Origin of the sequence: [Empedobacter] haloabium, assembly GCA_008011715.2 — a bacterium.
In the GTDB taxonomy this organism is placed as follows: Bacteria; Pseudomonadota; Gammaproteobacteria; order Burkholderiales; family Burkholderiaceae_D; genus Rugamonas; species Rugamonas haloabia.
On record CP136508.1, the window covers coordinates 286,307 to 1,209,052 of the forward strand.

The 922,746-nt window shown below is 66.2% G+C and carries 789 protein-coding genes, 4 tRNA genes, 3 rRNA genes, 1 other RNA gene, 11 pseudogenes and 1 riboswitch (2 of these 809 only partly in view); of the genes and pseudogenes, 479 read left to right on the top strand and 329 right to left on the bottom strand.

What is annotated here, in order from left to right; translation table 11 throughout:
• From E7V67_001245 to E7V67_001275, 7 genes are all read left to right on the top strand, one after another.
• On the top strand, nt 1–597 hold the 3' portion of the coding sequence (locus E7V67_001245; protein ID WUR13757.1) for an ANTAR domain-containing protein. 3 nt of this gene lie to the left of the window's left edge; the window shows 597 of its 600 coding nt (coding positions 4–600); its start codon lies beyond the left edge, outside the window; it ends in the stop codon at nt 595–597.
• Nucleotides 598–630: 33 nt separating this feature from the next.
• Nucleotides 631–1,764, top strand: coding sequence for a CmpA/NrtA family ABC transporter substrate-binding protein (locus tag E7V67_001250; GenBank protein WUR13758.1), 1,134 nt, complete (start codon nt 631–633; stop codon nt 1,762–1,764).
• Between the two features lie 294 nt (nt 1,765–2,058).
• Complete coding sequence (locus E7V67_001255) at nt 2,059–3,360, top strand: MFS transporter (GenBank protein ID WUR13759.1); 1,302 nt, start codon at nt 2,059–2,061, stop codon at nt 3,358–3,360.
• 12 nt (nt 3,361–3,372) lie between these two features.
• A complete protein-coding gene (gene nirB / locus E7V67_001260; protein WUR13760.1) occupies nt 3,373–5,892 on the top strand; it encodes a nitrite reductase large subunit NirB in 2,520 nt (839 codons plus the stop codon).
• Nucleotides 5,893–5,903: 11 nt separating this feature from the next.
• Nucleotides 5,904–6,254 carry a nitrite reductase small subunit NirD gene (gene nirD / locus E7V67_001265; GenBank protein WUR13761.1) on the top strand — a complete coding sequence of 117 codons (351 nt, stop codon included), beginning with the start codon at nt 5,904–5,906 and terminating at the stop codon, nt 6,252–6,254.
• Nucleotides 6,255–6,264: 10 nt separating this feature from the next.
• A complete protein-coding gene (locus tag E7V67_001270) occupies nt 6,265–7,473 on the top strand; it encodes an FAD-dependent oxidoreductase (protein WUR13762.1) in 1,209 nt (402 codons plus the stop codon).
• A gap of 10 nt (nt 7,474–7,483) precedes the next feature.
• A complete protein-coding gene (locus E7V67_001275; GenBank protein ID WUR13763.1) occupies nt 7,484–10,168 on the top strand; it encodes a molybdopterin-dependent oxidoreductase in 2,685 nt (894 codons plus the stop codon).
• An 87-nt stretch (nt 10,169–10,255) separates the two neighbouring features.
• On the opposite strand, the gene E7V67_001280 is transcribed toward E7V67_001275, so the two are convergent.
• The 6 genes from E7V67_001280 to E7V67_001305 all read right to left on the bottom strand — a co-directional run bounded on the left by E7V67_001280 (nt 10,256) and on the right by E7V67_001305 (nt 16,205).
• A complete protein-coding gene (locus E7V67_001280; protein ID WUR13764.1) occupies nt 10,256–10,384 on the bottom strand; it encodes a hypothetical protein in 129 nt (42 codons plus the stop codon).
• 121 nt (nt 10,385–10,505) lie between these two features.
• Nucleotides 10,506–11,630 carry a sn-glycerol-3-phosphate ABC transporter ATP-binding protein UgpC gene (gene ugpC / locus E7V67_001285; protein WUR13765.1) on the bottom strand — a complete coding sequence of 375 codons (1,125 nt, stop codon included), beginning with the start codon at nt 11,628–11,630 and terminating at the stop codon, nt 10,506–10,508.
• Between the two features lie 26 nt (nt 11,631–11,656).
• On the bottom strand, nt 11,657–12,535 hold the full coding sequence (locus tag E7V67_001290; protein WUR13766.1) for a carbohydrate ABC transporter permease: 879 nt from the start codon (nt 12,533–12,535) through the stop codon (nt 11,657–11,659).
• On the bottom strand, nt 12,525–13,520 hold the full coding sequence (locus E7V67_001295) for a sugar ABC transporter permease (GenBank protein WUR13767.1): 996 nt from the start codon (nt 13,518–13,520) through the stop codon (nt 12,525–12,527). The genes E7V67_001290 and E7V67_001295 overlap by 11 nt, the downstream gene beginning before the upstream one ends.
• A gap of 148 nt (nt 13,521–13,668) precedes the next feature.
• Nucleotides 13,669–14,907, bottom strand: a complete 1,239-nt coding sequence (locus E7V67_001300) for an ABC transporter substrate-binding protein (protein ID WUR13768.1) — start codon at nt 14,905–14,907, stop codon at nt 13,669–13,671.
• 29 nt (nt 14,908–14,936) lie between these two features.
• Complete coding sequence (locus tag E7V67_001305) at nt 14,937–16,205, bottom strand: carbohydrate porin (protein WUR13769.1); 1,269 nt, start codon at nt 16,203–16,205, stop codon at nt 14,937–14,939.
• 384 nt (nt 16,206–16,589) lie between these two features.
• Here E7V67_001305 and E7V67_001310 point away from each other — a divergent pair, with 384 nt between their 5' ends.
• The 3 genes from E7V67_001310 to E7V67_001320 are packed head-to-tail and all read left to right on the top strand — an operon-like array spanning nt 16,590 to nt 20,039.
• Complete coding sequence (locus tag E7V67_001310) at nt 16,590–17,825, top strand: ABC transporter substrate-binding protein (protein ID WUR13770.1); 1,236 nt, start codon at nt 16,590–16,592, stop codon at nt 17,823–17,825.
• Between the two features lie 17 nt (nt 17,826–17,842).
• Entirely contained in the window at nt 17,843–18,550 is a 708-nt protein-coding gene (locus E7V67_001315; GenBank protein ID WUR13771.1) for a response regulator transcription factor, read from the top strand.
• A complete protein-coding gene (locus tag E7V67_001320) occupies nt 18,543–20,039 on the top strand; it encodes an ATP-binding protein (GenBank protein WUR13772.1) in 1,497 nt (498 codons plus the stop codon). Before E7V67_001315 ends, E7V67_001320 begins: the two co-directional genes overlap by 8 nt.
• A gap of 71 nt (nt 20,040–20,110) precedes the next feature.
• Here the strand turns inward: E7V67_001320 and E7V67_001325 are convergent, their stop codons facing one another.
• Both E7V67_001325 and E7V67_001330 read right to left on the bottom strand, forming a co-directional pair.
• Entirely contained in the window at nt 20,111–20,827 is a 717-nt protein-coding gene (locus E7V67_001325; protein ID WUR13773.1) for a CPBP family intramembrane glutamic endopeptidase, read from the bottom strand.
• An 89-nt stretch (nt 20,828–20,916) separates the two neighbouring features.
• Entirely contained in the window at nt 20,917–22,074 is a 1,158-nt protein-coding gene (locus tag E7V67_001330) for an MFS transporter (GenBank protein ID WUR13774.1), read from the bottom strand.
• Nucleotides 22,075–22,232: 158 nt separating this feature from the next.
• Here E7V67_001330 and E7V67_001335 point away from each other — a divergent pair, with 158 nt between their 5' ends.
• The 3 genes from E7V67_001335 (at nt 22,233) to E7V67_001345 (ending at nt 25,968) form a co-directional block, all read left to right on the top strand.
• On the top strand, nt 22,233–22,988 hold the full coding sequence (locus tag E7V67_001335) for a gamma-glutamyl-gamma-aminobutyrate hydrolase family protein (GenBank protein WUR13775.1): 756 nt from the start codon (nt 22,233–22,235) through the stop codon (nt 22,986–22,988).
• Nucleotides 22,989–23,093: 105 nt separating this feature from the next.
• Complete coding sequence (locus E7V67_001340; GenBank protein ID WUR13776.1) at nt 23,094–24,464, top strand: glutamine synthetase family protein; 1,371 nt, start codon at nt 23,094–23,096, stop codon at nt 24,462–24,464.
• A 94-nt stretch (nt 24,465–24,558) separates the two neighbouring features.
• Nucleotides 24,559–25,968 (top strand): aspartate aminotransferase family protein, encoded by a 1,410-nt coding sequence (locus E7V67_001345; protein WUR13777.1) that lies wholly within the window; start codon nt 24,559–24,561, stop codon nt 25,966–25,968.
• Nucleotides 25,969–26,028: 60 nt separating this feature from the next.
• On the opposite strand, the gene E7V67_001350 is transcribed toward E7V67_001345, so the two are convergent.
• From E7V67_001350 to E7V67_001360, 3 genes are all read right to left on the bottom strand, one after another.
• On the bottom strand, nt 26,029–27,489 hold the full coding sequence (locus tag E7V67_001350) for a sodium:solute symporter family protein (protein ID WUR13778.1): 1,461 nt from the start codon (nt 27,487–27,489) through the stop codon (nt 26,029–26,031).
• A 134-nt stretch (nt 27,490–27,623) separates the two neighbouring features.
• Nucleotides 27,624–28,730: a Gfo/Idh/MocA family oxidoreductase gene (locus E7V67_001355; protein WUR13779.1), complete on the bottom strand. Its 1,107-nt coding sequence runs from the start codon at nt 28,728–28,730 to the stop codon at nt 27,624–27,626.
• Between the two features lie 227 nt (nt 28,731–28,957).
• A complete protein-coding gene (locus E7V67_001360) occupies nt 28,958–30,508 on the bottom strand; it encodes a catalase (GenBank protein ID WUR13780.1) in 1,551 nt (516 codons plus the stop codon).
• A gap of 164 nt (nt 30,509–30,672) precedes the next feature.
• On the opposite strand from E7V67_001360, the gene E7V67_001365 reads away from it, so the two are divergent.
• The 3 genes from E7V67_001365 (at nt 30,673) to E7V67_001375 (ending at nt 34,123) form a co-directional block, all read left to right on the top strand.
• On the top strand, nt 30,673–32,163 hold the full coding sequence (locus E7V67_001365) for an aldehyde dehydrogenase (GenBank protein WUR13781.1): 1,491 nt from the start codon (nt 30,673–30,675) through the stop codon (nt 32,161–32,163).
• Between the two features lie 168 nt (nt 32,164–32,331).
• Nucleotides 32,332–32,748 (top strand): hypothetical protein, encoded by a 417-nt coding sequence (locus E7V67_001370; protein ID WUR13782.1) that lies wholly within the window; start codon nt 32,332–32,334, stop codon nt 32,746–32,748.
• A gap of 10 nt (nt 32,749–32,758) precedes the next feature.
• Complete coding sequence (locus E7V67_001375) at nt 32,759–34,123, top strand: hypothetical protein (GenBank protein ID WUR13783.1); 1,365 nt, start codon at nt 32,759–32,761, stop codon at nt 34,121–34,123.
• A 19-nt stretch (nt 34,124–34,142) separates the two neighbouring features.
• Here E7V67_001375 and E7V67_001380 read toward each other — a convergent pair whose 3' ends face one another.
• The 7 genes from E7V67_001380 to hda form a co-directional block, all read right to left on the bottom strand.
• On the bottom strand, nt 34,143–36,713 hold the full coding sequence (locus E7V67_001380) for a TonB-dependent receptor (protein ID WUR13784.1): 2,571 nt from the start codon (nt 36,711–36,713) through the stop codon (nt 34,143–34,145).
• A 399-nt stretch (nt 36,714–37,112) separates the two neighbouring features.
• Nucleotides 37,113–37,964, bottom strand: coding sequence for a 3-methyl-2-oxobutanoate hydroxymethyltransferase (gene panB, locus E7V67_001385; protein WUR13785.1), 852 nt, complete (start codon nt 37,962–37,964; stop codon nt 37,113–37,115).
• A gap of 98 nt (nt 37,965–38,062) precedes the next feature.
• Nucleotides 38,063–38,410, bottom strand: coding sequence for a DMT family protein (locus tag E7V67_001390; protein WUR13786.1), 348 nt, complete (start codon nt 38,408–38,410; stop codon nt 38,063–38,065).
• Nucleotides 38,411–38,905 carry a 2-amino-4-hydroxy-6-hydroxymethyldihydropteridine diphosphokinase gene (gene folK, locus E7V67_001395; GenBank protein ID WUR13787.1) on the bottom strand — a complete coding sequence of 165 codons (495 nt, stop codon included), beginning with the start codon at nt 38,903–38,905 and terminating at the stop codon, nt 38,411–38,413.
• Nucleotides 38,905–40,407 (bottom strand): polynucleotide adenylyltransferase PcnB, encoded by a 1,503-nt coding sequence (pcnB, locus tag E7V67_001400; GenBank protein ID WUR13788.1) that lies wholly within the window; start codon nt 40,405–40,407, stop codon nt 38,905–38,907. Before pcnB ends, folK begins: the two co-directional genes overlap by 1 nt.
• Complete coding sequence (locus E7V67_001405) at nt 40,400–41,068, bottom strand: HAD family hydrolase (protein ID WUR13789.1); 669 nt, start codon at nt 41,066–41,068, stop codon at nt 40,400–40,402. Before E7V67_001405 ends, pcnB begins: the two co-directional genes overlap by 8 nt.
• 12 nt (nt 41,069–41,080) lie before the next feature.
• Nucleotides 41,081–41,749, bottom strand: a complete 669-nt coding sequence (gene hda, locus E7V67_001410) for a DnaA regulatory inactivator Hda (GenBank protein WUR13790.1) — start codon at nt 41,747–41,749, stop codon at nt 41,081–41,083.
• A gap of 285 nt (nt 41,750–42,034) precedes the next feature.
• Between hda and purM the strand changes: the two genes are divergently transcribed.
• Together purM and E7V67_001420 are read left to right on the top strand one after the other, a co-directional pair.
• Nucleotides 42,035–43,078 (top strand): phosphoribosylformylglycinamidine cyclo-ligase, encoded by a 1,044-nt coding sequence (gene purM, locus E7V67_001415; protein ID WUR13791.1) that lies wholly within the window; start codon nt 42,035–42,037, stop codon nt 43,076–43,078.
• A gap of 468 nt (nt 43,079–43,546) precedes the next feature.
• Nucleotides 43,547–44,311, top strand: a complete 765-nt coding sequence (locus E7V67_001420; GenBank protein WUR13792.1) for a PEP-CTERM sorting domain-containing protein — start codon at nt 43,547–43,549, stop codon at nt 44,309–44,311.
• Nucleotides 44,312–44,477: 166 nt separating this feature from the next.
• Here E7V67_001420 and E7V67_001425 read toward each other — a convergent pair whose 3' ends face one another.
• Both E7V67_001425 and E7V67_001430 read right to left on the bottom strand, forming a co-directional pair.
• Complete coding sequence (locus E7V67_001425; GenBank protein ID WUR13793.1) at nt 44,478–45,692, bottom strand: 6-phosphofructokinase; 1,215 nt, start codon at nt 45,690–45,692, stop codon at nt 44,478–44,480.
• 49 nt (nt 45,693–45,741) lie between these two features.
• On the bottom strand, nt 45,742–46,071 hold the full coding sequence (locus tag E7V67_001430) for a hypothetical protein (protein ID WUR13794.1): 330 nt from the start codon (nt 46,069–46,071) through the stop codon (nt 45,742–45,744).
• Between the two features lie 940 nt (nt 46,072–47,011).
• On the opposite strand from E7V67_001430, the gene E7V67_001435 reads away from it, so the two are divergent.
• From E7V67_001435 to E7V67_001520, 18 genes are all read left to right on the top strand, one after another.
• Nucleotides 47,012–47,578: a hypothetical protein gene (locus tag E7V67_001435; GenBank protein WUR13795.1), complete on the top strand. Its 567-nt coding sequence runs from the start codon at nt 47,012–47,014 to the stop codon at nt 47,576–47,578.
• 9 nt (nt 47,579–47,587) lie between these two features.
• Nucleotides 47,588–48,247 (top strand): lytic transglycosylase domain-containing protein, encoded by a 660-nt coding sequence (locus E7V67_001440; protein ID WUR13796.1) that lies wholly within the window; start codon nt 47,588–47,590, stop codon nt 48,245–48,247.
• Nucleotides 48,248–48,304: 57 nt separating this feature from the next.
• Nucleotides 48,305–48,616: a hypothetical protein gene (locus E7V67_001445; protein ID WUR13797.1), complete on the top strand. Its 312-nt coding sequence runs from the start codon at nt 48,305–48,307 to the stop codon at nt 48,614–48,616.
• 2 nt (nt 48,617–48,618) lie between these two features.
• Nucleotides 48,619–48,993, top strand: coding sequence for a TrbC/VirB2 family protein (locus E7V67_001450; GenBank protein ID WUR13798.1), 375 nt, complete (start codon nt 48,619–48,621; stop codon nt 48,991–48,993).
• 3 nt (nt 48,994–48,996) lie between these two features.
• On the top strand, nt 48,997–49,320 hold the full coding sequence (locus E7V67_001455) for a type IV secretion system protein VirB3 (GenBank protein ID WUR13799.1): 324 nt from the start codon (nt 48,997–48,999) through the stop codon (nt 49,318–49,320).
• A gap of 31 nt (nt 49,321–49,351) precedes the next feature.
• Nucleotides 49,352–51,805 (top strand): VirB4 family type IV secretion/conjugal transfer ATPase, encoded by a 2,454-nt coding sequence (locus E7V67_001460; protein WUR13800.1) that lies wholly within the window; start codon nt 49,352–49,354, stop codon nt 51,803–51,805.
• 70 nt (nt 51,806–51,875) lie between these two features.
• Nucleotides 51,876–52,598, top strand: coding sequence for a P-type DNA transfer protein VirB5 (gene virB5 / locus E7V67_001465; protein WUR13801.1), 723 nt, complete (start codon nt 51,876–51,878; stop codon nt 52,596–52,598).
• Between the two features lie 42 nt (nt 52,599–52,640).
• Complete coding sequence (locus tag E7V67_001470; protein WUR13802.1) at nt 52,641–52,874, top strand: hypothetical protein; 234 nt, start codon at nt 52,641–52,643, stop codon at nt 52,872–52,874.
• Between the two features lie 10 nt (nt 52,875–52,884).
• A complete protein-coding gene (locus E7V67_001475) occupies nt 52,885–53,931 on the top strand; it encodes a type IV secretion system protein (protein WUR13803.1) in 1,047 nt (348 codons plus the stop codon).
• A gap of 141 nt (nt 53,932–54,072) precedes the next feature.
• Complete coding sequence (locus E7V67_001480; protein ID WUR13804.1) at nt 54,073–54,264, top strand: hypothetical protein; 192 nt, start codon at nt 54,073–54,075, stop codon at nt 54,262–54,264.
• Nucleotides 54,248–55,081: a virB8 family protein gene (locus E7V67_001485; protein ID WUR13805.1), complete on the top strand. Its 834-nt coding sequence runs from the start codon at nt 54,248–54,250 to the stop codon at nt 55,079–55,081. The genes E7V67_001480 and E7V67_001485 overlap by 17 nt, the downstream gene beginning before the upstream one ends.
• A gap of 9 nt (nt 55,082–55,090) precedes the next feature.
• Nucleotides 55,091–55,924, top strand: coding sequence for a P-type conjugative transfer protein VirB9 (virB9, locus tag E7V67_001490; protein WUR13806.1), 834 nt, complete (start codon nt 55,091–55,093; stop codon nt 55,922–55,924).
• Entirely contained in the window at nt 55,924–57,324 is a 1,401-nt protein-coding gene (gene virB10, locus E7V67_001495) for a type IV secretion system protein VirB10 (GenBank protein ID WUR13807.1), read from the top strand. The genes virB9 and virB10 overlap by 1 nt, the downstream gene beginning before the upstream one ends.
• Nucleotides 57,321–58,361 (top strand): P-type DNA transfer ATPase VirB11, encoded by a 1,041-nt coding sequence (gene virB11, locus E7V67_001500; GenBank protein WUR13808.1) that lies wholly within the window; start codon nt 57,321–57,323, stop codon nt 58,359–58,361. The genes virB10 and virB11 overlap by 4 nt, the downstream gene beginning before the upstream one ends.
• The gene (locus tag E7V67_001505) at nt 58,327–60,582 is read left to right on the top strand and encodes a type IV secretory system conjugative DNA transfer family protein (GenBank protein WUR13809.1); all 2,256 of its coding nucleotides are present in this window, start codon (nt 58,327–58,329) and stop codon (nt 60,580–60,582) included. The genes virB11 and E7V67_001505 overlap by 35 nt, the downstream gene beginning before the upstream one ends.
• Nucleotides 60,579–61,094: an LPD7 domain-containing protein gene (locus E7V67_001510; GenBank protein ID WUR13810.1), complete on the top strand. Its 516-nt coding sequence runs from the start codon at nt 60,579–60,581 to the stop codon at nt 61,092–61,094. Before E7V67_001505 ends, E7V67_001510 begins: the two co-directional genes overlap by 4 nt.
• On the top strand, nt 61,091–62,038 hold the full coding sequence (locus tag E7V67_001515; protein ID WUR13811.1) for a hypothetical protein: 948 nt from the start codon (nt 61,091–61,093) through the stop codon (nt 62,036–62,038). The genes E7V67_001510 and E7V67_001515 overlap by 4 nt, the downstream gene beginning before the upstream one ends.
• Nucleotides 62,035–62,790 carry a TraX family protein gene (locus E7V67_001520; protein WUR13812.1) on the top strand — a complete coding sequence of 252 codons (756 nt, stop codon included), beginning with the start codon at nt 62,035–62,037 and terminating at the stop codon, nt 62,788–62,790. Before E7V67_001515 ends, E7V67_001520 begins: the two co-directional genes overlap by 4 nt.
• An 82-nt stretch (nt 62,791–62,872) precedes the next feature.
• Here E7V67_001520 and E7V67_001525 read toward each other — a convergent pair whose 3' ends face one another.
• Complete coding sequence (locus E7V67_001525) at nt 62,873–63,103, bottom strand: hypothetical protein (protein ID WUR13813.1); 231 nt, start codon at nt 63,101–63,103, stop codon at nt 62,873–62,875.
• A 169-nt stretch (nt 63,104–63,272) separates the two neighbouring features.
• Between E7V67_001525 and E7V67_001530 the strand changes: the two genes are divergently transcribed.
• Nucleotides 63,273–65,579 carry a penicillin acylase family protein gene (locus E7V67_001530; protein WUR13814.1) on the top strand — a complete coding sequence of 769 codons (2,307 nt, stop codon included), beginning with the start codon at nt 63,273–63,275 and terminating at the stop codon, nt 65,577–65,579.
• On the opposite strand, the gene E7V67_001535 is transcribed toward E7V67_001530, so the two are convergent.
• Nucleotides 65,569–67,608, bottom strand: a complete 2,040-nt coding sequence (locus E7V67_001535) for a prolyl oligopeptidase family serine peptidase (protein WUR13815.1) — start codon at nt 67,606–67,608, stop codon at nt 65,569–65,571. The two genes, E7V67_001530 and E7V67_001535, sit on opposite strands and share 11 nt — an antisense overlap.
• Before the next feature lie 147 nt (nt 67,609–67,755).
• Here E7V67_001535 and trbK point away from each other — a divergent pair, with 147 nt between their 5' ends.
• Complete coding sequence (gene trbK, locus E7V67_001540; GenBank protein ID WUR13816.1) at nt 67,756–67,965, top strand: entry exclusion lipoprotein TrbK; 210 nt, start codon at nt 67,756–67,758, stop codon at nt 67,963–67,965.
• 4 nt (nt 67,966–67,969) lie between these two features.
• On the opposite strand, the gene E7V67_001545 is transcribed toward trbK, so the two are convergent.
• Genes E7V67_001545 through E7V67_001560 form a run of 4 tightly spaced genes read right to left on the bottom strand, consistent with a single transcriptional unit; the run spans nt 67,970 to nt 72,459 of the window.
• On the bottom strand, nt 67,970–70,030 hold the full coding sequence (locus E7V67_001545; protein WUR13817.1) for a sodium:solute symporter family protein: 2,061 nt from the start codon (nt 70,028–70,030) through the stop codon (nt 67,970–67,972).
• Entirely contained in the window at nt 70,027–70,272 is a 246-nt protein-coding gene (locus tag E7V67_001550) for a DUF4212 domain-containing protein (protein WUR16207.1), read from the bottom strand. The genes E7V67_001545 and E7V67_001550 overlap by 4 nt, the downstream gene beginning before the upstream one ends.
• Nucleotides 70,262–71,770: a sensor histidine kinase N-terminal domain-containing protein gene (locus E7V67_001555; GenBank protein ID WUR13818.1), complete on the bottom strand. Its 1,509-nt coding sequence runs from the start codon at nt 71,768–71,770 to the stop codon at nt 70,262–70,264. Before E7V67_001555 ends, E7V67_001550 begins: the two co-directional genes overlap by 11 nt.
• Nucleotides 71,767–72,459, bottom strand: coding sequence for a response regulator transcription factor (locus E7V67_001560; protein WUR13819.1), 693 nt, complete (start codon nt 72,457–72,459; stop codon nt 71,767–71,769). Before E7V67_001560 ends, E7V67_001555 begins: the two co-directional genes overlap by 4 nt.
• Before the next feature lie 154 nt (nt 72,460–72,613).
• Between E7V67_001560 and recA the strand changes: the two genes are divergently transcribed.
• The 7 genes from recA to E7V67_001595 all read left to right on the top strand — a co-directional run bounded on the left by recA (nt 72,614) and on the right by E7V67_001595 (nt 78,939).
• Nucleotides 72,614–73,690, top strand: coding sequence for a recombinase RecA (gene recA, locus E7V67_001565; protein ID WUR13820.1), 1,077 nt, complete (start codon nt 72,614–72,616; stop codon nt 73,688–73,690).
• 315 nt (nt 73,691–74,005) lie between these two features.
• Entirely contained in the window at nt 74,006–74,467 is a 462-nt protein-coding gene (recX, locus tag E7V67_001570; GenBank protein ID WUR13821.1) for a recombination regulator RecX, read from the top strand.
• Nucleotides 74,468–74,817: 350 nt separating this feature from the next.
• Nucleotides 74,818–75,408, top strand: a complete 591-nt coding sequence (locus tag E7V67_001575) for a DUF2889 domain-containing protein (GenBank protein ID WUR13822.1) — start codon at nt 74,818–74,820, stop codon at nt 75,406–75,408.
• 60 nt (nt 75,409–75,468) lie between these two features.
• Nucleotides 75,469–76,638, top strand: coding sequence for an ADP-forming succinate--CoA ligase subunit beta (sucC, locus tag E7V67_001580; GenBank protein WUR13823.1), 1,170 nt, complete (start codon nt 75,469–75,471; stop codon nt 76,636–76,638).
• 14 nt (nt 76,639–76,652) lie between these two features.
• Nucleotides 76,653–77,534, top strand: coding sequence for a succinate--CoA ligase subunit alpha (gene sucD / locus E7V67_001585; GenBank protein WUR13824.1), 882 nt, complete (start codon nt 76,653–76,655; stop codon nt 77,532–77,534).
• 74 nt (nt 77,535–77,608) lie between these two features.
• Complete coding sequence (locus E7V67_001590) at nt 77,609–78,205, top strand: FHA domain-containing protein (GenBank protein ID WUR13825.1); 597 nt, start codon at nt 77,609–77,611, stop codon at nt 78,203–78,205.
• Nucleotides 78,206–78,408: 203 nt separating this feature from the next.
• Complete coding sequence (locus E7V67_001595) at nt 78,409–78,939, top strand: prepilin-type N-terminal cleavage/methylation domain-containing protein (GenBank protein WUR13826.1); 531 nt, start codon at nt 78,409–78,411, stop codon at nt 78,937–78,939.
• A gap of 221 nt (nt 78,940–79,160) precedes the next feature.
• On the opposite strand, the gene E7V67_001600 is transcribed toward E7V67_001595, so the two are convergent.
• The 4 genes from E7V67_001600 to moaC all read right to left on the bottom strand — a co-directional run bounded on the left by E7V67_001600 (nt 79,161) and on the right by moaC (nt 83,030).
• Complete coding sequence (locus E7V67_001600) at nt 79,161–80,288, bottom strand: hypothetical protein (GenBank protein ID WUR13827.1); 1,128 nt, start codon at nt 80,286–80,288, stop codon at nt 79,161–79,163.
• A gap of 182 nt (nt 80,289–80,470) precedes the next feature.
• Nucleotides 80,471–81,631 carry a class C beta-lactamase gene (gene ampC, locus E7V67_001605; protein ID WUR13828.1) on the bottom strand — a complete coding sequence of 387 codons (1,161 nt, stop codon included), beginning with the start codon at nt 81,629–81,631 and terminating at the stop codon, nt 80,471–80,473.
• 66 nt (nt 81,632–81,697) lie between these two features.
• On the bottom strand, nt 81,698–82,411 hold the full coding sequence (locus E7V67_001610) for a flagellar brake protein (protein WUR13829.1): 714 nt from the start codon (nt 82,409–82,411) through the stop codon (nt 81,698–81,700).
• Between the two features lie 142 nt (nt 82,412–82,553).
• A complete protein-coding gene (gene moaC / locus E7V67_001615) occupies nt 82,554–83,030 on the bottom strand; it encodes a cyclic pyranopterin monophosphate synthase MoaC (protein ID WUR13830.1) in 477 nt (158 codons plus the stop codon).
• Between the two features lie 155 nt (nt 83,031–83,185).
• Here moaC and E7V67_001620 point away from each other — a divergent pair, with 155 nt between their 5' ends.
• A complete protein-coding gene (locus E7V67_001620) occupies nt 83,186–84,832 on the top strand; it encodes a M48 family metalloprotease (GenBank protein ID WUR16208.1) in 1,647 nt (548 codons plus the stop codon).
• 146 nt (nt 84,833–84,978) lie between these two features.
• On the opposite strand, the gene E7V67_001625 is transcribed toward E7V67_001620, so the two are convergent.
• Genes E7V67_001625 through E7V67_001640 form a run of 4 tightly spaced genes read right to left on the bottom strand, consistent with a single transcriptional unit; the run spans nt 84,979 to nt 87,230 of the window.
• On the bottom strand, nt 84,979–85,566 hold the full coding sequence (locus tag E7V67_001625) for a DUF2946 family protein (protein ID WUR13831.1): 588 nt from the start codon (nt 85,564–85,566) through the stop codon (nt 84,979–84,981).
• Between the two features lie 3 nt (nt 85,567–85,569).
• On the bottom strand, nt 85,570–86,550 hold the full coding sequence (locus E7V67_001630; protein ID WUR13832.1) for an alpha/beta fold hydrolase: 981 nt from the start codon (nt 86,548–86,550) through the stop codon (nt 85,570–85,572).
• Nucleotides 86,551–86,599: 49 nt separating this feature from the next.
• Entirely contained in the window at nt 86,600–87,019 is a 420-nt protein-coding gene (locus E7V67_001635; GenBank protein WUR13833.1) for a DUF3225 domain-containing protein, read from the bottom strand.
• Between the two features lie 19 nt (nt 87,020–87,038).
• Nucleotides 87,039–87,230 (bottom strand): zinc-finger domain-containing protein, encoded by a 192-nt coding sequence (locus tag E7V67_001640; protein ID WUR13834.1) that lies wholly within the window; start codon nt 87,228–87,230, stop codon nt 87,039–87,041.
• Nucleotides 87,231–87,421: 191 nt separating this feature from the next.
• On the opposite strand from E7V67_001640, the gene E7V67_001645 reads away from it, so the two are divergent.
• From E7V67_001645 to E7V67_001700, 12 genes are all read left to right on the top strand, one after another.
• Nucleotides 87,422–88,165 (top strand): AzlC family ABC transporter permease, encoded by a 744-nt coding sequence (locus tag E7V67_001645; GenBank protein WUR13835.1) that lies wholly within the window; start codon nt 87,422–87,424, stop codon nt 88,163–88,165.
• Nucleotides 88,162–88,491 carry an AzlD domain-containing protein gene (locus E7V67_001650; GenBank protein ID WUR13836.1) on the top strand — a complete coding sequence of 110 codons (330 nt, stop codon included), beginning with the start codon at nt 88,162–88,164 and terminating at the stop codon, nt 88,489–88,491. The genes E7V67_001645 and E7V67_001650 overlap by 4 nt, the downstream gene beginning before the upstream one ends.
• A gap of 69 nt (nt 88,492–88,560) precedes the next feature.
• Complete coding sequence (locus E7V67_001655) at nt 88,561–89,778, top strand: phosphoglycerate kinase (protein WUR13837.1); 1,218 nt, start codon at nt 88,561–88,563, stop codon at nt 89,776–89,778.
• Nucleotides 89,779–89,878: 100 nt separating this feature from the next.
• Nucleotides 89,879–91,327, top strand: coding sequence for a pyruvate kinase (gene pyk, locus E7V67_001660; GenBank protein ID WUR13838.1), 1,449 nt, complete (start codon nt 89,879–89,881; stop codon nt 91,325–91,327).
• Between the two features lie 80 nt (nt 91,328–91,407).
• Nucleotides 91,408–92,472, top strand: coding sequence for a class II fructose-bisphosphate aldolase (fba, locus tag E7V67_001665; protein WUR13839.1), 1,065 nt, complete (start codon nt 91,408–91,410; stop codon nt 92,470–92,472).
• 123 nt (nt 92,473–92,595) lie between these two features.
• The gene (locus E7V67_001670) at nt 92,596–93,492 is read left to right on the top strand and encodes a phosphoribosylaminoimidazolesuccinocarboxamide synthase (GenBank protein WUR13840.1); all 897 of its coding nucleotides are present in this window, start codon (nt 92,596–92,598) and stop codon (nt 93,490–93,492) included.
• A gap of 2 nt (nt 93,493–93,494) precedes the next feature.
• Nucleotides 93,495–93,995, top strand: a complete 501-nt coding sequence (gene purE / locus E7V67_001675; GenBank protein WUR13841.1) for a 5-(carboxyamino)imidazole ribonucleotide mutase — start codon at nt 93,495–93,497, stop codon at nt 93,993–93,995.
• Nucleotides 93,996–94,004: 9 nt separating this feature from the next.
• On the top strand, nt 94,005–95,234 hold the full coding sequence (locus E7V67_001680) for a 5-(carboxyamino)imidazole ribonucleotide synthase (GenBank protein ID WUR13842.1): 1,230 nt from the start codon (nt 94,005–94,007) through the stop codon (nt 95,232–95,234).
• The gene (locus E7V67_001685; protein WUR13843.1) at nt 95,207–96,235 is read left to right on the top strand and encodes an L-threonylcarbamoyladenylate synthase; all 1,029 of its coding nucleotides are present in this window, start codon (nt 95,207–95,209) and stop codon (nt 96,233–96,235) included. Before E7V67_001680 ends, E7V67_001685 begins: the two co-directional genes overlap by 28 nt.
• A gap of 419 nt (nt 96,236–96,654) precedes the next feature.
• Complete coding sequence (locus E7V67_001690; protein ID WUR13844.1) at nt 96,655–98,034, top strand: SGNH/GDSL hydrolase family protein; 1,380 nt, start codon at nt 96,655–96,657, stop codon at nt 98,032–98,034.
• A gap of 27 nt (nt 98,035–98,061) precedes the next feature.
• The gene (locus tag E7V67_001695) at nt 98,062–98,742 is read left to right on the top strand and encodes an OmpW family outer membrane protein (GenBank protein ID WUR13845.1); all 681 of its coding nucleotides are present in this window, start codon (nt 98,062–98,064) and stop codon (nt 98,740–98,742) included.
• A 170-nt stretch (nt 98,743–98,912) separates the two neighbouring features.
• A complete protein-coding gene (locus E7V67_001700) occupies nt 98,913–101,267 on the top strand; it encodes a PAS domain-containing protein (protein WUR13846.1) in 2,355 nt (784 codons plus the stop codon).
• A gap of 79 nt (nt 101,268–101,346) precedes the next feature.
• Here the strand turns inward: E7V67_001700 and E7V67_001705 are convergent, their stop codons facing one another.
• Together E7V67_001705 and E7V67_001710 are read right to left on the bottom strand one after the other, a co-directional pair.
• Entirely contained in the window at nt 101,347–102,531 is a 1,185-nt protein-coding gene (locus E7V67_001705) for an acyl-CoA dehydrogenase (protein WUR13847.1), read from the bottom strand.
• Nucleotides 102,532–102,622: 91 nt separating this feature from the next.
• A pseudogene (locus E7V67_001710) lies at nt 102,623–103,145 on the bottom strand (flavin reductase family protein).
• 104 nt (nt 103,146–103,249) lie between these two features.
• Here E7V67_001710 and nhaA point away from each other — a divergent pair.
• Together nhaA and msrA are read left to right on the top strand one after the other, a co-directional pair.
• The gene (nhaA, locus tag E7V67_001715) at nt 103,250–104,398 is read left to right on the top strand and encodes a Na+/H+ antiporter NhaA (protein ID WUR13848.1); all 1,149 of its coding nucleotides are present in this window, start codon (nt 103,250–103,252) and stop codon (nt 104,396–104,398) included.
• 66 nt (nt 104,399–104,464) lie between these two features.
• Entirely contained in the window at nt 104,465–104,998 is a 534-nt protein-coding gene (gene msrA, locus E7V67_001720) for a peptide-methionine (S)-S-oxide reductase MsrA (protein WUR13849.1), read from the top strand.
• 3 nt (nt 104,999–105,001) lie between these two features.
• Here msrA and E7V67_001725 read toward each other — a convergent pair whose 3' ends face one another.
• The 3 genes from E7V67_001725 to pdxH all read right to left on the bottom strand — a co-directional run bounded on the left by E7V67_001725 (nt 105,002) and on the right by pdxH (nt 109,004).
• On the bottom strand, nt 105,002–106,375 hold the full coding sequence (locus tag E7V67_001725) for an alpha/beta fold hydrolase (protein WUR13850.1): 1,374 nt from the start codon (nt 106,373–106,375) through the stop codon (nt 105,002–105,004).
• A gap of 129 nt (nt 106,376–106,504) precedes the next feature.
• The gene (locus tag E7V67_001730) at nt 106,505–107,710 is read right to left on the bottom strand and encodes a cyclopropane-fatty-acyl-phospholipid synthase family protein (GenBank protein ID WUR13851.1); all 1,206 of its coding nucleotides are present in this window, start codon (nt 107,708–107,710) and stop codon (nt 106,505–106,507) included.
• A 49-nt stretch (nt 107,711–107,759) separates the two neighbouring features.
• Nucleotides 107,760–109,004, bottom strand: coding sequence for a pyridoxamine 5'-phosphate oxidase (pdxH, locus tag E7V67_001735; GenBank protein ID WUR13852.1), 1,245 nt, complete (start codon nt 109,002–109,004; stop codon nt 107,760–107,762).
• A gap of 85 nt (nt 109,005–109,089) precedes the next feature.
• Here pdxH and tcdA point away from each other — a divergent pair, with 85 nt between their 5' ends.
• On the top strand, nt 109,090–109,947 hold the full coding sequence (gene tcdA / locus E7V67_001740) for a tRNA cyclic N6-threonylcarbamoyladenosine(37) synthase TcdA (GenBank protein ID WUR13853.1): 858 nt from the start codon (nt 109,090–109,092) through the stop codon (nt 109,945–109,947).
• A gap of 128 nt (nt 109,948–110,075) precedes the next feature.
• A complete protein-coding gene (locus tag E7V67_001745; protein ID WUR13854.1) occupies nt 110,076–110,489 on the top strand; it encodes a BLUF domain-containing protein in 414 nt (137 codons plus the stop codon).
• Between the two features lie 28 nt (nt 110,490–110,517).
• Here the strand turns inward: E7V67_001745 and thpR are convergent, their stop codons facing one another.
• Nucleotides 110,518–111,057, bottom strand: coding sequence for an RNA 2',3'-cyclic phosphodiesterase (thpR, locus tag E7V67_001750; protein WUR13855.1), 540 nt, complete (start codon nt 111,055–111,057; stop codon nt 110,518–110,520).
• Nucleotides 111,058–111,093: 36 nt separating this feature from the next.
• Between thpR and E7V67_001755 the strand changes: the two genes are divergently transcribed.
• Entirely contained in the window at nt 111,094–111,594 is a 501-nt protein-coding gene (locus tag E7V67_001755; protein ID WUR13856.1) for an FKBP-type peptidyl-prolyl cis-trans isomerase, read from the top strand.
• A gap of 46 nt (nt 111,595–111,640) precedes the next feature.
• A complete protein-coding gene (gene cysK / locus E7V67_001760) occupies nt 111,641–112,576 on the top strand; it encodes a cysteine synthase A (protein ID WUR13857.1) in 936 nt (311 codons plus the stop codon).
• Here cysK and E7V67_001765 read toward each other — a convergent pair.
• Nucleotides 112,570–113,622 carry a cation diffusion facilitator family transporter gene (locus tag E7V67_001765; protein WUR13858.1) on the bottom strand — a complete coding sequence of 351 codons (1,053 nt, stop codon included), beginning with the start codon at nt 113,620–113,622 and terminating at the stop codon, nt 112,570–112,572. The two genes, cysK and E7V67_001765, sit on opposite strands and share 7 nt — an antisense overlap.
• Complete coding sequence (locus E7V67_001770; protein ID WUR13859.1) at nt 113,619–113,951, bottom strand: metalloregulator ArsR/SmtB family transcription factor; 333 nt, start codon at nt 113,949–113,951, stop codon at nt 113,619–113,621. The genes E7V67_001765 and E7V67_001770 overlap by 4 nt, the downstream gene beginning before the upstream one ends.
• Before the next feature lie 143 nt (nt 113,952–114,094).
• Here E7V67_001770 and E7V67_001775 point away from each other — a divergent pair, with 143 nt between their 5' ends.
• Nucleotides 114,095–116,968, top strand: coding sequence for a M10 family metallopeptidase C-terminal domain-containing protein (locus E7V67_001775; protein WUR13860.1), 2,874 nt, complete (start codon nt 114,095–114,097; stop codon nt 116,966–116,968).
• 60 nt (nt 116,969–117,028) lie between these two features.
• On the opposite strand, the gene E7V67_001780 is transcribed toward E7V67_001775, so the two are convergent.
• The 3 genes from E7V67_001780 to E7V67_001790 all read right to left on the bottom strand — a co-directional run bounded on the left by E7V67_001780 (nt 117,029) and on the right by E7V67_001790 (nt 118,844).
• Nucleotides 117,029–117,520 carry a hypothetical protein gene (locus E7V67_001780; GenBank protein ID WUR13861.1) on the bottom strand — a complete coding sequence of 164 codons (492 nt, stop codon included), beginning with the start codon at nt 117,518–117,520 and terminating at the stop codon, nt 117,029–117,031.
• A 7-nt stretch (nt 117,521–117,527) separates the two neighbouring features.
• A complete protein-coding gene (locus E7V67_001785; protein ID WUR13862.1) occupies nt 117,528–118,256 on the bottom strand; it encodes a hypothetical protein in 729 nt (242 codons plus the stop codon).
• A gap of 105 nt (nt 118,257–118,361) precedes the next feature.
• On the bottom strand, nt 118,362–118,844 hold the full coding sequence (locus E7V67_001790; protein WUR13863.1) for a CinA family protein: 483 nt from the start codon (nt 118,842–118,844) through the stop codon (nt 118,362–118,364).
• 267 nt (nt 118,845–119,111) lie between these two features.
• Here E7V67_001790 and E7V67_001795 point away from each other — a divergent pair, with 267 nt between their 5' ends.
• Both E7V67_001795 and E7V67_001800 read left to right on the top strand, forming a co-directional pair.
• Nucleotides 119,112–121,139, top strand: a complete 2,028-nt coding sequence (locus E7V67_001795) for a response regulator (GenBank protein WUR13864.1) — start codon at nt 119,112–119,114, stop codon at nt 121,137–121,139.
• Nucleotides 121,139–123,739 carry an EAL domain-containing protein gene (locus E7V67_001800; GenBank protein WUR16209.1) on the top strand — a complete coding sequence of 867 codons (2,601 nt, stop codon included), beginning with the start codon at nt 121,139–121,141 and terminating at the stop codon, nt 123,737–123,739. The genes E7V67_001795 and E7V67_001800 overlap by 1 nt, the downstream gene beginning before the upstream one ends.
• Nucleotides 123,740–123,902: 163 nt before the next feature.
• Here E7V67_001800 and thiL read toward each other — a convergent pair whose 3' ends face one another.
• Nucleotides 123,903–124,874, bottom strand: coding sequence for a thiamine-phosphate kinase (thiL, locus tag E7V67_001805; GenBank protein WUR13865.1), 972 nt, complete (start codon nt 124,872–124,874; stop codon nt 123,903–123,905).
• 154 nt (nt 124,875–125,028) lie between these two features.
• On the opposite strand from thiL, the gene E7V67_001810 reads away from it, so the two are divergent.
• Nucleotides 125,029–125,901, top strand: a complete 873-nt coding sequence (locus E7V67_001810) for a transposase (protein ID WUR13866.1) — start codon at nt 125,029–125,031, stop codon at nt 125,899–125,901.
• A gap of 19 nt (nt 125,902–125,920) precedes the next feature.
• On the opposite strand, the gene E7V67_001815 is transcribed toward E7V67_001810, so the two are convergent.
• Nucleotides 125,921–126,184, bottom strand: a complete 264-nt coding sequence (locus tag E7V67_001815; protein ID WUR13867.1) for a hypothetical protein — start codon at nt 126,182–126,184, stop codon at nt 125,921–125,923.
• 228 nt (nt 126,185–126,412) lie between these two features.
• On the opposite strand from E7V67_001815, the gene E7V67_001820 reads away from it, so the two are divergent.
• The 6 genes from E7V67_001820 to E7V67_001845 all read left to right on the top strand — a co-directional run bounded on the left by E7V67_001820 (nt 126,413) and on the right by E7V67_001845 (nt 133,682).
• On the top strand, nt 126,413–128,731 hold the full coding sequence (locus E7V67_001820; GenBank protein ID WUR13868.1) for an NADP-dependent malic enzyme: 2,319 nt from the start codon (nt 126,413–126,415) through the stop codon (nt 128,729–128,731).
• Nucleotides 128,732–128,869: 138 nt separating this feature from the next.
• Nucleotides 128,870–129,325, top strand: coding sequence for a DUF2214 family protein (locus E7V67_001825; protein WUR13869.1), 456 nt, complete (start codon nt 128,870–128,872; stop codon nt 129,323–129,325).
• 126 nt (nt 129,326–129,451) lie between these two features.
• The gene (gene gmd, locus E7V67_001830) at nt 129,452–130,495 is read left to right on the top strand and encodes a GDP-mannose 4,6-dehydratase (GenBank protein ID WUR13870.1); all 1,044 of its coding nucleotides are present in this window, start codon (nt 129,452–129,454) and stop codon (nt 130,493–130,495) included.
• Between the two features lies 1 nt (nt 130,496).
• Nucleotides 130,497–131,453, top strand: coding sequence for a GDP-mannose 4,6-dehydratase (locus tag E7V67_001835; GenBank protein ID WUR13871.1), 957 nt, complete (start codon nt 130,497–130,499; stop codon nt 131,451–131,453).
• Nucleotides 131,450–132,565 (top strand): glycosyltransferase family 1 protein, encoded by a 1,116-nt coding sequence (locus tag E7V67_001840; protein ID WUR13872.1) that lies wholly within the window; start codon nt 131,450–131,452, stop codon nt 132,563–132,565. Before E7V67_001835 ends, E7V67_001840 begins: the two co-directional genes overlap by 4 nt.
• Before the next feature lie 7 nt (nt 132,566–132,572).
• Nucleotides 132,573–133,682 (top strand): glycosyltransferase family 4 protein, encoded by a 1,110-nt coding sequence (locus E7V67_001845; GenBank protein ID WUR13873.1) that lies wholly within the window; start codon nt 132,573–132,575, stop codon nt 133,680–133,682.
• Nucleotides 133,683–133,739: 57 nt separating this feature from the next.
• On the opposite strand, the gene E7V67_001850 is transcribed toward E7V67_001845, so the two are convergent.
• Both E7V67_001850 and E7V67_001855 read right to left on the bottom strand, forming a co-directional pair.
• Complete coding sequence (locus E7V67_001850) at nt 133,740–134,756, bottom strand: response regulator (GenBank protein WUR13874.1); 1,017 nt, start codon at nt 134,754–134,756, stop codon at nt 133,740–133,742.
• Nucleotides 134,753–138,133, bottom strand: coding sequence for an MHYT domain-containing protein (locus E7V67_001855; protein ID WUR13875.1), 3,381 nt, complete (start codon nt 138,131–138,133; stop codon nt 134,753–134,755). The genes E7V67_001850 and E7V67_001855 overlap by 4 nt, the downstream gene beginning before the upstream one ends.
• A 293-nt stretch (nt 138,134–138,426) precedes the next feature.
• On the opposite strand from E7V67_001855, the gene E7V67_001860 reads away from it, so the two are divergent.
• Both E7V67_001860 and E7V67_001865 read left to right on the top strand, forming a co-directional pair.
• Complete coding sequence (locus E7V67_001860; GenBank protein ID WUR13876.1) at nt 138,427–139,833, top strand: MFS transporter; 1,407 nt, start codon at nt 138,427–138,429, stop codon at nt 139,831–139,833.
• Complete coding sequence (locus tag E7V67_001865) at nt 139,833–140,972, top strand: aldose epimerase family protein (protein WUR13877.1); 1,140 nt, start codon at nt 139,833–139,835, stop codon at nt 140,970–140,972. Before E7V67_001860 ends, E7V67_001865 begins: the two co-directional genes overlap by 1 nt.
• A 40-nt stretch (nt 140,973–141,012) precedes the next feature.
• Here E7V67_001865 and E7V67_001870 read toward each other — a convergent pair whose 3' ends face one another.
• The 3 genes from E7V67_001870 to kdgD all read right to left on the bottom strand — a co-directional run bounded on the left by E7V67_001870 (nt 141,013) and on the right by kdgD (nt 144,511).
• A complete protein-coding gene (locus E7V67_001870; protein ID WUR13878.1) occupies nt 141,013–141,912 on the bottom strand; it encodes an SMP-30/gluconolactonase/LRE family protein in 900 nt (299 codons plus the stop codon).
• Nucleotides 141,912–143,486, bottom strand: a complete 1,575-nt coding sequence (locus E7V67_001875) for an aldehyde dehydrogenase (NADP(+)) (protein WUR13879.1) — start codon at nt 143,484–143,486, stop codon at nt 141,912–141,914. Before E7V67_001875 ends, E7V67_001870 begins: the two co-directional genes overlap by 1 nt.
• Before the next feature lie 113 nt (nt 143,487–143,599).
• Nucleotides 143,600–144,511 (bottom strand): 5-dehydro-4-deoxyglucarate dehydratase, encoded by a 912-nt coding sequence (gene kdgD, locus E7V67_001880; GenBank protein ID WUR13880.1) that lies wholly within the window; start codon nt 144,509–144,511, stop codon nt 143,600–143,602.
• A gap of 431 nt (nt 144,512–144,942) precedes the next feature.
• Here kdgD and E7V67_001885 point away from each other — a divergent pair, with 431 nt between their 5' ends.
• Entirely contained in the window at nt 144,943–145,248 is a 306-nt protein-coding gene (locus E7V67_001885) for a hypothetical protein (GenBank protein ID WUR13881.1), read from the top strand.
• A 105-nt stretch (nt 145,249–145,353) separates the two neighbouring features.
• Here the strand turns inward: E7V67_001885 and E7V67_001890 are convergent, their stop codons facing one another.
• Nucleotides 145,354–146,085 (bottom strand): FadR/GntR family transcriptional regulator, encoded by a 732-nt coding sequence (locus E7V67_001890; GenBank protein WUR13882.1) that lies wholly within the window; start codon nt 146,083–146,085, stop codon nt 145,354–145,356.
• 161 nt (nt 146,086–146,246) lie between these two features.
• Between E7V67_001890 and E7V67_001895 the strand changes: the two genes are divergently transcribed.
• The 10 genes from E7V67_001895 to E7V67_001940 all read left to right on the top strand — a co-directional run bounded on the left by E7V67_001895 (nt 146,247) and on the right by E7V67_001940 (nt 156,225).
• Nucleotides 146,247–146,603 (top strand): hypothetical protein, encoded by a 357-nt coding sequence (locus E7V67_001895; protein ID WUR13883.1) that lies wholly within the window; start codon nt 146,247–146,249, stop codon nt 146,601–146,603.
• Between the two features lie 73 nt (nt 146,604–146,676).
• Nucleotides 146,677–147,447: a DeoR/GlpR family DNA-binding transcription regulator gene (locus tag E7V67_001900; GenBank protein ID WUR13884.1), complete on the top strand. Its 771-nt coding sequence runs from the start codon at nt 146,677–146,679 to the stop codon at nt 147,445–147,447.
• Nucleotides 147,444–148,589, top strand: coding sequence for an MFS transporter (locus E7V67_001905; GenBank protein WUR13885.1), 1,146 nt, complete (start codon nt 147,444–147,446; stop codon nt 148,587–148,589). The genes E7V67_001900 and E7V67_001905 overlap by 4 nt, the downstream gene beginning before the upstream one ends.
• Nucleotides 148,590–148,715: 126 nt before the next feature.
• Nucleotides 148,716–149,060 carry a hypothetical protein gene (locus E7V67_001910; GenBank protein WUR13886.1) on the top strand — a complete coding sequence of 115 codons (345 nt, stop codon included), beginning with the start codon at nt 148,716–148,718 and terminating at the stop codon, nt 149,058–149,060.
• 259 nt (nt 149,061–149,319) lie between these two features.
• Nucleotides 149,320–149,859: a DUF488 domain-containing protein gene (locus E7V67_001915; GenBank protein WUR13887.1), complete on the top strand. Its 540-nt coding sequence runs from the start codon at nt 149,320–149,322 to the stop codon at nt 149,857–149,859.
• Nucleotides 149,860–150,149: 290 nt separating this feature from the next.
• Nucleotides 150,150–150,917, top strand: a complete 768-nt coding sequence (locus E7V67_001920; GenBank protein ID WUR13888.1) for a hypothetical protein — start codon at nt 150,150–150,152, stop codon at nt 150,915–150,917.
• Nucleotides 150,918–150,950: 33 nt separating this feature from the next.
• Entirely contained in the window at nt 150,951–151,661 is a 711-nt protein-coding gene (locus E7V67_001925) for a hypothetical protein (protein ID WUR13889.1), read from the top strand.
• A complete protein-coding gene (locus E7V67_001930; protein WUR13890.1) occupies nt 151,661–152,818 on the top strand; it encodes a cupin domain-containing protein in 1,158 nt (385 codons plus the stop codon). The genes E7V67_001925 and E7V67_001930 overlap by 1 nt, the downstream gene beginning before the upstream one ends.
• Before the next feature lie 4 nt (nt 152,819–152,822).
• A complete protein-coding gene (locus E7V67_001935; GenBank protein ID WUR13891.1) occupies nt 152,823–154,073 on the top strand; it encodes an HlyD family efflux transporter periplasmic adaptor subunit in 1,251 nt (416 codons plus the stop codon).
• 1 nt (nt 154,074) lies between these two features.
• Nucleotides 154,075–156,225, top strand: a complete 2,151-nt coding sequence (locus E7V67_001940) for a peptidase domain-containing ABC transporter (GenBank protein ID WUR13892.1) — start codon at nt 154,075–154,077, stop codon at nt 156,223–156,225.
• Nucleotides 156,226–156,247: 22 nt separating this feature from the next.
• Here E7V67_001940 and E7V67_001945 read toward each other — a convergent pair whose 3' ends face one another.
• Nucleotides 156,248–158,020, bottom strand: coding sequence for a serine hydrolase domain-containing protein (locus tag E7V67_001945; GenBank protein ID WUR13893.1), 1,773 nt, complete (start codon nt 158,018–158,020; stop codon nt 156,248–156,250).
• Between the two features lie 217 nt (nt 158,021–158,237).
• Here E7V67_001945 and E7V67_001950 point away from each other — a divergent pair, with 217 nt between their 5' ends.
• The 3 genes from E7V67_001950 to E7V67_001960 all read left to right on the top strand — a co-directional run bounded on the left by E7V67_001950 (nt 158,238) and on the right by E7V67_001960 (nt 161,063).
• The gene (locus E7V67_001950) at nt 158,238–159,368 is read left to right on the top strand and encodes a histidine kinase (protein ID WUR13894.1); all 1,131 of its coding nucleotides are present in this window, start codon (nt 158,238–158,240) and stop codon (nt 159,366–159,368) included.
• Nucleotides 159,365–160,111, top strand: a complete 747-nt coding sequence (locus tag E7V67_001955; GenBank protein ID WUR13895.1) for a LytTR family DNA-binding domain-containing protein — start codon at nt 159,365–159,367, stop codon at nt 160,109–160,111. The genes E7V67_001950 and E7V67_001955 overlap by 4 nt, the downstream gene beginning before the upstream one ends.
• A 109-nt stretch (nt 160,112–160,220) precedes the next feature.
• Nucleotides 160,221–161,063 carry an alpha/beta fold hydrolase gene (locus E7V67_001960; GenBank protein WUR13896.1) on the top strand — a complete coding sequence of 281 codons (843 nt, stop codon included), beginning with the start codon at nt 160,221–160,223 and terminating at the stop codon, nt 161,061–161,063.
• A gap of 23 nt (nt 161,064–161,086) precedes the next feature.
• On the opposite strand, the gene E7V67_001965 is transcribed toward E7V67_001960, so the two are convergent.
• Nucleotides 161,087–161,575: a hypothetical protein gene (locus E7V67_001965; protein WUR13897.1), complete on the bottom strand. Its 489-nt coding sequence runs from the start codon at nt 161,573–161,575 to the stop codon at nt 161,087–161,089.
• A 364-nt stretch (nt 161,576–161,939) separates the two neighbouring features.
• Here E7V67_001965 and E7V67_001970 point away from each other — a divergent pair, with 364 nt between their 5' ends.
• Nucleotides 161,940–162,245 (top strand): hypothetical protein, encoded by a 306-nt coding sequence (locus tag E7V67_001970; protein WUR13898.1) that lies wholly within the window; start codon nt 161,940–161,942, stop codon nt 162,243–162,245.
• Here E7V67_001970 and E7V67_001975 read toward each other — a convergent pair.
• Together E7V67_001975 and E7V67_001980 are read right to left on the bottom strand one after the other, a co-directional pair.
• The gene (locus tag E7V67_001975; GenBank protein WUR13899.1) at nt 162,220–162,711 is read right to left on the bottom strand and encodes a hypothetical protein; all 492 of its coding nucleotides are present in this window, start codon (nt 162,709–162,711) and stop codon (nt 162,220–162,222) included. The two genes, E7V67_001970 and E7V67_001975, sit on opposite strands and share 26 nt — an antisense overlap.
• A gap of 2 nt (nt 162,712–162,713) precedes the next feature.
• Nucleotides 162,714–163,811 carry a hypothetical protein gene (locus tag E7V67_001980; protein ID WUR13900.1) on the bottom strand — a complete coding sequence of 366 codons (1,098 nt, stop codon included), beginning with the start codon at nt 163,809–163,811 and terminating at the stop codon, nt 162,714–162,716.
• A gap of 39 nt (nt 163,812–163,850) precedes the next feature.
• Here E7V67_001980 and E7V67_001985 point away from each other — a divergent pair, with 39 nt between their 5' ends.
• The 5 genes from E7V67_001985 (at nt 163,851) to E7V67_002005 (ending at nt 167,707) form a co-directional block, all read left to right on the top strand.
• Nucleotides 163,851–163,979 (top strand): hypothetical protein, encoded by a 129-nt coding sequence (locus E7V67_001985; protein WUR13901.1) that lies wholly within the window; start codon nt 163,851–163,853, stop codon nt 163,977–163,979.
• A gap of 194 nt (nt 163,980–164,173) precedes the next feature.
• Nucleotides 164,174–164,305: a hypothetical protein gene (locus E7V67_001990; protein WUR13902.1), complete on the top strand. Its 132-nt coding sequence runs from the start codon at nt 164,174–164,176 to the stop codon at nt 164,303–164,305.
• Between the two features lie 907 nt (nt 164,306–165,212).
• Nucleotides 165,213–165,359: an AlpA family phage regulatory protein gene (locus tag E7V67_001995; protein ID WUR16210.1), complete on the top strand. Its 147-nt coding sequence runs from the start codon at nt 165,213–165,215 to the stop codon at nt 165,357–165,359.
• A gap of 499 nt (nt 165,360–165,858) precedes the next feature.
• Nucleotides 165,859–166,563, top strand: coding sequence for a hypothetical protein (locus tag E7V67_002000; protein WUR13903.1), 705 nt, complete (start codon nt 165,859–165,861; stop codon nt 166,561–166,563).
• A gap of 823 nt (nt 166,564–167,386) precedes the next feature.
• Complete coding sequence (locus E7V67_002005; protein ID WUR13904.1) at nt 167,387–167,707, top strand: hypothetical protein; 321 nt, start codon at nt 167,387–167,389, stop codon at nt 167,705–167,707.
• 470 nt (nt 167,708–168,177) lie between these two features.
• Here the strand turns inward: E7V67_002005 and E7V67_002010 are convergent.
• Nucleotides 168,178–168,262 (bottom strand) — tRNA-Leu (locus E7V67_002010).
• A 137-nt stretch (nt 168,263–168,399) separates the two neighbouring features.
• Here E7V67_002010 and E7V67_002015 point away from each other — a divergent pair.
• Both E7V67_002015 and E7V67_002020 read left to right on the top strand, forming a co-directional pair.
• The gene (locus E7V67_002015; protein ID WUR13905.1) at nt 168,400–170,361 is read left to right on the top strand and encodes an APC family permease; all 1,962 of its coding nucleotides are present in this window, start codon (nt 168,400–168,402) and stop codon (nt 170,359–170,361) included.
• 196 nt (nt 170,362–170,557) lie between these two features.
• Entirely contained in the window at nt 170,558–171,004 is a 447-nt protein-coding gene (locus E7V67_002020; protein WUR13906.1) for a hypothetical protein, read from the top strand.
• 66 nt (nt 171,005–171,070) lie between these two features.
• On the opposite strand, the gene E7V67_002025 is transcribed toward E7V67_002020, so the two are convergent.
• From E7V67_002025 to hutC, 9 genes are all read right to left on the bottom strand, one after another.
• On the bottom strand, nt 171,071–172,984 hold the full coding sequence (locus E7V67_002025) for an AAA family ATPase (protein ID WUR13907.1): 1,914 nt from the start codon (nt 172,982–172,984) through the stop codon (nt 171,071–171,073).
• 335 nt (nt 172,985–173,319) lie between these two features.
• Nucleotides 173,320–174,117 carry an ABC transporter substrate-binding protein gene (locus E7V67_002030; protein WUR13908.1) on the bottom strand — a complete coding sequence of 266 codons (798 nt, stop codon included), beginning with the start codon at nt 174,115–174,117 and terminating at the stop codon, nt 173,320–173,322.
• Between the two features lie 121 nt (nt 174,118–174,238).
• On the bottom strand, nt 174,239–175,951 hold the full coding sequence (locus E7V67_002035) for a glycosyltransferase family 39 protein (GenBank protein WUR13909.1): 1,713 nt from the start codon (nt 175,949–175,951) through the stop codon (nt 174,239–174,241).
• A gap of 92 nt (nt 175,952–176,043) precedes the next feature.
• Nucleotides 176,044–176,313, bottom strand: coding sequence for a type B 50S ribosomal protein L31 (locus E7V67_002040; GenBank protein ID WUR13910.1), 270 nt, complete (start codon nt 176,311–176,313; stop codon nt 176,044–176,046).
• Between the two features lie 471 nt (nt 176,314–176,784).
• On the bottom strand, nt 176,785–178,047 hold the full coding sequence (gene rho, locus E7V67_002045) for a transcription termination factor Rho (GenBank protein ID WUR13911.1): 1,263 nt from the start codon (nt 178,045–178,047) through the stop codon (nt 176,785–176,787).
• A 136-nt stretch (nt 178,048–178,183) separates the two neighbouring features.
• Nucleotides 178,184–178,510, bottom strand: a complete 327-nt coding sequence (gene trxA, locus E7V67_002050) for a thioredoxin TrxA (GenBank protein WUR13912.1) — start codon at nt 178,508–178,510, stop codon at nt 178,184–178,186.
• 162 nt (nt 178,511–178,672) lie between these two features.
• A complete protein-coding gene (locus tag E7V67_002055) occupies nt 178,673–179,101 on the bottom strand; it encodes a response regulator (protein WUR13913.1) in 429 nt (142 codons plus the stop codon).
• A 1-nt stretch (nt 179,102) separates the two neighbouring features.
• Nucleotides 179,103–183,746: a PAS domain S-box protein gene (locus E7V67_002060; GenBank protein WUR13914.1), complete on the bottom strand. Its 4,644-nt coding sequence runs from the start codon at nt 183,744–183,746 to the stop codon at nt 179,103–179,105.
• Between the two features lie 104 nt (nt 183,747–183,850).
• A complete protein-coding gene (gene hutC, locus E7V67_002065; protein WUR13915.1) occupies nt 183,851–184,597 on the bottom strand; it encodes a histidine utilization repressor in 747 nt (248 codons plus the stop codon).
• Between the two features lie 129 nt (nt 184,598–184,726).
• Here hutC and ada point away from each other — a divergent pair, with 129 nt between their 5' ends.
• Together ada and E7V67_002075 are read left to right on the top strand one after the other, a co-directional pair.
• The gene (gene ada / locus E7V67_002070) at nt 184,727–185,779 is read left to right on the top strand and encodes a bifunctional DNA-binding transcriptional regulator/O6-methylguanine-DNA methyltransferase Ada (GenBank protein WUR13916.1); all 1,053 of its coding nucleotides are present in this window, start codon (nt 184,727–184,729) and stop codon (nt 185,777–185,779) included.
• Nucleotides 185,728–186,462, top strand: a complete 735-nt coding sequence (locus E7V67_002075; protein ID WUR16211.1) for a 2OG-Fe(II) oxygenase — start codon at nt 185,728–185,730, stop codon at nt 186,460–186,462. Before ada ends, E7V67_002075 begins: the two co-directional genes overlap by 52 nt.
• 88 nt (nt 186,463–186,550) lie before the next feature.
• Here the strand turns inward: E7V67_002075 and E7V67_002080 are convergent, their stop codons facing one another.
• Complete coding sequence (locus E7V67_002080) at nt 186,551–190,303, bottom strand: galactose oxidase early set domain-containing protein (protein ID WUR13917.1); 3,753 nt, start codon at nt 190,301–190,303, stop codon at nt 186,551–186,553.
• Nucleotides 190,304–190,468: 165 nt separating this feature from the next.
• Between E7V67_002080 and E7V67_002085 the strand changes: the two genes are divergently transcribed.
• From E7V67_002085 to E7V67_002125, 9 genes and pseudogenes are all read left to right on the top strand, one after another.
• Nucleotides 190,469–192,121, top strand: coding sequence for an amidohydrolase (locus E7V67_002085; protein ID WUR13918.1), 1,653 nt, complete (start codon nt 190,469–190,471; stop codon nt 192,119–192,121).
• A gap of 126 nt (nt 192,122–192,247) precedes the next feature.
• Nucleotides 192,248–192,367, top strand: a pseudogene (locus tag E7V67_002090) (LysR family transcriptional regulator).
• Nucleotides 192,368–192,432: 65 nt separating this feature from the next.
• Nucleotides 192,433–194,145 (top strand): urocanate hydratase, encoded by a 1,713-nt coding sequence (gene hutU / locus E7V67_002095; GenBank protein WUR13919.1) that lies wholly within the window; start codon nt 192,433–192,435, stop codon nt 194,143–194,145.
• Nucleotides 194,146–194,153: 8 nt separating this feature from the next.
• The gene (hutH, locus tag E7V67_002100; protein ID WUR13920.1) at nt 194,154–195,707 is read left to right on the top strand and encodes a histidine ammonia-lyase; all 1,554 of its coding nucleotides are present in this window, start codon (nt 194,154–194,156) and stop codon (nt 195,705–195,707) included.
• A 15-nt stretch (nt 195,708–195,722) separates the two neighbouring features.
• Nucleotides 195,723–196,511 carry an N-formylglutamate deformylase gene (gene hutG, locus E7V67_002105; GenBank protein ID WUR13921.1) on the top strand — a complete coding sequence of 263 codons (789 nt, stop codon included), beginning with the start codon at nt 195,723–195,725 and terminating at the stop codon, nt 196,509–196,511.
• Nucleotides 196,508–197,875: a formimidoylglutamate deiminase gene (locus E7V67_002110; GenBank protein ID WUR13922.1), complete on the top strand. Its 1,368-nt coding sequence runs from the start codon at nt 196,508–196,510 to the stop codon at nt 197,873–197,875. Before hutG ends, E7V67_002110 begins: the two co-directional genes overlap by 4 nt.
• Nucleotides 197,872–198,462, top strand: coding sequence for a HutD family protein (locus E7V67_002115; protein ID WUR13923.1), 591 nt, complete (start codon nt 197,872–197,874; stop codon nt 198,460–198,462). Before E7V67_002110 ends, E7V67_002115 begins: the two co-directional genes overlap by 4 nt.
• Nucleotides 198,463–198,465: 3 nt before the next feature.
• On the top strand, nt 198,466–199,698 hold the full coding sequence (gene hutI, locus E7V67_002120) for an imidazolonepropionase (protein WUR13924.1): 1,233 nt from the start codon (nt 198,466–198,468) through the stop codon (nt 199,696–199,698).
• 8 nt (nt 199,699–199,706) lie between these two features.
• On the top strand, nt 199,707–201,200 hold the full coding sequence (locus tag E7V67_002125) for a glycine betaine ABC transporter substrate-binding protein (GenBank protein WUR16212.1): 1,494 nt from the start codon (nt 199,707–199,709) through the stop codon (nt 201,198–201,200).
• Nucleotides 201,201–201,313: 113 nt separating this feature from the next.
• Here the strand turns inward: E7V67_002125 and E7V67_002130 are convergent, their stop codons facing one another.
• The 5 genes from E7V67_002130 to E7V67_002150 all read right to left on the bottom strand — a co-directional run bounded on the left by E7V67_002130 (nt 201,314) and on the right by E7V67_002150 (nt 206,197).
• On the bottom strand, nt 201,314–203,398 hold the full coding sequence (locus E7V67_002130; GenBank protein ID WUR13925.1) for a TonB-dependent receptor: 2,085 nt from the start codon (nt 203,396–203,398) through the stop codon (nt 201,314–201,316).
• Nucleotides 203,399–203,485: 87 nt separating this feature from the next.
• Nucleotides 203,486–203,848, bottom strand: a complete 363-nt coding sequence (locus E7V67_002135) for a DUF2946 domain-containing protein (protein WUR13926.1) — start codon at nt 203,846–203,848, stop codon at nt 203,486–203,488.
• A gap of 219 nt (nt 203,849–204,067) precedes the next feature.
• Nucleotides 204,068–204,553, bottom strand: a complete 486-nt coding sequence (locus E7V67_002140; GenBank protein WUR13927.1) for a GNAT family N-acetyltransferase — start codon at nt 204,551–204,553, stop codon at nt 204,068–204,070.
• The gene (locus E7V67_002145; GenBank protein WUR13928.1) at nt 204,550–205,491 is read right to left on the bottom strand and encodes an EamA family transporter; all 942 of its coding nucleotides are present in this window, start codon (nt 205,489–205,491) and stop codon (nt 204,550–204,552) included. Before E7V67_002145 ends, E7V67_002140 begins: the two co-directional genes overlap by 4 nt.
• A gap of 268 nt (nt 205,492–205,759) precedes the next feature.
• On the bottom strand, nt 205,760–206,197 hold the full coding sequence (locus E7V67_002150) for an Mpo1-like protein (protein WUR13929.1): 438 nt from the start codon (nt 206,195–206,197) through the stop codon (nt 205,760–205,762).
• Between the two features lie 71 nt (nt 206,198–206,268).
• On the opposite strand from E7V67_002150, the gene E7V67_002155 reads away from it, so the two are divergent.
• Nucleotides 206,269–206,811 carry a DNA-deoxyinosine glycosylase gene (locus tag E7V67_002155; GenBank protein WUR13930.1) on the top strand — a complete coding sequence of 181 codons (543 nt, stop codon included), beginning with the start codon at nt 206,269–206,271 and terminating at the stop codon, nt 206,809–206,811.
• On the opposite strand, the gene E7V67_002160 is transcribed toward E7V67_002155, so the two are convergent.
• The gene (locus E7V67_002160) at nt 206,738–207,136 is read right to left on the bottom strand and encodes a VOC family protein (GenBank protein ID WUR13931.1); all 399 of its coding nucleotides are present in this window, start codon (nt 207,134–207,136) and stop codon (nt 206,738–206,740) included. The two genes, E7V67_002155 and E7V67_002160, sit on opposite strands and share 74 nt — an antisense overlap.
• Nucleotides 207,137–207,299: 163 nt before the next feature.
• On the opposite strand from E7V67_002160, the gene E7V67_002165 reads away from it, so the two are divergent.
• Genes E7V67_002165 through E7V67_002175 form a run of 3 tightly spaced genes read left to right on the top strand, consistent with a single transcriptional unit; the run spans nt 207,300 to nt 208,377 of the window.
• Nucleotides 207,300–207,512 (top strand): DUF2892 domain-containing protein, encoded by a 213-nt coding sequence (locus E7V67_002165; protein WUR13932.1) that lies wholly within the window; start codon nt 207,300–207,302, stop codon nt 207,510–207,512.
• A 2-nt stretch (nt 207,513–207,514) separates the two neighbouring features.
• Nucleotides 207,515–208,042, top strand: coding sequence for a sigma-70 family RNA polymerase sigma factor (locus E7V67_002170; GenBank protein WUR13933.1), 528 nt, complete (start codon nt 207,515–207,517; stop codon nt 208,040–208,042).
• Nucleotides 208,039–208,377 (top strand): carboxymuconolactone decarboxylase family protein, encoded by a 339-nt coding sequence (locus E7V67_002175; protein WUR13934.1) that lies wholly within the window; start codon nt 208,039–208,041, stop codon nt 208,375–208,377. Before E7V67_002170 ends, E7V67_002175 begins: the two co-directional genes overlap by 4 nt.
• Nucleotides 208,378–208,383: 6 nt before the next feature.
• On the opposite strand, the gene E7V67_002180 is transcribed toward E7V67_002175, so the two are convergent.
• Nucleotides 208,384–208,980 (bottom strand): cysteine hydrolase family protein, encoded by a 597-nt coding sequence (locus tag E7V67_002180; protein WUR13935.1) that lies wholly within the window; start codon nt 208,978–208,980, stop codon nt 208,384–208,386.
• Between the two features lie 81 nt (nt 208,981–209,061).
• Between E7V67_002180 and E7V67_002185 the strand changes: the two genes are divergently transcribed.
• Together E7V67_002185 and infA are read left to right on the top strand one after the other, a co-directional pair.
• Nucleotides 209,062–209,607 carry an RNA 2'-phosphotransferase gene (locus tag E7V67_002185; GenBank protein WUR13936.1) on the top strand — a complete coding sequence of 182 codons (546 nt, stop codon included), beginning with the start codon at nt 209,062–209,064 and terminating at the stop codon, nt 209,605–209,607.
• 377 nt (nt 209,608–209,984) lie between these two features.
• A complete protein-coding gene (infA, locus tag E7V67_002190; protein ID WUR13937.1) occupies nt 209,985–210,245 on the top strand; it encodes a translation initiation factor IF-1 in 261 nt (86 codons plus the stop codon).
• A gap of 83 nt (nt 210,246–210,328) precedes the next feature.
• Here the strand turns inward: infA and E7V67_002195 are convergent, their stop codons facing one another.
• From E7V67_002195 to E7V67_002220, 6 genes are all read right to left on the bottom strand, one after another.
• The gene (locus E7V67_002195; GenBank protein ID WUR13938.1) at nt 210,329–211,195 is read right to left on the bottom strand and encodes an alpha/beta hydrolase; all 867 of its coding nucleotides are present in this window, start codon (nt 211,193–211,195) and stop codon (nt 210,329–210,331) included.
• Between the two features lie 167 nt (nt 211,196–211,362).
• Nucleotides 211,363–212,550, bottom strand: a complete 1,188-nt coding sequence (locus E7V67_002200; GenBank protein ID WUR13939.1) for a tetratricopeptide repeat protein — start codon at nt 212,548–212,550, stop codon at nt 211,363–211,365.
• A 91-nt stretch (nt 212,551–212,641) separates the two neighbouring features.
• Nucleotides 212,642–214,636: a CocE/NonD family hydrolase gene (locus tag E7V67_002205; GenBank protein WUR13940.1), complete on the bottom strand. Its 1,995-nt coding sequence runs from the start codon at nt 214,634–214,636 to the stop codon at nt 212,642–212,644.
• Between the two features lie 77 nt (nt 214,637–214,713).
• Nucleotides 214,714–215,871: a tetratricopeptide repeat protein gene (locus tag E7V67_002210; GenBank protein ID WUR13941.1), complete on the bottom strand. Its 1,158-nt coding sequence runs from the start codon at nt 215,869–215,871 to the stop codon at nt 214,714–214,716.
• 80 nt (nt 215,872–215,951) lie between these two features.
• Nucleotides 215,952–217,109, bottom strand: a complete 1,158-nt coding sequence (locus E7V67_002215; GenBank protein WUR13942.1) for a DUF2863 family protein — start codon at nt 217,107–217,109, stop codon at nt 215,952–215,954.
• Nucleotides 217,110–217,178: 69 nt separating this feature from the next.
• Entirely contained in the window at nt 217,179–218,045 is an 867-nt protein-coding gene (locus tag E7V67_002220; GenBank protein ID WUR13943.1) for an HDOD domain-containing protein, read from the bottom strand.
• A 217-nt stretch (nt 218,046–218,262) separates the two neighbouring features.
• Here E7V67_002220 and E7V67_002225 point away from each other — a divergent pair, with 217 nt between their 5' ends.
• Nucleotides 218,263–218,832 (top strand): DNA-3-methyladenine glycosylase, encoded by a 570-nt coding sequence (locus tag E7V67_002225; GenBank protein ID WUR13944.1) that lies wholly within the window; start codon nt 218,263–218,265, stop codon nt 218,830–218,832.
• Between the two features lie 3 nt (nt 218,833–218,835).
• Here the strand turns inward: E7V67_002225 and E7V67_002230 are convergent, their stop codons facing one another.
• Together E7V67_002230 and E7V67_002235 are read right to left on the bottom strand one after the other, a co-directional pair.
• On the bottom strand, nt 218,836–220,539 hold the full coding sequence (locus tag E7V67_002230) for a methyl-accepting chemotaxis protein (protein ID WUR13945.1): 1,704 nt from the start codon (nt 220,537–220,539) through the stop codon (nt 218,836–218,838).
• Between the two features lie 70 nt (nt 220,540–220,609).
• Nucleotides 220,610–221,062 (bottom strand): cache domain-containing protein, encoded by a 453-nt coding sequence (locus tag E7V67_002235; protein ID WUR13946.1) that lies wholly within the window; start codon nt 221,060–221,062, stop codon nt 220,610–220,612.
• 190 nt (nt 221,063–221,252) lie between these two features.
• Between E7V67_002235 and E7V67_002240 the strand changes: the two genes are divergently transcribed.
• The 3 genes from E7V67_002240 to E7V67_002250 are packed head-to-tail and all read left to right on the top strand — an operon-like array spanning nt 221,253 to nt 224,803.
• Complete coding sequence (locus E7V67_002240; protein WUR13947.1) at nt 221,253–222,635, top strand: 4Fe-4S cluster-binding domain-containing protein; 1,383 nt, start codon at nt 221,253–221,255, stop codon at nt 222,633–222,635.
• 3 nt (nt 222,636–222,638) lie between these two features.
• Complete coding sequence (locus E7V67_002245; GenBank protein ID WUR13948.1) at nt 222,639–223,925, top strand: MFS transporter; 1,287 nt, start codon at nt 222,639–222,641, stop codon at nt 223,923–223,925.
• A gap of 26 nt (nt 223,926–223,951) precedes the next feature.
• Nucleotides 223,952–224,803: a fumarylacetoacetate hydrolase family protein gene (locus E7V67_002250; protein WUR13949.1), complete on the top strand. Its 852-nt coding sequence runs from the start codon at nt 223,952–223,954 to the stop codon at nt 224,801–224,803.
• A gap of 157 nt (nt 224,804–224,960) precedes the next feature.
• Here E7V67_002250 and E7V67_002255 read toward each other — a convergent pair whose 3' ends face one another.
• Entirely contained in the window at nt 224,961–226,304 is a 1,344-nt protein-coding gene (locus E7V67_002255; GenBank protein ID WUR13950.1) for an aspartate aminotransferase family protein, read from the bottom strand.
• Nucleotides 226,305–226,403: 99 nt separating this feature from the next.
• Between E7V67_002255 and E7V67_002260 the strand changes: the two genes are divergently transcribed.
• Nucleotides 226,404–226,958, top strand: a complete 555-nt coding sequence (locus E7V67_002260) for a carboxymuconolactone decarboxylase family protein (protein WUR13951.1) — start codon at nt 226,404–226,406, stop codon at nt 226,956–226,958.
• A 70-nt stretch (nt 226,959–227,028) separates the two neighbouring features.
• On the opposite strand, the gene E7V67_002265 is transcribed toward E7V67_002260, so the two are convergent.
• The 4 genes from E7V67_002265 to yjgA form a co-directional block, all read right to left on the bottom strand.
• Complete coding sequence (locus tag E7V67_002265; GenBank protein ID WUR13952.1) at nt 227,029–227,271, bottom strand: hypothetical protein; 243 nt, start codon at nt 227,269–227,271, stop codon at nt 227,029–227,031.
• A gap of 152 nt (nt 227,272–227,423) precedes the next feature.
• Nucleotides 227,424–228,092 (bottom strand): alpha/beta hydrolase, encoded by a 669-nt coding sequence (locus tag E7V67_002270; GenBank protein ID WUR13953.1) that lies wholly within the window; start codon nt 228,090–228,092, stop codon nt 227,424–227,426.
• A gap of 7 nt (nt 228,093–228,099) precedes the next feature.
• Nucleotides 228,100–228,729, bottom strand: coding sequence for a molybdopterin adenylyltransferase (mog, locus tag E7V67_002275; GenBank protein ID WUR13954.1), 630 nt, complete (start codon nt 228,727–228,729; stop codon nt 228,100–228,102).
• Nucleotides 228,719–229,330, bottom strand: a complete 612-nt coding sequence (gene yjgA, locus E7V67_002280; GenBank protein WUR13955.1) for a ribosome biogenesis factor YjgA — start codon at nt 229,328–229,330, stop codon at nt 228,719–228,721. Before yjgA ends, mog begins: the two co-directional genes overlap by 11 nt.
• Before the next feature lie 95 nt (nt 229,331–229,425).
• Between yjgA and pmbA the strand changes: the two genes are divergently transcribed.
• Together pmbA and E7V67_002290 are read left to right on the top strand one after the other, a co-directional pair.
• On the top strand, nt 229,426–230,778 hold the full coding sequence (pmbA, locus tag E7V67_002285) for a metalloprotease PmbA (protein ID WUR13956.1): 1,353 nt from the start codon (nt 229,426–229,428) through the stop codon (nt 230,776–230,778).
• Between the two features lie 100 nt (nt 230,779–230,878).
• Complete coding sequence (locus E7V67_002290) at nt 230,879–231,970, top strand: TRAP transporter substrate-binding protein (protein ID WUR13957.1); 1,092 nt, start codon at nt 230,879–230,881, stop codon at nt 231,968–231,970.
• Nucleotides 231,971–232,270: 300 nt separating this feature from the next.
• On the opposite strand, the gene E7V67_002295 is transcribed toward E7V67_002290, so the two are convergent.
• From E7V67_002295 to E7V67_002310, 4 genes are all read right to left on the bottom strand, one after another.
• Complete coding sequence (locus E7V67_002295) at nt 232,271–233,359, bottom strand: hypothetical protein (protein ID WUR13958.1); 1,089 nt, start codon at nt 233,357–233,359, stop codon at nt 232,271–232,273.
• 64 nt (nt 233,360–233,423) lie between these two features.
• Nucleotides 233,424–234,200 carry a DUF2145 domain-containing protein gene (locus E7V67_002300; GenBank protein ID WUR13959.1) on the bottom strand — a complete coding sequence of 259 codons (777 nt, stop codon included), beginning with the start codon at nt 234,198–234,200 and terminating at the stop codon, nt 233,424–233,426.
• Complete coding sequence (locus E7V67_002305) at nt 234,201–234,599, bottom strand: hypothetical protein (GenBank protein WUR13960.1); 399 nt, start codon at nt 234,597–234,599, stop codon at nt 234,201–234,203.
• Nucleotides 234,600–234,679: 80 nt separating this feature from the next.
• The gene (locus E7V67_002310) at nt 234,680–235,084 is read right to left on the bottom strand and encodes a hypothetical protein (GenBank protein ID WUR13961.1); all 405 of its coding nucleotides are present in this window, start codon (nt 235,082–235,084) and stop codon (nt 234,680–234,682) included.
• A gap of 133 nt (nt 235,085–235,217) precedes the next feature.
• Here E7V67_002310 and E7V67_002315 point away from each other — a divergent pair, with 133 nt between their 5' ends.
• Nucleotides 235,218–235,949: a helix-turn-helix transcriptional regulator gene (locus tag E7V67_002315; protein ID WUR13962.1), complete on the top strand. Its 732-nt coding sequence runs from the start codon at nt 235,218–235,220 to the stop codon at nt 235,947–235,949.
• Between the two features lie 12 nt (nt 235,950–235,961).
• Here E7V67_002315 and E7V67_002320 read toward each other — a convergent pair whose 3' ends face one another.
• Nucleotides 235,962–237,086 carry a M14-type cytosolic carboxypeptidase gene (locus E7V67_002320; GenBank protein WUR13963.1) on the bottom strand — a complete coding sequence of 375 codons (1,125 nt, stop codon included), beginning with the start codon at nt 237,084–237,086 and terminating at the stop codon, nt 235,962–235,964.
• Between the two features lie 189 nt (nt 237,087–237,275).
• On the opposite strand from E7V67_002320, the gene dctP reads away from it, so the two are divergent.
• Entirely contained in the window at nt 237,276–238,361 is a 1,086-nt protein-coding gene (gene dctP, locus E7V67_002325) for a TRAP transporter substrate-binding protein DctP (protein ID WUR13964.1), read from the top strand.
• Between the two features lie 62 nt (nt 238,362–238,423).
• Here the strand turns inward: dctP and E7V67_002330 are convergent, their stop codons facing one another.
• Complete coding sequence (locus E7V67_002330) at nt 238,424–239,344, bottom strand: PaaX family transcriptional regulator C-terminal domain-containing protein (GenBank protein WUR13965.1); 921 nt, start codon at nt 239,342–239,344, stop codon at nt 238,424–238,426.
• 118 nt (nt 239,345–239,462) lie between these two features.
• Between E7V67_002330 and paaA the strand changes: the two genes are divergently transcribed.
• From paaA to paaZ, 12 genes and pseudogenes are all read left to right on the top strand, one after another.
• Nucleotides 239,463–240,446, top strand: coding sequence for a 1,2-phenylacetyl-CoA epoxidase subunit PaaA (paaA, locus tag E7V67_002335; GenBank protein WUR13966.1), 984 nt, complete (start codon nt 239,463–239,465; stop codon nt 240,444–240,446).
• 11 nt (nt 240,447–240,457) lie between these two features.
• A complete protein-coding gene (gene paaB / locus E7V67_002340; GenBank protein WUR13967.1) occupies nt 240,458–240,742 on the top strand; it encodes a 1,2-phenylacetyl-CoA epoxidase subunit PaaB in 285 nt (94 codons plus the stop codon).
• A 4-nt stretch (nt 240,743–240,746) separates the two neighbouring features.
• Nucleotides 240,747–241,496: a 1,2-phenylacetyl-CoA epoxidase subunit PaaC gene (paaC, locus tag E7V67_002345; protein WUR13968.1), complete on the top strand. Its 750-nt coding sequence runs from the start codon at nt 240,747–240,749 to the stop codon at nt 241,494–241,496.
• 1 nt (nt 241,497) lies between these two features.
• A complete protein-coding gene (gene paaD, locus E7V67_002350) occupies nt 241,498–242,034 on the top strand; it encodes a 1,2-phenylacetyl-CoA epoxidase subunit PaaD (protein ID WUR13969.1) in 537 nt (178 codons plus the stop codon).
• Between the two features lie 4 nt (nt 242,035–242,038).
• On the top strand, nt 242,039–243,118 hold the full coding sequence (paaE, locus tag E7V67_002355; protein ID WUR13970.1) for a 1,2-phenylacetyl-CoA epoxidase subunit PaaE: 1,080 nt from the start codon (nt 242,039–242,041) through the stop codon (nt 243,116–243,118).
• A gap of 101 nt (nt 243,119–243,219) precedes the next feature.
• Complete coding sequence (paaG, locus tag E7V67_002360) at nt 243,220–244,011, top strand: 2-(1,2-epoxy-1,2-dihydrophenyl)acetyl-CoA isomerase PaaG (GenBank protein WUR13971.1); 792 nt, start codon at nt 243,220–243,222, stop codon at nt 244,009–244,011.
• Nucleotides 244,011–245,563 (top strand): annotated as a pseudogene (gene paaH, locus E7V67_002365) (3-hydroxyacyl-CoA dehydrogenase PaaH). The gene paaG and the pseudogene paaH overlap by 1 nt, the downstream one beginning before the upstream one ends.
• Nucleotides 245,556–246,005 (top strand): hydroxyphenylacetyl-CoA thioesterase PaaI, encoded by a 450-nt coding sequence (gene paaI / locus E7V67_002370; GenBank protein ID WUR13972.1) that lies wholly within the window; start codon nt 245,556–245,558, stop codon nt 246,003–246,005. Before paaH ends, paaI begins: the two are co-directional and overlap by 8 nt.
• A 24-nt stretch (nt 246,006–246,029) precedes the next feature.
• Nucleotides 246,030–247,352 (top strand): phenylacetate--CoA ligase PaaK, encoded by a 1,323-nt coding sequence (gene paaK, locus E7V67_002375; GenBank protein WUR13973.1) that lies wholly within the window; start codon nt 246,030–246,032, stop codon nt 247,350–247,352.
• Between the two features lie 9 nt (nt 247,353–247,361).
• The gene (gene pcaF / locus E7V67_002380; protein ID WUR13974.1) at nt 247,362–248,567 is read left to right on the top strand and encodes a 3-oxoadipyl-CoA thiolase; all 1,206 of its coding nucleotides are present in this window, start codon (nt 247,362–247,364) and stop codon (nt 248,565–248,567) included.
• Between the two features lie 4 nt (nt 248,568–248,571).
• On the top strand, nt 248,572–249,177 hold the full coding sequence (locus tag E7V67_002385; protein WUR13975.1) for a phenylacetic acid degradation protein PaaY: 606 nt from the start codon (nt 248,572–248,574) through the stop codon (nt 249,175–249,177).
• Nucleotides 249,178–249,193: 16 nt separating this feature from the next.
• Nucleotides 249,194–251,239 (top strand): phenylacetic acid degradation bifunctional protein PaaZ, encoded by a 2,046-nt coding sequence (paaZ, locus tag E7V67_002390; protein WUR13976.1) that lies wholly within the window; start codon nt 249,194–249,196, stop codon nt 251,237–251,239.
• A gap of 115 nt (nt 251,240–251,354) precedes the next feature.
• On the opposite strand, the gene E7V67_002395 is transcribed toward paaZ, so the two are convergent.
• The 4 genes from E7V67_002395 to E7V67_002410 form a co-directional block, all read right to left on the bottom strand.
• Nucleotides 251,355–252,581: a Xaa-Pro peptidase family protein gene (locus tag E7V67_002395; protein ID WUR13977.1), complete on the bottom strand. Its 1,227-nt coding sequence runs from the start codon at nt 252,579–252,581 to the stop codon at nt 251,355–251,357.
• 19 nt (nt 252,582–252,600) lie between these two features.
• The gene (locus E7V67_002400) at nt 252,601–254,082 is read right to left on the bottom strand and encodes a hypothetical protein (GenBank protein ID WUR13978.1); all 1,482 of its coding nucleotides are present in this window, start codon (nt 254,080–254,082) and stop codon (nt 252,601–252,603) included.
• A gap of 106 nt (nt 254,083–254,188) precedes the next feature.
• Complete coding sequence (locus E7V67_002405) at nt 254,189–256,615, bottom strand: M4 family metallopeptidase (protein ID WUR13979.1); 2,427 nt, start codon at nt 256,613–256,615, stop codon at nt 254,189–254,191.
• Nucleotides 256,616–256,991: 376 nt separating this feature from the next.
• Nucleotides 256,992–259,529 (bottom strand): M4 family metallopeptidase, encoded by a 2,538-nt coding sequence (locus tag E7V67_002410; protein WUR13980.1) that lies wholly within the window; start codon nt 259,527–259,529, stop codon nt 256,992–256,994.
• A 741-nt stretch (nt 259,530–260,270) separates the two neighbouring features.
• On the opposite strand from E7V67_002410, the gene E7V67_002415 reads away from it, so the two are divergent.
• Entirely contained in the window at nt 260,271–260,927 is a 657-nt protein-coding gene (locus E7V67_002415; protein WUR13981.1) for a hypothetical protein, read from the top strand.
• Between the two features lie 167 nt (nt 260,928–261,094).
• Here the strand turns inward: E7V67_002415 and E7V67_002420 are convergent, their stop codons facing one another.
• From E7V67_002420 to argH, 3 genes are all read right to left on the bottom strand, one after another.
• The gene (locus E7V67_002420; GenBank protein WUR13982.1) at nt 261,095–262,759 is read right to left on the bottom strand and encodes a TRAP transporter large permease subunit; all 1,665 of its coding nucleotides are present in this window, start codon (nt 262,757–262,759) and stop codon (nt 261,095–261,097) included.
• Nucleotides 262,760–262,778: 19 nt separating this feature from the next.
• Nucleotides 262,779–263,351: a TRAP transporter small permease subunit gene (locus E7V67_002425; GenBank protein ID WUR16213.1), complete on the bottom strand. Its 573-nt coding sequence runs from the start codon at nt 263,349–263,351 to the stop codon at nt 262,779–262,781.
• 91 nt (nt 263,352–263,442) lie between these two features.
• Nucleotides 263,443–264,840 carry an argininosuccinate lyase gene (argH, locus tag E7V67_002430; protein ID WUR13983.1) on the bottom strand — a complete coding sequence of 466 codons (1,398 nt, stop codon included), beginning with the start codon at nt 264,838–264,840 and terminating at the stop codon, nt 263,443–263,445.
• 138 nt (nt 264,841–264,978) lie between these two features.
• Between argH and E7V67_002435 the strand changes: the two genes are divergently transcribed.
• From E7V67_002435 to E7V67_002450, 4 genes are all read left to right on the top strand, one after another.
• A complete protein-coding gene (locus E7V67_002435) occupies nt 264,979–265,596 on the top strand; it encodes a hypothetical protein (protein WUR13984.1) in 618 nt (205 codons plus the stop codon).
• Nucleotides 265,596–266,030, top strand: a complete 435-nt coding sequence (locus tag E7V67_002440) for a GNAT family N-acetyltransferase (protein WUR13985.1) — start codon at nt 265,596–265,598, stop codon at nt 266,028–266,030. Before E7V67_002435 ends, E7V67_002440 begins: the two co-directional genes overlap by 1 nt.
• A gap of 193 nt (nt 266,031–266,223) precedes the next feature.
• Nucleotides 266,224–268,965, top strand: coding sequence for a TonB-dependent receptor (locus E7V67_002445; protein WUR13986.1), 2,742 nt, complete (start codon nt 266,224–266,226; stop codon nt 268,963–268,965).
• Between the two features lie 180 nt (nt 268,966–269,145).
• Complete coding sequence (locus E7V67_002450) at nt 269,146–270,429, top strand: cyanophycinase (GenBank protein ID WUR13987.1); 1,284 nt, start codon at nt 269,146–269,148, stop codon at nt 270,427–270,429.
• 14 nt (nt 270,430–270,443) lie between these two features.
• On the opposite strand, the gene E7V67_002455 is transcribed toward E7V67_002450, so the two are convergent.
• Together E7V67_002455 and E7V67_002460 are read right to left on the bottom strand one after the other, a co-directional pair.
• Nucleotides 270,444–271,142, bottom strand: coding sequence for an anti-sigma factor (locus E7V67_002455; GenBank protein ID WUR13988.1), 699 nt, complete (start codon nt 271,140–271,142; stop codon nt 270,444–270,446).
• Entirely contained in the window at nt 271,139–271,723 is a 585-nt protein-coding gene (locus tag E7V67_002460; GenBank protein ID WUR13989.1) for a sigma-70 family RNA polymerase sigma factor, read from the bottom strand. The genes E7V67_002455 and E7V67_002460 overlap by 4 nt, the downstream gene beginning before the upstream one ends.
• 134 nt (nt 271,724–271,857) lie before the next feature.
• Here E7V67_002460 and E7V67_002465 point away from each other — a divergent pair, with 134 nt between their 5' ends.
• The 3 genes from E7V67_002465 (at nt 271,858) to E7V67_002475 (ending at nt 275,154) form a co-directional block, all read left to right on the top strand.
• Nucleotides 271,858–273,267: a M64 family metallopeptidase gene (locus E7V67_002465; GenBank protein WUR13990.1), complete on the top strand. Its 1,410-nt coding sequence runs from the start codon at nt 271,858–271,860 to the stop codon at nt 273,265–273,267.
• A 124-nt stretch (nt 273,268–273,391) separates the two neighbouring features.
• The gene (locus E7V67_002470; GenBank protein WUR13991.1) at nt 273,392–273,880 is read left to right on the top strand and encodes a hypothetical protein; all 489 of its coding nucleotides are present in this window, start codon (nt 273,392–273,394) and stop codon (nt 273,878–273,880) included.
• Nucleotides 273,881–274,089: 209 nt separating this feature from the next.
• Complete coding sequence (locus tag E7V67_002475) at nt 274,090–275,154, top strand: patatin-like phospholipase family protein (protein WUR13992.1); 1,065 nt, start codon at nt 274,090–274,092, stop codon at nt 275,152–275,154.
• Between the two features lie 252 nt (nt 275,155–275,406).
• Here the strand turns inward: E7V67_002475 and parC are convergent, their stop codons facing one another.
• The 3 genes from parC to E7V67_002490 form a co-directional block, all read right to left on the bottom strand.
• Nucleotides 275,407–277,740, bottom strand: coding sequence for a DNA topoisomerase IV subunit A (gene parC, locus E7V67_002480; protein WUR13993.1), 2,334 nt, complete (start codon nt 277,738–277,740; stop codon nt 275,407–275,409).
• Between the two features lie 15 nt (nt 277,741–277,755).
• Entirely contained in the window at nt 277,756–279,753 is a 1,998-nt protein-coding gene (locus E7V67_002485) for a DNA topoisomerase IV subunit B (GenBank protein WUR13994.1), read from the bottom strand.
• A 270-nt stretch (nt 279,754–280,023) separates the two neighbouring features.
• Entirely contained in the window at nt 280,024–281,091 is a 1,068-nt protein-coding gene (locus tag E7V67_002490) for an acyltransferase (protein ID WUR16214.1), read from the bottom strand.
• Nucleotides 281,092–281,417: 326 nt separating this feature from the next.
• Between E7V67_002490 and E7V67_002495 the strand changes: the two genes are divergently transcribed.
• Genes E7V67_002495 through E7V67_002525 form a run of 7 tightly spaced genes read left to right on the top strand, consistent with a single transcriptional unit; the run spans nt 281,418 to nt 290,095 of the window.
• Complete coding sequence (locus E7V67_002495; protein WUR13995.1) at nt 281,418–281,507, top strand: potassium-transporting ATPase subunit F; 90 nt, start codon at nt 281,418–281,420, stop codon at nt 281,505–281,507.
• Nucleotides 281,504–283,261: a potassium-transporting ATPase subunit KdpA gene (gene kdpA / locus E7V67_002500; protein WUR13996.1), complete on the top strand. Its 1,758-nt coding sequence runs from the start codon at nt 281,504–281,506 to the stop codon at nt 283,259–283,261. The genes E7V67_002495 and kdpA overlap by 4 nt, the downstream gene beginning before the upstream one ends.
• 10 nt (nt 283,262–283,271) lie before the next feature.
• A complete protein-coding gene (gene kdpB / locus E7V67_002505) occupies nt 283,272–285,353 on the top strand; it encodes a potassium-transporting ATPase subunit KdpB (GenBank protein WUR13997.1) in 2,082 nt (693 codons plus the stop codon).
• Entirely contained in the window at nt 285,350–285,919 is a 570-nt protein-coding gene (gene kdpC, locus E7V67_002510; protein ID WUR13998.1) for a potassium-transporting ATPase subunit KdpC, read from the top strand. Before kdpB ends, kdpC begins: the two co-directional genes overlap by 4 nt.
• A gap of 28 nt (nt 285,920–285,947) precedes the next feature.
• Nucleotides 285,948–288,635, top strand: a complete 2,688-nt coding sequence (locus tag E7V67_002515) for a DUF4118 domain-containing protein (GenBank protein ID WUR13999.1) — start codon at nt 285,948–285,950, stop codon at nt 288,633–288,635.
• The gene (gene kdpE, locus E7V67_002520) at nt 288,628–289,329 is read left to right on the top strand and encodes a two-component system response regulator KdpE (GenBank protein WUR14000.1); all 702 of its coding nucleotides are present in this window, start codon (nt 288,628–288,630) and stop codon (nt 289,327–289,329) included. The genes E7V67_002515 and kdpE overlap by 8 nt, the downstream gene beginning before the upstream one ends.
• A 49-nt stretch (nt 289,330–289,378) precedes the next feature.
• Nucleotides 289,379–290,095, top strand: a complete 717-nt coding sequence (locus E7V67_002525) for a TorF family putative porin (GenBank protein ID WUR14001.1) — start codon at nt 289,379–289,381, stop codon at nt 290,093–290,095.
• Between the two features lie 41 nt (nt 290,096–290,136).
• Here E7V67_002525 and E7V67_002530 read toward each other — a convergent pair whose 3' ends face one another.
• From E7V67_002530 to E7V67_002555, 6 genes are all read right to left on the bottom strand, one after another.
• The gene (locus E7V67_002530) at nt 290,137–290,661 is read right to left on the bottom strand and encodes a cobyrinic acid ac-diamide synthase (GenBank protein WUR14002.1); all 525 of its coding nucleotides are present in this window, start codon (nt 290,659–290,661) and stop codon (nt 290,137–290,139) included.
• Complete coding sequence (locus tag E7V67_002535) at nt 290,658–290,915, bottom strand: hypothetical protein (GenBank protein ID WUR14003.1); 258 nt, start codon at nt 290,913–290,915, stop codon at nt 290,658–290,660. The genes E7V67_002530 and E7V67_002535 overlap by 4 nt, the downstream gene beginning before the upstream one ends.
• 132 nt (nt 290,916–291,047) lie before the next feature.
• Complete coding sequence (locus E7V67_002540) at nt 291,048–292,103, bottom strand: acyltransferase (GenBank protein ID WUR14004.1); 1,056 nt, start codon at nt 292,101–292,103, stop codon at nt 291,048–291,050.
• A gap of 114 nt (nt 292,104–292,217) precedes the next feature.
• A complete protein-coding gene (locus E7V67_002545) occupies nt 292,218–293,387 on the bottom strand; it encodes a hypothetical protein (protein WUR14005.1) in 1,170 nt (389 codons plus the stop codon).
• Nucleotides 293,381–293,974, bottom strand: a complete 594-nt coding sequence (locus tag E7V67_002550) for a GNAT family protein (protein ID WUR14006.1) — start codon at nt 293,972–293,974, stop codon at nt 293,381–293,383. The genes E7V67_002545 and E7V67_002550 overlap by 7 nt, the downstream gene beginning before the upstream one ends.
• Nucleotides 293,971–294,834, bottom strand: coding sequence for a MoxR family ATPase (locus tag E7V67_002555; protein WUR14007.1), 864 nt, complete (start codon nt 294,832–294,834; stop codon nt 293,971–293,973). Before E7V67_002555 ends, E7V67_002550 begins: the two co-directional genes overlap by 4 nt.
• A 241-nt stretch (nt 294,835–295,075) precedes the next feature.
• Between E7V67_002555 and E7V67_002560 the strand changes: the two genes are divergently transcribed.
• Both E7V67_002560 and E7V67_002565 read left to right on the top strand, forming a co-directional pair.
• On the top strand, nt 295,076–295,396 hold the full coding sequence (locus E7V67_002560) for a cytochrome c (GenBank protein ID WUR14008.1): 321 nt from the start codon (nt 295,076–295,078) through the stop codon (nt 295,394–295,396).
• Nucleotides 295,397–295,405: 9 nt separating this feature from the next.
• Nucleotides 295,406–295,747 carry a cytochrome c gene (locus E7V67_002565; protein WUR14009.1) on the top strand — a complete coding sequence of 114 codons (342 nt, stop codon included), beginning with the start codon at nt 295,406–295,408 and terminating at the stop codon, nt 295,745–295,747.
• 36 nt (nt 295,748–295,783) lie between these two features.
• Here E7V67_002565 and E7V67_002570 read toward each other — a convergent pair whose 3' ends face one another.
• The 3 genes from E7V67_002570 to E7V67_002580 form a co-directional block, all read right to left on the bottom strand.
• Nucleotides 295,784–297,694, bottom strand: a complete 1,911-nt coding sequence (locus E7V67_002570) for an acyltransferase family protein (protein ID WUR14010.1) — start codon at nt 297,692–297,694, stop codon at nt 295,784–295,786.
• 61 nt (nt 297,695–297,755) lie between these two features.
• Entirely contained in the window at nt 297,756–298,184 is a 429-nt protein-coding gene (locus E7V67_002575; GenBank protein ID WUR14011.1) for a DUF1841 family protein, read from the bottom strand.
• Between the two features lie 96 nt (nt 298,185–298,280).
• A complete protein-coding gene (locus E7V67_002580) occupies nt 298,281–298,898 on the bottom strand; it encodes an RNA pyrophosphohydrolase (protein WUR14012.1) in 618 nt (205 codons plus the stop codon).
• Between the two features lie 312 nt (nt 298,899–299,210).
• On the opposite strand from E7V67_002580, the gene E7V67_002585 reads away from it, so the two are divergent.
• Nucleotides 299,211–300,947: a proline--tRNA ligase gene (locus tag E7V67_002585; GenBank protein WUR14013.1), complete on the top strand. Its 1,737-nt coding sequence runs from the start codon at nt 299,211–299,213 to the stop codon at nt 300,945–300,947.
• A gap of 59 nt (nt 300,948–301,006) precedes the next feature.
• Nucleotides 301,007–301,600: a lytic transglycosylase domain-containing protein gene (locus E7V67_002590; protein ID WUR16215.1), complete on the top strand. Its 594-nt coding sequence runs from the start codon at nt 301,007–301,009 to the stop codon at nt 301,598–301,600.
• A gap of 140 nt (nt 301,601–301,740) precedes the next feature.
• On the opposite strand, the pseudogene E7V67_002595 reads toward E7V67_002590, so the two are convergent.
• The 3 genes and pseudogenes from E7V67_002595 to E7V67_002605 all read right to left on the bottom strand — a co-directional run bounded on the left by E7V67_002595 (nt 301,741) and on the right by E7V67_002605 (nt 306,028).
• Nucleotides 301,741–302,123: pseudogene (locus tag E7V67_002595) on the bottom strand (SWIB/MDM2 domain-containing protein).
• A gap of 259 nt (nt 302,124–302,382) precedes the next feature.
• Nucleotides 302,383–303,750: a signal recognition particle protein gene (ffh, locus tag E7V67_002600; protein ID WUR14014.1), complete on the bottom strand. Its 1,368-nt coding sequence runs from the start codon at nt 303,748–303,750 to the stop codon at nt 302,383–302,385.
• A 640-nt stretch (nt 303,751–304,390) separates the two neighbouring features.
• Nucleotides 304,391–306,028 (bottom strand): hypothetical protein, encoded by a 1,638-nt coding sequence (locus E7V67_002605; GenBank protein WUR14015.1) that lies wholly within the window; start codon nt 306,026–306,028, stop codon nt 304,391–304,393.
• Between the two features lie 280 nt (nt 306,029–306,308).
• On the opposite strand from E7V67_002605, the gene E7V67_002610 reads away from it, so the two are divergent.
• From E7V67_002610 to E7V67_002665, 12 genes are all read left to right on the top strand, one after another.
• On the top strand, nt 306,309–307,388 hold the full coding sequence (locus E7V67_002610) for a YjgN family protein (protein ID WUR14016.1): 1,080 nt from the start codon (nt 306,309–306,311) through the stop codon (nt 307,386–307,388).
• Nucleotides 307,388–308,401, top strand: coding sequence for a M48 family metallopeptidase (locus tag E7V67_002615; protein WUR14017.1), 1,014 nt, complete (start codon nt 307,388–307,390; stop codon nt 308,399–308,401). Before E7V67_002610 ends, E7V67_002615 begins: the two co-directional genes overlap by 1 nt.
• Before the next feature lie 183 nt (nt 308,402–308,584).
• The gene (locus E7V67_002620) at nt 308,585–309,505 is read left to right on the top strand and encodes an ABC transporter substrate-binding protein (GenBank protein ID WUR16216.1); all 921 of its coding nucleotides are present in this window, start codon (nt 308,585–308,587) and stop codon (nt 309,503–309,505) included.
• Between the two features lie 10 nt (nt 309,506–309,515).
• Entirely contained in the window at nt 309,516–310,337 is an 822-nt protein-coding gene (locus tag E7V67_002625; GenBank protein ID WUR14018.1) for an ABC transporter permease, read from the top strand.
• Between the two features lies 1 nt (nt 310,338).
• Complete coding sequence (locus E7V67_002630; GenBank protein ID WUR14019.1) at nt 310,339–311,136, top strand: ABC transporter ATP-binding protein; 798 nt, start codon at nt 310,339–310,341, stop codon at nt 311,134–311,136.
• Nucleotides 311,137–311,292: 156 nt separating this feature from the next.
• Nucleotides 311,293–312,096 (top strand): cytochrome c biogenesis protein CcsA, encoded by an 804-nt coding sequence (gene ccsA / locus E7V67_002635; GenBank protein ID WUR14020.1) that lies wholly within the window; start codon nt 311,293–311,295, stop codon nt 312,094–312,096.
• The gene (locus E7V67_002640) at nt 312,093–312,350 is read left to right on the top strand and encodes a PP0621 family protein (GenBank protein ID WUR14021.1); all 258 of its coding nucleotides are present in this window, start codon (nt 312,093–312,095) and stop codon (nt 312,348–312,350) included. The genes ccsA and E7V67_002640 overlap by 4 nt, the downstream gene beginning before the upstream one ends.
• A 15-nt stretch (nt 312,351–312,365) precedes the next feature.
• The gene (locus tag E7V67_002645) at nt 312,366–314,045 is read left to right on the top strand and encodes an ATP-binding protein (protein ID WUR14022.1); all 1,680 of its coding nucleotides are present in this window, start codon (nt 312,366–312,368) and stop codon (nt 314,043–314,045) included.
• Nucleotides 314,046–314,074: 29 nt separating this feature from the next.
• Nucleotides 314,075–315,511, top strand: a complete 1,437-nt coding sequence (locus tag E7V67_002650; protein WUR14023.1) for a sigma-54 dependent transcriptional regulator — start codon at nt 314,075–314,077, stop codon at nt 315,509–315,511.
• A gap of 545 nt (nt 315,512–316,056) precedes the next feature.
• A complete protein-coding gene (locus E7V67_002655; protein ID WUR14024.1) occupies nt 316,057–319,002 on the top strand; it encodes a ribonucleoside-diphosphate reductase subunit alpha in 2,946 nt (981 codons plus the stop codon).
• Nucleotides 319,003–319,911: 909 nt separating this feature from the next.
• Complete coding sequence (locus E7V67_002660; protein ID WUR14025.1) at nt 319,912–321,012, top strand: ribonucleotide-diphosphate reductase subunit beta; 1,101 nt, start codon at nt 319,912–319,914, stop codon at nt 321,010–321,012.
• A 96-nt stretch (nt 321,013–321,108) separates the two neighbouring features.
• Entirely contained in the window at nt 321,109–321,942 is an 834-nt protein-coding gene (locus E7V67_002665) for a hypothetical protein (GenBank protein WUR14026.1), read from the top strand.
• A 9-nt stretch (nt 321,943–321,951) separates the two neighbouring features.
• Here E7V67_002665 and E7V67_002670 read toward each other — a convergent pair whose 3' ends face one another.
• Both E7V67_002670 and E7V67_002675 read right to left on the bottom strand, forming a co-directional pair.
• The gene (locus E7V67_002670) at nt 321,952–322,665 is read right to left on the bottom strand and encodes a nucleotidyltransferase domain-containing protein (GenBank protein WUR14027.1); all 714 of its coding nucleotides are present in this window, start codon (nt 322,663–322,665) and stop codon (nt 321,952–321,954) included.
• A 956-nt stretch (nt 322,666–323,621) separates the two neighbouring features.
• Nucleotides 323,622–324,656: a hypothetical protein gene (locus tag E7V67_002675; GenBank protein WUR14028.1), complete on the bottom strand. Its 1,035-nt coding sequence runs from the start codon at nt 324,654–324,656 to the stop codon at nt 323,622–323,624.
• A gap of 295 nt (nt 324,657–324,951) precedes the next feature.
• On the opposite strand from E7V67_002675, the gene E7V67_002680 reads away from it, so the two are divergent.
• Nucleotides 324,952–325,488: a YggT family protein gene (locus E7V67_002680; GenBank protein ID WUR14029.1), complete on the top strand. Its 537-nt coding sequence runs from the start codon at nt 324,952–324,954 to the stop codon at nt 325,486–325,488.
• Nucleotides 325,489–325,567: 79 nt separating this feature from the next.
• On the opposite strand, the gene E7V67_002685 is transcribed toward E7V67_002680, so the two are convergent.
• The 9 genes and pseudogenes from E7V67_002685 to E7V67_002725 form a co-directional block, all read right to left on the bottom strand.
• Entirely contained in the window at nt 325,568–326,509 is a 942-nt protein-coding gene (locus E7V67_002685; protein ID WUR14030.1) for a carbohydrate kinase family protein, read from the bottom strand.
• Nucleotides 326,510–326,518: 9 nt separating this feature from the next.
• Entirely contained in the window at nt 326,519–327,286 is a 768-nt protein-coding gene (locus tag E7V67_002690) for a DUF3426 domain-containing protein (protein ID WUR16217.1), read from the bottom strand.
• Between the two features lie 201 nt (nt 327,287–327,487).
• Nucleotides 327,488–327,589, bottom strand: a pseudogene (locus tag E7V67_002695) (zinc-ribbon domain-containing protein).
• 16 nt (nt 327,590–327,605) lie between these two features.
• Nucleotides 327,606–328,541, bottom strand: a complete 936-nt coding sequence (gene prmA, locus E7V67_002700) for a 50S ribosomal protein L11 methyltransferase (protein WUR14031.1) — start codon at nt 328,539–328,541, stop codon at nt 327,606–327,608.
• Nucleotides 328,538–329,896 (bottom strand): acetyl-CoA carboxylase biotin carboxylase subunit, encoded by a 1,359-nt coding sequence (gene accC, locus E7V67_002705; protein WUR14032.1) that lies wholly within the window; start codon nt 329,894–329,896, stop codon nt 328,538–328,540. Before accC ends, prmA begins: the two co-directional genes overlap by 4 nt.
• Before the next feature lie 99 nt (nt 329,897–329,995).
• Nucleotides 329,996–330,472: an acetyl-CoA carboxylase biotin carboxyl carrier protein gene (accB, locus tag E7V67_002710; protein WUR14033.1), complete on the bottom strand. Its 477-nt coding sequence runs from the start codon at nt 330,470–330,472 to the stop codon at nt 329,996–329,998.
• Nucleotides 330,473–330,559: 87 nt separating this feature from the next.
• Nucleotides 330,560–330,997, bottom strand: coding sequence for a type II 3-dehydroquinate dehydratase (gene aroQ, locus E7V67_002715; GenBank protein ID WUR14034.1), 438 nt, complete (start codon nt 330,995–330,997; stop codon nt 330,560–330,562).
• Between the two features lie 81 nt (nt 330,998–331,078).
• Nucleotides 331,079–331,690 (bottom strand): TlpA disulfide reductase family protein, encoded by a 612-nt coding sequence (locus E7V67_002720; protein WUR14035.1) that lies wholly within the window; start codon nt 331,688–331,690, stop codon nt 331,079–331,081.
• Nucleotides 331,687–332,319, bottom strand: coding sequence for a hypothetical protein (locus E7V67_002725; GenBank protein ID WUR14036.1), 633 nt, complete (start codon nt 332,317–332,319; stop codon nt 331,687–331,689). The genes E7V67_002720 and E7V67_002725 overlap by 4 nt, the downstream gene beginning before the upstream one ends.
• A gap of 78 nt (nt 332,320–332,397) precedes the next feature.
• Here E7V67_002725 and mpl point away from each other — a divergent pair, with 78 nt between their 5' ends.
• The 8 genes from mpl (at nt 332,398) to corA (E7V67_002765) (ending at nt 340,682) form a co-directional block, all read left to right on the top strand.
• Nucleotides 332,398–333,768 (top strand): UDP-N-acetylmuramate:L-alanyl-gamma-D-glutamyl-meso-diaminopimelate ligase, encoded by a 1,371-nt coding sequence (gene mpl, locus E7V67_002730; GenBank protein ID WUR14037.1) that lies wholly within the window; start codon nt 332,398–332,400, stop codon nt 333,766–333,768.
• Nucleotides 333,765–334,343: a YqiA/YcfP family alpha/beta fold hydrolase gene (locus tag E7V67_002735; protein WUR14038.1), complete on the top strand. Its 579-nt coding sequence runs from the start codon at nt 333,765–333,767 to the stop codon at nt 334,341–334,343. Before mpl ends, E7V67_002735 begins: the two co-directional genes overlap by 4 nt.
• Nucleotides 334,340–334,936, top strand: coding sequence for a chorismate lyase (locus E7V67_002740; GenBank protein WUR14039.1), 597 nt, complete (start codon nt 334,340–334,342; stop codon nt 334,934–334,936). The genes E7V67_002735 and E7V67_002740 overlap by 4 nt, the downstream gene beginning before the upstream one ends.
• The gene (locus E7V67_002745; protein ID WUR14040.1) at nt 334,933–336,963 is read left to right on the top strand and encodes an RNB domain-containing ribonuclease; all 2,031 of its coding nucleotides are present in this window, start codon (nt 334,933–334,935) and stop codon (nt 336,961–336,963) included. Before E7V67_002740 ends, E7V67_002745 begins: the two co-directional genes overlap by 4 nt.
• A 182-nt stretch (nt 336,964–337,145) precedes the next feature.
• Nucleotides 337,146–338,027 carry a TonB family protein gene (locus E7V67_002750; protein WUR14041.1) on the top strand — a complete coding sequence of 294 codons (882 nt, stop codon included), beginning with the start codon at nt 337,146–337,148 and terminating at the stop codon, nt 338,025–338,027.
• Between the two features lie 17 nt (nt 338,028–338,044).
• On the top strand, nt 338,045–338,863 hold the full coding sequence (gene aroE / locus E7V67_002755) for a shikimate dehydrogenase (GenBank protein WUR14042.1): 819 nt from the start codon (nt 338,045–338,047) through the stop codon (nt 338,861–338,863).
• Nucleotides 338,860–339,570, top strand: a complete 711-nt coding sequence (gene mtgA / locus E7V67_002760) for a monofunctional biosynthetic peptidoglycan transglycosylase (GenBank protein ID WUR14043.1) — start codon at nt 338,860–338,862, stop codon at nt 339,568–339,570. The genes aroE and mtgA overlap by 4 nt, the downstream gene beginning before the upstream one ends.
• Before the next feature lie 146 nt (nt 339,571–339,716).
• Nucleotides 339,717–340,682, top strand: coding sequence for a magnesium/cobalt transporter CorA (gene corA, locus E7V67_002765; protein ID WUR14044.1), 966 nt, complete (start codon nt 339,717–339,719; stop codon nt 340,680–340,682).
• A 118-nt stretch (nt 340,683–340,800) separates the two neighbouring features.
• Here corA (E7V67_002765) and E7V67_002770 read toward each other — a convergent pair whose 3' ends face one another.
• From E7V67_002770 to E7V67_002780, 3 genes are all read right to left on the bottom strand, one after another.
• Nucleotides 340,801–342,069: an Nramp family divalent metal transporter gene (locus E7V67_002770; protein ID WUR14045.1), complete on the bottom strand. Its 1,269-nt coding sequence runs from the start codon at nt 342,067–342,069 to the stop codon at nt 340,801–340,803.
• A 175-nt stretch (nt 342,070–342,244) separates the two neighbouring features.
• Complete coding sequence (gene hemL, locus E7V67_002775) at nt 342,245–343,540, bottom strand: glutamate-1-semialdehyde 2,1-aminomutase (protein WUR14046.1); 1,296 nt, start codon at nt 343,538–343,540, stop codon at nt 342,245–342,247.
• Nucleotides 343,537–344,418, bottom strand: a complete 882-nt coding sequence (locus E7V67_002780) for a hydroxymethylpyrimidine/phosphomethylpyrimidine kinase (protein ID WUR14047.1) — start codon at nt 344,416–344,418, stop codon at nt 343,537–343,539. The genes hemL and E7V67_002780 overlap by 4 nt, the downstream gene beginning before the upstream one ends.
• A gap of 158 nt (nt 344,419–344,576) precedes the next feature.
• Here E7V67_002780 and E7V67_002785 point away from each other — a divergent pair, with 158 nt between their 5' ends.
• The 6 genes from E7V67_002785 (at nt 344,577) to E7V67_002810 (ending at nt 354,123) form a co-directional block, all read left to right on the top strand.
• Nucleotides 344,577–344,729: a rubredoxin gene (locus E7V67_002785; protein ID WUR16218.1), complete on the top strand. Its 153-nt coding sequence runs from the start codon at nt 344,577–344,579 to the stop codon at nt 344,727–344,729.
• A gap of 185 nt (nt 344,730–344,914) precedes the next feature.
• Entirely contained in the window at nt 344,915–345,310 is a 396-nt protein-coding gene (locus tag E7V67_002790; protein WUR14048.1) for a response regulator, read from the top strand.
• A 16-nt stretch (nt 345,311–345,326) separates the two neighbouring features.
• Entirely contained in the window at nt 345,327–345,692 is a 366-nt protein-coding gene (locus E7V67_002795; GenBank protein WUR14049.1) for a response regulator, read from the top strand.
• Entirely contained in the window at nt 345,692–346,270 is a 579-nt protein-coding gene (locus E7V67_002800; GenBank protein WUR14050.1) for a chemotaxis protein CheW, read from the top strand. The genes E7V67_002795 and E7V67_002800 overlap by 1 nt, the downstream gene beginning before the upstream one ends.
• Before the next feature lie 29 nt (nt 346,271–346,299).
• On the top strand, nt 346,300–348,615 hold the full coding sequence (locus E7V67_002805) for a methyl-accepting chemotaxis protein (GenBank protein ID WUR14051.1): 2,316 nt from the start codon (nt 346,300–346,302) through the stop codon (nt 348,613–348,615).
• 39 nt (nt 348,616–348,654) lie between these two features.
• The gene (locus E7V67_002810) at nt 348,655–354,123 is read left to right on the top strand and encodes an Hpt domain-containing protein (GenBank protein WUR14052.1); all 5,469 of its coding nucleotides are present in this window, start codon (nt 348,655–348,657) and stop codon (nt 354,121–354,123) included.
• Nucleotides 354,124–354,197: 74 nt separating this feature from the next.
• Here E7V67_002810 and E7V67_002815 read toward each other — a convergent pair whose 3' ends face one another.
• Complete coding sequence (locus E7V67_002815) at nt 354,198–355,619, bottom strand: deoxyribodipyrimidine photo-lyase (GenBank protein WUR14053.1); 1,422 nt, start codon at nt 355,617–355,619, stop codon at nt 354,198–354,200.
• A gap of 295 nt (nt 355,620–355,914) precedes the next feature.
• Here E7V67_002815 and E7V67_002820 point away from each other — a divergent pair, with 295 nt between their 5' ends.
• From E7V67_002820 to E7V67_002845, 6 genes are read left to right on the top strand one after another with little or no spacing between them, the layout of a single operon-like run.
• Nucleotides 355,915–356,487, top strand: a complete 573-nt coding sequence (locus E7V67_002820) for a YqgE/AlgH family protein (protein WUR14054.1) — start codon at nt 355,915–355,917, stop codon at nt 356,485–356,487.
• Nucleotides 356,480–356,890 carry a Holliday junction resolvase RuvX gene (gene ruvX, locus E7V67_002825; GenBank protein WUR14055.1) on the top strand — a complete coding sequence of 137 codons (411 nt, stop codon included), beginning with the start codon at nt 356,480–356,482 and terminating at the stop codon, nt 356,888–356,890. Before E7V67_002820 ends, ruvX begins: the two co-directional genes overlap by 8 nt.
• Nucleotides 356,891–356,898: 8 nt before the next feature.
• Nucleotides 356,899–357,420, top strand: coding sequence for a bifunctional pyr operon transcriptional regulator/uracil phosphoribosyltransferase PyrR (gene pyrR / locus E7V67_002830; GenBank protein ID WUR14056.1), 522 nt, complete (start codon nt 356,899–356,901; stop codon nt 357,418–357,420).
• Nucleotides 357,413–358,378, top strand: a complete 966-nt coding sequence (locus E7V67_002835) for an aspartate carbamoyltransferase catalytic subunit (GenBank protein WUR14057.1) — start codon at nt 357,413–357,415, stop codon at nt 358,376–358,378. Before pyrR ends, E7V67_002835 begins: the two co-directional genes overlap by 8 nt.
• 18 nt (nt 358,379–358,396) lie before the next feature.
• Entirely contained in the window at nt 358,397–359,686 is a 1,290-nt protein-coding gene (locus E7V67_002840) for a dihydroorotase (GenBank protein WUR14058.1), read from the top strand.
• 12 nt (nt 359,687–359,698) lie between these two features.
• The gene (locus E7V67_002845) at nt 359,699–360,508 is read left to right on the top strand and encodes a lysophospholipid acyltransferase family protein (GenBank protein ID WUR14059.1); all 810 of its coding nucleotides are present in this window, start codon (nt 359,699–359,701) and stop codon (nt 360,506–360,508) included.
• 29 nt (nt 360,509–360,537) lie between these two features.
• On the opposite strand, the gene E7V67_002850 is transcribed toward E7V67_002845, so the two are convergent.
• A complete protein-coding gene (locus E7V67_002850; protein ID WUR14060.1) occupies nt 360,538–361,410 on the bottom strand; it encodes a symmetrical bis(5'-nucleosyl)-tetraphosphatase in 873 nt (290 codons plus the stop codon).
• 103 nt (nt 361,411–361,513) lie between these two features.
• Here E7V67_002850 and rfbB point away from each other — a divergent pair, with 103 nt between their 5' ends.
• The 9 genes from rfbB to waaA all read left to right on the top strand — a co-directional run bounded on the left by rfbB (nt 361,514) and on the right by waaA (nt 370,418).
• Nucleotides 361,514–362,587 (top strand): dTDP-glucose 4,6-dehydratase, encoded by a 1,074-nt coding sequence (gene rfbB / locus E7V67_002855; GenBank protein ID WUR14061.1) that lies wholly within the window; start codon nt 361,514–361,516, stop codon nt 362,585–362,587.
• Nucleotides 362,584–363,492: a glucose-1-phosphate thymidylyltransferase RfbA gene (rfbA, locus tag E7V67_002860; GenBank protein WUR14062.1), complete on the top strand. Its 909-nt coding sequence runs from the start codon at nt 362,584–362,586 to the stop codon at nt 363,490–363,492. The genes rfbB and rfbA overlap by 4 nt, the downstream gene beginning before the upstream one ends.
• Nucleotides 363,489–364,034, top strand: coding sequence for a dTDP-4-dehydrorhamnose 3,5-epimerase (rfbC, locus tag E7V67_002865; GenBank protein WUR14063.1), 546 nt, complete (start codon nt 363,489–363,491; stop codon nt 364,032–364,034). Before rfbA ends, rfbC begins: the two co-directional genes overlap by 4 nt.
• The gene (gene rfbD, locus E7V67_002870; GenBank protein ID WUR14064.1) at nt 364,031–364,894 is read left to right on the top strand and encodes a dTDP-4-dehydrorhamnose reductase; all 864 of its coding nucleotides are present in this window, start codon (nt 364,031–364,033) and stop codon (nt 364,892–364,894) included. The genes rfbC and rfbD overlap by 4 nt, the downstream gene beginning before the upstream one ends.
• Before the next feature lie 183 nt (nt 364,895–365,077).
• Nucleotides 365,078–366,172: a glycosyltransferase gene (locus tag E7V67_002875; protein WUR14065.1), complete on the top strand. Its 1,095-nt coding sequence runs from the start codon at nt 365,078–365,080 to the stop codon at nt 366,170–366,172.
• An 81-nt stretch (nt 366,173–366,253) separates the two neighbouring features.
• Entirely contained in the window at nt 366,254–366,562 is a 309-nt protein-coding gene (locus tag E7V67_002880) for an H-NS histone family protein (GenBank protein ID WUR14066.1), read from the top strand.
• 175 nt (nt 366,563–366,737) lie between these two features.
• The gene (locus tag E7V67_002885; protein ID WUR14067.1) at nt 366,738–368,120 is read left to right on the top strand and encodes a phosphomannomutase/phosphoglucomutase; all 1,383 of its coding nucleotides are present in this window, start codon (nt 366,738–366,740) and stop codon (nt 368,118–368,120) included.
• A 22-nt stretch (nt 368,121–368,142) separates the two neighbouring features.
• The gene (gene waaC, locus E7V67_002890; protein ID WUR14068.1) at nt 368,143–369,126 is read left to right on the top strand and encodes a lipopolysaccharide heptosyltransferase I; all 984 of its coding nucleotides are present in this window, start codon (nt 368,143–368,145) and stop codon (nt 369,124–369,126) included.
• The gene (gene waaA, locus E7V67_002895) at nt 369,123–370,418 is read left to right on the top strand and encodes a lipid IV(A) 3-deoxy-D-manno-octulosonic acid transferase (protein WUR14069.1); all 1,296 of its coding nucleotides are present in this window, start codon (nt 369,123–369,125) and stop codon (nt 370,416–370,418) included. The genes waaC and waaA overlap by 4 nt, the downstream gene beginning before the upstream one ends.
• A 126-nt stretch (nt 370,419–370,544) precedes the next feature.
• Here waaA and E7V67_002900 read toward each other — a convergent pair whose 3' ends face one another.
• The 8 genes from E7V67_002900 to E7V67_002935 all read right to left on the bottom strand — a co-directional run bounded on the left by E7V67_002900 (nt 370,545) and on the right by E7V67_002935 (nt 378,885).
• Nucleotides 370,545–371,000 carry a GNAT family N-acetyltransferase gene (locus E7V67_002900; GenBank protein WUR14070.1) on the bottom strand — a complete coding sequence of 152 codons (456 nt, stop codon included), beginning with the start codon at nt 370,998–371,000 and terminating at the stop codon, nt 370,545–370,547.
• Between the two features lie 3 nt (nt 371,001–371,003).
• Nucleotides 371,004–371,804: a SprT family zinc-dependent metalloprotease gene (locus E7V67_002905; protein WUR14071.1), complete on the bottom strand. Its 801-nt coding sequence runs from the start codon at nt 371,802–371,804 to the stop codon at nt 371,004–371,006.
• 152 nt (nt 371,805–371,956) lie between these two features.
• Nucleotides 371,957–372,697 carry a lysophospholipid acyltransferase family protein gene (locus E7V67_002910; protein WUR14072.1) on the bottom strand — a complete coding sequence of 247 codons (741 nt, stop codon included), beginning with the start codon at nt 372,695–372,697 and terminating at the stop codon, nt 371,957–371,959.
• An 18-nt stretch (nt 372,698–372,715) separates the two neighbouring features.
• A complete protein-coding gene (gene gmhB, locus E7V67_002915; protein ID WUR14073.1) occupies nt 372,716–373,297 on the bottom strand; it encodes a D-glycero-beta-D-manno-heptose 1,7-bisphosphate 7-phosphatase in 582 nt (193 codons plus the stop codon).
• 9 nt (nt 373,298–373,306) lie between these two features.
• Nucleotides 373,307–375,409, bottom strand: coding sequence for a glycine--tRNA ligase subunit beta (gene glyS, locus E7V67_002920; protein ID WUR14074.1), 2,103 nt, complete (start codon nt 375,407–375,409; stop codon nt 373,307–373,309).
• An 8-nt stretch (nt 375,410–375,417) separates the two neighbouring features.
• Complete coding sequence (glyQ, locus tag E7V67_002925) at nt 375,418–376,326, bottom strand: glycine--tRNA ligase subunit alpha (GenBank protein WUR14075.1); 909 nt, start codon at nt 376,324–376,326, stop codon at nt 375,418–375,420.
• A gap of 121 nt (nt 376,327–376,447) precedes the next feature.
• On the bottom strand, nt 376,448–378,007 hold the full coding sequence (gene lnt, locus E7V67_002930) for an apolipoprotein N-acyltransferase (protein ID WUR14076.1): 1,560 nt from the start codon (nt 378,005–378,007) through the stop codon (nt 376,448–376,450).
• Nucleotides 378,007–378,885: a transporter associated domain-containing protein gene (locus E7V67_002935; protein ID WUR14077.1), complete on the bottom strand. Its 879-nt coding sequence runs from the start codon at nt 378,883–378,885 to the stop codon at nt 378,007–378,009. Before E7V67_002935 ends, lnt begins: the two co-directional genes overlap by 1 nt.
• A gap of 142 nt (nt 378,886–379,027) precedes the next feature.
• On the opposite strand from E7V67_002935, the gene E7V67_002940 reads away from it, so the two are divergent.
• Nucleotides 379,028–380,050, top strand: coding sequence for a transporter (locus E7V67_002940; GenBank protein WUR14078.1), 1,023 nt, complete (start codon nt 379,028–379,030; stop codon nt 380,048–380,050).
• Between the two features lie 302 nt (nt 380,051–380,352).
• Here the strand turns inward: E7V67_002940 and ybeY are convergent, their stop codons facing one another.
• The 5 genes from ybeY to E7V67_002965 form a co-directional block, all read right to left on the bottom strand.
• Nucleotides 380,353–380,823, bottom strand: a complete 471-nt coding sequence (ybeY, locus tag E7V67_002945; GenBank protein ID WUR14079.1) for an rRNA maturation RNase YbeY — start codon at nt 380,821–380,823, stop codon at nt 380,353–380,355.
• Nucleotides 380,807–381,865 (bottom strand): PhoH family protein, encoded by a 1,059-nt coding sequence (locus tag E7V67_002950; GenBank protein WUR14080.1) that lies wholly within the window; start codon nt 381,863–381,865, stop codon nt 380,807–380,809. The genes ybeY and E7V67_002950 overlap by 17 nt, the downstream gene beginning before the upstream one ends.
• A gap of 23 nt (nt 381,866–381,888) precedes the next feature.
• The gene (gene miaB / locus E7V67_002955) at nt 381,889–383,235 is read right to left on the bottom strand and encodes a tRNA (N6-isopentenyl adenosine(37)-C2)-methylthiotransferase MiaB (protein WUR14081.1); all 1,347 of its coding nucleotides are present in this window, start codon (nt 383,233–383,235) and stop codon (nt 381,889–381,891) included.
• A 48-nt stretch (nt 383,236–383,283) separates the two neighbouring features.
• Nucleotides 383,284–384,564 (bottom strand): acyltransferase, encoded by a 1,281-nt coding sequence (locus E7V67_002960; protein WUR14082.1) that lies wholly within the window; start codon nt 384,562–384,564, stop codon nt 383,284–383,286.
• A gap of 63 nt (nt 384,565–384,627) precedes the next feature.
• Nucleotides 384,628–384,768, bottom strand: coding sequence for a hypothetical protein (locus E7V67_002965; GenBank protein WUR14083.1), 141 nt, complete (start codon nt 384,766–384,768; stop codon nt 384,628–384,630).
• A gap of 585 nt (nt 384,769–385,353) precedes the next feature.
• On the opposite strand from E7V67_002965, the gene E7V67_002970 reads away from it, so the two are divergent.
• Nucleotides 385,354–385,728 (top strand): hypothetical protein, encoded by a 375-nt coding sequence (locus tag E7V67_002970; GenBank protein WUR14084.1) that lies wholly within the window; start codon nt 385,354–385,356, stop codon nt 385,726–385,728.
• 112 nt (nt 385,729–385,840) lie between these two features.
• Here E7V67_002970 and E7V67_002975 read toward each other — a convergent pair whose 3' ends face one another.
• Both E7V67_002975 and E7V67_002980 read right to left on the bottom strand, forming a co-directional pair.
• Nucleotides 385,841–386,686: an HDOD domain-containing protein gene (locus E7V67_002975; protein ID WUR14085.1), complete on the bottom strand. Its 846-nt coding sequence runs from the start codon at nt 386,684–386,686 to the stop codon at nt 385,841–385,843.
• Nucleotides 386,683–387,021 carry a hypothetical protein gene (locus tag E7V67_002980; GenBank protein ID WUR14086.1) on the bottom strand — a complete coding sequence of 113 codons (339 nt, stop codon included), beginning with the start codon at nt 387,019–387,021 and terminating at the stop codon, nt 386,683–386,685. Before E7V67_002980 ends, E7V67_002975 begins: the two co-directional genes overlap by 4 nt.
• 142 nt (nt 387,022–387,163) lie before the next feature.
• On the opposite strand from E7V67_002980, the gene E7V67_002985 reads away from it, so the two are divergent.
• From E7V67_002985 to E7V67_003000, 4 genes are all read left to right on the top strand, one after another.
• On the top strand, nt 387,164–388,729 hold the full coding sequence (locus tag E7V67_002985) for a HAMP domain-containing sensor histidine kinase (protein WUR14087.1): 1,566 nt from the start codon (nt 387,164–387,166) through the stop codon (nt 388,727–388,729).
• A gap of 81 nt (nt 388,730–388,810) precedes the next feature.
• Nucleotides 388,811–389,362, top strand: a complete 552-nt coding sequence (locus E7V67_002990) for a DUF1697 domain-containing protein (GenBank protein ID WUR14088.1) — start codon at nt 388,811–388,813, stop codon at nt 389,360–389,362.
• Nucleotides 389,363–389,381: 19 nt separating this feature from the next.
• Complete coding sequence (locus tag E7V67_002995; GenBank protein WUR14089.1) at nt 389,382–389,777, top strand: DUF3224 domain-containing protein; 396 nt, start codon at nt 389,382–389,384, stop codon at nt 389,775–389,777.
• 179 nt (nt 389,778–389,956) lie between these two features.
• The gene (locus tag E7V67_003000) at nt 389,957–390,790 is read left to right on the top strand and encodes a ChaN family lipoprotein (GenBank protein ID WUR14090.1); all 834 of its coding nucleotides are present in this window, start codon (nt 389,957–389,959) and stop codon (nt 390,788–390,790) included.
• A gap of 45 nt (nt 390,791–390,835) precedes the next feature.
• On the opposite strand, the gene E7V67_003005 is transcribed toward E7V67_003000, so the two are convergent.
• Nucleotides 390,836–393,004, bottom strand: a complete 2,169-nt coding sequence (locus tag E7V67_003005; GenBank protein ID WUR14091.1) for a hypothetical protein — start codon at nt 393,002–393,004, stop codon at nt 390,836–390,838.
• Nucleotides 393,005–393,129: 125 nt separating this feature from the next.
• Between E7V67_003005 and E7V67_003010 the strand changes: the two genes are divergently transcribed.
• Nucleotides 393,130–394,374 (top strand): RtcB family protein, encoded by a 1,245-nt coding sequence (locus E7V67_003010; GenBank protein ID WUR14092.1) that lies wholly within the window; start codon nt 393,130–393,132, stop codon nt 394,372–394,374.
• Nucleotides 394,375–394,376: 2 nt separating this feature from the next.
• A complete protein-coding gene (gene rtcA, locus E7V67_003015; protein WUR16219.1) occupies nt 394,377–395,417 on the top strand; it encodes an RNA 3'-terminal phosphate cyclase in 1,041 nt (346 codons plus the stop codon).
• Here the strand turns inward: rtcA and E7V67_003020 are convergent.
• On the bottom strand, nt 395,409–397,508 hold the full coding sequence (locus E7V67_003020; GenBank protein WUR14093.1) for a TonB-dependent receptor: 2,100 nt from the start codon (nt 397,506–397,508) through the stop codon (nt 395,409–395,411). The genes rtcA and E7V67_003020 overlap by 9 nt on opposite strands.
• Before the next feature lie 452 nt (nt 397,509–397,960).
• On the opposite strand from E7V67_003020, the gene E7V67_003025 reads away from it, so the two are divergent.
• From E7V67_003025 to rrf, 5 genes are all read left to right on the top strand, one after another.
• A 16S ribosomal RNA gene (locus tag E7V67_003025) occupies nt 397,961–399,491 on the top strand.
• A 93-nt stretch (nt 399,492–399,584) separates the two neighbouring features.
• Nucleotides 399,585–399,661 (top strand) — tRNA-Ile (locus tag E7V67_003030).
• A gap of 13 nt (nt 399,662–399,674) precedes the next feature.
• Nucleotides 399,675–399,750, top strand: a tRNA-Ala gene (locus E7V67_003035).
• Nucleotides 399,751–399,957: 207 nt separating this feature from the next.
• Nucleotides 399,958–402,831, top strand: a 23S ribosomal RNA gene (locus tag E7V67_003040).
• A 121-nt stretch (nt 402,832–402,952) separates the two neighbouring features.
• Nucleotides 402,953–403,065: ribosomal RNA gene (gene rrf / locus E7V67_003045) — 5S ribosomal RNA — on the top strand.
• Together the 16S, 23S and 5S rRNA genes with 2 tRNA genes alongside form the textbook arrangement of a ribosomal RNA operon.
• 235 nt (nt 403,066–403,300) lie before the next feature.
• On the opposite strand, the gene E7V67_003050 is transcribed toward rrf, so the two are convergent.
• From E7V67_003050 to E7V67_003075, 6 genes are all read right to left on the bottom strand, one after another.
• Complete coding sequence (locus E7V67_003050; protein WUR14094.1) at nt 403,301–407,182, bottom strand: carbohydrate binding domain-containing protein; 3,882 nt, start codon at nt 407,180–407,182, stop codon at nt 403,301–403,303.
• Between the two features lie 576 nt (nt 407,183–407,758).
• On the bottom strand, nt 407,759–408,109 hold the full coding sequence (locus E7V67_003055; protein ID WUR14095.1) for a DUF1840 domain-containing protein: 351 nt from the start codon (nt 408,107–408,109) through the stop codon (nt 407,759–407,761).
• Nucleotides 408,110–408,185: 76 nt separating this feature from the next.
• Nucleotides 408,186–408,689, bottom strand: a complete 504-nt coding sequence (locus E7V67_003060) for a hypothetical protein (GenBank protein ID WUR14096.1) — start codon at nt 408,687–408,689, stop codon at nt 408,186–408,188.
• Nucleotides 408,690–408,742: 53 nt separating this feature from the next.
• Nucleotides 408,743–410,257 carry a YifB family Mg chelatase-like AAA ATPase gene (locus tag E7V67_003065; GenBank protein WUR14097.1) on the bottom strand — a complete coding sequence of 505 codons (1,515 nt, stop codon included), beginning with the start codon at nt 410,255–410,257 and terminating at the stop codon, nt 408,743–408,745.
• A gap of 85 nt (nt 410,258–410,342) precedes the next feature.
• Nucleotides 410,343–411,437 carry an HAF repeat-containing PEP-CTERM protein gene (locus E7V67_003070; GenBank protein ID WUR14098.1) on the bottom strand — a complete coding sequence of 365 codons (1,095 nt, stop codon included), beginning with the start codon at nt 411,435–411,437 and terminating at the stop codon, nt 410,343–410,345.
• A gap of 139 nt (nt 411,438–411,576) precedes the next feature.
• Nucleotides 411,577–411,831: an accessory factor UbiK family protein gene (locus E7V67_003075; GenBank protein ID WUR14099.1), complete on the bottom strand. Its 255-nt coding sequence runs from the start codon at nt 411,829–411,831 to the stop codon at nt 411,577–411,579.
• Nucleotides 411,832–412,050: 219 nt separating this feature from the next.
• Between E7V67_003075 and E7V67_003080 the strand changes: the two genes are divergently transcribed.
• From E7V67_003080 to E7V67_003135, 12 genes are all read left to right on the top strand, one after another.
• On the top strand, nt 412,051–412,806 hold the full coding sequence (locus E7V67_003080; protein ID WUR14100.1) for a TorF family putative porin: 756 nt from the start codon (nt 412,051–412,053) through the stop codon (nt 412,804–412,806).
• A gap of 12 nt (nt 412,807–412,818) precedes the next feature.
• Nucleotides 412,819–413,157 carry a P-II family nitrogen regulator gene (locus E7V67_003085; GenBank protein WUR14101.1) on the top strand — a complete coding sequence of 113 codons (339 nt, stop codon included), beginning with the start codon at nt 412,819–412,821 and terminating at the stop codon, nt 413,155–413,157.
• Between the two features lie 15 nt (nt 413,158–413,172).
• Nucleotides 413,173–414,690 (top strand): ammonium transporter, encoded by a 1,518-nt coding sequence (gene amt, locus E7V67_003090; GenBank protein WUR14102.1) that lies wholly within the window; start codon nt 413,173–413,175, stop codon nt 414,688–414,690.
• A 126-nt stretch (nt 414,691–414,816) separates the two neighbouring features.
• Nucleotides 414,817–416,115: a glutamate--cysteine ligase gene (gshA, locus tag E7V67_003095; protein ID WUR14103.1), complete on the top strand. Its 1,299-nt coding sequence runs from the start codon at nt 414,817–414,819 to the stop codon at nt 416,113–416,115.
• 97 nt (nt 416,116–416,212) lie between these two features.
• Complete coding sequence (gshB, locus tag E7V67_003100) at nt 416,213–417,163, top strand: glutathione synthase (GenBank protein WUR14104.1); 951 nt, start codon at nt 416,213–416,215, stop codon at nt 417,161–417,163.
• 14 nt (nt 417,164–417,177) lie between these two features.
• Nucleotides 417,178–417,579, top strand: a complete 402-nt coding sequence (locus E7V67_003105; protein ID WUR14105.1) for a PTS fructose transporter subunit IIA — start codon at nt 417,178–417,180, stop codon at nt 417,577–417,579.
• Nucleotides 417,580–417,676: 97 nt separating this feature from the next.
• Nucleotides 417,677–417,946: an HPr family phosphocarrier protein gene (locus tag E7V67_003110; GenBank protein WUR14106.1), complete on the top strand. Its 270-nt coding sequence runs from the start codon at nt 417,677–417,679 to the stop codon at nt 417,944–417,946.
• A 45-nt stretch (nt 417,947–417,991) separates the two neighbouring features.
• On the top strand, nt 417,992–419,743 hold the full coding sequence (ptsP, locus tag E7V67_003115) for a phosphoenolpyruvate--protein phosphotransferase (protein WUR14107.1): 1,752 nt from the start codon (nt 417,992–417,994) through the stop codon (nt 419,741–419,743).
• Nucleotides 419,744–419,800: 57 nt separating this feature from the next.
• Nucleotides 419,801–420,982: a homoserine O-acetyltransferase gene (locus tag E7V67_003120; GenBank protein ID WUR16220.1), complete on the top strand. Its 1,182-nt coding sequence runs from the start codon at nt 419,801–419,803 to the stop codon at nt 420,980–420,982.
• Nucleotides 420,979–421,590 carry a methionine biosynthesis protein MetW gene (gene metW / locus E7V67_003125; protein WUR14108.1) on the top strand — a complete coding sequence of 204 codons (612 nt, stop codon included), beginning with the start codon at nt 420,979–420,981 and terminating at the stop codon, nt 421,588–421,590. Before E7V67_003120 ends, metW begins: the two co-directional genes overlap by 4 nt.
• A 75-nt stretch (nt 421,591–421,665) precedes the next feature.
• The gene (locus tag E7V67_003130; protein ID WUR14109.1) at nt 421,666–422,565 is read left to right on the top strand and encodes a M48 family metallopeptidase; all 900 of its coding nucleotides are present in this window, start codon (nt 421,666–421,668) and stop codon (nt 422,563–422,565) included.
• Nucleotides 422,566–423,468: a pseudouridine synthase gene (locus E7V67_003135; GenBank protein ID WUR14110.1), complete on the top strand. Its 903-nt coding sequence runs from the start codon at nt 422,566–422,568 to the stop codon at nt 423,466–423,468. It begins immediately after the preceding gene.
• A 121-nt stretch (nt 423,469–423,589) separates the two neighbouring features.
• Here E7V67_003135 and E7V67_003140 read toward each other — a convergent pair whose 3' ends face one another.
• On the bottom strand, nt 423,590–424,360 hold the full coding sequence (locus E7V67_003140; GenBank protein WUR14111.1) for an exodeoxyribonuclease III: 771 nt from the start codon (nt 424,358–424,360) through the stop codon (nt 423,590–423,592).
• Between the two features lie 40 nt (nt 424,361–424,400).
• On the opposite strand from E7V67_003140, the gene pyrE reads away from it, so the two are divergent.
• The 5 genes from pyrE to E7V67_003165 all read left to right on the top strand — a co-directional run bounded on the left by pyrE (nt 424,401) and on the right by E7V67_003165 (nt 427,366).
• Nucleotides 424,401–425,057: an orotate phosphoribosyltransferase gene (pyrE, locus tag E7V67_003145; protein WUR14112.1), complete on the top strand. Its 657-nt coding sequence runs from the start codon at nt 424,401–424,403 to the stop codon at nt 425,055–425,057.
• Nucleotides 425,058–425,119: 62 nt separating this feature from the next.
• Entirely contained in the window at nt 425,120–425,485 is a 366-nt protein-coding gene (locus tag E7V67_003150) for a hypothetical protein (protein ID WUR14113.1), read from the top strand.
• Nucleotides 425,482–425,709, top strand: a complete 228-nt coding sequence (locus E7V67_003155; GenBank protein WUR14114.1) for a hypothetical protein — start codon at nt 425,482–425,484, stop codon at nt 425,707–425,709. Before E7V67_003150 ends, E7V67_003155 begins: the two co-directional genes overlap by 4 nt.
• Before the next feature lie 168 nt (nt 425,710–425,877).
• A complete protein-coding gene (locus E7V67_003160; protein ID WUR14115.1) occupies nt 425,878–426,726 on the top strand; it encodes an alpha/beta fold hydrolase in 849 nt (282 codons plus the stop codon).
• Between the two features lie 121 nt (nt 426,727–426,847).
• Complete coding sequence (locus E7V67_003165; protein ID WUR14116.1) at nt 426,848–427,366, top strand: pyridoxamine 5'-phosphate oxidase family protein; 519 nt, start codon at nt 426,848–426,850, stop codon at nt 427,364–427,366.
• A gap of 6 nt (nt 427,367–427,372) precedes the next feature.
• On the opposite strand, the gene E7V67_003170 is transcribed toward E7V67_003165, so the two are convergent.
• From E7V67_003170 to gatC, 4 genes are all read right to left on the bottom strand, one after another.
• A complete protein-coding gene (locus E7V67_003170; GenBank protein WUR14117.1) occupies nt 427,373–428,416 on the bottom strand; it encodes a DUF1176 domain-containing protein in 1,044 nt (347 codons plus the stop codon).
• Between the two features lie 215 nt (nt 428,417–428,631).
• Nucleotides 428,632–430,092 carry an Asp-tRNA(Asn)/Glu-tRNA(Gln) amidotransferase subunit GatB gene (gene gatB / locus E7V67_003175; GenBank protein WUR14118.1) on the bottom strand — a complete coding sequence of 487 codons (1,461 nt, stop codon included), beginning with the start codon at nt 430,090–430,092 and terminating at the stop codon, nt 428,632–428,634.
• 20 nt (nt 430,093–430,112) lie between these two features.
• Complete coding sequence (gene gatA, locus E7V67_003180) at nt 430,113–431,597, bottom strand: Asp-tRNA(Asn)/Glu-tRNA(Gln) amidotransferase subunit GatA (protein WUR14119.1); 1,485 nt, start codon at nt 431,595–431,597, stop codon at nt 430,113–430,115.
• Nucleotides 431,598–431,671: 74 nt separating this feature from the next.
• The gene (gene gatC / locus E7V67_003185; protein ID WUR14120.1) at nt 431,672–431,971 is read right to left on the bottom strand and encodes an Asp-tRNA(Asn)/Glu-tRNA(Gln) amidotransferase subunit GatC; all 300 of its coding nucleotides are present in this window, start codon (nt 431,969–431,971) and stop codon (nt 431,672–431,674) included.
• 264 nt (nt 431,972–432,235) lie between these two features.
• On the opposite strand from gatC, the gene E7V67_003190 reads away from it, so the two are divergent.
• The 6 genes from E7V67_003190 to E7V67_003215 are packed head-to-tail and all read left to right on the top strand — an operon-like array spanning nt 432,236 to nt 439,374.
• Nucleotides 432,236–433,279 (top strand): rod shape-determining protein, encoded by a 1,044-nt coding sequence (locus tag E7V67_003190; protein ID WUR14121.1) that lies wholly within the window; start codon nt 432,236–432,238, stop codon nt 433,277–433,279.
• 47 nt (nt 433,280–433,326) lie between these two features.
• Nucleotides 433,327–434,394, top strand: coding sequence for a rod shape-determining protein MreC (gene mreC, locus E7V67_003195; GenBank protein ID WUR14122.1), 1,068 nt, complete (start codon nt 433,327–433,329; stop codon nt 434,392–434,394).
• Nucleotides 434,391–434,903, top strand: a complete 513-nt coding sequence (mreD, locus tag E7V67_003200) for a rod shape-determining protein MreD (protein WUR14123.1) — start codon at nt 434,391–434,393, stop codon at nt 434,901–434,903. Before mreC ends, mreD begins: the two co-directional genes overlap by 4 nt.
• Nucleotides 434,904–434,913: 10 nt before the next feature.
• The gene (mrdA, locus tag E7V67_003205; GenBank protein WUR14124.1) at nt 434,914–437,220 is read left to right on the top strand and encodes a penicillin-binding protein 2; all 2,307 of its coding nucleotides are present in this window, start codon (nt 434,914–434,916) and stop codon (nt 437,218–437,220) included.
• Nucleotides 437,221–437,224: 4 nt separating this feature from the next.
• Entirely contained in the window at nt 437,225–438,340 is a 1,116-nt protein-coding gene (gene rodA / locus E7V67_003210) for a rod shape-determining protein RodA (GenBank protein WUR14125.1), read from the top strand.
• The gene (locus E7V67_003215; protein ID WUR14126.1) at nt 438,337–439,374 is read left to right on the top strand and encodes a septal ring lytic transglycosylase RlpA family protein; all 1,038 of its coding nucleotides are present in this window, start codon (nt 438,337–438,339) and stop codon (nt 439,372–439,374) included. The genes rodA and E7V67_003215 overlap by 4 nt, the downstream gene beginning before the upstream one ends.
• Nucleotides 439,375–439,512: 138 nt before the next feature.
• Here the strand turns inward: E7V67_003215 and E7V67_003220 are convergent, their stop codons facing one another.
• The 7 genes from E7V67_003220 to argS are packed head-to-tail and all read right to left on the bottom strand — an operon-like array spanning nt 439,513 to nt 445,663.
• Entirely contained in the window at nt 439,513–440,211 is a 699-nt protein-coding gene (locus E7V67_003220) for an SPOR domain-containing protein (GenBank protein WUR14127.1), read from the bottom strand.
• Nucleotides 440,205–440,990: a type III pantothenate kinase gene (locus E7V67_003225; GenBank protein ID WUR14128.1), complete on the bottom strand. Its 786-nt coding sequence runs from the start codon at nt 440,988–440,990 to the stop codon at nt 440,205–440,207. Before E7V67_003225 ends, E7V67_003220 begins: the two co-directional genes overlap by 7 nt.
• Nucleotides 440,987–441,784, bottom strand: a complete 798-nt coding sequence (locus E7V67_003230; GenBank protein WUR14129.1) for a biotin--[acetyl-CoA-carboxylase] ligase — start codon at nt 441,782–441,784, stop codon at nt 440,987–440,989. The genes E7V67_003225 and E7V67_003230 overlap by 4 nt, the downstream gene beginning before the upstream one ends.
• Nucleotides 441,785–441,798: 14 nt before the next feature.
• Entirely contained in the window at nt 441,799–442,572 is a 774-nt protein-coding gene (locus E7V67_003235) for an SDR family oxidoreductase (protein ID WUR14130.1), read from the bottom strand.
• Between the two features lie 10 nt (nt 442,573–442,582).
• Nucleotides 442,583–443,248 (bottom strand): thiol:disulfide interchange protein DsbA/DsbL, encoded by a 666-nt coding sequence (locus E7V67_003240; GenBank protein ID WUR14131.1) that lies wholly within the window; start codon nt 443,246–443,248, stop codon nt 442,583–442,585.
• Between the two features lie 25 nt (nt 443,249–443,273).
• A complete protein-coding gene (locus E7V67_003245; GenBank protein WUR14132.1) occupies nt 443,274–443,948 on the bottom strand; it encodes an SPOR domain-containing protein in 675 nt (224 codons plus the stop codon).
• A gap of 5 nt (nt 443,949–443,953) precedes the next feature.
• Nucleotides 443,954–445,663 (bottom strand): arginine--tRNA ligase, encoded by a 1,710-nt coding sequence (gene argS, locus E7V67_003250; GenBank protein WUR14133.1) that lies wholly within the window; start codon nt 445,661–445,663, stop codon nt 443,954–443,956.
• Between the two features lie 438 nt (nt 445,664–446,101).
• Between argS and rsmB the strand changes: the two genes are divergently transcribed.
• The 8 genes from rsmB to E7V67_003290 all read left to right on the top strand — a co-directional run bounded on the left by rsmB (nt 446,102) and on the right by E7V67_003290 (nt 454,280).
• Nucleotides 446,102–447,484: a 16S rRNA (cytosine(967)-C(5))-methyltransferase RsmB gene (rsmB, locus tag E7V67_003255; GenBank protein ID WUR16221.1), complete on the top strand. Its 1,383-nt coding sequence runs from the start codon at nt 446,102–446,104 to the stop codon at nt 447,482–447,484.
• 66 nt (nt 447,485–447,550) lie between these two features.
• A complete protein-coding gene (locus E7V67_003260; protein WUR14134.1) occupies nt 447,551–448,126 on the top strand; it encodes a DUF4390 domain-containing protein in 576 nt (191 codons plus the stop codon).
• Entirely contained in the window at nt 448,127–450,418 is a 2,292-nt protein-coding gene (locus E7V67_003265; protein WUR14135.1) for an ATP-binding protein, read from the top strand. It begins immediately after the preceding gene.
• Nucleotides 450,419–450,576: 158 nt separating this feature from the next.
• Nucleotides 450,577–451,296 carry a response regulator gene (locus E7V67_003270; GenBank protein ID WUR14136.1) on the top strand — a complete coding sequence of 240 codons (720 nt, stop codon included), beginning with the start codon at nt 450,577–450,579 and terminating at the stop codon, nt 451,294–451,296.
• A gap of 10 nt (nt 451,297–451,306) precedes the next feature.
• Nucleotides 451,307–451,684 (top strand): GTPase, encoded by a 378-nt coding sequence (locus E7V67_003275; GenBank protein ID WUR16222.1) that lies wholly within the window; start codon nt 451,307–451,309, stop codon nt 451,682–451,684.
• A gap of 114 nt (nt 451,685–451,798) precedes the next feature.
• A complete protein-coding gene (locus E7V67_003280) occupies nt 451,799–452,056 on the top strand; it encodes a DUF3567 domain-containing protein (protein ID WUR14137.1) in 258 nt (85 codons plus the stop codon).
• 79 nt (nt 452,057–452,135) lie between these two features.
• Nucleotides 452,136–452,909, top strand: a complete 774-nt coding sequence (locus tag E7V67_003285) for a class II glutamine amidotransferase (protein WUR14138.1) — start codon at nt 452,136–452,138, stop codon at nt 452,907–452,909.
• Nucleotides 452,910–452,999: 90 nt separating this feature from the next.
• Nucleotides 453,000–454,280, top strand: coding sequence for an EAL domain-containing protein (locus E7V67_003290; GenBank protein ID WUR14139.1), 1,281 nt, complete (start codon nt 453,000–453,002; stop codon nt 454,278–454,280).
• 191 nt (nt 454,281–454,471) lie between these two features.
• On the opposite strand, the gene metH is transcribed toward E7V67_003290, so the two are convergent.
• The 4 genes from metH to def all read right to left on the bottom strand — a co-directional run bounded on the left by metH (nt 454,472) and on the right by def (nt 460,828).
• Nucleotides 454,472–458,251 (bottom strand): methionine synthase, encoded by a 3,780-nt coding sequence (gene metH / locus E7V67_003295; protein ID WUR14140.1) that lies wholly within the window; start codon nt 458,249–458,251, stop codon nt 454,472–454,474.
• A 174-nt stretch (nt 458,252–458,425) separates the two neighbouring features.
• Entirely contained in the window at nt 458,426–459,034 is a 609-nt protein-coding gene (locus E7V67_003300) for a PEPxxWA-CTERM sorting domain-containing protein (protein ID WUR14141.1), read from the bottom strand.
• Between the two features lie 284 nt (nt 459,035–459,318).
• Nucleotides 459,319–460,275, bottom strand: a complete 957-nt coding sequence (gene fmt / locus E7V67_003305; GenBank protein WUR14142.1) for a methionyl-tRNA formyltransferase — start codon at nt 460,273–460,275, stop codon at nt 459,319–459,321.
• Between the two features lie 13 nt (nt 460,276–460,288).
• On the bottom strand, nt 460,289–460,828 hold the full coding sequence (def, locus tag E7V67_003310; GenBank protein WUR14143.1) for a peptide deformylase: 540 nt from the start codon (nt 460,826–460,828) through the stop codon (nt 460,289–460,291).
• 285 nt (nt 460,829–461,113) lie between these two features.
• Here def and E7V67_003315 point away from each other — a divergent pair, with 285 nt between their 5' ends.
• The 4 genes from E7V67_003315 (at nt 461,114) to E7V67_003330 (ending at nt 466,872) form a co-directional block, all read left to right on the top strand.
• A complete protein-coding gene (locus E7V67_003315; GenBank protein WUR14144.1) occupies nt 461,114–462,232 on the top strand; it encodes a LysM peptidoglycan-binding domain-containing protein in 1,119 nt (372 codons plus the stop codon).
• 8 nt (nt 462,233–462,240) lie between these two features.
• Nucleotides 462,241–463,398 carry a DNA-processing protein DprA gene (dprA, locus tag E7V67_003320; GenBank protein WUR14145.1) on the top strand — a complete coding sequence of 386 codons (1,158 nt, stop codon included), beginning with the start codon at nt 462,241–462,243 and terminating at the stop codon, nt 463,396–463,398.
• Between the two features lie 53 nt (nt 463,399–463,451).
• Complete coding sequence (locus E7V67_003325; protein WUR14146.1) at nt 463,452–463,916, top strand: DUF494 domain-containing protein; 465 nt, start codon at nt 463,452–463,454, stop codon at nt 463,914–463,916.
• A 289-nt stretch (nt 463,917–464,205) separates the two neighbouring features.
• Nucleotides 464,206–466,872, top strand: coding sequence for a DNA topoisomerase III (locus E7V67_003330; GenBank protein WUR14147.1), 2,667 nt, complete (start codon nt 464,206–464,208; stop codon nt 466,870–466,872).
• Between the two features lie 182 nt (nt 466,873–467,054).
• On the opposite strand, the gene E7V67_003335 is transcribed toward E7V67_003330, so the two are convergent.
• A complete protein-coding gene (locus E7V67_003335) occupies nt 467,055–467,756 on the bottom strand; it encodes a hypothetical protein (GenBank protein WUR14148.1) in 702 nt (233 codons plus the stop codon).
• Between the two features lie 175 nt (nt 467,757–467,931).
• On the opposite strand from E7V67_003335, the gene E7V67_003340 reads away from it, so the two are divergent.
• Nucleotides 467,932–469,470: a methyl-accepting chemotaxis protein gene (locus E7V67_003340; GenBank protein WUR14149.1), complete on the top strand. Its 1,539-nt coding sequence runs from the start codon at nt 467,932–467,934 to the stop codon at nt 469,468–469,470.
• Nucleotides 469,471–469,550: 80 nt separating this feature from the next.
• On the opposite strand, the gene E7V67_003345 is transcribed toward E7V67_003340, so the two are convergent.
• The 4 genes from E7V67_003345 to E7V67_003360 form a co-directional block, all read right to left on the bottom strand.
• On the bottom strand, nt 469,551–469,991 hold the full coding sequence (locus tag E7V67_003345; protein WUR14150.1) for a DUF3597 domain-containing protein: 441 nt from the start codon (nt 469,989–469,991) through the stop codon (nt 469,551–469,553).
• Between the two features lie 31 nt (nt 469,992–470,022).
• Nucleotides 470,023–470,535, bottom strand: coding sequence for a hypothetical protein (locus tag E7V67_003350; GenBank protein WUR14151.1), 513 nt, complete (start codon nt 470,533–470,535; stop codon nt 470,023–470,025).
• An 82-nt stretch (nt 470,536–470,617) separates the two neighbouring features.
• Nucleotides 470,618–474,205, bottom strand: a complete 3,588-nt coding sequence (locus E7V67_003355; GenBank protein ID WUR14152.1) for a M1 family aminopeptidase — start codon at nt 474,203–474,205, stop codon at nt 470,618–470,620.
• Nucleotide 474,206: 1 nt separating this feature from the next.
• A complete protein-coding gene (locus E7V67_003360; GenBank protein WUR14153.1) occupies nt 474,207–475,097 on the bottom strand; it encodes an ABC transporter ATP-binding protein in 891 nt (296 codons plus the stop codon).
• A 249-nt stretch (nt 475,098–475,346) separates the two neighbouring features.
• Between E7V67_003360 and E7V67_003365 the strand changes: the two genes are divergently transcribed.
• The 3 genes from E7V67_003365 to E7V67_003375 all read left to right on the top strand — a co-directional run bounded on the left by E7V67_003365 (nt 475,347) and on the right by E7V67_003375 (nt 477,548).
• Nucleotides 475,347–475,805: a hypothetical protein gene (locus tag E7V67_003365; protein WUR14154.1), complete on the top strand. Its 459-nt coding sequence runs from the start codon at nt 475,347–475,349 to the stop codon at nt 475,803–475,805.
• 65 nt (nt 475,806–475,870) lie between these two features.
• Entirely contained in the window at nt 475,871–476,512 is a 642-nt protein-coding gene (gene coq7 / locus E7V67_003370) for a 2-polyprenyl-3-methyl-6-methoxy-1,4-benzoquinone monooxygenase (protein ID WUR14155.1), read from the top strand.
• 157 nt (nt 476,513–476,669) lie between these two features.
• Nucleotides 476,670–477,548 (top strand): neutral zinc metallopeptidase, encoded by an 879-nt coding sequence (locus E7V67_003375; GenBank protein WUR14156.1) that lies wholly within the window; start codon nt 476,670–476,672, stop codon nt 477,546–477,548.
• Nucleotides 477,549–477,676: 128 nt separating this feature from the next.
• Here E7V67_003375 and udk read toward each other — a convergent pair whose 3' ends face one another.
• The 6 genes from udk to E7V67_003405 form a co-directional block, all read right to left on the bottom strand.
• Entirely contained in the window at nt 477,677–478,318 is a 642-nt protein-coding gene (udk, locus tag E7V67_003380; GenBank protein ID WUR14157.1) for a uridine kinase, read from the bottom strand.
• A gap of 118 nt (nt 478,319–478,436) precedes the next feature.
• The gene (locus tag E7V67_003385; protein ID WUR14158.1) at nt 478,437–478,982 is read right to left on the bottom strand and encodes a hypothetical protein; all 546 of its coding nucleotides are present in this window, start codon (nt 478,980–478,982) and stop codon (nt 478,437–478,439) included.
• Nucleotides 478,982–479,404, bottom strand: a complete 423-nt coding sequence (locus E7V67_003390; GenBank protein WUR14159.1) for an OsmC family protein — start codon at nt 479,402–479,404, stop codon at nt 478,982–478,984. Before E7V67_003390 ends, E7V67_003385 begins: the two co-directional genes overlap by 1 nt.
• A gap of 46 nt (nt 479,405–479,450) precedes the next feature.
• Nucleotides 479,451–480,641, bottom strand: coding sequence for an ABC transporter permease (locus E7V67_003395; protein ID WUR14160.1), 1,191 nt, complete (start codon nt 480,639–480,641; stop codon nt 479,451–479,453).
• Nucleotides 480,638–481,372: an ATP-binding cassette domain-containing protein gene (locus tag E7V67_003400; protein WUR14161.1), complete on the bottom strand. Its 735-nt coding sequence runs from the start codon at nt 481,370–481,372 to the stop codon at nt 480,638–480,640. The genes E7V67_003395 and E7V67_003400 overlap by 4 nt, the downstream gene beginning before the upstream one ends.
• Nucleotides 481,369–482,790 (bottom strand): alpha/beta fold hydrolase, encoded by a 1,422-nt coding sequence (locus E7V67_003405; GenBank protein ID WUR14162.1) that lies wholly within the window; start codon nt 482,788–482,790, stop codon nt 481,369–481,371. Before E7V67_003405 ends, E7V67_003400 begins: the two co-directional genes overlap by 4 nt.
• Before the next feature lie 240 nt (nt 482,791–483,030).
• Between E7V67_003405 and rplM the strand changes: the two genes are divergently transcribed.
• The 4 genes from rplM to erpA all read left to right on the top strand — a co-directional run bounded on the left by rplM (nt 483,031) and on the right by erpA (nt 485,538).
• Nucleotides 483,031–483,459 carry a 50S ribosomal protein L13 gene (gene rplM / locus E7V67_003410; protein WUR14163.1) on the top strand — a complete coding sequence of 143 codons (429 nt, stop codon included), beginning with the start codon at nt 483,031–483,033 and terminating at the stop codon, nt 483,457–483,459.
• Nucleotides 483,460–483,468: 9 nt separating this feature from the next.
• A complete protein-coding gene (gene rpsI / locus E7V67_003415) occupies nt 483,469–483,861 on the top strand; it encodes a 30S ribosomal protein S9 (GenBank protein WUR14164.1) in 393 nt (130 codons plus the stop codon).
• Nucleotides 483,862–484,014: 153 nt separating this feature from the next.
• Nucleotides 484,015–485,052: an N-acetyl-gamma-glutamyl-phosphate reductase gene (gene argC, locus E7V67_003420; GenBank protein ID WUR14165.1), complete on the top strand. Its 1,038-nt coding sequence runs from the start codon at nt 484,015–484,017 to the stop codon at nt 485,050–485,052.
• A 123-nt stretch (nt 485,053–485,175) separates the two neighbouring features.
• Nucleotides 485,176–485,538, top strand: a complete 363-nt coding sequence (gene erpA / locus E7V67_003425) for an iron-sulfur cluster insertion protein ErpA (GenBank protein WUR14166.1) — start codon at nt 485,176–485,178, stop codon at nt 485,536–485,538.
• A gap of 112 nt (nt 485,539–485,650) precedes the next feature.
• On the opposite strand, the gene E7V67_003430 is transcribed toward erpA, so the two are convergent.
• The 3 genes from E7V67_003430 to E7V67_003440 all read right to left on the bottom strand — a co-directional run bounded on the left by E7V67_003430 (nt 485,651) and on the right by E7V67_003440 (nt 488,814).
• Nucleotides 485,651–486,058: a DUF2061 domain-containing protein gene (locus tag E7V67_003430; protein ID WUR14167.1), complete on the bottom strand. Its 408-nt coding sequence runs from the start codon at nt 486,056–486,058 to the stop codon at nt 485,651–485,653.
• A 105-nt stretch (nt 486,059–486,163) separates the two neighbouring features.
• The gene (locus E7V67_003435; GenBank protein ID WUR14168.1) at nt 486,164–487,261 is read right to left on the bottom strand and encodes an anhydro-N-acetylmuramic acid kinase; all 1,098 of its coding nucleotides are present in this window, start codon (nt 487,259–487,261) and stop codon (nt 486,164–486,166) included.
• Nucleotides 487,262–487,434: 173 nt separating this feature from the next.
• Entirely contained in the window at nt 487,435–488,814 is a 1,380-nt protein-coding gene (locus E7V67_003440; protein WUR14169.1) for a M23 family metallopeptidase, read from the bottom strand.
• 156 nt (nt 488,815–488,970) lie between these two features.
• Here E7V67_003440 and tyrS point away from each other — a divergent pair, with 156 nt between their 5' ends.
• From tyrS to E7V67_003500, 12 genes and pseudogenes are all read left to right on the top strand, one after another.
• Nucleotides 488,971–490,224, top strand: a complete 1,254-nt coding sequence (tyrS, locus tag E7V67_003445; protein WUR14170.1) for a tyrosine--tRNA ligase — start codon at nt 488,971–488,973, stop codon at nt 490,222–490,224.
• Nucleotides 490,221–490,676 (top strand): D-aminoacyl-tRNA deacylase, encoded by a 456-nt coding sequence (gene dtd / locus E7V67_003450; GenBank protein ID WUR14171.1) that lies wholly within the window; start codon nt 490,221–490,223, stop codon nt 490,674–490,676. Before tyrS ends, dtd begins: the two co-directional genes overlap by 4 nt.
• 53 nt (nt 490,677–490,729) lie before the next feature.
• Nucleotides 490,730–491,353: a YbhB/YbcL family Raf kinase inhibitor-like protein gene (locus tag E7V67_003455; protein ID WUR14172.1), complete on the top strand. Its 624-nt coding sequence runs from the start codon at nt 490,730–490,732 to the stop codon at nt 491,351–491,353.
• The gene (locus E7V67_003460) at nt 491,350–491,991 is read left to right on the top strand and encodes a histidine phosphatase family protein (GenBank protein WUR14173.1); all 642 of its coding nucleotides are present in this window, start codon (nt 491,350–491,352) and stop codon (nt 491,989–491,991) included. Before E7V67_003455 ends, E7V67_003460 begins: the two co-directional genes overlap by 4 nt.
• A gap of 242 nt (nt 491,992–492,233) precedes the next feature.
• Entirely contained in the window at nt 492,234–493,250 is a 1,017-nt protein-coding gene (dusB, locus tag E7V67_003465) for a tRNA dihydrouridine synthase DusB (protein WUR14174.1), read from the top strand.
• A gap of 41 nt (nt 493,251–493,291) precedes the next feature.
• The gene (locus tag E7V67_003470; GenBank protein WUR14175.1) at nt 493,292–493,525 is read left to right on the top strand and encodes a helix-turn-helix domain-containing protein; all 234 of its coding nucleotides are present in this window, start codon (nt 493,292–493,294) and stop codon (nt 493,523–493,525) included.
• Nucleotides 493,526–493,647: 122 nt separating this feature from the next.
• The gene (purH, locus tag E7V67_003475; protein WUR14176.1) at nt 493,648–495,234 is read left to right on the top strand and encodes a bifunctional phosphoribosylaminoimidazolecarboxamide formyltransferase/IMP cyclohydrolase; all 1,587 of its coding nucleotides are present in this window, start codon (nt 493,648–493,650) and stop codon (nt 495,232–495,234) included.
• Between the two features lie 128 nt (nt 495,235–495,362).
• Nucleotides 495,363–495,908, top strand: coding sequence for a crossover junction endodeoxyribonuclease RuvC (ruvC, locus tag E7V67_003480; protein WUR14177.1), 546 nt, complete (start codon nt 495,363–495,365; stop codon nt 495,906–495,908).
• A 34-nt stretch (nt 495,909–495,942) separates the two neighbouring features.
• Nucleotides 495,943–496,524 (top strand): Holliday junction branch migration protein RuvA, encoded by a 582-nt coding sequence (ruvA, locus tag E7V67_003485; protein WUR14178.1) that lies wholly within the window; start codon nt 495,943–495,945, stop codon nt 496,522–496,524.
• A 3-nt stretch (nt 496,525–496,527) separates the two neighbouring features.
• Entirely contained in the window at nt 496,528–497,577 is a 1,050-nt protein-coding gene (gene ruvB, locus E7V67_003490; GenBank protein ID WUR14179.1) for a Holliday junction branch migration DNA helicase RuvB, read from the top strand.
• Nucleotides 497,577–498,057 (top strand): annotated as a pseudogene (locus E7V67_003495) (YaiI/YqxD family protein). Before ruvB ends, E7V67_003495 begins: the two are co-directional and overlap by 1 nt.
• A 25-nt stretch (nt 498,058–498,082) precedes the next feature.
• A complete protein-coding gene (locus E7V67_003500; protein ID WUR14180.1) occupies nt 498,083–498,853 on the top strand; it encodes a glutaminyl-peptide cyclotransferase in 771 nt (256 codons plus the stop codon).
• Between the two features lie 27 nt (nt 498,854–498,880).
• On the opposite strand, the gene E7V67_003505 is transcribed toward E7V67_003500, so the two are convergent.
• Complete coding sequence (locus E7V67_003505) at nt 498,881–499,561, bottom strand: PEP-CTERM sorting domain-containing protein (GenBank protein ID WUR14181.1); 681 nt, start codon at nt 499,559–499,561, stop codon at nt 498,881–498,883.
• Between the two features lie 168 nt (nt 499,562–499,729).
• Here E7V67_003505 and E7V67_003510 point away from each other — a divergent pair, with 168 nt between their 5' ends.
• Together E7V67_003510 and E7V67_003515 are read left to right on the top strand one after the other, a co-directional pair.
• Nucleotides 499,730–500,269, top strand: a complete 540-nt coding sequence (locus E7V67_003510) for a hypothetical protein (GenBank protein WUR14182.1) — start codon at nt 499,730–499,732, stop codon at nt 500,267–500,269.
• Nucleotides 500,209–501,909, top strand: a complete 1,701-nt coding sequence (locus tag E7V67_003515; GenBank protein ID WUR14183.1) for a DUF4214 domain-containing protein — start codon at nt 500,209–500,211, stop codon at nt 501,907–501,909. The genes E7V67_003510 and E7V67_003515 overlap by 61 nt, the downstream gene beginning before the upstream one ends.
• Before the next feature lie 65 nt (nt 501,910–501,974).
• On the opposite strand, the gene E7V67_003520 is transcribed toward E7V67_003515, so the two are convergent.
• From E7V67_003520 to E7V67_003530, 3 genes are all read right to left on the bottom strand, one after another.
• Nucleotides 501,975–502,427 (bottom strand): DUF2147 domain-containing protein, encoded by a 453-nt coding sequence (locus tag E7V67_003520; GenBank protein WUR14184.1) that lies wholly within the window; start codon nt 502,425–502,427, stop codon nt 501,975–501,977.
• A 134-nt stretch (nt 502,428–502,561) separates the two neighbouring features.
• The gene (locus E7V67_003525) at nt 502,562–505,360 is read right to left on the bottom strand and encodes a valine--tRNA ligase (GenBank protein ID WUR14185.1); all 2,799 of its coding nucleotides are present in this window, start codon (nt 505,358–505,360) and stop codon (nt 502,562–502,564) included.
• Between the two features lie 92 nt (nt 505,361–505,452).
• A complete protein-coding gene (locus E7V67_003530; GenBank protein WUR14186.1) occupies nt 505,453–506,082 on the bottom strand; it encodes a hypothetical protein in 630 nt (209 codons plus the stop codon).
• 116 nt (nt 506,083–506,198) lie between these two features.
• Nucleotides 506,199–506,301, top strand: a riboswitch (TPP riboswitch).
• A 63-nt stretch (nt 506,302–506,364) separates the two neighbouring features.
• Here E7V67_003530 and thiC point away from each other — a divergent pair.
• The 9 genes from thiC to E7V67_003575 all read left to right on the top strand — a co-directional run bounded on the left by thiC (nt 506,365) and on the right by E7V67_003575 (nt 515,454).
• Nucleotides 506,365–508,257: a phosphomethylpyrimidine synthase ThiC gene (gene thiC, locus E7V67_003535; protein WUR14187.1), complete on the top strand. Its 1,893-nt coding sequence runs from the start codon at nt 506,365–506,367 to the stop codon at nt 508,255–508,257.
• 5 nt (nt 508,258–508,262) lie between these two features.
• Nucleotides 508,263–508,466 (top strand): sulfur carrier protein ThiS, encoded by a 204-nt coding sequence (gene thiS, locus E7V67_003540; protein ID WUR14188.1) that lies wholly within the window; start codon nt 508,263–508,265, stop codon nt 508,464–508,466.
• A 13-nt stretch (nt 508,467–508,479) separates the two neighbouring features.
• Nucleotides 508,480–509,274 (top strand): thiazole synthase, encoded by a 795-nt coding sequence (locus tag E7V67_003545; GenBank protein WUR14189.1) that lies wholly within the window; start codon nt 508,480–508,482, stop codon nt 509,272–509,274.
• A 2-nt stretch (nt 509,275–509,276) separates the two neighbouring features.
• On the top strand, nt 509,277–510,047 hold the full coding sequence (locus tag E7V67_003550; GenBank protein ID WUR16223.1) for a hydroxymethylpyrimidine/phosphomethylpyrimidine kinase: 771 nt from the start codon (nt 509,277–509,279) through the stop codon (nt 510,045–510,047).
• 22 nt (nt 510,048–510,069) lie between these two features.
• Nucleotides 510,070–510,711, top strand: coding sequence for a thiamine phosphate synthase (gene thiE, locus E7V67_003555; GenBank protein ID WUR14190.1), 642 nt, complete (start codon nt 510,070–510,072; stop codon nt 510,709–510,711).
• Between the two features lie 63 nt (nt 510,712–510,774).
• Complete coding sequence (locus E7V67_003560) at nt 510,775–511,404, top strand: response regulator (protein WUR14191.1); 630 nt, start codon at nt 510,775–510,777, stop codon at nt 511,402–511,404.
• 209 nt (nt 511,405–511,613) lie between these two features.
• Entirely contained in the window at nt 511,614–512,015 is a 402-nt protein-coding gene (locus E7V67_003565; protein WUR14192.1) for a response regulator, read from the top strand.
• A gap of 107 nt (nt 512,016–512,122) precedes the next feature.
• Complete coding sequence (locus E7V67_003570; protein WUR14193.1) at nt 512,123–513,229, top strand: S-(hydroxymethyl)glutathione dehydrogenase/class III alcohol dehydrogenase; 1,107 nt, start codon at nt 512,123–512,125, stop codon at nt 513,227–513,229.
• A 212-nt stretch (nt 513,230–513,441) separates the two neighbouring features.
• Entirely contained in the window at nt 513,442–515,454 is a 2,013-nt protein-coding gene (locus E7V67_003575) for a M56 family metallopeptidase (GenBank protein WUR14194.1), read from the top strand.
• Nucleotides 515,455–515,476: 22 nt separating this feature from the next.
• Here E7V67_003575 and E7V67_003580 read toward each other — a convergent pair whose 3' ends face one another.
• From E7V67_003580 to E7V67_003600, 5 genes are all read right to left on the bottom strand, one after another.
• Nucleotides 515,477–516,478 (bottom strand): IS110 family transposase, encoded by a 1,002-nt coding sequence (locus E7V67_003580; protein WUR14195.1) that lies wholly within the window; start codon nt 516,476–516,478, stop codon nt 515,477–515,479.
• 237 nt (nt 516,479–516,715) lie between these two features.
• The gene (locus E7V67_003585; GenBank protein WUR14196.1) at nt 516,716–519,022 is read right to left on the bottom strand and encodes a 3'-5' exonuclease; all 2,307 of its coding nucleotides are present in this window, start codon (nt 519,020–519,022) and stop codon (nt 516,716–516,718) included.
• A gap of 84 nt (nt 519,023–519,106) precedes the next feature.
• On the bottom strand, nt 519,107–519,895 hold the full coding sequence (locus E7V67_003590) for a BPSS1780 family membrane protein (protein WUR14197.1): 789 nt from the start codon (nt 519,893–519,895) through the stop codon (nt 519,107–519,109).
• Nucleotides 519,892–520,863, bottom strand: coding sequence for a homoserine kinase (locus tag E7V67_003595; protein ID WUR14198.1), 972 nt, complete (start codon nt 520,861–520,863; stop codon nt 519,892–519,894). The genes E7V67_003590 and E7V67_003595 overlap by 4 nt, the downstream gene beginning before the upstream one ends.
• A gap of 44 nt (nt 520,864–520,907) precedes the next feature.
• Nucleotides 520,908–521,345: a hypothetical protein gene (locus E7V67_003600; GenBank protein WUR14199.1), complete on the bottom strand. Its 438-nt coding sequence runs from the start codon at nt 521,343–521,345 to the stop codon at nt 520,908–520,910.
• A gap of 191 nt (nt 521,346–521,536) precedes the next feature.
• On the opposite strand from E7V67_003600, the gene polA reads away from it, so the two are divergent.
• Complete coding sequence (gene polA, locus E7V67_003605; protein WUR14200.1) at nt 521,537–524,287, top strand: DNA polymerase I; 2,751 nt, start codon at nt 521,537–521,539, stop codon at nt 524,285–524,287.
• A 118-nt stretch (nt 524,288–524,405) separates the two neighbouring features.
• Here polA and E7V67_003610 read toward each other — a convergent pair.
• The 3 genes and pseudogenes from E7V67_003610 to E7V67_003620 all read right to left on the bottom strand — a co-directional run bounded on the left by E7V67_003610 (nt 524,406) and on the right by E7V67_003620 (nt 526,182).
• Nucleotides 524,406–524,807: pseudogene (locus E7V67_003610) on the bottom strand (transposase).
• 43 nt (nt 524,808–524,850) lie between these two features.
• Nucleotides 524,851–525,822 carry an IS1595 family transposase gene (locus tag E7V67_003615; protein ID WUR14201.1) on the bottom strand — a complete coding sequence of 324 codons (972 nt, stop codon included), beginning with the start codon at nt 525,820–525,822 and terminating at the stop codon, nt 524,851–524,853.
• Between the two features lie 102 nt (nt 525,823–525,924).
• Nucleotides 525,925–526,182: a hypothetical protein gene (locus E7V67_003620; GenBank protein ID WUR14202.1), complete on the bottom strand. Its 258-nt coding sequence runs from the start codon at nt 526,180–526,182 to the stop codon at nt 525,925–525,927.
• Between the two features lie 51 nt (nt 526,183–526,233).
• Between E7V67_003620 and E7V67_003625 the strand changes: the two are divergent.
• The 12 genes and pseudogenes from E7V67_003625 to E7V67_003680 all read left to right on the top strand — a co-directional run bounded on the left by E7V67_003625 (nt 526,234) and on the right by E7V67_003680 (nt 538,983).
• Nucleotides 526,234–526,356: pseudogene (locus E7V67_003625) on the top strand (IS3 family transposase).
• Nucleotides 526,357–526,684: 328 nt separating this feature from the next.
• Nucleotides 526,685–527,218, top strand: a complete 534-nt coding sequence (locus tag E7V67_003630) for a ParB N-terminal domain-containing protein (GenBank protein ID WUR14203.1) — start codon at nt 526,685–526,687, stop codon at nt 527,216–527,218.
• A gap of 166 nt (nt 527,219–527,384) precedes the next feature.
• Complete coding sequence (locus tag E7V67_003635; GenBank protein WUR14204.1) at nt 527,385–527,963, top strand: transposase; 579 nt, start codon at nt 527,385–527,387, stop codon at nt 527,961–527,963.
• Nucleotides 527,964–528,103: 140 nt separating this feature from the next.
• The gene (locus tag E7V67_003640) at nt 528,104–528,979 is read left to right on the top strand and encodes a dienelactone hydrolase family protein (protein ID WUR14205.1); all 876 of its coding nucleotides are present in this window, start codon (nt 528,104–528,106) and stop codon (nt 528,977–528,979) included.
• Nucleotides 528,980–529,195: 216 nt separating this feature from the next.
• Nucleotides 529,196–529,906 carry a ZIP family metal transporter gene (locus E7V67_003645; protein ID WUR16224.1) on the top strand — a complete coding sequence of 237 codons (711 nt, stop codon included), beginning with the start codon at nt 529,196–529,198 and terminating at the stop codon, nt 529,904–529,906.
• Between the two features lie 81 nt (nt 529,907–529,987).
• On the top strand, nt 529,988–532,582 hold the full coding sequence (locus tag E7V67_003650) for a type VI secretion system Vgr family protein (GenBank protein WUR14206.1): 2,595 nt from the start codon (nt 529,988–529,990) through the stop codon (nt 532,580–532,582).
• Nucleotides 532,579–534,420 (top strand): DUF3274 domain-containing protein, encoded by a 1,842-nt coding sequence (locus E7V67_003655; protein ID WUR14207.1) that lies wholly within the window; start codon nt 532,579–532,581, stop codon nt 534,418–534,420. The genes E7V67_003650 and E7V67_003655 overlap by 4 nt, the downstream gene beginning before the upstream one ends.
• Nucleotides 534,421–534,705: 285 nt before the next feature.
• The gene (locus E7V67_003660) at nt 534,706–536,088 is read left to right on the top strand and encodes a DUF2875 family protein (GenBank protein ID WUR16225.1); all 1,383 of its coding nucleotides are present in this window, start codon (nt 534,706–534,708) and stop codon (nt 536,086–536,088) included.
• Nucleotides 536,085–536,345, top strand: coding sequence for a PAAR domain-containing protein (locus E7V67_003665; protein ID WUR14208.1), 261 nt, complete (start codon nt 536,085–536,087; stop codon nt 536,343–536,345). Before E7V67_003660 ends, E7V67_003665 begins: the two co-directional genes overlap by 4 nt.
• A gap of 22 nt (nt 536,346–536,367) precedes the next feature.
• Complete coding sequence (locus E7V67_003670; GenBank protein WUR14209.1) at nt 536,368–536,628, top strand: hypothetical protein; 261 nt, start codon at nt 536,368–536,370, stop codon at nt 536,626–536,628.
• On the top strand, nt 536,586–538,103 hold the full coding sequence (locus tag E7V67_003675; protein ID WUR14210.1) for a DUF2875 family protein: 1,518 nt from the start codon (nt 536,586–536,588) through the stop codon (nt 538,101–538,103). Before E7V67_003670 ends, E7V67_003675 begins: the two co-directional genes overlap by 43 nt.
• A 73-nt stretch (nt 538,104–538,176) precedes the next feature.
• Nucleotides 538,177–538,983 (top strand): hypothetical protein, encoded by an 807-nt coding sequence (locus tag E7V67_003680; GenBank protein WUR14211.1) that lies wholly within the window; start codon nt 538,177–538,179, stop codon nt 538,981–538,983.
• Between the two features lie 33 nt (nt 538,984–539,016).
• Here E7V67_003680 and E7V67_003685 read toward each other — a convergent pair whose 3' ends face one another.
• From E7V67_003685 to E7V67_003695, 3 genes are all read right to left on the bottom strand, one after another.
• Entirely contained in the window at nt 539,017–539,868 is an 852-nt protein-coding gene (locus E7V67_003685) for a sulfurtransferase (GenBank protein WUR14212.1), read from the bottom strand.
• Between the two features lie 18 nt (nt 539,869–539,886).
• Nucleotides 539,887–540,810, bottom strand: a complete 924-nt coding sequence (locus tag E7V67_003690) for a DMT family transporter (GenBank protein ID WUR14213.1) — start codon at nt 540,808–540,810, stop codon at nt 539,887–539,889.
• A 71-nt stretch (nt 540,811–540,881) separates the two neighbouring features.
• Nucleotides 540,882–542,012, bottom strand: coding sequence for an aromatic ring-hydroxylating dioxygenase subunit alpha (locus E7V67_003695; protein WUR14214.1), 1,131 nt, complete (start codon nt 542,010–542,012; stop codon nt 540,882–540,884).
• 339 nt (nt 542,013–542,351) lie between these two features.
• Here E7V67_003695 and E7V67_003700 point away from each other — a divergent pair, with 339 nt between their 5' ends.
• The 7 genes from E7V67_003700 to E7V67_003730 all read left to right on the top strand — a co-directional run bounded on the left by E7V67_003700 (nt 542,352) and on the right by E7V67_003730 (nt 549,014).
• Nucleotides 542,352–542,627 carry an exodeoxyribonuclease VII small subunit gene (locus E7V67_003700; protein WUR14215.1) on the top strand — a complete coding sequence of 92 codons (276 nt, stop codon included), beginning with the start codon at nt 542,352–542,354 and terminating at the stop codon, nt 542,625–542,627.
• Nucleotides 542,624–543,514, top strand: coding sequence for a polyprenyl synthetase family protein (locus E7V67_003705; protein WUR14216.1), 891 nt, complete (start codon nt 542,624–542,626; stop codon nt 543,512–543,514). The genes E7V67_003700 and E7V67_003705 overlap by 4 nt, the downstream gene beginning before the upstream one ends.
• Complete coding sequence (gene dxs, locus E7V67_003710; protein ID WUR14217.1) at nt 543,515–545,383, top strand: 1-deoxy-D-xylulose-5-phosphate synthase; 1,869 nt, start codon at nt 543,515–543,517, stop codon at nt 545,381–545,383.
• A gap of 318 nt (nt 545,384–545,701) precedes the next feature.
• Entirely contained in the window at nt 545,702–546,382 is a 681-nt protein-coding gene (locus E7V67_003715) for a DUF4386 domain-containing protein (GenBank protein WUR14218.1), read from the top strand.
• Nucleotides 546,372–547,403, top strand: coding sequence for a histidine kinase (locus E7V67_003720; GenBank protein WUR14219.1), 1,032 nt, complete (start codon nt 546,372–546,374; stop codon nt 547,401–547,403). The genes E7V67_003715 and E7V67_003720 overlap by 11 nt, the downstream gene beginning before the upstream one ends.
• Nucleotides 547,400–548,173, top strand: coding sequence for a LytTR family DNA-binding domain-containing protein (locus tag E7V67_003725; protein WUR14220.1), 774 nt, complete (start codon nt 547,400–547,402; stop codon nt 548,171–548,173). The genes E7V67_003720 and E7V67_003725 overlap by 4 nt, the downstream gene beginning before the upstream one ends.
• A gap of 145 nt (nt 548,174–548,318) precedes the next feature.
• Entirely contained in the window at nt 548,319–549,014 is a 696-nt protein-coding gene (locus E7V67_003730; protein WUR14221.1) for a PEP-CTERM sorting domain-containing protein, read from the top strand.
• Nucleotides 549,015–549,111: 97 nt separating this feature from the next.
• Here E7V67_003730 and E7V67_003735 read toward each other — a convergent pair whose 3' ends face one another.
• Complete coding sequence (locus E7V67_003735) at nt 549,112–549,666, bottom strand: cob(I)yrinic acid a,c-diamide adenosyltransferase (protein ID WUR14222.1); 555 nt, start codon at nt 549,664–549,666, stop codon at nt 549,112–549,114.
• A gap of 100 nt (nt 549,667–549,766) precedes the next feature.
• Here E7V67_003735 and E7V67_003740 point away from each other — a divergent pair, with 100 nt between their 5' ends.
• The 3 genes from E7V67_003740 to glcF are packed head-to-tail and all read left to right on the top strand — an operon-like array spanning nt 549,767 to nt 553,540.
• A complete protein-coding gene (locus E7V67_003740) occupies nt 549,767–551,260 on the top strand; it encodes an FAD-linked oxidase C-terminal domain-containing protein (protein WUR14223.1) in 1,494 nt (497 codons plus the stop codon).
• Nucleotide 551,261: 1 nt separating this feature from the next.
• A complete protein-coding gene (glcE, locus tag E7V67_003745; GenBank protein WUR14224.1) occupies nt 551,262–552,311 on the top strand; it encodes a glycolate oxidase subunit GlcE in 1,050 nt (349 codons plus the stop codon).
• Between the two features lie 8 nt (nt 552,312–552,319).
• Entirely contained in the window at nt 552,320–553,540 is a 1,221-nt protein-coding gene (gene glcF, locus E7V67_003750; GenBank protein WUR14225.1) for a glycolate oxidase subunit GlcF, read from the top strand.
• Between the two features lie 195 nt (nt 553,541–553,735).
• On the opposite strand, the gene E7V67_003755 is transcribed toward glcF, so the two are convergent.
• The 4 genes from E7V67_003755 to E7V67_003770 form a co-directional block, all read right to left on the bottom strand.
• Nucleotides 553,736–556,225 carry an EAL domain-containing protein gene (locus tag E7V67_003755; GenBank protein ID WUR14226.1) on the bottom strand — a complete coding sequence of 830 codons (2,490 nt, stop codon included), beginning with the start codon at nt 556,223–556,225 and terminating at the stop codon, nt 553,736–553,738.
• Between the two features lie 116 nt (nt 556,226–556,341).
• Nucleotides 556,342–556,827 (bottom strand): glutathione peroxidase, encoded by a 486-nt coding sequence (locus E7V67_003760; protein WUR14227.1) that lies wholly within the window; start codon nt 556,825–556,827, stop codon nt 556,342–556,344.
• Nucleotides 556,828–556,835: 8 nt separating this feature from the next.
• The gene (locus E7V67_003765; protein ID WUR14228.1) at nt 556,836–557,972 is read right to left on the bottom strand and encodes a PilT/PilU family type 4a pilus ATPase; all 1,137 of its coding nucleotides are present in this window, start codon (nt 557,970–557,972) and stop codon (nt 556,836–556,838) included.
• A gap of 9 nt (nt 557,973–557,981) precedes the next feature.
• Nucleotides 557,982–559,025, bottom strand: a complete 1,044-nt coding sequence (locus tag E7V67_003770) for a type IV pilus twitching motility protein PilT (protein WUR14229.1) — start codon at nt 559,023–559,025, stop codon at nt 557,982–557,984.
• Between the two features lie 103 nt (nt 559,026–559,128).
• Here E7V67_003770 and E7V67_003775 point away from each other — a divergent pair, with 103 nt between their 5' ends.
• Genes E7V67_003775 through E7V67_003785 form a run of 3 tightly spaced genes read left to right on the top strand, consistent with a single transcriptional unit; the run spans nt 559,129 to nt 561,040 of the window.
• Nucleotides 559,129–559,842 carry a YggS family pyridoxal phosphate-dependent enzyme gene (locus E7V67_003775; protein ID WUR14230.1) on the top strand — a complete coding sequence of 238 codons (714 nt, stop codon included), beginning with the start codon at nt 559,129–559,131 and terminating at the stop codon, nt 559,840–559,842.
• On the top strand, nt 559,839–560,663 hold the full coding sequence (gene proC, locus E7V67_003780; protein ID WUR14231.1) for a pyrroline-5-carboxylate reductase: 825 nt from the start codon (nt 559,839–559,841) through the stop codon (nt 560,661–560,663). The genes E7V67_003775 and proC overlap by 4 nt, the downstream gene beginning before the upstream one ends.
• The gene (locus E7V67_003785) at nt 560,660–561,040 is read left to right on the top strand and encodes a VOC family protein (GenBank protein ID WUR14232.1); all 381 of its coding nucleotides are present in this window, start codon (nt 560,660–560,662) and stop codon (nt 561,038–561,040) included. Before proC ends, E7V67_003785 begins: the two co-directional genes overlap by 4 nt.
• 29 nt (nt 561,041–561,069) lie before the next feature.
• Here the strand turns inward: E7V67_003785 and E7V67_003790 are convergent, their stop codons facing one another.
• The 3 genes from E7V67_003790 to E7V67_003800 all read right to left on the bottom strand — a co-directional run bounded on the left by E7V67_003790 (nt 561,070) and on the right by E7V67_003800 (nt 563,385).
• Nucleotides 561,070–561,447: a DUF883 domain-containing protein gene (locus E7V67_003790; protein ID WUR14233.1), complete on the bottom strand. Its 378-nt coding sequence runs from the start codon at nt 561,445–561,447 to the stop codon at nt 561,070–561,072.
• A gap of 96 nt (nt 561,448–561,543) precedes the next feature.
• Complete coding sequence (gene ubiA, locus E7V67_003795) at nt 561,544–562,419, bottom strand: 4-hydroxybenzoate octaprenyltransferase (GenBank protein ID WUR14234.1); 876 nt, start codon at nt 562,417–562,419, stop codon at nt 561,544–561,546.
• Between the two features lie 24 nt (nt 562,420–562,443).
• Entirely contained in the window at nt 562,444–563,385 is a 942-nt protein-coding gene (locus E7V67_003800) for a hydrogen peroxide-inducible genes activator (GenBank protein ID WUR14235.1), read from the bottom strand.
• 85 nt (nt 563,386–563,470) lie between these two features.
• On the opposite strand from E7V67_003800, the gene E7V67_003805 reads away from it, so the two are divergent.
• A complete protein-coding gene (locus tag E7V67_003805; protein WUR14236.1) occupies nt 563,471–563,962 on the top strand; it encodes an adenylyltransferase/cytidyltransferase family protein in 492 nt (163 codons plus the stop codon).
• Here the strand turns inward: E7V67_003805 and E7V67_003810 are convergent.
• The 4 genes from E7V67_003810 to E7V67_003825 all read right to left on the bottom strand — a co-directional run bounded on the left by E7V67_003810 (nt 563,943) and on the right by E7V67_003825 (nt 566,710).
• A complete protein-coding gene (locus tag E7V67_003810; GenBank protein WUR14237.1) occupies nt 563,943–564,401 on the bottom strand; it encodes a DUF421 domain-containing protein in 459 nt (152 codons plus the stop codon). The genes E7V67_003805 and E7V67_003810 overlap by 20 nt on opposite strands.
• A gap of 103 nt (nt 564,402–564,504) precedes the next feature.
• Nucleotides 564,505–565,290, bottom strand: a complete 786-nt coding sequence (locus tag E7V67_003815) for a transposase (protein WUR14238.1) — start codon at nt 565,288–565,290, stop codon at nt 564,505–564,507.
• 213 nt (nt 565,291–565,503) lie between these two features.
• On the bottom strand, nt 565,504–565,974 hold the full coding sequence (gene trmL / locus E7V67_003820; protein WUR14239.1) for a tRNA (uridine(34)/cytosine(34)/5-carboxymethylaminomethyluridine(34)-2'-O)-methyltransferase TrmL: 471 nt from the start codon (nt 565,972–565,974) through the stop codon (nt 565,504–565,506).
• Between the two features lie 10 nt (nt 565,975–565,984).
• Nucleotides 565,985–566,710, bottom strand: coding sequence for a ComF family protein (locus E7V67_003825; protein ID WUR14240.1), 726 nt, complete (start codon nt 566,708–566,710; stop codon nt 565,985–565,987).
• A gap of 67 nt (nt 566,711–566,777) precedes the next feature.
• Here E7V67_003825 and E7V67_003830 point away from each other — a divergent pair, with 67 nt between their 5' ends.
• From E7V67_003830 to E7V67_003860, 7 genes are all read left to right on the top strand, one after another.
• Nucleotides 566,778–567,701: a methyltransferase domain-containing protein gene (locus E7V67_003830; protein WUR14241.1), complete on the top strand. Its 924-nt coding sequence runs from the start codon at nt 566,778–566,780 to the stop codon at nt 567,699–567,701.
• 351 nt (nt 567,702–568,052) lie between these two features.
• The gene (coxB, locus tag E7V67_003835; protein WUR14242.1) at nt 568,053–569,291 is read left to right on the top strand and encodes a cytochrome c oxidase subunit II; all 1,239 of its coding nucleotides are present in this window, start codon (nt 568,053–568,055) and stop codon (nt 569,289–569,291) included.
• Nucleotides 569,292–569,304: 13 nt separating this feature from the next.
• Nucleotides 569,305–570,918, top strand: a complete 1,614-nt coding sequence (ctaD, locus tag E7V67_003840; protein ID WUR14243.1) for a cytochrome c oxidase subunit I — start codon at nt 569,305–569,307, stop codon at nt 570,916–570,918.
• A 73-nt stretch (nt 570,919–570,991) separates the two neighbouring features.
• Nucleotides 570,992–571,099, top strand: a complete 108-nt coding sequence (locus E7V67_003845; GenBank protein ID WUR14244.1) for a cytochrome oxidase small assembly protein — start codon at nt 570,992–570,994, stop codon at nt 571,097–571,099.
• Between the two features lie 5 nt (nt 571,100–571,104).
• On the top strand, nt 571,105–571,674 hold the full coding sequence (locus tag E7V67_003850) for a cytochrome c oxidase assembly protein (GenBank protein WUR14245.1): 570 nt from the start codon (nt 571,105–571,107) through the stop codon (nt 571,672–571,674).
• Nucleotides 571,671–571,871 (top strand): DUF2970 domain-containing protein, encoded by a 201-nt coding sequence (locus tag E7V67_003855; protein ID WUR14246.1) that lies wholly within the window; start codon nt 571,671–571,673, stop codon nt 571,869–571,871. Before E7V67_003850 ends, E7V67_003855 begins: the two co-directional genes overlap by 4 nt.
• 22 nt (nt 571,872–571,893) lie before the next feature.
• Nucleotides 571,894–572,754, top strand: coding sequence for a cytochrome c oxidase subunit 3 (locus tag E7V67_003860; GenBank protein ID WUR14247.1), 861 nt, complete (start codon nt 571,894–571,896; stop codon nt 572,752–572,754).
• A gap of 135 nt (nt 572,755–572,889) precedes the next feature.
• Here E7V67_003860 and E7V67_003865 read toward each other — a convergent pair whose 3' ends face one another.
• Entirely contained in the window at nt 572,890–573,090 is a 201-nt protein-coding gene (locus E7V67_003865) for a twin transmembrane helix small protein (GenBank protein WUR14248.1), read from the bottom strand.
• A gap of 34 nt (nt 573,091–573,124) precedes the next feature.
• Here E7V67_003865 and E7V67_003870 point away from each other — a divergent pair, with 34 nt between their 5' ends.
• Genes E7V67_003870 through E7V67_003890 form a run of 5 tightly spaced genes read left to right on the top strand, consistent with a single transcriptional unit; the run spans nt 573,125 to nt 577,023 of the window.
• Nucleotides 573,125–573,847 (top strand): SURF1 family protein, encoded by a 723-nt coding sequence (locus tag E7V67_003870; protein WUR14249.1) that lies wholly within the window; start codon nt 573,125–573,127, stop codon nt 573,845–573,847.
• Entirely contained in the window at nt 573,825–574,427 is a 603-nt protein-coding gene (locus E7V67_003875; protein ID WUR14250.1) for a cytochrome C oxidase subunit I, read from the top strand. The genes E7V67_003870 and E7V67_003875 overlap by 23 nt, the downstream gene beginning before the upstream one ends.
• A gap of 12 nt (nt 574,428–574,439) precedes the next feature.
• Entirely contained in the window at nt 574,440–575,552 is a 1,113-nt protein-coding gene (locus E7V67_003880) for a COX15/CtaA family protein (protein WUR14251.1), read from the top strand.
• Nucleotides 575,552–576,445, top strand: a complete 894-nt coding sequence (gene cyoE / locus E7V67_003885) for a heme o synthase (protein WUR14252.1) — start codon at nt 575,552–575,554, stop codon at nt 576,443–576,445. The genes E7V67_003880 and cyoE overlap by 1 nt, the downstream gene beginning before the upstream one ends.
• A gap of 2 nt (nt 576,446–576,447) precedes the next feature.
• A complete protein-coding gene (locus E7V67_003890) occupies nt 576,448–577,023 on the top strand; it encodes an SCO family protein (protein WUR14253.1) in 576 nt (191 codons plus the stop codon).
• 305 nt (nt 577,024–577,328) lie between these two features.
• Here the strand turns inward: E7V67_003890 and E7V67_003895 are convergent, their stop codons facing one another.
• Nucleotides 577,329–578,366: an alpha/beta hydrolase gene (locus E7V67_003895; GenBank protein WUR14254.1), complete on the bottom strand. Its 1,038-nt coding sequence runs from the start codon at nt 578,364–578,366 to the stop codon at nt 577,329–577,331.
• A gap of 88 nt (nt 578,367–578,454) precedes the next feature.
• Between E7V67_003895 and E7V67_003900 the strand changes: the two genes are divergently transcribed.
• Nucleotides 578,455–579,522 carry an AI-2E family transporter gene (locus E7V67_003900; protein ID WUR14255.1) on the top strand — a complete coding sequence of 356 codons (1,068 nt, stop codon included), beginning with the start codon at nt 578,455–578,457 and terminating at the stop codon, nt 579,520–579,522.
• Here E7V67_003900 and E7V67_003905 read toward each other — a convergent pair.
• The 3 genes from E7V67_003905 to nhaR all read right to left on the bottom strand — a co-directional run bounded on the left by E7V67_003905 (nt 579,503) and on the right by nhaR (nt 582,712).
• On the bottom strand, nt 579,503–580,258 hold the full coding sequence (locus tag E7V67_003905; protein ID WUR14256.1) for a hypothetical protein: 756 nt from the start codon (nt 580,256–580,258) through the stop codon (nt 579,503–579,505). The genes E7V67_003900 and E7V67_003905 overlap by 20 nt on opposite strands.
• A 19-nt stretch (nt 580,259–580,277) precedes the next feature.
• Nucleotides 580,278–581,615: a hemolysin family protein gene (locus E7V67_003910; protein ID WUR14257.1), complete on the bottom strand. Its 1,338-nt coding sequence runs from the start codon at nt 581,613–581,615 to the stop codon at nt 580,278–580,280.
• A 194-nt stretch (nt 581,616–581,809) separates the two neighbouring features.
• Nucleotides 581,810–582,712: a transcriptional activator NhaR gene (gene nhaR / locus E7V67_003915; protein ID WUR14258.1), complete on the bottom strand. Its 903-nt coding sequence runs from the start codon at nt 582,710–582,712 to the stop codon at nt 581,810–581,812.
• Nucleotides 582,713–582,823: 111 nt separating this feature from the next.
• On the opposite strand from nhaR, the gene E7V67_003920 reads away from it, so the two are divergent.
• The 5 genes from E7V67_003920 to E7V67_003940 all read left to right on the top strand — a co-directional run bounded on the left by E7V67_003920 (nt 582,824) and on the right by E7V67_003940 (nt 586,429).
• Nucleotides 582,824–583,870 (top strand): DUF475 domain-containing protein, encoded by a 1,047-nt coding sequence (locus E7V67_003920; protein WUR14259.1) that lies wholly within the window; start codon nt 582,824–582,826, stop codon nt 583,868–583,870.
• A gap of 125 nt (nt 583,871–583,995) precedes the next feature.
• Nucleotides 583,996–584,571, top strand: coding sequence for a TerD family protein (locus tag E7V67_003925; protein WUR14260.1), 576 nt, complete (start codon nt 583,996–583,998; stop codon nt 584,569–584,571).
• A 3-nt stretch (nt 584,572–584,574) separates the two neighbouring features.
• Nucleotides 584,575–585,273, top strand: coding sequence for a TIGR00266 family protein (locus tag E7V67_003930; GenBank protein WUR14261.1), 699 nt, complete (start codon nt 584,575–584,577; stop codon nt 585,271–585,273).
• A gap of 26 nt (nt 585,274–585,299) precedes the next feature.
• Entirely contained in the window at nt 585,300–585,881 is a 582-nt protein-coding gene (locus E7V67_003935) for a TerD family protein (protein ID WUR14262.1), read from the top strand.
• Nucleotides 585,882–586,135: 254 nt separating this feature from the next.
• Nucleotides 586,136–586,429 carry a hypothetical protein gene (locus E7V67_003940; GenBank protein ID WUR14263.1) on the top strand — a complete coding sequence of 98 codons (294 nt, stop codon included), beginning with the start codon at nt 586,136–586,138 and terminating at the stop codon, nt 586,427–586,429.
• 4 nt (nt 586,430–586,433) lie between these two features.
• Here the strand turns inward: E7V67_003940 and E7V67_003945 are convergent, their stop codons facing one another.
• The gene (locus tag E7V67_003945) at nt 586,434–587,225 is read right to left on the bottom strand and encodes a hypothetical protein (GenBank protein ID WUR14264.1); all 792 of its coding nucleotides are present in this window, start codon (nt 587,223–587,225) and stop codon (nt 586,434–586,436) included.
• A gap of 97 nt (nt 587,226–587,322) precedes the next feature.
• The gene (locus tag E7V67_003950; GenBank protein ID WUR14265.1) at nt 587,323–588,609 is read right to left on the bottom strand and encodes a S8 family serine peptidase; all 1,287 of its coding nucleotides are present in this window, start codon (nt 588,607–588,609) and stop codon (nt 587,323–587,325) included.
• A 104-nt stretch (nt 588,610–588,713) separates the two neighbouring features.
• Here E7V67_003950 and E7V67_003955 point away from each other — a divergent pair, with 104 nt between their 5' ends.
• Complete coding sequence (locus E7V67_003955) at nt 588,714–589,205, top strand: sigma-70 family RNA polymerase sigma factor (protein ID WUR14266.1); 492 nt, start codon at nt 588,714–588,716, stop codon at nt 589,203–589,205.
• Entirely contained in the window at nt 589,202–589,939 is a 738-nt protein-coding gene (locus tag E7V67_003960) for a hypothetical protein (protein WUR14267.1), read from the top strand. The genes E7V67_003955 and E7V67_003960 overlap by 4 nt, the downstream gene beginning before the upstream one ends.
• Nucleotides 589,940–589,949: 10 nt before the next feature.
• Here E7V67_003960 and E7V67_003965 read toward each other — a convergent pair whose 3' ends face one another.
• From E7V67_003965 to E7V67_003980, 4 genes are read right to left on the bottom strand one after another with little or no spacing between them, the layout of a single operon-like run.
• Nucleotides 589,950–592,241: a CPBP family intramembrane glutamic endopeptidase gene (locus tag E7V67_003965; protein WUR14268.1), complete on the bottom strand. Its 2,292-nt coding sequence runs from the start codon at nt 592,239–592,241 to the stop codon at nt 589,950–589,952.
• Entirely contained in the window at nt 592,238–592,963 is a 726-nt protein-coding gene (locus E7V67_003970) for an ABC transporter ATP-binding protein (GenBank protein ID WUR14269.1), read from the bottom strand. The genes E7V67_003965 and E7V67_003970 overlap by 4 nt, the downstream gene beginning before the upstream one ends.
• A 38-nt stretch (nt 592,964–593,001) precedes the next feature.
• A complete protein-coding gene (gene lepB / locus E7V67_003975; GenBank protein WUR14270.1) occupies nt 593,002–593,673 on the bottom strand; it encodes a signal peptidase I in 672 nt (223 codons plus the stop codon).
• A gap of 50 nt (nt 593,674–593,723) precedes the next feature.
• Complete coding sequence (locus E7V67_003980) at nt 593,724–594,416, bottom strand: helix-turn-helix transcriptional regulator (protein ID WUR14271.1); 693 nt, start codon at nt 594,414–594,416, stop codon at nt 593,724–593,726.
• Nucleotides 594,417–594,484: 68 nt separating this feature from the next.
• Here E7V67_003980 and E7V67_003985 point away from each other — a divergent pair, with 68 nt between their 5' ends.
• Both E7V67_003985 and E7V67_003990 read left to right on the top strand, forming a co-directional pair.
• Complete coding sequence (locus E7V67_003985) at nt 594,485–595,537, top strand: cytochrome P450 (GenBank protein ID WUR14272.1); 1,053 nt, start codon at nt 594,485–594,487, stop codon at nt 595,535–595,537.
• Nucleotides 595,534–595,878: an antibiotic biosynthesis monooxygenase gene (locus E7V67_003990; GenBank protein WUR14273.1), complete on the top strand. Its 345-nt coding sequence runs from the start codon at nt 595,534–595,536 to the stop codon at nt 595,876–595,878. Before E7V67_003985 ends, E7V67_003990 begins: the two co-directional genes overlap by 4 nt.
• 14 nt (nt 595,879–595,892) lie before the next feature.
• On the opposite strand, the gene E7V67_003995 is transcribed toward E7V67_003990, so the two are convergent.
• Nucleotides 595,893–598,022, bottom strand: a complete 2,130-nt coding sequence (locus E7V67_003995) for a TonB-dependent siderophore receptor (protein WUR14274.1) — start codon at nt 598,020–598,022, stop codon at nt 595,893–595,895.
• 167 nt (nt 598,023–598,189) lie between these two features.
• Here E7V67_003995 and E7V67_004000 point away from each other — a divergent pair, with 167 nt between their 5' ends.
• Nucleotides 598,190–600,313, top strand: a complete 2,124-nt coding sequence (locus E7V67_004000; GenBank protein ID WUR14275.1) for an ATP-dependent helicase — start codon at nt 598,190–598,192, stop codon at nt 600,311–600,313.
• Between the two features lie 119 nt (nt 600,314–600,432).
• On the opposite strand, the gene ggt is transcribed toward E7V67_004000, so the two are convergent.
• The 9 genes from ggt to E7V67_004045 all read right to left on the bottom strand — a co-directional run bounded on the left by ggt (nt 600,433) and on the right by E7V67_004045 (nt 609,878).
• Entirely contained in the window at nt 600,433–602,175 is a 1,743-nt protein-coding gene (gene ggt, locus E7V67_004005) for a gamma-glutamyltransferase (GenBank protein ID WUR14276.1), read from the bottom strand.
• Between the two features lie 7 nt (nt 602,176–602,182).
• On the bottom strand, nt 602,183–602,641 hold the full coding sequence (locus tag E7V67_004010; GenBank protein ID WUR14277.1) for a hypothetical protein: 459 nt from the start codon (nt 602,639–602,641) through the stop codon (nt 602,183–602,185).
• 167 nt (nt 602,642–602,808) lie between these two features.
• Nucleotides 602,809–603,708: an RNA polymerase sigma factor RpoH gene (gene rpoH, locus E7V67_004015; protein ID WUR14278.1), complete on the bottom strand. Its 900-nt coding sequence runs from the start codon at nt 603,706–603,708 to the stop codon at nt 602,809–602,811.
• A gap of 431 nt (nt 603,709–604,139) precedes the next feature.
• Complete coding sequence (ftsX, locus tag E7V67_004020; protein WUR14279.1) at nt 604,140–605,054, bottom strand: permease-like cell division protein FtsX; 915 nt, start codon at nt 605,052–605,054, stop codon at nt 604,140–604,142.
• Nucleotides 605,051–605,710 (bottom strand): ATP-binding cassette domain-containing protein, encoded by a 660-nt coding sequence (locus tag E7V67_004025; GenBank protein WUR14280.1) that lies wholly within the window; start codon nt 605,708–605,710, stop codon nt 605,051–605,053. Before E7V67_004025 ends, ftsX begins: the two co-directional genes overlap by 4 nt.
• 6 nt (nt 605,711–605,716) lie before the next feature.
• Entirely contained in the window at nt 605,717–606,769 is a 1,053-nt protein-coding gene (ftsY, locus tag E7V67_004030; protein ID WUR14281.1) for a signal recognition particle-docking protein FtsY, read from the bottom strand.
• A 126-nt stretch (nt 606,770–606,895) separates the two neighbouring features.
• The gene (locus tag E7V67_004035; GenBank protein WUR14282.1) at nt 606,896–607,840 is read right to left on the bottom strand and encodes a MerR family transcriptional regulator; all 945 of its coding nucleotides are present in this window, start codon (nt 607,838–607,840) and stop codon (nt 606,896–606,898) included.
• A gap of 97 nt (nt 607,841–607,937) precedes the next feature.
• Nucleotides 607,938–608,855, bottom strand: a complete 918-nt coding sequence (locus E7V67_004040; protein WUR14283.1) for an AEC family transporter — start codon at nt 608,853–608,855, stop codon at nt 607,938–607,940.
• Between the two features lie 48 nt (nt 608,856–608,903).
• Nucleotides 608,904–609,878 (bottom strand): TauD/TfdA family dioxygenase, encoded by a 975-nt coding sequence (locus E7V67_004045; protein WUR14284.1) that lies wholly within the window; start codon nt 609,876–609,878, stop codon nt 608,904–608,906.
• A gap of 347 nt (nt 609,879–610,225) precedes the next feature.
• Here E7V67_004045 and E7V67_004050 point away from each other — a divergent pair, with 347 nt between their 5' ends.
• The 3 genes from E7V67_004050 (at nt 610,226) to E7V67_004060 (ending at nt 613,779) form a co-directional block, all read left to right on the top strand.
• Nucleotides 610,226–611,866, top strand: coding sequence for a methyl-accepting chemotaxis protein (locus tag E7V67_004050; GenBank protein ID WUR14285.1), 1,641 nt, complete (start codon nt 610,226–610,228; stop codon nt 611,864–611,866).
• Nucleotides 611,867–612,017: 151 nt separating this feature from the next.
• Entirely contained in the window at nt 612,018–613,097 is a 1,080-nt protein-coding gene (locus E7V67_004055; GenBank protein WUR14286.1) for a porin, read from the top strand.
• 91 nt (nt 613,098–613,188) lie between these two features.
• Nucleotides 613,189–613,779, top strand: a complete 591-nt coding sequence (locus E7V67_004060; protein ID WUR14287.1) for a hypothetical protein — start codon at nt 613,189–613,191, stop codon at nt 613,777–613,779.
• Between the two features lie 12 nt (nt 613,780–613,791).
• Here the strand turns inward: E7V67_004060 and E7V67_004065 are convergent, their stop codons facing one another.
• From E7V67_004065 to E7V67_004085, 5 genes are all read right to left on the bottom strand, one after another.
• Nucleotides 613,792–614,562 carry a hypothetical protein gene (locus E7V67_004065; protein WUR14288.1) on the bottom strand — a complete coding sequence of 257 codons (771 nt, stop codon included), beginning with the start codon at nt 614,560–614,562 and terminating at the stop codon, nt 613,792–613,794.
• Nucleotides 614,563–614,590: 28 nt separating this feature from the next.
• The gene (locus tag E7V67_004070; GenBank protein WUR14289.1) at nt 614,591–615,331 is read right to left on the bottom strand and encodes a hypothetical protein; all 741 of its coding nucleotides are present in this window, start codon (nt 615,329–615,331) and stop codon (nt 614,591–614,593) included.
• Nucleotides 615,331–616,494: a sialidase family protein gene (locus E7V67_004075; GenBank protein ID WUR14290.1), complete on the bottom strand. Its 1,164-nt coding sequence runs from the start codon at nt 616,492–616,494 to the stop codon at nt 615,331–615,333. Before E7V67_004075 ends, E7V67_004070 begins: the two co-directional genes overlap by 1 nt.
• A gap of 187 nt (nt 616,495–616,681) precedes the next feature.
• Nucleotides 616,682–617,482 carry an HDOD domain-containing protein gene (locus tag E7V67_004080; protein WUR14291.1) on the bottom strand — a complete coding sequence of 267 codons (801 nt, stop codon included), beginning with the start codon at nt 617,480–617,482 and terminating at the stop codon, nt 616,682–616,684.
• A gap of 307 nt (nt 617,483–617,789) precedes the next feature.
• Nucleotides 617,790–619,490, bottom strand: coding sequence for a thiamine pyrophosphate-binding protein (locus E7V67_004085; protein ID WUR14292.1), 1,701 nt, complete (start codon nt 619,488–619,490; stop codon nt 617,790–617,792).
• Between the two features lie 139 nt (nt 619,491–619,629).
• Between E7V67_004085 and E7V67_004090 the strand changes: the two genes are divergently transcribed.
• The 20 genes and pseudogenes from E7V67_004090 (at nt 619,630) to E7V67_004185 (ending at nt 639,767) form a co-directional block, all read left to right on the top strand.
• Nucleotides 619,630–619,962: a winged helix-turn-helix domain-containing protein gene (locus E7V67_004090; protein WUR14293.1), complete on the top strand. Its 333-nt coding sequence runs from the start codon at nt 619,630–619,632 to the stop codon at nt 619,960–619,962.
• Between the two features lie 9 nt (nt 619,963–619,971).
• A complete protein-coding gene (locus E7V67_004095) occupies nt 619,972–620,229 on the top strand; it encodes a hypothetical protein (protein ID WUR14294.1) in 258 nt (85 codons plus the stop codon).
• Nucleotides 620,230–620,254: 25 nt separating this feature from the next.
• Nucleotides 620,255–620,665 (top strand): hypothetical protein, encoded by a 411-nt coding sequence (locus tag E7V67_004100; protein WUR14295.1) that lies wholly within the window; start codon nt 620,255–620,257, stop codon nt 620,663–620,665.
• Between the two features lie 5 nt (nt 620,666–620,670).
• Nucleotides 620,671–621,004, top strand: an RNA gene (gene rnpB / locus E7V67_004105) — RNase P RNA component class A.
• Between the two features lie 921 nt (nt 621,005–621,925).
• The gene (gene mraZ, locus E7V67_004110) at nt 621,926–622,354 is read left to right on the top strand and encodes a division/cell wall cluster transcriptional repressor MraZ (protein WUR14296.1); all 429 of its coding nucleotides are present in this window, start codon (nt 621,926–621,928) and stop codon (nt 622,352–622,354) included.
• 11 nt (nt 622,355–622,365) lie between these two features.
• The gene (rsmH, locus tag E7V67_004115) at nt 622,366–623,337 is read left to right on the top strand and encodes a 16S rRNA (cytosine(1402)-N(4))-methyltransferase RsmH (protein ID WUR14297.1); all 972 of its coding nucleotides are present in this window, start codon (nt 622,366–622,368) and stop codon (nt 623,335–623,337) included.
• The gene (gene ftsL, locus E7V67_004120; GenBank protein ID WUR14298.1) at nt 623,334–623,606 is read left to right on the top strand and encodes a cell division protein FtsL; all 273 of its coding nucleotides are present in this window, start codon (nt 623,334–623,336) and stop codon (nt 623,604–623,606) included. The genes rsmH and ftsL overlap by 4 nt, the downstream gene beginning before the upstream one ends.
• Complete coding sequence (locus E7V67_004125; GenBank protein WUR14299.1) at nt 623,603–625,396, top strand: penicillin-binding protein 2; 1,794 nt, start codon at nt 623,603–623,605, stop codon at nt 625,394–625,396. Before ftsL ends, E7V67_004125 begins: the two co-directional genes overlap by 4 nt.
• Nucleotides 625,396–626,934: a UDP-N-acetylmuramoyl-L-alanyl-D-glutamate--2,6-diaminopimelate ligase gene (locus E7V67_004130; protein ID WUR14300.1), complete on the top strand. Its 1,539-nt coding sequence runs from the start codon at nt 625,396–625,398 to the stop codon at nt 626,932–626,934. Before E7V67_004125 ends, E7V67_004130 begins: the two co-directional genes overlap by 1 nt.
• Nucleotides 626,934–628,316: a UDP-N-acetylmuramoyl-tripeptide--D-alanyl-D-alanine ligase gene (gene murF, locus E7V67_004135; GenBank protein ID WUR14301.1), complete on the top strand. Its 1,383-nt coding sequence runs from the start codon at nt 626,934–626,936 to the stop codon at nt 628,314–628,316. The genes E7V67_004130 and murF overlap by 1 nt, the downstream gene beginning before the upstream one ends.
• Nucleotides 628,317–628,318: 2 nt before the next feature.
• Nucleotides 628,319–629,488 carry a phospho-N-acetylmuramoyl-pentapeptide-transferase gene (gene mraY, locus E7V67_004140; protein WUR14302.1) on the top strand — a complete coding sequence of 390 codons (1,170 nt, stop codon included), beginning with the start codon at nt 628,319–628,321 and terminating at the stop codon, nt 629,486–629,488.
• Between the two features lie 7 nt (nt 629,489–629,495).
• Entirely contained in the window at nt 629,496–630,998 is a 1,503-nt protein-coding gene (murD, locus tag E7V67_004145; protein WUR14303.1) for a UDP-N-acetylmuramoyl-L-alanine--D-glutamate ligase, read from the top strand.
• Entirely contained in the window at nt 630,998–632,197 is a 1,200-nt protein-coding gene (gene ftsW / locus E7V67_004150; GenBank protein ID WUR14304.1) for a putative lipid II flippase FtsW, read from the top strand. The genes murD and ftsW overlap by 1 nt, the downstream gene beginning before the upstream one ends.
• Nucleotides 632,194–633,264, top strand: a complete 1,071-nt coding sequence (gene murG, locus E7V67_004155) for an undecaprenyldiphospho-muramoylpentapeptide beta-N-acetylglucosaminyltransferase (GenBank protein ID WUR14305.1) — start codon at nt 632,194–632,196, stop codon at nt 633,262–633,264. Before ftsW ends, murG begins: the two co-directional genes overlap by 4 nt.
• 7 nt (nt 633,265–633,271) lie before the next feature.
• Nucleotides 633,272–634,666 carry a UDP-N-acetylmuramate--L-alanine ligase gene (gene murC / locus E7V67_004160; GenBank protein ID WUR14306.1) on the top strand — a complete coding sequence of 465 codons (1,395 nt, stop codon included), beginning with the start codon at nt 633,272–633,274 and terminating at the stop codon, nt 634,664–634,666.
• A 9-nt stretch (nt 634,667–634,675) separates the two neighbouring features.
• Complete coding sequence (locus E7V67_004165) at nt 634,676–635,638, top strand: D-alanine--D-alanine ligase (protein WUR14307.1); 963 nt, start codon at nt 634,676–634,678, stop codon at nt 635,636–635,638.
• Nucleotides 635,639–635,645: 7 nt separating this feature from the next.
• Nucleotides 635,646–636,411 (top strand): annotated as a pseudogene (locus tag E7V67_004170) (cell division protein FtsQ/DivIB).
• Between the two features lie 92 nt (nt 636,412–636,503).
• Nucleotides 636,504–637,736: a cell division protein FtsA gene (ftsA, locus tag E7V67_004175; protein WUR14308.1), complete on the top strand. Its 1,233-nt coding sequence runs from the start codon at nt 636,504–636,506 to the stop codon at nt 637,734–637,736.
• Between the two features lie 160 nt (nt 637,737–637,896).
• Nucleotides 637,897–639,108: a cell division protein FtsZ gene (ftsZ, locus tag E7V67_004180; protein ID WUR14309.1), complete on the top strand. Its 1,212-nt coding sequence runs from the start codon at nt 637,897–637,899 to the stop codon at nt 639,106–639,108.
• A 155-nt stretch (nt 639,109–639,263) separates the two neighbouring features.
• Complete coding sequence (locus tag E7V67_004185) at nt 639,264–639,767, top strand: peroxiredoxin (GenBank protein ID WUR14310.1); 504 nt, start codon at nt 639,264–639,266, stop codon at nt 639,765–639,767.
• A gap of 395 nt (nt 639,768–640,162) precedes the next feature.
• Here E7V67_004185 and E7V67_004190 read toward each other — a convergent pair whose 3' ends face one another.
• From E7V67_004190 to E7V67_004200, 3 genes are all read right to left on the bottom strand, one after another.
• Complete coding sequence (locus E7V67_004190) at nt 640,163–641,815, bottom strand: tannase/feruloyl esterase family alpha/beta hydrolase (protein WUR14311.1); 1,653 nt, start codon at nt 641,813–641,815, stop codon at nt 640,163–640,165.
• Nucleotides 641,816–641,881: 66 nt separating this feature from the next.
• Nucleotides 641,882–642,379, bottom strand: coding sequence for an SET domain-containing protein-lysine N-methyltransferase (locus tag E7V67_004195; GenBank protein ID WUR14312.1), 498 nt, complete (start codon nt 642,377–642,379; stop codon nt 641,882–641,884).
• A gap of 57 nt (nt 642,380–642,436) precedes the next feature.
• Nucleotides 642,437–642,871, bottom strand: coding sequence for a hypothetical protein (locus E7V67_004200; GenBank protein WUR14313.1), 435 nt, complete (start codon nt 642,869–642,871; stop codon nt 642,437–642,439).
• Between the two features lie 159 nt (nt 642,872–643,030).
• Here E7V67_004200 and E7V67_004205 point away from each other — a divergent pair, with 159 nt between their 5' ends.
• The gene (locus E7V67_004205) at nt 643,031–643,873 is read left to right on the top strand and encodes a DMT family transporter (protein WUR16226.1); all 843 of its coding nucleotides are present in this window, start codon (nt 643,031–643,033) and stop codon (nt 643,871–643,873) included.
• 107 nt (nt 643,874–643,980) lie between these two features.
• Nucleotides 643,981–644,917, top strand: a pseudogene (lpxC, locus tag E7V67_004210) (UDP-3-O-acyl-N-acetylglucosamine deacetylase).
• Nucleotides 644,918–644,921: 4 nt separating this feature from the next.
• On the opposite strand, the gene E7V67_004215 reads toward lpxC, so the two are convergent.
• Complete coding sequence (locus E7V67_004215; GenBank protein ID WUR14314.1) at nt 644,922–645,395, bottom strand: DciA family protein; 474 nt, start codon at nt 645,393–645,395, stop codon at nt 644,922–644,924.
• A gap of 30 nt (nt 645,396–645,425) precedes the next feature.
• On the opposite strand from E7V67_004215, the gene E7V67_004220 reads away from it, so the two are divergent.
• From E7V67_004220 to E7V67_004235, 4 genes are all read left to right on the top strand, one after another.
• Nucleotides 645,426–645,638 (top strand): hypothetical protein, encoded by a 213-nt coding sequence (locus tag E7V67_004220; GenBank protein ID WUR14315.1) that lies wholly within the window; start codon nt 645,426–645,428, stop codon nt 645,636–645,638.
• Nucleotides 645,639–645,662: 24 nt separating this feature from the next.
• Nucleotides 645,663–648,431 (top strand): preprotein translocase subunit SecA, encoded by a 2,769-nt coding sequence (gene secA, locus E7V67_004225; protein WUR14316.1) that lies wholly within the window; start codon nt 645,663–645,665, stop codon nt 648,429–648,431.
• A 232-nt stretch (nt 648,432–648,663) separates the two neighbouring features.
• Nucleotides 648,664–650,535: a methyl-accepting chemotaxis protein gene (locus tag E7V67_004230; GenBank protein WUR14317.1), complete on the top strand. Its 1,872-nt coding sequence runs from the start codon at nt 648,664–648,666 to the stop codon at nt 650,533–650,535.
• 103 nt (nt 650,536–650,638) lie between these two features.
• Nucleotides 650,639–651,769, top strand: coding sequence for a serine hydrolase domain-containing protein (locus tag E7V67_004235; protein ID WUR14318.1), 1,131 nt, complete (start codon nt 650,639–650,641; stop codon nt 651,767–651,769).
• A 124-nt stretch (nt 651,770–651,893) separates the two neighbouring features.
• Here the strand turns inward: E7V67_004235 and E7V67_004240 are convergent, their stop codons facing one another.
• The 5 genes from E7V67_004240 to E7V67_004260 all read right to left on the bottom strand — a co-directional run bounded on the left by E7V67_004240 (nt 651,894) and on the right by E7V67_004260 (nt 656,116).
• Entirely contained in the window at nt 651,894–652,304 is a 411-nt protein-coding gene (locus tag E7V67_004240; protein ID WUR14319.1) for a hypothetical protein, read from the bottom strand.
• 10 nt (nt 652,305–652,314) lie between these two features.
• Nucleotides 652,315–653,529 (bottom strand): hypothetical protein, encoded by a 1,215-nt coding sequence (locus E7V67_004245; protein ID WUR14320.1) that lies wholly within the window; start codon nt 653,527–653,529, stop codon nt 652,315–652,317.
• Nucleotides 653,530–653,796: 267 nt separating this feature from the next.
• On the bottom strand, nt 653,797–654,207 hold the full coding sequence (locus tag E7V67_004250; GenBank protein ID WUR14321.1) for a hypothetical protein: 411 nt from the start codon (nt 654,205–654,207) through the stop codon (nt 653,797–653,799).
• Nucleotides 654,208–654,216: 9 nt separating this feature from the next.
• Nucleotides 654,217–655,431, bottom strand: a complete 1,215-nt coding sequence (locus tag E7V67_004255) for a porin (protein WUR14322.1) — start codon at nt 655,429–655,431, stop codon at nt 654,217–654,219.
• Between the two features lie 274 nt (nt 655,432–655,705).
• Nucleotides 655,706–656,116 carry a hypothetical protein gene (locus E7V67_004260; protein WUR14323.1) on the bottom strand — a complete coding sequence of 137 codons (411 nt, stop codon included), beginning with the start codon at nt 656,114–656,116 and terminating at the stop codon, nt 655,706–655,708.
• A 262-nt stretch (nt 656,117–656,378) separates the two neighbouring features.
• On the opposite strand from E7V67_004260, the gene argJ reads away from it, so the two are divergent.
• From argJ to E7V67_004275, 3 genes are read left to right on the top strand one after another with little or no spacing between them, the layout of a single operon-like run.
• Nucleotides 656,379–657,614 carry a bifunctional glutamate N-acetyltransferase/amino-acid acetyltransferase ArgJ gene (gene argJ / locus E7V67_004265; GenBank protein WUR14324.1) on the top strand — a complete coding sequence of 412 codons (1,236 nt, stop codon included), beginning with the start codon at nt 656,379–656,381 and terminating at the stop codon, nt 657,612–657,614.
• Complete coding sequence (locus E7V67_004270) at nt 657,614–658,480, top strand: ATP-binding protein (GenBank protein ID WUR14325.1); 867 nt, start codon at nt 657,614–657,616, stop codon at nt 658,478–658,480. The genes argJ and E7V67_004270 overlap by 1 nt, the downstream gene beginning before the upstream one ends.
• Nucleotides 658,477–658,893: an NUDIX domain-containing protein gene (locus tag E7V67_004275; GenBank protein ID WUR14326.1), complete on the top strand. Its 417-nt coding sequence runs from the start codon at nt 658,477–658,479 to the stop codon at nt 658,891–658,893. The genes E7V67_004270 and E7V67_004275 overlap by 4 nt, the downstream gene beginning before the upstream one ends.
• A gap of 79 nt (nt 658,894–658,972) precedes the next feature.
• On the opposite strand, the gene E7V67_004280 is transcribed toward E7V67_004275, so the two are convergent.
• Entirely contained in the window at nt 658,973–660,121 is a 1,149-nt protein-coding gene (locus E7V67_004280; GenBank protein ID WUR14327.1) for an FAD-dependent oxidoreductase, read from the bottom strand.
• Between the two features lie 144 nt (nt 660,122–660,265).
• Here E7V67_004280 and E7V67_004285 point away from each other — a divergent pair, with 144 nt between their 5' ends.
• The 23 genes and pseudogenes from E7V67_004285 to E7V67_004395 all read left to right on the top strand — a co-directional run bounded on the left by E7V67_004285 (nt 660,266) and on the right by E7V67_004395 (nt 682,748).
• Entirely contained in the window at nt 660,266–661,003 is a 738-nt protein-coding gene (locus E7V67_004285) for a beta-ketoacyl synthase chain length factor (protein WUR14328.1), read from the top strand.
• A gap of 2 nt (nt 661,004–661,005) precedes the next feature.
• Nucleotides 661,006–661,263 (top strand): acyl carrier protein, encoded by a 258-nt coding sequence (locus E7V67_004290; protein WUR14329.1) that lies wholly within the window; start codon nt 661,006–661,008, stop codon nt 661,261–661,263.
• The gene (locus E7V67_004295) at nt 661,263–662,561 is read left to right on the top strand and encodes a class I adenylate-forming enzyme family protein (protein WUR14330.1); all 1,299 of its coding nucleotides are present in this window, start codon (nt 661,263–661,265) and stop codon (nt 662,559–662,561) included. Before E7V67_004290 ends, E7V67_004295 begins: the two co-directional genes overlap by 1 nt.
• Complete coding sequence (locus tag E7V67_004300) at nt 662,554–662,886, top strand: hypothetical protein (GenBank protein WUR14331.1); 333 nt, start codon at nt 662,554–662,556, stop codon at nt 662,884–662,886. Before E7V67_004295 ends, E7V67_004300 begins: the two co-directional genes overlap by 8 nt.
• 4 nt (nt 662,887–662,890) lie before the next feature.
• Nucleotides 662,891–664,423 carry an aromatic amino acid ammonia-lyase gene (locus tag E7V67_004305; protein ID WUR14332.1) on the top strand — a complete coding sequence of 511 codons (1,533 nt, stop codon included), beginning with the start codon at nt 662,891–662,893 and terminating at the stop codon, nt 664,421–664,423.
• Nucleotides 664,420–665,610, top strand: a complete 1,191-nt coding sequence (locus tag E7V67_004310; protein ID WUR14333.1) for a beta-ketoacyl-ACP synthase — start codon at nt 664,420–664,422, stop codon at nt 665,608–665,610. The genes E7V67_004305 and E7V67_004310 overlap by 4 nt, the downstream gene beginning before the upstream one ends.
• A complete protein-coding gene (locus E7V67_004315; protein WUR14334.1) occupies nt 665,597–666,013 on the top strand; it encodes a hypothetical protein in 417 nt (138 codons plus the stop codon). The genes E7V67_004310 and E7V67_004315 overlap by 14 nt, the downstream gene beginning before the upstream one ends.
• On the top strand, nt 666,010–666,741 hold the full coding sequence (gene fabG / locus E7V67_004320) for a 3-oxoacyl-ACP reductase FabG (protein WUR14335.1): 732 nt from the start codon (nt 666,010–666,012) through the stop codon (nt 666,739–666,741). Before E7V67_004315 ends, fabG begins: the two co-directional genes overlap by 4 nt.
• On the top strand, nt 666,738–667,487 hold the full coding sequence (locus E7V67_004325; GenBank protein ID WUR14336.1) for an SDR family NAD(P)-dependent oxidoreductase: 750 nt from the start codon (nt 666,738–666,740) through the stop codon (nt 667,485–667,487). The genes fabG and E7V67_004325 overlap by 4 nt, the downstream gene beginning before the upstream one ends.
• A complete protein-coding gene (locus E7V67_004330) occupies nt 667,484–668,857 on the top strand; it encodes an MATE family efflux transporter (protein WUR14337.1) in 1,374 nt (457 codons plus the stop codon). The genes E7V67_004325 and E7V67_004330 overlap by 4 nt, the downstream gene beginning before the upstream one ends.
• Nucleotides 668,858–668,867: 10 nt before the next feature.
• The gene (locus tag E7V67_004335) at nt 668,868–670,571 is read left to right on the top strand and encodes a non-ribosomal peptide synthetase (GenBank protein WUR14338.1); all 1,704 of its coding nucleotides are present in this window, start codon (nt 668,868–668,870) and stop codon (nt 670,569–670,571) included.
• Nucleotides 670,552–671,469, top strand: coding sequence for a transglutaminase domain-containing protein (locus E7V67_004340; GenBank protein WUR14339.1), 918 nt, complete (start codon nt 670,552–670,554; stop codon nt 671,467–671,469). The genes E7V67_004335 and E7V67_004340 overlap by 20 nt, the downstream gene beginning before the upstream one ends.
• On the top strand, nt 671,466–671,843 hold the full coding sequence (locus tag E7V67_004345; GenBank protein ID WUR14340.1) for an ester cyclase: 378 nt from the start codon (nt 671,466–671,468) through the stop codon (nt 671,841–671,843). The genes E7V67_004340 and E7V67_004345 overlap by 4 nt, the downstream gene beginning before the upstream one ends.
• Nucleotide 671,844: 1 nt before the next feature.
• Nucleotides 671,845–674,511: a beta-ketoacyl synthase N-terminal-like domain-containing protein gene (locus tag E7V67_004350; GenBank protein WUR14341.1), complete on the top strand. Its 2,667-nt coding sequence runs from the start codon at nt 671,845–671,847 to the stop codon at nt 674,509–674,511.
• On the top strand, nt 674,490–674,804 hold the full coding sequence (locus tag E7V67_004355) for a Dabb family protein (GenBank protein ID WUR14342.1): 315 nt from the start codon (nt 674,490–674,492) through the stop codon (nt 674,802–674,804). Before E7V67_004350 ends, E7V67_004355 begins: the two co-directional genes overlap by 22 nt.
• Nucleotides 674,801–677,686 carry a beta-ketoacyl synthase N-terminal-like domain-containing protein gene (locus E7V67_004360; protein WUR14343.1) on the top strand — a complete coding sequence of 962 codons (2,886 nt, stop codon included), beginning with the start codon at nt 674,801–674,803 and terminating at the stop codon, nt 677,684–677,686. The genes E7V67_004355 and E7V67_004360 overlap by 4 nt, the downstream gene beginning before the upstream one ends.
• Complete coding sequence (locus tag E7V67_004365; GenBank protein ID WUR14344.1) at nt 677,679–678,617, top strand: AMP-binding protein; 939 nt, start codon at nt 677,679–677,681, stop codon at nt 678,615–678,617. The genes E7V67_004360 and E7V67_004365 overlap by 8 nt, the downstream gene beginning before the upstream one ends.
• Nucleotides 678,544–678,825, top strand: a pseudogene (locus E7V67_004370) (AMP-binding protein). The gene E7V67_004365 and the pseudogene E7V67_004370 overlap by 74 nt, the downstream one beginning before the upstream one ends.
• Nucleotides 678,826–678,903: 78 nt before the next feature.
• Complete coding sequence (locus tag E7V67_004375; protein ID WUR16227.1) at nt 678,904–679,440, top strand: hypothetical protein; 537 nt, start codon at nt 678,904–678,906, stop codon at nt 679,438–679,440.
• Between the two features lie 25 nt (nt 679,441–679,465).
• A complete protein-coding gene (locus tag E7V67_004380; protein ID WUR14345.1) occupies nt 679,466–680,020 on the top strand; it encodes a cupin domain-containing protein in 555 nt (184 codons plus the stop codon).
• Nucleotides 680,013–681,167, top strand: a complete 1,155-nt coding sequence (locus tag E7V67_004385) for an acyl-CoA dehydrogenase family protein (protein WUR14346.1) — start codon at nt 680,013–680,015, stop codon at nt 681,165–681,167. The genes E7V67_004380 and E7V67_004385 overlap by 8 nt, the downstream gene beginning before the upstream one ends.
• 184 nt (nt 681,168–681,351) lie before the next feature.
• Nucleotides 681,352–682,038, top strand: a complete 687-nt coding sequence (locus E7V67_004390) for an autoinducer binding domain-containing protein (protein ID WUR14347.1) — start codon at nt 681,352–681,354, stop codon at nt 682,036–682,038.
• A 26-nt stretch (nt 682,039–682,064) separates the two neighbouring features.
• Nucleotides 682,065–682,748 carry a 4'-phosphopantetheinyl transferase superfamily protein gene (locus E7V67_004395; GenBank protein ID WUR14348.1) on the top strand — a complete coding sequence of 228 codons (684 nt, stop codon included), beginning with the start codon at nt 682,065–682,067 and terminating at the stop codon, nt 682,746–682,748.
• A gap of 20 nt (nt 682,749–682,768) precedes the next feature.
• Here the strand turns inward: E7V67_004395 and yacG are convergent, their stop codons facing one another.
• From yacG to E7V67_004415, 4 genes are all read right to left on the bottom strand, one after another.
• The gene (gene yacG, locus E7V67_004400) at nt 682,769–682,948 is read right to left on the bottom strand and encodes a DNA gyrase inhibitor YacG (protein ID WUR14349.1); all 180 of its coding nucleotides are present in this window, start codon (nt 682,946–682,948) and stop codon (nt 682,769–682,771) included.
• 3 nt (nt 682,949–682,951) lie between these two features.
• Complete coding sequence (gene zapD / locus E7V67_004405) at nt 682,952–683,707, bottom strand: cell division protein ZapD (GenBank protein ID WUR14350.1); 756 nt, start codon at nt 683,705–683,707, stop codon at nt 682,952–682,954.
• 190 nt (nt 683,708–683,897) lie between these two features.
• On the bottom strand, nt 683,898–684,521 hold the full coding sequence (gene coaE / locus E7V67_004410; GenBank protein ID WUR14351.1) for a dephospho-CoA kinase: 624 nt from the start codon (nt 684,519–684,521) through the stop codon (nt 683,898–683,900).
• Nucleotides 684,518–685,396 (bottom strand): A24 family peptidase, encoded by an 879-nt coding sequence (locus tag E7V67_004415; protein ID WUR14352.1) that lies wholly within the window; start codon nt 685,394–685,396, stop codon nt 684,518–684,520. Before E7V67_004415 ends, coaE begins: the two co-directional genes overlap by 4 nt.
• Before the next feature lie 124 nt (nt 685,397–685,520).
• Here E7V67_004415 and E7V67_004420 point away from each other — a divergent pair, with 124 nt between their 5' ends.
• The 4 genes from E7V67_004420 to E7V67_004435 all read left to right on the top strand — a co-directional run bounded on the left by E7V67_004420 (nt 685,521) and on the right by E7V67_004435 (nt 692,480).
• On the top strand, nt 685,521–686,600 hold the full coding sequence (locus E7V67_004420) for a LacI family DNA-binding transcriptional regulator (GenBank protein WUR14353.1): 1,080 nt from the start codon (nt 685,521–685,523) through the stop codon (nt 686,598–686,600).
• A gap of 311 nt (nt 686,601–686,911) precedes the next feature.
• The gene (locus E7V67_004425) at nt 686,912–689,197 is read left to right on the top strand and encodes a TonB-dependent receptor (GenBank protein WUR14354.1); all 2,286 of its coding nucleotides are present in this window, start codon (nt 686,912–686,914) and stop codon (nt 689,195–689,197) included.
• A 46-nt stretch (nt 689,198–689,243) separates the two neighbouring features.
• Complete coding sequence (locus E7V67_004430) at nt 689,244–691,082, top strand: alpha-amylase family glycosyl hydrolase (protein ID WUR14355.1); 1,839 nt, start codon at nt 689,244–689,246, stop codon at nt 691,080–691,082.
• A 48-nt stretch (nt 691,083–691,130) separates the two neighbouring features.
• Nucleotides 691,131–692,480 (top strand): MFS transporter, encoded by a 1,350-nt coding sequence (locus E7V67_004435; GenBank protein WUR14356.1) that lies wholly within the window; start codon nt 691,131–691,133, stop codon nt 692,478–692,480.
• A gap of 6 nt (nt 692,481–692,486) precedes the next feature.
• Here E7V67_004435 and E7V67_004440 read toward each other — a convergent pair whose 3' ends face one another.
• The 3 genes from E7V67_004440 to E7V67_004450 form a co-directional block, all read right to left on the bottom strand.
• Nucleotides 692,487–693,701: a type II secretion system F family protein gene (locus E7V67_004440; protein WUR14357.1), complete on the bottom strand. Its 1,215-nt coding sequence runs from the start codon at nt 693,699–693,701 to the stop codon at nt 692,487–692,489.
• Between the two features lie 10 nt (nt 693,702–693,711).
• Nucleotides 693,712–695,400 (bottom strand): type IV-A pilus assembly ATPase PilB, encoded by a 1,689-nt coding sequence (gene pilB, locus E7V67_004445; GenBank protein WUR14358.1) that lies wholly within the window; start codon nt 695,398–695,400, stop codon nt 693,712–693,714.
• A gap of 125 nt (nt 695,401–695,525) precedes the next feature.
• On the bottom strand, nt 695,526–696,797 hold the full coding sequence (locus E7V67_004450) for an HlyC/CorC family transporter (GenBank protein WUR14359.1): 1,272 nt from the start codon (nt 696,795–696,797) through the stop codon (nt 695,526–695,528).
• 408 nt (nt 696,798–697,205) lie between these two features.
• Here E7V67_004450 and E7V67_004455 point away from each other — a divergent pair, with 408 nt between their 5' ends.
• From E7V67_004455 to E7V67_004465, 3 genes are all read left to right on the top strand, one after another.
• Nucleotides 697,206–698,063 (top strand): helix-turn-helix domain-containing protein, encoded by an 858-nt coding sequence (locus E7V67_004455; GenBank protein WUR14360.1) that lies wholly within the window; start codon nt 697,206–697,208, stop codon nt 698,061–698,063.
• 72 nt (nt 698,064–698,135) lie between these two features.
• Nucleotides 698,136–698,630, top strand: coding sequence for an NADH-quinone oxidoreductase subunit B family protein (locus E7V67_004460; protein ID WUR14361.1), 495 nt, complete (start codon nt 698,136–698,138; stop codon nt 698,628–698,630).
• A gap of 59 nt (nt 698,631–698,689) precedes the next feature.
• Nucleotides 698,690–699,916: a glutamate carboxypeptidase gene (locus tag E7V67_004465; GenBank protein WUR14362.1), complete on the top strand. Its 1,227-nt coding sequence runs from the start codon at nt 698,690–698,692 to the stop codon at nt 699,914–699,916.
• Here E7V67_004465 and uraH read toward each other — a convergent pair.
• On the bottom strand, nt 699,901–700,254 hold the full coding sequence (gene uraH / locus E7V67_004470) for a hydroxyisourate hydrolase (GenBank protein ID WUR14363.1): 354 nt from the start codon (nt 700,252–700,254) through the stop codon (nt 699,901–699,903). The two genes, E7V67_004465 and uraH, sit on opposite strands and share 16 nt — an antisense overlap.
• Nucleotides 700,255–700,344: 90 nt before the next feature.
• Here uraH and E7V67_004475 point away from each other — a divergent pair, with 90 nt between their 5' ends.
• From E7V67_004475 to E7V67_004530, 12 genes are all read left to right on the top strand, one after another.
• A complete protein-coding gene (locus tag E7V67_004475; GenBank protein WUR14364.1) occupies nt 700,345–701,880 on the top strand; it encodes a carboxylesterase family protein in 1,536 nt (511 codons plus the stop codon).
• The gene (gene puuE, locus E7V67_004480) at nt 701,877–702,827 is read left to right on the top strand and encodes an allantoinase PuuE (protein ID WUR14365.1); all 951 of its coding nucleotides are present in this window, start codon (nt 701,877–701,879) and stop codon (nt 702,825–702,827) included. The genes E7V67_004475 and puuE overlap by 4 nt, the downstream gene beginning before the upstream one ends.
• 10 nt (nt 702,828–702,837) lie before the next feature.
• The gene (locus tag E7V67_004485; protein ID WUR14366.1) at nt 702,838–703,467 is read left to right on the top strand and encodes a GNAT family N-acetyltransferase; all 630 of its coding nucleotides are present in this window, start codon (nt 702,838–702,840) and stop codon (nt 703,465–703,467) included.
• 151 nt (nt 703,468–703,618) lie between these two features.
• Complete coding sequence (gene xdhA, locus E7V67_004490; GenBank protein WUR14367.1) at nt 703,619–705,085, top strand: xanthine dehydrogenase small subunit; 1,467 nt, start codon at nt 703,619–703,621, stop codon at nt 705,083–705,085.
• Nucleotides 705,086–705,094: 9 nt separating this feature from the next.
• Entirely contained in the window at nt 705,095–707,473 is a 2,379-nt protein-coding gene (xdhB, locus tag E7V67_004495; protein ID WUR14368.1) for a xanthine dehydrogenase molybdopterin binding subunit, read from the top strand.
• Nucleotides 707,470–708,465 carry a xanthine dehydrogenase accessory protein XdhC gene (gene xdhC, locus E7V67_004500; GenBank protein ID WUR14369.1) on the top strand — a complete coding sequence of 332 codons (996 nt, stop codon included), beginning with the start codon at nt 707,470–707,472 and terminating at the stop codon, nt 708,463–708,465. The genes xdhB and xdhC overlap by 4 nt, the downstream gene beginning before the upstream one ends.
• A 1-nt stretch (nt 708,466) precedes the next feature.
• Nucleotides 708,467–709,777 carry a guanine deaminase gene (guaD, locus tag E7V67_004505; protein WUR14370.1) on the top strand — a complete coding sequence of 437 codons (1,311 nt, stop codon included), beginning with the start codon at nt 708,467–708,469 and terminating at the stop codon, nt 709,775–709,777.
• 29 nt (nt 709,778–709,806) lie between these two features.
• Entirely contained in the window at nt 709,807–711,264 is a 1,458-nt protein-coding gene (locus tag E7V67_004510) for an adenosine deaminase (protein WUR14371.1), read from the top strand.
• A gap of 887 nt (nt 711,265–712,151) precedes the next feature.
• Nucleotides 712,152–715,589, top strand: coding sequence for a TonB-dependent receptor (locus tag E7V67_004515; protein WUR14372.1), 3,438 nt, complete (start codon nt 712,152–712,154; stop codon nt 715,587–715,589).
• A 159-nt stretch (nt 715,590–715,748) separates the two neighbouring features.
• Nucleotides 715,749–717,428 (top strand): bifunctional metallophosphatase/5'-nucleotidase, encoded by a 1,680-nt coding sequence (locus E7V67_004520; GenBank protein WUR14373.1) that lies wholly within the window; start codon nt 715,749–715,751, stop codon nt 717,426–717,428.
• A gap of 10 nt (nt 717,429–717,438) precedes the next feature.
• The gene (locus E7V67_004525; protein WUR14374.1) at nt 717,439–718,680 is read left to right on the top strand and encodes a phospholipase D-like domain-containing protein; all 1,242 of its coding nucleotides are present in this window, start codon (nt 717,439–717,441) and stop codon (nt 718,678–718,680) included.
• Nucleotides 718,677–719,738: a S1/P1 nuclease gene (locus tag E7V67_004530; GenBank protein WUR14375.1), complete on the top strand. Its 1,062-nt coding sequence runs from the start codon at nt 718,677–718,679 to the stop codon at nt 719,736–719,738. Before E7V67_004525 ends, E7V67_004530 begins: the two co-directional genes overlap by 4 nt.
• A gap of 19 nt (nt 719,739–719,757) precedes the next feature.
• Here E7V67_004530 and E7V67_004535 read toward each other — a convergent pair whose 3' ends face one another.
• Nucleotides 719,758–720,513, bottom strand: coding sequence for a DeoR/GlpR family DNA-binding transcription regulator (locus E7V67_004535; GenBank protein ID WUR14376.1), 756 nt, complete (start codon nt 720,511–720,513; stop codon nt 719,758–719,760).
• 71 nt (nt 720,514–720,584) lie between these two features.
• Here E7V67_004535 and E7V67_004540 point away from each other — a divergent pair, with 71 nt between their 5' ends.
• Together E7V67_004540 and E7V67_004545 are read left to right on the top strand one after the other, a co-directional pair.
• Nucleotides 720,585–721,196 carry an NUDIX domain-containing protein gene (locus tag E7V67_004540; protein WUR14377.1) on the top strand — a complete coding sequence of 204 codons (612 nt, stop codon included), beginning with the start codon at nt 720,585–720,587 and terminating at the stop codon, nt 721,194–721,196.
• Between the two features lie 31 nt (nt 721,197–721,227).
• Complete coding sequence (locus E7V67_004545; GenBank protein WUR14378.1) at nt 721,228–721,545, top strand: c-type cytochrome; 318 nt, start codon at nt 721,228–721,230, stop codon at nt 721,543–721,545.
• A 220-nt stretch (nt 721,546–721,765) separates the two neighbouring features.
• Here E7V67_004545 and E7V67_004550 read toward each other — a convergent pair whose 3' ends face one another.
• The 4 genes from E7V67_004550 to E7V67_004565 all read right to left on the bottom strand — a co-directional run bounded on the left by E7V67_004550 (nt 721,766) and on the right by E7V67_004565 (nt 726,435).
• Nucleotides 721,766–722,737 (bottom strand): ABC transporter permease, encoded by a 972-nt coding sequence (locus tag E7V67_004550; protein ID WUR14379.1) that lies wholly within the window; start codon nt 722,735–722,737, stop codon nt 721,766–721,768.
• A gap of 4 nt (nt 722,738–722,741) precedes the next feature.
• Nucleotides 722,742–723,824, bottom strand: coding sequence for an ABC transporter permease (locus E7V67_004555; protein ID WUR14380.1), 1,083 nt, complete (start codon nt 723,822–723,824; stop codon nt 722,742–722,744).
• A complete protein-coding gene (locus E7V67_004560; GenBank protein ID WUR14381.1) occupies nt 723,821–725,347 on the bottom strand; it encodes an ABC transporter ATP-binding protein in 1,527 nt (508 codons plus the stop codon). The genes E7V67_004555 and E7V67_004560 overlap by 4 nt, the downstream gene beginning before the upstream one ends.
• Before the next feature lie 92 nt (nt 725,348–725,439).
• Nucleotides 725,440–726,435, bottom strand: coding sequence for a BMP family ABC transporter substrate-binding protein (locus E7V67_004565; GenBank protein WUR14382.1), 996 nt, complete (start codon nt 726,433–726,435; stop codon nt 725,440–725,442).
• 573 nt (nt 726,436–727,008) lie between these two features.
• On the opposite strand from E7V67_004565, the gene E7V67_004570 reads away from it, so the two are divergent.
• The 4 genes from E7V67_004570 to pcp all read left to right on the top strand — a co-directional run bounded on the left by E7V67_004570 (nt 727,009) and on the right by pcp (nt 731,712).
• A complete protein-coding gene (locus E7V67_004570; protein ID WUR14383.1) occupies nt 727,009–729,294 on the top strand; it encodes a TonB-dependent receptor in 2,286 nt (761 codons plus the stop codon).
• Nucleotides 729,295–729,419: 125 nt separating this feature from the next.
• Nucleotides 729,420–730,112 (top strand): DUF969 domain-containing protein, encoded by a 693-nt coding sequence (locus E7V67_004575; protein WUR14384.1) that lies wholly within the window; start codon nt 729,420–729,422, stop codon nt 730,110–730,112.
• On the top strand, nt 730,109–731,065 hold the full coding sequence (locus tag E7V67_004580) for a DUF979 domain-containing protein (protein WUR14385.1): 957 nt from the start codon (nt 730,109–730,111) through the stop codon (nt 731,063–731,065). The genes E7V67_004575 and E7V67_004580 overlap by 4 nt, the downstream gene beginning before the upstream one ends.
• Nucleotides 731,062–731,712 carry a pyroglutamyl-peptidase I gene (gene pcp, locus E7V67_004585; GenBank protein ID WUR14386.1) on the top strand — a complete coding sequence of 217 codons (651 nt, stop codon included), beginning with the start codon at nt 731,062–731,064 and terminating at the stop codon, nt 731,710–731,712. The genes E7V67_004580 and pcp overlap by 4 nt, the downstream gene beginning before the upstream one ends.
• Before the next feature lie 81 nt (nt 731,713–731,793).
• Here pcp and E7V67_004590 read toward each other — a convergent pair whose 3' ends face one another.
• From E7V67_004590 to E7V67_004600, 3 genes are read right to left on the bottom strand one after another with little or no spacing between them, the layout of a single operon-like run.
• Nucleotides 731,794–732,699, bottom strand: a complete 906-nt coding sequence (locus E7V67_004590; protein ID WUR14387.1) for a LysR family transcriptional regulator — start codon at nt 732,697–732,699, stop codon at nt 731,794–731,796.
• A gap of 39 nt (nt 732,700–732,738) precedes the next feature.
• Nucleotides 732,739–733,659, bottom strand: a complete 921-nt coding sequence (locus tag E7V67_004595; GenBank protein WUR14388.1) for a pseudouridine-5'-phosphate glycosidase — start codon at nt 733,657–733,659, stop codon at nt 732,739–732,741.
• Between the two features lie 6 nt (nt 733,660–733,665).
• On the bottom strand, nt 733,666–734,775 hold the full coding sequence (locus tag E7V67_004600; protein ID WUR14389.1) for a carbohydrate kinase: 1,110 nt from the start codon (nt 734,773–734,775) through the stop codon (nt 733,666–733,668).
• Between the two features lie 268 nt (nt 734,776–735,043).
• Here E7V67_004600 and xapA point away from each other — a divergent pair, with 268 nt between their 5' ends.
• The 7 genes from xapA (at nt 735,044) to E7V67_004635 (ending at nt 743,665) form a co-directional block, all read left to right on the top strand.
• A complete protein-coding gene (xapA, locus tag E7V67_004605) occupies nt 735,044–735,892 on the top strand; it encodes a xanthosine phosphorylase (protein WUR14390.1) in 849 nt (282 codons plus the stop codon).
• Between the two features lie 49 nt (nt 735,893–735,941).
• A complete protein-coding gene (locus E7V67_004610) occupies nt 735,942–737,135 on the top strand; it encodes a phosphopentomutase (protein ID WUR14391.1) in 1,194 nt (397 codons plus the stop codon).
• Nucleotides 737,132–738,094, top strand: a complete 963-nt coding sequence (deoC, locus tag E7V67_004615; protein ID WUR14392.1) for a deoxyribose-phosphate aldolase — start codon at nt 737,132–737,134, stop codon at nt 738,092–738,094. The genes E7V67_004610 and deoC overlap by 4 nt, the downstream gene beginning before the upstream one ends.
• A gap of 40 nt (nt 738,095–738,134) precedes the next feature.
• The gene (locus tag E7V67_004620) at nt 738,135–740,489 is read left to right on the top strand and encodes an aldehyde dehydrogenase family protein (protein ID WUR16228.1); all 2,355 of its coding nucleotides are present in this window, start codon (nt 738,135–738,137) and stop codon (nt 740,487–740,489) included.
• A gap of 129 nt (nt 740,490–740,618) precedes the next feature.
• Nucleotides 740,619–741,941: a thymidine phosphorylase gene (gene deoA, locus E7V67_004625; protein ID WUR14393.1), complete on the top strand. Its 1,323-nt coding sequence runs from the start codon at nt 740,619–740,621 to the stop codon at nt 741,939–741,941.
• Nucleotides 741,942–742,039: 98 nt separating this feature from the next.
• The gene (locus tag E7V67_004630; protein ID WUR14394.1) at nt 742,040–742,444 is read left to right on the top strand and encodes a cytidine deaminase; all 405 of its coding nucleotides are present in this window, start codon (nt 742,040–742,042) and stop codon (nt 742,442–742,444) included.
• A gap of 3 nt (nt 742,445–742,447) precedes the next feature.
• On the top strand, nt 742,448–743,665 hold the full coding sequence (locus E7V67_004635; protein WUR14395.1) for a nucleoside deaminase: 1,218 nt from the start codon (nt 742,448–742,450) through the stop codon (nt 743,663–743,665).
• A gap of 4 nt (nt 743,666–743,669) precedes the next feature.
• Here E7V67_004635 and E7V67_004640 read toward each other — a convergent pair whose 3' ends face one another.
• The 5 genes from E7V67_004640 to E7V67_004660 all read right to left on the bottom strand — a co-directional run bounded on the left by E7V67_004640 (nt 743,670) and on the right by E7V67_004660 (nt 746,873).
• On the bottom strand, nt 743,670–744,113 hold the full coding sequence (locus E7V67_004640; protein WUR14396.1) for a VOC family protein: 444 nt from the start codon (nt 744,111–744,113) through the stop codon (nt 743,670–743,672).
• Between the two features lie 112 nt (nt 744,114–744,225).
• Nucleotides 744,226–744,996 (bottom strand): LytTR family DNA-binding domain-containing protein, encoded by a 771-nt coding sequence (locus tag E7V67_004645; protein ID WUR14397.1) that lies wholly within the window; start codon nt 744,994–744,996, stop codon nt 744,226–744,228.
• Nucleotides 744,993–745,901: a histidine kinase gene (locus tag E7V67_004650; protein WUR14398.1), complete on the bottom strand. Its 909-nt coding sequence runs from the start codon at nt 745,899–745,901 to the stop codon at nt 744,993–744,995. The genes E7V67_004645 and E7V67_004650 overlap by 4 nt, the downstream gene beginning before the upstream one ends.
• On the bottom strand, nt 745,898–746,182 hold the full coding sequence (locus tag E7V67_004655) for a hypothetical protein (protein WUR14399.1): 285 nt from the start codon (nt 746,180–746,182) through the stop codon (nt 745,898–745,900). The genes E7V67_004650 and E7V67_004655 overlap by 4 nt, the downstream gene beginning before the upstream one ends.
• A 130-nt stretch (nt 746,183–746,312) precedes the next feature.
• Nucleotides 746,313–746,873: a GNAT family protein gene (locus tag E7V67_004660; protein ID WUR14400.1), complete on the bottom strand. Its 561-nt coding sequence runs from the start codon at nt 746,871–746,873 to the stop codon at nt 746,313–746,315.
• Nucleotides 746,874–746,971: 98 nt separating this feature from the next.
• Here E7V67_004660 and E7V67_004665 point away from each other — a divergent pair, with 98 nt between their 5' ends.
• Entirely contained in the window at nt 746,972–747,979 is a 1,008-nt protein-coding gene (locus tag E7V67_004665; GenBank protein WUR14401.1) for a choice-of-anchor A family protein, read from the top strand.
• On the opposite strand, the gene E7V67_004670 is transcribed toward E7V67_004665, so the two are convergent.
• Both E7V67_004670 and E7V67_004675 read right to left on the bottom strand, forming a co-directional pair.
• Nucleotides 747,980–748,615, bottom strand: coding sequence for a TetR/AcrR family transcriptional regulator (locus E7V67_004670; GenBank protein ID WUR14402.1), 636 nt, complete (start codon nt 748,613–748,615; stop codon nt 747,980–747,982).
• Nucleotides 748,608–750,083: a PLP-dependent aminotransferase family protein gene (locus E7V67_004675; GenBank protein WUR14403.1), complete on the bottom strand. Its 1,476-nt coding sequence runs from the start codon at nt 750,081–750,083 to the stop codon at nt 748,608–748,610. The genes E7V67_004670 and E7V67_004675 overlap by 8 nt, the downstream gene beginning before the upstream one ends.
• Before the next feature lie 193 nt (nt 750,084–750,276).
• Here E7V67_004675 and E7V67_004680 point away from each other — a divergent pair, with 193 nt between their 5' ends.
• From E7V67_004680 to E7V67_004715, 8 genes are all read left to right on the top strand, one after another.
• A complete protein-coding gene (locus E7V67_004680) occupies nt 750,277–751,593 on the top strand; it encodes an aspartate aminotransferase family protein (protein ID WUR14404.1) in 1,317 nt (438 codons plus the stop codon).
• 66 nt (nt 751,594–751,659) lie between these two features.
• On the top strand, nt 751,660–752,775 hold the full coding sequence (gene ald / locus E7V67_004685; GenBank protein WUR14405.1) for an alanine dehydrogenase: 1,116 nt from the start codon (nt 751,660–751,662) through the stop codon (nt 752,773–752,775).
• Nucleotides 752,776–752,788: 13 nt separating this feature from the next.
• Nucleotides 752,789–754,282: a CoA-acylating methylmalonate-semialdehyde dehydrogenase gene (locus tag E7V67_004690; protein WUR14406.1), complete on the top strand. Its 1,494-nt coding sequence runs from the start codon at nt 752,789–752,791 to the stop codon at nt 754,280–754,282.
• 111 nt (nt 754,283–754,393) lie between these two features.
• A complete protein-coding gene (locus tag E7V67_004695; protein WUR14407.1) occupies nt 754,394–755,776 on the top strand; it encodes an NAD(P)-dependent oxidoreductase in 1,383 nt (460 codons plus the stop codon).
• The gene (gene preA, locus E7V67_004700; protein WUR14408.1) at nt 755,776–757,089 is read left to right on the top strand and encodes an NAD-dependent dihydropyrimidine dehydrogenase subunit PreA; all 1,314 of its coding nucleotides are present in this window, start codon (nt 755,776–755,778) and stop codon (nt 757,087–757,089) included. The genes E7V67_004695 and preA overlap by 1 nt, the downstream gene beginning before the upstream one ends.
• Before the next feature lie 72 nt (nt 757,090–757,161).
• A complete protein-coding gene (locus E7V67_004705) occupies nt 757,162–758,625 on the top strand; it encodes an NCS1 family nucleobase:cation symporter-1 (protein ID WUR14409.1) in 1,464 nt (487 codons plus the stop codon).
• Between the two features lie 20 nt (nt 758,626–758,645).
• Nucleotides 758,646–760,040 carry a dihydropyrimidinase gene (gene hydA, locus E7V67_004710; GenBank protein ID WUR14410.1) on the top strand — a complete coding sequence of 465 codons (1,395 nt, stop codon included), beginning with the start codon at nt 758,646–758,648 and terminating at the stop codon, nt 760,038–760,040.
• Nucleotides 760,041–760,052: 12 nt separating this feature from the next.
• A complete protein-coding gene (locus tag E7V67_004715; GenBank protein WUR14411.1) occupies nt 760,053–761,315 on the top strand; it encodes a Zn-dependent hydrolase in 1,263 nt (420 codons plus the stop codon).
• 21 nt (nt 761,316–761,336) lie between these two features.
• On the opposite strand, the gene E7V67_004720 is transcribed toward E7V67_004715, so the two are convergent.
• A complete protein-coding gene (locus tag E7V67_004720) occupies nt 761,337–762,236 on the bottom strand; it encodes a LysR substrate-binding domain-containing protein (GenBank protein WUR14412.1) in 900 nt (299 codons plus the stop codon).
• 2 nt (nt 762,237–762,238) lie between these two features.
• Between E7V67_004720 and E7V67_004725 the strand changes: the two genes are divergently transcribed.
• A complete protein-coding gene (locus E7V67_004725) occupies nt 762,239–763,063 on the top strand; it encodes a sulfite exporter TauE/SafE family protein (protein ID WUR14413.1) in 825 nt (274 codons plus the stop codon).
• Between the two features lie 3 nt (nt 763,064–763,066).
• On the opposite strand, the gene E7V67_004730 is transcribed toward E7V67_004725, so the two are convergent.
• Nucleotides 763,067–764,821, bottom strand: coding sequence for an allantoate amidohydrolase (locus tag E7V67_004730; protein WUR14414.1), 1,755 nt, complete (start codon nt 764,819–764,821; stop codon nt 763,067–763,069).
• A 101-nt stretch (nt 764,822–764,922) separates the two neighbouring features.
• Entirely contained in the window at nt 764,923–765,861 is a 939-nt protein-coding gene (locus E7V67_004735) for a LysR family transcriptional regulator (protein ID WUR14415.1), read from the bottom strand.
• A 140-nt stretch (nt 765,862–766,001) separates the two neighbouring features.
• Here E7V67_004735 and E7V67_004740 point away from each other — a divergent pair, with 140 nt between their 5' ends.
• Nucleotides 766,002–767,228 (top strand): urate hydroxylase PuuD, encoded by a 1,227-nt coding sequence (locus E7V67_004740; GenBank protein WUR14416.1) that lies wholly within the window; start codon nt 766,002–766,004, stop codon nt 767,226–767,228.
• Nucleotides 767,225–768,457, top strand: coding sequence for a M20/M25/M40 family metallo-hydrolase (locus tag E7V67_004745; GenBank protein ID WUR14417.1), 1,233 nt, complete (start codon nt 767,225–767,227; stop codon nt 768,455–768,457). Before E7V67_004740 ends, E7V67_004745 begins: the two co-directional genes overlap by 4 nt.
• 131 nt (nt 768,458–768,588) lie before the next feature.
• On the opposite strand, the gene E7V67_004750 is transcribed toward E7V67_004745, so the two are convergent.
• Nucleotides 768,589–770,955, bottom strand: coding sequence for a S9 family peptidase (locus tag E7V67_004750; protein WUR14418.1), 2,367 nt, complete (start codon nt 770,953–770,955; stop codon nt 768,589–768,591).
• Between the two features lie 214 nt (nt 770,956–771,169).
• On the opposite strand from E7V67_004750, the gene E7V67_004755 reads away from it, so the two are divergent.
• Nucleotides 771,170–773,887: a hypothetical protein gene (locus E7V67_004755; protein WUR14419.1), complete on the top strand. Its 2,718-nt coding sequence runs from the start codon at nt 771,170–771,172 to the stop codon at nt 773,885–773,887.
• Nucleotides 773,888–773,909: 22 nt separating this feature from the next.
• Nucleotides 773,910–774,497, top strand: a complete 588-nt coding sequence (locus E7V67_004760; GenBank protein ID WUR14420.1) for a PEP-CTERM sorting domain-containing protein — start codon at nt 773,910–773,912, stop codon at nt 774,495–774,497.
• Here E7V67_004760 and E7V67_004765 read toward each other — a convergent pair.
• The 8 genes from E7V67_004765 to E7V67_004800 form a co-directional block, all read right to left on the bottom strand.
• Nucleotides 774,456–775,037 (bottom strand): hypothetical protein, encoded by a 582-nt coding sequence (locus tag E7V67_004765; protein WUR14421.1) that lies wholly within the window; start codon nt 775,035–775,037, stop codon nt 774,456–774,458. The two genes, E7V67_004760 and E7V67_004765, sit on opposite strands and share 42 nt — an antisense overlap.
• A 19-nt stretch (nt 775,038–775,056) precedes the next feature.
• Nucleotides 775,057–776,559: a response regulator gene (locus E7V67_004770; GenBank protein ID WUR16229.1), complete on the bottom strand. Its 1,503-nt coding sequence runs from the start codon at nt 776,557–776,559 to the stop codon at nt 775,057–775,059.
• A gap of 29 nt (nt 776,560–776,588) precedes the next feature.
• Entirely contained in the window at nt 776,589–778,340 is a 1,752-nt protein-coding gene (locus tag E7V67_004775) for an ATP-binding protein (GenBank protein WUR14422.1), read from the bottom strand.
• The gene (locus tag E7V67_004780) at nt 778,337–779,371 is read right to left on the bottom strand and encodes an ATP-binding SpoIIE family protein phosphatase (protein ID WUR14423.1); all 1,035 of its coding nucleotides are present in this window, start codon (nt 779,369–779,371) and stop codon (nt 778,337–778,339) included. The genes E7V67_004775 and E7V67_004780 overlap by 4 nt, the downstream gene beginning before the upstream one ends.
• Nucleotides 779,356–779,772, bottom strand: coding sequence for an anti-sigma regulatory factor (locus tag E7V67_004785; protein WUR14424.1), 417 nt, complete (start codon nt 779,770–779,772; stop codon nt 779,356–779,358). Before E7V67_004785 ends, E7V67_004780 begins: the two co-directional genes overlap by 16 nt.
• A 21-nt stretch (nt 779,773–779,793) precedes the next feature.
• Complete coding sequence (locus E7V67_004790) at nt 779,794–780,150, bottom strand: STAS domain-containing protein (protein WUR14425.1); 357 nt, start codon at nt 780,148–780,150, stop codon at nt 779,794–779,796.
• A 7-nt stretch (nt 780,151–780,157) separates the two neighbouring features.
• Nucleotides 780,158–781,024, bottom strand: a complete 867-nt coding sequence (locus E7V67_004795) for an STAS domain-containing protein (GenBank protein WUR14426.1) — start codon at nt 781,022–781,024, stop codon at nt 780,158–780,160.
• A gap of 141 nt (nt 781,025–781,165) precedes the next feature.
• Nucleotides 781,166–782,962: a glycoside hydrolase family 2 TIM barrel-domain containing protein gene (locus E7V67_004800; protein ID WUR14427.1), complete on the bottom strand. Its 1,797-nt coding sequence runs from the start codon at nt 782,960–782,962 to the stop codon at nt 781,166–781,168.
• A 95-nt stretch (nt 782,963–783,057) separates the two neighbouring features.
• Here E7V67_004800 and E7V67_004805 point away from each other — a divergent pair, with 95 nt between their 5' ends.
• Complete coding sequence (locus tag E7V67_004805) at nt 783,058–784,194, top strand: hypothetical protein (protein ID WUR14428.1); 1,137 nt, start codon at nt 783,058–783,060, stop codon at nt 784,192–784,194.
• A 12-nt stretch (nt 784,195–784,206) separates the two neighbouring features.
• Here the strand turns inward: E7V67_004805 and E7V67_004810 are convergent, their stop codons facing one another.
• From E7V67_004810 to nosZ, 8 genes are all read right to left on the bottom strand, one after another.
• On the bottom strand, nt 784,207–785,211 hold the full coding sequence (locus tag E7V67_004810; protein WUR14429.1) for an FAD:protein FMN transferase: 1,005 nt from the start codon (nt 785,209–785,211) through the stop codon (nt 784,207–784,209).
• 11 nt (nt 785,212–785,222) lie between these two features.
• Nucleotides 785,223–785,537 carry a c-type cytochrome gene (locus E7V67_004815; protein ID WUR14430.1) on the bottom strand — a complete coding sequence of 105 codons (315 nt, stop codon included), beginning with the start codon at nt 785,535–785,537 and terminating at the stop codon, nt 785,223–785,225.
• Between the two features lie 64 nt (nt 785,538–785,601).
• A complete protein-coding gene (locus E7V67_004820; protein ID WUR14431.1) occupies nt 785,602–786,099 on the bottom strand; it encodes a nitrous oxide reductase accessory protein NosL in 498 nt (165 codons plus the stop codon).
• Nucleotides 786,096–786,920 carry an ABC transporter permease subunit gene (locus E7V67_004825; GenBank protein WUR14432.1) on the bottom strand — a complete coding sequence of 275 codons (825 nt, stop codon included), beginning with the start codon at nt 786,918–786,920 and terminating at the stop codon, nt 786,096–786,098. Before E7V67_004825 ends, E7V67_004820 begins: the two co-directional genes overlap by 4 nt.
• Complete coding sequence (locus E7V67_004830) at nt 786,904–787,866, bottom strand: ABC transporter ATP-binding protein (GenBank protein ID WUR14433.1); 963 nt, start codon at nt 787,864–787,866, stop codon at nt 786,904–786,906. The genes E7V67_004825 and E7V67_004830 overlap by 17 nt, the downstream gene beginning before the upstream one ends.
• A complete protein-coding gene (locus tag E7V67_004835) occupies nt 787,847–789,100 on the bottom strand; it encodes a nitrous oxide reductase family maturation protein NosD (GenBank protein ID WUR16230.1) in 1,254 nt (417 codons plus the stop codon). Before E7V67_004835 ends, E7V67_004830 begins: the two co-directional genes overlap by 20 nt.
• Nucleotides 789,101–789,123: 23 nt before the next feature.
• Nucleotides 789,124–791,295, bottom strand: coding sequence for a 4Fe-4S binding protein (locus tag E7V67_004840; protein ID WUR14434.1), 2,172 nt, complete (start codon nt 791,293–791,295; stop codon nt 789,124–789,126).
• 44 nt (nt 791,296–791,339) lie between these two features.
• Complete coding sequence (gene nosZ / locus E7V67_004845; protein ID WUR14435.1) at nt 791,340–793,268, bottom strand: TAT-dependent nitrous-oxide reductase; 1,929 nt, start codon at nt 793,266–793,268, stop codon at nt 791,340–791,342.
• Between the two features lie 171 nt (nt 793,269–793,439).
• Between nosZ and E7V67_004850 the strand changes: the two genes are divergently transcribed.
• Together E7V67_004850 and E7V67_004855 are read left to right on the top strand one after the other, a co-directional pair.
• Nucleotides 793,440–793,937 (top strand): MarR family transcriptional regulator, encoded by a 498-nt coding sequence (locus E7V67_004850; protein ID WUR14436.1) that lies wholly within the window; start codon nt 793,440–793,442, stop codon nt 793,935–793,937.
• Complete coding sequence (locus E7V67_004855; GenBank protein ID WUR14437.1) at nt 793,934–794,794, top strand: type II CAAX endopeptidase family protein; 861 nt, start codon at nt 793,934–793,936, stop codon at nt 794,792–794,794. The genes E7V67_004850 and E7V67_004855 overlap by 4 nt, the downstream gene beginning before the upstream one ends.
• A 99-nt stretch (nt 794,795–794,893) precedes the next feature.
• Here the strand turns inward: E7V67_004855 and E7V67_004860 are convergent, their stop codons facing one another.
• Genes E7V67_004860 through E7V67_004880 form a run of 5 tightly spaced genes read right to left on the bottom strand, consistent with a single transcriptional unit; the run spans nt 794,894 to nt 800,893 of the window.
• Nucleotides 794,894–797,350, bottom strand: a complete 2,457-nt coding sequence (locus E7V67_004860; GenBank protein WUR14438.1) for an SEL1-like repeat protein — start codon at nt 797,348–797,350, stop codon at nt 794,894–794,896.
• 43 nt (nt 797,351–797,393) lie between these two features.
• Nucleotides 797,394–798,641 carry an FAD-dependent oxidoreductase gene (locus E7V67_004865; protein WUR14439.1) on the bottom strand — a complete coding sequence of 416 codons (1,248 nt, stop codon included), beginning with the start codon at nt 798,639–798,641 and terminating at the stop codon, nt 797,394–797,396.
• A complete protein-coding gene (locus E7V67_004870; protein WUR14440.1) occupies nt 798,638–798,895 on the bottom strand; it encodes a (2Fe-2S)-binding protein in 258 nt (85 codons plus the stop codon). The genes E7V67_004865 and E7V67_004870 overlap by 4 nt, the downstream gene beginning before the upstream one ends.
• Complete coding sequence (locus E7V67_004875; protein WUR14441.1) at nt 798,888–800,000, bottom strand: FAD-dependent oxidoreductase; 1,113 nt, start codon at nt 799,998–800,000, stop codon at nt 798,888–798,890. The genes E7V67_004870 and E7V67_004875 overlap by 8 nt, the downstream gene beginning before the upstream one ends.
• Complete coding sequence (locus E7V67_004880; protein WUR14442.1) at nt 799,997–800,893, bottom strand: dihydrodipicolinate synthase family protein; 897 nt, start codon at nt 800,891–800,893, stop codon at nt 799,997–799,999. Before E7V67_004880 ends, E7V67_004875 begins: the two co-directional genes overlap by 4 nt.
• Nucleotides 800,894–801,070: 177 nt before the next feature.
• On the opposite strand from E7V67_004880, the gene E7V67_004885 reads away from it, so the two are divergent.
• The gene (locus E7V67_004885) at nt 801,071–801,820 is read left to right on the top strand and encodes an AraC family transcriptional regulator (protein WUR14443.1); all 750 of its coding nucleotides are present in this window, start codon (nt 801,071–801,073) and stop codon (nt 801,818–801,820) included.
• A 1-nt stretch (nt 801,821) separates the two neighbouring features.
• Here E7V67_004885 and E7V67_004890 read toward each other — a convergent pair whose 3' ends face one another.
• Nucleotides 801,822–802,760 (bottom strand): 4-hydroxyproline epimerase, encoded by a 939-nt coding sequence (locus tag E7V67_004890; GenBank protein WUR14444.1) that lies wholly within the window; start codon nt 802,758–802,760, stop codon nt 801,822–801,824.
• A gap of 283 nt (nt 802,761–803,043) precedes the next feature.
• Between E7V67_004890 and E7V67_004895 the strand changes: the two genes are divergently transcribed.
• The 3 genes from E7V67_004895 (at nt 803,044) to E7V67_004905 (ending at nt 809,273) form a co-directional block, all read left to right on the top strand.
• Nucleotides 803,044–805,620, top strand: coding sequence for a collagenase (locus E7V67_004895; protein ID WUR14445.1), 2,577 nt, complete (start codon nt 803,044–803,046; stop codon nt 805,618–805,620).
• 241 nt (nt 805,621–805,861) lie between these two features.
• Nucleotides 805,862–807,142 (top strand): TonB family protein, encoded by a 1,281-nt coding sequence (locus tag E7V67_004900; GenBank protein WUR14446.1) that lies wholly within the window; start codon nt 805,862–805,864, stop codon nt 807,140–807,142.
• A 280-nt stretch (nt 807,143–807,422) separates the two neighbouring features.
• Nucleotides 807,423–809,273 (top strand): ABC transporter ATP-binding protein/permease, encoded by a 1,851-nt coding sequence (locus tag E7V67_004905; protein ID WUR14447.1) that lies wholly within the window; start codon nt 807,423–807,425, stop codon nt 809,271–809,273.
• A gap of 89 nt (nt 809,274–809,362) precedes the next feature.
• Here the strand turns inward: E7V67_004905 and E7V67_004910 are convergent.
• Nucleotides 809,363–809,439 (bottom strand) — tRNA-Pro (locus E7V67_004910).
• Nucleotides 809,440–809,579: 140 nt separating this feature from the next.
• Between E7V67_004910 and arsC the strand changes: the two genes are divergently transcribed.
• On the top strand, nt 809,580–809,927 hold the full coding sequence (gene arsC / locus E7V67_004915; GenBank protein WUR14448.1) for an arsenate reductase (glutaredoxin): 348 nt from the start codon (nt 809,580–809,582) through the stop codon (nt 809,925–809,927).
• Nucleotides 809,928–810,059: 132 nt separating this feature from the next.
• On the opposite strand, the gene E7V67_004920 is transcribed toward arsC, so the two are convergent.
• The 3 genes from E7V67_004920 to E7V67_004930 all read right to left on the bottom strand — a co-directional run bounded on the left by E7V67_004920 (nt 810,060) and on the right by E7V67_004930 (nt 815,918).
• Nucleotides 810,060–813,017: a TonB-dependent receptor gene (locus tag E7V67_004920; protein WUR14449.1), complete on the bottom strand. Its 2,958-nt coding sequence runs from the start codon at nt 813,015–813,017 to the stop codon at nt 810,060–810,062.
• Between the two features lie 256 nt (nt 813,018–813,273).
• Nucleotides 813,274–814,491 (bottom strand): DUF4861 family protein, encoded by a 1,218-nt coding sequence (locus E7V67_004925; GenBank protein ID WUR14450.1) that lies wholly within the window; start codon nt 814,489–814,491, stop codon nt 813,274–813,276.
• Between the two features lie 11 nt (nt 814,492–814,502).
• A complete protein-coding gene (locus tag E7V67_004930) occupies nt 814,503–815,918 on the bottom strand; it encodes a glycoside hydrolase family 88 protein (protein ID WUR14451.1) in 1,416 nt (471 codons plus the stop codon).
• A gap of 175 nt (nt 815,919–816,093) precedes the next feature.
• Between E7V67_004930 and E7V67_004935 the strand changes: the two genes are divergently transcribed.
• Entirely contained in the window at nt 816,094–820,749 is a 4,656-nt protein-coding gene (locus E7V67_004935) for a DUF3320 domain-containing protein (protein ID WUR14452.1), read from the top strand.
• Nucleotides 820,750–820,889: 140 nt separating this feature from the next.
• On the opposite strand, the gene E7V67_004940 is transcribed toward E7V67_004935, so the two are convergent.
• Together E7V67_004940 and ispB are read right to left on the bottom strand one after the other, a co-directional pair.
• A complete protein-coding gene (locus E7V67_004940; protein ID WUR14453.1) occupies nt 820,890–821,579 on the bottom strand; it encodes a FadR/GntR family transcriptional regulator in 690 nt (229 codons plus the stop codon).
• A 13-nt stretch (nt 821,580–821,592) separates the two neighbouring features.
• A complete protein-coding gene (ispB, locus tag E7V67_004945; GenBank protein WUR14454.1) occupies nt 821,593–822,576 on the bottom strand; it encodes an octaprenyl diphosphate synthase in 984 nt (327 codons plus the stop codon).
• A gap of 220 nt (nt 822,577–822,796) precedes the next feature.
• On the opposite strand from ispB, the gene rplU reads away from it, so the two are divergent.
• The 4 genes from rplU to proB all read left to right on the top strand — a co-directional run bounded on the left by rplU (nt 822,797) and on the right by proB (nt 825,952).
• The gene (rplU, locus tag E7V67_004950) at nt 822,797–823,108 is read left to right on the top strand and encodes a 50S ribosomal protein L21 (GenBank protein WUR14455.1); all 312 of its coding nucleotides are present in this window, start codon (nt 822,797–822,799) and stop codon (nt 823,106–823,108) included.
• A gap of 37 nt (nt 823,109–823,145) precedes the next feature.
• Nucleotides 823,146–823,409: a 50S ribosomal protein L27 gene (gene rpmA / locus E7V67_004955; GenBank protein ID WUR14456.1), complete on the top strand. Its 264-nt coding sequence runs from the start codon at nt 823,146–823,148 to the stop codon at nt 823,407–823,409.
• Between the two features lie 188 nt (nt 823,410–823,597).
• On the top strand, nt 823,598–824,707 hold the full coding sequence (gene obgE, locus E7V67_004960) for a GTPase ObgE (GenBank protein ID WUR14457.1): 1,110 nt from the start codon (nt 823,598–823,600) through the stop codon (nt 824,705–824,707).
• Between the two features lie 120 nt (nt 824,708–824,827).
• Nucleotides 824,828–825,952: a glutamate 5-kinase gene (gene proB / locus E7V67_004965; GenBank protein WUR14458.1), complete on the top strand. Its 1,125-nt coding sequence runs from the start codon at nt 824,828–824,830 to the stop codon at nt 825,950–825,952.
• Between the two features lie 103 nt (nt 825,953–826,055).
• Here the strand turns inward: proB and nth are convergent, their stop codons facing one another.
• Nucleotides 826,056–826,703 (bottom strand): endonuclease III, encoded by a 648-nt coding sequence (gene nth, locus E7V67_004970; protein ID WUR14459.1) that lies wholly within the window; start codon nt 826,701–826,703, stop codon nt 826,056–826,058.
• Nucleotides 826,700–827,401, bottom strand: a complete 702-nt coding sequence (rsxB, locus tag E7V67_004975; protein WUR14460.1) for an electron transport complex subunit RsxB — start codon at nt 827,399–827,401, stop codon at nt 826,700–826,702. Before rsxB ends, nth begins: the two co-directional genes overlap by 4 nt.
• Before the next feature lie 215 nt (nt 827,402–827,616).
• Between rsxB and E7V67_004980 the strand changes: the two genes are divergently transcribed.
• Nucleotides 827,617–828,351, top strand: coding sequence for a transporter substrate-binding domain-containing protein (locus tag E7V67_004980; GenBank protein WUR14461.1), 735 nt, complete (start codon nt 827,617–827,619; stop codon nt 828,349–828,351).
• Nucleotides 828,352–828,500: 149 nt separating this feature from the next.
• On the opposite strand, the gene phaZ is transcribed toward E7V67_004980, so the two are convergent.
• The 5 genes from phaZ to E7V67_005005 all read right to left on the bottom strand — a co-directional run bounded on the left by phaZ (nt 828,501) and on the right by E7V67_005005 (nt 833,439).
• Entirely contained in the window at nt 828,501–829,736 is a 1,236-nt protein-coding gene (phaZ, locus tag E7V67_004985; GenBank protein WUR14462.1) for a polyhydroxyalkanoate depolymerase, read from the bottom strand.
• A gap of 223 nt (nt 829,737–829,959) precedes the next feature.
• Complete coding sequence (locus E7V67_004990; protein ID WUR14463.1) at nt 829,960–831,027, bottom strand: NAD(P)/FAD-dependent oxidoreductase; 1,068 nt, start codon at nt 831,025–831,027, stop codon at nt 829,960–829,962.
• A gap of 127 nt (nt 831,028–831,154) precedes the next feature.
• Nucleotides 831,155–831,478, bottom strand: a complete 324-nt coding sequence (locus E7V67_004995; protein ID WUR14464.1) for a ferredoxin family protein — start codon at nt 831,476–831,478, stop codon at nt 831,155–831,157.
• A gap of 231 nt (nt 831,479–831,709) precedes the next feature.
• Nucleotides 831,710–831,997 (bottom strand): protealysin inhibitor emfourin, encoded by a 288-nt coding sequence (locus E7V67_005000; protein WUR14465.1) that lies wholly within the window; start codon nt 831,995–831,997, stop codon nt 831,710–831,712.
• On the bottom strand, nt 831,994–833,439 hold the full coding sequence (locus tag E7V67_005005) for a hypothetical protein (protein ID WUR14466.1): 1,446 nt from the start codon (nt 833,437–833,439) through the stop codon (nt 831,994–831,996). The genes E7V67_005000 and E7V67_005005 overlap by 4 nt, the downstream gene beginning before the upstream one ends.
• 135 nt (nt 833,440–833,574) lie before the next feature.
• Here E7V67_005005 and E7V67_005010 point away from each other — a divergent pair, with 135 nt between their 5' ends.
• Together E7V67_005010 and E7V67_005015 are read left to right on the top strand one after the other, a co-directional pair.
• Complete coding sequence (locus E7V67_005010; GenBank protein ID WUR14467.1) at nt 833,575–834,831, top strand: putative Na+/H+ antiporter; 1,257 nt, start codon at nt 833,575–833,577, stop codon at nt 834,829–834,831.
• A gap of 36 nt (nt 834,832–834,867) precedes the next feature.
• Complete coding sequence (locus E7V67_005015; GenBank protein WUR14468.1) at nt 834,868–835,143, top strand: polyhydroxyalkanoic acid system family protein; 276 nt, start codon at nt 834,868–834,870, stop codon at nt 835,141–835,143.
• Between the two features lie 91 nt (nt 835,144–835,234).
• Here the strand turns inward: E7V67_005015 and E7V67_005020 are convergent, their stop codons facing one another.
• Together E7V67_005020 and E7V67_005025 are read right to left on the bottom strand one after the other, a co-directional pair.
• A complete protein-coding gene (locus E7V67_005020) occupies nt 835,235–835,489 on the bottom strand; it encodes an acyl-CoA-binding protein (protein ID WUR14469.1) in 255 nt (84 codons plus the stop codon).
• Nucleotides 835,490–835,653: 164 nt separating this feature from the next.
• Complete coding sequence (locus E7V67_005025; GenBank protein WUR14470.1) at nt 835,654–835,941, bottom strand: HU family DNA-binding protein; 288 nt, start codon at nt 835,939–835,941, stop codon at nt 835,654–835,656.
• Between the two features lie 294 nt (nt 835,942–836,235).
• On the opposite strand from E7V67_005025, the gene E7V67_005030 reads away from it, so the two are divergent.
• On the top strand, nt 836,236–837,039 hold the full coding sequence (locus tag E7V67_005030) for a hypothetical protein (GenBank protein WUR14471.1): 804 nt from the start codon (nt 836,236–836,238) through the stop codon (nt 837,037–837,039).
• Between the two features lie 58 nt (nt 837,040–837,097).
• Here the strand turns inward: E7V67_005030 and E7V67_005035 are convergent, their stop codons facing one another.
• Entirely contained in the window at nt 837,098–837,298 is a 201-nt protein-coding gene (locus E7V67_005035) for a hypothetical protein (GenBank protein WUR14472.1), read from the bottom strand.
• Nucleotides 837,298–837,654: an FKBP-type peptidyl-prolyl cis-trans isomerase gene (locus E7V67_005040; protein ID WUR14473.1), complete on the bottom strand. Its 357-nt coding sequence runs from the start codon at nt 837,652–837,654 to the stop codon at nt 837,298–837,300. The genes E7V67_005035 and E7V67_005040 overlap by 1 nt, the downstream gene beginning before the upstream one ends.
• A 268-nt stretch (nt 837,655–837,922) precedes the next feature.
• Here E7V67_005040 and E7V67_005045 point away from each other — a divergent pair, with 268 nt between their 5' ends.
• From E7V67_005045 to E7V67_005080, 8 genes are all read left to right on the top strand, one after another.
• Nucleotides 837,923–838,891: a cytochrome D1 domain-containing protein gene (locus E7V67_005045; protein WUR14474.1), complete on the top strand. Its 969-nt coding sequence runs from the start codon at nt 837,923–837,925 to the stop codon at nt 838,889–838,891.
• A 5-nt stretch (nt 838,892–838,896) separates the two neighbouring features.
• Nucleotides 838,897–839,697, top strand: a complete 801-nt coding sequence (locus E7V67_005050; protein ID WUR14475.1) for a polysaccharide deacetylase family protein — start codon at nt 838,897–838,899, stop codon at nt 839,695–839,697.
• Between the two features lie 7 nt (nt 839,698–839,704).
• A complete protein-coding gene (locus E7V67_005055) occupies nt 839,705–840,700 on the top strand; it encodes a sterol desaturase family protein (protein WUR14476.1) in 996 nt (331 codons plus the stop codon).
• Entirely contained in the window at nt 840,700–841,524 is an 825-nt protein-coding gene (locus tag E7V67_005060; GenBank protein WUR14477.1) for an EI24 domain-containing protein, read from the top strand. The genes E7V67_005055 and E7V67_005060 overlap by 1 nt, the downstream gene beginning before the upstream one ends.
• Nucleotides 841,521–842,312, top strand: coding sequence for a molybdopterin-binding protein (locus E7V67_005065; GenBank protein WUR14478.1), 792 nt, complete (start codon nt 841,521–841,523; stop codon nt 842,310–842,312). The genes E7V67_005060 and E7V67_005065 overlap by 4 nt, the downstream gene beginning before the upstream one ends.
• A gap of 241 nt (nt 842,313–842,553) precedes the next feature.
• Entirely contained in the window at nt 842,554–845,697 is a 3,144-nt protein-coding gene (locus tag E7V67_005070) for a transglycosylase domain-containing protein (GenBank protein ID WUR14479.1), read from the top strand.
• Nucleotides 845,698–845,844: 147 nt separating this feature from the next.
• Nucleotides 845,845–847,218, top strand: a complete 1,374-nt coding sequence (locus tag E7V67_005075; GenBank protein ID WUR16231.1) for a TAXI family TRAP transporter solute-binding subunit — start codon at nt 845,845–845,847, stop codon at nt 847,216–847,218.
• Nucleotides 847,219–847,327: 109 nt separating this feature from the next.
• Entirely contained in the window at nt 847,328–849,823 is a 2,496-nt protein-coding gene (locus E7V67_005080) for a TonB-dependent receptor (protein ID WUR14480.1), read from the top strand.
• 99 nt (nt 849,824–849,922) lie between these two features.
• Here the strand turns inward: E7V67_005080 and E7V67_005085 are convergent, their stop codons facing one another.
• Entirely contained in the window at nt 849,923–850,381 is a 459-nt protein-coding gene (locus E7V67_005085; GenBank protein ID WUR14481.1) for a rhodanese-like domain-containing protein, read from the bottom strand.
• A 349-nt stretch (nt 850,382–850,730) separates the two neighbouring features.
• On the opposite strand from E7V67_005085, the gene glnA reads away from it, so the two are divergent.
• From glnA to corA (E7V67_005110), 5 genes are all read left to right on the top strand, one after another.
• A complete protein-coding gene (gene glnA / locus E7V67_005090; protein WUR14482.1) occupies nt 850,731–852,146 on the top strand; it encodes a type I glutamate--ammonia ligase in 1,416 nt (471 codons plus the stop codon).
• Between the two features lie 137 nt (nt 852,147–852,283).
• Nucleotides 852,284–852,748, top strand: a complete 465-nt coding sequence (locus E7V67_005095) for a DUF4124 domain-containing protein (GenBank protein WUR14483.1) — start codon at nt 852,284–852,286, stop codon at nt 852,746–852,748.
• Complete coding sequence (gene glnL / locus E7V67_005100) at nt 852,745–853,866, top strand: nitrogen regulation protein NR(II) (GenBank protein ID WUR14484.1); 1,122 nt, start codon at nt 852,745–852,747, stop codon at nt 853,864–853,866. Before E7V67_005095 ends, glnL begins: the two co-directional genes overlap by 4 nt.
• A gap of 51 nt (nt 853,867–853,917) precedes the next feature.
• Nucleotides 853,918–855,387, top strand: a complete 1,470-nt coding sequence (gene ntrC / locus E7V67_005105) for a nitrogen regulation protein NR(I) (GenBank protein ID WUR14485.1) — start codon at nt 853,918–853,920, stop codon at nt 855,385–855,387.
• 273 nt (nt 855,388–855,660) lie between these two features.
• Nucleotides 855,661–856,626 (top strand): magnesium/cobalt transporter CorA, encoded by a 966-nt coding sequence (gene corA / locus E7V67_005110; protein WUR14486.1) that lies wholly within the window; start codon nt 855,661–855,663, stop codon nt 856,624–856,626.
• 3 nt (nt 856,627–856,629) lie between these two features.
• Here the strand turns inward: corA (E7V67_005110) and E7V67_005115 are convergent, their stop codons facing one another.
• Nucleotides 856,630–858,255: an NAD(P)/FAD-dependent oxidoreductase gene (locus E7V67_005115; protein ID WUR14487.1), complete on the bottom strand. Its 1,626-nt coding sequence runs from the start codon at nt 858,253–858,255 to the stop codon at nt 856,630–856,632.
• Between the two features lie 767 nt (nt 858,256–859,022).
• On the opposite strand from E7V67_005115, the gene E7V67_005120 reads away from it, so the two are divergent.
• Nucleotides 859,023–861,851 carry a TonB-dependent receptor gene (locus E7V67_005120; protein WUR14488.1) on the top strand — a complete coding sequence of 943 codons (2,829 nt, stop codon included), beginning with the start codon at nt 859,023–859,025 and terminating at the stop codon, nt 861,849–861,851.
• An 89-nt stretch (nt 861,852–861,940) separates the two neighbouring features.
• Here E7V67_005120 and E7V67_005125 read toward each other — a convergent pair whose 3' ends face one another.
• On the bottom strand, nt 861,941–862,666 hold the full coding sequence (locus E7V67_005125) for a 16S rRNA (uracil(1498)-N(3))-methyltransferase (GenBank protein WUR14489.1): 726 nt from the start codon (nt 862,664–862,666) through the stop codon (nt 861,941–861,943).
• 189 nt (nt 862,667–862,855) lie between these two features.
• Between E7V67_005125 and tkt the strand changes: the two genes are divergently transcribed.
• The gene (tkt, locus tag E7V67_005130) at nt 862,856–864,853 is read left to right on the top strand and encodes a transketolase (protein ID WUR14490.1); all 1,998 of its coding nucleotides are present in this window, start codon (nt 862,856–862,858) and stop codon (nt 864,851–864,853) included.
• A gap of 78 nt (nt 864,854–864,931) precedes the next feature.
• Nucleotides 864,932–865,942: a type I glyceraldehyde-3-phosphate dehydrogenase gene (gene gap, locus E7V67_005135; protein ID WUR14491.1), complete on the top strand. Its 1,011-nt coding sequence runs from the start codon at nt 864,932–864,934 to the stop codon at nt 865,940–865,942.
• 298 nt (nt 865,943–866,240) lie between these two features.
• On the opposite strand, the gene E7V67_005140 is transcribed toward gap, so the two are convergent.
• The 3 genes from E7V67_005140 to glnE all read right to left on the bottom strand — a co-directional run bounded on the left by E7V67_005140 (nt 866,241) and on the right by glnE (nt 875,078).
• Nucleotides 866,241–868,946, bottom strand: coding sequence for a TonB-dependent receptor (locus tag E7V67_005140; protein ID WUR14492.1), 2,706 nt, complete (start codon nt 868,944–868,946; stop codon nt 866,241–866,243).
• Between the two features lie 251 nt (nt 868,947–869,197).
• Complete coding sequence (locus E7V67_005145) at nt 869,198–872,122, bottom strand: TonB-dependent receptor (protein ID WUR14493.1); 2,925 nt, start codon at nt 872,120–872,122, stop codon at nt 869,198–869,200.
• Nucleotides 872,123–872,336: 214 nt separating this feature from the next.
• A complete protein-coding gene (glnE, locus tag E7V67_005150; protein ID WUR14494.1) occupies nt 872,337–875,078 on the bottom strand; it encodes a bifunctional [glutamate--ammonia ligase]-adenylyl-L-tyrosine phosphorylase/[glutamate--ammonia-ligase] adenylyltransferase in 2,742 nt (913 codons plus the stop codon).
• Nucleotides 875,079–875,282: 204 nt separating this feature from the next.
• Between glnE and E7V67_005155 the strand changes: the two genes are divergently transcribed.
• The 3 genes from E7V67_005155 to tldD are packed head-to-tail and all read left to right on the top strand — an operon-like array spanning nt 875,283 to nt 881,747.
• A complete protein-coding gene (locus tag E7V67_005155; GenBank protein ID WUR14495.1) occupies nt 875,283–879,428 on the top strand; it encodes a YhdP family protein in 4,146 nt (1,381 codons plus the stop codon).
• Nucleotides 879,429–879,437: 9 nt separating this feature from the next.
• Entirely contained in the window at nt 879,438–880,235 is a 798-nt protein-coding gene (locus tag E7V67_005160; GenBank protein ID WUR14496.1) for a carbon-nitrogen hydrolase family protein, read from the top strand.
• Nucleotides 880,236–880,286: 51 nt separating this feature from the next.
• On the top strand, nt 880,287–881,747 hold the full coding sequence (gene tldD, locus E7V67_005165) for a metalloprotease TldD (GenBank protein ID WUR14497.1): 1,461 nt from the start codon (nt 880,287–880,289) through the stop codon (nt 881,745–881,747).
• Between the two features lie 127 nt (nt 881,748–881,874).
• On the opposite strand, the gene E7V67_005170 is transcribed toward tldD, so the two are convergent.
• Nucleotides 881,875–884,544, bottom strand: coding sequence for a TonB-dependent receptor (locus E7V67_005170; protein WUR14498.1), 2,670 nt, complete (start codon nt 884,542–884,544; stop codon nt 881,875–881,877).
• A 469-nt stretch (nt 884,545–885,013) separates the two neighbouring features.
• Here E7V67_005170 and aroG point away from each other — a divergent pair, with 469 nt between their 5' ends.
• The gene (gene aroG, locus E7V67_005175) at nt 885,014–886,072 is read left to right on the top strand and encodes a 3-deoxy-7-phosphoheptulonate synthase AroG (protein WUR14499.1); all 1,059 of its coding nucleotides are present in this window, start codon (nt 885,014–885,016) and stop codon (nt 886,070–886,072) included.
• A gap of 54 nt (nt 886,073–886,126) precedes the next feature.
• Entirely contained in the window at nt 886,127–887,416 is a 1,290-nt protein-coding gene (locus E7V67_005180; protein WUR14500.1) for an aspartyl/asparaginyl beta-hydroxylase domain-containing protein, read from the top strand.
• Nucleotides 887,417–887,476: 60 nt separating this feature from the next.
• On the opposite strand, the gene E7V67_005185 is transcribed toward E7V67_005180, so the two are convergent.
• The 5 genes from E7V67_005185 to E7V67_005205 all read right to left on the bottom strand — a co-directional run bounded on the left by E7V67_005185 (nt 887,477) and on the right by E7V67_005205 (nt 901,152).
• Nucleotides 887,477–888,400, bottom strand: a complete 924-nt coding sequence (locus tag E7V67_005185; GenBank protein ID WUR14501.1) for a polysaccharide deacetylase family protein — start codon at nt 888,398–888,400, stop codon at nt 887,477–887,479.
• Between the two features lie 158 nt (nt 888,401–888,558).
• Nucleotides 888,559–891,480, bottom strand: coding sequence for a TonB-dependent receptor (locus tag E7V67_005190; GenBank protein ID WUR14502.1), 2,922 nt, complete (start codon nt 891,478–891,480; stop codon nt 888,559–888,561).
• A gap of 507 nt (nt 891,481–891,987) precedes the next feature.
• Nucleotides 891,988–894,762 carry a TonB-dependent receptor gene (locus E7V67_005195; GenBank protein ID WUR14503.1) on the bottom strand — a complete coding sequence of 925 codons (2,775 nt, stop codon included), beginning with the start codon at nt 894,760–894,762 and terminating at the stop codon, nt 891,988–891,990.
• A 409-nt stretch (nt 894,763–895,171) separates the two neighbouring features.
• On the bottom strand, nt 895,172–897,958 hold the full coding sequence (locus tag E7V67_005200; protein WUR14504.1) for a TonB-dependent receptor: 2,787 nt from the start codon (nt 897,956–897,958) through the stop codon (nt 895,172–895,174).
• Between the two features lie 428 nt (nt 897,959–898,386).
• Nucleotides 898,387–901,152 (bottom strand): TonB-dependent receptor, encoded by a 2,766-nt coding sequence (locus E7V67_005205; GenBank protein WUR14505.1) that lies wholly within the window; start codon nt 901,150–901,152, stop codon nt 898,387–898,389.
• A 261-nt stretch (nt 901,153–901,413) separates the two neighbouring features.
• Here E7V67_005205 and E7V67_005210 point away from each other — a divergent pair, with 261 nt between their 5' ends.
• The 13 genes from E7V67_005210 to E7V67_005270 all read left to right on the top strand — a co-directional run bounded on the left by E7V67_005210 (nt 901,414) and on the right by E7V67_005270 (nt 918,095).
• Nucleotides 901,414–902,352: an ABC transporter permease gene (locus E7V67_005210; protein ID WUR14506.1), complete on the top strand. Its 939-nt coding sequence runs from the start codon at nt 901,414–901,416 to the stop codon at nt 902,350–902,352.
• On the top strand, nt 902,349–903,365 hold the full coding sequence (locus E7V67_005215) for an ABC transporter permease (GenBank protein WUR14507.1): 1,017 nt from the start codon (nt 902,349–902,351) through the stop codon (nt 903,363–903,365). Before E7V67_005210 ends, E7V67_005215 begins: the two co-directional genes overlap by 4 nt.
• Nucleotides 903,362–905,059: an ABC transporter ATP-binding protein gene (locus E7V67_005220; protein WUR14508.1), complete on the top strand. Its 1,698-nt coding sequence runs from the start codon at nt 903,362–903,364 to the stop codon at nt 905,057–905,059. The genes E7V67_005215 and E7V67_005220 overlap by 4 nt, the downstream gene beginning before the upstream one ends.
• A complete protein-coding gene (locus tag E7V67_005225) occupies nt 905,059–905,976 on the top strand; it encodes a DedA family protein/thiosulfate sulfurtransferase GlpE (protein ID WUR14509.1) in 918 nt (305 codons plus the stop codon). The genes E7V67_005220 and E7V67_005225 overlap by 1 nt, the downstream gene beginning before the upstream one ends.
• 360 nt (nt 905,977–906,336) lie before the next feature.
• Nucleotides 906,337–907,350, top strand: a complete 1,014-nt coding sequence (locus tag E7V67_005230) for a glucokinase (GenBank protein ID WUR14510.1) — start codon at nt 906,337–906,339, stop codon at nt 907,348–907,350.
• Nucleotides 907,351–907,686: 336 nt separating this feature from the next.
• A complete protein-coding gene (scpB, locus tag E7V67_005235; protein WUR14511.1) occupies nt 907,687–908,415 on the top strand; it encodes an SMC-Scp complex subunit ScpB in 729 nt (242 codons plus the stop codon).
• Nucleotides 908,402–910,366, top strand: coding sequence for a pseudouridine synthase (locus E7V67_005240; GenBank protein ID WUR14512.1), 1,965 nt, complete (start codon nt 908,402–908,404; stop codon nt 910,364–910,366). Before scpB ends, E7V67_005240 begins: the two co-directional genes overlap by 14 nt.
• A gap of 434 nt (nt 910,367–910,800) precedes the next feature.
• Nucleotides 910,801–911,289, top strand: a complete 489-nt coding sequence (gene rimP, locus E7V67_005245; protein WUR14513.1) for a ribosome maturation factor RimP — start codon at nt 910,801–910,803, stop codon at nt 911,287–911,289.
• Entirely contained in the window at nt 911,286–912,851 is a 1,566-nt protein-coding gene (gene nusA / locus E7V67_005250) for a transcription termination factor NusA (protein ID WUR14514.1), read from the top strand. Before rimP ends, nusA begins: the two co-directional genes overlap by 4 nt.
• A 50-nt stretch (nt 912,852–912,901) precedes the next feature.
• Complete coding sequence (infB, locus tag E7V67_005255; GenBank protein WUR14515.1) at nt 912,902–915,784, top strand: translation initiation factor IF-2; 2,883 nt, start codon at nt 912,902–912,904, stop codon at nt 915,782–915,784.
• Nucleotides 915,785–915,874: 90 nt separating this feature from the next.
• On the top strand, nt 915,875–916,279 hold the full coding sequence (gene rbfA / locus E7V67_005260; GenBank protein ID WUR14516.1) for a 30S ribosome-binding factor RbfA: 405 nt from the start codon (nt 915,875–915,877) through the stop codon (nt 916,277–916,279).
• A complete protein-coding gene (truB, locus tag E7V67_005265) occupies nt 916,276–917,199 on the top strand; it encodes a tRNA pseudouridine(55) synthase TruB (GenBank protein WUR14517.1) in 924 nt (307 codons plus the stop codon). The genes rbfA and truB overlap by 4 nt, the downstream gene beginning before the upstream one ends.
• Nucleotides 917,200–917,315: 116 nt before the next feature.
• Entirely contained in the window at nt 917,316–918,095 is a 780-nt protein-coding gene (locus E7V67_005270; protein ID WUR14518.1) for a PEP-CTERM sorting domain-containing protein, read from the top strand.
• A 224-nt stretch (nt 918,096–918,319) separates the two neighbouring features.
• On the opposite strand, the gene E7V67_005275 is transcribed toward E7V67_005270, so the two are convergent.
• Nucleotides 918,320–921,238: a PAS domain-containing protein gene (locus tag E7V67_005275; protein WUR14519.1), complete on the bottom strand. Its 2,919-nt coding sequence runs from the start codon at nt 921,236–921,238 to the stop codon at nt 918,320–918,322.
• A gap of 156 nt (nt 921,239–921,394) precedes the next feature.
• Here E7V67_005275 and typA point away from each other — a divergent pair, with 156 nt between their 5' ends.
• Nucleotides 921,395–922,746, top strand: the 5' portion of a protein-coding gene (gene typA, locus E7V67_005280; GenBank protein WUR14520.1) for a translational GTPase TypA. Its footprint extends 481 nt past the window's final position; 1,352 of the gene's 1,833 nt are visible here — the first part of the coding sequence; its start codon is at nt 921,395–921,397; its stop codon lies beyond the right edge, outside the window.

Consider the following 922,746-nt stretch of genomic DNA (forward strand, 5'->3'; position numbering starts at 1 on the left):
AGCCGCCATCTCCGCATCGTCCTTGTCCACCCGCCGCACGAAAGCGACGCGTCGCAGCGTGCCGCCGCGCTGCAGGCCGGGTTGGCCGAGGCCGGGTACCAGCTGGTCGCCTCGCTGCCCGCCGACATCCACCTGCCCGAACGGATCGCCCAGCTGCAGCCCGACATGATCATCGCCGACGCGGAGTCGGATGCGCGCGACGTGCTGGAGCACATCGTCGTCGCCACGCGCGACGAGCGCCGTCCCATCGTCATGTTCACCGAAGACGAGGACACGGCGTCGATGGAGGCCGCGCTGGAGGCGGGCGTATCGGCCTACATCGTGGCCGGCCTGCAGCCGGAGCGCATCAAGCCGGTGCTGAACGTGGCGCTGGCGCGTTTCCGCAAGGAGCAGCGCCTGCTGCTCGAGCTGGCGGACACCAAGCACAAACTGGCCGAACGCAAGGTCATCGACCGCGCCAAGGGCGTGCTGATGGCGCGCCACGGCATCAGCGAGGACCAGGCCTACCAGCGCTTGCGCACGATGGCGATGAACAAGAACCTGAAGCTGGCCGAGGTCGCGCAGCGGCTGCTGGACGTGGAGGATTTGCTGGGATGATGCACAACACTGGTGCGCGTCGGGGGACCGGCCATGCACATTGAGAAACCGGTTGTCCGGATCGGCTTCAATCCGCTGACCGATTGCGCCTCGCTGGTGATGGCGTCCGTATTGGGCTGCGACGAGCGCCATGGCGTCCGCCTTGTCCTCAGCCGTGAGGCCTCCTGGGCCGGCGTGCGCGACAAGCTGGTGACGGGCGAACTCGATGCCGCCCATGCGCTGTACGGCATGGTGTACGGCACCCAGCTGGGCATCGGCGCGCAGCGCCACGACATGGCCGTGCTGATGCACCTGAACCGCAACGGCCAGGCCATCACCTTGTCGCGCCAGCTGATGGCGCAGGGCGCCGTCGATGGCGCGTCGCTGGCGGCGCTGATCAGGAGCGAGCGGCGGCAGTACGTGTTCGCCCAGACCTTCCCGACCGGCACGCATGCGATGTGGCTGTATTACTGGCTGGCCGCGCACGGCATCGATCCGCTGCGCGACGTTCGAGCCATCACCATTCCACCGTCGCAGATGGTGTACAACCTGGCGGAAGGCCATATGGACGGCTTCTGCGCCGGCGAGCCGTGGGGCCAGCGCGCCGTCATGGACGGCATCGGCGTCACCGTCGCCACCAGCCAGCGCATCTGGCCGGATCACCCGGAAAAGGTGCTGGCCACCTCGCGCGCATTTGCCGACGCCCACCCGAACACCTGCCGGGCGCTGGTCGCGGCCGTGCTGGAGGCCAGCCGCTGGATCGACGCGAGCGACGAAAACCGTCGTGCCACGGCCGAGATCCTGGCCGGTGGCGCCCTGGTGGCGACCGACCGCGCGGCGCTCTTGCCGCGCATGCTGGGCCAGTACGAGGACGGCATGGGCCACCGGTGGCAGGACGAACACCCGCTGGCGTTCCACCAGGGCGGCGCGGCCAACTACCCGTATCTGTCGGACGGCATCTGGTTCATGACCCAATTGCGCCGCTGGGGCCTGCTGAAAACCCATCCCGACTATGAGGCCACGGCACGCGCCGTCACGCGCGTGCAGCTGTACCGCGAGGCGGCCGAAATGGCCGGCGTGGCGCTGCCGGCGGACAGCAGGCGCAGATCGACATTGATAGACGGCCGGGTGTGGGACGGCAGCGATCCGGAGCGCTACGCGCTGGCGTTCCCGATCCGGCAGCGTTAACGCTGCATTGCACCATTCTTGGGCGGGGCTGCACCGCGAATACGCACCACGCCTTGCCTTTTCCCCGCTCCCGCCTTGATCCTCCTCTAAGCACAGCCTGGCACGCCTCTTGCAAAGGTGTAGGCAGGTAGACGGGCAGGGGTCAACGGCGATCACTCCCACCAGCACAGCCGGCCTAACGAGGGGCACGGCAACAGGACAACGGCGTCCGTGCGGTCATCGCGCTTTTTGTGTGCGATGACTGCGCGGGCGCCTTTTTTTTTCGAGCTTGGAAACGATAACCGGGGTGTGAAAATGACCAGCAAAGCTCAACGCATTAAACTCTTCTCGTTCGACACGCCGCAGATGCGCGCCTTCCACATGGCGTGGATGGCCTTCTTCGTCTGCTTCTTCGCGTGGTTCGCCTGTGCGCCCCTGATGCCGATCATCAAAGGGCAGTTCCACCTGACCGTGGAGCAGATCGCCAACATCAATATCGCCGCCGTCGCCATCACCATCGCGGTACGCATGGTCGTCGGCCCGATGTGCGACCGCTTCGGTCCGCGCAAGACCCATACGGGCCTCTTGCTGCTGGGCGCCATCCCGGTGTTCGGCGTCGCCTCGGCGCAGAGCTACGAAGGCTTCCTGTTCTTCCGTACGCTGATCGGTGCGATCGGCGCCAGCTTCGTCGTCACCCAGTACCACACCTCCGTGATGTTCGCACCGCGCGTCGTCGGCACGGCCAACGCGGCCACGGCCGGCTGGGGCAACGCGGGCGGCGGCGTCACGCAGGCCACCATGCCGCTGATCCTGGCCGCCATCGTCATGCTGGGCGTGGACGAAGCCTTCGGCTGGCGCCTGGCGCTGGTCGTGCCGGGCGTGCTGATGGTGATCGTCGGCCTGCTGTACTGGCGCTTCACCCAGGACTGCCCGCAGGGCAACTACGCCGAGCTGCGCGCGGCCGGCATCGAGATCGAGGGCGGTAAAAAAGGCGGCTGGGACAGCTTCAAGCTGGCCGCCGCCAACTACCGCGTCTGGCTGCTGTTCGTCACCTACGGCGCCTGCTTCGGCGTCGAGCTGTTCATCCATAACGTGGCCGCCGTCTACTACGTCGATACGTTCCAGCTGTCGCTGAAGGAAGCCGGCATCGCGGCCGGCAGCTTCGGCCTGCTGGCGCTGTTTGCCCGGGCGCTGGGTGGCTTCGTGTCCGACAAGGTCGCGCTGCGCAACAGCCTGAATGGCCGCGTCACTTTGCTGTTCGTGCTGATGCTGGGCGAGGGCGCGGGCCTGATCTGGTTCGCCAACGCCGACAACGTAGTGATGGCCATCGTCGCGATGCTCGCCTTCGGCCTGTGCGTGCACATGGCCTGCGGCGCCACGTACGCTCTGGTGCCGTTCATCGACAAGCGCGCGCTGGGCGGCGTGACCGGCATCATCGGCGCCGGCGGCAATGTGGGCGCCGTCGCCGCCGGCTTCCTGATGAAGGGCGTGGGCAGCACGCAGCAAACGCTCGTCATCCTGGGCGTGCTGGTCACGGCATCGGCGCTGTGCGCCATCGCCCTGCGCTTTTCCGCTTCCACCAATGCAGAACACGCGCTGGCGCGTGCCGCAGCTTAAGGAGTCAACAGCATGAAGATCGTCGTCATCGGCCACGGTATGGTGGGCCACAAATTCCTGGAATGCCTGGCCGAGCAGCATGTCCATGCCCAGGTCACCATCCTGTGCGAAGAACCCCGTCCGGCCTACGACCGCGTGCACCTGTCGGAATTTTTCGCCGGGAAGAGCGCGGACGAGCTGTCGCTGGTCAAGCCGGGCTTCTTCGACCGTGACGACATGGTGCTGCAGCTGAACGCCCGCGCCACGGCGATCGACCTGGCGACGAAAACCGTCACCGCCAGCACCGGCGAGGTGCTGGCCTACGACAAGCTGGTGCTGGCGACGGGTTCGTATCCGTTCGTGCCGCCGCTGCCGGGCAAGGACCGCAAGGACTGCTTCGTCTACCGCACCATCGAGGACCTGGAGGCGATGCTGGAAGCGGGCGCCCGCGTGAAATCCGGCGTCGTGATCGGCGGCGGCCTGCTGGGTCTCGAATGCGCCAAGGCGCTGCGCGACATGAATTTGGCCACCCATGTGGTCGAATTCGCGCCGCGTCTGATGGCGGTGCAGGTGGACGACGGCGGCGGCCGCGTGCTGCGCGCCCGCATCGAAGAGCTGGGCGTGACGGTCCACACCGGCAAGAACACCTTGCAGATCGTCGACGGCGAGGAAGGCGCGCACCGCATGGAATTCGCCGACGGCACCCACCTGGACGTCGACATGATCGTGTTCTCGGCCGGCATCCGCCCGCGCGACGAACTGGCGCGCAGCGCCGGGCTGGCGGTTGGCCCGCGCGGCGGCATCGCCATCGACAATACCTGCCGCACCTCCGATCCCGACGTGTATGCGATCGGCGAGTGCGCGCTGTGGAACGGCCAGGTGTTCGGCCTGGTGGCGCCGGGCTACGACATGGCGCGCGTGGCGGCGAAACACATGCTGGGTCAGGCGGCCGAGTTCACCGGCGCGGACATGAGCACGAAGCTCAAACTGATGGGCGTGGACGTGGCCAGCATCGGCGACCCGCACGCGAAGGAGGAGGGCGCGCGCAGCTACCAGTTCAGCGACGAGCGCAAGCAGATCTACAAGAAGCTGGTCGTGTCCAGCTGCGGCAAATACCTGCTGGGCGGCGTGATGGTGGGCGATGCCTCCGAATACGGCACGCTGCTGCAGATGATGCTCAACAAGATGGAGCTGCCGGAGTCGCCCGAGTTCCTGATCCTGCCGCAGGCGGACGGCAAGGCCAAGGTGGGCCTGGGTGTGGACGCGCTGCCGGCCGGCGCGCAGATCTGCTCCTGCAACGACGTGTCGAAAGGGGCGCTGTGCGAGGCCGTCGGCGGCGGCGCCACGTCGATCGGCGCGCTCAAGAAATGCACTGGCGCCGGCACGGCCTGCGGCGGCTGCGTGCCGCTCGTCACGCAGATCATGAAGGCGGAAATGAAGAAGCTGGGCATGGACGTCAACAACCATGTCTGCGAGCACTTCGCGCATTCGCGCCAGGAGCTGTTCCACCTGGTGCGCGTGGGCGGGATCAAATCGTTCGACGACCTGATCGCGCGTCACGGCAAGGGCCTGGGCTGCGACATCTGCAAGCCGCTGGCCGCAAATATCTTCGCCACCTGCTGGAACGACTTCGTGCTGAAGAAGGAGCACGCCGGCCTGCAGGACTCGAACGACTACTTCCTCGGCAATATCCAGAAGGACGGCACCTATTCGGTCGTGCCACGGATGCCCGGCGGCGAAGTCACGCCGGACGGCCTGATCGCCGTGGGCCAGGTGGCGAAGAAGTATGGCCTGTATACCAAGATCACGGGTGGCCAGCGCGTCGACCTGTTCGGCGCCCGCGTCGATCAACTGCCGGCGATCTGGGAAGAGCTGATCGCCGCCGGCTTCGAGACCGGCCACGCCTACGGCAAGTCGCTGCGCACGGTGAAGTCGTGCGTGGGCTCGACCTGGTGCCGCTACGGCGTGGACGACAGCGTGGGCCTGGCGATCGAGCTGGAGAACCGCTACAAGGGCCTGCGCACGCCGCACAAGATCAAGTTCGGCGTGTCGGGCTGCACCCGCGAGTGCGCCGAGGCGCAGGGCAAGGACGTCGGCATCATCGCCACCGAGAAGGGCTGGAACCTGTACGTGTGCGGCAACGGCGGCATGAAGCCGCGGCATGCCGAGCTGCTGGCCTCCGACCTGGACAAGGCTACGCTGGTGCAGTACATCGACCGCTTCCTGATGTTCTACAGCCGCACCGCGGACCGCCTGCAGCGCACCAGCACGTGGCGCGAGAACCTGGAGGGCGGCCTGGATTACCTGAAGCAGGTCGTCATCGACGACAAACTGGGCGTGGCCGCCGAGCTGGAAGCGGACATGCAGCGCGTGGTCGACACCTATGCGTGCGAGTGGAAGGAAGCCGTCAACAACCCGGAAACGCGCAAGCGCTTCCGCACCTTCGTCAACAGCGAAGCGCCGGACGACAACGTCGTCTTCATGGAAGAGCGCGGCCAGATCCGTCCGGCCACGGTCGAGGAACGCAAACGTATCCCCATCAAAGTCGCCTGAGGAGAATTGTCATGAAACGTGAAAATGTAGCCGCCAGCTGGACCGCCGTGTGCGGCGTCGACGACATCGTGCCGAACACCGGCGTGGCCGCACTGCTGAACGGCGAGCAGGTCGCGGTGTTCCGCTTGCAGGATGGCCGGGAGCCGCGCGTGTTCGCCATCGGGAACTACGATCCGAATGCGCAGGCCGGCGTGCTGTCGCGCGGCCTGGTGGGCAACCTGGGTGAGCGCATCGTCGTCGCCTCGCCGCTGTACAAGCACCACTTCGACCTGCAGACGGGCGAATGCCTGGAAGCGCCCGAGAACTCCGTTCCGACCTGGCCGGCCCGCATCGATGGCGGCAAGGTCTGGGTGGGCGCCTGAGGACGCACCGATGAAACCCGCGCTGGTCGTCATCGGCAACGGCATGGCCGGCATGCGCACGGTGGAAGAGCTGCTGGCGCTGGCGCCGGGCATGTACGACATCACCGTGTTCGGCGCCGAACCGCACGGCAACTACAACCGCATCCTGCTCTCGCCCGTGCTGGCCGGCGAGAAGACGGTGGACGACATCATGCTCAACACGCGCGAGTGGTATGCCGAGAACGGCATCACGCTGCACGCCGGTGATCCGGTCGAGCACATCGACCGCCGCCGCCGCGTCGTGCGGGCCCGCTCGGGGCTGGAAGTACGCTACGACCGTTTGCTGCTGGCGACCGGCTCGAAGCCCTTCATCATTCCGGTGCCGGGCCACCAGCTGCCGGGCGTACTGGCGTTTCGCGACATCGGCGACGTAGAGGACATGCTGGCCGCGGCGCGCGACCACCGCCACGCCGTTGTCATCGGCGGCGGCCTGCTGGGACTGGAGGCCGCCAATGGCCTGATGCGGCAGGGGATGGAGGTCACCGTGGTGCACGTGACGGATGCCTTGATGAACCAGCAGCTCGACAAGCCGGCCGCCAAGCTGCTGCAGGCGGCGCTGGAGAAGCGCGGCATGCGCTTCCTGCTCGATGCGCAGACCAGCGCAATCACCGGCACCGAACGCGTCACCGGCGTGCGCTTCCAGGACGGCAGCGAGATCCCGGCCGACCTGGTCGTGATGACGGCCGGCGTGCGTCCCAACATCGCGCTGGCGCAGGCGGCCGGCCTGCACTGCGAGCGCGCCATCGTGGTGGACGACACGCTGCAGACCTACGACCCGCGCGTGTACGCGGTGGGCGAATGCGTGCAGCACCGCCGCGCCACCTTCGGCCTGGTCGCGCCGATCTGGGAGCAGGCCAAGGTGTGCGCCGCGCACCTGGCCGGCACCGGCCACCGGCGCTACGTCCAGCAGGCCGCGCCCACGCGCCTGAAAGTCACCGGCATCGACGTCTATTCGGTGGGCGACTTCATCGGCGGCGAGGGCAGCGAGGACCTGGTGCTGCGCGATGCGCGGCGCGGCGTCTACAAGCGCCTCGTCCTCGACGGCGGCCGCCTGGCCGGCGCCGTGCTGTATGGCGACGTGCAGGACGGCCCGTGGTATTTCGACCTGATCCAGAAGGGCGGGGACGTCTCCGCACTGCGCCATCATTTGCTGTTCGGCCCCGTGCCGCAGGCAGCCTGAAAGCCTAGCCATGAATTTGTCCCAGGAACACCTGTCCGTTCGTACCACCTGCCCCTACTGCGGCGTCGGCTGCGGCGTGCGCGCCACGCCCCAGGGCGCGCAGCAGGCCACCATTGCCGGCGACACGGCCCATCCGTCGAACGCCGGCCGTCTGTGCGTGAAAGGTTCGGCGCTGGGCGAGACGCTGGGACTGGAAGGTCGGCTGCTGCACCCGCACGTGCGCGAGAACGGCGCGCTGCGCCAGGTGAGCTGGGATGCGGCGCTGGACCAGGTGGCGGCGCAATGGCGCGCCATCGTGGCCGAGCACGGGCCGGACGCGGTGGCGTTCTACGTCTCCGGCCAGCTGCTGACGGAGGACTACTACGTCGCCAACAAGCTGATGAAGGGCTACGTCGGCAGCGCCAATATCGACACCAACTCGCGTCTTTGCATGTCGTCCGCCGTGGCGGGCCACAAGCGCGCCTTCGGCGAGGACATCGTGCCGGTCTCGTATGACGACCTGGAACTGGCCGACATGATCGTGCTGGTGGGCTCGAACCTGGCCTGGTGCCACCCGATCCTGTTCCAGCGCATCAGCAAGGCCAAGGAAGCGCGCCCGGACCTGAAGATCGTCGTGATCGACCCGCGCCGCACGGCCACCTGCGAGCTGGCCGACCTGCACCTGCCGATCAAACCGGGTACCGACGTGTGGCTGTTCAACGGCCTGTTGACCTACCTGCACGGCATCGGCGCCGTCGCACCGGACTTCATTGCCGCGCATACCAACGGCTACGAGGCGGCGCTGGCCGCCGCGCAGCTGACGCCGGAGCAGGTCGCGCAGGCGTGCCGGCTGAACGTGGCCGACGTGCTGGCGTTCTACGAAGCGTTTGCCGCCACCGCGAAGGTGATCACGGGCTTCTCGATGGGTGTCAACCAGTCCACCGCCGGCACCGACAAGGTCAACGCCATCATCAACTGCCACCTGATCGGCGGGCGCATCGGCAAGCCGGGCGCCGGCCCGTTCTCGATCACAGGCCAGCCCAATGCAATGGGCGGGCGCGAGGTGGGCGGCCTGGCCAACATGCTGGCGGCGCACCTGGACCTGGACAATGCCGCGCACCGCGCCGCCGTGCGCGCGTTCTGGCAGTCCCCGACGATCGCCGAAAAGCCGGGCCTGAAGGCGGTCGACCTGTTCCAGGCCATCGAGGCCGGCAAGGTGAAGGCGGTGTGGATCGTCGCCACCAACCCGGCCGTCAGCCTGCCCGACGCGGAGCAGGTGCGGCGCGCGCTGGGCAAGTGCGAACTGGTCGTCGTCTCGGACGTGGTGCGCGACACCGACACCAACGCGCTGGCGCACGTGCTGCTGCCGGCGCTGGCATGGGGCGAGAAGGACGGCACGGTGACGAACTCCGAACGCCGCATCTCGCGCCAGCGTGCCTTCCTGCCGGCGCCGGGCGAGGCCCGCGCCGACTGGCAGATCCTGGCGCAGTTCGCCCGGCGCCTCGGCTATGCCGGCTTCGATTACGCTGGCGTGCACGAGATCTTCGACGAGCATGCTCGCTTGTCCGCGTGGTGCAATACGCCGGACGAGCTGCCGCGCCTGTTCGACATCGGCGACCTGGCGGGGCTCGACCGCGCCGCGTATGACGCGCTGGCGCCGGTGCGCTGGCCGGCCGGCCGGGACGTCTTCGCGGACGGCCGTTTTTCCCATCCCGACGGGCGCGCGCGTTTCGTCGCCACGCCGCCGCGCCTGCCGGCGAACAAGGTGGACGGCGAGTTCCCGCTGATCCTGAACACGGGCCGCCTGCGCGACCAGTGGCACACGATGACGCGCACCGGCCGCGCACCCCGGCTGGCCGAGCACACGCCGGAGCCCTTCGTCGACCTGCATCCACAGGACGCGCTGCTGTGCGGCGTGCGCGAAGGCGAGCTGGCGCGGATCGGCTCGAGCTGGGGCAGCATGGTGGCGCGCGTGCGCCATGGCGGCGGCATCGCGCGCGGCAGCGTGTTCATCCCGATCCACTGGAACGGCCAGACGTCCTCCGACGCGCGCGTGGGCGCGCTGGTCAATCCCGTCGTCGATCCCGTCTCGGGCGAACCGGAGTTCAAGCACACGCCGGTGATGGTGGACCGCTTCCCCGTGCAGTGGCACGGCTTCGTGCTGAGCCGCACGGCGCTCGACCTGGAGCAAGTGGCTTACTGGACCAGGGCGCAGGGCGCGGGTTTCAACCGCTACGAGCTGGCGGGGCGCAACCGCATCGGCGACTTCGGCGCCTGGGCACGGGAACTGCTGGGCGTGACGGACGAGGATGCGGACTGGCTGGAGTACAGCGACCGCAGCGCCGGCGTGTTTCGCGCCGTGCACCTGCTGGACGACCGCATCGTGCAATGCGTGTTCGTGTCGCCGCGACCCGACCTGCCGGAGCGTGCCTGGCTGGCCAGCCTGTTCGCCAGCGAGCGCGTGTCGGACAGCGAGCGTGCCGGCATGCTGGCGGGCCGGCCGCTGCGCCAGGGCGCGGACGCCGGCGCCACGGTGTGCTCGTGCTTCGGCGTGGGCCGCAATACGATCTGCAACGCGATCCGTGAAAAGGATTTGACGACGCCAGCCCAGGTGACGGCCTGCGTCAAGGCGGGCGGCAACTGCGGCTCATGCGTGCCCGAGATCCGGCAACTGATCGCCGTGGTGCGGGCCGAGGCGGCCGAGGCGACGGAATAAAAAAATTGCCAAAAATCGGGGACAGTCCCCGATTTTGGCAATATTGCTTCAAAAATGGGGTCTGTCCCCATTTTTACGGCAACTCGGTCAGAGCAACTCGCCGGCGCCGTCTTCGCTTTCCTTTTTCGGGCCCTTGAGGGCTGCGGAACCGAGGTTGAGCGCCGTTTCGGCCAGGGAGAAGGCTTGCGGCAGTGCTGCGAGGAGGGGGAATGGCATGGTGGATCTCCTGAAAGGTGAGCTGTGAACAGCCCGGTTGGTGGAGTCCATGGGTCGTACCCTGCGCCAGTAAAGTTCCGGGACAGGCGCTGATGCGTTGATCGGCGCCTGTCCCGAGACATCAAGCGATGCGCAACTCGCTCTGCGGATCGAAGAACACCGCCTTCGACAGGTCGAACGCCAGCTTGACGTCGCCACCCGGCTGCGCGTTGGCGCGCGGGTGCGTACGGCACGTCATCCGGGTGCCGTTGAACCAGCTGAACACCAGCGTGTCCGGCCCGGTCGGCTCCGTGATCTCGACACGGCAGTCCACTTCGGTCGGGTGATAGGCCGCATCGGCGCTGGCGCGGCGCGCGCTGTCCGCGTCCGTCACGTGTTCCGGGCGGATGCCGAGGATGACTTCCTTGCCCAGCCACTGGCGCAGCGCCGGCGAAGGTGCCGGTACCGGCAGCAGCGTGGTGCGGTCGCCGTGCTCCAGCGCGAACGACAGGCCGTGCTCGGCGACGAGGCGGCCGCGCAGGAAATTCATCGACGGCGAACCGATGAAACCGGCCACGTACAGGTTGGCCGGATGGTCGTAGATCTCCTGCGGGCTGCCGAACTGCTGCACCACGCCGTCGCGCATGACGGCGATGCGGTCGCCCAGCGTCATTGCCTCGATCTGGTCGTGCGTGACGTAGACGATGGTGGCGCCCAGGCGCTGGTGCAGCAGCTTGATCTCGGCGCGCATCTCCACGCGCAGCTTGGCGTCCAGGTTCGACAGCGGCTCGTCGAACAGGAACAGCGCCGGGTCGCGCGCGATGGCGCGGCCCATCGCCACGCGCTGGCGCTGGCCGCCCGACAGCATGGCCGGCTTGCGGTCCAGCAGGTGGGTCATCTGCAGCGTCTCGGCCACGCGGTTGACGATCTGCTCCTGCTCCGCCTTCGGCACCTTGCGGATGCCGAGGCCAAACGAGATGTTCTCGCGCACCGTCATGGTCGGGTACAGCGCGTAGGACTGGAACACCATCGCGATGTCGCGCTCCTTCGGCGGCACGTGGTTGACCACGCGCTCGCCGATGCGGATTTCGCCTTCCGTCACGGTTTCCAGGCCGGCGATCATGTTGAGCAGGGTGGACTTGCCGCAGCCGGAACCGCCCACCAGGATCAGGAACTGGCCGTCCTCGATGTCGAGGTCGATGCCCTTCAGGATGTCGGCGCCGTTCGGATAGACCTTGCGCACGTTACGGATCGATAAACTTGCCATTTTTTGTCTCCAGTCAGCCGAAGGAATCAGCCTTTAACCGCGCCAGCCGTCAGGCCGCGCACGAAGTATTTGCCCGCGATGAGGTAGATCGCCAGGGTCGGCAGGGCCGCGATGATGGCGGCCGCCATGTTGACGTTGTATTCGGTCACGCCGGTGGACGTGTTGACCAGGTTGTTCAGCGCCACCGTGACGGGTTGCGCGTCGGCGCCGCCGAACACCACGCCGAACAGGAAGTCGTTCCAGATCTGCGTGAACTGCCAGATGAAGCAGACCATGAAGATGGGCAGCGACAGCGGGAAGATGATGCGGCGGTAGATCGTGAAGAAACCGGCGCCGTCGATGCGGGCCGCGTTCACCAGTTCGTCCGGTACCGTCACATAGTAGTTACGGAAGAACAGCGTGGTGAAGGCGATGCCGTAGATGATGTGCACCACCACCAGCCCCGTCGTGGTATTGGCCAGGTCGGCCATGCCCAACAGGCGCGCCATCGGCAGGATCACGACCTGGAACGGAATGAAGCAGCCCACCATCAGCGCGGTAAACACCACGTTGTGGCCGGGGAAGCGCCAGTGCGCCAGCACGTAGCCGTTCAGGGACCCGATCAGGCTGGAGATCAGCACGGCCGGGATGACCATCTGGACGGAATTCCAGAAGTAGGGCGCCAGTCCTTCGCAGCGCACGCCGGTGCACGCGCTCGACCAGGCCTTGGCCCACGCGGCAGTGGTGGGCGAGAGCGGGAAGTCCAGCAGGTTGCCTTCGCGGATCTGGTCCAGCGTCTTGACGGACGTAGTCAGCATCACGTACAGCGGCGCCAGGTAGTACAGCGCCACCAGCACCAGCAGGGTGTAGATGAGGATGCGGCCCGGCGTGACGCGGCCGCCTTCCAGTTGCATGTCAGCGGCCATGGCGCGCTCCTTTCGTTTCCAGATACATCAGCGGCACCAGCACGGCCAGCACGGTGGCCAGCATCATCATCGCGGACGCCGCGCCCAGGCCCAGCTGGCCGCGCGTGAACGAGAACTGGTACATGAAGATCGCCGGCACGTCCGACGAGGTGCCGGGGCCGCCGGCCGTCAGTGCCATCACCAGGTCGAAGCTCTTGATGGCGATGTGCGAGAGCACCAGCAGCACGCTGAAGAACACCGGGCGCAGCGACGGGATCACGATGCGGCGGTAGATCGTCGGCAGGCTGGCGCCGTCGACCATGGCGGCCTTGATGATGCTGTCGTCCACGCCGCGCAGGCCGGCCAGGAACAGGGCCATGACGAAGCCGGAGGACTGCCACACGCCGGCGATCACCACGGTGTAGATGGCCATGTCCGGATCGACCAGCCAGTCGAAGGTGAAATTGCTGAAGCCCCAGTCGTGCATCATCTTTTCCAGGCCCAGCCCGGGATTCAAGATCCACTTCCAGGCGGCGCCGGTGACGATGAACGACAGCGCCATCGGATACAGGTAAATGGCGCGCAGCGCGCCTTCGTGGCGGATGCGCTGATCCAGCAGGATCGCCATCGTCAACCCGATGGCCAGGCAGAACAGGATGAACAGGCCGCCGAAGATGCCCAGGTTGGCGGCGGCGACCCACCAGCGCTCCAGGTCGAACAGGCGTTCGTACTGGCCGAAGCCGGCGAACTCGAAGTTCGGCATCATGCGCGATTCGGTCAGCGACAGGTAGGCCGTCAGGCCGATGAAGCCGTAGACGAACACCAGCGAGATGACGATGGTGGGGGACAGCACGAGGCGCGGCAGCCAGGCATCGGCCAGCGCGCCGAGGCGGCTGCTGGGACGTGCGGGCGGCTTGGCGCTGCTGTCGTTGGCGGCGGGGTTGCCGGCAACGGGGGCCGCGGGCGCGTGCGGGCGCCTGGCCGAGAACAGCGGTGTAACGGACATGGGATTCTCCGGAAAGCGCAAGGCAAGGGACTGCTGCGGCCGCGACAGCGCGCGGCCGTGGTACATCGACAGTCGGGCTCATGTCTCACTGCGGAGACTCCACCGCGGCGACTGACCCCGCAGTGGGACACGGCCTCGACTGAGGTGCTTACATCGTTTTCGCGGCTTTGGCGAGCGCCTGGGCGGCGGCCTGCGGCGTCATGTTGCTGTTCATGAAGCGGGCGATGACGTCCTGGATGGCGCCGGCCTTGGCGGTGTTGACGGCCATGCCGTGCGCCAGCGACGGCACCAGGGCGCCGGCCTTGCTGGTGGCGGCCATGTCGTCCATCGACTTCTGCGCGCAGCTGTCGAACTTGTCGCGCGGCACGCCGGTGCGGACCGGGATCGAGCCCTTGTTCAGGTTGAACGTTTCCTGGAAGGCCGGGCTCAGCACGGCGTTGGCCAGGGTCAGCTGGGCCTTCTGCTGCTCCGGGTCCTTGACCTTGAACATGGCCAGCGAGTCGATGTTGAACGTGAAGGCCTTGTCCGTGCCCGGCGCGGCCACGCACAGGAAGTCCTTGCCCGGCACCTTGCCGGCCGCCGTGAACTCGCCCTTGGCCCAGTCGCCCATGAACTGCATGCCGGCCTTGCCGTTGATGACCATCGCGGTGGCCAGGTTCCAGTCACGGCCGGCCGCGTCCTTGTCGATGTAGGTCTTCATGCGCGCCAGCGTCTCGAAGCTCTTGATCATCGTCGGGCTGGTCAGGCTGGCCTGGTCCAGCTGCACCAGGGCCTTCTTGTAGAACTCCGCGCCGCCGGTGCCCAGCACGACCGATTCGAACAAGGTGGCGTCCTGCCATGGCTGGCCGCCATGGGCCAGCGCGACCAGGCCGGCCTTCTTGATCTTGTCGGCCGCGTCGAAGAATTCGGCGAAGCTGGTCGGCGCCTTGGCGCCGGCTTTCGCCAGCACGGCAGGGTTGACCCACAGCCAGTTCACGCGGTGCACGTTGACCGGCACCGCCACGTAGTGGCCCTTGTACTTCATGACGTTGGTGACGACCGCCGGCACGCTGGCGTCCCACTTGCCTTCGACGGCAGCCTGGTCGATATTGGCCAGCACGCCTTCCTGGCCCCATTCCTGGATCGACGGACCCTTGATCTGGGCGGCGGTCGGCGGGCTGCCGGCCATCACGCGCGCCTTCAGCGCGGTGGCTGCGTTCTCACCGGCGCCACCGGCGACGGCGAAGTCCTTCCACGCCACGCCTTTCGACTCCATGATCTTTTTCAGCTCGGCCGCCGAGCGGGCTTCGCCGCCGGAGGTCCAGTAGTGCAGCACTTCGACTTGCGGCGCGGCTTGCGCCGCGGTGCCGGCCAGGGCCAGCAGCGATACGAGGGCTTTCAGTTTCATGTCATGTCTCCTTGTGTGTTCTTACCCGATTACCACCAGGCTTCCACTTGCACGCCGTACGAGAAACCGCTGGTGTCCTTGCCGTACACCGGGCCGCCGTTGTTGAAGGCGTTGACCAGCGGCGTGGCGGCGTCGTTCCATTTGCCGTAGGTGGCGAACAGGCGCAGCTCTGGGCGCGACCAGAAATCGCGCGACAGGGCGATGGTCGGTGCGATCGTCAGCTTGGTCAGGCGCGCCGTGCCCGGGATCGTGTCGGACTTGAGACGGCTCACGCCCAGTTCACCCTGCAGCTTGAAGTTGTCGGTGAAAGCATACGACGGACGGCCACCGATGGTGGTCCAGGTCGTGTCGCCGGCCGTGCCGTTCTTGTCGCGCTGGTACAGGGCAATCAAGGATACGCCGAAGTCGCGCGTCGGCTGCAGGTACAGTTCGTCGAACACGCGCACGCGCTTGTAGTCCGAACCCAGCAGCGTGCTGCCCGAGCCGCCCATGCGGTCGCAGCACTGGCCGCCGATGCCGGTGCCCGGACCGACGCCGTACTGCAGGCCGAATTTGTTGTTGCCGCCCAGGACGTTCTTCTGGTGGTGGAACATCGACACTTGCCAGCCGTTGTGGGTGGTGTCGTCGTTGCCCTCGGCGGTGATCAACGTGGCGGCGATATCGATGGTGCCGCCCGGATTGACCGGCAGGTCTTCGTACAGGATGTTCTGGCGCGAAGCGGAGGTCGAATCGGTCACGCGGCCGGAAACCGGATCGACGTTGTTCAAGTCGTTATCCTTGAAGAACGCGTAGCTGATCTTGCCGGGGCCCAGCGGGAAGCGGTCGATACCGGCGCCGGTGCCGTTCAGGTTGATGTACTGCAGGTCCAGGATGTGGATGTCGGGACGCAGGTAGTGGCGCTTGCCGGCCCACGCCGTACCGCCGTTCAGGAACGGCAGGCCGCGTGCCTCGATATAGGCCTTGGTCACTTCGAGGTCGGCGTCGCCGAAGTCGGAGCTGTTCTTGTAGGCGGTGCCCCAGACGGTGGCGACGAAGCTGACGCCGTTGTCGGCCTTCGCCACTTCCTTGGTGTAACCCAGTTCGGTGAAGCTGTCGCACTCGTTACCGAGGCGATAGGTCATCGACACGCCGCCGAGGCCGTAGCAGCTCTGGCTGCCGCCGTGGTTGCTGTTGCCGACGCCGGCACGGACGTAGCCGTGGAAACCTTCGATATCGCGTTCAGCGGCGCCAGCGGCGCCGCAGGCAAAGGCCAGCGCCATGGCGGCTGCCATGGGCTTGAAGAGGGGATTGCAGGTCATGCTGTCTCCAGGTGTTTAGTTTGTTTAATTCTTGATATGGCGTACCGGATAGCACAGTAGCATTCGAGAAAATGTGATTCCAGCACGCTTGCCAGAGTGCATCGATTAGCGGTAAGTTGCTGATTCTTATGAAATTCTTAATTCCAGAACAAGCTGCCTGCTCATATAAAATTACACAACAGTATGAAACGTGCACCGGCCTTGCAACATTTCGCAACAAATCCACATATAAGCTTGCAAAATGTGTCCGATAGTTACCATGATCTGAGGAAAACTTTGGGTTATAGTCCACACTCGGCGCGGAGCCGACCTATATATAGAAGCGCTGCCCGCAGGCGGCCCGGAGCGATGACGGAGACCAGGCAACACACTGTTCGCAAGGCCATGGCGGCCCTGTGCCTTGCCGCGTGCGCGTGCACGGCGGTGCCGGCGCGCGCCCAGACCCTGCAGGTGCTGCACTGGTGGAAGTCCGCCAGCGAGCGCAAGGCCGTGGACCTGGTGGCGCAGCGCCTGGGGGAGCAGCAAGTGGGCTGGCACGACAGCATGGTGCCCAGCGGCTCCGGCGTCGGCGCCGGCATCGTGCTGCGCAGCCGCATGCTGGCCAAGGATGCGCCCGAGGTGGCGCAACTGAACGGCAGCGTGATCCGCGACTGGGCGCGCCTGCACCTGCTGCTGGAGCTGGACACGGTGGCCGCCGCCGGCAACTGGAAACAGCTGCTGCTGCCGGCCGTCGCCAGCACGATCGAATATGACGGCCATGTCTACGCCGCGCCGCTTGGCGTCCACCGCATCAATACGCTGTTCTATAACCGTAAGGTGCTGCAGCGTCTCGGCCTGCCGGTACCGGCCACGTGGAGCGAGTTCGAACAGGTCGCGGCGAAGCTGCAGCGCGCCGGGATTGTGCCGCTGGCGCAAAGCAGCGAACCGTGGCAGGTGACCACGCTGTTCGAGACGATGGTGCTGGCGGAGGGCGTGGACCTGTATCGCGGGCTGTTCCAGCGGCGCGACACGGCCGCCTACAGCGACCCGCGCCTGGCGACGGCTTTGCTGCGGCTGCGCGCGACCAAGCGCTGGATGGGCCGGCCGATCCAGGAACGCAAATGGGCCGACGGCGTGGTCGACGTGGCGGACGGCCGTGCCGCGATGATGGTGATGGGCGACTGGGCCAAGGGCGAGCTGATCGAGCGCGGCCTGGCGGTGGACGTCGACTTCGGCTGCGCTGCCGCCCCGGGCACGGCGCGCTATCACCTGTACAACGTCGACACCCTGAGCATGCTGGGCACCCGCCCGGAAGCCCGGGCCGCGCAGGAAAAGCTCGCGGCGCTGGCGCTCTCGCCCGCGGTGCAGGCCGACTACAACCGGATCAAGGGATCGATTCCGGTCTTGCGCCAGCCGGCGCTCGCCAAGATGGACGCCTGCGCGCGCGCTTCCTGGACGCTGTTCAACAGCGGTGCGGCGGCGCAGGTTCCGAGCCTGGTGCACCGCATGGCTACCGACGAGATGGTGCGCGACGCCATCGTCACCGAGGTGCACCGCTTCTTCCTCGACGACAGTATCCCCGTGGCGGATACCCAGCGCAGGCTGGGCACCATCGCCCGTACCTTCATCAAGACCAAATAAATGAGCCCAGTTGCCCCATGCGCCGCATCCTGATAGTCGACGACGACCAGAAAACCCGTATCCTCCTGAAGACCTATCTGGAAAAGAACCAGTACGCGGTCGACCTGGCCCATGACGGCGCCACCTTCCAGGCCGAATTCAACCGCCATGTCGATGAGCTGTCGATGGTCATCCTGGACGTGATGCTGCCCGACACGGACGGCTTCGCACTGTGCCGCGCGGTACGCCAGCGCTCCAACGTGCCGATCATCATGCTGACGGCCAGCTCGGACGAAACCGACCGCGTGGTCGGCCTGGAACTGGGCGCGGACGACTATATCTCGAAGCCCTACAGCCCGCGCGAGCTGCTGGCGCGCATCAAGGCCATCCACCGCCGCACCGGCGTGGACAACGCCGCCGCGCCGCGCTACTACCATTTCGAGGGCTTCACGCTCGATACGGTGGCGCGCACCGTGACGGGGCCGGAAGGGCCGGTGCCCCTGACGGGCCTCGACTTCCAGCTGCTGAAATACTTCGTCGAGCATGCCGGCGACATCCTCGATCGCAGCGTGCTGTGCGAAGGCACGCGTGGCCGCGACGCCGGGCCGATGGACCGCTTCCTCGATGTGCAGATCAGCCGCCTGCGCCTGCGCCTGAACGACGGCGGCGGCAGCCCGAAGCTGATCAAGACCGTGCGCGGCGTCGGCTACGTGTTCTCGGCCGACGTCACGGCGTCCCATGCCTAAGTTGCTGGACCGGCTGCGCCGGCCGCAGCTGCCGCGACCGCATTTACCCCGACTCCTGCCGTATTCGCTGCAGGGCCGCCTGATCCTGCTGATGGCGATCGGTGTGCTGCTGACACAGCTGGCCGGCAACGTGATCTGGGCCGCGCAGCGCCGTGCCGAGGCGCGCGACGAGGCCCGCACGGCGGCGCAGCACCTGGCGCACAGCGCCTCGAGCGCCGTGCGTTTCTTTCTCAGCCTGCCGCCGAACTACCGGCCGCTGATCATCCAGCAGTTCCGCGAAATGGGCGGCACCCGCTTCCTGGTCAACATCAACCGCGCGCCCATCCCCATGCGTGCGCTGGCCGGGCAGGAGCTGACCGATGCCGTGCTGGCGCAGCTGCGTGCCACGCTGAAGGAAGACCTGCCGAATACGCCCGACCTGCGCATCGCGTTCGCCTGGCCCGAGCAGTTGGCGGTGGACGACGACGGCACGATGCTGGCCGACCTGCCGGAGACGTGGACCCAGCACATCATGCTGGCGCGGCCCGCGCCGGTGCTGCTGATCCAGGTCGAGCTAGACCCCGGCCACTGGCTGTACCTGGCCACGCTGATGCCGAATCCGTATTTCCTCGAATCGGGCAATCCGCTGACGCATGACCGCCTGCTGCTGCAGGCCCTGTCGCTGGCGGCCGTGTTGCTGGTGACGGTGCTGGTGGTGCGCTGGATCACGCGGCCGCTGGCCGCGCTGTCGGAAGCGGCCACCGCGTTCGGCAAGGGCGAAAACCCGCCGGCGCTGCCGGAGACGGGCAGCCGCGAGTTCGTCACGACGGCGCGCGCCTTCCAGGACATGCGCGAGCGCATCCAGCGCTACATGGAAGACCGGGAACGCCTGTTCGTCTCGATCTCGCACGACCTGCGCACGCCGATCATGCGCCTGAAATTGCGCACCGAGCTGCTCGACGACGACGAGCTGCGCAACGAGTTTCATGACGACCTCGACGAGCTGGACATGATGGTCAAGGGCGCGCTGCAGACGGTGAAGGACAGCGACATCCACGAGAACGCCACCGAAGTGCGGCTCGACGCGCTGCTGGGCCGCATGGTGCGCGACGCCCAGCTGGCCGGCCACGAAGTCACGTTCGCGCCGTCCGGCCTGACGGTGACGGCGAAGCCGCTGGCGCTCAAGCGCGCCATCGGCAACCTGCTGAACAACGGCCTGCACTACGGCGAGCGCGTCGAGCTGGCGGTATGGGAGAGGGACCACAACATCGAGATCGTCGTGCGCGACCACGGTCCCGGCGTGCCCGAGGAAGCGCTGGCCAGCCTGGCGCAGCCCTACGTACGGCTGGAGCACGGCCGCAACCAGAACGGCGGCGGCATGGGGCTGGGCCTGTCCATTGCGCGCGGCATCGTGCAGGCGCATGGCGGCGAGCTGGTGCTGGGGAATGCGCCGGACGGGGGATTCCAGGCGACCATCGTGTTGCCGGGTGGGGTGTTCAGTCCCGGATGACGGGTGTCACCATGGCACCTGGGGCGCGCCATCCCTCATCGAGCCCCTGGACACCGCGCCGACGCACCAGTTCAGGCTTCCTGCCGCATCGCATCGGACTGCCGCGCCGCGCGGCGACGCAGGGCCGCCATGGCGGCCGGCAATGCGCTGAGCGGCAAGCCGGCATGGATCGCGATCAGCCACCACAGGCTGTGCGTCAGGGCGTAGGCCAGCGTGAAGACGAACGCGGCGACGATGGAACCGAGCAGTTGTTGTGGGTTCTCGTAGCCATGTGCCAGGCCATAGGCGAGCGCTGACGCGACGATCGCCATCGGCAGGCCGATATGCGGCGTCAGCAGCAGCAGAAAGCCGCGGTAGAGAATTTCCCACGCGGCGCTCATCAGCGTGATGCTGACCGCGAATCCCAGTACTTCCATGCGGGTGCGGGGCCACGGAAAAGGCGATTCAAGCGCCTTGCGTTCCAACTCGATGCGGCCTTCGGAAGTTTGCCCGCGCTCGCTGATGACGCCGGCGAGCGCGATCCCGCCCAGCAGCAGGGGGGCGAAAACAAGCCCCCAGGTGCCGGCCGTGGACACCGGAATGTCAAAGCCGAGCTGGGTGGCGGTATAGCCGGCTTCGCGCGCACCCAGCCAGAGTATCGTCAACAGCACCAGCACCTTCCAGCTCATCGACCAGTAACGCGACGCCAGCGAAGCTTCAGGCTTGTTGCCGCGCTTGTGCCGGCTGCGCCACAGGCTGATGGCAGGGGCGACGGCGAGCAGATAGACCGCGAGCAAGATGTTGAGCATGCAGATGACCTCGAATTGGTGACGAAACCGCCGGGTGCAGCTTCGCGCTGCGGGAGCACCGCCAGCATAGCAGCGGCAGGCGTAACGCTTCAGGATTGAAGCTCGCCGGCGGTCCGGCCGCGCCACTCCCACCACGCACTCCCCAAAAACAGCGCGCACACCACAAACAGCACCGCCGGCAACGCATGAATCCCAACCCCCTGCATCAACGCCCCGGTCGCCAGCGGCCCGGCCGCGCTGGCGATGCCCCATGAGGCATTGACGATGGCCGACGCCGTCGTCAGCGCCGCGCCATCGAACCGTTCGCCGCAGGCCACCAGCGCCAGCATGTAGATCGCGCCGGCGGCCGCGCCCAGCGCCAGCAGCACCGTCCACCACAGCCAGGGCGTGCCGGCGGCCAGCGGCAGCAGCGGCAGCAGCAGGCAGACGGCGATACCGCAGCCGACGTGCACCTTGAAGCGGCCGAAGCGGTCGGCCAGCGCGCCCATCGCGAACTGCAGTGCCGTGTCGCCGACCAGGACCACGGTGGCCGAGAGCAGCGCCAGCGCCGTCGCGATCCCCTGGCGCATCGCATAGACCGGCAGCAGCGCCAGGATCAGGGTGTCGAACAGCGCGAAAAACGCGGCGCCCAAGGCGATCATCGGCATGCGCGGCAGCACGTCCTGCCAGCGCGCGTGCGCTTCCTCTTCCGCCGGCAGCCGTGTGCCGTTCAGCAGCGCCAGCCCTGGCAGTGCCGCGACGAACAGCGCGGCGCAGGCGGCGAAGGGCCAGGCCAGCCGGCCGTCCAGCAGCGCGACCAGGGCCGGGCCGGCCAGCTGGAACAGCGTGAAACTGGTGGTGTACAGCGCCACCACGCGGCCGCGCGAAGCGTCCGGCGCGATGCGGTTGACCCAGGCCTCGCCGATGGTGAACAGCACGCCCAGCGCGGCGCCGAAGGCGATGCGCAGCAGGCACCACAGCCAGACGTACTCTGTCAGCTGCATCGCGGCCGTGACGAGGGCGGCGACCCAGACGCCGCCCATCATCGTGCGGCGCGGGCCGAAGCGGGCCACCCAGCCGGTGACGAACGGCGCCACGCCCAGGATGCCCAGCGCGCTGGCGGCCGTGACGAGGCCGATGACGTGCGTGCCGGTGCCGCGCGCGTCGAGCGCCAGGGCGGTCAAGGGCATGGTGGCGCCGAGGCCGAGGCCGACGATGCCGATACTGATGACAAGGGCGGAGAAGTCGCGCCAGGGCAGGTTTTTCATGGCGCGCAGGGGAAAACGAGGGTCACGGCAGGGCGATTCGATTGGTCGGGGCGAAATGATAGCAAAATTGAATCTGTGATAAATTAAGTCATCGGTCGTTAGCGACCGCGTGGCGCCGCCGGTGCCGCGGGGTCGGGCCTCATGTGGAGCTGTACATCATGCGCCGTCCTATCGTTCTCGTTCCTGCCTGCACCCGGCAGATTGGCCACTTTCCCAATCATGCCGCGCAAAACAAGTACGTCAATGCCGTCGTGCTCGGTGCGCAGTGCATGCCGTTGATCCTGCCTTCGCTGGCCGAGCTGACCGACATGGAAGCGGTGCTGGCGGTGGCCGACGGTGTCATGCTGACCGGCTCGGCCTCGAATGTCCATTCGGACCTGTATGGCCAGCCGATCCGCAATCCCGCGTTGCCGCTGGACGCGGCGCGGGACGCGACGACGCTGCCGCTGATCCGGGCGGCCGTCAAGCACGGCATTCCGCTGCTGGGCATCTGCCGCGGCTTCCAGGAGATCAACGTGGCGCTGGGCGGCACCTTGCACCAGGCCGTGCAGGAACTGCCGGGCATGATGGACCATCGCGACCGCGAGGACGACTCGCTCGACGTGCAATACGGTCCCGCGCACCCGATCCGGCTGACGCCGGGCGGCAAGTTTGCGCAAATGCTGGGCAATCCGGAGGAGATCATGGTCAATTCCCTGCATGGGCAGGGCGTGGACGTGCTGGCGCCCGGCCTCACCGTGGAAGCGGTGGCGCACGACGGGCTGGTGGAAGCCTATACCGTGGGCGCCGCCCAGGGCTTCACCCTGGCGGTGCAGTGGCATCCCGAATGGCGCATCACGGAAAACCCCGATTCCATGAAGATGTTCCAGGCATTCGGCAACGCGTGCCGCGAATATCAGGCAAGGCGGGGCTGATGAAACCGTATTACAACCCGGCCGGAGGAATCCCTTAGCTGTTCTTGCGCAGTCAGTACACGGGACCGCGGCCGGGCCGCGATCAATGACTTTTTGGAGCAAGCAATGGCTATCCGCGAGAATTTCAGCTATACCGACATGGACGAGTGGCTCAACGAAAAACGGGTCACCGAAATCGAATGCCTGGTGCCGGACCTGACCGGCGTCGCGCGCGGCAAGATCCTGCCGCGCGTGAAATTCACCGAAGACCGCGGCATGCGCATCCCCGAGGCGGTGCTGGGCATGACGGTGACGGGCAATTCGCCCGTCGACGATCCCGCCTACGACCGTGCCATCTCGCGCACCGACCGCGACATGATCCTGAAGGCCGATCCGACCACGATCACGATGGTGCCGTGGGCCACCGACCCCACCGCGCAAGTGATCCACGACTGTTATTTCGCCGATGGCCGGCTGGTCGATTTCGCGCCCCGTTCCGTGCTGCGCCGCGTGCTCAAGCTGTATGCGGACAAGGGCTGGAAGCCCGTCGTGGCGCCGGAACTGGAGTTCTACCTGACCGCCAAGATCTCCGACCCCGACCTGCCGCTGAAGGCACCGGTGGGCCGCAGCGGCCGCGCCGAGACGTCGCGCCAGGTCTACAGCATCGACGCCGTCAACGAATTCGATCCGCTGTTCGAGGACATTTACGACTACTGCGACATGATGGGCCTGGACGTGGACACCCTGATCCACGAGATCGGTGCCGGCCAGATGGAGATCAACTTCCTGCACGGCGAGCCGCTCGGGCTGGCGGACAAGGTGTTCTTCTTCAAGCGCACCCTGCGCGAGGCCGCGCTGAAGCACGAGATGTACGCCACCTTCATGGCCAAGCCGATGGCGGGCGAGCCGGGTTCGGCGATGCACATCCACCAGAGCGTGGTGGATGCCGAAACGGGCTGGAACATCTTCAGCAACCAGGACGGCTCGCCGTCGCCGCTGTTCAAGCAGTACATCGGCGGCCTGCAGCGCTACATGCCGGCGGCGCTGGCGATCGTCGCGCCCTATGTGAATTCGTATCGTCGTCTGGTGCGCCACACAGCCGCGCCGATCAACATCCAGTGGGGCATGGACAACCGCACTGTCGGCTTCCGCGTGCCCGAATCGGGCGTGCAGGACCGCCGCGTGGAAAACCGCATCATCGGCTCGGACGCCAATCCCTACCTGGCGCTGGCCGTCACGCTGGCCTGCGGCTACCTGGGCATGACGGAGCAGCTGGAACCGACCCCGATCACGACCGGCAGCGCCTACGAGATGGAGTACGAACTGCCGCAAGGCCTGCCGGAGGCGCTGCAGCGCCTGCGCGCCGAGGACAAGCTGCGCGAAGTGCTGGGCGAGCGCTTCATCGACGTCTACGCGGCCATCAAGGACCTGGAACACCAGGAGTTCATGACCGTCATCAGCCCGTGGGAGCGCGAGCACCTGCTGCTGCACGTGTGATGGATTGAAGAGCTTTCCCGGCCGGCATGCTTGGGAGTACACTGGTGCCGTAAAGGCCGGCGATCCGCGCGCCGGCTCATAACTGGAGCGCATCATGACAACGACTCCCATCGTGCCGGTGCTGCCGGACACGCAGGCGCTGCAGCGCCTCGACGCCGCCCATTTCCTCCATCCGTTCACGGACCACAAGGCGCTGGCGGAAAAGGGCGTGCGCGTGATGGTGCGGGGCGACGGCATCTATTTGTGGGATTCCGAAGGCCGGAAGGTGCTCGACGCGATGTCGGGCCTGTGGTGCGTCAACGTCGGCTACGGCCGCACCAGCATCACGCAGGCGGTGGCGCGCCAGATGGACACGCTGCCGTTCTATAACAGCTTCTTCAACACGACGACGATCCCCGCCGTGCAACTGGCCGCCAAGCTGGCGCGCATCGCGCCGGAAGGCTTCGGCCACGTGTTCTTCACCGGCTCCGGCTCGGAAGCGAACGACACCAACGTGCGCATGGTACGGCGCTACTGGGATTTGCAGGGGCAGCCGGAACGCACCGTCATCATCAGCCGCCACAACGCGTACCACGGCAGCACGATGGCCGGCGCCTCGCTGGGCGGCATGACCGGCATGCACGTGCAGGGCGGGCTGCCGATTCCGGGCATCGTCCACATCAACCAGCCCAGCTATGCCGACCATGGCATGGGCATGACGGCGGAGGAATTCGGCGTGCATGCCGCTTCCTGGCTGGAAGAGCGCATCAAGGAGCTGGGGCCGGACAAGGTCGCGGCGTTCATCGGCGAACCGATCCAGGGCGCCGGCGGCGTCATCATCCCGCCCGTCACCTACTGGCCCGAGATCCGCCGCATCTGCGACAAGTACGACATCCTGCTGATCGCCGACGAAGTCATCACCGGCTTCGGCCGCCTGGGCAAATGGTTCGCCTCCGAGCAGTTCGGCATCGGACCCGACCTGATCACGTTCGCCAAGGGCGTCACGTCCGGCTACGTGCCCCTGGGCGGCGTGCTGGTCAGCGACAAGGTGGCGCAGGTGCTGGTCGCCGGCGGCGATTTCAATCACGGCTTCACGTATTCCGGCCACCCGGTGGCCTGCGCGGCCGCACTGGAGAACATCCGCATCATCGAGGAAGAAAAGCTGCTGGAACAGGTGGCGCACGACACGGCGCCCTACCTGAAGGCGCGCTTCGCCAGCCTGGCCGCGCACCCGCTGGTCGGCACGGCCGAGAGCTGCGGCTTCGTCGCCGGCCTGAACCTGGTGCGGCGCAAGGCCGGCAACGTGCACTACCAGGTGAAGTTCGATCCCAGCCTGGGCGTGGGCATGATCTGCCGCGGCCACATGTTCGACAACGGCGTGATCATGCGCGCCGTGGGCGACCGCATGATCATCGCGCCGCCGCTCGTGATGACGCGCGCGCAGGTCGACGAGATGATTGGCCTGATCCGCTTGTGCCTGGACCGCACGCTGGAAGACCTGGAGCGGCGCGGGTGGATGGGGTAGTTACGGGAAGATGACCCATGGGGCAGGCACCGATGACCCATGGTGCCTGTCACCGGTGCTTCAAGCGTTGGCCTGCAGGTGCGCCGCCGCGTCATGCCGGTTTTTGAGCACCTGCGGCGCCAGCGAACCGACGAACATGCCCGCAAACGCGGCCAGCAGGCCGGCCAGCTGGCCCGGGAAGTGCTCGCCCAGGCTGGAGATCTGCGGGAAGAACAGCACCCACACGACGATGCCGGCGCCGATCGACAGGATCGCGCCCTGGGTGGTGGCGCGCTTCCAGTACAGGCCCATCACCAGCGGCACGAAGGCGCCGACGAGGGTCACCTGGTAGGCGCTCGACACCAATTCGTAGATCGACGTGCCTTGCATGGCGATCGCATAGCCCAGCACCAGCGCCGCGAAGACGACGATCGTGATGCGCATCGCCAGCAGCTGCTGGCGGTCGCTCATGCCGGGGCGCAGGTTCTTCAGGATGTTCTCGACGAAGCTCGTCGCCGGCGCCAGCAGGGTGGCCGACGACGTGCTCTTGATGGCCGACAGCAGCGCGCCGAAGAACAGGATCTGCATCACCAGCGGCATCTTCGTCATGACGAAGGTGGGCAGCAGGCGCTGGTAGTCGTTCTTGGCGATGTCCATGGCCTGGTCGCCCATGACGACCACGGCGGCCGCCACGATGAACATCGGCACGAAGCCGAACAGGATGTAGCTGGCGCCGCCGATCACGGCGCCGCTGCGGGCCGTGGGCGCATCCTTGGCCGACATCACGCGCTGGAACACGTCCTGCTGCGGGATACTGTCGAACATCATCGTGATCGCCGCGGCGAAGAAGAAGATGATGTCGGTAAAGGTGGGTTCGGGCAGCACGCGCCACAGGTCGGCCTGCTGCGCCATCGCCAGCACCTTGTCGGCGCCGCCGGCCAGGTCGGCCGCGAAGAAGGCGATGATCGTCATGCCGACCACCAGCACGATCATCTGGATGAAGTCCGTGATCGCGACGGCCAGGAAGCCGCCGACGACGACGTAGATCAGCACCGCCAGCGTGCCGATGACCATGCCGGTGGCGGGCGCCATCGCGCCGCCGGTCAGCACGGAAAACACCAGGCCCAGCGCCGTGATCTGCGCCGCGACCCAGCCCAGGTAGCTGAGGATGATCGTCACGGAGCAGAACACCTCGATGCCCTTGCCGTAGCGCTGGCGGTAATAGTCGCCGATCGTCAGCAGGTTGAGTTTATACAGTTTGGCGGCGAAGAACAGGCCGACCAGGATCAGGCAGGTTCCGGCGCCGAACGGGTCCTCGATGACGGCATTCAGGCCGCCCTGGACGAACTTGGCCGGCACGCCCATCACGGTCTCGGCACCGAACCAGGTGGCAAACGTGGTCGTGATGACCATGATCAAAGGCAGGCTGCGCCCGGCGACGGCGAAGTCGGCGGTGTTCTTGATGCGGCGCCCCGCCCACATGCCAAGCGCCAGCGTGCCCAGCAGGTAGAGCACGACGAAAATAATCAGGGTGGTGTTCATGCAGGTGTGGGCTTAAGAGTGGTGGAAAAAGCGGCCGGAAAATCCGCGATTATAAAGGCAGAAGCTGGTGGTTACATCAACTTTGCTAGTGTCCACCATCGAGTGTTGTAAGGATGAATGCGCGGCGCCGGGCCTCAGGCGCGCAGCGCAAGGCGCCGGCCCTCGCGCGCCGACTGGTAGATCGCCTCGATGATGCGCAGGTCGCGCAGACCTTCCTCGCCGGGAACGATGGGCGCGCGGTTGGTGAGCACGCACTGCGCCAGATGGTCCAGCTGGCCGGCCCATTGTGTCGCCGCCGGTCCCGGTGCCGGCGCAATCTCGCGCTCGCGTCCCGCGCCCACCCACAGGTGGTTGCCGGCATAAGCGGTGCCGGGTTCCAGCTCGATACGACCCTTGTCGCCCATCAGCAGGATGTGGTTCTGGTTGGCGCTGTACATCGACATGCAGGAGGCCAGCACGCCGGACGGGAATTCCAGGTCGAAGGCGATCATGTCCTCCACCTCGCGAAAGCGCGGGTCGTTGCGGTCGGTGCGCTCGGTGGCGTGGACGGCGATGGGTTCCTCGCCCGTCATGTAACGTGCCGCCTGCAGCGCGTAGATGCCCATGTCCATCAGCGAGCCGCCGCCGGACATCGCTTTTTTCAAGCGCCAGCCATTCGTGTCGCGCTGCACGAAGCCGTGCTCGGAGCGGAAATAGCGCAGCTTGCCGATCTCGCCGGCGCGGGCGCGCCGGATCGCTTCCAGGTTGGTGGGTTCGAAGTGGCAGCGGTAGCCGATCATCAGCTTGCGGCCGGCCTGCGCGCAGGCGGCGATCATCGCCTCGCACTCGGCCGACGACAGCGCCATCGGCTTTTCGCACAGCACGTGCTTGCCGGCCTGGGCGGCGCGGATCGTGTATTCGGCGTGCATCGAGACGGGCAGGCAGACGTAGACGATGTCGATGTCCGGGTTGTCGCGGATGCTGTCGTAGTTCTGGTAGTTGTACAGGTTGCGCTCGGGGACGCCGTACTCGGCCGCCACCCGGCGTGCCTTGGCCGCGTCGCCGCTGACGAGCGCGACGAGCCGGCTGTCGCGGCAATGCTTAAATTGGGGAATGATGACGCCCAGGCCGTAGGCGCCGAGTCCCACGATGGCATAGCCGAGCTTGCGTTGCGGCGCCGCCCAAGCGGCGGGCCCGAGGGTAGCGGCGGCCAGAACGCCGCCGCCGGCCAGAATCACACCACGTCGATCGAGGTCGATCATCCCAGCTCCTGACATCCGAAGGTTGTCGTACGAGTGGGGGATTTTAGTATAAATACAAGCCGCGCAGTGCGGCAAAGAGGCGAAGACGGCCGAGCTCGTGTCTCAGTTCGGGGTCAGGCACCGCGATGGGACACGAGCTCGGCATTACGTCGGCCGAGCCCGTGTCTCGTTTTGGGGTCAGGCACCACAGTGGGACTCGGACTCGGCCTTGGCCTCGGCGCTGGGGCTTACTCCTTCAGCCCGGCGGCCAAGGTCGCCACCTTGCCGGCGTCGGCGCCGACTGCCTTGACCAGGCGCTTGCCATAGTCGGCGTCCGCTTTCCAGAAGTAGGACAGCATCGTGTACAGGCTGTCCTGGTTCTTCACGCGCTTCAGGTCGCCCGACAGGTTGACGATCAGGTCGTCACGCTCCTGCGCCGGCAGGGAGCGGTAGAACTCGCCCGCCTGCTGGAAGTTGAGCGTCTTGGCGATGCGCTGCTGCTGCGTGGTGCCGGCCAGCGGCAGGTTGCTGGCGCGCGCGGCCGGGTCTTCCTTGACTTGCGCCAGGCGGCTGGGCTCGTAGTTGACGCTGCCCTTGCGGCCGGAGATGTTGGCGGCGCCGTCGATGTGGTTGTTGACGACGGGGACCAGCGGCCGGTTGATCGGCAGCGACTGGAAGTTCGCGCCCAGGCGATGGTGCTGCGTGTCGATATACGAGAACAGGCGGCCCTGCAGCATGCGGTCTTCCGATGCCTCGATTCCCGGCACCAGGTTACCCGGTGCCATCGCCACCTGTTCGGTCGATTCGAAGAAGTTGTCCGGCACCTTGTTCAGCACCAGCGTGCCGACCTTGCGCTCGGGGACGCCGGTCCAGACCTTGGTCGCGTCCAGCGGGTCGAAGGCGAACTTGTCCAGGTCCTGCGGCCGGATGATCTGCACCGTCAGGTCCCAGACCGGGAACTTGCCGGCCTTGATCGCGTCATACAGGTCGACAGTGGCGTGGCTGGTGCTCTTGCCCTGCACGACGGGGATGTCCTGCGGGCGCAGGTTGCGCTCGCCCTGGCGCGACTTCCACGTGAACTTGCCGTACACGTATTCGCCCTTGGCGTTGACCAGTTTCAGCGCGTGCACGCTGCTGCCGTTCATCTCACGGTAGCTGGCCGGCGTGCCCAGGTTCGAGTAGACGCGCGTCAGCATGTGCGTCGCCTCCGGGATATGCGAGAAGAAGTCGAACACCCGTTCCGGCTCCTGCACGTTGGTGACGGGATCGGGTTTGAGCGCGTGGATCATGTCCGGGAATTTCATCGCATCGCGGATGAAGAAGATCGGCAGGTTGTTGCCGACCATGTCGAAATTGCCCTCCTGCGTATAGAACTTGACGGCGAAGCCGCGTGGATCGCGCGTCGTCTCGGCCCCGGAGCGGCCCGGGATGACGGTCGAGAAGCGCACGAACACGGGCGTGACGGTGTCACGGGCAAAGAGCTTGGCCTTGCTCAGGTCGGACAGGTCGTCCGTTGCCGTGAACGTGCCATGGGCGCCGGTGCCGGTCGCGTGCACGACGCGCTCGGGAATGCGCTCGCGGTCGAAGCGCTGCAGCTTCTGCACCAGGTGCACGTCCTGCAGCAGGGTAGGGCCGTTCGGGCCCGCGGTCTGGCTGTTCTGGTTGTCGCCGACGGGCGCGCCGTTGTCCTTCGTCAGCGTCTGCGCATGGGCGCCGGTGGCGAATGCCGCGAGACCCGACAGTACGACCAGGCTGCACAGTACGGCACGGCCTGGACGGGAAGCAAGAAGGTTGCTCATATACATTACCTATCGATTTCAATGTTTAGGAAATGCTTATGCTATCGATGCCGCTGTCATTATAGAAATTTATTGTAACTATCGTATTCATAGAAATTGCCTAAACGGCAGCCGCGGCGGCCGGGCAGTAGAATCATTGAAAACCACTGCAAAGGAGACAACGGATGACCACCCCCACCTGGCACGAGCGCGCCCGCGACCTGCAGATCGACGGCCGTGCCTTCATCGACGGCGAACGCACCTGGGCCCGCGGCGAGCGGCAATTCGACAACCATTCCCCGATCGACGGCCGCCTGCTGGGCGCGGTTGCGCGCTGCGATGCCGCCGACGTGGACGTGGCCGTGGCGGCGGCCCGCGCCGGATTCGATGACGGCCGCTGGGCCAATTTCGCGCCCGCCAAACGCAAGCGCATCCTGCTCAAGTTCGCCGATCTGATGCAGCAGCATGCGGCCGAGCTGGCGCTGCTGGAAACCCTGGACATGGGCAAGCCGATCAAGTACAGCCAGGTCGTCGACGTGGCCGGCGCCGCCAACTGCATCCGCTGGTATGGCGAGGCGATCGACAAGGTGTATGGCGAGATCGCACCCGCGCCGGCGAACAGCCTGGCCCTGATCACACGCGAGCCGGTCGGCGTCGTGGGCGCTATCGTGCCGTGGAATTACCCGATGCTGATGGCTTCGTGGAAGATCGCGCCCGCGCTAGCGGCCGGCAACAGCGTCGTGCTGAAGCCTTCGGAAAAATCACCGCTGACGGCGCTGCGCCTGGCCGACCTCGCGCTGCAGGCCGGCATTCCGGCCGGCGTCTTCAACGTGCTGCCGGGCTACGGCAACGAGGCCGGCAGCACGCTGGCGCTGCACATGGATGTCGACTGCATCGCCTTCACGGGCTCGACCCGCGTCGGCAAGCAGATCATGCAGATGGCGGGGCAGTCCAACCTGAAGCGCGCGTGGACGGAGCTGGGCGGCAAGTCGGCCAACATCGTTTGCGCCGACTGCCCGGACCTGGACGCGGCGGTGGCCGCCTCGGTCGGTTCGATCTTCTTCAACCAGGGCGAAAGCTGCAACGCGCCATCGCGCCTGTTCGTCGAGGAGTCGATCCGGGAAAAGTTCATCGAGAAGGCACTGGCGCTGGTGCCGGGCTTCGCGCCAGGCGACCCGCTCGACGAGCGCACGGTGATGGGCGCCATCGTCGACGACATCCAGCTGAACACCGTGATGGGCTATATCGAACAGGGCAAGGCGGCGGGCGCGAAACTGGTCGCCGGCGGCGAGCGCGTGCGGCTCGACACAGGCGGCTATTACGTGGCGCCGACAATCTTCGACCAGGTCAGCCCGGACATGACGATCGCCCGCGAGGAGATCTTCGGCCCCGTGCTGTCGGTACTGGGCTTCACGGACGTGCGCGACGCCGTGCGCCAGGCCAACGCGTCGCCCTACGGGCTGCACGCGGCCGTGTGGACCTCCGACCTGTCGAAGGCGATCCAGACCTCGCGCGCGCTGCGGGCCGGTACCGTGCACGTCAACCAGTACGACAACGACGACATCACGGTGCCATTCGGCGGCTATAAACAATCCGGCAATGGCCGCGACAAATCGCTGCACGCCTTCGATAAATATACGGAACTCAAAACCACCTGGATCCAGGTCGGCAATTGACCCCCGGCGGCGCGACAGTGCCGCCTTTTTTTTCTTGACAATAAAATAATTGTGGGCGACGCTGTCGGGCTGGCGTAATCGGCACGTGTCAACATGCGCCTATAGATTACCGGAATAAACAAATAGAGCTGTCAGTCAATTCGCGCATTATTTTTGGCAGGAGAACAAATGGCATTTGAATACGCTGAGCTGGACCAGAACGAACTCGATCAATTCAAGCCGCGGCTGCGTGGGCCGGTGCTGGCACTGAGCGACGATTGCGCGCGCGACCGCGCGCGCGACGCCGTGCTGCTGGACCTGGGCGGCAAGCCCGACCTGGCGCCGGAACGCGACGAACCGCCGGGACATTACAACCTGATCCTGGGCCAGGACGTGATCGCTGCCGCCGGTTATTTCAACGTCGAGGAGGAAGACGGCGGATTCGTCGCCGTATTCGATCTGTCACTCAGCGTGCCGGAAGCGGCGCGCTCCCGGGTGGATGAGATCAAGGAGCTGCTGCCGCAGGCATTGAGTACGCTGCGCGGAGGCCGGATGGGACGCGCCAGCAAAGTGCGCGTCATTTATTCGCAGATTACCTATTTCTGAGGACATTTCCATGGACCTGAAGGGGGCGGTGGATTTTGTAAAAGGATGGCGTGCGGCCGAGAAAATCCCCGGTGACGACCGCCTGACCAACGAGCAACTGGCCAAGTTCGCGCAGGACCTGCAAAAGAAGGTGGACGAATTCTCCGTCAAGCCGGAGCGGGTGGCCTGGGGGCAATATGGCGCCGCGACACCGAAGCAATGGGATGCCGACGCCCGCCCCATTCCGTACAGCGGCAAGGCAGGTGACGAGCCCGGCTGGAAAATGGCCAAGGCGATGAGCGAGAACGGTGACGGCAAGGTGTTCTATATCAGCGATACGCCGGCCGGCCAGCTGCTCAACGCCGGCCGGTTCCGCGACGCGGTGGCGGCGGCGGCGGGCGGAAAAGACGAAAAAGCCGGCAAGGAACTGGCCAGCACGCTGATCGACGGGCCCCAGAAGAGCGATGGCACGCGCTCGCGTTATGCCATCGACAATATCCCGGCGATTAACGACCAGGTGTCCGACAAGCTGATGCGCCAGACGGCGCGCGGCGATGTCCGCACGATCACGCCGGCGGCGGAGACGGACAAGGTGTTCGTCTCGACCGAGTTGCCGGCCTTGCTGCAGACCCCGCGGGTCACGGCCATCAATGGCATTCCGAAGGAGGAACTGAACCGCACGCTGAAGGAAACCGGCTCCATCGAGGCGGTCAACAGCAAGGTGGCAAAGGCGTCCGCGGAGCTGCTCGACGGTACTCGCTATACGCTGACGGCGGACAAGACGATGATTGCCGCGGTGGACGGCAACAAGCTGATGGCCGGCAGCGGCGTGAAGCTGCCGGAAGTGCCGGCCGATGCGCCCGATGTCAGGGTCCTGGCGGTCAAGATTCACTCCCGCTCCGAGGTCAAGGACCTGGCGGCCGCGCAGGCGGCCGCGCCGCAGGCCGCACCCGCCGAGGCGCCGGAGCGCAAGGGAGCGGCTGCCGCCCCGCGCGAGGTGCCGCGCACGGCCGAAGCGGCCGCGGAGCCGCCAGCAAGGACGGCCGCGCGCGACGCACGTCCAGCCGAACCCGTGCCGGGTACGCGGCCGGCACCGGAGCAGCCGGGCCAGCCGGCGCCGGCCCCCGCCGGTCGCGCCCAGGCGTTCGCCCAGGAAGCGCCCGGTGAAGCCGTGCGACGCCATCCCGAACTGGCCGGCACCTATGCGGCCGTGGCCGCCGTGGAGAAGCGCACGCAGGCCGACGGCCTGACGCCTGAGCAGCGCGCCATCGTCATGGAACGGGTGCGCGCCAATGCGCAGAACAGCATCGCCCAGGGCCACGTGCCGGAAGTCAAGGTGCGCGAGCAGGTCGAAGTCAGGGCGGAGCGCAAGGAAGAGCGGCAGCTGTCGCGCTGACGGCGCGCAGCCGCCGCGCTCAGAACCGGTAGTTCACCTTCACCGCCGCCGTGCGGCCGCGCGGGTCGGCCTGGGTGAAGTCGAAGAAGGTCGTCGACGAGTCCCACGACGGCCGCTTGTCCGTCAGGTTCTGCACGATGAAGCTGACGGTGGCGGCGGGCGTCGCCTTCCACGCGACCGTCGCATCCAGCGTGCCCACCGGCTTGACGCGCTCGCCCGGCCTGGTGGTCTGGTCATAGCCGTCCACGTAGTTCCAGATCAGCGTATTGGTGAACGCGCCCACGTCCCAGGTGGCGCCGGTCACGCCGCGCCATTTCGGGATCGAACCGAACCAGTTGTTGCCGGCACCGTCCGTCAGCGGCTCGCCCACGGCCAGCGGCGCTTCGAACTTCAGCACGCGGCTCAGCTGCCCGTTGAAGGTCAGCTTGCCCCAGGCGGCCAGCGGCAGCGTGTGGCGCAGGTCCAGGTCGAGGCCGGAAACGACGCGGTCGCCCTGGTTGGCGTACTGGCGGTACAGCGTCAGGATGCGTCCCTGTGCGTCGCGCACCACCTTGTGCGGCGCCGACGCCTCGTTGGCGATGATGTTGTCGGCCGATTCCGTGTCGATCACGCCCTTGGTGCGGATGTGGTAGTAGTCCACGCCCACGCTGGTGCGGCTGCTCGGGGCCAGCACGATGCCGAAATTCAGGTTGGTCGAGCGCTCCGGCTTCAGGTCCGGGTTGGCGATCGTCAGGTTGGTCACGCCGCGCGCCTGCGTCGGCGCGATCGGATCGCGCGGGTCGATCACGTTGCCGTAGCTGACCGACGTGGAGTTGGTGATCTCCGGCAGCGACGGCGCGCGGAAGCCGCGCGAGGCGGTGCCGCGCAGCAGCAGCCACTGGGCCGCCTGCCAGCGCACGCTGGCCTTGGGCGAGAAGGCGCTGCCGAAATCGTCGTAGTGGTCGGCGCGGCCGGCCAGGTTGAGCGACAGGTCTTTCACGACCGGCACATTGAACTCGGCGAACAGCGCGGCCACCTTGCGCGTGCCGTTGATGATGTTGATGGCCGGGCGCAGCTCGGTCCCGGACAGCACCGCCGTCGAGGTCTGCGAGTCCATCTCTTCGCGGCGCCACTGCGCGCCGGCGGCAAAGCCCAAGGGGCCGGCCGGCAGTTGCAGCAGGTCGCGCGTGGCGGAGAAGTCCACGGTCGTCAGCTTGGCCTGGGCCGGGCGCAAGGTGGACAGGCGCAAGCGGTTGCGCACCGCCTCGCTGTTGCCGGCCTGGTCGACGAAGTTGTAGCTGCCGTCGGCCAGCACCTTCTCGAATTCGTAGCGGTTGACGAAGTTCTGCACCGTCTCTTCCAGCTTGCTGCCGGACTGGCCGATGGAGGCGTCGTAGTCCCAGCCAGCGACGCTGCCCTTGGCGCCGGCCAGCACGCGGAAGAAGTCCACCTTGTCCTGCTTCATGCGCGCACCCAGGTCGAACAGCGTGGCGTTGATCGGCAAGGGCGTCGTGCCCGGGTTGTTCGGGTGACCGACGGGCAGCACGACCGGAATGTTGTCCAGCTGCTGTTTCGCATTGTTCCAGGCACGCAGGCCGCTGCCGACCGTCAGCGGAGCGCCGAAGGTCTGGTCGGCGCGCGAGTGGCCGTACAGCAGGTCGGCATAGGCCTCGTGATGGTCGTTCAGCTTGACGGTGCCGCGCAGGGCAGCGTGCACCCGCTTGATGCCGGGGATCAGCGTGCGGTATTCGGCCGGGTTAAAGGCCAGCACCTGGCCGCTCTTCCCCGGCGTGATGGCGCCGTACGGTTGCAGCTGCAGCGGGCCCTGCACGCCGCCCAGCAGCTGGGTCGGATTGCCGTTGATGTAGTTGGTCGGCGTCCAGGCCAGTGTGCCGCTCGGATTGCCGCGGAAGTCGCTGCCGCGCATCCAGGCCACGTCGGTCTGGTTCAAGGTGTCGCGCTGCTGCGCGTCGACGGAGAACACGACGCTGTAGCCATCGCCGTCGAGCGTGCCGAAGCCGGTCTGCAGCGCCGCGCTCTTCTCGCGCTGGCCGGTGCCCTCGGTCGAGCCGCCGTACTGGCCCGTCACGTCCACGCCGGAGAACTCCTTGTACAGGATGATGTTGACGACCCCGGCGACGGCATCGGAACCGTACACGGACGACGCGCCATCCTTCAGCACCTCGATGCGCTGCACGGCGGCCATCGGCAGGCTGTTCAGGTCGACGAACACCTCCTGCAGGTCCTGCGCCGTCGCGTAGGGGCTGACGCGTTTGCCGTTGACGAGGATCAGGGTGTTCTTCTGGCCGATGCCGCGCAGCGACAGGCCGGCGGTGCCGGCCGAGAAGCTGCCCGTGTACTGCTCGTTGTAGCTGTTGCCGCTGTTGGCCGCGATCGAGCGGATCACGTCGGCGATGCTGGCCTTGCCGCTGGCGGCGATCTCCTTCGCGCCGATCACCTGGACGGCGCTGGCGCCTTCCTTCTGCGTGGTGCGGATGTTCGAGCCGGTGATGACGACCTTGTCGATGGGGGCGGTCTCTTGGGCGGCGGCCAGCAGCGGCAGGGCGGCGGCAATGGCGAGTACGAGCTGGCGATGGAGCGGTTGTTGCATGGTTTCCTCTTGCTGGGATGATGCCGTTCGCAAGGCGAACGGGCGAGCGCGGGCCTTGCCGGCCTTGTGGGCCGGTGCGGTCGTGCTGCGGTTACGGGTAACGGGGGCTTACAGCGCGCGCGGGCGGCACATGCACTGCGCCATGCACGACATGTACAGGGTGTGGCGGTCAGCGATGTGGGTCGGGTGCGGCATGGTCGGTATGGATCGGGTGAAGCGGATGTTCACACTATACCGATGAGCAAGGGCGGGACGAACGAATAAAAAATGTGAAGCTTATGCAAAAACGCAAGGGTCTGTCCCCGCAAGGGACTGACCCTGAAGTTTCTCGTCAGCGTAAACGCAACGCATGCAAACTTCGGGGTCAGTCCCCATGCAGGGACAAACCCCAGCGGCTCATCAGAAGCAGTGCTCCAGCGCCGGGAAGCTGCCGTCCTTGACGGCCGCCACGTAGGCGCCGAACGCGGCCTCGATAGTGGCCTGGCCGTCCATGAAGTTCTTCACGAAGCGTGCCTTGCGGCCCGGGAAAACGCCCAGCAGGTCGTGCATGACCAGCACCTGGCCGGAGCAGTCCGGGCCGGCGCCGATGCCGATGGTGGGGATCGCCAGCGCGTCCGTGACGTCCTTGCCGACGGCCGACGGCACCGCTTCGAGCAGCACCAGCGAGGCGCCGGCATCCTGCAGCTTCAGCGCGTCGGCGCGCAGGGCCTGCGCGCTCTCGATGGTTTTGCCTTGTACCTTGTAGCCGCCCAGCTGGTGCACGAACTGCGGCGTCAGGCCGATGTGCGCGCACACCGGCACACCGCGCTCGGTCAGGAAGCGCACCGTGTCGGCCAGCCAGCCTGCGCCTTCGATCTTGACGATGTGCGCGCCGGCCTGCATCAGCTGCACGCAGCTGGCCAGGGCCTGCTCGGGCGTGCCGTAGCTGCCGAAGGGCAGGTCGGCCATGATCATCGCCGACTTGGCGCCGCGCGCCACGGCCGCCGTGTGGTAAGCCACTTCCTGGACGGTGACGGGCAGCGTGGACGTGTGACCGTTGCACACCATGCCCAGCGAATCGCCGATCAGCAGGATCTCGACGCCGCTGCGCTCCATCAGCGCGGCGAAGCTCGCGTCGTAGCACGTCAGCATCGCGATCTTCTCGCCGGCCGCGTGCAGCGCGCGCAGCGACGGGATCGTCACGGCCTTGTTGGCCACCGGTTTCGCCGGCGCGGGCGTACCCGCCGCCGGCGCGGGTGCCGCTGCGGCCATCTCTTTTCCTTGCAAATAACCAGACATGGGAGTCCTTCAATAATGTGCTGACGGCGGCTATTGTAAACCCCGCCGCACGACCGTGCTTAAATCGGCTGTCAGCTGCGGAAGATGAAGTAGACCGCGCCCACCAGGCACAGCGCGGCCCAGATGTAGTCGGTCTTGAACGGCTGGTTCATGTACAGCATCGCGAACGGCACGAACACGGTCAGCGTGATCGCTTCCTGCATGATCTTCAGTTGCGCCAGGCTGTACTGGGTGTGGCCGATGCGGTTGGCCGGCACCTGCAGCAGGTATTCGAACAGGGCGATGCCCCAGCTGATCAGCGCGGCGATCCACCACGGCTTGCTCGACAGGTTTTTCAGGTGGCCATACCAGGCGACCGTCATGAAGACGTTCGACAGGGTCAGCAGGCCAGCGGTTTGAACGATGACAGGGATTTGCATTCAGGAGTCCACCCGGGTGATGGCCTGGTCCGCCACGCCGTGCAGGAAGGCGGTGGCGGGACCGAGGCCGGGCATGACGAGCGCAGGCGCCAGCGCCAGCAGGGGCACCAGCACGAAGGCGCGCTGCGTCAGGAGCGGATGCGGCACCGTCAGCGTGGGCGTGGCGATGCGCTCGTCGCCATACAGCAGCACGTCGAGGTCGAGCGTGCGCGGGGCGTTGCGGTAGGGCCGTTCGCGGCCGTGCTGCTGTTCGATGTCCAGCAGCGCCTGCAGCAGCGCCTCGGCCGGCAGCGCGGTGTCGAGGCGGGCGACCGCGTTGATGTAATCGTCGCCGGAGGAGTCGATGGGCGCCGTGCGGTACAGCGGCGAAACGCCGGTGACGGCGGTATGGGGCAAGCGGCGCAGGCGGGCGACGGCATCGAGCACGTTGGCCCGGGCGTCGCCCAGGTTGGCGCCGATGCCGACGTAGGCCGTGACGCTGCCGGGCTGCGCCATCACTCGCCGGAGCCGTGCGGCACGTCGCCGGCCGGGGCGCCTTCGCCTTGCGGCTTGCGGCGGCGCGGGCCACGGCGGCGCTTGCGCGGCGCCGGTGCCGTTTCGGCGCCGAAGTTGTCGTCGGCTTCGTCGTCATGCGCCTCGGCCTGGACTTCCGCCTCGTCGTTGACGCCTTCTTCGCCGTCCTTATGACGCTGGCCGCGGCGCGGCGGGCGCTTGCGTTTCGAGGCGGTGCCGGAGGCGCTGGAGACCAGCTCGGCGCGCGTGACCTCGTCCGCCTCGTAGAACGCGGTCCACCAGTCGCCCAGTTCCTGCTCGATCTCGCCGGAAGCGCAGCGCAGCAGCAGGAAGTCGTAGCCGGCGCGGAAGCGCGGGTGTTCCAGCAGCTTGTAGGGGTTCTTGCCGTTGCGGCGCTCGAAGCGCGGCTGCATCGACCAGATGTCGCGCATGTCCGAGCCGATCTTGCGTTGCAGGGCCAGCTTTTCCGTCTGCGATTCCAGCACCTCGTCGGCCGCCAGGTGCAGCGCCGGGATCGGGAATTCGCCGGCGGCCTGGTAGGCGTTCCACTTTTCCAGCACCTGGTGCCACAACAGCGACGCGAACAGGAAGCCCGGCGACACGGTCTTGCCGGCCGCGATGCGGCGGTCGGTCGAGTCCAGCGCCAGGGTGACGAACTTGAAGCCCAGCGGCTGCTCCAGCACCACGTCCAGCAGCGGCAGCAGGCCGTGGTGCAGGCCTTCCTTGCGCAGCTGCTGCAGGCAGGCCAGCGCGTGACCGCTCATCAGCAGTTTCAGCATCTCGTCGAACACGCGCGCGGCCGGCACGTTGTTGATCAGCGGGGCCATGACGGCGATCGGCGCGGCCGTCGTCGGCTCGATGTCGAACTTCAGCTTGGCGGCGAAGCGCACCACGCGCAGCATGCGCACCGGGTCTTCGCGGTAGCGCGCTTCCGGCTGGCCGATGATGCGCAGGGTGCGCGCGCGGATGTCCTTCATGCCGCCGTGGTAGTCCAGCACCTGCTGGTTGGCGGGGTTGTAGTACATCGCGTTGATGGTGAAGTCGCGCCGTTCGGCGTCCTCGGCCTGGGTGCCGAAGGTGTTATCGCGCAGCACGCGGCCATGCTCGTCCTTCGGCGCGTTGGCCGTGGCGGTGCCGCGGAAGGTGGTCACTTCCAGCAGGTCCTGGCCGAACATCACGTGCACGATCTGGAAGCGCCGGCCGATGATGAAGGCGCGGCGGAACAGGCGCTTGACCTGCTCGGGCGTGGCGTTGGTGGCCACGTCGAAGTCCTTCGGCTTCACGCCCAGCAGCAGGTCGCGCACGGCGCCACCCACCACGAAGGCCTCGAAGCCGGCTTCCTGCAAGGTGGAGGTGACGCGGACGGCGTTGGCCGACACCATTTTGGGGTCGATGCCGTGCTGCTCCGGTCCCAGTACTTCGGGTACGTCGGTGTTGCGGGCTTCCTTGACGCCCAGGATCTTGCGGATGAATTTCTTAATCATTGAATAGATGGAGTAAAGGCCAGCCTTGCGCGGTAGCGTGGGTGGTGAGCGCGGCGTTCGGGTTGGTCGCTACGGGATGCGTGACGATCGACAGCAGCGGCAGGTCGTTGTGCGAATCGCTGTAGAAGTACACGGCGTCGAAGTGCTCGAGCGTCTTGCCCATCCCTTCCAGCCAGGCCTTGGTGTGGGCGATCTTGCCCTGGCCTTGCGTGGGCGTGCCGTGCAGGCGGCCGGTGATGCGGCCGTCGACGATTTCCGGCATCGCCGCGATCAGGTGCTCGATGCCGAACGCCTTGGCAATGGGTGCCGTGACGAAGTGATTGGTGGCCGTGACGATCGCGACCAGGTCGCCCGCGTCCAGGTGCTTTTGCAGCAGGGCGCGCGCGGCCGGGCGGATGGCCGGCTCGATCACCTCGGTCATGAACTGCTGCTGCAGCGCGGCCAGGCGCTCGGGTTCGAACGCGGCCAGCGTACCCAGGGCGAACTCCAGGTACTCGACGGGGTCCAGCGTGGCGGCCTGGTACTGGGCAAAAAAGGCATCGTTGCGGCGCGCGAACTCGGCGGCATCGACGGCGCCTACCCGGCACAGGAACTGGCCCCACTCGTAATCGGAGTCGATGGGCAGCAGCGTGTGGTCGAGGTCGAACAAGGCCAGGTTCATGCAGTCTCTCAGTCAGTCTTTCGCCTCGGCCTGCAGCCACTCGCGCAGCAGCGGCAGGGTAATCGGGCGTTGGGTTTCAAGGGAATATTGGTCCAGCGAGTCCAGCATCGAGGACAGCGAGCGCATGTCGCGCTGGAAGTGCGACAGCAAATAGGGTAACACGCCGGGCGACAGCGTCAGTCCACGGCTGGCCGCGGCCTGCGACAGCGCGGCCACCTTTTCGTCGTCCGTCAGCCCGTGCAGCTGGTAGATCAGGCCCCAGCCCATCCGGGTGCGCAGATCCTCGCGCACCGGCAGCACGGCCGGCGGCACGGCGCCGCTGCACACCATGAAGGCGCCGTTGGCGCGGATTTCGTTGAACAGCGCGAACGCGTCGATCTGGGCGACCGGCGACAGCTTCTCGCAGTCGTCCAGCAGGTACAGGTCGACCTCGGGCGAATAGACGAATTCCGACTCGATCGAGAATGGCGAGATGTAGCGGGCGCCCTCGGTGGCGGCCAGGGCCTTGAGCAGGTGCGACTTGCCGGCGCCGATCTCGCCCCACAGGTAGGCGAAATGCTCGCGCGACGTGCGCGCGGCGAACTGGCGCATCAGGGCCGCCACTTCGGCATTGCGGCCCACCTCGAACGATTCGAGGGTATGCACCGGCTCGGCGCCCAGGTCCAGCACCAGCTGTTTCATGGCTGGTGCCCCGTGGTCCTGGTCATTGGCATCGTCTTTTCGCTCATCACGGCATGCATTATAGAAGCTGCCGGCAGGCGGGGGCGCTGCGGGGCAGTGAGCGGAGGGCGGGCGGGAAGCGCATGGACAGGCGGCCAGTGGATTTTTTTTAGCGGATGGGACGGGCCATTTTGATAAAATAGCGGACTTGCCGGAATTTGCCTCCAAAACAGCCCAAAAACTGCCTGGAACCAGCGAATTGCGGCCTCCGCCTTCTATTTTACCGCCTCCGCTGCGAAATACACCATGAGCCAACCTTCGAATGTATCCCTGTCCTACCGTGACGCCGGCGTCGATATCGACGCGGGCGATGCCTTAGTTGAAGCGATCAAGCCGTTTGCCAAGCGTACCCTGCGCGAAGGCGTGATGGGCGGCATCGGCGGCTTCGGCGCACTGTTCGAGATCAGCAAGAAGTACAAGGAGCCGGTGCTGGTGTCGGGCACGGACGGCGTGGGCACGAAGCTCAAGCTGGCCTTCGAACTGAACCGCCACGACACCGTCGGCATCGACCTGGTGGCGATGAGCGTCAACGACATCCTGGTGCAGGGCGCCGAGCCGCTGTTCTTCCTCGACTATTTCGCCTGCGGCAAGCTGGACGTGCCGACCGCCACCAGCGTCATCAAGGGGATCGCGCAAGGCTGCGAACAGGCCGGCTGCGCATTGATCGGTGGTGAGACGGCCGAGATGCCGAGCATGTACCCGGCCGGCGAATACGACCTGGCCGGCTTCGCCGTCGGCGCCGTGGAGAAGTCGAAGCTGATCGACGGCACCAAGATCGCCGCGGGCGACGTGGTGCTGGGCCTGGCCTCGTCGGGTGCGCACTCGAACGGTTATTCGCTGGTGCGCAAGATCATCGAAGTGGCCAAGCCGGACCTGGAAGCGGACTTCCACGGCCGCAAGCTGGCGGACGTGCTGATGGCACCGACCCGCATCTACGTCAAGCCGCTGCTGGCGCTGATGGAGTCGATGGAAGTGAAGGGCCTGGTGCACATCACGGGCGGCGGCCTGGTGGAAAACATCCCGCGCGTGCTGCAGGAGCACCTGACGGCGGAACTGGACGGCAAGTCCTGGACGATGCCGCCGCTGTTCCAGTGGCTGCAGCAGCACGGCGGCGTGGCCGATGCCGAGATGCACCGCGTGTTCAACTGCGGCATCGGCATGACGGTGATCGTCTCGGCCGAGAACGCGGATGCGGCCATCGCCCAGCTGACGGCGGCCGGCGAGACCGTCTCGCGCATCGGCACGATCCGTGCGCGCAAGGAAGGCGAGCACCAGACCATCGTCGTGTAAGCGACCCTGAGGCATGCAAAACCCGGCCGTGGCCGGGTTTTTCGTTTTCCGGCCCGTAGCGCTGAGACGACAACCGGCCTTCTTGCACCCGCAAGCAAGGGCTGGGGGCGGACCGCCGGGTCCGACCTCCGGTCTTCGGAACGGTCGGCAGCGACGCTTGCGCGTTGCCCGGAACCGTCGAGGCCCATGGTGCCGCCGCCGAACTCGTTGCAATGCTCACGCTCGCGCAGCACAATGGCAAATCAGAACAACTACGCCGCGCCTCGATTTCCGCGCGCGCTTCCGGGTTCTTGACAGTCGCCTCCCAGGCTTACGTGCCGGAGCCGCCCCTCCCGGGTGGACGAATTTCCATGCTGTTTTCGGATACGTCAACACCCAGACCCGTCAAGACGAGATTGTCGAAACCTGCGCGATTCATCGTCTAAATTGAAGGGATGGTCACCCGGACCATCGACCTTCGAAAGGAATATGATGCCGATCCCAAGCCAGCTCCGCAACGTCGCCTTCGTCGCTGCCCTCGTCATGCCTGCGCTCCCTGCCATGGCACAGAGCGGTGGCCTGACGACCCGCCTGTCACAGTTCAGTTATGAACTGGTCGATCTCAACCCTAGCGATGGCATCAGCCCGGCCGTCGAGTTTGTTTTGAACCGGCATGAGCAGCGCAGCGCCTATGCCTCCGACTACGTGCTGGTCGCCGAGGACGTCCGGAACGATATCGGCGCTACCGAAGTTGTCGGTCCGAGCGGTAACGCAAGAAGCAGCCTCAGCGCCGGCACCTGGTTCGCCGAAGCGAATACGCAATTCGGACCGAGCGACCACGAGTTCTACAGCGCGTTCAGCGTTACGTACTGGACAATTTCGCTCACGCCCTGGACGGCGCTTAATCTCGAAGTCCTCGCGGAAAACACCGCCACCTTCGCACCGGAATTATTCTTGTTGGCAAAGGCATCCATACAGGGCAACTTGTATGACAGCGTTGGCTTATGGCTGGGTTCCATCGACCAGTACCACGTCGGCGTGGGGAGTGCCTGGTTGCGCGGCACGGTTGCCTCTGGATCGACGAACGCAACCGGCAATCTTTACCTGGCAGCGGAAAGCTACGCCTACACATCGCCGGCGGTACCGGAGCCGGCCACATGCCTCATGCTGCTGGCCGGGCTGGGCATGATCGGCCCGGTCGTTGCGCGCGGCGCCAAGTCAGCGGATCGCATGGTAGCGCGGCAGCGGGAGTGATCGTCAGGCTTGAATCGGGAGCGCAAGCGCCCTTTATGGTCCTGCCTGCCGTAAGGCGCCGTTTCAAAATCCGGGACTGTACCGGTTTTTTCCTTGCTTGCGCTGCTGTGCTCGGCGTTTCCCGAATGCCCCAGCATAGAGCAGCTCCTTCAGGGACTGCCCCTGTTCAGCGCTTGAGGATCTTCGCCACCGGCGCCGGCCGCAGCCGGAACGCATCCGGCATGCCCGAGCCCAGCAGCGGGCGCAGGTAGAGGCGGAACGCGTCCGTCACGTCCGTGCCGCTGGCGGCGATGAATTCGTCTTCCATCGTGCGCGTCTTGCCGGCTACGTCCGCCAGCGGCAGCAGGGCGTAATCGGCCGAATAGAAGCCCGTGCGGCGGATCGCCACGGAGCCGTCGGCCTGGCCCCACAGCGCGAACTGCACCGCCTTTTCGCCCACCTCGCGCGCCTCGCGCTGGTCCACGTCGGAGACGCAGCCGATGAAGGAGCGCTGCAGGTAGCCGAACGTGTCGCCACGCACCCGCTTGATGCCCAGGCGCGCCTTGATCGCGTCGCACAGCAGGTCGGCCAGCGCGCCCGTGCCGGACAGCTGCACGTTGCCGTGCGCATCCTGTTCCACCTCCTTGGCCAGCAAGGTCGCGATCGGCGCGCCGCTGGCATCATGAATGCCTTCCGAGACGGCGATGACGCAGCGGCCGAAGCGCTCATACGTGGCTTTCACATCGGCCAGGAAGCGTTCCAGTTCGAACACGCGCTCCGGCAGATAAATCAGATGCGGGCCATCGTCGGGGAACTTCTTGCCCAGCGCGGAAGCGGCCGTCAGGAAGCCTGCGTGCCGGCCCATCACGACGCCGACATACACGCCGGGCAGCGCCGCGTTGTCCAGGTTCGCGCCGGCAAAGGCCTGCGCGACGAAGCGCGCGGCCGACGGGAAGCCGGGTGTGTGGTCGTTGCCCACCAGGTCGTTGTCGATGGTTTTCGGAATGTGGATCGCCCGCAGCGGGTATCCGGCCGCGCGGGCCTGCTCGCTGACGATGCGCACGGTGTCGGAGGAGTCGTTGCCGCCGATGTAGAAGAAATGCTCGATCTCGTGCGCGCGCAGCACATTGAAGATCTCGGCGCAGTATTGTTGGTCCGGCTTGTCGCGCGTGGAGCCCAGCGCCGACGATGGGGTGGACGCCACCAGTTCCAGGTTATGGCTGGTTTCCTGGGTCAGGTCGACGAATTCTTCGTCGACGATGCCGCGCACCCCGTGCAGCGCGCCGTAGACGCGCGTGACGTCGCGAAAGCGCCGCGCCTCCAGCGTGACGCCGACCAGCGACTGGTTGATGACGGCGGTCGGCCCGCCTCCCTGTGCCACCAGAATCCTGCCAGAGCCCATGCGCGTCTCCTCGAAAAGGTAAGCCGGACTGCGTGCGTGCCGTTGCCTTTCAGCGCGACGCGCCCCAGCGGGCCTTCGCCGCCAGCAACAGGCGTTCTTCATGCAGGTTGGCGGCACGTGCGTCGATAATAAACGCCTGCCCGTCCCGTGCCAACTGCCGTTCCAGTCCCTGCAGTTCCCAGCGGTTGATCGTGCCGCCCGCCATGGCCGTGGCCACCGCGGCCCGGTAATCCGCGCTGCCGGTAGGGAAGGCGGCGCGCACGGCACGATAGCTGTTGCCGTCGATTTCGCGCAATTCATAGCCGGCCACGGCGGCCAACAGCATCGCCAGCACCGCCAGCAGGCCATTCTTCTTCAGCCGTTGACTGATTTCATTCATGAGTCCTCTCTGGTGATTATCTGGCGCGGAAAATCATCGCTCCCCCAGGGCATCGCCCTGCGTCGCATGATAATCGGCCTCGGCGTTATCTGGCACCCGCGTGCATTCGATCACCTGCATGATGTGGCCATCGCACAGGCGTTGTCGCATTCCGATCTACGCGCTTTGCGAATACGAAGCGATAATGCAGCGGCCCCTGGTCGCTGCCCGAGTGCACGGGAAGCGACGCAGAAACATCGGTGCAGCGAACCTTATCGAACAAGGTCACATAATCGCCAGTCATCTTATGAATTTTCTGGGCGAAACAATTCACTCAGGAAATCACATAATCTTCCTGTTGCAAAGCGACCCGCGCCAGATCCCAAATCACAACGATAGTATGTTGTCACTTGTATGTTGTTTGCAACACTCCAAATGGAGGGTTGTCGCGTCAAGGCGCCCGGCCCCTTCCTCGGAAGATGAGTAGTGGTGCGGGTTTGCGGCCCAGCCGGCAAATACCGCACTGCCGTGTGCTCTCTACTATGGAACCCCCGCTCTGCAGTCGCGCCGAGAACATTTCATCGGGAAAGATAACTTTCCTTTCAAAAATGAACCAACTATTACGAGTCGTCGCCGATCGCGCCCGTTAGGGGGGATACTCACCTGACTTTTCTATTTGATGTGACATTTCGATAGAAATGATCCGTCGCGGCGATGTTATCTTACGGCCTTTCGAAAATTCTGCGCCTATGATTGAGCAGGCCGGATGATCGCAATACCGCGACGATCGTATTCACAGCGACGGCATTACCGGACCGCCGCTGCAGATTAGCGTGATACAGCGTACATAATGTGCGGCATATGTATTGCAAAACGCATCAAGGCGCATTGCAAAATATATGATTTTGCTTTGGCTGGTTAATCTGAACGCTTCTGGTAAATGTCCGAGAAAAGGGAAATAATGAAAATTCGTTCTCTTCTGGCCGCGCTGGCACTGGCCGGCGCTGGCGGCCTGGCCCAGGCCAGCGAGCATGGCTGCAAAGTGCTGTTGTGCCTGGCCAACCCGAGGGGCCCGATGGACGCGGCCGCGTGCGTCGAGCCGATCCGCAAGCTGTACCGCGACCTTGCGCGCGGGCGCGCCTTTCCGTCCTGCGACATGGCCAGTGCGCCCCAGGGCACTGCGCCGAGCCGCTCCTGGGCCCAGTACGGCGTGTCGTTTTACGACCCGTGCCCGCCCGGCACCTCGACCCTGGCGCAAGGCGCGCTGGCGGCAGATGGCGCCACCAACGTTTACACGGGAACCGGTGACGGTGGCGACGGTTATGGCTACGACCACAGCTCGCTGCCGGCGAAGGTCTGCGTCGGCCGGCCGACCGGCGAGACCTGGGTCAACCTGGGGCAGGGCGATGGCATGTCGACAGTGGCCGTGACGACGTACGACAACATCGTCGTGATGCAGCCCGTCGCGCAGCCCTACCACGCCGACATCTACATCGACTCGAACTTCTCGCACCGCGTGCGCTGGTAAGGACGGGCGATGGTGGAATTCCTGGCACTGGCGCAGCAGTGCGCGCCGGCGGTGCATCCGCATACGCTGGCCGCGCTGGCGCGGGTCGAATCCGGCTTCAACCCGTACGCGATCGGCGTTGTCGGCGGGCGCCTGGAGCGGCAACCGCGCAACAGTGCGGAGGCCGTCCTGACGGCGCAGGCGCTGGAGCGGGCAGGCTACAACTTTTCGCTGGGCGTGGGCCAGGTCAACCGCCACAACCTGGCCCGCTACGGACTGACCTACGCGACGGCGTTCGAGGCGTGCGGCAACCTGCGCGTGGCATCGCTGATCCTGAAGGATTGCTTCGACCGCGCCCGGCAACGCGGCATGGCCGAACAGGCAGCCCTGCACGCGGCGTTCAGCTGCTACTACAGCGGCAACTTCGTGACGGGCTTCCGCCAGGACCTGAAAGGACAACCCAGCTATGTCCAGCGGGTACTGAACAGTGCGGCCAATGGCGCGGCGGTCGCGGCCACGCCGATCCGCGTGCTGCCGGCGGGCGGCGCGGCGCGGCCTGCGCGAGCCAGTGCCAGCGGTCCGCGCGACGCGACGATGGTGTACGGCGGCGGCCCGCGTGACGACGCCCCGGTACGCCTGACTGCCGCCGTGCAGGAAGCGCCCGCGGCAACCGAACTGGTGTACCGCTAGGCAGCGGCTAACGAGGGATGCGTCCCGCAGGACAGCACATTGCATACAGAACAGAACATGGCAACAGCGCCGCAAACGACAACAACAAGAACGATGCAGGAACGCTTGAACGGCATCAGCGAGTCCGAACTCATCCTGGTGATCCGCAGCAGGGCTCTCAGGCGAATGCACATCGTTCAAAACGGGGAAGGGAAGTTTCGCATCATGGTCAACCTCAACAATCAGGAAGGAGAGTTAGCACTTGTAACTTTTCGCAAGACCCCCCGCGAATGGGCAAGCCTGGACCGGTTGGCCCGACACATACAGGAAAAGTACGGGGTTATCCCGACCATCACTCTGACTCTATCTTTAGGAGAAACAAGCAAATGAGCATGACCAAGAAAATTTCCGGCCTGATTGGCAAAGGCCGCGCCGCACTGGCCGGCAACAAGGCCGCGATGCGCGAAGCGGACCAGCGTGCCACCCGTTCGATGGTGCTGATGGCCGTCTGCGCCGCCGCCATCCTGCCGGGCGTGGCGATGGCGGCCGCGGCCGCGACGCCATGGGACAGCATGGGCACGCAGGTGCTGGCGATCTTCCAGAGCGGCCTGACCCGCACGATCGCCATTGTCAGCGTGATCGCTTGCGGTATCGCCGCGCTGGCGGGCAAGCTGTCGTGGGACTGGGCCATCAAGATCATCGTCGGCATCGTGCTGATCTTCGGCGGCACTGCCCTGGTTGACTTCCTGATCGACGCAACGAGCTAAGCGATGCAGGACGGCGCGCAAGAGGACGTTTATACCGACGAGCTGTTCGTCGGCCTGACGCGCCCCACCACCATGTGGGGCATCCCGTACACGGCATTCGTCATCGAGTTCATGGTGACCACGCTGGTGTTCCTCGCAGTCGGCAACCCGTTGTACCTGTTGCTGGCCGCGCCGATCCACGCGGTGCTGTACGCCATCACCGCGAGCAATCCCAAGGCGTTCGACGGCATGATGATGTGGCTGAAAACCGTCGGACGCTGCCGCAACAATCGCTTCTGGGGCGCGGCGAGCTTCTCGCCGCTGGCCCGCAAGAAGTGGGAACAGTAAGTGAAACCGCGTGCGCGGAAAGAGGACTAGCATGGGTGTTGGATTCAAATACGCCGACGCGTTGAAACAGGAAGAGTCGGTCGGTAAGCTCTTCATTCCCTACGCGGGGCACGTCACGCGCCAGGTCGTCAAGCTCAAGACCGGCGACTACATCACGACGTTCCGCATGCAGGGCGCCGCGCACGAGAGCGCGGACGTACGCGACATCAACATCTGGCACGATCAACTGAACAACCTGGCACGCAATATTGCCTCGCCCAACGTCGCGCTGTGGACCCACGTGGTGCGGCGCGAGTACGGCGAATTCCCGGGCGGCGAGTTCGCGCCCGGCTTCGCGCACGACCTGAACGAGAAGTACCGCGCCCACCTGGCGTCGCAGCGCAGCCTGATCAACGAGCTGTACGTCACCATCGTTTACCGGCCGCAGCCGGTCAAGGCGCTCAAGCTGTTCGACCTGCTGGGCAAGCGCGCCGCCGCCGAACTGGCCGAGCAGCAGCAGGGCGAGCTGGAGGCATTGCAGGAAATCGTCGACACGGCATTGGCCGGGCTCGACCGTTACGAACCCGAAGTGCTGGGCTGCTACGAGCACAACGGCATCATGTTTTCCGAGGTGCGCGAGTTCCTCGCGTTTCTCATCGACGGCGAATGGCGCCGCCAGCCGCTGACGTGGGCCGAGATGGCCGACAACCTGGCCACCGCGCGCCCCATGTTCGGCAAGGGTGGCCTGCTGGCACTGAAGGGGCCCACGCGCACCCAGTACGGCGCGATCCTGACGATCCAGGACTACGCGCCGATCACCTGCCCGGGCCTGATGAACGAACTGTTGCGCATGCCGTTCGAGTTCGTCCTGTCGCAGTCGTTCACGTTCCTGAGCCGGCCCGTGGCGCTGGCGCGGATGAAGCGCCAGCACGCGCGCATGACCAATGCGGGCGACGTGGCGACGTCGCAGGTCGATGCCATCGAGGATGCGATGGACGACCTGATGTCCGGCCGCATCGTGATGGGCGTGCACAACTTCGTGCTGCTGATCCGGGCCGACGAGCAGAAGGCGCTGGCCGACCACATCGGCGATGCCGGCAAGGCGATCTCGGACGCCGGCATCAAGTGGGCACGCGAGGACATCGGCATCGTCGGCGCGTTCTACGCCCAGTTGCCGGGCAACTTCGAGTTCCGCGTCAGCGTGGGCGACATCAGCAGCCGCAACTTCGCCGGCTTCAGCTCGTTCCACAATTTCCCGATCGGGCACATCCGCCACAACCAGTGGGGCCATGCGGTGACGGCGTTCCGCACCACGTCCGGCGCACCGTATTACTTCAACTGGCACAAGGGCGAGGACGGTTCGGAGGCGAAGCGCGCGGCATCGCTCGACCCGAACCACAAGGACCTGGCCAACACGATCATCATCGGCAAGTCCGGCACCGGCAAGACGGCGCTGCAGATCTTCCTGCTGGCGCAGTCGCTGAAGTTCAATAACCCGGGGCAGCCTGGCGGAAACCGGCTGTCCGCCGTCTTCTTCGACAAGGACCTGGGCGCCTCGGTCGGCATCCGCGCCATGGGCGGGCGCTACTTCCCGCTGAAGAACGGCGTGCCGTCCGGCTGGAACCCGTTCCAGCTGGAGCCTACGGAGCGCAACCTGAACTTCCTGGAGCGGCTGGTGCGCCGGCTCGTCTACCGTGCCGACCGCCCGCTGACGGCCGCCGAAGAGAAGGACATCTACCACGCGATCCAGGGCGTCATGAGCGTGGACAAGCCGCTGCGCCGCCTCAGTGCCGTGCTGCAGTTCCTGCCGCGCGTCGACGACGACGGCATCCATGCGCGGCTGTCGCGCTGGGCCGGGCGCGGCGCGGCATTGGGGTGGCTGTTCGACAACGCCGAGGACACGCTGACGATCGACGACGTGCCGCTGGTCGGCTTCGACGTCACCGAGTTCCTGCCGAACGACGAGACGCGCGAACCGACGATCATGTACCTGCTGCACCGAATCGAGAGCCTGCTGGATGGCCGTCGCGTGCCGATCTTCTTCGACGAATTCGGCCAGCTGAGCAAGGACAAGACGCTGCAGGAACTGGTCGAGAACAAGCTGGTCACGATCCGGAAGCAGGACGGTTTCCTGATCCTGGGCACGCAGATGCCGGGCCAGGTCATCAGGAGCCCGATCGCCGACGCGATCATCCAGCAGACGGCCACCAAGATCTTCCTGCCCAATCCGGAAGCGGATCGGGACGAATACGTCAACGGCTTCAAGCTGACGGAGCGCGAGTTCGAGATCATCCGCAGCTTCGGCGAGAAATCGCGCCTGTTCCTCGTCAAGCAGGGCGGCAATTCGGTGGTGGCCGAATTCAAGCTGCGCGGGTTCGACGACGAACTGGCGGTCCTGTCCGGCAACACGGCCACGTCCAACCTGGTCGAGAAACTGGTGGCCGAGCTGGGCAGCGACCCGGCCCGCTGGCTGCCCGAGTTCCATCGCATCCGCAAGGGTGGCTGACGGGACGGCCACCGTACGCGCGGAGCGGTGGCGGTCTGGCGACGATACGCGCAACCTTCAAGGAGAACAGATGAAACAACTGATCAGGATTTTTCTCATGGCGCTGGCGCTGTTCGGCGCCGGCCAGGCCCGGGCCGGCATTCCCGTGCTCGACGCCTCGAACTTGATTAACACCGGCCTGCAGGTCCAGGCCTGGGCTCAACAGGCGCAACAGATGGTGCAGCAGTACCAGCAGCTGCAGAACCAGTACAACCAGGCCGTGCAGACCTACAACAGCCTGAGCGGCGTGCGCGGTATCCAGGACCTGGTCAACAATCCGGCACTGCGGCGCTACCTGCCCAATGAATGGAACCAGGCGATGAACCTGCTGACCAACCCCGGCAGCTACACCCAGCTGCGCACCAACGTCAACAACATCAAGTCGGCGGCGGAATTCATGGACATCGGGGACACCGCCCTCGATGCGGCCAGCGACGCCGGCCGCTCCTTCGTCGCCTCGCAAAACCAGGTGGCGCTGAACCGGGCGCTGTCGGAAGAGGGCTACAAGCAGGCCAGCGACCGGATCGCCTCGATCCAGACGCTGATCGCCCGCCTCGGCAGCACGCCGGACGCGAAGGACGTGGCCGACCTGCAGGCCCGCATCCAGGGCGAACAGGCGATGGTGCAGAACGAGATGGTCAAGCTGAACGCCCTGGCGCAACTGCAGCAGGCGCAGCGCGACATCCAGCTGCAGCGCTCGCGCGAGATCATCATGCGCGCGACCAAGTCGTCCACCGGCGTACCGCGCTTCTGATCAACCCGCGGCGCCTCTGGCGCCGCATTTGGAGAACCCAGTATGAAACAACTCGCTTTCGCAGGCGCGCTCGCCCTGCTGCTGGCAGGGTGCAGCGACCCCGTGCCCGAAGTGGACGATCCGAAGAAGATCGTCGTCAACGGCACGCCGATGACGCAGAAGGCGTTCGTCGACCAGTATTGCGCCGACAAGGCCGAGCACCCGACCTGCGTCAAGGTGCGCCGGGCGATGGTGGCCGGCGCCACCCGCAGCAGCGACGGCATTCCCCGCTTCTGACGGATAGACCATGGCGGCGCCCAGCGAATTTCATTTTTACGAGGACATGTTCAGCGACCTGACGGACGCGCTGGACACGTACATCTCGTCTGTCGGTACCGAGATCATCGATTCGATCAGCGGCGTCGCCTACTCGATGCTGATGATCTACATGATGTTATGGGGCTGGACGACGATGCGCGGGATGATTTCCGAGCCGATCACGGACGGCCTGGCGCGCATCGTGCGGCTTGCCGTCATCGTCGGCGTTGCGCTGAACCTGGGCCGCTACCAGACCTACGTGTCGAACTTCCTGTGGGACGCGCCGGAAGCGATGGCGGGCATCATCGCGGCGGGCTTCGACGACGCCGCGGCCAATGTGCAGTATCTGGACATCCTGATGTCGCAGCTGTACGACATCGGCAATGCCTACTGGCAGACGGCCGTGTCCAGCGGCGGCTGGATACCGGACCTCGGCATGATCGCCGTGGCGCTGCTGGTCTGGATCGGCGGCCTGGCCGCCACCGGGTTTGCCGCTTTCCTGCTGGCGCTGTCGAAAATGGCCCTGGCCGTGCTGCTGGCGCTCGGCCCCATCTTCGTGCTGCTGCTGATCTTCGAGGGCACCAAGAAATTCTTCGAGGCGTGGCTGGCGCAAGCGCTCAACTACGTGTTCCTGATCGTGCTGACAGCGGCGGCCGTGAAGCTGGTGATGACCATCATCGAGTCCTACCTGGACGTGTCGGCGGCCGGCATCATCGCCAGTCCGACCATCGACAAGGCCTTGCCCGCGCTGGTGTTCTGCCTGATCAGCGCGCTGCTGATGGCGCAATTGCCGACGATCGCCTCGGCGCTGGGTGGCGGCGCGGCGGTCAGCACGCTGGGCGCGGTGGGCTGGGCATACAGCAAGGCGGCCGGCACGGCGACCGGTGCGATGGCGGCGATGCGGCCCACCAACGCGCGCAAGTCGCTGAACCGGCTGAAGGCCGACTACCGCATCACGAAGAGCGCGATCACGGCCGCGCCCAGTGTACCGGGTGCCGTGTATCGCAAGATCACGGGAGCCGGCAGGAAAAGTTAAACAGGGAGTGTGCAGGGCGGTGGTTTTCCGCGCGGGCGGACACCGCTCCTTTTTTGCGCCCTGAAAAAGCAGGATGGCGGTATTTGCACTGCAAAACCGTCGAAAAACGTAGTCACGATGAACGAAAACGAAGGAGTTTCCATGCGTTTCACACTCGGTTCGGTGGCCCTCTGCCTGTTGGCTGGGTGCTCGCTCAACCCGCCCAAGCCGCCGCAGTGCGAAGGCGAATTCCGTCCCGTCAACGCGCAGCCCGGCCAGGCCGCGCTGCCGATGAATACCGCCGACAGCCTGGCGCTGTGCATGAAGGGAGCCGGCCATGGCCACCAAAGTTGAGAAGAACGATTTCAAGAAATACCTGGGCGAAGCCCGTTCCTGGGAAACCAACCGGCTGCTGGAGGCGGAGAAGTCGAAGCGGCTGGCCTGGATGGTCGCGATGCTCGCGGGCGGGCTGGCGATCGTGTCGGTCGTCGCCATCGCCGGCATGACACCGCTCAAGCGTACCGAGCTGCGCATCGTCCGGGTCGACAACTCGACCGGCCGCGTGGACGTCATCAGCGAGATCCCGAACGCGAGAAGCTCGTATGGCGAGGCGCTCGACAAATACTGGGCCGGCCAGTACGTGCTGTACCGCGAAGGCTATTCGCGCGAGCTGGCCGAGGACTACTACAACAAGGTGGGCCTGCTGAGCGGCAGTACCGAACAGCGCCGCTATGCCGAGTTCTTCGCGCCGAAGAATCCGCAGTCGCCGCTGAACGTGTACGGCACCAGCGCGCGCGTGAAGATCCACATCAAGGGCCAGTCCTTCATCAAGAGCAATGTGCTGCTGGTGCGCTACTGGAAGGAAGTGGAGCGCGGCGCGTCCGAGCGGCCGGCCGTGTCGCACTGGGCGGCGACGGTCGTGTTCCGCTACTCGGGCGCGCCCATGGCCGAGCGCGATCGCGACATCAATCCGGTCGGTTTCCAGGTCACGGAGTACCGCAACGACCCGGATTCCGAACCGGTGCGCGAGTCGACGCCCACCGTGATGAGCCAGGCCGCGCCCGCGCCAGCGCCCGCGCCGGCGGAGCTGCCCACGGTACTGCCTGGCGTGCCGCCGCGCGCGCAGGCGCAGGTGCCGGCGATCGCGCCGGCCAACCCGGCCGTGCGATAAGGAGGCGCCATGAAACGACTCGTTTTGATCGCGCTGTTCCTGCCCACGCTGGCGCTGGCCGAGCTGACGCCGCCGAAAGGCGCGTTCGACAGCCGGGTGCGCGTGGTCGACTACAACCCGGCCGACGTCGTGCGGCTCAGCACCTTCTACGGCGTCTCCACCCACGTGCAGTTCGCCGACAAGGAAACCATCAAGGACGTGGCGGTGGGCGACGTCGAAGCCTGGGAGATCATCCCGCGCGGCACCCACCTGTTCATCAAGCCCAAAGCGCACAAGGCGGACACCAACGTGACGGTGGTGACGGACAAACGCGTCTACCAGTTCGCGCTGGTGGTGCAACCGCGCAAGGTGCGCGATGACACGGCCTGGCGCGACCCGAACCTGGTGTTCTCGCTGTCGTTCCGCTATCCGGACGACGACGCGGCCAAGGCGACCGCGCTGGCGACCGCGGCGGAAAACAAGGCCGTGCAGAAGGACCTGCAGGGTCGCATGACCGAGGCCAAGAAGCGCGACGAAAACAACGATTACTGGGTGGCCGGGTCGCCCGAAGTCAGCCCGACGGCGGCGCGCGACGACGGCCGCTTCATCTACCTGACGTTCAGCCGCAACCGCGACATGCCGGCCGTCTACGCGGTGGACAAGGACGGTGCCGAATCCCTCATCAATACCAATGTGGAGGGCAACGCGATCGTCGTGCAGCGCATGGTGCGCAAGCTGATCCTGCGCAAGGGCAAGGCGGTGGCCTGCGTCATCAACAAGAGTTTCGACCTGGACGGCGGCAGCGACAACACCTCCGGCACGGTCGCGCCGGACGTCGAACGGGTCATCAAGGGAGCGCAGTAATGGGGATATTCGACAAGCTGAAAGGCATCAGGAAGAAGCCGGCGCCGCAACGCCCGGACGATGAACCGGCGGACGACCTGCCCGACCTGGAAGCGATGGAGGCGATGGAGCCCGAGCCGACGCTGGCCCAGGCGGCGCGGGCTTCGCACGGCCAGCGCGGCCGCGAGCAGGACAGCGCGGTGCAGGAGCAGTTCGAGTCGGAAGGCCTGCCGTCGGTCAACCGCCGGCGCGCCAGCAACAAGGTCGTCAACGTGCTGGGCCTGTTCGTGATCGTGGCCATCGGCGCCGCGATGATCGTGGCCGTCAACGGCAAGAAGACGCCCGAGCGCAAGAGGGTCGAGCCGGCCGACAAGGTCGCCAACACGCTGCCGCCGCTGGCGGTGCCGCCACCGCCGCCACCGATCCAGACCGTGTCGATGCCGATGGGGCCTGCGGGACCGGTGCCTGGCGGCCTGTCGACGACGCCGCCGCCGGCGGCGGGTCCGTCCGGCCAGTCGTTCCCGGTCGCCGTGCAGCGCGCCGCCAGCGGCAAGGGGCCGGAGGATTGGGCCGACCGCAAGCGCAGCGGCTCGCTGCTGGTCGAGCAGGGCATGGGCGGCATGGGCGCTCAGGGTGGCCAAGGCGGCCAGGGCGGCCAGGGCGCGGGACGGCCGCCGGCCGGTCTGCCGGGCCTGGCCGGCCTGTTCCCCGGCATGATGCCCGGCGCCGGTGCCGGTGCCGGGGTGGCGCCGACCGGCGGCGACAACGGTACTGGCGGCGGCCGCAACGAACTGGCGTCGCGCCTGGAACCGGCGGAGCTGAAGGGCGCTTCGGCCGGCTTGCTGCCCGACCGGAACTTCCTGATCACCAAGGGGACGGCGCTCGACTGCGCGCTCGAGACGGCGATCGACACGACCTTGCCGGGCATCCTGACCTGCCGCATCACGCGCGACGTCTATTCCGACAATGGCCAGGTGCTGCTGCTGGAACGCGGCACCCAGCTGGTGGGCGAACAGCAGGGCAACGTCAAGCACGGCCAGGCGCGCGTGTTCGCACTGTGGTCGCGCGCCAAGACGCCGCAGGGCGTGATCATCAACATGAATTCGCCTGGTACGGATGCGCTCGGCCGCAGCGGCCTGGAAGGCTGGGTCGATCATCACTTCCTCGACCGCTTCGGCGCGGCGATCCTGATGACGTTCATCCAGGAGTCGATGGAGGTGCTGGTGGCGAGACAGCGCGACGGCGACACGATCAGCCTGGGCGGCAGCGGCATGGCCGGCTCGCAGGTGGTGGAGAAGATCCTCGAGAGCACCGTCAACATCCCGCCGACAATCATCAAGAACCAGGGCGACCATATCCAGGTGATGGTGGCGCGCGACCTCGATTTCTCCAGCGTGTACGGGTTGCGGAGAAGCCGATGAACGCACCCGAACACAGCCTGCGCCGGCCGCGCACCGATGGCGGCGATAATCCGGACATGCTGTACGCCTACATGGCACCGCTGCGGCCCTGGCTGCTGGAGGACGGCATCACCGAGCTCGTCATCAACCGGCCCGGCGAGGTCTGGGTGGAGCGCCGCAGCGGCTGGGAGGTGTACGACGCGCCGGAGATGACGTTTGCCGCCTGCATGCAGCTGGCCCGGCTGATCGCCAACTTCAACGGCAAGGCGATCAGCGCCGAGAAGCCCGTGCTGTCGGCCAGCCTGATCTATGGCGAACGGGCCCAGGTCGTCATCCCGCCGGCGTGCGAGGACGGCACCGTGTCGCTGACGATCCGCAAGCCCAGCGTGCTGGACAAGACGCTGGACGAGCTCAATGCGGAAGGCTCGTTCGACGAGTGCAAGCTGGTCAGCGAAGGACTGGCCCCGTTCGAGCGCGAGCTGCTGGCGCTGAAGGAAAATCGCCGCATCAAGGAATTCCTCGACCTGGCAGTGCGCAAGCGGCGCAACATCCTCGTCGTCGGCAAGACCGGTTCGGGCAAGACCACGCTCAGCAAGAGCCTGATCCGCAGCATCCCGGCCGACGAGCGCCTGATCACGATCGAGGACGTGCACGAGATGTTCCTGCAGCACCACCCGAACAAGGTGCACCTGTTCTATTCGCGCGAGGACGAGGGCGGCGCCAAGGTGTCGCCCAAGCAGGCGCTGGCCTCGTGCCTGCGGATGAAGCCGGACCGCATCCTGCTGGCCGAGCTGCGCGGCGACGAAGCCTGGGAATTCATCAAGTCGATCAACACGGGCCACCCGGGGTCGATCAGCACGATGCACGCCAATGGCGCGATGGAAGCGTTCGAGCAGCTGACCGCCCTGATCAAGGACTCGCGCACGGGCGCGCACCTGGACAGCGACTACATCAAGCACCGCCTGTTCACGACGCTGGACGTCATCCTGTTCTACGACAAGTACAAGCTCAAGGAGATCTACTATGACCCCGAGTTCAAGCGGCAGCAGATGGCTTAGGCCGGCGCTGCTCGCGGTCGGGCTGGCCGGCCTGGGCGTGGTGTGGGCCTGGCTGGCCGGCGCCTTGTTCATGGTGATGCACGGGCACGGGTTCGCGCAGGCGACGCCGTTGACCTTGTACCAGTACTGGGCCTGGTACGGTGCGGATGCGGGCGTGCGGCGCTGGCTGTACGGCTGCGCCGCCGTGACGCTCGTGGTACTGGCCGTGCCGCTGCTCCTGCTGCTGCGTAAGCGCGTGCAGCGCAGCCTGTTCGGCGACGCCCGCTTCGCCGAGCCGCGCGACGTGCGCCGCGCCGGCCTGCTGGGCGAGCGCGGCATTCTGGTCGGCCAGTACAAGGGCTCCTACCTGATGTTCGGCGGCAGCCAGCACGTCATCATGTCCGCGCCCACCCGCAGTGGCAAGGGCGTGGGCATCGTCATTCCCAACCTGCTGACGTGGCACGACAGCGTTGTCGTGCTTGACATCAAGCAGGAAAACCACGGCATCACGAGCGGCTTCCGGCGCAAGCACGGCCAGCAGTGCTTCCTGTTCAACCCGGCGGCGGCAGACTACCGCTCGCATCGCTACAACCCGCTGGCCTACGTCAGCAGCGATCCGCACTTCCGCATCGACGACGTGCAGAAGATCGCCGGCATGCTGTTCCCGGACGAGCCGGGCGTCGACCCGATCTGGACGGCGACGCCGCGCGCGCTGTTCCTCGGCATCGTGCTGATGCTGCTGGAAACGCCGGGCAAGCTCGTCACGCTGGGGCAGGTGCTGCGCGAGACGCTGGTGGACGGCGACGGCGCCGCCTACTTCGGCGCCATCGTGCAGGCGCGCCGCCTGGGCCAGCGCATCGCCACGGCGAATGCCGCCACCGCGGCAGACCAGGCCCGGCGCGACGCCGATGCGGTGCTGGCCGACCGCGCCCGGCCGCCCGAACAGCATCCCGTGATGACGGAGATGGCCCTGTGGGTGCGGCTGAGCCCGGCCTACCGGGATGCCCTGGCGCAGCACGTCGACACGCTGCGCCGGCACGCGCCGCGCACGCCTGACCTGGTGGCGCTGGCGCTGGCGATGCCGGCGGACGTGGCGGCGGCCCGCGTCGGCACGGCGCTGTCGCCGGCCTGCGAACGGGCCTTGAATTCCTACCTGTCGATCTCGGCCGACACGACGCGCAGCGGCATCATCACCAGTTTCCGCTCGCGCCTGGAGCTGTGGTACAACCCGCTGGTCGATGCCGCGACCAGTGCCAACGACTTCGACCTGCGCGAGCTGCGCAGCAAGCGCATGTCGATCTACCTCGGGGTCACGCCGGACAACCTGGATCGCATGGCGCCGCTGCTGAACCTGTTCTTCCAGCAGATGATCGACCTGAACACGCGCCAGCTGCCCGAGCACAACGCGGCGCTGAAATACCAGTGCCTGATCGTGGCGGACGAATTCACGGCCATGGGCAAGATCCAGGTGCTGTCGAAGGGCATCAGCTACATCGCCGGCTACGGCCTGCGCATGCTGCCCATCATCCAGAGCCCGATGCAGGTGGTGGAGGTGTACGGCGAGCATGCCGCCGAGACCTTCACGACCAACCACGCGCTGCAGATCGTGTTCCCGCCCAAGGCTTCCGAGACCAGGACGGCGGAGGCGATCTCGAAATGGCTGGGCGACCAGACGGTCAAGGCCGTGTCCGAATCGAAGCGCAAGGCCATGTTCGCGCGGCGCGAACGCTCCGAAAGCGTCTCCGAACAGCGGCGCGCGCTGATGCTGCCGCAGGAGATCACCAGCCTGGGCAAGGGTGCGGAGCTGGTCATCGTCGAGGACTGCCCGCCGATCCTGGCGCAGCGCGTGCGCTACTACCAGGACCCCGTTTTCGTCGACCGGCTGAAAAGCGTGGCGCCGTCGCTGGGCAAGCTGGGGCGCCGGTTGCCGACCGAGGACGAACTGAAAAACGCGGCCCGCCAGGGCGAGCTGGCCGCGCCGGTGCCCCTGGTCGACGTGGCCGCGCACCAGCAACTGCTGGCCGCCAGCGAGGTTGCACCGCCGCCCGCCGCCGTGCCCAGGCAGCTGCACGTGGACGAGCGGCCCGTCACGGCACTCGAGGTGGACGAACTGGCCGCACGCGACCTGCGCGACTTCGCGGTCGACTTCACGCCCGTGCCGCCACCGGCCGGCGAGCTGGACGAGGCGGCACTGCTGGCCTATGCCGACAGCCTGTGCCGCGAGGCGGGGATCCTGGCATGAGGGCGCCGCCGACGAATGCGATCGTGTCGGACGAGATCTTCGCGGCCGCCCCGGCCGGCAAGGGCACCGACGACGCCGCGCCGCTGCGCGACCGCGGCAGCCGGCTGGAAACGCGCTCGGACAGCGCCCAGGTGGCCGACACATTGGTCGCGATGGCGCACGCGCGCGGCTGGGACGACATCCGCGTCACCGGCAGCGCCGCCTTCTGCCGCGAAGTCTGGCTGGAGGCCGAGGCGCATGGCATGCATGTGCGCGGCTACGTACCGAACCGGGCCGACCAGGCCGAACTGGCCCGGCGCCGCCATGAACCGAAGGAGCGGCCCGTGCCGGACGACCTGCGCGCGGCCATCGAAGCGATCGACCGGCAGGCCACCGCCGACGGCCTGACGCCGGAGCAGCGCGCCATCGTCATGGCGCGCGTGCGGTGCCGCGCCCACCAACCATCGACACAGGAGACAGCGTCCCCCATGATCCGCAACCACCATGAACCCGAACGGGAGATCACGCGATGAAGCCCATGATCCTGTCCGCCCTGGCGCTGGCCGCCCTGCTGGGCGGCTGTGCCGGCCTGGCGCCGGACGGCGCGGCCCGCACGCCCGTCAGCGCCGACTACGAAGCGATCGGCGACACGGCCGGCGTACGTGCGTTCGTCTACGGCCGGCGCACGGTGCTGGAGGTGGACGGCCACCTGTTCTGGCTGGCCATCCACGACGCCAGCGGCGCGCCGGTCGCCTACGAGCGCGAGGGCCGCTATTACCGCCTGCCGCGCAAGCTCGACAACTTCACGGTGCGGGTCAACACGCGCGTGCTGTCGTTCCATGCCCGCCCGGCGGCGGCGCGTCCCGCGCCCGCGGCGCCGGCGCCGGCCCGCGCCGCGGCGGTCCCGGCAGCCCCTGCGCGGGCCGTGCTGGCCGAGCCGGTTGGACTGACGCCGGACCGCGAGCTGGCCGCGCTGATGACATTGTCGGCGGCCCAGGCCGAGGAGCTCAGGGATGCGATCGCGGCCGAAGGCGACACGGCCGAGGCGCGCCAGCTGCTGGCCCGCCTCGAGCGTGTCGAGCGCCGGCTGGCCAGTGCCGCCGCGGTGCTCGTGCGGGTGCAGTTCGACACGCACGCCACCGGCTTCGATCCCGATCCGGCGCTGGCCCGGCCGCTGGTGGCGGCGGCGCGCGTGGCCGAGCGCGTCAACGTGCGCGGACGCACCGATGCGCGCGTGCCCGGCGCCGCCGATCCCCGTATCGCGCTGGCGCGCGCCTTGGCGGCGCGCACGTATCTCGTCGAGCGCGGCGTCGAGCCCGGCAAGATCCGCGTGTTCGCACAACCGGCGGGCGACTTCATCGCGCCCTCCCGCAGCGAACCCGGCCGGGCGCTGAACCGGCGCGTGGAGATCGAGCTGGTCACACGCGGCCTGGCCGGGCAAGCGGCCGTACCGCGCACGGCGGGAAGCGCTTCGTGAGCCGGCGCCAGGGCGCGACGGCGGCGCGGCAGCGCCAGGTACGTGCGGCGGCCGTGACGCCGCCGCCGGCAGCGGCCACGCCACCGCTGCGGATAGCATCGGGCACGCTGGAAGCGCTGAAATGGCTGGGCGTCGTGCTGATGACCTTGGACCACGTCAACAAGTTCGTACTGCATTACCAGTTTCCGGCACTGTTCGCGCTGGGCCGCGTGGCGATGCCGCTGTTCGTGTTCGTGCTGTGCTATAACCTGGCGCGGCCGGAAGTGCTGGCGGGTGGCGCGCTGCGCCGCATGTGTGTCCGGCTGGCGCTGTTCGGCACCATCGCCTCGGTGCCCTTCATCGGGTTCGGCCAGGTGATCCAGGGGTGGTGGCCGCTGAACATCCTGTTCACCCTGCTGGTGGCGACCATGCTGATCGGCTTGCTGGCGCAGCGCGCGCAGTTGTGCACGGTAGCTGCCGTGGTGCTGTTCGTGGTGGGTGGCGCGCTGGTCGAATACTGGTGGTTCGCGCTGGCCTTCGCCATCGCCTGCTGGCTGTACTGCCGCCAGCCGGATCGCCTGCGCCTGGGCGTGCTGCTGGCCTGCTGCGGCGGGTTATGGTGGGCCAATCACAGCCTGTGGCATCTTGCCGCGCTGCCGCTGATCCTGGGCGCGCCGCGGGTGCGCCTCGACCTGCCGAGGGCGGGACGGCTGTTCTACTGGTACTACCCGGCGCACCTGGCCGTGTTGTGGCTGGTGGTCCGGGCCACCTGAGCCGGCGACAGCTCAGGCTTCCGCCGGAAAGTCGGGCCCGTCACCGCGGGTCCGGCCAGGCGGCGAGAAGTCCCCAACTCTGTCACCCGACCCCGGCCGAATTCGCGTCGGTTTTGCTGCCCCGCGTGTAGCGCCAGGTCAGCAGCAGCACGTAGCCGATGCCCAGCACGGCGGCTGCCAGCGCGGCGGCCGCGGACAGGGCGTCGAAATAGCCCAGGATCAGCGCCAGCAGCACCACCACTGCGCACACGATGCCTGCCAGTTGCCAGTGCAGTGCCGGCCACAACGCAGCCTTGTCTCCGTCGTTTCGCATACCAGCCTCCTTGCCGCCATTCGATACCGCCATGATCGCGCCGATGGCCGAATCCGGCGCGCACGTTTCCTCCCGTGCAAGCCTGACCTTCATGCGAGCTTCACCCATCGCTCAGTCATGCTTCATGCCGCTCGCGCACGATGGCGGCATTGTCACTGACGGAGCCATGATGAAGCGATCGACCCTCGTAGCCGCGCTGTGCGCGGTCCCCCTGCTGGCCGGTTGTGGCGGCGGCCACGACCAGCCGGCCCCGAAGCCGAAACGCAGCGCCGTGATCCAGCGCACCGCCTTCGGCATTCCCCACATCCAGGCCGACAATGAGGAAAGCCTGGGCTACGGCATCGGCTACGCTTATGCCGAGGACAACTTCTGTCTGCTGGCCAGCGAGGTCGCCACCGTCAGCGGCGAGCGCTCGCGCCATTTCGGCATGGACGCCATGTCGTCCGAGCATCCCGAGATGGCCGTCAACAACCTCGATTCCGACTTTTTCTTCCGTCAATGGAACGACGACGACAGCGTGCAGGGGGCCTGGCAGGCGCAGCCGGCCGAAGTGCAGGCGCTGATGCGCGGCTACGTGGCCGGCGTCAACCGCTACCTGGCGCAGCACGGTGCCGCCGGCCTGCCGCAGGCATGCCGCAACGGCAGCTGGGTGCGGCCGCTGACGGAACGCGACGTGATCCGGCTGATGCGGCGCATCACGATGACCACCATGGCCTGGGTCGGCGATATCGCGACGACCCAGCCGCCCGGCGCCCAGGCGGCCGCGCGCACGCCGGCACGCAGGCGGCTGGCGCCGCGCATCACGGCCAGCAATGCGGTGGCCGTGGGTGCCGAGGCCAGCGCCCACGGCGGCGGCCTGCTGCTGGGGCAGCCGCACCTGCCGTGGGACGAAACCCAGCGCTTCTACCAGCTGCACCTGACGATCCCCGGCAAGCTGGACGTGATGGGTGCGACCTTGCCTGGTCTGCCGGTCGTGGCGATCGGCTTCACGCCGCAATTCGCCTGGACCCACACGACCGACACCGCGGCGCACGCCACCGTCTACGCGCTCAAGCTGGACCCGGCCGATCCGACCCGCTACCTGGTCGACGGCCAGTCTCGCCCGCTGCTGCGCCGCACGATCAGCGTGCCGGTCAAGCTGGCCGACGGCAGCCTGGGCACGCGCAGCCGCACGTTGTACAGCACGGCAGACGGACCCCTGATCAGCTCCGGCGAGACGCTGGCGTGGACTGGCACGACCGCCTACGTGCTGCGCGACGCCAACGCCGTCAATCACCGCGCCATGACGCAGTGGTACCGCATGAACGTGGCACGCTCGCTGGCTGAACTGAAGGAGGCCAACCTGCAACTGGCCGGCAACCCCTGGAACAACACGATCGCCGTCGATCGCGCCGGCAACACGCTGATGATGGACGTGACGCCCGTCGCCAACCTGCCGGACGAGGTACTGGAAGGCTGCCTCGTGCCCGAACTGGCGCAACTGGCGGACGGCGGCATGTTCGTGCTGGACGGCAGTCGGACCGCCTGCGCCTGGCGCGAAGAAGCCGGCGCACCGCAGGCGGGCACTGTGCCGCCGCGCCGCCTGCCGCTGCTGGAGCGGCGCGACTACGTGCAGAACGCCAACGACAGCGCGTGGCTGAGCAACCCGGCCGCGCCGCTGACGGGCTTTTCGCCGCTGGTCTCGCGCGACGGTATCCCGCAGGGGGCGCGCACGCGGCTGGCGCTGTCGGCGCTGCAGGCGCGTCTGCGCAACGGCAAGCTGACGGCGGACGACCTGCGCGCCATGGCGCTGGACGACAAGGTCTACCTGGCCGGCCTGGTCTTGCCGGACGTGCGCGCATGGTGCGGCACCGCGGCCGTGACCGCCGAGCTGCGGACGGGCTGCGCGGCATTGTCGTCTTGGTCGGGCGATGCGGGCTACGATGCCAATGCCGGCCTGCCATACTTCGCGGCGATGCTGGGCGAGGGGCCCGCGCAGGAAAGCGCCTGGCTGGTGCCGTTCGACCCGCGTGACCCCGTCAACACGCCGCGTACCCTGAACTACCGCGACGCGGACGTGGCGCAAGCGCTGGCCACGAGCCTGACACGCAAGGTGCGCGAATTCGGCGCCGCCGGCATCGCGGCCAATGCGAAACTGGGCGACTTCCAGGTCAGCCGGCGCGGCGGCACCACGCTGCCGATCCACGGCGGCCCGGGCGAACTGGGCATCTTCAACACCATCGACGTGACGCGTGCGCCGCGCGACGGGCGCTACGAGGTAACCGGCGGCACCAGCTACGTGCAAGTGGTGCAACTGGGCGCCGGCGGCCCGCGCGCGCAGGCGCTGCTGGCTTATTCGCAGTCGAGCGATCCGGCTTCGCCGCACCACCTGGACCAGACCCGGCGCCTGGTCGAACGCCAGTGGGTGACGCTGCCGTTCACGGCGGCCGAGATCGCCGCCGATCCCGCGCTGCGCCGGCAGGAGATCAAGGAGTAGAAGCCTTGCGGCCGGCGCCGATGTGGCGGTCGAGGAAGCGTTCCACGCGCGTCCAGAAGTCGATGCGGTTCTTCGGCAGCGACCAGCCGTGGCCCTCGTCGTCGTATTCGATCCACTCGACGTCCTTGTTGCCGGCCTTGACGGCATCGCGGAAGCGGGTGCCGTGGATCAGCGGCACCCGTTCGTCCGCGCCGCCGTAGGCCAGCAGCAGCGGCTGGCGGATGCGCGCGGCCTGCAGCAGCGGCGACGTGGCCTTCAGCTGCTCGGCATCCTTGACCGGATCGCCGATCAGCTGCGGCATGCCGTACTGCTTGAATTCCTCCGGCACGTCCGACGCGTAGCGCCAGTGGCCGGTGTACATCAGGTTGATGTCCGTGACGCCGGCCCATCCGACGCCGCAGCGGTACAGGTCGGGGTCGCGGATCAGTCCCATCAGGGTGGCATAGCCGCCATAGCTGGCGCCGGCGATGCAGACGCGCGCAGGGTCGGCATAGCCCTGGGCGATGGCCCAGCGCGTGCCGTCGGCGATATCGTCCTGCATGGCCAGGCCCCATTGCTTCAGGCCACGCGTGAAGTGCTGGCGGCCATAACCCGTGCTGCCGCGGAACTCGGGCTCCAGCACGGCGTAGCCGCGCGAGGCCAGGAACTGCACCTGCGGGTTCCAGCGCCAGTAGGTGCCGCGCACGTACGGCCCGCCATGCACCAGCACGACCAGCGGCAGGTTTTTCGGCACCGGCGCCGCCCCCGGCTGGTTGGCGGCGACGCCGGGCGGCAAGGTCAGCATCGCCGGGATCTTCAGGCCGTCACGCGCCGTGTAGGTAACGAAGGTCTGGCGCCCCATCTGCTTCGCCTGGATCTCCTTGTGCGCCTGGCCCACGTAGTCCAGCTTGCGCGTGGTCGTGTCGTAGATGAAGTAGACGCTCGGCTGCACGTCGGAATAGGCCGTGACGAGCAGGTACGGCGTATCCGGCCGGCGCGGCACGCTGATCAGGTTCGCGGTGCCGGGCAGCTTGGCGTCGATGTCGGCCTGGATGGCCTTGAACGTGGGGTCGAACCAGGCCGTGTCGAGCGCGTCGCCCTGGTAGCGCACGCCCAGCAGGCGCGTGGCATCGGCGACCAGGTGGCCGGAGAAATCGAAGCCGTCCACGCGCAGCACGGGCGTGGTGCCGAGCGTGCCGGTGCGCAGGTCGACCTTGTAGATCGCGGCGTGGTCGGCCCCTTGCCAGGCGCGCGCATACAGCGTGCCGTCCGGGCCGAAGCCCAGTGGCTCGAAGGCGTCCTTGTCGGTCACGTAGGCGTCGAACGTGGTCAGCACGCGCCATTTGCCGGTTTCGCGGTCGCGCAGCCAGATCGACACCTTGCCCTTGTCGCTCGACTGGGCCAGGCGCGGTTCGCCGTCGTTGTCGAGCATCCAGTCGGTCGGCGTGAACGGCACGTTGACGTGGCTGGTCGTGCCGGTCGCCACGTTCAGGCGCAGCAGGTCGACGGAGTGGACGGCGTGGCCGCGAAAGCCAATGTCGCGCACGTACACGTAGTCGGAATCCTGCTTGCCCGTCTCGTCCATCATGTAGGTGTGCCAGGGCAGCATGTCCTGGCGGCTGCCGTCGCGGATGAAGTAGCCGCGCCGCTCCGCCAGCTGGCGGAACTTGGTGCCGTCGTGCCGTACCGTGTACAGGCCGGGCGCGAAGTCCATGGCGCCGAAGGCGATCTGCTTGTCGGTCGTGTCGAACAGCAGCCGCTCGTCGTTGACCCACTGGACCGTGCCGATATCGGCATCGGCGAAGCCCGCCACCACCCGGGCGGATTTGTCCGTCAGGTCGACCACGGCCAGGGCGTCGCGGCCGGTCTTGCCGTCCACTTTCGCTGCCAGGTAGCGGCCGCTGGGCGACAGCACGCCGCCGGTGAAGGCCGGGTTGGAAAAGAAGGCGGCGGCGGGCGGCGCTGCCGCGGCCGGCGCGGTCTGCGCTGCTGCGCCGGTGGTCAGGAAGGCGCACAGCAGGCTGGCGCAAAGAAGGGAAACGGCACGCATCGCGATGACAATATAAGAGTGGGCGCACAAGTTAGCATATTTGCCAGCCGGAATTTCTCACCGATTGTCACACCGGCTGACATGCGTTGCCGGCACGCGACGTTACGGCTACACTGCGGCCGTCCCCCCTCATACTGGAATTTCGCCATGAATACCTATCCCACCCTTGCGCTGCTGTGCGCCAGCGCCATCCTCACCGTTGCCTGCAGCGGCAAGGTCGATCCGCAACTGACGGCCGACCAGATGACCCTGAGCGACGCCACCTGCGCCCAGGGCGAAATCGACAAGATCGCCGACGAAGCCGTACGCAAGGCCTTCGCGGCCCGTTGCGCGCGCCGCGTCACCGCCGCGCAGTAAGCCGCTAGCGCGCCGCGTCCTCGGGCCGGCGCACGTGTTCGACGAAGGCGCGGCTGTGCGCGTCCGGCGCGGGCGTCAGCAGGCTGACGAGCACCAGCGCCGCCAGGCCGGCTGGCACGCCGAACACGCCGGCGGAAATCGGCGCGATGTGGAACCATTGCGCCGCCGCGCTGCCGCCCAGCACCGGGTTGGTGTGCAGCATGTAGAACTGGCAGACGGCGAAACCGGTCGCCATGCCGGCCAGTGCGCCATACTGGTTGGCGCGGCGCCAGAACACGCCCATCACCAGCGCCGGGAACAAGGTGGACGCGGCCAGCGAGAACGCCGCCCCCACCAGGGACAGGATGTCGCCCGGCTTGGTCGACGCCGAATACGCGGCCACGAAGGCCACGCCCAGCAGGATCAGTTTCGAGATCGTCACGCGCTTCTGCGTCGAGGCCTTTGGGTCGACGATGCGATACCACACGTCGTGCGACAGCGCGTTCGAGATCGCCAGCAGCAGGCCGTCCGCCGTGGACAGCGCGGCAGCCAGGCCGCCGGCCGCCACCAGGCCGGAAATCACGTACGGCAGGCCGGCGATTTCCGGCGTGGCCAGCACCAGCACGTCGCCGTCGATGGCGATTTCGGCCAGCTGCACGATGCCGTCGCCGTTGACGTCCATGATGCTGATCAGCGGATTGGCGCGGTCCACGTTGGCCCAGTACGAGACCCAGGTGGGCAGGTGGGCGAAGTCGCTGCCGACCAGCGCCGTGTAGACGTCGTACTTGACCAGCACCGCCAGCGCGGGAATGGTCAGGTAGATCAGCAGGATGAAGAACAGCGTCCAGAACACCGAGCGGCGGGTCTCGTCCACCGAGGGCGTGGTGTAGGAGCGCATCAGGATGTGGGGCAGGGCGGCCGTGCCCAGCATCATGCAGAACGCCAGCGCCAGGAAGTTGTTGCGCTTGATGTCCGAGGCCTCGCGCGTCGGGCCGGGGAAGGGCGCGGCGTGCGGCGTGATGGGGCGGGCACGGGCCAGGTTCTCGTCGCGCAGAGTGGTCCAGGCGGCGATGGCGTCGTCGGCGTTTTTCGGATAGGCGATCAGCGCGCGCTCGGCGCTGCGGATTTCCAGCAGCGAGGCGTTGCGCAGCCTGACCTTGTCCAGTTCATGCTGCAGCGTGGCGCGTCCGGTTTCCCAGGTGCCGGGCAGGCCGTCCAGGCGGCGCTGGTAGTCGGCGGCGCGCTGGCGGAACACGGCGCGCACCTGCGCTTCCTTGTCGTCCGCCATCAGGGCCGCCTCGCGCGCGCTCAGTTGCGGCAGCAGCTTGCCGTAGGCGACTTGCGGCATCGGGTTGCCGCTGTGCTTGGCCGACAGCCACATGGCGGGAATCAGGAAGGCGGCCAGGATGATGATGTACTGCGCCACCTGGGTCCACGTGATGGCGCGCATGCCGCCCAGGAAGGAGCAGACCAGGATGCTGGCCAGGCCCAGGAAGATGCCGACCGAGAAATCGACGCCGGTGAAGCGCGAGGCGATCAGGCCGACGGCGTAGATCTGCGCGACGACATATGTAAACGAGATGACGATGGTGGCGGCCACGGCGCACAGCCGCACGGCGCGCCCGCCCTTGGCGCCGCCGTAGCGCGCGGCCAGGAAGTCGGGGATCGTGTACTGGCCGAAGCGGCGCAGGTAGGGCGCGATCAGGAGCGCCACCAGGCAGTAGCCGCCGGTCCAGCCCATCACATAGGCCAGGCCGTCGAAGCCGTGCAGGTAGAGGCCACCCGCGAGGCTGATGAAGCTGGCCGCCGAGATCCAGTCGGCGGCGGTGGCCATGCCGTTGTACAGGGCCGGCACGCGCCGCCCCGCCACGTAGTACTCGGAGACTTTCGAGGTGCGGCTGACCAGGCCGATGGAGGCGTACAGCACGATGGTGGCGAACATGAACATGTAGCCGATCCACACACGCGGCATGCCTTCCTTTTCCAACGTGGCCAGCGCCACCAGGAACAGGATGAAGGTCAGCGTGAAGTAGCTGTAGTAGCGCGTCAGGCGCTGGAAGAAAGTGCGCGGGGCGGGCCGGGTCACGCGCGCTCCCGGTACTGGCGGTCGAGCCGGCGCATGCGCCAGGCGTAGATGCCGATCAGGGCCAGATACACCAGCGAGGCGCCTTGGGCGGCCAGGTAGAACGACAACGGCCAGCCGAAGATCGTCAGGCCCGCCAGCTCGCGCGCGAAGAACACGGCCAGGAAGCCCGTCAGCAGCCAGGCCAGCAGCAGGATCGTGGTCAGGCGGCGCGTGGCGCGCCAGTGCTGGATGCTATCCAAAATATGGAGTCTCCTCGTCGGGGGCCGCCGCCTGGGGCCGCGGGGGGAACGTCAGGCGGAACAGGCTGCCCGGGTATTTCGGCTGCGTGGCGCGCGGGTTGCTGAAGATGTCGATCTCGGCGCCGTGCTGCTGGGCGATCTCGCGCACGATGGCCAGCCCCAGGCCGCTGCCCTCGACATTGCTGCCCAGGATGCGATAGAAGCGCTCGAACACGTGCAGCCGTTCGGCCGGCGGGATGCCGGGGCCGGTGTCTTCCACTTCCAGGATGGCCGCTTCCGCGCCGGCGCGCACGCGTACCGTCACGCTGCCCTCCGGCGGCGTGTAGCGCAGCGCGTTGTCGATCAGGTTGTTCAGCAGCTCGCGCAGCATGACGGGATTGCCGTCGATTTCCACCTGCTGGTCGGGGCCTTCGAAGCCCAGGTCGATGCGGTGGTTGAACGAGGCCGGCACCCAGTCGCGCACGGCGTTGCGGGCTACATTTGCCAGGTCGAGTGGCGCCAGCGCCGTGCCGGCCTGCGGCTGGTTTTCCGCGCGCGCCAGTGTGAGCAGCTGGTTGACCAGGCGCGTGGCCGCTTCCGAACTCTTGGCCAGCTGTTCCAAGGAGCGGTGGATCTCGTGCTGGTCGGTCTGGCGCAGCGCCAGTTCGGACTGCGTGCGCATGCCGGCCAGCGGCGTCTTCATCTGGTGCGCCGCGTCGGCGATGAAGCGCTTCTGCATGTCGATCGACTGCGCCAGGCGCGCCAGCATCTCGTTCAGGGAGCGTACCAGCGGCGCGATCTCCTCCGGCACCTGGTTCGGCGCGATGGGCGACAGGTCGTCGGACGGGCGCGCACGGATGCGTTCCTGCAGCTCGGCCAGCGGCAGCAGCCCGCGCGACAGCGCGAACCACACCAGTGCCAGCACGACGGGCAGGATGATGAACTGCGGCAGGATCACGCCCTTGATGATCTCGTTGGCGAGCTTGGCGCGCTTTTCCAGCGTCTCGGCCACCTGCACCAGGGCCAGGCGCGGCGGGCGCTCGCTGCTGTCTTCCAGGTTGACGTAGGTGTAGGCCACGCGGATGGGCGTGCCGTGCAGGTTGTCGCCGCGAAAGTGCACGGTGCCGGCCGGCGCGGCGTCGTCCTCCGCCTGCGGCGCGGGGCGCGGCAGGTCGCGGTCGCCGTCCACGTAGCCGCCCTGCGGCCCCAGGATCTGGAAGTAGATGCTGTCGATGTCGTCGGCGCGCAGGATGTCGCGCGCCGAGCCGGGCAGGCGCTGCACCAGCGCGCCATTGACGTCGCGCACCTGCTGCGCCAGCACGGTGACGGAATCCTCCAGCGCATGGTCGAACGGCTGGTTGGCGATCGACTTCGCCACCAGGTACGTGATCGCGATGCTCATCGGCCACAGCAGCAGCAGCGGCGCCAGCATCCAGTCGAGGATCTCGCCGAACAGCGAATGCTGGATCTCGCCTTCTTCCTCGGGCGCGGCTTGCCAGGACTGGTCGGCTTCCCCGCTCACTTGCTTGCGGCCGGGGCCGGGCTGGCGTATTTTTCCAGGCAGTAGCCGAGGCCGCGCACGGTGGCGATGCGGATGCCGCCCGTCTCGATCTTCTTGCGCAGCCGGTGCACGTAGACCTCGATGGCGTTGTTGCTGACCTCTTCGCCCCATTCGCACAGATGGTCGACCAACTGTTCCTTCGACACCAGCCGGCCGGTGCGGGCCAGCAGGATTTCCAGCAGGCCCAGTTCGCGCGCCGACAGGTCCAGCATCTGCTCGTTGATGTAGGCGCTGCGGCCCACCTGGTCGTAGGTCAGGGGGCCATGCTTGACGACGGTCGAGCCGCCGCCCTGGCCGCGCCGGGTCAGGGCGCGCACGCGCGCCTCCAGCTCCGACAGCGCGAAGGGCTTGGCCATGTAATCGTCCGCCCCCAGGTCGAGGCCGTTGACGCGCTGTTCTACCGAGTCGGCCGCCGTCAGGATCAGCACGGGCAGCAGCGAATTGCGCGCGCGCAGGCGGCGCAGCACCTCCAGCCCGGACAGCTTGGGCAGGCCCAGGTCCAGGATCAGCAGGTCGAATTCCTGGGTGGACAGGGCCGTGTCGGCCTCCTGCCCGTTCTTGACGCAATCGATGGCATAGCCGGACTGGCGCAGCGAGCGCGTCAGCCCGTCCGCCAGGACGCTGTCATCTTCGGCTAGTAAAATACGCATGGTGATCCGATCTGCAAGGGTTTCATTTTACTCATATGCGCGGCCTTTTTGCGGCCCGTCGACATGCCGCAAAAAAGCGCAAACGGCGCTTGCAAAAACCACTGGATACATATACAGTATCGGCTGAACGAAACGATATAGACGAAGGAAGATCATGGACGACAAGAAAGCGGCAGTACCTGCATCGGAAAAGGCCAAAGCGCTTGCCGCGGCGCTGGCTCAGATTGAAAAGCAGTTCGGCAAGGGCTCCGTGATGCGCATGGATGCCAGTGCTCCGCTGGAAGAAGTGCAGACCGTGTCCACCGGCTCCCTGGGCCTGGACATCGCGCTGGGCGTCGGCGGCCTGCCGCGCGGCCGCGTGGTCGAGATCTATGGTCCGGAATCGTCGGGTAAAACCACGCTGACCCTGCAGACCATCGCCGAGATGCAGAAAATCGGCGGCACCTGCGCCTTCATCGACGCGGAACACGCGCTGGACGTGACGTACGCCCAGAAGCTGGGCGTGAACCTGCACGAGCTGCTGATTTCGCAGCCGGACACGGGTGAACAGGCACTGGAGATCTGCGACGCGCTGGTGCGTTCGGGCTCCGTGGACATGATCGTGGTTGACTCCGTCGCGGCCCTGACGCCACGCGCCGAGATCGAAGGCGACATGGGCGACTCGCTGCCGGGCCTGCAGGCCCGCCTGATGTCCCAGGCGCTGCGCAAGCTGACCGGCACGATCAACCGCACCAACACGCTGGTCATCTTCATCAACCAGATCCGTATGAAGATCGGCGTGATGTTCGGCAGCCCGGAAACGACGACGGGCGGTAACGCGCTGAAGTTCTACGCCTCCGTGCGCCTGGACATCCGCCGCACCGGCTCGATCAAGGCCGGCGACGAGGTGATCGGTAACGAAACGAAGGTCAAGGTCGTCAAGAACAAGATCGCGCCACCGTTCAAGGAAGCGCACTTCGACATCCTGTATGGCGAAGGCACGTCCCGCGAAGGCGAGATCATCGACCTGGGCGTGGAGGCGAAGATCGTCGAGAAGTCCGGCTCGTGGTACAGCTACGGCGGCGAGCGCATCGGCCAGGGCAAGGACAACGCCCGCACGTTCCTGAAAGAGCGTCCGGCGCTGGCCCGCGAGATCGAGAACAAGGTCCGCGCCTCGCTGGGCGTACGCGAACTGCCGCCATCGACGGACGACGGCGAAGCCCCGGCCCCGAAGCTGAAGGCCGTGGACTGATCGCGACTTGTGATCGATTTGTAACACCCCCCGCAGCGCTTGACCAAACGCCACCGACCGCCCCGCGGCGGTGGCGTTTGTTTTTTTGATCAGCCGCTACGTTGCCGGGTTTAGGGTCTGTCCCCAAAGGGGACTGACCCTGGTTTTTATCGCTAACGTGAGAGCTTCCGTAGCGCACGGGGACTGTCCCTTCGGGACTGTCCCCGGGGTTCCCGCTCCGCTGCCGCTAAAATAAGAGCGCAACGAACCGCCCATCCTTCCGCTACCCGCCCTCCATTGCTATAGTCCGGTCACTCCGACTCAAACCACCACCCCATGCCCGCCCCACCCGTCAGCCTGAAAGCCCGCGCCCTGCGCCTGCTCTCCACCCGCGAGCACAGCCGCCTGGAGCTGGGCCGCAAGCTGGCCCGCCACGCGGAAGAGGGCGAGGACGTCGAAGCCCTGCTGGACTGGCTGGAAAAAAACAAATGGCTGTCACAGGAGCGTTTCTCCGAATCGCTGGTCCACCGCCGCGCGGCCCGCTATGGCAACAGCCGCATCCTGGCCGAGCTGCAAAGCCACGGCATCCAGGGCGAAGCGCTGCAGGAAGTGAAGGCCGGGCTGGTGGAAGACGAGGTGGCGCGCTGCTGCGAAGTCTGGCGCCGCAAGTTCGGCGAAGTGGCCAGCGACGCCGAGGGCCGCGCCAAGCAGATGCGCTTCCTGATCCAGCGCGGCTTTTCGCAAAAAGCCGTGCGCGCCGCGATGAAGGGCTACGACCCCAGCGACGACGGCTTCTGAAAAGCCAGCGGACGCATAAGCCCCCGGTGACAGGCACCTGATTGCGGGCGCTGGCGCCCGCAATCAGGTGCCTGTCACCATGGGTTCCTTCGCCATGCCACAAGCTTGATTTTCCCGCCTCGACAGTTATCAACGGAAAAGTTGCAAAACCGGCATGCCCGATTCACCCCATGAATCGCCAACAGCCGAGGTTGTACGATCACATCGCTCGCCCAAGCCTGTCCGGTGTGCTACACTTTTGTAGTTTTATGCAGCACCGCGGGTGCGGTGGTTGTCCGTAGAAGCTGCGGCAACGTACTTTTCAGTACATGGCTGCTTACTAATTTGGTCGCGCAAGCGGCATCGGTCTTATGTCCCTGTCTACTCCAGTCTCACGTCGTGCGCTGCGCCATACGCGCGCCATAGACATCCAGGCGTTCGCGCGCGAGGATGGCTTGTGGGACCTCGACGCGCATATCACCGACATCAAAGTGGGCGACACCCTGCTGGCTTCCGGCTTGCGCCAAGGCGGACAGCCCCTGCACGATCTCTGGCTGCGCATCACTGTGGACAAGCAACTGACCATCGTCGACGCCGAGGCCGTCTCCGACGCCGTGCCGTACGCCGGCTTCTGCAACACGATCGGCCCGGCCTACAAGGCGCTGATCGGCCTGAACCTGATGAAGGGCTTTCGGCACGAGCTGAAAGCGCGCCTGTCCGGCATTGCCGGCTGCACGCACCTGACGGAATTGGCGCAGATTTTGCCGACCGCGGCCGTCCAGGCCTTCGCCAACGACGTGTGGCCGACGTACGACAACGCCACCGCCGTCCAGCCCAAAGAGAAACCGTTCCAACTCGACAAATGCCACGCCCTCCGTACCGATGGCGGGGCAGTTGCGCGGTTCTACCCGCGCTGGGTGGCCCAGTCCGCCAGCACGGCCCCGCTGCCGCAAGACCCGTAGCACCATTCGCACCCATTAGTACCATTAACCATTCATATCTGTATCAGAAGGGAAGCCAGCATGAAAATCCATGAGTATCAAGGCAAAGAGATCCTCCGAAAGTTCGGAGTGACGGTTCCGCGCGGCATTCCGTGCATGACCGTGGAAGAGGCGGTGAAAGCTGCCGAGACGCTGGGCGGCCCGGTATGGGTGGTGAAGGCACAGATCCACGCCGGTGGCCGTGGCAAGGGCGGTGGCGTGAAAGTCGCCAAGTCGCTGGAACAGGTCAAGGAATACGCCGACCAGATCATGGGCATGCAGCTGATCACGCACCAGACCGGCCCTGAAGGCCAGAAGGTCCGTCGCCTGATGATCGAAGAAGGCGCCGACATCAAGAAGGAACTGTACGTTTCGCTGGTGACCGACCGCGTGTCGCAGCGCGTCGTGCTGATGGCGTCCTCCGAAGGCGGCATGGACATCGAGGAAGTGGCCGAGTCCCACCCGGAGAAGATCCACAACGTGATCATCGATCCGGCCGTGGGCCTGACCGACGCGGATGCCGACGACGTCGCCCGCAAGATCGGCGTGCCGGAAGCCTCGATCGCCGATGCGCGCGCCAACCTGCAAGGCCTGTACAAGGCGTACTGGGAAACCGACGCGTCGCTGGCTGAAATCAACCCGCTGATCCTGACCGGCGACGGCAAGGTCATCGCCCTGGACGCGAAGTTCAACTTCGACGCCAACGCCCTGTTCCGTCATCCGGAAATCGTCGCCTACCGCGACCTGGACGAAGAAGATCCAGCCGAAGTCGAAGCATCGAAGTTCGACCTGGCCTACATCTCCCTGGACGGCAACATCGGCTGCCTGGTGAACGGCGCCGGCCTGGCCATGGCCACGATGGACACCATCAAGCTGTTCGGCGGCGAGCCAGCCAACTTCCTGGACGTGGGCGGTGGCGCAACGGCCGAGAAAGTGACCGAAGCGTTCAAGATCATGCTGAAGAACCCAGGCCTGAAAGCCATCCTGGTGAACATCTTCGGCGGCATCATGCGTTGCGACGTGATCGCCGAAGGCGTCATCACCGCATCGAAGGCTGTCTCCCTGCAGGTTCCGCTGGTCGTGCGCATGAAGGGCACCAACGAAGACCTGGGCAAGAAGATGCTGGCCGACTCCGGCCTGCCGATCATCTCCGCCGACACGATGGAAGACGCAGCCAAGAGCGTTGTCGCCGCTGCTGCCGGTAAAGCATAATTTAAGGAACCAACATGTCTATTCTGATCAACAAAGACACCAAAGTCATCACCCAGGGCATCACCGGCAAGACCGGCCAGTTCCACACCCGCATGTGCCGCGACTACGCGAACGGCAAGGAAGCCTTCGTCGCTGGCGTGAACCCGAAGAAGGCCGGCGAAGACTTCGAAGGCATTCCAATCTACGCCTCCGTGAAGGAAGCGAAATCGGAAACCGGCGCGACCGTTTCCGTGATCTACGTGCCGCCAGCAGGCGCCGCCGCCGCGATCTGGGAAGCCGTCGAAGCCGAACTGGACCTGGCTATTTGCATCACCGAAGGCATTCCAGTCCGTGACATGATGGAAGTCAAGGACCGCATGGCCAAGGCCGGCTCCAAGACCCTGCTGCTGGGCCCGAACTGCCCAGGCCTGATCACGCCGGACGAGATCAAGATCGGCATCATGCCAGGTCACATCCACAAGAAGGGCCGTATCGGTGTCGTGTCCCGTTCGGGCACGCTGACGTACGAAGCCGTCGGCCAGCTGACGGCACTGGGCCTGGGCCAGTCGTCCGCGGTCGGTATCGGCGGCGACCCGATCAACGGCCTGAAGCACATCGACGTGATGCGCATGTTCAACGACGATCCTGATACCGACGCGGTCATCATGATCGGCGAAATCGGCGGTCCGGACGAAGCCAATGCCGCACGTTGGATCAAGGACAACATGAAGAAGCCGGTGGTCGGCTTCATCGCTGGCGTCACCGCTCCTCCGGGCAAGCGCATGGGCCACGCCGGCGCGCTGATCTCCGGCGGCGCCGACACGGCACAAGCCAAGCTGGAAATCATGGAAGCCTGCGGCATCAAAGTGACGAAGAACCCGTCCGAAATGGCGCGCCTGCTGAAGGCCATGCTGTAAGAAACGCAGTCATCCTGCCAATAGCTGGATAATGACGGGGGCGCGAGCCCCCGTTTTTCATTTGGAGGACCAATTTGGCGAAGATCCTGATTTCCCGTGACGGCATCCTGGAGCGGACGGTACCGCTGACGAGGGAGCGCATGACGATCGGGCGCCAGCGCTACAACGACATCGTCCTGGAACACCCCACCGTCAGCGGCGAGCACGCCGTCATCACGACGATCCTGGACGACTCCTTTCTGGAAGACCTGTACAGCACCAATGGCACGTTCGTGAACGGCCACCGCATCGGCAAGCACTACCTGCAGCACCGCGACATCATCAAGCTGGCCAAGTACCGCATCGAATTCGTCGCCGACGGCATTCGCCCGCTGACGGGTGCGGCGCTGTCGCCGGCCGCGCTGCACCCCGCCCCCGCCGTCATCGAAGTGCTGAACGGCAGCAATGCCGGCAAGCGCCTGGCGCTGACGAAGCCGCACACCAGCCTGGGCCGCAGTGGCGTGCAGGTGGTGGTCATCAGCCGCACGGCCGCTGGCTATGCGGTCGCCCACACGGAAGGGGAGCGGGCGCCGCTGCTGAACGGCGCGCCGCTGGGAGCCCAGCCGCAAGCGCTGGCCGACGGTGACGAACTGGACCTGTCGGGAACGCGCATGGCGTTCCGGTTGAACTGACAAAAATCGTCAGCTGACCCATTGCGCAAGCCGATGTGACAATTTGTGAGAATCGATCTGACAAAAAACGTCAACTCAACAGCGGCGAACTCGGCAAAACTTGCTTGAACTTCTACGAAACTGACGGAAATGGGCCTGGCACGGCGATTGCTGTATGTCATATGTCCTACCCCAATTCGTCTTTAACCCCGAAGGAGCAGCAAATGAAATCCATGCAAACGATGAAGCAACAAGCCCAGGCCGGCTTCACCCTGATCGAACTGATGATCGTCGTCGCCATCATCGGCATCCTCGCTGCCGTCGCGATTCCGCAGTACAGCAACTACACCGTGAAAGCCAAGATTGCCAACGCGCTGACCGCCGCCGACTCGCTGAAGTCCGCCGTCGGCATGTGCATCCAGGAAACCAGCGGCGACAAAGACGCCTGCGACAACGGCGCCAACGGCATCCCGGCCGCTGCCGCTTTCACGGCCACCAAGGAAGTGTCCGCAGCGACCGTCACCGACGGAAATATCGAACTGACCCTGACCGACATCGGCAAGGGCACCTCCGCCAAGAAGATCACGATGACGTCGAACGTTGGCGGCAGCAACATCACCTGGACCAACACGACCGACATCACCGCTTCCGACAACTCGGCAGCAGTGGAAGCGATCACGAAGAACAACCCGCCTGCCGCAACGGGTACGGGTACGGGTACCGGCACCGGCACCGGCACGGGTACGGGCACCTAAGGTCTCGTAGCTGTTAGAACTGCTCAATGCAATGCCGTTCAGTGTAGGCTGAACGGCATTGTTTTTTTTTCGATTCTGAAAGCGCCGGATCAGCGCCCCTGTTGCATCGCCTTCGCCACGATTTGCGTGGCGGACAGCGGGCAGACGAGCCCCATGGGAATGCCGGGACAGGTCAGAGGAAAACGCCCCGCAGCCCTGACCGACCCGCCCACATGTGCTGCTTACTTAGCTAATGGGTGGGGATACTGGTAAGGCTTGTAGTCTGGCCGTTCGCTCAGGACGTACTCACGGTTCAGACCTACTGTCGTCGCGCACTCGCTGGAAACGGCGCTGTCGGGCGTCTCCCAAATGTACACCAGCTTATCCTGGCAGGCTCCGCCTTCCTTCATCAGTTTGATAGGGTATGCGATGCCGGTATTGAAGGTATTTTTGAAAATCACGCCTTCGCCACCGCGGATGCCGATGGCAGCAAAATTTCGCCCACTGATCAAGTTGGTCGAGATCGTGTTTTTATAGATTTCAAAGCTGCGGGTGCCAAATTTGCTGAAAGTTTTTCCGTGCGCATCGATCTGCTGGAAATCCTTGGTCCGGTCATCGGCTTGGACCGTGTTGTAACGGAATACATACCGCGCGCCAGAGTTGGAGGCGATATGATGGCGGTTGCCGTACATAATGTTATCTTCAACGAAAACGGCATGTTCTGAACCGAACGCAAGTGCTGGCCACTCATCATTGCCGTACACGGCAACGCCATAACCAAGATTGTGGACTTTTTGATGGTAGTTGTTCAGGAAGTTGTTTTTGTAGATGACGCCACGCTGCCTTTCTCCTCCCCTCACCTCCACGCCGGCAAACACGAAATTCGTGAACGCGGAACGAGCCACTCGAAAGTCGACACAACCGCCAATCAGCCCCAGGCCACGATCTTCGCTGGACGGCTCGTAGGCACCAACCAAGGTGATACCTGAAAATGCCACAGGCTTCGTATTGTCGCCGTAGCACTCGAAGCGCACCAGGAACTTCGGGCTCGTCAGGATCGCCGTGCGCCGCAGCTTCGTATTGTCGCGACCAGCGCCTTTCAACTCGATTCCCGTTCGGATCACCAGTTCGTTGTCTGCCCAGTCGCAGTCGCCTGCCGGGATGACGACGGTTTGACCATCCTTCGCCGCCGCGACCGCATTTTGCACATCTGCGAATGCGCAGCTACCAGCAGGAATCTCGGCGGTAGTCGTCGACGTGGGAGCTTCGGCGGCCATCGACCCTGTGGAAGCCAGGCCGAGCAGCAAGACCGGCATGGCCAGCAGCGACGTCCGATAGCGTGCGGGGGGTGTGTAGCGACTGTTGTGCATATCGATTCCCTGAGATGAATATCCTGCCCCTAGCATTCCAACTGGCAGCCGCTTATGGTCGAATGCGATGGCCACCGGCCGGGGTGAAGAGGCAGTAATATTTAGTTATCATAAAAATAATATAATAGCATCCCGGCGTTTTAAAGCAATTATTTTTCGAAATACCCTGGAATAAGCGTGGCTCACTTGCTTATCGCCACCTTCGTCGCAAGTCGCTCCAGGATGGCATATCCAGCCTTTACCCGAGAGGGAATCGGATAATTTCGGTTGGCCAGCATGACGATGCCGATTTTTTTCTCCGGCACGAACAGTACGTAAGCGCCGAATCCCCCGGTCGAGCCGGTCTTGTTATACAGCGTCGGGCCTGCGGGAACGCTTGCTCTCTTCAGCCGCCGCACCGGATGGCGCTCCCAGATCATGCTTTCCGAGTTCCCATCCAGCAGCGTCCGCAGCTTGACGGGGTAAGCGTACTGCTCCCAGCCCAGCCCTTGCACCATGGCGCCGACACGGAAGTGGCCGACGTGCGTGCCCTCGACGGCGCGCCGCAGCACCGGCTCGAGCTGCTGCGGCGCCATATTTGCCTGCACGAAGCGCAGCAGGTCGGCAGCGGTGGCTCGCACGCCGTACGTTATCGCGCTGAACGGCTCCTCGGTGAAATGCACGGCCTTGCCATCCTGGTAGCCCCACGCGTAGTTCGGCCGCGCGGTGTCGGGCAGATTGACGTAGCTGCTTGTCATGCCGAATGCCGGGAACAGGATGGTCTCGACGGCCTCGGCGTAATCGCGCCCGAGCGCGCGCGCCGTCACGTGGCCGAACAGTCCCAGGCTGGGGTTGGAGTATTCGCGGCTCTTGCCTGGCGCGGCCGCCGGCTTCCAATCACGATAGTAGCGCGCCGGTTCCGGGTCCGTCAGCTCATCCGGGAACTGCAGCGGCAGGCCGCCGGGCGTGTAGGTGCCCAGGTGCAGCACGGTTGCCTTGTCGATGGCGCTGCCTTTCAGGGCCGGCCAATATTTGCTGGGATGAGCCGCCAGCGACAGTTTGCCCTGCACCTGGGCCCAGCTGGCCAGGGTCGCGGCAAACGTCTTGCTGACGGAGCCGATCTCGAACACGGTGCGCTCGTCCACCGGCTTGTTGTCCGCGCGCGAGGCGAGACCGTAGTTGAAGATGGCGGACTGCCCATCCACCGTGACGGCCACGGCCATGCCGGGCAGGTCGTGTTCGGCCATCAGGGGGCGGACGGTCTCGTCGACGATGGCGCGCAGGGCCGCCGGATCGGGCGCGGCGGAGCCGGTCAACGGCAGCAGCAGGAGCAGGGAAGTAGTGCGGCGGCGCAGGGCAGTCAAGGCTTTTCCTCGAAGGGATGAAAGCCTGTCAGGTTATCGGAAAAGCAAGGCCGCGACAACGCGCGGCTAGACGATCTTCTGCCGGTCCGCGATCAGCGCTTCGTAGGTCAGGTTCTGCAGCATCAGGTAGTGCGCGTGATCCAGGTCGGCGAACTGCAGCCCGTACGAGAACAGCGGCGGCAGGTTCGGCCCGGGCGCCTTGGCCGTGCCGGCGTTGCGGATGATGGCCTTGGTGGTGACCATGACCTCGCGGTTGCCCGGCTGTGTAATCAGGGTGAAGCGCAGCACGACGTCGCCGGTGTTTTGCGCCAGCTCGTGCGCCGTCTCGACCAGCGCGCCGGAAACGCTCAGGTTGACGATGAACACGCGCTGGTCGATCCCGGCGCTGCCCTTGAGCTGGGCGGGAATGTCGACCTTGACGCGCATCGCCGTGCGCAGGTTGGTGCCCTGGATCTGGTCGGGGAAGGAAACGTGGGCGTAGTACAGCGGCCGCTGGAACACGCGCTGTACCACGCAGGAGAACGAGCACACGTTCACGCCGGAGAACACGCGCAAGGTCAGCTTGTCGCCCTCGTTCAACGCGATGGGTGCGCCGTTTTCGAACGGGATCTTGACGATCAGGTACTCGTCCTTGACCCAGCCGACGACGCTGGAGAAGTGCTGGATGGGCTTCAGGGTGCGATGCGTAATGAACTGTACGCGCCCGCCCACCTGCAGGTTCATCTGCTCGAATTCATACACGCGGGGAGCGTTGTCACCCGCAGGCGCACTGCTACTCATCTGACTCTTTCCACACCAGAGAAACAGATATTATAGCTGTGGCAATCACCAAGTCTCAGAAATCATACCCTGGAGGCAACGCAAATTTACGTATCGTATCGCGTGTCCAACGTAGGAAACGTGCAGGATTGTGCAGCCGCCATTACGCGCTCCAATCCCCTGACTTCCCACCGTGCTTTTCCCGCACCCGGATTTCGCTCATGACCATGCCCCGATCCACGGCCTTGCACATGTCATACACCGTCAACAACCCCACCTGCACCGCCGTCAACGCCTCCATCTCGACGCCAGTCTTCCCATAAGTCTCCACCTGCGCCCGGCAGTGGACAGACGAAGCCGCCTCGTCGGTCTCGAAATCGACGGTCACCCGCGTCAGCGCCAGCGGATGGCACAGCGGCACCAAGTCGCTGGTGCGCTTGGCGCCCATGATGGCGGCGATGCGGGCGATGCCCAGCACGTCGCCCTTCTTGGCCGTTCCCGATAAAATGATGGCCAAGGTTTCCGGCTTCATGCGGATGGTGCCGGTGGCGATGGCGATGCGGTGGGTTTCGGCCTTGGCGCCGACGTCGACCATGTGGGCCTGGCCGGCGTTATCGAAGTGGGTGAGCTGGTCGGACATATGGTGGAATCTTGTTAGTAAGTGAAACTAAGTGAAACGGGGCCATCTCGGCCGCAGTCGGAACGAACAGGTATCATAGCACCGTGAATGCCACCCATTTTCCCCGCCGCCTGCTTGCCGTCGCGGCCGCCTTGCTGATCGCCACGCCCGCCGCCATGACGGCGCCGCAGCCGCTGGCGCCCGCCAACGTGCCGAACCTGCCCAGCCTGGGCGACACGTCGCGCGAGGCCCTGTCGCCCGTCACCGAGCGCAAGCTGGGCGAGGAGATCATGCGCGACATCCGCTTCGACCGCGACTACCTCGACGATCCGCCCATCATCGAGTACCTGAACGCGCTGGGCAACAACCTGGTGGCGGCGCGGCCCGGTTCGCGCGGCGAGGCCAACTACGACTATTTCTTCTTTTGCGTGCGCGATCCGATGCTGAACGCGTTCGCGCTGCCGGGCGGCTTCATCGGCGTGCATTCCGGGCTGCTGCTGGCGGCGCAGACGGAGTCCGAGCTGGCGTCGGTCCTGTCGCACGAGATCGGCCATGTGGCGCAGCGCCATATCGCGCGCCAGCTGGGCGAGCAGAAAACCGATGCGCTCATTCCCTTGGCGGCGATGGTGCTGGCGGCGCTGGCGGCGAAATCCAATCCGGATGCGGCGATGGGCGTCATGATGGGCGGGCAGGGCCTGGCGATCCAGCGCCAGCTGAACTTCGGCCGCGACGCCGAACGCGAAGCCGACCGCATCGGCTTCCAGATCATGGGCGCGGCCGGCTACGAGACCAATGGCATGGTGGCGTTCTTCCAGCGCCTGCAGACGGCCACGCGCAACTACAGCGACCTGGTGCCCGCCTACCTGCAAAGCCACCCGCTGACGACCGAGCGCATCGCCGACATCCAGGCGCGCATTCGCGAGCAGCCCTATCGCCAGCGGGTCGACGCGCTGGACTTCTTCCTCGTGCGCGCCCGCGCCCGCGTGCTGCAGGACACGTCCAGCAAGGGTCTGGCGGAGACCGAGGAATTCCTGCGCAACCAGTTGCAGCAGCCCAGCCGGCACCAGATCGCGTCGGCCCAGTACGGCATGGCGATCCTGGCCTTGAAGCGCCGCGATTACGCTGGCGCGCAAAGCTGGCTGGACAAGACTGCCGCGACGATCGAGCGTCCCCCGGCGCCGGGCGCGTTCAGTTCGCCACTGCCGAAAGGCGTTGCGGACAGTGTGCTGGCCTATACCTCGCTGGAGATCAAGGTCGACCAGGAGGACAAGCCGGCCGTGATCGCCCAGGCCATCCGCGAAGGGGAGGTGGCGCATGCCAAGTTCCCGCTGTCGCGCGGCATCGTCTGGCAGTATGCGGACGCGCTGATCAAGGGCGGCAAGCCGGAACAGGCCGAACGCTTCCTGCGCGACCAGTTGCAGATGTACCGCAGTGAGCCGGAGCTGCAGGATTTGCTGGCGCAGGCGTATTCGAAGATGGGCAAGATCGCATTGCAGCACATCGCATTGGCCGAGTCGTACGCGCTCTTGGGCGGCACGCAGGCCGCGCTGGACCAGCTCGTATTGGCGCGCAAGGCGCCGGATGCGTCGTTCTACGAGCACGCCGTCATCGATGCGCGCGAGCGCGAGTGGCAGGCCAAGCGGCGCGAGGCGCTGGGCGAGAAGGGCAAGGACAAGGGGTTTGCCGTCAGCGGCAGCGTGAAGGCCGCGCCGGCGCAGGAGATGCAGGAGCCCGCCGATCCTTCATGCCGCGGCATGCTGGCCGATTCGCCACGTTGCGCGGCAGTGCCACGGCAGACGCCCTGGGGGCAGCAGCGGCGGTAGGGCAACCGAAATACTTTCTGCATGCCGCGGGCCTTGTTGCACCCACCTGCGAAGAGCCGGGGACAGACCCGGCGGGTCTGACCCCAGATTCAGGTCTTGGGGTGAAAAATGCGCAAGCGGGTCGCTGAACGCATCACCGACGTCCGTCAAGCCGCAGGCAGCTTCACGAACCCCAGCCGCGCTGGCACCTCGTCCCGCGCGATGCGTTCAACGTTCACCGCCGCGCCACCGATCCGCACCGTCAGCATGCCCTGCGGCCGCTCGATCCATGCCAGCAGCGCGTCATCCGCCAGCGGCTTGCCATCGAGCTCGAACCATTCCAGCGCCTGCGCGAAGTCGCGGTCGTCCAGTTGCGCGACGGTCTCGCCCGCCTGCAGGATCAACTCGCCCGCCTCGGTCAGGAACGCCGCCTGCGGCGCCGGCAGCGGCGCGCCCGTGTGCAGCACCAGCCCCTGGGCAGGATCGGTGCGGGCGACAAAAGGCGTCGCTTCCAGGTTCAGGAACACGCGCTGCGGGCCGTTCTGGAAGAACCAGCAGCCGCGCTCGTCGCGCTGATAATTGCGGTTGATGAACCCTACCAGCGCCGTGTTCGTCAGCTTGTCGCCCGGCAGATCCTGCTGCTGCGCGCGCTCGTCGCGCATGCGCCAGTTGCCGCGCGCGTCCAGCGCCAGCCAGCCGTAGCAGTGGGGTACGTTGGGCCATTTGGCCATTGCCTGTTTTACGATATCGTCCATGGTTCAAGCATCGCACAGCGCGGCCGTTTGCGGCGCGCCGATACTGCGGCCTCCCTCGAGGAAGTGGATCATGCGGCGCGGCAGCCAGGCCAGGCTGCCGGGCAGGCGGCCGGTGGCGAAGCCGACGTGGCCGCCTTCGGCCGGGTAGTCCAGCACCACGTGCGAGGACGCCTTCGTCGGCAGGAATTGCCCCGGCAGGAAAGGGTCGTTGCGGGCGTTCAGCACCAGGGTCGGCACCGTGATGTCCTCCAGCACGTGCTTGGCGCTGGCGCGGTTCCAGTAATCCTCCACGTTGCGGTAGCCGTGCAGCGGCGCCGTGACGATATTGTCGAAGGTGTAGAGGTCGGCCGCCGCATGCATCGCATCGAGATCGAACAGGCCGGGGAACTGCGTGTGTTTCGCCGCGCACTTCGGTTTCAAGGTCTGCAGGAACATGCGCTGGTAGACCTTGTTGAAGCCGCGCCCCAGCGCCTCGCCGCCACGCGCCAGGTCGAGCGGGGCGGACACGGCCACCGCCGCATCGACGAATTCCGCCGTGTGCTGCGATTCGCCCAGCCAGCGCAGCAGCACGTTGCCGCCCAGCGAGACGCCGCAGGCGTAGAACTTGCCCGTCGCGCGCGGGTGCAGGCGGCGCAGGATCCAGTCGGCCTCCTGCGCGTCGCCGGAATGGTAAAAGCGTGGCGCCAGGTTCGGTTCGCCCGAGCAGCCGCGGAAGTGGGGAATCGCGCCGGACCAGCCACGCGCCACCAGTTCCGCACCGAGGGCGCGGCAGTAATGGCTGTCCGACGAGCCTTCCAGCCCATGGAACAGCACGACAAACGGCGCACCGGGCGTGCCGTCGATGAAGTCGACATCGATGAAGTCGCCATCGGGCGTCGGCCAGCGCTCGCGGCGCAAGGCCACGGCCGGCTTCGGGATGCACTTGGCGGGGTAGATCGTCTGGAAGTGACCGTTGGGCAGCCACAGCGGCGCAGAATATTTCATGGAAAAGATTTCCTGAAAAATGGGGTCTGTCCCCATTTTTGAAGAAACATCAATGCAGAATCTGCGAGGGGGGCTCGGCCGGCACGGCGCCGGGCGCGACGGAGACGTGGTGCAGCACGATGCGCCAGCCCTTCGGCGTCTTCATGTAAACGTTGGTGGCGACCAGGTGCTGCGGCTCGCCCTGCGCGGCCGTGACACCTTCGACGACCGTGTGCACCGCGCTCATCAGGTTGTGCGTCTCGTGCAGCTGCGATGGCAGGATGTGCAGGCCGCCGTGTTCCAGCAGCATCGTCCACGATTCGCGGATCGCGCGATGGCCGATCAGGCGGGCGCCGCCCGGGTGGACGCAGACGACTTCCTCGTCGTCGGCCCACAGTGCCATCAGCGCTTCCACGTCGGCGCGGTTGAGCGCGTCGTAGAAGGCCGCTTCCACCTCGGCGGGGCTGCCGTTCAGCTGTTTCTTCTTCATCGCGCGCGGCCGGACAGGATCAGTGGTGATGAACGGCCGTGCCCGGCTTGATGCGGTAGGCGGTGCCGCAGTAGGGGCACTTCGCCTCGCCGTTGGCGGCGAAATCAAGGAACACGCGCGGATGGCCGGACCACAGCGGCATGGCCGGGTTCGGGCAAAATGCCGGCAGATCCTTACCTTCGAGTTCGACTGGCGTGGTGGCGTTGCTCATGTTCTGATGCTCCGGAGTTCAAAAAGCACGATTTTAACGGATTCGGGCAGCGCCCAGCATTCGCCGCTAAAATGACGGCCTTCGAGAACCCCCGTCCAAGCCATGCGCCAGGGCCAGGCCGGGATACCTTTCATGCAGCAGCCGCCAGCCATCGTTTCCAATGTGTGGCAGGGAAGCCACACTTAATGCAGATGAGCGAAGCAAGCGACGTAACGACCCCCGATCCTGCCGCCTGGCGCGACGGCGTCAGGACCGGTATTCCCACCCTGTTCGGCATCGGCGCATGGGGCCTGGTCGTCGGGGTCGCCATGATCAAGTCCGGGCTGACCTTGCCGCAGGCGCTGGGCATGACCTTGATGGTCTTTGCCGGCTCCGCCCAGCTGGCCTCGCTGCCGCTGATCGCCGCCGGCGCGCCGATCTGGGTCATCTTCGCCACCGCGCTGGTCGTCAACCTGCGCTTCGTGATCTTTTCCGCCTTGCTGGCGCCGCATTTCGGCATGCTGCCGTGGTACCAGCGCCTGCACCTGGGCTTTGTTTCCGGCGACATCTCCGTCGCGCTGTTCCTGCAGCGCTACCCGGACCCCGCCCCGGCGCCCGGCAAGCTGTCCTATCTGAAAGGCCTGCTGTACCCGAACTGGGGCGCGTGGCAGGTCGGTTCCATCGCCGGTATTTTCCTGGGCAACGCGGTGCCGGCCGAATGGGGCCTGGGTTTTGCCGGCACGCTCGCCATCATCTGCGTGATGGTGCCGATGGTCGTCAGCCGGCCCGCGCTGTGCGGCGTGCTGGTGGCGGGCGCCGTGTCGGTGCTGGCCGCAGGCTTGCCTTATAAACTGGGATTGCTGGCCGCGGTGCTGATCGGCATGATCACCGCCATGGCCGTCGAGGAGCTGGGCGACAAGTTCGCGCCAGCCGCGCGCAAGGAGGGGCAGGGATGAGCGACGTCGAAATCTGGATCGTCATCGTCGCGCTGGCCATCTCCACGGCGATCACCCGCAGCGGCTTCTGGCTGGTCGGCCACAAGGTGACGATCCCGCGCCGCGTGCAGGAAATGCTGCGCTACGCGCCCTCGTGCGCGCTGGCCGCCATCATCGGCCCGGACCTGCTGCTGGAGCCGTCCACCCAGGCGTTCACCTTGCTCAATGCAAAGGTGTTTGCCGGCATCGCCGCAGTGGGCTGGTACCTGTGGCGCCGCAATATGCTGGAGACGATCGTGTTCGGCATGTTGTTTTTCACGGCGCTGAGGCTGTTGCATTTGTTCTAATGGATAAGTCGGCAACCCCGCGACTGCGGTAAAATAGCAGTCTTTCTACCACTTGTCCTTTGGGAAACCATGCAAGCTGTTCTGAACTTCACTCGCCTCGACGATCTGATCGCGCAAAACGCGCTGCAAGGCAAGCGGGTTTTCATCCGCGCCGACCTGAATGTGCCGCAAGATGATGCCGGCAACATTACCGAAGACACCCGCATCCGTGCCTCCGTGCCGGCTATCCAGGCCGCCGTGAAGGCCGGCGCCAAGGTGATGGTGACGTCCCACCTGGGCCGTCCGACCGAAGGCGAGTTCAAGCCGGAAGACAGCCTGGCGCCTGTCGCCGCGCGTCTGGCCGAGCTGCTGGGCCAGCCAGTGGAACTGAAACAGAACTGGGTCGACGGTGCCGGCCTGGACAACCTGCAGGATGGCCAGGTCGTGCTGCTGGAAAACGTGCGTGTCAACAAGGGCGAGAAAAAGAACAGCGACGAGCTGGCCCAGAAGATGGCCAAGCTGTGCGACGTCTACGTCAACGACGCGTTCGGCACCGCCCACCGCGCCGAAGCCTCGACCCACGGCATCGCCAAATTCGCGCCGATCGCCGCCGCCGGCCCGCTGCTGGCCGCCGAGCTGGACGCGCTGGGCAAGGCGCTGGGCGCGCCGGCCCGTCCGCTGCTGGCCATCGTTGCCGGCTCGAAAGTGTCGACCAAGCTGTCGATCCTGAAATCGCTGGCCGACAAGGTCGACAACCTGATCGTCGGCGGCGGCATCGCCAACACCTTCATGCTGGCCGCCGGCCTGAAGATCGGCAAGTCGCTGGCCGAGCCGGACCTGGTGGAAGAAGCGAAAGCCATCATCGACCTGATGGCCAAGCGCGGCGCGCAAGTGCCGATCCCGACGGACGTGGTATGCGCCAAGGAATTCTCGCCCACGGCCGCGGCAACGGTGAAAGCCGTGGCGGACGTGGCGGATGACGACATGATCCTGGACATCGGCCCGGAAACGGCCAAGGCCCTGGCCGCGCAGATCGCCGCCTCCGGCACGATCGTGTGGAACGGCCCGGTCGGCGTGTTCGAGTTCGACCAGTTCGGCAACGGCACCAAGACCCTGGCGCTGGCGATTGCCGAGTCGAAAGGCTTCTCGATCGCCGGTGGCGGCGACACGCTGGCCGCGATTGCAAAATACGCTATTACCGATAAAATTGGTTATATCTCGACCGGCGGCGGCGCCTTCTTGGAGTTCCTGGAAGGCAAAACCCTGCCGGCGGTGGAAGTGCTGGTGTCCCGCGCCGGCGGTCAGTAACGGCCGGCCAGGATGGAGCGCAGCGCCCGGTCGCCAGGCCCGCTGCGCTTTTTGTCCGCTTTTTCTCGTTTCTCTTCAACCACCGCTCAAGGAACCCCCAATGTCCCGTGGCACTAAAATCGTCGCAACCATCGGCCCCGCTTCCACCGACCTGCAAGTGTTGACGCGGATGATCCGCGCCGGCGTGGACGTCGTGCGGCTGAACTTCTCGCACGGCAAGGCGCAGGATCACATCGATCGTGCCAACCTGGTGCGGCAGGCGGCGGCGGAGTGCGGGCGGGAAGTGGCCATCATGGCCGACATGCAGGGTCCAAAGATTCGCGTCGGCAAGTTTGAAGAGGGCAAGATCAACCTGGCCAACGGCGACAAGTTCATCCTGGACGCCAAATGGGGCGAAAACGGCGAACTGGGCAACCAGGAACGTGTCGGCCTCGACTATAAAAACCTGCCGAACGACCTGCGTCCGAAAGACGTGCTGCTGCTCAACGACGGTTTGATCGTGCTGATCGTCGACAAGATTGTCGGCAGCGAGATCTACACCACCGTGAAAATCGGCGGCGAGCTGTCCAACAACAAGGGCATCAACCGCCAGGGCGGCGGCCTGACGGCGCCGGCGCTGACGGCGAAGGACATGGAAGACATCAAGACGGCGATGAGCTTCCAGGCCGACTATCTGGCCATTTCGTTCCCGAAAAACGCCACCGACATGGAGATGGCGCGCCAGCTGGCGAACATCGCCGGCGAACCCTACGGCCACAAGCCGCAGATGATCGCCAAGATCGAGCGCGCGGAAGCCATTCCCGCGCTGCAGGAAATCCTGAACGCCTCCGATGGCATCATGGTCGCCCGTGGCGACCTGGCCGTCGAGGTGGGCAATGCCGCCGTGCCCGCGCTGCAAAAGCGCATGATCCGCATGGCGCGCGAATCGAACAAGATCGCCATCACCGCCACGCAGATGATGGAATCGATGATTTTCAACGCCGTGCCCACGCGCGCGGAAGTGTCCGACGTGGCCAACGCCGTGCTGGACGGCACCGACGCCGTGATGGCGTCGGCCGAAACCGCTTCCGGCCGCTACCCGGTGGAGACCGTCGAAATGATGGCCGCCGTCTGCGTGGAAGCCGAGCGTTCCGAATACAACAAGCTGGATGCCGATTTCCTGAACGTGCGCTTCACGCGCATCGACCAGTCGATCGCCTACGGTGCCCTGTTTACCGCCCACCACCTGAGCGTGAAGGCGATCGTCGCCCTGACCGAATCCGGTTCGACGCCGCTGTGGATGAGCCGTCACAATATCGACACCCCGATCTTCGCCCTGACGCCCAGCGTGACCACGCAGCGCAAGGCTTCGCTGTACCGCAACGTGCGCGCGCATTATCTGCTGCAGCAAGGCACGAGCCGGGACGTGCTGAAGCAGGCCGAAGATCTGCTGGTCGAGCATGGCATTGCGAAGAAGGGCGACATGATCGTCGTTACCTGGGGCGAACCGATGGGACAGGTCGGCGGCACCAACGCCCTGAAGATCGTCAAAGTAGGCGAGTTCAGCTAGGTCGCACCCAGCCAAGGCGGGCGCCCGGTCACGAGCTGCGCAGCCCGCCGCACAGGTTTTTATTTGATTGGAGTATTACCATGTCCCTCGTATCCATGCGTCAGCTGCTGGACCATGCCGCCGAACACGGCTATGGCCTGCCAGCCTTCAACGTCAACAACCTGGAACAGGTGCAGGCCATCATGGCTGCCGCCGACGCCGTCAACAGCCCGGTCATCATGCAGGCTTCCGCCGGCGCGCGTAAGTATGCCGGCGAGGCGTTCCTGCGTCACCTGATCGACGCAGCGGTCGAAGCCTACCCGCACATCCCCGTCGTCATGCACCAGGATCACGGCCAGTCGCCGGCGGTCTGCATGGCCGCGATCCGCTCGGGCTTCACGTCCGTGATGATGGATGGCTCGCTGGAAGCGGACGGCAAGTCCGTCGCCTCCTACGACTACAACGTGGAAGTGTCGCGTGAGGTGGTCAAGTTCTCGCACGCCATCGGCGTTACCGTGGAAGCGGAACTGGGCGTGCTGGGCTCGCTGGAAACCATGAAGGGCGACAAGGAAGACGGCCACGGCGCCGACGGCACGATGACCCGCGAACAGCTGCTGACGGACGTGGCGCAAGCCGCCGACTTCGTCGAGCGCACCCAGTGCGACGCGCTGGCCATCGCCATCGGCACCTCGCACGGCGCTTACAAATTCACCCGCAAGCCGACCGGCGACATCCTGGCGATCGACCGCATCAAGGAAATCCACGCGCGCATTCCGAACACCCACCTGGTGATGCACGGTTCGTCCTCCGTTCCGCAAGAACTTCTGGCGATCATCCGTGAATTCGGCGGCGACATGAAGGAAACCTACGGCGTGCCGGTGGAAGAAATCCAGGAAGGCATCCGTCACGGCGTGCGCAAGATCAACATCGACACCGACATCCGCCTGGCGATGACGGCCGCGATCCGCAAGTTCATGTTCCAGAACCCGTCGAAGTTCGATCCGCGCGACTACCTGAAGCCGGCCCGCCTGGCGGCCGAGGAAGTCGTCAAGGCCCGTTTCCTGGCGTTCGGCTGCGAAGGCCGCGCCTCGCAGATCAAGCCGGTGCCGCTGGAAAAAATGGCGGAACGCTACAAGGCCGGTGAACTGGCCCAGATTGTGAAGTAAAATCCTGCCTTGGAACGGGCCGCGTGCAACAGTGTGTCAATGCGGCCCGGACTCACTCGACCGGCGAGCGGGTTTTTCCCCCTCGCCGGTTTTCGCTTATTTTGCGTAAGACATTTCCCCTCCATGAAAAGCCTTTACCAGTCCTCCATCCAATCCCTGCCACTGCTCGGCCATGGCAAGGTCCGCGACAACTACGCCGTCGGCGACGACAAGATCCTGATCGTCACGACCGACCGCCTGTCGGCCTTCGATGTTGTCATGAACGAACCGATCCCCGGCAAGGGCATGGTGCTGAACCAGATGAGCGATTTCTGGTTCGAGAAACTCGGCCATATCGTGCCGAACCACCTGACCGGCGTGGCGCCGGAATCGGTGGTGGCGCCTGATGAAGTGGAGCAGGTAAAGGGCCGCGCCGTCGTGGCCAAGCGCCTGAAGCCGATCCTGGTGGAAGCGGTCGTGCGCGGCTACATCATTGGTTCCGGCTGGAAAGACTACCAGGCCACCGGCAGCGTCTGCGGCATCGAGCTGCCGAAAGGCCTGCGCCAGGCCGACAAGCTGCCCGAGCCGCTGTTCACCCCGGCCGCCAAGGCCGACCTGGGCGAGCACGACGAGAACATCAGCTTTGCCGAGATGGAAAAGCGCATCGGCGCCGACCTGGCCGCGAAAATGCGCGACGTCAGCATCAAGCTGTACAAGACCGCGGCCGACTATGCCGCCACGCGCGGCATCATCATCGCCGACACCAAGTTCGAGTTCGGCCTGGACGAGAACGGCGTGATGCACCTGATGGACGAAGTGCTGACGGCCGATTCGTCGCGCTTCTGGCCGGCCGATTCGTATGCGCCGGACATGTCGCCGCCGTCGTTCGACAAGCAGTTCGTGCGCGACTACCTGGAAACGCTGACGGAGTGGAAAAAGACGCCGCCGGCGCCACCGCTGCCGGCCGAAGTGATCGAAAAAACCCAGGCCAAGTACTTCGAAGCCATCGAACGCCTGACGGGCGAGAAGCTGAAGGTCTGAGCATGGCCGAGTCGAAGCAGCCACTGGTCGGCGTCATCATGGGTTCCAGCTCCGACTGGGACGTGATGCAGCACGCCGTCGCTATCCTGAAGCAGTTCAACGTGCCGTTCGAGGCGCAGGTGATCTCGGCGCACCGCATGCCGGACGAGATGTTCACGTATGCGCAAACCGCGCGCTCGCGCGGCCTGCGCGCGATCATCGCCGGCGCTGGCGGTGCCGCGCACCTGCCCGGCATGGTGGCGGCGAAAACCATCGTGCCGGTGCTGGGCGTGCCGGTGCCGTCGAAGTACCTGCGCGGCGAGGATTCGCTGCTGTCCATCGTGCAAATGCCGAAGGGCGTGCCGGTATCGACCTTCGCCATCGGCGAAGCCGGTGCCGCCAACGCGGCGCTGACGGCGGTGGCCATCCTGGCCGCCACCGACGACGCGCTGGCCAACCAGCTCGAAGCATTCCGCGCTACCCAGACCGCGGCCGCGAAGGCCATGATTTTGCCGCTTGAGTAAATGAACGAAATGAAGCCAGATACGGCCCAGCGCGTCGATTTCGCCGCGCTGGCCGAGCCACAGTTTTTACCCGCCGTCCCCAGCGCCAATCCGCCCACGTGGCTGGGCGTGATGGGCGGCGGCCAGCTGGGCCGCATGTTCGCGCAGGCAGCCCAGCAGATGGGATACCAGGTCGTCGTGCTGGAGCCCGCCGCCGACTGCCCTGCGGGGCAAGTCGCGCAGCGCCTGATCAATGCCGGCTATACCGATGGCCCGGCACTGGACGAGCTGGTCGCGCAGTGCGCGGCCGTCACCACCGAATTCGAGAACGTGCCGGCAGACAGCCTGGCGCGGCTGGCACAGCAGATCTTCGTCGCGCCGAACGCCGCCGGCGTCTCGGTGGCGCAGGACCGCATCGCCGAGAAGACGTTCTTCGTCGGCTGCGCCGAAAAATCCGGCGTGCTGCCGGCGCCGCACAAGGTGATCGCGACGCAGGCGGATATCGACGCCATCGGCGACGAGCTGCTGCCCGGCATCCTGAAGACGGTGCGCATGGGCTACGACGGCAAGGGCCAGGTGCGCGTGGCGTCGCGCGAGGACGTGCGCGCGGCGTTCGAGTCGATGGGCGGCGTCACCTGCCTGCTGGAGAAAATGCTGCCGCTGGCGTACGAGATTTCCGTGCTGACAGCGCGCGGCGTGGACGGCCAGTCGGTGGTCTACCCGATCGCCGAGAACGTGCACCGCGACGGCATCCTGTTCACGACCACCGTGCCGGGACCGAACGTGACGGCCGAATGCGCGAAAAAGGCGCAGGACGCCGCCACGGCGATCGTCGCGGAACTCGGTTACGTGGGCGTGCTGTGCATCGAATTCTTCGTGCTGACGGATGGCTCGCTGGTCGTCAACGAGATGGCGCCGCGGCCGCACAACTCCGGCCACTACACGATGGACGCCTGCGTCACCAGCCAGTTCGCCCAGCAGGTGCGGGCAATGGCGCGGCTGCCGCTGGGCGATTGTCGTCAGCATTCGCCGGCCGTCATGCTCAATATCCTGGGCGACGTCTGGTTCGAGGGCGAGACGTACCGCGAGCCAAGCTGGGACAAGGTGGTCGCGCTGCCGGGTGCCAACCTGCACCTGTACGGCAAGGACGATCCGCGTCCGGGCCGCAAGATGGGCCACGTCACGTTCGTCGGCCATACGCTGGACGATGCGCGGCGCCAGTTCGAAGCCGCGTGCGCCATCCTGGGAATCGCACCGTGACGGAGCAGGCCATTCTCGACGCGGCCGCCACGCTCGAAGCGGGCGGCCTGGTCGCCTTTCCGACCGAGACCGTGTATGGCCTGGGCGCGGACGCGGAAAACCCCGCCGCGGTCGCCAGCATCTACGCGGCCAAGGGCCGGCCCAACGACCATCCCGTGATCGTCCACGTGGCGCCCGGGGCGGACCTGGACTACTGGGTATCCGATATTCCGGACGAAGCGCGCCGGCTGGTCGCCGCGTTCTGGCCCGGCCCGCTGACCTTGATCCTGAAGCGCCACGCGCACATCCCGGACGCGGTCTCGGGCGGGCAGGACACGGTCGGCCTGCGCTGCCCGTCGCACCCGGTGGCGATGGCGCTGCTGTCCGCCTTCAAGGGCGGCAAAGGCGGCGTGGCGGCACCCTCCGCCAACAAGTTCGGCAACGTCAGCCCGACCACGGCGCAGCACGTGCGCGACGAGTTCGGCGATGAGGCCGGCATCACCGTGCTGGACGGCGGGTCCAGCCAGGTCGGCATCGAATCGACGATCCTCGACCTGTCGCGGCTGGCAACCCACGGCCCCGTGCTGCTGCGCCCCGGCCACATCAGCGCGACGCAGATCGCCGCCGTGATCGGCGCCATGCCGGTCGCCCCGGATGCCAGCGCGCCACGCGCTTCGGGCACGCTGGAATCGCACTACGCACCGAAGGCGCCAGTGGCGCTGGTGGTCACCGCGCAATTGGATGCGCTCCTGAACGCGCTGGCGGACAAGGGCCGCCGCGTCGCGCTGATCCATTATTCTCCGCTGCTGACGCGCGCTGCCGCCCAGCACGCGCTGCCGGAAGACCCGGCCGGCTACGCCCACGGCATCTACGCCGCGCTGCGCGCGATGGACCGCACGGACGCTGAGCTGATCCTGGTCGAGACCCCGCCGCAGGACGACAACTGGCTGGGCGTCAACGACCGGCTGCGCCGCTCCGCCTACGGCTCGGCCGGCATCGTCGAACGGTTCCTGCAAGCGTAACGTACCGGCACCAGCTGCTGGTTGATTGCCACTAGCCGCATTACCCCCAAAGCAGAGGCTGGGGTCAGACCCGCCGGGTCTGACCCCAGGGTTTGGTCTTGGGATGCTGGATACGGGCATTCCGCTGGCGCCACAAGTCTTAGGGTCTGTCCCTTCGGGACTGACCCTGGTTTTCCATGGCGGCGCGCGCGAATCGATAAAAACCGGGGTCAGTCCCGTTGAACGGGACAGACCCCAAGCCCCGAGGCGCCTGCAGAGCGCTGCTGGTTCGGCAATAGCCCATGCCATGTTGCAATCCGCTCACACCTGTTGTTTTTACCAGAATCGCCCTGTACGGCGCCCGGCATCGCTGGCATATTAGCCAGATCGCGACCAGCACATCCGTTGGCTGGCACAACAATATCAAGTCAGGAGACACCATGCGTCACACCAAACTAGCCCTTGCCGTTGCCTTCGCCGCCGTCCTGGCCGGCTGCGGCGGCAACAGCGGCGATCCGCAGCCCGGCGGCCAGACCAACCGCGTCAAGTTCGCGTCCCAGGTCACCTTCGGCGACAGCCTGTCCGACGTCGGCAGCTACAACGTCGGCACCGTCAAGGCGCTGGGCGGCGGCAAGTTCACGATCAACGGCAACAACGCCACCGTCGCGCCCGAGCTGACCGGCAAGAACTGGACGGAGCTGATGGCCGCCCAGTTCCAGCTGCCGGCACCGTGCGCGGCGCAGACCGGCCTCGATGGCGACGCCTCGAAGGGCTTTGCGGTCCCTGTCGTCAACCACCCCGAGTGCTTCGGCTATGCCCAGGGCGGCGCGCGCGTGACCAATCCGATCGGCGCCGGCCACAAGGCGACCGGCAGCCCGGTCGGCGCGCTGACCGTGCCCGTCGTGACGCAGATCCAGAACCACCTGGCCAAGGTCGGCGGTGCGTTCAAGGGCGACGAAGTGGTGTTCGTGATGGCGGGCGGTAACGACGTGCTCGTCAGCCTGGCCCAGTTGCAGGCCGGCGCCACCGCCGCCGGCACGACCGCCGGCAAGACGGCCTTCGCCACCAGCCTGGCCACTCAGCTGGCCGCGGGCACCACCAACCCTGCCACCTCCGCCCAGGCGATCGGCGCGGCCATCGCGACGGCCTCGGCGCAGCCCGGCGCCACCAACGAGCTGATCGTGGCGGCTGCCGTCCAGGCCGCCGTGCGCGCCGGCTATACCGCCGCGGCATCGGTCACCGTGTACGGCCCGATGGTCAAGACGGCGGAGCAGGCCGGCAACGCCGCCGGCGCCAAGGCCGGTGCCGATTACGTGACGGCGCAGGCGCCGGGCCTGGTGGCCGCGCTGGCCACGGCCGGCGCCGAACTGGCCACCTTGGTCAAGACGCAGCTGATCGGCAAGGGTGCCAACTACGTCGTCGTCAACAACCTGCCGGACGTGGCGACGACCCCGGCCGCGCGCGGCAAGGACGAAGCCACGCGCGCGCTGATCGACAAGATGGTGCAGGCGTTCAATACCCAGCTCAATTCGGCGCTGGCGGCCGAACCGAAGGCGCTGATCGTCGACGTGTATGCCGTCAGCCACGACCAGGCGACCAACCCCGGCCCGTATGGACTGACCAACGTCAGCGAACCGGCGTGCGACCTGGCGTCGCCGAAAAATCCGCTGGCCAGCTCGCTGGGCTGCACGGCCGCCAGCCTGAAGGCCGGCGATGTCAGCCACTACTCGTTCGCCGACGAAGTGCACCCGACCCCGTTCAACAACCTGCTGCTGGCGCGTTACGTGTCCCGCTCGATGGTGACGAAAGGCTGGCTCTGATCGCCACCCCACAATAAAGGAGACACGATGAACAAGACTTTGCATACGGCAGCCAAGCTGCTGGCGCTGGCTGCCGCCCTGAGCGCCGCCGGTGGCGCGGCGGCGCAGGCCAGGGGCGACTGGACCGTCAAGGTCGGCGTCAACAAGATCACGCCGAAGGTGGAAAGCGGCGACGTCAGCGCACCCGCGCTGCCCGGCACGAAGGCCGACATCGGCACCGACAGCAAGCCGATCTTTAACCTGGCCTACTTCGTCACCGACAATATCGCGGCCGAACTGGACCTGGGTGTGCCGTACCGCCACGACCTGTTCGGCGCCGGCGCCATCGAGGGCACCGGCAAGCTGGGCACGGCCGACGTGCTGCCGCCCACCTTGTTCGCGCAGTACCGCTTCTTCGGCGCGAACGCCGTGTTCCGCCCCTACGTGGGCGTGGGCGTCACGTACGCCTACTTCCGCCGCGAGCGCGGCTCGGCCCAGCTGACTGCCGTGCTGAACACGGGCGGCCCGGCGTCGACGTTCTCGCTGGAAGCGAAATGGGCGCCCAGCGTGCAACTGGGCGCCAGCTATCGGCTGAACGAGCGCTGGTCGGTCGACGGCGGCGTCATCAAGACCAAGGTCAAGACGACGGCGACGTACTCCACCGGGCAAACGCAGGACATCCGGCTCGATCCGGTCGCGGTCAACGTGGGCGTGACGTTCAAGTTCTGACCGCGCCCGCGCCAGGTCACCAGAAGCCGGCCATGCCGGCTTTTTTGTTGCCGTATGCAAACGTGCGCACCGGACCGGCTTGTTATACTCGGCGCATGACAACATCACCAGCTCCCCTGACGCCCACGGCGGTACCGGCATGCCTCAGCGAAGGCGGACGGATGGGAGCCATGATGCGCGCGCACGACTGGCGCGACTCGCCGCTGGGGCCGCCGCTGGGTTGGCCCGTGGCGCTGCGCTCGGTCGTGGCCTTGATGCTGAACTCGAAGTTCCCCATGTTTATCGCCTGGGGGCCGCAGCTGGCATTCCTGTACAACGATTCGTATGCGGAAATCCTGGGCGACAAGCATCCCACCGCGCTGGGCCGGCCGTTCCAGTCGATCTGGGCCGAAATCTGGGACGACATCTGGCCCAGCATCGACGATGCCCTGCACGGCCGCGCCACCTACCACGAGAACCTGCCGCTGACGATGAACCGGCGCGGCTACGACGAACAGACGTGGTTTACGTTCTCGTACTCACCGGTGTACGACGATGGCGGGACGGTTGCCGGCATGTTTTGCGCCGTCGTGGAAACGACGGAGCAAGTCCTGGCCGCGGGCCACCGCGCCGAGGAGATCGAGCGCATGCGGCTGCTGTTCCAGGAAGCGCCCGGTATCCTGGCCGTGCTGCGCAGCCCCAGCCACACGTTCGAGATCGCCAACGACGCCTACCTGCAACTGATCGGGCGTACCGACGTGGTCGGCCGCAACGTGGCGGACGTGATGCCCGAAGTGCGCGACCAGGGCTTTGTCGCGCTGCTGGACCAGGTCTATGCCAGCGGCGAGGCGCATGTCGGGCGCGAGATGCCGATCATGCTGCGGCGGCAGGCCGGCGGGATGCTGGAGCAGCGCTTCGTCAGCTTTATCTTCCAGCCGATCCGCGACCACCGCGGCGCGGTGTCCGGCATCTTCGTCGAGGGCAGCGACGTGACGGAGGCCGTGTACGCGACGCGGGCGCTGCGCGAAAGCGAACAGCGGCTGCGCCAGCTGGCCAATACGATTCCCCAGCTGGCGTGGATGGCCGCGCCCGATGGCGACACCCACTGGTTCAACGACCGCTGGTTCGCCTTCACGGGCGCCACCAGCACGCAGGCGCTGCAGGGCGGTTGGCGCGACTGGTTCCACCCGGACGACCTGCCGCGCCTGATGGCGGCGTGGAACCGCTCGCTGGTGGGCGGCGCACCCTACGAGGTCACGGCGCGCATGCGCGCGGCCAGCGGCGAATACCGCAGCTTCCTGATCGTGGCCGCGCCGCTGCGCGATGCGGAGGGCAACATCGTCCAATGGTTCGGGACGAACACGGACGTGACGCCGATCGAGCTGGCGCAGCAGGAGCTGAAGGACGCCAACCGGCGCAAGGACGAATTCCTGGCCATGCTGGCGCACGAGCTGCGCAATCCGCTGGCGCCGATCGCCACCGCGGCCGAGCTGCTGCGTCTGGGTAAGCTGGACGACGCCCGCATCCGCCAGACCAGTGCCGTCATCGGCCGCCAGGTCGAGCACATGACCAAGCTGGTGGACGACCTGCTGGACGTGTCGCGCGTCACGCGTGGCCTTGTGACCCTGCGCCGGGAGACGCTCGACTTCAACGCCGTCGCCACCGAAGCGGTAGAGCAGGCCGGCGCGCTGATGGACGCGCGCCAGCATCGGCTGACGATGGCGCTGCCGGCCGAGGCGCCGTACGTGCAGGGCGACCGCACACGGCTGATCCAGGTGCTGTCGAACATCCTGAACAATGCGGCCCGCTATACGCCGCCGGGCGGGCAGATCGCGCTGGCGGTCGCGGTGGAAGGCGACGAGGCCATCGCGACGGTGTCCGACAACGGCATCGGCATTCCCGCGCAATTGCTGCCGCACGTGTTCGACCTGTTCACGCAGGCGGAGCGTTCACCCGACCGCTCGCAGGGCGGCCTCGGCCTGGGCCTGGCACTGGTGAAGAGCCTGGTGGAGCTGCATGGCGGACGTGTCAGCGCCAGCAGCGCGGGCGCCGGGCAGGGCAGCCGCTTCCGTGTCTGCCTGCCGACGGTTGCCGCACCCGGCGCCAGTGCGCCTGACGTGCCGCGCGATACGACCGTGCCGCATGGCGGCCGGCGTCCGCTGATGGTGGTCGACGACAATGCGGACGCGGCGCAGACCCTGGCCCTGCTGCTGGACGCGGCCGGCTACGCCGTCACGGCGTGCGGCGGCGCGGCCGAGGCGCTGGAACTGGTCCGGCAACAGGTGCCGGCGCTGATGTTCGTGGACATCGGCCTGCCCGGGATGGATGGCTACGAGCTGGTGCAGCAGCTGCGGGCGCTGCCTGAACTGGCGGGCACGTGCATCGTCGCCCTGACGGGCTACGGGCAACCGGAAGATCGCGCCCGCGCGCTGGCGGCCGGGTTCGACGAGCATCTCGTCAAGCCGGTGCAGGCGAAGGCGATTTATGCGGTGTTGAACCGGGTGGCGAAGAGTCCGCAGCTGGGGTCTGTCCCCGCAGGGGACTGACCCCGAATATTCTTTCCGGTGACGCCGGCAAACTTCGGGGTCAGTCCCCGTTGGGGACAGACCCCAAGACCCCAACCGCTTACTGGAACGCCTGGATACCCGTCTGCGCGCGGCCCAGGATCAGCGCATGGATGTCATGCGTGCCTTCGTAGGTGTTGACCACTTCCAGGTTGACCATGTGGCGGATGATGCCGAATTCGTCGGAGATACCGTTACCGCCCAGCATGTCACGCGCGGTACGGGCCACGTCCAGCGCCTTGCCGCAGGAGTTGCGCTTCATCATCGAGGTGATCTCGACGGCCGCCGTGCCGGCGTCCTTCATGCGGCCCAGCTGCAGGCAGCCCTGCAGGCCCAGCGTGATTTCCGTCTGCATGTCGGCGAGCTTCTTCTGCACCAGCTGGTTGGCGGCCAGCGGACGGCCGAACTGCTTGCGGTCCAGCACATACTGGCGCGCCGTGTGCCAGCAGCTTTCGGCGGCGCCCAGCGCGCCCCAGGCGATGCCGTAGCGGGCCGAGTTCAGGCAGGTGAACGGACCCTTCAGGCCGCGCACGTCCGGGAAGGCGTTTTCTTCCGGCACGAACACGTTATCCATGACGATCTCGCCCGTGACGGAGGAACGCAGGCCGAACTTGCCGTGAATGGCCGGGGCCGACAGGCCTTCCATGCCTTTTTCCAGTACGAAGCCGCGGATCGCGCCTTCGTCGTCCTTGGCCCAGACGACGAACACGTCGGCGACCGGCGAGTTGGTGATCCACATTTTCGAGCCGGTCAGCGCGTAGCCGCCCGCGACTTTTTTCGCGCGGGTGATCATCGAGCCCGGGTCGGAGCCGTGGTTCGGCTCGGTCAGGCCGAAGCAGCCGATCCATTCGCCCGTCGCCAGCTTCGGCAGGTATTTGCGGCGCTGTTCTTCCGTGCCGAACTCATAGATCGGCACCATCACCAGCGACGACTGCACGCTCATCATCGAACGGTAGCCGGAGTCCACGCGCTCCACTTCGCGCGCGATCAGGCCGTACGACACGTAGTTCAGGCCAGGGCCGCCGTATTCCTCCGGGATCGTCGGGCCCAAGAGGCCCAGCTCGCCCATTTCGCGGAAGATCGACGTGTCCATGCGCTCATGGCGGAAGGCCTCCAGGATGCGCGGCGCCAGCTTGTCCTGGCAGTACGCGGCGGCGGCGTCACGCACCATGCGTTCGTCGTCGGTCAGCTGTTCGTTCAGCAGCAGCGGGTCATCCCAATGGAACTGGGCGCGGGCTTGGCTCATGTGTCTCTCTCATTGTGGTTTCGGTTCCCTGCATTCTAAAGCGAGGGAAGCGACGCCGGCTTTTGAAATGGCGACACCAATTTCCGCTTTTTCACGCGGGCGTGTGCAGGCCACCCAACTTGCCGTCGTGAAACACCAACGGTTCGCGCGGCGTGAATTCGCAATGCTCGACTTCGCCGACGAAGATCACGTGGTCGCCTTCGGGATAGCGGCTGCGGTTGTGGCATTCGAACCAGGCGGTGCAGCCCTGGATGACGGGTTGGCCGGTGCGCGACAGCTCGAACGCGACCTGCGTGAACGGATCGGTATCGCGTGTCGAGAACAGCTTGGCCATATGGGCCTGGTCGGCCGACAGCACGTTGATGACGTAATGCGAGTTGCCGCTGAAGATGGGCATGCTGTTGGCGGCCGTGCGCAGGCTCCACAGCACCAGCGGCGGATCGAGCGAGACGGAGTTGAACGAACTGGCGGTCAGCCCGCGGTAGCTGCCGTCGGCCAGCCGCGTCGTGATCACGGTAACGCCTGTCGCTTATACACATCTAGAACTGCGACAGCGCCTGGCGGAAATGGGTGCTGTCGAACTGTGCGTGGTTGCGCGGGGAACTGGTATTCATCGAGAGGCCTTGGTTTTCTGCCATTATGCCAAAGTTTGCCAACGCTGACCGGCGCGTTCCCGGGGCACGGTATAGTGGCGTTTCGCCAACTTCGTCCCGCACCCATGACCGCCAACCCGACCGCCACGTTTATCCGTTTCTTCGAGTCCGAAAAAGCCGGTGGCGTCGTGCTGATCTGTTGCACGATCCTGTCGCTGCTGCTGGCCAATTCCACGCTGGGGCCGGCCTATCTCGGGTTCTGGCACCGCGAGGTGGCCGGCCTCTCCGTCGAGCTGTGGGTCAACGACCTGCTGATGGCGATCTTCTTCCTGTTTGTCGGCCTGGAACTGGAGCGCGAGCTGTACAGCGGCGAGCTGTCCGACCTGCGCAATGCGCTGCTGCCGATCCTGGCCGCGGTCGGCGGCATCGTGCTGCCGGCCGCGCTGCACGCGGCGTTCAACGCGGGCACGCCGACCCAGGGCGGCGCCGGCATTCCGATGGCCACCGACATCGCGTTCGCGCTGGGCGTGCTGGCGCTGCTGGGCAGCCGCATTCCCGCCAGCCTGAAGATCTTCCTGACGGCACTGGCCGTCATGGACGACCTGGGTGCCATTGTCGTCATCGCCGTGTTTTATACGGCGCACGTGTCGTTGCCTTACCTGGCCGGCGCGCTGGCCGTGTTCGCGCTGCTGCTGTTGTGCAACCGGGTGCTGCGCGTGATGAAACTGCTGCCCTACCTGGCCGGCGGCGCGCTGATGTGGTTCCTGATGCTGAAATCGGGCGTGCACGCGACGATCGCCGGCGTGCTGCTGGCGTTCGCCATCCCGTTCTCGCACAAGAGCGAGGACCATGAGTCGCCGTCGCACCGGCTGGAGCACTGGCTGCACCGGCCCGTCGCGTTCCTGATCCTGCCCGTGTTCGCGCTGGCCAATACCGGCATCGTCATCCCGGCCGACTGGCAGCAGGGCCTGCTGTCGGAGAACAGCCTGGGCATCATGGCGGGCCTGGTGCTGGGCAAGCCGCTGGGCATCTTCCTGCTGAGCTGGCTGGCCGTCACGGTCGGCTGGTGCCGCCTGCCGGCCGACCTGGGCTGGCGCCACGTGCTGGGCGCCGGCATGCTGGGCGGGATCGGCTTCACGATGTCGATCTTCATCACCAACCTGGCGTTTCCGGGTCAGGCGGACGCGATCACGGCGTCGAAGATCGCCATCCTGCTGGCCTCGCTCGTGGCGGGGGCGCTGGGTTTCGTCTGGCTGCGCGGCGCCGCCCGTTGAAACGGTTGCTCGCGGCATCCATCTGCCATATGCGTTACAGTAACAACATCAACATGGAGAGATGGTATGGCGACGGAAATCGCAGTGCTGGGCGGCGGATGCTTCTGGTGTACCGAGGCGGTCTACCTGGAAGTGAAGGGCGTGACGAAAGTGGAGTCGGGCTATACGGGCGGCGCGCAGCCGAACCCGACCTACGAACAGGTGTGCGCCGGCACGACCGGCCATGCCGAGGTCGTGCGACTGGAATTCGATCCGGACGTGATCAGCTACCGCGACATCCTCGAGATCTTCTTCACGATCCACGATCCGACCACCCTGAACCGCCAGGGCAACGACGTGGGCACGCAATACCGCTCCGTCATCTATTACCAGTCGCCGGAGCAGGAAGCGATGGCGCGCCAGGTGATGGCGGAGATGGCGCACGTGTGGGACGCGCCGATCGTCACGGAAATCTCGCCGGCACAGCCGTACTACAAGGCCGAGGACTACCACCAGAATTATTTTGCCCAGCACCCGCTGCAGGGCTACTGCGCCTTCGTCGTCGAGCCGAAGGTGACGAAGTTCCGCAAGATGCATGCGGCGCGCCTGAAGGGGCAGTAAGCCTCAGTCGTGGGATGAGACGCTGAAGCAGCGGCTCTCGTCCTGCGGGCCCAGCACGAACTTGCGCACGGTCGCGCGCGTGCAGGCACCGTTCCACCACAGCGAGAAATGGCCGGTGCCCATGGCGACGTACACCTGCACCGGCCCGGTCTCGCGCAGCGCCGCGACGTGGCGCTCGGCGGCGTCCAGCGGCGTCTTCGCGTCGCGATCACCATGGATGACCAGGATCGGCGGCAACTGTGCCGGCATGCGCGCGAACAGCGCGTCGCGCGGGTACAGCGGCACCGCCGCATTGACCAGCAAGCCCGGCAGGGGGCTGGCAAACAGCAGGCCCGCTTCTTCTTCGCGCACGGCCTGGGCGGTGCGGTCCGGTTGCAGGTTGTTTTCCGAGCCGCTGATCAGGCTGACGAGCGGTACCGACGGTGGCGACTGCGGGAAGCTGCCCAGTTGCGCCATCGTCTGTTGCGCCTCGGCGACCAGGGCCTGCAGCCCCGCTACCTTGCCTTCGTCCAGCTCCTTGATCACGTAGGGGATCCGCCCTGTGGCGCCCGGCACGTCCAGCAGGGCACCGAAGAAGCGTTTCAGGTTCTTGCCGGGGACGTCCGCCAACAGCTGCGGGTCGTTGGCGGCGCGTGCCAGTACCCGGCGGTACACCGCCGCGGCCGGTTCGCCCATGTTGCGCCGGCAGCGCGGGCTGGCGTCGCAGGCAGCCAGTACCTGGCGTCCCACCGCGTCGGTCACCAGCGAGCGGCGGCTCAGGTCGGCCTTGTCGTCGTCCTGGCGCGGTACCAGCGAGTCGAGGACGACACCGTCGATGCCCGTCGCGCCGAGCGCCACCGTGCGCAGCACCAGCTGGGTCCCGTAGGACACGCCGTAGACGTAGGTCTTGCCGTGACGCGGCATGCGCTCCAGCAGGCGCTTCAGGTCGTGCGCGGCATTCGTCTGCGAGAAGCGGCGCGCCTGGGCCGGCGCGGCCTTCAGGCGGGCGAAGCAGGTGCCCCATTCGTCGTTGACGAGGGCGGTGCCGCCAGGCGAGCCCGGGGCTTCCTCTTGCGGGCACATGCGCGTGGAAAAACCCGTGCCGCGGTGATCCGGCAGCAGCAGGTCGAAGCCGGGGAAGGCAGCGCGGAAGGTGTCGATCAGGCCGTAGAACGATGCACCCGATTCGCCCGGGCCGCCGGCGACCAGCCAGACGTTGCCGCGGCTGGCGCCCTCTGCGGGGAACTTGCGCACGAACAGGTCGATCTCGCCGGCCGTACCGGCTGCGCCGGAAGGATCGGCCGGCACGCGCTCGACGGCGCACAGGCTGCCGCGCAGCGCGGCGTCGGTGGCCGCGTCGTCGCATGGCACGAATGGGGCGGCTTTGGCCCCGGACACGAAGACAAGCGAAACCAGGGCAAGACTGCAGGCGCGGATCAGAAGCGGCATTGGCGCAAAGGAGTTAGCAAAAAAGCCAGCCTAACCCGACAGCACGGGTTTGTCGAGAGGAAACGCTCGCGTCTGCGCTCATTGCTCATACATGTAACGGCGCGACCACGGCAGCGAACGCGGATGCCGCCCGGCCTTGCCGCACACGATCTGGTACAGGCTGATCAGGTCCTGGTCGAACGCATACGCGCAGCCGGCCAGGTAGACGTGCCAGATGCGAAAGCGTTTTTCGCCCGCCAGGTCCTTGATGCGCGCCGCGTTGGCCTCGAAGTTCTCGGTCCAGATCGACAGCGTGCGGGCATAGTGGCGGCGCAGGTTTTCCACGTCGTACGCTTCCAGGTTGCCCTGCTGCATGGCCTTCAGCACGGCGCCGAGATGGGCCAGCTCCCCTTGCGGAAAGACGTAGCGGGCGATGAATTCGCCGCCGCCGTAGGGCGTTTCGCCGTTGTCCGGGTCGGTGGTCGTGATGCCGTGGTTCATGGCGACGCCGTCTTCCGCCAGCAGCCGGCCGATGATGCCGAAGTATTCCGGCAGGTGGCGGATGCCGACGTGCTCGAACATGCCGACGCTGGTGATGCGGTCGAACGTGCCGCGCACGTCGCGGTAGTCTTGCAGGCGGATGTCGACACGGTCCGCCAGGCCCGCCTGCGCGACCCGCTCGCGCGCCAGTTCGTACTGGTTGCGCGACAGCGTGATGCCGACGCAGCGAGCGCCGAACTGCTGCGCCGCGCGCAGCACGAGCGCGCCCCAGCCGCAGCCGATGTCGAGCAGGGTCTGGTCCGGGCGCAGCCGGATTTTCGTCAGGATGTGGTCGATCTTCCTGACCTGCGCCGTGGCCAGGTCTTCGTCGCCTTGCTCGAAATAGGCGCACGAGTACACCATGTCCGGGTCGAGGAACTGCTGGTAGAACGCGTTGGAGACGTCGTAGTGGTAGCGGATCGCTTCCGCGTCCTTGCGGCGGTCGTGGGTGAAGTGGCGGACGATGCGGGCCAGCTTGCCGTCCGCCTTCAGCGTGCTCCTGGCCAGTGCGTTGACCACGCGGATCATGTCGCTGGCGCTGCCCCGTACTTCGATGTCGCCTTCCACGTAGGCCTTGCCCAGGTTGGACAGCGAAGGCCGCAGCAGGTAGCGTGCCGCCGACGGGTGGGGCACCCGGATCGTCACGCGCGGCGCCTCGCTGGAGAAGTCGATCGCCTGGCCGTTCCATAACTCCAGCCGCAAGGGCAACGGATTCTGGTGGGTGACGCCGGCCACCCATGCGCTGAGTCGGTTTTGGTCGAACACGATAGCCTCCGGTCGGTACGTCGTCACCTGTCGCGCCGGAGGGGAAGGTTCAAGGCTGGATGCGCTCCCGCGTCCAGCTGCCGTCCGCCTGCCGTGTGTAGACGATGCGGTCGTGGAAGCGCGAGCGGCGGCCCTGCCAGAATTCGAGGCGGTCCGGGACGAGGCGGTAGCCGCCCCAGTGGTCCGGGCGCCGCGGCTTGTCGCCGCTTTCCGCTTCCACTGCCGCATAACGCGCTTCCATCTCGGCGCGGTTCGCGATCGGCGCGCTCTGCGCCGAAGCGATGGCCGCCAACTGGCTCTTTACCGGGCGGCTGTAGAAATACTTGTCGCTTTCCTCCGCGGACGTGCGCTCGACGCGGCCCTCGATGCGCACCTGGCGCTCCAGCTCGGGCCAGAAGAACAGCAGCGCCGCATGCGGATTGTCCGCCAGCTGCCGGCCTTTCTGGCTGGCGTAATTCGTGTACCACGTGAAGCCGCGCTCGTCGTACTGCTTGATCAGCACGATGCGCGAGGTGGGCCGGCCATCGCTGCCGACGGTGGCCACGCTCATCGCGTTCGGCTCGTTCACCTGCGCCTTCATCGCTTCGCCGAACCACTTGGTGAACTGGGCCACCGGATCGTCCAGCGTGTCCTCCTTCGACAGGCTGGCGCGGCCGTAATCCATGCGCAGGTCCGCCAGCGCGATGCCGCCGGCAATTGCCGCCGCCGTGACCGTCGGCGCCGCTGCCTGCGCTACCGATGGGGAGTTCACCTCAGGCTCGGCCGAGATGCCGCGGCGGCGCTGCATCGCGTCGCCCATGATCTGCATCTGCGCCGGGCTGAACAGGCGCTTGGCCATCGGCGCCACCTGGCTCTCCTCGGTTTCCATGTGCGCCGTGTAGCTCTGCACGAAGCGCGCCACGTCGTCCGGCGACAGCTCCGCCGCCGTGCCCGCGGCGATGCGCTCCAGCTGCGAGTTAAGTATATGCCAATCTTTATCCATCTGCAGGTGCTGTTCGAGGATGCGCGGCTTGAGGGCGCTGATCAGTTCCAGGTCGGCACCGGTCGCCGTGGCTTCCAGCATCGGCAGCAGGTCCTGCTCCTCGTCGGCATGGTGCAGGTGGGCGGCGGTATTAAAATATTTCAGCACCGCCTGGGCCGCACCCTGTGCGGCGGCATCGGCGCCATGCACGGGCAGGTGGGCCAGCAGGTTCTGCAAGGTCTTCAGCTGCTTGCGGATCTTGTCGTGGCAGTGCTTCAGTACGGCGATCGGCTGGTCGAAACCGGGGACCGCCTCCATCAGGGACTCGCTCATCGTTCTCTCTCGTCAGGGGGTATCGGGCGGATTGTAGATGAATCCTCCGGCGCTGTCGCTTCGACGGGTCCGGTAAAATGGAACCATGAACGACCTGACTTCCTCCCTGCCTGTCGAGCACGATATCGACTTCGAGCGCCGCTTCGGCGGCATCGCCCGCCTGTATGGCGAGCAGGCGCTGGCGCGCTTTCGCGCCGCCCACATCTGCGTGATCGGCGTCGGCGGGGTCGGCTCCTGGATCGTCGAGGCGCTGGCGCGCAGCGCCGTCGGCCGCCTCACCCTGATCGACCTGGACAACGTGGCCGAATCGAACGTCAACCGCCAGATCCAGGCCCTGACCAGCACGATCGGCATGGCCAAGATCACGGCGCTGAGGCAGCGCATCGCCGAGATCAATCCCTATTGCCAGGTGACGGAGATCGAGGATTTCGTCACGCCGGACAATCTCGACGAGATGATCGGCGGGCACGACTACGACTACGTGATCGACGCGATGGACAGCGCCCGGGCCAAGACGGCGCTGGTGCACTACTGCCGCATCAACAGCGTTGCGCTGATCGTCATCGGCAGCGCGGGCGGCCAGACCGATCCGACCCGCATCGAGGTGCGCGACCTGGCCCGCACGGAGCAGGAGCCGCTGCTCAAGAAGGTAAGGCGGCGCCTGCGCAGCCAATACAACTATCCCGCCAACGGCAAGAACAAGCTGGGCGTGGATGCCGTGTTCTCGATGGAGCCGCTGAAGTTCCCGGAGAGCGGCGAGGTGTGCTCGGTGGACGGCGACGAGCTGGCCGCGGCCGCGCAGAAGCCGGGGCTGACCGGCATCAACTGCGCCGGCTTCGGCTCGGCGATGGTGGTGACGGCCACGTTCGGCATGGTGGCTGCGGGGCATTTGCTGCGCAAGCTGGCGGAGGAGCCGGTGGGGTCTGTCCCCGCAGGGGACTGACCCCGAAGTTCGCCGGCAGGTTTCAGCCGCATCGCGAAAACCCGACGAAAGCGCGAAGCCTGCGCCGCGTCGGGCGGAGTTGGGATATATTCCATAGGGCAACTTGAACCCCATCCGAGTCGCCCATCATGTCACTTCATCAACTCGTCTATATCAGCCAGGCCAGCTACCAGATGTCGAAGGAGGAGCTGCTCGACCTCCTGACCCAGGCCAAGGCCAACAATGCCCGCATCGACGTCACCGGCAGCCTGTTCTACAACGGCGGCTGGTTCATGCAGGTGCTGGAAGGGCCGGAAGCAACGCTGCGAAAGCTCGTCGCCACGATCCAGAACGACCCACGTCACCACGATTTCCGCCTGCTGTACAACGAACCGGCGCAGTACCGCACGTTCGTCCGCTGGAGCATGAACATGACGAACCTGGAAGACCCGCAGGTGGACAAGTACGAGGAACTGGTCGATGTCATCGAGGCCGCCAAGACGGGGCGCAGGATCGGTTCGCTGTCGCCGGCGGTGACCTTGCTGCGTCTGTTCAGCCACTAATGCAACCGCAGTGACATGCACTTCAGGGTCAGTCCCCGTGCGGGGACAGACCCTCCAGTACCACATACTCCCCACCCGGCAGCGACTCCACCAGCACCGCGCGCGCACCGTGCCACGGCACCGGCGCGAACGTGCCGGTGGGCGCCTCCTTCGCTTCCCGCGCCAGCGTGACGTGCGGCTTGAAGCTGCCATGCGTGGCCGTGGAAAACCCTGCCGCCTCCAGCCGCCGTACCAGCTCCGCCTGCAGCTCGATCAAGGCGGCCGGCGGTTGCGTCATGCCGGCCCAGGCGATGCGGGGCCTGGCGAAATAACCGTAGCAGTCGATCGACAGTTCCAGTGCCGGCAGCGGCAGCGCGGCCAGGATGTCCAGCAGCTGCGGGACCGCATCGGCCGGCAGGTGGCCCAGGAAGGCCAGCGTGACGTGCAGCTTGGCCGGCGGGATCAGCCGGCCCCGTACGCCGGCCTGCAAGGCCGCCAGCGCGGCGCGCGCGGCGTCGTCCGGCCACAGCGCGTAGAACAGCTTGCGGGTGGCCGCGTTTGGCGTGGCTTGCGGATGATTTGCTATCATGATGCCGCCTCGAAATCAGAACAGGAAGAATACCTCATGACCCGTTTGTCCGCCTTGTTTGCCGTACTGTCCTTCAGCCTGGCTGGCGCCGCCCTGGCGCAGACGCCGACGCCCGCGCCGGAGACCCAGGCCGCCCAGGCCGACGCCGCGCCGGCCGCCATCGTGCCGGGCTCCGCCGCGCCCGGTCCGGCCGCCGAACAGCTGATCGTCAACGACGTCAAGGTCGGCAGCGGCCGCGAAGCGACCGCCGGCAGCAACGTCTCCGTGCACTACACCGGCTGGCTGTACCGCCCGCTGGCGAAGAACCAGCGCGGCCGCCAGTTCGACTCGTCGCGTCCGCGCGGCGAGCCGCTGGAGTTCCAGCTGGGCGCCGGCCGCGTCATCAAGGGCTGGGAGCAGGGCGTGACCGGCATGAAGGTGGGCGGCAAGCGCACGCTGATCATCCCGTCGGAACTGGCGTACGGTGCGCGCAGCATGCCCGGCATTCCGGCCAACTCGGCGCTGATCTTCGACGTGGAACTGCTCGACGTCAAATAACGCCCGGCGTACACTTGGTCTCCCACGAACCCGCGGAGACCAACCAATGAAAATCGCCAACGATGTTACCGAGCTGATCGGCAATACCCCGCTGGTCCGCATCAACCGCCTGGCCGCCGGCAGCGGCGCGCAAGTGCTGGCCAAGCTGGAATTCTTCAATCCGGCGCACAGCGTCAAGGACCGGATCGGCCTGTCGATGATCGCGGCGGCCGAGGCCGCCGGCCTCGTCAAGCCGGACACCATCTTCGTCGAACCCACCAGCGGCAACACCGGCATCGCACTGGCGATGGTGTGCGCCGCGCGCGGCTACAAGTGCACCCTCGTCATGCCGGACACGATGAGCCGTGAACGCCGCATGCTGCTGCGCGCGTACGGCGCCGAGCTGGTGCTGACGCCGGGCAGCGAAGGCATGCTGGGTGCCATCCGCCGTGCCGAGGAAATGGTCGCCAGCGACCCGCGCTGCCTGATGCCGCAGCAGTTCAACAACCCCGCCAATCCGGAAATCCACCGCCGCACGACTGCCGAGGAAATCTGGCGCGACACCGACGGCCAGGTCGACATCCTGGTCGCCGGCGTCGGCACCGGCGGCACGATTACCGGTGTCGGCGAGATACTGCGCGAGCGCAAGAGCAGCTTCCGCGCCATCGCGGTGGAGCCGGAAGCGTCGCCGATGCTGTCGAAAGGCACCAAGGGGCCGCACCCGCTGCAGGGCATCGGCGCCGGCTTCGTGCCGGCCGTGCTGAACACGCATATCTACGACGAAGTGGTGTGCGTGAAAAACGAGGACGCGTTCACGATGGCGCGCCGGGCGGCCGCCGAGGAAGGGCTGCTGGTGGGGATTTCGTCCGGCGCCGCGCTGTGGGCCGCCGTGCAGGTCGCACGGCGCCCGGAAAACGAAGGCAAGGTGATCGTGACGGTGATCCCGTCGTTCGGCGAACGCTACCTCAGTACCGCGCTGTTCGCCGGCCTCGGCGATCAGTGAGGGTGCGCATGACCATGGCCGCGATGGCCGTGGTCATGCTCGTCATGGCCGTGCTCATGGTCGTGATCGTGGTCATGGTCATGGTCATGGCCGTGATCGTGGCCGTGATCGTGGCCAGCCTGCTCCGGCGTCAGGCAGCAGGCGTGCTCCGTCGTGCCGCGCTCGGTCTGCAAGGTGCTGTGATGGATGGCGAACTCCTGGCGCAGGTCGCGCGCGATGTCGTCCATCGCCGCGTCGCCCGGGTAGCCGTCCGGCATGACCAGGTGGGCCGTCAGCGCCGTTTCCGTCGTGCTCATCGACCAGATGTGCAGGTCGTGCACATCCGTCACGCCGGCGCGGCCGCGCAGGAACTGTTCCACCTTGCGTGAATCGACGTTGGCCGGCACGGCGGCCATCATCATTCGCAGCGACTCCTTCAGCAGCGACCACGTGCCCAGCACGATCAGCACGACGATGGCGATGCTGACCAGCGGGTCCAGCCGGATCCAGCCCGTGTACATGACGACCAGGCCCGATACCAGCACGCCCAGCGAGATCGCCGCATCCGCCGCCAGGTGCAGGTAGGCGCCGCGGATGTTCAGGTCGTCCTTGCTGCCGGCCATGAACAGCCAGGCCGACAGGCCATTGACGGCAATGCCGACGGCCGCCACCACCGAGACCGTCGCCCCATGCACGGGCACCGGGTGGATCAGCTGCAGCACCGCCTCCCACAGGATCGCGCCGCAGGCGCCCATCAGCAGCATGCCGTTGAACAGTGCGGCCAGCATCGAGCTGCTGCGCAGGCCATACGTGAAGCGGCGCGACGGCGCCCGTTTCGCCAGGATCGCGGCGCCCCAGGCCAGCATCAGGCCCAGCACGTCGGACAGGTTGTGGCCCGCGTCGGCCATCAGCGCCGTCGAGTTGGCGACGAAGCCGTAACCGAATTCCACCGCGACGAAGATCGCGTTCAGCGTGATCGCGATGGCGAATGCGCGGCCGTGGTTGGCGGGATCGCCGTGATGGTGATGGTGGCCGTGGTCATGGCCGTGGTGGTGGTGCCCGCTCATACGTCCGCTCCTGCGTCCTGGGGTGTCGATGGTTCGGCGATATGTTCCAGCATATCGCGCAGCACGCCGCTGATGTGGGCGTCCGCCGTGGTGTAGAAGACCTGCTTGCCCTGCCGTTCGGCCTTGACGATGCGGGCCGCGCGCAGCAGGCGCAAGTGGTGGCTGACCAGCGAGCTGCTCAGCGCCAGCGTGGCGGCGATGTCGCTGACGGCGATCGGCGCGGCCACGCAGGCCAGCACGATGCGTAGCCGGGTCGGATCACCCAGCAGGTGGAACAGGTCGGCCAGTTGGGCCACTGATGCGTCGTGTTCGGGATAGGGACTGTTCATGTCTGGTGTGCTCATTTTTCAACATCTGAATAGTTATTCAAATGTTAGTCGCAAACACGCCACGACGCAAGCATCATCGGTATTTCCACATGGCAACGGCGTGCTATGATCGGTGGATGGTAATTGCCACGCAGAAATAAGTCATGCTCACTCCCAGCGGTAACACGAAGATCGACGCGCTTGCCTACGCAAGCTGGAACGCGAAACCAGGAACGCCGCTGACGCTGACCTACAGCTTTCCTGCCAGCGCGCCGCCGAATGCGACGGGCGAGGACCGCGCCGGCTTCGCGCCGATGACGGCGGCCCAGAAGGACGACGTGCGCACGGCCATGGCCACCTGGTCCGCCGTCGCCAACGTCACGTTCCGCGAAGTGACGAGCGGCGGCAAGCTGCAGCTGGCGACCAACGACCAGGGCGCCACCAGCGCGGCCTATGCCTACTATCCGCAGCCGTACGCCATGTCGGGCCTGTACCTGAACAATGCCCTGTCGTACAACACCGCGACGGCGTCGAACGCCTACCGTATCAATGTGCTCGTGCACGAGCTGGGCCACAGCCTGGGCCTGAAGCACCCCGGCGACTACAACGCCGGCGGCGGCGGGTCGCCCGGCCCCTACCTGCCGGGCGCCCTCGACAACAGCGACTACACGATGATGTCGTACTACGACGGTGCCAGCAAGGCCATCGACGGCAAGCGGCCGGCCGCGCCGATGCTGCTCGATATTCTGGCGATGCAGTACCTGTATGGCGCCAACACCGCCTGGCACGCGGGCAACGACGTCTACACCTTTACGAACACGGCGGCGCCGCAGTGCATCTGGGATGCGGGCGGCATCAATACGCTCGATTTTTCCGCCTGCACGGGCGCGACGATCATCGACCTGAACGCGGGCGCCTTCAGCGAGACGGCACCCGGCCTGCACAACGTTGCGCTGGCCTACGGCGTGGCCGTGCAGCGCGCCGTGGCCGGCGCGGGTGGCGCGACCATCCGTGCCAACGACCTGGGCAACCTGATCACCGGTGGCGCCGGCGCCGACGAGGTGCTGGGCGGTGCCGGCAACGACACCATCACGGGCGGCGCCGGCAACGACCGGCTGCAGGGCGGTCGCGGCAGCGATGTGCTGGACGGCGGCAGCGGCCGCGACACGCTGGCCGGCGGTGCCGGCGACGACCGCTACGTCGTCGACAGCGCCCAGGACGTGGTGGATGAAACGGCGGCCGGCAGCGACGGCGTCGACACGCTGCTGACGGTGCTGTCCATGTGGACCTTGCAAGACGGTGTCGAGGTGCTGCACTACACCGGTAGTGGCGCCTTCAGCGGCAAGGGCAATGCGCTGGACAACCGGCTCGCGGGCGGCGCGGGCAACGACCTGCTGGCCGGCGCCGGCGGCAACGACCGCCTCGATGGCGGCGGCGGCGCCGATACGCTCGACGGCGGCACCGGCAACGACATCATGCTGGGCGGCCTGGGCGACGACGTCTACCTGCTCGACGCGGCGGGCGACGTCATCACCGAAGGCGAAAGCGCCGGCCGCGACATGGTGCGCACGACGCTGGCCGCGCTCACGCTCATGCAGAACGTGGAAGACCTGGCGGGCACGGTGGCAAGCCGCGCCTATCGCCTGACAGGCAATGGGCTGGACAATGTCATTGCCGGCAACAGCGGCAACGATACCCTGGCGGGCGGCGCCGGCAACGACACGCTGCGCGGCATGTCGGGCCGCGACAGCCTGCTCGGCGGCGAAGGCGACGACCGGCTCGAAGGCGGCAGCGGCGGCGACACGCTCGATGGCGGCGCCGGCAGCGACACCGCCGTCTTCGAGAGCGCGCTGGGCAACTACGAGCGCTCGCGTCCGACGGCGGACGACCTGAAGCTGGTCGACAAGATCAGCGGCGCGGCGGTCCTGGTGCGCAATACGGAAACGCTGGTGTTTGCCGGCGTGTCCTATACGCTGGCCGAACTGCGCGCTGGCCTGGCCAGCCCGGGCCGCGAGCAGCTGGCCGCCGGCGCGCTCGATGCCGTGGGTGGCAGCTTGCTGGACGGCACGGCGCACCACGACGTCCACCATGTCGGCAGCGCCAGCGACGTCATCGTCGAGGCAGTGGGCGGTGGCTTCGACACGGCGCTCGTCACGATCACGGCGGAAGGCTTCGACTGGACGCTCGGCGAGAACGTGGAGAGTGTCGTGTTGCGTGGCATGACGGCCGGTACCGTCACCGGCAATGCGCTCGCCAATGCGATGCAAGGCGATGGCGCGGCCAATACGCTGGACGGCGCGGCCGGCGACGACATCCTGGAAGGCGGCGCGGGCACCGACCACCTGCTGGGTGGCGCGGGCGGGGACCTGCTCAACGGCGGCCGTGGCGCCGACGTGCTGGAGGGCGGCACGGGCGACGACGTGTATATCGTCGACGATGCCGGCGACGTCGTGCTGGAGCTGGCGGATGGCGGCAACGACCGGGTGATCACGGCGCAGGCGACGTGGCAGCTGGACGGCGGCATCGAACAGCTGCGCTTTACCGGCACCGGCGCGTTCGCGGGCACCGGCAGCGAGCTCGATAATATCCTCGTCGGCGGTGCCTGGAACGACCGGCTCGACGGCGGCGCCGGCAACGACACCCTGGTAGGCGGCGCCGGCAGCGACACCTTGACTGGCGGCGCCGGCAACGACACCTTCGTGCTGCGCCTGTCCGCCAGCGCCGACCGCGTGACGGATTTCGTGTCCGGCAGCGACCGGCTGGAGATCGACGCCGGCCGGGGCGCGTCGCTGACGATCGTCACGCGGGCCGCGGCTGACCTGACGCAGGCCGCGGCGGCCCGGGCGATCGGCCCGGCGGACCAGGCCCATGCGATCGGGGCCAGCGCGCTGTTCGTCGTCAACGACGGCACCTCGACAGCGCTGTTCCGTTTCCAGTCGGCCGACGGCAATGCGACCGTCAGCGCGGGCGAGCTGACGCAAATCGCCCAGCTGACGGGCGTGGGGGCCGTGACCGTCAACGACGTCGTCCTGCTGTAACGCCGGCCCAGGTCTGCCCGCACCGCGACCATCGGAGGCTGTCCCCAATTTCCGTTGTCGCTATGGCTTGTTCATCTCCGCCAGCACGGCATTGCGCGTCTTCGCATCCAGCCGCGGCAAGACGCGCTGGAACTTCTCGCCAGTGGCGATGGCGGTGATCTGTGCGGACGTGAGCGGTGCCGGCACGGCCACCGGCGGCACCGGCTTGGGCCGGAACAACAGTGCCTGCCCCAGCAGCACGAGCAGCGCGCCGAAGGCGGCCGCGCCCAGCGCGACGGCCAGCTGGCGCCGCTCCGGCACCCGGGCCGCCGGCACCGTGGCGGAAGGCGCCGCCACGGCTGGCGCCGGCTCGAATTCGGACACCAGCGGCACCGAGGCCCCGGCCTGGCGCGCCAGCGCCGCCGACGCCGCGTCGATGCGCTCCACGTGCCGTTCGACCGCCTCGGCCAGCACGGCTTCGTTCAGCGCGACGAGGGCGAAGATCGGATCGTCCACGTCCACCTTGACGCCGGTCTTCTCGAACACGAGGGTGCGCAGCTTGTGCTGGTCCATGGCGCGCTTACCACTCCACTTTGTCGAGCTGCTCGAACAGGTCGCGGAACACGACCTTGATGCGCTGCTTTTCCATCACGTTGAACTTGTCGCTGGCTTTCACTTCCTCGAGCGTCATGCGCGCCGTGTTCATCTTCTTGACGTCCGCGCCGAACGTGTCGGCATTGCGCTGGGACAGGACGACGCGCCCGCGCACGCGACCGGAATTCTCGGCGTAGGTCTGCGATTCGATGAAGGCCTTGCCGGAGGCCGATTGCAACGGGCCGAAATGCTCGTTCTCCCACAGTACCAGCGGCACGTTGGCCGACTTGGCGGTGGAGACGAAGCCCATCGCCGTGTCGTGCAGCGTGTCGCCGCCGCCCACGATGGTGTGGATGTACACCTTGCGGCCGGAATCTTCGAGCAGGGCGAAGCAGTGGTTCTCCAACAGGTAGGCCAGCAGCGGCGAGAACGTGTTGGCGCCGTTGTCGATGACGCAGTTGCCGTCCGCCTCCAGGATGTCGATCATCAGCGCGTCGAACCGCTTCGGGTCGATCGTGCGCGCTTCCGTCATGACGGGGATATGCTTGACGTCCAGCGCCTTGTAGCGCGAGAACGTGGTGTTCTCCTGGTCGGTGTCGTAGCAACGCAGCGGCGTGTCGTCTTTCGACTTGAGCCACTGCGCCAGGATGGTCGAGACCAGGGTCTTGCCGATGCCGCCTTTACCCTGGAGGATGAAATGAACCGTGTTTTGCATCGATTGTTCTCCGAACGCGTGTAAGCCTTGCCCCGCGAACGCCGCCGCGGGTTCCAGCTGAACTATACAGGGGCAGGGCCCGGCACGCGAGGATGCGGCGCGCGCTCAGTCGATGAAGCGCAGCAGCCCTTGCAAGGCATGCACGACGGTCTGTTCGCGCACGGCATGACGGTCGCCGGAGAACACCAGGCGCTCGGTGTGGACGGTATCGCCGTTGGCCCAGCCGAAGCAGACGGTGCCGACCGGTTTGCCCGGCACGGCGCCCGTAGGGCCGGCAATACCGGTGGTGGAGACGGCCACGTGGGCATTGCTGCTGCCCAGCGCGCCCTGCGCCATCGCGGCGGCCACTTCCTCGCTGACGCTGCCGAACTGGGCGATCAGCGCGGCAGGCACTTCCAGCAGCTCCGTCTTGGACGCGTTGGAGTAGGTGATGAAGCCGCAATCGAACCAGCCGGTCGAGCCGGCGATTTCCGTGATCGCCTGCGCCACCCCGCCGCCGGTGCACGACTCGGCGGTAACCAGCAGCAATTCCTTGTCCTGCAGCGCGCGCCCTACCTGGGCGGCCAGTTCGTTGATGTCCGTGCTCACGTGTCCCTCCTTCGCTGTGGCGCCAGCTCCTGGCTTGTGCGGTCCATTCTAGCGCGACGTCCGCGCGCACGGCCACGCGCGCAGGAAAATATTTGTCAAATGCAAAACACTTGTCCGGGTAATCACGCGCCGCCGTCCGCCAACTGAACGATAGAATAGGCGCCAGGAGAACAAGGTGACGCAATTTCCAGGACTCAACCGGCGGTGCTGGCAGGTCAAGGCGATCACGGCCCCGTTCGTCCCTGCGCGGCAGCGTGGAGGCCGGCCGTGATCCGGCTGCGTTCCCTGCGCCACAAGCTGCTTGGCGTCATCGCCATGGTGATCCTGCCCGCCATGCTGGTGTCCATCAGCACGGTGGTCGCCTACGACCTGCACGTCTACCAGCAGACCATCCGCGACGACATGCGCACCCAGGCCGAGCTGCTCGGCCACATGAGCGCGCCGGCGCTGACGTTCGACGACCAGCGCCTGGCCCAGGAAAACCTCAGCCTGCTGCGACTGCGCCCCAAGGTCAACGCCGGGGCCATCTACAACGCGCGCGGCGCCTTGTTCGCCCGCTATGCGGCACCCGACCAGAAACCCGTCATTCCGGCGCGCGTCGGCCAGCCCGGCTTCCAGTTCCAGAGCGGCAAGATGCAGCTGTTCCAGCCCATCTACGACAATGGCGAGCTGCTGGGCACCGTCTACCTGCGCGCGGACTACGAGATGATGGACCGCTTCCTCGACTACGTGCTGATCGGCGTGCTGGCCGCGCTGCTGGCGCTGCTGATCGCCTGGCTGGTGATGCGCCGCCTGAACGAGGTGATCACGCGGCCGATCCTGAATGTGGCGCACGTGGCGCGCGAGGTGATGAAGACGGGCGACGTGTCGCGCCGCGCCGAGCGCTTCGGCGAGGACGAGGTGGCCGAGCTGGCCGAGTCGTTCAACAAGATGCTGTCCGATATCGAGAGCCGCAAGCGCGAGCTGGAGAACTCGAACCGCGAGATCGCGCGCGAGGCCGAACAGCGCGCGCTGGCGCAGCAGGAGGTGATGCGCCTGAACGCGGAGCTGGAACAGCGCGTGCACGAGCGCACGATGCAACTGGAACTGGCCAACGGCGAGCTGGCGATGGCGATGGAGGAGGCGAAAAGCGCCAACCAGGCCAAGTCCGCGTTCCTGTCCTCGATGAGCCACGAGCTGCGCACGCCGCTCAACGCCATTCTCGGCTTCGCCCAGATCCTCACGTCCGACAAGCTGCCCTCCACCCTGGCGCAGAAGAAGGAATTCGCCAACCACATCCTGAAATCCGGCCGCCACCTGCTGGCGCTCATCAACGAAATCCTGGACCTGGCCAAGATCGAGTCGGGCGCCGTGGCGCTGTCGATGGAGCCGGTGGCGCTGGCCGACATCCTGCAGGAATGCGAGACGATGATGGCGCCGCTGGCGGGCCAGCGCGGCATCCGGCTGCTGTTCCCGCAGCAGGTGTCGTACAACGTGACGGCCGACCGCACGCGCCTGAAGCAGGTGCTGCTCAACCTGCTGTCGAACGCCATCAAGTACAACCGCGAGGGCGGCGCCGTCGTGGTCGACTGCACCACCAGCGCGGCCGAGGTGCTGCGCATCTCCGTGCAGGATACCGGCATGGGCCTGAAGCAGGAGCAGGTGCGCATGCTGTTCCAGCCGTTCAACCGGCTGGGCCAGGAGTCCGGCGCGGAGGAGGGTACGGGCATCGGGCTGGTCGTCACCAAGCGCCTGGTCGAACTGATGGGCGGCACGATCGGCGTCTCCAGCAGTCCCGGCGTGGGCAGCGTGTTCTGGATCGACCTGAAGACGACGTTGCCGGTGCCGTCGCCGCTGGAAGGCCTGATGCCGCCACCGAGCGGCGACGGGCCGCTGCGTGAGCGCGACAACATCACGGTGCTGTACGTCGAGGACAACCCCGCCAACCTGAAGCTGGTGCAGGAGATCATCAGCTTCCGCCCCGAGCTGCGCCTGCTGACGGCGCCGGACGGCCAGCTGGGCCTGGAGCTGGCGCGGGCGCACCTGCCGGACCTGATCCTGATGGACATCAACCTGCCCGGCATCAGCGGGCTGGAGGCGCTGCGCCTGCTGCGGGCCGAGCCGCGCACGGCCCACATCCCCGTCATCGCGCTGACGGCCAACGCCATGCCGCGCGACGTGGAACGGGGAATTGCGGCAGGATTCTTCCGATACCTGATCAAGCCGATCAATATCGACGAATTTACCGAGGCCATCAACAGCACGATCTCCTGGCTGGCGGAGCGTGCCCATGCCGAGGCCGGAAGGGAAGAATGATGATCAGCCGGGCCGACATCCTGAACGCCAGCATCCTGATCGTGGACGACCAGCCCGTCAACGTGCAGCTGCTGGAATACCTGCTGCAATCGACAGGCTATGCCAACGTCCGCTCCACCACCGACCCGCGCGTGGTGGCCGACTGGCACGCCGAGCACCGTTACGACATCATCATCCTCGACCTGCAGATGCCGGGCATGGACGGCTTCGACGTGATGGAGGCGCTGCGCCCGCTCGAGCCGGACAGCTACCTGCCGGTGCTGGTCGTCACGGCCGAGCCGGACAAGAAGCAGGCTGCGCTGGACGCCGGCGCGCGCGACTTCGTCACCAAGCCGTTCGATCCGGTCGAGGTGCTGACGCGCATCCGCAACCAGATCGAGGTGCGCCTGATGCAGCGCGAGGCCAGGCGCCACAACACCATCCTGGAGCAGACGGTGCGCGAGCGCACGGCCGACCTGCAGCGCTTTCGCAGCGCGATGGATGCCACCGCAGACGCCATCTTCCTGATCGACACCGGCACGATGGACCTGGTGGACGTCAACGACGGCGCCTGCCGCATGCTGGGCTACACGCGGCGCCAGCTGCTGGCGCTGGAACCGGTCCGCATCGGGCTGGGCCATCGGGAGGACCTGCAGCGCCAGGCAGAGGCCGCGCTGGCGCATGGCGACCTGCGCTCGCCCACGCTGACCGAAACCGAGTTGCTGCGCCAGGACCACGCCACCGTGCCGGCCGAGGTGTACTGGCAGCTGCAGCAGGGTGGCGAAGCTGGCGACGGCGTGCGCCAGCGCACGCTGATCTGCGTGGCGCGCGACATCAGCGAACGCCGCCGTGCCGAGGAGCTGCTGGCCCACGCGGCCCATTACGACAGCCTGACCGGCCTGCCCAACCGCACGCTGTTCTACCGCACCCTGATGGACGCGATCGAGCTGGCGCGCGACAAGGAATGGCGCATCGTCGTGCTGTTCATCGGCCTGGACCGCTTCAAGAGCGTCAACGATTCGCTCGGCGCGGGCATGGGCGACGTGCTGCTGCGCGAATTCTCCAACCGCCTGGTGCAGTGCGTGCGCATCCGCGACACCGTCGGCCGCCTGGGCGGCGACGAGTTCGGCCTGATCCTGACGATGACGCGCGACCAGCACGACGCGGTGCTGGTGGCGAATGAAGTGCGCGACGCGCTGCGCGCACCGTTCCAGCTGGGCGAGCACCAGGCCACGCTGACGGCCTCGATCGGCATTGCCGTCTATCCGGACGACGCGGGCGACCCGGAAACGCTGGTCAAATACGCCAACACGGCGATGACGCAGGCGAAGGAGGCGGGCAGCGACGCCTACCGCTTCTTCACGGCGGGCATGAACGTGCAGGTGCTGGCGCGGCTGGACCTGGAGATGGCGCTGCGGCGCGCGCTGGACCAGGACGAGCTGGAACTGCACTACCAGCCCAAGGTCAACCTGCACACGGGCCGCATCAGCGGCGCCGAGGCGCTGCTGCGCTGGAACCGGCCCGGCCACGGCATGGTCTACCCGGCCGAATTCGTCAGCGTGCTGGAGGAAACGGGCCTGATCGTGCGCACCGGCGCGTGGATCATCGACGCGGCCTGCCGCCAGATCGCCGCGTGGCTGGAATCGCCGGTGGGGCCCATCCACGTCGCCGTCAACGTGGCGTCGCGCCAGTTCGTCGAGGGCGACCTGGAACGGGACATCAACGAGGCGCTGGAGCGCCACGAGGTGCCGCCGGAGCTGCTGGAGCTGGAGCTGACGGAAACGGCGCTGATGTCGAACGCCGAGCGCACCATCGAGGTGCTGACCAAGCTGCGCGAGCTGGGCATCAAGGTGGCGATCGACGACTTCGGCACGGGCTATTCCTCGCTGGCCTACCTGCAGCGCTTCCCGATCGACAAGCTGAAGATCGACATCGCCTTCGTGCGCAACATCACGACCAACCCGAACGACGCGGCGATCGCGCTGGCCATCATCAGCATGGCGCACAGCTTGAAACTGCGGGTGGTGGCGGAAGGGGTGGAAAGCCGGCCGCAGCTGGAATACCTGCGCCGCAACCGTTGCGACGAAGTGCAGGGCTTCTTCTTCAGCCGGCCGCTGTCGCCGGGCGACATGGGTCAGCTCGTCGTCAACGGCAAGGCGCTGCCGCCGGACCCGAACGCGGCCAGCGAGCCACCGCAGACGCTCTTGATCGTGGATGACGACGTCAACGTGCTGTCGTCGCTGCACCGGCTGTTCCGGCGCGACGGCTACCGCATCCTGACGGCCGCGTCGCCGGCGGAAGGCTTCGACCTGCTGGCGCTGCACCCGGTGCAGGTGATCGTGTGCGACCAGCGCATGCCCATCATGAGCGGCACGGAATTCCTCAGCAAGGTGAAGGACATGTACCCGGACACGATCCGCATCATCCTGTCCGGCTACACGGGTCTGGAAGCGATGCTGGACTCGATCAACCGCGGCGCGATCTACCGCTTTTACACCAAGCCCTGGGACGACATCCAACTGCGCGACAATATCCGGCTGGCGTTCCACCACTACTGGCTGATGCATGGCAGCGGGCGGCAGGCCGGCAAGCCGGGCGAGGATCACACCGCGCTGCCATAAACTGCCCACGGCTTACCTGGAGCCGCCGCAGACGCTCACAGGCTTGGGGTCTGTCCCTTTTGGGACTGACCCCGGTTTTAATCGCGGGCAGCAAGTTCACGATAAAAACCGGGGTCAGTCCCCGTGCGGGGACAGACCCCAAGCGCGCGAACGCCGATGGTGCTCAAGCAAAGTGATCGAACCCCGCCAGCGCCAATTCAAGCGGCGCGCCCGCCCCATCGACCAGCCGCAAGCCGGCCTGCGCCTCGATGCGCCCAACCCGCGTCACCGCCGTCCCACACGCGGCACCCGCGGCCACGATGCGCTCACGCTGCGCCGGGTCGGCCGTGAAGCACAACTCGTAATCGTCGCCACCGGCCGCCGTGAACGCGCGCCGCAGCCGCTGTTCCTGCCGCGCCAGCGCGGGTCCGGCGGGCAGCGCATCCACGTCCAGCGTGGCGCCCACACCGGAGCGCGCCAGGATGTGCCCAAGGTCACCGACCAGGCCATCGGAGATGTCGATGGCGGCGCGTGCCAGCCCCTGCGCCGCCAGTGCCACGCCCAGCGCCACCCGCGGCGTCGGCTGATGCATGCGGGTGGCGGCTGCCGCCAGCGCGTCCGCATCCAGCGCCAGCTCGCCGCGCAAGCCGGCCAGCGCCAGGCGCGCGTCGCCCAGCGTGCCGGAGACCCAGATGTCGTCGCCCGGCCGCGCGGCGTCACGCCGCAGTGCCCGGCCCGGCGCCACTTCACCGAACACGGTGATGCAGATGTTGAGCGGACCCTTGGTGGTGTCGCCGCCGATCAACTGGCAGTCGTGCGCGTCGGCCAGCGCGAACAGGCCGCTGGAAAAGCCGTGCAGCCAGTCGCGCTCGGCGGCCGGCAGCGCCAGCGCCAGGGTAAAGCCGACGGGCCGCGCGCCCATCGCCGCCAGGTCCGAGAGGTTGACGGCCAGACTTTTGTGACCGAGCCGGCGCGGGTCTTCGCCAGCGAAGAAGTGCCGGCCCTCGACCAGCATGTCGGACGAGATGGCCGTCTGCATGCCGCTAATCGCCGCCAGCAGCGCGCAGTCGTCGCCGATGCCCAGCACCGCGCGCTGTGGCCCACTGCCGGCGGGGCGGTCGAAGTATTGTTTGATCAGGTCGAATTCGGAAAGCATGGGGGCATTGTACCGAAGGGCAAAACCGGGGTCAGGTCTGGCAATCGGACATTTCCACGCCCTCAGCCGCCACACGCCACCGATTTGATCCATATCACATCCCCCTGCGGTCGAGGTCAACCCTGGCCACCATGGCAAGCGGTACCGTTGCGCGATGACCCGTCCCCTTCGCCTCGAATTCCCTGGTGCCTGCTATCACGTGACGTCGCGTGGCGATCGCCGCGAGGAGATCTATCGTGACGATTCCGATCGCCTGGTCTGGCTGGACGGATTGGCCACGGTCTGCCAGCGGTTCAATTTCCTGGTGCATGCCTACTGCCAGATGGGGAATCACTATCACCTGGTGGTCCAGACGGCGGAGGGCAATCTGTCGCAGGGGATGCGTCATCTGAACGGTACATATACCCAGCGCTTCAATCGCCGCCATCAGCTGGCGGGTCATCTTTTCCAGGGCCGCTATCATGCGGTGCTGGTGCAGCGCGGCAGCCACCTGCTGGAGCTGGGCCGCTATGTCGTCTTGAACCCGCTGCGCGCGGGATTGGTCAAGTCTCTCGACGAGTGGCCGTGGAGCAGCCATCCTTATGTTCTCGGCAGGTACCGGGCGCCGGCCTGGCTGGATGTCGACGGGCTATTGCGCCAGTTCGGCCCTGAACGCAGCCGTGCCTTGCAGGCGTATGCCCGTTTTGTTACCGAAGGCGTCGGGTGCGCGAGTCCGTTGGAGCGTGCCCAGCATGGACTAGTGCTGGGCGATGACGACTTCGTCGCGTGCCATCGCACGCCTGTCCCCGGTGAACTGCTGCGTGAAGTCTGCAAGACCCAGCGGCGGCTGTTTGCCATGTCCCTGCACGAATATGAGCAGGAGTATCCCGAGCGTGATCGGGCGATGGCACAGGCGTATCGGTCCGCAGCTTACACAATGGCACAGATCGCTGAGCATTTTGACGTCTCGCTGAAGACTGTCAGCCGCGCGGTCCAGCGGTGTGAGGATGCGGAAGCCCGGCAGATGCCGGGCGTTGCAGGGGAGTGAGTGGAAAAATGTCCGAATGTCAGACCTGACCCCGGTCTTGGTCGTCGTTGCCGGAGGAGTCGGAGGCCCGCGTCGTGATCATGGACGCGGTGCCGCTCTCGGCATGTTCGCCCTTCTCGCGGCTGCGCGCCGACTGGACGCCGCTGTAACGCCGGGCCATCGAATAAACGTACACCGCGACGGCCGTGACGCCACAGGCCGCGGCTGGCCCGACGCCAAAGAAATATGCGACCGCTCCCATTATCGAGAGTACGATGCCGAGTACCAGAATGCGCCTGATCATGATCCGCTCCCATGGCGGCAAGGCCGCCGTCAGGAAGCATTATTGCTCGAATCCCTGCGGAAAGCTCGGAGCGATCATTTATCGGGGCCCGATAGCAAAACCGCATTGCACCATCAAATTCCATAGGAAAACAGTTATCGCCGATCCGTCGGTGAAAATACCTACTTTGTCAATAGAGTGAGTCTGCTAAAATCAAGGGATTTTTCAGAGCACCTAGGGAAGGCAGTAATGGATTCGTCATCTGACAAGAAAGAGGAACTGCGTCAACAACTGCGTCTCGCGGCGCTGGAATATCACGAGTGCCCACGTCCGGGCAAGATCAGCGTGACCCCGACCAAGCAGCTGACGAACCAGCGCGACCTGGCGCTGGCGTATTCGCCCGGCGTTGCCGCTCCCTGCGAAGAAATCGTCGTCGACCCCGCCGCCGCCTACAAATACACGGCGCGCGGCAACCTGGTGGCCGTCATCTCGAACGGCACCGCCGTGCTGGGCCTGGGCAATATCGGCGCGCTGGCGTCGAAGCCCGTCATGGAAGGCAAGGGCGTGCTGTTCAAGAAGTTCGCCGGCATCGACGTGTTCGACATCGAGATCAACGAGCAGGACCCGGACAAGCTGATCGACGTGATCGCCGCGCTCGAACCCACGTTCGGCGGCGTCAACCTGGAAGACATCAAGGCGCCCGAGTGCTTCTACATCGAGCGCGAGCTGCGCAAGCGGATGAAGATTCCCGTCTTCCACGACGACCAGCACGGCACCGCCATCATCGTCGGCGCCGCCATCCTGAACGGCATCTCCCTGGTCGGCAAGAACATCAAGGAATGCAAGCTGGTGGTCTCCGGCGCGGGCGCCGCGGCGCTGGCCTGCCTCGACCTGATCGTCGATTTGGGCTTCCCGATCGAGAACATCTACGTGACCGACCTGGCCGGCGTGGTCTACAAGGGCCGCACCGAGCTGATGGACCCGGACAAGGAACGCTTCGCCCGCGACACCACCGCCCGCACCCTGGGCGAGGTGATCGCCGATGCCGACATCTTCCTGGGCCTGTCCGCCGGCGGCGTGCTGAAACAGGACATGGTGCGCCAGATGGCCGCCAAGCCGATCATCCTGGCGCTGGCCAATCCGAATCCGGAAATCCTGCCGGAAGACGTCAAGGCCGTGCGCGACGACGCCGTCATCTGCACCGGCCGCTCGGACTATCCGAACCAGGTCAACAACGTCCTCTGTTTCCCGTACATCTTCCGCGGCGCCCTCGATTGCGGCGCCACGACGATCACGCGCGAAATGGAAATCGCCGTGGTGCACGCGATCGCCGAGCTGGCGCACGCGGAGCAGTCCGACATCGTGGCCACGACCTACGGCTTCACCAACCTGTCGTTCGGCCCGGAATACCTGATCCCGATGCCGTTCGACCCGCGCCTCTTGATCAAGATCGCGCCAGCCGTCGCCAAGGCGGCGGAGGATTCGGGCGTGGCCACCCGTCCGATCAAGAACCTGGAAGCGTACGCCGACAGCCTGCAGGAATTCGTCTACCGCAGCGGTACCTTCATGAAGCCGCTGTTCTCGGTGGCCAAGGGCACGCACCCTGACCTGAAGCGCATCGTCTACGCCGAAGGCGAGGAAGAGCGCGTGCTGCGCGCCGTGCAGGTGGTCGTCGACGAGCGCCTGGCGCGCCCGATCCTGGTCGGCCGTCCCGCCGTGCTGGAACAGCGCATCGAGAAGTTCGGCCTGCGCCTGAAGCTGGGCATCGACTTCGACGTGATCAACCCGGACTACGACGACCGCTACCGCGATTACTGGAGCGCCTACTACGAACTCACCAACCGCAAAGGTGTGACGGAGGAGTATGCAAAGCTGGAAATGCGCCGCCGCCACACGCTGATCGGCGCCATGATGATCAAGAAGGGCGACGCCGACGGCATGATTTGCGGCACCTTCGGCACCACCCAGCTGCACCTGCACTACATCGACCAGGTGCTGGGCAAGCGCCCGGGCGCCAACGTCTACGCGGCGATGAACGTGCTGGTACTGCCGGAGCGCCAGCTGGTGATGGTCGATACGCACGTCAACGAGAACCCGACGGCGGAACAGCTGGCCGAGATCACGCTGATGGCGGCCGAGGAAATGCGCCGCTTCGGCCTGTCGCCGTCCGTCGCGCTGCTGTCGCACTCGAACTTCGGCTCCTCCAACAGCGAGTCGGCGCAGAAGATGCGCGCCACCCTGAAACTGGTGCAGGAACGTGCGCCGGACCTGGAGATCGACGGCGAGATGCACGGCGATACGGCGCTGGATTCGAAGCTGCGCAAGAAACTGATGCCGAACTCGCGCCTGGAACGCGACGCCAACCTGCTGGTGGCGCCGAACATCGATTCGGCCAACATCGCCTACAACCTGGTGAAAACGGCGGCCGGCAACGGCATCGCCATCGGCCCGATCCTGCTGGGCTGCGCGGCGCCGGTGCACATCCTGACACCGTCGGCCACCGTGCGCCGCATCGTCAACATGACGGCGCTGTGCGTCGTCGACGTGGTGGCGCAGCGCAAGGGCTGACCAGGACCGCTGGCAACCTCCGGCTCCAACCCCGCCGGTGACAGGCTCCCGTCTCCAGGTCTTCGACCTGGAGACGGGAGCCTGTCACCATGGGTTCACACTGTTTACATCGACTTGCGGCCGCGCTAGAGTAGCCGCATGACCGACCTCGTCCTCGCCATCACCCATCACCTGATCGTGTTCGGCATCGCGGCCGTGCTGGCGGCCGAGCTGGCACTGATGCGTCCCGCGGCGATGTCGCCGCATACCGTGCGGCTGCTCGGCCGTTTCGATGCGGCCTATGGCGCACTGGCCGTCGCCATCCTGGCGATCGGTTTCGCGCGCGTGTGGTTCGGCGCCAAGGGCCCGGACTTCTATCTTCCCAACCACGTGTTCTGGACCAAGGTCGGCGCGTTCGCCGTGGTCGGCCTGTTGTCCATCAAGCCGACCTTGCGCATCCTCGCCTGGCAGAAGGCGCTCAAGGCCAACGCCAGCTTCGTACCGCCACTGGACGAGGTGGACACGCTGCGCCGGCGGCTGCTGGTCGAGATCCACGTGTTCGCGCTGATCCCCGTTTTTGCCGCCCTGATGGCGCGCGGCATCGGTCTCGGCTGACGGTAAAATTGCCGTGTAACAAGATGTAATTAATGTAATTCGCCTGCCGCAGCGGGGCGTCCGGTATGCATGCCTCTGTTACAATGTTGGGCTTCACGGTCAATTCGTCACTGGGTATCCAACACTATGCAAACCACCAAACGCGCCCTGGTAACGGGCATCTCGGGCCAGGATGGCGCCTATCTCGCGCAACTGCTGCTGGAAAAAGGCTATGAAGTCACCGGTACGTTCCGTCGCACGAGTTCCGTCAACTTCTGGCGCATCGAGGAACTGGGCATCCAGAACCACCCGAACCTGAAGCTGGTCGAGCATGACCTGACGGACCTGTCGTCGTCGATCCGCCTGCTGCAGAATGGCCAGTTCAGCGAGATCTACAACCTGGCCGCGCAGAGCTTCGTCGGCGTCTCGTTCGAGCAACCGCTGACCACCGCCGAAATCACCGGCCTGGGCGCCGTGAACCTGCTGGAAGCGATCCGCATCGTCGATCCGAAGATCCGCTTCTACCAGGCGTCCACCTCCGAAATGTTCGGCAAGGTGCAGGCGATCCCGCAGAAGGAAGATACCCCGTTCTACCCGCGCAGCCCGTACGGTGTGGCCAAGCTGTACGCGCACTGGATGACCGTCAACTACCGCGAGTCGTACGGCATCTTCGGCTCCTCCGGCATCCTGTTCAACCACGAGTCGCCACTGCGTGGCCGTGAGTTCGTCACCCGCAAGATCACCGACTCGGTCGCCAAGATCAAGCTGGGCAAGCTGGACGTGCTGGAACTGGGCAACCTGGATGCCAAGCGCGACTGGGGCTTCGCCAAGGAATACGTGGAAGGCATGTGGCGCATCCTGCAGGCCGACCAGCCCGACACCTACGTGCTGGCGACCAACCGCACCGAGACCGTGCGCGACTTCGTGACGATGGCGTTCAAGGCAGCCGACATCGCCATCGAATGGCAAGGCGAGGGCGAAACCGAGACGGGCCACGACGCCCAGAGCGGCAAGGTGCTGGTGCGCGTCAGCCCGAAATTCTACCGTCCGGCCGAAGTGGACCTGCTGATCGGCGATCCGGCCAAGGCCAAGGCCGTGCTGGGCTGGGAGCCGAAGACCACGCTGGAAGAGCTGTGCCAGATGATGGTCGAGGCCGACCTGCGTCGCAACCAAGCCGGCTTCTCGTTCTGACATGAGCGCCGTCCTGCCGCCGTTGCAGCTGTTGTCCGGCGCCCGCGAAGGGGCGGGCAAGCGTGCCCTGGTCACCGGTATCGCCGGCTTCACCGGGCGGTACGTGGCGCAGGAACTGGCCCTGGCGGGCTATGAGGTGTATGGCACCGCCACGCCAGCCGCGGATGGCACGCTGCCGCCCAACGTCCTCGGCGTCGACCTGCTGGACCGCGACGGCCTGGCCGCCGCGGTGCGCGAAGCGGCGCCGGACGTCGTGGTGCACCTGGCCGCGATTGCGTTCGTCGCCCACTCGGACGTCGAACAGATCTACCGCGTCAACGTGGTCGGTACGCGCAACCTGCTGGAAGCGCTGGCGCAGGCGCCGAAGAAGCCGTCTTGCGTGCTGCTCGCGTCCAGCGCGAACATCTATGGCAATACCGATGTGCCGGTGATCCACGAGGACGTGCCGGCGGCACCCGCCAACGACTACGCCGTCAGCAAGCTGGCGATGGAATACATGGCGCGGCTGTGGATGGACAAGCTGCCCATCGTCATGGCTCGTCCCTTCAATTACACGGGCGTCGGCCAGGCCGACAACTTCCTGCTGCCGAAGATCGTCTCGCACTTCCGCCGCAAGGAAGCGCGCATCGAGCTGGGCAACCTGCACGTATGGCGCGATTTTTCCGACGTGCGCATGGTCGCGGCGGCGTATCGCCACCTGCTGGCGGCGGCGCCGGGCGGCAGCGCGGCGCAGCGCGTCTTCAACGTCAGCTCCGGCAGCGCCTGGTCGCTGGGCGAGGTGCTGGACATGATGGCCGACATCGCCGGCTACCGCATCGACGTGCACGTCAACCCTGCCTTCGTGCGCGCCAACGAAGTCGAGCGCCTGACGGGCGACAACCGGCGCCTGCAGGCTGTCGTCGGCACGATCACCCCGCCGCCGCTGGCCGAAACGCTGCGCTGGATGTACGAGGCGTGACTCCAGGGCTGCCCCGCATCGGCCTGGCGACGACGACGACGGAACCCGGGCTGACGGGCGGCCGTCTCGACGGAATCGGTGTCTACAGCCGCGCACTGCTGCGCGAGCTGCCGGGGGCCGGTTGCGCCGTGCAGCCTTTTTCGTTCGGTCCGGCCGCCGCATTGACCGTTGGCCGTCCGCTGCCGCGCTCCCTGCCGCTGGCCATGCTGGCCGACGTCGCGGGCGCGCGCATGGCGCTGGACGTGGACCTGTATCACGCCACCGACTACCGCATCGTGCGCATGAACTGCCCCGTCGTCGCCACGCTGCACGACGCGCTGCCGATCGCGCATCCGGAGTGGTGCAACCCGCGCTTGCGCGGCCTGAAGAACTGGTTGCAGGCGCGCGGCGCGCGCCAGGCCGACCACGTCATCGCCGTCAGCCGCTATGCGATCGCCGAGCTGGTACGATTCTTCGGCGTGGACGAGCGCCGCATCAGCGTCGTCCACAACGGCGTCGACGAGGCCTGGCTCGATCGCGTGCCGGCACAGCAGGTCGAAGCCACGCTGCGCGAGCTGGGCCTGCGCCCCGGCTACTTCCTGACGGTCGGAACGCTGCAGCCGCGCAAGAACGTCGAGCGCCTGCTGCAGGCGTATCTCGGCCTGCCGGCCAGCATCCGCGCGCAGCGCCAGCTCGTCGTCGTCGGGGCGCCCGGCGCGCGCAGCGAGGACGCGGTCAACCGCATCCGTGCCGCCCAACAGCATGGCGAGAACGTCGTCTGGCTGAGCAGCCTGACGAATGTCGACCAGCTGCGCCACGTGTATGCCGGCGCCGGGGTGTTCGTCTTTCCGTCGCTGTATGAAGGCTTCGGCATTCCCGTGGTGGAGGCGTTCGCGTCCGGCGTGCCGGTGGTGGCGTCGAACACGACGTCGCTGCCGGAGGTGACGGCGGGCGCTGCGATCGACGTCGATCCGTTGTCGGTGACCGCCATCGGCAGCGCCATGCTGGAACTGGCGCGCGACGAGGCGCTGCGCAAGCGCTGCAGCGCGGCCGGCACGGTGCGCGCGCTGCAGCTGACCTGGCGCGAGACGGCCCGCCACACCGCGGCCGTGTACCGCTCGATCCTCAAGTAAACAAGTCATGCGCGTTCTTCACTTCTACAAGACCTATTTTCCCGAGTCGCGCGGCGGCGTCGAGCAGGTGATCCGCCAGATGTGCGTGGGCACCAGCCGGCTGGGCGTGACGAACGAGGTGCTGACGCTGACCCGCGGCGGTGCCGCCGACAGTTTCGACATCGACGGCCACCTGGTACACCGCGTGCCGCAGGCCTTCGAGATCGCGTCGAACTCGGTGTCGTTCGGCGTCATCGGCAAGCTGGCCGAGCTGGCGCGCCAGGCCGACGTGATCCATTACCACTTCCCGTGGCCGTTCATGGACCTGGCGCACTTCCTGGCGCGCGTGGACAAGCCCAGCGTGGTGACGTACCACTCCGACATCGTGCGCCAGAAGGCGCTGCTGAAGCTGTACTCGCCGCTGATGCACCGCTTCCTGGCCCGGGTGGACGCGATCGTCGCCACGTCACCGAACTATTTTGCCTCGTCCGAGATCCTCAAGCGCTACAACGGCAAGGTCCATACGATCCCGTTCGGGCTGGACAAGTCGACCTATCCGCTGCCGCGTGCCGACCTGCTGGACAAGTGGCGCGCCCGGGTGGGCGAGCGCTTCTTCCTGTTCGTCGGCGTGCTGCGTTATTACAAGGGTCTGCACATCCTGCTGGACGCGATGGCGCGGCTGGACTACCCGGTCGTCATCGTCGGCGCCGGCCCGATCGAGCAGGAACTGAAGCAGCACGCGGCGCGCCTGGGCCTGACGCACGTGCAGTTCGTCGGCGCAGTGGACGAGGACGACAAGGTGGCGCTGCTGACGCTGTGCTACGCGATGGCGTTCCCGTCGCATCTGCGCTCGGAAGCGTTCGGCATCTCGCTGCTGGAGGGCGCGATGTACGGCAAGCCGATGATCTCCAGCGAGATCGGCACCGGCACCACCTACATCAACAGCCATGGGGAAACAGGCCTGGTGGTGCCGCCCAGCGATCCGGAGGCCTTCGCCGCGGCGATGCGCACGCTGTGGGAAAACCCGCAGCTGGCGGCCGACATGGGGCAACGCGCCGAGGCCCGTTACTGGAAATTGTTCGCGGCCGAGAAGATGGCGCAGGACTACCTCGACCTGTACCACCGCCTGGTGGGCTAGCGCCGTCCAAACAGCCGAGTCCGTGACCCCCAGGTGGACACGGGCTGGGCGGTTAGCCTAGCGCTCCGCCCACTTGTCCATGATGGCGCGGATGGCCGGCAACTGCTGCAGGAACAGGTCGACCAGCTCCGGGTCGAAGTGGCGGCCGCGCTGCTGCTTCATGTACTGCACCGCTTCCTCGACGGGCCAGGCGGCCTTGTACGGCCGCGCCGAGGTCAGCGCGTCGAACACGTCGGCGATCGCGACGATGCGGCCCACCAGCGGGATCGCGCTGCCGGCCAGGCCGTTCGGATAGCCGCTGCCGTCCCATTTTTCGTGGTGCGTCAGCGCGATGTCGCGCGCCAGCTTCAGCATGCCGTGCGGGTGTTCGCCGATGATGTCGCCGCCGATCAGCGCGTGCGACTGCATGATGGCCCACTCGTCCTTGTCCAGCGCGGCCGGCTTCTGCAGGATGCGGTCGGGGATGCCGATCTTGCCCACGTCGTGCATCGGCGCCGCGTGCAGCAGGTCGTCCGCCTGCGTCTCGTCCATGCCGACCGCCACGCCCAAGAGGCGCGCGTAATGGCTCATGCGGATCACGTGCATGCCGGTCTCGTTGTCCTTGTACTCGGCGGCCAGGCCCAGGCGCTGCACGATCTGCAGCCGGGTTTCCTTCAACTCGTCCAGCCGTACCAGCGACAGGTGGGTGCGCACGCGTGCCCGCACGATCGGCGCGCTGACGGGCTTCGTGATGTAGTCGACGGCGCCGGCGTCGAAGCCTTCCACCTCGTCCTCGGGCGAGGACAGCGCGGTGACGAAGATGACGGGAATCCCGGCCGTGGCGGGATCGGCCTTGAGCTGGCGACAGGCGTCGTGGCCGCTCATGCCCGGCATCATGACGTCGAGCAGGATCAGGGCGGGGCGTTCCTGGCGCGCCAGCTCGAGCGCGCGCGCGCCGTCCTTGGCGAACAGCAGCCGGTACTGGTCCTGCAGGATCTGGCGCAGCAGCTGCAGGTTGGAGGCCTCGTCGTCCACCGCCAGGATCAGCGGCGGTTGCGGCGTGGTGGCGGCGGGTCGGAAGGTCTGGTCGTTCATGAGCTGGATTCCGTATCGGGGGTGAAGACCGTGGCGAGGATCATATTAAGCCTCGTTTCGGCCAGCGTGAAGTCGAAGTCGCCCAGTGCCATCTGCAGCGGGGCCAGCGCGGCCGGGGCGACGTGTCCCTGCAACGCGGCCGACAGCCGGGCCAGCGCGTCGTCGTCGAGCGCGCCGCGGGCCAGCGCGCGCTGCAGCGCGGCGGCGGCCGATTGCACGGCGTCGAGGTCGAGCACCGCGCTCGCGGGTGCTGCCTCGGCGGTGGGCGCATCCGGGCAGCGGCCTTGCGCCGCCCGTGCCTGCGCCAGTTGCGGACCCAGGCGGGCCAGCGCAGCGTCCAGCGCGGCACGGGCCCGCTCGCTTGCGGTCCCGGCGACGCAGGCCGTGGCGCATTGCTCGATCTCGGCCAGCAGTACCGCCAGCTGTTCGAAGCCGACGTTGGCGGCGACACCGCGCACGCGGTGCGCCAGCATCTGCACGGCCGCATGGTCGCCGCGTCCCGCCAGCGCCGTCAGCGTGGCGTCACAGCCGCCATGCTCGTCGGCGAAACGGCACAGCGCCGCCTGCAGCGCGGCCTCGTTGCCGCCCCAGCGCAGCAGCGCGGCCGCGCGATTCAGCACCAGCGGCCCGGCCGCGTTGAGCGCCACCATGGCACCCACCGCTTCCAGCCCCAGCACGCGTGCGATCTCGTGCGACAGGGCATACCAGTCGACCGGTTTGGATGCGAAGCCGTCCATGCCGGCGGCCATGCTGGCCTTACGGTGCGCTTCCAGCACGCTCGCCGTCATCGCCACGATGGGCACGCGCGGCCGCCCATTGCACTGCGCCTCGGCGCGGATGATGCGGGTGGCCGCGAGCCCGTCCACGTGCGGCATCTGCACGTCCATCAGGATCACGTCGAAGTCGTGGCGCGCGGCCAGCTCGGCGGCGTGCGCGCCGTCGTGCGCCAAGGTCAGCGTGTGACCGCGCTTGCTCATCAGGAGTCCCAGCAGCTCCAGGTTCTGCGCCACGTCGTCGGCCGCCAGCACCCGCAGCGGCGGCAGCTCGAAGGCGATGCGCTGGCGCTGGGTTTGCTGGCGCAGGCGCTCCGGCTGCAACGCCGGCGTCAGCGGCAGCAGCACGTGGAAGGTGCTGCCCTGGCCCGGCGTGCTCTCGGCCCAGATGCGGCCGCCCATCAGTTCCACCAGCTGCTTGCTGATCGTGGTGCCCAGGCCCGTGCCGCCGAAGCGGCGCGTCATCGAGGCATCGGCCTGCGTGAACGGGTCGAAGATGGCGGCCAGGCGGTCCGGCGCGATGCCGATGCCGGTGTCCGTGACGGCGATGCGCAGCTGTTCGCCCTCGGCCGCGACGCTGAGCGTGACGCTGCCCGCGGCGGTGAACTTGATCGCGTTGTCGAGCAGGTTGGTCAGCACCTGGCGCATGCGCAGTTCGTCGCCGTGCTGCCAGGGCGACAGGTCGGGAGCGTAGGCGATGTTCAGCGCCAGCCCCTTGCCGCGTGCCGTCGTGTTGTAGGTGGACGAGAGCTGGTCGATCAGCGCCAGCAGGTTGTAGTCGTCCAGTTCGAGTTGCACGGCGCCTTTTTCCAGTTTGGCCGTGTCGAGGATCTCGTTCAGGAGGCGCAGCAGCGCACGGCCGGCGTTGCGCACCGTGTCGAGGTGGGCGCGCTGCTGCGGCTGCAGTTCGCCGTCCAGCAGCACGTCGGTAAAGCCGAGGATGGCGTTCATCGGCGTGCGGATCTCATGGCTCATGTTGGCCACGAACGAGGCGCGTGCCGCGGCGGCCTGCTCGGCCTTTTCCTTGGCCAGGCGCAGGTCTTCTTCCATCTGGCGGCGCTCGGTGATGTCGAGGATGACGCCATCGACCCAGCGCGGCATGCCGTCGTCGCCCATGACGGGCGCGCCGTGCTCCCATACCCAGCGCCAGCTGCCGTCCGCGTGGCGCAGCCGGTATTCGACCGTGTAGGCACTGCCGGCGGCGACAGCTTCGCCGCACAGCGCCAGCACGCGCGGCAGGTCGGCGGGCGAGATCAGCTCGATCAGCGTGCGTTGGCGGGCCGCGCCCGTGAAATCGGCGGCCGGATAGCCGGTGACCAGCTCGACACCGTCGCTGAGGAATTCGATCGAGTAGTCGGCATCGGCATGGCAGCGGAACGAGATGCCGGGGATGTTGCCGATCAGGGAGCGGAACTGGCGCTCGCTGTCGCGCAGTGCCTGCACCATGGCACGCCGTTCGCTGATGTCGGTAATGAACAGCACGAACAGGTCGCGCCCCGTCAGGCGCGCGTGGCCGACCGCGCGCCGGATCGGCACGTGGCTGCCGTCCTTGCGCAGGCCCAGCACCTCGCTGCCGGCGCGGGTCAGCTGGTCGTCGCCGGTTTTCAGGAAGTACAGGAAGCCGCTCTGCTCGGACGCGGCCTGGTCGGCCATCAGCGTGGCGATGTGGCGGCCCACGATCTCGTCGCGGCGCCAGCCGAAGATGCGCTCGGCCGACAGGTTGAACTCGTGGATCGTGCCGTCGCGGTCGACCGTGATGACGCCGTCCACGGTGGTCGTCAGCAGGGCGCGCATCCAGCTTTCGCTGCGGTGCAGCTGGCGGTACATCTCGCGGTAGCGCAGCAGGCCGTTGGCGCCCATGACGACCACGGTAAACAGCACGGTAATGGCGCTGACGGCCAGTGCGACGAAATCGGTACTGCCCGCGCTCGCGCCGGGCGCCGGCGTGCCGACGAAGCGCGCGGCCGCCATGCCCGTGTAGTGCATGCCCGTGATCGCCCCGCCCATCACCAGTGCGCTGATGGCCAGGCGCTGGCGATGGCTCAGGCGTTGGCGCAGGCCGCGCAGGCCGAAGCGCACGCCCAGCGCGACGGTCGCCAGCACGACGGCGACGACGATCGACAGCGCGAACATCCACGGGTCGTAGCGCAGCTGCAGGCCGGTGCGCATGGCCGCCATGCCGCTGTAGTGCATGGCGCCGATGCCGGCGCCGACCAGCAGGCCCCCCGTCAGCAGCACGCCGCGCGTCAATGTGGGCCGGCTCAGGATCGCCAGCGCGACGGCGGCAGCGGCGAGGCCAGGCAGCAGCGACAGAAAGGTCACCACGGGATCGTAGTGGGTCGGCGTGCACAGGTCGAAGGCCAGCATGCCGATGAAATGCATGGCCCAGATGCCGGAACCCAGTGCCAGCGTGCCGGCCAACAACGCGCCCATGCGCAGCACGGGACTGTTGGCGCCGCGCGAGTGGCCGGCCATTTGCAGGCCCATCAGCGAAGCGAACACGGCCACCAGCAACGACAGCACGACCAGGCGCGGCTCATGGATGCCGTATTGCAGCAGCGAAGGGTCCGCCGGCGGCGAAAACAGGTCGGTCAGCGTCATCATGGGGAATCGCGGGGGGAGGTCGGCTCCACCTTATCATATTTTCCCCTTGGAAATTAATGATTTACGGAAATTACGTAGACAGGGGCGGGGCATGGATGACCCGCGTTGCGGTGTCGCGACAGGCAAGGCGCGGACGGGCCCTGGTTTTCAGGAAAATTGCCCGGAACAGGGGACTATGCCGGGGACTTGATTATTTCTTGCTTAACGTCTTGTTAGGTTGTACGATGACATACAACTTAGGGCTGCTCTCGCTGGAGACCGAGAGATCGACGATAACCAAACCAAGTGATCCCATGAAGCTGAACGACCCTGTCAGCCAGCCGAGCGCTGGCGCACGCGGCGCCACCGCCGTCGGCAATTACCGCTGGACGATCTGCGCGCTGCTGTTCTTCGCCACCACCGTCAATTACCTGGACCGCCAGGTATTGAGCCTGCTGGCGCCGCAGCTCACAAAAGAATTCAACTGGTCCAATACCGACTACGCCAACATCACGGCGGCGTTCCAGTTCGTGTATGCGCTGTCGATGGTGTTCGCCGGCCCGATCGTCGACCGCATCGGCACCAAGCGCGCCTACCTGTGGGCGATCGCCGTGTGGTCCGGCGGCGCCATCATGCACGCCTATTCGGTGCCGATGGGGCATGCGGTCGGCAGCGCGCTGGGTGCGCTGGGCATGGTGACGGCGCCGGCTTCGATCATCGGCTTCATGTTGTCGCGCGCCGTGCTGGCGGTGGGCGAGGCGGGCAACTTCCCCGCCGCGATCAAGGCCACGGCCGAATACTTCCCCAAGCGCGAGCGCTCGTTCGCCACCGGGATCTTCAACTCCGGCGCCAATATCGGCGCCATCCTGGCACCGTTGACGGTGCCCTGGATCGCGATCAACTGGGGCTGGCAGGCCGCCTTCATCGTCATCGGCGCCATCGGCTTCGTGTGGATGATCGCGTGGCAGATGCTGTTCGATACGCCGGAGCGGCAGAAGCGCCTGTCGAAGGCGGAGCTGGCGTACATCCGCAGCGATGCACCGGCCGCGACGACGTCCTCCGCCCCAGCCGGCGCCAAGGTGCCCTGGTTCCGCCTGCTGGCCTACCGCCAGACCTGGGCCTTCGCCTTCGGCAAATTCATGACGGACGGCGTGTGGTGGTTCTTCCTGTTCTGGCTGCCGAAATACCTGGCCTCCACCTATGGCATGGGGCCGGCCGACATCGTGCTGCCGCTGGCCGTGTTGTACAGCATGACGATGATCGGCAGTATCGGCGGCGGCTACTTCCCCGCCTACTTCATGGACAAGGGGGCGTCGCCGTACGACGGCCGCATGAAGGCGATGTTCGTCATCGCCTGCTTCCCGCTGGTCGTGCTGCTGGCGCAGCCGCTGGGGTCCATCAGCTACTGGATGCCCGTGCTGCTGATCGGCGTTGGCGCGTCGGCGCACCAGGCCTGGTCGGCCAACCTGTTCACGACCGTCTCGGACATGTTCCCGCAACGGACCGTCGCCTCCATCGTCGGCATCGGCGGCATGGCCGGCGGCCTCGGTGGCGTCGCGGTGTCGAAGGTGGGCGGCTGGCTGTTCGATTATTATGGCGCACAGGGCCAGCTGGCCACCGGCTACATGATCATGTTCGCGTTCTGCGCGCTGGCCTACCTGCTGGCTTGGGGCGTCATGAAGACGCTGGTACCGCGCTACAAGGAAATCACGGACCTCTGATGCGACGATCGTTCTGCGCCGCCCTGCTGGCCGCTGCGGGGGTGGCCAGTGCCACCGGCATCGCCGTGCAACCGTATGGCACCACAAGCGCCGGCGCCGCCGTCGAGAAGGTCACGCTGACCAACGACCGCGGCATGACCTTGGCCTACATCGACTACGGTGCCACCATCGTGGCCGCGACGGCGGCCGACCGGACCGGCGCGCGCCGCAACGTCGTGCTGGACTTGCCGGACCTGGCGGCCTACCAGCGCAGCACGCGCAAATGGGGCGCCATCATCGGCCGTTACGCCGGCCGCATCGGCGGCGCCCGTTACACGCTGGACGGCAAGACGGTGCGGCTGCAGCCGAACCTGCGCGGCCTGACCATCCACGGCGGCCCGCCCGGTTACGAACAGCGTGTGTGGCAGCGCCGCGACTTCGCCGACAGCGCCTCGATCGGCTCCGTCTACACCCTGGTCAGCCCGGACGGCGACCAGTCCTTCCCCGGCACGCTGACGCTGCACGTGACCTACCGCCTGCTGCGCGCCAGCGACGAGTTCCGCATCGAGTACGAAGCGGTGACGGATGCGCCCACGGTCGTCAATTTCACGAACCACGCCTACTTCAACCTGGCGGGTGCCGGCAGCCGCGGCCTGGCCTCGCACCGCTTCCAGTTCGACGCCGACCGCTACGCCGTCACGGACGCGAACCGCGTACCGACGGGAGAGCTGGCCAGCGTGGCCGGCACGCCACTGGACTTCCGCAAGCCCGCCAGTGCCGCGGCGCGACTGCAGGCGCCTTCCGTCCTGCTGGGCGATCCGCCCGGTTTCGACCACAGCCTGGTATTTGGCAAGCAGCCGGGTCAACTGGCCACCGTGGCCGTCATCGACGACACGAGCAGCGGCATCCGGATGGAGATCGGCACGACGGAACCGTCGGCGCAGTTCTACACGGCCAACGCGTTCGATGGAAAAGAGGTGGGCGTCAGCGGCACGGCTTACCAGCGCTATGACGGCTTCGCATTCGAGACCCAGCACCTGCCGGACAGCCCGAACCAGCCGTCATTCCCCAGCACGGTGCTGCGGCCGGGCGAAGTGTTCCGCTCCACCACAAGCTTCCGCTTCAAAAAAGAGGGACAGACCCCATTTTCCGGGAAATAGTTGCCAAAAATCGGGGACAGTCCCCGATTTTTGGCAATTTTCAGAACGCGCAGGGCGCGTCGGCCAGGCCCTGCACGCCGGGGCGCAGCAGCACGACGGCGCCGCCCCATTCGGCGTCTTCCGGCTTGCCGGAGACGATCGACGTGACGATCAGGGTCTTCAGGTCGTCGCCGCCGAAGGTGCACATCGACGGTTTGAGGAAGGGCAGGTCGATGCGCCGATCCAGCTTGCCCTCCGGCGTGAAGCGCAGCAGGCAGCCGGCGTCGTTGGCGCAGCTCCAGTAGCAGCCGTCGGCGTCGACGACGGCGCCGTCCGGCCGGCCCACGTGTTCGGCCAGGTTGGCGAACACGCGCCGGTTCGACGGCACGCCCGTCGCGACGTCGTAATCGAATGCCCACACCAGGCGGCTGTTGGGATGCGAATCGGACAGGTACATCGTGCGCCCGTCGGGCGACCAGGACAGCCCGTTCTGCGTGAACAGGCCAGAGACAATGGGCGCCGACAGGCCGTTCGCATCGTAACGGTACAGCTGGCCGATATCCTTCCCCGCGCTCATGTCCATGAACATCGTGCCGCTCCAGAAGCGGCCCTGGCGGTCGGTGCGGCCGTCGTTGAAGCGCATGCCCGCGCCCAGCTCGGCCGGCTTGCCCAGCAGCGTGACGGCCACGCTGCCGTTGTCGATCAGGTCGCTGCTTTCCAGCTCGACCTTGAACATGCCCGTCTCCATGCCGGCGATCAGCCCACCGCGCGCGCGCGGCGCCACGCAGGCCACCATCTCGGGGGCCTGCCACGAGCGCGTGCGCCCGGCGGCATCGAGCCGCCAGATGCACCTGGCCGGAATGTCGACCCAGTACCACGCGCGCGCGGCGGCATCCCACGCCGGGCTTTCGCCCGTCGCGCACTGCACGCCGGCGATGCGTTCGATCGACAGGCCTGCCATTACTTCAGCACCAGCTCACCGTCGACGACGCGCGGGATCGCCAGCGGATTGTCGCCCGCCAGCGCGGCCGGCAGCAGCTCGGCCGGCACGTCCTGGTAGCACACCGGGCGCAGGAAGCGGTCGATCGCCGACGCGCCCACCGAGGTGGAGCGGCTGTCCGAGGTGGACGGGAACGGCCCGCCGTGCACCATCGCGTGCGCCACTTCGACGCCGGTACCGAAGCCATTGAACAGGATGCGACCGGCCTTGCGTTCCAGGGTCGGCAGCAGTTTTTTCGCGATGGCGATGTCCGCGCCCGTCGCGTGCACCGCCGCCGTCAGCTGGCCTTCGACGTGTTCGGCCACCTCGATCAGCTGCGCTTCGCTGTGGCAGCGGATCAGCAGCGAGCACGGGCCGAAGATTTCGTCTTCCAGTTCCGGCTTGGCCAGGAACGTGGCGGCATCGGTCGTGTACAGCGCGGCCACCGCACTGCACGGGTTGTCCGTGGTCTGGCCCTGCGCCAGCAACGTCACGCCCTCGACCTTGCCCAGCTTGGCCACGCCGGTGGTGTAGGCCTGGTGGATGCCCGGGGTCAGCATCGTGGCGGCGCCCTTGGCCTGCAGCGCGCTGACGGTGCCTTGCACGAACTTGTCCAGGGCCGGCGACTCCAGCGCGATCAACAGGCCCGGATTGGTGCAGAACTGGCCGGCGCCGAGCGTCAGCGAGTCGGCGAACTGCTGCGGCAGTTTTTCGTTGGCCAGCGCGCCTTCCAGCAGGAAGACCGGATTGATGCTGCTCATTTCCGCGTACACGGGGATCGGCTCGGGGCGCGCCGCCGCCGTCTTCATCAGCGCGATGCCGCCCGCGCGCGAGCCGGTGAAGCCGACCGCCTTGATGTGCGGATGGCTGACCAGGTTCTGGCCGATGCTCTGGCCGGCGCCGATCAGCATCGAGAACACGCCTTCCGGCATGTCGCTGTCGATCGCGGCCTGCTGCACGGCCTTCGCCACCAGCTCGGAAGTGCCCAGGTGGGCCGAGTGGGCTTTCACCACGACCGGGCAGCCGGCGGCCAGCGCGGAGGCGGTGTCGCCGCCAGCCACCGAGAAGGCCAGCGGGAAGTTCGACGCGCCGAACACGGCGACCGGACCCAGGCCGATCTTGCGCAGGCGCAGGTCGGGGCGCGGGGCTGGCGCCCGGTCGGGCAGCGCCGAATCCAGCGTGGCGGAGAGGTAGCGGCCATCGCGCACGACTTTCGCGAACAGGCGCAGCTGATTGCAGGTGCGGCCACGTTCGCCTTCCAGGCGTGCCTGCGGCAAGCCGGATTCCTGCATGGCGCGTTCGATCAGCGCCGGGCCCAGGTCCATGATGCGGTCGGCGATGGTCTCGAGGAACTTGGCGCGCTGCGCCGGCGTCGTCTCGCGGTAGCGGTCGAAGGCCTGCCACGCCAGCGTGCAAGCCTGTTCCAGTTCGGCTTGCGACGCCAGGCCGAAAGGCGGCTCGATCTGCGCGTTGCGCGACGGGTCGACAGCCTTGACGGTACCTTCCTTGCCCAGCACGGCCTTGCGGCCGATGATCATTTCACCCTTGATTTCCATGTGTTCTCCTGTTGGCCGCGTGCCAGCTGGCGCGCGGCGGTTGTCATATCGGCCGGCAGAATAGATCGATGCGGGCCGTGGCCCGCATCGGTTTTGCAGCACTACAGACGCCGTTATTGCGGGCCCTGGGCACGCATCAGTTTCTCCAGCATCGCGTATTCCTCTTCCGTCAGGTCGGTCAGCGGTGCGCGCACCGGACCGGCGTCGTAGCCGGCGATCTTCGCGCCCGCCTTGACGATCGACACCGCGTAGCCGGCCTTGCGGTTGCGGATGGCCAGGTACGGCAGGAAGAATTCGTCCAGCAGGCGGTTCTGCGTCTCGCGGTCGTCGGCGGCCACGGCGTGGTAGAAGTCCATGGCCAGCTTCGGCATGAAGTTGAATACCGCCGACGAGTATACCGGGGTACCGAGCGCCTTGTAGGCCGCGGCGTACACTTCCGCCGTCGGCAGGCCGCCCAGGTAGCTGAAGCGGTCGCCCATGCGGCGCCAGATCGAGACCATCAGTTCGATGTCGCCGATGCCGTCCTTGAAGCCGATCAGGTTCGGATTGCGCGCGGCCAGGATCTCCAGCGAGTCGGCCGTCAGGCGGCAGTTGCCGCGGTTGTAGACGACCACGCCGAAGTCCACCGACTTGCAGACCTCTTCCACATGGCGGATCAGGCCATCCTGGCTGGCTTCGGTCAGGTAGTGCGGCAGCAGCAGGATGCCTTGCGCGCCCACGCGTTCCGCTTCCTGCGCATAGGCGATGGCCGCGCGGGTCGGGCCGCCGGCACCGGCCAGGATCGGCACCTTGCCGCGGCAGGTGTCGACGGCGGTCTTGATGATGTCGGTGTATTCGTTCGGGGTCAGCGAGAAGAACTCACCCGTGCCGCCGGCCGCGAACAGGGCGGACGCGCCATACGGTGCCAGCCATTCCAGGCGCTTGGCGTAGGTGTCGGCGCGGAAGTCGCCGTTGGCGTCGAAGTCGGTCACCGGGAACGACAGCAGGCCATGGGACAGGACGGTTTGGAGTTCTTTGGGTTGCATGAGTCTACTCGCTTCTAGGTCAGGGGGATCGAGGATAAGGGTCATCGTTGTATGACATCGTACAACCTAAAACGGGCGGCTGCAAGCGTTTTGGTTGCCACCGGAATGATGGGGTCGGACCCGCCGGGTCCGACCCCAGCCTTTCGCTTGGGCTTCTACTTCGCGGCGGCTTCCCCACAAGAGACCTTGGCGGGGCAACTGTGCGCTGCCGCGCCCCGGGTCCACGCGGGCGCCCGGCAGGCGTTGGAGCAAAACAGCGCCGACGACGTTTGCGTTGGCACAGGGCGCCCTGGGGGCTCGTCCCAATAGGACCAAGTCAGCAGCCGGCCATTGTCATCCCGCGTCAAGCTGACTGCGCCGACGCGGGACCCGGGCACGGTGTAGCGGCCATAGTTGCGTGGATCGGGATGGTGCGGCGGCAGGATGGGCCATTGCTCGGCCTGCCAGATCTCCTGGAAGGCCGCGCTCGTGAGTTCCCAGTTGCCCTTGAATTCGACGCGCGCGCTGAGCTCGCGCGGCGCGTCGGGTGCCAACTTGATGACGACCTGGACAAGTGCTTCCTGGCCGCGATCGCCGGCACCCGGAATCCTCCCGGCAAATTTGTAGATGACTGCCGCGCCCGGTATTGCGTCGTGACTGCCGGCGCGGCAAACAAGGCCTTGAGCCGCTCCTCAATGGCGGCATCGTCTTCCAGCAAACATGACGAGCGCAATGCGGCCTTCAGGTTGACCAGATAATCCCGCTCCGTTTGCAACGACACGGCGCCAGGGCAGGGCAGGTCCGCCGCGTGCACCACGCCGACGGCGCAAAGCAACGCGGCTGCCAGCCCGGCGGCACGCATGTCACAGCGCCGCCGCGGTCTCTTCCTGCGCCTTGCGCAGCCGCTCGCGGCTGTTGGAGAGGTGGGTGCGCATCGCCGCGCGCGCCCCTTCCGGGTCGCGCCGCAGGATGGCGTGGTAGATGTCCTCGTGTTCGCGGTTGACGCGCTCCAGGTAGACGGCCGGATCGTCGTGCGCCAGTTGCGCCGAGTTGACGCGCGCGCGCGGGATGATCGTCGTGCCCAGGTGGGTCAGGATGTCCACGAAGTAGCGGTTGCCGGTCGCCTGCGCGATCAGCAGGTGGAACTGCACGTCCGCCTCGACCGAGCCGCCTTGCACGATGCGCTCGAGCGCGGCGGCCATCTCGCGCGCCTGCTCGTCGGTGCGGCGCGACGCCGCCAGCCAGGCCGCTTCCGTTTCAAGGCTGATGCGCAGCTCCAGGATCGCCAGCACGTCGCCGATGGTGCGGATCGTGTCCGCCGAGATCAGCAGCGGCGGGGCGGGCGGCTCCAGCACGAACGTGCCGATGCCGTGGCGCGTCTCGACCAGGCCGGCGGCCTGCAGGTGCGAGATGGCCTCGCGCACCACGGTGCGGCTGACGCCGTGCAGTTCCATGATCACGGACTCGGTCGGCAGCTTCTCGCCGGGCTTCAGCACGCCGTCGCGAATGCTGGCGCTGATGCTCTCGACCACGCCCTGGGCAAGGTTGCGGTGGCGCCGTTTCGGCGGCGTAACGGTGGCGGTCAGGTCGGACATGGCGGTGGGCTGGAAAGGGAAGTGATCATTATAGCAGCAGCGCTGCGGCCCTCCCCAAGTTGTACGATGACCACCGGGCTAAAAAGCGCAGGTGTTTCCCGACTGCTGCTATACTGTATAAACGTACAGTATTATTTCTTGGGTGCATCATGAGAATCAAAATGGTCAAACTGCGCATGGGCGGCATTTCGCTGCCCAGCCGCGTCCTGGGCGACCGCGCCGCGCCCCGCTTTGGCGAATTGCGCATCCTCGATACGGACGACCAGGGCCTGCGCCGCCCCGTCAAGCTGGCGCGCCTGATGGAGCACGGTTCGCCGGTGATCCGCGAAACCCTGCTGGAGCCGCGCATCCTGTGGTGTGGCGACGGCCGCTTCACCTTGACCGGCTTCGAACGTATCCGCAACCGCAACGGCGAAATCGTCGAGTACGCGCAGTCGTGGCTGTGCGAGATCGACTTCAGTCCGCCACCGGAAGCGCCGCGCGAAACTTTGCGGGCCGCCCCCTATAAAGATCGTTGATGCACGTTTATGCGTTTTCTTTGCACGTTTGTTCGTGTATGCTTGCGCTATTCGAACCACCCGGAGTGCAAGCATGCAATTGGCAGAGGAACGGCGGCGCCTGATCGGCGAAGCGGTAGACCGTGAAGGCAAGGTGCTGGCGGCCGAGCTGGCCCAGCGTTTCCAGACGTCCGAGGACACGATCCGGCGCGACCTGCGCGACCTGGACCTGGCCGGCCGGCTGCGGCGGGTGCACGGTGGCGCCGTGCGCCGTGCCGGCGGCGAGGCCAGTTTCGGCCAGCGCGAAGGTGCGGCGTTACAGCGCAAGGCACTGCTGGCGCAGGCATTGCGGTCCCTGCTGCAGCCGGGCGACACGGTGCTGATCGATGCCGGCTCCACCAACCTGGCGCTGGCCCGGCAGCTGGACGACGGCTGCGCCGCGACGATCGTCACCAACAGCCCGCACATCGCGCTGGCCCTGGGCGAATTTCGCCAGACCCGGGTGATCCTGCTGGGCGGCACATACTCGGCCCAGTGTGGCGCGGTGCTGGGCGCGCGCACGCTGGCCGACATCGAACAGCTGCGCGCCGACCTGTGCATCGTCGGCCTGTGCGGCCTCGACAGCCGCCGGCTGGGCGCCTCCGACGGCGAGGAAGCCATCCTGAAGCGCGCGATGCTGGCCGGCAGCGCGCGCCGTGCCGCCGCCGCGCTGAACGAGCGCTTCGGTGCGCCGTCACCGTTTTTCCTGGGCATGCCCAACGAGCTGGACCATCTGGCCGTCGAGGCGGACCTGCCGGCGCAGCACGTCGCGGCCCTGCGCGACGTGGCCGGCGGCCCCGAACTGCTCTTCGCGGAGCGCGCATGAGCGCAAAGCACATCGGCGCCGCGCGCTGGGCGATTTCCGCCATCTTTTTATTGAACGGTGCCGGCGTCGGCCTGTGGGCCGCGCACGTGCCCGTGGTGCAGGCCCGGGCCGGCCTCGATACCGGCGTGCTGGGCATGCTGCTGCTGACGATCGCCGCCGGCGCCATGGCCGCGATGCCGGTGGCCGGCTGGCTGACCACGCACTGGGGCACCCGTCGCACCACCTTGTGGGCCGCCTTCGTGTTCGCCGTCATGACCGCGCTGCTGATCGGCACGTCGCACGTGGCCGCGCTGTTCGTGGCCGCGTTCGCGTTCGGCGCGTCCAATGGCGCGCTGGACGTGTCGATGAACGCCAACGCCAGCGAGGTGGAGATCGCGCGCGGCGTGCCGACGATGTCGTCGTTCCACGCCTTCTTCAGCCTGGGCGGGCTGGTCGGCGCGGCCGGCGGCGGGCTGATCGTCGAGCACGGTTTTGGGGACGGCCGCGGCGCGCTGGCGTTCAGTGTCGTCACCATCGTGGCCGTGCTGCTGACGGCGCCACGCGTGCTGCACACGGCCGCCAGCGGCGCTGGCGGCAGCCACTTCGCGCTGCCGCGCGGCCCCGCCCTGTTCCTTGGGCTGCTGGCGCTGCTGTGCATGGCGGTGGAGGGCGCGCTGGTGGACTGGAGCGCATTGCTGATGACGGAACGTACCGGCGCCACGCCGGGCGCGGCGGCCCTGGGCTACTCGGCGTTCTCGATCGCGATGGCCGCCTGTCGCTTTGCCGGCGACCGCCTGACGGTGCGCTTCGGCTCGCCCACCCTGATGGTCGTCGGCGGCTTGTCGATGTTGCTGGGCTTGCTGATCGCCGTGACGAGCACGCATCACGCCTTGTCCGCCGTCGGCTTTGCGCTGGTAGGGCTGGGCGCGGCCAATGTCGTGCCGCTGATCTTCGCGGCTGCCGCCAACATTCCCGGCATGGCGCCCGGCATCGGCGTGGCGACGGCCGCCACCGTCGGCTACACGGGCCTGCTGCTGGGCCCACCGGTGATCGGCTGGATCGCCGCCCAGACCAATATCGCGGTGGCGCTGGGCTCGCTGTCGCTGGCGGGTGTCGTGATCGCGTTGAATGCGCGGGTGGTGCGGACGGCGGGGGCACGCTGAACGATGCCGCTGAAAGTTCCCTCGGTCGTCGGCTTCCTTGAGCGGCACCAGCAACGCGGCAGATGCCGCAGCAAGCGGACAGGCAGCTGCTACCCTTGACAGAGCCACCGGACGAAAGGAGCCAGCATGACACCGCAACAGGCAGCGCAACTCCTCGAGCAACTGGCCCTGGGCATCGACCCGCGCACCGGGGTGTCCCTGGCCGAACACGACGCCTGCACGACGCCGGATGTGATCCGCGCCTTGTTCATCGCCCGCAATGCGCTGCAAGGCAAGCTGGAGCCGGCGCGCAAGGCGCCGGTCGTGCGTAACGGTGTCACGCTGGCCAATGTGGGCAAGAAATGGTCCGGCGAGGAAGTCGATACGCTGCTGCAGGAATTCCAGGCCGGCGCGCTGCCGGACCGCGAAAGCGGCTACACGCTGCTGAAGGCGCAGCGACCGGATACGACGATGGTGCCATCCGGTCAGTGAGGGATGGGGTTGCGGAGGCACTCGTCCGCGGTCGGTGCCGCGCCGAGTTCATCGTGTAGAGGACATCCGCCGGCAGGTCCGTGACCGTCTTGCGCTCGCCCAGGCGGATCCGGAACGGTGGCGTTGCTTCCATATAGCGGCAAATCCGCTCCTTGACGCCGTTGGCTCATGTGTTCGGCTCGGGTCGGGAAGAGGGCGCCGCTGTCCGGCCACCTGGACCAGAATACAGCCTGTCGCCCCAAGCTCGCGCACGCGAACCATGACGCAAACAGTATTTACGATAGGCCACTCCAACCGCCCCATCGAGGAATTCATCGCCCTGCTGGCCGAACAGCGCATCGGCACGCTGATCGATATCCGCACGGTACCGAAGTCACGCGCCAACCCGCAGTTCGGCCAGGACCAGCTGCCGCCGGCGCTGGCCGCGGCCGGCATCGCTTACCAGTACATCGCCGCCCTCGGCGGTCTGCGCCACGCCCGCAAGGATTCACCCAACAGCGGCTGGCGCAACAAATCGTTTCGCGGCTATGCCGACCATATGCAATCGGACGAGTTCCTGGCCGGCGTGGAAACCGTGCTGGTCCTGGCCAGCGACCGCCGCTGCGCCCTGATGTGCGCCGAGGCGGTGCCGTGGCGCTGCCACCGTTCGATGGTCGCGGATGCGCTGGCGGTGCGCGGCATTCCGGTCGAGCACATCATCAACCGGGGCAAGACCCGGCCGCACGTGCTGACCTCGTTCGCCCTGGTTGAGGGCACGCGCATCGCGTATCCGCCGCCGGACAACCTCGAGTGCTGCTGACCGGCAGGCCCGAGCTCCGGGCCAGTTGCCGTCATCCCTATTTCAAATTTCGAACGTAAAGTCGCGCACGACTATTCACATAGTATTTTGTGCAGCGATGTGGCGCTGTCAATGTGCCGTGATTATCACCAAGCTGCTCTGCTTTCAATATATTGTGGAAAAAATAATACTATTCCAAAAAAAATCTTGCTCGCTGTTGAGTACTGAATAGGAATCGTTATCATGCTGAGCGTGTTCCAACCGAAGCAACTTTAACCAGCCACCCGGCCAGACTTTTAGAGGAGATTCGTATGCGGCATTTCAGCGGTGAGTTCGATGGTGTACGCCTGTTGATGGAAGATGAACTGGATTTGATCGCCGGCGGTGACGGCGAGGACGGCGACGAGAATCCGACCACCACCATGCCGACCGTCACGGTCGTCGGCAATCGCGACAATACGAAGTCCTATTTCATGCCCAACTTGTTCATTTGGGGCGGTGGCGGCGTGGGATATGGCGGACCGGTGCCGGAACCGACCGACGAAAGCGCTGTCCGCGTCGACGTCAAGATCACCCGGCCATTGACCGCCGACGAACAGAAAGCGGTCGACGCCCTGGTCAAGAGCGTGCAGGATACGACGAACGCGGTGGCCGCGATTCCCGATAACGCCCGTGTGACGCTGTCCAACGGCCAAAGCGTCACCGGTGCCGAGCTGAAGCAGATCTGGGCCAAGACCGACATTGTCGTCAACGAGCAGGGTTTCACTTACCGCAACGGCACCACGCGTGGCGAAGCCGATTACGCCGGCGGCAACCCGCAGGTGAGCTTCAATATCGATAACCTGACCGGTTATGCGGCCAACCCGGGCGGCACGAATTATCTGCCCCTGCATGAGTTGGGCCATATGACCAATGCCGGCCGCACCGAAAACGAGCGCCTGGCCAACGGCCAGTCCACGAACGACATGAACGAGCGGGTCGCCAATGACATCGCCTGGGCGATCGCTTCCTATTCCAATATGCCGATCCTGCAGAACCCAGGCAGCGGCTATGACGCCAACCATCCTGGCTTCCGTTGACCCGTCAGGGCCGAACCGCTCGGGAGTCCGCAGATGAATAACCGTTTTACCAAGATACTCTCGGCAGTGGCCGCGGCCAGCGTGCTGGTCGCCTGCCCGGCAGCCGCGCAGAGCGCGGCGCCGGCGCAGGCGGCCTGTGCCGCTACGGCGAGCCGGGCAGCGGGTCTGAAATTTGTTCCGCTGAGCGAATCGCTGTCCGAGCTGTCGATCAGCGTCGCTGGCAGCCAGGACCGACTAAAATTGGCCCACGCCGCGCTGCTGCAAGGACCTTGCGCCAGCGATGCGGCGGCAACCCGGATGAGTCTGGTGTTATTCAAGGATGGCACGGTCTTTGCCGCCCATGCGAACGACCGCTTCAGCCATTCGCCCAACTTGACAGGGCAGAAGCTGGGCATCCATCCCGCCGGCGATCCTCATCCGGCCCTGCCGCAGGGCCGCTTCATCATGGCATCCCAGGTCGACAAGGCCAGGACGGCGGCTGGGGAGCATGCGCTGGACGTGGGTGTGTGGCAAGCCAACGGCGCATATGTCGTTGCCGCTTATACGCAGCATGCGGGCGTATTCAGTGCGCCGGTGGAATTGCTTCGCTCGACCCAGCCGATCAGGAGCGTGACGTATTTTCCTTCTCCCGATTCCAATTCGGGAACACTGGGCCTGCTGGCCGACCGTGGCGACAGCCTGGCTTCGATCAACCTGGACTGGAACCACGAAGCATTGTCCCGCACCCTGAGGGCACAGAAATAATGCTGATCGACTTCCGTTATTCCTATGACGAGTTCCAGAGCGGCTTTTTCGAGAAAAAGCCGCTGTTGCTGGAAGGGGCGTTCACGCCGCCAGGCGATCCGGTCCGGATCATCGACAATGCCCTCGACGTGGTCGATCCCGAGGAAACCTATCTGAAGGTGTTGAAGAATGCCGAGCGGATCGACCAGCGCCAGCTGATCGAGGAATATACCGACATCGGCATCCGGCGCCGCCGCATCCGCAAGGAAGCGTTGTACCGCTGCCTGGCCGACGATGCGTCGCTGGTGTTGAACCGCATCGACCTGTATTCGCAGGCGGTGTCCGATATTTGCCTGCAGGTGTCGCGCTTTGCCCGGGCCCAGGCGTCGGCGAACGCCTACGTGTCGTTCGGCCGCGAGCCCGCCACCGATATTCACTGGGACCGGCACGATATTTTCGCCGTCCAGATGTTTGGCGAAAAACGCTGGCTGGTGTACGAGCCGACGTTCCAGCTGCCGCTCAATTCCCAGGTCAGCGCCGAGAAAAAGGCCCAGGCGCCGCAAACGCCGGTGCTCGACATCGTCCTGAAAGCCGGCGACGTGCTGTATCTGCCGCGCGGCTGGTGGCACAAGGTGGCGCCGGTGGACAACCGGCCGACCTTCCACCTGGCGGTCGGTGCCCATACGCCGCTGCTGCTGGACTACCTGGTCTGGGCCTGCGGTAACAAGCTGCCCGATCACCTGGCGTTCCGCAAATCCGTCAATGGCATCGAAGCGGGCGACGGCCAGCTCGAACAGGCCATCGCGGTACTGGCCGACATCCTGGCCAATCCTGCGACCTTGCAGGACTTCCGTCGCCGTGCGCAGTCGCGCGAACGCGTCAACAGCCATGTCGCCCTGGCCGACCTGTTCCTGCCGCGGCGCGAAGACGAGACGCGCCGCCGTGTCCTGCAGCTCAATTCACGTTATGCGTTCGATGGCGGTTCGGTCGTTGTGAACGGCCAGCGCCACGTGTTGACGACGGCCGAACGCATGGCGGTCGGCTTCATTGCGGCACACCCGGGCGCCAACGCGGGGCAAGTGGCCGATGCGATCGCACAGCAGGGCGTGGTCGATGGCGCCGGCGTGCTGGCCGCCTTGCTCAAGCGCGACATCATTTCGCACCAGGTGGAACTGTAGCGGCATGTCGGGTACGGAGATCTTTCGGCCGGAAGCGGTGTCGTTCAGACAGAAGCGGCTCTACGGCAACATTACGGTGGTCGCGGAGCCGACCGCGAACTACGTCGTCATCGCGCTGTGCGCGGCCGCCGCGCTGGCGATCGGCGCCGCCGCCTTCGGCGAATATGCGCGCACCGAGGCGGCAAGCGGCATCGTAACCACGAGCAAGCCGCTGGCCAAGATCCTGGCGCCCAAGCCCGGCATCGTCCAGGACGTGTCGGTCAAGGAGGGCCAGCACGTCAAGGCAGGCGACAAGCTGCTCGTGGTCTCGGTCGACACCCCGCTCGGCAATGACGAAAGCTACAGCCAGGAGAACCTGCGCTCGCTGGAACGCCAGGCCGCGTTGACGGCCGACCAGCTGGGCGTCATACGCGCGAACATGCTGGTCGAACGCAACCGGCTGGAAGGCGAGCTGGCTTATTCCACCGACGAGCTGTCCCAGATCGTGGCGCAGATCGAGATGCAGCGCCAGCTGGCGAAGTCGCTCGAGACGACCTTGTCGAAATGGGAGTCGCTCGTCAAGCAGGGCTATTTCAGCCAGTACACGCTGGATGAGAAACGCCAGGAATTCCTGGAACACCAGCAGAACCTCTCCAAGCTGATGCAGCAGCAGTCGTCCGTGAAGGCGCGCATCGCCAATCTGAAGGCGCAGCTGGTGGCGCTGGGCAGCGCAGAGCGCAAGCAGGTCAACGAAAACCGCATCCAGACCGAGTCGATCCGCCAGAACTCTTCCGCCGCCAAAGCTGCCGGTCATTACGTGGTGACGGCGCCGATCAGCGGCACGGTGTCGTCGCTGATGGCCATTCCAGGCAAATCGCTGCGCTCGCAGGGCCTGGTGCTGAACATCATTCCCGACGACACGAGCTTCGAGGCGGAGCTGTTCGCGCCGTCCCGCGCCGTCGGCTTCATCGAGCCCGGCCAGAGCGTGCGCCTGCTGTACGACGCCTTCCCGTACCAGAAGTTCGGCTCCTACGCGGGAACGGTCGTGCAGGTATCGAAAAGCGCCATCGCGCCCAGCGATATCGACGTGCCGCTGAACCTGCAGGAAGGCGTGTACCGGGTCCGCGTCAAGCTGCAGCAGGAGCACGTGGCCGCATACGGCAAGACATTTCCCCTCCAGGCCGGGATGGCGCTGAAAGGCAATATCGTCCTGGAGCGGCGTTCGTTCCTCGACTGGCTCCTGGAACCAATCAGAACAGTTCGAGACAGGGTTTAGCATGTTCGGTACGCAGGCGGAAGTGGTACGCCAATCGGTCGCTGGCGAGTGTGGGCTGGCCTGCATGGCGATGGTCGCCAGCCATTTCGGCTTGAAGGTCGACCTGCACACGCTGCGCCGGCGTTTTCCGTTGTCGGCCCGCGGCCTGTCGCTGAAGGCGCTGATCGGGATCGCCGACCAGCTCAAGTTTCACTGCCGGCCGTTGCGGGCGGACCTGCCGGCCCTGGACAAGCTGCAACTGCCGGCGATCCTGCATTGGGACCTGAGCCACTACGTGGTGCTGGAAAAGGTGCAGCCGGGCGTCAAGGGCACCGTGTATACGGTGGCCGATCCAGCCCGCGGCCGGGTGCGCCTCACCGAAGACGAGGTGTCGCGCCACTTTACCGGCGTCGTTGTCGAGCTCGCGCCGGCGGCCCAGTTCGCACGCGGCAATTTTGTCCGCCACCTGAAGATCCAGCAATTGTGGACGCGCATTACCGGCGCCTCGGCGGCCTTGACGCGCATCCTGTCGCTGTCGCTGGTCATGCAGATCGCCACGCTGGCGCTGCCGTTCTGCATGCAGATCGCCATCGACAGCGCCTATCCGAACCAGGACACGGCGCTGCTGACGGTGTTGGCACTGGGGTTTTCGGGAGTGGTGCTGTTGAACGTGGCATCGTCCTGGCTGCGCAGCCGCCTGGTGCTTTCACTGAGCAACACCGTCTCGCTGCAAAGCGCGGTCAACCTGTTCCGGCACACCATCTTCCTGCCGGTCGCCTGGTTCGAGCGCCGCCACCTGGGCGACGTGGTGTCGCGCTTCAGCTCCCTGCAGCCGATTTCCGACCTGCTCAGCCGCGGCCTGGTGGGCGCTGTCGTCGACGGCGTGCTGGCGCTGACGACGCTGTGCCTGATGATGGTCTATTCCCCGCTGCTGACGTTCCTGGCCTTCGTCGTGGTACTGATCTATGTGATCGTCAAGCTGGTGTATTTCCACTCGATGAAGTCGATGAACCTCAACCTGCTGACGGCGCAGGCGCAGGAAACCAGTTCCTTCATCGAGAACATCCGCGGCATCGAGACGATCAAGGCCTTTTGCCAGGAGAAGAACCGGCAGCGCATCTGGCAGAACCGCAAGTCGGAATACATCACGGCGTCGACCCGGTTCGGCTATCTGTCGTCCGGCTTCGACGCGGCGAATTACCTGCTGACGGGCCTGGAGAGCATCGCCTTCACCTATATCGCCATCCGCATGGCGATCGGCGGCTCCATCACGGTCGGGATGATCTTCGCGTTCCAGGCGTTCAAGCAGAATTTCCTCGGCGCCGTGCTGCGCCTGGTGGACCAGGTGATCAACTTCGTGCTGCTGCGGGTGCACCTGGACCGGCTGGGCGAGATCGTCTTCGAGACACCCGAGACCGAATCCGAGGCGACGGAAGAGGACAAGGCGCTGGAACCCCTGCAGATCGAGCTGCGCAACGTGTCGTTCTCGTACGGCGCCGGCCTGCCGGCCGTCTTTCGCAACGTCAACCTGACGATCCGCTCCGGCGAGGTGGTGGCGATCGTCGGCCCGTCCGGCGCCGGCAAGACCACGCTGCTGAAGATCCTCTCCGGCCTGCTGCAACCGACCAGTGGCGAGATGCTGGTCAACGGCGTGCCGCTGGCGCGGTTCGGCGTGCGCCGCTACCGCAACCTGATCGGCGTGATGAACCAGGAGGACACGCTGTTCAGCGGCTCGCTGGCCGAGAACATCAGCTTCTTCGACCCCGATTACGAGATGCAGCACGTGATCACGTGCGCCCAGCTGGCCGCGATCCATCACGATATCCTGGCGATGAACCTGAAGTACGACACGCCGGTGGGCGACATGGGCAGCAGCCTGTCGGGTGGCCAGAAGCAGCGCGTGCTGCTGGCCCGTGCGTTGTACAAGCGACCCAAGGCGCTGTTGCTGGACGAAGGTACGGCGCACCTGGACCTGCAGACCGAGGCGCGCGTCAACCAGGCCTTGCGCGGGCTGGGCATGACGCGTGTGATCGTGGCGCACCGGCCGGATACGATCGCGCTGGCCGAGCGCACCATCACGGTGGCCAATGGCAGCGTGGGCGTCGATCCGCGCGCGGGGCTGGAGCTGTTGCGGGGAATGGTGGTGGAGCCGGCGCCGGTCACGCCGGCCTGACCGGCGCCGCGCGGCCGCCGGCTTACACCCATAGGCGCAGGGGCAAGAGCCCCCACGCCGCAAGCAGCAGGGCCGCCTGCAGTACCGCGAGCATCGCGATGGTGTCCGCGCCCAGCTGCTTGCGCCGCAGGCTCACGGCAAGGCCGCTGCACAGTGCGATCGGCAACAGCGCGGTGACGGCGGCCAGCAGCACGCTGGCCACCGTCATGTCGCCCAGCTGCAGCAATGGCTGCCGGTAGAACAGCGGCAGCGGCAGCAGCAGGGCCAGTGCGCCGGCATATGGCGCCAGCAAGGGGTCGCGGCGCGACAGACGCCGTGCCGCCAGCCGCGCGCTGCCGCGTACCAGGACCACCACCAGCCCCAGTACCCCGGCCCCGGCACTGGTCCACAGCCCCACCATGCGTGCCAGCGGGACCTGTTCGTACGTCTGCGTACCGTTCGTCAGCAGCCGGGTGCCGGCAGCCGAGGCGACGAGCGCGTGCGAGGGCAGCGTCTTGTCCGGCGCCTGGAGCAGCCCGCTCCCCACCTGCGTGAGCGCGACCGTCTTGCCCTGGAATGGGCGTAGCTGGATGCCCCCGCCGTCGCTGGTCAGCCGTACAAAGCTGAACAGGGTGTCCGCCAGCAGCATGGTGTCGAAGCGATTGGGCGATGGCACGTAGACGCCGAGCCAGGAGCTGACGTCCATCGTGACCGCTACCGGCTGCGCCGGCAGCGCCGGAGCCAGGGCCAACGCCCGGATGAACATTGCGTCGATGCGCTGGTAGTCGGCCGTTTCGCTGTCCGTATTGACCGCATAGAAGAACGCCTTGCGCGCCTCGGGAAACAGGCACAGCATCGCCCGGAAGCCGACGCCGTTGCCGCCGTGGCACTTGGCGACCTTGCCGTGACGGTCGAGCTTGCGCAGGCCCAGCGCATAGCCGACCGCCAGCCCTGCGTTCGCCGCTTCGGTACCGGCCGGCTCGCCCATCTGGCGCAGCAGCGCGGGAGCGATGAAGTCGCGTCCATCGACTTTGCCGTCGCCCATCAGGAAGCGCGCGAAGCGGCCCATGTCGGCGGCCGTGGTCGTGAACTGCCCGGCCGGGCGCACGTACGACGGTACCGCTGGCTGGGGCACACCGTGTTCGAAGTGGCCCATGGCCAGCCGCGGGTCGGCGTGCTGGGCGACGAATTCGAACGTGCTGTCGCGCATGCCCAGTGGCGCGAGCAGTTGGGTGTCCAGGTAGCGCTCGTAGCGTTGGCCGGTGGTCGCCTCGATTGCCATGCCCAGCAGGGTGTAGCCCAGGTTGGAGTAGGAGGTGCGGGTGCCGGGCCGGCAGCGTACTCGCAACAGCTGGCTGCCTGCCGGGAAGGCCAGCGCCAGCGGGCCATCGGCGCGGGCCTTGGCACTGAAGACATGCCAGAAGCGCGCATCGTCCAGCCCGGCAGTGTGGTCGAGCAGGTGGCGCAGGCGTACCGGATCGCTCGCTTCCCACGGGTTGTCGAAACGGATGCCGGGCAGGATGTGGGCGACAGGGGTATCGAGCGCCAGCCGCCGCTCGGTGACCAGGCGCAGGATGCCCGCCGCCACCAGTGTCTTGGCGACCGAGCCGACGTGCACCCGCTGGTCGAGCCGCATCGGCGCGCGCGTGCGCGCATTGCTGGAGCCGGCGGCACCGGCTTCGTCCAGCGTCGTCCACACGACGCCATCGAGGTGCTGCTCGTGCAGCAGGGCAGCGATCCGGTGCGACAGGCCCGGTGTCGCATGGAGTGGCAACGCCAGCAGGAGCAGCGCCCATAGACTCAGCAGTTTTTTCAATGACGCACCCGATCAAGAAGGAGCGCCGAGCATACCGGCCTGCCGGTGAAATCCAGGTGAAATTGCCGGGATATCGATGAGCGGCGGCTCGACTGTCACTCCTGCCATCGCACCGACCCGCTCGGCGCCAGGGACTGCGCTTGCCGTTCGTCGCGCCAACTGTCGATTCGTCGCTCCCGCCTCGCCGGGCCGGGCGGGGGTACATTACACTGTCCGGATGTTCACGACTTCTACGTTGCGCCGTGCCTGGCGCTCGCTGTGGCAGCTGCGCGCGCGGCACGATGTCAGTCTGGCGGCCCGCCTGGTTCTCGTTTCCCTGCTCGCGCTGACGCTGGCGCTGGGCCTGATGTCCTTTGCCGCCGTGTTCGGCACCATCGACCGGCCCGGCTGGTGGTGGCCGTCGTTGCTGCCGCTGATCGGCATCTGCCTGTGCGTCCTGTATGGCATGTTCGGCACGCTGTGGCTGGCCGAACGGCTGTTGCCGGCCGCGCTGGTCGATCGCATGTCGGCGCTGGCCGACGTGCGTGCCGCGGCGATGCTGGCGGCGCTGGCCGGGGGCGGCATCGTCGTCGGACTGGCGACGGGCTTTACCGTCGTGCCGCGCCTGGCCGGTTTCGACATCGGAACGCTGTTCCGCTCGGTGCCGGTGGCGATCGCCAAGATCGCGCTGTTCCTGCTGTTGACCATGGCGGCGAACTGGAGTTTCTGGCGTTTCCGGCTGCGGCGCCAGCAACTGCGGCACGAGGCGCTCGATGCGCGCCTGCGGCTGCTGCAAGGGCAGATCGAACCGCACCTGCTGTTCAACACACTGGCCAACGTCCAGAGCCTGATGGATCACGATCCCGCGTGCGCCAAGCGCATGCTGGAATCGTTTTCCGACTACCTGCGCGCCAGCCTGTCGCAGCTGCGCGCGACCGAGAGCACCCTGGGCGCGGAATTGCAGACGGCGCAGAGTTACCTGGCGCTGCTGCAGATCCGCATGGAAGAGCGCCTGCATTTCTGTATCGAGGCCAGCGACGAGGCGCGCGCCGCCCCGATCCCTACGCTGATGCTGCAGCCGCTGGTGGAAAACGCCATCCACCATGGCCTGGAACCGAAGGTCGACGGCGGCAGCATCCTGATCGCGGGCCGCGTGCGTGGCGGCCGCCTGGAAGTGCGGGTGCGCGACGATGGCATGGGGCTGGCGGCGCCGTCGCGCCGGGTGCGTCCAGGCGCCGGGATGGCGCTGGCCAACCTGCGGGCACGCCTGCGCACGCGCTATGGCGCCGCGGCCAGTCTTACGCTGCACGCCGGGCCAGCGGGCGGGACCGAGGCGGTGCTGGAGCTGCCGCTGGAGCCGGCGGCATGACGCGCGCCCTGATCGCGGACGACGAGCCGCACCTGGCGCATTACCTGCGCGACCAGTTGCTGGCGCTGTGGCCGGGACTGGCGATCGTCGGCATGGCGCGCAATGGCATCGAAGCCGCCGCCGCCATCGCCGACCTGGAGCCCGACCTGGCCTTCCTCGATATCCAGATGCCCGGGCTGTCCGGCCTGGAAGTGGCGCAAGGCATCGAAGGGCGCACCCGCGTGGTGTTCGTGACCGCCTTCGACGAATACGCGCTGCAAGCCTTCGAGCACGCGGCGCTCGACTACGTGTTGAAGCCGGTGACAACGGCCCGGCTGGCGAAAACGGTGGCGCGGCTGCGCGCGGCGCCGCCCGGCGCCGAACCGGGTGCCGGCCTGGCACGGGTGCTGCACCAGCTGACGGCGCCGCCTCCCGGGCCGTGCCTGCGGTACATCCTCGCGGGGCAGGGCGCCACCACGGCCAACCTGGACGTGGCGCAAGTGCGCTTCTTCCACGCCGACGACAAGTACACGGTGGTGTCCAGCACCCGTGGCGAGCACCTGATCCGCACGCCGATCACGGAGCTGGTCGCCCAGCTCGATCCGGAGCGCTTCTGGCAAGTGCATCGCTCCACCATCATCAATCGCGCCTGGCTGGAGGGGACCCGCCGCGACGAAGCGAGCCGGCTGTTCGTGCGCATGCGCGGCCACGACGGCGAACTGCCTGTCAGCCGCGCCTTCGTCCACCTGTTCAAGGCCATGTGACCCGCGCGGCCGCCATTCGTCGGCCCTGCTGTCGATCCGTCGCACCACGCAGGCAATTGGCCGCGCGGTTCGCCATGCTGGCGTTTTCAACTCAACGTGAGAACGCGGCATGTTCAAGCCTTTCCGCTCCCTGATCCTGTCCTGCTGCTGCCTGGCCGCCGCCACCGCGGCCGCCCAAACGCAACCGACCGTGCAGGCCATCGGCGCTCGCAAGGTGGAGGCACTGACCGTGCGCCATCCGGCTTCCTGCTGCGTGGTGGTATTCGAAGCAGGTTCGCGCGGCACCATCGACAGATGGGCGGGCGTGCTGGCGGCCGCGAGTCGTGACGCCACCGTCTTCGCCTACAACCGGCCCGGCTACGGCAACAGCGACATCGCGACGACGCCGCGCGACGGCCGCACCATCGTCGAGGAACTGCGGCAGTTGCTGCGCCACCAGGGGCTGCGGCCGCCATACGTCCTGGTCGGCCATTCGCTGGGCGGCCTGTACATGCAGCTGTTCGCCAGGGCATACCCGGACGAGGTCAAGGGTGTCGTGCTGGTCGACGCGCTGTATCCGGGCGCGATCCGGCCCGTCGCGGACTTTCCCTGGACCACCCGCCTGGCCGGCCGCCTGCTGTTTTCGCGCACGGCGTGGCGCGAGATCGAGCAGATCGATGCGACGGGCAGGGAGGTGCTGGCGCTGCCGGACATCGACAACCTGCCGATCGTGCGCCTGGTGAACCGGCCGAAGGCGCATCCGGGCAAGGTACCGCCGATCGCTGTCGACTTCGGCGTCACCACGACGGACAAGGAAACGATCGAACGCATGCGCCGGCTGTACCCGAACGCGAAGACGGTGATGGTGGATTCGGACCACCAGATGCAGCAAGCGACGCCGGAGGTGGTTGTGCAGGCGATCCGCGACGTGCTGTACCTGTCGCCGGAAGTGCTGGCATCGGCGCGCAAGTAGCCGAGAGGGCGCGGCGGCCCCAGTCAGGCGTCGCTGCGTAACGCCTCGTGGACCGCCTTTTGCAAGCGGTCCTGCGCATTGTCGATCGCCGGCTTGAACTTCTTCAGGCGACGCTCCACTTCCACCAGCGCCAGCGGAATGGGGCAGAACATTGCCACCAGCAGGCCCAGCGCGCTTGCGGTTTCGATGGGAAAGGGCTTGGAGAATGCCGGTGCCACCAGCGCGAGCGTGCAGGCGATACCGGCGATAAAGCATAAAGCTTGCAGGCGGCGGATGTACGGCAGCAATGCAAAGCGTGCCGTGAAGATTTCGTTTTCCGCGGCGACGACGCGATTTTCCAGGGTTTCCCTGGTCGCGGCGTTGGCACGCGGCAGGACGACCGAGCGCACGTAGTCGACATACTCCATGCATCGCGCGATATAGCGCGAATGCCGGTCCATGATGACCGACCCTGCGAAGTTGATACCGCATGCCAGCTGAATGGCGCTGGATAAATCCATCAGTTCGATCATCGCGCTCTCGTAATGGCCGGGCAGGCATTGTTTTGGAAACGCCGTGCTCGGGTTTGCTCGCGGAACGGGTATCACTACCTTGTCCAAGGCAATAAAAAACCGCCATGCCGTGAAACATGCGGGTGGACGCCGACGCTGCTGTACCAATAATAGCGAATGGTGCGGGAGCCGGAATCGAAATATACCTTGGAAACCCGTATATATGAATACTTTCGCCGGTAATTCTGAAAAAAATTCCGTCAACGATACCGTGAGATCTTTGGTTGAATCGCTTGTCGTATGAGTGCAACCACTGCATAAGTCGAATTGCTTGAGGCATCGACGGACTCCGGACCCAGCCGATGCTCTGGCACAGCCAGACGTGTTGGCCGACCTTGACGATGTCGCCGACCGAGAGACTGCGGCCGCGTCCGAACTTCTCTTCGCGCTCCTCCCGGCGGCCAGGATTGTTCGTCAGGTCGAACAGCTCGTCGGCGATATCCTCGATCGGCAGATCGTCGCTCACCTCGATGGCCGCGCTGGTGCTGTAGCGGTTGTCCTGGTAGGCGGCGACCAACTGCGGTTGCTTGCCAATACTTTGAATTTTTCAGCCCGCGAAACTTTCTCATTGCTCCCTCGATTTCGAGGGAAGCTGTCGCACTCTGCTATCCCCGTCCGTTGGTATGAATAGCACGCCGCAAACGATCACGGGAAACTGCGTTCGTGGTATTCGAGAACAATGTATCCATAGGAAATAATACCATCTGCAAAATTATGACTTGCCAATACGACAGCACACAAAACAGAGCGAACATCGTTGCCTGAATATGTTGAATAGACTCCGTTTGCAACTTAACCCATGCGAATACCGGCGCCAAAATGACCAAGACGATTAAAAGAATGGCGGAATTTGCGCACGGCAGGAGCACCCGACGCAAGTTTGTATGGCCGAGGTCTGCCGCGCCCCCACGCAACCCTTGTTTCAAAACTTCCGGATATACGATCGCTAAGAGAGCGCCCATTACACCGAATACTATCGAGGTTGTAGTTCGAAGCGCTTCAAAATAAGGCCATTGTTCGCTGAGCGGTATAAGCGCGCCGACATTAAAGCCAACGGCTCCCACCATAATTGCAAGTATCAGGCGAAACAGAAACATATCTACTCCAGTGCGAGTATCCTCGCTCGGTGAACTTGAAGCTGACCCAGCAGCGCCTCAAGATTTACTAATTCTTCATCGATCCATACCACATCGAGCCGCTGTTTGTCTCTGGCATGGGATTTTCTTAGAAATTTCTTTGTGCCGTCTAACAGCTTAAATCCGAGGTCATTTTCGCTCGAGTCATCGATGTCGTCTTGCCAGGCTGCAATGCTGTAGTTGAGCTCGTCGAGCGTGAGCGACACAGGCAGTTCGATTCTGATTGGTGCTTCCTCGATCGCGGCTGGTGGTTTCTTGCCGATGCGGGAGACATCCAACAGCGTCTGCCACCACTCTCGGTCCCCAGGCTCCTGGGTAGTAATTACCGTCTTGCAAATCACACGAGCGATCTGACCGACGTTCGCGCGCAGGTAGTCCAAATCTCCGCCTTTGGGGATCGATTTTACGCTAAATGTAGGTCTAACGCCGTGCGGATGCGCGTCTTCACCTATGCCAGGACGGTAGCCCTTGACCACTATCGCGCCGTCGTCCCCAGGGTCACCCAAAACGACGTGGTCAGGGTTTACGTTCTTGAGAAACGATGTCACATAATTGCCGAAGTTGATGAGACCATGGCTCATATGCTTGAGACTGATGGCGGCGACTCGGGCTTCAGCGGGCATCACCCAAAAATACGTTGCGAAGCCAGGTATCCGGTCTCCATCGATCTCGGTAACCTCAGCTGAGGCCGCGCCGACGACGTCACCGATCCCCACGGACGAGACATGGTGCCTATTGCCTGGCAGTCGATTCCAGAGTGCAACAAGAAAGTCACCGTTTGCACCAGCATGAATGTCTAGTAGATAAGCCTCGGCATGTTCTGCTCCTTGGCCCGTCCCGGAAGTCGCGGTCTGACCGAGGACTTTCCCGTCGGCCCATGCTGCGAGCGCAGGGAAAATTGCCGCAAGGTTGCAGAACAGCGGCGCGCGGTCCTCATTTCCACGATACGAGTAATAGCCCGCGCGGTTGATTCTGTACAGCCAGATGGATACCTCTTGCAGCATCTCAAACCCTCTAGTCAAAAGAACATTGTATGCGTTCTGACTGTCAGGAAAAGTCACACATTCTCACCTGTCGCCCCAGTGCGACGGGTGCGTCTGTTGCGACATCTTGGCCACGACGTGCGCGCCGAAGACCTCCGCATCATCGCGCGGCTGATCGACGAGATGCCTGGCATGGGCGGCGGGGCCGGGAAGTGGCACCTCACGCCGGTAACGCACCTGCGCTGAGCCCCTGGGCCTCCCTCAACGCGAGGACACCCGGCAGCCAAATCTCAGGGATACACGGATCTCTCGGCTGAAAGTCCAGCCGTGGGCGGCACAGTTGGGCCGTCGCGATCACGCAGGCTGTGATCGGTGGTATCGTGGCGGAATAGTGGTTGTGACAGCAATGCGGCCCATGCCGTGAGCCTGATGGAGGTAGTATGCGTAGAGCGTCCTTGATCGTCATCATCGTGCTGCTTGTCGCGGTGGTGGGCTATCTCGCCATGGACCGGCAGGACAAGGAAGTCGCGCAGCAGCGCGACAAAGCTTTCGACGCCAAGTTCGCAAAGTAGCAGGCTACGCATTTAAGTTTGCCCTGCACGGCACCACGGCCTAGACCGCTGCACAATTTTGTGCCGTCAGCCGATCACCCAATGGCTGCGGCAACCGGCTGAAACTTCAGCGCGTCAACCAACGCAATTTTGAGTCGGTCGCAACCGGCACACTTTTGCGCCCGTTGTCCGACCCGTCACCAGGACCTCCCGCGAACGGGAGGGCCGCCGCGGAGCAAACCCGGATGTTCCTAGTAGGAACAACTGGGCGTGCCATTTCCAACGTTAGAAATCCGGGGCTGCAGAGCGGCCCAAGTGGTTTGGCTGATGTCGAGGCCGACGCAGATTTGTGTCAGCCGGCGATTGTGGGTGGTTCGGCTGACAGGCGCGATCTGTCAGCACCGGCGGCGCGTGGCCGGGCGGGCAGTGGGTGCTCACGTGATTCACACTTCCTCTCCACCAGCCAGCGAGCGCCCCACTTGAGCGTCCTGTCACGAGACGCGTAATGCCGCGCCGTCGATGTCGGCTATCGCGGCGCCGCCGACCGCTGCGGCATGACGGCCGCCGCCAGTACCACATCGCGCGGGCCAAAGCGTGCGCTACTGCCCAGCGCTACCCGTCGGCAGCAGCGCCAGCGGACAATCCCGCCGCGCTCGTCCAGCGGCTGCCTTGCCGGCGGCAGCGGCGCCGCGCCTATTCGGTCAGCGCATGCTGCTGCTCCTCCTTCTACGCCTGAATGCTTGAGGTGCAAATGCACCGTAATTCGGTGCATTTGCCTTTTTTAATTTGATTCCGGAAGCCAGTATGCACCTCGTTATCCAACAACGAAGAAGGCGTACTGATATGAACCAACTGCCAGAAACCGGCTTCCTGCGTGCCTCGCAAATCTTAGGCCGCCCGAAAGCGACCCCGCCGATCCCCACCCATTATTCCGGTCAGCCCCGCAACCTGGTGGGCCGGCGTCAAAAGTGGACGTTTCCCCTCGCCCGTAAAACTCGGGCCGCGCATGACTGCATGGCGCGTCGAGGACATCCGCGCGTTCATCTCCGCGCAGGCGCCTTTGCATGCGGCATAAGGTAAAACACGTCTCCGAAGGGAGCAGCAAATCGGCGAAGGGAGCGAAGGGAGCACAGTTTTTTATCTGCACTCTTCGACACTCTTCGTGCTCCCTTCGGTAGATTCAGGAGGCCCATCAGGTTTGCGGACGCCAATGAGCTGCGACGGCTACGCGTGAGCGTTTGTAAGGGGCTGGCGTGCTGGGACCATCGGGGACATCGGCAGGTACGCCGAGACGCTGCTAGACGCAGCAGGGTCTCGGCGTGGTTCTGGCCGAGGACAGGTTGCAAGCTGGCCAACTGATCGACAGCGTGGCTGCACAGAGCGCGTCGATAGTTCGATCGGCTAAGGCGAGCGATTGAGCTTGAGGCGGCATTGACTGGCAGTGCAGTAATAACGGCGCTCGAGTTCGTGCCCGCCGTTTCTCTGGCTCAAGTGCGGTGAAATTTTCGGTGTGCATACGCCACAGTTATACTTAGACTGCAGCAAGCCGCTGCGACATAATACGAGGAGCGATAGTGGAGCCTCTTCCGACAAAAAGAAGTAAGGGCGACTACGCCCGTGATACCGCGCGGGCCGCAATTTCTATGGTGCCAATGGCCGGCGGTCCCCTTCAGGTAGCGTTTGAAGCGCTGTTTTCTGCACCAATCGAGAAGCGCAAGGAGCGATGGCTGCAACAACTCTCCGAGGTGGTGGTTGAGCTTGGGGCGCGTGTTGACGAGCTGACGCCGGAACGTCTAGTACAAGATGATGTTTTTGTGACCGTAGTAATGCAGGCAAGCCAGATTGCCCTTCGAAATCACCAGTCAGAAAAGCTGGAGGCTTTGCGTAATGCCGTATTGAACGCTGTGCTCAGCACGATCGAGGAGGATGAGAAGTTCATCTTCCTGCGACTCATAGATCAGCTAGCACCCGTGCATCTCCGTCTGCTGAAGTTCCTGGACGATCCGGGTAAATGGATGGACGTCCATGGTATCGGCAACCCTGGCTGGAGCATGGGAGGGGTCTCGACAGTCATTGAACACTGCTTCCCAGCCATGGCAGGGCGACGAGAGGTGTACGACCAAGTTATCCGAGACCTTCAAACGGAAGGGCTAGTGTCCCAAGGTTCTTTCGCCCACGTGACGATGTCTGGAAGTGGAATGCTTGAGTCTCGATCAAGCCCACGTGGTCGGGCATTTCTGCAGTTCATCACCGATACCGCACTGTCTCGGCAGCCATAGCAATTCTGCTATTTACTGAGCGGTATCGGCCAAGGTCCTGCATCGGTCATCCGGTGCTATCGGCTGTCGCTGCCCACCCCGGCCGCAGTCAGCCGCTCGAATTTCGTTCGGCTGGTGTGCAGAGGACGACCGTCAGGTTGCCGCTGGTGAACGGGATGGCCGGCTGGCTACCGCATCGACGCGTCCGCAGATCCCCGGCCGCGCCTTCGTGCGAATTGCGTCCGAAGCTCGCAGCACTGCTACAGCCGCACCCGGCGGCATGGCCCGAATTTTCGGGGCATTGCACCAGGGTGCTGCTCGACGTCGCCGCAGCCTGTTGAAGCGCCGGCGCGGGCCTGACCCGGGCCGATCCGCTCTACCCACCGGTGGGCAAAGCGCGCACCGCGGTGCATTTGCTGATTTCCGGGCATTTGCTGATTTCTAGCCGGAAATCAAGTTAATCTAATGGCCGATTTCCCTATATATCAATGATTTAGGTGCATTCTCGCATTTGATTAAGTTTAAAAAGGGGATATTTTCTGCGCGTGAGGATACACGGGGTGTCCGGCCGAGGCGACCCTAGACTTTGAGCCACCGTCCCCCTCTTGTCCGAAACGATGAGCTATGATTGCCTATCGAATAACTCCTATGGTGGAAACGAATGGTTGAGTTCGTTAGAGGTTTGAGTCAGTCAGACCTCATTGCTACTGGGGCAATGCTAGTTTCGATACTTTCCGCCATCTACTCGAGCAGATCGTGGCTGGAGGATCGACGAGCAAACCGTCTAACATTGCTCGTAACGCAGCAAGAAATTTTTGATCGGTTCTATGCTGTGGCAAGACACATGGAACAAAAAGCCGACTTGGCAGAGCTAACTGTCGTGTCTGGCCTCTACCGGAGCAAGCTCTTGGCTCCCATGTATCTCCCGGCAGGTCTAGCGGCGGACTTTGTGGACTATTATGATGCCTGTTTTGCTATTGCTGATCGGCAGCGTACTCATCCTGGCTTGCACCAACGCACCATGGAGATTGAGGAAGCATTCCGCATAGAGCGCGAGCTTGCTCCGGAGATCGAGCGCGATCTCCTCGCACTAATGCGGGATGGAACTTACTACCGGGCCTGTTGGCTAACGCGGGTCAGTGCCTTTCTCACTCGCAAAGTATAGCTAGGCGCGGCTTGGTCCTAGTGTTCTGTCGGTACTAACCGCTGATGGCCACCGCTGGGGATCATTTCCGCCGACACCGCGCACGCGTGCGAGGGCAAAGGGAATCAGATTCCACGGTGCCAGGCGCATGGTCTCTAAATGGGAGTCTGGCTCACAATTAGACGTCGGCCCGCTCGGGTGGAGTCGGACTCCAGTTCCAGCATGGTGGAGCCGGGCTCCAGTACACATCGCAGCCTGGCCGCTCCGGCATTTCTGAACAGTCGGGCGGAATAAACGCTGATGGCTCTAGGGCTGGCGACCCGAACAGGTCCGGTCAATCTGAACGCTTTCCGGGTCTCGATCCTACCCTACGCAGAGTTCTGCGGAGGGTCTGCTGCGTCAAATGTCGGCCTGGCCGGCAATTGGCAAAGGGTCGCGTTTTGAAAACATGCGGGTTTTGAGCTTTTATGATGCTGTCTGATGCAGGTGGGTGGTGCCGGGAACCGGAATCGAACCGGTACGCCTTGCGGCGCGGGATTTTGAGTCCCGTGCGTCTACCTATTCCGCCATCCCGGCAACGCGCCGTGCATTATGAATGATTTGATCAGCTGCGGCAACCCTGCCAAGGTTGTTATCGTTCTGACAATCGGAGCCCGAACCGGATCGCGTATCATCTCGGCTGGCACGTAATGCCGGGCAACCGGCCAGCACGCATGAAAAACAACAAAATCCGCGAAATCATCCTGGGCAAGGCGCTCGATCCGATGGCCAGCGAAACGCGCCACTCGATGGCCCTGGTGGCCTTCCTGGCGTGGGTGGGGCTGGGGGCGGACGGCCTGTCGTCCTCCGCCTATGGCCCGGAAGAGACGTTCAAGGCGCTGGGCACGCATACGCACCTGGGCTTGTACATGGCCATCGCCACGGCCGTCACCGTGTTCATCATCGCGCTGGCGTACAACCAGGTCATCGAGCTGTTCCCGACCGGCGGCGGCGGTTATCGCGTCGCCACCAAGCTGGTGGGACCCTACCTGGGCCTGATTTCCGGCTGCGCCCTGATCCTCGACTACGTGCTGACGATCGCCATCTCCATCGCCTCCGGCGTCGATGCGCTGGCCTCGTTCCTGCCGCTGTGGTTCCAGCCCTATAAGCTATGGGCGGAAGCGTTCTTCATCGCGGTGCTGATCGTGATGAACCTGCGCGGCCTGAAGGAGGCGATCCAGATCCTGCTGCCGATCTTCGTCGGCTTCGTGCTGACGCACCTCGTGCTGATCGTCTACGGCATCGCCGCGCATGCTTCCTATCTGCCGGACCTGGTGCCGGGCACGCTGGACGAAACCTACACCCTGGCCGGTTCCATCGGCTGGAGCGGCGTGGCCGCGATGCTGCTGCTGGCGTATTCGCAGGGCGGCGGTACCTATACTGGCCTGGAGGCCGTGTCGAACAACGTCAACCTGCTGGCAGAGCCGCGCGTGCGCACCGGCAAGGTGACGATGATCTACATGGCGCTGTCGCTGGCCGTGACGGCCGCCGGCATCATCCTGCTGTACCTGTTGTGGGACGCGTCGCCGATCCATGGCGAGACCCTGAACGCGACGACGTTCCGCAGCATCATCGAGAACGCCAACCCGGGCGGAGGTGTCGCCAACCAGATCATGCTGGCCATCGTGCTGGCGTTCGAGGCGGGCCTGCTGTTCGTGGCCGCCAACACCGGCTTCCTGGGCGGGCCGTCCGTGCTGTCGAACATGGCGGCCGACTCGTGGGTGCCGCACAAGTTCCGCTACCTGTCCACGCGCCTGGTCACGCAGAACGGCATCCTCGTCATGGGCCTGGCAGCGCTGGCGATCCTGTTCTGGACGGGCGGCAGCGTCACCTTGCTGGTCGTGCTGTATTCGATTTCCGTGTTCCTGACGTTCGCGATTTCCCTGTTCGGCCTGTGCCTGTATTGGGCGCGCAACCGCAAGAAAGGCACCCACTGGTTGCGCCGGCTGCTGCTGTCGGCGCTGGGCTTCATCATCTGCGCCGGCATCCTGGTCGTGCTGCTGGTCGAGCGCTTCGCGCAGGGCGGCTGGGCAACCGCGCTGATCATCGGCGCGATCGCCACGTTGTGCATCTTCATCCGCAACCACTATCGTGAGACCAAGCAGGCGATTCACTCGGTCGACGAGGTGTTCGCCACGCAGCCGTTCGGCCCGAACCGCGAGCCCATCGAACCGGACCCCCAGGCGCAGACGGCTGTGTTCATCGTCGGCACGTCGCGCGGCGGCGGGCTGCATGCGCTGCTGTGGGTGCAGCGGATGTTCCCGAACCACTTCAAGAACTTCCTGTTCGTCAATGCCCGCACGGTCGACGCGCACGCGTACGGCGGCGAGGGTGCGATGGACAAGATGCGCGCCGAGGCGGCCGAGACGCTGGAGTACTTCGTCGACTTCTGCCACAGCCACGGCATGGCCGCGTCGTCTTACCTGGGCTTCGGCACGGATGCGGTCGACGAGGTCACGCGGCTGTGCGAGGAAATCAGCCGTGAGTTCCCGCACGCGATCTACTTCACCAGCAAGCTGATCTTCACCGCCGACAACTGGCTGGTGCGCATGCTGCACAACCAGGCTTCGCTGGCGGTGCAGCGGCGGCTGCATCTGGAGGGGTTGCAGATGGTGATCCTGCCAATGAAGGTGTGATGGCCGGGCTCGCGCGCCGGCAGGCGCTGCGGCCCATCCATAACGCCATCCAACCGACGCCGCTTGCAGCCTGTCCCCGAAATCCTGCGCTTCATCGCTTTCCAGGCGACCGCCAACCCTCCGTTTGTTACCTTGTCACTGTTGCCGCACATTACAGAGAGGCGGCGACGACCTGGCAACCACTCGGAGAACCCCCATGAACCACGTACTGACCCGTGCCGTCGCGGCACTCAGCTTTGCCGTCGCCGGCCTTGCCGCCGCCGCCCCGCAAACCGCCGATACCACCGTGCCCGTTCCCGCCGCCCGCGCGACATACCAGCTTGCTCCACACGAGTTCGATGACTACGCCTTCAGCTATCGCCTGGCCAACGGCCAGGTCGCCGAGTTCGTCGAGCAGGGCGACCGGCAATACGTGGTCGTGCGCAACCATGGCATGACGCAGACGATGAGTGCGCTGCAGACCAAGCGCGTGACGCCCGTGCAGCTGCTGGCGGTCGGCCCGGGCAAGTTCGTCACCCGCGACGGCGTCGAACTGAGCTTCGCCAACGAAGGCGAGATGGTGACGATTACCAACTTCGAGCGCCTGCCGCGCGCGAAAGTGGCGCCAGCCGACATCGGCAAGCCTACGCTGGCATTTCGCTGATCCGCGCGTGCCGCGCCCAATGAAAAAGGCCCGCTCGAAAGCGGGCCTTGTCATGTGCGCGGCAGCTTACGCTGCCAAGCGCAGCGGTACCGGATCGAGGCGCTCTTCCAGCAGCGCGAAGATGGCGTCCTTCGACAGCACGTAGCGTTCCATCAGCACGTCCTTCAGCGATTCCATCACGTCGCGGTAGTCGCCGATCGACTTCAGGGTCTGGCTGTACAGTTCATCGGCCTTGGCTTCCACCTGCACCAGCGTGTGTTCGCCCGACGTTTCGTTCTTGAACTGGCTGTAGTCCAGCTTCGAGCGCGAGTACATCGACAGGCGGTTGACCATCATGTCCAGCATCGAGGTCGCCTTCTGGATGTCGTTCTGGCTCCCGACCGAAATGCCGCGGGCGCCGTAGAACAGTTCCTCGGCCGCCACGCCGCCGTACAGCTGCATGACGTCGCGTTCCATCTCTTCCAGCGTGCGCAGCGACATGTCGTCACCGGCGGACAGCACATAGCCCAGCGCGTTCAGTTTCGATACCGATTCCGTGCTGATCTTCAGCAGGTGCGACTTTTCCTTTACTTCCGCCAGGGACAGGCCTTCGCGCAGGTACGGGTCGATCTGCATGAAGAAGTGGCCCAGTTCGTGCAGGGCGATACGCTCGCGCTGGCGGGTCTTCTCGGCCGTCGTGGCGCGGTCGGTCAGGCCGATGGTGGCGCGCTCGAAGGCGCGGAACATCAGGTCCGTATTGATGACGGTCTTCTCCTGGATCGACAGCAGCGAGGCGCGGTCCACCACGGTTTCCAGCAGCGCGGGGCTGAGGTTGTTGGTGATCTCGGCCACCTGGCCCAGGTCCATGTCGTTCCAGTCCACCAGGCCGTCTTCCTTGCGTTTCAGGAACGAGCGCAGCAGCTCTTCGCGCTCCGACCTGTTCGGCAGGCGGAAATTGATCTTGACGGAGAAGCGGCGCAGCATGGCTTCGTCCATCTGCGAGTTGTTGTCGTCGAAGTTCGACGCCACGACCCAGATGACACCCTTGCCTTCGTCGCTCTTGACGCCGTCCAGCAGGCCCAGCAGCGTGTTGGCGGTGTCGTCTTCCCACTTCTTCTCGCCGCGGCCGCGCGGCATGAACAGCGCCTGCGCCTCGTCCAGGAAGATGATGCAGTTGCCGCGTGCGGCCGCCTTGCGGTACAGCGCATTCAGCGACTTGGAACCGCCACCGATATAGCCCGATTCCAGCGCCGAGCCCGAGGCCGAGATCAGTGGATAGCCCAGGCGCTTGGCCAGGTAGCCGGCCAGCTTGGTTTTACCCGTACCGGCAGGGCCCGTCAGCATGACGTTGAACGGCTTGTCGATATTGTGCTGCTTGTACACGCTGCGGTTGCGGATCATGTCTTCCAGGTGCAGCACTTCCTGCTTGATGTCTTCCATGCCGATCAGGTCGTCCATCGAGCCCTTCAGCTTGTCCGGGGTGATGACGGCGGCGGACATGCCCATGCCCGGGATGCCGAACTTCAGCACGAACAGCAGCAGGGTGACGAGGAAGATGTCGAAGGCGTGACGGCGGGCGAAGCCGGTGACGGTGGCCATCGTGCCGCCGTCGTCCTGCAGCACGGCCTTGTGCGACGCCAGGTACTCTTCCTTGGCGATGGCATACGGCAGGCCGTTACGCAGCAGCACCTCGCGCTCCAGCGACAGGTGCGAGGTGCTCGGCACCTTCACCACGTGCAGCTGGGCCGAGTCCTTGTATTTGTAGATGTAGCGCGGCGCGTCCGACAGCGGACGGGCGATCAGCAGGTAGTCCAGCTTGTCGCGCTGGCCCACCAGGGCCGTGATCTCGGAAATGTTCTGCGAGCGTACGACCGGGCTGCCATCTTGCGTCGTCTCGTTGCCGAGGACTGCAAAGGCGACGGCCCCGATCGTCAGGACAACCAGGGCGATGCGCACCCAGGTGTTCTTGAGAGCGAGCTGAAGTTTGTAGAGATTGAACATTGGCAGACTCAATAAGGGACAAACACGTGAAACGAATGTCGATACAACGAGATGGGCTGTGCGCGTGGGCGCGGCGCTCAGCACAGACCTCGGGATCCGGCGCGCGGTTAGCGGGGCACAACCGGGAAGTCGTGTCGCTGTGCATGGAGGCTGCTTGGGGGGCAGCTTTTATTTCCGATAAGGGCTTGTCCCTTAATGCCGAGCGGCAACGTAGCGTATATGTGGACTATACCGGCGTCCGCAAGCTTTGTCTTTAGTTTCCTCAAGAAAAAACAATGCCGTGCAACACCTTTTTACGCTTGTCGTTACCGCTTGTCTACTCGGTTTTACAAGTGTTACTTCTGCGCTTCCAGCTCTTCGTATCGGCGGTCGATGTTCTTGAGCGTGCCGTCGCGCCGCAGCGTTTCAAAGGTGGCATTCAGGCGGTCGACCAGGGCGTCCGGCGTGGTGGCGTTGCAGGCGAGGTAGAGCTGCACCTTGTTGAAGACGAGTACCGGCACGAGCTTGCCGCCCATCGTCAGGCGCTCCAGCATATTGCTGTCGGTACGGGTGGCGACGGCCCACAGGTCGATACGGTTCAGCAGCAGCTTCTGCTGGTTGGCCATGTCGTTCTGCAGCGCGTCGACGTTGAAGCCGCGGCTGCGCAGGTATTCGCCGCGCGCGTCGCCGTTGTAGGCGCCGATGCGCAGGTTGCGCGCGTCCTCCAGCGTCTTCAGCTGGAACGAGTGGCCGGCGCGGCCCAGCAGCAGCCATTCCGTGCTGTTGATGGGGCCGACCCACTTGAAGAATTTCTCCCGCTCCGGCGTGCGCGACGTCGAATAAACGCAGGTCAGCGGATCGCGCTGGGCCATCACGTAGGCGCGCTTCCACGGCAGGATGTCGATCCGGTACGGCACGCCGGCACGCTGCAGCAGCGCATGGATCTTGTCGGTCTGGTAGCCAGTCGGCCTGCCGTTGACGAGCATGCTCGACGGCGGCGTGTTTTCGCCCGTGATGACGAGCGCGGGCCAGGTCGGCGCGGGGGCCTGCTGGGCGGGCCCGGGACGTACTTCGGCGGTCGGGCCGACGGTGCCGCCAGCCATGGCGGGGCCCAGTACTGCCAATGCTGCCAGGGCCACTGCCGATTTCCACATAATGATTCACCAAAGCAAGAACGACTTCAGCATAGCCGATCGGCTGGCAAGCAGCAAGGTAGCACGGCAGCTAAGCTTGACGGCGTTGCGGGCGCGCCGCGCGCCATTGGCTCACAACGGGCTACGGCGCCCGCCGCAGCAGGCGGAAACGTTCGCTGCGGTCGCTGGCGCGGCGGCCTTCCCACAGCACGGTCCAGTTGCCCGCCGGGGTCTTGCCGGCATTCGGGCCGCGCACGTCGTACTGCCACAGCAGCAACTGGCATCCGGTCTGGCCGACCGCGCTGAACGGCAGCTTGCCGAAATAGGCAAACGAGGCGCGCTGGGCCGGGCCGGCATTGGTGGCGATGCAGTCCGTATCGGCCGGCAACGCTTCCGCCACCTGGCGCGCCACTGTCGCGTAGCTCTTGCTGTAGTTCATGTGCGGCAGGAACAAAGTCATCAGCAGGATCCAGATCAGGATCACGCCGCCGGAGGACAGCACGACGGCCCGCCACAGCACGGAAGGGCGCCGCGACACGCGCCATTGCACCAGCAGGAACCAGCCCAGCGTGGCGGCGGCCGCCACGATCGTTGCCAGCCAGTTCACTTCCGGCACGTAGCCGGGAAGCAGTTTCAGCACGTTGTGCGCGGGGCGCGGCGGCCAGCCCGTCAGCTGGGCATACCAGAAGATCCACAGCACGGCCGCGCCCAGGGTCAGCACGGTGACGGAGAACCAGTCGATGGCGTTGATGGCGCCGCGCTGCACCGTCAGCAGGCCGAACGCGGCCATGATCGCCAGCGGCGGCATCAGCATCAGCAGCTGGGCGTGTTCCGGTGCGGGATGCAGCAGCAGCAGCAGCGTGGCGATCGTCACGAAGGTGGTCGGCACGACGATGTGCAGCAGGTTGCTCTGGCGCCGCCAGGCGTAGGCGGCCCACAGCGCGAACGGCCAGGCCGGCCAGAAGAACCAGACGCCGTCGCGCAGGAACGCCTGCACGGCGCGCAGGTTGGGCAGGCCGATCTGCGCATTGTTCCAGGCCAGCCAGGCCGCCAGCGGCGCCTGGCCATAGGGGCGTGTCAGCATCGCAGGGACGGTCCAGGGCAGGGTGACGGCGGCCGCGACCAGCAGCGACAGCAGCAGGTGCGGCAGGGTGCGCGCGGCCGGCATGGCCAGGAAGCGGGTGCAGATGAACAGGGCCACCAGCAGGGCCGCCGGTGGCACCCAGCCGCGCGTCAGGGTCATCAGGCCCAGCGCCAGGCCGATCAGGGCCGCGTTGCGCGGGCAGGGACGCTCCATGTAGCGCACCGAGCGGTACAGGGTCAGCGCCAGCAGGGCCGTCAGCAGCGGTTCGGAGGTCGTCTCATGGCTGTGCTGCAATAAGCCCAGGCAGCCGAGATAGATCAAGAGCGCCGCATCGGCCAGGGTGCGGCCGAAATCGTCCGGCTCGGGCTGGCCGCCGAACGCCAGTTTCAAAGGCTGCGCCTCGGGACGGCGGCCCAGGTGGAAGGTGGTGAACCACAGCGAGAGCGCACCCAGCAGGAAGATGCCGATGGTGGCGACGCGCGCCGCCAGGATGTCGCCCAAAAGCGGGCCCAGCAGCTTGATGCACAGCGCACCCAGCCAGAACATCAGCGGGCCTTCCTCCGGCATCGACATGCCGGCGATATTCGGCCACAGCCAGTCCTGCCAGGTGCCTTGCGCCATCGTCCACATGATGCCGAAGCTGGCGGCGTCGTCGTTCTTCCACGGCGCGCGCCCGATCACGCCTGGCAGGATGTACAGCAGGGCCAGGGCGAACAGCGCCCAGCGGGGCAGGGCGAGGGTGGCGGAGGCGGGCAGGCGGACAGGCTTCATGGATCAGGGTGACTTACCGATGGAAACTGGAGTATCGGGGATAACAATAAAAAAAGGCAGCCGCAGCTGCCTTTTTTTAGCGACCAGGAGGATTAACCTGCTGCGACGGCGGTCTTCGAACCGACCTTGCCGAACTTCTGGCGGAATTTTTCCACGCGGCCGGCGGTGTCGACGATCTTGTGCTGGCCCGTGAAGAACGGGTGCGATTCCGACGAAACCTCGATCTTCACCAGCGGGTAGTCTTTACCTTCGTGGTTGATCGTTTCGCGGGTCTGGATCGTGGAACGGGTGACGAACTTGAAGTCGCACGACAGGTCGTGGAACACAACTTCGCGGTAATCTGGATGGGTATCGGCTTTCATGTGCTTCTCTCTAAAGTTTGGTAGCCAAACAGCACTTCGTCGGTCCTACAGCTTCTCGACCCGATTGCCGCTCACTTGCCATGGTTAAAAACAGCCGGGGATTATACCAAAGATCCCCCGCGGGCGAAAAAAACCGGTGACAGTCACCGGTTTCCTCGGCGTGCACCATAGGGTCTGTCCCCTTGGGGACTGACCCTGAAGTTTGGCGGCCTAGTCGGCGAAATACGCGCAAACTTCGGGGTCAGTCCCCTCTGGGGACAGACCCCAGGCGTCAGCCACCCCGGCGGTGGAGCAGGGGTTTCGTGGGGCCCAGCCCCACGCCTGCGCAACGGATCGGCCTTGCAAGGCCGATCTCCTTGGCGCCTGTGGCTTCAGCCACCCCGGCGGTGGAGCAGGGGTTTCGTGGGGCCCAGCCCCACGCCTGCGCAACGGATCGGCCTTGCAAGGCCGATCTCCTTGGCGCATGTGGCGTCAGCCACCTCTGCGCATCATGTCGAAGAACTCCGTATTGGTCTTCGTTGCGCGCATCTTGTCGAGGATGAACTCCATCGCCTCGATCTCGTCCATCGAGTACAGGAGCTTGCGCAGGATCCAGATCTTCTGCAGCTGGTCCGGCTTGATCAACAGTTCCTCGCGGCGGGTGCCGGACTTGTTCAGGTTGATGGCCGGGTAGACGCGCTTCTCGGCCAGGCGGCGCTCCAGGTGCACCTCCATGTTGCCGGTACCCTTGAATTCCTCGTAGATCACGTCGTCCATGCGCGAGCCCGTTTCGATCAGCGCGGTCGCGACGATCGTCAGCGAGCCGCCTTCCTCGACGTTACGGGCGGCGCCGAAGAAACGCTTCGGACGCTGCAGCGCGTTGGCGTCCACACCGCCCGTCAGCACCTTGCCGGAGGCCGGGATCACGGTGTTGTAGGCGCGTGCCAGGCGGGTGATCGAGTCCAGCAGGATCACCACGTCCTTCTTCATCTCGACCAGGCGCTTGGCCTTTTCCATCACCATCTCGGCGACCTGCACGTGGCGCGTGGCCGGTTCGTCGAAGGTCGATGCGACCACTTCGCCGCGCACCGAGCGCTGCATCTCCGTCACCTCTTCCGGACGCTCGTCGATCAGCAGCACGATCAGCGTGACGTCGGGGTGGTTGGCGGTGATCGCATGGGCGATGTGCTGCAGCATCACGGATTTACCGGACTTCGGCGACGCCACCAGCAGGCCGCGCTGGCCTTTGCCGATCGGGGCGATCAGGTCGATGATGCGGCCGGTGATGTTTTCCGCGCCGTTCATCTCGCGCTCCAGGCGCAGCGGCTCGTTCGGGTGCAGCGGCGTCAGGTTCTCAAACAGGATGCGGTGCTTCGAGGCTTCCGGCGATTCGCCGTTGACCTTGTCTACCTTGACCAGTGCGAAGTAGCGTTCGCCGTCCTTCGGCGTGCGTACTTCGCCTTCGATCGAATCGCCCGTGTGCAGGTTGAAACGGCGGATCTGGGACGGGGAAATATAGATGTCGTCCGTGGACGCCATGTAGCTGGCGTCAGGGGAACGCAGGAAGCCGAAGCCATCCGGCAGCACTTCGAGGGCGCCGTCGCCGAAGATCTGCTCGCCCGCTTTGGCGCGCTTCTTCAGAATGGCGAACATCAGTTCCTGCTTGCGCAAGCGCGCAGCGTTGTCGATATCCAGACCGATGGCCATTTCCAGCAATGCCGAAACGTGCAAGGCCTTTAATTCAGATAGATGCATAGGTGTTTGAGTGTCCCGTGACGGGAAAGTAAGGTAGGGGAGGGAACTGCGTGGACTAAATTATCAAAAGGGACGGGCTGGAGCCTCGATCCCTGCCAGGCAGGCAGTGCTGCGGGCGCAGCACTGCCTATATTACTCAAATATTGCTGTCGATGAAAGAGGTCAGTTGGCCTTTTGCCATCGCGCCCACTTTCTGGGCAGCCGGAACGCCGTTCTTGAACAGGATCAGGGTCGGGATGCCGCGGATGCCGAACTTGCCCGGCACGGTCTGGTTGGCGTCCACGTCCAGCTTGGCGATCGTCAGCTTGCCGTCGTATTCCTTGGCGACTTCTTCCAGGATCGGTGCAATGCTCTTGCACGGACCGCACCATTCGGCCCAGAAATCGACCAGCACGGGACGGTCGGATTTCAGCACGTCCGCCTCGAACGACGCGTCGGTAATGTGTTTGATGTTTTCGCTCATGTTTTTGCCTCGTCAGGAGGAAGGATTAAGGTTGCCTGGCAATGCGACGGGGAAGCTTTGTGCCCACGTCATCGCCGGGATGAAACGGCAGATGGAGACGGCACACGCTAATTCAATGCACGTTGCAAGTGGGAATCAGGCGGGAATGGATCAAATAATAACCTATTTTACGCCACCGTGCGCCGACGGGCGGGGACGTGCCTGGCGCTGCTGCCAGGCCTGTGCCAGCAGGTCCGCCAACGCCGCGCGGGGCACCGGTTTGCTGCAGGCGCCGAGGATCGTCAGGCCCTGCGCCATCGCCAGCGTCTCGGCCGCGCGCAGGATGCCGCTGTCCATGCCGGACAGCAGGAGCACGCAGCCGTCGAAGCGTGCCTCGGCCGCCGCGCGCAGGTATTCGATGCCGTCCATATCGGGCATCGACAGGTCGCAGATCAACAGGTCCGGGCCGAATTCGGGCAGCGCCGCCAGCGCGCGGCGTGCGTCGCTTTCGGCGCGCACGTTGTCGTAGCCCAGCCCGTGCAGCATTTCCGTCAGCAGCTCCAGCATGAACGTATCGTCGTCGAGCAGCAGGATCCTTAGCGCGGTAGTCATGTCAGTTGTCGTCGGCAAAAGTGGTGTTGTTCATGATGTGTTCCGTGATCTGCGCCAGCAAGGGCCACAGTCGCGCGACCAGCTCGCGCGCCGCGCGCGCCTCGCTGGCCGGGTCGCCCGCCGGCAGCTTCTCGAGCTGGTGGCACAGCTCTCCCAGCCCATAGGCGCCGACCGTGCGCGCCGAGGCTTTCAGGCGGTGGCCCAGGTCGCGTACCGCCTGGATGTCGCCCGCCGCCAGCGCCCGCTCCATTTCGGAGAAGCCCGACTCGCTCGTCTGCAGGAACTTGAACGCAAACTTGCGGATCTTGTCCGGATGGTAGCCCAGCACCTGCGCCAGCACCGACAGGTCGATCACGGCCGGGTCGCCCGCCAGCGTGGCGCGTCCGGCACGCCGCGGCGGCCGTACCGGCTGCTCCGGCAGCGCGCCGGGCGGGCGTGGCGGCAACCAGCGCGCCACGCTCTGTACCATCGTGGCCGGCTGGATCGGCTTCGAGATGAAGTCGTCCATCCCGGCCGCCAGGCAGCGCTCGCGGTCCTCATTGGTGGCCGTCGCCGTCATCGCCAGCACGTGCAGGCCCGCCAGGCGCGGATCGGCGCGGATGCGGCGGGTGGCCTCCAGCCCGTCCATCAGCGGCATCTGCACGTCCATCAGCACGCAGTCGAAGCCGGTCTGGCGCAGCAGTTCCAGTGCCTCGGCCCCGTTGTTGGCCACGCAGACCGCGGCACCGGCTTCCTCCAGCATCTCCTGCGCGATCTGCTGGTTGAACGTATTATCTTCCACCAGCAGAATCCGCGCGTCCTTCAGCGCCGCAACCGTGCCGGGCAGCGCGGGCACGTCGGCGTCCTGCCGGGCCACGGCGCCGCTGGCCGAGCCGATCCCCAGGCGCGCCGTGAACCAGAACGTGCTGCCGGCGCCGGGGCTGCTGTGCACGCCCACCTCGCCCCCCATCAGCTGCGCCAGCTGCTTGCAGATCGCCAGCCCGAGGCCGGTGCCGCCGTAGGCCCGCGTGGTCGAGGCGTCGGCTTGCTGGAACGACTGGAACAGCTTGCCCATCTCCGCTTCCGACAGGCCGATGCCCTCGTCGCTGACCTCGAAGCGCACCAGGCAGTGCCGCTCGTCGGCCATGACGTTTTTCACGCTGACGCGGATGCTGCCCTGCTCGCTGAACTTGATGGCATTGGTGGTGTAGTTGATCAGCACCTGGTTCAGCCGCAGCGGATCGCCCACCAGCACGGGCGGCAGGGCGGGGTCGAGGTCGAACTCCAGCGCCAGCTCCTTGCCGGCCGCCTTCGGCGCCACCACGGTCGTCAGCGTGCGGATCACGTGTTCCATCGAGAACGGCACCTGTTCGATATCGAGCTTGCCGGCCTCGATCTTCGAGATGTCGAGGATGTCGTCGATGATGCGCAGCAGGTGTTCGCCGGCGAAGCGGATTTTCTCCAGGTAGTCGCGCTGGCGCGGGTCCAGGTCCGTCTTCAGGGCGAGGTAGGCCATGCCGATCACGCCGTTCATCGGCGTGCGGATCTCGTGGCTCATATTGGCCAGGAACTGGCCCTTGGCCATGCTGGCCTCTTCCGCCACCTGCTTGGCCTCCTCCAGCTGCTCGGTGCGGCGCGCCACGCGTTCCTCCAGATGCTCGTTCAGCTCGCGCAGGGCCTGCTCGGCGTGCTTGCTGTCGGTGATGTCGATCGACATGCCGATCAGGTAGGCCGGCTTGCCCTGTTCGTCGTAGACGGGCTTCTTGAAGGTGCGCAGGTGGCGGTGCTCGCGCAGGCGCGGGTTCCACAGCGTTTCCTCGAAGTCGATCAGGTCGCCGTGCGCGAACGCTTCCGCGTCGCGCCGCCGGAACTCCGCCATCTCCTCCGGGGTGTGCAGGTGCGCATACTCGCCGTCCTGCAGCTCGCGCAGCGTGTAGCCGAACTGGGCCTCGCAGGCCGGGTTCATCTCGAGCATGCGGCCGTCCGCACCCTTCAGGAACAGGCCGATCGGCATCATCTTGATGATCTCCTGCAGCCGCTGTTCGCCGTGGCGCACGGCGTCCTCGCTGCGCTTGCGGTCCGTGATGTCGGTCAGGCTGGCGACCGCCATCGTGGTGGCGCCCAGCTCGTCGCGCATCGGTTCGGCATTGACGGACAGCCAGCCCATCGTGCCGTCCTGGCGCGCCACGCCCATCACCACGTCGCGCACCGACTGGCCCGAGCGCAGCGCCTGCGCCACCGGATGCTCGTCGTCGCCGAAGGGGCGGTCGTCCTCGTGCACGCCGGGCCACAGCCGCGCGCCGCTGGCCGCCGCCGGGCCCAGCATGCGCGCCGCGGCCGCGTTGCATTCGAGCAGCACGCCTTCGCTGTTGAGCACCACCAGGCCATTGGTGACGGCATTGAACACGGACGCCATGCGCTGGCTGGAATTGCGCAACGCCACCTCGGCCAGGCGGCGGTCGGTGATGTCCGTGATCATGGCCAGCGTGCCGGCGTAGACGCCGTTGTCGGCATTGATCTGGGTGGTCGACAGCAGGCCCCACATCGACGAATGGTCCTTGCGGTAGAAGCGCGCGTCGCCCTGTTCGGCCATGCCGGGCCGGCGCCGGCTGTTGTGCTGGCGCAGCAGCGCGCAACTGTCCTCGTCCATGAACTCCTGCATCGTCCGGCCCAGCATTTCCTCCGGCTCGTAGCCCAGCATGCGCGCCATCGTCGGGTTGACGAAGGAGGTGCGGTCATGCTCGTCCGTCATCCAGATGCCTTCGGCGGCCGTCTGCACGATCAGCCGGTAGCGTTCCGAGCTGGCGTGCAGCGCCTGCTCGGCGCGCTGGCGCTGCGTCATGTCGCGCACCGACACCACCGACAGGCCCTGGCCCGCCATCTTGATCGGCGCCAGGTGCACCATCGCGGGGAAGTGGCTGCCGTCGGCGCGCCGCGCCGTCAGCACCCGCCCCGGCAGGTTGGGGCGCGAGAACAGTTCGCGCGGCTGGCCCGGCGTGCTGCGCATGACCTCCGGCACCAGCAGTTCGAGCGACTGGCCGACCAGCGCATCGGGCGCGTAGCCGAAGCAGGCGGCGGCGGCGCTGTTGGCCTGGCGGATGCGGCCGGTACGGTCGGCCACCAGCATCGAGCCGGGCATGGCCTCCAGCATCGCCGCCACCTGCTCGCGTTCTTCTTCGGCACGGGTGCCGGCGTCGCCCATCGTGCCGCTGATGCGCAGCGGCTGGCCGGCCTGGTCGCGCTCGAGCACCATGCCGCGTACCAGCACCCATTTATAGTGGCCGTCGCGGCAGCGCATGCGGAATTCCCATGTGAAGTGGACGGGCGCCGCCTGCGGCGCTTCCAGTCCGGCCATTTCGTGCAGCAGGCGCGGCCGGTCGTCCGGATGCACGTGCTCGAGCCACTCCTCGCGGGTATCGGCGGCCAGTTCGCCAGGCGCATAGCCCAGGATTTCGCAGTAGGTCGGCGACAGGCGCAATTCCGGCTTCTGCGGTTGCCAGTCCCACAACCCCTCGCCGGCGCCGGCCAGCGCAAAGCCGGCGATACGCTCGGCCTCGCCGGCCCGGGCCTGCGCGCCGCGCAGCTGCGCCACCACGCGACGCTGGCGCCACAGCGCGGCGGCGCCCAGCAGCGCCGTCAGCGCGCCCGCGGCCAGCCACGGCCACGGCGCGCCCGGCTGCTGCGGCTCCTGGTACAGGAAGCCCTGCAGGGGGAACTGGGCCGGCATCATGCCCAGGGCCGCGTAGGCGTCGGCGATGGCTTGCCAGCGCACGGGATTGCTGTACCCCAGCTCGATCAGCGGCTGCTCCAGCAATGGCGCCGTCATGCGCGCCTCGTACATCAGGTGCTCGCGGCTGAGCCGATCGGGGTAGCGCGCCCGGATCAGGTCGACGATCTCCTCCGGATGGGCCATCGCATAACGCCAGCCTTTCAACGTGGCGGCGCGCATGGCGCGGGCGCGCTCGGGATGCTCGCGCAGCTCCGCTTCCGTTGTGAACAGGTTGTCACCATAGAAATCGATGCCGGCCGCGCGCGGCGTCAGCATGTCGTAGGTGCCGCCCAACCGCTCCAGCCGGTAGGCGATCGCCGTGACGTAGGCGGACATCGCGTCCACCTTTCCCTCCAGCAGGTCCTCGACCCGGTAGCTGTGCGGTACGAGGATCAGGTCCTGCAGCCGCACGCCCTGGCGCAGCAGGTAGGCCTGCAATTCCTCGTTGCCCGGCGCCAGCATCACGCGCCGATGCGCCAGCGGCAGGCGCTTGCCGTCGGGGCCGCGCCGCACGATGAGGGCCGAAGCCGAGTGCTGGAAGATCGATGCCAGCACGACGACGGGCGCGCCGGCGGCCCGCCGTAGCAGCAGGCTGCTGTTGCCGGTGCCGTACTGGGCGCGGCCGTCCAGCACGGCCTGCACGGTGTCCTCGCCGGGGTGCGCCTCGACCAGGTGGACGTCCAGCCCGGCCTCGCGGTAATAGCCCTTGTCCTGGGCCGCGTAATAGCCGGCGAACTGGAACTGGTGGCGCCATTTCATCTGGACGATGACGGGATCGCCGGCCGCGCTGGCGGCCGCCGTGGCCAGGGCGGCCAGCGCGCCGACGAGCGCACGCCGCGCCGGGCGCGCGGGACGGCGCTCGGACGAAGAGGGCGAGGACGTGCGGCGTTGAGGCAAGAACATTCCTTGCTGGACCTTCCTTTCAGTTCGGCAGCCGTGGGGACTGCTGAAGTGCGGTCAACTATAGCATCGAAGCGGGGCGCAACCCGTTTCGGGCGAAGTCAGGCTTCCTTGCCGGTGCTGACGCTGCCCGTGAACTGATAGCGGTGGCCGGGATGCCACATGGTGACGATGGAGGCGACCTTGCCGTTCGAGCGGGTCTGGCGCCGCAGCACCAGGCAGGGCTGGCGCGCCTCCATGGCCAGCATCTCGGCGATGTCGCGCGGCGCGGCCAGCGCTTCCAAGCTGTAGCTGGCCCCTTGCAGCGGCGCGGCCGCCACCAGGTATTCGTTGGGGGTGATGCGGGTGAAGTCCTGCTCCATGTAGGCCGGCGCGCATTGCGGATTGACCCAGCGGTCCTCGACCTGGATCGGAACACCGTTCTCGTAATGGACGATGATGGAATGGTACAGCGGCAGGCCCGCCGCCAGCTCGAACTGCTTGGCCAGCAGGTCGTTGGCGCGGCTCTGCTCCAGCAGCTGCAGGCTGCTGCGGTGGGTATGGCCGCGCGCGCGCACCTCGTCGGCGATGCTGCGGATCTGCAGCAGGGTTGCCTGGTATTTCTGCGGCGCCACGAAGGTGCCGGAGCCCTGGCGGCGCGTCAGCACCTCTTCCGCCGTCAGCTCGCGCACGGCGCGGTTGACCGTCATGCGCGACACGCCGAATTGCTTGACCAGCGCCTGCTCGGACGGAATCACGTCGCCTTCCTTCCAGTGCCCGGCCGCGATCTGCGCCGTCAGGAAATCCTTGATGCGCTGGAAGATCGGCGTATTGTCCTGCTGGTGGTCGGGGGCTGGTTGTGCGTCCAAACGGTTTCTCCGCTGCTCGGTGCGGCGATTCTAGCACCGGCCCGGACGAATTCAAAAGCAAGGCCCGGAGTGCCGCGCCCCGGTGCGGGTCATAATATGAGGGCATCGAACCGCAACGAGGGAATCACGATGACCACCTATAGTAACGACGAGGCGCGCTGGGCCGCCGTGCAGCGGCGCGACCGCGGTGCCGACGGCCAGTTCTGGTATGCCGTGCGCACCACCGGCGTGTACTGCCGACCCTCCTGCGGCGCGCGTCCGGCGCTGCGCGCCAACGTCAGCTTCCACGCCTCGACCGAGGCGGCGGAGCAGGCCGGTTTCCGGCCGTGCCGCCGCTGCAAGCCGGACCAGCCGCCGCTGGCGGAACGGCACGCCGCGCTGGTCGAGCGCATGTGCCGCCTGATCGAAGCCGCCGACACGGCGCCCGACCTGGCCAGCCTGGCCGAGGCGGCTGGCGTCAGCCAGTTTCACCTGCACCGCATCTTCAAGGCGCACACCGGCATCACGCCAAAAGCCTATGCGGCGGCGCAGCGCCAGCGCCGGATGCAGCAGAACCTGGCGCAGCAGCCGTCCGTCACCGATGCGATCTACGCGGCCGGCTTCAACTCCAGCGGCCGGTTCTATGCGGCGTCGCCCGGCGCGCTGGGCATGACGCCGACCGCGTTTCGCGCCGGCGGGCAGGGCGCCACGATCCGCTTCGCCATCGCCCAGTGCTCGCTGGGCGCGATCCTGGTGGCCAGCACGGACGTGGGCATCTGCGCCATCCTGATGGGCGACGACCCGGACGCGCTGGCGCGCGACCTGCAGGACCGCTTCCCGAAGGCGGAACTGCTCGGCGCCGAGCCGGCGTACGAGGAAACCGTGGCGCGCGTGATCGGCTTTGTCGAGGCGCCCGGCCTGGGCCTGGACCTGCCGCTGGATGTGCGCGGCACGGCCTTCCAGCAGCGCGTGTGGCAGGTGCTGCGCACCATCCCGGCCGGCCGGCGCGTCAGCTACACGGAGCTGGCGCGGCTGATCGGCGCGCCGAACAGCGTGCGCGCCGTCGCCAGCGCCTGCGCGGCCAACGCGATCGCCGTCGCCATTCCCTGCCATCGGGTGGTGCGCACGGACGGTTCGCTGTCCGGCTACCGCTGGGGCGTCGAGCGCAAGCAGGCGCTGCTCGAGCGGGAGGCGGCGTCGTGACATTCGACTGGCCGGCGATCGAGGAGGCGCTGAACACGGCCGGCTGCGCCCGCGTGCCGGGCGTGCTGTCGGCCGCCGAGTGCGCGGCGTTGGCGGGGCTTTACCCGCGGGAGGCTTTGTTTCGCAGCCGCGTCGTGATGGCGCGGCATGGCTTCGGCCAGGGCGAGTACCAGTATTTCGCCTATCCGCTGCCGGACCTGGTCGCCACGCTGCGCGAGACGATGTACGGGCCGCTGGCGGCGATCGCCAACCGCTGGCAGGCGGCGCTGGACCTGCCGGTACGCTTTCCGGCGCGGCACGCCGAGTTCCTGGCGCGCTGCCACGACGCGGGCCAGGCGCGCCCGACGCCACTGCTGCTGCAATACCAGGCCGGCGACTACAACTGCCTGCACCAGGATCTATATGGCGAGCACGTGTTTCCATTGCAGGCGGCGTTCCTGCTGTCGCGGCCCGGGGCGGACTTCAGCGGCGGCGAGTTCGTGCTGACCGAGCAGCGCCCGCGCATGCAGTCGCGGGTGGAGGTGGTGCCGCTGGGGTTGGGGGATTGCGTGATCTTTCCGGTGCACCACCGGCCAGTGAATGGGACCCGGGGCATTTACCGCGTCAATATGAAGCATGGCGTGTCGCGCGTGCGCAGCGGGTGGCGGCATACCTTGGGCGTCATTTTTCATGATGCGCAGTGAGCAGTGCATTCCTGCGGAGGGCCGGGGTCAGACCCGCCGGGTCTGACCCCAGTTCTTCGCCTGAGTGATCGATGCACGTCCCCTGTGCTCAGTAATGCACCGTCAACCCGCAAGCCCGCTCCGGCTTGCAAACCGCCACGGTGACCTTGACGCCGTCGGCGGCGGCGCGCACCACCGCCACTTCCAGCACCTTGCCGCGTGCCGCCAAGTGGCGCAGGCCGGGGCAGGTGTCGAGGTCGAAGCCGGTGAAGCGGCCGTGGCAGTCGTAGTGGACGGCGACAATGCGGCCCCGTACACGCTCGGCGTGCGGATCGTGGCTGTCGCCGCCATCGTCCCATGGGTCTTGGTCCGGGCACGGCTTGCCGCCGCCTCCCGGTGGCTGGTCCGGCTGGTCGTCCGGACCGCCGGCGGGCGACGGCTCGATCTTGTCCGGGTCGCCACCGAAGGCGCGCACGCGGTCGGCGATCTGGCCGAGATAGCGGTCGAACACGAGGCGCCACGCCGCATCCGCACCCAGCCCCTGCTGGACCCAGCGCAGCACCGCCAGCTTGCGCATCTCGCGTGCCAGCAGCAGCGGCCCCGTCGAGACGGGAATCTCGAATTCGAAGCTGCCCGTCACCTTGCGCAGCAGCGGCCCGCCGCTGACCTGGTGCGCCGTGACGCGGAAGCGCTGGCCCACTTTCACGGTCGGCGGCAGCTGGATGCTGACCAGGCCGGGCAGGCTGCGCGTCAGTGCCGGCGGCACCGGCAGGAACGTTACCTCGCCGATGCGGCAGCGCACCGTATGCGCGTCCACCAGTTCCAGCAGCTCGTAGCCGGGCCGGTGCACCTGCGCTTCCAGCAGCGATTCGAAATCCACGTCCGGCAGGTAGATCGTCGCGATCGCGTCGCGCGGCAGCGAGCCCCAGCGGATCATCAGCTCCGTCGTCAGCTTGCCTTGGCGTGAAGGTTGGCCCGGTCCCATCGGGTCCTCCACCGGTGGCGTGACGATCACGTCGGCGAGCGCCAGCTTGTCGAGGGCGGCAGTCACCACCGCCGGGACGGGCTGCGGCGCGGGTGGCGCATCGAGGTTGAACGGCGCCAGCTCGAAGGTGTGCTGCACCACGTGGCCGGCCACGCCGCCGGGATTGTCCGATTCGACGATCGCGAGATTGCGCTGCGACAGCGAGTCGTGTTCCGCCGGCGCCGCGCCGCGCGGGATCGACGAGTGAGCCGGGAAGTGCAGCTCGGCGATCAGGCACTGGTGCTCGCCGCGGATCAGCGCGCGCAGGTCGTCGCGCTGGTTAAAGTCCAGCCAGGCGCCGAAGAAGCGCGTCACCTCGGCGGCATCCTGGCCGTTCAGGGTCTGCACGTTGGGCGGGTCGGTCGCCGCCAGCCGGTCGCCGCCACGGGGGCTGGCGAAGTACGGGATCGAGGCCGTGCGCGCGCCGATCATGCCGAACTGGGGCACCGCGGCCGGGCCGTTGCCGGCACGGCGGTACAGCGTGGTGTCGTTGTATTCGAAGCTGGTGCCCACCGTTGTCAGCGTGCGGAAGAACAGGCGCACGTCGTTGGCGTTGCGGCCCACCGGGGCGCGGTAGCGTACCCGCGCGAAGGCGTAATTGAACACCCGCACGCCGGCCACGTGCGACGACAGCTCCAGCCGTGACGCGTCCTGGTCGGTCAAGAGCCGGGCGAACGGATGGTTGTCGTCGCGCGGGGCGCTGTTCATTCGATTGAGGACTTCGGCCACGAAGCCGGGCCCGGCATTGGCGTCCGAATGCGGGATGCCCGCCAGCGGCACGCCGATGGGGCGCTGCACCACGCGCACGTCGATCGACAGCCAAGGCTCGTCGCCGTCCTTCATGTATGGCTTGGCGTCGCGGAACAGCGTCAGCTGGCCGCGCAGCTGCAGCGCGGTCGGCAGCACGACGTCGACGAAGACGTCGCGCCGGTTGTCCGCGCCGAGGGTGTTGAACGCGTCGAGGTTGTCGAAGGCGACGCCGTATTCGAGCACGAAGCGCTGCGCCACCCCGGGGGTGAAGCTGCCGGTCTCGGAGCGGATGTCGAGCAGCGTGGCACGCATGCCGGGCACGCTGCCGCCGCCGTCGGCGAAGTGGAACGTCAGCGCCGGCCCGCCGGGCAGCGCCAGGTCGGCCGGCAGATAGCCGTCCAGCACCAGCAACAGGGCATCGCCAACGATGCGCGGGCTCAGCGTGGACACCTCCTCGCGCGCGAACTGCGAGCGGTTCAGTACCAGGTAGCCGCCGCCGCCGACGCGCACGAAGCGGGCGCGCTGGCATGGCCGGCCCGCCTCGTCGATCACGAACAGCATGTACGCGCCCGGTGGCGCCACGGCGCCGTTGGGAGGTGCCTCGCACTGGATGCGGCCCTCGCCGACGCCGTCGAAACGCAGGCTGACGTGGCGCTGGTCGCCGTCGAAGGCGTGCGTGCAGGAGCCGCAGCGCATCAGCGCCACGTGGCGGATTGTGTTGGGCGCCGTGCAGCGGATCGTGAATTGCTGGCCCCATGCCACAAAGCCGGGCGCTTCCTGCAGCTCGGGGCGCGGGCCGCCCGGGTAGGGCGGCTGCCAGATCTCGTAGTTCAGGCGCCCGGTCGTGGCCGGGTCGCCCGGCCGGGCGTTGATGCTGGAGCCGGCCGTCCACACGGTGCCATCTGGCATCAGCAGGGCCGTCGAATGGTAGTTGCGGGTGACGGCGGCCGGGTCGTTCGGCGTGCTCCAGGTGCCTTGCGCGTCCTGCCCGCCGGCCTGCACGTACGAACCGCCACCGCCGCCCCAGTCGATCTGTGGGTCGTACAGTTCGGGCAGGCGCACGCCGTGCGACGTGTCGTCCGGGCCGGGGTCGTCGCCGTTGACGCCACCGACAACGGCGACCTGCCCCGTCGGCAGCAGCACGGCGAGGCAGTTGCGGCGCAGGCGCAGGCCGGCAGCGATCGTGCGTCCGCCCGCAGGGCCCCATGTGGGCCGCGCGCCATCGGGGCGGTCAAGGGCGATGCGCTGCGGATCGGGCGCGCCGCACAGCAGGAAGCGCGGGCGGTAGCCGTCGCCGGGCAGCAGCGGCAGCAACACGGACGGAAAGGAGAAGCCATGGTAGTCGCCCAGCGGCAGGTTGCACACGTCGCGCTGGCCGCCCGTGTAGGCGTTGTAGGCGAAGCAGTGCTCGATGCCGCCAATGCGCGAGGTGCAGAACACTTCGCCGCTGCGCAGCACGTGCAGGCGCGGGTACAGGTCCGGGCCGCCGGCGTTGGCGGCGCCCAGCGCCCCCACGATTTTCCAGCTGTTGAAGATGGGCCGGTAGCGCTCGGGCGTGTTGTTGTTGTGGCGGGTGTCGTCTTCCGCCGGGTGGCCGGCCACGATCAGCACGTCGCCGCTGGCCAGCGTCACCAGCGTGGGATACCAGCGCCCGCCGCCTTCGTCGCCCGGCTGGTCGCGGTTGGGCCGCATCGCTGCCACGTCCGTCATGAACCCGCCATGCGGGTTGTAGATGCTGGCGCTGCGATGGCCCGGGAAGTGACCCAGGCCACCGTGGCCGTGCGGATCGGCGCCGGGCGGGATGTTCTGCGGGAAGTAGGCCGTGCCGCCACCGATCAGCAGGCGCCCGTCCGGCAGCTGCGCGTGGCCGCAGCAGAACAGGTCATGCGCGGGCGAGCGCACATAGGTGATCGCCCGCGTCACGCAGTTCATGCGCCGCGCCGCATCGACGTTGCGCGGGCTGTTGATGAAGGCGGGATTGTGCTGGTCGCCACCGAAATAGATGATTTCGCCTTCGCCGTTATCGGTCGGCACGAGGGCGGCATGAATGGCCAGGATCTGGCTGTCGGCAGGGGAAGTCCAGGACATGATGGTCTCCTTTGAAGGCGGTCTTCACCTTGAGGGTAGGCGAGGGCATGCAGGATGCAAGCGACGGCGACAAAGTCGGGACATTTGCACGACATGCCGCGACGTCTGGCCCGGCCATGATGTTTTCGTTACACTGGCCGTTTCGATTCCACACAAGGATTTCCGATGCGCCGCCCGTCCCTCCTGGCCGCCGCCCTCGCGCTGGCCTGCAACGCTTCCGCACAGACCCTGATCGACAATGCCAACGGCTACACGCTCGATGCGAGCGGAAAGCTGGCGCGCTTCCAGGCGCTGGCGTTCGATGCCGCCGGCCGCATCGTCGCCGTCGGCAGCAGCGCGGACGTGGCGGCCAAGGCGCCGGGCTACCGGCACATCGACCTGCAGGGCCGCACCATGCTGCCTGGCCTGATCGACGCGCACGGCCACGTGTTCGGCCTGGGCCAGGTAGCCACGGCGGCGGAGCTGTACGGCACCACGTCGCTGGAGGGCGCCGTGCGCAAGGTGGCCGATTACGCGCGCGCCAACCCGCAGCGCGCCTGGGTGGTGGGCAACGGCTGGAACCAGGAGATCTGGAAGCTGGGCCGCTTCCCCACGGCGGCCGAACTGGATGCGGCGGTGGCGGACCGCCCGGCGCTGATGCACCGCGTGGACGGCCATGCCGTATGGGTCAACAGCCGCGCGCTGGCGCTGGCCGGCATCACGAAGGACACGCCCGATCCGGCCGGCGGCAAGATCGAGCGCGACGCGCAGGGCAACGCCACCGGCATCCTGGTCGATGGCGCGATGGCGCTGGTAACGAAGGTGGTGCCGGCGGCCACGGAGGCGGAGGAACGCGCGGCGCTCGATGGCGCGCTGGCGCTGCTGGGCAAGAATGGCCTGACCAGCGTGCACGACGCCGGCATCGGCGTGGCCGAGGACAAGCTGTACCGCGCCTACGCCGACCAGGGCAAGCTGACCACGCGCGTCTACGCGATGATCGGCGACACGGCGGCCGATTTCGACCGCCTGTCCGCCAGCGGCCCGTTGACCAGCTATGCCAACGACCTGTACGCGCTGGCATCGGTGAAGTTGTACGCGGACGGCGCGCTGGGCAGCCGTGGCGCCGCGCTGATCAAGCCCTACAGCGATGCGCCGCACACCCACGGCCTGCTGTTCTATAAAGATGGCGAAATGCGCGCGAAGATGGAAAAGGCCATCAAGGCTGGCTACCAGGTCAACGTGCACGCGATCGGCGACGCCGGCAACCGCCAGATCCTGGGCAATTACGCGGCGCTGCTGAAGAAGTACCCGAACGTCCAGCGCCACCGCATCGAGCACGCCCAGGTGGTCGCGTTGGCCGACATCCCCCGCTTCAAGCGGCTGGGCATCATCCCGTCGATGCAGCCGACCCATGCGACGTCGGACCAGAACATGGCCGAGCAGCGTGTCGGCCCCAAGCGCATCGAGGGCGCCTATGCCTGGCGCACCTTCCTGAAGCAGGGCTCGCGCATCGCCTGCGGCTCCGACTTCCCGATCGAGTCGCCCAACCCGTTCGAAGGGATCCACGCGGCCGTGACGCGCCAGGACATGCGCGGCGTGCCGAGCGGCGGCTGGCACAAGGAGCAGGCCATGACACTGACCGAGGCGCTGCGCTGCTTCACGCTGGACGCGGCCTGGGCGGCGCGCCAGGAAAAGGTCATCGGCTCGCTGGAAGCGGGCAAGTGGGCCGACTTCATCGTCACGGACCGCGACCTGTTCGCGATTCCGGCCAGCGAGATCGGCAAGATCGGCGTGCTGGAGACGTGGGTGGGTGGAAAGCGGGTGTTCCAGAAGCGCTAGCAGCACCGGTTTTTACGCCGATCCCATCGCTTCGAGCGCCGCTATCGCCTCCTCGTCAACGGCTATCGCGACCGGCCGAGCGGGACCTTGCGCCTGAACGTGCCAATGGCGGCCTCGCGCCAGGGACCCGTGCTGGAGCCGTGGTGGCTGAGTTTTTCCGGCCCGTTCCTGTACTACCCGGGCCGGCGGCTGGTACCGGCGCCGCTGCGTGCTTTCATCGACTTCATCCGCGCACAAGGCGCTTGACTTTAGTTGTATAGACAACCTATCCTGTGTCAGTTCGATAATCACGTGACCATCGAGGAGACGCCATGAGCCAGCCGCACACGAACGACAACGCCGACCCACGCTTCGACGCCACCCGCGACATCCGCGCGCCACGCGGCCCCGAACGGGTCTGCAAGACCTGGGGCGCGGAAGCCGCCTACCGCATGATCCAGAACAACCTGGACAAGGAAGTGGCGGAAAACCCGCAGCACCTGGTCGTCTACGGCGGCATCGGCCGTGCGGCCCGCAACTGGGCGTGCTTCGACCAGATCCTGGCATCGCTGAAGGAGCTGGGCGAGGACGAGACGCTCCTGATCCAGTCCGGCAAGCCGGTCGGCGTGTTCCGCACCCATGCGGACGCGCCGCGCGTGCTGCTGGCGAACTCCAACCTGGTGCCGAAGTGGGCCAACTGGGAGCACTTCAATGAGCTGGACCGCCAGGGCCTGTTCATGTACGGCCAGATGACGGCGGGCAGCTGGATCTACATCGGCACCCAGGGCATCGTGCAGGGCACCTACGAGACGTTCGCCGAGGCGGGCCGCCAGCATTTCGGCGGCGACCTGGCCGGGCGCTGGGTGCTGACGGCGGGCCTGGGCGGCATGGGTGGGGCGCAGCCGCTGGCGGCGACGATGGCCGGCGCCGTGTCGCTGACGATCGAGTGCCAGCAAAGCAGCATCGACTTCCGCCTGCGCACCCGCTACCTGGACAAGCAGGCCGCCAGCATCGACGAGGCGCTGGCCCTGGTGCGCCAGCACAAGGACGCGCGCGAGGCGATCTCCATCGGCCTCTTGGGCAACGCGGCCGACATCCTGCCGCAGCTGGTCGCCAAGGCGAAGGCGGGCGGCCTGGTGCCGGACCTCGTCACCGACCAGACCTCGGCGCACGACCTGATCAACGGCTACCTGCCGCAAGGCTGGAGCGTGGCGGACTGGAAGAAGGCGCAGCACGACCCGGCCCGCCATGCCGAACTGAAGGCGGCCGCCGCGAAGTCGTGCGCCGTGCACGTGCAGGCCATGCTGGAGTTCCAGCAGCTGGGCGCCAAGGTGGTCGACTACGGCAACAATATCCGCCAGGTGGCGTTCGACGAAGGCGTCGAGAACGCGTTCGACTTCCCCGGCTTCGTACCCGCTTACATCCGGCCGCAGTTCTGCGAAGGCCGTGGACCGTTCCGCTGGGTCGCGCTGTCCGGCGATCCGGAAGACATCTATAAAACCGATGCGAAGATCAAGGAGCTGTTCCCGCACCACGCCAACGTGCACCGCTGGCTGGACATGGCGCGCGAACGCATCGCCTTCCAGGGCCTGCCGGCGCGCATCTGCTGGCTGGGCCTGGGCGAGCGCCACATCGCCGGCCTGGCGTTCAACGAGATGGTGAAGAATGGCGAGCTGAAGGCGCCGATCGTCATCGGCCGCGACCACCTGGACACCGGTTCCGTGGCCAGCCCGAACCGCGAGACGGAAAGCATGAAGGACGGCACCGACGCCGTGTCCGACTGGCCGCTGCTGAACGCGCTGCTGAACACCGCCGGCGGCGCCACCTGGGTATCGCTGCACCATGGCGGCGGTGTCGGCATGGGGTATTCTCAGCACTCCGGCGTCGTCATCGTGGCCGACGGTACCGACGCGGCGGCCGCGCGCCTGGCGCGCGTGCTCGTCAACGACAGCGGCTCGGGCGTCATGCGCCATGCCGACGCGGGCTACGAGAGCGCCATCGCCTGCGCCAAGCGCAACGGCCTGAACCTGCCAATGATCAAATGAGTGAAGACATGAAGCAAACCAACCATACGCTGACCCTGAAACCCGGCAAGCTGACCCTGGCCGAGCTGCGCGCCGCCTGGACCGCGCACGGCCGTATCGCGCTGGCGGCGGAAGCCTACCCCATCATCGAGGCGTCGGCCCAGGCGGTGCAGGCCATCGTGGCGAAGGGCGACGCGGCCTACGGCATCAACACCGGTTTCGGCCTGCTGGCGAAGACCCGCATTCCGGACGACAAGCTGGAGCAGCTGCAGCGCAACCTGATCCTGTCGCACTCGGTCGGCACGGGCGAGCTGATGCCCGACCACGTGGTGCGCCTGCTGATGCTGATGAAGATCGGCAGCCTGGCGCGCGGCTACTCCGGCATCCGCGCTGTTGTCATCGACACGCTGATCGCGCTGTACAACGCGGGCATCATGCCGGCCATCCCGGTCAAGGGTTCGGTGGGCGCCTCGGGCGACCTGGCGCCGCTGTCGCACATGACGCTGGCGATCCTGGGCGTGGGCGAAGTGCGCGTCAAGGGTGAGCTGATGCAGGCGGCGGACGCGCTGAAGTCGGCCGGCATCGCGCCGGTCGTGCTGGCGGCCAAGGAAGGCCTGGCGCTGATCAATGGCACCCAGGCGTCGGCCGCGCTGGCGCTGCACGGCCTGTTCATGGCCGAGCGCCTGCTGGAGGCGGGCATGGTGACGGGTTCGCTGTCGCTGGACGCGGCCAAGGGCAGCGATTCGCCATTCGACGCGCGCGTGCACGAAGTACGCGGCCAGCCGGGCCAGATCGCGGCGGCCGCGATCTACCGCCAGCTGGTGACGGGCAGCGCGATCCGCGCCTCGCACCTGGAAGGCGACGAGCGCGTGCAGGACCCATACTGCCTGCGCTGCCAGCCGCAGGTAATGGGCGCCTGCATGGACCTGATCGCCAACGCCACCCGCACCCTGCTGATCGAGGCCAATGCGGTGACCGACAATCCGCTGCTGTTCCGCGACGGCGACGAGGTATCCATCGTCTCGGGCGGCAACTTCCATGCCGAGCCGGTGGCCTTCGCGGCCGATACGCTGGCGCTGGCCATCGCCGAAATCGGCAGCATCGCCGAGCGCCGCATCGCACTGCTGATCGACGCCACCCTGTCCGGCCTGCCGCCGTTCCTGGTGCGCGAACCGGGCGTCAACTCGGGCTTCATGATCGCCCACGTGACGGCGGCCGCGCTGGCGTCGGAAAACAAGTCGCTGGCGCATCCGGCCAGCGTCGACACGATCCCGACGTCCGCCAACCAGGAAGACCACGTCAGCATGGCCACCTTCGCGGCGCGCCGGCTGGACGACATGGCGCACAATACGGCGGCCATCATCGGCATCGAACTGCTGGCCGCGGCGCAGGGCATCGATTTCCACCGGCCGTTGAAAACGTCGCCGCACCTGGAGCACGTGCACTCGCAGCTGCGCCAGAAGGTGCCGTTCTTCGACGCCGACCGTTACTTCGCGCCCGATATCGAGGCGGCCAAGCAGATGGTGCTGAAGGGCGAGTTGTCGGCCACCTGCCGCAGCCTGTTCACGCCGCTGCATCCGTAAGGAGGAGGGGAGCCCATGGACTACCGTTTCAAGGAGGGCAGCATCCCGCTGCTCGTCTCGATGCCGCACGTGGGCACCGATATCCCGGACGATATCGCCGCCACGCTGGCGCCGTGCGCGCAAGTGAAAGCCGATACCGACTGGCACCTGGAGCAGTTGTACGGCTTCCTCGACGAGATGGGCGCCTCCACCCTGGCGGCGCGCTGGTCGCGCTACGTGATCGACCTGAACCGCCCGCCGGAAAACACCAACCTGTATCCGGGCCAGGACACGACCGGCCTGTGCCCGGTCGACACCTTCGGCCGTGAGCAGCTGTACCAGCCCGGCAAGGCGCCGGACGACGCCGAGGTGCGGCGCCGCCTGGCGCTGTACTGGCAGCCCTACCACGAGCGCCTGCGCGCGGAGCTGGACCGGCTGCTGGCGCTGCACGGCCGCGTGGTGCTGTGGGAGGCGCATTCCATCGCCTCCGTCGTGCCGCGCTTCTTCGAGGGCAAGCTGCCGGACCTGAACTTCGGCACGGCGGACGGCGCCAGCGCCGATGCGGGCCTGACGGCGCGCATCGCGGCGCTGGCCCGGGCCGACGGCAAGTTCACGGTGGCCGTCAACGGCCGCTTCAAGGGCGGCCACATCACCCGTCACTACGGCCAGCCGGAGCGCGGCATCCACGCGGTGCAGCTGGAGATGTGCCAGTCCACCTATATGGATGAGGCGTTCCCGTTCGATTACCGGCCCGATCTGGCGCTGCAGGTGCAGCCGGTGCTGCGCCGGCTGCTGCAGGCCGCGGCCGATTGGGCGCGCCCGTGAGCGCGCTGTTCTGCCGCCACGCGCTGCTGCCGGAGGGCTGGCGCAACGACGTGCTGCTGCGCTGGGACGCGGCCGGCCGGCTGACCGAGGTGACGCCGGACACGGCGGCGCCGGCCGGCGTCGAGGTGGCGCGGCTGGTCCTGCCGGGCATGGTCAACCTGCACTCGCACAGCTTCCAGCGCGCGCTGTCCGGCATGACGGAAGTCGCCGGCGACACGCCGGACAGCTTCTGGACCTGGCGCGAGCTGATGTACCGCTTCGCCCGCCAGATCACGCCGGCGCAGATGGAGGCGATCGCCGCCCAGCTGTTCTCGGAATGCCTGCGCCATGGCTACACGTCGGTTTGCGAGTTTCATTATGTGCACCGCCAGCCCGATGGCGCGTTATACCCTGATATCGCCGAGACAGCGCGGCGGGTGATCGACGGCGCGCGGCTGGCCGGCATTGGCATCACGATGCTGCCGGTGCTCTACAGTTATGCCGGTTTCGGCGAACAGCCGTTGAAACCCGAGCAGGCCCGCTTCCGCACCGGTGCGGACGAGGTGCTGGAAATCGTCGCGGCGCTGGAACCGCTGCGCGGCGCGGCGGTCGAAGTGGGCGTAGCGCCCCATTCGCTGCGCGCCGCGTCGATCGGGCAGATCGAGGCGGTGCTGGCCGGATTGCCGGCGGAACGCCCGGTACACGTGCATATTGCCGAGCAGATGGGCGAGGTGCGGCAGTGCCAGGACCATAGCGGGCGCCGCCCGGTGCAGTATTTGTTTGATAATCTGCCAATTGACGCGCGCTGGTGCCTGGTCCATGCCACGCACCTGGACGAAGCGGAGGTGGCACTGCTGGCCCACAGCGGCGCGGTGGCGGGCCTGTGCCCGACCACGGAGGCGAACCTGGGCGACGGCTTGTTCCCGCTGGCGCCGTATTTGGCGCAGGGCGGCAGGTTCGGCGTGGGCAGCGACAGTCACGTGTCGCAAAGCCCGGTGGAGGAATTGCGCTGGCTGGAATACGGCCAGCGGCTGGTGCGGCAGCAGCGCAATATCGCCGTTGCACCGGGCGAACGGCGCGTGGGCAGCCACCTGTGGCAGGCCGCGCTGGCGGGCGGCGCGCAAGCGGCCGGCCGCCCCGTGGGCGCACTGGCAGCGGGCCTGTCGGCCGACGTGCTGGTGCTGGACGACAGCCATCCCAACCTGTACGGGCTGGCGGCACCGGATGTGCTGAACGGTTTCATCTTCAGCGGCAACGACAATCTGGTACGAGATGTGTTGGCAGGCGGCCGCTGGGTGGTGCGCAGCCAGGAGCACGTGGCGCAACCGGCCATCGCCGCGCGCTTCCGACAGACGCTGGCCGAACTGCGTGAGTTGCGATCATGACGACGCTGATACAGTATGCAAGCCTGAACCCCACGCCCTGGAAGAATGGCGGGGGCTGTACGACGGAAATCATGGCGTCGCCCCCGGGCGCCACCCTGGACGATTTCGACTGGCGCATCAGCCTGGCGACGATCGCCCAGAGCGGGCCGTTTTCCGTCTTCCCCGGTATCGACCGCACCTTGACCCTGGTGGACGGCGGCAACGTCGTGCTGGATGTGGGGAACGAGCGCAAGGTGGCGCTGTCCGAGCGCGAGCCGGTCGTTGCCTTCCCGGGCGAGGTGCCCGTCAGCGCGACCGTGGACGGCGACCCCACCACCGATTTCAACGTGATGACGCGGCGCGAGCGCTGCTCGCACCAGCTGGAGCGGCGCGTGGTGCGCGACTTCTCCGTGCTGGAGCGGCGCAGCGCGCTGACGGTGCTGTTCCTGGCCGAGGGCGAGAGCCTGACGGTCTACAGCAGCCGCGAACGGATGGTGCTGGTGCGCTATGATGCGGTGGTACTGGACCGCGAGGAGACGTGGACCCTGGAAGCGCCCAGCGCCACCGTCTTCATCGTCGACATCATGCCCAACGAGGAGGACGACTAGCGCATGCAGCAATGGGACCTGTTGATCACGAACGTCCACCTGGCCCGGATGACGGCCGGTGGCTACGGTGAACTGCGCGACGGCGCCATCGCCGTGCGCGACGGCCGCATTGCCTGGCTGGGCGCCGCGGCGGAAGCGGCGGCCCACGGCGGTGCCCGCGAACTGCGCGACGGCGCCGGCTGCTGGCTGACGCCGGGGCTGGTCGACTGCCACACGCATATCGTCCACGCAGGCAACCGCAGCGACGAATTCGAGGCGCGCCTGAACGGCGCCACGTACGAGGACATTGCCCGCGCCGGCGGGGGCATCATGTCCACCGTGCGCGCCACCCGGGCCGCCAGCGAGGAAGAGCTGCTTGCAGCGAGCTTGCCGCGCATCGCCAGCCTCTTGGCCGAAGGCGTCACCACGCTGGAAATCAAGTCCGGCTACGGGCTGGATGTGGCGTCCGAAGCGAAGATGCTGCGCGTGGCGCGCCGCATCGGCCGCGAGCTGCCGGTGCGCGTCGTGACGACGTTCCTGGGTGCCCATGCGCTGCCGCCAGAATTTGCCGGCAATGCGGATGCCTACGTGGAGGCCGTGCGCGCGATGCTGCCGGCGCTGGTGGAGGAAGAACTTGTCGATGCCGTCGATGCCTTCTGCGAGCGCATCGGTTTTACCAATGCGCAGACCGAGCGCGTGTTCGAAGCGGCGCGGGCGCACGGCCTGCCCGTCAAGCTGCACGCGGAACAGCTGTCGGACCAGCAGGGCGCGCAGCTGGTGGCGCGCTTCGACGGCCTGTCGGCCGATCACCTGGAGCACCTGAGCGAGGACGGGATCGCCGCGATGGCGGCCAGCGGCACGGTCGCCGTGCTGCTGCCGGGCGCGTACTACTTCCTGCGCGATACCACGCCGCCTCCGGTCGCGGCGCTGCGCGCCGCCGGCGTGCCGATGGCGGTCGCTACCGATAACAACCCCGGCACGTCGCCGATGACCTCCTTGCTGCTGGCGATGAACATGGCGTGCACCTTGTGGCGCCTGACGCCGTACGAGGCGCTGGCCGGTTGCACGGTGCACGGCGCGCGTGCGCTCGGCTTGCAGGCGGAGATCGGCACGCTGGAAGTGGGCAAGCGCGCCGACTTCGCGCTGTGGCGCATCGCCCGGCCGGCCGACCTCAGCTACGCGATCGGCTTCAACCCCTGCGCGGCCGTGGTCCATGACGGCGTCTGGCGCGCATCGCACATCTGGGCGAACGCCTAGTGCGCGCGCTGGTGCTGGTAGGCCTGCTGGCGGCGCTGCCGGCGCTGGCGGTGCCGGGGGACACTGTGCTGCACGTCGGTTCCAAGCGGTTTACGGAGTCGTACATCCTGGCCGAAATCGTCGCACAGACGGCCGCGCCGCACGCGCGTACGGAGCACAAGCAAGGGCTGGGCAACACGGCCATCGTGCTGGCGGCGCTGCAGAACGGCAGCATCGACGTCTATCCGGAATATATCGGCACGATCGACCAGGAGATCCTCAAGCACGACAAGCCGGCTTCATTGGAGCAGATCCAGCGCGAGCTGGCGCCGCTGGGGCTGGGCGTGGCGGTGCCGCTGGGTTTCAACAACACCTATGCGCTGGCGGTGCGCGGCGACACGCCGGGTGTGCGCAGCTTGTCCGACCTGGCCGCGCAAGCGAACCTGCAGTTCGGGCTGTCGCACGAATTCATCGGCCGCGCGGACGGCTGGCCTGGGCTGCGCCAGCGCTACCACCTGCCGCAGCAGCCGCGCGGCCTCGATCACGGCATCGCCTATGAAGCGCTGGCGCAGCGCCAGGTGGATGTCATCGACATCTATTCGACCGATGCGAAAATCGGCCGCTACGGCCTGAAGGTGCTGGAAGACGACCAGGGCTATTTCCCGCGCTACGACGCGGTGCTGCTGTACCGGCTCGACGCGGCCAAGCGCTTTCCGGCCGCCTGGGCCGCGCTGCAACAGCTGGAAGGCAAGATCAGCGCCACCGACATGATCGCGATGAACGGCGCCGCCGAACTGCAGGGACAACCGTTTTCCGCCATCGCGCGCGACTGGCTGGCAAAGAGTTCTGCCCAGCCGATGCCCGCGAAGGACGCCGGCCCGGCAACCGAACGCCATCTGTCCGATGTGCTGTTCGCCCCCGACCTGGGCCGCCTGACCGGCCAGCACGTGCTGCTGGTGGCGCTGTCCGTGCTGCTGGCCTGCCTGGTCGGCGTGCCGCTGGGGATCGTGGCGGCCTACCGCGCGCGCCTGCGCCAGGGCGTGCTCGGCGTGACCGGGATGCTGCAGACGATACCGTCGCTGGCGCTGCTCGCCATGCTGATTCCGCTGCTGGGCCGCATCGGCATCGTGCCGGCGCTGGTGGCGCTGTTCGTCTACGCGCTGCTGCCCATCGTGCGCAACACCTGCACCGGCCTGGCCGGCGTGCCGCGCGGCTTGCAGCAGGCCGCGCTGGCGCTGGGCCTGAACCGCTGGCAGCGGCTGTGGCACGTGGAGCTGCCGCTGGCGCTGCCGGTGATCCTGGCGGGTGTCAAGACGGCGGCCGTGATGAGCGTGGGCACAGCCACGATCGCCGCGTTCATCGGCGCCGGCGGCTACGGCGAGCGCATCACGACGGGGCTGGCGCTGAACGACAACGCCATGATGCTGGCGGGCGCCCTGCCGGCCGCCGCGCTGGCGCTTGTCACGCAGGCGCTGTTCGAGCTGCTGGAGCGGCGCTTTGTCGTGCGCACTGGCCGGGCCTGAGGCTGGGCGTATCGACGGCGCAAACGAACCCCCGGTGACAGGCACCTGTTTGCGGGTCGGCGACCCGCAAACAGGTGCCTGTCACCACGGGTTCCTCTCGAGCCGCCGGCGACTCAAAATTCCACGTTCATTCCCAGCTCGAACGAGCGCCCATAACCCGGCAACGGCCGCAACGCACCGCCCTGCGCCTTCAGCCCGGACAGGTACACGCCACCCAGCGGATCGGCATACGCCTTGTCGAGCAGGTTGCTGACGCCGGCCGTCAGCTTCAAGTGCTTGCGCGCCTGGAACGCCGTACGCAATCCCACCAGCGCGTAGCCGGCCGTGACAGGCTCGAGCCGGCGCACATCGACACGATCCTTGCGGTCCACCGCACGCACGTCGAGCTGGCTGCTCCAGCGGCCCAGCTCATGCTCCAGCACCAGCAGGGCATTGAGCGGCATGATGCGATACAAGTCGCCGCCGTCGCGGCGTGTACCGCGTGTCCAGGCGGCGTTGCCGCTGAACTTGACGCTGCCGTACATGCCTTCCCGCACGACCGGCACGCTCCACGCCAGGTTGACGCCGTACAGCTTCGCGTCATGGTTGGCGAAGCGCAGCAGCGTGCCCTTGGCGCCCATCTTCATGTACGGGTTGAATGTGCCCAGCACGTCCACGTCGATATAGTCGTTCACACGGCTGAAGTAGGGGTTGAAGCGCACGAACCAGCCCTTGGCGCCGCCGCCGTGCCAGTCGGCCGTGAAGGCCAGCGTGGTGGCGGCCTCGCGTTTCAGGTCGATATCGCCCACGTAGCCATTACCGTCGCCGAACCAGTTCGTCATCGTCATCGCCATCGTGCCGCGGCCCCACGAGTAGCGTTCATACAGGTTGGGCGAGCGGGTCTTGCGTGCCAGCGCGAACTCGTACGTCGCGCCCTCGTCGGGCGTGAAGCGTGCCAGCGCGGTCAGATCCAGGTTGCCGTCGTCGCGGCGCCGGTCGCGCGCATTGAACGCGCGCGCCGCCGCGGCATCGGCCGCGTTCATCATGCCGGTGCCGTAGGGCTGCACGGCGCCGGCGTCCGTCCGCACCCATTCCCAGCGCGCACCCAGCAGCGACAGCCAGTGGGCATCGTGCCGCGTCTCCACTTCGCCGAACACGACGGCGCGGTCGCGCATGCCGTCGTTGACGTTGACGTAGGTGTTCGGTCCCATCATCATCGAGCCCGGCACGGCGGGCCAGAAGTCGTCCAGGCGGAAGCGGTGGAACTCGTTGCCGACCCGCAGCGTGCCCGCCTGCAGCGGGACCGATGCCTTGACGGCGTAGCCGGCATTGATGCCGCGCGTCGTCATCGGCATCGTGCCGGTGCGTTCGGGCGTGAAGAAGCCCATCTCGTGCTCCGTCTTCTGCCAGTAGGCGCTGGCGTCGAAGTCGCCCCAGCCGAACCTGCCGGCGTAGGCCAGGTTGGCGTAGCGGGCCGTGTTGTCCGTCATGTCCATGTACTGGTTGGGGAAGCCCTGGTAGGGAATGTGCTGCACGCCGGCGCGTAAGGTCAGCTGGCCGGCGGCGCCGCGCAGCGCCAGCGTGGCGGACTGGTTGATGCTCTCGAACATGCTGCCGAGCACGCGCTGACCGTCGCCGTCCTCGTAGCTGTGAGCGCGCGCGTAGGCGGCGGTGTAGCCGATGCTCGTCGTGTCGTCGGCCGCGCTGGCCGACACGCTGGCGTTGACGCCGTCGTTGACGCTTTTTGCGCTGGCGCCCAGCTTGACGCGGGTGCGCCAGCCTTCGCCGGCGCGGGCGAAGAACGGCGCGGCCGACTGCACGGTGATCGTGCCGCCGATGCTGTCGCCGCCCGCGCTGACGGGCGTCACGCCGGCGACCAGGTCGATCTGGCCGACCTGGCCTGGATCGATGTACGACAGCGGCGGGTTCATGTGGTTGGCGCAGGCGGACGTCAGTTCCATGCCGTCCACGCGGATCTTGAGGCGGTCGTCGCCCAGGCCGTTCACGACGGGCAGGCCGGACACGCCGCCGCCCTGCGCCACGCTGTAGCCGGGCATGTTCGACAGCAGCGTGCTGGTGTCGCTGTCGGCCGTGCGTTCGGGGTGTTCGGCGACGCCGGTGATGATGACGGTAGGGAGATCGACATCGACGTCGGGCGCGGCGATGACGGGGCCTGCCACGGCGATGGCCGTGGCGAAGCAAAAGCGGAGGTGGTTCATATGCTGACTCTTTTCGATGGGCTGAGCAAAGGCCTGCCGTCGCACTGGCATGCGCGAGGCGCGGCAGACAAACGGGGTTCGATCAGCTCAACGAGGCGGCGCGCGCGGACTGGCGGCGGTCCAGGGGTGCAGCGGTGTGGGGGAGTGGTAGAACAGGGCCGGGCGCACGGCGCCGTCCGCCGGCAGCGCGCACAGGAAGCCGCTGACGCAGGGTGGCAGTGCCACGTGGGCATGCAGCACGCAGTAGGGGCAGTGCTTGACGGCGGGCGCCTCGTCGCCGGCATCGGCGACGACGGTCTTCATGCCTTCCATCGTGCAGACCTGCATGACGTCCGCGCCGCTGTGGGCACTGGTCATGGCCAGCGCAACCGTCGGTGCCAGCGCGCCGAACAGCATGCCGATGAGGGCAAGCCATAGGCACAGCACTTGTTGTCGGACGAGTTTGCGCATGGCGCGAGTATAGTCCTGCCGCGCCGACGGCGCACCCGGACAAAATGTCTAGGCACAGCCGTACAGGTGTAAGCAAACCTGCGCGGGTGGTAAGCATTTGTAAAGCCGGCTGGCAGGCGGAAAGGCGGCGATTATATTGAACCCGTCGATTCATCTCCCCGCCCACATGACAATGGGATTTGTCTCCCACGCCCGGTCCGCCGGGGCGTGGGATTTTTTTCAGGCGCCGCGCGCGAGATGCGTCAGCGCGTCGCCGGTGACGCGGCAGATGCGCCAGTCCGGCAGCACGGCCGCGCCCATCTTCTCGTAGAAGCTGATGGCGTTGGCGTTCCAGTCCAGTACCGACCATTCGAAGCGGCCGCACTGGCGCTCGACGGCCAGCGCCGCCAGCGCGACCAGCATCTGCTTGCCATAGCCCTTGCCGCGCCGGTTCTGCTTGACGTACAGGTCTTCCAGGTACAGGCCCTTTTTGCACAGGAACGTGGAAAAGTTATGGAAGAACAGCGCGAACGTGACGACCTCGCCGCCCGCTTCCTCGCCCACGATGGCCTCGCAGGGCGGTCGCACGCCGAACAGCGCGTCGTGCAGCATCGCTTCGTTGGCGACGACCATGTGCTCGAGCTTCTCGAATACGGCCAGTTCGCGGATCATGGCAAAGATGGAGGAGACGTCTTCCGGGCGGGCGGGGCGGATGGTGATGGTCATGAGGCTTTCTTCAGGGGTTCAGGTTCGATGAGCGCGGCCGGCCTGGCGGGCGTGGGCGTACGCAAGGCCCAGGCCACGCTGCCCAGGCACAGCGCCATGCCGGCCCATTCCAGGATGCCGGGGCGGAAATGTTCCAGGCGGATCGACAGCAGCACGGAAATCACCGGCGTGACGACGCCGATATAGGTGGCCTTCTGCGGCCCGATGCGGTCGATCAGCGTGAAGAAGCAGGCGAAGGCGATGACGGAGCCGAACACCGCCAGGTACAACAACCCTGCCCAGTAGCGGGTGCTGGACGGCGCAACGAAGCGCTCGCCCGATGCCGCGACCCACAGGGCCACCAGCAAGGTGCCCCACAACATGCCCCAGGCCATCGTCAGCAGCACATTGGGTGCCTGCTCGCGCACCTTGACGACGATGACGTTGCCGAAGGCGCTGGCCAGCGTGGCCGCCAGCGCGAGGATCAGGCCGAGCAGGAAATGGCCCTGGCCGCCGGCAAGGATGTCGCGCACGGCCAGGCCGATCGACTGGTAGAACAGCAGGACGACGCCGGAGACCGCGACGCTGCCCGCGGCCCACGTGCGCCAGGAAAGGGGCGTGCCCAGCACGAGCCGGCTGATCAGCGGATTCCAGAACACCATCAGGGCGAACAGCACGGCCACCAGGGCGGACACGAGGTATTGCTCGGAGGAGTAAGTGCAGATATAGCTGACGCCGAAGGTGGCGCAGCCTTGCAGCATCGTCCAGCGCTGGGCGCGCCAGGACAGCGCCAGCTTGTCGCCGCGCAGCTTGCACCAGGCGAACAGCACGGCCGACGACAGCGCGAAACGGTAGACCACGGACACGGCAGGGGGCACGTCGCCCAGCTGCAAGGTGATGGCCCAGAAGGTGGAACCCCAGATCAGGCTGGCGATAAGGAACAGAAGCGAGGAAGGCATCGAACCAGTATACGGGCTTCCCGATAATTCCTCTATGGATACTTCGGTGTTGTCGGGCCACACAGCCGGTTGACGTCGCGCAAGCGACACCGCGTCCGTCCATATTTTGCCGAAAAGGAAAGTAGTATTGAACGACCAACGACTTCCCAAGGTGCTACCGTGACCCGAACCTGGCAATTCCAGCTGGCTTCCCTGCTCGGCTATGTGGCCGTGCTGCTGCTTACCCTGATGGTGTGCGCCGAGGGGCTGGCACCACCGTTGTGGGCGCTCAGTAGGCCAGGTTGAAGCGGCGGTACAGGAAACCCAGCACGAACAGCGGCCCGATCAGCAGGAAGCGCAGGTCGTCGAAAAACGAGGGCTTCTTGCCTTCGATCATGTGGCCGATGAACTGGCCGATCCAGGCCAGCACGAAAATCGCGATACACAGCGGCAGCACGGTGATCGGTGGCAACGCGGCCAATACCCCCAGCATTGCCAGCGCCATCAGCAGCATGCCCGCCGCGAACGGGCGCGACAGCTTCCAGTAGTACACCAGGCTGGCCACGACGGCCACCAGTGCCACCACCGGGTGGATCCACCACAGGATGCCCAACAGGGAAAACACGATCAGCGGCACGCAGGCGAAGTGGATCAGCTCGTTGGTGGGGTTGCGGTGGCTGTCGCTGTACTGGGCCAGCAGCGTATCGATGGTGCGGTCGTGGTTCATGGCGGCGGTCTCCTGTGTCTGTGCACTTTCGATCGATTCTACACCGAAGGATTGCCGCTACAATGGCCGGCATGACCCTCCTTGCTGGCCTCGCTCCTGTCGTCGACTCCAACACCCGCATCCTGATCCTCGGCAGCTTTCCCGGTGCTGCTTCCCTTGCAGCACAGCAGTACTATGCGCACCCGCGCAACCTGGCGTGGCGGCTGATCTCGGCGCTGGTGGGCGAGGACCTGGCGGCGCTGCCTTACGGGGAACGCCTGCCGCGCCTGCTTGCACATGGCATCGGCCTGTGGGACGTGCTGGGCGGCTGCGAGCGGCAGGGCAGCCTGGATTCCGCCATCCGCAAGCCGGCCGCGAACGACTTCGCCCGGCTGCGTCAGCTGTGCCCACGACTGCACACCGTCGGCTTCAATGGCCAGGCCGCCGGCAAGTTCGCCCCCCAGTTTGCCGCGCAGGGCTACCGGACGGTGGTGTTGCCGTCGTCGTCACCGGCGCATGCGGCGATGTCGTTCGACGACAAACTGCACGCCTGGCGGCAGCTTACCGCTGCGGCGCCGTCCACACCAGGTTCCACAGATGACCGTCCAGGTCCTCGAAGCCCTGGTCATACATGAAGCCGTGATCCTCGGGCGGATGCGGCGTGCGCCCACCGGCCGCGACGGCCTTGGCGATCAGGCTGTCCAGTTCCTCCCGGCTTTCGCAGCTCAGGCAAATGATGACTTCGTTGGCTTCCTTCGCCTGGGCCAGCGGCTTGTCGATCAGGGAGCGGAAGAAATCCTCGGTCATCAGCATGGCGTGGATGGTGCCGTCCACGATGTTCATGAACGCGGTGCTGTCGCTGCTCCATTGCCGGTTGAAAGTAAACCCGAGCGCTGAAAAGAACGCGCGCGATTTGTCCAGGTCCTTGACTGCCAGGTTGAAGATGATCTGCTTGTTCATTGGGCCTCCTTGGTGGATTTCCCTGACGACGAACCAGGATCGCGCCAATCGACCAGCGGGCGCAAATATTTTTTCGCCGGCGCGAATCCTTTTTGATCAACCGGCCCTCCTAGTCTTGCAAGCTCGGCAATCGGGCCGTACGCTGCACAGCAAAGGAGTGAATATGAGGAATCTGACGGGCAAGGAAAGCGCCGTGCGCGCCATTGGCGGCATCATGCTGGTCGCGGGCGCGGTTGTGGCCTGGTATCAGGGAGAGACGACCGCCGGGCTGGGTTTGGTGGCGGCCGGGCTGGGTGCCATGTTGTCCGGCTTGTTCGGCTATTGCCCGGCATGCGCATTGGCGGGGCGCTGCGGCCTGCGCAAGCGGGGAGGCTGATCATGCGCATTCCCGAGCAGACGTTTGCCGCGGCCCAGGCTGGCGATCCGGCCGCATTGGCGCACCTGCTGGTGCAGTTGCGGCCCGATATCCGGCGCTATGCCGCCTACCAATGCAAGCGCTCCTCCGCCGTGGACGATGTCGTGCAGGAGGCCCTGATCATCCTGTATCGCCGTATCGGCACCGTGCGGACGGCATCGGCCCTGGGCGGCTGGCTGTTGCGCATCGTCGGCCGGCTGTGCATGCTCCCCGCGCTGATGTTCATGAAGGGCGTGGAAGATTTGCGTGGCGTCGAGGAATCGGCGCGCTTTGCGCGCATGCCGGTGGACGAGCTGCGCGTAGACCTGGTGCGCGCGCTGGAGTCGTTGCCGGCCGCGCACCGCGAGATCGTGCTGCTGCGTGACCTGCAGGAAATGACGATCCGCGACATCGCCACCCACCTGGCGATCACGCCGGAGGCGGCGAAGAGCCGCCTGCACCGCGCCCGCGCCATGGTGCGCGAGTACCTGCTGGCAGGGGAGGCCGCATGAACGATTACCAGAATCGCGCCGACCTGGGGCTGGCACGCGACCTGATCGCGTTGGCGCCGACCGAGGCAAAGGCGTTTCTCGGGCTGAAGGCGGCGGCCGAACGCAGCGACGGCGTCATTCCAGACAAGTATCGGGAGCTGATCTCGATTGCCGTGGCGCTGACGACGCAGTGTGCCTACTGCATCGATGCGCATACCAAGAACGCGGTGCAGGCGGGCGCCACCCGCGAAGAGATCGCGGAAACGGCGTTTATCGCGGCGGCACTGAAGGCCGGCGCGGCGGTGGGACACGGCTTGCTGGCGCTGCGGCTGTTCGACGAAGCCAGTGCCCGGTGAGGCGAGTTACCGGGCGCCGAACATCCGGTCCAGGGCCGTCTGGCGCAAGCTGCCTTCCAGCGCGGCGAGCGCCTCCTCCGTCCGTACGACCTGCGCATATTCCCCATCGAGGTTCGCCAGCGCCATCCAGTGGACCTCGTCCGCGCTGCGCGGATGGCCGGCATAGTCGCGTTTGGCAAAAGCAAACGTCGCATCCGCCACGACCTGCGTCGCGAAGCCCAGGTTGCCTGCCGTGCGCGCGCTGGCTTCGACCGAGTTATTGGTGCTGACCCCCACCATGACCAGTTGCGTAATGCCGCGCACGTGCAACCAGCGTTCCAGTCCCGTGTTGATAAAGCAGTCTGGCACATTCTTTTCGACCACGTGGGCATGCGGCAGCGGCTCGAAGCGCGGCTGGAACTCGGCTCCCGCTTGCCCAGGCCAGAACGGCGAGCCCGGCGTGCGCGAAACATGGCGGACGTGGACGACCGGTGCACCTGCCGCGCGCCAGGCCTCCAGCAGCCGGGCCATGTTGTCCTCGGCCTGCGGATTGTTGCGCTGGCCCGCGGCCGGGCTGGCCATACCTTGTTGCATATCGATGACGATCAAAGCCGGAACTTGCATCTGGACTCCAGGTTAGGGTGATGACGCATCGTAGAGCGCTGCCACGGCAGTGGCAAGGCCGGCAGCGGCTAGAATGCCGCCATGACCGACAAAAATAAAAACATCAGCAAATTCCTGTCCCTGATCCTGCGCCATGCGCCCGATACGATCGGCCTGACGCTGGACAAAAACGGTTGGGCCGACGTGGCCACCCTGCTGGAGCGGGCGGCCGCCCATGGCAAGCGCATCACGCCTGAACAGTTGCAGGAAGTTGTGGCGAGCAACGACAAGCAGCGTTTCGCCTTCAGTGCCGATGGCCGCGCCATTCGCGCCAGCCAGGGCCACTCGCTCAAGAGCGTCGACCTGGAGCTGGCGCCGGCCGTGCCGCCGGCGATCCTGTACCACGGCACCGCCAGCCGCTTCATTACGTCGATCCGGCAGTCCGGCCTGAAGGCGCAGTCGCGCCGTCACGTCCATCTGTCGGCCGAGCGTGGCACGGCTACCAGCGTTGGCGCGCGCTATGGCGTGCCGGTCGTGCTGGCGGTGCGGGCCGGCGAAATGCACGCGCAAGGGCAGCTGTTCTACCGCTCGGACAACGGCGTGTGGCTGACGGACGCCGTGCCGCTGCGCTTCATCGACTTCCCGTGAATATTTTTGTGCGCCGCACAAAGAGCTGTGCTATACTACGTCTGTCGATAAAGCCTTCAGGCCTTGTCGGCCCCTCGATGTGACGCAGGGCTGGCGTGTGTAAAGCCGCGCTGCGAATTCCACGAACGGGGTTGTCATACCAGACATTGGTCGAATTACACATTGGCCGCACCTTGCAGATAGCATGGGCATCCAAGGCATCCGCACCACGCAGATAGCATGGGCTGGAGCAGCGATTCAAGCATTGGCATTACATTGAAACGAAGCCCGCAGTCAGCGGGCTTTTTTTTCAGGCTTTCACCCCCATCTCGGTATGACGCAGCACCCGGCACCAGACGGCAGCCGGCAATGGCGCAACGCCACTTACGAAAGGGAATATGGCTAAAGAAGAACTGATTGAAATGAACGGCCTCGTTACCGAAATCCTGCCCGAGATGCGTTTCCGCGTCGACCTCGATAACGGCCACAAACTGGTTGCATACACATCGGGCAAAATGAAGAAGAATCACATCCGCATCCTGGCGGGTGACCGCGTGACCCTGGAACTGTCGCCCTACGACCTGAACAAGGGCCGCATCGTTTTCCGTCACATCGAGAACCGGGGCTCAGCGCCCAGCCACCAGGCACGCCGCCGCTAAGCGCGGTCGCAGCCGGCAAACCTTCCCAGTACGGGACCGCGAAAAACCGCCACGGCAGATGCCGTGCCGCGGCTTTTCGTCGTTTACGCCGCGTTGACGGCCTGTTCCAGCAATGCCGGCGCGGCGGCAAACTGCGCCGTCAGGAACCGCGCGATTCGTTGCTGCGTATCCGGCAGGTAGGGAATGTTCATATGGTTCGAACCCGGGACGGTCTCGTCCAGGTGCAGCCGCGCCATCTTGGCCACCAGCTGGTCGGTATGGGAGTGCGGCACGATATCGTCGCTGGCGGCGCGCAGCACATAGGTAGGCGCGCGCAGCAGCGCCGCATACTTGACGGACTCGAAGCGGTGCCGCAGCACGAAGCTGACGGGCACGACACGGAACTTGCGCTGCGCCAGCGCGAGGATCGAATCGTAAGGCGTGATCAGGACGACGGATTGGACCGGGCGCTCCTTGGCCACCTGCACCGCGACGCCTGAGCCCAGGCTGCGGCCGACCACCGCCACGCGCTCGGCATCGATATTGCGCCGGCTGCACAGCCAGTCGAACAGCATGCAGCCGTCCTCCACCATATGCTCCTCGCCCGGCACGCCGCGCGAGTCGCCATAGCCACGGTAGTTCATCGCCAGCACCGTCATGCCCGGGAACAGCGTGCCGGCGTCGCGCACGACCCACGACACCTCTTCGGAGCGGCCGCCGAAGTAGACGACAGCCGGATGCGGGCCAGGGCCGCGCGGCGTCATCAGCCAGCCCGCGAGCCGGGTGCCGTCGTTCGCCCGCAGCACGATGGCGCGGGTGCGGTGGCCCGTGCTGCGCGGGCTCTGCACCTCGCGCACCAGGGTTGGATTGAACAGCAGCTTGCGCTGGCTGGCCGCGATCATCGACACCATGCCGGCCCACAGCAGGCCTGCGGCGCCTGCGGCGGCCGCCACTTTTCGGGAAGTATTCATGAGTAAAGTCTACTCCCGATCCCGAAAACGCGTGTACGGACTGTTGCGGATTTTTGTAGGATTTTGTCGCTTGGGTTAGGTGGGCCACATACAGAATGCGAACCCATGGTGTCAGGCACCCATCTGCGGGTCTTCGACCCGCAGATGGGTGCCTGACACCTTAGGGTCTAGCGCCGGTGGGCCTTCAAGCGATCCAGCTTGGCCGCATACAGCTCATGGTCCTTGCGCGTCGTGCTGGCGTCCCGCGCCAGGCGCATGTGTTTTTCGGCGGCGTACAGGTCGCCCAGCATGTAGTCCGCCGCCGCCAGCCAGAAGTGGAACTCGTGGTAGGTGGGATCGCGCCGCAGTTCGCGCTGGAACAGTTCGCGCGCGCGCCGGTAGTCGCCGGCCTGCATGGCTTCACGGCCCTGGTTGAAGTAACGGAACGGTTGCTCCGGCTGCAGGCGCGCCAGCTGCGCCTTCAGCGCGTTTGCTTCGTCGACGCGGCCGAGGTGCTCGACGACCTGCGCCAGGTTCGACAAGGCCATCGCGCTGCGCGGGTCGCGCGCCAGCGCATAGCGCAGCGTCGTCTCGGCCTGCGCCAAGTCGCCATGGCGCCGGTACACCACTGCCAGTGTGTTGTAGGCGTAGACCAGGTTCGGATCGGCCAGCACGGCGCCGCGCGCCCACCAGTAGGCGTCGCTCACCTGGCCGCGCGCCAGCGCCTCGGCGGCGCGGTTGTTCATGAACATGGCGACGATCGCCTGGCGGCCGATGGTGATGCCGTCGCGCTGGCGGCCGTCCGGCGGCGGCAGGAAGTCGATCACCGTGTAGGCGTCGGCATCGTAGCCGCCGGTGGCGTCGCGCTGGATGCGGCCCAGCTTCAGGTTGACGTGGCCGCTGTTGAAATAGATCTCGCCGCTGCGGCTCCAGCTGTCCTCCGTCGGTATGCTCTGGAACACGACGGGAATGTCCAGCTCCTGCGCCAGCGCGGCCGTCATGATGACGAGCGACAGGCAATTGCCCTGGCGCGCCTCGAAGGCCTGGGCGGCGGTGCGCGTCAGCGCCGAGTCGTACTCCAGCTGCAACTGGTCGCGCCGGTACAGCGCATCGAACAGAGCGCGGCGGATTTCCTTGCCGCGCCGGTCGCGCGACACCGCCTGCGTGTAGGCGCGCATCGCCGGCGTCAGCGCGAAGATCTCGTCTTCCGATGGCAGCGCGACAGCGGGTTCGAACAGGGCATCGGCGAACAGGGCGGGAGGAGGGGCCTGCACCTGGGAAGGGCCGGCGCAGGCGGACAACAACAACGCGCAGCACACCACCAGCAGGCGGCGAAACCGGTGGCAGTACGGCGACGGCAAGGATCGATACTTCATGGCGCATCTCCTTCCCGCCAAGTATCCTCCCGCCGCCGCGCGCTGTCAAAATGCGTTCAGGCGGGCTGGCCCGAACGCAGGGGCGCCGGCATCAGCGCGCCGGCAGCACCAGCACTTCCAGGCCGGACGGGGTGTCCGGCGCGTGGTAGACCCGCTGCGTGGCCTTGCGGAAGTCTTCCGGCTTGGCCTTGGGGATGTCCGTGAACGTCTGCGGGTTCAGGTCCACCAGCGGGAACCAGGTGCTCTGCACTTGCACCATGATGCGGTGACCGCGGCGGAACGTATGGTTGACGTCACCCAGGTGGTAGTTGACGGCTTCCACCTTGCCCGGCACGAACGGCTCCGCCTTCTCGAAGCTGTTGCGGAACTTGCCGCGCAGCGGATTGCCGCGCACCAGCTGCTGGTAGCCGGCCAGCTTCAGCACCGGCGGCGGCACGTCCTTGCCGCGCGGGCGTTTTTCTCCGGCCGGGTATTCGTTCGGATAGACGTCGATCAGTTTCACCACCCAGTCGGCGTCCGTGCCCGTGGTCGAGACGAACAGCTTGGGCCGCACCGGTCCGGCGATCGTCACGTCCTCTTCCAGGGGCTCGGTCTGATACACCAGCACGTCCGGCCGGGTCGAGGCGAAGCGCTGGTCGGACACCATGAATTCCTTCGGCACGCCGGTGGCCGGGTAGCCGATGTACGGCACCGGCTTTTTCGGATCGCTGACGTATTCGTCGTAGCCCGTGTCCGTGGCCGGCTGCGTGACCGGCTTCTGCCAGCCCAGGCCACCGTTGGCGCCGAAGTACAGCACGCGCGGCTTGGCCTGCTGCGGCGGCCATGCCGTGTACTGGCGCCAGACGTTGCTGCCGGTCTCGAACGCCGTCACCTCGGCGATCGGCCTGGCTGGCTTGACACCCTTCAGGTGCTGTTCGAAGAACGGGAACTGGATCTGCTTGCGGAAGTATTCGCTGGTCTTGCTGTCGAACTGCACGTGGCCCAGGCTCTTGCCGTCGCCGCGCGCCCAGCCGCCATGCACCCACGGCCCCATCACCAGGCCGCTGAACGTGCCGGGGTTTTGGCGCTTGACGGCCGCGTAGGTGGTAAACGGGCCCTGCGCGTCTTCCGCGTCGAACCAGCCGCCGACCGTCAGCACGGCCGCCTTGACGTTCTTCAGGTGCGGCGCGATATTGCGGCTCTTCCAGAACTCGTCGTAGCTGGTGTGCTCGATGGTGGGCTGCAGCAGCACGCGCTGCTTGTCCGAGAGGCTCGACAGGATGTTCGACAGCGTCAGGCGCTGCAGGAAGTAGTCGTAGCCATCCGCCACGCCGTAGTCGAACGGTGTCCAGGTCTTCGGCAGCGGCGTCGGGTTCTGCTCTTCCGTGAAGGATGCGTAGAAGCCGAAGTTCCCTGCCAACATGAAGGCGCCGCCGTGGTAGGAGTCGTCGCCCATGTACAGGTCCGTCACGGGGGCCTGCGGTGACGCGGCCTTGATGGCCGGATGCGAATCGATGATGCTGGCCGACGTGTAGAAGCCGGGGTAGCTGATGCCATGGATGCCGACCTTGCCATTATTGTTCGGCACGTTCTTCAGCAGCCACTCGACGGTGTCGTGCATGTCCTGGCTCTCGTTGCCTTCGCCGGCGGCGCGTTGCGCCTTGGCGTGCGGCGTCATCTCCTGCCATTTGCCCTCGGACATATAGCGTCCGCGCACGTCCTGCTCGACGAAGATGTAGCCGCTGTCCTCGAACTCGCGCGACGGGCCGATCGTGTCCGGCACGAAATCGACGCCGTAGTGCAGCTGCTCGTCGTCGCCCTCGACCCCGGCGCTGTACGGGGTGCGCTGCATCAGGAACGGATAGCTCTTGCTGGTGTCCTTGGGCACGTAGACCACGGTGAACAGGCGCGTGCCGTCGCGCATCGGAATGCGGTATTCGTACTTGGTGTAGTGCTCGCGCAGGCTGCGCTTGGTGTCTTTCGCTTCGTCGGCTTCGGCATCGGCGCCGCGGGCGGCGGCGGCGGCATGCGCGGCGTTGCCGGCGGCATGGGTGGTGCCGAAGGCCAGGGCCAGCGACAGCGCCAGGAGGGAGAGGTGACGGGGCATGGTTTCCTTCAATCTGAATACATGGGCTAATGCGCCAGTGTAGCCGAGATTGAAAGATGTTTTAACAAGCGGCAGGATCAGTGTGGGCGGGTGCGGGCGCGCAGGCGTTCCAGCTTGGCCGCATACAGCGCGCGGTCCGCGCTCGTGGTGCTGCCGGCCATGGCGCGGGCCAGGTGCTCGTCGGCCGCGCGCAGGTCGCCCAGCTGCGCCGCGGCCTGCGCCAGCCAGAAGTGGAATTCGGCGTGGTAGGGATCGCGTCGCAGTTCGCGTTCGAACAGCCGCCGTGCGCGCGCGTAGTCGCCCGCCGCCATGGCCTGGCGGCCCAGGTCGAAATCGTGGAATGGCGCTGGCTGTGCCGCTTGCAGCGCGGCCAGGCGCACCTGCACCGGCGCGGCGTCGCCGGGGCGGCCGGCCGCCTGCAGCAGCTGCACCAGGTTCGACAGCATCATCGTGTTGTCCGGATCGTGCGCCAGGGCGTGGCGCAGGGCCGTCTCGGCCAGCGCGTGGTCGCCGTGGCGCTGGTAGACGATGGCCAGCGTGTTATAGGCGTGCAGCAGGCCCGGCGCGGTGGCGATGGCGCGTTTGGTCCACCAGTAGGCGTCGTCGACTTCGCCGCGTGCGAGCGCCTCGGCCGCGCGGTTGTTCATGAACATGGCCGTGACGGTGGCGCGGTCGATCCGTTCGGCGCGGCGCAGGCTGGCCGCGTCCGGCGGCATGAAGTCGACCAGCTTCCAGACCTCGGGATCGTACAGCGGCAAGCCGTTGCCGCTCTGGCGCCCGAGCAGCAGGTTGACGTGGCCCACGTTGAAGTACAGGCTGCCGGTGCGGGTCCAGGCGTCCGCCGTGGGCACGCTCTGGAACACGACCGGAATGCCGGCTGCCTCGGCCAGCGCGGCCGTCATGATGACGAGCGACAGGCAGTTGCCGTGGCGCGCCGCAAAGGCCTCGGCGGCCGTGCGCGTGATGGCGGCATCGTATTCGAGCTTCAGGTCGTCGCGCCGGTACAGCGCGTCGAGGAGAGCCTGCCGTGCCTCGTTGCCGTGCCGGTTTTGCCGCACCGCGGCCGCGTAGGCCTGCATGGCCGGGGAGGGGGCGTGGATGGCGGTGGCGTCCAGCACCTGGCGGGGCGGCTGGAAGCGGCTGTCGTCGAACAGGCGCGCCGGTGCCTGCGCCAAGGGCTTCTGCGCGCAAGCGCTCAGCAAGAGAGCAAGGAACACCAGCACCAGTCGCCCCATCGTCGCCTCCAGATCGATGCGGCCAGTATCGCCCCGCGCTGTGGACGTGTCAAAGACCGGGCATGTGCTGGCGCAGCAAATCAGCCGACGTGGCGTTCGAGTACCGTGACGTCGGTTATGCCCAGCGTGGCCAATGCGTCGCGCACGTCGTCCACCTCGACCTGCAGGTCGCTGCCCAGGTCGAACGGACGGTCGCCGCTGGCCAGCACGCGTTCGCCCACCTTCAGCTGCACGCGCAGCATCATTTCGCCATCGACGTCGGCCGGGGCGATGGCGGCAGTGGCCGGCCCGCCGTGCGCGGCCAGGGCCTGGCCCAGTGTGGCCATCAGCGCCAGCATCGCCTGTTCGGCCATGCCCTGCTGGCGCGCGCCGAAGAACAGGTCCTGGTAGAGGAAGTTCAGGCGCAGTTCGCGCTCGCGCGGCGCCAGGCAGCGCGCCACCAGCGGTGCCGCCTCCTGCGTCCACTGGCGGTAGCGCGCCATGCGCGCGTCGAACCAGGCTTCGGCGCCGGCTTCGTCGTCCGGCACGGCATAGAACGGGTCGTCGGCGCGCTTGAGCGAGAAGCCGACCAGGAAGCGCAGCTCGACGGCTTCGTCGTCCGGCCCGAAGGTGGCGGCGGACCAGCCGCTGATACTGCGCTGCAGGGCGGGCGCTTCCGCGACTTTTTTCTCGGTCAGGGCACTGGCGGCCTCGCGCGCCATCGCGTGCAGCTGGCTGTAGGTGATGCGGCTGGCCTCGACGGCGTCGTAGGCATGCCGCACGATGACGAGTTTCGCGCGTTCGCTTTCCAGGCCGCCAGTGCGCAGGCTGGCCAGCAGCGCGTCGTAGGCCGCCTCGTCCTGGAAGCCCTCGGCTTCGACCAGGCCGCCCTGGCTGTGCACGAACACGGGGATGGCAAAGGCGTCGATTTCATGGTCCGGGGCACCCGCGCGGCGCAGCGCGACGCTGGCGGCGGCTTCCTCGACGGTGGCGCGCAGCAGCTGGTAGGCACCCACGTCCTCGTGGCTGGCCTGGTCGATGGCGCCGTACAGGATGTCGTCCTTCTGTTGCGCCAGGTAGCGCCGCACCAGGCGCTGCAGTTCGGCCTCTTTTTGTGCCAGCTCGGCGCCTTGCGTGTCCGCTTCCTCCTGCTCGGCCAGATCGAGAGCCAGGCCGCACACGGCGGCCATCAGCACTTCTTCCTTTTCCTCGGGCGGCGTGGCGGACTTGCGGGGGACGGGGCGTTTATTCTTGGGCATGGGAGGTTGCGGCAGTGCGCGGCGCTGGTGGATCGTGGCGCCGATTCTACCCGATGAGACCAGGCCCGTTCAGTGCTCGATGTGGAAGGTCTCGTGCAATTCGTCGAGCAGGTCTTCGGCTTCGTCCACTTCCAGGCCCAGGTGGCGGCAGGCGGGCTCGCCGCCCTTGTCCCATTCCAGGGAGGCGCCATTGCCGTGGTAGCGGGCGATGCCGCGTTCGGCCAGCACCGAGGCGGCGACGAGCGAGCGGATCGCGTCGTCGGTCGATTCGTCGGCCAGCACCGCGTAGTCGTGGTGGTGCAGGATCGCCCACGAGACGTCCGGCGACAGGCCCCAGTTGCGCGCCAGCAGGCAGCCGATCGCGGCGTGGTTGGTGGCGTGGCGGTCGTCCTCGACGGCGGTGAACGCGCGCTCACCCTCGCTCGAGGCCATCGCCAGCGTATCGGCGTAGTCGGCGAAGCGCTCCAGCAGCAGCGGCACGCCGATGTCGCAGAACAGGCCGAAGGTGTGCGAGATGTCGGGCGGCGCGATGCGCAGCCGGCGCGAGATGAAGACGAGCGCCTGGGCGCGCCGCGCCGAGGTGTCCCAGAACTGGTTCAGGGCGCCGCCGTTGCCGTCGATGGCCTGGCGCGCCAGCAGCCCGGTGAGCAGGGCCGCACACTGGTTGATGCCGAGGAAGTTGATGGCCTGTTCGACCGACTTGGCCTTGCGCGCGGCGCCGAAGAACGGCGAGTTGGCCAGTTTCAGCAGCGCACCGGACATGCCGACGTCGTTGCCGATGATGCGGGCGATGCGGCGCGGCGACGGGTCTTCCTCCGCCAGTTCGCGCTGCAGGTCGACCAGCAGGCTGGGACGGGGCGGGATGCGGATGGAGCGCAGCAGGGCATCCTCGACGGAGGATTCCTGGGCTGGGGCGTGGGCGGCGGCTGTTGTCATGATGGTTTGTCAGGAACTGCGTAGCCGACATTATCGCCTGTTTCGCTACGGCAAGAGCAGTCCGGCACGCAAAATTCTTCGAATTCTGTGTCTATTTTTGCCCATCTGCGCGCTTTTGATGGCGAAATGACAGCCATGCTTGGCAAGGTGGCAAAGAAAACAGGCCCTCCGGGCCATCCGGGCGTGCCGTCCTGCCGGGCCACGCTACAATCCGGCCATGTCTACTCTGCTGGCAGGAATTGATTTCGATGCACCATCCGAGGAAGTGGCCCGCCTGCTGATCGGCGTCACGTTGCTGGTCGACGGGATCGGCGGACGCATCGTCGAAACGGAAGCCTACGACCGGGAAGACCCGGCCTCGCACGCCTTCTCCGGTCCCACCGCGCGCAACGCGTCGATGTTCGGGCCGGCCGCGCATGCCTACGTGTACCGCTCGTACGGCATCCACTGGTGCCTGAACTTCGTCTGCCGCGAGGCGGGCCATGGGGCGGGGGTGCTGATCCGCGCCATCGAGCCGGTGCAGGGGCTGGACGCGATGCGCGCCCGGCGCGGCCTGATGGATGCCAGGCTGCTGTGCTCCGGCCCCGGCCGCGTATGCCAGGCGCTGGCCGTCACGCGCGAGCACAACGGCCTGTCGCTGGCGGCGCCGCCGTTCGAGCTGCTGCCGCGCGCGGGCGACGTGGACGTCGTCGCCGGCCCGCGCATCGGCATCTCGAAGGCGATGGACGTGCCGTGGCGCTTCGGCCTGCGCGGCTCGCCCCATCTGAGCAAGCCATTCCGAACGTAGGAGTCAGACCCGCCGGGCCTGGCCCCAGCCCTGCGTCGCTGGCAGGTCGTCCTCCACCTCGGCCAGTGGCAGCTGGCGCAAGCTGCGCAACGGACTACCCGGCGCCCGGCGCTCGAGTGCGACGTCGTGGTCCTGCTCCGCCTCCTGCGCGACCGTCTGTGCCGCATCGAACTCGAACACCGCCACCGCCCGCGACAGGTTGACCGCCTGTTCCTGCAGGCTCTCGGCCGCCGCGGCGGCCTGTTCGACCAGCGCGGCGTTCTGCTGCGTCACGTCGTCGATCTGGCCGACCGCGGCATTCACTTCCGAGATGCCCTGGGCCTGTTCGGCGCTGGCGGCGCTGATGCGCTCGATGATGTGATTGACCTGCTGTACCGAGCCGACGATGTCGCCCATGCTGCTGCCGGCCAAGCTGACGGAAGCGGCGCCGTTGTCGATCGTGGCGACCGATGCGGCGATCAGCTCCTTGATCTCCTTGGCGGCGGCGGCCGAGCGCTGCGCCAGCGTGCGCACCTCGGATGCGACGACGGCGAAGCCGCGCCCCTGCTCGCCGGCCCGCGCCGCTTCCACGGCCGCGTTCAGCGCCAGGATATTGGTCTGGAACGAAATGCTGTCGATCACACCGATGATTTCGACGATCTTGCGTGAGCTGGCGCGAATCGATTCCATCGTCGTTACCGCCTGGGCGACGGCATCGCCGCCTTTTTGCGCCAGGGTCGTCGCCGTTGCCGCCAGCCGGCAGGCTTCGCGGGCGTTGTCGGCATTCTGGCGCACGGCCGTGGTCAGGCTTTCCATCGCGCTGGCGGTTTCTTCCAGCGAGCCGGCCTGGCGTTCCGTGCGGTTCGACAGGTCCAGGTTGCCGCTGGCGATTTCGTGCGACGCCGTGTCGATCGACTGCACGGCGCCGCGGATCGTGCGCAGGGTCTGCCCCAGGTTGGCGATGCTCTGGTCCAGCACCCGGGCGGTCTGCGCGATTTCGTCCTTGCCGTCATTGACCCTGCCGCTGGTGAGGCGGCCGGCCGCCAGGCTGCGCACCACGTCGGCGATGGCGCGGATATCGCGCAGCAGCACGGCACGCACCCGCATCGAGACCAGCAGCGAGAGCGCGACCGACAGCACGCACAGCACCGTCATCGTCACGCGCAGCTGCTGGAATTCGGCGGCCGCGCCGGCGTAGGCCGTTTCGCTGAGCGATTTCTCCAGCGCCGACTGGCGGCCCAGCGCCTCGTCCAGCTTGACGAACTGCGCTTCCGCCTTCTGCATCGAGTTGGTGGCGATGGCCTGGTCCATCTGTGCCATCTCGATCGTTTCCAGCACGCCCTTGCGGTAGGCCGCCAGCGCCGCCACCGAGAGCTCGGCCAGCTTGCGCTCGTCCGCTGCGGATACCTGGGCCAGCTTGCGCAGCTGCTGCTCGATGGCCTGGTGGCGGTCGTGGATCTGCGCCGTCAGCGCATCCAGCCGGTTCTTCGCGAAGCTGCCGTTGACCCAGGCCAGCAGCTGGTAGATGTTGGCGTGGGCGAAGCGGGCGTCGCCCGCCACGTCGGCCACGGCTTTCAGGCGCGCGGCGCGCACCTGCACGAGGTTTTCCATCGAGGCGTTCTGGCGCACCATGCCGTACCACGCGCAGGCCGTGATGGCCACCAGCAGGATCAGCACGACGCCTGGCGCCAGCAACAGTTTGGGTCCGATTCGTAATTTGTTCAGCATGACGACTCCGCCAGAGCTAGGGTTGCTTTGCAAAGCGCAGCCGCGCCGGTCGTGCCGGCGCGGCAAGGATTCATTTCTTGTAGATGCCCGCTTCCAGCACGACGTCATTGACCCGCAGGATGTACGTGGTCTTCGGTTCGATCTTGCCGCTCACGGGGTTCTTGTACATGTAGTCCACCCAGCCCTTGCCGCTCTTGGCGGCCAGCTCGATGATTTCGCGGCGGTACTTCTTGCCGCTGGGGTCCGGCACGTCCGTCAGGTCCTTGCCGACGATGGACGGGTTGATCGGATGGGCCAGCACGATGCCCGTCTTCAGGTCGCGCATGTCGACGTACAGTTCGCCCTGCACGAAGTCCGGGTCCTTGGCGGACAGCTTTTTCATCAGCTCGTCCTTGCCGTGCGCCTTCATGAAGGCGGCGCCCCGTTCGGCCATCGCGATGGCGTCCTTCTCGGTCGGTTCGGTGGCGGCGAAGGCGCTTGCCATCGCCAGGCAGGCCAGGCTGCCGATCAGCATCTGTTTCATTTGGAGGTTCCCTGGAAAAAGGAGGTTTCTGGAGTTGCCAGGAGTAATTTACGCGGCCGATGCCAGCCGGCAATTGAGCAAGCGCAAATCTGCGGACGTTTCCATGCGGATATTGAGTTCAGGCAACGACGATTTGTTGCGTCTGCATACGATGGGAGTTTCCCAGTCCCGTCCAGTCAGGAGAAACACGATGTCGAATCCGAAATTCAAGCCTTACACGCGCCAGAGCATCCGCCAGGCGCGCCAATGGCAGTGGTTACCGCCGGACCAGCAGGAGGCAGTGCAGGTGGTGTCGCACGTGATGCCGTTCCGCACCAACGAATACGTGATGGAGCAACTGATCGACTGGAGCCGTGTGCCGGACGATCCGATCTACCGGCTGACCTTCCCCCACCGTGACATGCTGCCGATCGAGGAGTACCGCACCCTGCGCGACCTGGTGATGGTGAAGCAGGACGACGCGGCGATCGCCGCCTACGTCCATCAGATCCGCATGCGCATGAATCCCCATCCGGCCGGCCAGATGACGCACAACGTGCCGCGCGTGAACGACGCGCCGCTGCGCGGCCTGCAGCACAAATACAACGAAACGGTGCTGTTCTTTCCCAGCTCGGGTCAGACCTGCCACGCCTACTGCACGTTCTGCTTCCGCTGGCCGCAGTTCGTCGGCATGGAGGACATGAAGTTCGACGCCAAGGAGACCGGCGAACTGGTGTCCTACCTGAAGAACCACAAGGAAGTGACGGACGTGCTGATCACGGGCGGCGACCCGATGATCATGAACACGCGCTCGCTGGCCGACTTCATCGAGCCGCTGCTGGCGCCGGAGCTGGAGCACATCCAGAATATCCGCATCGGCACCAAGTCCGTGGCGTATTGGCCACAGCGCTTCGTCACCGACCGCGACGCGGACGACCTGCTGCGCCTGTTCGAGAAGGTCGTCGCCGCCGGCAAGAACATGGCGATCATGGGCCACTACAACCATGCGGTGGAGCTGCGCCAGGACATCGCCCAGAAGGCCGTCAAGCGCATCGTCGGCACCGGCGCCACCTTGCGCATGCAGGGCCCGCTGATCCGCCACATCAACGAAGACCCGCACAGCTGGGCCGAGTTGTGGCGCACCGGCGTGCGCCTGGGCGCGATCCCGTACTACATGTTCGTCGAGCGCGATACCGGCCCGCGCGAGTACTTCCAGCTGCCGCTGGCACGCGCGCACGAGATCTTCCAGCAGGCCTACCAGATGGTGTCCGGCCTGGCGCGCACGGTGCGCGGTCCGTCGATGAGCGCCTTCCCCGGCAAGGTCGTCATCGACGGCGTGGCCAATATCGGCGGCGAAAAGGTGTTCGCGCTGCAGTTCCTGCAAGCCAGGAATCCCGACTGGGTGCGCAAGCCGTTCTACGCGAAGTACGATCCGGAAGCCACGTGGCTCGATCACCTGAAGCCCGCGTTCGGACAGGAGCGCTTCTTCTTCGAGACGGAAGGCCAGCCCCACCATGTCGCACCGGTGGAGCGCAAGGTGATCCCGATCGGCTCCGCGCGCGAGGGCTGCGCGCCCCACAGCAACGCCGCCTGAGCCATGGGCGATTCGAGCGCAGTGTGGCGCGGCCGCCAGCACGTGCCTGGCCAGCTGTCCGGCCTGGCCGTGCTGTGTCTCGTGTTCATCCCGTACGCATTGGGGCATTACCTGTCATGCCTGCTGCGTACCGTCAACGCGCTGCTGGCGCCGCAGCTGATGGGGGCGGCCGCGTTGACGCCGGCCGAACTGGGCCTGCTGACGAGCGCCTACTTCCTCGCGTTCGCGGTGGCGCAATTGCCGGTGGGGCTGGCGCTGGATCGCTACGGTCCGCGCCGCGTGCAGTTCGCCATGCTGCTGCTGGCCGCCTTCGGCACGCTGGCCTTCGCCGGCGGCAACACGTTCGGCCAGATGCTGGCCGCGCGCACGCTGATGGGGCTGGGCCTGGCGGGCTGCTTCATGGCGGCGGTGAAGGCCGTGTCGACCTGGATCTCGCCCACGCGGCTGCCTTCCGTGCAGGGCTACCTGATCGCGGCCGGGGGGCTGGGCGCCGCTTCGGCGACGCTGCCGGTGCGGCTGTTCCTGCAGTTCGCCGACTGGCGCTGGCTGTTCGTGTGCCTGGCATTGGCCTGCGCCGCCGTGGGCCTCCTGATATTCCTGCTGGCGCCGACGCCGCCCGCCGTGGCCAGCAAGCGTTTCGACCTGCGCGTGCTGTGGGACGTGTACCGTCATCCCGTCTTCCGCGAAACGGCGGGGCTGGTACTGATACCGCACACGATCTTCTTCGGTGTGCAAGGCCTGTGGATCGGCCGCTGGCTGACGGAGGTGGGCCGCTTTCCCGAGCAGAGCGTGGCGTGGCTGCTGTACCTGGGCATGGCGGCCGTGATCTTCGGCGCCATCTCGGTGGGCATGGTCACCGAGTGGGCCGCACGGCGCGGCATCGATGCGATCACGGTGGCAGCCGCCGGCATCGCGCTGTTCGTCGCGGTGCAGATCGGGATCGTGCTGGGCTGGCGTCCCGGCATGGCGCAGCTGTCGGTGCTGTTTACGCTGGTGGGCACGATCACCGGCATCGAATACACGATCGTCGCGCAGGCGATGCCGCCGGCGTTGACGGGGCGGGCATCGACCTGCCTGAACCTGCTGATCTTCACCGGCGCGTTCATGGTGCAGGCGGGCTTCGGCCAGGTACTGGGGTTGTGGCAGCCGGATGCCGCCAACCACTATCCCGCCGCCGCCTACCAGGCCGCGTTCGGGGTGCTCGTGCTGCTGCAGCTGCCAGGTCTTGCCTGGTTCGCGTGGCGCCGCCGCAGGGCCCTGCCGCGGAACACTGTAGAATCTGCGTTTTGACAGATGCAGTGACTGCAGGAGAAAGAATGAAACTGGTTCGTTACGGCCGCGTGGGCAAGGAGAAGCCTGGCCTGATCGATGAGGAAGGCAAGCTGCGGGACCTGTCCGGCGTGATCGGCGACATCGGCGGCGCGAACCTGTCGGACAAGGCCTTGCGCAAGCTGGCCAGGATCGCGCCGGAATCGCTGCCGCTGGTGCGCGGCAATCCGCGCTTCGGCGTGCCGGTCGCCGGCGTCGGCAAGTTCATCGGCATCGGCCTGAATTACGCCGACCATGCTGCCGAAGCGGGCCTGCCGGTGCCGAAGGAGCCGATCGTCTTCATGAAGGCGATCACCAGCCTGTCCGGCCCGGACGACGACGTCATGCTGCCGAAGGGCTCGAAGAAAACGGACTGGGAAGTGGAGCTGGGCGTCGTCATCGGCACGCGCGCGCGCCACGTCAGCGAGGCCGACGCGGAGAAGCACATCGCCGGCTACTGCGTCGTCAACGACGTGTCGGAGCGCGAGTACCAGCTCGAGCGCGGCTCGCAATGGGACAAGGGCAAGGGCTGCGACACGTTCGGCCCCGTCGGCCCGTGGCTCGTCACGCGTGACGAGGTATGGGACGTCAATGACCTGGACCTGTACCTGGAGCTGAACGGCAAGCGCATGCAGACCGGCAGCACCTCGACGATGATTTTCAAGGTGCCGCAGCTGGTCAGCTACCTGTCGCAGTTCATGACGCTGGAACCGGGCGACATCATCGCCACCGGCACGCCGCCGGGCGTGGGCATGGCCCGTTCGCCGAAGCGCTTCCTGAAGAAGGGCGACTTCCTGCGCCTCGGTATCGCCGGCTTGGGCGAGCAGCAGCAGGAAGTGATCGGGTTCCAGCAGTACTGAAGCCAACTCGCGGCAGTCTGGAACCCCCGGCGACGCGCACCCGCGGCGGTTCGGTCACAGGGTCTGTCCCTGCGGGGACTGACCCTGGTTTTAATCGGCTGCGTCAATGCCGCCATGGGAAACCGGGGTCAGTCCCAGAGGGACAGACCCCAAGCATTCACTGGCCGGCGGGCCGCACGGCCGCCAGCGCCCGCGCCAACGCATCCGACAAGCGCGCCACGATCTGTCCCAGGTCCGCATCGGTGGCGATGAACGGCGGCGCCAGCAGGATATGGTCGCCGCGGCGCCCGTCCACCGTGCCGCCCATCGGATACACCATCAGGCCGCACTCCATCGCTTTTGCCTTCACGGCCGCGTGCAGCTTCAGGTCCGGATCGAATGGCCGCCTGGTGTCGCGGTCCTGCACCAGTTCCAGGCCGACGAACAGGCCGCGGCCACGGATGTCGCCCACGTGGGGATGCGTGCCGAAGGCATCGCGCAGCATGCGCCGCAACGTCACGCCGCGCGCGGTGACGGCAGCCAGCAAGGCGTCGCGCTGGATCACCTTCTGCACGGCCAGCGCGGCGGCGGCGGCGACCGGGTGCGCGTTGTACGTGTGCCCGTGCTGGAACACGCCGCTGCCGCCGCGTAAGCGCTCGACGATGGGCGCGCGCGCCAGCACGGCGCCCACCGGCTGGTAGCCGGCGGCAAGGCCCTTGCCCAGCGCGACGATGTCCGGCACCACGCCTTCCTGCTCGATCGCGTACAGGGTGCCGGTGCGGCCCATGCCGCACATCACTTCATCGGCGATGAACAGGATGCCGTACTTGTCGCACAGCGCGCGCACGCCCTGGAAGTAGCCCGGCGTGGCGGCCACCGCACCCAGGGTCGCGCCCACCACCGGTTCGGCGCAGAAGCCGATCACGTTCTGTGGGCCGACGTCGAGGATCTTGTGTTCCAGCTCCACCAGCAGGCCGGCCGTGTACTCCTCCACGCTCTGGCTGGCCGGCCGCTCGCGGTACTCGTAGCAGGGCGACACGCGCGCCACGTCCATCAGCAGCGGCTCGAACGGCTTGCGGCGCCACTCGTTGCCGCCCAGCGCCAGCGCGCCCAGCGTGTTGCCGTGGTAGCTCTGGCGCCGTGCGATGAACACGCGCCGTTGCGGTTCGCCGTGTTCGACGAAGTACTGGCGCGCCAGCTTCAATGCCGTCTCGATGGCCTCGGACCCGCCCGAGACCAGGTAGACGTGGTTCAGGTCGCCCGGCGCGCCGTCGGCCAGCCGGGTCGCCAGCTCCTCGGCGGCATCGGTGGTGAAGAAGGCCGAGTGGGCATAGGCCGTCGTCTTCAGTTGCGAGCCGATGGCGGCCAGCACGTCCGGATGGCTATGGCCCAGCGACGACACGGCGGCACCGCCGCTGGCATCGAGATAGGTATTGCCGTCGCCGTCGCGAACGTACATGCCGAAGGCGCAGACGGCGGTTGGGGGCGCGACGCGCAGGTTGCGGTGGATGAGCTGGGTCATGGTTTCCTCGCGGCAGGGTGGGTAGACAAAGGCCGACATTAGCCCGCGCCTTGCGCCACCGCTTTGATTTTTCCCTTGCCCTATGCGAATATTTCCCTCATGACAGAACGCCTCGGCCCCATCCCCTTCGACGCCATGACGCCCGCCCAGCGGGCCGTCGCGCAAGCCGTCATCGACGGCCCGCGCGGTGCGCTGTATGGCCCCTTCGTGCCGCTGCTGCGCAGCCCCGAGCTGATGGCCGCGGCCCAGCAGATGGGCGAGTACCTGCGCTACCGCAGCGCGCTCGGCACACGCCTGTCCGAACTGGCGATCCTCGTCACGGCGCGGCACTGGAACCAGCAGGTCGAATGGGCGATCCACGCGCCGATCGCGGCGCAGTCAGGCATCGCACAGGACGTCATCGACGCGATTGCCCAGCGCCGCGCGCCGGCCGGGCTGGCCCCGGACGAGCAGGCGGTGTTCGACTTCTGCAACGAACTGCAGCGCGACAAACGGGTAACGGATGCGACGTACGCGGCGGCGCTGGCCCTGTTCGGCGAACATGGCGTGACGGACCTGATGGGATTGAACGGCTACTACACGTTCCTGGCGATGGTGATGAACGCGGCGCAGTCGGCCGTGCCATCCACTACAGCAGCGCCGCTGCCTGACTGAAGCAGCCTGCGAGTTCGCCCTGGCGGCGAAAGCGGTACGGTGGACTTCAGGGTCGGCGTACCGGGGTGGTTCAGGCTTCGACGGACTGCCTGGCTCTGGTTTCTATTTTGCTCAGTGTCGGCATGACGAGCCGGTGCAGGTCCTTGCCGGTGTTGGTGGCGCTGAGCACCACGCGGCCGTTGGCGGCTTCCGCGACAGCCCAGTTCAGCAAGGTCAAAGCGTCGCGCAAGACGTCTGCCGCCTTGACGGGACCGCCGATGGTGTCCTGAATGTTGCGCAAGAAATCGTCATCTACATTCAGTCGAACTTCCATAAGTACTCCCTCGAAACTTTGGAATGATCCAACCAATATAGCACGCCAACGTGCCGGAATCCGGCACGTACGGCGCAATCTCTGTGTTGTGACAACAAGCGCGGCTGCCGTGGCGGTCAGGACAAGGGCTCGAGCGGAGCCCGGCCAGTACCTCAGCCCAGTACCTTACGCAGCCACGCCCCCATGTGCACGATCTCCTCCCGGCACACGGAATGCGGCATCGGATACTCGTGCCATTCGACCTGGTAGCCCAGCGACAGCAGCAGGTCGCGCGACGCGATGGCGCGCTGGACCGGGACGACCGGGTCCATGCGACCGTGCGCCATGAAGATCGGCACCTGCTTCGACACCTCGCTGCGTTCGGCGGCGATCTTGTCGGCCAGCGGCACGTAGCCGGACAGGCACAGCAGCCCGGCCAGCTTTTCCGGATGGCGCAGGCCCGTCTGCAACGTCATCGCGCAGCCTTGCGAGAAGCCGGCCAGCACGATGCGATTTGCCGGGATGCCGCGCGCCTTCTCGCGCGCGATCAGCGCTTCCACCAGTTGTTGCGACGCACGCAGGCCCTTCTCGTCTTCCTGCCGGCCCAGGTCCGTGTGGACGATGTCGTACCAGGCGCGCATCACGTAGCCACCGTTGATCGACACCGGCATCGTGTTTGCGTGCGGGAAGATGAAGCGAATGCCAGGCAGGCCCTTCAGGTCCAGCTCCTGCACGATGGGCACGAAGTCGTTGCCGTCGGCGCCCAGGCCATGCAATACGATGACGGCGATTTCCGGATGGTCCGAGGTGCTGACCTCGATGTTCTGCAACACGTCGCTCATGGGTTCCTTAGATCTTCAGAGGGGCGGGGGCGGGGCGCACGGCCGATTTCGGCCGGAACGCCTGGCACACCGCCGGGTCGGTTTCGATATAGGGGCCGCCGATCAGGTCGATGCAGTACGGCACGGCGGCAAAGATGCCGGCCACCACCTGCTTGCCATCCGCATCCTTGACGCCTTCCAGGGTTTCCTTGATCGACCTCGGCTGGCCCGGCAGGTTCATGATCAGGCAGGCGTGCACGGCCGATTCGCGGATCACGGCCACCTGGCGCGACAGGATCGCCGTCGGCACGAAGCGCAGGCTGATCTGGCGCATCTGCTCGCCGAAGCCCGGCATTTCCTTGGTGCCCACGGCCAGCGTCGCTTCCGGCGTCACGTCGCGCCGCGCCGGACCGGTGCCGCCGGTCGTCAATACCAGGTGACAGCCGACCGTGTCCGCCAGTTCCACCAGCGTGGCCTCGATGGTGGCGCGCTCGTCCGGGATCAGGCGGGTTTCGACGCGGTAGGCCGTCGTGATGGCGCTTTTCAGCCACGCCTCCAGGGCCGGGATGCCCTGGTCCTGGTAGACGCCGCCGCTGGCGCGGTCGGAGATCGAGACCAGGCCGATGACCAGGTCGACTTCGTTGACGTTATTCGTCATCGCCTTCCTCGTCGTCCTCGTCGCCCTCGGCGGCCGCGGCGGCCTTGGCGGCGCCGCGCGCCTTGGCGTCCAGCTCCTTGAGGATCTGGAAGATCTCGCGGTAGGCCTTGGGCGGCTTGTTCTCGGCCTGCTCCTTGCGGGCGTTGCGGATCAGCGTGCGCAGGTGCTGCGCATCCAGTTCCGGCGCCTCGGCCAGCAGCACGGTCAGGGCCTGGTCGTCCGCCAGCAGCTTCTCGCGGCGGCGCTCCAGGGCGTGCAGCGCGGCCGTATCGGCCTTGGAGGCGCCTTTCCAGCCCTCGATGGTGCGCTGGATGATCGCCACTTCCTCTTCCGTCAAGGTGCGCATCTTCTTGCCGACGAACTGCAGCTGGCGGCGACGGCCTTCGTGGTTCTTGATGTTCTGGCATTCCAGGATCGCGTCGCGCACGTCCTCCGGCATCGGCACGCGCTTGACGCGGTCGCGTGGCTGCTCGACCAGCTCTTGGCCCAGCGCCTGCAGCGCGTCCGACTGACGCTTCATTTCGGTTTTGGACGGGCGTTCGTATTTCTCTTCGAACTCGGATGACTGGAAGCCGACGGCGCCCCGGTTTGCATTTGGCATGATAAGGAAAAGCGCGCCACGAAAGCGCGCCTGTAAAAACGGTAAAACGGCTGCTATGATAACCTTTTTAATGCTTAGCCCACCAAAAACACCCTATGAGCGAATCCCACTTCACCCACAGCCAGGACCAGTTGAAACAGCTTGCGCAGGACGTTCTGGCCTACGCACGCGAGAAGGGCGGCACCGATGCCGCCGTCGAGATCAGCGAAGGTAGCGGTTTGTCGGTGTCGGTTCGCAAGAGCAAGATCGAAACGATCGAGCAGAACAAGGACAAGGGCCTGGGCGTGACCGTCTTCGTCGGCAAGAAGCGCGGCAACGCGTCTACCTCCGATTTTTCCGCCGCCTCGCTGCGCGCCACCGTGGAAGCGGCCTACAACATCGCCCGCTTCACGGCGGACGACGACTGCGCCGGCCTGGCCGAGGAAGAGCTGCTGGAAAAGAACCCGCGCGACCTGGAACTGTTCTATCCGTGGACCATCACGACGGAAGAAGCGGTGGTCCTGGCCCAGCGGGCCGAGGCGGCGGCGTTCGCCGTCGACCCGCGCATTACCAACAGCGAAGGCGCCGGCGTGCACGTGCAGCAGTCGCATTTCGTGTCCGCCAACTCGCGCGGCTTCATGGGCGGCTACCCGTATTCGCGCCACACCATCTCCGCCACGCCGATCGCCGGCAAGGGTGCCAAGATGCAGCGCGACGACTGGTACAGTTCCGTGCGCGATCCGCAGAAGCTGGCCACGCCGGAAGCCATCGGCCGCTATGCCGCCGAACGGGCGCTGGCGCGCCTGAACGCGCGCCAGATGACGACGCGTACCTGCCCGGTGCTGTTCGAGGCGCCGCTGGCCGCAGGCCTCTTGGGCGCATTCGTTCAGGCCACGTCGGGCGGCGCGCTGTATCGCAAGTCCTCGTTCCTGCTCGATACGCTGGGCAAATCCGTATTCCCTGAACATGTCAACGTGACGGAAGACCCGCACGTCCCCGGCGCGATCGGCTCGGCGCCGTTCGACGAGGAAGGCGTGCGCACGCAGCGTCGCGACGTCGTCAAGGATGGCGTGCTGCAGGGCTATTTCCTGTCCACCTATTCGGCCCGCAAGCTGGGCATGCAGACCACCGGCAACGCGGGTGGTTCGCACAACCTGTCGCTGACGTCGAAGCTGACGGAAACGGGCGACGACTTCGCCGGCATGCTGAAGAAGATGGGCACGGGCCTGCTGGTCACGGAGCTGATGGGCCAGGGCACCAACTACGTCACGGGCGACTATTCGCGCGGCGCCTCCGGCTACTGGGTCGAGAACGGCATCATCCAGTATCCGGTCGAGGAGATCACCATCGCCGGCAACATGAAGGAGATGTTCCAGCAGATCGTCGGCATCGGCAACGACGTGCTGGTGCGCGGCACCAAGCAGACCGGCTCGATCCTGATCGAAAAGATGGTCGTTGCGGGGAACTGACCTTCGACAATTTTTCGTTGCAACGCCGATAGCGTTTCCCTACACTGTGTCGAGTAATAACGTTTTCCGAACGTCATAAAAACACAGGAGACACACCCGTATGGAACGCCGTTCCTTTATCACCAAGGCCGCCGCCGGTGCCGGCGCCGGCCTGATCGCCGCACCCGCCCTGGCGCAAACGCAACCGACCATCAACTGGCGCCTGGCCTCGAGCTTCCCCAAGTCGCTCGACACCATCTTCGGCGCCTCCGACATCTTCACCAAGCGCATCTCCCAGCTCACCGGCGGCAAGTTCAACATCCGCTCGTTCGCGGCCGGCGAAATCGTGCCGGGACTGCAGGTGATGGACGCCGTGCAGGCGGGCACCGTCGAATGCGGCCACAGCGCGTCGTACTACTACTTCGGCAAGGACGCCACGTTCTCGTTCGACTGCGCGGTGCCGTTCGGCCTGACCTCGCGCCAGCACACGGCCTGGTACGACCAGGGTGGCGGCCGTGAACTGACGCGGGCGTTCTTCAAGGACTACAACATCATCAATTTCCTGGGCGGGAACTCGGGCACGCAGATGGGCGGCTGGTTCCGCAAGGAGATCAAGTCGGTGGCGGACCTGAAGGGCACCAAGATGCGCGTGGCGGGCTTCGCCGGCCGCGTGCTGGAACGCCTGGGCGTGGTGCCGCAGCAGCTGGCCGGCGGCGATATCTACCCGGCGCTGGAAAAAGGCACGATCGACGCGGCCGAATGGGTCGGGCCGTACGACGACGAAAAGCTGGGCTTCTTCAAGGTCGCGCCGTTCTACTACGCGCCGGGCTGGTGGGAAGCGTCGGCCTCGTTCTCGTTCTACGTCAACCTGAAGGAATGGGAGAAGCTGCCGAAGGAATACCAGGCGGCGGTGGAAGTGGCGACCTACGAGGCACACGTGGGCATGCAGGCCGAGTACGACGTCAAGAACCCGACGGCGCTGGCGCGGCTCCTCAAGAACGGCGTCAAGCTGCGCACCTATCCGAAGGACGTGATGGACGCCTGCTACAAGACGGCCACGCAGGTAATGGAAGAGGAAGCGGCCAAGAACGCCAAGTTCAAGAAGATCTACGACCCCTGGAAGCGCTTCCGCCAGGACCAGAACCAGTGGGCGTCGGTGGCCGAGGCGACCATGCAGAACTACCTGATCAGCGCGGGCCGTTCGGCGAAGTAATCAGCACCGGGGACGTTAAAACACCGGGGACAGGCACTAACGCCGCTAAGTTAAGAGAAAAGTAGCTGGGTTAGGGTCTGTCCCCGCAGGGGACTGACCCTGGTTTTAATCGCAGAACCATGCGACTTGCGCGATAAAAACCGGGGTCAGTCCCAAAAAACGGGACAGACCCCAAGCGAGCGTCTGTTCTCTGCGCGCCAAAATTCCTTAACTTAGCGGCATTAGGGACAGGCACCGATCTGAACGTCTCCGACCTTCAGATCGGTCGGTCCGCCGCGCGGCCTGTCCGCTGGGGTCTTCTCAATTGCACCATTGGCTCCGCGGCACCCCACAACTGATCAAGCTCCCCACATCCGGGTTCGCCAGGTAGTCCAGGTGCGCCGTCAACGGATTCTCCAGCCAGCCGAAATACGTGCGGTCGTTCGACACCAGCACGTTGTGCACGATCGCGCCGGGATAGCGTTCCGGCGGCAGCGTGTACGACAGCAGGTCGTTCGGGTCCGTGAAGGCGATTAACGTCAACTTGGAAAGCGTGCGGCGATCGCGGCTGTCACCCTGGCGTTTTTCCAGCAGCCGCGCCAGGCTGTCCGGTGGCGCCGCCTGCACCGCCAAGCGGTCGGCCGGTTGCGGCACCTGCTCGGCCGTGTGCAGCAGCGGGATCTGGTTGGCGGCCATGATCAGGTAGCCCATGCGCCGCACCTCGCGCAGCGCCACCTCGCGCGCCCGGCTCGCTGGCTCCTCTTCCGTCATCGCCACCAGCGTATCGAACAGGATCTTGCTGCCCAGGCTTTCCGTGATCACGACCAGCGGCACCTCCGGGTCGGCGTCGCTGGTCGCTTCCAGGATCGCATCGCGCATGCGTGCCTGCATCTCCTGCCGGCCCACGCCCTGGTAGATCAGCGCGTCCGGCAAGCAGTCGTCGACCAGCTTGTCCTTCAAACGCGCGTTCAGGCGCGCGCGCTGGTGCGGGAATGGCGGCGACCCCTGGCAGATCGCCGACTTGCCGGTCTGGTCGTAGCACAGCTGCTGCTTGATCGGGGTCGTCAGCGGCGACCAGATCAGCGACTTGGTGCGCAACTGGCCGTGCGGCGTGTCGATGCGGGCGGGGACGATCACGATGCCGCTGCCGCCGGAGCGCGTGCGCGTGGAATCGACGTTGGCGCGCAGCTGCGCGGCCAGGGTGGCCACCGTGTCGTCGGCCCAGCTGGTGTCGTGGGTGCACATGCCGTGCACCAGCAGCACGTCGGCCTGTTTCGGCCGGGCGTCGACGACGAAGTCGATCAGGCCGGGGAATCGGGTATTCGCTTCCAGGAACTGGGGCGGGCGGTACGGGGTCGTGCATCCGGCCAGCAGGGCCAGGATGGCAAGGGCGGACAAAACGCTGCGCATGATCGCCTCCACGGTGTGTCGATAGGGCGATCATAAGCCCGGCCGGCCCGGCGCGGCACGTGTCCTATTCGATGTACATCACTTTCGCTTGCGGATCGGTGGCACGGACGAAATTGACGATCGAGACGGTGGTGACGGTATCGATCTGGCCCGCCATGCGCCGGTCGAACGGATGATCGTCGAACGCCACGTTGGCGCGGAACATGCGGCCGCCCAGGCGCGTGAGCGAGCGCACGCGGATCGTCACGGGAGCATAGCCGGCCTGCTTCAGCCAGTTTTGCGCCTCGGCGCGGGTCTCGACCTGGCCTTTCGGCGCCGCCGCCGCCGCATACGTCTCCAATACCCACTGGTTCGAGTTCTGGTAGCGCGTGGAGAAGACGTACGACAGCATGTTGTATTTCGGCTCGTGCAGCCGGCGCGCGGTGCGGCTGGCGATCAGCTGCGCCAGGCGCTCCTGCGTGGCCGCATCCGGAATGACGACTTCCGCCTCGTAGCGGTACAGGTCGGACAGGAAGAAGTTGCCCAGCCCCTCGTTGTACAGGTTGGAACCCGCCGTGCCGCACTCGTTCAGCTCATGCACGACGGTCCAGCGGCCCTCCGGGTGGTCGCGTACGACGATGCCCATGTGCGAGTACTTCAAGCCGTACTTCGACAGGTCCTGCCCGACGCGCGACAGCAGCGCGACCTGGGCGCCGCTGGCGTCCAGCATATCGAAGGTTTTCTTTGCCAGGTCCATCGATTTCACCGTGTCCGCCACGGTCAACGGCTTTTCCTCGCAGTGGCGGCCGGCCCAGGCGGGCGCGGCCAGCGTCAGGCAGGCTACCAGCAACCAGCGCTTCATTCAGCTGGCCTCCGAGTGGTGCAGCAGCGCCTTGCCCAGCTCATTCGGGATAAAGGCCAGCACCTTGCCCGACGCGACCAGCATATGGCCGGTGGAGGTGGCGACGACGTCCAGCGCCGTGCTGGCGCCGATCGACAGTTGGCGCGCGCCCTGGCCGGACAGGCGCACGGTGGCGCGGCTGGCGTCGGCCACGCTTCTCAAGACGACCTCGATGCCGTCGCCCACCGTCTTGACGGATTCGATGACGACGCTGCCGCCGGCGCCGACCGTCACGATGGAGCCCAGCACGACCAGGCCGGACACGTAGCTGAGGCCATTCGACCCTGCCGAGGGATCGGCATGAACTGGGGCGGCGACCAATGCCGCCGCCAGGACGGCGGCGCTCATAAACTGTTTCATACAGGAACTCCTGAAGTCACGTGCCGCGATCATCGCCGATCTCGTCACGGCCCGCAACGAACTTGCAACACGCTAGCTGCTCAGGAGGCCTTGCCACTGCGAATCAATGCCTTGCCGGCTTCGTTCGGGATGAACGCCAGCGCCTTGCCGGAAGCCATCAGCACGTGCCCGGTGCCGGTCGCCACAACCTGCACGGCGGTGCCGGCCGCCACGGACAGGCCCTTGGCGGCCTTGCCGGAGAGGCGCACCGTGGCGGTGCTGCCGTCGACGACGTTCTTCAGCAACAGCTCCAGGCCTTCGCCCACGGCCTGCACGCTGGCCACGACCAGGCTGCCGCCGACGGCGACGGTGAACAGCGAACCGGCAACGACGGAACCGGTGACTTCGCTGACGGCTTCCGATGGGGCGGAGGCATCGGCGGCGCTGGCCAGCGGGGCGGTGGCGCAGGTGAAGCAGAGCAGGGAGGCGAGCAGCAGGCGTTTCATGGTGGTATCCGGTGAGTGGTCAGTGGCGCCATCATGGCCGGGTTTCTCGGGCCGGGCAACCGTTGTGGTGGAAGTAACCCATCTGCATCAACGTGGTATCATTTTCCGATACTTTTTATGGTGGAGATAGCGAATGTCCAGTTCCGCGCTGCTGATCGATGCGTTGAAACGCCAGCTCAAGCAGCGCGGCATCACCTATGCGACGCTGGCGCGGCAGATCGACATGTCCGAGGCCAGCGTCAAGCGCCTGTTCGCCGAGCGCAGTTTTTCGCTGGCGCGGCTGGAGCAGGTGCTGGGCGTGCTGGGCATGGACTTCGTCGAGCTGGCGCATGCCGCCGCGGACGCCCCGCAGCTGATCGCGCAGCTGACGTATGCACAGGAGGAAGAGCTGATCGGCGACATCCGGCTGCTGATCGTCGCTGTCGCCGCGCTCAACGAGGTGCCGCTCGAGCGCATCGTCGCCACCTACCGCATCACGGAAGCGGAAGCGGTGCAGTGCCTGCTGCGGCTGGACCGCATCGGTTTCCTGGTGCTGAAACCGAACAACCGCGTCAAGCTGCTGGTGGCGCGCACCTTCGGCTGGATACCGGACGGGCCGATTCAGAACTGGTTCCGGCGCGAGGCGTATGGGGATTACCTGGACGCGCACTTCGACGGCCAGGGCGAGCTGCTGCGGCTGGTCAGCGTGATGTTGTCGCCGGCGTCTTCGCGCGCGCTGCTGGAGCGGCTGCGCCAGGTGGCGGACGAATTCGCGCGGCAGCACCAGGACGATGCCCGGCTGCCATACGAGGAACGGCACGCGGTGACGTTCCTGCTGGCCGCGCGGCCCTGGATGCCGCGTGCGTTCGGGGAATTGCTAAGGTAAACCCAACGGGTTTCAGCGGCGCAGCGCCCGCAGCACCGGCTGCAGCACCGCCGCACCCAGCTTCATCGAACGGGCGCCATTCCAGCCGTTGACCGGATCGGGGTCGTTGGCGTTGTCCTTGAACGGCATCTCCAAGGTCAGCGCCAGGCAGCCGAAGGCGTGCGTCGCGTGCGGGGAGCCCATCGTCAGCACTTCCGGCGTGAACGGCGCGTCCGGGTAGCCGAATTCGCTCTGGAAGTCCGGGCTGGCGATCTTGAAGTCTTCGATGAAGCGTTCCTGCTCGGCCTTCTGCTCGGGCGTGAAGTTCTCCAGCGAGTCGCTGCCGGCCACGAACACATAGGGCAGGCCTTCGTCGCCATGGATGTCCAGGAACAGGTCGCAGCCCGTTTCCAGCATCTTCTGCTTGACCAGGAAGACTTCCGGCGAGCGCTCCATCGTCGGCGTATGCCATTCGCGATTGAGGTTGGCGCCGGCCGCGTTGGTGCGCAGGTTGCCGCGCACGGAGCCGTCCGGGTTCATGTTCGGCACCACGTAGAACACGGCCTCCTTCAGGCACTGGCTGGCGAACGGGTCGGCCGGGTCCAGCAGCGCTTCCAGCATGCCTTCCACGAACCACTCCGCCATCGTCTCGCCCGGGTGCTGGCGCGCGATGACCCAGACCTTCTTCGGCGCATCCTCGTCGCCCACGATCAGCATGTTCAGGTCACGGCCTTCCACGGTGCTGCCCAGGTCGACCAGCTGCGCCAGCGGCGACAGCTGCGCGCTGTCCAGCAGCGACAGGTGACGCTCCCACGAATACGGCTCGAAGTACGCGTAGTAGACGCTGTCGTATTCGGGCGTGTGCTCGATCGTCATCACTTCGCCGTCGAAGCTGGTCGGCACGCGGAACCAGGTATCGCGGTCGTAGCTGGCGACGGCCTGGTAGCCCTGCCAGCCGTCGGCGTAGGCGGCCTTGCCGGCGTTGAGGAAGCGGATCGTCAATTCCGTGGCCTGCGCGCCCTGCACGCGGAAGTAGAACCACTGGATGATGTCGGCGTGGGAGTCCTTGCGGATATTGACGTCGATGTCGCCCGCGCTGGTAACGCTGACGACGTCGATGGCGCCAGCATCGAACTGGCTGCTGATCTTGATAGACATTGTGTGTCCTGGTGATGTTGGGAGGCGCCGTGGCGCGAAGGCGACATGATACCGGCTTTGCCCGGCCGTCGCACAGGGGCCTGTGGCCTTTTCGATAATCCCGCTACAATGGGCCGCGCCGGCACCTCATCCGCAGGGTGCCGAACGGCGCCGCGACCCGGCGCCTCACCAGAACCAGCAGGAGACTTCATGCAACGTCGTTCCTTTCTGAAGAACACCGCCGTCGCCGCGGGCGCCGGCACTCTCGCCGCACCCGCGCTGGCGCAGGTCCAGCCCACCATCAACTGGCGCTTGGCGTCCAGCTTTCCCAAGACGCTCGACACGATCGCCGGCTCGGCCGAGAATTTCGTCAAGCGCGTCGCCCAGCTCACGGGCGGCAAATTCCTGATCCGCCAATTCGCCGCCGGCGAGATCGTGCCGGGCCTGCAGGTGATGGACGCCGTGCAGGCCGGCACCGTCGAAATCGGCCACACGCCCGCCTACTACTACTTCGGCAAGGACCCCACTTTCGCCTTCGACTGCGCGGTGCCGTTCGGCCTGACGTCGCGCCAGCAGACGGCCTGGTTCGACCAGGGCGGCGGCCGCGAGCTGTTGCGCGAGTTCTACAAGGACTACGGCATCGTCAACTTCATGGGCGGGAACACCGGCACGCAGATGGGCGGCTGGTACCGCAAGGAGATCAAGTCGGTCGCCGACCTGAAGGGCCTGAAGATGCGCGTGGCCGGCTTCGCCGGCCGCGTGATGGAACGCATGGGCGTGGTGCCGCAGCAGATCCCGGCCGGCGACGTCTACGCCGCGCTGGAAAAGGGCACGATCGACGCGGCCGAGTGGGTGGGCCCATACGACGACGAGAAACTGGGCCTGGCCCGCGTGGCACCGTTCTACTACTCGCCGGGCTGGTGGGAGGCGGGGCCGCAGCTGTCGTTCTACGTCAACCAGAAGGAATGGGACAAGCTGCCGAAGCAGTACCAGGCCGCACTGGAAGCGGCCAGCTATGAATGCCACGTCGTCATGCAGGCCGAATACGACACCAAGAACCCGGCCGCGCTGGCGCGCCTGATGAAGAACGGCGCCAAGCTGCGCAACTTCAGCAAGGACGTGATGGACGCCGCCTACAAGCAATCGACGGCGGTGATGGAGGAAGAGGCGGCGAAAAACGCCAGGTTCCGCAAGATCTACGAGCCCTGGAAGAAGTTCCGCCATGACCAGAACCAGTGGGCCTCGGTGGCGGAAGCGACGATGCAGAACTACCTGATCAGCGCGGGCCGCAAGTAAACAAGCTAACAGCCCAGCCCGTGTCCCACCACGGGGTCAGTCACCAAAGTGGGACACGAACTCTAGCGTAGCCCGCCGAAGCGGTCATAAAACGTCGGCTCCAGCGCTGGCGTGGCCGGGTCCTCGCGCCGCAGCGCGTCGAAAATGTGTTGTTCGGCCGCCTCGTGCGTGGCCAGGTACAGCTGGCGCGCCAGCTCGAACGCGGCGGCGCCCGGCCACGGTTCCGGCAGCAGCTCGACCGGCAGTTGCGGGTCGTGCAGCTGCACGCGCCGGTAGGCGTGGATGACGAGCGTGCGCACGATGAACGCCTGCTCCGGCGACAATTCTTCCTTCAGCAACTCTCCCAACGGTGCGAAGCGCTCGATGAAGCGTTCGTAGCCGCCGATCACGTCCGACAAATCCCAGCCCTCGGCCACCAGCTCGGCCAGCGGCTTGCCCTGCACGCCCGGCAGCTGCGCGGCCTGCACCACGTACACCTTGCCGCGCATGCCGAGGCGGCCCAGCAGGTCGTCCAGCGCGGCGGGGTCGGCGGCCGGGTGGCCGGCGATGCCCTGCGCGACGACGGCATACCCTTCCCACAGCAGCTCCTTGCGCAAGGTGGCGCGCTCGGTCGCCGTCAGCCCGGCGGTGCCCAGCACGAAGGTCCAGCTGCCGTGCCAGTGCACGTTCGGTGCCGCGTACACGCGCCGGAACGCGCGCGTGAAGCGCTGCATCGCCTCGGGCGTGATCGCGTAATTGCTGCGCCGGCCGTCGCGCTGGGCGCCCAGCCAGCCCTCCTGCGCCAGCCGGAAGATCGACGTGCGCAGCAGCCGGTCGTTGATGCCGAACGGCGCCGCCAGCTCGATCAGGCTACCCAGCCACGCCATGCCGCCGTGCGGCACGACGGCGTCGCCGAAGATCGTCATCAGGAGGGACTTGGAGCGGGGCGGATCGAGGGTGAGGGACTGGTCGATCCAGCCGGCTACGGAAGAAGGAGTACGCATGTCGGCTATTGTAAGCCGGCCCAACAGGATACGGAAATTCGATATGACACAAAAAATGCGTAGTCAAATCGGATTATGTATCGTATGATGTTTTGAACCACGAAGTACCGGAGGAGACATGTACGCACAAATGGTGGAAACCGGACTGAAAAACGTCCGCACGCTGGACGACATGAGCGAGGAGGAGCGCCTGTTCCAGGAGCGCATCGACGCCGGCGTCAAGATCGAGGCCAAGGACTGGATGCCGGAGGCGTACCGCAAGACGCTGATCCGCCAGATTTCCCAGCATGCGCACTCGGAAATCGTCGGTCAGTTGCCGGAAGGGAACTGGGTGACGCGCGCGCCGACGCTGAAACGCAAGTCGATCCTGCTGGCCAAGATCCAGGACGAAGCCGGCCACGGCCTGTACCTGTACAGCGCCGCCGAAACGCTGGGCGTCTCGCGCGACGAGCTGCTGGCCGCGCTGCACTCGGGGAAAGCCAAATACTCCAGCATCTTCAACTACCCGACCCTGTCGTGGGCCGACATGGGCGCCATCGGCTGGCTGGTGGACGGCTCCGCCATCATCAACCAGATCCCGCTGTGCCGCTGCTCGTACGGCCCGTACTCGCGCGCCATGATCCGCGTTTGCAAGGAGGAGTCGTTCCACGCGCGCCAGGGCTACGACATCATGATGTCGCTCGCCAAGGGCACGCCGGAGCAGAAGGCGATGGCGCAGGATGCGCTGAACCGCTGGTGGTGGCCGTCGCTGATGATGTTCGGCCCCTCCGACGCCGATTCCGTCAACAGCGCGCAGTCCACCAAATGGCGCATCAAGCTGTTCTCGAACGACGAGCTGCGCCAGCGCATGGTCGACCAGACCGTGCCCCAGGCCGAATACCTGGGCCTGACGATCCCCGACCCGGACCTGAAATGGAACGCCGAGACGGGCCATTACGATTTCGGCGAGATCGACTGGGCCGAGTTCCATAACGTATTGAAGGGCAACGGCCCGTGCAACCGCGAGCGCCTGCGCACGCGTGTGAAAGCCTGGGAAGACGGCGAATGGTTCCGCGAAGCGCTGATCGCCCACGCCGATAAAAAAACCAAGGCCGCGGCCTGAGGAGACAAGAGATGAGCAAGGAATGGCCACTGTGGGAAGTGTTCATCCGCAGCCAGCACGGCCTGGCGCACAAGCATGTGGGCAGCCTGCATGCGCCGGATGCGGAGATGGCGGTGAATAACGCGCGCGATGTCTACACGCGCCGCAACGAAGGCGTGTCGATCTGGGTCGTGCGCGCCGCCGACATCGTCGCCAGCAGCCCCGCCGACAAGGGCGCACTGTTCGAACCCGCGAACAGCAAGGTGTATCGCCACCCCACCTTCTTCCCGATGCCGGAAGAAGTCAAGAACCTGTAAAGCCATGGACAAGGTCAACTATCTGCTGCGCCTGGGCGACAACGCCCTGGTGCTGAGCCAGCGCCTGTCCGAACTGTGCGGCAAGGGCCCGGCGCTGGAAGAGGACATGGCGCTGACCAACGTCGCCCTCGACCTGCTGGGCCAGGCCCGCATGTGGCTGACGTACGCCGGCGAACTGGAAGGCCAGGGCCGCGACGAGGATGCGCTGGCCTACCGGCGCGACGCGCATGACTTCAAGAACGTGCTGCTGGTCGAACAGCCGAACGGCAATTACGCCCACACGCTGATGCGCCAGTTCTTCTTCGACACCTGGCATTACTTCCTGATCGGCGCGCTGACGCAGTCCAGCGACAAACGCATCGCCGAGATCGCGGAAAAATCGCTGAAGGAAGTCACGTACCACCTGCGCCGCAGCGGCGACCTGGTGGTGCGCCTGGGCGACGGCACGGAAACCAGCCACCGCTACACGCAGACCGCGGCCGACGAGCTGTGGATGTACACGGGCGAAGTGTTCAACTACGACAGCGTGGACGAAGCGATGGTCGCCGCGGGCATCGCGCCGCCGGCCGCGCAGCTGCGCCAGCAGTGGCTGGACCATGTCAGCGACATCTTCGGCGAAGCCACGCTGACGTTGCCCTCGCCGGACGCCTGGATGCAGAAGGGCGGCAAGCAGGGCCGCCACAGCGAACACCTGGGCTACCTGCTGGCCGAGATGCAGTTCCTGCAGCGCGCCTATCCGGGCGCCGAGTGGTGACATGCAAGCGGCCACGCAGCTGACGACAGCCCAGGTCTGGGCCTGGCTGGCGGACGTGCCCGACCCGGAGATCCCCGTGATCTCGGTTGTCGACCTGGGCATCGTGCGCGACGTGAACGTCGACGGCGCCGCCGTCAGCGTGACGATCACGCCCACGTATTCCGGCTGCCCGGCCATGCAGGTCATCGAGAGCGCCGTGCGCGACGCGCTGCGCGACCATGGCGTGCCTCAGGTGGAGGTCGTCACACAGCTGTCGCCCGCGTGGACGACGGACTGGATGAGCGAGCAGGCCAAGGTCAAGCTGAAGGACTATGGCATCGCGCCGCCGGCCCAGCAGGTTATCGACATCTCCGGCCTGCGCGGCGGCGGCCTGGCCGCCGCGGTATCGCGCCGTGCCAGCGTTTTGCCGACGGTCGCCTGCCCGCACTGCGGCTCCACCCATACGGAACTCACCAGCCAGTTCGGCTCCACGCCCTGCAAGGCGCTCTATAAGTGCCTGGACTGCCGCGAGCCATTCGATTACTTCAAGTGCCATTGACACCATGAGCAAATTCCATCCGCTGCCCGTCTCGCAAGTGCACAACGAAACGCGCGACTGCATCGCCGTCACGTTCGCGGTGCCGCCCGAGCTGCAGGACAGCTTCCGCTTCCAGCAGGGCCAGCACCTGACCCTGCGCGCGCTGGTGAACGACGAGGACCTGCGCCGCTCCTACTCGATCTGCTCGGCCGTGCAGGACGGCAGCCTGCGCGTGGCCATCAAGCGCACGCCGGGCGGCGCGTTTTCCACCTGGGCAAACGAGAACCTCAAAGCCGGCCACGTGATCGAGGTGATGCCGCCGATGGGCCACTTCAACGTGCCGCTGGACGCCACCCAGGCGAAGAACTACCTGGCCTTCGCGGCCGGCAGCGGCATCACGCCGATCCTGTCGATCATCAAGACCACCTTGCTGACGGAGCCGCAGAGCCGCTTTACGCTGTTCTACGGCAACCGCGCCTCGTCGTCCGTGATCTTCAAGAATGAGCTGATGGAGCTGAAGGACACCTACCTGGAGCGCCTCAACATCGTCTACGTGATGAGCCGCGAACAGCAGGACATCGAGCTGTTCAACGGCCGCATCACGAAGGAAAAGACGCAGCAGTTCCTGCAGCACTGGATCGACATCGCCGACTACGACACCGCCTTCATCTGCGGGCCGGAGGACATGATGCTGGGCGTTTCCGAAGCGCTGCAGGAAGCCGGCATGCCGAAGTCCAGCATCAAGGTCGAGCTGTTTGCCGCCTCGATCCCGAAGCACCAGCACAAACCGCGCGCGCTGGACGCGAGCACGGCGCAGCACCTGACCGAAGTCACCGTGATCCAGGACGGCAACGCCGCCACGTTCACGATGGAAAAGGACAAGGAATCGATCCTGGACGCCGGCCTGCGCGCCGGCCTGGAGATGCGCTACTCGTGCAAGGGGGGAGTATGCTCGACGTGCCGCTGCAAGGTCGTCGAGGGCAAGGTGGACATGGACGTCAACTACGCGCTGGAAGACTACGAGATCGCGCGCGGCTTCGTGCTGAGCTGCCAGAGCTTCCCGGCGACGGACAAGGTCATCGTCGATTTCGACCAAGCTGAATAAAAGAGCCGCTGCAAGCAAATCTGACCCAGAACCACAAACTGGGGTCAGACCCGGCGGGTCTGACCCCAGGGTTACGCCTCTGGGTCTCGGAGGAGACAACAATGAACTACGAAAACATCCTGTTCACCATCCAGAACGGCATCGCCCAGCTGACGCTGAACCGCCCGGATAAGCTGAACAGCTTCACACAAGCCATGCACCTGGAAGTGCGCGACGCCTTCGAGCGCCTGCGCGCGGACAAGTCCGTGCGCGTATTGATCCTGACCGGCGCCGGCCGCGGCTTCTGCGCCGGCCAGGACCTGTCCGACCGCGCGGTCGAACCAGGCGCCAAGGGCGTCGACCTGGGCGACTCCGTCGAAAAATTCTATGCGCCGCTGGTACTGGCCATCAAGGAGCTGCCGCTGCCGGTGATCTGCGCCGTCAACGGCGTGGCGGCGGGCGCCGGCGCCAACCTGGCGCTAGCCTGCGACATCGTGCTGGCCGCCAAATCGGCCACCTTCATCGAGGCCTTCTGCAAGCTGGGCCTGATCCCGGACACCGGCGGCACCTGGCACCTGCCGCGCCTGATCGGCCACGCCCGCGCGATGGGCCTCGCCATGCTGGGCGAGAAGCTGACGGCCGATCGCGCCGAGCAGTGGGGCCTGATCTGGAAGGCGCTGCCGGACGAGACGCTGATGCAGGAAGCGCTGGCGCTGGCCGAGCACTTCGCCTGCGCGCCCACCAAGGGCCTGGCGTTCACCAAGCGCGCCATCCACCAGAGCTATGCCAACACGCTGCCCGAGCAGCTCAAGCTGGAGGGCGAGATGATGCGCGAGCTGGGCTACAGCCACGACTACCGCGAAGGCGTGGACGCCTTCATCGCCAAACGCACACCGCACTTCAAGGGGGAATGATGGCAGCGCTCCAACCAGCCAGTGTCATCGCCGTCATCGGCAGCGGCGCGATGGGTTCCGGCATCGCCCAGGTGGCGGCGGCCGCGGGCCACACCGTCAAGCTGTACGACACGCGCGCCGAAGCCGTCACGGTCGCCCTGGCCGGCATCGGCACCATCTACAGCAAGCTGGCGGACAAGGGCAAGATGACGCACGCGGAAGCGGAAGCGGCCCGCGCGCGCCTGCATGCCGTCACCAGCCTGGCCGACGTGGCCGATGCGGCCCTAGTGATCGAAGCCATCGTCGAGGACCTGGACGTCAAGCGCGGCCTGTTCGCCGAGCTGGAAGGCATCGTCGGCCACGACGCGATCCTGGCGACCAACACGTCGTCGATTTCCATCACGGCCATCGGCGCCAAGCTGCGCCGGCCCGAACGCCTGGTCGGCATGCACTTCTTCAATCCGGTGCCGCTGATGGCGCTGGTCGAAGTGATCAGTGGCCTGGCCACCGATGCGCAGGTGGCCAACACCGTGTACGACACGGCCGCCAGCTGGGGCAAGAACCCCGTGCACGCGAAATCCACGCCCGGCTTCATCGTCAACCGCGTGGCGCGGCCGTTCTATGCCGAAGGCTGGCGCCTGCTGCAGGAACAGGCGGCGGATGCGGCCACGATCGACGCGGTGCTGCGCGAGGCGGGGGCTTCCGCATGGGGCCTTTCGAGCTGATGGACCTGATCGGCCATGACGTCAACTACTCGGTGACCCGCTCCGTATTCGACGCCTACTACGGCGACCCGCGCTTCACGCCTTCCGTGCTGCAGCAGGAGATGGTCAATGCCGGCTTCCTGGGCCGCAAAGCGGGGCGCGGCTGCTACCGCTACGGCGAGGGCGCGCAGGCGCCCGTGGTGCAGGCGGAAGCGCCGCTGCCACGCCCCGACTACGTGGGCCACAGCCTGGAAGCGGGCGCGGACGGCCGCCAGACGGCGGCGATGCTGGAGCGCTTCCGCGCGCACGGCATCGATGTCCACAATCGCAGCTCGGCCGAAGGCCACCAGCACGGCGAGGCGCCGGCCTTCCACTGCAATGGCGCCGCCATCTACCTGACCGACGGCCGTACGGCCACCGCGCGGGCGCGCGCCAACCGGCATGACGATACCGTGGTGTTCGACCTGGTGGGCGATCCCGTCAACGCCACCCGCATCGCCATCGCCGCCGCCGACCAGTGCAGCCCGGCCGCCTGCAATGCCGCCGTCGCGCTGTTCCAGGCCGCCGGCTTTACCGTCACGCGGCTGGACGACGTGCCGGGCCTGGCCGTCATGCGCACCGTCGCGATGCTGGCCAACGAGGCCGCCGATGCGGTGCACCAGGGCGTGTGCAGCGCGGCGGCTGCCGATATCGCCATGCAAAAGGGTGTCAATTACCCGCGCGGCCCGCTGGCGTGGGCCGATGCGGTCGGCCTCAAGCATATCGTCAAGGTGCTTGAAAACCTGGCCGCCACCTATGGCGAGGACCGCTACCGTGTGTCGCCGCTGCTGCGCCGCCGCCATGCCGCCGGGACGAACATCCATGCGTGACGCTGCCATGACCGATGCCGACGCGCTGGCCAAGGCGGCCGGCGCCGCGATGTATGCGCGCGATCCCGCCAGCCAGGGCCTGGGCATGACGCTCGACGAAATCCGCCCCGGCTACGCGCGCATGTCGATGCGCATCCGGCCAGACATGCTGAACGGCCACGGCTCCTGCCATGGCGGCTTCATCTTCGCGCTGGCGGACAGCGCCTTCGCGTTCGCCTGCAACAGCCACAACCTGAACACGGTGGGCGCGGGTTGCAGCATCGATTATCTGGCGCCGGGACGCCAGGACGACCTGCTCACCGCGCATGCGACCGAGCGCACGCTGGCCGGCAAGACCGGCATCTACGATGTCGACGTCGTCAACCAGGACGGCCGCCTGATCGCCACCTTCCGGGGCAAGTCGCACCGGGTCGGGGGCGAGGTCGTCCCGAGCCAGGCTTGAAGTAACCGAACGAGGGAGACACCCATGGTGCAACGCGTACCCGCGCAAGCGGACCTGGAACCGATCGAGCGCGCCAGCCGCGACGAACTGCAGGCATTGCAGCTGCAGCGCCTGCAGCAATCGCTGCGCCACGCCTACGAGAATGTGGCGCACTACCGCGCCGCCTTCGATGCGAAAGGCGTCCACCCGGACGACCTGAAAACGCTGGCCGACCTGGCCAAATTCCCGTTCACGGACAAGGCCACGCTGCGCGACAATTACCCGTTCGGCCTGTTCGCCGTGCCACGCGAACGGGTCGTGCGCATCCACGCGTCGAGCGGTACCACAGGCAAGGCAACTGTCGTCGGCTACACGCAGAACGACATCGACATGTGGGCGAACATGGTGGCGCGCTCGATCCGCGCCGCCGGTGGTCGCGCCGGCGACATGGTGCACATCTCGTACGGCTATGGCCTGTTCACGGGCGGCCTGGGCGCGCACTACGGGGCCGAGCGGCTGGGCTGCACGGTCGTGCCGATGTCCGGCGGCCAGACCGAAAAGCAGGTGCAGCTCATTCAAGACTTCAAGCCCTCGATCATCATGGTCACGCCGTCGTACATGCTGAACATCATCGAGGAGTTCCGCCGCCAGGGCCTGGACCCGGCGCAGTCCTCGCTGCAGGTCGGCATCTTCGGCGCCGAGCCGTGGACGGACGCGATGCGCGCCGAGATCGAGCAGCGCGCCGGCATCGACGCGGTGGACATCTACGGCCTGTCCGAAGTGATCGGCCCGGGCGTGGCCAGCGAGTGCATCGAGAGCAAGGACGGTCCCGTCATCTGGGAGGACCACTTCTATCCCGAGATCATCGACCCGGAGACGGGCGAGGTGCTGCCGGACGGCAGCGAGGGCGAGCTGGTGTTCACGTCGCTGACAAAAGAAGCCATGCCGGTGATCCGCTACCGCACGAAGGACCTGACCCGGCTGCTGCCGCCCACGTCGCGCGCCATGCGCCGCATGGGCAAGATCACGGGCCGCTCGGACGACATGCTGATCATCCGTGGCGTCAACGTGTTCCCCACCCAGATCGAGGAACTGATCCTGAAGATGCCGCAACTGGCGCCGCAGTACCAGCTGATCGTCACGCGCGATGGCCACCTGGACAAGCTGGACGTGGTCGGCGAGCTGCGCCCCGAGGTCACCGGCGCCCTGACCGACAACGCCATCGACAGCCTGGCGCGCGAACTGGAACACCATATCAAGACGTACGTGGGCGTCACCACCAGTGTGCGCCTGCTGGCCGCCGACAGCATCGAGCGCACGCTGACCGGCAAGGCCAGGCGCGTCATCGACAAACGACCCCGCAACTGAGGACAACAAATGAACGAAGCCTATATCTGTGACGCCATCCGTACCCCGTTCGGCCGCTTCGGCGGCGCGCTCGCCACCGTGCGCACCGACGACCTGGCCGCGCTGCCGATCGCCGCACTGATCGAGCGCAATCCCGGCGTGGACTGGTCGCAGGTCGACGACGTGATCTACGGCTGCGCCAACCAGGCCGGCGAGGATAACCGCAACGTGGGCCGCATGGCCGCGCTGCTGGCCGGGCTGCCGCCTTCGGTGCCAGGGAACACCGTCAACCGCCTGTGCGGCTCCAGCCTGGACGCCGTCGGCACCGCCGCCCGGGCCATCAAGGCGGGCGAGGCACACCTCGTCATCGCCGGCGGCGTGGAAAGCATGACGCGCGCGCCGTTCGTGATGGCGAAGGCCGACACGGCGTTTTCCCGCACGGCGAAGATCGAAGACACGACGATCGGCTGGCGCTTCGTCAACCCGCGCATGAAGGAGCAGTACGGCATCGACACGATGCCGGAGACGGCGGAGAACGTGGCCGAGCAGTTCAACGTCAGCCGCGCCGACCAGGACGCGTTCGCGCTGCGCAGCCAGCAGCGCTGCGCCGCCGCACGCGAGGCCGGCGTGTTCGCGCAGGAGATCGTGCCCGTCACGGTGCCTCAGAAGAAGGGCGATCCGAAGGTGGTGGACGCCGACGAGGGACCGCGGGCCGACATGTCGCTGGAACAGCTGGCCAAGCTGAAGCCTGTTGTGCGCGCCGGCGGCACCGTCACGGCCGGTAACGCCTCCGGCATCAACGACGGCGCCTGCGCCGTGCTGCTGGCCTCGAGCAAGGCGGTCGAGCAATACGGCCTGAAACCGCGCGCGAAAGTGCTGGGCATGGCCACGGCCGGTGTCGAGCCGCGCATCATGGGCTTCGCGCCGGCGCCGGCGTCGAAGAAGCTGCTGGCGCAGCTGGGCCTCTCCATCGAGCAGATGGACGTGATCGAATTGAACGAGGCGTTCGCCGCCCAGGGCCTGGCCGTCACGCGCGACCTGGGCCTGCCGGACGACGCGCCGCAGGTCAATCCGAACGGCGGCGCCATCGCCATCGGCCACCCGCTGGGTGCTTCCGGCGCCCGCCTCATCACGGCGGCGGTCAATCAGCTGGAGCGCACCGGCGGCCGCTATGCGCTGTGCACGATGTGCATCGGCGTGGGCCAGGGCATCGCCATCGTCATCGAGCGGGTCTGAGCCGATGGTCAAGGTCTACGAGATCAACGGCATCCGCCCGGTCGTCCACCCCAGCGCCTACGTCCACCCGACGGCGGTGCTGATCGGCGACGTCATCGTCGGCCCGCGCTGCTATATCGGGCCGCTGGCGTCGCTGCGCGGCGATTTCGGCCGCCTGATCCTGGAAGAAGGCGTCAACGTGCAGGACACCTGCGTGATGCACGGCTTCGCCGGCTCGGACACGGTGGTCGAGGTGGACGGCCACATCGGCCACGGCGCCGTGCTGCACGGCTGCCGCATCGGCCGCAATGCGCTGGTGGGCATGAATGCCGTCGTGATGGACAACGCGGTGGTGGGCGCCGAGAGCATCGTCGCCGCCATGTGCTTCGTCAAGGCCGGCATGGACATCCCGCCGCGCAGCATGGTCATCGGCACCCCGGCACGCATCGTTCGGCAGGTCACCGATGCGGAACTGGAATGGAAGAATATCGGCACCGGCCAGTACCACGAGCTGGCGGTGCGCTCGCGCGAGACGATGCGCGAGGTCGAGGCGCACACCGAGGTGGCGCCGGACCGCCCGCGCATGCAGTGGGACAGCTCGCTGCCGCTGCACGTCCATAAAACTAGATAACCCTGGAGACAAGACCATGGCAACCACCCTGCAAAGCTTCATCGCCGGCCGCTGGCACGGCAAGGAAGCGCACCAGCCGCTGCACGGCGCGCTGAACAACCAGCTGATCTATCACACGCATGCGGAAGTCGTCGACTTCGCCGAGGCCGTGGACTACGGCCGCAAGACCGGCATCCCGGCGCTGATGCAGCTCGACTTCCAGCAGCGCGCCGCCGTGCTGAAGGCGCTGGCGCTGTACCTGATGGAGCGCAAGGAAGAGCTGTACCGCATCTCGCACCTGACCGGCGCCACCCGCGCCGACAGCTGGGTGGACGTGGAAGGCGGCATCGGCACCCTGTTCGCGTACGCCAGCATGGGCAGCCGCGAGCTGCCCTCGTCGAACGTGCTGCACGAAGGCCCGGCACTGGCGCTGGGCAAGCGCGGCGGCTTCTCCGGCACCCACATCCTGGTGCCGAAGGGCGGCATCGCGGTGCACATCAATGCATTCAACTTTCCGATCTGGGGCCTGCTGGAAAAATTCGCGCCCAGCTTCCTGGCCGCGATGCCGTGCATCGGCAAGCCGGCCACGGCGACCAGCTACCTGACCGAGGCGCTGGTGCGCATGGTGCACGAATCGAACCTGCTGCCCGCGGGCGCGCTGCAGCTCGTCATCGGCAGCACGGGCGACCTGCTGGACCGCCTGACCGGCTTCGATGCCGTCACCTTCACCGGCTCGGCCGACACGGCGGCCAAGCTGCGCGCCAACCGCAACCTGATCGCCAACTCGGTGCCGTTCACGGCGGAGGCGGACTCGCTGAACTGCGCCATCCTGGCGCCGGACGTGACGCCGGACGATCCGGAATTCGACCTGTTCGTCAAGGAAGTGGCGCGCGAGATGACGGGCAAGGCCGGCCAGAAGTGCACGGCGATTCGCCGCATCATCGTGCCGCGCCAGCAGGCCGACAACGTGGCCGAGCGCCTGCGCGACCGGCTGGCCAAGATCACCGTGGGCGATCCATCCATCGACGGCGTGCGCATGGGCGCGCTGGCCTCGAAGGACCAGCAGCGCGACGTCGCGGCCCAGGTCGAGCGCCTGCTGGCCGGCAATGAGCTGCTGTACGGCCGCCCGGAAGAGCTGAAACTGGTGGGCGACGGCGTGCACGAGGGCGCGTTCTTCTCGCCCACGCTGGTCATGTGCCGCAACGCAATGGAGAACGACGCGGTGCACGACGTCGAAGCCTTCGGTCCCGTCAGCACCCTGATGACGTACGACGGCATCGACGAGGCGCTGGCGCTGGCCGCGCGCGGCAAGGGCAGCTTGGTCTCGACCCTGGTGACGAAGGACCCCGCCACGGCCGCGTACGCAGTGCCGATGGCGGCCGCCCATCATGGCCGCGTGCTGGTATTGGAACGCGAGGCGTCGGTGGATTCGACGGGCCACGGCTCGCCGCTGCCGCAGCTCAAGCACGGCGGTCCGGGCCGCGCCGGCGGCGGCGAGGAGCTGGGCGGCATCCGCGCCGTCAAGCACTTCCTGCAGCGCGCCGCGGTGCAGGGCTCGCCGACGATGCTCTCGGCCATCACGGGCGAATACGTGCGGGGTGGCGCGGTGCGCGAGAGCGAGGTGCACCCGTTCCGCAAGCATTTCGAGGATCTGCAGGTGGGCGACTCCTTGCTGACGCACCGCCGCACCGTCAGCGAGGCGGACATCGTCAACTTCGGTGGTGTCTCGGGCGACTATTTCTACATGCACTTCGACGAGATCGCGGCCAAGGACACGCAGTTCGGCAAGCGCATCGCGCACGGCTACTTCGTGCTGTCCGCCGCGGCCGGCCTGTTCGTCTCGCCGGCCCCGGGTCCGGTGCTGGCCAACTACGGCCTGGACAACCTGCGCTTCATCACGCCGGTGGCGATCGGCGACACGATCCGCGCCCGCCTGACGTGCAAGCGCAAGGTCGATCGCAACCGCAAGGACGACAAGGGCGTCGGCCAGGGTGTCGTGGCATGGGACGTGCAGGTGACGAACCAGAACGACGAGCTGGTGGCGAGTTATGACATCCTGACGCTGGTGTCCAAAAGAGCATGAGGTTGGGGTCTGTCCCCGCAGGGGACTGACCCCGAAGTTTGCCTGATATTCACTGAACTTCGGGGTCAGTCCCTGTGCAGGGACAGACCCCAGCGGCGCCAGCGCCGTCGATGAATCAACCGCGCAAGCCGAATGGATCGTCGATCGACCGTGCCGGCTGCGTGAACCACGCCGGGCCCTGTTCCGTCATGTAGAAGTGGTCCTCGTGGCGGATGCCGAATTCGCCCGGCACGCAGATCATCGGCTCGTTCGAGAAGCACATGCCTACGTCCAGCGGCGTCTTGTCGCCGCCCACGAGGTACGGCCATTCATGGATGTCCAGGCCGATGCCGTGGCCGGTGCGGTGCGGCAGGCCGGGCAGCTTGTAGCCGGGACCGAAGCCGTTGGCTTCCAGCGAGCGGCGCGCGGCGGCGTCCACTTCTTCGCACGGTACGTCCAGGCGGGCCGCTTCGAACGCGGCCTGCTGCGCCGCCTTTTCCGCGTTCCAGACGAAGCGCTGGCGTTCGCTCGGCGTGCCGTACACGTAGGTGCGCGTGATGTCGGAAATGTAGTTGTGCAGCTTGCAGCCGGTGTCGATCAGCACCGTGTCGCCTTCCTTCAAGGTCTGCACATAGCTGACGCCGTGCGGGAAGGCGGTAGCGGGGCCGAACAGCACGATGCAGAAGTAGGAGCCGGAGGCGCCCACCTTGCGATGCGCGCGGGCGATGAATTCTTCCACTTCCGCCGTCGTGATGCCTTCGCGCAGGATGCTGGCGGTGGCCACGTGCACGGCCAAGGTCATGTCCATGGCGCGCTGCATCAGCGCGATCTCGGCCCGCGACTTGCGCGTGCGGCAGTGCGCCGTCACGGCACGGGCGTTCTCCAGCGCATAGCCGGCGGCCAGCGGGCGAATGCCGTCGTAGATGAAGAAGGCGGCGCTTTCGCAGATGCCCACGCGCGGCGGGCGTTGCTCGTCCTGCGCAATGCCCATCCGCGCCAGCACGTCGACGAACAGGCGGTATGGACTTTCGTGCTCTTCCCAGCAGTTGACAGGACCGTCGACCAGCATGAAGTCCTTCAGCGTGTCGTGCTCGAACGCGGGCGCGATGTATTCCACCGGGCCACTGGCCGGCAGGATGGCGCCCACCATGCGCTCGCTGGCGTACCAGCGCGTGCCGGTGAAATACAGCAGGTTGGCGCCGGCGTTCAGGTAGACGGCGGCGATGCCTTCGCGCTGCATGTACGCCTGCGCCTTGGCGATGCGCGCCAGGTGCTCGTCGCGGCCGATGGGCACGGCGCCCGCCGTCATGTCTTCCAGTGTCGCCAGTGCTTCCTCGATGTTTTTGCCGCCGATGCCGTTCATGTGTGCTCCGTGCTTGTCGTTATTGGAAAAATGCGTTCAGTTCTTGCGCGCTGCCGTTGCCGCGCCCGAGCGTCAGCCGAGCGTTGCCGACAAAGACGATGTCGATCTCATAGTAGGGACCGCCCCGGTCGGCGAGTTCGTCGCTGACGCCGTCCTCGATGGCCACCACCTCGTCGCGCCGCCACAGGTGCAGCCAGCCTTCGTGCGTCAGGCCGCAGCGGCCGGTCTCGTCGCGCCACAGCGTCAGCTGCGGGCGGTGCAAGCCGTCGGGAGCCGGCAGCAGGCACTCGGGCGGCCTGCCGTAGTGCGACGACACCGTGGCGTTCGGGATCACGCTCGAATGCGTCGGCGCGAAGTCGGTCTGCCAACGCGCTTCCTGCAACAGCCTGTGGCGGTACCACCAGGGGTCGATGGTCAACCAGCCGGTGCCGGACGAGCGGCTGTAGTACAGCGTCAGCGCCAGGCGGGCGCCCTGCAGATCGAGCAGGGGAGAGCCCTGTTCGCGGTAAGTGACGCGCCAGCCCGGCCGCAGCGTCTTGCGCCAGCGTGCGACCTCGTTGCGCCACAGCGCCGGGTTGCCCTTGCCGTTGATGGTCGAGAAATCGAAGTGGAAGCGGCGGGGCGGGAAAGCGTCGAGACCGCGTTCGTGGTCCGGCTTGAGCGCCTGGACGAGCAGCCCGCCCGCGTCGATCCGCTCGCCCGGGGCGGCGTTCCACAGCGCGGCAAGGGCCTGCTCTTCGTCCACGTCTACCAGCGCGATATCGCCGCGTGCGGACAGCACGGTCAGTTCGCTGTCGCTGTCGCGCGCAAAGAAGGCCTCGAGCGCGGCCTGGTCGATATGACCACGTTTGACGAGCTGCCGGTAGAACGGGTGTGACAGGTCATCCGGCAACCTGGCGGTGACATGGCCGCCACCCTCGAGCGTCGCTTCGTTGACCGGCGTGGCCATGGTGTTGGCCGCGGTGCGGGTGAAGTGGATCAGGCGCAGGCCTGCCCACGGAAAGGCCTTGCTTTCGCCGTGCTCAAGCACTTCGATCAGGTCGTCGGTTACGCGCCGGATCGGATTGCCGCGCTCGTCGGGCGGCGAGCGGAATGCCGCAATGTCGCGCGCCTTGCCGACCAGATGCCAGCGTGGCGCGATCTTGACCGGCGCCGCGCTGATGGCCTTCCAGGCCGAGGCTTCGAAGGTGCGCGCCACGAGGTTCACCATGACCTCGCGCCGATGCCAGCCGGTGCGGGGAAAGTCGCGGTCCTCATGCAGCGCAGGTACCCACTTCAGCTCCCACATGAAAATTCGACCGCCGTCGGCGTTCATCACCGGTTCGGTAAAGCGCGCATGCCGCCCCCAGTCACAGCCGTCGATGCGCAGGCAGACCAGGCGAAAGCGCACGGGCGAATCGGTGAAACGGTGTTCGAAAGCGTCGTACGTGGAGAACGGGACGGGTGCGCCAGTGCGTGGCGGAGAGCGGAAGCGTTTGAAAAAGCTGAACAAATCTGGCATGCCTGTCCGGTGAAATGACGGCGGGCTCCCGCTGGGGAGCCCGCCGTGACGGAACAGTCATGATAGCAGGCGGCGCCAGGAATGACACCGCCTGCCAGGCTGTCAGTTACTGGGTCAGCAGGCTGACCTTGTCGACCACGAAGGAGGTCTGTAACGACGCATCCTCGTTCATCGCGAACGACAGGGTGACGGTCTGGCCCTTGAACTGCGTCAGGTCGGCGGTACGAACCTGATAGCCCGTTGCGGCATTCAAGTTGGTGTACGTTCCTACCGTAGCCAGCACGCTGCCGCTGCTGTTCTTCACGGTAACGACCAGCTTGTCGTACGCAACCGCTTCCGTTTCAGCCGTATCGATGTGCAGCGCGAACGTCAGCTTCGCCGACGTGACGGTCGAAGGGATCGCGACCGCTTGCGTCAGCGTCTCGGTCGCCGTCCTGCCATTGCCGCCCAGGTAGGCGTAGCGGGTGCCTTCGTACGCGGTCTGGCCCGTGAAGCTGCCGATCACGCCGGTGGTGCCGGCCCAGCCGGTGGTGCCCGATTCGAAGCCGCCGTTGGTCACCCGCTCGGTCGTGCCGCCGCCGCTGCCGCTGACGGTCAGGGTCGCGGTGCCGGACGTGACGGTCACTGGCGTGGACGACGAATCGGTCACGGTGGCCTTCACCTGGGCGCCGTTGTCGGTCGACTGGGCGGTGAAGGAGTAGGTGGCCGAGGTGGCGCCGGCAACCAGCGTGCCGTTCTTGTACCACTTGTAGCTGTACGGCGAGGTGCCGCCGCTGGCGCCCACGGTGAAGCTGGCGGTGGCGCCTGGTGCCACGGTGATCGAAGCCGGTTGCGTGGTGATCGAGACGCCCGTGCCGGTGCCCGATTCAGGCACGTCGGTGCCGACGTTGATCGCCGCGTAAGCACGCTTGACGGCGGTCGCTTCCTTGCTGCCCACGCCGTACAGTTCTTCGGCTGCCTGCAGCACCTTGTTGCGTGCGTCGGCGTAGTTGGTCGACGAGGTGAACTTGGTGGTGTTGGCCTTGAACCAGATGCGGAAGGCCTTGTCCGTGCCGATACCCGTCATGTTGCGTGGGGTCTGGGTCAGGTACTGGCTGTAGTAGTCGCTGCCCGAGGTGGCGCTGGAGCCGTTGGCCAGGAAGTAGAACATGCGGTTGTTCGGGCCGCTGCTGAGGTGGACGTCCAGGTTCTTGATCGTGCTGCTCCAGGCGTCCGGGCTGCGGCTGTCCTTGCTCGGCTTGTACATATAGCGCAGCGGTCTGCCGGTCTTGCTGATTTCGGCGCCCATCACCCAGTCGTTGCCCGTCGATGGAATGGTCGTGCCGGTGCCGCCTGCGCGGGCATAGGCTTCCGTCGCTTCGCCCTGGATGTCCGAGTTCGATTCGTTCAGGCCGCCCGATTCGCCCGAGTAGACCAGGTTCGAGGTGGCATCGGTCACGCCGTGGCCCATTTCGTGGCCGATCACGTCGATCGAGCCCAGGTTGTTGAACGAGCTGCCGCCGTCGCCGATGAACATGCACTTGCAGCTCGGGTCGAAGAAGGCGTTGTCGTAGTTGTTGTCGACGTGGACGGCGATGTAGGTCGCGGTGTTGTTGCCGTCCAGGCTGCGCCAGCCGACCACGTTCTTCATCGTGTCGTAGGTGTTCATCAGGCCCCACAGCGCGTTAACGGCCGCGGTTTGGCCGTTGGCGTTGGTGGTGCTGCCGCCGGGGATGTACTGCTGGCCGTCGCCCCAGGTGTTGGTGCTGTTGGTATAGATCTGGCCCGCGTTCGGCGAGTTGGCCGAGCTGTGATTGGCGTTGGTGATGGCCATGCCGCCGTATCTGCCGCCGGTGCCGCGGCTGGTGTCCAGCATCTGGTAGGTGCTGCCCGACAGCGTGGTGTTGATCGGCACCTGGCCGTTGTACTGGCTGTTGCCCGTGCCGATCACGGTCTGCAGCGCGTCCCATTCGGCGATCAGGGCGCCGGTCTTGGCGTTGACGATGCTGTCGCGGTAGACCAGCTTGCTGCCGCTGGCCATGCGGGTCTTGACCAGGTAGGCCAGTTCGTAGTGGTCGACGACTTCTTCCAGGTCCAGCGCGTTCAGCGCGAACTCCGGCTTGTTGGCGGCGGCCGCCACGCGCACGGTCTTCATGACCGGGTAGATCAGCAGTTCCGCTTCCGGCTTCCAGCGGTGCACGCCGACCGGCGCGACGCGCTTGACGACGCTGTTGATGACGTCTTCGGCCGAGACGGATGCCGTCACGTCGGGCATGCCCATGCCGGCCGCCACGGCGGCGCGCGAGCTGGACAGGCCCTGGCGGCGGTTGGAGGCGGATTCGCTGACGACTTCGCCGTTGTCATCGGTGACGATCACGGAATCGGAGCCGAAGATGCGCAAGCCCTTGAAGGTGTGCTGGGCACGCGCGATGCGGGTGCCGGCTTCGCCCGGGTGCTGCACGGTGATCTTGTAGCCATGTTCGTCGTCCAGGCCGGCGGCGGCGCGCCGTGCGGCCAGGCGGTTCTCCAGATTGGCCTTGGCGGTGGCATTCATGGGCTCAGCAGGCGCGGCCATCAGGCTCTCAGGCAGCACGCCACGGGTTTGGGCGGTTGCGTGCAGAGCGGGGAGTGCGGCGATAGCCGCGGCGATGATACTCAAGCGAAGGTTCATCTTGTCTCCAGAATCGGTAGGGGGGGAGGGCAGGTCCGCAGGAATGTGCGGTGATGGCACAGTATTCTTTTCGATCCCGCGATGTCAAAAAACTTACGAAATTAGTCGGGTTGCCGGGTTTTGTTAAATTTCAGCTCCCGCCGTGGCCCCCGATGAAATAACGGCGGGCTCCCGCGAAGGAGCCCGCCGTGACGGTACAGTGATGACAACGGGGCGGATGCAGGTCGGGCCGCAAGCGTCCGACCGGCCAGGCCGCCGATTACTGGGTCAGGACGCTGACCTTGTCGACCACGAAGGAGGTCTGTGCCGACGCGTCTTCCGTCATCGCGAACGACAGGCGCACGGTCTGGCCCTTGTACGGCAGCAGGCTGAAGCTGCGCACCTGGTAGCCCGAGGCGGCGTTGGCGTTGGAGTAGGTCGCCAGCGTGCCCAGGGTCGTGCCGGACGTGTTCTTCACCGTGACGACCAGCTTGTCGTACACCGTGGTGCCCGTTTCGGCCGTGTCGATGTGCAGCGCGAACGTCAGGTTGGCCGAGGTGGCGGTCGATGGGATCGCGATGTCCTGGGTCAGGGTCTCGGTCGCCGTCGTGCCGTTGCCGCCCAGGTAGGCGTACTTGCTGCCTTCGTATGCGGTCTGGCCCGTGAAGGTGCCGATCGCGCCGGTGGTGCCGGCCCAGCCGGTGGTGCCCGATTCGAAGCCGCCGTTGGCCACGCGCTCGGTCGTGCCGCCGCCGCTGCCGACGGTCAGCGTCGCGTTACCGGACGTGACGGTCACTGGCGTGGACGAGGAATCCGTCACGGTTGCCTTGATCGTGGCGCCGTTGTCGGTGGTTTGCGCGGTGAACGAGTAGGTGGCCGCGGTGGCGCCGGAGACCAGCGTGCCGTTCTTGTACCACTTGTAGCTGTAAGGCGAGGTGCCGCCGCTGGCGCCCACGGTGAAGCTGGCGGTGGCGCCGGCTGCCACGGTGATCGAGGCTGGCTGCGTCGTGATCGACACACCCGTGCCGGTGCCCGATTCAGGCACGTCGGTACCGACGTTGATCGCCGCGTAAGCACGCTTGACGGCGGTCGCTTCCTTGCTGCCCACGCCGTACAGTTCTTCGGCCGCCTGCAGCACCTTGTTGCGTGCGTCGGCGTAGTTGGTCGACGACGTGAACTTGGTGGTGTTGGCCTTGAACCAGATGCGGAAGGCCTTGTCCGTGCCGATACCCGTCATGTTCTTCGGGTTCTGGGTCAGGTACTGGCTGTAGTAGTCGCTGGTCGTGGTGGCGCTGGAGCCGTTGGCCAGGAAGTAGAACATGCGGTTGTTCGGGCCACTGCTGTAGTGCACGTCGATGTTCTTCAGGCTGGTGCTCCAGGCGTTCGGGCTCGAGCCGTCCTTGCTTGGCTTGTACATGTAGCGCAGCGGGGTGCCGGTCTTGCTGATTTCGGCGCCCATCACCCAGTCGTTGCCCGTCGATGGAATGGTCGTGCCGGTGCCGCCTGCGCGGGCATAGGCTTCCGTCGCTTCGCCCTGGATGTCCGAGTTCGATTCGTTCAGGCCGCCCGATTCGCCCGAGTAGACCAGGTTCGACGTGGCGTCGGTCACGCCGTGGCCCATTTCGTGGCCGATCACGTCGATCGAGCCCAGGTTCTTGAAGCTGCTGCCGTCGCCGATGTACATGCACTTGCAGCTCGGGTCGAAGAAGGCGTTGTCGTAGTTGTTGTCGACGTGGACGGCGATGTAGGTCGCGGTGTTGTTGCCGTCCAGGCTGCGCCAGCCGACCACGTTCTTCATCGTGTCGTAGGTGTTCATCAGGCCCCACAGCGCGTTCACGGCCGCGGTCTGGCCGTTGGCGTTGGTGGTGCTGCCGCCGGGGATGTACTGCTGGCCATCGCCCCAGGTGTTGGTGCTGTTGGTATAGATCTGGCCCGGGTTCGGCGCGTTGGCCGAGCTGTGGTTGGCATTGGTGATGGCCATGCCGCCGTATTTGCCGCCGGTGCCGCGGCTGGTGTCCAGCATCTGGTAGGTGCTGCCCGACAGCGTGGTGTTGATCGGCACCTGGCCGTTGTACTGGCTGTTGCCCGTGCCGATCACGGTCTGCAGCGCGTCCCATTCGGCGATCAGGGCGCCGGTCTTGGCGTTGACGATGCTGTCGCGGTAGACCAGCTTGCTGCCGCTGGCCATGCGGGTCTTGACCAGGTAGGCCAGTTCGTAGTGGTCGACGACTTCTTCCAGGTCCAGCGCGTTCAGCGCGAACTCCGGCTTGTTGGCGGCGGCCGCCACGCGCACGGTCTTCATGACCGGGTAGATCAGCAGTTCCGCTTCCGGCTTCCAGCGGTGCACGCCGACCGGCGCGACGCGCTTGACAACGCTGTTGATGACGTCTTCCTGCGAGACCGATGCGGTCACGTCGGGCATGCCCATGCCGGCCGCGACGGCGGCGCGCGAGCTGGACAGGCCCTGGCGGCGGCTGGAGGCGGATTCGCTGACGACTTCGCCGTTGTCATCGGTGACGATCACGGAGTCCGAGCCGAAGATGCGCAGGCCCTTGAAGGTGTGCTGGGCACGCGCGATGCGGGTGCCGGCTTCGCCCGGGTGCTGCGCGGTGATCTTGTAGCCGTGTTCGTCGTCCAGGCCGGCGGCGGCGCGCCGTGCGGCCAGGCGGTTCTCCAGATTGGCTTTGGCGGTGGCGTTCATGGGCTCAGCCGGTGCGGCCATCAGGCTCTCAGGCAGCACGCCACGGGTCTGGGCGGTTGCGTGCAGAGCGGGGAGTGCGGCGATAGCCGCGGCGATGATGCTCAAGCGAAGGTTCATCTGTTCTCCAAAAATCGGTAGTGGGTAGGGCAGGTCCGCAGGAATTTACGGTGAGCCGCACAGTATTCGTTCCGCTCACGTGATGTCAAAAAACTTCAGAAATTAGTCGCGTGACCGAATTTTGTTAAGAATGAGACAGGGTTGGCCGCAGCCGAGTTGGTTTTGCTGCCGCGAATCTTTAATTTATTGCACGCAACAGATAACAATATTGTCTACTTTCAACACGATTGCAAGTTGCTATGCGCGTTTCGGCACGCATGCAACAGTAGTGTGCGCTATGGTTGCCATAAATGAATTCGTCGCCGTACACTACAGTGGCACCGAACGGCCACGTATGCCCGACGGGCTTACAAATACAGCGCAGCTGGGTAAGGGGGCGGAAGCGAAACAGTCAGGCGAGAGCGTTCTGTGCCGCGTTTTGCAGCACATCGCCGCCGCGATCGATACCGGTCGCGGGCCACGCCGGCAGGTTTCGATTTCTTCAACGCGCTGAGGCACACTTCAGGGACGCAAATCATGACTAAGGTATCAGGCCTTCTCGCTCGTATTCCATTCGCCCTCCACAAGCCGGGCGCCATCGCGCCACCCACATAGGCAGCATCCCTTCCGCGTCACAGCCGGGCGAATGTCGTCCGGAGTTTGTGCGTGTACTTGCAGTACCGGACGCCAGTTCTCCGCTGCCCGCGGCGGAGCGGCGCATTACCAGTCCATTTGAAAGGATGCCCTGTGCGGGCATGAGCCATGCAGTCCATCGCTACCAAAGTAGAACGCATCGTCATGGACTCGCCCTTCCTCAGTGAGGGATTGCGGCGAGGTCTGATCAACCTGTCGGAACTGGCGCGGCAGTTGCAGCCGCAGCTGGAGAGCGACTTATGGAAACCCGTCGGCCAGGCGGCCGTCGTGATGGCGCTGCGGCGCGTCTCGGAACGCCTGCCGGCCCAGACGTCCAGCGACATCGTGCTGGCGCAGAAGACCGGCCAGCTGACGGCCCGTACCGACCTGGTGGAGCTGACCTACCGCCAGTCCGGCAACACGGACGAATGCCACCGCCGCCTGCTGGAGCAGGCCGGCCGGCGCAGCGACCTGTTTTTGACCGTGACGCGCGGCGTCAACGAGATCATGGTGATCTGCAGCCGCCTGCTGATACCGCTGGTCGAGGAGGTGTTTGCCGGTGAGCGCCTGGCGGCGCGGCTGGAAAACCTGAATGCCGTGACCTTGCAGCTGACCGCCGAGTCGCATCGCACGCCCGGCATCTACCACGCCATCCTGAAGAAGCTGGCGTGGGACAAGGTCAATCTGATCAACCTGATCTCCACCCACACCGAGCTGACACTGATATTGGACAAGGACCAGACCGGGGCCGCGTTCGCGGTGCTGTCCAAGCTCGTGACCCACTGATCGCAAGGGTCTGTCCCCGCAGGGGACCGACCCTGAAGTTGGTTGGACATTCCCAAACTTCGGGTTACGGTGCCGGCTGGTAAGCCGTCACCGCTACGCAGGCGAGGAGCGGTGCTCCTCGAGACCCCTGCTGCGCTCCCTTGCAGGGACTGACCCCAGCCTTTATCTTATTTTTCCTTCTTCCCTTCCTCGTCGGTCGAGAAGTTCAGTTCCGGCGCCTCGCCGTCCTTGTTCTCTTCCGCCGGGCTGCCATAGTCGGCCGGCGCATCGATCTGCAGTTCGATCTGTTCCGTCATGTCCGTCTTGGCACTCACCGACACCAGTTGTGGGAAGGCGATGATCAGCGCCACCATGATCACTTGTATACAGACAAACGGAATCGCGCCCCAGTAGATGTCCGATGTCTTGACCTCCTTCGGCGCCACCGAGCGCAGGTAGAACAGCGCGAAGCCGAACGGCGGGTGCATGAACGAGGTCTGCATGTTCACACCCAGCAGCACGCCGAACCAGATCAGGTCGATGCCCAGCTTTTCCGCTACCGGACCCACCAGCGGTACCAGGATGAAGGCCAGCTCGAAGAAGTCCAGGAAGAACGCCAGGCCGAAGAACAGGATGTTGACGACAATCAGGAAGCCGGTCGCGCCCCCTGGCAAACCTGACAGCAGGTGCTCGACCCACAGGTCGCCGTTCACGCCACGGAACACCAGCGCGAACACGGTGGAGCCGATCAGGATGAAGATGACGAAGCACGACAGCCGCGTGGTCGACATCATCGCCTGCGACAGCAGGCTCCAGTTCAGGCGCCGGTTCATCATCGCCAGCAGGATCGCGCCCAGCGCACCCATGCCGCCGCCCTCCGTGGGCGTGGCCAGGCCGATGAAGATCGTCCCCAGCACGAGGAAGATCAGCGCCAGCGGCGGGATCAGCACGAACACCACTTTCTCGGCCATGCGCGACAGCAGGCCCAGTTTCAGGTAGCGATTCGCCAGCGCGAAGGCAAAGGCGCCGACGATGCCCAGCGCGGCGGCGAAGATGCCGACCTCGTCGGCATGGGCCTGCGGATGCGTGCTTTCATAATAGTGGGCGAAGCCGTATGACGCCGCCACCGCGGCCACCAGCAGCACCAGCAGCGAGCGCACGCCCGAGTCGCCGTTCGGCTCCTTCAGGTTGCGCGCCTCTTCCGGCAGCGCCGGCGCATGGTGCGGCTTGAAGATGGACACGGCCAGCACGTAGCCGCCATACATCGCGGTCAGCAGCAGGCCGGGCACGAACGCGGCCTTGTACATGTCGCCGACCGAGCGGCCCAGCTGGTCGGCCATGACGATCAGCACCAGCGACGGCGGAATGATCTGCGCCAGCGTGCCGGAAGCGGCGATGACGCCGGAGGCGAGCCGCTTGTCGTAGCCATAGCGCAGCATGACGGGCAGCGAGATCAGGCCCATCGAGATGACCGAAGCGGCGACCACGCCAGTGGTGGCGGCCAGCAGCGCGCCGACGAAGATGACGGCATAGGCGACGCCGCCGCGGATCGGTCCGAACAGCTGGCCGATGGTGTCCAGCAGGTCTTCGGCCATGCCCGAGCGTTCCAGGATCAGTCCCATGAACGTGAAGAACGGGATGGCCAGCAGCGTGTCGTTGGCCATGATGCCGAAGATGCGGTTCGGCAGCGCCTGCAGCAGCTCCGGTTTCAACAGGCCCAGTTCGATGCCGACGAGGCCGAACAGCAGGCCATTGGCCGCCAGCGCGAACGCGACGGGGAAGCCGGACAGCAGGAAAATGACGAGCGCCCCGAACATGATGGGCGCCATGTTGGCGATGATGAATGCTTCCATTGTGGTGAACGTTCCCGGCTCAGTTGATCTGGTTGGCCTGCTTGATCGCCTCGATCTCCTCTTCGGGCGACGTGGCGTGCTTGGTGAAGGCGCTGGCATCCAGGCGGCCGCGCAGATAGGCGACGCGCTTGATGATTTCCGAGACGCCCTGCAGGATCATCAGCGCGAAGCCGACGGCGACCAGGATCTTGGCGGGCCAGACGATCAGGCCGCCGGCGTTGCTGGACATCTCGCCATTGCGCAGCGACTCCAGGCCGAACGGGATGCCGTAGTACAGGATCACCAGGCAGACCGGCATCAGGAAGAACAGGTAGCCGAACAGGTCGAGCCAGACCTGGGTGCGCTTCGAGAAGCGGCCGGTGACGACGTCGATGCGCACGTGCTCGTCGCGCCGCAACGTGTGGGGGGAAGCCAGCATGAACACAGCGGCAAACAGATACCACTGGATTTCCAGCCAGGCGTTGGAACTCATGTTAAGGGAATAGCGCACCAGCGCGTTGCCGGCGCAGATCAGCACCGCCAGCAGCAGGGCCCAGGCCACTACTGCCGCGATGCTGTCGTTCAGCTTGTCGATTGCCCGCGAAACTGCCATGAACATCGTTGTCTCCTCGCTTCTTGTCGGGCGCTGCGTTGGCGCCCGTATTGCGGTGTTGGTTGATGCGGCGTGACGGAGTGGGAAGCGTCTACATGGCGAGCTGGCTCCTGATGCGGGCGATCGCCGCGCGCACCTGGTTCGGCGCGGTGCCGCCGACGTGGTCGCGCGCTGCCACCGAACCTTCCAGGGTCAGCACGGCAAACACGTCGTCGCCGATCAGCGGCGAGAACTGGCGCAGCTGCTCCAGCGACAGGTCGGCCAGGTCGCAGCCGGCGTCCACGCAGGTGCGCACGGCATGGGCCACGGCTTCGTGCGCGTCGCGGAACGGCAGCCCCTTCTTGACCAGGTAGTCGGCCAGGTCGGTGGCGGTGGCGTAGCCCTGCAGCGCGGCGGCGCGCATCGCTTCCGGTTTCACGGTGATGCCGCCGGCCATGTCGGCGAAGATGCGCAGCGTGTCGACTACCGTATCGACGGTGTCGAACAGCGGTTCCTTGTCTTCCTGGTTGTCCTTGTTGTAGGCCAGCGGCTGGCCCTTCATCAGGGTCAGGAGGCCCATCAGGTGGCCGTATACGCGGCCGGTCTTGCCGCGCGCCAGTTCCGGCACGTCCGGGTTTTTTTTCTGCGGCATGATCGACGAGCCGGTGCAGAAGCGGTCGGCGATGTCGATGAAGCCCACCCGTGGGCTCATCCAGATCACCAGCTCTTCCGACATGCGCGACACGTGCGTCATGATCAGCGAGGCGGCCGCCGTGAATTCGATCGCGAAGTCGCGGTCGGAGACGGCGTCCAGCGAGTTGTGGCAGACGTCGTCGAAACCGAGGGTCTGCGCCACGCGCAGGCGGTCGATCGGGAAGGTGGTGCCGGCCAGCGCGGCGGCGCCCAGCGGCAGGCGGTTGACGCGCTTGCGGCAGTCGGCCATGCGTTCGGCGTCGCGGCCGAACATCTCCACGTAGGCCAGCATATGGTGGCCGAACGTGATCGGCTGCGCCACCTGCATGTGCGTGAAGCCGGGCAGGATCGTGTCGGCGTGGCGTTCGGCCAGGTCGAGCAGGGCGGTGCGCAGTTGCGCCAGCAGGCCGGTGATGTCGTCGATGGCCGAGCGCACGTACAGGCGGATGTCGGTCGCGACCTGGTCGTTGCGCGAGCGGCCCGTGTGCAGGCGCTTGCCGGCGTCGCCTGCCAGTTCGGTCAGGCGTTTTTCGATATTCAGGTGCACGTCTTCCAGGTCCAGCAGCCACTCGAACTGGCCGGCGTCGATCTCGGCGGCGATCTGCGCCATGCCCTTGCGGATCGCTTCCAGGTCGGCGGCGGGGATGATGCCCTGGGCCGCCAGCATCTCGGCATGGGCCAGCGAGCCTTCGATGTCGGCCTTGGCCATGCGTTTGTCGAAGAACACGGAGGCGGTATAGCGCTTGACGAGATCGGAGACGGGTTCGGAGAAGCGAGCCGACCAGGCCTCGCCTTTTTTGGAGAGTTGTGCAGTCATGGTGTGGGTCCGGTTATTGAAGCCCCGCCGCGGCGTGGGGCCTCCTTTACTGATTATAAACAAGGTTTGCCCGGCGGCGGCCTTTTGGCTGCCGGCCGCCTGGGGTGGTATCGTTGTGTTTTTGTCCAGGAGAGATCGATGAGGAAGTTTGCCGCCGTCGTAAGCACGCTGGCGCTGGCCGCCGGCGCGCAGGCGCAGCAGCTGTTGCAGTCGTCCATGCAGTCGTCCATGCAGCCTTCGCTGCAGTCGTCGACGCAATCGTCCATGCGGCCGGCGTTGCAGCCCGCGCTGCAGGCGCGCATCGTGCGCGCGGCCGACGTGGCCAGCGTCGATGCCATTGTCGCGGCGCTGTACGAGACGATCTCCGGCCCGGCCGGCCGGCCGCGCGACTGGGAGCGCCTGCGCGCGCTGTTCCGCCCGGACGGCCGCATGATCGTGCATGGACCGAACAAGGAAGGCGGCTACAACACCCGGGTAATGGCGGTCGACGACTACATCGAGCGTGTCGCGCCGCTGTTCGCCAAGGAGGGCTTTTTCGAGACGGAGCTGGCACGCCAGAGCGAGCAGTTCGGCACGATCGCGCACGTGTTCTCCACCTACGAGTCGCGCCATGCGCCGGACGAGAAGCCGTTCCAGCGCGGGATCAACAGCATCCAGCTCGTCAACGACGGCCAGCGCTGGTGGGTGCAGTCGCTGGTCTGGCAGGCCGAGTCGGAGCAGCACCCCCTGCCGGCCCGCTACCTGAAGGCGCGCTGATGGTCTTCGTCGTCGATACCGACAAGGCGCGCCTGGACGTGGCCATGATCCACCGCTTCCTCAGCGAGGAATCGACGTGGGCGCTGGGCATCCCGCGCGAACTGGTGCAGCGCGCCATCGACCATTCGCTGTGTTTCGGCGTGTACGACGCCGATGGCGCCCAGCTGGCGTTCGCGCGCGTGATCAGCGACCAGGCCACGTTCGCCTATTTGCTCGACGTGTTCGTGCTGCCGGCGCACCGGGGCCAGGGCCACAGCACGCGGCTGATGGATGCCGTGATGGCGCATCCGGGCCTGCAGGGCCTGCGCCGCTTCATGCTGGCGACGATGACGGCGCCGGACCTGTATGCGCGCTACGGCTTCGCGCCGCCGGCGCTGCCGCAGGCGCTGATGGAGCGTAATTTCCCCGACATCTACCGGAGCGGACCTGCCTGAGCGACCGCACATGTGGCGGAGCGCCACACCTGGCGCGGATTTTTTTCGCCACAGCCGTGCGTCGGTTGAGTTTTCCAGCCGACGTGCGTAGAGTGAAACGATGTCTTTTTTAACATGGCCGGACGGCTTGGCCAGGCGCGCGCCTTTGCGCCCTGGCCCGGCCCGACCGGCTCCAACCAGTCCAGGAGCTTCGATGAGCAAGCAATACCGGCCTAGCGGCCCATGCCTTTCCACTCTCGCCCATGCCGTGCGCGCCGCGCTGGTGCTGGGCCTGTGCTCGGGCGCGGCGCTGGCGCAGACCGCCGCACCGGCCACCCCCTTGCCTCGCGTGGAAATCACCGGGTCCGCGATCCGCCAGATCGAATCGGAAACGCCGCTGCCGGTGCAGGTCGTGACGCGCGAGGAGATCGAGAAAGCCGGTGTGACGACGGCGGCCGAACTGATGACGCGCATTTCCGCCAACGTGGGCGGGCTGACCGATGGCGTCAGCATCAACGTGGGCGGCGACCAGCGTGGCCTGAACAGCGCCAACCTGCGCGGCATCGGCACGTCGTCCACGCTGGTGCTGCTGAACGGCCGGCGCATGGCCAATTTCGCGTCGCCTGGCGACGATGCCGGCGTGGACCTGAACAATATCCCGGCGGCGGCGATCGCCCGCGTCGAGGTGCTGATGGACGGCGCCTCGGCGCTGTACGGCACCGACGCCATCGGCGGCGTGATCAACTTCATCACGCGCAAGGATTTCCACGGCATCGAACTCAATGCCTACCGCGGCACGACGGACGAAGGCGGTGCCGGCAAACGTGCCGGTACCATCAGCGCCGGCATCGGCGATATCGGGCAGGACGGCTACAACCTGTTCGCCGTGTTCGACTGGCAGGGCACCGACGCGCTGCGCAGCTCCCAGCGCAGCTTCATTCCCGAGCTGCGCATCCCCGAGCGGCTGGGCCACCTGCTGTCCGGCTTTACCAGCCCGGCCAATATCCGCCTGACGTCGGCGCAGCGCGACTACCTGCAGGAAAGCGGGTTCCTGCTCAATGGCCGCCCCATCACGAACCGCCTGATCAACCTGTCGATCCCGAACTGCAGCCCGCCCGCGAACCTGTACCTGCCCGCCGGCACCGGCGGCGTCGATGCCTGCACCTACGACTACATGGGCGACACGGAGCTGTATCCGAAGTCGAACAAGCAGAACTTCCTGAGCCGCGGCGTGCTGAAGCTGGACGCCAACAACCAGCTGTATGCGGAGGTGGCGCTGAGCCGCTCGCGCACCAACTACGTGGGCTCGTCGGCGCGCGTGACCGGCTATATCGACGCCAGCCGCGTGCCGGCGCTGGCCAACGCAGGCCTGGAGAACGTGACGGACGACGACGTGCCGGGCGAGCTGGAACTGCGCATGCGCCTGACGGAAGCGGGCAACCGCACCAGCGAGCTGACGAGCCAGAGCCAGCGCTACGTGCTGGGGCTGACGGGCACGGTGGCCGGCTGGGACTACGACATCGGCGTGAACCACAGCGTCAACGTCGTCAAGGACAAGGACATGCACGGCTACGTGTTGTACAACGAGCTGCTGGAAGGGATCGCGGCAGGGCTGATCAATCCGTTCGGGCCTTCCGGCGCGGAAGGACGCGCACTGCTCGATCGCATCCAGGTCAACGATGTGGTGCGCCATTCGAAAGGCACGATGGATTCCATCGACTTCAAGGCCTCGCGTACCGTGCTGCCGCTGGCCGGCGGCGACCTGGCGCTGGCGGTCGGCGGCGAGGTGCGGCGCGAACGCACCGACTTCACGCCGTCGGCGCTCCTGATGAGCGACAACATCAACAATGACGCGGCGCCGGAAGGCGGCAAGGCCACCAGCGACAAGCGCCACGTGTCCGCGATCTTCGGCGAACTGCAGGCGCCGTTCACGAAGGAGTGGCAGGGCCAGCTCTCGGCCCGTTACGACCGTTACCAGCAGGTGGGCGGCGCACTGAGCCCGAAGGTGGGTGTCAGCTACACGCCGGTCAAGTCCGTGATGCTGCGCGGCTCGGCCGGCCGCGGCTTCCGCGCGCCGTCGATGACGGACCTGTACCGCCCGACCGTCTACAGCTCGACGGCGACCCTGCCGGATCCGGTCTACTGCGCCACGGTCGAGAACAACTACGCCGACTGCGCCGACAACTGGGATACGCGCCGCTACAGCAACGCCGACCTGAAGCCGGAGCGCAGCAAGCAGTTCTCGCTGGGTGCCGTGGTGGAGGCGGGCAAGCACGTCACGGCCAGCCTGGATTACTGGAACATCCGCCGCACCAACCTGATCAGCGAACTGGGCGACGACATCATCCTGGGCAACCTGGCCAAGTACGGTGACCTGGTGCACCGCGACGAGGACGGCCTGATCGACTACATCGAGCTGCGCAAGGAAAACCGCGGCGCCCAGGTGGCGCGCGGCCTGGACCTGATGGTGGACGTGCACGGCGTCGACACGGGCATCGGCCGTTTCGGCGGCCGGCTGACCGGCACGTACGTCCTGAAGTCGAAGGTGCAGACCGGGCCGGGCGATCCGTTCGTCAGCAACCTGGGGCGCTTCGTGACGGACATGGTGGTGCAGCGCTGGCGCCACACGTTGTCGTTCGACTGGGAGCGCGGCCCGCTGTCGGCCAGCCTGTCGAACACCTTCTCGTCCGGCTACGACGACCAGAATTCCGCGATCAACGTCGACGACGGCAGCGTCGTGGCGGCCAACCGGGTGTCGTCGTACTCGCTGTGGGACCTGTCGGGCGCGTGGGCCGTCAACAAGGCGTGGAAGGTGCGCGCCGGCGTGCAGAACCTGGCCGACAAGAGCCCGCCGTATTCGAACCAGGCCTACTTCTTCCTGTCGGGCTACGATCCGACCTACACCGATCCGCGCGGCAGGCGTTTCTATGCCAGCGTAAACTACGTGTTCAAGTAGCCAACGCTTGGGGTCTGTCCTTCGGAACAGACCCCAACACCGAAGACCGGGGTCAGACCCGCCGGGTCTGACCCCAGCTCTCTGGTTTTGGGTGCAAAAACGTCTGTGGCTGGCTCAAAATTTTCTTTACCTTAGCGTTGGATAAGACCCAGCTTCATTGAAATCAGAACAGGAGGATGCATGCGCAAGCGGTCGTTCAACTGGTTTTCTTTCCTAGCCATCCTGCTCGCCGCCGCGCTGGCCCACCTGCCCGCCACCGCCCAGGAACCAGACACCCTCAAGCCCCCACCCGAAGCCACCGCCCCCGAAAAGCCGCTGCCCGTCGCCAAAGGCTCGCTCGTCATCATCGGCGGCGGCCTGCGCGGCGACAACGCGGACGTGTGGTCGAAGATCGTCAGCCTGGCCGGCGGCCGCGGCGCCCGCATCGCCGTGTTCCCGTCCGCCTCCGGCACGCCGGAGAAGGCGGCCGAGATCATCATCGGCTACCTGAAGAAATACGGCGCCGACGCCTTTGCCGTGCCGGTGGCGATCCGGCTGGCCGGCAGCGACTACCGCAAGGCCGCCGAGGATGCGGCGCTGGCCGAGAAGATCCGCAAGTCCGGCGGCGTGTATTTCGCCGGCGGCGACCAGAGCCGCATCACCAAGGCGCTGGTGCGCGAGGACGGCACCCGCACGGCGGCGCTGGAGGCGGTGTGGGACCTGTACCGCCGCGGCGGGGTCGTCGCCGGCACCAGCGCCGGTGCGGCGATCATGAGCAGCACGATGTTCCACAATCCGCGCGCCATCCTGCCGATGCTGCGCAGCGGGATCACGGACGGGCAGGAGGTCGCGCCGGGGCTGGGCTTCATCGGCGACGACGTGTTCGTCGACCAGCATTTATTGGTGCGCGGCCGCTTCGCGCGCATGATTCCCGCCATGCTGACCAAGAACTACAAGCTGGGCCTGGGCATCGACGAGGACAGCGCCTTCGTCATCAACGCCCAGCGCGAGGTGGAGGTGATCGGCTACAGCGGCGGTCTGCTGATCGATACGTCGCAGGCGGTATGGGACAAGAGCAAGCCGGACTTCAACGTCAGCAACGTGCGGATCAGCTACCTGGACCGGGGCGACCGCTTCAACATCATCACGCACAGCTTCACGCCGGCGCCGGACAAGGCGGGCGGCCGTATCGAGCCGGGCCGCGAGGCGCTGCGCGGTCCCGTCTACAGCAACGACATCCTGGGGAACCATGCCGTGGTCCAGCTGATGGAGCGGCTGATCGACAGCGACCAGGAGGAGGCGATCGGCGTCGCCAGCGGCAATCCGCGCGGCACCACGCCGGAAATCGGCTTCGAGTTCCGCTTCACCAAGACGCCGGAAAGCGTGGGCTATATCTCCGGCATTGCCGAGGCCTATTCGGTGCTCAACATCAGGCTCGACGTGCGGCCGATCGACATCCCGCGCCCCCTGTATAAATATCGCTGAGACAGCCCCCGGGCCTACAACAGCCTTACCCAACTACCCTTGTACAGCACCGGCCCGGTCGGCGCATTCGGATTGGGCGAGCCGCCTCTCGGCTCCACGCTGACGGCCAGCATCGCCACGTCGTCGCCCAGCGCGCGCTCGTTCACCGGGAACTGGGCGCTGCCTTTGTCGTCCAGGATGCCCAGCGAGCGTGGCGTGCCCTGTTGGGTGATGGCCCACAGCTGCAGCGTGCGTTCGTCCGGCACGGCGGTCTGGCCCAGCACGCGCACGGCGACGGTGCCGTTGCGGTAATCCGCGGTGACGAGCAAGGCGGCCTGGGCGCGCTCGTCCGCCAGCGTGGCCACCGTGTCCACCTGCGCCGGCCGTTGCAGCGCCAGCACCAGCGCCAGCGCCGTGGCGGCGGCGGTCCCGGTCAGGCCCAGCGTGCGCCACCACTGCAGCGGGTCGCGGTGCCAGAACTGCCAGCGCTTCGGCGGCGGTTCGAGGTGCAGGCGCCGCTCGATGGCGCGCCAGACCCGTTCACGCGGTGCCCGCTCGCCGCTGAATTCCCCCAGCGGCACCAGGCGCGCGTGCCACTCCTGCACCAGGCGGCGCAGCGCCGCGTCGCCATGCAGCCAGCCTTCGAAGCGGCGCCGGGCAGCGCCCTTCAAAGTGCCCAGCACGTATTCGGCCGCGAGGCGGTCGCGCAGTTCCGGATTGTCGCGGATGTTCACAGCCCCTCCCGCGCCAGGCATGTCTTCAGCTTCGCCAGGCCACGGCGGATCCACGTCTTGACGGTGCCGGTCGGCAGCGCGAGCTGCTGCGCCACCTCGCCGTGCGACAGGTCATGGAAGAACGCCAGGCCGATCGCCTGGCGCTGCGCGCGCTCCAGCGCGGCCATGCAGTGGGCCAGCGCGCGTGCTTCGCTGCTGGCCTGCAGCGCCTGGGCCGGGCCCGCACCGGTATCGTCCATATGGCTCATGACTTCCGCGTCGAATCGGGCCGCATCGATGTCCGGCGCGCTGCCCGCGCGGCGCAGGATGTCGAGCGCCTTGTCGCGCACGATCGCCGCCATCCATGTCATCGGCGCCGCCAGCGACGCCTGGTAGGTGCCGGCGGCGTGCCAGATCGAGACGAAGGCGTCCTGCAGCGCCTCCTCGGCCAGCTCGTGCTTGCGCAATATACGCAGCGCGAAGCCGAACAGTTTCGGGGACGTGGCCGCATACAGCGCCTGGAACGCCCGCGCGTCGCGCCGGGCCGCGCCGAGCAGCCACGTGCGCAGCTGGTCCGGGTCGTTGGGAGTGTCGTAGGGCACGGCGCAGGTGGAAGGTTGGGATGTCCAGAGGGTAGCGTGGTTCCGGCCGGCCGGCAAGCCGGCGCTGTACCGGGGACGGGACAGGCGCATACAATAGCCGCCAAATCCCTCATCCGTGACCAACAGGAGACACCATGCGCCGCATCCGCCAGCTGCTTGCCGCCACCAGTTTCATCGCCACCAACGTCCTGGCCGCACAGCCGGCCACCGTGCGGGTCGATTACCTCCACAGCGGCAACGCGCTGGCCGAATCGTACGCGCTGGAGCGGCTCGTCATCGAGCCGCTGCCGTGGCCGGGCGACATGAGCCGCGCCATCGACGATACCGACCGCGGCATCAACAAGGTCGAGGTGGTGGACGCCAGGACGGGCCAGCTGCTGTACTCGCGCGGCTTCTCGACCATCTTCGGCGAGTGGCGCAGTACTGAGGAGGCGAACAAGGCGACACGCGCGTTCGGTGAATCGGTGCGCTTTCCGAAGCCGGACCGCCCGGTCAAGGTGCGCATCCTGAAACGCGACGAGCGCAACCTGTTCTCCATCGTCTGGACCGCCGACATCGATACCGATGCCCTGGACGTGGTGCGCAAGCAGCCGCCGGCACCGGCGCAGCCGCTGCCGATCCGGGTCAGCGGGCCGTCGCCGCAGAAGGTCGACCTGCTGATCCTGGGTGACGGGTACACCAAGGCCGACATGAAGAAGTTCGAGCAGAGCGCGCGCCGGCTGGCCGCCTACCTGTTCACCGTGTCGCCCTTCCGCGAGCGCGCCAACGACTTCAACGTGTGGGCACTGGCCGTGCCGACGCAGGAGTCCGGCGTCAGCCGGCCTTCCACCAACACGCACCATGCGTCGGCGCTGAACACCCGTTACGACATCTTCGGCAGCGAGCGTTACGTGCTGACGACGGACAACCGCGCCCTGCGCGACATCGCCCAGCACGCGCCGTACGAGTTCATCGAAATCCTCGTCAACAACGACACCTATGGCGGGGGCGGCATCTACGGCCAGTTCAGCACCGCCGCCGCCAACAACGACTGGGCCAACTACCTGTTCGTGCACGAATTCGGCCACCACTTCGCCGGCCTGGCGGACGAGTATTACACGTCACCGGTGGCGTACCAATCGACCGGCGAACGGATGGAACCGTGGGAGCCGAACGTGACGGCGCTGAAGGACCCGGCCAACGTCAAGTGGCGCCGCCACGTGACGCCGGGGGCGCCGCTGCCGACGCCATGGCCGAAGGCGGAATACGAAACACACTCGCGCGAGTACCAGAAGGTGCGCGCCCAGCTGCGCAAGGACCACCGGCCGGAAAGCGAAATGAACAAGCTGTTCCGCGATGACCTGGCCTGGACCAATGCGCTGTTTTCCAAGGCGCCGCACAAGCACGCCGTGGGCGCGTTCGAAGGCGCCAACTACGAGGCAACCGGCTATTACCGCTCGCAGCAGCAGTGCCTGATGTTCGACCGCAGCGAGGCCTTCTGCGCCGTCTGTGCCGAGGCCATCGGGCAGACCATCGACTTGTACTCGCGGCCCGCACGGCCGTAAATAGTAAGAAAGGCAACAAGATGTTTCAACGTACGGTAGCGCACAGTTGATGGCAATCGGAAAGTTTATTCTGATCACGTGACAAGAAGAAAACAACGCAAACCACTAAGAAAGGTGCCAAATCATGAATAAACTGCTCGCAACCCTGATCGCCGGTGTCTTCGCTACCGCTGCCCACGCCCAGACCGCCACCACGGCGCCAGTGAACCAGAACGTCGCCGAGGCACAGGCCGACGCTCAGAAGGACATCGCCAAGGCGCAGGAGAAGGAAGCGAAGAAAGTGCACGACGCCAACGAGGACGTCGCGAAGGCCCAGCACAAGGCGGACAAGAAAGTGTCGAAAGCCGCCCACAAGGCTGACAAGGAATACGCCAAGGCCAACGAAAAAGTGGCCGAAGCCGATCCGGAAGACAAGCTGAAAGCGGAAGCCAAGGCCGACAAGAAAGTGGCCAAAGCCGATGCCAAGGTAGCGAAGGCCAGTGCCAAGGCCAACGAGAAAGTCGCCAAGGAAATGGCTGAGGCCGACAAGGAGAAAGCGCTGGCCGCCGCCAAGACCGACGAAGCCGTCGCCAAGGCCAATGCCGACGTGAAGAAGGAAGCCGCCAAGCACTAAGCGCTAGCGCTGCCAGGACAACCGCCGTGCCGCGTCAGCGGGCGGCGGTTTTTTGTTGTGGTTTTTTTGAAACTTGCGTGCCAGCGTGCGCCCTCTGGCGCACCTGCCTGTACGCCTTGGCAAGTCATCGGCGCTTGAGCGAGATCAACGTCGCCACGCGGCCAGCGCGCAATCTGTGACCTCCCTTGATGTACTTCCATGGAGCAGTCATGACGAAACCGATGGCTTTGATCTTGCAGGGCGGCGGCGCGCTGGGCGCTTTCGAATATGGTGTGGTGACCGGGCTGGTGGAAGAGGGCTGGCATCCGCGCGCCGTGACGGGCGTATCGATTGGCGCGATCAATGCGGCGTCGATTGCTGGCGCCAAGGGCGGCGACATCCCGGCCAGCCTGCACCGGATGTGGGATGCGATCACGCTGCCGGCGATGCCACTGCTGCCGGCCGTCGTGCAGGCCAATATGTCGCTGCTGGGCAATCCGAAATTCTGGCAGTCCCGGACGGACTACTGGAACATGCTGAGCTGGAACAGCCTGTGCAGCACGGCGCCCATGCACCGCACGCTCGCAGCGCAGCTGGACTTCGAACAGCTCAACGATCCGCTGCATATCCGTTTCGGTGTCGCGGCCACCAGCCTGCACTCGGGCGGCCAGGTCACGTTTTCGAACTACACGGCGAAGGAGGCGCACCTGGAGGCCGGTCACCACAAGGCGGTACGCACGCGCCTGACGCCGGCCCACGTGCTGGCCAGCGGCAGCCTGCCGCCGGGTTTCCCCGCCACCCGGATCGACGGCAGGGATTACTGGGACGGCGGCCTGTTCAGCAACACGCCCATCGATTCGCTGCTCAATTTGCTGGAACCGGACGAAATCGACACGCTGCCGATCTTTGTCGTCGACCTGTTCCCGACGGACGACCAGCCGTCGCCGACGAACTTGTTGGAAGTGCAGACTCGCGCGACGGCGCTGCAGTACCAAAACCGCTTCTGGGCGCAGTATGGCGGTAGCGGCAAGCTCGAAGGGTTTCTCGCGATGCTGGCGGCGCTGGAGTCGGTGGCGGACGGCACTGAGCTGGAGGGCATGCCGTCGTTTGCCTGGCTGATGCGGCTGCGGGCGCTGAAGAATGTACAGGTCATTGCGAGCACGCCCGCTGCGGCGGGCGGCGATCACGACTTCTCGTCCGGCGGCGTGCGCAATCTGTACGAGGCCGGCAGGGCGGCCGCGCGGCAGCACCTGGCCCGCTCGAGCGGGCGGCCGGCGCTGCGCGCCGCTGCTTGAATACATTTGCGAGCTACCAAAGGATCGGGCTTAGGGTCTGTCCCTTCGGGACTGACCCTGGTTTTTTTCCGCGGCAGAGCCATGCTTCGGCGTTGCCATGCGCCTGCTCGTCACTGGCGGCGGAACCTGTTCGCGGTACATTGCTGCCGCAGATAAAAACCGGGGTCAGTCCCCTGACACCGCCGCAGGCAAGCGCTGACGTTCTCGCTTAACGGGGACAGACCCCAAACCCGAGACACCGCGGGTTACCGATCAGCTGTTCGGCACCAACCCGGTCGGCTTGATCCGCGTCGGCATCGCCTTGCCCTTGCGGGCGCGCTTGCCGAAGTGCTCCTGCAGCAGGCCCGGGCCCATGCGTTCCTCCTTGGCCTTCTGCGCGTTGCCGATGCCCTGCACGGTCACGCCTTTCTGCGTGATCGCCTGCGCGGCCACCAGTTTTTCCTTCGGCTCCAGCTCCATCAAGGTGACGCCGCGGCCGCCGTTGGTCAGTACCTTCATCTCGTCCAGGCCGAACACCAGGAGGCGGGCCTTCTCGGAAATCACCGCGACGGCGCTGGCGTCCGCCGGCACCAGGGTCGGCGCCAGCGGCTTGGCGCCTTCGTCCAGGGTGATGAACGACTTGCCGCCCTTCAGGCGGCTGACCATGTCGCCCGCCTTGGCGATGAAGCCGAAGCCCGCGTCGGAGGCCAGCAGCAGCTGCGTCGCGGCCGGGCCGGCGAAGTAGTGCAGCAGGCGCGCGCCGCCGGACAGGTCGACCAGCGTCGTGATCGGCACGCCATCCCCGCGCGCATTGGGCAGCGCCGCCACCGGCACGGAATACACCCGGCCGTTGTCGCCAAAGCCCAGCAGCGTGTCGACGGTGCGGCATTCGATCGCGTCGTGCAGCGCGTCGCCGGCCTTGAACGTGAACTGGGCGCGGTCGTGGCCGATGCCGGTGCGAGCCCGCACCCAGCCCTTCTGCGAGATGATGACGGTGACGGGTTCGTCGACGATCTTCTGCTCGACCATGGCCCGCTGCGCTTCCTCGATGATGGTGCGGCGGGCGTCGCCGAACGCCTTCGCGTCCGCCTCGATTTCGCGGATGATCAGGCGCTTCATCGACGACGGATTGTCCAGCAGGTCCTGCAAGGTCTGCTTTTCCTTGCGCAGCTCGGCCAGTTCCTGCTGGATCTTGATCGCTTCCAGGCGCGCCAGCTGGCGCAGGCGGATCTCGAGGATGTCCTCGGCCTGGCGCTCGGACAGGTTGAAGCGCGCGATCAGCGCCGCCTTCGGCTCGTCCGAATTACGGATGATGTGGATCACCTCGTCGATGTTGAGCAGGATCGTCTCGCGCCCTTCCAGGATGTGGATGCGGTCGTCGACTTTGTTCAGGCGGAACTGCGTGCGGCGCGTGACGGTGGCGAAGCGGAATGTGATCCATTCGGTCAGGATGTCCGCCAGGCCTTTCTGGCGCGGGCGGCCGTCGCCGCCGATCATCACCAGGTTCATCGGCACCGACGTCTCCAGCGACGTGTGCGCCAGCAGCATCAGCATGAATTCGTTCTGGTCCTGGTTCTTCGACTTCGGCTCGAACACCAGGCGCACGGGGGCGTTGCGGCCCGATTCGTCGCGGATCGTGTCGAGCGCACCCAGCACCATGGCTTTCAGGGCCAGCTGCTCGGGCGACAGCGTCTTCTTGCCCAGCTTGACCTTCGGATTGGTCAGCTCCTCGATCTCCTCCAGTACCTTCTGCGCCGACGTCCCTGGCGGCAGTTCGTGCACGACGGCCTGCCACTGGCCGCGCGCCAGTTCCTCGATCTTCCAGCGCGCGCGCACCTTCATGCTGCCGCGGCCGGAGGCGTACATGTCCGCCACCTGCGCGGCCGGGGTGATCAGCTGGCCGCCGCCCGGGAAGTCGGGCCCCGGCAGGATGCCCATCAACTCGGCATGCGTCAGCTTCGGATTGCGGATCAGCGCGACGGCCGCATCGGCCACTTCGCGCAGGTTGTGCGACGGGATCTCGGTGGCGAGACCGACGGCGATGCCGGATGCACCATTCAACAGCACCATCGGCAGGCGCGCCGGCAGCAGCGCCGGTTCCTCGGTCGAGCCGTCGTAGTTCGGAATGAAGTCCACGGTACCCTGGTCGATCTCGTCCAGCAGCAGGCGGGCGATCGGGGTCAGGCGCGCTTCCGTGTAACGCATCGCCGCGGCGCCGTCGCCGTCGCGCGAACCGAAGTTGCCCTGGCCGTCGATCAGCGGGTAGCGCAGCGAGAAGTCCTGCGCCATGCGCACCAGCGCGTCGTACACCGACTGGTCGCCGTGCGGGTGCAATTTACCCAGCACGTCGCCGACCACGGTGGCGGACTTGCGCGGCTTGGCCGCGGCGTTCAGCCCCAGCTCGTTCATCGAGTACAGGATGCGGCGCTGCACGGGCTTCTGGCCGTCGCACACGTCGGGCAGGGCGCGGCCCTTGACCACGGAGATGGCGTAATCGAGGTAGGCGCGTTCGGCAAAGGTGGACAGGGTCAGCGTTTCGCCGCCGTCGCCGCCATTGCCATTGTTGCCCGGCTGCGGTTCGTCAAAGAGGTTTGCTTGTTGAGTCATGATTACGTATCTCGATTAAATATCCGCTTCCACTTCGTTGCCGTGCTCTTCGATCCAGGCCCGGCGCGCGGCGGCTTCGCCCTTGCCCATCAACATATTGAAGCGGGCCGCGGCCTCGGTGTGCTGGAAGTCGCCCAGCGACACAGGCAGCAGGCGCCGCGTGTCCGGGTTCATCGTGGTTTCCCACAGCTGCTCGGCGTTCATCTCGCCCAGGCCCTTGAAGCGGGAGATCGACCAGCTGCCGTCCTTCAGGCCGTCCTTGCGCAGCTTGTCCTCGATCGCGGTCAGCTCGCCGTCGTCCAGCGCGTACAGCTTCTGGATCGGCTTCTTGCCGCGCGCCGGCGCGTCCACGCGGTACAGCGGCGGACGGGCGATGCAGATGTGGCCGTGCTGGATCAGCGCCGGGAAGTGGCGGAAGAACAGGGTCAGGAGCAGCACCTGGATGTGCGAGCCGTCCACGTCCGCGTCCGACAGGATGCAGATCTTGCCGTAGCGTAGACCCGAGAGGTCCGGCGTGTCCGTCACGCTGTGCGGGTCGACGCCGATGGCCACGGCAATGTCGTGGATCTCGTTGTTGGCGAACAGGCGGTCGCGGTCCGTCTCCCACGAGTTCAGCACCTTGCCGCGCAGCGGCAGGATGGCCTGGAATTCCTTGTCGCGGCCCATCTTGGCCGAGCCGCCCGCCGAGTCGCCCTCGACCAGGAACAGCTCGGTGCGCGACACGTCCGACGATTCGCAGTCCGTCAGCTTGCCCGGCAGGACGGCCACGCCGGAGGACTTCTTCTTCTCGACCTTCTGCGCCGAGCGCAGGCGCGACTGGGCCTGCTTGATGACCAGTTCGGCCAGCTTCTTGCCCCAGTCGATGTGCTGGTTCAGCCACAGCTCCAGCGCCGGCTTCGAATAGGTGGCGACCAGGCGCACCGCGTCGCGCGAGTTCAGGCGCTCCTTGATCTGGCCCTGGAACTGCGGGTCCAGCACTTTCGCCGACAGCACGAACGAGGCGCGCGCGAACACGTCCTCGGGCAGCAGCTTGACGCCTTTCGGCAGCAGCGAGTGCAGCTCGACGAAGTTCTTCATCGCGCCGAACAGGCCTTCGCGCAGGCCCGATTCATGGGTGCCGCCGTTCGGGGTGGGGATCAGGTTGACGTAGGATTCGCGCATGATGGCGCCTTCCTCGGTCCATGCCACCACCCACGAGGCGCCTTCGCCCTCGGCGAAGCCTTCCGCGTCCGGGCCGGCGAACTGCTCGCCCTCGAACATCGGCACGACCGTCTCGCCGTTGCCCGACTGCGCCAGCGCTTCGGTCAGGTAGCCGCGCAGGCCGTCGTTGTATTGCCAGGTCTGGCTGTCGCCCGTCTTGGCATTCTTCAGCGTGACGGAAACGCCCGGCAGCAGCACGGCTTTCGAGCGCAGCAGGCGTTGCAGCTCGACCTGCGAGATCAGCGGCGAGTCGAAATACTTCGCATCCGGCCAGGCGGTGACGCGCGTGCCGGACTTCTTGCCGTCCTTCGGCGCCGGCTGCGACGTCAGTGGCTGCACCAGGTCGCCGTTCTCGAAGGCGATCGTGTGGTAGCCGTTGCCCTTGTCGTCCTTGCGCCAGACGTTGATCTCGAGCCGTTTCGACAGCGCGTTGGTGACGGAAACGCCGACGCCATGCAGGCCGCCGGAGAACGCATAGGCGCCGCCCGAGCCCTTGTCGAACTTGCCGCCGGCGTGCAGGCGCGTGAACACGATTTCCACGGTCGGCACGTTTTCTTCCGGATGCAGGCCGACCGGGATGCCGCGGCCGTCATCCTCGACGGTGATGCTGCCATCCGCATTCTGCGTGACGACGATGTTCTTGCAATGGCCGCCCAAGGCTTCGTCGGAGGCGTTGTCGATCACTTCCTGGATGATGTGCAGCGGATTTTCCGTGCGGGTGTACATGCCCGGACGCTGCTTGACGGGCTCCAGTCCTTTCAGGACGCGGATCGATGATTCGCTGTAGTCGGAAACGGGTTTTTTAGTGGCCATACTGTAAATATTGCAATTCTTGAATTGGGAGCCCGCGGCATGCCATGGGCGGATGCCTGCGCATTCTATATGCAACGAGGTGTCGGCAAGGAGTCCCGGCGGGACCGCGTGACCGAAAAAAACCTTGATGGCGCAACGGACAAGACTGCTATTGTCGCTAAATGCTGTACAAACATCCAGCATTTTATGGCGCGACCGCTGGCGGGGGGGCCGGGGGAGGAGGCAGGACTGCCGCCAGCGGCTGGACGCGCCGGCGGCGAGAGGAACTTGTCAGCCCAGGGAAACGGCGCGGACCGCACCGCCGCCGCGCAGGCGCATGCGCAGCCACGTGCGCACGGGCGCGTCGAAGCGCTTGTCCAGCTGGAGGCACAGGTAGAACAACAGTACCGTCATCGCCGCCGCCAGCGGCCGTTCCCAGCCATGCACGAAGGCGGCGCTTTTGCGCACGATATGGCCGAACGGTACGTGCATCAGGTACAGCGGATAGCTTGCCACGCCCAATACTTCCAGGACCCTTGCATGCCAGGCGCGCGTGGGTTCCTCGCTGGCGGCCACGATGATCGCGAACGGCAGCACGACGAACACGGCCACCAGGTGCACGAGCCAGCCGTAGCCGGGCGGACTCGGCGTGACCATCAGGACGGCAAGCAGGGGGAAACTGAACCACGCCGGCAGGTTCCAGGTCCAGCGCTGCAACCGCGTGCGGTGACGGTACAGCAGCAAGCCAAGACCGATGCCGAAGACGGCGCGCAGGAAGCCGCCGAAGAAGGAGAGCCAGCCGCGCAGGTAGCCATGACCGAGCGTGTTGGTAGCGAGCGCCACAACGATCAGCAGCACCCCCGCGACGCCTACCACGACGGTCAGCAGGCGCTTGCCGATGTGCTGCCGCGTGTAGGCATATAACACGTTGACCAGCATTTCCAGAGCCAGGGACCAGAAACATATATTAACGGAATACATCGCTGGTGAACCGTTGACACTATATGGCAGGAAACATAAGGCGAGCGCGATGGCAAGCAGCCATTCCAGCACGACCAGATTCGGCTCGGCGCGGGCAACGGTACCGACAATGAAATAGGCGCCGCAAATCACGACGGACAATGCATAGACCGGATACAGCCGGGCGAAGCGCAAACGCATGAACTCGCCAGGGCCCATCCTGCCGCTGCCGAGCTTGTCGTCATAGGCGTGCGCGATCACGAAGCCGCTCAGCATGAAGAACAAGTCGACAGCAAGGTGGCTCTGCTGGAAATGGAAGCGGAACAGCTCGTCCCAGTGACGGGCGAGCACGAACAACGCGGCCATGCCGCGTATCCCGTCAAGGTAGGAAAATCGCATGAGATAAGAAAAGGCGGAACAGATGTGCCGCGATGCTAGCGCCAAATAATCAAAAAGAAAAGAGAAAATGTAATTCTTTTTTGGAAATAAATATTGCAACTATATTATTAGCTTTGTGAATGTCGGACATAGCCGCCGTGTTTACAGAACGTTTACGGCGACGTCCCGACTGTTTACCCCGTTTTTAGGCGCCGGCCGATAACCTTTCGTGCATCTCAACACTGTTCGGAGGTTTCCGTGGACATCGTATTTCTCGGCCTGATCGCGCTGTGCGTCGGGTTGGTCGGGGCGCTGGTGCTGGGCTGCGCCAGGCTGGGGAGGCAGCTATGAGCGCGGCTGACATTGCCGCCGCCTGCGTCGCCGCGGGCCTGCTGGTGTATCTGGTGGTGGCGCTGGTGCGCGCGGAGGCCCTGTGAGCGCCGCGTTCCTGACCCTCCTGGGCGTCTTCCTGCTCACCCTGCTGGCACTGGCATGGCCGCTGTCGGCCTGGCTGGCCCGGGTGGCCGACACCACCCGGCCGCCGACCGGTAGCGACCTGGCGGCCCGTGCCGAACGCGGCCTGTACCGGCTGGCCGGTATCGACGCTGACGAGGGCATGGGCTGGCGCGGTTATGCACTGGCCCTGTTGGCGTTCAATGGGTTCGGCACCGTGTTTGTCTATTCGATCCAGCGGCTGCAGTACTGGCTGCCGTTCAATCCGCAGCGGCTGGCCGCCGTTGCCGCCGATTCGTCGTTCAACACGGCCGTCAGTTTCGTGGCCAACACCAACTGGCAGGGCTACGCGGGCGAGCAGACGATGAGCCATTTCACGCAAATGGTCGCGCTGGCGGGCCAGAACTTCTTCTCCGCCGCGACCGGGATCGCCGTCGTGTTCGCGCTGGTGCGCGGCTTCGCCGCCCGCTCGGCCACGACGATCGGCAACTTCTGGATCGACGTGACGCGCGCGACACTCTACGTGCTGCTGCCGCTGTCGCTGCTGCTGGCGGTGTTCCTGATGGGGCAGGGCGTGATCCAGAACTTCGACCCCGACCATGCGGTGACGTCGCGCGAGCCGGTGACGTACCAGCTGCCGGGCGCCGCCGCCGTGACGGCGACGACTCAGGTCCTGCCCATGGGGCCCGTCGCGTCGCAGGAGGCGATCAAGCTGCTGGGCACCAATGGCGGCGGCTTTTTCAACGCCAACTCGGCCCATCCCTACGAAAATCCGACCGCGCTGGCCAACTTCGCGCAGATGCTGGCGATCTTCGTGATTCCGGCCGCGTTGTGCCTGGCGTTCGGCCGCATGGTCGGCGACATCCGCCAGGGCTGGGCCGTGCTGGCCGCGATGACGCTCGTCTTCGTGCTGGCGGCCTGCGCGCTGGCGGCAGCCGAACAGCAGGCCCATCCCGCCCTGGCGGCGCTGGGCGTCGACCAGGCGGCCGGCGCCCTGCAGGCCGGCGGCAACATGGAAGGCAAGGAGACCCGCTTCGGCATCGCGGCATCGAGCCTGTTTGCCGCCGTCACCACGGCCGCCTCCTGCGGCGCCGTCAACGCGATGCACGATTCGCTGATGCCACTGGGTGGCGCGGTGCCCCTGCTGCTGATGCAGTTCGGCGAGGTGATCTTCGGTGGCGTCGGCTCGGGCCTGTACGGCATGCTGGTGTTCGCACTGCTGGCGGTCTTCATCGCCGGCCTGATGATCGGCCGCACGCCGGAGTACCTGGGCAAGAAGATCGGCCCGTACGAGGTGAAGATGCTGGCGCTGGCGATCCTCGTCACGCCCGTGCTGGTGCTGGCGGGGACGGCCATCGCCGCCAGCGTGCCGGCCGGCGCCGGCGGCGTCGCCAACCCGGGCGCGCACGGCTTTTCCGAGATCCTGTACGCGTTCAGCTCGGCCGCGAACAACAACGGCAGCGCTTTTGCCGGCTTGTCCGCCAACACGCCGTTCTACAACACGCTGCTCGCGCTGGCGATGTGGTTCGGGCGTTTCGCCGTGATCGTGCCGGTGCTGGCCATCGCGGGCGCGCTGGCCGCGCGTCAGCGCCTGCCTGCCAGCAGCGGCACGATGCCTACCCACGGCCCGCTGTTCGTGCTGCTGCTGATCGGCGTCGTGCTGCTGGTCGGCGTGTTGAACTACGTGCCCGCTTTGGCTCTCGGCCCGGTCATCGAACACCTGCAACTTTTCCAATAAGAGGTAAACCATGTCACGCAAGACGCTGACACTATTCGACCGCAAGCTGGTGGGGCCGGCGTTGCTGGAGGCACTGCGCAAGCTGCACCCGCGCGTGCAGCTGCGCAGCCCTGTCATGTTCGTCGTCTACGCCGGCAGCATCCTGACCACGCTGCTGGCCGTGGAGGCCCTGGGCGGCGCGGTGGAAGCCGACGCCGGCTTCATTGCCGCGATCGCCGTCTGGCTGTGGTTCACGGTGCTGTTCGCGAATTTCGCCGAGGCGCTGGCCGAAGGCCGCAGCAAGGCACAGGCGGCGTCGCTGCGGGCACTGAAGTCCACCGTGATGGCCAAGAAGCTCGCCACACCGCGCCATGGCACCACCTGGCTGCCGGTGCCGGCCACCGACCTGCGCAAGGGCATGACGGTGCTGGTCGAGGCGGGCGACGTGATCCCGGCGGACGGCGACGTGATCGAGGGCGTCGCTTCGGTCGACGAAAGCGCCATCACCGGCGAATCCGCGCCCGTGATCCGCGAATCCGGCGGCGACTTCTCGGCCGTCACCGGCGGCACGCGCGTGCTGTCCGACTGGCTGGTCGTGCGCGTTGCGGTCAACCCCGGCGAAGCGTTCATCGACCGCATGATCTCGATGGTCGAGGGAGCGCAACGGCAGAAGACGCCCAACGAGATCGCCCTGACGATCCTGCTGGTGGCGCTGACGATCGTGTTCCTGGTCGTCACGGTGACGTTGCTGCCGTTCTCGCTGTTCGCAGTGCGGGCCGCCGGCAGCGGCACGCCCGTCACCGTCACGGTGCTGGTGGCGCTCCTGGTCTGCCTGATCCCGACGACGATCGGCGGCCTGCTGTCGGCGATCGGCGTCGCTGGCATGAGCCGGATGATGGGGGCCAACGTCATCGCCACGTCCGGCCGCGCGGTGGAGGCGGCCGGCGACGTCGATGTGCTGCTGCTCGACAAGACCGGCACGATCACGCACGGCAACCGCCAGGCTGCCGCCTTCCTGCCGGCGCCGGGCGTCAGCGAGGAGCAGCTGGCGCGGGCGGCGCGGCTGGCATCGCTGGCGGACGAGACGCCGGAAGGGCGCAGCATCGTGGTGCTGGCGCGGCAGCGCTTCGACCTGCACGAGCGCGACACGGCAACGGCGGGAATGGCGTTCGTGGCGTTTACCGCGCAGACGCGCATGAGCGGTGCCGACATCGGCACGCGCGCCATCCGCAAGGGCGCCGCCGACACGATCCGCCGCCACGTCGAGGCACAGGGCGGCCGCTATCCGGCCGAGGTGGCGCGCGCCGTGGACGACGTGGCGCGGCGCGGCAGCACGCCGCTGGTCGTGGTGGACGACGGCCGGGTACTGGGCGTGGTCGAGCTCAAGGACATCGTCAAGGCGGGCATCCGCGCCCGCTTCGCCGAGCTGCGCCGGATGGGCATCCGTACGGTGATGATCACGGGCGATAACCGGCTGACGGCCGCGGCGATCGCCGCCGAGGCGGGCGTCGACGATTTCCTGGCCGAGGCCACGCCCGAGGACAAGCTGAAGTTGATCCGCAGCCAGCAGGCCGAAGGCCGCCTGGTGGCGATGACGGGTGACGGCACCAACGACGCCCCCGCGCTGGCCCAGGCCGACGTGGCGGTAGCGATGAACAGCGGCACCCAGGCGGCCAAGGAGGCCGGCAATATGGTGGACCTGGATTCCAACCCCACCAAGCTGCTCGAGATCGTGGAGATCGGCAAGCAGATGCTGATGACGCGTGGCGCGCTGACGACGTTCTCGATCGCCAACGACGTGGCGAAGTACTTCGCGATCATTCCCGCCGCTTTCGTCGGCACCTATCCGCAGCTGAAAAGCCTGGACGTGATGCGCCTGGGCAGCGCCGACTCCGCCATCATGGCCGCGGTGATCTTCAACGCGCTGATCATCGTGTTCCTGATTCCGCTGGCGCTGAAGGGCGTGCGCTACCGGCCCGTCGGCGCCAGTGTGCTGCTGCGCCGGAACCTGCTGGTCTATGGCCTCGGCGGCCTCGTGCTGCCCTTTATCGGCATCAAGCTGATCGACATGGCGCTGGTCGCGCTGCACCTGGTTCAAGGAGTTTCGTCATGATTGCAATGATCCGTCCCACCCTCGTCATCTTCGCCGCCCTGACGCTCGCCTGCGGCATCGTCTATCCGCTGGCCGTCACCGCCATCGGCCAGGCGCTATTCCCGGCGCAGGCCAACGGCAGCCTGGTCGTGCAGGATGGCCAGGTCGTCGGCTCGCGCCTGATCGGCCAGTCGTTCACGGCGCCGCGCTATTTCTGGGGCCGGCCGTCCGCCACCGCGCCGATGCCGTACAACGGTGCCGGCTCGGGCGGCTCGAACCAGGGCCCGCTGAACCCCGCGCTGACGAGTGCCGTCAGGGACCGCATCGCGGCGCTGCGCGATGCCGATCCGGACAACACGGCGCCGGTGCCGGTGGACCTGGTGACGGCATCGGCCAGCGGTCTCGATCCCGACATCAGCCTGGCCGCCGCGGAGTACCAGGTGACGCGTGTGGCCCGTGCACGCGGCCTGGAGCCGGCCCGGGTGCGGGCACTGGTGGCGCGTCATGCGGAACGGCCGCTGTTCGGTTTCCTGGGCGAGCCGCGCGTCAACGTGCTGGCGCTGAACCTCGCGCTGGACGCGCACTGATTTGCCACCGATCCGCTACACTGCGCCCATGATGCCCGACGAACGCCAGCGCCCCGATCCGGATATCCTGCTCGCGCAGGTGCAGGCCGGCGCTGGCCGGGCGGCACGTGGCCGGCTGCGCATCTATCTGGGCGCTTCCGCCGGCGTCGGCAAGACCTGCGCGATGCTGGCGGCCGCACGCAAGCTGCAGGCCGAGGGCACGCGGCCGCTGGTAGGCATCGTCGAGACGCACGGCCGCGCCGACACGGCAGCCCTGCTGGACGGGCTGGAGGTGCTGCCCAGGAAGGACGTGGCGTGGCGCGGCAAGGCGCTGCCGGAGTTCGACCTCGATGGCGCGCTGGCGCGGCGGCCGGCGCTGCTGCTGGTGGACGAACTGGCCCATTCGAACGCGCCGGGGGCGCGCCATCCGAAGCGCTGGCAGGACGTCGAGGAGCTGCTGGACGCTGGCATCGACGTCTTCACGACGGTCAACGTGCAGCACCTGGAGAGCCTGAACGACGTGGTGGGCGGCATCACCGGCGTGCGCGTGGCGGAGACGCTGCCGGACACGATGTTCGACCGCGCCGACGAGGTGGTGCTGGTGGACGTGCCGGCCGACGAGCTGCTGGCGCGCCTGCGGCGCGGCCAGGTGTACCAGGGCGGGCAGGCCGAGCATGCGGCTCGCAACTTCTTCCGCAAGGGGAACCTGATCGCCCTGCGCGAGCTGGCGCTGCGCCGCACGGCCGAACGCATCGGCGACGACGTGCAGGCCTATCGCGTGGAAAAGTCGATCAGCCCGTTGTGGAAGACGGGCGTGGCGTTGCTGGCCTGCGTGGGGCCGCGGCCGGGCGGGGAGCATGTCGTGCGCAGCGCGGCACGGCTGGCCGGCCAGCTGAACGCCCATTGGCATGCCGTCTATGTCGAGACGCCGGCGTTGCAGCGGCTGCCGGCGGCGCGGCGTGAACGCATCCTGCAGACCTTGAAGCTGGCGCAGGAGCTGGGCGCGACGACCGCGGTACTGGCCGGCGACGATATCGGCGCTGCCATTGCCCGCTACGCGCTGGCACAGAACATCGGTAAAGCGGTGCTGGGTCGCGCGACGCGCACCTGGCCGTGGCGCACGCCGCACCTGCGCCGCATCGCGGCCGCCGCGCCGGCGCTGGATATCGTGGAAACCGGCACGGACGCCCTCGCGGCACCGCCCCGGTCCGGCCAGGGCGCCGAGGTGCGCGACGACCCGGCGCCGGCCGGCTGGCGGCGCTACCTGCTGGCCGCCGCCGCCAGCGGCTTCGTCGCGCTGGCCGGCTGGCCGCTGGCCGGGATTCTGGAGATCACCAATATCGCGATGCTGTTCCTGCTGGCCGTGCTGCTGGTGGCCGTGCGGCTGGGCCGCGGCCCGGCCGTCCTGTCCAGCTTTGTCGGCGTGGCGGCATTCGACTATTTGTTCGTGCAACCCACGTTCTCGTTTGCCGTCAGCGATTTCCAGTACCTGATCACGTTTGGCGTGATGCTGCTCGTGGGCCTGATCGCCAGCCACCTGACGGCCGGGTTGCGCTTCCAGGCGCGGGTGGCATCGCATCGCGAGGAACGGGCGCGCGCCTTGTATGAGTATGCGCGCGAGCTGACGGGCGTGCTGCAGACGGAGCAGGTCTGCGAGATCACGCAACGCACGCTGGCGCAGGCGTTCCACGCCCACGTCACGCTGCTGCTGCCCGACGCCCAGGGGCAACTGGAAACCCCGGCGGCGGCCGGACCCGGACACCGGCCCGACCCGAGCATCGCGCAATGGGCGTTCGACCACGCCGAGCCGGCCGGCAGCGGCACCGGGACCTTGCCCGCCGCGCCGCTGTTCTACCTGCCGCTGGTGGCGCCGATGCGCACGCGCGGCGTGCTGGCGCTGGAGCCGCGCGAGCAGCGCTGGCTGCTGATTCCGGAACAGCGGCGCCAGCTCGACACGTTCGCGGCACTGGCCGCCATCGCGCTGGAGCGGGTGCACTATATCGACGTGGCCCAGGGCGCGCTGGTGCAGATGGAATCCGAGCGGCTGCGCAATTCGCTGCTGGCGGCGCTGTCGCACGACCTGCGCACGCCGCTGACGTCGCTGGTGGGCCTGGCCGAGTCGCTGGCGCTGTCGCCGCTGTCGCCGGTGCAGCTGGAATTGGCCCATGCGCTGCGCGACGAGACGCTGCGCATGAGTGCCCTGGTGGCGAACCTGCTGGACATGGCCCGTATCGAGAGCGGCGCTGTGCACCTGAACCTGCAATGGCAGGCGCTGGAGGAAACCGTGGGCAGCGCGCTGCGTGCCTGCCGCGCGCAACTGGCCGGCCACCGGGTCGTGACGCAGCTGCCCGCCGGCCTGCCGCTGGTGCGCTACGATGCGGTGCTGATCGAGCGCGTGCTCGTCAACCTGCTGGAGAACGCGGCCAAATACACGCCTGCCGGCAGCACGATCACGCTGGGCGCGCTGGCGCACGAGGGCCGGCTGGAAGTCACGGTCGCGGACGACGGACCGGGCCTGCCGGCCGGCCAGGAGGAAGCGATTTTCGAGAAATTCACGCGCGGCGAGCGCGAGTCGGCCAAGCCCGGCGTGGGGCTGGGGCTGGCGATCTGCCGCGCGATCGTGCAGGCGCATGGCGGTACCATCGCCGCGCGCCGGGCGCCGCAGGGCGGCGCGGCGCTGGTGTTCATGCTGCCGCTGGGCAGCGCGCCCGCGCTGCCGGAGGAACCCGATGAATGATGTAACGACACCCACCGCGCTGCTGGTCGAGGACGAACCGCAGATCCGCCGCTTCGTCCGCCTGGCGCTGGAAGAGGAGGGCTGGCACGTGCAGGAGTCGGCGACGATGCAGCGCGGCCTGATCGATGCCGGTACGCGCCGGCCCGACCTCGTCATCCTCGACCTGGGCCTGCCGGACGGTGACGGTGTCGACCTGATCGCCGATCTGCGCAGCTGGTCGCCCGTTCCCGTGATCGTGCTGTCGGCCAGGGTGTCGGAGGAGGACAAGATCCGCGCACTGGACGCCGGCGCGGACGACTATCTCACCAAGCCGTTCGGCGTGGGCGAGCTGCTGGCCCGAGTGCGTGCGTTGCGCCGCCGCCGCCGCGTCCCGGAGCAGGATGCGTTCGGCGCCGTGCAGTTCGGCGACGTGCGCGTGGACCTGCAGGCGCGCCTGGTCACGCGGGGCGGGCAGATGGTGCACCTGACGCCCACCGAATACCGCCTGCTCGCGGTGCTGGTCAACAATGCCAACCGCGTCGTCACCAATCCCCAGCTGCTGCGCGAGGTGTGGGGGCCGTCGAACGCCGAAAACGGCCACTACCTGCGCATCTACATGGGCCACCTGCGCCAGAAGCTGGAGCGCGATCCCGCCCAGCCCGTGCACCTGCTGACCGAAACGGCGGTGGGTTACCGGCTGCTGCTGGCGGGCTAGCGCAATCCCGGGGCCGATTCCGGCCCTTCTCTCAACTTCGAAAGTGAATATGAAACGATTGATTTCAGGCGTCGTCACGTCCCTGCTGATTGCCAACAGCTACGCGCAGGACAGCGCGGTCTCGTACAACGTTGCCGCCACCTCCGACTACCGCTACCGCGGCATCTCGCAAACCCGGCTGCGCCCGGCCCTGCAGGGCGGCGTGGACTGGGCCGACAGTGCCAGCGGCGTCTATGCCGGCGCGTGGGCCTCGACGATCCGCTGGACCCGCGACGCGGGCGGCGACGGTGGCGCCGAGGTCGACCTGTACGCGGGCAAGCGCGGCACCCTGGCGCAGGGCGTGACCTACGACGCCGGTGTGCTGGCTTATGCCTACCCGTCCAACGGTTTGCAGCCGAATGCCGACACGCTGGAACTGTACGTCCAGCTGGGACACGGCCCGGCCACGCTGAAGTATTCGCACGCGCTCACCAACCTGTTCGGCTTTGCGGACAGCCGCCACAGCGGCTACCTCGACGCCGCCCTGAACCGCGAGCTGGGGGCCGGCTGGACGTTGAACCTGCACGCTGGCCGCCAGCGCGTGCGCCGCCATGCGGCATCGAGTTATACCGACTGGAAAGTGGGGGTGACGAAGGACCTGGGTGCCGCGACAGTGGCGCTGGCGTATGTCGGCACCAATGCCGACAAGGGGGCGTACGCGTCTCCGGCGAACGGCAAGTTCACGGGGCGCGATGCGCTGTTGCTGACGGTGTCGAAAGTGTTCTGACGCGGTGTGCGGCGGCCGCTGGCCGTCGCGTGCGGGATGGCTCAGCTGCCGAAGACGGTGGCGTACAGCACGCCGGGATGGCTGGCCAGCGCCGCTCCTGGCAGCGTGCGTTGCAGAGCCGCCGTGGTGCGGATGCGTTCGGCCCCCGGCACCTGGTCCGGCACGATGACGACACGCAGGCCGGGATTGAACAGCCGCGCATTGCCGATGCGTTCGGCCAGCCGGGCCGCGCGTGTCACGTCGCCATGCAGGTCGCCGGCCGGAATCACGACGACCCTGGCCGCGATCAGGGCGGCACGGCTGCCCAGCGAATCGCGGCCGTCCGCATCGACGACGATGTCCTGGAAGCGCTGGCCCAGGTTGTCCAGCTCCGCCTGCACGCTCTTGCCGCACACGGCGCGCACCGCGACGGGCAGCGCGCCGCCGCCGCACGCTCTCGCGTGGGGATGGGAATCCGCGTCCATCAACAGCACCTTGCGCCCGGCCAGCCCGCGCAGCGCGGCCAGGTGCTCGGCCAGCGCGAGCTTGGCCGCGCCGGTTCCCTCGCTGACGACGGTGACGATCATGCCGGCACCACGCGGCCGAGCTGCGCGGCGGGGAGGGCGCGCGTGACGGCGTCGATGACGCGCTGAACGCCCGGTTCGGTCACGCGCAGCCAGACCTGCATCCGGCTGGCGTGATCGATGGGCTGCATGCGCATGAAGGACAGGCGGCTGCCGCAGGCGCGCGCGACGAGGCGGCGCAATTCGGTGACGCGGTCGGCATCGACCGTGATGAGCATCAGCCGGGTGGCGGCGGGAACGGTGGTAAGCGTTGACATGGTTGGCTATCGTGGTTGAGAGGGTTCCACGATAGCGAGCCAGCCGTAACCTGGGCGTAAAGAGTATCGCCCGGTCCGTCAATACAGCGTAAAAACGCTGACCCGTTTCCGTTCAGCGCCGGGCCGCGCGCGTCATGGCACCTGCAGTGCCGGCAGCCTTGGACCGCGCGTCCGCAGCCATGCGCGCACCGGCACGTCGAAGCGCTTGTCGAGCTGCAGGCACAGCAGGAACAGCAGGCCCGCCATCACCGTGGCGGCGGAGCGCTCCCAACCTGGCACGGTACTGGCCACCTTGTAGGCGACGGTGGCAAACGGCACGTGCAGCAGATACAGCGGATAGCTGCTGTTGCCCAGCGCGTGCATGGTACGCAGCTGCCAGGCACTCGTCGGCTCGCTTGCCGCCGCCACGACGGTTGCCAGCGGCAACACGATCAAGACACTGGCAAGGTCGAACAGCCAGCCATGCGGCATCGGCGGCGCCACGAAAACCATGGCCACCAGCGGAAACGCGCACCACGCCGGGAGCAGGCGGCCGATGCCGCGCAGGCGGTCACGATGCCGGTACAGCAGCATCCCCATGCCGATGCCGAAAAACGCGCGGGTGCAGCCGCCAACCAGCGACACGGTATTGAACTGATAACCGTGATCGAGGCTTCCAGTGGAGACGGCCAGAGCGACCAGGGCGACGCCGGTCACGCACACGACGGCCGGCACCGCTGCCTTGCCAGCCGCGCGGCAGGCATACCCGTAAATCAGGTTCACCAGCACTTCCTGCGACAAGGACCAATAACACACGTTCATGGCGAACAGCGCGGATGCGCCGGCGACGGCCCAGGGCAGGAAGCTCAGGGCGAATACACCGGCGACCATCCATTCGCCCACTGCCGGGCCACCATGCGTACCGGTCAGCGACCGGGCGGCCTGCAGCCCGGTCGCTACCAGTACCGACAGCGCATACAACGGATACAAGCGGGTCAGGCGGTTGCGCATGAAGGCGTCCGGCGTCATCGCTCCGGAGCGGAGCTTGGCTTCATAGGCGTGGGCGAGCACGAAGCCGCTCAGCATGAAGAACAGATCGACCGCCAGGTAGCTTTTGCTGAACGACAGCTTGAACAGAAAGTTCCAGTGCAACGCCAGCACGAAGAGCGCGGCCATGCCGCGCAAGCCATCAAGATAAGAGAACCGCATTTAACATTGAGCAACAAAAATTCTACTATGGTAACACAATCAATAGGAGAATCATCGTCGCTCGCGGTGCTCCTGCGCGGCTCCCGGACCGTCGGCGGCCGGTTCCGCGGCGCTCTACTTGGTCAGCGTCCGCATCGCCCGTTCCAAGCCGTCCAGGGTGATGGGGAACATGCGATTGTTCATCAGCTGGCGGATCACGGCGATCGACTGGCGGTATTGCCACAGCCCTTCCGGCTCGGGGTTGAGCCAGACGAACTTGGGGAACGCGTGCGTGAAGCGGGCCAGCCATTCGGCGCCTGCCTCTTCGTTGTTGTACTCGACCGAGCCGCCCGGCTGCAGGATCTCGTAGGGGCTCATGGTGGCGTCGCCGACGAAGATCAGCTTGGTGTCCGGCTTGTACTTGCGCAGCACGTCCCAGGTGGGGAAGCGCTCGGCGTTGCGGCGGCGGTTGTTCTTCCACAGGTAGTCGTAGACGCAGTTGTGGAAATAGTAGAACTCCATGTTCTTGAACTCCGTCTTGGCGGCCGAGAACAGTTCCTCCGTGCGTTCGATGTGGTCGTCCATCGTGCCGCCCACGTCGAACAGCATCAGCACCTTGACGTTGTTGCGGCGCTCCGGCTGCATCTTGATGTCCAGGTAGCCGGCGTTGTTGGCGGTGGCGCGGATGGTCTGGTCCAGGGCCAGTTCCTCGGCCGCGCCTTCGCGCGCGAAGCGGCGCAGCCGGCGCAGCGCCACCTTGATGTTGCGCGTGCCCAGTTCGCGTTCGGCATCGTAGTCCTTGTAGGTGCGCTGGTCCCACACCTTCACCGCCGTGCGGTTGCCGCCTTTGCCGCCGATGCGGACGCCCTCGGGATTGGTGCCGCCATTGCCGAACGGCGAGGTGCCGCCCGTACCGATCCACTTGCTGCCGCCTTCGTGGCGTTCCTTCTGCTCCTTCAGCAGTTCCTGCAGGCGTTCCATCAGCTTGTCGTAGCCGAATTTTTCCAGCGCGGCCTTCTGCTCGTCGGTCAGTTCGCGCTGCATGCGCTGCACCAGCCAGTCCAGCGGAATCGACGCATTCGCTTCGAAGGCGCCATTGATGCCCTTGAAGTACTGGGCGAAGGCGCGGTCGAACTTGTCGAAATGCGCTTCGTCCTTCACCAGGGTCAGGCGGGCCAGGTAGTAGAAATCGTCGAGCGACTGGTCGATGACGTTCTGCTGCATGGCCTCCAGCAAGGTCAGGAACTCCTTGATGGTGACGGGGATCTTCGCGTCCTTCAAGGTGAAGAAGAAGTCGATCAGCATGGCCGTTCCTTCGCGAGCAGGTAGTCGAGCTGGGCGCGCACTTCCGGCCATTCGCCCCGCACGATGCTGTAGATGACGGTGTCGCGCACCGTGCCGTCGCGCCGGCGCGCGTGGTGGCGCAGCACGCCATCGCGTTTCGCGCCCAGGCGCTCGATGGCGCGCTGCGACGCATGGTTGAAGTTATCGGTCCGGAAGCCCACCACGGCGCAGCCCAGCGTGTCGAACGCGTGTGCCAGCAGCAGGCGCTTGCAGGTGGTGTTGACGTGGCTGCGCTGGCGGCTCCGCGCATACCAGGTGTAGCCGATCTCCAGGCGGTCCAGTGCCGGCACGATGTCGTGGTAGCTGGTGGTGCCGATGACGGTCTCGCTGGCCGCGTCGATCACGGCGAAAGCCAGGCGGCCAGGCCGCATTTCCAGCCCGGCGGCGATGTAGGCCGCCACGTTGTCCGGCTCCGGCACGGAGGTGACGCGCAGCTGCCACAGCTGGCCGTCGCAGGCGGCCGCGCGCAGGCCGGCCTCGTGGCGCGGCTCGAGCGGCTCGAGCCGCACGCCATTCGCCGCCAGCGTGATGGGAACGACGTCGTTCATCGGTTGGTGCGTGCCATGTAGACGAGGCGTTCGAACAGGTGCACGTCCTGCTCGTTCTTCAGGAGGGCGCCGTGCAGCGGCGGCACGATCGATTTCGTGTCCTGGCTGCGCAGCGCTTCCGGCGGGATGTCCTCGGCCATCAGCAGTTTCAGCCAGTCGAGGAACTCGGACGTGGACGGCTTCTTCTTCAGGCCCGAGACGTTGCGCACTTCGTAGAACGTCTGCAGCGCCTGTGCCAGCAGCTCTTGCTTGAGCTGCGGGTAGTGCACCTTGACGATGGCTTCCATCGTGTCCTTGTCCGGGAACTGGATGTAGTGGAAGAAGCAGCGGCGCAGGAAGGCGTCCGGCAGCTCCTTTTCGTTGTTGGACGTGATGATGACGAGCGGGCGATGTTTGGCCGTGACCATTTCGCGCGTCTCGTAGACGTAGAACTCCATCCGGTCCAGTTCGCGCAGCAGGTCGTTGGGGAATTCGATGTCGGCCTTGTCGATCTCGTCGATCAGCAGCACGACCGGCTCCGGCGCCGTGAAGGCCTGCCACAGCACGCCCTTGACGATGTAGTTGTGGATGTCGCGCACGCGCTCGTCGCCCAGCTGGGAGTCGCGCAGGCGCGACACGGCGTCGTATTCGTACAGGCCCTGCTGCGCCTTGGTGGTCGACTTGATGTGCCACTGCAGCAGCGGGCGGTCCAGCGCGGCCGCCACTTCCTCCGCCAGCATCGTCTTGCCGGTGCCCGGCTCACCCTTGATCAACAGCGGGCGCTGCAAGGTCAGGGCGGCGTTGACCGCCAGTTTCAGATCGTTGGTGGCGACATAGTTGTCGGAGCCTTCGAAGCGCTTGGCTTTGTTGTTGGGATGCATAAAGTGAACTTCCAGGTGGCGGAAAAACGTCAAGTATAGGGCGATTTGGCGGGCCTCGCGGCGCCGTTTGGGGCGCTCCGGCAACTTTGTGGACGACCCGAAACAGCTAGGTTAGAATCAATGATTGGTAGTATGAAAGTCAAGTATTTGTGTAAGCAGCAAGGGGGACCGGGAGACAGCGGCAGCGGTGCGCCGGCATGAGTCCCCTCCGATTACCTTTTTTTGATTCATCTAGCCACCCATGACAAAACTCTTCGCACTTCTCGTGCTGGCCGGCGCGGCCAACGCCGCCATGGCGGCCGACATCGTCGGCAACGCCTCGGCGGCCCGCAACAAGATCGAAATGTGTATCGGCTGCCACGGCATCCCCGGCTACAAGGCCACATTCCCCGAGGTGTTCCAGGTGCCGAAGATCGGGGGCCAGAATGCGAAGTACATCGAGAACGCGCTGAAGGGCTACCAGAAGGGCGATCGCAAGCATCCATCGATGAAGGGCATCGCCGTCAGCCTGTCCGACCAGGACATCGCCGACATCGCCGCCTTCTACGCGCAGCAGAAATAAGGAGCGACCATGACCAAACTCACCGTTGCCCTGCTGCTGTCCGCCTTTTCCTTCGCCGCCCAGGCCGGCGGCAACGTCGATGCCGGCAAGGCGCTGGCCGAGAAATATGCCTGCGCCACCTGCCACGGCAAGGACTACAACTCGCCGATCGATCCCAGCTATCCGAAACTGGCGGGCCAGCACCGCGACTACCTGGAGCACGCACTGGTCGCCTACAAGCGCGCCGACGGCGCCAATGGCCGCAACAACGCGATCATGACGGGCCAGGTCAAGCCGCTGTCGAACCAGGACATCCGCGACATCGCCGCCTACCTGCACAGCCTTCCCGGCACGCTGACGACGCGGCGCTGATGCCCGGCGGCCCGGCCTGGCCGGGCGTCTCGTTGTCTACCTGGGCGCCAGCAGCGCGTCCAGCGCCCCGCCGGCACGCCGCGCCAGCCAGCGCGCACCGTAGCCGGACAGGTGCATGTCGTCGGCATACAGGATCATTTCGCGCTCCATGACCTTGCATTGGCGTGCGTCGCACAGCAGCGGGAACGGATCAAATACCGCCACGTTGCGCTGGGCCAGCCATGGCAGCAAGCCGGCACGGTAATCGCCATCGCTGCGCCGCGCATCTTCGGCCGTGCGCTGGCAAACGTATTTATCGTTGAAGTGCAGCGGGCGCGGAATACAGCCGCGCGGATTGGCTCCCGTGGGCGGGGCCAGGAAAACCACGACCTGCCGGCCCAGCCGCTGGTACCGTTCCACCGTGTCACGGACAGCCGCATCGAAGCGCGCCGCGTTCTCGTGCAGCACCGCATAATCCTTGCCACGCGCATAGCCGGGCCAGTGGGCCGCCAGCACGACTGTACGGATCGACGGCGTGCGCGCCACATAAGCGGCTTGCGCGCGTACCAGTTCGCGGCAATGCGGCAGGCCGTAATCGGCCAGTGGCGGACATTCGCCGCGCGCGACCTGCCGGAACACAAAGCCGGGCGGCTGCCGCCGCGTCGCATATTCCAGCAACGTTCCCGCGTACACATTGGCGAAGCTGTCGCCGAGCAGTGCCACAGTCGGCGCCTGCCCGGGCGCGTTGCCGTCGTTGCACCAGTCTTCCGCCGTGTCCACGCCGGTCAGCCAGCGGCAGCTCATCTTGTCGGGGTAGTCGAACTTGTTCAAGGCGCGGGCCCGTTCGATGCTCGCGAACAGGGCGCCGTCCTGCGGCGGCTGCCACGTCGCCGTCAGCGCGACCAGCGCCATCGCGGTGGCCAGGCCCCACCCCTTGGCGGTGGGCCGGCCACCGTGGCGCAGCGGCGTTTCCAGCAGGCGCCACGTCAGCCACGCCAGCACGAAGCTGAGAACGAAGACCGCATTGCGCTCGCGCGCCGGCGCCCCGTCGACGATCCGGCAGAACGCCAGCAGCAGCCAATGCCAGAGATAGAGCGGATAACTGATCTTGCCGATCCAGACCATCGGTGCATTCGCCAGCAGGCGGCCCAGCCGTGCCGCGCCGCCGGCGTAAATCAGCAGGACGGTAGCGCCCACTGGCAGCTGCTCCCTCCAGCCTGGGTAGCCATGGCCGTCGCTCAGCGCGACCAGGGCGCCGGCGAGACCCGCCAGGCCCGCCAGCGTCAGCGCTTCGGCGTGCCAGCCGGCACGCGCCTCATGACGGGCTTCTGCTTGTAAGGCGGCCAGCAATGCCCCCGCCAGCAGTCCCCACATGCGCGTATGCGGCAGGAAGAACGCGGCCACGGGATCGGTCCGCACGGTCAGCAGGTTCGCCGCGAACGACAGCGTCGCCAGCACGGCGATCACCACGGTGGGGCGCCAACGCCGCCGCCAGGCGGCCCACAGCACCACCGGGTATATCAGGTAGAACTGCTCCTCGATCGCCAGGGACCACAGGTGCAGCAGGGGCTTTTGTTCGCTGGCGTTGTCGAAGTAGCCCGCCTCGCTCCACAGCCGGAAGTTCTGCACGAAGCCCGCGCCGGACACGGTGTGGCGCGCCAGCTGGGCGAATTCGTCCGGCAGCAGGGCCACCCATCCCAATACCAGTCCCGTCGCCAGCACCAGGCAAAGCGCGGGAAAGATGCGGCGTACGCGGCGAGCATAAAAGTCGGCGAAGCGGAACGTGCCGCGTGCGAGGCCGTCGAGGATGATGCGGGAGATCAGGTAGCCGGAAATGACGAAGAAGACGTCGACGCCGGTGAAGCCACCCGCCAGCTTGCCTGGAAAGATGTGATAGACCAGGACGGCAAGGACGGCGACGGCGCGCAGGCCGTCGATATGGGGACGGTAAGAAAGGGCTGCAGACATCGGGCAGGCGATAAATGGTCAACCTGCGATTGTACAGGCTGGCCTGGCGCCGCCGGCGGGGCTAGCGTGCCCGCAACCGCACCGCCTCGATGTAGGCGTCGCCATCGGGCGGCAGGCCGCTGCGCTGGGACTTCCAGATCATCTCGCCCAGGCATTCCATGATCTCGTGCTGCGCCTCGTGCGGCGAATCGAGCTTGCGCGCCAGCGCCTCGTAGGCGGCGCGGATGCCGCGCGGCGAGTCGATCGAGACCTGTTCGGAAATCGACAGGTGCATCGACAGATGCAGGAAGGGATTGGCCTGGCCGCCCTCGACGGAATAGTCGCGCGTCAGCGCACTGTCGACGTCGGCCAGCGCGTCCGCGTATTCCGGATGTTCCAGTACCCAGTCGAGCGCCATCGCCTCGAGCGGGGTCAGGACTTCCTTGGCGCCATGCTTGCGGAACACTTCGCAAAAGAAGCGGCGGACATCGTGGGAGGAGGGAGTAAACATGAGGCTCGGAACGTATGGCGGCGGCGGGCCGTCATTGTAGACCAGAACGGACGAGGCGGCACGCCGCGACCTGGCCGCGGCGTGCTTGCCGAAACATCAACGCTTGCCGCTCGCCAGCGCCGTGCCGTCGCAGCCGACGATTTCCGGCGCCGGCGCTTCCTTCGGCGCCTGCTGCCCCTGCTGGCCACGGCCGTGCGGCTGGCGCAAGTAGCGCGCCGAGTGACGCCGTTCGCCGTGCGGCGGCCACGTCAGGAAACGCGACAGCTCCTGCAGCGCGCGCTGGTAGACCTCGCGCTTGAATTCGATGACGACGTCCAGCGGTACCCAGTACTCGTGCCAGCGCCACGCGTCGAACTCGGGGTGGTCGGTCAGGCGCAGGTTCACTTCGTTGTCGCGCGCGCACATCCGCAGCAGGAACCAGATCTGCTTCTGGCCCCGGTAGTGGCCACGGATCTCGCGCTTGATGAAGTGGTCCGGCACTTCGTAGCGCAGCCAGTCGCGCGTGCGGCCGACGATCTTGACGTGTTCCGGTCGCAGTCCGATCTCTTCTTCCAGCTCCCGGTACATCGCCTGCTCGGGCGTTTCGCCGTACTTGATGCCTCCTTGCGGAAATTGCCATGAGTGCTCGCGCACCCGCTTGCCCCACCACACCTCGTTATGAGAGTTGAGCAGGATGATGCCGACGTTGGGGCGGAACCCTTCCCGATCGAGCATATTGCACCTCAAACTTTCTGCGGCCTTGCAATCCTTCTACGTTGTTGCCCGGGACGCGCGTCGACGCCATGACGCGCCGCCGGTGCCGGGCTGCGATGCGGCGCAACAGTCCAGCCGGCCGCCGGGCGGCACGGCGGGACTGCGCGGTCGATCGAAGCCATACTCAGCCTGCCGGCTGCGCTTACGCGGAGCGTAAGCGCCCGGACGGCCCGTCATTTGATCGCATTTGTACAAAGTATGGACGCATCAGCCAGCTAATCCTTTAAAATTAGGTTGATTATAACCCTCTCTTTTTGAAAAGAATTCACTGTTATGCGTGCTTCCCGGTTTTTTATTTCCACTCTCAAAGAAGCGCCTTCCGATGCTGAAATCGTCAGCCACAAACTGATGATGCGGGCAGGCATGATCAAGCGTCTCGGCTCCGGGATCTACACGTACATGCCGATGGGCCTGAAAGTGATTCGCAAGGTCGAGGCCATCGTGCGCGAGGAGATGAACCGTGCCGGCGCGGTCGAGCTGTTGATGCCGCTGGTGCAGCCGGCCGAGCTGTGGCAGGAAACCGGGCGCTGGGACAAGATGGGGCCGGAACTCATGCGCGTCAAGGACCGTCACGGCCGCGAGTTCGCGATCCAGCCGACGTCCGAGGAAGTCATCACCGACGTGGTGCGCAGCGAGATCAAGTCGTACCGCCAGCTGCCGTTGAATTTTTACCACATCCAGACCAAGTTCCGCGACGAGCGCCGCCCCCGCTTCGGCCTGATGCGCGGCCGCGAATTCACGATGAAGGACGCGTACTCGTTCGACCGCGACCTGGAAGGCATGCAGAAGTCCTACCAGATCATGTTCGACGCGTACACGAAGATCTTCACGCGCTTCGGCCTGAAGTTCCGCGCGGTGGCGGCCGACAACGGCGCCATCGGCGGCACCGGCTCGCATGAATTCCACGTCATCGCCAGCACCGGCGAGGACGCGCTGGTGTACTGCCCGACCTCCGACTACGCGGCCAATATGGAAGCGGCGGAAGCGCTGGCCACCGGCACGCGCGCGGCGCCGACGGCCGCGCTGACGAAGACCGCGACGCCGAAGGCGGCCAAATGCGAGGACGTCGCCAAGCTGCTGGGCATCGAGCTGTCGAAGACGCTGAAGACCATCGCGCTGACGGCCGAACAGGAACAGGACGGCAAGGTCACCAAGCAGTACTTCATGCTGCTGCTGCGCGGCGACCATGAACTGAACGAGATCAAGGCGGCCAAGGTGCCCGGCCTGACCGGCGCCTACCGCTTCTCGACGGAAGAAGAGATCCTCGAAGTGTACGGCTGCAAGCCGGGCTACCTGGGGCCGATCGGCACCAAGGCGCCTGTCACCGTGGTGGCCGACCGCGCGGTCGCCAACATGTCGGACTTCGTCACCGGCGCCAACGAAGTGGACTTCCACTACACGGGTGCGAACTGGGGCCGCGACATGGCCGAACCGCACATCACGGCCGACCTGCGCAATGTCGTCGAAGGCGACCCTTCGCCGGACGGCAAGGGCGTGCTGGCGATCGAGCGCGGCATCGAGGTGGGGCACGTGTTCCAGCTGGGGACCGCCTACTCGGAAGCGATGAAGGCCACCTACCTGGACGAGAACGGCAAGCCGGCGCCGCTGCAGATGGGCTGCTACGGCATCGGCGTGACGCGCATCCTGGGCGCCGCCATCGAACAGAACTTCGACGACAAGGGCATCATCTGGCCGACGGCGATCGCGCCGTTCGAGCTGGTGCTGTGCCCGATGGGCCTGGACCGCAGCGAACTGGTGAAGGAAGAGACCGAGAAGCTGTACGCCGCCGCCCAGGCGGCCGGCATCGACGTCATCGTCGATGACCGCGGCCTGCGTCCGGGCGCGATGTTCGCGGACTGGGAACTGATCGGCGTGCCGCACCGTGTGGTGATCGGCGAGCGTGGCCTGAAGGAAGGTCAGCTGGAATACCAGGGCCGCCGCGACACCGAGGCGACCAACGTGCCGCTGGCCGACATCGTCGAGTTCATCAAGGGCAAAGTGCGGCAGTGAGCACGGCGCACCACCACGCGGCAGGCGGGCGCGAACGGCGCCGCTGGTGGGCGCGCCCGCTGCGCTGGTGGCATACGCTGGCCTTCGCCACCGGCGTGCTGTGCGCGCCGTTCGGCTTTGCCGGCAACCAGAAGGAGGAAGCGCTGGCCGACTCGATCCGGCTGGCGCTGTCGAACGCGATCCTGGACGCACGTCCACCGAAGCCCACGTTCACCAATCCGGCCGACCGCCAGCGCTACGAACAGTGGCTGGCGCAGATGTCGGAGCGGCTGCGCCGCAAGCTGCCGGACGAGCAGCATCGCATCGAGTTCCTGGAGACGGCGTGGTACGAAGCGCGCCGCGCGGGCCTCGATCCGGGCCTGGTACTGGGCCTGATCCAGGTCGAATCGGCGTATCGCAAGTACGCCGTGTCGATCGTCGGCGCGCGCGGCTACATGCAGGTGATGCCGTTCTGGACCAACGTCATCGGCGACAGCGACCGGCGCAAGCTGTTCAACATGCAGACCAACCTGCGCTACGGCTGCGCGATCCTGCGCATGTATATCGACATGGAGCGTGGCGACCTGTATCTCGCGCTGGGCCGCTACAACGGCAGCCGCGGGCGGCCGGAGTATCCGAATGCGGTGCTGAAGGCCTGGAACAATTGGAAGTAAGCCGCAAAAACCGGGGTCAGGTCTGTCATTCGGACAAAATGTCCGAATGACAGACCTGACCCCGGTTTGTTTTCAGCCAAAAAAATACCCCGGTCGCGGCGCGCCGGGGCTGTCGTCGACGGCTCTCATGCCGCCGCCGCTTATTTCAGGTGATCGGAGATCAGCTTCGTCATCTCGAACATGGACACTTGCGCCTTGCCGCCGAAAACGGCTTTCAGTTTGTCGTCCGCGTTGATCATGCGGCGGTTGGCGGCGTCCTGCAGATTGTGCTTCTTGATGTAATCCCAGACTTTTTCGTGACTTCGGTGCGCGGCAGCGGGGAGGCGCCTACTACCGGGGACAGTGCGGCCGAAGGAGTCATCTCTTTCATGAATGCCGCGTTGGGCTTGCGTGCTGCGGGTGCTGCCTTTTTCGCTGCCGGCTTGGCTGCAGCTTTCGCTGGAGCGGCGGCCTTCTTCGCCGGAGCCGCTTTGGTTGCGGCCTTCTTGGCTGGTGCTGCCGGGGATTTCTTGGCTGTTGCCATATTCGAGCCTCCTTAACAAACACATGGAAAATTGCGCAATACAATCGCACGGCTAATATTGGTGGGGATTGTTTAAGTATGCAAGCGTTTTTCGCGTTTTTTGTGGGAAACGACACGTAAGATAACGCCAACAACGCAAAAACCGCCGGGACGCGTTCGCGGCCGGCGGTTTTGCTGTGATTTCGGTTCGCTGCGGTGGTGAAAACCGGGGACAGTCCCCTTTGGGGACAGTCCCCAACGCATCATGCGCCGCAGGCTTTCAGCGCAGCCCAGGCATCATGCCCTTCATCGAGCGCATCATCTTCATCATGCCGCCACCCGACAGCTTTTTCATCATCGTCTGCATCTGCTCGAACTGATTGAGCATGCGGTTCACTTCCTGCACCTGCACGCCGGCGCCGGCCGCGATGCGGCGCTTGCGCGCGGCCTTGATCAGTTCCGGCTTGGCCCGTTCGGCCGGCGTCATCGAGTCGATGATGCCGACCATGCGGCGCACCTGCTTGTCCGCCTGGTCCATGTTGGCGCCGCCGGCGGCCTGCTGGAACTGCGCCGGCAGCTTGTCCACCAGGCTGGCCATGCCGCCCATCTTCTTCATCTGGCCCAGCTGCGCCTTGAAGTCGTTCATGTCGAACTTGCCGCCCGACTTGACCTTGGCCGCCAGGTCGGCCGCGGCCTTCTGGTCGACGCCCTTGCGCGCTTCCTCGACCAGCGCGAGGATGTCGCCCATGCCCAGGATGCGGTTGGCCATGCGCGCCGGATCGAACGGCTCCAGGCCATCGAGCTTTTCGGACACGCCGGCGAACTTGATCGGCTTGCCGGTGATATGGCGCACCGACAGCGCCGCGCCGCCGCGCGAATCGCCATCGAGCTTGGTCAGCACGATACCGGTCAGCGGCAGCGCCTCGTTGAAGGCCTTGGCCGTGTTGATCGCGTCCTGGCCCAGCATCGCGTCGACGACGAACAGCGTCTCGACCGGCTTGACGGCGCCATGCACGGCCGCGATTTCCTTCATCATCTCTTCGTCGATACCGAGGCGGCCGGCCGTGTCGACGATCAGCACGTCGTGATAGTGCTTCTTGGCCCAGTCCAGCGCGGCCAGCGCGATATCGACCGGCTTGTCGGTGGACGACGATGGGAAGAAGTCGGCGCCGGCCTGGCCCGTGACGGACTGCAGCTGGGCGATCGCGGCGGGACGATAGACGTCGGCAGAGACGGTCAGCACTTTCTTCTTCTTCTCTTCGCGCAGGTACTTGGCCAGCTTGCCGACGGTGGTGGTTTTACCGACACCCTGCAGGCCCGCCATCAGGATGATCGCGGGCGGTTGCTGCGCAAAGCTCAGTTGCGTTGCTTCCGGACCCAGGTCGGCCCCCATCAGCGCGCCCAGTTCGCGCTGCACGACGCCGACCAGGGCCTGGCCCGGCGTCAGGGACGAGATCACTTCCTCGCCCAGCGCCTTCTCCTTGACCTTGCCGATGAATTCGCGCACCGCCGGCAGCGCCACGTCGGCCTCCAGCAGCGCCAGGCGCACTTCGCGCAGCATCTCGGCGGTGTTCGCCTCGGTCAGGCGGGCCTCGCCGCGCATGGTCTTGACGACCTTGGCGAGGCGTTGAGTCAGATTGTCTAGCATGATGAACCTGTGGATTGGACGCCCGGCCGGCCGGGCAGATGGCTGCATTCTACCCGATCGCACCGGGTGCCGCGCCACGACGCGGTACCCGGCGCTGCGGCCGGATCAGTGCGGCGCGACCAGGCGCAGCACGGCGCCGCCGGAGATCACGGCGAACGAGCCAGGGCCCGTCGGCACGATGTCGCGCGGCTGGTACAGCAGGCCGGGCAGAGGGCCCAGGCGTGGCCCGAAGATGCCGTTCTCGCCCGCCACGATCGATTGGGCGCCGCCGGGCGTGGTGCGCAGCACGATCTGGCGTTCGGTGTCGACACTGTATGTATTGCCGTCCGGGGCGGCGCGCAAGCCGGCCGGCAGGGCCGGGATGGTGGTCACGACGCCGGCTGGAGTCACCTTGCGGAAGCTGCGCACGGTAGTGCCCAGCTGGGTGTCGGTCACGTAGATGTTGTCATCGGCATCGATGCCCTCGACGCGCGGCCGCGTGAAGCGCGCCATGGAGCCGGTGCCGTCGCGCTGGTCGTCGGTGCCGGCGCCGGCCACGCCGGCCACCACCGACAGGGCCCCTTGCGGCGTAACACGATAGATCGCGCCGCCTTTCGGGAAGCCCCGGATTACTGACGATACTGCGTTGGCCACATAGATGTCACCGTTGGACGCGACGGCGATGCCGTTGGCGACCTCGAACGGAGCGTCGATGACGGTGCTGACGGTACCGTCCGGGGCGATCTTGCGGATGTGCAGGCCGAGCGACTCCAGCGCGTGCCAGGCGACCACCGGCTCGGGCTTTTCCAGGACGTACTACATTGCCGTCCGGGCTGGCGGCGAGGTCGGTCGGCGAAACAAAGCGCGCCTGGACACCCTTGCCGTTGATCTGCGCCGTGCTGTCGCCCTCCAGGCCGGCCAGCAGCGTGAAGCCGCCGCTGGCGGTGCCGCGCAGGATTTCGCCCTGGCTCGCCAGTAGCAGGGTGCCGCCGGCACCCGAGCGCAAGAGGGTGTGCGCGCTGGTCGAGGCGGGCGCCGAGTTGACCGGGTCATTGAAGCGGGCAACGGTGGTGACGGTGCCGTCCAGGGCGACACGGCGGATCAGCCGTTCCACGCTCGGGTCCGAGCCTTTCTGGTCGAGCACATAGATTTGCCCGGAGTTGACCGTGAGCGAGGTCGGCGTGCCGAAGTGCGCTGTGCCGCGTGGACCGTCGACAGGACCGACGGCGCCAGTTGCCGTGCCCGCCACCGTCGAGACCTGCATGCTGGCCGGTACCAGCGCGCGTACGAGGTCCCTATCGAGCAGGTAAAGCGTGCCATTGCTGCCCCAGGCCGCATCCGTCAGGTCCTGGAAGCGGGCAGCGCTGCCGATGCCATCCTCGCTACGGGTATCGGTCGCGTCACCGGCCACGAGCTGGGCGGAATTGCCGGTCACGCGCCAGACCGCGCTGCGCGTCAGCAAGTACAGCGTACCGGCCGTGTCGGTAAGGATCCGCACGCTGGTCTTGTCCGTGTGCGCCGCATCGAGCACGGTGCCGACACTGCCATCGGGACGCAGCACGCGCACGCGCAGATCGCCGTCGTAGTCCAGTATGTACAAGGAACCATCCGGCGCCAGGGCAACGCTTTTCGCTTCGCCCAGTTGCGCCTGCGCGGCGCTGCCGTCCGCATGGCCATAGGGCAGCCGAGCCAGCGTCGTGACGGTGCCGTCGGGCTTGACCCGGCGCATGGCGCTCGGGCGGCCGCGTTCCACTTCGTTGCGCGCAAAACGCAGTGCGTCGGCGACGAACGCGTTGCCGGTGGCATCGACGGCGATGTCGCGGATATTGGCAAAGCGGGCGGCGGTGCCGCTGCCGTCCAGCATGGCCAGGCTGCCCAGCGAGCCGGCGATCAGTTCCAGCCGTGGCGCGCCAGGATCGGGATAGACGGTCAGGCGCAGAGTCTTGCTGCCGCCGGTCCAGGTCGCGGTCAGGGTGACGACGGTCGGGACGGTGACCGCCGCTGGCGGCTGGTAGGCCGCATTGGGGCCGCTCGCCACCGTGATGCGGCCAGGGCTACCGTCGCCCAGCGTCCAGCTCGGGGAGGAGCCGTCCGAGGCCGTGGCACGCAAGGCCACCGGCACGCCGCCCGCCAATACCTGGGCGGCGGCGAGGCTGGCGGCGCCGGTGACCGGCGCAGGCGGCGGTGGGGACACCGGGGACGTCGTGGCGGGGCTGTCGCCGCCGCCACCGCCGCAGCCGGCCAGCGTCAGTGCCAGTACGGCGGCGTAAAAGGTGTTCTTGTGGAAGGCTAGTTTCATAGTAGTGAAAGATGAAAGGCATCGGTTGTCGGGCGGAGCGCTACATTCCAGTCCGCGATTGTAGGATTATGACGGTTTCCAACACACCGAATTCTCACCAAGTGTCACATTGCGGTCGCCTTTTTTTCCTCACCGGCGTGCCTGGGCCGCCGCGCGGCAACCGATGAAAAACCTCACCAATTGTCACAGTCGTGCACAGAGCCGCTCAACATTTGTGATTTCTCATTGACAACTTTTCGTCCAGAATGCATCGTGCTGCCTTGTTCAACCGGGAGAGACCATGTCCGCTGTTTTTGAGTCCGCCGTGCCGGCGGCACCGCGCGAGGAGCGCATCGAATTCACTGCCACCGGCAGCGAATATTTCCGCATCTGGATCGTCAACCTGCTGCTGACGATCGTCACCCTGGGCATCTACTCCGCCTGGGCCAAGGTGCGCCGCAACCAGTACTTCTACGCCAGCACGCGCCTGGCCGGCAGTTCGTTCGAATACCACGGCAAGCCGCTGGCGATCCTGCGCGGGCGCGTCGTCGGTGTCGTCCTGCTGGGCAGCTACCAGCTGGCGTTACGCTACCACCCGCCGACCGCCGGCATCGTCCTGATCCTGATCGCCGGCCTGATGCCATGGCTGATCTGGAAAAGCCTGCAGTTCGCGCTGCACAACAGCAGCTACCGCGGCGTGCGCTTCGGTTTCCGCGGCAGCTGGAAAGGCGCCTACCTGCACTACCTGGGGCTGCCGCTGCTGTCGGGCTTGACGCTGGGCCTGCTGTATCCGTTCGTGCACCAGCGCGTCAAGCGCTTCCAGCACAGCGAGAGCCGCTTCGGCGCGACGCATTTCGCCTTCGATGCGCCCGTGGGCAAGTTCTACAAGGCGTACGGCGTGCTGGTACTGCTGCTGGTGCTGGGCAGCGCGGTCGCCATCGCTATCGTCGCCGCCCTGGCGGGCGGCTTCAGCGCGCTCAATGGCGGCAACACCGACATCCTGGTCCGCGCCGGCCAGACCCTGGTGGTGTTCGTCGGCTTCTTCGGCTGGTATGCCTATCTGCTGTGCGTGCTGTGGGCGTTCATGGCCGTACTGCAGAACCTGATCTGGAACCATACGCAACTCGGTCCGCACCGCTTCCGTTCGACGATGAAATGGACCAGCCTTGCTGGCCTGTACATCACCAACACGCTGGCCATCATCTGCACGCTGGGCCTGTTCATCCCGTTCGCGCACGTGCGCGCGCTGAAGTACCGGCTGGAGTCGACCACCCTGGTCGTGGCCGGCAGTCTCGATGACGTGGTCGCCGCGAAGGGCAGCGACGTCAACTCGGTCGGCGAGAGCGTGGCCGACCTGGCCGGCATCGACCTGGCGCTGTAATGCAGGGCGGCACACAGCTGGAGGTGCCGGGCCGCTACTACGACGGCATGACGTCGCGTGCGCACCGTGTCGTGCTGCGCGTGCAGGACGGCCAGGCCTGCCTGGAAGGGGAGGTGCAACGGCGCGAGCCGCTGGCCCAGGTGCGGGTGTCCGAACGCACGGCCCATGCGCCGCGCAAGCTGACGTTCGCCGACGAGGCCTGCTTCGAGCCGGACGAGCGCGCGCCGCTGGAGGCCCTGCTGCAGGCGACCGGCCACCGCGACGGCGCCGTCGTGCGCATGCAGCAAAGCTGGCGTGCCGTCGTCACCGCGTTCGGTGCGCTGCTGCTGGTGCTGGCGGTCGGCTACCTGTACGTACTGCCGGCCGGTGCCGCGCTGGTCGCGCGCATGCTGCCGGTCTCCGTCGAGCGGCAACTGGGACAGGGCCTGCTGGGCGTGCTGGACCGGCGTGTGTTCGATCCCACCAAGCTGACGGCGGCGCGCCGCGCGGCGCTGACGCAGGCGTTCGCGCACATGGCGCCGCCGCGCGACGGCGCACCGCCTTACCAGTTGGTGTTCCGCCACAGCCGCATCGGACCGAACGCGTTCGCGCTGCCTTCGGGCGACATCGTGCTGACGGACCAGTTGGTGGAACTGCTGGAAGACGACCAGGCCGTCCTGGCCACGCTGGCGCATGAGCTGGGCCACCTGCACGAGCGCCACCTGACGCGACGGCTGATCCAGGGCTCCGTCGTGGCCGCCGCCGGCACGGTGCTGTTCGGCGATGCCAGTTCGCTGGTGGCCGGCCTGCCCGCGCTGGCGCTGGATCTGCGCTACTCGCGCGAGGCCGAGCAGGAGGCGGACGACTACGCGGCGGCCATGCTGCGCCGGAACGGCATCGGGCTGGCGCACCTGGAGCGGCTGTTTACGACCTTGCAAAAGCTCGAAGACAGCATCGGCACGCCGCCGCCCTACCTGGCCAGCCATCCGCCTTCCGCCGAACGCCTGGAGCGACTGCGCCGACAGCTGCGCTGACGGCGTCGAAAGGCCCCCCGAGCCCCAGCGCGCAAGGTATGATTCCCGCGCAACCAACCATGAGGCCGGTTTGCCATCGGCGCCGGCCGGACCATTCATTATCTGAGGAGAGACCGGATGAAGCTGAAATCGACGACCCTGGCCGCCACGCTGGCGCTGGCCGCCCTGGTGGCGCACCTGCCTATGCAGGCACAGGCCCAGGAAGTGGTACGGCTGGGCAACCTGAAGTTCGCCCACTACGGCGCGGTGTCCTATATCAAGGAGATCGCCCCGAAGTGCGGCATCAAGGTGGAGGAACACATCTTCGCCAAGGGCCTGGACGTGATGCAGGCGATCATTGCCGGTGAACTGGACGTGGGCACGACCGCGTCGGAGGCGGCCATCTCGGGCCGCGCCAGCGGCGCGCCGATCTACGCGGTGGCCGGCTTCGCCAAGGGCGGTGCGCGCCTGGTGGGCCGCAGCGACCTGAATCTGAAGTCGATCGCGGACCTGAAGGGCAAGCGCGTGGGCGTGACGCGCGGCGGCATCCAGGAAGTGCTGCTGCTGGCCGAACTGCAGCAGGCCGGCCTGACGGCCTCCGACCAGCCGGGCAAGGACGTGCGCCTGGTGTTCCTGGCCTACGCGGACCTGAACCAGGCCCTGCTCGGCAAGAACATCGACGCCATGATGCAATCGGAACCGCAGTCGTCGCAGGCGATCAACAAGGGCTTCGGCAACGAGATCATGAAGCCCTACAACACGCCGATCGGCGAGCCGGTGCGCACGATGGTCATGACGGAGAAGTTCTACAAGGAGCGCCGTCCGGTCGCCGAGAAGTTCATGCGCTGCTTCGTCGAAGCCACCAAGACCTTCATCGACAACAAGGCCATCGCCGAGAAATACGTGCGCGAGGTCGTGTTCAAGGGGCAGATCACGAAGGACGATTTCGAGGACGCCATCGGCAATTCGCCGTACAGCTACGACATCACGCCGGAGCACATCCAGACCACGACCGACATCATGGTCAAGACGGGCGTGGGCCGCATGAGCAAACCGCCGGTGGCGAAGGACTGGGTCCGCACCGACCTCTTGGAGCAGGCCAAGAAAAGCCTGGGCGTGAAGTAAAGGAGACATCATGGCAAGGATCGATTGGCGGGAAATCGGCGTCGGCATGGTCGTGCCGGCGCTGGTGATCGCGCTCTGGCACATGGCCGCCGTGCTGGAGTGGGTCAATCCACAGGTGCTGCCGTCGCCGGGTGCGGTGGTGACGAAGTGGGTCGAGTACCTGCTGCCGCTGCAGCCCTACGATCCGGCAGCCGGGTCGAAGCTGCAGTGGATGTTCTCCGGTGAGCTGATCCACGATTCGCTGGGCAGCCTGTATCGTGTCGCCGTCGGCTTCGCCGTCGGCGCCGGGCTGGCGCTGCCGATCGGCCTGGCCATGGGCGCCAGCCGCCACGTGTATGCCTGGCTCAATCCCCTGGTGCAGCTGCTGCGGCCGATCCCGCCGATCGCCTACATCCCGCTGTCGATCCTGTGGTTCGGGCTGGGCAACCCGCCGGCGGTGTTCCTGATCGCGCTGGGCGCGTTCTTCCCGGTGCTGATGAACACCGTCGCCGGCGTGCGCCACGTGGACGGCATCTACCTGCGCGCCGCGCGCAACCTGGGCGCCTCGGGCACGACGATGTTCGTGCGCGTGATCCTGCCCGCGGCCGTGCCGTACATCCTGTCCGGCGTGCGCATCGGCATCGGCACCGCGTTCATCGTCGTCATCGTTTCCGAGATGATCGCCGTGAACAACGGCCTGGGCTTCCGTATCCTGGAAGCGCGCGAGTACTTCTGGTCGGACAAGATCATCGCCGGCATGATCACGATCGGCCTGCTCGGCCTGGCCATCGACATCGGCATGAACAAGCTGAACAACCACCTGCTGCGCTGGCATCGCGGCCTGGAGAATTGACATGAGCGCACCCCACATCGTCGTCACCGACGTCAACAAGGTGTTTTCCACGCCCGGCCGCGACGTCGTGGCGCTGAAGGACATCAACCTGGAGATTCCGCGCGGCCAGTTCGTCTGTCTGCTGGGACCCTCCGGCTGCGGCAAGTCCACGCTGCTCAACGCCATCGCCGGCTTTGCGCTGCCGTCGTCCGGCATGATCACGGCGGACGGCCAGCTGGTCACGGCGCCCGGCCCGGAGCGCGGCATGGTGTTCCAGGAGTACGCGCTGTTCCCGTGGATGACGGTGGAAGACAACGTCGCCTTCGGCCTGGAGATCAAGGGTCAGCCGAAAGCACAGATCCGCGCCACCGTCGACAAGCTGCTGAAGATGCTGTCGCTGGCCGACTTCCGCAACCGCTATCCGAAGGACCTGTCGGGCGGCATGCGCCAGCGCGTGGCGATCGCCCGCGTGCTGGCGCTCGATTCGCCCATCATGCTGATGGACGAGCCGTTCGGCGCGCTCGACGCGCTGACCCGGCGCAACCTGCAGGACGAGCTGCTGCGCCTGTGGGCGGAGCTGAAAAAGACGATCATCTTCGTCACCCACAGCATCGAGGAAGCGATCTACCTGGCCGACCGCATCGTCGTCATGACCTATCGGCCCGGTACGATCAAGCGCGACCTGTTGGTGGACCTGCCGCGCCTGCGCGACCCGGCCGCCGCCGAGTTCAATGCGTTAAAGCGCGAACTGGGCCAGCTGGTGATGGAGGAGCAGCAGCGCCACCACAACGACGAGCTGCGCATGGCGGCGGTGGACTAGCCGCGAACGTCAAGCCGGGAGCCGTCAAACCGGGGTCAGGTCTGGCATTCGGACAAATGTCCGAATGCCAGATCTGACCCCGGTTTGACCACGCGTGCGTGCCTGTCTTCACGGGTTCCGTCCCCGGTCCCTGCACTGCTATAGTAAACTGCACCGATGCAGACCAATTTCCTGATCGCCGCCGCCCTGTTATACCTGGTGTGCGCCGTCCTGCCGCCCGCCAAGGCCCGCCTGATCGCCGCCATCACGCCCGTCGCCTGGGCCGCCCACGGCGCCGCGCTGTGGTTCGACGTAATGGTGCCCGGCTCGCTGCGGCTGGGATTTGCCGCCATGCTGTCGTCCGCCCTGTGGATCTCGGTAGGGGCCTACTGGATCGAAAACCGCAACTACCCGCTGGACGGCCTGCGCCGCATGGTGATGCCGAGTGCCGCCGCCGCCGTCGTGCTGCAGGGGATATTCCCCGGCGCCCTGATCGCGCTGCAGGGCCGTTCACCGCTGTTCGGCTGGCACATCGCCGTCGCCACCCTGGCCTACAGCACCCTGACGATCGCCGCCTTCCATGCCGTGCTGATGGCCTTGCAGGAGTCGCGCCTGCATGCCCGCTCGGTGCGCGCAGGCTTCCTGTGGGCCGCGCTGGACCAGCTGCCGGCGCTGCTGACGATGGAAAAGCTGCTGTTCCGCCTGATCGGCTTCGGCTTCGCGCTGCTCAGCCTGACCGTCCTGTCGGGCATCTTCTTTTCCGAGGAACTGTTCGGGCAGGCGCTGAAGTGGGACCATAAATCCGTCTTCACGCTGTTGTCCTGGCTGCTGTTCGCCGCCTTGCTGGCGGGCCGCCACTTCCGCGGCTGGCGCGGCAAGACGGCCCTCAGTTTTACCCTGGCCGGCTTCGCCACCTTGTTGCTGGCGTATGTGGGCACCCGCTTCGTGCTGGAAGTGGTTTTGCATCGAGGTTTCGCATGACACGTATCCTGTTCTGGGTGGCGCTGGTATTCCTGGTCGTCGCCGCCGTCCGCGCCAAGCTGCGCGCCAACATCCGCCGCCAGCAGCAGGAGCAGTTCCAGGCGCAGGCACGGCAACAGGCGGCGCGGCCACCGGCCGTGACGGCCGAGCCGATGCTGTGCTGCGCGCACTGCGGCGTCTATTACCCGGCCTCGGAAAACGTGCCGGCCGGCGGGCGTGATTACTGCAGCGCCGCGCATACCCCCGCGCACTGAGGCGGCACGCCGTCCGTGGCCGCCCAGTTGCCCGCCGCGCTGTCGTCCCTGTCGGCCCGCTCGCGCGAGACGTTCTGGCGCTCGCTGCAGACGCTCAACGCCACCCGTGTCGTCATCGCCCTGGTGCTGCTGGTCTACCTCAGCATCGACAGCCAGGGCGCCTATGGCGGCGACGCCCTGTATGCCCGGGTGTGCGGCAGCTACCTGGTCCTGTCAGTCCTGTTCGCGCTGACGGCCGCGCGCTGGCGCCACCGCTTCCTGGTCCAGCTGCTGTCGCAGGTGGCCTGCGACCTGGCCGTGATCTCGCTGCTGTACGTCGCCGGCGGCGGCGTGCGCGGCGGCCTGGCCATCCTCTACCTGTTCCCGCTGGCCGGCTGCGCCATCCTGGCGCCGCTGCTGCTGGCGCTGTTCTGCGCCGCCCTGGTCACCCTGTTCCTGCTGGGCGACAGCGTCTGGCGCATCCTCAACCTGGCGGGCGATCCGGCGCTGCTGCAGGCGGGCCTGTTCGGCGCCGCCTTCTTTGCCGTCGTGCTGCTGGTGAACCGGATGGCGGCGCGCCTGATCGGCCAGGAGGAACTGGCCGCCCAGCGCGGCCTGGAGATCGGCGTGCAGCAGGCCGTCAACCGGCTGGTCATGTCGCACGCGGGCGACGGCATCGTCGTGGTGGGACCGGACGGGCAGATCCTGGCGGGCAACCCGGCCGCCCAGCAGATGCTGGGCGTCAGCGGCGCGCTGGGCCTCTCCCTGGCCGCGCTGCCGTCGCTGCACGCCATCGCCCAGGCCTATGACGGCTGGCGCGCCGACCCCGCGCAGGCGACAGCGTTCGTCACGATCAAGCCCTATACCGACCCGGCCATGCAGGACCTGACGATGGCATGGCGCGGCCGGCCCGACCTGGCCGCGCACCTGAAGCTGCGCTTTGCCGCCGCCGAGACGGCGCAACTGGGCATGGAGCGCAACGTCATCTTCCTGGAAGACGTGACGGCGATCGAAAACCAGGCGCAGCAACTGAAACTGGCCTCGATGGGGCGCCTGACCGCCAGCATTGCCCACGAGGTGAGGAATCCGCTGGCGGCGATCGATCACGCCACCTCCTTGCTGGCGGAAGACCTGCAGGCTCCCGTGCATGTGCGCCTGTTGAAAATCGTGGCCGACAACGTGGCGCGGGTGAACCGGATGGTGGAAGACATCCTGCAACTGTCGCGCAAGGCGCACAGCCACGGCGAGCCGCTGGCGCTGGCCCAGCTGGTGGCCGACCTGAAGGCGGAGTTCGACGAGCTGCACGGGCTGGATGCGGCGGTGCTGGACATCGGCCGTGTCAGCGCCGTCACGGTGCGCTTCGATCCGCTGCACCTGCGCGAGGTGCTGCTCAATTTGCTGGGCAATGCGGTCCGCTATGCCAGCCGCAAGCCGTCCAGCATCCGCCTGTTCGTCGTGGCGGCGCGCGGCCGGCCGCTGGAACTGCATGTGCAGGACGACGGCCCGGGCATCTCGCCCGAGGTGCGGGCCCACCTGTTCGAGCCGTTCTACACCACGTCCTCCAAGGGAACGGGGCTGGGCCTGTATCTGGCGCGTGAGTTATGCTTGAATAACGAGGCGATGCTGGATTACGAATACCGGTACGACGTGGCCGGCGGCGTCAGCCCGGCCGCCAGCGGCCGGTTCGTCATCACGTTCGCCCGCGCCGGCGCCTGACACACTATATATAAGAGCGAAGGGTTCCCATGAGTTCACCCCGGGTATTGGTCGTCGACGACGAAGACGACCTGCGCGAGCTGCTGGAAATCACGCTGCTGAAGATGGGCCTGGACGTGGACAGTGCGCCCGACCTGCGCCAGGCGCGCGCCCACCTGGCGGCGGGGCACGAATACGGCCTGGTGCTGACCGACATGCGCCTGCCGGACGGCCTGGGGCTGGAACTGGTGCGCGAGGTGGCCGCCAGCGGGCGCAATACGCCGATCGCCGTCGTCACGGCCTTCGGCAGCACGGACAACGCCGTGGTCGCATTGAAGGCCGGCGCCTTCGACTACGTGACCAAGCCGGTGCAGCTGGACCAGCTGCGCCAGCTGGTCCAGTCGGCGCTCAAGCTGAACGGCCCGGCGCCGGCGGCGCCGGGGGAAGCGGTGGACAGCCGCCTGAAAGGGCAGTCGGCCGCCATGCAGGCGCTGCGCGCGCAAATCGCGCGGCTGGCGCGCTCGATGGCGCCGATCGCCATCACGGGCGAATCGGGCAGCGGCAAGGAACTGGCGGCGCGCGAGATCCACGCCCAGAGCTCGCGCGCGGACAAGCCGTTCATCGCCGTCAACTGCGGCGCGATTCCCGAGGCGCTGATGGAGGCCGAGTTCTTCGGCTACCGCAAGGGCGCCTTCACGGGCGCGGCGGACGAGCGCGACGGCTTCTTCCAGGCCGCCCACGGCGGCACCTTGATGCTGGACGAGGTGGCGGACCTGCCGCTGGCCATGCAGGTCAAGCTGCTGCGCGCGATCCAGGAGCGGCGCGTGCGCAAGATCGGCGCCACCGCCGAGGAGCCGGTGGACGTGCGCATCGTCAGCGCCACCCACCAGGACCTGGCGCGCTGCGTCGAGCAGGGCAAGTTCCGCCAGGACCTGTTTTATCGCCTGAACGTCATCGAGCTGGCGCTGCCGCCGCTGCGCGAGCGGCTGGACGATCTGCCGGTGCTGACGGAGGCGATCCTGGCGCGCCTGGCGGCGGGCGGGCCGCCGGCCGTGCTGGGGCCGGGCGTGCTGGAAGCGCTGCGCGGCTACAGCTTCCCAGGTAATGTGCGCGAGCTGGAAAACGTGCTGGAACGGGCGCTGGCGTTCGCCAACGACGGCGTGATCCACGTCGAGGACCTGGCGCTGAAGGGCGCGCGGCTGCTCGATGCGGGTCAGCCCGAACCGGTTTCCGTGCCGACGCCGGCCACGATCGCGCCGGCGGAGGCGCTGGCGCTGGTGGACGAGGCATCGGCCGGCATGCCGCCACTGCCGGACCTGACGGTGCTGCCGTCGAACCTGCCGGAATACCTGGAGCGGGTCGAACGCGAGATCATCGTGCGCGCGCTGGCGCAGACGCAGTACAACCGCACCCAGGCGGCCCAGCTGCTGGGGATCAGTTTCCGGCAGCTGCGTTACCAGATGCAGAAGCTCAACATCAAGGAATAGCGGCTGGGGTCTTGGTGCAAGCTCGTAGGCTTGCGCCGCTGCGCAGGCGCCGAGCCATGCTCGGCGAAACCCCTGCTACGCTCCCCTTGGGGACTGACCCCGAAGTTCGGCCGATACGTAATGCAGCCAAACTTCGGGGTCAGTCCCTTGCAGGGACAGACCCCACGCCATCGTCTATAATGCCGCTCCGCCACGAAAAGCCACGTGGCGCGACGATGTTTCGTCCATAAGATTGATAGTCCATCAACGCCGCTGCCTGTCCCTTAAGCAGCCGTCGCGGGCACGAAAAATCAGTGTTAGCGCTTGCTCACCCGATAACGCCCGTCGCTTGAGGCACATCAAAAAGTCAATCGAAACTTGGACGTTCTGGCAAATTTTTTTCAGTCGGTAGCGCTTGTCGAAGACCAGTGCTCTCACTACAATTAGTGCAAGAAATTGCACTACTCACTAAATCTAGTAGTCAAACTTGCTACAAATCAATAGCTGCCGCGGGGGTGACTCGTGCGGCATGACCCTTTTTTGCACGTCGTTTTCGGGGAGCTTAAATGCAATCTAACCAAGACATCACCACCCATCCGGCAGCACAAGTGCCGGCGTCCGCTGCGACCGCCAACGGCGGCCTGGCAGTGTCGACCGGCACGCTGGGCGACTATCGCATCATCCGCCGCAACGGCGCCGTCGTCGCTTTCGAGCCGTCCAAGATCGCCGTCGCCATGACGAAGGCCTTCCTGGCCGTGCAGGGCGGCCAGGGCGCCGCGTCCGCGCGCATCCGCGACCTGGTCGAACAGCTGACGAACAGCGTGGTGACTGCCCTGGTGCGCCGCCAGCCGTCCGGCGGCACGTTCCACATCGAAGACGTACAGGACCAGGTGGAACTGGCGCTGATGCGCTCCGGCGAACACGACGTGGCCAAGGCCTACGTGCTGTACCGCGCCAAGCAGATGGAAGAGCGTCGCGCCAAGAAGGCCGCCGCCGGCACCCCTGAAGTGGCCGAGCCGGAACTGCACGTGACGGAAAACGGCGTGCGCCGTCCCCTGGTGATGCAGGAAGTGCGCGACCTGATCGGCGCCGCCTGCTCGGGCCTGGAAAAGCACGTCGATGCCGACGCCATCCTGGCCGAGACGGTCAAGAACCTGTACGACGGCGTGCCCGTCGAAGAGCTGCACAAGTCCGCCATCCTGGCCGCCCGCGCCCTGATGGAAAAAGACCCGGCCTACTCGCAAGTGACCGCCCGCATCCTGCTGCACACGATCCGCAAGGAAGTGTTCGGCAAGGAAGTGCCGCAGGCGCAGGCCGCCGCCGAGTACGTCGAGTACTTCCCGAAATACATCGCCCGCGGCATCGAAGCGGAACTGCTGGACACCAAGCTGGCCGAGTTCGACCTGGAGAAGCTGGCCCGCGCGCTGGTCGCCGACCGCGACCTGCAGTTCGGCTACATCGGCCTGCAGACCCTGTACGACCGCTACTTCCTGCACGTGCGCGACATCCGCATCGAGATGCCGCAGGCGTTCTACATGCGCGTCGCCATGGGCCTGGCGCTGAACGAGACGGACCGCGAAGCGCGCGCCATCGAGTTCTACCACCTGCTGTCGAGCTTTGACTTCATGTCCTCGACGCCGACCCTGTTCAACTCGGGCACGCAGCGCTCGCAGCTGTCGTCGTGCTACCTGACCACCGTGTCGGACGACCTGGAAGGCATCTACGACGCCATCAAGGAAAACGCGCTGCTGGCCAAGTTCGCCGGCGGCCTGGGCAACGACTGGACCCCGGTGCGCGCGCTGGGCGCCCACATCAAGGGCACCAACGGCAAGTCGCAGGGCGTGGTGCCGTTCCTGAAAGTGGTCAACGACACGGCCGTCGCCGTGAACCAGGGCGGCAAGCGCAAGGGCGCCGTCTGCGCCTACCTGGAAACCTGGCACATGGACATCGAGGAATTCCTCGACCTGCGCAAGAACACGGGCGACGACCGCCGCCGCACCCACGACATGAACACGGCCAACTGGATTCCCGACCTGTTCATGAAGCGCGTGATGGAAAAGGGCACCTGGACGCTGTTCTCGCCGTCCGAAACGCCGGACCTGCACGATAAAGTGGGCAAGGCCTTCGAGGAAGCCTACACGGGCTACGAAGCCAAGGCCGCACGTGGCGAAATCCGCGTGTTCAAGAAGATCGAGGCGCTGGACCTGTGGCGCAAGATGCTGTCGATGCTGTTCGAGACGGGCCACCCATGGATCACGTTCAAGGACCCATGCAACATCCGCTCGCCGCAGCAGCACGTGGGCGTCGTGCACAGCTCGAACCTGTGCACCGAGATCACGCTGAACACCGGTCCGGACGAAATCGCCGTCTGCAACCTGGGTTCGGTCAACCTGCCGGCCCACATGAAAGAAGGCAAGCTGGACCACGTCAAGCTGCAAAAGACGATCCGCACGGCAATGCGCATGCTGGACAACGTCATCGACATCAACTACTACGCCGTCGACAAGGCCCGTAATGCGAACATGCGCCACCGTCCGGTCGGCCTGGGGGTGATGGGCTTCCAGGACTGCCTGCACATGATGCGCGTGCCGTACCAGTCGCAAGCGGCGGTGGAGTTTGCCGACACGTCGATGGAAGCGGTGTGCTACTACGCCTACTACGCGTCGACGGAGCTGGCGGAAGAGCGCGGCCACTATGCATCGTACAAGGGCTCCCTGTGGGACCGCGGCATCCTGCCGCAGGATTCGATCAAGCTGCTGGCGGAAGAGCGCGGCGGCTACCTGGAGCAGGACCTGTCGGCGTCGATGGACTGGACCCCGCTGCGCGAGCGCATCAAGCAGTTCGGCATGCGCAACTCGAACTGCGTGGCCATCGCCCCGACCGCGACGATCTCGAACATCATCGGCGTCTCGGCCTGCATCGAGCCGACGTTCCAGAACCTGTACGTGAAGTCGAACCTGTCCGGTGAATTCACCGAGATCAACTCCTACTTGGTGCGCGACCTGAAGGCGCGCGACCTGTGGGACGAAGTGATGATCGCCGACCTGAAATACTTCGACGGCTCGCTGACCAAGATCGACCGCGTGCCGCAGGACCTGCGCGACATCTACGCCACGGCGTTCGAAGTCTCGCCGACCTGGCTGGTGGAAGCCGCATCGCGCCGCCAGAAATGGATCGACCAGGCCCAGTCGCTGAACATCTACATGGCCGGCGCCTCGGGCAAGAAGCTGGACGAGACCTATAAACTGGCCTGGCTGCGCGGCCTGAAGACGACCTACTACCTGCGCACGATCGCCGCGTCGCACATGGAGAAGTCGACGACCAAGACGGGCGCCCTGAACGCCGTCTCGGCCCACGGCCCGGCCGTTGGCGCCGCGGCGGCCGACAGCGCGGCAGCACCGGCCGTGCCGACGCACTCTGCGCCGACCACGGTGCAGGAAGTGCAGGAAGGCGCTGCGTGCTACCTGCGTCCGGGCGACGCCGGCTTCGAGGAATGCGAAGCCTGCCAGTAAGAGGCTAGTCGCCCATGACATGTGCTGTTTGGTTGGAGCCGAACAGCACATGGCCTTGAAGATGGGATGACGCGATTGTGCAAGCTTGCGAAGCAATGGTCGTGGTGCTTCACTGAAGTTGTCGCAACCGAAGCCACAAAGAAGAAACGCCCATGAGTTGGAGCTCATGAGCGTTCTAGGGAAAAGAAGCCAAAACGCTGCTCTTGGTCTTCTCTTGATGTACTTGCACTTGTGGGAACGAGTGCCAGGAGGACGAGTTTAAACTCAGATGCCTGGCATTGCAAGGATCAAGTTCGTTATCGAGCGGCACACGTGAAAGGAGTGACAGATGAAGATCTGCCCACATCCCAAGCCTGTGCATGTGACCTCATACACGCGTTTCCGCCTTGGCAGAACAGAAGCGGTATGTGAACACTGCCGGTCGACGCCTAACCGCTAAGACCGACGAGAAGGGCGGTTTCGCCCTTCTCTTTTTATCGATAACAAACCTAACTACTAGCTAGGCAACTATGACTTTTAACTCAAAAAAATCTTCTCCTGCATTGGTTTCCAAAGCCGCTGCAACGCTGCGAAGCCCCAGCGCTTCTGGCGTTAAAAAGAGTCTTGCGGCGTCAGTAATGTCGCAAGCGCAGAGTGCAAATCAGACTGGCAAAGCCATGGAGACTGCGGCATCCCGTGTGCTCGGAAGCCAGAAGTACAGCGCAGAGACGAAGGCCTTTGCGGCTTCGCTTGTCGGTCAGTCGAACAAGGAACGCTAGACTAAACAGACGGCAGGGCAAACCCCTGCCGTCTGTTCGATATACATATGAATGCCTACTAGAGTCACAAGTGCCCGGTAGGTAGAATAGATAACTTCAGTTGCATCACTCGAGTAGGGGGTGCGGTTTATACACTTTGAGGAATAAGAAGATGCTAAATTGGGAAGATGACGTGACCAAGCCTACTGCGGCGCCAATCGCCGCCAGCGACGAATCCACCGCCGAGCAGGTCGCGCTGCGCGTGAACGCGGACGACAAGCGCATCATCAACGGCAAGACCGACGTCAACCAGCTGGTACCGTTCAAGTACAAGTGGGCATGGGACAAATACCTGGCCGGCTGCGCCAACCACTGGATGCCGCAGGAAGTGAACATGCAGCGCGACATCGAGCTGTGGAAGAACCCGAACGGCCTGTCCGAGGACGAGCGCCGCCTGGTCAAGCGCAACCTGGGCTTCTTCGTGACGGCCGACTCGCTGGCCGCCAACAACATCGTGCTGGGTACCTACCGCCACATCACGGCGCCGGAATGCCGCCAGTACCTGCTGCGCCAGGCGTTCGAGGAAGCGATCCACACGCACGCCTACCAGTACATCGTCGAGTCGCTGGGCCTGGACGAGCAGGAGATCTTCAACGCCTACAACGAGATCAAGTCGATCCGCGACAAGGACCAGTTCCTGATCCCGTTCATCGACACGTTGACCGACCCGGCCTTCACCACGGGCACGATCGAAAACGACCAGAAGCTCTTGAAATCGCTGATCGTGTTTGCCTGCCTGATGGAAGGCCTGTTCTTCTACGTGGGCTTCACGCAGATCCTGGCGCTGGGCCGCCAGAACAAGATGATGGGCGCGGCCGAGCAGTACCAGTACATCCTGCGCGACGAATCGATGCACTGCAACTTCGGCATCGACCTGATCAACACGATCAAGCTGGAAAACCCGCAGCTGTGGACGCCGGCCTTCCGCGAGGAGATCAAGGCGCTGTTCCTGAAAGCCGTCGAGCTGGAATACGCCTACGCCGAGGACACGATGCCGCGCGGCGTGCTGGGCCTGAACGCGACGATGTTCAAGGGCTACCTGCGCTTCATCGCCAACCGCCGCGCCGTGCAGATCGGTCTGGAGCCGCTGTTCGACCAGGACGAGAACCCGTTCCCATGGATGAGCGAGATGATCGACCTGAAGAAGGAACGCAACTTCTTCGAGACGCGCGTGACCGAGTACCAGACTGGTGGAGCGTTGAACTGGGATTGACCCCGCCCGCTGCAATACCAGGCCCGTCCACCGGACGGGCTTTTTTTATGGGCTGCGCGCGCCGCTATAATGCCCGCTTTTGCCAAAAAGACATCCATGCGTCATCCTGTTTTCCTCTCCCTGCTGCTGGCCGCCAGTGCCGCCAGCGCCGGCAACGCGCCACCCCCGTTGACCATCAACAGCCAGAGCGACGCCCGCACCGTCATCCGTGCCGTGCCGGAGGAGGGCGCGACCGATCGCTTCGAGGTGCTGGCGGCGGACAGTGAGCTGGTCAGCTATGTCGGCCTGTCCGACGGCGACGTCGGCGGCGTCGTGTTCCGCGCCGGGAAGCTGTACGGCACCCTGACGCGCGCCCAGGCCGACACCTTCTATGCCTGCCGCGGCTATGCGACGGCGCGGCACCAGTACTGGGCGCAGGACGCGGCGCGCTGGGCGCGCTCACTGGTGCAATCTGCCCACCCGGCGACGGAGGTCGAGCTGCGCTTCACCGGCAAGTCCACGCTGAAAAGCATCAAGGCGGTGCTGGATAACCCGGCCATCGGCCAGGTCAAGGCGATCGTCGAGATGGGCACCAACCCGCTCAACGTCGTCAAGGTGCTGTCGAAGACACGCGACGAGCACCGCCAGCGCGAGCACGACAAGGACATGCTGGAAGGCCTGGGCAAGCTGGCGCCGGGCGACAGCGAAACGCGCCTGGCCGAGGTGCTGCACCCGGAAGACCTGACCTTCCTCGAGCGCGGCATCATCATGGCCTACCCGAAGTACTCGGTCGACTTCCTGGTCCGCGACGGCAAGATCCAGGCGCTGCAGCAGCCGTCGTTCCTGCAGATCGCCCGCGTCAAGGCGGCGCTGTTCTACGCGCCGAACATGAACTGGTCGCGCTGCACGCCGGAAGCGTGGCCGCAGGCCGTGCCTGCAGGCCCGCAGTGACCTGACCCGTTAGTCCGGCACCTGCGCGCTGCGCCATGCGGCCGGTGCCGGCAGCATGAACCCCTCCAGCAGCAGCCCGCCGTGCGGCGCCAAGGTCGTACGCACGGCGCGGTCGAAGGTCGCCTTCGCCACGTCCGGTTGCGTCGCCAGCGCCGCCATCCCCGCCGTCAGATCCGCGGCCAGGTCCGGCGCCGCCGCCTTCAAGCGGCGCGCCAGGTGGCGGCCGTGACCCGACCAGGCGCCCGCCGCGCGCAGCGCGAAGTCGGCCAGCGCGCCGTACAGGTGGACGGCGATCGCCAGCGTTTCGTCCGGCGCCGTGCTGTCCGTCAGGTCTTCCAGTAGTGTCGTGATCGCGTAGCGCTGGCGCGCCATCGCCTCGGCCGTCAGCGGTGCCGGTCCGGCGTCGTACAGCTGGCGCGCATGCCGGCGCAGCCGTTGCAGCAGGGCGCTGTCGGGCAGTACGCTGACGCCGTCGTTGACCATCGCCGCCAATGGCATGCGCCCGGCGGGACCATCCATGACGCGGCAGAAGTAGTCGAACGTGGCGAGGTCGTGACCGAACAGTTCGACCGTTTGCGTGCCCACCTTCAGCGTGTCGCGCCAGGCCTGGTCGACGTGCTCGAACAGTAGCAGCAGGTCGATGTCGGAAGTGGGCGTTGCTTCGCCGCGCGCGATCGAACCGCCGATGATGGCGACCTTGGCGTCGGGCCAGCGGGGCAGCAATGCGGTGCGTACGAGTAGTCGTCGCGGCGGCGATGTGCATGGTGTTCTCCTCTTCTATCTCAGCAGTGTAAGCGCGGTGCGCGCAGCCTGTCACGTCGGGGCGCGCACGGCGCGGCGTCGCTGCAAACTCGGCCGCTTCGTCATAACGATATGCGTGCGCGGCGCAGTTGGCGTGGCGCTGCTGTCGCCGAATCACGACTGCGGGTCGGCGTGTGCGCCAGTGCGCGCGATGTGGTGCCGTGCTGTCGCGCGCGCTCGCGCCAGTCTCGAACGATTTCGCATACGGCCTTTAGGTAAAGGGCGTATGCGAAGCGCGGTGGAGCTGCGTGGACGCCATGGAAGACGCCGGCAGCATGCGGCAGCGTCCTGCGCTGTCGATCCAATGTGCGCTACCTCGCTGATCGCTGCAAAAAAAGAGCTGGAAAAGCATGCGTGCCCGTTGCGCTTCAATAAGGTTTTCGTGTACTTTACGAACTTGAAAACGCGTCGTTATGCAAGCGCTCTTTTTTGGAGTGTGTAGTTGCCGCAAACCGCAAAGAAAAACAGGACATAAAGTTCGCACAGATATGCACACGAAGCACACCGTGATCTGTAAGCCGCCTCGCCTGAACTGAGTCAGGCCGGGCGGTTTTTTCTTTCAAGGCGGAGCACGCGAATGTGCAGCGTTGTCTGGTCCAAGCATGGGTAGGAGCTGGTTGACCGCCCACCCAGGGAGACACGTAGAAGAAGAATTTTTGATGGCGTCGTCGAGCCAGGTGCACCGAAGCAGATGGTGAACCGATGCGCGGCGACGGTATCGAATGGCTGAAGTGCTGCAGTCGTGAGGAGCTGCAGCAGTTCAGCCGGTGCCGAATTCATTAGCGCAAACATCGACATGCTTGCGCCGATGAATAATTCGCCCGGCCTTCCCCCATGGTGGCGGAGGAGCCGGACGGGTTTCAATCATGTGCGTATTTTCATCCCGGATGAAGGAGAATCAAAATGGCTACCGCCGCTAAGAAAACCGAAGTGAAGAAGCCAGCCGCTACCAAGGCTGCCGCTCCTGCCAAGAAGGCAGCAACCAAGTCCGCCACCGCCGCCAAGCCGGCTGCTGCGAAGAAGACCACGGCCGCCGCCAAGCCGGCTGCTGCGAAGAAGACCACGACCGCCGCCAAGCCGGCAGCCGCGAAGAAGTCGACGACGGCAGCAAAGCCAGCCGCGAAGAAAACGACGACGGCAGCAAAGCCAGCCGCGAAGAAGACCGCAGCCGCCAAGCCGGCAGCGAAGAAGTCGACGGCCGCCGCCAAGCCAGCTGCGAAGAAATCCACGACGGCAGCAAAGCCGGCCGCGAAGAAGACCACCGCCGCCAAGCCGGCCGCGAAGAAGTCGACCAGCGCCGCCAAGCCAGCAGCCAAGAAATCCACCACCGCGGCCAAGCCAGCGGCCAAGAAGTCCACCACCGCCGCAAAGCCAGCCGCGAAGAAAACCGCCGCCAAGTCCGCGACCAAGACCGCCGCCAAGCCAGCAGCGAAGAGCGCGACGAAGTCTTCCGGCAAGACCGCCGCCAAGTCGACCGCCAAGACCGCAACCAAGTCCGCAACCAAGTCCGCGTCCAAGACCGCTGCCAAGCCGGCTGCGAAGAAGACCGCGACCAAGTCCGCTGCGAAGCCAGCCGCCAAGGCCGCCGCCAAGCCAGCTGCGAAGAAGGCCGCTGCCAAGCCGGCTGCGAAGAAGGCCGCTGCGAAGCCGGCTGCCAAGGCCGCCGCCAAGCCAGCAGCGAAACCGGCAGCGAAGAAAGCCGCCGCCAAGCCAGCTGCAAAACCTGCCGCGAAGGCCGCTGCCAAGCCGGCCGCGAAAGCTGCCGCGAAGCCTGCGGCGAAATCGGCTGCGAAGCCGGCCGCGAAATCGGCTGCGAAGCCAGCTGCAGCGCCAGCCGCCGCACCAGCCGCCGAAGCACCAGCCGCCAAGAAGGCCGCACCAGCCAAGAAGACTGCTGCCAAGAAGGAAGCCAAGCCAGCCGCCGCACCGGCTGCTGCCGCCGCTTCCGCGCCAGCCGCGAAAACCGTGCTGGCACCTGCCGCCGCCTGGCCGTTCCCGACCAGCACCCGTCCATCCTGAGACGCTGGCCCGGCCGCGAACTGACGACGCCACCCCGGCACCGCCACGCGCAAGCGTGGGGGACGCCGGGCGCGTCGGCGTGCGCGCGGCCGGCTACGTTCACTAGAGACGGCCTGATGGGCGTAAAGACCGCTGTGTGAGACAATCGCACAGCGGTTTTTTTACGCTGGCCTCAAGCCCTATTGGAGAATGCTCGTGCTTAGTATTGTGATGCTGATCGTCGATACCATCGCCGTCCTGCTGGGCGGGGTGCTGCTGCTGCGGTTCTGGATGCAGGCGACCCGCGTGCGGCCGCCGTCGTCGGTGGCACAGTTTACGTTCCAGTTGTCCGACTGGCTGGTCCGGCCGATGCGGCGCATCGTGCCTGGCGTTGGCGGCTACGACTGGGCCAGCCTGCTGGGCGCGTTCCTGATCGTGCTGCTGGCGTCGTCGTTGATGTTCATGCGCGGCGCGCCGGTGGAGCTGGTGCTGAAGCTGGCGCTGTTCCGCTTCCTGCAGTGGATACTGTACGGTTTCATGGCCCTGCTGGTGGTCGAGGCGATCTTCAGCTGGGTCAATCCGCACGCGCCGCTGGCGCCGTTCGTGCGGGCGCTGAACGAGCCGTTGCTGCGGCCGATCCGCCGGGTGGTGCCGCTGGTGGGGAGCCTGGACCTGTCGCTGCTGGTGGCGCTGGTGCTGCTGCAGATCGCCCAGCTCGTGCTGGGGATGCTGTTTGCCGGAGTATGAAACCCAAGGGGACAGGCACCAATCTCAGGGTCGGAGACCCTGAGATTGGTGCCTGTCCCCGGTGCTGATCGCGCTGTCGTTATTCGTAGCGGTAGCCGAACGCTTTCTCGAACCGGTCCGCGATCTCTTCCTTCGTGACCACGTGGTTCTGCGCGCCCTTGTGGGCGATCTTGATCGCGCCCAGCAGGCTGGCCAGGCGGCCCGTGGTTTCCCAGCCCAGGTCGTGCGTCAGGCCGTACAGCAGGCCGGCGCGGTAGGCGTCGCCGCAGCCGGTCGGGTCCAGCACGGCGTCGGCCTGCACGGCCGGGATGTCGATGCTGGTGCCTTTCGTGTAGATCTGCGACCCCTTCTCGCCGCGCGTGACGATCAGCGCCTCCAGGCGGTGCGCGATGTCGGCCAGCGTCAGGCCGGTGCGGTCCACCAGCAGCTCGATCTCGTAGTCGTTGCAGGTCACGTAGGTGGCCTTGTCGATAAAGCTGATCAGCTGTTCGGCCGTGAACATCGGCATCTGCTGGCCCGGATCGAAGACGAACGGGATGCCCAGGCGCTGCAGGTCGTCGGCGTGCTTGAGCATGCCCAGGTGGCCGTCCGGCGAGATGATCGCCAGGCGCGCCGGGCCGGCATCCTCGATATTGTTCTCGTGGGCGAACGACATCGCACCGGGGTGGAAGGCGTTGATCTGGTTGTTGTCCGAATCCGCCGTGACGAAGCACTGGGCGTTGTAGGCGTCCTTCTTGATCAGGATGTTCTGCGTCGAAATGCCCAGCTTCTGCAGGCGCTCGAGGTAGGCCGCGCAGTCCTGGCCCATCACGCCGACGATGCGCGGGTCGCCGCCCAGCAGCTTCAGGTTGTAGGCGATATTGCCGGAGCAGCCGCCGAATTCCGTGCGCATGGTCGGCACGAGGAAGGACACGTTGACCTTGTGCAGCTGGTCGGCCAGCAGGGTATCGCCGAAGCGGCCCTCGTATTGCATGATGACGTCGATGGCGAGCGAGCCACAGATCAGGGAAGTCTGGTTCATGGTGAAACCTCAGGGGTAGAAGATGGCGATGTGGTAGCCCGATGCCTTGAGCCGGTCCAGTTCGAAATACAGTTTGACGGATTGTTCGCTGCGCGGGCCGAAGCCGCGCGCCAGGTCGGCCGGGCTGGCCAGGTAGTCGCGCGGCGCGAACACGCGGCGCAGCACGGGTTTGTCGGCGGCGTCGTTCAGCACCAGCTCGATGTGTGGCCAGGCCTGCACCGTGCGCGATCCGTTGCGCAGCACGGTGGCGAAGCTGAAGGTATTGTCGGCCAGCGTCTGCAGCTCGCCTTGTTCGATCGCCAGCGCGTCGATCTGGGCCGGCAGCTCGACCTTGCAGCCGAACGGTGCGCACAGGGCCTGCAACCCCGGCTGCAGCGCCGGATAGCGGGCCGCCAGCGGGTTGCGGAAGGTGCTGCCCAGCTGGACCAGCAGCAGCATGGCCAGCAGCGGCGTGCCCCAGGCCATGACGAGACGGGCGCTGCGGCCCACGCGTTCGCGGCGCTCGGCCTGGCGCACGAATTCCGGTTCGTCGGGTTCCTCGGCTGGCGTCGCCGTGGCGGCGCTGCCGGCGGCCAGCAGGGCGCTGTCCGGCGCGCCGGCCAGCAGGTCGGCGGCGGCGGCTTCGTCGGCCGTGCGTGCGCCCTCGGTATCGGCTTCATCGTCTTCCGGCACCGATTCGGCGGGTGTCTCCTCGAATGTGTGCACGTCGTCGAGCGCGACGGCGACGATGTGCTCGGACGGCAGGTCGAAGTCGCTGTCGGGGCGAGCCTCGGTCACATCGACCGAAGGGCTGGGGTCGGACCCGCCGGGTCCGACCCCGGCAGTCGGCTCAGGCTCAGGCTCAGGCTCAGGCTCCGGCTCCGGCTCCGGCGCAGGTTCAGGCGCCTCCAGGTCAAGCTCGAGATCCAGCGGAGGGGGCGGAACGGGGAGGGGGGCGACGGCCGGCTCCACGAGCGCGGCGTTGCCGTCGAAGATTTCATTGCAGGCGCCGCAGCGCACGATGCCCCCACGCAGTTTCAGCTGGTCGTGGGCGACCCGGAAAACCGTCTGACAGTGGGGGCATTGGGTGGCGAGCGCCATGCGCGTCGGCAGTGCCTTAACGCGCCGGCAGGGCTGTATCGCTGCCGAGGCGGCCGTGCAGGGCCACCCAGCCTTCGTGTTCGGCCCAGACGGACAGCTTGATGAACGGCGCGTACGCGGCCGCCACTTCCTCCGCCTGGCGCGCCAGCACGCCGGACAGCACCAGCGCGCCGCCATCGGCCACGCGGCCGGACAGCATCGGCGCCATCAGCTTCAATGGCGACGACAGGATGTTGGCGACCACGATGTCGAAGCGCGCCTCGGCATGCTGCGACTGCGCGAAGTCTTCCGGCACGAAGAACTCGATGTCCTGGACCTGGTTGCGCACGGCGTTGTCGCGTGCCGATTCGATTGCCTGCGGGTCGATGTCGACGCCGGCGACCTGCGTGGCGCCCAGCTTGCGCGCCACCATGGCCAGGATGCCGGAGCCGCAGCCGTAATCGAGCACCGACTGGTTCGGCGCCGGATGGGCTTCCAGCCATTCCATGCACAGCTTCGTGGTGGGATGGCTGCCGGTGCCGAAGGCCAGGCCCGGGTCCAGTTCCAGGATCAGGGCGTTGGCATCGGGCGCCTCGTGCCAGCTCGGCACGACCCAGATGTTCTTGCCGATGTGGATCGGCTCGAACTGCGATTGCGTCAGGCGCACCCAGTCTTCGTCTTCCACCTTGCGGGTGGTGAACGCCGGCGCGGCGGCCAGGCCGATGGCGGCTGCCGCCTCGGCCACGATCGCGGCCTGGTCGGCGTCGACGTCCGTCAGCGCGACCACGCGGCTGTGTTCCCACGCCGCTTCCTTCGGCTCCATGCCCGGCTCGCCGAACAGCGGCTTTTCCTGGGCGGTGCCTTCGTCCGCGTCCTCGACGGAGACGGACAGGGCACCGGCCTCGATCAGCGCGTCCGACAGGGCTTCGGCGTTGTCGCGGGCGACTTCGATGACGATTTCAGTCCAGCTCATGAACCTGCCTTGGGCATTTCCGCCAGTTTCTGTTCCAGGTAATGGATGTTGGTGCCGCCTTCGATGAAGCGGGCATCGACCATCAGCTCGCGGTGCAGCGGGATATTGGTCTGGATGCCTTCGACGACCATTTCCGACAACGCGATCTGCATGCGGCGGATGGCCTGCTCGCGGGTGGCGCCGTAGGTGATCAGTTTGCCGATCATCGAATCGTAGTGCGGCGGTACATAGTAACCCGCATACGAATGCGAGTCCACGCGCACGCCCGGGCCGCCCGGCGTGTGCCACGACGTGATGCGTCCCGGCGACGGCGTGAACTTGAACGGGTCTTCCGCGTTGATGCGGCACTCGATGGCGTGACCGGACAGCATCACGTCGCGCTGGCGGAAGCGCAGCTTCTCGCCGCAGGCGATGCGGATCTGTTCCTGCACGATGTCGATGCCGGTGATCATTTCCGTGACCGGGTGCTCGACCTGCACGCGGGTGTTCATCTCGATGAAGTAGAACTCGCCGTTCTCGTACAGGAACTCGAACGTGCCGGCGCCACGGTAGCCGATCTTGCGGCAGGCTTCGGCGCAGCGGTCGCCGATCTTCTCGATCAGCTTGCGCGGGATGCCCGGTGCCGGCGCTTCCTCGATGACCTTCTGGTGGCGGCGCTGCATCGAGCAGTCGCGCTCACCCAGCCAGACGGCGTTGCGGTGCTCGTCGGCCAGGATCTGGATCTCCACGTGGCGCGGGTTCTCCAGGAACTTCTCCATGTAGACCTCGGGGTTGCCGAACGCGGCACCCGCTTCGCTCTTGGTCATCGTGACGGCATTGAGCAACGCCGCTTCCGTGTGCACCACGCGCATGCCGCGGCCACCGCCACCGCCGGCCGCCTTGATGATGACGGGATAGCCGATTTTGCGGGCGATCTGCACGATGGCCTTCGGGTCGTCCGGCAGGGCGCCGTCGGAGCCGGGCACGCACGGCACGCCGGCCTTGATCATGGCCTGCTTGGCCGAGACCTTGTCGCCCATCAGGCGGATCGAGTCGGAACGCGGGCCGATGAAGACGAAGCCGGATTTCTCGACGCGCTCGGCGAAGTCGGCGTTCTCGGACAGGAAGCCGTAGCCCGGGTGGATCGCTTCGGCATCGGTGACTTCGGCGGCGCTGATGATGGCCGGCATGTTCAGGTAGCTCTGCGCCGACTGGGCCGGCCCGATGCAGACGGATTCATCGGCCAGCTTGACGTATTTCGCGTCCTTGTCCGCTTCGGAGTGGACGACCACCGTCTTGATGCCCATCTCGCGGCAGGCGCGCTGGATACGCAGCGCGATTTCACCGCGATTGGCAATGAGGATTTTTTCAAACATGGCTAGTTCTATCTTTGCGAACACCCGGACTGGCCGGGTGCTCTTTGTAGATGAGGAGGTGCTGACTCGCGCTGGCCGCTGGCGGCCGCGTCAGAATCTTCAGCCGATCACGAACAGGGGCTGGCCGAATTCGACCGGCTGGCCGTTCTCGACCAGGATCTGGGTGATGGTGCCGGATTTGTCGGCATCGATTTCGTTCAGCAGCTTCATCGCTTCGATAATGCACAGCGTGTCGCCTTCCTTGATCGACTGGCCCACCTCGACGAACGGCTCCTTGCCCGGAGCCGAGGAACGATAGAACGTGCCGACCATCGGCGACTTGACGACGTGACCGGTCGGCTCGGCGGCGGCGGCCGGCACCGCGGCGGCAGCGGCCGGGGCTGGCGCGGCGTTCGGCGCCGCAACAGGTGCAAACTGGGCCGGAGCGCCCTGCGACGGCATCATGACGACCTGGTTCTGCGGCATGGCGGAGGATTTGACGATACGGACCTTGCTCTCGCCTTCGGTTACTTCGAGTTCCGCAATATCCGATTCGGCAACCAAGTCAATCAACGTCTTGAGCTTGCGTAAATCCATCTGAGACTCCGTTTTATCTTGTTTTGGTAAGGGTAAGCGCTGCGGCCTTGTGGGCAGGAGCGCGAAAATGCGTGCAGATCGCGTAGATTAACTGCTTTTTAGAGCGAAGTCGATGGCGAGCCGGTAGCCCTCGATGCCGAGGCCGCAAATCGTGCCCGTCGCGATCGCACTGAGATAGGAATGATGGCGAAATGCTTCGCGCTGATAAATATTCGAAATGTGAACTTCCACGAACGGGATGGCGATGCCGGCCAGCGCATCGCGCAACGCGACGCTCGTATGCGTATAGCCACCCGGGTTGATGACGATGTAATCCACGCCTTCGGCACGTGCCGCGTGAATCCGGTCGATCAACGCTCCCTCGTGATTGCTCTGGAACACGGCCAGCTGTGCACCCGCCGCTGCCGCCTGTTCCTGCGCAGCCCGCTCTACATCGGCCAGGGTTGTGGCACCATAGATATGAGGCTCGCGCGTTCCCAGCAGATTCAGGTTGGGGCCGTTCAGCAGCAGCAAGTGTTTTGCCATGTTCCTGACCATGTCCGCGAAAGTTCCGCATTTTGCCGTCAAGCGCGACCATTGGCAAGAAAAAAGAACATGTCAAAATGTCTATAATGCGGCCAGGTCCTTTTCCAGCTTCTCGAAGTTCAGCCGGCCCAGATACGCCTTGCGGACCTTGCCGTCCGCGCCGATCAGCACGGTAAACGGCAGGCCGCCCTGGGTATTGCCCAAGAGGCGCGACAGCTCGGTGCCGGTGCTGCCGCCGACCAGCAGGGGGTAGGCGATCTTGAACTTCTTGTTGAAATCAGCAATATTGGTGGGCGTATCGATGCCGATGCCGACGACCTGCAGGTCCTTGAACTTGCCCCCGGTTTGCAGCTGGGACAGCTCGGGCATTTCTTGAACGCACGGAGCACACCACGGTGCCCAGAAATTGAGCAGCAGGGGCTTGCCTTGCCATTGTGCCAGGGCCTGCTGGACACCCTTGTCATCTGGCATCCACTGGTCGAACAATGCCTCGACGGCGCCGGTCAGGTCCTTGCCGGCGGGAGCGGCGGCCCCAGGCGTGTTGCCGGCCGCGGCGGCGGGGGCGGCCGCCGCGGGCACTGGTGTCATCGTCACGGGGTCGGGCGCCGGTTTCATTTTCTGGCCGACCCAGGCGCCGGTGGCGGCGAACAGGACGGCGACAACGCCATAGGCCAGCAAGTGAGATTTTTTCATGCTTCGGTTCGAGGGTCTGTTAATAATAGTGTGCGCAGTTCCGCGATATCGACCCGGGTGGGGCGCTCGCCGCTGCGCTGCTTCTTTGCCCCGCGCAGGTCGTGCTGCTCGTACAGTTCCACGTGCACGCCTTCGTTGCGGTAGATAAAACTGACCGTCTCCACAGGATCGTGGCGCGGACCCTTAAAATGGTCCGCCTCGCCGATCTCTATATTGACGTTCTTGTTCAGCAGCCAGATCTGCACTTCCTTGGCGCTGTCGGCAAACAGCTGCAGGTGGATGTCGTCATGCTCGCCGGCCGTGCCGTTCAGCACCGCGCCCGTCAGGAACGGGTTGTAGTCCGCCAGTTGCTCCATCACTTCCAGTGCGATCGTGCGCAGGTGATGCAGCCGGGCCGGCTGGGTGGCGGCGTTGAACAGCGCGTGATATTGCCGCACCGCTTCCTCGACCTGCAGGTCGTCCGGCAGCAGGTCGCGCTTGGCGTTGGCCTGCGCTTCGCCCAGCAGCTGGCGCGCCGCCTTGCGCTTGGCCGTGCCGTAGTCGGCACCGTCCTGCGCGATCAGCCTCGCCGCCAGCGTCGCGATCTCCGTGCGCAGCTGCGCGATGTCGTCTTGAGGATTGTGCATCATAGCCATGATCATACGCTGAACCGGGGAAAAGCCGCGCGTCGGGTAAAATCCCGATCCTGACTATCGAGCGCTACCATCATGCATATCCATATTCTCGGCATTTGCGGCACCTTCATGGGCGGCCTGGCCGTGCTGGCGAAGGAAGCCGGCCACAAGGTGACGGGCTGCGACGCCAACGTCTATCCGCCGATGAGCACGCAGCTGGAAGCCCAGGGCATCGAACTGATCCAGGGCTTCGGCAAGGACCAGGTCAACCTGAACCCGGACCTGTACGTGATCGGCAACGTGGTCTCGCGCGGCAATGAGCTGGTCGAGGAAATCCTGAACCGCAGCCTGCCGTATGTCTCCGGCCCGCAGTGGATCGGCGAGCATATCCTGCGCCATAAATGGGTGCTGGCGGTGGCGGGCACGCACGGCAAGACGACGACATCGGCGATGCTGGCCTGGATCCTGGAAGACGCCGGCTATGCGCCGGGCTTCCTGATCGGCGGCGTGCCGATGAACTTCGGCGTGTCGGCCCGGCTGAGCGGCAAGGGTGCCGATTCCGAATTCTTCGTCATCGAGGCGGACGAATACGATACGGCGTTCTTCGACAAGCGCAGCAAGTTCGTGCACTACCATGCCAAGACGGCGATCCTGAACAACCTGGAATACGACCACGCCGACATTTTCCCGGACCTGGCCGCCATCGAGACGCAGTTCCACCACCTGGTGCGCACCGTGCCGGGCGTCGGCCGCGTGATCGTCAACGGCGACGAGGAGTCGCTGCAGCGGGTGATCCGGCGCGGCTGCTGGAGCGAGAAAGAGACCTTCGGCGGCGCGGAAGGCTGCAACTGGACGATGAAGGAGCACCCGGACGGCAGCTTCGACGTGCTGTTCAACGGCCAGTTCCAGGCCACCGTGGACTGGAAGCTGACCGGCAGGCACAACCGCAACAATGCGCTGGCGGCGATCGCCGCCGCCCGCAACGTCGGCGTGCCGATCGCGCAGGCGGCCAAGGCACTGGAAAAATTCGAGAGCGTCAAGCGCCGCATGGAAGTGCGCGGCGTGGCCCGTGGCGTCACCGTGTACGACGATTTCGCGCACCACCCGACGGCGATCGCGACCACGGTCGGCGGCCTGCGCCAGAAGCTGGGCAAGGACACCCGCATCCTGGCCGTGCTGGAACCGCGCTCGAACACGATGAAGCTGGGCGCGATGAAGGATGCGCTGCCGGGCAGCCTGGTCGATGCGGACCTGGTGTTCGGCTTCGGCAGCGAGAAGGCGCTGGGCTGGAGCCTGGCCACGGCGCTGGCGCCGATGGGCGCGACCGCTTCCGCCTTCGAAGACCTGGACCTGATGGTCAAGGCCATCGCCGGCCAGGCACGTCCGGGCGATCATGTCGTCGTGATGAGCAACGGCGGCTTCGGTGGCGTGCACCAGAAACTGCTGGACGCGCTGGCAGCATGATTCTTTACCTGCACGGATTCCGCTCGTCGCCGCGGTCGATGAAAGGCCGGCTGCTGGCCGAACGGATGGCGGCGCTGGGCCGCGCCGATGAATACATCGCGCCGCAGCTGCCGGCGTCGCCCAAGCTGGCGATGGCGCAAGCGTTCGCGCTGGTGGCGCGCGTACCGGCCGATGAGCTGTGCATTATCGGCTCGTCGCTGGGCGGCTACTACGCCACGTGGATGGCCGAACGGCTGGGCTGCCGCGCCGTGCTGCTCAATCCCGCCGTCACGCCGCTGCGCGACCTGGACAAGCACGTCGGCGTGACGACGATGTACCACAGCGACGAGCCGTTCGAGTTCAAGCGCGAGTATATCGACGAGCTGCGCGCGTTTGCTGTGCCGGCGATCACGCGGCCCGAACGCTACTTCCTGCTGGCCGCCACCGGCGACGAGGTGCTGGACTACCGCACGATGGTCGCGCATTACGCCGGCGCGCGCCAGCACGTCATCCAAGGCAGCGACCATGGCATCAGCGAGTTTGCCGACTATGTGGACGAGGTGCTGGCGTTCGCCCGGGTGCACGGCGCCGCATGAGGGAACGCTCGCTGCGCCAGGCCAACTGGGTGGGCCATGTCCTGGCCGTCAATGCGCCGCATGATTTGCGCCACTGGCTGACGGGCAGCGGCTCGCTGACGGCCAAGCTGAAAAGCCACAGCGAGACGTTCCGCGTGCAGGTACTGCACCAACACGTCGCCACCTGCCTGGCCGACGAGGCGCGCGCCATCGGCTTGCACCGCCCGGGGCGGGTGTGGGAAAGGGAGGTGCTGCTGCGGTGTGATAATGCGCCCGTGGTGTTTGCCCACACGGTGGTGCCGATGAGCGCCGACGCCACCGACTGGCCGCTGTTTTCGGCGCTGGGCGAGCGTTCGCTGGGCACGACCCTGTTCGGCGATCCGCGCGTGACCCGCGGCACACTGGAATATGCGCGCCTGCGCGCCAGCCATCCGCTGGCCCTGCGTGCGCGCGCGGCGCTGGCGGCCGAGGGCCACGCCGCGCTGGAAGAACAATTGCTGTATGCACGGCGCTGCCTGTACCGGCGCCGCCAGGGCACGCTCTTGGTGACGGAGGTATTCCTGCCGCGCGTCACCCGGCTGGTCCCACGAACATCGAATACGAGAGAAACATGAACGTCTTTTTTGAAGAATCCGGCGATTTCAAGGTCGGAACCGTGCTGTCCCAGGCTGGCGAGGCCTATCAAGTCGAAATGGCCAGCGGCAAACGCAGCAAGGTGAAGGCGCGCGACGTGCTGCTGCAATACGAAAAGCCCGCGCCGGAAGTGCTGCTGGGCGAGGCCAAGGCGGTGGCGGCGGACGTCGATCTCGATTTTCTGTGGGAAGTGGCGGGCGAGGAAGAATTCGGTTTCGCCGAGCTGGGCGCCGAGTACTTCGGCCACGCGCCGCTGCCGCACGAGGCGGCCGGCTTGATCCTGGCGCTGCATTCGGCGCCGATCTACTTCCATAAGAAAGGGCGCGGCCGCTACAAGGCCGCGCCGGAGCAGACGCTGAAGGCGGCGCTGGCCGGTATCGAGAAGAAAAAGCAGCAGGCCATCGTGCAGCAGCAGTACGTGGACGAGCTGAAGGAAAACCGCCTGCCGGCATCGATGCAGAACATCGTCCAGCAACTGCTGTTCAAGCCGGACAAGAACACGATCGAGTACAAGGCGCTGGACGCGGCCTGCAACGAGCTGCACACGTCGCCGGCACGGCTGATGCTGGCCGTGGGCGGCATCGGTTCGGCCAAGGACCTGCACATGGCGAAGTTCCTGTTCGAGAACTTCCCGAAAGGGCACGGCTTCCCGGACGTGGCCGTGCCGGCCGCGCCGAGCGACCTGCCTGTCGCCGCCGTCGAAGCGTTCTCCATCGACGACGTGACCACCACCGAGATCGACGACGCCTTCTCTGTGGTCCACCAGCCGGACGGCAAGGTGCGCATCGGCATCCACATCGCGGCGCCGGGCCTGGGCATCAAGCCGGACGACGCCATCGACAAGATCGCGCGCGCGCGCATGTCCACCGTGTATATGCCGGGCGACAAGATCACGATGCTGCCGGACAGCGTGGTGGACGCGTTCACCCTGGCCGAGGGCAAGACCTGCCCGGCGCTGTCGCTGTATGCCACGCTCGACCCGAGCGACTGGACCGTCATCGCGACGGAAACACGCGCGGAGCTGGTGCCGATCGCCAACAACCTGCGCCACAACGAGCTCGATGACGTGGTCAACGAGGAAACCCTGGCCAGCGGCGCAGGCGAGTACCCACGCAAGGCCGAGCTGACCTTGCTGTGGGGCTGGGCGCGGCACCTGGAAGCGGGCCGCATGGTCAAGCGCGAGGCGTTCGGCCTGAAGCCGGAGCAGAACAACCGCGTCGATTTCAATTTCTACGTCGAGAACGACGTCGTCACGATCACCCGCCGCAAGCGCGGCGCGCCGCTGGACAAGATCGTCGCCGAGCTGATGATCTTCGCCAACAGCACTTGGGGCAAGCTGATGCACGACCACGGCGTGCCCGGCATCTACCGCAGCCAGGGCCAGGGCGTGGGCGGCTGGAATGCGAAAATGCAGGTGCGCATGGTGACGCACGCGGCGCCACACCAGGGCCTGGGCGTGGACCAGTACGCGTGGAGCACCTCACCGCTGCGCCGCTACACGGACCTCGTCAACCAGTGGCAGATCCTGGCCTGCGCCGAGAAGGGCGTGATGGCGCCGCTGGTGGCGCCGTTCAAGCAGAAGGACGCCAACCTGTTCGCCATCGTCTCCGCTTTCGACGCCGCCTACGCGGCCTACGCCGACTTCCAGGCCAATATGGAGCGCTACTGGTGCCTGCGCTGGCTGGGCCAGGAAGACGTCCGCCAGGTCGATGCCGTCGTGCTGAAGGACGAAGTGCTGCGCCTGACGGACATCCCGCTCGTCATCCGCCTGCCGGGCATGCCGCAACTGGCGCGCGGCGCCGCCGTCAAGCTGGACGTGCTGCGCTGGGACGAGGTGGACCTGTCGATCGAAACGCGCCTGCTGGAAGTCGCGGCCGACCAGGCGGCGACCGACGTCGAGTTCGACGAAGAGGAGCTGGTGGGCGAAACGGTGCCGGAACTGGTGCCGGACCCGGACCAGCCGGCCGACGAGAAGGCCGAGGCGGCCGAGCAGCCGCCGGAGGCCTAACGCAGCTGGCGGGCCATTGCACGCTTTTCACCCAACGGCAAGGGCCGGGGTCAGACCCGCCGGGTCTGACCCCAGTTTCTGCCTTGGGGTGAATTTGCGGCTCCGGTGCGCACGCAAAAAGCCGACTGTGCCATGTGTTGGCGGGTAGAATGGCGCATTCCGCCTCGCTTCTTTGCTTGCCCGTGAAGTCTCTTCAAGAAAACCGGTTCCTGATGATCGCGCTGGCCGTCTCCGTGGCGGCGCATGCGGCGCTGCTGGGGGTGCGTTTTGTCGCCCCCACCGAGTTCAAACTGGCGCCCACCGATCCCACGCTGGAAGTCATCCTCGTCAACGCCAAGCACGCCAACAAGCCGCTGAAGGCGGACGCGCTGGCGCAGGCCAACCTGGAAGGCGGCGGCAATGCCGACAAGGGCCGCGCCAAGTCGCCGCTGCCGGACATGCGCAAGATGGACGACGGCGACAGCATCAAGGCCGCCCAGAAGCGCATCGAGGAGTTGCAAGCCAGGCAGGATGCGCTGATGACGCAGGTGAAGAAAACGCCGTACCGCGCCGCCCCCGTCAGCGAGGAAAAGCGGCCGGACCCGGTGCCGAGCGGCGCCGACCTGGTCGAGAGCAGCAAGGCCATCGCCCGCATGGCGGCCGAGATCACGCAGCGCATCGAAGACGAGAACAAGCGCCCGCGCCGCACCTACATCACGCCCAGCACCCAGCAGGTGGGCTACGCGATGTACTACAAGCAGTTCCAGCGCCGCGTCGAGGACATCGGTACCCTGAACTTCCCGCAGAAGAACGGCCGCAAGCTGTACGGCGAGCTGGTGCTGCAGATTCCGATCTTCCAGGACGGCACACTGTATACAAAGGAGGGCGGCATCAAGGTGCAGACCAGCTCCGGCAACCCGGCGCTGGACGAGGCCGCCATCCACATCGTGCGCCGCGCCGCGCCGTTCGGCAAGTTCCCGCCAAACATGCTGTCGTCCGACAAGGACGACCTGTGGGTCATCATCACCCGCTTCAAATTCACCCGCGAACAAAAACTCGAAGCTGACCTGAACAGCGCGAACTGAGCATCGACAGGACATCCATGGACCGCTACTGCGTTTTCGGCAACCCCATCGCCCACAGCAAATCGCCCGACATCCACGCCGCCTTTGCCGCGCAGACCGGCCAGCAGCTGACCTACGAGAAGCGCCTGGCGCCGCTGGACGGCTTCGCCGCCGCCGTCCACGCCTTCATCGCCGAAGGCGGCAAGGGCGCCAACGTGACGGTGCCGTTCAAGCTCGATGCGCACAGGCTGGCCAACGCGCTGACGATCCGCGCCCAGGCCGCGGGGGCCGTCAACACGCTGCTGTTCGACGCGCACGGCATCACGGGCGACAATACGGACGGCGCCGGCCTGGTGGCCGACATCACCGGCAACGCGGGCGTGGCCATCGCCGGCCGGCGCGTGCTGCTGCTGGGGGCCGGCGGTGCCGCGCGCGGCGCCGTGCTACCGCTCCTGGAACACCGGCCCGCCGCGCTGGTCATCGCCAACCGCACGGTGGCCACCGCCGAAGCGCTGGTGCAGCAGTTCGCGGCGCTGGGCGGGGAGGGCGTGCTGTCGGCCGGCGGCTTCGGCGACATCGCCGGCAGCTTCGATATCGTCGTTAACGCAACATCGGCCAGCCTGCAGGCGGACCTGCCGCCCATTCCGGCGTCGGTATTCCACCCGGGCACCTTGGCTTTGGATATGATGTACGGCAAGGAGCCGACGGTGTTCCTGCGCTTCGTCGCGCAGCACGGCGCCGTGCCGCGCGACGGCCTGGGCATGCTGGTGGAGCAGGCGGCCGAAGCGTTCGCCCTGTGGCGCGGCGTGCGGCCGGACACCGCGGCGGTATTGGCATCGATCCGTCGAACGTTATGACAACAAAAAAATCGCCCGGGCGCTGGGCCTGGGTCAAGTGGGTCTTCATCGTCCCCATCGTGCTGTTCCTGGCCGTGCAGGCCTATTTTTTCGTCCAGATCTGGTGGTGGGTCGACCATAACCCGACCATGACGGCCTTCATGCGCCAGCAGCAGGCCGTCATGCGCGAGAAGGACCCGAACGCCACCGTGCGCCAGCAGTGGGTGCCGTACGAGCGCATCTCGCGGAACCTGAAGCGCGCCATCATCGCCTCGGAGGACGCCAACTTCTCCGAGCACGACGGCGTCGACTGGGACGCGCTGGAAAAAGCCTTCGAGCGCAACGACAAGCGCGGCAAGGTCACGCACGGCGGCTCCACCATCACGCAGCAGCTGGCCAAGAACCTGTTCCTGTCCGGCTCGCGCAGCTACCTGCGCAAGGGCCAGGAACTGATCATCACCTACATGCTGGAAGCGCTGATGGACAAGCAGCGCATCTTCGAGATCTACCTGAACGTGGTCGAATTCGGCCGCGGCATCTACGGCGCCGAGGCGGCCGCGCGCTATTACTATCGCATCCCGGCGTCGAAACTGGGCGCCGCGCAGGCGGCCAAGCTGGCCGTGATGCTGCCCAACCCGCGCTACTACGACGCGCACCGCAACACCAAGTACCTGAACCGCCGCACCGCGATCATCCTGAAGCGCATGGGGTCGGCCGAATTGCCGTGACGGCGGCCGTCCCGCTGCGGTTTTTCTGAGCATCAGGAACAAAAAGTAGCCGGGCGGTATGGTCTGCCGCCGGCCTTGCGGGTACACTTGCGCTGTTTCGATTTTCGCGCCCCGCGCGCCTGATCCACCCGGCTGAGAGTGTGCCTATGATCAATGTGTTCGTTTTACAAAATGGCCGGCTCAACCAGGTGCCCATCGAGACGCGCGAAGACCTTGAATCCGTGGCACCGGTATGGGTCGACCTGACTGACCCGAACGACGACGAACGGGCTTGGGTCAAGGCGATCTACGGCGTGATCCTGCCGGGCGAGGACGAAGTCAAGGACATCGAGGCCTCGGCCCGCTACTACGAGGCGGAAAACGGCGACCTGCACCTGCGCACCGACTTCCTGCTGGAAGAAGACGACGGCCCGTCGCGCGTCGTCACCGTCGCCTTCATCCTGGCCAAGAAGATGCTGTTCTCGGTCCACACGGACGACCTGCCCGTGTTCCGCCTGGTGCGCATGCGCGCACGCTCGCGTCCCGGCTCGATCGCCGACTACATGGACGTGCTGCTGGACCTGTACGCGACCGACGCCGAATACTCCGCCGATGCGCTGGAGGGCATCTACCAGAAGCTGGAAGAAGTGTCGGGCCGGGTGCTGCAGAAGGAATTCACCGACAAGGACGCGGCCGACGCGCTGTCCGCCATCGCCCACGAGGAAGACCTGAACGGCCGCATCCGCCGCAATATGATGGACACGCGCCGCGCCGTCAGCTTCCTGATGCGCGGCCGCCTGCTGAACTCCGAGCAGTTCGAGGAAGCGCGCCAGATCCTGCGCGACATCGAATCGCTGGACGGTCACACCTCGTTCCTGTTCGACAAGATCAACTTCCTGATGGACGCCACCGTCGGCTTCATCAACATCAACCAGAACAAGATCATCAAGATCTTCTCGGTGGCCAGCGTGGCTTTCCTGCCGCCGACCCTGATCGCCAGCGTGTACGGCATGAACTTCAAGATCCTGCCGGAGCTGAACTGGACCTACGGCTATCCGTGGGCCTGGGGGCTGATGATCACCAGCGCGATCGCGCCGTTCCTGTACTTCCGCCATCGCGGCTGGTTGAAGTAACCCCGCGGCTGATGCAATAGGGTCTGTCCCTTTGGGACTGACCCTGAAGTCATTCAACGTTTCGACAGCGCCTGCAAACTTCGGGGTCAGTCCCGAGGGGACAGACCCCCCGCTCGCGCTACGCGGCAGCAAACATCGCCACCACCGCGCAAGCCATCACCGCCACCCCCAGCCAGCCAAAGAAGGTATGCCGCCGCGTCAGGGTAAAGCGTCCCATCACGGCCGGGTTACGCGCCAGCAGCATCATGACCACCATGATCGGCACCGCGATCACGCCGTTGATCTGGGCGGACCACAGCAGTGCCTTGATCGGGTCGATCGGCGCGAAGTTGAGCGCCATGCCGCCGATGGTCGCCAGCGAGATGATGGCGTAGAACTCGCGCGCTTCCAGCACCTTCAGTTCCAGGCCGTTCTTCCATTTGAAGCTTTCCGTGACGGCATAGGCGGCCGATCCCGCCAGCACGGGAATGGCCAGCATGCCCGTGCCGACGATGCCCAGCGCGAAGATGACGAAAGCGAATTCGCCGGCGATCGGGCGTAGCGCCTCGGCCGCCTGGGCCGAGCTCTGGATGTCCGTGATGCCGTGCAGGCCCAGGGTCGCCGCCGCCGTCAGGATGATGAAGAACGCCACGATGTTGGAGAACGCCATGCCGATGAAGGTGTCCAGTTTGATCCGGCGCAGGTGGCGCGCGGCCGCTTCCGGCGCCTCGCGCAACGATTGCGTGCGGCTGTCGCGCAGCTCTTCCACCTCCTGCGAGGCCTGCCAGAAGAACAGGTAAGGAGAAATCGTCGTGCCGAACACGGCGACGATCAGGCCGACCGAGGCGCGGTTCCACTCGAAGTGCGGCATGACGGTGGCCAGCGCGACCTCGCCCCAGGGCATATGCACGGCGAACACGGTGGCGACATAGGCCAGCAGCCCGAGCGTGAGCCACTTCAGGTAGCGCACGTAGGTGCGGTAGGGCAGGAACACCTGCAAGGTCAGGCACAGGAAGCCGCAGGCCAGCGCGTAGATGTGGGCCGAGCCGAAGCCGGCGACCAGGCGCAGCGCCTCGCCCATCGCCGCCACGTCGGCCGCGATGTTGACGATGTTCGCCACCAGGAGCAGCAGCACGACGCCGTACAGCAGCGCGGGCGGGTAGGCGCGGCGGATATTGGCGGCCAGGCCGTGTCCCGTGACGAGGCCGATGCGCGCCGACACCAGCTGGATGCCGACCATCAGCGGATACGTCAGGACCAGGGTCCACAGCATGTTGAAGCCGAACTGGGCGCCGGCCTGGGAATAGGTGGCGATGCCGGAAGGATCGTCGTCGGCGGCGCCGGTGATGAGGCCCGGCCCGAGGGCCTTGACGGTGTCGTTGTCGGTCAGTCGTTGCAGCAGTTTCATGGTCGGCTCGTACGAGTGCGCACGGCGCCGGACGTGAAGGTGCGGCGCGCGTCAGCGCGAAGTGGCGGGAAGGGGATTCATGAGGGTTGGCAGTGTAGCAGGCCCGGCACCTTGTAAAAGTGTCGGGCCTGTTACAAAAGGCGGAATTAAGGCGGCCCTAAGCGAGCCGCGGGAATCAGGCGGCGGCCTTCAGCTTGCGGAACACGCGGCGGGCCGCTTCGATCGTCTCGTCGATGACGGCGTCGTCATGCGCGGCGGAGACGAAACCGGCCTCGAACGCGGCCGGCGCGAAGTACACGCCTTCGTCCAGCATGGCGTGGAAGAAGGTGTTGAAGCGGGCCCGGTCGCCGGCCATCATTTCGGCATAATTGCGCGGCGGCTGTTCGCTGAAGTACAGGCCGAACATGCCGCCCTCGTAGTCGGCGCAGAACGTCACGCCCTCCTCGAACGCGGCATCGGTCAGGCCTTCGGCCAAGCGCCTGGCGCTGGCGGTCAACTTGTCGTAGAAACCTGGCTGCTGGATCAGTTTCAGGGTCGTCATGCCGGCGGCCACCGCGATCGGGTTGCCCGACAGCGTGCCGGCCTGGTAGACGGCGCCCAGCGGCGCCATCTTGCTCATCAACTCGGCGCTGCCGCCGAAGGCGGCTACCGGCAGGCCGCCGCCGATCACCTTGCCCAGCGCCGTCAGGTCCGGCTTGATGCCGTACAGCGCCTGCGCGCCGCCCAGGCCGACGCGGAAACCGCACATCACCTCGTCGAAGATCAGCAGCGCGCCATGGCGCGTGCACAGCTCGCGCAGCGCCTGCAGGAACTCCGGCGTGGCCTTGATCAGGTTCATGTTGCCGGCCACCGGCTCGACGATCACGCAAGCGATCTCGCTGCCGAAGTTGGCGAAGGCCTCCTCGATCTGGGCCACGTCGTTGTAGTCCAGGACCAGGGTGTGCTTGACGAAGTCCTCCGGCACGCCGGCGGAAGTCGGATTGCCGAACGTGAGCAGGCCGCTGCCGGCCTTGACCAGCAGGGAATCGGCGTGGCCGTGGTAGCAGCCTTCGAACTTGACGATCTTGTCGCGGCCCGTGGCGCCGCGCGCCAGGCGCAATGCGCTCATCGTCGCTTCGGTGCCGGACGACACCAGGCGCACCTGCTCGATGGACGGCACCAGGCGGCAGATCTCCTCGGCCATGATCACTTCCGCTTCGGTGGGAGCGCCGAACGACAGGCCGCGCGTGGCGGCTTCCTGCACCGCCTGCACCACTTCCGGGTGGGCGTGGCCGACGATGGCCGGGCCCCACGAGCCGATGTAGTCGATGTAGCGCTTGCCGTCCGCATCCCAGAAATACGGACCTTCGGCCCGGGTGATGAAGCGCGGCGTGCCGCCCACGGAGCGGAACGCGCGCACCGGCGAGTTGACGCCGCCGGGCGTGGTCTTCTGGGCGCGTTCGAACAGCGTGTCGTTCTTGGAAATCGTCATTGCTTGGTCCTGTTGGTTCGATTGGTACTGCTTGCGGTTGGCTTGCCGAGCGGCGCGGCCAAAGGCGCATCGCGCAACGACGCGGCCTGGGCATGCAGCGCATGGAAATGGTCCGGCACCAGCTTGCCCATGCCGAAGCGGCGCGCATGCTGCAGCGCGCCATGGGTGTACTGCTGCGCCAGTTGCACGGCGCGCGGCGCCTCGATGCCTTGCGCCATGTAGGCCGTGATGGCGGCCGACAGCGTGCAGCCGCTGCCGAGGAAAGGTCCGGGCAGGTGCTGCCAGCGGTCGTGCCGGACGATGCCGCCGTCGCCGTACAGCGTATTGGCGCGCAGGCCCGATTCGGCGCGCGAGGTGCCGGCCGGCGTACCGGTCACCAGCACGTATTCGCAGCCGAGGTCGATCAGGTGCTGGGCGTCGTCCGCCATCGTCTCGCCGTTCGCCAGGTCGCGCCAGGTTTCGGCGATATGGCCCAGTTCCACCTGCGACAGCATCAGCAGGGTGGACTGCGGCACCAGCAGTTGCCGCAGCACGGTGAGCAGCTCTTCGAAATCGGTCTCCTCGCCCAGTGGCGGCAATTGCGAACCGAACGGATCGAGGATCAGCGGCGCATCCGGATAGTCGCTGACGACTTCCGCGATCGACGAGATGTGTTCCAGGGAATCGAGCGCGCCGATCTTGAAGGCGGCAACCTGTGCGTCTTCCAGTACCGCCCTGGCCTGGTCCGCGACCCAGTCCGGTTCCACGTGCTGCTGGTCTTCCACCTTGGCGCTGTCGCCGATCAGGAGCGCCGTCGTCACCGCCAGCCCCTGGCAGCCCAGCGCCGCGAATACGCCAAGATCGGCATGCACGCCGACCGCGCCGATCGGGTCGGCCACACCGAAGGTCAGAATGAGAGGAGAAGTTTGGTTTTGCACGGCCAGTAGATTAAGATACCCGATTCGACATTTTACTTGATTAGGGGTAGCGGAACGTGAGTAGCGACAGTAACAAAAACGGCCAGCCAGGTGGCGCGGCGCAGGAGTTCAAGAGCTGGATGTGCCTCATTTGCGGCTGGATCTACGACGAGGAAGCCGGCCTGCCGGACGAGGGTATCGCGCCGGGCACGCGCTGGGAAGACGTGCCGATGAACTGGACCTGCCCCGAATGCGGCGCCCGCAAGGACGATTTCGAAATGGTCGCGCTCTGACGCCAGCCGCGATACGGCCGCGTCACCCCGGCACCGCAGGCCGCCGGTGAATCGCTTGCAAGCCGCCCCCTGGCTGCGTGAATCGCTCTCATGCCGTTAGTATAAAAAACCCGTCCGCCATGGGGCGCACCCCTGTGCTATCGTACGCGTCAGGTACCTCGGGAGCAGGCCTATTGCCTATTGATATGACGACAACGCCGCAAGCGACAGGTTTGAAAATCATGGTGATCGACGACAGCAGCACGATCCGCCGGTCCGCCGAGATCTTCCTCAGCCAGGCCGGCTATGACGTCGTGCTGGCCGAAGACGGTTTCGACGCGCTGGCCAAGATCAACGACCACCATCCGGCGCTGATCTTCTGCGACATCCTGATGCCCCGGCTGGACGGTTACCAGACCTGCGCGCTGATCAAGAAGAGCGCGAAATTCCATGCCGTACCCGTGCTGATGCTGTCCTCCAAGGACGGCCTGTTCGACCGCGCGCGCGGCGCCATGGTCGGCTCGTCCGCCTATCTCACCAAACCCTTCAGCAAAGACAGCCTGCTGGCCGCCGTGCGCGAGCACACCGGCCAGGGCCAATAAGACCAGCGAGGAAAGCATGGCCATCAAGAAAATCCTTATCGTCGACGACTCGCCCACGGAGCGCTATTACCTGACCGATATCCTCGTCAAGCACGGCTACGAGGTGGCCACCGCGGAAAACGGCGAGGAAGCGCTGGCCCGCATCCGGGTCGAGAAACCGCAGCTGATCCTAATGGACGTCGTGATGCCCGGGGCGAACGGCTTCCAGGTCACCCGTTCGATCGCGCGCGATCCGGCGCTGCAGGACGTGCCCGTGATCATCTGCTCCAGCAAGAACCAGGAGACCGACCGCATCTGGGGCCTGCGCCAGGGCGCCAAGGAATACCTCGTCAAGCCCGTCGACGCGGCCGACCTGCTGGCCAAGATCGCGGCGCTGGACTGATGACGAGCGAGCCGCACGACCTGCAGCCCGATACCGCCGGCGACGATACCACGCCGGGCGGCGCCGAACGGCGCAGCCGCCTGCGCCAGTACCAGGTGCAGCTGCTGGAACGCATGCAGGCGGCGCAGGGCGAGGCCGTGGCCACCGGGCGCGAGCTGGGTGTGCTGATCGGCGCGCGCCACTACCTGCTCGACCTGACCCAGGTCGGCGAGATCGTGCCGCACCACAGCGTGACCGCCGTGCCGCTGACGTGCGACTGGTACCTGGGGCTGGCCAATATCCGCGGCAACCTGACCGGCATCGTCGACCTGGCGCGCTTCCAGGACGAGCCCGCGCTGCAGCCGGGCGGCGAAGCGCGCTTCGTCACGTTCGCGCCCGCCTTGGGCTTGCCGTGCGCGCTGCTGGTGACGCGCGTGCTGGGCCTGCGCAAGCTGGCCGACATGACGGCCGCTACCGAGGCGCCAAGCGATGCCGGGTGGCTGGCCGCGACCTATTCCGACGCCGACGGGCTGGCCTGGCAGCGGCTCGACCTGGCCCGGCTCGCCGGCGACCCGCGTTTCCTGCACGTGGGCCGCTAACATCAGCACAGCGTGAACGAGGGGATTTGATGGCTTTCAGGATTTTTTCCCGGTCCGCCCGACAGCAGGAGCAGGCGGCGCAGGGACCGGAATCGGCATTCGGCAGCTACGGCGACTCGCAGTTCATGCGTCCGCCCGGCAGCCCGGCGGCGAGCGCCGACGAGGAACCGCTGCGCCTGCGCGACGCCTTGCGCCGGCGTGGTGGCAGCGCGCCATTGCCGCCGGACGCCGCCGGCCCGGGCTTCCGGCTGCCGCTGATCGGCCACCTGCCGCCGGCGCGCCAGCTCAGCTACCTGGTCACCACGCTGGCCGTCAGCCTGGCGCTGTCGGCTGCCTTTGTCGCGTTGAACGTGCATTACAGCGCCACCGGCGCGCTCAGCACGCAGATGGCGGGCGATGCGCTGATGCACTCGCAGCGCATCGGCAAGGCGGCGCCCAACGCGGTGCAGGGCAATGCCGAGGCCTTCCGCCAGCTGGACGAAAGCCGGCGCGAACTGGCGGGCGACCTGGCGCTGATGGCCGGCGGCGGCGAATACCAGGGCCGGCGCCTGCCGGGAGCGGGCGGCGAGCTGCGCGCGGCGGTGGAGCGGGTGCGCAAGCAGTGGGCCGCCACCGACAAGGCCGCCGAGACTATCCTGCGCCAGCGCGGCGCGCTGGCCGGCGTGGACAAGACGCTGCAGCAGATGAACGCGGCCTCGCCGCAACTACTGGCGCAGACCGAGGCGATCGCCGCCTACAAGCTGCAGCGCGGCGCCAGCGCGCGCGAGATGGCGGCGTTGGGCCGGCTGACGATGCTGACCCAGCGCATGAGCCGCGGCGCCAGCGAATTCCTGACGGACGGCGGCATCAGTTCGGAAACGGCGTTCCAGCTGGGCCGTGACGTGACCGTATTCCGCACCACCGTGGATGGCTTCCTGAACGGCAGCGCGGCGCTGGGCGTCGCCGCCGCGCGCGACCCGGAACTGCGCGAGCGCCTGGAGGCGCTGCGCGCCCAGTTCGAGCCGTACCAGGCGCAGGCCGGCGCCATTCTCGCCCGGCTGGACAAGTTCGCGGCGGCGAAGAACGCCGAGCGCCTGATCTTCACGCAGAACGAAAGCCTGCGCCAGAGCCTGGCGGGGCTGCAGGACGCCTACCGGCGCCGGCAGGAATCGCTGAACTGGACGTTCTGGCTGATGGTGGCCGGCGGCATGACCACGCTGCTGACGGGGGCCGCGATCGGCCGGGTGCTGCTGCAGGATTCGTACAACCGCACCCGCGGCGCCGAGCGGCGGCGCCAGGAAGCGGAAGAGCTGCGCCAGCTGGCCCAGCGCCAGGAGGAGGAGGCCAAGGCCACCAACGCGCAGAACCAGGCCGCCATCCTGCGCCTGATGAACGAGCTGCAGGAAGTGGCGGACGGCGACCTGACGGTGCAGGCGACTGTGTCGGAAGATATCACGGGCGCCATCGCCGACTCGGTCAACTATACGGTCGAGGAGTTGCGCGGCCTGGTGGGGCGGGTGACGGTAACGGCCGAACACGTGACGAACGCGTCGACCCATGCCCAGGGCATTTCCAGCGCACTGCTGGAAGCCTCGCAGGCGCAGGCGCGCGAGATCCGCGACGCCAGCGCCACCGTGGTGCGCATGGCGGAGGAGATCACCCAGGTGTCGCGCTCGGCGGGTGAATCGGCCGACGTGGCGCGCCAGTCCGTGGCCGCCGCGCGCCAGGGCGCGACCGCCGTGCAGAACGCCATCAAGGGCATGCACGAGATCCGCGAGCAGATCCAGGAAACCTCCAAGCGCATCAAGCGGCTGGGCGAATCGTCGCAGGAAATCGGCGAGATCACGGAATTGATCTCCGACATCACGGAACAGACCAACGTGCTGGCGCTGAACGCGGCGATCCAGGCCGCGTCCGCCGGCGAGGCCGGGCGCGGCTTCTCCGTCGTGGCCGAGGAAGTGCAGCGGCTGGCCGAGCGGTCGGCCGAGGCGGCCAAGCAGATCGGCGCGCTGGTGCGCGCGATCCAGGCCGACACGCACGACGCGGTGGCGGCGATGGAAAAGTCGACCCAGGGCGTGGTCGAGGGCGCGCGCCTGTCCGACGCGGCCGGCGCGGCGCTGACGGACATCTCGCAGGTGTCGCACCGGCTGGCCGAGCTGATCGAAGGCATCGCCCAGGCCACCGGCATGCAGGCCACCTCCGCCACGGGCGTGGCCGGCAATATCGGCCATATCCTGCAGGTGACGGAGCAGACCAAGGAGGGCACGCAGCAGACGGCGCAATCGGTGCACAAGCTGTCGGTGCTGGCGCAGGAGCTGAAGAATTCCGTGTCGCGCTTCCGCATCGCCCCGGAATCGAGTAACTGAGCAACCAACAAGCAATGAGCGAACACCGCTGAGGCAAGCATGATCCAACACGATACGCCGACTGTCACCCCGTTCGATCCTGGCCCGCTGTCCTGGGTCATGGTCGAGATCCGCGAGGCGCTGGGCCGTTCCCGCACGGCGCTGTTCGAGGCGGGCGGGCTGGAGCCGGACGACCAGGCCACGGCGCTGCGCCATGCCAAGTCGCATCTGCACCAGGCCCATGGCGCGCTGCTGATGGTGGACGTGGACGGCGTCGTGCTGTTGACGCAGCTGGCCGAGGAAGTGCTGGACCGCTTCAAGGATGGCACCCTGAAATGCAGCCTTGAGCACGTGCAGGTGGTGGCGGCGCTGTACCAGGCCGTGATCGAATATCTGGAAGAGCTGCTGGACGGCGCGCCGTTCCAGCCGGCGCGGCTGTTCCCGTATTACCGCGCCATGCAGGAGCTGCTGGGCGCACAGCGCATCCATCCGGCCGACCTGTTCTTCCCCGACCTGGCGCGCTGGCCCGCGTTGGCAGCGGCGGCAGGTGCTGGCGATGCCGACTACGGCACGCTGCGGCAGCGCTTCGAACGGGCGCTGCTGCCCTATCTGAAGTCGGGCGACGCGAGCCATGCCGGCGCGCTGCGCGACGTGGTGGCGGAGGTGGCGGCCGCGCAGGCCGAGCCCCGGCCGCGCGCCTTCTGGCTGGCGCTGCAGGCATTCGCGGAACTGGTCGCGGCCGGCCTGCTGCCGGCCGGCCTGTACGCCAAGCAGCTGTTCGGCCTGATCAACCTGCAGATGCGCCGGCTGGCGCAAGGCACGCCGGAAACGCCGGAAGCGGTGCTGCGCGACGCGCTGTTTTTCGTCGCGGCCGCCGCGCCGGAGACGCTGCCGCCGCTGGCGCGCGAGGTACGTGCCGCCTGGCGCCTGGACGGCCTGGTGCCAATCGACTATGAAACCAAGCGCTACGGCCAGCTCGACCTGGATGCGCTGGCGCGCGCCAAGGAAGGCCTGGCGCAGGCCAGGGCAGCCTGGCAACGGCTGGAGCAGGCCGATGGCTCGACGCTGCACAATGCCGAGTTCGGGCAGGCGCTGGCGCTGGTGGCGGCGGCCAGCGACAAGCTGGGCCTGCCGGCGCTGGGCGCACTGATGCGCCAGCTGGCCATCACCGCCAATACGGCCCTGGCGGCCGGCCGCAGCGAGGAGCTGGGCCTGGAGATGGCGACGGCGCTGCTGTTCGCCGGCCATGGCCTGGAGCAGATCCGCCACCTGCCGGACGATTTCGTGGCCAACGCCGACACGATCGGCGCGCGCCTGCAGGCACTGCTGGCCGGCGCGGTGCCGCCCGAACCGGCGCAATGGCAGAGCGGGCTGGCGCAGCGGCTGCAGCAGGACGACACGGTGGTGGCGCTGTCGCTGGAAATGAAGACAGCGCTGCGCCACGTGGAGAAGGTGCTGGACGAGTATCACATCCAGGGTACGGCCGACCTGGCCGCGCTGGACAGCGTGCTGCACCAGCTGGAGGGCGCGCTGGCGGTGGCCGACCAGGATCAGGCGATGCGGGCGGCGCGCCACGTGCGCGGCGAGATCGCGCGGCTGGCCGCCGGCGACGGGGATGCCGCCCTGCTCGACGCCATCGCCCGCAACGTCGGCGCGCTGGGCTTCTTCGTCGATATGCTGGCGCAGAACGCAGCCGGCGCGCGCGAGCGCTTCGCGTTCGATCCGGCCCAGGGCACGTTCCGCGCCATCCCGTTCCGCAAGATCGCCGCTGGGGAGACGATTCCCGTGCTGGAAGAGGAGGTCGAGCCGCCGGCGCCGCTGGCGCTGCCGGAGGCGCCGCCGTCCAGCGTGGGCGGCCCGGCCGACGCGGCCATCGAGGCGGAACTGCTGGAGATCTTCATCGGCGAGGCGCAGGAAGTGCTGGCGTTCATCGTGACGACGCTGGCGCAGCCGCGCCTGGATGCCGGCACGCCGGACAACCTGGCGATGCTGCGCCGCTCCTTCCATACGCTGAAAGGCAGCGGCCGCATGGTCGGCCTGAACCAGTTCGCCGACGCCGCTGGCGCCGTCGAGAAGACGATGAACGTGTGGATCGCCGAGGCGCGCCCTGTCAGCGAAGCATTGTTCGGTCTGCTCGAATGGGTCTCGGCCGAACTGGGCGAATGGGTCAGCGAGCTGGTGGCGAAGGGCATTTCGTCACGCAGCGCCGGCGCCATCGCCGAGGCGGCCCAGCGGGTGCGCGAAGGCGAACCGTTCATGCCGGCGCGCGCACCGCAGCCGGTCGAGACGCCGGTGCCGCCGCCGTACGTGACGGACGAACATGCGGCGGCGCAATCGGCGCAGGAGCAGGCAGCCGCGGACGACATGGTGTTCATCGACCGGCTGGCCGTGCCACGCCCCCTGTTCGACATCTACACGGCCGAGGCCCAGGGCCTGCTGGCACGGCTGCGCGAGGAGTTCGCAGCCTGGCGCGCGGCGCCGGAGCGCAGCGTCGACCCCGATACGCTGCAGGCCGTCCACACGCTGACCGGCACGTCCGCCACGGTCGGCTTCAAGCCGCTGCGCGAGCTGTCGTATGCGCTGGAGCTCGTGCTGCAGGCGCAGCAGGAGCCGGCGATCGCGCCGGACGCCGCCCAGCACGACCTGTTCGATTTCGCGCTCGAGCGCATGCGCCAGATGGTGCAGTCGTTCCTGGCGCTGGAGATGCCGGCCGAACAACCCGAGCTGATCGCCGCGCTGGACAAGCTGCGCGAGGACCTGGCGCGCACGCCAGCGGCGGACGCGGCGCTGGATGCGCGGCTGGACAGCATGCTGGCCGGCGTGGAGGTCGCTCCCGTGGAAGCCGCGCCCGCGCCACCGCAGGAGCCGCCGTTGGACGAACTGGCGGCCCGGCTCGACGCCCTGTTTACCGATACCTACCACGCGCTGCTGGCCGACCCGCCGCCGCTGCCGGCGCGCGGCACGCCGCTGCCGCTGCGCCCGCAGCTGGCCACGCAGGACGAAAGCATCGACGACCTGTTCGCGTCGGCCTTCGACGACGCGTTTGCCGAACCGCCGCTGACGCAGGCCGCGCTGCCGCAGGACGACGATGACCTGTTCACCGGTGCGGTCGCGGCCCCGGTGGCGGAGGCGGAGGCGGGCACGCGGGAGCACGAACCGCAGCCGGAACCGGAAGCAGTGCCGGAACTGGAACCCGAACAGGAAGCGGAAGAACCGCCTGCCGCGGCGGAAGCGCCGGTGCAGCCGGAAGACCTGGCGGCGGCAGGCGAACCGGCGGAAGTGGAAGTACTGGTACTGCCGCCCGGCTCGGACGCGCTGGCGACGCCGGTGGACGACGAGCTCGATCCCGACCTGCTGCCCGTGTTCCTGGAAGAAGGCGCGGACCTGCTGCCACAGGTGGGCGCGGCACTGCGCGCCTGGCAGCAGGCACCGCAGGACGTCGAACATGCACAGACGCTGCAGCGCGTGCTGCACACCTTGAAGGGCAGCGCGCGCATGGCCGGGGCGATGCGGCTGGGCCAGCACGCGCACGAGATTGAAACGCACGTGGAATCGATGGCCAACGCGGGCAGCGCCACGCCGCACGCGTTCGAGGAACTGCTGGCGCACTACGACCATGCGTTGCTGCTGTTCGAGCAGCTGCAGCATCCGGCACCGCAGGAGGCGGCACCTGCACCGGCCATGGAGGCGCCCGCCACGGCGGGCACGGAAGCCAGCGCGCCGGTGCCGCTGGTGCGGGTACGCGCCGACATCCTGGACCGTCTCGTTAACCAGGCCGGCGAGGTCGCCATCGCGCGCTCGCGGCTGGAAAACGAAGTGGGCGCGCTGCGCACGGCGCTGTCGGACTTCGACGAAAACCTCGCACGCCTGCGGCGCCAGCTGCGCGAGGTCGAGGTGCAGGCCGAATCGCAGATCGCGTCGCGCCTGTCGATCTCGGGCGAGCGCGAATTCGACCCGCTCGAATTCGACCGCTTCACGCGCCTGCAGGAGCTGACGCGCATGATGGCCGAGAGCGTGGACGACGTGGGCTCGTTCCACGACAGCCTGGTGCGCTCGGTGGACAACGCCAGCGACGACCTGGTGCAGCAGGCGCGCATGACGCGCGAGCTGCAGCGCGACCTGATGCGCGTGCGCATGGTCCCCTTCGGCAGCATCGCGGAACGCCTGTACCGCGTGGCGCGCCAGGCGGCCAAGGAAACCGACAAGCGCGTCAACCTGGACATCCGTGGCGGCAGCGTCGAGATGGACCGGGGCGTGCTGGAACGGATGGCCGCGCCGTTCGAACACCTGCTGCGCAATGCGATCGTGCACGGCATCGAGCCGCGCGCCGTGCGCACTGCCGCCGGCAAGGCCGAGACGGGCGAGCTGCTGGTGCAGGTCAGCCAGCAGGGCAACGAGATCGTGCTGGAGTTTTCCGACGACGGCGGTGGCCTTGACCTGGCGCGCATCCGCGCCAAGGGCCACGTGCTGGGCCTGCTGGGCGAGGATGCGGCCGCGGCGGACGACGCCACCGTGGCCGACCTGATTTTCCAGCCCGGCTTCTCGACGGCCGACACCTTGACGGAGCTGGCCGGCCGCGGTGTCGGCATGGACGTGGTGCGCTCGGAAGCGCAAGCGCTGGGCGGGCGCGTGGTCACGGCCAGCACGAGCGGGCAGGGCACGCGCTTCACGATCCACCTGCCGCTGACCCTGGCGGTGACGCAGGTCGTGCTGCTGGCGGCGGGCGGCAAGACGCATGCGGTGCCGGCCGTGCTGGTCGAACAGGTGCTGCAGGTGCGCCCCAGCGTGCAGGAACGGGGCGCGGTGGAAGCGCACGGCCAGGCGCTGCCGCTGCGCTACCTGCCGGCACTGCTGGGCGACGCCGCTGCCCGGCCGCCGGTGCAGCGTTCCGTGCCCGTGCTGGTGCTGCGCGCCGGTGCCGAACGGCTGGCGCTGCAGGTCGACGAGGTGCTGGGCAACCGCGAGGTCGTGGTCAAGAACATCGGCCCGCAGCTGGCGCGGGTGCCCGGTATCGCCGGCGCCACCGTGCTGGGCTCCGGTGAAATCGTGCTGATCCTGAACCCGCTGCTGCTGGCCCAGCACCTGGCGCAGCACCCGGAGTTGCAGGTGGCCACCCTGCCGCCGGAGTTGACGGTGGCGGCGGCGCGCGCCGGCGGCACGATCCTGGTGGTGGACGATTCGCTGACGGTGCGCAAGGTCACGCAGCGTTTGCTGGAGCGGGAAGGCTATACGGTGCTGCTGGCCAAGGATGGCGTCGACGCGCTGGAGCAGCTGCACGAGCGCGCCAACGGCAAGCTGCCCGACCTGATGCTGGTCGATATCGAGATGCCGCGCATGGACGGCTTCGACCTGACCCGCAACGTGCGCGGCGACCCGCGCACGCAGCACATCCCGATCATCATGATCACGTCGCGCAGCGCCGACAAACACCGCAACTACGCCACCCAGCTGGGCGTCAACGCCTACTTCGGCAAGCCGTTCCAGGAGTCGATCCTGCTGGGGTCGATTGCCGGCTTGCTGACTGGATGAGCCAGTAACCCCTTGGTGTCAGGCACCTGTCTCAGGGCGGTTCCGCCCTGAGACAGGTGCCTGACACCGTGGGTCTACTTCTTCACCACTTCATAGCGCTGCAGCGTGCGCGCCCGCGCCAGGTCATGCTGCACGATTGGCGCCGGATAGCCCGGCACCTTGCCCGCCGCCAGCCATGGCGCATGGATCTCCTTGGCGCTCAGCCTGGACAACTGCGGCAGGAACGTCTTGATGAAGGTACCGTCCGCATCGAACTTCTGCGACTGCGTGACAGGATTGAAGATGCGGAAGAACGGCTGCGCGTCGCAGCCGGAGGAGGCGGCCCATTGCCAGCCGCCGTTGTTGGACGCCAGCTCGTAGTCGTTCAGCTTCAGCGCGAAATACGCCTCGCCGCGGCGCCAGTCGATGCCGAGGTCCTTGACGAGGAAGCTGGCCGTGACCATGCGCAGCCGGTTGTGCATGAAGCCCGTGCGGTTCAGCTGCAGCATGGCCGCGTCCACCAGGGGGTAGCCGGTGCGGCCCTCGCACCAGGCGGCGAACAATTCGTCCGCCTCCGGTCCCGTCTCCCATTCGATGCGGTCGTACACCGGCTTGAACGCCGAGCGCACCACGTAAGGGAAGTGGAACAGGATCTGCTGGTAGAACTCGCGCCAGACCAGTTCGGCCAGCCAGACGGCGCCGCCGTCACCGGCCTGGCCCCGTTCGGCCAGCTCGCGCACCGTGCGCACCAGGTGGCGGATCGAGACGGTGCCGAAGCGCAGGTGCAGCGACAGTTGCGAGGTGCCGTGCACGGCGGGAAAATCGCGCGCCGTGCCGTACGGGGCCAGCTTGGGCAGGAAGTCCTCGAACGCGGCGGCGCCGCCCGTCATGCCGGGCGTGACGCCGACGGCGGCCAGGTCGACTTCGTCGAAACCCAGTCGCGCCAGCGCAGGCAACGTGCTGCGGCCAGGCGCGAACGCGGCCGCATGCGGTTCCACGTGCAGCGGCGCGACCAGGCCCGGATCGAGGTTGAGCTTTTTCAGCCACGCATTCTTGTAGGGCGTGAACACGGTCAGCGGCTTGCCGGCCTGCGACAGCACCTCGTCCTTCGCCAGGACCACCTGATCCTTGAACAGGCGCAGCTCGCGGCCCGCGGCGCGCAGGGCGGTTGCCACGGTCTCGTCGCGCGCGATGGCCGCGGGATCGTAGTCTTCGTTGACGTACACGGCGCCCGCGTCCAGTTCCCCGGCCAGCGCCGGGATCACGGTGCGGGCATCGCCATGGCGCACGATCAGGTGGCCGTTCATCTGCTCCAGGTCCGCCGCCAGTTCCATCAGCGAGGCGTGGATGAAGGCGACCCGGCGGTCGTCGCGCGGCAACTCGGCCAGGATCGGCGTATCGAATACGAAGGCGCAGTAGACCGGGCCGCCGCACTGCAATGCGTGGTGCAGCGCGGCGTGGTCGAACGCACGCAGGTCGCGCCGAAACCAGACGAGGACGTTCTTGCTCATAGGCATTTCTTTGTTCCAAATCAACGTACAGCGATAAATTATTGCCTACAATCAGTTCGATGGGCGCGCCGCGCAACCACGGCGGCGGGTCACGATCAAACCTTCGATTCAGTGGCCGTTCCGGCAATTCATAGTAAACTGTCGGTATGACCGGTGGAAGTTTCCATTTGTCATCTAGTTTTTATACTCGACACAGCCCCAGCAGAGAGAGCAGCGTATGAAGAACAGCAAAGTGAGCAAACCTCTACCTGTGCCTGGACTGTTACAGGGAAGCGATGACCCTTTGCAACAATCTGACACGATGACGACGCCTGCCCTGAACCTGGCCAATCATTTCCTGATCGCCATGCCGTCGATGCACGACCCGGTGTTCGGCGGGACCGTCGTCTATGTTTGCGAGCACAACGAGAATGGCGTGCTGGGCGTGGTCATCAACAAACCCACCGACATGACGATGGAAACGCTGTTCGACCGCATCGACCTGGAAGTCACGGCGGGGCGTGAGGCGATGGAGAAAAAGCCCATCATGTTCGGCGGCCCCGTGCAGGACGACCGCGGCTTCGTGCTGCATACGCCGGGCGCGCGCTATTCGTCGTCGCTGACGGTGACGGACGAAGTGGCGTTCACCACCTCGATCGACGTGCTGGAAGCGGTGGCGCGCGGCGCCGGTCCGCAGCGCATGCTGGTCTCGATCGGCTACGCCGGCTGGAGCCCGGGCCAGCTGGAGGACGAGATCAGCCGCAACGGCTGGCTGACCGTCGGCGCCGATCCCGGCATCCTGTTCGAGACGCCGATCGAGGAGCGCTACGTCGCCGCCATGAAACTGCTGGGCATCGATCCGCTGATGCTCACCTCCGAAGCGGGCCATGCCTGATCCAGTGAACGTGTCAGAAACGGTATTCGGCTTCGACTTCGGCATCAAGCGTATCGGTGTCGCGATGGGTAACACGATGATCGGCCAGGCCAGAGCGCTGGCCGTCATCAAGGGCGAGGACAACGCGACCCGTTTCGGCGCCATTGCCGCGCTGATCGACAAATGGGGGCCGACGAAATTCATCGTCGGCCTGCCCCTGCATCCGGACGGTGCGGAACACGAGATGACGGCGCGCTGCCGCCGCTTCGCCAACCAGCTGCACGGCCGCTTCAACATTCCCGTCGTACTGGTGGACGAGCGCTACTCGTCCGCCGTCATCCAGGCCGGGCGGGGCGAGGTCATCGACGACCGTGCCGCCGCCATCATCCTGCAACAGTACTTCGACCAGTATCACCCTCAATAGCCTACTCTATGCCCCAACTTGACCCCCAACACCTGGACGCGGAGGCGCTCTACGCGGCGCTGCTCGACCAGGTCCGCGCCGGCATCGCCGGTGCGCACGAGCCGGCCATCGTCGGCATCCATTCCGGCGGCGCCTGGATCGCCGAGCGCCTGGCGCGCGACCTGGGCCTGACGCAGCGTCTGGGCGTGCTCGACGTCTCGTTCTACCGCGACGATTACGCCAAGAAGGGCCTGCCGGCCGAAGTGAAGCCGACCAATATCGGTTTCGACGTGGCCGGCGCCACCATCGTGCTGGTGGACGACGTGCTGTACACGGGCCGCACCACGCGCGCCGCGATCAACGAGCTGTTCGACTACGGCCGTCCGGCGCGCATCCTGCTGGCGGCGCTGGTCGACCGCGGCGAGCGCCAGCTGCCGGTGGCCGCCGATTTCGTGGCCGCCCACACCCGCGTGGGCGCGGGCGAGGCGCTGCGCCTGCGCCAGGCCGACACAGGCCAATTCAAACTGACCATCGAACGCGAAAATGCTTAATCCGCAACTGAACAAACACGGCGAGCTGCAGCACCTCTTGACCACCGAGGGCCTGCCGAAGGCCATCGTCAACCAGATCCTCGACACGGCGGCGTCCTTCGTCAGCGTGTCCGACCGCGAGGTCAAGAAGGTGCCGCTGATGCGCGGCAAGAGCGTGTTCAACCTGTTCTTCGAGAACTCCACGCGCACCCGCACCACGTTCGAGATCGCGTCCAAGCGCCTGTCGGCGGACGTCATCAACCTGAACATCCAGGCCTCGTCGGCCAGCAAGGGCGAGTCGCTGCTGGACACGATCGACAACCTGTCGGCCATGCATGCGGACATGTTCGTGGTGCGCCACGCCTCCTCCGGCGCGCCGTACCTGATCGCCAAGCACCTGCACGACACCAGGCAGAATCATGTCCACGTCGTCAACGCGGGCGACGGCCGCCACGCGCACCCGACCCAGGGCCTGCTGGACATGTACACGATCCGGCATTACAAGAAGGACTTCACCAACCTGCGCGTGGCCATCGTCGGCGACATCCTGCACAGCCGCGTGGCCCGTTCCGACATCCATGCGTTGACGACGCTGGGCGTGCCCGAGATCCGCGCCATCGGCCCGCACACGCTGCTGCCGGGCGGCCTGGAGCAGTTGGGCGTGCGCACCTTCACCAACATGGACGAAGGCCTGAAGGACGTCGACGTCATCATCATGCTGCGCCTGCAGAACGAGCGCATGAGCGGCGCGCTGCTGCCGTCGGCGCAGGAATACTTCAAGAGCTACGGCCTGACCCAGGAACGCCTGGCGCTGGCCGCGCCGGACGCGATCGTGATGCACCCGGGGCCGATGAACCGTGGCGTCGAGATCGACTCGGCGGTGGCGGACGGCCCGCAGGCCGTGATCCTGTCGCAGGTGACGTTCGGGATCGCCGTGCGCATGGCGGTGATGAGTATCTTGGCAGGCAATCAAGGGTAAGCGCAGGGAAAATACGAAGTGACGAACTTACATATCAAGAACGGCCGCGTGATCGACCCGGCCAACGGCGTGGACGCCGTGCAGGACCTGTTCATCGCCGACGGCAAGGTGGCCGCGCTCGGCAGCGCGCCGGCCGGTTTCACGGCCGCGCGCACCATCGACGCGACGGGCCTGGTGGTCGCCCCCGGCCTGGTGGACCTGTCGGCCCGCCTGCGCGAGCCGGGCTACGAATACAAGGCCACGCTGGAATCGGAAATGCAGGCGGCCGTGCAGGGTGGCGTGACCAGCCTGGTCTGCCCGCCGGACACGGACCCGGTGCTGGACGAGCCGGGCCTGGTCGAGATGCTGAAGCATCGCGCCCGTGGCCTGAACCAGGCCAAGGTGCATCCGCTGGGCGCGCTGACGATGGGCCTGAAGGGCCAGGCGCTGACGGAGATGGCGGAATTGACCGAAGCCGGCTGCATCGGCTTCTCGCACGCCGAGGTGCCGATCCAGGACACGACGGTGCTGCTGCGCGCGCTGCAGTACGCCAAGACGTTCGGCTATACCGTCTGGCTGCGCCCGCAGGACGCGCACATCGGCAAGGGCGGCGTGGCCCACAGCGGCCCGCTGGCCTCGCGCCTGGGGCTGTCCGGCGTGCCGGTGATGGCCGAGACCATCGCCCTGCACACGATCTTCGAGCTGTTGCGCGCCACCGGCGCCAAGGTGCACCTGTGCCGCATCTCGTCCGCCGCCGGCCTGGAGCTGGTGCGCGCCGCCAAGGCCGAGGGCCTGGCCGTGACGTGCGACGTGGGCGCGCACCACGTGCACCTGACCGATGCCGACATCAATTTCTTCGACCCGAACGCGCACCTGACGCCGCCGCTGCGCAGCCAGCGCGACCGCGAGGCGATCCGCGCCGCGCTGACGGACGGCACCATCGACGCGATCTGCTCCGACCACACGCCGGTGGACGACGACGAGAAGCTGCTGCCGTTCGCCGAGGCCTCGCCTGGCGCGACCGGCCTGGAACTGCTGCTGTCGCTGGCGCTGAAATGGGCGGAAGACCTGGGCGGCGATGCGCTGTTCAAGGCACTCAATCGCGTCACGGCGGCGCCGGCCCGCGTGGCCGGCCTCGATGCGGGCCACCTGGCGGTGGGCGGCAGCGCCGACGTGGTGCTGTTCGACCCGGCCGCGCGCTGGCTGGTGGAAGCGCCGGCGCTGGCCAGCCAGGGCAAGCACACGCCGTTCCTCGGCTACGAGATGCTGGGCCAGGTACGGGCGACGATCGTCTCCGGCCACGTCGCGTTCGAGCGCAACGCGGCATAAGGCGGCACCGTCATGCTGCTTGCGCTGCGCGTCGCCCGCGTCGTATTGCACCTGCTGGTCGGCATGGCGATCTGCGCGTTGCTGTTCCCATGGATCGACCGCCAGGCGCGCGAGATCCACGTGCGGCGCTGGTCGCGCCACCTGCTGGCCATCTGCAACGTCACCGTGCAGATCACGGCCGGCAGCGCGGCACCGAAGGAGCATGCGCTGGTGGTGGCGAACCACGTGTCGTGGCTGGACATCTTCGTCATCAACGCGCTGTATCCGTGCCGCTTCGTGGCCAAGGCCGAGATCCGCTCCTGGCCGCTGGCCGGCTGGCTGGTGGAGCAGGCCGGCACCGTGTTCATCGCGCGCGGCAACCGGCGCGACCTGCGCAAGGCGTTCGAGGGCCTGGTGCGGGCGTTGAAAGCCGGCGAGCGCGTGGCGTTCTTCCCGGAAGGGACGACGGCGCCGCAAGGCACGCTGCTGCCGTTCCACGCCAACCTGTTCGAGGCGGCCGTGGATGCCAGGGCGCGCGTGCAGCCGTACGCGATCCGCTATATGGACGCCGACCGCCAGCCGCACCCCTCGGTCGATTTCGTGGGCGACATGACGTTCGTGCAAAGCATGCTGACGATCCTGCGCGGCGGTCCGATCCGCGCCCGCGTGACGATCCTGCGCTCGACCAAGGCGAAGGGCCAGCACCGTCGCCAGCTGGCCGAAAGCGCGGAGAACGCGATCCGGCACGCGCTGGGCATCGCGGCCGACGTGCCGGCGGATGAGGCGCTGCCGGAGACGGACCTGGACGACGAGACGGATGCGCCGGAGGCGCGCAGCGCCTGAGAACAGCCCGGCACGCCGGCAGCACCGGGTTATCCCTTGCCCTTGGCCCGCCGGAACTCCGGGCATTCCACCTGCAGCAGCGAACGGTCCTCCAGGCACACGGCCGACAACTGCCCGCCCCACACGCAGCCGCTGTCCAGCGCAATATAGTTGTCGCGCAGCTGCAGGCCCAGCGCCGACCAGTGGCCGAACACCACCGTCACTTCCGCCGTGCGCCGGCCCGGCACATCGAACCACGGCATCAGCCCCGTGGCCGGATCGACCGTCGCGCTTTCCTTCATCTTGAAATCCATCACGCCATCGGCCGTGCAGAAGCGCATCCGCGTCAGTGCATTGACGATGCAGCGCAGCCGCGCCGCGCCGCGCAGGTCGTCGTCCCAACGGTCCGGCAGGTTGCCGTACATCTCGGCCAGGAAACCCGTCCACTGTTCGCTGCGCAGCGCCCCTTCCACCTCGCCGGCCAGCGCCATTGTCTGCGGCGCATCCCATTGCGGCAGCACGCCGCCATGCACCAACAGGTGGCCGGCTGTAAACAAGGCCATGGGACGATGGCGCAGCCAGTGCAGCAGGGCGTCGCGGTCGGGCGCGGCCAGGATCGTGTCGAGCGTATCGGAACCGGACTCCGGCCGGATCCCGTTGGCGACGGCCAGCAGGTGCAGGTCGTGGTTGCCCAGCACCGCATCGATGCGGCCGCCGCTGCCCTGGCTCAGCGCCTGCACATAGCGCAAGGTGGACAGGGAATCCGGGCCACGATTGATCAGGTCGCCACAGAACAGGATCGCCGGCGGCGCCTGTTCCAATTGGCGTTCGCGTGCGAGAATGGCTTCTACGAGCGTCACAGTTTCTGCGTGGCAACCCTGCAAGTCACCGATGACATAGGTTCGCGTGGACGCGGTCGGCATGAACAATTCCTATAAGCACGATTGCACTTTTCACACGCCCGTAGCGCGTTTCACATACAATCGAGGTTATTACTTAATCAACTTCGCAAAACTGGGATACTAAATGATTTTTGTGACAGGTGGGGCCGGCTTCATCGGCTCGAACTTCGTGCTGGACTGGCTGGCCCAATCGGATGAGCCCGTCTTGAATTTTGACAAGTTGACCTATGCGGGTAATGTCAACAACCTGGCCTCGCTGAAGGACGATCCGCGCCACGTGTTCGTGCGCGGCGACATCTGCGACGGCGAACAGGTGCTGGCGCTGCTGCGCGAGCATCAGCCGCGCGCCATCGTGCACTTCGCGGCCGAGAGCCACGTCGACCGTTCGATCCACGGTCCGGCCGAATTCATCAACACCAATATCAACGGCACGTTCGCGCTGCTGGAAGCGGCGCGCGCCTACTGGACGGCGCTGGAAGGCGACGCCAAGGCGGCCTTCCGCTTCCTGCATGTTTCCACCGACGAGGTGTACGGCACCCTGGGCCCGAACGATCCGCCGTTCTCCGAAACGACGCCGTATGCACCCAACAGCCCATACTCGGCCTCGAAAGCCGCGTCGGACCACCTGGTGCGCTCGTACCACCATACCTATGGCTTCCCGACGCTGACGACGAACTGCTCCAACAACTACGGCCCGTACCACTTCCCGGAAAAGCTGATCCCCCTGATCATCGCCAACGCGCAGGCCGGCAAGCCGCTGCCGATCTATGGCGATGGCCAGCAGATCCGCGACTGGCTGTTCGTCAGCGACCATTGCACGGCGATCCGTCGCGTGCTGGCCGACGGCAAGCTGGGCGAAACCTACAACGTGGGTGGCTGGAACGAGATGGCCAACCTGGACGTCGTGCACACGCTGTGCGATATCCTGGACAGCCTGAAACCGAAGGCTGGCGGCGGCAGCTACCGCGACCAGATCACCTACGTCAAAGACCGCCCCGGCCACGACCGTCGCTACGCCATCGACGCGCGCAAGCTGGAGCGCGAACTGGGCTGGAAGCCGGCCGAGACGTTCGAGACGGGCATCCGCAAGACGGTGCAGTGGTACCTGGACAATCCGGAATGGGTGGCCGACGTGCAGTCCGGCGCCTATGCCAAATGGGTCGAGACCAACTACTTCAATCGCGAGGCGGGCCAATGAGCGACACCACCACCGTACAACGCCGCAAAGGCATCATCCTGGCGGGCGGCTCCGGCACCCGCCTGTATCCGGTCACGACCAGCGTATCGAAGCAGCTGCTGCCGATCTACGACAAGCCGATGATCTACCATCCGCTGACGACGCTGATGTTGGCCGGCATGCGCGAGATCCTGATCATCTCGACCCCGCAGGACACGCCGCGCTTCCGCGACCTGCTGGGCGACGGCAGCCAGTGGGGCCTGCAGCTGTCGTACGCGGTGCAGCCGTCGCCGGACGGCCTGGCGCAGGCGCTCATCATCGGCCGCGACTTCGTCGGCGGCGATCCGTCCGCGCTGATCCTGGGCGATAACATCTACTACGGCAACGACCTCGATGCGCTGCTGCGCAGCGCCGCGTCGGAGCCGAGCGGCGCCACCGTGTTCGCCTACCACGTGCACGATCCGGAGCGCTATGGCGTGGTCGAATTCGACCGCGACCGCCGCGCCGTCAGCATCGAGGAAAAGCCGGCCGTGCCGAAGTCGAACTACGCGGTGACGGGCCTGTACTTCTACGACAGCCAGGTGTGCGACATCGCCGCCTCGATCAAGCCCTCCGCGCGCGGCGAGCTGGAGATCACGGACGTCAACAAGGCCTATCTGGAAAAGGGCCAGCTGCGGGTGGAGCTGATGGGCCGCGGCATGGCCTGGCTCGACACCGGCACGCACGAATCGCTGCTGGATGCGTCGCAGTTCATCGCCACCATCGAGAAGCGGCAAGGCCTGAAGGTGGCCTGCCCCGAGGAGATCGCCTACCGCAAGGGCTATATCGACGCCGAGCAGCTGCGCCGCCTGGCCGAACCGCTCAAGAAAAACGGCTACGGCCAGTACCTGATGCAGATCCTGCAGGACAAGGTGATCCCGCGATGAAAGTCACGACCACTCCCATCGATGGCCTCTTGATCATCGAGCCGACCGTGTTCGGCGACGACCGCGGCTTCTTCTACGAGAGCTTCAATGCGCAGCGCTTCGCCGACCTGACGGGCGTGCGGGCCGACTTCGTGCAGGACAACCATTCCCGCTCCGCGCGCAACGTGCTGCGCGGGATGCACTACCAGATCCAGCAGGCGCAGGGCAAGCTGGTGCGCGTCGTCAGCGGCAGCGTGTACGACGTGGCCGTCGACCTGCGCAAGAGCTCCGCTACGTTCGGCAAGTGGTTCGGCGTCGAGCTGTCGGCCGAGAACAAGCGCCAGTTCTGGATTCCGCCGGGCTTCGCGCACGGGTTCGCGGTGACCAGCGAGTTCGCCGAATTCCTGTACAAGACCACCGATTACTACGCCCCCGAGCACGAGCGTGCGCTGCTGTGGAACGACCCGGCGGTGGGCATCGAGTGGCCGCTGGACGGCACGCCGCTGCTGTCGGCCAAGGACCAGAAGGCGCTGCCGCTGGCACAGGCGGAAGTGTTCCCATGAAGATCCTGCTGACCGGATGCAGCGGCCAGGTCGGCTACGAACTGGAGCGCAGCCTGCAGGGGCTGGGCGAGGTCGTGGCCGTCGATCGTGCCCGCATGGACCTGTCCGACCTGGACCAGGTGCGCGACGTGATCCGCGATGTGCAGCCGCGCCTGATCGTCAACCCGGCTGCCTACACGGCGGTGGACAAGGCCGAGAGCGAGCCCGAGCTGGCGCACCGCATCAACGCGCAGGCACCGGGCGTGATGGCCGAGGAGGCGGTGCGGCTGGGCGCGGCGCTGGTGCATTACTCGACCGACTACGTGTTTCCCGGCGACGACCCGGGCGCACGCGTGGAAACGGACGCGACGGGGCCGCTGAACGTGTACGGCGCCAGCAAGCTGGCTGGCGAGCAGGCCATCGTCGCCAGCGGGGTCCCGCACCTGATCTTCCGCACCAGCTGGGTGTACGGCATGCGCGGCAAGAACTTCCTGCTGACGATGCTGCGCCTGGCCAAGGAGCGCGACGAGCTGCGCATCGTGGCGGACCAGCACGGCGCTCCCACCTGGAGCCGCACCATCGCGGACACGACGGCGACGATCCTGGCCCAAGCGCGGGCGCACGGCTTTTCGCCGGACTGGTGGCGCGAGCAGGGGGGCATCTACCACCTGAGCAGCCAGGGCCAGACCACCTGGTTCGAGTTCACCCAGGCGATCGTCGAACAGGCCGGCATCGATTGCCGGCTGCTGCCGATCACGTCGGCGGAATATCCGACGCCGGCGCGCCGGCCGCAGTACTCGGTGCTGTCCTCGCAGCGTTTGCTGGAGCGTTTCGGCCACGTACCGCACTGGCGCGAAGCACTGCGGCTCTGCATGCAGTAAGGCGAACGGGGCACGGTTACGCCGCGCCCGCGCCCCGTTTGCTGCCGCTCCGGGCCGTGCCGGCCCGGCGGTTTTTCCCAGTTTCTCCTCATTAATCCGGTACAATCGCTGGTTGGCATCGATGCATGCCATTGCTGCAAAGCGGCAAAAAGCGCCAGGCTTCCCACCACGATTAATGCATAAATGTTTTCCTTCTTAGTAAGCTTTGTCGCTTCCGCGTTGCTGACCTTGCTGGTCATCAAAGAAGTGCGCCTGCACGGCCCCGCGCTCGATACCGATTTTCACGGCGTGCAAAAAGTTCATGCCCACAGCGTGGCCCGCATCGGCGGGCTGTCGATTTTCCTGGCCGTCGGCTTGTCGGCCTGTATTTCCGTCTGGCGCGTCCCGGCAATGACGACCTGGATGTTGTCGTTGATGGCTTGTTCCGCCTGTGCGTTTATCGGCGGTATTGTCGAGGATTACACCGGACGGGTCAGCGCGGCGCGGCGCTTGATACTGACGATGCTGGCGGCACTGCTCGGCTATTATCTGCTCGATGCCCGCATCGACCGGATCGATTGGGTGGCCGATGCCTTGCCGCTGCCGTATATCTGGCTGACCTTGCCGCTGACCGTGCTGGCGGTCGCGGGAATTGCCAACGCCGTTAATATCATCGACGGCTTTAACGGCCTGGCCAGCGTCGTCACCATTTGCATGCTGTTGTCGCTCGGTTATGTTGCGCTGCAGGTGAATGACATGTTCGTGCTGGTCGCCGCCCTGATGGTGGCCGGCGCCACCGCGGGGTTCCTGATCTGGAACTACCCGGTCGGGTTGATCTTCCTCGGCGACGGCGGCGCCTACTTCATCGGTTTCATGCTGGGCGAGCTGGCGCTGTTGCTGGTCATGCGTAATCCACAGGTATCCACGTGGTACGCGGCATTGCTGCTGATCTACCCAGCTTTTGAAACACTGTTTTCCGTTTATCGCCGCATGTTTATTCGCGGTAAATCGCCGGCCATGCCCGACGGTATTCATCTGCACAGCCTGATCTTCCGCCGCGTGGTCCAGTGGGCGGTGGGGCGGCGCGATGCACGTGCCTTGATGCGACGCAATTCCTTGACGTCGCCTTATCTGTGGATGTTCTCGCTGATGGCCGTTATTCCCGCGACAGTATTCTGGAGCCACACCTGGGTGCTGATGCTTTTCTGCTGCCTGTTCATAATCAGTTATGTGTGGTTATATGTCCGCATCGTGCGGTTTAAAGCGCCGCGCTGGATGATCCGCCACAAAAGGAACTAGTATTTTCTGGAAGTTGGTGTATATTTCGGTCAGAATCACGTATCCAACGAGCTTCAGCACTTCAATATAAAGGAAAATACGATGGATCTGTCGAATATGTCGGCTTCCGAATTGCGCCAACTGCAGGAGCAGATCGGCCGCGAACTGAAAAAACGCGAAACCCAGGACCTGCAAAAAGCACGTGAGCAGATATTCGCGATCGCCCAGCGCGTGGGCCTGCCGCTGAAAGACCTGATCGCCACTGGCGGCCGCGGCAAGGGCAGCACCGTCGCCGCGCGTTATCGCAATCCGGACGACACCACCCAGCAATGGACCGGCCGCGGCCGCCAGCCGAAATGGGTCAAGGAATGGGTCGATTCGGGCAAGGCGATCGACGACCTGCGTATTTAAGACGCATCACCCGCCGGGGACAGGCACCTGTCTACGGGTCTTCGACCCGTAGACAGGTGCCTGTCCCCTTTGGTTTGGCAGGACTTGCCTGATATCGGTATCGCACTTACTATACCGATGTTTCCAATCTTGAAAGCCCGCCGCGACTGCGGCCATGGCGCACCCACTCATATCTATGGTCTCCCTGTCCAAATCCATCTTCAAAGCTTACGATATCCGCGGCATCATCGATAAAACGCTGGATGCGGGCATCGCCCGCAAGATCGGCCACGCCTTTGGCCTGGCAGCCGTCGCGCGCGGCGAAAAGAGCGTCGTGATCGGTCGCGACGGTCGCCTGTCCGGCCCCGCGCTGGCCGCCGCCCTGGCCGAGGGCCTGCAGTCGGCCGGTGTCGACGTGATCGACCTGGGTGTCGTGGCCACGCCGATGGTGTACTTCGGCACCAACGTGCTGGAAACGAAGTCCGGCATCATGGTCACCGGCAGCCACAATCCGCCGGACTACAACGGCTTCAAGATGGTGCTGGCGGGCGAGGCGATCTACGGTGACGCCATCACGGGCCTGTACGAAAGCATCGGCCGCGACGAAGGCAAGTTCGCCGCGCAGCCGGGCGGCTATCGCACGCACGACATCCGCGCCGCCTACCTGGAGCGCATCATCGGCGACGTGAAAATCGCGCGTCCGATCAAGATCGCCGTCGATTGCGGCAACGGCGTGGCCGGCGCGTTCGCCGGCGACCTGTATCGCGGCATGGGTTGCGAGGTCATCGAGCTGTTCTGCGAAGTGGACGGCAATTTCCCGAACCACCACCCTGATCCGGCCCATCCGGAAAACCTGCAGGACCTGATCCGCTGCCTGCAGGAGACCGACGCCGAGATCGGCCTGGCGTTCGATGGCGACGGCGACCGCCTGGGCCTCGTCACGAAAGACGGTCAGATCATCTATCCGGACCGCCAGATGATGCTGTTCGCGGCCGAGGTACTGTCGCGTAACCCGGGCGAGCAGATCCTGTACGACGTCAAGTGCACGCGCCACCTGGCACCCTACATCGAACAGGCCGGTGGCAAGCCGCTGATGTACAAGACCGGTCATTCGCTGGTCAAGGCCAAGCTGAAGGAAACCGGTGCGCCGCTGGGCGGCGAGATGAGCGGCCATATCTTCTTCAAGGACCGCTGGTACGGCTTCGACGACGGCCTGTATGCCGGCGCGCGCATGCTGGAGATCCTGACCAAGGAACAGGACCCATCCGCGCTGCTGAACGCGCTGCCGCAATCGGACAGCACGCCCGAACTGCACCTGCACCTGAAGGAAGGCGAGAACTTCGCGCTGATGGACAAGCTGCGCAGCGACGCCACCTTCCCTGGCAACCGCCAGATCATCACCATCGACGGCCTGCGCGTGGAATACGAGGACGGCTTCGGCCTGGCCCGCTCGTCGAACACGACCCCTGTCATCGTCATGCGCTTCGAGGCCGAGACGCCGGCCGCGCTGGCACGCATCCAGGGCCAGTTCCGCGACGTGATCCTGGCCGCCAAGCCGGACGCCGAGCTGCCGTTCTGAGGTCCTGGTCGCAAGAGCTGTAATGAACATCCTGCTGGTGCGCGTCTCCTCGCTGGGAGACGTGCTGCACAACCTGCCCATCGTGGCGGACATCCGCCGCCATTTCCCCGACGCGAACATCGACTGGGTGGTGGAGGAGGGCTACGTCAGCCTGGTGCGCCTGAACCAAGAAGTGCGCAACATCATCCCGTTCGCGCTGCGGCGCTGGCGCAAGCAGCTCGGCGATAAAGCCGTGCGCGCCGAGATCGGGCAGTTCTTCCGCACCCTGCGCCAGGTCGAATACGACTACGTGTTCGACACCCAGGGCCTGCTGAAGACCGGCATCATCATGGGCGCGGCGCGCATCGTGCGCGGTGGCCAGAAGGTCGGCCTGGCCAACGGCAGCGAAGGCTCCGGCTACGAGGGCATCTCGCGCATCTTCCACAGCAAGAGCATTCCGCTCGACCCGCGCACCCACGCGGTCGCGCGCGGCCGCCTGGTCGTCGCGGCCGCGCTGGGCTACCAGGTCGATACGCCGGCCGATTTCGGCTTGCCCGAGGTGTCGCCGCACGATCCGAAACCGGCGTGGATGCCGGCCGAACCGTATGCGGTGTACTTCCACGGCACCGCGCGCGACGCCAAGAAGTGGGCGCCCGCGAACTGGATCGAACTGGGACGGGCGCTGGCGCCGCTGCCCATCCTGCTGCCATGGGGCTCGCCCAAGGAGCAGGCGGAAGCCCAGGCGCTGGCCGCTGGCCTGCCGAATGCGCGCGTGCTGCCGCGGCTGTCGATGGCGGACGCCGTGCTGCTGGCGCGCCATGCCGCGCTGGCGGTCGGTGTCGACACCGGCCTGACGCATATCGCCGCCGCGTTCAGCCGGCCGGTGGTGGAGATCTATTGCGATTCGCCGCGCTGGAAAACGGAAGGCAACTGGTCGCCGCGGATCATCAACTTGGGCGACAAAGGCGCGCCGCCGTCCGCCGCCGAGGTGATCGCCGCGGCCAAGCGCCTGCTGCCGTCGCAATGACCAGGTTTCTCTACACACTGGTGTGGTGGCTGGCGCTGCCGCTCGTGCTGCTGCGCCTGTGGCTGCGCGGCCGCCAGGAGCCCGGCTACCGCCAGCACTGGAACGAGCGGCTCGGCCTGTACGGCCGCCGCGCCGCGAATGACGAACCGCTGACGATCTGGGTACACGCCGTCTCGGTCGGCGAGACGCGCGCAGCCGAGCCGCTGGTCGACGCGCTGCTGAAGCACTATCCGCGTGGCCGCATCGTACTGACGCACATGACGCCGACGGGTCGCGCCACCGGCAAGAGCCTGTTCGGCAAGCATGGCGCGCGCGTCGTGCAATCCTACCTGCCCTACGACATGCCGGCGCTGGTCGGCCGTTTCATCCGCCATTTCGAACCACGTGTCTGCATCCTGATGGAGACGGAGGTGTGGCCGAACCTGATCGCCGAATGCGGCCGGCGCAAGGTGCCGGTCGTGCTGGCCAACGCGCGGCTGTCGGAGCGTTCGCTGCGCAAGGCGCAAAAGCTCGGCAAGTTCATGCGCGACGCCGCGGCCGGCATCGGCCTGGTGGCGGCGCAGACGGAAGACGACGCCGCACGCGTGCGCCAGCTGGGCGTGGCCAACGTGGCTGTCACCGGTTCCATCAAATTCGACGTGGTGGTGCCGCCTGCGCTGGTCAGTCTCGGCACGCAGCTGCGCAACCAGTTCGGCGCCGGCCGACCGGTGCTGCTGTGCGCCAGCACCCGCGAGGGCGAGGAGGAACCGATCCTGGATGCGTTCGGCAATGCCCTGTCGGCCGGTACGCTGCCTGCGGACACCTTGCTGCTGCTGGTGCCGCGTCATCCGCAGCGCTTCGAGGCGGTGGAGGCGATGGTGCGCGAGCGTTCGTTGCCGGTGCAGCGCCGCTCGCAATTGACGGGCGGGGCGCGCGTCGGTCCGGAGACACGCGTGGTGCTGGGCGACTCGATGGGCGAGATGTTCGCCTACTATGCCGCCTGCGACGTCGCCTTTATCGGCGGCAGCCTGATGCCGCTGGGCGGCCAGAACCTGATCGAGGCGGCCGCGCTGGGCAAACCGGTGCTGATCGGCCAGCACACGTTCAATTTCGCCCAGGTGACGGAGGATGCGCTGGCGGCCGGCGGCGCGGCGCGGGTGGCGGATGCCGCTGACTTGATGACGCAGGCGGGACGCCTGCTGACCGACGCCGAAGGGCGTGCCGGCATGGGGCGCAATGCGCTGGCGTTCGCCAACCAGCACCGCGGCGCGACGGCGCGGACGCTGGCGTTGCTGCCGGCGCTGTCTGACTGACTACCGGCAGCCTGCGGTCTGTCCCTGCGAGCAAACCGGGGTCAGGTCTGGCAATCGGACATTTGTCCGATTGCCAGACCTGACCCCGGTTTTGGGCGATCGGTGCCTGTCCCCGGAGCTAACTACTCAGCCCCGCGCCAGCAGCATCGCCGTGTACACCACCGGCACGCCGTTATAAGCCTGCTCCACCGTACCGGTCGCAACAAAGCCGGCACTGCGATACAAGCCCTGCGCGACCTGGTTGGAGGCGGCGACATTAACCCGCACGTCGCCCGGCAGCCGCGCCAGCACGGCCTCCAGCAGCATGCGGCCCACGCCCCGGCCACGGGCGGTGGGCGCGACGAACAGCGCGCGCAGCGTGTCGCCGCACCAGGCGGCGAAGCCGATGATGGCGTCATAGCAGGTGCAGACGATCACGTCGCATTGCGCGAAGGCTGCCAGCCGTTCGGTGTCCTGCGCCAGCGGCAGCAGCGTGAAACGCGCCGACTCAAATGCGAATTCGTCCAGCTTGGCCGCGTCGTAGACTGCGGCGACGGCAGGGAAATCCGCCGGGCGGTAAGGACGGATGGCCAGTATCGTCATCAATCAGTTCCACAACACCGGCAGCTCCTGCGACCGGCGCCGCAGCAGCTGCTTGGCTTCCTCGTACTGCGGATAGACGCGGCCGACGTGCGCCCAGAAGCGCGCGCTGTGGTTCATTTCCAGGATGTGCGCCAGCTCGTGCGCCACGACATAGTCGATCAGCGGCAGCGAGAACTGCAGCAGCTTCCAGTTCAGCCGGATCGCGCGCTGCACGGTGCAGGAGCCCCAGCGCGTATCCGCCGAGGACAGCGAAAAGCTGGCGTACTGCACGCCCACCCGCGGCGCATACAGGTCGAGGCGCTGCTGGAACAGGCCTTCGGCCTGCTGCTTGTACCAGTTGCGCACGCGTTCCTTGACCAGCTGCTCGGTGGCGCCGGATACGAGTCCCATGGTCAGCTCCCGCGTGGCCGGATTGAACTCGGTGCGGTTGCGTGGCGCCGCGTACAGGCGCAGCGTGATCTCGCCCCCCAGATAAGGCAGCCGGGCGCCGTCCTTCCATTCCACTGGCGGCTTTTCCAGCCGGGCGGCCCGGCGCTGGCGCCGTTCGTCCAGCTTCGTCATGATCCAGTTGCGCTTGGCGAGGATCGCGTTCTCCACGTCGACCAGCGTGCAGCGCTTCGGCGCGGTCACGCGCAGGCCATCGTCGTCGATCATGAAGCCGATCGAATTGCGGCTGGAGCGGCGCAGCACGTATTGCAGCACGAATTCGCCGACCAGCAGCTGGCGCCGTTCCAGGCCCGGCGCAAGCGGCGGCAGCACCGGGTCGGGCCGGCGCAGCGGGACAGGAGGACGCAGCAAATTCACGGTGGCGGGAGCGGGAATGGGAAAAGCGGAGGGTACAGCGGAAGCGGGCGGAGGATCGGCAGGTCGGGCAGCGGCGGCGGCGCCGCCAAACAGGTCGAGCTGGGGAGCATTGCTCCCCTCCTGCGCCGCCGACCTGTTCGTGGCCAGTTCGTCTAGCCAGCGTTGTAGGCGTGGGGCGAAATGACGCGCATTTCTGATTCGATCCACTGTTCCACCTGTTCCATCATGCTGTCGGGCGTGTGCCCTTCCGGCGAGATCGGCTTGCCAATGGAAACCGTGACCTTGCCTGGATATTTGATAAACGAATTCTTCGGCCAGCATTCACCGGAGTTGAGCGCGATCGGCACGACCGGCGCGTTGGTCTCGATCGCGAGACGCGTGCCACCGCTCTTGTACTTGCCGGCCTGGCCCACCGGAATGCGGGTGCCTTCGGGGAACATGATAATCCATTGGCCGTCTTTCAGGCGACGTTTGCCGTGCGCGACCACCATCTTGAACGCATTTTTGCCCTGTTTGCGGTCGATCGGGATCATCCGCAACAACGCGATGCCCCAGCCGAAGAAGGGGATGTACAGGATTTCCTTCTTGAACACGAACACCAGGGGCCGCGGCAGGTTCGCCAGCAGGAAGATCGTCTCCCAGGCCGACTGGTGTTTCGACAGCACGATGGCCGGGCTGTCCGGGAAATTCTCATAACCCTTGAACTCGTAATGGATGCCGCAGATGACCTTCGCGCACCAGATCATGAAGACGTTCCAGCGCGACGTGACCCAATAGCGCTTGTTGTAGGGCAGCGGCGCGGCCAGCATGCAGACGAACGACCAGACGATCGTGGCGATCGCCATCACCACGGTAAACAACAGGGAACGCAGGAACAGGACGGCTTTACGCAATGCGGCTCTCCAGGTAGATCAATTGGCCGCCGCGGCGGGCGCGGCGGGTTGCTTCAGAATGTGCTGCACGGTGGCCGCCAGGTCGGGGAAGACCTGGGTGCCGGGCGGCAGGCCACCGGTGACGTGCGTCTTCTCGCCCTTGCCGGTCAAAACCAGGTAGGGCACGCAGCCGCTGATGAAGCCGGCCTGCAGGTCGCGCAGCGAGTCGCCCACCGTCGGCACGCCTTTCAGGCTGACCTGGTAGCGCTTCGAGATCTCGGCGAACATGCCCGGTTTGGGCTTGCGGCAGTCGCAGTTGTCGGCCGCCGCGTGCGGGCAGAAGAACACCGCGTCGATGTCGGCACCCACCTGCAGCGCCAACCGGTGCATCTTGGCGTGGATCGCGTTCAAGGTGGTGATGTCGAACAGCTGGCGCGCGATGCCCGACTGGTTCGAGGCGATCACCACCCGAAACCCCGCCTGGTTCAGGCGGGCGATCGCTTCCAGCGAGCCGGGGATGGGTATCCACTCGTCGGGCGACTTGATGAAGTCCGGCGAGTCATGGTTGATCACGCCGTCCCGGTCCAGGATGATCAGTTTCGGGTGCTGCGGTTGTGGCATGGGTGACCCTTACGCCGCCAGTTTCGAGATGTCGGCGACGCGGTTCATCATGCCGTGCAGGGACGACAGCAGCGCCAGGCGGTTGTTGCGCAGCGCGATGTCGTCGGCCATCACCATCACGTCGTTGAAGAAGGCGTCGACGTCGTCGCGCAGCTGCGCCAGCGTTTTCAGGGTGCCGGTGAAGTCGCCCGCGCCGAACGCGGCATCCACTTCCGGCTGCACGCGCGTGACGGCGGCGGCCAGGTTCTTCTCCGCCGTGTCCTGCAACAGGGCCGGATTCACGCTGCCGGCCTGCGCCAGCGCTTCCTCGTTCTTCTTGAGGATGTTGGTGATGCGCTTGTTGGCGCCGGCCAGCGAAGCCGACTCGGGCAGCGCGGCAAACGCTTGCACCGCTTCCAGGCGCTGCACGATGTCGTCCAGGCGGTCCGGATTCTGCGCCACCACGGCCTCGATCTCGTTCGGCGTGAAGCCGCGCTCGCGCAGGATGCCGCGCAGGCGGTCCATGAAGAACGCCATCACCTCGGCCGACGGGTCCTTGAAGTTGGCCACGCCGCCGAACTGCGCGACGGCGTCGGCCAGCAGGTCCGAGATCGCCAGCGGCAGGCGCTTCTCGATCAGCATGCGCAGCACGCCCAGGGCGTGGCGGCGCAGCGCGAACGGGTCCTTGTCGCCGGTCGGCTGCAGGCCGATGGCCCAGATGCCGACCAGGGTTTCCAGCTTGTCGGCCAATGCCACGGCAGTGCCGGTGGCGGTCGAGGGCAGGGCGTCGCCGGCAAAGCGCGGCTGGTAGTGTTCGGAGGCGGCCAGCGCCACGTCTTCCGGTTCGCCGTCATGACGGGCGTAGTAGGTGCCCATGATGCCCTGCAGTTCCGGGAACTCGCCCACCATATCGGTCAGCAGGTCGGCTTTCGACAGGCGCGCGGCCCGCTCGGCCAGCGCCACGTCGCCATTCAGGCGCGCCGCGATGGCCTTGGCCAGGCCGGTCACGCGCTCGCTGCGCTCGGCCTGCGTGCCCAGCTTGTTGTGGTAGACGACGTTCTTCAGCAGCGGCAGGCGCGACTCCAGCGTCTTCTTCTTGTCCTGCTCGAAGAAAAACTTGGCGTCCGACAGGCGCGGGCGCACCACGCGCTCATTGCCGCCGATGATGGCTTGCGGCGTGTCGGTGGCGATGTTCGAGACGATCAGGAAGCGCGAACGCAGCTTGCCGTTGGCGTCCGTCAGGGCGAAGTATTTCTGGTTCGTTTGCATGGTGAGGATCAGGCATTCCTGCGGCACGGCCAGGAACTCTTCCTCGAAATGGCATTCGTAGACGACCGGCCATTCGACCAGCGACGTCACTTCCTCCAGCAGCGCTTCGGGCATCAGGACCTGGTCGGCCCCGGCCTTGTCCAGCAGCGCCTTGCGGATCTGTTCCTTGCGCGCTTCGAACGACGGGATCACCTTGGCCTGGTCGACCAGGGTGCTGGCATAGGCATCGGCGTGCGGCACCGTCACGGCGCGCTGGCCCGGGGCCGTCAGGAAGCGGTGGCCGTCCGTGACGTTGGCGGCGGTCAGGCCCAGCAGGGTCAGTGGCAGCACCTGGTCGCCGTACAGGGCGATCAGGCTGTGCGCCGGGCGCACGAACTGCACGGTGGCGCCGTCCGGGCGCTGGTAGCTCATCACCTTCGGGATGGGCAGCTTGGCGACCGATTCCTCCAGCGCCGTCTGCAGGCCGGCCTGCAGCGGGGCGCCGGGGGCCGTGTACGTGTAGAAGAAGCTTTCCGCCTTGCCGTCCTGGGCGCGTTCCAGGTCGGCCACCTGCAGGTCGGGGAAGCCCAGCGCGGCCAGTTTTTTCGCCAGCGGCGCGGTCGGGTTGCCGTCCTTGTCCAGGGCGACCGTCACGGGCAGCACTTTTTCGCGGATCGATTTGTCCGGCGAGACGTCGCGCACCTTGGTGATCGAGACGGCCAGGCGGCGCGGCGTGGCGTAGGTGGTGGCGACGCTGTCCTCTTCTAGGTAGTCGCGCGCCTTCAGGCCGTTCACGATGCCGGCGGCAAAGGCGGCGCCCAGCTTGGACAGGGCCTTCGGCGGCAGTTCTTCGGTCAGCAGTTCAATCAGGAGAGTCTGGGTCATGGCGGTAGTCATTGTGCGGTGGCGCTGTCCAGCATCGGGAAGCCGAGGCGTTCGCGGGAGTCGTAGTAGGCTTGCGCGACGAGGCGCGACAGCGTGCGCACGCGGCCGATGTAGGCGGCGCGTTCGGTCACGGAGATGGCGCCGCGCGCGTCCAGCATATTGAAGCTGTGCGAGGCCTTCATGATCTGCTCGTAGGCCGGCAGGGTCAGTTGCAGCTCGACCAGGCGCTTGGCTTCCGCCTCGTGGTTGGCGAACTGCGCGAACAGCAGCTCGGTATTGGCGTGCTCGAAGTTGTAGGTGGATTGCTCCACTTCGTTCTGGTGGAACACGTCGCCGTACTTCAGCGTCTTTTTCACGCCGTGTTCTTCCCACTCGGTCCAGACCAGGTCATACACGTTCTCGACACCCTGCAGGTACATCGCCAGGCGCTCGATGCCATAGGTGATCTCGCCCAGCACGGGCTTGCAATCGAGGCCGCCGACCTGCTGGAAGTAGGTGAACTGCGTGACCTCCATGCCGTTCAGCCAGACTTCCCAGCCCAGGCCCCAGGCGCCCAGGGTCGGGCTTTCCCAGTCGTCTTCCACGAAGCGCACGTCGTTCTGCTTCAGGTCCAGGCCCAGCGCGGCCAGCGATCCCAGATACAGGTCCAGGATGTTTTCCGGCGCCGGTTTCAGCACCACCTGGTACTGGTAGTAGTGCTGCAGGCGGTTCGGGTTTTCGCCATAGCGGCCGTCCTTCGGGCGGCGCGACGGCTGCACGTAGGCGGCGCGCCATGGCTCGGGGCCGATCGCGCGCAGGAAGGTACCGGTGTGGAAGGTGCCCGCGCCGACTTCCATGTCGTACGGCTGGAGCAGCGCGCAACCCTGCTTGTCCCAATAGGATTGCAGCGTCAGGATGATTTGTTGAAATGTGAGCATCGTATTTGGTCGGTGACGCGCGTGGGCGCGGGCGTATCGGTAGCTGGAATGCTAAAACGGCCCATTTTAGCGGTTTTTATAACAGACTAGTAGAGCGTCGGCGGCAGCCGCCCGCAGCGGATCACGCCGCGGCGGCCGCCTTGCGGCGCGACCACAGCCAGGCCGCCAGCAGGCTGATCCCGGTGAGCGCGAACAACAGGTAGTTTTGCGTCACGATATAGGGCGTTCGGCCCGACATCCCCTGCACACTTGCCGCCAGCACGCCCGCCTGGTAATACGGCAGGCTGGCCTGGACCTGCCCGCGGGCGTCGATCACGACCGTAGGTCCCGTGTTGGTGGCCGACAGCATCGGCCGGCCGGTCTCCAGGGAACGCATCTGCGAGATCTGCAAGTGCTGTGGAATCGCCACCGACTCGCCATACCAGGCCAGCTCGGCGACGTTCAATAGCAGGGTGGCCTCTCCGCCCCTGGCCGACCCGTTGCGCAGTTGCGCCGCGATTTCCTCGCCGAACGCGTTCTCGTAGCAGATGTTCGGCAGGACTCGCTGGTCTTTTACCGCGAACGCGCGCTGCAGCGCCTCGCCCCTGGTCTGGTCGCCCAGCGGAATATTCATCAGGTCCGTGAACCAGCGAAAGCCCATTGGAATGAATTCGCCAAATGGCACGAGGTGATGCTTGTCGTAGCGGTATGGGTTGGCCAGTGCGGGCGCGAGGCCCAGGACACTGTTCGAATAGCGGGTCGGGCTGTCGGCCAGCGGCATGCCCAGCACGATGGCGCTGCCGCTGCGACGGGCGAACTGGCCGTAGCTGTCCAGGTAGCCGGTTGGCATCTGCTGGGGAAACAGCGGCAGGCCCGTTTCCGGGATCGCGATCAGGTCGGCCGGCGCGGCGGTGACGGCGCGTTGATAATAAGCCAGCGTTTGGCCGAGATGATCCGGATTGAATTTGTCCGACAGCGCGATATTGCCCTGCACGAGGCGAACGGCCAGCGGCTTGCCGACCGCCTCGGTCCACTGCACCTGCTGCAGTCCGAAGCCGCCCAGCCATAATGCGCCGATCAGTGCCAGCGCGCCCTTGCGGGTACGATGCATCAGCAGCAGCAAGGCCCCGGCCGTGATCGCAGCAATCCAGCCGATGCCGTAGACGCCCAGCACGGGTGCGAAGCCCGCCAGGGGCGAAACGTTGTGAGCGTAGCCGGCGGAGGCCCACGGGAAGCCCGTGAACAGCCAGCCACGCGTCCATTCGGAAATGGCCCAGCAGGCCGGCAGCACCAGCAGGTTCGCTGCCGGCAGCGACAGCACCCAGCGTTGGCGCAGCCAGGCGGCAGCGCCCATCGCCAACGCACAGTGCCCACCCAGGTACACGGACAACAGTATGATGGCGGCCCACGCCAGTACGGGCGGCAAGCCGAAACGCGGCAGCACGATCGTCAGCCAGTGCACTCCCGTCAGGCACCAGCCGAAGCCGAATGCCCAGCCCACCAGCGCGCCGGCCTTGACGGAGTTCGCGCGCAGTACCTGATAGAACAGGATGGCAAGGGTAAGCAGCTGCAGCGGCCACCAGCCGAACGGGGCGAACGAGAACACGCTCGCCGCGCCCGCGAGGGCGGCGATGAGCATGCGGCTGCGGGTGGAACGGGGTGGCGCGGACGGCTCGCCCGGGCGGGCGCGGCGCAGGCGCATCAGTCCTGCTCGTCGATGGCCGGTGGCAGCTTCTCGACCGTCAATACGTGGATCTGGCGGGCATCCGCACGCAGCACTTCGAAGCGCAGGTTGTCGATGTCGAACACGTCGCCCTTGTGCGGCATGCGCGCCAGGTGTTTCGCCACCAGGCCGCCGATGGTGTCGACGTCCTCGTCGGACAGTTCGACATCGAGCTCCTCGTTGAACTGGGCGATCTCGGTCAGTGCCTTGACGCGCCAGCGCGGCCCCAGCTGGCCCTCCTTGATGGAGATGATGTTGTCTTCTTCCTCGTCGAAGTCGTATTCGTCCTCGATGTCGCCGACGATCTGTTCCAGCACGTCCTCGATCGTGATCAGGCCAGCCACGCCGCTGTATTCGTCGACAACGATGGCCATGTGGTTGTGATTGGCGCGGAAGTCGCGCAGCAGCACGTTCAGGCGCTTCGACTCGGGGATGAAGATGGCCGGGCGCAGCATGTCGCGCACGTCGAACGATTCCTCGGCGTAGTAGCGCAGCAGGTCTTTCGCCAGCAGGATGCCGACCACCTTGTCGCGCTCGCCCTCGATGGCGGGGAAGCGCGAATGGGCCGTTTCCAGCACCAGCGGCATCCATTCGTCGATCGGCTTGGAGATGTCGATGACGTCCATCTGCGAGCGCGGCACCATGATGTCGCGGGCGGACAGGTCCGAGACCTGGAACACACCTTCGATCATCGACAGCGCGTCGGCATCGATCAGGTTGCGTTCGTGGGCTTCGTGCAGGACTTCGAGCAGTTCCGAGCGGTTCTCGGGCTCAGGGGAAATCAGGGCGGTGAGTCGCTCGAGGAGCGATCGGTGTGGTTTAGCGTCATTCCTGACGCTACTAGAGTGCTCTTGCATAATAGGCGTGAGCCATTTGTTTCGAAGGGATATAGCATACACCAAACAGGCCGGCGGTTCCGTTTTTATCAGAAATGCATGATGTGTCATCGTGCCGTCATGCGCCGCGCTTATGCTGGCCGCCGGGGAGGCGAGACGGTCGATGAACAGCTTGGCGCAAGTGGAATACGGATCGGACCAGTGCGGGCTGGTGTGCGGCTACCTGTTCGGCCGGGAGGCCCGGCCGCAGCCCATCGGCGCGGCGGCCGCCGCCGCGTGGCTGGACGGGCGCGCGGCGCATCCGGAGGAGTTCGTCTGGCTGCACTTCAACCTTGCCAACACCGTCAGCGAGCGCTGGCTGCGCGAGCATGTGGCGCTGGAGGACGAGTTCTACGACTGCCTGCATGCCGGCTCGCGCTCGACCCGCATCGAGCAGGCCGGCAATACGCTGGTGGCGGTCGTCAACGACGTGCTGCGCGACTTTTCGTTCGAGCCCTCCGATATCGCCAGCCTGGTGCTGTCGGTCGAGCGCCAGGTCGTCATCAGCGCGCGCCGCAGCCCGCTGCAATCGGTCGAGCGGCTGCGCCAGGCCGTGCTGCGCGGCGAGCCGATGGGCGCTTCGCCGGTGCTGCTGACGCACCTGCTGCGCGACCAGGCCGACGTGTTGATCCGCATCGTGCGCGACGCCACCGGCCGGGTCGACGGCATCGAGGACAACCTGCTGTCCGGCCAGTTGAAGTACAAGCGCGCCGACCTGGGCGCGCTGCGGCGCGTGCTGGTGCGCCTGCAACGGCTGCTGGCGCCGGAGCCGGCCGCGCTGTTCCGTCTGTTGCAGCGGCCGCCCGGCTGGGTGCGCGACACGGACCGGCAGGAGCTGCGCGAGGCCAGCGAGGAGTTCGCGGTGGCGCTGAACGACATCGCGTCGCTGCAGGAACGCATCAAGCTGCTGCAGGAGGAGATCGCGGCGCTCGTCAACGAGGCCAACAACCGCAGTCTCTACGTGCTGACGATCGTCACGGTGCTGGCGCTGCCGATCAATATCATCGCCGGCCTCCTGGGCATGAACGTGGGCGGGGTGCCGCTGGCGGGCGATGCCGGCGGCTTCTGGATCATCGCGGGGATCGTGGCCGTGTTCACGGCCGTGGCGGGCTGGGTGGTGGTGCGCAAGCGGCGGGAGTTGGAATGAGTACCGGCGGCGCTTCTGGGCTTAGGGTCTGTCCCTTCGGGACTGACCCTAATGCCGCTAAGTTAAGGAAAATTATCAGCCAGCCGCAGACGTCTTTCCACCCAAAAGCGGAGAGCTGGGGTCAGACCCGGCGGGTCTGACCCCGGTTTTGGACCTGGGGTTGAGGGATACGCCTGCGGCCCAGTGAGTCTTACATCCTTAACTTAGCGGCATTAGGGGCTGACCCTGAAGTTTGCTGGGGCCGTCGAAACGCTACTGAACTTCGGGGTCATGGAATGCGGGGACTGACCCCGATCCCGATACTATTTCTCCGCGGCGTAAGGATCGGCATAGCCGAGCCCCTGCAGGATCTCGGTCTCGATCCCTTCCATCTCGTCCGCCTCGTCGTCCTCTTCGTGGTCATAGCCCTGCGCATGCAGCACGCCATGCACGACCAGGTGCGCCGTGTGCTCCTCGACCGTCTTGGACTGCTCGGCCGCCTCGCGCTGCAGCACGTCGGTGCAGAGGATGATGTCGGCGCGCGTCGGCTCATCCTCGGCGATCTCCTCGCCTTCGTTGTAGGCGAACGTCAGTACGTTGGTGGCGTAGTCCTTGCCGCGGTATTCGCGGTTCAGCTCCTGGCCCTCGGCCGCGTCGACGAAGCGGATCGTCAGTTCGGCCGGGGCGAACAGCGCGGCCTTGACCCATTTGCGCAGGGTGGGGCGGGTGATGGTTTCCTGCAGGCGGGAGTCGGCATACTGCACCGACAGGGTCAGCTTATTTTTTTCGGACATTACGGGCGGGGCTCTTCACGGGTTTCAGCAAGGGGGCGATATCGGCCGTGCTCTGGTGGGCCGTATCGTAGGCGTCGACGATGCGCGCGACCAGCGGGTGGCGCACGACGTCTTCGCTGGAGAACTGGGAAAACGCGATGCCGCGCACGTCGCGCAGCACCTGCACGGCGTCCACCAGGCCGCTCTTCTGGTGCTTGGCCAGGTCGACCTGGGTGACGTCGCCCGTGACGACGGCCTTGCTGCCGAAGCCGATCCGGGTCAGGAACATCTTCATCTGCTCGACGGTCGTGTTCTGCGCCTCGTCCAGGATGACGAAGGCGTGGTTCAACGTGCGCCCGCGCATATAGGCCAGCGGCGCGATCTCGATGACCTGCTTCTCGAACATCTTCATCGTGCGATCGAAGCCCAGCAGGTCGTACAGCGCGTCGTACAGCGGGCGCAGGTAGGGATCGACCTTCTGCGCCAGGTCGCCCGGCAGGAAGCCCAGGCGTTCGCCCGCTTCCACCGCGGGACGCGTCAGGATGATGCGCTTGACGGCGTCGCGCTCGAGCGCGTCGACGGCGCAAGCCACGGCCAGGTAGGTCTTGCCGGTACCGGCCGGGCCGATGCCGAAGCTGATGTCGTGCTCCAGGATATTGCGCAGGTAGCGGATCTGGTGCGGCGTGCGGCCGCGCAGGTCGCTGCGGCGCGTCTTCAGTGCCGGGCTGCTGATCTCGGGATCGTGGAACGGCGGTTCCTCGTCATCGTCGCCGTCGGCAGGGGTGGCCTGGCTGGTGCGCTGTTCGACCAGGCCCAGCTGCACTTCCTCGACCGGCACGACCTTGTCGGCCACCGCATAGAATTTTTCCAGGATCTGGACGGCGCGCTCGGCATTGGTACCGCTGACGATGAACTTTTCGCCACGGCGGAAGATCGTCACATCGAGGGCCGCCGAGATCTGGCGCAGGTTCTCGTCGAGCGGACCGCACAGGTTGGCCAGCCGCGTGTTGTCGAGCGGTTCGGGTGTGAAATAATGGGGCTGGACTGGCGTTTTCGTTTTCAAAGGTGTGGTATATCCCTGATGGGTTATGCAATGGCTGGGCCGGCCAGCTCGCCGCGCAGCGAATAGGCCAGGCTTTCCGTGATGCGGATGTCGACCATCTTGCCATGGAACCGCTCGGGCGCGTCGCCACCGTCGAACAGCACCGTACGGGTATTGCCGGCGCGGCCCGTCAGTTCGCTGCCGCCGTTCTTCGACGGGCCCTCGACCAGCACGCGCAGGGTACGGCCCACCATGGCTTCGCTGTGGCGGCGCGTGTTGGCGTCCACCAGCGCCTGCAGGCGCTGCAGGCGGGCCAGCTTGACCTCGTGCGGCGTGTCGTCGGCCAGGCTGGCGGCCGGCGTGCCGGGGCGCTTGCTGAAGATGAAACTGAAGCTGTTGTCGAAGTCGACGTCCTGGATCAGCTTCATCATCGCTTCGAAGTCCTCGTCCGTCTCGCCCGGGAAGCCGACGATGAAGTCGGAGGCGATCGTGATGTCCGGCCGCACGGCCTTGACCTTGCGGATGATGGACTTGTATTCCAGTGCCGTATAGCCGCGCTTCATCGCGCCCAGGATCCGGTCGGAGCCGTGCTGCGCCGGCAGGTACAGGTGGTCCGCCAGCTGTGGAATGCGCGCGTAGCAGTCCACCAGGCGCTGGGTGAATTCCTTCGGATGGCTGGTGACGAAGCGGATGCGCTCGATGCCGGGAATGGCCGCCACGTATTCGATCAGCAGGGCGAAGTCCGCTTGAGCGCCGTCCTCCATCTCGCCGCGGAAGGCGTTCACGTTCTGGCCCAGCAGCATCACTTCCTTGACGCCTTGCGCGGCCAGCCCGGCCACTTCCGTCAGCACGTCGTCGAAGCGGCGCGACACCTCCTCGCCGCGCGTGTATGGCACCACGCAGTAGCTGCAGTACTTGCTGCAGCCTTCCATGATCGACACGTAGGCGAACGCGCCTTCGACGCGGGCCGGTGGCAGGTGGTCGAATTTCTCGATTTCGGGGAAGCTGATGTCGACCTGCGGCTTGCCGCTGTGGCGGCGCAGCTCGATCATCTGCGGCAGGCGGTGCAGGGTCTGCGGACCGAACACCATGTCAACGTGCGGCGCACGCTTGACGATGGCATCGCCCTCCTGCGACGCCACGCAGCCGCCCACGCCGATCAGCAGGTCGGGATTGGCCTGCTTCAGCTTCTTGAACGTGCCCAGGTCGGAAAACACCTTTTCCTGCGCCTTTTCACGCACCGAGCAGGTGTTGAGGAGGATGACATCCGCGTCTTCCGGGGATTCGGTGCGCACCAGGCCGTCGGTCGCACCCAACAGGTCGGCCATCTTGTCCGAGTCGTACTCGTTCATCTGGCAACCGAAGGTCTTGATAAATACTTTTTTCTGCATCCACGGAGTTTACCGTAATTCCCACCCCGTGGCTGCATCGGCGCCGCTTCAGGCGGTGCCGCTGCGGCTTTCCGCCACGACCGGTTCCGGCGCCTTGCGCGCGGCAAAGCGGTTGCGGATCCATACCTGCAGCGGGGCCACCAGGCGTTCCTGCACGTAGACGCACAGCACGATCAGGCCGATCAGGTAGACCCAGAAGAAAGCAACGGAAGGCTCGACGTCGCGGCCGGCCGCGATGATGGACGAGACCCGCCAGTCGGGGCTGTTGACGATCCCCATGACGACTTTCTCGACCGGCAGGAACATCTGGAACGTCGGGCCGTGCAACAGGAAGATCGGCAGCGACGCCGCGCCCAGGCGCTCGCCCCAGTAGCGTACGCGCGCGTTCTGCGTGGGCCTCAGGCACACGCACAGCCAGATCACGGCAAGGCTGGCCGGGTAGTACATGCCGTTCTTGATCAGGTGCAGGTGAACTTCGTGATACTGCAGCCAGATGCCGAAGACCACGGTGGCCAGCACGACGGCGCCGAGCAGGGCGACCTGCCGCGGCGTGCCCATGACCGTGCTGCGCGAATAGTGCACGCACAGCATGATGCCGGCCACGAACAGGGGGAAGCGCACGATCGGATTACGGTGCAGCAGGCCGTCCGTGAACACGTCCGTCCGGCCCAGCAGGTCCGCCACGGCGCCGGGGATCGCGAACAGCACCGCCAGCACGACCAGGCCCATGATCGGGTTCTTCATCCGGTAGATCTTCGGCGCGATGACGGGGAACAGCAGGTAATAGCACCCCAGCGCCGACAGCGACCAGGAGGGGTAGTTGAACGACATGTAAAACGGGTTCCAGGCGTTGAGCAGCAGGATGTTCATCAACAACCCCGCAATGAACTCGCCATGCCCCAGCATGCGCACCGCCGTGCCGGACACCTCGGTTGGCACGGTGACGCCGCCCTTGGTGACGAGCATCAGCGAAATCGGTATCAGCGACAACAGCAAGCCGGCGATATGCAGCGGATACAGGCTGGAGAAGCGGGCGATCATGAAGCTGCGCCGGTCCACTTTGCGGCCGTTTTTCTGGACCACGTAGGCGTAGGTCAGCAGGAAGCCGGACAGGACGAAGAACACGCTGGTGGCCATGTTGCCCAGGCTGAGCGCGGCCTTGAACCAGGTATGCTGGATGGACGGGTAGATCTTCAGCGTATGGAACAGCACGATGTACAACGCTGCCAGGAAGCGCAGCCAGTTCAACGCCGAGAAGCTTTTCTTCCTGGGCGCGGCGGTCTCGCTGCTCGGCAGGCCCGCTCCAGGCTCGATTTTTTCGATTTTCATTGTGCGCTAGGTTCCAGGCAGGATTTCGACAGGGGACGAGGGGCACGACGGTGCGCGGCCGGCTCAGCGGGCAGCTCGTCGCCGCGCCAGGCGGCCGGCCCCAACAGGGCTGGGAACGATCGGCTTGCCCAGGCGCACCAGGATCGCGGCGTGCCGCACGGGCGTCGGCACGGGCGTCGGCACTGGCGTCGGAAATGGTCGCATGGGCAATGTATTCGGGCTGCAGCGCAAGGCACGTGCCGCCTGTGTCGGCGCGACGTTGCGTCGGCACAGGCCTATACGGCACAGGCTGCTTGCCGGGCAAACGTTAAAATTCTAGCACCTCGACAGGTTAAAAGCCAAACAACTTTCTGCACGCGTGGCAAGCGCGCCCGTCAAGGTATCGGGTGCTTTGGCAGCTCGTCCATTAGTCTTGCTCATGCCGGCTGCGTGGCGCCGCCCGCCGCAGCCATGCTGCCGGCGCGACACTGTGCCCGAAACGCAGCTGTGGTGTAACAATTTCCCAAAAGTTCTTTCGTGCGCCACTTGCGGATTGCGTGTGGTGAAATAGCATTGTTGTAAGATTTTTTGCGAAAGATTGATTTCGATTAATCATCGCCTTGCATCGCTTGGCTGGAGCGGGCTTGTTTGGGCATAGAATTTTGCTGTATTTGCAATTTTCATCCCGGAGGTCGCCGGCCCTTGCGCCAGAGGTTTGGCGTAACTCGTTCTGGAACTTATTGGGTAAAACCAAGTCTTCCTTAAGTTCGGAGCAGCACCATCAACCAACTATATAGACGAGGATCAATCATGGCACACCACGCTCTCGCTTCCCAAGAAAGCTACAACCCGAACCATCTGCTGGACATTCTGCTCGGCAAGATGCAACTGAAAAACGATGCGGCTCTGTCGCGCCTGTTGGAGGTGGCACCGCCCGTCATCAGCAAGATTCGTCACCATCGCCTGCCGGTCGGCGCCTCGCTGCTGATCCGCATGCACGAAGTGACTGGCATGAGCATCCGTGACCTGCGTGACCTGATGGGCGATCGCCGCACCAAATACCGCCTGTCCGACGCGCAAGGCCGCCCAAAGCCAGAAGACAAGCAGGCTCAGCAAGCACAGCAGGCTCCTGCCCAGCAGGCACAAAAGCCCGAAGGTGGCACCGGCGGCAACTACGCCCACTGATGAGTGCCGAACGGGAGGGGACCACCCCTCCCGACCATGCCGGCCGAACTACTCCCGAGGCAATCCCGTTCATGGGCTTGCTTTTTTTTGCCCGTTATTCCGCCCAGTCCGGTCAGGGCAGCAGCACCAGCGCGATTTCCTCGTATTGCACCTCGGTCTCGCGCAGCAGGTGCAGGCAGGCAGCGTCGTCCAGATGCACCGCCTGCCAGGCCACTTCCGACAGCGGCGGCACCAGCTCGTCCTCCACCTGCGCCAGATCGAGGGCGTGGGCAATCACGTCCGCCACGTGGATGATCGTGGCCAGGAAACCGGCCCCGGACTGCTCGGGCGCATGGTGGCCGCCGATCGCCAGCCGCATCGTGTCGGAAAAATTCCAGTGTTCGGCCAGCGCCAGGCCGGCCTCGACATGGTCGATGCCCAGCACGGCCCGCTCGGCCTGCAGCAGTACGCAGTCATGGCGCGCGCGCCAGGCCAGCACTTTTTCGTAATGCCGGGGGAAGCAGCTGACCAGCACGAGCCGGCCGATATCGTGCAACAGCCCGGCCGTGAACGCATAATCCTGGTTGAAGCGCAGGTGGCGCGCCAGCACCTTGGCACAGGTGGCGCTGCCGATCGAGTGGCGCCAGAAGGCCTTGTGGTCGAACCCGGCGCACCGGGTTTCGGCAAAGCAGCCGGTGACGGCGGCCGCCGTGATCAGATTGCGCGTGGTCTGGAAGCCGAGGTAGGTGATCGCCTGCTGGATCGTCGTTACCTTGACCTGCAGGCTGTACGCGGAGGAATTGGCGAGCCGCAGGGTCTTGGCCGTCAGCGCCTGGTCGTGCGACACTTTTTTGGCCAGTACCGCGATATCGACGTCTTCCTGGTCTATGCTGTTGAGCAGTTCCATGACGACCGCCGGCAGCGAGGGCAGATCGCCCAGGCCATCGACGACCTCGTCGTAGGTGAGCGCCGTGTTCATGATGCGGTATCGGCACGATAGTCGTGCACGAGGCGATGCAACGAGGCGCGCGCCGGTCCCGGGTCGCCACCGTCGTCGCTGCCCGGTGGGCGGAACAGGTAATCGACGCGTTCACGCCGATGTCGCTCCAGCGCCGCCAGCTCGGCCGCGTCGGAGCCGGTCTGCGCGATTGGCAGCACGTCGATGCCGTGACGGGGCATCAGCGCGAGCAGGGCTTCCGTCAGCACGGTGCCTTCCGGCAGCAACACATGACCATGCATATCGAGCAACTCATCCGACAACGTCATGCCGGGTTGCACCTGTGCCAAGGGAATAGGGCGGTAGCTGCCTGTCATGGTGGCCTCCTGTCCTCGGGATGGTAGCACCAGTTCAGCTCGCGCAGTGCTGCCAACCATGACAGGACGCGTCCGATGCCGCACGGGTGTTGCCAACGTGCATCTGTTGACATACATTAAGGCACTAATTCAGGAGATGCGGATGTTCGGAATCCAAGCGCGGCTGACATTTCTGTTCGTCGTCATCGTCACCGTCGTGCTGGGGATCTCGGGCAGCTATGCCCAATATACGCTGGCGCACGAACTCGAGGTCAACAACCAGCGCCTGCGCGACGGGGTGCTGACGCGCCTGCAGACCAGCCTGCCGTCGGCGTTGTGGGACCTGGACAAGACCAAGGTCGACAATATCGTCGCGGCCGAGATGTTGCCGCCCGAGTTGATGGCGATCCGCGTCTACGATACGTCCGTTGGGCTGTTTTCGGGCAAGCGGCGCAACCCGGACGGCACCGTCGGCAACGTGGCGGCCAATGACGACGTGCCGGGCAGCCCCGTCGTGGCCGACCTGGCCTACCGCGAGACGGACCAGGGCGGGCGGCCCGTCATCGTCGGTCGCGTGGTGGTCAACTTCAGCCGCGACCAGATCGACGCGCGCCTGGCCGCCGAGATCCGCCGCAAGGTCGGCGAGGCACTGTTGCTTGACCTGATCCTGGTGGTGGCGCTGGCGCTGTCGCTGCGCATCGTGTTCGATCCGTTGAAGCGCCTGCGCGACGGCCTGTTCGAACTGGCCACGCGCGGCAGCGACGAGGTGGAGGAGCTGCCGGAAAAGCGCCGCGACGAGCTGGGCGACGTGATCCGCGGCTTCAACGCGATCCAGCGCCGCGTCAAGGCCATCATCCTGCGCACCCGCGAGGCGGAGGACGAGGCGCGTCGCGCGGCCCAGGAGACGGCACAGGCGCTGCACGACCTGCGCCAGGCGCAGGAATCGCTGCTGCAGGCCGAGCGGCTGGCATCGCTGGGCAGCCTGGTGGCCGGCGTCGCGCACGAGATCAACACGCCGGTCGGCATCGCCCTGACCAGCGCCTCGGTGCTGAAGGAAGCCACCGAGGACATCCACGCGGCCGTGACCGCGGGCGCGGTGCGCAAATCGGAGATCCTCAAATATATCGAGACGGCCGGCGAGAGCGCGCGCCTGATCATGAACAACGCCTACCGGGCCGCGCACCTGATCCACAGCTTCAAGCAGATCGCCGTGGACCAGGTCAGCGAGGCGCGCCGCCGTTTCGAGCTGCGCGAGTACATCGGTGAAGTGGTCTCCAGCCTGCAGCCGCGACTGAAGAAGACGCGCCTGGCGGTGTCGATCGACTGCCCGGCCGACGTCATGCTGGACAGCTATCCCGGCGCGCTGGCGCAGGTCATCACGAACCTGACCCTGAACTGCGTCGACCACGCCTTCCTGCCCGACCAGGAGGGCAATATCGACATCAGCGTGCGGCCCGATGGCGACTGGGTCGAGCTGGCGGTGGCCGACAACGGCCGCGGCATTCCGCCGGACCTGATCGACAAGGTGTTCGATCCGTTCGTCACGACGCGGCGCGGCCAGGGCGGCACCGGCCTCGGCCTGAACATCGTCTACAACCTGATCGTCAAGCAGTTCGCCGGCACGATCTCAGTCAGCAGCGTGGAAGGCGCCGGCGCCAGCTTCGTGCTGCGCATGCCGCGCGTGACCCCTGGCGACGGGCCCGGCGCCGATGGCGCACTGCATGGCTGAGCGGGCCAGGCGATGCGCAAGCCGGGCGCCCGAGTTGACGCGGCTGACGCATACTGCGTGCACAAAAAGGAGATCAGGAAAATGAGCACAACACGGCAGATAGCCCTGTTAAGAGGGATCAATGTCGGGCGGGCGAAGCGCATCGCGATGGCTGACCTGCGCAAGGTGCTGGCGGATCTGGGCTTCGGCGGCGTGCGTACGTTGCTCAACAGCGGCAACGTCGTCTTCGACTGCGCGGCACGCGACGCGGCGCTGTCCGCCACCCGCATCGAAGAGGCACTGGTATTGAAGCTGGGCGTGGGCTCGCGCGTCACCGTGCTGGACGCGCGGCAGCTGGACGAAGTCGTGCAGGACAACTGCCTGCGCGAGATGGCGACCGACCCGAGCCGCCTGCTGGTGGCGATACTGAGCAACCCGGCCGACCGGCGCCGCCTGGAACCGCTGTGCCACCAGCCGTGGCAGCCGGAGGCCTTCGCGCTGGGCCGCTGGTCGGCCTACCTGTGGTGCCCCGATGGGGTGCTGGCCAGCCGTGCCGCGGCCGCGATGGGCAACCTGCTGGGCGATGCCGTCACCACCCGCAACTGGAGTACGATCACCAAGCTGCACGCGCTGGCCAACGCCGCCGGCGTCTGACATTTTTGGGAGACGATACATGGGCAAGGCAAGCGGAGAATTCGATGTGGCGATGGTGCCGCAACCGGTGGCGGAACTGAACGCCGGTACGGGCATCGGCCGGATGACGCTGGACAAGCGCTACCACGGCGCGCTGACGGCCACGGGGCAGGGCGAATTCCTGTCCTTCCACGGCGCGGTACCGACCTCGGCCGTCTACGTCGCCATCGAAAAGGTGGAGGGCACGCTGGACGGCCGGCGCGGCGGCTTTGCGCTGCAGCATGCCGGCATCATGGGCGGCGAGCACGCCGGGCTGCGCATCGTCGTCGCGCCCGATTCCGGCACCGGCGAGCTGACGGGCCTGCGCGGGACGCTCGATATCCGCATGGAGCAGGGCAAGCACTTCTACGACTTCGAGTACTCGCTGGGCGAATAGCCGGGCTCGCGTCCCGCCCCGGGGGCAGTCACCGTAGTGAATCACCGTAGTGGGACATGGCCTCGACCGTTCGAGTGCGCATGCTGTTGGGCCCGTGTCCCGTTTTGGTGACTGACCCCGCGGTGGGACGCGAGCTCAGCATGGGGTAGACTGCGCTTTTCACGTCCAGGCCGAATATCATGAAGTTCAAACCGTTATCGCTGCTGCTGGTGGCCGCGCTGCTGTCCGGCTGCGCCGTCTACAAGAAGAACCCGCGCCAGCAGCCTGCCGCCTCCGGCGTTACCAAGGGCAATCCGCAGGTTCTGCTGCTGGGTGAGGTGCACGACAACAAGGCCGGCCACCGCCAGCGTTACGAGGACTTGCGCCAGCGCGTGGAAGCGGGCTGGCGGCCCGTGATCGCGATGGAGCAGTTCGACCGCGAGGACCAGGAACTGCTGAACGCCGCGCAGGAAGGCTGCATGGCTGCGGGCTGCGTGATCCGCGTGATGGACCGCAAGGGCTGGGACTGGCAGCAGTACTACAACATCATCCAGCTGGCGCTGGACCACAAGCTGCCGCTCGTGGCCGCCAACCTGTCGCGCACGAACGCGTCGAAGGTCGTACGCGACGGTATCGCTTCCAGCTTCGACGCCAAGACCGTGGCCGAGTACCGCCTGAACGAGCCCGTGTCGGCCGACTGGCGCAAGGCGCAGGAACGGGAAATCCAGGCCGGGCATTGCGACATGGTGCCGGCGATGATGCTGCCGGGGATGGTGGACGCGCAGATGGCGCGCGACATCTGGATGGCCAAGCTGATCCGCGACCAGCAACCGCGCGACGTGGTGCTCATCGCTGGCAACGGCCACGTGCGCAAGGACATCGGCGTGCCGCGCTGGCTGCGCACCGTCGGGCCCAAGCTGACGACCGAGGCGATCGGCTATGTCGAGGGCGGCGGCGCCAAGGAGCAGTTCGACGACGTGCGTGCCATCCCGGCCGTCAAGCGGCCGGACCCCTGCGCGAAGTTCCGCAAGTAGTTGCGTCGACAGGGCGCCGGGGCCAGCCCGGCGCCAGCGCCGCCGTCAGCGCGGCAGTATCGTCATGCGCGGCGTGCCGCCCTGTTGCGTCACCAGGACCACCGAGTTGCCGGTGCGCAGCAGGGCCACCGGCGTGCCGGCGTGCCCCTCCTGCCGCACCTGGTTCAGTGCCGCATCGTAGACCGTCACCGTCGTGCCGCTGGCCGACGCCGCCATGGCGACCAGGTAGCCGTCGCTGCGCCACTGGGCGTCGTGGAACGGCGCGCCGAGTGCCTTGATCAGTTTCAGGTCGGCTGCGCCGAACACGTGGCCACTGCCGATGGCGATGCGGCCGCCGGCGGACAGGCGCAGTGGCCCGGACACGTCGATATCGCCGTGATAGGGCGAGTCGGCGGGGGCGGACAACTGCCCCGTGGCCTGGTCGAGCTGCTCGTACACGATGTCGTTCGGCGAGCTGTCGTCGCGGAAGTAATACAGGCGGGCCTGGCTGGCACTCCATTCGTAGTGGCGGGAGAAGTGGTTCCAGTCCCGGCTCGACACCACCTGGCCGGCACGATCGATGACGTAGTGCGTGGCCCAGGCGCCGCTGCGGTCCTGGGCGACCAGGTACTTGCCGGCTGCCGCGAGCCCGTTGACCGACTGCGCCAGTGTCGCAAGCCGGGTTTCGCGCGTGTCGCCCGCCAGGTCGATATACGTGATCGCGCCGCTGGCGTAGCCCAGGTAGAGGCGCTGGTGATCGGCCGAATAAGCGAACAGTTTCGGCGCACCGTGGCGGCCGATGACGAGGGGCGCGATATAGCCACGGCGCAGGCGCGACCAGCGGTAGATGCGCTGGTTGGCGTTGCTGAGCATATAGATCACGTCCTGGCCGTCGCCGATGACCTGGTCCGGCACGAACGTGGCGGTGACGCCGTTGCAGGCCACGCCGTTGCCGTCCGCCTCCGCATGACAGGTCGCATCGAAAGGATAGAAGTCCTTCGTCAGCCCGGTCGGGCTGTCGGCGGCCGTGTAGCCGGCCAGGAAAGCGTCCGGATGACCGTCGTTGTCGCTGTCCAGGGCGGCGGTTCGATCGAACGGGAATTTGTCGCTCAGGTTCGGCACGCCGTCGCCGTCGCTGTCGTCGGACGGCTTGTAGGCGATGAACTCGACCCGGTCGGCATGCTTGATGACGATGTAAGTCGCCTCGGCGGCCGGCACCAGCCCGAGTACTTCGCCCTGCAGCGGGAGCTCTTCCAGCGGCGTCAGCGCCGCGCCATGGCGAATCAGCCGCGTCTGGCCGGCGCCCTGCGTCAGCACCAGCAGTTCGCCGTTGCCGATCCAGGCCGCATCCGTCACGCTGCTGCCCACGTTGCCGCGCCAGGACAGGGCCGGCCCCTCGTACACGTCGCCGGTGCCCAGCAGGATGCGCGAGCCGGATTGATTGGCCCGGATCGGCCCGGCGATATCGTAGGCGCCGTGGTACGGCGTCTCGCCTTGTTCCGTGATCGTGCCGGTGGCCTGGTCGATCACGTCGAACATCAGGTCGTTGGGGGAGCTGCCGTCACGGAAGTAGTACAGCCGCGCTTGTCCCGGCGCCCAGCCGAACTGGCTGGAATGATCGCGCCACTCCTTGCTGTCCACGCGGATGCCGCGCTTGTCGTAAACGTGATGGGTACCCCAGGCGCCGCTGCCGTCGCGCGCGACCAGGTAATTGCCGGCCGCCGCCAGGCCGTCGATCCGGCTGGGCAGGGTGGCAAAGTTGCCGGGTTGCGCCTGCAGCGATTCCGTATAGGCATGCACGCCGCCCTGGGTATCGCCGATATATAAACGGCCGTGCGCGGCCACATAGGCAAAGGCGGTCGCGCTGAAGCCGGTCATTTCGCCGCGGCCGAGGAAATGTCCCGTCCTGACGTCGTACCCGTACAGCCGTGGCACGTCGCCTTCGGCACTGAAGAATACCTTGCCGTCCGCCTGGCCGACGATGCGCAGCCGGGTGGCAGCCATGGCACGCACGTGGCAGGTGCCGCCGGCGCCGTCGCTGGCCGCCGCGCACAGCGGGTCGGTCGGCGCCACGTCCTGGGCGTCGGCGGTACCGTCCTTGTCGGTGTCCACGAAGGGTACGGGTGGCACCGTTACCGGTGGCACCGTATCCGGCGGACTATCGCCGCCGCCGCAGCCGGCAAGAAAGACGGCGAGCCAGCCGGCCCATAGTGCGTTCGATATTTTCTCTCTCATGGTTTTGGTGCTTGTTTATTGTGTTGATAACTCATCATTTTAACCAGTATGAATATCGGCGTGCACGGGAAAAGCGGTGCGCACCCTTCGCGGCGAAAAGCCGATAATGCGGCCAGGAGATGCCAATGAATAAACAGGATTCAACGGATTACGACACGATGGACGTGCCCGGCGGCCGGCCGGTCAAGATGTGGACGCATGGCGTGCCCGTGGAGGCGGAAGCCAAACAGCAGCTGGCCAATACGGCGCGCATGCCTTTCATTTACAAGCACATCGCCGTGATGCCCGACGTCCACCTGGGCAAGGGCTCGACCATCGGCAGCGTCATCCCGACGCTGGGCGCGGTCATCCCGGCCGCCGTCGGGGTCGATATCGGCTGCGGCATGATGGCCGCCAAGACGACGCTGACCGCCAGCGACCTGCCGGACAATCTGGGGCCGCTGCGCAGCGCCATCGAAAAGGCCATTCCGCACGGCCTGTCGCCCCGGACGCGCGGCTTCAAGGGTCGCGACGAAGGCTCCTGGCAGAACCCGCCATCGGCGGTGGACGCCGCCTGGATGCGGCTGAAGGACGACTTCGACGTCATCTGCGCCAAGACGCCCAAGCTGCGCCACACCAACAACTACAAGCATCTCGGCACGCTCGGCACGGGCAACCATTTCATCGAGGTCTGCCTGGACGAGGACAATGCGGTGTGGCTGATGCTGCATTCCGGCTCCCGTGGCGTGGGCAACGCCATCGGCACGCACTTCATCGAACTGGCGCAGCAGGACATGCGCACACACATCGCCAACCTGCCGGACCGCGACCTGGCTTACCTGAAGGAAGGCACGCAACACTACGACGACTATGTGGAGGCGGTCGATTGGGCCCAGCGCTTCGCGCGGATGAACCGGGAAGTAATGATGCAGAACCTGATCGGTGCCGTGCGCAGCGTGATCCGCAAACCGTTCGAGACGCACGTGGAGGCCGTCAACTGCCACCACAACTATGTGCAGAAGGAGCGCCATTTCGGCCAGGACGTGCTGGTCACGCGCAAGGGCGCCGTCTCCGCGAAAAGGGGGGAGCTGGGCATCATCCCTGGTTCGATGGGCGCGCGCAGCTATATCGTGCGCGGCAAAGGCAACGAGGAAAGCTTCACCAGCTGCAGCCATGGGGCGGGGCGCACGATGAGCCGCAGCGAGGCAAAACGGCGGTTCACGCGTGAAGACCAGGTGAAGGCCACCGCCGGCGTCGAATGCCGCAAGGACGCAGGCGTGGTGGACGAGATCCCGATGGCCTACAAGGACATCGACGCGGTGATGCACGCACAGCGCGACCTGGTCGAGGTGGTGCACACGCTCAAGCAGGTCGTTTGCGTGAAGGGCTGACGATGCAGCAGGCGCCGACGATAGAACTGGACGGCTCCTCCGGCGAGGGCGGCGGGCAGATCCTGCGCTCGGCGCTGACGCTGTCGATGATCACCGGGCAGCCGTTCCGCATCCGCCACATTCGTGCCAACCGGCCCAAGCCCGGCCTGATGCGCCAGCACCTGATGGCCGTGCGCGCGGCGGCCGCCGTGTGCAGCGCCGACGTCACCCATGCGGAAGTGGGCTCGACCGAGCTGACGTTCGTGCCGCGTGCGATCCAGGGCGGCGTCTACGAATTCACGATCGGCACGGCCGGCAGCGCGACGCTGGTGCTGCAGACCCTGCTGCCTGCGCTGCTGTATGCGGACGTGCCGTCGGTCGTGCGCGTCAGCGGCGGCACCCATAACCCGAAGGCGCCACCGGCGCATTTCATCGACCGCGCCTACCTGCGCCTGTTGCGGGCGATGGGCGCGCAGGTCGAGTTCGAACTGAAGCGCTTCGGTTTCTATCCCAACGGCGGCGGCGAGTTGTGCGCAGCCGTCTGGCCCAGCCCGGGCCTGCGCCAGCTGGAGCTGGTCGAGCGGGGCACGCTGCGTGCCGCCCATGCGGAAGCTTACGTCGCCGCGCTGCCGCTGGCGATCGCGCAGCGCGAACTGGAGTGCCTACGCAAGGAGCTCGATTGGCGCACGGATGCTCTGCAAGCGCATCCGCTGTCGAACGACCAGGGGCCGGGCAATGCGCTGCTCATCATGCTGGAGAGCGAGCACGTGACGGAGGTGTTCTCGGCCGTCGGCGAAAAGCGGGTGCGCGCGGAAGCGGTGGCCGGCGGCGCCATCCTGGAAGCGCAGCGCTACCTGGCCTCCGGTGCGGCGGTCGGCGAGCATCTTGGCGACCAGCTGATGCTGCCGCTGGCGCTGGCCGGCGGCGGACGCTATACGATCGACCACGTGTCGGCGCACGCGATCACGAACGCCGAGGTGATCGCGCAGTTCCTGCCCGTGACGGTCACGTTCGAGGCGGGCGAGCAGCGCAGCCTGTGCACCATCGCCAGCGCGTCAGAATAGATACTGGGCGCTGACGCCGGCCTGCCAGTTGCGGCCGGGCGCCGCCTCGTAATAGCGCTTGTTGGTGTCGCCAACGATCACCGAGCCGACGTATTGCCTGTCCAGCAGGTTGCCCAGCCGGACGAACTCGCGCAGGCGCCAGGCGCCGAGTGCTTGCCGCGCCTGCAGCCGCAGGTTCAGGATGGCGTAACCGGGCGCCGGCCGTTCGCGGTTGGTGTCCTCCGCATAGACCCGGCCGCTGGCCAATGCTTCGAGCGCCGCGCCATAACGGTCGGCGCTGTCCCGCCACGCCAGCTCGGCGTAAGCCGTGACGCGGGCGACGCCGGGCAGGCGATTGCCCTTGCCGACGACGGCGAACGCCTCGTCATAGACCGCGCGCAGGCCAGTCAGCGCCGCGTGGGCGGAAAGGCCGTGGCGCCAGGCCGTGTCCAACGATACCTCGACGCCCTGGCGCACGGTGCGAGCGGCATTGCGGTAGCTGGTGCGGCCGCCGCTGGCGGCATCCACCACCAGTTCGTCGCGCGTGCGCACCTGGAACAGCGCCACGTCGGCCCGGGTCGACTCGGCCAGGCGCAGCTTCGCGCCGGCTTCCACGTGCGTGCTGCGCGCCGGGCGCAGGCCGAAATTGAAGCCGCCGCTGGCGGAATAGAAGGACTCGTTCAGCGTCGGCGTCTCGAAGCCGCGCGCCGTGCTGGCATACAGGCTCAGTGCCGGCGTCGCCTTGTACAGGGCGCCCAGCACCGGTGTGGTGCGGGCGAACGTCATGCCGCCGCTGTCGTTGCCGTTGGCGAGGAACCGGTCGTCCACGTCCACCTTGACGCGGCTGTGGCGCAACCCGGCCGTCAGGCGCCAGGGCCCGCTCTGCCATTCGCTCTGTACATAGGGATCGAAGTTCGAGACGACGTCGTTCTCGTCGCGCCGCAACGCGCCGCGCACGCCCAGCTGGTTGCCGATGAAGTTCTCGTAGCCCTGGCGGTCGTCGCTGGAACGGTCATAATCGACGCCGACGGTGGTGCGCAGCACGCCGGCGTCGAAGCGCCGCACGTCGCGCCAGCTGATGGCGGCGCCGTGGAACCGGCGTTCGAAGTCGATCACGCCGCCGGAGTGGGACGCGGGGGCTTGAAAGGCTTTCGAAAAGGCCTGGTACTGCACCACGTCGCGGTTGCCGCCGTAGAGCATGAGGTGCAGGCGGTGCTCGCCGAAGTGGATGTCGTAGCTGGCGCCGACCTGCTGGTGATCGATGCTCTTGCGGGTGTCGTAGCGCTCGGCGAAGGTGCGCCGCGGCGTGACCGTGTCGTTCGGGTCCGTTTCGCCCGCGCGCGGGTCGCGCTGGAACGTCGCCCACTGCACGCCGAGCGGGTCCTGGCTGTCGTCCTGGCGCAGGGCGCTGGCGACGATCGTCAGCTTGCTGCGCTGGTCCGGCTCGAACGTGAGCTTGGCGAAGGCCTGGTCGCGCCGGGCGGCGCTGTGGTCACGGTAGCCGTCCGTATCGAAGCGGGAGGCATCGAGCACGTAGCCCATCGTGCCATGGCGGCCTTGCGCGGCGAGGTCGGCCTTGCGGGTGCCGTCGCTGCCGCCCATCACGGACATCTCGACGGAGGCAGGCGCCTTGCCTTCCTCCGTGAACAGCTGGATGACGCCGCCGGAGTGGTTGCCATACAGTGCCGAGAAGGGACCACGCAGCACCTCGATACGCTGGGCGCGATCCAGGTTGAAGGTGGCGGCCTGACCCTGGCCATCCGGCATGGTGGCCGGGATGCCGTCCGCGATCAGCCGTACGCCGCGCACGCCGAAGGCCGAACGGGCGCCGAAGCCGCGCGAGGAGATCTGCAGGTCCTGTGCGTAGTTTTGGCGGTTCTGCACCACGAGCCCAGGCACCGCGACCAGCGCTTCGGAGGCGTTGACGCGCAGCTGGGCGTCGCGGATGTGGGCCATGTCGACGACGTCGATTGCGGCCGGAATGTCCTGGCTGTTGTGTTCGATACGGCTGGCGGTGATCACCACCACGTCGCCGGGAATGTCGGCGGCGCTGGTCGCCAACGGGAAGGCTGCGGCGATGGCCGCGCCAAGGTGGAAGGGAAGTCGTCGCATGAAATGGGGGTGGTGGCTTATTTGCTAACAAATTTGCTAACGAATATAACCCGCCGAAGAAAAGTGCGTCGTCCCTCTTGTCGGGTTGGCGCCGGCTTGCTATAGTTCTGTCCCTGCCGCAGCGTAGACGTGAAAACGAAACGATGCGACAGAAACCGAGGGGTTGACGAGCTGCACGAAACACCGCATAATCTCATCTCTCTGCTGCTGACAAACACAACGATTTGTCACCGGGTTTGACCGGATCGCGGCAAGCCTTCAAGGGCAGAATTCTTTAACAATCAACAGTCGATAAGTGTGGGCGTTTGATGTGAGTGTGCCCGGGGCTTCGGTCCCGATACTCAAAATATATAGCATCAAACGCTTACACAAGTAATTAAACGTGACCTCGCAAGAGGAACGTCAGATTCTTGAGTGAGTGACCCCGACAGCAATGTCGGAAAACAGAGATTGAACTGAAGAGTTTGATCCTGGCTCAGATTGAACGCTGGCGGCATGCTTTACACATGCAAGTCGAACGGTAACAGGGAGCTTGCTCCGCTGACGAGTGGCGAACGGGTGAGTAATATATCGGAACGTGCCCAAGAGTGGGGGATAACGTAGCGAAAGTTACGCTAATACCGCATACGATCTATGGATGAAAGCAGGGGACCGCAAGGCCTTGTGCTCCTGGAGCGGCCGATATCTGATTAGCTAGTTGGTGAGGTAAAGGCTCACCAAGGCGACGATCAGTAGCTGGTCTGAGAGGACGACCAGCCACACTGGGACTGAGACACGGCCCAGACTCCTACGGGAGGCAGCAGTGGGGAATTTTGGACAATGGGCGCAAGCCTGATCCAGCAATGCCGCGTGAGTGAAGAAGGCCTTCGGGTTGTAAAGCTCTTTTGTCAGGGAAGAAACGGTCGTGGCTAATATCCACGGCTAATGACGGTACCTGAAGAATAAGCACCGGCTAACTACGTGCCAGCAGCCGCGGTAATACGTAGGGTGCAAGCGTTAATCGGAATTACTGGGCGTAAAGCGTGCGCAGGCGGTTTTGTAAGTCTGTCGTGAAATCCCCGGGCTTAACCTGGGAATGGCGATGGAGACTGCAAGGCTGGAATCTGGCAGAGGGGGGTAGAATTCCACGTGTAGCAGTGAAATGCGTAGAGATGTGGAGGAACACCGATGGCGAAGGCAGCCCCCTGGGCTAAGATTGACGCTCATGCACGAAAGCGTGGGGAGCAAACAGGATTAGATACCCTGGTAGTCCACGCCCTAAACGATGTCTACTAGTTGTCGGGTCTTAATTGACTTGGTAACGCAGCTAACGCGTGAAGTAGACCGCCTGGGGAGTACGGTCGCAAGATTAAAACTCAAAGGAATTGACGGGGACCCGCACAAGCGGTGGATGATGTGGATTAATTCGATGCAACGCGAAAAACCTTACCTACCCTTGACATGGCAGGAATCCCGAAGAGATTTGGGAGTGCTCGAAAGAGAACCTGCACACAGGTGCTGCATGGCTGTCGTCAGCTCGTGTCGTGAGATGTTGGGTTAAGTCCCGCAACGAGCGCAACCCTTGTCATTAGTTGCTACGAAAGGGCACTCTAATGAGACTGCCGGTGACAAACCGGAGGAAGGTGGGGATGACGTCAAGTCCTCATGGCCCTTATGGGTAGGGCTTCACACGTCATACAATGGTACATACAGAGGGCCGCCAACCCGCGAGGGGGAGCTAATCCCAGAAAGTGTATCGTAGTCCGGATTGTAGTCTGCAACTCGACTGCATGAAGTTGGAATCGCTAGTAATCGCGGATCAGCATGTCGCGGTGAATACGTTCCCGGGTCTTGTACACACCGCCCGTCACACCATGGGAGCGGGTTTTACCAGAAGTAGGTAGCTTAACCGTAAGGAGGGCGCTTACCACGGTAGGATTCGTGACTGGGGTGAAGTCGTAACAAGGTAGCCGTATCGGAAGGTGCGGCTGGATCACCTCCTTTCTAGAGTGGCACGGATCGCAAGATCGTGCATCAAACGCTCACACTTATCGACTGTCGAATGAAGAAGAAACAGTAGCACCGCAGTATGAACGCGGGTCTGTAGCTCAGCTGGTTAGAGCACCGTGTTGATAACGCGGGGGTCGTTGGTTCGAGCCCAACCAGACCCACCAAGTATCGCGCCCAGGGGGATTAGCTCAGCTGGGAGAGCACCTGCTTTGCAAGCAGGGGGTCGTCGGTTCGATCCCGTCATCCTCCACCAAAAGTTTAAACGTAAGCGTGACGAGTTCACTTTTATGTTTAGTCTTTTAGAGACTACTGCTGTTTCGCTCTTTAACAATCTGGAAGAAGTAAAGTTTTATTAAGCGTGTGAGAAATCACACACTTAGGGTAGTGTTCGAAAGAACGCATACAAAAACTCATCAAACACAGTAGTAAATGCTTGAACCGATAGCCGTCAAGGTTATAGGGACAAGTGAATAAGTGCACATGGCGGATGCCTTGGCGATTACAGGCGATGAAGGACGTAGTAGTCTGCGATAAGCTACGGGGAGCTGACAAACGAGCTTTGATCCGTAGATTTCCGAATGGGGAAACCCACCCTTTTAGGGTATCACTCACTGAATACATAGGTGTGTGAGGCGAACGCGGCGAACTGAAACATCTAAGTAGCTGCAGGAAAATAAATCAACCGAGATTCCCAAAGTAGTGGCGAGCGAAATGGGAAGAGCCTGTACGTGATAGTCGGACTGATAGTGGAAGCCTCTGGAAATAGGTGCCATAGCGGGTGATAGCCCCGTACACGAAATCAGACCGGTGGTACTAAGCGTACGACAAGTAGGGCGGGACACGAGAAATCCTGTCTGAAGATGGGGGGACCATCCTCCAAGGCTAAATACTCGTAATCGACCGATAGTGAACCAGTACCGTGAGGGAAAGGCGAAAAGAACCCCGGGAGGGGAGTGAAATAGATCCTGAAACCGTGTGCATACAAACAGTCGGAGCGGACTTGTTCCGTGACGGCGTACCTTTTGTATAATGGGTCAGCGACTTACATTCAGTAGCGAGGTTAACCATATAGGGGAGCCGTAGAGAAATCGAGTCCGAACAGGGCGTTAGTTGCTGGGTGTAGACCCGAAACCAAGTGATCTACCCATGGCCAGGTTGAAGGTGCGGTAACACGCACTGGAGGACCGAACCCACTAATGTTGAAAAATTAGGGGATGAGCTGTGGGTAGGGGTGAAAGGCTAAACAAACTTGGAAATAGCTGGTTCTCTCCGAAAACTATTTAGGTAGTGCCTCAAGTATCACCATCGGGGGTAGAGCACTGTTATGGCTAGGGGGTCATCGCGACTTACCAAACCATTGCAAACTCCGAATACCGATGAGTGCGAGCTTGGGAGACAGACGTCGGGTGCTAACGTCCGGCGTCAAGAGGGAAACAACCCAGACCGCCAGCTAAGGTCCCAAAGATTGGCTAAGTGGAAAACGAAGTGGGAAGGCTAAAACAGTCAGGATGTTGGCTTAGAAGCAGCCATCATTTAAAGAAAGCGTAATAGCTCACTGATCGAGTCGTCCTGCGCGGAAGATGTAACGGGGCTAAGCCAGTCACCGAAGCTGCGGATATCCGCAAGGATATGGTAGGAGAGCGTTCTGTAAGCCTGCGAAGGTGTCTTGTAAAGGATGCTGGAGGTATCAGAAGTGCGAATGCTGACATGAGTAGCGATAATGCGGGTGAAAAGCCCGCACGCCGTAAGCCCAAGGTTTCCTGTTCAACGTTCATCGGAGCAGGGTGAGTCGGCCCCTAAGGCGAGGCAGAGATGCGTAGCTGATGGGAAGCAGGTTAATATTCCTGCACCGTCGTATGATGCGATGGGGGGACGGATCGCGGAAGGTTGTCTGACTGTTGGAATAGTCAGTTTCTGGTTCATAGGAGGTACTTAGGCAAATCCGGGTACGTAATCCAAGGGATCGGGACGAGCGCTCTTGTAGCGCGAAGCAATCGGAAGTGGTTCCAAGAAAAGCCTCTAAGCTTCAGTCATACGAGACCGTACCGCAAACCGACACAGGTGGGCGAGATGAGTATTCTAAGGCGCTTGAGAGAACTCGGGAGAAGGAACTCGGCAAATTGGTACCGTAACTTCGGGAAAAGGTACGCCCCGGTAGCTTGACCACTTTACTGTGGAAGGGTGAAAGGGTTGCAATAAACTGGTGGCTGCGACTGTTTAATAAAAACACAGCACTCTGCAAACACGAAAGTGGACGTATAGGGTGTGACGCCTGCCCGGTGCTGGAAGATTAAATGATGGGGTGCAAGCTCTTGATTGAAGTCCCAGTAAACGGCGGCCGTAACTATAACGGTCCTAAGGTAGCGAAATTCCTTGTCGGGTAAGTTCCGACCTGCACGAATGGCGTAACGATGGCCACACTGTCTCCTCCCGAGACTCAGCGAAGTTGAAGTGTTTGTGATGATGCAATCTACCCGCGGCTAGACGGAAAGACCCCATGAACCTTTACTGTAGCTTTGCATTGGACTTTGAACCAATCTGTGTAGGATAGGTGGGAGGCTTTGAAGCGGGGACGCCAGTTCTCGTGGAGCCAACCTTGAAATACCACCCTGGTTTGTTTGAGGTTCTAACCTTGGCCCGTGATCCGGGTCGGGGACAGTGCATGGTAGGCAGTTTGACTGGGGCGGTCTCCTCCTAAAGTGTAACGGAGGAGTTCGAAGGTACGCTAGGTACGGTCGGACATCGTGCTAATAGTGCAATGGCATAAGCGTGCTTAACTGCGAGACCGACAAGTCGAGCAGGTACGAAAGTAGGACATAGTGATCCGGTGGTTCTGTATGGAAGGGCCATCGCTCAACGGATAAAAGGTACTCTGGGGATAACAGGCTGATTCCTCCCAAGAGTTCATATCGACGGGGGAGTTTGGCACCTCGATGTCGGCTCATCACATCCTGGGGCTGTAGCCGGTCCCAAGGGTATGGCTGTTCGCCATTTAAAGTGGTACGTGAGCTGGGTTTAAAACGTCGTGAGACAGTTTGGTCCCTATCTGCCGTGGGCGTTGGAAATTTGAAGGGGGCTGCTCCTAGTACGAGAGGACCGGAGTGGACGAACCTCTGGTGTACCGGTTGTCACGCCAGTGGCATTGCCGGGTAGCTAAGTTCGGAAGAGATAACCGCTGAAAGCATCTAAGCGGGAAACTTGCCTTAAGATGAGATTTCCCGGAGCCTTGAGCTCCTTGAAGGGTCGTTCGAGACCAGGACGTTGATAGGTCAGGTGTGGAAGTGCAGTAATGCATTAAGCTAACTGATACTAATTGCCCGTACGGCTTGTCCCTATAACCTTGACGGTTACAGAGCATTTGCCTGTGTTTGAGTTTTACCAGTAACACCCAACTTACTTCTTCCAGATTAGTAGCCGCGTTGCCCAACCGGGAACGAGGCTACGTACAAGTCATGCCTGATGACCATAGCAAGTCGGTCCCACCCCTTCCCATCCCGAACAGGACCGTGAAACGACTTTGCGCCGATGATAGTGCTGCAACCAGTGTGAAAGTAGGTTATCGTCAGGCTGTTATATAGAAAAACCCCCGTCCAGTGATCTGGCGGGGGTTTTTCGCTTTGGGCTTCGCGCTGCTCTGGGAGCACCGCGCTGTTGCTCCGCCGGGCACTGCCCGACCTCGCTATTCCGAGAAAAGCCCGCTGCGTGATCGCAGCGGGCTTTTTTCATTTCCGCGTGGGACGCGTGTAAACCCCCGGTGTCAGGCCGTGCGGCGGCCTGACACCATGGGTTCGCTTACGCCGCCATTAGAACTTGAAGCTGCCGTCGCTGCGGTCGATCACGCCCGAGCACGTCGCCGGCGTCGTGAACTCGCGATTGCCGGACGTCGTCGCCTGGTTGCTTTCCCACGTGGCCGTACTGCCGTTCCACTTCACGTACTTGTACTGCACGCTCGTATTGGGTGGCACGGCGACCGTTCCTGTCCACGGAACGTTGGCGCCGCTGCCCTGGATCGTGAGCGCGGCGCCACTGGCCGGCGCCCAGCTGCCCAGCACGCTGTTATTGCCCACCACGCGCAGGTTCTGGCCGGTCACGGTGTTGGCGTTGGCGATCGTGAACTTCACCTGGCAGGCGCTGCCGCCGCCGGGCGTCGTGACCGATGCCGCGGCACTGGCGGCGGAAACGTTCGGCACGGCGTCGAAAGCCTTGACCGCGTAGCTGTAGGTCGTGGACGCCGCCGCCGTGCTGTCGGTGTAGCTCGTCCCCGTAGCGATGGTGGCGATCTGCGTGCCGTTGCGGAACACGTAGTAGCCGGTCACCCCCACATTGTCGGTCGACGCCGTCCAGCCCAGGCGCACTGTGCTGGCGTCGACGGCCGTGGCGGTCAGCCCGGCCGGCGTGCTTGGCGCGGTGGTGTCAGGCGTGCATGGGTTCGATCCCTTGGTCACGGTGCCGCCAGCAACAGCCGAGATGCCGCTGGACAGCGCGTAGTTCTGCCCACCGTTGTTGTCCCAGGTCCCGGAACCATTGTTGAACGCGGCGGTCAAACCTGTCGCGCTGCCCAGGTTCACCGTCAGCATGGTCCAGCCGCCGCAGGCCGGCGTCATCGCCACGCCCGGTACGGCCGTCCACGTGCCGCCGGCCGGAGCGTAGTGCAGGTTGGCGGAGCTCCAATTCGTGCCGAGCTTGTAGTAGACCGTCGCGACATACCCTGCAGCTGTCGTCGCGGAGCGTGCCGCAGACGCGACGGACACATTGCCCGCCGCATCGCGCGCCTGCACGGTGTAGCTGTAGGCGGTCGATGGCGCCAGGCCACTGTCGTTGAAGCTGGCCGTCGTGCTGACGCCGGCCTGCACGCCGTTGCGCTTGATGACGTAGTCGCTGACGCCATAGTTGTCCGTGGCCGGGCTCCAGCTCAGTGTCAGCGAACTGGACGTGATTGCGGACGCGGCCGGCTGGCCAGGCGCGGTGGGCGCAATGGTATCCGCCGCTTTCGTTGTGACGACCAGCGCCTTGCTTTGCGCCGACTGGTTGCTGGCCGCGTCGATGGCCTGCACGGTGTAGCTGTAAGAGGTCGATGTCGCCAGCCCGCTGTCCACCAGACTGGTGCCGGTGCTGCTACCGACCAGTGTGCCGTTGCGGTAGACGCGGTAGCCCGTCACGGCCACGTTGTCGGTGGACGCGGCCCAGGTCAGCGTCACGGAACGGTCCGTCACCGCGGCGGCGGAAGGCACGCCCGGCACGGTCGGTGCCGTCTTGTCGACGACCAGGAAGGGGTAGACGCCGTTGACGGTGCCGTTGATGTCCTCGACATAGCCTGAGCCCGAGCCTGGCGTCGCGCGGTACTTGCCGGCCCCCACGAAGACCTGCTGGATTTCCGTCTTCGTGACATTGCCGCGCGCATCCGTCAGCTCGATGTAGTAGTCGAGCAGCTGGTTGCGGTAGTCCGACAGATAGACGTAGTACAGGTCGCCGATTTCCTGCGCAGGCAGCACGGCCAGCGTGTCGCGCGTGGTCGCGTTCCAGGCCACGCCATTCATGTCCGGCTGCAGGTCGCGCACGTTCATGTCATAGGCGCGCCATGCACCCACGTTGGCGGGCGTGATCGACAGGCCCGGTGTGCCGGCCAGCGCGGCCGGATCGTAGACCTTGTAGGTGTCGTCGGTCGCGCTGATGTCCTTGCTGGCGTGGATGCGCACCATTGCCTTGGCGCTGACGACGCCCGAGACGTCATGGGCATAGGTGTACAGCGCGAAGTCGTTGCTGTAGTGCTGGACGGTCCAGCCCTCGGCCTTGGAGCCGTTGACCGAGCCCGGATTGTACGGATAGCGTTGCGTCCACCAGGCGGACGGCCCGGTCTTGTCCTGCGCCAGGTTGGCCTGCACGTAGGGCTTCGTGAACGCCAGCGAGTTGTTGAACGCCAGCGTGGGCTTGACGCTGTCGTCCTTGTTTTCGTCGTAGTAGCCGAAACCGGAATCCATCGCCGGCAGCAGGAAATACCAGCCCAGCTCGGCCGGGTTGGCGCCGCCCGCGTAGTCGGCTGCCGGATTACCCTTGACCGGATAGGACAGCATCCAGGGATTGAGCTGGTTGCCGGCGTGGGTGATCTGCTTGTCCAGTGCCGTGCTCGGCTGCCAGTGGTTCGGGTGGGCGTCCAGCCAGACCTGCTCGGCGGTCTTGGCGTAATTCAGTGCCGCCTGCAGCAGCGCGAAGTTGCGCTCCAGGTAGTGCCAGCCATATTCGAGCGACACCGTCGCGCCTTCCTGCTGGCCGGCCAGGTTGGTCTTCGGCGCCAGGTTCAGGCCGTTGACACGATTGAAGTCGGCGAACTGGCCCTTCCAGATCAGGAACGGCAGGCGCCAGTGGTACCAGGTGGGATCGGACGAGGAATCGCGCGTGTCGATCCAGGAGCCGTCCTGCACGTGCTGGACGTCGTTGGCGGGAATCGGCTTGGCCTTCAGGTATTCGTCGATACCCAGGCAGTAGCCGTTGCCGCTGCACGTGGTGCCATGGCCGGCCTGCCACGTGCCCAGCGAGCCGGCGCGGCCGCTGGAGTTGTCGCCATCGTGGGCGACGACAAAGAACTGGCGTGGCTCGAGCGACTGGTAGGGCGCGATCTCGTCGACCGTCACGGAGCCTTCCCAGCCTTCGTACCACGAACCGTTCTGGCTGACAGGCACGCCGGCGATCTTGCTGACTGCGCCGGTAGCCGGGTCCACGTGCCGGACCCAGTGCGGCGTGGAAGCAAACGGGAACTTGTTGACGACAACCTGCTTCTCGTGCGCCATGGGATTGGCCACCCAGCTGCCGACCGCCGACGTATTGCGCAAGTCGGCCCGGTTCGGTGGCGACGTCAGCGTGTCGCCGGTCGCATCGTACGTCGCGAAGGGGTAGTCCTTGAGCGTACGGGAGAAATGGTTATTGCCGATGACGGACCACTGGATGCCCAGCTTGGCCAGGGTCGGGATCAGGCGGTCCGAAAAGCCCAGTTCGGTGGGGAAGAAGCCACGCGACGACACGAATTTACTGCCGAGGAAATACGGCTGCGCCAGCGTGACGTTCTGGTAGATGAGGTCTTTCAGGAAATAGTCGGACCCGACCAGCGGCCCCATGCTGTGGTGGCCCGTGAAGTGGATCGTGTCGAGCGTCGGGTAGTTATTGGTGGTCTTCAGGGTGCTGAACGTATTGGCCCAACCCTGGCCCCAGCTGGTATTGCTGTAGCCGGGGACGTTCTGCAAGGTCGTCAGGCTCTGCACGTTATTGATGACGGCGCCGGACATGGTGACGTGCACCTGGCCCTTGGCGCCCGAATGGCTCTGCATTTCGTTTGCCACCTGCATCGGCCAGTATTGGTAGGCCCCGGTCTTGGCGTCGTGCGAGTAGTAGCTGACCAGGTCGTCGTGCGGCATGATGGCGCCACCCAGCGAGGCAGGCAGGTAATAGCTGTAGCCGGAAGGCGGGTTGTTTTTCAGGTTGATGACTTCGCCATCGTAGGTATAGCGGATCGGCGCGCCGATCGGTGTCGCGTTGTATTTGGCCTGCACGTCCACCGCGTAGAAGGGCCAGAAATTCGGCATGTGGTTGTGATACACGTGCGCGGCGGGAATGGTTCCCGCGTTGGCCGCGGGAAGCGCAGCCGAGAAGGCGGCCGCCAGGCACAAGACCAGCGGTTTCTTGGTGAGTTGCATCGTCGTCCTCGAAGGTGGTTACTGCGAACAAGGGCCTGCACACGGCTGTTCGCATCCCGTACGGACGAGCGCCAGCCGCCTGGCAGGGCCAGGAATTTAAAAATGGGAAATCAAATCGTGCGTCTCCTGCGGAGCCCCGTGAGCGGGGTCTTCTGCGGTGGCTGCGTACTATGGTTACCGGCCCGGAGGCCTTTGGCCGATCACGCTGTAGTCGCGCGACAAAATTTACGCTTGTGATTTTCCTAAGTCAATTTGTTTACGTAGTTATGCTACAACTGTGTCTTTTTGTCGGCGCGGCCGGTGCAATCGATCAGCTGCCTGAGCACTTGGCGGCAGCAAACTGTGGTAACACAACGAGGGCTCAGGGGTATGGAGGGGCGCTGGCGCAATCGACAGCGCGAAACGCGTTACGCGACGCAACGATTGTGAAGTGGGGGAAGTTGTAGTTTCACTAGATGAGTGGGCGCTTGCCAGCAGAAGGCCGTGTTACTCAAGTTCCGCAAGATAGCCAGGCCGAGCCCGGCGCGGCCGGGCGCACGGCGGCACCGCGCCAGACGGGTGCCGTCTGGAAGACGGTCAGACGCCCCAGATGATGTCGTCGCCATGGTCTCGCGCGGCGCGCAGCATTTCCAGCAGCGGATAGGCCCGTTGGGCAAAGCCGACGTGGTTGCGCTCGGCGATTTCCGGCGTTTCGCCCTCGTCCGGCAGCGTATGCGCGTGGGTGTGGGCGGCGTGATCCGCTTCCACTTCCGGGTGAAGTTTGCTCAGTTCGACCTCGTGTTCCAGCAGCTGCACCGCATGGGCGGCCTCGGCCGCGGTAATGACGCCGCGGCTGGGATTCTTCTGCAGCAGGTCGAGGATACGCTGGGCATGCTCCAGGTACATCGTGAGTCCGGCCGAGGATTTCGATTTGAACGTGATTAACATGGCGCTTCCTGTCTTGTTGTTTTAGTGGTTTAACGATATTACGACTACTCGGCACCGATTGTGCGCACACGTACGCTCAGCCCACCTTGAACGAGCGGAGAAACGTGTCCGCTTCCTCCCGGCTGACGGCATTGTCGGGGCCGACCACGATGACCTGGTAGGCACGTTTGCCGCGCGCCAGGAAACGGCCGCGCAAGGTCACCGGCTGGCCGCCGCGGGCGCCGTGCGCTTCCACCTCGAAACCGCCGTCGCGCGTCGATTCGATGGGCCGCGCCGCGCCGATATTGCGCACCATGGCTGCTTTCATCGCCTGTACCGCGAGCTGGGCATGGTCCGCATCGGCCAGCTCGGCGCTGCCGACGGCAAACACCGTGCCGTCGATATCGGTCGCGGCCATCGTCATCGACGCCTTCTGGCCGTTCAGGTCGACCGGGCGCGTGTGCGTTGCCGGTTTGCCCGGAAACAGCACGGCGTAAGGGGCCTGGCTGCCGCGATAGTCGCGCCAGTCGAATTTCGGGCTGCAGGCCGCCAACGTCACGGCGGCCAGCAGCGCGGCCAGCAGGGAAATGGGTGGGGTCATGGTGCGATGGTAGCAGTGCGTCCGCCACCGCGCCATAGCGCGGCGGCGCCGGTTCACGATTGCCGCACCGAGCGGCGGAACTGGATGGCTTCGGCCACGTGCCGCTCGTTGATCGTGGCGGCACCGGCCAGGTCGGCAATCGTGCGCGCGACCCGCAGCACACGGTGATAAGCCCGCGCCGACCAGTGGAATTGCAGCATGGCCTTGTGCAGCAGGTCCTGCCCGGCCCGTTCGGTCTTGCACCAGCGGTCGATCTCGCGCGCGCTCAGGTGGCTGTTGTTCTTGTGCTGGCGCGCCAGCTGGCGCCGCAGCGCTTCCTCGACGCGGGCGGCGATCGCGCTGGACGGCTCTCCGGCCGTGTCGCCCAGCAGCGTCTCCGGACTGACAGGGCCGACCTCGAGCTGGATGTCGATGCGATCGAGCAGCGGTCCGGAGATGCGGCCCTGGTAGCGCGCCACCGCCTCCGGCGTGCAGCGGCATTGCGCCGCCGGGTGGCCGAGGAAGCCGCATGGGCATGGATTCATCGCCGCGATCAATTGGAAGCGGGCCGGGAAGTCGGCCTGGCGTGCCGCCCGCGAGATCGTCACCTGACCCGATTCGAGCGGCTGGCGTAGTACCTCCAGCACGCGCCGCTCGAATTCCGGCAGCTCGTCCAGGAACAGCACGCCGCAATGGGCCAGTGAAATCTCGCCAGGGCGCGGCACGCTGCCGCCGCCGACCAATGCCACCGCGGACGACGTATGGTGCGGCGAACGGAACGGGCGCTGCTTCCAGCGCGCCAGCGCGAAGGCGCCCGTCAGCGACTGCACCGCCGCCGCCTCCAGCGCCTCGTCGTCCGTCATCGGTGGCAGGATGCCGGTGAAGCGCGACGCCAGCATCGTCTTGCCCGCGCCGGGCGGGCCCAGCAGCAAAACGCTGTGGCCACCGGCGGCGGCCACCTCCAGCGCCCGGCGTGCGCGTTGCTGGCCTTTGACGTCGGCAAAGTCCGGATAGGTCGTCACGGCGGCGGCCGGGCTGGGCCGGTGACGGGGCAGGCGCAGCGCGTCGTCGGCGGCGCGAAAGTGATTGCAGACTTCGAGCAGGCTGGCGGCCGGGTAGACGGCGACATCCCTCACCAGGGCCGCTTCGTCGGCGTTTGCGTACGGCAGCACGAACGCGCCACCGTCGCCGGCACTGCGCTGCACCGCGAACGTCATGGCCAGCGCGCCGCGGATCGGGCGCAGTTCTCCCGTCAGCGACAGCTCGCCAGCAAATTCATAGCGCGCCAGCGGTGGGGCGGGGATCTGGCCGGACGCGGCCAGGATGCCCAATGCGATCGGCAGGTCGAAGCGGCCGGACTCCTTCGGCAGGTCGGCCGGTGCCAGGCTGACGGTGATGCGGCGCTGTGGCATGTCGAAGCCGGCCGTCAGGATGGCCGCGCGCACGCGGTCGCGCGCTTCCTTTACCTCGGTCTCCGCCAGGCCCACGATATGAAAGGCCGGCAATCCGTTGGCCAGGTGCACCTCGACGCTGACCGGCGGCGCTTCCATGCCCGTCAGGGCACGGCTTTTCACGACGGCAAGGCTCATGGCTTCCCCAGTACGGCTGCGTATCCTCCGATCGTAGAAGATCGGGCGCCGCCGCCTTTGCGCCGCCACAAGCCCGGCGGGTGCGCTAGCTGGCGCGCCGCTGGCGCCGGGCCGCCAAAGCGAGCAGGGCCAGGCCGGTGCCGAGCAGGCCATACGTGGCCGGTTCCGGCACCGGCGTCAGCAACACCCAGGAGCAGTCGCTGCCCTGGCAGCCCACCCCCAGGATCGTGCCGCTATCGTTGATGTCGGCGACATCGCGGATGGTCCAGCCTGGCTGGTCCAGCAGGCCGGCCAGCAGCACGATTTCGCCGTCGCTGTACAGGAAACCCGCGCCGCCCTGGCCGGGCGCGAACAGCCGGCCGACGACGTCGCCGCGGTTGTTGATGGCACTGGCACTGGAAAAACTGTAACCCGGCTGTGACAAGGTGGTGGTCTCGCCCTCCTGCCAGATCACCGCGCTGGCTGTCGACGTGCCGCTGTTGGCCAGCACCTGGCCCGCGTTGTTGATGTCGAAGGCATAGTAATTGTCGGCCAGGCCGAGGTCCTGCATCGCACCGTTGCGGTAGATGAACGAGCGGCGGCGGTCGTCGGCATCGAGGCTGAAGCCGACGACGATACCGTTGTCGTTGATTCCGGCGCCCATGCTGAAGTTGCCACCCAGCGTGCCCAGGTCATGTACCTGGCCATTGCTGAACGTCGCCGCGTGGGTGTACGGGATGAGGTTGCCGTAGTCGTCGTAGAAGCCGCCGTTGACGGCACTGGTGCCGGCCAGCAGGCCATTGCCGCTGATGCGGTTGACGACGCCGTAGCCCAGCCCGTCCGGCGTCGTGCGCAGGGTGGGCAGCGACTCGACGACGCCGTTGCGCCATAGTCCCGTTTCCTGCACGTTCTGCGGCGGCCCTTCCTCGACCCGCATCAGCCCGACCGCACCATTGTCGCCGAACGCCGTGATCGCGGTGGGTTGATCGCTCAGCTGCGGAATCAGGGTGAGCTGGCCGTCGGCGGCGCGTATGTAGCCTTGGCCGCCCAGGTAACCCGTGGCGGCGCCGGCATTGTTCAGATGGGTCCAGCGGGTGGTGCCGTCCGGGGACAGCGTGGTGATGGAATAGGCCGGGGCCGCAAATGCCGTGCCCGACAGCAAAAGGGCGGACGTCGCCAGCGCGAATGCGTGCTTTACCATGGTGATCTCCTGAACGAAGCAACAAAGGAAAACAGGCGTGACTGGACGATCCTACCGCCGCGGCGCGCGGCGGTGGTTGTGGCAGACGATAGTATTTTGCTATTCGAGGTGCCGGCACCCAGGTGCCGGCAGGGGAGGGTTACAGCGGGGTTTTTTCGGCGGCCAGCTTCGCTTCCAGCTCGGCCAGACGCGTCTCCAGCAGCTCCAGGCGGGCGCGGGTCTTGGCCAGCACCTGCGCCTGGATGTCGAACTCCTCGCGCGTGACGAGGTCGAGGCGGGCAAAGCCCTGCGTCATCATCGACTTGACGTTCTTTTCGATATCTTTCGCGGGCGAGTTCTGGATCACATGGTTGATCTTGTTTTGCAGGTCGTTGAAGAAGGTGTTCATGTCCACGATGGGCTCCAGTAGGGTGTCTCTCGTCGCACCAGGTTAGTGCGACGCCAGAGATTATTTGGTGCGAATAGGTCGGCCTTGTGTCTTGCTATCAGCTATCGACGCAGCAATAAATCCTCAAAAATTGCTGGCACGCATTCTGCTTAGCTAAAGATCAAAGCTTTGACGATCGACCTGAATTTTAAACCGCAATAAAAGTTCACTCCAAAGGAAATCGCCATGAACCACCCGAGCAAGTGCCTGCCCCTCGCCATTCTCCTGTGTGCCGCCTGCGCGGCAGGCCAAGCGGGCGCGCAGGAAGGCACCGCTGCACCCCAGGCGAAGCCGGACAACGAGATCAGCTTCAATGCGGCCGTCACCAGCGATTACCGTTACCGCGGGATTTCGCAAACACGCTTGAAACCCGCGCTGCAAGGCGGCGCCGACTGGGTCAACAACCCGACGGGTTTCTATGCCGGCACCTGGCTGTCCACCATCAAGTGGGTCAAGGACGGCGGTGGCGACGGCAGCATCGAATGGGACCTGTATGCCGGCAAGCGCGGCGAGCTGGCACCCGGCGTGTCGTATGACGTGGGCGGCCTCGGCTACGTCTACCCGTCCAATTCACTGCCGACCAGCGCCAACACGTTCGAGCTGTACGGCCAGCTGGGCTACGGCCCGGCCACGCTGAAATACTCGCACTCGCTGACCAATCTGTTCGGCTTTGCCGACAGCAAGAACAGCCAGTACCTGGACGCCTCCGTCAACCAGGAGCTGGCGCAGGGCTTCATCCTGAACCTGCACGTGGGCCACCAGAAGGTCAAGGGCAACAGCTATGCCGACTATACCGACTGGAAAGTGGGCATCACGAAGGACTTCGGCGTCGCCACCGTCGCGCTGGCCTACGTCGACACCAATACCGACAGCTATCTCGCACCGAACGGCAAGAACCTCGGCAAGTCCGGTGTGGTGCTGACCGTCTCCAAAACTTTTTAAACGAGGCCCGCCATGAAAATGATTACCGCCATCATCAAGCCCTTCAAGCTGGACGAGGTGCGCGAAGCGCTGTCCGCCATCAATGTACAGGGCATTACCGTGACCGAAGTCAAGGGTTTCGGCCGCCAGAAAGGCCATACCGAGCTGTACCGTGGCGCCGAGTACGTGGTCGACTTCCTGCCGAAGACCAAGATCGAGGCGGCCGTGGACGATGCCATCGTCGACCAGGCCATCGAAGCCATCGAGGGTGCGGCACGCACCGGCAAGATCGGCGACGGCAAGATTTTCGTGTACAACCTGGAACAGGTGATCCGTATCCGTACCGGCGAAACCGGCAACGACGCTCTTTAAGCAAGGGGAAACTGAATGAAAAAAATGATAACAACAATGCTGGCGGGGATGGCGTTCCTGATGGCGGTCGGCACGGCGGTGCCGGCATGGGCGCAGGATGCCCAGCCCGCCGCCGTGGCGACCACGGCCACGACCGAGGCGCCTGCGGCGACGCCGGCCGCCCCGGCCGCTGTCGCCGCCCCGGCACCGGCCGCGGCGCCGGCCGCGCCGGTCCCGCACAAGGGCGATACGGCCTGGATGTTCGTCGCCACCCTGCTGGTGATCATGATGACGATCCCCGGCCTGGCGCTGTTCTACGGCGGCCTGGTGCGTTCGAAGAACATGCTGTCCGTACTGATGCAGGTCTTCACGATCTTCTCGCTGATCATCGTGCTGTGGTGCCTGTATGGCTACTCGTTCGCGTTCACGGAAGGTAACAGCGTGATCGGCTCGGCCGGCCGCGCGCTGCTGAACGGCATCTACGATCCCGCCAAGGGCTTTGCCGTCGCGGCGACCTTCAGCAAGGGCGTCGTCATTCCCGAATTTATCTTTGTCGCATTCCAGGGCACGTTCGCGGCCATCACCTGCGCGCTGATCGTCGGTGCGTTCGCCGAGCGCGCACGCTTTGCCGCCGTGCTGGCCTTCATCGTGCTGTGGTTCACGTTCTCCTACCTGCCGATCGCGCACATGGTCTGGTTCTGGACGGGCCCCGATGCGATCACGGACGCCGCCGCGCTGACGGCCGAGAGCGCCAAGGCCGGCTATATCTGGCAGAAGGGCGCGCTGGACTTCGCCGGCGGCACCGTCGTGCACATCAATGCCGCCGTGGCCGGCATCGTGGGTGCGTTCATGATCGGCAAGCGTGTCGGCCTGGGCCGCGAATCGATGGCGCCGCACTCGCTGACACTGACGATGGTCGGTGCCTCGCTGCTGTGGGTGGGCTGGTTCGGCTTCAACGCCGGCTCGGCACTGGAAGCGGGCGACATCGCCGCGCTCGCTTTCGTCAACACCTTGCTGGCGACGGCGGCTGCCGCCGTGTCGTGGTTGATGGCCGAATGGGTACTGAAGGGCAAGCCTTCGATGCTGGGCGCCGCGTCCGGCGCCGTCGCCGGCCTGGTCGCCATCACCCCGGCGGCGGGCTTCGTCGGCCCGATGGGCGGCTTGGTCATCGGCCTGCTCGCTGGTATAGTCTGCCTGTGGGGCGTAAACGGCCTGAAGCGCATGCTGGGCGCGGACGACTCGCTGGACGTGTTCGGCGTGCACGGCGTCGGCGGTATCCTGGGAGCGATCCTGACGGGCGTGTTCGCCGCGCCGTCGCTGGGTGGCCAGGGCATTTGGGACTATGTCGCCAACGCTGCCTCCGCCGACTATTCGATCGGCGGCCAGGTCATCACGCAGGCCACGGCAGTCGGCATCACGATCGCCTGGTCGGGCATCGTGTCGCTGATCGCCTACAAGCTGGTCGACGTCGTCATCGGCCTGCGTGTACCGGAAGAGCAGGAGCGCGAAGGCCTGGACATCACGAGCCACGGCGAATCGGCGTATCACTCCTGATTCGGCCGTTTTCGCCGTGAAAAGCGCCCCGCTGGGGCGCTTTTTTGCTTTTTGAACCTTTAAATTGCCAGTTTTGCCCCGATTTGGTGAATTCGCAATCCGCCCGACCGACTACAAGGATGTAACATGGTGCCCCACCTCGTCACGGCCCTGACCGGACCGCTGCTCGACCTCGAAGAGAAAATCATTGCCGCCACGCCCGCCATCGAACGCTGGTTCCGGCTGGAGTGGCAGGAGCATACGCCGCCGTTCTATTGCTCCGTCGATCTGCGCAATGCGGGCTATAAACTGGCACCGGTCGATACCAACCTGTTCCCGGGCGGCTTCCACCACCTGGCCACGGAAATGCTGCCGCTGTCGGTGCAGGCGGCCATGGCCGCGATCGACAAATACTGCCCGGACGCGCGCAACCTGCTGATGATTCCGGAAAGCCACAACCGTCATCCGACGTATCTGGAGAACGTGGCGCGGCTGATGCAGATCTTCCGCCAGACCGGCCTGCACGTGCGCCTGGGTACCCTGAATCCCGAGATCACGCAGCCGACGCCGCTGGCGCTGCCGGACGGCAACATGCTGGTCGTCGAGCCGCTGGAGCGTTCGCCCAACGGGCGCCGCCTGGGGCTGAAGGATTTCGACCCCTGCACCATCCTGCTGAACAACGACCTGTCCGCCGGCATTCCGGACATCCTGCAGAACATCCACGAGCAGAGCCTGCTGCCGCCGCTGCACGCGGGCTGGGCGCTGCGCCGCAAGAGCAACCACTTCACGGCCTACGACGAAGTGGCCAAGAAATTCGGCAAGCTGATCGGCGTGGACCCGTGGATGGTCAACCCGTTCCACGCCAAGTGCGGTGAAGTCGACCTGCAGAGCGGCGAGGGACAGGATTGCCTGGCCGGTAACGTCGACGCGGTGCTGGCCAAGATCCGCAAGAAATACAAGGAATACGGCATCAAGGAAAAACCGTTTGTCATCGTCAAGCCGGACGCGGGCACCTACGGCAAGGGCATCATCAGCATCCGCGACGCGGCCGAGCTGAAGGACCTGTCGCCCGCGCAGCGCGAGAAAATGTCGGTGGTGAAGGATGGCAAGGCCGTGACGGACCTGAACATCCAGGAAGGCGTGCCCACCTTCGAGAGCATCAAGGAATCCGTGGCGGAGCCGGTGGTCTACATGATCGACCGCTACGTCGTTGGCGGCTTCTACCGCGTGCACGCCGAGCGGGGCGTGGACCAGAACCTGTACGGCCCGGGCTCGCAATACGTGCCGCTGGCGTTTGCCCAGCAGCACGCGATTCCGGACCTGAAGGCCAAGCCGGGCACGGCCGCGCCGAACCGCTTCTATGTCTACGGCGTCGTCGCGCGGCTGGCGCTGCTGGCCGCTTCGCTGGAAATGGAGCGTACCGACCCGAATCCGGAAGTGTACTGACGCGAGCTTGCCACTGCGCCGGCGGCCCCGGCGGGGCGGGCGATGCCATCGAAGAAACTCGGCTAAAATCGGTCAATTACTTCGAATGGATGCGCCAATGAAAATCGCTTTCCTCGCGGACCCGCTGGATAGTTTCAAGATCTACAAGGATTCCACGTTTGCCATGATGGCCGAGGCCGCCAAGCGCGGCCATGAGGTGTACGCCTTCCAGCAGCGCCATATGGCTTTGCGCGACGGCATCGTCAGCGCCCACGCGGCGCGCATCACGCTGACGGGCGACGCGGACGAGTGGTACACGGCGGCCCCTTCCGAAGACGTGCGCCTGGGCGAGTTCGATGCGATCCTCGAGCGCAAGGACCCGCCGTTCGACATGGAATACGTCTACGGCACCTACCTGCTGCAGCTGGCCGAGCAGCAGGGCGCGCGCGTGTTCAACAGCCCACAGGCAATCCGCGACCACAACGAGAAGCTGGCCATCGCCCAGTTCCCCCAGTTCACCGCGCCCACGCTGGTCACTTCCGACGAGATGCGCCTGCGCGACTTCCAGGCCGAGCACGGCGACGTCATCTTCAAGCCGTTGGACGGCATGGGCGGCGCCGGCATCTTCCGCGTCAATGCGGATGGCCTGAACCTGGGTTCCATCATCGAGACGCTGACGGAAAACGGCCGTCGCACCATCATGGTGCAGCGCTACATCCCGGACATCGTCAAGGGCGACAAGCGCATCCTCGTCATCGGCGGCAAGCCGGTGCCGTTCTCGCTGGCCCGGATTCCCCAGGGCGGCGAGGTGCGCGGCAACCTGGCGGCCGGCGGCGTTGGCGTGGCGCAACCTTTGACCGAGCGCGACCGTGAGATTGCCGAGGCCATCGGCCCGGTGCTGGCTGCGCGCGGCTTGTTGCTGGTAGGATTGGATGTGATCGGCGATTACCTCACCGAGGTCAACGTCACCAGCCCGACCTGCTTCCAGGAGATCACCCAGCAGTCCGGCTTCGCGGTCGCGGCGATGTTCATCGACGCACTGGAGGCGGGCGTGCGGTCGGCTTGTTAAAGTCAGGAAGGGATATGGTAGGAATTTTGCTTATGACACACGCGCCGCTGGGAGAAGCGTTCCTGGCGGCGGTGTCGCACGTCTTTCGCGGCAAGGTCGATCATCTGGAAGCGATCGACGTGGTGGCCGACCAGGACCTGGCGGACGTGCAGGCGCTGGCGACGGCCGCCATCAAGCGCCTCGACGACGGTTCCGGCGTGCTCGTCATCACGGACGTGAAGGGCGGCACCCCGGCCAATTGCTGCAACAAGCTGGCGGACGCGGGCCACGTGGAAATCATCGCCGGCATCAGCCTGCCGATGCTGCTGCGTGCCATCACCTACCGCACCGACACGCTCGACGTGGTGGTGGAAATGGCGCTGGCCGGTGCGCAAAGCGGCGCGGTGCGGGTCGATAACCGCATTCGCGTGCAATAAGGGGAACTTAAAGATTTGACGAAATAATAAGGCTAGACGTGCCGCCGGCGATGCCGGCGGCGGTGACCGCAGTGCGCATAGAAGCGATACATACAACATGATTCAGCAAGAACTCGAGATTATTAATAAATTAGGTCTGCATGCGCGTGCTTCCGCCAAGTTCACCCAACTGGCCGCCAAGTTCCAGAGCGAGGTCTGGCTGTCCCGCAACGGGCGTCGCATCAACGCCAAATCCATCATGGGCGTCATGATGCTGGCTGCCGGCAAGGGGGCGAAAGTCACGCTGGAGGCCAATGGCGCCGACGAAGCCGAATGCATCGGCGCCTTGTCCGCGCTGGTCAACGACAAGTTCGGCGAAGGCGAGTAAATGCCGTTTGACCGCAGCCGTTCCCCCTTCCACGCAGGAGCATCGATGGCATCGTTCACACTGCACGGCATCCCGGTCTCGCGCGGCATCGCCATCGGCCGCGCCCACCTGCTGGCGCCCGCCGCGCTGGACGTCAAGCATTACCTGATCGCGGAAGAACACGTGGAAGCGGAAGTCGTGCGCCTGCAGACGGCGCTCACCGCCGTGCATCGCGAACTGCAGACGCTGTGGAACGAGCTGCCCAAGGACGCCCCCACGGAGCTGGGCGCGTTCATCGACGTGCACGCGCTGATCCTGTCCGATCCAATGATCTCGGAAGCGCCGCTGGACATCATCCGCAGCCGCCACTACAACGCCGAATGGGCGCTGGTCACGCAGATCGAGGAGCTGTCGTCGCAGTTCGACGAGATCGAGGACGCCTACCTGCGCGAGCGCAAGGTCGACATCCAGCAGGTCGCGGAACGGGTGCTGAAGGTCCTGATGGGGAGCGAGCCGCTGGCCGCGCCCAACGCCGTCAACCCGGACGACGACGAATTCATGGCGCAGATGGTCGTCATCGCGCACGACATCTCGCCGGCGGACATGCTGAAGTTCCGCGACCGCTCGTTCATCGGCTTCGTCACCGACGTGGGCGGGCAGAACTCCCACACGGCGATCGTGGCACGCAGCCTGGACATTCCGGCCACCGTCGGTGTGGCGCAGGCATCCACCCTGATCGAACAGGACGACTGGGTCATCATCGACGGCGACGCCGGCGTCGTCATCGTCAGCCCCAGCGCGCTGGTGCTGGAGCAGTACCGCGAGCGCCAGCTGGCAGCGCAACGCGCGCGCAAGAAGCTGTCGAAACTGAAGAAAACGCCGGCCGTCACGAAGGATGGCACCGCGATCACCCTGTTGGCCAATATCGAGCTGCCGGACGACTGCGGCCCGGCGCTGGAGTCGGGCGCCAACGGTGTCGGCCTGTTCCGCTCCGAGTTCCTGTTCATGGGCCGCGCGGCCAATATGCCATCGGAAGACGAGCAGTTCGAGCAGTACCGCCGCGCCGTGGTCGCGATGAAGGGCCGCCCGGTGACGATCCGCACGCTCGACATCGGCGCCGACAAGCCGCTCGACCCGACCGAGCACACGGCCCTGAACCCGGCGCTGGGCCTGCGCGCGATCCGCTACTGCCTGTCCGAGCCGCAGCTGTTCCTGACGCAGCTGCGCGCGATCCTGCGTGCCTCCGCGTTCGGCAAGGTGCGCATCCTGATCCCGATGCTGGCGCACGCGTTCGAGATCGACCAGTCGCTGGCGATGATCGAGCAGGCCAAGGCGCAGCTGCGCGAGGCCAACGTCAAGTTCGACGCCAATGTGGACGTCGGCGCGATGATCGAGATTCCCGCCGCCGCGCTGGCGCTGCCGATGTTCGTGCGGAAGATGAACTTCCTGTCGATCGGCACCAACGACCTGATTCAGTACACCCTGGCGATCGACCGGGTTGATTATGAGGTGGCGCACCTTTACAATCCCTTGCATCCCGCCATCCTGCAACTGATTTCGATGACCATAGCCGCCGGCCAGAAGGCCGGTATCGACGTTGCCGTGTGTGGCGAGATGGCGGGCGATACCAAGCTCACGCGTCTGCTGCTCGGCATGGGGCTGCGCGAATTTTCGATGCACCCGGCGCAGCTGCTCGCCGTGAAGCAGGAAATCCTGAACAGCGACCTGGGCGCGATCGCCCCGCTGACCCGCAAGATACTTCGTTCGACGGACCCGGACGGCATCGCGGATGCCGTGCTGGCCCTGCAGACGAGTTGACTACCACAGGTAGAACCGGTGGCGCCTCCATTGCGGCGCCGCTTCGACGACTGGCCCGTGGGGCCGCAGTACTGTGATCAACAACCCATGTCCTCGATAGGAATCGTCTCTCCGCAAACGATGGCGTTTGCGGAACCCCTGCAGTTGCAGAGCGGCGCCACGCTGCGCGACTATCACCTGATGGTCGAAACCTACGGCACCTTGAATGCCGACAAATCCAACGCCGTGCTGGTGTGCCATGCGCTGAACGCGTCGCACCACGTGGCCGGCTACTATGCCGACGACCCGAAGAACGTCGGCTGGTGGGACAATATGGTCGGTCCCGGCAAGCCGCTCGATACCGACAAGTTCTTCGTCATCGGCATCAACAACCTGGGTTCCTGCTTCGGCTCCACCGGCCCGATGCACGTCAATCCGGCCACCGGCAAGCCGTATGGCGCCGCCTTCCCCGTCGTCACGGTGGAGGACTGGGTCAACGCGCAGGCGCGCGTGGCCGACCGCCTGGGCATCGCGCAGTTCGCGGCCGTCATGGGCGGCTCGCTGGGCGGCATGCAGGCGCTGGCCTGGAGCATCATGTATCCGGAGCGGCTGCGCCACTGCGTCGTGATCGCCTCCACGCCCAAGCTCTCGGCCCAGAACATCGCGTTCAACGACGTGGCGCGCCAGGCCATCCTGACCGACCCGGACTACCGCGGCGGCGACTTCTACGAGCACGGCGTGGTGCCGAAGAACGGCCTGAAGGTGGCGCGCATGATCGGTCACATCACCTATCTGTCGGACGACGACATGGCGGAGAAGTTCGGCCGCAAGCTGAGGGACATTGCCGAATCGGGCACCTACAAGTTCGGCTACGGCATCGACTTCGAAATCGAATCCTACCTGCGCTACCAGGGCGACAAGTTCTCCGAATACTTCGACGCCAACACCTACCTCCTGATCACGAAGGCGCTGGACTATTTCGACCCGGCCCGACTGCACGACGGCGACCTGGCCAAGGCGCTGGCGGTAACGAAGGCGAAGTTCTTCCTGGCCTCGTTTACGACCGACTGGCGCTTCTCGCCGGAGCGCTCGCGCGAGATCGTGCAGGCGCTGCTGTCGAACCGGCGCGAAGTGACGTATGCCGAGATCGACGCGCCGCACGGCCACGATGCGTTCCTGCTGGACGACGCGCGCTACCTGAACCTGGTGCGGGCGTATTACGAGCAGGTGTGGCAAGAACTGGCAAAGGAGGGCGCATGACGTTCGACGACTTGAAGGCGGCGCGGCCCGACCTGGCATTCATCGCCCACTGGGTCCGGCCCGGCGCCCACGTGCTGGACGTGGGCTGCGGCGATGGCGTGATGATGGAATACCTGCAGAGCGACAAGGGCTGCAGCGGTTATGGCCTGGAACTGGCGGACGACAAGGTGCTGGCCAGCACCAAGCGCGGCGTGCGCGTGCTGCAGCAGGACTTCGAGAAAGGCCTGGGCATCTTCGGCGACAACTCGTTCGACACGGTGCTGTGCCTGTCCTCCCTGCAGATGATGAAGCACGTGGAAGACCTGCTGCGCGACATCGTGCGGGTCGGCACCGAGGCCATCGTCTCCTTCCCCAACTTCGCCTACTGGCCGCACCGCGTCGCGCTGCTGCGCGGGCGCATGCCGGTGTCGAAGACGCTGCCGTACCAGTGGTACGACACGCCCAACGTGCGCTGCGCCACGATCGAGGATTTCCGCGAACTGGCCGCCGAGGTGGGGCTGGAAGTGATCGAATGCGTGGCGCTGGCGGAAGGGAAGATCGTCCATTTCCTGCCCAACCTGCGCGGCGAGCTGGCCGTGTTCCGCCTGCGGAAAAAGGGCGGCCGTTAAGCTGTGATATCGTGTCGCCTGCGGGACAGATTGCCTTCAGATTAACCCGCATGGACGACTACGATGAATAACTTGATGACCAAAACCAGGCATGGTATTGCCTTCCTCGTCCTGGCGACCAGCATGCAGCTGGCGCCAGCCCAGCAGCCTGCGCCGTCTTCCGCGCCCGCGGCGGACGGCATCCCTGTCACGCGCCTGTCGCGCCTGCGCTTCTTCAGCGATGAGGAAGCGGTCAACCAGCAGTCGAAGCTGCAATACGACCAGCTGCTGAAGGAGGCCGACCAGAAGAACGCGCTGTTCCCCGACAACCACGCGCAGGTACAGCGCCTGCGCGCCATTGCCAAGCGCATCATCCCGCACGTGGGGCGCTGGAATCCGGAAGCGTCCGACTGGAAATGGGAAGTCAACCTGCTCAATTCCGACCAGGTCAACGCCTTCTGCATGCCGGGCGGCCGCATCGCCTTCTATTCGGGCATCCTGACGAAGCTGAACATGACGGATGACGAAGTGGCGATGGTGATGGGCCACGAGATCGCCCACGCGCTGCGCGAGCACGCCCGCAAGCGCCAGGGCGAATCGCAGGTCGCCGCGATCGCCGGCAAGCTCGGTGGCGTCGCCGCTTCCGCGCTGTTCGGCATCGATCCGCGCCTGACCGATTTCGGCGGCCGCATGGCGGCCCAGGCGGCCGTGCTGAAGTTCTCGCGCGGCGAGGAAACGGAAGCGGACCTGGTCGGCATCGACCTGGCGGCCCGCGCCGGCTTCGATCCGCGTGCCGGCATCGCGCTGTGGCAGAAGATGGGCGCCGTCAACGCGCGCGCGCCGATCGAATTCCTGTCGACGCACCCGAGCGGCGACACCCGCATCGCTGAAATGAACAAGAACATGCCGCTGGTGCTGCCGGTGTACGCGCGCACGCGCGGCACCACCGTCGCGGCATTGCCGGCCTACCGCACGACGCCGCTGCCGAAGTCGTAAATGGCGGGACCGAAGGGGGAAAAGGCGCCGTTGCCGATGCGCGACGGCGTCACGCCCAGCTATCTGTGGTTGCCCGAGGGCGACTGGCCGGACCTGATCACGTTCATGGTGGCGAACTATCCGGCCGTGACGGAGGCGCAGTGGCGCGACCGCATGGCGCGCGGCGACGTGGTCGACGCCAAGGGCACGCCGCTGCGGCCCGAGTCGCCCTACAAGCGCAACCTGCGCATCTTCTACTACCGCGAGCTGGACCACGAAACGCCGATCCCGTTCGAGGAGGAGGTGCTGTACCAGGACGAGCACATCGTCGTGGCCGACAAGCCGCACTTCCTGCCGACGATCCCGACCGGGCGCTTCGTCAAGGAGACGCTGCTGGTGCGGCTGCGCCGCCGGCTCGGCATCGAGGACCTGGTGCCGATCCACCGGCTGGACCGGGAGACGGCCGGCGTGGTGGTGTTTTCCTGTAACGCCGCCAGCCGCGGCGCCTACCAGTCGCTGTTCCAGAAGCGCCTGGTGCAAAAGGAATACGAGGCGCTGGCCGGCCCGCTGCCGGGGCGCGAATTCCCGTTCAGCTACAGCAGCCGGATGGTCGAGGGCGATAAATTCTTCACGATGAAGGAGGAGCCGGGCGAACCGAATTCGGAGACGATGATCGATGTGATCGAGCGGCGCGGCGAGCACGTGCTGTATCGCCTGTGGCCGCATACGGGCCGCCAGCACCAGTTGCGCGTGCACCTGTCCGCGCTGGGCATCCCGATCGTCAACGACGCCTTCTATCCGGTGGCGCTGCCGTGCAAGCAGGACGACGTGTCGCAGCCATTGAAACTGCTGGCGCGGGCGATCGGTTTTCCCGATCCGTTGACGGGGGAGTGGCGCTACTTCGAAAGTCGCCGCCAGCTTTAAAACCGGGGTCAGGTCTGTCATTCGGACATTTTGTCCGAATGACAGACCTGACCCCGGTTTTGCCCGCGCTGAATCCTGAGACAACTTCGGGGTCAGTCCCCTGCGGGGACAGACCCCAGAATCAGCGCGCGTACTCGATGATCAGCGGCGCATGATCCGAGAACTTCTCGTCCTTGTACACCGAGACCGCCTTGGCACAGCCGGCGATGCCGGGCGTCGCCACGTGGTAATCGATGCGCCAGCCCACGTTCTTCGCATAGGCCTGGCCGCGGTTGCTCCACCAGGTGTACTGCTCCGGGCGCGGATCGAGGCCGCGATGCACGTCCACGTAGCCGCATTCGTCGAACACGCGCGTCAGCCAGGCCCGTTCCTCGGGCAGGAAGCCGGAGTTCTTGACGTTGCCCTTCCAGTTCTTCAGGTCGATTTCCTTGTGCGCGATGTTCCAGTCGCCGCAGATGACGACCTCGCGGCCCTCCGCGCGCAGCTGCGTCAGGTGCGGCAGGAACAGGTCCATGAAGCGGAACTTCGCTTCCTGGCGTTCCGGCGAGGAGGAGCCGGACGGGCAGTACACGGAAATGATGGTCAGGTCGCCGAAGTCGGCGCGCACGTAGCGGCCCTCGGCATCGAATTCGGGACTGCCGAAGCCGATCTTGACGGCGTCCGGCGCGATTTTGCTGTAGATGCCGGTGCCGGAGTAGCCTTTTTTTTCGGCGTAGTGGAAGTGGCCGTGGTAGCCGTGCGGATTCAGGAACTCTTCCGTCATGTCGGCCGCCTGCGCTTTCAGCTCCTGCACGCAGATGAAATCCGCCGACTGCGTTCCCATCCAGTTGAAAAAGCCCTTCTTGGCGGCGGAACGGATTCCGTTCAGGTTGGCGGAGATGATTTTTGGCATGGATTAAAATACTGGCACTTCATGAACAAGGACCAGCAATATGAACAGTTTGAGGCAGGAGTTTATCGCGTTTTCCGTCGAGGCGGGAGTGCTGAAATTCGGGCAATTCACCACCAAGGCGGGGCGCCAGTCGCCGTATTTCTTCAATGCGGGCCTGTTCCACGACGGCGCCACCCTGGCCCGTCTGGCCGACTTCTATGCGCAGACGCTGCTCGACTCGGGCGTCGAATTCGACATGCTGTTCGGTCCCGCCTACAAGGGCATCACGCTGGCGTCGGCGACGTCGATGGCGCTGGCCGGCAAGGGCCGCAACACCTCGTTCGCCTACAACCGCAAGGAAGCCAAGGACCATGGCGAAGGCGGCACGCTGGTGGGCGCCAAGCTGCAGGGCAAGGTCGTCATCATCGACGACGTGATTTCCGCCGGCACCTCGGTGCGGGAATCGGTCGAGATGATCCGCGCCGCCGGCGCCGAGCCGTGCGCCGTGCTGATCGCGCTGGACCGCATGGAGCGCGGCGGCAAGGACGGCCAGCTGTCGCCGCTGTCGGCGGTGCAGGAAGTGAGCCAGAACTATGGCATTCCCGTCATCTCGATCGGCAGCCTGGCCGACCTGTTCGGCTATCTGGCGGCCGATCCGGCACTGGCACAATACAAGGACGCCGTGGCGGCCTACCGCGACCAGTACGGCGTGGCGTGATCGCCCAAGGCGCGCGGAATGTGATTAAATGAGAGCAACATAAAATACATCATGGAGCTGTCATGAACATCGCATCCCTGAAGGTCTATGGAGACGAACATACGCTGGACGACGTGCGCGACGGCCTGCCGACCGAACCGGAAGGCAGCTGGCGCAAGGGCGACGTGCGGCCGGACGGGCGCGTGCGCATCGACTCCGGCTTCTACGTCAACCTGGGCCAGGACGAGAACCCGGACGCGCTGCTGCGCCACCTGCGCGCCTGGCTGCACGAGTGCGAGGCGCGCGGCATCACGTTCGACGTGCCGCCGATCGCCGCCGAACTGCGTATCGCCATCGTTACCGCGCAACCGGGCGAGACGCTGGACTTTTCCATCGCCGACCTGAACCTGCTGGTCAATATGGGCATCACGCTCAGCATCAGCCGGTGAGCCGGACGATCGCTGGAGTAGTCGGGCGGCTGTTGCTGACCGCGCTGCTGTTGTTCCTGATCCTGGCGGTGGGGTTTTATTCGCTGTATTCCGCATTGTTCGCGCTGGACGGCTCGCGTGGCTGGCTCGCGCTGGGCTGCCTGGCCGTCGGCGCCGGCCTGGCCGGCGCCATGGGACTGTGGATCGCGCGGCTGTGGCGGCGCAGGTCCGGCTTCGGACGATGACGATGGGACGGCACGCATCAACCGGGCAGCCGGCGCCGTTCGCAAGCCGCCAGCCGTGGTACCGCGACGGCCGCCGCGGCGCCGCGCGATTCGCCTGGCGCCGTCTGGCCACCACCATGTCGAGCACCAAAGCAGCAATCCCGATCCACGTACTGCCGCAGGACTGACATGCAATTCTCCGAAAACCGCCTCGACACCTTTGCCGGCCGTGCCGGCGCCACGCGCACGATCCACATCTGGGAACCGGCCGAGCCACCGCGCGCGGTGCTGCTGGCGCTGCACGGCGGGATGGCCCATGCGGGCGACTGGATCACGCCCGCCTTATACCTGCGCGAGCACGGCTACGCCACCGCCGCCTACGACCTGTGCGGCCACGCCCAGGGCCCGCGCGCCGACATCCCCGATTTCGACATCTTCCTAGAAGAGTCGGCCCTGTTCCTCGACTGGATCCGCAGCGCCTGGCCGGGACTGCCGATCTTCGTCATCGGCCACTCGATGGGCGGCCTGATCGCAACGAAGCTGGGGCTGCAGCTGCCACCCGGCGCCGTTTCGGGCTTCGTGCTGTCGTCGCCGTATTATGTCAACGCGATCCCGGTGCCCGCGCCGCTGCGCGCGGCCGGCGCCGTGCTCGAACGGCTGGCGCCGACGATGAAGGTGCCGCTGGCATCGCTGACCGACGTGCTGACGCACGATCCCGCCATCACCGCGCGCCACCATCGCGACGAGGCCAGCGGCGTGCGCGCCAGCGAGATCTCGGTACGCTTCGGCCAGGCGCTGCAGCGTGCCCAGCGCGGGCTGACGCTGGCCGGGTGGGCGCATCCGCTGTACGTGGTGCTGGCGGGCCAGGACCGGCTGGCCGACACCGATGCCAGCGGGCGACTGCTGAGCGAGGTGCCGCCGCATCTGCTGACCTGCCGCGTGGAGCCGGACAACTACCATGAGAACTTCAACGAGATCGACCGCGACGCCATCTTCGCCGACATCGTGGCCTGGCTGGACGCGCGCCTGGCAGGCTGACCCGCTGCCGTTCGGTCTCCTCCACGCGCATCGTGACATTCGGTTAACCAGAGCACATTGCGCGCGCCCCTTCTTCGCTACCATCGGCGCATCCCAACGACCGCCAACGAAGGAGCTCAGCATGGATTCGATCAATCGCAACCAGCCGGAAGACAACCACCGCAACCTGTCGGGCGAGAAGGCCATCCGCCAGATCAAGGACATCGTCGATGCCGCCAAGAGCTGCTTCTTCGTGACGGCGCACGGGGTGCGGCCGATGGCGGTGCAGAAGGTGGACGAGGGCGGCAACCTGTGGTTCCTCAGCGCGAACGACAGCCACAAGGACGAGGACATCGCCGCCAACCCGGCCGTGCGCCTGTACTTCCAGGGCTCGCCGCATTCGCATTTCCTGTACCTGGACGGGCTGGCTTCGCTGTCGCGCGATCCGGCCAAGATCCACGAGCTGTGGAGCCCGGAACTGAAGACGTGGTTCACGGAAGGGGAGAACGACCCGCGCATCGACGTCATCAAGGTGGCGCCGACGGCCGGCTACTACTGGGACACCAAGCACGGCAACCTGGTCTCGGGCATGAAGATCATGATCGGCGCTGCCATCGGCGTCACGCTGGACGATTCCGTCGAGGGTACGATCCAGCCGTGATCCGGCTTACCTGCCGCTAGCCTTGCGCACGACGGTGACGAGGGTCGGCAGGTTCCACGGTCCGCCCGGCGCGACCAGGCGGCACATGCCCGACGTTTCGGCGAGCGTCTGCACGAAGCGGCTGCCGTCCCATGTCCATTGTTCGCGGCTGCCGCAGTCACCCAGGCCGCGGCCCTTCTGCGCCGCGGTAATCGTGCCGTTGGCGTAGCCAGAAGCCTGGTCGGTGACCAGCTCGGGCGCGTACGGCGGCTGCGCGTTGATGACCCAATACGCGAAACCGGCGTTGTAGGCGCCCGTCCAGCATTGGGTGGACACCAGCAGCTTGCCCGGGGCCAGCTTGTCGATCTCCAGGTCCGGCTTGCCGTTGGCCGCCAGGCCTTCGCATTCGCCATCGTCGAAGCCCTTGCGCAATTCCGCCAGCAGCGGCTTGACGGCGTCGCGCGGCAGGCTGGCCTTGCCTTTCTGGACCGGCGCGGCGATCACGACGGGCGGGGGCAGGGCGGGCAGCACGCTTTCCTCCGGCTTCGCACCCTTGCGCACCAGGGCGCCTGGCGTGCCGACGCGGCCCTGGAACTCGTCCATCTTCAACAGCACGGCGGTGGCGCCGGCGCCGGACAGGGTCCAGCTGCCGCCCCGGTTGCTCCAGCGCGGCGTGCCGGTCTTCGTCAGCGCCTCGATCAGCGCCTCCGTCTGCTGGGCCGACAGCGTGGCCGTCATCGTGCGCGGCTCGATGCGCACGGTGCCGAGCGGGCGCGTGTCGACCTTCATGCTCGTGACACCGGCCCTGGCCGCCGTCGCGCTGTCGTCCTCGCTGTAGGACCCCAGCTGCACCTGCGCCGTGACCGGCTCGTTCGGTCCCGCCTTGCGGGTCAGCAGCACGGAGACGGCGGCGTCCTCCTTGTCTTCGACGTGGTAGCCGGCGGCACGGCAGGTGCGCGTGTTATCGCACGACAGTTCCCAGTCCTTGTGCGTGAAGCCGACGTCGGGCGGCTCGGCGGCCTGCAGCGCGCCGGCGAGGCAGGTAGCCAGCAGTATCAGTATCGTGCGCAAGCGCCCTCCGCGTAGCAATTCGTTCGTGATGTCATCAGTGTGTCGGCCGGACCGCGGCGGCGTGCCGTGGTTGCAAGGCTGGCAAGAAACCCAAGCGCCGCATCTTACTAATTAAATGCCTGCTGGAATCTCCCCAAAAGTCACGAATAGCAAATTTGTAACAGATCCGTAAAAAAAAGGACGCCTGGGCGTCCTTTTTGTCATGCCTGGCGCGCTCAGCCCGCCAGTTTCGCCTTCAGCAGCTCGGTCAGCTGGGCCGGGTTGGCCTGGCCCTTCGAGGCCTTCATGGCCTGGCCGATCAGTGCGTTGATGGCCGCTTCCTTGCCGGCGCGGTACTGCTCGACCGACTTGGCATTTTTGGCGATGACTTCGTTGACGATCGCTTCCAGCGCGCCCGTGTCGGAAATCTGCTTCAGGCCTTTCTCGGCGATGATGGCATCGACCGCGCCGACGTCGTCCGAACCCGCTTCCCACAAGGCGGCGAAGACCTTCTTCGCGGCCGCGTTCGAGATCGTGCCGTCGGCAATCCGCTTGAGCATCGTGCCCAACTGGGCCGGCGTGACGGGAGCATCGGCGATGTCGACGTCGTTGCGGTTCAGCGTGGAAGAGACGTCGCCCATCAGCCAGTTGGCGGCCGCCTTGGCGTTTTCCTGGCCGGCCGTGGCGACCACGGCTTCGAAGTAGCCTGCCATCGCCTTCGACGACGTCAGGATCAGCGAGTCGTACTCGGGCAGCTTGTATTCACCCACGAAGCGCTCGCGCATGACGGCCGGCAGTTCCGGCATGGCGGCCTTGACGCGCTCGATCCACTCTTGCGAGATCGCCAGCGGCGGCAGGTCGGGGTCGGGGAAGTAGCGGTAGTCCTGCGCGTCTTCCTTGCTGCGCATCTCGCGCGTTTCCTTCCTGTCCGGATCGTACAGGCGGGTGGCCTGCACGACCTTGCCGCCATCCTCGATCAGTTCGATCTGGCGGCGCACCTCGACGTTGACGGCTTCCTCGATGAAGCGGAACGAGTTCAGGTTCTTGATCTCGCAGCGGGTGCCGAATTCCTTCTGGCCCTTCGGGCGCACCGAAACGTTGACGTCGCAGCGGAACGAGCCTTCCTGCATATTGCCGTCGCAGACGCCCAGCCACATCACCAGGCCATGCAGGGCCTTGGCGTAGGCCACGGCTTCCTGCGCGCTGCGGATTTCCGGTTCCGACACGATCTCCAGGAGCGGCGTGCCGGCGCGATTGAGGTCGATGCCGGACATGCCGTGATAGTCCTCGTGCAGCGATTTGCCGGCATCCTCTTCCAGGTGGGCGCGCGTCAGGTTGACGGTCTTGGTGACGAACTTGCCGTCCTTCTCGTAGCCGAACGTCAGCGAGCCGCCCTGCACGACCGGGTCGTCCATCTGGCTGATCTGGTAGCCCTTCGGCAGGTCGGGATAAAAGTAGTTCTTGCGCGCGAAGATCGAGCGCGGCGCGATGGTCGCGCCCACGGCCAGGCCGAAGCGGATCGCGCGATCGACAGCCTGTTTGTTCATCACGGGCAGCACGCCCGGCAGCGCCAGGTCGACCGGGCTGGCCTGCGTGTTCGGCGCGGCGCCGAAGGCGGTGGGCGAACCGCTGAAAATCTTGGAGTCGGTCGTGAGCTGCACGTGGTTCTCGAGACCGATGACGACTTCCCATTCCATAGTATGTTCTTCCTCTGTTCTTAGATGCCGGCGGGAGCCTGCTGGTGCCAATCGGTCGCCTGCTGGAACTGGTGCGCCACGTTCAACAGCTTCGCTTCGGCAAAGTAGTTGCCGATGATTTGCAGGCCGACGGGACGCTTGCCGTTCTTTTCGCCTGCTCCGAAGCCGCACGGGATCGACATGCCGGGCAGGCCGGCCAGGCTGGTGGACAAGGTGAAGATGTCGGCCAGGTAGTTCGCCACCGGATCGTCGGCCTTGGCGCCCAGGTCCCAGGCCACGGTCGGCGCGACCGGGCCCATGATGACGTCGCAGACCGCGGCAGGTCCCGACAGCACGTTGGCGAAGTCCTGCGCGATCTTGCGGCGGATGCGCTGCGCCTTCAGGTAGTAGGCGTCGTAGTAGCCGTGGCACAGCACGTAGGTGCCGACCATGATGCGGCGCTGCACCTCGGGGCCGAAGCCCTGGGCGCGCGTTTTCTTGTACATGTCCTGCAGGTCCTTGTAGCCCTCGGCGCGGAAGCCGTAGCGCACGCCGTCGAAGCGCGACAGGTTGGACGAGGCCTCGGCCGGCGCGATCATGTAGTAGGCCGGGATCGACAGCGCGGTGTTCGGCAGCGAGATGTCGACCAGGGTGGCGCCCAGCTTCACGAACTGGTCGAGCGCCGCGCGCACGGCGGTTTCGACGTCCTTCGCCAAACCTTCGCCGAAATACTCTTTCGGCACGCCGATGCGCAGGCCGGTCAGCGGCTCGTTGAGGTTGCGGCTGAAGTCCTCGTGCACGCCGCCCTGTTCCGGCGCCAGGCTGGTCGAGTCGCGCTCGTCGTAGCCGGCCATGGCGGACAGCAGCAGGGCGCAGTCCTCGGCCGTCTGCGCCATCGGGCCGCCCTGATCCAGCGAGGAGGCGAAGGCGATCATGCCGAAGCGCGACACGCGGCCGTAGGTCGGCTTGATGCCGGTGATGCCGCAGAACGAGGCCGGCTGGCGGATTGAGCCGCCCGTGTCCGTGCCCGTCACGGCCGGCGCCAGGCGCGCGGCGACGGCGGCGGCGGAGCCGCCCGAGGAACCGCCCGGCACCGCCGTCTTGTCCCATGGGTTCTTGACGGCGCCGAAGTCGGAATTCTCGTTGGACGAGCCCATCGCGAATTCGTCGCAATTGAGTTTGCCCAGGTGCACCATACCGGCGGCATGCAACTTCTCGACGACGGTGGCGTCAAATGGGCTGACGTAGTTGGCCAGCATTTTCGAGCCGGCGGTCGAGCGCCAGTTGCGCGTGACGAAGATATCCTTGTGGGCGATCGGCACGCCGGTCAGCGGATGGGCGTTGCCGGCGGCCAGGCGGGCGTCGGCCTCGGCGGCCTGGGCCAGGGTCAGGGCACGGTCGACGTGCAGGAAGGCGTTCAGGTCGGACGCTTCGATGCGGTCGAGGAAATGCGTCGCCAGTTCGGTGGCGGAAATTTCCTTGGCCTGCAGCAGCGTGGACAGCTCTTTGATGGTCTTGTTGTGCATGAATGTGTTGGGAGCGCCGTTCTGGCCGGCGCCCCGCTAAGCTTGAGGTTGACGGGCGGTCGGTGCGGCGGCGGTCAGTCGATGACCTTCGGTACCAGGTACAGGCCGTCTTCGGTCTTCGGCGCCACCTGCTGGTAGTCGTCGCGGCGGTTCGGCTCGGTCGGCACGTCCTCGCGCAGCCGCAGCGCCACGTCCATATGGGCGGCCAGCGGGTGCGACAGGGGGGCGACGCCATCCGTATCGACGGCCTGCATCTGTTCGGCCAGCGCGAAAATGCCGTTCAGCTTGTCCAGCATGGCGGCGGAATGCTGCTCGTCCATTTCCAGCTGGGCGAGGTGGGCAATGCGTTTTACGTCGGAGAGTGTCAGGGACATGGCTGGGAGCGCAGTGCGCGTTTGATTGTGGTATCGATATGGCTTTTATAAAATCGGCTATCTCGCCGTTAAAACCCTGCCAATAACGTGCAAAATAAGGGTTGCAGGCCTGCACGTTTGGGTGGATTTAGGGCAAATAGCCTGCAAATTATAAGGTAGAATGGCGGGTTGATGCGTTGCTGGCGCTCCAAGGGCTGCGTCACCGCCTCTCCCAGGACACTTTGAACAACTGCCCACGCGCGGGCATAGCGCTACAGGATACTCATGTTTGGTTTTTTACGCAGGTACATCTCGTCGGATCTGGCCATCGACCTCGGCACGGCAAACACCCTCATCTACGTGCGCGGTTCCGGCATCGTCCTTGACGAACCCTCCGTTGTCGCGATCCGCCAGGAAGGCGGCCCGAACGGCAAGAAGACCATCCAGGCGGTAGGCAAGGAAGCGAAGCAGATGCTGGGCAAGGTACCCGGCAACATCGAGGCGATCCGCCCGATGAAGGACGGCGTGATTGCCGACTTCACCGTCACCGAGCAGATGCTCAAGCAGTTCATCCGCATGGTGCACGATTCCAAGTTCTTCCGTCCTTCCCCCCGCATCATCATTTGTGTGCCGTGCGGTTCGACCCAGGTCGAGCGCCGCGCGATCCGCGAATCGGCGCTGGGCGCCGGCGCCTCGCAGGTCTACCTGATCGAGGAGCCGATGGCCGCCGCGATCGGCGCCGGCCTGCCGGTGTCGGATGCGACGGGCTCGATGGTCGTCGACATCGGCGGCGGCACCACCGAGGTGGGCATCATCTCGCTGGGCGGCATGGTCTACAAGGGCTCCGTGCGGGTGGGCGGCGACAAGTTCGACGAAGCGATCGTCAACTACATCCGCCGTAACTACGGCATGCTGATCGGCGAACAGACGGCCGAAGCGATCAAGAAGGCCATCGGCTCCGCATTCCCGGGCTCCGAAGTGAAGGAGATGGAAGTCAAGGGCCGCAACCTGTCGGAAGGCATCCCGCGCTCGTTCACGATCTCGTCGAACGAAATCCTGGAAGCGCTGACCGACCCGCTGAACAATATCGTGTCGGCCGTGAAGAACGCGCTGGAGCAGACCCCGCCGGAACTGGGCGCCGACATCGCCGAGAAGGGCATGATGCTGACGGGCGGCGGCGCGCTGCTGCGCGACCTGGACCGCCTGCTGATGGAGGAGACCGGCCTGCCGGTGCTGGTGGCGGAAGACCCGCTGACGTGCGTCGTGCGCGGTTCCGGCATGGCGCTGGAGCGCATGGACCAGCTGGGTTCCATCTTCTCCTACGAATAAGCATTGGCAAACAGGGCGGCGCGAGCCGCCCTTGTTTTACTGGGTCTATGGAATACAGTCCACCGCCACTCTTCAAGCAAGGCGCGTCGGCGCGCGCCAAGATGATGGTCTTCGCATGCATCTCGATTGCATTGCTGCTGGTCGACGCCCGTTTCAATGCGCTGACCGTCGCGCGCCAGGTGGCCGGCACGGTGCTGTATCCGGTACAGGTCGTCGCCATGCTGCCGCGCGATGCGCTGGTCGGCATGGGCAATTATTTTTCCTCCTTGTCCGCCCTGGAAAAGCAGGTGCGCGACCTGAAACAGCAGCAGATCGCCATGGCGCAGACGCTGCAGCAGGCGCAGCGCACCCAGGCCGAGAACAACCAGCTGAGGAAGCTTTTGGAAGCGCGCGAGAAACTGCCCGGCAAGACCATGCTGGGCGAGATCCTGTACGACGCGCGTGACGTCTTCACGCGCAAGGTCATCCTCGACCGCGGCAGCCAGCAGGGCGTCAAGCCCGGCCTGCCGGTGATCGACAACCAGGGCGTCGTCGGTCAGGTCACCCGTGTGTTTCCGTTCACCTCCGAAGTCACGCTGCTGACCGACAAGGAGCAGGCCATTCCAGTCCAGGTATTGCGCAACGGCCTGCGCAGCGTTGCCTATGGCCGCGGCCAGTCCGGCAACTTGGATCTGCGCTTCATGGAGCCGAATGCCGACGTGGTGGTCGGCGACATCCTCGTCACCTCCGGCATCGACGGCATCTACCCGGCCGGGCTGGCGGTGGCGCGCGTGACACAGGTGGAGAACAATGCCAACGGCGCGTTCGGCCGCATCGTCTGCCAGCCGCTGGCCGGCATCCAGCGCAATACGCAGCTCTTGATCCTGATGTCGCTGCCGGAAATGCCGCCGCGCCCGCCCGAGGAAGAAGTGACCAAGCCGGCCAGGAAAAAGAAGGACGCCAAGGACGCCAAGGACGCGAAAGAAGCGGCGCCGGCCGCCGCGCGCGCACCCGCTACGACCCCGGCACCCACCGCCGCGCCGGCACCGGCGGCCACCGTCCCGCCCGCGGCCCGTCCCGCACCCACCGCCGCATCGCCGGCCGCCGGAGCGCCGGCCGCCCAGGAGACACGATGAACCGTCCCCAATACATCCTGCTGCCCGTCAGTCCGCTGTTCATTGCCTTCAGCCTGCTGATCGCGTTCCTCTTGAACCTGCTGCCGTGGGGCCGCTTCATCGGCGCGCCCGATTTCGTCGCGCTGGTGCTGGTGTTCTGGGGCGTGCATCAGCCGCGCAAGGTGGGCATCGGCACCGCTTTCTGCCTGGGGCTCCTGATGGACGTGCACGATGCCACGCTGCTGGGAGAGAACGCGCTGGCGTACACCTTGCTGTCGTACTTCGCCATCATGATGCATCGCCGCGTGCTGTGGTTTCCCATCATGACGCAGGCCATGCACGTGCTGCCGCTGCTGCTGCTGGCGCAGGCCGTGCAGCTGCTGGTGCGCTTCGTCGTCACCGGCAAGTTTCCCGGCTGGTTCTATTTCGTCGAGAGTGTCGTGTCGGCCCTGCTGTGGCCCGTCGTGACGATGGCGCTGCTGGCGCCGCAGCGGCGCGCCGTCGACAAAGACCATACCCGCCCGATCTGAGCGGCCCGTCATGACCGAGTTGAAGAACAACGAGCGCGAACTGTACCTGTTCAAGGTGCGGCTGTCGCTGCTCGGCGCCCTCGTTTTCATCTGCTTCGCGCTGCTGCTGGCCCGCTTCGTCTGGCTGCAGGTGATCAAACACAGCGACTACGCCGCCCAGGCGGAAGACAACCGCATCGCCATCGTGCCGATCATGCCGAACCGCGGCCTGATCCTGGACCGCAACGGCGTGGTGCTGGCGCGGAACTACTCGGCCTATACGCTGGAGATCACGCCGTCCAAGCTGCGCATTCCGCTGGAGGAGATGATCGAACAGTTGTCCGGCCTCGTCGAGGTGACGCCGAAGGACCGCCGCCGCTTCAGGAAGCTGCTGGAGGAATCGAAGAATTTCGCCAGCGTGCCGCTGCGCACCCGCCTGACGGACGAGGAAGTGGCCCGCTTCACCGCCAACCGCTTCCGTTTCCCCGGCGTGGAAGTGCAGGCGCGCCTGTTCCGCAACTATCCGCTGGGCGAGACGGCGTCGCACGTGATCGGCTACATCGGCCGCATCAACCAGAACGAGGCCAAGGTGCTGGAAGCCTCCGAGGATGCCGCCAACTACAACGGTACCGACTACATCGGCAAGGAAGGCCTGGAGAAGAGCTACGAGCGCCGCCTGCACGGCGTCACCGGTTACGAGGAAGTGGAAGTGTCGGCCGGCGGGCGGGCGATCCGCACGCTGTCGCGCACGGCGCCCACGCCGGGCAGCAACCTGATCCTGTCGATCGACATCGAGCTGCAGAAGATCGCCGAGGAAGCGTTCGGCGAGTGGCGCGGCGCCCTGGTGGCGATCGAGCCGGAAACGGGCGACGTGCTGGCCTATGTGTCGCGGCCGGGCTACGACCCCAACCTGTTCGTCGACGGCATCGACGCGCAGAGCTGGAACGAACTGAATACCTCGCTGGACCGGCCGATGGTGAACCGGCCGCTGTCCGGCACCTACGCGCCAGGCTCCACCTTCAAGCCGTTCATGGCGCTGGCGGCGCTGGAGCTGGGCAAGCGCACGCCCAGCCAGGCCATCGCCGATCCGGGCTATATGTACCTCGGCAATCACAAGTTCCGCGACGATAAGGTGGGCGGCCACGGCACGGTGGACCTGCGCAAGTCGATCGTCGTCTCCTGCAACACCTACTACTACCAGCTGGGCAAGGACATGGGGATCGACACGATCCACGACTTTATGAAGCCGTTCGGCTTCGGCCAGAAGACGGGTATCGACCTGGAGAACGAGAAGACGGGCGTGCTGCCGTCGCAGGAGTGGAAGCGGGCGCGCTACAAGAAGAATCCGGCGGCCGGCCGCTGGGTCGGCGGCGACACGATTTCCGTCAGCAACGGCTCGGGCTACAACTCGTACACGCCGCTGCAGATCGCGCACGCGGTGGCCAACCTGGCCAACAACGGCATCGTCATGAAGCCGCACCTGGTCAAGATCATCGAGGATGGCGGTACCAAGGCGCGTACGCTGACGGTGCCGAAGGAAAGCTACCGCATCCCGCTGCAGCAGAAGAACATCGACATCATCAAGGACGCGATGGTGGGCGTGACCAGCGAGCCGGGCGGCACCGCCTACGGCGTCTTCAAGAACGTGGGCTACACGGTAGGCGGCAAGACCGGTACGGCGCAGGTGGTCGGCATCAAGGCCAACGAGAAGTACAACGCCGCCTCGCTGGCCGAGCGGCTGCGCGACAACTCCCTGTTCACCGCGTTCGCCCCGGCCGACAAGCCGAAGATCGTGCTGGCGATGGTCGTGGAGAACGCCGGCTTCGGCGCCGCCGTCGCCGCGCCGATCGCGCGCAAGGTGCTGGACTATTGGCTGCTGGGCAAACGCCCGACGGAAAAGGAAACCACGCCGGTGCCGAAGGAGGATGCGGAAGTGCTGGCGCCGGTGGAAGGCCCGGCCGCCGAGGAGGAAGCGGCGGCCGCGCTGGAGCGGCGTGCCGCGCAGCAGGGCGGTGCCGTCGGCGTGGCGGCCACCGCCGCACCCGTGCCGGCTGGCGTGACCAATCCGCGCACGCCGGCGGCGCCCGCGGCCAACGTGTCGCCCGGCCTGATCCCGGAGCGCCCCAAGACCCAGGCGGTGCCGGGAGTCCCCAAGTCAACGCAACCGAACGCGCCCGTGACGCCGCCGGCGCAGCAGCCGGCGCCGTCGGCTGTCCTGCCCGCGCGGCCGGCCGCGCGCGCGCCCGCGCAGCAGGCCGTGCAGGCGGCTGTACCGGCAGCGCCGCCGGTCCGGGCCGCCGTTCAGCAACCGGCGGCGCTGCCGCCGCGGAAGGAATAGACCCATGCGCATCAATGAACGACGCTCGCTGTGGCGCCGCGTGCGCCCCTACGTGACGGTGTTCGACCCGGCGCTGGTGACGGTGCTGATCGTGCTGCTGACCACCAGCCTGGTCACCTTGTACTCGGCCAGCATCGGCATCCCCGGCAAGATCGAGGACCACCTGCGCAATATCGCCATGTCGTTCTTCGTGATGTGGGTGGTGGCGAACCTGTCGCCGCAAAACATGATGCGCATCGCCGTGCCGGCCTATGCGGTCACACTGCTGTTGCTGCTGGCCGTGGCGCTGGTCGGCACCATCAAGCTGGGTGCGCGCCGCTGGCTGCACATCGGTGTGGTCGACATCCAGCCCTCCGAGTTCGCCAAGCTGGCCGTGCCGCTGATGCTGGCGTGGTTCTTCCAGCACCAGCAGGGCCACCTGCGCTGGCACACGTATGCGATCGGCGCGGTGCTGCTGCTCATTCCCGTGTTCCTGATCGCGCGCCAGCCCGACCTGGGCACGGCGCTGCTGGTGGTGGCCGCGGGCTTCTGCGTGATCTACCTGGCCGGCCTGCCGTGGAAGGCGATCCTCGGCCTTGTCGTGGCCGGTGTGGCCAGCATGCCCGTGGCCTGGTCGATGCTGCACGACTACCAGCGCGAGCGCGTCATGACCCTGATCGATCCGACCTCCGACCCGCTGGGCAAGGGCTTCCACATCCTGCAGTCGATCATCGCGATCGGCTCCGGCGGCATTACCGGCAAAGGCTGGACGCGCGGCACCCAGGCGCACCTGGAGTTCGTGCCGGAGCGGACCACCGACTTCATTTTCGCCGTCTACTCCGAGGAATTCGGGCTGGCCGGCAACCTGTTCCTGATGCTGCTTTATCTGCTGCTGATCGGGCGCGGCCTGATGATCACGGCCAACGCGCCCAATTTCTTTACCCGCCTGCTGGCGGGCGCCACTACGATGATCTTCTTTACCTATGCATTCGTTAACATGGGAATGGTGAGCGGTATCCTGCCTGTCGTGGGCGTACCGTTGCCGTTCATGAGCTATGGCGGCACGGCCGCGCTGACCCTGGGTGTGGCCTCCGGCATCCTGATGAGCATCCAGCGCAATCGCAAGCTGGTGCAGACATGACGGCGCGCGTCATGCGCCGTGCCGGCAGCTGCGCCTTGCTGGCGGTGTTGCTGGCGCTGGCCGGTTGCGGCAGCAATCCCATCATCGCCGCGCTGCCGGGGGCACCGAAAGTCAAGCCGCACAAGCGCGAGCCGGGCGTGCCGGACCTGCCGCCGGCCGGCTCCGGGCGCGGCGGTTACTACAAGGACGACGGCCCGGGCGACGACCCGCCGCCGAACCTGATGCAGACGCCGGACGCGGAAGTGCGCAACGATCCGCTGCTGCCGCGCTCGAACCGGCCGTACGTGGTGTTCGGCAAGACCTACACACCGATTCCGAACGACCAGCCGTTCACGCAGCGCGGCATGGGCACCTGGTACGGCAAGAAATTCCATGGCCAACGCACGTCGTCGGGCGAGCTGTACGACATGTACAAGATGTCGGCCGCGCATCCCACGTTGCCGATTCCGTCCTATGCGCGCGTAACGAACCTGAACACGGGGAAGTCCGTCGTCGTGCGCGTCAACGATCGCGGTCCGTTCCACTCCAGCCGCGTGATCGACGTGTCCTACACGGCCGCGCTGAAACTGGGCCTGCTGGGCAACGGCAGCAGCCAGCTGGAAGTGACGCGCATCATGCCGGACGAGATCGACCGCATGGTCGCCGCGCGCAAGGCCGGCACCTTGATCGCGGCCGTCGAGGGTCTGCCGGTGGCGCCACAGGGCGCCACGCCGGTACTGTCGGCGACGACCGGCCCGGACGACATCGAGAACTTCCTGCTGACGCGCAGCACCACGCCGGATCGCGCCGCGCCCGCGCCGGGCGGCTTCTACCTTCAGCTGGGCGCGTACGCGCGCGAGGAAAGCGCGGTAACGATGCGCGAACGGCTGGCCAGCGCCACGCGCGGCAGCGATTACGAGGTGGTGCAGGCCGGGACGTTGTACCGGCTGTACGGCGGCCCGTTCGGCAGCCGCGAGGAAGCGGCCAACGCCGCGGCGCGGCTGCCGCCGGCGCTGCGCTTGAAGCCTTTGATCGTGCAGCGGCAGGTCAACTGACCGTCAGCGTGTCAAGCTCAGGGTCTGTCCCCGCATGGGGACTGACCCTGGTTTTAATCGGTTCGCTCGTGCCGCCTTGGAAAACCGGGGTCAGTCCCGGAGGGACAGACCCCAAGCCTTCAAACGTCAGCGGTCACCTTACCTGCACCCCCGCACCTGCTGCTCCGGGAACTTCACGGCAATCCGCTCCAGCTTCACCCGAGTCGCCGCGCTGATGTCGCGGAACTGGAACAGCATCTGCTTGCTGGGCGAATAGCGCGGCGCCACGCGGGCCGCCGTCACGCCCTGCTTGACCAGCTTGGCCAGCTCCGTCTGCGCGGCCGTCTCCGCCTTGAACACGCCCAGCGAGATGCCGTTCTTCTGCTGGCCTTCCGGGATGATGTAGAAATCGGCGACGCCTTTCGCGCGCAGCTCGGCGGCGCGCTTTTCCGCCACGTCGCGCGTCGGCGCGGGCGGGATCATCACCATGTAGCTGGACACTTCCTGGCCCTGCACGTTGCGGCGCGCCTGGCGCTCGCCCAGTTCCAGCGGCGCCAGCTGCGCTTCGAAGCGGCGCGCTTCGGCCAGCGTGAAGTTGCCCACTTCCAGGCAGGCGACGACCGGTTTCTCTTCCTGCGCCAGGGCGGGCGTGGGTGCTGCCTCGGGCGCGGGCGCGACGGCGGCGCCGGCCGCGTTGGCCTTGGCGGCCGAGATCAGTTTCAACTGCTGCGCGTTCAGCTGCTTCTGCAGCCGCGCCGGCTCATGCTCCTCGCCCTGGAAGCTGCCCAGCACGCCCTGGCCATAGGCGAACAGCGCGGCATTGGCGAGCAGCAGCACGGCAAAACAGAACTTCAGCACACGTCACCCTCCGCCCGCACGATGGCGTGCAGGCCTTTCATCACGATATTGTCCACGTGGCGCAGCACCAGCCCCGGTGCCAGCGTCAGCATCGGCGCGATATACGATGCCGCGCCGCCCGACAGGATGCATTCTACGGCGCCGTGCTGGACGGAGGCGCGCTCGATGGCGCCGGCCTGCGCCGACAGGCAGCCGGCCAGGATCGCGTCGTCCGTGTTGTCCGCGAACGGGGAGGGCAGCAGGGTGCCCGGCTGGATCTGCGGCAGCTGCGCCGTGTTGCGGGCCAGCGAGCTGGCCATCAGGCCCAGGCCCGGCAGGATCATGCCGCCGATGAAGCGGCCAGAGGCATCGATGGCATCCACCGTGGTCGCCGTGCCGCAGTTGGCCACGATAATCGGACGATCGGGTGCCAGCGCGCGCGCGCCGATGGCGGCGGCAAAGCGGTCGCAGCCCAGCTGCGCGGGATTGCGGTAGCCGTTCACCAGGCCCGCACGCTGTGCGCAAGACGCGAACCATTCGACGCTCGCCCCCGGCGCGACGGCAGCCAGCATCTGCTCCAGCCGCGTGCGCACGGCGGCACCCGCGACGTTGGCGGCGAGCACCCGCGCCGGTGGCGCCGCCGCGAAGGCCGCGCTCCACTGCACGGCGAGGTCGGACGCTTCGGCGTGCAGCGCGGCGCCCTGGGCCAGCCAGGCGTCGCTGGCGCGGTCCGCCAGTGCCCACTTGATGCGGGTATTACCCGCGTCGATCAGCAGCCACGCGTTTTTGTTGGCGTTCACGACGCAAGCCTCAGCGAGACGTCGCCCGACAGCACCGCGACGCGGCCGGCAGGGGTATCCAGCAGCAGCCGGCCCGCATCGTCCACGCCCGCCGCGCGGCCCTGCTGGATGACGGTGCCGTTGTCGAGGATGTTGACGGCCGCGCCGCGCCAGCCCTGCAAGGCATTCCAGCGCTCCGTGAACGGGGGGAACCCGGTGTCGTCGAATTCGGCCAGCACGGCCGCCAGGCGGCTCAGCAAGGTGGCCACCAGCGTGTTGCGGTCCATCTGCGCCAGCCATGGGGCCGACGCGACGGCGCGGCCGACGGCGGCTTCCAGCTCGTCGGGCGGCGCCAGGTTCATGCCGCAGCCGATGACGGCCCAGATGGCGCCGTCCGGCGCGGCCTGCGTCTCGACCAGGATGCCGGCCAGCTTGGCGCCGTCCTTCATCACGTCGTTCGGCCACTTCAGCTGCACCGGCACGTTCAGGCCGGCCAGCGTTTCCGCCAGCGCCACGCCGACGGCCAGCGGCAGGCCGGCCAGGCGGTGCAGCGGCCCCCGGAAGCGCCACGCCAGCGAAAACGTCAGCGACGCGCCGGGGGCGGACAGCCAGCTGCGCCCGGCCCGGCCGCGCCCGGCGGTCTGGCGCTCGGCGATGCGCAGCACCGGGCCGCTCATGGCCGTGCCGGCGTCAGCGCCCGACGGCAGGCGGGCCAGCAGGTCGGCGTTGGTCGATCCCGTCTCGGGCACGACTTCGATGGCGATATGGGAAGCGCTGGCGGCGCAGCCGGCGTGGATGGCCGCTGCGTCGAGCATGGAAGTTTTCTGGTTCATGAGTGCGAGGCCTTGCGCGGCTTGTGCGGCGCGCGCGCAAAGGCCAGATCATACAGGGCATTGGGCAGCAGCCGCAGCAGCTTGGCAACGATGCCCATCTGCCAGGGAATCACGCGGTAGTTGACGCCGGCGTCGATGGCGCGCACCGCGCGCGCGGCGAAAACATCGGGCGCCAGCAGGAACGGCATCGGATACGGGTTATGGCGCGTCATCGGCGTATCGATGTAACCGGGTGCGATCGTCACCACGTCGATGCCACTGCCGCGCAGCTCCACGCGCAGCGATTCGCAGTAAGTCATCACGGCGGCTTTCGAAGCGCTGTAGGCGCCGGCGCCGGGCAGGCCGCGGATACCCGCCACACTGCCGATGCCGACCAGGCGGCCGCCGCGCTGGGCACGCATCGCGGCAATGAAGGGGCCGAAGGTGGCCACGGTGGCGGTGACGTTGGTGGCGATGATGTCGCTGAACACCGGCAGGTCCTCGGCCCGCTCGGTCAGCGTGCCGTGCGAGATGCCGGCATTGGCGATGACGATATCGATGCCGCCGGCGTGGGTCAGGAAGTCGGTGGCGGCCGCCTGCAAGGCGGCATGGTCGCGCACGTCGACGGTGTAGGTGCGGTGCAGGTGGGGATTGGGCAGGGCGGAGAGCAGGGCGTGCAGCGCGTCGGTCCTGCGTCCCAGCAGGCCGACGGTGGCGCCAGCGCGCGCGTACTGCATCGCCAGCGCGGCGCCGATGCCGCTGGAAGCGCCGGTAATGAAGACGCGCTGCACGGCGGGGGAACTACTTCTTCTCGGCTTTCGCCTTGGCGACCAGGGCGTCCAGCACCTGCAGCGTGGCCGCTTGCTGTTTCGCTTCCGTGTCCAGTTCCTTGTTGGCCTGGCCCGTCAGGCTGGGCGAGACCTGCCAACGGCCATCGACGACCAGCAGCGGCCAGTACTCGACCTTGTAGCTCTCCATCATGGCGCCGGCGCGGCGGATCTTGCCGGCCACGCCGAACGAACGATACGTGTCGCTGAATTTGGCGCGGTCGATGCCGTTCTTCGCCACCCAGTCGAATACCGCCTCGTCGCGGGTGAAGTCCTGGCGGTCCTCATGCAGGGCCTTCAGCACCTTCGGCTGGAACTGATCGGCCAGGCCCATCGACTCCAGCGTGTAGTACAGCTTCTGCTGCGGCGCCATCCGTTCGTTGTACGGCACGTGCACGCGTTTGAAGACGATGTTGTCGCCCTGTTTCTTCACCCAGGCGGACAGCGACGGATCGAAGGTATTGCAGTGCGGGCACCAGTAAGCGAAGAACTCGATCACCTCGACCTTCTTGCCGCTGTCGGTCGGCTGCGGCGTCGGCAGCACCTGGTAGTCGGCGCCTTCCTTCGGTGCCGTGGGGGAGGCCGCGGCACCGAGGGCCACCAGCGACAAGGTCAGGACGGACAGGATCTTCTTCAGCATATGCATCGTTCTCCAGGCAGGGGGGTTATTTCTGGTTGCGTACCACGGCGACGTCGACGCCGTTCTCGGAAAGCTTGCCGCGCACCTTGTTCATCGCTTCCACCTGCGTGAACGGGCCCACGCGCACGCGGTGCAGCACGCCCGAATCGGTGGTGCGGTCGGTCACGCTGGCCTCGAAGCCCAGCAGCGCCAGCTTGGCGCGCACGGCTTCGGCGTCCGCCGTCTCGCGGTAGGCGCCGGCCTGCAGGTAGTACACCCACTTGTCGTCGCCCGGTGCGGATGGCGCCGGGGCGCCCGACTGCGACGGCGGCGCGGCCGTGTTGACGGGCGCCGGCGCCTTGGTCTCGCTGGGCTGGGCCTGGATCTTGTCCACCACGGCCTGCAGCGGATCGGGCTGCGGCGCGGCCGGTGCCGGGGCAGGTGCCGGGGCGGCCGGATGCGCCTCCTTCTCGAAGTCGCGGTTGGCGTTGCGGGTGGCGTCGCGGTTGCCGTACATCGGCTTGTTCGGGTCCGAGATCTGGCCCGTGGCCTCGGCCGGCTTGGCGCGGGCGGGCTTTTCCGTGAACGGCGATTGGCCCTTGGTGATCATCAGGGCCACGACGACAGCGATCGCCAGGCCGATGACGAGACCGATGATGATGCCGACCAGCGTGCTGCCTTGCTGGCGCGCGTGCGAAACGGAACTTGAGCGATGGGTCATGAGTCTTACATCTGGTTGGGAGCGGAAACACCGATCAGGGCCAGGCCGTTGCGCAGCACCTGGCGGGTGGCGACGACCAGCGCCAGGCGGGCCAGCTTGACGGCTTCGTCGTCCACCAGCACGCGCTCGGCGAAGTAGAAGCTGTGCAGCGCGGCGGCCAGGTCGCGCAGGTAGAAGGCCACCTGGTGCGGGCCCAGCTCGGCCTGCGCGCGCGCCAGCACTTCCGGGTACTGGGCCAGCGTGGCCAGCAGCGTCTTCTCGCTTGGCGCCTGCAGCGGCGCCAGGTCGACGCCGGCCAGCGTGGCTTCGTCGCCGCCCCACTGTTCCAGCATGCGGCAGATGCGCGCGTGCGCATACTGCACGTAGTAGACCGGGTTTTCGTCCGAGGTCTTCAGCGCCACGTCCACGTCGAACACGAACTCGGTATCGGCCTTGCGCGAGATCAGGAAGAAGCGCACGGCATCGCGGCCCTTGGTGATGTCGCCGCCGCCGGACCATTCGATCAGGTCGCGCACGGTCACGTAGGAGCCGGCGCGCTTGGAGATCTTGACCTCGGCGCCGTCCTTCATGACGGTGACCATCTTGTGCAGCACGTAGTCCGGATAGCCCTGCGGGATGCCCATGTTGACCGCCTGCAGGCCGGCGCGCACGCGGGCGATGGTGCCGTGGTGGTCCGAGCCCTGCACGTTGATGGCCTGGGTGAAGCCGCGCTGGAACTTGACGATGTGGTAGGCCACGTCCGGCACGAAGTACGTGTAGGTACCGTCCTTCTTGCGCATCACGCGGTCCTTGTCGTCGCCGTAGTCGGTCGTGCGCAGCCACAGGGCGTCGCCTTCCTCGTAGGTATGGCCGTTGGCGACCAGCGCCGCAACAGCCGCTTCGACCTTGCCGTCCTTGTACAGCGACGATTCCAGGTAGTAGTTGTCGAACTTGACGCCGAACGCGCGCAGGTCGATGTCCTGCTCGTTGCGCAGGTAGGCCACGGCGAACGCACGGATCGATTCGAAGTCCTCGACGTCGCCGGAAGCCGTGGCGGGCACGCCGTCGCTGGCGGCCACGGTCTTCTTGGCCAGGAAGTCGTCCGCGATGTCCTGGATATAGTCGCCGTTATAGGCCGATTCCGGCCATGCGGCGTCGCCCGGCTTGATGCCGCGCGCGCGCGCCTGCACCGAGGTGGCCAGCGTGTGGATCTGTACGCCGGCGTCGTTGTAGTAGAACTCGCGCGTGACGTCGAAGCCCTGCGCCTCGAACAACGCGGACAGCGCGTCGCCCAGCGCGGCCTGGCGGCCGTGGCCCACGTGCAGCGGGCCGGTCGGGTTGGCGGAGACGAATTCGATGATCACGTGCTGGCCCGTGCCCGCGTCGCTGCGGCCGAACGCCTCGCGCTGCGCCAGGATGGTGGACACGACGGCCTGCTTGGCCGCATCGGTCACGCGCAGGTTGATGAAGCCGGGGCCGGCGATCTCGGCCGATGCGATCACGTCCTTGCCGGCCGGGTTTTCCAGCAGCGCGGCGACAAGCTTCTGCGCCAGTTCGCGCGGGTTGGTTTTCAGCTGCTTGGCCAGCTGCATGGCGATATTGCAGGCGACGTCGCCGTGGGCGGCATCGCGCGGACGCTCCAGCACCACGTTGGGGGAGAGATCCGATCCGGCCAGGATCGGGGCGAGGGCGGCCTGGAACAGGTCGACGATCTGTTGTTTTTGTTGGGCGAGCATGAGCGTATGGGCGGCGGGGCCGCGCAATTGAAAGACTTTAAAGACCGGACATTATAGAACGGACAATTTAGACGCGGACATTTTAGACGCGGACATTTTAGCTCGGACATTATACAAGCTGGACGCCGCTGCCGGCCCCGCCCGGCCGGTGCGGGCAGGGTGGCCGCACGCTGATACAATCCCGCCTTTATTACCGCATCACGAAAGAATCACATGAACAAGCGTCCGACGCTGTCCCTGAAGGCAAAGCCGGCCCCGGCCAAGAAGGCAGGCCCAGCGCGCCCCGCAGCCAGGCCGGCCCCACAGCCAAAGGCGGCGCCAGCCCAGCCGCCGCGCAGCCCGGCCCCAGCCGCTGCCACGGCCACACCCTGGAACAAGGACGCCATCCGCCAGCACGCGCCGCGCCCCGGCAAGCCGGCCACGCCGCCGGCCCCGCCGATGGGCACAGCGCCGGCGCCGGACCCGTCGGGCCTGCGCGCCAGTCACCACCGCGACCTGAAGCCGGCCCTGCAGACGGGCTACAAGGCCGAGCTGAAGCCCGATTCGCTGGCGTTCGCGCTGCTGGGCGCCGCCACCGCCGTGGTCCAGGTGCGCAGCGGCACCGCGTTGCCGCAGGCGCTGACGGGTGTGTTCGGCGCCCAGGAAGCCACGGCGCAGGGCCGCGGCGCGATCCAGGACATCGCCTACCGCGCCATGCGCCAGCTCGGCCGCAGCGACGCGCTGGTGGCCGCGATGGCGCCCAAGGCGCCGGACCCGCTGGTGGCGGCACTGCTGGCCTGCGCGCTGCCGCTGATGCAGGCCGATGCCGCCGGCGTCACGCCGTACGAAGCGTTCACCGTCGTCGACCAGGCCGTCACGGCCGCCGGGTCGCACCCGGACACGGTACGCGCCAAGGGCATGGTCAACGCGCTGCTGCGCCGCTTCCTGCGCGAGCGCGAGACGCTGCTGGCCGAGGTGGAGTCGCAACCGGTGGCACGTTACAACTACCCGCAGTGGTGGATCGATGCGGCCATCACGGCCTATCCGCAGGCGTGGCAGCGCATCCTGGCGGCCGGCGACGCGGCGCCGCCGCTGACCCTGCGCGTCAACGCGCGCAAGGGCAGCGTCGAGGACTACCTGGCCCTGCTGGCCGAGGCCGGCATCGGCGCGCGCCAGGTCGGACCAATCGCGGTGCGGCTGGACAAGCCGGTCGGCGTGCACGCGATCCCCGGCTTCGACACCGGCCTGGTCTCGGTGCAGGATGCCGGCGCCCAGCTGGCCGCGCCGCTGCTGGACCTGCAGGACGGCATGCGCGTGCTGGACGCCTGCGCGGCGCCCGGCGGCAAGACCTGCCACATGCTGGAACTGGCCGATGTGCACGTCACGGCCCTCGACGCCGACCCGCGCCGCCTGGCGCGCGTGGGCGAAAACCTGGAGCGCCTGGGCTTGCAAGCGACCCTGCTGGCGGCCGAGGCGCAAACGCGTGGCTGGTGGGACGGCGCAGGCTTCGACCGCATTCTGGCCGACGTGCCGTGCACGGCCTCCGGCATCGTGCGGCGCCACCCCGATATCCGCTGGCTGCGCCGCAAGGGCGACACGCTCCAACTTGCAACACTTTCGGCCGAAATTCTCGACAATCTTTGGCAGATGCTGCGGCCCAATGGTAAATTGCTGTTCGTGACATGTTCGTTGTGGCCGCAGGAATCCGAGGCGCAGGCGGCCGCTTTCGCGGTGCGCAATCGCGCCACGCGACTCGATGCGCCCGGTCAGCTGCTGCCCGTGGGCGCGGCCGAACAGGATCACGATGGTTTGTTTTACGCGCTGTTCCAGAAAGATGCGTAAGAAAATCAGCCAGTTTCCGCCTGTTTGGCTCGACAACCACCGCAACCACCGATCGATAGCGCGCACGTGACCTTACGATTCGTCCGACTCCTGGCCTGCCAGCTGCTGCTGATGCTGGCCTGCGCGCTGCCGCAGGCGGCCCGGGCCGCCGAGGAGACCGTGGAGATCACCCGTGCGTACATCGAGGCGGCCGAGGAGGGCTACCGCCTGTCCGCCGCCTACTCGTTCGACCTCAGTCACGGCCTGGAAGACGCCCTGCAGTACGGCGTGCAGCTGTACTTCACCACCGAAGTCTCGTTCACCCGGCCGCGCTGGTACTGGTTCGACGAGAAGGCCGTCACCAACAAGCGCACCCACCGCATCTGGTACGACGTGCTGACGCGCCAGTACCATGTGACGATCATCGGCAGCGTCTCGCAGAACTTCGAATCGCTCGAGGATGCGCTGTTCTTCATCCGCCGGCCCACCCGCTGGGTCGTGGCGCCGCGCGGCGCGCTGAAGGTGGGCGAGGTCTACAACGTCACCGTCAGCATGGGCATGGACCGCAACTACCTGCCCAAGCCGATCCAGGTCAGCGCCTTCAACAACCGCGAGTGGACCCTGGCGTCCCAGAAGAAAACCTTCCAGTACAGGGCCGAGTAAGTGACCCAGGCACTGCGGTATCTGTTCGTCGTCGCGGGAGCGATCTGCAGCATCCTGCTGTTCCTGCTGGCGTCGGCCTCCGACAATTCCGGCTTCTTCGACCGTTACTATTCCTGGCTGCTGGCGATGAACGCCACGGTGGCCTTCGCGCTGCTGGCCCTCGTGGCCGTCTCGCTGTTCCGGCTGTATTCACGCTACAAGAGCGGCAAGTTCGGCTCGAGGCTGATGACACGGCTCGTCATGCTGTTCGCCGCCATCGGGGTCCTGCCGGGGCTCGTCATCTTCCTCGTCTCCGTGCAGTTCGTCTCGCACTCGATCGAGTCGTGGTTCAACGTGCGCGTGGAGGAGGCGCTGGAGGCCGGCCTGGACCTGGGCCGCTCGGCGCTGGATGCCTCGCTGACGGAGCTGCGCGCGGAGGCGGACAAGACGGCCGACGAGCTGTCGCGCCTGCCGTTCTACGCGGCGCCTTCCGCACTGGCCCGCTTCGTCAAGAACCATCCGCGCACGCAGAGCGCCATCATCGTCGATGCCGACGGCGGCCTGATCGTCTCCGCGATGGGCGAGCGCCGCGTCAACCTGTCGGCCGACCTGCCGACGACCGCGATGATGGCCAAGGCGCAGGCCGACCCGCCCTATGCGGTGGCTGAAGGCGGCAGCGAGCTGCGCGACGACAGCGCGGCCGCCCCGCCGGCCCAGCCCGACCCGAACAACGTACTGCGCCTGCGTGTGCTGCTGCCGATCCCGGGCTCGGTGCAGGCCTCGGGCGTGCACCTGGCGCCGCGCTACCTGCAGATCATCCAGGCCGCGGCGCCGCGCCTGGCCAGCGACGGCGACATGCTGCGCAGCGCCTACAGCGAGTACAAGGAACGCTTCGTGGCCCGCGTCGGCCTGCGCCGCATGTACATCGAGACGCTGACGCTGACGTTGCTGCTGGCCGTGTTCGGCGCCATCGCGGCCGCCTTCCTGATCGCCAACGACCTGGCGCAGCCGCTGCTGCTGCTGGCCGAGGGCACGCGCGCGGTGGCCGAGGGTGACCTGTCGCCGCGGCCGATCGTCGCCAGTTCCGACGAACTGGGCACGCTGACGCAAAGCTTCAACACGATGACGCGCCAGCTGTCCGAGGCGCGCACCGCGGTCGAGCGCAACCGCATCGCGCTGCAGAATGCCAAGGCCCACCTGGAGTCCGTGCTGGCCAATATGTCGGCCGGCGTGATGGTGCTCGATGCCGAGTTCCGCCTCCTCACCTGCAACGATTCGGCCGAGCGCATCCTGCAGAAGGCCGGCGCGGCGCTGATCGGCAAGCCGCTGGCGGAAGTGGAGGGCATGCAGGAATTCGCCGCCGCCGTCACGGCCGCGTTCTCGGCGCAGAGCGCGCAGTCGGCGGCCGGGCGCAACGTGCAGCGCCTGCACTGGCAGCGCCAGATCGAGATCTCGCGCCCCGGTGGCGGGCCGGACGAGAACGCGCTGATCCTGCTGACGCGCGGCTCGCGCCTGCCGCAGGAAGGCGGCGGCGGCTACATCGTCGTATTCGACGACATCACCGACGTCATCTCCGCCCAGCGCTCGATCGCCTGGGGCGAGGTGGCGCGCCGGCTGGCGCACGAGATCAAGAACCCGCTGACGCCGATTCAGCTGTCGGCCGAGCGCCTGCAGATGAAGCTGGAAGACAAGCTGGAAGCGCGCGACGTGGAGCTGCTCAACAAGAGCACCAGCACGATCGTTAACCAGGTCAGCGCGATGAAGCGCATGGTCGACGATTTCCGCGACTACGCGCGCACCCCGCCGGCCCAGTTGCAGCCGCTCGACCTGAACGCGCTGGTCGAGGAGATCCTGCACCTGTATGTGGGCGACGAGGGCAACGACATCATTCACGCCCAGCTGGCGCCGTTCCTGCCGATGGTGATGGGCGACGAGACCCAGATGCGCCAGGTGATCCACAACCTGCTGCAGAACGCCCAGGACGCGCTGGCCGACCAGGTCGCGCCCACGCGCGCGCCGCGCATCGACGTGGTCACGGAAGCGATTCACTACCAGAGCGCCGACGGCGGCACGCGCATCGCCGTGCGCCTGTCGATCTCGGACAACGGCCCCGGCTTCGCGCCCAAGATCCTGGCGCGCGCGTTCGAGCCGTACGTCACGTCGAAGGCGCGCGGCACAGGGCTGGGACTGGCGATGGTGAAGAAAATCATCGACGAGCATGGGGGCCGGATCGATATCCAGAACCATGCCGATGGAAGTGGCGCTTCGGTGCTGATTTTACTGTTAAAGTTGGCACCAGTGCAGTTGGCATAATATTCGGAACACTAATAAAATCATCGTCACGCTCGGCCAGCCGCACAGTGATTCCGTGAGGAATTATGGCACCGCCGGAGCAGCGGAATGCAAGCGGATGCCACCAGCGTCCACCGCGGCCGGGCCGTCGCAAAATGATAAGAAGAGGGCAGGGATAGATGGCAAATATTCTGGTAGTAGATGATGAAATGGGCATCCGGGAACTGCTCTCGGAAATCCTCGGCGACGAGGGCCACGCGGTCACGCTGGCGGAAAACGCGCAGCAGGCGCGCCAGGCCCGGGCCGCCGGCGCGCCCGACCTGGTCCTGCTCGACATCTGGATGCCCGATACCGATGGCGTCACGCTGCTCAAGGAGTGGCAGCGCGACGGCCTGCTGACGATGCCGGTCATCATGATGTCCGGCCACGCCACGATCGACACGGCGGTCGAGGCCACCCGCATCGGCGCCCTGAACTTCCTGGAAAAGCCGATCGCCATGCAGAAGCTGCTGAAGGCCGTGCAGGCCGGCCTGACGCGTGCGCAGGAAGTGGTGCGCGCGCCCGTGATGGCGCAGCGTCCCGCCGCGCTGCCGCCCGTCGAGGAAGCGGCCGCGCCCACCTTCGGCGCCCAGCCGGCACCGGCCGCCGGCGCGCACGGCATCGCCATGACGCGCGGCAGCGGCGAGGGCCAGACGTTCAACCTGTCGTTCGACCTGCCGCTGCGCGAGGCGCGCGACGCCTTCGAACGGATGTATTTCGAACACCACCTGGGCCGCGAAGGCGGCAGCATGACGCGCGTGGCCGAGAAGACCGGACTGGAGCGCACCCACCTGTATCGCAAGCTGAAGCAGCTGGGCGTCGAGCCTGGCAAGCTGGCGAAGAAGAACCAGCAGGCCTGACGGCTTGCCGGTGCCGTTCCCGCGGCCGCCCCTGCCGACGACGCTCGTCACGGGCCGCCGCGCCGCCGATCGCGAACGGGCGATCATGGCCGTCGTCGATGAGCCGGACACGACGGTCATCATCGAGGGCCTGGCGGACCCGACCTCTCCCCTGGCCGACAGCGCCGCACTGGCCACTCCCCCGGCCATCGTGCGCATCGCCCCGGGTTGTCTTTGCTGCGCCGGCAATCTGGTGTTGCGTGTTACATTGAACCGTCTCTTGCGCCGTCCGCCAGCGCGACTTTTTATCAGCCTGGCCGATGCGACCCATGTCGGACAGCTGCGCGCGTTTCTGTCGGCCTCGCCCTACGACAGCCTGCTGTCCCTCTGTGACGACATCACGGCGTGATTGCTGAAGGTTCTGTACCGGTCTTTTGGTCTCTTGAAAAGATTTTGTACAGCCCCACTTCGAAACTGAACGCGGAACCCAGCCCGGTTCCGCCCCTGGAGAGAAGGAAGCGATATGAACCTCATCTACAACAGCGAGCAGTACAGCGTCGTCGAATTCGGTCCTGACCGCGAACTCGAAGCCCTGCGGTTCGGTGGCTATGAAATCGTCGACAAAGGCGGCAAGCGCGAAATCTTCATTGCCGGCCTGCTGGCACAGAACTTCCGCCGCGACGTCAATCAGCTCATCGCCAACGAGCCCACGATGGAGGAAATCGACGAGTTCCTCGGCAATTACGACTCATTGATGAGTCAGCCTGTACTACTGCACTGAAGCGCTGCAAGGCACCGCTCGCCGCCCCAGGGCGGCCGTGATAAGGTGACGGTCGGGTAGACCTTTTTCACGTAATGCCATGTGCCAACTTCTGGGAATGAACTGCAATGTGCCGACCGACATTGTGTTCAGCTTTACCGGCTTCGCCATGCGCGGCGGCCGTACCGATACCCACCATGACGGTTGGGGCATCGCCTTTTTCGAGGGCGCCGGCGTGCGCCACTTCGTCGATCACCAGGCCGCCGTCGATTCGCCGGTCGCCACCCTGATCAAGACCTATCCCATCAAATCGCGCAATGTCATCGCGCACATCCGCAAGGCCACCCAGGGCGAAGTCGCGCTGGAGAACTGCCATCCGTTCGTCCGCGAGCTGTGGGGGCGCTACTGGGTGTTTGCCCATAATGGCGACCTGAAGGAATTCGCGCCACTGCTGGACGGCGCGTTCCGCCCGGTCGGCACGACGGACAGCGAGCGCGCGTTCTGCTACCTGTTGCAGGAGTTGCGGCGCCGCTTCGGCGATGCCCGGCCGGCACTGGCGGCGCTGGAGGCCGCGTTGGCCGAGCTGGTGCCGGCGATCGCCGCCCACGGCACGTTCAACATGATGCTGTCGGATGGCACGGCGTTGTTCGCGCATTGTTCCACCAGCCTGCATTACCTGGTGCGCCAGCACCCGTTCGACACGGCGATCCTGTCCGACGAGGACGTGCGTGTCGATTTCTCGCAAGTGACCACCCCCAACGATCGCGTCGCCATCATCGTCACCCAGCCGCTGACGACCAATGAGCGCTGGACAGCCTTCGCGCCGGGTGAATTGCTGTGTTTTGTCGACGGGCTGCCGCAGCCACGGCCGTGAAGTTTCTGCTGGCAAAATATATTTTTTGCCAGAAACTCACCATTTGACGCCGGTTAATGTCAAAATGGCAGGATAACCAGGACGCATGCCATGATTGATCTTTCCAGTAACGACAGTTCCCGTAACCTGCGCGTGCGCGAGTTTTACCTGGGACGGCAACCGATCCTGGACCGCCAGCAAGGCCTGGTCGCCTACGAACTGCTGTTCCGCAACGCGCCGATCGGGCCCGCCCAGATCGACACGTCAGCGCTGTCGGCCACCGCCGCCGTCATTGCCCACGCCTCGCAACTGGGGGTGGAGCGGGTGATAGGCGAGTCGCTGGCGTTCGTCAACGTCGACGCGGACGCCATCCTCAGCGATATCTTCGGCTTCCTGCCGCGCGAGAAAACGGTGCTGGAGATCGACCAGACGATGCAGGCCACGCCGGCCGTGCTGGCGCGCATGTCCGACCTGGCCAGCCATGGCTTCCGCTTCGCGCTGGTGGACGTGCGCGGCGACAGCGCCCAGGTGCAGGCGATGCTGCCGATGATCGAATTCGTCAAGATGAGCATGCGCGACACGTCGCCCGACATGCGCGCGCGCACGGCGCCGCGCTTCAAACGCGACGGCAAGCAGCTGGTTGCCGAGAAAGTCGAGACGCGGGAGGAATTCCAGAACTGCCTGGACCTGGGCTTCGACTACTTCCAGGGTTTCTATTTTGCCCGGCCCGCGATCATGAGCGGCAAGAAGCTGACGCCGTCGCAATTGGCGCTGCTGGAGCTGATGAAGCTCGTCACGTCCGATGCGGACAATCCCGACATCGAACGCGCCATCAAGCGCGACGTATCGCTGGCGCTGAACCTGATCCGCCTGGTCAACACGCCGGCAGTGGGCGCGCGCCAGCGCATCGATTCGCTGAGCCAGGCAGTGGCCATCCTGGGCCGGCGCCAGTTGCAGCGCTGGCTGCAGATCATGCTGTACGCCGAGCCGGGCAAGCGCGGCAATAACCTGACGCCATTGCTGCTGCTGGCCACCACGCGCGGCCGCCTGCTGGAACTGCTGGCGCAAAAGCTGCGTCCGGCGCACCGCCACGTGGCCGACATCGCGTTCACGGTGGGGATCATGTCGCTGATGGACACGCTGTTCGGCATGCCGATGACGGAGATCATGACGCAGGTGGCGGTCAGCGAGGAGGTGTCGGATGCGCTGCTGTACCGCGCGGGCTTCTTTGGCGATTTGCTGAAGCTGGCCGAGGCGCTGGAACGCATCGAGGACAACGAGGAAGCGATCCTGCCGGCGCTGGCCGACCTGGCGATGTCGACGCAGGAGCTGGTCGAGCTGGAGATGGCGGCGTTCGAGTGGAGCGATACCGTTACCCGCTACGCGGTGTGAGATAACCCTCGCGTCTCGAAGTTCTCCTGAGGTTGGGTCCCGCTGGCTTGACAGGGAGTGGGGTCTGTCCCTTCGGGACTGACCCCGGTTTCCCATGGCGGCGCGCGCGAATCGATAAAAACCGGGGTCGGTCCCCTGCGGGGCGGTACGGCGACCCGGCAGACCCCAAGCCTTGACGCGTTGCGGGGCGCTTACAGGTTCGGCGCCAGCCAACGCTCCAGCGTGGCCTTGTCCACGCCACGCCGCGCGACCATGTCGTTCAGCTGGTCCTCGCCGATCTTCCCGACCGTGAAGTACTTCGACTGCGGGTGCGCGAAGTAGAAACCCGCCACCGCCGCGCCCGGGAACATCGCGAACGATTCCGTCAGCTCCATGCCGATCTCCTCGGCCTGCAGCACGCGGAACAGGTCGGCCTTGACCGTGTGCTCGGGGCAGGCCGGATAGCCCGGCGCAGGCCGGATGCCGCGGTATTCCTCGTTGATCAACGCTTCGTTCGACAGCGCCTCGTCCGCCGCATAGCCCCACAGGTCCTTGCGCACGCGCTCGTGCAGGTATTCCGCGAATGCCTCGGCCAGGCGGTCTGCCAGGGCCTTGAGCATGATCGACGAGTAGTCGTCGTGCGCGTCCTCGAAACGCTTCTCGTACTTCTCGATGCCCAGCCCCGCTGTCACGGCGAACATGCCGATGTAGTCCTTGATGCCCGATTCCTTCGGCGCGATGAAATCGGCCAGGCACTGGTTGGGGCGCTGCACGCCGTCGATGACGGGCTTTACGCCCTGCTGGCGCAGGCCGTAGTAGGTGAACGCTACCTCCGTGCGGGTATCGTCCGTGTAGACCTCGATATCGTCGTCGCCCACGCTGTTGGCCGGCAGCAGCGCGACGGCGCCGTTCGCCGTCAGCCAGCGGCCTTCGATGATGCGTTTCAGGAGCGCCTGGCCTTCGGCGAACACCTTGGTGGCCGCTTCGCCCACTACTTCATCGGTGAGGATGGCCGGGTAGGGGCCGGCCAGGTCCCAGGTCTGGAAGAACGGGCCCCAGTCGATGTACTGCGCCAGGAGTGCCAGGTCGACGTTGCGGAACAGGCGGCGGCCGACGAACTTGGGCTTCACGGGCGCGAATTCCAGCTTCATCTTGTTGGCGCGCGCGGCGGCCAGGCTCACCGTCGGCAGCGCCTTCTTGTTGGCGTGCTGCTCGCGAATGCGCGCGTAGTCGTGCTCCACTTCCTCGATGTACTTGTCGCGCGCCTCCGGCGTCAGCAGCGACTGCGCCACCGACACCGAACGCGATGCGTCCGGCACGTAGACGACCGGGCCTTCGTAGTTGTGGGCGATCTTGACGGCCGTGTGGGCACGGCTGGTCGTGGCACCGCCGATCAGCAGCGGGATCTTCAGCATGCGGAAGTGCGGGTCGCGCTGCATCTCCTTGGCCACGTGTGCCATCTCTTCCAGCGAAGGCGTGATCAGGCCGGACAGGCCGATGATGTCGGCGTTCTCCAGCTTGGCCCGCGCCAGGATCTCGGAGGCGGGCACCATCACGCCCATGTTGACGACCTCGAAGTTATTGCACTGCAGGACGACCGAAACGATGTTCTTGCCGATGTCGTGCACGTCGCCCTTGACGGTGGCGATGACGATCTTGCCCTTCGGTTTCGCCACGATGCCGGTGCGGCGTTCCTCTTCCGCCTTTTCTTCCTCGATGTACGGAATCAGGTGGGCTACGGCCTGCTTCATCACGCGCGCCGATTTCACCACCTGCGGCAGGAACATCTTGCCCTGGCCGAACAGGTCACCGACGACGTTCATGCCGTCCATCAGCGGGCCTTCGATGACGTTGATCGGGCGGCCGCCGCTGTGCAGCACTTCCAGCCGCGCCTCTTCCGTGTCCTCGGTGATCCACTGCGTGATGCCGTGCACCAGCGCGTGCGACAGGCGCTGCTGCACCGTGCCCTTGCGCCATTCCAGGTTGGCGGCTTCGGTCTTGCCGCCGGCCTTCAAGGTGCCGGCGAATTCGATCATGCGCTCGGTGGCGTCCTCGCGGCGGTTCAGCACCACGTCCTCGACGCGCTCGCGCAGCTCGGCCGGCAGGTCGTCGTACACGCCCACCATGCCCGCGTTGACGATGCCCATCGTCATGCCGGCCTTGATGGCGTGGTACAGGAACACGGTGTGGATCGCCTCGCGCGCCGGGTCGTTGCCGCGGAACGAGAACGACACGTTCGACACGCCGCCGGAGATCTTCGCGTGCGGCAGGTTGTCCTTGATCCAGCGCGTGGCGTTGATGAAATCCACCGCGTAGTTGTTGTGCTCCTCGATGCCGGTGGCAATCGCAAAGATGTTCGGGTCGAAGATGATGTCCTCGGCCGGGAAGCCCACGGTTTCCGTCAGCACCTTGTATGCCCGCGCGCAGATCTCGATCTTGCGCTCGTAGGTGTCGGCCTGGCCTTTTTCATCGAAGGCCATCACGATGACGGCGGCGCCGTAGCGGCGGCACAGGCGCGCCTGGCGGACGAATTCCTCTTCGCCTTCCTTCAGCGAGATCGAGTTGACGATCGACTTGCCCTGCACGCACTTCAGGCCTGCCTCGATGACGGACCACTTGGACGAGTCGATCATGATCGGCACGCGCGAGATGTCCGGTTCGGAGGCGATCAGGTTCAGGAAGCGCGTCATCGCGGCCTGCGAATCCAGCATCGCCTCGTCCATGTTGATGTCGATGACCTGGGCGCCGTTTTCCACCTGCTGGCGCGCCACCGACAGCGCCTCGTCGTACTGCTCGTTCAGGATCATGCGCGCGAAGGCCTTCGAGCCCGTCACGTTGGTGCGCTCGCCCACGTTGACGAACAGCGAATCGTCGTCGATGGTGAACGGCTCCAGGCCGGACAGGCGCTGCGCGACCGGCACGTGCGGCACGGTGCGCGGCTTGACGTCCTGCAGCAGGGCGGCGATCGCCGCGATGTGCTCCGGCGTGGTGCCGCAGCAGCCGCCGGCCACGTTGATGAAGCCCGCCTCGGCGAATTCGCGCAGCAGCGCGGAGGTGTCGGCCGGCAGCTCGTCGAAGCCGGTGTCGCTCATCGGGTTGGGCAGGCCGGCATTCGGGTAGATGCACACGAACGTATCGGCGATCTGCGACAGTTCCTCCGCATAGGGCCGCATCAGCGCCGCGCCCAGCGCGCAGTTCAGGCCGATCGTCAGCGGCTTGGCGTGGCGCACGGAGTTCCAGAACGCCGGCACGGTCTGACCGGACAGGATGCGGCCGGAGGCGTCGGTGACGGTGCCGGAGATCATCAGCGGCAGGCGTTCCCGCTCCGGATGCTCGTCGAAGTACTGGTCGATGGCGAACAGCGCTGCCTTGCAGTTCAGAGTGTCGAAGATGGTCTCGACCAGCAGCACGTCGACGCCGCCGTCGACCAGGCCGCGCACCTGCTCGTGGTAGGCCGCGACCAGCTGGTCGAAGGTGACGTTGCGGGCGGCCGGGTCGTTCACGTCCGGCGAGATCGAGGCCGTCTTCGGCGTCGGGCCCAGCGCGCCGGCGACGAAGCGCGGTTTGTCGGGCGTGCTGTACTTGGCGGTCGCCGCGCGCGCCAGCTTCGCGGCCTCGACGTTCATCTCGTAGGCCAGGTGCGCCATGTGGTAGTCGTCCTGCGCGATGGTCGTGGCGCCGAACGTGTTGGTCTCGATCAGGTCGGCGCCGGCGGCCAGGTAGCGCTCGTGGATCTCCTGGATCACGTGCGGCTGCGTCAGGGTCAGCAGCTCGTTGTTGCCCTTGACGAAGAGTTCGCGCGCGCCGCTGCCGGCGGGCGCCGCGAAATCGATGAAGCGGCCTTGCGGCCCGCCGCGGTAGGCCTGTTCGTCCAGCTTGTATTGCTGGATGATCGTGCCCATGGCGCCGTCGAGGAACATGATGCGGCGCGACAGGATGTCGCGCAGTTGCGCTTCGGTCTGGGAGGCTGGGCGGGTCGCGATCTTGGTCATTTTGCTACTTTCGAGGAGCTGCGTCGGTGGGCGGGAGGCTTGCTGGCCGGTCTGAAATTATACGGCAAAGCAGCTTTTTCGCTTGCCGGGCGGCCAGCGCCCGTTCTGCCGGCCCACTCGTGAAAACGGCCTGCGCACCTTGCGGTGGGCAGGCCGTCGCGGGGGCCGCGCGGATCAGCGCTGGCAGGGCTGCAGCGGCTCGTTCCTGCGGCGGCGGGCCACACCGGCGACCAGCGCCAGGCCCGTCAGGATCATGGCCCACGTGCCCGGTTCCGGCACAGCCGGCGTCACACCGCCGCTCGACAGTGACGTGATGGAGAACCTGGTCTCGTCCGTCCACAGGTAAGCGCCGCTGCGGGTTTCCGATTCCGGCGTGAAGCGATAGCTGTATTCCTCGATGCCGGCGCGAACGACATAACCGCCACCATAAATACGCTCCGGATCGGTGCCAGCTGTTCCCGCAGAGAAATCAAGCTTGCCGCCGAGTTCATAACGGAAACGGTCGGTGCCGCAGTAGTTATAGGGGCTGTTCATGCTGCTGCAGGCCATATAATCGGTGCCGTTCAGCACGAACTCGGTGATCTCTTCCTTTTCGATGATGCCGTCGTGGTTGACATCGCTGCCCGTGAACGATCCGGTGATCGTGCGATCCTGGACAAACATCCAGTTATCCTCATCGAAAAAACCGACGTAGGCGAACTGCCAGGTATTTGCCGCGCTCGCTGCGGCGCTGATTGCGAGCGAACCGGCCATCATGCCGGCAATAGCGAGTTTCTTGAACATGATGCTTCTCGGACAGAAGTGAAGAGGAGCAGCCATGGTATCGCGGTCTTCCCCTCAAGGAAACTTATATGTCTCCGCTGTGTGCGGATACAACGCTTATATTATCGTTCAGTTACCGTCTTAACGCCGCTCAATATATCGGCAGAAAATACCCGAGGTAACGAAAGTTTATACGGGGAAAATAACATTCTTTTGAGAAAAATCAATTCCAACGGAATCGATATTCGAATGGGGAAGTGCGGCGCGCAGGGGCGGGCGCTGCCGCCCGCCCGCGTTGAGTGGCCTCAGCCGAAGCGCAGGCCATCCAGGGCGAAGCCCTTGATGAACTCGGCGGCAGGCAGGCGCTTGCCGCCTGGCTTCTGCAATTCGGTCAGGCGCAGCGCACCGCTGCCGCAGGCGACGACAATGCCGTGCTGGGCATCGGCGGCCAGTACCTGGCCGGCCGGCGCATTGCTGCCGGCTTCCAGCAGTTCAGACCCCCACAGCTTGATGACGGTACCGTTGACGGTGCCGTGCGCGCCCGGGAACGGATTGAACGCGCGAATCTTGCGGTGGAGGTCGCGCGCGGAATGGGTAAAGTCCAGCGCCGCTTCCTCCTTGGCGATCTTGGCCGCATAGGTGACGCCGTGTTCCGGCTGCGGCACGGCCTCGACGATACCTTGCGCCATCTTGTGCAGCACCTTCACGACCATCTGCGCGCCCATGGCGGCCAGGCGGTCGTGCAGGATCGCGGTGGTATCGTGCGGGCCGATCGGGGTGCGCTCGATCAGCAGCATCGGCCCCGTGTCCAGGCCTTCCTCCATTTGCATGATCGTCACGCCGGTCTCGGCGTCGCCCGCCTCGATGGCGCGGTGGATCGGCGCGGCGCCGCGCCAGCGCGGCAGCAGCGAGCCGTGGATATTGATGCAGGGCTTGATGTCGAGCGTGCTGCGCGGCAGGATCAGGCCATAGGCGGCCACGACCATCGCGTCGTACTCGGTGGCCAGCAGCAGTTCGTGCGCGGCCTTCGCTTCCTGCGCCCGCTGCGGGTCCTTGGCGTCCATGCGCAGCGACAGCGGCTGGGCGACGGGGATGCCCTGCGCGACGGCGAACTGCTTGACGGCCGACGGCTGCAGCTGCAGGCCGCGGCCGGCGGGGCGGTCCGGCTGGGTCAGCACGAGGGGAATCTCGAAACCCGCCTCATGCAGCGCCTTCAGCGCGACGGCGGCAAACTCGGGCGTACCAGCGAAGACGACTTTCATGGCCGCGCTCCGATCAGCGGCGACCGTTGGCGCGCAGCTGGCGCTCGCGTTCCATGCCGCGCTCTTCCTTCAGCAACTTGGTCTTGATGCGGTTGCGCTTCAGCGGCGACAGGTACTCGACAAAGACCTTGCCGGCCAGGTGGTCCATTTCGTGCTGGATGCACACGGCCAGCAGGCCGTCCGCATCCACTTCGAAGAACTCGCCCTTGGCGTCCTGCGCGCGCACCTTGACCTTGGCCGGGCGCTCGACGTCGTCGTAAATGCCGGGCACGGACAGGCAGCCTTCGTCGTAAACCTGCTTGTCGTCGCTGGCCCAGACGATCTCGGGATTGATGAAGACCGTCAGCTGGTCCTTCGTCTCGCTGATGTCGATGACGATCACGCGCTCGTGCACGTCCACCTGCGTGGCGGCCAGGCCGATGCCGGGCGCGTCATACATGGTCTCGGCCATGTCGGCCACCAGGCGCGCGATGCGTTCGTCGAACACTTCGACAGGCTTGGCCACCTTGTGCAGGCGGGGATCGGGATAGCGGAGGATGTTCAGTATGGACATTGGTGATCGGATATCAGGTATACAAAAGGGTTGCCAGGGACTTGGCACCTCGACAACGGCAACGGCGTCACCCGGCAACAACACCCGGCGCAATACAGCGCCGGGCAACGAGAACGGGCCGCGTCGCAGCGCGGTTTAGCTTGCCAGTCGAGGGTAAAGTGGGCAGAATTTGATTCAGTACGGCAAGTTTTCCCGGCCTGCCGGGAATCTCCAAGAACCACCACGGAGCGCCTCTCGAGATCGCGACGACGTCATCCGGGTGCCCGGTCAGTATCGGACATATTCATGAAAAATTTTAGCACAGGTGGCGCGCGCCTGTCGGCGGGCCTCCTGCTTGCCGCCCTGCTGGCGGCCGCGCCAGCCTTCGCGCAAACCGCGCCGGACGGTTGCGCGTTCCGCACCGATGCACCGGATCGCCACGTCGTCACGGCGGGCGATACCTTATGGGATATCTCCGGCCGTTTCCTCGAGAAGCCCTGGTGCTGGCCGCGGGTGTGGGGCATGAATCGTGCCGAGATCGCCAACCCGCACTGGATCTATCCGGGCCAGGTGGTCTACCTGGACCGCGCCGCCGGACGGTTGCACTTGGCGAACCCGGTTGGCGCGACCAGCGCCGATGGCGCGGTGCCCGGCACGTTGAAGTTGTCGCCGCAACTGCGCACCGAAGGACTCGGCAAGGACGCCGTGCGCTCGATCCCGGCCAGCGCCATCGAACCGTTCCTGACGCAGCCGCTGATCGTCGAGGCCGACGAGCTGAAGAACGCACCGCGCATCGTCGCGACGCCGGAAAACCACGTCTTCATCGGCAAGGACGACAAGGCCTATGTGCGCGGCAACCTGAACGGCGGCACGTCGTTCCAGGTGTTCCGGCCCGGCAAGCCCTTGCTCGATCCCGTCACGAAACAGCCCGTGGCGACGGAAGCGTTCTACCTGGGCACTTTGAAATTGCTGCGCGCGGCCGAGCCGGGCAGCGACGTGCACACCTTTATCGTCGCCAGCGCAAAGGAAGAGATGGGCGTGGGCGACCAGTTGATGCAGATGCCGCCGACGCCGATGCAGCACTACGTGCCGCATCCGCCCGAACGCAGGATCGATGCGCGCGTGCTGGCCATCTATAACGGCGTCACGCATGCGGGCCAGAACCAGGTCGTCAGTGTCAACCGGGGCCGGCTTGACGGACTCGATGTCGGCGCCGTGCTGCAGCTGTACCATAAGGGCCAGACGGTGCGCGATCCGGGTGCCAGCAAGGGCTGGCACAACCTGGGCAATCCGCAGGTCAAGCTGCCGGACGAGCAAGTGGGCAGCTTGTTTATCTTCCGCGTGTTCAACCATGTGTCGTATGGCCTGATCATGCAGGTGACGGAACCGGTGGTGGTGGGCGACGTCGCCAAGTCTCCGGAGTAACCCCCGCCGTGCAAGCCACGGACTCCTTACCCAGCAGCAGCCATGACGGTGACAGCATTGCCGCATGGCTGCGTCTGGTTTACACGCCTGGCCTGTCGCGCCTTGCCGCCGCGCGCTTGTTGCGCCAGCACGGCACAGCGCAGGCAGTCATTGCGGCCAGCCATGCATCGGATCGCGCCAGCGGTCTTGCGCCGGGCCATGCCGCGGCCTTGCGTGCGCCGCCATCGGCCGCGTTGCGCGCGCTGGTCGATGCCACCCTGGAATGGTCGGCGCGGCCGGGCCATACGCTGCTGACCTACCACGACGCCGGCTATCCACCGCTCTTGCGCGAGATCGCCGATCCACCGCTGCTGTTGCATGCATGCGGCAACGCCACCTTGCTGACGCGCAGTGCCCTTGGCATCGTCGGCAGCCGCAACGCCACCACGCAAGGTCGCCTCAACGCGGAGCGCTTCGCGCGCAGCCTTGCCGATGCCGGCCTGACGATCGTTTCCGGCCTGGCCCTGGGCATCGACGCGGCCGCGCATGCGGGTGCCTTGCAAGGCGCCGGGTCCACGGTCGCGGTGATCGGCACCGGCATCGACGTCGTCTATCCGGGCGCCAACGCGGCGCTGGCGCGGCGCGTCGCGCAAGGCGGCTGCATCGTCAGCGAGTTTGCCCTGGGCACGCCTGCGCGCGCGCCGCATTTCCCCATCCGCAACCGCACCATCAGCGGCATGACACGCGGCGTGCTGGTGGTCGAAGCGGCCGAACGTTCCGGCTCGCTGATCACGGCGCGCTGCGCGGGCGAGCAGGGCCGCGACGTGTTCGCCATCCCCGGCTCCATCCATGCCACGCTGTCGAAGGGCTGTCATCGTTTGATCCGCGAAGGCGCGCTGCTGGTGGAGACGGCGGACGACATCCTGGCCGCATTGCGCATCGGCGATAGCGCGCGTGCACGGGGTTTTGGTGATGGCAACGCAAGTTGCGAGGACGCCATGACGAGCCTGGAGCGCGCCGCGCGGCCCCTGCTGGAGGCCTTGACGTACGATCCCGTCAGCGCCGACGAACTGGCTTCTCGCTTGCAACTCGATGCCGCTGATACTCAAGCAAGTTTGTTGGCATTGGAGCTTGCAGGTGTTGTGGAACGGCTGCCAGGTGGGGCTTTTCAGCGACTGAAACGATGATCGCAATGGTGTGGGACTTGTGCCGCGCCGATCGATGCTGATAGAGTAGCGCCATGTTCGACATCCTTGTTTATCTCTACGAGACCTATTACCGGCCCGACGCGTGCCCTGAACCGGCAGCGTTGGCGAAGAAGCTTTCGGCCGTCGGTTTCGACGACGTGGAGATCTCCGAGGCGCTGGTCTGGCTGAACGACCTGACCGAGATGGCCGGCGACGAGCAGGCATCCGTGGCCGCGTCGACCGGCATGCGTTTCTATGTCGAGCAGGAGCAGGATGTACTGGGATCGCAGGCCATCGGCTTTATCGCGTTCCTGGAAAGCGCGCGCGTGCTGACGCCGCTGCAGCGCGAGATCGTCATCGAACGGGCGTTGTCGCTGGAAGAGGCGCCCGTCAACCTGGGCAAGCTGAAGATCATCGTGCTGATGCTGTTGTGGAGCCAGGGCAAGGAGCCCGACGCATTGATGTTCGACGACTTGTTCGGTTCCGACGAAGAGCAGGCTCCCCGCCTGCTGCACTGAGCGCGCCGCCGGCTCTCGTCGGCGCAATGCTTTAATCACATATTCATTACGCTGCGGCATCGTCACGCGAGGGCGTCGCACGTCTGTCCGGCGCTGACGTTGTTGCTGGCCGAGGGCGCGCACCTTGCGAAGTCCAACGCAACGCGCTTATGATTGGCCCTTTTGCAAAACGGCAGGGCGCGCGGCGCGGCTGCCGAAAATGGCGACGGCGCAGCGGCGTCGTCGTTAACATGTATGATGCGCCTGCCCGCGTGCGGGCGTCATCGCAAAGCAACCGAGAACAACAACCATGAGCAAAACCCTCATCATCGCCGAGAAGCCTTCTGTCGCGAACGATATCGCGAAGTCGCTTGGCGGCTTCACCAAGCACGATGAGTATTTCGAATCCGACGAATACGTGCTGTCTTCCGCCGTCGGTCACCTGCTGGAAATCGCGGTGCCGGAAGAGCACGACGTCAAGCGCGGCAAGTGGAGCTTCGCGCACCTGCCGATGATCCCGCCGTACTTCGCGCTGAACCCTATCGCCAAGACGGAAAGCCGGCTCAAGGTCCTGAATAAACTGATCAAGCGCAAGGACGTCACCGCCCTGATCAACGCATGCGACGCGGGCCGCGAAGGTGAACTGATCTTCCGCCTGATCGCGCAGAACGCGAAGGTGAACAAGCCCGTCAAGCGCCTGTGGCTGCAGTCGATGACGCCCACCGCGATCCGCGAGGGCTTCGCACACCTGCGCAGCGACGAAGAGATGCTGCCGCTGGCCGACGCGGCCCGTTGCCGCTCCGAAGCCGACTGGCTGATCGGCATCAACGGCACCCGTGCGATGACCGCCTTCAATTCGAAAGAGGGCGGCTTCTACCTGACGACCGTGGGCCGCGTGCAAACGCCGACCCTGTCGATCGTGGTGGAACGCGAGGACAAGATCAAGAAGTTCGTACCGCGCGACTACTGGGAAGTGCGCGCCGAATTCGTCTGCGCCGCCGGCGTGTACGAAGGCCGCTGGCTCGACACGAACTTCAAGAAGGACGAGAACGATCCGGAAAAGCGCGCCGAGCGCCTGTGGAGCAAGGCTGCTGCCGACTCGATCGCGCTGGCGTGCCGCGGCAAGCAGGGCAACGTCACCGAGGAATCGAAGCCGACGACGTCGATGGCGCCCGCGCTGTTCGACCTGACCTCGCTGCAGCGCGAGGCCAACGGCCGCTTCGGCTTCTCCGCCAAGAACACGCTGGGCCTGGCGCAGGCGCTGTACGAGAAGCACAAGGTGCTGACTTACCCGCGTACCGATTCGCGCCACCTGCCGGAAGACTACCTGCCGACCGTGCAGTCCACGCTGGAAGTGGTCAAGCAGAATCCGAACTACCACCAGTTCGCCAAGCAGATCCTGGACAAGGGCTGGGTCAAGCCGAACAAGCGCATCTTCGACAATACCAAGATCTCGGACCACTTCGCGATCATCCCGACCGGCATCGCGCCGAAGGGCTTGTCCGAGCCGGAACAGAAGCTGTACGACCTGGTCACGCGCCGCTTCATGGCCGTGTTCTTCCCGGCCGCGGAGTTCCAGGTCACCACGCGCTACACGGAAGTGTCGGGCCACCAGTTCAAGACCGAAGGCAAGGTCATGACGAACCCCGGCTGGCTGGCGGTGTACGGCAAGGACACGAGCGACGACAAGGAGGGCGGCGGCAACCTGGTGCCGGTGGCGAAGGGCGAGAAGGTGCACACGGAGCAGGTCAACGCCAACGGCCTGGTGACGAAGCCGCCCGCGCGCTACACGGAAGCGACGCTGCTGTCCGCGATGGAAGGCGCCGGCAAGCTGGTCGACTCGGACGAATTGCGCGACGCGATGGCCGGCAAGGGCCTGGGCACGCCAGCCACGCGCGCGGCCATCATCGAGGGCCTGCTGACGGAAAAATACCTGATCCGCGAAGGGCGCGAGCTGATCCCGACGGCGAAAGCTTCGCAGCTGATGACGTTGTTGCGCGGCCTGGGCGTCAACGAACTGACGGCGCCGGAGCTGACGGGCGAGTGGGAATACAAGCTGTCACAGATGGAGAAGGGCAGGATCTCGCGCGAGGAATTCATGCGCGAGATCGCGCAGATGACGCAGATTATCGTCAAGCGCGCCAAGGAATACGACAACGACACGATCCCGGGCGAATACGCCACCCTGGCCACGCCGTGCCCGAACTGCGCCGGCGTCGTCAAGGAGAATTACCGCCGCTTCGCGTGCACCAAGTGCGACTTCTCGATGAGCAAGACGCCCGGCAGCCGCCAGTTCGAGATCGCCGAAGTGGAAGAGCTGTTGAAGAACCGCACCATCGGTCCGCTGCAGGGCTTCCGCTCGAAGATGGGCCGGCCGTTCGCCGCGATCCTGCGCATCGTGCGCGACGAGGACATCAACAACTTCAAGCTGGAGTTCGACTTCGGCCAGAACGACGAGGAAGGCGAGGACGGCGAGGGCGTCGACTTCACCGGCCAGACGCCGCTCGGCCCGTGCCCGAAGTGCAATGGCGGCGTGTACGAGATGGGCCTGGCCTATGTGTGCGAGCACAGCGTGGCCAAGCCGAAGACGTGCGACTTCCGCAGCGGCCGCATCATCCTGCAGCAGGAGATCCTGCCGGAGCAGATGGCCAAGTTGCTCAACGACGGCAAGACCGATCTGCTGCCGGGCTTTATCTCGCAGCGCACGCGCCGTCCGTTCAAGGCCTTCCTGGTGAGGGGCAAAGACGGCAAGATCAGCTTCGAGTTCGAACCGCGCAAGGAAAAGCCGGGTGCGAAGCCGAAGGCCGGTGCGGAAGCGGCGGCGGAAGGCGGCGAGGAAGCAGCAGTCGCGCCAGCGAAGAAGACGGCGGCGAAGAAGGCCGCCGCGAAGCCGGCCGCGAAGGCCGCCACCAAGACGGCGGCCAAGAAGGCGCCGGCGAAGAAGGCCGCCGCCAAGAAGACCGTCGCGGCGGAATAAGGAACGGGACCCGCGGGTCCCGTTTTTTTTGCGTGCGCACTGTTACAGCGTCCGGCCTGGGGTCTGTCCCCGCATGGGGACAGACCCCGGTTTTAATCACGCAAGTCGCATGGTTCAGCGATTAAAACCAGGGTCAGTCCCCGAGGGGACAGACCCTAAGCCCAGATACTTTGCTGGTGCGCTCAGCGCAAATCGTCGGTATAGAAATACACCGTCCCGCCAATCGCGGAAGGTGCCACCCCCAGCGCCGCGGCCAGCTCGCGCGCCGCGGGCTGCTGCAACGCCACCTTCGGCACCGTCACCGAACCAGTTTCCGCCCCGGGTGCGGCGCGATAAGCCACGATGTGGTCGAAATCCGGCCGGCTGTCGATCGTCTTGACGAGGAAGCGCTGGCGTCCCGTGCCCACCTGCATGTAGCGCGCGCTGGCGTTCTCCAGGGTTGCCGGCGACAGCCGCCGGAACAACACGACTTCCTCGACGACGATGCCCACATGCCGGTACTGCGTCTTGCCGCCCTGTTCGAAATGCCCCAGTACGACGTTGGCGTCGAACTGGCGCAGCGGTGCGACAGCGCCAGGTGCCAGCCGGTCCAGCTCGAACTTGTCCGGTTCGATCGTCCACAGTGCCGTCTTGCCGTCCAGGCGTGCGCGCAGCGCCGCGTCCAGCTTGGGATCGGCCACGCGTATCTTGAGGATCACCTGGTAATCGTGCGGCGCATGGAACATCGGCAGGTGCGACGCATACAGCGCTTCGCGGCCGCCGAACAGCGCCATGCCGTGCGTGCCATAGGTGGGGCCGGCGGCCAACGCGGGAAGCGCCGGCGCGCAGGCCAGCAGCAATGCCCCCGCGAGTGCGCGGCGGCGAGAAAAGAAGGTCGGATTCATGCCCCGATGGTACGTTGCCATGATGTTATAGGGCAAGCATTTCCGGCCGACGTATCCGCGCCACAGATACTGTAATTTCCAAATGGAAACACAATTCATGGTAAACTTCTCTTTCTCTTGAGCATTTTGTCCAGCGCCCCGCCACTGTGGACGGCAGCGCGGCAACCTACCCACTATGAACAATCTGAAAATCGGTACCCGCCTCGGCCTGGGCTTCGGGCTGGTCCTGCTGCTGACACTCCTGATGACGACGTTCGGCGTCCTGCGCATGCAATCGGTGGCGGAAGCCACGCGCGAGCTGATGCAGGTGCCCCTTGCCAAGGAGCGCATGATCGCGGACTGGTACATGCGTATCCACACCAGCGTGCGTCGCACCACGGCGATCTCGAAGAGCAGCGACCCGTCGCTGGGCCCGTTCTTCGCCGAGGACACCGCCAATTCGACGCGTGAAGTCAACGCATTGCAGAAGAACGTCGAACCGCTGCTGGTCACGGGACCGGAAAAGGAAATCTTCGAGCGCATCGTCGCGGCGCGCAAGCGCTACCTGGCCTCGCGCGACGCCATCGTCGCGCTGAAGAAGGAAGGCAAGTTCGACGAGGCCAACGAGGTGCTCGTGAAGACGTTCCAGCCGGACGGCAAGGCCTACCTGGATGCGCTGCACGACCTGCTGCAGTCGCAGCGCAACTTCATCGACTCGGAAGCCGTACGCATCGACAAGGTGTTCCAGGACAACCGCCGCTTCATGATCCTGTTCGGCGGCGCCGTGCTGGCGCTGGGCGCGTTCTGCTCGTGGTGGCTGACGCGCGGCATCGTGGTGCCGCTGCACCGCGCTGTCGACGTGGCATGGTCGGTGGCGAACAACGACCTGCGCAGCGACATCGAAAGCAATACGAAGGACGAGACGGGCCGCCTGCTGGGCGCCCTGAAGACGATGAACGACAACCTGGCCCGCATCGTCGGCCAGGTGCGCAACGGCACCGAGCACATCTCCAGCGCCTCGGGCGAAATCGCCGCCGGCAACCTGGACCTGTCCACGCGCACCGAGCAGCAGGCCAGCGCGCTGGAGGAGACGGCATCGTCGATGGAGGAACTGACCTCCACCGTGCGCCAGAACGCGGACAACGCGCGCCAGGCCAACCAGCTGGCCGTCAACGCCTCGGAAGTGGCGGTGCGGGGCGGTGAAGTGGTGGGGCGCGTGGTCGAGACGATGGACTCGATCAATGCCTCGGCGCGCAAGATCGTCGACATCATCTCCGTCATCGACGGCATCGCGTTCCAGACCAACATCCTGGCGCTGAACGCCGCCGTGGAAGCGGCGCGCGCCGGTGAGCAGGGCCGCGGCTTCGCCGTCGTCGCCAGCGAGGTGCGCAACCTGGCGCAGCGCTCGGCTGCCGCCGCGAAGGAAATCAAGGTGCTGATCGGGGATTCGGTGGACAAGGTCGACGCCGGCAGCAAGCTGGTCGAGCAGGCCGGCACGACGATGACGGAGGTGGTGCAGAGCATCCACCGCGTGACCGACATCATGGGCGAGATCACCACCGCCAGCGTGGAGCAGAGCTCGGGCATCGAGCAGGTCAACCGCGCCATTGCCGACATGGATGGCGTGACGCAGCAGAACGCCGCGCTGGTGGAGGAGGCCGCCGCCGCTGCCGCTTCGCTGCGCGAGCAGGCGGCGGCGCTGGCTGGTGTCGTGAGCGTGTTCAAGCTGGCGTAACTGCGGCGCCAAACCCAATGGTGTCAGGCACCTATCTGCGGGTCGAAGACCCGCAGATAGGTGCCTGACACCATGGGTCATCAATCCTTCAAGTCCGCCGGCACCTTGCCGCCATTCGCGGCCAGCTTGTTCATCACCTGCCGGTGCAGCCAGATATTCATCTTGGCCGAATCGCCGGTATCTCCCGTGTAGTGCAGCTCCTGCGCCAGTTCCTTGCGGGCCTGCAGGCTGCTGTCCAGGTCCAGCAATTTCAACAGGTCGACGATCGACGTGCGCCAGTTCAGCGGCTGCCCGGCCGACTGCGCCTTCTGGTTCAGGATCGCTTCGACGTCCACTTCGGCCATGGCGGCGGGTGCGGCCTGCTGGGCCGGCGCAACGGGGGCGGGGGCCGCAGGCGAGGCGGCAGCCGGTGCCGTGGCCGGTGCCGCCTGCGGCGTGGCCGCCGGCGTGGCCGGCTTCTGCTGCACGGCCGGGTGCGAGGACGGGAAGATCTTGTGGAAGATATTGCTCAGGATGCCCATGGATTGCTCCTTTGTTCGCGTTGGTGAGGGGTCAGTTCTGGTGCGACTGGGCGATCTTGCCCAGCACGATGGCCAGCGCGGCGCCGCCCAGCGCTTTCACGAGCGTCGGATGCTCCGCGTAGAAGTCGCCCATGCGGTCGACGATGCCGGGGTTGTGCTGTTCCGCCGTGGCGGCGATTTCCTGCACCTGTTGCGGCGTGATCTGCTCGGCCTGTTCCGGCGTCACCTGCGGCTGGCCGCCGCCCTTGAACAGGTTGCCGACGCCGCCGGCCAGCGAGGCCAGCATCGCCGGGCTGACGTTGGCCAGCAACTGGTTCAGCATGCCGGCGCGCTGTTGCGCATCGCTGCGGCCGAACAGTTGGCTGACCAGGGTTGCGAACGGCGGGGTCTGGTCGGAGCGCAGCGCCTCCGTCACGCCCTGCGCCATGCCGGCGCGCGGCGCCTGCTGCGCCACGTGGTCGAAGTCCTGTTCCGCACGGGCCGGGTCGGCCGCGCCGTTCCCGCCCAGGTATTGCTGCAGCAAGTTACCGAGATCGAATCCCATTGCTTGACTCCTGTGTTTGTCTGACGAAAGTGTCAGCATACGTCGGGAGCGGGGCCGGGTCTGTTCGCGGTTTAACCCTGGGTCAGGGCGGGACGGCGACCGCGGTCATGTTGTCGTCCGGCTTGCGGTCGATCAGCTTGTTGTCCGGGTCGATGCCGGCCCGGGCCGGGCGCCCGGTGACGACCATCTTGAATGTCGTGGTGCCATTGGCGATGCGACGGCGTTCGCGCAGCAGGGGCCTGCCGTCCTTGTCGTCCGCGCCGATGTCGACCAGGTCGGCCATCGGCACTTCCTTCTCGGCGCCCAGGCCATCGGCGTGCAGCTTGCTGGCCTGTACCGTGACGCTGACGTCGTAGCGGCCATCGAGGCGCTTGCGGAAGGTGGCCGACAGTGCCCGGTTGTCGTACAGGACGATGCTGTCGAACAGGTCGTCGACGAGGTAGGCCTGCCCGGCCGGCACGGCCGCACGCAAGCCGTCGACCAGCACGGAGACGCTCGGATAAGGGCTGCCGCGGTAGGCATGCTGCTGCAGCAGGCGGCGCAGCAGCGCGTTGATGCGTTCTTCGCCCACGATGTCCTGCAGCTGGTACATCGCCAGGCTGCCCTTGCGGTAGTGGATGTAGCGCTGGTTCTCGTTGTCCGCCAGCGGCAGCTCCTTGCCGTTCTCCATCGCGCGGCCGCGCAGGTACATGTCCAGGTCGTAGCGCAGGAAGCGGCGCATGCGTTCCGGTCCGAAGGTCTTCTTCATCACCATCAGCGCCGAGTACTCCGCCAGCGTTTCCGACAGCACGGTCGCGCCGCGCGTGTCGCCGCCCACCAGCTGGTGGCCCCACCACTGGTGCGCCACCTCGTGCGCCGTCACGTAATACGGGTAGTCGATGTCCTTCGGGTTCTTCTCGTCCACCTTGGCGATGAAGCCCATGCTTTCCGAGAACGGCACCGTGTTCGGGTACGACTGCGCGAAGCGCTCGTAGGCGGGAAACTCCACCACCCGCAGCACCTTGTGCTGGTAGGGGCCGAAGTTGCGGCTGTAGTAGTCCAGCGCATCGCGCACGCCGCGGGTGATGCGGTCCAGGTTGACCTCGTGGCCGGGGTGGTAGTACAGCTCGATGCCCACGTCCTGCCACCAGTCGTGGCGCACCGCATAGCGCGCCGACTGAAACGAATAGAAGTTCAGGATCGGCTTGTCCATGCGGTAGTGGAAGTAGCGCCGTCCCTGCGCCGTCCATTCCTTGACCAGCGTGCCCGGTGCGATCGCGGTCTGGTCGGCGGCCGTACCGATGACGGCGTCGAACGTGACCCAGTCCGCGTCGCTGCCCAGCAGGTTGTTGGCCAGGCCCTTGGCGTCGTCGCGCGGCAGCTGGCGCTCCTGCGCCGGCAGCCCGTGGCGGCGGCGGTCGCGCGGATCGGTCAGTTCGCTGTCGCGCTGGTAGCCGATGTGCGGCAGCACGCGGTTGTTGAAGAAGGTGCCGTTGGCCACGACCGGGGTGTCCTGGCCCAGGCCGAAAATGCCCTTCGGTTCGTAGACGAGCTCGAACTCCATCGCCAGCCTGGCGCCCGGCGCCAATGGCGTTGCCAGCGCATAGGCATGGAAGCCCAGCGGCGCGTCGTCCAGCGTCACGCGCGCCGGCACGCCGAAGCGCACTGGCCGCAGCGCGCCGTGCGGTTCCTGCGTGACGTAGACAGTGCCGATCGGCTGCGCCGTGCGGTTCTCCAGCAGGTAGCGCCCCTTGACGACGAGGCGGCGCTGCGCCGGTTCGATGTCCACGGTGAGTTTCACGTCGGCGATGCGCGGCTGCGCCAGCGCGGCCACGCGCTTGTAGCGCTTCTCGTAGTCGGCCCGGTCGGCCGCCTGGCGGTAGGCCGTCTCGAAGCGGTTGGCGATGTTCAGGTTGTAGAACAGCACGGTGCCGGTGCCGAGGAACAGCAGCACGCCCGCGCCGAACGTGGCCAGAACCGGCAAGGTCAGCGCATGGCGCGCCAGGCGCCGGCGCGTGTGCCACTCCTCGTTGGCGCCGCGCGGCCAGAAGGCCAGCGTCAGCACGGCCAGCACGAGTGCCGCGCCGCCCCAGTACAGCTGGTACCAGCGTTCGCGCAGCAGGAAGTGGCCGAAGCCGTTCATGTCCGAGTAGCGGATCTCCGGCGTGACGCCGTACAGCAGCAGCGGGTGCTCCAGGCCGAAGCCGGCCAGCACGATCGTTGCCACGTAGTAGACGATCATCGCGAAGTAGGCCATGTACTTGTGGCCGATCAGCACCTGCATGGCGATCGCCAGCACCGCCACCAGCACGTAGTAGGGCAGCTCGATCGTAAACAGCGCCTTGGCGTACAACCCCGGCTCCAGATGGAAGTAACCCTGGAACACCTGGATCGACATCCCGCACAGCATCACCACCAGCAGCAGCAGCGCCTGCAGCCCGACCAGTGCGGCCAGCTTCGCCAGCATCGGCAGCCAGCTGGGCACCGGCAGCGCGTCCAGCAGCAGCGCCATGCGGTGCTCGCGCTCGCGCCAGACCAGTTCACCGGCGTAGAACGTCGTCACCACCAGCAGGAAGGGCGTGAACGTCTTGCTGACCATCTCCAGCACCACGTAGGTCAGCGGGTAGGTGTTGGTGCCCCAGATCGAGCCCATGTCCAACGCGCCGGCGTACATCGTCAGCACGCCGGCCAGCACGATGACGAAGAAGTAGACGTTCTTGGTGGTCTCGCGCAAATTCAGCCAGGTCATGCGCGCCAGCAGCAGGGCCAGGCTGCGTGCCTGGAAGTCGGGCGCCTCGGCGGTGCGCGTGGCGGTACTGGTGATCCGCAGCGGCATGTCGCTTTCGCCGCGCGCGGCCGCGTTGCCGCCATCCTGCGTGCCGACGAAATGGAAGCGCCAGTAGCCCAGCATCAGCACCACCAGCGAGAACGAGCACCAGATCACGCGATTGAGCAGGTAGACGCCTTCCGGCAGCACCAGGCGCGCGTTGCGCTCCGCGATGGGCCAGTATTCGGTCAGGCGCAGCGCGGCGGCCGTGCCGAACGGGTCGATCAGCGCGGCCAGTGTCTTGTAATCGAGGTCGCGCGCCAAGGTCGGCGCGACGATATAGCCGATCAGCATGACGACGCTGCTGACGTAGACCGGCAGCATGCGGCGCGTCAGCGCGGCCAGCACGTAGAAGATGGCGCCGAAGATGAACAGGTTGGGCAGCAGCGACAGCAGGTAGGGCAACAGGTAGGCCTCGAGCCGGAACGCGCCGAGGCGGGTGGGGTCGATGCCAGGCAGCCAGGTGCCCAGCGCGAGGCCGAGCGGGATGCTGGCGAACACCACGGCCAGCACCAGCCATGCGCCGGCGAAGCGGCCCAGCATGTACTGGTGCTTGCGGATCGGCGCGGCGAAGAAGAAGTGGTGCATGTCGTATTCGAAGTCCTGCTGCACCGCGCGGCCCATCATGGCGGCGACGACGATGACCCCGAGGCAGCCCAGGATGCTGGTCGTCAGCATCACGGGCATCGGCGCGTTGATCAGCACGCGGCCGCCGAAGCCGATGGTGGCGTTCTTCAGCGCGCCGCCGGCGGCGGCCACGCACAGCAGCGCCAGCGCCAGGAACATCAGGAAGTACACCCACGTGGACAGCAGGCGGAAGCGCTGCTTGGCTTCGAACAGCGCGATGGAAAGGAGCGCCGTCATGTCAGTCGCAGGCGTCGGTCACGTGGCGCCCGGCGATGGTGGCGAAGTAGACGTCCTCCAGGTCGCCGATGGCTTCCTCGAAGCCGTCGCCCGGATCGGTGTCGCTGTAGGCATGGATCAGGGTGCGGCCGGACAGCAGACGGGTCGAGATGATCGTATGGCGTTGCTGGAAATAGGCCAGGTCCTTCTTGTCGACGAAGCGCGCCCAGATCTTGCAGCTGATGTCGTCGATCAGTTCCTGGGTGGCGCCGGTGACCAGCAGCTCGCCCTTGTTGATGATGGCCATGTTCGAGCACAGGTCGGCCACGTCGCTGACGATGTGCGTCGACAGGATCACGGTGCGGTCGTCGCCGATGTCGGACAGCAGGTTGTGGAAGCGCACCCGCTCCTGCGGGTCCAGGCCGGCCGTCGGCTCGTCGACGATGATCAGCTTCGGGTCGCCCAGCAGCGCCTGGGCGATGCCGAAGCGCTGGCGCATGCCGCCCGAGAAGGTGCCCAGCTTCTGGTGGCGCACCTCGAACAGGTTGGTCTGCTGCAGCAGGCCATCGACGATCTCGCGCCGGCGGCCCCGATGCGACAGCCCTTTCAGGATGGCGAAATGGTCCAGCAGCTCGTAGGCGGTCACTTTCGGGTAGACGCCGAAATCCTGCGGCAGGTAGCCCAGCTGGCGGCGGACTTCGTCTTTTTCGTCCAGCACGTCCAGCTCGCCGAAAAAGACGGAACCCGCGTCGCATTCCTGCAAGGTGGCCAGGATGCGCATCAGCGTCGACTTGCCGGCGCCGTTCGGCCCCAGCAGGCCGAACATGCCCGACGGGATCGTCAGTGAAATATTGCCCAGGGCCACCACGCCATTGGCGTAGGTCTTGGACAGGTTGCGGATTCTCAGCTCCATGCTTACTCCTGCTTACTTCTCATTCAATTGCGGCGCAGCATGGAAACCACCATGCTGACCTCTGCACATGATGGCATTGTATTGAAACGACGACACATCGGTTGCCGCCTTGCGACAGGGTGCGCTTTCCACGTCCCAGGCCGTGAAATCCGTGCCCTGGGACGGCGGGGTTGAAAAAGCGTCAAGGGTAACGTGCGGGGCCGGCGGTGGCAAGCCGCAAACCGACCAGCTTGCGCTATAGTGCAGGCCATGAGCCAGGAAAACGCCAAACTCGATACACAGCTGCAGGAGAAGATCCTGGCCGTGACCCGCTGCGGGCTGACGGCCAAGGAATCCACCGGCTTTTTCCGCGTGGCGCTCGGCTTGTGCTACCTGGCCAGCCTGATGACGAAGGAAGCGCTGGACTTCAAGAAGCTGGACAAGGAATTCAACCGCTTCATCTACCGCTCGATCGGTCCCGGCCACAGCATCACCAGCATCCTGCAGTACATGAGCGGCGAAGGCGTCGTCAAGGTGCTCGACTCGCCGCGCTTCATGCGCGCGTTCGGCGACTACTGCCCGCACGTGCCGCTCGAATCGATTCCTTTCCTGCTCGGGTTGAACCTGGGCGTGGCCAAGGACTTTTCCGGGCTGGACGTGCGCGGCCCGGTGGCCGACTGGATCGAGCGCCAGCGCATCCTGCGCGAGGAGCGCGAGGGCGGCGCCTAGCCCGCGACGCCCGGCCGACCCGGCGCTTATAATCGTGGCCATCGGAACAAGCAGGACAACATGCCATGAGCTCCAAATACCATACTCCCCTGGATCGTTTCATCTGCAGCGCGGACAAGGCGCTGCGCGTCATCTCCGGCGTGGCATCGGCCTCGCGCCCGACGCCGGCCGTGCACGTCGACGATGCCCACCTGACGGATGAGGAGCGCAAGCACAGCGCCGGCCTGATCCGCGTCGACCACGTCGGCGAAGTGATGGCGCAGGCGCTGTACAACTCGCAGGCGCGCTTCGCCAAGAGCGACGCGCTGCGCCAGCAGTTCGAGAAGGCCAGCCGCGAGGAAGAGGATCACCTGGCCTGGACGGCGCAGCGCCTGAAGGAACTGAACTCGCAGACCAGCGTGCTGGCGCCGCTGTTCTATGCCGGCGCCTACGCGCTGGGTACGGTGGCAGCCAAGATGGGCGACCCGCACAGCCTGGGCTTCGTCGTCGAGACGGAACGCCAGGTCGAAAAGCACCTGGAGTCGCACATGAAAAGCCTGCCGGCCGGCGACGCCAAGTCGCGCGCCATCGTCGACCAGATGCGCATCGACGAGATCGCGCATGGCAAGGCCGCCCAGGACGCGGGCGCGGCCGAGACGCCGCTGCCGGTGAAGCTGGCGATGACGGCCATGTCCAAGCTGATGACCGGCACCACCTACTACATCTGAAGCAAGCGCACCAACTGTCACGTCTGAAGCACCTGGGGTTTCGACCCGCGAGCCGGCATCTGTCCTCTTCGGTTTGAATTGTGACAAGGCGTAACTTGCGCCATCGAACCCACCCCAGCCCTTATAGTGTCGGAAAAAACACTAACAGGAGTGCATCATGCGCTGGGAAGGCAATCGGGAAAGCGATAACGTGGAAGACCGCCGTGGCGATGGCGGCGGTGGGGGCGGTGGGGGCGGATTCAGTTTCGGCGGCGGCTCGCTGGGCATCGGCGGCGTCGTCGTCGCGCTGGTGCTGTCGTACGTACTGGGCGTCAGCCCCAGCACCATCCTCGGCTTGATGAGCGGAGGCGGCGCGCCGCAGCAGCAGGCACAGACGCGCGCCACGCCGGCCAACGACGAGACGACGCGTTTCGTCCGCACCGTGCTGGCCGATACGGAAGACGTCTGGGGCAACCTGTTCCGCCAGCAGGGCGAGACCTATGCGCAACCGACGCTGGTGCTGTTCTCCGGCCGCACACCGACCGCTTGCGGCACCGGTCAGTCGGCCACGGGCCCGTTCTACTGTCCGCCGGACCAGCGCGTCTACATCGACCTCGACTTCTTCAAGCTGATGCAGCAGCGCTTCCACGTTACCGGCGAATTCGCCCAGGCCTACGTGATCGCGCACGAGATCGGGCACCACGTGCAGAACCTGATGGGCCTGTCGGACAAGGTCCATAACGCCCAGCAGCGCCTGAGCGAAGCCGAGGGCAATGCCTTGTCGGTAAAACTGGAGTTGCAGGCCGATTGCTTCGCCGGTGTGTGGGCCTTCCACGCCAACCGCTCGCGCCAGATTCTGGAGCAGGGCGATGTCGAGACGGCGCTGTCGGCCGCCACCGCCATCGGCGACGACGCGCTGCAGCGCCAGTCGCAGGGCTACGTGGTGCCGGACTCGTTCACGCACGGCACCTCGGCGCAGCGGGTGCGCTGGTTCCGGCGCGGGATCGACAGCGGCGAGATCGCGCAGTGCGATACGTTCAGCGCGCGGCAACTGTAAGCAAAAAAACCGGGGTCAGGTCTGGCATTCGGACATGATGTCCGAATGTCAGACCTGACCCCGGAGTTATCTCCTCCCGGGCATGCGATCGGGGTGTGCCGAGAACAGCCCTGAGTGGGTAAACGAAATCAAGACCGCTTCAATTGCCCGATAACGCTCGCCACCTTGGTGGTGATGACATCCACCGCCGGATCATTGGCCCCATGCGGCAGGATCACGTCGGCATGGCGCTTGGTCGGCTCGATGAACTGCTTGTGCATCGGCCGTACCGTTTCCAGGTACTGGTTGACGATGCTCTCCATCGAGCGGCCACGTTCCGCGATGTCGCGCTGCATGCGGCGGATGAAGCGCACGTCCGGCGCGGTGTCGACGAAGATCTTCAGCGACATCATCTTGCGCAGCTCCGCGTCGTACAAAGCGAACAGGCCCTCGATGACGATGACCGGCGCCGGCTTGACGGCGATGGTGCGGGTGGAACGGTTGTCGATCGTGAAATCGTACTCGGGCATCGCGATCGTCTCGCCGTTGCGCAGGGCCTGCACGTGCTGGATCAGCAGCGGCCAGTCGAACGCTTGCGGATGGTCGTAGTTTTGCTTGCGGCGCACTTCGGGAGGGAGATGGGTCTGGTCGCAGTAGTAATCGTCCTGCATCACGACCGAGACCATGTCGGCGCCGAACGAGGCCAGCACCTGCTGGGACACCGTCGACTTCCCGCTGCCGCTGCCACCGGCGACACCGATGACAAAGGGGTGAAAAGTATTCTGATTCATCCCCGCATGATACCGGATTACGGTCGCGGCGGCCCGATCGGCGGGGCCGGGCGTGGCTGCGTGAGCCCTTTGACAAGCTTGCCGCGCCGGCCCAGCGGCCCAGGTTTCCGTGCTTATTTCACCATTTGCAACCCGTGTCGGTCACGGTGTCGTACAGCAGTGGTATCAACCGGAGCGGGTCGAGCGTGGCACCGCCGCTGTACTTCTTGACGCAGTCCTCGCGCCCGGCCTTCCTGATGGCGCGAGCGCCGTCGCTGTCGTCGCGGGCACGAATGCGTTGCTCGTCCTGCACCCGCTCGAGCGGATCGCGGCGGCGTTTGCGCTCGTATTCGCCCGCTGCCGCACGCATGGCGACCAGGTCGAGCGCCGGCGCCGCTTGCTCGGCAGCCGGCGTGGCGGGTGCCGGAACGGGAGACGGTGCCGGCGAGACCACCGCGGCAGGCTGGCGCCGAGTGGCTACTGGCGTGGTGCGTGCCTTGGCCGGCGGCGCCGGCGGCGGCTCGGCCGCCTCGGTCCGCGGCCGCGGCGGCGCCACCAGCATCAAGTCCGCATACACCACCTGTTCCGCAGCGGGCAACTCGACGCCACTGCGCGCCAACAACAGCGCCAGCCCGGCGTGCAGGCCGGCCAGTGCCAGCAGCAAGGCATGGCGCCGCGGCGCCATCAGACTTCGACGATCTCGATGCTGTGCGTGATCTCGGCCGTCTTGGCCAGCATGATGCTGGCCGAGCAGTATTTGTCGTGCGACAGGGTAACCGCCCGCTCCACCGCTTCCGGCTTCAGGTCGCGACCGGTGACGACGAAGTGGAAGTTAATCTTGGTGAAGACCTTCGGCTCCGTCTCGGCACGCTCGGCCTGCAAGGTGACGTCGCAGCCGCGCACGTCCGCGCGGCCCTTCTTCAGGATCAGGACCACGTCGTAGGCGGTGCAGCCGCCGGTGCCCAGCAGGACCATTTCCATCGGCCGCGGCGCCAGGTTGTGGCCGCCGCCCTCGGGCGCGCCGTCCATCGCGACCATGTGGCCGGAGCCGGTCTGCGCACGAAAACTCATGCCCGACGGGCCATTCCAGCTGACTTTTACTTCCATTGCTTTTCTCCGCTTCGGTATTGATACGTCGATTGTATGCCAGCCTTCAGATCGCCATCAGGTAGCGGTCGCTTTTCATCCGCCGCACCGTGAAGCCGACGCACAGCAGCGCCAGCAGCAGGCTGGCGCCGAAGGTCAGCGCGAACGGCAGCACCCCCACGCTCTGGCCCTTGGCCAGCTCGCGCAACAGCGTCTGGTGCGACAGCACCGGCACCAGGTACATCCAGGTGGCCGTGGTCAGGTTCATCATCGGCACCACGATGACCGGCACCATCGGGATCATGATGGCGAAGCTGGCCGTCGTCTGCGCTTCCTTGAACGTTTTGGCGTTGATCGCCAGCGCGATCTCGAGGGCCGCCGCGAACAGCGGCAGGGACAATGCCGTGACGCAGACGGTCGCGAGGTCGAGCCACGACAGCCGCCACGACATGCCGATTTCCTCCAGCGGCAGCCATTTCAGCACGCCGTGCGCGATGGCGAGCTCCAGGGTCAGGCCAACGATGGACAGCAGCGCGGCCGCCAGCCACTTGCCCAGCACCAGGTCGAGCGGGCGGGCCGGCTGCGCCAGCAGTACTTCCAGCGAGCGCCGTTCCCGTTCGCCGGCGGTGCTGTCGACGGCGGTGCTGAGGCAAAAGAAGAATGCCGGGATAAAGAACATGCCCAGCATTGTGCCGATGACGGAGGCCGAGCGCGACGCGCTGGTGCCGGTGTCGTACTTCTGCAGCTGCACCGGATACAGCGTGGCGGGCGAGACGCCATGGGCCAGCAGGCGCGCGCCGGCGATGGTATTGCCGTAGCTGCGTACCACGTGCTCGATGTCCCCGACCTTGCGGCCGTTGGCGGAAGCCGAGTCGTACCACAGCTCGACGCGAGCCGGCCGCATGTTGCGGTAGTCGTCGCCGTAGCTCTCCGACAGGCGCAGCACGGCCGCCGTCTTCTGGCTGCGCAGCAGCGCCGCGATCTGCTCCTGCGTCATCGCGTCCACGGCGTGGATGGTGACGTTCTTCTGCTTCAGTTGCGTCATCAAGGTGGGCGCGCGCGCCGCGCCGATCACGGTCAGCTCGATGCCTTCCTTTTCCGGCTTGGTCGCGCGGCTGATCTGCTGCTGCAGCACGCCGGCCACCAGCATCGGATACATCAGCACGAACAGCAGCACCAGGCCCATGGCGCGGCGGTCGCGCACCGTCTCGCGCAATTCCTTCAGCAGCACGACGATAAAGGGTGGCCGCGCGCTCATACGGAGATCCCTTCCTCGGTGCCGACCAGCTTGACGAAGGCGTCCTCCAGGCTGGCGATGCCGGTACGCTCGCACAGCGATTGCGGCGTGCCCTGCGCCACCGTGCGGCCGTTGGCGATGACGATGACGTCGTCGCAGGAACTGGTCACCTCCTGCATCACGTGGGTGGCCATGATGACGCAGCAGCCGTCGGCCCGCAGCGCGGCCAGCGCGCGCCGCAGCGCCCGCGTGCTCATCACGTCCAGGCCGCGGCTCGGTTCGTCCAGCAGCAGGTTGCGCGGCCGGTGCAGCAGCGTGCGCGCCAGCGCCACCTTGATGCGCTGGCCCTGGCTGAAGCCTTTCGAGCGGCGCTCCAGGATGTCGTCCAGTGCCAGCAGTTCCGTCACCTCGTCGATGCGGCGGGCCAGGTCGGCGTTGTTCATGCCATTGAGTTCGCCGAAGTAGCGCAGGTATTCGCGCGTGGTCAGCTTTTCGTACAGCCCGAACTGGTCGGTCAGGAAGCCGATGCTGCGCCTGACCGTCATCGGGTCGCGGCCCGGGTCGACGCCATCGACGGCGATGTGGCCGGCGTCGCGCCGCAACAGGCCGACCAGCATGCGCAGCAGGGTGGTCTTGCCGGCGCCGTTGGGGCCCAGCAGGGCGGTGACCTGGCCGTCGCGCGCCGTGAACGAGGCACCGGCCAGGGCCTGCACCTTGCCGAAGTGCTTGGTGACGTCGTGGATGTCGATCATGGCTGCGGTCCTGCGCTGTCGAGCTGGAAGGTGGGGGCGGGGATCTCGGCCAGGCAGGCGCCATCGACGCGCCGCGTCGGCTGGTCGAGGAATTCGCGCAGCAGGCGCGGCACGCAGCCCAGCGTGGAGACGATGTGGCCGCCGTTGGCGACGACCAGGTGTTGGGCCGCCTTCATCGATTTCATCGCCGCCTCGGCGCGGCGCGGCGGCGTGACAGGGTCTTGCGCGCCGGACAGCAGCAAGGTGGGCGCCGCGATCATGCTGGGCGCGGGGTAGCTGACGGGCTTGACGTTGACGGCCGGGCACAGCGCCGCCAGTTGCGTCACCTGTGGCGCGCCCAGGAACGAGCCGCGCGTGTCCTCGGCCACCAGCTGCGGCGTCAGCCGCGGGAAGTCCTCGGCGCACACGACGGCCAGGTACAGCGGGCCGGACATGCTGCCGTCGGCCGATAGATCGGTATCGCGGTTGCTGCGCGCGACGAACGGCTCCCAGCGGCCGTTGTAGGCACTGTGGATCAGGAAGGGCAGGCTGTAGGCGTCCGCCTGCGCGTACAGCACCCGGTGCACGGTGGCGGCAAAGCGCCGGCTGCTGATCTGCACGGGGCGCACGACGGTGGTGCGTGGATCGGCCATCGTCACCGTCAACGGGCCTTGCGCCAACTTGGCCGAGAGGCTGGCGAATTCGGCGCGCAAAGCGGGGAAGGTGCGCTTGCAGGCCGCGTTGGCCTCGCACTGGCGGAACGTGGCCTCCAGCGCGGCCTGGGCATCGCGGCCGCCGGCGGGGATGACCTGGTCGGGCGCCGCCACGCCGTCCAGCACCAGGGCGCGCACGCTGGCGGGATACAGGCGGGCATAGTGCTGCGCCAGGCGGGTGCCATACGACGCGCCCCAGACGTTGACCTGGCGATAGCCCAGCGCCTGGCGAACGCGTTCGATGTCGCGCGCCGCGGCGTCGGTGCTGTACTGGCTGTAGGGCGCGCCGAGCTTTTCGACGCAGCGGCGGGCATCGGCGTCCAGCTGCTCTTCCGTCATGGTGTCGATGTCGGGCGGTGTCTTGCAATCGAGCTTGCCGGACAGGCCGGTGCCGCGCTGGTCGATCAGGACGATGTCGCGGGTGGCGCGCACGCGGCGCAGGGCGGCTTCCAGGATCGGCAGGATGTCGCTGCCGGCCTGGCCCGGCCCGCCGGCCAGCACGAACAGCGGATCCGGCCGCGCCGCCTCGCGGTACGCCGGCGCCACGGTGGCGTGGATGGCAATGGTCTTGCCGGGCTGGCGGTAGTCGAGCGGCACGGTCACGGTAAAGCAGCGCAGTGCCTCCTCGGCACCGGGCAGGTGGCAGGTGCGGCCGGGCGGGGCGGCCAGTACGGCCAGCGGCGCCACCAGCAGCGCGGCTGGCAGCAAAGATCGGATTTTCCTCACGGTGCCCTCGGCAATAGCAATCGGGCAATACTAGCGTTCCGGCACCGTTCCGGCAACCGCGCCTGTGCCTGCCTGTGCCTGCCGGTAGCCAAGGCCGGGCTTGACCAGGAATTACGCGGCAGGCTATAATCGCCAGCTTTCCGTTCGCTCAGGAAAAGTCAACAACAAGGATGCGTCCGCTGCGGCACCAGGGCGGAACCGCCATTTGAGCGTTTTTTATTCTTCATTAGGAAGTCAAACATGAAAACTTTTTCCGCTAAGGGCCATGAAGTCCAGCGCGACTGGTTCGTGATTGACGCGACGGACAAAGTCCTCGGCCGTGTTGCCAGCGAAGTGGCACGCCGACTGCGCGGCAAGCACAAGCCAGAATTTACCCCTCACGTCGACACGGGCGATTTCATCGTCGTCATCAATGCAGGCAAACTGCGCGTGACCGGTACCAAAGCCACCGAGAAGACGTACTACCGTCACTCGGGCTACCCAGGCGGCATCTACGAAACGAACTTCCTGAAAATGCAACAGCGTTTCCCGGGCCGTGCTCTGGAAAAAGCTGTCAAGGGCATGCTGCCAAAAGGCCCGCTGGGCTACGCAATGATCAAGAAGCTGAAAGTGTACGCCGAAGGTTCGCACCCGCACGCTGCTCAGCAACCTAAAGCACTCGAATTCTAAGGAACTGACATGATCGGTAACTACAACTACGGCACCGGCCGTCGCAAGAGTGCAGTGGCTCGTGTGTTCATCAAGGTCGGCACCGGCCAAATCATCGTGAACGGCAAGCCAGCGTCGGAGTACTTCTCCCGCGAAACCGGCCTGATGGTCATCCGTCAGCCGCTGGAACTGACCGGCAACGTCGAGCGTTTCGACATCAAGGTCAACGTGCATGGCGGCGGCGAGTCCGGCCAGGCAGGTGCAGTGCGCCACGGCATCACCCGCGCGCTGATCGACTACGACGCAGGCCTGAAGGGCGATCTGGCACGTGCCGGCTTCGTTACCCGTGACGCCCGTGAAGTCGAGCGTAAAAAAGTGGGTCTGCGCAAAGCACGTCGCGCAAAGCAGTTCTCGAAGCGTTAATTTGCTTCCTGCTCAGCCTGGCTCTGCCGGGCTGGCCTCGAAAAGCCGCTGGTTCGCCCAGCGGCTTTTTGCTTTTTGGATAGGGTAAAACGTCTGTCATCGGACGCTGCTAAAATTCGCATTCACTCACCATCTTTCGCAAGGAAAAAGAACATGATCAAAGTTGGCATCGTTGGCGGCACCGGCTATACCGGAGTGGAACTGCTGCGATTGTTGGCCGTCCATCCCGAAGTGCAGCTGACGGCCATCACGTCGCGCAAGGAAGATGGCCTGCCGGTGGCCGACATGTATCCTTCCCTGCGCGGCCGCGTCGATATCGCCTTCTCGGCACCCGATAAAGCCGACCTGACCCAGTGCGACGTGGTGTTCTTTGCCACCCCGCACGGCGTGGCGATGGCGCAGGCGCCGGAGCTGCTGGCCAAGGGCGTCAAGGTGATCGACCTGGCGGCGGATTTCCGCATCAAGGACCGCGCCGTGTTCGAGAAGACGTACAAGATCGACCATACGGCGCCGGAGCTGCTGGAGCAGGCCGTGTACGGCCTCGTCGAGCTGAACCGTGAAGAGATCAAGCAGGCGAACCTGATCGCCAATCCGGGCTGCTACCCGACCACGATGCAGATCGGCTACGCGCCGCTGCTGAAGGCCGGCGTGATCGACGCGGGCCACCTGATCGCCGACTGCAAGTCCGGCGTGTCGGGCGCGGGCCGCAAGGCCGAGATCGGCATCCTGTTCTCGGAAGCGAGCGACAACTTCAAGGCCTACGGCGTCTCGGGCCACCGCCACACGCCGGAAACGTCGGCCCAGCTGCAGCGCTTCACGGACCAGAAAGTGTCGCTGATCTTCACGCCGCACCTGGTGCCAATGATCCGCGGCATGCACTCGACCCTGTACGCCAAGCTGACCAGGGACATCAGCAACGAAGAGCTGCAAAAGCTGTTCGAGGATGCCTACAAGGACGAGCAGTTCGTCGACGTGATGCCGTTCGGCTCGCACCCGGAAACGCGCACGACCAAGGGTTCGAACATGCTGCGCCTGGCGGTGCACCGTCCGGACGGTGGCGACACCGTCATCGTGCTGGTGGTGCAGGACAACCTGGTCAAGGGGGCATCGGGCCAGGCGGTGCAGTGCATGAACCTGATGTTCGGGTTGCAAGAGGATCTGGGCCTGAACACGATAGCCCTGCTGCCATAAGGGACAATACGTGGTTTAAATGCGGCGAAGCAGCCGCATATTCCCGTCAGAAACGTAGTGGGCCTGAGCGGCAGTCTGTGCAAAGGTCTATAATGGGCCAACGATTTTTAGTAGGAGTTCCAAATGAATGCAGTAGCCGAAGCACAAGACGTCATCCCGGCACCGATCATCTTCACCGACAGCGCCGCCGAGAAAGTGGCCCAGCTGATCGAAGAAGAGGGCAACCCTGACCTGAAGCTGCGCGTGTTCGTGCAGGGCGGCGGCTGTTCCGGTTTCCAGTACGGCTTCACGTTCGACGAAATCGTCAACGAAGACGACACGACGATGGTCAAGAACGGCGTGCAACTGTTGATCGACTCGATGAGCTACCAGTACCTGGTGGGCGCCGAGATCGACTACAAGGACGACCTGGAAGGCGCGCAATTCGTCATCAAGAACCCGCAAGCCAGTTCGACCTGCGGTTGCGGTTCGTCGTTCTCCGTATAATCGGCACGACGCAATGACAACGGCGGCCAGCGCAAGCTGGCCGCCGTTTTTCGTTTACCGCGGAAATCCGGGACTGTCCCGGAAATCGGGCAGTATGAGACCCCAGGTTTCCTCAGGCGGCAGCCAGCCGTTCGCCAGCGGCCCGCGCCTCGAAACGCTCCCACAAGCGGTCGTGATAAGGCAGGGCCACCACGTTCAGGATCGGCTCCAGGACGGCCGCCAGGCCACCCAATGCCAGCGAGCCCGTGGCCCAGTACATGACGGCCATTGCAACGATCATGTGAAAGCCCGTCTGGCTCAGCTTTTCGGCCGCCAGCACGGCCGTGGCGTAGCGCCCGGCACGCGCGCGCAGCCGCTGCCAGAAGCCCTCATGCAGCGGCAGCAGCGCCACGTTGATGACAGGCTCGATGATCGCCGCCAGGCCGCCGAAGGCCAGCGAACCCGTCATCACGTACATCAGCCCGAACGCGAGCGTCATATGGGTCGCTACCTGGCTAAGTTTTTTTGCTGCGATGATCATCTTGGCTGCCTCTTCAGTGGATACCGTTGAGGCAAATGATAACGATTCTCGTTCCGATATGTAAATTGATTGTCGTGAAATGTGCGATTGAAATTATCTATCGACTTAGCGGGGATACAGCGCACCGAGGATGCGCGGTCCCTGGGCGCCCGTCACGGACGGCAGGTTGCCGGGCTCGCGCGCATCGAAGCGGAACGCCAGCCAGGCCCAGCAGAGAGCCTCGACGAGGGTCGGGGCGACACCCAGCGCATCCGTCGTCGTCACCTGGACATGGCTGCCCAGCTCGTCCGCCAACATGCGCGTCAGCGTGCCGTTGTGGGCGCCGCCACCGCACAGGTAGACGATCTCGGTGGCCGGTGCGTGCTGGCGTATCCCCGCAGCCAGCGTGATGGCCGTCAGGCGCGTCAACGTCGCCATCACATCCTGCGGCGTCGCGTTGAGGTGGGCATGCACGTGGCGCTGCAACCAGCTCGCATGGAACAGGTCGCGTCCGGTGCTTTTCGGTGGAGGCGCCGCGAAGTAGGGTTCGGACAGCATCGACGCGAGCAACGTCGGCAATACCGTGCCGGTCGCCGCCCAGGCGCCACCCTCGTCATACGGCTTGCCCAGGTGGCGGCCGATCCACTCATCCATCAATACGTTGCCGGGCCCGGTGTCGAAGCCGGTCACGTGGCCGTCCGGCTGCAGCACGCTGATGTTGGCGATGCCGCCGATATTGGCCAGCACGCGTGTCTTGCCCTGCTGGCCGAACAAGGCCTGGTGCGCCGCCGGTGCCAGCGGCGCACCCTGGCCGCCGGCGGCTACGTCGCGCGCGCGAAAGTCGGCGATGACGTCGATGCCGCACAGCTCGGCCAGTAGCGCACCGTTCAGCGACTGCCACGTGAAGCCCAGTTCGGGGCGGTGGCGGATCGTCTGGCCGTGCGCGCCGACGGCGCGCACGTCGGCCGGCTTGATGTCGGTCTTCGCCAGCACCTGCTCGACGCACTGCGCATACACGGCGGCGATGCGGTTGGCGGCCAGCGCTTCGCGCTCCAGTTCGTTCTCGCTGGCCGCTTGCAGCGCCAGCAGCTCGTCGCGCAGCGCGTCGGGGTAGGGCACGTGGCTGGACGCCAGCGTCCGCGCCGCGCCGGCCCAGAAATCGACCAGGACGCCATCGACGCCATCCAGGCTGGTGCCCGACATCAGTCCGATAAACAAGCTCATGGGAGATCCGCGAAAACAAGGAAGTCTTCATTGTGCCCGATGTGCCGAGTTTGCCAAAGTGTTAGGCAGCTAACGGATCGGTACGACGCGGCGCCGTATGATGACATCACAGTGAGGGGGAAAGAAAAACGGCGCCCCTCGGGGCGCCGTCTTTTCCAGATCCAGGCTGGTGCTTATTTCTGTGCCAGTGCGCGGTTGTTTTCTTCCGGACGCAGCAGGGCGAAGCGGTGGATCATGTCGCCGGCGACCATCTTGAAGCGCGCCATCTCGGCGGGCGTCAGCGGCGCCTGTGCCACCACGTTCAGGCGGTTCGGATCGAGCGACTGGCCGCCCACGCGGAACTCGTAGTGCAGGTGCGCGCCGGTCGACCAGCCGGTCGAGCCCACGTAGCCGATCAGGTCGCCCTGGCTGACCTTCTGACCCTTGCGCAAGCCGGAAGCGAACCGGCTCATGTGCGCGTAGGCGGTGCTGTAATTGTTCCAGTGCTTCAGGACGACCACGTTGCCGTAGCCGTTCTGCGTGCCCGCGAAATCGACGACGCCATCACCGGCGGCGCGAATCGGCGTGCCCGTCGGCGCCGCGAAATCGATCCCCTTGTGCGCTTTCCAGTTGCCCGAGATCGGGTGCACGCGCATCGAGAAACCGGACGAAATGCGCGAGAACTCCAGCGGCGACTTCAGGAAGCCGCGCTTCAGGGACTTGCCGTCGAAGCTGTAGTAGCCGCCACCCTGCTTGCTGGCAGGATCTTCGAACCACACGGATTGATACGTCGTGCCGCGGTTGGTGAACTCGCCGGCCAGGATGCGGCCGGCCTTGACGAACTCGCCATCCTGCCAGAACGTCTCATAGACCACGTTGAACTTGTCGCCGCGCTTCAGGTCAGAGCGGAAGTCGATGTTGGTCGAGAACATCTCCACGATCTGGTGCACGATCGAGTCCGGCAGGCGGGTACCGTCCGCATCGGAGTCGGTCGCCGCGAACAGCGTGGTCGTGATGTCGCGCGCATGCATTTCGACGCGGCGCTCCAGCTTGACCGGCGCTTCCTCGGCAACGAAATTTTCGCCCTTGCGCTGCACGGAGATCGTCTTGACGGGCACGTCCTTGCTGTCCACCACGCTGGCGCGCAGCCACAGCAGGTTGCCTTCGTCATCGGTCTTGGCCTGGACGCGCTTGCCCGTCTTCAGCTGCATGATGGCGCGCGCGGTCTTGTCCTGCTTGATGAAGCTTTGCGCGGCATCGTCCTCGACGCCCAGGCGCTGCAGCAGCGTGGCCAGCGTATCGCCGGCGCGGATGCGCTCTTCGTGCACGTAGGTTTGGGAGTCTTCCGCCTGGTCGATGGCGGCGATCTGCGTGGAGAGGTTCGGCAGGGCGACGTCCTGCGAGACGGTTTTAACCGGCAGGTCGCTTGCATCCGGGGCCAGAGGGGCCACGCCGGCGGCGCCGAAGGCGCACACGGTCAGCGCCACCGCCGAGAGGCGGATGATGCGCGCTTTGCGCGTCGTACCTAGCAGATGAGACAAGCGCGAGCTTGTGAACTTGTTTGTCTGGTTCATGCAATCAGTTAAAATTTGCCGCTTGAACTTGATGGATTTTTGCTATTTTGTTCTAAGTTGTTGATTTATTTCGTTTTCATCGGGCAAGATTGATGGGATCGGGAATTATAGCAAAGTCCTGCGCTACGCCAACACTTTAAGAAAATTTCCCCACATATGGATACACATTCCCCGGCGCCGAAAAAGGCCGCCGCACCTGCTCTTCCGCTCAGCGACGCCGTCCAGGAAGCCCTTGCCATCACCAAGCGTGGCGTCGACGAACTGCTGATCGAAAGCGAATTCGCCCAGAAGCTGGCGCATTACGAACAGAGCGGTGTGCCGCTGCGCATCAAGCTGGGCCTGGACCCGACCGCGCCGGACCTGCACCTGGGCCATACCGTGGTGCTGAACAAGATGCGCCAGCTGCAGAACCTGGGCCACCAGGTGATCTTCCTGATCGGCGACTTCACGTCGATGATCGGCGACCCGTCCGGCCGCAACGCCACCCGTCCGCCGCTGACGCGCGAGCAGATCGAGCAGAACGCGCAGACCTACTTCAAGCAGGCCTCGCTGGTGCTCGATCCGGACAAGACGGAAATCCGCTACAACTCCGAATGGTGCGACCAGCTGGGCGCGCGCGGAATGATCCAGCTCGCTTCCCGCTACACGGTGGCGCGCATGATGGAACGCGACGACTTCTCCAAGCGCTTCAAGAATGGGACACCGATCTCGGTCCATGAGTTCCTGTATCCGCTGATGCAGGGCTACGACTCCGTCGCGCTGAAGGCCGACCTGGAACTTGGGGGTACCGACCAGAAATTCAACCTGCTGGTCGGCCGCGAGCTGCAGAAGGACTGGGACCAGGAGCCGCAATGCATCCTGACGATGCCGCTGCTGGAAGGCCTGGACGGTGTTGAAAAAATGTCCAAGTCGAAGAACAACTACATCGGCATCACGGAACCGGCCAACACGATGTTTGCCAAGGTGATGAGCATCTCGGACACGATGATGTGGCGCTACTACGAGCTGCTGTCGTGGCGCTCGCTCGACGAAGTGGCTGCACTGAAGCAGGCGATTGCCGGCGGCGCCAACCCGCGCGACGCCAAGGTCGCGATCGCCCAGGAAATCGTGGCGCGCTTCCACTCGCAGCAGGCGGCCGAGGATGCGCTGGCCGACTTCGTCAACCGCTCGAAGGGCGGCATTCCAGACGATATTGCCGAATTGTCCGTGACGGGCGCGCCGCTGGGCCTGGCCCAGCTGCTCAAGCAGACCGGCCTGTGTGCGTCGACGTCGGAAGCGATGCGCATGATCGACCAGGGCGGCGTGCGCATCGACGGCACCGTCATCAGCGACAAGGCACTCAAGGTCGAAGCGGGCACGTTCGTGCTGCAAGTGGGCAAGCGCAAGTTCGCGCGCGTCACACTGGCATGATCGGGCTGCTGCAACGGGTGACGAGCGCACAGGTGGTTGTCGACGGCGCGCTTGTCGGCGCCATCGACGGCGGCCTGATGGTGCTGGTGTGCGCCGAGCGGGGCGACAGCGAGCGGGAAGCCGATGCGCTGCTGACCAAGCTGCTGTCCTACCGCGTGTTTTCGGACGAGGCGGGCAAGATGAACCGCAGCGTCACCGACGTGGCGGGTGGCCTGCTGCTGGTGCCCCAGTTCACGCTGGCGGCGGACACGAAATCGGGCACGCGGCCCTCGTTTACGCCGGCCGCGCCGCCGGACGAGGGCAAACGCCTGTTCGACCATTTCGTCACGCAGGCGCGGGCCCGCCATGCCAACGTGGCAACGGGCCAGTTCGGGGCGGACATGAAGGTGTCACTCACCAATGACGGCCCCGTCACATTCTGGCTGCAAGTGGAACCAAAGCAGGTATCATGAAGAAAGAAAGCCGCGCGTCACGGTGACGCACAGCGGCAGCGGAGAGCTTACGCATGAAAATCTGGAGTCATTCCTTCAAGGACGGCGCCCCGATCCCCGGCGACAACGCGTTTGCCGTCCCGGACCCGGCCAGCCACGTCCGCCTGGCCGGCAACCGCAATCCGCACCTGGCGTGGGACGACATCCCGCCGGGCACGGCGTCGCTGGTGCTGCTGTGCATCGACGGCGACGCGCCCACGGTGGGCACGGACGTCAACAAGGAAGGACGCACGCTGCCGGTCGACCTGCCGCGCGGCGATTTCTATCACTGGGCGCTGGTGGACATTCCCCCTTCCGTCACGACGCTGCCCGAAGGCGTGCACGCGGATGGCGTGACCGCGCACGGCAAGCCGGGCCCGGCCATTGCAGGCAGCCCGATGCGCCATGGCCTGAACGACTACACCAGCTGGTTTGCCGAAGACCCCGAGATGGCCGGCGACTACTTCGGCTACGACGGCCCGTGTCCGCCATGGAACGACGAGCGGGTGCATCACTACATCTTCCGCCTGTACGCGCTGGACATCGCCAAGCTGCCCGTCAGCGGCCGTTTCACCGCGCAGGACGTGCTGGCGGCCATGCACGGCCACATTGTCGACGAGGCGCAACTGATCGGCACCTATACGCTCAGGGCCGCATGACGACGACGCTGTTGCTGATCCGTCATGGCGAGACGGCCTGGAACGCCGTACGCCGCCTGCAGGGCCACCTGGACATCGAACTGAACGACGCCGGCCGGCGCCAGGCCGCCGCGCTCGCGCATGCGCTTGCGGAAGCGCCGCTGGACGCGATCGTCTCCAGCGACCTGCAGCGCGCCATGCAGACGGCAGGGGCCGTCGCGCGCCTGCACGACGTGCCGCTGCATACCGACCCGGCGCTGCGTGAGCGCGGTTATGGCGTGTTCGAGGGCTTGCTGTACAGCGAGATCGAAGCGCGTTATCCGCACGATTTCCACGCCTGGCAGCAGCGCCACGTGGACGCGAAGATGCCGCATGGCGAACGCCATGCCGAAAGTTTTCGTGAATTCTACACACGCAGCGTCGGCGCCATCGGGCGCTGGGCCGAGCGCTACGCCGGCCGCACGCTGGCGCTGGTCGCGCACGGTGGCGTGCTGGAATGCGCCTATCGCGCGGCCACCGGCATGACGCTGGAGAGCCCGCGCGATTTCCAGGTGCGTAATGCCAGCATCAACCGGTTCACGTATGCCGATGGCAAGCTCGCGCTGACGCAGTGGGGCGATGTCGAGCACCTGGCGTTGAGCCTGGACGACATCGTGTAAACCCATGGTGTCAGGCACCGATCTGCGGGTCGAAGACCCGCAGATCGGTGCCTGACAACGGCGTTATCGCGCGCTGTCGAACGGCCGTCCTAAAAATTTCCAGGCATAACTCCTTGTTTCATAACCGGAAAGCTGCACACTTGCCCTTTTAATACAAAATAGTGCTTATTAATTGAGCAGTGCATGGGTTAGAATTGCAGGTTCCTCCGCTGCGGTCGCGGTGCCAACCACGGATTCCCCAAGTGCAAATCGGTCCACATCTCCTGCGCAATAATGTTTTCGTCGCCCCCATGGCCGGCGTGACGGATCGTCCGTTCCGCCAGCTGTGCAAGGAGCTGGGCGCCGGCTATGCCGTGTCGGAAATGGCGGCGGCGAACCCGCGCGTGTGGGCGTCCGAAAAGAGCTCGCGCCGCACCGATCACGCGGGCGAGATGGAGCCGAAAGCCGTGCAGATCGCCGGTTCCGACCCGCAAGAGCTCGCCGATTGCGCCAAGTTCAATGTCGACAAGGGCGCCCAGATCATCGACATCAATATGGGCTGCCCGGTGAAAAAGGTCTGCAACAACTGGTGCGGCTCCGCGCTGCTGCAGTTCGAAGACCTGGTCGAGCGCATCCTGCACGCGGTGGTGGGCGCGGTCGACGTGCCCGTTACGTTGAAATTTCGCACCGGTTGGAACCGCGAGAACAAGAACGCGCTGCGCATCGCCCGCATCGCCGAGCAGGCCGGCATCCAGATGCTGACCCTGCACGGCCGCACCCGGGCCGATGGCTACACGGGCGATGCGGAATACGACACGATCGCGGCCGTGAAAGCGTCCGTGCAGATTCCCGTGGTGGCCAACGGCGACATCACGACGCCGGAAAAGGCCCGCTTCGTGCTCGATAAAACCGGCGCGGACGCGGTGATGATCGGCCGTGCCGCGCAAGGGCGGCCGTGGATCTTCCGCGAGATCGACCATTTCCTGCGCACGGGCGAGCACCTGCCGGCACCGCTGGTGGCCGAGGTGCGCCAGCTGATGGACGAGCACCTGCGCGCCCACTACGCGTTCTACGGCGAGTACCTGGGCGTGCGCACGGCGCGCAAGCACATCGGCTGGTACGTGCGCGACCTGCCGGGCGGGGAAGAATTCCGCCAGCAGATGAACCGCCTCGAATCCACCGCCGAGCAATTGCGCGCCGTGGACGGCTTCTTCGAATCGCAATGGAAGTATGGCGAGCGGTTACAATACCGCCTCGCCGAAGAAATGCTGGCGGCCTGACCCGGCGCCAGACCGGCAAACATTTAGCAGAACACAAGAATATGAGCAAAGAAAGTATCCAGGAAGTCGTCCAGAAAAGCCTCGAAGAGTATTTCAACGACCTGGGCGAGCAACAGGCATCGAATATCTACGACATGGTCGTCATGACCGTCGAGAAGCCGATCCTGCAAGTGGTGATGACGCGCGCCGACGGCAATCAGTCGCACGCCGCGCAGATGCTCGGTATCAATCGCAACACGCTGCGCAAGAAACTGCAGGAACACGGCCTGCTGTAACGCTCGATCCGGCCCCGGCAAGTGGCTGTGACCGGCCACTGGGCCGGTGAGTCTGTCTACCGGAACGGTTGCCCACGCAACGTTCCCTCCACCAGAATTCATTCACAACCTTGACCATAGCCATGATCAAACAAGCTCTCATTTCCGTTTCCGACAAGACCGGCGTGCTGGACTTCGCCCGCGCCTTGGCGGCGATGGGTGTCAACATCCTGTCCACGGGCGGTACCGCCAAGCTGCTGCTGGAAAACGGCGTGGCCGTGACCGAAGTGGCGGATTACACGGGCTTCCCGGAAATGCTGGACGGCCGCGTGAAGACGCTGCACCCGAAGGTCCACGGCGGCATCCTGGCGCGCCGCGACTTCCCGGAACACATGGCCAAGCTGGATGAACATGGCATTCCGACGATCGACCTGGTCGTCGTCAACCTGTACCCGTTCCAGGCCACCGTCGCGAAAGACGAGTGCACCCTGGACGACGCCATCGAGAACATCGACATCGGCGGCCCGGCCATGCTGCGCTCGGCGGCCAAGAATCACAAGGACGTGATCGTCATCTGCGACCCGTCCGACTACGGCGTGGTGCTGGCGGAAATGAAGACGACCGACAATTCGCCCGGCTACGTCAGCTACGAAACACGCTTCAATCTGGCCAAAAAGGTGTATGCGCACACGGCCGCGTACGACGGCGCCATCACGAACTACCTGTCCAGCCTGGGTCCGGACCGCCAGCACGCGACCCGCGGCGCCTACCCGCAGACGCTGAACGTGCACTTTGAAAAAGTGCAGGACATGCGCTACGGCGAAAACCCGCACCAGAGCGCCGCGTTCTACCGCGACGCCAGCGCCGTCGAAGGCGCGCTGGCCAACTACCGCCAGCTGCAGGGCAAGGAACTGTCGTACAACAATATCGCCGACGCCGATGCCGCGTGGGAATGCGTGAAGAGCCTGGGCGGCATGGACCAGCCGGCCGCCTGCGTCATCGTCAAGCACGCCAATCCTTGCGGCGTGGCGCTGGGCGGCTCCGCCGTCGAAGCCTACAGCCGCGCGCTGCAGACCGACCCGACCTCCGCGTTCGGCGGCATCATCGCCTTCAACGTGGCGGTCGATGGCGCCGCGGCGAGCGAACTGGTCAAGCTGTTCGTCGAAGTCCTGATCGCGCCATCGTTCACCGATGAAGCCAAGCAGATCATGGCGGCCAAACAGAACGTGCGCCTGCTGGAAATTCCGCTGGGCACGGGCGTCAACCCGATGGACTTCAAGCGCGTGGGTGGCGGCCTCTTGGTACAGTCGGCGGACGCGAAAAACGTGCTGTTGGCCGACACCCGTGTGGTGACGAAAAAGCAGCCGACGCCGCAACAGCTGGCCGACCTGATGTTCGCCTGGAAGGTGGCCAAGTTCGTCAAGTCGAACGCGATCGTCTTCTGCGGCAATAACATGACCCTGGGCGTGGGCGCCGGCCAGATGAGCCGCATCGACTCCGCCCGCATCGCCTCGATCAAGGCACAGAACGCCGGCCTGACGCTGGCGGGCTCCGTCGTGGCGTCGGACGCCTTCTTCCCGTTCCGCGACGGCCTGGACGTGGTAGTGGACGCCGGCGCCACCTGCGTGATCCAGCCGGGCGGCTCGATGCGCGACCAGGAAGTGATCGACGCCGCCGACGAGCGCGGCGTTGTCATGCTGTACACGGGCACCCGCCACTTCCGCCACTGATCCGTCACCAACGGCTCAGTCCGTGTCCCACCGCGGTGTCAGTCACCAAAGTGGGACACGTCCTCGACACTAGCGCCTGCAACGGTCCTTCCCTTGCAGGCGCTTTCTTTACTGCATACAATCAGCCAATGATTATTCTCGGCATCGACCCCGGCCTGCGTACCACCGGCTTTGGCGTGATTCACAAGCAGGGTACGAAGCTGCGCTACATCGCCTCCGGCACGATCAAGAGCGGCGAGGGCGACCTGCCGACGCGCCTGAAGGTCATCCTGGACGGGGTCGCGCAACTGACCGCGACGTACCAGCCGGACTGTGCCGCCATCGAAAAAGTCTTCGTCAACGTCAATCCGCAATCGACCCTGCTGCTGGGGCAGGCGCGCGGCGCCGCCATTTGCGGCCTAGTCAGCGCGTCGCTGACAGTGGCGGAGTATTCGCCCACGCAGATCAAGCAGGCCGTCACGGGCACCGGCAAGGCGGCCAAGCCGCAGGTGCAGGACATGGTCGCGCGGCTGCTGGCGCTGCCGGGCCTGCCCGGATCGGACGCGGCCGACGCGCTCGGCGTCGCCATTTGCCACGCCAACACCTACGACACCCTGGCGGCCATCGCCACCATCGACGTGGCGGCGCGCGGCACGGCAGGCCTGTCCATGAAGCGCGGCCGCCTGGTCGGCTAAACTAGCCGTCATTCACCTATAAACGGAATTACCCATGATCGGACGTCTCTCCGGCATCCTGCTTGAAAAAAATCCGCCGCAACTGCTGGTCGACGTCCAAGGCGTCGGCTACGAAGTCGACGTGCCGATGAGCACCTTCTACAACCTGCCACACACGGGCGAGCGCGTCATGCTGTACACGCATCTGACCATCCGCGAGGACGCGCACCTGCTGTTCGGCTTCGGCCATGCCGAGGAACGCGCGGTGTTCCGCCAGCTGATCAAGATCAGCGGCATCGGCGCACGCACGGCGCTGGCGATCCTGTCCGGCATGTCGATCGCCGATCTGTCGCAGGCCGTCACGCGCCAGGAAGCGGGGCGCCTCGTGAAAGTGCCTGGCATCGGCAAGAAGACGGCAGAGCGCCTGCTGCTGGAGCTGAAGGGCAAGCTGGGGCCGGACCTGGGCGCGGTCGGCGGCGTCGCGGCCGTGCCGGACGCGCAGACGGACATCCTCAACGCCCTGCTCGCGCTGGGCTACTCCGACAAGGAAGCGCTGCTGGCGCTGAAGACGGTGCCCGCCGGTGCCTCCGTTTCGGACGGCATCAAGCAGGCGCTCAAAGCGCTGTCGAAGGGCTAAGCCATGAGTATCCAGACCGACGATTTCACACCCCAGCGCATCATCGACGCGGCCCCGTCCTCGCCCAACGAGGAAGCGATCGAACGCGCACTGCGCCCCAAGCTGCTGGACGAATACGTCGGGCAGGAGAAGATCCGCAGCCAGCTGGAGATCTTCATCACGGCCGCGCGCGGGCGCAGCGAAGCGCTCGACCACACCTTGCTGTTCGGCCCACCGGGCCTGGGCAAGACGACGCTGGCCAACATCATCGCGCGCGAGATGGGCGTGAACCTGCGCCAGACCTCCGGCCCCGTGCTGGAACGCCCGGGCGACCTGGCCGCGCTGCTGACGAACCTGGAAGCGAACGACGTGCTGTTCATCGACGAGATCCACCGCCTCTCGCCCGTGGTCGAGGAGATCCTGTATCCGGCACTGGAGGACTACCAGATCGACATCATGATCGGCGAGGGCCCGGCCGCGCGCTCGGTGAAGCTGGACCTGCAGCCGTTCACGCTGGTGGGCGCCACCACGCGCGCCGGCATGCTGACCAATCCGCTGCGCGACCGCTTCGGCATCGTCGCCCGGCTGGAGTTCTATACGACGGAAGAACTGGCGAAGATCGTCACGCGCAGCGCCGCGCTGCTGAAGGCCCACATCGACGACGAGGGCGCGCACGAGATCGCGCGCCGCGCCCGTGGCACGCCCCGTATCGCCAACCGCCTGCTGCGCCGCGTGCGCGACTACGCGGAGGTGAAGAGCAACGGCGACATCACGAAGGACATCGCGGACGCGGCGCTGGTGATGCTGGACGTGGACAAGGTCGGCTTCGACGTGATGGACCGCAAGCTGCTGGAAGCGGTGCTGTACAAGTTCAACGGCGGCCCGGTCGGCATCGGCAACCTGGCCGCCGCCATCGGCGAGGCGGCGGACACGATCGAGGACGTGCTGGAACCCTACCTGATCCAGCAAGGCTACCTGCAGCGCACCCCGCGCGGCCGGGTAGCCACGCCGGCCGCCTTCCAGCACTTCGGCCTGCAGCCGCCGCGCGCGTCGCTGACCGGGGACCTGTGGTAATGCAGATCTGGGTCGACGCCGATGCCTGCCCCGGCGTCATCAAGGAGATCCTGTACCTGTCTCTTATACACATCTAGATGCGTGGCCGAGCGCGTGCAGATGAACGTGACCCTGGTGGCGAACCAGCTGCTGCGCGTGCCGCCATCGAAATACGTGCGTGCACTGCAGGTGCCGCACGGCTTCGACGTGGCCGACAACGAGATCGTGCGCCTGTGCGAGCCGGGCGACCTGGTGGTCACGGGCGATATCCCGCTGGCCTCCGACGTGCTGGCCAAGGGCGGCCACGCGCTCAACCCGCGCGGCGAATTCTATACGCCGGACACGATCAAGCAGCAGCTGACGATGCGCGCCTTCATGGAAGACCTGCGCAGCAGTGGCGTCGATACCGGCGGCCCGTCCGCCTTCAGCCAGGCCGACCGGCAGCGCTTCGCCAACGCGCTCGACGGCCACCTGCGCAAGGCGCGACCATCGCCTCGATAGCGCGACTTGCGGTATCCTTGCGCGCATGCTGATCAAAACTTCATTTGCCGCGCTGGCGCTGGCGCTCGCCACGCTCGCCCAAGCCGCCGTTCCCGTCTACGGCTACACCGTCAAGCAGACGTACCCGCACGACCCGCAGGCCTTCACGGAAGGGCTGTTCTACCAGGACGGCGTGATGTACGAGAGCACGGGCCTGAACGGCCGCTCGTCGATCCGCAAGGTCGAGCTGGAAACGGGCAAGGTAGTGCTGTCGCGCGAGATCCCGTCGATGTACTTCGGCGAAGGCATCGCGCCGTTCGGCAAACGCCTGATCAGCCTCACGTGGCAGAACCAGGTGGGTTTCATCTTCGACCTGGAAACCCTGCAGCCGCAAAGCCGCTTCGGCTACGAAGGCGAGGGTTGGGCGCTGACCAGCGACGGCGAGCGCCTGTACATGAGCGACGGCACGGCCTACATCCGCGTGCTCGACCCGGAAACGCTGAAGGTGACGCGTCGCATCCGCGTCACGGCCGACGGGGCGCCGGTCACGCAGATCAACGAGCTGGAATGGGTGGAAGGGCAGATTTACGCGAACATCTGGCAGACCGACCGCATCGCCCGCATCGATCCGTTTTCCGGCCGGGTGCTCGGGTGGATCGATTTGACGGGGCTGGACAAGCTGTCCGGCGTGGCGCCTGGCACGGACAACGTCTTGAACGGTATCGCCTACGACAAGGCAAAAAAGCGCTTGTTCGTGACCGGGAAGATGTGGCCCAAGCTGTTCCACATCGAGTTGAAGCAGCCGGCGGGACGCTGAGGGCGTCCCGCGCGGCCGGGGCGCTGGTCAGGCGCGCTTGCGGCGCCAGGCTACCAGGCCGAGGCCGGCGAGCAGCATGGCGTAGGTGCCGGGTTCCGGGACGGCGGCGATGGCGGTGATGTCGCCGCTGATGTCCCAACGGAAGTTATGGTAGCCGTCGGCGTCAAGCGTGTAGCCTTCGTAGCTGTAGGTGAACGAACCGGCACGGAAGTTGGTCAATTCGGAGCCTGGCAGTTGGTAGCCGTTCAGTACCGTGCCACTCGCGTCTTCCAACCTCACCGCGATCATTTCCCGGACGCTGAAGTTGTTCCTGAAGAAGTAGGCATACGAGGAGAAGCCGTCCCCCATCGATGGGTAGAGATCGTTGTCGTGGGTCCAGATGACGCCGCCTTCCGCCTCGCCACCACGGACAATGGCGCCATTGCCGAGGTTGATGAACGAGCTGAGTGGCCGACGGAAATTGGCTCCGCCCCAGTCCGCAAGATGGGCCTCTTCGCTGGTGTCATAGGTGACAGTGGCTGTCACCGCGTCACCGATCGTGGCAGTGCCGAATGGCAGCGTGATGGACGAAAGTTCGACGTCCGGAACGACATCGGCCTTGGACACGATCTGCTTGACGGTCGATGTGAACTGGAACGTCCGCTCAACTGCTTGCGCGGTACCGGTGAATGCCAGCACGCTGGCTGCTGCGCAAAGGACTGATTTCATGTGTAGCACTCGTGAAGATAAAGGATGCTATTAGAACATCGGCATTTCAAATTTGCAACTAAATTGCAAATTTAACCCTCTGCACGGTGCAGTACGCACTCAGCATTTCATGTTTGCAATCAATGACGGGGTTAATCATAAAACCACTGAAATTATTACAGGGAAACAATGAGCGATACCACCGTGCCTATACTGAAGGGACTGCGCTTCCCGAAAACCATCGACCTGTCCAAAGGCCCTGCCGCTTTCACTGTGGCGGTCGATACTGAAGACGCCAGCGCGATCAGTGAGGTCACGTTCACCCTCGATCGGCCCGTGATCCATCTGCAGTTCGGCGAGGGATACCCAGGGCGTTCGATCAGCATCGACGGCTACTATAACAATGGGGACACCTTCACGGATGGCACGCCCTACATTGCCGCCAACACGATCACGCTAGGGACCAACACGTCCGCCGGCACCTATACATTCAGCGCCGTGAATGTGTGGGATGTCGCGGGAAACCTGTGTACTTATTACACAAGTGACCTGCATAACCTTGGCATTGGCCAGACGTTCACGGTCACGGGAACGAAGGCCGATCAGACCGGGGGCATATTGACTGGGCTGTCGATGCAGCCTACGGTGGACCTGTCCAAGGACCTGCGATGTTCCATGCCAGCGCTGGCGCCGTTGATAATGCCGGTGGCAACGGTATCGCCTATGTGATGGTAGAACTGGACAAGGAGATCGTGTACGACTGGGGTGCCTCTCCCTACCTGTTCATCGGCCGGGACACCTACGGGCTGGATACTTTCGCGGACCGCTCGCCCGAATCTGGCGATTACTCGAGGGTGGTGTCGAGCCTGACGGCAGCAGGGACCTATGAAGTGCGATCGGCGCAGGTGATCGATTTGAGCGGTAATACCACGGCCTATAGCCGCGACCAGCTCGCTGCACTCGGTTTCGACACCGGCTTCAAGATAACAGGAAGCCAGGGCGACACCATCAAGCCGGTACTCAAGGGCCTTCAAGTGCCGACCTACCTGGACCTGAGCAAGGGCACCCAGCCGTACGCGTTCACCGCCCAGGCGGGCGACGAAGGCGGCGCAGGCGTCCGTCAAGTGTGGGTGTACCTCGACCGGTCTTTCGTGACGCCGGATCGTGCCAAACAAGGAATTCTCTTCCTTAACAGCACGCCGGAGGAGGATGACTTCGATGACGCAACCCCAGGTTCCGCCGTTCAATTCGAGCAGATCATGCCGACTACTCCCCATGGCGCCTACAACATCAGTACGGTATGGGTGGAAGACGGCGCGGGGAACCGGGCCACCTATGACGTCGACCAGTTGCGCGACATGGGCATCGCGACACGCTTCCAGGCGGGCGACGGCACCACGCTGAAACCGCCCACCGCCGTGGCAACGATGCGGCTGGATGGCGACAACGTTATCGTCACGATGTCCGCGCAGGCATGGAAGAGCGCCGACGGCCAGGCGAATATTTCGCTGACGTATGATCCGGCCAGGATGCACTACCTTGGCGCAACAGCGCCAGGTGCGGGCATCCTAGGTGGTGAGGCGAACAGCAGCACTGATGCCGGGTATGTCAGCACTTGGATTTACGGCCACACGACCGATTCGCCTGAGGTCGTGTCGATGACGTTCAAGCTGCTCGACACACGCAGCAATGTCTCGTTCAATCTCGACGGGTTTTCGATCGGGACACAGAAGCAGACGTTCCGTGGCGGTGAGCTGCTGAAGTTCCAGCACGGCGGTGCCGGCGACGACCTGCTGCGTGGCGGGCTGGGCAACGATGCGACCGATGGCGGCGCCGGCTACGACACCGTGCGCTATGCCATGTCGAGCAGCGGCATCGAGATCACTCGCAGTGCCAACGGCTTTACGGTCACGGACGGCAAGGGGGTCTACGACGATTTGCTCAACGTCGAGGTCATTGCCTTTACCGACCGCGCCATCGCGTATGACCCGGAAGGGACGGCGGGCGACATCTTCCGGCTGTACCAGGCGGCTTTCGACCGCACCCCTGACAAACCCGGTTTGGGATACTGGATCGACAAGGCGGAACATGGCGCTTCGCTGCGCAGCATCGCGGCGGGATTCATGCAAAGCGCCGAGTTTAAGAACATGTACGGCACGGGCGGGCCGGACAGCGTGTTCCTGGAAAAGCTGTACCAGCACGCGCTGCACCGTGCACCCGATGAGGAAGGCATGCTGTATTGGCAGCACCAGTTGCATCGTGGCGCCACGCGGGTGGACTTGCTGCTGTCGTTTGCCGACAGCCCGGAAAATCACGCGCAGGTGATCGGCTCCATTCGCGACGGCATCGACTACGTGCCCATTGCCTGAGCCGGGGCCCGATGCCGCGCGCGGCATCGGGCCTGGTGATGATGCTCGGCCGAGAACAAGGCAGCTTACTGCTGCCGCACCCAGGTCTGCGACCGCCCGAACATCGGCACCCCGACATATCCGCGCACGTCCAGCTTCTTGCCATCGTCGACGAGCTTCATCTTGCTCTTGTAGACTTTACCGTCCTCCGGATCGAGGATGGTGCCGCCCTTGTACTCGTCGCCATCCTTCTTCATGCCATTGATGATGGCCAGGCCGACCATCGGCTTGCCCTTGTCGGCGCCTTCGCACTTGTCGCAGACGGGATTCTGGTCCTGGTCAGGCGCGCGGAACAGCTTTTCGATGCGGCCCTGCAGCACGCCATTGGCTTCGCTGATGCGGATTTCCGCCTTCGGCTTGCCGGTTTTGTCGTCGATGTTCTTCCACAGGCCGACAGGGCTCGAGTTGTCGGCAACGGCGGGCAGGGTGGCGGCGCCGAATGCGGCGCCGATGAGGGCGGCAAAAATGAATGGACGCATGGGTATCTCCTTTTATAGTTGGAGAATCCAGTGTAGCGCACGGTCGTGCTGAAAAATTCGTGGACACGCTCTAATGAAAAAACGCCGGCCCAGGTCAACCCGGGCCGGCGTTTTCGCAACGAATGCGGGACAGCTTACGCCACCGGCAGCTTCGCAAACTGCTCGCGCAGCTTGTCCAGCGTCGCGGTGAACGTGGCGACGCGCTCCTTCTCCTGCGCCACCACCGCCGCCGGCGCACGCGCGACAAAGCTCTCGGACGACAGCTTGCCCGATGCCTTGGCGATCTCGCCTTCCAGGCGCGCGATCTCCTTCGACAGGCGCTCGCGTTCGGCCTTGACGTCGATCTCCACCTTCAGCATCAGCTTCGTGGTGCCGACGACCGACACGGCGGCCGGCGATTCCGGCAGCGCGTCGACGATCTGTACTTCCGACAGCTTGCCCAGCAGCTGGACGTACGGCGCGAAGGCGGCGATCTTGTCCTTGTCGAGCCCCGCGGCTTCGACGATCAGCGGCACGCGCACCGATGGCGACAGCTTCATCTCGCCACGCAGGTTGCGCGTTGCATCGGTCAGGCCTTTCAGCTCGGCGATCCAGGCTTCGGCTTGCGGATCGATGGCCGCTTCGTTCGGCAGCGGGTAGGGCTGCGTCATGATCGACTTGCCTTCGGCGTCCTTGCCAGCCAATGGGGCAACGGTCTGCCACAGCTGCTCGGTGACGAACGGGATGATCGGGTGCGCCAGGCGCAGCACCACTTCCAGCACGCGCAAGAGCGTGTTGCGGGTGGCGCGCTGCTGGCCTTCCGTACCCTGCTGGACCTGCACCTTGGCCAGTTCCAGGTACCAGTCGCAGTACTCGTCCCAGACGAACTTGTAGATCGCGGCGGCGATATTGTCGAAGCGGTAGTCGGCAAAACCCTTTGCCACTTCCTGCTCGGTGCGATTCAACAGCGAGACGATCCACTTGTCGGCCGGCGACAGGTCGGCATCGCTGGCGCTGCAGTCCTTGCCTTCCGTGTTCATCAGCACAAAACGCGTAGCGTTCCACAGCTTGTTGCAGAAGTTGCGGTAGCCTTCGGCGCGGCCCAGGTCGAAGTTGATGTTGCGGCCCAGCGATGCGTAGCTGGCCATCGTGAAACGCACCGCGTCCGTGCCGTAGGCCGCGATCCCTTCCGGGAACTCCTTGCGCGTGGCCTTCTCGATCTTCTCGGCCGCCCTCGGGTTCATCAGGCCGGTGGTGCGTTTTTCCACCAGCGCGTCGATGCCGATACCGTCGATCAGGTCGATCGGGTCGAGCGTGTTGCCCTTCGACTTGGACATCTTCTGGCCCTGCGAGTCGCGTACCAGGCCGTGCACGTACACGGTCTCGAACGGCACCTTGCCGGTAAAGTGCGCCGTCATCATGACCATCCGGGCGACCCAGAAGAAGATGATGTCGAAGCCCGTCACCAGCACGGACGACGGCAGGAATGCCTTCAGGTCCGGCGTTTCATCCGGCCAGCCCAGGGTGGAGAAGGGCACCAGCGCGGACGAGAACCAGGTGTCCAGCACGTCGTTGTCGCGCGTCAGCGCGCCGGTGCTGCCGGCGGCCTGCTGCTTGGCCAGCGCTTCCTCTTCCGTGCGCGCGACGAAGATATTGCCCTGCTCGTCGTACCACGCCGGGATCTGGTGGCCCCACCACAGCTGGCGCGAGATGCACCAGTCCTGGATGTTGTTCAGCCACTGGTTGTACGTGGTGGTCCAGTTCTCTGGCACGAACTTGATCTCGCCCGACGACACTTTTTCCAGCGCCACTTCGGCGATCGACTTGCCCGGGTTGAACGTGCCTTCCGGCGCCGGCTTGCTCATGGCGACGAACCACTGATCCGTCAGCATCGGTTCGATGACGACGCCGGTACGGTCGCCGCGCGGCACCATCAGCTTGTGCGGCTTTACTTGTTCCAGCAGGCCTTGCGCTTCCAGGTCGGCCACGATCTGCTTGCGCGCGGCGAAGCGGTCCATGCCGCGGTAGGCTGCCGGTGCCTCGTCGCTGATCTTCGCGTCCAGGGTCAGGATCGACGGCATGTCCAGCTTGTGGCGCTGGCCGACGGCGTAGTCGTTGAAGTCGTGCGCCGGCGTGATCTTCACGCAGCCGGTGCCGAACGCCTTGTCGACGTAGGAGTCGGCGATGATCGGGATTTCGCGGCCGACCAGCGGCAGGGTCAGCATCTTGCCAACCAGCGCTTCATAACGCTCGTCGGTCGGATCGACGGCCACGGCCACGTCGCCCAGCATCGTTTCGGGACGGGTCGTCGCCACGGTCAGCGTGCCGCTGCCGTCGGCCAGCGGGTACTTGATGTACCACATCGAGCCGTCTTCTTCTTCCGACACCACTTCCAGGTCGGAGACGGCGGTGCCCAGCACGGGGTCCCAGTTGACCAGGCGCTTGCCGCGGTAGATCAGGCCCTGCTCGTACAGGCGCACGAACACTTCGGCCACCGTCTTCGAACGCGGTGCATCCATCGTGAAATATTCGCGGTCCCAGTCGGCCGAGGCGCCCAGGCGACGCATCTGGCCCGTGATCGTGGAGCCGGATTTTTCCTTCCACTCCCACACCTTCTCGACGAACTTCTCGCGGCCCAGGTCGTGGCGCGAGATCTTCTGCGCGTCCAGTTGGCGCTCGACGACGATCTGCGTGGCGATGCCGGCGTGGTCGGTGCCCGGGATCCAGGCGGTGTTGTGACCCAGCATGCGGTGATAGCGCGTCAGGCCATCCATGATGGTCTGGTTGAAGGCGTGGCCCATGTGCAGCGTGCCCGTGACGTTCGGCGGCGGCAGCTGGATGCTGAAGGCAGGCTTGGAGAGGTCCATCGAAGCGGCGAAGTACCCGCGCTTCTCCCACTCGCCGCGCCAGAACTGTTCAATGTCGGCAGGCTCGAAAGACTTGGCTAATTCCATGATCTGGGAAAGGTAATTTGGCGAAAACGACCATTATAAGGGAGCGGGGGCCGTCGTGGCCCGGCCGTCCAGGCCCGGCCGCCCTGGCGCGGTCAGCGCGGCGCCGCCGCACACTCGGCGCTCCACGCCACCAGCTCGTTGCGCGACTTGCGCACGGCGACGCGGGCCGTGCCGCCGATATCGTTCTCGAACACCAGCACGGGCAAACCATTTTTCGCCCGGTCCAGCCCTGCCAGGCGGAAGCCGCGCGAGCGCACCGGCGCGCACTGCGTGTTCCCGGTCATCAGCAGGCGCGCATTGTTCAGCAGGGTGGGGTGCTGCTGGATCAGCACGAGGATATCCATCTCCGGCAGCGCCGCCAGCAGGCGCACCGGCGTCTCCGGCTGCGCAGCGCATTGCGGGCCGTGATGGACCCACACCAGCTGCTGGGATTCCCGTTCGCTCCAGCGCTTGGCCTTGGTATCGTAGTCGAACACGCCGCGCGGCTGGCGGCACAGCGGCAGCACCAGGCGCTGTGCCGCGCCATCCACGGTGGCCGTCACGCGGCGCTTCTTGCGCTCGCCCGTCACGGCGAACTGCGGCCGCAGCAGGCCGCCCGTGCTGGGGTGGGCCGCCGCGTAGTATTCGAAGAACGAGGCCTGTTCCTTGTCCGTGACGGCCGGCGCTGCCGTTGCCGTTATTGCCGCCGTCATCATCGCCATCGCCAGGCACTGGTTGCGCATCGATTCTCCACACTGTCGCGGCCGCGCCGCACGGTCGAAATTATAGGCGCTGTTGCGCTTTTCATATGGTGCGCTTTGCCGCATAATGGCGGCGCTGCCGGCGGGCCAACGCCGGCGGCACACGCTAGGGGTCCTGCGCATGGCGACATGCGCGGGTGAGAAATACCCTCCGAACCTGATCTGGATAATGCCAGCGAAGGGAAGCTTTTGGATCCGCCACACCCGAGGTGTAGGCGTATCCCGACTCCTTTGCTGGCTCCTGCAAGCCGCCAAGGAGCCAAAATGAACGCACCTCCGCATTTAAACCAGCCATTCCTCGCCAGCACCGCCGAGGTCGACAGCGCCGCCGTCGCACCGCTGCCCAATTCCCGCAAGATCTACGTGACCGGCAGCCGTCCGGATATCCGCGTGCCGATGCGCGAGATCACCCAGTCCGACACCTCCGCCTCGTTCGGCCACGAACCGAATCCGCCGATTTCCGTCTACGACACCTCCGGTCCGTACACCGACCCGGCAGCGACGATCGACATCCGCGCCGGCCTGGCGCCGCTGCGCGCGGCCTGGATCGCCGAACGGGGCGATACCGAGGAGATGGCCGGCCCCACGTCGGAATATGGGCAGGCGCGGCTGGCCGACGCTGCTCTGGCCGAGCTGCGCTTCGACCTGCACCGCAAGCCGCGCCGCGCGCGCGATGGCGCCTGCGTCACGCAGATGTACTATGCGCGCCGCGGCATCGTCACGCCGGAGATGGAATTCGTTGCCATCCGCGAGAACCTGCGCCGCCAGGAATACCTGGCCGAGTTGCGCAAGTCCGGCCCGCTGGGCGAACGCATGGCCGACCTGGTCGGCCGCCAGCACCCTGGCCAGTCGTTCGGCGCGTCGATTCCGGACATGATCACGCCCGAATTCGTGCGCGACGAGATCGCGCGCGGCCGCGCCATCATCCCCGCCAACATCAACCACCCGGAACTGGAGCCGATGATCATCGGCCGTAACTTCCTGGTGAAGGTCAACGCCAATATCGGCAACTCCGCCGTCACGTCGTCGATCGGCGAGGAGGTGGAAAAGATGACTTGGGCGATCCGCTGGGGCGGCGACACGGTGATGGACCTCTCCACGGGCAAGCATATCCACGAGACGCGCGAATGGATCGTGCGCAACAGCCCCGTACCCATCGGCACCGTGCCGATCTACCAGGCGCTGGAAAAGGTCCATGGCAAGGCCGAGGACCTGACCTGGGAAATCTTCCGCGACACGCTGATCGAACAGGCGGAGCAGGGCGTCGACTACTTCACGATCCACGCCGGCGTGCTGCTGCGCTACGTGCCGCTGACGGCCAAGCGCCTGACCGGCATCGTCTCGCGCGGCGGCTCGATCATGGCCAAGTGGTGCCTGGCGCACCACCAGGAAAACTTCCTGTACACGCACTTCGAAGACATCTGCGAAATCATGAAAGCGTACGACGTGTCGTTCAGCCTGGGCGACGGCCTGCGCCCCGGCTCGATCTACGACGCCAACGACGAAGCCCAGCTGGGCGAACTGAAGACGCTGGGCGAGCTGACCCAGATCGCCTGGAAGCACGACGTGCAGGTGATGATCGAAGGCCCGGGTCACGTGCCGATGCAGCTGATCAAGGAAAACATGGACCTGCAGCTGGAGCAGTGTGCGGAAGCGCCGTTCTACACGCTGGGTCCATTGACGACCGATATCGCGCCGGGCTACGACCACATCACGTCCGGCATCGGTGCCGCGCAGATCGGCTGGTACGGCACGGCGATGCTGTGCTACGTGACGCCGAAGGAGCACCTGGGCCTGCCCGACAAGAACGACGTCAAGGAAGGCATGATCACCTACAAGATCGCCGCCCACGCGGCCGACCTGGCCAAGGGCCATCCGGGCGCGCAGATCCGCGACAACGCGCTGTCCAAGGCGCGCTTCGAGTTCCGCTGGGAAGACCAGTTCAACCTGGGCCTGGACCCGGACCGCGCGCGCGCCTATCACGACGAGACGCTGCCGAAGGATTCGGCCAAGGTGGCGCACTTCTGCTCGATGTGCGGCCCGCATTTCTGCTCGATGAAGATCACGCAGGAAGTGCGCGACTACGCGGCCCAGGGCATGCAGGAAAAGGCCGTGGAGTTCGTGAAGAAGGGCGCGCAGCTGTACAGCAAGGCGTAAAGAAAATGATCGAGATCGAAGTCAATGGCGCGCCGCGCCAGGTCGAGCCGGGCCACACCCTGCACGATCTGGTGGTGGCGCTGCAATTGGACGGCCAGGCGCTGGCGCTGGCCGTCAACCGCGCCGTGGTGCCGCGCCAGCGCTGGCGCGAGGTGCAGCTGGCGGGCGCGGACCGGGTGGACATCGTGCGCGCCATCGGCGGCGGCTGAACAAGGAGAATATATGAGCGACAAAGATACGAACCTGCTGACCATCGCGGGCAAGCAGTACAACTCGCGCCTGCTGGTGGGCAGCGGCAAGTACAAGGACCTGGAGCAGACCCGCGCCGCCACCGATGCGGCGGGCGCGGAAATCGTCACGGTGGCGATCCGCCGCGTCAACATCGGCCAGGACCCCAACGCACCGAGCCTCCTGGACGTGCTGCCGCCGTCCGAGTACACCATCCTGCCGAATACGGCCGGCTGCTACAACGCGAAGGATGCCGTGTACACGCTGCAGCTGGCGCGCGAGCTGCTGAACGGCCACAAGCTGGTCAAGCTCGAAGTGCTGGGCGACGAGAAAACGCTGTTCCCCAACATGCCGGAAACGCTGGTGGCGGCGAAGGAGTTGGTCAAGGACGGTTTCGACGTGATGGTCTACTGCAGCGACGACCCGATCCAGGCGCGCATGCTGGAGGACATCGGCTGCGTGGCCGTGATGCCGCTGGCGTCCTTGATCGGTTCCGGCATGGGCATCCTGAATCCCTGGAACCTGTCGCTGATCATCGAGCAGGCGCGCGTGCCGGTGCTGGTCGATGCCGGCGTGGGCACCGCATCCGACGCCGCCATTGCGATGGAGCTGGGCTGCGACGGCGTGCTGATGAACACCGCCATCGCCGCCGCGCAGGACCCGGTGCGGATGGCGCGGGCGATGCGCCTGGCCGTGCTGGCGGGCCGCGAGGCCTACCTGGCCGGGCGCATGCCGCGCCGCTTTGCCGCGTCGCCGTCGTCGCCGATGGCCGGGCGCATCGCGGCATGACGATGCGCGCCTGCGTGCTGGTATTTGCCGGCTCCGATCCATCGGCCGGCGCCGGCATCGCCGCCGACGTGCAGGCCATCGCGGCGGTAGGGGCGCACCCGCTGGCCGTCGTGACGGCACTGACGGTGCAGGACCACAACCGTGTGCACGAGGTGATCCCGGTGGCGTCGGACGTGGTGACGCGCCAGGCGCAGGCGCTGGTGGCGGCATGCCGCATCGGCGCCGTCAAGATCGGCATTCCCGGCAGCGCGGACAACGCGCGCGCGATCGCCGGCGTTATCCTGGCATTGCGCGCGCGGCAGCCGTCGCTGCCCGTCGTGCTGGACCCGGTGCTGGCCAGCGGCCATGGCGACAGCCTCTCGCGCGGCAACGCGGTGGCCGCGCTGGCGCCTTTGCTGCCGCTGGCGACGGTGATCACGCCGAACGGTCCGGAAGGGGCGGCGCTGGCGGCTCATCATGGCAGCGGCGATCCAGACCATGCGGCGGGCCTGCGCGCGCTGGGCTGTGAACACGTGCTGGTCACGGGCGGGCACGGTGGCGGCGATGAAGTCGTCAACCGCTGGCAGGGGCCGGACCAGCGCCAGCACTGGTCGTGGCCGCGGCTGGCCGGCGAATTCCATGGCAGCGGCTGTACGTTGGCGTCCGCGCTGGCGGGCCTGCTGGCACAGGAAGTGCCGATGGCGCAGGCGCTGGCGCGGGCCCAGGCCTACACGCACGCGGCGCTGGCCAACGCCTATGCGATCGGACCCGGCCAGCGCATGCCGCTGCGCTGACCCCCATTCAAAAGGAACCCATATGAACACGAGATTTCGCGGCCTGTACCTGGTCACGCCCGACTGGGACGACACCGACCGGCTGCTGGCCGCCAGCGCCGAAGCCCTGGCGGCCGGCGCCGCGCTGCTGCAGTACCGCCACAAGTTCGCCTCGCCCGAGCTGCGCATCGAGCAGGCCACGGCGCTGCTGGCGCTGTGCCGGCGCCATGGCGTGCCCTTCATCGTCAACGACCACGTCGACCTGTGCCTGCGACTGGGCGCGGACGGCGTGCACGTCGGCGGGCTCGATGCCAGCGTCGCCGAGGTGCGTGCCGCCGTCGGCCCGGACCGGATCGTCGGCGCCTCCTGCTACGGCCAGTTGCCGCTGGCGCTCGATGCCCAGGCGGCCGGCGCCAGCTATGCCGCGTTCGGCGGTTTCTACCCGTCGCGCGTGAAGAAATACGCGGTGACGACGCAAGCCGCGATCATCGAGGACGCGCGCGCGGCCGGGCTCACATTGCCGACCGTCGTCATCGGCGGCATGACGCCGGAGAACGCGGCGCCGCTGGTGGCCGCCGGGGCGGACATGGTGGCGGCCATCAGCAGCGTCTACTTCGCCGACTACCGCGCCGGCGACGTGGCCGCGGCCGTGCAGGCGTTCACGGGGCTGTTCAACAACAGATAGGGGCTGGCGCCTTGTGCGATGCGCTATATAATCGGCCCATCACCATTGCCGAACTGCTCAGCCATGACTCCACAAGCGACCGCCAAACGCCTGATCCTGATCGTCGACGACGACCAGCTGCTGGCGGAATTCCTCAGCGTGATCCTGCAGAATGCAGGCTACGAGACCGTGCAGGCCCATTCGGCCGACCACGCCCTGAAGCTGGTGGCCGAGCGCGAGCCGGACATGGCGCTGCTGGACATCCACATGCCCGGCATGTCCGGCCTGGAGCTGGCCAAGCAGCTCAATCGCGAGACGTCGGTGCCGTTCATGTTCCTGTCCGGTCGCGGCGACGCCGATGCGGGCAAGCAGGCCGCCGCCTACGGCGCGGTGGGTTTCGTCGTGAAACCCGTGGACGAGAAGCACCTGATGCCGGCCTTCGAGGCGGGCCTGGCGCGGGCCGACGAGATCCGCCAACTGCGCCGCACGGAGCTGAACCTGAACGCCGCGCTGGCGGCCGGCCGCGAGACCAGCCTGGCCGTGGGCCTCCTGATGTGCAAGTTCCAGACCGACCGCAACACGGCCTTCGAGGTGCTGCGCGACCATGCCCGTTCCAGCCGCCGCAAGGTCAACGAAGTCGCCGACCAGTTGCTTACCGCGGAGGAAACATTGAACAGTCTGCATGCGGCTTTTTACGCACGGTCCAAAAAATAGGCTTTCCTTATTGCACTAAAAATGCGCTAAACTAGGTATGTTCGACGCGGCCCCTCCGCCGCGTCTTCCGACCAGCGGTCGCCCGTCCCCCGCGCCCGCGTCAAGCCCTTCGGCCCAGCTCCGCCGACCCGCATCCTGCAATCCACCGACCCCGCGCGAGCGGCGCACGATTTCAGGCCACTGCATTTTCCGGACCGCGGAGTCAGACCATGAACATGAACGATGCCCTGGAGGCCTGCAAGCCTCTGCTTCCCGCACCTCGCCTGCTGCACATCGATGCCGATGACACGACGGCCTTGATCCTTGCCACCCTCCTTGTCCCGGAAATCCAGGTCACCCGCGCCGGCTCGATGCTGGAAGCGGACGCGCTGCTGCGCCAGCACGAGTTCGCGCTGATCGTGCTCGATCCCGATTTGCCGGACGGCGATGGCCAGGTGCTGATTCGCGAGCTGCGCGAGCGCGGCGTGCACACCCCCGTGCTGCTGTACTCGGCCCGCCAGCCCAGCCTGCACCACCAGGCGCACGCCTTCCTGCCGAAACCCTGGACGTCGCCGCGGCAGTTGTGGCAGGCCACGTGCCGCTTGCTCGAAATCGATCTCGTCGCCAGATGACACCGGGACAGGCGCCGTTGCTGGGGGCTCCCGACCCCAGCAACGGCGCCTGTCCCCTGGGGCTTCTTTTGCTATCATGCCGCTTTATCACATCACTGGATATTGCGATGAAGACCAAGGCAGCAGTAGCATGGAAAGCGGGCGCCCCGCTGACGATCGAGGAAGTGGAACTGGGCGGACCGCGCGAAGGCGAGGTCCTGGTCGAGATCAAGGCCACCGGCATCTGCCACACCGATTACTACACCCTGTCCGGCGCCGACCCGGAAGGGATTTTCCCCGCCATCCTGGGCCATGAAGGCGCCGGCGTCGTCGTCGACGTCGGTCCCGGCGTGAAAAGCCTCAAGAAGGACGACCACGTCATCCCGCTGTACACGCCGGAATGCCGCCAGTGCAAATTCTGCCTGTCGCAGAAGACCAACCTGTGCCAGGCGATCCGCTCGACCCAGGGCCGCGGCCTGATGCCCGATGCGACCAGCCGCTTCTCCCTCGACGGCAAGCCGATCTACCACTACATGGGTACCTCGACGTTCTCGAACTACATCGTCGTGCCGGAAATCGCGCTGGCCAAGATCCGTGAGGATGCGCCGTTCGACAAGGTCTGCTACATCGGCTGCGGCGTCACCACGGGCGTGGGCGCCGTGCTGTTCACCGCCAAGGTGGAGGCCGGCGCCAACGTCGTGGTGTTCGGCCTGGGCGGCATCGGCCTGAACGTGATCCAGGCGGCGAAGATGGTCGGCGCGGACAAGATCATCGGCATCGACATCAATCCGGGCCGCGAAGCGATGGCGAAGAAGTTCGGCATGACGCACTTCATCAACCCGAACGACGTCGAGAACGTGGTCGACGCCATCATTCAGCTGACCGACGGCGGCGCCGACTACAGCTTCGAATGCGTCGGCAACACGACCCTGATGCGCCAGGCACTGGAGTGCTGCCACAAGGGCTGGGGCAAGTCGATCATCATCGGCGTGGCCGCCGCCGGCCAGGAAATCTCGACCCGCCCGTTCCAGCTGGTCACCGGCCGCGAATGGAAGGGCTCCGCGTTCGGCGGCGCCCGCGGCCGCACCGACGTGCCGAAGATCGTCGACTGGTACATGGACGGCAAGCTCAACATCGATGACCTGATCACGCACAAGCTGTCGCTCGAGCAGATCAACGAAGGCTTCGACCTGATGAAGAAGGGCGAGTCGATCCGCTCCGTCGTGATGTATTGATGACCTGCGGGGCGGCTTGGCCGCCCCGTTCCCACCGTCTGTCCCGCCCGTTGCGCGGTCCGTCGCAACGACCGTTCTCATTTCCTTCGCCCGTAGTAACTTGACATCGTCGCGCCACGCCTTCAACTAGACAAAAAGTTCTAGACAAGCTTTTCTAGATCGCATATTCTGCTTTCGACAATACGCTGTCCCACTTTGACGAGCCGCCGCCCATGACGAACCTGTTCGATACCCTGATACCCGCGATCGGCTGGTCGCTGCTGCATTTCGTCTGGCAAGGCCTGCTGGTGGGCTGGGCCGCGACACTGGCGCTGCATGCGCTGCGCAACCGTTCGGCGCAGGCCCGCTATGCCGTCGCCTGCGGGGCGCTGCTGCTGTGCGCCGCCGTGCCGCTGGCCAGCATCGCATGGCGGGTGCTGGAGGCGCAGGCGGCCGGCTACTCGGTGCCGGCCACAGCCGATCCGCTGCTGCTGGCGGTCGGCGGCGCGGCGGCGCCGCTGCCGGTGCTGCTGGACGGCGACGGCATGACGTCGCTGGAATACCTGCTGCGACGCCAGTTGCCGTCGCTGGTGCTGCTGTGGGCGGCGGGCGCGGCGCTGATGACGCTGCGCCTGTCGCTGGGGCTGCAGTGGGTGCGGCAGCGCACGCTGGCGGGACGCTTCACGCCGCACCCGGCCTGGCAGCGCCGCCTGGACGCGCTGGCGGAGCGCATGGGCCTGCGCCGTCCGGTGCTGCTGGGCGTATCGGGCGCCGACCTGGAAGGACCGATGACGGCGGGCTGCTGGCGTCCCATCGTGCTGGTGCCGGCGGCGCTGGTGACGGGCATGTCGCCGCACCTGCTGGAGGCGCTGCTGGCGCACGAGCTGGCGCACATTCGCCGCCACGACTACCTGGTCAACCTGGTGCAAAGCGCCATCGAGATCCTGTTGTTCTATCACCCCAGCGTCTGGCGGCTGTCGCAGCGCATCCGCGCCGAGCGCGAACAGATCGCCGACGACCTGGCGGCCGCGGCGCTGGGCGAGCCCCGGCGCCTGGCCCGGGCCTTGTCCGAACTGGACAAGTTCCAGTTCTCGACCAATCATTTCGCCCCCGCGGCGCAAGGAGGAGACCTCATGTCCCGAATCAAACGTCTGGTCCGGCCGGACACCCAACCCCTCAGCTGGAAAATGGCCGCGCCGCTGCTGGGCCTGTGCGCGGCCTGCATGATGCTGTATGCCCATGCGCGGCCGGTCAACGAGCCGGCGCTTGCGACGCCGGCGCACCGCCCCGCCACGGTCAAGCAAGCCGTCGCGGTGCCGGCGTTGCCCGCGCCCGATGCACCCGATGCACCCGATGCACCAGATGCGCCGGCAGCCCCCGCAGTACCGGCGGCACCGGGAGCAGCAGACGCGATCCCGGCACCGCCAGCTCCACCGGCCCCGCCAGCACCACCGGCGCCGCCAGCACCGCCAGCACCACCGGCGCGGATCGATACGGGCATGCGCTTTCACATCGGCGAGCGCGGGGATGGCTATGCGGTCGTGACACGCGGTGCCGGCCAGATTGTCTCGCTGCGCAATTTTGACGAGCGCCAGCTGGAGCGCATCAAGGCCACGCAGAAGGGGGATTTTGTCTGGTTCACGAAAGACGGCAAGGGCTATGTCGTCACCGACCCCGCCGTGGTGGACAAGGCGCGTGCGGCCTGGACGCCAGTGGAGCAGCTCGGCAAGAAAATCGAACGTCACGGTCAGGAAATGGAAGCGCTGGGGGCAAAGCTGGGCGCCGTCGGCGCGCAACTGGGCGAGCAGCATGCCGCGGCAGGGCGCGATTCGGTCGTGCGTGCGCTCGAGCGCAAGCTGCGCGAAAAGGAGCGCCGGATGGAACCGCTGGCCGCGCAGATGGAAAAGCTGGGCCGTGACATCGGGCGGGCGGAGGACGCGAAGGAACGCGACGCGATCGTCGCGCGCAGCATGGCGCTGCAGCGCCAGATGGTGCCGCTGCAAGCGGAAATGGACGGCATCGCCGCCAGCATCGCCGCGCAGCAGGGCATGATGCAGCCGGACGATGCCCGCATCAAGGCCCTGCGCGCGCAGATGCAGGCAATCCAGCGGCCGATGGGCGAGCTGGGCCGCAAGATGGGTGAACTGGGGCGCGACCAGGACATGGCCGGCCAGGCAGCGGAGCGCACGATGCGCAAGCTGCTGGACGAGGCGTTGCGGCGGGGGACGGCGGTGCCGGCAGGGTAGACCCATGGTGACAGATACCGTCTTAGCTCGCAAGCGGTTTCTGTAGATAGTTGGAGTCAAACGGCTGGCCCGAGCGGATGACACCATATATTTGGTGCACGAGCTTGCGCATGGCAGCGACGACGACTGCCATCTTGGCCATGCCATTTGCGCTAAGACGCTGCGCGAAGGCGGCGATCAGCGGGTTGTGTTTGATGGCCGTGATAGCAGGCATGTACATAGCGGTTCGCACTTCACCGCTACCCATGCGGCTTATCGTCGAGCGGCCCCTTACAGAGCTACCGGACTGACGCTGCTTCGGTGTCACCCCCAGATACGCTGCGAGCTTCTTCGCATCGGTAAAGCGCCGTATGTCGCCCACGCGACTGATCACCTTGGCCGCGGTAACGCGGCCAAGGCCTGGGATGGAAGTCATGAGGTCCACGTCTCGCTTGAGGCCAGGATGGCCGTCGATATGGTCATCAATCTCCTTTGCTAGCCGTTTGATCTCCTCGTCGAGGTAGGCGATAAGGTTTTTCGCGTTTGCCTGCATCGCCGTATCGCTCGCAAACGTATAGGCTTCGAGCCTGTTCTCCTCCTGCTGCCGCATATCCTTCATGGCCGCGACGCGGTCAGTCAACGATCGCAGATGCCGAAGCTCCGGCGATGGCGCCTCCCAGAGCGGAGGATGCATCGCTGCGCAGTAGCGTGCAATCACGCCAGCGTCGGCTCGGTCATTCTTGTTGCGCATGTTCTCGCACTGCCCGAATCCCTTCACGAGCGTCGGGTTGACCATACTTACCTTCAGTCCTAAGTCCGACAACCCCAGTGCGACGGGCTCGCTGTAGACCCCGGTGGACTCCATACAGGCATGAACGTCTTCGATGACGACACCCTGCTTACCTAGCCACGTCGCCAGTTCCGCGTAGCCCTTGCGCGAATTCTCTACAACTTTGTACTTCAACTTTCCGCCTGCCAGCAACGCTGCATCGAGCTTCTTTTTGCTGACATCAATCCCTACAACTGGCGAACCTACCACAATCATTTAACCGACCTCCCTCGTATGCAGGCTTGAAGCCTAAGATACCGTCCGGACTCTGAAATGATAAACAGGCAGAGGCACCACTCTGTCACACAGGCTTATGCGCCTCAGGCACCACCGATGTCTCTCTGCCTGGCCGTACACTCAGCTATATTCTGCCAAAGTTCGACGTGATCATCATACGAGGCACCGATTTACGGGTCTGCGACCCGCAAATCGGTGCCTGTCACCTCCGGGTTTCTAGCGTCCCAGCCGCTCCAGCTTCGCCACCGACAGATCCAGCACCTTCATTCCGGCGCTGCCGAAATTGATCTGCGCCCGGCAATTGCTGCCGCTGCCCTCGATATTGACGATGACGCCCTCGCCGAACTTGGCATGGGCCACCGACTCGCCGATGCGCCAGCCCGAGCCGCCTGCCTTGTTCTGCGCGATGCGCTGGGCGATGGCGTTGTCCGAGCCGCCGGACAATTGCGCATCCTCCCAGGTCGGCTTCTTGTTGGCGAACCAGTGGCTCTGCACCTTCGGCGACAGCCACTTCAAGGACTTCTCCGGCAGCTCGTCGAAGAAGCGCGACTTCATGTTGTAGCGGGTCTGGCCGTGCAGCATGCGCGTCTGCGAGAAGCACATGTACAGGCGCTTGCGCGCGCGCGTGATCGCCACGTACATCAGCCGGCGCTCTTCCTCCACGCCGCCTTCCTCCTTCGAACTGCTCTCGTGGGGGAACAGGCCTTCCTCCAGGCCCGTGATGAACACGTTGTCGAACTCCAACCCCTTGGCCGAGTGCACCGTCATCAGCTGCAGCGCTTCCTGGCCGGCCTGGGCCTGGTTGTCGCCCGCTTCCAGCGAGGCGTGCGCCAGGAACGCCGACAGCGGTGACATCACGGTCGCCAGCGGCGCGTCCGCATCGAGAATCTCGACGCCATCGGCGTTGACGATCGCGGCACCAGCCTGCGCCTCGGCCTGCGGGCCCATGTGCGCCGGCGCGCCCTGGCCGTAGCCTTCCTCGGACACGAACTGCGTGGCCGCGCTGACCATCTGTTCCAGGTTCTCGATGCGGTCGGCGCCTTCCTTCTCGGTGGCGTAATGCGCCAGCAGGCCCGAAGCTTCCAGCGTCACGCGCACTAGCTCGGGCAGCGCCATATGCTGCGTCTCGAAGCGCACGCCCTCGACCAGCTTGACGAAGCCGCCCAGCGCCGTGCCGGCCTTGCCGACCATGTAGGGCACTGCCGCGTACAGCGAGATGCCATACGTCTCGGCCGCGTTCTGCAACTGCTCCAGCGTGCGCGCACCGATACCGCGCGCCGGGAAGTTCACGACACGCAGGAACGCCGAGTCGTTGTGCGGGTTGTCCATCAGCTGCAGGTAGGCGATCGCGTGCTTGATCTCGGCGCGCTGGAAGTAGCGCAGGCCGCCATATACGTGATACGGGATGCCGGCCGAGAACAGCGCGTGCTCGATCACGCGCGACTGCGCGTTGGAGCGGTACAGCACGGCGATCTCGCTGCGCGACGCACCCTCGGCGATGAGGTTCTTCGCCTCCTCGATGATCCACTGCGCTTCCTGCAGGTCGGAACTGGCCTCGTAGACGCGCACCTGCTCGCCGTGGCCCGCGTCCGTGCGCAGGTTCTTGCCCAGGCGCCGGCTGTTGTTGGCGATCAGCATATTGGCCGCATCGAGGATGTGGCCGTGCGAGCGGTAGTTCTGTTCCAGCTTGATCAGGTTACGCACCTGGAATTCGGCCTCGAACGCCGCCATATTGCCCACGTTGGCGCCGCGGAAGGCGTAGATGCTCTGGTCGTCGTCGCCCACCGCGAACAGGGCGCCGCCCTGCTGCGCGCCGTGGCCGGCCATCAGCTTCAGCCAGTTGTATTGCAGGTTGTTGGTGTCCTGGAACTCGTCGACGAGGATGTGGCGGAAGCGCTGCTGGTAGTGCTCGCGCAGCGGCTGGTTGCGTGACAACAGCTCGTAGGTGCGCAGCAGCAGCTCGGCGAAATCGACCACGCCTTCGCGCTGGCACTGCTGGTCGTACAGGTCGTACAGCTCGACCAGCTTGCGCTCGATCGCGTCGTATGGCTCGATCTGCGTGGCGCGCAGGCCTTGCTCCTTGTGGTTGTTGATGAAGTACATCACCGTCTTGGGCGGGTACTTTTCGTCGTCCACGTTGTTTGCCTTGAGCAGGCGCTTGATCATCGACAGCTGGTCCTGCGAGTCGAGGATCTGGAACGACTGCGGCAGCGCCGCGTCGCGGTAGTGGGTGCGCAGCAGGCGATTGCACAGGCCGTGGAAAGTGCCGATCCACATGCCGCGTGTATTAATCGGCAACATTGCCGACAGGCGTGTCAGCATCTCCTTGGCTGCTTTGTTCGTGAACGTGACGGCCAGGATGCCGGCCGGCGATACCTGGCCGGTCTGGATCAGCCACGCGATGCGCGTGGTCAGCACGCGCGTCTTTCCCGAGCCGGCGCCCGCCAGGATCAGGGCGTTCTGCGGCGGCAGGGTGACGGCGGCAAGTTGTTCGGGATTGAGATTCAGGAGGAGATTTTGCATCCCCTCATTATACCGGTCGGGACCCGCGACCGCCGCAGCCATGCGGGTCGCGGGTCGATCCGCGTCATGCCGCGGCGCTGGCTTCTACAGGCCGGAAGGACCCTTGGCCGACGGCGCGCCTTCCAATTGCGGCGTGCCGAAGATCTGGCAATAGGCGGCGTACAGCGCGCAGTGCGCCACGCCGAACAGCAGCACGAACAGCACCCGCAGCAGCGCCATCGAAAACGCGTTGAAGCCCAGCACCAGCAACACGACCTGGGAGCCGAACATGACGATGGCGAACAGGCTGAAGGCAAATACCACGAACGCCAGGAAGGCGCGCTTGGCCGCGAAGAACGCATAGAACAGCGCCTTGCCCGGACCCATGCCGCTCCAGTAGACCAGCGGCACGGCGAAGCACAGCACCGTCACGGCCGGCACGTACAGCAGCAGCGCCGCCATCATGCCGGGGAACAGGCCGGAGTCGCGCAGCAGTTCCGGGTCCGGCTGCGCCTTGCCGGTGGCGATCTGCGTCAGCACGTCGCCATTGGCGATCAGCAGCAGGGCGCCAGCCGCCACGATGGCCGCGACGAGGTGCACGGCGCCCAGCACGCACAGGCGCCCCAGCAGCGGCTTGTGGAAACCGGTGCCCAGCAGGCCCGGCACCACGGGCCGGTCCTGCTGGATGTGCTGGGCGGCGCGCATGAAACCGATGGAAAACACGGGCAGCAGCACGCCCTGGGCCAGTTGGCCCAGCAGCGGCACAAGGCTGAGCAGCGCCGTGACGATCATATAGGCGAGGAACAAGGTCGACAGGCCGCCCGGCTGCTTGCGAAACAGCGCGAAGCCCTGCTTGACCCAGCCCCAACCCGCGCTGGCTGGTGTCCCGTTCATGGAAGCAGCCCTGGAGCAGGGTGGGCCACGCGTTCGCGCAGGATGCGTTCGAAATGCGTGGGGTCGTGCGGCGTCAGGATTTCCGCCTCGCGTGGGCGGTACAGGTCGTACAGGCGCGACAGCCAGAAGCGCAGCGCGGCGGCGCGCAGCGAGCATTGCCAGCCGGCCTGCTCGTCCGCCGTGAACGGCCGCACGGCATGGTAGGCGTCCAGCATGGCGCGGACCCGCGCCTCGTCCAGTACGCCCGTGTCGAGGTCCACGCACCAGTCATTGACGGTGACGGCCACGTCGAACAGCCAGGTGTCGCAGCCGGCGAAATAGAAGTCGAAGAAGCCCGTCAGGCGTTCGCCGTCGAACATCACGTTGTTGCGGAACAGGTCCGCGTGCACCGGGCCATGCGGCAGGCGCTTGTGCAGGTCGGAGCCGTGGAACGCTTCCTGGTAATGGATTTCGCTGCGCAGCAGGCGCGTTTCCGGCTCGGACAGGTGCGGCAGCACGGCCGGGGCGGCCTCGTGCCACCAGGCGATGCCGCGCAGGTTCGGCTGGTGCAGCGGGAAGTCCTGGCCCGCCAGGTGCATCTTCGCCAGCATCGCGCCGACGGCCGCGCAGTGCACGGGGCCCGGGGCCATCTGCGAGCTGCCCTGCAGCTTGGAGACGATGGCGGCCGGCTTGCCGTGCAGCGGCACGCACAGCTCGCCGGCATGGGTGGGCACCGGTTCCGGCACCAGCACGCCGCGCGTGGCCAGGTGCCGCATCAGCTGCAGGTAGAACGGCAGCTGTTCGAAGCCGAGGTTCTCGAAGATCGTCAGCACGTATTCGGTGCGCCGGCCGTCCAGTTCAGTCGTCAGGAAGAAGTTGCTGTTTTCGATGCCGGAGGCGATGCCTTTCAGCGCGACGGCATCGCCGAGGGGGAACTGCGCGATCCACGCCTGGACGTCGTCCAGGCTGACCGAGGTGAACACTGCCATGAGAATCTATAGTAAAAGGTCGAGGAAAATGACGCGTATGCGCGTCAGCGGCTGCCCTTGGCCGGCGGCGGGGGCGGCGGCGGCGCGTCTTCCGCGTTTTCCGCTGCCGCGGCGGCATCGGCGCTGCGCTGCTTCTGCTTTTTGGCGATATCGAACTCCATCACCGTCCACTGCGCGCCACGGATGGCCGGGCCGCCGGCGTCGCCGGCCTGCGCCGTGCTGTTGGTGTTGTTCGGCTTGATCGTGTACGTGCTGCCGCCCGCGTGCACGGTTTCCTGCGTGATGCGGCCGTTCTGGCGCTGCACGCTGGTCGTGGTCTCGCGGTTCTGCTTGGGCGATACGGTGATGGGCGTGTCGGTGTCGTCCAGCTGTTCCAGCTTGGGCGGCTGTTCCAGCTTTTTCTGCGCCTCGGTCTGGGCGAATGCGGGGAACACGATGGCGTAAAGGGCCGAAACGGCCAGCAGGAGGGCGGGAGCGCGCATGATGGAACCTCGGTGGGAGCCTGTGGTGTTGGAGTATGAACCATTGTAACAAACTGACACCGTTGGCGCCTGCCAGCACGGTTTTGTCCCGGGGCGCACCCGTGGCGATACTGGAAACTCTGCGATAATCCCCCTATTCGATCCATTCGCTTCCTTTGCCGTGCCCGACCGGCGCACGGCTGAAAAACATCATGCAAAAAACCCTGCTGTTAGTCGACGGTTCCAGTTACCTCTACCGTGCCTTCCACGCGCTGCCCGACCTGCGCAGTCCGGATGGCCACCCGACCGGCGCCATGCACGGCATGGTCAACATGCTGCGCCGCCTGCGCGCCGACTACCCGGCCGCCTATATCGCCTGCGTCTTCGATGCCAAGGGCAAGACCTTCCGCGACGATCTTTATCCGGAATACAAGGCCACGCGCGCGTCGATGCCGGCCGACCTGTCGCTGCAGATCGAGCCGATCCACGAAGCCGTGCGCGCGATGGGCTGGCCGATCCTGATGGTCGATGGCGTCGAGGCGGACGACGTGATCGGCACGCTGGCCGTGACGGCCGAGAAGAACGGCATGGACGTCATCATCTCGACGGGCGACAAGGACCTGGCCCAGCTGGTCACGCCGCACGTCACGCTGATCAATACGATGAGCAACGAAAAGCTGGACGAGGCGGGTGTGCTGGCCAAGTTCGGCGTGCCGCCGAACCGCATCATCGACTATCTGACCCTGATCGGCGACACGGTGGACAACGTGCCCGGCGTGGCCAAGTGCGGGCCGAAGACGGCCGTCAAGTGGCTGACGCAATACGACAGCCTCGATGGCGTGATCGCCAACGCCGACAAGATCACGGGCGCCGTCGGCGCCAACCTGAAGGCGGCGCTGGAATGGCTGCCCAAGGGCCGCGAGCTGATCACCGTGAAGACCGATTGCGACCTGTCCGGCCACATGATGTCGATCAGCGAATCGCTGGTGGCAAAGGACGAGGACCACGAGTCGCTGCTGAGCTTTTTCACCAAATACGGCTTCAAGACGCTGCTGCGCGAGCTGCAGGCGCTGACGCCGTCGGCCAAGGTGCCGGGCCAGACCACGCCGGCGGCGCCGGAAGGCGCGACCGGCGACATGTTCGCCCAGCCACCCGCCAACGTGAAATACGACACGGTGCTGACCGAGGCCCAGCTGGACGAATGGATCGCCCGCATCACGCAAGCCGAACTGGTGTCGCTGGACACGGAAACGACGTCGCTCGAGCCGATGACGGCGCAACTGGTCGGCATCTCGCTGGCGACGGAGCCGGGCCTGGCCTGCTATATCCCGGTAGCGCACCGCTACGCGGGCGTGCCGGAACAGCTGCCCCGCGAGCTGGTGCTGGAAAAGCTGAAACCCTGGCTGGAAGACGCCAGCAAGGCCAAGCTGGGCCAGAACCTGAAATACGACGCGCACATCTTCGCCAACCACGGCGTGACCCTGCGCGGCGTGGTGCACGACACGCTGCTGCAATCGTACGTGTTCGAGTCGCACCGCACGCACGACATGGACAGCCTGGCGATGCGCCACCTGAACCACAAGACCATCCCGTTCGAGGACGTGTGCGGCAAGGGCGCCAACATGATCTGCTTCGACCAGGTCGAACTGCAGCGCGCCACCGACTACGCGGCCGAGGATGCGGACATCACCTTGCGCCTGCACTTGGCGATGCACGGCCACGTGGCCGGCGACGAGGGCCTGACGGCGATCTACAACAAGATCGAGCTGCCGACGGCCGTGGTGCTGCAAAAGATCGAGCGCAACGGCGTATTGATCGACGCCGGCCTGCTGGCCACGCAGTCGGAAGAGCTGGGCGCGCGCATCGTCGAACTGGAACAGAAGGCGTATGAGCTGGCCGAGCAGCCGTTCAACCTGGGTTCGCCCAAGCAGATCGGCGAGATCTTCTTCAACAAGCTGAAACTGCCGGTGGTGAAGAAGACGCCGAGCGGCGCGCCGTCGACGGACGAGGAAGTGCTGCAGAAGCTGGCCGAGGACTATCCGCTGCCGAAGATCCTGCTGGAATACCGTGGCATGGCCAAGCTGAAGTCCACCTACACGGACAAGCTGCCGAAGATGATCAATCCGCAGACGGGCCGGGTGCACACCAACTACGCCCAAGCGGTGGCGGTGACGGGGCGGCTGGCGTCGAACGACCCGAACCTGCAGAACATCCCGATCCGCACGGCCGAGGGCCGCCGCATCCGCGAGGCCTTCGTGGCGCCGGCAGGCAGCCATATCGTCTCGGCCGACTATTCGCAGATCGAGCTGCGCATCATGGCGCACATCTCGGGCGACGCGGCGATGCTGCGCGCGTTCGCCGAAGGCGTCGACATCCACCGTGCCACGGCGGCCGAGATCTTCGGCGTCCCACCGGACGAGGTGAACAGTGAGCAGCGCCGCTATGCGAAGGTCATCAATTTCGGCCTGATCTACGGCATGAGCGCGTTCGGCCTGGCCGCCAACCTGGGCATCGACCGCGCCGCCGCGCAGAACTACATCGACCGCTATTTTGCGCGCTTCTCCGGCGTCAAGCAGTACATGGACGAAACGCGCCTGGAAGCGAAGGCGAACGGCTACGTCAAGACGGTGTTCGGCCGCCGCCTGTGGCTCCCCGAGATCAACTCCCCGAACGGTCCGCGCCGCCAGGCCGCGGAGCGGGCCGCGATCAACGCGCCGATGCAGGGCACGGCGGCGGACCTGATCAAGCTGGCGATGATCGCCGTGCAGGACTGGCTGGAAAAGGAAAACCTGAAGTCGCGCATGATCATGCAGGTGCACGACGAACTGGTTCTGGAAGTGCCGGACGACGAGCTGCAGCTGGTGCGGGAGACGCTGCCGCAGCTGATGGCCGGCGTGGCGCAGTTGAAGGTGCCGCTGGTCGCCGAAGTCGGCGTGGGGCGGAACTGGGAGGAGGCGCACTGAGCGAGCACTGCTCGCTCAGGCCTGCCTCCGCGCACTAAGAAGATCCTCGAGGTTCAGTGAAATTCGAGTTTGCCGGCAGCGATCATCAAATGACAGGTGGGAGGGTTGGCCGCTTACAGAACTTGGCGCCTTCCGTTTGTTCGATCCACAGGCCCAGCACTTCCTTGCGGCCATCGGCGCGAATGGCCAACGCCAGATAGACCGCCTTGTTTTTGACGGTGCCTTCGTCCCGGATTTTCAGACGCAGCGCGTCAAAATAGACGATCGGATACATCGGTTCCAACGGCCGCTGCTGCCATTGGACGACTTCCTCCATGACTTCATCGGTGATGGTGGAGATCAATTCTGGAGAAACCTGCGTGCCATACAGCTCCAGCAGGTGGCCCTGGGTTTCACGCACGCTCATGCCCCGGGCGTACATGCTGATGACGTGGCCGTCAAAGCCTTCCATACGCCGCTGATGCTTGGCAACGAGCTTCGGCTCAAAGCTGGCAAGACGGTCCCGAGGCACATCCAATTGGCGCTGTGCCCTCGTCCCAATGAAGTAGCCTCCTGGCATCCAATCAAATAACGATGAGAAAAAGCACTGCGCGCAGCAACTGCTGCGGCGTCGTCACGCATCCGGCATCGAGCGCATGGCGCCAGCCCAGGTAGTTGGGCAGGTATTTGCTGGCGACACCATGGAAGCGCTTCAGCCAGTTCTTGAACCGGCCGTGGCAGCTGTTGACGGTCTGAATGTGAATCACCTCGTCCACGACGCGCTGCCCCGCCGCCACGTTGACGGCGCGGTGCGCGATCCCTGTCGCCTCGGCGAACGCCTGGTAGGCACGCGCCCCGTCCGTTGCAAGCAGGACGCCGGGTGCCAGGACCGGCGGCAGGCATTGCTGCAATTGTGCGGCCGTTACCGGTCCGCGCCCGGTGATGAAATCGCTGGCCTTGCCGCTGCGGTCACACGCGACCAGGATGCAGTCGTGCTCCTTGCCAGGGCCGCGGTGACTGGCCGTGCCGCCACGCCGGCGCGCCGGTCGCGTCAGGTTGCGCGAGCCCTTTTGAGACTCAAGGAGGTAGGTCTCGTCCGCTTCGACGATGCCGCCCAGCGGCAGGGCCCGCGCATCCTTGGCCATCGTCATAAAACGGTGGCGCCAGCGAAAACTGGTGTTGCGATGGATGCCGGTCGCCTGCGCCGCGCCGCGCACCGTCATCGAGTTCAACATGCATTGCAGGAAGGGCAGCCATTTGTCGCGCAGGCGGATGAACGCCAGGGGCGTGCCGGTCAGGGCGTTGAAACTCTTGCCGCACTCGCGGCAACGATAGCGCTGCAGGCCGTAAAAGACACCGTGGCGGTACAGGCGCTCGCCCTGGCAATGGGGGCAACGGCGCAGCCGGTTGCCGCGCGCTTCGATGATGGCAAGGCACTCCGCCAGTGAGGTACACCGGTCGAACGCCTCGCGCAGCTCGTCCACTTGCTTGCCGGTGAGTTGCACCAGCATCTGCCGCACCTGCGCTTGCATCGCCTGGAATTGCCGCGAGTCCATGGTTGCTCCCCTCCGGTTGAGTTAACTGGAGGTAGGACCGTGGTTGAGTCGGAAAGTTCATCAGGACCGGGGCACAGCGCCATTGGATTTCCCCGCCCGGCGTCAGCACCGTTTGGAGCTGCTGCCGTTGCGGTGGTCTTCTCCCGACTCGGCTTCGTTGGCCAAGTGGTGGTTCAACTCCGCCGTCAACTTGCGCTCGGCCAGCATCTTCTTGAGCTGATCCGCCAAACCGTTTTCGCCGAGAAGCGACTCAGCATCCTTGTTTTGCACCTGGGCCAGCGGTTGGTCGATCAGCTCGACGGGGAACGGCGGTGGTGCTTTTTTCTTCCTAGGTTTTTTCGTGGTCATTGCTTCGGTCATGGAACATCCTTTTCGGTACTATTTTACGACCCCGGCACACAAAAAATCTGACAGGCTCCAATCAAGGAGTACATCGAGATTTTCTACAACCGCCAACGGCGTCACTCGCGCCTTGGCTACGTCTCCCCAGCATCGTTTGCACAGAGCTTTAGAAAACAGGCGCTGGCTGCTTGAAACGGACGTGTCCATTATTGACAGTGCACCTCAGTCGTCGGCTCCCCACCGGCATTCCCACATATGGAACCTGTAGCCAAGTGGCGTCACTCATCAGAACATTTTTCAATCAATCCGACATGGTTTTGACTGATTTCCCGTCACGCTCGCTAAAGGTAAAAATATGTTTCCAAGTCCCGTACGCAGTTCTGCCCCACTCTCTCCTGTTACGGCTCCCTCCGTGCAAGGCGAATCGACCGCTTCGTCTCGTGTAGCTGCAAATGAAGACAGCTCCAAACGCGACAGATCGTCATCGCTTTCTCCGTCGTCGTCCCCGAGGATGAGCGCGATGCAGCACCAATTATTACATAAGCTGCAAAATATGGATGGCCCCAATCAACCGGAAGATCTTTCGCAAGAAAAATGGGACGAGATGAAAGGAGGGATCGATTCCGAGTTAAGGAAAAAAGTGGACGAAATGTTTGAGGACGGTTGCACAATTCAGATGCACACGTCATCAAAAGATGGAAAACAAACCTTTCTCGTGAAGGAAGGCCAAGAGCGGTTCAATATCGAAAACAACGACACTTGGTATGTTCCGCATAACTATGATTACAAAGTCAGCAAAACATGGGGAACGGGAAAGGAGGGGCAAAAATTCGCATCAATCGATAAATTCAAGTCCGGTAGAGACCCATCCTCGCTCCACGCAGACAGGCTCGCTAGCGCAACTGCGGGAATAGAAAATGGCAACCTGCTGGATCCAATCAAAGTCCAGAGAAATTCCGACGGAACGTTTAGTATTATTGATGGGAATCACAGATTGCAAGCTGCCAAAAACCTTCGTCTAGAAAACATTCCCTACCAGGAGGTGGAGGAATGAGAAGTCGTCTTCGCAGTTGGAAATGCGGCTACGGCCAAGCTGGAAGATGACTCGAGTTCCCCCGATCCATTGAGGTAGCCTGACATTTTCGGACACTTCCGGGCACCTCGAATAACCTCCCTGTCCGTGGCATGATGGCGGCGCACCAAAACCTGACGACTCTGCCATGATGAAACCCAACCTATTTGCTGCTCGGGAGCGCGAGGCCAAGCTGACGAAGCTTGGCGATGCGCTGCAAGTGTTGGAGCGACACGTCGATTTCACAGCGTTGGCTGCGGCAGTCGACGACGCAGCACCGCGGCCAAGCCGCGAACGCGGCGGACGGTCGCCGTTCCCGACCGAGATCATGGTCCGGATTCTGCTGATCCAGCAGCTGTTCAATCTCTCCGACGAGCAGATGGAATTCCAACTGCTGGACCGCCTGAGCTTCCAGCGCTTTGCCGGCCTGCGTGATTCGAGCCAGTTTCCGGACCGCACTACGATCTGGACTTTCAAGGAGCGCCTGATCAAAGCCGGCGCCAGCGAGAGCGTCTTCGATGCCGTCAATCGGCAGCTGGCGTGGCATGGCTGCATTGCCCGTGGTGGCCAGATGGTCGATGCATCCATCGTTCAGGCTCCGAAACAGTCCCTGACCAAGGACGAGAAAGCGATGGTTGTGGGCGACAACGTCATGCCCGCCGACTGGTCGCCGCCGAAGGGGCGGCAGAAGGACCTGGACGCACGCTGGACGAGCATGCGACCTTAGGCGCCTCCGCGCAAATCAAGCACTGCTCGCTCAGGCCTGCCTCCGCGCACTGAGCTCGAGACACCGGGGACAGCCAACAAAACCATTGGCTTTTTAACACCGTTGTGTTTCAATTTTCCCGCTAACCACCAGGAGACCCCATGAAAGACCTGCACAACGATGCGAAAAGCCTAATCGGCGAGCCGGAAGGCGTCAGCCGCCGCGACGTGCTGAAGGCCGCCCTGGGCACGGGCTTCGCCGCCGCCGTGCTGCCCGTCAGCGCACAGACGGCCGTCAAGACCGACAGCGAAGGCCTGACCACCGAAACCGTCACCGTCACCGTCGACGGCTACCCGGTGCCCGTGTACCGCGCCCAGCCGGCCGGCAAGACCGGGCTGCCCGTCATCCTCGTGATCTCCGAGATCTTCGGCGTGCACGAATACATCGCCGACGTCGCCCGCCGCTTCGCCAAGCAGGGCTACCTGGCGCTGGCGCCGAACCTGTTCGCGCGCCAGGGCGATCCGCAGAAGGAAACCTCGATTGCCGAGCTGCAAAAGAACATCATCAGCAAGACGCCGGACGTGCAGGTGATGCGCGACCTGGACGCCGTCGTCGCCTGGGCCAAGCAGAACGGCGGCAGCGCCGACAAGCTGGCCATCACCGGTTTCTGCTGGGGCGGCCGCATCACGTGGCTGTACGCGGCGCACAACCCGAACGTCAAGGCGGGTGTGGCCTGGTACGGAAGGCTGGTGGGGGAGGTCACCCCCAACACGCCCAGGCACCCGGTCGATATTGCTGCATCTCTGAAGGCGCCGGTGCTGGGCCTGTACGGCGCCAAGGACCAGGGCATCCCGCTGGACACGGTGGAGCGGATGAAGACCGAACTGGCCAAGGGTTCCAGCAAGTCCACCTTCGTCATTTACCCGAACGCGGGCCATGCCTTTCATGCCGACTACCGCCCCAGCTTCGTCGAGGCCGATGCGAAGGACGGCTGGAAGCGCACGCTGGACTGGTTGCGCGAGCACGGGGTGGCCTGACGGGCCGGGGGTGCCGGGGCCGGAGCGCTGGGCCGCGATTTCGTAGTCTTGTGAGCAAAAGAGCGAACTGGGCGGTAAAATGTCCGGTTTGCGCGCGTTTGCCGTCCCGGCCGCGCGCGCCGCAGCACGCACAAGAGGCTCAAAATCGATCCGGTACTCACATCCATCCTGCTGGCGACCACGGTCGCCGGCATCGTCAGCATTTCGGCGGCGGCGATCTTTTCGTTTACGCTGCTGTCCCGGGTCGTCGAGCGCATGGTCAGCCTGTCGGTCGGCATCATGCTGTCCACGTCGCTGCTGCATGCGCTGCCCGAGGCCTTCGAGTCCGGTGCCGACCCGCGCACCCTGTTCGGCACCCTGCTGGCGGGCCTGCTGGCCTTCTTCATGCTGGAAAAGCTGGCGATCCTGCGCCATTCGCACCACCATGAGGGGGACGGCCACCACCACGCCCATGGCCACGACAAGCACGAGGCGGGCCGCGCCGGCTGGATGATCCTGCTGGGCGACGGCATGCACAATTTCACCGACGGCATCCTGATCGCCGCGGCCTTCCTGGCCGACCCGCACCTGGGCATCGTCACCGGCGTCGCCATCGTCGCCCACGAGATCCCGCAGGAGATCGGCGACTTCATCGTGCTGCTCAACGCCGGCTTCTCGCGCACGCGCGCCTACGTCTACAACCTGCTGTGCAGCCTGCTCGCGGTGGCCGGCGGCCTGCTGGGCTATTACACACTGGACCGCGCCAGCCACCTGATCCCCTACGTGCTGGTGTTCGCGTCGTCCGGTTTCATCTACATCGCCGTCAGCGACCTGATGCCGCAGATGCAGCGCCGCGCCACGTTGAAGGAAACGGTGCCGCAGGTGCTGCTGATCGCGCTGGGCGTATGCATCGTGTTGTTCCTGACGGCGGAGAAGCACGCGCACTGAGCCTGGTAGAGTTACCTGGTGCGTTGCAAGAAAAATAATGCTACCATGGCCGGCTCGACAACTTCCTGAGCCCGGCTTTTCATGCCCAGTGCATCATCGATCATCGGAGCACTGGCACAGCTGCGCCAGCACAACCGGCTGCTCCGCCTCGCATTCCCCAACAACGACGCGCCCGACGCGGTGCTGCTGCCCAACCGGCTCGAAGCGCGCGAGGAACTGTCGCGCGACTTCGCCTTTCGCGTCGAAGTCCTGGCGGACGACGCCGGGATCGCCCTGGAAGACCTGCAAGGCAAGATGGTCACCATCGAGCTGGTGCGCGGCGACGGCTCGCTGCGCTACTTCAACGGCTACGTCTTCGAATTCAGCCTGGTGCGCACCGATGGCGCGGTCGCGTTCTATTCGATGCTGCTCAAGCCATGGCTGGCCTACCTGAAGCTGCGTCGCGACAGCTACATCTTCCACGACGCGACGTTGCGCGACCAGACCGCCAGTATTTTTGCCGATTACGGTGCCCATGCCGACTGGGATTGCCGCCTGCAGGGCGAGGATGCGCGCATGACGATGGCATGCCAGTTCAACGAGGACGACCACAACTACCTGCATCGCCGCTGGGAAGCCGCCGGCTGGCATTACTGGTACGAGCACACGGCCACGGGCCATAAGCTGGTGCTGTCCGACGATTCGACGCGCGGCGACCCGATCGACGGTGCCCAGCCCGACGTGCGCTACCAGCGCCACGCCGGTTCGATCGAGGAAGACGCGATCGGCGACTGGACGCCGGTGCGCAACCTCGTCGCCGGCAGCGTGGCGCTGGCCAGCTCCGACTTCAAGGCGCCGCATCCGGCGCACACCACCGTGCCGACGCTCAATCGCCAGGGCGACGTGCTGAACGTGGAACAGTACGAATACACGGGCGCTTACGGCTTTGCCGACGGCGCGACCGGCGCGGACCTGGCGCGCGTGCGCATGGAGGAAATCGAAGCGACGGGCCATCGCTTCCAGGCACGCGGCAACAGCCGCTTCGTCAAGCCGGGGCGCTGGTTCCGGCTGGTCGATCATTTCCACGAGCCGGCGGACGACGACGGCTGCCTCGTCGTCGCCGTCGAGCACGTTGCGAGCAACAACTACCTGATGCAGGATGCCCCGGCAACGGACTACAGCAACCGCTTGACGTGCGTGCGGCGCAATGCGCCTTGGCGTCCTGGCCGCAACTACAACAGCACCGACACCCGCATCCTGGCACCGCAGACGGCGATTGTGGTGACGCCGGCCGGGGAGGACATCCATACCGATGACTACGGCCGGGTGCGCGTGCAGTTCCAGTGGGACCGGGTCGGGACCAACGACGAGCGCAGCTCGGCATGGCTGCGGGTCGCCACGCCGTGGGCGGGAGCGGAATTGGGCATGAACGCATTGCCGCGCCGTGGCCAGGAACTGGTCGTGATGTGGCTGGACGGGAATCCCGACCGGCCCATCATCACCGGTTCCGTCTACAACCAGGAGAACATGCCGCCGTGGAAGCTGGCCTCCCAGCAGACGCTGACGGGTATCCGCAGTCGGGAGCTGACACCGGATGGCGGCAATGCGGCCGGCGGGCGCAGCAATCACTTGGTGCTGGACGACATGGGCGGCAAGATCCAGGCCCAGCTCAAGAGCGATCACCAGCACAGCCAGCTGTCGCTGGGCCACATCACCCGCATTGAAGACAACCTGGGCCGCAAGGACAGCCGCGGCGAAGGCTTCGCGCTGGAGACCGAAGGCGCCGGCGCCCTGCGCGCCGCGCGTGGCCTGCTGCTGAGTACGGACGGACGTCCGCGCGCGGTGGGCGGCACTTTGAGCCGGGACGAGCTGGTGCGCTGCCTGGAGCAGGCACTGGAGCTGGCCAAGGGGCTGGGCGAAGCCGCTGCCGGGCACCAGGGCGCCGAACGCGACGCCAAGCCGCAGCAGGGCCTGACGGAAGCGGTCGAGGCGCTCGGCCATGGCAGCGGCAACGAGGCAAACGCCAGCGGCGCGGCGCCAGGCGGCACGCCCGTCATCGCGATCACGGCGGAAGCCGGCATCGCCAGCGCCACGCCGCGCGACCAGACCCATTACGCCGGCCAGAACCTGGACACCGTCGCGGCCCGCAACCAGCAGCAATACGCAGGCAAGTCGATCCTGCAAACCGCCGGCAAGGACATCGAACAGTTCGCGCTGGACGGCGACATCCGCAGCATCGCCAACAAGGGCAAGATCGTCCAGCAGGCCCAGCAAAACACCATCGAGCTGACGGCGGACAAGAGCGTGACGGTGCTGTCGACCAGGGAGCACATCCTGCTGGCGGCCGAGAAGCACGTGACGCTGACCAGCGGCGGTGCCTACATCAAGCTGGCGGGCGGCAATATCGAGATCGTCTGCCCGGGCAACCTGCTGTTCAAGTCGGCCGCGCGCGCGTTCACGGGGCCGGGCAACATGAAGCAGGACATGCCCAAGTTCGAGACCGGCGACACGGGCCGCAAGTTCATGCTGCACCGCGACGGCGACAAGGCGGACAAGGTCGTCGACCACCACTATGAAATCAAACTGGACGACGGCCAGGTCATCACCGGCAAGACCGGCGCGGACGGGCTGACGCAACTGGCGGAAAAGGACGTGATGCGCATCGCCGCGATCAAGGTATGGAAGGACAAGGCATGAGCGGGCAGCAGGAAAACCTGGTTGTTCCCGGCAACGAGGAGCAGTGGCTGCTGACGAGCAAATCGGTGGCACCGGTGGCGATCAAGCGCGGCATGCCGTGCATTACGATTCTGGTGCATGGCGTCAATGACGTCGGTGAGGCGTTCGCCAACCAGGAGATGGGGTTGTGTGCCGGGTTGAATACGCGGCTGGATCGGACCGATATCGTTTCGGGGCGATGGGAGCTGCCGCCGAAGAAGGAGAGCGGAACGTACACTGCCGACGATGTGCATCCCGACCCGGACAAGAAATACTTCCAGCGCGCACCTGATGGGGGCAGGTCGTCCGTCATTCCTTTCTATTGGGGATTTCGTGAAGAGCCGGACGCTGCCGACACCTCGGGCCGGCATGGACAGTATGTGGACCGGTTCGGCAACCGCATCGACAAGCGCTTCGGCAAGAACGGTGGACCGTTCGCCAATGCAACGACCAATATCCCCGACATGTTCGGACCTGGCTTCAATCGCAACTGGTCGATCAAGCTGGCCGATCCGAAAGATGGCACCCATCCGCTGCTGAGTGCACCGCCGCGCACCTATATGGTGCTGGCGGCGCAGCGGCTCGCTGCGCTCCTGCGCATCATTCGCAAGAACTCGCCGGATGAACCGGTCAATATCGTCGCGCATAGCCAGGGATGCCTGGTTACCTTGCTGGCGCATGCCATGCTTGCGAAGGGAGGCACAGGCTGCAAGGCCGATACGGTCATCCTGAACAATCCGCCATACAGCGTGGAAGAGCCCTTCATCGAGAAATTCCAGGCTGGTGGCGAACAGCAGACCGGCCATGCACGAGAGGAAACGCTGCGCAAAATTATCGCCGACTACATCACAACCTCTCCTGCGGCAAAGCCGGCATTCTCGGAATTGCGCACGGCGGGCGATGGTGTCGTGGGTACCAAGTGGGATGCCGCCGCCCGGAAAGAACGCGACAACCGTGGCAAGTTGTACCTGTACTTCAGTCCCGATGACGCGGTCGTGGGCCTGCCTAACGTCCAGGGCATTGGGTGGTGGGGCGTGTACGATGGCATGCGCAAGAAGCTCGGCAGCAGGTTTTTCCAACGGCTGTTCGCATCGCCCAAGGGCTCGAATCCGGACGCGCCGATGATCGGCTCCGACCCGCATGAGATCAGCCTCGGCTTCAAGTGGAATGCTGGCTTTACGTTGTCGCGTTCGCGGATGGTGACTGCTGAAGCGCTTGAGGTACCGTTTTACCCGGATCTTGGGGCGGCGATTCTTCAGAATGGGGCGATCGACGCCGCAATTGCCGTTACCAATCGCTATGACAAAAAAGGCCAGGAGGGGATTCTTCCGGATGAAACGCCAGAGCAAGCACAGGCGAGGTGGATGAACAAGAATAGTGGTAATTCTTACCATTCCAGTATTGTCAGCAATCCTATGCACTCCACAATGGCAACCGCTTATGACGTTTGCGTTGGCATCAGCGAGGTTATGAAGGACAACAACGCGACACTCATGCGTTTTTTGCGTGCCGTGGCAGACTGGCGAACGAACTGGCGCGGAACGGTCAACAGCAGACGGCGGAGTGATCCGTCTTTTTCGCCACCACCTTCTGATGTCTTAGCACTGCTTGACGATGTCGCTAAGATCGATCCAACTGATCGGGATATTGTCATTGGCAATTTTCACTACTATGCAATTGCAGGCGATCACCCCGGCAAGCTTCCATCCTTTACGGTCGCATGCGGTGTGGCGACGCTGGCGCCGTATGTGATCTCCGAAACCGTTACCGAGAGAGCCTATGACCAAGACTACGCAACACCCCGCCTCGGCAAAAATTAGCGAGGATCGAAACATGCGGAACAAGAACCTGTCTCGAATCCGCTGGCTCCTCACATCGATGGCAGTGGTTGGCACGCTGTGCACAGGTTGCAACTGGTACTTGATGGATCCACACTCGTGCACAATGGACCCTGAACATGACCGGACCGCCAAACCATGCGAGAAGTCTACAAGAGACCGTTAATACTCAGTCATATCCCTGTTGGGGGGCTGCTGACAGTTGCTTTACTTTGGAGCCAAGCTTATGCCAAGGCTTCTCTCACCGATAAAAAGATGGACCCATTAATGTCGCAGAATGTTGCTACTTCAAAGAGCTCCCCACACGTCGAGTCGCTAGAACTTGTAGGTGTCGGCATCAGCGTCGAAACATGGCGTAACCACCCTGCTTATCCCAAGGCGAACCTTTGGAAAACGATTCGCGAAAGTAATGGAGCTTACGTTATTTCACAAGATAAGAAAGATTATCCGAAGAGTCTCGAGCAGTGGCAAATGATGATGTCCAAGCGTAACGAGGACGCCATCGATGTCGCAATGAGAGATTTTGTCGATCGCTATCCGTTGCCAGTTTCTGTGGTAGGGCCGTCGTGGGGTGAGCCTAAGGATGAAGCCGGTCGTGTGACATCGCGGCAGTCCAACGCGGGTAGCTTTGTCGATACCAAGGCATCCGAACCATACACTGCGCGCGGGACTTTTCCAGGTCTACTCACGCAGAGCGGTCAGGTAGTTAATTCTTATCTGCATGATGAGCCCGACTCACTATGGCAGACCGTATTTTCTACTTTCGACCAGCACGCGGATCTCCCAGCTGTCGGAGTGGCCGCCAAGGACGGCGCGATGCACCGAGCACTGAGTTTCGAGGAAAGTGATCCACCGCGCTACCAAAAACTCGCCGCCGAACAAGCCTACCGCCCGAAACAGCCACGCGTGCTGAGCGACAACTGGACGTTCCTGACCCTGGTCCGCCGCGGCCGCATCGACTGGCTGCGCCCCTATGCACCGCTGGTCAAGGACACGATGGTCGTCAAGAACCGGGGCGGCGAGTACTCGCGCAACTGGTCCGAATTCGCCGGCTGGAAAAAGCCACCGGAAAAGCCGTTCGTGCCGACGCCGTATATCGCGCAGCCATGGACCCAGTTCCAGATCGACCAGTTCGACCACCTGGAGAACCTGGGCACCGTGCATCGCCCGCAGGTCGTGTCGTACCTGGACGATGCCGGCAAGCCAGTGAAAGCGGCCGAGCGCACGGCGCGCATGGAGCGGGCCCTGCGCGCGGCGCTGGCGCCCCTGGGCGGCAAGTCACCGGCGCGCATCTTCTATGATTACGGCAGCGTGCGCGACGATCGCAACAGCGGCGCGCGCTTCGTGCCGCTCGTCCAGGGCCTGCATGCCATCGACGACGACTTCGACCTGCTCGACCCGAAGCGCGGCTACGACCTGGCACGCATCCTGGGCGATACGGGTGCGGGTGGACCGTTCGTGGCGGTGGCGCTGGCGTCGATGGCGGGGCGCGAGTCCGGCGGGGCCACGCTGGTGGCGAACCTGCGCCGCGACGACGGGGCCACGCTGCTGCTGGTCACGCCACCCTCGGCCGAACAGGTCAAGCGCGATGCGGCGATCAAGCGGCCGTATTTCCCATCGACGCAAGGCGTGAAGGACGAGTTCCGGTGAGCCGGCCGATCTGCTGCCTGGGCGACGCGACCACCCATGGCGGCAAGGTGATCAAGGTCAGTGGCAGCTTCACCATCGACGGGCGCCAGGTGGCGCGTGTCGGCGACCTGGTGGCTTGCCCGGCGCATGGCGTCAATCCCATCGTCCAGGGCGATAGCGCCACACTGGACGAATCCATCCCGCTGGCGCTGCACGGCCACATGACAGCTTGCGGCAGCAAGCTCATATGCAACGTCAATGCGACTGTCGACGCATGATCCGGCACAGGAAGAACCTCTCATGACGCAGCCCGAAATCTACCCGCAGGACGACCTGGGCGGCACGCTGAGCGTGCCAGCGGGAGCAGAAAATGTGCCGCCGATGCGGCTCGCGGCCCTCGAAGCACCTGCCAGCGCCACGGCACCTGCGACGACACAAGCGACGGCACAAGCGGCAGCGCCTCAGCCGGAGCGCGCCAGCCTTGCGATGAAACTCGTCGTCGGCGCTGCCGTTGCCGTATGCGCCGGGATGGGCATGCTGTTGTGGCTGCGTCCTGCTTGAGCGCGGGTGTCGTGCGTGCCTGTCTTGGCTTGCTTGGTAGCGCGTCGCTGCTGTGCGCGCTCGTTGCAGGTGCCGCCGTGCCTGACGGACCGCCCAGGGGCGATGCCGTGACGGTTGGCGGTTCTCGAGCGACCGGGGACTCGCTCGAGCTCGTCGGTGTTGGCATTAGCGTCGAAACGTGGCGTAATCATCCTACCTATCCGAAGGCAGACCTCTGGATTGCGGTTCGCGGAAGTTATGGAGCCTACGTCATTTCGCAAGATGTCAACGATTATTCAAAGCGTCTCGAGCAATGGCAGATGGTGATGTCCAAGCGTAATGAGGACGCTATCGACATTGGGATGAGGGACTTTATGGACAGGTTTCCTCTGCCAATTTCTGTCGTAGGACCATCTTGGGGACGGACTGAACCAGCTGCACGTGAGAGATCACGCAAATCGAATGCTTCGAGCTTCGTAGCCACCAAGGTTGCGGAGCCCTACACGGCGCGTGGCGCATTTCCCGGTCTGTTGACTCAAAGCGGGCAAGTAACAAATTCCTATTTGAACGACGAGCCAGACCTGCTATGGCAAACGGTTTTCTCGACGTTCGACCTGCACGGCGACCTGCCCGCAGTCGGTGTCGCATCAAGAGATGGGGCGATGCATCGCGCTCTATCGTTTATCCGTACTGACCGGCCGCGTTACGAAAAGCTCGCAGCGGAACAGGCATTCCATCCGAAGCAACCCCGTGTCCTGAGCGATAACTATACGATTTTGACCCTGGTCCGCCGCGGTCGCATCGACTGGCTGCGCCCCTATGCACCGCTGGTCAAGGACACCATGGTCGTCAAGAACCGCGGCGGCGAGTACTCGCGCAACTGGTCCGAATTCGCCGGCTGGAAGAAGCCGCCGGAAAAGCCGTTCGTGCCGACGCCGTATATCGCGCAGCCATGGACCCAGTTCCAGATCGACCAGTTCGACCACCTGGAGAACCTGGGCACCGTGCATCGCCCGCAGGTGGTGTCGTACCTGGACGATGCCGGCAAGCCAGTGAAAGCGGCCGAGCGCACCGCGCGCATGGAGCGGGCCCTGCGCGCGGTGCTGGCGCCGCTGGGTGGCAAGTCACCCGCGCGCATCTTCTATGATTACGGCAGCGTGCGCGACGATCGCAACAGCGGCGCGCGCTTCGTGCCGCTCGTCCAGGGCCTGCATGCCATCGACGACGACTTCGACCTGCTCGACCCGAAGCGTGGTTACGACCTGGCAGGCATCCTGGGCGATACGGGCGCGGGCGGACCGTTCGTGGCAGTGGCGCTGGCGTCGATGGCGGGGCGCGAGTCCGGCGGGGCCTCGCTGGTGGCGAACCTGCGCCGCGACGACGGGGCCACGCTGCTGCTGGTCACGCCGCCGTCGGCCGACCAGGTCCGGCGCGATGCCGCCATCAAGCGCCCGTATTTTCCGTCGACGAAAGGCATCCAGGATTCGTTCCGCTGATCCCGGCATGTCATGAAGCCGTCATAAACCCATGCCAGCATGCGCACAACAAGAACAACAACAAAGGAGCACCATGCTGAAGAACACCCTGCAGCGCACCCGCGCCGGCATCCTGCACATCGCGTCGCGCAACCGCAAGGCCCTGCGCGATGTGCCCCCCGGACTGTACGACTATTGGGCGCGCAGCGCGCCCGCCGAATTCCCAGGCATCCCGACGGATGCCTTTTTTTATGCCCGCGCCACGGACGCGCTGCTGACCTTCTTCGAATGCATGAAGCGCCACCGCATGCCCTGCGCGCTGCCGTCGAAGGCGGCCGACTCGGTGTGGCACGCGTGGCTGCGCCACGACCCGGTCGGGCTGGACGCGTTCTGCGAGCGGCACTACGAGCAGCGCATCCCGCACGTGGAGGCGGCAGCCATGAGCGGCGGCATGGACCTGCCGCTGGCCCGCTGCCTGGTGATGGCGCGCACCCTCGACCGCCAGTTCCTGCCCGGGCCGGACGTGCCCCGGCTGTTCGCCACCGACCGCAAGCTGCGTATGCCCGGCGGCTTCGGCTACCGCGCGCGGCGCGGCCTGATGGTGCTGTCCGAGCTGAACGAACGCGGACTGGCCGCAGGCGCGACGCGGGTGCCACCTGGTACGGATCCATGGTTCCTGTTCGAGGCGGGGCTGATCGGCGGCTATGACCTGGACCGCTGGCGCTTGCGTTACGCCAGCCAGGGCGGTGGCACGACGGGCGGCGGCGACTGGGGGGGCGCGGGCGGCAGTTGCGGCGGCGATGGTTCCGCCGGTTGCGATGGCGGTGGCAACGACGGTGGTGGGGAGGGTGGCGGATGCGGGAGCAGTTGCGGCGGCTGCGGAGGTGGCGGCGGCGACTGAACAGCGGGGACAGTTGGCCGTCCCCGCGCGTCTTTACTCTCCCTTGGCCACCGGCCGCGCCGGATCGGCGCACCACTCCGACCACGAGCCCGGATACAGCGCCGCACCGGGCAGGCCGGCCACTTCCATGGCCAGCAGGTTGTGGCAAGCCGTCACGCCCGAACCGCACTGCATGATGGCGGACGTGGGCGTGGTGAACAGCGGGGTAAACGCCTGCCACAACTGCTCGGCGGGCTTGAAGGTGCCGTCGGCCTGGAGGTTGTCCTTGAAAAACCGGTTCCTGGCACCCGGGATATGGCCGCCGACGGGGTCCATGGTTTCGTTCTCGCCGCGGAAGCGGTCGTTGGCGCGCGCGTCGATCACGACGTTGGTGTTGCTGGTCAGGTTGGCCAGCACGTCCTCCACGGTCACGGTGCGCGTCAGGGCAGGGCGGTCACTCAGGTTGCCGGCAGGGCGCGTGGGCGTATCCGTCGCGAGCGGCTGGCCCAGCGCCTGCCACGCCGGCAGGCCGCCATCGAGCACCGCCACGGCTTCGTGGCCGAGCCAGCGCAGCAGCCACCACAGGCGCGCCGCGTACATGCCGCCGTGTGCGTCGTAGGCCACGACCTGGGTCGTGTCGCCAATCCCGAAGCGGCGCAGCGTTGCAATCAGCGTGGTGCGCTCCGGCAGCGGATGGCGGCCGCGGAACACGCCGTCGGCGCCGCGCTTGGCGCCGGACAGGTCGTCGTCGATGCTGGCGAACAGCGCGCCGGGGATATGGCCGGCGGCGTAGGCGTCGCGGCCGAAGGCTGGATTCATCAGGTCGTGGCGGCAGTCGATCACGATCCAGTCCGGGTCGTTCACGTGCTGCGCCAGGGTGGCGGCATCGATCAGGGTCTTGAACATGCGGGTCTCCTTGGCTACTTACACTTCGCTGGCGATCGGGTCGGTATCGGCAATGGCCTTGCCGCGTTCCGTGCTCTTCGTATTGTAGAACGTCGCGGCCATGCCGGAGAGCAGAATGATGGCGATGCCCAGCCAGCTGTGCCAGCTGAACACGTCGCCGAACATCGCCACGCCCCAGATGCTGGAGAAGACGATGCCCGTGTACTGCAGGTTGGCCACGACCAGCGTCTTGCCGACGCGGTAGGCGCGCGTCATCGCCATCTGCGCGGCCGTGGCGCACAGTCCCATACCCAGCAGCAGGAACACGCCGTGCGCGGTGTTCAGCGGATGCCAGGTGACCGGGCCGCCACCCGCCTCGGCTACGTGGCCGACGATGCCGGCGACCAGGTTGGTCGCGGCGAAGTAGAACACCACGCGGTACTCCGGCTCGCCGGCCAGGCCCAGTTTGCGTACCTGCATATAAGCCATCGCGGACAGCACGGACGACCCCAGTGCGATCAATGCGTCGAACAGCTGGTTCGCCTCGAACGCGGGGCGCAGCAGCAGGGTGACGCCGACGAAACTCATGCCGACCGCCACGATCAGCGGCCACTCGACGTGGTTCTTCGCATGCCACCAGCCATGCGCGAACAGCCACACCGCGATCCAGATCGGCGCCATGTAATTGAGCGTCATCGCCGTGGCCAGCGGCAGCTTGGCGATCGAGTAGAACCACAGCCACAGCGAAACCACGCCGATGAAGCCGCGCCACAGGTGCGCCAGCGGGAACGCGGTCTTCAAGGTGCCGCCCTGGATGCGGATCATGATGAACAGCACCACCATGCCGACGATCCCGCGGTACATCACGAGTTCGGAGGTGGTGTAGGTTTCCGATGCCAGCTTCACGCACACGCCCATCGCGGCGAACATGAAACTGGCGAACAACATCCAGAGCGATTGCATTGACGACTTCCTAGAATGACCGAGGGGACAGATCGTAGCCGATTCTGTCCCCTCGAGTTGGTTGATGCTTTTTATGGTGTGACCTTGGCGAGGCCCGGATTACCCGGTTCGATCTTGCTGCGGTACCACTCGTGGAAGTGCTGCATCCCATCCTCCATCGGCGACTGGTACGGCCCCGCGTCGGTCTGGCCGCGCTCCATCAGGATGCGGCGGCCCGCATCCATGCGCAGCGCGATCTCGTCGTCCTCGACGCAGGTTTCCATGTAGGCGGCCCGTTCGGCCTCGACGAACTCGCGCTCGAACAGCACGATCTCCTCGGGGTAGTAGAACTCGACGACGTTCTTGGTGCGGTTCGGTCCTTCCGGCCACAAGGTCGAGACGACCAGCACGTGCGGATACCACTCGACCATGATGTTCGGGTAGAGCGTCAGCCAGATGGCGCCATACGGCGGCGCTTCGCCGTTACGGAACTTCAGTACCTGCTCCTGCCAGCGCTGATACGCGGGCGAGCCGGACTTCTTCAGGCCGCGGTTGACGCCCACCGTCTGCACGCTGTAGTCCGCGCCGAATTCCCAGCGCAGGTCGTCGCACGTGACGAACGCGCCCAGGCCGGGATGGAACGGTTCGACGTGGTAATCCTCCAGGTAGACCTCGATGAAGGTCTTCCAGTTGTAGTCGCAGTGATGCACCTCGACGTGATCGAGCATGTAGCCCGTGAAGTCCAGGTCCTTCGTGACGGACAGGTTCTTCAGCTTGTCCATCACGTTGTAGCCGTTCTGCTCGAACAGCAGGCCGTTCCAGCTTTGCAGCGGCGCCTTCGGCAGGTTCAGGCAGGGCGTCTCGGGAAAGTGCGGAGCGCCGATCAGGTCGCCCTTCAGGTCGTAGGTCCAGCGGTGCAGCGGACAGACGATCGTGTTGGCATTGCCGCGGCCATTGAACATCAGCGCCTGACGATGACGGCAGACGTTCGACAGCAGTTCGATTCCATGGGCATTACGGACCAGCATGCGACCCTCGTTTTCCGAGGCAAGAGTCGTAAAGTCGCCGACATTCGGCACCATCAGTTCGTGGCCCACGTAGCGTGGGCCGTTCTGAAACAATTGCTGCATTTCACGCTGCAGAAGCGCTTCGTCAAAGTAGACGTGGACCGGAAGTTGCGCGTTCGAACGCGCGAGCCTGGCGTGGGTACCCAGATCGGACATCCCAACCCCCCTTAATTAAAGTACTGCAACCAAGAAGAGACAGAATCCGCAAAGACCTGAATTCAGAGTATAAAAACGGTATTTCGGACAGAACCGGAGATTATAGCGCGGTAACGGTAACTCTGCCGATAAATCTTCGCCCGGAAGACCATTGTGCCCCGTATCCATGGGGGTGGGCGCGTGTTCCGCCCATCCTGGCCGGAATTGCAACGTTGCCCCGCGCACGCGTTGCCTTTTTGGACCGTAAAGGAGCATTTGTTCTAAAATAACGGGCTACACTGAGCGATTGTGGCGTCAGCACGCGCTCAGTACATTTACAAGTCGGGTCAAACACGCACTATGGTCAAGAAAACGAACGGCGACAGCACGAACGCCGACAACGCCGGCAGTCCGGCGACCCCGGCAAGCTTCGAGGAAGCGATGGCCGAACTGGCCCAGCTGGTCACGCAGATGGAATCGGGCCAGCTGCCGCTGGAAGCCTCCGTCGCCGCCTACGCCCGCGGCTCCGAACTGGTGAAGTTCTGCGCCGGGCAACTCGACAAGGTCGAGGCCCAGGTCAAGGTCCTCGAAGGCGACATGCTGAAACCCTTCGCCGACGACGAGGCAGGCCAATGAGCGCGCAATTCCAGGATTGGATGAAGAGCGTCCAGGCCGGCATGGAGGCCGACATGTCGGCCTACCTGCCCGCCGCGGACGTGGTGCCGACCAAGCTGCACGCCGCCATGCGCTATGCGCTGCTGGGCGGCGGCAAGCGCGTGCGTCCGCTGTTGGTGTATGCCGCCGGCGCCCTGACCGGCGCCGATGCGCGCATCCTGTCGCGCGCCGCCGCCGCCGTCGAGATGATCCACGCGTATTCGCTGGTGCACGACGACATGCCGTGCATGGACGACGACGAACTGCGCCGCGGCAAACCCACGGTGCACGTGGCCTACGACGAAGCGACCGCGCTGCTGGTCGGCGATGCGCTGCAGGCACAAGCCTTCAACGTGCTGGCCGACGCGGACAGCATTCCGCCGGCACGCCAGGTGGCGATGCTGCGCCTGCTGGCGCAGGCCGCCGGTTCGGCCGGCATGTGCGGCGGCCAGGCCATCGACCTCGATTCCGTCGGCCTGGCGCTGACGCTCGAACAACTGGAGCGAATGCACCAGCTCAAAACCGGCGCGCTGCTGCGCGCATCCGTCGTGCTGGGCGCACTGGCCGGCCGCGATCTGGACGAAGCCGAGCTGCGCGCGCTGCACGACTACAGCCGCGCCATCGGCCTGGCGTTCCAGGTCGTCGACGACGTGCTGGACGCCACCGCCGACTCGGCCACGCTGGGCAAGACCGCGGGCAAGGACGCGGCCGACAATAAACCCACCTACGTCTCCATCCTGGGCCTGGAACCATCCGTCGCCCTGGCGGAGCGGCTGCGCCAGGACGCCCATGCGGCGCTGGCCCCATTCGGAGACAACGCTCTGCGCCTGCGGGAACTGGCGGACCTGATCGTGCAGCGGAAGGCATAAATGAACCTGCTTGAAAACATCGATAACCCGGCCGACCTGCGCAAGCTGCCGCGCCACCAACTGAAACCGCTGGCGGACGAACTGCGCAGCTTCCTGCTCGACTCCGTGTCGAAGACCGGGGGCCACCTGTCGTCCAACCTCGGCACCGTCGAACTGACGGTCGCGCTGCACTACGTGTTCAACACGCCGGCCGACCGCATCGTCTGGGACGTGGGCCACCAGACCTACTCGCACAAGATCCTGACGGGCCGGCGCGAACAGTTCCACACGCTGCGCCAGCTGGACGGCATCTCGGGCTTCCCGCGCCGCGTCGAAAGCGAATACGACACGTTCGGTACCGCGCACTCGTCCACGTCGATCTCCGCCGCGCTGGGCATGGCGCAGGCCGCGAAGCTCAAGGGCGAGCAGCGCCACGCGATCGCCGTCATCGGCGACGGTTCCATGACGGCCGGCATGGCCTTCGAAGCGCTGAACAACGCCGGCGTGCAGGAAGACCTGAACCTGCTGGTGATCCTGAACGACAACGACATGTCGATCTCGCCGCCGGTGGGCGCGCTGAATCGCTACCTGGCACGCCTGATGTCCGGCCAGTTCTATGCGGCCGCGAAGAACGTCGGCAAGTCCGTGCTGCCCGCGCCGATGCTGGAACTGGCGAAGAAGCTGGAAGAACATGCCAAGGGCATGGTGGTTCCCGCCACGATGTTCGAGGAGTTCGGCTTCAACTACATCGGCCCGATCGACGGCCACGACCTGGACTCGCTGATCCCCACGCTGCAGAACATTCGCAACCTGAAGGGCCCGCAGTTCCTGCACGTGGTCACGAAGAAGGGCCAGGGCTACAAGCTGGCCGAGGCCGAGCCGATCCTGTATCACGGCACCGGCAAGTTCAATCCGGCCGAGGGCATCAAGCCGGCGCCGCCATCGAAGATCACCTACACGGAAGTCTTCGGCAACTGGCTGTGCGACATGGCGGCAAGCGACCAGCGCCTGGTCGGCATCACGCCCGCCATGCGCGAAGGTTCCGGCATGGTGCGCTTCCATGCCGAATATCCGGACCGTTATTTCGACGTCGGCATCGCCGAGCAGCATTCCGTCACGTTCGGCGCCGGCCTGGCCTGCGAAGGCCTGAAGCCCGTCGTGGCGATCTACTCCACGTTCCTGCAGCGCGCCTACGACCAGCTGATCCACGACGTGGCACTGCAGAACCTGGACGTGACGTTCGCGCTGGACCGCGCCGGCCTGGTAGGCGCGGATGGCGCCACGCACGCCGGCAACTACGACCTGGCCTACCTGCGCTGCATCCCGAACATGGTCGTGATGGCCGCATCGGACGAAAACGAATGCCGCCAGATGCTGACGACCGCCTATCACTACCCCGGCCCGGCCGCCGTGCGCTATCCGCGCGGTGCCGGCGTGGGCGCGGCGATCCAGAAGGAGCTGACGACGATCGACCTGGGCAAGGGCGAAATCCGCCGTACCGGCGAGCGCGTCGCGATCCTGGCATTCGGCTCGATGGTGGCGCCGGCGCTGGCCGCCGCCGAAACGCTGAATGCCACCGTGGCGAACATGCGCTTCATCAAGCCGCTGGACGTGGAACTGGTGAAGCAGCTGGCCGCCAGCCATGACTATCTCGTCACGGTGGAAGAGGGCTGCATCATGGGCGGCGCCGGCGCCGCCGTGGCCGAGGCGCTGGCCGAGGCGGGCATCGTCAAGCCGCTCCAGATGCTGGGCCTGCCCGACAAGTTCATCGACCACGGCGACCCGGCCAAGCTGCTGGCCAGCGTGGGGCTGGATGCGGCCGGCATCGCCGCGTCGATCAAGGCGCGCTTCCTTGGCGGCGAGCCGCGGCTGGTCGTGAATAACGGCTGATGTAAGACGAGGCAGGGCAAGGCCCCTGGGGTCAGGCACCGATCTCGGGGCGTTCCCGCCCTGAGATCGGTGCCTGACCCCGGTGGTTCGCCGCTATCACCGCGGCCATCGCCGCATGACCCCGCATCGCCCGAATGCGGATCTCCGCTTTCCCGTATCCACGCATTGACCTGCCGCCGCAGCGCTTCCCCGGCCGCCGGCCGCGGCCCGTCGCGTCCTGCCGTGCCTCGTCACACCGGGTCCGTACTTCGTCGCCTGACCTCCCGCCATGGCGCGACCGGCCTGCATACTCGGCTCACCACAACACAGGAGAGCGCGATGAATCACGAACGAAGGACGGGACAATGGCTGGGTGTGACGATGCTGGGCGCCATGGCCAGCGCCATTGGTGGGTATTTCGTGCTGCTGGCACCGGTCTTCGACGGCGCCGGCTTCCTGGCCGGGGCAGCGGCGCAGGAGGGGCGCGTACGGGCCGGCACGCTCCTGGTGCTGCTGGCGGCATCGTTGCCGCTGGCTGGTGCGCTGGCGTTGTGGCCGCAGTTGCGTCACCGCGGCACGCGCCTGGCGCCGGCGCTGATCGCGCTGGCCGCCGCCTGCCTGGCCGTCACCGCGGTCGAACAGGGGCTGCTGCTGGCGATGGTATCCTTGAGCCAGGCGCATGCCACCGCGGCCGATCCGGCGGCCTTCGAGCCGGTCTATACCATGGCCGGCGGCGCGCGCTACGCGGTCCACTACCTTGCCTTGCTGCTGTCGGGAGCCACCAGTTTGACGCTGTACACATCGCTGTTCCAGGCGCGGTTGCTGCCGCGCGCTCTGCCTGCCTGCGGCATGGCCGCGGTGGCGCTGCACATGAGCGCCGTCCTGCTGCACCTGGCGGGCCAGCCGTTTCATTTTCCCCTGGTCGCGCCGGCGGCGCTGTGTCAGCTCGCGACCGGTGGGTGGCTGCTGGCGCGCGGCCTGCGGCCGGGACGCGCCTTGCCGAGGGCCTATGCCGCGTAGGCTGCTGATGCGCCTGCGTGCGGCACTGATCTGCGCTTTTGTTGCCAGCCTGCCGCTGGCAACGATCTGGGATTCCGCGTGGTCCCTGTGGCAGCGCGTCGGGGTGCTGGCCGTTGCCGGGGTGGGGGTCTTCTCGCTGCTGGAGCGCTGGCCACGCCGCTTGCCGGCATGGCTGGCGCGCTGGGCGCTGCAGGTTGCCGGCGTCGCCCTGGCGATGCCGCTGACGACCCTTGCCATCTACCTGTTCTGGACGACTTCCAGCGAGCCGTTCTGGCAGCAACCCGAGCGGCGCCTGGGCTTCGGCCTGCTGCTCGTCCTGGGCGTCCTGCTGGCACCCTGGATCGCGCTGGCGGCGCTGGTACGCCAGAAGGATGCGCTGGCGCGGCACCAGGCGCTGGCGTTCGAGCTGGAGCGCAGCGAGCTGGCGCGCCAGGCCTCGGACGCGCGGCTGCACCTGCTGCAGGCCCAGGTGGCGCCGCACTTCCTGTTCAATACGTTGGCGAACGTCCAGGCCCTCGTCGATGCGCAGGCGCCGCAGGCGCCGGCCTTGCTGCGCAGCCTGACGGCCTACCTGCGCGCGGCCGTGCCGCGCCTGCATGAGCCGACCGGCACACTGGGACACGAGCTGGCGCTGGTACGCGCCTACCTCGACCTGATGCACATGCGGATGCCCGACCGGCTGCGATTTTCCGTCAGCGCCGAGGCGGCGCTGCACACGCTGCGCTGCCCGGCGATGACGTTGCTGACACTCGTCGAAAACGCCGTGCGGCACGGCATCGATCCGGCCGAGGAGGGCGGCCGCATCGATGTCGCGGTATGCCGCGCGGGTGCGCATTGCGTGGCAAGCGTCACCGATACCGGCGTCGGCATGGGGCAGGGCAGCGGCGGCACCGGCCTGGCCACGCTGCGCGAGCGGTTGGCGTTGCAGTTCGGTGCCGGCGCCCGGTTGCGCCTCTACCCCGTCGTGCCCCACGGCGTGCGCGCCGAGATCGAGTTTCCCGCCATGGAAGAAAGCACATGAGCGTATCCCATCCGACCGCCCTGATCGCGGACGACGAACCCCTGCTGCGCGACGCGCTGGCGGGCCAGCTGCGACAGGCCTGGCCAGAGTTGGACATCGTCGCGAGCGTGCGTAACGGCCGCGAAGCGGTGGCGCAGTTCGAGGCGCTGCGGCCGGACATCTGTTTCCTGGACGTGCACATGCCGGGCATGTCCGGCGTCGAAGCCGCGGCCCGCATCGCGCGGCGCGCCCACATCGTATTCATTACCGCGCATGACCAGTACGCGGTGCAGGCATTCGCGCAAGGGGCGCTGGACTACCTCGTCAAGCCGGTCGAACCCGAGCGGCTGCTCGATACCGTGGCGCGCCTGCGGGAACGGCGCCAGCCCGCCAGCCCGGACATCGAAACGCTGCTGGCCCGCCTGGCCGGCCAGTTGCGCGCGCCGGCGCCGGCGCTGAACTGGCTGACGGCGCAGGTGGGCGCCGCACTGCGGCTGATCCCGGTCGAGGAGATCGATTACCTGCGCTCCGACAGCAAGTACACGGCCGTGGCCTGGCGCGGCGACGATGGCCAGCCGGCCGAGGCGCTGGTGCGCACGCCGTTGAAGGAACTGCTGGCGCAGCTCGATCCCGCGCAGTTCGTACAGGTACATCGCGCGGTGGTGGTCAACCTGCGCGCGATTCGCCACGTGCTGCGCGGCGAGAACGAGACGGCGACGATCCACCTGAGGCGGCGGGCCGAGACGTTGCCCGTCAGCCGCAATTACCTGCACGTGTTCCGGCAGATGTAATTTGGGCCGCGTGACATTTGGATAGAGTGTTGAGTAACTTGCAATGCTATTGTCATGCCCGGCCCGATGCGCGGCGGCGAGCAACAGGCCGCGTGCGCCGGCGGGCCGCCTGTTCGCCCATCGCTTACCCATCGAAAGGAAAACCATGAAGGCAGTTTTGCAAGCCGCGGTGCTCGGCGCTGTCGCGCTGGCCGCGTCGGCCCAGGCGGAGGTCCGCACGTACGAATATACCGCGGTCGTCGCCCGCATCAACGAATTCGAATTGGAAACCGGCCGCAACGAGTGGCTGAACGTGACCACCTTGCCCGGTTTCGCCATCACGCTTGGCGACACGGTGCATGGCCGCTTCAGCATCGACACGGATACCGGCCTGGCGTACAGCGAACCGTTCGGCGACGGTGTCATCGCCGACTACGCCGACTTCACCAACCGCAACCGCATTTCCATCGGTTTCGACCGCAGCGGCCATGAGTTTGCCGCATTGGGCCCGCGGTACACGAACCTGTCGATCACCGACCAGCCGGTCGGCTCCGGCGACGACGTGCTGCACCTGAGCCAGGGCACTTACGGCCCGGGGCCGCGCGAAAGCATCGCGATCGACCTGACCGATATTTCCGGTAGCGCCTTGTCCGCACCCGTCATCCCGGCATCGATCGCCGCTTTCGGGCAGCAGACGTTCATGTGGCACTACGATACCGGCGTCGGTGCCGGCTATACGCAGGTGATCGTCAACGGCGGCTTCACGTCGCTGCACGAGGTCAGCGCGGTGCCGGAACCCGGTACCTACGCGATGCTGCTGGCGGGCCTTGGCTTGCTGGGCTGGCAGCGCCGGCGTCGCTAAACCCAGGACCGAAGACCGGGGTCAGACCCGGCGGGTCTGACCCCAGCCTCTGCTTTTGGGTGCAAGAAAGGCCGCCACTGAGCCTGCCCTCTCAAGCTTACTTGCGCTTGCGCTCGTGGTTCCACAACACGTCGCCGCCGCCGGCAAAGCGGTTCAGCACACGGGCCAGCACGAACATCAGGTCCGACAGGCGGTTGACGTACTGGCGCGGGTGGTCGTGGATGGTCTCCTGGTTGCCCAGCGTGACGATGGCGCGTTCGGCGCGGCGGCATACCGTGCGGCACACGTGCGCCAGCGAGGCAGCGCGCGAGCCGGCCGGCAGGATGAATTCCGTCAGCGCCGGCAAGGTGGCGTTGTACTTCTCCAGCAGCGCATCGAGGCGCTCCACGTGTTCTTCCTTGATCAGCTGGTAGCCGGGGATGCACAGCTCCCCGCCCAGGTCGAACAGGTCGTGCTGGATCGCCACCAGCTCGGCGTGCAGGTCGTCGGGCATCGGTTCGCACAGCAGCACGCCGATCTGCGAATTCAATTCGTCCACGTCGCCCATCGCGTGCACGCGCGCGCTGTCCTTGCCGGTGCGGCTGCCGTCGCCCAGGCCCGTGGTGCCGTTGTCGCCCGTGCGGGTGGCGATCTTTGACAGTCGGTTACCCATCTCGTCTCCTCTTTCAGTCTCATGATTGGAACGGTGCGAGGATACGACAAATCGGGCCGTTCTGGCCTACAATCGTCATACGCCAACGATCCCGCCGCCGATGACCTCCGCCTCCGCCGCAGCCCCGTCGTACTCCGCCGAGCGCCAGCACGCCGTCGCGCACGCGCTGCGCGCGGTCCTGCCGCCCGGTTGCGTGCTGGCGGCGCTGGAGGATACCAAGCCGTATGAATGCGACGGCCTGTCGGCCTACCGCCAGGTGCCGATGGTGGTGGCATTGCCGCAGGACGAGGCGCAGGTGCTGGCCGTGCTGGCCGTGTGCCGCGAGCTGGCGGTGCCGATCGTGCCGCGCGGCGCCGGCACCGGGCTGTCCGGCGGCGCGATGCCGATCGCCGACGGCGTCGTGCTGTCCACCGCAAAACTGAACCGTATCGTGCGGCTCGATGCCACCTCGCGCACGGCCGTCGTGCAGCCGGGCGTGCGCAACCTGGCGATCTCGGAAGCGGCCGCGCCGTACGGCTTGTACTACGCGCCCGATCCGTCCTCGCAGATCGCCTGCACCATCGGCGGCAACGTCGCCGAGAATTCCGGTGGCGTGCACTGCCTGAAATACGGCCTGACGGTGCACAACGTGCTGCGCGTGCGGGTCGCCACGATCGAGGGCGACGTCATCGAGCTGGGCAGCGAGGCGCCGGATGCGCCGGGCCTGGACCTGCTGTCCGTCTTCATCGGCTCGGAAGGCATGCTGGGTATCGTGACCGAAGTCACCGTCAAGCTGGTGCCGAAGCCGGCCTGCGCGCGCGTCATCATGGCGTCGTTCGGCGACGTGGTCACGGCCGGCAATGCGGTGGCGCACGTGATCGCGGCCGGCATCATTCCGGCGGGGCTGGAGATGATGGACCAGACCTCGGTGCGGATGGTCGAGCCCTTCGTCAAGGCCGGCTACGACCAGGAAGCGGCGGCGATCCTGTTGTGCGAGGCGGACGGCACGTTCGACGAGGTGGAGGACGAGATCGCGCGCATGACGGCCGTGCTGCAGGCGGCCGGCGCCGGGGCGATTGCCGTCTCCACCAGCGAGGCGGAGCGGCTGCGCTTCTGGTCGGGCCGCAAGAACGCGTTCCCGGCGGCGGGCCGCATCTCGCCGGATTACTACTGCATGGACGGCACCATCCCGCGCAAGAACCTGGCACAGGTGCTGACGGGGATCGCGCAGATGGAAGTGAAATATGGCCTGCGCTGCGCCAACGTGTTCCATGCCGGCGACGGCAACCTGCATCCGCTGATCCTGTTCGACGCCAACCAGCCGGACGAGCTGCGGCGCGCCGAGGCCTTCGGCGCCGAGATCCTGGCGCTGTGCGTGGCCGTCGGCGGCACCATCACGGGCGAGCATGGCGTCGGCATCGAGAAGATCGATTCGATGTGCGTGCAGTTCCAGCCGGCGGAACTGGCAGCCTTCTTTGCCGTGAAGGGCGCCTTCGACCCTGTCGCGCTACTGAATCCCGACAAGGCCATTCCGACCCTGCACCGCTGCGCCGAATTCGGCCGCCAGCATGTCAGCGGCGGGGTGCTGCCGCACGCGCACCTGCCACGCTTCTGACATGAGCGACCAACTCGACCGCTTCCGCGAACGCATCGTCGCCGCCAGCGCGGCCGGTACCCCGCTGCGCATCGCCGGCGGCGCCAGCAAGGACTGGTATGGCGGCGCGCTGCAGGGCGAGGTGCTGGACACGCGTGCGTACAGCGGCGTCGTCGACTACGAGCCGACAGAGCTCGTCATCACGGCGCGCTGCGGCACGCCGCTCGCGCAAGTCGAGGCGCTGCTGTGCGAGCACCGGCAGATGCTGGCGTTCGAGCCGCCGCGCTTCGGTGCCGCGTCCACCATCGGCGGCGTGGTCGCCAGCGGCTTGTCCGGACCGCGCCGCGCCAATGCCGGCGCCGTGCGCGATTTCGTGCTGGGCGCCCAGCTGATGAATGGCAGGGGCGAACTGCTGAACTTCGGCGGCCAGGTGATGAAGAACGTGGCCGGCTACGACGTATCGCGCCTTTTGGCCGGCTCGCTGGGCGTGCTGGGACTGATCACGCAGGTGTCGCTGAAGGTGCTGCCGCTGCCGCTGGTCGAGACCACGTTGCGCTTCGAGCTGGACGAGATCGCGGCGCTGGCGCGCATGAACGAATGGGGCGGCCAGCCGCTGCCGCTGTCGGCCACATGCTGGCATGCCGGTGTGCTGACGGTGCGGCTGTCCGGCGCCGAGCCGGCCGTGCAGGCGGCAGTACGACGGCTGGGCGGCGCAGTCGTCGCGGACGCCGCGCCGTTCTGGCATGCGTTGCGCGACCAGTCCCATCCCTTCTTCGATACGGGCGAGCTGTGGCGTCTCGCGCTGCCGCCAGCGGCCAGTGCGCAAATCCTCGGTGGCGCACAGCTGATCGAATGGGGCGGCGGCTTGCGCTGGCTGAAGGGTGCTCGTGCCGATGCCGGGGCGATCCGCCGCGCGGTCGCCGCCGCGGGCGGCCATGCCACGCTGTACCGGGCCGCCGACAAGAGCGCCGGCGCGTTCCACCCGCCAGCACCCGCGATCGCCCGCATCCATGCGCGGCTGCAGGCCGCGTTCGATCCGGCCGGCATCTTCAACCGCGGCCGGCTGTACTAAGACAATCCATGCAAACCAATCTTGCCGATTTCATCAAGGGCACGCCGGAAGGCGACGAGGCCGAAAGCATCCTGCGCGCCTGCGTGCACTGTGGCTTCTGCACTGCCACCTGTCCCACTTACCAGCTGCTGGGCGACGAGCTGGATGGCCCGCGCGGCCGCATCTACCTGATCAAGCAGGTGCTGGAAGGCGCGCCGGCCGGCCCGGGCACGCAGCTGCACCTGGACCGCTGCCTGACGTGCCGCAACTGCGAAACCACCTGTCCATCCGGCGTCCGTTATGGGCGGCTGGCCGATATCGGCCGCAATGTCGTGGAGCGGCGCGTGCCGCGCAAGCTGCCGGACCGGATCAAGCGCTACGTGATGAAGGAAGGGCTGTCCCGCCGCGCCCTGTTCACGCCGGCGCTGCGGCTGGGACAGGCGTTGCGCCCGCTGTTGTCGCCGGCGTTGCAGGACAAGCTGCCGCCGCTGCGCCGCGCCACGCCGTGGCCGGCGCGCGCCCATGCGCGCCGCATGCTGGTACTGGACGGCTGCGTGCAGCCGGCCATCGCGCCCAACATCAACGCGGCGGCCGCGCGCGTGCTCGATGCGGTCGGGGTGCAGCTGTTCAAGGCGCCGCGCGAAGGCTGCTGCGGCGCGCTGCGTTTCCATATGAACGACCAGGAGGGCGGGCGCGAGCACATGCGCCGCAACATCGACGCGTGGTGGCCGTACGTGGACCAGGTCGAGGCCATCGTCATGACCGCATCCGGCTGCGGCGCGACGGTGCGCGAGTACGGCCACCTGCTGGCGCACGACCCGGCCTATGCGGCGAAGGCGGCGCGCATCTCGGCGCTGACGCGCGACCTGTCGGAAGTGCTGCCGGCGTTCCAAGTGGAGCTGGCGGCGCTGGTCAGGCGATCCGCCGAGCCGGTCGCCTATCACCCGCCATGCACCTTGCAGCACGGCCAGCAGATTCGCGGCAAGGTCGAGGGGCTGCTGCGGGCGCTGGGCGTGGAGGTGCAGCTGTGCGGCGAGGCGCACCTGTGCTGCGGTTCGGCCGGCACGTATTCGCTGCTGCATCCCGAACTCGCCTTGCAGCTGCGCGACCGCAAGCTGGAGCAGCTGGCGCAGACCGGCACGGCGCACACGGTGTCGGCCAATATCGGCTGCATCGGGCACCTGCAGTCCGGCACCGAGGTGCCGGTGGAGCATTGGGTCGAGCTGATCGATCGGTTGATCGCAAGCTGAACGCGCAGGTGTCAGGCTGCCCGACCACCTGCGTATCAGGGTTGGGGTCTGTCCCCGCATGGGGACTGACCCCGGTTTTCTTCAGCGCCCGATGAGCACCAGTCAGGGGTGTGCGTGAACTCCGCTTACCCGATACAAACCGGGGTCAGTCCCAAAGGGACAGACCCCAACCCGAGTCGCGGGCCAAGATCGGCGCTACGCTGGCGTGGACAGGTTGACGTCGAGATTGAAGCTGCGCACGTCGCCGCGCAAATCGGTCAGAGGCCCCAGCAGGCTGGCATCCTCCCACGCCGGTGCCTTGACGAAGCCGGCGGCCCAGTCCAGCACGTCCTCGGCCGGCATCGGCCGGGCGATGCCGTAGCCCTGCGCCAGGTCGCAGCCGAGGCGGATCAGCAGCGCGCCGTGCGCTGGCGTCTCGACGCCTTCGGCGATCACGCTGCGGTTGAAGGCGCGCGCCAGGCCCACGACCGCGCTGACCAGGTGCAGGTCGTCGCGGTCCACCAGCATGTTGCGGACAAAACTCTGGTCCACCTTCAACACGTCGGCCGGCAGGCGCTTCAGGTAGGCCATCGACGAATAACCCGTGCCGAAGTCGTCCAGCGCGAAGCGGATGCCCATCGCCTGGCATTCCTGCATGATGCAGCGCACGTGATTGACGTCGTGCAGGGCCGACGATTCCAGGATCTCCAGCTCCAGCAGCCGTGGCGGTACGGCCGGGTACTCTTCCAGGATGGCGCGCAATTGCTGGACGAAGTCGGCGCGCTGGAAATGGCGCGCCGCGATGTTGACACTGACGCCCCACATGCGGCCCGCCGCGCACCATTCGGCCAGCTGCTCCAGGGCCTGGCGCAGCACCCATTCGCCGATGTCGGCGATCAGGTCGGTATGCTCCACGGCCGGCAGGAACTCGCCGGGACCCAGCAGGCCGCGAGTGGGATGGCGCCAGCGCAGCAGCGCTTCCATGCCGACCACGCGGCCGTGGCGCATGTCCACCTTGGGCTGGTAGAACGGCACCAGCTGGCCCGCCAGCAGCGCTTCGCGCACCTCGGTGCGGCGGTTGTGGTGGGTGCGCACCTGCTCGTCCAGGTCGGCGTCGAAGAAGTGCACCTTGCGCCGCCCCTGCACCTTGGCCTGGTACAGCGCCTGGTCGGCATGGCGCAGCAGGTGGTCGGCGCTGACGTCCGCACCCTTGTGCACGGCCACGCCGACGCTGGCCGTCAGCGGCACCGTGCGCGAGCCCGCCAGGTAGGGCCGCGTCAGCGCCAGCATCAGGCGCTCCAGCGTGCGCTCGACGCCGGCGCGGTCGCCATGGTCGCGCAGCAGCAGCACGAATTCGTCGCCGCCCAGGCGTGCCACGTAGTGCTCGTTGCCGGCGAATTCATGCAGCCGGCTGGCGACCTGTTTCAGCACCTCGTCGCCCAGCGCATGGCCGCCGCTGTCGTTGACCTGGCGGAAGTGATCGAGGTCGAACAGGCAGACGGCCAGCACGGCGCCGCCCGCGCGCGCCCGCGCGATCTCCTGGTCGAAGCGGCCGGCCAGGGCGGCGCGGTTGGGCAGCCCGGTCAGAACGTCGTGATAGCTGCGCCACGACATCTGCTGGATCAGCTGGCGCGTCTCGCTGACGTCGCGGAACACCAGCACGGTGCCATGCAGGCCGCCGCCGGCCTTGCGGATCGGCGCGGCCGTGTATTCGACGTTGAAGCGGCGGCCGTCGCGGTGACGCAGGTTCTGGTCCTTCGCCTTGACCACCGGTCCGCCCGCCTGCACGGCAGCCAGGGTCTTCATCAGGGTGTGCTGGCCGAAGTTGTTCGCCAGCGCGAACACGTCGTGCAGCTCCAGGCCGCGCGCCTCGGCCGGCGCGAAGCCGGTCAGCGCCTGCGCCGTTTCATTCATCGATTCGACCCGGCCCCACGGGTCGGTCACGATGACGGCGTCGCCGATCGAGGCCAGGGTGACTTCGCTGCGTTCCTTCTCCGATTGCAGCGTCTGCATCAGCTCCTGGATGCGCGCCGCCATGTCGTTGAACGTGATGGCCACGGCCTGCGCTTCCGGAAACCCGCGCACCGGCAGGCGCACGTGGTACTGGCCGTCGCGGAAGGCCTGGGTGGCACGGCCGACGCGGCGCAGCATGCGCCGCGTTGCATAGATCAGGAGGCCCAGCAGGAAATAGACGAGGAACACGTTCAGGCACGTGACGAGGGCCTGGCGACCCAGCGCGCGCCAGATCACGTTCAGCGCCGGCGTGGCGCTGAACCACAGTTCCAGGTGCGCGTGCGAGGCGCCCAGCGGCACCGTGTAGGTCAGCGGACCGAGGCCCGTCACGCGGGCGAACCAGGCCGGATAGGCCGGCTTTTCCGGCGGCCGTGTGGCCACCAGCGCGCCGGCGTCATCGAGCCAGCGGATGCGCGCCACGGCCGCGTTGACGTCGGCGGCGCGTTGCAGCAGCGCGCCGATGGCGGCGCGGTCGTCCGTCGGCGCCAGCGGCGCGACGGCCTCCGTCAAGCCTTGCGTCACCTGCCGCGATTCCAGCACCAGCTGGTGGCGCGCCTGAGCCGCTTTGGAATCGACCAGCAGGGTGTAGCGCACCGCCACGACAGCCAGGATCAGCACGGAGATCGGCACGAACAGGCGCGCGTAGGCGCCCATGTTCATCCAATGGGAGACGATTCTGGTGGCTAGGGGCATGGCTTGGTCGAGTGAGCGAAGATGCGCCCGCCATTATTACCTAGAATGCAATTCCTGTGTGCAACCAGCAGGATGATTTTTAATCTGCTGTTGCGGCGCAACATGCCGGGCCGGGCTCAGGCTCCCAGCAACGCCTCGATGTCACCGGCGATCTCCTCCGGCTTGGTCGTCGGTGCGTAACGGTGCGCCACGGTACCGTCGCGCCGCACCAGGAACTTGGTGAAATTCCATTTGATCGCTTCGGTGCCGAACAGGCCGGGCGACGCGTGCTTCAGGAACCGCCACAGCGGATGAGCGTCCGGCCCGTTCACATCGACCTTGGCGAACAGCGGGAACGTGACGGCGAAGCGCGACTCGCAGAACGCGCCGATTTCCTCCGCCGTGCCCGGCTCCTGCTTGCCGAACTGGTTGCACGGGAAGCCCAGCACGGCGAAGCCGCGGGCATGAAAACGTTCGTGCAGTTTCTCCAGGCCGGCATACTGCGGCGTGAAGCCGCAGGCGCTGGCCGTATTCACGATCAGCAGTACCTTGTCGTGGTACTGCGCCAGCTCGACCGGCTGGCCGGCCAGGCTGACGGCGGAAAAGTCGAAGACGGATGCCATGGGAGTCCTCAGATCAGGCCAAGATGTTCGGTACCGGCGGACAGGTCGCGCGTCTTGGCGGCCTTGCCTTCCAGCTTGATCGCCAGCCGCAGGTCGTTGACGGAATCGGCGTTGCGCAGTGCGTCCTCGTAGCTGATCTTGTCCGCCTCGTACAGGTCGAACAGCGACTGGTCGAAGGTCTGCATGCCCAGCTCGCGCGACTTCTTCATCAGCTCCTTGATCTCGTGCACCTGCCCCTTGAAGATCAGGTCCGAGATCAACGGGGAGTTCAGCATGATCTCGATGGCCACCGCGCGCCCCTTGGCTTCCTTCAGCGGAATCAGGCGCTGCGAGATCATGCCCTTCAGGTTCAGCGACAGGTCCATCAGCAGCTGCTGGCGGCGCTCCTCGGGGAAGAAGTTGATGATGCGGTCCAGCGCCTGGTTGGCGCTGTTGGCGTGCAGGGTGGCCAGGCACAGGTGGCCCGTCTCGGCGAAGGCGATGGCGTGGTCCATTGTCTGGCGGTCGCGAATCTCACCGATCTGGATCACGTCCGGCGCCTGGCGCAGCGTGTTCTTCAGCGCGATTTCCCAGTCTTCCGTATCGACGCCCACCTCGCGCTGCGTGACGATGCAGTTGCCGTGCGGGTGCACGAACTCCACCGGGTCCTCGATCGTGATGATGTGGCCGTAGCTGTTGGCATTGCGGTAGCCGACCATCGCCGCCAGCGTGGTCGACTTGCCCGAGCCGGTCGCGCCGACCATGATGACGAGGCCGCGCTTGGCCATGATCACGTCCTTCAGCACTTCCGGCAGGCCCAGGTCGTCCAGCTTCGGGATCGCGCTGTTGATCGTGCGCAGCACCATGCCGACGGCGCTCATCTGCACGAAGGCCGAGACGCGGAAGCGCCCCAGGTCACCCGGGCTGATGGCGAAGTTGGCTTCCTTGGTCAGTTCGAACGAGGCGGTCTGCTTGTCGTTCATGATCGAGCGCGCCAGGTCGGCCGTGTGCGCGGCCGTCAACGGCTGGGCGGAGACAGGCGTCAGCTTGCCGTCGATCTTCATCGCGGGCGGGAACCCGGCCGTGATGAACAGGTCCGATCCCTTCTTGCTGACCATCAGGCGCAAGAGGTCGAACATGAATTTGGATGCCTGGTCGCGTTCCATGACGGTCCTTTAGCCGGGGAAGTTCTCGGGGATCTTGGCGGCGGCACGGGCGGCGGCGGCCGAGATCACGTTGCGGCGCACCAGGTCCGTCAGGTTCTGGTCCAGCGTCTGCATGCCGACATTGCTGCCGGTCTGGATCGCCGAGTACATCTGCGCGATCTTCGCTTCGCGGATCAGGTTGCGGATGGCGGGCGTGCCCACCATGATCTCATGGGCCGCCACGCGGCCGGCGCCATCCTTGGTTTTCAGGAGCGTCTGCGAGATCACGGCCTGCAGCGATTCGGACAGCATCGCGCGCACCATCTCCTTTTCCTCGGCCGGGAAGACGTCGACGATGCGGTCGATGGTTTTCGCGGCCGACGACGTGTGCAGGGTGCCGAACACCAGGTGGCCCGTCTCGGCGGCGGACAGCGCCAGGCGGATCGTCTCCAGGTCGCGCAGCTCGCCGACCAGGATCGCGTCCGGGTCTTCCCGCAGCGCCGAGCGCAGCGCGTTGCTGAACGAAAGCGTGTGCGGACCGACTTCGCGCTGGTTGATCAGGCACTTCTTCGATTCGTGCACGAACTCGATCGGGTCCTCGATGGTGAGGATGTGGCCGTATTCCTGCTCGTTCAGGTGGTTGATCATCGCCGCCAGCGTGGTGGACTTGCCGGAGCCGGTGGGGCCGGTGACGAGCACCAGGCCGCGCGGCTTGAGCGCGAAGTCGGCAAAGATCTTCGGCGCGTTCAGCTCTTCCAGCGTGAGGATCTTCGACGGGATCGTGCGCAGCACGGCGGAGGCGCCGCGCTCCTGGTTGTAGGCGTTGACGCGGAAGCGCGCCAGGCCGGGAATGGCGAAGCTGAAGTCGATCTCCAGCATCTCCTCGTAGGCCTTGCGTTGGCCATCGTTCATGATGTCATAGATCATGCCGTGCACGTCCTTGTGCTCCAGCGGCGGCAGGTTGATGCGGCGGACATCGCCGTGCACGCGAATCATCGGCGGCAGGCCGGCGGACAGGTGCAGGTCCGAGGCCTTGTTCTTGACGGAGAATGCGAGAAGTTCGGAGATGTCCATTTATAATCCAATGAATAGAACGACAACTAAGCGAGTCAAAACAATTGCGGGACCTGCAACAGGCGGCTGGCTGGCCGCGCGTCGAAGGTCCCGGTCAACGATTATGTCCACAATCACAGAGAACTTGCAAGCGGTGGCCGAGGCCATCGGGGCCGCCACGGCCGAGGCGCGGCGGCCACGCGACAGCGTGCGGCTGCTGGCCGTGTCGAAGACCTTCGGCCCCGAGGCCGTTATCGAAGCGGCGCGGGCGGGCCAGCGTGCGTTCGGCGAAAACTATGTACAGGAAGGCATCGACAAGATCGCGACCGTGAACGCGGCCTTGCCGGACGCAAGCCTGGAATGGCACTTCATCGGCCCGATCCAGAGCAACAAGACACGTCCCATCGCCGAGCACTTCGACTGGGTGCACACGGTCGAGCGCGAGAAGATCGCCCAGCGCCTGGCCGAGCAGCGCCCGGCGGCGCGCGAACCGCTCAACGTCTGCCTGCAGGTCAATATCAGCGGGGAAGCCAGCAAGAGCGGCGTCGCGCCGGGCCAGGTGGCGGCGCTGGCGCGTGTGGTGGCAGGCCTGCCGCAGCTGCGCTTGCGCGGCTTGATGGCCATTCCCGAACCCACCGAGGACTTTGCCGCGCAGCGCGCCGCGTTTGCCGCGTTGCGCGCGCTGTACGACGAGCTGTGCGCACAGGGCTTCGTGCTCGACACGCTGTCGATGGGCATGTCGGCCGACCTGCGCGCGGCCATTATCGAAGGCGCCACCATCGTGCGCGTCGGCAGCGCCATCTTCGGCGCGCGCCATTACAACAAAGGACAAGCATGAAGATCGCATTCATCGGCGGCGGCAATATGGCCGCCGCGCTGATCGCCGGGCTGGCCGGCAAGGTCACGCCGGGTGCCAATCTGCACGTCGTCGACCCGAACGCCGAAGCGCTGGAACGGCTGCAGCGCGAGCACGGCGTGACGACGGCCGCCGCCATCGACGCGGCTGTCACGGCCGGTGAAGTCATCGTGCTGGCCGTGAAGCCGCAGAACATGCGCGAGGTGACGACGGTACTGCAGCCGCTGCTGGCCGCGGCGCCGCAGCGGCCGCTGGTCGTATCGATCGCGGCCGGCATCCGCGCACGCGACCTGGCGCGCTGGCTGGGCGGCTACGACGCCATCGTGCGCTGCATGCCGAACACGCCGGCGCTGATCGGCATGGGCGTGACGGGCATGGTGGCACACAGCGGCGTGACGGCCGCGCAGCGCACCCTGGCGGACCAGGTACTGCAGGCGGTCGGCACGACGCTGTGGCTGGACGACGAAGGGCTGATCGATGCGGTGACCGCGGTCTCCGGCAGCGGCCCCGCATACGTGTTTTACTTCATCGAAGCGATGCAGCAGGCCGGCGTGGAGCTGGGCCTGACGGCGGAGCAGAGCCTGGCGCTGGCGCAGGCCACGTTCACGGGCGCGGCGCAACTGGCGGCCCGCTCGGACGAGCCGGTGGCCGTGCTGCGCGAGCGCGTCACGTCGAAAGGCGGCACCACCCATGCAGCGCTGACCAGCATGGAGCAGGGCGGCGTCAAGGATGCCATCGTCGCGGCCGTGAAGGCGGCGGCGGCGCGCGGCAAGGAACTCGGCGACGAGCTGGGGGCGCAGTGATCCATCACCTGTCGCTGGGTGTGCGCGACCTGGCCGCCAGCGCGGCGTTCTATGATGGCGCGCTGGGTGCGCTGGGCTTTCGCCGCGTGTTCGAGGACGATGACGCCATCGGCTACGGCACCGTCGACGACGAAGACATCCTGTGCCTGAAGCTGCGCCCCGACGCGGTGGCGCCGGGCGCCGGCTTTCACCTGGCATTTGCGGCGCCGGGACAGGCGGCGGTCGATGCGTTCCATGAGGCGGGGCTGCGCGCCGGCGGCTTCGACAACGGCGCGGCCGGGCTGCGAGAAGAGTATGGGCCGACTTACTATGCCGCGTTCCTGGTCGATCCGGACGGGCACCGGGTTGAGGCGGTGTTCAAGGGAGGCCCAATGTAGAGCGGCCCGCTTGCGCGGGCCGTTTTTGCTTAGTCGCGCGACACGATCACGCCGAGCAGCAGCCCGACGACGCCGCCGACGATGACGGCCTTCCAGGGATTGTCGTGCACGTAGGTGTCGGTCGCCTGCGCCGCCAGCTTGGTGCGGGCAATCACCGAGTCTTCCAGGGTCAGCAGGTTGGTCTTGGCGCTGCGCAGGGTTTCCTGCATTTTCGCGCGCGCTTCGCCGATTTCCTCGCTGTTGGCCGCACCGCGCAGCCACTGCTCGGCATCACTGATGGTTTTCTTCAGGTCGCTCATCAGGCGGTCGCGTGCCGCCGTCATGTCGCCCGGCGTGTACGTGCTGCCGTTGCTGCTGCCATTGCCCTTCGTGTTGCCGGTACCTTCGAGATTGGTGGTCTGGTCCATATGATCGCCTCTTTTTTTGGATTGAACAGCTGGAACGTCTAGTCTAATCAGCGGTGGCTTGCGACGCTTGTGTTGTCGCAATTTTTCTTGACGGCATCAGCGCAGGGCGTAATCCAGCGCGATACCGGCAAAGACCGCCGCTCCCAGGTAGTTATTGTGACGGAATGCTGCAAAGCACGGCGCACGCTCCCGGCCGCGGATCAGGAACCAGTGGTAGACGACGCAGGCGGCGGCGGCGGCAAGCCCGATGTGGAACCAGGTACCCAGGCCGAAGTACGTGCCGGCCGCCAGCAGGATGGCCAGGTGCACGACGTAGCACAGCATGATGATCGTCACGTCCCAACGGCCGAACGTGATGGCGGAAGTCTTGATGCCGATCTTCAGGTCGTCGTCGCGGTCGACCATCGCGTATTCGGTGTCGTAGGCCACGGCCCAGAATACATTGCCCAGCAGCAGCAGCCAGGCCCAGGACGGGACCGTGTTCTGGACGGCGGCGAAGGCCATCGGAATGCCGAAGCCGAACGCGATGCCCAGGTAGGCCTGGGGAATGGCGAAGAAGCGTTTGAAGTAGGGGTAGGTGCCGGCAATGATGACGGCGGCCACGCTCAGCTGCTTGACCAGTGCGTTCAGCGGCAGGATCAGCAGGAACGCGACGATGGACAGCCCGGCGGCGATGGCGACGGCTTCCTTGCCGCTGATGCGTCCGCTGGTGATGGGGCGGTCGGCGGTGCGCTTGACGTGGCGGTCGAAATCCTGGTCCGCGTAATCGTTGATGGCACAGCCGGCCGAGCGCATCAGCAGTGTGCCCAGCGAGAAGATGACGAGCAGGTGCCAGGCCGGCACGCCGCCGCTGGCCAGCCACAGCGCCGACAGCGTCGGCCACAGCAGCAGCACAGTGCCGATGGGCTTGTCGAGCCGGACGAGGCGGAAATACAGTTCCAGTTTGCTGAGGGCGGGAGCGGGAGCGGACACGGACATTTCAGTAAGCAATGAGGATCAGACAGTGGCGTCGGCGGCCAGGTTGGTAACGCCGGGCAGTTCGCACTGGGCGACGGCTTCGACGACGGCGTCGATGGCGGCCTTGCGGGTAAAGCTCTTGCGCCAGACGATGACGACGCGGCGCGACGGCTGCGGCTCTTCGAAATAGCGGAACTGCAGCATGCCGCCCGTGGCGTTCATGTCCGGCACGGAGGCGCGCGGCAGCACCGTCAGGCCGATGCCGCTGGCGACCATGTGGCGGATGGTTTCCAGCGACGAGCCTTCGAAGGTGCGCTGCATGCCGTTGCCCGGCGTGGCGTAACGGGCCATTTCGGGGCAGACCTCCAGCACCTGGTCGCGGAAGCAATGGCCGTTACCGAGAAGTAGCATGGTTTCGCTTTTCAGGTCCTCGGCGGGAATGCGCTCGCGCTCGACCCACGGGTGGTGGTTCGGCATCGCCACGACAAACGGTTCGTCGTACAAGGCCTGCATGGCCATGCCGTGCTCGGGCAGGGGCAGGGCCATAATGGCGGCGTCCAGCTCGCCCTGGCGCAGCAGCTCGAGCAGCTTGACGGTGAAGTTCTCTTGCAGGATCAGCGGCATCTGCGGCGTCTTCTCGATCATCGCCTTGACGAGTGGCGGCAGCAGGTAAGGGCCGATCGTGTAGATGACACCGAGGCGCAGCGGGCCGGCCAGTGGGTCCTTGTTCTGCTTGGCCAGCTCCTTGATGGCGGCGGTCTGCTCCAGTACCCGCTCGGCCTGCGCGACGATCTGGGCTCCCAGCGGCGTGACGGAGATTTCCGTGCCGCCCCGCTCGAACAAGGTGACACCGAGCTCGTCTTCGAGCTTCTTGATCGCGACCGACAAGGTCGGCTGCGCCACGAAGCAGGCTTCGGCCGCATGCCCGAAATGTTTGGCGCGCGCGACCGCGACGATGTACTTGAGTTCGGTGAGTGTCATGAGCTTATGGACCAGTGAGTGCCGGTGATATTGTAACGGAATGCCTTGGCTATAATGGCGCGATACCGCTAGCAAGAAAGACACCATGCCTCGATTCGAAGAAAAGATCTGTACCCGTGCCGACCTGGCCGCGCGCGTGGCCGCGCTGCCGAAACCTGTCGTGCTGACCAATGGGGTGTTCGACATCCTGCACCGCGGCCATGTGACGTACCTGGCGCAGGCGCGCGAGCTGGGCGCGTCGCTGGTCGTGGCGGCCAATACCGATGCGTCGGTGAAACGGCTGGGCAAGGGGGACGATCGGCCCCTCAACACGTGCGACGACCGGCTGGCCGTGCTGGCCGCGCTGGAATCGGTCAGCCTGGTGGTGCCATTCGAAGAGGACACGGCGCTGGAAGTGGTGCTGGAAGCGCGGCCCGGGATCTACGCCAAGGGCGGCGACTACGACATGACCGCGATTCCGGAAGGCCAGGCGGTGCTGGCGTATGGCGGCCAGGCGGTGGCCATCGATTTCGAGCACGACCGCTCGACGACGAAGCTGCTGGCGAAGGTGCGGAAGTTCAGTTCTGCAGGATCGTGATCTTGCCGTCCGGCTCGAGGAAGGCGCATTTCATCTTGTGCAGTGGGCAATCCGCCTCGCGCAGCGCCTGCTCGACGTCGCCTTCAGCCACGCGGCATTTCTTGACGACGTCGTGAAAAATGCGGCCGTCGCGGCCCAGCAGTACAGGCGTGCCGTCGATCATCTCGGCCACCTTGCGGCTGCGCGAGGTGGCAATGGCGATGATGACGTTTAGCGCGATGAGCGTCGTGGCGGTGATCATGCCCCCCTGCAAGGACTCGTCGCCGCCGTTCAGTGAATTCGACACGGCCTCGCTCAGCAGCATGACGATCAGCAGATCGAACGGGGTAAATTGGCCGATGGTGCGCTTGCCGGTCAGCCGCACCATGATCAGCAAGAAGATATAGATGATGCCGCCGCGGGCAATGAACTCCCACCACGGCAGGTCCATGTCGAACATAGCGACCTCCGCCAGAGCTGAAAGCTCAGTTATACGGCGTTTGGTGCATTTATGCCAACACTGGTGAACGCTTCCACAGCTGACGCCGTGTCCCACCCCGGGGTCAGTCACCAAAACGGGACACAGGCTCTTCCGTAGTCGCGGTAGTGTGGCTCGATATTGCTCTGCTTATAGTCTTGACCGACACCTCGAAGTGTGCAGCGAGCTCCGCACGGGTGAATAGCCCAGTGGCATATGCGGAAGCTATTGCTGCGTTTGTACTCATAGGGTTGAGCCGTGCGTCGAGCGTCTCGAGGCACCGGTTTTTCGCCACCTTTTGCGAAAACGGACTCGGCTCGCGAAGACTGGCGTCCACGAAAGCGGAGAATGCTTCGGCTTGCTCCGCCGCGCTTTCGCCGTGGAAGTGGCCGAGAAGCCACTCCAGCGACATCCAGGGCGGCGCCGCTGCCACGCCGGTCAGATAGCAATGGCTGCTCCAGCGCCACTCGGCGGCGCAACGCACCAATCGCGCTCGAACAGGGTTTAGCGATATGTAACGCGCCGCTTCCAATAACTGCGAGTTTCGTTCCACCAGTATGGCGTAATAGCGACCTTGGATGACGTGGCCGACCAGGCCGTGCCGGTCGTTATGCCGCTTGGCATACCTCCCGTTCAGAAAGCGCATGCCATCGGAGAGATTGGCTGATGGTGTCTCGACCAGGAGGTGGTAATGATTAGGCATCATGCAATACGCGTGAACCTTGAAGTCATATCGTTCCGCAGTCTCGGCAAGGACGTCCAGCCAGGTCAAATGATCTCGCTCGTCGGCGTAGATGTTTGCGCGACGATTGCCGCGCGAGGTGACATGATAGATGGCACCTTGGAAGAGGGTACGTGGTGGTCGGCTCATCCACCTAAGCTAGCAGGCGTCCTAGGTTTCAAATTGAGGTAGGTCTACATCAGCTCTCTGCTGTGTTCGTGTCCCATTTTGGTGACTGACACCGTGGTGGGACACGAGCCCGACCATTTGCGCTGGCACATGCCTCGCTTGTTTTGATGAGGTCGTGTCTCGTTTTGGTGACTGACACCGTGGTGGGACACGAACCCAGCAGTAGCAACGAAATCAGCTCCCGCCGTCATAACCCTGCTGCCGCCACGCTTCGTACACCACGATCGCGACGGTGTTCGACAGGTTCAGGCTGCGATTGTCCGGCCGCATCGGCACGCGGATGCGTTGCGTCGTCGGGAAGCTGTCGCGGAACTCGGGGGGCAGGCCGCGCGTTTCCGAGCCGAACACGAAGACATCGCCCGGTCGGAAGGCAAGCTGCGCGAACGGGGTCGAGCCGTGCGTGGTCATGGCGAACATGCGCGCCTGGTCCGGCTGGACGGCGGCCAGGAACGCCGCCCAGTCCTTGTGCACCTTCATGCGCGCGTATTCGTGGTAGTCGAGGCCGGCGCGGCGCAGCTTGGCGTCGTCCAGCGGGAAGCCCAGCGGTTCGATCAGGTGCAGCTGGGCGCCCGTGTTGGCACACAGACGAATGACATTGCCGGTGTTCGGCGGAATCTCGGGGTTGACCAGTACGACGTGAAACAACGTTACTCTCCTAATGTTTTCGATGCGGCGGCGTGCGCGCGAACACGAAATTCGTCACGCGCGTCGCGCCGTGGCGCTTCAGTACCGCCGCCAGTTCCTGCAGCGTCTGCCCGCTGCTCATGACATCATCGACGATGCCGATGTGCCGCCCGGCCACCGCGGCGCGTTCCGGCACGGCAAACACGTGCGCCATGTTGGCCCGCCGCGCGGCGCTGCGCAGCCGGCTCTGCGCCGACGTTTCCTGCACCCGCTGCGCCAGGCGCGACGCGACGCCGATGGTCAGCAGCTTGCCCAGCGGCCGGGCGATTTCCAGCGCCTGATTGAAACCGCGCTCGGCCAGCCGGCCCGGTGCCAGCGGCACTGGGCACAGCAGGGCAGGGCGCTCATCCAGCAAAGCCGCATGGGACGCCTCCGCCAGCAACGACGCAAACAGCCGCGCATGCGCCAGCCGGCCGCCAAACTTGAGCTCGAGCACCAGCCGGTCCAGCGGCATCTCATAGGACACGGCGGCAATGGTGGCGTCATACGCCGGCCGCCGCTGCACACAGCGCCCGCACGGCACGCCCTTGGCACCGTCCGGCAGCGGCTCCGCGCAGACGGGGCAGCGGCCAGGCCCGGTGCCGCAGAACTGCGCGCGGCACGGCGGACACAGCGGATCGCGCCCCAGCGCGCCGCACAGCATGCAGCCGCACGGCAGCAATGTCGCCAGTCCAGCCCTCCACAGCCCGCCGCCCATCGCGTTTCGCTCCAAACAGGTAAACTGTCGCCTCGCCTCACATTATCTCACCTGAACCAACGACCCCATGCAAGTCCCCGCCAAGCCACCGAAACTTTCCGCGCCCATCGACGTCGACCGCGTGCGCCTGCTGTTTTCCCGCCCCGCCCGCGTGCAGGACGGCGACTTCCTGCGGCGCGAGATCGCTCATCGCATGCACGAGCGCTTGCAACTGGTGCGCCTGGCACCCCAGCGCGTGCTGGACGCGGGCTGCGGCAGCGGTGCCGACCTGGCCCTGCTGCACAAGGCCTACGCGGCCACGCAGGTGATCGGCATCGACGCGTCCGAACCCATGCTGCGCTCGCTGCCCGGCCAGCCGGGCCGGCAGTCGGCGCTGAATCAGCTGCTGGGCAAGTTGCTTCCGGCCAAGAGCGGCATCGACCTGCTGTGCGGCGACTTCGCCGACCTGCCGCTGGGTCCGAATACCGTCGACCTGGTCTGGTCCAACCTGGCCCTGCACTGGCATCCGCAGCCGGACCGCGTGTTTGCCGAGTGGCGCCGCGTGCTGCGCGTGGATGGCCTGTTGATGTTTTCCTGCTTCGGCCCGGATACCTTCCAGGAAGTGCGCGCCGCCTTCGCCGACGTCGATCTTGCACCGCACACCTTGCCCTTTGTCGACATGCACGACTTTGGCGACCAGCTGGTGGAAGCGGGGTTCGCGACCCCCGTGATGGACATGGAAAAGTTGACGGTTACCTACGACAGCGCCGATAAACTGCTGGCGGACGTGCGCGCGCTGGGCGGCAATCCGCTGACGACGGCGCGCAAGGGCCTGCTGGGCCGCGGCGGGCACGCCAAATTGCTGGCGGGACTGGAAAAAAACCGGCGTGCCGACGGCAAGCTGGCGCTGACGTTCGAAGTCATCTATGGACACGCCTTCCGACCCGCCGCACGGATGACGAAAGACGGCGAAGCCATCATCCGTTTCGACCCCTCGCGCCGCGGCCGATAACACGTTTTCGCCGCCTCCACAATGGCGCGCTGCAGCATTGCACTGCGCGGTGGAAACACAGCCACACGCTTGATATGGCTAAGTAATAATGCTTATAATCCTTGACTAATTTGGCTACTTTTTTCCATCCGGACACACGAAAATCCGGCCCGAAAAAGTGGCCAGAAACAGCAAGGCATCAATAGTCAGCGTCATCGGTGATATTGTGTCTGCCGGTGGCATTGTCAAGGTTCAGCCGGGCATTTTCCGTCTGTAACTGTTTGGTGTATTAAGCACAACGACGACCCACCGGCAACCGGCAGTCGTCGCAGTGAAAAATTTTTCTTATATCTTGGGTGGTTTGGGGAAAACATGAAACTTGCGAAGCGACTTGAATCGTTGATGCTTGGGCTGGCCGCCACGGTGGCGGCGTCCCTGGCCGGGGCACCAGCATGGGCCCAGCAGAGCGCATCGACGGCAACCGGCACTTACCACGCAGCCACGGGCGGCACCGGCGGCCCGACGCCACACCAGCTGGACCTCCAGCCCGCCGCCACGCAGATCGCTTCTGAAATCTACAGCCTGCACAACTGGATGATGATCGTCTGCCTGGTCATCTTCGTGGCCGTGTTCGGCGTGATGTTCTATTCCATCTTCAAGCACCGCAAATCGGTCGGCCACAAGGCCGCCACCTTCCATGAATCGACGGCTGTCGAAATCGCCTGGACCGTCGTGCCGTTCCTGATCGTCATCGGCATGGCGCTGCCGGCCACCCGCACCGTCGTCGGCATGAAGGACACGTCGAACGCCGACATCACCATCAAGGCCACCGGCATGCAGTGGAAGTGGGGCTACGACTACCTGAACGGCGAAGGCGAGGGCATCTCGTTCATCTCCAACCTGGCCACGCCGCGCTCGCAGATCGGCTCCCCGGGCGTCGAAGCGACCGAAAAGCGCGGCGAGAACTACCTGATGGAGGTGGACAACGAGGTCGTCGTCCCCGTTCACAAGAAAATCCGCATCGTCACCACCGCCAACGACGTGATCCACGCCTGGATGATTCCCGCGTTCGGCGTCAAGCAGGACGCCATTCCCGGCTTCGTGCGCGACACCTGGTTCAAGTCCGAGCACACCGGCGTCTTCCGCGGCAACTGCGCCGAGTTGTGCGGCAAGGAGCACGCCTTCATGCCGATCGTCGTGCGTGTCGTCACGGCCGACGAGTACACTGCCTGGGTCGACAAGAAGAAAAAGGAAATGGCCGCGCTGGCGGACGATCCGAACAAGACCTGGACCATCGATGAGCTCAAGACCAAGGGCGAAAAGGTGTATGCCGCCAACTGCGCCGTGTGCCACCAGGCCAACGGCAAGGGCGTGCCGAACGCGTTCGCGCCGCTGGACGGCTCGGAAGTCGTCAACGGCCCGAAGGCGCCGCAGATCGACGTGCTCCTGCACGGCAAGAAGAGCGGCAACTATCCGGCCGAGATGCCTGGCTGGAAGCAGCTGTCGGATACCGACATCGCCGCCGTGATCACGTACACCCGTAACAACTGGTCGAACAAGCCAGAGCAGAACATCGTCCAACCGGCCGAAATTGTGGCAGCACGTAAGTAACAGGAGCTTCATCATGAGCACGACTACTATCGATCACACCCACGGTCACGATCACGGTCACGCGCACGATCACGACCATGCGCACGACCATCCGACCGGTCTGCGGCGCTGGCTGTTCGCCACCAACCACAAGGATATCGGCACGCTGTACCTGTGGTTCTCGTTCATCATGCTGCTCTCGGGCGGCGTGCTGGCGCTGATGATCCGCACAGAGCTGTTCCAGCCCGGCCTGCAGTTCTTCCAACCGGAGTTCTTCAACCAGCTGACCACGATGCACGGCCTGGTGATGGTGTTCGGCGCGATCATGCCGGCCTTCGTCGGCTACGCCAACTGGATGATCCCGCTGCAGGTGGGTGCTTCCGACATGGCGTTCGCGCGCATGAACAACTTCTCGTTCTGGCTGCTGCCGCCGGCGGCGCTGCTGCTGGCCGGCTCGTTCTTCGTGCCGGGCGGCGCCACCGCGGCCGGCTGGACGCTGTACGCGCCCCTGTCCACCCAGATGGGCCCGGGCATGGACATGGCCATCTTCGCCATGCACATCATGGGCGCGTCGTCGATCATGGGCTCCATCAACATCATCGTCACCATCCTGAACATGCGCGCGCCCGGCATGACGTTGATGAAGATGCCGATGTTCTGCTGGACCTGGCTGATCACCGCCTACCTGCTGATCGCCGTCATGCCCGTGCTGGCCGGCGCCATCACGATGACGCTGACCGACCGCCACTTCGGCACCTCGTTCTTCAACGCGGCCGGCGGCGGCGACCCGGTGATGTACCAGCACATCTTCTGGTTCTTCGGCCACCCCGAGGTCTACATCATGATCCTGCCGGCATTCGGCATCGTCTCGCAGATCATTCCGGCCTTCGCCCGCAAGCCGCTGTTCGGTTATGCGTCGATGGTGTACGCGACCGCGTCGATCGCCATCCTGTCGTTCATCGTCTGGGCGCACCACATGTTCACGACCGGCATGCCGGTCACTTCCCAGCTGTTCTTCATGTACGCGACGATGCTGATCGCCGTGCCCACCGGCGTCAAGGTGTTCAACTGGATCGCCACGATGTGGAAGGGCTCGATGACGTTCGAGACGCCGATGCTGTTCGCCGTCGGCTTCATCTTCGTGTTCACGATGGGTGGTTTCACGGGCCTGATCCTGGCCGTCACGCCGATCGACATCCAGGTGCACGACACCTATTACGTGGTGGCGCACTTCCACTACGTGCTGGTGGCGGGTTCCCTGTTCGCGCTGTTCGCCGGCTTCTATTACTGGGGCCCGAAATGGACCGGCTTCATGTACCCCGAGCTGCGCGGCAAGATCCACTTCTGGGCCTCGCTGATCACGTTCAACATCACGTTCTTCCCGATGCACTTCCTGGGCCTGGCCGGCATGCCGCGCCGTTATGCCGATTACCCGACCCAGTTCACCGACTTCAACGCGATCGTCTCGATCGGCGCGTTCGGCTTCGGCCTGTCGCAGGTGTACTTCCTGTTCTTCGTGGTGCTGCCGACGATCCGCGGCGGCAAGCAGGCGGCCGACAAGCCATGGGAAGGCGCCGAAGGCCTGGAATGGACCGTGCCGTCGCCGGCGCCGTTCCACACGTTCGAAACGCCGCCGCTGGTGAAGTGATGTCTCTGGCGGGCCGCTCCCGGTGGACGGCCCGTGTTCCGATGTTCGCAGTACTGTGGATGGGAAAAGCAGCATGTCAGACCAGAACAAGCCGAACAACCTGCGCCTCGCGCTGATCCTCGGATCGATCGCGCTGGTGTTTTTCCTGTCCGTGATCGCCAAGCGGATCTGGCTGAGCTGAAGGCCATGAGCGAAGCGCGCGAGTCCAACCGCCGGATGCTGGGCAAGCTGCTGGTCATGGCCGTCGTGATGTTCGGCTTCGGCTACGCGCTGATTCCGGTCTACCGGCACATCTGCGAGGTCCTCGGCATCAACGTGCTGACGCAGAAGGACGGCACGGTGGCGCCGCCGGTCAACACCCAGGTGGACCTGAGCCGCAGCATCACGGTGGAACTGGACAGCAACGTGCAGGGTAGCTTGCGCTTCCGGCCCACCGAGCGCAGCGTGACGGTTCACCCGGGCGAGATGAAGACCGTGGTGTACGAAGTCGTCAACGCGCAGGCGCGGCCCGTGACGGCGCAGGCGATCCCCAGCTATGCACCGCAGAGCGCCACGCCGCATTTCAAGAAGGTGGAGTGTTTCTGCTTCCAGCAGCAGACCTTGCAGGCCAACGAGGCGAAGCAGATGCCGGTGATGTTCTATCTCGATCCGGCGCTGCCGAAGGAAGTGAAGACGATCACGCTGTCGTACACCTTCATCGAGATCGCGGGGCTGGACAAGACGGCGGCGGCGGCGGCGTCGAAGGCGGTGCAATGAGCAGCAACGATGGCCGGCCGTCCTTTCTGTATTCGCTCAAGGCGGTGCTGTGGTCGTTCGTGGGCCTGCGCCGCAAGAGCGACTTCGACAAGGACGAGGTCAAGCTCAATCCGTTTCACGTCATCGCGGCGGGCCTGCTGGCCGTCGCGCTGTTCATCGGTATATTGGTAACGATCGTCAAATTGGTGGTTTCATAAAAGAGTTCACGAGGAGATGAATATGAGTTCGAATCACGCGACGGCACCGCATTACTTCGTGCCGGGACCGTCCCGCTGGCCGATGCTGGCCGGGATGTCGATGCTGGCCACGATGATCGGGGCTTCCGGCTGGGTCAACGACGCGGCCTGGGGGCGCATCCTGTGCCTGGTCGGCATCGTGGCGATGATCGCCGTGCTGTTCGGCTGGTTCGGCGACGCCATTCGCGAATCGGAAGGAGGGCTGTACAGCAAGCGCATCGACTATTCGTACCGCTGGTCGATGGGCTGGTTCATCTTCTCCGAAGTGATGTTCTTCGGTGCCTTCTTCGGCGCGCTGTTCTACGCCCGCGCCATCACGATGCCGTGGCTGGGCGATTTGGACAACAAGATCCTGTGGCCGGACTATTCGCCGCAATGGGGCAATGCCGGTCCGGCCGGCGTGGTCGATGCATTCAACACGATGGGGCCGTTCCCGATCCCGACGATCAACACGGCACTGCTGCTGCTGTCCGGCGTCACGCTGACGATCTCGCACCATGCGCTGCAGGCGGGCAAACGCTCCAAGACGATCTTCTGGCTGGCCGCCACGATCCTGCTGGGCGCGATCTTCATGGGCTTCCAGGCCTATGAATACATCCATGCGTACAGTGAACTGAACCTGAAGCTGACGTCGGGCATCTATGGCTCCACGTTCTTCATGCTGACGGGCTTCCACGGCTTCCACGTGACGATGGGCGCCATCATGCTGGCCGTCGTGCTGTTCCGCCTGATGAAGGGCCACTTCACCGCCGAGCACCACTTCGCGTTCGAAGGCGCCGCCTGGTACTGGCACTTCGTCGACGTGGTCTGGCTGGGACTTTATGTCATAGTCTACTGGCTGTAAGGCGGCGCTATAATCGGCGCGCCCCCAACGCCAAGGCCGCAGCGGGCAACCGCTGCGGTTTTTTGTTTCCCAAAAAATGGGGACAGACCCCATTTTTTGGGAAACATTGCTTAAAAAATGGGGTCTGTCCCCAATTTAGCGCAGGCCCGTGGGTTGGATGTAGCCGAGGCGGTTGGCCGCGAGGATCAGCACGAACAGCAGCACCGAGAAGCCCACCCGCAGCGCCAGGGCGCGTACCGTGCGCTTGCTGCCGCCGCGGTCGCGCATCAGGTAGAACAGCGCCGAACCAAGGCTGCCGATGATCAGGATGAAGGCAATGGCGACGAGGATTTTCATGTGGCTGGGCGAAAGGAAGTAGGGTTTCATTCTAATGCGTATTGCGTTTCGCTTTAAGCTGGTTCCCTTCGTCGCCACCGTCGTGCTGGTGGGGCTGGGCGTCGCGCTGGGCCAGTGGCAGACGCGCCGGGCCGACCAGAAGCTGGCGCTGCAGGCCAAGCTGGCCAGCGCCAATGCGCAAGCGCCGCTGCGGCTCGATGGCGCGCCAATCGCGCTGGCGCAGGCCGAATGGCGCCGGGTGGCGGTGCGCGGCACCTTCGTCGCCAACTGGCCGGTGTACCTGGACAACCGCCCCCATGGCGGCCAGGCCGGCTTCTATGTGCTGATGCCGCTGCGGATCGAAGGCACCGACCGGCATGTACTGGTACTGCGCGGCTGGCTGCCCGTCGACGCGGCGCGGCGCCAGCACATCATGCCGTATGCGACACCGGCGGGCGCCGTGGCGATCGAGGGCATCGCCCGGCGCGACGCCGGCCACGTGCTGCAGCTCGGCGCGGCCGCGCCGCTCGTGCGCGGCGCGATCGTGCAGAATGCCGACGTGCCCCAGGTGGCGGCTGCCAGCGGCCTGCGGCTGCTGCCCTTCGTCATCCAGCAGACGTCCGGCGGCACGGATCGCCTGGTGCGCGACTGGCCCGCGCCCGAGCTGGGCGTCGACAAGCATCGCGGCTATGCGTTCCAGTGGTATGCGCTGGCGCTGACCGCGCTCCTGTTCTTTGTTATTACCGGAATCCTCAGTGGACGAAAACAAAACCGTTGATCGCCAGCGCGCCCGCGGCCGCTGGAAGCTGTTCGCCGTACTGCTGGTGTGCGCGTCGCCGCTGCTGGCCTCCTACTTCACCTACTACGTCGTCAAGCCGACGGGTCGCACCAACTACGGTACCCTGATCGATCCGCGCGCCCATCCGATCCCGCCGATGGCGAGCCGCACGCTGGCGCAGCAGCCCACCACGCTGGACGCCTACAAGGGCAAGTGGATCATGTTGAAGGTGGGGGGCTCGGACTGCGACCAGGCCTGCCAGGACCAGTTGTTCACGATGCGCCAGCTGCGCACGATGCAGGGCAAGGAGATGAACCGTATCGAACGCGTGTGGCTCATCACGGACGAGGCGCCGCTGGAGACGATGCTGCTGCGCGTGAACGACGGCACCCGCATGCTGCGCGCGCCCAAGGACGTGGTGACGCAATGGCTGCCGGTGGAGCCGGGCGGCGACGCGGCCGACCATATTTGGCTGATTGACCCGCTGGGCAACCTGATGATGCGCTTCCCGAAGAACCCCGACCCGACCAAGATGAAAAAAGACATCGCCAAGCTGCTGAAAGCATCGGCGATCGGCTGAGGACAGGACCCCATGCACCACACCACCCTGGCCCAGATGGCCATCACGGCCTTGATCGTCGCGCTGCTGCCGCTGTCGATGGCCTGGATCTCGAAGGACATCAGCCGTTACCGCAAGCTGGTCTGGATCGGCGTGTTCCTGACGTTCGACCTGATCGTGTTCGGCGCGTTTACCCGGCTGACCGACTCCGGCCTGGGCTGCCCCGACTGGCCGGGCTGCTACGGCCTGGCCAACCCGTTCCTGGCGCACGAGGAGATCCGCGCCGCCGAGGCCCTGCAGCCCACGGGTCCCGTGACCATGGCCAAGGCCTGGATCGAGATGATCCACCGCTACCTGGCGATGGCGATCGGTATCCTGATCGTCGCCATGATGGCGGTGGCCTGGTATCGCTGGAAGAAAACGCGCCAGGCCGCCTACCGGCCGGGCTATCCGACCTTCCTGTTCTTCTTCGTCTGCCTGCAAGGCGCGTTCGGCGCCTGGACCGTCACCTTGAAGCTGCAGCCCGTCATCGTCACGATGCACCTGCTGCTGGGCATGGGCCTGCTGGCGCTGCTGACGTGGTTCGGCGGTCGCCAGGACCAGCTGCTGCGGCCCGCCAGCGCCATCGTCCCGCGCGCGCGGCTGGTCACGGTGCGGCGGCTGGCGCTGCTGTCCGGCCTCGTGCTGCTGGTGCAGCTGTTCCTGGGCGGCTGGGTCAGTACCAACTACGCCACCCTGGCCTGCACCGAGTTCCCCCTGTGCGGCGGCAAGGTGGTGCCGGAGATGGATTTCGAGCACGGTTTCCACCTGTGGCGCGAGCTGGGCAAGACCGCGGCTGGCCACTATCTGCCGTTTTCCGCGCTGACGGCGATCCACTGGGTGCATCGCAATTTCGCGCTGGTCGTCGTGCTGGTGCTGGGCTGGGCGGCCGCGCGGGCCTGGTCCATCGCGCCACTGCGGCCGGTCGCGCGCGCCATCGCGGTCGTGCTGGCGCTGCAGGCGCTGACGGGCATCGCGACGATCTACCTGAGCTATCCGCTGCTGCTGGCGGTGCTGCATAACGCCGGGGCGGCAGCCCTGGTGCTGCTCCTGACCATGCTAAACTACCGGGCTAAGTTTTTATACGACGCCCCCGCCGCACACTGATGACGACCCGTACCGCAGCCCCGAAGCAGCACCCCCGCATCGCCCAGTACTGGGCGCTGACGAAACCGCGCGTCACGCAGCTGGCGGTGTTCTGTGCCGTGATCGGGATGTTCCTGGCCACCGACGGCCTGCCCGATTGGCGCACCGTCGTCGCGGCCACGATCGGCATCTGGCTGCTGGCCGGCGCCGCGTTCGCGGTCAACTGCCTGGCCGAACGCGAGATCGACGCACGCATGGCGCGCACCGCGCGCCGGCCGATGGCGCTGGGCGACATCACGGTCGGCCAGACCGTCGTGTTCTCGGCCGTCATCGGCGGGGCCGGCATGTGGGTGCTGTACACGCTGGTCAATCCGTTGACGATGTGGCTGACCTTCGTCACCTTCGTCGGCTATGCCGTCATCTACACGATGATCCTGAAACCCGCCACGCCGCAGAACATCGTCATCGGCGGCCTGTCCGGCGCGATGCCGCCGGCGCTCGGCTGGGCCGCCGTCGCCAACGAGGTGCCGATGCAGGCATGGCTGCTGGTCCTGATCATCTTCCTGTGGACGCCGCCGCACTTCTGGGCGCTGGCGATGTACCGCCGCGACGACTACGCCAAGTCCGGCCTGCCCATGCTGCCCGTGACGCACGGCCTGCCGTTCACGCAGTTCCACGTGTTCCTGTATTCGATCGCGCTGGCCGCGACCACTTTGCTGCCGTTCGCCGTGCGCATGAGTGGCGCGATCTACCTGGCCAGCGCCGTCGTGCTGGACGCCATCTTCCTGTGGTACGGCTGGCAGATCTACAAGCACTACACCGACCTGGTCGCCCGCAAGGCCTTCACGTATTCCATCGTCTACCTGTCGCTGCTGTTCGTGGCGCTGCTGGTCGACCATTACATCCCGCTCTGACCATGAAAAAACTGTTTGCCGCGCTGTGCATGCTGTTCCTGCTGGTGGCCTGTTCGGAAAAGCGCCCCGCGTTCACCAATACCGACATCACGGGCCTCGACTACGCCAAGGGCTTTTCGCTGAAGGACCACACCGGCAAGCCGGTCACGCTGGAGACGTACAAGGGCAAGGTCGTGGTGGTGTTCTTCGGTTTCACGCAATGCCCGGACGTGTGCCCGACCACGATGTCGGAGATGGCGGCCGTGATGAAGGCGCTCGGCCCGCAAGCGGACCAGGTGCAGGTGCTGTTCGTCACGCTCGACCCGGAACGCGACACGCCCACGCTGCTGGCGCAATACGCGCCCGCATTCGACAAGCGCTTCGTCGGCCTGTACGGCACGCCGGCCGAGATCGCGACGACGGCCAAGGAATTCAAGGTGTTCTACCAGAAGGTGCCGGGCAAGACGGCCGATACGTACACGATCGACCACACGGCCGGCAGCTACGTGTTCGACAAGCAGGGCAAGGTGCGGCTGTTCCTGCGCCATAACCAGGGGCCGGCGCCGATCGTGCATGATTTGAAGCTGCTGCTGGATTGACCACAGCGCCAGAGGCACCGGGGTCTGTCCCCAACGGGGACTGACCCTAATGCCGCTAAGTTAAGGATGTAAGACTCACTGGGCCGCAGGCGTATCCCTCAACCCCAGGTCCAAAACCGGGGTCAGACCCGCCGGGTCTGACCCCAGCTCTCCGCCTTTGGTGGAAAGACGTCTGTGGCTGGCTGATAAATTTCCTTAACTTGGCGGCATTAGGCACAGACCCCGAAGTTTGCATGCGTTTCGTCAGCTCTGGCGAAACTTCGGGGTCAGTCCCAAAGGGACAGACCCCAACTTCAACCCCAACCTCAAACCCGCCGCGACTGGCCCCACCGGTCCTGCTCCTGACCGCCCGCCACATTGCGGCGCGCTCCGCCGATCGCCGGCACCCGGTTCAACCGCTCCCTGATCCACCCGTGCACGCGCGCCTGCGCCAGCCGCGCCATCGCCGTCGGAAAACGGATGAAGCCGTGCGGCGCTTCCGGCAGCAGATGCAGTTCCACGTCCGCCACCGCGCGCCAGCGGTTCGCCATGCCGGTCGTATCGTCGCGCAGGGGATCGAGCGCGCCGGCCAGCAGCAGCGCCGGCGGCAAGCCTTCCAGTTCGCCGTACAGCGGCGACAACGGCGGCCTGCGCCGGGCCGCGTCGTCCAGGTCCGGCGTCAGCAGGCGCAGGCCGGCCGGGATGCCGGGACCGTCCAGCACCAGCGTGTCGGCATCGGCCTGGTGCACGCTGGGCGTGCCGGCCAGGTCGTACACCCCGTAGTACAGCACGGCGCCGTGCACGCGCCGCAGCAGCGCCGGCTCGTCGCGCAGGCGCAGCAGGGTGGCGGCGGCCAGATGGGCGCCGGCGGACTCGCCCACCACGATGACGGGCAGGTGCTCGCAGCCGGCCAGGCCGCCCTCGAGCAGCCAGCGGGCCGCGGCCAGGCAGTCGTCCAGCTGGCCTTGCAGCGGCGCCTGCGTGGCCAGCCGGTAGTCGACCGACACCACCGCCACGTGGCAAGCGTGCACCATGGCCGCATTCAGGCCGTCGTCCATGCGGGCATTACCGATGACCCAGCCGCCACCGTGGATCTCCAGCACCACGCCGCGCACCGCGCCAGCCGGACGCAGGATGCGCAGCGGCACGCGCACGCCATCCGCCGCCGCGGCGAAGTCCGTTTCGATGCGAATGCCGGCGCGCGCCAGCTTGCGGTTGGCGCCCAGCTGGGATAGCCTCAGCAGCGCCTGCAGTAGCCGCGGCGTCACACGGTTGCGGACGCGGAAGCGGGGCAGGCGGGCCAGCTTGCGGTTGAATTGCCTGGCATCTTCCAGTGTTGCCTCGTCGAGCGGTATGGGCGTCATCGTATGGGTTCCGGATTCTGATCTTGCAAATATGCAAGGGAGACATCATCTCCCGACAGTCAGATGCTACACATGAACGGGATTTTGCATGGAAAAGCGTTTTCAACCGTACAGCCGCCTGGCGGCCATTGTCTTCCTGGTGATCGGCTGCCTGTGGGTGCTGCGACCGTTCCTGGCAGCGATCCTGTTCGCCTGCGCGATCACGATTTCCAGCTGGCCCCTGTATCTGCGCCTGCTGGCACGCCTGCGCGGACGGCGCACCCTGGCCGCCTCCGTCATGACGGTCTCGCTGGTGCTGGTGATCATCCTGCCGCTGGCGCTGGTGACCTGGAACGTGGCGGACAATGCGGGTGACTTCTATCGTGGCCTGCGCGACGCGCTGCAGGCCGGCCACCTGGCGCCGCCGGACTGGCTGCGCCAGATACCGGTGGTCGGCGAAATGGCCGACAGCTACCTGCGCAGCCTGATCGGCAGCCGCGAGCAGCTGATCGCGCTGGCGAAGAAATACATGGAGCCGGCGCGCCACCTGCTGCTGGGAGGAGGCCTCGTGCTGGGCAGCGGCGTGGCGCAGGTCAGCCTGGCCGCCTTCGTCAGCTTTTTCCTGTACCGCGACGGTCCGACCTTGCTGCGCGCGCTGGCGGTGGGGATGGACAAGATCATGGGGGAGCACGCGCCGGGTGTTGCCGATACCGTCAGCCGCACGGTGCGCGGTGTCATGTACGGGCTGCTGGGGACCGCGCTGGCGCAGGCGGCGGTGGCTGCCGCCGGCTTCCTGATCGCCGGCGTGCCCGCTGTCGCGCTGCTGGCCGTGGCCACCTTCCTGTTCTCGCTGATTCCGGTGGGGCCGCCGCTGATCTGGGGCGGTGCCGCGATCTGGCTGTTCAACCAGGGCAGCACCGGCTGGGGCATTTTCATGGTGATCTGGGGCGTGTTGCTGATCAGCGGCGTCGACAACGTGGTCAAGCCGCTGCTGATCAGCCGCGGCTCCAGCCTGCCGTTCCTGCTGGTGCTGCTGGGCGTGCTGGGCGGCGTCATTGCGTTCGGCTTCGTCGGCCTGTTCATCGGCCCGACCCTGCTGGCGGTCGCCCTGGGCCTCTTGCGCAACTGGACCGGGGTGAACCCGGTCGTGGAGTCACCTAGTCGATCAGCGTCTTGACCAGCAGGCGACCGTCCGGCATGCGGCTCTCCTGGCGCACCATCAGCTGGGTGGCGCGGGCGAACCAGAACTTCGACACGGTGCCGGGCTGGTTGTAGTCCGTCGTCACGACCCAGCAGTCGACCGGCCCGGCCGGGCCGGCGATGGCCTCGCTGCCAGCCACGCGGAACGTGTAGCGGGCCGGCGCGGCCGGGCCGCCCGGGTGGTACAGCACCAGCTGCGCCTCGTAGCCTTCGGCCAGCGGCAGCGCCTGCAGCAGCTCCATGTCGGCCTCGAAGTTGAAGGCCGGCTCGGCAGACGGCACGCTCAGCGCCTTCTGGGTATTGCCCGGCAGGTCGGGCAGGCCCGTCACCTTGTCCGGCGCGAAGGCAAAACCTTCCACCGTCTTCTTGCCGTCCTTCTGCGTGATGCGCGTGTGCGACAGCGGACGCAGCGTGCCGGCCTCGAACGACGAATCGAGCCATTTGACCGAAGGGCTCTTGCCGACGGCATCCCAGCGCTGGCGGATCGTCACCCGCTTGCCCTCGAAGCGGATGTCGCGCTGCCAGATGTCGAGCGGCGTGTTGCTGTCGGCCGCCTGCAGGTAGCGCAGGTAGCGATGGCTGCCTTCCTTCAGCAAATGGAAGCGTGGCAGCGGCGAGCCGGCCGCCACGTATTGCGGGGCGGCGTGGGCGGTGGCGGCCAGCAGGGCGGTGGCGGCCAGGGAGGAACGGAGCAGGTGGGACAGGCGCATCATGGTCATGGGTCGAAACGGGTCAGTCATGGTCGGCATTGTCTTCCGGCGCCAGGCGCGGGATCACTTTCACCAGCAGGATGCGCGGGCCGTTCATCTTCTTCACCACCAGGTCGAAGCGATTGAAGCTGACGCGCTGGCCCTGCTTCGGAATGTCGCCCAGCTTCAGCATGATCAGGCCGCCGACCGACTCCACCTCGTCCAGGCCCAGCTCCTCGTTCTCGATGTCGATGCCGAGGGTGCGCTCGAGCGAGAAAATGGGCAGGCTGGCCTTGCCGATCAAGGCGCCGTCCGGCTGCTTCAGCCAGTCGTTTTCGTTCAGGCGGAATTCGTCGTGGATTTCGCCCACCATCGCGCCCAGCAGGTTGTCCAGCGTGAGGAAGCCGACCGGGCGCTTGCCCTTCTCGCCGATCAGCGCAAAGTGCGGCGCACCCTCGCGGAAGCGGCGGAACAGGTCGATCGCCTTGGTGCGCGCGGAGATCGTCTCGACGGGGCGCAGGAACGATGTGAACGACGTGATCGGCTTGCCCGACTGCTGGGCGAAGAACAGGTCCTTCAGGTGCACCACGCCGAGCACCGTGCTGCCGTCCTCGTCGAAGTAGGGGTAGCGCGAGAAGCGGTTGCGCAACACCGTCTGCAGGTTCTCCTCCAGCGGCTTGGTGGCATACAGCGCAATCACCTCGTTGATGGGACGCATCAGGTCGGACACGCGCAGCTCCGAAAAGTCCAGCGAGTGCGCCAGGATGTTGCGCTCGTCCTTGTCGAACTGTTCGCCCGGCTGGCTGGTGCGCAGGATCAGCTTCAGCTCTTCGGTCGAATAGTGCGCCTCGTGGCCGCCGGCGCCCTGCAGGCCGGCGACCTTCAGCACCATGTTGGCGCTGTGGTTGAGCAGCCAGATGGCGGGATACATCAGCCAGTAGAAGGCGTACAGCGGCACGGCGCTCCACAGGCCGACCACCTCGGGAATCCGGATGGCCAGCGACTTCGGCGCCAGTTCGCCGACGACGATGTGCAGGAACGAGATCGTCACGAAGGCGAAGATGAAGGCGATCGTGTGGATGACTTCGGGCGAGTCGATGCCGATCGCGGCCAGCAGGGGTTCCAGCAGGCCGGCGAAGGCGGGTTCGCCGATCCAGCCCAGGCCCAGCGAGGCCAGCGTGATGCCCAGCTGGCAGGCCGACAGGTAGGCGTCCAGCTGGCCGTGCACCTTCTCGAGGATGCGGCCCTTCAGTCCCTGCGTCTTGGCGATGGCGCGCACGCGCGTGCGCCGCAGGGTGACGATGCCGAATTCGGCCGCCACGAAGAAACCGTTGAGTGCTACAAGAAGGAAGGCCAGCAGGACAAGCAAAAGATTGTGCATATAACGCACTGAAGCGGGTAGTTGAAAGCATCATCTTAGCCGACCCGGAGCGGGGGTAGCGCAAATTTCAAGATTTCACGAGAGAAACCACAGCTGGGGACTGTCCCCGAAGTTCGACAGCGGCTACGCGGCCTCGGCAAAGCCTCGAAGGATCGAACAATACTTCAGGGTCAGTCCCTCGGCAGGGACAGACCCTAAGCCGCAAACAACCCCGTCTGCGCCGCCAGGATCGCCTCCACCGCCGGATGGCGAATGCGCCGCTCGCTCGACAGCGCATAGAACTGCTCGCGCAACCCGCTGGCGGCACCGACCGGTACCGCGTTGAACTGGGCACGGATGTCGTGTTCCAGGCCGGCCGGCGCAAAGAACAGGCCCAGGCCGTCGCGCGCGAAGGTGTTCAGCATTGCGTTGTCCTCGAACTCGCCCACGATGTCCGGCCGTACGTCCTGCTGCAGCAGCCACTCGTCGATGCGACCGCGCAGCGCATTGTTCCGGGTCGGCAGCAGCATGGGGGCGCCATTCAGGCCGCGCGGGAAGTTGCGGCCATGCTTGCGCGCCAGCGCGGCCGCACCGAACACCATCATCTCGCTTTCGCCCAGCAGGTGGCTGAACACGCGCAGGCTGGCCGAGGCCCGTACCGTACGGTCGGTCAGCACCACGTCCAGCTTGTGCAGCGCCAGGTCGGCCAGCAGGGTTTCGAACTCGCGCTCGACGCAGACCAGCTTGACGGCCGATTGCATGCCGAAAGCGGCTTGCAGCAGGCGGTAGGCGATCAGCTTGGGCAGCGAGTCGGAGATGCCGACCGTCAGGCGCACGCGCCCGTTGTCCGCCTCGTTCAACGCTTCCTGCATGCGGTCGCCCAGCTCGAAGATCTGCTCCGCATAGGTCAACGCGACGCGGCCCGCGTCGGTCGGCACCAGGCGGCGGCCCTGCTGGGTCAGCAGCGACTTGCCCAGCGACTGCTCGAGGGCGGCGATCTGCGTGCTGACGGTCTGGATAGCCAGGCCGAGCCGCTCGGCGGCGCGCGTGACGCTGCCTTCGGCTGCCACGACACGGAAGAAATACAGGTGGCGGAAGTTGATGCCGGAGGTTTTCATGGTTCTCGAATCTTCTGTTTTTTCGAAGTAAGGCTTCGATTATCTTCTATTTTTCTAAAGGCGGCAGGTCTATACAATGCACTGCATTGATCAACAACAAAGGAAAAACCGATGAAGCACTTCAGGATCTCATTCCTGGTCTCCTTCGTCTGTCTGGCGGTGGCCGCATGGTGGGGCTACGAGAAAGGCGGCTTGACGGGGGCGCTGTCCGCGCTGGGTATCGCGGTCATCCTGAGCGTGATGGAAGTCTCGCTGTCGTTCGACAACGCGGTGGTCAATGCCTCCGTGCTGAAGACGTGGGATGAGTTCTGGCAGAAACTGTTCCTGGGTATCGGCATCATCATCGCGGTGTTCGGCATGCGCCTGCTGTTCCCACTCGTGATCGTGGCGGTCGCGGCCGACATCGGCCTGACCGACGTGTGGACGCTGGCACTGAACAACCCCGACGAGTATTCGCGGCACCTGACCAATCACCATGCCGAAGTGGCGGCATTCGGCGGCATGTTCCTGCTGCTGGTGTTCCTGAACTTCCTGCTCGACCACGAGAAGGAAATGCACTGGCTGGGTAATGTCGAGAAGAAGCTCGGTTCGCTGGGCAAGGTCTCGTCGATCTCCGTGATGGTGGCGCTGGGCGTACTGCTGGGCAGCCTCAGTATCGTCGAGGAAGCGCAGAAGTTCGTCGTGCTGATCTCCGGCCTGTGGGGTGTGCTGATCTACGTCGGTGTCGACGCGATCTCGAACTACCTGGAGAAGGAGGAAGAAGGCGGCTCGAACGTGGGCGAGATGGTCAAGAAGGGCGGTATCGGTGGCTTCCTGTACCTGGAAGTGCTCGATGCTTCGTTCAGCTTCGACGGCGTGATCGGCGCGTTCGCCATCACCAAGGACGTCGTGATCATCATGCTGGGCCTGGCGATCGGTGCGATGTTCGTGCGTTCGATGACGGTCTACCTGGTGCACAAGGGCACGCTCGACCAGTACGTCTACCTGGAGCACGGCGCGCACTATGCGATCGGTATCCTGGCCGTGATCATGTTGGCGAGCATGAAGTATCACATTCCGGAGATCTTCACGGGCCTGATCGGCGTGGCCTTCATCGTCGCCTCGCTGTGGTCCTCGGTACGGTATCGCAAGCAGCAGGCCGCGCTGGCCGCGGCGTAAGGAAAGCGGAGGGGCCGCGTGCCCCTCCCGGTCGAACACAAGAATACGCGGCACGCTCAAGACACCAGCCTGTCGCGTCGGTAAGTGGGTGTCTCTTTTAACGAAAAACTGAAGGAGTATCAATCATGGCAATCAGTCTGCAAAAAGGCGGTAACGTCAACCTGAGCAAGGAAGCACCTGGCCTGTCCCAACTGACGGTCGGCCTGGGCTGGGATGCGCGCAGCAGCGATGGCGCCGCGTTCGACATCGACAGCTCGGCGTTCATGCTGAAAGTCGACGGCAAGGTGCGCAGCGACCTGGACTTCATTTTCTACAACAACCTGAAATCGGCCGACGGCTCGGTACAGCACTCGGGCGACAACCGTACCGGTGCTGGCGACGGCGACGACGAGACCGTGCGCCTGGACCTGTCCAAGGTGCCGGCCGACGTGGACCGCATCGCGTTCTGCGTGACGATCCACGAAGCCGACAGCCGCCGCCAGAACTTCGGCCAGGTGCAGAAGGCGTTCATCCGCTGCGTCAACGCCGCGACGAACCAGGAAATCGCCCGCTACGACCTGTCCGAGGACAGCTCGACGGAAACCTCGATGGTGTTCGGCGAGGTGTACCGCAACGGCGCCGATTGGAAGTTCAAGGCCGTCGGCCAGGGCTACAAAGGCGGCCTGGGCGCGCTGGCCTCGTCGTTCGGCGTGTCGGTGTAAGCCATGCCGACCTTTACCGTCACGGGGGACGTCGATCCCTTCCTGCACGTCTCGATGCGCCACGGCGAGAAGATCTACTGCGAGTCGAACGCGATGGTGATGATGGAGTCCGCGCTGGAACTGAAGGGACGCATGCAGGGCGGCCTGGGCGCGGCACTGATGCGCACCTTCGCCAACGGCGAGTCGTTCTTCCAGCAGCACATCGAGGCAGTGAAGGGCGACGGCGACTGCCTGCTGTCGCCCACGCTGCCCGGCGCGATGCAGGTAGTGGACGTGGGCCAGCGCCAGTACATGATCAGCGACGGCGCGTTCGTCGCGGCCACGTCCGGCGTGGACCTGAAGGTGCGCACCCAGAACGTCGGCAACGCGCTGTTCGGCCAGAGCGGCGGTTTCTTCATCACGGAAACCAGCGGCAGCGGCCAACTGGTGGTATCGGGCTTCGGTTCGATGTCCCAGCTGGAAGTGAAGCCGGGCCAGGACATCGTCATCGACAACGCCCACGTGGTCTGCTGGGACAGCTCGCTGCGCTACGACATCTCGGTGGCCACGAGCCAGAGCGGCGGCTTCCTGGGCAACCTGGTGAACAGCGTGACGAGCGGCGAAGGCATGGTGCTGCGCTTCTCGGGCAGCGGCAAGGTGCTGGTCTGCTCGCGCAATCGCGAAACGTTCGTCGCATGGCTCAACAAGAGCCGGCCGCAGTAACGTCGTAACAAATCAAGGAGTTCCACATGTCTGTGAATTTATCGAAGGGCCAGAAGATCTCTCTGGACAAGGAAGCCGGCAGCACGCTGACCCGCGTGGTGATGGGCCTGGGCTGGGATGCCGTGAAGAGCAAGGGCTTCCTGGGCTTCGGCGCGAAGAGCGCCGACATCGACCTGGATGCCTCGTGCATCGTGTTCGATGACGCCAACAAGCCGCTGGACGTGGTGTGGTTCCGCCAGCTCAAGAGCCGCGACGGCAGCATCTCGCACTCGGGCGACAACCGCACTGGCGCGGGCGACGGCGACGACGAACAGGTCACCGTCAACCTGCAGCAGGTGCCGCCGAACGTGAAGAGCATCGTGTTCACGGTGAACAGCTTCACCGGCCAGAGCTTCGCCCAGGTGGAGAACGCCTACTGCCGCCTGATCAACGCCGACAACGGCAAGGAAGTGGCGCGCTTCAACCTGTCCGTGCAGGGACAGCACAGCGCCCAGCTGATGGCCAAGCTGTACCGCCATAACGGCGAGTGGAAGATGCACGCGATCGGCGAAAACGGCACCGGCCGCACGTTCGACGACCTGCTGCCGCAGATCGCGCAGCACCTGTAAAACACACCGCCGCCGTGTACCGGCGCGGCGGCCATGAGTTGTTGTAGTAAGCGTTGTTGTTGTAAAGCGTTTCACCAGCGCCTGCCCCATGGCGCGCTTCCCTTTGCGGTGGTCCAGGTTTCTGGCCACCGCTTTTTTTTTGGCGGAGACCCATGGTGTCAGGCACCTATCCGAGGGTCTCCGACCCTCGGATAGGTGCCTGACACCGCCGGGTTTAAGTGTAGCTGCCGGGATTGCGGTATGCTGCCGCACCAATGAAACTCCTGCACGCCATAATCCTGCTGGCCGCCTTCCTCTGCATCGTCTGGGGGCCGGCCGTCGTCGTCGCCCGGCGCCTGCGCCGCCGCGGCGACGACAGCGCCATGCGCGCGCTGCGCTTCGTGCTGCCGGCGCAGCTGATCCTCGTGCTGTGCCTTGCCGTCGGCGCCGAGCTGCTCGAAGCATCCAACCCGGCCGCGCTGCTGGTGGCCGTGGTGGCGGCCACCAGCGCCCTGGGCGCGCTGGCGTTGATGCTGGTGGCCGCGCTGGCGCGCATGCGGCGCCGTTAAGCGTTCAGCGCGACGCCGACGCCTGCGCATTGGCGCTGCCACCGGCCTGGGCCTGCACCGCAGGCGCTTGTACCGACTGTGCCGCCGTGGCTGCGTTCGCGCCCAGGGCCTGCGCCGCCTGTGCGCTGCCGCGTGCGGCGCCGGCCGCCGTGGCCGCGCTGGCGACCGCATAGTCGCGCGTTGCCGCCGCTTGAGCCCGGGCACCGTCGCGCATCGGTGCGGCGATGGCGGCACCGCTGGCGACTGCGCCGGCACCGGCGCCGCGCGCCATGCCGGCCAGTGCGCCACCATCGATGGAGGCGCTGGCGGCGCCCTGGCCGCCGCCACTGCCGCCCGCGCCGGCGGTGCGGGCGGCGGGAGAGGCCTGGGCGGCCGAGGTGGGGGCCGCCGGGGAGCTGCTGCCCGCCGTGGCGGCCGGCGCGGAAGCGATGCCCAGATTGCCGGCCAGGTCGCCCTGCTTGCTCAAGCTGCCTGTCAGCGGCCGCTGGCTGGGCGTCGGCGCCACGTTCGAAGCGGATGGGGCGGCGGCAGGTTCCTGCGTCGTGGCGCCGGTCAGCGCGCCGGTCAAGGTGCCGCTGCCGCTGCCGTTTGCCATGGCGCTGCGGCCGATGCCGCCACGTTCGGTGACCATGTCGATGCCACTCCGGCCGGCGAAACTGCCACCGCCGGACAGCATGCCACCCAGCGAGCCGCCCCCCAGCGCACCACCGCGGCCAAGCAACTGGGCGTGGGCGGAAGCGGCGATGCCGAAGGACAGAACCAGGGTGACGTGGAAGGCGATTTTCTTGGCTTGCATGATGGATTCTCCTGTGGATGGCGCGGCGAAGTCCGCTGCCGTTACAGTGAAAACGCCGGGGCCGCGGCGTTTATTCCATCGTCCTGAAAATTTTTTTTCAGCGCAGGCGCGCCGGGTCTACGCGCAGGTCGGTGCCGACGATGCCCAGACCGATGGCGTCGCGTTCCGGGACCGGGCCGGGGATGGCCTGCCGGGCCAGGCGCGCGAGCGCTTCCCTGGCCGTTGCGCCGTCGGGATGGGGCAGATGCGGTGCCAGCAGGGCCGCCACCAGCGGTGCCGCGAAGGAGGTGCCGCGCACCTGGCGGTAGGGCGGCGCGCCGGGCGCCGCGCTGACCATCTGGCTGCCCGGTGCCGCGAACATCACCTGCGGCCCCCGTGCCGCTTCCGGCAGCGGCCGGCCATTGCGGTCGACCGCGCTGACGCCCACTACGCCGGGATAGCTGGCCGGATACAACGGTGGCGCGGCCGGCCCGTCGTTGCCGACGGCAGCCACCAGCAGGTGCCCGCGCTTGACCATGGCGGCGACCACGCGGCGCAGCGCCTCGTTGGGCGGCCCCACCACGCTGAGGTTGACCACGCCGACCCGCTCGCGTGCCAGCCAGGCCAGCGCCGCGGCGATCTGTTCGGCCGAGCCGCCGGTGGGGCTGTCGCAATAGATGTCGGCGGCATACAGCGGCGTGTCCGGTGCGGCACCGCGGAAGCGGTCGGCCTGGCCCACCAGCAGGGCGGCGACGGCGGTGCCGTGGCTGTGCGGCTTCGGCACGCCATTGCAGCCCCAGCGCCGCACCTCGGCATGGGCCAGCGCCGGATGGCCCGTATCGATGCCGCTATCGATCAGCCCGACGGTCGCGCCGCTGCCTCGCGCGGCGGCAGGTACCGTTGCCGCGTCGCCCGAGCCGCTGTACAGGTGATTGAAGTCGTAGCTGCCGTCCGGGTCGGCCGCTCGCAAGGCGGCCAGCAGCCCCGCCGTCGAGCTCCCGGCCGGCACCGCGAACACGACGATGCTTTGTTCCAGTTCGTCCAGCCGCTGCTCGCGCACGACCGTCAGGCCCAGCGCAGCGGCCCGCGCCAGGCTGGCCGGCGCGGGCGACGAGGCCAGGATCTCGTTGCGCACCGCCGGAGCGCCGCGCGGGTCGGCTTCGATCACGTCGGGATGGCGCCGCAGCAGCTGGGTGACCTGTTCCAGGCGCAGCCCGGTCAGGTCGCCTGGGACGCGGCTGTCGAGCAGGCGGCCGGCCGGACGGCGCACCAGTTCCGGATCGAGGCCCTGTGGCAGCGGCAGGTTCAGTGACGGCAGGCGCAGCTGGGCCTGCGCGCCGCTGGCGGCACACAGCAACAGCAGCGCCGTGATGCGCATGGCTGACAGGAGGCGGAGAGAGCTCATGGGCGGATGATAAACTGCTTTGTCCCGGGAACGGGTCGCGAATTTTTTTCCCGCACGTGGAAGAAGCGCCGGGCCGCCGGCGTTTACCGGGTACTGGACGCCAGATGAGCCTCGATACCGACATTGCCGAACTGCTGCCGCGCATGCGCCGCTTTGCCCGCGCGCTGACCTATCACCGCGAGGACGCGGACGACCTGGTGCAGGTCGCCGTCGAGCGCGCGCTGGTGCGCCAGGCGCAGTGGGAGCCGGGCACGCGGCTGGACAGCTGGATCTTCCGCATCATCAAGAACGCGTGGGTCGACGAGGTGCGCAGCCGCATGCGGCGCGACCGGGTCTTCGCGCCGGCGGAAGAGGGCGAGACGGTCGGCGACGATTCGGCCGCCGTGCACCAGCAGCGGCTCGCCATCCAGAAGGCGATCGGCATGCTGTCCGAGGATCACCGGCTGGTGGTGGCGCTGGTACTGGTGGACGGCATGCCGTACAAGGAAGCCGCCGAGGTGCTGGAGATTCCGATGGGGACGCTGACCAGCCGGCTGGCGCGCGCGCGGGAAGCATTACAGGGGCTGTTGTCCGATCAGGCGAAGGTGGCGAAATGAGTTTTTCCGATGAAGTATTGATGGCCTATGCGGACGGCGAGCTGGCCGGTCCGGAGCGCGACGCGGTCGAGCGGGCGGTGCGCGACGACCCGGCCGTGGCCGCCGCCGTGGCCCGTCACCGGCAGCTGCGCGGCGACGTGTTCGCCGCCTTTGCCGACGTGCTGGCGGAGCCGGTGCCTCCCGCCCTGCGCCAGGCGGCCGCGCCGAACGTGGTCGGCCTGGCCGCCGCCCGCGCCGCGCGTACGGAGCGGCAGCCGGCGCCGAGGAACGGCTGGTGGCAGTGGGGTGGCATGGCGGCGGCGCTGGCCGTCGGGGTGCTGGCCGGTATCGGCGGCTGGCAGGCTGCACACCAGCAGGGCGCCGGCGCCACCTTGGCGGCGACGGCGCAGGGCGTGCTGGCGCAAGGAGCGTTGGCCGACGCGTTGTCGCATCAGCTTGCCAGCACCGGCGTGGCCGGTGCGCCGGTGCGCATCGGCGTCACGTTTCAGGCCAGGGATGGCAGCTATTGCCGCAGCTTCGCGCTGGCCGCTGCCGCCGGGCTGGCATGCCGTGAAGGAAACGGCTGGCGCGTCGCCGTGCTGCAGGAGCAGGCCGCGGCCACGCAGCCGGCCTACCGCCAGGCCGGCGTGGCCATGCCACCCGCCGTGCTGGAAGCGATCGACGAGCGTATCGAAGGCAGTGCGCTGGATGCCGCTGCCGAACGGGCGGCGCTGCAGCGCGGCTGGCAGCGCTGAACCGTCCGCGTCACAGCTGTACGGCCAGCATCGCGCCGTTGTACAGCGCGTGCGTGACGATCGCGGCCAATAGTCCCTTGCTCCGCTCGAACGCCAGCCCCGTACAAACGCCCAGCACGAACACCGGCAGCATCGCCAGCGGCGGGTGGATCACCGCGAACACGGCGGCGCTGGCGGCCAGCGCCGGCAGCAGCCGCAACGAGCGGCGCAGGCCGTTGAAGATCAGGCCCCGGAAGATGAACTCCTCGAACAGCGGGGCGGCGATGCTGGCCAGCGCGATCAGCCAGCCAATGTGGCCGTCGGCAATGACCGGCACGGCGACGCCGGCCTGACGCAGCCCCTGCATCCACGCCAGGCCTGCCGCGATGGCGGGCAGCGCGCACGCAATGCCCCAGCCCAGCGCCGGCAGCGTGCCGCCCTGCGACAGGCGCGGCACGCCGGCCGTGCCGGCGCGCCAATAGACCAGCCGCGCCAGCGCATACGTGATGGCGCCGGCGATGGCGAAGGCCATCGTCATGTCCGACAGGGCCGGCGGCCCGGCGCCGTCGTGCAGCGCGAAGAAGGCGATCGCCTGCACGGCAAAGAACGCGACGGCGGCCATCATGCCGTCGGCCGCGGCAACCTGCCGGGGCGGCGCGGCCGTGGGATCGAGCAGGAACGGCAGCTCGTCGCGCGCCTTCTGCCACAGCGCCAGCGCCAGCGCCGCCAGCAACACCACGACCGCCAGCCGGTGCGGCCACGCATCCGTGTACAGGCCATAGCCGTACAGGCTCGCCAGCATCATGTACAGGTAGATATAGGTCGGGCGCACGCGCGTGTGTACTTCCTGCGCCAGCGGATCGCAGGCCCATACGCCCAGCGCCACGGCGATCAGCGCAAAGATCGGAATGCCGAGCGCCACCTGGGCCATCGTCAGCAGCAGGTGCCCATCCACCCGGGCGCCGGTGGCGATACCCGCCACATACACGGCGACCGGGTAGGCCAGCGCCAGCACGGCCCACAGCGTGGCCTTCTCCCGCAGCATGCGTTCCAGCGTGTGCGGGAACGTGTACAGCATCCACAGCGCCTGGCCCTCCGTATTGATGGTCTGGAAGGCCGACAGCACCAGCACGTAGCTGCCCAGGCCGAAGGCGATGGATGCCAGCAGCTTCGGTTCGCTGCCCAGCTGCGTCATGTCGCGCAGGCCGCCCGTGAAAAACAGCTGGCTGCCGATGACGATGATCGGGATCAGCAGGCTTTGCACCAGGAAGTTGCGGTCGCGCGCCAGCAGGCGCAGTTCGCGTCGTTGCAGCGGCGTGCCGGGCAGCACCCGTGGCGGTGCGGCGGCCGTCTGGCGCCGCCCGGCCTCGCGCGTGCTGGACGCCACCACGCCTTGCCCCAGCTGCCGGCCCAGCAGCGCGACGCCGGCCACCAGCAGCGCCAGCACCTCGGCCGCCAGCAGTGCCGCGCTCCACGGCGTGCCGTCCAGCCATTGCACGACCAGGCCTGGCGGCGTCCATAGGGTCCAGGCGGGGAAGGCGGCAGCCCAGCCCAACGCGATGCCGCGGCCCGGCAGCGACAGCGAGATCGTCAGGTAAATCAATGGCATCGCGGCCACCGAGATGGCCGCCTGCAGGTTGCGCAGCTGCGAGGGCGGCATCGACAGCCGCAGCCCCGTGTCCACCAGCGTGCGCGCCATCGCGGAAGGGGCCAGCAGCGTCAGCGCCGCCAGGGTGGCGGCCGGCACGGCCCACCAGCGCAAGCCGGCGTACCAGGCGATGACGATGCAGGCGGGCCACAGCATCAGCATGCCGGTGGCGTTCGTCACCGTGCGTTCCAGCACGCGCGCCCACAGCAGCGTGGTGCGCGGCAGCGGCAGCGTGACCAGCCATTCCAGGTCCCAGTCCGTGTGCGCCAGCTCGCGGCTGCCCAGCGGCACCAGCAGGCTGACCAGCCACAGCAGGGTCACGTGCAGCGTCAGCCCGCGCATCAGCTCCGCGCTGAAGTGGGCGCCGGCCAGTTCGGTCGCGGCCACGGCCTGCGCCTCGAACGATTTGGCCTGGTCGGCGCAAGCCGTCACGGGCGCCAGCTCGCAATGCAGGTTGAGCAGGATGGAGCGCGACATATTGATGAACGCCACCGTCATCAGCAGGGCCATGACGACGGGCAGGATCCAGCGGCCGCGCCGCTTGCCGCCGGTCGCCGCGCGGCTCTTGCCGGCCTTCGGCTTGCGGCCATACACGCTGCCGCCCAGGTTCAGCAACCGCAGCAGGCGCAGGCGCACCAGCAGCCAGATCGCGCGTGGCGCGGCTGGCGGCATCATGGCGCCGCCGCCGGGTCGGTCACTTTCAGGAACACCTCCTCCAGGGTGGCGTCGGCATCGCCGCGCAGCTCGTCCAGCGAGCCAGTGGCCGCCAGCATGCCGCGATGGATGATGCCGACCCGGTCGCACATGCGCTGCGCCATGTCGAGCAGGTGGGTGGAGACGAAGATGGTCTTGCCGGCAGCGGCGCGGCCCACCAGCAGATCCTGCACGTCGCGCGCGGCGCGCGGATCGAGGCCGTTGATCGGTTCGTCCAGGATCAGCACGGCGGGGTCGTGCACCAGCGCGCACGCCAGGCCCAGCTTCTTCTTCATGCCCATCGAGTAGTTGACCGCGAATTCCTCCGCCACTTCCTCCAGGCCGAATTCTTCCAGCAGCGCCAGCGCCCGGGCGGCTGCGGCCGGACGCGCCAGCCCGTGCATCTCGCCGACGAACTGCAGGATTTCGCGGCCGCGCAGGTAGTCGTAGAAGATGGGATTGTCGGGCAGGTAGCCCACGTGGCGCTTGACGGCGGCCGCGTCGCGGTGGCAATCGAGGCCGGCCACCAGTACGCGGCCGCTGCTGGGCACGAGGATGCCCATCATCATGCGGATCGTTGTGGTCTTGCCGGCGCCGTTCGGGCCGAGGAAGCCGAACACCTCGCCGCGCCGCACGGTCAGGTGCAGCGGGTGCACGGCGTCGTAGCTGCCATAGCGCTTGGCCAGCGCATCGAATTCGATCATGCCGCCTCCGGTGGGGAATGCGGCGATTCTAACTCACGTCATTGCTGGCGCAGGCTCATGCCGATCCGTTCCGCGCGTGGCGTCCAGTGCCCCAGGATGTCGGCCGAGACCAGGATGCGCTCGGCGCGGCCGATCAGCAGCTCGCGCGGCACGGTGCCGAACACGCGCGAGTCGCCACTGTTGTCGCGGTTATCGCCCAGCATCAGGAAGCGGTCGGCGGGAATCGTGAAGGGACCGAAGTCGCGCACCGCCTGCACTTGCGGCAGCACCTGGATGCGGTAGCTGGCCACGCCGCTGCGCTCCTCCAGGTGCAGCGCCGTCAGCTCGCCCAGCGGCGGCACCGCTTCCACGCGATTGCCCAGCACCGTGTAGTCGGCCTGCTGGCCGTTGATCAGCAGGCGCTCGCCGCGCATCTCGACCGTGTCGCCGGGCAGCGCGGCGATGCGCTTGATCAGGCGGGTGCCGTCCTTGGGCGAGGAGAACGTGACGATGTCGCCGCGCCGGGGCTCGCCCAGCCGCGCCAGCGAGATGTTCGTCAGCGGGATCTTGGCATCGTAGGCGAGGCGGTTGACGAATACCACGTCGCCTTCCAGCAGGTTGGGCCGCATCGAGGCGGACGGGATGGGATTCCAGTCCGCCACGGCGGTGCGGAAGATTCCGAACATCAGCAGGAAGGCAAGGAAGCCCTTGTTGGCGCGCAGCCAGGTCATGTCAGTCTCCGGATGTAGAGGTGAGGAGACTGCAGTGTGTGGCGATTTTCTTAAGCCGGGCTTACCATGCCGAACGCCTGCGCCAGGCCGCGCCGGCCGCGTGCCGAAACCGATAGCGCGCGGCTGTCCAGGTCCTGCTTGACCCAGCCTTGGGCCAATGCCAGTTGCAGCACGGCGGCACCGAGCGCGCCGCCCAAGTGCGGCTTGCGTTCGCTCCAGTCCAGGCAGGGACAGGCGAAGCGGCGGCGCAATGCCCGCAGCGGTGCCACGGCCACGCCCAGTTGCGCGAAGCGTGCCGTGCCGGCGTCGGTCAGCGCATAGTCGCCGGTCGTGGGCTCGTCCGCCAGCCAGCCTTGCGTCATGCAATGCTCGTGCAGCTCGACCGCCAGCGCGCCGGCCATGTGGTCGTAGCAGGTGCGGGCCTGGCGCAGCCGCGTCGGCGTGGCCGGCTTGAACGGCGCGCGCGGCACGCCGGCCACCACCAGCAGTGCTTCCAGGGCGGTCGCCACGTCGCCGTTCGACAGCCGCCAGTAGCGGTGCCGGCCCTGCACCAGCTGGACCAGCAGGCCGTCGTCCTTCAGGCGCGCGAGGTGGGCGCTGGCGGTGGAGGGGCTGACTTCCGCCACCACGGACAGCTCCGTGCTGGTGCGCGCATGGCCGTCCAGCAGGCAGCACAGCATGCGCGCACGGGCCGGCTCGGCGATCGCGCCCGCGATGCGGGCCAGGTCCTTGTCTGCATCCATGATTCGGTCTCCGGCGAAGTATGACCGCCATGATGCCAGCATACTGGTGCCATCGCAAAGGAGATCTCATGAACAGCTTCGCTCCACCGGCCGACGCGCTGGCCGCCGCCACGCACGCCGATCCCTATCCCTACTATGCCGCGCTGGCGCGGCAGGAAGCGCCGTTTCATGACGAGCGCCTGGGCCTGTGGGTGGCGGCCCATCCCGACACCGTGCGCGCCGTGCTCGCGCAGGCCGACTGCCGGGTGCGGCCACCGCACGAGCCGGTGCCGCCGGCACTGGCCGGGCCGGCGGGCAGCGTGTTCGGCGCGCTGGCGCGCATGAACGACGGCGCGCGCCACGAACTGCCGAAAGCCGTGTTGCTGGAAGCATTGGCAGCGCTGCCGGCGGAAGCGGTGGCGGCGCATGTGCGGCGCACGGCCGATGCGCTGCTGGTGCAAGATGTGGCGCTGACGACGTTCGCATTCGAGCTGCCGGTGCGCACCGTGGCCAGCCTGCTGGGTTGTACCGATCCGGCGGTGGCGGGCCATGTGCGAAGCTTTGTCGCGGGCCTGGCGGCTCGCGCCGATGCCGCCGCCATCGCCGCCGCGCACGATGCGGTGCCGCATCTGCTGGCGCTGGCCGACGACATCGAGTCGGATGCGCCGCTGCTTTGCGCCGTGCAGGAAGCCGCACGACGGCATGGCTGGACCGACGCCGCAGCGTTGCGCGCCAACGTACTGGGCCTGCTGTCGCAAACGTACGAGGCCACGGCGGGCCTGATCGGCAACGGCATCGTGGCGCGCCTGCGCGGCGACGCCCGGCCTGCGGCGGCACTGGTCGACCATGTGCTGCGAACCGATCCGCCGGTACAGAACACGCGCCGCTTCACGGCGGCCGATGTCGATATCGCAGGCGTGCGCATCGCCGCCGGCCAGACGATCCTGCTGGTACTGGCCGCCGCGGGCGCACCGTTCGGGCATGGGCGCCACGCCTGCCCGGGCCAGGCGCTGGCACGAGCGATCGCGCTGCACGCGCTGGCCGCGCTGCAGGAACATGGCCCGCTGCCGGACGTGGCGTGGCGCTACCGGGCGTCGCCCAACGGGCGGCTGCCGGAATTTATCGAAGGGGAAGGGAAATGATCGCGGTAATTTTCGAAGTGGTGCCGCACGAGGATGGGCGCCAGCGCTACCTGGACATCGCGGCCAGCCTGCGGCCGCTGCTGGAAACGATCGATGGCTTCATCTCCATCGAACGCTTCCAGAGCCTGGCGGACCCGGCCAAGCTGCTGTCGCTGTCGTTCTTCCGCGACGAGGAGGCCATCGCGGCCTGGCGCACCCTGGAGGCGCACCGCGCCGCGCAGGGCGCGGGGCGGCAAGAACTGTTTGCCGACTACCGCCTGCGCATCGCCGGCGTGCTGCGCGACTACGGCCTGCACGAGCGGGCGCAGGCCCCGGCGGACAGCCGCCGCCGGCACGGCTAGATCACGAGTCCAGCTTAATACTTCCAGTTCAGCGACACGCTGGCGTTGCGCGGCGCCGCGTAGTAAGCCTGGCTCCAGTACAAGCTGGTCAGATACTTCTTGTCGGCCAGGTTATTGACGTTGGCGGCGATGCTGAGCTGCTTGTTGATGTCGAAGCGCGCCATCAGGCCCACTACCGCGTAGGACGCCTGGCGGATCACGGCGCCGTCGGCCTCGTTGCGGTAGATGTCGTCCTGCCAGTTGGCGTTGGCGCCCACCGTCAGCGGCAGGGTCGGCACCTTGTAGGTCGCCGACAGGCGCAGCGTGCGGCGCGGCAGGTACGTCTTGACGGCCTGGCCGGCCGGATTCTCGATCGACAGCACCGTGAAGCCGGCGCTGGCGTGCAGGCCGCGCGCCAGCTCGCCGGCCAGGTCCAACTCGATGCCCTGCGACTCGGCGTCGATGCCGCGATAGTAGGCCTTGGTGCCGTTATTGCCGGCCTGCTCGGCGGTGTTGTCCTGGCGCGTCTTGAAGATGGCGCCGGAGGCATTCAGTTTGCCGCCGAACCAGTCGCTCTTGACGCCCAGTTCCGCCGTCTTGCCCTTCATCGGATCGAGCGTGGCACCGGTGATGTCGGTCTCGCTTTGCGGATTGAAGATCGTCGTAAAACTGCCGTATGCGGTCACGTTCGGCGCCAGGTCGTAGGTCAGGCCCACGTAGGGCGTGCTCTTGCTGGCCGACTTGTAGTGGCTGACGCCGTACTGGATGCCGTCGCTGTCGGCCTTGGTGTAGGCCACGCCGGTGATCAGCTTGAGCGGATCGGCCAGGTTGAAGCGGGCGGCGACGAAGGCGCCCTTGCGCTTGTCCTCATACGAGCTGCCGTCGATGGAGGCATCGAAGGTCGGCTCCGCATAGTAACCGTTCCAGCCGGTCAGCGACGGCATCGGGTTGCCGATGCCCTGGCCATAGTGCGACACGTCGTCCAGCTTCGACTTCGACCAGTTGGCGCCGAACGTCAGCTCGTGCTGGCGGCCACCCAGGTCGAATTTGCCGGTGGCGGAAGCGTCGAGCAGCGTCTGCTTGTTGTCGGCATCGTAGCGCGACGGGTAGGCGAACAGGCCCAGGCCCGTGGCGCGATCCGGCGTGCCGTACACGTACAGCATCTTACTGCGGTTCTTGAACACATTGCGCGACAGCGTGGCCTGTGCACGCCAGCCGTTGTCGAAGCGCTGTACCAGCTCGACGAAGGTGCGCTGGTGTTCGTTGCGGTTGCGCGTCCAGTCTGCCGCTGTGTTGGTGCCGGTGGCGTAGTCGGTCGGCGTCAGGTCCTTGTAATACAGCGGCAGCGCGCCCCAGATATTGCCCTTGGCCGTGCCGATCTGCGCGGTGTGGCCGACGGACAGCGTGGTGGTGGGCGTCAGCTTCGCTTCGACGATGCCGGACACCAGCTTGCGCTTGGGCGAGTAGCGGTCCAGGTAGGAGTCGCCATCCTCGTAGGCGGCGATCAGGCGGCCGCTGACGGTGCGCGCCTCATTGAGCGCGCCGGAGATGTCTGCATCCACGCGGTAGCGGTCCCACGAGCCCACGGCGACGGAGGCGGAAGCCTGGAAGTTCGTGGTCGGGCGCTTGCGGATGAAGTTGACGGTGGCGGACGGGTTGCCGGTGCCGGCCATCAGCCCGTTCGAACCGCGCACGATGTCGATGCGCTCGTACAGGGCCGTATCGAGGTCGCCGTAGACGTTACCGAACACGAAGGGGATGCCGACGCCGTCGTACTGGAAGTTGATGATGTCGAAGCCGCGCGCCGTGTAGTAGGTGCGGTCGGTCTCGATCCGTTCCACCGTCACGCCGGTGGTGTTGGACAGTACGTCGTTGATGGAGTTGAGACGGAAGTCGTCCATCTGCTGGCGCGAGACGACGGAGATCGACTGCGGCGTCTCGCGCAGGGTCAGGTCCAGGCCTGCGGACGAGCTGCTGCTGCGCGCCGTATAGCCGGCGCTGTTGTCGCCCTTGACGACGACGGTCTGCATCGGCGCTTCCATGGCGTCCGGCGCGTCCGGCGCGGGTGCATCGGCGGGCGCGGCATGGGCCGCGCCGCACAGCAGGGCGGCGGCGAAAGCAAAGGGACGCAGGCGGAGGGCGAAGCGGGGAGCGGCGGGCGACATGATCTTCCTTATGAACGCAAATGAGAATGATTCGCATTGTATACCGGAAAGGAAATTGACGCCAGCGCACGTACCGCTGCCGTGTGTCCCGGCGCTGGCAGTAGGCCGGGCCGGTCGGACCTGCTACCATGGCGCGCTCGACGCCATCGCATTCAATCCAGCTGCCCATGCCTGCCTATTTCATCCCCAGCCGCATCCACCCCACGGCCGAGCAGACCGACCTGCAGACGGCGACGCAGCCCGTGGTGCTGGGCGAGGCCAACGCCGGCGCGGCCAAGACCACGACGCTGGCGCTGCGCATCGCCGAATCGCTGGCCCGCAACGTGGAGCCTGCGCGCATCCTGGCGCTGGCGTTCACGCCGGAGGCGCGCGACGTGCTGCGCCAGCGCCTGCTGGACATCGGCGTGCCCTGGGACACGGTCAACCAGCTGGACATTCTCACCATCGAGGATCTGGCGATGCGCACCTTGGCGCAGCTGGAAGGCGAGGAGCTGAAACTGACCTTGCAGCCGCGCCGCCTGAAGACCCACGTGTGGCGCGCCATCGACGCGGTGGCGGCGCAGTACGCCGGTCGGCCCGGCAGCCGCTACGCGGAGCTGGACCTGCGCAAGTCCGAGATCGCCGTGTCGGGCTACCTCGACACGCTGTTGCGGCTGAAGGCGCGCATGGCGCTGCAGGGCGATTACGACGACGATCCGGTCGAGGCGGCCGAGGTGGCGGGCGCGCCGCTGACGGACTACCTGGTCGCGCTGGCCTACGAGACGATCCGCCTGGACGGTGCCGAGCAGGCGCAGTTCCGCACCCGCTTCGATCCGACCTACGACCTGGCGCGCATGCTGCGCCGTGAACCCGGCTGCGCCCAGGCCTTCCCGCGCTACCGCGTGATCGTCTGCGACGAGCTGCACGACATGAACGAGGCCAGCTTCGTCATCGTGGAAGCCTTGATCCGCGCCACCGGTGCGTTCTTCACCGGCGTGGGCGACAAGCACCAGGTCATCCACGACCAGCTGGGCGCCAGCCATGACTACCTGGATTTCCGCTTCCGCCACGCGTTCCCGGGCTTGCGCACCTATCCGCTGACGACAACCTACCGCCACGGCCCGCACCTGACCCTGGCCATCGACGCCCTGATGGACAACCGCGGCAGCTCGGGCGTGCCCGATCACACGGAGATCAGCCAGGCGCACTACGACACGGCCGAGGAGTGTGCGCAGCAGGTCGTGGCGGCGATCAAGGCATGGAAAAAGGACAAGCGCCGGCTGGAGCAGTGCGCGGTGCTGATGCGCGACCGGCACCAGTCGATCGCGCTGGAGAACGCGCTGATCGAGGCCGGCATCGGCTATCGCGTGCCCGTCATGAAGGGCTATATGCAGCGCGAGGAGATCCTGTTCCTGCGCGGTGTGCTGGCGATCACGCTGGACGACCTGCGTGCCGTGCCGTCTTACGAAGTGCGCACGGCCATCGTCGAGGCGCTGGCCGCGTTTGCCGGGGTGGAGGCGGCGGCCGGGTTCGAGAAGGTCAAGCACGATATCGCCAAGGAACCGTCGCTGTTGCCGGGCTTCTTCCGCGGCCACCTGGGCGGCGACGCACTGGCCGACGCGGACACGGCGTTTGCCGACGTGATGCGTTATCTGCTGGACGTTGCGCCGGACAGCCCGGCCGGCGACGTGCTGGCCGAAGTCTGCCGGCGCATGGACGTGGCGGCGGTGGCGAAGCGCGTCTACGTCAATCCCTACGCGGCTTCCGTCGCGGCGCGCTCGATCGAGGGCCTGGTCGCGATGGCGCGCAAGTCGGGCCTGGGCCTGGCCGCGTTCTGGAAGAAGATCAACGCGGCCGAGGTGTTCGCCAGCCGCAAGCGCGAGAAGGACTTCGTGCACCTGGACTGCGTGGCCGACGTCAAGGGCCAGGAGTTCGGCCACGTGATCATGCCGTACCTCGAGGTGAACGAGTTCCCCAATCCGCTGCTGCCGGCGCGCACGGAGCGCAACCTGTTCTACGTGGGCGTCAGCCGCACGCGCCAGCGCCTGACCTTGCTTTCGCCGACGGATCCCGAGCGCCGCAGCGGCTTCCTGCGCCAGATGCAGATCGCCGCGGTGGCGCCGAAGGCCGACCAGGCGTTGCGCCAGCTGGAAGACAAGGTCGCGGAAGAGCGGCCGGTGCGGCTGTACCTGACGGCGCGCTACGAGGACCGCGAGGAGGTGCGCCAGCTGGGGGCGCAGTTCGATACCGTGCGCAAGCAGTGGTATATCGATGCCGGGTTGGATACCGGGCCGTTCCAGCGGTGGTTGTGACGGGTCAGGGTCTGCCGGATCGCCGTACCGCCCCGCAAGGGACTGACCCTGAAGTTCGGTTGAGTTCCTGCCATCGTAAGCAAACTTCGGGGTCAGTCCCTTGCAGGGACAGACCCCAATCAATGCGGCTTCTTCTGCACCAGTGCACTGCCAACCCCATGCCGTCGCGTCTCGCTGACCGCCGTCACGGTGCCGTCGGGGTTGAACACGATGGCATTGGCCGCGCCGATTTCTTCTGGCCTGCTGCTCCAGCGCTGGCCGTGACCGGCCAGCGCCGCCGCCTGCGTCGACCCCGCGAAGCCCGGTTCGACGTCGGTCTCGGCGGCGTTGCGCTGCGACAGCCGTGGCGCAGCGATGGCTTCGTCCATCGGCATGCCGAAGTCGACGTGGTTGACGATCGTCTGCAGCACCGTCGTGATGATCGTCGCGCCGCCCGGGCTGCCCACCGTGAACGCCGGCTTGCCGTCGCGCAGGACGATCGTCGGCGCCATGCTGCTGCGCGGGCGCTTGCCGCCTTCGACCACGTTCGGGTGCGGGCCTGAAAAATCGAAGTCGGTCAGTTCGTTATTGAGCAGGAAGCCATGGCCTGGCACGACGATGCCGCTGCCACCCCAGGATTCGATGGTGAACGTGTAGGCGACGATATTGCCCTGCTTGTCGGACACGGCCAGGTGCGTCGTGTGGGCGCTTTCGCGCTGCAGCTTGGCGCCAGATGGGCGCAGCGGCACGCTGGCGTCGCTCTGGAACGCGTACGGGTCGCCCGCCGCGACGGGACCGGCCGCGGCTTTCTGCTGGTCGATCAGCGCACGTCGTTTGGCCGCGTATTCCTTGCTCAGCAAGCCCGCCACCGGCGCCTCCACGTATTCCGGGTCGGCCAGGTAGGCATTGCGGTCGGCGAAGGCCAGCCGGCTGGCTTCCAGGTACAGATGCTCGGCCTGGGCGCGCGGCAGCTTGCCCAGGTCGAAGCCTTCCAGGATGTTCAGCGCCTCCGCCACGGCGATGCCGCCGCTGCCCGGCAGGCCCATGCCGTACAGGTCGTAGCCGCGGTAGCTGCTGCGCACCGGCTGGCGCAGGCGCGCCTCGTAGTTGGCCAGGTCGGCCAGCGTCATGCTGCCGCCGCGCACCGAGGCGCCCGTGCCGACCGGCGGCCGGTTGACGGCATCGACGATGGCGCGTGCGATCGCTCCCTCGTAGAAGGCGCGCGCACCGCTCTTGGCGAGCATGCGGTAGGTCTGCGCCAGGTCCGGGTTGCGCAGCACGGTGCCAGCCTTGATCGCCTTGCCGTTGCGCAGGTAGAGCGCGGCGGTGGCGGGGAACTGGCGGAACTTGGCCGTGTTTTCCTCGACCAGGCGGGCGAAATTGTCGTTGACGACGAAGCCGCCCTGCGCCACCTTGATCGCCGGTGCCAGTACCTGCCCGAACGACATCGTGCCGTAGCGCTGCAGCGCCTCGTGCCAGCCGCGCACCGTGCCCGGCACGCCCACCGACAGGCCGCTGGCCACGACGGTGTCGAAATCGAGCTCCTTGCCGTTGGCTGTGAAGATCGTCGGCATATAGGCCGCCGGCGCCGTCTCGCGGTGATCGATGGTGATGACGCGTTTTTCCTTGGCCAGGTAGACGACCATGAAGCCGCCGCCGCCGATGCCGCAGCTGAACGGGTCCGTCACGCCGAGGGTGGCGGCCGCGGCGACGGCCGCGTCGATCGCGTTGCCGCCCTGGTTGAGGATTGTCAGCGCGGACTGCGAGGCCTGCTCGCTGATGGTGGCGACGGCGCCGCCGGTGCCTGTCGCCACCGGTGTCTTCGCGTGGGCCGTGACGGCGATGGAGAGGACAATGGTGCAAAGCGTCAGGCGGATCGGCATGGTGGCGTCAGTTGGCAGGTGAGATGGTGACGCGTACGTTGACGCGGTAGTCCGGAGCGGGCGTGTGCAGCGCCGTCGGCGCGGGCGGCTCGTGGTTTTCCAGCGCGAACGTCAGGCCGTCCTGCGTCACGCTGGGGCCGGCGTTCGGCATGTCCTCGGCCAGCACGAATTCGCGGCTGCCCGCCGCGTTGGTGAGATTGAAGGTGTAGCTGATGTAGCCGGCCCAGACGCACACGGCACCGGGCCGGCAGCGGCTGTCGTTGACGCGCTCGAGCTTCAGGGTCGTGCCCGGCGCCAATGTCGCCGTCTCGCCCTGGCGCAGCGTGTAGCTGGCGCTGGTGCGGGGGGTGTCCTTCTTCTCCGTCATGACTGCCTCCGAAGTGGCGTTGCCTTGCGTTGCGGAACAGGCGGCGACGATGCCGACGGTCAGGGCGGCACCGAGGGCGGTGATGAATGTACCTTGCATAAGTCCTCCTGGCGGGTGGCCGAGGGACGATCTTAGCGAAAAAACATCACGCCAGCCGCACGGCTGAGTGCAATAAATGCAATATTGCCTGAAAAATGGGGTCTGTCCCCATTTTCTGGGCAATAAAAAACCGGGCCGTGGCCCGGTTGTTGTTTGCGTGCAGCGCCTTACACGTAGGCGGCCAGCGCGCCCTTCATTTTCTTCAGCGCGGCCGATTCGATCTGGCGGATGCGCTCGGCGGAAACACCGAACTCGTCGGCCAGCGTGTGCAGCGTGGCGCCCGAGCCGTCGTCGTTGGCCAGCCAGCGCGCTTCGACGATGCGACGCGAACGCGGGTCCAGCTTCGACAGCGCCGTCTCCAGGCCCTCGGACTGCAGGCGGGTGACTTGCTCCGCTTCCAGTACCTTGGTCGGCTCGTTCTGGTCCGACGACAGGTAGGCGATCGGGGCGAACTTGTCGTCCTCGTCGTCCGTCGGCGATTCCAGCGCGATGTCGCGGCCAGACAGGCGGGTTTCCATCTCGATCACTTCCTCGCGCTTGACGTCCAGCATCTTGGCCAGCTGGTCGATCTGGCCCGGCGTCATCGCATCCAGCCCCTGCTTGTGGCTGCGCAGGTTGAAAAACAGCTTGCGTTGCGCCTTGGTCGTCGCCACTTTCACCAGGCGCCAGTTTTTCAGGATGTATTCATGCATCTCAGCCTTGATCCAGTGCATCGCGTACGACACGAGACGGACACCCTGGTCCGGGTCGAAGCGCTTGACCGCCTTCATCAGGCCGATATTGCCTTCTTGAATCAGATCGGCGTGCGGCAGACCGTAGCCCAGGTAGCCGCGAGCGATCGAGACCACGAGACGCAGGTGCGACAACACCAGCTTCTCGGCGGCCTTCAGGTCGTTGTTGTCCTTCAGGCGCCGGCCCAGCTGGACTTCCTCGTCGTGCGTCAGCATCGGCAGGCGGTTCACCGCGGAAATGTAGGCGTCCAGGTTGCCCAGGTTGCCGCTGAACCCGAGGCCCAAAGCACTCGTGCCGGCTGGAACCAGGGCGGTAGGTGCGGACATCATAGTCATTTTCATTCCTCGCTTGAAGGTGGTGCGTAGGCCATGCGGGATTGCAGAGGGCACTGTCTAGGCATACAGCATGCAGCGTCCAACTTAAAGCCGTCTTAACCGCAAGATGACGCTACTTTGTGTCTCGACGTTGCGTTTGAACATATATTAGCACTCTCGCTCGTTGAGTGCCAATCGCTGCGTTTCTATGGTCCCGATAGCAAAACGCTATGGCCTGAGCGGGCGCGAACGGGTACGCGTTGTAACCGGGAGTCTAGCCCGGTCGGCAGAAATCCAGTGGTCGTATCAGCGTGAATCCAGATTAGCGCGGCCGCGCGCGCCCACTCTGTGCGTGAACGCACCCTCGTGCGGTCGCCCGCAGGGCGACGCAAAGGTAGACAGAGAGGGTGTCGGAACGTTCCGACAACGGCGCGGGAGGCGCCGCCGTCGGGCTAGGACAGCCTTGCCAGCTGGCGCCGCACGGACAGCGCCGCGCCGACCAGGCCGAGACCGGCGGACAGCGCCAGCAGCAGCGCCATCGCCAGCGGCTCCAAGGGAGAGAGCTGGAACTCGGACGCATACAGCCGGGCAAACTCGGCGATCGCCGTGTTCAGCGGCCGCAGCGACAGGGCCACCGCACCCAGCGCGGCGGCACCGGCGCACAGGCCCAGCAGCGCGCCGGTGTAGTAGAACGGGCGCTGGATATAGGTGTCGGTGGCGCCGATCAGGCGCAGCACGAGGATTTCCTCGCGTTGTGTCAGCACCTGCAGGCGGATCGTGTTGAACACGACGGCGATGACGACGGTGCCCAGCGTGGCAGCCAGCAGCAACAGGCCCATGCGCAGCACGCCCAGCAGCGCGGCCAGCCGCTTGACCCAGGCCGAGTCGACCTGCACCGATTCCACGCCGGGGATGGCGCGCAACTGCTCGGCCACCTCGTCCACGTGCGCGCTCTGGGCGGCGCTCTGGAAGGCGTTCAGCTTGACCACGTAGCTGTCCGGCAGCGGGTTGTCGCCGAGGGTGTCGATGACGCCGGCCAGGCCGTTCTTGTCCTGCAGCTCGGCCAGCGCGGCCTCGCGCGGCACGAACACGATGCGGGCATCCTTCGCCACGGCGCGCAGCGAGCCGGCCATGCCTTGGGCATGCTCGCGTGGCAGGTCCTGTTTCAGGAACACCGAGAGCTCCGGATCGACCGACAGCTGCTCCGACATCGGCCGCACGTTGTCCAGCACCGTCACGCCGGCGAACGGCAGCGCCAGCGCAATGGCCACGACCAGGATATTGAACAGGAAACTGCCCGGCGCGCGGCGCACGTGCACCAGCGCAGAGCCGAGGGCAAACCCGTGTTGACGCAGCCAGCCCGTCATGCCGCCTCCGGCTGCAGTTCGCCTTGCGCCAGGCGGATCACGCGGGCGCCGCTTTCCAGCACCAGGTCGTCGTGGGTCGAGATCAGGCAGGTGACGCCTACCTTGTTGAACGCGCGCAGCGCATCGAATACCTTGTTGGCGCTGGCACGGTCCAGGTTGGCCGTCGGCTCGTCCGCCAGGATGATCTGCGGGCGATTGACGATGGCGCGGGCGATCGACACGCGCTGCTGCTCCCCGCCGGACAGGGCCAGCGGCGCCGCGTTGGCGCGCGCCAGCAGGCCCACCTTGTCCAGCGCGGCGCGGGCCCGCTCCTCGGCTTGCGCGCGCGCCAGGCCCGTGACGAGCATCGGCATCATCACGTTGGCCAGCACGGAACGGTCCGTCAGCAGGCGCTGCTGCTGGAAGATCAGGCCCAGGTTACGGCGCAGGAACGGCACGCCGGCGGCCTTCAGCCTGCCGATATCGGTGCCGTTGACGGTGACCTTGCCCGCGCTGGGCCGCTCCATCGCGGCGATCATCTTCAGCAGGGTGGACTTGCCCGCGCCGGACGGGCCGGCCAGGAACACCAGCTCGCCCTTGCCGATGGTGAGCGTGACGTCACGCAGGGCCAGCGCATCGCCGGCGTATCGCTTCGATACGTTCTGGAATTCGATCATGGGGCCTCAGCCGAGCAGGGCTTCAACGAACTCGGCCGCGTTGAACGGCTGCAGGTCCTCGATCTTCTCGCCGATGCCGATGAAGTACACGGGCACGGGGCGCACGCGCGCGATCGCCGCGATGACGCCGCCTTTGGCCGTACCGTCCAGCTTGGTGATGATCAGGCCGGACAGTTGCAGCGCGTCGTCGAAGGCCTTGACCTGCGCCAGCGCGTTCTGGCCCGTATTGCCGTCGATGACGAGCAGGGTTTCATGCGGCGCGCCGTCCATGCCCTTGCCGATCACGCGCTTGATCTTCTTCAGTTCTTCCATCAGGTGCAGCTGGGTGGGCAGGCGGCCGGCCGTGTCGATCATGACGACGTTGGTGCCGCGCGCCTTGCCGGACTGGACCGCGTCGAACGACACGGCGGCCGGGTCGCCCGACTCCTGCGACACGACGGTGACGTTGTTGCGCTGGCCCCAGACCATCAACTGTTCGCGTGCGGCGGCGCGGAAGGTGTCGCCGGCCGCCAGCAGCACGGACTGGCCGTGCGCCTGCATGTGCTTGGCGAGCTTGCCGATCGTCGTCGTCTTGCCGGCGCCGTTGACGCCGGAAATCATCATCACGGTGGGCTGGTGCCGGCCCAGCTCGAACGGTTTTTCCAGCGGACGCAGCAGGTCGATCAGCAGTTCCTTCAGCGCGCCCTTGACGGCGGCGGCGTCCAGCAGCTTGTCTTCCTTGACCTTGCGCTTGAGGGCGTCCAGCAGGTATTGGGTGGCGTCGATGCCGGCATCGGACATCAGCAGGGCCGCTTCCAGCTCGTCGTACAGGTCGTCGTCGATGCGGGCGCCGACGAACAGCACGGACAGGTTGGCGGAGGTCTTCGACAGGCCCGCCTTCAGGCGGCTCATCCACGATTGCTTCGGCTCGGGCCGGGCCGCCGTTTCGACTTCGAAGTCGAGCAGCGAGCTGTCCGGCGTGGCCGGGGAGGGCGCGGCAGCGGCGGGCGCGCTGGCCGGCGCCGTCACCGGTGGTGTCGCCTCGGGAGTAACGGTTTTTTTCTTGAAGAAGCTGAACATTGGTGTGCGGTAGAGGGCGCGACGGCCATGCAGGCCGGAATCACCGGCTATTCTACCAGAGCGCTACCGTCAAGCCCCGCATCCGCTTGCCAATCTGCCATCGGTGCCTGTCGCCGGGGGGCTCGTTCAGGCGGGAAGCGCCGCCTGCTCGCGCCACCCGGCCAGCGCCGCACCGACCTCCGCCAGCGCCAGCACCTTGACGAAGCCGGGCGCACGGCGGCGCAGCGCCGGGTTGGCGCCGCCGGCCCACAGCACGATGTCGTCCGGCAGGCGGGCGCGCAACTCCTTCAGCGCGTCGAGCACGTGGCGCGGGTTCATCGTGGTCGAGAACGACAATGCCACGATATCGCAGTGCTGGCCGCGCGCGGCCTCGACAATATCGGGCAGCGGCGTCTGCATGCCCAGCGCGACGCAGTGGGCGCCGTCGGCCGCCATCAACGCCTCCGCCATCAGCAGGCCCAGGCCGTGTTTTTCCTGCGGCGGCGTGGTCAGCAGGATGCGCGGTTGCGGCATGGCGGCATCCTCTTCCGGCTGCGGCAGCGAGAAGATCGCGCTGCGTATCACCGTCTGCAGCGCCTCGGTGATCAGGTGCTCCTCGTGCACGGCGAGGTCGCCGCAGGCCCAGGCGTCGCCCACCAGCGTCGTCAGCGGCGCCATGACGTCCAGCACGAATGACTTCAGGCCCATCATCAGCAGGGCCTGCGACAGCTTGCGCCGCAACGCGTCGGTCTGGTGGCTGCGGCACAGCGCAACGTACGGTTCCAGGTCGGTCGACGGCGCGCGCGGGCGAACCCGGCTCGCGCTGGCGGCCTGCTCGGCAAGTTGTTGCAGCTCCTGCGTCGACTGGCCCAGCACCTTACCGGGGCGGAAACCCAGGTCGATCAGGCGCTTGACCAGCCGCAGTTTCTGCACCTGCTCGAACGGGTACAGGCGCTCGCCGAACGGGTCGCGCTGCGGCTGGGGGAAGTCGTAGCGGCGTTCCCACACGCGCAGCGTTTCCTTGGCAACGCCGGTGTCGCGCTCGACATCGCTGATCGAGCAGGGCGGCAGGGCAAGCTCGGAGGTGTTCATGGTGGCACGTTCCTTTATCAGGCGAGCATTCTACCGCCTATCGCGGTGCGAGGACGCCCCGGCACGCAACTTGCACGGTTGTAGCGCCCGCGGGGCGTCATGCTCCCAGCCAGGGCATGAACTGGCGCGACAGCGGCACGGTCACGATCGCTAGCAAGGTCTGCAAGGTGATCAGCGACGCCATCAGGCGGGTGTCGCCGCCCAGCTGCTTGGCCATGATGTAGGCGTTCGGTGCCGTCGGCAGCGCGCAATAGAAACACGCGGCCAGCGCCACTTCCGGCGACACCGCGAAGATCAGGCACAGCTGGGCGGCCAGCAGCGGCATCACCAGCAGTTTCAGTACCGAGGTCAAGGTCAGCGCGGCAGGGCGGGCGCCTTCCAGCGAGAACACCAGTCCGCCGCCGACGCACAGCAGGCCCAGCGCGGTAGCGGCCTTGCCCAGGATGTCCAGCGTATTCATCGCGGCCGCCGGCAGTTGCACGCCGGCCAGGCTGACGAGTACACCGGCCAGCGTGGCCTGGATGATGGGGTTGCGCGCCAGCGTCTTGCCGACGGTGGCCAGGTTCGGCTTGCTGCCGCTCCACCAGGCCAGCGCGACGACGGACAACGCGTTGACGACGGGCAGGCACAGCGCCAGCGACAGCATCACCAGCGAGGCCGTGCGGGCGTCGAAGAACAGGCCGGCCACGGCCAGGCCGAAGTAGGTGTTCGGCCGCATCGCGCCTTGCATGACGGAGGAACGGCTGGCGCCCGGCAGTGCGGGCCACAGCAGCAGCGAGCCCAGCGTCAGCACGACGATCAGGAACGTCGGCAGCAGCGTGGCCAGCGCCAGCTCGCCCACCTGGCTGCCGTGGAAGCTGAGCCGGGCCGTGCCGGCAAACAGCATGGCCGGGAAGGCGATGTTATACGAGAACTTCTCGATGGAAGGGAAGAAGTCCGCGGGCATCCAGCCGAACCGGCGGATCGCCACTCCCATCAGGATGATCGCGAAAACCGGGATAATCGAGGCTAACATAGGTAGTACTACTTATATATAGTGTGTGTGGACGTTGCGGCGTGCCGTTCAGTCGGCGGAAATGCCCGACGGCCCGATGCGGCGCGCGTTCGGCGTGCTGGACACGCGGATGCGGATCAGGTGGCGGCCCGGGTCAGTGTACATGGCGCGGCCGTGCAGCGTGCGGTGGTTGTCCGCCCACAGCAGGGTATCGTCCGGCAACTGGCGGCGGAAGCGGGGCGCTTTCTCTTCGATGATGCTGTTCAGTAACTTCACTGCGGCCACCAGCTCTGGCGTGGCCAGGTCGGGACGTGCCGCAAGACCTTTTTCAATCGAATCGTAGCGCCAGCGCATCGAATGGCCGTCGTTGTGAAAAACCGGAGCGTAGAATAGTTCCACCTGTTCGTCCTGGGCGGCGTAGACGGACGGCACGCGGAACGGCACCTGGGCGGTACGCAGCAGCGCATAGGCGGCGCGACCTTCCGCCGTGCGCTCCAGCTCGGTCACGATGTCTTCCACGTCGACCAGCAGCGATTCGCCGCCGTTGCAGCGGGCCGAGGCCACGACGTACAGCAGGAACTGCTCTTCCGGCATGGGATAAAACGACGAGTCCGTATGCATGTCGGCCGTGCCGGTGCGCTCGGAGAACGTGACGAACTTCGATTGCACGCCCTGGCGTGCGCGGACGTCCCACGCCACCCGGTGGGTTTTCTGGTCGGTCGAGGTGGGGAAGCCCTGCGTCAGCGCGATGGCGTACAGGACGGCATTGCGGTGGGCTTCGGACAGGCCGGCCAGGCCGAGGTCCGTGATCGCCAGGCCGCGCGCCTTGCGTTCGGCCAGCTGGGCGGCGAAGTCGCGCAGCGTCGGTACCGTCAGCAGTTCGCTCTGCAGCGCTTCCTCGTCCGGATGCGGGTAGAAGCCGTTGCCGTTGAAGTCGTCGAAATGGCGCTCGATGATGCCAATGACCTTGGCGAGATCGTCGCCCCAGGTGAAGTTGGTTTTTACGACAGAGATATTGCCGTTTTGTTCAATTGTGGAAAACATGGGTGCTCCTGTGCTTGAATTGCCGTACGGCAATAAAGACTGCATTGTGATCCATAGAAAAATTTCTTTCAAGCATAGATTGTTGCGTTGCAGCATTCTCAACTTTGCGCAAAGTTCATGGATTTTTCGTTCGAATTTGGCATAAACCCATCAACCACGGGGTGTTTTGCCAAATGTTCCACGCCTTGACAGAGGCGCTAAAGTGTGAATTTGCTCACCCATAAAAACGACACATTGGCCCAAAACTGTGCCGTCCTGCTCGTCGTCGCCAGCAGCGGTTGTTACAATGCGATAGAATTTTTTGCCGTGCGGCAATATTCCCGCCCAAACCGACTCAAGGAAACCAAATGAAGTGGCTTACCGAGCGCAAGCTCTCTACCAAGCTGGGACTGGCTTTTGCGGCCGTCCTGCTGCTGACGGCACTCGTCGGCGCCTTTTCCATCAACCAGTTGGCCAAGGTCAACAACACCGCGACGGAGCTGTCGTCGCGCTGGATGCCTGCCATGCGCGTCATCCAGGACATCAAGGCGCAGATCGCCCGCGTTCGTACCCGCGAACTGCAATACATCATCTCGGATGACGTGGCCGACCTCGACAAATACGACAAGGTCATCGCCAACGACCTCGTCGACCTGAAGAAGATGCAGGACGAGTTCGTCAAGCTGATCAAGACGCCGGAAGAGCAGGCGCTGTACGACGAGTTCCTGTCGATGTGGGACCGTTACATGGCCGAAGATGCCAAGCTGCGCGCGGCCGTGCGGGCTGGCGATAGTGCGCTGGCCAAGAAGCTGATCCGCGGCGAATCGAACAAATTGATCGTCGCCCTGCGCGGCCAGGTGGACAAACTGGTCAAGCTGTATGACGAAGGTGGCAAGCGCGCAGCAGAATTTGGTGATCAGGTATACAATCATTCCCGCGCGTGGATCTTCGGTCTGCTGGTGATCGGTGTGGCACTTGGCGCCCTGGGTGCCGCGGCCATCACGCGCTGGCTCGTCAACACGCTGGGCGGCGAGCCGCAGTACGCGGTAAAGCTGGCCAAACAGATCGCGGCCGGCCAGCTGAACGTGGAAGTGCACACCCGTCCGGGTGACAAGACCAGCCTGCTGTACGCGATGAAGACAATGCGCGACAGCCTGGCCAACATCGTTGGCCAGGTGCGCCACGCGACCGACACGATCGCCAGCGCGGCGCAGCAGGTGGTGGCAGGCAACCTCGACCTGTCGGGCCGGACGGAATCGCAGGCCAGCTCGCTGGAGGAGACGGCGGCGTCGATGGAAGAGCTGACGACGACCGTGAAACACAATTCCGACAGCGCGCGCCAGGCCAACCAGCTGGCGGTCACGGCTTCGACGATCGCGGAGCAGGGTGGCCAGGTGGTGTCGCAGGTCGTCGACAAGATGGGTTCGATCAACGAGTCGGCAAAGAAGATTTCGGACATCACCGGCGTGATCGACGGCATCGCGTTCCAGACCAACATCCTCGCGTTGAACGCGGCGGTGGAGGCGGCTCGTGCCGGCGAACAGGGTCGCGGTTTCGCGGTCGTGGCGTCGGAAGTGCGCAACCTGGCACAGCGCTCCGCTTCGGCGGCGCGCGAGATCAAGGAATTGATCAGCGACTCCGTGGAGCAGGTGGAAGCGGGCACGAAGCTGGTCAACCAGGCCGGCAGCACGATGGATGAGGTGGTGGTCAGCGTGCGCCGCGTGACCGACATCATGGGCGAAATTACGGTTGCTGGTCAGCAGCAAAGTGCAGGCATCGTGCAGGTCAACGAAGCCATTGCACAGATGGACGCGGTAACGCAGCAGAACGCTGCGCTGGTGGAAGAAGCGACCGCCGCATCGCACAGCGTGCAGGATCAGGCGGCCAGCCTGGCCCAGCTCGTAAGTATTTTTACACTTGATGGATTGCCAAACCATCAGTATAGTGCCGCCTCCAGTGCCTCGCGCACTGATTCGAAGCCGGCGCGATTGAATCGGCCGCGACAATAAAGAGTGAGCGCCGTCTGACGGCACAGTGGCAAATCGGGGTTTGCCCTCACCATAAGCGGCGCCAGCCAGGAGACTTGGCCGAGGTGCCGCAAGACCGAATTAAGCCGTTGCTTTTCTTTTTTTGCATGCAACACAACTGAAGGAACCTGTAATGAAAAAAACTCTAATCTCCGTCGCAGTTCTGGGCGCAATGAGCAGCGCCGCTTTTGCACAGTCGAATGTAACGATTTACGGTATCGTGGACGCTTCCATCGTGAGCGAACGCGGTGGTAAGGCAGGCAACATCACCAAGGTATCCTCCGGCACGGCCAACGCATCGCGTATCGGCTTCCGTGGCACGGAAGACCTGGGTGGCGGCCTGTCCGCAATCTTCACCCTGGAATCCGGCTACAAGGTCGATGACGGCCAGCTGGACGCTTCCAACACCCTGTTCAACCGTCAGGCTTTCGTCGGTCTGCGTTCCACCACCGCCGGCACCCTGACGATCGGTCGTCAGTACACCCCGTGGTACAACGCGCTGGCACAAGTTGCCGACCCGTTCGCTGCTGGCCTGGCTGGTTCCGCAAAGAACCTGTTCCCAGCCAACGGCGCCAACCTGCGTAACAGCAACGCTGTTGTGTACCAGACCCCAGTGTTCAACGGCTTCTCCGGTGAACTGTTCTACGGCTTCGGCGAGCAGTCCGAATCGTCCGCTGGCCGTCAGATCAGCGCTGCCGTGTCGTACTCGAACGGTCCTCTGAACGCCCGTCTGGCCTACAACAACCGCAACAACGACACCGCGATCGCTCCAGCAGCAACGATCGAGCGCGATATCGGCCACAACAGCCTGCTGGCTGTGAACTACGACTTCAAAGTCGCCAAGGCCTTCATCGCTTACGGCCAGAACAAGGGCCTGAACAGCTCGACGCTGCCGAACGCCGCCGCGTACACCACCACCGCGATCGCTCCGTCGACCGACACCCGCAACGCCCTGATCGGCGCGCAAGTACCGGTCGGCGCAGTTGGCAAGGTCATCATCTCGGCGATCCACACGGACGACCGCGAAGCCTTCAACCGCGATGCCAACCAGTGGGCCATCGGCTACACGCACGACCTGTCGAAGCGCACGACCGCTTACCTGTCGTACGCCAAGATCGAAAACAAGAACGGCGCTTCGTACACCGTCGGTGGCAACACCGAAGTCGGTTCGGGCGACAGCGCGTTCAACGTGGGTCTGCGTCACTCCTTCTAAGCTTTTGCTTGGTTGAACGAAACGGCTGCTTCGGCAGCCGTTTTTTTTGCGCGGCGCTAAAATGGCGCCCATCGATCCGATACTGACAGCCATGAAAACACGCCTCGTCGCCACCGTCCTGTTGATTTCCTCCTGCGCCGCCATGGCCGCGAGCGGTCCGAAAACCCGGCCTGCCCAGGGCGGCGGCCTGCCGCGCTACGGCATGGTGGTGTATTCCGACCTGTGCGTGAATCCGCAGAGCGGCGAGTTCGGCGGCCAGCGCATCACGTTGCAGCGCTTCGCCGAGGTCGACACCGTGATCTACGAATACACGGCCGGCGGCTTGTCGTGGCCGCTCGTCGCCAGCGACGTCAACGTCGACCCGCGCGGCAAGATGATGTATTTCACGGTGCAAGCGGCCGAGGGCGCGGAGCGCACGATCAGCGGCAAGTTTTCGCCGGACGGCGCCACGCTGACACTGGACGGCGGTTATTGCGGCGACGAGACCGTGCCGATGAAGCTGGCGAAGGTGACGGATTTCGGGCGCAAGGCGGGCGCCTGCAAACCTTGTCCGGCCGGCAAGGCGAAAGCGCCGATGGGCGAGGCGCCGCAGCGCCAGGAGGGTGAGGGGGAGGCCGCACCGGAGGTGCCGGAACCGGCGCCTCCGGCAAAATGGGAACCGGCACCGCCCGCGCAGGGCTGAGCCGGTCGCGCATCAGGCGGGCATCGGGCCCGCGCCCGCACCGGCGCTCAGCAGCCATGCCACCAGCAGCAGGAAGGCCAGTTGCAGCGTGAACAGGATCGATACCTGGCGCGCGGCCGGCTGCTCGAAGATCGGCTGGCGCTCGTAGCAATAGCCGGCGAAGTAGGCGGCAAACGCCGTGGCCAGGTAGTGCACGGCGCCGAACATCTCGCCCAGCTCACCCTTGCGCGGGTGGTCCACCAGCACGTGCGACAGCACCACCAGCGCGATATACGTGACCGAGGCCCACAGTGGCGGCAGATACAGGCCCAGCTGCTCGACCCAGCGCCGGATCGCCGGACGGGAACGCGCCAGCAGCGGCAGGATCACATTGTGGGTCAGGCCCACCAGCACGATGATCTTCAGCAGCACGGCCTTGTGCAGGCTGTCCTTGCCGACCGCCAGGTTGTGCAGGTTGGTCTCGCCCTGCTTGTTATTCTGCAGGAAAAACTCAGACGATTCGACGTGCAGGATGCGCTGGAACCAGCTGATTTCCTCCAGTGCGGCCAAGGCCACCAGCGCCGTCAGGCCGGCCAGCGCCAGCAGTTCCAGGCGCAGGCCCGGCTGGCGCAACCAGCGCTGCACGGTGACGTAGGCCAGCATGGCGGACAGCACGGCAAAGCACAGGAACTGCATCCACTCGACGATGCCGTCCTCGACCAGCAGGCGCCACAGCCGGGCCGGGTCCTTGCCGGCCCAGGCGGTGGCCAGGACCAGGACGAACAGGTTGACCGCGATGCCCATTGCAATCACCGGTTGCGATTGCCATTTCTTAGTTACCACTCACGTGCTCCTTGATAGTCGAAGAGGGTTGCGCCGCGCCCAGCGCGGACAGCGTGTTCAGGTCGCCCGCGGGCGCCGGCGCCGGCAGCCGCGTGTCGCGCACAGCCGTACGGCGCGTCCCGCGTGCCACGGCCAGCGCGGCCAGCGAGGCGACGGCCCAGCCCCACAGCAGCGGGTCCAGCAGTGTATCCCACAGGTTGCCCGTTGGCAGGCGCAGCAGCGAAAACAGCAGGATTGCCGTCAGCAGCGCGCCTGCCTGCGGCCGTGCCGTGTTGCGCACGACGGCGAGCGCACAGCCGCCGGCGCCCAGCAGCGCCACCAGCGGCGCGGCCGTGGGGCCGAAGCCGGCATAGTAATAGCCCTGCGTCAGCAGGCCCATCGCGTCCAGGTACAGGATCACGCCGGAGACGGCGATGGCCGCCGCCAGCGGCGGCATCATGACCGCGCCGCCGCCGCGCTGGCCGTCCCAATGCTGGCGCAGCTTCAAGACGCAGCAGCCGAACAGCAGCCCGCTGGGGTAGTGGAAGGCCAGAGTCAGCCAGTACGCCGGCGAGGCCGCGCCGGGCAGCATGAACAGCACGAAGATGGCGGCCAGCAACCCGGCCAATAAGCGTTGCGGCAGCCGCCGCACGGGCACCACGTCCAGCAATGCCAGCAGCAACGTGGCCGCGACGGTGGCCCAGGCCAGCCGGCCGTAGACGATCTGGCTGGCGAGGTCGGGAAGGCTCATCAGGTTTTGTCTCCGATAGTGATGCGGTAACGGTGGTGCGCGATGGCGCGCCGCTGGTAGGTGTAGGCGACGTGCAGCTCGTTGCCGACCTGCTGCATCGTCGGGTAGGAGAATTCGTCGCCGGCATCGCCGCTGGCGATGTCGGCCAGGGGCCGCCAGGAGCGCCCGTCCTTCGACAGCGACAGGCGCAGCATGCTGCGTGACGAGCCCCCTTCGACCACGTGGTTGTGCAGCATCAGGAATTCGCCGTTGCGCAGGCGGATCGCGGCCAGCGAGGTGCTGTGGTTCGGCAGGTCGAGCGCCGGCAGGTCTTCCCAGCTGGCGCCGCCGTCGCGGCTGTAGGCCTGCTGCACGCGCTGCTCGTCGCTGGCGTCGCGCATCCAGGCGCGGATCTCGGTGGCGGAAACGGGCACGACGGTCGGCTGCAAGGTGCTGATGCGGCGCCCGATGCGCGCCACCCACGACGGATCGCCGGCGGCGTCGAATGCCATCAGCATCGGGTACTTGATGCCGATCTCGAAATACACGGGCAGCCACCAGCCGCCGTCGATAAGGCCGACGGGGGAGGTACGCACCAGCACGCTGGTATTGAACAGCGGCGACATCGGCAACAACCGGCGCACGGCGAAGCTGACGCCCTGGTCGGAGGAGACGAGGTGCACCAGGCGCGACGCGGCCCAGCCGCCCAGCCCGGTCGCGACGACGTACAGGTGGATGCGACCGTCGTGCGCGGTCCAGGCAACCGGATTGCCGATGCGGCGCACGCCGAAACCCAGCGCCTGCGCCAGCGAGGCACGGCTGGCCACTTCCCACGGCTGGCCCCATTTGCCGTCCTGCCAGCGGGCCGCGTAGACCTTGACGTTGGGCGCGCTCTCGCGGTCCCCCGCCCACCAGAACGCCAGCATGCGGTCCCCTGGCAGCGTGGTCAGCGCGCTGGCATGGGCCGACGGCACGTCGCGCGGCATCGGGATCAGGGAGTTGGAGATTTCGGTCAGGCGGGCGGGCCCGTCCTTGACGACGCCGATCGTGGTGGGCGTGGCCGCGGCGCGCTTGGCGCGAGCCCAGCGCGTACCTTCGGCGGTGACGACCGTCACCACGGCCAGCAGGCATACCAGCGCGGTCCGATGGCGCGCACACAGCTGCGCAAAGCGGGAACTCTCCATAGTCTTCCGTCGAGGGGCCGCTACGTCCGGGCCGGCCATTACACTGCCGCGCCAGTCAACAGGAATCACGGCAACTGTTGATTCAACTCAAGCGGGCAAAGCCGCTATCCTAACGGAAACAGGATTGCTTGAACAATCAAAAAATTGTGACAGAGGCACCCGCGGCGTGTGCCTCCATGGTTTGTTGTCAAGGCGCCGCCGAGAACGAATCGTGCGAAGGGAAACGCTTGCTCAGCCATTCCTTGCGCAGGCGCAGCGTGTCCATCACGTCGGCCGGCAGGGTGTCGAGGATCGCCGGATCGTCGCTGGGCGTGTCGGCCAGCAGGCTGGCCAGGTGGATGATGCCGGCCAGGCGGCAGAACGGGTGCGCCGCCATCGGGTCGGACGACGATTCGAGCGCCTGCACGATTTTCTCGGGGAAGTTCCAGCGGCGGCCCAGTTCGGCAGTGATGTGGCCTTCGGCAAAGCCCAGCAGGCGCTGTTCGCGCTCCCAGCGGCCGCCCGGCAGGTGCGGCTGCTGCTCGATCTGCGCGAACGCCACTGGCGACACCTGGTAGATCAGCAATTCACCCAGGCGCAACATCATGCCGGCCAGCCATGCTTCGCCGCCGTCGGCGCCGATGCCGCTGGCCAGCCACTTGGCGTAGCCGGCGCAGGCCATGCTGCTTTTCCAGAATTCGTCGGAATCGAGCCCCGGCAATTGCGGGAAGGCCTCGGCAAAGCAGGCCGCCAGCGCCAGCGTGCGGATATGGGCCATGCCGGCCAGCGCGATGGCGTCGTCCAGCGAGCTGACGCCGCGGCTGGAGCCGAAGCGGGCGCTGTTGGCCAGGCGCATCAGCTTGGCCGTCAGGGCGGGATCGCGCGCGATGATGGCGGCCACGCTCTTGGCGGATGCCTCATCGTTGTCAAGGGTGGCGATCAGCGCGTGGCCGACTTCGGAAATCGTGGGGAGTTTGACGTTGTCAAAGAAAATGGCAAGGCTGGTCATGGGGCGGCTCTCTGGAACGGGGCTGAACTGTATTGCTCAGCGGCATGTTGCAGAGTGTAATGCCCTAAATCAACGTTTTGCGGAATGTTTGTTTATATTCAGCAGCCGGTGTTGCGCGGATGTGGATTCCGCACGGGCGTGCGGGACGGTCAACATCGTTTTCAGGCTTAGGGTCTGTCCCCGACGGGGACTGACCCTGGTTTTCATCGTAGCGCTAAATTGGTAGCGGTAATCGCATGAGTGCTTTGAGGCCAGTGATAAAAACCGGGGTCAGTCCCTTGCAGGGACAGACCCCAAGCCAGAGACGTTACTTGGCCTTGGCGGCAGCCGCCGTGGCCCGGATCGTCTCCAAGGTCGCGCCCGGGGTGATCAGGTTGCCGTCATAGCGCAGTTCGATGACGGCTGGCAGGTTGCGCTCGCGGGTGAAGGCCAGCGCGCGCTGCAGCGCCGGCGCGAAGTCGGCGGTCGCTTCCACCGCCTCGCCCTGCCCGCCGTACGCCACGGCCAGCGCGGCGAAGTCCGGGTTGTGCAGCGTGGTGCCGGAGACGCGACCCGGGTATTCGCGCTCCTGGTGCATGCGGATCGTGCCGAACATCTGGTTGTTGAAGACGATGACGATCACCCCGGCGTTGTACTGCACGGCGGTCGCCAGCTCCTGGCCGTTCATCATGTACTCGCCGTCGCCGGCGAACGTGATCACGGTGCGGGCCGGGTCGACGATCTTGGCCGCCACGCCGGACGGCACGCTGTAGCCCATCGCACCGCTGGTCGGGGCCAGCTGCGTGCGCATGCCGCCATAGCGGTGGAAGCGGTGCGCCCAGGTGGCGTAGTTGCCGGCGCCGTTGGTGATGATGGTGTCGCGCGGCGTCAATGCGTCGATGTCCTGCACGACCTGCCACAGGTCCAGCGGCGCACTGCCGTCCTGGAAGATGGCCGGCTTGCCCTGCCAGGCGCGCAGTTCGGCCTTGGCTTCCTCCACGCTGGCGCGCCAGGCGGTGCTGTCCACCGGTGCCAGCGCGGCCAGCATCTGCGCCGCCTGCGGCATGCCGCTGGCGATCATCAGGTCGGCCTGGTAGACGCTGCCCAGCTCCTCCATGCTGGGGTGGATGTGCACCAGCTGCTGCTGCGGTACCGGCGCGGCGATGATCGAGTAGCCGCTGGTGGTCATCTCGCCCAGGCGCGGGCCGATGGCGATCAACAGGTCGGCCTCCTTGACGCGCTTGGCCAGCTTCGGATTGATGCCGATGCCGACGTCGCCGATGTAGTGCGGGTGCTCGTTGTCGACCAGGTCCTGGTAGCGGAACTCGCAGGCCACGGGCAGGGCGTTGGCTTCGGCGAAGCGCAGGATGTCGGCGCACGCCGCCTCGGTCCAGCCGCTGCCGCCCAGCAGCAGCAGGGGGCGCTGGGCCCCGGCCAGCATGGTGCGCAGCTGGTCCATCTGCCGCTGCGACGGCGCCGCCTGCACCGGCTGGTAGCGGCGCGTGTCGGCAACGGCGGCCTGGGTGATCAGCATGTCCTCCGGCAGGGCCAGCACGACGGGGCCCTGGCGGCCGCTGGTCGCGACCTGGAAGGCACGGGCGATGTATTCGGGGATGCGGTCGGCACGGTCGATCTGCGCCACCCACTTGGCCATCTGGCCGAACATGCGGCGGTAGTCCACTTCCTGGAAGGCCTCGCGGTCCATGAAGTCGCTGCCCACCTGGCCGATGAACAGGATCATCGGCGTCGAATCCTGGAACGCCGTGTGCACGCCGATCGAGGCGTTGGTGGCGCCCGGGCCGCGCGTGACGAAGCAGATGCCGGGCTTGCCCGTCAGCTTGCCGTAGGCATCGGCCATGAACGCGGCGCCGCCTTCCTGGCGGTTGATGACGAAGCGGATCGAGGACTCGTGCAGCGCGTCCAGCACGTCCAGGTAGCTTTCGCCCGGTACGCCGAAGGCGGTGTCGACGCCGTGGATTTTCAGTGCATCGACCAGGATCTGGCCGCCGGAACGGGAAGGGTGCGTCATGTTCTGCCTCGAAGGATGTGATCCACGCATTCTAGAGGGGCGCCCGCCGGCCGGCTTTTGAAATGGCGACACCAAATTTATTTTTTGCCACGCCCAAAAATCGTTTGACATGCTTACACCTGTCAGATAATGTTTACACATGAAACGCGAAACTGATTTGACTGACGGCGACCGGCTGCTGGCGCTGCTGGCCGCGCTGTCCAACCCGCACCGGCTGCGCATCGTGGCCGCGCTGGCCGCGGGCGGGCGCAATTACGTCAGCCAGCTGGCGCGCGAGATCGGCATCAGCCGGCCGCTGTTGCACCTGCACCTGCAGAAGCTGGAGGAAGCGGGCCTGGTCGTCAGCCAGCTGGAACTGTCGGCCGACGGCAAGGCGCTGAATTATTTCGATGTCACCCCGTTCGCGGTGACGCTGACCCCGGCGGCCATCGCCGCGGCGGCGCCGACGCTGACGATCAATCCTGAAAAGTAGAGGCTTACGATGTCCGAACCCATTTACCTGATCACCATCGGCCTGTTCGTCTTCGCCATCCTGGGCGTGTTCGGCATGCGCCACCTGTCCGTCATCGCCCAGGCCAAGTACCGCGCGGCCAACGACGAGGCATACCGCCAGCTGGCGCAGCGGGCTGCTGCGGCGCAGGCCGAGAACGCGGTGGCGCTGAAGACCCTGCAGGCCACGCTGGACGCGGTCCACACGCGTCTCGTCAGCGTCGAGAAAGTGCTGAAGGAAGTCGGCTGATCCCCCCCCACCACAAGGAGCCATCATGAACGACGTATCGCTGTTCCGAATGAATCTGCTGCGTGCCGTTTACCTGCTGATCGGCGTGGGCCTGGCCGTCAACGTATGGCCGCAGCTGGCCGGCGCGCCGGTCGAATTGATGCAGGGCGTCGTCAACTGCATGCTGGCGGTGGTGGGCCTGCTGGCCTTCGTCGGCGTGCGCCATCCGCTGCGCATGCTGCCGCTGCTGCTGTGGGAGATGCTGTGGAAGGCGTTGTGGGTGCTGCTGGTGGCGCTGCCGGCCTGGCGCGCCGGCACGATGGACGAGGGCATCGCCGCCACGCTGTTTGCCTGCGCCGTCGGCATCGTGGTGCCGCTGGCCCTGCCCTGGTCGTACGTGTGGCGGCGCTATGTGGCGGAGGCAGGGGAGCCGTGGCGCCGGCATGCGGTACAATAGCGGCCGAAGCAAGCCAGACAGCCGCTGGCCGGCGCAGCAATGCGCTGGCGGGAGGAAGGTCCGGACTCCACAGAGCGGGGTGACGGTTAACGGCCGTCCGCTGAAAGTCCTTCGGGATATAAGGCGAGGAACAGGGCCACAGAGACGAGCGTATTAAGTTACGGTGAAACGCGGTAACCTCCACCTGGTGCAATTTCAAATAGGCACGCGATGATGTTGCTCGCGGAGCGTGCGGGTAGAAAGCTTGAGCGGCGGAGTAATCCGTCGCCTAGAGGAATGGCTGTCATAGCGCGGGTGACCGCGCCGTAACAGAATCCGGCCTATCGGCTTGCTTCACTTTATTCCCATGTCGGCAACCTGGCGCGGATCGCAGCGCGAGGAGGTTGCCTCGACCGACCTTATCCTGGCCCCCGCCATCCAGTTCAATCGCACTGGCCGCCTGGAAGGCTGCGCGGCGCAGGCGTTCCCCAGCATTTCCACCCGACGCGCTGGATGCCGACCTGCTGGCGGGGTTCGGCATTCCCGCCGCCGTGCTGCCGCCAGTCAAACCGTCCTGGCGGCAACCGCTGCGACCGTGAAGTGGCCACTTCGGTCGCAGCCGGCATGGCGCCGTGAGCGATGCCCAAGCTGCCGATTGCGGCAGAGGGTCTTGCAGAGCGTATAATCCGCGCCTCACGACAAGATAAATCGATGAAATTTGTATAGACAAGTTATTGCTGAGCAGCACCAAGTCTGGTTTTTCACGAAACGGTCCAGTTGAGAATTTGTCAGCACGCCATGGTTCGGCGGTCGCTATCGGGATAGTGCTCACTACGCGCAGGGCCCTGGCGTCCGCTACTGATGAGCTGACGCGACGATAGCGAAGTGAGTACTTCCGTCGCGTTAACCGGGCGTTGCGACCCCGCGACGGTCCCGTTGTCGTGGGGCAACCTCATAGCGATTTCTCAATTATTTTATGTGACCCCATCCACCCGCCTGCGCCCTCGTGCAGATGAGGTAGCACTTTCAATTTCCCCTCTAGGTGTCTGATTTCTCGAGCTATTTTGACTTGAGGTCGCTTCAACGATCGGCGCTAAGTCCTTAATTTCATTAGTAAAAATCGCATTTTGCTAGCCGGAAATCGCTTGACCACCCTCTTGCCTTACTCTAAAGTGGGCATCTGTGTGAAAAAGTGTAGTTTTGTGGGAATTTCTGGCGAAACGGGCACCACCAAAAACGTCACCGACCAATAACCAGGGTTTCTGAAGAGAAAGTTTAGCCGTGTTCCAGGGCGCGTCAGCAATCACTCTCGATGCGAAGGGCAGGATGTCTATTCCCGCCAAGCATCGTGACGCACTGAGCATTCAGTGCGAAGGACGCCTCACGCTGACCAAGCACCCGGACGGCTGCCTGCTGATGTATCCCCGCCCGGTCTGGGAAGCCAAGCGCGACCAGATCGCCGCCTGGCCCATGTCCGCCCGCGGCTGGCAGCGCATCCTGCTGGGCAACGCCAGCGACGTCGAAATGGACTCGGCCGGCCGTATCCTGATCGCGCCCGAGCTGCGCGACGCCGTCGGCCTGGGCCGCGACGTCGTCCTGTCCGGCATGCTGACGCATTTCGAAATCTGGGATCCGGTCAAGCGCGCCGAAAACGAGCAGGCCACGATCGATGTCGGCATGCCCGACGCCCTGTCCGATTTCTCCTTCTGAAGGCTCCGCACATGACCAACACAGCGGTGCCAGAATTCCAGCATCGTACGGTGCTGTTAGACGAAGCGGTCGATGCGCTGGCCATTGCCGGCGCGCGCGCCGACGGCATCTACATCGACGGCACCTTCGGCCGCGGTGGCCACAGCCGCCTGCTGCTGTCGCGCCTCGGCCGCAATGGCCGCCTGATCGCGTTCGACAAGGACCCGCAGGCCATCGCCACCGCGCAAGGCGTTGCCGACGCGCGGTTCACCATCGTCCACGACAGCTTCGCCACCATGGCGGCGGCGCTGGCCGAACGCGGGATCGCGCACGTGGACGGCGTGCTGCTGGACCTGGGCATCTCGTCGCCCCAGGTGGACGACGCGGCACGCGGTTTCTCCTTCCGCAATGACGGCCCGCTCGATATGCGCATGGACACCACGCGCGGCATCTCGGCGGCACAGTGGCTTGCCACGGAATCCGAACAGACACTGGAAAAGGTAATCAGGGAATATGGGGAAGAACGGTTTGCTTTTCAGATTGCAAAGGCGATTGTTGCTCGCCGGGCAGTCGAACCAATTTCAAGCACACGACAGCTTGCCGGCATCGTGGCAGGCGCGGTCAAAACCCGGGAGAAGGGCAAGGATCCGGCCACAAGGACCTTTCAGGCTATCCGGATTTTCGTCAATCAGGAGCTTGAGGACCTCGAAGCAGGCCTGAGGCAGGCCTACGACGCGCTGGCGATCGGCGGCATCATGGCCGTCATCAGCTTCCATTCGCTGGAAGACCGCATCGTCAAGCGCTTCTTTGCCGACAAGGTCAACGTGGCCCAGCCGGACCGCCGGCTGCCGATCCGCGCCGTCGACTTGCCGCAGCCGGAAATGAAGCTGCTGGCGAAGATCAAGCCGTCGGACGCCGAGGTCGACGCCAATCCGCGAGCTCGCTCGGCCGTCATGCGTGTGGCGCAGCGCCTCGCCACCAACCATCCGGGAGCGGCACGATGAGCGGCAAGATCAACGCCGTGCTGGCCGCGCTGCTGGTCATCTGCGCGCTGTCGCTGGTGCGCTCGCAATACGAGGCGCGCCACCTGTTCATCGAACTGGAACGCGCGCAGTCGCAGGCGCGCCAGCTCGATATCGAATGGGCCCAGCTGCAGCTCGATCAGTCCACCCTGGGCAAGCATGCCCGCATCGAGGAAATCGCCCGGCGCGACCTGGAAATGACGCCCCTGACGCCGGCGCGCACGCAATACCTGACGGAGGGCGGCGAATGACGCGCGCCACCAGCCGGGCCAGCGCCGCCGCCGGCGCTCGCGTCGCCGCGTCGAAGGGGGTGTCGTTCTCGCGCAGCCCCGTGCTGGCGGTGCGCCTGCCCACGTGGCGCTCGCGCGTGGTGCTGTTCGTGCTGTTTGCCGCGTTTGCCGCGCTGGCCGGCCGCGCGCTGTGGCTGCAGGGCCTGTCCACCCAGTTCCTGCAGAAGCAGGGCGAGGCGCGCTATGCGCGCACCATCGAGCTGCCGGCCACGCGCGGCAAGATCACCGATCGCAACGGCCAGGTGCTGGCCTCGTCGATCCCCGTCAAGGCGATCTGGGCGATTCCGGACGACGTACTGCAGGCGCCCCCCGAGAAGCTGCGCGAACTGGCGCGCCTGCTCGACATGAGCGAGGCCGACCTGCGCAAGAAGCTCGACTCGGACCGCAACTTCGTCTACCTGAAACGCCAGGTGGAGCAGGACGTGGCCGACCAGATCGCGAAACTGAAGATCGACGGCATCGACACCCGCAAGGAATACAAGCGCTTCTACCCGCAGGGCGAGGTGATGACGCACGTGGTCGGCTTCACCAACGTGGAAGACGTGGGCCAGGAATCGATGGAGCTGGCGCAGCAGAAAACGCTGGTCGGCACGCCCGGCTCGCGCCGCGTCATCAAGGACCGCCTGGGCCACATCGTCGAGGACATCGGCGCCAAGCACGAACCGCACGACGGCAAGGACCTGGTGCTGTCGGTCGATTCGAAAATCCAGTACATCGCCTTCACGCAGCTGAAGGGCGCGGTGGAGCAGTTCAAGGCCAAGGCCGGCGCCGCCGTGGTGCTGGACGTGCATACGGGCGAGGTGCTGGCACTGGCCAACTACCCCAGCTACGACCCCAACGACCGCCGCGCGCTGACCGGCGCGCAGCTGCGCAACCGCGTGATGACCGACTCGTTCGAGCCCGGCTCGACCCTGAAGCCGATCACCGTGGCGCTGGCGCTGGACAAGGGCAAGGTGTCGCCGCACACGACCATCGACACCGGCAACGGCCGCCTGCAGATCCTCGATCGCACGATTTCCGACACCAAGGCGCACGGCGTCATCACGGTGCAGCAGATCGTCGAGATGTCGTCCAATATCGGCACGTCGAAGATGGCGCTGTCGATGCCGGCGCAGGATATGTGGGAGATGTTTACCAAGGTGGGCTTCGGCCAGCAGCCGAAGTGGGGCTTCCCCGGCGCCGTGGCGGGCCGCGTACGGCCGTACAAATCCTGGCGCCCCGTCGAACAGGCCACGATGAGCTATGGTAACGGCATCTCCGTCTCGCTCATCCAGCTGGCCCGTTCGTACATGATGTTCGCGCGTAACGGCGACACGATCCCGCTGACGTTCCAGAAATCGCATGACATGCCGGTGGGCCAGCAGATCATCAAGCCGGAGACGGCGCGCGCGATGCGCGAGATGCTGGAGATGGTTGTCTCCGGCAAGGACGGCACCGCCAAGAAGGCCCAGATCCCCGGCTACCGCGTGGGTGGCAAGACCGGTACCGCCTACAAGGTGGAGAACGGCCGCTATGCGATACCGCGCAAGTACATCGGTTCGTTCGTCGGCATCGTGCCGATGTCGGCACCGCGTTTCATCATCGCCGTGATGATCGACGAACCCACCCAGGGTGGGCACTACGGCGGCCAGGTGGCCGCGCCGACGTTCGCCAAAGTGGCGGAGAACGCGCTGCGGGCCATGAACGTTCCGCCCGATTCCACGGTCACGGAAATCGTCGTGCCGACCGATACCGGACCGGAGGCCATGTAATGAGCGACATGAAGAACAATAAAGACATCAGCAACTGGATCAAACAGGCCGCGCCCGCCGGGCAGCTGGCCTCGGACTCGCGCCGCATCGAGGCGGGCGACGTCTTCTTCGCCTATCCGGGCGAGGGCGCCGGCGACGGCCGCGCCTTCATCGGCGCCGCCATCGCGCAGGGTGCCGCGGCGGTCGTGTACGACCCCGCCGGTTTCGACTGGAAGCCCGAATGGACGGTGGCCAACCTGGCCGTGCCGGACCTGAAGCGCCAGGCCGGCCCGATCGCGCACGGCTTCTACGACATGCCCGATGCGGCCATGTTCACGGTCGGCGTGACGGGCACCAACGGCAAGACGTCCAGCGCCGTCTGGCTGGGCCACGCGCTGGCCCGCGGCGGCGACACCGCAGCCGTGATCGGCACGCTGGGTGTGGCGCTGTTCCAGGGCCGCGCCGAACCGGCGTTCGACGCGACCGGCTACACCACGCCGGACCAGGTGCTGCTGGCCCGCACGCTGGCCGAGTGCCGCGCCGCCGGCGCGGCCGCGCTGGCGATCGAGGTATCGTCGATCGGGCTGGAACAGGGCCGGGTGGACGGCATGCATTTCGACGTGGCGTTGTTTACCAATCTGACGCGCGACCACCTGGACTTCCACGGCACCATGGAGGCCTACGAGGCCGCCAAGCGCCGCCTGTTCGACTGGCCCGGCCTGAAGCACGCCGTGATCAACCTGGACGACGAGGCCGGCCTCCGTCTGGCACGGCACGTGGCCGCGCAGGGCCAGGCGCAGGTCACCGGCTACACGCTGAAGGACGCCGCCGCCCAGCCGGACCTGCCGGGCGTGACGATGCTGCGCGCCGGCCAGGTGCGCACCCGCAGCGCCGGCACCGAATTCAACCTGGACTCGCCGCTGGGCGGGGCGCACGTGCGCACCCAGCTGGTGGGCTCGTTCAACGTCAGCAACGCGCTGGGCGTGCTGGGTGCGCTGCTGGCGAAAGGCCTGCCGCTGCGCGCGGCGGTCGATGCCATCGAGGCGCTGACGCCGGCGCCGGGCCGCATGCAGCTCGTGGGCGGCAACGAGGCGCCGATGGTCGTCATCGACTACGCCCACACGCCGGACGCGCTGGAAAAGACCGTTGACGTGCTGCGCAGCGTGGCGCAGGACCGCAACGGCCAGCTGTGGTGCGTGTTCGGCTGCGGCGGCGACCGCGACCCAGGCAAGCGCCCGCAAATGGGCCGGATCGCGCAGGCGGCCGACCACGTGCTGGTCACCAGCGACAATCCGCGCAGCGAGGAGCCGCACGCGATCATCGAGCAGATCGTGGCGGGCATGGACCGGAGCCTGCCGGCGGCCGTCCAGACGATCGAGGACCGCGCCGCCGCGATCCTCTCGGCCATCAAGCACGCCGGCAAGAACGACGTGATCCTCGTGGCCGGCAAAGGCCATGAGCCATACCAGGAAATCAAGGGCAAGAAGCTGCCGTTCTCGGATGCCGACCACGCCCAGCTGGCCCTGTCGGCCCGCCTGACGATGATGAGGCCGGGCTGATGCGCGCGACCGTTGCCGAGATCCTCTCCGCGCTGCCGGGCGCCAGCTACGTCGGGCCGTCCGGCGAACTGCCGTTCGACGGCGTCTCCACCGACAGCCGCACGGTGGCGCCGGGTGCGCTGTTCGTCGCGCTGCGCGGCGAGGTGTTCGATGCGCACGACTTCCTGCCGCAGGTGGCGGGCAAGAACGTGGCCGCCGTCGTGGTCCACGCGCTGCCGGATGGCTGGACGCTGCCCGCCATCGTGGTGCCCGATACGCTGGTGGCGCTGGGCCGCATTGCCAACTACTGGCGCAACAAGTTCGCGCTGCCGCTGATCGGCGTCACCGGCAGCAACGGCAAGACGACGGTGAAGGAAATGATCGCCGCGATCCTGGCCGCCGCCGATGGCGAGGACGCCCGGCTGGCCACGCGCGGCAACCTGAATAACGAGATCGGCGTGCCGCTGACCCTGTTCCGCCTGACGCCGGCGCACCGCTCGGCGGTCGTGGAACTGGGCATGAACCATCCGGGCGAGATCGGCCGGCTGGCGGCGATCGCCGCGCCGACGATTGGCCTGGTGAACAACGCGCAGCGCGAACACCAGGAATTCATGCACACGGTGGAAGCGGTGGCGCGCGAGAACGGCTCCGTGCTGGCCGCGCTGCCGGCCGATGGCGTGGCGGTGTTTCCCGACCAGGACGAATTCACGCCGATCTGGCGCGAGCTGGCCGGCAATCGCCGCGCGCTGACCTTCGGCCTGACCAAGGACGCGGACGTCAGCTGCACGTTCCGCGCGGGCGACTTCGGCAACGACATGTTCGTCACGATCCGCACGGATGGCGAGCCGCTGCAGTTCTTCGTCGGCCTGCAGGCCGCCGGTGAGCACAACGTGAAGAACGCGCTGGCGGCGATCGCCTGCACCTACGCCGCCGGCGTGCCGCTGGAAAAGATCAAGCAAGGGCTGGACCACTTCGCGCCCGTCAGCGGGCGCCTGCAAAGGAAACTCGCAAGCAATGGGGCCGTCGTCATCGACGACACCTACAACGCCAATCCCGATTCCGTGCGCGCCGCCATCGACGTGCTGGCCAACGCGCCGGCGCCGCGCGTGCTGGTGCTGGGCGACATGGGCGAGGTCGGCACGCAGGGCCGCGAGTTCCACGAAGAGATTGCCGCCTACGCGGCAGCCAAGGGCATCGAGCAGGTGCTCGTCACGGGCGAGCTGGCCGCGCACATGCGCGCGCACGCCCGCCATTTCGAACAATTCGACGCGTTGCTGTCCGCCGTGGACGCGGCGGTAACGCCGGAGACGACCGTATTGATCAAGGGCTCCCGTTTCATGAAGATGGAACGGGTCGTGCAGCATTTGATTGGATCGCAACAAGCTAACAAGGACTCACACTAATCATGCTGCTCTGGCTCGCACAGTATCTGCAGGACGACATCGGCGCCTTCCGCGTCTTTAACTTCATCACGTTCCGCGCCGTGTTCGCGACGATCACCGCATTGCTGATCGGCCTGTTGGCCGGTCCGGCCGTGATCCGCAAGCTGACGGCAATGAAGTACGGCCAGGCCGTCCGTACCGACGGTCCGCAGACGCACCTGAAGAAGCACGGCACCCCGACGATGGGCGGCGTGCTGCTGCTGATCGCGATCGGCATCTCGACCCTGTTGTGGTGCGACTGGTCCAATCGCCTGATCTGGCCCGTGATGGTCGTGACGATCGGCTTCGGCCTGGTCGGCTGGGTGGACGACTACCGCAAGGTCGTACGGCAGGACCCGGAGGGCATGCGCTCGGCCGAGAAATACTTCTGGCAGTCGCTGGTCGGCGTGGCCGCCGCGCTGTACCTGGCGTTCTCGGTGTCGGCACCCACGCCGGCCGAGGTGTTCCGCCTGTTCTTCGCCTGGGTGCAATCCGGCTTCTCGATGGACCTGCCGCCAAAAGCCGACCTGATCGTGCCATTCTTCAAGACGATCAGCTACCCGCTGGGCGTGTGGGGCTTCATCGCGCTGACCTACTGCGTGATCGTCGGCTCGTCCAACGCCGTCAACTTCACCGACGGGCTGGACGGCCTGGCCATCATGCCGACCGTGATGGTCGGCTCCGCCCTGGGCCTGTTCGCCTACCTGACCGGCAGCGCCACCTACTCGAAATACCTGTTCATCCCGCACATCCCGGGTGCCGGCGAGCTGATCATCTTCGTGGGCGCGATGGCCGGCGCGGGCCTGGCCTTCCTCTGGTATAACACGCACCCCGCCCAGGTCTTCATGGGCGACGTCGGCGCGCTGGCGCTGGGCGGCGCGCTCGGCACCATCGCCGTCGTCGTGCGCCAAGAGATCGTGCTGTTCATCATGGGCGGCATCTTCGTCGCCGAAACAGTTTCCGTGATCATCCAGGTGGGCTGGTTCAAGTACACCAAGAAGCGCTACGGCGTGGGCCGCCGGGTGTTCCTGATGGCGCCGCTGCACCACCATTTCGAACAGAAGGGCTGGAAGGAGACGCAGGTCGTCGTGCGCTTCTGGATCATCACGATGATGCTCGTGCTGCTGGGCCTCTCCACCCTGAAACTGCGCTGATCCGACCATGATCTACAACGGCAAAATCGCACTGGTACTGGGGCTCGGCGAATCGGGCCTGGCGATGGCGCAGTGGCTGGCCCGCTGCGGCGCTCTGCTGCGCGTGGCGGACACGCGCGCCGTGCCCGATCGCCTGCCCGTGCTGCGCGAAACGCTGCCGGGCACGCAGTTCGTGGCCGGGCCGTTCGACGCGAAGCTGCTCGATGGCGTCGACTTCGTCGCCGTCAGCCCGGGCCTGGCGCCGCACCGCGAGCTGGCCGAGATCATGCCGGCGGCGCAGGCCGCCAATATCCCGGTGTGGGGCGAGATCGAGATCTTCGCCCAGGCCCTGGCCTGGCTGAAGGAAGACCGCGGCTATGCGCCGAAGGTCATCGCCATCACCGGCACCAACGGCAAGACCACCGTCACGACCCTTACCGGCCAGCTGTGCGAGCGCGCCGGCCTGACCGTGCGCGTGGCCGGCAATATCAGCCCGGCCGCACTGGACGTGCTGCGCGAGGCCATGGCGGACACGGACACGCTGCCGCAAGCCTGGGTGCTGGAGCTGTCCAGCTTCCAGCTGCACACGACGTACAGCCTGCGCGCGGACGCGGCGACGGTGCTGAACGTGACCCAGGATCACCTCGACTGGCACGGCACGATGGACGCCTATGCGCACGACAAGGCGCGCATCTTTGGCCCGGATACCGTGCGGGTATTGAACCGCAATGACGCGGTGACCCTGCGCATGGCTGACCCGACTGGCGTCAACGTCACCTTCGGCACCGATGCGCCGGAAGCGCCGGGCAGCTTCGGCCTCGTCAACGAGCGCGGCGTGTACTGGCTGGCCACCAGCGAGCCGGTGGATGACGCCGAGCCGAAGAAGCGCCGCAAGAACGAGCCTGCGCCCGTCGTCGAGACCTACCTGAAGAAGCTGATGCCGGCCGATGCGCTGCAGATCCGCGGCACGCACAATGCCTCGAACGCGCTGGCCGCGCTGGCGCTGTGCCGTGCCATTGGCCTGCCGTTCGCGCCGCTGCTGCACGCGCTGCGCGACTACAAAGGCCAGCCGCACCGTGTCGAGCTGGTGGCGGCGATCGACGGCGTCGAGTTCTACGACGACAGCAAGGGCACCAATGTCGGCGCCACCGTGGCCGCCATCGATGGCCTCGGCAAGAGCTTCGGCGGCGAAAACCAGAAGCTGGTGCTGATCGCCGGCGGCGACGGCAAGGGCCAGGCATTCGAGCCGCTGGCCGACCCGGTCGCGCGCCACGTGCGGGCGGTGCTGCTGATCGGCCGCGACGCTCCGGCCATCCGCGCCGCGCTGGTCGATGCCGGCGTGCGCCTGGAGGATTGCGCCACGCTGGAAGAGGCCACCAAGCGCGCCGCCGCGCTGGCGCATGGCGGCGACGCCGTGCTGCTGTCGCCGGCCTGCGCCAGCCTGGACATGTTCAAGAACTACGCGCATCGCGCGCAGGTGTTCATCGACACCGTGCGCGAGCTGGCGCTGGACGCGGGGCAGGAGATCTGATGCAGCTGCCATTCAAATTCGCGGGCGGATCGACGGCGACGCCGATCGATATCCGCGCGCGCCAGTCGCGCATGATGGAATACGACCAGCCGCTGGTGTGGGTCGTGATCCTGCTCATGCTGCTGGGGATGGTGATGGTGTATTCCGCTTCGATCGCGCTGCCGGATTCGCCCAAGTTCGCCGCCTATTCGAATACTTACTTCCTGCAGCGCCAGGCCACGTTCATCCTGATCGCCGCGGTCATCGGCGCGTGTGTGTTCCGGGTGCCCGTGGCCACGCTGCAGGCGGGCGCGCCTTACCTGTTCATCGCCACGCTGCTGTTGTTGGTGCTGGTGCTGATTCCCGGCATCGGCATCGTCGTCAATGGCGGCCGGCGCTGGCTGCCGTTCGGCCTGGGTCAGCCTTCCGAGGTGATGAAGCTGATCATGGTGTTGTACGCGGCCGACTACACGGTGCGCAAGCAGGAATACATGCACAAGCTGACCAAGGGCTTCCTGCCGATGGCGCTGGCCGTCAGTTTCGTCGGCCTGTTGCTGCTGCTGGAGCCCGACCTGGGCGCGTTCGGCGTGATCGTCTGCATCGCCATGGGCATCCTGTTCCTGGGCGGCGTCAACGCGGTCTGGTTCGGCGGCATCGGCGCGATGCTGGTGACGATCTTCGTGTCGATCATCGCGCTGTCGAAATTCCGGCGCGACCGTTTCTTCGCCTACCTCAATCCGTGGGAGGAGGAGAACGCGCTGAACAAGGCCTACCAGCTGACGCACTCGCTGATCGCGTTCGGCCGCGGCGAACTGTTCGGCGTTGGCCTGGGCGGCAGCGTCGAGAAGCTGCATTACCTGCCCGAGGCGCATACCGACTTCCTGCTGGCCGTGATCGGCGAGGAACTGGGCCTGGTGGGCGTGCTGGTCGTGATTGCGCTGTTCTACTGGATCGTCAAGCGTGCGTTCGACATCGGCCGCCAGGCCATCGCCATCGACCAGACCTTCGCCGGCCTGGTGGCGAAGGGCATCGGCATCTGGATCGGCGTGCAGTGCTTCATCAACATGGGCGTGAACCTGGGGCTGCTGCCGACCAAGGGCCTGACCTTGCCGCTGATGAGTTATGGCGGCTCCGGTGTCGTCATCAACTGCGTGGGCCTGGCGATCCTCCTGCGCATCGACTACGAAAACCGCGTGCTGATGCGGGGAGGGCGGGTATGACGAAGCGCCTGATGATCATGGCGGCCGGCACCGGCGGCCACATCTTCCCTGGCCTGGCGATCGCGCAGACGATGCGCGCACGCGGCTGGGAAGTGACGTGGCTGGGCACCTCGCACGGCATGGAGCAGGAACTGGTGCCGAAGCAGGGCGTGGCGCTGGACGCGATCCATTTCAGCGGCATGCGCGGCAAGGGCCTGGGCCACACGGTGAGCGGCGCCTTCAAGATGGTGAAGGCGTTCGCCGACTGCTTCGGCTACATCGGCCGCAGGAAACCGGACGTGGTGCTGGGCATGGGCGGCTACGTGACGGTACCGGGCGGGATGATGGCGAAGCTGCGCGGCGTGCCGCTGGTGCTGGTCAATGCCGACGCGGCGCTGCTGCTGTCGAACAAGACCCTGGCGCCGGTGGCGGCGCGGGTCTGCTTCGGCTTCCCCGCCGATTTCGGCAGCGCCGCTTCGAAGGCCACGGTGACGGGCAATCCGGTGCGGCGCGAGATCCTCGACCTGCCGGCACCCGCGCAGCGCTTCGCCGGCCGTTCCGGTCCGCTGCGCGTGCTGGTGGTGGGCGGCAGCCTGGGTGCCAGGGCGCTGAACGATGCGCTGCCGGCCGGGCTTGCGCTGCTGGCCGAAGGCGAGCGCCCACAGGTCACGCACCAGTCGGGCAAGAAGAACATCGACGCGCTGCGCGCCGCGTATGCGCAAGCCGGCGTGGCGGCCAACGTGGTCGACTTCATCGACGACATGGCGGGCGAGTACGCGCGCGCGGACGTGGTGATCTGCCGTGCCGGCGCCATCACGGTCTCGGAATTGACGGCGGCGGGTGTCGCCAGCGTGCTGGTGCCGCTGGTCGCCTCCACCACCAGCCACCAGCGCGACAACGCGCAATGGATGGCAAGGCAGCAGGCATCGATCCACCTGCCGCAGACGGAACTGTCGGCGCAGAAAGTCGCCGAGCTGCTGCGCAGCCTGACACGCGCCGAGTGCGAGCGGATGGCGGCAGCGGCCCACGCGGTGGGCAAGCGCGACGCGAATGACGCGATCGCAACGGTATTAGAGCAACTGGCATAAGAAGAATATGAAGCATAAAGTCAAGAACATTCACTTCGTCGGCATCGGCGGCAGCGGCATGAGCGGCATCGCAGAGGTGCTGGTCACGCTCGGCTACAACGTGTCCGGCTCGGACCTGGGCAGCAATGCGGTCACGCAGCGCCTGGCCGACATGGGCGCGACCGTGCACCAGGGCCACGCGGCCGAATTCATCGGCGACGCCGATGCCGTCGTGACGTCCACCGCCGTCAAGGCGGACAATCCGGAAGTGCTGGAAGCGCGCCGGCGCAAGATCCCGATCGTGCCGCGCGCCGTCATGCTGGGTGAGCTGATGCGCCTGAAGCGCGGCATCGCCATCGCCGGCACGCACGGCAAGACGACGACGACGTCGCTGGTCGCTTCCGTGCTGTACAAGGGCGGCCTCGATCCGACGTTCGTGATCGGCGGACGCCTGACCGCGGCTGGCGCCAATGCCAAGCTGGGCTCGGGCGAATACCTGGTGGCGGAAGCGGACGAATCGGACGCATCGTTCCTGAACCTGGCGCCGATGATCGAAGTGATCACCAACATCGACGCCGATCACATGGACACCTACGAGCACGACTTCGAGAAGCTCAAGGCCGCATTTGTCCACTTCACGCACCGCCTGCCGTTCTACGGCCGCGCGATGCTGTGCGTGGACGATCCGCACGTGCGCAGCATCCTGCCGCAGGTGACGAAGCCGGTGACCACCTACGGTTTCGCCGAAGACGCCGAGGTGCGCGCCATCAATGCGCGCGCCGTCGGCACGCAGATGCATTTCACGGTGCAGCAGGAAGGCTATCCGGACACCGACTTCGTGCTGAACCAGCCCGGCATGCACAATGTGCAGAACGCCTGCTCGGCCATCGCCATCGCACGCGAGATCGGCATCGAGGACAAGGACACGCAGGCCGGCCTGGCCGAATTTGCCGGCGTGGGCCGCCGCTTCACCAAGTATGGCGACGTGACCGCCCCGAACGGTGCCACGTTCGCGCTGGTGGACGACTTCGGCCACCATCCGGTCGAGACGGAAGTGACCCTGGCCGCGGCGCGCGCCGCGTATCCGGGCCGCCGCATCGTGCTGGCGTTCCAGCCGCATCGCTACAGCCGCACGCGCGACCTGTTCGAGGACTTCGTCAAGGTGCTGGCGAAGGTCGACATGCTGGTGCTGGTGGACGTGTATCCGGCCGGCGAGGCGCCGATCGTGGGCGCCGACGGCCGCGCGCTGGTGCGCGCCATCCGCGCCCGCGGCCGCGCCGAACCCGTCTTCGTCGAGACCATCGCCGACCTGCCGGAAGCGATCATGAACGTGGTGCGCGACGGCGACGTCGTGCTGACGATGGGCGCGGGCGCGATCGGCGGCGTGCCGGCCAAACTGGTCAACTACCAACCGAACAACTGAGGCACGGCAATGACGACTCTCACTCAAGACGAAATCCGGGCACTGGGCAAGGTTGGCGTGCTGCTGGGCGGCCGCTCCGCCGAGCGTGACGTGTCCATCATGTCCGGCACCGGCGTGCTGCAGGCGCTGCAAAGCCAGGGTGTCGACGCGCACGGCTTCGATACCGGCACCCGTTCGCTGGCCGAGCTGGCGGCGGAAAAGTTCGACCGCGTGTTCATCGCGCTGCACGGCCGCTACGGCGAGGACGGCACGCTGCAGGGCGCGCTGGAGCTGTTGGGCATCCCGTACACGGGCAGCGGCGTGATGACCAGCGCGATCGCGATGGACAAGATCACGACCAAGATCCTGTGGCTGAAGGAAGGCATTCCCACGCCGGCGTATGCCGTGCTGCACCCGGACTCGGACCTGAACGCGGCCGCCGCCCACCTGGGCCTGCCGCTGATCGTCAAGCCGCCGCACGAGGGCTCGTCGATCGGCTTCTCCAAGGTGACGGCGCTGGCCGACTTCCAGGCCGCCTACGACAAGTGCGCGCCGCTGGACGACTCGGTACTGGCCGAATCCTTCGTGGCCGGGCGCGAGTTCACCGTGGCCGTGCTGGGCACGGGCGCGGACGCGCGCGCGCTGCCGGTGGTGGAGATCGTGGCGCCGCAGGGCGACTACGACTACCAGAACAAGTACTTCACGGACGTGACGCAGTACTTCTGCCCGCCGCAGCTGGACGAAGCGACGCAGGCCGAGATGCAGCGCCTGGCCGTGCAGGCCTACCGCACCCTCGGCTGCGAGGGCTGGGGCCGGGTCGACGTGCTGCTGCGCGCCGAGGATAACCAGCCGTTCCTGCTGGAGGTGAACACGTCGCCCGGCATGACCAGCCACTCGCTGGTGCCGATGGCCGCGCGCGCGGTGGGCATGTCGTACGAAGAGCTGTGCGTGGCGATCCTGCGCACGGCGCGCCTGAAGAACGCCAAGGGTTGAGAGACACATGTGGCATGACGCGAAAGCCCTGAATGCAACCGCCAACGGCATTTTCGCCGTGGTGGTGGGCGCTTGCGTTGCCGCAGGCGTGTGGTGGGTCGCGCACCGTCCTGTATTCGATTTGCGCACCATCCGCGTTGAGTCTCTGGACCGCGCCGAGCTGCGCCACGTAAAACCTCTTGACCCTGAAGAACGGCACGCAGGGCCGCATTGCCGGGAACTTCTTCACGGCCAACCTGGACGCGGTGCGCCAGGTGTTCGAGGCGGTGCCATGGGTACGGCGCGCCACGGTGCGACGCGAATGGCCGGACCAGCTGATCGTGGAAGTGGAAGAGCACGAGGCGCTGGGCACGTGGGGCGAGGATGGCCGGCTGCTGTCGGTGAAGGGTGACGTGTTTACCGCCAACCTGGCCGAGGCGGAAGAGGACCATGAACTGCCGCAGTTCTCCGGGCCGGAGGGCAGCGAGAAGGAAGTGCTGACGCGCTACGGCGAACTGCGCAAGTGGTTCGCCCCCGTGCAGCTGGTGCCGCAGGGCCTGGCGCTGTCGAGCCGCTATGCGTGGACGGTCACGCTCGATAACGGCATGAGCGTGGCGCTGGGCCGCGAGCAGACGCCGACGACGCTGAAGGAGCGAGTGCAGCGCCTGGTCGGCATCTGGCCCCAGCTGGCCAGCCGGGTGCAGAACATCGAGAACATCGACATGCGCTACCAGAACGGTCTGGCACTGTCGGCGACGGGACTCAAGATACCGGCCGAGAAGCCACACAGGTAGCTGTAAGACTTGACAGTAAAACCACAACAGACAAAGCAATGCGAGCCGTACGGCGGCAGCAACGACGACGAAAAGAACAGCAGGCAAAACAGATGACAAAAGACGCGAAAAACCTGATCGTCGGCCTCGACATCGGCACCTCGAAGGTGGTGGCGGTGGTGGCCGAGGTGATGGGCGATGGACGCCACGAAGTGATCGGGCTGGGTCAGCACGAATCGAAGGGCCTGAAGAAAGGCGTGGTGGTCAACATCGAAGCGACCGTGGAATCCATCCAGCGCGCCCTCGAGGAAGCGGAGCTGATGGCCGACTGCAAGATCCGCAACGTGTATGCCGGGATCGCGGGCAGCCATATCCGCAGCTTCAACTCGAGCGGCATGGTCGCCATCAAGGAAAAGGAAGTCACGGCGACGGACGTGGCGCGCGTCATCGAAACGGCGAAAGCGGTTAACATCCCCACGGATCAGCAACTGCTCCATACCGTGCCCCAGGAATTCATCGTCGACAGCCAGGAAGACGTGCGCGAGCCGATCGGCATGAGCGGCATTCGCCTGGAAGTGAAAGTCCACATCGTGACCGGCGCCGTCAGCGCCGTGCAGAACATCGTCAAGTGTGTGCGCCGCTGCGGGCTCGAGGTCTCCGACCTGATCCTGCAGCCGATGGCATCGGCCGACGCCGTGCTCACGCCGGACGAAAAAGAATTGGGTGTAGTGCTGATCGATATCGGCGGCGGCACCACCGACGTTGCAGTGTTCTCGGACGGCGCGATCCGCCATACGGCAGTGATCCCTATCGCCGGTGACCAGATCACCAACGACATCGCAATGGCCTTGCGGACCCCCACCTCGGAAGCGGAAGAAATCAAGATCCGTTACGGGGTGGCCAAGCAGGTGCTGGCAGATCCGGGGGAACACCTGGAAGTGCCGGGCCTGGGCGACCGCGGCCCCCGCAACCTCTCCCGCCAGGCGCTGGCTGCCGTCATCGAGCCGCGCGTGGAGGAACTGTTCGCCATGGTGCACCAGGTCGTGCGCGAGTCCGGCTACGAGGGCGTGCTCTCGTCCGGCATCGTGCTGACCGGCGGTACCTCGATCATGCCTGGCATGGTCGAAATGGCGGAGGACATCTTCCTGAAGCCGGCGCGCATGGGGACGCCGGATTATCGCGGCCAGCTGGCCGACGTGGTGCGCAGCCCCCGCTACGCCACCGTGCTCGGCCTGCTGCTGGAAGCGAAGAAGCAGTATCTGCGCGGGCATATCGTGACGCGCCAGGACGGGTCAGTGAAGGCGGTGTGGCAGCGCATGAAGGAGTGGTTCCTGGGGAACTTTTAACAAGGCGGCGCGGCGCGCGAGCGGCGCAGCCTGCCGGGACGGTACAAGATTTCAGGTTTTTGGGTTTTCTCATTCAATTATATTTTGCGCTGTTCAGTCGCCAGTTCTCCTACCGATATGAGGCCTGGCGCTTGAAACCGCATTCTTTTAGGAGCACATCATGGAGTTCGATATGGTCGATAACGCAGCACTGGGAACGGTGATCAAGGTCGTCGGCGTCGGTGGGGCCGGCGGCAACGCCGTGCAGCACATGATCAACAAGGGGATGAGCGGCGTCGAATTCATCGCCGCCAATACCGATGCCCAGGCGTTGTCGGCTTCCAAGGCCGGCAACATCATCCAGATCGGCGAGACCGGCCTGGGCGCGGGCATGAAGCCCGAGGTGGGCCGCAAGCTGGCCGAGGAGTCGCGTGCCCGTATCGAAGACGCGCTGCGCGGCGCGCACATGGTGTTCATCGCCGCCGGCATGGGCGGCGGCACGGGCACGGGCGCGGCCCCGATCGTGGCCGAAGTGGCCAAGTCGCTGGGCGCGCTGACGGTCGCCGTCGTCTCCAAGCCGTTCTCGCACGAAGGCCAGAAGTGCATGGACATCGCCGACGAGGGCCTGGAGCAGCTGTCGCAGAACGTCGACTCGCTGATCGTGATCCTGAACGAGAAGCTGGAAGAGATCTACGAAGACGAATCGCTGATCGAGTGGCTGCAGCACGCCGACGACGTGTTGAACAACGCGGTCGCCGGTATCGCCGAGATCATCAACGTGCCGGGCCACATCAACGTCGACTTCAACGACGTCAAGACCATCATGGGCGAGCAGGGCAAGGCCATGATGGGCACCGCCACCGCCTCCGGCGTGGACCGCGCCCGCATCGCGGCCGAGCAGGCCGTGGCGTCGCCGCTGCTGGATGGCATCGACCTGTCCGGCGCGCGCGGCGTGCTGGTCAACGTCACGGCCAGCCGCGGCCTGAAGGGCAAGGAGATCAAGGAAGTCATGGCCGCCGTGCGCGCCTTCGCCGCGCCGGACGCGTCGATCGCCCAGGGCATCGCCTACGACGATTCGATGGGCGACGCGATCCGCGTGACCGTCGTGGCGACGGGCCTGGGCAAGGCCAAGAAGCACGTGCAGCTGGTGCCGCAGCAGATGCTGCGCACCGGTACCAACGGCGCCCTGGGCGCGCAGGCCGCGCTGGGCGGCGGCGTGGGTTCCACCTCCGTCACGATGGGCACGGGCATCGGCGCCGGCCAGTCGTTCGAAGGCATGAAGGCACCGGCCGTGTGGCGCCGCGAATCGGCTTCCGAGCAGGTGCGCGCGATGGAAAAGAACGGCATGGAGACCTACGACATTCCGGCGTTCCTGCGCAAGCAGGCCGACTGATTCACTCGGCACCTCGCGGTGCCGCGGCCGGGCTGGTGTGAGAGCTGCCTGGCCTTTCGAGCAAGATTGCTCGCCCTCTGGCATACTGCTGCCGGAGGCTGGCCGCGCCTGACGCGGCCTTTTTTTCATCTGAACAGAGACACAAGGAGGTCAGCATGACCATCAAGATCGGCGACAAGCTGCCGGAAGGCACCCTGTCCGAATTCATCGAAGTGGAAACCGAAGGCTGCGCGCTGGGCCCGAACACGTTCAACGTGCAAGAGCTGGCCAAGGGCAAGAAGATCGCCATCTTCGGCCTGCCGGGCGCCTACACGCCGACCTGCTCGGCCCAGCACGTGCCGGGCTACATCGCTCATGCCGACGCGCTGAAAGCCAAGGGCGTGGACGAGATCTGGTGCATCTCCGTCAACGACGCGTTCGTGATGGGCGCCTGGGGCCGCGAACTGAAGGCCACGGGCATCGTGCGCATGTTCGGCGACGGCAACGCCGCGTTCACGAAGGCGCTGGGCCTGGACGCCGACTTCTCCAAGTTCGGCATGGGCACGCGCTCGCAGCGCTACTCGATGCTGGTCGAGGACGGCGTCGTCAAGCAGCTCAACGTCGAGCAGGGCGGCAAGTTTGAAGTGTCGAACGCGGAGACGATGCTGGGGCAGGTGTAATACCGCGCTGGCAGTAAGCCGTGGTGACAGGCCGCGCGGGGTATGCCGCGCGGCCTGTTGCGTTTGCGGGACTGGGGTCTGTCCCTGCACAGGGGCTGACCCTAATGCCGCTAAGTTAAGGAAAATCATTAGCCTGCTGCAGACGGCTTTGCACCCAACAGCGGAGAGCTGGGGTCAGACCCGGCGGGTCTGACCCCGGTTTTGGGCCTGGGGTTGAGGGATACGCCTGCGGCCCTGTGAGTCCTACATCCTTAACTTAGCGGCATTAGGGACTGACCCCGAAGTTTGGCGGAACGTTGGCGCCAGACCGTACATATCGGCAGGGCGATTCGAAACTCTGCCGCACTTCGGGGTCAGTCCCCTGCGGGGACAGACCCCGGTCTGCTTCTGATTGCTCAATTGCTCACGCAGGCGAAGCTCGCCGCCGCATCCACGCTGCCGCTGCCCAGGTAACGCGGGTAAGCCGGATAACGGCACAGTGGCCGCGCGCGGCCCTTCGTGGCAGGGCTCGTATCCGTCGCGCTCAGCGTGCCGGGCGCCGTACCCGCCGTGACCCACTGGTCCAGCACCGCCAGCGCATCCCATGCAGGCAGGAAGGTGCCCGTGCCATGGCCGAAGCCCGGTACCGTGTAGAAGCGCATGAAGCCGTCCACGCTGTCCTGGCCGTAGCGCGCGACCTCGCCCTGGTAGTAGGCGATCGTCGCGTTCGGGCTGATCACCTCGTCCGCCAGGCCATGCATCAGGATGACCTTGCCGCCACGGGCACGGAAGGCGTCCAGGTCCGGATTGGTCGCGCCCACCGTGGCGGACAGCTCCACCAGCCGGGCCAGCAGGGCGCCTGGATTATTGATATCGAACCGCAGCGTGTCGAACGCGGCATTCTTCGCGACGAAGTATTTGACGTAGCCGTCGCCCTGGGCGAACAGGTAGCCGTTGTCGAACGTCGGTGGCACGAGCAGCGTGCCGCTGCCGCCCAGGCCCAGCGGGCCGGAAAAGTCGGCGCCTTGCAGGATGTTGTAGCCCTGGTGCCGCTCGACGCCGTGCGCCAGCCGGTAGGGCAGCACGAGGTCGTCGGCGACCGCGCGTACCGTGGTGAGCTGCGCGTCCGACAGGCAGCGCTCGCCCAGGTCGGCGCCGCCCGCGCAGCGCAGCGCCGCCAGGATCGTGGCGCTTTTCGCGCGGCAGGCCGGTACGTTGGCGACGATGCGGTCGGCCAGGCCGTCATCGGCATCGCAGTGCGCCATCACCGTATCTCGGACCAGTACCTGCTTGGCGCGGCTGACGTAGCCGCCGGGCGTGCCATAGGCCGCCTGGCCGATCTTCACGCCGTGCAGCCGCACGCCAGTAAAGTTGAGGGCCGGCGCGCTGGCGACGACGCCGTCGTAGTCGGCCGGATAGCGCTGGATGGCCGTCATGCCTTCGCGCCCGCCCGTCGAGGCGCCGGCAAAATACAGCCGGGTGGGCAGCTTCAAATAATGCAGCCGCATCAGCGCGACGGCCGCGTCGCGTGTCTTCTTCAGGTGCTCGTGGCCGAAGTTGGCGATGGCCGCCTCGTCCAGCGCGAATTCGGCCGAGGCGCCGCTGCCGGTGTGGCCGGAGTCCGAACCGAACGTGGCATAGCCCTGCGCCAGCGGCACGCTGGCCGGCGCGAACGGTACCGGTGCCGTCGCATCGACGACGACACCGTTGTAGCCGGCGCCACCCATCTGCACGGCCTTGCCGTTCCAGCCAGCCGGAAGGTTCAACTGGAAGCGGATGTCCGGTGTGGCGCTGGCACCGCCGTTCGGTGCGCTCGTCGCGCCGGCGATCTTGCCCAGCACCTGGCAGTAGTTGCCCGTCGCCGCCGTCACCACGGCCGCCGATGTGACGCTGGCGCCACCCGTCGGCAGGCCGATGGCGCTGGCGGGTACGGTGCGGCTGGCCAGGTCGGCGCAGGCCACCGGTGTGACGGAAGCTGCGGATTCGGAGCCATGGCCGCCGCAGCCGGCCAATAACGCGGCGACAAGCGGGGCTGCCGCGCAGGCGGTCGCAGGGCGGTGAGCGGGCATGCGTGGGTCTCCTGTGTTTAGTTGCACACAGGATATTCGAACGGAACGGTTACGGTCCCTGGGAAACTATGCAGTTGCGGCCTTCTTGCGGCTGCGCTTCTTCGGCGCCAGCATGACGCCCGTGCAGGTAGGCGCGCCGCAGTGGCAGGCAAACGCCTTCTTCACGGCCGGGGTGTGGCGCTCGTCGTAGATGAGGCCGTAGTTGTACTTCAGCTCCTCGCCTTTTTCGATATCGACCAGCGCGTGGATGTACACGCGGCCTTCGTCTTCCATCGCTTCGCAGTTCGGCTCGCACGAATGGTTGATGAAGCGCGCCTCGTTGCCGCCGGCGCCGCCGTCGATCAGCATGCCGTCGTTGAGCGTGAAGAAGAAAGTGTGGTTGATCGGGCCGCCCTTTTCGGCGGTGCGGCGGCAGGTCTCGTCCCAGTCGACGCGCTCGCCCGTGTATTCGATGATGCGCTGGCCCGCCTTGATCTTGCGGCGGGCGAACACGCCGCGGCCGTGGATCGGCGACTCGTGCACTTCGAACAGGGGAGAGGGGGATTTTTTGGCAGGCGTGGTCATGTCGAAATGATACCGCGCGTTTGCGTTTCGCACGATTCGTTCCTGGCGTCTCGCGGATTATTTCGTCGGCGCCGTCGCCACGACCGTTTGCCGCGGTTCGCCCATCTCCTCCGCTCGCGGCGCGCGCGTGGCGGCGATGTGCCAGCCCTGCTGGCCGCGGCGCAGCACCAGCGTCTCGAGGTAGTGCGCCAACCCGCCCCGCTCGAGCGTGACGGCATAGCAGTCATCGCCTTGTCCGGCCCAGCGGAAGCGCGTCATCGGCGCGTTGCCATGGCCGATGGCGTCGGTGGCGTTGAACGCTTCGTCCCGGTCGGCCAGGCCGCCGATGCCCGCCTCGCCACGGCCCAGCAGTTTTTGTATATCGGCCGGCAGCTCGTCCAGCAGGAGCGGCAGCGACGGCCTGGCGCAATCCACGCCAGCCGGCAGGCCGGCGGCATGGGCGGGGAACTGCACGGCGCCGGCCAGCAGCGCGATCAGGCCTAGAGTCTTCATCGGGTGTCCTTGCAAAGAACGGCCAGTGTAAAGCATGGCCGCCGTGCAGGGCTCCTGACATTGTTACAAGTCTTTGCGTAGAATGGACGGGGACTGCCTATTTCGACCGGAGCCCCATTGACCCAGCACGCCAAGGACAACCTGCACGCCATCTATGCGATGATCGCCGCCGTCGCGATCTTCTCCGTGATGGACACGACCATGAAGCTGCTTGCCGCGCACTATCCGGCCATGCAGGTGACGGTGCTGCGTTCGTTCTCCTCGCTGCCGCTGGTGTGTGTCTGGGTTGCGTACCGCGGCAAGTTCAATACGATGCTGAAGGTGAACTGGGGCCTGCAACTGCTGCGCGGTGCGCTGGGCATCGGCATGCTGACCTTGTTCGCCTACGCCCTCAAATCGCTGCCGCTGGCCGAGACCTATGCCGTGTTCTTCATCGCGCCGGCGCTGATCACGGCGCTGTCGGTAATCGTGCTGAAGGAGCGGGTGGACGGCATGCAGTGGCTGGCCATCGTTGTCGGCCTGGTCGGCGTGCTGGTGGTGCTGCGACCCGACGGCACCAGCTTCATCTCCGTGGCCGGGTTGGCGGTGCTGGGCTCCGCCACCTGCTACGCGGTGTCCGCGATCGCCAGCCGCATCCTGTCGCGCACCGATTCCAACGAGCAGATCATGTTCTGGATCCTGATCATGATGGGCTGCGGGGCGCTGCCGCTGGCCTGGAGCGGCTGGGTGCCGCTGCGCCTGGAGGACTGGCCCCTGCTGGCGGGGCTGGCCGTCAGCGGCTTCCTCGGCCAGCTGGCCATCACGCGCGCGTTCAGCATGGGCAAGGCGTCCGTGGTCGCGCCGTTCGAGTACAGCGCGCTGGCCTGGGGCGTGGCGATCGACTGGGCGTTGTGGAACACGCTGCCGGACCGCTGGACCATCGTCGGCGCCGCCATCATCATCGGCAGCGGCGTCTACCTGGCGCGGCGCGAGGCCGTGCACGCGGAAGCGGAACATCCCTGACGCGGTGTTGCGCGGTGTTGTCTTGAAGTGTTTCATCGCATATCACATTCGTGAACCGGCCGCAACGCCCGCCGGCGAGCGGCCGGGAAAGCCGATATAATCGTCGGATGCTGAAACAACGTACGATCAAAGAACAGGTCCGCACCATCGGTGTGGGAGTGCATTCCGGAACCAAGGTGGAACTGACGCTGCGACCCGCGCCGCCCGATACGGGCATCATCTTCACGCGCGTCGACCTCAAGCCCCCGGTCGTCTTCCCGGTGGGGCCGATGGAGATCGGCGACACCCGCATGGCGACCGTGATGATCCGTGACGGCGCCCGCGTCTCCACCATCGAGCACCTGCTGTCGGCCTGCGCCGGCCTGGGGATCGACAACCTGTACGTGGACGTCAGCGCCGAGGAAATCCCCATCATGGACGGTTCCGCGTCGTCCTTCGTCTACCTGCTGCAGCAGGCCGGCCTGGCCGAGCAGGAGGCGCCGAAGAAGTTCATCCGCATCCTGAAACCCGTCGAAGTGCGCGACGGCGAGGGCGCAGAAGGAAAAATGGGCGCGCCTGGTGCCGCACGAGGGCTTCAAGCTGGACTTCTTCATCGAATTCAACCATCCGGCGGTAGACGGCACGGCGCAGCGCGCCCAGGTCGATTTCGGCCAGCACTCATATATCCAGGCGGTGGCGCGGGCGCGCACCTTCGGCTTCATGCAGGACGTGGAAATGCTGCGCGGGATCGGCCTGGCCCGGGGCGGCTCGCTGGAAAACGCCATCGTGATGGACGAATACCGCATCCTGAACCCGGACGGCCTGCGCTACGACGACGAGTTCGTGCGCCACAAGATCCTGGACGCCATCGGCGACCTGTACGTGATCGGCCACCCGCTGATCTGCGCCTACGAGGCGCACAAGTCCGGCCACGCGCTGAACAACCTGCTGCTGCGCGAGCTGCTGGCCCACCCGGACGCCTACGAGATCGTCACCTACGATTCGGCCGACGAGGCGCCGCCGTCGTATGCGCGCCAGCTGGACCAGGAATGGGCCTATAACTAGTGCATCAACCGTCGCGGCGGTGCGCCACCAGCCGGCGCAGCGCCGCGATCAGCCCGGCGTTCTGCTTGGTCGGCTCCAGCTTGTCCGACAGTTCGGCGAACGACTCCACCCCCACCTCCGGAATCACCAGCTTGCGCGGCTCGACCGGCGGCGTGGTCATCTCCCGCATCATCTGCACCTTCAGGCGGACGTTGTCGATCTGCCACCCCTTGCGCGCAAGCGCTTCTTGCAGTTTTGGCAATTGCTGTTTAAGCTTGGCGGCGACCGACGCGTTCGGGGTCGACAGCACCAGCACGCCGTCCTCGAACGACAGGATCTCGCAGAACGAAAAGGCGGTCGGCAGCACGGCGGCACAGTCCTGTTGTAATTGCGCCATGCGTTGCACGGCCGGCAACAGCGCCGCCATGCGGTCGTGGCGGCGCAGGAAGTCCGTCGCTTCGACGGCGGTCCGGTTCTGGTTGAAGGAGTTGAATCGCATCGGCGAAACATATCATAGCCAGCGGCGCATGTGCAGCGCTGGCCGGCCTGGGTGCAAGGCCGGCAGGAATATTTCCTGATTCGCTATTGTGTTACTGGTGGCAATCCCAACCTGACCCGCATGCTAAAATTACAGGTCTTTCGTCATCGGCGGGCAGCACGGAACATCGCCGCAGGCATCGGCGCTCCGGGCAAGGTCGCAGGGCGGCTCATGAAGCAGGCTCTGGAAGCGGGCTTTTTTTAACGGCGTTTATACAAGAATTCAAGCATGTCCTTACTGACCCAGATTTTCGGCAGCCGTAATCAGCGGTTGCTCAAGCAGTACCAAAAAACGGTAAAAGCGATCAACGCACTGGAGCCGGAATTCGAAAAGCTGACCGATGCCCAGCTGCAGGCCAAGACGCCCGAGTTCCGCGAACGCGTCGCCAAGGGCGAGGCGCTGGACGACCTGCTGGTGGAGGCGTTCGCCGTCTGCCGCGAGGCGTCCAAGCGCGTGTTCAAGATGCGCCATTTCGATGTCCAGCTGATCGGCGGCATGGTGCTGCATTACGGCAAAATCGCCGAAATGCGCACCGGTGAAGGCAAGACGCTGACCGCGACCCTGGCCGCCTACCTGAATGCGCTGTCCGGCAAGGGCGTGCACATCGTCACCGTCAACGACTACCTGGCGCAGCGCGACTCGGACACGATGGGCAAGCTGTACCGCTGGCTGGGCCTGACGACGGGCGTCAACCTGTCGCAGATGGACCACGGCGTCAAGCAGGCCGCCTACGCCTCCGACATCACCTACGGCACCAACAACGAATTCGGCTTCGACTACCTGCGCGACAACATGGTGTTCGAGGTGCGCGAGCGCGTGCAGCGCGGCCTGAACTTCGCCATCGTCGACGAAGTGGACTCGATCCTGATCGACGAGGCGCGTACCCCGCTGATCATCTCCGGCCAGGCCGAGAACCACACGGACCTGTACCACAAGATGAACACGGTGCCGCCGCAGCTGGTGCTGCAGGTCGGCGAAGAGACGCCGGACGGCAAGGGCAAGGTCGAGGTGCCGGGCGACTACACCAAGGACGAGAAGGCGCACCAGGTGCTGCTGACGGAAGCGGGCCACGAGAAGGCCGAGGCGATCCTGACGCAAATGGGCCTGCTGCCGGAAGGCGCGTCGCTGTACGACTCGGCCAACATCACGCTGGTGCACCACCTGTACGCGGCGCTGCGCGCGCACGCGCTGTACCACAAGGACCAGCACTACGTGGTGCAGAACGGCGAAGTCGTCATCGTCGACGAATTCACCGGCCGCATGATGACGGGCCGCCGCTGGTCGGACGGCCTGCACCAGGCGGTGGAAGCGAAAGAGGGCGTGCGCATCCAGAACGAGAACCAGACGCTGGCCTCGATCACGTTCCAGAACTACTTCCGCATGTATGCCAAGCTGTCCGGCATGACCGGTACGGCCGATACCGAAGCCTACGAATTCCAGGAGATCTACGGCCTGGAGACGGTCGTGATCCCGCCGAACCGCCCGTCCGCGCGCAAGGACAAGCAGGACCAGGTCTACAAGTCGGCGCAGGAAAAATACGGCGCCATGCTGAACGACATCCGCGACTGCTACGAGCGCGGCCAGCCGGTGCTGGTGGGTACCACGTCGATCGAGAACTCCGAGCTGCTGTCGTCGATCCTGACCAAGGCCAAGCTGCCGCACAACGTGCTGAACGCCAAGCAGCACGCGCGCGAGGCCGAGATCATCGCGCAGGCAGGCTCGCCGCGCGCCATCACGATCGCCACCAACATGGCCGGTCGCGGTACCGACATCGTCCTGGGCGGCAACGTCGAGAAGCAGATCCAGTTCGTCGAGGCCAATCCCGAGCTGTCGGACGCGCAGAAGGCCGAGCAGGCCGCCAAGCTGCGCGACGGCTGGCAGGCGCTGCACGAGCAGGTGGTGGCGGCCGGCGGCCTGCACATCATCGGCACCGAGCGCCATGAGTCGCGCCGGGTCGACAACCAGCTGCGCGGCCGTTCCGGCCGCCAGGGCGACCCAGGCTCGTCGCGCTTCTACCTGTCGCTGGACGATCCGCTCTTGCGCATCTTCGCCGGCGACCGCGTGCGCGCCATCATGGAACGCCTGAAGATGCCGGAAGGCGAACCGATCGAGGCGGGCATCGTCACGCGCTCGATCGAATCGGCCCAGCGCAAGGTCGAAGCGCGCAACTTCGACATCCGCAAGCAGCTGCTGGAATACGACGACGTCGCCAACGACCAGCGCAAGGTGATCTACCAGCAGCGTAACGAGCTGCTGGAAGCGACCGACATCTCGGAGATGATCCAGAACCTGCGTCACGGCGTGTTCACGGACGTGGTGCGCGAATACGTGCCGGCCGAATCGGTCGAGGAACAGTGGGACGTGCCGGCCCTGCAGGCCACGCTGGCCTCGGAGTGGCAGATCAACCTGCCGCTGACGGAGATGCTGGAGAAGGAAACCAACCTGACCGACGAGGACATCGTCGAACGCGTGCTGGCCGCGGCGGACGAGCAGTACAACGCCAAGATCGCCATCGTCGGCAAGGAAGCGTTCGGCGGCTTCGAGCGCAGCGTCATGCTGCAAAGCGTGGACAGCCACTGGCGCGAGCACCTGGCCGCGCTGGATCACCTGCGCCAGGGCATCCACCTGCGCGGCTACGCGCAGAAGAACCCGAAGCAGGAATACAAGCGCGAGGCGTTCGAGCTGTTCGGCCAGATGCTGGACATGATCAAGAACGAAGTGGTGAAGATGGTCATGACGGTACGCATCCAGTCGCGCGAGGAAGTGGAGGCTGCGGAAGCGCAGATGGCCGCTGCCGCCGCGCACCTGGAGAACGTGCACTACCAGCACGCCGACTTCAACCCGAACGCGGCGCCGGAAGAGCTGCTGGCACCGATGGCCACGCCGTCGAACATGCCGGAAGTGGGCATCAGCAACGCGCCGAAAGTGGGCCGCAACGACCCATGCCCTTGCGGCAGCGGCAAGAAGTACAAGGCTTGCCACGGCAAGCTGTCCTGATGCACCGGTAAAACCCGAGGCACCGGGGACAGGCACCTGTCTCAGGGCGGTAACGCCCTGAGACAGGTGCCTGTCCCCTTGGGTTTCAGACAACTCGTTAAAGCCAGGCCAACGCAACTGTTGCGTTCCCGCCTCCGCGCCACCCTCCCGGCGCCGTCTTTGTAGTTTTTCCATCGCGCAACAATACCGGTATCGCTAGACTGGGTAGACCCACAATCCGCCCGCGTCCGCCATGTCCCTGTTCCGCCGCCTGTCGATCCAATTCAAACTGATGCTCAGCATGGGCCTGTGCCTGCTGCTGTTCATCGCCATCTCGTCCACGCTCAGCGTCATGATGAGCAGCGCGCATCTGCGCGAGCGCGTGGTCGAAACGGAACTGCCGGCGCAGGTTGGCGAGATCCGTAACGACATCCTGCGCCAGATCGCCGAGCCGGTGGCCGTATCGCGCGCGCTGGCCAACGACACCTTCCTGCACGCCTGGCACGATGCCGGCACGCCGGACGAGGGCGTGGCCGGCTGGCGCGAGTACGCCAAGCGGCTGCAGGGCTTTACCCACGCGGCCACCGTGTTCTGGGTCTCGGCCGACAGTGGCAAGTACTACACGGAGGCTGGTTATGACCGCACGCTGTCGAAGGCCGCGCCAGGCGACGGCTGGTTCTACAGCTTCCTGGCGAGCAGCGTGCCGTACCGCCTCGACCTGGACAAGAACCCTGGCAGCGACGACTACATGTTGTTCATCAATACCCGCGTGGAGACGGCCGGCGGCAAGCTGGCGGCGGCTGGCCTCGGCCTGTCCGCCAATACGCTGGCGCAGAGCATCCGCGGCTACCGGCTGGGCCAGTCCGGCTCCGTCTACCTCGTCAATGCGGAAGGCACCATCCTGGTCCACAAGACCGTGGCGCTGGCCGACGGCAAGCACAAGCTGCGCGACCTGCCCGGCTTCACACCGGCGCTGGTGGAGCAGCTGTTCAAGCGCGAGAAATTCGCCCATGCGCGCTACGACGGCGCCAATGGCGCGCAGTTCGTCGCTTCGTCGTTCGTGCCGGAGCTGAACCTGTACGTCATCGCCGAAGTGCCGGAAGCGGAGGTGCTGGGCGACGTGGCGAAATCGGCCACCGTATCGGCGCTGATCGCGGCCGTCGTCGGCGGCGGCATCGGCCTCGTCGCCATCTGGCTGATCGCCCGCGCCATCGCCGGCCCGGTGATGGGCGCGGCGCGTCTGCTGGAGGAAATCGCCAGCGGCGACGGTGACCTGAGCCGCAAGATGCCGGTCGCCAGCGAGGACGAGGTGGGCGCGCTGGCGCGGGCCTTCAACCGCTTCGTGTCGTCGCTGGGCACGACGATCGCCGAGGTGCGCGACAGTACCACCGTCATCGCCGCCGCCAGCAGCGAGATCGCCAACGGCAATATGGATTTGTCCGGCCGTACCGAAGCACAGGCTTCCAGCCTGCAGCAGACCGCCGCCGCGATGGAGGAGTTGACGACGACCGTGCGCCAGAACGCCGACAACGCGCTGCAGGCGAACCGGCTGGTGGCCGCCACCGCGCAATCGGCCGGCAAGGGCGGCGACGTGGTGGCGCAGGTCGTCACGACGATGGCCGACATCTCGGCCAGCTCGCACAAGATCGCCGACATCATTTCCGTCATCGACGGCATCGCGTTCCAGACCAATATCCTGGCGTTGAACGCGGCGGTGGAAGCGGCGCGCGCGGGCGAGCAGGGCCGCGGCTTCGCCGTCGTCGCCAGCGAAGTGCGCCAGCTGGCGCAGCGTTCCCACGCGGCGGCCAAGGAGATCCGCGAACTGATCCTCGATTCCGTCGGCAAGGTCGATGCCGGCAGCGCCCTGGCCGATGGCGCCGGCGCGGCGATGACGGAGATCGTGCAGTCGGTACGCGAAGCCGAGGCACTGATGAAGCAGATCGCCATCGCCAGCCAGGAGCAGAGCCAGGGCATCGGCCAGGTCAACCAGAGCGTGGCGCAGATGGACGATGCCACGCAGCAGAACGCCGCGCTGGTCGAACAGGCCGCCGCGGCGGCGGCCTCGCTGCAGGAGCAGGCCGGCAAGCTGGAACAGGTTGTCGCCACGTTCAAGCTGGAACACTGAACCGACCGGGCATGACTTCCGGCACTGCCGGACCGTCCGCTCCCTTCCTACACTTCCCCTCGTGAGCGCCGCACCCCGCGGCGCGCCTGCGAGAGGGAAGTCCATGCTACGAAATACCATTGGCGCATTGTGCATCGCCGCGCTGCAGGCCGCCTGCGGCGGCGACGATACGCCATCTCCGTCATCGATCCAGCAGTCGTTCCTGCGGGCCGAGGCCGAACGCGTGCGCGCCGCCGCCGGGCTGCCCGGCGTGGCGGTGCTGACGGCAGGGGCCAACCACGTGGACGTCGCCATCAGCGGCGTGCGCCGTGTCGGTGCCGCCGCGCCGTTGCTGACCGCCGACCCGCTGCAGGCCGGCTCGCAAACCAAGGCCGTCACCGCCATGCTGCTGGCCCGGCTGGTGGAGCAGGGCAGGCTGCGCTGGGACAGCACGCTGGCCGAGCTGCTCCCCGCCTGGCGCGACGAGATGCAGCCGGCGCTGCGCGACGTCACGGTGACGCAGCTGCTGCGGCACCGGGGTGGGTTCAAGCGCGATCCTGACGAGGCCGACGCCGCGGCAGTACTGCCGCGCGCCACGGGCGACCTGGTGGCGGACCGCGCGCTGCTGCTGCGCCACCTGCTGCGGCAGGAGCCCGGGGCGACACCCGGCACCTATGCCTATTCCAACGTCGGCTACATGGTGGCAGGGCTGGTCGCGGAGATCGCGGGTGGCGCACCGTTCGAAACATTGGTGCAACGCGAGGTATTCAGGCCGCTGGGAGTGCAGGCCACGTTCGGTTTCCCGGAGGATGCCGAACCCGTCACCGTGGCCGGCCACGAACGGCGCGACGGCGCATGGCGGCACGCCGATTACCCCGCCGTCGACCGCTATAACATGGCACGCGTCGAGGCCGCGGCGGGCGGCATGTCGATCGCCATGCCGGAATACGCCAAGCTGCTGCGCGAACACCTGCGCGGCCTGCAGGGCGCTTCCACCTTCCTGCGCCAGGAAACGTGGCAACTGATCCATGCCGGCGACGGCGGCGATTACGGCTTCGGCTGGAGCATCGCGGAGGTCAGGGGCAAGGGCCGCGTCAGCGCCCATGCCGGCAGCTGGGGCAGCTATTACATGTTCGCGCTGCTGGTGCCGGAGCAGGACCGCGCCGTCGCCGTCGCCTGCAACTGCTACGGCGACGAAGCCGTCGAGCAGCTCGACCGCCTGGCGCGCCAGCTGGCGCTGGACGAACCGCGCTAATGGAAGAGCCCGTGTCTCACCGCGGGGTCAGTCACCGAAGTGGGACACGGGCCCAACCGTTGCGCGGCGAGCGCCCATGAAAAAGCCCGGCGCTGGGCCGGGCTCGGATACTGCGGTGACGCGATTACTGCAGCGTGAGGATGACCTTGACGGTGTCGTCCACCGCCGACTTGTCGATGTAGCCGATGGCTTTCGGGTCGTCCGCCACGGCCTTCTTGACCTCGGCGTTCGACTTGAATTCCTTCGGTTCCGCCGTGGCCTTGCCGGTAAACACCAGCTTGGACCAGATGGCCTTGACCTGGGCGGCGTCCTTGTCCGTTACCTTCTTGTAGAAGTCGTTGCGGATGGCGGAGCCTTCGGCCTGGTCGATCGGCGTGAACATCGTCGATTTGCCGAGGAAGAACTGGGCAGCCTGCTCGGAGAACATGCGGCTGGCCGGGTTCTTGGCACTGACGATGACGACGGTTTCTGCCGCGGCCGGCAGTGCTGCCGTGGTCACGGCGGCAGCGATCAGGGACAGGATGGTTTTTTTCATTAGCTTATCCTCAGAAGACGAAATCGACACCCGCGGCGACGACGGTCACATCCTTGCCCACACCGGCCGGCTTGACGTCGGTCAGGTAGCCGTTCTTGGCGCCCGGCTTGACGCGGTCGATCTGGAACTTGGCGGCGGCGGACTTGGCGAAGTCCCAACGCACGCCGATGCTGTCCGTCTTTTGCTCGGAACCGGCCAGCAGGGCCTTGACGCCGGCGTTCAGGGTCGGGATGCGGGCCAGCGCGGCTGGCGTCGTCACGGCGGCACCCTTGCCGTCGTAGTTGGCGTGGCTGTAGTACGGCAGGAACTTGCCGAAGCGGTAGCCGGCCATCAGGTACCAGGCATCGCTTTCCGACAGGTAGACCGGTTCCTTGGCGCGGCGCATGCCGTATTCGCTCTGCACGACGATATTGTTCCAGTCAGCCAGCAGGCCGACGGACGTGAACGACATGCGCTTGCCTTCGGCGATGCCGATATCGCTGGCCAGCTGGGTGAAGCCCAGCGAGCGCAGCGTGCCGGTCAGCGATTCGATCGGCTTGACGCCCGGCGCTTTCAGCTTGGCTTCGGCGTAGGCGAAACGCAGCGTGACCGGGCCGTGTTCCGCAGCAACGGCGACAGCGAAGGCCGGTGCCTGGAAGCGCACTTCGGAACGGTCGGCCGGCACGAACGACTTGCCGCGGGCGATACCGGCAACGGCCTGGGCGGTCACGTTGGTGTCGCCGAAGCTGTGCTGCCAGTTCACGTCGGCGCCGTCCAGGTTCTCGATGATGTTCTGGCCGTACATTTCGATCGGCGGACGCATCATCGTGTTGGCGTAGCCCACGTTCTGGTAGTCGGAGATCAGGAAGGCCGGCACGACGACGCGGCCCAGGCGCACGGCGACTTCATCGGTGACCTTGTACTTGACGAAGGCCCACGCCAGTTCGGTCGTGAAGGATTCGCCGGAGGTCTTGCGCGACAGGATCTGCGCGGTGGCCGACATCTTGTCGTTGAAGGTGTAAGTGCTCTGCAGGCCCAGGTTCGAATCGAGGCCGAACGTGTAGGTGCCGGCGGTGCCTTCGCGCTGGTTGACGCGGGTGAAGCGGGCGTCTTCGGTGTTGCTCTTGGCCGCTGCCAGGGTGCCGAAGCCGCTGATGGTCAGGTTTTCGCCGCCCAGGGAGGCCGCGTTCGCTTGTGCGAAGCAGAGGGCACCCAGGATGGATGCGACTAACAGTTTTTGTTTCATGCTGGGGTCCGTTCGTAGTGTTTTGGGTGTTGGGGTAGTGCTCTTCGCGGCGCCGCTGCGGAGGTGGGGAAGCGGCTGCGCACGATGTCGTGCATGCAGGTGCTACCTTATTTGATATTGCTGTGGAGTATCAATGAAAAACTGAGAAGAGATATATTTAATGAAATCTTCTGTCGTTTTTTGTGGACTCCACAGGGCGCAAGCGAGTCGTTTTGGCAATGAAAAAGCCCGGCGCGAGGCCGGGCTTTGCATTCCGCGCGGAGCGGATTACTGCAGGGTCAGGATGACCTTGACCGTGTCGTCGACGGCCGATTTGTCGATGTAGCCGATGGCTTTCGGGTCTTCCGCCACGGCCTTCTTGACCTCGGCGTTGGACTTGAATTCCTTCGGTTCGGCGGTGGCCTTGCCGGTGAAGACCAGCTTGGACCACAGTGCCTTCACCTGGGCGGCGTCCTTGTCCGCGACCTTCTTGTAGAACTCGTTGCGGATGGCGGAGCCTTCGGCCTGGTCGATCGGCGTGAACATCGTCGATTTACCCAGGAAGAACTGGGCGGCCTGTTCCGAGAACATGCGGCTGGCCGGGTTCTTGGCGCTGACGATGACGACGGTCTCCGCCGCGGCCGGCAGGGCGGCCATGGCCATGGTGACGGCGATGATGGAAGCGATGGTTTTTTTCATGAAGGCTCCTTAGAAGACGAAGTCGACGCCGGCGGCGACGACGGTCACGTTCTTGCCATGGCCGGCTGCCGTGACTTCCTTCAGGAAGCCGTCGTTCGCTTGCGGCTTGACGCGGTCGACCTGCACCTTCAGGGCAGCCGACTTGGCGAAGTCCCAGCGCACGCCGATCGTATCGGTCGACTGCTCGCCGCCGGCCAGCAGACCGCGGGTGGCCGCGTTCAGGGCCGGGATGCGCGCCAGCGCGGACGGCACCGTCACGTTCGAGCCTTTGCCGTGCCACTTGGCGTGGGTGTAGTACGGCAGCACCTTGCCGAAGCGGTAGCCGGCCATCGTGTACCACGCGTCGCTGTCGGTCAGGTAGACCGGGTCCTTGGCGCTGCGGCGGCCGTACTCGGCCTGCACGACGATATTGCGCCAGTCGGCCAGCAGGCCGACCGACGTGAAGGCGATGCGCTTGGGTTCGGCGATGGCGATGTCGCGGCCCAGCTGGGCGAAGCCGACGGCCGACAGCGTGTCGGTCAACGAGCTGATCAGTACGGCTTCCGGCGACTTCAGCTTGGCCTGTACGTGCGCAAACCGCAGCGTGACCGGGCCGTGTTCGGCGCTGATGGCGAAGCCGGCCGTGCCTGCCTGGTAGTGCGGTTCGGAGCGGTCCGTGGCCACCCAGACCTTGCCGCGCGCGACGCCGACGACGGCCTGCGCCGTCACATTGGTGTCGCCGAAGCTGTGCTGCCAGTTGACGTCGACGCCATCGGCCGTTTCGATCAGGTTCTGGCCGTACATCTCGATCGGCGGACGCATCATCGTGTTGGCATAGCCCACGTTCTGGTAGTCCGAGATCAGGAACGACGGCACCACCACGCGGCCCAGGCGTACGGCGATTTCGTCGCTGACCTGGTACTTGACAAAGGCCCAGGCCAGTTCGGTGGAGAAGGTCTCGCCGGTCGTCTTGCGCGACAGGATCTGGGTGGTGGCGGACAGCTTGTCGTTGATCGTGTAGGTCGCCTGCAGGCCCAGGTTGGAATCGAGGCCGAAGGTGGTCGTGCCGGCCGTGCCTTCGCGCTGGTTGACGCGGGTGAAGCGGGCGTCTTCCGTATTGCTGCGGGCGGCCGCCAGCGTGCCGAAGCCGCTGATGGTCAGGTTGTCGCCGCCCAGGGTGGCTGCGTGGGCCTGTGGCAGGCAGGTGGCGGCCAGGACGGCTGCGGCGATCAGGGTGTGTTTCATGCTGTGGATCCGATAAGTTGTTCGTTGCACCCGCGACGCGAACGAGCGTGCGGTTTTGTGCGAGAACGCTACCTTAACGGACCGTATGGTGCCGTGCAACAACTATTTCCACATGGATATATCGTAGATAATGTTTATGTTGTTTTTGCGTGTAATATTCAAAACTGAAATATCAGCCATTCAAAACCCGGCGGTGCGGGACACCACGAATTTCACTGCGGACCCATGAAAAAACCCGGCACTTGGCCGGGTTGCGGGGCGAACGCGGGCAGGATCACTGCAGCGTCAGGATCACCTTGACGGTATCGTCCACCGACGACTTGTTGATATAGCCGATGGCCTTGGGATCGTCGGCCACGGCCTTCTTTACCTCGGCATCGGACTTGTATTCCTTCGGTTCGGCCGTGGCTTTACCCGTGAACACCAGCTTCAGCCACGCAGCCTTGACCTGGCTGGCTTCCATGTTCGAGATGCGCTTGTAAAAATCGGTACGGATCGCCGAGCCCTCGGCCTGGTCGATCGGCGTGAACTGGGCCGATTTGCCCAGGAAGAACTGGGCTGCCTGTTCCGAGAACATGCGGCTGGCGGGATTTTTCGGGCTGACGATGACGACAGTCTCGGCCGCGGCCGGCAGGGCGGCCGTCGCCACGGCGGCCAACAGCAGGGATGACAGCAGCTTTTTCATGACTAACTCCTTGAAACTTGTCCGCGCCGAGGGACGACGGTGACGATTGAACGGTAGACGGCGCATTGCACCTTCGGGTTTCTCTACGATATGCGAGAGCCGGGGGCGTATCAATCAAATCCGGCGGAACAATATTTTTAAGAAAACTTAGTGTCGTTTTCCGAGAACTTTGCTGGCAGAAATGACATCGAAGCGCCGTCCGCGCCGCGCATGCTGCAGGTATTACAATAGCGCTTCCATTCATTCGCACGAGAACAAGACCATGGCCGTCAATTCCCCTATTCCTGTCGCCGCCGACCTGAAGCCCGTCGCGGGCATCGAGATCGGTTACGCCCAAGCGGGCATCAAGAAGCCGAACCGCAAGGACGTGCTGGTGATGAAACTGGCCGAAGGCGCCACGGTGGCGGGCGTCTTCACGCTGAACCGCTTCTGCGCCGCGCCGGTGCAGATCTCGAAGGACAACCTGGCCGCCGTCAAGGCCGGCGGCAAGCCGATCCGCGCGCTGCTGGTCAACACGGGCAACGCCAATGCCGGCACCGGCGAGGCCGGCCTGGCCAACGCCAAGGCCACCTGCGACGCGCTGGCGCGCGAACTGGGCCTGGACGCGCAGCAGATCCTGCCGTTCTCCACCGGCGTGATCCTGGAGCCGCTGCCGGTCGAGAAGATCAAGGCCGGCCTGCCGGCCGCCGTGCAGAACCTGCAGGCGGATAACTGGTTCAACGCGGCCGAAGCGATCATGACGACGGACACGCAGCCGAAAGCCGGCTCGCGCACGGTGACGATCGCCGGCCACACCGTCACGCTGACGGGCATCAGCAAGGGTGCCGGCATGATCAAGCCGAACATGGCAACGATGCTGGGCTACCTGGCGTTCGACGCGAAGGTGGCGCAGCCGGTGCTGGACCAGCTGGTCAAGGAGGCCGCGGACCAGTCGTTCAACTGCATCACGATCGACGGCGATACGTCCACCAACGACTCCTTCATGCTGATCGCCACCGGCGCCGGCACGCTGGAAGTGAACTCGGTCGATTCGCCCGAATACCGCGAACTGGCGGCGGCCGTCACGGAGCTGTCCGTGTTCCTGGCCCAGGCCATCATCCGCGACGGCGAAGGCGCCACCAAGTTCATCACCATCACGGTGGAAGAGGGCGAGTCGGTCGAGGAGTGCCGCAAGATCGCCTACTCGATCGCCCATTCGCCGCTGGTCAAGACGGCCTTCTTCGCCTCCGACCCGAACCTGGGCCGCATCCTGGCCGCGATCGGCTATGCCGGCGTGGACCTGGACGTCTCGAAGATCAACCTGTGGCTGGACGACGTATGGGTCGCGAAAGACGGCGGCCGCAACCCTGACTACAAGGAAGAGGACGGCCAGCGCGTCATGAAGCAGAGCGAGATCGCCGTACGCGTCAAGCTGGCGCGCGGTGCCGCCCGCGCTACCGTGTACACCTGCGACCTGTCGCACGACTACGTGTCGATCAACGCCGACTACCGTTCCTGATGACGTCACTGGAGCAATTCCTGGCCCGTGCCGAACAGGTGCTGGTGCGGGTCGAGGCGCTGCTGCCGCCGGCCGTGCCGGCGCCGGACTGGCACGCGGCCAGCGCCTTCCGCTGGCGCAAGCGCGGCACCGGTGCCGGCTGGCTGCAACCGGTCACGCACGCCTCGCGCATCGCACTGGACGACCTGCACAACGTCTCGGCCCAGAAAGCGCAGATCGAGCAGAACACCTTGCAGTTCGTGCAGGGCCGGCCCGCCAACAACGTGCTGCTGACGGGCGCGCGCGGCACCGGCAAGTCGTCGCTGATCAAGGCATGCCTGAACCGCTTCGCCGCCGACGGCCTGCGCCTGATCGAGGTGGACAAGGCCGACCTGGCCGACCTGCCGGACATCATCGACCTGGTGGCGGGACGCCCCGAAAAATTCGTCGTGTTCTGCGACGACCTGTCGTTCGAGGAAGGCGAGAGCGGCTACAAGGCGCTGAAGGTGGCGCTGGACGGCTCCATCACGGCGCAGTCGGACAATGTGCTGATCTACGCCACCTCGAACCGGCGCCACCTGATGCCGGAGCGGATGTCGGACAACGCCAGCTACCGCCACGACGAGGATGGCGACCTGCATCCGGGCGAGACGGTGGAGGAGAAGATCTCGCTGTCGGAACGCTTCGGCCTGTGGCTGTCGTTCTACCCGTTCAAGCAGGACGACTACCTGGACATCGTGGCGCACTGGCTGGCGTCGTTCGGCTGCACGCCCGGGCAGATCGAGGAAGCCCGTGGCGACGCCTTGCGCTGGGCGCTGCAGCGCGGCTCCCGTTCGGGCCGCGTGGCCTGGCAGTTCGCGCGCGACTATGCAGGGAAGCTGGCATGACGGCACCGGTGAAACCGATCGACGTGGCGGTCGGCATCCTGATGAAGCCGAATGGCGACGTGCTGCTGGGCCAGCGCCCGCCCGGCAAGCCGTACGCGGGCTACTGGGAGTTCCCGGGCGGGAAAGTGGACCCGGGCGAGACCGTCCTGGAAGCGCTCAAGCGCGAGTTCATGGAGGAGCTGGGCATCGAGGTGTTGTCGGCCGACGAGTGGTGCGGTGTCGAACACGTCTATGAACATGCCCACGTGCGGCTGCACTTCTTCATCAGCCGCGACTGGCGCGGCGAACCGCAAAGCCTGGAAGGCCAGGCCTTCGCCTGGCAGGGCGAGGTCGGCGTGGAGCCGCTGCTGCCGGCCACGATTCCGCTGTTGCAGTGGATTTCACGGGACGCCTGCAGCACTGTTGACGCATAAACACCGGTGTCAGGCACCTATCTCGGGGCCGCACGGCCCCGAGATAGGTGCCTGACACCTGGGGTTCAAAGGCCAGCGGCTACAGCGGCAAGCCGCTCCCCCAGCCCCGCGCCATCCCACTGACCAGTGCCGCCGTCGGCGTCCCGGCCGCACGCGCATCGCGCCGCCGGCATTGCTCTTCGTCCGTGATGAACAGGTCCGCGGCGAACTGCCGCGCCCCCAACGCCTGCGCCTGCGTCTTGGGTGCGCGTAGAGCGGTAAACGCGGCCAGCGCCGCGTCGATGCCGTCGTGCGCCGCCAGGCAGCGCGGCAGATGCCACGCGTCTTCCAGCGCCTGGGCCGCGCCCTGGCCGGAAGTCGGCAGCGAGGCATGGGCCGCGTCGCCCAGCATCAGCACATTGGCGCGGTGCCAGCACGGCACAGGATCGACGTCGTGCACCGCAATCAGGCTGACCTTTTCACGCGGCGTCGCGCGCAGCAGCGTCGGAATCGGCGCCGGCCAGTCGGCGAAGCGTTCGTACAACGCGTCGAAGGCGGGCAACCGTTGCAGGTCCGGCGCCGCCGCGGCGGCGGCCCAGTAGAGCTTGCGCGGGCCGATGGCAACCGCGCCGAAACGCTCGCCTATCCCCCAGAAATCCTGCACGCCCGGCTCGTCCACCAGGTCCCGTTCCAGCTCCACCGCACCGACCCAGTTGACGAAACCCTGATAGCGCGGCTGGTTCTCGCCCAGCACGAAGTGCCGGGAGATCGAGTGCTTGCGGCCGTCCGCGCCGACCAGCAGGTCCGCGGTGATGGTGCCGCCGTCGGCACGCTCCAGCCAGGCACCCGTGTCGTCGCCGCGCAGCGTCATGCCGGCCACGCCGTAATGGACCACGACGCCGTGCCGTGCCAGCCAGTCGGCCAGAATGCGCATCAGGTCGCGCCGCAGCACGGCATGGCTGCGATATCCCATCTCCCGGTCCAGCTGGCCGATGTCCAGCGACTGCAGGAGCCGTCCGGCGCGGTCCAGCCGGCGCATCGCACCCGGCACCCCGCCAACGGCGGCCACCGCCGGCAGCAGTCCCAGCTCATCCAGGACGAAGGCGGCATTGGGCCACAGCACCATGCCGCCGCCGGCGCCATAAGGGTCCGGATTGCGCTCGTACACAGCGACGCGGTGTCCGGCGCGGGTCAGCGCAATGGCGCTGGCCAGGCCGGCAATGCCAGCGCCAATAATCACGATCCTCATTTTCAATCCCGCCTTGAAAAACCCGCCAGTATTAACGGGAAAACACCAGATTATAAACCTGTAATTTTCTACAGCTTCGATAGCTCGGCATTTGCCCCCAAACTCCTGGTTGCGAAAAAGATAATTATTACTAGGGAAGCTAAAATGCAAGCAGGGATTGAAGCGCTGCGCCCGCAACCTGAGGCGACGGCTCCGCTCGACAGTGGCCAGCTGGTTATCGACAAGCTGTATATCAGCGCGACCAGCAATGCCGCCGAGCGTTTCGGTTGCGCTTTTCCGCGCCAGCCCCGCCCGGACAGCGCAGGTATCGCCGCGCAATTACAGAAATCCAAACGTCTCAGCAGTTTGAGCCGGAAGGTCCTGCGCCACCTGCTCACCCACCACGACGTGGGACAGTTCGATTATTCGGTGTTTTGTTCCCGTTTTGGTGAGCTGGCCAGCATCGAAGAAAACAACCGCTGCAATGTCGCACGCGAAGAACTGTCGCCTTCCAATTTTTCCTATTCGGTACAGAACGCGCTGGCCGGCCAGCTGTCCATCCTGCTCGGCTCGCGCCGTCCCAGCAGTTCGATTTCGGCCGGCACTTTCGTGGTACGCAATGCCTTGATGGATGCGCAGGCATTCCTGTTTGACCAGCCCGAGGCACGCCGCGTACTGGCGGTGTTTTACGACGGCGATATTCCGCCGCGCTTTCATGCCGAATTTGCCGGCTGGCCGCATGACTACGTCGTTTCGTGCGGTTTGCGCCGCGCCCTGCCCGGCGAAGCGGGGGCGTTCACACCGGCGCAGCAGTTCTCTTCGCCAACCGCGGCCGCCCAGATTTCAGCCTTGCTCGAGCTGGCCGGGCCGGCTGCCAACCAAGTCATCCATGAATGGGAGTAAATATGTCCGATATTGAGCAAAGGATTCAAAAAGCGCTGCAGGCGGCGATCCAGATCGACGGCGGGCCGATTACCGATGACGAAGATTTTTTCGACGGCCGGCTGGAACTCGATTCGATCGACGTGCTGGAGATCGTCATCGCCATCAAAAAGGAATTCAAGATCGACCTGAAATTGAAGACCGACGACAAGGCCGGCGTATTCCGCAACCTGCGGCAACTGCGTGAAATGGTCGAGTCACGCATGGCGGAAGCCGCATAGTGGCAACGCTGAACCAGGAACTGGTCGCGCGGTTCGACGATGGACGCACGATCCATCGCGAGCAGGCTGGCAGGGCCATCGCCGGCGTCATGGCGGCCCTGCCCGCGGCGCCCGGCGCCATCCTGCTCAACTGCCAGTGCAGTTACCGCTTCTATGTCGCCCTGCTGGCTTGCCTGGCGGCGGGCCGCCAGGTAGTACTGCTGCCGAATGCCCTGCCAGCCGTGGCTGCGCGCTATCGGGACCAGTATGGCAGCGTGATCGACGATGCCGACGATGTGCTGCGCCTGCGTTACGGCAGCAGCGACGTCACTCTGCTGGAGTCGCAAGGCGCGGCGTGGCATGGCCAGCTCGATCCAGCCGGAGCGGTCCTGCTGTACACCTCCGGGTCGACCGGCGAGCCGAAAAAAGTCGTCAAGACGGTGGCCGGCCTGATGGCCGAGGTAAGCGACCTGCAGAGCCTGTTTCTGGGGGCGCCGCCGCGACTGCTTGCCGCCACCGTGCCGCATTACCACCTGTATGGCCTGCTGTTCCGGATACTGCTGCCATTCCAGTCCGGCTACCCGTTCCTTGCCAGCACCATCCGCTCGCCGGCCGAACTGGCGGAGCTGGACAGTTATGTGCTGGTCAGCAGCCCGGCATTCCTGCGCCGCCTGACGGAGCAGGAGCCGCTTGGCGGTGCGGCCCTGGTGTTCTCGTCGGGCGGTGCCTTGCTGCCGGACGAGGAACTGCTCGTCCAACAAGTATTTGGCGCGCCGTGCTTCGAAATCTACGGCAGCAGCGAGACGGGTGGTATCGGCTACCGCCGCGCCCGGGCCGGACAGCATCTATGGACGCTGCCCGGTACCGAGGTGCGGGCCGGTGCCGATGGCCGGCTGTGGCTGTGGTCGCGCTATTGCGCCGAAACGGGCTGGGTCGAGCGCGACGACTTGATCGAGCTGCATGCCGACGGCAGTTTTCGCGTGCTGGGCCGGGCCGACGATATCGTCAAGATCGAGGAGAAACGCATCTCGCTGGGCCACCTCGCCAGCCTGATCCGCGCCACGTCGCCGGCGATCCGCACCGCGCGCCTGCTGGTGTACGACGAACCCATGCGCAAGCGCCTGGCGGCGGTCGTGGTGGTCGACGCGGCCGTGCCGGAAAGCCAGTTCGCACGCATCGAACAGGTCGCCAAGGCCGCGCTGCAAGGCCAGGTCGAGCGCATGTTCATACCGCGCAAGTGGAAGGTGGTGCACGAGGCGGTGCTCGATGCCATGGGCAAGCTGTCCCGCTCGACCATGCTGGAACTGATGCATGAGTGAGCGTGCCGTAACCCTGCCGGGAGAAGCGTTGCACTTCGCGCCGGACGCGCCGTATTACGACGGCCACTTCGAGGGCAACCCGATAACGCCCGCCATAGCACAGATCGGCGCATGCCTGGCGCGGTTGGCGCCCTACGCCGCCGATCTGGGGCGCAGCGCACGGCCGCTGGCAGCCCGGTTTTATGCGGTGATCGCACCTGGCGACACCATCTTTTTGACGTGGAAACTCGGGCAGGACGGCGCCGTCGAAGCGGCGCTGTACCGGTCGGAGCAGTTGTGTTCACGCATTACTTTCGAGCTGGCCGACGCCGGCGGAGGACTCTAGCATCATGAAAAAAACTTTAACGATTTCGCAGCAGCGCCTGACGATCGAAGATATCGTCGACCTCAGCCAGCAGCGCGTAAGCCTGGCATTGTCGACCGATGCCGCGTTCCAGCAACGCATCAAGAAAGGCGCCGATTTCCTCGACCGCCTGCTGGAAACCGAGGGCGAGATTTATGGCGTCACCACCGGCTATGGCGACTCGGTGACGCGCCAAGTGTCGCGCGACCTGATCGAGCAGCTGCCCGTCAACCTGTTGCGCTTCCACGGCTGCGGCCTGGGCGAGCACTTCGACCTGGAAACCTCGCGGGCCATCATGGCGGCGCGCCTGGCATCGCTGTCGCGCGGCTATTCCGGCGTGACGCCGGCGCTGCTGCAGCAGCTTGCCAGTATGCTCGAGCACGACATCATTCCACTGATCCCGCAAGAGGGTTCCGTGGGCGCCAGCGGCGACCTGACCCCGTTGTCCTACGTGGCGGCGGCGATGATCGGCGAGCGCGACGTGTACTTCCGCGGCCAGGTACGCCCGAGCGCCGAGGCGCTGGCCGAATGCGGGCTGACCCCATTGCGCCTGCGCCCCAAGGAAGGGCTGGCGATGATGAACGGCACGGCGGTGATGACGGCGCTGGCCTGCCTGGCCTTCAAGCGCGCGCAATATCTGAGCCGGTTGTGCACGCGCACCACGGCACTGGCCGCGATCGCCCTGAAGAGCAACCTGCACCACTTCGACGAAGATCTGTTCAAGGCCAAGCCGCACCCGGGCCTGCAGCGCATCGCCGCGCTGATCCGCGCCGACTTGATGCCGCAGCAAAATCAGGCCGAGCGCTTGCAGGACCGCTACTCGATCCGTTGCGCGCCCCATGTGATCGGTGTGCTGGAAGACAGCATGGAGCACTTCCGCGCCGTCATCGAGAACGAGCTCAACAGTGCAAACGACAACCCGCTGCTCGATCCGGACAAGGAAAAGCTGCTCCATGGCGGCCACTTCTACGGCGGCCACATCGCGCACGTGATGGATACGCTCAAGACCCAGGTGGGCAACCTGGCCGACCTGATGGACCGCCAACTGGCGCTGCTGGTGGACACACGCTACAACAACGGCATGACGTCGAACCTGTCGCTGCCGGACCCGAGCCGGGCATCGATCAACCACGGCTTCAAGGCCGTGCAGATCGGCGTGTCGGCGTGGACCGCGGAAGCGCTGCACAACTGCATGCCGGCCAGCGTGTTCTCGCGCTCGACCGAATGCCACAACCAGGACAAGGTCAGCATGGGCACGATCGCCGCGCGCAGCTGCATCCGGGTGATCGAACTGGTGGAGCAGGTGCAGGCTGCGATGGTGCTGGCCACCACCCAGGCCATCGCCGTGCGGCGCCAGGTCGAGCCGGGCATCAGCCTGCCGATCGGCCTGGACGCGCACGGTTTCGTCGAGACCGTCGAAGCGGACTTCGCCCTGGTGGGCGAGGACCGTCCGCTGGAACCGGACCTGCGCCGCTTCGTCGCACACATCCGCGACCAACGCTGGACCCTGCCGGCATGAGGCATTGCTACATCCACGGCATGGGCGTGGCCAGCGCGGCCGGCGTCGGGCAAGATGCCCTGTACGCCAGCCTGCTGAGCGGCAGGCAGGACGGTTTCGTCGAGTCGGCGCCGCTGTGGAGCGGACGCCGCGCCACTATCGGCGTGGTCGCCCAGGCATTGCCGCCGCTGCCGGCGCGGCTGGCACGCTTCGCCAGCCGCACCAACACGCTGCTGCATGCGGCACTGGAGCAGGCGGCCGGCGCCATTCATGCAGCCGTCGAACGCCATGGCGCCGACCGGGTCGGCGTCATCATGGGGTCGTGCACGGCAGGATTCCAGGAAGCCGACCGGGCCCGCGCGGCCGAGGCAGGCGGCACGCCGCCGCCCGGCTACCGTCACGACATCGAGCTGATGGACAGTGTCGCGGCGATGGCGGCCGCCTACGCGGGCGCTACCGGTCCGACCGTGACGGTCAGCACCGCCTGCACCTCGTCCGGCAAGGCCATCGCGATGGGGCTGCGCCTGATCCGCAGCGGCCAGCTCGACGCCGTCATCGTGGGCGGCGCGGACAGCCATTCGCTGTCGACGCTGAACGGCTTCGATTGCCTGGCCTCGATCGCCGACGGCATGTGCCAGCCGTTCGGGCAGGCGCGCAACGGCATCAACCTCGGCGAGGCAGCGGCAGTGCTGGTACTGAGCGCCGACCCCGCGCCGCTGCAATTGATGGGGGCCGGCGAAAGTTCCGATGGTCACCATATCTCGGCACCCGACCCCGAGGGACGCGGCGCCGAACTGGCCATCCGCCGCGCGCTGGCCAGCGCCAATGTCGCGCCGGCCGAGGTGGGCTACCTGAACCTGCATGGCACCGCGACCGTGCAGAACGACGAGGTCGAGGCGGCCGCCGTCCACCGCGTGTTCGGCGCCGGCGTGGCATGCAGCTCGACCAAGAACCTGACCGGCCATACGCTGGGCGCCGCCTCGGCGCTGGAGCTGGTGGCTTGCGCCACGATGCTCGAGCGCGGCCATGGCACCGTGCCGGTGATTCCGCAACATGGCGACTACCCGCGCGACGCCGACCTGGCCCCGATCGCGCTGGCCCGGCCGGGCCAGCACAGCGAGCGCACGGTGTTCGCCTCGACTTCGTTCGCTTTCGGTGGCAGCAATGTCTGCCTGGTGATCGGCAGGAGCGCCCATGGCCATGCATGACGCGGCACCATATCTGCCGCATGGCGGCGCGATGCGCCTGATCGACCGGATCGCCGACGATGGCAGCGCGTACGCCACGATCCGGGCCGACAACCCGTTCCTGCTGCCGGCCGGACTGCCGGCCTGGGTCGGTCTCGAATACATGGCGCAGGGCGTCGCGGCGGCCCACAACCTGCGCGCGCGCCGAGCCGGCGCGTCCCGGCCCGGTGTGATCACCTCGTTCAAGGCGCTGCGCTGCCAGCGCGAGTGGCTCGATCCGGCGCTGGGCCTGACCGTCAGCAGCGAACTGCTGCATGCGGACGGCGGCCACGCCGTCAGCGCATGCCGCTTGTGGCAGGGCGGCCAGGAGGTGGCGTCGGTCACGCTCTATACCAAGGAACACGATGCAGGAGGGCAGGCATGAGTAATCCCGTGCGCAAGATACTGGTGACCGGCGCCAGCCGCGGCATCGGCCGCGCGATCGCCGTGCGGCTGGCCGCCGACGGTTTCCATGTGGTGTGCCACTACGGCAGCGACCAGCAGGGCGCGCTCGCTACGCTCGGCCTGATCGGGGGCGAGCGTCAGCGTGACCTGCTGTGCTTCGACGTCAGCGACGGCGACGCCACCCGCGCGGTGCTGGACGAGCATATCGAGCGCCACGGCGCATTCTGGGGTGTCGTGGCGAACGCCGGCATGCGCGCCGACGCCGTCTTTGCCGGCATGGCGCGCACGGACTGGCAGCGCGTGCTGGACGTCAACCTGAGCGGCTTCTTCAACGTGGTCCAGCCCCTGGTGCAACCGATGCTGCGCCTGCGCGACGGTGGCCGCATTCTCGGCGTGTCCTCGCTGTCCTCGTCGGTCGGTGTGCCTGGCCAGGCCAACTATTCCGCCAGCAAGGCGGGCATGGAGGCTGCCGCGCGCGCCCTGGCGGTGGAGCTGGCGCGCCGCCGCATCACCGTCAACTGCCTCCTGCCGGGCTATATCGCGACCGACATGCTGGGCGCGGCCGACCTGGAGGCGCTGGCGGAGCGGGTGCCGCTGCGTCGGCTCGGCCAGCCGGACGAAGTGGCCGCGCTGGCCGGTTTCCTGTGCGGCGAAGCGGCCGGCTACATCACCAAACAATCAATACGCATCGATGGAGGCATAGGATGAAGGAACGTACCATCTTGATATCCGGCGGTACCGCCGGGCTGGGCCTGGAACTGGCCCAACTGCTGGCGCAGGACAACCGGGTGATCGTGTTCGGGCGCACGCCCGGCGCGGCGACGCCCGGCCAGCGCTTCGAACAATTCACCGCCGACGTGGCCGATCTCGATAGCCTGCTGCGCCTGCGCGAGGCCCTGGCGCAGCGCCAGGTCGTGGTCGATGTGTTGATCAACAATGCCGGCGTATTCGACAGCGGCGACGTGTTCAAGCCTGCCGCACATGCCGCGAGCGAGACGATCGTCGCCACCAACATCACCGGGCCGCTGAACCTGCTGCGCGTGTTCAATGACGACCTGGCGCGTTCGCGTAACCCCGTCGTGGTCAACATGTCGTCGGTGCTGGCTTACGCGCCGGCCGGCTTCTGCCCCGTCTATTCCGGCAGCAAGGCTTTCCTGTCCGCGTTCAGCAAGGGCTTGCGCGCGGCCGGCAGCGCGCGTGGCCTGCGGGTGGTCGAAGTCGTGCTGCCGATGCTCGACACCAGCATGACCAGCGCCATCCGCATCGCCGGCCTGAACAAGCTGGCGCCGCGCGCGGCCGCCGAGCAGATCGTGCGCGAGCTGGCCGCCAACGCCAGCCAGATCCGCATCGGCGAAGCCGGCATCGTCATGAAACTGCTGCGCCTCATCCCGGCCCGCATCCAGGCGCGCTTCGACGCCATCAGCCAACAGTACCTCAAGGACCAGCCATTGTGAACGCTCCCGCCAATCCATTCCTGAGCAAGCCGATCGGCCGGCTCTACCTGCAAACCGGCCTGCCCATCGTGGTGGTGCTGTTGATCAACGGCCTGTACAACGTGATCAATGCCTGGTTCCTCGGCAACTACGTCGACAAGCAGGCCCTCGCGGCCGTGACGCTGGTGTTCCCGCTGCAATTGGCCCTGTTCGCCATGGCGACGCTGGTCGCCAGCGGCATGGCATCCGTGCTGGCACGCCGTTTCGGCGCGCGCGACATCGCCGGCGCCTCGCAGGCCTTCACCAGCGCGCTGGTCCTGGTGCTGATCATCATGGCGCTGGTCAATCTCGGTTTCGCGCTGGGCGGCGACGCGCTGATCGCCCGCATCTGCGGCGACCTGCCGCACGTGAACGCACTGGCGACCAGTTACATCTCGCTGCTGGTGTACTGCGCGCCGATCCTGGGGCTGCTGGTCGTCAATACCGACGCCCTGCGTTCGGAGGGCAAGATCCAGTTCATGAGCAGCTGCATGCTGGCCTCGGCACTGCTCAACGTGCTGCTCGACTATGTGCTGATCGTCCGCCTGCACCAGGGCGTGGCGGCGGCCGCGCTGGCGACGGTACTGTCGCAGTCCGCCTCGCTGAGCGCCATCGTGCTGTTCCGCCTGCGCGGCAAATCCAGCCTACGCCTGCACTTCGGCGGCCTGACGGTGCTGAAGCGCCATGCGGCCGAAATGCTGCCCCTGGGCGTGCCGATGAGCCTGTCGCACGTCGGTGTCGCGATCCAGGTCGGGATGGTCAATTACGCCCTGAAGAACTGGGCCTGGGTCGACTATCCGACGCTGGTGGGCGCCTATGGCATCGTGACGCGCCTGATGACGCTGGCCATCATGCCGTTGATCGGCCTGAACGTCGCCTTCCAGACGATCCTGGGCAATAACTTCGGCGCCGGTATCAAGGCCCGCGTGGACGCCACAGTCAGCGTCGGCCTGAAAATCGCCGTGGCCTACTGCGCCACGGTCACGCTGCTGTTCGTGCTGGCCGCTGGCGCGCTCGGTGCCGGCTTCGTCGACGACGCGGCAATGGCGGCCCAGGTGGCGCGGTTGACGCGGATCGTGGTGGCCGGCTTCGTGCTGTTCGGCGCGGCGATGATCATCGGCAGCTACTTCCAGGCGATCGGCAAGCCGAAATACGCGATCCTGCTGTCGACGGCCAAGAACTACCTGATCATCGTGCCGCTGCTGCTGCTGATGCCGGCGGCGATCGGCGAGCCCGGTATCTGGTACGCGTTCCCGCTGTCGGACATCCTGACCGCGCTGCTGGCTCTGGCCGTATTGAACCGCAACGCCAGCCGGTCCGGTGCCCGCCTGGGCCTGTACTCGAACGTCTGAGGGAGCCCGCATGTTCGAGTTGTTTGCCCAAGCGTGCGCCGCCTCTCCCGCACGTGCCGCGCTGGTGACAGCCACGCTGCGCCTCAGCTATGCCGAACTGGCGCAGCGGGTGCTGCGCTGCGCCGGTGAGCTGGAACGCCAGGCCTGCGGGCCGCTGGTCGCGTTCGAGCTGGCGCGGCCCCAGGCGGTGGTCCTGATGCTGGCGTGCCTGAAGGCGGGCAAGACGTTCCTGCCGATCGACGCCGGCACCGCGCCGGCCGTGCGCGACCAGATGCTCGGCAGCGTCGCCTGCGACACGCTGGTCGAGCAGCTCGACCTGGACAGCGGCGTGCCGTCGCTGCGCCAGCTGGCGCCCGCCGTGGCGTCCACCGCGCGGCCAGACCCCGCCAGGTTCGACGGCGTGATGTCGCTGATGTTTACTTCCGGTTCGACCGGCCGGCCGAAGGCGGTCATGGTACGCGCCGCGTCGGTCCGCAACCTGCTGCACGCGCCGGACTTCTTCACGCTGCGGCCGGAGGACGTGTTCGCGACCTATTCGCCGCTGTCGTTCGACGCATCGACTTTCGAGATCTTCACGCCTCTGCTCAACGGCAACACGCTCGTCGTGCTCGACAAGAACGAGGTGCTGGCCGCCAGCGCGCTGGCGGCGGCGGTGCGCCGCGAGGGCATCTCCGTGCTGTGGCTGACCGCCGGCCTGTTCCAGGCGATGGTGCTGGCCGGGCAGTGCGCCGGCCTGGCCGGGCTGCGCACGCTGCTGGTGGGCGGCGACAAGGTCGACTGGCACGCGGCGCGACGCTTTCTCGCGCTGGCTCCGCAGGTCGCCCTGTACAACGGCTACGGTCCAACCGAGAACACGGTGTTCACCACCGTGGCCCGGCTCGACGTGGCGGTGCTGGACGGCGCACCCGGCGTGGTGCCGATCGGCCGCCCGGTGCGCGGCGTGCAATGCGTGCTGCGTGACGACAGCGGCGAGCTGCTGTCCGGCCCGGCCAGCGGGCGCCTGCTGGTCGGCGGCGCGGGACTCGCGGCCGGCTACGTGGGCACAACCGGCAACGAGGCCTTTCTGGACCATCCGCAGGCCGTCGGCGGACGCTTCTACGACACCGGCGACCAGGTGCGCCGCGACAGCGCCGGCACTTACTACTTCATCGGCCGCCAGGACGCCCAGGTGAAGCTCAATGGCCACCGCGTCGACCTGAACGGGATCGCGCAGCGCTGCATCGAGGCCGGCCTGGCGCCGCGGGTGATCGCCTGGTGCCACGCTGCATTGGGCGGGCTGGTGCTGGCATGCGCCGACGGCGGTCCCGACCGGGTAACGGTGGCCGACGCGCGGATCGACGCCGTGCTGAGCGCGTGGGAGCGGCCCAAGCGCATCGTCAACCTGGCCGAGTGGGCGCTCAACGCCAACGGCAAGACCGATGCCGCCGCGCTGCGCGCGCGCGCCGAGGCGCTGATTTCGGCAGCACCGGTAGCGGGCGACGATGCCGCCGCCGCGGCCGATCCGCTGGTCGCACTGGCCGAGCAACTGCTCGGCGTACGCATCCAGGACCGCCGGGCCAAGCTGTTCGCGCTCGGCTTCGACTCCGTCAGCATGCTGGGACTGCAGGCCGGCCTGAACGAGCGCTTTGGCGCCGACCTGGACCTGCTCGATATCTACGAAGCGGCCTCGCTGGCCGGGATTGAGGAATTGCTCCGTGACCGCTGCTGCATCTGAACAGGCCTTCTACCTGCGCCAAAGCGCCAACACCGACCCGGGACCGTATGCAGGCCTGCTCGACAGCGCCGGGAACGACGTCGAGCAGGTGTTCGCGGCGGCCCGCAACGTGGTGGAACACCACGCGGGCCTGAACAGCGAGCGGATCGGCCATGAACGCCTCGTCGAACTCGATATCTATACCGTGCGCGAGTTGCTGGGGCGCGTGGCCGGGCGCGGCGTGGACGACCTGCGCAGGCCGATTCCATTGCAGGACAAGGTGGTCGGCAACTGCCTGAACATCTCCAAGCTGGCCTGCGCGATGCTGCGCCAGCGCGGCGTGCCGGCACGCCTGCGCTATGCCTACTGCAGTTACTTCTATCCGGATTTCGCGCACGAACAGACGCTGGTGGAGTACTGGGACGACGGCCGCGGGCGCTGGTTGCGTGGCGATGCGTCGATGAACCGTCCGGTACTCGAAGCGCTCGGCAACACCGTGCGGATCGACCTGCGCGATGTCGCGCCCGAGCTGTCGTTGCCGATTGCCCAGGTGTGGCAGGCGTGCCGCACCGGGCAGGCCGATTTTGCCGGCTTTGGCGCCTCGGTCGAGAACCGCAAGCGCGCCGGTGCCGGCAATGTGGCACTGAAGATGCTGCAGGACCTGGCCTGCCTGAATCACGTGGAAATGATGCCCTGGGACTTCGCCGCACCGTCGGCGCGCTTCCTGCGCTCGCGCCATCTGGACCTGGCGGCCTTCGACGCGCTGGCCGCGCTGATGCTGGAGGGCGACTGGCGCGACTTGTTGTACGTGAACGGCCGACTGCCGTTTTTTGCGATACCGCGCCGCGTGTTGCGGCGCAGCCCCTACACGGGATGCAGTGTAACTCTGGTAAAGGATGGAATATGGAACACGCAATGAACGACCAAATGATTGCCATCGTGCGCTCGCTGTACACCGACGTGTTCGACACCGGCAACTGCCCGGCCGTCGACAGTCACTACCACGACGACGCGATCTGCCACTTCAACGGCAAGGACCTGAGCATCCAGTCGCTGAAGGCGTCGATGTGCGACTTCGTCGCCGCCCATACGGATATCGAGACCAGGATCGAATCGGTTTTCGCCAGCGGCGACCGCACGTTCGCGCGGCTGACGCGCAGCGTGACCGACAAGGAGACCGGTGTGCGGCGCCACATCCAGCTGATGGTGGAAAAGCGCTTTGTCGGCAACAAGGTGCAGGAACTGTGGTTCATGGTCGATGACGACCAGTACCGGACGACCTGGGACCGTTGAGATGACCGGACTAGCGCAGATGGACCACCGCATCGCAGTCATCGGGACGGCGCTGGCCCTGCCGGGCGCCGACTCGCTGGCCGGATTCGAGCGCATGACGTTCGACGCCGCCGATGCCTTCTCGGCGCCGCCCGGCGCGGCCGCGGCCGGCGAGAACTGGGTCGACCGGGCCGCCTATCTGGACGACTGGTCCGGGTTCGACTACCGCCTGTTCGGATTGTCGCTGCGCGACAGCGTCATCATCGATCCACAGCAGCGCCTGTTCCTGCAGCACTGCTGGAAGGCCATCGAGGCTGCCGGCTACAATCCGATGGCGCTGCCCGGGCGCGGCGCCGTGTTCTCGACCGCCTCCGACAGCGACTTCGTGCAGCTGGCGCGCGCCGCGGCGGACGATGCCGGCAACTATCATCCGTTCGAGATCGAAATCGGCTCGAACAAGGAGCAGCAGGCCCTGCGCGTGTCGCACGTGCTGAATCTGCGCGGCCCCAGCTTCGGCGTGCAGTCGGCCTGCTCCAGCGGCCTGCTGGTGCTGCACACGGCCATGCAGTCGCTGGCGCTGCGCGACTGCGACGTGGCCCTGGCAGGCGGCGCCTGCCTGCCATTCCCGCTGCACCAGGGTTATGAATATCGTCCCGGCATGAACCTGTCGCGCAGCGGCGTGATTCGCTCGTTCGACCAGGATGCCGACGGCATGGTGCCGGGCTTCGGCTGCGTCGTGTTCGTGCTGAAGCGGCTGGAGGACGCCGTCAGCGACCGCGATCCGATCCTGGCGGTGCTGGCCGCGAGCGCCGTGAACAACGACGGCAGCAACAAGGCCAGCTACGTGGCGCCCAGTTCGTCGGCGGTGGCCGAGAACCTGCAGGCGCTTCTGCGCAAGGGCGGCCTTGAGCCCGGGGCCATCGATTTCGTCGAGGCGCACGGTTCCGGTACCTACATCGGCGACGTGATCGAGGCGGCGGCACTGCGCCAGGTGTTTCGCGCCAGCTCGCGCGCGGCGGGCGGCACGGCCGTGGCCTCGGCCAAGGCCTCGGTTGGCCACCTCGACACCGTGGCCGGGCTGGTCGGCCTGCTGCGCACGATTGTCCAGATCGGCCGCGGCAGTATCGCGCCCGCGGCCAATTTCAGCGTGCTCAATCCACGCATCAGTTTCGACGGCACGCCCTTGTTCGTGCCGACGGCGGCGGCCCCCGTCGGCCAGCCGCTCACCGCGATCGTCAACGCGCTCGGTATCGGCGGCACCAATTGCGCACTGCTGGTGCAGTCGGCGCCGCCGGCACCGGCAGCGCAAGGTGCGGCCGGTGCCGTGTTGCCGGTACGCGTCGGTGCCAGCAGCAAGGAACGCCTGCGCGCGGCCGTCGCGCGTGCCGGCGCCGCGCTGGCCAGCACCCAGGCCGGGTTCGAGGCGCTCGTGTTCACGCTGAACCGGCGTGCCCGCGGCAAGCCGTTCGTGGCGCATTTCGCCGGCGCCGACGCGGCCGCCCTGGCAGCCCAGCTGGCCGCCTTCGACGGCGCGGCGCTGCCCGTTTCCGCGCCCGAGCCGGCGCCGGGCCCGGGGCCGCGCGCCGTCGACCTGGGCTGGAGCGAAATCGATCCGCAGGCACGGGTCGGCCTGCCGCAAGCGGCCGCCGTCGCGGCACCGGCTGCCGCCGCCGATGCCGCTGCCGATGCCGCCCAGCGCCTGCGCGCGATCTGGCAGGCGGCCCTGCTGCTGCAGGACGTGACGCCGCAAACCTCGTTCCGCGACGCCGGCGGGCATTCGATGCTGGCACTGACGATGCTCGACGATATCAATGGGGCGTTCGGCACGCAACATGACCTGGACTGGATCGACCAGCACGACCGCTTCGACCAGCAGCTGGCCGCGCTCGAGGCGCCGGCCGGGCCGGCACAGGCGGGCCGCCTGGTCAAGCTGGTCCGCGCCGCGCAGGGCACGCCGCGGCTGCGCCTGGTGCTGGTGCATGCCAGTATCTCGGGCTACGAAACCTACCGGCCGCTCGCGGCCCAGCTGGCGCCCGACATCGAATTGCTGGCGATCGATTCGCATAACCTGTATGCGGACGAGGGCCAACTGATCCGCGATGGCGCCGAGCTGGCCGCGCTGTATGCCAGCCAGTTGCGCGCGGCGTTGCTCGAGCGCTCGGTGCCGTTATGCCTGGGTGGCTGGTCGCTGGGCGGCATGCTGGCCGACCTGATGGCGCCGCTGCTGGCACCGCACTATCGGCTGTGCGGCACCGTGGCGATCGACTCGGTGGTGTACCGCGAGGAGCATGCGGCGCTGTTCGCCGACAGCGCGTTGGCCTATTTCATGGATCAGGGCAGCCTGCTGGCCGAGCGCTTCGAGGCCGACCAGCTGCAGCGCCAGGCGCGCCGACTGCAACAGGTGTTCGCCGCGGAGCGGGCGATGGCACGCGCATTCGTGCCGGGCTCGCTGGGCCTGCCGTTCCTGAACATCGTGGCGATCGGTACCCGCAAGCCGCTGGCCGATGCGGCGCTGCTGCAGGCGTTCGACCGCGCCAAGAACGATAACGGCTGGCGGCGCCAGGCCGATGAGCCGATCGTGCGCATCGACGCCGACCACGTCCAGATCGTCGACCCGGCCCACCTGGCAATGATCGCCCTGCACATCAACCGTTTCACGAGGTCCGCATGTACTACCACGTCATCCTGATGCGTTTCGCGCCGGCCGTCACGGCGCAGCAGGCCGAGCACGCGCTGCACGCGCTGGGCCAGTTGCGCACGCAGATTCCGCAGATCCTGTCCTATTCCTACGGGCCGAACGATCCCGCCAACCCGCATCAGCGCGGCTTTGGTCACGGATTCGTGATGGGCTTCGCGGGACGGGCGGAGCGTGACGCCTACCAGCAGCATCCGGCGCACCTGGACTTCATCGGCACCTGCCTGGAGCCGCTGCTCGAGGACGCCGCCGTGTTCGATTTCGACGACCTGGGCGGCCGGGCATGAGCGCGCTCGTGCACGAACCGCTGGCGGTCGTCGGGATGGCCTGCACGCTGCCCGGCGCGCCCGACTACCAGGCGTACTGGGATGCCCTGGCCGACGGTGCGGCGGCACTGCGGCCTGACCTGGCGTATGCCGAACTGTTCGATCCGGCGCGCTACGGCGTCAGCGAGCAGGAAGCCCGCATCATGGATCCGCAATGCCGGCAGTTCCTGATGCTGGCGGAAGCCGCGTTCGCGGATGCCGGTTACCTGCGTGGCCAAGGCATGGGCAGGGTCGGGGTGGTCGCCGCCCAGGCCTGCAACGGAACCTACCACGACTATCTTGCGACGCTGGCCGCGCGCGGGCATATCGCGCCGTTGCCGGCGCTGCTGGAGAACGTCAACCGCGGCAGCGATTTCCTGGCCACGCGGGTCAGCTATACCTTCGACCTGAACGGACCGGCGTTCAACCTGCAAAGCGGTTGCTCATCGTCGCTGGTGGCGGTCAGCGAGGCCTGCCACCTGTTGTGGAGCGGCCGCTGCGACGCCGTGCTGGCCGGCGGTGTGGCGATCACTTTTCCCCTCGATGCGGGCTATGAATACCAGCCCGGGTCGATCTACTCCGAGGGCGGCGTATGCCGACCGTTCGATGCGCGCGCCGATGGGACGGTACCGGCCAGCGGCGGCGGGGCAGTGCTGATCAAGCCGCTGGCACACGCGCTGCGTGACGGCGACAGCATCCACGCGCTGGTGCGCGCGGCCGGCGTCAACAACGACGGCGCGCGCAAGGTCAGCTTCGCGGCACCCTCCAGCGACGGCCAGCTGGCGTTGTTGCGCGAGACCTACGCGGCCTCTGGCGTGGCACCGGCGCAGCTGGCGTTCGTCGAGTGCCATGCCACCGGGACGGTCGTCGGCGATCCGATCGAAGTGCGGGCATTGCGCCGCCTGGTCGAATCGTATCCGCCAGCGCAACCGCACCGGCCCATCCTGCTGGGCTCGGTCAAGGGGCATATCGGCCACCTGTTCTGGTCGTCCGGGATTGCCTCGCTCGTCAAGGCCGTGCTGGCGCTCGAGCGCGGCTACTACCCGGGCACGGCCAACCTGGACACGCCCAATCCCTTGCTGAAGCTGGATGATTCGCCGTTCGCGGTGGCCGCCACCGGAAGCGTGCTCGACTTTGCCGAACGGGACTGCTGCGGCGTCAGCTCGATGGGTGTCGGCGGCACCAATGCCCATCTGATCCTGCAACGTTACCAGGGGCAGCCGGGCAGCCGCGCACGCCTGCCGGCACCGGACTGGCGGTTGCGTCGCTTCAGCCTGGTACCGGAAAAGCTGGGGGAGGGCATGGCAGTCGCCGCGGCGTCGGCTTCGTCCACGGCGCCGCCCGGCGAGGCGCAGCTGTGCGCCGCGATCGTTGCGCTGTACGAGGAAGCGCTGGGCGACACGGGGCTGGACGAAAACAGCAACTACTTCGACCTGTACGGCGATTCGATCACGGCTGTCACCCTGATCGACCAGCTGGGCGCCCGCTTCGGCATCGTGCTGACCCAGGACGACATCTATCAGCACCCGACGCCACTGGCGCTGGCGCGCCACCTGATGGCCCGGCTGCAGCCGACCGTGGCGGCGGCCGCGCCGCTGTCTCCGGTCGAGCCGCTGCCTCCGCTCGAGCCGGCAGCGGCCCAGGCATGCCTGAATCCCTATCAGGGCCGCTTCTACCTGCTGGAGAAGATGCAGCGCGGCAGTCACAGCCACTACAACGTTCCGCTCTGCCTGAACGGGCCGGTCGCCCCCGATTGGGAGCGGCTGTGCCAGGCGCTGCGGACGGTGCTGGCCGCGCAGCCTTCCTTTGCCCGCTGCCTCAAGTGGAATGCCGGCACCATCGAGCTGGGCGCGCCGCGCGGCGAGCTGCTGGCGGCGGAGCGGGACGAACTGGCCGCCAGTGCCGACCCGGAGCCGCGGCTGACGGCCTTTTTCGGCCATCGCTTCGCGCTGGAAAGCGGTCCGGCAGCGCGGCTCCTGTTGCTGCACCATGGCGCACAGCATTACCTGGCCTTGAATTTCCCCCATCTGTTGATCGACGGCGTGGGACTGGAAAACCTGCTGCGCGCGCTCGAACGCGCGCTGGCGGGACAGGAAATGGCGCCGCTGGCGGCACTGCCGGCGCGTGGCTGGGGCGACGCCGACCTGCGCTTCTGGCACGACCGGCTCGCCGGTATCGCACCCAGTACGCTGGCGGCGCGGCTGCCGCGCAGCGGCGGCAGCGCGCCGCAGTATCCGGCCGGCAGCGCCGAAGCCGTCGTGCCGCCAGCCCTGTATGGCGCCGCGCGCGCCGTCTGCCGTGCCCACAGCTGCACCCCGTTCGTGCTGTATTACGCGATCTTCAACGCCCTGATCGCGCAGCACAGCGGGGCCGCCCATGTGTTGACCGGCACCACGCTGAACAACCGCGAGGGCGCCGCCGTGCAGCGCATCGATTGCCGTATCAATAACCTGCCGCTGCATGTGCCGGTTCCCGACAGCGAGGACTATGGCGCGATCCTGGCCGCCACCGCGAGCCAGTTCAGTGCGGCGTTGCAGCACGCGGCAGTTCCTCTCGATGCCATCGTGCAGGCTGCCGGCGGCGGCGTGCCGTATCGCCTGCTGTTCATGTTCCAGAACCAGAACGATGGTTATCGCCTGGAACTCGACGGCGTGCCGTGGCGCGAGGCGGCTTATCGCTACCGTCCGGTGTACGGCGAGCTGTGTTTCCAGTTCAAGGCGGAGGCGGGCGACGGACTGCGGCTGGTGCTCCACTACGACCCGGACTATCACAACCAGGCCGACGCGGAGCGCCTGATCGCTGCGTTCTTCGCGCTCGGCACCCGATTCACCCATCATTTACTGGAAGCGAACAGTCATGCTTAGTGGACGTATCACCTCGGGCTATCCCGACTTTATCGCGCGTTTCGAAGACGCCGCCGCGCGCTGGCCCGAGCGCATCGCCTTGCGCTGCGGGGCGTCCGAATGGACCTATGCCCAGCTGCGCCAGCAGGCCATCGACAGCGCCGCGTTGCTGGCGGACCTGGCCCTGGCGCCGGATGCCGCCGTGCTGCTGTGCCTGCCACGCGGCGCGACGCTGCTGGCAGCCATGATCGGCTGCCAGTACCGTGGCGTTCCGTACATTCCGATCAGCTGGAGCACGCCGGCCGCGCGCCTGCAGCAGATGCTGGGCGCGCTGCCCGGTTGCGTGGTGCTGCACGACAGCGTCAATCCGCCGCATGCCGGGGTGGGCGAGATCCGCGCCGGCGTCGCCATCGTCGACCTGGCCGCGCGCCGTGCCGGGCAGGCGCGGCCGTCACATTCGGGCGGGCGCGAGGCGTACCGCATCTTCACGTCCGGTTCCACCGGCATCCCGAAGGCGGTGATGGTGACCACGCAAGCCTGCGGCAATCTGCTCGACCATTTCAGCGTGCTGCTGGCCGGGCAGGTCGCGCCGCTGGTGCTGTCCAGCACATCGCCGGGCTTCGATATCTTCTACCTGGAATATGCGTTGGCGCTGGCAAACGGCGCCACCCTGGTGCTTTCCGATGAGCAGCAGGCCGCCTCGCCGCAGGCGCTTGCCCGCTTGCTGGCGACGCTGCGGCCCACGTTGTACCAGTCCACCCCCTCTTTGCTGAAGTGCCTGCTGCCCTATCTCCCACCGGACTTCCGCTTCGACACGGTGCTGGTGGGCGGGGAAGCGCTCGGGCAGCAACTGTCGAGCACGTTGGTCGCGCGCGCGCGCGGCCTACAACGTCTACGGTCCGACCGAAACCACCGTATGGTCGACCTGGATGCGGCTGGAGGCGCCGGGTGAACGCCGGATCGGCGTGCCGATCCAGAATACCCACATCGCCATCGTCGACGACGCGGGCCGCGCCGTGGCGCCGGGCGAACCGGGCCGCCTGCTGATCGGCGGCGATGGCCTCGCGCTCGGCTATCTCGGCCAGCCGCAATTGACCGCGCAGAAATTCAGCCACGCCATGCACGACGGCACGCTGTGGTATGACAGCGGCGATATCGGCTTCATCGATGCCGACGGCCTGCTCAACTTCGTCACGCGCGCCGGCGACTACGTCAAGGTCAACGGTCACCGCATCGAATTGCTTGAAATCACCGATGCGCTCGAGGCGCTGCCGTTCGTGGCCGAAGCCGCCGTGCTGTGCGTGCGTGACCGGCATGAGGTCGACCTCCTGGTCGCCTTCGTCAAGCCCGACCCGCGCCACCCCTGCACGGACCCGGCCTGCACGGCCCGTGCCGAGCTGGCCCGGCTGCTGCCGCCGTATATGCAACCGCACAGCCTGGCGGTCGTGGACGACTTCCCGCGCAACAGTGCCGGCAAGCTCGACCGCAAGGCGCTGGCGCCCCTGGCGCCCACCGTGGCCATGCCGGCTCGACCGGCCGGTCCGGCGCCCGGCGTGGGCGACAGGATCGCGGCGCTGCTGGCGCCCTACCTGAACGTGTCGCGGCTGGGTCCGAACGACAACCTGTTCGCGCAGGGGCTGACGTCGATGCACGCCGTGTCGTTCCACCTCGACCTGGCGGCGCAATGGCCGCATATCGAGCTGTTCCATGTTTTCGAGCATCCCACGCTGTCGCGTCTGTCGGCCCTGGCGGCCGAGCAGCCTTGCGCGGCGTAACACCAACCACTACTAGGAGAATGTCATGAAATCGCTGCAAATCGCCGCCCTGGCCGTCGCGGTCCTGGCCAGCCCGCTGGCTGCCGCCCACGGTCCCAAATCGCGGGTCATCCACGCCAAGACGGTGGAGACGGTAAAATTCGGTCCCGACCTAACCGACATCCAGATCCTGGTGCCCAACGACGACGGCCAGGGCACGATGACGGCCGGGACCGAGCGCCTGCCGGCCAAGATCAGCATTCCGGTGCACTACCATCCTGGCACCGAGGAATTCATCTACATCGTCGAAGGCGAAGGCGAGGCGTCGCTCGACGGCGAGGTCAGCAAGGTTACGGCGGGCGACATGATCCTGATCGCCCCCGGCAGCCACCATGGCCTGAGCAATACCGGGACCACGACATTGAAGATGCTGTGGAGCTACAATAACAAGAAGATGGTCGATTTCTTCCGCGAGTTCAGCTTCAAGGACGCGGCCGACCGCGATACCCGGGCTACCCGCGCCTACTGGGACACGCTGGCCGAGAAGTACAAGAGCACGATCGTCCTGTTGCCGCCGCCCGGAGGCGCCAAGCATGACTAAGGACAGCATCCTGGCCAACGTGCGCCGGCTGTTGCCGGAATTGGCGGCGGCGCCCGACCTGGAGGAGGGCCGCACGCTGCCGGCCTGGGTGGTGGCTCGCCTGAAGGAGGCGGGCTGCTTCCGCATGTGCATGCCGCGCAGCTGGGGTGGCCCTGAGCTGACCACGCTCGAGCAGCTGGAAATCATCGAAGCCCTGGCCAGCGTCAACGCCTCGGTGGCCTGGTGCGTGATGATCGGTTGCGATTCGGGCCTGTATTCGGGCTACCTGGACGATGGGGTCGCCCGTGAGCTGTATGGCTCGCTCGACGCTGTCCAGGCCGGCTGGGTATATCCGGGCGGGCGCGCCATCGAGACCGATGGCGGCTACAAGGTCACCGGGCGGTGGATCTTCGGCAGTGGCATCAAGCACGCCGATGTCATCGGCGCCGGCTGCCTGATCTATGAACACGGCAGTCCGCGGCTGGACGCCGAGGGCCGGCCGGAATGGATCGTCGTGCTGGGCAAGCAGGGTGACTTCGACATCGAGGACAACTGGGATACCACCGGCCTGCACGGCACAGGCAGCCACAACTACCATGTCAAGGGCGGCTTCTTCCCGCGCGCGCACAGCTTCAGCTTCCGCCAGCCGGCGCAACGGGATGGCCTGCTGTGGCAACGCAACGATACCTTCCTGCGCAAGATGGCCGCGATACCGCTCGGTGTGTGCCGCGCGGCCCTGGATTTCACCCATGGCTACCTGCAAGAGCGGCAGGACTTCAATACCCGCACGCCGCTGCGCAATTCCCCGATTGTCCAGCACAAGCTGGCCGAGTGCGAACTGAAGCACAACGCCGCCCGTGCCTATCTGTACCGTACCCTGGAGCGCCAGTGGCGATGCCTGGAAAGCGGCGAGGTGCCTGACGAGCGACTGCGTGCCGACGTCTGGCTCTCGCGGGTCAGTGCCTTCCGCAGCTCGCGCGAGGTGATCCTGGCCTTGTACGACCTGGTGGGCGGGCCGGCGATCCGGCGCGGCGAGACGCCGATCGAGCGGGCAATGCGCGATTCCCTCACCTGGTGCCAGCACCTGGTGGGCAAGGAAAGCGGCTATGAAGCAGTCGGCAACCTGCTGCTGAACGGCAGCGTGGCGGAAGGGTTCCCGATGCTGTAGGCCCGCACCGGTACGGCCGGTCGCGTGGCAGCGTGGCCGTGCCGCCCGGCGCAAATGAATTGATCAACCATCTTCAATCCCGGTGCTCATCGGCCCTGCCTCCGACAAGGGGCATGAGTGGTGAGCGAGGGCAATCCGAGGTCTTGTGATAAGTGACAAAGTAATGCGTTGGCAAGAACCTTTCATGCAGGTTCTGGACGCCGTGAAGAGCGAAGCCGAGGTACTGGAAGTGCTTGTCACGGCAGTGCTCGAGTTGGGGTTCGAGTACTGCGCCTTTGGCATGCGCTGGCCCTTGCCGGTGATCAGGCCGGCCATGTCCATCATTGCCAACTATCCGGAAAGCTGGCGCAAGCGCTACCTGGAAAAAAACTACGTGGCCTGCGATCCCACGGTGGCCCACGGCCTGACCTCGCAGCAGGCCCTGGTATGGTCGGACCAGGTATTCGCGGCGGCGCCGGCATTGTGGGACGATGCCCGCGACCATGGCTTGCGCGTGGGCGTCGCGCAATCGGCCTACAACGCGCGTGGCGTGGCCGGCCTGTTGACGGTCTCGCGCTCGCACGAGCCGGTCGGCGACGCCGAGCTGCGCAAGCACGCGCCGCACCTGTGGTGGCTGTCCCAGGCCGCGCTCGACGCGATGACGCGGGTCACGCTGCAGAACGGCCGGGCCGAGGCGAATATCTGCCTGACGGCGCGCGAAGTCGAAGTGCTGCGCTGGAGTGCCGACGGCAAGACGGCCAACGATATCGCGGAAATCATCCAGATATCCGAGCGCACGGTCAGTTTTCACATCAACAACGCACTGCTCAAGCTGGGCACGGCGAACAAGACGGCAGGCGTGATCAAGGCCGCGCTGCTGCGCCTGCTTTGACTGCCCAGGTGCCGGCGCCCGCTTCGATGCTGCTCGCATCGGCCGACGGGGCGGTCCCCCCGCTCGAACTGTTCCATGCGCACTTCGACGCGGAACGCTTCGACGTGGCGTGCTTTGCCGGGCACGCCATCGCGCTGCCGCCGGCCATCGCGCGCGCGGTGCCGAAACGCCAGGCGGAGTTCTTTTTCGGACGCTGGTGCGCCCGCGCCGCGCTGGCGCGTCATGGCCACGCTGGCGTGGTCGGCGTGGGCGCCGCGCGCGAGCCGCTCTGGCCGCACGGTCTCATTGGCAGCATCAGCCACAGCCACGGCATGGCAGCCGCGGTGGCGCTGCCAAGAATCGGGATGCGCGGGGTGGGAATCGATATCGAGACTATCGCGCAGGGCCGCGCCCTGCGGGCGCTGCGCCAGGTCGTGCTGTCGACGCGCGAACAGGCCTGGCTGGACGCGCTCGATTGTCCGCTCGCGCCGGACATCGTGCTTACCCTCGTGTTCTCGGCGAAGGAAAGCTTTTACAAGGCGGTGTTCGAGACTGTGCGGCGTTTCCTCGGTTTCGACGCGGTCGAGGTCGTCGGCATCGACTGCGACACGCGCCGCCTGTGGTTCGACGTGTCGCAGGCGCTGCCGGCGCCCTTTGTCACGGGCTGCCGTTTCGCGGTCGGCTATGCCCTGCTGGGGCAGGGACGCGTGCTGACCGATTTCCGATGGTGACGGCGCTGCCGCGACGCGCGCTATTTCAGCTCGTCATCCAGCGGATCGGCCGGCGCGGCGGCCGGGATGGTGTACTTCTCCTCGGCCCAGGCACCCAGGTCGATTTGCTTGCAACGTTCGGAACAGAAGGGACGGAACTTGTTCTTCTCCGTCCACTCCACTTTCTTGCCGCAGGTAGGGCAGTCAACGACAGTAGGCATACATCAAAAAGCGCAAAGGGTGAGTTCGAAGGGCACGTCTTCTTCCAGGGGTTTCGGCTTCAGGTCGCCGCCCTGGGTGGTGAAGCGCACCCACAACATGTATTTGTTGGCCGAGATCTCGGGGATCGCGCCCAGTGTGCCGTCCACGGTCAGGCGCAGCATCTGGTACACCTTGCCCTGCAACATCTGCTGGTAGCTGCCGGCGTTGGCGATCATCTTCTTGGGCGCGCCCGAGTCGCGCAGCAGGCGCAGTACCAGCGCCAGCGCGTCGAACAGCGGGGCCAGCGGCGTGAACCAGGTCATGATGTCGTTGAAGCGCTCCTCGAACGGGCGCTTCTGCCAGGCATAGTAGGACGGCAGGTCGAATTCGCAGGCGCCGCCGGGGATGATCGTGCGGCCGCGGATGCTCATCAGCCACTCGTTGTCGCGCACGTTCTGGCCCGTCTTGCCCTGGGCCGCCACCAGCGCACTGGAGACGGCATCCACCTCGCCCAGCACGGCATCGAGCATTTCCGATTGCACGTTGGGATTGGTGCGGTAGCCCAGCAGCGTCTGGCGCTGGCGCTCCAGCTCCTGCAGCAGATCGGATTTCAGGTCGGCGCGGCCCGCCACTTCGAGCATGTCGAAGATCGTGGAGAGCGCCACGTGATGCTGCATCGGGTGTTCCTGATGCACAAAAAACTTGAATTTCTCGAACAGATCTTCCAGCCGCAACAACGTGCGAATTCGCTCGTTGAAAGGATATTCATAGACGATCAAAGTGAATCCCTCTGTTGGTAGACCCGGAAAGGGAACCCGGCGGCGCCGCCGCGGCGCCATGGCGGCACTGTACGGACGGCGCAAAACTGGCGGCGCAGCGGACAGGCGAGAACGCTTGCTGCGGCTGTCCCGAGCTCCCTGAAAGAATTCTCGTGATTCTGAACCATGGGAGGCAAAAATACAAACGTTGTTAATTGTTTCTCGCGTGCGCGGCGGCCATTTCGACGTAAAGGCCGTGCAACCGGTCCACTTGCGGCGCCAGCGCGGCCAGTTCGCCGCCATTGTCGACCACGTCGTCCGCCGCCGCCAGCCGCACCTGGCGCGGCACCTGGGCGGCCATGATGGCCCGCACCTGCGCTTCCGGCAGGCCGTTGCGGTGCATCACGCGCACCAGTTGTAGTTCCTCCGGGCAATCGACGACCAGCACGCGCTGCAGGCGCGACTGCCAGGTGCCCGATTCCACCAGCAGCGGAATGTCGAAGATCACATACGGGGCCGTGCCCAGCAGGCTGGCCGCGTAGACCGCGTCGCGGATCATCGGGTGCAGGATCGCTTCCAGCCGGGCCTTGGCGGCCGGGTCGGAAAACACCAGCGCGCGCATCCTGGCGCGGTCCAGGGCGCCGTGTTCGTCGGCGCAACCGGCGCCGAATTCGGCCAGCACGGCCGGCATCGCGGCGCCGCCCGCAACCGTCAGGCCGCGCGCGATCTGGTCGGTGTCGACGATGTCCACGCCACGCTCGGCGAACAGGCGCGCCACGACGCTCTTGCCGCTGCCGATGCCGCCCGTGAGGCCGACGGTAAAGCGCGCGCTCACGCGCCACCGCCCAAGAGGCGTGTCGTGAAGCCGGCGATCGGGCCGCCGAACAGCAGCGCGATCATGCCGGCCGCCGCCAGGTAGGGGCCGAACGGGATCGGGTTGCCGCGGCCGTGGCGCGCGAACACGATCAGGCCGATACCCACCAGCGCGCCGACGATGGAGGACAGCAGGATAATCGTCGGCAGCATCGTCCAGCCCAGCCACGCGCCCAGCGCCGCCAGCAGCTTGAAGTCGCCGTAGCCCATGCCTTCCTTGCCCGTGGCGAGCTTGAACAGCCAGTACACGGTCCACAGCACCAGGTAGCCGGCGGCGGCGCCGATCACGGCGTCGGCCAGCGGCACGAAGGTGCCGTTCAGGTTGACCAGCAGGCCCGCCCACAGCAGCGGATAGGTCAGGTCGTCCGGCAGCAGCTGGGTGTCGGCATCGATGAAGGTCAGCGCGATCAGCAGGTAGGCGAACAGCAGGCTCGCCAGCCCCATCGGACCGCTGCCGAACTGCCATACGAGCAGCGCCGAGAGCGCCCCGGTAAACGCCTCGACCAGCGGATAGCGCGCCGAGATGCGCGCCTTGCACTGGCTGCACTTGCCGCGCAGCGCCAGCCAGCTGACGACGGGGACGTTCTCCAGCGCCGTGATCTTGTGGCCGCAGTGCGGGCAGGCGGAACGCGGCAGCACCAGGTCGAAGCGGTCCGTGTGCGGCAATGGCTGGCCCGATTCGGCCGCCACGTAGTTGTCCGACTCGCGCTTCATCATGACCGGAATGCGATAGATGACGACGTTCAGGAAGCTGCCGATCAAGAGGCCGAAGATGGCGGCGAGGATGGCGGCACCTGGCGTGGCGGGCGGGGCGAAGAGATAGAGGTCCTGGAGCATGTCGGTGAGCGGTACGAACGAGTGGCTGCGCGAAACCGAAGCTTACACCAGCGCCGCGGCCGTCATGTGCTTTCCTCCGGCTGACGTGCTGACATACAATCGGCCTTCTGCCCGGATGGGTGACATGGGAACGGACGATATGGCGAAAGCACGGCAGGACGGGGCGGGCAGCGAGGCGGCACGGCGCCGCCTGCAAATGGCGGACATCGCCCGGCTGGCCGGCGTTTCGACGGCCACCGTGTCGCGCGCCTTGAACAACAGCCCGCTCGTCAATGCCGAAACCCGCGGCCGCATCCTGGAGCTGGCCGCTTCGCTGAAGTACTCGATCAATATCGGCGCGCAGAACCTGCGCCTGAAGCAGAACCGTACCATCGGCGTGCTGATTCCGTACGACCGCAAGACCCACCTGCGCCTGACCGACCCGTTCCTGCTGGCGATGCTGGGCAGCGTGGCCGACGCGCTGACGGAGCAGGGCTTCGACATGCTGTTCTCGCGCCTGCCGACCGACCGGCTGGGCGAAGCGGCCGCCACGCCGTTCGACACCGGCCGCGTCGGCGGCATCATCCTGGTCGGCCAGTGGGGGCGGCACCATGAACTGAACGAACTGGCGGCGCGCAAGGTGCCGATGGTCGTTTGGGGCGCGCATCTGCCGCAACAACTGTATTGCTGCGTCGGCAGCGACAACGTCGGCGGCGGCATGCTGGCAACGGAGCACCTGATCGCGCAGGGGCGCCGGCGCATCGCGTTCTTCGGCGATATCGACCTGCCGGAACCGGCCCAGCGTTATCGCGGCTATTGCGCCGCGCTGGCCAGGCATGGCATCGCCGTCGATCCTGCCTTGCAGGTGTCCAGCCCCTTCCTGCCCAGCGGCGGCAGGGAAGCGGTCGAAACGATGCAGGCACGCGGGGTCGACTACGACGCCGTATTCGCCTGCAGCGACCTGCTGGCGATGACGGCCATCGACAGCCTGCGCGCGCACGGCCGGCGCGTGCCCGAGGATGTCGCGGTGGTCGGCTACGACGACATCGAGCAATCCGCCTACTTCCATCCCCGCCTGACCACCGTGCGCCAGCCGATCGGTGCTGCCGGCAGTGCCCTCGTGGCCTCGCTGCTGGCGCTGATCGACGGCAAGCCGGCGCCCGCGGTCGAACTGCCCACCGAACTGGTCGTGCGCGCCAGCGCCGGCGAAGCCCAGGGCTCCTAGTTCCTTTGCCGTACCGCCCGGCGCACCCGACGCCCAGGGCTCCTAGTTCCTTTGCCGCACCGCCCGGCGCACCCGACGCACACGTGCTTTTGTAATCGTTTGCATATGAGGGTCGAGTAATCCATCCCCAAGGATGACGGCTTTGGCATTTCCTGCGGCAGCATTGCAACAGACAGAAAAAATTGTCATTGCAATCGATTGCATTAAATCCGGAATGTGATGATAATTTCGCCACGCAAGTGCGGTAACGCAGCGGTCTGTCACGGCCGCCGTCGCCAGCACGGCGCAATCGACAAAAACGGAGGAGACCCATGACATTCCCTTGCACCCGCATGGGGGCGGCGGTATCGCTCGCCCTGCTGCAAATGAGCGGCGCGCTGGCCCAGGAAGCGCAGGCCCCGGCCGCGCCGGACAACGACGCGCTGCAGATGAACCGCGTGGTCGTCACCGGCACGGCCGGCGGCACATCGAAAATGAAATCGAGCGTGTCCCTCAGCACGCTCGAAGCGGACACGATCGCCCAGGCGGTGCCGACCAGCGCGGCGGACGTGCTGCGCTCCGTGCCGGGCGTGCGCTCGGAATCCTCGGGCGGCGAGGGCAATGCCAACATGACGGTGCGCGGCGTGCCCATCTCGGCGGGCGGTTCGCGCTACGTGCAGATCCAGGAAGACGGCCTGCCCGTGCTGCAGTCGGGCGACTTCAATTTCATCACGCCGGATGCCTACGTGCGTATCGACGGCGGCCTGTCGCACCTGGAAGTGGTGCGCGGCGGCTCCGCCTCCACGCTGGCGACCAATGCGCCGGGCGGCATCGTCAACTTCATCGGCAAGACCGGCGAGGAAGAGGGCGGCAGCATCGGCCTGACCCAGGGTGTCGATTACGATTCCACGCGCATCGACGCCGAGTACGGCGGCAAGCTGGCGGACCGGACGCGCTTTTTCGTCGGCGGCTTCTATCGCCGCGGCGAGGGCGTGCGCGAGACCGGCGTCACCAGCGAGAAGGGCGGCCAGCTGCGCGCCAACGTCACGCGCGAATTCGACAATGGCTACCTGCGCGTCTCGCTCAAGCACCTGAACGACCGTACGCCGACGGCGCTGCCGGTGCCGGTCACCGTCAGCAATGGCCGCATCGCCACGGTCGACGGCATCGATCCGCGCACGGCCAGCTTCTACTCGCCCTACTGGGTGCCGGACGTCACGCTCGACAAGAACAACCGCCAGGTGGCGCACGACGTCAACGACGGCATGCGCGTGCGCAGCACCACGCTCGGCCTGGAAGCGCAGTTCGACGTCGGCAACGGCTGGAAGGTCACGGAGCGGCTGCGCAAGTCGGTCAACAGCGGGCGCTTCATCGGCGTCTTCGCCGGCAACAGCGGTACGGTCGGGGATTACGTGTTCGCCACCGGCCCGCGCGCCGGCCAGGCCTACGCCGGCCGCGCCTTCGCCGCCGTGGTGTTCAATACGTCCATTGACGATGCCGGTTCGATCATGAGCGACACCAAGCTGGCACGCACCTTCCAGTTGGCGGGCGGCGCGCGCGTGACCGCTACGGGTGGCCTGTACCTGGCCAACCAGGACCTGGGCCTGACCTGGAACTTCAACGAATACCTGATGCAGGCCAGCGGCGACCGCCCGGCCCTGCTGCAAACGGCGAACGTGACACCGGGGCTGGTCGGGCCGGCGTTCGGCGCCTGCTGCTCGCGCGCCATCGACATGGAATACAAGTACCGTGCGCCATACGTCAACGTTGGCTACGAGGCCGGTCCCCTGAACGTGGACGCCAGCCTGCGGCACGACCGCCAGAGCGCCAACGGCAGCGCCAACATCGCCACCGGTGCGCGCCGCTACGACCCCGCCACCGTGCAGCGCGTCGATTACGATCTCAGTCGCAATTCCTACTCGGTGGGCGCGAACTACCGCGTGAGCGGCGCGCTGGCGCTGTTCGCCCGCGCCAGCGACGGCGTGGCCTTCAACGCCGACCGCATCCTGTTCGGTGCCCCGCTGGACGGCAGCGCGCCGGTCAGCATCAACACGGTGCGCCAGGTCGAAGGCGGGGCGAAGTGGCGCAACGGCCCGCTCAGCGCCTTCGTCACGTTGTTCCATGCGAAGACGCGCGAAAGCAATTTCGAGGTGACCACGCAGACCAGCACCGCCAACAGCTACGACGCCAAGGGTGTCGAGATCGAAGCGGCCTGGCGCCGCGGCGCGTTCGAAGTGAACGGCGGCCTGACGCTGACGGACGCGGAGATCAGCGCCACCGCGCCGGGCAGCGAAGCGCTCATCGGCAATGCCCCGCGGCGCCAGGCGCGCGCGGTCTACCAGCTCTCTTCCACGTACGCCATCGGCAAGGCGCTGGTCGGCGCCAGCGTGGTCGGTACCGGCAAGTCGTGGGCGGACGACCAGCACACGATCCGCATGCCGGCCTACCGCACCGTCAGCGCGTTCGCCAACTACCCGGTGAGCGAGCGCGTGATGCTGTCGCTGTCTGCCAACAACCTGTTCAATGAACTGGGCTATACGGAGGTCGAAGGCGACGGTCACGCGGCCCGTGCGATCGCCGGCCGTTCCATCAAGGCCAGCGTCAAGTACACGTTCTGACCCCTGGCCGGCACCGCATGGTGCCGGCCTTTTTCTCCTGAGCGATATGAGCGATTTTCCTTCTCCCGAGCGGCTGCTTGCGGCGCTGCCCCTGGCACTGCGCGCGGACGCGGCGCGGCGCTACGCCGTCCATGGCCCCCTGCTGTACCGCCGCCTGGCGGGCCTGTACGGCTACCGTCCCGATTTCGAGCACTGGTACGACGACCTGCTGGGCAGCATCGGCGCGCTGCTGGCCGCGCGCCCGGCCGACCTGCTGGCGCTGGACGCGCGGCGCGCGGCCGATCCGGGCTGGTTCCTACGCCAGCACATGCTCGGCTACAGCGCTTACGCCGACCGTTTCGGCGGCGACCTGGCTGGCGTGGGCAAACGCATCGGCCACCTGCGCACGCTCGGCGTCACCTACCTGCACCTGCTGCCGTTCCTGAAGCCGCGCGCCGGCGAGAACGATGGCGGCTTCGCCGTCGCCAGTTTCGACGAGGTCGACCCGGCGCTGGGCAGCATGGACGACCTGGAGACGCTGTGCGCGCATCTGCGCGGTGCCGGCATCAGCCTGTGCGCCGACTTCATCCTGAATCACGTGGCCGACGACCATGCCTGGGCGCGCGGCGCGCAGGCCGGCGATGCGCGGCTGCGCGAGTTCTTCCACGTGTTCCCCGACCGCACCATGCCGGAGCGTTACGAGCGCACCCTCGGCCAGGTCTTCCCGGCCGCAGCACCGGGCAATTTCAGCCACGTGCCGGCGCTGGACGGGTGGGTCTGGACCACGTTCTACCCGTTCCAGTGGGACCTCAATTACGCCAACCCGGCGGTGCTGGCCGAGATCGCGGCCGCCCTGCTGCGCCTGGCCAATCGCGGCGTGGAGGTGTTCCGGCTCGATTCCACCGCCTTCCTGTGGAAGCGCGAGGGCACCTCCTGCATGAACCAGCCGGAGGCGCACACGCTGCTGCAGGCGCTGCGGGCGATCGTCGACATCGCTGCGCCGGGCGTGCTGCTGAAGGCCGAGGCCATCGTACCCACCGCCGACTTGCCGGCCTACCTGGGCGAGCCGGATGTGCCCGAGTGCCACCTGGCCTACCACAGCACCCTGATGGCCGCCAGCTGGGCCGCGCTGGCCGAGCAGGACACGACCATGCTGCGGCGCGTCGTCGCCGGCACGCCGACGCCGCCGCCCGGCGCCAGCTGGCTGACCTACGTGCGCTGCCACGACGACATCGGCTGGAAGATCCTGGCGCGGGAGGCGGACGGTTCGACCGACCGGCTGGCCGCCATCGCGGACTTCTTCCATGGCGCCGGCGGCAGCTATGCGGCCGGCGTGCCGTTCCAGGCCGGCGCGGCCAGCGCGGTACAGGCGACCAACGGCATGGCGGCCGCCTTGAGCGGCTTCGAGACGGCGGCCGGACCGCTGGCGCGCGAGCTGGCCCTGCGGCGCCTGTTGCTGGTGCATGGCGTGGCGCTGGCATTTGGCGGCCTGCCGATGCTGTACATGGGCGATGAACTGGGCATGGGCAACGACCATGGCTACCGTGACGATCCGCAACGCGCGCACGACACGCGCTGGGTGCAGCGACCCGTGTTCGACGAGGACGCGCTGGCCTGGCGCGACGATCCGGACAGCTGGGCGGGCCGGGTGTTCGGTGCACTGCGCGCGCTGGTCGAGCAGCGGCGCGCCTGCCCGGCATTGGACGCGAGCGTGCCACGTGCGCTGCTGCCCACGCATGATCCGGCGCTGCTGGCGCTGGCCCGCGGCGACAGCTTCCTTGGCCTGTTCAATTTTTCCGAACGCCCGCTGAAGGTCGCGCTGCCGGCGCTGGGCGAAGGTGGCTGGCCCGGGTATCCTGACGAGATCGAACTGGGACCCTGGGACATGCGCTGGTTGCGGCGCTGAGCGCCGCCCGAAGCACATATAAAAACACTTACAACAACGGAGACAGCGATGGCAAAGCAAGCGCGCCTGTCGTTCTGGCAGATCGTCAATATGAACGTGGGCTTCTTCGGCATCCAGTTCAGCTTTGGCCTGCAGCAGAGCAGCATGAGCCCGATCTACAAATACCTTGGCGCGGACGAGGCGACCTTGCCGCTGCTGTGGCTGGCCGGGCCGGTCACCGGCCTGCTGGTGCAGCCGGTCGTGGGCGCGCTGAGCGACCGCACCGTCACGCGCTGGGGCCGGCGCACGCCGTACTTCCTGATCGGCGCGCTGCTGTGCAGCCTGGGCCTCCTGTGCATGCCGTTCAGTCCCACCCTGTGGGCGGCGGCCGGCCTGCTGTGGATCCTCGACGCGGCCAACAACGTGACGATGGAACCCTACCGTGCCTTCGTCAGCGACAAGCTGCCGCCCTCGCAGCACTCGCTGGGCTTCCTGACCCAGAGCGCGTTCACGGGGCTGGGCCAGACGCTGGCCTACCTGACGCCTTCGCTGCTGGTGCTGTGGGGGATGGACAAGGACGCGACCAACGGCAGCCATATCCCGCAGGTGGTGGTGGCCGCTTTCGTCATCGGCGCCGTGATGTCGATTACCAGCGTGCTGTGGTCGATCCGCACCAGCCCGGAGCTGCCGCTGGACGCGGCCGAACTGGCGCGCATGCGGGCGCGCCGGCCCGGTGCGCGCGCCGTGCTGGCCGATATCGTGCAGGCCGTGCGCGAGATGCCGGACACGATGCGCCGCCTCGCCCTCGTCAAGCTGTTCCAGTGGTATGCGATGTTCTGCTACTGGCAGTACATCATGCTGGCCCTGTCGCAGTCGCTGTACGGCACCACCGACCCGGCCAGCCAGGGCTTCCGCGATGCCGGCCTGCTCAATGGCCAGGTGGGCGCGTTCTACAACTTCGTCGCCTTCATTGCCGCCTTCGCCCTGGTGCCGTTCACGCGGCGCTTTGGCGCCCGCATCACGCACAGCGTCTGCGTGGCGCTGGCGGGCGCGTGCATGCTGTGGATCCCGCTGATCCGCGAGCCGGCGCTGCTGTTCCTGCCGATGGTCGGCATCGGTCTGGCCTGGGCCAGCATGATGGGCAACCCGTACGTGATGCTGGCCGGCTGCATCCCGCCCGAGCGCACCGGCGTCTACATGGGCATTTTCAATATGTTCATCGTGCTGCCGATGATCGTGCAGATCGGAACCCTGCCGCTGTATTACGAGTCGGCGCTGGGCGGCAATCCGGAGAACGTGATCCGCCTGGCCGGCGTGCTGATGCTGTGCGCGGCGGTGGCGGTGTTGTGGGTCAAGCTGCAGCCGGCGGCCGAGGCGTTGCCCGCCGCGGGCGCGCTGGGCGCCACGGGCGGGCATTGAGGCCCGTCAGACCACGGAACCCAGCTTGAAGATCGGCAGGTACATCGCCACCACCAGGCCGCCGATCAGGACGCCCAGGATGACCATGATGGCCGGCTCCATCAGCGAGGACAGCGAGGCCACCGCCTCGTCCACTTCGTCCTCGTAGAAGTCGGCCACCTTGCCCAGCATCGCGTCGAGCGCGCCGGACTCCTCGCCGATCGAGACCATCTGCGTGACCATGTTGGGGAACACCTCGGCGTTCTGCATCGCCACCGTCAGGCTGGTGCCGGTCGAGACCTCGCCCTGGATCTTGCGGGTGGCGTCCAGGTAGACCGCATTGCCGGCCGCGCCGCCCACCGAGTCGAGCGCCTCGACCAGCGGCACGCCGGCGGCGAACATCGTCGACAGCGTGCGCGTCCAGCGCGCCACGGTGGCCTTGCGGATCACGTCGCCGAAAATGGGCACGCGCAGCAGCAGCCGGTCCATCGCCTGCTGCATCGCCAGCGAGCGTTTCCAGGCCTGGAAGAAGAAGTAGATGGCGGCGAACAGGCCGCCGAAGATGAGGTACCAGTAGCTGACGAAGAATTCCGACATCGCCATCACGAACAGCGTGGGCGCCGGCAGGTCGGCGCCGAAGCTGGTGAACACTTCCTTGAAGGCCGGCACCACCCAGATCATGATGACGGCCGTGACGATGAACGCCACCGCCAGGATCGCCACCGGGTAGGTCAGCGCCGACTTGATCTTGGCCTTCATGGCCAGCGTCTTTTCCTTGTAGATCGCCAGGCGCGTCAGCAGGTCTTCCAGGATGCCGGCCTGTTCGCCGGCGCCGACCAGGTTGCAGAACAGCGGGTCGAAATACAGCGGAAACTTGCGGAAGGCCTGGTTCAGGCTGGTGCCGGTCTCGATGTCGGCGCGCAGGTCCATGATCAGCTTCGACACGGACGGGTTGGCGTGGCCCTTGCCCACGATGTCGAACGCCTGCAGCAGCGGCACGCCGGCCTTCATCATCGTGGCCAGCTGGCGCGTGAACAGCGTGATGTCCTTGTCCGTCACCTTGCGGCCGGCGCGGTACACCTTCTTCTTCACCTTCGTCACCATGATGCCCTGGCGCCGCAGGGTGACGTTGACGACGGCCTCGCCGCCGGCGCGCAGCTCGCCGCGCACCGTCTTGCCGGTCTTGTCCTTGCCTTCCCATGCGAAGACGGACTCCTTCACCTGGTTTCCAGTTCGTGCCATCGTTCGCTTCCTATTCGTTGGTGCAGCCCAGCACTTCTTCCAGGCTGGTCAGGCCCACCTTGACCTTGACGAGGCCGGACTGGCGCAAGGACTTCACGCCTTCGCTTTCCGACTGCGCCGCGATCTGCATCGCGTTGCCGTGCGCCAGGATCAGCGCCTCGATGGCGGGGCTGATCGGCATGATCTGGTAGATACCCACGCGGCCCTTGTAGCCGGTGCCATTGCAGCGCTCGCAGCCCACCGGGCCGTACGGTTTCCAGGTGCCGTCCAGCTGTTCCGGTTTGAATCCTGCCCGCAGCAGCAGGTCGGCCGAGATGTCCACCGGCTGCTTGCAGGTGCACAGCCGGCGCGCCAGGCGCTGCGCCGTGATCAGGATGACGGAGGAGGCGATGTTGAACGGCGCCACGCCCATGTTCATCAGGCGCGTCAGGGTCGATGGCGCGTCGTTGGTGTGCAGCGTGGAGAACACCATGTGGCCCGTCTGCGCCGCCTTGATGGCGATGTCCGCCGTTTCCAGGTCGCGGATCTCGCCGACCATGATGATGTCCGGGTCCTGGCGCAGGAAGGACTTCAGCGCGACGGGGAAGGTCAGCCCCGCCTTGTCGTTGACGTTGACCTGGTTCACGCCGGGCAGGTTGATCTCGGCCGGGTCTTCCGCCGTCGAGATGTTGATGCCCGGCTTGTTCAGGATGTTCAGGCAGGTGTACAGCGAGACGGTCTTGCCGGAGCCGGTCGGTCCCGTCACCAGCACCATGCCGTAGGGCCGTTGGATCGCATCCAGCAGCAGGGCCTTCTGGTCCGGGTCGTAGCCCAGCGCGTCGATGCCCATCTGGGCCTGGGTCGCGTCCAGGATACGCATCACGGTCTTCTCGCCGAACAGTGTCGGCAGGGTCGAGATACGCAGGTCGATGGTCTTGGTCGGCGAGACGATCAGGCGCATGCGGCCGTCCTGCGGCACGCGCTTTTCCGAGATGTCCAGGCGCGCCAGCACCTTGATGCGCGAGACCAGCTTGTCCTTGATGGCGATCGGCGGCTGGGCGTGTTCGATCAGCACGCCGTCGACGCGGAAGCGGATGCGGTAGAACTTCTCGAACGGCTCGAAGTGCAGGTCCGATGCGCCCATGTTGACGGCGTCCATCAGCATCTTGTTCAGGAAGCGCACGATCGGTGCATCCTCGACGTCGGTGGCCGGGGCTTCCGCCACGGTCGTCGATTCCTGCTCCTCGGCGAACTGGATCTCGCCCTCGTCGCCGGCCAGGTCCCCCATCAGCTGCTCGCTGCTCTTGCCCAGTTCCTGCAGCAGGCGCACCAGCGCGTCGTGCGGCACGATCACCGGTTCCACCGAGGACTCGGTCTGGAACTTGATCTGGTCCAGCGCCTGCGTGTTGGTGGGGTCGGAGATCGCCACCGACATCTTGTTGCCGCGCTTGGCCAGCGCCACCACGCGCTGGCTCTGCATCAGCTTCGGGTCGATCAGCTTGGGCGGCAGGGCGGCGACTGCGAACGCCTGCAGATCGAGCATCGGATACGCGAAGGTCTCGGCGCAGAACAGCGCCAGCTCGCGCGCGTTGACGACGCCGCTGGCCAGCAGCACGTCGATGAAAGGCAGCTTGTCGGTGTGGGATTTTTTTTGCAGCGCGTCCGCCTGCGGGGGCGTGAGCCGCCCCGCCTGCATCAAGGCACGAGCCAGGCCCGACATGGAAGCGCCTGTCGCCGGGTGGGGTTGGACTGCTGCCATATGGACACTAGTGCTACATTGATGAATGAAACCGCGCGATCAAAGAATGATGCCTTGCGGCATCATTTTTGTAAACGATGTTCCGTTCAATGCTGTCGCAATTTGACGACTTTGATCGACTGATTTTGCACCTGAACAACTTCGATGATGCAATTGCCAATGCGCACGCTGATCGGCGCATCGGGAATGTCCTGCAGCCACTCCAGCAGCAGGCCGTTCAGGGTCTTCGGACCGTCTGTCGGGAAGTTTAATCCCAGTCGCTTGTTGACGTCGCGCAGCGCGGTCGTGCCTTCCAGCAAACACTCGCCGCGGTTGTCCCAGCCGAAGGTATCGGCCCGGGCCGCGCTCGGCGTGGAGGTGGTGAACTCGCCGATCATCTCCTCGATGATGTCGTCCAGCGTGACCAGGCCCTGCACCTCGCCGTACTCGTCGACGATGATGGCCAGGCGCTCGCGGTTCTCCTGGAAGTTCTGCAGTTGCGCGAACACGGCGGTGTCCTGCGGAATGAAGTAGGGCTCGGCCAGCAGGGCGCGGAAGTGCTCGACCGTCAGCTCGTCCTCCTCGTTCAGCAGGGCGACGGCCTTGCGCACGTGCAGGATGCCGACGATCTGGTTGATCTCGCCGTCATACACGGGCAGCTTGTTGTGGTAGCAGGTGGTCAGCTGTTCCTTGATTTCCTCGACCGGCACGGCCAGGTTCAGCGCCTCGATCTGGGCGCGCGGCGTCATCACGTCCTCGACGGAGATCGTGTCCAGGTCGAACAGGTTCAGGAGGATGCTCTTGTGCTTCTGCGGGATGAAGTTGCCGCTTTCCAGCAACAGCGAACGCAGCTCTTCCGACGACAGGCCCGCCTCGTGCGGATTGGGGGCCGGCTTGACGCGGAACAGCCGCAGCAGGGTGGCCACGAACAGGTTGACGAACCAGATCAGCGGACGCGCCGCGCGCAAGAGCGGGCGCAGGATGAAGCTGGCCGGCAGCACGATCTGGTCGGCATAGCGGGCGCCGATGACTTTCGGCGAGATCTCCGCCAGCACGATCAGCATGAACACGACGACACCGGTCGAGATCAGGATCACGTGCTCCTCCAGGCCGAAGGCGTTGATGGCGATTGCCGTGACGAGGGCGATGGCCATCGCGTTGAGCAGCGTGTTGGCGATCAGGACGAGCGAAAGCAGCTGTTCGGTACGTTCCAGCAGCCACAGGGTGGCGATGGCGCGATTACTGCCGCGCTTTGCCTCGTGGCGCAAACGGAAGCGGCTGGCCGCCATCAGGGCGGTTTCGGCCATGGCAAAGAAGGCCGACAGGAAGATCAGGCAGGCGAGTGCAAGGAGCTGCACCCATAAGGGAATGTTGTCCAAAGTGTGGGAAAAGGTACGCGGATGCGGCCGCAGAGCATCCGATTCTACGGGAACCCCGAACCCCGTGCAAGCGGCCGCGCCTGCCGTCAAATCGGGGATCGGGGACAGCCTCTAATGCCGCCAAGTTAAGGATGTAAGACTCACTGGGCCGCAGGCGTATTCCTCAACCCCAGGCCCTGAATCGGGGTCAGACCCGCCGGGTCTGATCCCGGCTCTCCGCTTTTGGGTGCAAAACGTCTGCGGCTGGCTGATAGTTTTCCTTAACTTAGCGGTATTCGGGACAGCCTTCGATTCTCCGGGGCCACGAATATCGGTCCGCCTTGCAACGAAGGAAGCTTGCTCGGCGAAATCGGAGGCTGTCCCCGACTTCGGGGCAACTGTTCTGCATCCACGACCTATAATGGCCCGATGAGCAATGCCATCCAGACCCCGGCCGGGCGCCGCCTGGCCGTGATGCCGCCACCGGTGCTGGCGGGCATCGTGCGTTACTTTCACGTGGAGCGCGACAGCGGCGGCGCGGCGCTGGTGCCCGCGTCGCCTTATCCGATGGTCACGTTCTTTGCCGCCGGCGGTTCGCTGGTGCCGTCCACCGACGGCACACTGACGCTGTTCGAGCAGCCCATGCTGTGCGGTCCCGTGACCGTGCCGATGCCGGTGCTGTGGCGGCAAGGCACCACCTTCATCAGCGCGCTGATCGAACCGGCCAGCTTCGCGCGCCTGTTCGGCGTCAGCCCGGCCGCGCTGCGCGACCTGCCGGTGGCGCTGGCGGATGTGACGCCGGCGGCGCCGTTCGCGGCCTTGCAGGACACGCTGCATGGCACGGACGACACGTCCGTCTGGCTCGGCGTCTTGCAGGCCTGGCTGCTGCAACTGCTGGCGCGCCGGCCGCCATCCGTGCCGCCGCTCGCGTTGCCGCCGGCCCTGCTGGCGCTGCCGGCCGCCGACATCGCGCGCCGCTGCGGCCTGGGTGTGCGCCAGCTGGAGCGCCGGTTCAACGACACCTATGGCCAGAGCCTGCGCGACATGCGGCGCATGGCACGCTACGTGCAAGCGCTGGCGCGACTGATGCAGGCGCCGCCCCGCCGTGGCCTGCTGACGCGCATCGCGATGGACTGCGGCTATCACGACCAGGCCCACATGATCCGCGACTTCGTCCATTACACAGGCCGCGCGCCGCGCGCGCACCTGCGGGATGCGGGTACCGACCCGCTGCACCGGCTGTACCGCTACGATCCGGCCCAGCGCTGGATCGTGGCGCGGCCCTGATGTCGTCTCGATACAATTTTCGTCCCCGCGGCGGCGCTATCGTGCGCCATCAACCGTTTTGGGGGAAACGAGATGGACGAACCGAGCTTGCAGCGCGACGGTTTCCTGGTCACGTCGCTGGACGCGGTGCTGAACGCCTGCCGCAACGACAGCCTGTGGTACCTGACCTTCGGCCTGGCCTGCTGCGCCGTGGAGATGATGGAGGCCGCCTCGGCGCGCTATGACCTGGACCGCTTCGGCATGGTGCCGCGTGCCTCGCCCCGGCATGCCGACCTGATGATCGTGGCCGGCACGCTGACCAACAAGATGGCGCGCGCGATGCGCAAAGCCTACGACCAGATGCCGGAGCCGAAATACGTGGTGTCGATGGGCTCCTGCGCCAACGGCGGCGGCTACTATCACTACAGCTATTCGGTAGTGCGCGGCTGCGACCGCATCGTGCCGGTGGACGTCTACATTCCCGGCTGCCCGCCGACCGCCGAGGCACTGGTCTACGGCTTGCTGCAGCTGCAGCGCAAGATCGCCGCCACGCGGCCGAACGCCCATTACGCCGACCTCGCGCGCTGAACCGGCAAGGCGATTGCCGATCCGCTATCATTGTCCGATCGTTACGACGGGAGACGGGCATGCGCAGGATGCTGGCGGGGATGGCGATCGTGATCATGAGCGGGGCATGCGCGGCGGCGCCCGATGCCACCCTGCTGGCCAAGGCGGAACAGCACAAGGCGCCCGCGCTGGCGCTGCTGCAGAAGCTGGTGGACATCGATTCCGGTACGTTCAGCGCGAAGGGGCTCGATGACGTCGGCGCCATCGCCGCGGCCGAACTGACGCGCCTGGGCGCGCGCGTGGAGACCTTCCCCGCCACCCCGGCGCTGTCGAAAAACCTCGTCGCCACGCTGGACGGCAAGGGCAAGGGGCGCATCCTGCTGATCGCCCACATGGACACCGTGTTCGGCGACGGCACCGCCCGCGCGCATCCTTTCCGCATCGAAGGCAGGCGTGCCTACGGCCCCGGCATCATGGACGACAAGGGCGGCATCGTCATCGGCGTCCACGCGCTGGCCGTGCTGCGCGAGCAGGGCTTCGGCGACTTCAAACGCATCACCGTGCTGTTGAACACCAACGAGGAAACCGGCTCGCACGGCACCCGCGCGCTGCTCGAGCGCCTGGCGAAGCAGCACGACGTGGTATTCAACCTGGAGCCGGGCCGGCCGGCCGACGGCCTGGTGGTGTCACGCAAGGGCAGCGGCGACATCGAACTGGCCGTGCGCGGCAAGGCCTCGCACGCGGGCGTGGCGCCGAAGCAGGGCGTCAACGCGGCGCTGGAGGCCGCGCACCAGCTGGTGCAGCTGTCGCGTCTGGGCGACGAGGCGAAGCAGACTACCGTCAGCTGGACCGTCATCAAGGGCGGCGAGCGCAGCAACGTGATTCCCGACCGAGCGAGCGCGCAGGCCGACGTGCGGGTGATGCAGCCCGAGGAGTTCGACCGGGTCGAGCGCGACATGCGCCGCATCGCCGCCAGCCAGCTGGTGCCGGAGGCGAAGGTGGAGATCGCCCTGAAGCGCAGCTTCCCGCCGATGCCACCCAGCTCGACGACGGATGCGCTGGCGCGCGCGGCATCGAGCATCTACGCGGAGCTGGGCCGCAAGCTGACCCTGGAAAGCTCGGGCGGCGCGGCCGACTCGAGCCTGGCGTTCGCGGCGGGCGTGCCCACCATCGACGGCCTGGGCATCGTCGGCGGGGGCATCCACACGGCCGAAGAATACGCGGAGGTGGACAGCATCGCGCCGCGCATCTACCTGCTGGCGCGGCTGATCCGCCAGTTCGGCAAGGACCCTCAGCTGCCCCGGTAGGTGGAGTACGACCAGGGCGAGACCACCAGCGGCACGTGGTAGTTCTGGTCGGCGTGGGCGATGCCGAAGGCGATCGTCACCACGTCGATGAAGCGCGGCGCTGGCAGCTCGACGCCGGCCTGGGCGAAGTAGTCGCCGGCATGGAAGGCCAGTTCGTACTGGCCGGCGTGCAGCGCGTCGCCTTCCAGCAGCGGCGTGGCGCAGCGGCCGTCGGCATTCGTCACGTCCGTCTTCAGCAACTGGCGGCTGCCTGCCAGGATCGCGTACAGGTGGATGGTGACACCGGCGGCGGGGCGGCCGTGAGCGGTGTCGAGGACGTGCGTGGTCAGTTTTCCCATATCGATTCCCGGATGTGATTATTCATCGGATCATATACTGTTGTGCGCTGGACAATATATCGTTGTGCTTATGAATACAGGAGCCAAATCATGATGACGAAGACAGCGTACGCGGGCGCGCTGGCGGGCGCGCTGGCGGCCGCGCTGGCCGCCGGGCCGGCGCTTGCCGGACCGGCTCCCATCGTACTGGCCGTGGAGGGAGGCGCCATCGAGGGCACCTATGCGGACGGCGTGCGCAGCTTCAAGGGCGTGCCGTTTGCCGCGCCGCCGGTGGGCGCATTGCGCTGGAAGGCGCCGCAGCCGGTGCGGCCCTGGCCCGGCGTGCGTCCCGCCAAGGACTTCGGTCCCCGCGCGATGCAACTGCCGCTGTTCGCGGACATGGTATTCCGCTCGCCCGGCATCGAGGAGGACTGCCTGTACCTGAACGTCTGGACGCCGCTGGCACCGGCCAGCAAGAAGCTGCCCGTGCTGGTGTACTTCCACGGCGGCGGACTTGCCGCCGGCGACGGTTCCGAGCCGCGCTACGACGGCGCCGCGATGGCGCGCCAGGGCATCGTCGCATTGACCGTCAACTACCGCCTGGGCGTGTTCGGCTTCCTGGCGCATCCGGAGCTGAGCGCCGAGGGAGCGGTGCGCGCATCCGGCAACTACGGCCTGATGGACCAGGCGGCGGCGCTGCGCTGGGTTCAGCGCAATATCGCCGCGTTCGGCGGCGACCCCGCGCAGGTGACGATCGCTGGCGAGTCGGCCGGTTCGTACTCCGTCAGCGCGCAGATGGTGAACGCCCAGGCGCGTGGCCTGTTCGCCCGCGCCATCGGCGAAAGCGGTTCCGTGCTGGGGCTGGAGGCCCCGCCAACGCTGGCCGAGGCGGAGCAGCAGGGCGTGGCTTTCGCCAGCGCCGCCGGCGCGGCATCGCTGGCGGCGCTGCGCGCCTTGCCGGCCGCGCAGCTGCTGGAAGTGGCCGGGCGGCCCGGCATGCCATGGTTCTCCATCGTGACCGACGGCGCCGTCATCGAACGCCCGCCACTGGAGACCTACCGGCGCGGCCTGCAGGCCAGGGTGCCGCTGCTGGCAGGCTGGAACTCGCAGGAGATGGGCGCGGACGCGCTGCTGGGCCAGGCGCCGGCGACGAAGGAAGCCTTCGCGGCCGCGCTGGAGCGACTGTACGGCGACCGGGCCGCCGACGCGGCGCGCGCCTATGACTATGACGTGCCCGATGCGGCACGCGACCTGGCCAGCGACCGCTGGATCGTCTACGGCACCTGGAAGTGGATCGACCTGCATCGCCGCGTCGCGCCCACCTACCGCTATTACTTCACGCGGCCGCGCCCCGGCGCGGCCGGTGGCGCAGTGCACTCGGGCGAGATCGAATACGCCCTGGGCAACCTGGACGGCAACAAGGTGTATCGCTGGAACGACGACGACCGCCGCGTCTCCGCCACCATGCAGACCTACTTCGCCAACTTCATCCGCACCGGCAACCCGAACGGCGCCGGCCTGGCCCACTGGCCGAGCGTCGACCACCCGGCCCCGAACGTCATGCGCATCGACGTGGCTTCGGACGTCTACAACCCGCGCGACCGCGCACGCTTCGAATTCCACGATCGCCAGAACACCGCACCATGAACCAATCCTATCCCCGCGACCTGATCGGCTACGGCCGCGACGTCCCCCATGCCAACTGGCCCAACCGCGCCCGCGTGGCGCTGCAGTTCGTGCTGAACTACGAGGAGGGCGGCGAGAACAACGTGCTGCACGGCGACCCCGCCTCCGAGACCTTCCTGTCCGAGATCATCGGCGCCGCTGCCTTCCCGGCGCGGCACATGAGCATGGAATCGATCTACGAGTACGGCTCGCGCGCCGGCCTGTGGCGCCTGCTGCGCATGTTCGAGGAACGCCGCCTGCCGCTGACGGTGTTCGGCGTGTCGATGGCATTGCAGCGCAACCCGGAAGCCGTGGCCGCATTCCAGGAACTGGGCCACGAGATCGCCTGCCACGGCCTGCGCTGGATCTCGTACCAGAACGTGGACGAAGCCACCGAACGGGCCCACATGAAGGAGGCGGTGGACATCATCCGCGACCTGACCGGCAGCGCGCCGCTGGGCTGGTACACGGGGCGCGATTCGCCCAACACGCGCCGTCTGGTCGTCGAGCACGGCGGCTTCCGCTACGACGCGGATTATTATGGCGACGACCTGCCGTTCTGGCAGCAGGTCGAGCACACGGGCGCGGACGGCCAGCCGGCCGTGACGCCGCAACTGATCGTGCCGTACACGCTGGACACCAACGACATGCGCTTCGCCGCCATGCAGGGCTTTAACAGCGGCACCCAGTTCTTCGACTACCTGAAGGACGCGTTCGACGTGCTGTATGCCGAGGGCGACCCGCACGGCCTGAACCGGCCGAAGATGCTGTCGATCGGCCTGCACTGCCGCCTAGTCGGCCGGCCAGCGCGCGCGGCCGCGCTGGCGCGCTTCCTCGACTACGTCCAGGGCCACCCGGACGTGTGGATCGCCCGCCGCATCGACATCGCCGAGCACTGGCACACGCACCACCCGTTCGGCGGCGCGTGAGGTGACCCGAGTGACGGTCGACACGCAGCTGATCGGCAGCTGGCTGCGCGCCCGCTCGATCTGCCACGGCTTGCCGGCGCCGCTGCCGGACCGCGGCGGCTGGCGGCTGGACACCGCGCGGCCGGGCGAGCTGCGGCGCTACGTGTTCGGCGCGGCCTGTGACGGCTTGCGCGAGCTGGGGGCGAGCATCGACATTCCATTGGTGTTCCTGAAACTGTGCGGCAGCGGCCACGATCTGCTGGCGCTGCTGCCGCCGCGCTGGCGGCTGGACGAGCCGCGCTTCGTGATGGTGCCGGGTGATTGGCCGGCCGCGCCCACGCTGGCGCCGGAGTACACCTTGCGGCTGACCCGCACCGGCGCCGTCACGACTGCCCGCATCGTCACCGCCGACGGTGCGGTGGCAGCGACCGGCCATGCGGCCGAGTGGGCCGGCGTGTTCGTCTACGACCGCATCGAGACGGCGCCGGCGCACCGGCGGCGCGGGCTGGGCGCCTGTGTGATGCACGCGCTGCGCCAGGTCCGGCTCGATGGCGGCGCGACCGAGATCCTGGTCGCCACGGTGGCCGGGCAAGCGCTGTACCGGTCGCTGGGCTGGACGACGATCTCGGATTACTCGACAGCATTTGTAGATCCCAGGTGACAGGCACGTTTCCAGGGTCGGAAGGCCTTGAAAAGGCTGCCTGTCACCAAGGGTCTCATGCGGATAGGGTGATATCGCTTATCGTTCATCGGATATATGTCGTACCCGCCCAAATGATAGTCTGGGAAGATGGGACCACTCCGAGGCCAAGATGTCTGAACCGATCCGTTTTTACTACCGCGGCGCCGTGCATGAAGTACGCGATGCCGCCCCCACGCAGACTGTGCTGCAGCACCTGCGCGAGGACCTGCATTGCACCGGCACCAAGGAAGGGTGCGCCGAAGGCGACTGCGGCGCCTGCACCGTGGTGCTGGGCAGCGTCGTCGACGGTCGGCTGGAGCTGAAGGCGGTCAACTCGTGCATCCAGCTGACGCCCACCCTGGACGGCAAGGCCCTGTTCACGGTGGAGGATCTGCAGCAGCCGGACGGCACACTGCACCCGGTGCAGCAGGCGCTGGTCGAGTGCCACGGTTCCCAATGCGGTTTCTGCACGCCCGGCTTTGCCATGTCGCTGTGGGGCATGTACGTCAAAGTGGACGGCGCCGCGCCGTCGCGCAAGCAGATCGACGACTGCCTGTCCGGCAACCTGTGCCGCTGCACCGGCTACCGTCCCATCATCGACGCCGCCAAGCGCATGGTGGAGCTGCCGCGGGTCACATTCGACACGGCCCGCTTGACCGAGCAGCTGGCGGCACTCAAGCGCGACCGCCTGGCCGTCTACAGCGCGCATGGCCAGACCTTCCTGGCGCCGCGCACCCTGGACGAGCTGGTGCAGCTGCGCGCCGCCAACCCGGGCGCGACCCTGCTGGCCGGCTGTACCGACGTGGGCCTGTGGATCACCAAGCAGATGCGCGAACTGGGCGACATCATCTACCTGGGCCACGTGGATGCCCTGAAAACGCTGACGGAGCGCGACGGCATGCTGGAAATCGGCGCCGGCGTGTCGCTGGAAAGCGCGTATGGCGCGCTGTGCCGCCACTACGACGCCGAGCTGGGCGAAATGCGCCAGCGCTTCGCCTCGCTGCCGATCCGTAACGCCGGCACCCTGGGCGGCAACGTGGCCAACGGCTCGCCCATCGGCGATTCGATGCCATGGCTGATCGCGCTGGGTGCGCAGGTCGTGCTGTGCGGCGCCGGCGGCGACCGCGTGCTGGCGCTGGAGGACTTCTACCTCGACTATATGAAGAAGGACCTGCAGCCGGGCGAATTCGTGCGCGCCGTGCGCGTGCCGCTGCCAAGGGCCGGCGTGGCCTTCCGCACTTACAAGCTGGCCAAGCGCTTCGACCAGGACATCTCGGCCGTCTGCGCCGCGTTCGCGTTCACCCTGGAGGGCGACACGATCGCGTCGGCCCGCATCGCCTTCGGCGGCATGGCCGCCACACCGAAGCGCGCCCGCGCCGCGGAAGCCTTGCTGGCGGGCCGGCGCTGGGACGAGGCGGCCGTGCAGGAGGCCATGGCCGCGCTGGCGCAGGACTACGCGCCGCTGACGGACATGCGCGCCTCCAGCGCCTACCGCCTGCGCGCCGCGCAGAACCTGCTGCGCCGCTTCTGGCTGGAGACGCGTCCCGACGCGCCGCTGGCCGCCGGCGCCGTGAATGCCTTTGCCTGTTCCGCCTGAGGAGACGCCATGAACCATCCCGTCACTCCCGGCCTGACCGACGCCTGGAAAGCCGTCGGCGTGGCCCGCCCGCACGAGTCGGCCGAGCTGCACGTGCTGGGCCAGGCCACCTATACCGACGACATCCCGGAAGTACACGGTACTCTGCACGCGGCACTGGGCCTGTCCGCCAAGGCGCACGCCAGGATTGTCGCGCTCGACCTGGCGCCCGTGCTGGCCTGCCCCGGCGTCGTGGCGGCCTACACGGCCAGCGACATCCCGGGCACCAACGACTGCGGCCCGATCATCCACGACGACCCGATCTTCGCCCAGGGCGAGGTGCTGTACGTGGGCCAGCCGATCTTCATCGTGGTGGCGGACACGCACACCAATGCGCGCCGCGCCGCCCGCAAGGCCGTCGTCACGTACGAGGAGCTGCCGGCGATCCTGACGCCGCAGCAGGCCAAGGCCGCCAGTTCCTACGTGCTGCCGCCACTGCGGCTGCAGCGCGGCGACGCGCAGGCCGCGTTCGAGCGCGCGCCGCACGTCCTCAAGGGCGAGCTGTTCGTCGGCGGCCAGGAACAGTTCTACCTGGAAGGTCAGATCGCCTATGCCATCCCGAAGGAAAACCGCGGCATGCTGGTGCAGTGCTCCACGCAGCACCCCAGCGAGATGCAGCACGTCGTCGCACACGCGCTGGGGCTGCATTCGCACCACGTGACCGTCGAATGCCGGCGCATGGGCGGGGGCTTCGGCGGCAAGGAATCGCAGTCGGCGCTGTGGGCGGCGGCGGCGGCCATCGCCGCCACGCTGACGAAGCGGCCGGTAAAACTGCGTGCCGACCGCGACGATGACATGATGGTCACCGGCAAGCGCCACTGCTTCTGGTACGAGTACGAAGTGGGCTATGACGACGACGGCCGCATCGTCGCCGCACGGGTGGACATGACCCTGCGCGCCGGCTTCTCGGCCGACCTGTCCGGCCCCGTCGCCACGCGCGCCGTCTGCCACTTCGACAATGCCTACTACCTGTCGGACGTGGACATCCGCGCCGGCTGCGGCAAGACCAACACGCAATCGAACACCGCGTTCCGCGGCTTCGGCGGGCCGCAGGGGGCGATCGCCATCGAATACGTCATCGACGAGATCGCGCGCAACCTGGGCCGCGACGCGCTGGACATCCGCCGCCTGAATTTCTACGGCAAGACCGAACGCAACGAGACGCCGTACCGCCAGGTCATCGTCGACAATGTCATCGACGAGCTGACGACGGAACTGGAGCGCAGCAGCGAGTACCGCGCCCGCCGCGAGAGCATCGCCGCGTTCAACGCCACCAGTCCCGTGCTGAAGAAGGGCCTGGCGCTGACGCCGGTGAAATTCGGCATCGCGTTCAACGTCACGCACCTGAACCAGGCTGGCGCGCTGGTGCACGTCTACGTGGACGGCTCCGTGCTGGTCAACCACGGCGGCACCGAGATGGGACAGGGCATCAACACCAAGGTGATGCAGGTCGTCGCGCACGAGCTGGGCGTGGACTTGCGGCACGTGCGCGCCAGCGCCACCGATACGAGCAAGGTCGCGAATACGTCCGCCACCGCGGCCTCCACCGGCGCGGACCTGAACGGCAAGGCCGCGCAGGACGCGGCGCGCCAGATCCGCGAGCGCCTGGCCGCCTTCGCGGTCAAGCAGTACGGCGGCGACGTCGCGGCGGTGCGCTTCGGCGCGGACGTGGTGCACGTCAATGGTCACGAGGTGCCGTTCCCCGAGCTGGTACAGAAAGCCTACCTGGCGCGCGTGCAGCTGTGGTCGGACGGTTTTTATGCCACCCCGGGTCTGCACTGGGACCCGAAGACGATGACGGGCCATCCGTTCTCGTACTACGCCTATGGCGCGGCCGTCTCGGAAGTGGTGGTGGACACGCTGACGGGCGAATGGAAGCTGCTGCGCGCGGATGCGCTGTACGACGCCGGCGCCTCGCTCAACCCGGCCATCGACATCGGCCAGGTCGAGGGCGCCTTCATCCAGGGCATGGGCTGGCTGACGACGGAGCAGCTGTGGTGGAACGACGCCGGCAAGCTGATGACGCATGCGCCGTCCACCTACAAGATCCCCGGCATCTCGGACTGCCCGGAAGACTTCCGCGTGCGCCTGTTCGACAATCGCAACGTCGAAGACAGCATTCATCGGTCCAAGGCAACAGGCGAGCCGCCGCTGCTGCTGCCGTTTTCCGTGTTCTTCGCCATCCGCGATGCGATCTCCAGCGTGGGCGAGCACCGGGTCAATCCGCCGCTGGACGCGCCAGCGACCAGCGAGGAAATCCTCAAGGCCGTCGACGCGGTGCAGGAAAGCGTTGCACAGAAAATGGGGTCTGTCCCCATTTTTGAGGCAACAGTTTCGGACGGCAAATGAACGACTGGCTGACGGCGACCGCCGGGCCGGCGGTGCTGGTCACGGTCGCGCGGGTGGAAGGGTCCAGCCCGCGCGCGACCGGCACCAAGATGCTGGTGACGGCGCGCAGCCAGCTGGACACCATCGGCGGTGGCCACCTGGAACTGAAAGCGGTCGAGATCGCGCGGGGCATGCTGGCGCGCGCCGACGCGTCCGTGCAGTACGAGCGCTTTCCGCTCGGTCCCAGCCTGGGGCAGTGCTGCGGCGGCGTCGTCTGGCTCGCGTTCGAGCCGGTCGATGCCGAACTGGCGCAAGTGCTGGAAGCGCTGCGCACGCGACGTCGTGACGACAGCGTGCGCATCGCGGCGGTCGATGGCAAGCCGGCGTGTGCGCTGTTCGACGCCGCCGGCGGCAGGATTGGCGGCAGCGCGGATGTCGCGTTCGTCGCGACGGCGCAGGCCGGCCTGCACGCCGATGCCAGCGGCCGCCGCTGGCTGGTCGACCCCATCCTGGCGCCGCGCGCCCACGTGTTGCTGTTCGGCGCCGGCCACGTCGGTGCCGCCATCGTGCGCGCGCTGGCCGAGCTGCCCTGCAGCGTGACGTGGGTGGACGAGCGCGACGACATGTTCCCGGCGCGAGTGCCGGACAACGTGACGGTCGAAGTCACGGACACGCCGGCAACGCTGGTCGCGGCCGCGCCGCCGGGCGCCAGCTACCTCGTCATGACGCACAGCCACGCGCTGGACCAGCGCCTGTGCGAGGCCATCCTGGCGCGCGAACAGGTCGGCTGGTTCGGCCTGATCGGCTCGAAAACCAAGCGCGCCCAGTTCGAGAGCCGCATGGCCGCGCGCGGCATCGATCCGGTACGCATCGCCACGATGGTGTGCCCGATCGGCCTGCCGGGTATCATCGACAAGGCGCCGCCCGTCATCGCCGCTTCCGTCGCGGCCCAATTACTGATCGTGTGGCAGGCGCAAGCCGCCGCCCTGCCGCAACCCATTCAAGAGAACTGATATGCAGACAGCATCACCCGTGCAAGGCTACCGAGCCGGCTTGTTGCACTTCCACGCCGATCCGGCCTTCGCCGCGGACGCGCATGCATGGCACGAGGACGGCTTGCTGATCGTCGCCGACGGCAAGGTCGTCGCGGCCGGCGATTACGCGCGACTGGCGCCGACACTGCCGCCGGATGCCCAGGTGACGGACTATCGCGGCAAGGTGATCACGCCGGGCTTCATCGACGCGCACGTGCACTACCCGCAGACGGACATGATCGCCTCGCCGGCGCCGGGCCTGCTGCCCTGGCTGGAGCAGTACACGTTCCCGACCGAGCGTGCGTTCGCCGATCCGGCCCACGCGGCCGGCGTCGCGGAGTTCTTCCTGGACGAGCTGCTGCGCTGCGGTACCACGACGGCGCTGGTCTATGCCACCGTGCATCCGCAATCGGTCGATGCGTTCTTCACCGCCAGCGAGGCGCGCGGCCTGCGCATGATCGCGGGGAAGGTGCTGATGGACCGTCACTGCCCGGACTTCCTGTGCGATACGGCGGAGCAGGGCGCGCGCGCGACGGAAGAGCTGATCCGGCGCTGGCACAAGCACGGCCGCTCGCTGTACGCGATCACGCCGCGCTTCGCACCCACCTCCACCGAGGCACAGATGGCGCTGGCCGGCGAACTGGCGCGCGCCTATCCCGATACCTTCCTGCAGACCCACGTGTCGGAGAACGAGGACGAATGCCGCTGGGTCAAGCAGCTCTATCCCGAGGCGCGCAGCTACCTGGACGTGTACGACCGCTATGGCATGCTGCGCCCGCGCGCCGTGTTCGGCCACTGCATCTGGCTGGACGAAACGGATCGCGCCCGGATGGCCGAGACGCGTGCGGCGGCGGCGGTATGCCCGACGTCCAACCTGTTCCTGGGCAGCGGCCTGTTCGACTTCGAGCGGGCCGATCGCGCCGGCATGCTGATGGCGCTGGCCACCGACGTGGGCGCGGGCACGTCGTTCTCGATGTTGCAAACGATGAATGAAGCCTATAAAGTAGCGCGCTTGAAGGGCAGCTACCTGCCGGCGCTGCGCATGTTCTACCTGTCCACCCTGGGCGCCGCGCGCAGCCTGCACCTGGACGACACGATCGGCAGTTTCGCGGCCGGGCGCGAAGCGGACTTCATCGTCCTCGACCCGCAGGCCACGCCGCTGCTGGCACGCCGCACCGCCAACACGGACAGCCTGGAAGAACTGCTGTTCGCGCTGGCGCTGCTGGGCGACGACCGCGCTATCGCGGCCACGTATTCGGCCGGCTGCCGGGTGCATGTGCGGCAGGGCTGACCCTCCCTCAACCGAACCGGGACCGTCCAATGCAGAAAAAACTCATCGCCGCCGTCGTCTTGACTGCCTTTGCCGCCGGCGCCCACGCCGCCAGCAACGAAGACATCGTCAAGCGCCACTTTGCCACGCTGGTCGGCGCGCAGCCGAAGACGGCCGAACTGACGATGTTCCTGACGATGATGCCCAAGGGCGGCGACCTGCACCACCACTACTCCGGCGCCATCTACGCCGAGCAGTACCTGGAATGGGTCGACAAGCAGGGCTGGTGCGTCAGTAAGACCAACTTCCGCATCAATACCGACAAGGCGGTCGTCGCGGCCGAGCAGGCCAAGCCGGCACCTCTGCGCGGCTGCGTCTCGGGCAGCGACGTGGTGGCGGACAACAATGCCTACCGCGCCTTGCTGCAGAAGTGGTCCACCCTGGACTTTTACAACCACGGCGCCGACCAGTTGCCGCCCGACCAGACCTTCTTCGACACCTTCGGCTACTTCGGTCCGGTCGCCTCGACCAATACGGCCGAAGGCCTGCGCACCCTGAAGGCACGCGCGATCGCCGAGAACCTGTCGTACATCGAGACGATCTTCGAGTTGGCCCCGATCACGGCGGACGCGGAGTTCGACAAGCTGCTGCAGTCCCCAGGCTTCGACAGCGGCAAGCTCGAGGCCGCACTGGCGGCGCTGGCCACGCGCCTGGAAGCCGATCCGTCGTTCGCGAAAGGCATCGCCGACTACGTCGCCAACGTGCAGGCCAGCAGCGCCGGCATCGACGACGAGCAGTTCACGATGCGCTACCAGCCTTACGTGCTGCGTTTCCTGTCGCCGTCCGTCGTGTTCTCGCAGATGCTGGCCAGCTTCAAGCTGGCCAAGGCGGAGCCGCGCATCGTCGGCGTCAACATCGTGGGGCAGGAAAGCCTGAACGTGTCGATGCGCGACTACAGCCTGCACATGCGGATGTTCCAGTTCCTCAAGTCGAAGTATCCGGACGTGAAGACGGCGCTGCATGCGGGCGAGCTGAAACTGGGCATCGTGCCGCCGGAAGGGCTGACCTTCCACATCAGTGAAGCGGTGCAGGTGGCGGGCGCCGACCGGATCGGCCATGGCATCGACATCGCGCACGAAAAGGATGCGCTGGGGGTGCTGCGCACGATGCGCGCACGCAAGGTGCCGGTCGAGGTCAACCTGACCAGCAACGAATTCATCCTGGGCGTGAAAGGCGCCGACCATCCGGTCGATCTGTACCGCCGGCACGGCGTGCCGTTCGTGATCTCGACGGACGACGCCGGCGTGACGCGGCATAACCTGTCGAACGAGTACGTGCTGTTCGCCACGCGCTACAAGACGGACTATGCGGAGGTGAAGAAGCTGTCGTACGACAGCATCCGCTACAGTTTCCTGGCCGACGGGGACAAGCAGCGGCTGATCAAGCAGCTCGACGGCCGGTTTGCCAGGTTCGAGGCGGAGATCGCCCGCTCGTTGGCCAAGCAATAATCTCAAGACACCGCGGCGCCTCTGGGCTTGGGGTCTGTCCCTTCGGGACTGACCCCGGTTTTCCAAGCTGCCTCAGACGATTCCGGGACAGTCCCGGAATTTTCGGAAAGCTTATCCGCTAACGAATAAAACCGGGGTCAGTCCCAGAGGGACAGACCCCAAGCTCGTCTGTTCGTGGCACTTCGCCTTACACCAAGTTCGAGGCGGATATTGCCCGCTCGGTAGCAAGGTAGTAGGCGCGCATGGGGTCTGTCCCCATCGGGGACTGACCCCGAAGTTTGGCTGCGCTCCCTGGGAATCGATAACAAACTTCAGGGTCAGTCCCCTGCGGGGACAGACCCTAGAACAGCAAAAAAATATCCCGGCAGCCCCCGCCGCCGGGATATTCCCCTTCCTCGGCATCTCTTTCGGCCATCCCAAACCGAAAATCTTGCCTGCTCTTCTACTTAGTTCGACAACTGTGTGGTCTCGGCGCTACAGATTGTGGTACGCCTGCCACCGTTTTTCTAATTTCTAAATGAAATAATTTCACTTAGAAGACGGTCATTTATAATGCCGCCGTCAGCCCATCCCCGGTAGCGAACCCTTTCCCGTGTCATTTTTTCGTCGATTTATTGTTTGCGCATATAAATACGCTACCTAAATCGAATTTGTCACGACTTTAGCCCTCATGCATAGTTGGCTGACAGCTATGCATTCTAGGCCTGAAGGTGCGCCGCAGTTGTCACGAAACTGTCATAAAGGTGTCATGTTCATGACATCGAGCGCCGCTAGAATCCCGGGTCGGCCAAGCAGATTGCAACAAAAGTAAAGAGTGGTGTGGAAGATGCAACATGCAACAACTGCATCGATCATGCCAAGAAAACAGTCCTTTTTGGGGTTAGATAATGATGAATCACAAACGGCTCCGGCTAACGCAGATCGCGCTCAGCCTGTCCATCGCGCTGGCGTCGCTGCCGACCGTCGCGCAGAACACCACGTCCGCGATCGGCGGCCGCGTGCTGGGCGCGGACGGCAATCCTGCCGCGGGCGCAACCGTCACCATTACGCACGTCGAGTCCGGTTCTGTCAGCAACGTGACGGCTGACGCCCAGGGGCGCTACGTCGCGCGTGGCTTGCGCGTGGGCGGTCCCTACACGATCACGATCGAAAAGAACGGCGTGACCGAGAAGCGTGAAAACGTCTTCGTCAACCTGGCCGAAACGGCCAGCGTCGATGCCCAGCTGGGCCAGCCGATGCAGACCGTCGTCGTCGCGGGCAGCACCGTGCGCAACGACCGCTTCTCGAAGACCACGATGGGCGCCGGTACCAATATCAGCGCGACCGAACTGGCGATCCAGGGCTCGATCAACCGCAACCTGCAGGACTACGCCCGGACCGACCCGCGCGTCTCGCAGACCGACAAGGAACGCGGCGAACTGTCCGTGGCCGGCCAGAACAGCCGCTACAACACCCTGACCATCGACGGCGTGTCCGTCAGCGACACGTTCGGCCTGGAAGCCTCCGGCTCGCCGACGTCGAAGCAGCCGATCTCGATCGAAGCGATCCAGTCGGTGCAGGTCAACGTGGCCAACTACGACGTCACCCAGAAGGGCTACACCGGCGGCAACATCAACGCCGTCACGAAGTCCGGCACCAACAAGGTCAAGGGCAGCGTCTACTACGTGTTCCGTAACGACTCGACCGTGGGCGACCGCTTCAACCAGTCCACCGGCGAATACTACGAACCGGCCAAGTTCAAGGAAACGACCAAGGGCGCCACCGTCGGCGGCCCCCTGATCAAGGACAAGCTGTTCATCTTCGCCAACTACGAGAAGCTGGAATCGACCCGTACCGCGCCGTCCTTCGGCCCGGTCGGCAGCGCGCTGACCAACGTGGCGATCACGCCGAACGCCATCGCGCAGGCGCAGCAGATCGCCAAGAACAGCTACGGCCTGGACGTCGGCAACGACGTGGTGCCGGGCGGCACGATGCTGGACGTGACGGACAAGCTGCTGAAGTTCGACTGGAACATCAGCGACGATCACCGCGCCATGTTCCGCTGGTCGAAGACGGAGCAGACCGAACCGATCTTCCCGGGCCTGTCCGCCACCGGCATCTCGCTGAACTCGTACTGGTACAACCAGGCCAAGGTCATCGAAACCAAGGTGGCCCAGCTGACGTCCGACTGGACGCCGACGTTCTCGACCGAAGTCAAGCTGTCGGTGCGTGACTACGACAGCGTACCGAAGCTGAACTCGCAGCTGCCGCTGATCGGCCTGCGCTTCTCCGGCGCGCTGCCGGCCGGTGCGCCGGCGGGCACGTCCACCAACGACCGCTTCCTGAACTTCGGCACGGAAAACAGCCGCCAGCGCAACATCCTGGGCACCAAGACGGACGACTACTACGTCGGCGCCAACTGGCAGCTGGGCGCGCACGAAGTCAAGTTCGGCGCGGACTACCAGAAGAACGAGATCTACAACGCGTTCGTGCAGAACATCTTCGGCAACTACACGTTTGCCTGCCAGCAGGGTATCGGCTACGAATTCCTGCCGCGTCAGGCGAACGGCGCCGAAGGCGTACTGGCATCGTGCGGCAATACCGTCAACGCCGCGACGATCGAGGCAGCCGTGCTGGAGAACTTCCGCCGCGGTCGTCCGGTGTCGTACCAGACGACGATCGCCAACGCCGGCTACACGCTCGATGACGCGGTCGCCAAGTTCACGACGAAGAACACCGGCCTGTTCCTGCAGGATACGTGGACGATCAACCCGCAACTGACCATCAGCGGCGGCGTGCGCGTGGACAGTATCGACGTCGGTTCGCGTCCGCTGGTCAACGCCGCCGTGGCCGCGCCGACCGTGGCGCGCACGACGCCGACCGGCCGCCAGACCGGCGGTTTCGGCCTGGACAACACCAACACGTTCGACGGCCAGAAGCTGTGGCAGCCGCGTTTTGGCTTCAACTACAACCTCGAGTCCGCCCGTCGCACCCAGGTGCGCGGTGGCGTCGGCCTGTTCCAGGGTTCCGCGATGGCCGTCTGGCTGAGCAACCCGTTCCAGAACGCCGGCGTGGCAACGGCCGTGGCCGGTTGCGGCACCAGCGGCCTGGCCGCATGCGATACCCGTGGCGGCCTGTTCAGCTCCGACATCAACAATCAGCCGATTCCATCGACCGGCAAGCCTGCCGCATCGGTCGACATCCTGGCTCCTGGCCTGCGTCAGCCGTCCGTGTGGAAGGCCAACCTGGCCGTCGACCACGAACTGCCGTGGTACAACCTGGTCGTCAGCGCGGAATACCTGAAGACCGACGTGCGTGACGCGATCTACTACCGCAACGTGAACATCGGCGAAGCGACCCGCATCGGCAGCGATGGCCGCGAGCTGTACTACACGGCGCAAGGCTACAACACCGATTGCTGGAACTCGACCGGTGCCCGCATCACCACCGGCGCCTGCAACGGCCTGCGCGCGCGCTCCGGCGCCAACGCCAACTTCGCCAACGTACTGGTCGCGACCGGCACGAAGCAGGGCGGCAGCAACCTGGCCACCCTGTCGCTGAGCCGTCCGCTGATCTCGGGCCTGGGCTGGTCGGTGTCGTACACGTACACGGAATCGAAGGAAGTGTCGCCGCTGACGTCGTCGACGTCGAACTCGAACTGGTCCGGCCGTTCGGTGTTCAACCCGAACGAGGAAGTCGTCGCCAACTCGAGCTACCTGGTCAAGGACCGCATCAACGCGGTGCTGAACTTCCGCAAGCGCTTCTTCGGCGCGTACAACACGACCTTCGGCCTGTTCTACGAAGGCCGCTCGGGCAAGCCGTACAGCTGGACGTTCAACAACGACATGAACGGCGACGACCTGGCCGGCAACGACCTGATGTACATCCCGTCGAAGTTCGGTTCGGGTGAAGTCATCTTCAAGGGCGATACGGCGGCAAACCGCGCCAACGAAGAGAAGTTCTGGGCGATCGTGGACGGCAACCGCGCACTGCGCGACTCGGCCGGCAAGGTCGTGGGCCGCAACACCAGCTTCGCGCCATGGACCAACACCTTCGACCTGCGCATCTCGCAGGAAGTGCCGGGCTTCTGGCAGGGCCACAAGGGTGTCGTGACCTTCGACCTGTTCAACGTGGGTAACCTGTTGAACAAGAAGTGGGGCCGCATCAACGAAGTGGGCTTCCAGTCGGCCGGCGCGCAAGCCCGTTCGTTCGTGGACTTCGCCGGCATCGACGCCAGCGGCAAGTACATCTACCAGCTGCGCGACAAGGTCGAGGACTTCGACGTGCGCCAGGCCAAGGGCGAATCGCAGTGGGCCCTGCAGGCGACCGTGAAGTACGAATTCTAAGGTCCGCATGACTTAGTTTCACCGAAAGGCCGGCGAGCGATCGCCGGCCTTTTTTCATGGGCGAGCCGCTCTGTAACACAAGGTTTCACACGCAGATTTGGCGTGCAACGAGCTTGCTCCCCCCTGTACAATAAACGGTTCGAATTCCCTACCTGCGCCATGAAATTCTCCCTGCACACACTTGCCGCCGCGGCCGCCGCCTTCGTTCTGGCGGGCTGCGCCACGACCGCGCCCGGCACCGCCGAAATCAACCTGGTCGCACTGAACGACCTGCACGGCCACCTGGAAGCCGACAAGTTCACCTACGCCGGCGTGGGCGAAAAAACGCCGCGCACCGTGATGGCCGGCGGCATCGACACGCTGGCCGGCGCGCTGCAGGCCTGGCGCAAGGAAGACGGCGAGCTGCTGCTGGTGGGCGCGGGCGACATGATCGGCGCCAGCCCGGCGCTGTCGGCAATGTGGGCGGACGAGCCGACCCTGGGTGCGCTCGATCTGCTCGGGTTGCAGGCGACGTCGGTGGGCAATCACGAGTTCGACCAGGGCCGCGTCGAACTGCTGCGCCAGCAAAAGGGCGGCTGCGCGTCGCCCCGGCCGGACAAGGCCTGCCGCTTCGACGGCAGCTACGCCGGCGCGAAGTTCAGCTACCTGGCCGCCAACGTCATCGACGCCAAGACCCGCAAGCCCCTGCTGCCGGCCTACCGCATCCTCGAATCGAAGGGCGTGAAGATCGCCTTCATCGGCGCGGTGCTGCAGGACACGGCCGAGGTCGTGGCCGCCGCCGGCATCGCCGGCCTGCAGTTCGGCGACGAGGCCGATGCCGTCAACCGCCTGCTGCCGGAACTGCGCAAGCAGGGCGTGGGGGTGTTCGTCGTGCTGCTGCACCAGGGCGGCCGCACGGCATCCGAATTCGACAAGCAGTATTGCGACGACCTGGAGGGCGAGCTGGTCCCGGTCGTCAAGAAGCTCGACCCGGCCATCCGCCTCGTCATCAGCGGCCACTCGCACAAGGGTTACCTGTGCAAGGTGGGCGACAAGCTGGTCACCCAGGCGCAAATGGGCGGGCATATGCTGTCGCGCATCAAGCTGGTGGTGGACCGGCAAACGAACCGGCTGGTGGATGTCAGCGCGCGCAACGTCGTCATGGCGCAGGGCGCCTATCCGGCCGACCCGCGTGCCGAGGCCTACCTGGCCAAGGTGCGCGCGCGCGGCAATGCGGAACTGGCCAAGCCGGTGGCGAAGATCGGCGTGGCCTCCGTCACGCGCGCGCTGACCGGCAGCGACGAATCCGCGCTGGGCAACCTGATCGCCGATGCGACCCTGCACGCGGGCCGCCCGTTCGGCGCGCAGATCGCGTTCATGAACGTGGGCGGCATCCGTGCCACCCTGGAAACCGGGCCGGGCAACGTCGTCTCGAAGGGCCAGGCGCTGGCGGTGCTCCCGTTCGGCAATACGCTGACGGTGATGAACCTGACGGGCACGCAGATCCGGGCGCTGCTCGAGCAGCAGTGGGTCGGCGACAAAGTGGAATCGCGCGGCCTGCTGCAGGTCTCGGAAGGCTTCAGCTATAGATACGACCTGCGCAAGCCGGCCGGCCAGCGCGTGCTGGAAGTGAGCTTGAACGGTGTGCCGCTGGACGATAACGCGTCCTACCGCGTGGCCGCCAACAACTTCATCGCCGAGGGTGGCGACGCGTTCCCGATGTTCGCCAAGGGCACCAATCGCGCCGAGACGGGCGTGCGCGACATCGATTCGCTGACGTCCTATCTGACCTACCGCGAACAGCAGCGCAAGCCGGCCGGGCTGGCAGCCGAACAGCCGCGCATCCGCCGCGCGCAATAAGGAGAACATCGTGCGCCGTATTCTTGCCACCGCATTGCTGGCGGCCTGCGCCGGCAGCGCCCACGCCGACTTCCGCATCCCCGGCTTCGAGCTGGTGCTGACGACGCCTGTCGAGACGACGCTGGCCAATCCCGACCTGCGCGATCCCATCGCCGTCTGGTGCGAGCTGTTCGACAACGCCCGGCACGACATCGCGATCGGCCAGTTCTACGCCGCCGGCAAGGCCGGCAGCCCGTTCGACAAGGTGATCGAGCGGCTGGAAGCGGCCGGCAAGCGCGGCGTGAAGATCCGCTTCTTGCTCGACAAGAAAGGCATCGGGCTGTCCGACGCCGCCACCTTGGACCGCCTGCGCGCGATCCCGAACCTGGACCTGCGCATCCTCGACTACAGCCAGCTGACGGGCAACGGCATCATCCACGCCAAATACGTGCTGGCGGACGGCAAGGTGGCTTTTGTCGGTAGCCAGAACTTCGACTGGCGCGCGTTCACGCACATCCACGAGACGGGCCTGCGGATCGACGATCCCGTCATCGTCGGCCAGGTGGCGGCGATCTTCGAGCAGGACTGGCGCGCCCAGGCCGTACTGGCGCAGGGCGCCAAGGTGACGCCGCTGCAGGCCAAGGCGGCCGCGTTGCCGGCCCAGACCGAGCTGGCCCGCCCATCCTACCTGCTGGCCAGCCCGGCGGCGTATAACCCGCCCGGCGTGCGCGACTCCGAATCCGGCTTGCCCGCCTTGCTGGCCGAGGCCAGGGAAGAGGTGCGCATCCAGCTGCTCGATTACGCGCCGCTGTCGTACGGGCCGCAGGGCAAGCGGCCGTACTACGCGGTCATCGACAACGCCGTGCGTGCCGCCGCCAACCGCGGCGTGAGGATCAGGCTGATGGTGTCGAACTGGAACCTGGAAGCGCCCGCGCTGCCGTACCTGAAAAGCCTGGCGGTGCTGCCGAACGTGGAGATCCGCGTCGTCACGTTGCCGCAGGCGTCCAGCGGCTTCATTCCGTTCGCCCGCGTCATCCACAGCAAGACGATGACGATCGACGGCAAGCTGGCCTGGGTCGGCACCAGCAACTGGGCCGGCGGCTACCTGGACCTGTCGCGCAACCTGGAAGTCGTGCTGCGCAACGAGGCGATGGCGCGCCGCGTGAGCGCGCTGCACGAGCAGCTGTGGAGCTCGTCGTACGCGCAAAAACTGGACATCAATCGCGATTACCCGAAACCGAACAAGGCAACCGAAAAGGCAGCAACCGAATGAAGAAACTCGCATGCACGCTGGCGCTGGCCGGCGCTTTCGCCACCGTCTCCGCCAGCGCGCTGGCATGGGGCAATGACGGCCACCGCGCCGTCGGCGCCATCGCCGACAAGCTGATCAAGGGCAGCAACGCCGAGAAGCAGGTCGCGGCCCTGCTGCTGCCGGGCGAGAGCCTGGAGAAGGTGGCCACGTGGGCGGACTGCGTCAAGGGCAACTGGTGCGGTCCGCAGACGCCGGAGATGATCGACTACGTCAACGCCAACCCGAAGCATTCCGAGTACCACTACACGGACGTGCCGTTCCAGCTGGACGAATACCATGACCACGGCGTCGGCACATTCGACGACGACATCGTGCAGACCCTGAAGAGCGCGATCGCCGTCCTGCAGGGCAAGGACACGCCGCAAACCAACCCGCACCGCTTCAGCAAGCGCCAGGCGCTCTTGATCGTCACGCACCTGGCCGGCGACATCCACCAGCCGCTGCACGTGGGCGCCGGCTTCGTCGGCAAGAACGGCAAGTTCGTCGTGCCGAAGTCGCATGGCGAAGTGGATTCGCTGAACGTGTTCGACTCGCGCGGCGGCAACAACCTGCTGCTGGACGACGCCGTGCTGACGGCCACCAGCGACAAGCTGATTCCGCCGGCGCCGCCGAAGGAAGGCGCCGCGCCAGCCGCATCGAAGTCGCCGACGAAACCGTTCCATTCGTATTGGGACACCACGGTGGTGGATTACGCGATGCGCCGTTCCAGCACGCGCACGCCGGAGCAGTTCGCGCAGTACGCCATCGACAGCAAGCCCACGGTCTCCGTCAACACGGGCGACGTGTCGGGCTGGCCGTACCAGTGGGCCAACGAGTCGCTGGCGGTGTCGAAAGCGGCCCACAAGGACGTGACGGTGGGTGCCGTGTCGACGCAGACCAGCAGGAGCGGCGAGTCGTACAAGGTGTGGGCGCTGACGGTGCCGGAAAACTATCCGGTGCCATCCTCCGCGCTGGCACGCGAGCAGCTGATCAAGGGCGGGTATCACCTGGCGGCGCTGCTGCGGGCGATCTGGCCATAATTCGCCGATACCCCTGGGGTTAGGCCAGCGTCACCCCGATCCCCATCTCCCGATAAGGCGCCAGCAGCGCCTCGTCCGTCTCCGCGCTGACGACGATCCGGTCGATCGTCGCCAGCGGCGCGATCGCGAACGGCGCCGCCGTTCCCAGCTTTTCCGGCGAAGCCAGCACCACGGTGCTGCGCGCGGCCGCGCTGATCGCCCGCTTCATGCACGCCTCGTCGTAATCCCCTGTCGTGATGCCGGCCTCCGGATCGAGGCTGCACACACCCATGAAAAACACGTCGGTGTGGATCTGGCCGATGGCTTCCAGTGCCTGCGCGCCGCAGGCCACGATCGAGTGCTTGAAGAGCCGGCCGCCGATCATGATCACCTCCACATTCGGATGCTCGACCAGTTCCACCGCGATGGACGGGCTGTGCGTGACGACGGTGGCGCGCAGCTCGCGCGGCAGGGCGCGCGCCAGCTGCACGGCGGTCGTGCCGCCGTCGATGAACACCACCTGGCCGGGTTCGACCAGTGCCGCCGCCGCGCGTGCGATGGCGGGCTTGGTGTCGGTCGAGATGGTGGTGCGCACGGCGAAATTGGCCGCTGCCGGCGAGGCGGGCAGGGCGCCGCCGTGGACGCGCCGCAGCAGGCCTTCCTTGGCCAGCTCGCGCAGGTCGCGGCGGATGGTGTCTTCGGACAGGCCGAGCGACTCGGACAGGGTACGCGCCACGATCTGGCCTTCTTCGCCCAGGATCTTGAGCAGCAGTTGCTTGCGTTGACTGGTCAGCATATGCACGAAATTTCTTGAGATTGCACGATATTGCATGATATCGTAAAAATACGCAAACACGAGGAGCGATCATGCAGATCCGGATCAAGGAAGTGAAAACGCTGGCGGACGACTGGTACGTGCTGAAGAAAACCACGTTCGACTACCGCCGCCGCGACGGCACCTGGCAGACGATGTCGCGCGAGACCTACGACCGCGGCCATGGCGCCGTGATCCTGCTGTACAACCTGGCGCGCCGCACGGTGGTCCTGGTGCGCCAGTTCCGCTTCCCCGCCTACGGCTACGGCGGTGCGCACGACGGCTACCTGCTGGAGGCCCCGGCCGGCCTGCTCGACACCGCCACGCCGGAACAGCGCATCCGCGCCGAGGTGGAGGAGGAGACGGGTTACCGCGTGCATGACGTGCGGCGCGTGTTCGAGGCATTCATGAGTCCCGGCTCGGTGACGGAGCGGCTGTATTTCTTCGTGGCCGAATACGAACCGGACAGCCGCGTGGGCACGGGCGGCGGCGTCGAGCAGGAAGGCGAGGACATCGAAGTGGTGGAGCTGGACATCGATGCCGCGCTGGCGATGGTGGCCGATGGCCGCATCGAGGACGGCAAGACGATCATGCTGCTGCAGCATGCCGCGCTGGCGTTGTTCCGGGAAGGTAGCGGCGCGCCCACGGGCAGCGGGATGCTCTAGAATCGGGGCATACCACCACAGGAGAAAATCAATGAAACAAGTCGTTGCAGCAAGCCTGTTGTCGCTCGCCGCCGCCGTTGCCGCCAGCGCGGCGCATGCGGCCACGCCGGAAGAACTGGCGAAATCGAAGAACTGCATGGCCTGCCATGCGACCGCCACCAAGCTGGTGGGGCCGGCCTACAAGGACGTCGCCGCCAAATACAAAGGCCAGAAGGATGCCGAGGACAAGCTGGTGCAGAAGGTCATGAAGGGTGGCGCCGGCGTGTGGGGTCCGGTGCCGATGCCGCCGAATGCCGTGTCGGATGCGGAGGCGCATACGCTCGTGAAATGGATCCTGGCGCAGAAATGAGGGTTGGGGGGCTGCTTGGGGTCTGTCCCTTCGGGACTGACCCCGGTTTTAATCGCTGGCGCTTGAGCACCCTGGCGTTCTACAGGCGCTGATAAAAACCGGGGTCAGTCCCCTGAGCGTGCCAGCAACATGGCTCAGTGCCGACACTTACCGGGGACAGACCCCACCCCCCTAAAAAAAACGCCCGCAATCGCGGGCGTTTTTGCATCAGCACCGTCGCTCAGCGCGACTTCACGAACGGCACCCCGATCGCCTTCGGCGCCACCGACTTGGCCATCAGCCCGGCCAGCGCGATCACCGTCACCACGTACGGCACCATCTGGATCAGCGCGCCCGGGATGCGGCCCACGACCGGCAGGTCGACACCTTCCAGCTGGATCTGCACCGCCGTGAAGAAGCCGAACATCAGGCAACCCAGGAACGTGTAGAACGGGCGCCAGTTGCCGAACACCATGGCCGTCAGCGCCAGGTAGCCCATGCCGGCCGACATGTCGCGCAGGAAGAAACCGCTCTGCACGATCGCCAGGTAGGCGCCCGAGAAGGAGCACAGCGTGCCGGCGATCAGCATGGACGTGTAGCGGGTGCGCTCGACCGAGACGCCGGCCGCGTCGGCCGCGTGCGGGTTCTCGCCGCAGGCACGCAGGCGCAGGCCGAAGCGGGTGTGGTACAGCAGCCAGTGCACCAGCGGCACCAGCGCGAACGCGCCGTAGACGAGGATCGAGTGGCCGCCCAGCAGCTGGGTCCAGATCCAGCCCAGCACCGGCACGTCCGCCACGGCGGCGCTGCCCGGCAGGGTCACATATGGCAGGCGCGCCGCGCCCAGGTCGGGCGTGCGGCCGCCCTGCTGGAAGAAGTACTGCGCCACGACGAACGTCAGGCCGCTCATCGCGATATTGATGGCAATGCCGGCCACCAGCTGGTTGCCCTTCTGCGTGACGGCCACGTAGCCCTGCAGGGTGGCCAGTGCGATCGACACGGCCATGCCGGCCAGGATGCCGTACCATGGATTCTGCGTGGTGAAGGCCACGGCGGCGGAGACAAAGGCCGAGGCCAGGATCTTGCCTTCGAGGCCGATGTCGATGACGCCGGAGCGCTCCGCGAACAGGCCGGCCATCGCGGCGAAAATCAGGACCGGCGCGTTGCGCACGGTCGAGACGACGATACTGCCCAGATGAAGATCTTCGAAAGTCATGATCTCAGCCCTTTTTACCTTTGATCAGTTTGATGAGCACGGGCGCGTACAGGTTCTCCATCGCGCCGCAGAACAGGATGATCAGGCCCTGGATGAAGATGAACGTCTCGGTCGGAATGTTCGGCTTTTCCAGCGACAGGTCGAAGCCGCCCTGGATCAGCGCGCCGAACAGCACGGACGACAGGAAGATGCCGACCGGATGCTGGCGGCCCATCAGGGCGATGGCGATGCCGACGAAGCCGGCGCCGCCGACGAAGTTCAGCGACAGGTAGTGCGTCGAACCCATGATCGAGTTGACGGCGCCCAGGCCCGCCAGCGCACCCGAGATCAGCATGGTGACGATGATCATGGCGCTGATCTTCACGCCGGCATAGTGCGCGGCATGCTTGTTCAGGCCCGTGGCGCGCAGCTTGTAGCCCCAGGCCGAACGCGAGACGAACACGCCGTAGATCACCAGCGCCAGGATGGACAGGAAGAAGCTGACGTTGAGCGGCGTATCGCCCAGCGCCGGGAACCAGGCGTTCAGCGGCGGCAGCGCGGCCGCGTCGGAGAACACACGGCTGGCGGTATTCTGCTCGCCCGGCGGGATCAGGTACTTGACGATGACGAAGTTCATCAGCGAGGCGGCGATGAAGTTGAACATGATCGTCGTCACGACGATGTGGCTGCCCCGTTTCGCCTGCAGGTAGCCGGGGATGAAGGCCCACAGCGCGCCGAACAGCGCCGCGCCGAGCATGCCGACCGGGATCAGGAGATACCACGGCAGGGACGCGTCGAACGCCAGCATCGCCAGGGTCAGGCCCAGGCCGCCGAAATACATCTGGCCTTCGGCGCCGATGTTGAACAGGCCGGCCTGCATCGCCAGCGACACGGCCAGACCGGTGAAGACGAACGTGGACGCGTAGAACAGCGTGTACGACAGGCCTTCCGGATTGACGATGGCGCTGTTGACCAGGATGCGCATCGCATCGACCGGGTCTTCGCCCAGCAGGTGGATCGCCAGCGCGGCGACCAGCATCGCCGACAGCAGGTTCAGAAGCGGGAGGACAATGCCGGTTGCCCAGCGTGGCATATCGTTGGTAGTCATGATTTGTGCATCCCGCCCATCAGGAGACCGATGCGGGTGGTGTCGAATTCATTGATCGGCAGTTCGCCGGTGATGCGGCCGCCGCACATCACGAGGATGCGGTCGGCCAGCGCGCGCACTTCCTCCAGCTCGACGGAGACGAGCAGGATCGCCACGCCGGCGTCGCGCAGGGCCAAGAGCTGCTTGTGGATCGCCTCGATGGTGCCGATGTCGACGCCGCGGGTGGGCTGGCCGACCAGCATCAGCTTCGGCTGCGCCAGCACTTCGCGCGCGATCACGACCTTCTGCTGGTTGCCGCCCGAGAGCAGGCCGATACGCAGGTCCGGGTTGGGCGGGCGCACGTCGAATTCCTTCAGCAGTTCCTGGCAGCGGCTGGCGATGTGCTTGAAGTCGAACAGGCCGAACTTGCCTTTCAGGTGGTCCTGGTAGCCCAGCACCGTGTTCTGCATGACGGAGAAGCTCTTGACGACGCCGTCGCGCAGGCGGTCTTCCGGCACGTGGGCGATGCCCAGGTCGCGGAATACCAGCGGCAGGCCGTCCGCATCGTGGCGGCCGTAGGGCAGCGGCTTGCCCTCGAAGTCGGCGCCGCCGGACGAGGGCAGGCGCATGCCCGACAGGACTTCCATCAATTCGCTCTGGCCATTGCCGGAGACGCCGGCGATGGCGACGATCTCGCCCGCGCGCAGGGTGAAGCCGATGTCCTCCAGCAGGGAAACGCCGCTGCTGTCCTTCAGCTGCAGGTCGCGCACTTCCAGCACCGGCTTGCCCGGGTTGTAGGGCGCGCGCGGCAGGTTGTTCTCGATCGGGCGGCCCACCATCATGTTGGCCAGTTCCTCCTTCGAGGTCTGCGCCGTCTGCACCGCACCGACCACGCGGCCGGCGCGCATCACCGTCACGCTGTCGGTGATGTCCATGATCTCCTGCAGCTTGTGCGTGATCAGGATGATGGTCTTGCCCTGTTCCTTGAACAGGCGCAGGATCTGGAACAGCGATTCCGTTTCCTGCGCGGTCAGCACGGCCGTCGGCTCGTCCAGGATCAGGATGTTGGCGCTGCGGTAGATCTGCTTGAGGATTTCGACGCGCTGCTGCGCGCCCACGGACAGGTCGTGGATCGTCGCCAGCGGATCGACGTCGAGCCGGTAGGTGGCGCAGATCTCGCGCAGCTTCTTCTCGGTGGCGGCGCGGTGGGCCGACAGGCGGAAGCCGCCCTCGGTGCCCAGCATGACGTTATCGAGCACGGTCATGTTATCGACCAGCATGAAGTGCTGGTGCACCATGCCGATGCCGAGGCGGATCGCTTCCTGGCTGGTACGGATCTGCCGTGCGTGGCCGTCGAGGAGGATCTCGCCGGCGTCGGCATTGTAGTAGCCGTACAGGATGCTCATCAGGGTCGACTTGCCGGCGCCGTTCTCGCCCACGAGGCCATGGATGGCGCCCTTGGCGATCGCGAAGCTGACGTCCGTATTCGCCTTGACCGCTCCGAAGTGCTTGGAGATGCCGCGAAATTCAACTGCTGGCTGCATAGGATTTTAGGATGGTTTTACTGAAAAACGCGCCGCAGGGGAGATGCCCCTGCGGCGCGTTTCTACGGGAAGTCCCGAACGTTAAAGAAGGATCAGGCCGGGCAGGCCGCGCCCGTGCGGATGTCGATGACCTTGACCTTGCCGTCGATGATGTCCTTGCGGGCACCCAGCACTTTCTTTTCGATTTCCGGCGTGATCACCTTGCGGTTGTGCTCGTCCAGCGCCCAGTCCACGCCGCCTTCCTTCAGGCCCTTGGCCGTGACGCCGCCTTTCCAGGTGCCGTTCTTCACCTGCATGAAGCTGTCGTAGACGGCGTTGTCGACGCGCTTGACCATCGAGGTCAGCACGGTGCCCGGATACAGGTGGTTCTGGTTGGAGTCGACGCCGATCGCCAGCTTGCCTTTTTCCTTGGCCATCTGCAGCGTGCCCAGGCCCGAGCCGCCCGCCACGGCGAACACCACGTCCACGCCGCGCTCGAACTGCGAGCGGGCCAGTTCGCCGCCCTTGGCCGGATCGTTCCAGGCGGCGGCGGTGGTGCCGACCATGTTCTGCACGACTTCCGCTTTCTTGTCGACGGACTTCGCGCCCTGAGCGTAGCCGCACGCGAAGGTACGGATCAGCGGGATGTCGATGCCGCCGATGAAGCCCAGCTTCTTGGTCTTCGATGCCGCGGCGGCGGCCACGCCGACCAGGTAGGAGCCTTCTTCTTCCTTGAACGTAATCGAGTTGACGTTGGCGCCTTGCGCCACGCCGTCGATCAGCACGAAGCGCACGTTCGGGAATTCCTTCGCGACCTTCTGTACGGCCTGGGTCTGGGCGAAACCGATCGAGGCGATCAGGTCCAGCTTCTTGCGCGCGAGGCCGCGCAGCACCTGCTCGGCCTGCGTGTCGGACGACGCCTGCACTTCGATGAAGTTGATGTTCGTGTCCTTCTTGAAGCGCGAGGCGCCTTCGAAAGCGGACTGGTTGAACGATTTGTCGAACTTGCCGCCCGCATCGTAGACGATGCCCAGCTTGGGCGTGGCGGCGCATGCGCCAGCCGACACCGCAACGGCTGCGATCATCATCGTAAGTTGTTTGATTTGCATGAATAGGCTCCTGGAAGTTCGTTATTGTATAGTTTTTGCGAGCAAAACATGTAGGCCACTATTGCCAGAAGGCTGGAAACGCCCCGAATTTAGAGGCCGGACTCGATGCATCGCTGCAAACTATCGTTGCCAGATTTTCACTTGTTAGCAAATTGCTACCGACTCAACGCCGCACTGTAGCGTTGGCACAACATCACACGGGCTGACCGAGCGCGCCCTCCAGCGTTGTTTTTTCGACTCCGCACTGCCGAACCGCCGGCAGCGCCGGAAAATCGTCGACGCGGCGATTTTGCCCGTTTCCCCTCTGCGCGGCGCGCCGTTGCCGCATGCCACCGTCTCCACAGCGGCCCGATGGGTCAGCTCTTAACTATGCAACAGCCGTGATATGTATGACAAATACGTTTTTGCTTGCCGATTTATATTAATTTGATATCAATCGGATTGGCCCTTCTTCGATTTTCGGTCACTGGGTTTGGTGCTAGCATCCCGTCTTGCCTGCAGTTTTCCTGAGTAAATTGCGCACTTTGCAGTCTTTTCTATTCCGAATTCAAATGAACAAGAAGGAGCTGGTCCATGTCTGAACCCACCCGGTACGCCGCCCGTACGCTGATCGCGCTGGCGATCGCCGCCGCATTCCCCCTGCATGGGGCCATCGCGCAGGAAACGCAGCAGCCGGCCGCCGGCAGCGATACCGCCAGCGACGTCGTCGTCGAGAAGCGCCAGCCCGGCCAGCTCGAGCAGGTCATCGTGACGGCCCAGCGCCGCGCCGAGAACATCAAGGACGTGCCGATGTCGATCGCCACCGTCAAGGGCGAGAAGCTGGACGTGCTGACCTCCGGCGGCCAGGACATCCGCTTCCTGTCCGGCCGTTCGCCATCGGTCGCGATCGAGTCCGACTACGGCCGTACCTTCCCGCGCTTCTATATCCGCGGCCTGGGCAATACCGATTTCGACCTGAACGCGTCGCAGCCGGTCGGCCTGGTGATGGACGACATCGTGCAGGAAAACCCGATGCTGAAGGGCTTCCCCGTGTTCGACGTGGATCAGGTGGAAGTGCTGCGCGGCCCGCAGGGCACGCTGTTCGGCCGCAACTCGCCGGCCGGCGTCATCAAGTTCGACTCGGCCAAGCCCGTGTTCAAGACCGAAGGCTACCTGTCCGCCGGCTTCGGCAAGGACCGCGTGCGCAACATCGACGGTGCCTACAACATCCCGGTCAGCGACACCGTGGCGATCCGCTTCTCCGGCCAGTCGCAGCACCGCGGCGACCGCGTGCACAACGACCGTCCGACCGGCACGCGCGATTTCGAAGGCTACAAGGACAACGCCGCGCGCCTGCAGGTGCTGGTCAAGCCGACCGCCAACTTCAGCGCCCTGTTCAACGTGCACGGCCGCGACATGGACGGCACCGCGACGCTGTTCCGCGCCAATATCCTGAAGAAGGGCACCAACGACCTGGTCGACAACTTCGACTACGGCAGCTACCCGACCGACGGCATCAACGAACAGCACCTGAAGAACAAGGGCGCCAGCCTGCGCATGCGCTGGGACCTGCCGGGCATTACGCTGCACTCGATCACCGGCTACGAGAAGCTGGACTTCTTCAGCCGCGCCGACGTCGACGGCGGCTACGGCGCCTCGTATGCGCCGCCGATGGGTCCGGGCTTCATCCCGTTCCTGGTCGAGACGGCCGACCTGATCCCGAACCACAAGCAGATCTCGCAGGAGCTGCGCGCCGAGTCCAGCACCAAGGGCCCGCTGCAGTGGATCGCCGGTGTCTTCTACTTCAAGGAAGACATCCAGATCGACAGTATCTCCTTCAATTCGCTGGCACCGGGCAATCCGCAGAACCCCAACTACGCGACGCAGGAGCAGAACGCGAAATCGTGGGCGGCCTTCGGCTCGCTGAACTACGCGATCAACGACCGCCTGAAAGTGCGCGGCGGTGTGCGCTACACCAGCGACAAGAAGGACTTCGTGGCGCAGCGCATCGAGACGACCGGTCGCAGCTACCACGAGCTGTCGGACGACTCGACCAACGTCAGCTGGGATGCCAGCGGCACCTATGTGCTGACCAAGGACACCAACCTGTTCGCGCGCATCGCGACGGGCTACCGTGCGCCGTCGATGCAGGGCCGCCTGAACGACCTGTCGAGCCGTCCTTCGATGGCCGGCGCCGAGAAGGTGCTGTCGTATGAAGCGGGGATCAAGCAGGACTTGTTCGACCGCCGCGCGCGCCTGTCGGCCACGGCGTTCCACTACCGCGTCAAGGACAAGCAGCTGACGGCCGGCAGCGGTTCGATCAACATGAACCAGCTGCTCAACGCCGACAAGGCCACCGGCCAGGGCGTGGAACTGGACATCCAGGCCAACCTGTCGGACTCGCTGTCGGCCACGTTCGGCAGCAGCTACAACGACACCGAGATCAAGGATGCCAGCCTGTTCGTGTTGCCTTGCGGCGGCGGCTGCACGGTGACGAACCCGGTTTCGTTTGTCGGCGGCTCCCGTGTCGCCCTGATCAACGGCAACCCGCTGCCGCGCGCACCGAAGTGGCAGCACAACTTCACGCTGAAGTACAGCACTCCGGTCGCGAACGGCGAGTTCTACGCCTTCACCGACTGGTCGTATCGTTCGTCGTACAACTTCTTCCTGTACGAAGCGGTCGAGTACAAGGCCAAGGACCTGCTGGAAGGCGGCCTGCGCCTGGGCTACAAATGGGGCGACGGCAAATACGATCTGGCACTCTACGGCCGCAACATCACGGACGAGGTACAGTCCGTGGGTGCGATCGACTTCAACAACATGACCGGTATCCTGAACGAGCCGCGCACGTACGGTGTGCAGTTCAAAATGAATTTCTGATACTGTTGGTTACGTAGCTTGAGACCTGCCCCGCCCAGTGCGGGGCTTTTTTTGTGCTACCAACTCGCAATATTGCCTGAAAAATGGGGACAGACCCCATTTTTCGAGAAACTTGTGGAGGGTGAATGCAGTCTGCTGTGAATCTGTGGCCACTGCTGGGCGTGGCCGTCATCGTCGCCGGCTTCCTGTTGCGGCTGCACCCCGTGCTGGTCGTGCTGGCCGCGTGCCTGGCCACCGGCGTGGCCGTGTGGATGCCGCCGCTCGAGCTGCTGGCGGCGCTGGGCGGCGCCTTCGTCAAGACGCGCAACCTGCCGCTGATCCTGCTGCTGCCGCTGGCGGCCATCGGTTTGCTGGAGCGCTTTGGCTTGCGCGAGCACGCACAGGCGGCGATCGGCCGGGTGCGCTCTGCCACGGCCGGGCGCCTGCTGATCGTCTACTTGGCCATCCGCGAAGGCGCGGCCGCCGTCGGGCTGACGTCGATCGGCGGCCACCCGACGATGGTGCGGCCGCTGATGGCGCCGATGGCAGAGGGCGCGGCCGAGCGGCAGGCCGAGGCGCGCGGCGCCAGCCTGTCCGACCCGGCGCGCCAGCGCGTGCGCGCAATGACGGCGGCCACCGACAACGTCGGCCTGTTCTTCGGCGAGGACATCTTCGTCGCCTTCGGCGCCATCGTGCTGATGCAGACGATCCTGCGCGGCGAAGGGATCGAGGTCGATCCGCTGCACATGGCGCTGTGGGGCATCCCCACGGCGATCTGCGCCTTCATCATCCACGCCTGGCGCCTGCGCCGGCTCGACGTCTACTTGGCGCGCGCATGATTCTTCAACTCGAGCATTTCTATTATGTGGTGGGCGCGATCCTGGCGATCGTTGCGTGGATGTCGGCCACCGATCGCTCCAACCCGCGCCGCTATACGACGGCACTGTTCTGGGGCCTGTACGCGGCCGTCTATCTTGGCGGCGACGCGATGCCGGCCGAACTGGCAGGCGCCATCGTCGTCGCGATGGCGCTGCTGGCCGGCTGCGGCGCGGTCCGCAGCGGCAAGCCGGACGTGCTGCCCGATGCAGAGCGCCGCGCCAGCGCGCGCCGCCTGGGCCACAAGCTGTTCCTGCCCGCGCTGGCGATTCCGCTGGTGACGGTGGTGGCGTCGACCCTGCTGAAAGACGTCAAGCTGGGCGAGCTGTTCCTGATCGACCCCAAGCAGGCGACGCTCGTGGGCCTGGGCTGCGCCTCGATCATCGCGGCCGCGCTGGCGTGCCGGCTGACGCATTCCTCGCCGGTGCAGGCGATGCGCGAGCACCGCCGCCTGGTCGACGCGCTGGGCTGGGCCTTCTTCCTGCCGCACCTGCTGGCGATCCTCGGCCTGCTGTTCACCCAGGTGGGCGTCGGCAAGGCGGTCGCGCACGTGGCCACGTCGTACATACCGATGGATTCGAAGCTGGTGGCCGTGACGGTGTATTGTGTCGGCATGGCGCTGTTTACGATCGTCATGGGCAACGGCTTTGCCGCCTTCCCCGTGATGACGGGCGGCGTCGGCATCCCGGTGCTGGTCGGCGTATTCCACGCCAACCCGGCCGTGATGGCGGCGATCGGCATGTTCAGCGCCTACTGCGGCACCTTGATGACGCCGATGGCGGCCAACTTCAACATCGTGCCGGCCGCGCTGCTGGACCTGCCCGACAAGCATGCCGTCATCAAGGCCCAGGTGCCGACGGCGCTGCCGCTCTTGGGCGTGAATATCGTATTGCTGTACTTCCTGATGAACCGATGACGACCACTGTGCTGCTGACGGGCTTCGAGCCGTTCAACCAACAACCGATCAATCCCGCCTGGGAAGCCGTGCGCGCGCTGGAGGGCTGGGCGGAGCAGGGCATCGTCCTCCACGTGCGCCAGCTGCCGTGCGTGTTCGGGCAAGCGGCCGACGTGCTGCGCGAGGCGCTCGACGTGATCAGGCCGGACGTCGTCATCGCCGTCGGCCAAGCCGGCGGGCGGGCCGACATCACGGTCGAGCGGATCGCCATCAATATCGACGACGCGCCGATCGCCGACAACCGCGCCGTCCAGCTGGTGGACGAGCCGATCGTGCCTGGCGGTCCCGCTGCCTACTTCGCCACCTTGCCGATCAAGGCCATCGTGCATGCGTTGCGTGCGGCCGGGCTGCCGGCATCGGTGTCGCAGACGGCTGGGACGTTCGTTTGCAATCACGTGTTCTATCAGCTGATGCATATGCTGCGTGAACAGCCAGCAGTGCGCGCTGGATTCATCCATATTCCGTTCCTGCCGCAGCAGGCGGCGCGGCAGCCGGTGCCGACAGCCAGCATGGCGCTGGTGGATATGGTCGAGGCGTTGAAAATTGCGGTGCGGACGGCGTGTGCAGTGGCCGGCGATTTGCGCGAGGCGGGTGGCGGGACGCATTGACGTACTGTCGGCGCGTCGCAGCAGTGCGTCGAACCCGGAACCGAAAACTGGGGTCGGACCCGGCGGGTCCGACCCCGGCTCTTACTCCCGCCCAGGCGGCCGCAAGATATTCAGGAACGCCCGCACCACCGGCGCATCGTCCAGCGTCGTATAAGTGATGTACAGATTGGCCGACGGCGCATTGGTCCGGATCGGCAGGAACACCACGCCTGGCCAGCCGATGCGGCTCGTGGTTTCCGGCATCAGGGTGACGCCCAGGCCGGCGCCCACCATCGCCAACAGGGTCTGCGGCTCGGAAGCTTCCTGGAAGATCGCCGGCTGGAAGCCGGCGTTGACGCAGCACTGGATCAGGTAGCGGGGGAACGCGGACTTGTCCAGGGCCAGCGTCAGCATCGGCTCATCGGCGATGTCGGCCAGCTCGATGGCGTCGCGCTTGGCCAGCGGGTGGTGTTCGTTGACGGCGACGCAGACGTTCTCGCGAAAGCACAGCTCCTGGCGCAGGTTGTCGTTTTTCAGGTCATTCTCGTCCAGCTTCGGCTCGCGCCAGAAGCCCACGTCGATCTGCTTGGCGCGCAGCGCGTCGTACTGCACGGTGGGGCCGAATTCGTGGATCGTCCACGTCACGCGCGGGTACTGGCTCTGGAACTGTTCGAGCAGGCTGGGAATGGGGCCCCACATCGCCGAGCCGACGATGCCCACACGCAGCCGGCCCACCTCGCCGCGGTCGATCTGGCGCACCGTGTCGATCGTCATGCGCATCTTGGCCAGCAGGTCGGCCGCCTCGTTCATCAGGGCCCGGCCGGCAACCGTCAACTCGAAGCTGCGGGTGGTGCGGGCAAACAGCTTGACGCCCAGTTCCGCCTCCAGCTTCATGATCTGCTGCGACAGCGGCGGCTGCGAGATGTGCAGCCGTTCGGCGGCGCGGCTGAAGCTTTTTTCTTCGGCCACGGCCAGGAAGTACTTCAGTTGTTTCAAGTCGATCGACATGGGGCCCCTGCCAGAAGTGTGCTTTGCTTTTGTGCTTGCTTATGTGCTCGGATACTCCGCCATCGCGCGCGCCAGCGCGGCGCCCACGCGGGCGTTGTTCTTGACCAGTGCGATGTTCGTCGCCAGGCTGCGGCCTTCGGTCAAGGTCTTGATGCGGGCCAGCAGGAACGGTGTCACCTTCTTGCCCGTCACACCCTGCTGTTCGGCTTCCTCCAGGGCCTGCACGGTGATCGCGTCGATCTCTTCCTTCGGCATGGCCTCGCTCTCCGGTACCGGATTGCTGACGACGACACCGCCGTTCAGGCCCAGGCGCCACTTGGTGTGGACGAACGCCGCCTGCTCGGCCGGGGTGTCCAGCTGGAAGTCGGCGTTGAAGCCGCTCGCGCGCGTGAAGAAGGCCGGGAAGCCGGGTTGGCCAACGCTGACCACCGGCACGCCATGCGTTTCCAGGTATTCCAGGGTCAGGCCGATGTCGAGGATCGATTTCACACCGGCGCAAACGACGGCCACGTTGGTCCGGGCCAGTTCCTGCAGGTCGGCCGAGATGTCGAAGCTGGTCTCGGCGCCGCGGTGCACGCCGCCGATGCCGCCCGTGACGAAGACGGGGATGCCGGCCAGTTGGGCGCAGATCATCGTCGCGGCCACCGTGGTGGCACCCAGCTTGTGCTGCGACAGCACATAGGGCAGGTCGCGCCGGCTGACCTTCATCGCCTCGGGCGACTGGCCCAGCAGCTCGAGCTGCTCGTCGGTCAGGCCGACGCAGATCTTGCCGTCGATGACGGCGATCGTCGCGGGCACGGCGCCGCCGTCCCGGATGATCTGCTCGACTTCGCGTGCGGTCTGCACGTTCTGCGGGTACGGCATGCCGTGCGAGATGATCGTCGATTCAAGCGCGACGATAGGCTTGCCGGCGGCGCGCGCGGCGGCCACTTCGGGCGAAAAGGAGAGGTATTGTTGCATGGGCTGTCAATCCTGTACTGGGTGTAGGACCGCGCTGAACAGGTCCGGTGTCAGCGCGGGGGAAACGGTGTGCGGGCTTTGCACGGTAAGGGCGGCGGCGTGCAGGCCGCGGGTGCAGGCGACAGTCAGGTCGTCGTCGCCCTCGGCCAGCGACCAGCAGACGGCGGCGGAAAACGCGTCGCCGGCGCCAGTGACGTCGACGACGTCATCGACTTCCTGTGCCGGCAGCCAGCGCAGGTCGCCCGGCACGGTGTGATACACGCCGGCTGCGCCGCAGGTGACGACGACGTCCTGCGCGCCCTCGGCCTGCAGCGCGCGGCAGGCCTGGCGCACGTGCGCCTCGGTCGGCAGCGGCCGGCCGGCGCGCGCTTCCAGCTCGCCGCGGTTGAGAATCAGGAGGCGCAGGCCGCGCAGGTCGCGCGGCAAGCGTTCCATCTTCGGCTGCGAGACGGCGACGATGACGAGTCGGGCGCCGCCGCGCTGGGCGTCGCCCAGCAGCAGGGCGATGCTGGCCTCGGGCAGGTTCAGGTCCGCCACGACCAGCGAGGCGGCGCTGCGCTGCGGCTGGCGCCCGGCCAGGAAGGCAGGTGTCAGGTGGTCGTACAATGCCATGTCGGCCAGCGCGACGACCATTTCGCCGCCCGCGTCCAGCACGGCCGTATAGGTGCCCGTGGCGGTGCCGGGCAGCTTCAGGGAGCCGGTCATGTCGATGCCGGCGCCTTCGGCGTGGCCGCGCAGCGCCTGACCGGCGGCATCGTCGCCCAGTGCCGTCAGCAGGGCGCACGCGCTGCCCAGGCGCGCCAGGTTCTCGGCGATATTGCGTGCCACGCCGCCATAGGTTTCCTCGGCGCTGGCGGGATTGGACGTGGCCATCTGCAGCGGCGCCAGGGTGCGCAGCTTGCGATCCAGGTTGGCTGCACCGATGCACAGCACGGCGCGCGCGGCGGGCAGCACGTAGGCGCGGCCCAGCAGGCGGCGCTCGCGGATCAGGCTGGCCACGTGGCCCGCGACCGCCGAGCGCGACAGGCCGAGCTGGTCCGCCATCTGCTGCTGGGAGATGAACGGGTTGGATCGGATCAGCTGGAACAGCTGCTCTTTCTTGGGAAGGTCGTTCACACAGGCTTTCATGGATTCAAACAACTGTTCGACATCCTAAACAACTGTTTGCCTCGTGTCAAACGCGTTCCCTCGCTATAATAGTCGTTTATTTATATATCCTGCATATAAATGGCAAAGAAAAATGGTATTTGCCATACATATCAGGGATGATGCATAGTGTCGCCTTGTCACCGGCGCCGCTGAATAATGATCGCTCATCGATTAGTTAATTGTTCGCGGCGTCACTGCATCGTCACCGACCAGATTCCGACATTTCGAGGACCCCATGTTGAACAATTCCCCCTTCCAGGCAGCCGCCATCGTCCGCTCGCGCATGCCCGCGAACTTCCAGCCGCGCTGCGCGCTGATCCTGGGCTCCGGCCTGGGCGTGCTGGCCGAGCAGATGACGGACGCCGTCTCGATCGGCTTCGACGAGCTGCCCGGCTTCCCGATCAGCACCGTGCACGGCCATGCGGGCCAGATGGTGCTGGGCACGTTGTCCGGCGTGCCGGTGGTGTGCCTGAAGGGGCGCGGTCACTTCTACGAAGGCTACGGCCTGGGCGTGATGACGAGCGCCGTGCGCACGTTGAAGCTCCTCGGCTGCGAATTCGTGTTCGTCACGAATGCGGCCGGCTCGCTGCGTCCGGAAGTGGACGCCGGCTCGCTGGTGGCGCTGAACGACCATATCAACTTCCTGCCCGGCACGCCGATGATCGGCCCGAACGACGAGCGCTTCGGCCCGCGCTTCTTCAGCATGGCCAATGCCTACGACGCCGACCTGCGCAAGCTCCTGCAGGACACCGCCGCGCAGCAGAACATCACCCTGCACGAAGGCGTCTACATCGCCTACGCCGGCCCGAACTTCGAAACGCCGGCCGAGATCCGCGCGTTCGGCCGCCTGGGTGCGGACGTCGTCGGCATGTCCGTCGTGCCGGAAGTGGTACCGGCCCGTCACTGCGGCCTGAAGGTCGTGGGCGTGTCCGTCATCACCAACCTGGCCGAAGGCCTGTCGCCGTTCCCGTTGTCGCACGAGCAGACCTTGAAGTACGCCGCCATCGGCGCGGAAAGCCTGGTAAAACTGATCCAGGCCTTCATGGCGAACATCGCCAAGACGCCTGCCGCCGCGCAGGCCTAAGAGTCAACGGGCGGCTGCGGCCGCCCTTCATTTTTATACGGGACACATCATGTCACGCGCATTCATCCTCCTGCTCGATTCCTTCGGCCTCGGCGCCACGCCGGATGCCGACAAATACGGCGACGCCGCCGCCAACACCTTCGGCAGCATCGCCGCCTGGGCCGCCCGCGAGGGCAAGCCGATGCAGCTGCCGAACCTGGAAAAGCTGGGCCTGGCCGCCGCCGCGCATATCGCGACCTGCAAGTGGGCCGAAGGCTTCAACGCCCGCGACGGTTTCACCGGCGCCTATGGCGTCGCGCGCGAGCAGTCGACCGGCAAGGACACGCAGAGCGGCCACTGGGAAATCGCCGGCGTGCCGGTGCTGTTCGATTGGGGCTACTTCCCGAAGACGGTGCCGTCGTTCCCGCAGGAGCTGACGGACCAGTTGCAGGAACTGGGCAAGCTGCCGGGCTTCCTGGGCAATTGCCACGCCTCCGGCACCACCATCATCAACGAACTGGGCGACGAGCACGTTGCCACCGGCAAGCCGATCCTGTACACGTCGGCCGACTCGGTACTGCAGATCGCCGCGCACGAGGAGCACTTCGGCCTGGAGCGCCTGTACGAGATCTGCGAGATCGCCTATGAGCTGGTCAAGCCGTACAACATCGGCCGCGTGATCGCCCGGCCGTTCACGGGCGCGAACGGCAACTACAAGCGCACCGCCAACCGCCACGACTACGCGGTGCCGCCGCCGGCGCCGACCCTGCTGGACCACGTCAAGGACGCGGGCGGCGAAGTCATCGCCCTGGGCAAGATCAGCGACATCTACGCCGCCAAGGGCGTCTCGCGCGTGGTCAAGGGCCCGGACAACATGGCGCTGTTCGACCAGCTGCTCAAGGTGCAGGACGAGGCGGGTGATAAATCGCTGACGTTCGTGAACTTCGTCGACTTCGACATGCTGTTCGGCCACCGCCGCGACGTGCAGGGCTACTCGCAGGCGCTGCACGAGCTGGACGCGCGCCTGCCCGAGTTCATCGCCAAGCTCAAGGACGGCGACATGGTCGTCATCACGGCCGATCACGGCTGCGACCCGACCTCGCCCGGCTCGGACCACACGCGCGAACACATCCCGATGATCTTCTTCGGCCCGGCCGTCGCGCCGCGCCAGCTGGGCATCTCCGAGACCTTCTCCGACATCGGCCAGACGCTGGCGCACCACCTGGGCGTGAAACCTCTTTCCAACGGAACCAACCTGTTATGAGCATCCCGCAAGACTTCAAGCGCAACGAGGCCATCGGCCTCGACCTGGGCTGGCTGAACCACATCCACGTCAACAAGGCGGCGGCCGACCGCCGCGCCGCGTCGCTGGCGAACCGCCGCACCGTGAAGAAGGAATACCAGGCCGCGTGGCTGGTGAAAGCCATCGAATTGATCGACCTGACCACCCTGTCGGGCGACGACACCCCGGGCCGCGTGGAGCGCCTGTGCATGAAGGCCATGCGACCGCTGCGCACCGACCTGGTGGAAGCGCTGGGCCTGCAGGAGCGCAAGTTGATGACGGGTGCCGTCTGCGTCTACCACGAGATGATCCGCCATGCGGACAAGGTGCTGAAGGGCCGCCTGCCCATCGCCGCCGTCTCGACCGGCTTCCCGGCCGGCCTGACGAACATGGAAACCAAGGTGCGCGAGATCGAACTGTCGGTGGCCGACGGCGCGCAGGAGATCGACATCGTCATCACGCGCCAACACGTCCTGACCGGCAACTGGCAGGCGCTGTACGACGAGATGCTGGCCTACCGCCAGGCTTGCGGCGAAGCGCACGTGAAGGCGATCCTGGCCACCGGCGACCTGGTCACCCTGGAGAACGTGGCGAAAGCATCGTGGGTCTGCATGATGGCGGGCGCCGACTTCATCAAGACGTCCACCGGCAAGGAAGGCGTCAACGCGACCATCCCCGTGTCGCTGGTGATGGTGCGGGCCATCCGCGAGTACTACGAGCGCACCGGCTTCCAGGTCGGCTACAAGCCGGCCGGCGGCGTCTCCACGGCCAAGGCCGCGCTGCAGTACATGACCGTCATGAAGGAGGAGCTGGGCAACGAGTGGCTGGAACCGCACCTGTTCCGCATCGGCGCATCCAGCCTGCTGACCGATATCGAGCGCCAGCTGGAGCACTACGTGACCGGCAACTACTCCGCCGCCCACCGCCACGCGCAACCTTAAAGATCAAGCCATGCCTACTATTAACGAGATTTTGAATACCATGGAATACGGCCCAGCTCCCGAGAGCCAGAAAGAAGCGCAAGCGTGGCTGGAGCAGCGCGGCCGCAAGTTCGGCCTGTTCATCGACAACGCGTGGACAGAGGCGGGCGAAACCTTCGCCTCGACCAATCCGGCCGACGGCAAGGAACTGGCGCAGCTGACGCAGGCGACGGCCGACGACGTCGATCGTGCCGTGCAGGCCGCGCGCCGCGCGCAGCCGGCATGGGCCGCGCTGGGCGGCCATGGCCGTGCCAAGATCATGTACGCGATCGCGCGCCTGATGCAGAAGCACGCACGCCTGCTCGCCGTGCTGGAAACGCTGGACAACGGCAAGACCATCCGCGAGACGCGCGACGCCGACCTGCCGCTGGTGGCGCGTCACTTCTACCACCACGCCGGCTGGGCGCAGCTGCTGGACGAAGAGTTCCCCGGCCACCGCGCCGTGGGTGTCGTCGGCCAGATCGTGCCGTGGAACTTCCCGCTGCTGATGTTGGCATGGAAGATCGCGCCGGCGCTGGCGGCCGGTAACACGATCGTGTTCAAGCCGGCCGAGTTCACGCCCTTGACCGCGCTGCTGTTTGCCGAGATCTGCGTGCAGGCCGGCGTGCCGGCCGGTGTCGTCAATATCGTCACCGGCGATGGCCGCACCGGCGAAGCCATCGTCAAGCACGAAGGCATCGACAAGCTGGCCTTTACCGGCTCCACTGAAGTCGGTCGCCTGATTCGCGAAGCCACCGCCGGCAGCGGCAAGAAGCTGTCGCTGGAACTGGGCGGCAAGTCGCCCTACATCGTGTTCGAGGATGCGGACATCGACGCGGCCGTCGAAGGCCTGGTCGATTCGATCTGGTTCAACCAGGGCCAGGTCTGCTGTGCCGGTTCGCGCCTCTTGGTGCAGGAGTCCGTCGAGGAACGCTTCCTGAAAAAACTGAAGGCGCGCATGGACAACTTGCGCCTCGGTTCGCCGCTGGACAAGTCGACGGACATCGGCGCGCTGGTCGATCCGATCCAGCGCCAGCGCATCCACGCCCTGGTGGAAGCTGCACGCGAGGAAGGCTGCGAGATCTACCAGCCGGCCGCCTGCGACATTCCGGCCGAAGGTTCGTGGTTCGCGCCGACCCTGATCACCGGTGCCTCGACGTCGGCCGCCGTGGCGCAGGCCGAGATCTTCGGCCCGGTGCTGGTGGCGATGAGCTTCCGCACCCCGGCCGAGGCGGTGCAACTGGCGAACAACACCGTGTACGGCCTGGCCGCCTGCGTGTGGAGCGAGAACATCAGCCTGGCGCTGGACGTGGCGCCGCAGATCAAGGCCGGCGTCGTGTGGATCAATACCGCCAACCAGTTCGACGCCGCGTGCGGCTTCGGCGGCTACAAGGAATCGGGCTACGGCCGTGAAGGCGGCCGCGAAGGCATGGTCGAATACCTGGTGCCGGTCAGCGAGGATGCGCGTCCAGCCCTGCCGGCCGTCGCCAAGCTGGCCGCACCAAAACCTGCCGCCGCGTCGAACGATCCGTTCGCGATCGACCGTACCGCCAAGCTGTACATCGGCGGCAAGCAGGCCCGCCCGGACGGCGCCTACAGCCGCGCCATCCACGGCGCGGACGGCACCTTCCTCGGCGAGATCGGCGAGGGCAACCGCAAGGACATCCGCAACGCCGTCGAAGCGGCGCACAAGGCATCCGGCTGGACCAAGGCCACGGCGCACAACCGCGCGCAAGTGCTGTATTACATCGCCGAGAACCTGGCCGCGCGCGGCCAGGAGTTCGCCGACCGCATCGCCGCGCAGACGAGCAGCAAGAACGCCGAGAAGGAAGTGCAGGCATCGATCGAGCGCCTGTTCTACTGGGCGGCATGGGCCGACAAGTACGACGGCGCGGCGCACCAGCCGCCGATGCACGGCATCACGGTGGCGCTGAACGAAGCGGTCGGCGTGATCGGCATCGTCTGCCCGAACGAGAACCCGCTCCTGGGCTTCATCTCGCTGGTGGCGCCGGCGATCGCCGTGGGCAACCGCGTGGTCGTGGTGCCGTCGGAAGCGCACCCGCTGACGGCGACGGACCTGTACCAGGTGTTCGACACCTCCGACCTGCCGGGCGGCGTGGTCAACATCGTCACGGGCAGCGCCGACGAGCTGGCGCGCACGCTGGCTTCGCACAGCGACATCGACGCGATCTGGCGCCACGACGGCTCGGCCGCCGGCTGCGCCGAAGTGGAGAAGCTGTCGGCCGGTTCGCTCAAGCGCACCTGGACCGGCGGCGCCAAGGGCCGTGACTGGTTCAGCACGCAGCAGGCGGCGGGCCGCACGGTGCTGGCGCATGCGACGCAGGTGAAGAATATCTGGATTCCTTACGGCGTTTAAGGCGCAGGATTGTCTACTGAACCCGGAACCAGGAGCTGGGGTCAGACCCGTCGGGTCTGACCCCGGTTTTCGGTTTTGGGGTTTCGACGAATGGCAACGGCACCTGGAATATAAAGAGAAAGAACACACATGTACCTCCCCCAAGAAATCATCCGCAAGAAGCGCGACGGCGGCGTGTTGTCCGCTGACGAAATCCGCTTCTTCGTGCGCGGCATCACCAGCGGCGACACGACCGAAGGCCAGATCGCCGCGCTGGCGATGGCCGTCTTCTTCAACGACATGACGATGGACGAGCGCGTCGCGTTCACCCTCGCGATGCGCGACTCCGGCGACGTGCTGGAATGGAAATCGCTGAACCTGCCCGGCCCGGTCATGGACAAGCACTCGACCGGCGGCGTCGGCGACGTCGTCTCCCTGCTGCTGGGCCCCATGATCGCCGCTTGCGGTGGCTTCGTGCCGATGATCTCCGGCCGTGGCCTGGGCCACACCGGCGGCACGCTGGACAAGTTCGATTCGATCCCCGGCTACTGCACGGTGCCGGACAATGAATTGTTCCGCAAGGTCGTCAAGGAAGTCGGCGTGGCCATCATCGGCCAGACCGCGTCGCTGGCGCCGTCCGACAAGAAGTTCTACAGCATCCGCGACGTCACGGCGACCGTGGAATCGGTGGCGATGATCACCGGCTCCATCCTGTCGAAGAAACTGTCGGCCGGCCTGGACGTGCTGGCGATGGACGTCAAGGTGGGCAGCGGCGCCTTCATGCCGACCTATGAGAAATCGGTGGAACTGGCCGAGTCCATCGTCAAGGTGGGCAATGGCGCCGGCATGATGACGTCCGCGCTGCTGACGGACATGAACGAGTCGCTGGCGCCTGCCGCCGGCAATGCGGTGGAAGTGCGCTGCGCGGTCGACTACCTGACCGGCAAAGCGCGTCCGGCGCGCCTGCACGAAGTGACGATGGCGCTATGCGCCGAGATGCTCGTGCTGGGCAAGCTGGCCGCCAGCGAAACGGAGGCGCGCGCCAAGCTGCAGGCTTCGCTCGACAGCGGCGCCGCCGCCGAACGCTTCGCCAAAATGGTTACCGCGCTGGGCGGTCCGGCCGACTTCGTCGAACGCATGGACCAGCACCTGGACAAGGCGCCGGTCATCGTCGAAGTGCCGGCGCTGCAGTCGGGCTATGCTGCCGCGACCAACTGCCGCGGCCTGGGCCTGGCCGTCGTCAGCCTGGGTGGCGGCCGTCGCCGTCCGCAGGATGCGATCGACTTCGCCGTCGGCCTGACGAACCTGGCGGAACTGGGCCAGAAGGTCGACGCCGGCCAGCCGCTGGCCATCGTGCATGCGCGCAGCGAGGCAGCGGCCAAGCAGGCCGTGGCCGAGGTGCAGGCGGCGTACACGATCGCCGATACGGCACCAGCCGCGAACCCGATCGTCTATCGCACGATCCGTCCATAACATTTCCCAGAAAATGGGGACAGACCCCATTTTTCAGGAAACATTGCCGAGAAAATGGGGTCTGTCCCCATTTTCTCGGCAACTTTGAGATAGGCGTCATGAACACCCAACAACTGATCGAAGAAGCCAAGGCCGCCCGCCTGAAGGCCTATACCCCGTACTCCAACTTCAAGGTGGGCGCCGCGCTGCTGTGCCGCGACGGCAAGGTCTTCCATGGCTGCAACGTGGAAAACGCGTCGTACGGCCTGTGCAACTGCGCCGAGCGCACCGCGCTGTTTTCCGCCTTCGCGCACGGCTACCGGCAGGGCGACTTCGACAAGCTGGTCGTCGTCGGCGAGACCGATGGCCCGATCGCGCCGTGCGGCGCCTGCCGTCAGGTCATCCTGGAACTGGGCGGCAACGAGCTGCCCGTCGTGCTGACCAACCTGAAGGGCGACGTGTTCGAGACCACGGCGGCCGCCCAGCTGCCGAACGCCTTCGGTGGCCAGGACCTGAAGAAGTAAACGATGAAGAAAGCCATCGACGTGCAGGCGGCCGTCGCCATCGCGTCGCTGGAAGCCATCGCCGCCAAGACCCAGGGTACCTTCGGTGTCGGCGGCGTCATGCTGGACAGCTTCGGCACCGTGCTGCAGGCCATCCACAACAACGTCATTCGCCATGGCCTGATCCACGATCCGACGGCCCATGGCGAACGCCAGCTGGTCGACTGGTACTACGCCGAGCTGGCGAAGGGCAGGGCGCTGCCGCCGCCGCACGAAGTCACCATCGTCACGTCGCTCGATCCTTGCTGCATGTGTGCCGGCGCCATGCTGGCGGCCGGCTTCAACGTGGTCGTGGCGGCGAACGACCGCAATGCCGGCGTCGATTACGAGGGTGATGGGACGTTCTCGGCGCTGCCGGCCGGGCTGCGACAGCAGGCGCGCGCCAGCTTTTCCTATCCGGCCGTGCTGGGTTCGTCGTCGTATGCGCGCCCGCCGCGGGGCGCGGCACCACCGCATTTTTTCATCGGCAAGACCATCGCGGAGCCTACCCAGGCCTTGTGCTCGCTGGTGTTCGAGGCCACCACCGAAAGCGTGGTGGGCCTGTTCCAGGCCGATCCGCCGCGTGCCGACCTGCAGGACCCTGCCACCTTGCCGCCCGACCACGCCATCGTGCGGGCGCTGAAGCGCGCCTGCCCGGATGCGCTGACATATCGCTGCGCGCCGCGCCGGCCCGGCGCCGAGCTTGCTCCCTACCTGGAGCACGCCATCAAGCGCGATCGCGCACATGGCGGCGAGGGCGACGCGGTCGTGCTGCTCGATGCGTTCGGCAACCTGCTGCTGTGCTGTCACGGCCGCCGCGACAAGTCGCCGGTCCGCACCGCGTTCATGGAATGCACGCGGGCCTACGCGCAACTGCGCTACAAGCTGATGCAGGGGGCCGACCTCGCCACGCAGGAGGCGGTGCGTCGTTACCTGGGCCATCCGAAGGACGGCACGTTCGTGTTCGCCCGCGCGCCGGACGACAGTGCGCTCAGCTTCATGAACCTGGGTGCCTACGGCTCGACGATGGAAGGTCCGCTGCCCGCTGCCGATGGCGCACAGCTGCAATATGTGCTGCCGACCGACGAAGCCGCGCTGGCGCGGCTGTGCGCCGGCCTGCCGCCGCTGTACCGCGACCTGATCGGCATCCGCCCCGCGCAAGTGGCGGCCCCGGCGCTGGTCGCCGCGCTCGCCGGCACCTGACGCGTCAGCGCGGCCGCTCGGCCTCGGCCCACGGGTCGTAAGTGCCGATGCTCCACACGTGGCCCTCGGGGTCGCGGCAGGTAAAACCGCGCCCGCCGTAATCCTCGTCCTGCAGCGGCAGCAATACAGTGCCGCCGGCCCGCAGCACGCGCTCGTGCACCTGGTCGGCATCGTTGACGACCAGGTAGGAGCTTTGCGTGACGAACGTACCGATTTCCACGGGCTGCTTCAGCAGGCGGCCGTACTCGCTGTCGACGACCGATGCCAGCATGATCATGCCGTTGCCATAGGTGAGCTGGGCATGCGCCACGGTATCGTCCTCGTTGCGGATCACCAGCGCCGCCTCGAAGCCCAGCGTGTTGCAGAGCCATTCGATGGCGGCCGGGGCGTCACGGTAACGCAGGCAGGGCATGATGGTGGCGCGCGTGTGCTTCGGTATCGTCGTCATCTGCTTTCTCCTTGTTCTGGCCAGGACCCGCAAGGGGCGGAATCACCAATATAGACCAGCACCCCAGGTGGGGCAAGCGGAGTCAGGCGCGCAAAAAGCAACGCGGCCGTGGCTACATCTGCTGGAACAGATGGGTATTGCCGCGGCTGACCTCGAGTTCCTCGCCCGACTGTTTGACGCGCACCAGCTGGCGTCCGCGCAGGTCGCGCGTGACCTCCGCGATGGCGTCCACGCGCACCAGCGTGGAGCGGTGGATGCGCCAGAATTCATCCGGGTCCAGCTCGTCCGCGAGCTCCTTCAGGGTCTTGCGGATCAGCACTTCGCCCTGCGCCGTCTGCACCCGCGTGTATTTTTCGTCGGCGCGGAAGAACAGGATCTCGCGCGTGCTGATCATGCGCAGGCTGTTGCCCACTTGCGCCTGGATCCAGTGCAGGTAGGCGCGCGGCGCCGTGGCCGGCTGCGTGCCCTGCGCCAGCAGGCGGCCCAGCTGCTGCGCGATGTCGTCCGGCGCCCGGCCCACGCGCTCCTTCAGGCGCGCGCACGTGGTCTTCAGGCGCTCGCCGCCGACGGGTTTCAGCAGGTAGTCCAGCGCGCCCTGCTCGAAGGCCTCGATGGCGTACTGGTCGTAGGCCGTGACGAACACGATGTGGCAGCGGTTGAACAGCATGCGCGCCGCCTCGATGCCGGACAGGCCGGGCATGCGGATGTCCAGGAACACGATGTCGGGCCGGTGCTGGCCCGCCAGCGCGATGGCCTCGATGCCGTTGGCCGCCTCGGCGACGATGTGCAGCTCCGGCCAGCAGTCGTGCAGGCGCTTCTTCAGCATGTCGCGCATCGGTTCCTCGTCGTCGGCGATCAGCGCGGTCGGTGCGTGGCTGCTCATGCTTTTTCCTTGGCGAAGATGTCGGGCGCGAACGGCACCCGGATGCAGGCCCGGCAACCGCCTTCGGCCGGCGCCTCGATCAGCAGTTCGGCGCGGCTGCCGTACAGCAGCGCCAGGCGCTCGCGGATATTGGTCAGGCCGACACCGTCGCCGGCATGGCGCGAGAAGCCGATGCCGTCGTCCTGCACCTCGACCTGCATGGTGGCGCCGTCGACGTGGGCGCGGATGTCGATGCGGCCGCCCTCGATCTTCGGCTCCAGGCCGTGCTTGATGGCGTTCTCGATCAGGGTCTGCAGCATCATCGGCGGGAACGCGGCGCTTTCCAGCTCGGGCGGCACGTCGAACGACACCGCCAGCCTTTGCTTCATCCGCGCCTGCATGATGGCGAGATAGGAGCGCGACAGCGCGACCTGCCGGCCCAGGGTGCCGCCACCGCGGGCGCGCATCTGCGGCAAGGTGGAGCGCAGGTAGTCGATCAGGTGCTCGTGGATGCGCGCGGCCTGCGGCGGATCGGTCTCGATCAGCTGGCCGATCAGCGCCAGGGTATTGAACAGGAAATGCGGCTCGACCTGGGCTTGCAGCGCGGCCATCTGCGCTTCCACCACACGGCGTTCCATGCTTTCCGTGCCGGCGTGGGCGGCGGCGGCGCGCGCCTCGATCTCCGCCTTGCGCTTGCCGCCGGCCAGCACCTTCAGGCCGCACGAGATCAGCATGAAGGCAAAGGCCTGCTTGGGCAGCAGGACCGGCGTCAGGGCCAGCAGCCAGGCCAGCACCCACGTCACCACCAGTTGGCGGAACGGCACCTGGGCCAGCCAGTCGAAGAACTGCCACCACAGGTTGCTGGCCGTCTCGCCCAGTTCGCGCAGGAAGCCGAGGGCGCCCGCGCGGCCGGCCGCCAGTCTCATTGCGCGCCGCCGTGCATGGTGTCCTGCGGCTCCGGCATGCGTCGCTTGTGGCTGTGCTGCACGCCAAAGGCACCGATGACGAGCTTGGCCAGCAGGAAGATCACGAACAGGGTCAGTGCCAGCGGCAGGATCGTCAGCAGCAGGGCCAGCATCACGCACAGCGCCAGCAGCGACTGCCACGACATGCGGCCCAGCCGGCGCATGCCGTGACGGACGACGCCGACGACGAAGTCGCTCGCTTCGCGCAGGGTTTCCGAGAAGGTCTTGTTAATGGTTTTCATGCTGGTTGGCTCCAGTAGGATGGCGATGACAGGACTTTAGTCCGCGCCCCCACGGCCGGAAAGGGCCATCCGATGAATCGTTGTTTTGGCGGGTTGACCTGCGTGGCGGGCGGATGAATGGGCCGCCGGGTCAGGCCTCGCGCCGCTGGTCGCGCCACTCATGCCGCAGCAGGCCGTAGTATTCGCTGTCGCAGATTTCGCCATTGACGAACCAGCGTTCGCGCAGCCGGCCCTCGTGCCGGAAGCCCAGCCGTTGCAGCAGCCGGCTTGACGCCGTATTGCGCGGATCCACATCGGCCTCGATCCGGTGCATGTTCAGGGCGCCGAAGGCATGGTCGAGCAGCGCCGGCAGCGCCTCCTGCATCAAGCCACGGCCCCAGTGCGGCCGGGCCAGCATGTAGCCGATCTCGCAGCGACGGTTGTCCAGGTCGAATTTGCGCAGCGTGACGACGCCGGCCACGGTGCCGTCCACCTCGATCCCCAGCCGCAGCAGCGCACCGCTGGCATAACCGGCCAGGCTTTCCTCGACCATCGCCAAGGCCGGGGCCACGCTGGTCCATGCGGATGAGCTCCAGTAGCGCATCGCCTCGACGTCACGGAACATCGCATATAACGCGGGCGCATCGGCTTGGTCCAGGAAGCGCAGCCGCAAGCGTGCGCAAGGCAGCGTAAAGGGTTCGAAACAGGTCATCGGTTCCTCTCGGTTGTTGTGGTGAGTCCAGCGACTCTCGGTAGTAAATCTGAAACTATGATATCCTTTGAGTAATATCAATTGCTGAAATTCATGCCATGTCCCGCCTGCCGCTTGCTCTTGCTACCTTGTTCGCCACCTCCGTTGCCGCCGCGGCGCCATTGACCGCCACGCAGGTACTGAACCAGCTCAACGTCGTCGCGCTGAACACGATCGACTCCACTTCGCACGTGGACGGCCGTACCTGGGCCGGCGGCAGCGTCAACGGCGGCGACTATGGCCAGCACCTGGCGCAGGCTCCGGCGTCGGCTTACGCGGGTCTCAGCGTTGGCGGTGCCGCCAGCAATCTGCACGTCAACGGCGGCGGCGCCGTCGTCAACGGCTCGATCTCGAACGCGACGATCAACAGCGGCGAAGCCTTCGTCAAGGGCGGTGCCAGCAGCACCAACTTCAACGGTCCGGCCTACGTGGCGGGGCCGTCGGCTTGGAACAACTATAACGGCGGCCATGTGACGACGCCGACCGCAGCGATGCAGTCCGCCGGCGGCGCCGCCTCGTCGACGAACTTCAAGCAGGTGCTGACGGGCCTGTCGACATCGCTGAACGGCCTGGCCGCCACCGGCAGCACGGTGGCCGTCAGCGGCAACAAGGCTGTCTTCAATGCCAAGGCGGGCGCCGACGGCGTGGCCGTGTTCGACCTGGAGACGATCGACGAGGGCCTGTTCAGCCTGGGCGAGTTCGAGTTCCACCTGAACGGCGTCAGCAGCGTGATCTTCAATACCGACGTGACGAGCGCGTCGATCAACGCGAACTTCCTGGGCGGCGCGGCGCCGCTGATCGGCGGCAAGGCGGTCTGGAACTTCTACAACGCCACCAGCCTGACCCTGGGCAGCCAGTTCGGCGGCGCCGTGCTGGCGACCGGCGCCACGCTGACGAACTGGCAGAACGTCGAGGGTGGCGTGTTCGTCAAGAACCTGGTGCAGCGCGGCGAGATCCACCTGCAGCCATTCACCGGGACCATCTCCGCCGTGCCGGAACCGGCCGGTGTGACCCTGCTGCTGGGCGGCCTCGCCGTGCTGGCGGCGCGCCGCCGCCGGCGTGGCTGATCAGGCCACGGCGACGGCCGCCAGCACCATCCGCGCGATGGTCTGCTCGGCCTCGTCGTAGTCCTTGCGCGTGAGCCGGCGGTCCAGCACCAGAGCCATCTGCGGCGCGAAGTCGGCATACGACTGCGTCATCGCCCAGATCGCGAACAGCAGGTGCGTCGCGTTGACCGGCGCGATGCGGCCGGCCGCGATCCAGCCCTCGAACACCTCGATATCGCGCCGCAGTACCGGCACCACCCGGTCGCGGATCTGCTCCCCGTACAGCTTGGCCCCGCCGATCACCTCCATCGCGTAGACGCGCGAGGCATACGGCTGCTCGCGCGAGAATTTCAGCTTGGCCTGGATGTAGGCGCGCAGCACGTCGGCCGGCTGGCCGGCGTCGGCCAGGTGCGCCATGCGCTCCAGCCATTCGTCCAGCACGTCATCCAGCACACGCTGGTACAGTGCCTGCTTGGTGGGGAAGTAGTACATCAGGTTCTGTTTCGACAGCCCGGCGTTCTCCGCGATGCGGGCGATCGAGGTGCCCTCGTAGCCGCAGTCGGCGAACATGCGCACGGCTTCGGCCACGATGTCCGCTTCCAGGCTTTCGCGGTTCTGCAGGCGCCGGGCGGCGCTGTTGATGCGGGGCTTATCCACGGCGGCTCCTGATCGATTGCAGGAAGCCGCGCAGCTGCGGCTGGTCGGTGTAAGCGACGTTGAAGCGGAACCAGATCGTGCTGCTTGCGCGCAGCATGAAGAATTCGTTCGGCGCCAGCAGGATGCCGGCGCGCAGCGCCTGGTCGGCGATGACGCGGCCGTTCCAGTCCGGCGTCGGCGCGATGTCCCAGCCGGCGCTGACGAACATGCCGCCGCGCGGATGCGCCACCGGCGTCATGCCGACCTCGCGCAGCGCTTCCTCGCTGCGCGCGCGGCCCGCCTCCAGCTGGGCCGCCAGCTTTTCCACCATGCGCCGGTACGGCCGCGCCGTGATCGCGTGGTGCACCGCGCGCTCGTTCACTTCGGAGGTCGTCAACCCCGTCAGCATCTTGACCCGCACCAGTTCCGGCAGCAGCGAGGCCGAGGCGCAGATCGAACCGACCCGCAGCACGGGCGACAGCGTCTTCGAAAAGCTGCCCACGCGGATCACGCGGCGCAGGCCGTCCAGCGCGGCCAGCGAGGCCTCTCCGCGCGCGGCCAGCTCGCGGTAGATGTCGTCCTCCACCAGCCAGAAATCGAACTGCTCGGCCAGCGCCAGCAGGCGGTGTGCCTGTGCCGGCGTCAGCGAGGTGCCGAGGGGATTCTGCAGCACCGTGTTGACGAACATGAGCTTGGGCTGTGTCAGGCGGGCCTGTTCGGCCAGCGCCTCCATGTCCAGGCCGCGCTCGTCGCGCGGGATGCCGACCACATTGCAGCCGTGGTGACGGATCAGCGACAGCAGGTTGCTGTAGCCGGGGTCCTCGACGAATACCGTGTCGCCCGGCCGCGTCAGGGTGCGCAGGATCAGGTCGAAGGCGTGGGTGGCGCCGTGCGTCAGCAGCACCTGGTCCGCGTCCACCGGGAACAGCTCGTCCGTCAAGGTGCTGGCCAGGTGCTGGCGCAGCGCCGGGAAGCCCAGCGGGTGACCATAGCCGCGCAGACGGTTGGCCGGGATGCGCATGGCCTGGCGCACGGCGTCGAGGATCGTGTCCTCGCCATACCATTCGGGCGGCAGCCAGCCGGCGCCGACCGGCAGCGCGTCCGTGACACCCGTGTACAGCTCGGGTGTCAGCGCGTCCACGGCGGCCGGCGCGGCGACGAACGGCACTGGCGCCAGCGCGGCAGGGAGGGCCTGGCGCGCCACGAAATAGCCGGAACCGCGCCGCGAATACAACAGTCCCAGGGTGACCAGGCGGTCATAGGCCTCGACAACTGTAAAGGTGCTGATGCCATTACACTTGGCGAACTGCCGCACCGACGGCATCCGGGTGCCGATCCGCAGTTCCTTGCCGGACACCATGTCCGTGACAGCCGCGACGATCTTGTCGACCAGACTGCCTTTACCACTCCGCTCCAGCGGCAGCACGGGCCAACTGGGATGTGGCGCCGCGCAGGCGCCTTGATCTGCCGCAAGGCCGTGATGTGCCATGGTTGACTCCCTTCCCGCGCCATCGCCAAACTGTATTGTTTTGGCTACCTGTACGGTTGGATGGTTTTGCCGATTGTGTATATGTGCCATAGTGAATGGCGTGACTATTATTGCATCATCATTTTGCCAACTGGTAAATTTTTTTACGGGTCGTAAAACGCGTCCGTACTGAATTTCCTCCAAGGAGAAAAGCATGAACGAGTCCCGCCCGGCATCGCTGGCGTCTTTCTGGATGCCCTTCACGAACAACCGGGATTTCAAGGCCAGCCCACGCCTGCTGGTGTCGGCCGCCGGCGTGCATTACAAGGATGTCGACGGTAACGACATCCTCGACGGCACCGCCGGCCTGTGGTGCGTGCCGTGCGGCCACGCGCAGCCGAAGATCGTGGCGGCGGTGCGCGAGATGGTGGGCCAGCTGGACTTCGCGCCCACCTTCCAGATGGGCCATCCGGCCGCCTTCGAGCTGGCCGACAGGCTGATGGCCTACACCAACCACCGCTTCGGCCACGTGTTCTACACCAATTCCGGCTCGGAAGCGGTGGACACGGCGCTGAAGATGGCACTGGCGTACCACAAGGCGCGCGGCGATGCGGGCCGCACCCGCTTCATCGGCCGCGAACGGGGCTACCACGGGGTCGGCTTCGGCGGCATCTCGGTCGGCGGCATCGCCGCCAACCGCAAGCCGTACGGCACCTTGCTGCCCGGCGTCGACCATCTGCCGCACACGCACAATCTGGAGAAGAACGCCTACACGCGCGGCGAGCCGGAATACGGCGCCCACCTGGCGGACGAGCTGGAGCGCATCGTCGCGCTGCACGACGCCTCCACCATCGCCGCCGTCATCGTCGAGCCGGTGGCCGGCTCCACCGGCGTGCTGATTCCGCCGAAGGGCTACCTGAAGCGCCTGCGCGAGCTGTGCACCAAGCACGGCATCCTCCTGATCTTCGACGAGGTGATCACCGGCTTCGGGCGCATGACGACACCGTTCGCCGCCGACTACTTCGACGTCGAGCCGGACATGATGACGACGGCGAAGGGCCTGACCAACGGCACGGTGCCGATGGGCGCGGTGTTCTCGAAAGCCTTCGTGCACGACGCCCTGATGGACGCGCCGGCCGGCATCGAACTGTTCCACGGCTATACCTATTCCGGCCACCCGCTGGCCTGCGCCGCGTCGCTGGCGACCTTGCAGGTGTTCGAGGAACAGGACATCCTCGGCCACGCCAAGGGCCTGCAGGACTACTGGGCCGACGCGGTGTTCTCGCTGAAAGGCCTGCCGCACGTGATCGACCTGCGCTGCATCGGCCTGATCGCCGGCATCGAGCTCGCGCCGCTGGCCGGCAAGCCGGGCGCGCGCGCCTATGCCGCGTTCAAGAAGGCGTTCGCGGACGGGGTGCTGATCCGCGTCACCGGCGACATCATCGCGCTGTCGCCGCCGCTGGTGTTCGAGAAGCAGCACATCGACGAGTTGTTCGGCAAGCTCGCGAAGATCTTGAAGGAACTGGATTGAAACAAACTGCACGGCGCATCGACACAATCGGCGCGCCGCATCGCGGTCACCCATAAGGAGACAATCATGCTGGTAGGCGTACCCAAGGAAATCAAGAACCAGGAATCGCGCGTCGGCCTGACCCCGGCCAGCGTGAAGGAATTGACGCTGCGCGGCCACCAGGTGCTGGTGCAGCAGAACGCCGGCGCGGCCATCGGCCTGAGCGACGAGATGTACACGGCATCCGGCGCCACCATCGTGGCCACCCCCGCGGAGATCTTCGAGCGCGCCGACATGATCGTCAAGGTCAAGGAGCCGCAGCCGGGCGAATGCGCCATGCTCCGCCCTGGCCAGATCCTGTACACCTACCTGCACCTGGCGCCCGATCCCGAGCAGACCCGCGCGCTGGTGAACTCCGGCGCCATCTGCATCGCCTATGAAACCATCACGGGGCCCGGCGGCGGCCTGCCACTGCTGGCGCCGATGAGCGAGGTGGCAGGACGTATGGCGATCCAGGCCGGCGCCGCGCACCTGGAGAAATCGAAGGGCGGCATGGGCTTGCTGCTGGGCGGCGTGCCGGGCGTGGCACCCGGCCACGTGGCCATCATCGGCGCCGGCGTGGTCGGCACCAATGCGCTGCAGATCGCCGTCGGCATGGGCGCGCGCGTGACGGTGCTGGACAAGAACGTGGATCGCCTGCGCCAGCTCGACCTGGTGTTCGGCAACCGCGTGCAGACGATGTACTCGAACGCCCACACCATCGAGGAAGCGGTGCTGGACGCGGACCTGGTCATCGGCGGCGTGCTGGTGCCTGGCGCCGCCGCGCCCAAGCTCGTCACGCGGGCGATGGTGGCGAAGATGAAGCAGGGCGCGGTCGTCGTCGACGTCGCGATCGACCAGGGCGGCTGCTTCGAGACCTCGCATCCGACCACGCACGAGGCGCCGACCTTCGTGGTGGATGGCGTGGTGCACTACTGCGTGGCGAACATGCCGGGCGCGGTGGCGCGCACCTCCACGTTCGCCCTGAACAACGCCACCATCGGCCACGCGGTGGCGCTGGCGGACAAGGGCTGGGCGAAAGCGCTGGCCGCCAACCCGCACCTGAAGAACGGATTGAACGTCGCGCAGGGCAAGGTCACCTATGAAGCGGTGGCCCATGCGCTGGGCTACGACTACGTACCGGCCGACACCTTGTTGGCCTAACCCGAAAGAGACCATGGAAACCATCACCCATTACATCGGCGGCAGCACCGCCGATACGTCCAGCGGCCGCTATGCCGACGTGTACAACCCCGCGCTGGGCGAGCCAGTGGCCCGCGTGGCGCTGGGCACCGCCGGCGAAGTGGATGCGGCCGTGCAGGCGGCCCACGCCGCGTTCCCCGCGTGGGCGGATACGCCGCCGCTGGCGCGCGCCCGCATCCTGGCGAAGTACCTGCAGCTGTGCCAGCAGCACACCGAGGACTTCGCGGCGATGCTGACGCGCGAGCACGGCAAGACGCTGGCCGATGCGCGCGGTGAAGTCGCGCGCGGCATCGAGGTGGTGGAGTTCGCGCTCGGCATTCCGCAGCTGCTGAAGGGCGAGTTCACCGACCAGATCGCGCGCGGCATCGACGCCTGGTCGATGCGCCAGCCGCTCGGCGTGGTGGCGGGCATCACGCCGTTCAACTTCCCCGTGATGGTGCCGATGTGGATGTTCCCGGTGGCGCTTGCGTGCGGCAACACCTTCGTGCTGAAGCCGTCCGAACGCGATCCTTCGCCCTCGCTGCTGCATGCGCGCCTGCTGCAGCAGGCCGGCCTGCCGGACGGTGTGTTCAATGTCGTCCAGGGCGACAAGGTCACCGTGGATGCACTGCTGGAGCACCCGGTGGTGCAGGCCATCAGCTTCGTCGGCTCGACGCCGATTGCGGAGTACATCTATGCCAAGGGCAGCGCGGCCGGCAAGCGGGTGCAGGCGCTGGGCGGCGCCAAGAACCACGCGGTCGTGATGCCGGATGCGGACATGGAGATGGCCGTGGACGCGCTGATGGGCGCGGCCTACGGCTCCGCGGGCGAACGCTGCATGGCCATCTCCGTCGTCGCGGCCGTGGGCGACGCGGCCGACCGGTTGGTCGATGCACTGCAACGGCGCACGGCCGCACTGAAAATCGGCGACGGCACCGCGCCGGACGCCGAAATGGGGCCGGTGGTCACGCGGGCCGCGCAGCAGCGCATCGAAAAGCTGATCGGCGAGGGCGTGGAGCAGGGCGCCAGACTGGTCGTGGATGGCCGCGGCCACAAGGTGGCGGACCGGCCCAACGGCTTCTTTGTCGGCGGCACCCTGTTCGACCACGTGACGCCCGAGATGTCGATCTACAAGGAAGAGATCTTCGGTCCCGTGCTGTGCGTGGTGCGGCTGCCGGACGTGGGCAGCGCGGTGGAGCTGATCAACCGTAACGAATACGGTAACGGCGTGGCGATCTTCACGCGCGACGGTGGCGTGGCGCGCGAGTTCGTGCGCCAGATCCAGGTCGGCATGGTCGGCGTCAACGTGCCGCTGCCGGTGCCGATGGCCTTCAACAGCTTCGGCGGCTGGAAGCGCAGCCTGTTCGGCGACCACCATGCCTACGGCCCGGAAGGCGTGCGTTTCTACACGCGGCACAAGGCCGTGATGCAGCGCTGGCCAAACACCGCAAGCGCTGGCGCGGAATTTGCATTCCCACAGATGAAGTAACCCCGCTGCGCGGGAAGTCCCGAAGGCTTGCGGTCCCGGGACGGTATTAGCAGGGGGGACTGTCCCTTTGGGACTGTCCCCGGTTTTAGCCACAAAAGCCAGGAACCAACCATGCTCGACTCACTGAACTACATCCCGCAACCCAAAGCCACCAACGGCGAACTGGCCACCCACTTCACCGACCTGGCGCCGCCACTGAACGCGCGCCAGGCCGCCATCGAAGCGGCGCGCTGCCTGTACTGCCACGACGCGCCTTGTACCCGCATCTGCCCGTCCGAGATCGACGTCGCCAGCTTCATCCGCAACATCCACGACCGCAATATCGACGGCGCCGCCGCCGGCATCCTGAAGCAGAACATCTTCGGCGGCAGCTGCGCGCGTGTCTGCCCGACCGAGATCCTGTGCGAGGACGCCTGCGTGCGCAACCACGACGCCGAAGGCCAGCCGGTCAAGATCGCGCTGCTGCAGCGCTACGCCACCGACAATATGTCCTTCGTCGATCATCCGTTCCAGCGCGCACCCGCCACCGGGAAGACGGTCGCGGTGGTCGGCGCGGGTCCGGCCGGGCTGTCGTGCGCGCACCGCCTCGCCATGCTGGGCAACGACGTCGTCGTGTTCGAGGCGCAGCAGAAGGCCGGTGGCCTGAACGAGTACGGTATCGCCAAGTACAAGCTGACCAACCAGTTCGCCCAGCGCGAAGTGGAGTTCCTGCTGGGGATCGGCGGCATCGAGATCCGCTACGGCCAGAAGCTGGGCGACAACCTGCACCTGAAGGACCTGCACGCGCAATACGACGCCGTGTTTCTCGGCCTCGGGCTCGGTGCAAGCCGCCAGCTCGGCTTGACCGGTGAGGACGCGCCGGGGTTGGTCGCCGCCGTGGACTACATCGCCGCGCTGCGCCAGGCCGACGACCTGGCGGCATTGCCGGTACCGCGCCGCGCCATCGTCATCGGCGCCGGCAACACGGCCATCGACATGGCCGTGCAGGTGCAGCGCCTGGGCGCCGAGGAGGTCACGCTGGTGTACCGGCGCGGCTTCGACGCGATGAGCGCCACGCACCACGAGCAGGAGATCGCCAAGGCCAACCTGGTGCGCATGGTGACGTGGGCGCAGCCGCGCGAGGTGCTGCTCGATGGCCTGGGCCGTGTACGCGGCATGCGCTTCGAGAAGACGGCGCTGGACGAATCCGGCCGCCTGGCTGGCACTGGCGAAACGTTCGAGCTGGTGGCCGATGCGGTTTTCAAGGCCATCGGGCAAAGCATGGCGGAGGGTTCGCTGGCCGACCCGCTGGCCACGCTGCTCAAGCGCAGCGGCGACAAGATCGACGTGGACAGCCAGTTCCGCACCGCGCTGCCGGGCATCTACGCCGGCGGCGACTGCGTGGCGCCAGGGCAGGACCTGACGGTGCAGGCCGTCCAGCACGGCAAGCTGGCGGCGCTGGCGATCCACGCCGACATCCAGGCACGCAACAACGCACAACCGGAGGCACTGTAATGGGCACCATCGACACGCATTTCAGGGCCGACCTGTCGGTCGACTTCTGCGGCATCAAGGCACCGAACCCGTTCTGGCTGGCCTCCGCGCCGCCGACCGACAAGGCCTACAACGTCATCCGCGCCTTCGAGGCCGGCTGGGGCGGCGTGGTGTGGAAGACCTTGGGCGAGGACCCGCCGGCAGTCAACGTCTCGTCGCGCTACTCGGCCATCTACGGCAAGAACCGCGAAGTCCTGGGCTTCAACAACATCGAGCTGATCACCGACCGCTCGCTGGAGATCAACCTGCGCGAGATCACGGCCGTCAAGGAAGCGTGGCCGGACCGGGCCATCGTCGTCTCGCTGATGCTGCCTTGCGAGGAGCACTACTGGGCCGACATCCTGCCGAAGGTCGAGGCCACGGGGGCGGACGGCATCGAGCTCAATTTCGGCTGCCCGCACGGCATGCCGGAGCGCGGCATGGGCGCCGCCGTCGGCCAGGTGCCGGAGTACGTGCAGATGGTCACGGGCTGGTGCAAGAAGCACAGCCGCCTGCCGGTGATCGTCAAGCTGACGCCCAACATCACCGACATCCGCCAGCCGGCCCGCGCCGCCAAGGCCGGCGGCGCGGATGCGGTCTCGCTGATCAACACGATCAACTCGATCACGTCGATCGACCTGGACCGGATGGTGGCGCTGCCGACCGTCGGCACGGCCAGCACGCACGGCGGCTACTGCGGCACGGCGGTGAAACCGATCGCGCTGAACATGGTTGCCGAGATCGCGCGCGATCCGGCAACGCAAGGCCTGCCGATCTCCGGCATCGGCGGCATCAACAACTGGCGCGACGCGGCCGAGTTCATCGCCCTGGGCGCCGGCTGCGTGCAGGTGTGCACGGCGGCGATGTTGCACGGCTTCGGCATCGTCGAGCAGATGAAGGACGGGCTGGCACGCTGGATGGATTCGAAGGGCTACCGCACCCTGGCCGACTTTTCAGGGAAGGCGGTGCCGAATACCACCGACTGGAAATACCTGGACATGAACTACAAGGTGATCGCCAGGATCGACCAGGAAGCCTGCATCGGCTGCGGCAAGTGCCACATCGCCTGCGAGGACACGTCGCACCAGGCCATCGCCAAGCTGGTGGACCCGGTCAGCGGCGCGCGCAGGTATGAAGTGATCGACGCCGAATGCGTGGGCTGCAACCTGTGCGAGATCACCTGCCCGGTACAGAGCTGCATCACGATGGTGCCGCAGCAGACCGGCATGCCGTACATGAACTGGACACAGGACCCGCGCAATCCGCGCGCCGAGAAAGTGCCCACGGCAGCATGAGGTTTGGGGACTGTCCCCGCATGGGGACTGTCCCCGGTTTTCACCACTGGCCCCATTAACAAGGACGAGCAGATGAACAACAACGACCTGTGGAACGAAGACCTGGCCCCCACCAGTGCCGCCCAGCGCACCTGGCGCTGGTATCACTTCGCCGCGCTGTGGGTGGGCATGGTGATGTGCATCCCGGCCTACACGCTGTCGGCCAGCCTGATCGAGGGCGGCATGTCGGCCTACCAGGCCGTGCTGACCGTCTTCCTCGCCAACGCCATCGTGCTGCTGCCGATGCTGGCCATCGGCCATGCCGGCACCAAGTACGGCATCCCGTATGCCGTGCTGGCGCGCGCCTCGTTCGGCACGGCCGGTGCGAAGCTGCCGGCGCTGATGCGCGCCATCGTGGCCTGCGGATGGTACGGTATCCAGACATGGTTCGGCGGCCAGATGATCTACACCCTGCTCGGCGCCCTGATGGGTGCACCCATCGGCGGCGACAAGCTGCCAGGGCTCGGCATCAACCTGGCGCAACTGCTGTGCTTCCTCGCCTTCTGGGCCATCCAGTTCTGGTACATCGTGCATGGCATGGATGCGATCCGCAAGCTGGAGACCTACACGGCGCCGCTGAAGATCCTGATCTGCTTCGTGCTGCTGTGGTGGGTGCACGACAAGGCAGGCGGCTTCGGGCCGCTGCTGCACAAGCCGTCGCAGTTCGTCGAAGGCGGCGCCAAGGCAGGCCAGTTCTGGTCGACGTTCTGGCCGTCGCTGACGGCCATGGTGGGCTTCTGGGCCACGCTGGCATTGAACATCCCCGACTTCACCCGTTTCGCGAAATCGCAGAAGGACCAGCTGGTCGGCCAGTCGGTCGGCCTGCCGGTGCCCATGGGTCTGCTGGCGGCGCTGGCCGTCATCGTCACGTCGGCCACGGTAGTCCTGTACGGGGAAGCGATCTGGGACCCGGTGGACCTGTCCAGCCGCATGACGGGCGTGGCGGTGCTGGTGGCGCTGGTGATCCTCCTGATCGACACGGTCAGTGTCAACCTGGCCGCCAACCTGGTCGGTCCCGCCTACGACTTCTCCGCGCTGGCGCCGAAGCGCATCTCCTACCGCACCGGCGGCTACATCACGGCGGCCATTGCGCTGGCGATGATGCCGTGGAAACTGCTGGAGACGACCGAGGGCTATATCTTCACATGGCTGATCGGCTATTCGGCGCTCTTGGGGCCCATTGCCGGCGTACTGATCGTCGACTACTACCTGGTGCGCCGCACGGAGCTGGACGTGGCGCAGCTGTACCGCGAGGACGGCGTGTATTCGTACGGCGCGGGCTGGAACATGGCCGCCATCGCCGCCTTCGTGCTGGGCGTGTTGCCCAATATCCCGGGCTTCCTGAACGCCGCGTTCCCGCAGTCGTTCCCTGGCGTGGGCGCCACCTTCAAGACGATCTACACCTACGCCTGGTTCGTCGGCATCGCCATCTCGGCGCTGGTCTACGGCGCCATGATGCGCGGGAAGGCCGTGCCGGTACTGGTGCCGCAGTCGTAACTCATAACGATGGAGACAACATGACAGTATTCATACGCGGCGGTACCGTGGTCAACGCGGACCGCGCCTTCCGGGCCGACGTGCTGTGCGAGGGCGACAAGATCGTGGCGGTGGGCGAGCAGCTGGAGGCCCCGGCCGGTGCGCAGGTGATCGATGCCGGCGGCCAGTACGTGCTGCCGGGCGGGATCGACCCGCACACGCACATGAACCTGCCGTTCATGGGCACGGTGACGGCGGACGACTTCTTCACGGGCACGGCGGCCGGCCTGGCCGGCGGCACCACGACGATCATCGACTTCGTCATCCCGAACCCGCAGCAATCGCTGCTGGAGGCTTATCACCAATGGCGCGGCTGGGCGGCCAAGGCGGCCGGCGACTACACCTTCCACGTCGCCATCACGTGGTGGTCGGACCTGGTGCACGAGGAGATGGGCGAGCTGGTACGCAAGCATGGCGTCAACAGCTTCAAGCACTTCATGGCGTACAAGAACGCGATCATGGCCGACGACGAGACGCTGGTGAAGAGTTTCCGCCGTTCGCTGGAGCTGGGCGCGATCCCCACGGTACACGCGGAGAACGGCGAACTGGTCTACCAGTTGCAGCAGGATTTGCTGAAGCAGGGACTGACGGGACCGTCGTCGCACCCGCTGTCGCGTCCTCCAGCCGTGGAAGCGGAAGCGGCCAACCGGGCCATCGCCATCGCCAGCGTGCTGCACACGCCGCTGTACATCGTGCACGTGTCGTGCAAGGAGTCACTGGATGCCATCACGCGCGCCCGCGCGCTGGGCCAGCGCGTGTACGGGGAGGCGCTGGCGGGGCACCTGCTGATCGACGACAGCGTGTACCAGCATCCCGACTTCGAGGTCGCGGCAGGCCACGTGATGAGCCCACCGTTCCGCAGCAAGGAACACCAACGCGCGCTCTGGCAGGGCCTGCAGGGCGGCAACCTGCACACGACCGCCACCGACCACTGCACCTTCTGCGCCGAGCAGAAGGCGGCCGGGCGCAACGATTTCACGAAGATCCCGAACGGTTGCGGCGGTGTCGAGGACCGCATGGCCGTGATCTGGGACGAGGGCGTCAACAAGGGGCTGCTGACCCCTTCCGAGTTCGTGCGCGTGACGTCGGCCAACGCGGCGCAGATCTTCAATATCTACCCGCGCAAGGGCGTGATCGCGGCCGGTTCGGATGCGGACCTCGTGGTGTGGGACCCGGCCGGCACCCGCACGATATCGAAGGCCACGCAGCATGCGAAAGGCGGCTTCAATGTCTTCGAAGGACGTACTGTGAAGGGCATCCCCAGCAGCACGATTGCCGCGGGCAAGCTAGTGTTCCATCGGGGCGAGCTGATGGCGGTGGAGGGCGCCGGACGTCATATCGACCGTCCGGCCTTCGTCCCCGTCTCTGCAGGTTGACAGGAGAACGACATGAACGATATCTGGAAGGGCGAGGCGCTGGCCGACCTGCGTGTGGACGGCAAACGGCTGTGGGACGCATTGATGGAGCTGGCGCAAATCGGCGCCACCGAGAAGGGCGGCGTCAAGCGCCTGGCGCTGACGGACCTGGACCGCCAGGGCCGCGACCTGGTGGTCGGCTGGGGCAAGGCGGCCGGCATGAGCATCACGATCGACCAGATCGGCAACGTGTTCATGCGGCGCGACGGCACCGACAACACGCTGCCGCCGGTGGTCACGGGCAGCCATATCGACACGCAGCCCACCGGCGGCAAGTTCGACGGCAACTACGGCGTGCTGGCCGGGCTGGAAGTGGTGCGCACCCTGAACGACCGCGGCATCCGCACGCGGGCGCCGATCGAGGTCGCGTTCTGGACCAACGAGGAAGGATCGCGCTTCGTGCCCGTGATGATGGGCTCCGGCGTGTTCTGCGGTGCGTTCACCCTGGAGCACGCGTATGCGGCGCGCGACACGGAAGGCAAGAGCGTGGGCGAGGAGCTGGAGCGGATCGGCTACAAGGGCACGCAGGTGCCGGGCGACCATCCGATCGGGGCCTACTTCGAGACCCATATCGAGCAGGGCCCGGTGCTGGAGGACGCCGACAAGGTGATCGGCGTGGTGCCGGCCGTGATGGGCCTGTCGTGGTACGACTGCACCGTCGGCGGGATGGAGGCACACGCGGGGCCGACGCCGATGCACCTGCGCCGCGACGCGATGCAGGTGGCCGCGCGGATCATCCCGGAGGTCGTCGCCATCGCCAACCGCTATCCACCGTACGGCCGCGGCACGGTGGGCATGATGCAGGTGTTCCCGAACAGCCGCAACGTGATCCCCGGCCAGGTCAAGTTCAGCATCGACCTGCGCAACGTCAGCGACGAGCTGCTCAACACGATGCACGAGGAGATGGTGGCGTTCGTCGAACGCACGGCCGCCGAGACGGGGCTGGAGATCAAGCTGGAGCGGGTGTCGTACTATCCGCCTTGCCCGTTCCACCCGGACGTGGTGGGCGCCGTACGCAACGCGACGGCGCGGCTGGGGTATTCGACGATGGACGTGGTGTCCGGCGCCGGCCACGATGCGATCTATGCCGCGCGGCTGGCGCCTTCCGGCATGATCTTCGTGCCGTGCAAGGACGGCATCAGCCACAACGAGATCGAGGATGCCAAGCCTGAGCACCTCGAGGCCGGGTGCAATGTGCTGCTGCATGCGATGCTGGAGCGGGCCGGGGTCGTGTGAACCGACGATGAACCCCTGGTGTCAGGCCGGCGCCGCCAGAATATCGACCAGCTCGCGCGCATACCCCGGCAGCTCGGCATAGCTGCGCATGCACAGCAACAGCCGCCGCCGCGCCCACGCGTCGGTCAGCCGCACGATCTTCAGGTTGGCCGCATCGCGCGAACGCACGGCGGCCGACTCGGGCAGCACGGCCAGCCCGGCACCGCTGGCCACCATCCGGCAGATCGCATCGAAGCTGCGCAGGCGCACGCGGTAGCGCAGCCGGTGCCCCAGCCGAAGGCCCTGCTCGCCGATGTACTGCGTCAGCGCGCTGTCGCCGGCCAGGCCGATGAAGTCATGCTCGACGCAACGGGCGAACGGCAATGCCGCGTTGCGCCGCAATCCCTTTGCCAGCGGATGGCCCGGCCCCAGCGCCAGCACCAGCCGGTCTTCCTTGAACAGGCGCGTCTCCAGGCCACTGCTGTCCACCGCGTCCGTGACGATGCCGATATCGGCCAGCCGCTCCCGCATGGCCTCGACGATGTCGGTGCTGAGGCGCTCTTCCAGGTCGACATTGACGTGCGGATGGGCCGCCATGAACGAGGCCAGCGTATCGGGCAAAAACTCGGTCAGCGCCGAGGTGTTCGACAACAACCGGATGTGACCTTTCAAGCCAGTGGCGTACTCGCCCAGGTCGGCACGCATGCGCTCCATCTGCTGCGTGATCAGGCGCGCATGATGCAGCAGTGTGCGCCCGGCCTCGGTCGGCTCGACGCCGCGGCGCTTACGCGCCAGCAGCGGCACCCCCAGCGCATCCTCCATGCCGCGGATGCGGGCGCTGGCGGAGGCCAGTGCGAGGTGGGCGTGCGCGGCGCCGGCCGTGATGCTGCCGCTTTCCGCCACGCGCAGGAACAGTTTCAGGTCGGTCAGGTCGAAGCGCATGGATGTCCTCAGCCTTCGGGGAAGACGAAGGCAGCGCCAGTATATTCCACATTTTCGCCACCGCGGGCGACTGGCACACTGCGGCCATGGATGCCTACTTCGCCACCCACATCGTTTACGTCGCCGTCGTCTTCCTCCTCGCCGGCATGGTCAAGGGTGCCACCGGCATGGGCCTGCCCACGGTGGCGATGGGACTGCTGGGCCTCGTCATGGCGCCGATGGAAGCGGCCGCGCTGCTGGTCGTGCCTTCGTTGTTGACGAACGGTTGGCAAGTACTGTCCGGCCGGCCGCTGTATCCGCTGTGGCTGCGACTGCGCGGCATGATGGCCGGGATCTGCCTGGGCACACTGGCCGGCGGCGCGCTGCTGTTGCAGACGCAGGGCGGCGGCGTCGTGCTGGGTCTGGCGCTGGTGCTGTATGGGCTGCTGGGCCTGGGCGAGGTGGCGTGGTCGGTGCCGGCACGGCAAGAGCCCTGGCTGGCACCGCTGATGGGGGCGGCGACCGGCGTGCTGACGGCGGCGACCGGGGTGTTCGTGCTGCCTGCCGTACCCTACTTGCAGGCGCTGGAGCTGGATCAGGAGGAACTGGTACAGGCGATGGGACTGTCGTTCTCGGTATCGACGCTGGCGCTGGCCGTCGTGCTGGCGGCGCACGATGCGTGGCAGCCCGCTGCCGCCGGCGCCTCGTTCCTGGCGCAGTTGCCTGCCCTGGCTGGCCTGCTGCTGGGGCAGCGCTTGCGCCGGCACCTGCAGCCGCGAGTGTTCCGGCGCTGCCTGTTCCTGGTCCTGCTGCTGGTCGGCGCCCACCTGGTGCTGGCAGGCGCCTGAGGTTCACGGGCGGCGCAAGCCGCGCAGGAAGTCCAGCAGCACCTGCGCAGCCAGGTCGGCATCGTCCGCCGTCATCGTCTCCAGCGGGTTGTGGCTGATGCCGCCATTGCCGCAGCGGGTAAACAGCATGGCGACGTCCGTCAGCGCCGCCATGGCCATCGCGTCATGGCCGGCGCCGGACAGCAGGTCGAAGCGCGGCAAGCCCTGGCGTTCGACGGCGGCCCCGAGCTGGTCCATCAGCCACGGCGCGCAGGGCGCGGCGGCGGCCTGCACGATCGGCTCGAGCGCGAATTCGATGCGACGGCGGGCGCAGATCGCCTCGATGCCGCGCAGGATGTCGTCCACGGCGGCCAGGCGCACCGCATCGTCGGCTGCGCGAATGTCGAGCGACAGCCTGCAGGCGCCGGGAACGACGTTGACGGAACCGCTCGGCACCTGCAGCTGGCCGACAGTGCCGACCAGCGCGGGCACGCCGCCGCAGCGCTGCTCCACCAGCAGCACGATCTCGGCGGCCGCGGCGGCGGCATCCTGGCGCATCGTCATGGGGGTGGTGCCGGCATGGCTGGCCAGCCCGGTCAGTTCGACCAGGTAGCGCGAGCTGCCGGCAATCGCCGTGACGACGCCCAGCGGCAGGCCGCGCTCCAGCAGCACCGGACCCTGTTCGATGTGCACCTCGACATAGGCCAGCACGCCGGCCGGGTCGCGCGCGATGGCGGGAATGGCGGCGGGATCGTGGCCGGCGGCGACGAGCGCGTCGCGCATCGTCACGCCGGCGGCGTCCGCCGCCTCCAGCAGGTCCATGTCGAAGCGGCCCGCAACGGCGTTACTGCCCAGGAAGGTGCTGCGGAAACGTACGCCTTCTTCTTCCGCGAAGCCGATCACTTCGAGGTGGTGAGGCAGCTTCTCGCCACGGGCATGCAGCTCGTGCACGATGGCCAGCGGCAGCAGGATGCCCAGGCGACCGTCGTACTTGCCGCCGTTGCGCACCGTGTCGTAGTGCGAGCCGGTGATCAGTGTCTTCGCCTCGGGCGCGTCGCACGGATAGCGGCCCACCACGTTGCCGACGGCGTCGATCGTCACCTGCATGCCCGCTGCGCGCATCCACTCGGCCAGCTGCGTGGCCGTGCGGCGGTGCGCTTGCGTCAGGTAGGCGCAGGTCAGGCCATCGGCGTCGTCGCTCCATTGCGCCAGCTCTTCGGCCCACTGCATGATGCGCGGGCCGTACGGCAGCTGCACGGCCAGCAGCTCGTTCAGGCGGATCTCGGCGATGCGGTGGATCTGGCGCAGGCATTCGGCCATCTCGGCCGCCGGCTGGTTTTTCAGCCGGCGCGCAAAGGTGGCGATGACGGCCTGGCGGCTCAAGCCCTTGCCGGTCGGGCCCTTCACGGCCAGGATGAACGGGAAGCCGAATTTCGCGTTGTAGTCCGCGTTCAGGCGGTGCAGCGTGGCGAATTCCTCCGAGCTGCACAGGTTCAGGCCGGAGGCGGCCTGTTCACCGGTGGACTCGGCGGTCAGCTCGCCCCGCACGGCGGCCTTGCCGGCCAGCTCGGGGTGGGCGCGGATCAGGCCCAGTTGCTCGTCCCTGGATGCCTGCGTCACCACGGCCTGCAAGGCCTGCTTCAGCGCCGTGACGGTGGCGAATGGCCTTTGTTCCGCCGCGCGCTCGGGAATCCACGGCGAATGTTCATAGATGCCGCGCAGCGTGTCGACGAAGGCGGGCAGGGGGCAGGTGTTCAGTTCGGAGAGGGTGGTCGTCATCGCAGGTATCCCATGGTGAACGGCGATGATAGCGCCAGGTGGCCAGCGCCGGGTCGGAGCTGGTATATAGCTCTTATCTGTACGCGGTGATGATGGCGCAGCTACTTCGGCGCCAGCCCCTTCGCCGCCGCCGTGACCTGGTCGCGCAGCCACTTGTGCTCGGGCGCCTGGTGCACGCGCTCGTGCCACAGCTGGTAGAAGCGCATCGGCGGGAACTTGACGGGTACCGTGAACGTCTTCAGCGGCAGCGTCTTTTCATAGAAGCGCAGGAACTGGCGGCCGGTCGTCAGCACCAGGTCGGTCTGCGTCAGCATATAGGGGATCAGGCCGAAATAGGCCGATTCCACGACCACGTTGCGGCGCAGGTTCTGCCGCTCCAGGAACGAGTCGATCACGCCGCCATAGCCCGGCAGCATCTGCGACGGCGCCACGTGCGGCAGCGTCAGGTAGTCCTGCAACGTCATCGCGTCGCTGGCGGTGCGCTTGGCGTACGGGCTGGCGGCATGCATCGCGCAGATGATGGGGTCCTCGAACAGCTTGGAGATGTGCAGGTGTTGCGGCGGCTCGTCCCAGTTGGCGATGACGAGGTCCATGTCGCCGTCCGACAGCATGCGGATGTAGTCGATTCCCGGCCCCAGGTTGTGGATGACGACGCGGCTTTTCGGTGAGCCGCGCCGCAGCAGCGCCACCACGTTCGGCAGGAACTGGCTGTCCAGGTAGTCCGGCGCGGCGATGTGGAAGGTGCGCGCTTCCTCCTGCGGCACGAACGGCGTCTTCTTGACGAACAGGCTTTCGGTCTCGTCCAGGATGCGCTTCGCGGGTTTCAGCAGGCTCTCGCCGTGCTGGGTGGGCACCATGCCGCGCGCGCCGCGCACCAGCAGCGGGTCGCCGGTCAGCTCGCGCAGCTTGCGCAGCGAGGCCGAAATGGAAGGTTGCGGCTGGTTCAGTTTCAGCGCCACGCGCGACACGTTTTTCTCGACCAGCAGCAGGTACAGGATGCGGATCAGGTGCAGGTCGAGGTGTTGCGGCAGGCTGGACATCGGCGAACGTCGCTATATGGTTGTGAATATGTCGAATATACGCGAAAAGTCATGAGTTCGATACCGTTCGCGTTTATCTTCTATAAACTGCGGTAGCTATAGCCATCGCCAATGCCGCGCCCACCAAACAAAGGATTTACATGGAAGTTTTCGGCTACCTGATCCCGTACGGCCTCGAATGGCTCAACCTTCTCGTGCGCTGGCTGCACATCATCACGGGCATCGCCTGGATCGGCGCGTCGTTCTACTTCGTCTGGCTGGACAACTCGATCCGGCCACCCGCGCCGGGCTCCGACTTGGCGAAAAAGGGCGTGATGGGCGAGTTGTGGGCCGTGCATGGCGGCGGCTTCTACAATCCGCAGAAGTACCTGGTCGCACCGGCCGAGCTGCCGAAGGAGCTGCACTGGTTCAAGTGGGAGGCCTATTCGACCTGGCTGTCCGGCTTCGCGCTGTTGACGATTGCGTACTACTTCAATGCCCAGGCGATGATGATCGACAAATCGGTGGCCGACCTGACCTCGCTGCAGGCCGTCGGCACGGGCCTGGGCTTCCTCGTCGCCGGCTGGGTCGTCTACGACCTGCTGTGCCGCTCGCCGCTGGGCCGGCACGACCTGTGGTTCGGCGTCGTCATCTTCCTGCTGCTGGTGGCGGCCGCCTATGGCCTGACCCACCTGCTGTCCGGCCGCGCCGCCTACATCCACGTGGGCGCGATGATCGGCACGATCATGGTGGCCAACGTGGCCATGCTGATCATTCCAGGGCAGCGCAAGATGGTCAGCGCGATGCAGGCCGGCGGCAAGCCTGACCCGATCCACGGCATCCGCGCCAAGCAGCGCAGTGTCCACAATAACTACTTTACCCTGCCGGTGCTGTTCATCATGATCAGCAACCACTACGCGATGACGTACCAGCACGCGCATGCCTGGCTGGTGCTGGCCTTCATCATGGCGGCCGGGGTCTTCATTCGCCACTTCTTCAACCTGCGCCACAAGGGCCGCGTGGAGTGGCGCTACCCGGCCATCGGTGTGGCGCTGCTGCTGACGGTCGCCGTGGCGATCGCGCCGCAGCGGCCCGCCGCCAGCGCGGCCGGTGCGGCCGGTGTCGACGCGGCCGCGCAGTTCGCGCAAGTGAAAGCCATCATGGACCAGCGCTGCCTGTCCTGCCATGCGGCCAAGCCCACGCAGCCAGGTTTCGCCACCGCGCCGGCCGGCGTGATGTTCGACACGCCTGAGCAGATCCGCCAGCGCGCGGCGCAGATCCACAAGCAGGTCGTCGAGCTGAAAGCCATGCCGATCGGGAATCTCACCAATATGACGGACGCGGAACGCGGCCAGATCGCCGCCTGGTTCGCGGCAGGAGCAAAATGAACATGAATCGCCAACAGCAGATCAACGACTGGATCGACGCCCACTTCGACGAGCAGGTGGCCCTGCTGCAGCAGGTGCTGCGCGTGCCCACCGATACCCCGCCGGGCAACAACGCCCCCCACGCCGACATGGTGGCGCAACTGGTCCAGCAGTACGGCTGGCAGGCCGAGAAGCACGTGGTGCCAGAAGCCACGGTGCGCGACTACGGCATGGAGAGCATCACCAATCTGGTGGTGCGCCGTCCGTATGGCGCCGGCGGCCCGACGGTGGCGCTGAACGCGCATGGCGACGTGGTACCGCCCGGCGACAACTGGACCTATCCGCCCTACGGCGGCGTGATCGAGGACGGCTACATCTACGGCCGCGCGGCCGCCGTGTCGAAGAGCGACTTCGCCACCTATATCTTCGCCACCCGCGCGCTGGAAGCGCTGGGCGTGCCTTTGAGAGGCGGTATCGAACTGCACTTTACCTACGACGAGGAATTCGGCGGCCTGCTGGGCCCCGGCTGGCTGCTCGAGCAGAACGTGACGCGGCCGGACATGGTCATCGCGGCCGGCTTCTCCTACCAGATCGTCACCGCGCACAACGCCTGCCTGCAGCTGGAGATCACCGTGCACGGCAAGTCCGGCCACGGCGCGATGCCCGAGACGGGCGTGGATGCGCTGCAGGCGGCTACGAAGATCCTGAACGCGATCTATGGCCAGCTGCCCGAACTGAAGAAGATCAAGTCACAGGTGGCCGGCATCGACTCGCCGACCATGCTGGTGGGCCGCATCGATGGCGGTACCAATACCAACGTGGTGCCGGGCAAGGTCGTGATGAAGATGGACCGGCGCATGATTCCCGAGGAGGACCCCGTCGCGGTCGAGGCGCAGGTGCGCCAGCTGATCGAGGACGCGGTGCGTGACGTGCCGGGTATCCGGCTGGAGATCCGGCGCCTGCTGTTGTCGCACGCGCTGCGGCCGTTGCCGGGCTCGCAGGCGCTGGTGGCGGCGTTGCAGAAGAATGCCGAGGCGGTGTTGGGCGAGACGATTCCGGCCGTCGGCACGCCGCTGTATGCCGATGCGCGGCTGTACGGTGAGCGCGGCATCCCGGCGGTGCTGTACGGCGCCGGCCCGCGCACGGTGCCGGAGTCGAATGCAAAGAAGGCGGATGAGCGGCTGCTGCTGGAGGATTTGCGGCGGGCGACCAAGGTGGTGGCGTTGACCTTGGCGGATTTGCTGGGGTAAAGCTGCCGGGGTTGGGGTCTGTCCCCGCATGGGGACTGACCCCGGTTTTTATCGCGCAGCCGGCGTTCCGGATTAAAACCGGGGTCAGTCCCGGAGGGACAGACCCAAAGCCTGACGCGCCAACGGTGGGCTTATTTCAACGTCCGCTCGAACAGCTGGAAGATGCGGCGGTACTGGTCATACCAGCTCTCCGGCTGCACATACGCGTGCCGCTCCAGCGGGTAGCTGGCCAGCTCCCAGTGGTCCTTCTTCAGTTCGATCAGCCGCTGCGCCATCCGCACCGAGTCCTGGTAGAACACGTTGTCGTCCACCATGCCGTGGGCGATCAGCAGGTGGCCTTTCAGGCGGTCGGCGTATTCGATCGGCGAGGACACCCGGTACGCTTCCGGATCCAGGTCAGGGGTGTTCAGGATGTTGGCCGTGTAGCCGTGGTTATACGAGGTCCAGTCCGTCACCGGACGCAGCGCGGCGCCGGCCTTGAACAGCTCCGGCTCGCGCATCAGCGCCATGAACGTCAGGAAGCCGCCGTAGCTGCCGCCGTAGATGCCCACCTTGTCGATGTCGCCCTGGTGGTGGGCGGCCAGCCAGCGCGCGCCGTCCACGTAGTCCTCCAGCTCGGGGTGCCCCATCTGGCGGTAGATGGCCGTGCGCCAGTCGCGCCCGTAGCCTTTCGACGCGCGGTAATCCATGTCCAGCACGATGTAGCCTTTCTCCACCAGCAGGTTGTGGAACATCTGCTCGCGGAAATAGACTGGGTAACGCTTGCTGACGTTCTGCAGGTAGCCGGCGCCGTGCACGAACATCACGACCGGGTACTTGCGGCCCGGTTCCAGCGTCGCCGGGCGGTACAGCTTGGCCCACACGGGCTGGCCACCATGCGTCGACGGGACCGCCACGAACTGCGGCACGATCCATTCGCGCGCCTTGAACGCGGCGCTGCGCGTGTCGGTCAGCTTGACGGCTTCGCCGCCGGCGGCAGGCACGATGGCCGCCTGGGCCGGCACGTAGGAAGCCGACCAGCGCACCAGCAGCCGGCGCTGGTCGGGCGACAACGAGAACTCTTCCACGCCGCCGTCCAGGCGCGTCACCTCGCGCACGCCGCCATCCTTGGGCGATACCGCACACACTTCGTACTCGCCCGGCGTACGGCGGTTGCACATGACCCAGGCCGCCGAGCCGTCGCTGTTCCACGTCACCTGCGTCGCTTCCCACTTGCCGCTGGTGAGGGCGCGCTGGCGGCCGTCGGCGCCCAGCGTATACAGATGCGAGTAACCGGTTTCCTCGGACAGGAACCACAAGGTGCGGTTGTCCGGCAGCCAGCCGAATTCGTTGTAGCTGTTGTTGATCCAGGCCTGGTCCGTCAACCTGTGCAGCGGTTTCAGGCGCGCGCTGGCCAGGTCGACCGAGGCGATCCAGCGGTCCTTGTTGTCGACGGCGCGGATGCTGAGCGCCACCTGGCTGCCGTCGCCGCTCCAGGCGATGCCATTGCCTTCGTCGTCGTCCAGCCGCACGGCGCGGTTGCCCTTGACGGGTTCGAGCTTGCGTGCCGCGCGCATTGCGGCCAGCGGATCGGTGGCGATGCCTGGCAATGCGTCGAGCGGGATGTCGCGCAACGAGCCGCTGCGCAGGTCGACCAGCTTCAAGGTTTGTGCCAGCGGCAGGTTGCGGCCCACGCGCGTGCGCTGGTCGTCGAATTCCTCGTAGCCGGATTCCGTCACGTAGCGGGGCAGCTTGCCGACGCGACCGTTCTCGGCCGACTTGGGCGACGTGGCCAGCAGCAGCCAGCGGCCATCCGGCGACAGTGCGCTGGCATCGATCACGATCTTCTCGCCCAGGTAGATCGGCGCCGGTGCCCGCGTGGCGTCGGCACGCCGCTCCGCTTCGGTCTGCGCGCGGCTGGCGTCGCGCTCGTCCTTTTGCCGCTTCAGCGTCGCGATCAGGCGCAGCTGCATGGCGCGCAGGTAGTCCTCGTCCGGCTCGGCGGCCGGGTCCTTCATCGTGCGCGGCAGCGCCAGCGGAGCGACCAGGCGCTCGGCCCGGTTCCAGCTGAACCAGTCGTGCCCCACGCGGAACTGAACGGCACGGCCGTCGCTGGAATATTGCGGGTCGGCGGCTGCCGTCGTGTTGCGGCTGATCTGCGTCAGCGTGCCCGTCTTCAGGTCGCGCTCGAACAGGTCGCCGTTGCGCAGCATGACGGCGCGGCTGCGCTCGCGGTTGTAGACCAGGGTGGGCGCGTCCAGGTCGGCCAGTTCCGCCTCGCCCACCTTGCGCGGCGCGGTGCCGGCCGCGAACGTGTCGCGCAGCGGCGAACCGGCGCGCTTCTGCTTGTAGTAGGCGGTCCTGCTGTCCCAGCTCCACCAGGCGCTTTCGACGGGTGTGCCGATCCAGTCGGGATGGGCCATGGCCTGGTCGAGCGTGACGGGGGTGAAGGCCAGGGCAGGGGTGACAACGATGGCGGCAAGCAGGGCGGCCGGCAGGAGAGGGATGGGTAGGCGCATGTGGTTCCGGTCTGGAGGCGGCCGCTCGTGACGGCCGTTGGGTGACAAAAAGCAACGGGGCATTCTAACGCAGCAAGTCGTGCGACGGTTCCCTGACGGCCGTCAAAGTGTCGGATTTTTTTACAGTCGCACAGGCGTTCCCTCTGGGCGTGGCCGTGGCACGAAGGTTGCTGCAAAGCTCTCAGCCCTGCTTGGGCACCACTAGGGAGATACTATGAGACCGCAAGTCAACCACTTACATCGCCAGCTGTTGTGCCTGCTGGCGCTGCTCGCGCTGAGCCTGCTGATGGCGCAACGCAGCTGGGCCTTCTGTCCGAAGAACGGGCTGTTGTGCCTCGTCACCGCCAGGTCGAACGGCGCGCTGACGCACCAGGACATCACCCAGCGCGGCATCGAGGAGCTGGACAAATCCTACTTCGGCGTGCCGAAGCTGACCAACTCGATGCAGAAGGCGCTGGACGAGATCATCGAGGCCAACGCCCGCGTCGACGAGGACCAGACCAGCTCCGCCAAGCACTTCGACGGCGAGAGCGGTGCCGCCGCCCAGGCGCGCCTGGCGGACCTGAAGCGCAACGTGCTGGACGCGCTGCGCAGCGATCCGATCAACGCCCATGGCGCGCGCGAAAACCTGGGCAGTGCGCTGCACACGATCCAGGACTTCTACTCGCACAGCAACTGGGTCGAGAGCGGCAATAGCGGCGCCCACCCGGGCGTGGGCCGGCCCGTCAGCCTGCCGTTCTCGGGGCCGACCGAGACGGCCTGCTCGGGCTTCGTCGATACCGGCAGCTTCTGCGCCAACTCGTCGATCATCGTCACCCCGAACCTGACCAGCGGCTACTACGGCGGCGAGGACCGGGTCAAGCCCGGCCCCTTCAAGTGCAGCCACGGCGGCCCGCTGGACAAGAGCTCGCCGTCGAGCGATCCGCTGGGCTACTTCCGCGAGGGGATCAACAAGGACACGCTGTACTGCGACATCTCGCCGCACAGCAGCTTCCACAACGCCGCCGCCACGGCGGCCATCGCGGCCACCAAGCAGTTCGTGGCCGACATCAAGGCCGAGATCACGGAGCCGCAACTGAAGGCCCTGCTGGGCGCAGGCCCCACGCTGGCGTTCGCGATCGACACCACCGGCAGCATGGGCGGCGTCATCGCCGGCGTGCGCGCGTCCGCGATCAGCATCGTCAACTCGCGCCTGGGCACGGACGAGGAGCCGCTGCAGTACGTGCTGGCGCCGTTCAACGATCCGTCCACGGGCCCGAACGTCTCGACCAACGATGCCAATGCGTTCAAGGGCGCGATCAGCGGCCTGTATGCCGACGCCGGCGACGATTGCCCGGAACTGGCGATGACGGGCATGTACAACGGTCTGTCGCTGTCCAACCCGAGCGGCAACCTGTTCATGTACACCGACGCCTCGGCCAAGGACGCCGGCCTGGCCAGCGCCGTGATCGGCCTGGCCAAGTCGAAGGAAATCAAGGTGTTCCCGATCCTGTTCGGCAGCTGCTCGCCGATCGAGCCGGGTTACCTGCGCGTGGCCGCCGAAACGGGCGGCCAGCCATTCCTGCTGTACCAGTCGGAAGCGGGCACCGTCACGCAGCTGGCCGACCTCGTGGGCCGCAACAACGCGGTGCAGGTGCTGTCCGTGGCCGACACGTTCGCCAGTGCGAAGACCTATGAAATCCCGGTCGATGCGTCGATGACGCGCCTGACCGTGTCCGTCAGCGGCATCCAGCGCGCGCTGCCGACGGTGAAGCTGGTGAACCCGAACGGCGTCGTCATCACGCCGTCCAGCGCGGCCACGTACCTGAGCCTGTCGAGCGGCGTCATCATCTCGGTCAACGCACCGCAGCGCGGGCGCTGGAAGCTGACCGTGTCCGGCTCGACCGACACCTTGTACGTCAACGCCTCCGGCACCGGTTCGCTGGCGCTGGCTTCGTTCAACCTGGCCAAGTTCGGCGGCCAGCCACCGCACCAGGGCCTGTTCAAGCTGGACGGCGAACCGGCACCGAACCAGTCGGTCTATGGCGTGGCCGCGCTGACGCCGGGCGCCTCCACCGCGCAGTTCATCATGCGCACCAAGGCGTATGCCGACATCGGCGCCATCCCGATGGAGCGCGACGGTACCGACGGCGGCAAGTACTTCGGCCAGTTCGCCGTGCCGGCGCAGCCGTTCCTGCTCTACGTGACGGGCAACGACAGCACCGGCAGCCCGTACCAGCGCGTGTTCAGCATGTCCGTCACGCCCCAGGGCGTATCCGTCATCGCGCCGCCGGCACAGGACCTGCGTCCCGGTGTTCCGGCCACGATGGTGTTCCAGGTGCGTAACGACGGCAGCGACGACACCTTCGGCGTGACCGCCACCGACGACCTGCACTACATCACCGGCGTGGCACCGTCGTCGCTGACCCTGAAATCGGGCGAAACCGCCAACGTCGTGGTCAGCCTGGTAGCGCCGGCCGGCGCCAGCCCGGGCACGGCGGACACGATCACGGCGGCCGTGCAGAGCACGACCAATCCGTCCTCGCGCAACAGCGCTTCGGTGACGAACTTCGTTACCGGCGCGGAAGCCGTGCCGGGCAAGCCGAACTTCGTCGCCCAGGTACTCGGCCAGGAGCAGGTGGCGCCAGGCGTGATCGGTGTCGACGTGCGCTTCACCAACACCGGCGTCGGCACGGCGCGCGCGATGACGATCGCCTCGATCCGCCCGAAAACCCTGGCGGGCACCGGCACCGTCACGCTCAACACGGCGCTGTCGCCGGCGCTGCCGTTCGTCACCCCGAACGTGGACGTGGGCGGCTACTTCACCGTGCGGCTGACGTTCAACGTGCCGGCCACCGTGCAGCGCTTTGCCATTACCGAAGCGGGCAGCGTGAACGACATCGACGGCGCGCCTTACAGCCTGTCGCACGCGCAATCCATCATTGTCCGCTAAGACGCATTCCAAGGAGATTGCCATGAAACTGACTCGTTACTACAACCGGCTGCGCGGCGGCATCGCGGCGGCCGGCATCGCGGCGGCGATGCTGCTGGCGCCGCTGGTGCAGGCCGCGCCCTTCACCTTCACCTTCTCGACGCTGCCGGGCGGCGGCGTCCTGACCGGCAATGCCGGCCAGCTGGTCGGCTGGGGCTACAGCCTGACCAATACCGACACCGCCAACTGGTTCGTGCCGACCGAGCTGTCGGCGTCGTCGATCGCGCTGGGCACGCTGGACGGCGCCTACTTCGACTTCCCCGTGCTGGCACCGGGCGCCACGCAATCGGTCGCGTTCGATGCGGCCCTGCTGGCCGGCCTGTACGGCATCGAAATCGATGCCGGTGCCACGCTGGGGCAAAGCGAGAACGGCCTGTTCACCCTGGCAGGCGAATGGTGGAGCGGCGATCCGCTGGCCGGTGGCGTGTTCCTGCAGGCCGGCGAGGCCGTGGTGGCGCCGTTTGCCGTGCAGGTAGGCGCGACGGCGGTGCCGCTGCCCGGTACGGTGGCGCTGTTCGCGATCGGGATGCTAGGGCTGCTGGCGGCGCGCCGGCGCGGCCAGCTCCGGTAACGCGGCCAGCCAGGCAGCCAGCTCGGCGGCGGCGGCTGGCGACGGGGCGGCGGGCCGGATGTCCAGGTAGCGTCCCGGCCCGGTCCGCCCCAGCAGCCGGAACGACTTGCCGTGCAGCGTGCGCGCGCCGTACTGCACGATCACGATGTCGCTGCCGCCGGCGGCTGGCGCCACGTGGACGATGAACGTGGCGCGGTAGTCGTTGCCGTCCTGGCGCCAGTGGTAGTCGCTGGCGGGCAGGATGACGACATCGTGGCGGCGTTGTGCCGGCGGCAGCGCCAGCCAGGCGGACAACGCCGGCGTCGGTGTTTCGCCGCGCAGCTCGCCATCGGGCGGGAATAGCGGATGGGAAAAGGGGTAGGCCTGGCGGTAGCGCAGCGCCAGCGGGTGGCTGGACGGCACGCGTGCCACCCCGGCCAGGATGGCGGCGGACACGCGTTCCGGCGCCAGCGCGACGTGCAGCCGCGGCGATGCGTCCGATGGGAATGACGGGCTGGCGTACAAGCCCGTGCAACATGCCAGCGCGACGATTGAAATCATGCGCGCGCCGGTCATCGCATCACGGCCGCATCAGGCCGCGCACCGTCTCGTTCAGCGTTTCCATGTTGACGGGCTTGGTCAGGTGGCGATTGAAGCCGGCCGCCATCGCGCCGGCGCGGTCCTTGTCCTGGCCATAGCCGGTCAGCGCCACCAGGATGGTCTTTTGCAACTGCGGATAGCCGCGCATCTTTTCCGCCACTTCGACGCCGCTCATGTCCGGCAGGCCGATGTCGAGGAAGATCACGTCCGGCGCCAGCCGCAAGGCGGCCTCGATGGCGCCGGCGCCATCGTGCGCCATGTGCACGTCGTGACCGGCGAACTGCAGCAGGGCGGAGACGATTTCGGCCGAGTCGATGTTATCGTCCACCACCAGGATGCGGTAGCTGTCGGCGCGCTTGTCCGGCTCCACGGCGGGGCTGTCGACCGCCTCGTCCTGCGGCGTGCGCACCAGCATCGGCAGGTGTACCTCGAACGTGGCGCCCTGGCCCAGCCCGGGGCTCTCGACCCGCACTTCGCCGCCGTGCAGGTTGACGAGCGTGCGCACCAGCGAGAGGCCAATGCCCAGGCCATCCTGCACCCGGTCGGGCGAATGGCCGGCCTGCGCGAACAGGTCGAAGATCGACCCGGCCTGATCAGGATCGATGCCGATGCCATTGTCGCTGACGCGGATCACGGCCTGCGCATCTTCCACGCTGGCCGCCAGCGTGATCCGCCCGCCCGGCGGCGTGAATTTAGCAGCGTTATTGAGCAGGTTGCCCACGATCTGGGCCAGGCGCACGCTGTCGCCGTCGACCCAGATCTCGTGGTCGGGCAGCTGCACCGTCAGCACGTGCTGGCGGCCGGCCATGTTGGGTTCGGCCGTTTCGACGGCGGTGCGCAGCAGCGCGCACAGCTCCAGCGGCGCGCGGCGCAAGGCGATCTTCCCTTGCGAGATGCGCGAGACGTCCAGCAGGTCGTCCACCAGCCGTACCATGTGGTCGGTCTGGCGCAAGATCACGCGGCGCGCGTTTTCCTGCGCGGGCGTAGCGTGCGGATCGAGACTGCGCAGCAGCTCGACGGCATTGCGGATCGGTCCCAGCGGGTTGCGCAGCTCGTGCGCGAGGATGGCCAGGAACTCGTCCTTGCGGCGGTCCATCTCGCGCAGCTCCCGTTCCACCCGGCCCAGGCGCAGCAGCGCGCGCACGTTGGCGACCAGCTCCTCCGGCTCGATCGGCTCGAACAGGTAATTATCCGCGCCGCTGTCCAGCGCGCGCACCTTGTCCGGCGACGACAGGTAGGAGGCGGACGTCTGCAGCACCAGCACCATCGCCGTGAGCGGGTCCTGCTTGAGCTGGCGGCACACCTCGAAGCCGTTCAGGTCGGGCAGCTTGGTGTCGAGCAGTACCAGGTCCGGCGCCTCGACGTGTGCCTTCTCCAATGCCTCCGCGCCGCTGCCGGCTTCGGTGACGCGAAAGCCGGCGCGCTGCAGGATCCGCGTCTTGGCGTAGCGGGCCGCATCGGTGTCGTCGACGTTCAGGATCAGGGGGGAGCGCGGGTACCTTCATGATTTCTCTAGTGTACATGACACAGGGCGTTCAATTGTGCCAACAGATCCTCCCGTGCGACCGGTTTCGCCAGGTAGGCGTCGGCCCCCAGCGAGAACGCTTTCTGGCGGTCGGCGACCTCGGAGGCGATGATGACGGGAACGTGCTTGCGCCGCTCGTCGTTCTTGGTCTGCGCCAGCCAGCGCCAGCTGTCCTCGCCGTGCAGGTAGAGATCGAGGATGACGGCGGCCGGTTCCTGCGCGGCCCAGGCTTGCTCCGCTTCCCACATGCTGCGCGCGCAAACGGCGCGGTAGGGCGTGTTGCGGAAGAAGCTGCGGTACAGCAGCATCGTCGAACGATCGTCCTCGACCACCAGCACGGGAATACCGGCGGTGTCGGCCGGCGCCAGCGTGCCGCGGAACGCCAGCGGATCGGGCATCGTGTCGTACGCGAGCGGGATGGTGGCGGAGAACGTCGAGCCCTTACCTGGCGCGCTGCGCAGCGTGACGGAACCGCCCAGAAGTCCGGCCAGGCGGCGGCACAGCGGCAGGCCGAGGCCCGTGCCCTTGACCTTGTGCTGCAGGCGGTTCTCGACCTGCGAGAACTCCTCGAAGATGATCTGCTGGTGCTCTTCGGCGATGCCGATACCGGTGTCCTCGACGTCGAAGCGTACCGCGTCGCCTTTCGGCAGCACCGTCGCGCCGACCTTCACGTAGCCGCTTTCGGTGAACTTCAGCGCGTTCGAGATGAAATTGCGCAGGATCTGCGACAGCTTGGCCTCGTCCGTCATCATCGTGATGGGCGTGGCGAGTTCGTCGAACAGCAGTTCGACCTTGCTGCTGACCAGCAGCGGGCGCAGCATGCCGCGCAGCGCCGAGAACATGTCGCCCACCTCGAAAGCGACCGGGCGCACGTCGATCTTGCCCGCCTCGATCTTCGCCAGGTCGAGCAGGTCGTCCACCAGTTCGGTCAGCGACTCGGCGCCCTTCAGGATGAACTTCACCTGCTTTTCCTGTTCCGGCGTCAGCTCGCCGTCGACCCGCTCCAGCAACAGCCGCGACAGCGCGCGGATCGAGCTCAGTGGCGTGCGGAACTCGTGGCTCATATTGGACAGGAAACGCGTCTTCATTTCGTCCGCGCGGCGCAGGTGGTCGGCCTTCTCGTCCAGCTCCGCGTACAGCGCGACGACACCGCGGTTGGTGTCCTCCAGCTCGCGCGTCAGCTGCACCAGTTCGTCCTGGCGTGTCTTCAGCTCGGACAGGGTGGCGAGCAGCTCCTTGTTCTGCTGCTGCATCTCGGCCAAGGTCACGTTGGGCGAGAGCGCCACCAGCTGGGCCCCCATCGCGCCGATCGCGACCGGGGTGACCAGCGGCGCATCGTGCGGCAGCAGCTTCTTCAGCGTGACGACGGTGCCGCCGCTGCCCGTGCGGATGTCGAACTGGTCCATCAGGCGGCGCGCGCCCAGGATGCCCATGCCCATGCCGGTGCGCGACTGGTAGCGGCCGGACAGCACCAGGTCCACGTCGGCGATGCCGGGGCCCTGGTCTTCGATGCGGATCACCAGCAGCTGCGGCACCGTCTCGCCCTCGATCGAGAATTCGACGCGGCCGCTGCCGGCGTAGTTGTAGACGTTGCGTGCCAGTTCCGAGACGGCGGTGGCGATGCGGGCCTGATCCTGGTTGGCGAAGCCGCACAGCTGGGCGATCTGGCGTGCGCGCTGGCGCGACGTCACCACGTCCAGCTCTTCTCGCACCGCCAGGTTGAGGATGCGCAGGCTCATGGCGTCCACCCCTGGCGGTCGCGCAGTGCCAATACCGTCACGTCATCGCGCCCGCGCGTGAAGTCGCGGTACAGCACCCCGGCGATGACGGCCGGGTGGCAGCGCGCCAAGCCGGGGTAGTCGCCCAGGTTCCAGCGCGCCGTCAGGCCATCCGAATGCAGCACCAGCAGGCTGTCCGCATCCCACGGCGCGGCGAATTCCTGCACCTTGCGCATATTGCTGCCGACGATGCCGTTGTGCGACAACAGCTGGCGCCGGTCGTCGCCGCCGAACAGGTGCGCGCTGATGTTGCCGATGCCGGCGAACGTCAGCTCGTCGCGCAGCATGTCGAAACGCACCGCTGCCACGGCGGCGCCGCGCGTGGCGCGCAGTGCCGCATGGGCGTCGTCCAGGATGATGGCGGCGCCTTGGTGTGCGCCTTGCATCGCCACCGCGCAGGCCAGTTCGGAAGCCTCGGCGGCCAGCGGGCCGTGGCCGAGGCCATCGGCCACGATGGCGGTGGCGCTGGTGGCGTCGCCGGCCAGCGCCCAGCTGTCGCCGGCCACTTCCTCGCCGCGCATCGGCAGGCACACCGCGCCGCAGTGCAGCGCGCGTTCGGGACGCACGGCGCCGCGCTGCCACAGCGCCATCATGACGACGGTGCCCTTGCCGGGTGCGCTCCAGATGTCGAACTCGCAGGCCAGGCGCTGCATGGCGCCCATGCCGACGCCGTAGCTGCCCGCCGTGGAGGTGCCGTCCGCCATGCTGTCCGCCAGGCTGGTGATGCCGGGGCCGCGGTCCAGTGCCAGGATTTCGATGCCGTGCGCGTCGCCGCAGCGCAGTGGCCGCAGCAGGATCTCGCCATGGCCGGCATGTTTCAGCACGTTGGTGGCGGCCTCGCTGACGACGATGGCGACCTCGCCGGCGTCGGTCTCGTCGAAGCCCAGGCGCGCGCACAGGTCGGCCGCGGCGCGGCGCACCGAACCGACCTGGCTCGCCTCGGCCACGGGATGACAGGTCTGCCTGCCTTGTGCCGCTAGAACGGTTTCCATTTGCTGATCTTTACTGTCGTGCCTTGGCCGGGTGCCGATTCGATGTCGAATTCGTCGGCCAGCCGCTTGGCGCCGGACAGGCCGAGGCCCATGCCGCCGCCGGTCGTGAAACCATCGGTAAGCGCCTGCTTCAGGTCCGGAATGCCGGGCCCGTGGTCGATGAAGGTCAGGCCGATCCCCTGGCGCATGCCATTCATCAGTTTCATCATGTGTGCTTCGCCGCCGCCGCCGTAGCGCAGCGTGTTGCGGGCCAGTTCGCTGGCCGCCGTGATCATCTTGGTCTGGTCGATCAGGCTGAAGCCGGCGGCGATCATCTGTTCGCGCACGGACTGGCGCAGCCGTACCACGTCCTCGTCGGACCGGATCGGCAGCACCAGCGCGTCGACGTCGTTATTGCTCAAGGAAGCCGCCTTTCGATGAGGTTAGTCCGCCTGCCGCTGGAGAAGGGCGACGCCTTTTTCCACGTTCAGTGCCGTTTGCACGCCATGCAGGGTCAGGCCCAGCTCCACCAGCGTGATGGCGACGGCCGGCTGCATGCCGACCAGCACCGTGCGCGCGTCGAGCACGCGCGCCATCGCCGCCGTGTTGCTGATCATGCGGCCGATGAAGGAATCGACGATGTCCAGCGCCGAGATGTCGATCAGCACGCCGCGCGCGCGGTCCTTGACGATGCGGCTCGTCAGGTCGTCCTGCAAGGTCATGGCCAGGCGGTCGTGCATGTCGACCTGGATGGTGACCAGCAGCAGGTCGCCCATCTTCAGAATGGGGATGCGTTCCATGCGGGCCTCAGGCTGCCTTGTCGGTGCGGGTGACCGTCGCACCCACGCGCTTCAGCGCCACCAGGAAGGCATCGGCCAGCGTCGCCTTGGTCGTCACGTCTTCCAGGTTGACGCCCAGGTGCACGATGGTCTGCGCGATCTGTGGGCGGATGCCGCTGATGATGCAGTCGGCGCCCATCAGGCGGGCGGCTGCCACGGTCTTGAGCAGGTGCTGGGCGACCAGCGTATCGACGGTCGGCACGCCGGTGATGTCGATGATGGCGATCGACGCGCCCGTCTCGATGATCTTCTGCAGCAGGTTTTCCATCACCACCTGGGTACGCGCGCTGTCCAGCGTGCCGATCAGCGGCAGCGCCAGCACGTCCTTCCACAGTTGCACGACGGGCGTGGACAACTCCAGCAGCTCCTGCTGCTGGCGCAGGATGACGTTCTCGCGGCCCTTCTGGTATTGCTCGACCGTGTACAGGCCCATGCGGTCGAACAGGGCGCCGCTGTCGGTCAGCTCCGCCGCCAGCGCGTTGGCGTCGCCGGCCAGCGCCGTGCGCAGCAGCGCGAACACCGGTTCCTTGAGGGCGAAGATGAACGTGGCCGTTTCGGTCGGCGAGTAGCCCTGGCGCACGCGCGCGGCGGACATCTCCGCCAGTTGTGCGCGCACGTCGGCAAACGCGGAAGCGTCGAAATCGTAGCCCTGGCCCTTCTCGACGGCCTTCACGACGAGCGGCAGGAAGCGGCTCGCATGCTGGCGGATGTCCGCTTCGGCGGCCTTGTCACGGCGCACCAGGCGGGACAGCATTCCGCCCAGCCAACCTTCCAGCAGGGCCTCCTGATTGTCATTGAGGATTTTGGCCAGGTGGCCGGTCGTTGCCATGCTCATACGGTCTCCAGCGAAGAGGGAAAATTACAGTGAACGAGCAAGTGTAGCAGGTCGGAACGGCAACGAAAGAGACGATTGGAAATATTTCCTTTCAATACAGCTTTGATGGCACTTTGGTAACGCTACCGTGGCGTGGTAGCGTCAATCATGCCGGTCGAAGAACAGCGCCCGGTGCAGCGCGGCCAGCTCGTCGGGGTCGAACTTCGGCTGGCGGTCGTAGGTCAAGAGGCCGTTCTGCTCGTGTTCCACGTCGATCAGCTGGGTGTAGCAGATGCCGGCCAGCGCCGTCAGTGTGGCGATGCCTTCCATCAGGTCGCGGTAGCGCAGCCACAGCTCCGCCGTCGTACGGGCGTTGCCGTAATAATCGAACAGGCGGTCGCGTTCGGCTTCGGGCACGCCGGCCGGCTGCATCAGGAAGCCGCCCACTTCGCTCAGCACGATGGGCTGGCCGCGGTAGGCACCGCCGGGCAGGAACAGCGGCTTGTCCTTGTACCAGCCCTTGTCGGGCGGCTGGCCGGTCTGCTGGGTGGTCGCATAGCGCGCCACCAGCTTCTCGGCCGGCTGCGAGTAGTCGTGGATCGAGCAGACGTCGGTCAGGTTGGTGTGCTCCCAGCCGTCGTTGTCGATCACGTCGCGGCTCGGATCGAGGCGGCGGGTGCGCATCACCAGGCGTTCCAGGAAGGCCTGCTGGCTGGCATGGCGCTTCAGGGCGGGGAAGCCGAAGCTCTCGACCACGGGCACCCAGGCCACGATGGAAGGATGGTTGACGTCGCGCGCCACGGCGCGCTCCCATTCGGCCAGCAGGGCTTCCTCCGCGTCGAGCGACCAGTTGCGCGCGTTCGGCATTTCCTCCCACACCAGCAGGCCAAGCCGGTCGCACCAGTACAGCCAGCGCGGCGCCTCGATCTTCTGGTGCTTGCGCACACCGTTGAAGCCGAGCCGCTTGATCCATTCGACATCGGCGCGCAGCGCCTCGTCCGACGGCGGCGCCAGCAGCGTATCGGGCCAGTAACCCTGGTCCAGCACCATCAGCAGGAAGGTCTTGCGCCCGTTCAGGTAAAAGTGTGCGTCGCGCGACGCGAAGCTGCGCAGGCCCACGTAGGCCTGCACGCTGTCGAGCGTGGCGCCGTCACGTACCAGTCGCAGGCGCAGGCCGTACAGGTGCGGGTCGTCCGTCGACCAGGGCCTGGCGTTGTCGATGGCGACGCGCAGTGTGGCGCTGGCACGCGCCGCCGCGGTGCTGGCGCGGGCAACGACCGGCGCATCCTGGTCCAGCGACGCCAGCACGTCCAGCTGCACGGTCCAGCCGCCGGCCGGCGCGTGCAGCTGCACTTCCAGCGCCAGCGTGCCGTCCGGGTCGGCCGCGGTCAGGCGCATCGCGTCCAGCCGCATGGCCGGCACGGGTTCGAGCCACACCGTCTGCCAGATGCCGGTGGTGCAGTAATAATAGATGCGCACCGGCTTGCCGGAGGACGACTGCTTGCCGCGCGGCTGGCAAGGGTCCTGGCGGTCCTTGACGCGCAGGGTGACGCGGTTGCTGCCGTCGCGCAGGAACGGCGCGATATTGAACGAGAACGGCACGTGGCCGCCGCGGTTGCGGCCGGCCAGCAGGCCGTTGATCCACACCTCGGTGGCGTAATCGACCGCGCCGAAGTGCAGCAGCAGGTCGCCCTCATCCGCGCGCCAGCCGGGCGGCACGTCGAAGCTGCGGCTGTACCAGACGATTTCGTGAATGTCCTTGCTGCCGATGCCGGAGCGTTCGCTCTGGTAGGGGAAGGGCACCTCGATGGACAGCGGCAGCGCGCGGCCGTCGTGCCAGCCTTCGCTCTTGCCGATGTCGGCATCGTCGAAGGCGAATTCCCAGGTGCCGTCGAGGCTCAGCCAGGCGTCGCGGCGCCACTGGGGGCGGGGGTGCAGGTCGCGGTCGGAAGCGTTCATGTCCGGCATATTAGCGAAGCTTGCTGTTGCTTGCAGCAGCGGTGCGCGGGGTAGCGTGGCTTCTTTCCGCGCGCAATTTACGGCATACTGCGCGGATGTTGCACAAAAAATCACTCCTGTTGGCGCTGTTCGGTCCTGCGCTGCTGCCCTTGACCTTGTCTTTGTCCTGCGCGGCCGCGCCGATCGTGCTGACCAAGGGCGAAACCTCCGATTCGATCAACCGCATGTACGCGAGCCCGGCGGGCGACCTGTGCCTGGCCGGCCAGCGCTTCGATCCGGAAGGGGATGCGCGCACGCGCGGCCTGATCCTGCTGGTCAGCCTGAGCAAGCAACGCGTGCTGTGGCAGCGCACGGTCGAGCCGCCGGATGAGAACGAAGGCAGCCGCTTCATGGCCTGCCGCACCGACGGCCAGCTGACCTATGCGGCGGCCAATGTCGATACCAGCACGATCCGCACCGATACGCATGGGCTGGTATATGTCTACCAGTTCGACACGGCAGGCAAGATGGCCAAGCCGGTCAGGCTGGCGACGACGGCCGACAACGCCTTTGTCTACGACCTGGACGTGGATGCGGATGGCGTCAGCGTCATCGGCATGGCGCAGGACGGGCGCGCGCAGCGCAGGACCAATGGCATCTTCCTGGCCCGTCTCGATGCCGGGATGCGCCCGGCCGGCACGACGAAGCTGCCGACCGGCGCCTATGACTGGAGCGCGACCGGCCGGCTGAGCGGCCGCACCGCGCTGTTGGGCGGCAATTTCGCGCCGGCCGCGATCTCCGGTGGCGACTGGCCGCACGACTACGCCGTCTCGAAGATCGTCGCCGGTAAGTACAGTTTCAGCGTACGGCCGCAGCGCGGCAAGCGCGGCGAGATCGCCACCACGATCACGGCCGCCAACGAGATCGTCTCGCTGGGCGTGCAGGGGACGGCAAGCCGGCTGACGGTGGTGGGGGCCGATGGCAAGGTAAGCACCGACACCGCCGTGCGCAGCACGTTGTGCGAGGTCGGCTCGCTGGCCGCGACCGCGAGCACCGTGTATGCCGTGCGCGCGCCCTGCGGCGACCCGACCAGGCCGCACCGGCTGGTTGCCATCGACCGCGCCAGCGGCAGCGAGACCGCCGTCGGCGCAATCGTGGGGGTGCCGCAGGAGGTGTTCGTGGCTGCCGACCGGGTGCTGGTCGTGACGAAAAAGGGCGACGACACGCTGCTGCTCGAGACGCTGCAGCGCTGAGCCTGCCGGCCGCTATCTGGCGTGCGCCAGCCGCGCCTGCAGGGCGGGCGACACATGTACCCTGCGTTCCGTATCGACCAGCAGCACCTCGCGCAGGCCGAGCCGCCGCGCCATCGCCTGCCAGCCCGCCGCGCCCGTGATGAACAGCGGTTTCGAATTGCCGTCCGAACGCAGCCCCACGTCCTGGCCGCCCGAGGTGACGATCGTGACCGACGCCACCAGGTCGATCGGGTAGCCGGTGCGCGGGTCGATGATGTGCGGGCGCCGCTTGCCGTCCTTCATGAAGTAGCGCTCGTAGTCGCCGCTGGTGCCCATCGCCTCGTTGTCGCGCAGCGGCACCATGACGAGCGTCCCGGCGCCGCGCGGGTCGCGGATGCCGACCTGCCACGGCCTGGCGCCGGGCTGGCCGATCGCCAGCACGTTGCCGCCGATATTGACCAGCGCCGCGCGCACGCCGCCGGCGCGCAGGATGGCGGCGGCACGGTCCAGCGCATATCCCTTGGCGTAGCCGCCCAGGTCGATCATCACGGCCGGATTGACGCTGCTGATCGTGGTGCCGGCGTAGCGCAGGTCGTCCAGGGTCGGATGGGCGTCGACCCAGCGCCGGATTTGCGCCGCGGGCGGCGCCTGCGGGCCGAACGTGCTGCTCTGGAAGCCCCACAGCCGGATCAGGTGGCCGATGGTGGGATTGAACAGGTAGTCCGACTGGGCCGACAGCCGGGCGGCCGATTGCAGCAGGCCGACCATCTCGGCATCGGCCTGGAACGGTTCGCCCCTGGCAATGCTGTCGTTCAGCGCCGTCAGCATGCTGGGCTGCCAGGCGTGGTACTTGCGGTGCAGCCGGTCGAATTCGGCCAGCACGGCGCCGGCCAGCGCGTCGGCGCGCGCGCGCGAGCCGTCGTAGATCGTCACCTCGACCGTGGTGCCGAACACGTGGCCGCTTATCTTGTGGCGCGGCGGTTCGCGCGTGCAGCCGCCCAGCAAAATGACGAATGCGATCAGCAGCAGCCGCGCCATGACATTGCTCCTCAGCTGCTCTTGGCGACCATGAAGTCGACCACGGCCTTGACTTCGTCGTCCTTCAGCGCCGGGTTGCCGCCGCGCGGCGGCATCATCTTGAAGCCGTTGATGGCGTTGGTGTAGACCGTTGCCTTGCCCTTGGCCAGGCGCGGCTTCCACGCGGCCTTGTCGCCCACCTTCGGCGCGCCCAGCACGCCGGCACCGTGGCAGGACATACAGGTGGCCTTGTAGGCCGCTTCGGCCTTGGCATTGTCGGCCGCGCCGGCCAGGGAAGTGCCGGCGCCCAGCACCAGCGCCGCCAGCAGTTTGTACTTGTTCATCATCGCTCTCTCTTCATCATTGGGTCGGCAACAGCCGACAGGGTTGGGGGCGGACTGGCCGCCCGGATCAGTGGCCATGCGCCGGCGCACCCAGCGTGGCCGGCGACAGGTCGGCAAAGGCCAGCACCCGGCCGCCTTCGCGGCCGGCAAAGGCCTCGGCGTCGGCGCGCTGCGCGAACGGCACCACGGTCGGGCCCATCGAGCCGACCGCGCGGCTGCCGACCACGTAGACCGCCGCGCGCGCGGCGATCCAGTGCCCTTGCGGGCGCCGCCAGTCGGCCTTGCCCATGTCCTGCACGAAGGGCACCGCGGCACCGCGGGTCTGTTCGGGCGCCAGCATGGTGCGCAGCAGCTCGACCACGTCGCAGAAATAGTCGGTCTTGCCGTCGCCGTAGCGGATCTGCGCTTTGGCGCCGGGATAGTCGCGCAGCACCATGCCGTCCAGGGCACAGGCGCTATCGGCGGCCGGCTCCAGCGCCTGCAGCGAGGCAGCCTGGCCGCAGCCGGCCAGCAGCGCCGCCAGCAGCAGGCGGCGCCAGCGCGGCGTGGATGTGATCTTGTTCATCGAAATCTCCAGTAAGCGAAAGTAAAGGGCAGGGCGATCCAGGCGGCCATGACGGCGCACAGCGCGGCCGGCCGGGTCCAGCCGGGCGGCATCACGGTGGCGAGGCCGTACATGCCCTGGGCCTGATCGGAGCCGAACACGTTCAGCAGCCGGAACACGTCGGCCGGGTTCAGCATCAGCAGCGCGGCGAAGACGCCGCTGTCCAGGCCACCGTTGCTGGCCACCAGGGCGCCCATCAGCAACAGGTCGAACACCAGCACGAAGAAGAACCACAGCGCCAGCGCGGCGCCGCTGGCGCGTACCCGGTCGCCGGCCAGCACGGATACGCACAGTGCGATGCTGAGGAAGGCCCACCCCATCAGGATGGCGCTGCCGACGAAGTACGCGTAACGCCAGCCGTCGGCCACCGTCAGCTGGGCGGAGAGCGGCAGCACGCCGACGCCGAAGCCCAGCGCCGTGGCGCTCGCCAGCGCGGCGGCCAGGCCGAGGTATTTGCCGCACAGGATCTCGAAGCGGCTGATCGGCATCGACAGCAGCAGCTCCAGCGCTCCCCGTTCGCGTTCGCCGACGATGGTGTCGTAGCCCAAAATCAGCGCGATCAGGGGCACGAGGTAGATCACCAGGCTGGCCAGACTGGCGATGGTCGGCTCGATGCCGTGGAACCCGACCTGGCCCTGCTGGGCGGCGCCGAAGTAGCCGATCGCCAGCGCGAACACGGCGAAGATGGCGGCCACCGCCAGCAGCCAGCGGTTGCGCAGCCGGTCGCGCCATTCCTTGGCGGCCACGATGGCTGCCTGGCGCCATTCAAACGTGTTCGACATGGCGTGCTCCATAGCCTAGAAATACCTGCTCGAGGGTCGATTCGTGCACCGCCACGTCGGCTGCGTGCGGCACCAGGGCGGCGAGCACCGCCATCTTGGCCGCGGCCGGACAGCGCACGGTAACGCGACCGGAAGCTTCGTCCCATGTGAGGCCGTTGTCGGTACGCGCAGCGAGCAGCAACAATGCCGCCACCGTCGCGGCCCGGCGTTCCGGCGCAACGGTGGCGTCGATCCGCAGCGGCAGCGCGACGGCCGTGCGCAGCTGAGGCAGGGTGCCATGCGCCACCACCCGGCCAGCCTGCAGGATCGCCAGGTCGTCGACCCGTTCCTGGATCTCGGCCAGGATGTGCGAGGTGATGACGATGGTGGTGCCGCCGGCCTTTGCCGCGGCCAGGATCGCGTAGAAATCGGCGATGCCGCGCGGGTCGAGGCCATTGGTGGGCTCGTCCAGGAACAGCAGCGCCGGCTCACCCAGCAGCGCCTGCGCCAGCCCGAGGCGCTGGCGCATGCCCTTCGAGTAGGTGTGCACGGGCCGCGTGGCGGCCGCGGCATCCAGGCCCACGCGCTCCAGCAGCCCGGCGCATTCGGCGCGCGGCACGCCTTTCAGGTCGGCGAACAGCCGCAGCACCTCGTTGCCGCGCAGGTTGTCGTAGGTGACGAAGTTCTCGGGCAGGTAGCCGATGCGGCGGCGGGCCTGGCGGAATGCGGCGGCGGCGGTGGCCTGGCCCAACACACGTACGCTGCCGTGCGTGGGCACGATCAGGCCCAGCATCAGGCGGAACAGGGTGCTCTTGCCGGCGCCGTTATGGCCGATCAGGCCGAACATGGCGCCGCGCGGGATCGCCAGCGAGACGTCGTGCAGCGCCTCCAGCGTTTGAAAGCGGTGCGTCACGCCGTCGACGGCGATGGCGGCGTCGGCAGGAACATCAGTGGGGGAACAGGTCATGCCATTTCTTCCAGTGGGTCGAGGCGGGCCGCATGCGCGGATGGCGGTCGACGACGCTCGGCGCGCGCAGCAGGGGGAACTGGCGCGCGACGAAGCGCAGGGTTTGCAGCGCCGGGCTGGCGCTGAGCAGTTTCATCAGCGGGTAACGCCAGCTGAGCCGGTCCACCAGGTCGTTCGCTTCGTACGGCACGTCGCCGCTGGCGTCGCCGTCCTGGTCCCAGCCGCTGTAGTTGCTCCAGTAGTTGCCGCGTTCGCGGCCCCACAGCACGTCGCGTGCCGCGACGAAGCGCACCTGTTCTTCGTTGCCGATGAAGTCGTTGTCGTCGACCCGGTTGTTGGACGAGCCGGCCGACAGATGCACGCCGGTGCGGTTGTTGATGACGAGGTTGCGCCGCACCACGTTGTATTCGGCGTCGTAGATGAAGAAGCCGCGGTCGTTGCCGGCGACGACGTTGTCCTCGATGACGGAATCCTGGATCGTGCGCAGCATGATGCCGTGGTCGGCATGGCCCCAGGCCACGTTGCGCCGCACGACGATGTCGCGCACTTCCATCAGCGCCAGGCCGGCGCGGCTGCGATACACCTCGTTGTCTTCCCAGGTGCTGTGATTGGTGTTCATGTAGTGGGTGCCGTAGCGCACATCGTGGATGCGGTTGCCGCGGAACAGGGCGTCGCGCGAGACGTCCACGTAGATGCCGTCGCGGCTGTCGCTGACGCGGTTGCCGATGACCTGGGCGCCGCGCGTGGCATATACCTGGATGCCGTTGCCGCGCGCGGCGGACAGCAGGTCGGCACGGCCACGGATCACGTTGCGCAGCAGGCGGGCGTCGTCGCTGCCTTCCAGCCAGATGCCGAACAGCGAGGCGAGGATGTCGCAATCGGCGATCGTCACGCGGTGGCTGCCCGGGGTCACGTAGATGGCGGCGTTCTGCGCGGTCAGGTCGATACCGCTGTCGCGCACCACCAGCCCGGCCACGGTGACGCCCGCGGCCGTGATGCGAATGGTGTCGCCGCTGCCGCCGGCGCTGATCGTCGGCTTGCCCTGGCCCTGCAAGGTCAAGGGCTTGTCGATGCGCAGGTGCTCGCGGTAGGTGCCGCGCGCCACCAGTACCGTGTCGCCGGGCCGCGCTCGCTCGATGGCGGCGGCGATCGACTGGCCCGCCGCCACCGGCACGACGGCCGCGCTGGCGCTGCCGCATGCCAGCGCGAGGAGCGTGGCAATGCGCCGGGCGATGCGCTGGGCCGCAAGCCGCGTGTTCACGGCGCTTCCTTGCGCTCGCGCAGCGAGGCGCGCAGGCTGTCCAGCGGCACGAAATAACCGTCGCTGCCGATCCGGGTCAGTGCCTGGCCGCGGGCCGCGCGCGCCTTGCGTTCCTTCACCAGCGGCGGGCAGGCGTGGTCGTCGTAGTACATCACCATGCAGTCCAGGCACAGCATGCATTCCATCTGGTCGATGCGGCCATGGGCGTCGATCGCATGCGAGCCGCAGCCGGCCGCGCAGGCATGGCAGCTGGTGCACTCGGCCTTGCGTTTCAGGCCGAACAGCCGGAAGCGGCCCGGCAGCGCCAGGCCCGCGCCCAGGGGGCACAGGTATTTGCAGTAGGGCCGTTCGCTGAACAGCGACAGGCCCAGGATGCCGCCGACGAACAGCCAGAACGGCCAGGTGCGGTTCCACACACCGACCAGGAACGTGCTCTTGAACGGCTCGATCTCGGCCAGGTGCTCGGCCCGTTCCATCGAGAACAGCGAGACGCCGATCAGCACGAAGAACACGCCATACTTCACCCAGCGCAGCTTGTCGTGCAGGGCTTTCGGCAGCAGCCGCTGCCAGCGCTTCAGGCCGACGGCAGCGCCCAGCTTGAGCATCAGCTGCTGCAGCGAGCCGAATGGGCACAGCCAGCCGCAGAACAGGCCGCGGCCCCACAGCAGCACGGTAATGATGATGAACCACCAGAACAGGAAGATGAACGGGTCGGACAGGAACAGCTCCCACTTCCACTGATGCAGCAGCGAGTGCAGCCACGTCATCACCTGCGTCACACTGGGCTGGGCTTTCAGGTAGAAGCCGAAGAAGGCCACGCTGCACAGCCACAACAAAGTGCGTGGACGGCTGATCCACGGCTTGTGCTTGCGGTTCGACGTGCGCACCAGCCGGTCGCGCTGCGAGTACAACGCGGCGGTCGCGGCCAACAGCGCCACGAACAGCGCAATCTGCGGCCAGCGTTCCAGCCAGATGGCCTGCCAGGCCGGGCGTGCCTGCACCACCTGCGGATGGCCGCCCTCCAGGTAGCGCGCCGGTACCCAGTACTGGGCGTCGAAGTGGGCGAAGCTTTTCACGCCGTCGGCACCACGCTGGTTCGCCAGCAGTTGCAGGGTCCAGGGCCAGGCCGGATTGAAGTTGGCGGAGCGGACAATGAAGATGCCCGACTCGCCATAGGCGGGCGTGTCGGGCGGCTGCAGGCGGTACAGGTTCAGGTAGTCGGTATCGCGGAACGTGAACGTCTGCGCATCCTGGCGCACCTGGATGCGGTCGTAGATGCCGCCGCGCACGAAGCCGGAGCCCTTGAACGAAGTCTGGCCGTTGCCGATGACGAACAACGCATGGTCGTTCGGGCCCAGGTCGGCCATCAGGCGGCGGTAGCCATCGTCGCCCAGCAGGCTTTTACCGACCGCCGGCACGTTCAGGTAGCCGAAATACAGGTCGAGCCATGGGCCGTTGGCCGGGTCCGCGCCCACGTCGGCGGCCGCTACCAGCAGCCGCATGACGCTGCCTTCGTCGACCAGCTTGCGCCAGCCGAGCGTTTCGTCGATCGCGGTGAAGCGGGCCGGGGGGCGCGCGTCCTGCTGGAAGATGCCGACCTGCCGGCCGATCTCGTAGGCGCTGCGCGAGATCACCTGGTTTTCCGCGATGGCGGTGACGGTCGCGCCGCTGATCGCATCCAGCCCCGCGCTGCCGTCGCCGCCGTGGCCGATTTCCAGCCTGGCGTCGCCGCGCCGGCCCACGTATTGCCGGATGAAGTCGAGCAGCGCCGACTCGGGAATCCCGGCCAGCAGGATCGGCTCCGAGTGCTTCAGCACGCGCACGCCCGTGATGATGCCCCGGGTGTCCATGCCGATCAGCGTGACGACCGGCTTGCCGGAGTAGGCGGGGATGTCGACCACGTCGGTGGACAGGAACACATAGCCCTGCAGCCGCTCGGCGCCGTCGGGCCCCTTGCCGAAGCCCTGCACGTATTGCGGGGAACCCATGCGCTGCGAGAAGCGCGTGGCCTGCGGCAGCACGTCGGCGCAGGCCGCGTGGGCGCACAGGTCGGGCCCGTGCAGCAGACCGGCCGGCAGTTCGGCGTCGTAGACGGCGGCGCGGGCGGTTGCGAGGCACAGCAGCATGCAGGCCAGCAGTGAGCGGAGGATGAGGGAAATCGGCGTCATGGAAAAAATGCCCGCGCGCGCGGCGCGGGCCAAGGCTGATGGGGTCAGGCCTCCACCAGGAAGCGGCTGCGCATTTCGAGGTGCAGCGCGTGGCAGAAGTGCGTGCAGTACATCCAGAACGCGCCCGCATGGTCGGCCTTGAACGTCACCGACTTGGTCTCCTGCGGGTTGACGATGAAGTTGATGTTATAGGTCGGCAGCGCCAGGCCGTGCGTCAGGTCCTCCACCTTGTCGTGGTTGGTCAGCGTGATCGTCACCTCGTCGCCCTTCCTGACCTTGATGACGGGCATGCTGTAGGCGGGCGCCTGCGACATCAGGCGCACGTGCACCTTGTTGCCATGGCGTTCGATGCCGGCGTTCTCGGGCTTGACCGCGTTGGGGAAGTCGTCCATGTTGTAGATCTGGCGCGTCTTGACCAGGTCGCGCTTGACGATGATGCCGTCGTGCGGCTCCGAGTAGGCCGTGTGGTCGGCGATCAGGCGCATCTTGTCGCCGCTGATGTCGATCAGCTGCTCCGTCTCCACGTGCAGCGGCCCGACCGGCAGGAAGCGGTCCTTGGAGAACTTGTTGCCCGAGTTGAGATACTTGCCGTCCGCCTCCCTGGTCTCGCCCATCGAGGCGTAGTTGTGGCCGGGCTGGTAGTGCACGTCCATCTTCTCCAGGATCACCTTGGCGTTCTTGTCGCCCTTGAACTGGGCGATGGCGGCGTCCACGTTCCACTTGACGCACTGGCTGTCCAGGAACAGCGAGGTATAGGCGTTGCCGCGGCCGTCGAAGGCCGTGTGCAGCGGACCCAGGCCGATTTCCGGCTCCGCCACGACGGCGTCGCGCGCGTCCTTCAGGCCGCCGTCGAACCATTGCAGCACCTTGGCCAGCTCGATCACGGTGGCGGTGGGCGAGAGTTTGCCGGAGCAGACGAAGTACTTGCCGTCCGGGCTGGCGTTGACGCCGTGCGGGTTCTTGCTGACCGGGACGTAGCAGGTGACCGCCGTCTTCGGGTCCGGATTGGCTGCCTTGCGGCCGTCGATCACCGGCACCTTGGAGGCGCCGATGGTGGTGAACTTGCCTTCCTTGACGAGGCGCTCGATGCGCTCGACGTGGAAGAACACGCAGGCGTCGCGCTCGGCCGACATCATGCCGTTCAGGTCCGCCGCGTTCTCCACGTTGTACTGGTTCGAGGCGGCCAGCTTGCCATCGTAGCTGGTCGCCACCAGGTCCATATTGCCGTCCACGCGGCACTGCCACAGCACTTCCATCGTCTCGGCGCTGACGCACGAGAACAGCGCGCCCCATCTGCTCGGGTCGTCCAGGTCATGGCCGTCGTTCGGCAGCGGGATGTGGAACTCGGCGCCGCAGAACACCCGCGTGGTGTAGTTGATCTTCGGGTCGACCGGGTCGCGCTTGTCGGTGAAGATGCCGTGGAAGCCCATCACATTGGGCAGCTGGGTGATCTTGTCGCACTCCATCGTGTCCATGCGGATGCGTGCCAGGCGCGAATGGATTTTGTCGTTGACGAACAGCCAGCGGCCATCGTAGGTGCCGTCCTTGTAGCTGCCGTGCACGTGGTGGGTATCGCCCGTGTTGTACAGCAGGCTGCCGTCCGGCTTGGTGCCGATGATGGCCTTCGATTCGTTGGTGATGCCCCAGCCCACCATGCAGTCGACATTGAAAACGGGGATGCGCTTCAGCGTGCGGCCGGAGGGGATGCCGAGGATGCGCGCCTCGCCGGCATGGCCGGCGCTGATGAAGGCGTAGTATTCGTCCAGCTGGCCCGGCGCGATTTCCGAACCGCCGCCAGCCTGGTGGGGCTTGGCGGCGGCGGCCTTCTCGCTCGCGCCCTGTTCCTTGCAGGCGGCCAGTCCGAGCGTGACGCCCGCCAGGCCCAGTGCCGCGCCCTTGCCGAGGAAACCGCGCCGGCCGTGTTCGACCGCCGTAGCGCTTCCGTTCTTGTTGTTGTCATTGCTGCTGTCCATCAGAGACTCTCCCGCTGGTTGTTGGCTTCATGTCGGGCCACACGGCATATCGACCCGCGCATTGTGTTGGCGGACAGCAAAAAATCACATGATCTGCATCATGAAAAAGCTGTTTCATGAGTGAATCAAAAATAATACATAAGCGCTTATGTATTGCGGTATGATCAGATCATGAAACAAGGACTCGGAACCCAGTTGCGCCACCTGATCGAACTGCTGGACGGTGCGGTCGCCGCATCGTACGAAGCGGCCGGCATCGATTACCGGCCCCGCTACACGCCCGCGATGCGCGCGCTGGCGCAGGGCGGCGCCCGGACCGTGGGCCAGATCGCCGAGGCGGCCGGCATCACGCAGCCGGCCGCCACGCAGACGGTGGCGCTGATGCTGAAGGAAGAGCTGGTAACGACGACGCCATCGCCGACCGATGCGCGCCAGAAGCTCGTGCAACTGGCGCCGCGCGGCCAGGCGCTGCTGCCGCGGCTGCAGCGCTGCTGGACCGCCACCGGCGCGGCGGCGGCCAGCCTGGATGCCGACCTGGCCTATCCGCTGTCCGAGCTGCTGGCGCAGGCCATCGAGGTGCTGGACCGGCAGCCGTTCGGCGAACGGATCCGCGTGGCGCGCGAACGCCTTGACAAGAACAGTGACAACAACAACGAGGAGCCAACATGAGCACGACCACCACGTCCGCCATCGCCGCCGCGCCGCGGTCCCTGCGCAGCCGCATCTTCAACCATCCCTTTACGCGCGCCGTCGTGGCCGTGCTGTGCGTGCAGGTGACGTTCTTCGCCGTGCTGATCCCGACCGGCATGCTGCCCAAGCCGTACCGCCAGGGCTGGCCGATGCTGCTGACGGCGGTGGCCGTGGTGGCGGCCTATCGCTGGTACGTGCGCAAGCTGGAACGGCGCGACGTGCCGGAACTGGCCTTGCGCGGCGCCGGCCGCGAGCTGGGGCAGGGCATCGGCCTGGGCGCGCTGCTGGTGGTGTTCTGCAGCGCCGTGCTGCTGGCTGCCGGCGCCTGGACGCCGACCGGCACGGTGGCATGGACCGTGATGCTCAAGCCGTTGCCGGAGCAGATCATGGTGGCGTTCTTCGAGGAGATCCTGTTTCGCGCCGTGATCTTCCGCCTGCTGGAGAAGTCGTGGGGCACGACGATCGCGTTTGCCGTGTCGTCCCTGCTGTTCGCACTGGCCCACCTGTCGAACGACAGCTTCGGCTTGCTGCCGGCCGTGATGACCGCCGTCGCCTCGGCCACGCTGACGGGCGCCTGGCTCGTCACGCGCCGCCTGTGGCTGCCGATCGGCCTGCACTTCGCCTGGAACTACCTGTTCGACGCCGTGTTCTCGCCGCCCGTCTCGGGCCATCCGGGCCGCGGCTGGATCCAGATCGCCACCGCGGGCCCGGACTGGCTGACGGGCGGCGGCTACGGCGTGGAAGGCTCCCTCGTCACGCTGGTGGGCTGGGGCGTGGCCGCCATGGTGCTGGTGGCGGCCGCGCGCCGGCGGGGCCACTGGCTGCCCAAGCCATGATCACCGCGCCAGCGGGTCGTCACGGCGCGAGGCCGGCGTGGCGGGACAAGGCGTGGCGGGACAAGGCGGGGAACCGGCGGGTCGAAGCGGTCGCGCTTCTTATTCGCCGAGCTCGCGCAGCAGCTCGCTGAAATACATGGCCCGTTTCGAATGGTGTTGCGCGGCCTTGCCCTTGCCGGCGCTTTTCGCTTCCTGTGCCAGTTGCCGGTGCAGGCCGGCCGCGGCATCGCAGGCGGCGGCGTGGCCGCGCCGCCGCGTCCCGGGCGTGGCAACGGTCGCCAGTTCGAACAGGCGCAGCGCTTCGCTCCGATCGACCGGGCCACCGATGCCGTCGCGCCAGCAGCGGCCCAGGTGGTACTGCGCTTCGTCTGAGCCGTAGCGGTCGTCGCCAGCCGCCTGTTCGTAAAGCGCGCGGGCGCGCACCGGATCGCAAGCGTCGCCCAGTTCCCGTTCGTAGAGCTGGGCCAGCAGATTGGCGGCATCGCGGTAATCCGGATAGTCGTCGAGTGCCTGCTCCAGCTGCCGCCGCGCCGCATCCGGATCGGCCGGGCAGCCGGTGCCGTCGAGCAGGTAGCGGGCGTAGAGGTACTGCGCTTCCAGCTGGCCACCGGCGGCAGCCGTGGCGTACCAGCGGCAGGCCTCGGCCGCGTCGCCGGCGGCTGCATACGCCTCGCCCAGCGCCGCGCAGGCCAGGGCGTCGCCCACGCCGGCGATGACGTGGGGACCCAGCCGCGCGGCCGCAGCGGCGTCGGCGGCGATGGCAGGGGCCTTCCTGGTCTGTTCCAGTTGATAAGCCAGCTCGGTGACCTCGCTGCCGTCGGCGTACAGGCGCCAGGCCTGGCCGTCGCGCCAGGCGTAAGCGGCCTTGCCCGCGCTCCAGGCCTGTTCGATATCGCTGGCCGCCAGCACGCCGGCCATCAGGTCCGGCTGGCGCGCTTGGGCGGAAAAGCGTTCGTAGCGTTGTGGGACGAACGGCGTACCGTCCGGGTGGGCGATGCCCCAGCCCTGGTCGTCGCGGTACATCAGCAGCAGTGCGCGGCCGGCCGCCGCCAGGCTCCAGATGAAGCGGTACTCGCAGGGCAGCACGAGCTGCTGCGCGCGTGCGTCCCACAAACCCTTGCGGCCGTCCCGCGCATCGACGACGAACAGCGCGGGCACGCCGCTGCTGGCGTCCTCCGACGGGCGCAGCTCCTGCAGCACGTCGATCGCTTCGAATTGCGGCGGCACCAGCACCGTGCCGTCGTACAGCGTGGCGCCGACACCTTGCGCGCCCTGCGGCACGACCAGGTAGATGGCCCGCACCGTGCCGGAACCGTCGTCGTCCAGCTGGCACAGCAGTTCCAGCTCATTGTGGATCGCGGGTAGTCCCGGCTGGCCGTTGCGCCGGAAGGTGCCGTACGACTTGTCGATGCGGACCACCGCGTCGCCGCCGTCCACCAGGCAGCGCACTTCCTTGAACGGTCCGCTGATCCATGGCGTGCCGTCCGCGCACAGCAGGTCGACCCGTTTCGGCCCGTGCTTGAGCCGCCATGCGGCCAGGTCTTCCAGGTATTCCGCCTTCTTGTAGGTGGTCGCGGTCAGGGGCTTGCCGGTGCGATCGATCAAGCCGAAGCCCTCTGCCGTCGCGACTTTGGCGACGCCGGCCGCGTTGAAGTCCGAGCAGCCGTCCAGGAACCGGGCGGCGATCGCTACCCGACCCCGGGCGTCGAGATAGCCGAACTTGCCATCCTGTTCGAACAGCGCATGGCCTTCGCGCCAGTCGTACAGGTCGTCCAGCCGGGGCGCCATGATTTCCTTGCCGTCGCGGTCGTACAGTCCCAGCTTGTCATGACGCTCCAGGATGCCGAACGGCTGGCCGTACCCGATCGGATCGATCTCGTCGTAGTAAGCCGGGAGGACGACGGTGCCGTCCGCGCGGCGCAGGCCATACAGGCCGGTCTCCTCATCTTCGAAGACATACAAGCCTTCGCATGCCTCGTCGTCGGCGTCCCACCCGCCGTCGTCCTCCTGGGCGACCAGCCAGCAGCCGAAGCCCAGTTCGTCGGCCGCGTCGTGCGGCGTGAAGTCGTACAGCTTTTCGACGGCGCGATGGTCGTCTTCCTCGATGGCCGCGCAGGCATGCTCCCAGCGCGCGGCGCAGTCGCGCACGAAGTCGTCCATCATCGCTTCCGGCGAGCCGGTGCCGGTCAGCCAGAAGAGCTCATTGAGTTCGCCGTAATATGCCGTGCCGCCGGCAGCGGCCAGCGCCGCGCGCAACTGGTCCACCTGCGCCGCGAAGTCGTCCGGTTCGGCCAGCCCTGGGTGGGCGGCCACGAAGTCCAGCAGCCGGAACAGGCGCTGCTCGGCCAGCACGCGGTCGGCATAGATGCCACCGCAGACGGAGGGCAGGAAGACCTGCTGCGCATCCTGGCTGGGGCCGTGCATGGCGGCGCTGAACAGCACCTTCCACAACGGCGGCACGAAATTGTTGGCTTCGCCGATGGCGGCCTCGATGGCGGGAGCCGCCCCGCCGTCCGGCAGCTTGTCCACGGTGTACAGAAAGACCCGGTTGCCCATATGTCGCGTCAGGATTAAGAAATGTGCAACTATAACAGCGGCGTCATTCGATGCTGGCCAGCGTGGCGGCCCTGGCCGGGAGGATCGGGATGCGCGCGGCTGGCGGCGCCCAGCCGAACAGCTGTTCGCACGCGGCCGCGCAGGTGCTGCCCTGGCACGGGCCCATGCCCACCCGTGTGGCCAGCTTCGCCTCGCGCCAGTCGCGCCAGGGCGCCAGCTCGGCCGCTGTGACGTCCTCGCAGCGGCAAACGATGGTGTCGGGCTGGCACAGCGCGCGCCAGGCGGGGCGCGGCGCGAAATGGCGCGCCAGCAGGGCTGCGAAATCCTGCGCTCGCCGCAACGCGCGCAGGTCGGCCCCGGACGGCGCCAGCCCCAATGCATGCAAGGCGGCGACGCGGCCCTGGGCCAGCGCCTGGTCCACGCCGCCGCCCCCCGTGCATTCGCCGGCGGCCCAGATATGTGGGACGGTGGTTTGCTGGCGCTCGTCCACCCGCAACGCACCGCGTTCGACGGCGCAGCCGAAGGCCTGGCCCAGTTCCGTATTGGGCAGCAGGCCGAAGGCGGCGGCGAGCAGATCGCAGTCGTATGCCGTGCGCCCGCGCGCCGTCTCGACGACGATCGTGCGCAGCGTCGCGTCGCCTGTGGCCTCGACCACCAGCGCGTCCGTCAAGTAGGGTATCGGCCGCAGCTGCGCGAAGAGTTGCGCGGCCTGGCGCAGCTTGTCGTGGTGGCGCAGCGCAAGGCCCAGGCCGAAGCGCGCCAATGCCGCGCGCGGCTGGTGCTCGACGATGGCCACCACCTGCGCGCCCGCCGCCAGCGCGGTGGTGGCGCTGGCCAACAGGAGCGGACCGGAGCCGGCGACGACGACCTTGCGCCCCCGTACCGGCAGGCCGCCTTTGATCAGCGCCTGCAGGCCGCCGGCGCCCGTCACGCCGGGCAGGGTCCAGCCGGGGAACGGCACGAAGCGTTCGCGCGCCCCGGTGCACAGCAGCAGCCGTTCGAACGGCACGCGAGTGCCGCCCGCATCGCTTTCCAGCAGCAGCGTGCGCGCATCGGCCGCGCCGACGACGCGGGTGTCGCGCACGTGGATAAAGTCGGGATGATCCTGCAACGTGGCCCACAGCGCATCGGCGGCGGGCGCGTTCCAGGTACCGGGACCGCCGCGCCAGACCTGGCCGCCGGCGGCTCGGTGGTCGTCGATCAGGCAGACCTGGGCACCGCCCAGCACGGCCGCGTGCGCGGCTGCCAGCCCGGCCGGGCCGCTGCCGACGATGTGCAGCGTAGGGTTCATGCCAATGTCCCCGTCTGGATCTGCATGCCATCGCGGCAGGCGGTACGGCACGCCAGCACGTGGGGCTGACCGTCCACAGTGACGCGGCACTCCTGGCAGCGGCCCATCCCGCACAGGGCGAAGCGGCACTGGCCCGTCATGGAGGTGCGGGTGCGCAACGTGCCGGCCGTGACGATGGCGGCGACGACGCTGGCGCCGGCCGGGACCGTGACGGCGATGCCATCGATCGTCACGCTGCAGCTACGTTCAGTCATAGAGGAATCTCGCTGGTGAATAAGGGTCCGGGTCGATGGCGGTGGGCTGCCCGGCCATCAGGTCCGCCAGCAGCAGGGCGGTGCCGAACGCCGTCGTCACGCCCAGGCCTTCGTGCCCGGTCGCCAGCCAGGTGCGTGGCCGGCTCGGATGGGCGCCGATGACGGGCCGGCCGTCCGGACTGGCCGGGCGCATGCCGGTCCAGGAACGGATGACCTGCATTCGCGCCAGTTCCGGCAGCAGGGCGATGGCGCTGCGCAGCACGGCCGCCAGCACCTTGGGATCGACGGCGGCGTCGGCGATGCCGTCCTGCCGGCACGAGCCGATCAGCCACTGGCCCGTGGGGCGCGGCTGCACGTTGGCCGCCACCGCCAGGCCGTCCGCGCCGGCCGCCGCCTGCCCATAGCCCATGCTGACCACCTGGTGGCGCAGGCGGCCGGGATAGCGGTCCGTGATGGCCAGGTGGCCCTTGCGGGGGAACACCGGTATGTCCGGCAGCAGCGCCGTGGTGGCGCAGCCGGCCGCCACGACGACGTCGTGCGCGTCGAGGCGCTCACCCGTTTGCAGGTGTACACAGCCGGCGCCGATGCCGGTGATGGGGGCACCGAACAGCGTGGCGCCGCCCAGCGCCGTCAACTGGATCGCCAGGTCGCGCGCGACGGCCGGCGGGTAGACCACGCCGTCCGGCAGAACGCGCACGGCGCCGGCCAGTCCTGGCCTCAACGCCGGTTCCGCCGCCGCCAGCTGCATGGGTGAGAGCTGATCGGCATGCCAGCCGCGCCGCGCCAGCCGCTCCGCCCGGGCGGCGGCATGGGCCAGCTGGTCGTCGTCTTCCGCCACCCACAGCGTGCCGCAGCGCACGTGTTCGGCGCGCTGGCCGTGTTCCGCGACATAGCGGTCCCACAGGCGCAGCGACAGCAGGCACAGGTCCAGTTCATCCTCCGACTCGTCCAGCGCGACCAGGTGGCCCATGCCGGCGGCGGTCGTGCCGCCGCCGGGCCCGAGCCGGTCCACCAGCAGCACTTGCCGCCCGCGCGCCTGCAGCTCGACGGCGCACGCGGCGCCGACGATGCCGGCGCCGACCACGATCACGTCAGGATGCGTCACGCCAGCACGGGCAGAGCGGGGCGCTTGGCGATGGCGGTGCGGATGACCTGCTCGACCTGTTCGCGCCGTGCGCCCGTCAGCGGCAGGCGCGGTGCGCGCACGCGGTCGTTGGAGCCGATGGCGATCTGCTCGGCCAGCTTGATGTTCTGCACCAGGTAGGTCGACACGTCCAGGTCCAGCAGCGGCCGGAACCAGCGGTAGATGTCGAGCGCTTCGCGCTGCCGGCCGGCGCGCATCAGGCGGTAGATCGCCACCGTCTCGGCCGGGAAGGCCAGGCACAGGCCGGCGACCCAGCCGGTAGCGCCGACCGCCAGCGCCTCGAACGCCAGGTTGTCCACGCCCGTCAGCAGGGCGAAGCGGTCGCCGAAGTGATTGATGATGTCCGTGCTGCGGCGGATGTCGTCGGACGATTCCTTGACCGCGACGAACAAATCGATCTTCGCCAGTTCTTCCATGATCGGGATCGTCACGTCGACCCGGTAGGCCAGCCGGTTCGAATAGATCATGATGGGCAGCTCGCTGGCACTGGCGATCGCCGTCAGCGTCGCCACCGTCTCGCGCGGGTCGGTATGGTAGATCGTGCTCGGCACGACCATCAGGCCGTCGGCGCCGGCGCGCGCGGCCTTGCGCGCCAGTTCGCATGCGTCGCGGGTCGCGGCCTCCGCAATCGTCAGCAGCGCCGGCTTCGTGCCGCTGACCTGTTTGCACAGGCGCAGCACCTCGATGCGCTCGTCGTGCGACAGCATCGGGCCTTCGCCCAGTGAGCCGCAGGCGATCAGGCCGTCCACGCCCGCGTCCATCTGCAACTGGAAGCAGCGCAGCATCTCGTCCCGGTCAAGCGTGCCGTCGTCCGTGAATTTCGTCGTGACCGCTGGAAGTACTCCGTTCCACATGACTATTCCTTTCGTTTGAAAGCATCCATGCTACGGCGCCCGGCCGTGCGGGTCTTGCGCGCAGCGCGCCACCGACACGCCGAAATCGGCACAAGCGTGGCGCGCACGTCGCATGCCGCTCCCGCGCGTTTGCCAAGCCCCGCCAAAGCCACTATATTCGCCAGCAGGGAGGGAGAGATGATCGATACAGGAGGCTTGGCCGATCTCGCGACGGTCGGTATCGAAGCGGTGGAGACGATGTTCGACGGCTTGAACGATATCGCGTTCTTCATCAAGGACAGGGAAGGGCGCTACCTCAGCATCAACCACACGATGGTGCGGCGCTGCAGGGCGCGGCACAAGCACGAGGTGATCGGCAAGACGGCGCTGGAACTGTTCCCGCGCGCGCTGGCCGAATCGTATTTCGCGCAGGACCGCAAGGTGATGGACAGCGGCGAAGGGATCGACAAGCACCTGGAACTGCACCTCTATCCGGGCCGCAGCCGCGGCTGGTGCATCACGCGCAAGATGCCCTTGCGCGACCAGGATGGTGCGGTGGTGGGCCTGATCGGCACGTCGCGCGACCTGGGCCTGCCGGACGAGCTGCATCCCGCCTATCGCCAGATCGCCGAGATCGCCCAGTACATCCGCGAGCACTACCGGCAGACCGTGTGCCTGAAGGAGCTGGCCGCGCAGGCCGGCTTGTCGCTGTCGCGCGTCGAGCGGTTGTTCCAGAAGGTGTTCCATCACTCGCCCCGGCAGCTGTTGCTGCAGTGCCGGCTGTCCGCCGCACGCGAGATTATCGCCAGCAATCCCGGCATCCGCATCGCGGAGGTGGCGTACGAATGCGGCTATACGGACCACAGCGCTTTCAGCCGCCAGTTCAAGGCCTACGTCGGCATGAGCCCCACCCAGTATGGCCAGCAGGTCGAGCGCGGCCTGAAGTAGCTCAGGCGCCGGCGATGCCCCCGGCGAATGGGTCGTCGTCCTCGAACACGAGCCTTGCTTCGCCGCTGATCCATGCGCGGCCGCGGATGGTCGGCGCGATCCGTGCGCCGATGCGCCGGTAGCTGGCCTCGAACACGCTGCCGATGATGCTCTCCTGCCGCCACACCTGGCCTTCGGCCAGCCTGCCGTCCGCCGCCAGGCAGGCCAGCTTGGCGCTGGTGCCCGTGCCGCAGGGGGAGCGGTCGTAGGCCTTGCCGGGGCATAGCACGAAGTTGCGGCTGTCGGCCTGTTGCGAAGGGCCGAACAGCTCCACGTGATCGATCGCCGCGCCATCGGCGCCCGTGATGCCCTGTTCGTGCAGGGCCTGCATCACGGCCTGCGCGAACGCGGCCAGCGCGCCGATATTGCGCGCCTCCACCGCCAGGCCATGCTGTCCGACCAGGAAAAACCAGTTGCCGCCCCAGGCGATATCGCCGATCACGGTGCCGAAGCCGGGCACTGCCACAGCCCTCTGCTTGGCCAGCCGCCAGGACGGCACGTTGTCGACGCTGACGGAGCCGTCCGCATGCAGATCCGCGACCACCACGCCGACCGGTGTGTCGATGCGATGCCGGCCCGGCCCGATACGCCCCAGGTGCGCCAGCGATTTCACCAGGCCGATGGTGCCGTGGCCGCACATGCCAAGATAGCCTGCGTTATTGAAGAAGATCACGCCGGCCACGCAATCGTCGGCATGCGGCGCGCACAGCAGCGCGCCGACCAGCACGTCCGACCCGCGCGGCTCGCAGACAGTGCCGGTGCGTACGGCGTCGTGGCTGGCCCTGAAGCGCTCCAGCCGTTCGGCCAGCGGGCCGGTGCCGAGGTCGGGTCCCCCTTCCACGATCAGGCGGGTGGGTTCGCCACCGGTATGGGAATCGATGATCGTCAGCGTCTTGGTCATGTGGCCTGCAATGGTGAGTGTGTGGCGACAAGGCTACAGTCGGCACCCGTCCGGGTCTTGGCGGTTTGCGGGACGGTTCGCGGCGAAATCGGCACAGTTGGCCGGATGGCGCGCATGCCGTGCCGATTTGGGCGGCGCCTCTGGCGAAAGTGGCACAAGCGCCGCGATGACATTTCGCTACCATCTGCTGACCCGGCCGCATGCGTGTCGGGACTCATAACTAATCATCGGAGACACTATGTACTTGGCAAAGACAGCGGCAAGGCACCGGCATTGGCTATTGATGTCCGCATTCGCGGCGGCGGGACTGGCCAGCGTGGCGGCAACGGCGGCGCCCGCGCCGCAAACGGCGGACGAGATGCAACAGGCGCAGGCGCGGGCCGAACGCAAGGAGCGCAATCCCAAGGTGGCGAAGATCGAGGACCTGTACCGGGGCGGCCACCACCAGAAACGCGCGCTCGATGCGAGCGAGCGCAAGCCGAGCGTGGCGCCCAGCACCAACGCCTACCTGAAATACGGCGACGATCCGGACCAGCAGTTGGAAAGCCGGGCGCTGGTGCGGCCATCGCAGGCGCTCTCGCGCGGCGTGGCCGGCCTCGACGCCAACGCCACACTGGCGGCGTGCGACACGGGCCTGTTCGCGAACGCCAGCGGGTCCGCGTTGGTCAACGCCGTCAAGTCCAGCACGAGCGACTGCATCAACACGCTGTTCGGCGTGACCGGCACCACGGCCGGCGCCATCTTCAGCGAGGGCAAGATGGTCACGATCGCCAACGCCTTCGCCAGCGCCGCCGCGTCCTACGACGGCACCAACGCCGGCAGCACGCTGCAGCTGGTGATGTTCCTGCGCGCCGGCTACTACGTCAATTACTACGACGGTGCCTCCACCGGGCCGTACGGCACCAGCTTGAAGACGGCGATCCGCGCCGCGCTCGACGCCTTCGTCAACAACCGCAACTTCGGCCTGGTCAACGACGCCCATGGCGAGACGCTGGCCGAATTCGTCACGCTGATCGACAGCTCGTCGGAAAACGCGCGCTACCTGAACACCGTCGTCAAGCGCCTGCTGAACGGGTTCGACAGCCGCGCCGCCGACTCGTGGTGGATGCGTTCGGCCACCAACAACGCCTTCACGGTGCTGTTCCGCGGTCACCAGAATGCCGACTTCCAGGCGCTGGTGAAGGCGGATGCTTCGATCATCGACACGCTGTACAACTTCGCCAACGCGCATTTCGACCTGCTCGGTAGCGATGACGGCTACCTGGTGGCCAACGCGGGCCGCGAGCTGGGGCGCTTCCTGCAGTATGCGGACAACACGGCCGCGAAGCCGCTGGCGCGCTCGCGCGCCAAGGCGCTGATCGACCGCAGCAGCATCACCGGTGCCAGCGCCGCGCTGTGGGTGGGCCTGGGTGAGCAGGTCGACTTCTACGACAAGGCCAACTGCAGCTACTACAATATGTGCAATTTCAGCACGCGCCTGGCCACGGAGGTGCTGCCGATCAGTCATAGCTGCAGCCCGACCTTGCGCCTGCGCGCCCAGGCGCTGACGCGCGCCCAGCTCGTCGAGGCTTGCACGATCGTCGGCGGCGAGGAGTCCTACTTCCACAATGCCGTCGCCTCGGGTGCCGTGCCCGTCGCCAACGACAACAACGCGCAACTGGAGATGGTGGTGTTCGCGAGCAGCCAGGACTACGCCACCTATGCCGGCGCCATCTACGGCATCGACACCAACAACGGCGGCATGTACCTGGAAGGGAACCCCAGCGCGGCGGGCAACCAGGCGCGCTTCATCGCCTACCAGGCCGAGTGGCTGCTGCCGAAGTTCGAGATCTGGAACCTGACGCACGAATACATCCACTACCTGGACGGCCGCTTCGACATGTACGGCGACTTCAATGCCGCCATGAGCGTCAACTCGGTGTGGTGGGTGGAGGGCTTTGCCGAGTACATGTCGTACGGCTACCGCAACGTGTCGTACGACGCGGCCAAGAGCCAGGCCGCGGCGGGTACGTATGCCCTCAGCACGATCTTCAGGAACGACTACAACTCGGGCCAGGCGCGCGTCTACAACTGGGGCTACCTGGCGGTGCGCTACATGTTCGAGAAGCAGCGTGCCAAGGTGTCGAACGTGCTGGGCTACTTCCGGCCCGGGAACTACCAGGGCTATGCGAGCTACATGAACAGCGCAAGCATGGGCTCGAGCATGGATGCCGACTTCCGCAACTGGCTGCCGTGCGTGAACGATCCGTCGCTGCCGCAGTGCGCGGGCAACGCGGCGCCGGTGGCGGACTTCACCACGACCGTGTCCGGCCTGACGGCGAAGTTCACCAGTACCGCGACGGACAGCGATGGGCGCGTCGCCAGCTGGTCGTGGCATTTCGGCGACGGCACCACGTCCACCGCCGCCAATCCGTCGAAGACCTACACCACGGCCGGCACCTACACGGTGACGCTGACGGTGACCGACGACAAGGGCGCCAAGTCGGCCGTCAAGTCACGCACCGTTACCGTCAGCGGTGGCGCCACCTTGCCCGAGTGCCCGGGCGTCGCGGCGCAGCTGGGCCGCAACTGCGTGCGCTCGAACCTCTCGGCCAGCGCCGGGAATTACGCCTACATGTACCTGCTGGTGCCGGCCGGCACGCAGCAGATCCGCTTCACCAGTTCCGGCGGTACGGGTAACGCCGACATGTATGCGAGCACGCTGGGACAATGGGCCACGCGCGACTACTACAACTATGGGTCGTACAACCCGGGCAACAGCGAATCGGTCGTCGTCTACAACCCGCCGGCCGGATATATGTACATCAGCCTGTACGGCCAGTCGGCATTCTCGGGAGCCCAGTTGAAGGTCGAGTTCTGAGCGTTGCTTCAGAAGCAATGGAAAAAGCGGGCTGTTGCCCGCTTTTTCTTTCTGTGGCGCCTCAGCCGCGGTCCGCGGATCGATGCACAGAGGAATTTGTTGTATTTAAGCCATATTTTGCAATTGAGCAGCGTCAAATGCCATTCTGCATTAGCAAATCGCTATAGTATTTCGGGTTGCTGAACAAATTGGCAACGACCTCTCGTTGCGGTGCCGGGAACCTCAAGTAGCAGTCAGACCGATGACAAAATTTCAATGCCATTACGAAGTCCTGAAAGTGACGCGTGACGCCCCCGCCGAGGTGATCCGGGCGGCCTATCGTTCCCTGTCCCAGAAACATCATCCGGACAAGAACGTCGGCAACCCCGAGGCCGCGCGCGTGATGGCGCGCCTGAACGCCGCCTACAGCGTGCTGTCGGACGCGGAGCAACGGGAACTGTACGACTACCAGATCCTGCACGGCCATGGTTCCGGCCAATACGAATACCACGAGTCCGCCAACGCGGGCGACTTCAATGGCGAGCCGGGGCGAGCCAGCGAGACGGCCGGGGGGCGCAACGGCAAAGCGCCCGATTCGCTGCTGAACCGGGTCCGCGATTATGTCGCCGGACGGCACGGCCGGATCGCGGCCGTCCTGCTCGGATCGACCGCGATCGTGCTGGTGATCGTCGGGCGATCGAGCTGGCAGGAGCAGCAGTCGATGCGCTTGCTCGAACAGGCGGCCACTTATACGCCGGGCGCCGCGAGCGCGCCGCCCGTTGCCAGCGTCCCAAGCGGTCAGGCGGAAGTGGAACTGGTGGGCAAGGGCGCAGGCCAGGGCCGCGAGATCCCTGTGGCCCGCGCGACCGGGGACGAGCCGGCGCCAAAGGCGGAGGCGCCTGCCGCCGCACCGAAGGCGTCCGATTTCGAGCGCCTGACGGCCATGTTGAAGAGCATGGGCCTGGGCCTGCACAAGCTGGACCTGCCTGCAAAGGAAGCCAAGCCGAAGGAGACCGCGCCGAAGGAAACGACAGCGAAGGAAGACGCGCCCAAACCCGCGCAGGCGGAAAAGGCCGTCGTGGCGGCCAAGGCTGCCCCGACTCCGGTGGCACAACCTTCCAAGGCGGTGACGGAGGCCGGGCGTGGCCGCGACGAAGCCGAACGTGCCGCGCCGGACACCGCGCGCGTCGAGCCAAAGCCGCAAGCGGAGCCAAGCCGCGCCAGCGCCGCGGCATCGGCCAGCGCCAACGCGACGAGCAGCGCGCCGCGCCAGGCCCCCGTCGCCGACATGCGCACCTGCGCGCCGCCGACGTACCCGCCGAAGGCGCACGCCGCCGGCGAAACCGGCACCGTGCAGGTGGCCTTGCTGGTGGCGGGCGACGGCCGCGTGATCGAATCGAAAGTGCAGAAGTCGAGCGGCTCCTCCGAACTGGACAAGGCGGCGCGCAAGGCGTTCTCGCAGTGCCGCTTCAAGGTAGCGAGTGACGACAAGGATGCCGATCCGGTGTGGGCGCGGCTGGAATACGTGTTCTCGCTGGACTGACGCCGGCGCACTGCCGAAAAAAAATCCCGGACGAGTAATCGTTCGGGATTTTTTTCGGCAGGACCCATCAGCGGACTGACCGCCCGCCAATGTTGCGCATCAGCGACAACGCTACAGAAGAGCCGCTATGTCCGTTTCCGCACTGAACGCTTCGATTCCTGGGCATATGCTGGTCCCATGGCTGAGGTTATCGCACTCATCGCCATCGCTGTGCGCCTCGAAGAAGCGGGATCAATCCTGCCGCGGAGTGCGAAACCTGGTCGTTACAAGGAATAGCAAAATGAACAAGCCCACCTCCACCGCCGCCGCCCATGACGACACCCCGGCGCCGCCGAAAAAAAGAGTGCGGGCTGCGCCGCTTTCCCTCGCTGCCTGGAAGCAGTTCATCAGTGTGGCCAAGCCTTACTGGCTGGAGGACCAAAAAAAGAAGGCCTGGTTCCTGCTGCTGCTGTTGATCGCCCTGATGCTGGTCGAAACCCAGCTGGCCGTGATGCTGAACGACCAGACCGGCGAATTGACCTCCGCGCTGGCCGGCAAGAACCGCGACCGCTTCTGGAACGCGGTGCGCGAGTGCCTGCTGATCCTGGCCTTCGCGGTGCCGGTGTACGCGTTCTATTACTATATGCGCGACCTGTTCGCCAACCAGTGGCGGCGCTGGCTGACGGGCCGTTTCCTCGATGGCTACCTGAAGGGCCGCAAGTATTACGAACTGGGTTCCGATGCCGACATCGACAATCCCGACCAGCGCATCAGCGAAGACGTCAATACCTTTACCGGCAAGTCCATCCACTTCCTGCTGATCTTCCTGGGCTCGATCATGCAGCTGGTCGCCTTTTCCGCCGTACTGTGGTCGATCTCGCACCTGCTGGTCGGCGTGCTGGCGGTGTATGCGCTGGTCGGTACCGTCATCGCCCTGTGGGTGTTCGGTACCCCGTTGATCCACTTGAACTTCTGGCAGTTGCGGCGCGAGGCGGATTTTCGCTTCAGCCTGATGCGCGTGCGCGAGAACGCCGAGTCGATCGCCTTCTACCGCGGCGAAGCCCAGGAACGGGCGCACATCGACAACAAGCTCGACAAGGTGATCCAGAATTTCTCCCGGCTGATCAGGAAGCAGCGTTCGCTGAACTTCTTCCAGCGCACGTTCAGCCAGCTGACCCTGGTACTGCCGTTCGTCATCCTGGCCGACGGCGTGCTGTCGGGCGAGCTGGAAGTGGGGCGCGCCGTCCAGGCCGCCGGGGCCTTCACCGCCGTGCTGTCGGCGGTTGGCATCATCGTCGACAATTTCGAAAGCCTGAGCCGCTTCGTCGCCGGCATCGGCCGCCTGCAGGCCATGGCCGACCTGATGCTGCCGCGGCCGGACGCGCAGAGCGCCAACGAAGACCAGCCTCCGCGCATCGAGCGGCGCCCGGGCCAGCACCTTGCGCTGGAAGCCGTCACGCTACATCCGCCGCAATCGGAGCGCGTCCTGATCAAGGAGCTGACCTTGAAGCTCAAGCCCGGTGACGCCCTGCTGATCACGGGCGACAGCGGCTGCGGCAAGAGTTCGCTGCTGCGTGCCATCGCCGGCCTGTGGCACAAGGGCAGCGGGGTCATTCATCATCCGCCGATCGAAGACTGCTTCTTCCTGCCGCAGCAGCCTTACCTGCAGCAGGGCAGCTTGCGCAGCCAGCTGATCTACCCGAGCGCCGAGTCGAGCCTGAGCGACGCGGAGCTGCTGGAGATACTGAACCAGGTGCACCTGCCGTACCTCGCCGAGCGCGTCGGCGGCCTGGACGCCGTGCAGGATTGGGACAAGCTGCTGTCGGTGGGCGAGCAGCAGCGCCTGGCGTTCGGCCGGGTGCTGGTGCACGCCCCGAGCATCGTCATCCTGGACGAAGCCACCAGCGCCCTCGACTGCCGCAACGAGGCCTCGCTGTACGGGCGCCTGCGCGCGTGCGGCACCACCCTGATCAGCATCGCGCACCGGCCCGCCGTGCTGCGCCACCATACGCATGTGTTGCACTTGACGGGCGATGGCGCGTGGGAGATTCACGAGGCGAGCGGCTATCGGTTCGCTGAGGCGGATGCCACGACGGATGCCGAGCCGGTGACGCCGAAGCCGTCGCTCAAGGTGGTGGTAGCGGCAGGGTAGATCGATGGAGATTGCGGCCAGCTGTCAGACAGCTGTCAGACAGCTGTCTAAGACAGCTGCGATGGTCGAAGCCATTGCCAGGAAAAGAATGGTCGGGGTGAGAGGATTCGAACCTCCGGCCTCTACGTCCCGAACGTAGCGCTCTACCGGGCTAAGCTACACCCCGACTGGTAGGAGGCATTATTAAACCAGAACTTTTCGGGTTTTTCAACTATGTCGAGTTATCTAGACAATAAGAAGGTGCCGCTTGCCGCCGCGGGGTGGCTTGACTATGATGCGGCGACGTAAACTTGTGGCTGCCCCATCATGACCATCACCATCTACCACAACAACGCCTGCAGCAACTCGCGCGGCGCGCTGGCGCTGATCCGCGAGGCGGGTGTCGAGCCCGTCGTCATCGACTACCTGAAGGAGCCGCCCACGCGCGCGCGGCTGGCCGAGATGATCGCGCAGGCCGGGCTGACCGTGCGCGGCGCGATGCGCGACAAGGGTGACTTGTACGAAGAGCTGGGATTGGCCGATCCGGCACTGTCCGACGATGCGCTGCTGGACGCCATGGTGGCGCATCCGGCCTTGATCAACCGGCCGTTTGTCGTAACGGACAAGGGTGTGCGCTTGTGCCGCCCGCCAGCGGTCGTGCACGAGATCCTCTAGCGGCGCGATAAAAACCGGGGTCAGTCCCTGCAGGGACAGACCCCAAGCCTTGACACGTCAACACCCTCTACGCGCCAAGCAAGCTTCGGCGTCGTCCCGGAGGGACAGACCCCGAGACCTGACACGTCAACATCAGAACTTGTAGCGCAACCCCAGCAGATACTCCCGTCCCGTCACATGGTTGACGACCACGCTGTTGCGCTGGCGGCTGATGAACTGGTCGTTCTCCTCGTCGGTCAGGTTGACGCCCTCGAAGGTCAGATCGAGCTTGTCGTTGACCTTGTACGACAGCGACAGGTCCACGTTCAGCGACTTGTTCTTGCCTTCCACGTCGTTGTTGTTCTGGCCCGGCACGCGGGTCAGGAAGGCGTCGCGCTGCGAGGTCGAGACACGGGCGCTGAAGCGGCCGTCGTCGTAGTAGAACGTGGCGTTCCAGGATTTCGGCGACAGGTTCAGGAGGTCGTCCGTGATCGTCGCGCCGCCGTTGGGCGACACCAGGTACTCCATCGTCGACTTGACGTAGGTGTAGTTCAGCAGGGCGCCGAAGTTCTTGCCGATCCCCGGCAGGAACGTGAACGGCTGCTGGTAGTTGATCTCGAAGCCGCGCAACTTGCCGCCTTCCGTATTGATCGGCGCCGTCACCGCGAACACCTCGTCGCCCGTGAAATTGGTCGGCAGCAGCGACAGCGGCAGGCCCGTGTCGCGGAAGCGCACGTCGGTGCGCAGGCTTTGGATATACGTGTCGATGTTCTTCTGGAACAGGCCCAGGCCCAGGAAGCTGTTCCTGGCGAAGTACCACTCGAAGCTGGAATCGAACGTCTTGGCGCGGAACGGCTTCAGGTTCGGATTGCCGCTGGTGATCGACAGGGTGCCGGTGGTGGCGATGGTGCCGCCCGGCGACAGGTCGTTCAGCTGCGGGCGCGTCATGACCTTGGATGCGCCGAAGCGGACGATGAAGTCGGGCCGCAACGTGGCCGCCACGTTAAAGGCCGGCAGCGTGTCCGAATAGCGGTTGTCCACCGTGACGGCGGTGCCGCCGTTGGACGCCACGTAGCCAGTGGACGACAGGTCGGTGCGCACGTAGCGCACGCCCACGTTGCCGCGCAGCGGGATGCCGGCCAGTTCCGTGTTGAAGTCGCCCATCAGGTACAGGCCCTTGTCCTCTTCCCGCACCGAGCGGTTGTTGCCGCGCGCGTTGGCGTTCTCGATCGACGACAGCGTGAAGTCGCCGGGACCGCCGGCCGGGCCGCTCTTGATGCAGTTGCAGTAGATGTCGTAGGCCTGCGCGATCGCCGGCAGGTTCGGCATCGCCCAGCTGGTCGGCGTGCCCGCCGGCAGCCCGAGGCCCTTGCCGAAGCCCGTCAACGTGGTCGTCAGGCTGGCCACCGAGGTGCCGGCCGGCGGCGCGAAGATCGTATCGCCCTGGTTCACGCGGCGGAACTCGTACGAATCGAACGTGTACTTCTTCGCGCTGGCGCCGGCTTTCAGGCTGAAGCGGTCCGGCAGCACGTCCCACGAGACGTTGACGTCCGCCACGTCGGTCGTGTTGGTCGTGCCTTGCGGGCGGATGCGGATCTCGCTGGCCGTCGTGTTCGGGATCGAGGATGGCTGCGTGCCGCTTGCCACCTGCGGCACGCCGACGATCGTCAGCGCGCCGCCCGCCTGGGTCGGATCGAACGGGTAGCCGATCGTCGGCAGACGGTCGTTGTCGCGGAAGTCCATCGTGTAGCCATTGACGTTCAGCGCGTCCAGCGTGGTGGTGGTCTGGATCGGGTTGCGGAACTTGGACTTGGCGCGGCCCAGCTTTGCGTTCAGGCGCCAGCCTTCGGCCAGGTCCTGCTCCCACGTCAAGGTCGGCTGGGTGAAGGTCGTCGTCAGCTCGTCGTAGCGCGACTCGGCGCGCACGTCGACGCCATTGAACTTGCCGTACAACAGCGCGCCGTTGGGCGCGTACAGTGCCTCGACCACGCTGGTCTGCGGCTTGCCGCCCTGGGTGCCGCCGCGCGAGAACGAGATCGCCTCCAGGTAGTCTTCCTGGCGCGACGCATCCAGCTTCGAGTACAGCATGTCGAAGGTCAGCAGCGCGCCGCGCATCGGGCGCCACTGCACCGAGGCCGTCAGGCCGAGGCGGTCCTGGTCGTGCGCCAGGCGGCCGTAGCGCGGGATGCGCGGCGTGAAGTTGGCGGCGCTGCTGGCCGCGTTGTAGGCGTCCACCGCGCCCTGCGAGAACGGCAGCCGTGCCACGCCTTGCGCGGCCGGGCCGCAGGTGGCGGCGGTGGAGTTGGCCGGGTTGGCGGCCACGCCCTGCGGCGCACACCAGCCGCCGGACGACGGGCCGTTATCCCAGCGCACGGTGGAGAAGCCTTCCTCCAGCACCTGCCGCTTCGAGTAGGCGCCCGATACCAGCACGCCCAGCTTGCGGTCCATGAAGGTGTTCGACAGCAGGAAAGCGACGCGCGGATCGGTCTTCTCCGAGAGGTCGTTGTACTTGCCCTTGGCGGTGATGGTGGCGTTGAAGCCCTTCAGGTCGAACGGACGCATCGTGGTCAGGTCGACGGTGGCGCCCAGCGAGCCTTCGTCGACGTCGGCCGAGGAGCTCTTGCGCACCGTGAGTGAGCTGAACAGCTCGGACGCGAACACGTTGAAGTCGAAGCCGCGCGAGCGGTTGGCACCGCCCGAGGAATCCGTGCCGCCCGTCGTCGCCAGGCCTTCGATGCCGTTGATGCGCACGCGCGTAAAGTCCTGGCCCAGGCCGCGCACGGTGATGTTGCGGCCTTCGCCGGCGTCGCGGTTGATGACGACGCCGGGCACGCGCTGCAGCGATTCGGCCAGGTTCGTGTCGGGGAACTTGCCCATGTCTTCCGCCTTGATGACGTCGACGATGCCGTTGTCCTCACGCTTCTTGTTCAGGGCGGACTCCAGCGACGCACGCAGGCCGGTGACGACGACCTTGGTCGGTTCGTCGGCGGCAGGGGTGGTCTGGGCGGTGGCATGACCGAGGACCAGCAAGGCGGTGGACGTGATGGCGCAGCGGGCGGCGGCGTGCGCGCTGCGACGCTTGTGCGCACGGCGGGAAGTGGTGGGATGCATCGTATCTCCAATAATTTTTATTGCTCTGGTATGCGGACCGCCGGCCAAAACTGGTCAGGCCGGTTGGTGCATTCTAGGGCAGATTTTTGATTATTGGTCAGTCCGCAATAAAGATTTTTTGCTAAGTGGCCGGACCGCAGGGGGAGGGGCGTGGAGGGGTGTGGCGGGATTGCTACAGTTGAGACCCATGGTGTCAGGCACCTGTTTCAGGGCGTTTCGCCCTGAAACAGGTGCCTGACACCGGTGTTTTCCTCCGTTACGGCTGCGCCTGCAGCGCCACCTTGACGGGATGGCGTGCCCGTTGCGCCATGTCGGCCACGTAGGCCTTCCATTGCTCCAGGCTGGTGATTTCGCCGGCGCGATTCCAGGCGCCGCCGGCGTAGTAGCGCAGCGGCTGGCCCGCCTTGACGGGCGCCAGCACCAGGTGGTTCAGCTGGTCCTGCGCGTACTCCGTCGCCCCCGGCAGGATGATGGCCGTGCCGAATTCGCCCTTGGTCTTCTGCTTGACCCACTGCAGCAGCACGCCGTCCTTGACCTCGCGGTACACGTCGATGTCCGGCTGTTCGCCCTTGTCCGAAGGCGTCTTGTTCAGGCCCACGGCGGCAAGCAGCGACGCCTTGTCCTTGAACTCGAACGTGCTGTCGATCCGGTCCAGGTAGTGGCCGGCATCCACCGTGAAGCGCTTGACCTCCGTGACGGGCGTGCCGGCCGCGTCCCAGGCGTCGTAGCGCAGTTCGAACACGCTGCGCACGGGACCGTTGGCCAGCACCTTCCAGTTGGCGTAGTTGACGCTCGTGTACAGCGTCTTGCCGTCCCAGATGCCGGTGCCGCCGGCGCCGCGCGACTTGCCGACGTTGTACATGTCCATGCCTTCGCCCTCGTCATGGTGATAGTGGTCGTGGCCCTTGTTGTACCAGCGGTCGACGATCGGGTAGGACACGCGCTTGAACCACAGATCCAGGCCGCTGGTCTGCAGCACTTCCTTGCCGCTGCCCGGCGGCGCCGGCGCCATCAGGGCCGGACCGTAGGTGCGGTGCGCCAGCTTGTCGTTTTCCCACGCGAAGTCGTCCAGGCGCTCGGGCACGTAGCGCGCGAATGCCTGCGCCGGGAACACGGGCGCCACGCCGTCGATGGACTCGACGGTGTAGGTCGCGCTCTTCTCGCCGGCCTTGAAGCTGTGCTGGAAAATCAGTTCGCCATAGGCCGCGCCGACGTTGTGCGGGTCCTTTGCCAGCGGCGCCACGTTCGTCACCTGGTAGGGCACGGCCTTGCCGTTGGCGTCCTTGACGGCAATGCGCTGGATCAGCGCGCCGGGCATGGCCTTGTTGACTTCAAGCCAGGGAATCGTCACGGTTTCCGACGGCCGTGCCGTGGACAGGTCGTGCGACAAGGTCACGCGCAGGCTGGCCGCGTGCGCGGCAGGGAGCAACAGCGTCGCCAGCAGGGCGGCGGCGGTCGGGCGGTGCAAGGTCATCGGGTCCCCTTTCAATGGTGTTCGCGGTAGTCGGTCTGCCCCGCGCCTTTCGGCTGGTAGTGATAGGTGCGGACCTTGTATTCGATGTTCACGTTCGGGTTCTTCAGCAGGCGCAGCATCTCGGCGCCGGCCAGCAGCATGGGGCCATAGCCGTGCAGCGCATGCACGCTGGTCGGGCGATGGTAGTAATACACCTGGTCGGAGGCGAGCGTGGTGCCGACGCAGGTGCCTTCCACCTGGCCCTGTGCGTTGATCTTCGTCGCCAGCCCCGCCCAGCCGGCCTGCGCCACCGAGCCGTACACGGTCGGGCTGATCCAGCCCTGGTTGACCGCGTGCGCGATCGTGTAGACGAACATCGCGCTGGCCGACGTCTCCAGGTAGGAGTCGCTGCGGTCGATCATCTGGTGCCACAGGCCCGTGCCGGACTGGCGCTCGGCGATGCCCTTCAAGGCCGCGCGCAACTGGTCCAACACCTTGGCGCGGCCCGGGTGGTCCTGCGGCAGCACGTCCAGCAGGTCGCTCATCGCCAGTACGGCCCAGCCGTTCGCGCGCGCCCAGTAAAAGCGCGGCGAATCGGGTGCGTGCGCATGCCAGCCGTGAGTGTAGATGCCGAGCTGCGGGTTGAACAGGTACTTGCTCATATTGAGCACGTTGTTGACCGCGTCGTCGAAATACTTGCGTTCGCCCGTCATGCGACCCATCTCGGCCAGCGCCGGAATGCTCATGTACATGTCGTCGCCCCACAACGAGACGGCCTGCGGACGCTTGCGCGCCAGCGTGCCGTCGGCCAGGCGGAACTGCTTGTTGGCGACCCAGTCGCCACACGTGGCGATCATGCCCGCGAGGTCTGGGCCGACCTTGGCGGCGCGGGCGCGCATCAGCGCCGCGCACATCGAGCCGGCATCGTCCAGCGCGCGCGGATCGAGGAAGCGCGAGAAGCTGTTGGCACGCTCCAGGTGGAACTTCTGTTCCTGCGCGCGGAAGTAGGGCAGCTTGTCGGCGAAGAATTGCAGGTGGCGCCGCGTCATCGTGGTGAAACCCTGGTCGCCCGTGACCTCGGCCGCGCGCAGCAGGCCGGAATGCACGACGCCCATTTCGTAGACCAGGATGCCGTAGTCGCCGGCGGCGTCCTCGAAGGCCGCTTCCGGCACGGGGTTTTTGAAGTCGGTGATCGGCGCGCCGGTCTTGCGGTTGACCACGCGGGTCGGCGTGGCCTGGTCCATGTAGGCGCGAATGCGGTGCAGCGCCTCGGTGATCTCGGCCGCCACCGGCATCTTGTACGGCACCGGATACGTGCCTTCGGAAGGGTCGTTCAGGTTCTTGTTGTCGGGATTGCGGAAGGGGCCCTCCGCATGGGCGGCGCCCAGCAGGGCGCAGCAGGCCAGCGCGGCCAGCACGTTCGTCTTGACGTTCGTCTTGAGTTTCACCTTGTCTCCGTCGCGCATGGCGTGCGCTTGCTGTTTCACTACCATTATTGGTCAGACCATTCTAAATTGGTCCGGCCAGTTACGCAAGGTGGGCTGACCAGCAGCGAGAAGCGCCCGGGCGTGACGCGGCTTTACTATAATCGCAACATCACCCACGATTGAAGAGGCGCAGTAGATGAGCAGCAGCACCGCAGAGGGCGCACGGCAACCGGGCCTGCAGCGCCTGTTCGACGACACGCGCCGCCGGCTGGTGGAGACGGGCACGCGCAACCGCCTGGTGCACGTCAACCGCGCCAACACGCGCGGCAACGTGATCGCCATCGTCAACGAGCGCGCCGACGACACCTACGCGCTGCTCGCGGCCGGCAAGGCGCTGCGCTTTCGCGCGCTGGGGCACGACGCGGACGACACGGCGGCCGACGCCCTGCGCCTGGCCGACGTGGGCGAAGAGGGCTTCGATCCGGAGCGCCAGCGCGACGGCTGGCTGGAAACGCGCCTGGGCCCGGACGCGCTGCAAAAGCGCCTGCTGAAGATCGCGCGCGAGGCACGCACGGCGGAAGAGGAGTCCGGCGTCAACGTGCTGTACCTGGCGCTGGGCTTCCTCACCTGGCTGGAGCAGAAGCCCGGCACGCCGGCGCGCGAGGCGCCGCTGGTGCTGCTGCCGGTGGAGCTGGTGCGCAACGCGCGCACGTCCACCTATGACGTGCGCCTGCGCGACGAGGACGTCGTCACCAACCTGCCGTTGCAGCAGCGCCTGAAGGAGGATTTCGGCATCGTGCTGCCGGAGCTGGAGATCGAGGAAGGCTGGACGCCGGCGGCCTATTTCGCGCAAGTCGAAGCGGTGATGGCGGAGCGCGCCGGCTGGCGCGTCGAGCGCGACGGCATGCAGCTGGGCTTCTTCTCGTTCTCCAAGCTGCTGATGTACCGCGACCTCGCGCCGGAGGCGTGGCCGGACGGCGCCATCGCGGAACACGCCCTGACGCGCGGCCTGCTGTATGAGGGCTTTACTCCGGCGGCACCGCTGGCCGGCCCGGCCGACCGGCTGGACGACGTGCTGCCGCCGGCGCGCCTCTGCCACGTGGTCGATGCGGATGCCTCGCAGGCCGTCGTCATCGAGGAGGCGCGGCTGGGCCGCAACCTGGTCGTGCAGGGGCCGCCCGGCACCGGCAAGTCGCAGACGATCGCCAACATCATCGCGGCTGCCGTCCACGACGGCAAGCGCGTGCTGTTCGTGGCCGAGAAGATGGCGGCGCTGTCGGTGGTGCACGACCGGCTCGTCAAGGCGGGCCTGCGCGACGTCTGCCTGGAGCTGCATTCGCGTAACGCCAACAAGAAGGCGGTGCTGGCCGAGCTGGCGCGCACGCTGAACGCGGCGGCGGACGTGCCGGCGATGCCGCCGTCGCCCGACGCGCTGGCGCAGGCCGTGACCACGTCGAACGCCATCGCCGAGGCGCTGCACCGCCCCATCGGCAGCAGCGGCGAAACGCCGTTCTCGGTGCTCGCACTGCAGGCGCGCCTGATCGGGCAGGGCGTGCCGGCGCCGACCATCGACGGCGCCGCCGTCGCGGCGCTGGCGCCGGCCGCGCTGGAGCGCCTGCTGGCGCACGTGGAGCGCTTCGGCGCGCTGCTGGCGGCCGAGGGCGATTTCGACGCGCACCCGTTTGCCGGCACCCGCAACCTCGATCTGCAACCGGTGCAGCTGACGCGCCTGGTGCCGCTGCTGGAACAGGGCGCGCAGGCGGCCGAGGCGCTGGCGCAGGCGCTGCAGGCGGCGGCGGGCACGCTTGGCGTCGCGCTGCCGCCCACGCGCAGTGCCAGCCAGCCGCTGGCCGGCACCCTGGCCGTGCTGCGCGGCCTGCCGTCGGACGGCCACGCCGTCGCGGCACGGCTGCTGGCCTGCGCCGACCTGCCGCGCCTGCGCCAGACCTTGGCCGCCGGCCTGGCCTGGCGTGCCGCGCACGATGCGGCCGCGGCCACCTTTGTCGATGCGGCCTTCGGTGCCGCCGCGCCGCTGCACCTGCGCGCGCCGCTGCTGGCGGGCACGGCATCGTTCTTCACGCGTTGGGGCGGTGCCTACCGCGGCGCGTCGCGCGAGCTGGCCGGCCTGCTGCGCGGCGCCTTGCCGAAGCGCGCGGCCGAGCGCGTCGCACTGGTCGACACGCTGCTCGACGTGCACGCGCGGCGCGAGCGCTGGCAGGCCGACGAGCCGTTCGCCGCTGCCGCGCTGGGCGCCGCCTGGCGCGCCGGCCAGACCGACTTCGGCCGGCTGCTGGCGCTGGCCGACTGGTGCGGCGCGGCGCAGGCGGCGCCGCTGCGGCTGGCGGCGGATCGCATGCTGGCGGTCGCCGCCCAGCCGGCCCAGGTGGACGCGCTGCTGATCGCCATCGCCACGGCCGAACGCGGCATGGGGCCGCTGGACGAGGTCCTGGCCACGCTCGATGCCGATTTCGGCGCCGACTACCGGCTGGACGACGCCACTCGCCGCCTGCGCCGCATGGCGCTGGCCCTGCCGCGCTACGGTGGCTGGGTGGCGCTGCGCCAGGCCTACCAGGCGCTGGCCGATGACGGCGTGCCCGAGGTGGCGCGGCACATGCGCGATGGCACGCTGGAGGCCGGCGCGGCCGCCATCGAAATCCGCTTCGCCCGCGCCGAGCACCTGTGGAACGCGGCGCGCGAGGCCGAACCGGTGCTGCGCGCACTGGGTGGCCAGGACCGCCATGCGCTGGCGGCTCGCTTCGCTGCGCTGGAACGGCAGCACCTGAAGGACAACGTGACGGCGATCGTCGCGCGCCACCTGGCGCAGGTGCCGCAGGGGGCGCAGGGCAATATGAAGGTGATACGCGGCGAGATCGGCAAGAAGCGCGGCCACATGGCGCTGCGCAAGCTGTTCGCCAGTGCGGGCGACGCGCTGCAGCGCATCAAGCCGGCCATGCTGATGAGTCCCATCTCGGTGGCCCAGTTCGTGCCGCCCGGCGCGCTGGAATTCGACCTGCTGATCATCGACGAGGCCTCGCAGGTGCGGCCCGAGGACGCGCTGGGCGCGATCGCACGGGCGCGCCAGATCGTCGTGGTCGGCGACCAGAAGCAGCTGCCGCCGTCGTCGTTCTTCGACCGGCTGCTGAGCGACGAGGCGGAGGAGGAAACCGAGGATGCCGAAGCCGACGCAGGCCTGCTGGGCAGCGCCGCCAGCGTCGGCGCGCTCGAGAGTGTGCTGAGCCTGTGCGAGGCGCGCGGGCTGTCCGGCCGCATGCTGCAGTGGCATTACCGTTCGCGCGACCCGTCGCTGATCCGCGTGTCGAACGCGGAGTTCTATGGCGACGCCCTGGTGCTGCCGCCGTCGCCGCTGGAACGCAATCGCGCTTTCGGCCTGTGCTTCACGCGGGTGGCGGGCGTGTACGACAAGGGCGGCAAGCGCGACAACCGCATCGAAGGCGACGCCATCGTCGCGCGCGCGGCCGAACATGCGCGACGAAATCCTGCGCTGTCGCTGGGCATCGTCACGTTCTCGTCCAGCCAGCGCAACCTGATCACGGAATTGCTGGAGCTGGCGCGCCGCGCCGATCCGGTGCTGGACGCGTTCCTGCGCGAAGGGAAGAGCGAGGACGTGTTCGTCAAGAACATCGAGAACGTGCAGGGCGACGAGCGCGACGTGATCCTGGTCAGCGTCGGCTACGGCCCGACCGAAGCAGGCGGCTGGCTGGCCAGCATGTCGTTCGGCCCCGTCAACGCGGAGGGCGGCGAGCGCCGCCTGAACGTGCTGTTCACGCGCGCGCGCCTGCGCTGCGAGGTGTTCGCTTCGTTCGACCCGGCCGACATCGATCCGGCGCGTACCAGCCGCGCCGGTCCGCACATACTGAAGCGCTACCTGCAGGCGGCGCAGGCACGCGGTGCGGCGGACTTGCCGGCTGCCGGCGCGCCGTCCTCCGTGCTGGCGCAGGACGTGGCGGAAGCCATCCGCGCCCTGGGCTACGTGGTGGATGCGCAGGTGGGCTCGGCCGGCTTCCATCTGGACCTGGCCGTGCGCCACCCGGAGCGGCCGGACACTTACCTGCTGGCGCTCGAATGCGACGGCCCTGCCTGGCGCGACGCGCGCTGGGCGCGCGAGCGCGAGCGGCTGCGCCAGGAGGTGCTGGCGCACCTGGGCTGGCGCCTGCACCGCGTGTGGAGCACGGACTGGTTCTACCGTCGCGACGGCGAGATCGAGCGGCTGCGTGCGGCGCTGGAGCAGGCGCGCACGGCGGCACACGACGTGCCGCCGATCGACGGCGCCAACAACGGCGTGGCAATCCCGGTGCCGCAGGACGAACCGGTGCCTCCGCTTGAGGCGGCGCCCGCGCCTGTCATGCCGCAGATGCCGCTGTACCAGCGCTGCATCGTTCCGATGGGCGAAGGCGAGCCGCACGAGCTGGCGCCGGCACGGCTGGTGGAACTGGTCACCACCATCGTCACGGCGGAGGGGCCGATCCACGTGGAGGAAGCGGCGCGGCGCGTGGCGGCCTGCTTCGGCAAGGACAAGGCGGGCGCGCGCATCCTGACCGCGGCGCGCACGGCGCTGGAAACGGCGGATTTGCTGTCGGACGGCACGTTCTGGTTCACCCAGGCGCAGCACGACGCAGCACCGGTGCGTGACCGCTCGCAGGAGAGCGGCGCCACCGTCAAGGCAACCAGTATCTCGCCACTCGAACTGCGCGCGGCGCTGCGGCTGGCGCACGAGCAGAATGGCGGCGGCAGCGCGGCGGAGATGATCCGCTGCGCGGCACGGCTGCTGGGGTTCAAGCGGGTGGGGGCGGAGTTGAGCGAGCGGCTGGCCGCGGCGCTTGAGAACGGCTGACTGCCAGCGCAACCCTTTTCACCCCACGGCAACGACCGGGGTCAGACGGGGACGCCAAGTCCCGCCGGGTCTGGCCCCAGCTCTTGCTTCTGCGGTTCTGGTTGAAGCTGGTGGCGCTCCGAAAAAAACGACGGTCCCGGTCAGCCGCGCGAGAACGTGCGGGTAACCCGCTCCAGGTGCGCCCGCATCGCATGCCGCGCCCCGGCCGGATCGCGCGCGGCGATGGCTTCCAGGATCTTGCGGTGGTCCGGCAGCGTCTCCAGGCGCAGTTCCTCGGTCTGGTAATGTTCCTTCAGCTTGTGCCACAGCGAGCCGCGGTTGTTCCACAGGTACTCGATGACGCCGACGAAGGCCGTGTTGCCGGTGGCGCGCGCGATGGCCAAGTGGAAGTTGCGGTCGGCCTGTTCGTTGCTCGCGCGGTCCTCGTGGCGGCGCTCCATCTCCTCGACGGCGCGCAGGATGGCATCGACCTGGGCGGCCGTGGCGACCTTGGCGGCGATCGCCGCGATTTCCGATTCGATCAGGCGGCGGGCGGCCAGCACCTCGAACGGGCCCGGTCCCGTTTCCGGCACCTCGGCCGGCAGCGGCTGTTCGCACACGTACACGCCCGAGCCACCGCGCACTTCGACGACGCCCCCCAGTTCCAGGGCGATCAGCGCCTCGCGCAAGGAAGCGCGGCTGACCGACAGCTTGGCCGACAGCTCGCGCTCGGCCGGCAGGCGCGCGCCCGGCGCGATGTTCTCGTCCTGGATCATCTGCTGGACGCGCTCGGCGACGACGCGGTACAGCCGCGGTTCGGGAGCGCCGTTGTCGCCGTTGGGCTTTTTCATGGCCGGCTTGGTCTTAGTGATTGCGGTCGACGGCGAAGCGGGCCAGCTGCAGCAGCGAGTCCTTGTAGCGGCTGTCCGGCATCGCCGCGATGGCGTCGATGGCGCGCTGCGCCGCCACCTGCGCTTCGCGGCGCGTGTAATCGAGCGCGCCACTGCTGGTGATGGCGGCCAGGATCGTATCGAAATGCTGCTCGTCGCCGTTCTCGATGCAGGCGCGCACCAGCTGGCGCTGTTCTTCCGTGCCGTGCTCCATCAGGTAGATCAGCGGCATGGTCGGCTTGCCCTCGCGCAGGTCGTCGCCCACGTTCTTGCCGATCTCGCTGGCGTCACCCGCGTAATCGAGCACGTCGTCAATCAGCTGGAAGGCGGTGCCCAGCGAGCGGCCGTATTCGCCGGCGGCGGCGATCTGCTCGTCGTTGGCGCCGGCGACCAGTGCACCCAGTTCGGCGGCCGCCTCGAACAGCTTGGCCGTCTTCGAGCGGATCACCTGCAGGTAGCTGTCCTGGGTGACGTCCGGGTCGTGCATGTTCAACAGCTGCAGCACCTCGCCCTCGGCGATGACGTTGGTGGCGTCGGACAGGATGCTCATGATGCGCATATTGTCCAGCGAGACCATCATCTGGAACGCGCGCGAGTACAGGAAGTCGCCCACCAGCACGGAGGCCGCGTTGCCGAACAGCGCGTTGGCGGTGGCGCGGCCGCGGCGCAGCGACGATTCGTCGACGACGTCGTCGTGCAGCAGGGTGGCCGTGTGGATGAATTCCACGACGGCGGCCAGCTCGTGGTGCGCCGTGCCCTTGTATGAGTAGGCGTTCGCCACCAGCAGCACCAGCACGGGCCGGATCCGCTTGCCGCCGGCGCTGATGATGTATTCCGCGATCTGGTTGACCAGCGCCACCTCCGAGTGCAGGCGCTGGCGGATCACGCCATTGACGGCGTCCATGTCGGCGGCGATGGTGCTGATGATGTTATTCTGGCTGGCTGGTTGGGTGGACAAGGCGGACCTGCGTTGGACGGATTGAGGTGGTCCGAATTATACGACATGCACGCTTCACGTTGCCGACATACCACGAGCCGATGTCTTTGTGAATACTTTTTGACGCGATTTATCCATCCATGTATAATCATTGGTTCCCCGGCCTCCGTCCAGGCGCAGCAGCACCGCGCCAGGGTGTCGAGCAAGGGATTTTTAATAACATTTGATGAGGTTTCAAATCATGTACGCGGTCATAAAAACCGGTGGCAAGCAATACAAAGTTGTCGCTGGCGAAAAACTCAAAGTAGAACAGATACCTGCTGACATTGGTTCCGAACTCACCATCGATCAAGTTCTCGCCGTTGGCGCGGGCGACAGCATCAAGTTTGGTGCTCCACTGGTTGAAGGTGCAAAGGTTCTGGTGAAAGTGGTTTCCCAAGGTCGTCACGACAAGGTCAAGATCTTCAAGATGCGCCGTCGTAAGCACTACCAGAAGCACCAGGGCCATCGCCAGAACTACACCGAAATCCAAATCGTTTCGATCAACGGCTAATCGCTGTTATCTGAATTCAGCAATCAAGGAGCATTAAATGGCACACAAAAAAGGTGGCGGCACTACCCGCAACGGCCGCGATTCCGAATCAAAACGCCTGGGCGTTAAGGTTTACGGCGGTCAGACGATCAATGCAGGCGGCATCATCATCCGTCAGCGCGGCACCCCAGTGCGCGCCGGCGAAGGCGTTGGCACCGGCAAGGACCACACCCTGTTCGCACTGGTCGACGGCGTGGTCAAGTTCGTGACCAAAGGCGCTGGCAACCACAAGTTCGTCACCGTCGTTCAAGCTGCACAGTAATCCAACGGATTACGACAGGCCCTGGCTCCGCGGCGTTCGCGCCGCAGGGCGGTGCCTCACAGGCGAAACGCTTGTGGATAGAGGGCTCTGCCACCGGTGGAGCCTTTTTTGTTTTGGCGCTGTCCTCGGTAAGGACTGATGTTGTCAGTCCTTACCGAGTGCAGGGCCCACTTTTCAGGCGGTAGATTATGAAGTTCATCGACGAAGCACGTATCGAAGTCATTGCCGGCGACGGCGGCAATGGCTGCGCCTCCTTCCGGCGCGAGAAATTCCGCCCGTTCGGCGGCCCTGACGGCGGCGACGGCGGCAAGGGCGGCTCGATCTGGGCCGTGGCCGACCGTAACGTCAACACGCTGGTCGACTATCGTTTCTCGAAGATGCACCGCGCCAGCAATGGCGAGGCGGGCCGCGGTTCCGACTGCTACGGCAAGGGCGCGGAGGACGTCACCCTGCGCGTGCCGGTCGGCACGCTGATCATCGACGAGGTGTCGGGCGAGATCATTGCCGACATGACGGAGCACGGCCAGACCGAGCTGCTGGCCAAGGGCGGCGAGGGCGGCTGGGGCAATATCCACTTCAAGACCTCGACCAATCGCGCGCCGCGCCAGAAGACCGAAGGCAAGGAAGGCGAACGCCGCGAACTGCGCCTGGAGCTGAAGGTGCTGGCGGACGTGGGTCTTTTGGGCATGCCGAACGCCGGCAAGTCGACCTTCATCACGGCCGTGTCGAACGCGCGCCCGAAGATCGCCGACTACCCGTTCACGACCTTGCACCCGAACCTGGGCGTGGTGCGCGTATCGCACGAGAAGAGCTTCGTCATCGCCGACATTCCCGGCCTGATCGAAGGCGCGGCCGAAGGTGCCGGCCTGGGGCACCAGTTCCTGCGCCACCTGTCGCGCACCGGCCTGCTGCTGCACATCGTCGACCTGGCGCCGTTCGAAGCGACCGTCGATCCCGTCAAGGAAGCCAAGGCGCTGGTGAAGGAGCTGGAGAAGTACGACCAGGAGCTGCTGGACAAGCCGCGCTGGCTGGTGCTGAACAAGGTGGACGTGATCCCGGCCGAGGAGCGCGCCAAGCGCGTCAAGGACTTCGTCAAGAAGTTCGGCTGGAAGGGCCCCGTGTTCGAGATCTCCGCGCTGTCGCACGAAGGCACGCAGGAGCTGGTCAACGCGATCTACCAGTACCTGGAGCAGAAGCGCCACAGCGAGCAGCGCGCCGAGGAAACGCAGATGACGGAAGAGGCGCGCGGCATCTCGTCGATCGACCCAGACGACCCGCGCTTCAAGGTTCTCGATTAAAATCGCAGTACCTGTGACTTGCCGGACTTGCCATACGCAGGTCCCGGCAACGTCTGCGGCAAAGCCGGGCGACACGCCGGGTGACACCAGATCCCTCATTCGACAAGAGATTGGCCGCACATGACTTCCTCCTCCCTGATTCAAAAAGCGAACCGCCTGATCGTCAAGGTCGGCTCCTCGCTCGTGACCAATGACGGCCGCGGGCTCGATCACGCCGCCATCGCGCGCTGGGCCGCGCAGATTGCCGCCTTGCGCGCGCTGGGCAAGCAGGTCGTGCTGGTGAGCTCCGGCGCCATCGCCGAAGGCATGCTGCGCCTGGGCTTCGAGCATCGCCCCACCGACATCCACGCGCTGCAGGCCTGCGCCGCCGTGGGCCAGATGGGCCTCGCGCAGATCTACGAAACGAGCTTCCGCGCGCACGGCATCGGCACCGCCCAGGTGCTGCTGACGCACGCCGACCTGGCCGACCGCGAACGCTACCTGAACGCCCGCTCCACCCTGACCACGTTGCTGAGCCTCGGTGTGGTCCCGATCATCAACGAGAACGACACGGTCGTCACCGACGAGATCAAGTTCGGCGACAACGACACGCTGGGCGCACTGGTGGCTAACCTGATCGAAGCGGACGCGCTGATCATCCTGACCGACCAGCGCGGCCTGTTCTCGGCCGATCCGCGCAAGGACCCGGCGGCCTACCTGATCGAGCGCGCCAGCGCGGGCGATCCGGCATTGGAAGCGATGGCCGGCGGCGCCGGCTCCAGCCTGGGCCGCGGCGGCATGCTGACCAAGATCCTGGCCGCCAAGCGCGCCGCCAAGTCCGGCGCGCACACGGTGATCGCGTTCGGCCGCGAGGAGGGCGTGCTGACGCGCCTGGCCAACGGCGAGGCGATCGGCACCGAGCTGCAGGCGCAGACCGGTCACCTGACGGCGCGCAAGCAATGGATGGCCGACCATCTGCATACGGCCGGCCAGGTCGTCATCGATGCCGGCGCGGTAGCCAAGCTGTCGCGCGAGGGCAAGTCGCTGCTGCCGATCGGCGTGACCGAGGTGCGCGGCGAATTCGGCCGCGGCGCCGTCATCACCTGCGTCAGCGAAGGCGGCGTCGCGATCGCGCGCGGGCTGACCAACTACACCAGCGGCGAAGCGCGGCGCATCCTGCGCAAGCCATCCAGCGAGATCGAAGGCATCCTCGGCTTCGTCGAGGGCCCGGAGCTGATCCACCGCGACAATATGGTGCTGCTCTAAACCTACCCACGACCGAAACTCCGGGGTCAGACCCGGCGGGTCTGACCCCAGTTCTCCGCTTTTGGGTGAAAAAAAGCTTGCGGCGCGCGCGGGAGCGTAGGCCTCAGACCACCGCCGGCGCTGGGGTTTTCTGCTTGAACTCGCACAGGTCGGCGATCATGCAGTTCCAGCATTGCGGCTTGCGCGCCACGCAGGTGTAGCGGCCGTGCAGGATCAGCCAATGGTGGGCGTCCTGCAGGAACTCCTTCGGCACGAACTTCAGCAGCTTCTGCTCGACGATGTCGACGTTCTTGCCCGGCGCGATGCCGGTGCGGTTCGAGACGCGGAAGATGTGCGTGTCCACCGCGATCGTGGGGTCGCCGAAGGCCGTGTTCAACACCACGTTGGCAGTCTTGCGGCCCACGCCCGGCAGCGACTCCAGCGCTGCGCGGTCGTGCGGCACCTCGCCGCCGTACTGGTCGACCAGGATGCGGCAGGTCGCCATCACGTTCTTCGCCTTGGTGCGATACAGGCCGATGGTCTGGATGTACGTCGTCAGCTCGTCGATGCCCAGGTCGAGGATCGCCTGCGGCGTGTTCGCCACCGGGTACAGCTTGCGGGTGGCCTTGTTGACGCCGACGTCGGTGGCCTGCGCCGACAGCAGCACGGCGATCAGCAGTTCGAACGGCGTCGTGTATTCCAGTTCCGTGGTGGGGTGGGGATTGGCTTCGCGCAGGCGGCGAAAGATCTCGTGGCGTTTGGCGGCGTTCATTGCTCTTTCGGTTTGTCTTCCACGGCGGCCTTGGCCGCTTGCGCTTTCAGGCGGGCCCGTTCCATCGCGGCGGCGATGATCGCGCGCTTGCGCTCCTTCTCGGCCAGTTCGGCGGCATTCTCGGGATTGAGGCGATCGACGGCTTGCATCTTGGCTTGCGCCTTGGCGGCCAGGCGGGCGTCGTTTTCCTCGCGCTCGCGTTGCAGGCGCGCGTTGCGGAAGTCGTGCCGGTCGCGCGCGGCATCGGCGTCCTGCTGCGTCCAGGCATCCCAGCCCGTCGTTTCCGTGACCGGGTACATGACGATGCAGTCGACCGGGCAGGGCTTCACGCACAGGTCGCAGCCGGTGCACAGCCCGGGAATGATCGCGTGCATCTGCTTGGCCGCGCCGGCGATGGCGTCCACCGGGCAGGCCTGGATGCACAGGGTGCAGCCGATACACAACGCTTCATCGATGAAAGCCACGGCGCGCGGCCGTTCCAGCCCGTTGACGGGGTTGAGCGGGATGACGGGAAAGCCGGTCACGGCCGACAGCCGGCGAATGCCTTCGGCGCCGCCGGGCGGGCACTGGTTGATCGGTGCCGCGCCCGCCGCGATGGCTTCGGCATACGGCCGGCAGCCGGCATAGCCGCACTTGGTGCACTGGGTCTGCGGCAGCACGTCCTCAATGCGGTCGGCGAAGGTGGTCGGTTCGGTCACTGGTGTACGTAGCAAAAACAAGACAGACCGACATTATCCCCCATCCGCGCCGGACGCGACCACCATGCGGCGCCCGGCTAAGCGGCGGTAGGAGATTGCCGACCCGCACACGGCTGGGGGTGCCTGGCATTTGGGCAGCCATTGTGGGAGCATATTGCATGGACGAAGCCAGGCAACAATTGCATGGAAGAGCAGGGTGGCGATACGCCGTCGCCATGGCTGTGCTGTGTGCCACGCCGCTCGCATGGGGGCAGTCGCAGACAATCCGCGTGGCCGGGGAGGCATGGGCGCCGTACCTGACCCCCGCGTTGCCGGAGGATGGCCTGACGGGCGCGATGATGCGCGCCGTGCTGGGCCGGCTGGGCTACAACGCCACTGTCGATTATTATCCATGGCGCCGCGCCATGGAGATCGGCCTGCGCGATCCGCGTTATGCCGGATTCCTGCCGGTGCTGCGCACGCCCGAGCGCGAGAAGCTGTGCCATTTCTCGACGCCGCTGGCGCGCACCAGCTACGTGCTGGTATTCCTGAAGGACCGTCCGGTGCGGGCCGACAGCCTGGCCGACCTGCGCGAGCTGCGCGTCGGCACCGTCTCCGGTTATTCGTACAGCGAGCAGTTCGACACGATGGCGGCGCAGCGCCAGATCGAGGTCGAGGAAGCCGTCAACGACGAGACCAACCTGCGCAAGCTGCTGGCGCGGCGCTTCCCGTTGACGATCATCGACCGCCAGGTGCTGCGCTACCTGCTGGCCACGCAGCGCTTCACTCCGGCCGACCGGGAGCGCATCGCCACCAGCGATGGCTTGTTCCGCGACCGCACGATGCACTTGTGCTTCCGCCGCACGGCCGTGGGGCAGATGCAGCAGCAGGCGTTCGACAACGCGGCGCGTGAGCTGGATCTGCCGAAGCTGGAGAAGGAGTACTGGCGGCGGATCGGCTACGACGGGTAGCCAGGAGAAGAGACCCAGGGTGACAGGCACCGCGGGTTCGCGGTCGCTCCGGGAAGACCCATGGTGTCAGGCACCTGTCTGCGGGTCAGAGACCCGCAGACAGGTGCCTGACACCGTAGGGCTACGGACAGGTGCCCGACACCGCAGGGTTATGCGTGCTGGCGGATGAATTCCGTGATCTTCGGGCAGACGATCTCGCGCCAGCGGCGGCCCGAGAAGATGCCGTAGTGGCCGGCCTGCGGCACCACGAAGTCTTCCTGCTTGTCGGCCGGGATGCCGGTGCACAGCTCGTGCGCCGCTTGCGTCTGGCCGGCGCCGGAGATGTCGTCCAGCTCACCTTCGATCGTCAGCAGCGCGACGTTGGTGATGTCCTGCGGGCGCACCAGCTGGCCGCCCACTTCCCACGTGCCCTTCGGCAGGCTGAAGTCCTGGAACACGGTCTTGATGGTGTCGAGGTAGTACTCGGCCGGCATGTCCAGCACGGCGTTGTACTCGTCGTAGAACTTGCGGTGGCTTTCCGCCGGCTCGTCGTCGCCGCGCACCAGGTGCATGTAGAACTCGCGGTGCGACTGGGCGTGGCGACCCGGGTTCATGGCGATGAAGCCGGCATGCTGCAGGAAGCCCGGGTAGACCTTGCGGCCGAAGCCCGGATAGTTCGGCGGCACCGGATAGATCACCGTGTTCTCGAACCAGGAGAACGGCTTTTCGGTGGCCAGGTTGTTGACGGCCGTGGGCGACTTGCGCGGGTCGATCGGACCGCCCATCATCGTCATCGTCTTCGGCAGTTTCGGATCCTTGTTGGTCGCCATCAGCGAGATCGCGGCCAGCACCGGCACGGTCGGCTGGCAGACCGAGATCACGTGCACGTCCGGGCCCAGGTGGCGGATGAAGTCCTGCACGTAGTAGATGTAGTCGTCCAGGTGGAACGCACCTTCGGACAGCGGCACCATGCGCGCATCGGTCCAGTCGGTGATGTAGACGTCGTGTTCCGGCAACAGGCCGCGCACGGTGTCGCGCAGCAGCGTGGAATGGTGGCCGGACAGCGGCGCCACCAGCAGCACGACCGGCTGTGCCAGTTCCACGGCTTCGGCCGTGGAGACGTCCTTGCGGAAGTGGATCAGGCGGCAGAACGGCTTGGTGACCGTGGCATGCTCGAGGATGCCGACGGGCTTGCCGTTGACGGTCGTCGTGTCGATGCCGAACGCCGGTTTTTCGTAGTCTTTGCCCAGGCGATACAGCAACTCGTAGCCGGCCGCGATCCGTTGCGAGAACGGCGTGTGCGCGAAGGGCGAAACGGGGTTGCTGAACAATTTGGACGACGCTTCCGCCCACTGCATCAGCGGGTTCAGGAAGGTGCGTTGCATTTCATGAAGTTGGTAAAGCATAGGGAATCCTGGGTCGTGAAGCGCCGCAAAAAAGGCTGCGGGCGGGAAATCATGAGCCCATTATAGGCCGTTTTTTCTTGACGTAAAGCATTTTGCGATGCAAAAAAGTCGGCTTGAAACCCGCTTGTTTACGTCGTTTTTAAAACGATAAACGTGCCCCGGAAACAAAAAAAGCAGCGTTTCCGCTGCTTTTGTGTAGGACAGGTCCGAGCAAAAAGTCGGATCAGTCGAACACCGGCGACTCGACGCCCAGCACCTTGTGCAGCTTGGGCGACGTCGTGGTGTATTGCATGTGGATCTTCTTGTCCGGGAAGATGTACGGCGCAGCGCCGAACGCGGCCAGCGCGGCTTCGTGGAAGCCCGACAGGATCAGCTTCTTCTTGCCCGGGTAGGTGTTGATGTCGCCCACGGCGAAGATGCCCGGCACGTTCGTCTCGAACTTCTCGGTGCTGACGACTTTCAGCTGCTTGCGCTCGATGTCCAGGCCCCACTCGGCGATCGGGCCCAGCTTCGGCGACAGGCCGTAGAACACCAGCAGCATGTCCAGCGGCACGCGGCGGGTCACGCCGTCGGCGCCCGTCACGCGCAGTTCGGACAGCTTGCCGTCCTTTTCCTCGATGCCCGAGACCTGGCCGATGATCAGCTGCATCTCGTATTCTTCGCACAGCTGCTTCATCTTCGCCACGGAAGCCGGCGCGGCGCGGAAGTCCTCGCGGCGGTGCAGCAGCACGACCGACTCGGCCTTGCCGACGAAGTTCAGCGCCCAGTCCAGCGCCGAGTCGCCGCCGCCGCAGATGACCAGGTTCTTGCCTTCGAACTGGGCCGGGTCCTTGACGCGGTAGAACAGCTGCGAGCCTTCATAGGCCTCGATACCGTCGACCTTCATCGTGCGCGGCTGGAACGAACCGACGCCGGCGGCGATGAAGATGGTCTTGGTGATGAACTTGGTGCCCAGGCTGGTTTCGACGTCGAAACGGCCGTCTTCGCGCTTGTGCACGACGGTGACTTCCTGGCCCAGGTGGAAGGTGGGGCCGAACGGTTCGATCTGCTTGAGCAGGCCGTCCGTCAGTTCCTGGCCCGTGCAGGACGGGATCGCGGGAATATCGTAGATCGGCTTGTCCGGATACAGTTCCACGCACTGGCCGCCGACGGCCGCCAGGGAGTCGATGACGTGGGCCTTGATTTCCAGCAGGCCCAGTTCGAAGACCTGGAACAGGCCGACCGGGCCGGCGCCGATGATGACGGCATCGGTTTCGTAATTGCCACCGGGAGGGGTGCTGACGATATTCATAGCGATTTTCTATCCTGTGATTGCAAAGGGAACGTCGATCTCTGCCTGCCGACCGCGACATGCAAGACGGCGTACCGGGGCCGTGCGGTGGCGCGAACCGCGTGCGCCACCTGTCACGGCAGGTGGATCAGCGCACCAGCAGGTGCGTTTTTTCCTTGACGTCCTTGAACTGCTCGGCTTCCGGCAGGGCTGGCTTGGTCTTCGTGATCGAAGGCCAGTTGCGGGACAGGTCCGCGTTGATCTTGATGAATTGCTGCTGGTCCGACGGCACGTCTTCTTCGGCGAAGATGGCGTTGACCGGGCATTCGGCCACGCAGACGGCGCAGTCGATGCACTCGTCCGGGTCGATTGCCAGGAAATTCGGGCCTTCACGGAAACAATCTACCGGGCAAACATCGACGCAGTCCGTGTAACGGCAGCTGATGCAAGATTCGGTGACAACGTGGGTCATAGCGGTCCTATTTATGTTGGTGCGCTGGAATGCGGAGTTGACAACGTGCGGGGCGCCGCCGCGTGTCCGGGGCCGTGGATTGTGCCTGCGGCGATGGCGATCGGCGTCCCCTCCAGCAAAAGCACTGTATTTTAGGGCAATTCGCTCTTTCTCACAATTCAGGCTTAGACACAATACAAATAAGCAAATGCGCGCAGCGGCCGCACGGTCGCCGCGCGCGGGTGCACCCGCTCAGGCCGCCAGGATGCGCGCCAGCAGCCGCTCCCAGGGCGCACTGGCCGGGCTGCCGTCCTGGGTAAACGTGACGCTGTGGCGCCGGCCGTCCGCCTCGACCGTGATGGTCCAGCGCAGCAGGTCGGCGCCGCTCGCCTCGCTTCGCGGCGCCGGTCCGGCCTGGAAGAAGCCGCTGGACGCCAGCGCCGCCTCCAGCAGCGGTCCATCCGGGCTGACGGTCGTGTCCACTGCGTGGCGCTGGGGCAGGCCGGCGAAGCCGCCGCTGCTGGTGGCGACGATCTTCACGGTGCCTCCCGGCCGACGCCGTAATCCGCCGCCGCCAGCTCCTCGCTGCTGGCCGGTTCGAGCGCGCCGCGCGCCAGGTAGCCGTGGCACCAGCGCGCCAGCGCCTGGCGCTCCTGTTCCAGCAGATCGGCATGGTCGCGGTATTCCGGATGATTCATCGTGCCGCAGCAGGCGCGCCGGTCCTGCACGGCGCCCGGGGCGTCGACGACGGCCGCGGCCAGCTCGGCCGGTGCATCCTGGGCGCCGAGCACCACCTCGCGCAGCGTGAAGCGGTTGCGAATGAAGCCGGCATAGTCGGCTGGCCGGCCGTCGGCCTGCGCCAGTTTGAGCATCGCGTTCGCGACGTCGGCATACGTCGCGTTGCGCTCCGGCGCCGCGATCAGCGCGCGCAAGGTCAGGCCGCACAGGTAGGCGCCGACCCGGTGCAGCACGGCGGCATCGTCCTCCAGCCCGGGGCGGCGCTCGAATGCGAAGATGTCGGCCAGGATGTCGTAGACCGCGCCGGTAAAGACCTGCGAGATGGCATGCACCTCGGTGCCGGTCTGCGACAAGGTCAGGTCGTTGTCGGCGTTGCGCAGGCCGTTCGGGCGGCCCAGCGCCAGGCCGAACTGCTCGGCCATGTCGGCCAGGAAGGTCTTGTCGTGCAGGTCGGCGCGGGTCTGGGCGATGATGGCTTCCACCTGGTCCATCTGCGCCAGCGCCAGGAAGATGGCCGTCAGGTCGCCGAAGGCTTCGTGCAGGCCGCCCGTCTGCGGCGGTGCGGAGGACAGGATCCAGCGCGGTTTCAGGCCGTCGAGCACCGCGTGGCCCGTCTCGTGCGCAACGATGTCGAACGAGCGGCAGGTATGGATGCGGGCGGCGGCCGCCTCGTTCGTCTGCACGAAGTCGCCGAACTTCAGGGCCCGCTCGTTGCGGCTGTAATAGGCGTTCATCACGTTCGGCAGCCCGTGCGGGTAGACCTGCAGCGGATCGGTATTGCTGCCGCTGTTCCAGGCCCATGGCACCGGGCCGCCGTCATGCGCGGCCAGCACGCGCTGGAACATCGTCAGGGTCTGGCGCACGACGGCGAAGGTGTGTACGGCGTCGAACTGGTCGGTGTCCGGCGGCACGATGAAGTCGCCGAACGCGTTCGGCGCCACCGGTGCGATGCCGGGCTGGCCGGAGGCGATGCGGGCGTCGCGCGGGCCTTCCAGCAGCACGCCGGGCAGGAAGGCCTTGCGCGTGCCCATTTCCGTCACGGACGGGTCCTGCTTCCACATCAGCACGCGCGCGCCGGACGGCGGGGTGGCGGCCTTCGGACGCGGCCGGCCGGGCTGCTGCGCCAGCCCGACGATCTTGCGATGCATGCGGTACGCGGCGGACGGCGTCGGGACGAACCCGACCGGCAGCGTGGGCGCCCGGGCGGGCAGCGCCGCGACGGGGACGATGACTTTTTGTTCCATGATGTTCTCCTCGGCCGGCGCAGGCGCGCCGCGGTTCATGGTCGCGCCGAGCGCAGACAGAATGTTTGATGCGGCACAAGCTTTGGCGCTTGCATTGCCGTCGTACAATGCACTCAACCAATAACGGAGACCCTCGTGAGCCCCAGCACCATCGATATCGCCGGCGCCATCCTGTTCGCCATCGCCATCCTGCACACCTTCAGCGCCAAGGCGTTCGAGCGCGTGGCGCAGCGCTTTCCTGCCCACGCCGGCATCTGGCACCTGCTGGGCGAGGTGGAGGTGGTGTTCGGCTTCTGGGCGCTGGTACTGGTGATGTTCATCGGCGCGACGGCGGGGCGGGGCGACGCCATCGCCTACCTGGACAGCCGCAATTTCACGGAGCCGCTGTTCGTGTTCGTCATCATGGTGATCGCCGCCACGCGGCCCATCCTGCAGACCACCAAGGCCGCCGTCGGCCTGGCCGCACGCGCGCTGCCGCTGCCGGGCAGCATGGCGTTCGTGCTGCTGGTGCTGACCGTGGTGCCGCTGTTGGGCTCGTTCATCACCGAGCCGGCCGCGATGACCCTGGGCGCGTTGATCCTGGCCGAGCGGCTGTACGCGGGCGGCATCTCGGAACGGCTGAAGTACGCCATCCTGGGGGTGTTGTTCGTCAACGTCTCGATCGGCGGCACCCTGACCCCGTACGCCGCGCCGCCGGTGCTGATGGTCGCGGCCAAATGGCAGTGGGACCTGCCGTTCATGCTGGCCCACATCGGCTGGAAGGCCGCGCTGGCGGTGCTCGTCAACGCGCTCGGCGTGACGCTGCTGTTCGCGCGCGAGCTGAAGGCGCACCGGCCAGCGGCGGCGGCGATACAGGAGCGCGTGCCGCTGCCGCTGGTGCTGGCGCACGTGGCCTTCCTGGCCGGCGTCGTCGTGTTCTCGCACCATCCGGCCGTGTTCCTCGGCCTGTTCCTGTTCTTCCTGGGCGTGGCACAGGCTTACGAGCGTTTCCAGGACCGCCTTATCCTGCGCGAGGGTTTATTGGTGGCGTTCTTCCTGGCCGGCCTTGTCGTGCTGGGCGGCAAGCAGCAGTGGTGGCTGCAACAGGTTTTGATGAGCATGAGCAGCGACGCCGTCTACTACGGCGCGACCGCGCTGACGGCCATCACGGACAACGCCGCGCTGACCTATCTCGGCTCGCTGGTAGAAGGCCTGAGTGACGAATTCAAGTACGCGCTGGTGACGGGCGCGGTGACGGGCGGCGGCCTGACGGTCATCGCCAACGCGCCCAATCCGGCCGGCATGGCCATCCTGAAAGGCCATTTCGAGCTGGAGACGGTATCGGCGCTGGGCCTGTTCCTGGCGGCGCTGGCGCCCACGGCCGTGGCGATCGCCGCGTTCCGCTTATTGTAGGGCTGTGGCATCATTGCGCCTTTTACCCATCACAGCATGATCAATATCATTCAGGAACATAATCTGACGCCGGACGCGGCCCGCGCCGCGGCGGAACAGGTGGCGCAGAAGCTGGCCAAGGAGTTCGACCTCGTCTGCAACTGGCACGGCGACGTGCTGCGCTTCGAGCGCAGCGGGGTGGAAGGGGCGCTGACCCTGCTGCCGCAACAGGCGCAGATGCAGATCAAGCTGGGCATGCTGTACGGCGCGTTCGCGCCGGCCATCCAGAGCAAGGTGGCGGAAAAGATGCGGAAGGTGTTTGCGGCCGCGTGATGCGGCGGTGACGTAACCCAATGGTGTCAGGCACCTATCTGCGGGTCTTCGACCCGCAGATAGGTGCCTGACACCGGGAGTTTGGGGTTTATCAGCCCTTCAGTTCCTCGATCAAGTCGATGTACTGCTGCTGCGCATCCTCCTGCGACGTGCCCTTCAGGCCAGCCCAGGCGTCGTACTTGGCGCGGTTGACGAAGTCGGTCATGCCCGGGCGCTCGCCCGTCACGTCGCCGGCCGAACCCTGCTTGTACAGCGCGTAGATCTTCAGCAGGGTCATGTTGTCCGGGCGTTCCGGCAGGTTCTTCGAATCGGCCATGGCCTGGTCGAATTGTGCTTGCAGACTCATTGTGGTCCTCTTTTGGTTGGCGATGCGCCATCATACAAAATCCGCACGGGCGTGCTGTAGAGGACTTGTTCCAAAGTGGAAACCAGAAACGCAAAGGGGACAGGCACCTGTCCCGAGGCGTTACCGCCTCGAGACAGGTGCCTGTCCCCGGGGTCTGAAGCAGCTTACTTCTTCTTGGTCGGATTGACGGCCGCCTTCAGCGTGGCGCCAGCCGAGAACTTCGGCGTCTTCGATGCCGCGATCTTGATCGCTTCACCGGTTGCGGGATTGCGGCCTTTGCGAGCGGCGCGCTTGGCGACGGAGAACGTGCCGAACCCGGTGATGCCGACCGTGTCGCCTTTTTTCAGACGTTCGGTAACGATGGCAATCAGGGTGTTCACTGCGTCGTTGGCGGCGGCACCGGACATTTCGGTACGTTTCGCAAATTCTGCAATCAGTTCGCCTTTTTTCATTACTACCTCCTTCGTTAATAGAGGCCGCAGATTAGCATAATATTTGCCGAAAGTAATCCTTTCTCGCGGAACTAACCCATATGGCGACAGGGCTCCGTAAAAATGAGCAGGTTGGTGAGCACCTGCCGCAACAGTGCGCGCGCATGCTGCACTGCACAGCCCTGCAAGACGGGCGCGGTGCCGGCCCGGCGCGGTGCTAATATGAAGCGGCGCGCGGCAAGTTTGCCGGTGGGACTCATGGGCCCGCACCACATGCCGCATGCGGTCGCCATACTAACTGGGCGGGGAACGATCATGACCTTTTCCGATGAAACCCTGATGGCCTATGCCGATGGGGAACTGGACGCGGCTACCCGGCACGCCGTCGAAGCGGCTTGCGCCCGGGATGCGGCGCTGGCCCGCCGCGTCGAACACTACAAGATTCGCCGCGCCAACGTCTTTGCCGGCTTCGCGCCGGGTGACGACGGCGCCGGCCGCATGCGGCCCGCGCGGCCGGAGCGCACCGCCACGGTCGTCAGCCTGGATGCCGTGCGCGCCCGGCGCGAAGCGTCGCAGCAGGCCGCGCGCAAGGCCAACCGCGAGCGCGGCTGGTCGTGGAAGGAATGGAGCGCCCTGGCCGCCGTGCTGGCGCTCGGTATCGTGGCCGGCAAGTTCGGCCTGACCTACCTGCAGGAGGACGACATCCGTGCGGACCTGGTCGCCAGCCACGATGGCATGCTGGTCGCCCAGGGCCGCCTGGCCACGGCACTGGAGCAGCAGTCCTCGGGGCAGGCGGCCTTGGCCGCAGCGGGGACGCCGGCCAGCGTGGCGGCACCGGTCCGGATCGGCATGTCGTTCGTCTCGACCGAAGGCAGCTATTGCCGCAGTTTCGCCAGCAGCAGTGGCGGCCAGCAGATCGACGGTCTGGCGTGCAAGGCGGGGCAGGAGTGGCGCATCCCCGTACTGGTGCAGAATCCGCGCCCGGCCGGCAGCGAGCGGGCCGCACGGCCCGATGCGATGCCGTCGCAGGTGGAGTTGTCGATCGAGCAGCGCATGTCCGGCGAGGCGCTCGACGCCAAGGCCGAGCAGGCCGCCATGCAGAAGAACTGGCAGCGCTGAATCGGCAGCGTCGACCGCCAAAGAAAAAGGCACCGGAAGGTGCCTTTCTTGCGTGCGCTTACTTTTTTTCGTCGTCGTCGTCGTCGGAGCCGAGGGCGGCCTTGCCGACGTAGACGACGCCTTTGCCGGCCGCCACGCCGACGTCGACCGCGGTCGAGGCGACGGTCACGCCGGTGCTGACCACGGCGCTCGTCACGGCAACCACCGCGCAACCCGACAGCAGGCTCGACGCCATCAGCATGGCAACCAGCGCGCGCATCACACGCCCAGCAGTTCGACGTCGAAGATCAGGGTCGCGTTCGGCGGGATCACGCCGCCGGCGCCGCGCGCGCCATAGCCCAGGTCGGCCGGGATGATCAGCTGGCGGGTGCCGCCCACTTTCATGCCCTGCACGCCTTCGTCCCAGCCGCGAATGACCATGCCGGCGCCCAGCGCGAACTCGAACGGGTCGTTGCGGTCCTTGCTGGAGTCGAACTTGGCGCCCTTGCTGCCGTCGTCGTTGCGCAGCCAGCCGGTGTAGTGCACGGTGACGTTCTGGCCGGCTTTGGCCTCGGCGCCGCTGCCCACGACGACGTCGTCGTACTGCAGGCCCGATGGGGTGGTGGTGATGGACATGATGTTCCTTTGTTGTGTCAGTGAGCTGCCGATTGTAGTGCAAGCAAGGTCAAAGCGCCATGCAGGCCGGCGCCGTTAGAAGTCCTGCAACAAGGTGCGGAAAGAGGCCGATGACGTTATGGAAAGGGCGTTGTTTTTCGCTTGAAACCGCGCCTTAATCGCCCCTTAAATCTTGTCCTCCGTAACTATTGCTCAGGCGTTTAACCGTAAAATGGAGTCTTCTTCCCTCACTTGCGCCCCCATCATGTTCCGCAGTTTCCGTCGCGTTATGCTATCCGCCTGCCTGCTGGCCGCGTTCCCGGCCGCGCAGGCCAATGTCGCCCCGTCCAGCCAGGGCAATGTCGTGGTCGTGCTGAACTCGCGCGATGCCACCGTACAGCTGCTGGACCAGGCGTCGTACAAGAGCCTGCAGACGTTTGCCGTCGGCAAGGAACCGCACCACCTGATGGCGACGCCGGACAACAAGTCGCTGATCGTGGCCAGCTCCGTCGGCAACGAACTGGTGTTCCTGGACCCGAAGTCGGGCCAGGTGCAGCGCCACATCAAGGACATTCTCGACCCCTACCAGATCGGCTTCACGCCGGACCAGAAGTGGTTCGTGGCGACGTCGCTGCGCCTGGACCGTGTCGACCTGTACAAGTACAACGGCAAGGATTTCACGCTGGCCAAGCGCCTGCCGATGGCCAAGCTGCCGAGCCATATCGCGTTCGACGCGAAGAGCTCGATGGCGTTCATCACGCAGCAGGGCAGCGACCAGGTCAGCGCCATCGACCTGGCCACGCAGACGGTCAAGTGGACCATCCCCGTCGGCAAGCTGCCGGCCGGGATCGCGATGACGCCGGACGATAAGTACCTGCTGGTCGGCATCATGGGCAGCGACTACGTCGAGGTGATCGATTGGCGCACGCGCAAGACCGTCAAGCGCATCAAGGCCGGCGCCGGCACGCACAATTTCCGCGCGCAGGGCGACAACCGTTACACCTATGTGTCGAACCGCGTGTCGAACTCGATCAACATCATCGACCAGAAGACGCTGGAAAACGTGGGCCAGATCAACGTGCCGGGCGGCCCGGACTGCATGGAGATCACGGCCGACGGCAAGACCATGTGGGTCACGCTGCGCTGGATCAAGAAGGTCGCCGTGATCGACCTGCCGACCCGCAAGGTCGTCAAGTACATCCCGGTGGGCCGCTCGCCGCACGGCGTGTTCTTCGCCAACTCGTCCGCCCGCATGTAAGGTCCATGACCGCGTCCGCGCGTTTCACCGCACTCTGCATCGCCACCGCCCTGGCCCTGCCTGCCGCCGCGGCCGCGCCGGCGGGGCAGTGCGGCGGCACCCTCTACCTGACGTTCGACACCGGCAGCCAGTCGCAGGCCGAACTGATCGCCGCCACCCTGAAGCGTCACGCCATTCGCGCCACCTTCTTCCTCGCCAACGAGAGGACGGTACGCGGCGACTACTCGCTCGATCCGTCCTGGGCCGCCTTCTGGAAGGCGCGCGTGGCCGAGGGCCATGCGTTCGGTTCGCATACCTTCGACCACGTCTACTTCACCGGCGACGGCGCGCGCGGCACGCTTGGCGTCAAGCCGCAGTTCGGCGCGAATGCGGGCCGGCGTTTGCAGTGGACGCCGGCGCAGTACTGCGCGGAGATCGAACGGGTCGACGCGCGTTTCGCCGAACTGACGGGCCACCACCTCGATCCGATCTGGCGCGCTCCCGGCGGCAAGGTGTCACAGCGTACAATAGCGGCCGCGCACAGCTGCGGCTATGCCCACGTCGGCTGGGCCCCGGCCGGTTTTTCCGGCGACGAGCTCTCCAGCACCGCGTTCCCGAACGCGGTATTGCTGAAGAAGTCGCTGGACAAACTGAAGGATGGCGACATCTTCATGGCGCACATGGGGATCTGGTCGCGCCAGGACCCGTGGGCGCCGGCGAACCTGGAGCCGCTGATCGCCGGGCTGGAAAGGAAGGGCTTCTGCTTTGCCACCTTGCGCGAGCATCCCGGCTTCGGCAAGGGCGCTACCATCAACGTAACGAAATAAGAACAATATGATTCATCTGCTGACCGAATGGTTCGCGCAGGCGCAGGGCTGGCTGTTCCAGTCCGTGATCGAACCGGCCATGTTCTACGCCGGCCTGGCGGACTTCCTCGACGATGCCTTCGAAGGCACCGAATGGTTCCTGATCGGCCTGTGCGAACTGCTGCTGATCTTCCTCGTGCTGCGGCCGCTGGAAGCGCTGGTGCCGGTGCACGGTTTTGCCGACCGGCGCGCGCGCTGGAACGATTTCGTCTACACCCTGCTGCACCGGCTGGGTTTTTTCCCGCTGCTGATTTTCTTTACCGTCGATCCGCTGATGGACCACGTGGCCGGCTGGCTGCGGCTGGAGAACGTGCGCCCGTTCAACCTGGAGAACCTGGCGCCGGACATGAGCCCGCTGGCCAGCTTCGCCATCTATTTCGTCGTGCTGGACTTCTTCGATTACTGGTTCCACCGCGCCCAGCACCACTTCCGCTGGTGGTGGGGCTTGCACAGCCTGCACCACAGCCAGCAGAACATGAACCTGTGGAGCGACGACCGCAACCACCTGCTGGACGACCTGCTGCGCGACGTCTACCTGGCCCTGATCGCGCTGGCCATCGGCGTGCCGCCCGGCCAGTACGTGCTGCTGGTGTCGCTGTCGCGCATCCTGCAGAGCCTGCAGCACGCGAACGTGCGCATCCACTTCGGCCGCGTGGGCGAATGGCTGCTGGTATCGCCGCGCTACCACCGCATGCACCATGCGGTCGGCGCCGGCCATGAATCGAAAGGCAAGGGCAGCCTGGGCGGCTGCAATTTCGCCGTGCTGCTGCCGATCTGGGACATCGTGTTCGGCACCGCCAACTTCGCCGCCGGCTTCGCCCACACGGGTGTGCGCGACCAGCTGCCGCGCACGGCGCCGGACGGCACCATCGTGCCGGGCCGCGACTATGGCCGCGGTTTCTGGCGCCAGCAGTGGCTCGGTTTGCGCCGGATGGTGGAATTCTCGCGCCGGAGGGCCGGCTGATGCGCGCCGTCGCCAATGCGTACGGCCGCGCCGTACTGTCGCAGCTGCACCTGCGCATGCTGGTGCTGTCGGCCATGCCGCTGGTGCTGTCGCTGCTGCTGTGGGGCCTGCTGCTGTACTTCGGCCTGCAGCCGCTGCTGGACTGGCTGCACACCAATTTCGTCGACTACGAGATCTTCCGCACCACCAGCGACTGGCTCGAGCGCCTGCACCTGGGCTTCCTGAAGTCCGTCGTGGTGCCGTTCTTCGCGCTGCTGTTGCTGCTGCCCTTGATGATCCTGTCGGCGCTGCTGTTCATGAACATCGCGGCGATGCCGTTCATCGTGCGCCACGTGGGCGGGCGCCATTACCCGAAGCTGGAACAGAAGCAGGGCGGCAGCATGCTGGGCGGCCTGCGCGCGGCCTTGTCCTCGTTCGCGGTCTTCATCGTGATCTGGCTGGCCACGCTGCCGCTGTACATCGTGCCGCCGCTGGCGATGATCTCGTCCACGTTGCTGTGGGGCTGGCTGACCAGTCGCGTGATGTCGTATGACGCGCTGGCCGACCACGCCAGCGAGGAAGAACGCCGCACCATCCAGCGCGAGCGCCGCCGCGACCTGCTGGTGATGGGCCTGGTGTCGGGTGCCATGGGTTCCTTGCCGCCGCTGCTGATGGCGGCCGGCGCAGTGCTGTTCGTGGCGCTGCTGCCGCTGGCGCTGGCCGTCATGATGTGGCTGTATGTGCTGATCTTCATCTTCACGGCGCTGTGGTTCCAATACTATTGCCTGGAGGCGCTGGCGCAGTTGCGCGCGCGCGAGCAGGCTGTCATCGTGGAGCAGGCATGACCATCGGATTGATCATCATCGGCGACGAGATCCTGTCGGGCAAGCGGGTCGACCAGCACTTCCCGAAAGTGGTACAGCTGCTGGCCGCGCGCGGCCTGCAGCTTGGCTGGGCCGAATACCTGGGCGACGACCCGGCGCGCATCACGGCGACACTGCGCCGCACGTTCGCCACCGATGACATTGTGTTTTCCTGCGGCGGCATCGGCGCCACGCCGGACGATCACACCCGCCAGGCCGCGGCCGCCGCGCTGGGCCGGCCGCTGGTGCTGCATGAAGAAGGACGTCGCAATATCGAGCAGCGCATCGTGCAGGTGGCGCGCGAGGCGGGCAAGCAAGCCGACCTGAACGCGCCGGAAAACCTCCAGCGCCTGAAGATGGCCGAGTTCGCCGAAGGCGCCACCCTGATCCCGAACCCCTACAACAACGTGGCCGGCTTCGCGCTCGGCACGCATTACTTCGTGCCGGGCTTTCCCGTGATGGCCTGGCCGATGATCGAATGGGTGCTCGATACGCACCATGCCGACCTGCACAACCGCGAACCCCGCACCGAACGTTCTGTGCTGGTGTGGGAAGCGGCGGAATCGGCATTGACGCCGCTGATGGAGGAGCTGGAAAGCGCCTGCGCCGGCATCAAGGTGTTCAGCCTGCCCAGCGTGGGCGACGCTCACACGCGCCGCCATATCGAGCTGGGCGTGAAGGGCGCGCCCGACCAGGTCGAGGCCGCTTTTGCGCGCCTGTGCGCCGGCCTCGATGCCCTGCACGCGCAGTACTCGCCGCCCCCTGCATGACAAGCGTGTGACCGTTGCGTGACAGCTTGCCGGCGCGTCAACCGACCATGCGGATGACCCGTTGTTTTTTTGCGAAAAACTCCGGGCCGCGTCAAATATTCGCCGGGTTGGGCTGTGCGCATGGGGCCGATGTGGTGCAATGACGTTAGCGCGCTGCAACATGAGCCGCCGACGTGCCTGTCGCCGCCGCCGCAAGCAATTGAAAAATGATGAGTAGTAAAACTCGCGTAGCAATCAAACCATGTCTTCCCAAACCGATCACGAGAGCCCGCGCCTGGACGACGAACAGCCGGCGACGCCGCCCCCCTCCGAACCCCGCAAGAGCAAACGATCCCGCAACGCCTTCATCGTGCTGATGCTGGTGCTGCTGTCGCTCGCCATCTGGTGGCTGGTGCAGGAGGTGCGGACCTCGAAAATGCAGGCCAGCTATTTCAGCGGCATCGTCAAGCAATTGCACTACAAGGTCGAGCCGGGTCCCAGCAAGTCGATCCGCTTCCCCAAGGACAGCCCGTATGACGAGCGCCTGGGCTACGCCAACATGCCGGACTACCTGGCGCGCCTGAAGCAGCGCGACTACGAGGTCACGGCGCAGGCACGCTTCTCGCCGAAGATGCTGCAACTGGCCGACATGGGCGTGTTCACCACGTTCCGCGAAAAGACCCGCACCGGCCTGACGATCTACGACTGCCGCGCGCAGCCGCTGTTTACGGCCAGCTACCCGGAACGCATCTACCCCGGCTTCGAGCAGGCGCCCACGGCGCTGATCCACAGCCTGCTGTTCATCGAGAACCGCGAGCTGCTCGACAACAAATACCCGACCCGCAATCCGGCGGTCGAGTGGGACCGCCTGTCGAAGGCGATCCTGGAAAAGTCGGCCAGCGCCGTCGGCCTGGCCGGCAGCCGCGCCGCCGGCGGTTCCACGCTGGCCACGCAGATCGAGAAGTACCGCCATTCGCCGGAAGGGCGCACCGGTTCGATGAAGGACAAGCTGCAGCAGATGGTCTCGGCCACCCTGCGCGCCTACCAGCAGGGCCCGGATACGACCGCCGTGCGGCGCCAGATCGTCGTCGACTACCTGAATACCGTGCCGCTGTCGGCCAAACCCGGCTACGGCGAGGTGAACGGCATCGGCGACGGCATGTGGGTCTGGTACGGCCGCGACTTCAACGAAGTCAACGAACTGCTGTCCGGGAACATGGACAAGCCGGGCAGCGCGCTGGCGTTCAAGGAAGCGCTGTCGCTGCTGATCGCGCAGCGCCGCCCCAGCTACTACCTGGGCGCCGGCGACGAGGACCTTGAGGTGCTGGCCAACAGCCACCTGCGCCTCTTGGCGCAGGCCGGCATCATCACGCCGGCGCTGCGCGACGCGGCGCTGAAGGAAAAGCTGCACCCGGCCCAGGGCAATGGCCTGCAGTCGGCGCCGCCGATGAACTACGTGACGAAGAAGGCGTCCAACGCGGTGCGCGTGCACCTGGCCAACCTGCTGGGCGACAACCGCATGTACAACCTGGACCGGCTCGACCTGTCCGTCGTCAGCACGCTGGACGCCAGCGCGCAGAAGGCCGTCACGTCGATGCTGCGCCAGCTGCGCGAGGCGGATGCGGCGCAGCAGGCCGGCCTGACGGGCAAGGGCATGCTGGGCAACGGCGATCCCGCCAACGTGGTCTACAGCTTCACCTTGCTGGAGAAGGGCGACAAGGTCAACTATCTGCGCGTGCAGACCGATAACTATGACCAGCCGCTGGACATCAACGAAGGCGCCAAGCTGGACCTGGGTTCGACGGCCAAGCTGCGCACGCTGGTCACCTACCTGGACATCATCGCCCAGCTGCACAAGAAGTACGGCGGCATGGGCGCGGCCGAGCTGCAGAAGCAGATGGTCGATCCGAAGGACCGCCTGAGCGCGTGGGCCGTCGAGTACCTGGCCGGCACGCCGATGGACAAGCGCGACCTGACGACGATGCTGAACGCGGCGATGGAGCGCACCTATTCCGGCAATCCCGGCGAAGGCTTCTTCACCGGCGGCGGCCTGCATTACTTCGGCAACTTCTCGAAGGAAGACGACCATCGCATCCTGACGGTGCGCGAAGGCCTGCGCCGTTCGACCAACCTGCTGTTCGTGCGCCTGATGCGCGACGTGGTGCGTTATTACTCGTTCCAGATGCCGGGTTCCTCGGCCAGCCTGCTGGCGGATGCGGACGATCCGCGCCGCGCGCACTACCTGGCCCGTTTCGCCGACAAGGAAGGCAAGGAATTCCTGTACCGCTTCTACGCCAAGTACAAGGGCAAGCCGAAGTCGCAGCTGGACAAGATCCTGGTCGACAGCATCCGCCCGACGCCGCTGCGCCTGGCCAATATCCACCGCACCCTGTTCCCGGATGCCTCGCTGGGCGAGTTCGCGATGTTCGTCAACGGTAACCTGACGTCGCAGAACGAAGTACCGCAAGAGCGCCTGGAAAAGATGTACGAGCAGTACGCGATGGACAAGTGGAACCTGGCCGACCGCGGCTACCTGGCCAATGTGCACCCGCTGGAACTGTGGCTGGTGGCCTACCTGCGCCAGCACGAAGGCGCCACCTTGTCGCAGGCGGTGGCGGCTTCCGAGAAGGAGCGCCAGGAAGTCTACCAGTGGCTGTTCAAGACGCACCGCAAGCACGCCCAGGACAAGCGCATCGCCGGCCTGCTGGAGATGGAAGCCTTCATGGGCATCCACAAGCAGTGGAAGAGCATGGGCTATCCGTTCGATTCGCTGGTGCCGTCGTACGCGACGACGCTGGGCGCGTCGGCCGACCGGCCTGCCGCGCTGGCCGAGCTGATGGGCATCATCGTCAACGGCGGCGTGAGGAAGCCGACGCAGCGCATCGACACGCTGCACTTCGCCGCCGGCACGCCGTACGACACCAAGGTGGCGCGCGCCAAGCAGGTCGCGGCCGAGCAGGTGCTGGCGCCGGAGGTGGCGCGCGTGGTCGCCGACGAGATCCGCGGCGTCGTCTCCGACGGTACCGCCAAGCGTGCCAAGACCGCCTTCACGGCCGCCGACGGCAGCAACATCCCGGTGGGCGGCAAGACCGGCACGGGCGACCAGCGCTTCGACGTCTACGCGGCCGGCGGCCGCCTGATCGAGTCGCGCTACGTGAACCGTTCGGCCACGTTCGTGTTCAACATCGGCGAACGCTTCTTCGGCAGCATGACCGCCTACGTGCACGGCCCGGAATCGAAGAACTACGACTTCACCAGCGCGCTGCCGGTGCAGCTGCTGACGGTGCTGGCACCCAGCCTGATGCCGTTGATCGAACCGAACCAGCAGGCCGTGGTGCCGGCCGATTCGACGGTGGCCGCGGCCGCCGCGGCGCTGGGCGCGCCGCTGAAGGCCTGCGGCGGTTGATGTAAGAAAAGCAGCAACACCGGGGACAGGTACCGACCTGGAGGTCTTCGACCTCCAGGTCGGTACCTGTCCCCTTGGGTTTCCCCTTGCACAAGGAGCGAAAAGTTGGCAAGGTAGCCAGCCATGAAACCCGTCCTCCGCTCCACGATGAACCGCATTCGCAAGTTCACCAGCTTTTCGCTGCGTGACCTGGTCGCCTCCGCCGCTCCCACCATCCTCGTCATCGCCGCCGTCTGCGTGCTCGCCTACGTCATCGTCGACCCCGCGCCGCCGCGCCAGGTGGTGCTGGGCACGGGGCAGGACAACAGCGCCTACGACATGTTCGGCAAGCGCTACGCGGCCGCGCTGAAAAGCGACGGCATCGCCGTCACGCTGCATGGCTCGCACGGTTCGCGCGAGAACCTGCGCCTGCTGAAGGAAGGAAAAGTCGACATCGCCTTCATGCAGAGCGGAACCACCGACGAGGCGGCCGCCGAGCGCGACGGCCTGGTGTCGCTGGGCAGCCTGTTCACGGAGCCAGTCTGGTTGTTCCTGCGCGAACGGCCCGGCCAGCCGGCCGTCACCCAGCTGACGCAGCTGCGCGGCCTGAAGATCAATATCGGCGCCAAGGGCAGCGGCGCGCCCCGGCTGTTTCGCCAGCTGCTGGACGTGAACGGCGTAGCGCCATCCGAGTTGCAGACCAGCCAGCTCGACAACACCCCGGCCACCGTGGAACTGCTGGAAGGGCGCAGCGACGGCCTGGTGTTCGCGGCCGCGCCGGACGATCCGCTGATCCAGATGCTGCTGCAGACGCCTGGCGTCTACCTGTTCGACTTCACCCAGGCCGAGGCCTACACGCGGCGCTTGCCGTTCCTGACGCACGTGACGCTGCCGCGCGGGATCGTCGACCTGGGGCGTGACCTGCCGGCGCGCGACTACCACCTGATCGCACCGACCGCCACGCTGGTGGCGCGCGAGGACCTGCACCCGGCCCTGATCGAATTGTTCGTGCAGGCCGCCGCCAGGATCCATGGCGGGGCAGGGTGGTTCTCGCAGCAGGGCCAGTTCCCGTCGGCGCGCTACACGGAGATCCCGGTGGCGGGCGAGGCCGCCAAGTTCTACAAGGACGGGGCGCCGTTCCTGCAGCGCTACATGAGCTTCTGGCTGGCGAACTTCCTCGATCGCATGTGGGTGCTGGTGGTGGCGCTGGGCGCGCTGATCCTGCCGTTGTCGAAAGTGGTGCCGCCGCTGTACGTGTGGCGCATCCGCTCGCGCATCTACCGCTGGTACGGCCAGCTGCGCACGGTGGAGCAGGCGCTGGAGGATGCCCCGCGCGACGGGCCCGAGGCGCAGCGCACGCAGGTGGCGCGCGCCCAGCTGGCGCGCCTGAACGACATCGAGGATCGCGTCAACCAGGTCTCCGTGCCGCTGTCCTTCGCCGACGACCTGTATGGCCTGCGCAGTCACATCCAGTTCGTCAGGCAGCGCATTCTTAGCCAGACGCCCGGTTTGGCACAAGAAAATACGGTCATTCCGGAATAGACCGTTTGTTTATCACCACAACTTGCCCTTTTTGCCACTGATAGATTTGACATCGAGGCCGCATCGCCGGGAAGATGAAGCGGACCGACATCAACAGGAAGGGATCGAGATGCACCGTAATCGCGTACCTCAGAAGCTGCTCCTCGCCGCCGCCGTCGCCTCGCTGTTCGGCCAGGCCGGCGCCCAGACCCAGGCCGCCGACAGTCCCGCCGTGGACAGCGGCGCCACCGCCACCGTCATCGTGACCGGCACCCGCGTGTCGAACCGCACGGTGCTCGACACCTCGTCGCCGGTGGACATCATCTCGGCCGACACCATCAAGAACACCGGCGTGCCGGAGATCACGCAGGCGCTGTCGGTGGCGCTGCCGTCGCTGAACTTCCCGCGCCCCGGCCTGGCCGACGGTACCGATACCATCCGCCCGGCCACCTTGCGCGGCCTGGCGCCGGACCAGACGCTGGTGCTGGTCAATTCCAAGCGCCGCCACACCTCGTCGCTGGTGAACCTGAACGGCACCATCGGGCGCGGCTCGGCCGCCGTGGACATGAACACGATCCCGACCGGCATCGTCAAGAACATCGAGGTGCTGCGCGACGGCGCCTCGGCGCAGTACGGCTCGGATGCCATCGCCGGCGTCGTCAACATCCGCCTGCGCAACGACCGCAGCGGCGGCGAGGCCGTCGTCAGCTACGGCAAGCGCATCACCGACTACAGCTTTGCCCCCGTGGCCGGACCGGCCGGTTCGACGTGGACCAGCGAGACGGAGCGCTCGCGCCATGACGGCAGCGTCGCCACCGTCAGCCTGTGGAAAGGCCTGGCCTTCGGCGAGACCGGTTTCGTCACCATCGCGGCCGAATACAAGGACCAGGAGCACACGGAGCGCGGCGGTTACGACACGCGCCAGCAGTACCCGCTCGTCAATGGCCAGTTCGACCCGCGCGAGAACACCATCAACCGCTTCAACGCCTGGTACGGCGAGCCGGAACTGAAGCAGTCCACCTTGTTCGTCAACGCCGGCACGGACCTCGGCCGGGTCAAGCTGTACGGCTGGAGCAGCTACCAGAAGCGCGAGGCCCGCTCGGCCGGCTTCTTCCGCCGCGCCCTGGACGACCGCAACGTCATCGCAATCTACCCGAACGGCTTCCTGCCGATCATCGCACCGGACGTGGACGACTTCAGCATCGCCGGCGGCGTCACCTGGAACCTGAACGGCTGGGACATGGACAGCTCGCTCAGCTACGGCAAGAACAAGATGGACTACACCATCGAGAACACGCTGAACCGCTCGCTGGGCGCGGCCAGTCCTACCTCGTTCGACGCGGGCGGCTATTCGTATGACCAGCTGACCTACAACCTGTCGGCCGTGCGCGAATTCGACGTGGGACTGAAGTCGCCGCTGAACGTGGCGCTGGGCGCCGAGGCGCGCCGCGAGGGCTACGAGCTGACGGCCGGCGAACCGGATTCCTACCGCAATGGCGGCGCGCTGCTGCCGTCTGGGCTGCCGACGGCGTCCGGCGCGCAGGTGTTCCCGGGCTTCCGGCCGACCGACGAAACGGACAGCCACCGCAACGCATTCAGCGTGTTCGGCGACATCGAGGCCAACCTGACGCCGGAGCTGCTGGCATCGTTCGCCGTACGCGGCGAGCATTACTCGGACTTCGGCAACAACTGGTCCGGCAAGCTGGCGGGCCGTTACAACTTCACCCCGGCGTTCGCGCTGCGCGGCTCGGTGCAGAACGGCTTCCGCGCGCCGTCGATGCAGCAGCAGTTCTTCACGTCGACGTCGACCAACTTCATCAACGGCATCCCGTTCGACATCACGACGTTCAAGCCGACCGACCCGGCCGCCGTGGCGCTGGGCGCCAAGCCGCTGGACGCCGAGAAGTCGACCAACTTCTCGCTGGGCGCGGTGGCAAAGCTCGGCCGCGGCAGCGTGACGGTGGACGGCTACAAGATCAACATCCGCAACCGCATCGTGCTGTCGGAGAACCTGACGCAGGCGAACGTGCGCAACTACCTGACCGCCAACGGCTTCCCCGGCGTGGGCGGCGGGCGTTTCTTCATCAATGGTGTCGACACGACGACCAAGGGTGTCGACGTGGTGGTGAACTATCCGTTCGCGCTGGGCGACGCCGGCCGGCTGGACGTGACCGTGGCGGGCAACTACACGGACACGGAAGTGACGAAGGTGCCGCAGACGGCGGAGCTGGCGGCATTGTCGCCGGCACCGGTGCTGTTCGACCGCGTCAACGTGCTGACGTTCGAGCAGGGCACGCCGAAAACGAAGCTGACCGCCAGCGGCACCTGGACGCGCGGCGCGCTGGGCGCCACGTTGCGCGCGACGCGCTACGGCAAGGTGTTGACGCCCAGCTCGGCGCCGTTCCCCGATCACATGATGTCGGCGCGCACGCTGGTGGACCTGGAAGGGCGCTACACGATCTCGAAGGCGATGACGTTCGCAGTCGGCGCCGAGAACCTGTTCGACCAGTACCCGGACCCATACCCGGCGGTGCTGAACGCGACGGGCAACGCGCCGTTCACCAACTACTCGCCGTTCGGGCGGTCGGGGCGGTATGTGTATGCGCGGCTGAGCTATTCGCTGTGATGTCGTTGGGGTCGGTCCCCGCAGGGGACTGACTCCGAAGTTCGTGCGTGGTCAGCGGATCTGCTGAACTCCAGGGTCAGTCCCTTGCAGGGACAGACCCTAAGCCCCCACCCAAGGCAAGCCCGCCTTGCACCAACCCCCCACCGTCTTGCGATGCCCCTCGGCATCCTTATCCCCCTCGAAGCCTTCCAGGATATCGAAGCTGTTGGCAAAGCCGTTCTCGGTGGCCAGCTTGGCGGCATGGCGCGAGCGCACCCCGGAGCGGCACAGGAACAGCAGCACGTGGTCCGGCGAAGCCTGTGCCGACAACTGCGCCACGAACTCGGGATTAGGCACGCCGCCCGGATAGGTGCTCCACTGCACCGCGCCATGTTGCGTCTCGGGAATGGCGACGCGGCCGACCCAGTCGCGCTCGGCGTTGGTGCGCACGTCGATCAGCCGCACGTTCGGATTTCCCAGCAGCAGCTGATGCGCTTCCTGGGGCGTGACCGCGCCAGCATAGGGCAGGCCGGCGCCGCGCTCGCGGGCGCGCTGGAGGATGTCGTTGTCGGTGCTCATTTGGCGGTAATTCCTCTGGATCTTCGTTGAACGTGGCGCACACTCCGGCGGCCCACAACGCTGTGGCCTGGGCGCGATGCACCAATTTCTACACATTTTGGGCCGCTGCGCCCAAAACAGGTGCAAAATGCGCTTTTCGCACCAAAGCAGTGCGCTCAGCCGGTTGCGCCAGCGTGGTGCAAAACAGCGCGCGAGCGGGGCTCGAACGATTTTAGTTTCCGTAGGCAGCAAGATCAATGAAGCAATTCGTTATTGCTTAGTCGATTCCTGCTGGCACGCTTTCTGCTTTACATAGCTGGAGTTTCCGCCGCACCATGGTGCTGGCAGCCCTTTCACTTAGGAGATACGCATGGCAATGACCGCCGAAGAAGTTTTGCAGATGGTAAAAGACAACGAAGTCAAATTCGTTGATTTCCGTTTTGCCGATACCCGTGGCAAGGAACAGCACGTGACCGTGCCGGTTTCGCACTTCGATATCGACAAGTTCGAAAGCGGCCATGCCTTCGACGGATCGTCCATCGCCGGCTGGAAAGGTATTGAAGCATCCGACATGATCCTGCTGCCGGATCCAAGCACCGCGAACATCGACCCGTTCATGGAAGAGACGACGCTGTTCATGCAGTGCGACGTCATCGAACCATCGGACGGCAAGGGCTACGACCGCGACCCGCGCTCGATCGCCAAGCGCGCCGAAGCCTACCTGAAGTCCTCCGGCCTGGGCGACACCGCCTACTTCGGTCCGGAACCGGAATTCTTCATCTTCGACTCCGTCAAGTGGAAGATCGACATGTCCGGCGCGATGGTCAAGATCGACTCCGACGAAGCCTCGTGGTCGACCGACAAGGACATCGAAGGCGGCAACAGCGGCCACCGTCCGACCGTCAAGGGCGGCTACTTCCCAGTGCCACCAGTGGACTCGTTCCAGGACATGCGCTCGGAAATGTGCCTGATCCTGGAATCGATGGGCATCCCGGTCGAAGTGCACCACCACGAAGTCGCTGGCGCCGGCCAGAACGAAATCGGCACCAAGTTCTCGACGCTGGTGCAGCGCGCCGACTGGACGCAGAACATGAAGTACGTGATCTGGAACGTGGCGCACAGCTACGGCAAGACCGCCACCTTCATGCCGAAGCCGGTCGTGGGCGACAACGGCTCGGGCATGCACGTGCACCAGTCGATCTGGAAAGACGGCAAGAACCTGTTCGCCGGCGACGGCTATGCCGGCCTGTCCGACTTCGCGCTGTACTACATCGGCGGCATCATCAAGCACGCCAAGGCGCTGAACGCGATCACCAACCCGGGCACCAACTCGTACAAGCGCCTGGTGCCAGGCTACGAAGCCCCGGTCAAGCTGGCTTACTCGGCCCGCAACCGTTCCGCGTCGATCCGCATTCCGCACGTGGCGAACCCGAAAGGCCGCCGTATCGAGACGCGCTTCCCGGACCCGCTGGCGAATCCGTACCTGTGCTTCGCCGCGCTGATGATGGCCGGCCTGGACGGCGTGCAGAACAAGATCCACCCGGGCGAAGCGGCGTCGAAAGACCTGTATCACCTGCCGCCGGAAGAAGACGCGCTGATCCCGACCGTCTGCGCCTCGCTGGAAGAAGCGCTGGATCACCTGAACAAGGACCGCGAGTTCCTGACCCGCGGCGGCGTGTTCACCGATTCGATGATCGATGCCTACATCGAACTGAAGATGACGGAAGTGACCCGCATGCGCCAGACGACGCACCCGGTCGAGTTCGACATGTACTACTCGCTGTAACAGCGGCATGCCGGTCTTGAAACACCGGTAACCAGGACGCGAGGATGGCGGCAAGCCCTCCTCGCGTTTTTTTTCGGATGTTGTATAGTCGGGGCATGAAGATCTGCCGCATTTGCCCAGCCGTTGTCCTGTTGTCCATGTCTTGTGCTGCCGCCCAGGCGCAGATCTACCGCTGCGTGGACGCCAGCGGCCACAAGGAATACACGGACCGCAAGAAGGGCAATCACTGCGTGGCGCTGGACCTGCCGGATCCCGTGATCGCGGCGCCGCAGAAGCGGGAAGGGCAGCCACGGCCGCGGCCCGCCACCACGGCGGCAGCGGCCACGCCGGCACCGCTACCTGCGGCCTTCCCGCGCGTGGACAGCGCGGAGCAGAAGGCGCGCGACGCGGACCGACGCCAGATCCTCACCGACGAACTCAACGCCGAAATGCAGAAGCTTGGCGAGCTGCGCCGTGAATTCAACAACGGCGAGCCGGAGCGTCGAGGCGACGAGCGCAACTACGCCAAGTACCAGGAACGGGTGGCGAACCTGAAGACCTCGATCGCCCGTTCGGAACAGAACGTCGAAGCGCTGAAGCGGGAAATCGCCAACATACGATGAAAATTGTGACCAATATCGCGCGCGCGGCGGCTGCCGCGGCGGCGGTCTTTCCACGCCCGTCCGCGCTGGCGGGCCTCGACCTGCTGGCCTCGGCCGTCGTGATCGTCGACGGGGAGGGGCACATCACCTACGCCAACGCGGCGGCGGAAAATCTGCTGGAAAGCTCGCTCAAGGCCTTGTCGCGGCAGAAGCTGTGCAGCCTGTTCACCAATCCCGCCGAGCTGGAAAACGTGATCGCGCAGGCGCGCGCGCACAAGTTCTCCGACCTGCGCCAGGAGCTGGCCTTGGAGCGGGCCGGGCGCGAGCCGCTGCACGTGCACACGATCGCCAGCGCGCTGGACGAGCCGTCCGACCATGTGCTGCTGGAGCTGCGCGAGACGGTGCAGCAGATGAAGCTGGACCGCGAGGAGCGCCTGCTGGACCAGAGCCAGGTCAACAAGGAGCTGATCCGCAACCTGGCGCACGAAATCAAGAATCCGCTGGGCGGCATCCGCGGCGCCGCGCAACTGCTGGAGATGGAGCTGCCGCCGCTGCACCTGCAGCAACTGCGCGAGTACACGCAGGTGATCATCAAGGAAGCGGACCGGCTGCAGACGCTGGTCGACCGCCTGCTGGCGCCGCACCGCCGGCCACACATCGTCGGCGACGTCAATATCCACGAGGTGCTGGAACGTGTGCGCAGCCTGATGATGGCGGAGTTCCCGGCGGGGCTGGCGATCGTGCGCGATTACGACGCGTCGCTGCCGGAGTTCCGCGGCGACAAGGAACAACTGATCCAGACGGTGCTCAACATCGCCCACAACGCGGCGCAGGCACTGGCCGAGCGCATCGAGGCGGGCGATGGGCAGATCGTTTTCAAGACCCGTGTGGCACGCCAGGTCACCCTGGCGAAGGTCCGTTACAACCTGGCATTAGATTTGCATATCATCGACAATGGACCGGGCATCCCGCCGCAGATCCGCGACCGCATCTTCTATCCGCTCGTCTCGGGCCGCGATGGTGGCAGCGGCCTCGGGCTGACGTTGGCGCAGACCTTCGTGCACCAGCACATGGGCGTCATCGAGTGCGAGAGCCGGCCCGGATATACGGACTTCAGGATCCTGATCCCGCTGCCTTGAGCCGGGACGCCTGGAGCAGTCTCGATCCACATTGCGGGAAGCACAACACACATGAAGCCAATCTGGATAGTCGACGACGACGAATCGATCCGCTGGGTATTAGAGAAAGCATTGGCGAGGGAAAATCTCGCAACGAAGAGTTTTGCCAACGCGCGCGACGCCATTGCCGCGCTGGAATATGAGACGCCGCAGGTGCTGGTGTCGGACATCCGCATGCCGGGCGACTCCGGCCTCGACCTGCTGCAGGTCGTCAAGACGCGCCACCCGGGCCTGCCCGTCATCATCATCACCGCGTTCTCCGACCTGGATTCGGCCGTCGCCGCGTTCCAGGGCGGCGCGTTCGAATACCTGGCCAAGCCGTTCGACATCGACAAGGCCGTCGAGCTGATCCGCCGCGCGCTGGACGAGAGCCTGCGCGAGGCCAATGTCGAATCGGGTCCGGCGGAAACGCCGGAAATCCTCGGCCAGGCCCCCGCCATGCAGGAGGTGTTCCGTGCCATCGGCCGGCTGTCGCAGTCTAACGTCACGGTCCTCATCACGGGCGAGTCCGGCACCGGTAAGGAGCTGGTCGCACGGGCGCTGCACAAGCACAGCCCGCGCGCGGCGCAGCCGTTCATTGCGCTGAACACGGCCGCCATTCCGAAGGACCTGCTGGAATCCGAACTGTTCGGCCACGAGCGTGGCGCGTTCACCGGCGCGCAGGCGACGCGGCGCGGCCGCTTCGAGCAGGCCGAGGGCGGCACCCTGTTCCTGGATGAGATCGGCGACATGCCGTTCGACCTGCAGACGCGCCTGCTGCGCGTGCTGTCGGACGGCCACTTCTACCGCGTCGGCGGCCACCAGCCGCTGAAGGCCAACGTGCGCGTCATCACGGCCACGCACCAGAACCTGGAGCAACGTGTGCGCGACGGCCTGTTCCGCGAGGACTTGTATCACCGCCTGAACGTCATCCGCCTGCGCCTGCCCAGCCTGCGCGAGCGGCGCGAGGACATTCCCATCCTGGTACGCCACTTCCTGCTGCAAAGCGCCAAGCAGCTGGGCGTGGAAGCCAAGCGCATGAGCGACGCCACGCTGACGTTCCTGCAAAGCCTGGACCTGCCGGGCAATGTGCGCCAGTTGGAAAACCTGTGCAACTGGATTACCGTGATGGCGCCGGGCCAGACGGTGGAGGTGAAGGACCTGCCGCTGGAACTGTCGGAAGGGCAAAGCGCGCTGCAGGCGGCGCCCGAGCTGCCGGCGGCCACGCCACACGCGCCGATCGCGGCAGCCGCCGCGCCGGCCGCGCCACGCCCGGACGGCTGGCTGGCGCTGCTGGAACTGCAGGCGGCGACGATGCTGTCGGACGGCCAGCAGGACGTGATGGACGTGCTGGGCCGCCAGTTCGAATCGGCGCTGATCCGCACGGCGCTGAAGTACACGCACGGCCGCAAGAACGACGCCGCCGTCCGCCTGGGCATCGGGCGCAACACGATCACGCGCAAGATTGCCGAGCTGGGCATCGACGGCGCGAAGGAGGATTGACGCCCAGTGGGCGTCCATCCAAAGCCGAGCCCGTGTCCCACCGCGGGGTCAGTCACCAAGTGGGACACGACCACAGCCATGACTAGCCGGGCGAGTCCATGTCTATCATCAAGGCAGACACTAAAGCACACACCAGCCCGGCAGCGCTCAGGCTGTACGCATGTGCTCGTGTCCCGTTTTGGTGACTGACCCCGCGGTGGGACACGAACTCATCAGTAGACGGATTTCGGGTAAGCTCTCGGCTTCATGCCTGAGCTTTTATCTGGAAACTGTATGCTGATCAATTGCGTCGCCTACCAACATGGCCACAAGCTGGCCGACATCCCCGTGGCCGACATCAGCGACCATATCGCCGTCAAGGACACCTTCGTCTGGGTGGCCCTGAAGGACGCGCAGGCCGACGAGCTGGCCGTGATGCAGGAGGAGTTCGGCCTGCACGAGCTGGCCGTCGAGGATGCGCTGCGCGGCCACCAGCGCCCCAAGATCGAGGAGTACGGCGACTCGCTGTTCGTCGTCGTCAAGACGGTCGAGATGGTGAAAGACGAACTGGTCGTCGGCGAGATCGACATTTTCGTCGGTGACAACTATGTGCTGTCCTCGCGCCAGAACAGCGCGCAAAGCTTCATGGGCGTGCGCGCCCGCACCGAGCGCGAGCCGCACCTCTTGAAACACGGCTCCGGCTTCGTGCTGTACGCGCTGATGGACGCGGCCGTCGACCGCTACTTTCCCATCGTCGATGCTTTCGAGGAGGAACTGGAGGAGATCGAGGAACAGATCTTCCTGCAGGAGGCGCAACGCGCCAACATCCAGCGGCTGTACGAGTTGAAACGCAAGGTGATGACGTTGCGCCACGCCGTGGCACCCCTGCTGGACGCCATCGGCAAGCTGCATGGCGGCCGGGTGCCGTCGATGTGCGTCAGCAGCCAGGAATACTTCCGCGACGTGCACGACCACCTGGCCCGCATCAACGGCACGCTCGACACGATCCGCGACACGATCGGCACGGCGATCCAGGTCAATCTGTCGATGGTGGCGCTGGACGAGGGCGAGGTCAACAAGCGACTGGCGGCCTGGGCTGCCATCTTTGCCGTGCTGACGGCCTTTGCCGGCATCTGGGGCATGAATTTCGAATTCATGCCGGAGCTGAAGTGGCGCTACGGCTATCCCGTCGCGCTGACGGCGATGGCCACCACATGCCTGCTGCTGTACCGGCGCTTCAAGCGCGCCGGCTGGTTGTAGACCTTACTTCTTCGCCGCCATCGACAGCGCGACGGCCTCGGCCACCTTGATGCCGTCCACGCCGGCCGACAGGATGCCGCCCGCATAGCCGGCGCCTTCGCCGGCCGGGAACAGGCCGCGCGTGTTCAGGCTTTGCAGGTCGTCGTCGCGGCGCTTGATGCGGATCGGCGAGGAGGTGCGCGTTTCCAGCCCCGTCAGCACGGCGTCGTGCTTGAAGTAGCCGCGTACCTGCTTGTCGAAGGCGGGGAAGGCCTCGCGCAGCGCTTCCACCGCGTAGTCCGGCAGGATCGTGGCCAGGTCGGTCAGGTGCACGGCCGGCTTGTACGACGGGATCACGGCGCCGAATTCGGTGGACGGCTTGCCGGCGACGAAGTCGCCCATCAGCTGGCCCGGCGCGCTGTAGTTGCCGCCGCCCAGCTCGAACGCTTTTTCTTCCAGCCGGCGCTGGAACTCGATGCCGGCCAGCGGATGGCCCGGATAGTCTTCCGGACTGATCGACACGACGATGGCGCTGTTGGCGTTGCGCTCCGCGCGCGAGTACTGGCTCATGCCGTTGGTGACCACGCGGCCCGGCTCGGACGCCGCCGCCACTACCGTGCCGCCCGGGCACATGCAGAAGCTGTACACGGCGCGGCCGTTCTTGGCGTGGTGCACCAGCTTGTAGTCGGCCGCGCCCAGGATCGGGTGGCCCGCGTTCGGGCCGAAGCGGCAGGTGTCAATCAGCGACTGCGGGTGTTCGACGCGGAAGCCGATCGAGAACGGCTTGGCTTCGATGTACACGCCGCGGTCGTACAGCACCTGGAACGTGTCGCGCGAGCTGTGGCCGATGGCCAGCACCACGTGGTCGGTGACGATGCGCTCGCCCGAGGCCAGCAGCAGGCCGCGCAGCTGGCGCACGCCGTCTTTCTCCTCGATCTCGAAATCGGTGACGCGCTGCTCGAAGCGGATTTCGCCGCCCAGCGCGACGATCTCCTCGCGCATCGCCTCCACCATCTTGACCAGGCGGAAGGTACCGATGTGGGGCTTGCTGACGTACATGATTTCCTCGGGCGCGCCGGCCTTGACGAACTCGGTCAGCACCTTGCGGCCCAGGTAGCGCGGGTCCTTGATCTGGCTGTACAGCTTGCCGTCCGAGAACGTGCCTGCGCCGCCTTCGCCGAACTGCACGTTCGATTCGGGATTGAGCACGCGCTTGCGCCAGAAGCCGAAGGTGTCCTTGGTGCGCTCGCGTACCGTCTTGCCGCGCTCCAGCACGATCGGCTTCAGTCCCATCTGCGCCAGGATCAGCGCGGCAAACAGGCCGCACGGGCCCATGCCGATCACGACCGGACGCGGCTGGCTGCCGTCCGTGTTGACGCCGTGGGCGACGAACTTGTACTCCATGTCCGGCGACGGCATCAGGTGCACGTCGTGCTTGCGCCGTTGCAGGACGCCGGCATCGTCCGTCGTCGCCACGTCGAGCGAGTAGATCAGGATGATGTTGGCCTTCTTGCGCGCATCGTAGCTGCGCTTGTGGACGGTGAAGCTGAGCAGCATCTCGGGCGCGATGTCGAGGCGGGCCAGGATGGCCTCCGTCAGCTCGGGCTCGGTATGGTTGAGGGGAAGTTTCAGTTCGTTCAGTCGCAGCATCTTCGTGTCCAGAAAAAAACGGTGGGGCGCGCAACGGGCCCAATCCGCCATTCTACCTGTTTCCGCCCGTGCCCTAGGCGCAACGGCCGCGTTCCCGATACCCTGCCTGAGCAGGGAAGTGAGGCGTTTACGCCACGAAATCAAAAGTTCAACGATGCATTGCTGTACATTTCGTCGGCGGGACTGCATTATCTAGGACGATATTTGAAGTTCATTTCTTCAACGCAACTCCATATGTCGGCGGCCCTGCGCACTCCGGCACGCGCCGATTTGCGCGGTCAAATTGAATAGCTGATTAATAGTCGCTGTTTAAATGGCGCCTGGTTTTATTCGCGCTCCGGCATGATTAACAGCGTCGCCCATCCCCATGGCCCCTTTCTGGTCGCCTGATTATCTCTTCCTCTCCACTCGTATTACCAGGACGATCCCGCAAGGTCTCGTTAGCGCTCCCTCGATCGCAGCAGTATCGGGATTTTGCACCCATTTGCCGAGCGAAGCGGTCTATTGGTGCATGCTTGCACCATAATAGTGCCGATTAACAATATTGTTGTTTTTTGCTCATAGTAAATGTCGCGTGCGTTGACACTTGCGTATGCGCTATGGTCTTATCTTACGCTGTACTCGATTGTTGCAATCGGGTTCTATGGTCGCCCAAAAAGCGATTGAAGGGTTTTTTGGTTTAGTTGGGACGAAATTATTAATGCAGTAGAGGCGCGAGTAACTTTACCCAAGCTTACTACCAACGCATGCTTACTTTAGGAACCAAAATGTTGAGAAAAACTATTCTTGTTCGTTCGCTGACCGTGGCGTTCGGTGCCGCGGCCGCGCTGCCAGCGATGGCACAGCAGGCCGAGCCGATCCAGAAGGTCGTCGTGACGGGCTCCCTGATCAGCCGCGCCGACAAAGAAACGCCGAGCCCGGTCCAAGTGCTGACGGCCGACGATATCGCCAAAACCGGCTACACGTCCGTGGCCGAAGTGCTGAGCAACCTGTCCGCCAACGGCCAAGGTGCCCTGGGTACCGGCTTCTCCGGTGCGTTCGCCGCCGGCGCCGCGGGCGTATCGCTGCGCGGTCTGTCCGTTGGCCTGACGCTGGTCCTGATCGACGGTCACCGCATGGCGCCGTATCCGCTGTCGGACGACGCCCAGCGCCAGTTCGTCGACGTTTCCTCGATCCCGTTCGACGCAGTCGAGCGCATCGAAGTGCTGAAGGACGGCGCTTCGGCGATGTACGGCTCCGACGCCGTTGCCGGCGTGGTCAACATCATCCTGAAGAAGAAATTCAACGGTTTCAACCTCAACGCCGATGCCGGCAATTCCCAGCACGGCGGTGGCAAGAACTACAAGATCGCCGCGACCGGTGGCTATGGCGACCTGGAAAACGACGGCTATAACGCCTTTATCAGTGCCGAGTACCGTCATGCCGACGCCATCAAGCTGTCGCAGCGCGACAGCGAGGACTGGGCCAGCGGCGACTGGACCCGGCGTGGTGGCCTGAACCTGACGCGCGGCGTACCGAACGCCGGCAACAGCTTCCTGACCGCGGCCAGCAGCCCGTTCCTGTACAACCCGGCTGGCGGCGTCAACAACGCGTCCAGCTATCAATTCCTCGACCCAAGCTGCAACTTTGTCAAGTACCGTGCCGGTCAGTGCACGATCCGCGACGAAGTGTCGAACCTGCAGCCCGAGTCCGATAAATTCAATGTGATCGCCGGCTTCACGAAAAAGCTGAACGAAGACTGGACGCTGGCGCTGAAGGCGTCGATGTTCAAGCGCCAGAGCACCAACAGCCGCGGCCTGACCGCCGGTAACGCCTTCTCGCCGATCACCTTTGCCGGCTATACGGCGCTGGTGCCGGGCCAGACGCCTGCGATCGTCAACCGCGTGCCGAGCACCCTGCTGGCTGCGAACAATCCGCTGAACCAGCTGGGCGTGCCGGTGCGCCTGTACGGCTACATCCCGGGCGTGCCGACCGCCAACCAGCAGGACAACAGCTCGACGGCGACGCGCTTTGCCGCCGACCTGAACGGCTCCTGGATGGGCTGGGACATCGCTGCCGCCGCCGGCTTCGCCAAGGTGAAGACGGAAACGGAATACAACGGCTACATCAACCGTACGGCACTGTACAGCGCATTGAACCGTGCGACGCCGTTCAATCCACTGGGTGGCAACTCGGCCGCCGACATGGCTGCGATCGCGCCAACGTTCAGCAACGAAGCCGAGTCCAAGCTGACCTACGCGGACATCCACGGCTCGCGCGAACTGATGCAACTGGCGGGCGGCCCACTGGCCCTGGCAGCCGGCGTCAGCTGGTACAAGAAAGAACTGAACGCGCCGCCACCTGACCTGCTGGCCCAGGGTGTCGCAGGCAACGGTTCGGCTTATGTGTTCGGTGAGGAAACCAATACCGCGGCATTCGCCGAATTGAGCGCAATGCCGATCCGCGACCTGGAGCTGAGCGCTTCGGCCCGTTACGACCACTACGACACCTACGGCAATTCGTTCACGCCAGGCGCCAAGTTCAAGTGGAAGGCACATCCGATGGCAACGCTGCGCGGCACGTTCGCCAAGGGCTTCCGTGCGCCGAACGCTGCCGAGGTGGGCAATGCGTCGTCGACGTTCTCGTTCCACGCGATCAACGATCCGATCCTGTGCGCGAACGGCGATCGCACGACCCCGGGTAACGTACCTGCCGGTTGCGGTTTCACGCCAGCGTTCGTGCAGATCACCAATCCCGATCTGGAGCCGGAAAAGTCGAAGTCGTTCACGCTGGGCCTGATCGTCGAGCCGCTCAAGAACCTGACGGCAACCATCGACTACTACAACATCAAGGTGAAGAACCAGATCAACACCGAATCGGGCTTGCCTGACTACGTACCGAGCTATGTGCGTAATCCGGCTGTCCCGACCGACGTCGCTGGTCCGAACGGCACCCTGATCACCGCGACGCCATCGGTCGGTTCGATCGCCTACGCCACCTCGTCGTACGTCAACTCGGGTTCGACGCAGAGCCGCGGCGTGGAACTGGACCTGGCATACCGCTTCCGCGCGGGTGACATCGGCAATTTCCGCGCTCAGCTGACCTTCAACCACATGATCAGCTACAAGCTGGAACAGCTTGGCGACGAGTATGAACTGGCCGGCACCCACGGTCCTTCGGTAGTGTCCGGCAATACGGGCAACCCGAAAAACCGTGCTCAGCTGACCCTGGGTTACGAGAAGGGCCCACTGAACTTCACCACGACCCTGAACTGGGTCAGCTCGTTCAGTGCCCTGGATCCGTCGATCGGCGTGAACGATTGCGCAGACGTGGCCATTGGCGTGGGCGGCCGTACGTACTTTGCCAACAACAACAACATCACGCCGCCGGAGTACTGCAAGATCCGTTCGTTCATGTCCACCGACCTGAACGCGACGTACAAGCTGAGCAAGAACCTGACGCTGCGTGCGTCGATCCTGAACGCGTTTGACCGCGCGCCACCGATCGACGTTGCGACGTACGGCAACGCGGGTAACCTGACCAGCTACAACGCCACCCTGCACCAGGCTGGCGCTGTGGGACGCTTCTTCTCGATTGGCGCGTCCTACGCGTTCTAACAGATGGAGCATGAAAACGGGCAGCCTCGGCTGCCCGTTTTTTTTACCGGCGCATGAAGATGGCTGCCTGACGCCAAGGGTCTGTTCTGCTACATCCCGCCCCAGGCCGCTGCCAAGACCGCCAGTACCGCCAGCGCCGCCGTTTCCGTGCGCAGCACGCGCGGCCCGGCCGACAGCGCGAGCGCCCCGTGCTGCATGGCCAGCGCTTCTTCCTCATCCGTGAAACCGCCTTCCGGCCCCACCAGCAAGGTGACGGGCTGCGCCGGCTGCGCCCGCGTCCATTGGGCCAGCGACGTGCTTGCGCGCGGGCTCAACAGGATGCGCTGGCCATCGGCCGGTTGCGCCAGCCAGTCGCGCAATTCCAGCGGCGGCGCCAGCCGTGGCAGGCGGTTGCGTCCACTCTGCTCGGCGGCCGCCTCGATCACGCCTTGCCAGTGCTCCAGCTTTTTTTCGGCCCGTTCGGCCGACAGGCGCACCACGCAGCGCCGCGCCGCCAGTGGCTGCACGGCCGTCACGCCCAGTTCGACAGCCTTTTCGATGATCCAGTCCATCTTGCTGCCTTCCGGCAGCGCCTGTGCCAACGTCACGGGGAAGGGCAGTTCCGCTTCGCGCGGGTCGAACGCCTGCAGCTCGGCCGTCGCGCGCTTCTTGCCCACGTCGCGCAACACAGCCGGATATTGCCCGCCTTCACCATTGAACAGGGTAATGGCCGCGCCCGGCTCCAGGCGCACGACATTGATATGGTGGGCCACGGCGGGCGGCAGGTCGACCAGCTGGCCGGCGGCCAGCGGCTGGGCGATATAAAAACGGGGCATGACGGTCCTGGAAGGTGAAATGCACTAATTTTAAGCTGCCACCTCATGCTCTGGTAAAATAACGGGCTACGCAGTCTGGAGTCGTTTCAAAATGACCATGCACCCCCGCGCTCCCTGGTCATTCTGAAACCGCTTCGCCAGCAGTTCCGTGTCGCGGCTCAGTCTCCAAACCTCCCTCGATAGACCACGATGAAATCTACGCTTCCCCACACCCAGATGGCCAACGCAATCCGTGCGCTGGCGATGGACGCTGTCCAGAAGGCCAACTCCGGCCACCCCGGCATGCCGATGGGCATGGCCGAGATCGCCGTCGCCCTCTGGAGCGGCCATCACCGCCACAATCCGGCCAATCCGAAGTGGGTCAACCGCGACCGTTTCCTGCTCTCCAACGGCCACGGTTCGATGCTGCACTATGCGCTGCTGCACCTGTCCGGCTACGACGTGTCGATGGACGACCTGCGCAACTTCCGCCAGCTGCACTCGAAAACGCCAGGCCACCCGGAAGTGGACATCACGCCGGGCATCGAGACGACCACCGGCCCGCTGGGCCAGGGCATCGCCAACGCCGTCGGCATGGCGCTGGCCGAGTACCTGCTGGCATCCGAGTTCAACAAGCCGGGCCATGACGTCATCGACCACTACACCTACGCCTTCGTCGGCGACGGCTGCCTGATGGAAGGCATCTCGCACGAGGTCTGCTCGCTGGCCGGCACGCTGGGCCTGAACAAGCTGATCGCCCTGTACGACGACAACGGCATCTCGATCGACGGCAAGGTGGAGGGCTGGTTCACGGACGACACGCCGAAGCGCTTCGAATCCTACGGCTGGAACGTGATCGCCAACGTGGACGGCCATGACGTGGCCGCGGTGCACGCCGCCATCGAGGCCGCCAAGAAGGCCGACAAGCCGACCCTGATCTGCTGCAAGACCATCATCGGCAAGGGCTCGCCCAACCTGCAAGGTGGCGACAAGGTGCACGGCGCCGCGCTGGGCGACAAGGAAATCGCCGCCGTGCGCGAGTACATCAGCTGGGGCCACGAGCCGTTCCTGATCCCGGACGAAGTGTCGACCGCCTGGAACTTCAAGGACCAGGGCGCCGCCTTCGAGACCGAATGGAACAGCAAGTTCGACGCCTACGCCGCCGCCTATCCGAAGGAAGCCGCGGAGCTGAAGCGCCGCATGAACGGCGAACTGCCGGGCAACTTCGAGCAAACCCTGCAGGCCGCCATCGCCGCCTGCGTGGAGAAGAAGGAAACCATCGCCACCCGCAAGGCGTCGCAGAACGCGATCCAGGCGCTGGCCCCGATCCTGCCGGAATTCCTGGGCGGCTCGGCCGACCTGACCAGCTCGAACCTGACCAACTGGAAAGAGTCGGTCGCCGTGCGTTCGGGTAAGCCAGGCAACCACATCAACTATGGCGTGCGCGAGTTCGGCATGAGCGCCATCATGAACGGCGTCGCCCTGCACGGCGGCTACATCCCGTTCGGCGCCACGTTCCTGACGTTCTCCGACTACTCGCGCAACGCGCTGCGCATGGCCGCGCTGATGAAGCAGCGCTCGATCTTCGTGTTCACGCACGACTCGATCGGCCTGGGCGAAGACGGCCCGACCCACCAGTCCGTCGAGCACGTCTCGTCGCTGCGCCTGATCCCGAACCTGGACAACTGGCGTCCGGCCGACACCGTCGAGTCGATGGTGGCGTGGGGCGAGGCGGTCAAGCGCAAGAACGGTCCGTCCACGCTGATCTTCTCGCGCCAGAACCTGCCGTACCAGGAGCGCACCGAGCAGGCCATCGCCGACATCGCCAAGGGCGGCTACATCCTGGCGGACGCGGCCGATGCGAAAGCCGTCATCATCGCCACCGGTTCCGAAGTGGAGCTGGCCATGAACGCCGCCGCGACCTTGAAGAACGAAGGCATCGCGGTGCGCGTCGTGTCGATGCCGTCCACCGACGTGTTCGACCGCCAGGACGCCGCCTACAAGGCCAGCGTGCTGGGCAAGGGCCTGCCGCGCGTGGCGGTGGAAGCCGGCGTGTCCGACTTCTGGTACAAGTACGTCGGCCTGGAAGGCGCCGTGGTCGGTATCGACACCTTCGGCGAATCCGCCCCGGCCAGCGTGCTGTTCAAGCACTTCGGCTTCACGGTGGAGAACGTGGTCGCCAAGGTGAAATCTGTCATTGCTGCATAAGTTTGCATTTCCTGGAGCGGGCCCCGGCCCGCTTCGCTGTCGGCTGAAAAAAGATTCTTAATCAAAGGAGCACATAGTATGACGATCAAGGTAGCAATCAACGGTTATGGCCGTATCGGCCGCAATGTCCTGCGCGCTTTCTACGAAGGCGGCAAGAAGCAGGACATCCAGATCGTGGCCATCAACGACCTGGGCAACGCGCAATCGAACGCGCACCTGACCCGCTACGACACGGCGCACGGCAAGTTCCCGGGCACCGTCGAAGTCGAAGGCGACAACATGATCGTGAACGGCGACAAGATCCGCGTGTTCGCGCAGCGTAACCCGGCCGAAATCCCATGGGGCGAGCTGGGCGTGGACGTGGTGCTGGAGTGCACCGGCTTCTTCACCACGAAGGAAAAGGCCTCCGCGCACCTGAAGGGCGGCGCCAAGAAAGTCATCATCTCCGCGCCGGGCGGCAAGGACGTCGACGCGACGATCGTCTACGGCGTCAACCACGACGTGCTGAAAGCTTCCGACACCGTCATCTCGAACGCCTCCTGCACCACCAACTGCCTGGCCCCGCTGGTCAAGCCGCTGAACGACGCCATCGGCCTGGAAACCGGCCTGATGACGACCGTGCACGCTTACACCAACGACCAGGTGCTGACCGACGTGATGCACGAAGACCTGCGCCGCGCCCGTTCGGCCACGCAGTCGATGATCCCGACCAAGACCGGCGCCGCCGCCGCCGTTGGCCTGGTGCTGCCGGAACTGAACGGCAAGCTGGACGGCTACGCCATCCGCGTGCCGACCATCAACGTGTCGATCGTCGACCTGTCGTTCATCGCCAAGCGCGACACGACTGTCGATGAAGTGAACCAGCTGATGAAGCAGGCTTCGGAAGGCGCGCTGAAAGGCATCCTGACGTACAACACCGAGCCGCTGGTATCGGTCGACTTCAACCACAACCCGGCCTCGTCGAACTTCGACGCGACCCTGACGAAAGTCTCGGGCCGCCTGGTCAAGGTGTCGTCGTGGTACGACAACGAGTGGGGCTTCAGCAACCGCATGCTGGACACCACCGTGGCGCTGATGAACGCCAAGTAATCTGCCGCTGCTGCGGTAAGTGAAAAGGCGCCTGCGGGCGCCTTTTTTGTTTCCGGGGCTGGGGTCTGTCCCCGGTAAGTGGATACTGCCGAGGCACCCGTTAGCGCATCGAGGGGACTGACCCCGGTTTTCATCCGCGACCGATAAAAGCCGGGGTCAGTCCCCTAATACCGCTAACGCGTGCCTCGGTTGTTCACACTTACCGGGGACAGACCCCAAGCCTGATGCGCTAATGCTTCGCGCAAATAAAAAGCCCCGCCGGCGCGAGCCGGCGGGGCTTTTTACGAAACGCGACAGCTTAGAAGCTGTACGAAGCGCGCACGTAGAAGGTGCGGCCCGTCACGTCCGTGAAGCGCGGGTCGAAGCCGGCCTGGAACGTGGTTTCCTGGTACGACAGCGGAGGCGTGCGGTCGAACATGTTGCGGATGCCGAACGTCAGGGCGACGCCCTTCGGCTGCGTGTACGACACGTAGCTGTCGAACGTCGTGTACGAGGCGACGCGATGGTTCTCGACATAGTCGTTTTCCTGGTCCAGGTAGCCCGACTTGAAGTGACCCGTCACGCCGGCGCTCAGCTCCTTCATGTTCCAGCGCAGGCTGGCGGTGTTCTGCCAACGGAACACCGGTGCCGAGCCGGAGTAGATGCCCACGTTCTGGTGCCACTCGCCGCCTTCGGTGTTCTGGTACTTGTACTGATGTACCCAGGTGCTGTTCAGCGAGAAGTTGTACGTGCCGTAGGCCGTCGTGCGCAGGCGGTATTGCGCGCCCAGGTCGATACCGTTGGTCTTGATGCCGCCCAGGTTCTGGGTGCGCAGGTCGACGTAGCCGCAGTTTACGCCAGGGCACTGGGAACCGTCGATCGACAGGTTGCCGGCCGCATTGCGGTGGAACAGCGATGCGTACTTGACCGGATCGCCGAACGCGTCGGGTTCGGCCATGTTCGCGATCTGGTGCTCCAGCTCGATCGCCCACACGTCCGCCGTCAGGGTCAGGTCCTTCACGCCTTCGTAGACGATGCCCAGCGTGGCGTTCTTCGACTCTTCCGGATTCAGGCTGCGGTTACCGCCCTGCAGCTTCTGGAACTGCATGTCGCAGTTCGTTGCCCGGCTCTTGCCCGGTGCCGGCTCGCCGTTCGGGCAGTTGACCGGATCGTTCAGCGTCGACGTGTTGGTGTACGTGTTGGCGGCGTTGATCTCGTACAGCGACGGCGCGCGGAAGCCCGTCGAGTAGGAACCGCGCACCATCGTCGTGGTGCTCGGCTGCCAGCGGAAGCTGACTTTCGGGTTGGTCGAATTGCCGAAGTCGCTGTACTTGTCGTAACGCACGGCGGCGGTCACGTCCAGCGTCTTCACGATCGGCACGTTCAACTCGGCATACGCGGCGTACACGGTGCGCGAGCCTTCGTTGTGCGTGTTCGGGTCGATACCGGTGCTGGCCACGACCTTCTCGGCGTATGGGGTGTTGGCGGCCGACAGGAATTCCTCACGGCTTGCCTGGCCACCGATGGCCAGTGCCGCGTTGCGGCCTGCGCCCAGCCAGTCGCTCAGCTCGCGGCTGGCGTTCAGGTCGAAGGTCTTGGTGGTGCCCTTGGCGTTCTGGATGTTGCCGTCCAGTGCCGCGCCCATCAGCAGCGCCATGCTGGCCGCGCTTTGTTCGCCGAACGGATTGATGATGCCGTCCAGGACGCCCTGGGTGATCTTGTCGCCGTCGCTGTAGCCGCGCAGGTTGACCTTGACCTTGTTTTCGCCCCACGACAGGCCGGTACGGTAGTCCCAGCCGGCGATGTTGCCGGACAGTTCAGCCACGAAACGCTGCTGGCGGTTGATGTTCTCGTCCGCGCGCACGCCGTTCGGCAGGTCGCGCCACATGACGTTGATGTAGCCCGGTTGCGCGCCTGGAGGCAGGTCGCCGGCGCCGAAGTTCGGATCCAGCGGGATGTTCGGCGTGAAGTTGCCGTTGCCCGGGTAGTACGGGTTCAGGGCGCCATTCGCCAGGCGCGGGTTCATGATCAGGCCGCCGTATGGCACCGGTGCGATCTGGCTTTCCACCTTGCTGCGGCTGTGCAGGTATTCCAGGCTCAGCTCATGGTTGTTCGGCAGCTTGATCGTGCCCTTGAACAGGCCGGTGGCACGCTCGGAGCGCGGCACGTAGTCGACGAAGCTCGACGTGGTCATCTTGCAGCCGGTGCCGTTCGACACCAGGTTCGGCGAGCTCGTGCAGTTCGGCGCTGCCGGGTTGCCGACGTCGCCGTCCTGGTAGTAGTTGGCCGGGAACGTGCTGCTGGACAGGCCGCCGGCAAAGCGGCGGTTGAAGTCGCGCTCGGTACCGCCGATGGCGCGCTGCTTCTGGAAGTCGCCCATCGCGTAGAAGTTCCAGCCGTCCTTGTCGACGTCGCCGTAGCCATAGGCGATGCTGCTGTTCAGGCCGGTGCCGCCTTTATGTTCGGGCGAATCGCCACCGACGCTGACGACGCCGCCGGTGAAGTCACGCTTGGTGATGAAGTTGATGACGCCGCCGACGGCGTCCGAGCCGTACAGCGCGGAAGCGCCGTCACGCAGCACCTCGACGCGCTCGATGGCTGCGAACGGGATCATGTTCAGGTCGGGCGCGGAGCTGTCGAACGCGTTGTTCGCCAGGCGGCGGCCGTTCAGCAGGACCAGCGTCTTGTTGGCGCCCAGGCCGCGCATGTTGGCGAACGATGCGCCGCCGGTGGACAGGCCCACCACCTGGCTCGTGCCCTGGGTCGCCTGCATGGCGGCCACGGTCGACAGTACCTGCTCGACCGTGCTGATGCCTTCGGCCTTCAGGTCCGACATCTTCATCACGGTCACGGGTACGGCGGTTTCGGCATCGATCCGCTTGATCGCGGAACCGGTGATCTCGACGCGCTGCATCGGCGCATCGGCCTGTTGTGCGAAGGCGGGGACCGCCATCAGCGAGGCGCCCAGGGCGCCGGCCGAGCAGATCAACCTGACGGATTGCGCCAGGGTGGTTTCTTTCATCATGTTTGCTCCAGTGTTGTCGTCACAAGGGCGTTCTGTGCGAGGCGGGGACCTCAGGCAAAGAACGACCCGACATAAGACACCGGAACTTGCATCGTGGTCAACCGTATAAATATTTCATAATGTTATTTGTAGGTTATGCGCAACAATATTGCAAGAAAACTGTGGTATAGACAGGTTGAGGCAAGAAAGTTCTAAAAGTTAACAAAAAAACCTGCCGATCTTGCAACCGGCAGGTTTTGGCGCGGTGCGGATTACAACGTGGCGCGCAGCCCCAGGTAGTAGCGCCGGCCGATCGGATCGTAGGCGCCGGCTTCCGTCTCGGCGCCGGTGGTATTGCCCGGCAGGCCCGTTACGATCGGTGGCGCCTTCGTATTGAAGGCGTTGTCCATGCCGAAATACACTTCCCATTTCTTGCGCAGTTCGTACGTGAGCTGGAAGTCCTGGTAGGTGCGCGAGCCGACGCCGACCGCATTGCGCGGCAGGTCCAGCTGGGCCAGGAACTGATCGTCCAGGTAGGACTTGCCGATATAGGTGGTGGCGGTGGCGATGCTGAACGGGCCCCATTTGTAAGCGAGGTTGATCGAGGCCTTGTTTTTCGGGCTCTGTGCGATTTCGCCAGCCCAGTAGTCGCGCGCGGCGCCCGGGGTCGGGGTGTCGTAGCCTTCGCGCAGCCAGGTCCATGCCAGGCGGGCACTGAGCCGACCTGGGCCGACCGCGCCAGCCCACGATGCCGTCACGTCGACGCCCTCGGTCGCCTTGCTGCCGGTATTGCTGACCAGGGAGTCGATGTATTCCAGCGAACCGGCGCTGTTCGGTCCCATCGCGGCCGGCCGGCGGGTGATCACATTGCACAGCGAACCGTCGCCGCCGTAGCAGTTTTCCAGCGCGTACTGGCGTGGCATGAACACGATCGCGTCGTCGATCTTGATGTCGAAGTAGTCCAGCGTGAAGGTGATGTTCTTCAGCGCTGCGATCGAGCGCGGCGTCCACACGACGCCAATGGTCGTCGACCAGCCTTTTTCCTCGCGCAGGTTCGGGTTGCCGCGGTCGTAGCCACTGATGCCCTGGAGATCGGACTGCGACAGCGTGAACGCGCCGTTCTCGGCGATATTGGCGGCCACGCCAGGCGCGGCGCGGCACGCGTCGCCGCGGGCGCCACCGCCGGTGGCCGTGATGCCCTCGCATGGGTCCACGATATCGGACGGGAAAGTCTGCTGGGCGGGCTGGAACAGTTCGTTGATGTTCGGCGCGCGCGTGGACAGGGCGCGCGTCGCGCGGAAGCGCACGTCGGCAATCGGCGACCACTCGGCGGCCGCGTTCCAGCTCGTCGCGTAGCCCACAGTCGAATACTTACCGCGACGGAAAGCGCTGGACAGGTTGAGTTCCTTGACGAACGGCTTGTCCTTCAGGACCGGAATCCGCACCTCGCCGAACAGCTCCTTCACGTTGAACTTGCCATACGTCGGCGGCAGCGCGTTGCCGGCGTTCAGGCCGGCCTGCGTCAGCGCATCGGCTTCGCTGGACGATTCCTCGCCGCGCCATTCGAAGCCCACCGCGACACCGACCGCACCCGCCGGCAGGTCATAGACCTCGCCGCTGATGGAGCCGCCCGCCAGTTTCTGCGTAACCTTGGTTTCCAGGCTGCCAGGCGCATTCACATACTTCAGCGCTTCCGGGGTGATGCTGCCATAGCCGAACACATTGATCGGCACGCAGCCGAGCGCGCGCGCGGTCGCGTCGGCGCAGATCGTTTCCGTGCGGTTGTTGTTCTGGTTCAGGTCGTCGATGTCGGTGATGGCTTCCAGGGCGTGGCGGAAGTTCAGCACGTTGACCTGGCCGTTCGAGCTTTGCGATTCCTTGGTCTGGCCGTAGGCGATATAGGTCTCATAGTTCCACTCGCGCAGCAGATTGAAGTTGCCCTTCAGGCCGGTGGCGAGGCGGAACGTATCGCGGTTGGCCTTGCTGCCGCGGTTGCCGACCTCGGCCAGGCGACGCGTGAAGAAATAGTCGCGCAGCCCATCGCCGTTGGTATCGCTGATGTTGTCGAACAGGCGATCCGGTACCAGCGGATTGCGCCGCAATACGCCGTTGATCAGCAGTTCGGCCGGAACCTGGCCACCGGTGTCGCCCTTGTAGATGTCGTCCGAGCCGAGGGCGAACGGTTCCAGCATCGTCGTCACGCGGGTCGATGCGTAATTGCCTTCGAAGAACACCGAGTGGTTGTCGTTCAGGTTCATCGTGCCCGTGGTGGCCAGCAGGTAGCGGTCGGTCGGCACGGCGATCGAGCGGAATTCGGAGCGGTTGAAGCCCGTCGCGGCCTGGCCGTTGGTGCCGTTGGTGTTCCACGGGATGACCGTGCCGTTGCGATCGTAGGTGAAGCTGCCGTTGTCGTCGAAGAAGCGGCCCTGCGGCGCATAGCTCGAGTAGAAGGGGCGGGTCACGCGGAACAGATCTTCCGGGTCGCCTGCCGAGGTCTGGTCGATGGCCGAGGCTGCGCGGTCTTTCGAATACACGGCTCCCTGTTTGGAGTAGCCGAAGTGCACCATGATGTTGCTGGTGGCGTCCGCGTTGCTGGTGCCCCAGGTGGCGGAAAATTTCTTCTTGGTGTCGTCGTGCTTCGTGCTCTGGCCGCCTTGCACGTCCAGGACCAGGCCGGAGAAATTGCGCTTGGTGATGATGTTGACGACACCGGCCACGGCGTCCGAGCCGTACGTGGCGGAAGCGCCGCCGGTCAGCAGTTCGACCCGCTCGATGAAGTCGGTCGGGATCACGTTCAGGTCGACGGCCGAGTCACCCGGAATGCCGGAGACGAAGCGGCGGCCGTTCAGCAGCACCAGGGTGCGCGAGGTGTCCAGGTTGCGCAGGTTGACGGTCGAAACACCTGCGCTGGACGTGGAAAAGTTCGAGTTCGTGCGGCTGACGGTGGGCGTGCCCAGCGTCGGGTTCTTCGACAGCAGTTCCTGCAGATTCGTCGCGCCGGAGGCGGCGATGTCGGCCGACGACAGCACTTGCAGCGGAGACGGCGACTCGGCGCCGGGCGACGCGATGCGCGAACCCGTGACCTGCACCGTCTGCATCGGTGCCTCGGTGGCGGTCTGCGCCCCTACCTGCATGCTGAACACTGCACTGCCGAGCCCGATCAGTCGCACGGCGCGCGAAATGACTTTTTCTCTCATGGTTGCTCCCTGTGGTGTTGAAAGCCGCGAGTGGCGCCCCGCGGCGGGGCGCCAAACCATGAATGTTAGACATGCCAGACCGGCGCACGAACCGGATTCGTCACGAAAACGGAACGTTGTCTTTTATTTACCACGCTTTTCTTTATTGGAAATCCTTTTTATCTTCGTGTAATTTTTCCCTAATTAACGCTAAGTTGCATAACTGAATTTTCATCTATGCCGCACCGAATATGGCCCGCCACAACGTGACCACCGAGGATGCGTGCTGGGCGACGCGACGCGGTTCGACGCGCGACGGCTCGCCCTGCAAGCGCAGCTGGTGCTGCAGCTTGCGCATGGCGCGGTAGGCGTCGCCGACCTTGCCGGCCAGTTCGGCGTCGATCAGCCCCAGCTCGCCGCTGATGCGCAGCAGCGCGATGTTGCCGACATTGCCGGTCAATTGCGGGTAACGCCCGGCATATTCCAGCACGAGGTACTGGACGATGAACTCGATGTCGATCATGCCGCCTTCGTCCTGTTTCAGGTCGAACGTTTCGGCCCGGCTGGGATAGGCGTCGTGCATCTTGCCGCGCATCGCCAGCACTTCGCGCTTGAGCTCGTCACCCCGGACTCTCGGGGCGCGCAGCACTTCGCAGCGGATGCGCTCGAATTGCGCGCCGATCGCGGCATCGCCGGCGCAGAATCGGGCGCGCGTCAGCGCCTGGTGCTCCCATACCCAGGCCGAGTTGTGCTGATAGCGTTCGAACGCCTGCACCGACGAGACCAGCATGCCGCTGGCGCCGTCCGGGCGCAGCGCCGTGTCGATGTCGAACAGGATGCCGGCCGACGTGTGCGAGGTCATCCACGTGATGAAGCGCTGCGCCAGCTTGGCATACAGGCCGGGCGCATCCTGGTCGTCGTCGTCGAACAGGAAGATCACGTCGAGATCCGACACGTAGCCCAGTTCCTTGCCGCCCAGCTTGCCATAGGCGATCACGGCAAAGCGCGGTATCTCGCGGTGCCGCTTGGCCACGGTGGACCAGGCCGTGCGCACGACGGCCGCGACGATGACGTCCGCCAGTGCCGACAGGTGGTCGGCCAGTTTCTCCACCGTCAGGTCGCCGGCCAGGTCCTGCGCCAGCAGGTGGAACAGCTGGGCGTGGTGCACCTCGCGCAGGATGTCCAGCTGGCGCTCGGTATCGTCCGCCGCCACGGCCAATTGGGCGTCGAGGTCCTGCGCCAGCGCGACCGGGTCGAACATGGCGTTGCGGATGCGCTCGTCCAGCAGCTCGTCCAGCAGGATCGGGTGCTGCGTCAGGAACGTGGCGGCCCATGCGCTGGCATGCATCATGGCGATCACGCGTTCCAGCGTGTGCGGGTATTCGGTCAGCAGCGACAGGTAGGCCGAGCGGCGCGCCACCGCCTCCAGGAAGTCCAGCAGCCGGCCCAGCGTGCCCAGCTGGCTGCCGACACCGTTCTGTTCGGCAGTGCGGGCGATCAGCGGCAGCGCCGCGTTGATCAGCGTGACGAGACGCTGCCGGCTCGCTTCCGGCATCGACTGCAGGCGCGGCGCCTGCCAGGTCGCGGCGAGGCGGCGCGCCGCGGCCTGCGGGTCGTCGTAGCCCAGCGCGGTAAAGCGGGCCTCGATGGCTTCCAGGTTGTCCGGGTCGGCGCAATCGGTATCGTCCGCGTCGTCGCCGCCGCCCTTGTCGGCGAACATCGCGTCGAACTGCTCGGCCACGAAGCGGCGGTGCGTGTCGAGCCGGGCCAGCAGCGTATCGCTGTCGGGCAGGCCCATCATGCGCGCGATGGTGGCGCGGTCGGCCTCGTTGGGAGGCAGCGTGTGGGTCTGGGCGTCCTCCAGGTATTGCAGGCGGTGCTCCAGGTTGCGCAGGAAGGCATAGGAATCGAGCAGGCGCTCGACCAGGTCGGGCGCCATCAGGCCCTTGTCCGGCAGCTGGCGCAAGGTGGCGCGGGTGGAGCGGTCGCGCAGGCTGGGGTCGCGCCCGCCGCGGATCAGCTGGAACACCTGGGCCAGGAATTCGATCTCGCGGATGCCGCCGCGGCCCAGCTTGACGTTGTGGCTGCGCTCCGGGTGCAGCCGCTCCTGCCGGTTGACCTCGGCGCGGATCTGCGCATGCATGTTGCGGATGGCGTCGATCACGCCGAAGTCCAGGTAGCGGCGGAAGCAGAACGGCCGCACGATGGCGTCCAGTGCGGCGATGTCGTCCGGACGGCCCGTCACGGCACGCGCCTTGACCCAGGCATAGCGTTCCCACTCGCGGCCCTGCACCATCAGGTACTGCTCGACCATGCCGAGGCTGGCGGCCAGCGGCCCGGAGCCGCCGTTCGGCCGCAGCGCCATATCGACGCGGAACGTGAAGCCATCTTCCGTGATCTCCGCGATGGCGGCGATCAGTTTCTTGCCCAGGCGGATGAAGTACTCGTGGTTCGATAGCACCCGCTGGGCCGCCGCCGTCGGCACCGTGTCGCCGTCCTCGGGATAGACGAAGATCAGGTCGATGTCGGACGACACGTTCAGCTCGAAACCGCCTTGCTTGCCCATCGCCAGCACGATCAGCTGCTGCTCATGGCCGGACTCGTGACCGGTCGGCACGCCGTGCGCCGCGCGCATTTCCGCGTCGAGCTCGGCCAGGTGGCGGACGATGGCGAAATCGGCCAGCCGGGTGACGGCCGTGACCACCTCGTCCAGGTCGGCCCGGCCTTCCAGGTCGCGCCGGATCAGGCCGGCAATCAGCAGGTTGCGCAGCCGGCGCATGCCGCGCGCCAGCGGCAGCGGGGCGCCGTCGCCACCGACCTTGCCTGTACTGCGTTCGCGTTCCAGCAGTGCCTCCAGGTCGGCTTGTGCCAGCGACGATTGCACCAGGGCATCGATGCGCTCCTGTCGGCCGGGCTCCGCGGCCAGCCAGCGTTGATAAAAGCGGGAATCCTGGGCGGTGGCGGTCGGCACGGGCATGGGCGGTTTCGTCGAAAATGAATGTCGTAAATATATCGTAACGTTCTGTAAGAGAATGCGTTACGGAACTTAGTGTAACCGGCCGTTGCGGTAGAATGTGGCCGCTGCCCGCAGGGCGGCTGCGGAAGTCGAGTTATTTTACGCCGGGCATCCGGCCAGGCCCGGGGTAATGAAGTGTTGACGGAAAAATCGGCAGAAGACAAGTTGGCGCCCGGGCCATCGCCGCGGGAGGCGCAGGAGGCCGAGCCGCCGCTGGTGGCGCGCTGGCACCGGCTGCAGGCCGCCTACCGCCTGTGCAACCGCGCCAGCCACCATCTGCTGGGCTTCACCTTGAAGCTGGCGCTGGGCCTGTACTTCCTGTTCGCCATCGTGTTCCTCGTGCTGCGCTGGGCCGTGCTGCCGCAGATCGACACCTACAAGGGCGATATCGAGCGCCTGGCCAGCCGCGCCGTCGGCAATCCCGTCACGATCGACCGCATCTACGCTTCCTGGTCCGGACTGCGTCCGAACCTGTTCCTGGGCGACGTGGTGCTGCGCGATCGCGACGGCCGCCAGGCCCTGCGCCTGCCCAGCGTGTCCGCCACCCTGTCATGGTGGAGCCTGGCCGCGCTCGATGCGCGCTTCGAGTCCATCGAGCTGATCCGCCCCGACCTGCAGGTCTCGCGCACCGCCGACGGCCGCCTGTTCGTGGCCGGCATCCTCATCGACCTGAACAAGAAAGACGACGGCCGCGGCTCGGAATGGGTGCTGGGCCAGCGCGAGATCATCATCCGCGAGGGCCGGCTGGAATGGCTGGACGCCCGGCGCGGCACGCCGCCGCTGGTGCTGCAGAACATGAACCTGATGCTGCGTAACCAGTGGCGCCGCCACCAGTTCGCCGTCCACGCGACCGCCACGGCGGGCGCGCACGACACGCTGGACCTGCGCGCCGACTTCAGCCATCCCGCCTTCACCCGGCGCGTGTCGGACGTGCGCCAGTGGCAGGGCACGATCTACGCCGCCGTCGGCGGCAACGACCTGGCCGCCTGGCAACCCTACAACCCGTTCGGCGACGGCGCACCGGCCCGCCTGCAATCGGGCCGCGGCAGCCTGCGCGCGTGGCTCGACATCGACCACAGCCGCCTGTACGGCGTCACGGCGGACGTCAACCTGGAGGACGTGCGCGCCACGCTGGGCCGCGACCTGCCGGCGCTGGACGTGGCGGCCCTGCGCGGCCGCATCGCCTTTGCCGAGGACAAGCCGCCGCGCAACCGCCGCCGCGACCTGGCCGCGGTGCCGTTCGGCGCGCTGGGCCACCGCGCCAGCGTCACCGGTTTCACCTTGCGCACGCGCGACGGCATCGTGCTGGCACCGACCACGCTGGCCGAGCGCTACGTGCCCGCATCCGGCAAGGAGCCGGCCCGCACCGAGGTGACGGCCCGCTCGCTGGACCTGGGCATGGTGGCCGCGCTGGCGACCCGGCTGCCGCTGGCGCCGGCCCAGCGCGGCTTGCTGGGCGAGCTGGCGCCGCGCGGCCGCGTGCTGGACCTGGACGCACGCTGGCAGGGGCCCGCCAGCGCGCCGCGGGCCTGGCGCGTCAAGGCCGACCTGGCCGACCTGGGCATGAATCCGCTGGCCGCACGCGCCGCCACGGCCGGCATGGGCAAGCTGCCGGCGCTGCCCGGTTTCGATCACCTGTCCGGCAGCATCGATGCCGGCGCAGAGGGCGGCAGCGTACGGCTGGACGCGCCCAACCTGGTGCTGCGCATGCCGGCCTGGCTGGCCGAGCCGGCCATGGCCTTCCAGCAGCTCAAGCTGAAGGCCAGCTGGATCCATGAGGACACGACCACCCGCATCGACGTGGCCGATTTCACGTTCGACCAGGACGGCCTGACGGGCTGGCTCAAGGGCCGCCACGTGCTGGATGGCAGCGGCCCCGGCAGCGCCGACTTCGAAGGCAAGCTGGACGGCTTCGTCGTCAACCGCATCGGCCGCTACCTGCCGCTGGCCACGCCGCAGCACCTGCACCACTGGCTGACGGGCGCACTGGAAGCCGGCACCGCCACCGACGCCACCCTGCGCCTGCGCGGCGACCTGGCCCATTTCCCGTTCGCCGCCGGCACGCCGGACGAGGCCAAGGGCGAGTTCCGTGTCGCCGGCCGGCTCGTCGATGCCAAGCTCAATTATGAACCGGGCGTATACGGCAAGGATGGCAAGGCGCCGCTGTGGCCGCAGGCCGAGCAGATTCGCGGCAGCTTCGTGTTCGACCGTGCCAGCATGGAAATCAAGGCGGACACGGCCAAGACGGGCAACGTCAATCTGCACAATGTGAAAGCCGTCATCGCCGACCTGATCCACCACGACAGCGTCCTGGAAATCGACGGCAGTGCGTTTGGGGCCATGCAGGACTACCTGCGCTACGTGGCCAACAGCCCCGTATTGGAATGGATCGGCCATTTCACCGACCAGACCACCGCCACCGGCAACGCCAAACTGGGCCTGAAGCTGAGCCTGCCGCTGGCGCGCCTGCGCGAAAGCAAGGTTCAAGGCACCCTGGCCCTGCAGGGCAATGACGTGGTGCTGTGGCACGACATGCCGCCCGTGCTGCTGGCCACGGGCAAGATCGAATTCAACGAGCACGGCGTCAACCTGAACGGCCTGAACGGCACCCTGCTGGGCGGCCAGCTGACGGTGGCCGGCGGCACCCAGCGCGACGGCACGATCCAGGTACGCATCGGCGGCAACGTCACGGCCGACGGCGTGCGCCGCACCTGGCCGACGCCGGTGATGCAGAAACTGGCCGAGCGCTTCAGCGGCGGCACCCGCTACCACGGCGTCATCACGGCCGCCAACCACCAATACCAGGTCTTTGTCGAGTCCGCGCTGACCGGTGTGGCGCTGGACTTCCCGGCGCCGCTGGCCAAGCCCGCGGCGGACGCGCTGCCGCTGCATTTCGTGCTGAACGGCGGCGCCGCCAACGAGGCCGGCCAGGCGCATGACGAGATCAGGATTACCCTCGGCAGCGCGATCGAGGCGCGCTACCAGCGCCAGCGCCAGGACAAGGGGCCGTGGCAATTAGTGCGCGGCGGCATCGGCCTGAACGTGCCGGCGCCGCAGCCGGACAGCGGCATGGCGCTGCACGCCAGCGTCAAATCGCTCAACGTGGACGACTGGATCGGCCTGGTGAGCACGGTGACGGAAGCGGCCGGGCCGAAGAGTGCCGACAGCGTGGAGGAAGGGCCGGGCCTGGCCCAGTACGTCGCGGCCGACCTGCTGGCCGCGCGCGCGGACGAGCTGACGATCGCCGGGCGCAAGGTCAACGACGTCGTCGTCGGCCTGACCCACCGCAATGGCGCCTGGCAGGCCAACGTCGATTCGCGCCAGGCCAATGGCTATGTCACGTGGAACGAGTCGCCCACCGGGCGCGGCCTGGGCAAGGTGACGGCGCGGCTGTCCAGCCTCCTGATTCCGGAATCGGCAGCCGGCGACGTCAAGGACCTGCTGGAGAAATCCGCCTCGGCCAGCGCGCCGGCCATTCCCGCGCTGGACATCGTGGCCGAGCGCTTCGAGCTGTTCAACCGCCAGCTGGGCCGGATGGAACTGCAGGCCTACAACGCGCTGATCACGTCCTCGCGCGAATGGCGCGTCTCCAAGCTGACGCTGGAGAACCCGGACGGCGCCCTGCACGGCACGGGCCGCTGGGTCAGCCGCAACGGCAATCACGATTCGTCCCTGAACTTCAGCCTCGACATCGTCGACGCCGGCAAGCTGCTGGACCGTTTCGGCTTCGTCGACACGCTGAAAAACGGCAAGGGCAAGCTGTCCGGCGACATCTCGTGGAAGGGCTTGCCGTATGCGCTGGACATCCCCACGTTGTCAGGCAAGCTCGTCATGAGCGTCGAGAAGGGCCAGTTCCTGAAGCAGGACCCGGGCGCGGCCAAGCTCCTGGGTGTGCTCAGCCTGCAGACCTTGCCGCGCCTGCTGAAATTCGACTTCCACGACGTGTTTGCCGAAGGGCTGGCGTTCGACGGCATCAGCGCCACGGCCCAGATCGAGCGCGGCATCGCGAAAACGGATAACCTGAAGATGCATGGGGTGCAGGCGACCGTGCTGATGTCCGGCAGCGCCGACATCGCCAACGAATCGACCAACCTGCATGTCGTCGTGATCCCGCAGGTGAACCTGGGCACGGCGCCGCTGGTGTATGCGCTGGCCGTCAACCCGGTGATCGGGCTGGGCAGCTACCTGGCCCAGCTGTTCCTGTCGGCGCCCGTGATGAAGGCGCTGACGTACCAGATGCAGGTGACGGGGCCGTGGAAGGCGCCCGTCATTACCAAGCTCGACGCCGAGCCGTCCGTTCGACAACAATAAGGAGCAGAGATGACGATCGTTGCCGCCGTACAAATGGTCTCCACCCCGGTCGTGGAGGAAAACCTGGCCACGGCCGCCCGCCTCGTGGCCGAAGCCGCCGCCCGGGGCGCCAAGCTGGTGTTGCTGCCCGAGTACTGGCCCATCATGGGCATGAGCGATAGCGACAAGGTCGGCAAGGCCGAACCGCTGGGTACCGGCCTGATCCAGACCGCAATGGCGATGATGGCGCGCGAGCACGGCATCTGGCTGCTGGGCGGCACCTTGCCGCTGGCCAGCGACGACCCGGAAAAAGTCATCAATACCACGCTGGTGTACGACCCGGAAGGCCGCCACGTGGGCCGCTACGACAAGATCCACCTGTTCGGCTTCACCAAGGGCAGCGAGTCGTACAACGAATCGCGCACCATCGTGCCGGGCCGCAGCGTCGGCACGGTCGAGACGACGGTGGGCAAGGTCGGCATGTCGGTCTGTTACGACCTGCGCTTCCCCGAGCTGTACCGGGCCATGGGGCCGGTCAACCTGATCGTGGTGCCGGCCGCGTTCACCTACACGACCGGGCGCGCGCACTGGGAGATCCTGCTGCGCGCGCGCGCCATCGAGAACCAGTGCTACGTGCTGGCGGCGGCGCAGGGCGGCGAGCATGTCAACGGCCGGCGCACCTGGGGCCACAGCATGCTGGTCGACCCGTGGGGCGAGGTGAAGGCGGTGCTGGCGGAAGGCGAGGGCGTCATCCATGGCGAGCTCGACCTGGCCTACCTGGACGGCGTGCGCGAGAGCCTGCCGGCGCTGAAGCACCGGACGATGTAAAACGGCGCAATCCACTACAATGACGTCAAAAGCAACCGTAGAAAGAGCACCATGAAACCATTCGAACCGAACCTGTCTTCGCTGGCGCTGGCCCGCGACGTGCTGCTGACCCCGTTCGGGCTGGACGAGGGCAAGCTGATCAAGACGCTGGGCACGATGTTCACCCACAAGGTCGATTATGCCGACCTGTATTTCCAGTTCACCAAGAACGAGGGCTGGAGCCTGGAAGAGGGCATCGTCAAGACGGGCAGCTTCTCGATCGACCAAGGCGTCGGCGTGCGCGCCGTGTCCGGCGAGAAGACGGCGTTCTCGTACTCGGACGAGATTTCGGAAGCGGCGCTGCTGGATGCGGCGGCGGCCACGCGCACCATTGCGCGCGCCGGCGCCGGCAAGATCAAGGTGGCCGGCAGCATGACGCCGGTCGGCGGCCGTTCGCTGTACCTGCCGCATGACCCGCTCAATTCGCTGGACGCGGCGGCCAAGGTCAAGCTGCTCGAGCGCGTGGAAAAGATCGCCCGCGCCAAGGACCCGCGCGTGGTGCAGGTGATGGCGGGCCTGGCCGGCGAATACGACGTGGTGCTGGTGGTGCGCAGCGACGGCGTGCTGGCGGCGGACATCCGCCCGCTGGTGCGCGTGTCGGTGACCGTCATCGTCGAGCAGAACGGCCGGCGCGAGATGGGCTCCTCCGGCGGCGGCGGGCGCTACGACTACAACTACTTTACCGACGAGCTGCTGCAGCAGTACGCCGAAGACGCCGTCAAGGGCGCGCTGGTCAACCTGGATTCGCGTCCGGCCCCGGCCGGCCCGATGACGGTCGTGCTGGGCCCGGGCTGGCCCGGCATCCTGCTGCACGAGGCGATCGGCCACGGCCTGGAAGGCGACTTCAACCGCAAGGGCTCGTCCACGTTCTCCGGCCGCATCGGCGAGCGCGTGGCCGCCAAGGGTGTCACGGTGGTCGACGACGGCACGCTGGCGGACCGCCGCGGCTCGCTCAACATCGACGACGAAGGCAACCCGACCCAGTGCACGACCTTGATCGAGGACGGCATCCTGCGCGGTTACATCCAGGACACGATGAACGCGCGCCTGATGAAGATGCCGGTGACGGGCAACGCCCGCCGCGAATCGTTCGCGCACCTGCCGATGCCGCGCATGACGAACACCTACATGCTGGCCGGCGACAAGGACCCGGAAGAAATCCTCAAGTCCGTCAAGAACGGCCTGTACGCGGTCAACTTCGGCGGCGGCCAGGTCGACATCACGAACGGCAAGTTCGTGTTCTCGGCCAGCGAGGCCTACATGATCGAAGACGGCAAGGTGACGTACCCGGTCAAGGGGGCGACCCTGATCGGCAACGGCCCGGACGTGCTGAACCGCGTCTCGATGATCGGCAACGACATGAAGCTGGACCCGGGCGTGGGCGTGTGCGGCAAGGAAGGCCAGAGCGTGCCGGTCGGCGTGGGCCAGCCGACCCTGCGCATCGACGGCGTGACCGTCGGCGGCACCGCGTAAGCGCCGCCAGCCAAAACAAAAGGCGCCCGCGGGCGCCTTTTTTCTTGCCTAGAAAATGGGGTCTGTCCCCATTTTCCAGGCAATGTTTCCCGAAAAATGGGGACAGACCCCATTTTTCGGGCAACATTTAGAACGAGTACGAACCCCGCAGGTACAGCGCGCGGCCGATCGGATCGGTGTAGCGCGGATCGTAGCCCTTCTGGAACACCGTGCCCTGGTTGCTGAACGGCGGTTCCTTGTCGAACAGGTTCTTCACGCCCGCCGTCAGGCTGACGTTCTTGAAGCCCGTGTAGGTGCCCGACAGGTTGACCAGGCTGTACGACGGCACGCGGTTGCGGTACTGCTCGTCGACCAGGTTCTGGTCGTCGTAGCCCGTCTTGAAGTTGTGCGCCAGGGTCGCGCTCCACACTCCGGAACGCCACGTCAGGGCGGCGTTGTGACGCCAGCGGAACACCACGTAGTTGTCGGCGTAACGGCCCACGTTCTGGACGAATTCGCCGTCACGCTCGTTCTGGTACTCGTAGTTGTGGATGTAGGTGCCGTCCAGCGTGAACGTGAAGCTGCCGTAGTCGCTGCGCGGCGCGCGCAGGGTCAGGCTGACGTCCACGCCATCGGTGCGCACCTTGCCCAGGTTCTCGTTCAAGTCCAGGATCGCGTTGGGCGAGCCGTCCGGGAAGCGCAGGAAGCGGTCGGCGTACTTGGTGTAGTTGCCGTAGATGGCCTGCTCCGGCAGGGCACCGATCTTTTCGCGCAGGCGGATGTTGAAGTAGTCCAGCGCCAGCGTGACGGCCGGCGTCGGCTCGAACACGGCGCCCAGTGCGAACGTGCGCGATTTCTCCGGCTGCAGGTTCGGATTGCCGCCTTGCAGCTTGAACTGCTGCAGGTCGCAATCGCGCAGCGGGTTCGATCCCGGTTGCGGCACGCCGTTCGGACACAGGATCGGGTCGTTGTACGAGTTGCTGGTGTCGTTGCGCGACAGCGGCGCGTTCTTCTCGAACAGGGTCGGCGCGCGGAAGCCGGTGCTGGCCGAACCGCGCAGCACGAAGGTCTTGTGCGGCTGCCAGCGGAAGGAGGCTTTCGGATTGGTGGTGCTGCCGACGTCGCTGTAGTGGTCCCAGCGGGCCGCCAGCGAGGCTTCCAGGTTCTGCATGAACGGCAGGCTGATCTCGCCGAACACGGCCTGGATGGTGCGGCTGCCCGACTTCGGCAGCGAGCCGGACAGACCCGAGCTGGCGGCCTGGCCGGCGATGTCGCGGTTGACGTTGAACTCGGCCTTCTCATGGCGCAGTTCGGTGCCCAGCGCGACGGCCAGCTTGCCGCCCGCCATGTCCATCAGCTCGCGGCTGGCCTTCAGGTCGAACGCGGTCTGGGCGTTCTTCGCATCCTGTACGCGGCCGCGCAGCGCGGTCGTGGCCAGGTAGGCGCGGCCCGCTTCGTTCTGCAGGCCGAACGGGTTCAGGATGCCGTTGGCGACACCCGCCGCGAACGAGGCATCCTGCACGTAGCCACCGGTGAACTCTTCCGACGAGCGGCTGACGGAATGCGACAGGCCACCGGCGTAGTCCCAGCCGGCCACGATGCCTTCCAGCGAGCCCAGGAATCGGTCGCCCGAACCGCGCGACAGGATCTGGCGCTGGCCCGCCTCGGTCGGACGCCAGTTGACGGACAGCGGGCTGCCCGACAGCCCGGCCTGGGCCGGCACGCCGCCCGAGTTGCCCGGGTAGTAGGGGCTGGTGGCCGGCAGGATCAGGCCCGTCTGCGGCGGCGGCGCCGTGCGCGAGTTGACGCGGTTTTCCGAGTGCAGCACTTCGAAGGTCGCGGTGTGGTCGGCGCCCAGCTTGAAGCTGGCGCGGCCGAACGCGGTGGCGCGTTCCTGTTCCGGCAGGCTGTCGATCTGGCGCGTATAGTCCTGGCGGCAGGTGCCGTCGCTGGCGCGCGGGATGGACAGCGGTGCCAGGCAGCCGGTGGCGAAGCCAGGGTTGCCGGCCTTGTCGGCGACGGCATCGTAATAGTTACCAGGGAACGTGGTGCCGGACGTTTCGGACAGCCCGCGCGACGGAATCACGCCGGTCTGCGAGAACGGCCGCTGCTGCGACGTCAGCACGTCCTGCTTGTGGTAGTCCAGCACGCCCAGCACGGCCCAGCCGTCGCGCGCCAGGTCGCCGCTGCCGGTGGTCAGGTTGCCGCGGCGCTCACGGCCGCCGGTATGCTGCGGCAGCACCGTCTCGATGGCGACCGTGGTCTGCTGCACCGAGCGGCGCGTGATGAAGTTGATGACGCCGCCGATGGCATCGGTACCGTAGATCGCGGAGGCGCCGTCGCGCAGCACCTCGACGCGCTCGAGCGCGGCGACGGGGATCAGGTTCAGGTCGACGCTGGCGCCATCGTACGGATGGCTGGCCAGGCGGCGGCCGTTCAGCAGCACCAGGGTCTTGTCCCCGCCCAGGCCGCGCAGGTCGGCCGTGGCCTGGCCGCCGGTCGGCAGGCCGCTGGCGTTGCCGCCCACGGCGTTGGCCGAACCGAAGCTGGTCTGGTTGGCGGGAATGCGGTCCAGCACTTCCTGGGCCGTGGTCAGACCCTGCTTGACGAATTCCTCGGCCTTGAAGACCGTCAGGGGCGTGGCGGTCTCGTTGACGAGCCGCTTGATCGACGAGCCGGTGATTTCCACGCGCAGCATCTGGCCTTCGCCAGCCTGGTTGGCATCCTGCGCGAAGGCCGGCGCGATGGCGGACAGGGCGGCGATGCCGAGGCAAATCGGCCGCAGGCGGCCGAAGCGTGCGTTACTTTTGTTAGCCAAAACTCTCTCCCGATGTTGAGAAAAAATGGTGCAGCTGAGACAAGCCAAGGTGAACGTTCGGTCACGCCGGCTGCACGCACACTTTGACACGGCATTGACTATTTGCAAACTGAGCGGCGAAGAAAATGCGGCGAATGGCCGCTTTGTGTTGTATCTACCGCAACTGGACTGGTCAAAACGCATGTTCGCTTGCGTTTTGCACGCGTCGCCATTCCTGCCGACAATGTGCTTGCCAAACCTTGCACCTTGTTGTTATAGTGATTCTCAATCACCAGGACATCTCATGCACCGTTTCGTTTTCTTTACCGGCTTTTATTTTTGGCTCCCTGCCCACAAGGCGGTTGAGTAGAGGCCGGTTCACGTAGCGACAAACACGAGACTCCAGCAAATGCCCAGAAGACCGCCAGAGATGGCGGTTTTTTTTTACGCGAAATTTTTGAACGAATTTTTGAAGATTGAGGAGAGCACCATGCAACGCACCGACGACCTGCGCATCCGCGAAATGAAGGAACTGACGCCGCCATCGCACCTGATCCGCGAGTTCCCCTGCACCGAGGCGGCTTCGCAGACGGCGTCCGCCGCCCGCATCGCGCTGCACCGCATCCTGCACGGCCAGGACGACCGCCTGATGGTCGTCGTCGGCCCCTGCTCGATCCACGATCCGAAGGCGGCGATGGAGTATGCCCGCAAGCTGACCGAGGTGCGTGCGCGCCTGCAGGGCGACCTGGAAATCGTCATGCGCGTGTATTTCGAGAAGCCGCGCACGACCGTGGGCTGGAAGGGCATGATCAACGACCCGTACATGGACAACAGCTTCCGCATCAACGACGGCCTGCGCATGGCGCGCGAGCTGCTGCGCGACATTAACGAGCTGGGCCTGCCGGCCGGCACCGAGTTCCTCGACGTGATCAGCCCGCAATACATCGCCGACCTGATCGCCTGGGGCGCGATCGGCGCGCGCACCACGGAATCGCAGGTGCACCGCGAGCTGGCCTCCGGCCTGTCGTGCCCGGTCGGCTTCAAGAACGGCACCGACGGCAATACCAAGATCGCCGTCGAGGCCATCAAGGCCGCGTCGCAGCCGCACCACTTCCTGTCCGTCACCAAGGGCGGCCACTCGGCCATCGTCTCGACCAACGGCAACGAGGACTGCCACATCATCCTGCGCGGCGGCAAGACGCCGAACTACGACGCCGCCAGCGTGGAAGAGGCCTGCAAGGCCATCGCCAGCCACGGCCTGGCCTCGCGCCTGATGATCGACGCGTCGCACGCCAACAGCTCGAAGAAGCCGGAAAACCAGGTGCCCGTGTGCGCCGACATCGCCGCCCAGGTGGCCGGCGGCGACGACCGCATCGTCGGCGTCATGATCGAGTCGCACCTGATCGCCGGCCGCCAGGACCTGGTGCCGGGCAAGGAACTGACCTACGGCCAGTCCGTCACCGACGGCTGCATCGACTGGGACACCACCGTGCAGGTGCTGAACAACCTGGCGGACGCCGTGCGCCAGCGCCGCCTGCGCGGCGAATAACCCCCAGGCCGGCCGGCGCGTGCCGGCCGCGCCGTCAACACATGAGGCTGCATCATGGGACTAGCGATACAAGAAGACGTCGCGGCGCTGCAGCGCCAGATCGCCGCGGCGATCCAGGCCGGCCGCGATAACGAGGCGGGGCAGTTGTGGCAGCGGCTGCTGGACGTCGATCCGGACAGCACCAAGGCCCTGTTCGCATTGAGCCAGCGGGCGTTCCGGGCCGGCGATCTGCAGCGGGCGCGCGAGCTGCTGCGCCGGCTGGTGGCGCTCGACGGCCAGGACCTGCAACAATGGATCAACCTGGCCGTGGTGTGCCGCGGCCTGCACGACGACGAAGGCGAGGCCGCGGCCCTGACGGGCGCGCTCACCGTCGATCCCACCGACATGCTGGCGCAGCTGCTGAGGGGCGAATTGTTCGAGCGTCAGGGGCGCCGCCACGAGGCGGTGCGGGCCTATGGCGCCGGCGCCATGGCTGCACCGCCAGTGGAGCGGCTGGAACCGTCGCTGCGCCCTCTGCTGCAACGCGCGCTGGCGTTCCAGGACGCCTACCAGCGCGACTACGGCGACTGGATGGACGCGCACCTGGCGCCGCTGCTGCGCGACCTGCAGGGCGAACCGCTGGGACGCTTCCGCGACGCCGTCGACATCATGTTCGGCCGCAAGCGCCGCTACGATCCGCAGCCGGCGCTGTTCTATTATCCGGGCCTGGCGCCGGTCACCTTTTTCGACCGTGCGCTGTTCCCGTGGATGCCGGCGCTGGAAGCACAGACCGACGCGATCCGCGCCGAGTTCCTCGCCGTGCTGGAGCGGCAGGACGGCTTCGTGCCTTACCTCAGTTATCCGCCCGACCAGCCGCACTTCCAGTTCGCCCAATTGAACAATTCGCCCGACTGGAGCGCGTATCACCTGATCGAGCAGGGTCGTGTCGTGACCGGGCACGCGGCGCAATGCCCCGTGACGATGGCCGCGCTGGCCAATGTGCCGCAGCCGCACCAGCTCAATCGCACCCCCAGCGCGATGTTCTCGCTGCTGCGTCCGCGCACGCGCATCCCCGCGCACACGGGCGTCAGCAACGTGCGGCTGGTGGCGCACCTGCCGCTGATCCTGCCGGGGCAGTGCGGCCTGCGCGTCGGCAACGACGTGCGCGAGTGGGAGATGGGCAAGGGCTGGGTGTTCGACGACACGATCGAACACGAGGCGTGGAACGACAGCGACGCGCTGCGCGTCGTGCTGATCTTCGACGTATGGCATCCGCACCTGTCGGAAGCCGAGCGCACGATGGTCAGCGCGCTGGCCGAAGGGATCGTGCGGTTCGGCGCGGGCAGCGGCGGGTTCGAGCTGTAGCGGAGGGCTCCGCGGGGGGACAGGCAGCTGTCCCCGGGCTCATACCTTGGCCGGGTTATCTCAGCGGCACAACGCGTCCAGGTCGATGCCCCGTTCACGATTGGCGGGCAGGTGGATGCGCTGGCGCACGGCGGCCCGTTCGATGACGTAGCCGCCACCCGGCTGTGCATAGGCAGGATCGGACTGGGCCTGGGCCAGCGTGACGTAACGCGCGCCCGCTTGCTCCAGCCGGTCCAGCACTTCGGGCAGCATCACGGCGCTGAAGGCGGCGACGTGCGTCAGCAGCACCTGCGGCACCACGCGGCCGAACACCTGGCGCGACGAGGCCTTGGCGTAGGCGATCACGGCATCGACGTGGCGCAGGTAGTCCGCCTTCAGGGCCTGCAGGCCCTCCTGATCGTTCCTGGCCATGCAACGGCCGTACGGTTCCGCATAGGCCCAGTCGGTAAACGACATCGTCACTTCGGCGATGCGGTAGCCGCGCTGCGTCAGCCAGGCGCGCGCGGCGGCCTGCTGGGTTGCGTCCTTGCCCGCGGCCACGTTGGGGAAGCGCAGCCAGCGCCAGTCGGCGCCCTGCATGCGGCTGGCGACGGCCGGCTCGCCCGCGATCACGTCCGCCTGCCAGGCTTCCAGCGACGCCGCCTGGTTCAGGTTCATGTGGCTGTACGTATGGTTCCCCAGCGGGAAGCCGCCCTTGCGCCAGACGTCCAGCGCGGCCGCGTTCTCGGCCGAGCGGTCCACCAGTTTGCCGTTGACGAAGCCATAGGTTTCCGGCACGCCATGGGCCTTCATGATGCGCACGTGATCGGCGATGATGGACGCACGGGTCGTGCCGGCCGGCACCGGGCCGTGGGCGGGCAGGTCGTCCACGGTGATGGCGATATTGAAGGGCGTGGCGTCCGGCAGGCCGCGTGCGGCGGCCGGCCGTGCCAGCACGGCGCTGGCGCACAGCAGCCCGGTCAGGGCGATCGTGAGATGTTTCATATGAGTTCCTTGTAGGGTGCGCCACGATGACGTCGTGCTGGCAATTATCCGGGTTGCTCGTGTGTTGTCCAGCTTGACACGATACCGCGATGAAACCCGCGCCCCAAAAAAAACCGCCCGGCGAACCGGGCGGCAAAGTTACAACACAACAATCGTTATCAGAAGCGTGCGGTCGCGCTCAGGAAGATGCGGCGGCCCAGCGCGTCGTAGGTGGACGGATAGGTATTGCCGTTACCCAGGCCGGTGGCCAGCTGCGACGTCAGCGGCGGATCGCGGTCGAACACGTTGTTAATGCCCAGCATGAGCGTGTAGTTGCGCTTGTACGTATAGGTCGCGGCGAAGTCCAGGTAATCGCGCTTGCCCAGTTCGCGGTCGACCGGGTTGGTGCCGTGGCCTTCGGACAGGTCGCCGTCGTTCAGCAGCGGGTTATCCGACAGGTTCTGCAGCTTGACCGCGTTGATGTGGCGCCAGGTCAGGGCCACGTCCACGTTCCAAGGGGTGGACCAGGTGCCGCGCAGCTTGTGGCGCCATTTCGGGTTCGGCGATTCGCACTTGTTGGCGCCGTAGTAGCCTACGCAGTCGTAGCTGCCTTCGCCCTTGATTTCCTCGGTGGTCAGCTTGTCCAGGTAGGTGCCGTTGAAGGCAATGCCGAAGCGGCCCCACTCGCCGGCGCGCAGCGCGTAGTTCGCGCCGATGTCCACGCCGCGGGTGTGCTGGCTGCCGATGTTCTGCTGGGTGCCGATGATGCGGCCGTTATCGAACAGCCACAGCGAACCGGTGCGGTCACGCGTGATCAGCGAGCAGAAGCGGGCTTCGCCGGTGGCCAGGCACTTCGACAGCGTCGTGGCCGGGTCGATCTTGTCGATCTTGTCGTCCACCTTGATATCGAAGTAGTCCACCGTCAGGGACAGGTCGCGCATCGGGGTCAGCACCACGCCGAACGTCTTCGACTTGGACTTTTCCGGCGCCAGCGCCGTGCTGCCGCCTTGCAGGTAGTTGTACTGGCCGGCCGGGCTGTCGGAAATCGAGCCATACTGCGCGGCCGTGACGCCCGTCTTCTGGCATGCGGCGAGCGATGCGCTCGGCGTTTCGCCCGCGCAGGGATCGGCGTCCATGTCGAACAGGTTGTTGCCTTGCGGCGTGTACAGTTCGATCAGGTTCGGTGCCCGCACGGCTTTCTGGTAGGTGCCGCGGAAGCGTACTTCGTCCAGTGGCGACCACACCAGGCCGAGGCCGAAGGTGTTGGTCTTGTTGCCAGTGCTGTAGTTGGAGTGGCGGTAGGAGCCTTCCAGCTGCAACTGCTTGGCGAACGGCATGTCTTCGATCAGCGGAATCTTGGTTTCGCCAAAGTAGTCGCGGACGGAGTACTGGCCCGATACGCCGCCGGTCGGACCGCCCGAGCCGGACAGGTCGCCCGCTTGCGTGGCGGCGTCCGTCATCAGCTCCAGCTTCTCGCGGCGGTGCTCGAAGCCGAACGACACGCCGATGCCGCTCTTGGCCGTCGGCAGCTTCCAGCCGTATTCGGACAGGTCGGCGCCGATCGTCGCGCCCTGGAACTGCTGTTCCGTCGAGCCCTTGCGCATGCCCGGGATCTGCAGGTAGGCCAGCATTTCCGGCGTCACGGCACCGGTCTGGTAGACGTTGTACGGTACGCAGCCGGCATCGCCGGACGCGCACGCGGCCTTGCCGTTGACATTGATGACGTCCAGAGCCTTGTCGATGCGCTGCGACGAGAAGTAGTTCTGTTCGCTCTGCGAGTAGATCACCTTGGCCGACTGCGCGTACACGTCGTAGGACCAGATGCCCAGCTCGCCCTGGATGCCGAACAGTTCGCGGAACGACGTGTTGCGGTATTCGGACTGGCGCCCGCCGCCTTCGACGTTGCGGCGGTTGACGACCACTTCGACCGGGTTGGTCGGCGTGATGCCCAGCGTGTCCTTCAACTGCTGCGACAGGAACGGGTTGTCGTAGCGCAGCGTGGCGGAGTTGCCGAAGATGCCGCCCGGCGCGATCTGGCCCGTGGTGCGGTCGTCATGGAACGAGAAGTCGGAGTACAACCGCATCTTGTCGTTGATGTCGTAGTGGATGTTGGCATTGAAGCCATAGCGCTCGGACGGGCGCTGGTAATGGTTCAGCGGGCCGAAGTTGTACTGGTCCAGCGCGTTGTTGAAGACGCGCGCGTTGCCGCTGCCGTCCACCGTGTAGACCTTGCCCTTCTGCGGGCCGTCGAGGGCCTGGATGCGGCCGGTCGCATTGGTGCCGGAGCCGCCGCAGGCGAAGCCGGTGGCGGTGGAGCTGACGGTACAGGCGGAGAAGTCGCGGTCGGCCTGCAGCAGCTCGTCTTCCTTCTTGTAGCTGAAGAAGAGGGTGGCGTTACCCTTGTTGTCGGCGAAGTTCGAGCCCATCAGGATACTGGCATCGCGCGACTTGCCGTCCCAGCCCTTGTCGCCAGGCACGGCGAACTGCGAGGGGTTCGATGCGCCGCGCTTGGCCACCAGCTCCGCGACCTCGCCGCCGTTCTGCTGGTGGTTGAAGCCGCTGACGTTGGCCTCGACCTGGATGCCCTGGAAGTCCCTCTGCATGATGAAGTTGACGACGCCGGCCACGGCATCCGAACCGTACACGGCGCCGGCGCCGCCGGTCAGCACTTCGACGCGCTTGATCAGCGGGGCGGGGATCTGGTTCAGGTCGGCTGCGGTATTGGTCGGGCTGCCCATCGGCAGGCGCTTGCCGTTGACCAGCACCAGGGTGCGCTCGGCGCCGAGGCCGCGCAGGTTGACGGTGGCGGTGCCGGTGGCGCCGTTGACGACATTGCCGCCCTGGTCGGCGAACACCTGCGGCATGTTGTTCAGCAGGCTTTCGACGTTGCGCACGCCGTCCGTCTTGATGTCCTTCGCGGTGATCGTCGTCACCGGGCTGGTGCCTTCCAGGTTCGCGGTCGGGATGCGCGAACCCGTCACCTCCACCTTGACCATCGGGGCTTCGCCAGCCCCGGGCGCCTGTTGCGCATGGGCCTGCATGCCCAGTACCGCGCCCGATGCGCAGATCATGCGGATCGAGCGGGACAAGATCTTTTCCATCGCCATATCGTTTGTTTCCTATCGCCGAGTGATTAAACGGATGCTCGCCGGTGCTGCCATTGCGAACACGCCAATGCGTGTTCTTGCCTATTCATCAAACCATTCGGTGGAATTTCCTGTCAATCAACAATGTTGCTCGATGCTGGAGCATGATTGCGCAATCAGGGTGCGCCGGAGGTGCATGTAAGGATGTGCTCACTCAGCAATATGACGTCACGTTCGATACGGATGAGTGTTAATTGCAGCTCGATAGTGACGTTGGTGCGCGCACCGAAACGGTGCGGGACGGCGCGAAGGCGCCAATAAAAAATCTCTGGCGTCAAGCTGTCAGATTTCGCATTCGTGTCATTATTGAGACAGTTGTGACACAAATGAAGTAATAATGTGCGATGTTGAGGCGGCAGTCGCGCCGCATGCGCCTGCCTGCCGCCACCTCGTCAAACTTGCAGACGAAAAAAAAGGCGGCGCAAGCGCGCCGCCTTTCAACCTTGATCCGAAGCCTGCGGCTTAGAAGCGGTAGGCGCCGGACAGATAGAACTGGCGGCCCAGCGCGCTCGAGTACGACGGGTTGTAGCCCACCTGGTGCGGCCCCGCGGTACGCAGCGAAAACGGCGGATTGCGGTCGAACAGGTTGATCACGCCGACCGTGATCTCGGTCTTCGCCATCGGGCGGTACGCCAGCTGGTAGTCGAACGTCGTGTAGCTCGGCACGCGCAGGGTCACGGCGTGGCATTCGTTCGGCGAGCCGGCCACGATCACAGCGCAGTCATCGACAGTCTGCTCCTTGTCGATGTAGCCGTTGCGGTAGGCCGCCGTCAGCGTGTGCGTGAACTGCTTCGTCTCGAACGACGACGACGCCTTGACGATGTGGCGGAAGCTGACCTTGTCGTCGATGCCGTAACGGTTCAGGCTGGTGGTCCACTCGTCGCTGGTGCCCGGCACGGTGTAGCGCGAACGGATCAGGTAGGTGCCGGCCAGGCGGCTGGTCAGCTTGCCGCCGTAGACGTTGAGCTTGTGCGTGAAGTCATAGTCGATGCCACGGTTCTCGCGCTGGCCGATATTGATCGGCAGCAGCTTGACCGCCAGCACGTCCTGGCCCGTCGCGTTCAGGTGCTTGGTCGTGTACAGGTCGGCGTACTTGCCCGGATTGTCGAAGATGTCGGCCTCGTTCACTTCGGTGACCTGGTCGCTGATCTTCACGTTCCACAGGTCGATGGCCATCGAGATGCTGTTGGTCGGCTCCCACACGGTGCCGATCGACCACTGCTTCGACTTTTCGGGCTTCAGGTTCGGGTTACCGCCGCGGAACGCCTCGAACTGCTGGCGGCCGACATTGTTGCAGTACGATGCCAGCGGGTGCGTCGTGCCCGTCAGCGGGCACTGGTAATTGCCGCCGGTGACGCCCCAGTCTTCCTGCACGCCGGCGATTTCCTGCATCGACGCGGCGCGGAAGCCCGTGCCAGCGGCCGCGCGGAACATCAGGCTCTTGGTCGCCGAGTACTTGCCGGACAACTTCCAGGTGGTGGCGTTTTCCTTGTTGCCGATCTTCTGGCCCGACAGCCTGTCCTTGACGGCGCCGATCTGGTCGTAACGCACGGAACCGGTCAGTTCCAGCTGCTTCGACACCGGCATCATCAGTTCGGCGTAGGCGCCGGCGTTGTCGCGCTCGTAGCCGCTGTCGACGGCACCGCCGTCACCCAGCAGCGCGGCGTTCAGCGCCACGTCTTCCTGCGCCATCGTGTAGGCCGTGTTGCGGTAGTCGACGCCGACGCCCAGCATCGCCGTGCCGCCCGGCAGTGCGAAGGCGGAGCGCGAGCCGCGCGCATCCCAGCCCTTCATCGTCACCGTCTGCGTGTTGTACAGGCCGGAGAAGTCGCTGGCGCGCAGCGCCGCGCGGGTGGCGTCCGAAACGGTGCCGGCGAACGGATCGATGGTGCCCGCTTCGATGGCGGCCTGGAACTTGTCCGCCCATGGCGTGCCGCTGACGTAGTCCGTCTTCTGCTTGTTGCGCGACCAGGTCAGTGCCGAGTTGACGTCCCAGCCGAACGCGCTGCCGTCGACGCCGACGACCAGGTGCGTGGCCTTGGTGCCGTAGTCGTAGACGCGGTTGCCAAGGCCGGTGGCGCGGTAGTTGGCGACGACGTCGGCGACGTTGGCGGCTTGGTCCGCCGTCAGGTTCGGCAGGATGTACTGGTTGTACAGCGAGGAACCGGGCGTGATCGAGAACTGCGCCGGCAGCGGCGCGATGCTGGCGCGCACGGTCGCTTCCGTGTAGGCGAAGTCATAGAAGGCGTTGAAGCCGCTCTGGCCCAGCTTCATGCTGCCGGAGCTGAACAGCGCGTCGCGCCTGGTTTCCGGGTTGATCTCGATGGTGGACGCGGAGTCGAACCAGCAGTTGCCGTCCGCGTAGAAGTCGTGGTTCAGCGGCGCGCAGCCGCCGTGGGCCAGCGCGTAGGGGTTCAGGTTGACCGATTCCGTGGCGTCGCCGGTCTTGTACTTGACGGTGGCGTTGGCAGGGATGGCGCGCGCCGAGCCGTTGATGAACTGCAGCGCGCGGCCGGTGACCGGATCGGTGAAGTTGATGATGCCGGTCCTGGCGAAGTCGCGCTGCGAGGCCTTCAGCGCCTTCTGCTCGTCGTGGCTGGCGGAGAAGAACACGCTGTAGCCGTCCTCTTCGAGGTCGCCGAAGCCCTTCGAGATCGACACCGAATTCGAGGCGCCGCCGGCTTCCTGCGGGCGATTGTACTTGGCGTTGATGTCCCAGTCGGTGGCGCCTTTCTTCAGGATGAAGTTGATGACGCCGGCGATCGCGTCCGCGCCGTACAGGGCGGAAGCGCCATCCGTCAGCACTTCCACGCGCTCGATGGCCGACAGCGGAATGGCATTGAGGTCGATGGTGGTGCCCGAGTTGGCCGGCGCCACGCGGCGACCGTTCAGCAGCACGAGGGTGTAGGCCGAGCCGATGTCGTGGATCGACGCGGTGGTCACGCCGCCACCGCCGCCGCCGACCGAGTCGGCCGCCACGGAGAAGCCCTGCATGGCGGGAATCTGCTGGATGAAGTCCGTCACGGTGGAGACGCCGGACTTCTTGATGTCCTTCTGGTTGAACGACTGCACCGGCAGCGACGCCTCGGCGGCGATGCGCTTGATGGAGGAGCCGGTAATTTCGATGCGCTGCATGGGCTGTTCGGCGGCTTCCTGCGCGGACGCGGCATGCATGCCCATGGCCAGGCCACCCGCGAACATCATGCGCAGGGAGCGAGACAGTACTTTCTCAATCATTGCTACTTCTTTCGGTAAATACCAACAACAAAACAACTTCGCCGGGTCGGCGGAGGAGGCGCAGCCCACTGCTGCTTAACTCGTGGTTACTTTCGTGTAGTGACTTCGAGCCCGCGTAAATCCTTGCAAATTCTCACCAAAAATCACGGGGCCTGTATCAAACCATCACGAGCGTTGTTTTGTCAATTTTTGTTTGGTTAAGGAAAGAAAAGCTGGCAATTTTTGCCAAAGATTTGTGTCATGGCAGCGACGTTGCTTCTTGGAATTGGTATATACATTAACAAAAATTACGGAGCTGAAGCAAAAAAAAAGCGGCCCGAAGGCCGCTTGCCAGATGCGCTACCCCAACTGCAATGGCCGGGGGCGGACCCGCCGGGTCCGACCCCAGTTCCTGCCGTGGGGTAAGCAATCAGAAGAACTTGTACTGCGCGCCGAACTTGAAGTAACGGCCTACCGCGCCGGAATTATCCAGCGGGTTGAAGCTCATGCCGCCATAGGTCAGCGGATCGAGCGGCGCCACCTTGTCGAACACGTTGGCGACGGATGCGAACATCGTCAGCTGCTTCGACACGTTCCAGCGGGTCGACAGGTCGACCGTTGTGAACGAGGCCAGCTTGCAGCCGTTCGGCGCCACGGTGCCGTCGGCGAACTGGCTGGCGCACGGTGCGCCTTCGTAGCGGATGTTCTTCATGCTGTCGCGCCAGTTGGCCGTGCCGCTGAAGTTCCAGGCGCCGATGTCCCACGAGGCGGTCAGGTTCAGCTTGTTCTTCGGCGTGCCCATGCAGTTCGACGTGTCGCAGTTGCCGTGCGTGCCGGCGAACTGGTAGCGCAGCGTGTCGGACTCGGCGCGCAGGAACGAGGCGATGTGCGTCCACGTCAGGCCGATGGTGGCCTTGCCGTATTCGCCCAGGCGCAGGCGCTGCTTGATTTCGACGTCGACGCCGGAGACTTCCGTGAACGACGAGTTGCGGTAGGCACCCTGTACCACCAGCAGCGTGCCGCTGTTCGGGATGACGTTGCCGGCAGCGTCCTTCAGGTTGTTGTCGTTACGCACGGCGCCCGGACGGGTGGCCGCTTCCGCGTACGAGACCGGGTTGATCTCGTTCTCACGCTTGATCTTGAAGCCGTCCACCGCCAGGCTGGTGCCGTCGAACGGGTCCCATACCAGGCCCAGCGTGTAGCCTTTCGACTCTTCCGGCTTCAGGTCCGGGTTGCCGATCTTGATCGAGCTGATCGAGATCGAGCAGTCGCCCTGGCTGGCGCCGGCGATTGGCGTCGGCACGCCGGCCGCGTTGGTCGGGCAGCGCACCGGGTCCTGCACGGAAGCCGAGCCGGTGGCCTGGCTGCGCGTGTTGTTTTCGGCGGCGCTCGGGGCGCGGAAGCCTTCCGTGTAGGTGCCGCGCAGCGCGAACGTCTTCACCGGGGTCCACTTGATGCCCAGCTTCGGCGTGGTCGAATTGAACTTGTCGTAGTGGTCGTAGCGCAGCGCGCCCGTCAGCTCGACCGATTTCAGGATCGGCGCCAGTGCTTCGATGTAGACGGCGGAGACCTTGCTGTCGCCGAACGCGGCCGTGTAGCTGGAGTTGATCGAGCCGTCTTCCGATCCGCCGAACGATGGGTTGTTCAGCTTTTCCTGGCGGTGTTCGCCGCCGATGGCCAGGCCGACGTTACCGCCCGGCAGCGCCAACGGCAGCTCGCGGGTGGCCTTGAAGTCGACGATGTCCAGCTTGGTCGTGGAATGCGACGTGGCGGTACGGGTCAGCGCGGAATACAGCGCCGGCGAGTTCTTGCCGGCCTGGGCGCCGATGTAGTACGGGAACAGCGAGCTGGCCGGATTGGACAGCGCGTCGTTCAGCACCTTCATGTTGATCATATTGGTCCACGCCAGGTCCAGCTTGGACTCGGAATGCGTGTAGCCGGTTTCCCAGTCCCAGCCCGCGTTGTTGCCCTTCAGGCCGACGACGAAGCGGTTGAATGTGTTCTTGGCGTTGCGTACCGAAGGACCGACGTCGAACATCGAGTAGCGCAGGCGCACGTCCTGGCCGTAGGGATTCTGCGGGTGGCTCGCGTCCATATTGATCAGCGAGCCGTAGTTGATCAGCTGCGGCACGTTGTTCGCGCCCGGGAAGATGATCGTGCCCGACGTCGAACCCGGCGTCATCGTGAACGAGGAACGACGCTCCGAGTAGCCCAGCTCCGTGTAGGCCTGCAGGTTCGGATTGATCTGCCAGGTGCCGCGGGTGTACAGGTTGAGCGACTCGATTTCAGGCTGCATCGAGCGGAACTGGTCCTGGTGCCAGACGCAGCCGCCGCGCGGGTCGCCCTGGACGGACTTGGAGAAGTTGGCGCAGCCTGGCAGCGAGACGTACTGGCCCGTGGCCGGGTTCAGCAGCGAGCCGGTCGGGGAGGGCGACGCGGCGCCGTTGCTGATGTAGCCGGCCGCATACTGCGTCGGCAGGCCATAGCCCCATGGACGGATGTCGCCGTGGCCGATCCAGTCGCGGCCGGCGCGCTGGGACGCCTTCAGCTCGTCCGACTGGCTGTACTCGGCGTTGACGACCCAGTTGTACTTGTCTTCGTCCAGGTCGCCCTGCCCGTAGGTGATCGAGGCCTTGTTCTGCTTGGCGTCGTCATAGCGCGACCAGCCGGTCTCGCCACGCACTTGCAGGCCCGTGAAGTCCTTGCGCAGGATGATGTTGACGACGCCGGCAATCGCGTCGGCACCGTACAGCGAGGAAGCGCCGTCCTTCAGGATCTCGATCCGCTCGACGATCTGCATCGGCACGGTGGAGAGGTCGGTAAAGCTCTTCTGGCCGTCGTCGGCGCGGGCATACGGCGCCATGCGGCGACCGTTCAACAGCACCAGCGTCGAGGTGGCGCCCAGGCCGCGCAGCGAGATCGCGGTGGAGCCGGCGGCGAAGCCGGAGCCGAAGCTGGTCGGCAGCGAGCCGGCGCCATCCACGGTCAGGGTCTGCAGATATTCGGCCACGGTGGCCTTGCCCGAGCGCAGCAGCTCATCGCTGTTGATCACGGTGACCGGCGAAGCGGTCTCGGCGGTCGCGCGCTTGATGCTCGACCCGGTGATTTCCACGCGCTGCATCGGCGCATCCTGCGCCAGCGCGGGCAGGGCGGCACCCATCCCGGCTGCCGCGAAGAGCAGTCGCACGGAACGTGCCATCATTTTTTCCATCATCATGTACTGCCTCCAAGATTGAACGAACCTGTAACAAGCGGTATTGCTTGAGGTGACGTTGTCTGAAGGAACTGTCTATGCAGGCCCTTCAGGGAGGGCATCAGAACAGAGGGAAGTGGCGGGCGTCAATCGTAAAGTTGTACTGGAGAATGTAACTGGATGTAACGGTTGCGGGAGGGATGGAAGCGTTTCCGAATTTTATTTGCAATATTGCGATTATGTCGCGATATCGTACGCTGTGGAGTTGCATCGCCGTATAGATGGGAGGCGGCAGGGTGTGAGATCCGTATTTCTGCGTATGTGGCACATCCGCTACAAGATGAGAGCTTAGGGTCTGTCCCCTGGGGACTGACCCTGAAGTTTGGCTTCCATGTGCTCGGTCGGTATGAAAACTTCGGGGTCAGTCCCCGTTGGGGACAGACCCCTGCCGCTTAGAAGAACTTGTAGTGCGCCCCCACCTTGAAATACCGCCCGATCGCGCCGGAAGCATCCATCGGGTTGTAGCTGATGCCGCCATACGTGAGCGGATCGAGCGGCGCCACCTTGTCCGTCACGTTGTTGACCGAGGCGAACAAGGTCAGCTGCTTGCTGACGGCAAAGCGCGTGGACAGGTCCAGGGTCGTGAACGAGGCGATCTCGCAGTCTTTCGTGCCCGGCTGGCCGTTGGCCAGCGTGGACCCGCACTCGCGGCCCTCGTACAGGATGTTCTTCATCTTGTCGCGCCAGTTTAGGTTGGCGTTGACGTTCCAGGCGCCGATGTCCCACGTGGCCGTGGCGTTGACCTTGTTCTTCGGCGTGCCCGCGCAGTTGGACGTGTCGCAGTTGCCGTGCGTGCCGGCGAACTGGTAGGAGGTCGTCGCCGATTCCTGCCGCTTCCACGAAGCGGTATGGCTGATGACGACGCCCAGGTTCAGCCGGCCGTAGTCGCCCAGGCGCAGGCGCTGGCGCACGTCCAGGTCCACGCCCGACACTTCGGTGAAGCTGGAGTTGCGGTAGGGCGCTTGCGTCATGATCAAGGTGCCCGAGTTCGGGATCACGACACCGTTGACGACCAGGTTGTTGTCCGAGCGGATCGCGGTCGGCAATGCGGCCGCCTCGTTGTACGGCATCGGGTTGATCTCGTTGCTGCGCTTGATCTTCCAGCCGTCCAGCGCGATGCTGCTGCCGTCGAACGGGTCCCACACGAGGCCCAGCGAGTAACCCTTCGACGTTTCCGGCTGCAGGTTCGGGTTGCCGACCTTGACGGCCGCCACCGAGAAGCCGCAGTCGGTCAAGGTGGCGCCGCCGGCTGCCGGCTTGCCGCCCGGGCAGCGCACCGGATCGCTGACGGTGGAGTTGCCGGTCGATTGCGACGGGGCGCTGCTTTCCGCCGGACCTGGCGCGCGGAAGCCTTCCGTGTACGTGCCGCGCAGCGCGAACGCCCTGGTCGGGGTCCACTTGATGCCCGCCTTCGGCGTGGTCGAATTGAAGTTGTCGTACTTGTCGTAACGGACGGCGGCCGTCAGCTCCAGTCCTTTCAACAGCGGCGCCAGCAACTCCGCATACACGGCCGATACCTTCGAGTCGCCGAACGCGGCCACGTAGTTCGAGTTGATCGAGCCGTTTTCGGAACCGGACAGCGAAGGATTGGAGAGCTTCTGGCGCCGGTGTTCGGCGCCGACCGCCACGCCCAGGTTGCCGCCGGGGAGGGCGAACAGTTCGCGCGAGGCCTTGGCGTCGAACGAGGACAGGCTGCTGGTCGAATCGGACGTCGCATCGACCGCCAGCGCCGCGTACAGCGATGCCGGATTGCGATAGGCCTCGGCGCCCATGTAGTACGGGAAGTACTGCGAGGTGGGATCGCTCAGCGCGGCGCGCATCACGTTCATGTTCAGCATGTTCGTATAGCGCAGCTGCAGCTCGGACTTCGAATAGGTGAAGCCGGCGTCATAGTCCCAGCCGAAGGCGTTGCCCTTGATGCCGGTGACGAAGCGCTTGAACGTGTTGTCGGCATGGCGCACGCTTGGGCCGATGTCGGCGGCCAGGTAGCGGATACGGGCCGGGGCGCCGAACGGATTCTGCGGATGGGTGGCGGCCAGCAGGTTCAGGTTGCCGTAGTTGATGAAGCCCTGCGGGTTCTGCGCATTGGGCGGGAACGCCACGGTCGGCGTGAAGTGTGGCGGGATCATCGTGAACGACGTGTCGCGCTTCGAGTAGCCCAGCTCCACATAGGCTTGCGTGGCAGGGTTGACCTGGAAGGTGCCGCGTGTGTACAGGTTGAGCGACTCGATCTCCGGCTGCATGTCGCGCCACTGGCTGTGGTGGTACAGGCAGCCGCCGTTGGCGCCGGTCTGGTCGGTGGTCGGAGTCACGCTGGCGCAACCGGGCAGGCTCACGTAGTTGGTCGTGACGGGATTGCGGATGCTGCCGGCCGGGCTCTGGTTGGCATTGTTGGTGCCGGAGATGTAGCCGCCCGCGAACTGGGTGCCGACCGGGAAGCCCCAGGGACGCAGGTCGCCCATGCCGATGTGGCGCCGGCGGCCGGCGCGGTCGCTGTTGGCGATGCTGTCCGACTGGAAGTACTCGGCGTTGGCGACCCAGTTGTAGCGGTCCGCCTCCAGGTCGCCCCGGCCGTAGGTGATCGAAGCCTTGTTCTGCTTGCCGTCGTCGTAGCGCGACCAGCCCGTGTCGCCCTTGACTTCCAGGCCCTGGAAGTCCTTGCGGAGGATGATGTTGACGACGCCGGCGATGGCGTCGGCGCCATAGGTGGAAGAGGCGCCGTCCTTCAGGATCTCGATGCGTTCGACGATCTGCATCGGCACGGTGGAGAGGTCGGTAAAACTTTTCTGGCCGTCGTCGGCACGCGCGAACGGCGCCATGCGCCGGCCATTGAGCAGCACCAGCGTGGAAGTGGCGCCCAGCCCGCGCAGCGAGATGGCGGTGGAACCGGCGGCGAAGCCGTTGCCGAAGCCGGTCGGCAGCGAGCCGGCGCCGTCCACGGCCAGCGTTTGCAGGTATTCGGCGACGGTGCCCTTGCCCGAACGCAGCAGCTCGTCGCGGCCGACGACCTGCACCGGCGACGCCGTTTCGGCCGTCGCGCGCTTGATGCTGGAACCGGTGATCTCGACGCGCTGCATCGGCGCTTCGGGCTGCGCCTGGGCCAGGCCGGCCGCTGCGACCAGGCCGCCGGCACACAGCAGGCGTACGGAACGGGACAATCTTTTCTCTACCATTTGCTGCCTCCACGTTGATTTGGGTTGCAATGCCAGGGGGCGAGGGGCGGAAGGCTCCTCGCCATCGCATGAAAGCACTGGTCGAGGATGTTTGTATAGATGCATCGACTTGCGGCTGAAAAGTTGTGGAAAATATACGACATCGTGCCGGGGCGCGACGTTCTCGCCGTGCGGCTGCAATTTCCTGCCTGGATGCGATATGATCCTGTGCCCCGCGTTACGTCTTTCGCAGCCGTTTGGAGCCCGATGCTAGCCTTCGTTTTGCGCCGCCTGTGGCAGATGCTGCCGACCATGCTGGGCGTCGTGCTGCTCGTGTTCGTGCTGTTCAACTGGGTGGGCGGCGATCCCGCCTATATCCTGGCCGGGAAGATGTCCAGCCTTGATGCGATCGCCAACATCCGCCACCAGCTCGGCGTGGACGAGCCGTATCCCGTGCAGCTGTGGATCTTCGTCAAGCAGGTGATCACGTTCGACTTCGGCCAGAGCTGGGCCACCGGCGAACCGGTGCGGCAGGTGATCGCCAGCCGGCTGGGGCCTTCGCTGACGGTGCTGGTGCCGCTGACGGTGCTGGAAACGCTGATCGGCGTGGCGCTGGCGCTGGCGGTCGCTTTCGTGCGCGGCTCGCTGACCGACCGCGCCGTGATGGTGGCGTGCACCGTCGGCATGTCGATCTCCATCCTCGTCTACATCATCGTGTTCCAGTATGGCCTGGCCTACCGCCTCGGCCTGTTTCCCGTGCAGGGCTGGGGCGACAGCTTCGCCGTCAACCTGCTGCGCTACGCGCCGCTGCCCATCCTGATCGGGCTGGCCGTGTCGCTGGCGCCCACCCTGCGGCTGTATCGCAGCTTCGTGCTGGACGAAGTCAACCAGGATTACGTGCGCACCGCGCGCGCCAAGGGCCTGCCGGAGCGGCGCGTGATGTGGGTGCACGTGCTGCGCAATGCGGCCATCCCCATCATCACGCACGTGATGGCCAACCTGCCGGCGCTCCTGATCGGCGCCTTCCTGCTGGAGCGCTTCTTCGGCATCCCCGGCATCGGCCGCGAGGTGATCCTGGCGGTGGAGCGCAGCGACTTCCCCGTCATCAAGGCCGTCACCGTCTGCGTGGCCGCCGCCACGATGGTGTTCAACCTGCTGGCGGACCTGCTGTACCAGGCCGTCGATCCGCGGGTGCGGCTGGCATGAGCGCGCTGCCCGACGACGCCGGCGCGGCCGGCCTGTGGACCCTGGCGTGGCGCCGGCTGCGCGCCGACCGCGTGGCCATGGTGGCGCTGGCGGTCGTCGCCGCCTTCCTCCTGATGCTGGTGCTGTCCGCGGCGGGACTGGTCGCGGCCGACTGGGAGGAGGAGGTCGGCGTCAACTACGCGCCGCCCACGTTCGTCGGCGCGGCGCCGGCCGCGATCGCCGCCGCCGCGGCGCCGGCGCTGCCGGTGCCGGACAATCCGTTCGACCCGCTGGCCGCCGAGATCGGCCTGCTGCGTGCCCAGCTGGGCGCGGAGCAGGCGGCGCCGCGCCGCGCCACCTTGCCGTTCGGTGCCGACAAGTGGGGCCACGACGTGATCAAGAAGACCATCAAGGGCGGCGAGACCTCGATCGTCGTCGGCCTGGTGGCTGCAACGGTGGCGGTGAGCCTGGGCACGCTGTTCGGCGCCGTCTCCGGCTTTTATGGCGGTGTCGTCGACGACCTGTGCAACTGGTTCTACAACGTGTTCACGTCCATCCCGTCGATCCTGATGATCCTGACGGTGGCCGCCGTGCTGCAGCACAAGGGCGTGACCACGATCGTGCTGATCCTGGGCCTGACCGGGTGGACCGGGCCGTACCGCCTGATCCGCGCCGAGTACCTGCGCCACAAGGCGAGGGAATACGTGCTGGCGGCCGACGCCATCGGCGCATCGAACCTGCGCAAGATGTTCGCCCATATCTTCCCCAACGTCAGCCACGTGGCGCTGGTGCAGCTGTCGATCCTGGCGGTGGGCTTCATCAAGGCCGAGGTGATCCTGTCGTTCCTGGGCTTCGGCGTGCCGGTCGGCGTGGTGTCGTGGGGCTCGATGCTGAACGAGGCGCAGAACGAGCTGCTGCTGGGCAAATGGTGGCAGCTGAGCGCCGCCGCCGTCGCGATGGCGGTGCTGGTGACGGCGTTCTCGCTGCTGGCGGATGCGCTGCGCGACGCCCTCGATCCGAAGGTGAAGGCATGAGCGCCTTGCTGGAAGTGCGCGACCTGCGCATCGCCTTCCGCGTCGACAAGCGCAACACGGTCGAGGCGGTGAAAGGCATCTCGTTCACGGTACCGCGCGATGCGACGGTGGCGCTGGTGGGCGAATCGGGCAGCGGCAAGTCGGTCAGCTCGCTGGCCATCATGGGCCTGTTGCCCCGTCACACCACCCTGGTCGATCCGGCCGGCAGCGTGCTGTTCGAGGGGCGCGACGTGCTGCACCTGCCGGACGCCGAACGGCGCGCGCTGTGCGGCAACGATATCGCGATGATCTTCCAGGAGCCGATGTCGTCGCTCAATCCCGTGCTGACGGTGGGCTACCAGATCGGCGAGGTGCTGCGCCGGCACATGGGCATGAGCGCGCGCCAGGCGCGCACGCGGACCTTGGCATTGCTGGAGGAGGTGGGCATTCCCGACCCGGCCGCGAAGATCGACGTCTATCCGGGCCAGATGTCCGGCGGCCAGCAGCAGCGCGTGATGATCGCGATGGCGCTGGCCTGCGAGCCGAAGCTCCTGATCGCGGACGAGCCGACGACGGCGCTGGACGTGACGATCCAGAAGCAGATCATGGAGCTGATCGCCAGCCTGCGGCGCAAGCACCGCATGTCGGTACTCTTCATCACGCACGACCTGGGCCTGGTGGGGGAGATCGCGGACGAGGTGATCGTCATGCGCCATGGCGAGACCCGCGAGGCGGGTCCGGTGCGCCAGATCTTCGGCGCGCCGCGCGACAGCTACACGCAGGCGCTGCTGCATTGCCGGCCGCCGCTGGATGCGCGGCCCTGGCGCCTGCCCGTCATCGCCGACTACCTGGACGGACGCGCCACGGCCGACCAGCGCCAGCGCCAGCGCGGCTACCGCCCGGACGACGACATCGTGCTGGACGTGCGCAACCTGAAGAAGAGCTTCTGGCTGAAGGAGGGCCTGTTCGGCAAGCGCGAATTCCAGGCCGTGAAGGACGTGTCGTTCCAGCTGGCGCGCGGCCGCACGCTGGGCATCGTCGGCGAATCCGGCTCCGGCAAGAGCACGCTCGGACTGACCCTGCTGCGCCTGCACGAGGCCAGCGGCGGCAGCGCCGTGTTCGAGGGGCGCGACCTGCTGGCGCTGTCGAAACGCGACTACCACCCGTACAAGCGGCGCATCCAGATCGTCTTCCAGAACCCGTACGCTTCGTTGAATCCGCGCTTCACCGTCGGCCAGATCCTGCTGGAGCCGATGCGGCTGCACGGCATCGGCGCCGACGAGCGCGAACGGGTGGCGCTGGCGCAGGCGCTGCTGGAACGGGTCGGCCTGCCGCCGGCGGCCTACCAGCGCTATCCGCACGAGTTCTCCGGCGGCCAGCGCCAGCGCATCGCCATCGCGCGCTGCCTGACGATGAAGCCGGAGATCCTCGTCTGCGACGAGTCGGTGTCGGCGCTGGACGTATCCGTGCAGGCGCAGGTGCTGAACTTGTTGCAGGAGCTGCAGGACGAATACGGCCTGTCCTATATCTTCATCTCGCACGACCTGGCGGTGGTGCGCTACATCTCCGACCGCGTGCTGGTGATGAACCAGGGCGAGGTGGTGGAGATGGCCGATGCGGACGAGCTGTATCGCAACCCGCGCCACCCTTACACGCGCTCGCTGCTGGGGGCGATCCCACGGGCGCCGGGCGCCGGTGCTACCATGGCGGAATAATGGCAAACCTGATTTCGCTGCTGCAGGAGTATGGCGTCCTGATCGTCTTTATCGTCGTGCTGGTCGAGCAGATGGGCTTGCCCCTGCCGGCCTATCCGATCCTGATCGTATCCGGCGCGCTGGCGGTGGACGAGGGCGGCACCGCGCTGGCCGGCGTGCTGGCCGTCAGCCTGGGCGCCTGCCTGCTGGCGGACTTCTTCTGGTTCCGCGCCGGCCGCCATTACGGCACGCGCGTGCTGCGGCTGCTGTGCAGGATTTCGCTGTCGCCCGACTACTGCGTCAGCCAGACCGAGGACAACTTCCGCAAATGGGGCCCGAAGTCGCTGATCGTGGCTAAATTCATCCCCGGCTTCAACACGATCGGGCCGCCGCTGGCGGGCGCGATAGGCACGCACTCATCCGTGTTCTTCAGCTTCAGCGCGCTGGGCGGGCTGCTGTGGAGCCTGACCGGCATCTCGATCGGGGCCTATTTCCACGCCAATGTCGACCAGGTGCTGGACATGCTCGCCACGATGGGCAGCACGGCGCTGACGGTGCTGGGCATCCTGCTGGCGCTGTTCGTGCTGTTCAAGTACATCGAGCGGCGCCGCTTCCAGCGCGCCATGCAGACCGAACGCATCAGCGTCGAGCAGCTGAGGGCACTGCTGGCGGACGGCCACGAGCCAGTGCTGGTGGACGCGCGCAGCGCTACCGCGCAGCAGATGGAGCCGCCGGTGCCGGGGGCGCTGCTGCTGAACGGCGATCCGGCGACAATCCTGGCCGCGCTGCCGCGCGACCGCCATATCGTCGTGTACTGCAGTTGCCCGAACGACGTGACCGCTGCCAGCGTGGCAAAGCAACTGCAGGAGCAGGGCTACACGCTGGCCAAGCCGCTGCATGGCGGCCTGGACGCCTGGAACAGCGCGTTCGGCAGTTAAGCACTGAGGGGGGGCGGGCGCAACTGAGAGAACCCCGAAGCAAGAGCCGGGGTCAGACCCGCCGGGTCTGACCCAAGGGTTTGCACTTTGGGTTTGCCCATGATCGAGCGGCCCGCCCCTGGCAAGTTGCCGCCCGGAACGCTCCGGCACTATTCCGATGTGCGACAGTGTGGTAACGTTTCCTCAAGATGGGCAACTGTCGCAGCTTCCCGAGCGCGGTAGTCATACTACGGCTTGGTTTATGTGGTTTTCCGTTGCTTTTGCCGAAGATGTACCAAAACTACACTCATCTCTTGCGTCTACGCTAAGATATCCGATAGGATTAGGCCTCGACTATTTTTTGGCCGCACCATGAACGTCATGTCCGATTCCGCGTCGCTGATCACTCCTTCCGTATTCCCCGGCGGCGCGCGCCTGCTGGCCGATGTTGGCGGCACCAATGCCCGCTTCGCGCTGGAGACGGCGCCCGGCCAGATCGGTCACATCCACGTGCTGGCCTGCGCCGACTACGCCACGCTGGCGGATGCGATGCGGGCCTATCTGGCCCTGCCGGACGTGGCCGCGGCATCGCAGGGCATCCGCCATGGCGCCATCGCGATCGCCAACCCCGTCACGGGCGACCTGGTGCGCATGACGAACCACCACTGGGAATTTTCGATCGAGGCGTTGCGCCGCGACGTCAACTTCGACGTCCTGGCCGTCGTCAACGATTTCACGGCGCTGGCCCGTTCGCTGCCGCATATCCCGGCCGCGCAGAAGCGCCAGGTGGGCGGCGGCTCGGCCGTCGAAGGTACGCCGCTGGGCCTGATCGGCGCCGGCACCGGCCTGGGCGTTTCCGGCCTGATCCCGTCGGCGTCGGGCTGGACGGCGCTGCTGTCCGAAGGCGGCCACGTCAGCTTTGCCCCGATGAACGAGACGGAAGTGGCGATCCTGCAGTTCGCCTGGAAGGAATTCGAGCACGTGTCGGCCGAGCGCCTGCTGTCCGGTGTCGGCATCGAGCTGATCTACCGCGCGCTGGCCGATTACCGCAAGGTGGACGCCGAGGTGCTGGGCGCGCCCGAGATCGCGCGCCGTGCGCTGGACGGCAGCTGCCCGCTGTGCGACGCCACCATCGAGGCGTTCTGCACGATGCTGGGCACCATTGCCGGCAACCTGGGCGTAACGCTGGGTGCGCAGGGCGGTATCTATATTGGTGGCGGCATCGTGCCGCGCCTGGGCGAGCGCTTCGACCGTTCGGGCTTTCGCGCCCGCTTCGAGGCGAAAGGCCGCTTCCGAAATTACCTGGCGGAAATTCCGACCTTCGTCATCACGGCGGAGTACCCGGCATTCCTGGGCGTGTCGGCCATCCTGGCGGAGCGGCTGGCGGCCGCCTGAGGCCGGCGTCCGATACGGTCGCGCACGCAACCCTAGCGCGGAGTTGCACTTTTCCCGATTTTATCGGGTACAATGACCAGAGTTGGATGAAACGGCAGCGCGCGTTCGCGATTTTGTGTTGGCAGCGCGCGGTCCTGAGAAACCTTGGGAAGCCCATGGCAGGCCAACGCCCGCATCGGAACGGATGGGGCGGCATGGCGGCACGAGGGCGACAGGCCTCCCCGGAATTGCCGGCCGGTTTTCTCCCCGAAAACACATCTCTCCATCTGTGACTCACCGCCCGGCGCGCAGCGGCCCGGCGGCTTCTTGCATGGATGTGCGACCACAAGATTGCTTATGGATACAGCTGAGGCCAAGAAAGTCCTCGAAACCGCGCTGCTTTGCGCTCGTGAGCCGTTATCGATTCACAGCCTGAAAAAGTTATACGTCGACACCGACGACCAGGGGCGCCCGCTGGGCACCGGCGTCGGCGCCGACACGATCAAGCAATTGCTGGAGGAGCTGCGGCAGGACTGGCAGGGCCGCGGCATCGAGGTGGTGGGCCTGTCCTCGGGGTGGCGCTTCCAGAGCCGGCCGGAGATGAAGCAGTACCTGGACCGGCTCAATCCGGAAAAGCCGCAGAAGTACTCGCGCGCGACCCTGGAAACGCTGGCGATCATCGCCTACCGCCAGCCGGTGACGCGCGGCGACATCGAGGAGATTCGCGGCGTGGCCGTGAACTCGCAGACGATCAAGATGCTGGAAGACCGCGGCTGGATCGACGTGGTCGGTTATCGCGACGTACTGGGCCGCCCGGCATTGCTGGGCACCACCAAGCAGTTCCTGGATGACCTGGGCTTACAATCGCTGTCCCAGCTGCCGCCGTTGCAGCAAATCAGCGATGTGCAGAACGCCAATTCGATGGAAGTACTCGAAGCCGCGCTGCAGGAGAATTTCGAGAAGGCGGCCCATGCCGCCGCAGTCCCTGACAATGTAGCGCCCGAAGATGCACCCGCCGCAGGCGCGGTGCCGCAAGTAGCGCCTGACGCTGACCCCACGCAAGAACGAACGAATGAACAACACTGACAAGACCAACGAGACCGGCGCGCAGGAAGTCGCCGCCGCAGCCGTCAAGCCGAAGCGCCGCACCAAGGCCCAGATCGAAGCGGACAACGCGGCACTGCTGGCGGCCGGCGAGACGCCGAAGCCGAAGCGCACCCGCAAGACCGCCGCCAGTGCCGAGGGCGCTGCTGCGCCGGCCGCGGTGGCCGCGGTGGCCGATACCGCGCCGGCCGCTGCCGAGGCGGCTCCCGTGAAGAAGCCGCGCAGCCGCGCCGTCAAGCCGGCCGCCGCGCCGGTGGATGCCGCACCGGCCGCCGTCGAGCCGCGGCAGGCTCCGGCACCTGGCGCCGATACCCCGGCCGAGTCGACGCCGGCGGACGAGAAAAAAGCTCGCGCGCCGCGCGGCCCGCGCCAGATGCGCGCACAGCGCGCGCTGCGCGAAGTGGAGAAGGCTGAGCGCGCCGAAGCGACGCCAGCGGTCGAGCCGGCCCAGGAGGTCGCCGTGGCTGCCGAAGGCGCCGCGGCGCCGGAGCGGACCGCGCGCAACGAGGCTCGTGGCGAAGCGCGCAACGAGGGACGTGGCGAGGGTCGCAACAACGGCAAGCGCAAGGGCAAGCAGGGCAAGCCGGGCCAGCAGGCCCAAGGTCAGCAAGGTCAGCAAGGTCAGCGCCGCCAGGGTGGCAACGGCGGCGGCAAGGTCAGCGAAGCCGATGCGGTGTTCTCGTTCGTCACGTCCGACGCGTTCGACCGTGACGAGGGCGCCCGTGGAAAGGGCCCGCAGAAGGCGGTGCGCCGCGACCTGACGGCCGAGGACGACGCGCCGAAGCTGCACAAGGTGCTGGCCGAAGCGGGCCTGGGTTCGCGCCGCGACATGGAAGACCTGATCATTGCCGGGCGCGTGTCCGTCAATGGCGAGCCGGCCCACATCGGTCAGCGCATCCTGCCGACGGATGCCGTGCGCATCAACGGCAAGCTGATCCAGCGGAAGGTCAGCAAGAAGCCGCCACGCGTGCTGGTGTACCACAAGCCGGCCGGCGAAATCGTGTCGCACGACGATCCGGACGGCCGTCCATCCGTGTTCGACCGCCTGCCGCAGATGAAGGTGGGCAAGTGGCTGGCCGTCGGCCGCCTCGACTTCAACACGGAAGGCCTGCTGCTGTTCACCACGTCCGGCGACCTGGCGAACCGCCTGATGCACCCGCGTTACAACATCGACCGTGAATACGCCGTGCGCACGCTGGGTGTGCTGGAAGAGGGCATGCGCCAGAAGCTGCTGGCCGGCGTCGAGCTGGACGACGGCATGGCGCAGTTCTCCAAGATCGCCGACGGCGGCGGCGAAGGCGTCAACAAGTGGTATCGCGTGGTGATCGGCGAAGGCCGCAACCGCGAGGTGCGCCGCATGTTCGAGGCGGTCGGCCTGACGGTGTCGCGCCTGATCCGTACCCGTTACGGCGCGCTGACCCTGCCGAGCAACCTGAAGCGCGGCCGCTGGGAAGAGATGGAAGAAAACACGGTGCGCGACCTGCTGGCGATGGTCGGTGTCGAGAAGAAACAGTCCGGCGACGGCGCCGCCAAGGGCGGTAACGCCCGGGGCGAACGCAACGGCAATGAGCGTGGCGGCGAGAAGCGCGGCCGCGAGCGCGAGCAGAACTTCAACCGCCTGGACGTCAGCAACAAGAACGCCGACCCGTTCCCGCAGCCAACCCGTGGCGCGCGTGGCGGCCAGGGCCAGGGCAGCTACTTCGGTGCCGCCGGTGTGGGCCGGCCGGGCAGTGCCGGCCGTGGCCAGGGCTTCGGCCGGGCCGGCCTGGGCGACCAGGGTGGCGGCCGTCCGGGCCAGCCGGCCAAGGCGCGCGCTCCAAAGCAGCCCGATCCGCTGCAGACGACGTTCGGCTTTGCCGCCCAGCCACGCCGTGGCGGCCAGCCGCGCGGCGGGGCGATGGATCATGGCATGCCGCGGCGGCGCAAGGGTTAACCCGCGGCTGTTGAGGGCTGGGGTCTTGGTGCTGGCTGGTAGGCCAGCACCGCTACGCAGGCGAAGAGCGGTGCTCTTCGAAACCCCTGCTGCCGCTCCCTTCAGGGACTGACCCCGAAGTTCTGCGTGCTTCGCTAGCGGCAATGGCAAACTTCGGGGTCAGTCCCCGTTGGGGACAGACCCCAAGGGCAGACCCCAAACGCCAACTTTGCCACTGTTGTAACTACGTTCCGCTTCATTATGCGGCATTGCAGCGAAATCAATAAGCCGCTATAATGAGCGGCCTAGTAAAAGTTCTTCGCAGGTAAGTTTGCTGAGAGTGCTTTCATCTGGCTGGCAGGACAAGAAGATGGGCAGTTGCCCATTTTTTTTTTGGTGATTCGTTTTAGAGGGTCTGGAAATTCGCTTCCCGGCCCCGATCTGGAGATTTTTCTTTGCAACTGCTGGATTTGATTGAGAAGACCGTTGGCGGTCTGGGCTACGAGCTGGTCGATTTCGAACGGGCCGAGCGTGGATTGCTGCGTGTGTATATCGACTTCCCTGCCGCGGACGCAGAAGAAAAAGGTCCGATCACGGTGGAAGACTGTGCCACGGTCAGCCATCAGCTGTCGCACGTGCTGACGGTCGAGAACGTTCCTTACGAACGGCTCGAAATCTCGTCGCCCGGCCTGGACCGGCCGCTGCGCAAGCTGAGCGATTTCGAGCGCTTTGCCGGCCACGAAGCCATCGTCAAGCTGCGCATGGCGCTGCCGGGCACCTCGAACCGCAAGTCCTACCAGGGCATTCTGCAACAGCCCGAAGGCGAGCAACTGGGTATTGAATTCGAAAGTAAAGATGGTCCTGCGGTGCTGAATTTCACGCTCGCGGATATGGATAAGGCACGCTTGGTGCCACAGGTGGATTTTAGGAGCCGCAAAGCATGAGTCGCGAAGTATTGTTATTGGTGGATGCGCTGGCGCGCGAGAAGAACGTCGACAAGGACGTGGTGTTCGGCGCGCTCGAGTTCGCACTGGCGCAGGCCACGAAAAAGCGCTATGAAGGCGAAGTGGACATCCGCGTTTCGATCGACCGCGATTCCGGCGAATTCGAATCGTTCCGCCGCTGGCACGTGGTGCCCGACGAAGCCGGCCTGCAACTGCCTGACCAGGAAGTGCTGCTGTTCGAAGCCAAGGAACAGATCCCCGATATCGAAGTGGACGAATACATCGAAGAACCGATCGAGTCCGTCGAATTCGGCCGCCGCTTCGCGCAGGACACCAAGCAGGTCGTGCTGCAGCGCGTGCGCGATGCCGAGCGCGAACAGATCCTGGCCGACTTCCTGGAGCGCGGCGACTCGCTCGTCACCGGCACCATCAAGCGCATGGAACGCGGCGACGCCATCGTCGAATCGGGCAAGATCGAAGCGCGCCTGCCGCGCGACCAGATGATCCCGAAGGAAAATCTGCGTATCGGCGACCGCGTGCGTGCCTACATCCTGCGCGTGGACCGCAATATGCGTGGCCCGCAGGTGATCCTGTCGCGCACCGCGCCGGAATTCATCATGAAGCTGTTCGAGCTGGAAGTGCCGGAAATCGAACAGGGCATGCTGGAAATTAAATCGGCCGCCCGCGATGCCGGCGTGCGCGCCAAGATCGCCGTCTACACGGCCGACAAGCGCATCGACCCGATCGGTACCTGCGTCGGCATGCGCGGTTCGCGCGTGCAGGCTGTGACCGGCGAGCTGGGCGGCGAACGCGTCGACATCGTGCTGTGGTCGGAAGACCCGGCGCAGTTCGTCATCGGCGCGCTGGCCCCGGCCAACGTGTCGTCGATCATGGTCGATGAAGAGAAGCACGCGATGGACGTGGTGGTGGACGAAGAAAACCTGGCGATCGCCATCGGCCGCTCGGGCCAGAACGTGCGTCTGGCTTCCGAGCTGACCGGCTGGAAGATCAACATCATGACGGCCGAGGAATCGGCCGACAAGGCAGCCCAGGAAACGGCCGCGATCCGCGCCCTGTTCATGGAAAAACTGGATGTCGACCAGGAAGTGGCCGACATCCTCGTCGAGGAAGGTTTCGCCAGCCTGGAAGAGATCGCCTATGTGCCGATCTCCGAAATGCTGGAAATCGAAGCCTTCGACGAAGACACCGTGAACGAACTGCGTACCCGTGCCCGCGATGCCCTGGTGACCGAGGCGATCGCTTCGGAAGAGGGCCTGGAAGGCATGGAAGAAGCACTGGTTGGCCTGGAAGGCATGGACCGCATCACCGCGGGCAAGCTGGGCCTGGCTGGCATCAAGACCGTCGAACAATTCGCCGGACTGGCCTATGACGAATTCGGCGCCATCCTGGCGTTGTCGTCCGACCGTGCACGCGAACTGATTAATACTGAATTTGCAGATGTGACCGACGATGAAATGAAGCTGGTCGACAGCAAGTACGACGACCGTGCCAAGGCCCTGCAGGCCAAGGCGTGGGCCCTGGCCGAAGCGGCCAAGGCCTGAAGTAGCAGAGCATTCTTATCATCACCGCGACACATAGAAAAGAGGACTGAATGGCGAGTAACAACGTAGCCCAATTTGCCACCGAACTGAAGATGCCTGCAGACTTGCTGCTGACGCAGCTGCGTTCCGCGGGCGTCGACAAGCAGTCGGCGTCAGACCCATTGTCGAAAGATGATAAGGATAAGCTGCTGGAACACCTGCGCCGCACGCACGGCGCAACCGAAGGAACCGAGAAGAAGAAGATCACGTTGACCCGCAAGGAAACCACCGAGATCAAGCAGGCCGACGCCACCGGCAAGTCGCGCACGATCCAGGTCGAGGTGCGCAAGAAGCGCACCTTCGTCCAGCGTGACGACCTGACCACGACGGCAGCTGCCGCCGCGTCCGCGCCGGCACAGGCCCCTGTCATCGACGAAGCCGAACGTGCCCGCCGCGAAGAGGAAGCGCGCCGCCAGTCGGAGCTGATCGCCCGTCAGGAAGCGGAACTGCGCGAGAAGCAGGAACGCCTGGCCAAGCTGGACGCCGAGAAGGAAGCCCAGGCCAAGGCCACGGCTGCCGCCGAGGCGGAAGCGAAGCGCCGTGCCGAGGAGGAGGCCGCGAAAGCCGCCGCCGAGAAGGCCGCCGCCGAGAAAGCCGGTGCGGCGGACGCGCAGAAGGCGGAAGCCGCCGCTGCCGCCGAGAAGAAGCGCCAGGCCGAGGCCGAGGAAGCGAAGAAGAAGGCCGAGGAAGCCGCCAAGGAAGCCGCCGCCCGCGCGGAAGCGACCGAGCGCGCCCGCAAGGCCGTGGCGGACGAAGTGGCCCAGATCAAGGCCATGATGAGCCAGCCGCGCCGCGTCATCAAGGCACCGGAACCGGCGCCTGCGCCGGTCAAGCCGAAAGTGGCGGAAGGCACGCTGCACAAGCCGGCGGACAAGAAGCCGGCCGCCGGCGCGACGACCGCCACGACGGACAAGAAAGACGACAAGAAGGGCGACAAGAAATCGATCAAGTCGGCCAACGTGTCGTCGACCTGGTCGGACGACGCCAAGAAGCGCGGCGCGCCGGGCGGTGGCCTGAAGGGCCGTGGCAATGCCGCGCCGACGGGTCGCGACGGCTGGCGTGGCGCCGGCGGCAAGGGCCGTGGCCGCAACTCGCACGACGACCGCGAATCGAACTTCCAGGCACCGACGGAAGCCATCGTCAAGGAAGTGCACGTGCCGGAGACGATCACCGTCGCCGAGCTGGCGCACAAGATGTCCGTCAAGGCTTCCGAGGTGATCAAGCAGCTGATGAAGCTGGGCCAGATGTGCACCATCAACCAGGTGCTGGACCAGGAAACGGCGATGATCGTCGTGGAAGAAATGGGCCACAAGGCCTTCGCCGCGGCGGTGGACGATCCGGAAGCGCTGCTGGCCGACCAGGGCGAACACGCCCACTTCGAAGCGACCCCGCGTGCGCCGGTCGTGACGGTGATGGGCCACGTCGACCACGGCAAGACGTCGCTGCTGGACTACATCCGCCGCGCCAAGGTCGCGTCGGGCGAAGCCGGCGGCATCACGCAGCACATCGGTGCATACCACGTCGACACGCCACGCGGCATGATCACGTTCCTGGACACGCCGGGTCACGAGGCCTTCACGGCCATGCGTGCCCGCGGTGCCAAGGCCACCGACATCGTCATCCTGGTGGTGGCGGCCGACGACGGCGTCATGCCGCAGACGAAGGAAGCGATCGCCCACGCGAAAGCGGCCGGCGTGCCCCTGGTCGTGGCGATCAACAAGATCGACAAGCCGGGCGGCAACCTGGAGCGCGTGACGCAGGAGCTGATCGCCGAGCAGGTCGTGCCGGAAGAATACGGCGGCGATTCGCCGTTCGTGCCGGTGTCCGCGAAAACGGGCCAGGGCATCGACGCGCTGCTGGAAAACGTGCTGCTGCAGGCCGAAGTGCTGGAGCTGAAGGCACCGGTGGAAGCGCCGGCCCGCGGCCTGGTGGTGGAAGCCCGTCTGGACAAGGGCCGCGGCCCGGTCGCGACGATCCTGGTGCAGTCGGGTACCCTGAAGCGCGGCGACGTCGTGCTGGCCGGTTCGTCGTACGGCCGTGTACGTGCGATGCTGGACGAGAACGGCAAGTCGGTGAACGAAGCCGGTCCGTCGATCCCGGTCGAGATCCAGGGCCTGACGGAAGTGCCGGCCGCCGGCGAGGAAGCCATGGTCATGGCCGACGAGCGCAAGGCACGCGAGATTGGCCTGTTCCGTCAAGGTAAGTTCCGCGACGTGAAGCTGGCCAAGCAGCAGGCCGCCAAGCTGGAGAACATGTTCGACCAGATGGCCGAGGGCGAAGTGAAGAACCTGCCGCTGATCGTCAAGACCGACGTGCAGGGTTCGCAGGAAGCGCTGGTCGGCTCGCTGCAGAAGCTGTCGACCTCGGAAGTGCGCGTGCAGGTCGTGCACGCCGCCGTGGGTGGCATCTCGGAATCGGACGTCAACCTGGCGGTGGCCTCGAAAGCGGTCATCATCGGCTTCAACGCCCGTGCCGACGGCCAGGCCCGCAAGCTGGCGGAAGCGAATGGCGTGGACATCCGTTACTACAACATCATTTACGACGCGATCGAAGAGGTCAAGGCAGCACTGTCGGGCATGTTGGCACCGGAGAAGCGCGAGACGATCACCGGCCAGGTCGAGATTCGCCAGGTCATCCTGGTCTCGAAAGTCGGCGCGATCGCGGGCTGTCTGGTCACCGATGGTGTCGTCAAGCGTACCTCGTCGGTCCGCCTGCTGCGCAACAACATCGTCGTCTGGACGGGCGAGATCGACTCGCTCAAGCGTTTCAAGGACGATGCGAAGGAAGTGCGCGCCGGCCTGGAGTGCGGCCTGTCGCTGAAGGGCTACAACGACATCGTCGTGGGCGACGTGCTGGAAGTGTTCGAAGTCACCGAAGTGGCGCGTACGCTGTAATCGCAACGAATGCGGTATCCGTGGCGGGTGCCGCCCGCTCCGCGCAAGCGGGGTGGGCGCCACCCGCCACATTTTTATTGGTAGGACATCATGGCTAAACACAGTAAATCCATCCCGGCACGCGGCCTGCGCGTGGCCGACCAGATCCAGAAAGACCTCTCCGAGCTGATCGCCTTCGAGCTGAAGGACCCGCGCGTGGGCATGGTCACGCTGGCCGAAGTGCAGCTGACCCCGGACTACGCGCATGCGAAGATCTACTTCACGATGCTCAAGGACGATCCGGAATCGGTAAAGAACACCTTGGCCGGCCTGCAGGCGGCCGCCGGCTACCTGCGCAACCAGCTGGGCAAGCGCCTGCACATCCACACCTTGCCGCAGCTGCACTTCGTGCACGACACGTCGGCATCGCGCGGCATCGCCATGTCGGCGCTGATCGACAAGGCCAACGCGTCGCGCGCGGCGGACTACGAAGAAGACGACAAAGAAGCCGAATGACGCAGCAAAAAGTAAAACGGGTGCGCGACCTGGTGGACGGCGTGCTGCTGCTGGATAAACCGGTGGGGCTGTCGTCCAACGACGCGCTGATCAAGGCCAAGCGCATCCTGAACGCGAAGAAGGCGGGCCATACCGGCACGCTCGATCCGTTCGCCACCGGCCTGTTGCCGCTGTGCTTCGGCGAAGCCACCAAGTTCTCGCAGGACCTGCTGGAGGCGGACAAGACCTACGTGACGACCGTCCACCTGGGCGTGCGCACGGACACAGGCGACACCGAAGGCCAGGTGCTGGAGACGCTGCCGGTGGATGTGACGGTCGAGCAGATCGAGGCCGTGCTGGCCCGTTTCCGTGGCCTGATCGCGCAGGTGCCGCCGATGTACTCGGCGCTCAAGCGCGACGGCAAGCCGCTGTACGAGTACGCCCGCGCCGGCGTGGTGCTGGAGCGCGAGGCGCGCAACGTCACGATCCACAAGCTGGAGCTGCTCGGGTACGAGGCACCGTTCCTGCGGCTGGAGGTCACGTGCAGCAAGGGCACTTACATCCGCGTGCTGGGCGAGGACATCGGCGCCGCACTGGGCTGCGGCGCGCACCTGAATGCGCTGCGGCGCATCGGCGTCGGCGCCCTGCGCGCCGAGCAGATGATCACGGCGGAGCAGCTGGTGGCGCATCCGGCGCCGCTGGAGTTGCTGGCACCGGTCGACGCGTTGCTGCGCTCCTTCCCGAAGGTCGACCTGACACCGGAGCTGGCCAGGCGCTTCCTGCAAGGCCAGCGGCTGCCGCTGGGGAAGGAGCCGGAGGTCGTCACGCCGGCGCCTTACGAGGGGCGGGTGCGTGTGTACCAGGGTACTCGCTTGCTGGGCACGGGCGTGCTGGGCGAGTGGGCGATTCTGGCGCCGGAGCGCTTGATCGCGGCGGGATAAGGCGCGGGGGCGGATGCACGGGGCCACGCTTTCACCTACTTAGCCTTGTAAATCTCCTGCCGCCAGCTATGCTGAAGAGGTAATCCACATCATTGGAAGTCCCTGCGGAGGTTGCAATGAGCCTGCTTACTGTGCAAGCCCAGTTGTCAGCGGCGTTGCGCGCCACTGTCCTGCTGGCCCTGTTCTGCCTTGCCGGGGCCACGGCGGTCGCGCAGGAGACTGACCGGCGCTCCTACGCGCAAATCTCGGTCGAGGTGCTCGAGATGACTGCGACTCCTCTCCACTCACCGTCGGATCCCGCCAGCGTCGAAGTGCGTTGGGCCAACATCGCCGAAACCATCGTCGACCTGGATGGCGTTCGAAAGGGCATCGAGCGCGACGACGGCGTGCAATTTCCCTGGCGCGTCGAGCTCGGCGACGAAACATCGCGCACGGTGGCCTCGGCGAGCGATTCGCTGTTCAGCAACGCGATGGCGATGAGTGAACTGCACGGGGCACCCCCCACCCACAGATCGGCGGGAGCAAACTGGTTTTCCAGCCTCGATACATTGCTGAGCCCCAAATCGAGACTGACGGTCAAGCTGCATCTAAGCGCTGATGCGTCAGGGTGGGGGGAGCATGGCGACGGCTTCTACGACTACTTCTTTTGGCTCACCGATATCTCGTGGGACGGCGAGATGGACCAGGCATACCGGCAGGTCCTGCCACTCGATCGGGTCGTGACGTTATCCTACGCAAATGGCGGCACGGAGCCGCGGCGTGTGATCCTGTCCTCGGCGGGATTTACGCACGTCTCGCTGGCACCGGTGCCGGAACCTGCGAGCATCGCCCTGCTGGCCCCGGGTCTGGTCGTCGTTTTCGCGCTGCTACGGCGCCGCAAGCTGGTCCTCGAATGAATGCCCCTGGCGCACCGACGATCCCTTTCATTGTTGTGGGAGTCTTCATGCCCGGCGCAAAAGCTCTTTAGCCAGGGCGTTGTATGGCGTGCTGTCCCCGAAGTTTACATCCGCCGCGATACCGCATGCAAAACCACCGGTGACAGGCACCATGGGTTGCTTCCAGCGCTAGCCGCGGCGCAAGCCAACTTCGGGGACCGTCCGCAGGGACAGACCTCAGTGCCTCACTCGCTAGCAAAACTGTCCAGCACCTGCGCCAGCGCCTGCGTATCGACCGGCTTGACGAAGTGATGATCGAAGCCGGCGGCGGTGGACAGCACCCGGTCGGCCGGCTGCCCGTAGCCCGTCAGCGCGATCAGCAGGGCCTTGGCGATGGCGGGGCGGGAACGCAGATGCCGCGCCAGCGTGTAGCCGTCCATGCCGGGCAGGCCGATGTCCAGGATAAAAGCCTGCACCGTCTCCAGTGCCGGCTCGTACAGCGCCATCTCGGCATCCTCCGCCACGCTCACGCGGTGGCCCTGCGCGCGCAGCAGCTCGGCCAGCGACAGGGCGCCATCGATATTGTCGTCCACGATCATCACGTGCAGATGGTGCCGGGCCGTGCCAGGCACGTGCTGGGGCGCGGCATCGCTGCAGGCGCTGTCGTCGGCGGCCAATGGCAGCGTGATGGTGAACGTGCTGCCCTGGCCCTCGCCGGCACTGTCGGCGGTGGCACTGCCGCCATGCAGCGCGGTCAGGCTGCGCACCAGCGCCAGGCCCAGGCCCAGACCGCCCTGGGCCCGGTCCGGGCTGCGTTCGCCCTGCACGAACAGGTCGAAGATGTCGGGCAAGAGAGCGGGGGCGATGCCGTTGCCGTTGTCCGTCACGGCGACACGGGCATGGCCGTCGTCCACGTCCAGCGTCAGCTGGATGCGCCCGTTCGGCGGTGTGTACTTGGCTGCGTTGTTGAGAACGTTGGCGATCACCTGCACCAGGCGGGTGCGATCGCCACGTACCTGTGCCCGCTGCGGTGGCGTGCGCACTTCCAGCGCGTGGCGGCGCGCCTCGATCAGCGGCAAGGCCTGTTCGATGGCGCTGTTGATCACCTGCTTCAGGTCCAGGGTCGCCATGTCCAGCTCCACCAGCCCGCGCGTCACGCGCGAGACGTCCAGCAGGTCGTCCACCAGCGCCGTCATGTGGCGCACCTGGCGCACGATGATCTCGCTGGCCATCGTGCGCGCCTTCTCGTCCGCCTGGCGCACGCGCAGCAGCTGGGCCGCCGTGCTGATGGGGGCGAGCGGATTGCGCAGCTCGTGCGCCAGCATCGCCAGGAACTCGTCCTTGCGCTGGGCCGCCTCGCGCAACGCATCCTCGGCCAGCTTCTGCGTGTGGATGTCCGTGCAGGTGCCCATCCAGCGCACGATGCGCCCAGCCTCGTCGCGGATCGGCAGCGCGCGGCCCAGCACCCAGCGGTACTCGCCGGAGCGGTGGCGCAGCCGGTATTGGATCTCGTAGGTATCGCCCGTTGCCAGGCTGTGGCGCCAGGCCTGCCAGGCGCGCGCCTGGTCGTCCGGGTGGAACACGTCGTTCCATGCGGCGCCGTCGGTCGAGCCGTCCGGTACGCCGGTGTAGTCGTACCATTGCTGATTGTAGTAGTCGTGGTAGCCGTCCGGCAGGGTGGACCAGACCATTTGCGGCATCGCGTCGGCGATGGTGCGGAACTTCGCCTCGCTTTCGCGCAGTTTCAGCATGCTGGCCAGCCTCTCGGTCGCGGTGCGGGCCCGTTCCGCAACTTCGCGCATCAGTGCGCAATCCTCGGCCGACCAGGCCCGCGGCGTGGCGCTGTTGACGAACAGGATGCTGGTCAAGCGGCCATGCTCCGTCAGCGGGATGTTGACGAAGGCGGTGGCGGCGTAGGCACGCAGCTGTTCCGCCGCGGCGAGCGTGCGGGGATCGTTCGCGGCGTCGTCGACGATCACGGTACGGCCTAACTTCATGTCGTCGACGTAGGTGCCGAAGTCGCCCATGTCGAGCGTACCGGCAAGCGACTGCACACCCGGCGCGGTCCAGTCGCGTTCGAAGCGCAGCAGCCCCGAGGTCTGCTCGAACGCGCCGTAGCCCACCCGGCTGACGCCCAGCGTCTCGCCCAGGATGCGCGCGGCCGCATACGCGATCTCTTCGGGGGTGCGCAGGTCGCGCAGCGCGTCGGTCAGGCGGATCAGCGCGTCGCGCCGGGCATTGGCCTGGACCCGGTCGGTCACGTCAACCCCCTCGACGAAGATGCCGCGCACGCCGCCTTCCGGCGTGCGGATGGGCTGGAACACGAAGTCGATGTAGCGCTGCTCGGTATCGCCGCCGGCCACCGGCTGCACCGCATACAGGGCACTGCTGGCGGCCAGCGGCCGGCCGCTGCGGTACACCTCGTCCAGCAGGGCGACGTAGGCGCGGCCGGTGGCGCCGCCGAAGCATTCGGCCACGCTGCGGCCGATCACGTCGCGGTGGCCGGTCAGGCGCATGAAGCCCTGGTTCAGCAACTCGACGTGGTGCTCGGGACCCGACAGCATCGCCATGAACGTGGGCGCCTGCTGGAACAGGTCGGCGAACTGCTGGCCTTCGCGCACGTGCTGCGCCTGGGCCAGGAGTTCGGCCTCCATGCGCACCGTGTGGGCGCGCGCCTGCACGGCCGTCGTCACGTCCTCGACGCGGTGGATGATGTGCGTCAGCTCGCCCTGTGCGTCCAGCACCGGCACGTTGACGGGACTCCAGTGGCGCTGTTCGAAACCGCCCGGTATGGCAGAGATGGGAATGTCGTACTTCTGCACGGCCATCGTGTCCGCGGTCCTGGTCTGGCGCACCCGCATCAGCGAGGCGCGCAGGTTGGCGACGCCGTTCGCGTCCGGATCGTTCGGGTTATCCGGGAACACGTCGAAGATGTTGCGGCCAACGATCTGCTCGCGCACCGTCGCGGTGGCGCGCAGGTAGGCCTCGTTGACTGCGGCGATGGTGAACTCGGGTGTGAGCAGCAGGTACGGCGTGGGCGTGGCCTCGAACACCTGGCGATAGTCCGGCATGGCCGTGGGCGCGGCCGGAGCATGTCGCTGTTGACGGCGGCGGTGGCGACCGGCGCCGGACTGGCTGGCAGCTTGATTGTCGGGTTGGGCCATGGTTGTGGAATGTCTGCTTTGTCACAGCATGCCAGATTTCCGCCCGCCGTTGTTTATCGATGATGGCCGCACGCCTTTGGTCGCGCCGGCGCCGGCATGGTATACTAGTGGGTTCAGTGCAGCCGCACTCGCAGTTTTTCTGTAAACACAACGACTATGTCTAATACTAAACGCGCAATTCGTAACATCGCCATCATCGCCCACGTCGACCACGGCAAAACCACCCTCGTGGACCAGCTGCTGCGCCAGTCCGGTACCTTCCGTGAAAACCAGCAGGTCGACACCCGCGTCATGGACTCGAACGACCTCGAGAAAGAGCGTGGCATCACGATTCTGTCGAAGAATTGCGCGGTCGAGTACGAAGGCACCCACATCAATATCGTCGACACCCCGGGCCACGCCGACTTCGGCGGCGAAGTCGAGCGCGTGCTGTCGATGGTCGACTCCGTGCTGCTGCTGGTCGATGCGCAGGAAGGCCCGATGCCGCAGACCCGTTTCGTCACGCGCAAGGCGCTGGCGCTGGGCCTGAAGCCGATCGTCGTGGTCAACAAGATCGACCGTCCGGGCGCGCGCGCCGACTGGGCCATCAACCAGACCTTCGAACTGTTCGACAAGCTGGGCGCGAACGACGAGCAGCTGGACTTCCCGATCATCTACGCCTCGGGCCTGAACGGCTACGCCGGTATGGACGAAAGCGTGCGCGGCGGCGACATGAAGCCGCTGTTCGAAGCGATCCTGAAATACGTGCCGGTGCGTGACGACAATCCGGATGGCCCGCTGCAGATGCAGATCACGTCGCTGGACTATTCGTCCTACGTCGGCAAGATCGGCATCGGCCGCATTTCCCGTGGCCGCATCAAGGCCGGCCAGGACGTCGTCGTGGTCGACGGCCCGGGCGCGACCCCGATCAAGGGCCGCATCAACCAGGTGCTGAACTTCAAGGGCCTGGAGCGCGTGCTGGTCGACGAAGCCGTCGCCGGCGACATCGTGCTGATCAACGGTATCGAAGATATCGGCATCGGTTCGACCGTGTGCGCACCGGACAATATCGACCCGCTGCCGATGCTGACCGTCGACGAGCCGACCCTGACGATGAACTTCATGGTCAACACCTCGCCGCTGGCCGGCCGCGAAGGCAAGTTCGTCACGTCGCGCCAGCTGCGCGACCGCCTGGACAAGGAACTGAAATCGAACGTGGCACTGCGCGTGGCACCGACCGACGACGACACGATCTTCGAAGTGTCGGGCCGCGGCGAGCTGCACCTGACCATCCTGCTGGAGAACATGCGCCGCGAAGGCTTCGAGCTGGCGGTGTCCCGTCCGCGCGTGGTGTTCAAGATGGTCGACGGCGTGCGCCATGAGCCGTACGAGATGCTGTCGGTGGACGTGGAAGAAGCCAACCAGGGCGGCGTGATGGAAGAACTGGGCCGCCGCCGTGGCGACCTGCAGAACATGGAATCGGACGGCAAGGGCCGCGTGCGCCTGGAGTACCGCATTCCCGCGCGTGG

Excerpts from the sequence above, each read along its gene's own strand:
- E7V67_001250 (WUR13758.1), top strand. The coding sequence starts at position 631 with ATGCACATTGAGAAACCGGTTGTCCGGATCGGCTTCAATCCGCTGACC.
- E7V67_001255 (WUR13759.1), top strand. The coding sequence starts at position 2,059 with ATGACCAGCAAAGCTCAACGCATTAAACTCTTCTCGTTCGACACGCCG.
- nirB (WUR13760.1), top strand. The coding sequence starts at position 3,373 with ATGAAGATCGTCGTCATCGGCCACGGTATGGTGGGCCACAAATTCCTG.
- nirD (WUR13761.1), top strand. The coding sequence starts at position 5,904 with ATGAAACGTGAAAATGTAGCCGCCAGCTGGACCGCCGTGTGCGGCGTC.
- E7V67_001270 (WUR13762.1), top strand. The coding sequence starts at position 6,265 with ATGAAACCCGCGCTGGTCGTCATCGGCAACGGCATGGCCGGCATGCGC.
- E7V67_001275 (WUR13763.1), top strand. The coding sequence starts at position 7,484 with ATGAATTTGTCCCAGGAACACCTGTCCGTTCGTACCACCTGCCCCTAC.
- E7V67_001280 (WUR13764.1), bottom strand. The coding sequence starts at position 10,384 with ATGCCATTCCCCCTCCTCGCAGCACTGCCGCAAGCCTTCTCCCTGGCC.
- ugpC (WUR13765.1), bottom strand. The coding sequence starts at position 11,630 with ATGGCAAGTTTATCGATCCGTAACGTGCGCAAGGTCTATCCGAACGGC.
- E7V67_001290 (WUR13766.1), bottom strand. The coding sequence starts at position 12,535 with ATGGCCGCTGACATGCAACTGGAAGGCGGCCGCGTCACGCCGGGCCGC.
- E7V67_001295 (WUR13767.1), bottom strand. The coding sequence starts at position 13,520 with ATGTCCGTTACACCGCTGTTCTCGGCCAGGCGCCCGCACGCGCCCGCG.
- E7V67_001300 (WUR13768.1), bottom strand. The coding sequence starts at position 14,907 with ATGAAACTGAAAGCCCTCGTATCGCTGCTGGCCCTGGCCGGCACCGCG.
- E7V67_001305 (WUR13769.1), bottom strand. The coding sequence starts at position 16,205 with ATGACCTGCAATCCCCTCTTCAAGCCCATGGCAGCCGCCATGGCGCTG.
- E7V67_001310 (WUR13770.1), top strand. The coding sequence starts at position 16,590 with ATGGCGGCCCTGTGCCTTGCCGCGTGCGCGTGCACGGCGGTGCCGGCG.
- E7V67_001315 (WUR13771.1), top strand. The coding sequence starts at position 17,843 with ATGCGCCGCATCCTGATAGTCGACGACGACCAGAAAACCCGTATCCTC.
- E7V67_001320 (WUR13772.1), top strand. The coding sequence starts at position 18,543 with ATGCCTAAGTTGCTGGACCGGCTGCGCCGGCCGCAGCTGCCGCGACCG.
- E7V67_001325 (WUR13773.1), bottom strand. The coding sequence starts at position 20,827 with ATGCTCAACATCTTGCTCGCGGTCTATCTGCTCGCCGTCGCCCCTGCC.
- E7V67_001330 (WUR13774.1), bottom strand. The coding sequence starts at position 22,074 with ATGAAAAACCTGCCCTGGCGCGACTTCTCCGCCCTTGTCATCAGTATC.
- E7V67_001335 (WUR13775.1), top strand. The coding sequence starts at position 22,233 with ATGCGCCGTCCTATCGTTCTCGTTCCTGCCTGCACCCGGCAGATTGGC.
- E7V67_001340 (WUR13776.1), top strand. The coding sequence starts at position 23,094 with ATGGCTATCCGCGAGAATTTCAGCTATACCGACATGGACGAGTGGCTC.
- E7V67_001345 (WUR13777.1), top strand. The coding sequence starts at position 24,559 with ATGACAACGACTCCCATCGTGCCGGTGCTGCCGGACACGCAGGCGCTG.
- E7V67_001350 (WUR13778.1), bottom strand. The coding sequence starts at position 27,489 with ATGAACACCACCCTGATTATTTTCGTCGTGCTCTACCTGCTGGGCACG.
- E7V67_001355 (WUR13779.1), bottom strand. The coding sequence starts at position 28,730 with ATGATCGACCTCGATCGACGTGGTGTGATTCTGGCCGGCGGCGGCGTT.
- E7V67_001360 (WUR13780.1), bottom strand. The coding sequence starts at position 30,508 with ATGAGCAACCTTCTTGCTTCCCGTCCAGGCCGTGCCGTACTGTGCAGC.
- E7V67_001365 (WUR13781.1), top strand. The coding sequence starts at position 30,673 with ATGACCACCCCCACCTGGCACGAGCGCGCCCGCGACCTGCAGATCGAC.
- E7V67_001370 (WUR13782.1), top strand. The coding sequence starts at position 32,332 with ATGGCATTTGAATACGCTGAGCTGGACCAGAACGAACTCGATCAATTC.
- E7V67_001375 (WUR13783.1), top strand. The coding sequence starts at position 32,759 with ATGGACCTGAAGGGGGCGGTGGATTTTGTAAAAGGATGGCGTGCGGCC.
- E7V67_001380 (WUR13784.1), bottom strand. The coding sequence starts at position 36,713 with ATGCAACAACCGCTCCATCGCCAGCTCGTACTCGCCATTGCCGCCGCC.
- panB (WUR13785.1), bottom strand. The coding sequence starts at position 37,964 with ATGGCCGCAGCGGCACCCGCGCCGGCGGCGGGTACGCCCGCGCCGGCG.
- E7V67_001390 (WUR13786.1), bottom strand. The coding sequence starts at position 38,410 with ATGCAAATCCCTGTCATCGTTCAAACCGCTGGCCTGCTGACCCTGTCG.
- folK (WUR13787.1), bottom strand. The coding sequence starts at position 38,905 with ATGGCGCAGCCCGGCAGCGTCACGGCCTACGTCGGCATCGGCGCCAAC.
- pcnB (WUR13788.1), bottom strand. The coding sequence starts at position 40,407 with ATGATTAAGAAATTCATCCGCAAGATCCTGGGCGTCAAGGAAGCCCGC.
- E7V67_001405 (WUR13789.1), bottom strand. The coding sequence starts at position 41,068 with ATGAACCTGGCCTTGTTCGACCTCGACCACACGCTGCTGCCCATCGAC.
- hda (WUR13790.1), bottom strand. The coding sequence starts at position 41,749 with ATGAAACAGCTGGTGCTGGACCTGGGCGCCGAGCCGGTGCATACCCTC.
- purM (WUR13791.1), top strand. The coding sequence starts at position 42,035 with ATGAGCCAACCTTCGAATGTATCCCTGTCCTACCGTGACGCCGGCGTC.
- E7V67_001420 (WUR13792.1), top strand. The coding sequence starts at position 43,547 with ATGATGCCGATCCCAAGCCAGCTCCGCAACGTCGCCTTCGTCGCTGCC.
- E7V67_001425 (WUR13793.1), bottom strand. The coding sequence starts at position 45,692 with ATGGGCTCTGGCAGGATTCTGGTGGCACAGGGAGGCGGGCCGACCGCC.
- E7V67_001430 (WUR13794.1), bottom strand. The coding sequence starts at position 46,071 with ATGAATGAAATCAGTCAACGGCTGAAGAAGAATGGCCTGCTGGCGGTG.
- E7V67_001435 (WUR13795.1), top strand. The coding sequence starts at position 47,012 with ATGAAAATTCGTTCTCTTCTGGCCGCGCTGGCACTGGCCGGCGCTGGC.
- E7V67_001440 (WUR13796.1), top strand. The coding sequence starts at position 47,588 with ATGGTGGAATTCCTGGCACTGGCGCAGCAGTGCGCGCCGGCGGTGCAT.
- E7V67_001445 (WUR13797.1), top strand. The coding sequence starts at position 48,305 with ATGGCAACAGCGCCGCAAACGACAACAACAAGAACGATGCAGGAACGC.
- E7V67_001450 (WUR13798.1), top strand. The coding sequence starts at position 48,619 with ATGACCAAGAAAATTTCCGGCCTGATTGGCAAAGGCCGCGCCGCACTG.
- E7V67_001455 (WUR13799.1), top strand. The coding sequence starts at position 48,997 with ATGCAGGACGGCGCGCAAGAGGACGTTTATACCGACGAGCTGTTCGTC.
- E7V67_001460 (WUR13800.1), top strand. The coding sequence starts at position 49,352 with ATGGGTGTTGGATTCAAATACGCCGACGCGTTGAAACAGGAAGAGTCG.
- virB5 (WUR13801.1), top strand. The coding sequence starts at position 51,876 with ATGAAACAACTGATCAGGATTTTTCTCATGGCGCTGGCGCTGTTCGGC.
- E7V67_001470 (WUR13802.1), top strand. The coding sequence starts at position 52,641 with ATGAAACAACTCGCTTTCGCAGGCGCGCTCGCCCTGCTGCTGGCAGGG.
- E7V67_001475 (WUR13803.1), top strand. The coding sequence starts at position 52,885 with ATGGCGGCGCCCAGCGAATTTCATTTTTACGAGGACATGTTCAGCGAC.
- E7V67_001480 (WUR13804.1), top strand. The coding sequence starts at position 54,073 with ATGCGTTTCACACTCGGTTCGGTGGCCCTCTGCCTGTTGGCTGGGTGC.
- E7V67_001485 (WUR13805.1), top strand. The coding sequence starts at position 54,248 with ATGGCCACCAAAGTTGAGAAGAACGATTTCAAGAAATACCTGGGCGAA.
- virB9 (WUR13806.1), top strand. The coding sequence starts at position 55,091 with ATGAAACGACTCGTTTTGATCGCGCTGTTCCTGCCCACGCTGGCGCTG.
- virB10 (WUR13807.1), top strand. The coding sequence starts at position 55,924 with ATGGGGATATTCGACAAGCTGAAAGGCATCAGGAAGAAGCCGGCGCCG.
- virB11 (WUR13808.1), top strand. The coding sequence starts at position 57,321 with ATGAACGCACCCGAACACAGCCTGCGCCGGCCGCGCACCGATGGCGGC.
- E7V67_001505 (WUR13809.1), top strand. The coding sequence starts at position 58,327 with ATGACCCCGAGTTCAAGCGGCAGCAGATGGCTTAGGCCGGCGCTGCTC.
- E7V67_001510 (WUR13810.1), top strand. The coding sequence starts at position 60,579 with ATGAGGGCGCCGCCGACGAATGCGATCGTGTCGGACGAGATCTTCGCG.
- E7V67_001515 (WUR13811.1), top strand. The coding sequence starts at position 61,091 with ATGAAGCCCATGATCCTGTCCGCCCTGGCGCTGGCCGCCCTGCTGGGC.
- E7V67_001525 (WUR13813.1), bottom strand. The coding sequence starts at position 63,103 with ATGCGAAACGACGGAGACAAGGCTGCGTTGTGGCCGGCACTGCACTGG.
- E7V67_001530 (WUR13814.1), top strand. The coding sequence starts at position 63,273 with ATGAAGCGATCGACCCTCGTAGCCGCGCTGTGCGCGGTCCCCCTGCTG.
- E7V67_001535 (WUR13815.1), bottom strand. The coding sequence starts at position 67,608 with ATGCGTGCCGTTTCCCTTCTTTGCGCCAGCCTGCTGTGCGCCTTCCTG.
- trbK (WUR13816.1), top strand. The coding sequence starts at position 67,756 with ATGAATACCTATCCCACCCTTGCGCTGCTGTGCGCCAGCGCCATCCTC.
- E7V67_001560 (WUR13819.1), bottom strand. The coding sequence starts at position 72,459 with ATGCGTATTTTACTAGCCGAAGATGACAGCGTCCTGGCGGACGGGCTG.
- recA (WUR13820.1), top strand. The coding sequence starts at position 72,614 with ATGGACGACAAGAAAGCGGCAGTACCTGCATCGGAAAAGGCCAAAGCG.
- recX (WUR13821.1), top strand. The coding sequence starts at position 74,006 with ATGCCCGCCCCACCCGTCAGCCTGAAAGCCCGCGCCCTGCGCCTGCTC.
- E7V67_001575 (WUR13822.1), top strand. The coding sequence starts at position 74,818 with ATGTCCCTGTCTACTCCAGTCTCACGTCGTGCGCTGCGCCATACGCGC.
- sucC (WUR13823.1), top strand. The coding sequence starts at position 75,469 with ATGAAAATCCATGAGTATCAAGGCAAAGAGATCCTCCGAAAGTTCGGA.
- sucD (WUR13824.1), top strand. The coding sequence starts at position 76,653 with ATGTCTATTCTGATCAACAAAGACACCAAAGTCATCACCCAGGGCATC.
- E7V67_001595 (WUR13826.1), top strand. The coding sequence starts at position 78,409 with ATGAAATCCATGCAAACGATGAAGCAACAAGCCCAGGCCGGCTTCACC.
- E7V67_001600 (WUR13827.1), bottom strand. The coding sequence starts at position 80,288 with ATGCACAACAGTCGCTACACACCCCCCGCACGCTATCGGACGTCGCTG.
- E7V67_001610 (WUR13829.1), bottom strand. The coding sequence starts at position 82,411 with ATGAGTAGCAGTGCGCCTGCGGGTGACAACGCTCCCCGCGTGTATGAA.
- moaC (WUR13830.1), bottom strand. The coding sequence starts at position 83,030 with ATGTCCGACCAGCTCACCCACTTCGATAACGCCGGCCAGGCCCACATG.
- E7V67_001620 (WUR16208.1), top strand. The coding sequence starts at position 83,186 with ATGACGGCGCCGCAGCCGCTGGCGCCCGCCAACGTGCCGAACCTGCCC.
- E7V67_001625 (WUR13831.1), bottom strand. The coding sequence starts at position 85,566 with ATGGACGATATCGTAAAACAGGCAATGGCCAAATGGCCCAACGTACCC.
- E7V67_001630 (WUR13832.1), bottom strand. The coding sequence starts at position 86,550 with ATGAAATATTCTGCGCCGCTGTGGCTGCCCAACGGTCACTTCCAGACG.
- E7V67_001635 (WUR13833.1), bottom strand. The coding sequence starts at position 87,019 with ATGAAGAAGAAACAGCTGAACGGCAGCCCCGCCGAGGTGGAAGCGGCC.
- E7V67_001640 (WUR13834.1), bottom strand. The coding sequence starts at position 87,230 with ATGAGCAACGCCACCACGCCAGTCGAACTCGAAGGTAAGGATCTGCCG.
- E7V67_001645 (WUR13835.1), top strand. The coding sequence starts at position 87,422 with ATGAGCGAAGCAAGCGACGTAACGACCCCCGATCCTGCCGCCTGGCGC.
- E7V67_001650 (WUR13836.1), top strand. The coding sequence starts at position 88,162 with ATGAGCGACGTCGAAATCTGGATCGTCATCGTCGCGCTGGCCATCTCC.
- E7V67_001655 (WUR13837.1), top strand. The coding sequence starts at position 88,561 with ATGCAAGCTGTTCTGAACTTCACTCGCCTCGACGATCTGATCGCGCAA.
- pyk (WUR13838.1), top strand. The coding sequence starts at position 89,879 with ATGTCCCGTGGCACTAAAATCGTCGCAACCATCGGCCCCGCTTCCACC.
- fba (WUR13839.1), top strand. The coding sequence starts at position 91,408 with ATGTCCCTCGTATCCATGCGTCAGCTGCTGGACCATGCCGCCGAACAC.
- E7V67_001670 (WUR13840.1), top strand. The coding sequence starts at position 92,596 with ATGAAAAGCCTTTACCAGTCCTCCATCCAATCCCTGCCACTGCTCGGC.
- purE (WUR13841.1), top strand. The coding sequence starts at position 93,495 with ATGGCCGAGTCGAAGCAGCCACTGGTCGGCGTCATCATGGGTTCCAGC.
- E7V67_001680 (WUR13842.1), top strand. The coding sequence starts at position 94,005 with ATGAAGCCAGATACGGCCCAGCGCGTCGATTTCGCCGCGCTGGCCGAG.
- E7V67_001690 (WUR13844.1), top strand. The coding sequence starts at position 96,655 with ATGCGTCACACCAAACTAGCCCTTGCCGTTGCCTTCGCCGCCGTCCTG.
- E7V67_001695 (WUR13845.1), top strand. The coding sequence starts at position 98,062 with ATGAACAAGACTTTGCATACGGCAGCCAAGCTGCTGGCGCTGGCTGCC.
- E7V67_001700 (WUR13846.1), top strand. The coding sequence starts at position 98,913 with ATGATGCGCGCGCACGACTGGCGCGACTCGCCGCTGGGGCCGCCGCTG.
- E7V67_001705 (WUR13847.1), bottom strand. The coding sequence starts at position 102,531 with ATGAGCCAAGCCCGCGCCCAGTTCCATTGGGATGACCCGCTGCTGCTG.
- nhaA (WUR13848.1), top strand. The coding sequence starts at position 103,250 with ATGACCGCCAACCCGACCGCCACGTTTATCCGTTTCTTCGAGTCCGAA.
- msrA (WUR13849.1), top strand. The coding sequence starts at position 104,465 with ATGGCGACGGAAATCGCAGTGCTGGGCGGCGGATGCTTCTGGTGTACC.
- pdxH (WUR13852.1), bottom strand. The coding sequence starts at position 109,004 with ATGAGCGAGTCCCTGATGGAGGCGGTCCCCGGTTTCGACCAGCCGATC.
- tcdA (WUR13853.1), top strand. The coding sequence starts at position 109,090 with ATGAACGACCTGACTTCCTCCCTGCCTGTCGAGCACGATATCGACTTC.
- E7V67_001745 (WUR13854.1), top strand. The coding sequence starts at position 110,076 with ATGTCACTTCATCAACTCGTCTATATCAGCCAGGCCAGCTACCAGATG.
- thpR (WUR13855.1), bottom strand. The coding sequence starts at position 111,057 with ATGATAGCAAATCATCCGCAAGCCACGCCAAACGCGGCCACCCGCAAG.
- E7V67_001755 (WUR13856.1), top strand. The coding sequence starts at position 111,094 with ATGACCCGTTTGTCCGCCTTGTTTGCCGTACTGTCCTTCAGCCTGGCT.
- cysK (WUR13857.1), top strand. The coding sequence starts at position 111,641 with ATGAAAATCGCCAACGATGTTACCGAGCTGATCGGCAATACCCCGCTG.
- E7V67_001765 (WUR13858.1), bottom strand. The coding sequence starts at position 113,622 with ATGAGCGGGCACCACCACCACGGCCATGACCACGGCCACCATCACCAT.
- E7V67_001770 (WUR13859.1), bottom strand. The coding sequence starts at position 113,951 with ATGAACAGTCCCTATCCCGAACACGACGCATCAGTGGCCCAACTGGCC.
- E7V67_001775 (WUR13860.1), top strand. The coding sequence starts at position 114,095 with ATGCTCACTCCCAGCGGTAACACGAAGATCGACGCGCTTGCCTACGCA.
- E7V67_001780 (WUR13861.1), bottom strand. The coding sequence starts at position 117,520 with ATGGACCAGCACAAGCTGCGCACCCTCGTGTTCGAGAAGACCGGCGTC.
- E7V67_001785 (WUR13862.1), bottom strand. The coding sequence starts at position 118,256 with ATGCAAAACACGGTTCATTTCATCCTCCAGGGTAAAGGCGGCATCGGC.
- E7V67_001800 (WUR16209.1), top strand. The coding sequence starts at position 121,139 with ATGATCAGCCGGGCCGACATCCTGAACGCCAGCATCCTGATCGTGGAC.
- thiL (WUR13865.1), bottom strand. The coding sequence starts at position 124,874 with ATGCTTTCCGAATTCGACCTGATCAAACAATACTTCGACCGCCCCGCC.
- E7V67_001810 (WUR13866.1), top strand. The coding sequence starts at position 125,029 with ATGACCCGTCCCCTTCGCCTCGAATTCCCTGGTGCCTGCTATCACGTG.
- E7V67_001815 (WUR13867.1), bottom strand. The coding sequence starts at position 126,184 with ATGATCAGGCGCATTCTGGTACTCGGCATCGTACTCTCGATAATGGGA.
- E7V67_001820 (WUR13868.1), top strand. The coding sequence starts at position 126,413 with ATGGATTCGTCATCTGACAAGAAAGAGGAACTGCGTCAACAACTGCGT.
- E7V67_001825 (WUR13869.1), top strand. The coding sequence starts at position 128,870 with ATGACCGACCTCGTCCTCGCCATCACCCATCACCTGATCGTGTTCGGC.
- gmd (WUR13870.1), top strand. The coding sequence starts at position 129,452 with ATGCAAACCACCAAACGCGCCCTGGTAACGGGCATCTCGGGCCAGGAT.
- E7V67_001835 (WUR13871.1), top strand. The coding sequence starts at position 130,497 with ATGAGCGCCGTCCTGCCGCCGTTGCAGCTGTTGTCCGGCGCCCGCGAA.
- E7V67_001845 (WUR13873.1), top strand. The coding sequence starts at position 132,573 with ATGCGCGTTCTTCACTTCTACAAGACCTATTTTCCCGAGTCGCGCGGC.
- E7V67_001850 (WUR13874.1), bottom strand. The coding sequence starts at position 134,756 with ATGAACGACCAGACCTTCCGACCCGCCGCCACCACGCCGCAACCGCCG.
- E7V67_001855 (WUR13875.1), bottom strand. The coding sequence starts at position 138,133 with ATGATGACGCTGACCGACCTGTTTTCGCCGCCGGCGGACCCTTCGCTG.
- E7V67_001860 (WUR13876.1), top strand. The coding sequence starts at position 138,427 with ATGAAGCTGAACGACCCTGTCAGCCAGCCGAGCGCTGGCGCACGCGGC.
- E7V67_001865 (WUR13877.1), top strand. The coding sequence starts at position 139,833 with ATGCGACGATCGTTCTGCGCCGCCCTGCTGGCCGCTGCGGGGGTGGCC.
- E7V67_001870 (WUR13878.1), bottom strand. The coding sequence starts at position 141,912 with ATGGCAGGCCTGTCGATCGAACGCATCGCCGGCGTGCAGTGCGCGACG.
- E7V67_001875 (WUR13879.1), bottom strand. The coding sequence starts at position 143,486 with ATGGAAATCAAGGGTGAAATGATCATCGGCCGCAAGGCCGTGCTGGGC.
- kdgD (WUR13880.1), bottom strand. The coding sequence starts at position 144,511 with ATGCAACCCAAAGAACTCCAAACCGTCCTGTCCCATGGCCTGCTGTCG.
- E7V67_001890 (WUR13882.1), bottom strand. The coding sequence starts at position 146,085 with ATGTCCGACCTGACCGCCACCGTTACGCCGCCGAAACGGCGCCACCGC.
- E7V67_001895 (WUR13883.1), top strand. The coding sequence starts at position 146,247 with ATGGTCAAACTGCGCATGGGCGGCATTTCGCTGCCCAGCCGCGTCCTG.
- E7V67_001900 (WUR13884.1), top strand. The coding sequence starts at position 146,677 with ATGCAATTGGCAGAGGAACGGCGGCGCCTGATCGGCGAAGCGGTAGAC.
- E7V67_001905 (WUR13885.1), top strand. The coding sequence starts at position 147,444 with ATGAGCGCAAAGCACATCGGCGCCGCGCGCTGGGCGATTTCCGCCATC.
- E7V67_001910 (WUR13886.1), top strand. The coding sequence starts at position 148,716 with ATGACACCGCAACAGGCAGCGCAACTCCTCGAGCAACTGGCCCTGGGC.
- E7V67_001915 (WUR13887.1), top strand. The coding sequence starts at position 149,320 with ATGACGCAAACAGTATTTACGATAGGCCACTCCAACCGCCCCATCGAG.
- E7V67_001920 (WUR13888.1), top strand. The coding sequence starts at position 150,150 with ATGCGGCATTTCAGCGGTGAGTTCGATGGTGTACGCCTGTTGATGGAA.
- E7V67_001925 (WUR13889.1), top strand. The coding sequence starts at position 150,951 with ATGAATAACCGTTTTACCAAGATACTCTCGGCAGTGGCCGCGGCCAGC.
- E7V67_001930 (WUR13890.1), top strand. The coding sequence starts at position 151,661 with ATGCTGATCGACTTCCGTTATTCCTATGACGAGTTCCAGAGCGGCTTT.
- E7V67_001935 (WUR13891.1), top strand. The coding sequence starts at position 152,823 with ATGTCGGGTACGGAGATCTTTCGGCCGGAAGCGGTGTCGTTCAGACAG.
- E7V67_001940 (WUR13892.1), top strand. The coding sequence starts at position 154,075 with ATGTTCGGTACGCAGGCGGAAGTGGTACGCCAATCGGTCGCTGGCGAG.
- E7V67_001950 (WUR13894.1), top strand. The coding sequence starts at position 158,238 with ATGTTCACGACTTCTACGTTGCGCCGTGCCTGGCGCTCGCTGTGGCAG.
- E7V67_001955 (WUR13895.1), top strand. The coding sequence starts at position 159,365 with ATGACGCGCGCCCTGATCGCGGACGACGAGCCGCACCTGGCGCATTAC.
- E7V67_001960 (WUR13896.1), top strand. The coding sequence starts at position 160,221 with ATGTTCAAGCCTTTCCGCTCCCTGATCCTGTCCTGCTGCTGCCTGGCC.
- E7V67_001965 (WUR13897.1), bottom strand. The coding sequence starts at position 161,575 with ATGATCGAACTGATGGATTTATCCAGCGCCATTCAGCTGGCATGCGGT.
- E7V67_001975 (WUR13899.1), bottom strand. The coding sequence starts at position 162,711 with ATGTTTCTGTTTCGCCTGATACTTGCAATTATGGTGGGAGCCGTTGGC.
- E7V67_001990 (WUR13902.1), top strand. The coding sequence starts at position 164,174 with ATGCGTAGAGCGTCCTTGATCGTCATCATCGTGCTGCTTGTCGCGGTG.
- E7V67_002005 (WUR13904.1), top strand. The coding sequence starts at position 167,387 with ATGGAACAAAAAGCCGACTTGGCAGAGCTAACTGTCGTGTCTGGCCTC.
- E7V67_002015 (WUR13905.1), top strand. The coding sequence starts at position 168,400 with ATGAAAAACAACAAAATCCGCGAAATCATCCTGGGCAAGGCGCTCGAT.
- E7V67_002020 (WUR13906.1), top strand. The coding sequence starts at position 170,558 with ATGAACCACGTACTGACCCGTGCCGTCGCGGCACTCAGCTTTGCCGTC.
- E7V67_002025 (WUR13907.1), bottom strand. The coding sequence starts at position 172,984 with ATGTTCAATCTCTACAAACTTCAGCTCGCTCTCAAGAACACCTGGGTG.
- E7V67_002030 (WUR13908.1), bottom strand. The coding sequence starts at position 174,117 with ATGTGGAAATCGGCAGTGGCCCTGGCAGCATTGGCAGTACTGGGCCCC.
- E7V67_002035 (WUR13909.1), bottom strand. The coding sequence starts at position 175,951 with ATGAAGCCTGTCCGCCTGCCCGCCTCCGCCACCCTCGCCCTGCCCCGC.
- E7V67_002040 (WUR13910.1), bottom strand. The coding sequence starts at position 176,313 with ATGAAAGCCGATACCCATCCAGATTACCGCGAAGTTGTGTTCCACGAC.
- rho (WUR13911.1), bottom strand. The coding sequence starts at position 178,047 with ATGCATCTATCTGAATTAAAGGCCTTGCACGTTTCGGCATTGCTGGAA.
- trxA (WUR13912.1), bottom strand. The coding sequence starts at position 178,510 with ATGAGCGAAAACATCAAACACATTACCGACGCGTCGTTCGAGGCGGAC.
- E7V67_002055 (WUR13913.1), bottom strand. The coding sequence starts at position 179,101 with ATGACTACCGCGCTAAGGATCCTGCTGCTCGACGACGATACGTTCATG.
- ada (WUR13916.1), top strand. The coding sequence starts at position 184,727 with ATGACCACCTATAGTAACGACGAGGCGCGCTGGGCCGCCGTGCAGCGG.
- E7V67_002080 (WUR13917.1), bottom strand. The coding sequence starts at position 190,303 with ATGTCCTGGACTTCCCCTGCCGACAGCCAGATCCTGGCCATTCATGCC.
- E7V67_002085 (WUR13918.1), top strand. The coding sequence starts at position 190,469 with ATGCGCCGCCCGTCCCTCCTGGCCGCCGCCCTCGCGCTGGCCTGCAAC.
- hutU (WUR13919.1), top strand. The coding sequence starts at position 192,433 with ATGAGCCAGCCGCACACGAACGACAACGCCGACCCACGCTTCGACGCC.
- hutH (WUR13920.1), top strand. The coding sequence starts at position 194,154 with ATGAAGCAAACCAACCATACGCTGACCCTGAAACCCGGCAAGCTGACC.
- hutG (WUR13921.1), top strand. The coding sequence starts at position 195,723 with ATGGACTACCGTTTCAAGGAGGGCAGCATCCCGCTGCTCGTCTCGATG.
- E7V67_002115 (WUR13923.1), top strand. The coding sequence starts at position 197,872 with ATGACGACGCTGATACAGTATGCAAGCCTGAACCCCACGCCCTGGAAG.
- hutI (WUR13924.1), top strand. The coding sequence starts at position 198,466 with ATGCAGCAATGGGACCTGTTGATCACGAACGTCCACCTGGCCCGGATG.
- E7V67_002130 (WUR13925.1), bottom strand. The coding sequence starts at position 203,398 with ATGAACCACCTCCGCTTTTGCTTCGCCACGGCCATCGCCGTGGCAGGC.
- E7V67_002135 (WUR13926.1), bottom strand. The coding sequence starts at position 203,848 with ATGCGCAAACTCGTCCGACAACAAGTGCTGTGCCTATGGCTTGCCCTC.
- E7V67_002140 (WUR13927.1), bottom strand. The coding sequence starts at position 204,553 with ATGACCATCACCATCCGCCCCGCCCGCCCGGAAGACGTCTCCTCCATC.
- E7V67_002145 (WUR13928.1), bottom strand. The coding sequence starts at position 205,491 with ATGCCTTCCTCGCTTCTGTTCCTTATCGCCAGCCTGATCTGGGGTTCC.
- E7V67_002150 (WUR13929.1), bottom strand. The coding sequence starts at position 206,197 with ATGAACCACGACCGCACCATCGATACGCTGCTGGCCCAGTACAGCGAC.
- E7V67_002155 (WUR13930.1), top strand. The coding sequence starts at position 206,269 with ATGACCCTCCTTGCTGGCCTCGCTCCTGTCGTCGACTCCAACACCCGC.
- E7V67_002160 (WUR13931.1), bottom strand. The coding sequence starts at position 207,136 with ATGAACAAGCAGATCATCTTCAACCTGGCAGTCAAGGACCTGGACAAA.
- E7V67_002165 (WUR13932.1), top strand. The coding sequence starts at position 207,300 with ATGAGGAATCTGACGGGCAAGGAAAGCGCCGTGCGCGCCATTGGCGGC.
- E7V67_002170 (WUR13933.1), top strand. The coding sequence starts at position 207,515 with ATGCGCATTCCCGAGCAGACGTTTGCCGCGGCCCAGGCTGGCGATCCG.
- E7V67_002175 (WUR13934.1), top strand. The coding sequence starts at position 208,039 with ATGAACGATTACCAGAATCGCGCCGACCTGGGGCTGGCACGCGACCTG.
- E7V67_002180 (WUR13935.1), bottom strand. The coding sequence starts at position 208,980 with ATGCAAGTTCCGGCTTTGATCGTCATCGATATGCAACAAGGTATGGCC.
- E7V67_002185 (WUR13936.1), top strand. The coding sequence starts at position 209,062 with ATGACCGACAAAAATAAAAACATCAGCAAATTCCTGTCCCTGATCCTG.
- infA (WUR13937.1), top strand. The coding sequence starts at position 209,985 with ATGGCTAAAGAAGAACTGATTGAAATGAACGGCCTCGTTACCGAAATC.
- E7V67_002195 (WUR13938.1), bottom strand. The coding sequence starts at position 211,195 with ATGAATACTTCCCGAAAAGTGGCGGCCGCCGCAGGCGCCGCAGGCCTG.
- E7V67_002200 (WUR13939.1), bottom strand. The coding sequence starts at position 212,550 with ATGAAGTATCGATCCTTGCCGTCGCCGTACTGCCACCGGTTTCGCCGC.
- E7V67_002205 (WUR13940.1), bottom strand. The coding sequence starts at position 214,636 with ATGCCCCGTCACCTCTCCCTCCTGGCGCTGTCGCTGGCCCTGGCCTTC.
- E7V67_002210 (WUR13941.1), bottom strand. The coding sequence starts at position 215,871 with ATGGGGCGACTGGTGCTGGTGTTCCTTGCTCTCTTGCTGAGCGCTTGC.
- E7V67_002215 (WUR13942.1), bottom strand. The coding sequence starts at position 217,109 with ATGCCCAAGAATAAACGCCCCGTCCCCCGCAAGTCCGCCACGCCGCCC.
- E7V67_002220 (WUR13943.1), bottom strand. The coding sequence starts at position 218,045 with ATGACAACAGCCGCCGCCCACGCCCCAGCCCAGGAATCCTCCGTCGAG.
- E7V67_002225 (WUR13944.1), top strand. The coding sequence starts at position 218,263 with ATGTCTACTCTGCTGGCAGGAATTGATTTCGATGCACCATCCGAGGAA.
- E7V67_002230 (WUR13945.1), bottom strand. The coding sequence starts at position 220,539 with ATGCTGAACAAATTACGAATCGGACCCAAACTGTTGCTGGCGCCAGGC.
- E7V67_002235 (WUR13946.1), bottom strand. The coding sequence starts at position 221,062 with ATGAAACAGATGCTGATCGGCAGCCTGGCCTGCCTGGCGATGGCAAGC.
- E7V67_002240 (WUR13947.1), top strand. The coding sequence starts at position 221,253 with ATGTCGAATCCGAAATTCAAGCCTTACACGCGCCAGAGCATCCGCCAG.
- E7V67_002245 (WUR13948.1), top strand. The coding sequence starts at position 222,639 with ATGGGCGATTCGAGCGCAGTGTGGCGCGGCCGCCAGCACGTGCCTGGC.
- E7V67_002250 (WUR13949.1), top strand. The coding sequence starts at position 223,952 with ATGAAACTGGTTCGTTACGGCCGCGTGGGCAAGGAGAAGCCTGGCCTG.
- E7V67_002255 (WUR13950.1), bottom strand. The coding sequence starts at position 226,304 with ATGACCCAGCTCATCCACCGCAACCTGCGCGTCGCGCCCCCAACCGCC.
- E7V67_002260 (WUR13951.1), top strand. The coding sequence starts at position 226,404 with ATGACAGAACGCCTCGGCCCCATCCCCTTCGACGCCATGACGCCCGCC.
- E7V67_002265 (WUR13952.1), bottom strand. The coding sequence starts at position 227,271 with ATGGAAGTTCGACTGAATGTAGATGACGATTTCTTGCGCAACATTCAG.
- E7V67_002270 (WUR13953.1), bottom strand. The coding sequence starts at position 228,092 with ATGAGCGACGTGTTGCAGAACATCGAGGTCAGCACCTCGGACCATCCG.
- mog (WUR13954.1), bottom strand. The coding sequence starts at position 228,729 with ATGACGAATAACGTCAACGAAGTCGACCTGGTCATCGGCCTGGTCTCG.
- yjgA (WUR13955.1), bottom strand. The coding sequence starts at position 229,330 with ATGCCAAATGCAAACCGGGGCGCCGTCGGCTTCCAGTCATCCGAGTTC.
- pmbA (WUR13956.1), top strand. The coding sequence starts at position 229,426 with ATGAGCGAATCCCACTTCACCCACAGCCAGGACCAGTTGAAACAGCTT.
- E7V67_002290 (WUR13957.1), top strand. The coding sequence starts at position 230,879 with ATGGAACGCCGTTCCTTTATCACCAAGGCCGCCGCCGGTGCCGGCGCC.
- E7V67_002295 (WUR13958.1), bottom strand. The coding sequence starts at position 233,359 with ATGCGCAGCGTTTTGTCCGCCCTTGCCATCCTGGCCCTGCTGGCCGGA.
- E7V67_002300 (WUR13959.1), bottom strand. The coding sequence starts at position 234,200 with ATGAAGCGCTGGTTGCTGGTAGCCTGCCTGACGCTGGCCGCGCCCGCC.
- E7V67_002305 (WUR13960.1), bottom strand. The coding sequence starts at position 234,599 with ATGAAACAGTTTATGAGCGCCGCCGTCCTGGCGGCGGCATTGGTCGCC.
- E7V67_002310 (WUR13961.1), bottom strand. The coding sequence starts at position 235,084 with ATGAAACGCCTGCTGCTCGCCTCCCTGCTCTGCTTCACCTGCGCCACC.
- E7V67_002315 (WUR13962.1), top strand. The coding sequence starts at position 235,218 with ATGTCCAGTTCCGCGCTGCTGATCGATGCGTTGAAACGCCAGCTCAAG.
- E7V67_002320 (WUR13963.1), bottom strand. The coding sequence starts at position 237,086 with ATGTCTATCAAGATCAGCAGCCAGTTCGATGCTGGCGCCATCGACGTC.
- dctP (WUR13964.1), top strand. The coding sequence starts at position 237,276 with ATGCAACGTCGTTCCTTTCTGAAGAACACCGCCGTCGCCGCGGGCGCC.
- E7V67_002330 (WUR13965.1), bottom strand. The coding sequence starts at position 239,344 with ATGCGTACTCCTTCTTCCGTAGCCGGCTGGATCGACCAGTCCCTCACC.
- paaA (WUR13966.1), top strand. The coding sequence starts at position 239,463 with ATGTACGCACAAATGGTGGAAACCGGACTGAAAAACGTCCGCACGCTG.
- paaB (WUR13967.1), top strand. The coding sequence starts at position 240,458 with ATGAGCAAGGAATGGCCACTGTGGGAAGTGTTCATCCGCAGCCAGCAC.
- paaC (WUR13968.1), top strand. The coding sequence starts at position 240,747 with ATGGACAAGGTCAACTATCTGCTGCGCCTGGGCGACAACGCCCTGGTG.
- paaD (WUR13969.1), top strand. The coding sequence starts at position 241,498 with ATGCAAGCGGCCACGCAGCTGACGACAGCCCAGGTCTGGGCCTGGCTG.
- paaE (WUR13970.1), top strand. The coding sequence starts at position 242,039 with ATGAGCAAATTCCATCCGCTGCCCGTCTCGCAAGTGCACAACGAAACG.
- paaG (WUR13971.1), top strand. The coding sequence starts at position 243,220 with ATGAACTACGAAAACATCCTGTTCACCATCCAGAACGGCATCGCCCAG.
- paaI (WUR13972.1), top strand. The coding sequence starts at position 245,556 with ATGCGTGACGCTGCCATGACCGATGCCGACGCGCTGGCCAAGGCGGCC.
- paaK (WUR13973.1), top strand. The coding sequence starts at position 246,030 with ATGGTGCAACGCGTACCCGCGCAAGCGGACCTGGAACCGATCGAGCGC.
- pcaF (WUR13974.1), top strand. The coding sequence starts at position 247,362 with ATGAACGAAGCCTATATCTGTGACGCCATCCGTACCCCGTTCGGCCGC.
- E7V67_002385 (WUR13975.1), top strand. The coding sequence starts at position 248,572 with ATGGTCAAGGTCTACGAGATCAACGGCATCCGCCCGGTCGTCCACCCC.
- paaZ (WUR13976.1), top strand. The coding sequence starts at position 249,194 with ATGGCAACCACCCTGCAAAGCTTCATCGCCGGCCGCTGGCACGGCAAG.
- E7V67_002395 (WUR13977.1), bottom strand. The coding sequence starts at position 252,581 with ATGAACGGCATCGGCGGCAAAAACATCGAGGAAGCACTGGCGACACTG.
- E7V67_002400 (WUR13978.1), bottom strand. The coding sequence starts at position 254,082 with ATGCCAGATTTGTTCAGCTTTTTCAAACGCTTCCGCTCTCCGCCACGC.
- E7V67_002405 (WUR13979.1), bottom strand. The coding sequence starts at position 256,615 with ATGAATGCCACCGCCAAGGCCAATCTGGAGAACCGCCTGGCCGCACGG.
- E7V67_002410 (WUR13980.1), bottom strand. The coding sequence starts at position 259,529 with ATGAACCTTCGCTTGAGCATCATCGCCGCGGCTATCGCCGCACTCCCC.
- E7V67_002415 (WUR13981.1), top strand. The coding sequence starts at position 260,271 with ATGCAGTCCATCGCTACCAAAGTAGAACGCATCGTCATGGACTCGCCC.
- E7V67_002420 (WUR13982.1), bottom strand. The coding sequence starts at position 262,759 with ATGGAAGCATTCATCATCGCCAACATGGCGCCCATCATGTTCGGGGCG.
- E7V67_002425 (WUR16213.1), bottom strand. The coding sequence starts at position 263,351 with ATGGCAGTTTCGCGGGCAATCGACAAGCTGAACGACAGCATCGCGGCA.
- argH (WUR13983.1), bottom strand. The coding sequence starts at position 264,840 with ATGACTGCACAACTCTCCAAAAAAGGCGAGGCCTGGTCGGCTCGCTTC.
- E7V67_002435 (WUR13984.1), top strand. The coding sequence starts at position 264,979 with ATGAGGAAGTTTGCCGCCGTCGTAAGCACGCTGGCGCTGGCCGCCGGC.
- E7V67_002440 (WUR13985.1), top strand. The coding sequence starts at position 265,596 with ATGGTCTTCGTCGTCGATACCGACAAGGCGCGCCTGGACGTGGCCATG.
- E7V67_002445 (WUR13986.1), top strand. The coding sequence starts at position 266,224 with ATGAGCAAGCAATACCGGCCTAGCGGCCCATGCCTTTCCACTCTCGCC.
- E7V67_002450 (WUR13987.1), top strand. The coding sequence starts at position 269,146 with ATGCGCAAGCGGTCGTTCAACTGGTTTTCTTTCCTAGCCATCCTGCTC.
- E7V67_002465 (WUR13990.1), top strand. The coding sequence starts at position 271,858 with ATGCGCCGCATCCGCCAGCTGCTTGCCGCCACCAGTTTCATCGCCACC.
- E7V67_002470 (WUR13991.1), top strand. The coding sequence starts at position 273,392 with ATGAATAAACTGCTCGCAACCCTGATCGCCGGTGTCTTCGCTACCGCT.
- E7V67_002475 (WUR13992.1), top strand. The coding sequence starts at position 274,090 with ATGACGAAACCGATGGCTTTGATCTTGCAGGGCGGCGGCGCGCTGGGC.
- parC (WUR13993.1), bottom strand. The coding sequence starts at position 277,740 with ATGACTCAACAAGCAAACCTCTTTGACGAACCGCAGCCGGGCAACAAT.
- E7V67_002485 (WUR13994.1), bottom strand. The coding sequence starts at position 279,753 with ATGGCCACTAAAAAACCCGTTTCCGACTACAGCGAATCATCGATCCGC.
- E7V67_002490 (WUR16214.1), bottom strand. The coding sequence starts at position 281,091 with ATGCGATTTTCCTACCTTGACGGGATACGCGGCATGGCCGCGTTGTTC.
- E7V67_002495 (WUR13995.1), top strand. The coding sequence starts at position 281,418 with ATGAGCGCGGCTGACATTGCCGCCGCCTGCGTCGCCGCGGGCCTGCTG.
- kdpB (WUR13997.1), top strand. The coding sequence starts at position 283,272 with ATGTCACGCAAGACGCTGACACTATTCGACCGCAAGCTGGTGGGGCCG.
- kdpC (WUR13998.1), top strand. The coding sequence starts at position 285,350 with ATGATTGCAATGATCCGTCCCACCCTCGTCATCTTCGCCGCCCTGACG.
- E7V67_002515 (WUR13999.1), top strand. The coding sequence starts at position 285,948 with ATGATGCCCGACGAACGCCAGCGCCCCGATCCGGATATCCTGCTCGCG.
- kdpE (WUR14000.1), top strand. The coding sequence starts at position 288,628 with ATGAATGATGTAACGACACCCACCGCGCTGCTGGTCGAGGACGAACCG.
- E7V67_002525 (WUR14001.1), top strand. The coding sequence starts at position 289,379 with ATGAAACGATTGATTTCAGGCGTCGTCACGTCCCTGCTGATTGCCAAC.
- E7V67_002530 (WUR14002.1), bottom strand. The coding sequence starts at position 290,661 with ATGATCGTCACCGTCGTCAGCGAGGGAACCGGCGCGGCCAAGCTCGCG.
- E7V67_002535 (WUR14003.1), bottom strand. The coding sequence starts at position 290,915 with ATGTCAACGCTTACCACCGTTCCCGCCGCCACCCGGCTGATGCTCATC.
- E7V67_002540 (WUR14004.1), bottom strand. The coding sequence starts at position 292,103 with ATGCGGTTCTCTTATCTTGATGGCTTGCGCGGCATGGCCGCGCTCTTC.
- E7V67_002545 (WUR14005.1), bottom strand. The coding sequence starts at position 293,387 with ATGCTGATCGACTTCTTCTTCACCTTGAAGGACGCGAAGATCCCCGTC.
- E7V67_002550 (WUR14006.1), bottom strand. The coding sequence starts at position 293,974 with ATGAACGACGTCGTTCCCATCACGCTGGCGGCGAATGGCGTGCGGCTC.
- E7V67_002555 (WUR14007.1), bottom strand. The coding sequence starts at position 294,834 with ATGCATCCCAACAACAAAGCCAAGCGCTTCGAAGGCTCCGACAACTAT.
- E7V67_002560 (WUR14008.1), top strand. The coding sequence starts at position 295,076 with ATGACAAAACTCTTCGCACTTCTCGTGCTGGCCGGCGCGGCCAACGCC.
- E7V67_002565 (WUR14009.1), top strand. The coding sequence starts at position 295,406 with ATGACCAAACTCACCGTTGCCCTGCTGCTGTCCGCCTTTTCCTTCGCC.
- E7V67_002570 (WUR14010.1), bottom strand. The coding sequence starts at position 297,694 with ATGTCTGCAGCCCTTTCTTACCGTCCCCATATCGACGGCCTGCGCGCC.
- E7V67_002575 (WUR14011.1), bottom strand. The coding sequence starts at position 298,184 with ATGTTTACTCCCTCCTCCCACGATGTCCGCCGCTTCTTTTGCGAAGTG.
- E7V67_002580 (WUR14012.1), bottom strand. The coding sequence starts at position 298,898 with ATGCTCGATCGGGAAGGGTTCCGCCCCAACGTCGGCATCATCCTGCTC.
- E7V67_002585 (WUR14013.1), top strand. The coding sequence starts at position 299,211 with ATGCGTGCTTCCCGGTTTTTTATTTCCACTCTCAAAGAAGCGCCTTCC.
- ffh (WUR14014.1), bottom strand. The coding sequence starts at position 303,750 with ATGCTAGACAATCTGACTCAACGCCTCGCCAAGGTCGTCAAGACCATG.
- E7V67_002605 (WUR14015.1), bottom strand. The coding sequence starts at position 306,028 with ATGAAACTAGCCTTCCACAAGAACACCTTTTACGCCGCCGTACTGGCA.
- E7V67_002610 (WUR14016.1), top strand. The coding sequence starts at position 306,309 with ATGTCCGCTGTTTTTGAGTCCGCCGTGCCGGCGGCACCGCGCGAGGAG.
- E7V67_002615 (WUR14017.1), top strand. The coding sequence starts at position 307,388 with ATGCAGGGCGGCACACAGCTGGAGGTGCCGGGCCGCTACTACGACGGC.
- E7V67_002620 (WUR16216.1), top strand. The coding sequence starts at position 308,585 with ATGCAGGCACAGGCCCAGGAAGTGGTACGGCTGGGCAACCTGAAGTTC.
- E7V67_002625 (WUR14018.1), top strand. The coding sequence starts at position 309,516 with ATGGCAAGGATCGATTGGCGGGAAATCGGCGTCGGCATGGTCGTGCCG.
- E7V67_002630 (WUR14019.1), top strand. The coding sequence starts at position 310,339 with ATGAGCGCACCCCACATCGTCGTCACCGACGTCAACAAGGTGTTTTCC.
- ccsA (WUR14020.1), top strand. The coding sequence starts at position 311,293 with ATGCAGACCAATTTCCTGATCGCCGCCGCCCTGTTATACCTGGTGTGC.
- E7V67_002640 (WUR14021.1), top strand. The coding sequence starts at position 312,093 with ATGACACGTATCCTGTTCTGGGTGGCGCTGGTATTCCTGGTCGTCGCC.
- E7V67_002650 (WUR14023.1), top strand. The coding sequence starts at position 314,075 with ATGAGTTCACCCCGGGTATTGGTCGTCGACGACGAAGACGACCTGCGC.
- E7V67_002655 (WUR14024.1), top strand. The coding sequence starts at position 316,057 with ATGCAATCTAACCAAGACATCACCACCCATCCGGCAGCACAAGTGCCG.
- E7V67_002660 (WUR14025.1), top strand. The coding sequence starts at position 319,912 with ATGCTAAATTGGGAAGATGACGTGACCAAGCCTACTGCGGCGCCAATC.
- E7V67_002665 (WUR14026.1), top strand. The coding sequence starts at position 321,109 with ATGCGTCATCCTGTTTTCCTCTCCCTGCTGCTGGCCGCCAGTGCCGCC.
- E7V67_002680 (WUR14029.1), top strand. The coding sequence starts at position 324,952 with ATGCTCGTGCTTAGTATTGTGATGCTGATCGTCGATACCATCGCCGTC.
- E7V67_002685 (WUR14030.1), bottom strand. The coding sequence starts at position 326,509 with ATGAACCAGACTTCCCTGATCTGTGGCTCGCTCGCCATCGACGTCATC.
- prmA (WUR14031.1), bottom strand. The coding sequence starts at position 328,541 with ATGAGCTGGACTGAAATCGTCATCGAAGTCGCCCGCGACAACGCCGAA.
- accC (WUR14032.1), bottom strand. The coding sequence starts at position 329,896 with ATGTTTGAAAAAATCCTCATTGCCAATCGCGGTGAAATCGCGCTGCGT.
- accB (WUR14033.1), bottom strand. The coding sequence starts at position 330,472 with ATGGATTTACGCAAGCTCAAGACGTTGATTGACTTGGTTGCCGAATCG.
- aroQ (WUR14034.1), bottom strand. The coding sequence starts at position 330,997 with ATGGCAAAACACTTGCTGCTGCTGAACGGCCCCAACCTGAATCTGCTG.
- E7V67_002720 (WUR14035.1), bottom strand. The coding sequence starts at position 331,690 with ATGAAAAAATCTCACTTGCTGGCCTATGGCGTTGTCGCCGTCCTGTTC.
- E7V67_002725 (WUR14036.1), bottom strand. The coding sequence starts at position 332,319 with ATGATGCACAATCCTCAAGACGACATCGCGCAGCTGCGCACGGAGATC.
- mpl (WUR14037.1), top strand. The coding sequence starts at position 332,398 with ATGCATATCCATATTCTCGGCATTTGCGGCACCTTCATGGGCGGCCTG.
- E7V67_002735 (WUR14038.1), top strand. The coding sequence starts at position 333,765 with ATGATTCTTTACCTGCACGGATTCCGCTCGTCGCCGCGGTCGATGAAA.
- E7V67_002740 (WUR14039.1), top strand. The coding sequence starts at position 334,340 with ATGAGGGAACGCTCGCTGCGCCAGGCCAACTGGGTGGGCCATGTCCTG.
- E7V67_002745 (WUR14040.1), top strand. The coding sequence starts at position 334,933 with ATGAACGTCTTTTTTGAAGAATCCGGCGATTTCAAGGTCGGAACCGTG.
- aroE (WUR14042.1), top strand. The coding sequence starts at position 338,045 with ATGGACCGCTACTGCGTTTTCGGCAACCCCATCGCCCACAGCAAATCG.
- mtgA (WUR14043.1), top strand. The coding sequence starts at position 338,860 with ATGACAACAAAAAAATCGCCCGGGCGCTGGGCCTGGGTCAAGTGGGTC.
- corA (WUR14044.1), top strand. The coding sequence starts at position 339,717 with ATGATCAATGTGTTCGTTTTACAAAATGGCCGGCTCAACCAGGTGCCC.
- E7V67_002770 (WUR14045.1), bottom strand. The coding sequence starts at position 342,069 with ATGAAACTGCTGCAACGACTGACCGACAACGACACCGTCAAGGCCCTC.
- hemL (WUR14046.1), bottom strand. The coding sequence starts at position 343,540 with ATGACGATTTCCAAGAACGACACGCTGTTCGAACGCGCCCAGAAGACC.
- E7V67_002785 (WUR16218.1), top strand. The coding sequence starts at position 344,577 with ATGTGCCTCATTTGCGGCTGGATCTACGACGAGGAAGCCGGCCTGCCG.
- E7V67_002790 (WUR14048.1), top strand. The coding sequence starts at position 344,915 with ATGACGACAACGCCGCAAGCGACAGGTTTGAAAATCATGGTGATCGAC.
- E7V67_002795 (WUR14049.1), top strand. The coding sequence starts at position 345,327 with ATGGCCATCAAGAAAATCCTTATCGTCGACGACTCGCCCACGGAGCGC.
- E7V67_002800 (WUR14050.1), top strand. The coding sequence starts at position 345,692 with ATGACGAGCGAGCCGCACGACCTGCAGCCCGATACCGCCGGCGACGAT.
- E7V67_002805 (WUR14051.1), top strand. The coding sequence starts at position 346,300 with ATGGCTTTCAGGATTTTTTCCCGGTCCGCCCGACAGCAGGAGCAGGCG.
- E7V67_002810 (WUR14052.1), top strand. The coding sequence starts at position 348,655 with ATGATCCAACACGATACGCCGACTGTCACCCCGTTCGATCCTGGCCCG.
- E7V67_002815 (WUR14053.1), bottom strand. The coding sequence starts at position 355,619 with ATGCCTATGAGCAAGAACGTCCTCGTCTGGTTTCGGCGCGACCTGCGT.
- E7V67_002820 (WUR14054.1), top strand. The coding sequence starts at position 355,915 with ATGACGACGCCTGCCCTGAACCTGGCCAATCATTTCCTGATCGCCATG.
- ruvX (WUR14055.1), top strand. The coding sequence starts at position 356,480 with ATGCCTGATCCAGTGAACGTGTCAGAAACGGTATTCGGCTTCGACTTC.
- pyrR (WUR14056.1), top strand. The coding sequence starts at position 356,899 with ATGCCCCAACTTGACCCCCAACACCTGGACGCGGAGGCGCTCTACGCG.
- E7V67_002835 (WUR14057.1), top strand. The coding sequence starts at position 357,413 with ATGCTTAATCCGCAACTGAACAAACACGGCGAGCTGCAGCACCTCTTG.
- E7V67_002845 (WUR14059.1), top strand. The coding sequence starts at position 359,699 with ATGCTGCTTGCGCTGCGCGTCGCCCGCGTCGTATTGCACCTGCTGGTC.
- E7V67_002850 (WUR14060.1), bottom strand. The coding sequence starts at position 361,410 with ATGCCGACCGCGTCCACGCGAACCTATGTCATCGGTGACTTGCAGGGT.
- rfbB (WUR14061.1), top strand. The coding sequence starts at position 361,514 with ATGATTTTTGTGACAGGTGGGGCCGGCTTCATCGGCTCGAACTTCGTG.
- rfbA (WUR14062.1), top strand. The coding sequence starts at position 362,584 with ATGAGCGACACCACCACCGTACAACGCCGCAAAGGCATCATCCTGGCG.
- rfbC (WUR14063.1), top strand. The coding sequence starts at position 363,489 with ATGAAAGTCACGACCACTCCCATCGATGGCCTCTTGATCATCGAGCCG.
- rfbD (WUR14064.1), top strand. The coding sequence starts at position 364,031 with ATGAAGATCCTGCTGACCGGATGCAGCGGCCAGGTCGGCTACGAACTG.
- E7V67_002875 (WUR14065.1), top strand. The coding sequence starts at position 365,078 with ATGTTTTCCTTCTTAGTAAGCTTTGTCGCTTCCGCGTTGCTGACCTTG.
- E7V67_002880 (WUR14066.1), top strand. The coding sequence starts at position 366,254 with ATGGATCTGTCGAATATGTCGGCTTCCGAATTGCGCCAACTGCAGGAG.
- E7V67_002885 (WUR14067.1), top strand. The coding sequence starts at position 366,738 with ATGGTCTCCCTGTCCAAATCCATCTTCAAAGCTTACGATATCCGCGGC.
- waaC (WUR14068.1), top strand. The coding sequence starts at position 368,143 with ATGAACATCCTGCTGGTGCGCGTCTCCTCGCTGGGAGACGTGCTGCAC.
- waaA (WUR14069.1), top strand. The coding sequence starts at position 369,123 with ATGACCAGGTTTCTCTACACACTGGTGTGGTGGCTGGCGCTGCCGCTC.
- E7V67_002900 (WUR14070.1), bottom strand. The coding sequence starts at position 371,000 with ATGACGATACTGGCCATCCGTCCTTACCGCCCGGCGGATTTCCCTGCC.
- gmhB (WUR14073.1), bottom strand. The coding sequence starts at position 373,297 with ATGCCACAACCGCAGCACCCGAAACTGATCATCCTGGACCGGGACGGC.
- glyS (WUR14074.1), bottom strand. The coding sequence starts at position 375,409 with ATGACCCAGACTCTCCTGATTGAACTGCTGACCGAAGAACTGCCGCCG.
- glyQ (WUR14075.1), bottom strand. The coding sequence starts at position 376,326 with ATGCTCACATTTCAACAAATCATCCTGACGCTGCAATCCTATTGGGAC.
- lnt (WUR14076.1), bottom strand. The coding sequence starts at position 378,007 with ATGCGCCTGCGCCGCGCCCGCCCGGGCGAGCCGTCCGCGCCACCCCGT.
- E7V67_002935 (WUR14077.1), bottom strand. The coding sequence starts at position 378,885 with ATGCAAGAGCACTCTAGTAGCGTCAGGAATGACGCTAAACCACACCGA.
- E7V67_002940 (WUR14078.1), top strand. The coding sequence starts at position 379,028 with ATGAACAGCTTGGCGCAAGTGGAATACGGATCGGACCAGTGCGGGCTG.
- ybeY (WUR14079.1), bottom strand. The coding sequence starts at position 380,823 with ATGTCCGAAAAAAATAAGCTGACCCTGTCGGTGCAGTATGCCGACTCC.
- miaB (WUR14081.1), bottom strand. The coding sequence starts at position 383,235 with ATGCAGAAAAAAGTATTTATCAAGACCTTCGGTTGCCAGATGAACGAG.
- E7V67_002960 (WUR14082.1), bottom strand. The coding sequence starts at position 384,564 with ATGAAAATCGAAAAAATCGAGCCTGGAGCGGGCCTGCCGAGCAGCGAG.
- E7V67_002965 (WUR14083.1), bottom strand. The coding sequence starts at position 384,768 with ATGCGACCATTTCCGACGCCAGTGCCGACGCCCGTGCCGACGCCCGTG.
- E7V67_002970 (WUR14084.1), top strand. The coding sequence starts at position 385,354 with ATGGCACACCACGCTCTCGCTTCCCAAGAAAGCTACAACCCGAACCAT.
- E7V67_002975 (WUR14085.1), bottom strand. The coding sequence starts at position 386,686 with ATGAACACGGCGCTCACCTACGACGAGGTCGTCGATGGCCTGGGCGAT.
- E7V67_002980 (WUR14086.1), bottom strand. The coding sequence starts at position 387,021 with ATGACAGGCAGCTACCGCCCTATTCCCTTGGCACAGGTGCAACCCGGC.
- E7V67_002985 (WUR14087.1), top strand. The coding sequence starts at position 387,164 with ATGTTCGGAATCCAAGCGCGGCTGACATTTCTGTTCGTCGTCATCGTC.
- E7V67_002990 (WUR14088.1), top strand. The coding sequence starts at position 388,811 with ATGAGCACAACACGGCAGATAGCCCTGTTAAGAGGGATCAATGTCGGG.
- E7V67_002995 (WUR14089.1), top strand. The coding sequence starts at position 389,382 with ATGGGCAAGGCAAGCGGAGAATTCGATGTGGCGATGGTGCCGCAACCG.
- E7V67_003000 (WUR14090.1), top strand. The coding sequence starts at position 389,957 with ATGAAGTTCAAACCGTTATCGCTGCTGCTGGTGGCCGCGCTGCTGTCC.
- E7V67_003005 (WUR14091.1), bottom strand. The coding sequence starts at position 393,004 with ATGAGAGAGAAAATATCGAACGCACTATGGGCCGGCTGGCTCGCCGTC.
- E7V67_003010 (WUR14092.1), top strand. The coding sequence starts at position 393,130 with ATGAATAAACAGGATTCAACGGATTACGACACGATGGACGTGCCCGGC.
- rtcA (WUR16219.1), top strand. The coding sequence starts at position 394,377 with ATGCAGCAGGCGCCGACGATAGAACTGGACGGCTCCTCCGGCGAGGGC.
- E7V67_003020 (WUR14093.1), bottom strand. The coding sequence starts at position 397,508 with ATGCGACGACTTCCCTTCCACCTTGGCGCGGCCATCGCCGCAGCCTTC.
- E7V67_003050 (WUR14094.1), bottom strand. The coding sequence starts at position 407,182 with ATGCAACTCACCAAGAAACCGCTGGTCTTGTGCCTGGCGGCCGCCTTC.
- E7V67_003055 (WUR14095.1), bottom strand. The coding sequence starts at position 408,109 with ATGTTAATCACGTTCAAATCGAAATCCTCGGCCGGACTCACGATGTAC.
- E7V67_003060 (WUR14096.1), bottom strand. The coding sequence starts at position 408,689 with ATGACCCCACCCATTTCCCTGCTGGCCGCGCTGCTGGCCGCCGTGACG.
- E7V67_003065 (WUR14097.1), bottom strand. The coding sequence starts at position 410,257 with ATGAGCCTTGCCGTCGTGAAAAGCCGTGCCCTGACGGGCATGGAAGCG.
- E7V67_003070 (WUR14098.1), bottom strand. The coding sequence starts at position 411,437 with ATGGTAAAGCACGCATTCGCGCTGGCGACGTCCGCCCTTTTGCTGTCG.
- E7V67_003080 (WUR14100.1), top strand. The coding sequence starts at position 412,051 with ATGAACCACCCGAGCAAGTGCCTGCCCCTCGCCATTCTCCTGTGTGCC.
- E7V67_003085 (WUR14101.1), top strand. The coding sequence starts at position 412,819 with ATGAAAATGATTACCGCCATCATCAAGCCCTTCAAGCTGGACGAGGTG.
- amt (WUR14102.1), top strand. The coding sequence starts at position 413,173 with ATGAAAAAAATGATAACAACAATGCTGGCGGGGATGGCGTTCCTGATG.
- gshA (WUR14103.1), top strand. The coding sequence starts at position 414,817 with ATGGTGCCCCACCTCGTCACGGCCCTGACCGGACCGCTGCTCGACCTC.
- gshB (WUR14104.1), top strand. The coding sequence starts at position 416,213 with ATGAAAATCGCTTTCCTCGCGGACCCGCTGGATAGTTTCAAGATCTAC.
- E7V67_003105 (WUR14105.1), top strand. The coding sequence starts at position 417,178 with ATGGTAGGAATTTTGCTTATGACACACGCGCCGCTGGGAGAAGCGTTC.
- E7V67_003110 (WUR14106.1), top strand. The coding sequence starts at position 417,677 with ATGATTCAGCAAGAACTCGAGATTATTAATAAATTAGGTCTGCATGCG.
- ptsP (WUR14107.1), top strand. The coding sequence starts at position 417,992 with ATGGCATCGTTCACACTGCACGGCATCCCGGTCTCGCGCGGCATCGCC.
- metW (WUR14108.1), top strand. The coding sequence starts at position 420,979 with ATGACGTTCGACGACTTGAAGGCGGCGCGGCCCGACCTGGCATTCATC.
- E7V67_003130 (WUR14109.1), top strand. The coding sequence starts at position 421,666 with ATGACCAAAACCAGGCATGGTATTGCCTTCCTCGTCCTGGCGACCAGC.
- E7V67_003135 (WUR14110.1), top strand. The coding sequence starts at position 422,566 with ATGGCGGGACCGAAGGGGGAAAAGGCGCCGTTGCCGATGCGCGACGGC.
- E7V67_003140 (WUR14111.1), bottom strand. The coding sequence starts at position 424,360 with ATGCCAAAAATCATCTCCGCCAACCTGAACGGAATCCGTTCCGCCGCC.
- pyrE (WUR14112.1), top strand. The coding sequence starts at position 424,401 with ATGAACAGTTTGAGGCAGGAGTTTATCGCGTTTTCCGTCGAGGCGGGA.
- E7V67_003150 (WUR14113.1), top strand. The coding sequence starts at position 425,120 with ATGAACATCGCATCCCTGAAGGTCTATGGAGACGAACATACGCTGGAC.
- E7V67_003160 (WUR14115.1), top strand. The coding sequence starts at position 425,878 with ATGCAATTCTCCGAAAACCGCCTCGACACCTTTGCCGGCCGTGCCGGC.
- E7V67_003165 (WUR14116.1), top strand. The coding sequence starts at position 426,848 with ATGGATTCGATCAATCGCAACCAGCCGGAAGACAACCACCGCAACCTG.
- gatB (WUR14118.1), bottom strand. The coding sequence starts at position 430,092 with ATGGAATGGGAAGTCGTCATCGGTCTCGAGAACCACGTGCAGCTCACG.
- gatA (WUR14119.1), bottom strand. The coding sequence starts at position 431,597 with ATGCACAACAAGACCATCAAAGAGCTGTCCACGCTGCTGCAGGCCAAG.
- gatC (WUR14120.1), bottom strand. The coding sequence starts at position 431,971 with ATGTCCCTGACACTCTCCGACGTAAAACGCATTGCCCACCTCGCCCAG.
- E7V67_003190 (WUR14121.1), top strand. The coding sequence starts at position 432,236 with ATGTTTGGTTTTTTACGCAGGTACATCTCGTCGGATCTGGCCATCGAC.
- mreC (WUR14122.1), top strand. The coding sequence starts at position 433,327 with ATGGAATACAGTCCACCGCCACTCTTCAAGCAAGGCGCGTCGGCGCGC.
- mreD (WUR14123.1), top strand. The coding sequence starts at position 434,391 with ATGAACCGTCCCCAATACATCCTGCTGCCCGTCAGTCCGCTGTTCATT.
- mrdA (WUR14124.1), top strand. The coding sequence starts at position 434,914 with ATGACCGAGTTGAAGAACAACGAGCGCGAACTGTACCTGTTCAAGGTG.
- rodA (WUR14125.1), top strand. The coding sequence starts at position 437,225 with ATGCGCATCAATGAACGACGCTCGCTGTGGCGCCGCGTGCGCCCCTAC.
- E7V67_003215 (WUR14126.1), top strand. The coding sequence starts at position 438,337 with ATGACGGCGCGCGTCATGCGCCGTGCCGGCAGCTGCGCCTTGCTGGCG.
- E7V67_003230 (WUR14129.1), bottom strand. The coding sequence starts at position 441,784 with ATGCTCGACGCAGCGGCCATCCACGCCGGCTGCGCCGCCAGCGCTTCC.
- E7V67_003240 (WUR14131.1), bottom strand. The coding sequence starts at position 443,248 with ATGCTGAAGAAGATCCTGTCCGTCCTGACCTTGTCGCTGGTGGCCCTC.
- E7V67_003245 (WUR14132.1), bottom strand. The coding sequence starts at position 443,948 with ATGACCCATCGCTCAAGTTCCGTTTCGCACGCGCGCCAGCAAGGCAGC.
- argS (WUR14133.1), bottom strand. The coding sequence starts at position 445,663 with ATGCTCGCCCAACAAAAACAACAGATCGTCGACCTGTTCCAGGCCGCC.
- rsmB (WUR16221.1), top strand. The coding sequence starts at position 446,102 with ATGGGCACAGCGCCGGCGCCGGACCCGTCGGGCCTGCGCGCCAGTCAC.
- E7V67_003270 (WUR14136.1), top strand. The coding sequence starts at position 450,577 with ATGGCAAATATTCTGGTAGTAGATGATGAAATGGGCATCCGGGAACTG.
- E7V67_003280 (WUR14137.1), top strand. The coding sequence starts at position 451,799 with ATGAACCTCATCTACAACAGCGAGCAGTACAGCGTCGTCGAATTCGGT.
- E7V67_003285 (WUR14138.1), top strand. The coding sequence starts at position 452,136 with ATGTGCCAACTTCTGGGAATGAACTGCAATGTGCCGACCGACATTGTG.
- E7V67_003290 (WUR14139.1), top strand. The coding sequence starts at position 453,000 with ATGATTGATCTTTCCAGTAACGACAGTTCCCGTAACCTGCGCGTGCGC.
- metH (WUR14140.1), bottom strand. The coding sequence starts at position 458,251 with ATGACCAAGATCGCGACCCGCCCAGCCTCCCAGACCGAAGCGCAACTG.
- E7V67_003300 (WUR14141.1), bottom strand. The coding sequence starts at position 459,034 with ATGTTCAAGAAACTCGCTATTGCCGGCATGATGGCCGGTTCGCTCGCA.
- fmt (WUR14142.1), bottom strand. The coding sequence starts at position 460,275 with ATGAAAGTCGTCTTCGCTGGTACGCCCGAGTTTGCCGCCGTCGCGCTG.
- def (WUR14143.1), bottom strand. The coding sequence starts at position 460,828 with ATGTCCATACTGAACATCCTCCGCTATCCCGATCCCCGCCTGCACAAG.
- E7V67_003315 (WUR14144.1), top strand. The coding sequence starts at position 461,114 with ATGAAAAATTTTAGCACAGGTGGCGCGCGCCTGTCGGCGGGCCTCCTG.
- E7V67_003325 (WUR14146.1), top strand. The coding sequence starts at position 463,452 with ATGTTCGACATCCTTGTTTATCTCTACGAGACCTATTACCGGCCCGAC.
- E7V67_003330 (WUR14147.1), top strand. The coding sequence starts at position 464,206 with ATGAGCAAAACCCTCATCATCGCCGAGAAGCCTTCTGTCGCGAACGAT.
- E7V67_003335 (WUR14148.1), bottom strand. The coding sequence starts at position 467,756 with ATGAATCCGACCTTCTTTTCTCGCCGCCGCGCACTCGCGGGGGCATTG.
- E7V67_003340 (WUR14149.1), top strand. The coding sequence starts at position 467,932 with ATGAACAATCTGAAAATCGGTACCCGCCTCGGCCTGGGCTTCGGGCTG.
- E7V67_003345 (WUR14150.1), bottom strand. The coding sequence starts at position 469,991 with ATGGGCATCCTGAGCAATATCTTCCACAAGATCTTCCCGTCCTCGCAC.
- E7V67_003350 (WUR14151.1), bottom strand. The coding sequence starts at position 470,535 with ATGGGATTCGATCTCGGTAACTTGCTGCAGCAATACCTGGGCGGGAAC.
- E7V67_003355 (WUR14152.1), bottom strand. The coding sequence starts at position 474,205 with ATGACGGCGCTCCTTTCCATCGCGCTGTTCGAAGCCAAGCAGCGCTTC.
- E7V67_003360 (WUR14153.1), bottom strand. The coding sequence starts at position 475,097 with ATGGAGCTGAGAATCCGCAACCTGTCCAAGACCTACGCCAATGGCGTG.
- E7V67_003365 (WUR14154.1), top strand. The coding sequence starts at position 475,347 with ATGAGCCAGGAAAACGCCAAACTCGATACACAGCTGCAGGAGAAGATC.
- coq7 (WUR14155.1), top strand. The coding sequence starts at position 475,871 with ATGAGCTCCAAATACCATACTCCCCTGGATCGTTTCATCTGCAGCGCG.
- E7V67_003375 (WUR14156.1), top strand. The coding sequence starts at position 476,670 with ATGCGCTGGGAAGGCAATCGGGAAAGCGATAACGTGGAAGACCGCCGT.
- udk (WUR14157.1), bottom strand. The coding sequence starts at position 478,318 with ATGAATCAGAATACTTTTCACCCCTTTGTCATCGGTGTCGCCGGTGGC.
- E7V67_003385 (WUR14158.1), bottom strand. The coding sequence starts at position 478,982 with ATGGCGCCGCGGCGCCATGCCTTGCTGCTGGCACTGGCCGGCCTGCAC.
- E7V67_003390 (WUR14159.1), bottom strand. The coding sequence starts at position 479,404 with ATGGAAGTAAAAGTCAGCTGGAATGGCCCGTCGGGCATGAGTTTTCGT.
- E7V67_003395 (WUR14160.1), bottom strand. The coding sequence starts at position 480,641 with ATGAGCGCGCGGCCACCCTTTATCGTCGTGCTGCTGAAGGAATTGCGC.
- E7V67_003400 (WUR14161.1), bottom strand. The coding sequence starts at position 481,372 with ATGATCGACATCCACGACGTCACCAAGCACTTCGGCAAGGTGCAGGCC.
- rplM (WUR14163.1), top strand. The coding sequence starts at position 483,031 with ATGAAAACTTTTTCCGCTAAGGGCCATGAAGTCCAGCGCGACTGGTTC.
- rpsI (WUR14164.1), top strand. The coding sequence starts at position 483,469 with ATGATCGGTAACTACAACTACGGCACCGGCCGTCGCAAGAGTGCAGTG.
- argC (WUR14165.1), top strand. The coding sequence starts at position 484,015 with ATGATCAAAGTTGGCATCGTTGGCGGCACCGGCTATACCGGAGTGGAA.
- erpA (WUR14166.1), top strand. The coding sequence starts at position 485,176 with ATGAATGCAGTAGCCGAAGCACAAGACGTCATCCCGGCACCGATCATC.
- E7V67_003430 (WUR14167.1), bottom strand. The coding sequence starts at position 486,058 with ATGATCATCGCAGCAAAAAAACTTAGCCAGGTAGCGACCCATATGACG.
- E7V67_003435 (WUR14168.1), bottom strand. The coding sequence starts at position 487,261 with ATGAGCTTGTTTATCGGACTGATGTCGGGCACCAGCCTGGATGGCGTC.
- E7V67_003440 (WUR14169.1), bottom strand. The coding sequence starts at position 488,814 with ATGAACCAGACAAACAAGTTCACAAGCTCGCGCTTGTCTCATCTGCTA.
- tyrS (WUR14170.1), top strand. The coding sequence starts at position 488,971 with ATGGATACACATTCCCCGGCGCCGAAAAAGGCCGCCGCACCTGCTCTT.
- dtd (WUR14171.1), top strand. The coding sequence starts at position 490,221 with ATGATCGGGCTGCTGCAACGGGTGACGAGCGCACAGGTGGTTGTCGAC.
- E7V67_003455 (WUR14172.1), top strand. The coding sequence starts at position 490,730 with ATGAAAATCTGGAGTCATTCCTTCAAGGACGGCGCCCCGATCCCCGGC.
- E7V67_003460 (WUR14173.1), top strand. The coding sequence starts at position 491,350 with ATGACGACGACGCTGTTGCTGATCCGTCATGGCGAGACGGCCTGGAAC.
- E7V67_003470 (WUR14175.1), top strand. The coding sequence starts at position 493,292 with ATGAGCAAAGAAAGTATCCAGGAAGTCGTCCAGAAAAGCCTCGAAGAG.
- purH (WUR14176.1), top strand. The coding sequence starts at position 493,648 with ATGATCAAACAAGCTCTCATTTCCGTTTCCGACAAGACCGGCGTGCTG.
- ruvC (WUR14177.1), top strand. The coding sequence starts at position 495,363 with ATGATTATTCTCGGCATCGACCCCGGCCTGCGTACCACCGGCTTTGGC.
- ruvA (WUR14178.1), top strand. The coding sequence starts at position 495,943 with ATGATCGGACGTCTCTCCGGCATCCTGCTTGAAAAAAATCCGCCGCAA.
- ruvB (WUR14179.1), top strand. The coding sequence starts at position 496,528 with ATGAGTATCCAGACCGACGATTTCACACCCCAGCGCATCATCGACGCG.
- E7V67_003500 (WUR14180.1), top strand. The coding sequence starts at position 498,083 with ATGCTGATCAAAACTTCATTTGCCGCGCTGGCGCTGGCGCTCGCCACG.
- E7V67_003505 (WUR14181.1), bottom strand. The coding sequence starts at position 499,561 with ATGAAATCAGTCCTTTGCGCAGCAGCCAGCGTGCTGGCATTCACCGGT.
- E7V67_003510 (WUR14182.1), top strand. The coding sequence starts at position 499,730 with ATGAGCGATACCACCGTGCCTATACTGAAGGGACTGCGCTTCCCGAAA.
- E7V67_003515 (WUR14183.1), top strand. The coding sequence starts at position 500,209 with ATGTTCCATGCCAGCGCTGGCGCCGTTGATAATGCCGGTGGCAACGGT.
- E7V67_003520 (WUR14184.1), bottom strand. The coding sequence starts at position 502,427 with ATGCGTCCATTCATTTTTGCCGCCCTCATCGGCGCCGCATTCGGCGCC.
- E7V67_003525 (WUR14185.1), bottom strand. The coding sequence starts at position 505,360 with ATGGAATTAGCCAAGTCTTTCGAGCCTGCCGACATTGAACAGTTCTGG.
- E7V67_003530 (WUR14186.1), bottom strand. The coding sequence starts at position 506,082 with ATGCGCAACCAGTGCCTGGCGATGGCGATGATGACGGCGGCAATAACG.
- thiC (WUR14187.1), top strand. The coding sequence starts at position 506,365 with ATGAACGCACCTCCGCATTTAAACCAGCCATTCCTCGCCAGCACCGCC.
- thiS (WUR14188.1), top strand. The coding sequence starts at position 508,263 with ATGATCGAGATCGAAGTCAATGGCGCGCCGCGCCAGGTCGAGCCGGGC.
- E7V67_003545 (WUR14189.1), top strand. The coding sequence starts at position 508,480 with ATGAGCGACAAAGATACGAACCTGCTGACCATCGCGGGCAAGCAGTAC.
- E7V67_003550 (WUR16223.1), top strand. The coding sequence starts at position 509,277 with ATGCGCGCCTGCGTGCTGGTATTTGCCGGCTCCGATCCATCGGCCGGC.
- thiE (WUR14190.1), top strand. The coding sequence starts at position 510,070 with ATGAACACGAGATTTCGCGGCCTGTACCTGGTCACGCCCGACTGGGAC.
- E7V67_003560 (WUR14191.1), top strand. The coding sequence starts at position 510,775 with ATGACTCCACAAGCGACCGCCAAACGCCTGATCCTGATCGTCGACGAC.
- E7V67_003565 (WUR14192.1), top strand. The coding sequence starts at position 511,614 with ATGAACATGAACGATGCCCTGGAGGCCTGCAAGCCTCTGCTTCCCGCA.
- E7V67_003570 (WUR14193.1), top strand. The coding sequence starts at position 512,123 with ATGAAGACCAAGGCAGCAGTAGCATGGAAAGCGGGCGCCCCGCTGACG.
- E7V67_003575 (WUR14194.1), top strand. The coding sequence starts at position 513,442 with ATGACGAACCTGTTCGATACCCTGATACCCGCGATCGGCTGGTCGCTG.
- E7V67_003580 (WUR14195.1), bottom strand. The coding sequence starts at position 516,478 with ATGATTGTGGTAGGTTCGCCAGTTGTAGGGATTGATGTCAGCAAAAAG.
- E7V67_003585 (WUR14196.1), bottom strand. The coding sequence starts at position 519,022 with ATGCAAAATCTCCTCCTGAATCTCAATCCCGAACAACTTGCCGCCGTC.
- E7V67_003590 (WUR14197.1), bottom strand. The coding sequence starts at position 519,895 with ATGAACGGGACACCAGCCAGCGCGGGTTGGGGCTGGGTCAAGCAGGGC.
- E7V67_003595 (WUR14198.1), bottom strand. The coding sequence starts at position 520,863 with ATGGCAGTGTTCACCTCGGTCAGCCTGGACGACGTCCAGGCGTGGATC.
- E7V67_003600 (WUR14199.1), bottom strand. The coding sequence starts at position 521,345 with ATGCGCGCTCCCGCCCTCCTGCTGGCCGTTTCGGCCCTTTACGCCATC.
- polA (WUR14200.1), top strand. The coding sequence starts at position 521,537 with ATGCAAAAAACCCTGCTGTTAGTCGACGGTTCCAGTTACCTCTACCGT.
- E7V67_003615 (WUR14201.1), bottom strand. The coding sequence starts at position 525,822 with ATGGACTCGCGGCAATTCCAGGCGATGCAAGCGCAGGTGCGGCAGATG.
- E7V67_003620 (WUR14202.1), bottom strand. The coding sequence starts at position 526,182 with ATGACCGAAGCAATGACCACGAAAAAACCTAGGAAGAAAAAAGCACCA.
- E7V67_003630 (WUR14203.1), top strand. The coding sequence starts at position 526,685 with ATGCAGCACCAATTATTACATAAGCTGCAAAATATGGATGGCCCCAAT.
- E7V67_003635 (WUR14204.1), top strand. The coding sequence starts at position 527,385 with ATGATGAAACCCAACCTATTTGCTGCTCGGGAGCGCGAGGCCAAGCTG.
- E7V67_003640 (WUR14205.1), top strand. The coding sequence starts at position 528,104 with ATGAAAGACCTGCACAACGATGCGAAAAGCCTAATCGGCGAGCCGGAA.
- E7V67_003650 (WUR14206.1), top strand. The coding sequence starts at position 529,988 with ATGCCCAGTGCATCATCGATCATCGGAGCACTGGCACAGCTGCGCCAG.
- E7V67_003655 (WUR14207.1), top strand. The coding sequence starts at position 532,579 with ATGAGCGGGCAGCAGGAAAACCTGGTTGTTCCCGGCAACGAGGAGCAG.
- E7V67_003660 (WUR16225.1), top strand. The coding sequence starts at position 534,706 with ATGTCGCAGAATGTTGCTACTTCAAAGAGCTCCCCACACGTCGAGTCG.
- E7V67_003670 (WUR14209.1), top strand. The coding sequence starts at position 536,368 with ATGACGCAGCCCGAAATCTACCCGCAGGACGACCTGGGCGGCACGCTG.
- E7V67_003675 (WUR14210.1), top strand. The coding sequence starts at position 536,586 with ATGCGCCGGGATGGGCATGCTGTTGTGGCTGCGTCCTGCTTGAGCGCG.
- E7V67_003680 (WUR14211.1), top strand. The coding sequence starts at position 538,177 with ATGCTGAAGAACACCCTGCAGCGCACCCGCGCCGGCATCCTGCACATC.
- E7V67_003685 (WUR14212.1), bottom strand. The coding sequence starts at position 539,868 with ATGTTCAAGACCCTGATCGATGCCGCCACCCTGGCGCAGCACGTGAAC.
- E7V67_003690 (WUR14213.1), bottom strand. The coding sequence starts at position 540,810 with ATGCAATCGCTCTGGATGTTGTTCGCCAGTTTCATGTTCGCCGCGATG.
- E7V67_003695 (WUR14214.1), bottom strand. The coding sequence starts at position 542,012 with ATGTCCGATCTGGGTACCCACGCCAGGCTCGCGCGTTCGAACGCGCAA.
- E7V67_003700 (WUR14215.1), top strand. The coding sequence starts at position 542,352 with ATGGTCAAGAAAACGAACGGCGACAGCACGAACGCCGACAACGCCGGC.
- E7V67_003705 (WUR14216.1), top strand. The coding sequence starts at position 542,624 with ATGAGCGCGCAATTCCAGGATTGGATGAAGAGCGTCCAGGCCGGCATG.
- dxs (WUR14217.1), top strand. The coding sequence starts at position 543,515 with ATGAACCTGCTTGAAAACATCGATAACCCGGCCGACCTGCGCAAGCTG.
- E7V67_003715 (WUR14218.1), top strand. The coding sequence starts at position 545,702 with ATGAATCACGAACGAAGGACGGGACAATGGCTGGGTGTGACGATGCTG.
- E7V67_003720 (WUR14219.1), top strand. The coding sequence starts at position 546,372 with ATGCCGCGTAGGCTGCTGATGCGCCTGCGTGCGGCACTGATCTGCGCT.
- E7V67_003725 (WUR14220.1), top strand. The coding sequence starts at position 547,400 with ATGAGCGTATCCCATCCGACCGCCCTGATCGCGGACGACGAACCCCTG.
- E7V67_003730 (WUR14221.1), top strand. The coding sequence starts at position 548,319 with ATGAAGGCAGTTTTGCAAGCCGCGGTGCTCGGCGCTGTCGCGCTGGCC.
- E7V67_003735 (WUR14222.1), bottom strand. The coding sequence starts at position 549,666 with ATGGGTAACCGACTGTCAAAGATCGCCACCCGCACGGGCGACAACGGC.
- E7V67_003740 (WUR14223.1), top strand. The coding sequence starts at position 549,767 with ATGACCTCCGCCTCCGCCGCAGCCCCGTCGTACTCCGCCGAGCGCCAG.
- glcE (WUR14224.1), top strand. The coding sequence starts at position 551,262 with ATGAGCGACCAACTCGACCGCTTCCGCGAACGCATCGTCGCCGCCAGC.
- glcF (WUR14225.1), top strand. The coding sequence starts at position 552,320 with ATGCAAACCAATCTTGCCGATTTCATCAAGGGCACGCCGGAAGGCGAC.
- E7V67_003755 (WUR14226.1), bottom strand. The coding sequence starts at position 556,225 with ATGCCCCTAGCCACCAGAATCGTCTCCCATTGGATGAACATGGGCGCC.
- E7V67_003760 (WUR14227.1), bottom strand. The coding sequence starts at position 556,827 with ATGGCATCCGTCTTCGACTTTTCCGCCGTCAGCCTGGCCGGCCAGCCG.
- E7V67_003765 (WUR14228.1), bottom strand. The coding sequence starts at position 557,972 with ATGGAACGCGACCAGGCATCCAAATTCATGTTCGACCTCTTGCGCCTG.
- E7V67_003770 (WUR14229.1), bottom strand. The coding sequence starts at position 559,025 with ATGGACATCTCCGAACTTCTCGCATTCTCCGTCAAGAACAAGGCCTCG.
- E7V67_003775 (WUR14230.1), top strand. The coding sequence starts at position 559,129 with ATGTCCACAATCACAGAGAACTTGCAAGCGGTGGCCGAGGCCATCGGG.
- proC (WUR14231.1), top strand. The coding sequence starts at position 559,839 with ATGAAGATCGCATTCATCGGCGGCGGCAATATGGCCGCCGCGCTGATC.
- E7V67_003790 (WUR14233.1), bottom strand. The coding sequence starts at position 561,447 with ATGGACCAGACCACCAATCTCGAAGGTACCGGCAACACGAAGGGCAAT.
- E7V67_003800 (WUR14235.1), bottom strand. The coding sequence starts at position 563,385 with ATGACACTCACCGAACTCAAGTACATCGTCGCGGTCGCGCGCGCCAAA.
- E7V67_003805 (WUR14236.1), top strand. The coding sequence starts at position 563,471 with ATGCCTCGATTCGAAGAAAAGATCTGTACCCGTGCCGACCTGGCCGCG.
- E7V67_003810 (WUR14237.1), bottom strand. The coding sequence starts at position 564,401 with ATGTTCGACATGGACCTGCCGTGGTGGGAGTTCATTGCCCGCGGCGGC.
- E7V67_003815 (WUR14238.1), bottom strand. The coding sequence starts at position 565,290 with ATGAGCCGACCACCACGTACCCTCTTCCAAGGTGCCATCTATCATGTC.
- E7V67_003825 (WUR14240.1), bottom strand. The coding sequence starts at position 566,710 with ATGGGCGGCGGGCTGTGGAGGGCTGGACTGGCGACATTGCTGCCGTGC.
- E7V67_003830 (WUR14241.1), top strand. The coding sequence starts at position 566,778 with ATGCAAGTCCCCGCCAAGCCACCGAAACTTTCCGCGCCCATCGACGTC.
- coxB (WUR14242.1), top strand. The coding sequence starts at position 568,053 with ATGAAACTTGCGAAGCGACTTGAATCGTTGATGCTTGGGCTGGCCGCC.
- ctaD (WUR14243.1), top strand. The coding sequence starts at position 569,305 with ATGAGCACGACTACTATCGATCACACCCACGGTCACGATCACGGTCAC.
- E7V67_003845 (WUR14244.1), top strand. The coding sequence starts at position 570,992 with ATGTCAGACCAGAACAAGCCGAACAACCTGCGCCTCGCGCTGATCCTC.
- E7V67_003850 (WUR14245.1), top strand. The coding sequence starts at position 571,105 with ATGAGCGAAGCGCGCGAGTCCAACCGCCGGATGCTGGGCAAGCTGCTG.
- E7V67_003855 (WUR14246.1), top strand. The coding sequence starts at position 571,671 with ATGAGCAGCAACGATGGCCGGCCGTCCTTTCTGTATTCGCTCAAGGCG.
- E7V67_003860 (WUR14247.1), top strand. The coding sequence starts at position 571,894 with ATGAGTTCGAATCACGCGACGGCACCGCATTACTTCGTGCCGGGACCG.
- E7V67_003865 (WUR14248.1), bottom strand. The coding sequence starts at position 573,090 with ATGAAAATCCTCGTCGCCATTGCCTTCATCCTGATCATCGGCAGCCTT.
- E7V67_003870 (WUR14249.1), top strand. The coding sequence starts at position 573,125 with ATGCGTATTGCGTTTCGCTTTAAGCTGGTTCCCTTCGTCGCCACCGTC.
- E7V67_003880 (WUR14251.1), top strand. The coding sequence starts at position 574,440 with ATGCACCACACCACCCTGGCCCAGATGGCCATCACGGCCTTGATCGTC.
- cyoE (WUR14252.1), top strand. The coding sequence starts at position 575,552 with ATGACGACCCGTACCGCAGCCCCGAAGCAGCACCCCCGCATCGCCCAG.
- E7V67_003890 (WUR14253.1), top strand. The coding sequence starts at position 576,448 with ATGAAAAAACTGTTTGCCGCGCTGTGCATGCTGTTCCTGCTGGTGGCC.
- E7V67_003895 (WUR14254.1), bottom strand. The coding sequence starts at position 578,366 with ATGACGCCCATACCGCTCGACGAGGCAACACTGGAAGATGCCAGGCAA.
- E7V67_003900 (WUR14255.1), top strand. The coding sequence starts at position 578,455 with ATGGAAAAGCGTTTTCAACCGTACAGCCGCCTGGCGGCCATTGTCTTC.
- E7V67_003905 (WUR14256.1), bottom strand. The coding sequence starts at position 580,258 with ATGATGCGCCTGTCCCACCTGCTCCGTTCCTCCCTGGCCGCCACCGCC.
- E7V67_003910 (WUR14257.1), bottom strand. The coding sequence starts at position 581,615 with ATGCACAATCTTTTGCTTGTCCTGCTGGCCTTCCTTCTTGTAGCACTC.
- nhaR (WUR14258.1), bottom strand. The coding sequence starts at position 582,712 with ATGAAAACCTCCGGCATCAACTTCCGCCACCTGTATTTCTTCCGTGTC.
- E7V67_003920 (WUR14259.1), top strand. The coding sequence starts at position 582,824 with ATGAAGCACTTCAGGATCTCATTCCTGGTCTCCTTCGTCTGTCTGGCG.
- E7V67_003925 (WUR14260.1), top strand. The coding sequence starts at position 583,996 with ATGGCAATCAGTCTGCAAAAAGGCGGTAACGTCAACCTGAGCAAGGAA.
- E7V67_003930 (WUR14261.1), top strand. The coding sequence starts at position 584,575 with ATGCCGACCTTTACCGTCACGGGGGACGTCGATCCCTTCCTGCACGTC.
- E7V67_003935 (WUR14262.1), top strand. The coding sequence starts at position 585,300 with ATGTCTGTGAATTTATCGAAGGGCCAGAAGATCTCTCTGGACAAGGAA.
- E7V67_003940 (WUR14263.1), top strand. The coding sequence starts at position 586,136 with ATGAAACTCCTGCACGCCATAATCCTGCTGGCCGCCTTCCTCTGCATC.
- E7V67_003945 (WUR14264.1), bottom strand. The coding sequence starts at position 587,225 with ATGCAAGCCAAGAAAATCGCCTTCCACGTCACCCTGGTTCTGTCCTTC.
- E7V67_003950 (WUR14265.1), bottom strand. The coding sequence starts at position 588,609 with ATGAGCTCTCTCCGCCTCCTGTCAGCCATGCGCATCACGGCGCTGCTG.
- E7V67_003955 (WUR14266.1), top strand. The coding sequence starts at position 588,714 with ATGAGCCTCGATACCGACATTGCCGAACTGCTGCCGCGCATGCGCCGC.
- E7V67_003960 (WUR14267.1), top strand. The coding sequence starts at position 589,202 with ATGAGTTTTTCCGATGAAGTATTGATGGCCTATGCGGACGGCGAGCTG.
- E7V67_003965 (WUR14268.1), bottom strand. The coding sequence starts at position 592,241 with ATGATGCCGCCAGCCGCGCCACGCGCGATCTGGCTGCTGGTGCGCCTG.
- E7V67_003970 (WUR14269.1), bottom strand. The coding sequence starts at position 592,963 with ATGATCGAATTCGATGCGCTGGCCAAGCGCTATGGCAGCTACGACGCC.
- lepB (WUR14270.1), bottom strand. The coding sequence starts at position 593,673 with ATGACCTGGCTGCGCGCCAACAAGGGCTTCCTTGCCTTCCTGCTGATG.
- E7V67_003980 (WUR14271.1), bottom strand. The coding sequence starts at position 594,416 with ATGGATGCAGACAAGGACCTGGCCCGCATCGCGGGCGCGATCGCCGAG.
- E7V67_003985 (WUR14272.1), top strand. The coding sequence starts at position 594,485 with ATGAACAGCTTCGCTCCACCGGCCGACGCGCTGGCCGCCGCCACGCAC.
- E7V67_003990 (WUR14273.1), top strand. The coding sequence starts at position 595,534 with ATGATCGCGGTAATTTTCGAAGTGGTGCCGCACGAGGATGGGCGCCAG.
- E7V67_003995 (WUR14274.1), bottom strand. The coding sequence starts at position 598,022 with ATGTCGCCCGCCGCTCCCCGCTTCGCCCTCCGCCTGCGTCCCTTTGCT.
- E7V67_004000 (WUR14275.1), top strand. The coding sequence starts at position 598,190 with ATGCCTGCCTATTTCATCCCCAGCCGCATCCACCCCACGGCCGAGCAG.
- ggt (WUR14276.1), bottom strand. The coding sequence starts at position 602,175 with ATGCCGATCCGCCTGACGCTTTGCACCATTGTCCTCTCCATCGCCGTC.
- E7V67_004010 (WUR14277.1), bottom strand. The coding sequence starts at position 602,641 with ATGCAAGGTACATTCATCACCGCCCTCGGTGCCGCCCTGACCGTCGGC.
- rpoH (WUR14278.1), bottom strand. The coding sequence starts at position 603,708 with ATGACTATGATGTCCGCACCTACCGCCCTGGTTCCAGCCGGCACGAGT.
- ftsX (WUR14279.1), bottom strand. The coding sequence starts at position 605,054 with ATGACGGGCTGGCTGCGTCAACACGGGTTTGCCCTCGGCTCTGCGCTG.
- E7V67_004025 (WUR14280.1), bottom strand. The coding sequence starts at position 605,710 with ATGATCGAATTCCAGAACGTATCGAAGCGATACGCCGGCGATGCGCTG.
- ftsY (WUR14281.1), bottom strand. The coding sequence starts at position 606,769 with ATGTTCAGCTTCTTCAAGAAAAAAACCGTTACTCCCGAGGCGACACCA.
- E7V67_004035 (WUR14282.1), bottom strand. The coding sequence starts at position 607,840 with ATGAACACCTCCGAGCTTGCCCTGCCGCCCTGCTCGATCAGCGATGTC.
- E7V67_004040 (WUR14283.1), bottom strand. The coding sequence starts at position 608,855 with ATGTTAGCCTCGATTATCCCGGTTTTCGCGATCATCCTGATGGGAGTG.
- E7V67_004045 (WUR14284.1), bottom strand. The coding sequence starts at position 609,878 with ATGTTTTCCACAATTGAACAAAACGGCAATATCTCTGTCGTAAAAACC.
- E7V67_004050 (WUR14285.1), top strand. The coding sequence starts at position 610,226 with ATGAAGTGGCTTACCGAGCGCAAGCTCTCTACCAAGCTGGGACTGGCT.
- E7V67_004055 (WUR14286.1), top strand. The coding sequence starts at position 612,018 with ATGAAAAAAACTCTAATCTCCGTCGCAGTTCTGGGCGCAATGAGCAGC.
- E7V67_004060 (WUR14287.1), top strand. The coding sequence starts at position 613,189 with ATGAAAACACGCCTCGTCGCCACCGTCCTGTTGATTTCCTCCTGCGCC.
- E7V67_004065 (WUR14288.1), bottom strand. The coding sequence starts at position 614,562 with ATGGGCATCGCGGTCAACCTGTTCGTCCTGGTCCTGGCCACCGCCTGG.
- E7V67_004070 (WUR14289.1), bottom strand. The coding sequence starts at position 615,331 with ATGAGCCTTCCCGACCTCGCCAGCCAGATCGTCTACGGCCGGCTGGCC.
- E7V67_004075 (WUR14290.1), bottom strand. The coding sequence starts at position 616,494 with ATGGAGAGTTCCCGCTTTGCGCAGCTGTGTGCGCGCCATCGGACCGCG.
- E7V67_004080 (WUR14291.1), bottom strand. The coding sequence starts at position 617,482 with ATGACCAGCCTTGCCATTTTCTTTGACAACGTCAAACTCCCCACGATT.
- E7V67_004085 (WUR14292.1), bottom strand. The coding sequence starts at position 619,490 with ATGACGCACCCTTCCCGTTCCGGCGGCCAGATCCTGGTCGATGCACTG.
- E7V67_004090 (WUR14293.1), top strand. The coding sequence starts at position 619,630 with ATGAAACGCGAAACTGATTTGACTGACGGCGACCGGCTGCTGGCGCTG.
- E7V67_004095 (WUR14294.1), top strand. The coding sequence starts at position 619,972 with ATGTCCGAACCCATTTACCTGATCACCATCGGCCTGTTCGTCTTCGCC.
- E7V67_004100 (WUR14295.1), top strand. The coding sequence starts at position 620,255 with ATGAACGACGTATCGCTGTTCCGAATGAATCTGCTGCGTGCCGTTTAC.
- rsmH (WUR14297.1), top strand. The coding sequence starts at position 622,366 with ATGACCAACACAGCGGTGCCAGAATTCCAGCATCGTACGGTGCTGTTA.
- ftsL (WUR14298.1), top strand. The coding sequence starts at position 623,334 with ATGAGCGGCAAGATCAACGCCGTGCTGGCCGCGCTGCTGGTCATCTGC.
- E7V67_004125 (WUR14299.1), top strand. The coding sequence starts at position 623,603 with ATGACGCGCGCCACCAGCCGGGCCAGCGCCGCCGCCGGCGCTCGCGTC.
- E7V67_004130 (WUR14300.1), top strand. The coding sequence starts at position 625,396 with ATGAGCGACATGAAGAACAATAAAGACATCAGCAACTGGATCAAACAG.
- murF (WUR14301.1), top strand. The coding sequence starts at position 626,934 with ATGCGCGCGACCGTTGCCGAGATCCTCTCCGCGCTGCCGGGCGCCAGC.
- mraY (WUR14302.1), top strand. The coding sequence starts at position 628,319 with ATGCTGCTCTGGCTCGCACAGTATCTGCAGGACGACATCGGCGCCTTC.
- murD (WUR14303.1), top strand. The coding sequence starts at position 629,496 with ATGATCTACAACGGCAAAATCGCACTGGTACTGGGGCTCGGCGAATCG.
- ftsW (WUR14304.1), top strand. The coding sequence starts at position 630,998 with ATGCAGCTGCCATTCAAATTCGCGGGCGGATCGACGGCGACGCCGATC.
- murG (WUR14305.1), top strand. The coding sequence starts at position 632,194 with ATGACGAAGCGCCTGATGATCATGGCGGCCGGCACCGGCGGCCACATC.
- murC (WUR14306.1), top strand. The coding sequence starts at position 633,272 with ATGAAGCATAAAGTCAAGAACATTCACTTCGTCGGCATCGGCGGCAGC.
- E7V67_004165 (WUR14307.1), top strand. The coding sequence starts at position 634,676 with ATGACGACTCTCACTCAAGACGAAATCCGGGCACTGGGCAAGGTTGGC.
- ftsA (WUR14308.1), top strand. The coding sequence starts at position 636,504 with ATGACAAAAGACGCGAAAAACCTGATCGTCGGCCTCGACATCGGCACC.
- ftsZ (WUR14309.1), top strand. The coding sequence starts at position 637,897 with ATGGAGTTCGATATGGTCGATAACGCAGCACTGGGAACGGTGATCAAG.
- E7V67_004185 (WUR14310.1), top strand. The coding sequence starts at position 639,264 with ATGACCATCAAGATCGGCGACAAGCTGCCGGAAGGCACCCTGTCCGAA.
- E7V67_004190 (WUR14311.1), bottom strand. The coding sequence starts at position 641,815 with ATGCCCGCTCACCGCCCTGCGACCGCCTGCGCGGCAGCCCCGCTTGTC.
- E7V67_004195 (WUR14312.1), bottom strand. The coding sequence starts at position 642,379 with ATGACCACGCCTGCCAAAAAATCCCCCTCTCCCCTGTTCGAAGTGCAC.
- E7V67_004200 (WUR14313.1), bottom strand. The coding sequence starts at position 642,871 with ATGAAGACTCTAGGCCTGATCGCGCTGCTGGCCGGCGCCGTGCAGTTC.
- E7V67_004205 (WUR16226.1), top strand. The coding sequence starts at position 643,031 with ATGATCGCCGCCGTCGCGATCTTCTCCGTGATGGACACGACCATGAAG.
- E7V67_004215 (WUR14314.1), bottom strand. The coding sequence starts at position 645,395 with ATGCGATTCAACTCCTTCAACCAGAACCGGACCGCCGTCGAAGCGACG.
- secA (WUR14316.1), top strand. The coding sequence starts at position 645,663 with ATGTCCTTACTGACCCAGATTTTCGGCAGCCGTAATCAGCGGTTGCTC.
- E7V67_004230 (WUR14317.1), top strand. The coding sequence starts at position 648,664 with ATGTCCCTGTTCCGCCGCCTGTCGATCCAATTCAAACTGATGCTCAGC.
- E7V67_004235 (WUR14318.1), top strand. The coding sequence starts at position 650,639 with ATGCTACGAAATACCATTGGCGCATTGTGCATCGCCGCGCTGCAGGCC.
- E7V67_004240 (WUR14319.1), bottom strand. The coding sequence starts at position 652,304 with ATGAAAAAAACCATCCTGTCCCTGATCGCTGCCGCCGTGACCACGGCA.
- E7V67_004245 (WUR14320.1), bottom strand. The coding sequence starts at position 653,529 with ATGAAACAAAAACTGTTAGTCGCATCCATCCTGGGTGCCCTCTGCTTC.
- E7V67_004250 (WUR14321.1), bottom strand. The coding sequence starts at position 654,207 with ATGAAAAAAACCATCGCTTCCATCATCGCCGTCACCATGGCCATGGCC.
- E7V67_004255 (WUR14322.1), bottom strand. The coding sequence starts at position 655,431 with ATGAAACACACCCTGATCGCCGCAGCCGTCCTGGCCGCCACCTGCCTG.
- E7V67_004260 (WUR14323.1), bottom strand. The coding sequence starts at position 656,116 with ATGAAAAAGCTGCTGTCATCCCTGCTGTTGGCCGCCGTGGCGACGGCC.
- argJ (WUR14324.1), top strand. The coding sequence starts at position 656,379 with ATGGCCGTCAATTCCCCTATTCCTGTCGCCGCCGACCTGAAGCCCGTC.
- E7V67_004270 (WUR14325.1), top strand. The coding sequence starts at position 657,614 with ATGACGTCACTGGAGCAATTCCTGGCCCGTGCCGAACAGGTGCTGGTG.
- E7V67_004275 (WUR14326.1), top strand. The coding sequence starts at position 658,477 with ATGACGGCACCGGTGAAACCGATCGACGTGGCGGTCGGCATCCTGATG.
- E7V67_004280 (WUR14327.1), bottom strand. The coding sequence starts at position 660,121 with ATGAGGATCGTGATTATTGGCGCTGGCATTGCCGGCCTGGCCAGCGCC.
- E7V67_004285 (WUR14328.1), top strand. The coding sequence starts at position 660,266 with ATGCAAGCAGGGATTGAAGCGCTGCGCCCGCAACCTGAGGCGACGGCT.
- E7V67_004290 (WUR14329.1), top strand. The coding sequence starts at position 661,006 with ATGTCCGATATTGAGCAAAGGATTCAAAAAGCGCTGCAGGCGGCGATC.
- E7V67_004300 (WUR14331.1), top strand. The coding sequence starts at position 662,554 with ATGAGTGAGCGTGCCGTAACCCTGCCGGGAGAAGCGTTGCACTTCGCG.
- E7V67_004305 (WUR14332.1), top strand. The coding sequence starts at position 662,891 with ATGAAAAAAACTTTAACGATTTCGCAGCAGCGCCTGACGATCGAAGAT.
- E7V67_004310 (WUR14333.1), top strand. The coding sequence starts at position 664,420 with ATGAGGCATTGCTACATCCACGGCATGGGCGTGGCCAGCGCGGCCGGC.
- E7V67_004315 (WUR14334.1), top strand. The coding sequence starts at position 665,597 with ATGGCCATGCATGACGCGGCACCATATCTGCCGCATGGCGGCGCGATG.
- fabG (WUR14335.1), top strand. The coding sequence starts at position 666,010 with ATGAGTAATCCCGTGCGCAAGATACTGGTGACCGGCGCCAGCCGCGGC.
- E7V67_004325 (WUR14336.1), top strand. The coding sequence starts at position 666,738 with ATGAAGGAACGTACCATCTTGATATCCGGCGGTACCGCCGGGCTGGGC.
- E7V67_004335 (WUR14338.1), top strand. The coding sequence starts at position 668,868 with ATGTTCGAGTTGTTTGCCCAAGCGTGCGCCGCCTCTCCCGCACGTGCC.
- E7V67_004345 (WUR14340.1), top strand. The coding sequence starts at position 671,466 with ATGAACGACCAAATGATTGCCATCGTGCGCTCGCTGTACACCGACGTG.
- E7V67_004350 (WUR14341.1), top strand. The coding sequence starts at position 671,845 with ATGACCGGACTAGCGCAGATGGACCACCGCATCGCAGTCATCGGGACG.
- E7V67_004355 (WUR14342.1), top strand. The coding sequence starts at position 674,490 with ATGTACTACCACGTCATCCTGATGCGTTTCGCGCCGGCCGTCACGGCG.
- E7V67_004360 (WUR14343.1), top strand. The coding sequence starts at position 674,801 with ATGAGCGCGCTCGTGCACGAACCGCTGGCGGTCGTCGGGATGGCCTGC.
- E7V67_004365 (WUR14344.1), top strand. The coding sequence starts at position 677,679 with ATGCTTAGTGGACGTATCACCTCGGGCTATCCCGACTTTATCGCGCGT.
- E7V67_004380 (WUR14345.1), top strand. The coding sequence starts at position 679,466 with ATGAAATCGCTGCAAATCGCCGCCCTGGCCGTCGCGGTCCTGGCCAGC.
- E7V67_004385 (WUR14346.1), top strand. The coding sequence starts at position 680,013 with ATGACTAAGGACAGCATCCTGGCCAACGTGCGCCGGCTGTTGCCGGAA.
- E7V67_004390 (WUR14347.1), top strand. The coding sequence starts at position 681,352 with ATGCAGGTTCTGGACGCCGTGAAGAGCGAAGCCGAGGTACTGGAAGTG.
- E7V67_004395 (WUR14348.1), top strand. The coding sequence starts at position 682,065 with ATGCTGCTCGCATCGGCCGACGGGGCGGTCCCCCCGCTCGAACTGTTC.
- yacG (WUR14349.1), bottom strand. The coding sequence starts at position 682,948 with ATGCCTACTGTCGTTGACTGCCCTACCTGCGGCAAGAAAGTGGAGTGG.
- E7V67_004415 (WUR14352.1), bottom strand. The coding sequence starts at position 685,396 with ATGCTCCAGGACCTCTATCTCTTCGCCCCGCCCGCCACGCCAGGTGCC.
- E7V67_004420 (WUR14353.1), top strand. The coding sequence starts at position 685,521 with ATGGGAACGGACGATATGGCGAAAGCACGGCAGGACGGGGCGGGCAGC.
- E7V67_004425 (WUR14354.1), top strand. The coding sequence starts at position 686,912 with ATGACATTCCCTTGCACCCGCATGGGGGCGGCGGTATCGCTCGCCCTG.
- E7V67_004430 (WUR14355.1), top strand. The coding sequence starts at position 689,244 with ATGAGCGATTTTCCTTCTCCCGAGCGGCTGCTTGCGGCGCTGCCCCTG.
- E7V67_004435 (WUR14356.1), top strand. The coding sequence starts at position 691,131 with ATGGCAAAGCAAGCGCGCCTGTCGTTCTGGCAGATCGTCAATATGAAC.
- E7V67_004440 (WUR14357.1), bottom strand. The coding sequence starts at position 693,701 with ATGGCACGAACTGGAAACCAGGTGAAGGAGTCCGTCTTCGCATGGGAA.
- pilB (WUR14358.1), bottom strand. The coding sequence starts at position 695,400 with ATGTCGGGCCTGGCTCGTGCCTTGATGCAGGCGGGGCGGCTCACGCCC.
- E7V67_004455 (WUR14360.1), top strand. The coding sequence starts at position 697,206 with ATGAGCAATGCCATCCAGACCCCGGCCGGGCGCCGCCTGGCCGTGATG.
- E7V67_004460 (WUR14361.1), top strand. The coding sequence starts at position 698,136 with ATGGACGAACCGAGCTTGCAGCGCGACGGTTTCCTGGTCACGTCGCTG.
- E7V67_004465 (WUR14362.1), top strand. The coding sequence starts at position 698,690 with ATGCGCAGGATGCTGGCGGGGATGGCGATCGTGATCATGAGCGGGGCA.
- uraH (WUR14363.1), bottom strand. The coding sequence starts at position 700,254 with ATGGGAAAACTGACCACGCACGTCCTCGACACCGCTCACGGCCGCCCC.
- E7V67_004475 (WUR14364.1), top strand. The coding sequence starts at position 700,345 with ATGATGACGAAGACAGCGTACGCGGGCGCGCTGGCGGGCGCGCTGGCG.
- puuE (WUR14365.1), top strand. The coding sequence starts at position 701,877 with ATGAACCAATCCTATCCCCGCGACCTGATCGGCTACGGCCGCGACGTC.
- xdhA (WUR14367.1), top strand. The coding sequence starts at position 703,619 with ATGTCTGAACCGATCCGTTTTTACTACCGCGGCGCCGTGCATGAAGTA.
- xdhB (WUR14368.1), top strand. The coding sequence starts at position 705,095 with ATGAACCATCCCGTCACTCCCGGCCTGACCGACGCCTGGAAAGCCGTC.
- xdhC (WUR14369.1), top strand. The coding sequence starts at position 707,470 with ATGAACGACTGGCTGACGGCGACCGCCGGGCCGGCGGTGCTGGTCACG.
- guaD (WUR14370.1), top strand. The coding sequence starts at position 708,467 with ATGCAGACAGCATCACCCGTGCAAGGCTACCGAGCCGGCTTGTTGCAC.
- E7V67_004510 (WUR14371.1), top strand. The coding sequence starts at position 709,807 with ATGCAGAAAAAACTCATCGCCGCCGTCGTCTTGACTGCCTTTGCCGCC.
- E7V67_004515 (WUR14372.1), top strand. The coding sequence starts at position 712,152 with ATGATGAATCACAAACGGCTCCGGCTAACGCAGATCGCGCTCAGCCTG.
- E7V67_004520 (WUR14373.1), top strand. The coding sequence starts at position 715,749 with ATGAAATTCTCCCTGCACACACTTGCCGCCGCGGCCGCCGCCTTCGTT.
- E7V67_004530 (WUR14375.1), top strand. The coding sequence starts at position 718,677 with ATGAAGAAACTCGCATGCACGCTGGCGCTGGCCGGCGCTTTCGCCACC.
- E7V67_004535 (WUR14376.1), bottom strand. The coding sequence starts at position 720,513 with ATGCTGACCAGTCAACGCAAGCAACTGCTGCTCAAGATCCTGGGCGAA.
- E7V67_004540 (WUR14377.1), top strand. The coding sequence starts at position 720,585 with ATGCAGATCCGGATCAAGGAAGTGAAAACGCTGGCGGACGACTGGTAC.
- E7V67_004545 (WUR14378.1), top strand. The coding sequence starts at position 721,228 with ATGAAACAAGTCGTTGCAGCAAGCCTGTTGTCGCTCGCCGCCGCCGTT.
- E7V67_004550 (WUR14379.1), bottom strand. The coding sequence starts at position 722,737 with ATGACTTTCGAAGATCTTCATCTGGGCAGTATCGTCGTCTCGACCGTG.
- E7V67_004555 (WUR14380.1), bottom strand. The coding sequence starts at position 723,824 with ATGACTACCAACGATATGCCACGCTGGGCAACCGGCATTGTCCTCCCG.
- E7V67_004560 (WUR14381.1), bottom strand. The coding sequence starts at position 725,347 with ATGCAGCCAGCAGTTGAATTTCGCGGCATCTCCAAGCACTTCGGAGCG.
- E7V67_004565 (WUR14382.1), bottom strand. The coding sequence starts at position 726,435 with ATGCAAATCAAACAACTTACGATGATGATCGCAGCCGTTGCGGTGTCG.
- E7V67_004570 (WUR14383.1), top strand. The coding sequence starts at position 727,009 with ATGTCTGAACCCACCCGGTACGCCGCCCGTACGCTGATCGCGCTGGCG.
- E7V67_004575 (WUR14384.1), top strand. The coding sequence starts at position 729,420 with ATGCAGTCTGCTGTGAATCTGTGGCCACTGCTGGGCGTGGCCGTCATC.
- E7V67_004580 (WUR14385.1), top strand. The coding sequence starts at position 730,109 with ATGATTCTTCAACTCGAGCATTTCTATTATGTGGTGGGCGCGATCCTG.
- pcp (WUR14386.1), top strand. The coding sequence starts at position 731,062 with ATGACGACCACTGTGCTGCTGACGGGCTTCGAGCCGTTCAACCAACAA.
- E7V67_004590 (WUR14387.1), bottom strand. The coding sequence starts at position 732,699 with ATGTCGATCGACTTGAAACAACTGAAGTACTTCCTGGCCGTGGCCGAA.
- E7V67_004595 (WUR14388.1), bottom strand. The coding sequence starts at position 733,659 with ATGCAACAATACCTCTCCTTTTCGCCCGAAGTGGCCGCCGCGCGCGCC.
- xapA (WUR14390.1), top strand. The coding sequence starts at position 735,044 with ATGTTGAACAATTCCCCCTTCCAGGCAGCCGCCATCGTCCGCTCGCGC.
- E7V67_004610 (WUR14391.1), top strand. The coding sequence starts at position 735,942 with ATGTCACGCGCATTCATCCTCCTGCTCGATTCCTTCGGCCTCGGCGCC.
- deoC (WUR14392.1), top strand. The coding sequence starts at position 737,132 with ATGAGCATCCCGCAAGACTTCAAGCGCAACGAGGCCATCGGCCTCGAC.
- E7V67_004620 (WUR16228.1), top strand. The coding sequence starts at position 738,135 with ATGGAATACGGCCCAGCTCCCGAGAGCCAGAAAGAAGCGCAAGCGTGG.
- deoA (WUR14393.1), top strand. The coding sequence starts at position 740,619 with ATGTACCTCCCCCAAGAAATCATCCGCAAGAAGCGCGACGGCGGCGTG.
- E7V67_004630 (WUR14394.1), top strand. The coding sequence starts at position 742,040 with ATGAACACCCAACAACTGATCGAAGAAGCCAAGGCCGCCCGCCTGAAG.
- E7V67_004635 (WUR14395.1), top strand. The coding sequence starts at position 742,448 with ATGAAGAAAGCCATCGACGTGCAGGCGGCCGTCGCCATCGCGTCGCTG.
- E7V67_004640 (WUR14396.1), bottom strand. The coding sequence starts at position 744,113 with ATGACGACGATACCGAAGCACACGCGCGCCACCATCATGCCCTGCCTG.
- E7V67_004645 (WUR14397.1), bottom strand. The coding sequence starts at position 744,996 with ATGAGCAGCCACGCACCGACCGCGCTGATCGCCGACGACGAGGAACCG.
- E7V67_004650 (WUR14398.1), bottom strand. The coding sequence starts at position 745,901 with ATGAGACTGGCGGCCGGCCGCGCGGGCGCCCTCGGCTTCCTGCGCGAA.
- E7V67_004655 (WUR14399.1), bottom strand. The coding sequence starts at position 746,182 with ATGAAAACCATTAACAAGACCTTCTCGGAAACCCTGCGCGAAGCGAGC.
- E7V67_004660 (WUR14400.1), bottom strand. The coding sequence starts at position 746,873 with ATGACCTGTTTCGAACCCTTTACGCTGCCTTGCGCACGCTTGCGGCTG.
- E7V67_004665 (WUR14401.1), top strand. The coding sequence starts at position 746,972 with ATGTCCCGCCTGCCGCTTGCTCTTGCTACCTTGTTCGCCACCTCCGTT.
- E7V67_004675 (WUR14403.1), bottom strand. The coding sequence starts at position 750,083 with ATGGCACATCACGGCCTTGCGGCAGATCAAGGCGCCTGCGCGGCGCCA.
- E7V67_004680 (WUR14404.1), top strand. The coding sequence starts at position 750,277 with ATGAACGAGTCCCGCCCGGCATCGCTGGCGTCTTTCTGGATGCCCTTC.
- ald (WUR14405.1), top strand. The coding sequence starts at position 751,660 with ATGCTGGTAGGCGTACCCAAGGAAATCAAGAACCAGGAATCGCGCGTC.
- E7V67_004690 (WUR14406.1), top strand. The coding sequence starts at position 752,789 with ATGGAAACCATCACCCATTACATCGGCGGCAGCACCGCCGATACGTCC.
- E7V67_004695 (WUR14407.1), top strand. The coding sequence starts at position 754,394 with ATGCTCGACTCACTGAACTACATCCCGCAACCCAAAGCCACCAACGGC.
- preA (WUR14408.1), top strand. The coding sequence starts at position 755,776 with ATGGGCACCATCGACACGCATTTCAGGGCCGACCTGTCGGTCGACTTC.
- E7V67_004705 (WUR14409.1), top strand. The coding sequence starts at position 757,162 with ATGAACAACAACGACCTGTGGAACGAAGACCTGGCCCCCACCAGTGCC.
- hydA (WUR14410.1), top strand. The coding sequence starts at position 758,646 with ATGACAGTATTCATACGCGGCGGTACCGTGGTCAACGCGGACCGCGCC.
- E7V67_004715 (WUR14411.1), top strand. The coding sequence starts at position 760,053 with ATGAACGATATCTGGAAGGGCGAGGCGCTGGCCGACCTGCGTGTGGAC.
- E7V67_004720 (WUR14412.1), bottom strand. The coding sequence starts at position 762,236 with ATGCGCTTCGACCTGACCGACCTGAAACTGTTCCTGCGCGTGGCGGAA.
- E7V67_004725 (WUR14413.1), top strand. The coding sequence starts at position 762,239 with ATGTCCTCAGCCTTCGGGGAAGACGAAGGCAGCGCCAGTATATTCCAC.
- E7V67_004730 (WUR14414.1), bottom strand. The coding sequence starts at position 764,821 with ATGACGACCACCCTCTCCGAACTGAACACCTGCCCCCTGCCCGCCTTC.
- E7V67_004735 (WUR14415.1), bottom strand. The coding sequence starts at position 765,861 with ATGTCCAGCCTGCCGCAACACCTCGACCTGCACCTGATCCGCATCCTG.
- E7V67_004740 (WUR14416.1), top strand. The coding sequence starts at position 766,002 with ATGGAAGTTTTCGGCTACCTGATCCCGTACGGCCTCGAATGGCTCAAC.
- E7V67_004745 (WUR14417.1), top strand. The coding sequence starts at position 767,225 with ATGAACATGAATCGCCAACAGCAGATCAACGACTGGATCGACGCCCAC.
- E7V67_004750 (WUR14418.1), bottom strand. The coding sequence starts at position 770,955 with ATGCGCCTACCCATCCCTCTCCTGCCGGCCGCCCTGCTTGCCGCCATC.
- E7V67_004755 (WUR14419.1), top strand. The coding sequence starts at position 771,170 with ATGAGACCGCAAGTCAACCACTTACATCGCCAGCTGTTGTGCCTGCTG.
- E7V67_004760 (WUR14420.1), top strand. The coding sequence starts at position 773,910 with ATGAAACTGACTCGTTACTACAACCGGCTGCGCGGCGGCATCGCGGCG.
- E7V67_004765 (WUR14421.1), bottom strand. The coding sequence starts at position 775,037 with ATGATTTCAATCGTCGCGCTGGCATGTTGCACGGGCTTGTACGCCAGC.
- E7V67_004775 (WUR14422.1), bottom strand. The coding sequence starts at position 778,340 with ATGAGCCTGCGCATCCTCAACCTGGCGGTGCGAGAAGAGCTGGACGTG.
- E7V67_004780 (WUR14423.1), bottom strand. The coding sequence starts at position 779,371 with ATGGAAACCGTTCTAGCGGCACAAGGCAGGCAGACCTGTCATCCCGTG.
- E7V67_004790 (WUR14425.1), bottom strand. The coding sequence starts at position 780,150 with ATGGAACGCATCCCCATTCTGAAGATGGGCGACCTGCTGCTGGTCACC.
- E7V67_004795 (WUR14426.1), bottom strand. The coding sequence starts at position 781,024 with ATGAGCATGGCAACGACCGGCCACCTGGCCAAAATCCTCAATGACAAT.
- E7V67_004800 (WUR14427.1), bottom strand. The coding sequence starts at position 782,962 with ATGAACGCTTCCGACCGCGACCTGCACCCCCGCCCCCAGTGGCGCCGC.
- E7V67_004805 (WUR14428.1), top strand. The coding sequence starts at position 783,058 with ATGTTGCACAAAAAATCACTCCTGTTGGCGCTGTTCGGTCCTGCGCTG.
- E7V67_004810 (WUR14429.1), bottom strand. The coding sequence starts at position 785,211 with ATGGCGCGGCTGCTGCTGATCGCATTCGTCATTTTGCTGGGCGGCTGC.
- E7V67_004815 (WUR14430.1), bottom strand. The coding sequence starts at position 785,537 with ATGATGAACAAGTACAAACTGCTGGCGGCGCTGGTGCTGGGCGCCGGC.
- E7V67_004820 (WUR14431.1), bottom strand. The coding sequence starts at position 786,099 with ATGAACAAGATCACATCCACGCCGCGCTGGCGCCGCCTGCTGCTGGCG.
- E7V67_004825 (WUR14432.1), bottom strand. The coding sequence starts at position 786,920 with ATGTCGAACACGTTTGAATGGCGCCAGGCAGCCATCGTGGCCGCCAAG.
- E7V67_004830 (WUR14433.1), bottom strand. The coding sequence starts at position 787,866 with ATGACCTGTTCCCCCACTGATGTTCCTGCCGACGCCGCCATCGCCGTC.
- E7V67_004840 (WUR14434.1), bottom strand. The coding sequence starts at position 791,295 with ATGACGCCGATTTCCCTCATCCTCCGCTCACTGCTGGCCTGCATGCTG.
- nosZ (WUR14435.1), bottom strand. The coding sequence starts at position 793,268 with ATGGACAGCAGCAATGACAACAACAAGAACGGAAGCGCTACGGCGGTC.
- E7V67_004850 (WUR14436.1), top strand. The coding sequence starts at position 793,440 with ATGAAACAAGGACTCGGAACCCAGTTGCGCCACCTGATCGAACTGCTG.
- E7V67_004855 (WUR14437.1), top strand. The coding sequence starts at position 793,934 with ATGAGCACGACCACCACGTCCGCCATCGCCGCCGCGCCGCGGTCCCTG.
- E7V67_004860 (WUR14438.1), bottom strand. The coding sequence starts at position 797,350 with ATGGGCAACCGGGTCTTTCTGTACACCGTGGACAAGCTGCCGGACGGC.
- E7V67_004865 (WUR14439.1), bottom strand. The coding sequence starts at position 798,641 with ATGAACCCTACGCTGCACATCGTCGGCAGCGGCCCGGCCGGGCTGGCA.
- E7V67_004870 (WUR14440.1), bottom strand. The coding sequence starts at position 798,895 with ATGACTGAACGTAGCTGCAGCGTGACGATCGATGGCATCGCCGTCACG.
- E7V67_004880 (WUR14442.1), bottom strand. The coding sequence starts at position 800,893 with ATGTGGAACGGAGTACTTCCAGCGGTCACGACGAAATTCACGGACGAC.
- E7V67_004885 (WUR14443.1), top strand. The coding sequence starts at position 801,071 with ATGATCGATACAGGAGGCTTGGCCGATCTCGCGACGGTCGGTATCGAA.
- E7V67_004890 (WUR14444.1), bottom strand. The coding sequence starts at position 802,760 with ATGACCAAGACGCTGACGATCATCGATTCCCATACCGGTGGCGAACCC.
- E7V67_004895 (WUR14445.1), top strand. The coding sequence starts at position 803,044 with ATGTCCGCATTCGCGGCGGCGGGACTGGCCAGCGTGGCGGCAACGGCG.
- E7V67_004900 (WUR14446.1), top strand. The coding sequence starts at position 805,862 with ATGACAAAATTTCAATGCCATTACGAAGTCCTGAAAGTGACGCGTGAC.
- E7V67_004905 (WUR14447.1), top strand. The coding sequence starts at position 807,423 with ATGAACAAGCCCACCTCCACCGCCGCCGCCCATGACGACACCCCGGCG.
- arsC (WUR14448.1), top strand. The coding sequence starts at position 809,580 with ATGACCATCACCATCTACCACAACAACGCCTGCAGCAACTCGCGCGGC.
- E7V67_004920 (WUR14449.1), bottom strand. The coding sequence starts at position 813,017 with ATGCATCCCACCACTTCCCGCCGTGCGCACAAGCGTCGCAGCGCGCAC.
- E7V67_004925 (WUR14450.1), bottom strand. The coding sequence starts at position 814,491 with ATGACCTTGCACCGCCCGACCGCCGCCGCCCTGCTGGCGACGCTGTTG.
- E7V67_004935 (WUR14452.1), top strand. The coding sequence starts at position 816,094 with ATGAGCAGCAGCACCGCAGAGGGCGCACGGCAACCGGGCCTGCAGCGC.
- E7V67_004940 (WUR14453.1), bottom strand. The coding sequence starts at position 821,579 with ATGAAAAAGCCCAACGGCGACAACGGCGCTCCCGAACCGCGGCTGTAC.
- rplU (WUR14455.1), top strand. The coding sequence starts at position 822,797 with ATGTACGCGGTCATAAAAACCGGTGGCAAGCAATACAAAGTTGTCGCT.
- rpmA (WUR14456.1), top strand. The coding sequence starts at position 823,146 with ATGGCACACAAAAAAGGTGGCGGCACTACCCGCAACGGCCGCGATTCC.
- obgE (WUR14457.1), top strand. The coding sequence starts at position 823,598 with ATGAAGTTCATCGACGAAGCACGTATCGAAGTCATTGCCGGCGACGGC.
- proB (WUR14458.1), top strand. The coding sequence starts at position 824,828 with ATGACTTCCTCCTCCCTGATTCAAAAAGCGAACCGCCTGATCGTCAAG.
- nth (WUR14459.1), bottom strand. The coding sequence starts at position 826,703 with ATGAACGCCGCCAAACGCCACGAGATCTTTCGCCGCCTGCGCGAAGCC.
- E7V67_004980 (WUR14461.1), top strand. The coding sequence starts at position 827,617 with ATGGCTGTGCTGTGTGCCACGCCGCTCGCATGGGGGCAGTCGCAGACA.
- phaZ (WUR14462.1), bottom strand. The coding sequence starts at position 829,736 with ATGCTTTACCAACTTCATGAAATGCAACGCACCTTCCTGAACCCGCTG.
- E7V67_004990 (WUR14463.1), bottom strand. The coding sequence starts at position 831,027 with ATGAATATCGTCAGCACCCCTCCCGGTGGCAATTACGAAACCGATGCC.
- E7V67_004995 (WUR14464.1), bottom strand. The coding sequence starts at position 831,478 with ATGACCCACGTTGTCACCGAATCTTGCATCAGCTGCCGTTACACGGAC.
- E7V67_005005 (WUR14466.1), bottom strand. The coding sequence starts at position 833,439 with ATGGAACAAAAAGTCATCGTCCCCGTCGCGGCGCTGCCCGCCCGGGCG.
- E7V67_005015 (WUR14468.1), top strand. The coding sequence starts at position 834,868 with ATGATCAATATCATTCAGGAACATAATCTGACGCCGGACGCGGCCCGC.
- E7V67_005020 (WUR14469.1), bottom strand. The coding sequence starts at position 835,489 with ATGAGTCTGCAAGCACAATTCGACCAGGCCATGGCCGATTCGAAGAAC.
- E7V67_005025 (WUR14470.1), bottom strand. The coding sequence starts at position 835,941 with ATGAAAAAAGGCGAACTGATTGCAGAATTTGCGAAACGTACCGAAATG.
- E7V67_005030 (WUR14471.1), top strand. The coding sequence starts at position 836,236 with ATGACCTTTTCCGATGAAACCCTGATGGCCTATGCCGATGGGGAACTG.
- E7V67_005035 (WUR14472.1), bottom strand. The coding sequence starts at position 837,298 with ATGCGCGCGCTGGTTGCCATGCTGATGGCGTCGAGCCTGCTGTCGGGT.
- E7V67_005040 (WUR14473.1), bottom strand. The coding sequence starts at position 837,654 with ATGTCCATCACCACCACCCCATCGGGCCTGCAGTACGACGACGTCGTC.
- E7V67_005045 (WUR14474.1), top strand. The coding sequence starts at position 837,923 with ATGCTATCCGCCTGCCTGCTGGCCGCGTTCCCGGCCGCGCAGGCCAAT.
- E7V67_005050 (WUR14475.1), top strand. The coding sequence starts at position 838,897 with ATGACCGCGTCCGCGCGTTTCACCGCACTCTGCATCGCCACCGCCCTG.
- E7V67_005055 (WUR14476.1), top strand. The coding sequence starts at position 839,705 with ATGATTCATCTGCTGACCGAATGGTTCGCGCAGGCGCAGGGCTGGCTG.
- E7V67_005060 (WUR14477.1), top strand. The coding sequence starts at position 840,700 with ATGCGCGCCGTCGCCAATGCGTACGGCCGCGCCGTACTGTCGCAGCTG.
- E7V67_005065 (WUR14478.1), top strand. The coding sequence starts at position 841,521 with ATGACCATCGGATTGATCATCATCGGCGACGAGATCCTGTCGGGCAAG.
- E7V67_005070 (WUR14479.1), top strand. The coding sequence starts at position 842,554 with ATGTCTTCCCAAACCGATCACGAGAGCCCGCGCCTGGACGACGAACAG.
- E7V67_005075 (WUR16231.1), top strand. The coding sequence starts at position 845,845 with ATGAACCGCATTCGCAAGTTCACCAGCTTTTCGCTGCGTGACCTGGTC.
- E7V67_005080 (WUR14480.1), top strand. The coding sequence starts at position 847,328 with ATGCACCGTAATCGCGTACCTCAGAAGCTGCTCCTCGCCGCCGCCGTC.
- E7V67_005085 (WUR14481.1), bottom strand. The coding sequence starts at position 850,381 with ATGAGCACCGACAACGACATCCTCCAGCGCGCCCGCGAGCGCGGCGCC.
- glnA (WUR14482.1), top strand. The coding sequence starts at position 850,731 with ATGGCAATGACCGCCGAAGAAGTTTTGCAGATGGTAAAAGACAACGAA.
- E7V67_005095 (WUR14483.1), top strand. The coding sequence starts at position 852,284 with ATGTCTTGTGCTGCCGCCCAGGCGCAGATCTACCGCTGCGTGGACGCC.
- glnL (WUR14484.1), top strand. The coding sequence starts at position 852,745 with ATGAAAATTGTGACCAATATCGCGCGCGCGGCGGCTGCCGCGGCGGCG.
- ntrC (WUR14485.1), top strand. The coding sequence starts at position 853,918 with ATGAAGCCAATCTGGATAGTCGACGACGACGAATCGATCCGCTGGGTA.
- corA (WUR14486.1), top strand. The coding sequence starts at position 855,661 with ATGCTGATCAATTGCGTCGCCTACCAACATGGCCACAAGCTGGCCGAC.
- E7V67_005115 (WUR14487.1), bottom strand. The coding sequence starts at position 858,255 with ATGCTGCGACTGAACGAACTGAAACTTCCCCTCAACCATACCGAGCCC.
- E7V67_005120 (WUR14488.1), top strand. The coding sequence starts at position 859,023 with ATGTTGAGAAAAACTATTCTTGTTCGTTCGCTGACCGTGGCGTTCGGT.
- E7V67_005125 (WUR14489.1), bottom strand. The coding sequence starts at position 862,666 with ATGCCCCGTTTTTATATCGCCCAGCCGCTGGCCGCCGGCCAGCTGGTC.
- tkt (WUR14490.1), top strand. The coding sequence starts at position 862,856 with ATGAAATCTACGCTTCCCCACACCCAGATGGCCAACGCAATCCGTGCG.
- gap (WUR14491.1), top strand. The coding sequence starts at position 864,932 with ATGACGATCAAGGTAGCAATCAACGGTTATGGCCGTATCGGCCGCAAT.
- E7V67_005140 (WUR14492.1), bottom strand. The coding sequence starts at position 868,946 with ATGATGAAAGAAACCACCCTGGCGCAATCCGTCAGGTTGATCTGCTCG.
- E7V67_005145 (WUR14493.1), bottom strand. The coding sequence starts at position 872,122 with ATGAGAGAAAAAGTCATTTCGCGCGCCGTGCGACTGATCGGGCTCGGC.
- glnE (WUR14494.1), bottom strand. The coding sequence starts at position 875,078 with ATGCCCGTGCCGACCGCCACCGCCCAGGATTCCCGCTTTTATCAACGC.
- E7V67_005160 (WUR14496.1), top strand. The coding sequence starts at position 879,438 with ATGACGATCGTTGCCGCCGTACAAATGGTCTCCACCCCGGTCGTGGAG.
- tldD (WUR14497.1), top strand. The coding sequence starts at position 880,287 with ATGAAACCATTCGAACCGAACCTGTCTTCGCTGGCGCTGGCCCGCGAC.
- aroG (WUR14499.1), top strand. The coding sequence starts at position 885,014 with ATGCAACGCACCGACGACCTGCGCATCCGCGAAATGAAGGAACTGACG.
- E7V67_005180 (WUR14500.1), top strand. The coding sequence starts at position 886,127 with ATGGGACTAGCGATACAAGAAGACGTCGCGGCGCTGCAGCGCCAGATC.
- E7V67_005185 (WUR14501.1), bottom strand. The coding sequence starts at position 888,400 with ATGAAACATCTCACGATCGCCCTGACCGGGCTGCTGTGCGCCAGCGCC.
- E7V67_005190 (WUR14502.1), bottom strand. The coding sequence starts at position 891,480 with ATGGAAAAGATCTTGTCCCGCTCGATCCGCATGATCTGCGCATCGGGC.
- E7V67_005195 (WUR14503.1), bottom strand. The coding sequence starts at position 894,762 with ATGATTGAGAAAGTACTGTCTCGCTCCCTGCGCATGATGTTCGCGGGT.
- E7V67_005200 (WUR14504.1), bottom strand. The coding sequence starts at position 897,958 with ATGATGATGGAAAAAATGATGGCACGTTCCGTGCGACTGCTCTTCGCG.
- E7V67_005210 (WUR14506.1), top strand. The coding sequence starts at position 901,414 with ATGCTAGCCTTCGTTTTGCGCCGCCTGTGGCAGATGCTGCCGACCATG.
- E7V67_005215 (WUR14507.1), top strand. The coding sequence starts at position 902,349 with ATGAGCGCGCTGCCCGACGACGCCGGCGCGGCCGGCCTGTGGACCCTG.
- E7V67_005220 (WUR14508.1), top strand. The coding sequence starts at position 903,362 with ATGAGCGCCTTGCTGGAAGTGCGCGACCTGCGCATCGCCTTCCGCGTC.
- E7V67_005225 (WUR14509.1), top strand. The coding sequence starts at position 905,059 with ATGGCAAACCTGATTTCGCTGCTGCAGGAGTATGGCGTCCTGATCGTC.
- E7V67_005230 (WUR14510.1), top strand. The coding sequence starts at position 906,337 with ATGTCCGATTCCGCGTCGCTGATCACTCCTTCCGTATTCCCCGGCGGC.
- scpB (WUR14511.1), top strand. The coding sequence starts at position 907,687 with ATGGATACAGCTGAGGCCAAGAAAGTCCTCGAAACCGCGCTGCTTTGC.
- E7V67_005240 (WUR14512.1), top strand. The coding sequence starts at position 908,402 with ATGAACAACACTGACAAGACCAACGAGACCGGCGCGCAGGAAGTCGCC.
- nusA (WUR14514.1), top strand. The coding sequence starts at position 911,286 with ATGAGTCGCGAAGTATTGTTATTGGTGGATGCGCTGGCGCGCGAGAAG.
- infB (WUR14515.1), top strand. The coding sequence starts at position 912,902 with ATGGCGAGTAACAACGTAGCCCAATTTGCCACCGAACTGAAGATGCCT.
- rbfA (WUR14516.1), top strand. The coding sequence starts at position 915,875 with ATGGCTAAACACAGTAAATCCATCCCGGCACGCGGCCTGCGCGTGGCC.
- truB (WUR14517.1), top strand. The coding sequence starts at position 916,276 with ATGACGCAGCAAAAAGTAAAACGGGTGCGCGACCTGGTGGACGGCGTG.
- E7V67_005270 (WUR14518.1), top strand. The coding sequence starts at position 917,316 with ATGAGCCTGCTTACTGTGCAAGCCCAGTTGTCAGCGGCGTTGCGCGCC.
- E7V67_005275 (WUR14519.1), bottom strand. The coding sequence starts at position 921,238 with ATGGCCCAACCCGACAATCAAGCTGCCAGCCAGTCCGGCGCCGGTCGC.